The sequence below is a fragment of the Stenotrophomonas sp. 109824_Sma genome (assembly GCF_056480025.1).
This window is the reverse complement of the sequence record NZ_CM151078.1, coordinates 633,500-1,533,523: the sequence shown is the minus strand read 5'-3', so window position 1 is coordinate 1,533,523 and position 900,024 is coordinate 633,500. Positions and strand designations below refer to the sequence as shown.

The following is a 900,024-nucleotide window of genomic DNA, read 5'->3' as shown; positions in this document are numbered from 1 at the left end:
TCCGTATCCGACCGGTCGGCCTCGCTCTTGCTGTGCTGTATGCCGTCGCCTGCTGGGGGGCGCGTCACTTCTCCGTCGATCAGTTCTTTCTGCCTGCCGGCATCCGTGTGGCCGCTCTGCTGCTGTGTCCGCCACGGCTGTGGCCATACCTTATCCTGGGTGAGTACGCGTACTTCGCACAGTTGCGCTATCCCATGATCGATGAGTACGGGATGAGCTGGGTGATCCTCGGCTCGGCATGCCTGATGCCGGCTGTCGCTTTGATCGTCCATCTCCACCGCAAGGCGATGGGATCCACCAGCGAGAGCTGGCTGCTCTCCGTCGCGGCGTCGGCTGCACTGATCGCCAGCGCCCTCAAGCTCGGCCTTTCCCACGCGCTTTGGCCGGTCCCGCCGTCCATGCCGTTCTACACCAATGCAGCACTCTTTGTGCTGGGTGACTACATCGCCATCTTGACCGTGGCACCCCTTGCCTTGCTGTGGATCCGTCGTCATGCCGGCTACGACTGGTCAGCCTGGCGGATGCGGCCCACGATAGTGGCGCTCTGCGCATTGTGTGCGCTCAGCATCCTCATCGCCACGGTCGGCGCGCGCGATGACTCTGCACGGGCGATCCTGCAGTTGCTGATGACATTACCCGTGATTGCACTGACATGCCTTCATGGCTGGCGCGGTGCGGCTGTAGGCGTACCACTGATGAACATGATTCTCAGCGTGACCATGCCCAGCACCGGCCTGCCGGGGTCGTTCGACCAGACGACCTTCTTCACGCAACAGATCATCGCGATCACGGGCACTACCCTGCTGGCCCTAGGTTCCCGTATCACCCATCAGTACCATCAGTTCACACCAGCCCAGGTGCAGGAGCCGCAGACGACCATGCTCTCGCGTTCGGCTCATCTTGCCAGTGAAATGGACCTGCGCGAGCGGGCCCTCGGCCTGCGCAGGGTTGCCGACGAGATTGAAGCAGCCCTCGACGAAACGCTGAAGCTGCTCAGGACTCACGGCCAGGAAGGGCCGGCAATCGACCTGCTGCGGACATTTTCCTCACGCTCGCGCAAGTTCCGCGAGCTGACCAGCATGGTCTATCCCACCGAGCTCGAACACGCGGGGCTCTATGTTGCCCTTCGGGCAGGAGGCTTGAGCGAAGCCTGGGAAGACAGCCATCGCGTGGTCCGCCCGGTACTTCAGGGCGACCCCTGCCAGCTGGGCATAGGACTGCAACTTGCGGCCTATCGTGTCCTGGCCGAATCCGTGTCTCTGCTGCTCAAGGAAGAACGGGGCCAGATCCAGCTCCGAGCCCGCTGCGGACGCTCGGGACGACACAAGGGGATCCTGATCACGGTGGCGATGCTCGACCGCAGGAGCACATTGGCGTCCGCAACCGTCAGTCTGGCAATTGACCGTCTATCTGCACGTACACAGGCCTACTCAGGCTCAGTCGACTGCCTGGGCAACCGGATCCGGATAGTCATGCGGGATGCTCCCCGGGAGATGCTGGGCGACAGCGTGCAGCCACAGGCAGTTGCGCCGATTGATATGCCGGCCAAGTACTGATTCGCAGCACCGCCAGTACACATCATCGAGGCGGTAGGAAACGGTAACCTGCGACGGCTCCAGGCCGCCGCAGGCATCCTGTCTGCCAACCCGGGTCTTTCACTTTCCGCTGGCGGCAGGCTCTACGGACCAGATTGCCCCCTGACCTTCCCCATGGACGGCCAACGAGAAGTCCGATGCCTGGAATACCAGACGCCTGCGCGCCGTCGCCGGCACCGCCAACCGCTGCGACGGCAACGAGACGCGGACCGCCGCATTTCCTGCAGGCAGGGTCCAGAACGTGGAATCGATATTGCCGATGATCAGGACCACCTGGCCCACGGAATCATTGACCTGGTAGTACGTCACACCATCGCGCTGGAAGGCATAGACGAACCAGGCCGGATCCAAACTCGAATTGACAGCAACAGGCTGGCTTTCGCCCAGGCCGGCGTTTGCCGTCTGAACACCATTGCCTCCGGTCGTGCAGCAGGAGGCTGAAGCCAGCATAGGCAGGGACAACAGGACTGCAGTAGTCGCCGCAACGGAAAATCGGGAAAATCTCACAGGCATCTCCATGGTTGGATTGAAGTACTGCATCCAGGCGCTCCGCGTTGACCTCGGTCGAAGGGCGAAACACCACTTCCTGACCGGATGGAATCGTCCACAGAAACAGTCAAAGCCCAGATATCCGCAGCATACCGGTGCTCCCATGGGGGTGCCATCGCAGGCGTCGTGGCCAGTGTTCCCGAGGGAAGTGCCCACCGGGCCGTTGCACCGCTTGGCATCTGCCGATACCTTCGCGCTGGTCAAGTCATGCAGCGGCGGGACGATGAGTCTCAACTGAGCCGGGGGTCAACAGTGAGCTGGTGGAAGGATGGAATCCAGATAGACGTCCGCCTGCGTCCCACAGGCTTCTTCATAGCCGTCGTTTATGCCGTTGCCTGCCTTGTCACCCGGCAGATGTCGCTTGACCAGTTCTACCTGCCTGCAGGCGTGCGGATTGCCGCACTTCTGCTGACGCCCCCGCGCCTGTGGCCGTATCTACTACTAGGCGAATATGCCTACTTCGCGCAGATTCGCGTGCCGATGGCGACAACTCATGGGCTGGCCTGGGTCATTCTGGGCTCGATTGGCCTGATGCCCGTGGCAATGCTGATCGTGCATTTCCATCGCAGGCATATCCCTACCGCGGGCGGACTATGGCTGCTCTCCCTGTCGTTCTCCGCAGGCATTGCAGTCAGTCTGCTGAACATGGGACTTGCGCGTCTGCTGTGGCCAGGCCCAGACCCGGAAATGATGCTCGAGCGGGTGGGACGTACTCTGCTAGGCCAAACCACCGGCATCCTTACGCTTGCACCACTGGCACTGCTCTGGCTGCGACGTCACTCCGAACCAGCATGGAGCACCCGCTTCGTTGCTTTCACCGCCACAGCCATCGCACTGATCATGGCGCTTGGATTGGCAATGAAGCTGACACCGGCTGCGGCCAACACCACCCGCGAGCAACTCGTCCTGATGGCTTCGCTCCCGGCAATCTCACTTGCCTTCCTGCATGGTTGGCGCGGCGCGGCAATCGCAGTGCCGCTACTGAATCTGATCGTGCTCGCATCTACACCAAGCACTGGACTACCCGCTTCGTTTGATCTGGGAGCCTTCTCCACGCAGCAGAGCCTTTGCGTAATAAGCGTCGCGCTGCTCGCATTGGGATCTGGTATCAGCCACTACCAACGCAAGTACCAGGAGCATGAAGATAGTGGCCGGAACACGGTAGAACTGGCGCGCGCCTCACACCTGGCCGGTGAGCAGGCGCTGCGTTCACGGGCACTGGAGCTGAAATCAATCGGCGACGGCATGGATATGTCGGTGCAAGGTGTCGTTGACTGGCTCAAGACGCATGGTCACCACGATATCGCCGCAGATCTGGTTCAGACATCTGCAACGCATTCATGGCAATTCCGCCAACAGGCCAGCATGGTCTACCCAACTGCAATTGAGCAGATCGGGCTTTACCTCAGCTTGCAAGCCAGCGGCGTACGGGACGGTTGGGACTCCACCGGCCGCATGAGTCGACCACAATTCTCCGGCGACCCCTGCCAGTTGAGCGTGGGCCTGCAACTATCAGCCTTTCGCCTGCTGATCGATGCAGTGCCGGTGATGCTGAGTCATGAGCCGGGGCAGATGCACCTCCAGGCGCGTTGCGGCAGGCTCGGCCAGCGTCGCGGCATCATGTTGAACATCGCACTGTTGGATCGCGGCCGTCCATTGGCGTCGGCCACCGAAGCTGCACTGATTGATCGGCTCAGCGGTCGCCTGATTGCCTACGACGGCGTGCTGCAATGTCGTCGCCATCGAATCACGGTCATACTCAGCGAATCCCTGCCGTCCCTGCCCGTGGGTGACAGCGCGCGACGCTCCGAGTTCGCCTAGCTCCAACCTCCCCGGCGTGGCGTGCGCCGTTCGGTGCATTGGCCTAAAGTTGCGCCCGAAACCGCCGCTATCCGTGCCGAGCCCTCCCTCGTGAGCCACCGCATCATGCCCGTCCTGCCGCAGGCCGCCGTCGATGGCGACCTGGCCGATCCGCTGCCGCAGCGGATCCTGCTGGTCGAAAACTCCCGTGCCTTCACCGGCATGCTGCGCGAGGCCATCGAGCAGCGCCTGGAACTGCCGGTGGTGATCGCCTCCACCCTGGCCGAGGCCGATCGCCTGCTGAGCGAGGATGGGGGCTGGTTCCTGGTACTGACCGGGCTGGTGCTGGCCGATGGCGACCGCGATGCGGTGGTTGAGTTCTTCCTCAAGCGCGGCCTGCCCACCGTGGTGGTCAGCAGCGTCTACGACGAGGACCTGCGCAAGCGCGTGCTGCAGCAGCAGATCATCGACTACGTGCTGAAGAATACCCCGGGCAGCATCGACTACCTGGTATGGCTGGTGCAGCGACTGGAGCGCAACCGCCGCATCGCAGCGCTGGTGGTGGACGACTCGCCGTCCGCGCGCGGCTATGCCGCTGCCCTGCTGCGCATGTACGGCCACGAGGTGCACGAGGCCGCTGACGGCAACGAGGGCCTGGCCGCGATCGAGGCGCATCCTGCGATCCGCCTGGCGGTGGTCGACCAGGAAATGCCCGGCATGCAGGGCGTGGAGTTCACCCGACGCCTGCGCACCCTGCGCTCGCGCGACAAGGTGGCGGTGATCGGCATTTCCGGCAACACCGACGCCTCGCTGATCCCACGCTTCCTGAAGAACGGCGCCAACGACTTCCTGCGCAAGCCATTCTCGCGCGAGGAGTTCTTCTGCCGCGTCTCGCAGAACGTCGACCAGCTGGAACTGATCGGCACCCTGCAGGACCTGGCCACCCGCGATTTCCTCACCGGCCTGCCCAACCGTCGCTGCTTCCTGGAACAGAGCCAGCGCCAGCTGCCGCAGCTGCAGCTGCACGGCCAATGCGTAGCGGTGGCGATGATCGACATCGACCACTTCAAGCACATCAATGATACCTACGGCCACGAGGCCGGCGACGACGCGCTGCGTGCGGTCGCCGGTGCGGTGGCCGCGCACGCCCGCAGCCAGGACCTGATCGCACGCTTCGGTGGCGAGGAGTTCTGCCTGCTGGTGCCGGACATGGAACAGGACGAGGCACTGCAGTACTTCGAGGAACTGCGCCAGCGTATTGCCGCGCTGGAAGTGGACATCGGCACCGCCACCCTGCGCATGACGGTCAGCATCGGCCTGTGCTGCCTGCGCCCGCAGCGCGATGCACTGCATCGGCTGATCTCCGAGGCCGACCGCCAGCTGTACCTGGCCAAGGCCGGCGGTCGCAACCGGGTCAGCTGCACCACGGTGGCCAGCCCGCTGCGTCCACGCGAGCCTGCGCTGACCTGACCGGCTCGCTTTGATCCAGATCAACGCCGTCCCCGCACCGCAGCCCTACAGTCGACCCCGACATACGCATGAAGGGGAGCCGGGGATGGCACTACTGGTCTGGCAGGACGATCTGAACATCGGCATCGATGTGATCGATCAACAACACCGCCGCATCATCGAGATGCTCAACCACCTGCACGTGGCCCAGGCCAGCATGCAGCGTACGGCGGTCGGCGAAGTGATCGATGAAGTGGTCGACTACACCATGTCGCACTTCGCGTTCGAGGAAGAGCTGATGGAGGAAGCCGGCTATCCGTTCTGTGCCGCGCACAAGCGCGTGCATGAGGTCTTCATCAAGCGGGTATCGGAGTACCGCATGCGCTTCCAGGCCGGCGAGGACATCAGCGACGAGCTGCGCACCATGCTCTCGCGCTGGCTGTTCAACCACATCCGCGGCGATGACCAGGCCTACGCCGAACAGGTCAAGGCGCACCTGAACCAGTTCGCCCGCGAACACCAGGGCGGCGGCTGGCTGGGGCGCACGCTCAAGCGCTTCTTTGGCTGAGCCGCAGCGCGCGCCGGTGCAATGCCACCAGCGCGCACAGGGTCGCTGCCGCAGTCAGGCACAGGTAGTAGCCGACCGCGACCAGGCCGAAGCGTTCGGCCAGCCAGGTGGCCAGGTAAGGCGCCGGTGCCGCCCCCAGGATGCCGGCCAGGTTGAATGACAGCGAGGCGCCGGTGTAGCGCACTTCCACCGGGTAGATCTCGGCCAGGAAGGTGCCGCAGGGGCCGTAGGTCAGCCCCATCAGGAACAGGCCCAGGCACAGGAACGCCGTGACCAGCCAGGGGCTGTGCGGCTGGAACAGCGGTGCGAACAGCACGCCGAAACCAATGATCAGCACGCTGGCCACGATCATCGTGCGACGCGTGCCCCAGCGGTCGCCATAGCGCGCCGACAACGGGATGCCCAGCGCGAAGAACAGCATGCCGGCCATCTGCATCAGCAGGAACTGCTCGCGGCTGTAGCCCAGCACGGCGGTGCCATGGCCGAGGCTGAACACGGTCATCAGGTAGAACAGCACGAAGGTGGCGAACGCACCCAGCGTGCCCAGCAGCATCGGCACCGGGTGGTCACGCAGCACCGTCAGCATCGGCAACCGCACCGGCGCCTTGCGTTCCAGCGCCTTCTTGAAGTCGGGGGTCTCGTGGATGTTCAGCCGCACCCACAGGCCGAGGCCGACCAGCAGCGCGCTGGCCACGAACGGGATGCGCCAGCCCCACTGCAGGAAATCAGCCTGGCTCAGGCAGCGGCCCAGCACCAGGAAGATGCCGGCTGACAGCAGGAAGCCGAGCGGCGCACCCAGCTGCGGGAACATGCCGTACCAGGCGCGCTTGCCCGGCGGTGCATTCTCGGTGGCCAGCAGCACCGCCCCGCCCCACTCACCGCCCAGCCCCAGGCCCTGGCCGAAACGGCACAGCGCCAGCAGCGCGGGGGCCCACAGGCCAATCTGCGCGTGAGTCGGCAGCAAACCGATCAGCACCGTGGACAGGCCCATGGTCAGCAACGCGGCGACCAGGGTGGCCTTGCGGCCGATGCGGTCACCGAAGTGGCCGAACACCGCCGAGCCGACCGGGCGTGCGATGAACGCCACCGCGAAGGTCGCCAGTGACTGCAGCAGGGCCGCCTGTTCGCTGCTGTCCGGGAAGAACAGGTGCGGGAACACCAGCACCGCGGCCGTGGCGTAGATGTAGAAATCGAAGAATTCGATGGTGGTGCCGATCAGGCTGGCCAGCAGGACACGGCGGGGAGAATTCACGGGCGGTGCGGCAGCGGTGATCGTCGACATCGGCAACACGGGTAACGGCGGATCGCCCGATTCTGCCACGGGCCGGTGGCCGCACGGGACGATGGTTTCAGCCGACACCGATGCCAACGAGGGAGGCAGGCGCCATTCTTCTGTAGCGTCGAGCAGCCGCGTCGTTACAGCTGGATCCAGGTGGCCTTGATCTCGCTGTACTTGTCGAACGCATGCAGTGACTTGTCCCGCCCGTTGCCGGACTGCTTGTAACCACCGAACGGTGCAGTCATGTCGCCGCCATCCCAGCCGTTCACCCATACGCTACCCGCGCGCAGTTGGCGTGCGACGCGATGGGCACGGCTCAGATCGCGCGTCCAAAGACCGGCGGCCAGTCCGTAGCGGCTGTCGTTGGCCAGGCGCACCGCTTCGGTTTCGTCGTCGAAGCCCAGCACCGCCAGCACCGGCCCGAACACTTCCTCGCGCGCCAGTGCCTGGTCGGGGCTCACCTGATCGAACACGGTGGGCTGCACATAGCAACCGCCTGCCTCGACGTCGGCACGATGACCGCCCAGCAGCAAGCGGGCGCCCTCGCTTTCGGCGCGTGCGATATCCCCCATCACCTTGTCCAGATGCGCGGCATCCACCAGCGCACCCATCGGTGCGTCGGCGTCAAGCGGGTGGTGTGGCTGCATGTGCTGGCCGTAGGCAACCACCTGGTGCACGAAATCTTCGCGGATCGAGCGCTGTACCAGCAACCGCGAACCGGCGGTACAGACTTCGCCCTGGTTGAAGAAAATGCCCTGCGCCACGCCCTTGGCCGCCGCATCGAGGTCGGGGGCGTCGGCGAACACCACGTGCGGGCTCTTGCCGCCACACTCCAGCCAGACCCGCTTGAGGTTGGACCGGCCGGAATACTCCAGCAGCCTGGCGCCGGTGGCCGTGGAGCCGGTGAAGGCCAGCACATCCACATCCATGTGCAGAGCCAGCGGTTCACCGACGCGCGCGCCATGGCCCGGCAGCACGTTCAGCACGCCCTCCGGCAGCCCGGCCTCGGCGGCCAGCGCCGCCAGCCGCAGCGCACTCAGGGGCGAGCGCTCGGAAGGCTTGAGCACCACCGAGTTGCCCATCGCCAGCGCCGGCGCGATCTTCCAGCAGGCCATCAGCAACGGGAAATTCCACGGCACGATGGCCGCCACCACGCCCGCCGCCTCGCGGGTGACCAGTCCCAGTTCGTGCGGACCGGTGGGCGCGACCTCGCCATACAGCTTGTCCACGGCCTCGGCCGTCCAGCGCAGGCAGCGCACCACGCCCGGCAGGTCGATGCGGCGCGCGTCACGCACCGGCTTGCCCATGTCCAGGGTTTCCAACAAGGCCAGTTCATCGGCGTGCGTTTCCACCAGTGTGGCCAGCGCCAGCAGTACGCGCTTGCGGTGGGCCGGACTGGCCTGTGACCAGTGCCCCGCCTCGAAGCTGCGCCGCGCGGCCAGTACCGCACGCTCCACGTCCTGCGCGTCGCAGTCGGCAACCGTCCCCAGCACACGTCCGTCGATCGGGCTGATGCAGTCGAAACGGGCGCCGCTGGCGGCGTCGGCGTAACGGCCGTCGATGAAGGCCTGGCCGGGTATCGACAGCTGGAGGGCCAGCGCCTGCCAGTGGCTGCGGTCGGGGAAATTGGCCATGGGAAGCTCCAACATTCAACAAGCCTTGGTTATACCGGGGACGCCGCGACTCCGCCGTGACGCGGCTGCGCTACATTCGTCGCATCGGACCCGATGGAGCTGGCATGAAGCGTCCCGAAAGCGACCTGCACGAGCTGGCCACCCAGCGCCCTGAGTCACTGGACGCGTACTGGATGCCGTTCACCGCCAACCGCCAGTACAAGGCCGCCCCGCGCATGCTGGTACGCGCCGAAGGCATGCATTACGAAGATGTCGACGGCCGCCAGATCCTCGATGGCACCGCCGGCCTGTGGTGCTGCAACGCCGGCCACGCGCGACCGCGCATCGTCGAGGCCATCGTCGAGCAGGCACGCACCCTCGACTACTCGCCGGCCTTCCAGATGGGCTCGCCGCCGGCCTTCGCGCTGGCGCAGCGGCTGGCCGCGCTGGCACCTGCCCCGCTCAACCATGTGTTCTTCACCAGCTCCGGGTCCGAGGCGGTGGATACCGCGATGAAGATCGCGCTGGCCTATCACCGCCAGCGTGGCGAGGGCCAGCGCACCCGCTTCATCAGCCGCGAAAAGGCCTACCACGGGGTCGGTTTCGGCGGCATGGCGCTGGGCGGACTGCCCAACAACCGCAAAGCGTTCGGCCTGCAGCTGGGCGGCGTCGACTACCTGCGGCATACCCTGGACCTGCAGCGCAATGCGTTCAGCAGGGGCCTGCCACGCCAGGGCGCGGAGCTGGCCGACGACCTGGAACGGCTGATCGCGCTGCACGATGCCTCGACGATCGCCGCCGTGTTCGTTGAACCCATCGCCGGTTCGGCCGGAGTGATCCTGCCCGCGCCGGGCTACCTGCAGCGCCTGCGCGAACTCTGCGACCACCACGGCATCCTGCTGGTGTTCGACGAGGTCATCACCGGCTTCGGCCGGGTCGGCATGCCCTTCGCCGCGCAGCGCTTCGGGGTCACTCCGGACCTGCTAACCTTCGCCAAGGCGGTCAGCAACGGCGCGGTACCGCTGGGTGGCGTGCTGGCCAGCGACGCCGTGCATGCACCCCTGATGCAGGCACCGCCACAGGCCATCGAGCTGTTCCATGGCTATACCTATTCGGGGCACCCGCTGGCCTGTGCAGCGGCGCTGGCCACACTGGAGGTCTATGCCGAGGAGCGCCTGTTCGAACGTGCCATCGAACTGGGTGAGTACTGGCAGGAACGGCTGCATGCGCTGCAGGGCCTGCCCAACGTGATCGACATCCGCAACTTCGGGCTGGTCGGCGCGGTCGAGCTGGCGCCGCGCCGCGATACCCCCGGCAGCCGTGGCTATGAGGTGTTCCGGCGCTGCTTCCAGGACGGCCGGCTGCTGGTGCGCTGTACCGGCGACATCATTGCGTTGTCGCCGCCACTGATCGTGGACAAGGCGCAGATCGACCAGATCACCGGCACCCTGGGCGAGATGATCCGGGCCACCGCCTGAGCCCGGGCCGGGGGTGGCGAGCGGGTACAATGGGCGGTTCCGCTCCTGCTCGCTGCCGTGCCCATGGATATCGTCGTCAAAGAAGAACTCAAGGCCTACATCGACCCGCTGACCGCGGACGAACATGACGCGCTGGAGCGCAGCATCCTGGCCGAAGGCTGCCGCGATGCGCTGGTGCTGTGGGGCGATGTGCTGGTCGACGGCCACAACCGCTTCGGCATCTGCCAGAAGCATGGCCTGCCCTTCAACACCGTGCAGAACACCCGCTTCCAGAGCATGGAAGACGTGCACCTGTGGATGATCGAACAGCACCTGGGCCGCCGCAGCGTGTCCGACTTCCAGCGCGGCGTGCTGGCGCTGCGCAAGCGCGACATCCTGGCCGCCCGCAAGCAGGTCGAGCAGGCGCAACTGCAGCGCGAGAGCGACGGCACCGCCGAGGCCGTCGAGGACGCGGGTGAGGACAGCCCGCCGTGGGAACCGGCACCGAAGATCAGCCGCGCCGAGCTGGCCCGCGAGGCCAAGCTGAGCACCAGCCAGGTCGGCATGATCGAACGCATCCACGCCCAGGCCGCGGCCGAGGTGGTGGAAGCAGTGAAGGCCGGCATGATCTCGATCAGCGCCGCCGCCGCCGTGGCCGACCTGCCGGAAGACGAACAGCGCGCCGCTGCCGCCGGCGGCAAGGACGAGCTGAAGCAGGCCGCCAAGCGCGTGCGCGAATCCAAGCGCAAGCCGCGCGCACCGAAGCCTGAACCGGCCGAGATGGATTTCGAGGAGGCGGATGAGGACGAGATCGCCAGCCGCGATGCCGAAGTGCTGTCCGCACTGGAACAGCTGGGCGAGGATGCACCGGCCCTGCGCCGTCGCGTGGTCGCCCTGACCCGCGAGAACGACACCCTGCGCGCGCAGCTGGCTGCGTTGCGCAAGCAGCTCGAAGCGCTCTGAACCCGCGGGTAGTGCCGGCCGCTGGCCGGCAACCCCATGAACGTTCCGGGTGCGTTGCGGATGCCGGCCAGCGGCCGGCACTACCGGATGCTCATGCCGTGCCGGTTAGACTTCCGGCATGACGCCTGCCAACGATCCGCGCCGCGCTCAGCTGCGGCGCCTGAAAGCCCTCGCGCTGGGCCTGCTGCTGTTGATGCTGGCCGGTTTCGCGGTCAGCCACTGGCAGGGCGAACGCGGTATCTGGGCCTGGGTCTCGGCGTTCTGCGAGGCGGCTGCGGTCGGTGCACTGGCCGACTGGTTCGCGGTCGTCGCCCTGTTCCGGCGGCCGATGGGCCTGCCGATTCCGCACACCGCCATCATCCCGCGCAGCAAGGAACGCATCGGCGACAGCCTCGCCTTGTTCGTGCGCGACCAGTTCCTGGAACCGGGTGTGCTGCTGGCCAAGCTGCAGGTGTTCGATCCGGCCAGCCGCCTCGGCAGCTGGCTGGCCGACCCGGCGCGCTCGCGGATGCTGGCCGACATGGCCCGTGGCTGGGCCCTGCAGGCGCTGGACTTCTTCGATGAAACCGCGGTGCGCCGGCAGCTGCATGCCTTCGTGGTGCAGCAGCTGCGGCAGTGGAATGCCGCCGCCACCGCCGGTGAACTGCTGGCCCTGCTGACCGCCGATGGGCGCCACCAGCGCGTGCTGGACGAGGGCCTGCAGCGGCTCGGCCGCTGGCTGGAACAGCCAGAGGTCAAGGAACGCGCCTCGCAGCTGATCGTGCGTTACATCCAGCGCGAATGGCCGACGCTGTCGAGCACGGTGAACTGGGTGAAGCCGATCGATGAGATCGGTGACAGCCTGGCCGAGCGCCTGGCGCGGGCGGTGCTGGAAGAACTGCAGCAGGTACTGGCCGAGCCGCAGCATCCACTGCGCCAGGACTACGAGACCTGGCTGCAGAACTACGTGCAGCGCCTGCGCGAGGATCCGGCCCTGGCCGAGCGCATCGAACAGCTCAAGCAGGAAATGATCGACCACCCCGCCCTGCAGGAGTACGTGCAGGGGCTGTGGGCGCGCATCCATGCCAGCCTGCGCGCCGACCTGCAGCGCGAGGACTCGGCGCTGGTCGGCCACCTGCAGCGCAGCCTCGCCTCGCTGGGCAGCAGCCTGCAGGCCGACCCGGCCCTGCGCGATGCCCTCAACCAGCACCTGCTGGAAGGCGCGCAGCGCCTGACCGGCCGCCTGCGCGAAGGCGTGACCACGCATATCGCGCAGACCGTGAAGAGCTGGGACGAGCGGCACCTGGTCGAACAGCTGGAACTGAGCGTGGGCCGCGACCTGCAGTTCATCCGCTTCAACGGCACGCTGGTCGGCGGGCTGATCGGCCTGTTGCTGCATGCGGCGACGGTGGTGTTCAGGTTCTAGGCCTCAGCGCGCCCTCCGGGTCATCACGCTTGATTCATAAAATGCGAATGCCTATCATTTACTGATCGGTTGTACGCTTAGCCAATCGGGTGCGGAAGACGCGCCCATCGCCCGTGTACATCCCCGACCTCTGGATTGCCCGTCTGCGCGGGCAGTGCTTCGTCGATGGGACACGCTTGGCGACATGCGCAGGGCGCAAGGGGGCCGCGGACGCGTTCCATCCCCTCTCCTACCTGCAGGAACGCCGTGGACCGCTCGCCCGCAACCGCCAGCCCCCGCACCTTCTTCTCCAATCCGCGCTGGGGCGTGCTGTCACGCTCGCTGGCCGCGATCTTCGGCGGCTACGCGCTGGCCTCGGTGACCAGCGTGTTCTGCGCGGTGGCGCTGCCCGGCGCACGTGGCCAGACCGTGCTGACCGGCATGCTGCTGGCCATCCTGGTGGCCGCCTGCGCAGCGCTGTGGGCGTTCGCCACCCGCAGCGCGCTGCGTGCGTGGGTTGGCATCCTCGCGCCCGCGCTGCTGATGGCCGCCATGGCGCGCCTGCTGGGGGCCTGGGCATGAAGAACGGATTCCGACAGTCGATGGCCTGGCTGCACACCTGGACCGGCCTGCTGGTCGGCTGGTTGCTGCTGCTGATCTTCATGGCCGGTACGGCCAGCTACTACCGCGAAGAAATCAGCCGCTGGATGCGACCGGAACTGCCGTCCAGCAAGGTCAGCATCGATGTCGCCGCGCAGCGCGCGGTGGACTACCTGCAGGCCAACGCCACGCAGGCCGAGAACTGGTTCGTCACCCTGCCGCAGCCGCGCAACCCGGCGATGCAGATGTTCTGGCGGCTGCCACCGGAGCTGGCCGATCCCAGTCGTGGCCGCCGCGGTGGTTTTGGTGATGCCACGCTGGACCCGAACACCGGCCAGGCACTGAAGGCGCGCGAAACCCGGGGCGGTGACTTCTTCTACCGCCTGCATTTCGACCTGCACTACATCCCGGTGCTGTGGGCGCGCTACCTGGTCGGCTTCTGCGCGATGTTCATGCTGGTGGCGATCATCACCGGCGTCATCACCCACAAGAAAATCTTCAAGGACTTCTTCACCTTCCGCAAGGACAAGGGCCTGCGTTCCTGGCTCGATTTCCACAACGTCAGTGCGGTGATGGCGCTGCCGTACCACGCGATGATCACCTACACCGGCATCGTCACCCTGATGATCATGTACCTGCCGTGGGGGGTGAAAGTCGCCTACCCGCAGGACGAGGACAAGTTCTTCAGCGAAGCCTTCGGCGGCATGCCGGAGGTGACCGCGCCCGCCGAAGGCCGCGCCACGCCGCTGCCGATCGCGCAGCTGCTGGACAGCGCACGCGCGCATTGGCACGGCGTGGAAGTAGCCGGCTTCACCGTGTCCAACCCGGGCGCGGCCAATGCCGTGATCGACATCCGCCAGCGCGACGGCAAGCGCCTGTCCACCGACACCCCGGCGCTGCGCTACGACATGGTCAATGGCACGTTGCTGGAGGAAACGCCCCCTTCCGGCGGCGCCACCGCCACCCGTGGCGTGCTGTATGGCCTGCACCTGGCGCGCTTCGCCGACTGGGGCCTGCGCGCACTGTTCTTCCTGTCCGGCCTGGTCGGCTGCCTGATGGTGGCCAGCGGCGTGGTGCTGTGGGCAGTGAAGGAACGGCCCAAGCACGCCAAGAGCGGCCGTACCGGCTTCGGCCTGCGCCTGGTCGATGCACTGAACATCGGCACCGTGGCCGGGCTGCCGATCGCCTTCGCCGCCTACTTCTGGGGCAACCGCCTGCTGCCGCTGGACATCGCCGAACGCTCCAGCGCCGAGGCCAATGTGTTCTTCTACGCGTGGGGCGGTGCGCTGCTGGCCGCCTTCATCTGGCCGAAGCGGATGATGTGGGCCTGGCAGCTGTACCTGGGCGCGGCCGCATTCGCGCTGGTGCCGGTGGTCAACGCGCTGACCACGCACGCCCACCTTGGCGTCACCCTGCGCAATGGTGACTGGGTACTGGCCGGCGTCGATCTGTCGATGATCGCGTTCGGTGCGATGCTGGCGCTGTGCGGCTGGCGCATGCAGCGCTGGACGCCACCGCTGTCTGCAGCCGAGAAGAAGAAGCGTGCCGCCGCCGCGGCGGCACCCAAGGCCCCGGTGGACGCTGCGGACACCGCCGAAGCGGAGGCCAGCGCATGATGCTGCTGGCGTTGACCCTGTCGTTCTCTGCGTTCACCGCGTTGTCGCTGGCGATGGAAAAGCACCAGCACGACCTGCACGGCAAGGCTGCCGCCTCGCCGGCACGGCGCACGCAATGGCGGGTGCTGGGCTGGGCCCTGCTGACGGTGGCGTTCGCGCTGTGCGTGGTCGACCATGGCTGGGCGATGGGCCCGGTGCTGTGGCTGGGCACGATGACACTGGGCGGCGTGGCGCTGTCGTTCGGGCTGTACCCGTACCGGCCGAAGTGGATCGCCGCGCTGGCGATCGCACTGCCGGTGATGGGGCTGCTGGTGGCAGTGCTGTAGCAGAGCCACCGGGGTCGGATCCCTTTCGCGCAGCGCAAGGGATCCGACCCCGGGCGTCGCGTTACCCCAACCGCTTCAGTTCCCACGCGCGGTGGATGCGCGCGTTGCGTTCGAAGTCCGGGCCGATGGTGCGCGCGGTGATCTCGCGGCACTGGGCGAATTCGGCGATGGCGTTCTCTTCCAGCTTGAAGCGGCGGAAGTTGTTGGAGAAGTACAGCACGCCGCCCGGCGCCAGTCGCGCCACCGCCGCGCGCAGCAGCTTCAGCTGTTCGCGTTGCACGTCGAAGTCGTCGGCGCGCGCGGAGTTGGAGAAGGTCGGCGGATCGCAGAAGATCACGTCGTACTGGCCACGGTCGCCTTCCAGCCACGCCATCGCATCGGCCTGCACCAGCAGGTGCTGGTTGCCGCCCTGCCCGTTCAACGCCAGGTTGTCGTAGCACCACTGCAGGTAGGTCGCCGACAGGTCGACACTGGTGGTGCTGGCCGCACCGGCAACTGCCGCCTGCACACTGGCCACGCCGGTGTAGCAGAACAGGTTGAGGAAGCGCTTGCCACGCACCTGCTCGGCCATCATCCGGCGCAGCGGGCGGTGGTCGAGGAACAGGCCGGTGTCCAGGTAGTCGAACAGGTTCACCTGCAGCAGTGCGTGGTTCTCGCGCACCACGATGAATTCGTCACGCTGCTCGAAGCGGCCGTACTTGCTGCCACCCTTGCCGCGCTCGCGCGACTTCATCGAGACCTGCTCCGGCGGCACGCCGAACACTTCGCGCGCAGCGGCCAGCAGCTCGTTGCGGCGGCGGCGCACGTCGTTCTCCGGAATCGCCGCCGGTGCGGCGTATTCCTGCACATGCAGGAAGGTACGCCGCTTGCCACCGTCTTCCTCGTAGACATCGATGGCCGCTGCGTACTCCGGCAGGTCGGCGTCGTAGGCGCGGAAGCAGGTGATGTCCTCGCGGGCACGCCAGCTCTTGAACTTCTTCAGGTTCTTGCGCAGGCGGTTGGCCACCATCTGCGCACCTTCGCTCAGCTCGCGCGGCTGCGCCGGATCGCGGCCCGGCACGGCGATCGGGTCGCAGACGATCAGCGCGCATTCCAGCGCACCGTTGAACATCTGGTACTTCTTGCCCGCGCGCAGGCCGGTGGCGAAGGCCAGTTCGTCGTTGCCGCACAGCAGGCTGGCGCGCCACTGCGGCACCGCCTTCTGCAGGGCGTTGCCCAGCGCGCGGTACAGTGCCGGATCAGCGGCCAGGCGCTCGTCGTACGGCGGGTTGCAGACCACCGCACCGATCTCCTGCTCCGGCGTGGCCAGGTCAGCCACATCGGCGCGGGTGAAGCGGATCGCGTGGGCGACGCCCGCCACCTCGGCATTCTCGCGCGCCGCCTGGATCGCGGTCGGATCGATGTCGCTGCCGTGGATGACGGGCTTCAACGCGGCCAGGCCAGCCGCTTCGCGGTCACGCGCCTCGCTCTGGAGGGTCTTCCAGGCCGCCTTGTCGAAGCCCAGCCAGCGGCTCGGCGGCAGGCTGCCATGGCGCATCAGGCCGGGAGCAACGTCGGCGGCCATCAGCGCGCCTTCGATCAGCAGCGTGCCGCTGCCGCACATCGGGTCCAGCAGGCCGCCACCAGCGGCGTGCAGGCGCGGCCACTGCGCGCGCAGCAGCAGCGCGGCGGCCAGGTTTTCCTTCAGCGGCGCTTCGTGGGCGGCGCCACGCCAGCCACGGCGATGCAGCGGGCCACCGCCGAGGTCGATCGACAGCGACGCACGGCCCTTGCGCAGCGACAGGTTGACGCGCACGTCGGGCAGATCGGTGTTGACCGAGGGGCGTTCCAGGCCCTCGTCGCGCATGCGGTCGACGATGGCGTCCTTGATCCGCTGCGCAGCGAAGCGGGCGTGGGTGATCTTGTCGCCGGACACGTGCGCGTCCACCGCCAGGGTCATCTCCGGCTTGATGTGCTCGTGCCACGGCAGCGCACGCACGCCGTCGTACAGGGCCTGCTCGTCCGGGCACTCGAACTCGTCGATCGGCCACAGCACGCGGCTGGCCAGGCGCGACCACATCACGATCCGCAGCGCCTGCTCCAGTTCGCCCTCGGCGTTGACGCCGGCAATGGTGGCAGTGGCCTTGCCAAGGCCCAGGGCCGACAGTTCATCGGCAAGCAGGTATTCCAGGCCCTTGGCGCAGGAGACGAAGAATTTCACGGGATCGGTTCGCAGGTGGGCGGGCGCGGCACAGGGGCCGGGCCAGTCGGAAAGGAGGGCCGTAGTCACGGCCGGCAGGCCCGCGCCGGGGGCGGCGGGGCTGCCATTGTAGTCAAAGCGGGCGGGCGCGCCGTGCGCCCAGGCTTCACAGCTGGCGTAGCAGCCGCTCGAAGGCCTGCGCGGAGGCCTCCACGTGGTGCTCCAGGCGGTGGCCATCGTCGACCAGCAGCAGCTGCGCCGAGCGCGCCTGGGCCCAGGCGATCACTCCGGCGGCCGGGACCACGTCGTCATGCCAGGCCTGGACCACGGTGGTCGGTACGGCGGCGGCGTCCAGCGCCGGCATCGGGCCCATGGTGGTCGGCGGCACCATCAGGAACAGGCCGGCCACCGGCACCTGCAGCGAGGCGATGGCAGAGATGTAGGCACCCAGGCTGGAGCCGGCCAGCACCACCGGGCCCTGCCGGGCCGCGATGGCGGTGCGCTCGACCAGGCGGCGCAGCCGAGTCGGCACGTCACCTACGCGGCTGACCTCGCTCATCGCGTCCAGGTCGGTGTAGTCCGGGCGCTCGTGGGTCCAGCCCAGCCGCTGCGCCACGTCGGCCAGCGCGGTGACCTTGGTCGCCTCCGGGCCGCTCTCGAAGCCATGCGACAGGATGCAGTGGCCGCGGCTCATGCGCGTGCTCCGTGCGAGCGGGCCAACGAGGAAAGGGAAGGCAGGTTCATGCCGCAATGCTAGCATCGCCGGATGCCCAACCCGCTCCTGCCCGGCCTGCAGCTGCAGCCCCTGCCCTACGAAGACCGTCTGCCCCTGCGCGACCCGGCCACGCTGGAGATGGTGGTGATCCACTGCACCGAGCTGCCCGACCTGGCGATGGCCCGCGAGTACGGCGAGCGTGTGCTGTACGACAGCGGTGCCGGCAACAGCGGCCACTTCTACATCGACCGCGATGGCAGCGTGGTGCAGTACGTGGCGCCAGAACGCGTGGCCCACCACGTGCGCGGCATGAACGCGCATACGCTGGGCATCGAACTGGTCAACACCGGGCGCTACCCGCACTGGTTCGACAGCCGCCAGCAGGCGATGGACGAGCCCTACACCGAGGCACAGCTGCTGGCCCTGGAAGGCCTGCTGCAGGCGCTGGTGGCGCACTACCCGTCGCTGCGGCGGATTGCCGGGCATGACCAGCTGGACCTGGACCAGGTGCCGGCCAGCGACGATGCGACGCTGACGGTGGCGCGCAAGCGCGATCCGGGGCCGCTGTTCCCGTGGGCGCGGATCCTGGCGAAGGTGCCGTTGCAGCCGGTTGGGTAAGGGTTTGCAGGGCTGCGCCCTGCACCCGCAGAAGCAGAAGCCGAAGCCGAAGCCAGAGCAACAGCAAAAGCAGAAGCTGACTTCCTGAGGGGAGGCGGGGTGCGTCCGGTTGCGGGGGACGCTGCAAGTACGTCCATGTAAGCTCGGTCGCCGCATCCATGCGGCTCACGCCCCCGCAACCGGACCCACCCCGCCTTCGACAGATTCCTGCTGCTGTTGGTGGGTGCCGACCGTTGGTCGGCACGGGGTCGGATCCCGTTGCTACGCAACGGGCTCTGACCCCGATTTACGCTCGATGGGGTCAGAGCCGTTTTCCGTTGGAAAACGGATCCGACCCCGCGTTGCTCAGGCGCCGGTGGCGACCGGGCGGCTCCTGTCGCTCACCCAACCGCTCCACGAATCGGCGTAGATACGCGCGCCGGACAGGCCCGCCGTTTCCATCGCCAGCAGCAGGTGGCAGGCCGTCACGCCGGAGCCGCACATCAGCACCACCTGCTGTGGATCGCGATTGCCGATCACGCCCTGTAGTTCGGCGCGCAGCTCCTGTGGGTCGCGCAGGTGGCCGTCGAGTACGTTCAATGCGAACGGGCGGTTGACCGCGCCCGGCACGTGGCCGGCGACCGGGTCCAGCGGCTCGACCTCACCGCGGAAGCGTTCACCCGCGCGCGCGTCGACCAGCCAACCCGGCGCATGCTTCAGCCGCGCGCTGATCTCTTCGGCATTGGCGATCTGGGTGGTATCGAAACGGCCCGGGTAGGCCGGCAGCGACGCGACCATGCCCTGCCCGGCCGCCAAGGGATGACCGGCGGCCTGCCAGGCGGCGATGCCGCCGTCGAGCACGGCCACCTTGCTGTGACCGATCAGGCGCAGCAGCCACCACAGGCGCGAGGCGGCCATGCTGCCGTCGCTGCCGTCGTAGACCACCACCTGGGTGTCAGGACCGATGCCCCACGTGCCGAGCTTCGCGGCGAACGCATCGCTGTCCGGCAGCGGGTGCCGGCCATGGCCGGCACGGCCCAGATCGGACAGATCGCGGTTGAGATCGGCATGCACCGCGCCCGGAATATGCCCCGCAAGGTATTGGCCACCCGCGGCCTGCGGATCGGCCAGCGAAGCACGCGCATCCACCACGCGCACCGCGGTGCTGGCGGTGGCGCGCGCATCGACCACGCGCACGCCTTCGCCCAGCGCAGCGGCAAGGGTGGCGACATCGACCAGGGTGGTCCACGGCGGATCGATCGGCTTCATTGCACTTGCTCCAGGCGGCGACGCAGGTTGTAGAGGATGGCGGCGGTCGCGCCCCAGATGCGCTGGCCCGGCCAGCCATACTCGAGGACGTGGCGGACGCGGCCGCGATGATTGATTTCGACCTGGTGCAGGTTGTCGGCGGCCATCAGGTAGGCCAGCGGCACCTCGAACACTTCGGCCACTTCGCTGGGCTGCGGCACCGGCACGAAATCCGGATCGACCACCGCCACCACGGGCGTGACGCGGTAGCCGGTGATGGTGACGAAGGGATCGAGATACCCCAGCGCCTGCACCTGGCCGGGCGCCAAGGCGATTTCTTCCTGGCTCTCGCGCAGTGCGGCCGCCAGCGCGTCGCGGTCATCGGGTTCGGTGCGGCCGCCGGGGAATCCGACCTGGCCACCATGGGTGCGCAGTGTTTCGGTGCGACGGGTGAGGATCACCTGTGCGCCGTTGGCGCGCGGCACGATGCCGGCCAGCACCGCAGCCTCCACCGGGGGCCCGGGCGGCAGCAGGTCGATAAGCTCACTGCGGTTCCAGCCGTCGCCGGACGGCGGTTGCGCCAGGGGGTGCAGTGCGCGCATCAGTCGCTCGTGGTCGGCCAGTGAGCCACGCAGCGATTGCTGCAGCTGTTCGCGCAAGGGCTGCACGCGATGCAGGATGCGGCTGCGTTCCTCGTTGCTCATCGACGACCACCGCTCGATCTCATCGATATGCCGCCCGCAGCCGGTGCATTGCCGGTGCGGATCCAGCGTGCACACTCCGATGCAGGGACTTGCGACAACACGCGCCGTTTCTTCCATTGTTTGCACCCGGCAACAGTAGCGCGATCGGGCTGAATTTGCGCGCGATGTTGCGGCGCGCAGCGCACTGCGCAAACAAAAACGCGCCGGTGAGGTCACCGGCGCGTTTCGTTTGCTGCTTCGATTTACTTGACGCTGACCAGCTTGATCTCGAACTGCACAGCCACGTTCGGCGGGAACGGGGTGCGCGGGTCGGCACCGTAGGCCTGGTCCGGCGGCAGGGTGACTTCCCACTTCGAGCCTGCCGGCATCTGCAGCAGGGTCTCGCGCATGGCCTTCATTTCAACTTCGCTGACCTTGATCGACGGGATCTGCTGGGCCGGGCGGGCTTCGGTCGGGCGCTGGCCGTACGGGAACGGACCGGCCACTTCCAGCTGCACGGTGCTGGCCTGGGTCGGCTTGGCACCCTTGCCGGCTTCGATCACGCGGTACTGGACGCCGCTCGGCAGGGACTGCACGCCGGCCTTGGCCTTGTTCGCCGCGATGAACTGATCGCTCTTGGTCTTGTTTTCGGCAGCAGCCTTTTCGTACTCGGCCTTGGCGGCCTGGGCACGGCCCTGCTCGCGCTTCTGGAAGGCTTCAACGGCCGGCTTCAGCTGCTCGGCGGTGATCGCCGGCTGCTTCTTGGCGTAGGCATCCTGCAGGCCCTTCACCACCGAGTTGATGTCCAGCTGCTCACCACGACCGGTCAGCTCCGCCAGGTTGTTGCCGTAGTCGTAACCGAAGTAGTAGCTCAGCTTGCCCTTTTCGGACGAGACGTCCTGGGCGAAGGCATTGCCCGTCAGGGCCAGGGCCGCGACGGCGACCGCGATAGAACGCAACTTCATCAAACAGTTCTCCAGGGGTGGTAACTCAGGGACGTTCTGCGCCGCCCTGAGGCGACGGGTTAGGATAACGGGCGCAACGTGTAACCGCTACTCACGATGCAGGCTATGACCCGTCTGCGTTTGCAGAGTTCAATATCACTTTTTTTTAACGTTCCAGGAGTTTCCCCGTGGCCGATGCCCTGATCGCTGTCGCCGATGACGGCGCCATCCGCACCGTGACCGTCCAGCGCCCGGACAAGCTCAATGCCCTGAAAGCCGCGACCCTGCAGGCGCTGGCCGATGCCTTCAGGGACGCCGCTGCCGATCCGGAAGTGCGCGTGGTGGTGTTGACCGGGGCGGGCCCCAAGGCCTTCGTGGCCGGTGCCGACATCGCGGAAATGAACACCCTCAGCGCCGTTCAGGGACGTGATTTCTCGTTGCTGGGCCAGGCCCTGATGCGCCAGATCGAACGCATGCCCAAGCCGGTCATCGCGCGCGTGAACGGATTTGCGCTGGGCGGCGGCCTGGAACTGGCGATGGCCTGCCATCTGCGCATCGCCGCCGATACCGCCAAGGTCGGCCAACCGGAAATCAACCTCGGCCTGATTCCCGGCTTCGGCGGCAGCCAGCGCCTGCTGCGCCTGTGCGGCCGCGCCGCCACCCTGGAGCTGTGCCTGCTGGGGGCGCCGATCAACGCCGCGCGGGCGCTGGAACTGGGCATCGTCAACGAAGTCGTGCCGGCCGACGCGCTGGACAACCGCGTGCAGGACATTGCCCGCCAGCTGGCACGTTCGGCCCCGCTGGCCCTGCGTGGGCTGCTCGATGCGGTGCATGTGGGGGGCGAATGCAGCCTGGAGGCCGGCCTGGAGTACGAGAGTGCGCAGTTCGGCCTGCTGTTCGCTACCGAGGACATGCGTGAAGGCACCAGCGCCTTCCTGCAGCGCCGCCCGCCGGCATTCCAGAACCGCTGACGCCATGGCATCCCGACCCAACCCCGCGCAGCTGTTCGCCCGGGTCCAGGCAGACGATCTCGATGGCGCCCTGCAGGCCGGGCTGATGGACTACGTCGCCCGTGCCGGCGACGAACAGCTGCTGCCTGGCCACCCGGACCTTCCACGACGCCTGCAGCAGGCGCAACAGCAGCTGCATGCCGCCTGGGCTGCACGCGAACGCTACCGCGCCCGTGCGGTGCGCCTGGCCCGCCGCGAGGCCGAGCGCGATGCGCGCCGCACCCCGGCCCCGGCGCCGGACGTGAAGCCCGCCCTGCCCGCTGCGGCTGCCGCGATTCTCGCCCGGGCCAAGGCCCGCGCCACCGGCAAGGAGCAGTAATGGCCACCGCAAGGAAGACCACCCGCGCACCGGCGCGACGCGGCGGCCGCATGCCGCGCGCCGACGTGGTGGAAATGTTCACCCGCCTGCGCGAGCTCAATCCGCACCCGAAGACCGAGCTGGAGTACAGCTCGCCGTTCGAGTTGCTGGTGGCCGTGGCGCTGTCCGCCCAGGCCACCGACGTGGGCGTCAACAAGGCCACGCGTCGCCTGTTCCCGGTCGCCAACACGCCGGCGAAGATCCTCGCGCTCGGCGAGGATGGCCTGAAGCAGTACATCGCCACCATCGGGTTGTTCAACGCCAAGGCGAAGAACGTGATCGCCACCTGCGCGATCCTGCTGCAGAAGTACGGCGGCGAGGTGCCGCGCGACCGCGAAGCGCTGGAAGCCCTGCCCGGTGTGGGCCGCAAGACCGCCAACGTGGTGCTCAACACTGCCTTCGGCGAGCCGGTGATGGCGGTGGATACGCATATCTTCCGCGTCTCCAACCGTACCGGCCTGGCCCCGGGCAAGAACGTGCGCGAAGTGGAGGACACGCTGGTGAAGGTGATTCCCGCCGAGTTCCTGCTCGACGCGCACCACTGGCTGATCCTGCATGGCCGCTACGTGTGCAAGGCGCGCAAGCCGGATTGCCCGGGCTGCGTGATCGCCGACCTGTGCCGGTTCAAGGAAAAGACCCCGGCCGAGGCGTGACGCGGATCGTGTTGTGACGAAACGAAGACGGCGGGCACAAGGCCCGCCGTCCGCGTGTATGGACAAGGTTGCTTCAGGAGATCAGAACGACAGGTCGCCCCAGACGCCGAATTCCTTGGTCTTGTCGTTCTTCTTGTCGCCAGCGTTGGCCAGGTGCGTGTACTTGTACACGGTCGACAGCTTGAGGTTCTTCATGACCGGGAACTCGACGCCGACGTTCCAGTACTTGTCGCTCAGGGTCGGGTCCAGGGTCTTGCTGACGTCGGTGTCATCGTAACGACCGAACACGTTGATGCCGCCGTCGGTCACGCGCACGCTGCCCCACACCGACCAGCCACTGGTCTTGTCGGTGGCAACGGTCAGCACGTTGTTGAGGTTCTTGGCCTGGAAGTACTCACCACCGACGCGGAAGTTGCTGTCGGCGTAGGCCACCATCGCGTTGGCGCGGGTGTAGGTGTTCTCGGCGCTCTGGATGTCGGTTTCCTTGCCCAGCTTGCCGCTGTAGCCGCCGACGGCGACCACGAAGTTCTCGTTCGGGGTGTAGGCCACGCGGCCTTCCACGTCCATGCCCTTGCTGCGGGTCGGGTTCTTGTAACCGGCGCCGGACACCACCGAGACGGCGTAGTTGAAGTTGTTGCCCAGGTTGCCGAAGCCATGCAGGCCCCAGTCGGACGAGTTGCCGTACTTCAGGCGGTCGGTCAGGGTGTTCTCGACATAGCGCATGCCGTAGAACTTCTCGACGTACGGGATCCACGGCATGTCGGCGGCACCGACGCGCAGGTTGAAGGCCGGGTCGAAGCTGCCCTGCACGTAGGCCTTCTTGACGAACAGTTCGGTGTTGCCGATGGCCGAGCTGTACTGGAAGTCGGTGGTCAGGTTGGCCGACCAGATGTCGTTGAACTTGTGGTCGACGGTCAGGTAGAAGCGCTTGACGTCCAGGCCGGTGCCGCTGGCGGCGGTGTCCTTGCCGTTGCTGGTCTTGTCGATGTTGGTCAGGTCGAAGAACATGCGACCGCCAATCTTGTTGTCATTGACCAGCTTGGCCAGCTTGTCGACGCTGGTCTGGGTCTTCTGTGCACCTTCCAGGGCCTGCGCCTGGGTGATGTTCACTTCGGACTGCGCATCGGACTGCGCCTGCAGCGCCTGCGAATCGTTCTGCAACTGCTGGACCTGGGCCTGCAGCGCGGCGATCTGTGCCTGGAGCTGCTGCAGCTGTGCCTGGGATACGCCCGAGCTGGCGGGGGCTGCGAAGGCGTCGGCGGAAACCAGACCGAGGCTTGCAACGACCGCGGCGGCGAGCAAATGGGAACGCATTTTGGATTTCTCCAGAGGGTTGGAATGGCTTGGGCAGAACGCCACGCCGGCAGGCCGGTCAAGCGTTTTGCGAACGTTCCGTTAAAACCATGACAGCCGAATGACAGATTGAGCACCAACCACAGATTTCTTCGTGCGGTCATGCGTACGACTCATTTGCGGGCATATGCTTGTCGATCCCTTGCGGCATATGGCGTGCTGTATCCGCGCCGATACGCCAGCAGGCCGCCACACCGCCTTCGCCCGCCTCCCTGGTTTCGTGCGGATGACGCGGCATCGCTGCGGAATGCGCGGCCGCTGCGCCCGCCGGCACCATCACCGACATATAGAACGGCACCGGCATCCAACGCCCCGGTCGGCCCGCGGTCGTACCGGGGCAAGCGCACCCTCGGCGCGAAACATTCACGCGCACGGCGGCGTGGCCGCCCGCCAGCGCTGTAATGGATGCGTCATACAACGGTCCCTGCGCTGTCATCGAACCGTTATGGAATGTGCGCCGGGCGGGTAACCCCGCATCCCAATCAACCCAGGAGCCACCCCGTGATCCACGCCTTCAAGTCGCGCGTTGCCGTTGCCGTCTTCGCAGCGTCGTCCGTGTTCGCCGCCAACGCCGCTGAAATCACCGGCGCGGGCGCCTCGTTCATCTACCCGGTGATGTCGAAGTGGTCGGCCGACTACAACGCTGCCACCAGCAACAAGGTCAACTACCAGTCGATCGGTTCCGGCGGCGGCATTGCGCAGATCAAGGCCAAGACCGTTGATTTCGGTTCGTCCGACGCCCCGCTGAAGCCGGAAGAACTGGCTGCTTCGGGCCTGGCCCAGTTCCCGTCGGTGATCGGCGGCGTGGTGCCGGTGGTCAACGTGGCCGGTATCGCCCCGGGCGCACTGAAGCTGGACGGCACCGTGCTGGCCAACATCTTCCTGGGCAAGATCAAGACCTGGAACGACCCGGCCATCGCCGCGCTGAACCCGGGCGTGACCCTGCCGAGCGCCAAGATCACCGTCGTGCACCGTTCGGATGGTTCGGGCACCACCTTCAACTTCGTCAACTACCTGTCCAAGGTCAGCCCGGAGTGGAAGAGCTCGGTCGGTGAAGGCACCTCGGTCCAGTGGCCGGCCGGCATCGGCGGCAAGGGCAACGAAGGCGTTGCTGCCTACGTGAAGCAGATCAAGGGCGGCATCGGCTACGTCGAACTGTCCTACGCACTGCAGAACAAGCTGTCGTACACCGCGATGAAGAATGCCGCCGGCAAGTTCGTGCAGCCGAGCGACGCTTCGTTCGCCGCCGCTGCCGCCAGCGCCGACTGGGCCAGCGCCAAGGACTTCTACCTGGTGATGACCAACGCCCCGGGCGCCGAGTCCTGGCCGATCACCGCCACCAACTTCATCCTGGTGCACAAGAAGCCGAAGAACGCTGCCAACGGCAAGGCCACCCAGGAGTTCTTCCGCTGGGTCTACAAGAGCGGCGACGCCCAGGCCCGCCAGCTGGACTACGTGCCGCTGCCGGACAGCCTGGTCCGCCAGATCGAGACCTACTGGTCGCAGAACCTGAAGTAAGCAAGCGCGTTCCCCCGCAGGAACGGGATCGGCGGGTCCTCTCTCCCCCGCCGATCCCACCCGGGCGCGAGATCCTCGAGATCTCGCGCTCTTCTTGTTTTTTTGGGGTTGGTCGTGAAGAGCGCTGCGCCTTCGCTGATCCGTCGGTGAGTCGGTGGGCCAGGACGTGCAGGACACGCCGTAAACCCCGCTCCGCGGTCCGGCCCAGCCGCTGGCGGCTGTGCGTTCGTGCGCTTGCGAGGCAGTGCCTCGCAGGCAAACCGCCCTCACCCATGGGGGCTCGGCCACGGCATCCATGCCGTGGACGGTCCTGCACGCCCTGGCCCACCGCCGCTCGACAGTTCATCGCGGGCGCGGTGGGGTCATGAAAGGCAGGAGCAAAGGCAAGAGCGTTTGTAGAGCCACGGCCGTCATATCGGTGCGCAGATCCGGGGTCTCCGGGCGCCTCCCGGACCGCGGCCAACCCCGTGAAACCCTTGTCAGAACGTGATCCAGGACACCTCTGTCATGGTCGTAATACGGCTGTAACAAAAACATCATTTCATAGCCGCATCCGCCGACGACGTCGGCTCTTCCCCGCTATGGAGTGACCATGAAACTGCACTCGGCCGGCCTTGCCGCCCTTTCCCTGGCCATCGCCCTGGGCCTGTCGGCCTGCGGTGGCGACAAGCAGGCCGCGCAGCAGCCGGCTGCCGACGGTGCCGCTGCCCCGGCCGCTGCCGGTGCCGGTGCCAAGGTGACCGCCGAAGTGTCCGGCGCGGGCGCGTCCTTCATCTTCCCGCTGGTCTCCAAGTGGTCGGCCGACTACAACGCCACCACCGGTGCCAAGATCAACTACCAGTCGATCGGCTCCGGCGGCGGCATCGCCCAGATCAAGGCCGGCACCGTCGACTTCGGCTCCTCCGACAAGCCGCTGAGCAGCGAAGAGCTGGCCCAGGCCGGCCTGGCCCAGTTCCCGTCCGCCATCGGCGGCGTGGTGCCGGTGGTCAACATCGAAGGCCTGGAAGGCGGCAAGCTGCGCCTGAGCGGCGCCCTGCTGGCCGACATCTTCCTGGGCAAGGTCAAGACCTGGAACGACCCGGCCATCGTCGCCGCCAACCCGGGCGTGAAGCTGCCTGACGGCAAGATCACCCTGGTCCACCGTTCGGACGGTTCGGGCACCACCTTCAACTTCTCCAACTACCTGTCCAAGGTCAGCCCGGAGTGGAAGACCAAGGTCGGCGAAGGCACCTCGGTGCAGTGGCCGGACGGCGTCGGTGGCAAGGGCAATGAAGGCGTTGCTTCGTACGTGAAGCAGATCAAGGGCTCGATCGGCTACGTCGAACTGGCCTACGCGCTGCAGAACGGCATGCCGTACACCGCCATGCAGAACGCCGCCGGCAACTGGGTCGAGCCGAGCGCGGAAACCTTCGCCGCCGCGGCCGCCAGCGCCGACTGGGCCAGCGCCAAGGACTTCAACCTGGTCATCACCAACGCCCCGGGCGAGCAGGCGTGGCCGATCACCGCCACCAACTTCATGCTGATGCAGAAGCAGCCGAAGGACGCCAAGCGCAACCAGGACACCCTGGCCTTCTTCAAGTGGGCCTTCGAGAACGGCCAGGCACAGGCCAACGAGCTGCACTACGTGCCGCTGCCGGCCGAACTGGTCAAGCAGATCGAGGCCTACTGGGCGACCGACCTGAAGTGATGGACACGACGGTGCCCGCCCCCAGCGGGCACCGCTTCTTCCACGCCGTGCCGCCCCGCCCCTTCCTGGCCCTGCCGTCCCCATGAATGCCATCGCCCAGCCTGTAGCCGCCCCGTCCACGCGTGATGCGCGTGATGCCCGCAACGACAAACTGTTCCGATGGGTGCTGGTCGGCACCGTCATCTTCGTCCTCATCGCCCTGGCCTGCGCCGCGCTGTCGATGCTGTGGGGCGGCCGCCATGCCCTGCAGATGCAGGGCCTGAGCTTCTTCTTCTCCGCCGACTGGAATCCGGTCGAAAACAAGTTCGGCGCCCTCGCCCCGATCTACGGCACCCTGGTCACCGCGCTCATCGCGATGGTCATCGCCGTGCCGGTCAGCTTCGGCATCGCCTTCTTCCTGACCGAAGTCGCGCCGCGCTGGCTGCGTGGCCCGGTCGGTACCGCCATCGAACTGCTGGCCGGCATTCCCTCGATCATCTACGGCATGTGGGGCCTGTTCGTGCTGGTGCCGGTAATGACCGAGTACGTCACCCCGTTCCTCAACGAGACGCTGGGCGAATGGCCGATCATCGGCCCGATGTTCCAGGGTCCGCCGCTGGGCATCGGCATGCTCACCGCCGGTTTCGTGCTGGCCATCATGGTCATCCCGTTCATCTCCTCGGTGATGCGCGAAGTGTTCCTGACCGTGCCGACCCGCCTGAAGGAGTCGGCCTACGCGCTGGGCTCCACCAAGTGGGAAGTGAGCTGGGACATCGTCCTGCCCTACACCCGCTCGGCAGTGATTGGCGGCATCTTCCTCGGCCTCGGCCGCGCCCTCGGCGAGACGATGGCAGTGGCCTTCGTGATCGGCAACAGCGTGCGCCTGTCGCCGTCGCTGCTGGAGCCGGGCACCACCATCGCCGCGCTGATCGCCAACGATTTCGGCGAAGCCACTGAAACCTACCGCTCGGCCCTGCTGCTGCTCGGCTTCGTCCTCTTCATCGTCACCTTCGTGGTGCTGGCCATCGCCCGCCTGATGCTGATGCGCCTGTCCCGCAAGGAGGGCAACTGATGTCCACCACCGCTGATTCGCTGTACCTGCGCCGTCGCATCGGCAACGTCGTTGCGATCACCGCGTCCTGTGCCACCGCCCTGTTCGGCCTGTTCTTCCTGGGCTGGATCCTGTTCACCCTGGCCTCCAAGGGCCTGGCCGGCATCAACCTGGATCTGTTCACCAAGATGACGCCGCCGCCGATGCAGGAAGGCGGTCTCGCCAACGCCTTCTTCGGCAGCGCGGTGATGTGTGCGCTGGCGATCGGCATCGGCACCCCGCTGGGCGTGCTGGCCGGCACCTGGCTGGCCGAGTACGGCAACGCCCGCAAGGCCGGCACCGTGGTCCGCTTCGTCAACGACATCCTGCTGTCGGCGCCGTCGATCGTGCTTGGCCTGTTCGTCTACACCCTGTACGTGATGCAGACCGGCGGCAACTTCTCGGCGTTCGCCGGTGCGCTGTCGCTGGCCTTCATCGTGCTGCCGGTGGTGGTGCGCACCACCGACGAAATGCTGCGCCTGGTGCCCTCGCAGATGCGCGAAGCGGCCCTGTCGCTGGGCATCCCGCAGTGGAAGGTGATCGTGCAGGTGCTGTACCGCAGTGCGTCGGCCGGCATCATCACCGGCATCCTGCTGGCCCTGGCCCGCATCTCCGGCGAGACCGCACCGCTGCTGTTTACTGCCTTCGGCAACCAGTACTGGAACAACAACATCTTCCAGCCGATGGCCTCGGTGCCGGTGGTGATGAACCAGTTCGCCGGCAGCCCGTATGAATCCTGGCAGGTGCTGGCTTGGGCCGGCGCCCTGGTGCTCACCGTCTTCGTGTTGCTGGTCAGCCTTGCCGCCCGCGGCATCCTGCTGCGCAACCGTATCTCCCATGACTGACCTTTCCGTGGATAACGCCATGAATGACCTTTCCAACGCCGTGCCGATGCAGCGCATCGCCGTGCCGTCCTCGCACGAGAGCCTGCACACGCCGTCGCCGGTGAAGCTGGCTGCGCGTGGACTGGACTTCTACTACGACAAGTTCCATGCCCTGAAGGGCATCAACCTGGAAATCCCGGAAAAGCGCGTGACCGCGCTGATCGGTCCGTCCGGTTGCGGCAAGTCGACGCTGCTGCGCATCTTCAACCGCATCTACGCGCTGTACCCGAAGCTGGAAGCGCGCGGTGAAGTGCTGCTGGACGGCGAGAACATCCTGTCGCCGAAGTACCCGATGAACCGCCTGCGCAGCAAGGTCGGCATGGTGTTCCAGAAGCCGGTGCCGTTCCCGATGACCATCTTCGAGAACGTGGCCTACGGCATCCGCCACCACGAGAAGCTGAGCAAGGCCGACATGGCCGACCGCGTCGAGCAGGCGCTGCGCCAGGGCGCGCTGTGGGATGAAGTGAAGGACAAGCTGGGGCAGAGCGCACTGGGCCTGTCCGGTGGCCAGCAGCAGCGCCTGTGCATCGCCCGTGCCGTGGCCCTGCGCCCCTCGGTGCTGCTGCTGGATGAGCCGACCTCGGCGCTGGATCCGATCTCGACCAGCCGCATCGAGCAGCTGGTGGAAGAGCTCAAGCACGAGTACACGATCGTGATCGTCACCCACAACATGCAGCAGGCTGCGCGCGTGTCCGACTACACCGCCTTCATGTACCTGGGCGACCTGATCGAGCACGACCGCACCGAAGTGATCTTCTCGCAGCCGTCGCAGCGGCAGACCGAGGACTACATCACCGGTCGCTTCGGCTGATCGACGCTGTTCCTTCGCCACATGTTCCAGCCAGGCATGGCCTGGCTCTACCCGGATTGCAGACCATGAACCTTCCCAACGACCACATCGTCAAGAGCTACGACGAAGAGCAGCAGCGCCTGGTGGCCGAAATCGTGCGCATGGGCGAAATGGCCGTCGCCCAGCTCGAAGCGGCGATGGACGTGATCGAGAAGCGCGACGAGAACGCTGCCCATCGCATCATTGCCAACGACGAAGCGATCGATGCGCTGGAGCAGCAGATCAGCCACGACGTGATGCGCCTGGCGCTGCGTGGCCCGATGGCGCGCGACCTGCGCGAGATCCTCGCCGGCCTGCGCATTCCGGCCGACATCGAGCGCATCGGTGACTACGCTGCCAACGTCGCCAAGCGCTCGATCGCGCTGGGCAAGGTGCCGCCGCTGCCGCAGATCCAGGGCCTGCGTGCGCTGGGCCGCCTGGCCGCGCAGCAGGTCCGCCGTGCCATTGCCGCCTACCGCGACAACGATGCCGACGCCGCGCTGGAACTGCGCGAGGACGACGCCCGTCTGGACGCGCAGTACACCGCGCTGTTCCGCGAGCTGCTGACCTACATGATGGAAGACCCGCGCAACATTACCCCGTGCACGCACCTGCTGTTCATGGCCAAGAACCTGGAGCGCGTGGGCGACCACGCCACCAACATCGCCGAGAACGTGTGGTTCCTGGTGCATGGCGAGCAGCCGCTGCCGCCGCGTGAAAAGCGCGACGAGACCTCCAGCACCGGCCAGCCCTGACGCTGCGCTGCAACACCGGAGTCGACTCCAAGGTGGCCGCTGTCCTGGTGACAGCGGCCTTCTTTTTTGGGGTGTTCCACCCGTATTGTGGCCGCCGGGCCTGCCCGGTGCAGACCTGCCGGATGCTTCTGTAACAAATCTCACGAAAATTTGAGTTCTTGGCGAGGATTCGTTGAGTAGGATCGCTGCACCATCGATTCACCCCGGGCACCTGCCCACCACCCAGGAGTAAGACCGATGAGCAGTTCCAACAAGACCCTGTCCCTGCTGACCGCTACCGCCCTGGCCGCCGGCCTGGGCATGACCGCCAGCGCCTCGGCGCTGAGCATGAGCGACCTCGCCCAGGGCTACCTGGTGGCCGGCCAGGCAGCCAAGGCCAGCACCGACGCCAAGGCCGCCGATACCAAGATGGCCGCCGACGCGAGCAAGCACGCCGAAGGCAAGTGTGGTACCGATGGCAAGAGCGGCGAAGGCAAATGCGGGGCCGACAAGGGCAAGGCCGCCGGTGCAGCAGGTGCCAAGGCCAAGGCCGGCGACAAGAAGTCGGCGGAAGGCAAGTGCGGCGAAGGCAAGTGCGGTGGCAAGCACTGACGTCCGCGCCAGCGTCGTCCACCCGCGGTCGCCGCTTCGCGCGGCGGCCGCCGGGTTGGGCCTGCGTCGGGCGCTGCTGCAGGATCTGCATGACGCCCCGGCAGGCGACTTCGACTTCCTTGAATGTGCGCCGGAGAACTGGATCCATGTCGGCGGCCCGGCCGGTGATGCATTGGCCGAACTGGCACAGCGCCATCCGCTGAGCTGCCACGGCCTGTCGCTGTCGCTGGGCGGCAGTGCGCCACTGGATACCCAGCTGCTGGAGCAGGTCGGCCGGTTCCTCGAAAAGCACCGCGTGCCGCTGTACAGCGAGCACCTGAGCTACTGCAGCGACGACGGCCACCTCTACGACCTGCTGCCGATTCCCTTCACCGACGAAGCCGTGCGCCATACCGCGGCTCGCATCGCGCGCGTGCAGGACCTGCTCGGTCGCCGCATCGCGGTAGAGAATGTCTCCTACTACCTGGCACCGGAACCGGCCATGGACGAACTGGCCTTTACCAATGCGGTGCTCGCCGAAGCCGACTGCGACCTGCTGCTGGACGTCAACAACGTCTACGTCAACGCCTGCAACCACGGCTACGACGCCGATACCTTCATCGCCGGGCTGCCCGCACAGCGCATCGTCTGCCTGCACGTGGCCGGGCACCTGGACGAAGCACCGGACCTGAAGATCGATACCCACGGCAGTGCGGTCATCGATCCGGTATGGGCGCTGCTGGCACGGACCTATGCGCGCATCGGCGCGCGTCCGACCCTGCTCGAACGCGACTTCAATTTTCCGCCCTATGCAGAACTGCAGGGCGAGCTGCAGACCATCCGCCGGCTGCAGGCCACGCATGCCGGGGCTGCACATGACTGATGCCGCCGATACCCTGCGCGCGCAGCAGCACGCATTCACCGCACATCTGCGCGACCCGCAAGCAGTGCCTGCACCGGCCGGCCTGGATCCACGCCGGTTGGCGGTGTACCAGCACCTGCTGTTCAACAACCTGCTCGGGCTCCTGAGCAACGGTTTCCCGGTCTGCGTTCGCCTGCTGGGGGAACCGGCCTGGAGCGCGCTGGTGCGCCACTACTTCGCCACCCATCGCTGCCAGACACCCCTGTTCACCGAGCTGGCCGCCGAGTTCGTGCAGTGGCTGCAGACACAGCCGCAGCTGCCGCACCCGGCGCTGGCCGAGCTGGCGCACTACGAGTGGGTGGAAACCGCGCTGTACCAGCTGCAGGCCGAGCCACTTCCTGCCCCTGGCGATATCGATCCGCTGCGGGTGCCGCTGCAGCGCTCGCCGCTGGCGTGGCCGCTGCTGTACCAATGGCCGGTGCACCGTCTCGGTGCAGAGGATGCACCGACCCAGCCACCGCCCGAACCCACCGGCCTGCTGGTTCGCCGCGAAGCCGACGGTGAAGTGCGATTCGCCGCGCTCAGCCCACTGGCGGTGTACCTGCTGGCCAGCATCGGTGAACAGCCTGGCCAGCAAGGGCATCTCTACCTGCAGCAGCTGGCCAGTGCACATGGGCTGGCCGAGGATGCGCTGGCCGAACCCGGTGCCGCGCTGCTGCAGCAGTTCCTGCAGGCCGGCGTAATCGGCCCGCTCGCATCCCCACCCTGACGCCCCTTCCTCCGGAGATCCACCGATGAACCTTCCGCTCCTGGCCGCCGCGCGCGGCCAGCTGGACCGTCTCGCCCCCTGGTTGGCCCCGCTCGGCCTGCGCCTGCTGCTGGCCTGGGAATTCTTCGAATCCGGCCGCGAAAAGCTGCGCGGCCAGAACTGGTTTGCCGACCTGCAGGACGCCTTCCCGTTCCCGTTCGACCAGCTGCCGGCCGGCCTGAACTGGCAGCTCGCCACCTGGTTCGAACTGATCGGTGCGGCCTGCCTGCTGGTCGGGTTCGGTACCCGATTTGCTGCCGCCAGCCTGCTGGTACTGACCGTGGTGGCGACCTATGCGGTGCACTGGCCGATGGAATGGAACTCGCTGGCCGACCTCGCCATGGGCTATGCGATCAGCGACCAGGGCTTCGGCAACTTCAAGCTGCCGGTGCTGTTCATGGCCATGCTGTTGCCGCTGATCTTCACCGGTGCCGGCAGGCTGAGCGTGGATGCGTGGCTGGCGCGGTGGTCCGCGTCGGGCATGGTGGCGCAGCCTTCGGTTCGGTAGACGCCGCCGCTGGTCGCCGTGCACCGTGTGCCAACCAAGGTTGGCACCTACCGGGATCCTGGGCACCTGGGTCGACACGCTCCACCCGTGCACCGAGGGCTGGCGAGGCGCTCAGGGTCGCTCTGCTAGAATTCACGCATGACTGACCCCACCCCCGCACCTGCCGCCGCTCCCGATTCCGCAGTCCCCCAGGCGCAGCGCGCGATGTCACAACGCTTCCGCGGCTTCCTGCCGGTGGTGGTGGATGTGGAAACCGGCGGCTTCGACAGCCAGCGCAACGCGCTGCTGGAAATCGCTGCGGTGCCGATCGAAATGGACGAGAACGGCCTGCTCTACCCCGGCCAGACCGCCAGTGCCCACGTGGTGCCGGCCGAAGGCCTGGAAATCGACCCGAAGTCGCTGGAAGTGACCGGCATCATCCTCGACCACCCCTTCCGGCTGGCCAAGGAAGAAAAGGCGGCGCTGGACCACATCTTCACCCCGGTGCGTGCGGCGATGAAGAAGTACGGCTGCCAGCGCGCGATCCTGGTCGGCCACAACGCCCATTTCGACCTCGGCTTCGTCAACGCCGCAGTGGCCCGCACCGGCCACAAGCGCAATCCGTTCCATCCGTTCAGCGTGTTCGACACGGTGACCCTGGCCGGTATCGCCTACGGGCAGACCGTGCTGGCGCGTGCGGCCACCGCCGCTGGGCTGGGTTGGGATGCGAATGAAGCGCACAGCGCGGTGTATGACACCGAACAGACCGCGCGCTTGTTCTGCACGATCGCCAACGCCTGGCCGCGGTAAGGCAGCCAACGGCGGAGCCCCTCGTGGCGGGAAGCGAATCATCGGTTGGGCCGGGCAAGGTGGGTTCGCGGGGGACGCCGTGAACCCGTCCCTGGGGGCTTAGCCGCGCCATCCATGGCGCGGATTGATCTGGCCCCCCGTCCGCGGACGCCAAGAGGCGATACTTTGATCGCACTTGGAGGTCCCCTTATGTCCCGTATCACCCGTCGTAGCTACACCGATGAGTTCAAGCACCAAGCCGTGGAGTTGGCCGAGTCGCTCGGGCCTGCCGCAGCGGCCCGTCAGCTGGAGATGTCGGTCAAGACGCTGGCAAATTGGATTGACGCGGTCCGTGCTGGCCGGTCGTTGACCTCTGAGGCCCGCAGGCCGGCCACTGACCTGGAAAGCGAGATCAGCCGCCTTCGGGCCGAGAACGCCAATCTGAAGATGGAGCGGGAAATCCTAAAAAAAGCGGCGGCGTTCTTTGCCAGAGAGTCCAAGTGAGGTACGCCTTCGTCGCCAGTCAAAGGACTCGCTACCCGACCAGGTTGCTGTGTCGGCTTTTTGGGGTTTCTGTCTCTGGATTCCATGACTACCTGCGCCGCCAGTGTGCCCAAACGTGCGATGTCGATTCGGCCCTCCGTACCGAGCTTCGGGCCATCCATGTGGCCAGCAAACGCAGTTATGGGCGGCGTCGGCTGGTCAGGGCCTTACGAGCCAGGAATCATCCAGTTGGCCACAAGCGCGTGGCACGGTTAATGGCCGAGGAGCGAATCCAGGGCAAGACCAAAGGCCGATTCCGGCCCAAATCCTCCGGCGGCTCATCTCAGCTCGCCCCCAACCTGCTGGATCGGCAATTTGCCCCCGGAACCGGACCGACGGCGTGGGTCGGAGATATCACGTATGTCCCCACCCGCCAGGGATGGCTGCATCTGGCCGTGGTCATCAGCGTCCAGACCCGGCAGGTGCTGGGCTACAGCGTTTCCAGGCGCCTGACTGAAGAACTGGTAGTGAAAGCATTCGCCAATGCCTGGGCTCTGCATCCACAACGACCTGGCCTGATCTTCCATTCCGATCGTGGCGGGCAGTACTGGGGGAACGAGTTTCGCCAGCTGCTGCAGTCCCATGACGTGGTCCAAAGCATGAGCCGGCCTGGCAATTGCTAGGACAACGCCGTGGTCGAGAGCTTCTTTGCGACGCTCAAGACAGAAGAGGCTGCCGAGCCTTACGCCAGTAAGGAACAAGCCAGCCAGTCCATCGCTGCTTACATCCACGGCTTCTACAATCCAGCCCGGCTACACTCGGCGCTGGGCTACCACTCGCCTAACAACTACGCCCGGCAGCTCCGGGCTGCCGCCTGAAACGGCTTCATGGCGTCCGTTTTCAGGGGGCCAGATCAGATACCCCCGCGAACCCACCCTGCCCGGCCTTCGACAGGTTGCTGGCCGCCACGGAAAAATCAGAAAAAGCGGAAGCAACAGCGGGTCGCTGCGCTCGTTGGGGGCTGTCGATCACCGCTGTGGTGGGTCACTTCTCTTGTGGATGCCGACCGTTGGTACGGCAACACCCGTAGATCCACGCCATGCGTGGATGCTTTGCACTGGTTCAACCAATGCTCGTACGATCCCGGCCATCGCTCTTGGCGCGGTACAGCGCGCGGTCGGCGCGCTGGTACAGCAACGCCGGGGTGCGGTCGTCGGCATCCAGCTCCACCAGGCCTGCGCTGAAGGTCACGCGCAGGCCAGGCACTTCTGCCCAGTCGGGATGGTCATGGAACAGACCACGCAGGCGCGCGCACAGCTGCGCGGCTTCTTCCAGGCGGGTGTCGTTGAGCAGCAGCGCGAACTCTTCGCCGCCGGTGCGCGCTGGCAGGTCGGAGTCGCGGCAGGCCGCCGCGATCAGCGTCGCCACCTGCACCAGCACGGCATCGCCGATGCTGTGGCTGTGGCGATCGTTGACGTCCTTGAAGTGGTCGATGTCCAGCACCACCAGGCACAGCGGATGACCACTGCGCTGCGAACGGGCGAAGTCACGCGCCAGTGTCTCGTCGAAGCCGCGGCGGTTGGCCAGGCCGGTCAGCGCATCCTCGCGGGCCTGGCGTTCAAAGGCCTCGGCCTGCCGCGCCAGGCGCTCGGCCAGTTCGGTCTTTTCCTGGTTCAGCGCCTGCAGGTGCACGGTCTTGGCCTGCAGGTCGAAGGTCGCTTCGTCCACCCGCCGCGCCAGGCGCAGGTTGCTGGCCTTCAGCTGCTGCAGCAGCAGCCGGTACAACGCCACCAGCCCGGCCAGCAGCACCAGCCCGGCCAGCACCTGCACGCTGCGGCGCTGCCACCAGAACGGCTCGACGGTGAAGCTCCATACGGCTTCCTGCTGGCCCCAGGCGCCCCCCGGATGTGCGGCCGCCACGTGCAGGGTGTAATCGCCCGGCGGCAGGCCGACGAACTCGACGCTGCGCTGCGGGCCACGCTCGACCCAGCCAGCATCGAGGCCATCCAGCCGCGTGCGGTAGCGGATCCGGTCAGACATCAGGTAGCTCAGGCCGACATAGCTCACCGCCAGCCGGCGGCCACCGGGAATGTAGTTGCGATCCGGTCCCTCCCAGTGCACCGGCGCACCATCCACCTGCACGCTCTCGATCGCCGCCGGCGGCGATGGCCGCTCGCGGAAACGCTGCAGGCGCTGCGGGTCGACCGTGCTCAGGCCACCGGCGGTGACCACCCAGAACGTGCCGTCCTGGCGCAGGATCGCCGATGGGCTGGAGCTGCCATTGGCCTAAGCATTGGCCATGCCGTCGATCTCGTTGTAGCGCTCCACCACCACCCGCGGCGTGCGCCCATCGGCCACCGCATTGAGGGTGCCCATGTCGGTGCGCAGCACACCACGGTTGCTGCTGATCCAGACATTGCCGAGGCGGTCCGGCACCAGCTGGAACACCGCGTCCACCGGCATGCCCTGCTCCAGGCCGACCCGCGCCAGCGCGCCGTTGCGCCAGCGGTACAGGCCACGATCACTGCTGATCCACATCGCATCGCCCAGCTGGTGGAAGCCGAACACGCTGCGGCCGCCCCCCAGCGGGGCCAGGTCGATCGATTGCACGCGGTCGCCGCGCAGCACGCGGATGCCTTCGATGGTGCCGATCCACAGGTTGCCCTGATGGTCATGCTCGAGCGCGGTGATCAGGCCGCCGGGCATGCCCGGCACGTTCGAGACCTGCACCCGGTCGCCGTCGATGCGCACCACGCCCTTCTGCGTGCCGGCCCAGACCACGCCCTGCGGGTCAACGCTGATTGCACGGATGTTGCCGCCCGGCATGCCATCAGCCGCCGCATAGTTGTGGCGCAGGCGCCCATCGCAACCCAGCCGGTAAACGCCATCGCCGAAGGTTCCCACCCACAGGTCACCGTCCGGCCCCTGTGCCAGGCTCAGTACCGAGGGCGCCTTGCCGCCGCGGTTGTGCAGCGGTACCGCGCGGAAACGGCCATCGCTGGTCTGCAGGTCAAGGCCGCTGGCGCTGCCGACCCACAGCTGGCGGTCGCGATCCTCGAACACCGTGCGCACGTAGTCGCCACTGAGCCCATCGCGCTCGATGTAGCTGCTGAACAACGTTTCGCGCAGGCGGTACAGGCCACCATTGGCCCCCACCCAGATGCTGCCTTCGGCATCCTCGCGCAGGCTGACCACGCGTCCGCCCGGCAGGTTCAGGCCGGCCGGCAGCCGCTCCAGGCCATGCGCGGAGATGCGCAGCAGGCCCTGGTTCTCGGTACCCAGCCACAGGTCGCCATGCCGGTCCTGCAGCATCGAGGTCATGTGCAGCTGGCCCGGCAGGCGGTGCACCAGCACCAGCTGGTCGTCCTCCACCCGGTACAGGCGCTCGCCGGCGACGATCCACAGCGCGCCGTCCGGTGCCCGGTACGGCCATGACAGGCCACTGCCGGCGCCCAGCCCCCATGCGGCGGGCGCGCGCTTGAGCACGCCGTCGTTGTCGCGCAGCACCAGCCCGTCGAGCGTGCCGACCCAGACCCGGTCCTGTGCATCGACCACCAGCTTGGTGAAGCTCATCGCCATCGGCAGGTCCGCCGCCGGCGCCTGGTAGACGATGCCGGCATCCGGCGTCAGATAGCCGATGCCCTTGCCTTCGTACAGCAGCCACAGCCGGCCCTGGCTGTCCATCTGCATGGACTGGATCAGCACCTGCGGTGTACCGGCCTGGTGCTCCCAGACCCGCCATTGGCCATCGCTGCCGCGGTGGCTGACGTTGCCGCGCGAATCGCTGATCCACAGCCCGCCCTGGCGGTCGACGAACAGTGCGCCGATGCCGTTGTCGCGCAGGCCCGGGCGCGTGCTGCGGTCGAACACGGTGAAGTCCAGGCCGTTGTAGCGCACCAGCCCTTCCCAGGTGGCGAACCACAGATGGCCCTCCGGCGTCTGTGCGATGTCGCGCAGCGAGTTGTGCGGCAGGCCGTTGCGCGAGGTCCATACATCGATGGCGTAGTCGCGCAGCGGCGGCGCGCCTTCCTGTGCCGCCAGCGGCAGCGCAAGGGCCAGCAGCAGCCACAGCAGGCCCTGCCGCAGTGCCCGCCTGAATCCTGATGCGCGGCGCTCCACCCAGCGCCCCTCGTCCCCCTGCCCGCCCATCACCGCAACGGCGGCGGCCAGGTGCGGCTGCAGGGCGCGGCAGCGTGCGGGAACAGCCGGGCAGCGCGCAATGGCATGCCGGCGGGAACGGGCTGGCTCATCGGGGGGAGACTGGGGAGATGCGCAGATGATAGGCCAAACCCCGGCCCCGGCGTCACCGTCCGCAGCCCGCCGGCTCAGCCGGCGCGGCCGGGCGCCACCACCTGGGCACTGGCCGGCCACTGCACCACCGCCTCCAGGCCACCTTCGGCCCGGTTGCGCAGCCACAGCCGCGCGCCGTCCTTCTCGGCCAGGGCGCGGGCAATGGTCAGGCCCAGGCCGGCCCCGCCGGTTTCGCGCGAACGCGAGGTTTCCACCCGCACGAACGGATCGAACACCGCCTCCAGCTGCTCCTCGGCCAGGCCGGGGCCGTCATCGGCCACCACCACGGTGATCGCACCGCCACTGCGCTCGACCCGTACCCGCGCCCGCTGCGCATACATCACCGCGTTGTCCACCAGGTTCGAGAACAGGCGATGCATCGCCAGTGGCCGCAGCATCAGTACCGAACCACTGCCGCCCTCGAAAACCACGTCGGCGCCGCCTTCGGCGGTGTCCTCGACAATGCTCTCCAGCAGCGAATCCAGGTCGAGTGCGGCGCGCTGCTCGGCACTTTCGGCACTGCGGGCCAGTTCCAGGCCCTCGCGCACCAGCGCCTGCATCGCCGCCAGGTCGCCGATCAGGCGCTCGCGCAGGGCTTCGTCGCTGACATTCTCCAGGCGCAGGCGCAGCCGGGTCAGCGGCGTCTGCAGGTCATGGGTGATCGCCGCCAGCATCTGCGTGCGTTCGGCCAGGTGCCGCTGCAGGCGGTGCTGCATGGCATTGAACGCTTCGGCGGCACGCTGCACCTCGCGCGGCCCGCGCAGTGGCAACGGGTCGCGCTGCAGATCGTCGCCGAGATCCTCGGCAGCGGCCGCCAGTTCCTGCAGCGGCGCGCTGGCCATGCGCGCGACGATGTAGGCCAGCACCGCGATCGCCAGCACCAGCAGGGTCAGGAACCACGGGTCCACGGCGAGGATGCCGTTGTGTGCCACCGCCGGCGAGTCCAGCGCCAGCTTCAGCAGCGTGCCGTCGTTGAGGGTCACGTCCACTGCGCGGCATTTGGGCGGAATGAACGCCGGGTCGCGTTCGCGCGGCGGCCGCCGGTGTCCCGGCGGCGGCGGCGGCAACAGGTCCTGCAGCTTGGGAATGCAGGAGCGGAACGAAGCGAAATGCACATGCGCGCGCGACACCGGTCCGGGGCGGTCTTCCAGCACTTCCATCAGCGCCGTGTCGGCACGCCCGAGGCGGGCTCCGGGCTGCAGCGCGCGCACGCTCGGCCCGCCGATCGCCAGCAGGCGCTCGCGCAGCTCCGGATTGCCGTCCAGCAGGTTGACGTAGCCCTGCAGACGGTCGGCGATGCGGTTCAGGTTCTGCCGCTCGAACTCCTGCTGGCGCTTGGAAGTGGCCAGCATGGTCGCACCGATCGCAGCCACCGCCATGCCCAGCAGCAGGATCACGAACAACCGCCCGACCATCGAGGACAGGAAATGGCGCAGGCGCTTCATCGCGGCTTATTCCAGGTTGACCGAGGAGGCCAGCACGTAGCCTTCGTTGCGCACGGTCTTGATCAGTCCGTCCGGGCCACCGTCGTCGCCCAGCTTGTTGCGCAGGCGGCTGACCTGCAGGTCGATCGCACGATCCTGTGCCTCGTAGTTGCGGCCACTGCTGAGCGCGACCAGCTGCTCGCGCGACAGCACCTTGTTGGCGTGGGCGATGAACACCCGCAGCAGGCGGAACTCGGCGCCGGACAGCACCACCACGCGGTCATCCGGATCGACCAGGTGGCGATGCTCCAGGTCGAACACCCAGCGCGAGAAGCGTGCGCGGCGTACCGCCAGTGGCTCCAGGTTGGCCGGCAGCGCTTCGGTCCGGCGCAGCACGTTGCGGATCCGCGCCAGCAGCTCGCGCGGTTCGAACGGCTTGGCCAGGTAGTCATCGGCGCCCATTTCCAGGCCCAGCACGCGGTCGATCGGCTCGGCGCGCGCGGTCAGCATGATCACCGGCGTGTTCGAACGCGCACGCAGGTCGCGGCACAGGGTCAGGCCATCCTCGCGCGGCAGGTTGAGGTCCAGCACGATCAGGTCCACGTGCTCGCGGTCCAGCAGCTGGCGCATGGCCGTGCCATCGGCCGCCGTGCTCACCAGGTAGCCGGCGCGGCCGAGCTGCTCGGCCAGCAGCGTGCGGATGTCGTTGTCGTCGTCGACGATCAGCAGTCGATGCATCGGGTTTTCAGTCTCCATGGCGCGATCATCCCGTGTCGGCAGCTGAACCGCATCCGGGGCAATGCGTACCAGTGTATCCACCTACGGGCGGGATACCTGTGGTTACGCGTATTCACCGACAGTGTTACATACAGACATACCCCGAGGATTGAGCCGTCCATCGCCCGGTCTTCACAATGCCCACCAACGCCGCACGCGCGGCCCCGAGAGTGAAGCCACGACGTGACGTTCCGCCTGCTGCCCGCGACCCGACGGAGTCGCCTGATACTGATCGCCCTGCTTGCCCTGATCGTCGCTGCGGCCGCCTGGTGGCTGCTGCGCAAGCCTGCGGCCCCGGCGGTGGCGACCTCGCCGGTGAGCCGCGGTGACATCGAGCAGACGGTGGATGCCACCGGCGTGATCGATGCCTACAAGCTGGTCAGCGTCGGTGCGCAGGCCTCGGGCCAGATCAAGTCGCTGAAGGTGCAGCTGGGCGACACCGTGAAGGAAGGCGACCTGATCGCCGAGATCGACGCCACCACCCAGCAGAACCAAGTGCTCAACGCGCAGGCCTCGCTGGACCAGGTCACCGCCCAGCGTGCCGTGCAGCAGGCCACCCTGCGCCAGGCCGAACTGGAGTTCGCGCGCCAGCAGCAGATGCTGGCTGCCGAGGCCACCTCACGCCAGGAATACGATGCCGCCGAAGCGCAGCTGAAGACCGCCCGCGCCCAGCTGCAGTCCTACGAGGCGCAGATCAAGGGCCGCGAAACCGAGCTGGGCACCGCCCGCGCCAACCTGGCCTATACCCGCATCACCGCGCCGATGGATGGCACCGTGGTGGCGGTGGTGGCCGAGGAAGGCCGCACCGTGAACGCCAACCAGACCGCGCCCACCATCGTCATGCTGGCCCGGCTGGACGTGGTCACCGTCAATGCCGAGATCTCCGAAGCCGACGTGGTCAAGATCAAGGCCGGCATGCCGGTGTACTTCACCACGCTGGGCGACCCGGACCGCAAGTACCACGCCACGCTGCGCCAGATCAATCCGGCGCCGGCCTCGATCGCCAACGAGAGTTCGTCCAGTTCCAGCAGTTCGTCCAGTTCCAGTTCCAGCAGCGCGGTCTACTACAACGCGCTGTTCGACGTGGAGAATCCGGATGGCACCCTGCGCATCGACATGACCGCGCAGGTCTCGGTACTGCTGAAGCAGGCCAAGGGCGTGCTGATGGTGCCGGCGGTGGCACTGGGGCCGAAGCGCCGTGGCGACGAGCGCATGGTGCGGGTACTGGATGACAAGGGCCAGCCGCAGCCGCGTAAAGTCACCGTGGGCATCAACAACGGCGCCTCGGCCGAGATCCTGTCCGGGCTGAAGGAAGGCGAGCGCGTGGTGGTCGGCGAAGCCAGCGCCGCCGCGGCCGGTGCCGGCGGCGGCAACCGCGGCGGCATGCAGATGCGGGTCGGCGGCCCGGGCATGGGGCGCCGATGAGCACGACGGCGCCGCTGCTGCGCCTGCGCGACCTGCGACGCGAGTTCCCGGCCGGCGACGATGTGATCGCCGTGCTGCGCGACGTCAATCTCGACATCCACGCCGGTGAGATGGTGGCCATCGTCGGCCAGTCCGGCTCGGGCAAGTCGACGCTGATGAACATCCTCGGCTGCCTCGATCGTCCCACCCGTGGCAGCTACCAGGTGGCTGGCCGCGAGACCGGAAAGATGGAGCCGGACGAACTGGCCGAACTGCGCCGCGAGCATTTCGGTTTCATCTTCCAGCGCTACCACCTGCTGGGTGATCTGGATGCGCGCGGCAACGTGGAGGTGCCGGCGGTGTACGCCGGCAGCCCCGGCCCGGTGCGCAACGCGCGTGCCGAGCAGCTGCTGCAGCGGCTGGGCCTGAGCGACCGCATGCATCACAAGCCGGGCCAGCTGTCCGGTGGCCAGCAGCAGCGCGTGTCGATCGCACGCGCCCTGATGAACGGCGGCGAGGTGATCCTGGCCGACGAACCGACTGGTGCGCTCGACACGAAATCCGGCGAGGAAGTGATGGCGATCCTCGGCGAGCTGCATGCCGAAGGCCACACCATCATCATCGTCACCCACGACATGAGCGTGGCCGAACACGCACAGCGCATCATCGAAATCCGCGACGGCGAGATCATTGCCGACCGCGCCAACCCGAATGCGCCGACCTACCGCGCACAGCGTGAGGCCAGCACCGGCGTTGCCCGCGGCAACAGCTGGCGGGCGGCGCGCGACCGCTTCACCGAAGCATTCCGTATGGCCCTGCTGGCGATGAACGCGCACCGCCTGCGCACCTTCCTGACCATGCTCGGCATCATTATCGGCATCGCCTCGGTGGTCTCGGTGGTGGCGCTGGGCAACGGCTCGCAGCAGCAGATCCTGCAGAACATCAGCGCGCTCGGCACCAATACGATCGACGTCTATCCCGGCCGTGGTTTCGGCGACATGCGCTCGGCACGGGTGCAGACGCTCAAGGCCAGCGATGCCGACGCCCTGGCAAAGCAGAGCTACGTGGACAGCGCCACCCCCAGCGTGTCGACCTCGGTCACCGCGCGCTACCGCAACCAGTCGTCCACCGCCCAGGTCAGCGGCGTCGGCGAGCAGTTCTTCCGGGTCAAGGGCGTAACCCTGCTCAGTGGCAGCTTCTTCGACGCCGATGCGGTCAAGGGCCTGGGCCAGGTGGCGGTGATCGACGAGAACACCCAGACCCAGTTCTTCCCCGATGTCGATCCGGTCGGCCAGGTGATCCTGCTCGGCAACGTGCCGGCACGCGTGGTCGGCGTGGCCAAGCGCCAGAGTTTCGGCTTCGGCGGCAGTACCAGCCTCAGCGTGTGGGTGCCCTACACCACGGTGATGTCGCGCATGCTCGGCCAGAGCCACGTGTCCAGCATCACCGTGCGCGTGGACGACGCCACGCCGATGGATGCCGCGCAGGAAGCGATCACCCGCCTGCTGACCCTGCGCCATGGCACCGAGGACTTCTTCCTCAGCAACAGCGCCGAGATCCGCGAGACCATCGAGCAGACCACGCGCACGATGACCCTGTTGATCGGCGCCATCGCCGCCATCGCGTTGCTGGTGGGCGGCATCGGCGTGATGAACATCATGCTGGTGTCGGTGACCGAGCGCACCCGCGAGATCGGGGTGCGCATGGCCGTCGGTGCACGGCAGAGTGATATCCGCCAGCAGTTCCTGATCGAAGCGGTGCTGGTCTGCCTGCTCGGCGGCGTGCTCGGCATCGGCCTGGCGCTGCTGCTGGGCTCGATGATCGGCCGCTTCGCCAGCGACTTCCAGGTGCTGTTCTCCACCGCCTCGATCGTCGCCGCGTTTGCCTGCTCCACCCTGATCGGCGTGGCGTTCGGCTTCCTGCCCGCGCGCAACGCCGCGCAGCTCGACCCGGTGGAGGCCCTGGCCCGCGAATGAAGATGATGATGATCCGACTCCCCTTCCCTGCTCCCCCGCGCCTGCTGCTGGCAGGTGCTGTACTGCTCGCCTTGTCCGGCTGTGCGTCGGTCGGCCGCTATCCGGTGCACGACCCCGACGTGGCGGCCCGCTACGGGCGCGGCGATGCCACCCTCAACGCACCGGCCGACGACCCGCGCAGCAGCCTGGATACACCGGGCCGCGACATCCGCCAGGACACCTGGTGGACCGGCTTCGGCGATGAACGCCTGGACCGCCTGGTGGCGCAGGCACTGGCGGCCAACAGCGATCTCGCCGCCGCCGGCCTGGCCGTGCAGCGTTCGCGCCTGCAGGCCGGCCTGGCCAGCAACGCGCTGTGGCCGCAGCCTTCGTCATCCGGCGTCAGCGGCAACGCCAGCCGCGCCACCGACCAGGCCGACGACTGGCGCCGCAGCTATTCCACCGGCGTCTCGCTGGGCTGGGAAGTGGACCTGTGGGGCCGCCTGCGCACCCAGCGCGACATCGCCCGCTGGGAAGCCGAGGCCAGCGAGGAGGACCGGCAGAACACCGCCCTGCTGGTGATCAGCGACACCATCACCCAGTACTGGAACCTGGCCTACCTGAACCAGTCGATCGCCACCGGCCAGGCCAACCTGGAGCGGCTGGAACGCACCCGCGAACTGGTGCAGGCCCGCTTCGACGCCGGTGCGGTATCGCGGCTGGAAGTGCGCCAGGCACTGCAGAACCTGCAGTCGCAGCGGTCCTCGCAGAGCGCACTGGAGCAGCAGCGGGTGGAGGTGCGCAACGCGCTGACCGTGCTGCTGGACGGCACGCCCTGGCCCCAGCAGGATGAGCCACAGGACCTGCTGGGTGCACGCAGCCCAGGTATCAGCGAAGGCCTGCCGACCGACCTGCTCGGCCGCCGTCCCGACCTGCGCGCCGCCGAACTTCGCCTGCGCAACAGCCTGAAGACGATCAAGGTCACCGCCACCCAGTACTACCCGGCGCTGAGCCTGACCGGCAGCCTCGGTTCCAGCGCGACCTCGCTGGGCGATGTACTGCGCAACCCGGTGGCCACGCTGGGCGCCGGCCTGTCGCTGCCGTTCCTCAACCTGCAGCGCGCGCAGCTGGATACCGATATCGCCGGTACCGCCTACCAGATCGCCGCCACCAACTTCCGCAAGACGCTGTATACCGCGCTCTCGGAAGTGGACAACGCGCTGTCGGCACGCGAGCAGCTGGTGCGCCAGGTGGCCGCCTCACAGGCTTCATACGATGAGGCGGTGGAAGTGGAACGCGCGCAGGAAGTGCGCTACCGCGTGGGCGCCACCGACCTGCGCACCTGGCTGGAAGCGCAGCAGACCCGGCGTGATGCCGAGCTGTCGCTGGCGCGCGTGCGCCAGGGCCAGCTGAACAACGACGTGACCCTGTTCAAGGCGCTGGGCGGCAGCGCGGGGTGAGGCTTTGGGAGCGCCAACCAAGGTTGGCCACTACCCGGCAGGTGTCGCCCCTGGTCGACACGGCACATGAAAAAGGGGTCAGATCCCTCTCCAGCGGAGAGGGATCTGACCCCGATTACACGGCGCTGCCGATCAACCGCGCTGGCGCACGGCCTCGAACAGGCTGACGCCGGCGGCGACGGAGACGTTCAGGCTCTCGATCTCGCCCGGCATCGGGATCTTGACCAGGCCATCGCAGTTCTCGCGGGTCAGGCGGCGCAGGCCATCGGCTTCGCCGCCCAGCACCAGCGCGATGTTGCCCTTCAGGTCCAGCTGGTACAGCGAGGCGGTGGCTTCACCGGCCAGGCCATAGATCCACACGCCCTGCTTCTGCAGGTCCTTCAGGCAGCGCGACAGGTTGGTCACCGCCACCACCGGGATGAGATCGGCGGCACCGGCCGAGGTCTTGCGCACAGTGGCATTGACCGTGGCCGACTTGTCCTTCGGGATGATCACCGCAGTCGCCCCGGCGGCAGCGGCCGAGCGCAGGCAGGCGCCGAGGTTGTGCGGGTCCTGCACTTCGTCCAGCACCAGCAGCAGGGCCTTGCCCTCAGCCGCGGCGACCAGGCCTTCCAGCTCGTTCTCGCTGTAGGTGCGGGCGGCGGCATAGCGCGCAGCCACGCCCTGGTGGCGCACCGAACCACCGACACCGTCCAACGCCTGGCTGTTCACCTTGCGCACGTCGATTCCCTTGCGGCGGGCGTTCTCTTCGATCTCGGTCAGGCGCGGGTTCTTCGCACCGGCCTCGACCAGCACTTCGCGGACGTTCTCGGCGTCGTTCTCGATGGAGGAGGCGACGGCGTTGACGCCGACAATCCACTGGCTGTTCTTGCTCATGCGGGCGGGGACCGGAAAGGGGGTGGCTATGGTAGAGCATCGGCGGGCCCGGCGCTGCGGACGGCCGGCCCGCTGTAGCGCCGAGCGTGGGCTCGGTGCTTCAGGTGGGTCATCGGCTGCGCGGCGGCCAGTGCGGGGTGTCGTGGTCGGGGTGCTGGTGGGACACGATGGTGGCCAGGAACTCCAGCGCCGCGATGTCGTCCTCGGTGCGCCGCGCCGGCAGGCCGGACAAACTGTCGACGAACGGCAGCTTGCGCTCCACCCCGTACTGGATCGTCGGTGGCAGGCGTTCCGGCTCGTCGAAGGCACCGGCGGCCACGGCCACGCCATCCGGAGCTTCGTAGGTCAGGGGTGTGCCGCAGTCGGCGCAGAAGCCACGCCGCACCACGTTGGACGACTGGAAATAGCGCGGCTGGCCACGGGTCCAGCTGAACTGCGCGCCGCGCACCGACACCAGCGGCGCGTAATAGGCACCGAACGCCTTCTGGCACATCCGGCAATGGCAGATCGAGCTGTCGGTCAACTCGCCACGCGCCTGGAAGCGGATCGCGCCGCACTGGCAGCCGCCACTGTATTCGGGTTGGCCCTGCATGGTGAGTTCCTCCGAAACGTCGTGCCAACCAACGGTTGGCACCTACCGGGTGAGGTGGGCACCCACCGGGTGAGGTGGATGCCTACCGGGTGAGGTGGATGCCTACCGGGTGAGGTGGGTGCCTACCGGGTGAGGTGGGTGCCGACCGTTGGTCGGCACGCCTTTCAATATTGCTTCTTGGTGCGCTTGGCCGGCTTGCCACGCTCGGGCAGCGGCGGCAGGCCATCGCCCTCGTCTTCGCCCTTGTGCTCGACCAGGCGGAAGTCGATCTTGCGTTCTTCCATGCTGGCCTTCAGCACCAGGATGCGCACGCGGTCGCCCAACCGGTAGCTGCTGCCGCGGCGCTCGCCGGTCAGCGTCTTGCGGGTGGCGTCGAACTTGTAATAGTCCTGCGGCAGCTGGGTCACATGCACCAGGCCCTGCACCTTGGACTCGTCCAGTTCCACGAACAGGCCGAAGCTGGTCACGCCGCTGATGACGCCGTCGAACTGGCCGCCCACGTGCTTTTCCATCCACGCCGCGCGGTAACGCTCATCGACTTCGCGCTCGGCCTCGTCGGCACGACGCTCACGCTCGGAACACTGCAGCGCCAGGGCTGCCATTTCGCGCGCGTTGTAGGTGAACTTGTCCAGCGGCTTGCCGGACAACGCGTGCTTTATCGCGCGGTGCACCAGCAGGTCGGGGTAACGGCGGATCGGCGAGGTGAAATGCGCGTACGCCTCCAGCGCCAGGCCGAAGTGGCCGTGATTTTCCGGGCTGTAGATCGCCAGGCTCTGGCTGCGCAGCAGCACCGATTCCAGCAGCGTGGCATCGGGGCGGTCGCGGATCTTCTTCAGCAGCTTGGTGTAGTCACCCGGGCGCACCTTCGACCACGGCGGCAGGCTCAGCTTGAACTCCTTGAGGAATTCCAGCAGGTCGGCGTACTTGGTTTCCGGCGGCTTCTCGTGGATGCGGTACGGCGCCGGCACATGGCGCGACAGCAGGTACTTGGCCGCCTCGACGTTGGCCGCGATCATGCATTCCTCGATCAGCTTGTGCGCGTCGTTGCGCACCAGCATGCCGGCCTGGGTCACTTCACCGCGGTTGTCCAGCACGAATCGCACTTCACTGCTTTCGAACTCGATGGCACCGCGCTTGGCACGTGCCTTGGACAGCACCTTGTACAGCTGGTGCAGGCGCTGCACCTGCGGCAGCAGGTCGCCCATCCAGGCCTTGGTATCGGCATCGTCCTCGCCCACCGCCTTCCACACCTGGGTGTAGGTCAGGCGCGCATGCGAGTTCATCACCGCCTCATAGAAGCGCGAATGCGTGACCAGGCCATCGCGGTCGATCTGCATGTCGCAGACAAAGCACATGCGGTCGACCTTCGGCATCAGCGAGCAGATGCCGTTGGACAGCGTCTCCGGCAGCATCGGCACCACGAAGCCCGGGAAGTACACCGAGGTGGCGCGCTTCTGCGCTTCCTCATCCAGCGGCGTGCCGGGGCGCACGTAGTTCGAGACATCGGCGATCGCCACCACCAGGCGGAAACCCTCGGCATTCGGCTCGCAGTACACCGCGTCGTCGAAGTCCTTGGCATCTTCACCGTCGATGGTGACCAGCGGCGTGCTGCGCAGGTCGACGCGGTCGCCGATCATTGCCGGCTCGACCACCAGCGGCACCGAGGCCGCTTCGTCCAGCACTTCCTGTGGAAACTCGAACGGCAGCTCGTGGCCGTGGATGGCGGCCTCAACCACCAGCGAGGCGGTCAGCTTGTCGCCGAGCACGGCGATGATGCGGCCGATCGGCGGACGGCGGCTGTCCGGCGCCTGGGTCAGTTCGCAGACCACCAGCTGGCCGTCGCGTGCACCACCGGTCTGGTCCGGCGGCACCTGCACGTTGCGCTGCACGCGCTTGTCGTCGGGCACCACATAGTTGATGCCCATCTCAATGCTGAAGCGGCCGATCAGGCGGGTCATGCCGCGTTCGAGCACGCGGGCGATGCTGCCTTCGCGACGGCCACGGTGATCGATGCCGGTCACGCGGGCCAGCACCTTGTCGCCGTGCATCACCTTGCGCATCTCATACGGCGGCAGGAACAGGTCGTCGCCGCCTTCGACCGGGCGCAGGAAGCCGAACCCTTCCGGGTTGGCGATCACCACGCCGGTGACCAGGTTCAGTGTCTGGATCGGAGCGAAACCGCCCCGGCGGTTCTGCACCAGCTGGCCATCGCGGACCATGGCGCCGAGCCGGCGCGACAGTGCTTCGGCCCGGTCCGGCGCGGTCAGGCCCAGGCGCGCGCCCAGTTCTTCGGCGGTCTGCGGCCCTTCGCAGCGCTCCAGCAGGGCCAGGATGGCCTCGCGGCTGGCGATGGGCTGTTCGTATTTCTCGGCTTCGCGGGCGGCATAGGGATCGTCGATCACCTTGCCGGTCGGCGGCAGCTTGCGGCCCGGTGCCGGGCCGGGGGCGTCCGTACCGCGAACCTTGCGGCCACGCGGCGCGGTGCCACCTTCATTCAATTCGGGGAACCAGCCCGGCAACGGCTTGCCCGGCTTGGTGGTGCGGGCTGCGCCCGCCTTGGCGCCCTTGTTCGGGGCCTGGCTGCGGGACTTGCTCCCGCCCTTGCTTGGTTTTTTGGTAGTCATCGCCCTACATGGTAGCCGCTGACAGCGTGCAGAACGGGTCAGCGGCCGCCTTGAAGGCCTTGCATGAAAAATATTCAGGAAGTCGTTGACAGCCTGCGGATTCATCTTCACAATTGCGCCTCTGGAACGCCCAGGTGGCGGAATTGGTAGACGCACTAGTTTCAGGTACTAGCGGGTAAAACCGTGGAGGTTCGAGTCCTCTCCTGGGCACCAACGAAAAAACTCCTCGCTTCGGCGGGGATTTTTTTTGCCTGCGATCCGGCGCCGGGGTCGGATTCCTCTCCACAGGAAAAGGCTCTGGCCCCAACGCGAGCCCCATGGGGTCAGAGCCCGTTTCGCAGGCGAAACGGGATCCGACCCCGGATCCACGAAAGGTGTTGACACCCCCGTCACAGCACCCCATAATCTCGCTCCTCGACGCCCAGGTGGCGGAATTGGTAGACGCACTAGTTTCAGGTACTAGCGGGTAAAACCGTGGAGGTTCGAGTCCTCTCCTGGGCACCACGTCGAGAATGAGAAAAACCCGCGAAAGCGGGTTTTTTCATGCCCGGAATGCGGCATCAGAACAACGGCCGCAGCACCAGCTCCAGGCCGAGCAGCAGCAGGAACCCCAGGAAACAGGCGCGGAACACCCGCGCACTGATCCGCTGCCGGATCACCTGGCCCAGCCACATGCCCAGCAACGCCGGCAACACCGCCAGCGCACTCAGCCCCAGCTGCTGGATGCCGAACGCACCGTGCAGCACCAGGCCGGTGGTCAGCGCAATCGTCGACACGGTGAACGCCAGCCCGAGCGCCTGCACCAGCTCCTCGCGCTGCAACCCCAGCGACTGCAGGTACGGCACCGCCGGCATCACGAACACACCCGTCGCACCCGTCACCACACCGGATAGCGCACCCACCAGCGGCCCCAGCCAACGCTCGCGCCGCTGCGGTACGCGGAACACCGGCGCGAGCAGCGCATACACCGCGTAGACCACCAGTGCCACGCCCAAAGCCACGCGCGACCAGGTGCGATCGACCCGCACCAGCAATGCTGCCGAACCCAGCGTCACCACCACCACGGCCAGCATCATCGGCCACAGGCGTCGCACGATGTGGCCAAGTGACGGCCCGGACAGCAGCTGCCACGCATTGGTGACGAAGGTCGGGATGAACAGCATCGACGCCGCCGCCACCGGCGACAGCGCGCCACCGAGCAGGCCCATCGCCACCGTCGGCAACCCCATCCCCGTCACGCCCTTGACCATGCCGGCCAGCACGAACACCACCACCAGCAGCACGTAGAAGTACATCGATTCATTCATGCCTTCATTGGATCGGGCCGCCGCCCGGCGCACAATGCGGTCTTCCCGGCCGAGCCTTCGGCTGACCCGAAGGCGCCGGATCAGCAATGAGGCACGACATGCGGATGGACATCGCCGACCTGCGCCTGTTCCTGGCCATCGCCGAAGCGGGCAGCATCACCGCCGGCGCGGCGCAGGCAAACCTGGCATTGGGTTCAGCCAGTGAGCGCCTGCGCACGATCGAAGCCGATGCCGGTACCCCGCTGTTGAACCGGCACCCACGCGGCGTCAGCCTGACCGAAGCCGGCGCCGCCCTCGCCCACCATGCACGGCTGATCCTGCAGCAGCAGGCACAGCTGCGTGGCGAACTGCAGGCGTTCGCGCATGGCGCGCGCGGCACCCTGCACCTGTATGCCAACACCGCCGCGCTGACCAACTACCTGCCCGCGCGGCTCGCACCGTGGCTGGCCGAACGCCCGCGCCTGCATGTCGAACTGATCGAGCGCACCAGCCCCGAAGTCGTACGCGCGATCAGTGCCGGCCAGGCCGAGGCCGGCATCATCAGCGACGCGGTCGACGCGGCCGGCCTGCAGCAGCACGTGGTCGCCGAAGACCCGCTGGTGATGCTGCTGCCGGCCGATCACCGCCTCGCCTCGCGGCGCAGCGTGACCTTCGCCGAGGTTGCCGGCGAGACCTTCGTTGCCCTGGCCGATGGCAACGCACTGCAGAACTACATCGAGGACCAGGCGCGCGACATCGGGCGCCGCCTGGATGTGCGCATCCGCATGAAGACCTTCGAAGGCGTGTGCATCATGGTCGGCCACCACATCGGCGTCGGCATCGTGCCGCGGACCATTGCACGCCAGCATCGGCGCAGCACGCACACCGTCGCCGTACCGCTCGCCGATGCGTGGGCACAACGGCGCCTGTGCGCCTGCTTTGCCGAGTGGACGCGACTGTCGCCGGCAATGCGCAGCCTGCTGCATCACCTCGGCGTGCAGCCGCAGAAAAAAGTGTGAAATGTTGTTGACACATCTTCTGCCGCTCCCCATAATTCATCTCCTGAGTCGCCCAGGTGGCGGAATTGGTAGACGCACTAGTTTCAGGTACTAGCGGGTAAAACCGTGGAGGTTCGAGTCCTCTCCTGGGCACCACGACTCAAGATGATCAAACCCGCGAAAGCGGGTTTTTTCGTTTCCGGGGTCCGCCATGTCAACGCGATGGCGACGCTCATCCACGCATGGCGTGGATCTACCGAATTGCACAACGCTCCAAACAAAAACCCCGCCTTCCGGCGGGGTTTTGTTTTTCATCAACAACAATCGGTCAGTGCCCGCCACCGGCGGCCGCACCTGCACCTGCGCCGAACGGCGGCTTGGCCAGCCACAGGAACGCGATGATCGCCAGGAAGATCCAGCCCAGCAGGAAGAAGATGTCGTTGAAGCCCATCTGCGACGCCTGGTGGTTGATCATGTTGTTCAGTACCGCTGCGCCGTGTTGCAGGTCGCCCTGCCCCATCGCCGTGACCTGGTCCTGCATGCCCGGCTGATAGGCCGAGATGTGCTCGGTCAGGTCGGCATGGTGCACCTGGGTGCGCCGCGCCCACAGCCACGTCGTCAGCGACGCCGCGAAACTGCCGCCCAGCGTTCGCAGGAACGTGGCCAGGCCGGAGCCCGCCGCAATCTCGCGACCATCCAGGTCCGACAGCAGGATCTGCAGCACCGGCATGAAGAACAGCGCGACGCCGATGCCCATGATCAGCTGTACGCCAGCCACGTGCATGTAGTCCACCTGCAGGTTGAAGTTCGAACGCAGGAAGCTGGTCATCGACAGCACGATGAAGGCGACCGTGGCCAGCATGCGCATGTCGAAGCGCGATGCATACTTGCCCACGAACGGCGTCATGATCACCGGCAGGATGCCGATCGGCGCGGTCGCCAGGCCTGCCCAGATCGCGGTGTAGCCCATGTCACGCTGCAACCACTGCGGAATCAGCAGGGCCACGCTGAAGAACGCGGCGTAAGCCACCACCATCGCCAGCGTGCCGGCGCGGAAGTTGCGATGACGGAACAGCTTCAGGTCGACGATCGGATCCTTGTCGGTCAGCTCCCAGATCAGGAACACCGTCAGCGTCACCACCGCCACGCAGGCCAGCACCACGATCTTCATCGACGAGAACCAGTCCTCGTCGTTGCCCAGATCGAGCACCAGCTGCAGCGCACCGACGCCGATCACCAGGGTGATCAGGCCGACGTAGTCCATCTTCGGCTTCTCGATCTGCTCCGGGCGCCCCTTCAACTGGTTGCCCACCACCAGCGCGGCGAAGATGCCCAGTGGCACATTGATCAGGAAGATCCATTCCCAGCTGTAGTTGTCGGTGATCCAGCCACCGAGGATAGGACCGCAGATGGGCGCCACCACCGTGATCATCGCCAGCAGCGCCAAGGCCTGTCCGCGTTTCTCGCGCGGATAGATCGAGACCAGCAACGACTGCGTGATCGGGTACATCGGGCCGGCCACGAAACCCTGCAGCGCACGCGACAGCACCAGCATGCCCATGCTCTGCGCCAGGCCGCACAGCAGCGAGGTGATGACGAAGGCCAGCGTGGCCCAGACGAACAGCTTGCGTTCGCCGAAGCGGCGGCTGAGCCAGCCGGTCAGCGGCAGCGCGATGGCCGTGCTGACCGCGAACGAGGTGATGACCCAGGTCGCCTGCTGCGAACTGGCGCCGAGGTTACCGGCGATGGTCGGCAGCGAGACGTTGGCGATGGTGGTGTCGAGCACCTGCATGAACGACGCCATCGCCAGGCCCACGGTGCACAGGGCGACGCTGGGTGGCAGGAACCCGGAGGCCGCACCCGGCGCCGCCGGTGCGCCCGGAGCGCCGGGCGCGGCTGGAGCTTGTGCGGACATGGCGACCTCAGCCCACCTTCGCCTGCTGCGGCAGGTTGCCCTGGATGATCGTGTGGATCACCTCGTCGGCATCATGCAGCTGCTTGGCATACACGTCGGTGTCGAACACCGTGCCCTTGGCCGGGGTGCTCGGCAGCACTTCGCCCTTCTGGTCGCGCAGGCTCACTTCGGCCTTCATCGACAGGCCGATGCGCAGCGGGTGTTCGGCCAGCTGCTTGGCATCGATGGCGATGCGCACCGGCACGCGCTGCACGATCTTGATCCAGTTGCCGCTGGCGTTCTGCGCCGGCAGCAGCGAGAACGCCGAGCCGGTGCCCAGGCCCAGGCTCTGGATGCGGCCCTTGTACTTCACGTCACCGGCGTACAGGTCCGACTTCAGCTCCACTTCCTGGCCCAGGCGCATGTGGCGCAGCTGGGTTTCCTTGAAGTTGGCCTCGACCCACATCTGCTCGGTCGGCACCACGGCCATCAGGGCATTGCCCGGCTGCACGCGCTGGCCCACCTGCACCGAACGACGGGCCACGTAGCCGGTGACCGGCGCGACGATGCCGGCGCGGGCGTTGTTGAGGAAGGCCTGGCGCAGCTGCGCGGCGGCCGCCTGCACGTCCGGCTGGGTGGCGATCACGGTGTCGTCGACCAGCGCGCGGTTACGCTCGACGGTCTCGCGCGAACCGGCCACGGCCGCTTCGGCCGCAGCCAGCTCGTCGCGGGCGTGGGCCAGTTCTTCGTTGGAGATGGCGCCGGTGGCGGCCAGGTCCTTGCGGCGAGCAAAGTCGTCGCGCACGCGCTTCAGGGTCACCTGGCGGGCGTTCAAGTCCGCCTGCGCGCCTTCCACGCTGCGGTACAGGCCACGGGTCTGGCGCACGGTCTTGGCCAGGTTGGCTTCGGCCTGCTGCAGCGCCACCGACGTGTCGGACGGGTCCAGCTGCACCAGCAGCTGGCCGCGCTCCACGCGCATGCCGTCATCGGCATTGATGGCGACCACGGTACCGGCCACCAGCGGGGTGATCTGCACCTGGTTGCCCTGCACGTAGGCATCGTCGGTCTCTTCGAACCAACGGCCGAACATGAAGTACCACAGCGCCAGTGCGGCAAGCAGCAGCACGACGATCACGAACAGGCCGCGCAGCAGGTTGCCGCGGCGGTTGGGGGCGGCCGGGGCCGCGGTGTCTTGGGTCTGGCTCATGGCGGGCGTCTTCAGGAATGCGAGGAATCGGAATGGGAGGCGATCGGTGCGCGGTCGGCGTCAGCGGGCTGGAAACCACCGCCCAGCGCCTTGCTCAGGCGCACCGAGGTCTGCACCTGCTGCGACTGCAGGCCGGCCAGCTGCTGCTGCGATTGCAGCAGGGTGGACTGCGCGGTCAGCACGTCCAGATAGCTGCCGATGCCGGCGCGGTAGCGCTGCTGGGCCAGGTCGAAGGCCGAGCGTGCGGTGTCCACGGCCTGCTGCTGCGCGTGCGCCTGCTGTGCCAGCGAGCGCACCGCGTTGACCTGGTCGGCGACGTCGCGCAGTGCATCGAGCACGGCCTGGTTGTAGTTGGCCACCGCCAGGTCGTACTGCGCGTCGGTGTTGGCCAGGTTGGCGCGCAGCTTGCCGCCTTCGAAGATCGGCAGGCTCAACGCCGGGCCGATGTAGGCGAAGGTGGAGCTGCTCTTCAGCAGGTCACCCACGTTCGGGGCAACCACGCCGGCCAGCGCGGTCAGGTTGAAGCTCGGGTAGAACCTGGTCTTGGCAACCTTGATCTGCTTGTCGGCCGCTTCCACGCGCCAGCGCGCAGCCACGATGTCGGGGCGACGGCCCAGCAGTTCGCTGGGCAGCACGCCCGGCAGCTGCAATGCCATCGGGTTCAACGGCTGCGGGCGCTGGATCGACAGGCCACGATCCGGACCCTTGCCGACCAGTGCGGCCAGCGCGGTGCGGGCGGCATCGATGCGCTGCTGCGCGGCCAGTACCTGCTGCTGCGCGGCCGGCACGCGGGCCTCGGCCTGGCGCACCTGCAGATCGCTGTCGATGCCGGCGCTGCGGCGTTGGCGGGTCAGCTGCAGCGACTTCTGCGAGCGGGTCAGTTCTTCCTCGGCCACGTCGTTGAGCTGCCACGCGTAAGCCAGATCGGCATAGGCCTGGGCAATGCCGGTGGACAGGTTCAGGCGTGCGGCCTGGGCTTCGACGGTGGCGGCATGCGCGCCATCCACGGCGGCTTCCCAGGCGGCGCGCTTGCCGCCCCACAGGTCCACGCCGTAGCTGAAATCGAAGGCGACCTGGCTGCTGCCGCCATAGCGGCCGCCCATCTCGCTGCCGACCATCGACTCGGGCAGGCGCAGGCCGGTGTAGCCACCGGACACCGACAGGCTGGGCAGCTCATCGGCACGCGCGGTGCCAACCTGGGCCTGGGCCTGGCGCAGGCGCGCATCGGCGGCGTCCAGGCTCGGGTGACCGGCCAGGCCCTCGGCAACCAGCGCGTCCAGCTGCGCATCGCCCAGTGCCTTCCACCAGTCCTGCGCCGGGAAGCCGGCGGCGCTCAGGTCGGTGTCGGCCAGCGTGCGTTCGCTGTGCAGGCTGTCCACATCAAGCACGTGGCCCTGCGGATTGAGGCCACGGCTGCTGGCGCAGGCGGCCAGGGCCAGGGCCAGCGCTGACACCAGCAGCGCGCGCCCGGACCGGCGGAGAGTGGAATGCGGGATCGGGTTCATGGGGTCGTCAGTGAATCGCGGATTCGGGTAAGGAGGGACAGCAGCAGCGTGCGCTCATCGGCGGAAAGATCGCGCAGGGCGTAATCCATCACCGCGTCGCCGCGCAGCTTCAGCCGCGCCCACAACGCGCGGCCTTCATCGGTCAGTACGATCTGCAGTGCCCGCCGGTCCTGCGCATGCGGCTCGCGGCGGACGCAGCCCAGCGCCTCCAGCTTGTCCAGCAGCCGGGTCACCGCGCTGGGCACCTGGTCGATGGCCTGGGCCAGTTCGTTGGCGGTGCACGGCGCCATGCTGGATAGCACCTTCAACCCGATGTAGTGGGTGAAGCCGATGCCCAGATCTTCTTCAGCCATGGACGCGTCGAGTTGGCGGACCAGGCCGTCGCGCACCTGGCGCAGCAGCAGGCCGAAGCTGGGGGGAGTGGTTGCAGGACAGATCATGGGGGAGCATTCTCTTCCAAAAAAAATATTTCTCAATGGAAATATTCGATCTGGCATCGAATGCTGTGTTGCAGCAGCGGGCTCGATCAGTGAAGGCGCCTACCTTAATGATCTGGTCAGGTGGCCCGGTAGTACAATCCAGCCAATGGATGACACATTTCAGCCAGTGGACATGATGAACAAGGCAGAAATTCAGGTTCCCAAGCGCCTGCTCAGGGATGACGCACTGGACTGGTTCGAGCGCAATGACGGCCCGCCGGTCATCGCCTTCCGCTTCGACAGCCAGCAGGGCCTGGCCCGTGAGGTGGACTGGCACCACCACCAGCGTGCCCAGCTGATCTGCGTCGAACGCGGCCTGCTGACCACCCGCACCTCGCATGGCACCTGGTCGCTGGCGCCGGGCTCGGCCGGCTGGATGCCGCCGCTGGAACCGCACACGGTCACCCTCGACGGCCCGCTGCGCGGCTGGGGCATGGCGTTGGCCGCACCGGCCTGCGCCACCCTGCCCGCCGACCCCTGCGTGCTGGGCCTGTCCAAGCTGGCGCAGGCGCTGGCCGACCGCGTCTGCGAATGGCCGCTGGGCTATGACACCACGCCCGAGCGCCAGCACATCATCGACGTGCTGCTGGACGAGATCCGAAGCGCGCCGCGGCAGCGCATGCACCTGCCGATGCCCCACGACCGGCGCCTGCTGAAGATCGCCTCGCAGTTGCTGGCCGACCCCTCCGACGAGCGCAGCCTGGCCGAATGGGCGCATTGGGCCGGCCTGTCACCGCGCAGCCTGACCCGTCACTTCCGCGACGAGACCACGCTCAGCTTCGCCCAGTGGCGGCAGCAGGCCCGCCTGTCCGAGGCGCTGCGCCAGCTGACCGACGGCCGCAGCGTGGCCGACATCGCCCACGCGCTGGGCTTCAGCAGCGCCAGCGCCTTCGTCACCGTGTTCCGCCGCCACTTCGGGCTGCCGCCCGGGCGCTACCTGGCACGGGCCGGGCACGGCCTGGAAACCGGGCTGGACCCTGCACGTGGCTTGGCATCCCCGGCCGCATCCGGATAATCACAGGATTGCGAGCGGCGACCGCCGTCGCCGCCTCCCGACAACAGGTAACAACGCCGCATGACCGAACTTGCCCGCCCCGTGTTCCACGGATTCGAACAACTGCCGCTGCGCGAGTACGCCGAACGCGCCTACCTCGACTACTCGATGTATGTGGTCCTGGACCGCGCCCTGCCGTTCATCGGCGACGGCCTGAAGCCGGTGCAGCGCCGCATCATCTATTCGATGAGCGAGCTGGGCCTGAACGCCGCGTCCAAGCCGAAGAAGTCCGCGCGCACCGTCGGTGACGTCATCGGTAAGTACCATCCGCACGGCGACAGCGCGTGCTACGAGGCGCTGGTGCTGATGGCCCAGCCGTTCTCGTACCGCTACCCGCTGATCGAGGGCCAGGGCAACTTCGGCTCCAGCGACGACCCGAAGTCGTTCGCGGCGATGCGTTACACCGAATCCAAGCTGACCCCGATCGCCGAAGTGCTGCTGGGCGAACTGGGCCAGGGCACCACCGACTGGGCACCGAACTTCGACGGCACCCTGCAGGAGCCGACCTGGATGCCGGCGCGGCTGCCGCACCTGCTGCTGAACGGCACCACCGGCATCGCCGTGGGCATGGCCACCGACGTGCCGCCGCACAATCTCAACGAGATCGTCAGCGCGCTGCTGCACCTGCTGGACAACCCCGATGCCAGCGTGCGCGACCTGTGCGAGCACGTGCAGGGCCCGGACTACCCGTCCAGCGCCGAGATCATCACCTCGGCCAACGACCTGCGGAACATCTACGAGACCGGCAACGGCAGCGTGCGCGCACGTGCGACCTTCACCAAGGAAGCGCACAACATCGTGGTCACCGCGCTGCCGTTCCAGGTGTCGCCGTCGAAGGTGATCGAGCAGATCGCCGCGCAGATGCGCGCCAAGAAGCTGCCGTGGCTGGAGGACATCCGCGATGAGTCCGACCACGCCAACCCGGTGCGCGTGGTGCTGGTGCCGCGTTCCAACCGCGTCGACGCCGACCAGCTGATGGGCCACCTGTTCGCGACCACGGACATGGAGCGCAGCTACCGCGTCAACCTCAACGTGATCGGGCTGGACGGCCGTCCGCAGGTGAAGAACCTGAAGATGCTGCTCAGCGAATGGCTGACCTTCCGCAGCAACACGGTCACCCGCCGCCTGCAGCACCGCCTGCAGAAGGTCGAGCGCCGCCTGCATCTGTTGGAAGGCCTGCTGGTCGCCTTCCTCAACCTGGACGAGGTGATCCACATCATCCGTACCGAGGACGAACCGAAGGCGGCGCTGATCGCGCGCTTCGGCCTGTCCGACGACCAGGCCGAGTACATCCTGGAAACCAAGCTGAAGCAGCTGGCCCGCCTGGAAGAGATGAAGATCCGTGGCGAGCAGGACGAGCTGGCCAAGGAGCGCGAAAAGATCCTCGGCATCCTCGACAGCAAGGCCAAGCTGAAGAAGCTGATCCGCGACGAACTGACCGCCGACGCCAAGAAGTTCGGCGACGCCCGCCGCTCGCCGCTGGTGCAGCGCCAGGCGGCACAGGCCATCGACGAGACCGAGCTGGTGCCGAGCGAGCCGATGACCGTGGTGCTGTCGGAGAAGGGCTGGATCCGTGCGGCCAAGGGCCACGACGTCGATGCGTCCGCCCTGTCCTACCGCGACGGCGACGCCCTGCAGGGCGCGGTACGTGCGCGCAGCACGCAGCAGGTGGCGTTCCTCGACAGCGAGGGCCGCGCCTACTCGACGCCGGTGCATACCCTGCCTTCCGCGCGTGGCAACGGTGAACCGCTGACCGGCCGCTTCTCGCCGGCACCGGGCACCAGCTTCGTGACTCTGGCCAGCGCCGAGCCGGACACCCGCTTCGTGCTGGCCTCCACCCACGGCTACGGCTTCGTCACCCGCTTCGAGAACCTGATCGGCCGCAACAAGGCCGGCAAGGCGATGCTGAACCTGTCGGCCGGTTCATCGGTGCTGACCCCGTCGGTGGTCGCCAACGTCGCCACCGATCGCATCGTGGCGGTGACCAGCTCCGGCAACCTGCTGGCGATCGCCGCCAACGACCTGCCGGAACTGGACAAGGGCAAGGGCAACAAGATCATCGAGATCCCGAAGGCCAAGCTCGCCACCGAACGCGTGGTCGCCGTGGTTGCAATCAGCCCCGGCCAGACCCTGCAGGTACGCAGTGGCCAGCGCACCATGGGCCTGAAGTTCAACGAACTGGAAGCGTACCTCGGCGCCCGCGCCACCCGCGGCCACCTGCTGCCGCGCGGCTGGCAGAAGGTGGAAGGGTTGTCGGTGGAGTGAGGGGTGCGGGGTCGGATCCCTTTCCAGGGGAAAGGGCTCTGACCCCGGGAATCCGCTCCTGGTAGGTGTCAACCTTGGTTGACGCACCTTGCCGGAGATCAGACACGAAAAAGCCGGGGCATTCCCCGGCTTTTTCGTTGTCGGCTGGCGGGCGGTAGAGCAGCTGGCGGGCGAAGGCTGGCTGGCGGTGCTCTGGTGCTGGCTGGCGACAGAACGCTGTGCTTTTTCTGGTAGAGCCGACCGCTGGTCGGCTGCTTTTTGCAGAGCAGCCGACCAGCGGTCGGCTCTACCGGGTGGTCACCGGGCATGGCCCGGCGCCACCTGCGGCTCAGTGCGCCGGAGCGCCGTTGCCGTCGATCTTGCTCAGCTGGTACAGCTCCAGGCCGATGCGCTTGATCAGGCCCAGCTGCTGCTCCAGCCACCAGGCGTGGTCTTCCTCGGTGTCCTTCAGCTGTGCAAGCAGGATGTCGCGGCTCACGTAGTCACCCTTCTCCTCGCACAGCTTCATGCCGGCGGCGAGATTGTTCCGAACGGCGTATTCAGTATCGAGATCCTTCTGCAGCATCTCCTCCACGGTCTTGCCCGGCTCGGTGGCATGCGGGCGCATGTCCGGGTCGCCGCCCAGGAACAGGATCCGGCGCAGCAGCGCATCGGCGTGCTGGGTTTCCTCTTCCATCTCGTGGTTCAGGCGTTCATACAGCGCGAACAGGCCCTGGTCCTCGTAGCGGCGGGAATGGATGAAGTACTGGTCGCGGGCAGCAAGCTCGCCGCGCAGCAGTTCCTTCAGGCAGGCGATGACGTCCGGGTTGCCTTTCATGGGGGGGCTCCTGTGAATCGATGTGACATAGGGTGCCGCATTTCAAAATACGGTGATCTAATCGGAATCAGTCGCAGTTGCGCCTGCGGCTACAATCAGCCCACGAGTTCGGAAAGGACGTGCGATGCGACGTACATGGCGTTGGGTGCTGGGCGTGTTGATCGCCATCATGCTGGTCACCGCCCTGGTGCTGTGGCTGCTGCTGCGCGGCAGCCTGGCCGACCTGGATGGCGAGCATGCGCTGCCGGGCCTGGCCAAACCGGTCACCATCGAGCGCGATGCGCTGGGCGTGGTCACCATTACCGCCAGCAGCCAGGCCGACGCGATGCGTGCGCTCGGCCGCGTGCATGCGCAGGAACGTTTTTTCGAGATGGACCTGATGCGCCGCAGTGCCGCTGGCGAGCTGTCGGCGCTGTTCGGGCCGAAGGCCATCGATGCTGACAAGCGGATGCGCGTGCATCGGCTGCGCGCGCGCACCGAGGCGAACATGCAGGCTGCGCTGGGCGACAACATCGAAGCCGTGAGCGCCTATATCGGTGGGGTCAATGAGGGCTTGGCCGATCTCTCCGTGCGCCCGTGGGCCTACCTGCTGCTGCGGCAGTCACCGCAACCGTGGCAGGCCAGCGACAGCGTACTGACCGGGCTGGCCATGTACGCCGACCTGCAGGACCCGGACAACCAGACCGAGCTTGCGCTCAGCCGCATCCGCGCGGTGGTGCCGCCGGCGCTGTACGCACTGATCGCCCACGACGGCACCGAATGGGATGCACCGCTGTTCGGCGAACCCACCGGCAACGCCGCCCTGCCCGATGCCAGCCAGCTGGACCTGCGCACGTTGAAGGGAAAAACGGGCACCGAGCAGGAAGAGGCCGACGTCATCGGCAGCAACAACTTCGCGGTGGCCGGTGCACTTACCGCCGACGGCCGCGCGATCGTCGCCGACGACATGCACCTGGGCCTGCGTGCACCCGGCCTGTGGTTCCGCGTGCGCCTGCGCTACCCCGACCCGCAGGCCGCCGGCGGCCAGGTCGATGTCACCGGCTTCTCGCTGCCCGGCCTGCCGGCAGTGATCGTCGGCAGCAACGGGCACGTCGCCTGGGGCTTCACCAACAGCTACATCGACACGGCGGACTACCGCGCGGAACCGGCCAACGCCGCGGTGACCGTGCACGAAGAACGCATCGCCGTGGCCGGCCAGGCCGACGTGCTGTTCCCGGTACGCGAAACCGCCTGGGGGCCGATCCTGCATACCCATGCCGATGGCAGTGGCGATGCGCTGCGCTGGGTCGCACACCTGCCCGGCGCCGTGCGCCTGGACTTCGCTGATCTGGCCCGCGCCGGTGACCTGGACGGTGCACTGCACTTCGCCGACCGTGCCGGCATCCCCGCGCAGAACCTGGTGGTCGGTGATCGCAGCGGGCGCATCGCCTGGCGCCTGATCGGCGCCCGCCCGGACCGTGGCCCTGGCTGTGCACCGGCCGGCTTCAATGCCGCCAGCAACAAGGACTGCGCGCCGTGGCCGATCCGCAGCGATGCCTCGCCGGCATTGATCGATCCCCCCAACCATCGCCTGTGGACCGCCAATGGACGCGTCCTCGACGGCGAGGCACTGGCCAGCGTCGGCAACGGCGGCTATGACCTCGGTGCCCGGGCGCGGCAGATCCGCGACCTGCTGGCGATCCAGGAGCGCTTCGACGAGCACGACCTGCTGGCTATCCAGCTCGACGACCGCGCCGTGTTCCTGCAGCGCTGGTGGGCTCTGCTGCACGACGTCATCGAACGCAGTGACGACCCTGCGCTGAAGCGTTTGAAGGAGGTCAGCCATCAATGGGGCGGGCGCGCCTCGGCCAGTTCAGTGAGCTACCGGGTGGTGCGTGAATTCCGCACCCAGGTGATGGAGACCCTATCCGATGCACTGCTTGCCCCGGCCAACGCGCAGCTGGGCGATGCCTATCTGGATCCGCGCCTGGCACAGCTGGAAGGCGTGGCCTGGCCGATGCTGCAGCAGCGTCCGGCCAACCTGCTGCCACCGGCCTTCGACAGCTGGGATGCGCTGCTGATCGACGCCGCGCGCCGTACCGAGCGTGAGCTGGCCAAGCAGGGGCCGTTGGCCAAGCGCAGCTGGGGCGAACGCAATACCGCGGCGATCTGCCATCCCATCGCGCGGGCACTGCCGGACATCGCCAAGCGCTGGCTGTGCATGCCGGCCGACCGCCTGCCCGGCGACCGGGACATGCCGCGCGTGCAGACGCCGAACTTCGGCGCCTCCGAGCGCATGGTGGTCTCGCCCGGCCACGAGGCCGACGGCATCGTGCACATGCCCGGCGGCCAGAGCGGCCACCCGCTGTCACCGTACTGGGGCGCCGGCCACGAGGACTGGGTGCATGGGCGCCCGACGCCGTTCCTGCCCGGCAAGGCGCAGCACACGATGACGCTGGTGCCGGCCCGTTGACGGACGGGGTCAGATCCCTTTTCCAGAGGAAAAGGGATCTGACCCCACCTCCACACCTGCGTGGATGCCGTCCAGCACTCAGCCCCTGCGCCGCTCGATCAGGTTCAGCAGCGGCCCGGTCATCGCCGTGGTCACCAGCGCCATGATCACCAGCACCGCAAACAGGCGGTCGCCGAGCAGGCCCAGCTCGTAGCCCAGGTTGAGCACGATCAGCTCCATCAGGCCGCGGGTGTTCATCAACGCGCCCAGCCGCCACGCTTCGCGCGTGGGCATGCCGGCACTGCGCGCGGCACTGAAGGTGCCCAGCAGCTTGCCTGTCGTGGCCACCGCGATCACCAGCACGCACAACACGATGTCGCTGGCCTGCAGCGCATCGGCGCGCATGCGCAGTCCGGTCATGGCGAAGAACAAAGGCAGCAGCAGGGTGACCGCGAACGGCTCGACACGGGCCATCAGCAGGTCACGCAACTGCGCATTGGACGATACCGCGACGCCCGCAGCGAACGCCCCGAACAGCGCGTGGATGCCCAGCATCTCGGTGACCAGCGCACTGCCCAGCGACAACAGCAGGATGCCGAGCAGGCAGCGCCCCTCACGGCCCGGCGCAACCTGCTGGCGCGCGAACCACGGCTTCACCAGCCCCAGCATCAGCGCCACGAACGCGACCACGCACAACAGGTTGAGGCTGGCCGGCAACCAGCCGCTGGCCTGGGCGGCGGCCACGATCAGCGCCAGCAGGCACCACGCGGTGGCATCGCCCAAGGCAGCGCAGGCGATCGCGGTCTGCCCCAGTGGCGTCTGTATGATCCCGCGATCGGCCAGGATGCGCAGCAGCACAGGGAAGGCCGTGATGCTCATCGAGATACCCACGAAAAGTGCGAATGCGGTGAAGCCCACACCCTGTGGTCCGTGCTGCGGATACAACCAGATCGCCAACGCGACGCCGAGCACGAACGGCACTGCAATGCCGGCATGGCTGACCGTGAAGGCGAAACGCCGGCGGCCACGCAGCGCCGCCAGGTCCAGCTCGGCACCGGCCACCAGCAGGAACATCAGCACGCCCAACTGGCTGAGCATGCCCAGCGGACCCAGCGAACTGGCCGGGAACAGCGCACCATGCAGCTGCGGCAGCAGGCTGCCGAGCACCAGCGGCCCCATCATCAGGCCGGCGGCCATCTCGCCGATCACCGCCGGTTGCCCGAAGCGCTTGAGCAGCGCACCCGCGCCCTTGGCCACCAGCAGCAGCACCAGCAGCTGCAGCAGGAACAGGCCCAGCGGAGACGCCAGATGCTGTGTCCAGCTGCCTTCGGCCGCAGCCGTGGCACGGGCAACCGCCTCGGGCGCCGCCGGCCCGGCATACCGCGCCAGCAGCACGCCAGCCAGCAACGGCACCCCGGCCCAGGCCAGGTAGCGCCATCCCCACTTGATCGGCGGCGCCCGGCCCCCGGTCTGTACGTCCATGAACATTCCCCAATGTGCAGGGGGCGATGATACAAAAAGGGGACGGAGGGGATTAAGGCGTTAATGGCACAAACGACTTGATCTCCTCCGTCCCCTTTTTGGCGCTTAGGCCAGTGCCTGCGCGTGCACGCCGGCGATCGCGCGACCCGACGGATCTGCAGCCGCGGCGAAGCTGGCATCCCAGGCAATGGCCGCCGGCGACGAACAGGCGATCGACTTGCCACCCGGCACGGTCTCGGCAGCCGCACGGCTCGGGAAGAACTGCTCGAACAGGTGGCGGTAGTAGTACGCCTCCTTGGTCTGCGGCGGGTTGTGCGGGAAGCGCTTGTCGGCCGCTGCCAGTACGCGGTCGCTCACCTGTGCTTCGGCATGTGCCTTCAGCCCATCGATCCAGCCGTAGCCAACGCCATCACTGAACTGTTCCTTCTGCCGCCACAGGATGCTGTCCGGCAGGTAGCCGTCGAATGCCTCGCGCAGCACCGCCTTCTCGATGCGACGGCCACCAAAACCGGCACCGACCATCTTGTGCGCGGCATCGAAGCGCATCGCCACATCGAGGAACTCACGGTCGAGGAACGGCACGCGCGGCTCCACGCCCCAGGCCATCATCGACTTGTTGGCGCGCAGGCAGTCGTAGTTGTGCAGGGCGTCGAGCTTGCGTACCAGCTCGTCGTGGAATTCACGCGCATCCGGTGCCTTGTGGAAGTACAGGTAGCCACCGAAGATCTCGTCGCTGCCCTCGCCGGACAGCACCATCTTCACCCCCATCGCCTTGATCCGCCGCGCCAGCAGGAACATCGGCGTCGAGGCTCGGATGGTGGTGACGTCGTAGGTCTCGATATGGCGGATCACTTCCGGCAGCGCATCGAGGCCTTCCTCGAAGGTGTACTCGAAGCCGTGATGCACGGTGCCCAGCGCTTCGGCGGCGATCGCAGCGGCGGCCAGATCGGGCGAGCCCTTCAAGCCGATCGCGAACGAGTGCAGGCGCGGCCACCAGGCTTCGGTCTGCCCCCCATCCTCAATGCGGCGACGTGCATAGCGTGCGGCCACCGCTGCCACCAGCGACGAGTCCAGGCCACCGGACAGCAGCACGCCGTACGGCACGTCGCTCATCAGCTGACGCTCCACCGCATGCTCGAACGCCTGGCGCAGTTCGGCCAGATCGGCCTGCCGGCCCTGCACGTCGGCGTAGTCGCGCCACGGTTGCTGGTAGTAGCGCACCAGCTCACCACTGGCACTGTCGAAGTAGTGCCCCGGCGGGAACTGCGCGACGTCGGCACAGGTATCGACCAGTGCCTTCATTTCCGAGGCCACGCGCAGGCGCCCCTGGGCATCGTGGCCCCAGTACAGCGGCACCACGCCGACCGGGTCACGCGCCACCAGCACGCGCCCGCTGTCGCGGTCCCACAGCGCGAAGGCGAAGATGCCGTTGAGCTGTTCCAGCCACTGCGCCGGCGCGCCCCCCTGGCGGTACAGCGCGTTGATCACCTCGCAGTCCGAGCCGGTCTGGAAGTCGTAGGCGGTGGTCAGTGCCGCCTTCAATGCCTGGTGGTTGTAGATCTCGCCGTTCACCGCCAGCGCCAGCTGGCCATCGGCCGACAGCAGCGGCTGCGAACCACCGGCCGGGTCGACGATGGCCAGCCGCTCGTGAACCAGCAGCGCACCTTCGTCGAGGTATACGCCGCTCCAGTCCGGGCCACGGTGGCGCTGGCGCTGCGACAGTTCCAGCGCATGGCGGCGCAGGGCTGGAAGATCGTCACCGGCCTGCAGGCCGAAGATTCCGAAGATCGAACACATGGGAGAGCTCCTGTTGGGGGATTTCACGGGTGGGAAGGTGTTCGACCGGCCATCCAGGCCCGGGTGGGGCTGCGCCCGGGCACAAAAAAACCCGCATCGGCTGATGCGGGTTTTCTGGTGTCCGGGCGTGTGTTGCTGTCTATCTACCCAGGGCGCAGTCCCGCATCGGCCGCGCACGATTATTCGCGCGCAGATTATTGCGGTTGTTGTTATTGACGGCGGTGGCCAGGCGGATCGACATGGCATCGACCCTACCCCGGTTTCCGGCACGGCGCAACCGTTGCGTTGGCAACCACTCCACGGCGCGCATAATGGCCCGCCGTGAAACGTGTAATGGAAATGCAACACCGCACTGGACGCAACGCGGCGCTGGCCGCCCTGCTCTGCCTAGGCCTGGCCGCCTGCCAGACCCTGCCCCCGCCGTCGCCCCTGCCGCCGGCTCAGCTGCAGGGCCTGGAACAACGCGGAACCGACGGCAGCTTCGAGGGTGCCTTTGATACCGCGCAAACCTTCGAGCGCTTCAACGATCCGCGCGCCATCGCCTACTACGAGCGTGCCGCAGCGGCCACACCCTGGACCTTCCACAACACCAGGGCGGAAGAAGCACTGGGCCGGATCTGGATCTCCGGCACGCTGCGGTATGCCGACAGCCCCCACATCAACCCGGCTCCGGTGCTGCGCGCGTCCTGGCGACGCGGTGAACGCTGGTCTCTGGCTGCCGCCAACCACGGCAATCCGTATGCGTTCTTTGACCTGGCCAAGGCCTATCGCGAGCGCGGTGATGCCCAGCGAGCACTGCGCTGGGACCTGCGCGCGATGGTCTACCAGCGCTATGCGTCGTCATCGTCGGGACTGCCCGGCGCGGTAGCGGCCACAGGCGATACCGTGCATCCGCTGGTGGCGAGGATCCAACGCCGTGCCGCTGCGGGTGACGCCGGCGCACAGGTCGATCTGGGCGCGCTGCTGGAAAGAGGCGTAGGCCTGCCACGCGATCCCGCGCGCGCGCTGCAGCTGTACCAGCGCGCCGGCGAGCAGGGCAATGTGTTCGGCCAGTACTTCGCCGGACTGCTGCTGGGCCGCGGTGCGCCGGGCGTGGAGAAGGACACCGACGCAGCGACGCACTGGTTCGCCAGGGCCGAAGCGCAGCACTTCTACATGGCCGCGCCGAGTTACTGGAAAAAAGCGGTCGAGCCGCCGTTCTTCATTTTTTCGGAGTAGAGAAGCGGCCCCGGCGGGAGGCGTGCCGACCAACGGTCGGCACCCACCCTCGCGGAATTCATTCCGTCATGGGGTTCCCACCAGCAGCCGTTCCACCAGCCGCTGGTACAGCCCCGGCAATGCCTCCAGATCGTCCACGCGCACGTTCTCGTCCACCTGGTGGATGCTGGCGTTGACCGGCCCCACTTCGATGCACTGCGCGCCCAATGGCGCGATGAAGCGGGCATCGGACGTGCCGCCACCAGTGCTTTCCTCCGGTGCACGGCCGATGTGCTCGGCCAGCACCGCACGCGCCGTGGCGCGCAGCGTGCCTTCCGGGGTGTAGAACGGCTCGCCGCTGCGATGCCACTTCAGCGTGTACTGCAGGCCATGCCGATCCAGCAGCGCGGTGATCTCCGCTTCCAGCTTCGGTGCATCCCAGTGCGGGTTGTAGCGGATGTTGAAATCCACTTCGAGCTCGCCGGGAATCACATTGTTGGCACCGGTACCGGCATGGACGTTGGAGATCTGCAGGCTGGTCGGCGGGAAACTTTCGTAGCCTTCATCCCAGCGCCGCGCACTCAACTCGGCCAGGGCCGGCGCCGCCTGGTGGATCGGGTTGCGTGCCTTCTCCGGATACGCCACATGGCCCTGCACGCCCTGCACCCGCAGCTTGGCCGACAGGCTGCCACGGCGACCCACGCGCAGCAGGTCACCCAGCGTCGCGGTCGACGACGGCTCGCCGGTGATGCACCAGTCGATGCGCTGGCCGCGCTCGGCGAACAGCCGTGCGACGTGGCGCACGCCATCGATGGCATCGCCTTCCTCGTCGCTGGTCAACAGCACCGCCAGCGTGCCGGGGTGATCAGGATGTGCGGCGATGAACTGCTCGGCCGCCACCACGAACGCCGCCACGCTGCCTTTCATGTCGGCGGTGCCACGGCCGTACAGCACGCCGTCACGGATCTGCGGCGTGAACGGGTCGCTGGCCCAGGCCTCGCGCGGGCCCGTCGGCACCACGTCGGTGTGGCCCAGCAACACCAGAACCGGCGCGCCCTGTCCATGGGTCGCCCACAGATTGTCGACCTCGCCCAGCCGCAGATGGTCGCAGTGGAACCCGGCCTGCTTCAGCCGTGCCGCCAGCAGCGCCTGGCAGCCGGCGTCGTCCGGCGTCACCGAGGGCCGAGCGATCAGCTCGCAGGTCAGGTCGAGAACCGCGCTCACGCGCCACCCACGCCGAAGCGTGCTTTGAAGCCGTTGTCACTGAAGCCCTGGCTGACCGTACCGTCGGAGGTGACCACCACGGGGCGCTTGATCAGTTGCGGATACTCGCGCAGCAGCAGCTTCCATTCGGCCTCGGAGTCGGCGGCCTTGCGGTTGTCCGGCAGCTGCCGCCAGGTGGTGGAGGACTTGTTGACCATCGCGGCCAGGCCACCCAGCTGCGCCGCCCATGCCAGCAGCGTTTCCGGGCTGGGCTTGTTGTCGCGGTAGTCGACGAAGGTGTACGGCACGCCGAAGCGGTCCAGCCACTTGGTCGCCTTCTTGCAGGTATCGCAGTTCTTCAAACCGTAAACAGTGGTGCTCATGGCCATCTGTGATGCTGGAAAACAGAGGGCCAGAATCTCACAACAGGCGCTCGGACACGACCCGGAACGGTACCCTTGGCAGCCGGAAGGCCAGCCCCTCGTGCAGCGCCACGCCCATTGCCTGCAGGCGCGGGCAATGTGGTTCGCCCTCCAGCTGCAGCGGTTGCAGCTGTGCGATGTCCACCGGCAGAGCGATGCGGGTGCTGGCCCAGCGCTGGTCGCAGGTACGGGCGATGGCCTCGTCCTGGCAGGTCAGGAAACGCAGCAGGGCCTGATGGCTGCCGAAGGCCGCCGCCCACCCGGCATCGTCCCAGCCCGCAGCGGCCTGCCACTGCAGGTGCAACGCCGGGGCACTGCCCTGCCCGCCCTCGATCCGCGTGTGGCCACTGCCTTCGGCATCCAGCGCATGCGTGAAGTGCACCGACAGGTGCGGCTGCATGGCATCACTGAAAGCGCGCGCGCCGGCGACGAAGGCCAGCTGGTCCATCACGTTGCGATCGAACAGCACCACCGGCGCCCCATCCGGAGCGTCGTCGCGACGCAGGTACCAGCGCCAGTTGCTCTGCCTGGGAGACGGCATCAGCGAGCGCAGCGGCCCGGCCAGCGCGGGCCCGAAGTGCCCGTGCCGGTAGCTGAGGATGGTGTAGGGCGTGCGTCCGGCGTGGACCACGTAGTGATGGCCTGGTGGTGGCATCGGCGCGTGGCGCACGTCGACCCACCAGCTCACGTAGACCACGTCGCGTACATCGCTGACCAGCGCCGGCATCGGCCAGCGCCGCGACAGCGCGCGGCGCAGCCGGGTCCAGCGCGGGGCGTGCAGCAGGCGCGGCAGCATCCGCCCGAACAGGGTGTCGGACGGATGCTGGTAGATCGCGGACTGCGCCAGATCCTCCGGCGCCGTCATCCTCAGTCGGCCAGGCCGCGCAGCAGGTCGTTGACGCTGGTCTTGCTGCGGGTCTTGGCATCAACCTGCTTGACGATCACCGCGCAGTACAGCGAATGGGTACCGTCCTTGCTCGGCAGCGAGCCGGACACCACCACGCTGTACGGCGGGATGTAGCCGTAGGTGATCTCGCCGGTGGCGCGGTTGTAGATGCGGGTGCTCTGGCTGAGGAACACGCCCATGCCGATCACGCTGTGGTGGCCGACCACCACGCCTTCCACCACTTCCGAGCGCGCACCGATGAAGCAGTGGTCCTCGATGATGGTCGGGCTGGCCTGCAGCGGCTCCAGCACGCCGCCGATGCCGGCGCCGCCGGACAGGTGGCAGTGCTGGCCGATCTGCGCGCAGGAACCGACGGTGGCCCAGGTGTCGACCATGGTGCCTTCGCCGACGTAGGCGCCGATGTTGGTGAAGCTCGGCATCAGCACCACGTCCTTGCCGAAGTAGGTACCGCGGCGGGCGATCGCGCCCGGCACCACGCGCACGCCGCCACGGCGGAACTTCGCTTCGTCATAACCGGCGAAGCGCGATTCGACCTTGTCCCAGAACGGCGCCGGGCGCGCATCGACCACCGCCATGTCGTTGACGCGGAAGTACAGCAGCACTGCCTTCTTCAACCACTCGTTGACCTTCCAGCCACCCTGGCCGTCCGGCTCGGCGACACGGAATTCACCGGTTTCCAGGCCATCGATCACGCGGTTGACCAGCGGACGGGTGGAACCTTCCAGCTCGTGCAGGGTCAGCGTCGCACGGCGCTCGAAGGCGCTCTCGATGCCGAACTTCAGCTCTTCCACGCCCGGTGCCGACGGCTTGCGCAGCGACTTGCGGGCGATGGTCTCGGCGCGGACCGCTTCGGCGCTCTTGGCCGGCGCCGGCTTCTTCACAGCACGCTTCACCGCGGCCGTCTTCTTCGCCGGGGCCTTCACCGCAGCGGCCTTCTTCGGCGCAGGGGTCTTCTTCGCGGCCGGTGCGGCGGCAGCAGGTTTCCGGGCCGCTGCGCTCTTGGGGGTCGCGGCGGTCTTCTTGGCGGGCTTGGTGGCCATCAGGCGGGGTCTCCGGCGTTTCGATCAGGGTCCAGGCAGGCCAGCATCGCGTCATGCAGCTGCTGCCGGGCAGGTTCAGTCAGGGGGAGGTCGTGTTCGTCACTGATCACGAAGGTGTCTTCGGCGCGTTCGCCGAACGTTGCAATGCGCGCATCATGCACGCGCAGGCCCTGGTTGCGCAGCACGAACGCCACATCGGCCAGCAGGCCGGGACGGTCGGGGGCGACCAGGGCAAAACGGGTTGCGCCTGGCTCATCGCGGAACTCGATGCGCGGGGCGAAGCGGAAGTGCCGCAGCTGCCGCGGCACGACCCGGCGCGACGGCCGCAGCCGCGACAGGTCACCGCTGAGTGCCTCGCGCAGGGCCGCCTCCAGGTTGGCGCTGCTGCCATCGGCAAAGGTGTCGGCCGGGTTCACTTCGAAGGTATCGAAGATGGTGTCGGCCGGACCGTCCAGCACGCGTGCGCGGTGGATGCCGTAGCCCTTGCGGTCCAGGGTCATCACGATCGCGGCAAACAGGCCGTCGCGGTCGGGCGAGTGCACGAACACTTCCAGCGCCGGGTCGTCGACGCTGATCCGGCGAACCTTCACCAGCGCCTGGCCCTGCTTCACCGGCACCAGCGCGGCAGCCTGCCAGGCAAGCTGCTCCGGGCGCAGGCGGATGAAGCCCTCATCGGGCATCACCGCGAACTGGCGGTCGATGGTGGCATCGTCGTAGCCCTGCTCGCGCACCAGTGCGCGCACGCTGTCACGTGCCTCGGCCACGCGCTCGGCGGCCGGTACCGGGTGCTCCAGCCCCTCGCGCAGCGCGCGCCGGGTAGCGAAGTACAGGTCGGCCAGCAGGCGATCCTTCCAGGCATTCCAGAGCTTCGGGCTGGTGCCGGCGATGTCGGCACAGGTCAGCAGGTACAGGTAGTCCAGGCGGTCGCGGCTGCCGACCAGGGTGGCGAAGCGGTGGATCACCACCGGATCGGCGATGTCCTGCTTCTGCGCGGTCACCGACATGCGCAGGTGCTGTTCGACCAGCCATGCCACCAGCTCGGTATCGGTGCCACTGAGCGCATGCGCCTGGCAGAACGCACGCGCGTCCACCGCGCCCAGCTCCGAGTGGTCGCCGCCACGGCCCTTGGCGATGTCATGGAACAGGCCGGCCAGCAGCAGCAGTTCCGGCTTGCGCAGGCGCGGCCACACTTCGTGCGCGATCGAGAAGCGCTCGTCGGCGCGGCTGCTGGCGAACTGGCCGATGTTGCGCAGGACCATCAGCGTGTGCTGGTCGACCGTATAGACATGGAACAGGTCGAACTGCATGCGCCCGCTGACCTGGGCGAACGCGGGAATCCACTGGCCAAGCACGCCCAGCCGCGCCATGCGCGAAAGCGTATCGACCGGACGCTGGCCGCGCAGCAGGGCCAGGAACTGCTCGCGCGCATCGGTGTCGGCCTGGTCGTAGGCCGGCAGCAGCGGCAGCGACTCGGCCAGTGCACGCGCGGTCAGCGAGTGCAGTCCGCGCACCTGCGGGTTGTTGGCCCAGCTGGAAAACAGTGCGAACACCTGGCCGATGTCGCCGCGCGGCCAGTCGGCCTCGTTGGCGGCCAGGTAGCCACGGCGCAGGGAAAAGCCCACGGTCAGCGGTTCCGGCTGGGCCTCGCCATCGAATTGTTCCTCGAAGCGCTGCAGCAGGCGGTCGCTGATCCGGCGCACCACCAGCGCGGCGCGGTAGAAGCCCTGCATCATTTTCTCGACACCGAGATTCTCGGCATCGTCCTCGAAGCCCAGGCGCGCGGCCAGGGTCTTCTGGTAATCGAAACGCAGGCGCTCTTCCGGACGGCGCGCGACCAGGTGCAGGCCGAAGCGCAACCGCGCCAGCACGGCACGTTCGCGCTTCAACGCCGCGGCTTCGTCAGCGCCCAGATGGCCGAGCCCGACCAGGGCCTCCAGGTCGCGCACGCCGAAGGCACGCAACGCCATCCAGCCCAGCGTGTTGAGATCGCGCAGGCCGCCGGGGCCATCCTTCAGGTCCGGCTCCAGGTTGTCGGCGGTATCGCCGAAGCGCTGGTGGCGGTTGCGCAGCTCTTCCAGCTTGGCCAGGAAAAAGCTGCGTGCCGGCCACAGCTCGCGGTCGTCGATGGCCTCGCGCAGCGCGCGGCGCGCGGCATCATCGGCCAGGATCGGACGCGCCTCGATCAGCGCGGTCAGCACGGTCTGGTCAGCTGCCGCCTCGCGGCACTGCGATGCCGAACGCACCGCATGGCTGACGGCCAATCCGCAGTCCCACAGCAGCGCGAACAGGCGCGCCAATGCCGCTTCGTGCGCCAGCTGTGCCGGCGGATCGCCGAACACCAGCAGGTCGATGTCCGAACGCGGGAACAGTTCACCGCGGCCATAGCCACCGACCGCGAACAGCGCCAGGCCACTGTCGGCCGGCAGGCAGCGCTGCCAGGCCAGGCGGATCAGATGGTCGGCAGCGCGCGCGCGCAGCGCCAGGAGGCGCTCGATGTTGTCGCCCTGGTCGAAGCGGCGGTACAGGCGCGCGTCGGCCTGCTGCAGCGCCTGGCGCGCGGCAGCAGCCCAATCCGGGTCGTTGAGCGACGCGGCCGGCGTGTCCAGCAGCGAACTCGCCGGCAGCATCTTCAGGAGACCTGCGACTCGCCTGGCGACAGGGTCAGCACGTCCACGCCGGTCTCGGTGACCGCGATCATGTGCTCCCACTGCGCCGACAGCTTGCGGTCCTTGGTCACCACGGTCCAGCCGTCCGGCAGCACCTTGTTGTAGCGGGTGCCCTCGTTGATCATCGGCTCGATGGTGAAGGTCATGCCCGGCTGCAGCACCAGGCCCTGGCCCGGACGACCGTAATGCACCACCTGCGGCTCGTCGTGGTAGACCTTGCCGATGCCGTGGCCGCAGTACTCGCGCACCACGCTGAAACGCTCGCCTTCGGCATAGCTCTGGATGGCATGGCCGATGTCGCCCAGGGTGGCGCCCGGACGCACCGCACGGATGCCGCGCCACATGGCTTCGTAGGTGGTTTCCACCAGGCGGCGGGCCATCACCGACGGGGTGCCGACGAAGTACATGCGGCTGGTGTCGCCGTGCCAGCCGTCCTTGATGACAGTGACGTCGATATTGATGATGTCGCCATCCTTGAGCACCTTTCCTTCACTGGGGATGCCGTGGCAGATGACATTGTTGACCGAGGTGCACACGGTCTTCGGGAAGCCGCGGTAGCCGACGTTGGCCGGAATGGCGCCCTGCACGTTCACGATGTGGTCGTGGCAGATGCGGTCCAGTTCCTCGGTGGTGACACCGGGCTTGACGTGGGGGGTGACGATGTCGAGCACTTCGCTGGCCAGGCGGCCGGCGATGCGCATCATCTCGATTTCCTGCGGGGTTTTCAGATTCACGCTCATGGCACCCATTATCGCCGATCCGGCCGCAATCTGAACGAACGCCACCCAACTGGCGATCCGGGCCATGCACGGTTCCGGCAAGGAAAGTGAAAGCGTGATGCCCTCCACTCTTTCGCCTGCCTATTTATCACGGATTACAGACACTTACGCCTCCTAAGCTGGACCCACTGTCGTCAAAGCGGCGCCGAACGTGCCGTCTTCGCCTTGTTCAACAGACCTTCGGGTCAGGGAGGTTGTCCATGCGATCCCCAGTTCGATCCCCGCTGACATGGGTCGTGGCCGGGCTCCTGCTGTCCAGCCCGGCGTTGGCCGCCGACACCACCACCTTCAACGTCACCCTGGTGGTCACCAAGGCCTGCACCATCACGGCGGCGGCCGCCACCAACGTCGACTTCGGCACCGCCGCCTCGACCACCGCCACGCCCACCCTGGGCCAGGGCACGGTGACCGCGCAGTGCTCGGCACTGACGCCCTACACCATCTCGCTGAATGCGGGCGCCAATGCCAGCACGGCCAATGACGTCACCACCCGGCGGATGAAGAACACCAATGCTGCGGTGACCGCCAACAACTACGTCGGCTACCAGCTCTACCAGGACGCCGCCCATACCCTGGTCTGGGGCGCCACGTCCGGCACCAATACCCAGGCCGGCATCGGCACCGGCCTGGCCGTGCCCTACATCGTCTACGGCCAGATCCTGAACCTGAGCACCAACAACCCGGCCACCGGTAACTACCTGGATACGGTTACCGCCACGATCACCTATTGATGGAGCACGCCCGCATGGCCGTACCCCGCCCGTGGCGCGCCACCGGCGTGGCGCTGCTCGCCCTGTGCCTGCTGGCCGCCGCCACCGCCGGGGCCACCAGCCTGCAGGTCGCCCCGACCAGCCTGCAGCTGGAAGCCCGCCAGCGTGCCGGCGAGTTGTGGCTGACCAACAGCGGCACCTCGCCGGTGAAGCTGCAGGTGCGCGTGTTCCGCTGGGTGCAGCAGGACGGCCAGGAACAGCTGCTGCCCACCGATGAAGTGATGGCCACGCCGCCGATGCAGGAACTGGCCGCCGGCCAGCAGCAGCTTGTGCGGGTGATGCGCCCGGACCGGGAACCGCCGCCGGCACAGCGGTACTACCGCCTGATCGTCGACGAGGTGCCCGATCTGGCCACGCGCGCCGGCGGCATGCAGTTCGTCCTGCGCTATTCGATCCCGGTCTTCGTGCAGCCCTCGGCCGGCACGCTGGCACCGCGGCTGCAGGCCCGCCTGGTGCAGTTGGCGGACGGCCGCAATGGCGTGGAGGTGGCCAATTCGGGCAACGGCTACGCGCAGATCGCCGATCTCGCGCTGGGCAGCGCCACGCGCCCGCGCATCGTCCACCCCGGGCTGCTGGGCTATGTGCTGCCCGGCCAGGTGATGCGCTGGCCGATCGAACGCACGGCAATCGACCGCGACAACGACCAGATCACGGCCAAGCTCAATGGCGAGTCGGAACAGACGCCACTGTCGCCCCCACCGGCTCGCTGAGGCGTTGATGGGCGCGCTGTTGGCTGCCCTGGCTCCCGCGGCGACCGAGGCCGCCGATGTGTCCGGCGCGGCGGCTGATGTATCCGGCGTGTCGGCAGATGCCATCCTGCCGCCACCGACCCCGCTGACCGCCAGCCAGGCGCTGTACCTGGATGTGTCGCTCAACAGCACGCCGCGCGGCCTGCTGCCGTTCACCGAGAACCGCGGCCGGCTGCAGGCCAGCCCCGACGTGCTGCGCCAGCTGGGCTTCAATGCCAGCGGCGACGCACCGGTCTACCTGGACCAGATCAGCGGCGCGGTGGTGCGCTACGACGCACACATGCAGACGCTGGCGCTGGACGTCCCGCTGGACCAGCTGACCCTGCCCACCACCGTGCTCAGCCGCCCGCAGACGCGCGCGCCCACCGGCAACGCCTCGCCGGGCGTGTTGCTCAACTACGACGTCTACGGCAGCCGGGTTGACACGCTCGGCAACCTCAGCCTGAGTTCGGAACTGCGGGTGTTCGGCATCGGCAACGGCACCTTCGAGAACACCGCCATCAGCCGCCGCTACCAGCAGCCCGGCGACCGCCGTTGGCGCGGCGAGAGCGTGCGCCTGGACACACGCTGGAGCCTGGATTTCCCGGACAGTGCAACCACGCTGGAGGTCGGTGACTTCTACAGCGGCTTCGTCGACTGGACCCGCCCGGTCCGCCTGGGCGGCCTGCAGATCGGCCGCAACTACGGCCTGCAGCCCTACCGCGTACTCACGCCCACGCCGAGCTTCCTCGGCCAGGCCGTGGTGCCCTCCACGGTCGAGCTGTATGTCGATGGCCTGCGCCAGTACAGCGGCCAGGTGCCGGTCGGGCCCTTCCAGCTGGCAGCGCAGCCCGGCATCAGCGGCACCGGCAATGCGCAGGTGGTGGTGACCGATGCGTTCGGCCGCATGCAGACGCTGGATTTCAGTTTCTACGGCACCCAGCAGCTGCTGGCCAAGGGCCTGTCGGACTGGTCGGTCGGCGTCGGCCAGCTGCGCAGGGATTTCGGCGAACGTTCCTTCGCCTATGACGATCGCACGGTGGCCAGTGCCAGCTGGCGCGGCGGTGTCACCGACACGTTCACCGGCGAAGCGCATGCCGAAGGCGGCGGTGGCCTGGCCCAGGCCGGCATCGGTGGCTGGTGGCTGCTCGGCGCTGCCGGCGTGTTCAATGCCGCCTATGCACACAGTGATTATCATGGCCTGCAGGGCGGGCAATGGGCGCTGGGCTACAGCTGGAACAACCGTCGCTTCAACGTCAATCTGCGCAGCGTACGCAGCCACGGCGACTACCGCGACCTGGGCGCGCTGCAGGGCAACCTGCCACCGAGCATCAGCGAGCAGGCCACGCTCGGCCTGGACCTGCTGCGGCTGGGCACGCTCAGCGCCAGCTATCTGCGCCTGCGCTACCCCGACGGCGACGACAACCGCTACGCGAGCCTGTTCTGGTCGCGTACCTGGAGCCAGCGCTGGTCGGCCTACCTGTCGGTGAACCAGAACCTGGACCGCAGCGACGACCGCAGCATCTACCTGTCGGTAACCGCCAGCCTGGGCAACAACCGCCAGGCCAGCCTTTCGAGCCAGCGCAACGGCGACAGCCAGAGCTGGGTGGCCGACGTGACCCAGCCGGTGCCGGGCGATGGCAGTGCCGGCGGCGTCGGCTGGCGCGCGCAGCTGCGCCACGGCGAGGACGGCAACGGCGGCCTGGCCGAGGTCGGCATCCTCAACGATGTCGGCCGCTATTCGTTCGGCGCCTCGCGCCAGGGTGGACTCAACTATGCCTACGCCAGCGCCAGCGGCAGCCTGGTGTGGATGGGCGGGCACGCCTTCGCCACGCGCGAGGTCTCCGATGCGTTCGCGGTGATCAGCACCAATGGGGTCGGCGGAGTCCCGGTGCGGCTGGAGAACCGCCTGATCGGCGTCACCGATGATCGCGGCCTGCTGCTGGTCAGTCCGTTGCTGTCCTGGCAGCGCAACCGGGTCTCGATCGACACCCTGGACCTGCCCGAAGACATGCGCGCCGACCGCATCGAGGACTGGGTGACCCCGCGCCAGCGCGCCGGCACCCGCGTGACCTTCCAGCTGCGCTCGCGGCCGTCACTGAGCCTGACCCTGCTGGCGATGGACGGCCAGCCTCTGGAGGTGGGCAGCGAGGTGCAGCTGCCTGACGGTCGCCAGGCCACGGTCGGCTACGACGGCCTGCTCTATCTGGAAGATGTCGCCGCCGGCAGCGTGCTGTACGTCACCACCAGCCATGGTCCCTGCCGGGTGAAGGTGCCGGACCTGCCCAAGGTGGTGGCGTCCGGCGCCCGGCCGAAGCCGGCACCGCAGCAGTGCATCCCGGAGGTCGCGCCATGAGGGTACTGCTGCTCGTCCTGCTGCTGTGGGCCGGCCTGCTGGCAGCGGCGCCTGCCAGTGCCACCGCGGTCTGCACGGCGGTCGCCAATCCGACCCTGCCGTTCGGCAACATCAACAGCAATGCACCCGGCCCGAGCACGGCCAACCTCAACATCACGGTGACCTGCACCACCGCTGCGCTGAGCCTGCTGGCCACCACCGGCGTGCGCGTCTGCGTGGGCATCGGCGCAGGCAGTGGCGGCGGCAGCAGTTCCACGTTCCGCACGATGGCCACCTCCACCAGCGACACGATGAATTTCCAGCTGTACAACAACGCCAGCTTCGGCCAGGTCACTGGCCTGGCTCCGCACGGCACGCCCCCGGCGCAGGAACTGACCATGAGCTACAACGTGCCGCTGCTGACCGGCGGCAGCGGCGCACAGACGGTGCAGCTGTTCGGGCAGATCCCGGCCAACCAGGTCCTGGCCTCCGGCGCGTACAGCAGCACCTTCAGCGGTGCCAGCGTGGTGCTGACCTGGGCCTGGAACGAAGTCCTGCTCGGCACCGCCACCATTCCCGCCACCTGCAACGGCGGCGCCACCGGTACCAACAGCGCGAGTGCGGCCTTCAGCTTCACCGCCACCGCCAATGTGCTGCCGCAATGCGGCAGCTACGTCACCACCAACATGAACTTCGGCAACGTCACCGGTGGCATCCCGGCCAACATCGACCAGACCGCAACCCTGACCCTGACCTGCCTGAAGAACACCGCCTTCCAGGTCGGTCTCAACAACGGCCAGAACAATCCCACCGCCACCACCACCCGGCGCATGGCCACCACCATTGGCGGCAGCACCTACTACCTCACCTACGAGCTCTACCGGGACGCGGCACGGAGCCAGCGCTGGGGCAACACGTTGACCGTCGATACGGCCAGCAGCACCGGCACCGGCAGCGCGCAGCAGCTGACCATCTATGGCCGGGTACCGCCGGTCACCGGCCAGCCTCCGGCCGGCACCTACAACGACCTGGTGCAGGTGACGATCACTTATTGACCTGCGTGCCGACCAACGGTTGGCACCCACCGGGGGCGATCCGCGTGCCGACCAACGGTCGGCACCCACCGGTGGATGCGGGCATACGGATGCCGGGCAAGCGCGACGCTACAGTTCCGGCGCATCCCGCCGATACCGCGCAGCGAGTCTTTCAGTACGGTGGATGGCAGGTGGTTCGTGCATTTCTGATCGGGGCGATGCTGGTCGCCAGCCTGCCGGCATGGGCCGAACCCAGCAGCAGCACCCTGCAGATCCGGCTGACCGTGGTCGAATCCTGCAGCGACGATGGCGGTGGCGTCCGCTGCCCGGCGCCGCACCAGCGCAGTGACGCGCCCCAGGTGCCGCCCCAGGTCCGCGAGCTCGCACCACCGGCAACGGACGAGAACGCAACCCCCTCCGTGACCCTCATCTACTGATGCGCGCGCTGCTGACCCTGCTGGCACTGCTGCTGGCACTGCCCGCCGCGGCGCTGGAGCTGTTGCCGACCACCCTGCAGCTGCCGGCCCAGGGCGGCCGCGCCGAGCTGTGGCTGCACAACCCCGGGCCCGGCCGCTGGCAGGGCCAGGTGCAGGTGCTGGCCTGGGATCAGCAGCTGGATGCCGAACGGCTGCAGCCAAGCGACCGGATCCGGGTCAGCCCGGCGCGCCTGGACCTCGCCCCCGGCAGTACCCAGCGCGTCTGGCTGCTGCCAGCCGAGCCGGCGGCGGTCGGTGAACAGGCCTATCGGATCGTATTGGCGCCGTCGCTGGCAGGGCTGCCGCGCTATTCCCTGCCACTGTTCCGCGGCCCAGCGGCAACACCGCTGCATGCCCGCCTGCAGGGCCGCGTCGAGGCCCAGGCGTCGCAGCCCGCACTGCGACTCAGCAATACCGGTACCCTGCACGGCCGCCTGCACGATCTGCGCTTCATCACGGCGGACGGCCAGTCAACGCTGCTGACGGCTGGCCTGGCCGGCTACATCCTGGCTGGCCATGAACGCCGCTGGCCCCTGCCTGCCCGCGCCGATGGCTATGCTGGAGGCCGCTTCCAGGCACGCCTGCAGGACGGCCGCGAGGTCGATCTGGCCACTGCTGACCCTGCAATTGCAGCAAGCGCCCCCAGCGGGCTATAATCGACCGGATTCCTGCCGCCAGCGTGCGCGGGAACCCGTCCACACCGGACGTCACCGGTGAATCCACACCTGCTGCCCCCATCCGTGCCGGGGTGCTCCGCAAGGAGTTCGGCCACGGAGGCAACAGGGAAGCCCAACCCCGGAACCGATCGCGCTTCCACGCGTCCCGCATACCTATCCCCGCGGGCGGAATCGCTGGTTCCATATCAGGAGTATTGCAATGCCCCAGGTCACCATGCGTCAGATGCTGGAAGCCGGCGTCCACTTCGGCCACCAGACCCGCTACTGGAACCCGAAGATGGCTCCGTACATCTTCGGCGCCCGCGGCAAGATCCACATCATCAACCTGGAAAAGACCGTCCCGCTGTTCAACGACGCGATGAACTTCATCTCGTCGGTTGCCCAGAAGCGCGGCACCGTCCTGTTCCTGGGCACCAAGCGCAGCGCCCGCGAAACCATCAAGGAAGAAGCCGAGCGTTGCGGCATGCCGTTCATGAACCAGCGTTGGCTGGGCGGCACCCTGACCAACTTCCGTACCGTCAAGCAGTCGGTTGCCCGCCTGAAGGAACTGGAAGCCGGTGAAACCGACGGCACCTTCGAGAAGCTGGTCAAGCACGAAGTGCTGGGCCTGCGTCGCGAGCGCGACAAGCTGGAAGCCTCGCTGGGCGGCATCAAGGACATGAACCGTCTGCCGGACGCCATCTTCGTGATCGACATCGGCCACGAAGACATCGCGATCAAGGAAGCCAAGAAGCTGGGCATCCCGGTCATCGCCGTGGTCGACACCAACTACAACCCGGAACTGGTTGATTACGCCATCCCGGGCAACGACGACGCCATCCGCGCTGTGCAGCTGTACGCCCGCGCCGCTGCCGACGCCGTGCTGGAAGGTAAGGCCGCTGCTCCGCACGCCGCTTCGGTGCGCGAGGAAGAGTTCGCTGAAGCCGCTGCTGAAGGCGAAGAGAAGCCGGCCCGCCGCGCTCCGGCCAAGAAGGCTGCCAAGAAGGGCGACGACGCCCAGGCCTGATCCAGGCCCCGGGGTGGACGCCCGGCGTCCACCCTCCCTGCACGCCGCCCTTGGCGCGTGACAGGACCGTGTCACACGGGCCGGCCACCATGCCGGCCCAACCCCTTTCTTTCGTGAGGTAATCCCGTGGAAATCACTGCTTCCCTGGTCAAGGAACTGCGCGAGCGCACCGGCGCCGGCATGATGGAATGCAAGAAGGCGCTTACCGAAGCCAACGGCGACATCAACGCTGCTGCTGAAGCCATGCGCAAGTCCGGCGCTGCCAAGGCCGACAAGAAGGCTGACCGCGTGGCCGCCGAAGGCCGTCTGGGCCTGGCCCAGGACGGCGGCAAGGCCGTGCTGGTCGAAGTCAACTCGGAAACCGACTTCGTCGCCAACGATGACAACTTCAAGTCCTTCGTCAACGCCGTCGCCGCCGCTGCCCTGGCATCGGGCGCCACCGACGTCGAAGCCGTGAAGGCTGCCAAGCTGGCCGACGGCCGCACCGTTGAAGAAGCCCGTGCCACCGCCGTGCAGACCCTGGGTGAGAACATCCAGATCCGTCGCATGGTGAAGGTGGATGGCAACAACACCATCGGCGCCTACGTCCACACCAACGGCAAGGTCGGCGTTCTGGTCGATCTGGTCGGCGGCGACGTCGAGCTGGCCCGTGGCCTGGCCATGCACGTGGCCGCGCTGAAGCCGCCGCACAACAAGGCTGCGGACGTCCCGGCCGAGTTCGTCGAGAAGGAAAAGGAAATCGAGCTGGCCAAGATGTCCGAGAAGGACAAGGCCAAGCCGGCCGACATCCTGGAAAAGATCATCAGCGGCAAGATCAACAAGATCGTCAGCGACGTGACCCTGTACGGCCAGACCTACGTGCTGGGCGACACCACCGTCGAGCAGGTGGTCAAGGCCGCTGGCGCCGACGTGGCAGGCTTCAAGCTGCTGATCGTCGGCGAAGGCATCGAGAAGGTGGTGGAAGACTACGCCGCCGAAGTTGCCAAGGCGATGCAGGTCTGATTCCAGCCTTCCGGCTGTGAAGCGACCAGAAGGAGCCGCGGGAAACCGCGGCTCTTTTTTTATGCCGGTGAACCTGTGGGTGCGCACCGTTGGTGCGCACAGCCTCCGTTGGTGCGCACAACCGGCACCTTTGCGTTGCGCGCGAATCAAGCCGATACTCGGCGCAGGGAATCCACAGTCACCTAGCAGGAACGAAAATCGCGGACTGTGATGCATTCCTAGGTATTCTTGTCCTAATGGAATTGAACGACCCGACATGCCTCCCGAGCTGACAGCTGCCCTGGCGCTCTGCCGCAACCTGCCTTCGCCACCCGGTATTGCCCTGCGCATCATCGAACTGGCCCAGGACCCGGAAGCGGACATCGCCACCGCCGCCGACATCATCGCCATCGACATGGCGCTGAGCGCTCGCATGCTGCGCATCGCCAATTCGCCGCTGTATGCCAGCCGCCGCCGCATCGAGAACCTCGGCCAGGCGCTGACCATGCTGGGCCTGAACGCCACGATCAGCCTCGCCCTGGGCTTCACCGTCACCCAGGGCCTGACCGGCGGCACCGGCGCCGACCATGACCTGCGCCAGCGCGCGTGGAAGCGCAGCATCCTCAGCGCCCTGGCCGCCAGCCAGCTGGGCCAGGCGCGCGGTCTGCGCCGGCTGGAGGAACTGATGCTGGCCGGCCTGCTGCAGGACCTGGGCGTGCTGTGCCTGGCCCAGGCCGAGTCGGAGCGCTACCTGCCGCTGCTGCGCGAGGCACGCGACAACATCGACCTGGTCGCCCGCGAGCGCGAGGAACTGGGCTGCAGCCATGCCGAGGTCGGCGCCTGGGTGGCCGAGCAATGGGGCCTGCCCCGCTACCTGGTCGAGAGCATCAGCCACAGCGAGGACGAGGACGCCGCCGAATCGCCGTTCCAGGCCTGCGTGCAGCTGTCCGGCGCGGTGGCCGACATCTGGCTGGATACCGACGCCGATGCCGCGCGTGAGCGCGCCCTGCAGCAGGTGCACGACCGCCTGGAACTGGACAGCGCGCGCTTCGACCAGGTCCTGGCCCGCATCAGCGAGGCCCTGCCCGATATCGCCAGCCTGTTCGATGCCGGCCTCAATTCACCGTCCCGGGTGCGCGAACTGATCGATCACGCGCAGGAGCTGGCCACGCTGCGCAACCTGCGCGAACTGCAGGATGCCGACCAGGCACGCCGCCGCGCCGACGAGTTCGAGGCACGCGCCAAGCGCCTCGCCGACCAGGCCCATCGTGACGCGCTGACCGGCGTGCTCAACCGCCGCCAGCTGGAAGCGGTGCTGGAGCAGGAGTTCCTGCGCGCCGGCCGTCAGGGCTGGCCATTGTCGGTGGCCTTCATCGACCTGGACGACTTCAAGAAGATCAACGACGCCCACGGCCACCTGACCGGCGACGAGGTGCTGCGCGCCTTCGCCGGCAAGCTGCAGGGCCAGCTGCGCAACAGCGACACCGTCGCCCGCTTCGGCGGCGAGGAATTCGTCGCGCTGCTGCCCAATACCAGCGAAAGCGTGGCCCTGGACGTGATCCGCCGGGTACTGGCCAACATCGTCGCCACGCCGATGGCCGAGCTGGAAGGGGGGCCGCTGTTCGTCACCTTCTCCGCCGGCGTGGCCACCCAGGGTGGCTACGAGCGCTTCGCCGACGTGCAGGACCTGCTGCGCGCGGCCGACGATGTGCTGTACCGCTCCAAGAACCTGGGCCGCAACCGGGTGATCGCCCGCTCACCGGGCGCCCTCGGCCACGACGAGCTGTCGGCCACCGCCGGCGCCGAACTGGGCTGAAGGGGAAGCCCCGGTTGACCGGGGCGAATCACCGGATTCTGCGCCGCAGTGCACAAAACACTTTGGCACGACGCCGCATGCGCGTAGAATCGCCCGCGATTTCCACGCACCCGAGGTCCCCATGTCCAAGCTCGCCTATCGCCGCATCCTTCTGAAACTGTCCGGGGAGGCGCTGATGGGAGATGAGGACTACGGCATCGACCCGAAGATCATCAATCGCCTGGCCCGCGAGGTCATCGAAGCCCAGCAGGCCGGTGCCGAAGTGGCGCTGGTGATCGGCGGCGGCAACATCTTCCGCGGCGCTGGCCTGGCTGCTGGCGGCATGGACCGGGTCACCGGCGACCAGATGGGCATGCTGGCCACGGTCATCAACGCCCTGGCCATGCAGGACGCCCTCGAGAAGCTGGGCGCCAAGGCCCGCGTGATGAGCGCGATCAAGATCAACGACGTGTGCGAGGACTACATCCGCCGCCGCGCCATCCGCCACCTGGAAAAGGGCCGCCTGGTGATCTTCGCCGCCGGCGTCGGCAGCCCGTTCTTCACCACCGATTCCGGCGCCGCCCTGCGCGCGATCGAGATCGGCGCCGACCTGCTGCTGAAGGCCACCAAGGTCGATGGCGTGTACGACAAGGACCCGAACAAGCACAGCGATGCGGTCCGCTTCGACAGCCTGAGCTACGACGAAGTGATCCGCCGTGGCCTGGAAGTGATGGACACCGCGGCCTTCGCACTGGCCCGCGACAGCGACCTGCCGATGCGCGTGTTCGACATGGGCCAGCCGGGCGAGCTGCTGAAGATCCTCAACGGCGCGAACATCGGCACCCTGGTCCAGGGCCGCGACCCGGCCTGAGCCTGAGCGCAAAGCGATGACCGGGCCGATTCAGGCCCGGCAGCGTCCCGTATTCGCCTATAATCGCCCGATTCCAGATACATCCAGGACCGGGCGATGCTCAACGACATCAAGAACAACGCGCAGACGCGCATGGCCAAGAGCATCGACGCTCTGAAGCACACCCTCACCTCCATCCGGACCGGGCGTGCCACGCCTGCCCTGCTGGACCGCGTGACGGTCAGTGCCTATGGCAACGCCAGCACCCCGCTGAACCAGGTTGCCTCGATCTCCAACGCCGACGCGCACTCGCTGCTGGTCACGCCGTTCGACAAGAGCATGATCAAGGAGATCGAGAAGGGTCTCTACAACGCCGAGTTCACCCCGAACACCCTGGGCACCGCGATCCGCATCAACATGCCGCCGCCGACCGAAGAGCGCCGCAAGGAGCTGGCCAAGCAGGTGCAGAAGGAAGGTGAAGGCGCCAAGATCGCGATCCGCAACATCCGTCAGGACGCGAACAAGGAAATCGCCAAGCTGGTCAAGGACAAGGCGATCAGCGAAGACGAGAAGAAGCGCGGCGAAGACGACATCCAGAAGCTGACCGACGCCAACATCAAGGACGTCGACAAGGTCGTCGCCGACAAGGAAAAAGAACTGCTGTCGGTCTGAAGTCGATGCCTTCAGTCCCGCCTCCATTGCCGGCCGCCCTGCCCCGCCACATTGCCATCATCATGGATGGCAATGGGCGCTGGGCACAGCAGCGCCGTCGCCCCCGCGTGATCGGCCACCGTGCCGGCGCGCGCGCGGTCAACCGCACCATCGAGCGCTGCCTTGAACTGGGCATTCCGGCGCTGACCCTGTTCGCCTTCTCCAGCGAGAACTGGGGCCGGCCGCAGGAGGAAGTGGATGCGTTGATGAAGCTGTTCCTCGGCGCACTCGACCGCGAAGTGGACGAGCTGCACCGGCGTGGCGTGCGCGTGCGCTTCATCGGCGAACGCGAGCGCTTCGGTGCCGGGCTGGTCAGCCGCATGCAGCTGGCCGAGCAGCGCACCGCCGACAACACCACCCTGACCCTGTCGATCGCCGCCAGCTATGGTGGCCGCCAGGACATCGCCCGCGCCGCGCGCGCCCTGGCCGTCGAAGTGGCGGCCGGTCGCCTGTTGCCCGAGCAGATCGACGAATCGCTGCTGGGCAGCCAGGTCGCCCTGGCCGACCTGCCGCCGCCGGACCTGTTCATCCGCACCGGCGGCGACACCCGCATCAGCAATTTCCTGCTGTGGCAGCTGGCCTACACCGAGCTGTGGTTCACCGAGGCCCTGTGGCCGGACTTCGATGCCGGGCAGCTGCAGCAGGCGCTTGACGCCTATGCCGGCCGCGAGCGTCGTTTCGGCCTGACCAGCGCCCAGATCGCCGCACTGGCCACCGAGACTTCCAGCCCATGACCAAGACCCGAGTCCTCGCCGCGCTGATCATGGCGCCGGTTGCCATTGCGGCGATCCTGCTGCTGCCCACGCAATGGCTGGCCGCCGCCGCCGCCGCGGTGCTGCTGATCGGCCTGTGGGAATGGCTGAAGCTGGCCGGTATCGAAGACACCCTGGCGCGCACCGTGCTGCTGGTGCTGAACCTGCTGCTGATGGTGCTGCTGGTCTGGGCCGATGGCAGTACGCTGGTGCTGTTCCAGATAACCACCCTGGCCGGCGTTGCCTGGTGGCTGGCCGCGCTGGTCTGGCTGCGCTTCTTCAACTTCGGTGCACAACCGTCGGCGCCCTCGCGCATCCTGAAGATGCTGGCCGGCACCCTGGCCATCGTCCCGGCCTGGGCCGCGCTGGTGCTGATCCATGCCGGTGGCGATCCGCCGGGCAAGCAGGGCCACCTGTGGCTGCTGGCTGCATTGGCGCTGGTGTGGGCGGCCGACTCGGGCGCCTATTTCGCCGGCCGGCATTTCGGCAAGCACAAGCTGGCCCCGCGGATCAGCCCCAACAAGACCTGGGAAGGCCTGTTCGGCGGACTGCTGGCCGGTGTCGCCGTGGCCGTCGGCCTGGGCTGGCTGGCCGGCATCGATACCGCACACCTGCCGGGCCTGCTGATCACCTCGGTGGTGGCCGTGTTCGCTTCGGTGCTGGGTGACCTGTTCGAGAGCCTCATCAAGCGCCACGCCGGCGCCAAGGATTCGGGCCACCTGATCCCGGGCCATGGCGGCGTGCTCGACCGTGTCGACGGCGTCCTGGCCGCCGTACCGGTGTTCGCGCTGGGCAAGGAAATCTTCGGGTTCTGACCATGAATGCTGCTGCAGACCTGCGCCGGGTCGCCGTATTCGGCGCCACCGGCTCGATCGGTGCCTCCACGCTGGACGTGATCGCTCGCCACCCGCAGCGCTACCAGGCCACCGTGCTCGCCGCCGGCCGCCAGGTGCAGGCGCTGCTGGCGTTGTGCCGCCAGCACAAGCCGGCGCACGCGGTGATCGCCGACGAATCGCTGTTCGCCGAGCTGCGCGATGGCCTGCGCGACGCCGGACTGGCCACCGAGGCCCATGCCGGCCAGGCCGCGCTGGACCAGCTGGCCGCCAGCGACGCCTGCGATACCGTGGTCGCGGCCATCGTCGGCGCTGCCGGCCTGTCCTCGACCCTCGCCGCGGCCGCCGCCGGCAAGCGCATCCTGCTGGCCAACAAGGAATCGCTCGTGCTGGCCGGCGAACTGCTGACCCGCACCGCCGAGCGTGCCGGTGCCGAAATCATCCCGATCGACAGCGAACACAGCGCGATCTTCCAGTGCCTGCGCTCGCGCGACGCCAGCGTCGACGGCGCCGGCGTGCGCCGGATCCTGCTGACCGCCTCCGGCGGCCCGTTCCGTGGCCGCAGCCGCGCCGAACTGGCCCAGGTCACCCCGGCGCAGGCCGTTGCCCACCCGAAGTGGTCGATGGGACCGAAGATCTCGGTCGATTCGGCGACGTTGATGAACAAGGGCCTGGAAGTCATCGAGGCCCACCACCTGTTCGGCGTGCCCGGTGAACGCATCGAGGTGCTGGTGCACCCGCAGAGCCTGGTCCATTCGCTGGTCGAGTTCGTCGACGGCTCGACCCTGGCGCAGATGGGCCTGCCGGACATGCGCACCACCCTCGCCGTCGGCCTGGGCTGGCCGCAGCGCATCGAATCAGGCGTGGCCGGGCTGGACCTGCTGGCCCAGGGCCGGCTGGATTTCGAGGCCCCGGACACCGACGCCTTCCCCTGCCTGGCCCTGGCCTGGCAGGCGATGCAGGCCGGCGGCACCGCACCGGCGGTGCTGAACGCCGCCAATGAAGAGGCGGTTTCAGCGTTTCTTCAGGGCCGGATCGGTTTCCTGACCATCCCGGAGCTGGTTGCTAACGCTCTTTCAACACTGCCGACGCAAGCAGCCGATACACTGGAGGTCCTGTTGTCCGCCGACCAGCGGGCACGCCAGCTCACCCTGAACGCCATCGACGCCGCCTGAACGACCGCCTCGCCCAGCATGACGCCGCCGCCCCTGCCCGCCACTGTGAGCCTGCATGACTGACTTCATCGGATCGGTCTGGTGGATGATTGTCAGCCTCGGGCTGCTGGTCACGTTCCACGAGTTCGGGCATTACTGGGTCGGGCGCCTGTGCGGGGTCAAGATCCTGCGTTTCTCGGTCGGCTTCGGCCGGCCGCTGTGGTCGCGCCGCGACAGGCACGGTACCGAATTCGCCATCGCCGCCATCCCGCTGGGTGGCTACGTGAAGTTCCTCGACGAACGCGAGGTCGAAGTCCACCCGCACGAGCGCGGCCAGGCCTTCAACCACAAGACCGTCTGGCAGCGCATCGCCATCGTCGCCGCCGGCCCGATCGCCAACCTGCTGCTGTGCATCCTGCTGTTGTGGGCGATGTTCGTGATCGGCAAGCAGGACTACTCGCCCACCATCGGCCGCGTCAGCGGCATCGCCGCCAGTGCGGGCCTGGCCAGCGGCGACCGCGTGCTGCGCGTGGACGAGCGCCAGGTGGTCACCCTCGGCGAGGCCAGCATGGCGCTGACCGCCGCCGCGATGGACCGCCGTGACGTGAAGCTGGAAGTGCTGGATGCGGCCGACCAGGTGCGCATGCGCACCCTGCCGCTGTCGCAGCTGCCGGCCGGTTCCGATGAACGGCGGGTGCCGATCCTGGCCGGCCTGTACTGGCAGTCGTGGCTGCAGCCGGCGCGGGTCGATTCGCTCACCGCAGACTCCGTGGTGGCCGGGCAACTGCAGCCAGGCGACCTGATCGTGGCCATCGATGGCCAGCGCATCGACAGCGTCGACCAGGTGATCGGCGAGATCCAGGCCCTGGGCCGCGCCGGCGGACCGGGGATGATCGAGGTCCTGCGTGGCGGCGAGCGCCTGGCGCTGGAAGTCACCCCGCGCCAGGGCAAGGACGGCAAGGGCAACCCGGTCTGGCAGATCGGCGTCGGCTTCCCCACCACCTACAGCCCCGCCTACGACACCCTGCTGCGCTACGGGCCGCTGGACGCGGTGACCGTCGCGGTGCGCGAAACCGGCCGCCTGGCGGCCGACTCGCTGGGCATGATGGGCCGCATCGTCACCGGCAAGGCCTCGCTGCAGAACGTTTCCGGGCCGGTCACCATCGCCCGCGTGGCCAATGTCTCGGCCAAGCGCGGCCTGGACTGGTTCCTGCAGTTCCTTGCCCTGCTGTCCCTCAGCCTGTGCATCATCAACCTGCTGCCGATCCCGATCTTGGACGGCGGCCACCTGCTGTATTACCTTATCGAGTTGGTCAAGGGCAGCCCGCTGAGCGAGCGTGCCATCGCCGCCGGCCAATACATCGGCCTGGCGTTGCTGGCCGGGCTGATGGGGTTGGCGTTCTACAACGACATCCTCGGCCTGGTCCCGCGATGAACTTTTCCACGTTGTTGCCGTCTACAGCGTCGGCATCCCGCACCAATGAAATCGACCTTCCTACCGGACGTGACATGACGCGACTCCCCAATCGCCGCCTGCTGGCCCTCGCCCTCGCCGCCGTCACCGGCGCTCCCGCCCTGGCCCAGGCAGCCGAGCCCTTCACTGTCAGCGACATCCGCGTCGATGGCCTGCAGCGCATCAGCTCGGGCACGGTGTTCACCTACCTGCCGGTGGAACGTGGCGAGACGGTCACCGACAACAAGGTCGGCGAGACGATCCGCGCCCTGTACAAGACCGGCTTCTTCGAAGACGTGCAGCTCGACCGCCAGGGCACGATCCTGGTGGTGACCGTCAAGGAACGCCCGGCGATCAACAAGCTGACCGTGACCGGCAACAAGGACATCAAGTCCGACCAGCTGCTCAAGGGCCTGTCCGACATCGGCCTGACCGAAGGCGGCACCTTCGATCGCCTGAGCCTGGACCGCGTGACCCAGGAACTGCGCCGCCAGTACAACGACCGCGGCAAGTACAACGTCGACATCACCCCGACGGTGAGCCCGCTGGACCGCAACCGCGTGGACATCGCCATCGCCATCAAGGAAGGCAAGGCGGCCAAGATCCGCCACGTCAACCTGGTCGGCACCGAGAAGTACGAGAGCAAGGACATCCTGGAGACCTGGGAGTCCAAGGAGCACAACTGGGCCTCGTGGTACCGCCGTGACGACCAGTACTCCAAGGAAAAGCTGTCCGGCGACCTGGAAAAGCTCAACTCCTGGTACCTGGACCGCGGCTACGTCGATTTCAGCATCGATTCCACCCAGGTCTCGATCAGCCCCGACAAGCGCGACATGTTCCTGACCGCGGGCGTGACCGAGGGCGCGCAGTACAAGATCTCCGAGATCAAGGTCAGCGGCGACACCATCCTCCCGCAGGAGGACGTCGAGCGCATGGTGATCCAGAAGTCCGGCGACACGTTCTCGCGCGCCCTGCTGGAATTCAGCTCGGACACCATCACCAATTCGCTGTCCAACATCGGCTACGCGTTCGCCAAGGTGAACCCGATTCCGACCACCAACCGCGCCGAGCAGACCGTCGCCATCAACATGCAGGTCGTGCCCGGCCCGCGCGTGTCGGTGCGCCGCATCCTGTTCCGCGGCAATACCCGTACCTCCGACGAAGTGATGCGTCGCGAGCTGCGCCAGTTCGAGAACAGCTGGTACTCGCAGGCCGCGATCGACCGCTCCAAGATCCGCCTGCAGCGCCTGGGCTACTTCGAATCGGTGGAAGTGGAAACCCCGGCCGTCAGCGGCAGCAACGACCAGGTCGACGTCGTCTACAACGTCAAGGAAACCACCTCGGGCAGCTTCGTGTTCGGCCTGGGCTACTCGCAGTCCTACGGCATGACCACCTCGGTGCAGCTGTCGCAGAACAACTTCCTCGGCGGCGGCAACCGCGTGTCGGTCGAAGCCTCGCGCAGCAGCTACCTGCAGCGCTACGGCTTCAGCTACACCAACCCGTACTTCACCGATGACGGCGTGTCGCTGGGCTACAACCTGTCCTGGCGCGAACTGGACTACTCCGACTTCAACACCGCGCAGTACAACAGCACCAATGGTTCGGCGCAGGTGGTGTTCGGCGTGCCGCTGACCGAGACCGACACCGTCTCGCTGATGTTCGGCATCGACAGCAACCAGATCACCACCTACGAAGGCTCCACCCCGCCGTCGATCATCGACTACATCAATGCGGTCGGTAAGCGTACCTTCCATGCCTGGCGCACCGAGCTGGGCTGGGCGCGCGACTCGCGCAACGACTATTTCATGCCGACCCGCGGCACCTACCAGCGCATCGGCCTGGAAACCACGCTGCCGGGTTCGACCATCGAGTACTACAAGCTGAACTACCAGATCAGCAAGTACTGGCCGATCATGCCGTCGCTGGTGATCAACACCCGCGCGGAGATCGGCTACGGCGATGCCTACGGCAAGGACTACACCCGTGTCATCGACAACGGCGACGGCACTACCCGCACGGTCACCGCCAGCGGCCTGCCGTTCTTCGAGAACTTCTACGCCGGTGGTACCAACTCGGTGCGAGGCTTCGAGGACAACACCCTCGGCCCGCGCGAAGTCACCCGCGGCTACCCCGAAGGGCAGCCGCTGGGTGGTTCGCTGAAGACCGTCGGTTCGGTCGAAGCCTACTTCCCGCGCCTGTTCGACAGCCCGTCGGCACGCGTGTCGGCCTTCGTCGACTTCGGCAATGTCTACAACGGCACCAAGAACTTCAAGGCCAACGAGCTGCGCGTGTCCACCGGTGTGGCCCTGCTGTGGCGCGCCCCGGTCGGCCCAATCTCGATCAGCTACGCCTTCCCGCTGAAGAAGGAAGACGATGACAAGATCGAGCGTCTGCAATTCACGTTCGGTGGGCAGTTCTGACGAACCGCCCTGCGGTTCATCAGAACTGCACGCGCATCCCTCCTATCCCCCGCGCCGTTGGCGCGCCCCCCTTAATAGAAGGGGGGCTCTCCACCAGACGGGGGGCGAAGCGCCGGGCATTGCCCGGCGTTTTCGTTTGGCCTGGATGCCGGAAGCGCCCGCTCTGCTTTTGAGCTTTTGATCTTTTCTGTTTTTCCGTGGCTGGCACACGCGCCACGCCGCCGGAGGTCGGACGGGGTGGGGCTGCGGGGGTGTGAGCCGCATGGATGCGGCGACCAAGGCTACATGGACGTACTTGCGCCGTCCCCCGCAGCCCCGCCCCGTCCGACCCAGCCCATGGGACTGGCTCTGCCGGCCGCGAGGGGCCCTGCCGTTGGCTGCATGACCGCCCGCATGACCGCAATGGCGTCACACGTTAAACTCCCGCCGTGAATACTCCCACCTACACCGCCCAGCAACTCGCCGAGCAGTTCGGCCTGCAGGTCCATGGCGACCCCGCCACCGCCATCCATGGCGTGGCTACCCTCGCCCACGCCGGTCCTGGCCAGCTGACCTTCCTCGCCAACCCGCGTTACCGCGTCCAGCTGGCCGACAGCCACGCCTCGCTGGTGGTCCTGCGCGCCGACGACGTCGAGGCCGCCCCGGGCGCCGCGCTCGTGGCCAAGGACCCATACACCGCCTTCGCCAAGATCGCCGCGCTGTTCGACATCGCGCCGACCCGCCCGCCGGGCATCCATCCCAGCGCAGTGATCGATCCCGACGCCCAGGTGGCCGCCAGCGCCCACATCGGCCCGTTCGTCACCATTGGCGCACGCAGTGTCATCGGCGAGAACTGCATCGTCGGCGCCGGCAGCGTGATCGGCGAGGACTGCAGCCTGGATACCGGCTGTGAACTGATTGCCCGGGTCACCCTGGTCACCCGGGTCAAGCTGGGCAAGCGCGTGCGCGTTCACCCGGGTGCCGTGCTCGGCGCCGATGGCTTCGGCCTGGCGATGGACGCCGGCAAGTGGATCAAGGTGCCGCAGCTGGGCGGCGTCCGTGTCGGCGACGATTGCGAGATCGGCGCCAACACCTGTGTTGATCGTGGCGCACTGGAAGACACCATCCTCGCCGAGGACGTGCGCCTGGATAATCTGGTACAGATCGCGCACAACGTGCAGATCGGCGCCCACTCGGCCATCGCCGGCTGCACCGGCATCGCCGGCAGCGCCAAGATCGGCCGCTACTGCCTGCTCGGCGGTGCCGTGGGCGTGGTCGGCCACCTCGAGATCTGCGACAAGGTCGTGATCACCGGCAAGTCGGTGGTCCGCAATTCCATCACCGAGCCGGGCGAGTATTCGTCCGGCACCCCATTGACCGACAACCGCACGTGGCGCAAGAACGCCGCGCGCTTCAAGCAGCTGGACGCATTGGCTCGCCGCGTCCTGGCTGCTGGCAAGGAGAAAGAATGAACGATTCGCTGCAGCTTCCGATCGACGTCTGCCAGATCCAGGAACTGCTTCCACACCGCTACCCGTTCCTGCTGGTGGACCGGGTGCTTGAACTCGACGTCGAGGCCAAGCGCATCCTGGCGCAGAAGAACGTCAGCATCAACGAGCCGTTCTTCCAGGGCCACTTCCCGGGCCGCCCGATCATGCCCGGCGTGCTGATCATCGAAGCGCTGGCGCAGGCCGGCGGCGTCATGACCCAGCTCACGCTCGGCCGCGATGCGCAGTCCAAGCTGTTCTACATGGTCAAGGTGGAAAACGCCCGCTTCAACAAGCAGGTCGTGCCCGGCGACGTGCTGATGCTGGATGTGCAGATGAAGCGCCTGATCCGCAACATGGGCTGGTACTACGGCGAAGCCAAGGTCAACGGCGAAGTCGTCGCGTCGGCCGAGGTCATGTGCGCCGGCGCCAAGGGCTGATCCACTGGAGGCAGCAATGACTGACAACGCACCGCGGATCCACCCCACCGCCGTCATCGATCCGGCCGCGCGCCTGGCCGACGATGTGCAGGTGGGCGCCTTCACCCTGATCGGCCCCGACGTTGAAATCGGCGCCGGCACGGTGGTGGGCCCCCATTGCAGCATCCACGGCCCGACCCGGATCGGCCGCGACAACCGCTTCGTCGGCCATGCCGCGATCGGTGGCGAGCCGCAGGACAAGAAGTTCGCCGGTGAGCGCACCGAACTGGTGATCGGCGACCGCAACGTGTTCCGCGAGTTCGTCACGCTCAACCGTGGCACCGGCGGCGGCGGCGGCATCACCACCATCGGCAACGACAACTGGATGCTGGCCTACACGCACGTGGCGCACGACTGCCATGTCGGCAACTTCTGCGTGTTCTCCAACAACACCACGCTGGCCGGTCACGTGACCGTGGGCGACTACGTGATCATCAGCGGCTTCGCCGGTGCCCACCAGTTCTGCCGCATCGGTGCGCATGCCTTCCTCGGCATGGGCGCGCTGACCAATGGCGATGTACCGCCGTTCACCATGGTCGGTACCGATTCGCTGGGCCGCCCGCGCGGCATCAACAGCGAAGGCCTGAAGCGCCGCGGCTTCGACGCCGACCGCATCTCCGCCATCAAGCGTGCCTACCGCACGCTGTACGTGGCTGGCCTGCCGCTGGCCGAAGCCAAGGTGCAGCTGACCGAACAGGCGCGTGACAGCGATGACGTGAAGGCCATGCTGGACTTCATCGAGCACGCCGAGAGGCCCTTGCTGCGATGAGCAGCACGACCGGCCAGGCGCCGGCCGGCGCCGCGGTGATTCCGCTGGCCTCGATGGCCGGCAGCGTGCCCGCGCAGCGGGTGCTCAGCGAGCGCCCGTTGCGGATCGCGCTGGTTGCCGGTGAAGCGTCCGGCGACCTGCTCGGTGCGGGCCTGGTGCGTGAACTGAAGGCGCGCTTCCCGAATGCCGAGTTCGCCGGCATTGGTGGCGATGCCATGCGCAGCGCTGGCTGCCAGACCTGGCACGATGCCAGCGAGCTGGCGGTGATGGGCCTGACCGAAGTGCTGCGCCACCTGCCGCGACTGCTCAAGCTGCGCTCTGCGTTCCGCCAGCGTGCGCTGGAATGGCAGCCGGACGTGTTCATCGGCATCGACGCACCCGACTTCAACCTCGGCATCGAGCGCTGGCTGAAACAGCGCGGCGTGCGCACCGTGCATTACGTCAGTCCCTCGGTCTGGGCCTGGCGCGAGAAGCGCGCCGAGAAGATCGGCAGCAGCGCCGACCTGGTGCTCTGCCTGTTCCCGATGGAGCCACCGATCTATGCCAGGCACGGCATCGATGCGCGTTTCGTCGGCCACCCGATGGCCGATGACATTCCGCTGCAGGGCAACCGCGAGGAAGCACGCGCCGCGCTCGGCCTTCCGACCTCGGCCAAGGTGCTGGCGGTATTGCCGGGCAGCCGCCTGGGCGAGATCTCGCGCCTGGGCGAACCCTTCTTCGAAGCCGCCTGGCAGGTTTCCGAACGCATTCCGGGCCTGCATGTGGTGGTGCCGGCCGCCAACCCGGCCTGCCGGCAGCTGATCGAAGAACAGCTGTCGCGCTCGGCGTTGCCGGTGGCCTATTCGCACGTGCTGGATGGCCAGGCGCGCAACGCGATGATCGCCGCAGACGTGGTGGTGCTGGCCTCCGGCACCGCGACCCTGGAAGCCATGCTGGTGAAGCGCCCGATGGTGGTCGGTTACCGCGTCAATGAACTGACCTACCGGCTGGTCAAGGCGCTGGGCCTGATCAAGGTCGACCGCTTCGCCCTGCCCAACATCCTGGCCGGCCAGGACCTGGCGCCGGAGCTGATGCAGCACGACTGCACGCCGGACAGGCTGGCCGCGGCCATCCAGCAGTGGTTCGACCACCCGCAGCGGGTGATCGACCTGCAGGACACGTACGTGCGCCTGCACGAGCGCCTGCGCCGCAACGCTTCGGCGCGTGCCGCCGATGCCGTCGGCGAGCTGCTGATGCGCGACCAGGCGCAGGCATGAGCCGCCGTCACGCCGCTGCGGCCAGCCTGGCCCTGTTCGACGGCGCGACGGTGGTCGAGCCGGAGCGCCTGGTCGCCGGTGTCGACGAGGCCGGGCGTGGCCCGCTGGCCGGACCGGTGGCGGTGGCGGCGGTGGTATTCGATCCGTCACGGCCACGCATCAACGGCCTGGACGATTCCAAGCAGTTGACCGCGGCCCGCCGCGAGCAGCTGCATGACCGCATCGTCGAGCGCGCCCTGGCCTGGCATGTGGTGCTGGTGGACGTGGACACCATCGACCGCCTGAACATCTACCAGGCCACCCTGCAGGGCATGCGTGACGTTGTTGCAGCGGTGGCCCATGTGGCCGGCTTCGCCCGCATCGATGGCAACGTGGTGCCCAAGGGCCTGGTGCTGCCGGCGCAGGCGCTGGTCGGCGGCGATGGCATCGACCGCGCGATCATGGCCGCCTCGATCCTGGCCAAGGTCTCGCGCGACCGTTACATGCTGGACGTGCATACCCGCCACCCGCAGTACGGCTTCGAGCAGCACAAGGGCTACGGCACCCCGGCCCACCTGGCCGCCCTGCGCGAGCACGGCCCCTGCGCGGAGCACCGGCGCAGCTTCGCCCCGGTACGTGAATGCCTGGAAGCGGCGCAGGCGGCCACCATCGCGATCGCCTGAACGGCTGCCGTAGCCCAGCGGGGGAACAGTCCCCCCTGAGTAAGGGGACACGCCCCTGGCGGGAGGGTGTGGAAGCGTGGTGAGACGGGGCCCGCGGTTCGCCTGCGAACCGTGGGCAGCGAGAGCGCGAATGCGATATCGCGTGCCGTCAAGAGCTTGTCGCCTCCCCCTGCCCTCGCTACCCTGACCGGGCACTCCAGCGCATCCCGACCCCGGCGACGATCTTCCGTCAGCACCCGGGGCCCGCGCGCTCCAACCTGGTCCGGCATGTCCAACTCCCGCTTCGTACATCTCCACGTCCACACCGAGTTCTCGCTGGCGGACTCGACCATCCGCGTGCCGGCCAAGCCCGACCAGGCGGACCCGAAGAAGGCCAAGCAGGCCAACCTGCTGTCGCGCTCGGTCGAACTCGGCCTGCCTGCGCTGGCGGTGACCGACCTCAACAACCTGTTCGCCCTGGTCAAGTTCTACAAGGCGGCCGAAGGCGTGGGCATCAAGCCGATCGCCGGCGCCGACGTGCTGATCGCCGAGGAAGGCCAGGACCCGTGGCGGATGACTCTGCTGTGCCGTGATCGCGAGGGCTACCTGAGCCTGTCGCGCCTGCTGACCCGCGCCTGGATGGAAGGCCATCGCCCGGAAGGCGGCGTGGCCGTGCACCCGGACTGGCTGAAGGCCGGCAACGCCAACCTGTTCGCGCTGGCCGGCCGGCAGAGCCTGGCCGGGCGCCTGGCGCTGGACGGCAAGCATGAACTGGCCGAGCAGCAGCTGGCCGACTGGCAGCGCGTGTTCGGCGATGGCCTGCACCTGGAGCTGACCCGCACCGGCCGCGAGGGCGAGGAAACCTTCAACCAGTTCGCGCTGATGGCCGCCGGCCAGCGCGGCCTGCCGGTGGTGGCCAGCAACGATGTGCGCTTCCTGTCGCCGTCGGACTTCAGCGCGCACGAAGCGCGCGTGTGCATTTCCACCGGCCGCGTGCTGGACGACCCCAAGCGCCCGCGCGAATACAGCGACCAGCAGTACCTGAAGTCGGCCGAGGAGATGTGCGCGCTGTTCGCCGACATCCCCGATGCGATCGACAACACGCTGGCGCTGGCCGAGCGCTGCAACATCGAGATGCGGCTGGGCACCTACTTCCTGCCCAACTACCCGGTGCCGGACGACGAGACCCTGGACACCTGGATCCAGAAGATGTCGCGCGATGGCCTGGAAGAGCGCCTGGAGAAGAATCCGCTGGCGCCGGGCAAGACCCGCGAAGAGTACTTCGAGCGCCTGGAATTCGAGCTCAACACCATCATCAAGATGGGCTTCCCAGGCTACTTCCTGATCGTGGCCGACTTCATCCAGTGGGGCAAGAACCAGGGCATTCCGATCGGCCCCGGCCGTGGTTCGGGTGCCGGTTCGCTGGTGGCGTGGGCGCTGAAGATCACCGATCTGGACCCGTTGCCGTACAACCTGCTGTTCGAGCGATTCCTCAACCCGGAACGCGTGTCGATGCCCGACTTCGACATCGACTTCTGCATGGACCGCCGCGACGAGGTGATCGACTACGTCGCACGCAAGTACGGGCGTGAGCGCGTCAGCCAGATCATCACCTACGGCACCATGGCCGCCAAGGCGGTGGTGCGCGACTCCGGCCGCGTGCTCGGCTTCCCGTACGGCCTGGTCGACGGCGTTTCCAAGCTGATCCCGAACATCCTCGGCATCCACCTGAAGGATGCGCTGGGCAAGGGCAAGGAAGGCCCGAGCTCGGAAATGGCGTCGGCCGAACTGATCCAGCGCTACGAGACCGAGGACGATGTCCGCGACCTGATCGATCTGGCGCTGCAGCTGGAAGACCTGACCCGCAACGCCGGCAAGCATGCCGGTGGCGTGGTGATCGGTCCCGAGCCGCTGAGCGAGTTCTGCCCGCTGTACGCCGAACACGACGAGAACGGCCTCGGCAAGAACCCGGTCACCCAGTTCGACAAGAACGACGTGGAAGAAGTGGGCCTGGTGAAGTTCGACTTCCTTGGCCTGCGCACGCTGACCATCATCGACTGGGCGGTGAAGGCGATCAACAAGCGCCATGAGCGCGCCGGCATCCCGCCGGTGGACATCGCCGCGATCCCGCTGGACGACACGCCCACCTACAAGGACATCTTCGCCAACGGCAATACCGGCGCGGTGTTCCAGTTCGAATCCTCGGGTATGCGCCGCCTGCTGAAGGATGCGCGCCCCGACCGTTTCGAAGACCTGATCGCGCTGGTGTCGCTGTACCGCCCCGGCCCGATGGACCTGATTCCCTCCTTCAACGCGCGTAAGCACGGCCAGGAAGAAATCATCTATCCCGATCCGCGCACCGAAGCCATCCTGAAGGACACCTACGGCATCATGGTGTACCAGGAGCAGGTGATGCAGATGGCGCAGATCGTCGGCGGCTACTCGCTGGGCGGCGCCGACCTGCTGCGCCGCGCGATGGGCAAGAAGGTGCCGGCGGAAATGGCCAAGCACCGCGAGATCTTCCGCGAAGGCGCGGCCAAGGACGGCGTGGACGAGGCCAAGGCCGATGCGATCTTCGACCTGATGGAGAAGTTCGCCGGTTACGGCTTCAACAAGTCGCACGCCGCTGCCTATGCGCTGGTCAGCTACCAGACCGCCTGGCTGAAGCGCCACTACCCGGCCGAGTTCATGGCCGCCACGCTGTCTTCCGACCTCGACAACACCGACAAGGTGGTCGGCTTCCTCGACGAGGTGCGCAACCTCGGCCTGACCGTGCTGCCGCCGAAGGTGAACCAGTCCGCCTTCATGTTCGAGGCGGTGACGCCTGACACCATCCAGTACGGCCTGGGCGCGATCAAGGGCGTCGGCCAGGGCGCCTGCGAAGCGGTGGTCGACGAACGCCTGAAGGGCGGCGAGTACAAGGACCTGCTCGACTTCTGCACCCGCGTCGGTTCGGCCAAGCTCAACCGGCGCACGCTGGAAGCGATGATCAACTGCGGCGCACTGGATGAGCTCGGCCACAACCGCGCCTCGCTGATGCTGCAGCTGCCGGAGGTGATCAAGGCCACCGACCAGATGGCGCGCGAACGTGCGTCGGGCCAGAACTCGCTGTTCGGCGGCCCCGACCCGAGCGCGACCACGATCCAGCTGGACCTGCCCGAAGCCGAGGAATGGCCGCTGTTGCAGCGCCTCAATGGCGAGCGCGACACGCTGGGCTTCTACCTCAGCGGCCACCCGTTCGACCCCTGGCGCGACGACGTGCGCGACCTGGTCGGCAACGACCTGGGCGCGGTGGAGAAGATCTGGAGCGCCAACAGCGGTGGCGGTGGTGGCGGCGAAAAGCGCTGGCGCCCGGAAGTGCAGACCGTGCTGGCCGGCCAGGTGGTCGGCGTGCGCCGCAAGGGTGAGAGCCAGATCTTCATCCAGCTCGAGGACGGCCGTGGTCGCGTCGAGTGCAGCGCGTTCTCCGACGCGATGGCCGAGTTCGGCCACCTGATGACCAAGGACCGCATCCTGGTGGTCAAGGGTGGCCTGCGCGAGGACGAATTCAACGGCGGCTTCGCGCTGCGCATCCGCCAGTGCTGGGACTTCGACGAAGTCTGCGCCAACTACGCCACGCGGCTGTCGCTGCGCCTGGACCTGCGCCAGCAGCGCCCGGTCTGGGAGCGCATCGACGCCCTGCTCGACCGCCATCGCCCCGGGCGAACGCCGCTGCGCCTGGACCTGCTGCTGAAGGGGCCGCACGGTGGCGTCGCCGGCATGCTCGATGTGTCCGGGCAGAGCGCGGTGCGCATCGATTCCAAGCTGATGGAGGCGCTGCGCGCCGACCCGGCCGTGCGCACGCTGAAGGTGCGCTACAGCCCGCCCTGGGCCAGCTGAGGCTGGCTCCCTGGTTTTCCTGTCCCCCCTGTTTCCCCGTTCCAAGTATCAAGGACGATTGCCGATGAAGACCCTGCTGTTCCCGTTCGCTGCCGCACTGGCCCTGGCCGCCTGCTCCCCGTCGAAGATCGAGTTCCAGATCGACAACCCGACCGACACGCCGCTGGCGCTGAGCATCGACGGCCAGGACCTGCCGGTGGCCGCGCAGGGTTCGCGCCCGGTCTCGCTGGCCATCGGCGAGCATCGCCTGCACACCGACAAGCTCGGTGATGTGCGCTTCATCGTCTACGTCGACGGTCGTGGCGGGCTGATCAACCCGACCCTCAGCGAGTACGTGATCGCCCGCGAGATCTATGTCACCGACGAAAGCAAGGTGAAGAACTTCGGCGTCGGCAATTCCGGTATCCAGCTGGGCGGCGTCGACTTCGAAGGCCCGTTCGAGAAAAGCCACGCACTGTTCATCGACAAGACCTGGACCTACGGCGTGCGCGAACCGTTCCCGAAGGAAAAAGTGGTGGCCCATGTTGATTCCAGCGGCGGCCAGATCGTGGCCAAGGTGTTCACCGCGCCGGACTTCATCGCCTACGTCGAAGACGGCATGGGCGAGCCGGGCGCGTTCAAGCGTGAACAGCCGGCCGGCTACGTGGCCCCGGCCTTCAAGCTGGAACCGGCCCCGGCCAGCCTGCCCGCGCTGGTACCGGCCTTCGAGGCGCATGCCGCGCCGCTGCGCGAGGTCTATGCCCGCTGGCTGAAGGCCACCACCGCCGATGAACAGAAGGCCCTGCGCAAGCAGGATTTCGCCGCACAGATGGCCTTCACCTCGGCCACCGCCAGCCTCGGCAGCGGCCTGGGCCGGGAGGCCAACGAGGCCTACAACGACTTCGTCTCGCAGCGCAGCCAGCTGATGGGCCGCAGCGCCCTGGTGGTGCCCTGAGCTGACTGGCGCCCCCTGCCCGGCTGCGCTACCGTCGCCTTCCAGACGAGGGCGTACGGGCGGTTTGCACGCATTCGGCTAGAATTCCCCTCTTCTTTACACGACGGCTTCCGATGAATCCGAACTACCTCGACTTCGAGCAACCCATCGCCGACCTGGAAGCCAAGATCCAGGAGCTGCGCAACGCCAGTGCCGGGCCGGCGGTCAATGTCGAGGCCGAAGTGCACGCGCTGCAGGACAAGCTGCGCATGCGCACCGCGCAGATCTTCCGCAACCTGACCTCGTGGCAGGTGCTGCAGCTGGCCCGCCACCCGTCGCGCCCGTACACCGCTGACTACATCCGCATCATCTGCGATGAGTTCCAGGAACTGGCCGGTGACCGCGCCTTCGCCGACGACAAGGCCATCATGGGCGGCCTGGCCCGCATCAACGGCCGCGCGGTGATGGTGATCGGCCACCAAAAGGGCCGCGACACCAAGGAAAAGATCAAGCGCAACTTCGGCATGCCCAAGCCGGAGGGCTACCGCAAGGCCCTGCGCCTGATGAAGATGGCCGAACGCTTCGGCCTGCCGGTGCTGACCCTGATCGACACCGCCGGCGCCTGGCCGGGCATCGACGCCGAATCGCGCGGCCAGTCCGAAGCGATCGCGCGCAACCTGATCGAGATGGCCGAACTGAAGGTGCCGATCATCTGCACCGTGATCGGTGAAGGCGGCTCCGGCGGCGCGCTGGCGCTGGGCGTGGGCGACCGTACCGTGATGCTGGAATACGCGGTGTACTCGACCATCACCCCGGAAGGCTGCGCCTCGATCCTGTGGAAGGATGCCGGCAAGGCCAAGGATGCCGCCGAGCAGCTGGGCCTGACCGCGCCGCGCCTGAAGAGCCTGGGCCTGGTCGACAAGGTCGTGCGCGAGCCGACCGGCGGCGCCCACCGCAACCCGACGCAGATGGCCAAGCGCCTGAAGGCCGTGCTGCTGAACGAACTGGACGCGCTGGACAAGCTGTCCACCGAGCAGCTGCTGGAACAGCGCTACACCCGCCTGCGCAGCTACGGCACGTACGAAGCGGCCTGATTCATCGGCTTGTTACTTTCTTGCTCGTGCAAGAAAGTAACCAAAGAACACGCCGCCGAACGCGAGCCGGTGCCATGCACCGGTTCCCTGCGCTTCTCGGTGAATCAGGGGACGGCGCCGAACTCGCTGCGCTCAGACATCGGCGCCTCTTCGCCCCTGATTCGCCTGCGATGCTCGGCTCGCTCATGGCGGACCTGAACATCAAAAGCCACAGCTGCACCCAGTAGATCCACGCCATGCATGGATGCCTCTGCTTTGGCGAAGAATCACGCGAACCCGTAGAGCCAAGCATGGCTCTACGGATAGCGGGATCTCAGAACGGCTTGGCCAGCACCAGCCACACGATCGGAATGAACGCCAGCAGCGGGATCTCGTTGATCCAGCGCAGCGCGCGCGACGACGGCAGCGCCCTGCCCTTGGCCACGCCCTTCAGCAGCCGCCCGATCCAGATGAAGTACGCCAGCAACACCACGACCAGCCCCAGCTTGGCGTGCAGCCAACCGGCACCGCCCGGGGCGACCATGGTCGGGAAGTCCGGAATGACCTTGTAGCCCAGCCACAGCACCAGCCCGAGCAGGAATGCCAGGCCGAACATCGAGTGGCCGAAGCGGTACAGGCGCAGGCCCATCAGCTGCAGGCGCTCGGTCACCGCCGGCTGGCCTGCGGTCTCGGCCAGGTTGACCAGGATGCGCGGCAGGTAGAACACCGTGGCCATCCACGCCACCACGAACACGATGTGGAAGGTCTTGACCCAGTAGTAGCTCTGCATGCGCTCGCTCCGGCGGCTGGCGTAGGTTGGCGGCCATTCTCGCATGCCATGGCAAGGCGGCCGCAGGCACGCACGCCGCGACACATCGACGCATGGCGCGCCGCAACACCGTACGATAGGCGCCGTTTTCCCCGATCGCGCACCGCCCCATGGACAAGACCTACGACGCCGCCTACTTCCAACGCTGGTACCGCCGCGCCGACATCGGCGGCAGCGCCCGCCTGGCGCGCAAGGTCGCGTTGGCCGTGGCCAGCGCCGAGTACTACCTGGAGCGGCCGATCCGCAGCGTGCTGGACATCGGCTGCGGCGAAGGCGCCTGGCGCGCGCCGCTGCTGAAGCTGCGTCCGAAGGTCGAATACCTCGGCTTCGACAGCAGCGAGTACGCTGTGCGCCGCTACGGCCGCACCCGCAACCTGCACCTGGCCCGCTTTGGCGACTTCGCCTGGCTGCGGCCCTGCGCCCCGGTCGACCTGCTGGTCTGCTCGGACGTGATGCACTACGTGCCCGACCGCGAGCTGCGTGCCGGACTGGCCGGCGTGGCGGAGCTGACCGGCGGCGTGGCCTTCCTGGAGACCTTCGCCGCCGAAGACGCGTTCGAGGGCGACCACGAGGGCTTCCAGGCCCGCCCGGCGCGCTGGTACCGACGGACGCTGGCCCGCCAAGGCCTGCAGCCGGTCGGGTCGCACTGCTGGCTCGGCCCCGCCTTGGCAGGCGATGCGGCCGCGCTGGAACGGATGTGAATCCGGATTCATTATTTTCAGCCGACTTAACCTGCGGGACACCCGGATGGGATATGCTGCGCGGCAACATATGACCATACATATTCGGTCGTCATGCTCTATCAACTGCACGAACTGACCCGCAACCTGCTCGCCCCCTGGGTGCACCAGGCCCAGGCCAACGCCAAATTCTTCGCCAACCAGGGCCACTGGTGGTCGCAGATGCCCGGTGCCGATCGCCTGGCAGCGGTCAATGAACTCTTCCACCGCATCGGCAAGGATTACGAGAAGCCCGAGTGGGGCATCAACGAAATCGACGTCGATGGCGAGCGCGTGCCAATCGTCGTGCACGAGGAAGTGAGCAAGCCGTTCTGCAAGCTGCTGCGCTTCAAGCGCCACAGCAATGAAGCCGACCAGCTCCACACCATGCTCAACCAGCCGTTCGTGCTGGTGGTGGCGCCGTTGTCGGGCCACCACGCCACGCTGCTGCGCGATACCGTGCGCACGCTGCTGCGCGACCACCGCGTGTACGTCACCGACTGGGTGGATGCGCGCATGGTGCCGGCCAGCGAAGGCGAATTCGGCCTGGACGATTACATCGCCTACATCCAGGAGTTCATCCGCCACCTTGGCGTGGAGCGCCTGCACGTGGTGAGCGTCTGCCAGCCGACCGTGCCGGTACTGGCTGCGGTTTCGCTGATGGCCAGCCGTGGCGAACCGACGCCGCGCACGCTGGTGATGATGGGTGGCCCGATCGATGCACGCTGCAGCCCGACCGCAGTGAACAACCTGGCCACGCAGAACCCGCTGTCGTGGTTCGAGAACAACGTCATCCACACCGTGCCGGCCAGCTATCCCGGCGCCGGCCGCCGCGTGTACCCGGGCTTCCTGCAGCATGCCGGCTTCCTGTCGATGAATCCGAGCCGCCACTTCAGCTCGCACTGGGATTTCTACACCGACCTGGTCAAGGGCGACCTGGAAGACGCCGACGCGCACCGTCGTTTCTACGACGAGTACAACGCGGTGCTGGACATGCCGGCCAAGTATTACCTCGACACCATCCGCGTGGTGTTCCAGGACTTCCTGCTGCCGCGTGGCGAGTGGGTGGTCAACGGCGAGAAGGTCGATCCGTCGGCGATCCGCGATACCGCGCTGCTGAGCATCGAAGGCGAGCTGGACGACATCGCCGGCCTCGGCCAGACCGAAGCCGCGCAGGCGCTGTGCACCGGTATCGCGGCTGACCGCCGCGAGCATTTCATCGTCGAAGGTGCCGGCCATTACGGCATCTTCAGCGGCCGTCGCTGGCGCGAAGTGGTGTACCCGAAGGTGCGCGACTTCTTCGCCGCACATGCCGAAGCCCCGGCGGCGAAGGCCACGAAGAAGAAGAGCAACGTGACCCCGTTGCGGCGCAAGGCGGGGTAATGCCCCGCCCGACCCGGGGTCGGACCCCTTTCCAACGGAAAGGGCTCTGACCCCAGCACGATCGGATCCGGGGTCATAGCCCTGTTCTGCGAACAGGGCTATGACCCCTGACCGCTTACAACCGCACCAGCAGGTTCTTGGCGATCAGCCCATGCAGTTTGCCGATGCCGCGTGCCAGGTGCATCGTCAGCAGCAGCAGCAACGCGCCCACGGCGGCAACCACGATCGCTACCAGCGGCGAGGCCGCCATCGGCAGCACGTTCACGCCGTCGACGTAGACGCCCGGAATGTCGCCGCTGAAGATCGCCGCGACCGGCGCCCAGATCAGGCCCAGCGACAGTGACAGCAGGGTCACCGCGATGGTGAAGTAGACCACGCCCAGCGGCAGCATCAGCACGAAGTACAGCAGGGTCAGCCAGGTGCGGCCATCGGTGAACATGTCGCCGACGCGCTGCAGCCAGGTGCGGCTGCGGTCGGTATAGCGCGGACGGCGCGGCATGCGTTCGCCCAGCAGCGCTTCCACCAGCCGCCCTTCCAGCAGCGCCAGCCCGCGCACCGAGCCGAAGAACAGCACGGTCAGCGGAATGCCGATGATCAGGACCAGCAGGCCCAGCGACAATGACAGGCCGGTCACCACCCAGGTGAAGAAGAAGATGCCGGTGGCCAGCGACAGCAGCATGTAGAACAGCGCGCCATAGGTGTGCGGATCGGCCACCACGCCGAAGAAGCGGGCCAGCAGCGAGCGCTGTACCGGCGCCGGTGGCGGCGCGGCGGGCTCGACACCACTGGCTTCGGCCGCCGCACGCAGCACCGGCGCGGTATCCGCACGCGGTGTACGCAGCGCGCGGTTCACGGTCACTTCGGTCTCGCGGTAGATCTCGGCCACTTCGTCCGGTGCGCCATAGCTGCCGGCGACGTCGGCGATCACCTCGGCCTCGCTGCGGCCCGGCTGCGCGGCCAGCTCCGAACGCAGGTACTCCTCAGCGTCGTACAGCGCGTCCTGCACCATCGCCGGATCGGCGCCCTCCAGCGCCGCGCGCAGCTGCGTCAGGTACTGTGGAATGGTGGTCGGCAGGGCTCGGCCTGCCAGGCTCGGGTCGTTCATTGCGGTACCCCCTCCAACACGGAATCGACGGAATCGCGGGTGGCCTGCCAGGCCTGGCGCCACTGCGCCAGCACGTCGCGGCCACGTTCGTTGATGCGGTAGTAGCGCCGCGGCGGCCCGCTGCTGGACGGCTCCACATGGCTTTCCAGCAGCCCGGCGCCCTCCAGGTTGCGCAGCACCGGGTACAGCGCGCTCTGCTTGCCGCTCAGCACGCCCTCGCCCACCCGCTCCAGTTCCTTCGCGATCAGATACCCGTACAGCGGCTCGCCGGCCCGGGCCAGCACCGCCAGCAGGGCCAGCGACACCGTTCCGGCGCTCAGCTCCTTCTGGAACTTCTTCAGGTGGACATCGTCCTCGGACATGGCCGGCCCTCCACTACGTTGAAGTCCACACTAGTACGAAGTTCGGTATAGCGAATGTGTCGTTAGTCATCGTGCCGGTTGGCGTGGCCGGGCCGCTCGCGCAGAATCGAAGCCTCGTTCATGTTCCGGGGTTCCCATGCCGCACCGTCGTCGCCTTGCCCTGACCGCCCTCGCCTGCCTGCTGCCCGCCCTGGCCAGCGCGGCCACGCCCTACCGCAGCCCGCAGCAGATCCTCGACGCGTCGGCGGCCAGCGACTGGCGCACCCCGGACCCGGCCAACCTGCTGTACATGGACCTGCCGGCCGGGCGGGTGATCATCGAGCTGGCGCCCCAATTCGCCCCGCGCCATGTCGCCAACATCCAGACCTTCGCCCACGAGCACTTCTGGGACGGCACCAGCATCTACCGCTCGCAGGACAACTTCGTGGTGCAGTTCGGTGATGCCGACGCCGATGACGCCGCCAAGGCCAAGCCGTTCGGTAGTGCCGCGCGCAAGCTGCCGGCTGAATTCGAACGCGCCAGCGCCGGCCTGAAGGTCAGCGTGCTGCCGGATCGCGACGGCTGGGCCGCGCAGACCGGTTTCGTCGACGGCTTCCCGGTCGGCCAGGACCCGCAGGCCGGCAAGGCCTGGCTGGCGCACTGCTACGGTATGCTCGGCGCCGGCCGCAGCAACGAGGAAGACAGCAGCATCGGTGCCGAACTGTACGTGGTGACCGGGCAGTCGCCGCGCCAGCTGGACCGCAACATCACCCTGGTCGGCCGCGTGCTGAAAGGCATGGAACTGCTCAGTGCAACCCCGCGCGGCCCGGCGCCGATGGGCTTCTACACCGACCCGAAGCTGCGTACGCCGATCGTGTCGATCCACCGTGCCAGCGACGTGCCGGCAGCCGAGCGCACCCCGATCCAGGTGCTGCGTACCGACTCGAAGACCTTCGCCGATACGGTGGAGGCGCGTCGCAATCGCGTGGATGATTTCTACAAGCGCCCGGCGGGGCATATCGATCTTTGCAATGTTCCGGTGCCGGTGAAGTAGCGCCGTCGCAGGTTCTGCGCGTGGCGCGTGCTGAAGGCGCTTCATCGTTCATGGGCGTTACTTTTCTTTTCGCGCGAAAAGAAAAGTAACCAAAAGAAACGCGCCGCCAGGTTGCGAGCCGCCGTGCTTCGCACGCCGGTCCCCTGCGCTTCTCGGTGAATCAGGGGACGGCGCGAGGAAGTCAGCCGACTAACAGTCGGCTCTACAGGACATCGGCGCCTCTTCGCCCCTGATTCCCCTGCGATGCTCGGCTCGCTCAAAGCGGACTGGAAGGTCAAGATCAACCGCAAAAGCATCCACGCATGGCGTGGATCTACTGGGTGCAGCTGTGGCCTTTGATCTGGGTCCGCCTTGAGCGAGCCGAGCACCGCAGGTCCGGCGAGGGCGAAGAGGCGCGGGTGTCTGAGCGCAGCGAGTTCCCGTGCCGTCCCTCGACGGGCCGAGGAGCGCAGGGCACCGATGCGCAACGCGCATCGGCTCGTGACCGGCGGAACGTTTCTTTTGGTTACTTTTCTTTGCGCACAAAGAAAAGTGACGCCCATGAACGATGAAGCACCTTCAGCACGCGCCACGCGCAAAACGCCAACGCATCAGCCCTTCTGACTCACCGCCACGCTACCCAGAATCAACGCACCCGCAATCAGCATCTGCAGCGTCACCGGCTCACCCAGGAACAACCACGCAAACGCCGCACCGAACAGCGGAATCAGGTAGGTCACCGTCGACGCGCGTGACGGACCGATACGGCCGATCAAACGATAGAACATCAGGAACGCCAGCCCGGTGCAGGCCACGCCCAGTGCGATCGCCGCGCCCCACGCCTTCAGCGGAATTGCCGCCTGCGGCCAGTGGGTCACCGCCATCGGCAGCATCCACAGTGAGGCACACGACAGCGTCGCAGCCGCAGCTGCCGCCGACGGCAGGCCGGTCATGTGCCGCTTCACCAGGTTCACGCCCAGGCCGTACAGCAGCGACGCAGCGGCGCCGGCGAGTACGGCGGTGCCGATGCTCAGGCCCGAGACCTTGGCCGTGGCCAATACCACCACGCCGGCGAAGCCGACCAGCAACGCGCCAGCGCGGCGCATGCCGATCTTCTCGCCGAAGAACAGGAAGGCGATCAGCGCGGCGAACAGCACGGTCATCGCATTGCAGATCGCACCGATCGCGGCCGGTGCCTGTTCGGCGGCATAGGCGAACAGCACGAACGGCAGCGCCGAGTTGATCAGGCCGATCGGCGCCAGCCACAGCCAGCGCCGCGGCGGAAACTGTGCGCGGGCGCGCCACAGGAACGGCAGCAGCACCAGCGCGCCCAGCACCAGCCGCACCTCGACCAGCGCGAACGGGCCGAACGACGGCACCGCTACCCGCATGAACAGGAAGGAACAGCCCCAGATGGCGCCCAGCAGGGTCAATTCCAGCGGCGTGCGCCAGTCGCGCTCGGCCACCTGTGGGACCGCATTCATGCCCTGCCTCCGTCCATCGTCTGTTCCTCGCCAAGGCAGACAGGATCGGGCGCAGACGCCCGCCGCACAAGCGCGTAGTATCGCTGCCAGCCACAAATATGGTTTGAGGCTCAACATGCAGCTACGCCCTTCCCTGCTCCCCGCACTGGCCGTGTTCGCGGTCGCCGCGCGCCACCAGAACTTCGCCCAGGCCGCCCAGGAGCTGCACCTGACCGCAAGCGCGGTCAGCCATCACGTGCGCCGCCTGGAGGAGGTGCTGGATACCCGGCTGTTCCTGCGCCATGCCCGCGGCGTGCGCCTGACCGCCGAGGGCCGGCAGCTGGCCGACGCCGCCAGCGCCGCCTTCACCGATGTCGCGGCGGTCGCCCACCATCTGCACCCGGACGCGGACAGCGTGCCATTGCGGATCACCACGCTGCGCTCGCTGTCGTACTGCTGGCTGCTGCCGCGGTTGCCGCGTTTCACCCAGGCCCATCCGCACATCCGCATCGAGCTGCATACCGGCAGCGGCCTGGACCGCTACGACGACAACGGGCCGGAGGTCGGCATCCGCTATGGCCTGGGCCAGTGGCCCGGCCTGCGTGCGCAGCACCTGATGGATGACTACCTGTTCCCGGTGGCCTCACCGGCGCTGGCCGGGGTCGAAACGCTGGTCGATCCGGCGCGCATCGCTGACCTGCCGCTGTTGACCGACCTTTCGCCACAGGGCTGGCGTGACTGGTTCCGTCATGCCGGCGTGCGCCCGCCCTCGCCGCTGCCGCCGATGCATACCTTCGCCGACAGTACCGATGCGATGCGTGCCGCGGTGTACGGCATGGGCGCGGTGCTGGCACGCACCCACATCGCGCAGCCCTACCTGCAGCGCTACGAGGTGGTGCGCCTGCCCGGCCCGGCGCTGAAAGCGCGCTACGCGTATCACGTGGTGCATGCCGAAGGACAACCGCCTAGCCACGCCGCGCGCCTGTTCATCGACTGGTTGCTGGAGCAGGCGCAGGACGAACGCACGCCGATTCCCGCGTTGCCGGAAAGCCTGCTCGGGCGCCCGGCCACGCACGGCTGACTGCGCCCTCACCCGTTCTTTGCTTCACGCTGGCTAGGCTGCAGGCAACCCCACACCGTATCGACGCCATGGCCATGCTGCGACTGCGCATCACCGGAACCGAAGACGACGCCCGCGCGATCAGCGACCTGCTGCTCGGCCTGGATGGCATCGAACATGTCGAGGAAACCGACGACCTGATGCCGCACATGGACGACGACGATTCCAGTTCGGCCGGGCTGTCCGATGACATTGGCCCGGGCATCCACGAACTGGAAGTGGAAGTCGGCAATGAAAGCACCGCGCAGAAGGTGCGCGATGCCGTGCAGGAACTGGCACTGGAGCTGGACGTGTTCGTGGAATACGAAACCGACGAGGGTTGATGCCAGCGGGTTGCCGGCATCAACCTTCACCTCAGAGGCTGGGCGGCAGCGTGCGGCGGCGGCGACGCCACCACGCCCGCACTCCCCAGGCCGCGATCAGGGCGAGCACCGCCACCGGCAGCAGCGCGGCCGCGGCGCGGATCAGGAACGCAATACTGGTGCTGAGGATGCTGCCTGATTCGCTCAGCGCCTCACCGATCTCGCTGCGGCTGCGCTGGCCCGAGGTGGTGTCGAAGTGGATCGTCACCAGCTGGGTATCGATGCGCCGGCGCTGCTGGGCGGCATCCTTGTTGGCCTGCTCGACGCCCGCTTCGATCTCCGACAGGCGCGTGGTGATCGCCATCAGGTCTTCGATCTTCAGGTCCTTGCGGTCCTGGTAGGACAGCAGCCGCGCATGTTCCTTCTCCAGCCGCGCCTTGGTCAGTGCCGTATCGGCCACGGCTTGCGCGAGATCTTCGGCGCGCGTGTTGCGCGACTGCAGTTTTCCACCTTCACCGGCCATCGCGATCAACGGCTCGGCGCCCTTCGGCGCGATGCGCACCTTGACCTCGCCGCTGGGCTGCTCGCCGCTGCGCTGGTCAACCTGCAGCACCGCACAGTCGCCGAACTTCGCACTCTGGCAGGCCTGTGCGATTTGCTGGATGCGCGGTGCGATCTGCGCCGCCTCCAGCTGCACCTGCACGTCATGTTCGTAGGCGAGGAACGCGCCTTCCGGCGACGCGACAGCGGCATCGGCCGCAGTCGCGCCGGCCTCTGCCGCGCGCTCGCCGTTCCTGGCGCAGGCCACGAGTGCCAGCAGCAGTACCGGCATCGCTATCACGCGCGTCCACGCGCGCAGCGACCTCACAGAGCGGCCCCGTTGTAGGAGGTCACCGAAAGACCGGCCAGATCCACCTGCGGCACGCAGCGCACGTTCACCGCCACCATCGGCGTACCGGTGCGCGGGTCGACCGCTTCGCTGTACGGCGCGATGCCGCACTCGCGGCAGTGGTGGTGATCGATGTGCGCCTTGTTGAAATGATAGGTCGCCACGTCCGCCGGATCGGTGGTCAGCTGGAACGCCTCGCGCGGGGCGAACCACAGCAGGCTGCCGCGGCGGCGGCACATCGAGCAGTTGCAGTCGATGACGTCGCTGATCGGCGTCCCGGCCTGTACGGTGAATGCGATCCTGCCGCAATGGCAGCTTCCCTGGTATTCCATGTCCTGCGCTCCGCTGGAGAGTCCCTGTCTGCGCCCATGGTAATCCTATGGCACGGGGACAAAGCAGCCCCGGGGGCCTATGCTCGGGGTTTGACCCTGTACAGGAACGCCGATGCGCCCGCATCTTCTTGCCCTCGCCCTGGTCGCCGCCCTGGCCGGTTGCCAGCCGGCCGACGCCCCGACCAACGGTTCCACCCCGGCCGCCAGCCAGCAGGCCGGTGACGCGGCGGTCGATGCCGCCTTCGCCGACCTGTCCAAGCGCGCCCTGGACACCTGGATGCAGCTCTCGCCGGTCAGCGCCACCCAGATCGGTGACCACCGCTACGACAGCGAGCTGGATGACCTGAGTGCCGCCGGCCAGCAGAAGACCGTGGCCGCCTACAAGGCATTGCTGGGCGAGCTGGACAAGATCGAGGTGGCCAAGCTGGGCCGCGAGAACCAGGTGGACGCAGCGATCCTGCGCAACCAGCTGCAGTCGGAGATCTGGAACGCCGAAGTGCTGCAGTCCGGCAAGTGGGACCCGCAGCTGTACAACGGCATCGCCGGCAGCGCGATCTACGGCCTGATGGCCCGCGAGTTCGCGCCGCTGCCGGAGCGCCTGAAGTCGGCCACCGCGCGCATGGAAAAGCTGCCGGCGATCTTCGCCCAGGCCCGCGAGAACCTGGATCCGGCCCGCGTGCCGAAGATCCACGCCGAGACGGTGGCCAAGCAGAACAAGGGCATCCTCAGCATCGTCGATACCTTCATCACCCCGCACATCGGTGAACTGCCGCAGGCCGACCAGCAGCGCCTGCAGGCCGCCATCGACGGCCTGAAGAAGGCCGTGGACGAACAGCAGACCTGGCTGGACAAGACCCTGGTGCCGAACGCCAAGGGTGACTTCCGCATCGGTGCGGAAAAGTACGACCAGAAGCTGAAGTTCGCGCTGAGCTCCTCGCTGTCGCGCCAGGAGATCGGTGAGCGTGCACGCGCCGAACTCAAGCGCGTGCGCGAAGACATGTACGGCATCGCGCAGACCGTGCTGAAGGACAAGCCGGGTGCGCCGGAAATGCCGGCCCAGCCGACCGACGAGCAGCAGCAGAAGGCGATCGAGGCGGCACTGGAACTGGCCTACGCCGACAAGCCGGCGCGCGACAAGGTAGTCGACGACGCCAAGGCCGCGCTGGAGCAGTCCACCGCGTTCGTGCGCGAGCACGATCTGGTGACCCTGCCCGATGCGCCGGTGGACATCATCCTGATGCCGGAATTCCAGCGTGGCGTGGCTGTGGCCTACTGCGATTCGCCGGGCCCGCTGGACAAGAACCTGAAGACCTTCTACGCCGTGTCGCCGATTCCGGACGACTGGAACGAGAAGCAGGTCGACTCGTTCCTGCGTGAGTACAACTCGCGCATGATCCACCTGCTGAGCATCCACGAAGGCACCCCGGGCCACTACCTGGAAGGCTGGCACTCGGCCAAGTTCCCCTCGACCCTGCGTGCGGTGCTGCGTTCGGGCCTGTTCGCTGAAGGCTGGGCGGTCTATACCGAGCGCATGATGCAGGAGCAGGGTTACCTCAACAACGACCCGCTGTTCCACCTGGTGCAGCTGAAGTTCTACCTGCGCACGATCTCCAACGCGATCCTCGACCAGGGCGTGCACGTGGACAACTGGGATCGCGAGAAGGCGATGCACCTGATGACCCACGACGCGTTCCAGCAGGAAAGCGAAGCCGCCGGCAAGTGGGTGCGCGCGCAGCTGACCTCGGCGCAGCTGCCGACCTACTTCGTCGGTGCTCAGGAACACTTCGATACGCGCAAGGCGGTGCAGGAAAAGCTGGGCGACAAGTTCAACCTGAAGGCGTACCACGACCAGGTGCTGTCCTACGGCGCACCGCCGGTGCGCTTCGCCCGCCAGCTGATGCTGGACCAGCCGATCGAGTGATCGCGCAGGTGTGAGTTGAACGAGAGCGGCCCGGGCAAACCCGGGCCGTTCTGTTTGTGCAGGATCGCCACGCCATCGCCGCATCACATGCCGGCAACATGGCCAGGCGCATCGTTCGCCGGGCTCCCCCTTCCGCCGGTTTCCATGTCGCTCCCCTTGCTTCGCCTCGCCCTGCTGCCCGCGCTGCTGGCCAGTGCGGGTGCCTGCGCTGCCTGCCCGCCGCCACCGGCGGGACAGCCCGACATCCACGCCCTGGGCTACTACACCGACAAGGCCGGCTCGGTGATCGACCCGGTACTGCACCAGCAGAACAAGGACGCCACCGCGCCGCTGGACCGCTATGCCGCCGATGTGGCGCGCATGAGCGATGACTACCTGCGCACCGGTGACCGGGCGGCGGCGCAATGCACGCTGGCCTGGCTGGGTGCGTGGGCCGACGATGGCGCCATGCTCGGGCAGATGATCCGGGTCAACAACGATCAGTCGTTCTACATGCGGCAGTGGATGCTCGATGCGCTAGCGATGGCCTACCTGAAGGTGCATGACCAGGCCAACCCGCAGCAGCGCGCGCGCATCGACCCCTGGCTGCAGAAGCTGGCACGGGCCAACCTGGCGTATTGGGACAACCCGAAACGGCGCCGCAACAACCACTACTACTGGGGCGGCCTGGGCGTACTGGCCACCGGCCTGGCCACGAGTGACGAGGCCTTGTGGCAGGCAGGCCACTCCGCCTTCCAGAAGGGCATCGATGACATCCAGGACGATGGCAGCCTGCCGCTGGAGATGGCGCGCGGGCAACGTGCCCTGCACTACCACGACTACGCATTGGCGCCGCTGGTGATGATGGCTGAGCTGGCGCGGCTGCGCGGCCAGGACTGGTACGCCAGCAGGGATCACGCCATCGACCGCCTTGCCCGCCGCGTCGTCGAAGGCAGCAAGGACCCTGCGTGGTTCAACCAACACACCGGCGTTGCACAGCTGCCCCTGCAGGCCAGCGGCTGGGTCGAGTTCTACCGGTTGCGATCACCGGATGGCGGCCTGTTCGACGCCGCGCATGCACGCGGCCCGTTCCACTCGCCACGGCTGGGCGGCGACCTTACGCTGATGGCCACGCATGGCATCGTGCGCGCGCCGCTGCGTTAGCGGCGTACCTCAGCGCGCTGCCGGATGCAGCAGGCGTTGGAACTCGGCGACGGTGCAGCCCTGCGCCGCGCACCCCGGCACACGAAGCGCGACGCGGCCCGGCGGCTGCGCGTTGGTCAGCGGCAGCGCATCGCGCAGCTGCGCGGTGGTCGGGTAGACGTAGGCCAGGCGGATCCGTTCCTCGCCGCGGTGGCGGTCACGCCAGCGCTCGAACTGCAGCAGGCCGCCGATCGGCGTCTTCTCGTACTGGCCCGGCAGGCTGTAGTCGCTGATGCCCAACGCCGCCAGCACCGAACCGATATTGGAATCGTGACCGACCAGCAGGCTCACTTTCGGCGATGCGGGATCTTCCAACAACGCCTCCACGCGTGCCAGCAACGGTCCGGCCACATCCCGCGCCACCTCGGGCGTTCCGAACAGGATGTCCTGGTAGCGGTTGCGGATCTGCGCCAACGCCTGCCATTGGCCTTCCGTGTTCAAGCGGCCCCAACCTTCGCGCGAAGTACCGCTTCCCTGGTAGTGCTCCATCAACAGGGCATCGACCAGTCCACTGGCCAGGGCCAACGAACCGGACGCGCGTGGCTCCTTGCCCGGTTCCGCATTGAAGGTCGTGTCGGCCAGCATCAGATGGCAGTCGCTGCGCCCCTTGCATGCCGCCGACTGCGGATAGCGGGTGATCGCCTCCACCACGGACAGCGCCGGAGCCAGATCGGATGCGGCCAGCGCCTGCTGCATCGCCGACACCGCACGTGCGCGGAACGCCGCGTCATCGCGGTGGATCACCGGATTGAACAGCGGGTCCATCGTGCCCAGCGGCATGCGCTGCTCGAACGCAAAATGACAGCCCGGGAAGGCACCGGCAACGAAGAACTGCGCGGTGGCCTGGGTGCGCTGCAGGCTGTTGGCATGGGCGTGGAAGTCATCCGGCTGCGGGCAATCCGACGGCGGCAGCAGCTGTGCCTGGCGCAGCCACTGGCCGATGTAGCGGCCCATGTAGACCTCCAGCACGCCGCCCTTGGTGGTCAGCGCGCCCGAGGCAACGTCCCAGCCTGGCCAGCGCTCTGGCGTGGCATTGGCCAGCGCGCCCGATGCCACCACCGGCGCGCGCAGGTTGTGGCGGCTGAGCAGGACCACCTGCTCGAGCTGGTCGCCTTGCATGGGGGCCGGCGCCGCAGTTGCGGCCGTGGTCGCCAGGCTGAGTGCCAACAGCAGCGCAATCATTGATCGGCGGCCACGAAACCACCGGTCTGCCGCGCCCACAACCGCGCGTACAGGCCACCGGCTGCAATCAGCTCGGCGTGGGTGCCGGTCTCGACGATGCGGCCCTGGTCCATCACCACCAGCCGGTCCATGCGCGCGATGGTCGACAACCGGTGCGCGATCGCGATCACCGTCTTGCCGCCCATCAGCTCGTCCAGGCTGTCCTGGATCGCCGCTTCCACTTCCGAATCCAGCGCCGAGGTCGCCTCATCCAGCACCAGGATCGGTGCGTCCTTCAGCAGCACGCGGGCAATGGCGATGCGCTGGCGCTGGCCGCCGGACAGCTTCACGCCGCGCTCGCCGACATGCGCGTCGTAGCCACGACGCCCCTGCCCGTCCACCAGCGTATCGATGAAGGCTTCGGCACGCGCCTTGGCCACGGCTGCGCGCAACTGCTCATCGGTCGCGTCGGGACGGCCGTACAGCAGGTTGTCGCGGATCGAGCGATGCAGCAGCGAGGTGTCCTGGGTGACCACGCCGATCTGCTGGCGCAGGCTTTCCTGGGTGACGTACGCAATGTCCTGGCCGTCGATCAGGATGCGGCCGCTTTCCAGGTCGTACAGGCGCAGCAGCACGTTGACCAGGGTCGACTTGCCGGCACCGGAAGGACCCACCAGGCCGATCTTCTCGCCGGGCTTCACCACCAGGTCGAGGCCGGCGATCACGCCGCCCTTCTTGCCATAGTGGAAGTGGATGTCCTGGAAATGCACGCCACCACGGGTCACCTGCAATGGCACCGCATCCTCGCGGTCCTGCACGGTCAGCGGCTGGGCGATCGTGGTGATGCCATCCTGCACCGTGCCGATGTCCTCGAAGATGCCGTTGATGGTCCACATGATCCAGCCGGACATGTTGTGGATGCGGATCACCAGGCCGGTGGCCAGGGTGATCGCGCCGACGGTGATGTGCCCGCCGTTCCACAGCCACAGCGCCAGCCCGCAGGTACCGGCGATCAGGAAGCCGTTGACGATGGCGATGGTCAGGTCCATGCCGGTGGTCACCCGGGTCTGCGCGCGGTGCTTGACCGCCAGTTCCTGGATCGATTCGGCGACGTAGGCCTGCTCGCGTCCGCCATGGGCGAACAGCTTCAGCGTGGGAATGTTGGTGTAGCCATCGACGATGCGCCCCATCGCCTTGGAACGTGCCTCGGACGCGATCCAGGCCCGTTCCTTCGCGCGCGGCACGAAGTAGACCATGATCACCGCATAGGCCAGCAGCCACAGGATCAGCGGCACCATCAGCCGCCAGTCGGCCTGCGCGAACAGGTACAGCGCGGTGCCGGTGTAGACCACGATGTACCAGAGCGAATCGACCATCTGCACCGCCGATTCGCGCAGCGAGGTGCCGGTCTGCATCACCCGGTTGGCGACGCTGCCGGCGAAATCGTTCTGGAAGAAGCTCAGGCTCTGCCGCACCACGTAGTTGTGCATCAGCCAGCGCGAGCGGTTGCTCAGGCCGGGCACGATGGCCTGGTTGACCAGCAGGTTGTGCAGGCCGACCAGGATCGGCCGCGCGATGACCGTGATGAACAGCATCCAGCCCAGTTCATTGGCGTGGCGCTTGAAGAAATCGGCCCCCGGTTGCTCGGCGACCATGTCGACGATGCGACCCAGGTAATCGAACATCGCCACTTCCACCAGCGCCAGCAGCAGTCCGGCGATCAGGGTCGCCAGCAGCACCGGCCACACCGGGCGCAGGTAGTGCAGGTAGAACGGCAGCACCTTGCGCGGTGGCATGCGCCCATCCACGGGCGGGAACACCGGGATCAGGGATTCAAACCAACGGAACATCGCACTCCCTCGCCTCTTGCAAGCGGCGAAGTATCCCACGCCGGATGTGTACGCCAGCCGATGATCGCCCCGGCTCCGGTAGTGCCGGCCGCTGGCCGGCACCCTTGCGACGCATCCGGGGATCATGAGGTTGCCGGCCAGCGGCCGGCACTACCCATCGGATTCGTCAAACGTCAGCGCCGGGCCACGCCCGGCGGCGTCATTTCACCGGGGTGAACAGCAGGTCCTGGAAATCGAAGCTGAAATCGGTCAGGTCGGAGATCGACTGCATGCGCACCTCGCTCACCTTGCCGTCCGGGTCCAGGCTGAAGTTCACGAACGCGTCGGCGTTGAGCGAACGGTCGTCCCAGCGCACGATGAAGGTGTCGTGCTGCCAGTGCTCCAGCCGGCCGCTCAGCTGCGCGGTCTTCATGAAGCGCAGGCGCAGCCCCCTGCCCTCGGCAGTAATCTGCATGTCGCCATACCAGCGGTCGCGGAACGTGCCGGTGTAGCCGGCCAGCGGCAGCGACGGCTTGCTGCCCTTGTCGCGCGCGCCCTGGTGCTTGGCCCAGGCCTCGTCGGCCTTGTCCTGGCCCTTGGCCACGGCCTTGGTATAGGCGTCTACCCAGTCGTGCTTCTCGCCGCCCAGATAGGCATCAAGCACGCTCAGGGTGATCGCGTTGAACGCCGCACCCACTTCCTGGTTGGTCAGCACCACCACCCCCAGCTTCTCGCCCGGCACCAGGGTCAGCCGCGAAACCATGCCCGGCCAGCCCCCGGTGTGCCAGACCAGCTTCTGCCCGCGGTAATCGCTCAGGCTCCAGCCTTCGCCGTAGCCGGCAAAGTTGGCCCGCGCCGGTGCCAGCTCCGGCACGCTCGGCGCCGGGATCGACTGCGGGGTGATCATCCGCCACATCTGCTGCTGGCTCTTTTCGCTGAACAGCGCGGTGCCGTCGGCCAGCTTGCCCTCGGCCAGCTGCACCTGCATCCAGCGTGCCATGTCGTGCGCACTGGAATAGATGCCACCAGCGCCGGCATTGTTCGACCAGGTCAACGGCGCGACGGTGCGCAGGTCCTTGAAATCGTACTTGGCGTGGCCGACCGCCGCCTTGTCGCCCGGCTTCAGGTGGTCGGCGTTGTAGCGCGTACCGGCCATGCCCACCTTGTCGAAGATGCGGGTCTGCAGGAACTGCTGGTAGCTCATGCCGGAGACGTGCTCGATCACCTGCTGGGCGACCGCGTACAGGATGTTGTCGTAGGCGTAGCTCTCGCGGAAGCCGCCTTTCAACGGCACTTTGCCCAGCCGCTGTACCACTTCGGCGTTGCTGTAGGAGGTGGTCGGCCAGAACAGCAGGTCACCGGCGCCCAGGCTCAGGCCGCTGCGATGCGACAGCAGGTCACGAATGGTCATCTGCCCGGTCACGAACGGATCGGACATGCGGAACGACGGCAGGTGGTCGATCACCTTGTCGTCCATCTTCAGCTTGCCGTCCTCGGCCAGCAGGTTCAGCGAGGTGGCGGTGAACGCCTTGGTATTGGAGGCGATCGCGAACAGCGTGTCGGCCTGCACCGGCTCCGGCTTGCCCTGCTCGCGCACACCCCAGCCGCGCTCCAGCACCACCTGGCCGTCCTTGACCACGGCCACGGCGATGCCGGGCACGTCGAACTGCGCGCGCACGCGCTCGACGGTCGCATCCAGGTCCTGCAGCGGCGGCGGGGTCGCCGCGCTCGCCATGGTCGTGCACGCCAGCAGCACGGCACCTCCGATCCAGGTTTTCATCCAGCACGATCTCCGAACAGGGGTAGCGGCCGTGTGCAGGCCGTCACCGGGGTTTCGCGGGATGGTAACGGTCCGCGGCGCACGCTGCCCTGTGCCATAGGAGGGGTGTCATGGGCGAGAACGGCCAACCCAGCAGCGGCTCCACCATCATTCCGTGCCTGCGCTACCGCGACGCGCAGGCCGCCATCGGCTGGCTGCAGCGCGCCTTCGGCTTCCATGCCCAGGCCGTCTACGCCGATGGCGATACGGTCTTCCATGCGCAGCTCACCTTCGGCCACGGCATGATCATGCTCGGTTCGGTCAACAAGGAAAGCGAGTGGAACCAGCATGCCGTGATGCCTGACGAGGTCGGCGGACGCCAGACCCAGAGCGCCTGCGTGATCGTCACCGATGCCGATGCGCACTATGCCCGGGCCAAGGCCGCCGGCGCGCGCATCGTCATCGACATCGCCGACCAGGACTACGGCGGCCGTGGCTACGCCTGCGCCGACCCGGAAGGCTACCTGTGGTGGTTCGGCAGCTACGATCCGTGGCGCGCGGACCACGGCCAATGACCACAGCTGCCGGCCAGGCGGCCATCCGCTGCGGCATCGGCGGCTGGGTGTTTCCCGAATGGCGCGGCGGTGTGTTCTATCCAGCAGACCTGCCGCAGCGCGAGGAACTGGCCCATGCCAGCCGCGCCCTGCGCTGCATCGAGATCAATGGCACGTTCTACCGCACGCCCACTGCGGCCCAGTGCGCACAATGGGCCGCACAGACTCCCGACGGTTTCCGCTTCTCGATGAAGGCGCCGCGCTACCTGGTGCAGCGCCGTGACCTGTCCAGCACCGTGGAGGCCGCCGCACCGTTCCTCGAAGCGGCGTTGGCGCTCGGTGACCGGCTCGGCCCGTTGTTGTGGCAGTTCGATCCGCGCCATCCGGCCGACGCCGATGCATTGGACGCGCTGATGGCGCAGCTGCCGAAGCAGCTTGAGGGGGTGCCGCTGCAACACGCGCTGGAGGTGCGCAACGCCGGGGCACATGGCCCGGCGCTGGTCGCTGCCGCGCGCCGCCACGGCGTGGCGCTGGTGATCGAGGACAGCGACGAGACGCCCCTGCACGGTGATGTCAGTGCCGGCTTCGTCTACGCGCGGATCAAGCGCAGCCAGGCCCGCTTGAACGAAGGCCTGCCGGCGCCGCTGCAGCAGCGCTGGGCCGAACGTGCCCTGCGCTGGTCCCGCGGCGAGCCGGTGGATGACCTGCCCTGCCTGGCCGGGCCGGCCCCGGGAACCCCGCGCGAGGTCTACCTGCTGTGCATCGGCGCAGGCAAGGCACGCAACCCGGCGGCGGCGATGGCCCTGCAGCGGCGGGTGGACGCCCCCCGCAATTCCTCACGCGGATAGCGCTGCGGTCATCGCCTTGCCTCACAATAGGCGGATGAGCACACCCGACACCCGCAAAGCGCTGTGGCAGATCCATTTCTGTGTCCTGCTGTGGGGCGTCACCGCCATCCTCGGCAAGCTGATCACGCTGCCCGCGCTGCCGCTGGTGTGGTGGCGCATGCTGCTGGTAACGGCGATGCTGGCCCTGCTGCCGCGGGTCTGGCGCGGACTGCGTACGCTGCCGCTGCGGCTGGTGGCCGGTTATGCCGGCATCGGCGCCCTGGTCGCCCTGCACTGGCTGACGTTCTACGGCGCCGTGAAGCTGGCCAATGCCTCGGTGGCCGCCACCTGCATCGCGCTGGCGCCGGTGTTCACCTCGATCATCGAGCCCTGGGTGGCCAAGCGGCCGTTCCAGCTGCGTGAACTCGCCTTCGGCCTGGCCGTGCTGCCGGGCGTGGCACTGGTGGTCGGTGGCGTGCCCGATGGCATGCGCCTGGGCGTGTTGATCGGCGCGATCTCGGCACTGCTGGTGGCGGTGTTCGGCTCACTCAACAAGCGCATGGTCAGCCACGCCGATCCGCTCACGGTCACCGCGCTGGAGCTGGGTGCCGGCACCCTCACCCTGACGCTGCTGGCGCCGCTGATGCCCTACCTGCTGCCAGCGCTGGCCAGCCCACTGTGGGTGGTCCCGAATCTGCACGACGGCATCCTGCTGCTGGTGCTGGCCGGGTTCTGCACGCTGCTGCCGTTCGCCCTGGCTCTGGTCGCACTGCGCCACCTGAGCGCCTACACGGTGCAACTGGTGACCAACCTGGAGCCGGTCTATGCGGTGGTGCTGGCGGTGGTGCTGCTGCGCGAGCAGCACGAAGTCACCCCGTGGTTCTACCTGGGCGTGGCGATCATCGTCGGCGCCGTATTCCTGCATCCGCTGCTGAACCGCCGCAAGCCGGTGCAGCACCCGGAGATCCTCGGTACGGCCGAGGCGCGCAACATCGCCGATTGAGTGCATCCACGCATGGCGTGGATCTACCGGGCGTGGATGGCCGTATCAACGCTGCGGCCAGTGCCATGCCGGGGCATCCAGCAGGCCCTGCCCGCTCAGCAACGTGCGGCCGTGTTCCTTGTGCAGGTGCAGCGAATGACAGCCGGGCGCCTGCTCCAGTGCTGCGATCAGGCGGCTGGCATGTGACACCACCCAGACCTGGCTGCGCGCACTGGCCGCGATGATCAGCCGTGCCAGCGCCGGCAACAGGTCCGGGTGCAGGCTGGTCTCCGGCTCGTTGAGCACCAGCAGCGGCGGCGGACGCGGCGTGTGCAGCGCGGCAGCAAGCAGCAGGAAGCGCAGCGTGCCGTCGGACAGTTCGGCCATCGACAACGGCCGCAGCAGCCCGGGCTGGTGGAAACGCAGCGCCAACCGGCCATCCAGTTCCTCGAAGCCGACCGAGGCGCCCGGGAACGCATCGTCGACGCTGCGTGCCAACGCAACCGGGTCACCGATCTCGAGGATGGTGACCCAGGCCGCGGCCAGATCCCGGCCGTCGTGATGCAGTACCGGCGTGCGCGTGGCCATCGCCGGCTGCCGCGCCGGTGCATCGGCATCGCTGCGGAAATGATCGTAGAAGCGCCAACGGCGGATGTACTCGCGCAGGCCAATGGTTTCCGGCATGCGCTGCGGATCACCGACCTGGGTGAACAGGCTGTCGAACAGCGACAACCGGTCATCCACGAGATCCCAGCCGCGCGCATGGCGTTGCCGCACCATCGCCCCACGGCGGTCGACCAGCAGGTTGGCGCTGCGCAGGAACGGGCCCGCCCAGATCGCTTCGGCCTTGATCTGCGGGTCCAATGCGAAGGCCGATCGGCTGGGCGGCGGGTAGCCCAGATCGATGGCGTAGCCGAATTCGTCAGTGGTGAAGCCCAGCTTCAATCCCACCGATTCCTGGCGTGGGCCGCCCTGCAGGGGGATCTCGCCGACAGCAACCCGACGGTCCATTTTTTCCGGGCCCGCCCACAGCGCCGAACCCAGCCCGCCTTCGCGGGCCAGCACCGCCGCGACGCCGCCCTGCGCGGTCTCCGCCAGCAGGCGCAGCGCGCGGTACAGGCTGGACTTGCCACTGCCGTTGTCACCGGTCACCACATTCAACTGCTGCAGCGGCAGTACCAGCCCGTGCAGCGAGCGATAGTGGGTGATGGCCAGGGTCTGCAGCATGGTCGGTGTCCGGGGAAACAGAGAGGTCATGCTGCCCGGTTCTGATCGCAGGAACTGCGACGCAATGTGAATCGGAAAAAGCATCCACGCATGGCGTGGATCTACCTGGGGGTGCTTCAGCCCGCCCGTTCCACCCGGTTGCGGCCATTGCCCTTGGCCCGGTACAGCGCCTTGTCGGCACGTGCCAGCGTGTCATCCACGCTTTCACCAGGCTGATGCTGGGCCACACCAATACTGATCGTGACCGGGAATCCCAGCGGCAGGTCAGCCACCGCCAGGCGCAGGAACTCGCACTGCAGTTCGGCGGTGTGCAGGTCGGTAGCCGGCATCACCGCCACGAATTCCTCGCCACCATAGCGCGCGGCCATGCCGCGACCGGCGAAATGGGAACGCAGCAGCACGCCCAGTTCGGCCAGCACGCGGTCGCCGGTGGCGTGGCCCTGGAAATCGTTGATGTGCTTGAAATGGTCGATGTCCAGCAGTGCGACGCAGGCCACACCGGGCTGGTCTCCGTTCACCGCCACCGCCTCTTCCAGCGCCGCCGCCATCGCACGGCGGTTCGGCAGGCCGGTCAACGCATCGGTGCGGCTCTGCTCGGCCAGGTCCGCATTCTGCGCCAGCAGCACGTCCTGGTACTCCGACAGCAGGCGCTCGTAGTCATCGCGCTCCAGCATGTGCTTCTGGATGTCGAGCGCGAAACGGCGCAGTTCCATCACCAGCATCACCTGCCGCGACAGCGCCGCCAGCGCTTCGGCCTTGTCGCTGGCCAGGTGCTGTGGCTGCGCATCGAATACGCACAGCGTGCCCAGCGGCAGGCCATCTGAACTGATCAGTGGCGCGCCCGCATAGAAGCGGATGTGCGGGTCGCCCACCACCACCGGGTTGTCGTGGAAGCGGATGTCCTGCAGCGCATCCTCGACCACCATGACCTGCTGCGGTTGCAGGATCGCGTGGCCGCACATCGATTCGCTGCGCAGGTTTTCTGCCGCATCGATGCCCTGGATCGACTTGAACCATTGCCGCTCGACATCGATCAGGGTCACCGCCGCCATCGAGGTGCCGCAGACCGCCTTGGCGATCACCACCAGGTCGTCGAAGGATTTTTCACGCTCCGAATCGAGGATCCGGTAGCGGTACAGCGCCTCAAGCCGAAGGGCTTCATTGGCAGGCTTGTCGGGCTTGATCATGCAGCGTCACGTTCCGGCAGGTCACCGCGAAGTCTAGCCGATGCCGGCGCGCAATCCGCACAACGGGCAGTGCCGGCCGCTGGCCGGCATCCCGGGTCCATCGCACGCCCATTGCAGCCGGCCAGCGGCCGGCACTTACCAGTCCAGCTGCTTCGGCAGCAGGCCCTGCAGCTCCTGCTCGGTCAGGTTGCGCCACTGGCCCGGCTTCAACGCGCCGATCTTGATGTTGTCGATGCGCACGCGGCGCAGCTGGGTCACCCGATAGCCGAACTCGGCCGCCATCAGGCGGATCTGCCGGTTCAGGCCCTGCTGCAGGGTGATGCGGAAACCGAACTTGGCGATGCGCGAGGTCTTGCACGGCAGCGTCATCTGGTCGTGGATGCGGACGCCACGGGCCATGCCACGCAGGAACTCGTCGGTGACCGGCTTGTTCACCGCTACCAGGTACTCCTTCTGGTGGCCGTTCTCGGCACGCAGGATCTGGTTGACGATGTCGCCGTTGCTGGTCATCAGGATCAGGCCTTCGGATTCCTTGTCCAGGCGCCCGATCGGGAAGATGCGCTGTTCATGGCCGACGAAGTCGACGATGTTGCCCTTGACCGACGTCTCGGTCGTGCAGGTGACGCCGACCGGCTTGTTCAGCGCGATGTAGACGTGGCGGCGGGCGCCGGGCTTGCGGGCCACGCGCGCGCGCAGCGGCTGGCCGTCGACCAGCACCTGGTCTTCCTCGCCCACCACCGCGCCGGTGCCGGCCGGATGGCCGTTGACGGTGACCCGGCGGGCGGCGATCAGGCGATCGGCCTCGCGGCGGGAGCAGAAGCCGGTGTCGGCGATATGTTTGTTGAGTCGGGTGGTCATCGCCCTATTATCCGGCATCGCCGCCCGCAGCGCTTCATGCCAGGCCGGGGGGATCGAGCTCTTCGCCGTCGAATACCCGGTTGCGGCCGGCACGCTTGGCCACGTACATGGCGTGGTCGGCCCGGCGCAACAGCGCAGCCAGGTCGTCCTCGCCCGGCCGCCACTGCGCCAGGCCGATGCTGGCGGTCACTTCCAGGCCGGGTACCTGCAGCACCCGGCCTGCTTCGGTGATGTGCTGGCGCAGGCGATCCAGGCGTGCCGACGCCGCCTCGCGCGGCATGCCCGGCATCAGCAGCAGGAACTCCTCGCCGCCCATCCGCACCACCTGGTCCTGGCTGCGGACCGCAGCGCGCAATGCACGTGCCACCGCCACCAGCACCTGGTCGCCCACGGCGTGGCCATGGCGGTCATTGATGTCCTTGAACAGGTCGATGTCGAGGAAGCCGATCACCAGCGGACCGCGCTCGCGATCGACCCGTTCCAGATGCCGGGCCAGCTGCTGCAGCCCGGCACGGCGGTTGGGCAGGCCGGTCAGGCCATCGGTCTCGGCCAGCTGGCGCAGTTCATCGCGCTGCTGTCGCAGGCGGCCCAGCCGCTGGTTCAGCGCATAGGCGGCCATCATCAGCAGCCAGGTCACCGACAGCTGCAGTGCCTCCACGCGGTACTCCAGCAACCACGTAGCGCGGCAGGCATCGGCCAGGATCAACACCAGCATCGGTGCCAGCGCTGCCAGCCCCGCCTGCGCCCAGCGGTCACCGCGCAGCCGTGCCCATACCCCGACCATCAATGCCAGGCCACAGCCCAGCAGGTAGGAGACCTGCAGGCCCTGCGCCACCCAGGCCAGGCTGTTCCACTGCAGCCAGGGCACCCATGCGGCCAGCGCCAGCAATCCCCACAGCGCCAGCAGCTGCACCGGGCGCGATCGCGGCAGCAGGCGGTCGCCACCGTTCAGACGCCACAGTGCCGGCAGCACCAATGCCTGCGACGCCGCGGTCAACGACAGCAGCCACCAGGCACCGCGCTCGCCCACCGGCAGCCACGGCTCCGGGTAGCCGCTGAGGCCACCGAGGATGGCCTGCCACAGCACCAGCACGGCGGTACCGGCGATGTAGACCAGGAAGCTGCGGTCGCGGGTGGTGAGGAAGGCCATCAGGGCCGACAACGCCAGCGCGATCGCCACGGCGATGCAGGCCGCGCGCACCAGCAGACGGGCGGTATCGTTCTGCTGCACGGGACTGGGCGCCCCCAGCCGCAGGGTCGGTACCCAGCGCGCCTTCAGCGGCGTCTGCCATGACACCAGGAACGGTTCATGGCTGCCCGCCGGCGGCACCGCGACCAGGCCGATGCCTGCGCGGAACCGGGAATCACGGGTACGGGCATCGTGCATGTTGCCGCAGATTTCGCGATCACCGTGCTGCACGCGCACTTCGCCGGCAAACACATTGAACACGTCCAGGGCCTGCGGCTGGCCCGACCAGCCGCCCGCTGGCGCCGACACCTGTACCTGTTGCCGTGGCCCCGCCAGCATCTCCGGCGTGCATGCGCGATGCGGGGTGGGTTCATTGGTGGCCGCACCGACCAGCAGGTAATCACGCCCGGCTTCGGCTACGGCCGCCGAAAGCGGCCACGGCGTTGCCAACCACACCAGCAGCACGACCAGCACCACCCCTGTTCCGTACTGCCACTGCCTGCCGCCCACGCCACGCCCTGTTCCTGCTTACGCCCGCGCCCACTGCGCGTCGCCCCTGCCGGCATTATCGCAGCCGCGGCGGCAGCGCACGTGTAGACCAAAGTCGCCGACGGGCATTCAGCCAGCGGCGGGCGGACCTTTCACCGCCACCAGGCGCACCGGCCGCAGATCGGCCAGGGTCATCCGCTCCAGCGGTTGCGGCCGCTCGACCGCGTAGCCCTGCAGGCCCTGCACCCCGAGCCGGGTCAGCGCGGCGGCGACGTCGGCGGTCTCCACCCATTCGGCCACCACCTCCATCTGCAGCTCGCGCCCCAGTTCAGTGATCGCGCGCACGGTGGCGTGGCTGACCGGATCGGTATCCATGTCACGCACGAAGGCCCCGTCGATCTTCAGGATGTCGGCCGGCAGCTGGCGCAGGTAGCCGAACGAGGACAGCCCGGAGCCGAAATCGTCCAACGCCATCCGGCAGCCACGCGCCTTCACCGCATCGATGAAGGCACGCGCCTGGCTGAGGTTGCTGATCGCAGCGGTCTCGGTGATTTCGAAGCACAGCTTGGAGGCCACTGCGCGGTTGCGCTCCAGCAGGTCGCAGACGAAGGCGAGGAAGCCCGGCTCGGCGATCGACTGCGCCGAGACGTTGACGTTGCACAGGCCCAGCTGCCGGACGTGTGCCGGGCACACCTGCAGATGCCGGAACAGCAGGCCGAGCACGTGCCGGTCCAGCGCCACGGCCATGCCATAGCGCTCCACCGCCGGCATGAACTGGCCCGGCAGGTGCAGGCTGCCATCGCTGCCACGCATGCGCACCAGCACCTCATAGTGCAGGTACGCGGGATCGCCGACGCGGGCGATGCGCTGCGCATACAGCACCATGCGGTTCTCGGCCATGGCCAGGCTGACGCCCTGCAGGCGTTCGGCTTCCAGGCGCCGTTCCTCCAGCGCCATGCGGTTCTCGTTGAAGCAGTGCACGCGGTTGCGGCCGGCCTGCTTGGCCGCATAGCACGCGCTGTCAGCGGCGCTCATCAGCCAGTTCACATCCGGTGCCTCGGCGCTGTCCTCGACCACGCCGATGCTGCAGCTCAGCTGCGGGCTGCCCTCGCTGACCGGGAACGTCGCCTGGCCCAGGTTGCGGATCACCCGCTGCAGCACGCGCTTGGCCTCGTCCTGCCCGGCATGGGCAAGGAACACCGCGAACTCGTCCGCGCCCAGCCGTCCCACCCAGTCGCCATCGCGCACCGCCGCCACCAGATAGTCGGCGAAGCTGCGCAGCATCTGGTCGCCGGCGGCGTGGCCGAAGCTGTCGTTGACCAGCTTGAAATGGTCCAGGTTGATGTAGCACAGCGCGTGCGTGCCGCCCTCGCTGCGCACCTGCAGCAGCGCGCGCTCCAGCAGCCGCTCGATCTCGCGGCGGTTGATCAGGCCGGTCAGCGGATCATGGCTGGCGTGGTGTTCGATCTCGCGCGCCAGTGCATGGTTCTGGCTGACGTCCTCGATGATCGCGAACACCGACAGGCCACCGCCGGTGCTGCGCACGCCGGTGCCGCTCCAGCGGCCCCAGACCAGGCTGCCATCGCGACGGCGGAAGCGCAGTTCGCTCGGCCGCAGCTGGCGGTCCCAATCGATGCGCCCCACCCCATCGATGACCAGTTCACCGTCCATCAGCAGGTCGCCCAGTTACAGCTGCAGCAGCATGTCACGACGGTGATCGAGGATATCGGCCATCGCCTGGTTGGCCTCGACCACCTTGCCTTCGGTATCGAGCTTGAGCATGCCGACGTTGGCCTGGTAGAACGCAGCGCGGAAACGGCTCTCGTGTTCGGTCAGGTCCTTGCCGACGCGACGCGCCAGCGCGACCGCCATCAGGCTGATCGCCAGCACCGACAGGCCCGCAACCATCAACGTGGCCAGCCTCACCAGCGTCGCCATCCGCAGCAGCGCCTGCGAGAACGCCTGGCTCTGCACCTGCATCCGCCGATCAAGGTCACCCAGTTGCTGCAGGTAGCGGTCACGCGCGGCGGTCGGCACCGGGCCACTGTCGTGCCGCAGCTGCAACTCATCGATCAGGCGCTGCACCGCCATCAGGTCGCCGTCGGTCTTCCGCCACAGCGCGGTTGCTTCGCGGAAGGCACCGATATCGCGCGCATAGCGGAACGAGAACACCAGGCGCGGGATATCGGCGCGCGCGTTGCCGCCCTGCAGGAAGCCCTGCCTGGCCTTGGCTTCGTCCGGCTCGGCCTGTTCCAGCGCCAACCGCGCCTGCAGATCGCCCAATGGCACCTGCAGGGCCTGGCGTGCGTCGTCCAGGTCCTGGGCATCCCCCCGCGCCAGATAGCGGCTGAGTGCGGCGGTCGCATCCTGCTGACCACGCGACCAGTAGCCCTGGCCGGCGATCCAGGCGGTGGAGGCCGCCTGCAGTTCCTGGATCAATGCGGACAGTGCGACCAATCCAATCGCCATGCCCGTCAACAACGCAAATCGCAGTCCCAGGCCGCGGGTCATCGGTACCCGCCGGCTCTGTTGGTCCGTGCCACTCCTACCCATCCCGGATCCCCCCGAATGTGCTGCGGTGACAACCTCCCTTGGAACCGGCTCAGCCTAGGACCGGCAATGTGTTGACCATGCGAAAAAGGGGACGGAGGGGATTAAGTCGTTTTCGGCATAAGCGCGTGGCCTGCCATATACGACTTAATCCCCTCCGTCCCCTTTTCCGGCCCCGGAACGGACAACGCCAGCCCGAAGGCTGGCGTTGTCATGGCTACGTTGCCGCTCAGTAGCTGCGCGGGCCGCGCGGCTTGAAGCCGTCACGACGCGGCGGGCGGCTGTCGCGGTCACCGCCGCGCTCGCCACCGTGGCCACCCGGACCGCCCGGGCCACCGCGACGCGGGCCACCCGGGCCGCCCGGACCACGCTTGTCGAAGCGCGGCTTGAACGGACGCGGGGCCGGGTTGGTGTCTTCACCCGGAGCCAGCGCACGCATCTGCAGCTGCTGGCCCGACACCCAGACCTTCTGCAGGTGCGACAGCACGTCCGGCGGCATCTGTGCCGGCAGGTCCAGCAGCGAGAAGTCATCGTGGATGTCGATGCGGCCGATGAAGCGGCTTTCCAGGCCGGCTTCGTTGGCGATGGCGCCGACGATGTTGGCCGGCTTCACGCCGTGCTGGTGGCCCACCGAAATGCGGTAGGTCTCCATGCCCTGCTCCGGCGCACCACGCGGCGGAACCTCGCGGCGCGGACGCTGCTCGAAACCACCTTCGGCGTCGTCGCGGCGCGGGCCGCGCTCGAAGCGCGGACCACGCTCGTTGCGGTCGAAGCGATCGCCACGTTCCGGGCGGTCGCCACGGTCGAAGCGTTCACGCGGTGCGCGCTCTTCACGCGGGGCACGCACCGGCGGCTGCAGCAGGAACGGGGTGTCACCCTGCAGCATCTTGGCCAGCGCGGCAGCCACTTCGATGGCCGGCACGTTCTGCTCGTTCTCGAAACGCTCCAGCAGCTGGCGGTAGAAGTCCAGGCCACCGGCGCCGAGGGTTTCGCTGATGCGCGAGGTGAACTTGTTGATGCGGGTGTCGTTGACCGCTTCCACGCTCGGCAGCTGCATCTCTTCGATCGGCTGGCGGGTGGCGCGCTCGATCTGGCGCAGCATGCCCTTCTCGCGCGGGGTGGCGAACAGGATCGCCTCGCCGCTGCGGCCGGCACGGCCGGTACGGCCGATGCGGTGCACATAGCTTTCGGTGTCGTACGGGATGTCGTAGTTCAGCACGTGGCTGATGCGCTCCACGTCCAGGCCGCGGGCGGCCACGTCGGTGGCGACCAGGATGTCCAGCTTGCCTTCCTTCAGCATGGCGATGGTGCGCTCACGCTGGGCCTGCTGCATGTCACCGTTGATGGCGGCAGCGGCCAGGCCACGGGCCTGCAGCTTGCTGGCCAGTTCTTCGGTGCCGGCCTTGGTACGCGCGAAGATGATCATCGCGTCGAACGGCTCGACTTCCAGGATGCGGGTCAGCGCGTCCAGCTTGTGCATGCCGCTCACCCACCAGTAGCGCTGGCGGATGTTGGCCGAGGTGGTGGTCTTGGCCGCGATGGTCACTTCCACCGGGTCCTGCAGGTAGGTCTGCGCGATGCGGCGGATCTGCGGCGGCATGGTGGCCGAGAACAGGGCCACCTGGCGCTGCTCCGGCAGCTTCTTCAGCACGGCTTCGACGTCGTCGATGAAGCCCATGCGCAGCATTTCATCGGCTTCGTCCAGCACCAGGGTCTTCAGCTCGGACAGGTCCAGGGTGCTGCGGTCCAGGTGGTCGATCACGCGGCCGGGGGTACCGACCACGATATGCACGCCACGACGCAGCGCCGACAGCTGCTGGCCGTACGGCTGGCCGCCGTACACCGGCAGCACGCGGAAGCCCGGGATCTTCGACGAATAGGACTGGAACGCCTCGGCGACCTGGATGGCCAGTTCGCGGGTCGGCGCCAGGATCAGGGCCTGGGGCTTGATCTGCTGCAGGTCGATGTTGGACAGTACCGGCAGTGCAAAGGCAGCGGTCTTGCCGGTACCGGTCTGGGCCTGGCCCAGCACGTCGCGGCCTTCCAGCATCGCCGGGATGGTGGCGGCCTGGATCGGCGACGGGGTTTCGTAGCCGATGGCGGTGACCGCCTGCATCACGGACTCGGACAGGCCGAGCTGCGCAAACTGCAGCGGCGCTTGGGAATCTTGGGACATGGGGAACTCCGAAGGCACTGCCGTCTTCCTGGCAGTGCGATAAAAAAGGGATGGTCCGCGCTTTGGGCGCCCTTCTTATCGCGTGCCCTGGCGCTGCTCGGTCGGAGGAGATTTCACTCGCTCAGAGCGGAATGATACCGCATTGATCCTGAACAACGCATACAGCTTTGCGTGCGCGTGCCGTCCTGCCCCGTGCTGGCGCACAATACGCGCCCTCTTTCCGGCCCGGCCGCTGGCCTGCGCCCTCTTCCCAGGAACCCCGCTCCATGCAGATTCTCGAATTCGACCTCGACGGTGACTACGTCGAACTCAAGCAGCTGCTCAAGCTGGCCGACCTGGTCACCAGTGGCGGCGAGGCCAAGATGGTCATCAGCGAGGGCCAGGTACGGGTCGACGGCGAAGTCGAACTGCGCAAGGCCTGCAAGATCCGCGCAGGCCAGGTGGTCGAATTCGCCGACAGCCAGATCCGGGTGCTGGCTGCCGGCTGATCTGAAGCTGTTCAGGCCACGCGCTGGGTCAGGTGCGAGGCGATCAGCTGCCTGAACGGTGCCACGCCCTGCGCCAGGCGCAGGCCCGCCGCACGCAGCAGGCGCGCCGGGCGACGGTCGTCGGTGTACAGGCTGGCGATCGCATTGGTGGCTTCGTACAACGGACGCGATGCCAGCCGATGACCGCGCTGGTAGCTGGCCAGCATGCCAGCGGCGGCAATGTCGGCACCACGGCGCTGCTGCGCGACGATGCCCTGCGCCAGCCGCTGTGCGCTGGCCAGGCCCAGGTTGAAGCCATGCGCGGTGACCGGATGCATGCCCACTGCGGCATCACCGATCAGCGCCGAACGCTCGCCGACAAAACGGTGCGCGTACACACCCACCAGCGGATACGCCTGCGGCGTGGCCACCGGCTGCATCCGGCCCAGGCGGTGTTCGAAGCAGGCACTGATGGCCTCACCGAACGCCACCTCGTCCATCGCCAGCAGCTCTTCGATCTGCCGCGGTGGCAGCGTGATCACCGCCGACGCCTGGCCCTCGTTGAGCGGCAGCAGCGCCATGGTGCGGCCGTAGCCGAACCACTCCCACGCGGTGTGGTGATGGTCGCGCTCGACCTGCATGCGGCACACCAGCATCGACTTGCCGAAATCGCGCATCTGCGCACCGATGCCAAGCATGCGGCGAGTGGCGGAGAAGCGGCTGTCGGCGGCCACCAGCAGCCGCGCGTGCAGTTGGCTGCCGTCATCGAGTTTGACCACGTGGCCCTGCGCATCGGCCTGCACGCCCTGCACCTTGCGCCCGTCGAACAGTTCCAGGCCGTCCTGGCCCTGTACGGCATCCCACGCGGCGCGACGGATCAGATGGTTGGGCACCAGCCAGCCCAGCGGCTGGCCATCGACCTGGCTGCTGGCGAAGGTCAGCGCGAATGGCGAGCCGCCGTTCATCACCTTGGCATCGCGCAGTTCAGCGACTTCGGCGTGCGGCAGGCGCTGCCACAACCCCAGCTGTTCCATGCTCTGTCGTGAGGCATGGGTCAACGCGATCTCGCGGCCGTCGAAGGCGGCCTCGGCCAGGGCCTGGCGCGGCTGCACTTCAACCAGCCCGACCTGCAGACCGCTGCCGGCCAGCGCGCGCGCGAAGCACAGACCTGCCGGTCCGGCGCCGACCACCACCACGTCCATCCTGCGCATGCGCGCCTCCTGCCGTTGATTCAGTCCGGGCCAGCATAGCGCCGCGCACCTGACCGGCCTTGATCTGGATCAGGCCGAGATCACAACAACGCGAACACCAGCGCCAGGATCGACAGCAGCGACACCGCCCACACCAGGCTGCGCACGTAGGGCACGCCCGCGGCATACAGTGGCAGGTAGACCACGCGCGCCCAGAAGTAGGCCTGCGCGGCCAGCGCCGTGGTGTAGTTGCCGCGCCCGGCCAGCACCACCGCGATCGCAGCCGCAGCGAAGAACGGGAAGGTTTCCAGGAAGTTGGCCTGGGCACGCTGCAGGCGACCGGCCAGCGGGCTGACCGGCTTTGCGTCGCCATCCCGTGCCGAGGCATTCCACTTCATCCCGCGCTCGCGGGTGACCACGGTGGAGGTGGCGAAGATGTAGACGAAGCCCAGCAGCACCGACCAGGCCAGCATCGTCAGTTCAGTTGCCATCGTTCATCTCCTCAGGGTGCCGACGCACGCAGGCTGTAACCGGCCAGGCGCCACACCTGGTCCTCGTCGAAACGGAACGAGACCAGCTCGCGCACCGGCTGCGCGCTGTTGGCGAAACGGGTCGGGAAGCTGACGTTGATGTACAGCCCTTCCGGCACCGCGGCACCGGCGCCGTACTTGACCCGGGTGATGGTCGGTTGGCCACGCCCGGCCAACGCCCCCAGGCGCGTGCGTTCGGTGGTCAGCTGGCTGACGAAGGCGGCCTTCGGTACCGCGCGGCGTGCGACGGCCGAAGCGCCATCCCACAATTCGCCGGCGCGGTTGGCATCGACCAGCTGCGCTGCCTTCACTGCGGCGGCGCCCATTTCCGCGTCCTGTTTCTGCACCTGCGCCTGCTGCGCGGCGGTCAACGCGGGGGTACCGGCGGTAGCGGGCTTCGCGGCCGCTGGCGAGGCAGGGGCCGGGCGTGCCGGAGCCGGTGCAGGCGTGGCCGGCGCAGGCGTCTGCGCCAACACGGTCAGGGGCAGCAGGGACAGCAGCAGGAGCACGCGCTTCATGGACACCGCCGGTTCTCGGGAAAGAACCGCAGTCTACGCCAGCGCGGTGAGCCGTTCGTCAGCGCGCGTGGGCGCTGCCTTCCACCACTGCGGCGTCGGCCTGCGCGGCCTGCGTGCCGGTTGCGGCCTGGGCCTGTTCGGCCACCGGCGGCGGCTCGGACGGCGCCGGTGGCAGCGTCGCCACATCGATTTCCGACAGCGGGCTCTCTTCCGGGCATACCGCATCCGGGAAGCCGAAGCGCTGCTTCAGGGCCTGGCCGCAGCTGTTGATCGATTCCATGTCGGCGCCTTCGCGCTTGCACTGCTGGTCGAAGGCGATCAGGAACGCATCCTTGCGCTGCACGAAGTCATCGCCGCAGGCGCGCATCTGCTTGATCCGTTCCAGATCGTCCTGCACCGCGTTGGTGCCATCCAGGCCGTACTGGCGCAGCTCATCCGGCGTCAGCAGGCGCAGGCTGCGGTTGGGCACGGTCATCATCAGATCGGCCACGCCCACCGCCACGCCATTGCGCTGCAGGTAATCCTTCACGTTGTCGTAGACCTCGTGCAGCTCGCGGTTGAGTTCCGCGCGCGAGGTGGCCTTGGAGCTGATGCGCATCATGCGGTGGATGCCGACCTTGCCCGACAGCAGGCGGTTGTCACCAGCGGCCAGCACGAACACGCAGGCGCTGTGGCAGATCGAGCCTTCGCGCACCCAGATGGTCCAGCCCGATTCACCGATGCTGTCACCGGCAACGATCGCCGACTCCACCTGGCCGCCGCTGGAGTCCAGATCGAGGATGCGCTTGTGGATCTTCTGCTCGTCAGCGACCACCGCCAGCCGCCACATCATTTCGGCGAAGCCCGGGTTGATCTTGCCGGCGTAACGCACGCGCATCAGGCCACGCTCGGCACACGGCGCCAGGGCCTGGGTGATCTGCTCGCGCTGCAGGCCTTCCAGCTCGGTACCGTCGCCGGCATCACCGGCATATTCCGTGCTGCAGCTGACCCAGGCACGACCATTTTCCAGCTGCGCCTGCGGCCACGGCCGATCCGCCTGACTACGCGGCGGAGCCGGCGGTGGCGGTGCGTCGGCGGCATTGATCGAGACCATGTTCTCGCCATCGCTGGCCGGTGCCCTCGCCGCCTTGTCGGCAGCAGTTACATTGCCCGGATTCTCCAGCTGACTGCAGCCCGCCAGGGCCAGGCACAACAGGGGCAACCAGCGGAGTTTGGCGGACATCGGGCAACCGGGATTGATGGGAGCAAGAGCCACAGTCTACCCGTCCAGGCCGCGCATTCAGCGCGTGGCACTGAACCCCTTCTGACCCTGGGCGAAAAGCGTGTCGACCAAGATCGACACCTACCAACAGCAAAGCATGCCGACCAACGGTCGGCACCCACCAACTGCAGCGACCAACTGTCAGAGGTGGGGCGATGTGGGCTGGCAGGACCGTTGGCGCCATGGATGGCGCCATCGAGCCCCCATGGACGGGTTTACGGCGTGTCCTGCCAGCCCACACCGCCCCGCCATCTCACGGACTGCCAGCTTTTGATTGAGACGTTGACGGTGACGTTGACGTTGCGGGTGCAGGGCTGCAAGCCCTGCCAGTACCCTCTCCAGCATCCATGTCCGAATGTGGCGAGTATTGCCCCCCTTACCCGCCTAGACTGGCGCCATGGACACCGCCCTCGCCCTCGACACCGCCGCCTGCGACCGCGCCCGCCTGGCCCGCGACGCACGCTTCGACGGCGTGTTCTTCACCGCCGTGCGCAGCACCGGCATCTATTGCCGCCCGGTCTGCCCCGCACCGCCCCCGAAGCCCCGCAACATCACCTACTACCCGACCGCCGCTGCCGCCGCCGCCGCCGGCTATCGCCCGTGCCTGCGCTGCCGCCCGGAGCTGGCACCACAGGCCCAGCAGGCACTGGCCGGGCAGACCGTGCAGCGCGCCCTGGCCCTGATCCACGGCGGCTTCCTGCAGGAGCAGCCGGTGGCCGATCTTGCAACGAAGCTCGGCCTCAGCGCGCGCCAGCTGCAGCGCCTGTTCGTCGAACATCTGGGCGCAACGCCGGGGCAGATCCATGCCACCCATCGCCTGCTGCTGGCCAAGCAACTGCTGACCGAGACCACGCTACCGGTGACCGACGTCGCGCTGGCCGCCGGCTACAACAGCCTGCGCCGTTTCAATACCGCGTTCCTGCAGGGTTGCGGCATGGCGCCCACCGCACTGCGCCGCCAGCATCAACCGCTGGCCGCCGACGATGGCGGCCTGGTGCTGCGCCTGGGCTACCGTCCACCGCTGGACCTCCCGCGCATGCTCGCGTTCCTGCGCAAGCGCAGCCTGCCCGGCATCGAACTGATCGGCGAAGACAGCTACCAGCGCGTGCTGGGCACGCCGGAGCGCCCCACCCTGCTGCGTGTCACTGCAGACCCGAAGCGCCCGGAGCTGCGCCTGCAGCTGGGTGCGGTGGATCCGCGCCTGATCCCGGACATCGTGCGCCGCGTGCGTCGCGTGTTCGATCTGGATGCCGACCTGCAGCAGGTGCATGCCGCGCTCGGCGAGGAACCGCTGCTGGCGCGCGGCATCGCCGAGCGCCCCGGGCTGCGCGTGCCCGGCGGCTGGGATGGCTTCGAGGTCGGCGTGCGTGCGGTGCTCGGCCAGCAGGTCACGGTTGCCGCAGCCACCACCTTCGCGCGGCGGCTGGTCGATGCCTATGGCGCGCACCTGCCGGGCATGCCGTCCGACTTCGATCGCCAGTTCCCGGCACCCGAGGTATTGGCCGAGGCGCCTCTGGAATCGATCGGCCTGCCGCGCAGCCGCGCCGCCACCGTGCGCGCATTGGCCACCGCCTGCGCCAATGGCCAGCTCGACTTCGGGCCCGGCCAGGCGCTGGAAGAATTTGTTGCCCGCTGCGTGGCACTGCCCGGCATCGGCCCATGGACCGCGCAGTACATCGCCCTGCGTGGCCTCGGCCAGCCCGATGCCTTCCCGGCCGGCGATCTTGTACTGCAGCAGGTGCTCGGCCACGCGCAGGGCCAGCGCCTGAGCGAACGCGCGACCGAAGCGCGCTCGCAGCCGTGGCGCCCCTGGCGCGCCTATGCCGTGCTGCACCTGTGGCACCTGTCCGGCACTTTCGTTGGAGAACCGACATGACCCTGTTGTTCGATCGTTTCGACAGTCCGATCGGCGTGTTGACCATCGCCGGCGACGAGCGTGGCCTTTCGCATGTGCTGTTCCCGGAGAACCGCCACCCCGCACGCGGGCGCGATGACTGGCACTACGCACCGGATGCATTGCCGGAAGCGCGCGAGCAGCTGCTGCAGTTCCTGCACGGCGAGCGCAACCGCTTTGACCTTGTGCTGGCGCCGCGTGGTACGCCGTTCCAGCTGCGCGTGTGGCAGGCGCTGGCACTGATTCCGTTCGGCCAGACCTGGAGCTACCTGCAGCTGGCGCAGCACCTGGGACAACCCAGCGCGACCCGCGCGGTGGGCGCGGCCAATGGCCGCAACCCGTTGCCGATCATCCTGCCCTGCCACCGCGTGATCGGCAGCAATGGCGCGCTGACCGGCTTCGGTGGCGGCCTGGAAACCAAGGCCGCGCTACTGCGGCTGGAACAGCGCCAGGCCCCGCTGTTCGCCTGAGAGGGCTGGCCGGGCTGCGCCCGGCATCCGCAGAGGCAACGGCAACAGCCGAAGCAACAGCAGCATTCCGTGGGATGGCGCGGTGGGTCCAGTTGCGGGGGACGCCGTAAACCCCGCTCCGCGGTCCAGCCCAGCCGCTGGCGGCTGGGCGTTCGGGCGCTTGCGAAGCAGTGCTTCGCAAGCAAAGCGCCCTCACCCTTGGGGGCTCGGCCGCGGCATCCATGCCGCGGACACCCCCGCAACCGGACCCACCCCGCCTTCGACAGATTCCTGCGATCTGCCGGGACGGCGTACTGCGCGGCCGCTGGTAGGTGTCGACCTTGGTCGACACGGTAGATCCATACGATGCGTGGATGGAGACATCTGGAATCTGTCTGGTGGAAAGCCCCCTTGTTGTTCAAGGGGGCGCGCCGACGGCGCGGGGATAAGGAAAAATGCGCGGACACGGCGCGCGATAGCGCGGCGTGTCTTTGGTACGTCATTGCACCGGCTTATCATGAGCAGATGACTTCCGTACGCCTGACCTGTTCGCTGGCGCTGCTGCTGCCATTGGCTGCCTGCACCACTGCGCCCGCCCCTACCGCCTCCGTTCCCACGTCCGTCGCCGCGGCTACGCCGCCGAAGCTGCTGCTGATCTCCATCGACGGCCTGCGCGCCGATGCGCTGGACCGCGGGATCACCCCGAACCTGCAGCGGATGATCGACGGCGGCGTGCGCGCCCGCTGGATGACGCCGTCTTATCCTTCCCTGACCTTCCCCAACCACTACACGATCGTCACCGGCCTGCGTCCGGATCACCACGGCATCGTCAACAACAGCATGGACGACGCAGCCCTCGGCCGCTTCGAACTGGGCAACCGTGAAGCGGTGACCGACAGCCGCTGGTGGGGGGGTGAACCGATCTGGGTCGGTGCGGAAAATGCCGGCGTGCGCACTGCCACCACGTCGTGGCCCGGCAGTGAATCGGAAATCCAGGGTGTGCGCCCCAGCCAGTGGCGCGTCTACGACGGCAAGGAACCGCTGGAGCAGCGCGCGGGCATCGTGCTCGACTGGCTGGCACAGACCGATGCCGATGCTCCCCGCCTGACCACGCTGTACATGGAGCACGTGGACAAGGCCGGCCACAACTACGGCCCCGGGTCGAAGCAGTACGCCGACGCGATCGTACGCGCCGATCTGATCGTCGGCCAAGTGCTCGACGGCCTGCAGCAACGCGGCCTGGCCGCCACCACCAATGTGATCGTGGTATCCGACCACGGCATGGCATCGGTGCCTGAAAGCCAGGTGATTTCCACCGAATCGATGGTCGATCCGGCCATCGCACGCAATGTCAGCCAGGGCCAGTCGGTGGGCTTCGCGCCAGTGGCCGGTCGTGAGGCGGAGGCCGAACGTGCCCTGCTCGGCCGCCACGCGCACTATGAGTGCTGGAAGAAGGAGAACCTGCCGGCACGCTGGCACTACGGCACCCACCCGCGCATTCCGGCCATCATCTGCAACATGGATGAAGGCTGGGACGCGCTGCACCAGCAGAAGCTCGCCAAGCGCGTCCACCAGGACCGGGGCTCGCACGGTTACGACAATGCCCTGCCGTCGATGCGTGCGGTGTTCGTGGCCAGCGGCCCATCGTTCCGCCAGGGCCTGGTGATCGACGGCTTCGACAATGTCGACGTCTACCCGCTGCTGGCCCACCTGCTGCAGGTGCCGGCCGCGCCGAACGACGGCAATGCGGAGACGCTGAAGAAGACGCTGCGCTGACGCTCCTGTAGAGCCGAGCCCATGCTCGGCTGCATTGCGCCAGCCGAGCATGGGCTCGGCTCTACAAGAACGTGCATAAAAAAACGCGGCGCCAGGCGCCGCGTTTTCCTTGGACCGGTCGGTCGGCCGGATCAGGCCTTGGCGACGGCCTTCTTCGCCACAGCCTTCTTCGCCGGAGCCTTGGCCACGGTCTTCTTGGCAACCGGGGCGGCGGCGCCTACGGCGACCTTGCTCGCGGTGTGCGAACGGGCGTTGCCGTAGCTGGCGTTGTAGCGCTTGCCCTTGGCGGTCTTGCGGTCACCCTTACCCATGTCTTCAACTCCTCAAGTGTGAAATCTGGTTACCCCGTACTGACACGGGTTCGGCGGGGCCGCCTTGCTGGGCGCCCCCGCGCACGATCGGAAATCCTATCACGGCGGGCCTAGTGCGCGCAGCTTGCGTCGTGCACGTGGCCGTGGTTGAGGCGCAGGTTGACCAGGTGGGCAACGCCCACCAGCAGGCCGCCGATGGTCATCACCACCGCATGTGGCACCGCATTGTGGTGCAGCGGGTCGTACAGCACGCCGGCCCACAGCGCGACCAGACCGGGGATCAGGAAGCCGAGCGCGCGCAGCGCACCGTGGCGGCGATAGCCCCAGACCAGGCTGAACAGCCCGAGCAGGGTCACGAACACCACCAGCGCCTGTTCCACGCCATCGCTCAGCCAGAACGACAGGCCCAGCGACGGCGCCGCCGCCAGCAGCACGGGGATCACCGCGCAGTGCACTGCGCACAGCATCGAACCAGTGGCACCGAAACGGTCGAGCAGGTGGCGCAGGCGTGAGGACAGGGACATGACTTCCAGCAGGGTCGGCGAATCGTTATGGAATAATATAACATCCCTCTCCGACCCGCACGGTTTCCCTCCCCCTGTCCCGTCGACGGGATTCGTGCGCCCCGTGATTGATACATTGTAACAAAGGACCTGCCCATGCCCGCCCACACCCCTCGGCTCAAGCCGCATTCCCTGGCCCTGGCCCTCGCCGCCCTGCTGCCGTCCGTTGCCTTTGCAGCCGGTCAGGACACCTCCCATCGTGACCGCCACCTGACCGAGCTGTCGTCGGTGCAGGTCACCGCGTCGCCGCTGCAGGGCGATGCCGAATCCCTGGCGCGCCCGGTGGACGTGCTGGCCGGTGAGCGCCTGGACGAGCAGAAGGCCGGCACCCTGGGCGATACCGTGGCCAAGCTGCCCGGCGTGCAGAGCACCTTCTTCGGCCCCGGTGTCGGCCGCCCGATCATCCGCGGCCAGGAAGGCCCGCGCGTGGCCGTGCTGTCCAACGGCATGGGCAACATGGACGCCTCCACGGTCAGCGCCGACCATGCCACCAGCATCGAGCCGTTCCTGGCCGACCAGATCGAAGTGCTGAAGGGTCCGGCCACGCTGCTGTTCGGCAGCGGCGCCATCGGTGGTGCAGTCAATGTGGTCGATGGCCGCATCGCGCGCGAGCTGCCGGAGCGCCCGCTCAGCGGCCGCGCCGAGCTGCGTGGCAATTCGGTGAACAACGAACGCAGCGGCATGTTCCGCCTCGACGGCGTCAGCGGCAATGTCGTGCTGCACGTGGATGGCCTCGTCCGCAACGGCGACGACTACCGCATTCCCGGCTACGCGGTGATCGACAGTCTTGAAGACCACCATGACCACGATCACGACCATGATGCGGCCGAGGGCGAAGAGCCGCGCCGTGGCCGCCTGGACAACAGCTCGATCCGCACCCGCGCCGGCGGTGTCGGCGCAACGTGGCTCGGCGACGGCGGCTACTTCGGCGTATCGGCCAGCACCTACCGCACCAACTACGGCATTCCCAATGGCGCGCACGTGCATGCCGATGGTGATGATCATGGCCATGATCACGGCCACGACCATGGCGATGAAGAGGAAGGCGGCGACGAGCATGATGTGCGCATCGACATGGTGCAGAACCGCTTCGAGACCAAGGCCGGCATCTACAACCCGGTCTCGTTCCTGAAGAACATCAACGCACGCGTGGCCTACACCGACTACGAGCACGTGGAGCTGGAGGCCGGCACGCCGTCCACCCGCTTCACCAACCGTGGCATCGAGGCGCGCCTCGAAGCCGTGCAGCAGCAGATCGGCGGCTGGGACGGTGCCTTCGGCCTGCAGTTCGGCAACAGTGATTTCGGCGCCAAGGGTGAAGAGGCGTTCGTACCGGATACCGGCACGAAGAACATCGGCCTGTTCGTGCTGCAGGAAAAGCAGTTCGGCCCGTTCAAGCTGGAACTGGGCGGCCGCCACGACCAGGTCAAGCTGGACCCGACCGGTGACTACCGCCGCCGCACCTTCGGCGCTACCAACCTGTCTGCCGCCGGCATCTGGAAGCTCAACGATGCCGTTGACCTGCGCATCGGCGTGGACAGCTCCGAGCGTGCACCGACCAACGAAGAGCTGTACGCCGCCGGCGCGCACATCGCCACCCGTTCGCTGGAAATCGGCGACGCCAACCTGAAGACCGAGCGCGGCCAGCGCATCGAGCTTGGCATCCATACCCACAGTGATCGCCTGGACTTCTCCGCGTCGGTCTACCAGACCAAATTCAAGGACTTCATCTACCTGGCCGACACCGGCGTCACCGAGAGCCTGCCGGTCCGCGCCTGGACCCAGCAGGACGCGGTGTTCCGCGGCGCCGAGGCCGAAGCGCTGGTGCACCTGTTCGAAGGCGGCGCCGGTGACTGGGACCTGCGCCTGTTCGGCGACTACGTGAAGGCCAAGCTGGATGGCAGCGGCAGCCGCAACCTGGACATCGCCGTGCCGCATGGCGACCACAACCACAACTACTCGGTGGAACTGGCCAATACCGGCTACCTGCCACGTATCGCTCCGGCCCGCGTCGGCGCCGACCTGCGCTGGTCGAAGGACGGCTGGCGCGCCTCGGTCGGTGCGGTGCGTTACAGCCGCCAGAAGGACGTCGCCCAGAACGAGGAACCGAGCGACGGCTACACCTTGGTCGATGCGCACCTGGCCTACCGTTGGGACCGCAACGCGAGCAACAGCTACGAGGTGTTCCTGGATGGCAGCAACCTGACCAACCGCGAAGTGCGCCCGCATACCTCGCTGCTGCGCGACTACTCGCCGCTGCCGGGCCGCGGCGTCGCATTCGGCATCCGCGCGTTCTTCTGACTATCCTCCATCCACGCATGGCGTGGATCTACTGCACCACGCCTGGGGTCGGATCCCATTCCGCAGGAATGGGCTCTGCCCCCCGCCTTGAGACCACGCATGGCGTGGATCTCCTTGCCACTCCTTCCACATGTACGCAGCGGGGGCCTTCGGGCCCCCGTTTTCATTTCGCCCCACGCCATCACACATCCGTCACAAAGATGTGCGTACGACAACAACCGGACAATCCCGTCACTCAAAGTCTCGCCAAACGGACACTTTTGTCCGAAAATAATTCCATGACCGCTCAACGTGCCGATGCTGCTGCCCGCCGTGCCCTCATCCTCGACGCCGCCGATCATGTGTTCGGCCAACATGGCGTCACCGCCCCGCTGGACCTGGTGGTCGAACGCGCCCAGGTGGGCCGCGCCACCCTGTACCGCAACTTCCCCGACCGCACCGCGCTGATCCAGGCGCTGCTGCAGCGTACGGTCGACCGTATCCGGCGCCAGGTCGAACAGTTGGGCGACCGCGACGACGCCCTGTTCGAGGTGTTCGAGGGCATGGCCCAGCGCATCATCGATTCGCCGGCGCTGGCCGATTACTGGCGCGCGGTCGATTCGGACGTGCCGGCCATGCGCACCGCGCGCGAGACCGTGCGCGACCTGCTGGAAGCGCCGATCGCCCGCGCCAAGGCCGCCGGCCTGTGCCGTGCCGACCTGGAGAAGACGGATATTTCACTGATCTCGGGCATGCTGGGCGCGGCCCTGCGCGGCAAGACCCGCGACGAGCGCGCCCACCTGGCCGGGCGCGCCCTGCAGCTGCTGCGCGGGGGTCTCCAGGGAGCAACCAGCGAGGCCCGCTGATGGTCCAGCCGTATCTGAAGCCGGTTCCGGATTGGGAGGAGCACGAAAAGCCGACCATGCCCGGTTCGGCATCGATGCCCTGGCATCCGCCCTATCGACGCGTGGCCTATGCCCTGGTGTCGCTGCTGGTGGCGATCACCGGCGGCCTCGGCAATGCGCTGGTCACCGCCAACCTGCCGTTCCTGCAGGGCCAGCTCGCACTCACTCCGACCCAGGGCAGCTGGCTGGTGGCCGCGTATGCGATGGTGAATGTCACCGCCAACCTGCTGGCCTTCAAATTCCGCCAGCAGTACGGCATCCGCCTGTTCGCGGAGATCGGACTGGGCCTGTATGCGGCGCTGGCGGTGCTGCACCTGTTCGTCGGCAGCTTCGAGACCACGATGCTGACCCGTGCTGCCAGCGGCTTCGCTGGCGCGGCCTGTTCGACGCTGGGCACGCTGTACATGCTGCAGGCGCTGCCACGGCGGTTCACCGGCAACCTGCTGGTGATCGGTGTCGGCCTCTCGCAGCTGGCGGTGCCGATTGCCTGGATCGTATCGCCGGGCCTGGTTGATACCGGTCAGTGGCACCAGCTGTACTCATTCGAAGCCGGCCTGGCCCTGTGCGCGTTCGCGGCGGTGGTGCTGCTGAAGCTGCCGCCGGGCATCCAGGTGAAGGCCTTCGAGCCATTGGACTTCCTCACCTTCGCCCTGCTTGCGCCGGCGGTCGCGCTGCTGGTGATCGTGCTGGCGCAGGGCTATACGCGCTGGTGGCTCAATACGCCGTGGCTGGGCTGGGCGCTGATCGCCTCGATCGCGCTGACCACCGTCGCACTGATCATCGAACACTACCGGCGCAATCCGCTGCTGCAGATCCGCTGGCTGTCGACACTGCCGGTGCTGCATTTCATCGTCGGCGCCTTCCTGATCCGCTTCCTCACCACCGAACAGTCCTACGGCGTGGTCAACCTGATGCGCACGCTGGGCATGGGGCCGGACCAGATGCGGCCGCTGTTCGTGGTGATCCTGGCCGGGGTGATCGTCGGCATCGCCGGCGCCTCGCTGACCTTCGGCCCGAAACGGCTGATCGCGCAGCTGTTGATGGCGATCCTGCTGCTGGGCGCCGCCGCGTTCTTCGACCAGCACCGCACCAGCCTGGACCGGCCGCACGACTTCTACGCCAGCCAGTTCCTGGCCTCGGTCGGTGCCGGCATGTTCATGGGCCCGCTGATCATGCTCGGCATCTCCGCCGCGTTGAAACAGGGCGTGGACCACATGATCACCTTCCTGGTGACACTGTCGATCACGCAGACCCTGGGCGGCCTTGCCGGTTCGGCGGTGCTGGGCACCTTCCAGCTGCATCGCGAGCAGCTGTATTCCAGCGCGCTGACCAGCCAGCTCGACCCGGCCGATCCGGTGGTGGCACAACGCCTGCGCCTCCAGCAGCAGCTGTACAGCGCGCAGATCACCGACCCGGTGCTGCGCAGCGCGCAGGGTAGCGCGCAGCTGGCGCAGACCGCGCGCCGCGAAGCCAACGTGCGCGGCTTCAATGATGTGTTCACGCTGAGCGGCTGGCTGGCGATCGGCTTCCTGTGCTGGTTGCTGCTGCTGACGCTGCGCACCGCCGTGCTCAAGCAATGGCGCAAGCGCCACCCCGCCCTTCCCACTGTGGCCACGCCGGCCGCGCCCCGTTGAGTCCCCCCATGCCTCCCGTCCCGCCCCGCCCCGACGACACCGACAACGTGACCCCACCGCCGCCGACCGACGCGGCGCCCGCGCCCACCCCGGCAGAACCCGCGGTCGCGCCGAAGTACCTCAAGCCCAGCGCGCGCAGCGTGGTGGTGATGGTGGTGGTGGCCTTGCTGGGCATCGCGCTGATCCTGCGCGCCTGGCACCTGTGGCCCTTCACCAGCAGCGTGATGGTGACCGACAACGCCTATGTGCGCGGCCAGATCACGGTGATGGCGCCGCAGGTGAACGGCTACGTGACCGAGGTGCTGGTGAAGGACTTCCAGCATGTGAAGCAGGGCGAGCCGCTGCTGCGCATCGATGACCGCATCTATGCGCAGCGTGTCGCCCAGGCGCAGGCGACGCTGGACAGTGCGCACGCGGCATTGGCCAACTCGGACCAGTCGCAGGCGCAGAACCGCGCGCAGATTGCCTCCGCGCAGGCCACGCTGTCGGCCGGGCAAGCCGAACTGCAGCGCTCGCGCAACGAGACCAAGCGCTACGAGGAGCTGGCCGCGCAGCAGCTGGTGTCGGTCAACGACCGCGACAAGTTCCGCACCACCCAGGCCTCGGCGCAGGCCAGCGTGCAGCAGTCGCAGGCGCAGATCCGCATCGCCGAGGAAACGCTGGTGTCGACCCGGGTGGCGCGCAAGAGCCTGGAAGCGCAGGTGGAAAGCGCACAGGCGCAGCTGGAACTGGCGCGCATCGACCTGGCCAACACGGTGATCCACGCGCCGCGCGACGGCCAGATCAGCGAAGCCAGTGTGCGCGTGGGCCAGTACGTCGCCGCCGGTTCGCAGCTGCTGTTCCTGGTGCCTGACACGCTGTGGGTGGTGGCCAACTACAAGGAAGGCCAGACCTGGGGGATGGCGATCGGCCAGCCGGCCACGTTCTCGGTGGACGCGTTCCACGGCCAGGTGCTGCGCGGCCGCGTGCAGGAAATCGCACCCGCCACGGGATCAGAGTTCAGCGTGCTGCGCCCGGACAATGCCAGCGGCAACTTCACCAAGGTGGTGCAGCGGCTGCCGGTGCGGATATCGATCGATGAAGGCCAGACGCTGGCCGCGCAGCTGCGGCCCGGCATGTCGGTGATCGTGCGCGTGGATACCGCGAGCAAGCCGATGGACTAGCCTTGTCATGAAACGGGGTCGGATCCCTTTGCCAATGGCAAAGGGATCCGACCCCAATCCCGTCCTGCCTTCAGCCTGCGCAGCGCGCGCAGAGGCCGTGCACTTCCAGGGTCTGCGCCTGCGGCTGGAAGCCCAGCTCCTTGGCGCGCTTTTCCAGCTGGGTGACGATCTCGCGGTCTTCCAGTTCCACCGCGCTGTGGCAGCTGTTGCAGATCAGGAACGGCACCGAGTGCGCGGCACTACTGGGGTGATGGCAGGCCACGAAGGCATTCACCGACTCCAGCTTGTGCACGAAGCCATTGGCCATCAGGAAGTCCAGCGCGCGGTACACGGTGGGCGGGGCATCTGCGCCCACGCCCTTGCCGTTGCGCACCCATTCCAGCAGCTCGTAGGCCTTGACCGGCTTGCCGGCCTCGGCGATCAGCTTCAGCACGTTGGCGCGGATCGGGGTCAGGCGCAGCCCGCGTTCGCGCGAGACACGCTCGACCACCGCCACGAAATCCGACGCGTCGTGGACGTGGTGGTGCGGGGCGGTACAGGCAGTGGCGGTCTTGGCGGGCATGCGTGTTCTCCGGTTCGGGCCTGGCAAGGATGCCTCAGGCCGTTGCTACCTTGTTGATGGCCACATCAATGCGTTTCAAGGCCTGCTCGCGGCCGGCCAGGTACACGGTATGGGAAATGTCAGGACTGACCTGGGTGCCGGTGATGGCCACGCGCAGCGGCTGGGCGACCTTGCCCATGCCGATCTCCAGCGCGGCGGCCGCATCGTGCAGGGCCACACCCACCGATTCGGCGGTCCACTCCGGCAGGGCGGCCAGCAGCTCGCGGGCCTTGCCCAGCGCCACCTCAGCACCGGCCTTGAAGTGCTTGGCCACCGCCGCTTCGTCGTACTCGGTCAGCGGCTGGTACCAGACCACGGCCTTCTCGGCCATTTCCTTCAGGGTCTGCACGCGTTCACGCAGGGCGACCACCACGTCCTCCGGGGCGGGGCCAGCGGCCACGTCCAGGCCCAGCTTCTGCAGCTGGTAGACCAGGTGCGGCACGATGGCGGCCACATCCTCGGTTTTCAGGAAGTGCTGGTTGACCCAGCCCAGCTTGGCCATGTCCAGGCGCGAGGCCTTGGAGTTGCAGTCCTTCACGTCGAACAGGTCGATCAGCTCCTGGCGGCTGAACAGCTCCTGGTCACCGTGCGACCAGCCCAGGCGGGCCAGGTAGCTCAGCAGCGCATCGGGCAGGTAGCCGGCGTCCTTGTACTGCATCACGTCGGCCGCGCCGGTGCGCTTGGACAGCTTGGCACCCTGCTCGTCGAGGATCATCGGCATGTGGCCGAACTTCGGCACCGGCGCACCGATGCCTTCGTACAGGTTGATCTGCCGCGGGGTGTTGTTGATGTGGTCGTCGCCGCGGATGACCTCGGTGATGCCCATGTCCCAGTCGTCCACCACCACCGCGAAGTTGTAGGTGGGGTAGCCGTCCGGGCGGAAGATGACCATGTCATCCAGCTCGCTGTTGGCGATCTCGATGCGGCCCTTGATCAGGTCGTCGAACACCACCGTGCCTTCCAGCGGGTTCTTGAAGCGGATGACCCGGTTCGGGTCGTCCTTGTACGGCAGGCCCAGTTCGCGTGCAGCGCCGTTGTAGCGTGGCTTTTCCTGCCTGGCCATGGCGGCCTCGCGCATCGCGTCCAGCTCTTCGCGGGTTTCGTAGGCGTAGTAGGCCTTGCCGTCGGCGATCAGCTGCTCGGCCACTTCCTGGTAACGGGCGACGCGGTCGGTCTGGTAGATCGGGCCTTCGTCGTAGTCCAGGCCCAGCCACTCCATCGCTTCCAGGATGGCGTCGATCGCGCCCTGGGTGCTGCGTTCACGGTCGGTGTCCTCGATGCGCAGCACGAACTCGCCGCCACGGTGGCGGGCCTCCAGCCAGCAGTACAGCGCGGTGCGGGCACCACCGATGTGCAGGTAGCCGGTGGGACTGGGGGCGAAGCGGGTGCGGCAGGTCATGGACGGCTCGATGAACGGGAATCCCCCGATTTTACCAGCCCGCCGCCCCCGACGGAAAAAGGGGACGGAGGGGATTAAGTTGCGATTGCCCAGCCGCTGGGCCTGCAACCGGGAAACGGAGGGGAGATACGACTTAATCCCCTCCGTCCCCTTTTTACGGTTCTACCTTGCGCGGGAAGGACTGCTCGCGCATCGCGGCGTTGTAGGCGAACGAGGCGACGATGGCCGCGGCCTGCTTCAGGTCTTCCGGTTCGGCGTGGTCCCAGGTGTCCAGATGGCTGTGGTGGACATTGGTGAAGTAGTCCAGCCGGTCCTGGATGAACTGGAAGCCCGGCAGGCCGATGCGGTCGAAGCTGATGTGGTCGGTGCTGCCGGTGTTGCGGGTGGCCACGGTGGTGGCGCCGACGTCATGGAACGGGGCCAGCCAGGCCTCGAAGATCGGCATCGCCGCCAGGTTTTCCTGCGCGTAGATGCCCCGGAAGCGGCCCGAGCCGTTGTCCATGTTGAAGTAGACCTGGAACCTGCTGTAATCGCGGGTCTTCTGCAGCGCGCCGGTCGGTTCGCGCAGCGAGGCCGGCAGCGCCTTCTGCGCCGGGTCGGTGGGCTCCGGGAACCGGCCGAAATGCTTGGCCACATAGGCCTGCGAGCCGATCAGGCCCTGCTCCTCGCCGCTCCACAGCGCCACGCGGATGGTGCGCTTGGGCCTGGCGCCGGTGGCCTTGAGGATGCGCATGGCCTCCATCATTACCGCCACGCCGGCGGCGTTGTCGGCCGCGCCGGTGCCGCTGTGCCAGGAATCCAGGTGCGCACCGATCATCACCACTTCATCGGGCTTGCTGCTGCCGCGGATCTCGGCCAGCGTGTTGTAGCCCGGCTGGTCGGCTTCATCGGTGAAGCGCGCGGCCACATCCACGCGCAGGCGCACGCTCTGCTTGGCCTTCAGCGCGCGCACCAGCGGATTGAAGTGCTCGCTGATCATCGCCAGCTCGGGGATGCCCACCGGCTCGCCGGCCTTGCGCGAGCCGCCGCCGGCAACGCGGATGATGCCATTGTCCCAGCTGCTGATGCTGATCGAGGCCAGCGCGCCCTCTTCGACGAAGAACGCATTGACCTTGGCCGCCAGCTGCTGGCGTTCCTGGTACTCCTTGACCCGCTTGGCGCGCTCGGCGGTGGCGTCCTGGTCCTTCGGCAGGGTGAACTCCTGCAGGCCTTCCAGCGAGGTCGCGTCATGCCGATGGGAATCCGGCTCGGTGCCGCGCTTGTATTCGCGCGCTTCGCCCAGCAACAGGATCTTGCCACGCAGCTTGCCGCGGTACTTTTCGATGTCTTCGGGCTTCTTGATCTCGACCTGCACCAGCTCGCCTTCAACCGGGCCCTGGGTGCCCGGCGTCCACGCCTTAGGCAGCGCGTGCAGCGGCTGGATGCGGTCACCCAGCATTTCCACGCTGGCCGAGGTGAACTCCCAGCCACGGCCGAAGTCATCGAAGGCTTCGTCGTGGACGTTGTCCAGCTTCCATTCGTTGAACTTGCCGCGGGTCCACGCGTTGGCCCGGCCCATCGCCGGCGAGTTGGTCAGCCGTGGGCCGATGCGTTCGGTGAGATAGCTGAAGGTGTCCATCACCTGCGAACGATGGAAGGCCTCCTGGCGGATGCGGCTGACCATGTCCAGGTCCACCGTTTCGCGCTGCTGCGCCGCTGCATTGCCACCCATCGCCAGCGCTACGGCCAGCACGCCCCACTTCAACACATCACACCCCTGCCTTCCGGCCTGCTCATCAACCCATCGAGTCTAGCCAGCAGGGGCGCGCCGATACCGTCCCATCGGTCATGGACAGCGACAGTAGATCCACGCCATGCGTGGATGAACTGCCGAATCACCCACTCCAGCCCAGCCACAACTGCGCCCGCTCCGGCAGCAGCAGCAACCAGTGCCGCCGGTCGATGCTGCTGCTGCCGTATACCGCCGCATGCGCCGGCCAGTCATCGGGCAGGCCACCGATGCCGATTTCGGTCAGTGCGTCCGCCCCGGCCTTCCATGGCCGGTAGCGCGGCACCTTCCCCGCCAGCGCACCGCGTCCCTGCCGCGCGCCCTGCAACCAGGCCAGGCCCTTGCCCTGCAATCCCTCGCAGGTCACCGCGGCCAGCTGGAAGCGGACCAGGCCGGGGGCGATCCGTGCCCCCGGCAGGGCCGCCAGCACGCCATGTGCCTGCAGCAGTGCATCCACTTCCAGCAGAGCCGGAATGCCCTGCCGTGCCCGTTGCCGCAATCCCTGGCGCCAGCTCATGGCGTGCTCCTTACTTCAGGTCCGCGCCAAGCGCGTACCAGTCGACCCGGCGGGTCACCCACATCGCCAGCGCCAGGATCACGAACAGCAGCAGCGACCCCATCAGCAGCGCGTTGTTCTCCGACACCAGCAGTCCGTACAGCGCGCCGTACAGCACGGTCAGCAGCGCAGCGAAGCCGAGGCCGCGCTTCCAGTGGCCCAGCACATTGGCCAGGTACACCGCCTGCAGGCCGATACAGGCCACGGCCGAGACCAGGTAGGCCTTCCAGAACGCGATGTGCTCGGACAGGCTGATCAGCAGCAGGAAGAAGATCGCCAGCGCCAGGCCGACCATCAGGTACTGCAGCGGGTGGATGCGCAGCGACTTGATCAGCTCGAACAAAATGAAGCCGACGAAGGTCAGCAGCACGAACAGCACGCCATACTTCGAGGCGCGGTCGGCCTGGGTATAGGTATCGACCGGATCGACCAGCGACACCGTCACCGCCTGCGAATCGATCGGCCCCTCGCTGCGCAGCTGGCGCTGTGCGTCGGAGGCCAGCGAGGACACGGCCCAGCGTGCATCGAAGCCCTGTGCATCGACGCGCCGCTCGTTGGGCAGGAAGGCGCCGCTGAACGACGGGTGCGGCCAGCTCGAACGCAGCGCGATGCGGGTGTCATCGCCCACTGGCACCACCGACAGCATGCGGCTGCCGTCCAGGCGCAGCTCCAGTTCGATGGTGCTGGCAGCCAGGGAGAGGCCCTGATCCGAGGCAAGACCGCTCACCGGCGCATGCAGGCCACGGCCGATTTCGCTGGCCGCACCAACGCCAGGCAGCAACCGCAGCTGCTTGCCGTCCACGCGCAGGTTCGGCGTGCCGACCAGGCCACGCACATCGGAAACACCCAGCGCTACATAGGGCTCGCCGTAGCTGCGGCCGCTCTTCGATGGATAGTCGTCTGCTGCGAAGGTGGCCTTCAGCTGGCCGTTCCAGCTGTACACCGGCACCTTGAACAGGCCGACTTCGCGCTGGCTCGGCAGCATCTCGCCGCCCACCTCCAGCGACGCTGGCATCTGCAGCCAGTGGCCCTCGGTGACCTGCTCCTCGATCTTCTTGCTGCCCTGGGCGTCAACCACCTCGACCTGCTTGCGTTCCACCCACGGCACCACCCGCACCGGGCCCACCAGCTGCTGCGTGCCGGCACGGCTGTCGGCCACCCGGGCAAAGGCCTCGTCGCGGTACTGGCTGCGCTCGGTGATGACCCCGCGGATCATCATCAGCGGCACCAGCAGCAACAGGATCAGCCCGCCGACAATGGCGAACCGCAGCAGCATCTTCAGGGATTTCATGGTCCATCCTCGTTGGAGAGGGCTGCAGGATGGACCGCTGCGGTGAGCAGGGTTTGTGGCGAATTTGAAGCGAGTGTGAAGTCAGCGGCGCGGACGCTGGCCCGGCAGTGCCAACGGCAGCCACAGGCTGGCCACGGTGCCACCGCCGTCGCGCGGGTCGAGGCTGGCGCGACCATCATGCAGGCGCGCGACCTCCTGCACGAACGGCAGGCCCAGGCCGGAACTGCGCCGGCCGCTGCCGGGGCGGGCCAGTGAATAGAAGCGTTCGAACACCCGTTCGCGCGCGTAGTCGGGAATGCCAGCACCACGATCCGCTATCTGCAGGCGCACGCCCTGCCCGTCCGCCTCGGCCTGCAGCGCGATGTCCGCGCCGGGCGGTGAGAAGGCAATGGCGTTGTCGATCAGGTTGTGCAATGCCTGCCGCAGCAGATAGGCATCACCCTGCACGCGCAGGTCGGGCACGCTGCCGACGCAGACCTGCACGCCGGCCGCCTGCGCACGCACCTGCGCCGCCGCTGCCGCGTCGGCCAGCAAGGTTGGCAGCGCGATCGGATCGCGGGTCTGCAGCCAACCGTGCTGTTCCACTTCGGCCAGCGCCAGCAGCTTGTCGATGGTCTCGGTCAGCCGCTCCTGTTGATCAACGATGCTGCGCGCGAAGTGCACGCGGTCGGCCTCGGGCAGCGGCTCCTGCAGCAGCTCGGCGGCACCGCGGATCGCCGCCAGCGGGCTCTTCATTTCGTGCGTCAGTGACTGCACGTACTGTTCGACGTAGGCCTTGCCTTCCAGCTTGCGGCGCATGGTTTCCAGCGCCTGGCCGAGGTCACCGATCTCATCACGGCGGCGCCGTGGCGGTGGCACCGGTTCGCCGGCGCTGACCGCGCGTGCATAGCGGCTGAGCTGGCCGAGGCCGGTGGTAAGCCACATCGTCACCAGCACGCCGACCAGCGCCGACAGCCCGATCAACCAGGCGCCGCGCTCGATGATGGCGCGCTGGCTGGCGGCGATGAATGGATCGATGCTGCGGTTGGGCTGGGCCAGGCTGAGCACACCGATCAGGGTGCGCCCATCGGCCGGGTCGTACACCGGCGCCGCCACATGCATCACCGTATCGCCTTCTTCGCCTGGCACTTCCGGGCTGGAGCGGGCGCCGTACTCGCCACGCAGGGTGCGGTAGACATCGTTCCAACGCGAATTGTCACGCCCGAGGTCGCGGCCCAGCGAATCGTAGATGACGATGCCCTTGGCATCGGTGATGGTCACCCGGTAATCCAGCGAGCGCTTGGGGAAACGCCAGACCATCGCCTTCAGGTCGCGCTGCCGCGCCTTGGCCAGGTTGCGGGTGAAGCTGCCGCTGCGGATGGTGCCGTCCTTGACGTCGGCGGCGGCCATCTCGGCCAGCACGTTGGCTGCATCGACCAGGGTCGATTCCATCGCCTGGCGCACCCCCGGCTTCACCTCGTTGACAAACACGCGCATCACGAAGAACGCGGCGATGCCGGTGATCAGGAAGAAGCCGAGGAACAGCTTCAGTACCAGGCGCATCGGCTAGACCTCCAGCGCGTAGCCGAGGCCACGGTGGGTACGGATCGGGTCGTCGCTGGCACCGGCCGCACGCAGCTTGGCGCGCAGCGTCTTTACATGGGTGTCGACGGTGCGGTCGGCGCTGTCGGCACTGCTGTCCCAGCCCCGGTCCATCAGCTGCGCGCGGCTGAGGATGGCACCGGGGCGCTGCAGCAACGCTTCCAGCAACGCGTATTCGTAGCGGGTCAGGTCCAGCGCATGGCCGCGGAAGCGGATGCGCCGGCCTTCGCGGTCGATGGCGAACGCCCCATGTTCCTGCCAGCCGGCGTCCGCGCGGGGCGCTGCGACGGCCGGTGCCGCACGGCGCAGGCGCGCACGCACCCGCGCCACCAGCTCGCGCGGCGAGAACGGTTTGGTCATGTAATCGTCGGCGCCCAGTTCCAGGCCCAGCACGCGGTCCACTTCATCGTTGCGGGCGGTCAGGAAGATCACCGGCAGCTGCGCCGCCGGCCCGGCCTGCGCACGCAGCCGCCGGCAGACCTCGAAACCGCCCAGGTCCGGCAGGCCCACGTCCAGCACCACCACGTCGATATCGCCGGCCTGCAGCCGTTGCAGGGCCTCGCCGCCCAGCAGGCAGTGGCTGGCGGCATAGCCTTCGCTGCGCAGCGCATAGAGCACGGTTTCGGCGATGGCGGCTTCGTCCTCGACCACCAGGACATGGGCAACGGGAACTGTCATGGCGCGCAGCATAGCCGCTGCGGCCGCCGCCCCGTACACTGCCGCCCATGAACTATCGCCACGCCTTCCATGCCGGCAACCACGCCGATGTGCTCAAGCACATCGTGCAGCTGGCCCTGATCGACAGCTTCAAGCGCAAGGACAGCCCGTTCTTCGTGCTCGACACCCACGGCGGTGCCGGCCGCTACCTGCTGGCCAGCGAAGAGAGCCGCAAGACCCTGGAGGCCGAATCCGGGATCATGCGCTTGATGGCCCAGCCCAAGCTGCCGGAGGTGGTCGAGCGCTACCTGAAGGCGGTGCAGGCCGACAACCCGGTGGGCGCGCTGACCAACTACCCGGGCTCGCCGCTGCTGAGCGCGCAGGCGATGCGCGCGCAGGACCGCATGGCGGTCTGTGAGCTGCAGGAAGCCGAAACGGCCACGCTGAAGGCCCTGTTCGCCCATGACAGCCGCGTCGATGTGCGCCCGGGCGATGGCTACGCGCTGCTGCGTTCGCTGCTGCCGCCGAAGTTCAACGGCAGCAAGATCGGCCGTGGCCTGGTGCTGATCGACCCGCCCTACGAGGCCCAGGACGCCGAATACCAGGCCGTCCTGGCCGCGCTGGCCGAGACCCTGGCGCGCTGGCCGCAGGCTACCTGCGCGGTGTGGTTCCCGATCAAGCAGCGCCGCACCATCCTGCACTTCCTGCGCAAGGCCACCGCCCTGCCGGTCAAGTCGGCGATGACGATCGAGTTCCTGGTGCGCCCGGACGACTCACCGCTGCGCCTCAACGGCAGCGGCATGCTGCTGCTCAACCCGCCCTGGCAGTTCGACCGGGTGGTCGGCCCGGCCCTGCCGGCGCTGCGCCAGCACCTGGGTGAACCCGGGGCCAGCACCCGCCTGGATTGGCTCAAAGCCCCCGAATAACGGCCTTCACGAGGCTGTACCGCCGTGAGCCTTTCGTTCACGGAATGCAGCCCCGGTGATGCCACAATCGATGGACCACCAAGGAATCACCCGGTATGGCCACTCGCAACCGCATGCCGCCCTGGCATGAGATCTTCAAGGCTCCCAGCGGCCACGAGCTGCTGATCCGCCCCATCCGCCCGGAAGATGGCGCACCGCTGCAAGCGGCGTTCAGCCTGTTCGGGCCGGAAGAAATCCGTGATCGTTTCCTGCAGGCGGTGACCGAGCTTTCGCCGGAAACGACCCAGCGCCTGACCCACCCGAATCCCAAGACCGAGATCACCCTGGTCGCAGCCGAATCCCTGCCCGCTGGCGAAGCGGTGGTCGGCGCGGTCGCCCGGGCCTCGATCATCCCCGGCACCCGTGAAGCCGAGTACGCGATCCTGATCAGCCGCTTCCTCATTGGCCAGGGCCTGGGCCGGCAGCTGATGCGCAAGCTGGTGAAGTGGGGCCGCGGCAAGTACCTGGACCGCCTGTACGGCGACGTTGCCGCCGAGAACGAGCCGATGAAGCAGCTGGCCGCCTCGCTGGGCTTCAAGCCGGTACCGCACCCGACCGGTGCCGAAGGCCTGGTGCGGATGGTGCTGGAGCTGGACAACTGAAGGCTGCGCCGGGCGTGGCCTGGCGACGCATTCCGGTAGTGCCGGCCGCTGGCCGGCATTGCGCTACCCCAACGGCGCATGAGGCTGCCGGCCAACGGCCGATACCACCCACCGGGCTTCGATCGGGCTTCTGCTAAAATCCGGGGTCCATGTCGCGTACCTCATACCCCGCCCCGCCGCTGCCGCGCGCCGGCCAGCTCCGCGCCTGGTGGCGCGCGCCCGCATCGCCGACCGCCCTGGCCTGGTACCTGGCCCAGGCCGCGCGTGCGCATGACGCGCCCCTGCTGGTGATCGCCCGTGACAACCACGGTGCCAACCAGCTCGAAGCCGACCTGCACACCCTGCTCGGCGGCGACCCGGCCCTGCCGGTGGTCGCCTTCCCGGACTGGGAAACCCTGCCCTACGACCGCTTCAGCCCGCATCCGGACATCATTTCGCAGCGACTGTCCGCCCTGCACCGCCTGCCCACGCTGAAGCGCGGCCTGGTGATCGTGCCGGTGCAGACCCTGCTGCAGCAGCTGGCCCCGCGCAGCTACGTGATCGGCGGCAGCTTCGACCTGAAGGTCGGCCAGCGCCTGGACCTGGAAGCCGAGAAGCGCCGCCTGGAAAGTGCCGGCTACCGCAACGTGCCGCAGGTGATGGACCCGGGTGACTTCGCTGTACGCGGCGGCCTGCTCGACGTGTACCCGATGGGTGCCGACGAGCCGCTGCGGGTGGAGCTGCTGGACGAGGACATCGATTCGATCCGTGCCTTCGATCCGGAAAGCCAGCGTTCGCTGGACAAGGTCGAGGCGGTGCACATGCTGCCGGGCCGCGAAGTGCCGATGGATGAAGCCAGCATCGCCCGCGTGCTGGCCACGCTGCGCGAGCGTTTCGATGTCGATACCCGGCGCAGTTCGTTGTACCAGGACCTGAAGTCCGGACTGGCGCCGGCCGGCGTCGAGTACTACCTGCCGCTGTTCTTCGAACGCACCGCGACCCTGTTCGACTACCTGCCCGACGGCAGCCTGCCGGTGGTCTGCGCCGGTGCCGGCGAAGCCGCCGAGGCATTCTGGGCGCAGACCGGTGAGCGCTACGAACAACGCCGCCACGATGTGGAACGGCCGCTGCTGCCGCCGTCCGCGCTGTACCTGTCGCCGGAGCTGCTGCGCGAGCGCCTGAACGATGCCCCGCGCATCGAGGTGTGGTCGGCTGACCATGCGCGCATCGCCGACGCGCACGCGCTGGGCGACCAGCCGCTGCCGCCGCTGCCGGTGGCCGCGCGCGAGGCGCCCGCTGGCGACGCGCTGAAATCCTTCCTCGGCCACTATCCGGGCCGGGTGCTGATCGCCGCCGATTCGCCCGGCCGCCGCGAGGCGCTGCTGGAAGTGCTGCAGGCCGCCGAGTTGAAGCCGCCGGTGGCGGCCGACCTGCCCAGCTTCCTCGCCGACGATGCGCGCTTCGCGATCGCGGTGGCGCCGCTGGAGGATGGCTTCGCGCTGGACGATCCGCGCATCGCGGTGCTGACCGAGCGCCAGCTGTTCCCCGAGCGCGCCGGCAGCACCCGCCGCACGCGCCGTGCCGGCCGCGAACCGGAAGCGATCATCCGTGACCTCGGCGAGCTGACCGAAGGCGCGCCGATCGTGCACGAAGACCATGGCGTCGGCCGCTATCGTGGCCTGATCGCAATGGACGTCGGCGGCATGCCCGGCGAGTTCCTCGAAATCGAATATGCCAAGGGTGACCGCCTGTATGTGCCGGTCGCCCAGCTGCACCTGATCAGCCGCTACTCCGGTGCGTCGGCGGAAACCGCGCCGCTGCATTCGCTGGGTGGCGAACAGTGGAGCAAGGCCAAGCGCAAGGCCGCCGAGAAGGTGCGCGACGTCGCCGCCGAGCTGCTGGAGATCCAGGCCCGCCGCCAGGCGCGTGCCGGCCTGGCACTGCAGGTGGACCGCGCGATGTACGAGCCGTTCGCCGCCGGTTTCCCGTTCGAGGAAACGCCGGACCAGCTGGCCGCGATCGACGCCACCCTGCGCGACCTGGCCAGCAGCCAGCCGATGGACCGCGTGGTCTGCGGCGACGTCGGCTTCGGCAAGACCGAGGTGGCGGTGCGTGCGGCATTCGCCGCCGCCAGTGCCGGCAAGCAGGTGGCCGTGCTGGTGCCGACCACGCTGCTGGCCGAACAGCATTACCGCAACTTCCGCGACCGTTTCGCCGATTACCCGCTGAAGGTCGAGGTGCTGTCGCGCTTCAAGACCACGAAGGAAATCAAGGCCGAGCTGGAGAAGGTCGCCGCCGGCACCATCGACGTCATCGTCGGTACCCATCGCCTGCTGCAGCCGGACGTGAAGTTCAAGGACCTGGGCATGGTCATCGTCGACGAGGAGCAGCGTTTCGGCGTGCGCCAGAAGGAGGCACTGAAGGCGCTGCGCGCCAACGTGCACCTGCTGACCCTGACCGCCACGCCGATCCCGCGCACGCTCAACATGGCGATGGCCGGCCTGCGCGACCTGTCGATCATCGCCACGCCGCCGCCGAACCGGCTGGCGGTGCAGACCTTCATCACCCAGTGGGACAACGCGCTGCTGCGCGAAGCCTTCCAGCGCGAGCTGGCGCGTGGTGGCCAGCTGTACTTCCTGCACAACGACGTGGAAAGCATCGGCCGCATGCAGCGCGAGCTGTCCGAGCTGGTGCCCGAGGCACGCATCGGCATCGCCCACGGCCAGATGCCCGAGCGCGAGCTGGAAAAGGTGATGCTGGATTTCCAGAAGCAGCGCTTCAACGTGCTGCTGTCGACCACGATCATCGAGTCGGGCATCGACATCCCCAACGCCAACACCATCATCATCAACCGCGCCGACCGCTTCGGCCTGGCCCAGCTGCACCAGCTGCGTGGCCGCGTCGGTCGTTCGCACCACCGCGCCTACGCCTACCTGGTGGCGCCCGACCGCCGTTCGATCACCCCGGATGCGGAGAAGCGCCTGGAAGCGATCGCCTCGATGGACGAACTCGGCGCCGGCTTCACCCTGGCCACGCACGATCTGGAGATCCGCGGTGCCGGTGAACTGCTCGGCGAGGACCAGAGCGGGCAGATGGCCGAGGTTGGCTTCAGCCTGTACACCGAACTGCTGGAGCGCGCGGTGCGCAGCATCAAGCAGGGCAAGCTGCCCGACCTGGATGCCGGTGAGGAAGTGCGTGGTGCCGAGGTCGAACTGCATGTGCCGGCGCTGATTCCGGAAGACTACCTGCCGGACGTGCACACCCGCCTGACCCTGTACAAGCGCATTTCCAGCGCGCGCGACAGCGATGCACTGCGCGAACTGCAGGTGGAGATGATCGACCGCTTCGGCCTGCTGCCGGACGCGGCCAAGCACCTGTTCGCCATTGCCGAGCTGAAGCTGAAAGCCAACACGCTGGGCATCCGCAAGCTCGACCTGGGCGAGAACGGTGGCCGCATCGTGTTCGAGTCCAAGCCGAACATCGACCCGATGGCGGTGATCCAGCTGATCCAGAAACAACCGAACCTGTACGCCATGGAAGGGCCTGACAAGCTGCGCATCAAGCACCCGCTGCCGTTGCCGGAAGACCGCTTCAACGCGGCCCGCGCCCTTCTGACCACCCTCGCCCCGGGTTGATCGCCCCCGAATACCCCGCACCGGTCCCCACCCGGTGCGGGCGGATGACCATGTTTCCTGACGCCGTACCCGCCCCCGACCTGCTGCACGCGCAGGCCTGCCTGATCGATGCCCTTTCGATGTCGCTGCAGATGCGCGACGCCTATACCCGCCACCACTGCGACCGCGTCGGCCTGTTCGCGCAGCGCCTTGCCGCGCACTGCGATCTCGATGACGAGGCCTGTGCGCAGATCGGCCTGGCCGCGCGCTTCCACGACATCGGCAAGATCGGCATTCCCGACGATGTGCTGCTGGCACCGCGCCGGCACACCGATGAGGAGCGCGCGATCATGCGCGAGCACCCGGTGCGCGGCGAGCATATCTTCCTGGCCACCGGCCGCAGCGACGCCGCGCCCGTGGCGCGACTGATCCGCGCCCATCACGAAGCCTTCGATGGCAGCGGCTATCCCGATGGACTGCGCGGCGAATCCATCCCGCTGGGCGCGCGCATCGTCACCATCGCCGATGCCTACGATGCGATGACCAGCGTGCGCCCGTACCGCGACGCGATGGAGCACGAAACCGCATTGCGGATCATCGAAGCGCAATCCGGCGGGCTGGTGGACCCCTACGTGCTGCAGCGCTTCCATCGCATGCTGGCACGGGAGCCGGAGCTGGCCTGAGATCCACCGGGCACCGCCCGGCGCCACCAACCGCGCAAACAAAAGGCCCGGCATTCGCCGGGCCTTCTGCATCACGCATCACGCATGATCGATTACCAGATCACCACGCGCTTGTCGTCGGCACGCACCATCGCGTCGCCGGCCTTGCACTGGAACGCAGCGGCATAGGACGGCATGTTCGACGGCGCGCCGTTGGCACGGAAGTTGGCCGGGGCGTGCGGGTCGGTGTTCAGGCGGACGCGCAGCTCACCATCGGTGAAGTTGCGGCGCCACACGGTGGCCCAGTTCATGAAGAAGCGCTGGTCCTGGCTGTGGCCATCCACTTCGACATTCGCCTTCGGGTCTTCCTTCAGCGCCATCTGCAGCGCGTCGTAGGCCACGGTCAGGCCGCCCAGGTCGCCGATGTTCTCGCCCAGGGTCAGCTTGCCCTTCACGAACACGCCCGGCACCGATTCATAGCCGTCGAACTGCGCGACCAGCTGGTCGGTACGCTGGGTGAAGGCCTTGCGGTCGGCGTCGGTCCACCAGTTGTCGAAGTTGCCGTTGGCGGCGAACTGGCTGCCCGAGTCATCGTAGCCGTGCATCATTTCGTGGCCGATGACCGCACCGATGCCGCCGTAGTTCAGCGCCGGATCGGCCTTGGCGTCGAAGAACGGTGCCTGCAGGATCGCGGCCGGGAACACGATCTCGTTCTTGGTGGCGTTGTAGTACGCGTTGACGGTCTGCGGGGTCATGCCCCACTCGGTCTTGTCCACCGGCTTGCCGATCTTGTCCAGCATGTAGCGGTAGTTGAACGCACGCGCCGCCTGCATGTTGCCCAGGTAGCTGTCGCCGTTGGTCTGCAGGCCCGCCCAGTCACGCCACTTGTCCGGGTAACCGATCTTCGGGGTGAAGCTGGCCCACTTCTCCAGGGCCTTCTTCTTGGTCTCTTCGCCCATCCACGGCAGCTGCTCCAGGCGCGCCTTCAGCGCCTGCGACAGGTTTTCCACCAGGTGCTGCATGGCCACCTTGGATTCGGCCGGGAACACGGCGTCGACGTACAGCTGGCCCAGGGCTTCGCCCATGCCACCGTTGACCGACTCCAGCACACGCTTCCAGCGCGGCTGCATTTCCTTCTGGCCACGCAGGGTGGTGCCGTAGAAATCGAAGTTGGCCTTCTCGAACTGGCTGCTCAGGTACGGCGAGGCGTCGTCGATGGTGTGGAAGCGCAGGTAGGCCCGCCAGGTGCTGGCCGGCACGTCGGCCAGCATCTTGTCCATTTCACCGAAGAAGCCCGGCTGGGCCAGCGAGAACTTCTGCGCGGCCGGCACCTTCAGGGTGTCGAACAGCGCGGTCCAGCTGAAGTTCGGGGTCAGCTTGTCGGCGTCGGCCGCGCTGAGCGGGTTGTAGCGCTTGGCCGGGTCACGCATTTCGATGCGCGACATCGAGGCCTTGGCCAGGCGGGTTTCGAAGGCCATCACGGCCTTGGCCTGCTCGGCGGCCTGCGCCGCGTCCACGCCGGACAGGGTCAGCACCTGTGCGATGTAGGCCACGTAGGCATCGCGGATCTTGGCCTGCGCGTCGTCGAAGTAGTAGCCCTTCTCCGGCAGGCCGAGGCCGCCCTGGCCGACATAGGCGATGACGTTGGCCGAATCCTTGTAGTCGGCATTGGCGAACAGCGAGAACAGCACGCCCTTGCCCTCGGCCTGGCTGTCGCGCAGGTACTGGGTGATGGCGGCGGTGTCGTTCAGCGCGGTGATCTTGTCCAGCTGCGGCTGCAGCGGCGCCAGGCCGGCGGCTTCGATCTTGGCTTCATCGTTGCCGGTCTTCCAGATGTCACCGATCTTGGCTTCCACCGAGCCGGCCTTGGCCTGGCTGGCCGCGGCCTGCTGCACCAGTGCGTGCTGCACTTCCAGCGAGCGCTCGCGCAGGATCTCGAAGCTGCCCCAGGTGGTCTGGTCGCCCGGCACCGGGTTGGCCTTCAGCCACTTGCTGTTGACGAAGCCATTGAGGTCGGTACAGGCCGAAATGGCCGGATCCAGATCGGCGCTGTTGAGCGAGATCAGCGGCGTCTTGATCTGCGACAGGTCGAAGGCCGGCTTGGCGTCGGCGCTGGCCGCCGGCGCGGTTTCATTCTTGCCACAGGCCGCCAGCGAGGCAGCGATGGCGATGGTCAGGCCCAGCGGGACCAGGTTGCGGACGTTCATGAGGCTCTCCTGCGGGTAATTTCACAGGGTAGCCGGGGGAACGGAGCTGGGGACCGGCCAAAGGTCACGAGCCCGTGGAGTCGCCAACCAACTGCATGCCGGTATTCTTAATCTTCCCGATCACCGGATCTCGCGCCCATGGACGACGCTGCGCTGCTACTGGCCCTCGACCGCTGCGAGTATCTATTCCTGACGGGTATTGGCGAACCGGAGGCCAACTGTCTGCGGCTGGTCATCGAAGAGGGACAGGTGAAAGGAGAGCCTCGCCCAGTGGACCTCGGCAATGGACGTTCGATCGAGGGCGTGCGCGCGATAGAGATAACCTCCCATTCGCAGCGGTTCGAGCTGGTTTGGAACGCCTACATCAGCTACGCCGTGCACAACGAGTCCTACCAGAGCTGGGACGACTCCGAAACCTGGAGCGGCAACCTGTTCCGCCGTTACAGCCGTTCGAAGTTCCTCGATTATCTGGACCGTGCCACCTTCGCCGACACCCGCTACCCCGGCCCATTCACGCACTATCAGGTGATATGCCAGGACCACGTCATCGACATTGCCGCGTTGCAGCCGCCGAGCGCGCGTCTGTTGGGTCCTTCGTAGCTGGCAGATGCAGCCACCCATGGGGTGGCTCTACTGGGGTGCGACAGCGTCAGTCGAGCATGGCTCGACTCTACAAAAGCGAAGGCCGGCTTGCGCCGGCCTTCTGCTTCTTTATTTCGCCTTGCCCTGGTTGGCTACGGCTTCAGCGGCCTTGCGCGCTGCTTCCGGGTCGCCCAGGTAGCGGAACGACTTCACCGTCAGGTCGTCGTTCAATTCGAACAGCAGCGGGATGCCGGTCGGGATGTTCAGCTCGAGGATTTCCTCGCGCGAGACATTGTTGAGGTACTTGTACAGCGCGCGCAGCGAGTTGCCGTGGGCGGTGACCAGCACGGTCTTGCCGTCCTTCAGCTGCGGCGCGATGGCGTCGTGCCAGTACGGCAGCACGCGGTCCAGCGTGGTCGCCAGCGATTCGGTGCCCGGCAGCGCGTTGCGGTCCAGGCCGGCGTAGCGGCGGTCATGGATCGGGTGGCCCGGATCTTCCAGGTCCATGGCCGGCGGCGGGATGTCGTATGAACGACGCCACACCTTGACCTGCTCCTCGCCGTGCTTGGCAGCGGTCTCGGCCTTGTCCAGGCCCTGCAGGCCGCCGTAATGGCGTTCGTTGAGGCGCCAGGACTTGTTCACCGGCAGCCAGTCCTGTTCCAGCTCGGCCAGTGCGCCCTGCAGGGTGTGGATGGCGCGCTTGAGCACGGAGGTGTGGGCGACGTCGAACTGCAGGCCTTCCTCGCGCATCAGGCGACCCGCGGCGGCCGCTTCCCGGCGCCCCTGCTCGGTCAGGTCGACATCGACCCAGCCGGTGAAGCGGTTGTCCAGGTTCCACTGGCTCTGGCCATGGCGCAACAGTACGAGTTTACGGGTCACTGCAGGGTCTCCAACGCGAGGAAAGGCAGGCTGCCATTGTAGCCCCGGGCGCCGCTCACCGGGCCGTGGCACCGCGCATGCGATGCTGTGACCAATGAATACGGTGATCGACCCCGGGCGCTGGGAAGGCAGCGTCGCCGCGGCACGCGCGCAGCAGCTGCAGCTGGCAGGCCGCGTGGAGCGCCAGGACCGCCTGCCCCGCAACGTGCGCTGGCTGGCCGGGCTGGATGTTGGCTTTGAAAGCGGCGGCGCCATCACCCGCGCCGCGGCGGTACTGCTGGACGCAGAGACGCTGCAGCCCGTGGTGCAGGAGATCGCGCGCATCCCCACGGTGATGCCCTACATCCCCGGCCTGCTCAGCTTCCGCGAGCTGCCGGCACTGCTGGCCGCGCTGGCGCTGCTGCCGCGCACGCCGGACCTGGTGTTCGTCGATGGCCATGGCATCAGCCACCCGCGCCGGCTGGGCGTGGCCGCTCACCTCGGTGTGGTCACCGACCTGCCGAGCATCGGCGTGGCCAAGTCGAAGCTGGTCGGCCGGTTCGTCGAACCGGGCGCCGAGGCCGGCGCACATACGCCGCTGATGGATGGCGATGAGCAACTGGGCTGGGTGCTGCGCAGCAAGGTGCGCTGCAAGCCACTGTTCGTGGCCGGCGGCCATCGGGTCAGTGCGGATACCGCGCTGGACTGGGTGCAGCGCACGCTGCGCGGCTACCGGTTGCCGGAGCCGACCCGGCTGGCGGACCGGCTGGCCTCGCGACGGGACGAATGACCGCACCGGGCACCGCCCGGCGCGGTCGTCATCCTCGATCAACGATGCACGTGGCCGCGATGGCCCTGCGCGTCCTCGCCATGGTCGTGGCCTTCATGGCCCTCGTGCTCGCTGCCCTTGGCCGGCGCCGGCTCACCACAGGCTTCGCCGCAGTGGTCCGCTTCGATCTGCAGCGTCACGTGCTCGATCCCGAAGTCATCGTGCAGGCGCCCGCCCAGCTCACGGCGCAGCGCATCGGCATCGGTGCCGTCGCGCATCACGATGTGCGCGGTCAGCGCCGGGGTGCTGGAGGCCAGCGCCCACACGTGCAGGTCATGCACGTCCAGCACGGCGGCATGGCCGGACAGGCTGTCGCGCACCTTGGCCACGTCCATGCCCTTGGGCACGCCTTCCAGCAGCACGTTGATCGCCTCTCGCATCAGCACGTACGTGCGCGGCAGTACCCACAGGCCGATCAGTACCGCCAGGATCGGGTCGATCGGCTTCCAGCCGGTCCACTTGATCAGCAATGCACCGGCGATCACGGCCACCGAGCCGAGCATGTCCGCCCACACTTCCAGGTAGGCGCCCTTCACGTTGAGGCTCTCGCCACTGCCCGCCTGCAGCAGGCGCATCGAGATCAGGTTGATGACCAGGCCCGCGGCGGCGATCACCAGCATGCCGGAGGAGGCAATCTCCTGCGGCTCGCGGAAGCGCCCGACCGCCTCCCACAGGATGTAGGCGGCAACCACGAACAGCATGGCGCCGTTGATCATCGCGCCCAGCGCTTCCAGGCGTGCGTAGCCGTAGGTGCGGCGCGCGTCCGGCGGGCGCCGGCTCAGCCGCACCGCGACCAGCGCGATCATCAGCGCCAACGCATCGGTGGCCATGTGCGCGGCGTCTGACAGCAGCGCCAGGCTGTTGGTCCAGAACGCGCCCACCACCTCGACGACGAGGAAGGTGGAGGTCAGGCCGAGTGCCCACCACAAGGGTTTCTCGTGACGGATCTCGGATGGCAGGTGATCGTGGTCGTGGCCCATGGCAACAGCTCCTTTGCGATGCGGTGCAGGCTACGCCGTGCTGGCGGGGGAGACTATTACGGTGTTTATAACATTGCAGGCCACGCGGTCCCTCACCGGGCATGGCCCGGCGCTACCGGAGCGTGGCCGGTAGCGCCAGGCCATGCCTGGCGAAGGCAGCGGACCGACGTCCGCGTGCGCTCAGAACCCGAAGCGCAGGCTGGCCCAGTACGCGCGGCCCGGCTCGTTGTAGGTCGCCGCGCCGGCATCGCTGCTGTTGGCCTCGCGGAACAGGCGCTTGTCGGCCAGGTTGTTCACGCCGAAGCCGAAGCTGACCGTCTCGGTCACCTTGTAGCGCGCGCTCACGCCCCAGATGTTGTAGGCGCCGCGGTCCTGCAGTGCGATCGACGCATCGCAGCTGCCGGTGCAGCGCGGATCATTGTTGATGTTGGTGGTGGCCGGCTTCTGCTTGCCGTAGAAGGTGCCGGTCAGCAGCACCGACAGCTTGTCGGTGGCCTGCCAGTCCAGCATCGTGTTGATCGTGTACTTCGGGATCACCGACAGCGGCTGGCCGGTGCTCTTGTTCTCGTTCTCCACCATGTACGTGAAGTTGTTGCTCCACTTCAGGCGGTTGCCCTGCTCGCCCAGCAGCGGAATCACCAGGTTGCCTTCAAGCCCCTGCACGATCGCCTTCGGCGCGTTCTCCCAGCGGAAGATGCGGCCCTTGGTGTCGGCGGTCAGCCCGATCTGGGTGTAGCCAGCCTGGATCTTGTCCTTGTAGTCGTTGTGGAAGTAGGTCAACGAGGCCTGCCAGCCGCTCTGCGGTGCCCACTCGATGCCCAGTTCCTTGTTCAGGCTGGTTTCCGCCTTCAGGTCTGCGTTGCCGCGCATGTAGCAACCAGCACCCAGGCTCGGCAGTGCATTCGGGCAACCATTGCCACGGGTGTAGTACAGGTAGTCCGGGTTCGACTGGTACAGGTTCGGCGCCTTGAACGCGCGCGCGATGCCGCCCTTCACCACCCAGTCGCTGTTGATGCGGAACTGCGCATTGAGGCTGGGGCTGGTGTTGTTGCCGAACTGGCTGTGGTGGTCGAAGCGCAGCCCCGGGGTAACGATCCAGCGCTCACCCAGGTAGATGTTGTCTTCCACGAATACGGCGGTGGTCTGCGCATCGGCCTTGCCGCGCGCACGGTCGGCCGACAGCCCCGGGAAGCCGCCGCCGCTGCTGCTGGACTGGCTCATCGAATACGGGTCGGTCAGGCGGCTGTCCAGGTATTCAAAGCCCAGCGTCCAGATGTTCTCGGCGCCACCCAGCGTGGTCGGGAAGCTCACTTCGCCATCCAGCTGGTAGTTGCGCAGGCGCGAGGTCGACCAGTCGGTGCCGTTGAAGCTGCCTTCCGGGCCACCGGCCAGGCCTTCGTTGATGCGCGAGTTGTTCACCGCTTCCACTGCGGCGGTCACCCGCGAGGTCACGTCGCCCCAACGGCCGCGATGGGTGATCGCGCCGGTATTGCGGTACATGCGGTTGGTTTCCGCCTCGCCCTCGGCCAGTGCCGCCAGGTCGACACCGGTCGAGGTACCGGTGGTGCTGACGGCGCGGTCGCCAGCGTAGATGTTGCCCTGGCGGCTGGTACCGGCTTCGAACTCCACCACCTGATCGGCGGTGATGTCCCAGCGCAGCAACGCGTTGACGTCGCGGTTCTTGACGCCCTCGCGGCCAGCCGGCGGCACCGCGTTCGGGTTGGTCGCGTACTGGCGGTTGAGGTCCAGCGAGTCCGCGTCGGTCTTGTTGAGATTGCCGTACAGGCGGAACGACAGGGTGTCGGTCATCGGCCCGCTCAGCTGCAGGCCGACGCGCTCGCTGCCGCCTTCGGCGCTGTGCTCGGGCACCAACCCATACAGGTCGACCGCACCGGTCAGGTTGCCGGTCGGGCGCTTGGTGATGATGTTGACCACGCCGCCGGACGCACCGGAGCCATAGCGCGCCGCCGCAGGGCCGCGCAGCACTTCGATGCGCTCGATCATTTCCGCCGGCACCCAGTTGGTATCGCCGCGCGTATTGCGCTCACCGCTGCGGCCCATGCGTACGGCGTCACGCGCACCGATGCGCTTGCCATCGACCAGGATCAGCGTGTTCTCCGGGCCCATGCCGCGCAGGTCGATCTGGCGGTTGTTGCCGTACTGGCCCGAGGCGCTGTTGCCGGTGAGGTTGACGCCCGGCATGGTGCGCAGCAGTTCGGCGATGTCGTTGGCCGGTGGGCGCTTGGCGATGTCCTCGGCGGTGATGGTCGAAGTGCCCAACGCCTGGCGGGCGATCTGCGAGGCGGTGACATGCACCGTGTCGATATCGGTGGCGTCGGTTTCGGCCTGGGCGGTCAGGGCGCTGCCCGCCAGCAGGGCGGCAACGGCGAGCGCCAGCGGGCGCGGCGAAAGGACAACGGCTCGGGACATGATCTGGACCTTCTGGCAGGGCAACGGGGCCTCTGGCAAAGGGCTTGAGGCAACGACGAGGGGGAGGCGGAGCAGTCCCGCAGTCACCTGCGGCCCGATCCGTGTGCGCATTCTCCCATTAATGCGAGTGATTCTCAAATGCGTTCACTCATTGCCGCAGCGACGCCGATGTGCTTTGCGCACCGTGCAACCCTGCACCGCGCGTAAACTGGCCGGCTAACCCGCCATCAACCGTATGCCGCCGCGGCCGATACCCGTGGTTTGCCGTACGCAGTCAGAGATCGACGTGGAACCACCCCAATTGGACGATGCCAGCCAGCCGCTGGCCGAAGCCTGGCAGCACTGCCTGCAACAGGCCGGCCCCGCCGCCACCGCGCTGCTGCGCGCCGCTGCCATCGACGCCCCGCCCGCGCTGGCCCAACGCTTCTACGAAGTACTGCTGCAGGACGGACGTGCACGCCGCTTCCTGTCCCACGATCAGGTCAAGCAGCGCCTGCAGCCGGCCATGCAGCGCTGGCTGGTGCAGCTGCTGACCACCGATGCCGACGGCATTGCCGCCACCGTCGCCTCGCAGCGGGTGATCGGCGATGTGCATGCCCGGGTCGGCATTCCGGTCGACCTGGTCACCCGCGGCGCACGCGTGCTCAAGCACGAGCTGTTCGTGCGCCTGCGCGATGATGCGCCCAACAGCGCCATTGCGTTCGCCGCCATCGACTGCCTCAGCGCGATCATGGACATCGCCATGGAAGGCATGACCCTGGCATACACCCATGCCCGCGAGCGCTCGACCCGTGCCGATGCTGCGTACCGGCTGTTCTCGCTGGTGCAGAACGTCGGCACCGAACGCGAGCGCCAGCGGGCACTGCTGCTGGACTGGGAGAACGCCCTGCTCTACGCGTTGGCCGGTCATGTGCAGGCCAGCGACAGCGCCAGCCTGGCGACATCGGAGTTCGGCCTGTGGTTCACCCACAAGGGCATCCCCAGCTTCGGCGAGAGCAGCGAGACCCAGCAGGTCGGCCAGCTGATGGCCCGCATCGACAGCAGCCTGCAACAGGCAAGCCATGATGCCCCGGCACAGCGACTGGCCGTGCTGCCGGCCATCCGCGAGGACCTGGCCGCCATCCGCACGCTGATGACGCTGCTGTTCGAGCGCATCGGTGAACTGGATGCCGGCAGCGATGCCCTGACCAACCTGCTCAACCGCCGCTTCCTGCCTACCGTGCTGCGCCGGGAGATCGAACTGGCCACGCGCAACCGCACGCCGTTCTCGCTGCTGCTGCTCGACCTGGATCATTTCAAGGCGATCAACGACGGCCACGGCCACGATGCCGGCGACCGCGCGTTGCAGCACGTCGCCGGCCTGCTCGGCCAGCTCACGCGCGGCAGCGACTACCTGTTCCGCTATGGCGGCGAGGAGTTCGTGGTGGTGCTGGTCGCGGCCAGCGAGTCGCAGGCCTCGGTGATCGCCGAGAGCCTGCGCCGGCAGATCGCACACTCGCCGGTGGCACTGGCCAATGGCCAGGTGCTGTCACTCACTGCCAGCATCGGCGTGGCCGGCCATGACGGCCACCCGGACTACGAGCGGCTGATGGCACGTGCCGACGCGGCGATGTACGAGGCCAAGCGCAGTGGCCGCAACCGCGTGGTGGTGGCCAGTGCGGACCTGCAGGAAGCCCCGGGGCGGCGTGCACTGCAACGCTGATGGCGCGCCGCCTCTACCGACAGCCGGCACTACCGATACGGGCACCAGCCGCTGCTTTCACCGCCACCACCCGCCACGCGGCCCACCACAGCAGCGCCAGCAACGCGATGCCTGCACCCAGCAGGCACACGGCAGGCCAGCCGTGCCGGGCCTGCATCCAGGGTCCGGCCGCCGCACCGGCGCCACTGCCCACCGCATAGAACAGCATGTACAGCGCCACCAGGCGCCCATGCTGTTCTGCCGGCGCGCGCAGCAGCAGCGCCTGGTTCGATACGTGCAGTGCCTGCCCACCGAGGTCGAGCACGATCACGCCCAGCAGCAGCAACGACAGCGACTGCGGCAGGCCCAGCAGCGGCCACCACGCGGCCAGCATCAGCAGCAGTGCGCCAAGACTGACCCGATCGGCGAAACCGCGGTCCATCCAGTGCCCGACCCGCGCCGCCATCAATGCGCCCACTACGCCGGCCAGGCCGAGCGCACCGATGGCCGCGGTGGACCACTGCAACGGAGGCGCCGACAACGGCAGCGGCGCCGCCGCCCAGAACACGTTGAGGCCAGCAAACAGCAGCAACGCCAGCGGCCCACGCTCGCGCAGACTGCGGTCCCGGCGCAGCATGCCCAGCATCGAACCCAGCAGTGCGGACCAGCGCGGCGGTACCGCCGGTACCGGCACCGCCGGCAGGCGCCGCCACAACAGCACGGCCAAGGCCGCCATCATCGCTGCCGACAGCAGATAGACCGCACGCCAGCCGATGGTGGCCGCGATCGCGCCCGATACCACGCGCGCCAGCAACAGGCCGATGAACACGCCGCCCTGCACCACGCCCACCACGCGGCCGCGCTGCTCCGGCGGCGCCAGCGTGGCGGTATAGGCGATCAGCCCCTGGGTCAGCGCGGTGCCCAGCAGGCCGGCCAGCAGCATGCCCGACAACAGCCATGCCGCAGTCCGGGCAGCCGTCAGCCACAGCAGGCCCAGCACCAGCGCCATCAACTGCAGCCGCAGCAGACGTCGCCGGTCACCGCGATCGGCCAACGGCAGCAGGCCAAGCAAGGCCAGCACACTGCCGGCCTGGGTTGCCGCCAGCACTGCGCCCGCCACGGCACGGTCCAGTGCGAAGCCCTGCGCCAGCCGATCCAGCAGCGGTTGCGCGTAGTAGACGTTGGCAACGCTGGCGCCGGCCGCGACCGCGAGCAGGATCAGCAATGGGCGGGAAATCAATGGAACGCTCATGATGTGGTTGCAATTTGAAACTTGGTGCAGGCTATCGCCATTGGTTTTAAACTGCAACCACATCCGGAGGCCCCAGCATGCACGCCAACAGTCCCTGCCCCGTCGCCCGCAGCGCCGACCTGCTCGGCGACCGCTGGGCGTTGCTGGTCATCCGCGATGCCTTCGATGGCATCACCCGCTTTGGCGACTTCCAGCGCAGCCTCGGCGCGGCGCGCAACATCCTCAGTGATCGCCTGCGCAGGCTGGTCGAGGCCGGCATCCTGCAGCTGCAACCGGCCTCCGATGGCTCGGCCTACCAGGAATACGTACTCACCCACGCCGGCCAGGAACTGTTCCCGCTGCTGGTCGCGCTGCGCCAGTGGGGAGAACGCCATCGCTTCGGCGCTGGTGAAGCTCATTCGCAGCTGATCGAATCCAGCACGCGGCGACCGCTGCCCTACATGCAACCGCACGGGCGCGACGGTCAGCCCCTGCAGGCCGCCGCGACCCGCGTGCGCAAGCTCAAGGACGACGGGCGCGGCGCCTGATCCACCCATTCGCGCACACCACGATCCGGCCGCGCCGGTTAGCATCGGATGTTTCCGCCGCAGGACGCCGCCAATGCCGCGCTATCGCCCTTCCCTGATGACCGTCCTGCTGCTGCCGCTGCTGGCCTGGGTCGCCGGAGCCACGCAGGCCCGCGAGGTTGCCGCGCCCGCCGACCACGTGCAGGCCGATGGCCCCTATGTATTCCGCGAGGGCACGCAGCTGCAGGCCAAGTGGATCTGCGACGACAAGGTCGAGTCGCGCACGCTTGCCACGCAGGCCGCAGGCACCGACATCGCCCCACGCTGCGGCTACGGGCACACCGTGCATGTGGCCGCGCCGAATGCACCTTCGATCTCCGTACTGCCGGCCGCGCCGCGCATCGTCGCGCTGTCCGACATCCATGGCCAGTACGGGCTGCTGGTGCGCCTGCTGCGCGCCCACCAGGTCATCGACGCGCAGGACCGCTGGGCACTGGGCAAGGACACCCTGGTCATCGCCGGCGATGTGTTCGATCGCGGCCCGCAGGTGACCGAGGCGTTCTGGCTGCTGTATGGCCTGCAGCAGCAGGCGGCCGCCGCCGGCGGCACAGTGCACTTCGTGCTCGGCAACCACGAAACCATGGTGCTGTACGACGACCTGCGCTACGTCAACCCGAAATACCTGCGCAGCGCCCAGCTGCTCGGCCGCAGCTATCCGCAGCTGTACGGCGCCGATTCGGTGATCGGGCAGTGGCTGCGCACCCGCCCGGTACTGCTGAAGATCGGCGACACCCTGTTCCTGCACGGCGGCATCTCGCCCGAGGCGGTGCAGCTGGCGCTGGACCCGACGCGCACCAACGCGGCCTATCAGGCGTCACTGGGCCTGCCCAAGGCCGAAGTGAAGGCCGACCCGGCCACCGCACCGCTGTATGACGGCAAGACCAGCCCGATCTGGTACCGCGGCTATTTCGATGGCCGCCTCGACACGGCGGGGGTACAGACCGTGCTCGATCGCCTGCAGCTCAAGCGCATCGTGGTCGGCCACACCTCGATGCCGCACGTCAGCAGCTTCCATGGCGACCGCGTGATCGCCATCGACAGCAGCATCAAGAACGGCGAGAACGGCGAACTGCTGTTCATCGAGGATGGCAGGCTCAGCCGCGGCCTGCTGGACGGCTCACGGGTGCCGCTGGCACAAGGCGAGCCCGGCCTGCAGGACTGAATGGCGGGACAGCGCGACGGCCCCCGGCGGTGTCGTCGCGCTCCACCTTCACCCGGTTTGCGGCTACCCTCGGCAACCGAGAGGCCCACCCCGTCCATCCGCTGGGCCCGACCGATACAGGAGCCCCCCGCGCATGCGCGTTCTGATTGCTGAAGACGACCCGGACATCGCCTCCGGCCTGTGCGCCTCGCTGCGCCGACAGGGGCACGTGGTCGACCACGTCGACAACGGCGCGCACGCCGACGCCGCGCTGGGTTCGACCCAGTACGCACTGCTGGTGCTGGACCTGGGCCTGCCGCAGCTGGATGGCCGCGACGTGCTGCAGCGCCTGCGCCAGCGCGGCGATGGCCTGGCGGTGCTGGTGGTGACCGCCCGCGACGGCCTGGCCGAACGCGTGCGCGTGCTCGACCTCGGTGCCGACGACTACCTGGTCAAACCGTTCGCGCTGGACGAATTCGAAGCGCGCGTGCGCGCACAGCTGCGCCGCGTGACCAGCAATGGCAACCCGGACCTGCGCATCGGACGCCTGCGCCTGGACCTGGCCGGGCATCGCGTGTGGATCGACGACCAGTCGCTGGAACTGACCGCGCGCGAGTTCGGCCTGCTGTCGGCGCTGGCAGTACGCGCCGAGCGCATCGTGTCGCGCGCGCAGCTGGTGGAGGCGCTGTGTGACTGGGGCCAGGACCTGACCGACAACGGCCTGGACATCGCCCTGCACCGCCTGCGCCGCAAGCTGCAACCCGGCGGCATGGGCATCCGCACCGTGCGCGGGCTGGGCTACATGCTGGAAGACGCGCAGGACGACAGCGCCCCGTGATCAGTGGACCACCCAGCCTGCGCCGGCGCCTGCTCGCCTTCCTGGCGTTGCCGATGCTGGGCCTACTCACCTTCAATACGATCCTGGCCTACTACGTTGCGCTGGACTATTCCAACCGCATCCACGACCGCAACCTGATCGACGACACGCACTCGTTCGCGCAGATGCTGAGCACCATGCCGGTGACCAGCGACCTGTCTCCGCAGGCGCGCTTCCTGATCGAGTACGACCCCGACGGCCATCGCTATTTCAACGTCGACAGCAGCCGCAAGGGCACCCTCAGCGGCAACGCGGACTTCAGCCCGTATGCCCCTTCGCAGGACTGCACCGGCGTGCATCCGGCGCTGTACGACGGCAACCTCAATGGCCAGCAGGTGCGCATGGCCACCGTCTGCACGCAGGCGATGAACGACCCGCAGGACCAGCTGGCGGTGACCGTGGCCGAAAGCATGGCCGACCGCCGCCAGCGTGCGCGCGAGATCCTGATGATCATCATCCCGCTGATGACCATGCTGGCGCTGGGCACCGCTGCGCTGGTCTGGTTTGGCGTGACCTACGGCCTGCGCATCCTCACGCCGCTGAGGACCCGCCTGGCGCAGCGCCGCGGCGAACTGGCGCCGATCTCCGATGCCGACGTGCCGGAAGAGATCCAGCCACTGATCAGCACCATCGACGATCTGTTTGCGCGCCAGGCGGAAATGATCACGCTGCAGAACCGCTTCATCGCCGATGCCGCGCACCAGCTGCGCTCGCCGTTGGCCGGCATGGCCCTGCACGTGGACCAGGCGCTGGCGCATGGCGACCCGGACACGGTACGCGAGGCGCTGCAGCACATCCGCCGGCTCAACCAGCGCACCGCGCGGGTCAGCACCCAGCTGCTGGCGCTGAGCCGTGCGCAGACCGTGCCCGATACCGTTGAAGCGCTGGACCTGTGCGAACTGGTGCCGCAATGGGTCGGCATGCGCGTGCCCGAGGCGATCCGCGATGGCATCGATCTGGGCTACCGCGGCAGCCCCCATCCACTGCGCGTGCTCGGCAACGGTGCCCAACTGCAGGAAGCACTGGACAACTTGATCGACAACGCGCTGCGCTACGCCGGCCGCGATGCGACCGTCACGGTCGGCGTGCATGCGCTGGACGACAATGACGTCGAACTGTACGTGGAGGACAACGGACCCGGCGTACCCGAGGACGTGATGCCGCGGCTGGGCGAGCGTTTCTTCCGCGCGCCCGGCACCACCGCCAGCGGCACCGGCCTGGGGCTGGCCATCGCCCACGAAGCGGTGGAGCACTTCGGCGGCCGACTGACCTTCCTCAACCGTGCCGGTGGGGGCCTGAAGGTCGCCATCACGCTTCCGCTGCTGAAGGCCCCCTGACCCGGACCGGGGCGCTGAAAGGCTGGCGAAAATCGCGCTTGCGATCCTGACCATCCCCACTGCCGTCCCGGAGCCGCCAGGTGACCGAATCGCACGACTTCTTCCTCCCCGGTGGCCCGCAGGGCGTGCTGCTGGTCCACGGCCTGACCGGCACCCCGGCGGAAATGCGCATGCTGGGCAAGGGCCTGAACAACGCCGGTTTCACCGTGCACGGCGTGCAGCTGCCCGGCCATTGCGGCACCGTGGATGACCTGCTGGCGACCACCTGGGAACAGTGGTACCAGGGCGTGGAAGATGCGGCGGCGAGCCTGCGTGGCAAGGTCGACCAGTTGTTCGTCGGTGGTCTGTCGATGGGCGCGGTACTGTCGCTGGCGCTGGCTGCACGCCGCCCCGAGTGGGTGTCCGGCGTCGGCGTGTATGGCGCCACCTTCCGCTACGACGGCTGGAACATTCCCGCCGTGGCCCGCCTGTCGTTCCTGCTGCCGTGGTTCAAGCGCTTCAACATCGGCCGCGACCGCATGTTCATGGAAGAACCGCCCTACGGCCTGCGTGACGAGCGCCTGCGCGCGCAGGTCAGCGCCGCCATGCTGTCCGGCGACAGCGCCGCTGCCGGCCTGCCGGGCAACCCCTGGCACGCGCTGGCCGAGATGCGTGCCCTGAGCAACTGGACCCGTCGCCACCTGCATCAGGTCACCGCGCCGTGCCTGGTGATGCACGCCCGCGAAGACGACGTGGCCAGCATGGGCAATGCCGAACTGGTGATGTCGCGGGTCAGTGGCCCGAAGGAACTGGTGGTGCTGGAAGACAGCTACCACATGATCACCATCGACCGCGAACGCCGCGACGTGATCCGCCGCAGCGCGCGCTTCTTCACCGAAATCGGTGAACGCAGCGGCGTCCTCAAGGCGGTGGCCTGAGATGGGGGCACTCGCCACGCTGCTGTGGCTGGCCAATGTCGTGCTCGATACCGGTGGCCAGCTCGCCTTCAAGGCCGCCGCCAGCGACCCGCAGGACGGCGAAGGACTGCAACGCTGGAAACACATGCTCAGCCGCCCCTGGCTGTGGATCGGCATCGCCTGCTACGTGCTTGAGTTCGTGGCCTGGATCGCGTTCCTGTCGTTGGTACCGTTGTCCAAGGGCGTGCTGCTGGGCTCGATCAACATCGTTGCGCTGATGATCGCCGGCCGCTTCCTGTTCCGCGAAAAGCTCACGCCGCTGCGGGTGACCGGCATGCTGCTGGTCACGGCGGGCGTGGCGGTGGTGGGGGCGGGCTCATGAGGCGCCTGTATGTGATCGGTTTTCCGCTGCTGATGGCCTTCGACACGCTGGCCCAGCTGTGCTTCAAGTACGCCGGTGACGCCGCGTTGCCGGTCGAGGCCAACACCGCCTGGCTGCTGCGCGTGCTGTCGCAGCCGTGGGTATACGGTGCCATCCTCGGCTACGTCGGCGCGTTCTTCACCTGGATGAGCCTGCTGCGCCACGCTCCGATCGGCCCTGCCTTCGCGGCCTCGCACCTGGAAGTGATCAGTGTGCTGCTGCTGTCGGCGTGGCTGTTGAACGAACCGCTGACCCTGCACCACCTGGTGGGCGCGGTGCTGATCGTGGCCGGCATCGTCTGCCTCGGCCGCGCCGAAGCGGATGACCCGCACAGCCCCGCCGAAAGCACCTCGTGAGCGGGCTGCGATGAGCCTGTTCGCGCGCGAACTGCCTCCGACCGCCGGCCTGCCGATGCAGGCCAGCGACTTCCTTCCCGGTGGCGGCGAGCTGCGTGACATCCTGGCCAAACAGCTCGGCACACCGCCGCTGCAGCTGACCTGTTCCGGCACCCACGCGCTGCTTATCGCGCTGCGCACCCTGCGCAAGCGTGCGCCCAAGCGTGATACCGTGATCCTGCCGGCCTACACCTGCCCGCTGGTGCCGATCGCGGTGCACAGCCTCGGCCTGCGCGTGCAGCTGTGTGATACCCGCCGCGGCCACTTCGACTTTGATCCGGCACAGCTCTCGCGCCTGGCCGACGCACGCACGTTGGCGATCCTGCCCACGCACCTCGGCGGACGCATCGCCGATGTTGAACTGGCCGCCGACATCGCGCATGGCGCCGGTACCTGGGTCATCGAAGATGCCGCTCAGGCGCTGGGCGCGCGGGTCGGCAACAGCAGCGTCGGCCTGCGTGGCGATATCGGATTCTTCAGCCTGGCCGCCGGCAAGGGGCTGAGCCTGCACGAAGGCGGCCTGCTGGTCAGCCGCGATGACGAACTGCGTGCCGCGCTGGCCGAACATGCGGCCGAGCAGGTCCGTTTCAGCCTGCGCTGGGAGCTGCTTCGCAGCGTGCAGCTGCTGGGCCTTGCCGCCTGCTACCGCCCCTCGCTGCTGTCGCTGGTGTACGGCAATCCACTGCGCAGCGCACTGCAACGCGGTGATCTGGAAGAAGCGGTCGGCGATGTTTTTCCGCTGGACATCCCGCAGCACCGGGTCAGCCACTGGCGGCAGAACATCGGTGCCCATGCTGCACGGCGGCTGCCGGCGTTCCTGCAGGCCGGGCGCCTGCGCGCATTGCAGCTGCGCGTGCAGCTGGCACAGCTGCCGGCGGTGGAGGTGGTCGATGGCCTGGCCGGTACCGGCGGCACCTGGCCGATGCTGATGCTGCTGCTGCCCAGCCAGCGCGCGCGCGATGCCGCACTGGACGACCTGTGGCCGCGTGGCCTCGGTGCCAGCCGCATGTTCATCCATGCCCTGCCCGACTACGCCTACCTGCGTGGCATCGTGCCGCAGGACGACATGCCGAACGCGCGCGACTTCGCCGCACGCATGCTGACCCTCGGCAACAGCGCCTGGCAGACCCGTGAAGAGACCGCGCAGATCCTGCAGGCGCTGGCCGCCGCGCAGCCCTGAAACGGCTATTTTCCGGGCATTGCGCCCATTCAGGATGTTCGATTCCTGAACACTTTCCCCACCCCGCAGTGCAGCCTTTCAACAGGAAAGGAACGAGAAAGGCTGCCTGCCTACATTGAGCCTGCCCCGGCACCGTGCCGGACGCCTTTCTCATCGACGGACCTGCCCATGCACTGGAGCATCCTGTGTGACTTCGACGGCACCATCAGCCTCGAAGATGTCATCGACTCGCTGCTGGAGAAGTACGGCCAGCCGGGCTGGCAGGAACTGGAAGACCAGTGGAAGTCGGGAAAGATCGGCTCGCGTGAATGCATGCAGGGCCAGGTGCGGCTGCTGAAGCTGGACCCGGCCACGCTCGACGCACACCTGGACCAGGTAAAGATCGATCCGGGCTTCGCCGCCTTCGTCACCCGCGCCGAGCAGCTGGGCCTGCCGCTGCGCATCGTCAGCGACGGCCTGGACTATGCGATCCACCGCATCCTCGCCAACCATGGCCTGCCGCCGCTGCCGGTGGTGGCCAACCACCTGCGCTGGTGCGAAGACCACTGGGAACTGGAGTCGCCCTACCAGGCCGAGGGGTGCCGCAGCGGTACCTGCAAGTGCACCTGCGCCGCGCAGGCGCGTGCCAACGAAGCGCCGCGCGTGCTGATGATCGGCGACGGCAGTTCGGACTTCTGCGTGTCCGAGGATGCCGACTTCGTGTTCGCCAAGCGCCGCCTGATCACCCATTGCACCCATGCCGGCATCGAGCATGCCGCCATCGATACCTTCCACGATGCAATCGCACTGTTGCCGCGCTTGCTCGATGGCAGCCTGCTGCAGCCACGTCGCCTCGACGCCAGCCCGCAGCCCGCCGCACTGCCACTGCTGCTGGCCACCGCCTGAGCACTCCCTTCCAGGCACGCTCCCCCGTTACCCCTTTCGAACGTCCTTCACGGAACCGAACTGCATGAACATTTTTGACAAGAACGCCGATTCGGCTGCCTCCGACGCGCAGCTGCTGGCCGACGAAGCCCGCTACAGCTCCTTCGGCGACACCGTCCACTACGTCGACCCGCCGAAGATCTTCCAGCGCGGCGAAGGCAGCTACATGTTCGACGGTGCGGGCGTGCCCTACCTCGACCTGCAGATGTGGTACTCGGCCTGCAACTTCGGCTACAGCAACAAGCGCCTGAACGACGCGCTGAAGGACCAGATCGACACCCTGCCGCAGGTCGCCAGCCAGTACCTGCACCCGACCCGCGTGCAGCTGGCCAAGACCATTGCCGTGGACATGCACGAGAAGTTCGGCCTCGACGGCCGCGTGCACTTCAACGTCGGTGGCGCGCAGGCCATCGAAGACTCGCTGAAGATCGTGCGCAACGCGCGCGGCGGCAAGAGCCTGATGTTCGCCTTCGAAGGCGGCTACCACGGCCGCACCCTGGGTGCGTCGTCGATCACCTCCAGCTACCGCTACCGCCGCCGCTACGGCCACTTCGGCGAGCGCGCGATGTTCATCCCGTTCCCGTACCCCTTCCGTCGCCCGAAGGGCATGACCCCGGACGAGTACTCCGACCACTGCGTTTGGCAGTTCGAGCGCCTGTTCGAAAGCGAGTACAACGGCGTGTGGGATCCCAAGGTCGGCCAGGCCGAGTACGCCGCGTTCTACGTCGAGCCGATCCAGGGCACCGGCGGCTACGTCATCCCGCCGCGCAACTTCTTCACCGGCCTCAAGCGCGTGCTGGACAAGTACGGCATCCTGATGGTGGTCGATGAAATCCAGATGGGCTTCTGGCGCACCGGCAAGCTGTGGTCGATCGAGCACTTCGGCGTGACCCCGGACGTGCTGGTGTTCGGCAAGGCGCTGACCAACGGCCTGAACCCGCTGTCGGGCCTGTGGGCGCGCGAAGAGCTGATCAACCCGACCGTGTTCCCGCCGGGTTCCACCCACTCCACCTTCAACTCCAACCCGCTGGGCACCCGCCTGGGCCTGGAAGTGCTGAAGCTGGGCAAGGAAATGGATTACGAGCGCACCGTGCCGGAAAAGGGCGCGTACTTCCTCGACGGCCTGCGTGGCCTGCAGAAGCGCCACCCGGAAATCGGCGACGTCGACGGTCTGGGCCTGGCCCTGCGTGCGGAAATCTGCCAGACCGACGGCTACACCCCGAACAAGGAACTGCTGGACCGCATGGTCGACATCGGCCTGGCCGGTGACCTGCTGCACGACGGCAAGCGCATGGGCCTCGTGCTCGACGTGGGTGGCTGGTACAAGAACGTGATCACCTTCGCGCCGTCGCTGGACATCAGCTACGAAGAGATCGACCTGGCGATCACCCTGCTCGACCAGGCGCTGACCAAGGCCAAGGGCTGAGGTCGATGCGCTGCCGGTTCCCGTGCCGATGGAGATGACGTCACGCGCATCCAGCACCGCGCTGGAACCGGCCGCGCTGCTGGAGGGCTTCCTGGCCCACCCGCCGCTCGGATTCGAGGCGGGCCGCCTTCCCAGCGGCCTGCCGACCTTCCGTGCGCCGCTGGACCTGACCACCACGATGGATGACGACCTGCGCGGCAAGCTGCTTGGCCTGCCGCTGTCGCGCCTGTGGCGGCCATGGATCACCTGGAAGACCCGCTTCGTCGGTGCCACCAGCACCGAGTACACCCCGCTGCCCGCGCACGTCGCACCAGAGGCATTGGCCGAGGACGTGACGCGTCACGCGATCGGCGATACGCGGCTGCTGGTAGTCAAGGACCTGGCGATCGATTCGCCGCTGCTGGACGACGCCGCCAACGCACACAGCGGTGCCTTCCTGCAGGCGCTGCTGGCACGCGGCTTCGTCGAACTGGAAGGCATGCCGCTGGCCTGGGTGGCCATCGATTTCGATTCGATCGATGGCTATCTCGGACGCCTGTCGTCCTCGCGCCGCAAGAACATCCGGCGCAAGCTGCGCTCGCGTGACGAGCTGCAGATCGAGTGCATCGCCACCGGTGATCCGGCCCTGGCCGACCCGCGGCTGCAGGCCGAACTGTATGCGCTGTACCTGGGCGTGTACGCGCAGAGCGCGGTGCATTTCGACCAGCTCGACCTGCCCTATTTCCAGTACCTGCTGGCCGACAGCCTGGGCCAGGGACGGATGTTCCTGTACCGCCACCAGGGCCAGCTGATCGGCTGGAACCTGTGCTACGTGCATGCCGGCAAGCTGGTGGACAAGTACATCGGCCTGGCCTATCCGCAGTCGCGCGAGCACAACCTGTACGCGGTCAGCTGGATGCACAACCTCGAATACGCGCTGCAGCACGGCCTGAGCCACTACGTGGCCGGCTGGACCGACTCGCGGATCAAGGCCGAGCTCGGCGCCCGCTTCACCTCCACCCGGCACGCGATCCACGCACGCTCCCCGCTGCTGCGCGCCGCCCTGCGCAGGCTGGCCCCGTACCTGCAGGGCGAACCTGATGGAGGCGGTTGAACGATGCCGTTGCGTTCCCCGTTGATCCTGGACCTGGATGGTGGCGTGCTGCCGCTGCCCCAGGCGCAGACCCTGGCCTTGCCGCAGTGGCACGATCCACTGCGCTTCGCCTGCAGCAATGCCACCCTCGACCGTTTCGCCGCTGAAGTGCTGGCACCGCTGCCGGCCCAGCTCGGCACGGTGATGCTCGGCAGCGGTGATTTCCATCATCTCAGCCTGCCTCTGCTGCGTCGCATGCGCGCGCAGGAGCCGTTCCAGCTGGTGGTGCTGGACAACCATCCGGACAACATGCGTTTCCCGTTCGGCATGCACTGCGGTTCCTGGGTGAACGCGGCCAGCAAGCTGCCGCAGATCTCGCACATCCATGTGCTGGGCATCACCTCCAGTGACATCGGCCTCGGCCACGCCTGGGAGAACCACTGGCGCCCGCTGATCGGCGGTCGCCTGACCTACTGGTGCATGGACGTGGACGTGGGCTGGGGGCATCGCCTCGGCATGCGCCACGCCTTCCGCCGTTTCGAGCATCCCGAAGCGCTGGTGGCCGCGTTCGCTGCAGAGCAGGCGAAGTCGCCACAGCCGACCTACCTGTCGATCGACAAGGATGTGTTCGCCGAGGACGTCGCCCGCAGCAACTGGGACCAGGGCCGCTTCCAGCTGGAACATGCGCTGGTGGTGATCGAAGCGCTGCGTGCCGGCGGCCTGGTCGGCAGTGACATCACCGGCGAAGTGTCGCTGGCCAACTATCGGAGCCGCTTCAAGCGCTGGCTGTCCTCGCTGGATGGACAGCCCGACATCAGCGCCGACGATCTGCCGGTGTGGCAGGCACGGCACCAGCAGGTGAACCGCGAACTGCTGGCGGCGATGGCCTCGGTGCCGACGGCCTGCTGACCGCGTCCGGTCGTGCCGGCTGCTGGCCAGCCTTGGTTGGCAACGACCAGCCCCAGGCAGCGTCGGTAGTGCCGGCCGCTGGCCGGCAACCTCATTGTTCCCGGGCTCACGAGGATGCCGGCCAGCGGCCGGCACTACACTGGACGCCTGCCCCAGGAGCCCTCGCCATGCCCCAGACCGTCATTCCGCAACTGCGCATGCGCCATGCCGATACCACCCTGCCGTTCTACGTGCAGGGGCTGGGCTTCGTGGTCGACTGGGAACACCGCTTCGAACCCGGCTTCCCGCTGTTCGCCCAGCTCACCCGCGACGGCCAGACGATCTTCCTCACCGAACACAGCGGCGACTGCGAAGTCGGCGGCGCGGTGTACTTCATCGTCGAGGACGTCGACGCCCTGCACCGCGCCTTCAGTGCCGCAGGCGTCCCCATCGAACAGCCGCCGCATGACACCGAATGGGGCAGCCGCGAGATGCTGCTGCGTGACCCCGACGGCAACCGCCTGCGCTTCGCCACCGACGCCAGCTGAACCGGGCGGCCTTGAGCTGGATATACGAAACATATACGCTTCGTATATCCACTCCTCCAGGACCGCCCATGGGCATCGTCAACATCGATGACACCCTGCACGACCAGCTGCGTCGTGCCTGCACCGTCTCCAGCCGCTCGATCAATGCCCAGGCCAACTTCTGGATCCGGGTCGGCATGCTGTGCGAGATGAACCCCACGCTGAGCTTCCAGGACATCGTCGCCAGCGAACTGCGGGCGGCCGGCGTGCAGCCGCCGCTGCTGGCACCGGGGCAGGTCTGAGCAGATGGCGATCATCAAGCGCCCCGACGAGATCGCGCTGATGGCCGAATCGGGCCGCCTGCTGGCGCAGGTGTTCGCCGCGCTCGACCGGCTGCCGCTGCAGGGCCGCAGCACGATGGAGATCAACGATTTCGTCGAACGCATGATCGTCGATGAACTGCAGGCGCGGCCGGCCAGCAAGGGCCAGTACGGCTTCCCGTATGTGCTCAACACCTCGATCGACAACGTGATCTGCCACGGCGTGCCCAGCACCACCGACGTGCTGCGCAACGGACAGATCGTCAACCTCGACATCACCCTGGAGAAGAACGGCTACATCGCCGACTCCAGCACCACCTACCTGGTGGGCGAGGTCGACTACGCCGCGCGCAGGCTGGTGCAGACCACCTACCAGGCGATGTGGAAAGGCATCGCCGCGGTGCGCCCCGGCGCGCGCCTGGGCGACATCGGCCACGCCATCGCCCGTCATGCACGCAGCCACGGCTACAGCGTGGTGAAGGAATACTGCGGCCATGGCATCGGCCAGGAGATGCACGAGGATCCGCAGATCCTCCACTACGGCCATCCCAACACCGGCATGGTGCTGGAAGAAGGCATGGTGTTCACCATCGAGCCGATGCTCAACCAGGGCAAGCCGGCCATCCGCCAGCAGCCGGACGAATGGCCGGTGTACACCCGCGATGGCAAGCTGTCTGCCCAGTTCGAGCACACCGTGGCGGTTACCCGCAGCGGCGTGCGCGTATTGACCCTGCGCCCCGGCGAAACGCCATTGTGCGCGGTGGAAGCGGCCTAGAGCGGACGCAACAGCAGCAGCGTGGCCAGGCAGAACATGAAGATCGCGACGCCCGCATCCAGCACCCGCCAGGCGCCCGGCCTGCGGAACACCGGCTGCAACAGGCGCGCGCCATAGCCCAGCGTGCAGAACCAGGCCACGCTGGCGGCGCAGGCACCGGCGGCGAACGCCCAGCGCAGGTCACCGGGGTAGCGCGTGGACAGGCTGCCCAGCAACACCACGGTATCCAGATAGACGTGCGGGTTGAGCAGGGTGAAGGCCAGGCAGGTCAGCAGCACCTGCCGTCCGCTGCCGCCCTGCGCCTCGGCGGCGGCCAGCGCACTGCCACCGCGCCATGCGCGCAGCCCCGCCTGCAGGCCATACCAGAGCAGGAAGGCCGCGCCACCGAAGCGCAGCACCTGCAGCAGCAGCGGCCACTGCAGCACCAGCGCGCCCATGCCGCCGACGCCGGCGAGGATCAGCATGATGTCCGCGCCGGCACAGGCCAGCACCACCCTGCCCACATGGCGCTGCTGCAGGCCCTGGCGCAGCACGAACGCGTTCTGCGCACCGATGGCGATGATCAGGCCGGCACCTGCGAACAGGCCGGCGGCGGTAGCGGCGATCCACATCAGGACAGGCCAGGCAGCGAGGGGACGCGCAGGGTGCGGCCGCCGCCACTGTTTAGACAAACTGATTTTTCTTTATCCTGTGCAGGAAAACTGAAGAGACACCGGCATGGATCTGGTACATCCGCAACTGGCCGCCTTTGCTGCGGTGCTGGAAGAAGGCAGCTTCGAGGCCGCGGCACGCCGCCTGTCGATCAGCCCGTCGGCCCTGTCGCAGCGGATCAAGGCCCTGGAGGACAGGCTCGGCCAGGTCCTGGTCGTGCGCCAGGCACCGTGCCGGCCGACCACCGCGGGCGAAGCACTGCTGCGCCGGGTACGACCGATGCAGGCACTGGAAGCCGAGGCGCTGGCCGAGCTGCTGCCCGAGCGTGGCAGCGACGCTGCGCGCACGCCGATCCCGCTGGCGGTCAACGACGACTCGCTCGATACCTGGTTCGTGCCGGCCATCGCCGACCTGCACCAGCGCCACGGTTACCTGTTCGACCTGCGCATGGACGACCAGGACCACACCCTGCAGCTGCTGCGCGATGGCAGCGTACTCGGCGCGGTCACTGCCGAAAGCCAACCGGTGAAGGGCTGCAACGTGCACCCGCTCGGCGCGATGCGCTACCACGCCATCGCCTCGCCCGGCTTCGCCCGCCAGTACTTCAGCGACGGCATGCAGGCCGCAGCCCTGGCGCGCGCACCGATGCTGGTGTTCAACCGCAAAGATGAACTTCAATGGCGCTTCGTGCGGCGCCTGACCCGCGCGCGGCTGCAGCCGCCGCTACACTACCTGCCCTCCTCCACCGGTTTCGTCGAAGCCGCCGCGTGCGGACTCGGCTGGGGCATGGCCCCGGAAACCCTGGTCGCGCCCGCCGTGCGCGCCGGCCGCGTGGTGGTACTGGAACCCCGCCGCTGGCTCGATGTGCCGCTGTACTGGCAGCATGCCGCCGTGCGCTCAAGCACGCTGCAGCACATCACCCAGGCGCTGCGCACTGCGGCCAGCGGCACCCTTCGTTGAGGACAAACCGATGATCGCAGACCCGGGCTTCACGCCGCGCGCACTACCGTTTGCGCACTTCTTCACCATTGGGACGGCATGGGCGTGATCGGCCGACGTACAAGGATGCACCGCGCGAAGGCCGCGCTGGCGTTGACGCTGGCAACCTGCCTGCCACTGGCTGCGCCGGCGCAGACCCTCACCGATGCACCGGCTTTGGACTGGGAACAGGCACGGCAGCGCCTGGAACAGGTCTCCGATGCGCTGGCCGCCGCCGACGCCGCCGTGCGCAACAAGCAGGACCTGCAGGAAGCGACGCGTCTGCTGCGCCTGCCGGAAATCACCGGCGAAGTGCGCCGCCTGCAGTTCCAGAAGACCCTCACCCTGCCACTGGGTTCGCTGGCACCGGTGGCCGAGGCCTATGGCATCGACTCGCCGCTGTCGTTCACCGAACGCGACTGGCGTACCCGCCCGGTGGTGACCGCCGTGCTGCCGCTGTACACCGGCGGTGTGATTCCGGCCGCGCAACGTGCGGCCAGCGCCGCACACGAACAGGCCAGTGCCGAGCGCGAAGCACAGCGTCAATCGCTGACCGTGCAGCTGGCCCAGGCCTATTTCGGCCAGCGCCTGGCCGAGCAGGCGGTGGACGTGCGCCGCGACGTGCGTGATGGCCTCAACCGCCACCTGTCCGACGCAGAGAAGCTGGAACGCGAGGGCTTCGCCACCCGCGCGCAGCGCCTGCAGGCCACCGTGGCCCGCGACAAGGCCGAGCGCGAATACCAGAAGACGGTGAACGACCTGGCCACGCTGAAGGCCGCGCTGGCCACGCTGCTGCGCAGTGGTGGCGAGGTGCAGCCGGTGTCGCCGCTGTTCGTGCAGCGCGTGCCGCTGGAACCGGTGACCAGCTTCGAGCGCACCGCACAGGCCCGCCAGCCGCAGATCGCACGCCTGCGGGCGATGGTGGCGCAGGCCGAACAGGGCGTGCGCGTGCAGCAGGCCAAGCTGAAGCCGCAGATCTTCGCCTTCGGCCAGTACGACTTCCGCCGCCGCGACGAGATGCTGACCGATCCGGACTGGGCGTTCGGCATCGGCCTGAAGTACACCTTCCTGTCGCCGAACTCGCGGCCGGCGCAGATCAGCGCCGCGCGTGCGCAGCAGGACCAGGCCGAAGCGGGCCTGCGCGAGGCCGAGAACCAGGTCGCGCTGGGCGTGCGCAAGGCCTGGAACGAACTGGAAACCGCGCGCCAGCAGTACGTTCTGCTCGACAGCAGCATCGCCCAGGCTCAGGAAAACCTGCGCCTGCAGGAGCTGGCGTTCCGCGAAGGCCAGGCGACTTCGCTGGATGTGATCGACGCGCGGCTCGGCCTCGGCGGCGCCCGTGTCGAGCGCGCACAGGCCGCCTACCAATACGATATTGCGCTGGCACAGTTGCTGGAGGTCAGTGGACAGATGGACCGTTTCGAAGAGTTCCGGCGGCGTGCGGACGAGGTGATCGACCATGAGTGATGTGCTGCACGACGATGCGACGACGCCCCCGGGCAAGCGCCGGTTGGGACCGATCCTGATAGTGGTGCTGCTGGTCGTGGTGGTGCTCGGCCTGTGGCTGGCCTGGCGCAGCCCGGGCGACCAGATCCAGGGCATGGCCGATGCGGACACGATCAACGTGGCCGCCAAGATCACCGCGCGCGTGGCCGAGCTGAAGGTGCGCGAGGGTGACCGCGTGCAGCCCGGGCAGGTGCTGTTCCTGCTCGACAGCCCCGAAGTGGCCGCCAAGGAACAGCAGGCGCACGGCGCATTGGCCGCCGCACAGGCGGTGGCCGACAAGGCCGACGAAGGCGCGCGCAGCGAGGACATCCGCGCTGCCGAAGCGAACTGGAAGCGGGCCGAAGCCGGTGCGACGCTGGCTGAAGCCACCTACCAGCGCGTGCAGAACCTGTTCAACGAAGGGGTGATGACCCGGCAGAAGCGCGATGAAGCACATGCCCAGGCCACCAGTTCGCGTGAACTGGCGCGTGCCGCCCGCGCGCAGTACGACATGGCCCTGGCCGGCGCACGCGAGCAGGACAAGCGTGCCGCGCAGGGCCAGGTGCAGCAGGCACAGGGCGCGGTAGCCGAAGTCAACGCCGCGCGTGTCGAAGTGGAAGGGCGCGCGCCGGTCGCCGGCGAGATCAACAAGCGCATGGCCGACCCGGGTGAACTGGTGCCGGCCGGCTACCCGGTGTTCACCCTGGTCGACATCGACCGCATGTGGGTGGCGATGAACCTGCGCGAATCGCAGATGCAGGGCCTGAAGGTCGGCAGCAAGCTGCAGGGCAGCGTGCCGGCACTCGGCCTGGATGGCGAATTCGAGGTCTACTTCATCAATCCGGCCGGTGACTATGCAACCTGGCGGACCACCCGCCAGTCGTCCGGCTACGACGTCCGCAGCTTCGAGGTGCGGGTGCGCCCGGTACGCCGCATCGAGGGCTTCCGCCCCGGCATGAGCGTGCTGTTCGCATGGCCCCAGCACTGAGCCCCGGCCGCGGCGGCTTCGCCGCCAGCTGGCGGCGCGAGCTGTGGTCGCTGCGCGGCAACCGCGCCGACCTGCTGCTGGTCACCCTGCTGCCGCTGCTGATGCTGGTGGTGATGGCGTGGATGTTCACCCCTTCGGTGATGCGCGACATCCCGATCGCTGTGGTCGACCTCGACCACAGCAGTGACAGCCGCCTGCTGCTGCGCATGCTCGATGCCAGCCCCGGCGTGCGCATCGCCAGCCAGCCGGTGGACCTGGAAGACGCATGGTCGCAACTGCGCAGCCTGGACGTGTTCGCCATCGTGCTGGTGCCGCGCGATGTCACCCGGCAGGCGTTGCGTGGACGCCAGGGCACGGTGTTCGCCTATTACAACGCCACCTACATGACCACCGGGCAGTCCGCGGCGCGCGATATCGGCGACGCGGTCTCGGCCTGGAACGCACGCCTGCTGCGCGAGCGCATCGGACTGCAGGTCGGTCCGGGCAAATTGCGTGCGGCACCGATCGCGGTGCAATCGGACATCCTGTACAACCCGGCGCGCAGCTACGAGCTGTTCCTGCTGCCACTGATCTTCCCCGCGGTGCTGTCGCTGGTGCTGGCACTTGCGGTGGCCGGCAGCCTCGGCCGCGAGATCCGCGACGGTACCCTGCCCGCCTGGCTGGGCCGCACGCCTTGGCTGGCGATTGCCGGCAAGGTCGCGCCGTACATCCTGCTGTTCTCGGTGTATGGCGCACTCGGCATCGGCTACCTGGCCTGGCTGCGCGGCGATGGCGTGGCGGGCAGCGTGCTCCTGCTGCTGCTCGCACAGCCGCTGTTCTACCTGGCCACGGCCGCCTACGCGCTGTTCTTCGTCGGCGTCACCCGCGACATGGGCACCGCGCTGTCCGCGGTCGGCCTCAGCATCGGCACCGCACTGGCGTTCTCCAGCGCCACCTTCCCGGTGCTGGATGGCCCCCTGTTCACCCGCATCTGGCATCAGCTGCTGCCGCTCAGCGCCTACATCAAGCTGCAGACCCAGCAGCAGTTCATCGGTTCGCCGCTGCAGGTTTCGGTATGGCCGTTGGCCACGCTGCTGCTGATGGCAGTGGTGGCCGGTGGCATCGGTGGCCTGCGCCTGATCGCCTTTGCGCGTACGCCTGCCGCCGCGCAACCGGCAGGGGCCGACGCATGAGCGCACTCTGGCGCAGCCTGCGGCAGACCCTGATGGCGGTGCTGTGCGACCGCTATGCGATCGTGGTGATGGTCGGCGCGGTGATCCTGTACTCGTTCTTCTACCCGGCCGCATACCGCCACCAGGTAGCCGGCAACCTGCCGGTGCTGGTGGTGGATGAAGACCACAGCGCGACCAGCCGTGAGCTGCTGCGCAAGTTCGATGCACTCCGGGTGGCACGCGTGGTCGGGCAACCGGCAGACATCGACAGTGCCCGCCAGCAGCTGGAAGCCGGCCACGCCGAAGGCATCGTGCTGATCCCGGCCAACCTGGAACGCGACATCCTGCGCGGCCACCCGGCCAAGCTGGTGCTGCTCGGCAACGGCGCCTACCTGGGGCGTGCCAGCTGGGTGCTGGGCAGCGTGGCCGATGCACTGGGCGCGTTCGGGCGTGAGGCGGTAGTCGGCCAGGCCGCCTTCATGGGCGCACCGCAGGCACCACCGGTCACCCTGGTGCAGCGCCCGCTGTACAACACGCAGGAAGGCTATGGCAGCGCCATCGTGCCCGGCGTGGCCGAGCTGATCGTGCACCAGACGCTGCTGATGGGCATCGGCGTCCTGCTCGGCGGCCGCCGCCTCGCGCTCGGCCGGCGCCTGCGCTTCGACCTGCCGACCCTGGCCGGCATGGCGATGGGCTTCGGCCTGATCGGCCTGTTTGGCCTGTTCTACTACGCCGGTTTCACCGCCTGGGTGCAGGACTATCCGCGCGGCGGCAACCCGCTGGGCCAGCTGCTGGGCGGCACCTTGTTCATCGCCGCCACCGTGGCCTTCGGCCTGTTCGTCGGCAGCTTCTTCCGCACCCGCGAACGCGCCTTCCAGTACATCATCGCCACCTCGATCCCGCTGTTCTTCCTGGCCAACCTGTCGTGGCCGGCGGTGATGACGCCACAACCGCTGGTCTGGCTGGCGCAGCTGTTGCCGACCACCTCGGGCATCAACCTGATGGTGCGCCTGAACCAGATGGACACCAGCCTGGCCGAAGTCAGCCACGAACTGATCACCCTCACCGCCCTGCTGCTGCTCTACGGCAGCCTCGCCACCTGGCGCCTCCTCGCAAAAAAGGGGACGGAGGGGATTAAGTCGTAAGCGGCCGGTTGGGGGGGATTGCGACTTAATCCCCTCCGTCCCCTTTTCCTGCAACGAAGAACGCCGGCGCGGGGCCGGCGTTCGAGTGCTGCGATGTGGAAGGGGAAAACGGGGTCTGGCAGCGATCGATCAGCGATAGACGCGTTCGCAGCGGCGCTCGACCACGCGGTCGCCGTTCTTCTGCTGGCTGTTGCCCTGGATCTGGCGACCGGCCGCACCACCGGCAACAGCACCTGCCACGGTAGCGAGCTTCTTGCCATTGCCGCCGCCCACCTGGTTGCCCAGCAGGCCACCGATCACCGCGCCGGTGGCAGTACCGGCAATGCGGTTGGGATCGCGCGAGTTGCGCTGCACTTCCACGTTCTTGCAGACCACGCGGCTGCCATCGTTGAATCGGCGTCCTTCATCGCGCGGCCCGTAGGTCTGTGCACCGGCTACCGACGAAGCCGCCAGCAGGGTGCCCAGCACAAGCAGTCGGGTCGAGGTCTTCATGGCCATCTCCTGAGTTCCGGTATGGCGCAAGTGTCCTCCCGCGGTTGGCAACCGGAAGTGAAATGCGCGTGTCCGCCACCTCATCGGCCATCGCGCGTTCAGGAAGAAAATCCGCGCCCATCACGATCAGCCATCGTGATGGGCGCCGTCTCCCTACCGGCGTGCTGCCTTGCTAGAACTCTTCCCAGCCACCGGCGTTGGCCGCCAGTGTCGGTTCGATGCGGGGTGAAAGCGCAGCGGGCCGACGCACTGGAGTGACCGTCGCAGCTACCGCTGCCAATGCAGGGCGTGCCACCGCCGCCGCCGTCGCCGCACCCGTGCGGAACACCGAAACCGCCTCGGCCAGCAGGTTGGCCTGCTCTTCCATCGAGCGTGCCGCTGCACTGGCCTCTTCCACCAGTGCCGCATTCTGCTGCGTGGTCTCGTCCATCTGCACCACCGCCTGGTTCACCTGTTCGATGCCCGAGCTCTGCTCCTGCGAGGCGGCGGAGATATCGGCCATGATGTCGGTCACGCGCTGCACCGACGCCACGATCTCGCCCATCGTGGTGCCAGCCTGGCGAACCAGCGCCGATCCATCGGCGACCTTGCCGACCGAATCCTCGATCAGGCCCTTGATCTCCTTGGCCGCACCGGCCGAGCGCTGGGCCAACGTGCGCACCTCACTGGCCACCACCGCAAAGCCCCTGCCCTGCTCGCCGGCGCGCGCAGCTTCCACCGCCGCGTTCAACGCCAGGATGTTGGTCTGGAAGGCGATACCGTCGATGACCGAGATGATCTCGGCGATCTTCTTCGACGAGGCTTCGATGGCCGACATCGTGGTGACCACCTGTCCGACCACCTCGCCGCCCTGCGAGGCGACACCGTGCGCGCCGATGGCAAGCTGGTTGGCCTGGCGGGCATGCTCGGCGTTCTGCTTCACGGTAGAGGTCAGCTCCTCCATCGACGCAGCCGTCTCTTCCAGGTTCGCCGCCTGCTGCTCGGTGCGCCGCGACAGATCGGTGTTGCCCGAGGCGATCTCGCCTGCCGCCAGGTTGATGCTGGACGCGCTGGACTGGATGCGGCCGACAATCTGCTTGAGCTGGTCGACGGTGGCATTGCAGTCATCACGCATGCGGGCGAACACGCCATGGAAGTCGCCCTGCATGCGCACGGTCAGGTCTCCGCGCGAGATCGCCTGCAGCAGGGTCGACACCTGCACCAGGTTCTCGTCGGTGGTCTGCATCAGGCGATTGAGCTCGGTCACCATGTCGCGGAAATCATAGGCGAAGCGATCTTCATCGCCGCGCAGGCTGAAATCGCCCGCCGCCGCTGCCGTCGCCAGCCGGCGGATCTCGCTGTTGATCGCCGACAGGCTGGTCTTGGTCTCGTCCATGGCCTGGGTGATCGCCGCCTTCTCGCCCGGCAGCGGATCCATGTCCACCGACAGGTCGCCACGGGCGTAGTGCTTCATCACCTCGATCAACCGGTTCTGCACCTGCACGTGCGAGCCGACCAGCGCATTGGTCTCATGCACCATGCGCCCGTAGTCGCCGGGAAAGGCACTCTCGTCCATGCGGTAGCTGAGGCTGCCCGCATCGTGCTGGCGCGCCAGCTCACCCTGCGCCGCCATCACCGACTGCAGCTGCGCCTGCATGCGCTGCATCGACCGGAGCAACTGGCTTACCTCATCATTGCCGGAGGCGTCGATGCTGCTGTCCAGCCGCCCGTTGGCGATGCCATCGGCCAGCTTCACCGCCCCTTCCAGCGGACGGGTCAGGCTGCGGGTGATGGCCCACGCGGCCAGTGCGCCGAGAATCAGGCTGAGCACACCGAAGGCGATGGACAGGGTTCCCGTCCACGCTTCCGTGGCGCGGTATTCCTCTCGGCTGCGCGCGGTCAGCGCTTCCTGATGCCGCAGCAATGTCGAGATGGCCTCGTTCCATGCGGTTGCCAGCCCATGCTCGGCGAGCAGTTCCTTGGCCGCGCCGTCGAAATCACCCGCCTTCATGCGCTCGTGAAGATGCTGGGTGGAGGCATCGGTCGCCTTGCGTGCCGCGTCGATCTTCGCAACCAGGGCATCGCCGGTGGCGTCGCGTGGAATCCTGATGTATTTGGCCCAGATACCGTCGTAGGTCCGCGACAGCTCCTGCGCCTTCTGATAATCCTTGTCGAAATCCTCGCCACGCTTGATCACCATCAGCCGGCGGTGCATCAACACTGCGTTGTTGGTATCCAGCATGTCGTTCAACAGCCGCATCTTCACCATGTTGACGTCCACCACTTTCTCGAACTGGGCGGACTTCAGGTGATTCCCGTACAGCACCAGGCCGACGATGGCCACGATGAACAGCAGCAGCAGTCCAAACCCGGCACCCAGCCGGGATCCCACTCGGAGGTTGCGTAAGGCGAGCATCTCAATTCCCTTGATCATGGCCGTACGATCGATGGCGGCGCAGGCAGGGGAAACTTTATGGGTCGATATTATTATATCGATCCAAAACTCTGGAACTGTGCAGACAGATGTGAAATCAGACGACCCATGAAGGCGTTATATCCATAAGGTATATCGCCACGGGTAGCGCGAATGGGATCAGGCCGGGGACTGCCCCCCCGCTATCCGGCATTACGGTGCAGCAGGCCCCGGGAAGACCAGATCCTTTCCGAGCCTTGCCGCATAGACGCTCTCGAACTGGAACGAGAGCACAAATCGAAACCCACACGTCGCGGCGTAGCGCTTTGTGAAGCGGCAGATTTCCTCCCAGGTGCTTTCAAACCCGCTCGCGCGGAAATGAAACGAGCCGAGCAGGCCCACCTGCCACTCGGCTTCAATCCCTTCCGCTACGAGCGCCTCCGGCGGGTCGACGATGCCGAACCCGAAGCCGGTGTTGGACACTGGAAGATATCCATGCAAACCGTCAGCACCGTCGGAGTGCTCGGCCTGGATTGAATCCAGGGCGTGCAGTACGGCGCCCAGGTCGGCACCGGCTTCGACTTCCAGAAACAGCGAAATGCTCATTATCGAACCATCATTCTGAAGCCAACAGCTTCATGACTCGGCATGGCCGCTTTCGTCTTCGGCTTCATTTCTGTCCTGAAGAATTCCTGATTCATACGGACTGCCCCTGCCCACCTCACCCATGGGAGCTCGCAATAATCCGGCTACCGCTTCAGATCAGTGTAGGTAGCACCCATATCCTTTATGCCCTCCTCGCTGTTCCCCATGGACGCTCTCACCGCGTCCAACCAGTCCTCCCACGCACCTGGATCCGTGGGGCTTCGATCCTCCTTAAGACTCCAGCCAAGTGAACCCAGCAGCCCCCCCGATCTCATCGCTGGGGCCGCGGGAATAGTCGATCTGGAGGAAGTAGAACATCGCCATGTAGGCTTCCTCGATCGTCAAGAGCTGTTCTTTCACCAATAATCTCCCTGCATGCCCCATTTCCAGAGCGACTCTCGCCGGATGTCAGCGATCACAATCCAATGAGGGTATGCCGGTTGAAGAACCGCATCTTCCCCTCGATCGTGAAGTCCGTGCGCCTGATTTCACCCAGCATCATCTCGCGTTGGGCGTCGTTCAACGTACACGGCTCCAGGACATTGGCCTCCAGCACTTGACCTGGTGGCGCCAAACGCAACTCGACAATGCAGGCATTGCCCTCGGTTGGAACGCCCGCTGGCCACGCCGTCATTGCGATTGCACGCATTTGCTCCTGGTACGCCCCCCGCTCTGCTTCCTCTATCTGCGGGTCCGGCAGATCCGGCGGGTTCGCCGCCACGTACACAGCAGACTGCGTGGGCGTTGGCTCTGATAGCGAACGGACGATCAGATTGATCAGGGTGTTCTGTGAGGCCGTTACCGCCAAGGCGATCACCAGAGCTGTGTAGCTGACACCGCCAGCCTTCTGCAGTTCAAGGTGCCGCCGATGTGCCCCGCGATGCTCGGCATCAACCTTGCGGACAATCCTTCGACAGTGCGCCAGGTACAGCGGATTCGCCAGGATTCCAGCAAGCACGCGAAACACCACGAAAGAAAGCAAAGACAACCACGGCAGCCCCATCAGTACGAAGGCGGTCATCATCAACGGCGAAAGGATGAACCAGATCGCTCCCCACGCATGCATGCGCCGGAAGAAGAACCAGAGTGACGAGAACAGGAATGCCGGCCAGTTCCATCGCCTTGGCGCCCTTCCGGCAGCGTCGTCCAGGCTCCAGAAACGGCAATAGGTAGAGAACCGGTCCCTAACCAAAATCTCCAGTGCACTCTTTTCACTTGGCTCGTCAGCGGCCGAGCCTGCGTCTCGCTCCACACCAATTTCAGCGCGACTAAAAGCGGGCTCGATCTTCATTCGTTCTGATTCTTCATTCAAAAAACGCTGATACTTATTCAAAGGGTTGACTATTCTGGCGGGGCAACCGGGTAGCCGATCAATTGCCTGGCCCTGCATCGACTACCCGTTTCACACACTCCCACAAAAGCCGCATTCAGCGCATCAAATGAAGCAGATCATCGTCCGAACCGATGGCGATCTTTGGAATATGATTTCGAACACGCTCGGGGAGGTCGTCTTCGCGAATCGCAAGCTCCGGCTTGGCGATAAGGCGATAACCATCCCCACTTACGTCATGGCTAAAAATCCCGCGACTCGCCATTTCAAGGAAAGAGCGAAGATAGGCCTCGCGCTGAGCGAGTCCACTGAAATCAGGCAAACTCTCTTCAACCACGATGACGCCCGAGCAAACAGGAAGCGAGTAAATATAGTCACACGCCAATTGCCAGCTCTCGATGGACGACGCAACCTGGCTCGGAACGACACCACGCCCTCCCGTAGCAAAATGACAAACACACCCATCAGCACCAACCGCAAACCAATCAATGTCATTTACCTCAAGAAATTCTTCATCCATTTCCATATATTACTCATCTCCAAATATATTCCTGCAATTATCACACCTAGGAACAGGAAGGCCACTTCTCGGCCGAACAGCAGCAGTAAATTTGATATCCTCAAGCTTCAGACGTGGATTTGCCAGCATCAGTTCGTTTGCAGCTCTGAATTCTGCGCAACGACCAATAGTATTCCCACATGCTGTCTTGACGCCAAGGCCCCCGAGCGAATCAGCGTACGCCTTCAGGCCCGGCGCGATCACATCAGGAACAGGGCCACTCGACGTAGTCACAATTCTACCAGTTGTAGGATCAACAGCACCGATTGCGGTCGCTGGCGGGTTCCTTCCAATACCTGCGATGTACTTTATGAGCTGCTGTTCCGCATCGGCGATAAGTCTGACCTCCGAAGCGGCCGTCATGGTCCTCTTGGCGAGGAGTGCCTCCGGCCCGACCAAGGAAGTTCCGATGTCAAACGTGAGCTTTCCACCAATGTCAGCCGCCTGATCTACGTCTTCAAAATTCCACGAGTTCCTACCACCAGTCAGGTAGTACGCAAGGCCTGCCGTCTTCTCCATGTACTCATTGATGGCCTGACTTATCGCGCTGTTGCGTTTTTGGGAGAAGGCCTGCAAGCCAAGCTTGTCCATCTCCTTGTAATCCGAGACCAAGCCCAGCAGAACACTGATCTGGTTCATGCTTGCAGCACCCGCTAACAGGTCCTTTCCGCCGGTCCAGAGCCCGTTTACGAACGCAGTACCAGCGACCGATCGATTCGTCGACGACAGCCAGTCGGCTTCCGCACCGTAGCCTGCACCACGCAATAAATCGACAGTGTTCGAACCACACTCACCAACCAGCGAACAGTACACCTTCCTTTGCAGATCTTCGGTAGAAGAGTGAATGGCAATTTTTTCAAGGCTGACCCCAGAACCGGCATTCTTGCTCGCAGAGATGAGCTTATCGGCGTTTTCCGCCATCCATGCGTCATACTCCCCCTCATATATAGGTGAGTTATGCGATTCCAATGCAATTTTCGCAAGTGAACGCTGCTCAGCACATGCGGCAGATCCTGGCACTTGGCACGCCATCAACAACTTGTAATCGCGCTCCGCAGAGAGCCGCTCGAAGTTCTCCTTGATATCGCATTCTTTACCTGCATCAGAGCAGATAACAGTCGCCTGAAGGTACTCCATCCGCTCGTCATGATTCAGGTAGTTGTTCTCAACGGAGTTTCTCGCAATCCCCATGCTCAATGCCGTACCAGAAACTCCTCCACCAGAAATCCCTCCCGCCATTGCGCCGACTGCTTGCCCGAGCACCCTTACCTGCTCCGCCTGCTCAGGTGACAATTTGCCCCCATTCTGTTTGGCGTAGTAATCGCCAAGGAACTTCGCCGCCAGCTCACCACCACCAGCCGCCAACGCCCCACTTCCCGCCTTGCCACCATTGGCCTCTGCCAACAGCGCGCCCAGCAGCGCGTGCGACAGCATCTGCATGGCCTCGCTAGGCACAGCACTCTGCTTGTTCGGGTCAAACGTCTTGCCGATCAGTTCAGCCGCATACGGCGCCAGCGCGTTGGACCCCAGCTGACCCAGTCCCTGTCCTTCAACACCACCGACCAACGCGCTGGTCACTGCGCCGAGCGCGCGGCCATAGACGCCATCAGGGGCCCACTTCTGCTGGGTCACCAGTGCATCGGGGTAGGATGCATCGAACGCGACGAGGCGCTTGAACTGCTCGTCCGAAGGAAGCGCATCGAATGCCCGTCTCTCTTCGGGACTCATCGGCTCCCGATATTTATCCGTGATCTTCTTCGCATCTGCACTGCCAATATCCCAGGCAATCTGCTGGCTGGTGGCCATCACCGTCCCCGCCGCAGCCGCCATCGCCTGCTGGTCCGCCAGCAGCTTGCTCGCATCCGGCAATGCATCCAGCGCACGATGCGCTCCACTGGCGTCGGTGTTGATGCCCAGCTCGGCCGCCGACGTCTGTCTGCCACCGATCGTGATGTTGCCCTCGGTCAAGGTGGCCAGGGTGGAGCTGCTGTCGCTGCCCTTTTCCATCATCGGCAGGCCCGGACCACCTCGGGGTGCGGCAGTTCCCGGCTTGGGCGTCCAGCCATCCATCTCCCCGCCCGCACCACCACTGATGCTGCCGGAGCTGGCCGTGTAGTCCATGTGGTTCTGCAGGTCAGTGAACGTCAGCGAGTCCGCAGTCAGTTCACTGTTGCCCGCATCGGTGCTGGCAATCGCACCACCCACCAGGTTCACGTGGCCGGCATCGACGTGGTACCCGCCATTGCCGGCAAACAGGCCGCTCTGCTGGCCAACACCCTGATAGCTGCCGCTGGCCTTGCCTGCACTGGCGTAACCGTCGGCATTCCACGCGGTGCCGAGCGACACCTGCACACGCCCACCCACCTGGCTGTTCTTGGACATGCTCTCGGCGATGTCCTGCAACGACTCGATGGTCAGCGTGCCGCCGGTCTTGACGTCGATGCGGTCGGCGGTCGCCGTGGCGCCACGCAGCGTTGTATCGCCCTCGGCCTTCATCGAGATGTTCTTGCCGGTCAGCGTGGTGTTCTGCCAGGTGCTACTCTCGGCATTGGCCTTGCTGCTGCCAACACTCGCCTCGGCGTACACATACACGCCGGTCTGCGCGCCTACAGAGACCCCCACGCCGACTTCGGCGCCGGCATTGCTGCTCTTGCTGCGGTCGGCCACATGCGCCTTGCCAGCTTCCAGCAGGATATCTCCGGCCGAATCCAGGCTGAGGGTGTTGCCTGCACTCAGGTTGCCCTGAACAACATGGATGTCGCCCTGGGTGCTGGTGAGGTTGACGTTGCCGCCGCCCTGGATGGTGGAACCACGCGACACCATGCTGCTGCCATCGGCACTGCTGTTGGCGGTCTTGAAGCCGATGCCTGCTTCAGCACGGAACAGTTCGCCACTGCCGCCATGGCCGGAAAGCGCCGAGATCGCACTGGCTGCCTGGTACGCGTTGGCGCCCGCTGCCATGCCCTGCATCTTCTGCAGGCGATCATCTGACTGACGGGCCGCGTCCACGTTGTTGATCAGGTCGATCAACGGCGACTTCACCCGCGCGAACACGCCGATCTTCAGGTCCTTGTCGCTCTGCGAGTAGTGACCACTCTCATCAGCGGTCAGCAGCTCGATTTCGGCGGCGGTGATGTTCACGTCCTTGGCGGCCACCACGTTGCTGGCCGTCTGCGTGTACTTGCCACCGGCGGTCAGGTTCACGCTGCCGCCCAGACTGCCGATGCTGCTGGCCACCTGTGACACCTGCGCGCTGTCGTCCTGGTGCTGCTCGCGGTGCCAGCCGGAGAACTTCTCTGTATCCGATATCTGTACCGTGCCGATCGCCTTGCTGTCCGACGTATTGGCGTTACTGACCGTATCCTGCCCGCTGCGGACCAGCAGATCACCGGCCGCACGGATGCTGACGTCCTTCTCGGCGGCGATGTTGGCTGCGGTCAGGCTGATGTTGCCCTCGGTGGTGGCCATGCGCACGCCGCCGCCGACCGACAGCTGCGTGCCGGTGATGGTGTCACTGCTGCCGCTGCCCTGGCTCTGCGAGTTGTTGGTACCGAACGGCAGACCGCTGGTGTTGTTGGCAAAGCCCCAGCCCTTGCCGCGGCTGCTGCTGTCGCTGCGCTCGGTGTTGTGGGCCACCTCGAACACGATGTCCTTGGTGGCCAGCAGTACGGCGTTGCCCTCGGCTGACATCTGCGTGCCCTGGCTGAGGATCGAGCCGCCGTTGGCAATCACCGTGAGATCGCCGCCTGCAGCCAACTGGCTGACGCGTGCATCACTGGTCGAATGGCTCTGTTCGCTGTTGGTGCGCTGGCTGCCGGCAGTCACCACGGTCGAAGTGGTGGCCGCGCGCAGGCCGGAGGCTGCGCCTTCAGCGGTGCGGGTGATCCGCCCCATTGCCGAGCCACTGTCGGCCATGCCGTCGGTGGTCGAATCGCGGGCGCTGCGGTAGGCCTTGGTCGGGTCGTAGGTCACGCCCACCGAGAAGCCGCTGGACTTGCTGGCCTGGCTGGATTGGCTGTCCGTGGTGTCCTGTCGCGCCAGCAGCGCAATGTCCTTGCCCACCAGTGCCAGGTTCTCGCCTGCAGCGACGTCCGAGGCCTCGATCGTCAGTGTGTTGCCAGCATTGATCAGCACATTGCCGTCGCGCGAGGCGATCGCCGATCCCACCTGGGTGGTGGACTGCTCGGCATGAGTGCTGCTGTTCTTCGCGCTGCTGTAGCCAACCGATGCCACGCCGTTGCCGAAGCCTCCGGTAACGCCGGATTTCTTTTTGCTCTCGCTGGACTCACTGCTGTGATGGTCCTCGGCGGCAGTAATCAGCACATTGTTGCCAGCCCCCAGGATCACGTTGCCGGTGGCATCGACCACCGCACCTGCCGCAGTCAGATCGCGGCCAGCCGTGATGTTGATGCGCTCGCCCTGGATCGCCGTGCCGATGGCATAGCTGTCGCTGGCGTCGACGCTGCGCGTGGTGGTGGTGCTGGAGAGCGTCTTCTTTTTCTTGTCGTAGCTGTCCAGACTGTAGTCGTGCGTCTCGTTGGCCGAGAGCAGGTTGACATCGCGGCCTGCGGCCACGCTTACCGTGCCGTCATTGCTGTCGACCAACGCGGCGGTCAGGTTGACGTCCCGGCCAGCCTTCAGGAGCAGATTGTCCCCTGCCTGCAACGTACTGCCCCGCACCCTCTCATCACGCTGGCTGACCTGCAGCAAGCTGCGCTTGCCCCCATTGGCAGAATCGCTGCTCTCGCTGTCCACCAACGCCTGGCTGTTGATGTCCCCACCGGCCTGCAACGCCAGGCCGGCCCCCGCCTTGATCTGCGCGGCGGCCAGGGTGATGTCCTTGCCAGCGGCCAGCACCACGTCGCCAGCGCCCTGCACCGACGAGGCGGCGTGTGTCGTCCTGCTGCTGCGCTGGTGGTTGCGCTCGTCGAAGGTGGCGTCGCGGCGTTCCTCCAGCGCAATCGCGCCAACATCCAGATTGCCGCCTGCGGCCAGCTGGGTCAGGCCGTCAGTGCCGGCGTTGCGGAGCTGTGCGGCCTGCAGGCTGATGTCACCGCCGGCCACCACCGACAGCATGCCGTCGCCACTGGGGTTGGTTACATACAGGCCGGCGACCCGATCGATGCGGTTGGTCTCGTACTGGTTGGTGCCACCGCCCCGCTGTGTCTCCACCGTGGAGGCCACCGTGACGTTGCCCGCGGCCTTGACCGACAGCGCATCGGTGGCCGTCACGGCGGCACCGACAACGCGGATGTCCTTGTCCGACGACAGCCCGACGTACTGGCCGGAAATGCTGCCGCCGAGGTGCTCGATGTTGCCGGCATCGATGGTCACCAGCTTGCGGCCGGCGATATTGCCGGTGTTGACCAGGCCATTGCCCAGTTTGATATCGACATTGGCACCGGCCAGCAATGCACCGTTGCCGTCCAGGTCGCCCGGGCGCAGGCGCAGGTAGACCTGCGGCACCAGCGCGGTGGTGGTGCTGCCATCGGCCAGGGTGACGGTCTGCTCGACCAGCCAGACGATGTCACTGGTCAGCTGTGCCATCTGTGCTTCGGTCAGCGCCACGCCGGGACGCAGGCCCCATTCGCTGGCCACCGTGGCACCGGCCTCCAGCAGCGCGCGGTACTGCGCCTCGTCGCTGGCGTAACCATCGAGGAAGCGGCGACCGGTCAGCTGGCCGATCTGCTCTCGCACCAGTTTCTGCTCGTAGTAGCCATCCCCCAGGCGCTTGTGCACGGTATCGGGCGAGTAACCCATCTTGCCCAGCAGGTGGTCCGAGCTCAGCCACGTCTTGTGATCGGTGAAGCGCGGATCGGTCTCGACCAGATAGTGGCCACTGTTGGGATTGACGTTGAACAGGCTGGCGCTCGGCGCGCGCGTGTCCGGTGCGCCCATCGCGATGCGGTCCGGCGATCCACCACTGGCCGCGACCACGCGCGGCCCATAGGTGCCGCTGTTGCCGCTCACGCCGCCGACGCTACCGCCCTGCTGGGTGCCGGCGGCATCGGCCGCCGGTGCCAGCGCGCGTTCGGCACCGGTGCCGGTGGACTGGCCCGGCCCCTGCGCACCGCCGTGGCCCGGCCCATCCGGCAGGGTCTTGGGACCCTGCACGTTGAGGTTGGCCATGGCCGAACCGTTCTGCACGTTCGGCGCGTTTCGTCCCTGGTTGAGGTTGCTCAGGTCACCGACGTCGATGCTCAACGAGCCGCCGCTGACAATGCTGCCGCCAATTTTACCGGTCACCTCGGAAATGGCCGGAGTGCTCCAGGTCATTACGTCACCGCCGAAGGTATGGCTGACGTTGGAGAACTGATGCGTGCGATACAGCGTGGCCGCCAGGTTTTCCACCTTCGCCGCGCCGCTCAGGCCGACAATGTCCAGATCGCCGCCGGCGGCGATGCTGCCGTAGTGATTGCGCAGGCCATCGGTGCGGATGCGCATCGCGCCCCCGGACCGGATGACCGCATCGGCACCGACGCCCGGCTGCAACACGTCTTCGGTCACCGTGCGCGTGGCCAGGCGGTACTGCTCGTTGGCACTGGTTGAACTGCCGCCCGCAAACTGTGGACTGGTCAGAATGCGGTCGGGATCGTAGTCCTTGAAGGTCCACAACTGCACGCAATTGGTCGTGCAGGTGCCATACGCCGAGGAGTAGGTGAGTTTGTCATCGACATAGCGGAATGCCGGCGAATCGGGATGCAGGGTGCTCAGCTCGGCAAAGGGATCGTCGGCACCACCGGCAACCTGGTCCGGATTGACTTGGTTGTCCTGGCGGCCGACGTAGTACATCACCACCGTGCCATCCTGCACGTTCAGGCGCGCGCGCTCGCCCAGGCCGGCATACAGGCCACCGCGTCCGAAGAAGTAGGCACTGGTCTTCGAGCTCAGGCGCACCACCGCGCGATGCACGGTGAAGCCATCAGGCGTGATGTGCGGCGTGTCTTCGAGGATGTCGGCCGGGTCGAGGTAGTACACCTCGTGCGCGGAGTAGTGGCTGGTACTGCGGATATCCTCGGTGCCGTTCTTGCCGTTGCGCCACCATGCCGGGCGGTCCAGCCGCACCGGATCCATCACGGTCGTGGCCTGTGTGATGACCACGTTCTCGCGGATGTTGTTGACCACCTGCGCATCGATGGACAGGTTGCCGGTCACATCGATGACCGAGCTGATGTTGTCGATCCGCCCGGCAATGCCGCTGGCGATCCGGTCAGCGTCGAGCGTGCCGCCGATGGCAGCATCACCACCGCTGTAGATCAGGCCCTTGCCGGTGTTCTGCAGCTCGCGCACGCCCAGGTCCAGGCGCTCACGTGCGGCCACGGTGCCGACGCGGGTGGCACCACCGGCCTCTTCGGCGCGGTTCTTCAGCACGCCGGTGGAGATCGCCACGCGATCACCGTAGATGCGCCCGGTGCCGAGATTGTCGATTTCGCCGGCCTCCAGGTGGGTCAGCGCGCCATCGATCAGGCCCCGGTTGGTCAGCTGGCCACGGGCATTGAGGTGGGTCGTGCCCTGGCTGGAGATCTCACCCGAAGTCGCATTGGTGATGTTCTGGGCGTTGAGGTCGAGGTTGCCACCGCGCACCACACCCTGGTTGTCGAGGTCGCCGGACAGATTCAGCGACAGCGTGCCGTTGGCGATCCATTCGCCACGTTGGCGCATGCCCTGCTGCAGGGTGAGGCCGAGGTCACGCTGCGCATGCACCTGGCCGTCTTCGCTGAGCGCACGTGCCACCAGGGTCTGGCTGCCATCGGCGCGCAGCAGGCCACCGCTGTTGGCGACGTTGTCCGCCTGGCTGTCCAGGTTGCCGCCGGTGCTGATCACGCCGCCGGTGTTCTGCAGCTGGCCGTTGATCTGCAGCCGCGCACCGCCATCGGTGACGATCTGGCCCTGGCTGTTGTCCAGCCACTGGGCGCCGAACTGCAGCTGGCCCGCCTGCAGGCCACGCGTGCCGTCGCCGCCACGGGTGTTGCGGTTGTCCACGCTGGCGGCAGTGAGGGTCAACCGCTGCCCGGCCGCGATCGCGCCGGCGGCGTTGTCCAGGTGCCCGGCCAGGGTCAGGTCGAGGTTGCGCCCGGCCTGCACGCGACCACTGGCATTGGCCAGGCTCGCCGCCTGCAGGGACAGATCCGCGGAGCTGGCAAGTGTTCCACCGCCACTGTTGTCGACGCGGGCCAGCAGCAAGCGCGCATCGCCTTGTGCATTGACTGCGCCGCCACGGTTGTCCAGCACGCCACCATCCAGCTGCAGCTTCCCGGCTGCCAGCAATCCACCGCTGCCGGCGGTGGCGCGGTTGTCGATGTCCTGCCCGGCCGTGTTGATGGTCAGGTCGGCCGCCGACTGCACGCGACCACCCTGGTTGTCCATCGCGCCACTGCGAACGATCAGGTCGCCCTTCTGCGTGCCCAGCGTGCCGGCGCGGTTGTCCAGCCGCTGGCCGCGGGTATCGATGTCCAGCTGGCCGCCCAGCAGCGTACCGCGCTGGTTGAGCAGGCCATTGGCCTGCAACTGCAGGCGTTCGCCGGCCTGCATCGCACCGTCGCTGTTGTCCACGCCTCCTGCCGTGGTCACCGTCAGGTCCTTGCCAGCGACCAGGGTGCCGTGGCGGTTGTCGAGGCTGTCGGCGTCCAGGGTCATCGTGCCGGTGCTGGACAGCAGGCCCTGCTCGCCATTGTCCAGGCGACCGTCAACGCCCAGCACCAGCGCGCTGCCGCCCGCATGCACGGTGCCGCCCTGGTTGCCGAGGCTGGCAGCGGTGACCGTACCGGCACCGCCGAGCAGTATGCGGCCCTTCTGGTTGTCCAGAGCGTGGCCGATCGCCAGCGTGGAGTGACCGGTGCCTGCGCCCTGCAGCGTGCCCTGCGCATTGATCAGCTGCTGCGCGGTGACATCCAGCGCGCCATTGCTGGCGAGCGAACCACCGCGATTGTCCAGCACACCCTGTACGCGCAGGCGCAGCGCGTCTTCACCCGTTGCGGTAAGCGTGCCACCGGCGGTGGTCAGGGTGCCGGCAGTGATGTCGACGCGGCGCGCCGAGGTGGTCGCCCCGGTCAGATCGAGGTTGGCGCCATCCAGCGCAAAGCTGCCATTGCTGAGCACGCTGCCGCCCTTGCCCAGCAGGGTCTGCGCCGAGACCTGCAGCTGGCCGCTACCGGCGTGCTGGATCCTGCCTGCGCTGTTGTCCAGCGCCTGCGCCTGCAGCGTCAGGTCACCATTGCTGGCCAGCGTGCCACCGGCATTGCCCAGCGTCGTCGCCTTGATGCGGCTGGCGCCTTCACCGCTGGCGATGATGCGGCCACCGGCGTTGTCGAGCGTGGCGGCCTCAAGGTCGAAGCGATCAGCGCCCAGCGTCGCGTCACGATGATCCACGTCGTCGGCGCGCAGGGTCAGCGTGGCCGAGGAGACCAGCGTGCCCTTGCTGCCGTCCAGGCGGCCGGTGGTGATGTCCAGGCCCTGGTTGCCAGCCTGGCGGATGCTGCCGCCACTGTTGTCCAGCCGTGCGGAAGTGACCGCCAGGCGGTTGGCGTTGCTGGCGATCGTGCCTTCGTGATTGTCCAGCGCTCCGGCGATCTGCAGCGTGCTGTCAGCCGTACCGGCGCCGCTGAGCGTGCCCTTGCGGTTGATCAGTTCGCCGGCCTCTACCTCCAGCGCGCCATTGCCTGCAATCGTGCCGCCACTGTTGTCCACGCGCTGCGCCACGCGCAGCCGCAGCGCGCCGCTGCCGGTCGCGCTGAGGTTGCCGCCAGCGTTGTCCAGGCGCTGCGCGTCGATGGCAATGCGCTCGGCCTGGGTAATGCTGCCGGCCCCCAGCAGCAGGTCGCCGCCCTCAAGCTCCAGCGTCGACTGGCTGAGGATGCGGCCGCCCGCACCCTGCACGCTGTCGGCGCGGATCTGCAACGTGCCGCCGCCGGCGTGTTCGATCGCACCACTGCGGTTGTCCAGCCATGCCGCCTGCAGCCGCAGATCACCGGTACCGGCCAGGCGGCCGCCGCTGCCGTTGTCCAGACGTTCGCGGGCCTGCACCTGCAGCGCGCCGCTGCCTGCCGCCAGCACCTTGCCGCCCTGGTTGACCAGGCTGCCAACCTGCAGCTGCACCTGGCCATTGCCGGAGATGCCTCCGCCGCTGTTGTCCAGCGTGTCGCGCACCGTCAGCGCCACGCCCTGCGTGCCGGCCGACTGCAGCGTGCCCTGCTGGTTGTCGATGCGACCGGCGTCGATGCGCAGCCCGCCGTTGCCGACGATCTGGCCGCTCTGGTTGTCGAGCGCATCGCGCACGTCCAGTGCCAACGCCTGCGTTCCCTGCGCAACGATCTGGCCCTGGCGGTTGCGCAACACATCGGCCTGGATCTGCACGCGCTGCGCCGACGTGGTACCGCCACTCACGTCCAGCTCGCCGCCGGACAGCACCAGCGCGCCGTTGCTGAGCAGGCGCCCTTCGCTGCCACGCAGGGTCTCGGCCTGCACCCGCAGGCTGCCGGTGCCGGCCTGCTGTACCAGCCCCTTGCGGTTTTCCAGCGTGATCGCGGTGAGGCCCAGATCACCATTGCTGGCCAGCGTGCCGCCGGCGCTGTTGTCCAGCACCGTGGCCTTCACCGAACTGGCACCGGTGCCGAGCGACAGCAGGCTGCCACCCCGGTTGTCCAGCGTCCCGGCGACGATGTCGAACCCGGCCGCACTGAGCGAGCCGTTGCGCAGCTCGGCGTTGCCGGCCGTCCATTGCAGGCGGCCCAGCGTACTCAGCCGGCCACCGGCGCCAGCCCAGTCGCCCGTATCCAGCTGCAGGCCCCCCTCACCGGCATGTTCGATGCGGCCACCGGCATTGCCGACCTGGCCTGCGCGCAACGCCAGCTGCGTGGCATTGGTGGCCAGCAGGCCACCGTCGTTGTTGAACAGGCCATGCACCGCCCACGACGATGCGGCCTTGCCGGCGTGCCGCAGTTCACCGCCGCGGTTGTCGAGCGACTGCGCCTCCAGCAGCAGGCCGCCGGCCACGCTCAGCGCGCCCTTCTGGTTGGACAACAGGCCCACCTGCAGCGCGGCATCGCCATGCACCTGCAGCGTGCCGCCCTCATTGCGCAGCTCGCCCCCGGCCTGCAGCGCGCTCACTCCCAGGCGACCGCCGCGGTTGTCGAGACCGTTGCGTGCAGCCAGTGACACCGCGCCGCCGTTGCTGATGCTGCCGCCGTCGTTGTCCATCATGCCGGTGATGGCGATCAGGCCCTCGGCCAGCGGCAGCGCCGGCGACGTCGGCGTGCCGGTCGAGCCGCCATTGCCGCCGCCGCTTCCCGGTGTCCCCGGCGTGCCGGTTCCGGGCGTTCCGCCACCGCTGCCCGGCGACGCACCGCCGCCAGGGCTGCCCTCATTGCCACCTGACGCCACCGCATCCAGTGCGCCGAGCAGGCCGTTGCTGCGGTTGCTGGCCGTGTCGGCCTTGAGCACCAGGGCCTGCACGCCGGTCTGTTCAATCACGCCGCCCTGGTTGCGCAACCCCTGCGCCTGCAGCTGCAGGCGCTGCGCATTGAGCGTGCCGTTGCTGTTGTCCAGCGTGCCGCCAGACGTGATGGCCACCTCACGCGAAGCCGCGATGGTGCCGGCATTGGCAATGTCACCACTGGCCTGCACGCGCACGTTCTGCCGCGACTGCAGCGCGCCGGTGTTTTCCAGGCGGCCATTCACCGTCACCACCAGCTCGCCGGCCTGCGCGCCGATGTTGCCTGCATTGCGCACGCCCACGCCGTGCTCGTTGCCGACCAGCCAGATCTTGTTGGCGAACATGCCGCCCAGCGCGCCGACGTCCAGTGCGAACGTCGGTGCCTCGCCGCTGTCCGCGCTCGCGCTGGCCTGGCTGTGGTCGGCACTGACCACGTTGCTGCCCAGCGTCGCCTGCAGCTGGTTGGCCCAGATGCCGGCATTGACCTTCAACGAACGGGTGATCAGGTCGGTGTAGTCGGCACGGCTGCTGTCCAGGCCATCGCCATCGATCTGGATCGCACCGCCGGTGACACGGTAGCCCTCAAGTGCGCCTGCACCGCTGAACATCGGGGTGCCGGTGGTCAGGGTGACCCGGCTGGCATTGAGGAAGCCGCCACCGTTGACCTGGATGCCGGCCGGGTTGGCAATGATCACTTCTGCACGCTGCCCGGCCACTTCCACATAGCCGTTGAGCCGGCTGGCCGGACCATTCACTTCATTGAGGATGACCCGTGCACTGCCGGTGGCCAGCCATGGGTTGCCCTGCACCCAGCCGCCCAGCTGCGTCTGCACCTGGCCGCGGGCGTTGTTGAGGATGACGCCTTCGCGGCCCACGTCGAACTGCGAATAGCGGTTGCGCGACACACCCTCCGCCGACGGCGTGGTGATGTTCACCATCGGCACGCCGTTGGGTGCGGTCACCACCGTCGGCCGTTCACGGCCGGGCGCATTCGGATCGGAAATGATGCGCGCATCGGACTGCGCCAGCGCAGGTGTTGCCAGGCTGACCCAGCCCAGTGAGCACATCAGCGCGAAGCCCAGCGGCGACAGTGCCGCGCTCTGCCGGCCCGGCACATGGCCGACCAGGCCACCGCCGCCCTTCACCAGCTCCGAAGCCACCTGCCAGACGCGCAGCGCGCGGTTGAAAACCAGACGATAGATAGTGTTCATGTCACGTGTCCTTGTGGCAGATCAGTAGCGCCAGGCCAGGCTGAAGCCGAACGTGGTGTAGTCGGTGGGGAAATGGGCGGGCTTGTGCAGCGCCGAGCCCACGAAGCCATCCCAGGAAAGCTGCTGCCAGCCGCCGCGCAGGCCCAGCGCCATGCCGGCCAGGTCGTGGCCGGACTGCCATTGCGCGGATGGGCCGCCGATACGGCCGTAGTCGGCGGCCACGTAGAACTCCTGGCCACCGCCGATGCCCAGCGAAAGATCGTTGCGCAGCGACCAGCCACGCTCGCCGCTGAGCGAGCTTTCACCATCGAAACCGCGCACGGTATAGCGGCCACCGATGGCGAAGCGGTCCTGTGGCGAGAGCGGCGTGCGGTTCCACTGCGCCCGCCATGCGGCGGTGTAGCGCAGGCGCTGCCTGCCCAGCTGGAACGGCACGCTGAACTGCGCATCAGCGGTGATCAGCTTCATCCGCGAGGTGCCTTCCAGCGGCAGCGTCGGATCCCACTGCTGCGCCCTCTCTTCCGGCGAGCGCAGGGCGTGGAAGGCGCCCGTGCCACGCCGGTAGGCCACGCTGGCATCGAGCGTGGCAGTGCCGATGAACTGCTTGTGGGTCAGGCCCAGTTCCCAGCCGGCGGTGCGGCGGCGCTGCACTTCAATCTCGGTATCGTCGATGTAGTTCTTCGACTCGCGCTGCCAGCCGCGCGCATAGGCACTGAACTTGATCTTGGCATTGCGCAGCAGCAGCCGGTCCACCCGCGCTTCGGCGTTGCGGCTGCGACCGCTGTAGTCATAGCGTTCAAAGGCGCCGACCACGCTCTGGCTGTAGTCGTAGGCGCTGGCGGTGGCACCGAACAGCCAGTAGCCGTACGGCACGTCGTAGTGCGCCGTCCAGCTGTCGGTGTCCCTGCCGCGGCCGTTGAACACGCCACGCCCGGCACTGATGTAGAACAGCTCGTTCAGCCCCAGCGGATTATCCAGCGACAGCGTCGCGTTGGCCTGCAGCTTGCCGGTGCCGCGGCTGCCGGCATCGTCCAGGGTGACGCTGGCGCGTACCGGTGAACGCTGCGTCCAGTCGATCTGCAGGTCGCTCTGGCCCGGCGCCGCGCCCTCGCCGTCGGCCGGCGCGATCTTGATGTCGGCGCTGACGGTGGGCACGCGCTGCAGGTTCTCCAGCCCCTGCTCGATGTCACGCAGGTTGAGCAGGCCGCCGCTGCGGATCGGCAATGCATTGGCGATGGCCGGATGCCGGCCCTGCGGATTGGAGAACACGGCCTCGCGGAACCGGCCCGGCACCACCGACAACGTCAGCGTGCCCTGGTTGAGGTCCTGCGGTGCCGACAGCACCCGCGTGGTGACATAGCCACGGGCGATGATCGCGTTCTGCACGCGCTTCATCACCACGTTGATGCCTTCGGTCCCCAGGCAACGGCCGGTGGCCGGATCATCCACCGGGTCGGCCGCCGCCAGTGCCCAGCCGAAGCGCTGGCTGTCGTCGCCCTCCAGCACGATGCGATCAATACGCACGCAGGGCTGCTCCTGCGCCGGCAGGTGCTCGCCCTCCTTCTGCGCATCCCGCTCCAAGCGGACGTCGGGGCGTTGTTCCTGCTGCTCGCGCAATACGCGTTCGCGTTCCTGTTGCCGCAGCAGTTCCTGCGCGGCTGGATCACCGGCCTGCTGAGCGGCAACACTGAAGGTCATGCCAAGCAACACCCCCCACCCACCACCACGGCACACCTGCCGTGCCTGCTTCTTCCCTGACCGCACAGTCTTTTCCTGATATTGATGCAGGCCGTCGGGCGCCCTGTCCGGAAAAGGACAAGGCGTCGACGTGCCGGCTTGATTCGGGTCTGCCGTCGCACACGCGAGAGCACGCCGCCGCGCGAAGCGCAGAAAAGCGCAAAGGGTATCGGCCGCCACAGGAACTTCTATAGGGAAGATTGCAAATTCAGTCGGCTGCGGGGAAACACACCGCAAATGGCCCGGACGTATACGCGCGCGCCATGGCACGAACCCTGGTCGTTCAGCACGCCGGCTTTCGCCTGCTGACGCTACAGTCGGCGCATGACCATCCTCCTACAGATCGAAGGCGCCGCCATCGGCGACATCGCCAGCCTCTATGCCGAGATCAACCGCGTGTTCATGGCCGGAGAAGACTGGCAGCTGGCGCCCAGCCTGGATGCGCTGGATGACCTGCTGTACGGCGGATATGGCGCCCTGGCCGGACGGTCCACCCGCACCATCATCTGGCGCGATGTCGAACACAGCCGCGTAGCATTGGGCGTGGCTGCCACACGCAGCTGGCTGCAGGCCAAACTGGCCCATCCCGGCGCATTCAACACCGCGGCCATCGAGCAGCAGCTTGCGGCATTGGAGTGCGGCGAAGGGCAGACCTACTTCGAGATCGTGATGGAGATCTTCGCGGCCCATCCGGACATCACCCTGGTGCAGGCCTGAAGCAAGCGGCAGCCCACGCCTGCGAATGCGGCAGCCCCTGCCCCCACCAGTTACCATGGGCATCCCTGTACCCGCTCCGCCGCGCCGCCCTCCAGCGCGAACGGACGCCCCGGATTCACGAGCCCCATGTCCAAAGAAAAGTCCGCCGAACACACCCCGCTGATGAAGCAGTTCTTCGCAGCCAAGTCCGACTACCCGGACCTGCTGCTGTTCTTCCGCATGGGCGACTTCTACGAGCTGTTCTACGACGATGCGCGCAAGGCCGCGCGCCTGCTCGACATCACCCTGACCCAGCGCGGCAGCTCCGGCGGCGCGCCGATCCCGATGGCCGGCGTGCCGGTGCACGCCTACGAAGGCTACCTGGCACGGCTGGTGGCGCTGGGCGAATCGGTGGCGATCTGCGAGCAGATCGGCGACCCGGCACTGGCCAAGGGCCTGGTCGAACGCAAGGTGGTACGTATCGTCACCCCCGGCACCGTCACCGACGAAGCGCTGCTGGACGAGCGCCGCGATACCCTGCTGATGGCGCTGTCGCGCACGAAGCAGGGCTACGGCCTGGCCTGGGCCGACCTGGCCGGTGGCCGCTTCCTGGTCAACGAAGTGGAAACCGACGACGCGCTGGAAGCCGAACTGGCCCGACTGGAACCGGCCGAGCTGCTGGTACCCGACGAGGAGAACTGGCCGGAGTTCCTGCGCCAGCGCACCGGCGTGCGCCGCCGTGCGCCGTGGCTGTTCGACGCCGACAGCGGCCGCCGCCAGCTGCTGAACTTCTTCAAGCTGCACGACCTGAGCGGCTTCGGTATCGATGACAAGCCGTGCGCCACCGCTGCCGCCGGCGCCCTGCTCGGTTATGTCGAGGAAACCCAGAAGCAGCGCCTGCCGCACCTGACCTCGATCGCGATGGAAACCGCTGGCGAGGCGATCGCGATGAACGCCGCCACCCGCCGCCACCTGGAACTCGATACGCGCGTCGACGGCGATACCCGCAACACCCTGCTCGGCGTGCTCGACAGCACCGTGACGCCGATGGGCGGGCGCCTGCTGCGCCGCTGGCTGCACCGCCCGCTGCGCCTGCGCGAGGTGCTGGTACAGCGCCACCATGCGGTGGAAACCCTGATCGACCGTGGCAGCGACGCCGACATCCGCGAGCAGTTCCGTCGCCTCGGCGACCTGGAACGCATCCTCACCCGCGTCGCACTGCGTTCGGCGCGCCCGCGCGATTTCTCCACCCTGCGCGATGGCCTCGGCCTGCTGCCGGCGGTGCGCGACGTGCTGGCGCCGCTGGATTCACCGCGCCTGCAGGCGCTGCATGCCGCGCTGGGTGAACATGACGAATGCGCACAGCTGCTGGCCAGCGCCATCGCCGAGATGCCGCCGCTGAAGCTGAGCGATGGCGGCGTGCTGGCCGACGGCTTCGATGAAGAGCTGGACGAGCTGCGCCGCCTGTCCACCCATGCCGACCAGTTCCTGGTCGACCTGGAACTGCGCGAGCGCGAGAGCAGCGGCATTCCCACCCTGAAGGTGGGCTACAACCGCGTGCACGGCTACTACATCGAGATCAGCAAGGGCCAGTCCGACCGTGCGCCGGTGCACTACACCCGCCGCCAGACGCTGACCAATGCCGAGCGCTACATCACCGAAGAACTGAAGGCGTTCGAAGACAAGGTGCTGTCCGCGCGCGACCGTTCGCTGTCGCGCGAGAAGTACCTGTACGAGCAGCTGCTGGATACCCTTGGTGCGCAGCTGGAACCGCTGAAGCAGTGCGCCGCCGCACTGAGCGAACTGGATGTGCTGGCGGCCTTCGCCGAACGCGCGCAGGCGCTGGACTGGGCGCGCCCGGAGCTGCAGGCCGAGCCCTGCCTGAAGATCGAGCGTGGCCGCCATCCGGTGGTCGAGGCGGTACGCGAGCAGCCGTTCGAGCCCAATGATCTGGACCTGCATCCGGACCGTCGCATGCTGGTCATCACCGGCCCGAACATGGGCGGTAAATCGACCTACATGCGGCAGAACGCGCTGATCGTGCTGCTGGCCCATATCGGCAGCTTCGTGCCCGCCAGCCGTGCACTGATCGGCCCGATCGACCGCATCCTGACCCGCATCGGCGCCGGTGACGACCTCGCCCGCGGGCAGTCGACCTTCATGGTCGAGATGGCCGAGACCAGCTACATCCTGCATCACGCCACCGCCCATTCGCTGGTGCTGATGGACGAGATCGGCCGCGGCACCTCCACCTACGATGGCCTGGCCCTGGCCGACGCAGTGGCCCGCCACCTGGCCTACCAGAACCGCTGCTACACGCTGTTCGCGACCCACTACTTCGAGCTGACCGCGCTGGCCGACGAGCAGCACGAGGGCGGCCGCAGCGGCATCGCCAACGTGCACCTGGATGCCGTCGAGCACGGTGAAGCGCTGGTGTTCATGCACGCGGTGAAGGACGGCCCCGCCAACCGCAGCTTCGGCCTGCAGGTGGCCGCACTGGCCGGCCTGCCGCGCGCCACCGTGGCACAGGCACGTCGTCGCCTGGCCGAGCTGGAGCAGCGCGGCGGTGAGAGCCATGCCGCCGAGCTGGCGCCGCAGGCACTGGATGCGCCGCAGCAGTTCGGCCTGTTCAGTGCGCCGGCCAGCAAGGCGCAGGAAGCACTGGCAGCAATCGACCCGGACGAACTGACGCCGAAGCAGGCGCTGGAAGCCCTGTACCGGTTGAAGGCGCTGCTGTAACCGCAGCGCACGCCCAAGGCCTCCCGCCTGCCTTGCGGGAGGCCTATCGAAAGGCTCTGCAGATCCGATTCTGCGTTTCAATTGACAGAATCTATCAACCTGAACGAATCATTCGATTATTCATTTCATCCGGCCATAGCTAAAGTCGAGTGAAGATGTTTACCCACGTCTTCACCGCCACCAGGAGCCAGCCGATGAGCCAGTCCGACAACAACAACGCCAAGTGCCCGTATCACAGCGCACCGTCGCCCGAGGAAGGCGCCCAGCAGCAGCGCGAGCTGAGCACCACGCCGAAGCAGAAGCACGGCGATGATCCGGTCACGCCGATGACCACGGCCTTCGGCGCACCGGTGGTGGACAACCAGAACAGCAAGACCGCCGGCCCGCGTGGCCCGCTGCTGATGGAAGACGTGTGGCTGCTGGAAAAGCTGGCCAACCTCAACCGCGAGATCATCCCCGAGCGCCGCATGCACGCCAAGGGCTCGGGCGCGTTCGGTACCTTCACCGTCACCCACGACATCAGCAAGTACACCCGCGCCAAGCTGTTCGAGAAGGTCGGCAAGCAGACCGAGATGTTCGCCCGCTTCACCACGGTGGCCGGCGAGCGTGGCGCCGCCGACGCCGAGCGTGACATCCGCGGCTTCGCGCTGAAGTTCTACACCGAAGAAGGCAATTGGGACCTGGTCGGCAACAACACCCCGGTGTTCTTCCTGCGCGACCCGCGCAAGTTCGCCGACCTCAACAAGGCGGTCAAGCGCGACCCGCACACCAACCTGCGCAGCGCGCGCAACAACTGGGACTTCTGGACGCTGCTGCCCGAAGCCCTGCTGCAGGTGACCGTGGTGATGAGCGACCGCGGCATTCCGCGCAGCTTCCGCCACATGCACGGTTTCGGCTCGCACACCTACAGCTTCACCAACGCCGACAGCGAACGCTTCTGGGTGAAGTTCCACTTCGTCAGCCAGCAGGGCATCGAATCGCTGACCGACGCACAGGCGCAGATCCTGGTTGGCCATGACCGCGAAAGCCACGGCCGCGACCTGTTCGCCGCAATCGAGAAGGGCGACTTCCCGAAGTGGAAGCTGTTCATCCAGGTCATGCCGGAGCTGGACGCGGAAACCTACCGCGTGCATCCGTTCGACCTGACCAAGGTGTGGCCGAAGAGCGACTACCCGCTGATCGAAGTGGGCCAGTTCGAACTGAACCGCAACCCGGTCAACTGGTACCAGGACGTGGAGCAGTCAGCGTTCGCACCGAGCAACCTGGTGCCGGGCATCGGCCCATCGCCAGACAAGATGCTGCAGGCGCGCCTGTTCGCCTATTCCGATGCGCAGCGCTATCGCCTGGGTGTGAACCACCACCAGATTCCGGTGAACGCAGCGCGCTGCCCGGTGCACAGCAACCACCGCGATGGTGCGATGCGCGTGGACGGCAACTACGGCGGCCTGCCGCACTACGAACCGAACAGCTACGGCCAGTGGCAGGAACAGCCGCAGTACCGCGAACCGCCGATGAAGATCCGCGGCGACGCCGACTTCTGGAACTTCCGTGAGGACGACGCCGACTACTTCAGCCAGCCCGGTGCGCTGTTCCGCAGCTACAACCAGGCCCAGAAGGACCGCCTGTTCGCCAACACCGCCCGTGCCCTGGGCGATGCGCCGGACTTCATCAAGCAGCGCCACATCGACAACTGCAGCAAGGCCGACCCGGCCTACGGTGCCGGTGTTGCCGCGGCGCTGAAGGCGCTGGCCAGCCAGCCGTCGGATCCGTTCAAGCCGGCCCAGCCGGAAGCGGACTTCCCCACCGCCACCCCGGGCGCCGAAGACATCGAGCTCTGACCGCCCTCCCCCGTGAACGGCACGCCGCCTCCCCGTGAGGCGGCGTCGCCGTTTTAACGGTCCGCGGCGTACCTTCTGCACGCCCAACCCCAATCAAGGATTCCGCAGATGAGCCTGACCGACGAACTTCTCGCCAAATTGCAGGGCGCCCCGCTGCAGCAGGTGTCGCAGCAGCTCGGCATCAGCGATACCCAGGCTTCCGGCGCGATCAGTGCCGCGCTGCCGGTGCTGATGGGCGCGCTGGGCAACAACGCCTCGCAGCCGCAGGGCGCGCAGGCACTGCTCGGCGCCTTGCAGAACAACCACAGTGGACTGGATCTGGGCAGCGTGCTCGGTTCGGTGCTGGGCGGCGGCGGCGGCGGTGCCGCCAGCGACGGCGCCGGCATCCTCGGCCACATCTTCGGCGGCAGCCAGCAGAAGGTGGAAACCGGCCTGGCCCAGGCCACCCAGCTCGACAGCGGCCGCACCAGCCAGCTGCTGCAGATCCTCGCGCCGATCGTGATGGCCTTCCTGGCCCAGCGCCTCGGTGGCGGCCAGGCCGATGCCGGCTCGCTCAGCCAGGCGCTCGGCCAGGAAAAGCAGCAGGTGCAGCAGCAGGGCGGCATCGCCGGCGGCCTGCTCGGCAGCGTGCTGGACCAGGACGGCGACGGCCAGTTCGGCATGAGCGACCTGCTCAAGCTCGGTGGCAACCTGCTCGGCGGCAAGCGCTGAGGTTTGCGGGCGCCGGACCCGGTCCGGCGCCCTGTTACCTACAGCGCGTCAATATCACCCAGCGCGCGGATCAAGCGCCGTGCGCGCTTGTCCGGCTTGTGCTCCGGCGGCTGGAACCCATCGCGTGCGGCGATGCGCAGCGCACGCTGTTCAGCACGACGGGCCCTGGAGGCCTCGCTCTCGGCATACAGCTGCTGCGCCGTCGGCGCTGGCCCGCGCTGATCGCTCAGCCCCAGCACCTGGATCTCGAAATGCTCCTCGCCACGGTCGACCTGCAGCTGCTCGCCGACGCGCACCGCGCGTGAGGATTTCGGGCGCTGCCCCGCAACGCTGACCTTGCCGGTTTCGATGGCCTGCTTGGCCAGGCTGCGGGTCTTGAAGAAACGGGCCGCCCACAGCCAGATGTCCAGGCGGACACTGGGCGACAACGGGGAAAGCTCGGGCATTGTTCGCTACTACTCCGGTGGCTTGTTGAGAGGACGCGGGTTGTCCGGATCGGCCCGGCAGCCGGTGCCGCCGATCAGCGGCCGCACGCCGGAGGCCAGGTCCTGGCGCTGGCTGCCGACCAGGCACTCGGGCCGGTCGGTCGGCCGGATCTGGGTATCGCCCAGCCGGTCGTCCATCGAACATGCGGCCAGTGCGGCGCCGATCAAGGCCAGCGCCAGGCTCCACTTCACCTGCAGTCGTTGATGCATTGCCACATCCCGCAAACCGGCTTGGTGCTAGTGTGCGCCTCCCGGGATTCGATCACCACTCCATGGCCAAAGCGCCGCTTGACCTGACCTCCGGCCCGATCGGCCGCAATCTCCTGCTGTTTTCCCTGCCGATCCTGGCGGGCAACATCGCGCAGTCACTGAACGGTTCGGTGAATGCGGTCTGGGTCGGGCGCTTCCTCGGCGAGGCGGCACTGACCGCCACTGCGAACGCCAACAACATCATGTTCTTCCTGATCGGCTCGGTGTTCGGCTTCGGCATGGCCTCGACCATCCTGATCGGCCAGGCGATCGGCGCGCGCGACATCGCGCAGGCGCGGCGCGTGGTCGGTACCAGCGCCACCTTCTTCATCGGCCTGTCGGTGATCATCGCCATCGCCGGCTGGTTCATGGCCCATCCGCTGCTGGCGGCGATGGGCACGCCGGCCGCCTCGCTGCCATTGGCCGAGGCCTACCTGCAGATCATCTTCCTGGCGATGCCGACGCTGTACGCGTTCGCCTTCCTCACCGCCGCACTGCGCGGTGCCGGTGACTCGCGCACGCCGTTCCGTTTCCTGATGGTGTCGGTGGCACTGGACATCGTGCTGAACCCGGTTCTGATCTTCGGCATGGGGCCGTTCCCCGCGCTGGGTATCGCCGGCTCGGCCTGGGCCACGCTGGTCGCGCAGACGCTGTCGCTGGCCGGCCTGCTGCTGTACATGCGGCACAAGCGCCACACCCTGTGGCTGGGCCGCGCCGACATGCGCCTGTTCAAGCTCGACATGACCATCCTCAAGGCGCTTGTGCTCAAGGGCGTGCCGATGGGCCTGCAGATGGTGCTGATCTCGCTGTCGGTGATCCTGCTGATGACCATGGTCAACCAGTACGGCACCGACACCGGCGCCGGTTACGGTGCTGCCCTGCAGCTGTGGAACTACCTGCAGATGCCGGCGATGGCGATCGGTGCGGCGTGCTCGTCGATGGCCGCACAGAACGTCGGTGCGCAGCGCTGGGACCGCGTACGCGGCACCGCGCGCCAGGGCGTGCTGTTCAACTTCCTGCTGACCGGCGCGCTGATCCTGCCGTTGGTTGTGTTCGATCGCCAGCTGCTGGCGCTGTTCCTGCCGCCGGCCAGCCAGGCGCTGGACATCGCCCGCCACCTCAACCACGTGGTGATCGGCTCGTTCCTGTTCTTCGGCGTCAGCTTCGTGATCTCCGGCGTGGTGCGCTCCACCGGCGCGGTGATTCCGCCGCTGCTGATCCTGGCCGGCTCGCTGTGGGGCGTGCGCGTGCCGTTCGCCGAACTGCTGCAGCCGTACTGGGGCGCCGATGCGATCTGGTGGAGCTTCCCGGTCAGCTCGCTGGTCTCGATGCTGCTGTCACTGGCGTATTACCGCTGGGGTGGCTGGCGCAAGGCGAAGATGATGGGCAAGCCCTCGCACGCCGAAGAACTGGCCACGCCCTCGGAGATTCCCGCCTGCCCGCCCTCGCCGGTGGCCGACCCGGATGCCGCGCTGGAGTCAGCCCCGCCACGGTAGTGCCGGCCGCTGGCCGGCAACTTCATGGACCGGTGGTAGTGCCGGCCGCTGGCCGGCAACTTCACACATCTCCGGAAGCATCGCAAAACAGTCGGCCAGCGGCCGGCTCTACCGCTTCTTCTTCGCAGCGTTGAACGTCGCCGCCGCGCGCAGCAGCGCCTTCAACGCCGCGGAATCGGGCATCGCGCCTTCATGGATGTCGATCGCACGCCGCGTGTTGCCCTCGAGGCTGGCGTTGAACAGGCCCTTCGGGTCCGCCAGCGCCGCACCGTTGGCGAAGGTCAGCTTCACCGCCTGCTTATAGGTCTCGCCGGTGCACAGGATGCCGTTGTGCTCCCACACCGGTGTACCGCGCCACTTCCAGGTTTCCTGCACGTCCGGCAGCGCTTCATGGATCAAGGCGCGCACGTGTGCCAGCGCTTCGCCACGCCAGTCGCCCAGCTCGGCGATGCGTGCATCGATCAGTTCAGCGGCCGGAGTTCCGGCATCGGCAGGGTTCGGTGCATGCGTGGCCATCAGCGGCTCTCGTCGGGAAGGGAATCGGAACGTCAGGGTTACATGCGCTCGCCGGGCAACGCGGCGGCCTGGCGCACCCAGTCGAGGAACTGTGCTTCATCCAGCACCCCATCCTGTGCAATGTGCAGGTAGCGCGTATCGGCGCTCCTGGAAGGCTCGGGCGGCACCGGCGTCAGTGCAGCGCCGCGGAAGAACGCCACCTTGATGTAGCGGGTGAAGCAATGGAAGCTGAGAAACCAGCCTGCGCCGGGCGCCACCGCATACATCGGCGAATTCCACTTCACGGCCTTGTGCACGCCAGGCACCGCCTGCGCGATCAGCGCATCCAGCTGCACGCCGATCGGCCGCTTCCAGTCCGGCATTGCCGCGATATAGGCCTGCACCGGGGCATCGCCCTCGCCCTTGGCAATCTGCGGGTTGCCGCCGGACAACAGCGTGGGCGCGGCGGAAGGTGCGGGTCGCTTGGCAGGCATCGCACGGCACGTCCATCGGGATGAAGCCGCAGCCTAGCGCGGCGCGTGCCTGCCAGTCACGGCGCGGTGCGCCATCGGCTCAGTCCGCCTGTCGCGCCCGGAACTGCCGCCAGTCCGGCAACTTGCGGTGGCGGCGCAGCGAGCGCATCAGCGCCGCCATCACCACGCCGAACAGGGCACCGGCCAACAGTCCGGCCGCCAGCAGCAAGGCCAACGGGCGCTCGCTGCCCTGCCACAGCATCAGCCACATCAGCGCGGTCCAGAACAGCCCGAACAGCAGACCCTGCACCAGCGCATTGGTGCCGAAGCCGGCCAGGATCGGCGGTGGCAGCGCGATGCCCATGCGCCACAGCACACGATGCAGCAGCGGCGCCGACTGCACGCGCGCCAGCCCCTTGCCGTCGAGGAAGCGCAGCGCCGACTGGATGACAGCGGGATAGTGCCGGTTGATGTCGTTCATCACCCGATCGTGGCCGATGCGGTGCCGGAAACGCAAACGGCCACCCGAAGGTGGCCGTCGCGGCAACAACCGAAGTTGTTTATCAGGCCTTTTCGGCCAGACGGGCAGCCTTGGCGGCAGCAGCGGCAGCCAGGTCTTCCTTGATGCGGGCAGCCTTGCCTTCCAGGCCACGCAGGTAGTACAGCTTGCCGGCGCGGACCTTACCACGACGCTTCACTTCGACCGAGTCGATGATGGCGCTGTGGGTCTGGAACACGCGCTCGACGCCGTAGCCGTGCGAGATCTTGCGGACGGTGAACGAGGAGTTCAGGCCGGCATTCTTGGTGGCGATGACAACGCCTTCGTAGGCCTGCACGCGCTCGCGGCTGCCTTCCTTCACCTTCACGTTGACGACAACGGTGTCGCCCTGGCTGAACTTCGGCAGTTCACGGGTGATCTGGGCGGATTCGAATTCCGCGACGATGGACTTGTTCAGCTTGCTCATGGGTTACACCGATTCTTGTTCGGGTGGGCGTGTCGTATCGACAACGTAGGCTCATGCAGTCACCGGACTGTGCTGCACGTTTGTTTTGGGTACTGCGCGCGCCGGCCGGGGCCGACGGGAATTGGCCATGATAGCCGATAACGCCAGCCCTGCGCTAGGGGCTGGCCTTGTGTTTCTGGGCCTGACGGGCCTGCTCCAGCAGCTTGCGGTCGGCCTTGCCCAGCGCCTGTTCATCCAGCAGGTCCGGGCGCCGCTGGGCAGTACGGACCAGTGACTGCTGGCGGCGCCAGGCCGCGATGGCCGCGTGGTTGCCCGAGCGCAGCACGTCCGGCACGTCACCCAGCGGGTGCTGGGCCGGCTGGCTGTAGTGCGGGCAGTCGAGCAGGCCGAGGTCGCCCTCGAAGCTGTCCTGCGCCGCCGATTCCGCGTCGTTCAGGGCACCGTCCTGCAGGCGGGCCACGGCGTCGATGATCACCGCCGCGCCCAGCTCGCCACCGGACAGTACGTAGTCGCCGAGGGAGATTTCCTCGTCGACATTGGCCTCCAGGAAACGCTCGTCGATGCCCTCGTAGCGGCCACAGAGCAGGACCATGCGCGGCAGCGCCGCCAGTTCCCGCACCTTGGCCTGGGTCAACGGCGCACCCTGCGGGCTGAGATGGATCACCCGCGCCGGGGTCGGATCGGCATCACGGATCGCCTGCAGGCAGGCCTGCAGTGGCTCGATCAGCATCACCATGCCGGGGCCACCACCGAACGGACGGTCGTCCACCCGGCGGTAGTTGCCTTCGGCGTAATCACGGGGGTTCCAGCCATGCAGGCTGAACAACCCCTTCTCCTGCGCGCGCCCGACCACGCCCAATCCAGCGGACTGGGCGAGGAACTCGGGGAACAGGGTGATGACGTCGAAACGCATGCTCACACTCAGAACTCGGGATCCCAGTCGACCACGACCAGGTTGGCCTCGAAGTCGACCGACTTGACGAAGTCCGGCTGCACGAACGGAATCATCCGCTCGCGGTCACCCCGGACCACCACCACGTCGTTGGCGCCGGTGCTGAACAGGTGCGAGACCTGGCCCAGGGCAACGCCCTCGGTGGTCTTCACATCCAGGCCTTCCAGGTCCACCCAGTAATACTCATCGGGCTTCGGCGGCGGCAACGCACTGCGGGCCACGTAGATCTCGGTGCCGTGCATCGCTTCAACGGTATCGCGGTCCTCGACGCCGGGGAAACGGGCGACCAGGTGCTTGCCGCTGTCGCGGCCGCGTACACCTTCAATCGTGGTTTCCACGCCGGACGGGCTGCGCACGATCCACGGCTGGTAACGGAAAATGGCGGAACGTGGCTCGGTCCAGGACTCGAGCTTGATCTCGCCGCGCACACCAAAAGCGCCGACAACCCTGCCCAGCAGGATGCGGCGCTCGATATCTTTCATCTGCTTCAACCAAGAGGGCCACGCCGAAGCGTGGCCCGTCAGGATCAGGCCGCAGCGGCCTGGGACTTGGTCGCTTCCTTGATCAGGTTGCGGACCTTGTCGGTCGGCTGGGCGCCGTTCTTGACCCAATGGTCAACGCGGGCCAGGTCCAGCTCGATGCGCTTCTCGGCGCCCTGGGCGACCGGGTTGTAGAAGCCAACGCGCTCGATGTTGCGGCCGTCGCGCGCGCTGCGCACGTCGGTCACGATGATGTGGTAGAACGGACGCTTCTTGGCGCCGCCGCGGGTCAGTCGAATCTTGACCATGGTGTTTTTCCTATTGCCCAGTCGCCAGGATGGCGAGGTAAGCGGGCGATTATAGCGGCAGAGCCCGGCCGAGCCAACCCCGGGGGCTCGCCCGGGGTCAGATCCCTTTTGCGACGCAAAAGGGATCTGACCCCAGCCCCTGCCAAGCCACTCCCGCCAGCACCGCCCTGCCCTGTTCAGCCAGCGCCTGCGAGCCCGCCAGGACATGCCCGTCAATGGCTTCCAGCGCCCACAGGCCGCTGGCGTTGCAGGCAAAAGCGGCCTTCACGCTGTCCAGCTCCGCCAGCGCCAACGGCTGCGTCAGCTGCGCGCCGGGCCAATGCTGCTTCAGCAGCGCCTCGGCGGTACCGCGCAGGGCCGGCGCCTGCGGCCAGAGCAGCCGCTCACCATCGTGAACGGCCAGGTTCCAGGTGCTGCCTTCACTCACGTCGCCATCGGCGGTCACGAACAGCACATCGTCGAATCCTTCCGCCATCGCCGCGCGACGCTCGGCAAACAGGCCGAAGGTGCCGACGTGCTTGATCTGCGGCAGCTCGCGCTGCCACACCACGCTGCGCACCCGCTTCGGTGCGACCAACACCACCGGCGCGGATGCCGCCACCAGCACGTCCACCGGCACGGCCGCCAGCGGATTGCGGAAGTCGAAGCGGCGCGAGTACACCGACACCCGCAGCGAGGCATCGGCCAGGCCGGCCTGCCGCAGCGCCTGCGCCATCCAGCCCCGCACCTGCGCCGTATCCAGTTCGCTGCCGAACAGTTCGCGCGTGGCATGCGACAGCCGCGCCAGATGCAGGTCCAGTCCCTGTACGGCGTGGTCGCGTACCTGCAGCGAGGTGAAGTGACCGTAGTTCACCAGCGCCGGCAGCAGATCCTCCACCTGCGCCGGCAGGCCGTTGCAGGTCAGCGTCATCGCAGCAGTGCCTGCGCCTGTTCCCACATGCCGCGCAGCACGTCGGCGGCCGGCCGTGCCGGCGCCATCCACGCCGACTGCCCGGCCCAGGCCTGCATCGCCGCCAGGCGGTTTTCCTGCGCGGCCTGCCTGCGCATCGGCGCGGTCAGCCCGCGCTGCACCGGATACGGACGCGGCGCCGGGGCGCCTTCCGCAGCGGCGGCGCGTACATAGGGGGTCGCCAGGCCACGGCCCAGGCGGCCGCTGAAGGCGCGGGTCGGCCAGGTATCTTCGGGTTCGCTGGCCGCCAATCCATCGGCCCACGCTGAAGCGATCGCCGCTTCGGGCGTGCGCAGGAAGGCAGTGCCGATCTGCACGGCGCTGGCCCCCAAGGTGAGTGCGGCAGCAATGCCACGGCCGTCGGCGATACCGCCGGCGGCGATCACCGGAATCTGCAGGTGATCGGCCAGGCGTGGCAACAACGCAAACAGGCCGACCAGCTGGCGCTCGGCCATCGCCGGATCGAACGCACCGCGATGGCCACCGGCCTCCACGCCCTGTGCGACCACCGCGTCGGCACCGGCGTCCTGTGCCGCACGCGCTTCGGACAAGGTGGTCGCACAGGCGATCCAGGCAATGCCGGCATCCTTCAACTGCTGTACGTGGCGCGGCAGCAGCACGCCCATGATGGTCGAGGCCACCGCCGGGCGCGCCGCCAGCAGTGCGGCGAACTGTTCTTCGAAGTCGGCGGGCGTGGCATCGGCGGCGCTGGCCGGCACGTCCGGACCCCACTGCGCGAGGAAGGTGCGGCTGGCGGCTTCAGCGGCGACATCACGGGTCGGTGCCGGGTCCGGCACCCATAGGTTCACCTGTGCGGGGCCCGTCGAGGCAGCGCGGAAGTCATCCATCCAGTGGCCGATATCGGCCGATGACGACAGCACCGCGCCCATCGCCCCCATGCTGCCGGCATTGGCCAGCGCAGCCGACAACGGCACCGGGCAGGCGCCGGCCATCGGGGCCAGCAGGATCGGAACGGAAACGCCAAAGCGCCGGCAGAACGCCTCGACGCGGGAAGATACAGCGGAACTCTGCATGACGGCCCATCGTTTCGGACAGGCCCCCATGGTGCGCGCAGGACGGGGGTAGAGTCGAGCTTGCTCGACTCTACCTCGACCGGGGCACCGACAGAAAAGCAGTCGAGCATGGCTCGACTCTACAAAAAAAGCCGGTGTTCAACGCATCAACGGAACGGCATGCCGCGGCCGCCCATGGCGCCCATCATGCCCTTCATGCTGCGCAACATGCCCTTCATGCCGCCGCCGGCCATCTTGCTCATCATCTTTTCCATCTGCATGTACTGCTTCATCAGCTTGTTGACGTCGGCCGGGGTCACGCCCGAGCCCTTGGCGATGCGCGCGCGGCGCGAGCCATTGAGCAGGTTCGGGTTGCGCCGTTCCTTCTTGGTCATCGAGCCGATGATGGCGATCATGCGCGGCACTTCCTTGCCCTGGCTGACCTGCTGCTTCAGATGGTCGGGGATGTTGCCCAGGCCCGGCAGCTTGTCCATCAGGCCGCCGATGCCGCCCATGTTCTGCATCTGCTCGAGCTGGTCGCGCATGTCGTTCAGGTCGAACTTCTTGCCCTTGGCGACCTTCTCGGCCAGCTTGGCGGCCTTGTCCTTGTCGACCTGCTGCTCGACCTGCTCGACCAGCGACAGCACGTCGCCCATGTCCAGGATGCGGCTGGCGATGCGGTCCGGGTGGAACACGTCCAGGCCTTCCGGCTTTTCGCTGACACCGACGAACTTGATCGGCTTGCCGGTGATGTAGCGCACGCTCAGCGCGGCACCGCCGCGGGCGTCACCGTCGGTCTTGGTCAGTACCACGCCGGTCAGCGGCAACGCATCACCGAAGGCCTTGGCGGTGTTGGCCGCGTCCTGGCCGGTCATGGCGTCGACCACGAACAGGGTTTCGGCCGGGTTCACGGCAGCGTGCAGGGCCTTGATCTCGGCCATCATCGCTTCGTCGATGGCCAGGCGGCCGGCGGTATCGACCAGCAGCACGTCGACGAACGACTTGCGCGCATCGTCGATTGCGGCGCGGACGATGGCTTCCGGCTTCTGGTCGGCGCTGGACGGGAAGAACAGCACGCCGACCTGCTCGGCCAGGGTCTTCAGCTGCTCGATCGCGGCCGGGCGGTAGACGTCGGCCGAAACCACCATCACCTTCTTCTTGCGCTTTTCCTTCAGGTGCTTGGCCAGCTTGCCCACCGTGGTGGTCTTGCCGGCGCCCTGCAGGCCCGCCATCAGGATGATGGCCGGGGCGGGTACGTTGAGGTTCAGGTCGCTGGCTTCGGCGCCCATCACCGCGGTCAGCTCGTCGCGGACGACCTTGATCAGGGCCTGGCCCGGGGTCAGCGACTTCAGCACTTCCTGGCCGACCGCGCGCACCTTGATGCGCTCGATCAGGGCCTGCACCACCGGCAGCGCAACGTCGGCTTCGAGCAGCGCGATGCGCACTTCGCGGGTCGCCTCGCGGATGTTCTCCTCGGTCAGGCGGCCGCGGCCACGCAGGCGCTCGATGGTGCCGGAAAGGCGCTGGGTCAGGGACTCGAACATGCGGCGCAACCTGTCTGAAAGCGGGGGACAATAAGGCAGACAGTATAACGGGTCCGGCTGTCCGCCCGGACTGCGACCACCGGGCCGTCGCCAGCATCCCGGGGGTATGCGAAACTGCAACGATGACAATCGTTCTCATCGCCGTCCTGCTCTACCTGGCTGCCAGCGCCCTGCTGGTGCGCGCGCTCGGCCGCGATGAAAGCACCGGCTCTCCCACCTGGCTGTGGCCCGCCCTGCCGGCGATGCTGCTGCATGGCGGCTACCACGTGATGGTGGCGATGCGTACCAACGGCGGGCCGGACATGCACTTCTTCGCCGCGCTGTCGCTGGTCGGCCTGGGCATGGCCTGGCTGACCTCGCTGGTCGGCGCGCGTGGGCGGATGTCGGCGCTGGGCGTGGTGGTATTTCCGCTGGCCGCGGTCCTGCTGCTGGCCTACCACGGCTACGGCCACGAACCGAGCAAGGTGCTGGGCTGGCGCCTGGCCAGCCACGCCTGGCTGGCGCTGCTGGCCTACGCCACGCTGAGCATCGCCGCGCTGCTGGCGATCATGCTCTGGCTGCAGGAACGCGCCCTGCGCCGCCGCGAGTTCCGCCCGTGGCTGCGCGCGCTGCCGCCGCTGGCCGATCTGGAATCGCTGCTGTTCCGGGTGATCACCGTCGGCTTCGCGCTGCTGACCCTGACCCTGGTCACCGGCGTGCTGTTCGTCGACGACCTGCTGGCGCAGAAGCTGGTGCACAAGACCGTGCTCAGCGTGCTGTCGTGGATCGTGTTTGGCGTGCTGCTGATCGGCCGCCGGCGCTACGGCTGGCGCGGCATGAAGGCGGTGCACTGGACACTGGCGGCGATGCTGTTGCTGCTGCTGGCGTTCTTCGGCAGCCAGTTCGTGATCGAACTGGTGTTCGGGCATACGCGATAAAGGCGTGCCGACCAACGGTCGGCCCCCCCCCCGGTACTGCTAACCAACGGTCGGTCCCCAATCTGGTAGTGCCGGCCGCTGGCCGGCAACAGGGCGACGCCATGCGTGGATGCCGCAGCCGCCCCCCCCCCCCCACCATCAAGGGACAGGCTGGGCCAGGATCCGGCGCAGCGAGCGGCCGTTGTTGGAGATCAGGTCGTCGGCCTGCCAGCAACCCTTGCCCTGGCGGACCATCGGCACGCGCGACACGAACGCCTGCTTCTCCACTGCGTAGTGGATCTCGACCATGCCGGTATCAGCCGTGGCCCCCTTCCACTGGTAGGTCACCGGGCCCTCGATGTCAGCGTCCTGCGCGTCCAGCCACGGATCCCAGTCAATGTTGCAGATGCCCTGCTCGCGCGCCTGGCAGGCGCGCTCGCCACGCAGGGCTTTGCCAAAGCCGTCGCTGACCAGCGCCTGCGGTGCGTCCAGCACAAAGCCGTTGTCACCCGACGTCGCCTCGAAGAAGGCGCGGGCCACGGCGGTGGGTTCCTGGCAGGCCGGCCCGGCCTGCACGGTGGGGGCCAGCAGCAGCCCGGCGATCACGAACATCCCTGTCTTTCGCATGTATTTCTCCTTGAGGTAGTGCCGGCCGCTGGCCGACAATACAGGATATCCCGGCGCTGCCGGCCAGTGGCCGGCACTACCGATACCCGGCTTACAACCCGTAACGCTCGATCACATCCAGATGCGGCTGGCGATCCTGGTCGCAGGCTTCGGCCAGGCGCAGCCAGCAGTGCGGATGCGGCCACTTCACGGTTTCCTGCTGCAGGAAGCGGTGCAGCGCCAGAGGCGCATGGTCCTGCGGCTGGGCGACCGTGAACAGCAGGCCCGGCAGCGTGCCCTCTTCCGCGTCGGGATCGGTCACGGTGTAGTCCGGGCGGCTGTGCGACCACACCTGCCAGCCCTGCGCTTCGGCCGCAGCAACGAAGGCGTTCCAGGCTTCTTCGCCCGGATGCGCACCGTCGATCAACCAGCTGCGGGCGAAGCCACCGCGCTCCAGCACGTGCACCTGCGCATAGGTCGGGATGAAGTGCTCGCGCGCTTCCTCCTCCTCCGGTGCCGGATGCACCAGCGCGGCATCGAACACCACCCAGTCGCCCACCTGCTGCGCGCGGTTGGCCGGTGCGTTCTCGACGATGCGTGCGGTCACCGGGCCGCTGCGACGGGCGTAGTACTCCATCGGCTCGCCGTTCTCTTCGCTGCGGATGATCACCCAGCCCCACGGCTCTTCAACCACGCCGTCCTGGCTGGACAGCTCCATGCCGATCGCCGCCGCCGAGCGGCGCACCGCGTCCCAGTCACGTGCCGCGCTGGCTGCACTCATGTGGTCCCAATGCGCGGCGCTCGGCTCTTCCAGCAGCTCCACCAGCTGCGCATAGCAGGCCTGCGCCTCGCTGAAACGGCCGGTTTCCATGTACATCCGCGCCAGCGTGCCGCGCGCACCGTGCGAACCGGGCGATGCCGCCAGCAAGGCCTGCGCGGCCCGCTCCAGCGCCGGCCAGTCGGACACGCGGCGGGCGCGCTGCACGTCGCACCAGTGCGCGAACACCGGCACGCTGCCGCGATAGAGGTCGGCAAGCTGGCGCAGGCCATCATCGTCACCCTGCTCGGCCAGCCAGCGCATCAACGTATAAGCGGCCGGGCCATCATCCTGCGCGTGCGCGCGCACGAAGCGCCACAGCAATGCGCGCGCTTCGGTCTGTGCACCACAGGCGCTCAGCGCGGAGGCGGCCATCTCGGCCAAGGCCTCGTCATCGGGCAGCTGCGCCTGTGCCTGCAGCAGCCACTGCGCCTCACGCTCCGGATCGCGCGCCTGGTTCTGCTCGCCCTGCGCGTCCAGCCACGCCAGCAATTCGCCGGCCGGTGCCGGCAGCGGCGCCATCTCCGGCAATGCATCGATGCGTGCCGCCAGGCCGGCCACCAGCGCAGCCGCGCCCCGGTCCTGGCGCAGCTGTGCCAGATGGGTACGCGCCAGCTCCAGCTGGCGCAGCGCCACCCAGCGCGCTCCCCGCTGCAGCGCCAGCTCCAGGCTCAGCGCCGCGACTTCGATCAGCAGGCGATGCGAACCGACCCGGGCGAAGTGCTCGATGATCGTGTTGAAGCGCGTGCCCAGGTCCCACGTATTGCGCGCGGGGTCGCGCTGGCACAGCGCAGCGGCGGTGTTCGCCCACAGCCGCCAGTAGTTCGGGGTCAGCTCGCGCCACGGCACCAGCTGCTGCAGCGCCTCTTCGTCGCGGCCCAGCTGGGCCAGCGCCCACGCCTTGGACAGGCGGCGCGGCACCGTGCAGTTGGCCGGCTCGTACTCACCGGAAGCCGCCACTTCAGCCTCGCGCTTTTCGATCAGCACCAGTGCCTCTTCGGCCCGGCCCACGGCGAGCAGGATCTTGATCTGCATCTCCGGGAAGCTGTCGAACACCTCCTTGCCGCAGGCCTCGATCGCATCGGACTGCACCTGCAGGTAATCCAGCGCCTCCTGGCCACGGCCGTCGTCGAGCAGCGCATCGGCTTTCTCGCAGCTCAGGCACTGGAAGCAGGCCCAGCTGGGATCGATGCGGCCGAGGGTCTCGTCGCACACCTCGATGCGCTCGGGCACCCAGCCCGGGCCATCGATGTTGCCGTAGCAGGCGGCCAGATCCTGGGTCACGCAGATCGACTGCGGGCATTCCAGGGTGTCTTCGCGGTGTGCGCGCTCGAACAGCGCAACGGCTTCGCCAAGTGCGCTCTCGCCTTCAACCCTGTTGCCGACGCGGTTGCGCAGCGCCCAGTGGCCGACGTAGACGTCGACCCAGGGGTTGTCCAGCGCCTTGCCCAGCGCACGCGCTTCGGGCAGCAGTGCATCGACGCGGTCGATCTGCAGCTCGCTGACCTCGTCGGCGAGGCGGTTCAGCAGGTGCGCGTTCTGCGCCTGGCCGGCCTGGCGCAGGTCTCCCTGCAGTTTTTCGACCCAGTTCCAGATGTCCATGGGGTAAGTGCTCCTGTCTAGCGAAGGCTGGATGAGAGGGTGCAGTGCTCAGCGCAGCATCTGCTGCAGGGCACCGGCGATATCGGTAAAGGCGCCGTTGAGATCCGGGCCTGGCGTGGCGGTCGCTGCCCGGGCCAGGGGACGGCCCTGCGCAGCGACGATGATCTTCAGCGAGCGCAGCAGGCGTGCCGCTGCTTCGGCCTGCGGGTGGCCCTCGCGCTGGGCGCGCAACAGCGCCTGCACCGCCGGGTTGTCGAGGTTGAGGTACAGCCGCGAGGGTGCACGCGATTCGATGCGTGCGGTGAACTGCCGCGCCAGGCGCAGCGCCGCCATCGAAACGCGCTTGTCGTTCTCGTCGTCCTCCAGGCGTTGCTTCAGTTCGGCTTCGCGGTCGGGCACCACCACCACCGGCAATGCCTCCGGGCTGAAGCGCGCCGGCAGCAGCTGCTCGCCATCGCCCAGCTGCTCGCGCAGCCAGGCCAACTGCGCCTCGTCGAGGCTGTCATCGGTGCGGAACAATGCGCGATTGCCCTGCTCGGTGCCGAGTTCAACCAGGCGCAGGCCCTTGGCCTGGGCCCAGCGCCGCAGGAATGGCACCACGGCATAGCGATGGCCATGCGCGACCGGCACGCCCATCGCACGGAACAGCATTTCCTCGAAGCCACCGCCGTTGTCGAGGATCACGTGCACGGCACCGCGTGCGGGCAGCGCACTGGCCGGCAGGTCACCCTGCGAAGTCGGCACGCGCACGTGTTCCAGCAGCAGGTCGAACAAGCGGTCATCGCACAGCGCCGCGCCCAGCAGCGCCTCGTTGTGGCGGCTCAATACGCGTCGCCACGCCTCTGGCTGCTGCCGTGCAACGTCGGCCAGGCCATCAATCAGCGCCTCCAGCAAGGCATGTTGCACAGCGCGGTACTGGTCATCGCGCTGCAGGTCTTCGCGGCTGGCGGTGGGCGTCAGCCGCGAGGATTCGATCACCCCGCCGATGAAACCGGCCCACGGCGGCAGCAGGTCACGGGCGTCGTCATCCAGCAGCATGCCGCGCACGAACACCGACAGGTTGCGGTTGTCACTGGTGCCATAAGTGGCGCCGTCCTGCACCCACAGCAGGCCGGTGGCATCGCTGTTGCCGTCGGCACGCAGCGGCACGGTGACGATCGGCTCGAAATCGTGCTCGAAGCGCGCAGCGAACTGCAGCGCCTGGCGACGTGCCTGCACCGGATGCACGGCGACCTCTCCCTGGCCGCGCCACGGCGGCGGCTCGGGATTGAGCGCCTCGCCCGCAGCACCGATGAAGATCGGCTCGGACAACAGCGCGCAGTAACGGCCCAGCACCTCATGCAGGCGCGCCTCGTTGGCCAGCGGCAGGAAGTCCGGATGCAGCTCCAGTTCGACCTCGGTGCCGACCGCGCGTGCCGGCACTTCGCTGACGGTGTACTGCTCGGCGTTGCTGGACACGTACAGATGGCCCAGCTCCGGCGTCTGGTACGAGGTCGTGCGCACGCTGACCCGGCGCGCGAGCACGAAGGCCGACAGGAAGCCGAGGCCGAACATGCCGATCAGGCCATCATCGTCCTCGCCGCCCTGGCGCAGGCCACGGGTATAGCCGACGCCGACGGTGGCCAGGTAGTCGTGGATTTCCTGGCGGGTCAGGCCGGCACCGGTATCGATGATGCGCAGCACGCCGGCACCGGCATCGACCTGCACCGAAATGCGCGAAGGTACCTCGACGCCGGGCTGCTCGATGCGGCGGCGGATGATCGAGTCGTGCGCGTTCTGCACCAGCTCACGCAGCGCCACCACCGGGGTGGAATACAGGTGCTTGCCCAGCACCGTCATCAATCCATTGAGATCGACCCCGGCACGACGGATCTCGGCGTTGGGGGCAATGAGCGCGGTGTCCTGCATGTAATCGTTTACTCCTGGGCACGGAAAGACGCCAGAGGGCGCCTTCGTCGAGCGGGAAAAACTAGCACAGGGAAGCTGACCGTTGCCGTGCACACCGCCGCATTCCGCACGCGCGAAGGCAACGCCGGGCCACGCCCGGCGGGTGCGCGGCAGGCATCACGCCGCGTCGATAGCCTCGGACAGACGCTCCACCGCAATCACTTCCATACCCTTCACCGAACCGCCTTTGGGCGCATTGGCCTTGGGCACGATGGCGCGCTTGAAGCCATGGGTGGCGGCCTCGCGCAGGCGGTCCTCGCCATTGGGCACCGGGCGGATCTCGCCGGACAGGCCCACCTCGCCGAAGGCGATGGTCTTTTCCGCCAGCGGCCGATCCTGCAGCGAGGACAGCACCGCCAGCAGCACCGGCAGGTCGGCGGCGGTCTCCTGCACGCGGATGCCGCCAACGACATTGACGAACACGTCCTGGTCGCCGACCAGCACGCCGCCGTGGCGATGCAACACCGCCAGCAGCATGGCCAGGCGGTTCTGCTCCAGGCCGACCGCGACACGGCGTGGATTCGACAGCGGCGACGCATCGACCAGTGCCTGCACTTCCACCAGCAGCGGCCGGGTGCCCTCGCGGGTGACCATCACGCAGCTGCCCGGTTGATGGGTGCTGCCGCCGGACAGGAAGATCGCCGATGGGTTGGAGACCTCCTTCAGGCCCTTGTCGCCCATCGCGAACACGCCCAGTTCGTTGACCGCACCGAAGCGGTTCTTGAACGCACGCAGCAGGCGGAAGCGGCTGCCGCTCTCGCCCTCGAAGTACAGCACCGCGTCGACCATGTGCTCGAGCACGCGCGGACCCGCGATGCCGCCCTCCTTGGTCACGTGGCCGACCAGGAACACGGCGGTACCGGTCTCCTTGGCAAACCGCACCAGCCGCGCCGCGCTCTCGCGCACCTGGCTGACCGAGCCCGGCGCAGCGGTCAGGCTCTCGGTCCACAGCGTCTGCACGGAGTCGGCCACGATCAGCCGCGGGCCGGCCTTGGATGCATGCTGCAGGATCGACTCGACCCCGGTCTCGGCCAGCGCGTTGACCCCGTCCAGCGGCAGCTCCAGCCGGTGCGCGCGGCCTGCGACCTGCGCCAGCGACTCTTCGCCGGTGACGTACAGCACCGGCAGCTCGGCCGCCATCTTCGCCACCGCCTGCAGCAACAGCGTCGACTTGCCGATGCCCGGATCGCCACCGACCAGCACCACCGCGCCCTCGACCAGGCCACCGCCCAGCACCCGGTCGAACTCGCCGATGCCGGTGGAGACCCGGCGATGCTCGGTCTGCTCCACGTCCTTCAGGGCGGTGATCTTCGGCGGGTCGATCTTGCCGGCCCAGCCGGCCCGGCGCGAGGCCGGTGCCTTGGCCGCCGCCGCGCTTTCCAGCACGATTTCCGACAGCGAGTTCCAGGCGTTGCACTCGGTGCATTGGCCCTGCCACTTGCTGAATTCGGCGCCGCATTCATTGCAGACGTAGGCGGTGCGGGCTTTTGCCATCGGATGATTTCCAGCAACGGGAACAGGCGTGGCAGGATAGCCGAGCCGGGTCGCAGGTGCTGCGACCGCTCAAGTCCTGCCCACCCGCGCCGATAGGGGTCGCGGGCGTGCGCCTTGCGGGCGCCCCTTCCTCCCCCACTGGATTCAACATGACTGGCAGTTACAGTCAGAGCCTGGTCATCATCTCCCTGCTGGTGGCCATTCTTGCTTCGTACACGGCGCTGGACATGGCCGGGCGCCTGGCCACGGCCGAGGGCCGCGTGGCCCGCTGGTGGCTGGCCGGGGGGGCGGCGGCCATGGGCCTGGGCATCTGGTCGATGCACTTCATCGGCATGCTTGCCTTCGACCTGCCGATCCCGGTCGGCTACGACCTCGGCATCACCCTGTACTCGCTGGCGGTCTCGATCGGCGCCTCGGCCTATGCGCTGTGGCTGGTGTCGCGGCCCAGCCTGCCCTGGCGCCGGCTGCTGGCCGGTGCCGTGCTGATGGGCCTGGGCATCGCCACCATGCATTACCTGGGCATGGCGGCGATGCGCATGCAGCCGGGCATCGACTACCACCCGGGCTGGTTTGCCGCCTCCATCGCGGTGGCCATCGGTGCCGCCGGCGCCGCCCTGTGGATCGCCTTCCGCCTGCGCGCCGAGCACCGCCACACCCTGCTCCTGCGCGCGCTCGCGTCGCTGGTGATGGGCCTGGCCATCGTCGGCATGCATTACACCGGCATGGCCGCCGCGCGCTTCCCCGAAGGCAGCATCTGTGGCGCCGTCGGCAGTGGTGGCATCGACACGCGCTGGCTGGCGGTGCTGGTCATCGTCACCACTGTAGCCACGCTGGGCATCGCCCTGGTGGCCTCGCTGTTCGACCGGCAGATGCGTGTGCGCACCGGGCTGCTGGCCGACTCGCTGGCGCACGCCAACAACAAGCTGATCCAGGCCGCACTGCACGACCCGTTGACCCAGCTGCCCAACCGCATGCTGCTGCAGGACCGCATCGAGCAGGCCATCGAGAAGGCGCGGCGGCGCAACCATGCGGTGGCGGTGATGTTCTGCGACCTGGATGGTTTCAAGGCGGTCAATGATGCCTATGGCCACCAGCTCGGCGACCGCCTGCTGGTGGCGGTGGCGCAGCGCATCGGCGGGCTGCTTCGGCCGCAGGATACGTTTGCCCGACTCGGCGGCGACGAGTTCGTGATCGTGCTGGCCATCGATATTCCCGACGATGCGGTGGTGGTGGCCGAGCGCATCATCGCCGCCGCCGGCGAACCGTTCACGCTGGATGCGGCCGAACTGCAGGTCAGTGCCAGCCTGGGCATCGCCCTGTACCCGGACGACGCCAGCAACGAGCGCGAACTGATGGCGCACGCCGATGCGGCGATGTACCACACCAAGGAAACCGGACGGAACGGCTATACCTTCTTCACCCCCTCGATGCAGCTGAGCGCCAACCGCCAGCTGCGCCTGCTGCAGGACCTGCGCAAGGCGATCGCGCGTGGCGAACTGGTGCTGCACTACCAGCCCAAGTTCCCTGCCGCCGGCGCACCGGCCACCGGCGCCGAAGCGCTGCTGCGCTGGCAGCACCCGGAGCTGGGCCTGCTGGCGCCGGATGTGTTCATTCCCATCGCCGAGCGCAGCGGCCTGATCCTGCCGATCGGTGACTGGGTACTGGACCGCGCCTGCGCGCAGCTGCGTGCATGGCACCAGGCCGGGCATACGGAATGGTCGATGGCGGTGAACCTGTCGCCGTTGCAGTTCGCCTCGCCGGCGCTGCTGGACAGTGTGCGCGAGGTGCTGCAGCGGCACCGGATCGAACCCGCGCGGCTGACCCTGGAGATCACCGAGACCACGGCGATGAAGGATGTCGATGCCAGCCTGGCGATCCTCAACGACCTGACCGCGATGGGGGTGCACATCGCCATCGATGATTTCGGCACCGGCTATTCCAGCCTGCTGTACCTCAAGCGCATGCCCGCCACCGAGCTGAAGATCGACCGTGCGTTCGTGCACGACCTGGAACGCAACGACGAGGACGCCGCCATCGTCTCGTCGATCATCGCGCTGGGCCGCACCCTGCAGCTGCAGGTGGTGGCCGAGGGCGTCGAGACCCAGGCGCAGCGCGAATACCTGAGCGAGCTGGGCTGCGACCAGTTGCAGGGTTATCACCTGGGACGGCCGATGGAGGCAGAGGAGTTCCTGCGCCGGGTGGGGTGACGCGGCGGTTCATCCACGCATGGCGTGGATCTACTGATTGCCGGCCAGCGGCCGGCACTACCGGAGAACGGAAAACAAAAAGGCCGCCCGAGGGCGGCCTTTCTGCGTGGCAACGTCGCGAGGACGTCAGTGCATCATGTGCACGTTCATGTTGTGCATGACCCACAGGGTGCCGATCACGATGATGCCGATCACCACAACGGTGAAGGCCGCAGCGTTGACGTTCCAGCGGCTTTCCGAAGAGCGGTCCAGGTGCAGGAAGAACACCAGGTGGACCAGCATCTGCAGCACCGCGGTGACCGCGATCACCACACCGTTGACGGTGCGCGAGAAGTCGCCCGACATCACCATCCAGAACGGGATGACGGTCAGCACCACCGCCAGCACGAAGCCGATCAGATAGGACTTGACGCTGCCGTGGCTCTCGCCGCCGGCGGCGTGGTCGTGTGCATGGTTGTCATGTGCCATTACAGCGCTCCATTGAGGTAGACGACGGAGAACACGCCGATCCAGATCAGGTCCAGGAAGTGCCAGAACAGGCTCAGGCACGCCATGCGGGTCTTGTTGGTCGGGGTCAGGCCGTACTTCTTCAGCTGCACGAACATCACCAGCAGCCACAGCAGGCCAGCGCTGACGTGCAGGCCGTGGGTACCGACCAGGGCGAAGAACGCCGACAGGAAGGCACTGCGGTCCGGACCGTAGCCCTGATGGATCAGGTGCTGGAATTCATAGACTTCCATGCACATGAAGCCGAAGCCCAGCAGCCAGGTGACCGCCAGCCACAGGAACATCTGGCCGACCTGCTTGCGGTGCATGGCGATCATGCCCAGGCCGAAGGTCAGCGACGAGGTCAGCAGCAGCGCGGTTTCCCACGCCACGAACGGCAGCTCGAACAGGTCCTTCGCGGTGGGACCACCATCGGTACCGCCGGACAGCACCACGTAGGTGGCGAACAGCGAGGCGAAGATGAGGCAGTCGCTCATCAGGTACACCCAGAAACCGAAGACGGTATTGCCGCCGGTGTCGTGGTGCTCGTGGTCGTCATGGCCATGGGCCGCCGCGTGCGCGGCGTGCCCGTGGCTCAGGGTCGAGGTATTGGTGCTCATGCCTTCAGCTCCGACTTCACCAGGCCCTGGGCTTCCAGGTGCTTGCGGTGTTCGTTCTCGATGCGTTCCACCTCGGCGGCCGGGACCCAGTAGTCCACGTCCTGGTCGAAGGTGCGGTAGATGAACGTGGCGATCATGCCGACGAAGCCGACGATGGCCAGCCACCAGATGTGCCAGATCATCGCGAAGCCGAACACCAGGCTGAAGGCACCGATGACAACGCCCGTGCCGGTGTTGCGCGGCATGTGGATGTCGGTGTACTTGGCCGGCTTCGGCCAGGCTTCACCGCGCTGCTTGCGCTCCCAGAAATCGTCCAGCTCGGTGACTTCCGGCAGCGTGCCGAAGTTGTAGAAGGCCGGCGGCGAAGAGGTTTCCCACTCCAGCGTACGGGCGTCCCACGGGTCGCCGGTCAGGTCGACGGTCTTCTTGCGGTCGCGGATCGACACGGCCACCTGGATGATCTGGCACAGGATGCCGGCGCCAACGATGAAGGCACCTGCGGCGGCGATCAGCAGCAGCGGCTCGTAGGCCGGGTTGACCGTGCTCTGCAGGCGACGGGTCATGCCCATGAAGCCCAGCACGTACATCGGCATGAAGGTCACGTAGAAGCCGATGAACCAGCACCAGAACGCGCACTTGCCCCAGAACTCATTGAGGCGGAAGCCGAACATCTTCGGCCACCAGTAGGTGATGCCGGCGAACATGCCGAACACCACGCCGCCGATGATGACGTTGTGGAAGTGGGCGATCAGGAACAGGCTGTTGTGCAGCACGAAGTCGATGGCCGGAATCGCCAGCATCACGCCGGTCATGCCGCCGATGACGAAGGTGACCATGAAGCCGATGGTCCACAGCACCGGGGTGGTGAAGTGCACGCGACCGCGGAACATGGTGAACAGCCAGTTGAAGATCTTCACGCCGGTCGGGATCGAGATGATCATCGTCGTGATGCCGAAGAAGGCATTGACGTTGGCACCCGAACCCATGGTGAAGAAGTGGTGCAGCCACACGATGAACGACAGCACGCCGATGCAGGCGGTGGCGTAGACCATGCCCTTGTAGCCGAACAGCGCCTTGCGCGAGAAGGTCGCGATGACTTCGGAGAACACACCGAATGCCGGCAGGACCAGGATGTACACCTCCGGGTGACCCCAGATCCAGATCAGGTTGATGTACAGCATGGCGTTGCCGCCACCGTCATTGGTGAAGAAGTGCGTACCCAGGTAACGGTCCAGGGTCAGCAGCACCAGGGTGATGGTCAGCACCGGGAAGGCAGCGACGATCAGCACGTTGGTCACCAGGGCGGTCCAGGTGAACACCGGCATCTGCATCAGCTTCATGCTGGGGGTACGCATCTTCAGGATGGTGATGAAGAAGTTGATACCGCTCAGCGTGGTACCCAGGCCTGCGACCTGTAGACCCCAGATGTAGTAGTCCATGCCGACGCTTGGACTGTATTCGATGCCCGACAGTGGCGGGAACGCCAGCCAGCCGGTGGCAGCAAACTCACCGATCCACAGCGACAGCATGATCAGCACCGCGCCGGACACGAACAGCCAGAAGCTGAGCGAGTTGACGAACGGGAACGCGACGTCGCGCGCACCGATCTGCAGCGGCACGGCCAGGTTCATCAGGCCGGTGATCAGCGGCATCGCCACGAAGAAGATCATGATCACGCCGTGGGCAGTGAAGATCTGGTCGTAGTGGTGCGGCGGCAGGTAACCCTCGGAACCACCGACGGCGATGGCCTGCTGGGTACGCATCATGATGGCGTCGGAGAAACCGCGCAGCAGCATGACGAAGGCGACGATGAGGTACATCACGCCGATCTTCTTGTGGTCCACCGAGGTGAACCACTCCTTCCACAGATAGCCCCACAGCTTGAACTTGGTGATCAGGGCCATGACGCCCAGGCCACCCAGCACCGCGCCGACCAGGGTGGTCAGCACGATCGGATCGTGGGGGATCGACTCAAGAGAGAGTTTTCCCAACATGTTCATTCTCCCGAACCCGCGTGGCCGGCATGGCCTGCGTGTTCGTGTTCGTTGGCATCCAGGTTTTCACCCGATTCCTTGGAATCATGCGCGTCACTGGGGGCATGGCCCTCGTGCGCTTCATGGCTGGCGGCATCGGCAGCGGCGGCACCAGCGTGCGAGTGCTTCATGCCGTAATGCTTGTTGTCGCCCATGTGCTTGGCGATGACCCAGTCGAACAAGCCTTCTTCGGTCTTGCCGAAGTAGGTGACCGGGTACCACTCGGCGTTGCGTGCTTCACCCAGCGCCTTGAACGAGGCCTTGTCCAGGGTCTGCTCGCCGGCGCGGACCTGGTCCAGCCACTGGCGGTATTCGGCATCGGTGACCGAGTAGGCGGTGAAGTGCATCTTGGCGAAGCCCGCGCCGCTGTAGTGCGAGGACATGCCCGGGAATTCACCGGTCTCGTTGGCGATCAGGTGGAGCTTGGTCTCCATCGCAGCCATCGAGTAGATCATGCTGCCCAGGTGCGGGATGAAGAAGGCATTCATCACCGAATCGGACGTGATCTTGAAGTTCAGCGGCGTGTTGACCGGGAACTTGATTTCGTTGACGACCGCCACCTTCTCTTCCGGATAGATGAACAGCCACTTCCAGTCCAGCGAGATCGCCTCGATGGTGACCGGCTTGACGTCCGAATCCAGCGGACGATACGGGTCCAGTGCGTGCGACGAGCGCCAGGTCAGGACCGCCAGAACCAGCACGATCATGCAGGGAATGGACCACACCACCACCTCGATCGCCGTCGAGTGGGACCACTTCGGCTCGTAGCGGGCCTTGGTGTTGGAGGCGCGATACTTCCACGCGAAGGTCAGGGTCATGATGATGACCGGGATGACGACCAGCAGCATGAGCACGGTGGCCGTGATCAGCAGGGTCTTCTCATCCTGGCCGATCTGGCCCTTCGGACTGAGGATGGCCACCGCATCGCAACCGGTGAGCATCACCAGCAACGACAGCAGCAGGCCCGGGCGCAACCAGCGCCCAAGGGTTTTCAACGGAATCATCGGTCGATCCAATTGCGAGGGAATGCCGTTCCCCGTCCTGCCTGTTCCGGCCAAAGCCGGTCCCACCGGTCCGGAAGACAGGCAGGGAGGTGGGGTCGAGTCAGCCTTTCAATTTTAGGCCGTCACCCACCATTTAAGAAAGGCATTGACAATGATCGAGCGCAGGAAAGGCCCGATTCTGGCTGCGACACGTTGTCGCACCGCGCAGGCGCGGCGGGCAGGACGCCCGGGGGCGGCATCCTAGCATCAGCTGCTGGCCGGCGGTCCGCCCTCGTTCGGCAAAGTCATCTGAACATGTTCAGGCGTGCGGGCGGGTGCCCAGCATGGGATGCTCGGCGCAGGAGGAAGACCCGTGGACAAGATCGACTTCAGGAAGCGCGACCGGGCGCTCTATCAACCGCCCGCCGGCAGGTTCGTACGGGTCGATGTACCGCCCCTGCCCTACGTGATGGTCGACGGCCACGGTGATCCGAACACGGCCCCCGCCTACCTGCAGGCCGTGCAGTGGCTGTACTCGGTGAGCTATGCACTGAAGTTCGCACTGAAGGCCATGGGCCAGGACTACGTGGTGCCACCGCTGGAAGCACTGTGGAGCGCCGAGGATCCGGCCAGCTTCGTCGCGCGGCGGAAGGATGAGTGGGCCTGGACCGTAATGATCCGCACACCCGAGGGCATCGCCCCTGCACAGTGGCAGGCCGCGATCAGCAAGGCGCGCACCAAGCTGGGAGAGGCTCCGCCCAGCCTTCGCCATGAAATCCTTGCCGAGGGGCCCAGCCTGCAGACCTTGCACGTGGGCGCCTACGACGACGAAGGCCCCACCCTGGCGCATCTGCATGACGAATTGATGCCCGCACTGGGATACACCTTTGCCGGCCCCCATCATGAGATCTACCTGAGCGACCCGCGCAGGACCGACGCCGCGCGGCTGAAAACCGTGCTGCGGCAGCCGGTGCGCCCGATTGAGCCTGATGAGGACTCCTGCACGTGACACAAGGAACGCCATGCGCCTGATCAGCCGACTGCTGCACTGGACCACCCTGCCCGCCGGGCGCCGCCTGATGGTCGTGCTGGGTGCTGCGCTGGTGATCGTGCTGGCCTGCAATCCGGCGCTGTCGCCGTTGCTGCCGGTGGTGGACGCGCTCGGGCTGGACGTGCTGGTGCTGTTGCTGGGTGCGCAGATGGTGGCGGTACTGCCTTGGATGCGGGAGCGGGCCGCGCGCGGGACCAGAGTGCTTGCACGCCTGCTGATCGGCGCATCGGCGGGAGCAGCAGGTGGGTATCTCCGGCAGCTCGGGGGGTGGCTGGCTCGGGGTGCAGTGATCGTTGGACGTGAATGAAGCTGTGTTTGCATCGGTGACGTTGCCGACCGACCTTTCCCTTCGGGCACAAACAGAAAGCCCCGGCAACGGCCAGGGCTTCCTGTTGATGTAACTGCTCGTCTTGCGTGGAGTGCGTCTAGAACGCGGTCGGACCGATTTGAATCACACCATCATGGGTCAATGCGAGACGGATCTTGGTTCTGCCACCCGCCGTGACCACGTGGGAAATTTCGCGCCTGTGCGCCGATTCATCCCCCCACGAACAGAGCCCTTTGCCCGCGAAACTTGCGCTGACAATGCGATTGCCGGCAGGCACAGACAGCGAGACAGACTCTCCCCGCTGCAGATGGGCTGCCAGGGTGCCGTCGATATACAGTGCAAGTGGGCACGCCCCACCAACCGCGCCGACGTCGCGCGTGACGATTACCTGCCCGGAAGCACTGTCCCCCATCCCATTGAAGGCGAAAATCCGCTCGGCAGGCACCGGCTGCGCCTGTTCGGAGCTGATCTGACGGGTCGCACAGCCGGCGAGAACGACGCACGCCATCAGGCTCACCACGATCTTCTTCATGACATCCCCTGTTGATTGAAACTGACTTGCCCCGTCCAGCGCCGCAAGCAATCCACATCGGCAATGGTAATGACCTCGACCGAGCAGGTACATGCCCGCAGTTCCATCAGACGTTTCCGCCGGCCTTGGGCCCGCGCCCGGCAGCACAATCCAAACAAAAAGCCCCGACCAAGGCCGGGGCTTTTCATTACAACTGGTGCCGGAAACAGGAGTCGAACCTGCGACCTACGCATTACGAATGCGCCGCTCTACCAACTGAGCTATTCCGGCGGAGCCCGCGATTTTACGGGCTGGGCGCCCCGGCGGTCAATCCACCCGGCTCAGCCCGCCTCCACCCGGTTCGCACACACCCGCCCCTCGGCGAAGTCCTGCAGGTTCCCCAGCGTGATCGACGAGATCTCCTGCAGCGCCTCCACGGTGAAGAAGCCCTGGTGGCCGGTCACCAGCACATTGGGGAAGGTCATCAGGCGCTGGAAGGCCTCGTCGTCGATGATCTCGCCCGAGAGGTCCTGGAAGAACAGTGCGCTTTCCTGCTCGTAGACATCGATGGCCAGATGGCCGAGCCGCCGCGACTTCAGCGCGCGGATCACCGCATGGGTATCCACCAGTGCGCCGCGCGAGGTGTTGACCAGCATCGCGCCGGTCTTCATCCGCGCCAGCGAGGCGTCGTTGATCAGGTGCTGGGTATCGGGCGTCAGCGGGCAATGCAGCGAGACGATGTCGGCGCGCGCCAGCAGTTCATCCAGGCCCACCCTGTCGCCCACGCCGGCGAAGGCTGGCGACGGATACGGGTCATGCCCCAGCACGGTGCAGCCCATGCCGTTGAAGATGCGCGCGGTGGCCAGCCCGATCTTGCCGGTGCCGACGATGCCGACCGTGCGCCCATACAAGGTGCGTCCGAGCAGGCCATCGAGCATGAAGTTGCCTTCGCGCACCCGGTTGTAGGCCCGATGGGTCTGCCGGTTGAGCGTCATCACCAGCGCCAGCGCATGCTCGGCCACGGCTTCGGGGGAGTAGGCCGGCACCCGCGCGACGAACAGGTCCAGCGCTTTCGCGGCTGCCAGGTCCACATTGTTGAAGCCGGCGCAGCGCAGCAGTACGGCGCGTACGCCCAACGCATGCAGCGCGTGCAGTACCGGCGCATCGAGACGGTCGTTGACGAACACGCAGACGGCAGCGCAATCCTGCGCAAGCGCGGCGGTATGCACGTCCAGCGCGGCATCGAAGTACACGAACGCGAAGCCCTGCCCGGCCGCATCGCGCTGGTTGGCCTCGTCCAGGAAGCGACGATCGTAGGGGCGGGCACTGAAAACGGCGATCTGCATGGACGGGCCTGGCTGGAGTTCCCTGCCGACCATACCGCAGCACCTGCCCTGATGGGATGGCCCCGGCGATACGGATATCGCCGGGGCCGAGTACCACTTAGAACCGATAGCCCAGGCCCAGCATCACGCCATTCTGGATCTGACCGTCGCGGCGCTCACCCACGTAGTCGGCCATGATCGACAGGCGCTCGCTGGCGCGACTGGTCACGCCCACGTTCCAGGCCAGCACCTGCTCGCCCACGGCCTGGCTGCTGGCACCAAACACCAGGTCCGGGGCCGCAGCGAAACCCGTGCTGTAGCGCGCCTGCGAATCGCCCAGCTCCTTCTGCCAGACCACGCGGGCACGCGGCGTGATGCGCTCGCCGTTGTTGCCCTCGAAGGTCTTGAACAACTGCAGGCCGGCACCCACGCGGATGCTCTCCAGGCTGCCGCCACGCCCCACCAGCGCACCGGCGCCCTGCCCTTCGTTGAAACGGGTGGCCGAGGTCCGCGCGTAATCCACCACCGGCAACAGCGGCTGGATCACCAGCCCCTTGCCGGTGGTGAAGGAGAACGCATGTTCGACCCGCGCCGAGATCGCATCGTTGCTGTACCGGGCACGCAGCGGCTGCTGCAGGCCCTCGATGGCGGAGAGGTTGCGGCGGGTGTCATGGCGCAGATCGGTATAGCGCACGGCCGCCGACAGGTAGCCACGCGAATAGGTCGCATCCAGGTACCCGCCCACGTCCAGCGCGCGCACGTCACCACTGAAGCCGGAGCCGTCGCTGGCCTTGGTCGACATGTCGGCCGCGGCCACGCTGACACCCAGGGTGACGCGGTCATCGGCCAGGCGGGTGTCGGCACCGACCACGATGCCACCGATGTTGTGGCTCATGCCGGCCACGCCACCGTCGGCGTCGATGCGGCCATGGCTGGCGAAACCGCGCGCCCACAGGCCATGGCTGCGTCCCATCGCACCGCCACCGCCAGTCACTTCGCCGGCCGGTTCGACCAGATGCATGGCCAGCTGGTTGAACAGGCTGCCATGGCGCATGCCCGGCTGCGCCGAGACCGACTGCGCCGCTTGTGAGGCCAGGCCATCGGCATCGCCGCCACTGCGCATTGCCGCCTGGTGCTGCTGCACCACGTTGCCGATGCTGCCCAGCAGTGCGTTGTCGGCCAGGCGCAGGCTGGCATGGGCATCCCCGCGCAGGGCGCCGGCTTGCTGTGCGATCACATCACGGTCGGTGAACTGCAGTGCGCCGAGCAGCGACTTCAGGCCGCTGTCCTGGCGGTCCGAAGCGGCTGCAAGCGCGCGCCCCAGCCCGTCGCCGGAGGTGCCGTTGGCAAACAGCCCCAGCTGGTCGAAGCCCGGGTTGGCGGTCAGCCACAGGCCGTCGGCCGTCTGGTTGACGTTGAAGCTGAGCAGCGAATTGTGGCGCGGGCGGAACACTTCACCGCCGGTGATGCTGGCGCTGTAGCCGGTATCCCCCAGCCGCACGACATCCTGGAAGCCGCCCTGGTAGATCGGCCCTTCCACCAGGTCGCGGCGGTAGGCACTGGCATAGAAGCCCTGGGCCACGTTCAACGCCAGGTGTGCACCCTGCGCGATCACCAGCGCGCCCTCTTCGGCGCCGTCATCGTAGAAAGTGCCGACGCGCAGGCGGCCACTGCCGGTGCCACCGGCCTCGGTAACGTCGAACAGCAGCTGGCCGCCGGGCATGATGTTGACGTAGCCGTGGGTCACCAGATCACCGCCGCGCGGCATCAGCGTGCCGAACACGCGCAGGCGGTTGAAGCCGTCCTCGCGCCAGGAGGGGCCGCTGCCATCCAGCAGTGCATCGGTGTCGATGCCCACCGATGCGATATCACCATGACCGACCACGACGCTGCCCGGCATCACCCGCAGCTCAGGGGTGCGCAGCGCACCGCCCTCCAATGCGATGGTGCCGTTGTCGACCAGCATGAAATCGGCGCCGGTGGTTTCGGCGGTGCGCCAGGTGGCGCCATTGCTGACGCGGATCACGCCAGCGGAGTTGGCCAGGGTCGAGACATCCAGATCGGCCAGCCGCAGCTGGCCGCGCAGTTCGTCCTGGAGGTCGGGGTCGGCAAGCAGCTGCTGCAACGACTGCGCGCCGATGCCGTTCGCCCCGCGCGTGGAGAAGTTGTACAGGCTTACCGCGTAGTTGATGTAGGTGCTGGCCCAGTCGGTGTTCCAGCGCGCGAAATCGTCGTCGACGAAGGCCTGCAGCTGGCGCGCGGTGCGCAGGTAGCCCGGATTGATGTCGCCACTGACGTTGCTGGTGACGGCCAGGGTGTCGCCCGGATCGCGGTAGCCTGCCGTATTGATGATGTTGTTGCTGCGGATGTCCTGGCCCGGGAATGACTCCAGCTTGCTGCCGCTGCCATCCGGATCGAACGTGACCGACGTACCCGTCGTACGCGCCGGGTCGCGGAACACCAGCAGGCCGTTGGGCGCCACCACTTCGTACATGGCCTTGTGCAACAGGCCGGCATCCATGCCGCCGCCATAGTTGCCGGTGTAGATCTGGGTCATGCGCGGCGACGGTGCGTAGGTGATCCTGCCACCACTGCTGGCAGCATGGATCTGCACCGAATCGACCACCGGCAGGTCGCCGCCGAGATAACGGTTGACGCCGCCGGACTGCATGATCGAGCAGGACGAAATGCAGTGGCCGGACACGATGGTATCCAGGCCCTGGGTGCGGATCATCGCCTGCAGCCACTCACCGGCGATCAGCGCGCCACCGTTGGACGTGCGCAGCACGACTTCGCGGATCGGACGGCCTTCGGCCTGCGCCTTGGCCAGCAGTGCGGGCAGCGCCACCACATCGGCAACGGTTACGCCGCCGCTGAGGAAGACGCGATCGTCCTGCACGTGATAATTCATTGCCATGACGTCATCAACCGCCGCCATGGCGGTGATGCCCAGCAGCCCTGCCAGGGCCAGGCTCAACTTCGAATGCTTCATGTGTTCTCTCTCTCCACCCGCAACGCACGGGTCGAAAGTTCAACGTCCGGACGGTGCGCTCTCCCCCAGTGCAGCGGCGCCCGAAACATGAACGCATTCACAATGGAATCATGGGTCACGCACACTCTTCCCCATCCGGTCATCGTCGCGTAAAACTCGGAGACGTACCCGCCACCGACGTCCGAGGCCAGCCCTGTCCGCCCCCTCTCCTCTGATCCATCGCGCGCCGGACCTGTCCGCGCCGGCGGACGCGTTCATTGCGTTCGTGCGGGAGGAACGCGCGCCGTTGTGTGCGTTCCTGCGCACGCGCGGCGTTGGGCCGGAAGATGCAGAGGACATCGCGCAGGACTGCATGGAGCGGCTGATCCGCTATCGCGCGCACAGTGCCGACGAGCTGCGGCTGCTGCTGTATCGTATCGCCCGCAACCGCCTGGCAGACCGCGGCCGATCGTCGCAGTCGCGGCCGCATCTGTCCCTGGCCGAGCATGATGGCGGCAACGAGCCTTCCAGCACGTCGCCCGATCCATTGCGCCAGGCCGAGTCCGGGCAGATGCTGTCCCTGCTGCGGCAGGCCCTGTTCAAGCTGCCCGAGCGCGCGCGCGAGGTGTACCTGCTCAACCGGATCACCGGCATGAGCTATACGCAGATCGCGCGGCACTGTGGAATTACTGCCAAGACCGTGGAAAAACATATCGCCCGCGCCCTGCAGGGCCTGCGCCAGGAACTCGGATCGGATCCGCTGCACAACGACAGGGACAACGGATGAGTCACGCCAGGCCCAGGGAAGACACCCAGCTGTTCGAACGTGCCAGCACCTGGGTGGCGCGACTGGAAGCTGCGGACTGTACGCCGGCCGAGCGCGAGACGTTCGAGGACTGGCTGGCCGAAGACCCGGCGCATGTCTCGGCCTGGATCCAGGCCGAGACGCTGTTCCAGCAGGGCGAGGAACTGGCCGCCGACCCGTGGCTTCGCACTGCCGCGGCACGCGTGGCGCGGCCGGTGCGGCGCCGCTGGCTGCCGGCGCTGGCCGCTGCCGCAGGCGTCTGCCTGGCCGTCGGGATCGGCTGGATGGTGGCGGTCGACGGCAACCCTGCGCCGCTGCGTTATGCCAACGATTCCCACCAGCCCCGGCAACAGACGCTGGCCGATGGCAGCGTAGCGACGCTGGATGCCGGCACCACCCTGCACGCCCGTTTCGGTTGGCGCCACCGCAACCTGGTACTGGAGCGCGGGCGCGTGCAGCTGCAGGTTGCGCCGTCGGGCAAGGCGCTGCAGCTGCGCGCCGGCGACAGCACCATCCGCGACATCGGCACCACCTTCCAGGTGGAACGCCTGCACGACGGCCTGGTCGAAGTCGCGCTGCTGGAGGGCGCGGTCGAGGTCAGCAATGGCGGGACCCAGCACACCCTGGCACCCGGCCAGCAACTGCAGGTGCTGCCGTCGGGCCGCATCCAGCCCGGCCCGGCGCTGTCGTCCAATACCGCCGCTGAAGGCTGGCTGCAGGGACAGCTGGTGTTCGATGCCACGCCGCTGTCGATCGTGGTCGAACGCATGAACCGCTACGGCCGCACGCCGCTGGTGATCGCCGATCCGGAGATCGCCAACCTGGCGGTGAGTGGCACCTTCCGTGCCGGCGACGCGCAGGAACTGCTGTCGGCACTGGAACTGGGTTGGTCGGTGGCTGGCCAGACGCGACCGGATGGCGCGCTGGAACTGCGCCGCACGTACTGAGGAGGCCTGCGGTGATGGCAGTACCGGGCGCGCTGCAGGGGGGGCTGCTCCGCACCCTGTTCTGCCTCGCGCTGAGCATCCCCGCGCTGCCGTCTGCGGGTGCCGCCGAGCAGGCGGGCACCCTGGAGGTCGATGTTGGTTCGGGCCCGCTGGCACCGGCCCTGCAGCAATGGGCGCGACAGAGCGGCATTGCCCTGCTGTTCGATGCGCGTGAGCTGGATGGCCTGCGCACGGCCGGCACCCATGGCCACCGCGATGCGGCCGCGGCCCTGAAGGAACTGGTTGCCGGCATGCCGGTGAGCATCCTGCGTACGCCTGCTGGCGGATTCGTCGTCCGCCGCACCCACCCCGCGCCACCATCGCCGCCGTCGGGCGCGGCACGCGCCACGCCTGCAGCACCTGCGCCACACAAGACCGCAGACGCTCCACCGCAGGTGGAACTGGCGCCGATCCATGTTACCGGCAGCCGGCTGCCACGCACCTCCGTGCAGACCACACTGCCGGTCACCATCATCGACCGCGATGACATCCTGCGCAGCGGCTACGGCAGCCTGTTCGACCTGCTGCGGCACTTGCCGGGCATGAACGGCCACCCGGCGATGAGTACCTCGCGCAGTGGCGATTCGCAGTACCTGCCGGTGGGTGCGGCCACCACCACCAGCCTGGACGGCATGGGCCCGCGTGCGACCTTGTTCCTGGTCAATGGCCGACGCCTGCCACGCTATCCCATGGTGTCGCTGGAACAGGGTGGGCTCACCGATCTTGGGGGCATCCCGCTCAGCTTCGTCGAACGCATCGAACTGGTGCGTGGCGGCGCATCGGCCATCTATGGTGCCGACGCGATGTCCGGCGTGGTCAACATCATCCTGCGCGACCAGGCCGACGGACCCGAAGCCATGCTGCAGACCGGCCTGAGCGGGCGCGGCGACGCAGGACAGTATCGCGTGCAGGCGGCCACCGGTGGCGTGCGCGAGGGAGGGGACCGCTGGTTCGCCGGCATCGACCTGCACCGCATCGACCACGTGGCCGGTGATCGCCGCCAATGGCATGCGGAAACCTCGCAGTACCTTATCGGCGCGTTCCGCGATGGACGCTACTGGCCGGCAAAACGCTGCGAAGGGCCCTTGAAACGGCGCGATGGTGCCTGCTGGTTCGACAGCGCACGCCCGCGTTCGCTGCAACCGGCCTCGGACACCGCCTCGGCCTACCTGCGCTACCGGCATGAACGCGGCGAAGGTCGCTATGCCTACGCCGAGGCGCGGGCCAGCCACAACCGGCAGCGCTTCGACCTCGGCCCGACCGCCGTTGCCATCGGCCTGTATGGGTTCACCTTCAACAGCGTGCTGCGCGAAGCCGGCAACGTGCGCCCGCATGTACGCGCCACCGACGCCGACGTCACCTTCGGCATCGGCCGCGACCAGGGCCGGCGCAGCTGGGATGCCGGCATCAGCGCACAGCGCAGCGATGTCACCCTGTCCACGTCGGGCACCGTACGCGCCGAGCCGCTGCTGCGCGCGGCGGAGACGCTGGACTTCCTGCCCGGCTTCACATCGCTGCCGGCAGGCGCGGCCGAGCAGTTGTTCCCGTCGATCCGCAATCGTGGCCGCACTGAACAATGGCAGGGCTGGTGGGGCATGCAGCGCGAGTTGATGCCGCTGGCCGGCGGCCACGCACAGCTGGCCACCGGCATCGACCTGCGCCAGGAACGCTGGACCTCGCATCCCGACGCACTGCTGAGCCAGGGTGACCTGGCGCTGGGCCTGCCGCAGGAGCAGCGCCACCTGGCGCGCCGCAGTGGCGGCGCCTACGCCGAACTCGGCCTGCCCCTGGCGCACACGCTGCGCATGGACCTGGCAGCACGCTGGGACCGCGATGGCGACTACCAGGCCTTCTCGCCCCGTGTGGGCCTGCGCTGGAGCCCCACGCCGCAGTGGTCATTCCTGCTTGCCAGCGGGCGCGGCTACCGTGCGCCCAGCCTGTTCGAACAGCGGCGACCACCGGGCTACTTCGGCGCGATCGAACTGCCCGCCTCCAGCGCACTGCCCGACTGTGCGCAGAGCACCGGCAACGGACGCTGCAGCGTCACCGTGGACGTGGTGGAGAACGATGCGTTGAAGGCCGAGCGGTCGCTCAGTCATTCCCTGGCCGCGACCTGGACGCCGACCGACACGTTCTCGCTGTCACTCACGCACAACATCGTCGAACTGCGCAACGAGATCCTGGCCCTGCAACCGACCGACGCAGTGTGGAACCGCGGCACCTGGGAGCTGGACGAGGACGGCCACCTGAGCAGCCTGCGCCTGTCCTTCGACAACATCGGCCGCACCACCTCGCGCAACTGGGTACTGCGCGGGGAGTACCACATCGACACCGGCAGCACCGGTCAGTGGCTGTTCTCGCTCGATGCGCTGAAACAGCAGGAACTGCGCCGCGAACGTGGCCATGATGCAACGGTGGACCTGCGCGGGCATGTCACGCCGACGATGGCTGCCGTGCTCAACGTACAGTGGCAGAACAGCAACTGGGACATCGCCCTGCGCGGCAACCAGGTTGGGCGCACGCGCGCCTGGCTGCCCGGTGCGGAATGCCCGGAGGAGCAGCGCGGGCAGAACCATTGCATGAACCCCCGCCAGCTGCGCTGGAACCTGCATCTCGCGCGACGCCTGGGGCCGCGCGTGGTCGCTGCGCTGGACGTGCACAACGTGCTCGACACGCAACCGGTGAACTATCTGGTCGGCAATGGCGGGCAGATGCCGGGGCTGGACGACCCACTCGGCCGCTACTTCCTGCTGACCCTGCAGATCCGCTGAGCGTAGTACCCTACGCGCCCTGTTCCATCGGTCCCCCACCACCCCATGAAGGCCTATCTCTGGTTCTGGGGCGCGTTCCTGCTGTTCTTCGCGTTGCCCTTCCCGTGCATTCTCTACTTCGGCACGTCGTGGCCGGTGCAGCTGGCCGACCGCAGCGCACCCTGGCTGGCACTGCTGTTGCTCGCCCTGTCGCTGGCCCTGTGGCTGGCGTTGCTGCTCGCCTTCCTGCACTACCTGCTGCTGGGCCCACCGCGCGCCCTGCATCGGGCGCGCTCGATCCTGGCCGACGGTGAGCTGCGTGATGCCCTGATCGAACAGGCCGGGCAGACCGGCGCGCATGTGCGTGGCTTCGCGCAGTGGAAGCTGCAGTTGCGCTTCCAGAACCTGTCCGGCACACCGATCAGCGAACAGATGCTGGTGGTCGACAGCAAGCCGCAACTGCAACGCTTCATCGCCGGCAAGCGCATCGAAGCACGCGTGAGCCGTGCGCCGGGTGAGTTCCCCAACGTGGTGCTGGAGGGCGCCGAGCCCGAACTGGATGTCGGCAGCCTCTGGCGTCGCGGCATCGGCGCGGCCATCGGCATCGTCGCAGTTGCCAGTGCCTACGTGTTCGCCTATCGCCTGCAGAGCGAAGGCCTGGGCTGGACCTTCCTGTCGTTCGACCATCCCCTGCTGGTGTGTCCGCTGGTGTTGTGCGGCTATGCGCTGGGCCTGCGCCTGCTGGGTCGCCTGCTGCAGGCCGATGCCCGCGGTGACGCCCTGAAGTATCGCGGCATCGGCGTGGAGGCGAAGGTGCTGAAGCTGCGCCAGACCGGCACCTACCTCAACGAACAGCCGCAGGTGGAGTTCCAGCTGGAGTACACCGACCGCGAAGGCGGCGTACAGCAGGTGAGCGTGCGCCGCTTCATCCCGCTGATCGAGCTGGCCAACCTTCCCCGCGAGCAGGTCACGCTGCTGTACGACCCGGAAGATCGCGGCAACGTGCGCCTGGAGGGTATATGAAGCAGCCGCCCTCGACCCGGCTGGTGTTCTCCGTGGTGCTGCTGGTGCTGGCCGGCGTTGCCGTGGCAGGGGATGCGCTGCAGACGCTGGGCGAAACGCTGGGCCATTCGGTGCAGGCCGATCGGTTGCCGCCATTCGTTTCGTCGCAGCCTCCGCGCGAACAGCCCGCATCGCTTGCGCCCGGCGTCACTGTGGCTGCCGGACCCCAGCCTGCGCCGATTCCCGCGCGCAGCAATCGCCTGTTCGATGCCGACCATCTGCTGGCGGCTCGCCAGGCACTCGAAGAACTGCCGGCACTGGCCGGGCATCGATTGACGGTGTTCCACAGCATCCACTTCTACGATGACGGCCGCATCAACCTGGACCTGGTCGATCCGCAGCACCCCTCGCGCGTGGACAGCTACCACTTCGAGCGCGGGCAGTGGCGCAGGGGCGACCCGGTCGATCCGCAACGCTTCGCCCCGACCATCACCCTGCGCCGCAGCAGCACGGCGCTGGCCAACATCGATTTCGAGGCGGTGCCACGCGTCGCCCAGGCGCTGCAGGCACAGCGCAACGCCTTGATGGGCACACCGGGTGAAGTCGGTCACGTCTATGTGATCGTGCGCAAGGGGGGCACTCTGGTCTGGCTGCCGGACGAGGTCGCCGGTGATCGCCAGTCCGCACGCCTCTCCTTCGACGCACAGGGTGCCCTGCGCAGCACAAGCCACCGATAGTCGACGCAAAAAGGGGACGGAGGGGATTAAGTCGTTTATGCCATGGGGCTGCCTGCGACTTAATCCCCTCCGTCCCCTTTTGCTATTTCACCGAGCGGGCGATGGCGTACTGCGCGCCGTAGTAGGTGGACAACACCAGCAGGCTGGCCAGCGGCAGGCCTCCTGCGAATCGATCCCAGGCCAGCAGTGAATCGCTGGCGACGAACAGCAGCGCACCGGCGGCAGCCCAGCGCGCGCTGCTGGCTTCAACGGTAGCGGGCTGTGGCCGGCGCCACTGGCGTGCCAGTGCCAGCACCGCCATCGAGGCCAGCACCACCACGTACGCCAGCACCGGAATACGCATCGGTGCAGGCAGGTGCGGCCACAGGCCAAGTACATTGAGTACAGCGAATGCGCCGAGCAGGACGCTGGCGGCGAGCAGGCCGCGCCCGGCACGCAGGCCATCGCGGAAGGCGACGATGTAGCAGAGGTGCGCCAGCAGGAACGCCACCAGCCCCGGTACGAACGCGTCCATCGGCAGCATCAGCGCGATGTCACCCACACACGACAGCAGCATGCCGGCCAGCACCGCGCGACGGTAGAACGGCTGCGCGGGATCACGCACCCGCCAGGCGATGGCGGCGATCAGCAGCGTGGTGGTCGGCTTGGCCAGCCAATGCAGCCAGCGCCCGTCACCGTGCAGGAACGCGCCGATGATGGCCAGGATCGCCATCAGCAGGATCAGACCATCGCGGGCGCGCGGCTTCATCGTGCCTTCCACAGATCCGCAAGGCGGTCAGGTTTGCCGGCGATGCGCTCCAGCACCGGATACTGCAGGCCACCGTGATAGTCGATGTTCATCGTTTCGATGCGGTCGAACTGCTTCACCAGCAGCACGATCGGCGCCCTGTCCTTCGCCGCCGTGGCTACTGCATCCTTCAAGCGCTGGCTGCTGTACTCGCGGCCGCCAACGGCAATCACCTTCATGCCCGGCGCCAGGCCGGCATTGAACGCCGGGCTGTCCCAGATCACGTCGCCGACCACGCCGCTGTCGAGCACGGTCGCGCCCAGCGAATAGGCGAGCAGCGCCGCCTTCGCGCGCTTTTCCTGCGCCTTGTAGGCGTCGTTCGGAGTATCGCGGTAGACCAGCTTCCAGCCGGCCAGTTCCAGGCCACCGGTCAACGAACCATGGCCATCCAGGCGACCGCGCAGGAACGTCGCCCAGTCGTACGGCGCGATGCCGTTCAAGGTCGCGACCACGTCGTCGAAGGTGTAGGGATTGACGTCCCAGTCGCCGTTGCCGACCCCGAAGAAGGCGCGCGCGAAATCATCCAGGCTGCGCCGGTTGCTGCTCAGTTCGCGCAGCTTGCCCTCCACTTCCAGCCACAGCATCTGGCCGCCGGAGTAGTAGTCCTCGCTCATCTGGTAGTTGCGGTAAGGCAGCGTGCGGCGCTGCGCGATGGTCGGGTCGTTGGTGGTGTCCTGCAGCGGGCGCCAGGCCAGTCCGGGGCGGCCACGATCATAGGTCGCGGCCACATTGGCCAGCATGTCGCGCGCCTGCGCGGTCGACCACAGGCCCGAACGCGCCGCCAGCACCTGTCCCCAGAACTGGGTCTGGCCTTCGTATACCCACAGCAGGCTGTCGCCCATCGGCGTGTTGAAGTTGGCGGTGGCGAGATCCGCGCCGCGACGGTACTTGCCGTTCCAGGAATGGGTGTACTCATGCGGCAGCAGGTCGCGCATCCACGCATTGCTGTCCCACTCGGTGAAGTACCCCGGGTCGGCGCTGTTCTCGCTGGAACGATGATGCTCCAGGCCGATGCCGCCGAGGCGGTCGGTCAACGCCAGCAGGAATTCATAGTGGTTGTAGTGACGCGCACCGTGGAGCTTGTCGGCCTGCTGCACCAGCGCACGATGCATGGAGATCTGTGCCTCGCTCGGCTTCAGCGACTTGGCCTCGTCGGCGAACACATTGAGGTGTACCGGCACCTTCGCGCCCGGATCGAGATCGATGCGCTGGTAGTGTTCGCCGGCAAACAACGGCGAATCGACCAGGTGGTCATAGGAGATCGGCTTGAACACCACGGTATCGCCATCGCGGCGCGCGGTCTCCAGCGCAGTGGCGAACGACCAGCCCTTGGGCAGGGTCACGCTGGCCTGCGCCTGCAGGTTGCGTGCATCCACCCCGGCCGGGTACAGCGAGTTGGCGTTCCACTGCAGGTTGAGCATCTCCGGGGTCATCACCACCCGGCCCTGGCTGCCGCCCTGCGAGGACAGGAAGTCGAAGTGCGCCACGATCTCGCTCACGCCCTCGGGCACGTCCACCTTGAACGCATAGACGTTGTACTGGTCACGCTGCCAGGCCAGCGGCTTGCCGTTGGCGGTCACGCGCAGGCCGGCCAGCTTGTCGATCGGGCCGGTGGGCGAATGGTTGCCGGGAATCCACTGCGGGTACAGCAGGGTCATCGGCCCGGGCTTGGCCGGTACGGTGGCAGTCACCTTGAAGATGCGCCGGGCCAGATCGCGCGCATCCACATCGATGCGCAGCAGGCCGGGAGCCGCCGCGGTCGCCGGTGGCGAGGTCTGCGCCAGTGCGGGCGTGACCGCCAGCGCGAACAGCAATGACATCGCCAGGGCTCGGGTCTTCATCGGGCAACTTCCAACAACGGAGAATCCTCCGATGCTAGGCCTGTGCGCTGCCCTGCCCCATGGCCAAAGGTCATGGGCGAGCGCCCATCCACCCATGCCCAAAAGCGTGCGAACCAAGGTTCGCACCCACCTTGTGCAGGTTCGCATCCACCAGAGCGGTTTCAGTAGATCCACGCCATGCGTGGATGGAATGCACCGAGAAGCAGTGCGGACCAAGGTCCGCACCCACCAGAGTCAGGCCCGGTCAGTCGACCAGGCGCAGACGCAGTTCCTTCGGCAGCGCGAACACCATCGATTCCGGTTCGCCGTCCAGCTCGCCGACGCCGGTCGCGCCCAGCTCGGCCAGGCGCGCCAGCACGCCATCGACCAGCACCTGCGGTGCCGATGCACCGGCGGTCACGCCGATGTGCTGTTTGCCCTGCACCCACTGCGGGTCAATCTCGTGCGCGCCGTCAATCAGGTACGACTCCACGCCCTCACGACGGGCCAGCTCGCTCAAGCGGTTGGAGTTGGAGCTGTTCGGCGAGCCGACCACCAGCACCAGGTCACAGCGCTTGGCCAGGTCGCGCACGGCGTCCTGGCGGTTCTGCGTGGCGTAGCAGATGTCGTCGTTCTTCGGGCCCTGCATCGCCGGGAAACGCTCGCGCAGCGCATCGATGATGCCGCGCGTGTCGTCCACCGACAGCGTGGTCTGGGTGGTGTAGGCGAAGTTTTCCGGCTGGTTGATGTGCAGCGTGGCGACCTGCTCCACATCTTCGACCAGGTAGATCTGGCCGGTGCCGGCTTCGCGGTTCCACTGGCCCATGGTGCCTTCCACTTCCGGGTGGCCGGCATGGCCGATCAGCACCACGTCACGGCCGGCACGGCAGTGGCGGGCAACCTCGAAGTGGACCTTGGTCACCAGCGGACAGGTGGCGTCGAACACCTTCAGGCCACGGCGCTCGGCTTCCTGGCGCACGGCCTGGGACACGCCATGGGCGCTGAAGATGACCGTGTTGTTGTCCGGCACTTCGTCGAGTTCCTCGACGAAGATCGCACCGCGCTGCTTCAGGTCGTCGACCACGAACCGGTTGTGCACCACTTCATGGCGGACGTAGATGGGCGCGCCCAGCGTTTCGATCGCGCGCTTGACGATCTCGATCGCACGATCGACACCGGCACAGAAACCACGCGGGTTGGCGAGCAGCACATCCATCAGTTCAATCTCCCGGCAGCGGCCGGCTTACGGTTTCGGGTTGGCATTATCCGCCTTTTTGGCGGACTTGCCGTCGAACAGGCCAAACAGGGCGATGCCGATGGCACCCGCCACGATGGCCGAGTCGGCGATGTTGAACGAGGGCCAGGTGTAGCTGCCCACGTACCACTGGATGAAATCGACCACGTGGCCGTGCACCTGGCGGTCGATCACGTTGCCGATCGCGCCGCCGATGATCAGTGCATACGGCACCGCGGCCTTCCAGTTGCCGCGGGCGGTACCGCGCAGCCACCAGGCCATCAGGCCGCTGATGGCGATCGCCAGCGCGGTGAAGAAGTACTTCTGCCAGCCACCGGCGTCGCTCAGGAAACTGAACGCCGCACCGGTGTTGTAGGTGCGGTACCAGTTCCAGAAGCCGTCGATGACCACCACCGGCTGGAATTCAGGCAGGCTCGACAGCACCCAGGCCTTGGACCACTGATCCAGGCCGATGATGGCGGCCGACAGCAGCAGCCAGACCAGGGCGTTCGGATGCGGACGTGCGGCGCTCATCAGAACCAGCTCCGCAGTTCGCCGGCGCCGGTGACGTTGCTCACGCAGCGGCCGCACAGTTCCGGATGGTCGGCGTTGCTGCCGACATCGGCGCGGTGGTGCCAGCAGCGCACGCACTTGGCCTTGGTGGTCGGCTGGGCGCTGACGAACACCTCGTCGGTGGTCGCCGGGCGCACCTGCACGTCGCCACTGATGAACAGGAAGCGCAGTTCATCGGCCAGCGGCTGCCAGCGCGCGGCCTGCTCTTCGCTGGCGGCGATGGTGATTTCCGCTTCCAGCGCGGCACCAATGGCGCCGTTGGCACGCATCGGCTCGAGCACCTTGGCGACCTGCTCGCGCACGGCCAGCAGCTGGTCGAAGTCGGCGGCGTTGAGCTGGGCATCGGCCGGCAGCGGCGCCAGGCCGTCGTACCAGGTGGTGAACAGCACGTGGCCGGCATGCTCGCCCGGCAGGTAACCCCACAGCTCGTCGGCGGTGAAGGTCAGGATCGGCGCCACCCAGCGGGTGAACGCTTCGGCGATGTGGTACATCGCGCTCTGTGCCGAACGGCGACCGTGCGAATCGGTCGGCATCGTGTACAGGCGGTCCTTGGTCACGTCCAGGTACAGCGAGCCCAGGTCCACGCTGCAGAAGTTCAGCAGCAGCTGCACGATCTCGGCCATGTTGTAGCCGTCGTAGGCCGCCTTGATCTTCTCCTGCAGCTCCCACGCGCGATGCACGATCCAGCGGTCCAGCGCGACCATCTGCTCGAGCGGTTGCAGGTGCTGGGCCGGATCGAAGCCGTCCAGGTTGCCGAGCAGGAAGCGCGCGGTGTTGCGCAGGCGACGGTAGGCGTCGGCGTTTCGCTTGAGGATCTCCTGCGACAGCGACATCTCGTTGCTGTAGTCGGCCGAGGCGATCCACAGGCGCAGGATGTCCGCGCCCAGCTTGTTCATGATGTCCTGCGGCTCGATGCCGTTGCCCAGCGACTTGGACATCTTGCGGCCGTGCTCGTCCACGGTGAAGCCGTGGGTCAGGCACTGCTTGTATGGCGCGCGCTTGTCGATCGCCACGCCGGTCAGCAGCGAGGACTGGAACCAGCCGCGGTGCTGGTCGGAACCTTCCAGGTACAGGTCGGCCGGCTTGCCGAAGCCTCGCGCGGCGAGCACGCCTTCATGGGTCACGCCCGAATCGAACCAGACGTCGAGGATGTCGGTGACCTTCTCGTAGTCGGCCGCTTCGGCGCCCAGCAGTTCGGCGGCATCCAGCGAGTACCACACGTCGATGCCCTCGGCTTCGACGCGGTCGGCGACCTGCTGCATCAGCTCCACCGAGCGCGGGTGGATCTCGCCGGTCTGGCGGTGGGTGAACAGTGCGATCGGTACGCCCCAGGTGCGCTGGCGCGAGATCGTCCAGTCCGGGCGACCGTCGACCATGCTCTGGATGCGCGCCTTGCCCCAGGTCGGGAACCAGCCGACGGTGTCGATGGCGGCCAGCGCATCGTTGCGCAGGTTGGCCTTGTCCATCGAGATGAACCACTGCGGGGTGGCGCGGAACACCACCGGCGTCTTGTGGCGCCAGCAGTGCGGGTAGCTGTGGCGGATCGGGTGAAAGGCCAGCAGCGAACCGTTGTCGCGCAGCACGCCGACGATGGCCTCCTGCGCCTTCCACAGGTGCTGGCCGGCCAGCACCACGTCACCGGCCGGCGGGGTCGATTCCAGGTACACGCCGCGCCCGTCGATCGGAGTCACCTGGCCGGCGTTGTACTTGTCCAGCAGGCCGTACTTCTGGCTGACCACGAAGTCTTCCTGGCCGTGGCCGGGCGCGGTGTGCACCGCACCGGTACCGTCCTCGTCGGACACATGGTCGCCATTGAGGACCAGGATCTCGCGCTCCGGGTAGAACGGGTGCGCCAGCAGCTGGTTCTCCAGCGCCGCGCCGGTGGTTTCACCGTGCAGCACCACTTCGTCCACGCCGTAGCGCTGCAGTGCGCGCTCGGCCAGGGCCGCGGCCAGCACCAGCCAGCGGCGCTTGCCGTTGTGCGCCGGGCCCTCGGCCAGTACGTAATTGATCTCTGCGCCCAGCGACACCGCCAGCGAGGCCGGCAGCGTCCACGGGGTGGTGGTCCAGATCGGCACGGCCACTTCAACGTCGGCCGGCACGCTCACGCCGAACGCCTGGCCGATGGCCTGCGCATCGCGCGCGGCGTAGGCCACGTCGATCGCCGGCGATTCCTTTTCCTGGTATTCGATCTCGGCCTCGGCCAGCGCCGAGCCACAGTCGAAGCACCAGTACACCGGCTTGGCGCCGCGGACCAGGTGGCCGTTGGCCACGACCTTGGCCAGCGCGCGGATCTCGTTGGCTTCGAAGTCGAAGCTCAGGGTCTTGTACGGGTTGTCCCAGTCACCGGTCACGCCCAGGCGCTTGAAGTCCACGCGCTGGATGTTGATCTGCTCTTCGGCGAACTCGCGGCACTTCTGGCGGAATTCGACGGCGTCGAGCTTGGTGCCGACCTTGCCCCACTTCTTCTCGACCGCGATCTCGATCGGCAGGCCATGGCAGTCCCAGCCCGGCACGTAGGGCGCATCGAAGCCGGCCAGGTAGCGCGACTTGACGATGATGTCCTTCAGGATCTTGTTGACCGCGTGGCCCAGGTGGATGCGGCCGTTGGCGTACGGCGGGCCGTCATGCAGCACGAACAGCGGGCGGCCGGCGGCGTTGTCGCGCAGCTGCTGGTAGAGCCCCTGCTCTTCCCACCGCGCCAGAATGCCCGGCTCGCGCTTGGGCAGATCGCCGCGCATCGGGAATTCGGTGGCTGGCAGGTTCAGGGTGGTCTTGTAGTCCTGGCTCACGCAGTGGCTCGCAATCTATGTTCGGAAAGGATGGCGCGCGCCTGTTCGGCGTCGCGGTGCATCTGGTCGGTCAGCGCCGCCAGATCATTGAATTTTTCTTCGTCGCGCAGCTTGGCGACGAACTCCACGTCGATGTGGCGCCCGTACAGGTCGCCCTGGAAATCGAACAGGTGGGCTTCCAGCAGCGGCTCCACGCCCTCCACCGTCGGCCGCGTACCGAAGCTGGACACCGAGGGCCACGGCTGGTCGAACACGCCGTGCACCCAGGTCGCGTAGATGCCCGACAGCGCCGGGGTCTTCGGGAAGCGCAGGTTGGCGGTGGGGAAGCCCAGCGTGCGGCCGAGCTGGCGCCCGCGCACCACCCGTCCGCTGATCGCGTACGGACGGCCGAGCAGGTCGCCGGCACGGGCGAAATCGCCCTCCTGCAGCAACTGGCGGATGCGGGTGCTGGAGATGCGGTCGCCATGCAGGTCCACCGCTTCGATCTCGCCCGCGGTGAAGCCGAGTTCGGCGCCCATCTTCTGCAGCAGGGACAGATCGCCGCGGCGGCGGTTGCCGAAGCAGAACTCCGGCCCGATCCACACTTCGCGGGCGCCCAGCCGGTGCACCAGCAACTGGCGCACGAAAGTCTCGGCCGGCATCGCCGCCATCGCCGCATCGAAACGCAGCAGGCCGATCGCATCGACGCCAAGCTCGCGCAGGATCTCGACCTTGCTGCGCGCCAGGGTCAGCCGCGGCGGCGGCGTGCCCTGGGCGAAGAATTCACGCGGCAGCGGCTCGAATGCCACGGCCACTGCGGCCACGCCCAAGGCGCGCGCGCGGGCAACCGCGTGGCGGACCAGCGCACGATGGCCCAGGTGGAGGCCGTCGAATGCACCGATACAGACCACGCTTCCGTTCGGGAACAGCTCCCCGCCCTCGACGCTTCTGAACAGCCTGCTCATCAACTCTCGTTCCGGCCCGACCGGGGCCGCCGCTTCAATGGTGTAACCCTGAAGTATAGCCGCCACGGGCCGCGATCAATGCCCGCGCAGGTCGCGCGGGCGGAAGCCCATCGCCAGCATGGCCACCGCATAGGTCGCGCCACCGCCGCCGACCAGCAGCGCCAGGGCACCGATCCGCTCCCACACGCTCATCGCCGAGAAGCCCGGCAGCCAGTGCAGCAGGGCCAGCAACACGCCAACCATGGCCGCACAGGCCAGCACCAGGCGTACCAGATAGCCGCCCCAGCCCGGCCGGCGCTGGTAGACCTCGGTCTTGCCCAGCCAGTACCAGAGCAGGCCCAGATTCAGGTAACTGGACAGCGCGCTGGCGATGCCCAGTGCCAGGTGCAGGCCCGGCTGCTTGCCGATGGCCGCCATCACGCCCTGTGCCTTCAGCGCGTCCGGCACCATCACCTGGTACAGCACGGCCAGCAGGATGAAGTTGAACACCATGTTGGCCACCAGCGCAGCCACACCGGCGCGCACCGGGGTCTTGGTGTCCTGGCGGGCATAGAAGGCCGGCAGCACCACTTTGAGCAGTGCGAACGCCGGCAGTCCGAAGCTGAGACCGTACACCGACAGCGCGGTCATGCGGGTATCAAAGGCGCTGAACTGGCCGTGCTGGAAGATGGTCGCGATCAGCGGCTCGGCCAGCAGCAGCAGGCCCAGCATGGCCGGCACCGAGATCAACAGGGTCATGCGCAGGCCCCAGTCCAGCGAGCGCGAGAAGCCCTCGCGGTCGGTACTGACGTGGTGGCGGGCCAGGGCCGGCAGGATCACCGTGCCCAGCGCCACGCCGAACACACCCAGCGGCAGCTCCAGGAAGCGGTCGGCCAGCGACAGCCACGACTGCGAGCCGTCGGTCAGCTTGGCCGCGATCACCGTATCCAGCAGCAGGTTGATCTGCGCCACCGACGAACCGAACAGGGTCGGCACCATCAGCGTCATCACCTTGCGCACGCCCGGATGGCTCCAGCCCCAGCGCGGCAGGGTCAGCAGGTTGATGCCCTTCAGCGAGGGCAGCTGGAACAGCAGCTGCAGGAGGCCGGCGGCGAGTACCGCCCAGCCCAGCGCCAGGATCTGCTTCTCTGGAGTGCCGCCCAGCCGCGGCGCCAGCCACAGCGCGCCGGCGATCATGCACAGGTTGAGGATGACCGGGGTCAGCGCCGGCATGGCAAAGCGCTGGAAGCTGTTGAGCGCGCCGCCGGCCAGTGCGGTCAGCGAGACGAACAGCAGGAACGGGAAGGTCAGGCGGAACAGGTCGACCAGCAGGCCCTGCTTGACCGGATCGGTATCAACACCGCTTGAGAAAACCGAGGCCAGCTGCGGCGCGAAGATCAGCGCCAACGCGGTGACCAGCATCAGCACCCCGCCCAGGGTGCCGGCAGTGCGGGCCATCAGTTCGCGCAGCTCGGCGTGGCTGCGGGTTTCCTTCACTTCCGTGAACACCGGCACGAAAGCGGTGGCAAAAGACCCTTCGGCGAACAACCGGCGCAGGAAATTGGGTACCCTGAAGGCGACCCAGAAAGCATCAGTGATGGCGTTGGTGCCGAACGTGGTGGTCACCACGAAGTCCCGGACAAGTCCGAGAACGCGCGAGACCATGGTCATGCTGCTGAACGACAGCAGGCCCCGCAACAACTTGGGTGAACTCACTCAGCGTCCCTCTTGACAATCGACTTGACGTGCATTTCTTACGCCATCATACTAGCTAGCTTGCTGTTCCCATAACACCGATTTTTTCAGGAAACCACCACCGTGGCCAATATCAAGTCCGCCAAGAAGCGCGCCAAGCAGACCGTCGTGCGCAACGCGCGCAACGTGGCTCAGCGCTCGATGCTGCGCACCGCTGTCAAGAAAGTGATCAAGGCGCTGGACGCCAACGATGCCGCCGGCGCCGAAGCCGCCTTCGCCGTTGCCCAGCCGATCCTGGATCGCTTCAGCGCGCGTGGCCTGATCCACAAGAACAAGGCTGCTCGCCACAAGAGCCGCCTGAACGACCGCATCAAGGCCCTCAAGGCCGCCTGATCCGGCGTTGCCGCCCTGCCCTTCGGGGTTGGGCTGCAGACAAAAGCCCGGCCCCGGCCGGGTTTTTTGTTGCCTGCGATCCGGTAGTGCCGGCCGCTGGCCGGCAACCCCGAGGAATGCCGGCCAGCGGCCGGCACTACCGGAAAACAAAAAACCCGGCCGAAGCCGGGCTTTTCGCATGGAACCACAACAGCATCACTGCGCGTTGCGGGCTTCCAGCTCATCTTCCTTCTGGCGATCGAAGAAGGCCATGATCCGGCTCATGATCGGGAAGGTACCTTCGCGACCCAGCGCCGACACCAGGAACCACGGCTCCTTCCAGCCCAGCTCGGCGACGATCTGCTCGGCCGCCGCCTTGGCCTCGTCTTCGAACATCAGGTCGGCCTTGTTCAGCACCAGCCAGCGCGGCTTGTTCAGCAGCTCCGGATCGTGCTTTTCCAGCTCGCGCTCGATCGCACGCACCTGCTCGACTGGCGAAATGCCTTCCACGCCACCTTCCATCGGCGAGATGTCCACCAGGTGCAGCAGCAGGCGGGTGCGCTGCAGGTGGCGCAGGAACTGCGCACCAAGGCCGGCGCCGTCCGCCGCGCCTTCGATCAGGCCCGGAATGTCGGCGATCACGAAGCTGCGGTAGTTCTCCACCTTCACCACACCCAGGTTCGGGTACAGCGTGGTGAACGGGTAATCGGCCACCTTCGGCGTTGCCGCCGAAACGGCACGGATCAGGGTGCTCTTGCCGGCATTGGGGAAGCCCAGCAGGCCGACATCGGCCAGCAGCTTCAGCTCCAGCTTCAGCGTGCGCTCTTCGCCCGGCTCGCCCGGCAGCGCCTGGCGCGGCGAGCGGTTGGTCGAGCTCTTGAAGTGCATGTTGCCCAGGCCGCCACGGCCCCCCTTGGCCACCAGCAGACGGTCGTTGTGCTGGGTCAGGTCGCCGATGACTTCATCGGTGGCGACGTTGATGACCACGGTGCCGACCGGCACGGTGATGGTCAGGTCTTCACCACCCTTGCCATAGGCCTGGCGGCCCATGCCGTTCTCGCCGCGCTGCGCCTTGAAGATGCGGTCATGGCGGAAGTCGACCAGGGTGTTCAGGTTTTCGTCGGCGCGGATGTACACGCTGCCGCCCGCACCGCCGTCGCCGCCGTCCGGGCCGCCGAGCGGAATGAACTTCTCGCGACGGAAGCCAATGCAGCCGTTGCCGCCGTTGCCGGCGAACACTTCGATTTCTGCTTCGTCTACCAGTTTCATTGTTTCGATGCCTGCGATGGGCGTGGCCTGCCGGCCGCCGCCTTGAATGTTATGCCTGCCGATGGCCGGCAGCCCGGCCTGGCCGGTCTTGCGTCCACTCTAACGAAAAGCCCCGCCGAAGCGGGGCTCTTCATGCAGCACTCCCATGCCGGGGCACGGGTGCCGGCGATGCCTGGATCAGGCGTCGGCCGAGACGATGCTGACGGTGCGACGCTTCTTGGCGCCCTTGACCGAGAACTCCACCTTGCCGTCCACGAGGGCGAACAGGGTGTGGTCACGGCCCAGGCCAACGCCCGAACCCGGGTGGAACTGGGTGCCGCGCTGACGCACGATGATGTTGCCGGCTTCGATGGCCTGGCCGCCGAAGATCTTGACGCCCAGGTACTTCGGGTTGGAGTCGCGACCGTTGCGCGAGGAGCCTACGCCCTTTTTATGTGCCATGACTGCTTCTCCTGATGCTTAGCCGGCGATGCCGGTGATCTCGATTTCGGTGTAGTACTGACGGTGACCCTGACGCTTCATGTGGTGCTTGCGGCGACGGAACTTGATGATCCGGACCTTGTCAGCACGCCCCTGGGACAGGACCTTGGCGGTGACGGCAGCGCCCTTCAGCGCATCGCCCAGCTTCACGCCGTCGCTGTCACCCAGCATCAGGATGTTGTCAAACTTGATCTCGCTGCCGACTTCGACTTCGAGCTTTTCAATGCGGAGCTTTTCGCCCTGCGCCACGCGGTATTGCTTACCGCCGGTGACCAGTACTGCGTACATGACCAGGCCTTCCTCTGTAGTTATTGTGGTCTGAGCTGCCGCCATCGAGGGCGGACAGGAGCGGGATTGTACGCAGATCAGCGGGCGCGGGTCAAGTCAACCCCTGAACGGCCGGGGGGCCCCGCAAAGGGGGGCGCCGGGATGGGGTCAGATCCCATTCCACCCCGTGAAAAGGATCTGACCCCTGCCTGACGGCCCGTCTCACAAGGTGAGACACCGGGCTGGCATTGTCGCCCATTGCCCCCATCTGGTCACCTCGGTAGGCTGACCGATTGCCGTTCCCTGCTGGCCCGGCACCCAGCCAACGCCCCCACAACCGGATCCCCCATGGCGATGGATTTCATCCGCATCCGCGGCGCGCGGACGCACAACCTGAAGAACCTCGACCTCGACCTGCCCCGCGACAAGCTGATCGTGATCACCGGCCTGTCCGGCTCGGGCAAGTCCTCGCTGGCGTTCGACACCATCTATGCAGAAGGCCAGCGCCGCTATGTCGAGTCGCTATCGGCCTATGCGCGCCAGTTCCTGAGCGTGATGGAAAAGCCGGACCTGGACCACATCGAGGGCCTGTCCCCGGCGATCTCGATCGAGCAGAAATCGACCTCGCACAACCCGCGTTCGACCGTCGGCACGATCACCGAGATCTACGACTACCTGCGCCTGCTGTACGCCCGCGTCGGCACCCCGCGCTGCCCGGACCACGGCTATCCGCTGGAAGCGCAGACGGTCAGCCAGATGGTCGACCAGGTACTGACCCTGGACCCGGAACAGCGCTACATGCTGCTGGCCCCGGTCATCCGCGACCGCAAGGGCGAGCATGCCCAGGTGTTCGACCAGCTGCGCGCGCAGGGTTTCGTGCGCGTGCGCGTGGACGGCGAGCTGCATGAAATCGACGCGGTGCCGCCGCTGGCACTGCGCCAGAAGCACACCATCGAAGCGGTGATCGACCGCTTCCGCCCGCGCGAGGACATCAAGCAGCGCCTGGCCGAGAGCTTCGAGACCGCGCTGAAACTCGGCGACGGCATGGCCTCGGTGCAGAGCCTGGACAAGGCCGAGACCGCGCCGACCCTGTTCTCCTCCAAGTACTCCTGCCCGGTCTGCGATTACTCGCTGCCGGAGCTGGAGCCGCGCCTGTTCTCGTTCAACGCGCCGATGGGTGCCTGCCCCGGCTGCGATGGCCTGGGCATGGCCGAATTCTTCGATCCGTCGCGCGTGGTGGTGCACCCCGAGCTGTCGCTGGCCGCCGGTGCGGTGCGCGGCTGGGATCGCCGCAATGCCTACTATTTCCAGCTGATCGCATCGCTGGCCAAGCACTACAAGTTCGATGTCGACGCGACGTGGAACTCGCTGCCGCAGAACGTGCAGCAGGCCGTGCTGTACGGCAGTGGCGATGAAGCGATCACCTTCACCTACTTCACCGAAGCCGGTGGCCGCACCCAGCGCAAGCACCGCTTCGAAGGCATCATTCCCAACCTCGAGCGCCGCTACAAGGAAACCGAATCGCCGGCGGTGCGCGAAGAACTGTCCAAGTACATCAGCGAACAGCCGTGCCCGGAATGCCATGGCGCGCGCCTGAACAAGGCGGCACGCAACGTGTTCGTGGCCGACCGCCCGCTGCCGGACCTGGTGGTGCTGCCGATCGACGAGGCGCTGAAGTTCTTCAGCGAACTGAGCCTGCCGGGCTGGCGTGGCGAGATCGCCTCGAAGATCGTCAAGGAGATCGGTGAGCGCCTCGGCTTCCTGGTCGATGTGGGCCTGGATTACCTGACCCTGGAGCGCAAGGCCGACACCCTGTCCGGTGGCGAGGCACAGCGCATCCGCCTGGCCAGCCAGATCGGTGCCGGCCTGGTCGGCGTGATGTACGTGCTCGACGAGCCGTCGATCGGCCTGCACCAGCGCGACAACGAACGCCTGCTCGGCACCCTCACCCGCCTGCGCGACCTCGGCAACACGGTGATCGTGGTCGAGCATGACGAGGATGCGATCCGCCTGGCCGACTACGTGCTGGACATCGGCCCGGGCGCGGGCGTGCATGGCGGCGAGATCGTCGGCCAGGGCACCCTGCAGGACATCCTGGAGGCACCGCGTTCGCTGACCGGCCAGTACCTGTCGGGCAAGCGTGCGATCGAGATCCCCGCGCGCCGGCACAAGCCGAACCCGAAGATGACCCTGCACCTGCGCGGGGCCAGCGGCAACAACCTGAAGGGCGTGGACCTGGCGATTCCGTCGGGCCTGCTGACCTGCGTGACCGGTGTGTCCGGCTCCGGCAAGTCGACCCTGATCAACGACACCCTGTTCTCGCTGGCCGCCAACGAGATCAACGGTTCCTCGCACCCGATCGCCCCATACAAGGAGATCGATGGCCTGGACCTGTTCGACAAGGTGGTGGACATCGACCAGTCGCCGATCGGCCGCACTCCACGTTCGAACCCGGCCACCTACACCGGCCTGTTCACTCCCCTGCGCGAACTGTTCGCACAGGTGCCCGAAGCGCGTGCGCGCGGCTATTCGCCGGGCCGTTTCAGCTTCAACGTGCGCGGTGGCCGCTGCGAAGCCTGCCAGGGCGACGGCCTGATCAAGGTCGAGATGCACTTCCTGCCGGACGTGTACGTGCCGTGCGATGTCTGCCATGGCAAGCGTTACAACCGCGAAACGCTGGAGATCCTGTACAAGGGCTTCAACATCAACGACGTGCTGGAAATGACCGTCGAGGATGCACTGAAGCTGTTCGAGCCGGTGCCGTCGATCGCACGCAAGCTGGAAACGCTGGTCGACGTCGGCCTGAGCTACATCAAGCTGGGCCAGAGCGCGACCACGCTGTCCGGCGGTGAGGCACAGCGCGTGAAGCTGTCCAAGGAACTGTCGCGCCGCGATACCGGCCGTACCCTGTACATCCTCGACGAGCCGACCACCGGCCTGCACTTCCACGACATCGAAGCGCTGCTGGGCGTGCTGCACAAGCTGCGCGACGAAGGCAACACGGTGGTGGTGATCGAGCACAACCTGGACGTGATCAAGACCGCCGACTGGATCGTCGACCTGGGTCCGGAAGGCGGCCACCGCGGTGGCACCATCCTGGTCACCGGCACGCCGGAAGACGTGGCGGCCTGCCCGCAGTCGTACACCGGCCAGTTCCTGGCCCGCATGCTGCCGTCCACCAGCGCGCGCCCCGAGCAGCCGGCCGCCGTGGCCAACAAGCCCGATGCGCGTCCGCCGCGCAAGGTGAAGCCTGAAAAGCCTGCCAAGGTGGCGAAGAAGGCCGTGGCCGCCAAGAGCACCGGCAAGGCCAGCAAGAGCACGTCGAAGAAGAAGGACGCCTGATGAGCAGCGAACACAAGATCCTGGCCCGCATCCCGATCAGCGTGCGCTGGCGTGACATGGACAGCATGGGCCACGTCAACAACGCCAAGTACATCTCTTACCTGGAAGAAGCGCGCGTGCGCTGGATGCTGGGCGTGGACGGCGTGTCGATGACCGACCGCATCGCCCCGGTGGTGGCCGCGACCAACGTCAACTATCGGCTGCCGATCGTGTGGCCCAACGACATCCTGGTCGAGCTGTTCGTCGAGCGCCTGGGCAACAGCAGCGTGACCATCGGCCACCGCATCGTCGACCAGCAGGACGAGTCGAAGCTGTACTCGGATGGCAACGTAGTGGTGGTGTGGATGGATACGCAGACCGGCAAGAGCGCACCGCTGCCGGACGCGATCCGCAACGCCTCTACCTGACGCGCTCTGGTAGGTGCCGACCTTGGTCGGCACGCTTCGGCGGCAATGAGGCTGCCGGCCAGCCGCCGGCACTACCGATCCAATTCAAAGGACTGACATGATCCACCAGACTGAACTGAGCGACCTGCTGCCCGGCATGGTCCCCTTCCCCACCGACGTCTTTCCCGCCGACCAGGCTTGGCTCGGCCAGCACCTGCTGCCGCTGCTGAAGATCGACCTGGGTGTGCTGCGCCCGGAACTGGCCGGCCAGGTGGCGACGATGCTGTGCCCGATCGAGCCCTACGACGGCTGCATCGGCGAGACCACCGGAGAACACCACAACGATTTCACCGGCACCAACTGGATCGCCTTCGAACTGACCGCCGGCAACGAGATGCGCTTCCTCGGCAACGAGGGCTATTTCATCGGCGACGCGGTGCAGGACAAGGACGCGCAGGAACACATCGCGCAGATGCGCGACAGCTACGCCAGGGCACGCGACTACCACGCCACGCATGGCCGCCTCGCCTGCTACTCGCGCTACGGCAAGGGTGAAGCCAGCGAGCGCGATTACCTGGATACGCTGGGTGGCCCGATCGGTTTCGGCAACTGGACCGAAACCGCAGAAATTCCCGCGGCCTTCGAACTGGGCTTTACCGAGGCTGCCGATGACCCCAATGCTGCGGACGATGCCGAAACGGTGATCATCACCCGCAATGGCAACAAGTTCTTCGCCGTGGCCGACGTAGCCGGCTACAACTGGTGCGCGACCGGCGCCGATGCGATCGTGATGCTGTACGAGCCGGAAAGCCGCACGGTGCTGTTCTCGTACGACTGGTCGTAAGACCCCATGGTCGTGCCGGCCGCTGGCCGGCATTTCCTGTGCTGCCGGCCAGCGGCCGGCACTACCCGATCGTCATTTCGCAGCCTTGCGCACGGTCAACGTCGCACTCGCTTCGCCGCCGCCTTCCAGCTGCAGCCGTAGCGGCACCACCTGCCCTTCCTTCAGCGCACCCTTGCCCTGCATCAACATCAGGTGCAGGCCGCCGGGCTTGAGCTCGGCACGTGCGCCCGGCGCCAGCGGCAGTCGCTCGATCGCGCGCATCCGGCTGACCCCATCCGTGATCGTGGTCTCGTGCAGCGACACATCGTCGAAGCTGCTGCTGGTCGCGCCGGTGATCGCCACTGCCTTGCTGCAGCCGTTGTGGATCACGCCGTAGCCGGCGGTCATCGGCATCGCCGGATTCGGCGGCAGCCGCGCCCAGCCCTGCTCCACCGTGACGCAGGCCGGTTCCGCCGCCGAGGCCGATGCTGCAGCCGCACACAGAACCCACAGTACGCCAACGAATGGTTTGGTTATCATCGCCCAGGTTCCTTCTTCGCAACGAGACCGCAGCATGACGACGCTCATCGAGGTGATCAACCATGGCCCCATCCGCGAACTGCGCTTGGCGCGGCCGCCGGTCAACGCACTGGACACCGAACTGTGCCGGCAGTTGATCCATGCCATCGAGCTGGCCATGGCCGAAGACGCGCACGGCATCGTGCTGTCGGGCAGCGAGCGCATCTTCACCGGCGGCATGGACGTGCCGCACCTGCTCTCGCATGGCGATGACAAGCACAAGCTGCTGGACACCTGGAACGCCTTCTTTGGCGCCGTGCGCACACTGGCCGAGAGCCGCATCCCGGTGGTCGCGGCGATCACCGGCCACGCCCCGGCCGGCGGCTGCGTGCTGGCGCTGTGCTGCGACTACCGGGTGATGGCGCGCAGCGCCGATCCGTCGCGGCCGTATGCCATCGGCCTGAACGAAGTCCAGGTGGGCCTGATCGCGCCGGAGGGCATCCAGCGCCTGCTGCGCCGTGCCGTGGGCGTGCACCGCGCCGGCGTCCTGCTGACCACCGGTTCGCTGGTGCCGGCCGAACAGGCGGTGCAGATCGGCCTGGTCGATGAACTGGCCGAGGGTGACCTGGTGGTCGCGCGTGCCGTGGCCTGGCTGCAAAACCTGCTCAAGCAGCCGCGGCAGCCGATGCTGCTGACCCGCGCCATCGCTCGTGCCGACCTGCATGTGGCGCTACAGCCGGACCTGATCCAGCTCGACCGCTTCGTCGAGGCCTGGTTTGCCCCGGACGCCCAGAATGCGCTGCAGGCGCTGGTGGCCAGGCTGGGCAAGTAAACGGTAGTGCCGGCCGCTGGCCGGCATCCGCAGGCACCCCAGGAGGATCATGAGGTTGCCGGCCAGCGGCCGGCACTACCGATGATGGGCCGGGCTGCACCGGTATAATCAGGCCCACTTTCACTGCTGTGGCCGCCCCCTTGAACGACACGCCCGAACCCGTCGTCTCCGAGCTGATCGACCTGCTCACGCTGGAGCGGCTGGAGGACAACCTGTTCCGCGGGCAGAGCCGCGACATCGGCACCAAGTACGTGTTCGGCGGGCAGGTGCTGGGCCAGGCGCTGGCTGCGGCACAGGCCACGGTCGACAACGGCCGCCACGTGCACTCGCTGCACGCCTACTTCCTGCGCGCCGGCAACATCGACCACCCGATCGTCTACGACGTGGACCGCACCCGCGACGGCGGCAGCTTCTCGGTGCGCCGGGTCACCGCGATCCAGCACGGCAAGGTGATCTTCTTCTGCGCGGCCTCGTTCCAGCAGGCCGAAACCGGTGCCGAGCACCAGCACAAGATGCCCGAAGTGCCGCAGCCGGAAGACATCGAACCGAACCGGCCGCTGCCGGCCGAAGTCCTGGAACGCCTGCCGATCAAGGTGCAGCGCTGGCTGTCGCGCGGCGGCCCGTTCGAGTTCCGCCACGTCTACCCGCGTGACGAACTGAACCCGCCCAAGCGCCCGCCCTACCACCAGGTGTGGCTGCGCCTGAGCGAGCCGGTCGGCGATGCCCCGGAGCTGCACCAGGCACTGCTGGCCTATGCCTCCGACTTCCACCTGCTGGGCACGGCCACGTTCCCGCACGGCATCAGCTACTACCACCCGCACGTGCAGATGGCCTCGCTCGACCACGCGATCTGGTTCCACCGCCCGTTCCGTGCCGACGACTGGCTGCTGTACTCGCTGGACAGCCCCAGCGCGCAGGATTCGCGCGGCCTGGCCCGCGGCCAGTTCTTCACCCGCAATGGCGTGCTGGTGGCCAGCACCGCGCAGGAAGGCCTGATCCGCGTGGTTCCCGACCAGGCAGCGGCCGCCGCCGTACCGGCCAAGGATTGATCCGATGCGCCAGATCTTCAGCAGCCAGCGCGTGGAAACCGTCGAAGGCGTGGCCGAGCTCCTGCGCGGGCACGGCATCGACGTCAAGGTGACCAATGGGCGCTCGTACAAGACCCGTCGCCGCGGCCAGTTCAGCTATACCGACCTGGGCAACGCCAACGCCTACCCGGCGGTGTGGATCGTGCGCGCCGACGACCAGCCGCGCGCGCGCGAAATCCTGCGTGAGGCGCGCCTGCTCGACACCACCCGCCGCGACCATCCGACCGCCGAATTCGCCTTCCGCGACGCACCGGAACAGGGCAGCGGTGGTCGCAGCTGGGCCTGGCGCATCCGCATCGCCCTGCTGGTGGTGATCGCCGGCGTGGCACTGGTGATCGGCCTGCGCCATCGCGGCGCCCCGGCTCCGGCAGCTCCGGACCCCGCCCCGCAGCCCCAGCCGCAGCAGACGCAACCGGCCCCGCAGGCCGCACCGGAAGAGGAAGAAGTCCGGGTCCGCATCCAGCCCTCGAAATAATTCGCGGGTGAAAAAGGGGACGGAGGGAATTAAGTCGTTTGTGCCACAAACGACTTAATTCCCTCCGTCCCCTTTTTTCGGTCACAAACGGCGCGCGGCTCCGTCATGGGACACAATCCCAGCAGGAGAGCCGCCGCCATGACGACGTTCGCCGCATCGATCGACCAGACCCTGGAACGCGAACTGCCCGCCGCCGCCAGCGGTTGCCAGCATGCCTACGGCCGCATCGTGCTGGCCTGCAAGAACACGGTCACCGCCATCGCCCTGGCCATCACCCGCGACCGCCAGGCCAGCGAGGACATCGCCCAGGAGGCCTTCGTGAAGGGCTGGCAGCAGCTGCACCAGCTGCGCAGCTCGACCAGCTTCCTGCCCTGGCTGCGGCAGATCACCCGCAACCTGGCCCGCGACTGGCTGCGTGCACAACGTGGCCGGCCGCTGACCGGCGAAGCGGCCGAAGTGGCGATGGGCATGGCGGCCGACCCGGCCCCGGGCGCGGCCGACCGCCTGCAACGGGTGGAAGAAGAGATCGCCGCCGAGGACATCATTTCCGCACTCCCCGCCGACAGCCGCGAAGTGCTGTTGCTGTACTACCGCGAAGGCCAACGCTCGCAGCAGGTGGCCGACCTGCTCGGGCTCAGTGACGCCGCCGTGCGCAAGCGCCTGTCGCGTGCCCGCGCCCTGGTGCGCGACGGCCTGCTGCAGCGCTTCGGCGAATTCGCGCGCAGCAGCGCGCCGAGCGCCGCATTCGCCACCGCTGTGGTGTCGATGGTGCTGGTGGCCGCGCCCGGCACCGCCAGTGCCGCGATCCTGCTCGGCACCGGCGTCGGCATCGGCGGCAGCAAGCTTGGCCTCGGCGGTGCCAGCGCTGCCGGAGGCACTGCGATGGGCTCGCTGACTGCCACGCTGGGCCAGCTGCACGTGCTGCCGGCCGAAAGCTGGGGGGCGGTGATCGGTGGCGTGGTCGGTGGTGCGATCGGCAGCTATCTGGGCGGACGCTTCCTGATGTCGTACACCGAAACGGCGTCCGAGCGCGCCGATGTTCGCCGGTTCCTCTACCTCAACATCCTCACCGGCATGTTCTGGTGCCTGGCGATCCTGCTGGCTGTGATGCTGCAGGCGCCGGTCTGGGCACAGCTGGCGGTGCTGGCGGTCGGCCTGGGCGTGGTCAACTACCAGTGTCTGGTGCCGCTGCAGCGGGTAATGGCGCCGATGATCGCGCGTGATTCGGCGCGGCGCGGCCGCAGCGGGACCAACTGGAAATACGAGTCCATGTATGGCCGCACCGGCATCATCGCCATGAACCTGATGGTCATCGCGCTGGTGGTGTACTCACTGATGCGCAGCGGCCGCCTGTAACGGACAACGCCGGCAGTGCGCCGGCGTTGTCATCAATCACTGCATTGAAACTCAGCGCTGCGGCTTCGGCGCGGCGCCATCGCGCGGACCGCCGTGGCGCGGGCCACCGTGCATCGGGCCCTTGGCCGCATCGAACTCGGCCTTGCTCAGCTGGCCATCCTTGTTGGTGTCGGCGGCAGCGAACCAGGCGTCACGGCGCTGCTTCATGCGCAGCTCGCGGTCGGCCTTGTCCAGGTAGCCGTCCTTGTTGAGATCGAGCGGGTCGAAGCGTGCGGCCAGGCGCGGGTCGGCCTTGGCTTCCTCGCGGCTGATGCGGCCATCCTTGTTGACGTCCAGCTTGGCCCAGCGCTCACCGCCGTGGCCACGGCGGCCATGCTGCCAGCGCGGCAGCTCATCGCGCGAGAGCTTGCCATCCTTGTTCTTGTCCAGCTCGTCGAACTTCGCGGCCAGGCGCGGGTTGGCAGCGGCCTCGCTGCGGTCGATCACGCCGTCGCCGTTGGTGTCCAGCTTGGCCGGGCGCTGCGCCGGCGTGGTCGGGGTGTCGGCCGCCAGCGCGATACCGGAAGCAGAGGTGCCGAGCAGCAGGGCCAGCAGCAGGGGGGTACGGATCATGAGGTCACTCCTGGGGATGGGAACAGCGTCGGGGTGATCACTTCACCCTCGGGGAACAACAACGCCCGGGCGCGACATCGGTTGACGCCACTGCCGGTTCCATTCATCCGGCGGACAGTCGCCGCCACTGCGACAGGCTGGGGCTATGCTGTGCCCATGGCGATACATGGCGACAGAGACGACGAACTGCGACTTTTCCAGACCGGCGAGCACCCCTGCGGGTACTGGTCGGACCGGGTGGCGCGCGACCTGGTGCTGGACCCGCACGATCGCCGCCTTGGCGGCCTGTACCCGCTGGCACTGAGCTGGGGCTTCCGCCGCAGCGGCGACCTGGTCTACCGGCCGCATTGCGCGCACTGCCAGGCCTGCGTGGCGGTGCGCATCCCGGTGGCGCGCTTCGCCCCGGACCGCAGCCAGCGCCGTTGTGCCGCCCGCAATGACGACCTGGAGGTGCGGATCACCGCCGCCACCGCCCGCGACGACCTGTTCGCGCTGTACCACCGCTATCTCACCCACCGCCACGCCAATGGCGGCATGGACGACCACGGCCCGCACGAGTTCGAGCAGTTCCTGATCGGCAGCTGGTCGCATACCCGTTTCATGGAGATGCGCCTGCCCGGCCACGACGGCCAGCCCAGCCAGCTGCTGGGGGTGGCGGTGACCGACGTCACCGAGCATGGCCTGTCGGCGGTCTACACCTTCTTCGACCCGGACCACGCCGCACGCGGGCTGGGCACCTTCGCGATCCTGCAGCAGATCGAATGGGCCCGCCGCGAGGGCCTGCCGCACGTGTATCTGGGCTACTGGATCCGCGGCCACCAGAAGATGGACTACAAGCGCCGCTTCCATCCGCTGGAGGCCTACGATGGCCGCCGCTGGCACGATTTCGACAAGGATCTGGACGGGCGCTGACAAACCGCTGACACCGGGCCGGGTGCACAATACGGCCCATGAACGCCAAACCCCTGATCCTCGCCCTGGCCCTGCTCTGCGGCGCCACCGCCCCCGCCTTCGCCACGTCCCCTGCGATGACCGAAAAGCCGTCCGGCGCGCTGCGCCTGGCCACCTACAACACCTCGCTGTACTCCGATGACGCCGGTGGCCTGATCAAGGAACTGGAAGGCGACAGCGAGCACGCACGCAAGATCGCCGCGGTGCTGCAGCAGGTGCGCCCGGACCTGGTGCTGCTGAATGAATTCGACTTCGACGATGCGCATCGCGCCGCCGACCTGTTCCAGAAGCGCTACCTGGACGTCGCCCAGCCCGGTGGCGGCAAGCCGCTGCACTTCGCCTACCGCTACCTGGCGCCGGTCAATACCGGCGTGCCCAGCGGCCTGGACCTGGACAACAACGGCATGGTCGGCGGCGAAGGCCGCAGCCGCGGCAACGACGCCTGGGGCTACGGCCTGCACCCGGGCCAGTACGGCATGCTGGTGCTGTCGCGCTACCCGATCGATGAAGCCAAGGTGCGCAGCTTCCAGCTGCTGAAGTGGAGCGCGATGCCGGGGGCGATCCGTCCGGTCGACCCGCGCACCGGCAAGAGCTTCTACAACGACCACGTGTGGTCGCAGCTGCGGCTGTCGTCGAAGTCGCATTGGGACGTGCCGGTGAAGACCCCGGCCGGTGTGGTGCACGCGCTGGTCTCGCACCCGACCCCGCCGGTGTTCGACGGCCCGGAAAAGCGCAACGCGGCGCGCAACCACGACGAACTGCGCCTGTGGCAGGAATACCTGTCCAAGGGTGACAAGCCGTGGCTGTGCGACGACAAGGGCCAGTGCGGCGGCCTGGCGCAGGACGCGCGCTTCGTGATCCTCGGCGACCTCAACAACGACCCGGTCGACGGCGATGGCCGCCATGAGGCGATCGTCGAACTGATCGAGAACGCCCGCGTGCTGCGCTACCCCACCCCACGCAGCGTCGGTGGCGAGCAGACCAGCCTGGCCTATGCGGCCAAGGGCATCGAGCGCAAGGGCGCACCGTTCCACGCCACCGGCGATTTCGGCCCGAAGTCCGGCACCATGCGCCTGGACTACGTGGTGCCCTCGACCGGTTTCGAATACGTGGGCAGCGGCATCTTCTGGCCGGCCAATGAAAGCCCGGAAGCGAAGATCGCCGACGGCAGCGACCACCACCTGGTGTGGGTGGATGTGAAGCCGTAGCCCCACACAAAAAGGGGACGGAGGGGATTAAGTCGTTTGTGGAAAAGCGACTTAATCCCCTCCGTCCCCTTTTTGCTTTACGGGCGCAGTTCGACGCCGATGGCGTCGGCGGCGTCACGTGCGATCGAACGCGCTTCGTCGATGGTTTCCGCGCGCGCCAGGGTCACGCCGACGCGGCGGTGGCCATGCACGCTCGGCTTGCCGAACAGGCGCACGGCGGTGTCCGGCACCTGCAGGGCGGCGGCGACGCTATTGAAGTACGGCACGCCCTCACCGTGTGCCAGCAGCGCACACGAGGCAGACGGCCCGCTCTGGCGGATCACCGGGATCGGCAGGCCGAGGATGGCGCGCGCGTGCAGCGCGAACTCGCTCAGTTCCTGCGAGACCAGCGTCACCAGGCCGGTGTCGTGCGGGCGCGGTGACACTTCGCTGAACCACACCTCGTCGCCCTTCACGAACAGCTCGACGCCAAACAGGCCCCAGCCACCGAGGTCATCGGTGATCGCGCGCGAGATCTCTTCGGCACGCGCAAGTGCCGCGCTCGACATCGGCTGCGGCTGCCAGCTTTCGCGGTAATCGCCGTCCTTCTGCAGATGGCCGATCGGCGCGCAGAACGAGGTGCCACCGGCATGGCGCACGGTGAGCAGGGTGATCTCGTAATCGAAATCAATGAAGCCTTCGACGATGCAGCGACCGGCTCCGGCGCGGCCACCGGTCTGCGCGTACTCCCAGGCCGGGGCGATGTCCGCCTCGCTGCGCAGCGTGCTCTGGCCCTTGCCCGAGGACGACATCACCGGCTTGACCACGCACGGCAGGCCGATGGCGGCCACGGCGGCGCGGTACTCGGCTTCGGTATCGACGAAGCGATACGGCGAGGTCGGCAGGCCGAGGGTTTCGGCGGCCAGGCGGCGGATGCCCTCGCGGTCCATGGTCAGGCGGGCGGCGCGCGCGGTCGGGATCACCCGCAGGCCCTGCTCCTGCTCCAGCTGGACCAGGGTCTCGGTATGGATGGCCTCGATCTCCGGCACCACCAGGTGCGGCTGCTCCTGGGCGATCAGGGCACGCAGGGCCATCGCATCGAGCATGTCGATCACGTGCGAGCGGTGCGCGACCTGCATGGCCGGGGCATCGGCATAGCGGTCGGCGGCGATCACTTCCACGCCCAGCCGCTGCAGCTCGATGGCCACCTCCTTGCCGAGTTCGCCCGAGCCCAGCAGCAGCACGCGGGTGGCGGAGGGGGACAACGGAGTTCCAAGCTTGGCCATGGCGGTTCCAGCAGCGATCTGAAGGCGGGTGGGCATTCTAGCTGGCCGGGCACCCCGGCCATGGCATCCGACGAACGGTAGTGGACAAGTGATATCACTTTGATATCTTCTCTCCGAACCCTCAAGGACGTACCGCCATGAAAGAGAAGTCACTGTCTTCCCTCAACGGCCTCGGCACGCTGGCCGGCGCCCTGCTCGTCGCCCTCGCCGGCGCAGCCCTGTTCGTACTGGGCGTGGCAGCCAAGGCCAGCACCGGCTCGCCCAACCTGCTGCTGATGCTGCTGGGCGCCCTGCTGGTGGCGCTGGGCGTGTTCATCCTGGCCGGCCTGTACACCATCCAGCCCAACCAGGCGGCGGTACTGAGCCTGTTCGGCAAGTACGTGGGTACCGTGAAGGACAACGGCCTGCGCTGGAACAACCCCTTCTTTGCCAAGCGCCGGGTCAGCCAGCGCGTGCGCAACTTCGAGAGCGGCAAGCTGAAGGTCAACGAGCTGGACGGCAGCCCGATCGAGATCGCCGCGGTGATCGTCTGGCAGGTGGTCGATGCCTCCGAAGCGGTCTACAACGTGGACGACTACGAGAGCTTCGTGCACATCCAGTCCGAATCGGCGTTGCGCGCGATGGCCACCAGCTATCCGTACGACCAGCATGAGGATGGCCAGCTGGCCCTGCGCAGCCATGCCAGCGAGATCTCCCAGCACCTGAAGAACGAACTGGCCGAGCGCCTGGCCGATGCCGGCGTGCAGGTGATCGACGCGCGCATCAGCCACCTCGCCTACGCCGCCGAAATCGCCCAGGCGATGCTGCAGCGTCAGCAGGCCAACGCGGTGATCGCCGCACGCACGCGCATCGTGGCCGGTGCGGTCGGCATGGTCGAAATGGCCCTGGCCGAACTGCAGAAGAACGGCGTGGTGCAGCTGGACGAGGAACGCAAGGCGCACATGGTCAGCAACCTGTTGACCGTGCTGTGCTCGGACCGCGGCACCCAGCCGATCGTCAACGCCGGTTCGCTGTACTGAACCACCCTCGCAACGGGGCGCCCCACCGCCCCGCCAGGAGCTTGCATGAGTGAGAAGAAAGCCTACCCGCTGCGCATCAACGCCGACGTCCTGGCCGCCGCGCAGCGCTGGGCTGACGACGAGCTGCGCAGCCTCAACGCACAGATCGAATACGTGCTGCGCGACGCCCTGCGCAAGGCAGGACGCCTGCCGAAACCCACGCCATCTTCGGAGGACAAGGAATGAGCAAGCGCTGGAGCTACCAGACCATCGAGGTCAAGACGTCCATGATGGGCCTGCTCAAGGCCGAGGACATCCAGAGCGAACTGAGCCGCCAGGGCCAGCTGGGCTGGGAGCTGGTCAACATCATCATCCCCGCACCGATGCGCCCGGCGATGCTGGTATTCAAGAAGGAGGCCTGAGCCATGGGCGCCAGCGATCCGAAACAGTACGAGGTGGCCGAGAGCTCGCCGTTGCGCGTGCTGTGGATCGTGCTGCCCCTGCTCGCCGCGTTCGTGGCCTGCCTGTATGCGCAGTTGTACAAGGCACCGGCGACGGCGCCCTGGATCGAAGTAACGCTGTCGCCGCCCTGGTTCCGGATGGGCGGCAGCGCCGCCTGGAGCCTGCTGGTGATTGCAGCGCTCGGCATCGGGCTGGGCGCGGCCTTCTTCCGCCGCCGGGTGGAGTTGGCCGACGACGTACTGGATGTGCGCTCGACGATGTACCGCCGCCGCGTTCCGGTGGCACAGCTGCGGCTGGACCAGACCGAGGTGGTCGACCTGCAGCGTGACCCCCGCTATGGCATCCGCTTCAAGACCAACGGCTATGCGATGCCGGGTTTCTATTCCGGCCACTTCCGCCTGCAGGGCGGCGGCAAGGGGTTTGCGCTGGTCACCGACCGAACGCGCGTTCTCGCCTTGCCGGTCAGCGATGGCAGCACGCTGCTGCTCAGCCTGGACCGGCCGCAGGTGCTGCTGGACGCACTGCGCAAGGTGGCCGCGCCGGCGCCACGGCAGTAAGCTGCGGCGATGCAACGACGCCCGCCCCTGCTGATCAATACCGAGGCCATCGAGCTGTGGCCGGCCCACCTGCTGCGTGCACGCAGCAACCTGGATGCACGCCTGCTGTCGCAGGCGCGTTGGGTACTGCGACGCAAGCGCGATGGCCGCTATCTGGCGGCCGTACTGCCGCACGGCGTGCATTCGATGGTGCCGCGCCTGCCGCGCGAGCCCGGGGTCGAGGACGCACTGGCGCTGCTCGACGCCACCGCTGCCCGCCCCTTCGGCGCTGCGCTGGAAGAACACTGGCTTCCGTTGGCCGGGCTGCAGCAGCGGCTACAGCAGCTTGGCCTGGATGTGCAGCGCTATGCCGATGACAGCGGCCTGCCCCTGGAACCGGAACCGTGCCTGCTGCACTTCGCTGGCCGCGACCGCTTCGCCCGCCCGCTATGGCTGCGCCGTGGTGCTGCACAGGGCTGGCGACGGATGCGCCTGCACGCCGCGCGGGATGGCATCGCACTGGATGCAATCTCCGGTTTCCGCAGCCATGCCTACCAGTTGGGCATCTTCGAACGGAAGCTTGCACGCGGGCTGAGCGTGACGGAGATCCTGAAGGTCAATGCCGCGCCGGGTTTCAGCGAACACCACAGCGGCCATGCACTGGACATCGGCACACCGGGCGATGCCCCGGCCGAAGAATCGTTCGAAGCCACAGACGCCTTCGCGTGGCTGCAGACCCATGCCAGCACGCACGGCTTCCATCTGAGCTACCCACGCGACAACCCGCACGGCATCGTCTACGAACCCTGGCACTGGTGCTGGAGACCGGCCAACGGCTGAGCCCCTCGTGGCGGCTGCACGGCGAAATTCATGGAGCTGTCCGGGCGGGTAGGCTGGGCAGGGGACGCCGTGAATCCGCCCCTGGAGGCTTAGCCGCGCCATCCATGGCGCGGATACCCCAGCCCAGCCCACCCGCCCGGCCTCTGACAGTTTCCGTGTGCGTCCGCCACGGAATGGAACAAGAGAGCAAAGACAAAAGCGGGTCGCTTCGCTCGAAGCCTCTATAACGGGTCAGCGCGCGGCTGTTGGGTCCGCCTTCAAGCGAGCCGAGCACCGCAGGTCCGGCGAGGGTGAAGAGGTGCTTGCGATTCTGTAGAGCCGAGCCATGCTCGGCTGCTCTCCGCACCGTCCCTCGACGGGCCGAGGAGCACAGGGTACCGATGCGCAGCATCGGCTCGCGGCCGGCGGCGCGTTTCTTTTGGTTACTTTTCTTTTCGCGCGAAAAGAAAAGTAACGCCCATGAACCATCACTATCGCATCGGTATGGATCGGAGCGACAGCCCTGCGACCCTCACCGCCTCAGCGCATTGATCGCCAGCAGCACCCAGCCGGCCATCATGCTGGTGCCACCGATCGGTGCCATCCGCGTCGGCCACTGCCACAGCGCCCCGCCCACCAGGCTGCCGGAAAACAGCAGCACGCCCAGCAGCAGCACGTACAGCGCCAGGTGCGCGATCGCCCCGTGCGCGCGCGGACCAAGCGCCACCAGTACCGCACCATGCGCGAACGCATACAGCGCCGCCATGTTCAGATGCTGCTGCGCCAGCGGATCGGCCACGCCGTGCGATGCATAGGCAGACAGGCCGATCGAGGCAGCGGCCAGCAGCGCACCCAGGCAGGCCAACAGGGACGGCTTACGCGCACGACGTTCGAGATTGAACATGAGGGCTCCTTGCGCAGCGCCCCTTGCCGGGCGCCAGATCAAAAAAACGCGCCGCAATGAGCGGCGCGTTTTCGTGTCCAACACTACATGGGTCAGCCGAGGCTTACTTGACGGCCCAGTAGATGTCGTAGGTCGCTTCCGGGGTGAACGACTTGTCGATGCCGTCCTTCCAGGTTTCGTACGGGCGGTCGATGACTTCGTTGCCCGAAGTCACGGCCCAGGCACGCAGGCCGTTGCGGGCCACGTCCAGACCCGCCATGTGGCCGGTGTAGGCCGCATGCGCCGAACGGTGCGGAGCAACGTGCACGTACTTGACCGGAGCGCCGCCGTCGATCTTGACGGTCAGCTCGTCGGCAGCAGCGCCTTCAGCACCCTTCTTCTTCACCGGCTGGGCGATGTCGAAGGCGTACTTCTCCTGGCCGAAGTCGGTGGTGATGATGCGGAACGGACCGGCGGCTTCAAGGCCATTGGCCTCCATCACGCGCTTGATCCACTCCTGGTTGTCCTTGATGGACTTGGTGATGGTGTCCTGGCCGCGGTCCACGTTGCCGGCGTTGACGACCAGCAGGTTCTCGGCCGGCACTTCAACAATGGCCAGGTCGGTCAGCGGGGCTTCCGGCGTGCGGTAGTCGACGTTCGGAACGCTGGCGAGCATGTTGGCCATGCGCGACAGACCCATCTTGATGTCGTCGCCGATCTGGCGGCTGACATACAGGCCTGCGTAACGGCCGAATAGGTCGAAGCCGTACTTCACCGAGTAGTCCTGGGTGATCTTGACGTTGCGACCGCCCTTGCCGGTCGGCTCCAGGCTGAAGGTGGTGACCTTGTCGTGACCCTTGGTGGCGTCTTCGATGGCGATCACAACACGCTTGTTCTCTTCGGCTTCGGTGATCTTCCAGGAACCGGTGCCCAGGTCCTTGGAGGTGAAGTCGAGGGTGGCACCGGTACCGGAGGCCGGGCCGGACAGCTTCAGTTCAACGGCGGGATCGCGCAGTACCAGCGGGTTCCAGTCCTTGAAGCGGCGCAGGCTGCTGACCGTGTCGTACACGATCGTCATCTTGCGGTTGGTCTCGATGCTTTCGGTGATGTGACGCTCGCCCGGCAGACATACGCCAATGATGACGAACAGGCCAGCCACGATCCCCAAGGCGATCAGGAACTCGATAATACGGGTCATTCAGAGAGTCTCCGGGGCCGATCCCACGGCCGGGTTGATTGAAGCGAAGCGCCAATCCTAGCAGGCTTCGCGGGCATTGTTTATCGGGATTGGCGCACCGGTTTCCCTGCCGGCTGCGTATTTGTATGGACAAAGAATTCGAAGGGTAACGCATACCGCTACCCGGCAAGTAGGGGGCAACCTTGGCGGAAACCCCCGACCACCATCCAAGTCGTTGTACTTGAACGATTTTCCTCAGACCAGCTGGAGTTCGAACGCCTTCAGTACGGCACGCGTACGGTCGCGCACGCCCAGCTTGGAAAGGATGTTGGACACGTGGTTCTTGATGGTGCCTTCGGCCACGCCCAGCGAATTGGCGATCTCCTTGTTGGAGAAGCCGCTGGCCATCAGCCGCAGGATCTCGGTCTCGCGGTCGGTCAGCGGGTCCGGGCGGTCCAGGCTGACGAACTCGTTGCGCATGTGCTCCAGGCCGGACAGCAGGCGCTGGGTCACCGCCGGCTGCACCAGCGAACCGCCGTCGGCCACGGTGCGGATGGCACCGACCAGCTGCGCCAGGGTGACATCCTTGAGCAGGTAGCCCTTGGCACCGGCCTTGAGCCCGGCCAGCACCAGCTGGTCATCGTCGAAAGTGGTGAGGATGATGGTCGGCGGCAGCTGCTCCTGCCGCGACAGCACCTGCAGTGCCTCCAGACCGGACATCACCGGCATGCGCATGTCCATCAGCACCACGTCGGGGCGCACCTGCGGTATCAGCTCGACCGCCTGCCGGCCGTCGCCGGCCTCGGCCACCACCTCGATGCCGTCGTCGAGCGCCAGCAGGGAGCGGATTCCCTGCCGCACCAGGGTTTGGTCGTCGACCAGGCAGACGCGAATCATCAACGCACTCCTTCAGGAACCTTGGTAAGGGCCGCCACCAGCACCGTTGCCGGCACCGTCGCCCGCAGCCGGAAGCCTTCGCCGGGACGGGTTTCGATCTGCAGCTGGCCACCACATTGTTGCAAGCGCTCGCGCATGCCGCGCAAGCCATTGCCCACATTGACCATATCCGCGCCGACGCCGTCGTCGCGGGCCTCCACCACCACCCGGTCGGGGGCTTCACGGTACACCCTGATCCACAGGTGGCGGGCACCGGCGTGGCGCACCGCGTTGGTGATGATCTCCTGGGTACAGCGCAGCAGCACGTGGGCCCGCTGCGGGTCCTCCACGTTCAGCGGATCCTCGATCTCCAGCTGGATGTCCAGCGAGGGCACGTTCTCGGTCAGCGGGCGCAGCGCCGCGGCCAGATCGATGGCACCGGTCTCGCGCAGCTGGCTGACCACCTCGCGCACGTTGCCCAGCAGCAGCTTGGCCAACGCGTGCGAGCGCTTCACGTGATCCAGCGCCTGGCCCTCGGCCAGGTGGCCGGCGACCTCCAGGTTCAGGGTCAGCGCGGTCAGCTGGTGGCCCAGCAGATCATGCAGCTCGCGCGAAATGCGGGTGCGCTCGTTGACCCGCGCGCTCTCGGCCAGCAGGGCACGGGTGGCCCGTAGTTCCGAATTGAGCCGGCGCTGCTCGTCGCGGGCCTCGGTCTGCTGCCGCGCGACCAGGCTGGTCACGAAGATGAACATGGAAAAGCCGCCGTACAGCAGCGACTGCATCACCGCTTCGAACAGCGGGAAGCGCAGCAGCATGTAGTAGACCGGCGCCACCGCCAGCTGGCTGACCAGCAGCCACAGCACCCCCAGCCGTACCGACAGCATCCACGGGATGACCCCGGCCGCCACCATCATCAGGATGCTGCCCAGGCCCGAGCCGCTGAGGAAGCTGACCCCCAGCGCCGAGACCGTCAGCAACAGCAGCAGGCCGCGGTCCAGCCAGCTGGTGTGGCTGTCGCTGCGCAGGATGCGGGTCAGCCAGTAGTAGGCGGTGCCGAAGGACAGGTAGGCGACGAACAGCAGGATCGCCCAGCCGCCCATGTCACCGCGGCTGTGCAGGTTCTCGAACTGCGAGTACGCCAGGGGCAGGCCGACCATGACCCAGGTGAACAGGCCGGCCAGGCGGAGGACGCGGGTATGGCTGAGGACTCCCAACATGCCAGCACTCTACGGGCCGCGCCTGCGCACCGCACCCCACGGAAGTCATGCCTGCCCGGTCGCCTGTTCATGCCGCAGCCCACCCCGGGCATGCAATAATCGTGCGCAGGGTCCCTTGATGGACCAACCGCGTTACCCCACGGAGTCACAATGTCGATTGTCATCCGCGACGTGCGCGAGCACGAGCTCGATTCCGTCCTGGCTTTGAACAACAACGCTGGCCTGGCCATCCTTCCCCTGGATGCGGCCCGCCTGCGCCTGTTCTATGAAACCGCTGAGTATTTCCGCGTCGCCGAGCGCGACGGCAACCTGGCCGGCTTCCTGATCGGCTTCGGCAGCGACAGCCAGCACGACAGCAGCAATTTCGCCTGGTTCAAGCAGCAGCTGGACACCCCGTTCTTCTATATCGACCGCATCGTGGTCGCCAGCCGCCGTCGTGGCGGTGGCGTCGGCCGTGCGTTCTATGCCGACGCGCAGAGCTTCGCCGAGCTGCGCTACCCGCAGATGACCTGCGAAGTCTTCCTCGACCATGGCGCCGATGCCGCCCTGCTCTTCCATGGCAGCTTCGGCTTCCGCGAGCTGGGCCAGAACACCATGCCGCAGGTCGATGTGCGCGCCAGCATGCTGGCCAAGGAACTGTGCAGCTACCCGTGGGTCCAGGAGACCTACGGCGACAAGCTGCCGGATGTGGCATGGACACGCGCCCGGCAGCTGCCGGCGCAGGCACAGCGGCCGACGGGGACCTGAGCGTGGCGGTGAATTTCGATTACGAACAGGCCGGTGAACTGAAGATCGGCCAGGTGGGCATCGCCAACCTGCGCATCCGTACCCTTGATGTCGAGCGCCTCGTGCAGGAAATGCGCGAGCGCGTGACCCGCGCACCGAAGCTGTTCGGCCGCGCCGCGGTGATCCTCGACTTCGGCGGCCTGAGCCAGGTGCCGGACGTGGCCACCGCGCAGGCGCTGGTTGATGGCCTGCGCAGCGCGGGCGTGCTGCCGGTGGCACTGGCCTACGGCACCAGCGCGATCGACCTGCTCTCGCAGCAGCTTGGCCTGCCGCTGCTGGCCAAGTTCCGCGCGCAGTACGAGCGTGCCGAGGCCGAGCCGGCCCCGCCGCCGCCCGCACCGGAGCCGCGCCGCGCGGCCCGTGCCGAACCGAAGCCGGCCCCGGCAACGCCGGTGGCCAAGGTGGCCGACGCCGCCGCACCGCAGCCGGGCCGCATGCAGCTGGGCAACGTGCGTTCGGGCCAGCAGCTGTACGCGGAAAACTGCGACCTGACCGTGATGGCCACCGTCGGCGCCGGCGCCGAAGTCATCGCCGACGGCAGCATCCATATCTACGGCACCCTGCGCGGCCGCGCGCTGGCAGGGGCCCAGGGCAACACCGCGGCACGCATCTTCTGCCGTGATTTCCATGCGGAACTGGTGGCCATTGCCGGCCACTACAAGGTACTGGACGATGTTCCGGACAACCTGCGCGGCAAGGCCGTCCAGGTGTGGCTGGAACAGGACCAGATCAAGATCGCTGCGCTGGACTGACGCAGCACCAAACTCATGCAGAACCAGGAGAAGTCCTTTGGCTGAAATCATCGTAGTCACCTCCGGCAAGGGCGGCGTCGGCAAGACCACTTCCAGCGCGAGCCTGGCCTGCGGCCTGGCGCGGCGCGGCAAGAAGGTGGCGGTGATCGACTTCGACGTCGGCCTGCGCAACCTCGACCTGATCATGGGCTGCGAACGCCGCGTGGTGTACGACTTCGTCAACGTCGTGCACGGCGAAGCGACCCTCAAGCAGGCCCTGATCAAGGACAAGCGTTTCGACAACCTGTACGTGCTGGCTGCCTCGCAGACCCGCGACAAGGACGCGCTGACCCAGGAAGGCGTGGGCAAGGTCCTGAAGGACCTGGCTGCCGACGGCTTCGACTACATCATCTGCGACTCCCCGGCCGGCATCGAGAAGGGCGCCTTCCTGGCGATGTACTTCGCCGACCGCGCGGTGGTGGTGGTGAACCCGGAAGTGTCGTCGGTGCGCGACTCCGACCGCATCATCGGCCTGCTCGACTCGAAGACCCACAAGGCCGAATCGGGCCAGGACGTGCCGGCCTTCCTGCTGCTGACCCGCTACACCCCGCTGCGCGTGGAAAGCGGCGAGATGCTGAGCATCGCCGACGTCGAGGAAGTGCTCGGCCTGAAGGCGATCGGCGTGATTCCGGAATCGGGCGACGTGCTCAACGCCTCCAACAAGGGCGAGCCGGTCATCCTGGATGTCGAATCCGCTGCCGGCCAGGCCTATGAAGACGCCGTCGCGCGCATCCTTGGCGAAGAACGCCCGATGCGCTTCACCAACGTCGAGAAGAAGGGCTTCTTCAGCAAGCTGTTCGGAGGGTAAGCATGGGCCTGTTTGATTTCCTCAAAGCGAAGAAGACCACCGCCGAAACCGCCAAGAACCGCCTGCAGATCATCATCGCGCAGGAGCGCAGCCACCGCGGTGGCCCGGACTACCTGCCGCTGCTGCAGCGCGAGCTGCTGGAAGTGATCAAGAAGTACGTGAACATCGACGTCGATGCGGTGAAGGTCGACCTGGTGAAGGATGGCCAGCACGACGTGCTGGACATCTCCGTGGCGCTGCCTGAAGGCCCGGACAAACCCTGATCCCCCGCCCCGCCCGTGCCTGCATGGGCGGGGCTGCCTGACCCGCATGACCGATACGACAACCGCCGTGGACATCACCTGCGTGGGCGACATCGCCTTCGCCGATGCGCAGTGCCTGCTCGCCGCGCACGGCCTTCGGCTGCACCACGTAGCGGCCGGTGAACCGATTCCCGGCAGCTACTGGGGCGAACCCGAGGCGGGCATCATCGCCAGCAACGTGTACGTGCGCGATGACACCCCGGTGCACTCGATGCTGCACGAAGCCTGCCACCTGATCGTGCTGCCACCGGAGCGGCGTGCGCAGGTGCATACCGATGCCACCGACTCGGTGGCCGAGGAAGACGCGACCTGCTACCTGCAGATCGTGCTGGCCGGGCAGCTGCCCGGTGTCGGCAGCCAGCGGCTGATGGCCGACATGGATGCCTGGGGGTATACGTATCGGCTGGGATCTACGAAGGCGTGGTTCGAGCAGGACGCCGAAGACGCGAAAGCGTGGCTGATCGAACGCGGCTTGCCGGTGGCGTAACGCATCGTGGACCGGGTCAGATCCCTTTTGCGGCGCAAAAGGGATCTGACCCCAACACCCATCAGCCCTGCCCGGCCAGCGCGCGCAGGGTAATGCCGACGATGTAGGCCAGGTAGGTGCCGGTGGCATAGCCCATCGTGCCCAGCAGCACGCCCACCGGCGCCAGGGCCGGATGGAACGCGGCCGCCACCACCGGCGCTGAGGCCGGGCCACCGATGTTCGACTGCGAACCGATGGCGAAATAGAAGAACGGCACCTTCAGCAGCTTGCCCAGGCACCACAGCAGCACGATGTGCACGGCAATCCAGATCAGGCCGAGCAGGAACAGCCACGGGCGGTCCAGCAGCGCCAGCAGATCCATCTGCATGCCGATGCAGGCGATCAGGAAGTACAGCAGCAGCGAGCCCAGCCGCGACGCGCCTGCGCCTTCCAGATTGCGTGCGCGGGTGAAGCTCAGGCTCAGGCCCAGCGTGGTCGACAGCACCACCACCCACACGAACGGCGCGTCCAGGCTGAACTGCGGGGCCCAGCTGACGTTGGCCTTGAACCAGGCCGCCAGCGGCGCACCGATCGCGTGCGACAGGCCGACACCACCGAAAGCCACCGCCACGATCAGCATCAGGTCGGTCAGGCTGGGAATGCGTTCGTGCTCGGCCTGGAAGCGCGCGATGCGCTCCTTCAGCTCATCGATGGCCGACGTGTCAGCACCGCTGCGCGCGTCGATCTTCGCTGCACGCCCGGCCAGGAAGATCAGCGCAGCCATCCACACGTAACCGACACCCACGTCGACCACGGCGAACTGGCCGAAGGTGGTCGCATTGACGTCGAACACTTCGCGCATCGCCAGCATGTTGGCGCCACCACCGATCCAGCTGCCGGCCAGTGCCGCCATGCCGGCCCAGGTATCACCGGCCACGGTGTCGGGATGGATCGCGCGCATCACCAGGAACGCCACCACCGCACCGAGCATGATGCTGGCCGAGGCGCCCAGGTACATCAGCACCAGCTTCGGGCCGAGCCGCAGGATGCCCTTGATGTCCACTGCCAGGGTCAGCAGGATCAGCGCCGCCGGCAACAGGATGTCGCGCGCGATCGGGTTGTAGAGCCTGGTGTTCTGGCCGTCGATCAGGCCGACGGTGTTGTAGATGCCGGGAATCAGGTAGCACAGCAGCAGTGCCGGCACGAAGGTGTAGAAGCGCTTCCACAGGCCCTGCTCGCGCGAGGCGGTCCAGAACACGGCGCCGAGCGTGGCGGCGATCAAACCGAAGACGACGATGTCGTTCTGGATCAGGGCGGTCGAGGGCATGCAGGCGCTCTGGGTGCGGGGTCGGATCCCTTTCGCCACGCGAAAGGGCTCTGACCCCGGGGGCGGTCAATGACGGGGTCGGAGCCCTTCCGCGTGGCGAAAGGGATCCGACCCCTGGGCGCTGAACCGGCTTATTCGCCGATGTGCTGCTTCAGCCAGGCGTTGACGGTGTCATGCCACAGGATGCTGTTGTTCGGCTTCAGCACCCAGTGGTTTTCATCCGGGAAGTACAGGAACTTCGATTCGATGCCCTGGCGCTGGGCGGCGGTGAAAGCGGCCAGGCCCTGCTCGACCGGAATGCGGAAGTCCTGCTGGCCATGGATGACCAGGATCGGCTTCTTCCAGTCCGCCACGTGGTTGACCGGGTTGAACTTCTCGTAGTTCGCGGCCTTCTGGTACGGGGTACCGCCCTGCTCCCACTCGGTAAACCACAGCTCTTCGGTGGCGTAGCCCATCATGCGCTGGTCGAACACGCCGTCATGGTTGACCAGGCACTTGAACGGGCTGTTCCAGTTGCCGGCAATCCAGTTGACCATGAAGCCGCCGTAGCTGGCACCCAGCGCACAGGCCTTGTCACCGTTGAGGAAGGAATACTTCTTCAGCGCGGCGTCCCAGCCCTTCTGCAGGTCTTCCAGCGGACGGTCGCCCCAGTGCTGGCTGATCGCATCGGTGAAGGCCTGGCCATAGCCGGTGGAACCGTGGAAGTCGATCATCACCACGGCGTAGCCCTGGCCCGCATAGGTCTGCGGGTTCCAGCGGTAGCTCCAGCCATTGCCGAAGCTGCCCTGCGGGCCGCCATGGATCAGGAACGCAACCGGGTACGACTTGCCTTCCTGGTAGTTGTGCGGCTTGACCACATAGCCATGCACGGTGTCGTTGTTCCAGCCCTTGAACTCGAACTGCTCGTAGTCGCCGAAGCTGACATCCTTGAGCACCTCGCCGGCAGCCGGGGTCAGCGCGCGCAGTTCGCCGATGGCTTCACCCGCGGCCGGCAGCAGGCCGACCAGCACCTGGTCGTTGCTCTTCAGGCTGTTGCGGGTGATCGCCACGCTGTTGCCGGCCACGTCGACCGCGGTCACGCTGCCGTCGCCGATCAGCTTGGTGGCCTTGCCGCTGGCCACGTCGATCTGGAACAGCGGGTGTTCGCCGAGGTCATCGGCAGTGGTGTAGATGCTGGCACCATCCGCGGACAGGGTGATGCCACCGGCCGAACGATCCCACTGCGGGGCGATCTCGCGGGTCTTGCCGCTGGCCAGGTCCATCGCCATCAGGCCGAAGCGGTCAGCCTCGAAGCCCGGGCGCTTCATCGCACGGTAGAACAGGGTCTTGCCGTCGGCGCTGAACACCGGGCCGGCATCCCAGGCCGGGTTGGCAGCGGTCAGGTTGACCGGCGCCTGCTTGCCGGCGGCGTCGAAGCGGTACAGGTCGAAGTTGGTCGACCACGGCTCCTGCTTGCCGGCAACGCGGATGCTGGCCACCACGCTGGCGCCATCCGGCGACCACGCGAAATCATCATTGCCACCGAACGGCTTGGACGGCGCATCACCGTCGATGGTCGCGCTCAGCGCCGACGCGCCCTTGACCGCACCGGCCTTGGCCGCCGGCAGCGGCGCCACGAACAGGGTGTTGCGGCGGCCGTCGTTCCAGGTATCCCAGTGGCGCACGAACAGCGAATCGAAGACCTTGCCGCTGGCCTTGGCGCCGGCCACGTCCTTGAGCTTCTTCTCGGTGCAGGCCAGGTCCGAGGCGCAGGCCTGGAACACGCCGGCGCTGAACAGCACGCGGTCGTCCTGCGGCGACACGTGGTAGCTGTCCACGTCCACCGGGAAGTCGGTCAGCTGGCGCGGGGTGCCGCCGTTGATCGGCTGCGCGTACAGCTGCTGGCTGCCGTTCTTGGCACTGAGGAAATACACGGTCTGGCCGTCGGCCGACAGCGACGCGGAATTGACGCTCCAGCCAGCCGGGGTGATCTGCTTCGGCGGGGCCGCGTCACGCGTGCGCAGGTTGCGCGCGAACAGCGCGGTGGAGGCCTTCAGGTTGGCGTCCACGCTGCGCTTGGCGAACACCACGGTGCCGCCATCGGCGGTCAGTACCGGCGCGGAGACGCGGTCCATGGCCACCATGTCGCGGACTTCCAGGCCACGGGCAGCGGCGACGCTGGGCAGGGCGGCCAGCAGGCTCAGTGGCAGCAGGGCATGACGCAGTTTCATCGGGGTCTCCGCAGGACGGCAAAAAACCGATGGTAGGCCCGTGCGGCCGGGGCTGCCAAGGCCATCGGTCATGGCCGGGGACGGGTCGATGCCTTCGCCAGAAAAGGCAAACCGCGCCGTAGCGCGGTTTGCGGTAGTGCCGGCCGCTGGCCGGCAATCTGTCTGGTTGCCGGTCAGCGGCCGGCACTACCGGGTCAGAGCCCTTCCCTGCGGGAAGGGATCCGACCCCGTGCATCACGCCACGGCGCGCTTGCCGGTGCGGTAGATCAGCCAGCCGACCACGAACAGCACGGCCAGGCCGATCCACTGTGCGCCCGGCAGGTGGAACGGCACGGCCAGCACGTCGGCGCGGCTGCTGACCACGATCGGAATCGCGATGGCGATGCCCATCAGTGCCTCGCCGGTGATCAGGCCGGCAGCAAACAGCACACCCGGCTTGTGCACGCGGTCGCGGCCTTCTTCGTCGTCGGCACGCACCTTGTGGAAGCGCTCGACCAGGTAGGCGATCAGGCCGCCGAGGAAGATCGGCACCATCAGTTCCAGCGGCAGGTAGATGCCGATGGCGGCGGCCAGCACCGGCACGCGGAAGCGGGCGTTGCGCGACTTCAGCCAGCTGTCGAAGGCGATGATGGCGGCGCCCACCACGGCACCGATCCCGATGAAGGTCCACGGCAGCTCGCCACCGAACAGGCCCTTGGCCACGGAGGCCATCAGGTTGGCCTGCGGAGCAGCCAGCGCGTTCGGGTGCAGCTCGGACTTCACGCCGATGCCGTAGGCGGTGGCCAGCAGGTTCAGCACCGGCGCCATGATCAGCGCGCAGGAGAACGCACCGATGCCCAGCATCAGCTGCTGCTTCCACGGGGTGGCACCGACGATGTAACCGGCCTTGAGGTCCTGCAGGTTGTCACCGCCGACCGCTGCCGCACAGCACACCACCGCACCGATCATGATCGCGGCCACCGCGCCCAGCGGCGCACCGAAGGCGCCGACCGGCTGCAGGCCATCCTTGCCCAGCAGCACGACCAGCACGGCCGAGGCGAACAGGATGGTGGAGATGGTGATGCCCGAGACCGGGTTGTTGGACGAACCGATCAGGCCGGCCAGGTAGGCCGAGACCGAAACGAACAGGAAGCCGGCGACGATCATGATGAGGGTCATCGGGATCGACACGTGCCACTGGCCGACGATGGCCTGGTACAGGGCCAGCAGCGGCAGCACGAACACCACCAGGGCGACCAGCATCCACTTCATCGGCAGGTCGCGCTCGGTGTGCGCCAGCACCGGGCCACCGCTCTTGCGGGCGGCGGCAAAGCCGCTCTTGACGCCGTTGAGCAGCGACTTGCGCAGCGAGATCAGGGTCCAGATGCCGCCGATCAGCATTGCGCCGACGCCCAGGTAGCGCATCTTCGCGCCCCAGATGGCGAACGCGGCCTCGGTCGAGGAAGCAGCGGCCACCGACGCGGCCAGTGCCGGATCGGTGTTCATGAAGAACGCCTGGTAGATCGGAATGGCGATGTGCCAGGTCAGGATCGAGCCGGACACCACCACGATGCCGACGTTGAGGCCGACGATGTAGCCCACGCCCAGCAGTGCCGGCGACAGGTTGGTGCCGATGAAGGCGGTGACCTTGGAGCTGCCGACGTAGGCCGAGGTGGCCCAGGCATCGGGAATCAGGCGCATGCCGCTTTCCGCGGCCAGCTTCACGAAGGCACCGATCACCGCCGAAATGGCGAGGATCTTCAGGCCCGGGCCCGGGTTCTCACCGGCCTTGAGCACTTCCGCCGCTGCCTTGCCTTCCGGGAACGGCAGCGGGTCTTCGACGATCATCGAACGGCGCAGCGGCACCGAGAACAGCACGCCCAGCAGGCCGCCGAGGCCGGCGATGCCCAGCACCCACCAGTACTTGAAGTCCGGCCAGTAGCCCATGATCACCAGCGCGGGGATGGTGAAGATCACACCGGCGGCGATCGACGAACCGGCCGAGGCGCCGGTCTGCACGATGTTGTTTTCAAGGATGGAGCCACCGCCCAGCAGGCGCAGCACGCCCATGGAAATCACCGCAGCGGGAATGGCGGTGGCGATGGTCAGGCCTGCGAACAGACCGAGGTAGGCGTTTGCGGCCGACAGCACCACCGCCAGCACGATGGCCAGGGCCACTGCGCGGAAGGTGAGCTGCTTGGGCGCAGCGTCGTGGTTCATGGAAGCCCCTGCTGGCAAAAAATCCCCTGCACGCTAGCGTTCAGGGGGCGGCAAGTCCAGTGCGCATGGTCACCGCCAGCCCTGGCCCACCCGGCCGCCCGACCGGTGCAGCAAGGCCAACCGGCCGATCCCGCAAAGCCGCGCAGCGCCTGCCGCAAAAAGGGGACGGAGGGGATTAAGTCGTATTTGTCATAAGCGCCGTGATGCGGCCCCTGCCCTTCTATAATCGCGCCCTTTCCGCTGTCCCCGCCGTCGATGACCGTTGCCGCTACCGCTTCCGACGACTTCCTGGGCCACCCCAAGGGCGTCTATGTCTGCTTCTTCACCGAAATGTGGGAGCGCTTCTCCTTCTACGGCATGAAGGCGCTGCTGCTGCTGTACCTGACCAAGTACCACCTGTTCGGCGACAAGGCCGGCCTGGACCTGCTTGGCGCCTACGGCGGCCTGGTGTACTGCATCCCGGTGTTCGGCGGCATGCTGGCCGACCGCTGGCTGGGCATGCGCCGGGCGGTGCTGTTCGGCGGCATCCTGCTGGTACTCGGCCACCTTGGCATGGCCTTCGAAGGCCACGCGGCGTACCGGGTGAACGGCGAAGTGGTGCGCGACACCTCGGCGCTGGCGGTGACCTACCTGTCGCTGGCCCTGATCATCATGGGCGTGGGCTTCCTGAAGCCGAACATCTCCACCATCGTCGGCAAGCTGTACGCCAAGGATGACCCGCGACGTGATTCTGGCTTCTCGCTGTTCTACGCCGGCATCAACCTTGGCGCGCTGTTCTCGTCGCTGGTGTGTGGCTTCCTCGGCGAGGCCTACGGCTGGAAGTACGGTTTCGGTGCAGCCGGCATCGGCATGCTGGCCGGCCTGGCGATGTTCCTGTGGGGCCAGAAGTACCTGCAGGGCCATGCCGAACCGCCGCAGCCGGCCGCGCTGAAGCAGAAGGTGCTGGGCCTGCCGCGCGAATGGCTCATCTATCTGTGCGCGGTGCTCGGCGTGTTGCCGGTGGCGTGGCTGATGTGGGCCGCCGGCAACGGCGCATTCGCGCTGGGCGGTGAAATCAGCCTGGCGCTGATGCTGATGCTGGTGGTGCTGGGCGGCGTGCTGGTCTGGTTCGCCTGGTTCACCGGCAGCAAGTGCACGCCGGTGCAGCGCCAGCAGATGATCGCGCTGATGGTGCTGATCTTCATGGCGCTGGTGTTCTTCACGATGTACGAGCAGTCGTACGGCTCGTGGGTGACCTTCACCGACCGCCTGCTGACCAAGGACATCGTGCCTGCGCTGGTGATCACCGGCGGTACGCCGCTGCCGTGGTCGATCATCTCGCTGCTGCTGGCACCGCTGGGCTTCGTGGTCAGCGCGCGCCTGTCCGAACGGCGTCCGGGTTCGGCCGCACCGCGCACGTTCTTCGCCGCCATCGTCGTGCTGATGCTCGTGCTGCTGGTGCGCGACTGCCTGGTGATTCCGCAGACCGCCGGTTCGCTGACCTACCTCGGCGGCCTGTTCCTGGTGCTGCTGGCGCCGGCCTTCGCCGCACTGTGGACGTGGATGGACCGCCGCGGCTGGGAGCCGGGCAAGCCGGTGAAGTCGGCCTGGGGCCTGGTGATCGGCGCGCTGTCGTTCGTGCCGCTGGCGCTGGCGGCGCAGCAGGTCGGCGCCACCGGCGAGATGGCCAGCGTGTGGTGGCTGGTGCTGGCCTACTTCCTGCTGGCCAGCGGTGAGATGTGCCTGTCGCCGGTCGGCCTGTCGGCGGTGACCCAGCTGGCCGTGCCGCGGGTGATGAGCCTGATGATGGGCACCTGGTTCCTGGCCACCGCATTCTCGGAAACGCTGGCCGCGCTGTTCGGCAAGCTGGCCGCGATCGAGGTGCCGGAAGGCGAATCGCTGGACATGGTGGCTGCGGCCGGCGCCTATGCGCACCTGTTCTGGCTGCTGATGTGGATCGGCCTGGGCTGCGCGCTGGCCGCCTTCATCGCCGCGCCGCTGCTGAAGAAGATGATGCACGGGGTGAAGTAAGCCCCGCGCCTGCGGAAAACCAGGGCGGCGGAAGGATCATCCGCCGCCCTTCGGCTCAGGGCGCCTTGTCCTTGCCGGCCGCAGGCGCAATCGTGGCGGTCTTGCCACCCAGGCTGCGCGCCAGGAACGCCAGCAGCTTGTCGTAGTACTCGCTGCGATGGGCCTCAGTGTAGAAGCCGTGGCCTTCGGTCTTGTAGTACAGGCTCTCCACCGGCGTGCCGGCACGCTTGAGCGCCGCTTCCATGCGCTCGGTGTGCTGGATCGGCGCGCGCTTGTCTTCGCCACCGGCCGCGAGGAACACCGGCACCTTGATCCGCTCGGCCAGGTTCACCGGCGACACCGCGCCCAGCTTGGCCGGATCCCCCAACCATTCGCGCAGGTAGGTCACGCCTGAACCGCGGTCCTGGATGTCGCCACGGGTATACATCATCGGCAGGTCGTAGACGCCGACATAACCGGCCGCGCACTGGTACAACCCGGGTTCGCGGGCGGCCCCCATCATCGCCGAGTAGGCCCCGTAGCTGGCGCCGTAGATGCAGATGCGACGGCCGTCGGCGATGCCCTCGCTGATCGCCCAGCGGGTGGCATCGGTGACGTCGTCCTGCATCGCCGCGCCCCACTGCTGCGCGCCGGCCTGGGTGTGGGCCCGGCCGTAGTTGCCCGAACCGCGGAAGTTGACCTGCAGCACGGCATAACCGGCGGCAGCCAGCATCTGCGTTTCGCGGTCGTACTGGCCGGAATCGAAGATGTCGAACGGGCCACCATGCGGCATTACCACCATCGGCAGGTTGCGCCCGTCGCTGCCGGCCGGCAGGGTCAGGAAGCCATGCAGCGGCAGCCCGTCGCGGGCCTTCAGTGCAATCGGCTTCACGCTGGCGCTGCGGTCCACGTCGATCCAGTCGCTGCGGCTGATCAGGTGGTCAGCCTTGCGCGCCACCGTGTCGTACACGTAGAAATCGCCGGGATTGGTGCCCGACCAGGTTTCCACCAGCACGACACGGCCATCGCGGGTGCTGGAGGTGATGTAGACCGCTCCGCCGAAGGCGGCTTCCAGACTGCGATACAGGCGTGCCTCCGGCGACTTCTCGTCGAAGAAGCGGGTCCGTGGCTTATCGCCCAGATACAGAGCGCCGACCGGCACATGGGTGCCGGGCCGATGGATGATGCGGTACGGGTTGACCACCTCGTCACGCAGCAGGGTGGCGCGTTCGCCGGTCTGCGGATTCCAGCTGACGATCGCATCCGGCCCCTGGGTCTGCTCGACGTTGAGATAGGCAAGGCTGTCGTCGGCCGAGAAGCCGAGGGCGGTTTCGATGCGCTTGCTGACCGCCTCGTCGTTGATCAGCTTCCAGCTGTCGCCGCTGCGTTCGCGGAAATACAGCTTGTTGATGTTGTCGCTGCCCGAGCCGTGCACGAAGCGGACCTCGCCCGCGCCGTCGGTGGTGAACTCGCCGCGCCGTACCGGTGAGGACGCCACGCGCGAGCGACGACCACTGGTCACATCCATGCGATCGACGCGGGTGAACGGATCCTCGGCCAGCGGCCACACCGTGACCAGCACGTTGCGCTCGTCGCCCGGCAGATCGTCGGCCAGGAAGGCGGCGACCGCCTCGACCTTCTTCGGCTGGATGCGGGTGCCCGGGCCCTTGCTTTCGACGCGGTAGCCGACCAGCAGTTCGCCACGGTTGCCGTTGGCATCGATGGCATAGAGTTCGCCGGTGGGATTGGGCTGGTCGAGCGCCCCCCACTTCTCGGCCAGGCCGATCAGCAGGCGCTCATTGCTGACCCAGTCGAATTCCTGCGCGTGGTTGCGGCTGGGTGGCCAGAAACTACCTACCAGCTGCTTGTCCTTCAAGCGCAGGATCGCGATCGCGGTGCTGTCTTCCTTAGGCACCGTTGCCGCCACGTACTCGCCCCCCGGCGAAATCTTGATGTCGGTGAAGGTCTCGCGACGCAGGTACTGCGTCAGGTCCACCGCCCCCACGCTGCCTGCGGCAACGCCCCCGATGACGGCCAGTGCGGCCGCCAGAATCGTCTTGTGCATCCTTCCCCTGCTCCTGTGGACACCTTGTCCTGGTGGCCGATTCTAGGCAGTGCCGTGCGTTTCCCGCCAGAGCCGGAAAAGACGACGGCACCGTTGCCGGTGCCGTCGTTGCCACTACCTTGGAGAGAGAGTCAGGACGTGGGTTCGGGGGGCGTGCGCCGGGTCAGTGGACCCCGCGCACCGCCAACATGAGGGCCAGGATGCTGAGGATCACGGCGATGGTGCCGTCGAGCACGCGCCAGGTGCTGGGCTTGGTGAACAGCGGCGCCAGCAGGCGCGCGCCGAGGCCCTGCGCGGTCAGCCACAGGCAGCTGGCAGTGACCACGCCAGCAGCGAAGGCCATGCGGGCGTTGCCGAAGTTCTCGGCGATGGAGCCGATCACCATCATGTCCAGCCAGAAGTGCGGATTGATCAGCGAGAAGCCGACCGCGGCCATCAGCACCGCGCGGCGGCTGCCGTCGTCGCTGTCAGCCTCGCCCATGCCACCGCCGCCGGCGATCGCACGGCGTGCCGACTTCATCGCATACCAGGCCAGGAACGCGACACCGGTCCACAGCACGGCGGTGGTCAGCCACGGCAGCGCCGAGGTAAGCGTGCGCAGGCCGGCCACGCTGGCGAAGATGAAGATGGCATCGATGGCCGCGCAGGTGGCGACCACCGGCACGATGTGCTTGCGCAGGATGCCCTGGCGCAGAATGAAGGCGCTCTGGGCCCCGACCACGGCGAACAGGCCGATGCCGGTGGCTGCACCAGAGAACCAGGCACCGAGGCCGGTGCTGGCGGAGATGACCGAGAACATGGGATTCACTGCCTTGTATTGCTGGGGGGACGGTGCCTCGCGAAGGCGGACAGCACCGGAACGAGCGCCATTGTCGCGCCGCAACATGAAAAAGACGAGCTAAACTTCCTAAACCAACATTAGCGGAACTTAATTCGATGCGTATCGACCATGCCCAGCTGCGCGCCCTGGCCGCAGTGATCCGCGAAGGCAGCTTCGACCGCGCCGCACACTCGCTGAATGTCACGCCCTCGGCCATCTCGCAGCGGGTCAAGGCGCTGGAGGACCGGATCGGGCGCCTGCTGGTCAAGCGCGGCACCCCGGCCACCGCCACCGCCGAGGGCCAGCTGCTGGTGCAGCTGGCCGAGCAGACCGCCCTGCTCGAACACGACGCGCTGCACCGGATGGGCCTGGCTGACGAAGACCTGCCCCAGGCCAGCATCCCGGTGGCGGTGAACCACGACAGCCTGGAAACCTGGTTCCCGCAGGCCGCCGCGCAGTTCGCGCAGGGCACCGGCACCACCCTGGACCTGCGCGTGGAGGACCAGGACCACACCGTGGAGCTACTGCGCCAGGGCACGGTGCTGGGTGCGGTGACCACGCTGGACGAGCCGGTGCAGGGCTGCCAGATCCACGCGCTGGGCAGCATCCGTTACGCGGCGACCTGTACCCCCGAATTCCGCGAACGCCATTTCGCCAAGGGCGTGACCGCGCAGGCGCTGGCGCAGGCCCCGGTGCTGGTGTTCAACCGCAAGGACGAAATGCAGTCGCGCTTTGCCCGGCGCATGGCCGGCGACGACCTGCCCAGCACCGCGCCGACCTGGTGGATTCCCTCCACCCGCGCCTTCGTGCAGGCCAACCTGGGCGGCATGGGCTGGACCATGAACCCATTGCCGCTGGTCAAGCGGCACCTGGACGCCGGCCGCCTGGTCTACGTGCGGCAGCGCGCGTGGGAAGACGTGCCGCTGTACTGGCAGCACTGGAAGGGCGACGTGCAGACCATGGCCCTGCTGACCCGCGCGGTGCTGGATGCTTCCTCGGCACTGATCCGGCGCAAGCGCTGACCCATGGCGCAGAAAGGGGACGGAGGGGATTAAGTCGTTCAAGGCCAATACGACATCCAAGGCAAATACGGCTTAATCCCCTCCGTCCCCTTTTTCGGGGCTCCATCCGATCTCCATCGAGCCTACACACCGGGTCCATGCGCGATGCGGATACTGGCGGGCCGACCATTACAAGGATGTCCGGCATGCCCGTGTACCTGCGCGACGCCCGCCCCGACGATGCCGCCGCCTGCATCGATCTGCGCGGGCGCACCCGCGAGAATGCCTTCAATGCGGCGCAGCTGGCGGAACTGGGCATCACCGTGGACAGCTGGGCGGCCGGCATCGCCCACGGCGATTCGATCGGCCGCGTCGCCTGGGAGGGTGAGCGCATGGTCGGCTACTGCTTCGCCGACCACGACAGCGGCGAGGTGCTGGTGCTGGCGCTGCTGCCGGAGTACGAGGGCCGCGGCATCGGCCGCCAGCTGCTGCAGGAAGTGGTCAGCCTGACCCGCGATGCCGGCCACCGGCGCCTGTTCCTTGCCTGCTCGGCCGACCCGCGTTCGCGCTCGCACGGCTTCTACCGCCGCCTGGGCTGGCGTCCGACCGGCGAGATCGATGAGGCCGGTGACGAGATCCTCGAGCTGGTCTGAGCCGGGCGTGGCCCGGCGCTTCGCGTGACGGTGCCGCGAAACGTCGGATGCTGCGTTGCATCAAAAACGGACCGGATCCGGTTAGAATCGCGGATGGATGCTGCAAGGCGTTGTTTCTTCACGCCCTTTCCCTGCCCCATGCGCATCCTGAACTCCTCCCCTCCGCCAACGATCCCGCCCCCATGAAGAAATTTGGCAAGGCCCTGCTCGCCCTGCTCGTGCTGCTGTTGCTGGCCGCCGCGCTGTTCCTGTACTGGCCGCTGACCCAGCGTTCGGTGCCCGCCGCCAGCAACGACAAGCCCGTCGATGTTGTGCTGGTCGGCGCCGGCATCATGAGCATCACCCTGGCCACCTACCTGCAGGAACTGCAGCCGGACTGGAACATCCAGGTCTACGAACGCCTCGACGGCGTCGCCGGCGAAAGCTCCGACGGCTGGAACAACGCCGGCACCGGCCATTCGGCGTTCGCCGAACTGAACTACACCCCGGAACTACCCGACGGCAGCATCGAGACCAAGCGCGCGGTCGGCATCGCCGAATCGTTCGAGGTCTCGCGCCAGTTCTGGTCGCACCAGGTGAAGGAAGGCCGGCTGAGCCAGCCCAGCGACTTCATCAACCCGACCCCGCACATGAGCTTCGTCTGGGGCGATGACAACATCGCCTACCTGCACAAGCGCCAGCAGGCCCTGGTGAAGAACCCGCTGTTCTACGGCATGCAGTACTCCGAGGATCCGGCACAGATCAAGCAGTGGGCACCGCTGCTGATGGAGGGCCGTGATCCGAAGCAGAAGGTCGCCGCGACCTGGATGCCGCTCGGTACCGACGTCAACTTCGGTGTGATCACCCGCCAGCTGACCACCGGCCTGCAGCGCAGCCCGAACTTCAGCCTGCACCTGAACCACGAAGTGAGCGCGCTGCGGCAGAACGCCGACAAGAGCTGGAACGTGACGGTGAAGGACCTCAAGGCCGGCACCGAGACCACCACCCACAGCCGCTTCGTGTTCATCGGTGCCGGTGGCGCCGCGCTGAAGCTGCTGCAGATGTCGGGCATTCCGGAATCGAAGGACTACGCCGGTTTCCCGGTCGGTGGCCAGTTCCTCGCCTTCCAGGGCCAGGACGTGACCTCGCGCCATGGCGTGAAGGCCTACGGCATGGCTGAGACCGGTTCCCCGCCGATGTCGGTGCCGCACCTGGATGCGCGCAAGCTGGACGGCAAGCCGGTGGTCCTGTTCGGGCCGTTCGCGCTGTACAGCACCAAGTTCCTCAAGCACGGCTCGTGGTGGGACCTGTACTCGTCGGTCACCCACAACAACGTTGGCCCGATGCTGGAAGTGGGCAAGGACAACCTGGACCTGGTGCAGTACCTGATGGGCCAGGCACGCCTGAACGATGCCGACCGCCAGGCCGAACTGGTCAAGTACTTCCCCAATGCCAAGCCGGGCGACTGGAAGCTGGTCACCGCCGGCCAGCGCGTGCAGATCATCAAGCGTGATCCGCTGAAGGGCCCGGTGCTGCAGTTCGGTACCGAGATCGTGACCGACAAGGACCACACCATCGCCGCCCTGCTCGGCGCGTCGCCGGGTGCGTCGACCTCGCCGCCGATCATGCTGGACCTGATGGCCAAGGCCTTCCCGGACCAGATGAAGGCCGGCTGGGAAACCCGCCTGCGCGAGATCGTGCCGTCGTACGGGCGCAAGCTCAACGACAGCGCCGCGCTGGTGAACGAGATCCGCACGCTGACCAGCCAGACCCTGCACCTGCCGTACCTGGAGGTGCCGGTGGACGCCAATGCGGCGGCTCCTGCCCCGGCGGTAGTGCCTGCAGCGGTTCCGGCACCGGCCAAGGAAAAGCGCAATGCCAACGAGGAACTGCAGGCGCTGTAAGCCCGCGCGTTCCTTTCGATGCAGACGGACGGCCACCTTCGGGTGGCCGTTTGTTTTTGTGCGAGATGGGTCGGATCCCTACCCGCACTGGAGGGCTCTGACCTGCGCCTGGGCGCCGATGATGGGGTCAGAGCCCATTGCCTGCGGCAACGGGATCCGCCCCCGGCCGCCACTGCTCTGCGCCGGGAAGCCCCTGCACAATGACGCGAATTGTAATGTTGTTAAGAATTATTTACATTTGCATCCTGCGCAGTGACCGCGCCATCTCCCCAGATGGACCTGACCGTGCCCGAAGCCGCCGCCCGGGTGCTGGACGACTGTTGCCGCCCTCCCCGCCTCCACGTTTCGAGCCCACCATGTCCCTGACCTTCCGTACCCGCCTGCCCCGCCGCGCGCTGCTGCCGGCCGCCCTGCTTTCGTCGCTGGCCCTGCTGGCCACGCCCAGCGCGTTCGCTGCCGCCGATGGCGCGGCCGACGCCAAGACCCTGGACCGGGTCAGCGTGCGTGCCGAGCAGTCGGCGCCGCCGGCCAGTACCACGCGCCTGCCGATCACCCTGCAGGAAACCCCGCAGTCGGCCACCGCGATCAGCCTGCAGCGCCTGCAGGACGAATCACTGTTCAGCATCAACGATGTGATGCGCAACGTCACCGGCGTCAGCGTGTCCTTCTATGACACGCAGCGCCCGCTGTACTACGCGCGTGGCTTTGCCATCACCGACTTCCAGGTCGATGGCATTCCCACCTACAGCGGCTCCACCAACCAGGAGTACGACACCGCCTTCTACGACCGCATCGAAGTGATCCGAGGTGCCAACGGCCTGCTCAGCGGCGCCGGCGTGCCGTCGGCCACGGTCAACCTGCTGCGCAAGCGCCCGGGCAAGGAATTCGACGCGTCGTTCGCGGTCAGCGCCGGCAGCTGGGACTACCGCCGCATGGAGGCCGATGTAACCGCGCCACTGACCGATGACGGCCGCTTCCGCAGCCGCGTGGTCGCCGCCTACACCGACCGCGGGCTGTATTACGACCGCTACAAGGAAAACAAGATGGCCGGCATGGCGGTGCTGGAAGGCGATGTCACCGACAGCACCACGGTCACCGTCGGCTACCAGACCCAGGACAACAACCCGACCGGTTCGACTTGGGGCACCGTGGCGTTCTTCGACAACCAGGGCAACTTCGCCCATCTGGCGCGCTCGACCAACCTGTCGCCGAAGTGGAGCTACTGGAAGCGCGAGAGCAGCACCGCCTTCGCCAACCTGGAACAGCGTTTCGGCGACAACTGGCTGCTCAAGATCAACACCGCCTACACCCGCGGCAACGTGCAGAACGTGCGCCTGTACGGCACCGGCAACCCGGACCCGGTGACCGGCTCGGGCATCTACCTGCGTGCCGCTGCCGGTGATTCGAAGGACACCCGCCGCAATGTCGATGCCTACCTGACCGGCAGCTTCCCGCTGTTCGGCCGCGACCACGACCTCACCGTCGGCGCGCAGTGGTCGGACCTGGAAGGCACCACCAACACCCTGGCACTGAACTTCCCGGGCGACTGGGCAACCTGCGGGCGTGAGCGCTGCTACTACATCCCCAACGTGTTCAACTGGAACGGCGACATCTCCGAGGTGACCTACACCCGTACCGGTGCACGCCGCGTGGCCAAGACCACGCAGAGCGGCGTCTACCTGGCCACCCGCCTGCGCCTGGCCGATCCGCTGTCGCTGATTGCAGGTGCACGCCTGAGCCGCTGGGAAACGCTCAGCCGCTCGTACAACGCCGCAGGCGTCTACACCGGCACCAGCGGTGCCTACAAGGTGAGCGATGAAGTCACCCCGTACGTGGGCCTGGTCTACGAGATCACGCCGAACGTGTCGGCCTATGCCAGCTACACCGAGATCTTCAATCCGCAGAACTACAAGGACCGCAACGAGAACCTGCTGGCGCCGGTACAGGGCTCGAACCTGGAAGCGGGCATCAAGACGCAGTGGTTCAATGGCCGCCTGACGGCCAATGCGGCGGTGTTCGAAGCCAAGCAGGACAACTACGCGGTGCGCGACATGAGCGTGCCGGAAGGCACGCTGAGTGATGGCAGCTCGGCCTACATCGGCATCAACGGCACCAAGGCGCGCGGCTGGGAGATGGACGTCAACGGCGAGATCCTGCCGGGCTGGACGGTCAATGCCGGCTACACCCACGTCAAGGTGACCCGCGCCGCCACCGACCTGCTGTACGCCAATCCGCCCGAGGACCTGCTGCAGCTCAACACCCAGCTGCAGCTGCGCGGCGCACTCAAGCGCCTGAGCATCGGCGGTGGCGTGCAGTGGCAGAGCAAGGTGCAGGGCTACAACATCGCCTACCCGCTGGGAGGCACGGTGACGGTGAACCAGCCGGCCTACTCACTGGTGCAGTTCAACGCCAACTACCGCATCAGCGACAACTGGACCGCGACCCTGAGCGTGCGCAACGCGCTGGACAAGACCTACTGGGCCAACCTGGACTACAACAACTTCGGCGAGCCGCGCTTCGTGTCGGCCAGCCTGCGCTGGAAGTTCTGAGCGACCTGAAACGGTAGTGCCGGCCGCTGGCCGGCTCCAAGCGATGCATCGATCACGCGGGGCCGGCCAGCGGCCGGCACTACCCCGATCGATGCGGGTCATCCTCCATTTCAATCTGAATGGGCCCGCCTCCGCGCGGGCCCTTTCATTTGCTGCAGCGCGGGTTGCACGGCCATCATAATTATGCCGTAATTATTTCAACGCCAATCGGAAGCCGGTCGATGAACCCGAGCTGGGATACGTTGGAACGCAGCCGCCAGGCCCGCCTGCAGCGGGCCGCGCCGTGGGCCCGGGGCCGCGAGGTGGCTGCCAGCGACGTCGGCGAACTGCTGCATGCGCTGCTGGAACCCGGCGACAAGGTCTGCCTGGAGGGCAACAATCAGAAGCAGGCCGATTTCCTCGCCCAGGCCCTGGCCGACCTCGACCCCGCCCGCGTGCATGACCTGCACATGGTGCAGTCGGTGCTGTCGCTGCCCTCGCACCTGGACGTGTTCGAGCGCGGCATCGCCTCGAAACTGGACTTCTCGTTCTCCGGCCCGCAATCAGTGCGCCTGGCCAACCTGGTGGCCGAGGGCCGCATCCAGATCGGTGCCATCCACACCTACCTGGAGCTGTTCGGCCGCTACTTCATCGACCTGACCCCGCGCGTGGCCCTGGTCGCAGCACAGGCCGCAGATCGGCACGGCAACCTGTACACCGGGCCGAATACCGAAGACACCCCGGTGATCGTCGAGGCCACGGCGTTTGGTGGCGGCATCGTCATCGCCCAGGTCAACGAGATCGTCGACACCCTCCCCCGCGTCGATATTCCTGCGGACTGGGTCAACTTCGTGGTGCAGGCGCCGAAGCCGAACCATATCGAACCGCTGTTCACCCGCGACCCGGCGCAGATCTCCGAGATCCAGGTGCTGATGGCGATGATGGCGATCAAGGGCATCTACGCCGAGTACGGCGTGAACCGACTCAACCATGGCATCGGCTTCGACACGGCCGCCATCGAACTGCTGCTGCCGACCTACGCCGAATCGCTCGGGCTGAAGGGAAAGATCTGCCAGCACTGGGCGCTCAATCCGCACCCGGCGCTGATTCCGGCGATCGAATCGGGCTTCGTCAAGTCGGTGCATTCGTTCGGTTCCGAACTGGGCATGGAGAAGTACATCGCCGCACGCAGCGATGTGTTCTTCACCGGTGCCGATGGCTCGATGCGCTCCAACCGCGCGTTCTCGCAGACCGCCGGCCTGTATGCGTGTGACATGTTCATCGGCTCCACCCTGCAGATCGACCTGCAGGGCAACAGCTCCACCGCCACCCGCGACCGCATCGCCGGCTTCGGCGGCGCACCGAACATGGGCTCGGATGCGCGCGGCCGCCGCCATGCCAGCGATGCCTGGATCAAGGCCGGCCAGCAGGCCGCACGCCCCGGCGAAATGCCGCGCGGGCGCAAGCTGGTGGTGCAGATGGTGGAAACCTTCCGCGAGCACATGGCGCCGGCCTTCGTCGAACGGCTGGATGCATGGGAGCTGGCCGAACGCGCGGACATGCCGCTGCCGCCGGTGATGATCTACGGCGACGACGTCAGCCATGTGCTGACCGAGGAAGGCATCGCCAACCTGCTGCTGTGCCGCACCCCGGAAGAACGCGAACAGGCGATCCGCGGCGTGTCCGGCTATACCGCCGTGGGCCTGGGACGCGACCGCGCGATGGTGGAGAACCTGCGCGACCGCGGCGTCATCCGCCGCCCGGATGACCTGGGCATCTCCGTGCGCGATGCCAGCCGTGACCTGCTGGCGGCACGTTCGGTGAAGGATCTGGTGCGCTGGTCCGGCGGCCTGTACGACCCGCCCAAGCGCTTCCGCAACTGGTAAGGGGCTGAGCATGGAAACCCTCGACTATCGATTCGAAGGACGCACCCCGGTGCAGTTCCCGCGCGATGCGGTGCTGGTCGGCGTACTGGCCTCGGGCAACCTGGAAATCCTGCTGGAACCGGCGGCATTGGATGGCGCGATGACGGTGCGCATCATCACCGCCGCGCAAGGCTTTGGCCGCGTCTGGGAAGCGGTGATCGGTGATTTCGCACAGCGCCATCCGCTGCGCGATGTACGCATCTCGATCAACGATGCCGGCGCCACGCCGGCGGTGGTCAGCCTGCGCCTGGACCAGGCGGTGGAAACGCTGCTCGCCGGAAGCACGCCATGAATCCGAAGCAGCGCCACAGCTACTACGAAGCCGACGCGCGCGAGCGTATCGCCGGCCTGGCCGACGCCGGTTCGTTCCGCGAGTTCCTCGGCCCGGCGCAACGGATGATGAGTCCGCACCTGGCGCAGCTCGATCAGCCCGCGGCGTTCGACGACGGCATCGTCGTCGGCGAAGCCACGCTGCGCGGCAAGCGCGTGCTGCTGGCCGCGCAGCAGGGTGAATTCATGGGCGGCGGCGTGGGCGAAGTGCACGGTGCCAAGCTGACCGGCCTGCTGCGCCGTGCAGCGGCGACCCGGCCCGACGGGGTGTTGCTGCTGCTCGATACCGGCGGCGTACGCCTGCACGAGGCCAATGCGGGGCTGATCGCCATTTCCGAGATCATGCGCGCCACCCTGGATGCGCGCGCTGCGGGCGTCCCCGTGGTGGCGCTGATCGGCAGCGGCAACGGCGCATTCGGTGGCATGGGCATCGTGGCCCGCTGCTGCAGCACGGTGATCATGTCCGAGGAGGGCCGGCTGTCGCTGTCCGGGCCGGAGGTGATCGAAACCGTTCGCGGCGTGGAAGAGTTCGATTCCCGCGACCGCGCGCTGGTCTGGCGGGTGACCGGCGGCAAGCACCGCTATCTGATCGACCAGGCGCAGGTGCTCGTGCCCGATGCCATCGAGGCCTTTGCGCAGGCGGCATTCGACGCGCTGCAACCGGACACCGCCAGCACCGATGCCGAGGCTGCATTGAATGCCCTGCAGGCTCGCCATGCCGCACTGAAGGCGCGCGTGCAGGCCTGGGGCGGGTGCCGCGATGGTCTTGAGATCTGGTCGCTGCAGGGCATCACCGAACCCGAGCGCCTGCCGCTGCTGGACACCGACGATTTCCTCGCCGCCACCGCCGATCGGAGCCTGCCATGAGCCTTCCGCTGCACGCCCTGCTCGATGCCCTGTTCCCGCGTGGCCACGCCGTTGCCGTGGAGGACTCGGTACTGACCGGTACCGCCACCACCGACGACGGCGAGGTGACCGTGATCGGTACCGCCGACAAGCTCGAGGTGGGCGTGGACCACGCGCTGGCACTGGCCGACACCGTGCTGGCCAGTACCGCCGCGCATCCACAGCAACCGATCGTGATGCTGGTCGACACCGCCGGCCAGCGCCTGGCACGCCGTGACGAACTGCTCGGCATCAACGGCTACTTCGCGCACCTGGCGCAGACGCTGGATCTGGCACGCCGACGGGGCGCACGGCTGGTGACGCTGGTCTACGGTGAGTCGGTCAGTGGTGGCTTCCTCTCGTTCGGCTTGATGGCCGACCACATCCACGCCCTGCCCGATGCCCAGGTGCGGGTGATGGACCTGCGCGCGATGGCCCGGGTGACCAAGCAGCCATTGGAGAAACTGCAGGCGCTGAGCCAGAGCTCGCCGGTGTTCGCACCGGGCGTGGAGAACTACGTGGCGATGGGCGCGGTGGATTCGATCTGGAACGGCGACCTGGCCGCATGCCTGCTGCAGGCGCTGCGTACGCCCGCCGATGGCGACTGCCGTGCCGTGCGCGGCGCCGAACGTGGCGGTCGCATGTTGGCCGCACGCGTGGCTGCAGCCGTGAGCCAGGGCGATGCCTGAGCGGCTGCCCCGCCATACGCTGGTCTGGTTGTCAGCGCACGCCGGCTGGCAGGCGGACATCGCCGCGCATGAGCCGCGCCTGGCCGACTGGTTTGCGCAGGGTCTGCCGGCCATCGTCGCCCGGCGTGCCGTCGACGATGCCGACCCCCGCCTGCGCCTCGGCGTACCGCTGCCGCCCGCCGAGGGCAAACTGCGCCTGGCCCTGCGCGTGCCGGCACACGATGTGCTGCGCACCGCGCCGCCACCGGCACTTCAGACGGTGCTGGAAGGCGACCTTGTGCAAGACTGGCAGCGCCCCCTGCAGGCGCTGCAGGACATCGCAGCGGCACGCGTATTCGGAGCGTTTGCCTGGCAGTACCTCACTGGACTGCATTATGTGCACGCGCGCTCGGACATCGATCTGCTGTGGCGGATCGACACCACCGCGCAGGCCGATGCCCTGGCTGCAGAGCTGCAGACATGGGAAACCGGATACGGTCGCCGGGTCGATGGCGAACTGTGCCTGGCCGACGGCGCCGCCGTGAACTGGCGGGAGTACGCGGGACGCAGCCGCGAGATACTGGTCAAGCGCCCGGAAGGCGCCGCGCTGGAACTGCGCGAGTCCGTGTTCGCCCCCGCCGGGGTGAGCGCATGAACGCCGTCGCGCAACCGATTGTCCGGCCGGCAGCGGCCGTGGACTACGCGCGCCTGGGGCGCATCGCCGTCGCCAGCCTGCATGCGGAGCTGGCCTTGGCACCGAAGCCGGGACTGGTCACGCCGTTCGACCGCGGCAGCCATCACGACATGGATGCGGGCACGTTCCTGCGCAGCCTGTTCGCGCTGCGCCACTATTTCACCGCCGTGGCCCACCTCGGTGCAGCCGGGGCGGACTTCGATGCGCTGCGCCGGTGTGGCATTGCCGCCGAAGCGGCGATGCTGCGCGCGACCGCCGGCATCAACACCCATCGTGGCGCGGTCTTCAGCCTCGGCCTGCTGGTGGCGGCCGCCGCGGCCTGCCGCTCCCGCCTGGGCCATGCCGCCACCGGTGAGCAGGTCTGCCTGGAGGTACGTCGTTGGGCTGCGGATTTCGCACGGGCACCGCTGGATGCAGGCAGCCCCGGCCAGCGCGCGCGCGCCCTGCACAAGGTGCCAGGCGTGCGCGAACAGGCCGCCGCCGGTTACCCGCTGTTGCGCGAGGTGGCGCTGCCCAGCCTGCGCCACGCGCTGGCCAGTGGCCTGCCACGCGAAGCCGCGATGTGCCACACGCTGATGCAGCTGGTCGCACACACCGACGACCTCAACCTGCTGCATCGCGGTGGTGCGGAAGGCCTGGGCTGGGCGCAGCAGTTGGCCCACCGCTTCCTGGCCGAGGGTGGTGCCTTCGCACGCGATTGGCAGCCGCGCCTGCAGCACATTGCCGACGCCTTCGTTGCGCGTCACCTGAGCCCCGGTGGCAGCGCCGACCTGCTTGCCTGCAGCCTCTTCCTGTTGCAGCAGGAGGGCACATGAGCCTTGCCCTGCTCTGCCCCGGACAGGGCGCGCAACATGCGGCGATGTTCGATCGCGTGCGCGGCCTTGCTGCCGCGCGGCCGGTGCTCGATGCCACGGGCGAACTGCTGGGCCGCGATGTATTCGCCGCCGCGGCAGCCGGCGACCGCTTCGACAATGTGCAGGCGCAACCCCTGCTGTGCGCAGCCAGCCTGGCGCACTGGCAGGGCCTGCGCGAGGTGCTGCCAACGCCGGCGGTGATCGCGGGCTACAGCATCGGTGAGCTCGCCGCACATGCCATCGCCGGCAGCTTCGATACCGCCACCTGCCTGGCCCTGTCCGCGCAGCGCGCGCGCCTGATGGATTCCGCCAGCCCCGATGATGCCGGGCTCCAGGCAATCCTGGGACTGGACCGCATTGCCACGCAGCGCTTGTGCGATACGCATGGCGCCTTCATCGCGATCGCCAATGGCCACGACCACTTCATCGTAGGCGGTGCATGGCGGTCGCTGCACGCGTTGGCGGCAGGCGCGCAGGCGTGCGGCGCGGAAATCCGCCCGTTGCCGGTCCATGTGCCCGCGCACACGCCGCTGCTGGCCAGCGCAGTGGCACCGTTTGCCGCCGCACTGGACGCTGCGCAGGTGCAGGCGCCGCGCCTGCCCCTGCTGGCCGGCATCGATGCGCGCCCTGTGCGGGATCGCGCCGCCGTCGTGCACACGCTGTCGGCGCAGCTGGCACAGACCATCGAATGGGCGCAGGTGATGCGCCAGGCCTTCGAGCGTGGCGCGCGGGTGTTCCTGCAGCTGGGCCCGGGCAACGCCTTGGCGCGCATCGTCGCGCCGGCCTATCCGTGCTGCGAGGTGCGCGCGGTGGAAGAGTTCCAGAGCCTTGAAGGCGCCGCGGGCTGGGTCCGCAGTGCGCTGGAGCGGCTGCAATAGCGGGTTCGAGCAGTACGTATCACGCAACACGCCGTACGTCGCCTTACCCCGGGATGGCGGGTCTCCATCCGCGCTGTACGTGAGTCACGTGTCTGGGAGGGCGCATGAGTCCACAAATCGCAACGATCATCGGTCTGGTGATCATGTTCATCGTCGCCACCGCGATGCCGATCAACATGGGAGCCGTCGCCTTCGCGCTGGCCTTCATCATCGGCGGGCTGTGGGTCGACATGGGGGGCAAGGAGGTCCTGGCCGGCTTTCCCGGCGATCTGTTCCTGACCCTGGTCGGCATCACCTATCTGTTCGCCATCGCGCAGAAGAACGGCACCATCGACCTGCTGGTGCACTGGGCGGTGAAAGCGGTGCGCGGCCATATCGTGGCCATTCCGTGGGTGATGTTCGTGATCACCGCGGTCCTCACCGCGTTCGGTGCGCTGGGCCCGGCAGCGGTCGCGATCATCGGCCCGGTCGCGCTGCGCTTTGCCAAGCAGTACAACATCAATCCGCTGATGATGGGCCTGCTGGTCATCCATGGTGCCCAAGCGGGCGGCTTCTCGCCGATCAGCGTGTACGGCAGCATCACCAACGGAGTGGTGCAGAAGGCCGGGCTGGAAGTCACCGAGATGGCGGTGTTCCTGACCAGCCTGGGCTTCAACTTCATGATGGCGACGATCTGCTTCTTCGCCTTCGGTGGCATCGCGCTGCTGCGCCGTGGCTCGATCACCGCAGCAGGAACGCTCGGCAATGCCGAGCTGGCGATGGCCGGTGGCCCGCAGGCGTCGTCGCGGCAATTCGCGATCGAAGGCCATGGCGCGCTGGTCGCAGCAGGCGGCGGCACGCTCAGCAATGATCCGGCGGCACTGGATGCGGTGAGCCTGACCCGCGAGCGGTTGTTCACCCTGATCGGCCTGCTGGGCCTGGGCGTGGCCGCACTGATCTACAACCTCAACGTCGGCCTGGTGTCGATCACCGTGGCAGTGGCACTGGCATTGTTGTCCCCGCAGAGCCAGAAGGGTGCGGTCGATGGCATCAGCTGGTCCACCGTGCTGCTGATCTGCGGCGTGGTGACGTATATCGGCGTGCTGGAACATGCCGGCGCGGTGGACTTCATCGGCAACGGTGTCTCCGACATCGGCATCCCGCTGCTCGGAGCGCTGCTGGTCTGCTACGTCGGCGGAATCGTTTCCGCATTTGCATCATCGGCAGCGGTGCTGGGCGCGACGATTCCACTGGCGGTGCCGTTCCTGATGCAGGGCCACCTCAGCGCCGCCGGCGTGATCTGCGCGCTGGCGGTGTCATCCACCATCGTCGATGTCAGCCCGTTCTCGACCAATGGCGCACTGGTGGTGGCCTCGGCAGCGAAGGAAGAGCGCGAGACCCTCTTCCGCCGCTTCCTGGTCTACAGCGGCCTGGTGGTTGCGCTCGGACCGCTGCTGGCCTGGCTGGTGTTCGTGGTGCCAGGCTGGATGTAACCGCCATCGGGACGTGCCGGCCGCTGGCCGGCGCGACCTGGCGTTACACTCTGCGCATGGCCATTGCCCCTGCCCCGCGGTCACCGAAGAAGCGCGCGCCTCTGTATGAAGAGGTGGCCGAGCACGTGCGCGAGCGCATCTACGATTACCGACTGCCGCCGGGAGAGTGGATCGACGAGCCCGCGCTGTGCGAAGAACTGGGCATCAGCCGCACGCCGCTGCGCGAGGCGCTGAAGCTGCTGGCCGCCGAAGGCCTGGTGCAGATCGATGCCGGTCGTGGCAGCCGCGTCACCCGGTTGACGCTGGAAGACCTCAACCAGCTGTTCCCGGTGATGGCGATGCTGGAAGGCCGTTGCGCGCATGAGGCGGTGAAGCACATCGACGATGCCGGCGTGCAGCAGCTGGAAGACCTGCATGCAGCAATGGAAGCGGCGGCGGCCGAGGGCAACATCGCCGAGTACTACCGCAACAACTACCTGATCCACGAAACCGTGCAGCACTACGCGGGCAACCCGTGGCTGATCCGCATCACCCACGACCTGCACCGCATCCTGAAGATGCACCGTGGCCGCCAGCTGCTGACCCCCGGCCGCACCGCGCAGTCGCTGGCCGAACACCGCGAGCTGATGGAATGCTTCCGCCGCCGCGACGCGCAGGCTGCCGAACGCACCATGGAACGCCATCTGCTGAGCCAGGGCCAGGCGCTGGCCGCCTATGTGGCGGCGGGCGGGCTTCTGAACGTGCCGGCGCCGTTGCCGACCGAAGGCGGCGGCTGAGCTGTCGAGGTTGCCGGCCAGCGGCCGGCACTACCAGGGCGCGACCTCGGCTGGGTGGTGCCGGCCGCTGGCCGGCATCCAGAAGCGTCTCATCAATCGCCGCAGCTGCCGCCGTCACCCCCACCACCATCACTGCTGCAGTCGGCGCTGCTGTGGCTGTGATGGCTTTGGTTGTCACCGGAATAGCCACCTGAGCTGTCGTAGCTTGCGCCGCCCTCCCCCCGGCTGCCGGAGCCATCGGCCGTGGCCACCGCCATGCACAGGATCGCGCCGACCAGCGGCAGCAGCCAGACCAGCAGCAGCTGCACCGTCCGGCCGCCCGTCGACAGGCCGTCGCGCTGCGCGATCACCACGGTGGCCACCACGTTCAGGCCCAGCACCAGCAGGACCAGCAGTACCGCGAGGATCAGCATAGGGAGGCTCCGTGCCTGGACGGGGGCATTATGGCCTGCCACCCCGGCAATGGCCCTGCCTGTCATGAAGATGGGACAATGTAGGGCGCGCCGGCCTGCCCCGTGGCCGCCGGCGCCCCCCGCACCACACGGAAGAAGAAGAACAACAACATGCTGAAAGTCATTTTCGATACCGACCCGGGCGTCGACGACGCCCTGGCCCTGCTGTACCTGCACAAGCACGCCCAGATCGACCTGGTCGGCGTCACCACCACCTTCGGCAATGCCTCGGTGGAGTCGACCACGCACAACGCGCTGTACCTGAAGCAGGCTTGGGGCTTTGCCGCCCCGGTCGCGCGTGGCGCCGAAGGCCCGCTGCAGCCGGAAGCCACCCCGGAGGCCTGGCCGGTGCACATCCACGGCCACAATGGGCTGGGCAACCACCCGGTGCCGGCCAGCCTGGACGTGGCTGCCGATGCGCGCCCGGCCCATCAGCTGATCATCGACCTGGTCCGCGCCCATCCGGGCGAAGTGACCCTGGTCGCGGTCGGCCGCATGACCAACCTGGCCCTGGCCCTGCAGCAGGCCCCGGACATCGCCGGCCTGGTGCGCGGCGTGGTGATCATGGGCGGCGCCTTCCACGTCAACGGCAACATCACCCCGGCCGCCGAGGCCAATATCTGGGGCGATGCCGAAGCCGCCGACGTGGTGTTCACCGCTACCTGGCCGGTCACCGCGATCGGCCTGGACGTGACCACGCGTGTGGAAATGGACCGTGACGGCCTGGACACGCTGGCTGCGATCGGCGGTGCCGATGCCGAGCTGGTGCGTGCGCTGTCGCAGGACTACGTCGACTTCTACCTGCAGGCCGGCCACAAGGGCATGGTCGTGCATGACTGCTGCGCGTGCATCGCGCTGACCCGCCCGGAACTGTTCCAGTTCGAGCGCGCCAGCGTGCGCGTGGCCACCGACGGCGTCGCCCGCGGCATGACCATTCCCAAGCCGGAAGGCCTGGCATTCGGCCCCAGCGTGTGGGACGGCCACGTGGTGCAGTCGATTGCCATCGGCGTGGATGCGGCCGCGGTACTGGCCGACATCGAGCAGACCCTGAAAGTCTGACCGTCTAGCGCTTGGCCCTGCCCGGGACCGTCTCGGGCAGGGTCCACAGCACCGGCAGCACCAGCACCGCCACCAGCGCGATCATCGCGCCCGGCGCCGCTGCCCAGCCGCTGCGCTCCACCCACCATTGCGCCAGCCATGGCGTTGCGCCGCCGAAGAAGGCGGTGGCCATGGTCACCCCCAGTGCCAGCCCGCTGACCCGGCCCTCGCCCGGGAATTGTTCGGCCGTGGCCGGCGCAGCAACGGCACTTACCCCACCGGCCACGCAGGCCAGCAGTACCGCGGCCAGCGCGATGCCCAACGGCGCCGCCTGCGCCATCCACGCGAACAGCGACAACGGCAACAGCGCTGCCAGCACCGTCAGGCCCAGCAGCATCGGCCGCCGCCCGACGCGGTCGGACAAGGCACCACACAGCGGCGTGATCGCGATGACCGCCACCGCCGCAATCGTCGACAGCCACAGTGCGTCACCCTCGTCATGACCCTGCGCATGCAGGAATGCCGGTACATAGGTGATGCCGACGTAATAAGTGATCGAGCCCAGCGCCGAGATCGCGAAGGTGCGTGCCACCGCCAGCGGATGGTTGCGCAGTACATGGCGAAGCGGTGTCGCCGGAATGCTGCCCTCGCGGCGCTGTCGCTCGAACTCCGGCGACTCGTGCATGCCCGAGCGCGCGACCAGGATCACCAGTGCCAATGCCGCACCGACGAAGAACGGAATACGCCAGCCCCAGCTGTCCAGCTGTGCGGTGGGCAGCAGCGCAACCGTAAGCGCCGAGATCGCCACCGCCAGCAGTGCGCCTACTTCGCTGGCGGCCGAGGCCAGCGAGGTCACCAGGCCACGTCGCCGCGCCGGTGCGCTTTCCAGCAGGTACGCCACCACGCCGGTGTACTCACCGCCCACCGAAAACGCCATCACGCAGCGCAGTACCAGCAGCAGCACGCCCGCCGTGGTACCTGCGGTGGCCGCTGTCGGCAGCAGTGCGGTGGCCAGCATCGCCGCTGCCATCAAGGCCATCGATGCCAGCAGCATCCAGCGCCGGCCCAGGCGGTCACCCAGGTGGCCGAAGCACAGCGCGCCCAGCGGGCGCATCAGGTAGGACACCGCGAAGCCGGACAGGGTGACCAGCAGCGCCTGCTCGCCGCCGCCGAAGAACACGCGCGACAAGACCGTGGCGAAGTACAGGTACAGGGTGAAGTCGTACCACTCCACCACCGTGGACAGGCCCGCCACCCACATCGAGCGCTGCCGCGCCGCGGTCATTGCGTATTCGCCTTCAACAGCCTCGATCCCGGATGTACAGGTTCCGCGCAGCGTGGCATGGACGGGGTGAAATGCCGGTCATCAGCTATCCGCTGCCTGCATGTACTGGGTTTCATGGCCGGTGAAACGCTCACCGTCAAAGCCGAAACAGAAGCGCCCTTCCTCGAACACGCGGTAGACCAGCAACGCGCCATCGAGGCAGAACTGCTGCTGGTCCACGCCCGTTTCCAGTGTCCCGTAGCCGGTAGCATCTCCGCCTTTCCCTGCCGGCCCGGTGAAGGCATCGAACGGCAGTGGCGTCGCCCTGCCCGTGCGGGTATCGACCAGCACCAGCGTACGCTGGAAGTACTCGGGTCGATCATCAACCTGCACCAGCAGATAGTGCTGGTTGAAATTGGGTTTCTGGTGCTGGAGGGCATCTTCGATGGCGGCGCGGTGCTGCGCATCGCAGAAGTCGACCGGGCTGTAGCGGTAGCTGCAACCGTCGTGGTCGTAGGGCAGGTTCATGCCGGAATAGCTGATGCTTCCCTCGCTGTCCACGTCGTGGCCCAGTTCCGGGGTGCTGCACAGCAGCCACGAACGCTGCGCATCCTCCGGGTCGGCCAGCAGCTTCGGCTCGCGCCCCGCTTCGTAAGCCGCGCCCCCCGGGAAGTCCTGCCGCAGGTGCTGGCGGGCGATTGAACGCGCCTTCTCCAACGGCAGGCCGATCCTGGCCCCACGGAACGAGACGAACGTCATCGTCGGCAGGATCACCTCTTCCACCGGCAGCCCCTTCCACTGCCCCTGCACGCAGAACGTGGCGATCTCGTTCTCCTCGTCCTTTCTGCAGGGCCGTGGCGCATTCGCAGCCAACCAGGGGTGCGCCGGGCGGTCGGTTTGCTGATCGATGTACCAGCCATCCAGCGCGCAGGTCGGCAGGGCATCCAGCAGCGGGGAGAGATCGGTGGTGGCGGTCGGCATCACCGCCGGTGGGTCTGCAGGCGCGTGTTCGGCCGATACCTCCGGCGAGCGCTGGCAGGCCACCAGCAACCCTGCGCTGATAAGCAGCGCGACACGGCGTGCGTGCCAGATTGAAGAACGGCGTCCCTGCATTGCGTGGTGCTCCCTGGTTTCAACACTCGCTGGAGATGATCGCCGATCCCGGTGCCATGCAGGAACATCGCAAATCCCACATCGGGGTCAGAGCCCTTTGCTCCCGCAAAGGGATCCGACCCCGCCAATTACCCCGGCAGCTGCAGCTCCGCCCGCAAACCGCCGCCCTCGCGGTTGTGCAGCCGCAGTGAGCCGCCCAGCGACTGCGCCAGCTGTACCGCGATGGCCAGGCCCAGGCCGGTACCGCCGGTATCGCGGTTGCGCGAGCTTTCCAGCCGGTGGAACGGCGCCAGCACTGCCTGCAGCTGGCCCTCGGGAATGCCGGGGCCACGGTCGGAAATTCCGATCCACACCCTTCCGGCCTCATCGCGGCCCGCCTCGATCTCGGCGGCACCGGCGTAGCGCAACGCGTTGTCGACCAGATTGCCGACCACCCGGCGCAGCGGCTGCGGCCAGGTCTGCACGACCAGTCCAGCGGGCGCACCACCACTGACCGGCTTGCCCATGTCCTCGTAATCGCCGACCACACTGGCCAGGAACGCGCCCAGGTCCATCGACACCGGCGCGCCACTGGCGACGTGGCTGCTGCGCGCATAGGCCACGCCCTCACGCACCAGTTGACCCAGGTGGTCGAGGTCGGCCAGCAGCCGCTGCTGGGTGCTGTCTTCAGGCAGGGTCTCCACCCGGAGCTTCATGCGCGTGATGGGGGTCTGCAGGTCGTGCGAGATCGCGGCCAGGATCTGCAGGCGCTCACTGACATGGCCACGAATGCGTGCCTGCAGCGCGTTGAGTGCGGCCGCCGCACCGCCTACTTCCGCAGGACCATCTTCAGGCAGTGCCGGCCCGTCCTTGCCCGGCTGCAGCTGTTCCACCGCATGCGACAGCTGCTGCAGCGGGCGCATGGCCAGGCGCACCGCCAGCCATGCGCACACCAGCAACAGCGCCAGCTGCACCAGCAGCACGGCGGGCAGCCAGCGCGCCAGCGGCAGGCCCGACGGAGTGACTTCAATGGTCAACGGTGTGCCGTCATGCAGGCGCAGTTCCACCTCGAACCGCTCCGGCAGGCGAGCCACCTGGCGCGCCTGCAACGGATAGCGATGCTGCAGGCTGTCGTCGATGATCGCGGTGACCTGGCGTGCACGATCGGTCTGCAGCCCCGGCCCGGCCGCAGCCGGGCGCAGCAGGTAACGGTAGGTGCGCCGCTCCAGCCGCGGCACCCAGGCATCGCGCTGGTCCGCGGGCAGGTGCTCCAGCAACGCGACACTCACGGCCACGTCTTCATCGAGGTTGCGCAGCATCATGCTGCGGGTGGACTGGTAGCGTTCGAAGAACAGCAGACCGAAAGACAGTGCGTGGGCCAGCGCCAATCCACCCAGCAGCACCAGCAGCAGGCGCGCCGACAGCGTGCGCGGCCAGCGTGGACGGCGTGCGCCGGTGTTCATTCGTCCGGCCCCAGCAACTGCACCGGCACGCTGAACACATAGCCTTCGCTGCGCACGGTCTTGATGTAGGTCGGCTCGCGTGCGTCGTCACCCAGCCGTTGGCGCACGCGGCTGACCAGCAGATCGATCGAGCGGTCGAACAGTTCGGCATCGCGGCCCTGGGTGAGGCTGAGCAGCTGGTCACGGCTGAGCACCCGATTGGCGTGATCGAGGAACACGCGCAACAGGCGGAACTCGGCACCACTGAGCGGATACGCGGTGTCCTGTGCATCCAGCAGATGGCGTGCGGTGGTATCCAGCCGCCAGGCACCGAAGGCCAGTTGGCGACCGGCTTCGCTCACCTGCAGGTTCGGCGGCAGCATCCGGGTGCGACGGATCACCGCGTTGATGCGTGCCAGCAGTTCGCGCGAGGAAAAGGGCTTGGTCACGTAGTCGTCGGCGCCCATTTCCAGGCCGATGATGCGGTCGGTCTCGTCGTCGCGTGCGGTCAGCAGCACCACCGGCACCGCACGATGCTTGCCGGCACGCAGGTTGCGGCACAGGCTCAGGCCGTCTTCGCCGGGCATCATCACGTCCAGCACCACCAGGTCCACCGCGTGGGTATCCATCAGTGCGCGCATGGCCCGGCCACCGTCGGCCTGGCTCACGCGCAGGCCGTTGCGTTGCAGGTAGTCGGCCAGCATCTGGCGGATCTCACTGTCATCGTCGACGACAAGGATGTGCGGTACAGGGTTCATTGCGTTCTCGATGAAGGCAGGGGGACAGCGCCGCGCGGCGCGGCCATGGTAGCGCGGCTCAGGGGGTGGCCAGCAGGCGCTGGATCTCGCTTTCGGTACGTGCGTAGTCGCCCTCGCCGTAATGGCGGTAGACCACCCGCCCCTGCCGGTCGAGCAGGTACAGCGCGGGCCAGAAACGGTTGCCCCAGGCGTTCCAGATCCGGTACTGGTTGTCCTGCACCACCGGCCAGGTGATATCCAACCGTGCGATGGCCCTGCGCACGTTGCCGGGCAGCCCTTCATAGGCGAACTCCGGCGTATGCACGCCGATCACCTTCAGGCCCTGCGGCGCGTACCGTGCATGCCACTGGTGGACATACGGCGCCACGTTGAGGCAGTTGCTGCAGGTGTAGGTCCAGAACTCGACCAGCACCACCTGCCCCCGCAACTGCTTCAGTGTGAGCGGTGGGCTGTTGTGCCATGGCCCGCCACCGTCGAACCCCGCCACCGGTGCTGCGTCGAGCGGCTGCGCGCCAGCATCCGCGCCGGGCCATGCCAGCAACAGCGCAGCTCCACCCAGCAGGCCCAGCAGCAGGAGCAGTGCATACCCTCGCAGTGCGGCCATCGCTCAGCCCCCCTGCTCGGCCAGCGGCAGTTCGGCGGGCTTCACGCCTGCCGCTTCCAGGATGCTGTCGGCCACCTGCGCAGGATGCGAAAGCAGCGACACATGGCTGCTGCCGATCGATTGCAGCTGCGCGCCAATGCGCTTTGCGGTGGCGGCCTGCAGCTGCGGCGACAGCATGCGATCGTCACGGCTGAGCACGTACCAGCTCGGCTTGCTGCGCCACGCCGCAACGTTCACCACCTCGCCCAGCGCGCTGGCCTTCAGCGGGACCTGGGTGCTGTACAGCAGCGCAGCCGACTTCTTCATCACGTCCTGCGCGAAGTCCTGGGCGATCGCATCGGCCGGCAAAGTCAGGTAGCCATCCCTCTCCTGCAGGCGGGCCAGGCCCGGACCGACCGGGAAACCTTCGCCTTGCTGCGCCGAAGACTGCCCTGCATCCGGTGCGAAGGCCGCCACGTACACCAGCGCCTGCACCTTCGGGTCATTGCCCGCCTCGGTGATGACCGTACCGCCCCAGCTGTGGCCGACCAGCACCACCTTGCCGGGTGCAGCGGCAATCGCACGACGGGTGGCGGCAACATCGTCGGCCAGCGAGGTGAGCGGATTCTGCACGGCCACCGCAGGCAGCTTCCAGTCATGCAGCGTGCTGATGACCTTGCTCCAGCTGGAGCCATCGGCGAACGCGCCGTGCACCAGGATGACGGTGGGCGGTGCAGCGGTATCGGCCTGGGTAGCGAAGGCGGGAGCCGCGGTGCCGGCAAGGGCAAGAGCGGCAGCAAGCAACGAGGTACGGATCATGGGTGGCACTCCGGTGTTGGGAGTGGCCATTTCCGCCTGCCGGTGTATCGGCGCTGTTTCTCGGCGGCACGGAGTTGTACCGGAGTGTAGGGCGAAGGCGGGTTTCTACAGTGGGATACATGCGGCCGCCGGGCCCGGCCGGGCGCTACCGGGTGGATATCGCTCCCCGCACGCGGGCGCGCAACGCCCCGATGTGCGTCAACGCATCGTCTTTGTATCTGACTGTACGAAACCTCGCCGCGGCCACAGTCGCTGACAAAACCCCGGGCAACGGCACACGTTGCCGATACCTGCGCCGCCTGAAATGGCCTCCATCGACCACTGGCCCGCAGGACACCACCATGATCAGCACCGCCTCTTCCGTGTATACCCCCCGCCTGGACGCCGTCGGCCGCTGGCTCTCGCCATTGGCGCTGCGCACCCTGCTGGCCTGGGAGTTCTTTGAATCCGGCCGCGAGAAGCTGGGCGGCCAGAACTGGTTCGCCGACCTGGAAGGCCGCTTCCCGTTCCCGTTCTCCACCCTGCCCGCGTCGTTGAACTGGCAGCTTGCCACCTGGCTGGAACTGGTGGGTGCGGTGATGCTGCTGCTCGGCCTGGCCACGCGCTCAGTGGCCTACGTCTTCTGGGTGTTGACCTTGGTCGCCATCGCCGCCGTGCACTGGCCCGACCAATGGAACGGCCTGGGCGAACTCTGGCAGGGCTATGCGATCACCGACCAGGGCTACGGCAACTTCAAGCTGCCGCTGCTGTTCCTGGCCATGCTGCTGCCACTGATCCTCAACGGCGGTGGCGCACTCAGCGTCGACCGTCTGCTGGCCGGCTCGCAGCACGCCCCCGTTGGCAATGACGGCTTGGGTTGGGGCGTCAGCCTGATCGCCCTGCTGCTGCCGGTTGCCTCGCTGCTGCCCGGCATCGGCTTCGGCGGCGCCCTGCTCGGCGGTGTGCTGCTGGTGGGTTACGTACTGCGCCGTCGCCGCAACGCCTGATCCGCTTCGCCCCTTCACCGCGCTTCTACCCTTCGTTTCCGTCGCTTTCAAGCGGCGTCCATCCCGCACGCCCCGCGTGCTTTCCCAAGGAGTCACCACCATGTCCGTCTCGACCAAGAACACCCCTTCCTCCCGCCTGCCGCGCATCGGTGCCATCGGCATCGCCCTGGCCGGTGGCCTGCTGCTGGCCGGCCAGGCCGCAGCGATCCAGCCACTGGCGATCAGTGCCGTGGCCATGAGCGCTGCCGCCGAAGGCAAGTGCGGTGAAGGCAAGTGCGGGGCCAACAAGACCGCCACCGGCAAGCCCGCCGGCAAGGCCAAGGTGGCCGAGGGCCAGTGTGGCGAAGGCAAGTGCGGCGACGCCTCGTTTGCCCGCACCGACCGCGACCACGATGGCCGGGTCTCGCGTGCCGAGTTCAACGCCGTGGCCGCCAAGCGTGCCGCCGAGTTCGACCGCATCGACACCGACCACGACGGCTACATCAGCGAGCAGGAAGCACACGACTACCTGCGCAGCGTCTACACCGCCAACGGCAAGCCGATGCCGAAGGGCCTGTTCTCCCGCGTCGCCGATTGATCGACGTTCAAGCGGCGCCGCCTCCGAGGCGGCGCCCTCTCCCTGGAGCATCCGTCATGACCCTGCCCCTGCCTTCCAATGCCGCCGGTCTTGGCCTGCGCCGTGGCCTGATCGACGAACTGCTGGCCATGCCGGCCGGTGCCATCGACTTCCTCGAAGTTTCGCCCGACAACTGGATCGGCGTCGGCGGTGCACACGGTGCAGCGCTGCGCAGGTTGAGCGAACGCCACCCCCTGACCTGCCATGGCCTGTCCCTGTCGCTGGGCGGTCCTGATCCACTGGACCGCACCCTGCTGGCCCAGACGCGCGCCTTCCTCGACCTGCACCAGGTGCAGCTGTACAGCGAACACCTGAGCTACTGCGCTGCCGGTGGCCACGTCTACGACCTGCTGCCGCTGCCGTTCACCGCCGAGGCCGTGCATCACGTCGCCGGCCGCATCGCCCAGGTGCAGGACATGCTGGGCCGACGCATCGCCGTGGAGAACATTTCCTACTACGCCGTTGCCGGTGCCGAAATGAGCGAGATCGATTTCATCAATGCCGTGCTCGCCGAGGCGGACTGCGACCTGCTGCTGGATGTCAACAACGTATTCGTCAATGCCTGCAACAACGGCTACGACGCGTTCGAATTCCTGGCCCGCGTGCCGGCCCAGCGGGTCGCCTCGCTGCATGTGGCGGGCCACTTCGATGAAGACGATGGCTTCAAGATCGACACCCACGGTGCGCCGGTGAAAGGCGTGGTCTGGGCACTGTTGCGCGAGGCCTATGCGCGGGTGGGCGTGCGTCCCACCCTGCTCGAACGCGACTTCAACTTCCCGCCACTGGCCGAGTTGCTGGCCGAGGTCGCGCAGATCCGCCAGGCACAGGCCGAGGCACATTGGCCCGAGGTGGCCCATGGCTGAGTCGCTGGCCACCCTGCAACGGCGTTGGGCCGACCATGTGCGCGACCCATCAATGGCCGCGCCCGATGGCGTCGAGGCGCGCCGACTGGCGGTGTACCGCCGCCTGTGCATCGACAGCCTGGACACCTTGCTGGCTGGCACCCTGCCACGCCTGCAACACCAGTTGGGCACGCCGCGCTGGCGCGACACCGTGGAGCACTACTACGCCAGCCATACCTGCCGCACCCCGTTGTTCCCACAGATCGCTGGCGAATTCGCGGCCTGGCTGGCGATGCAGGACGCGCTGGCACTGCCGGCCTGGGCAGCGGAACTGGCGCACTACGAGAGCACGCAGCAGTCGCTGCACATTGAAGCGCGCGCCGCCGGGCGTTCGCTGCACCGCGTTCCGGTGGACAGTGATGTGCTGGCGGTCTCGCCGCTGGTGCGGGTGCTTGGCTACCAGTGGCCGGTCCATGTGGACGAGGTGCTGGAGCCGGTGCTGGATGCAGCTCCTGTGCTGCTGATGATGCGCCGCATGCCTGAATTCAGCCTGCAGGTCGAGGAACTGTCACCGCTGGCCTACGCGCTGCTTTCGGTCTTCGGTGACGACGGCGCGCCTGTGGATGAGGCACTGCAGGCGCTGTCCGAAACACATGACGTGGCACCGGACGCATTGCGTGCGGCCTGCATTCCCGTGCTGCGCGAACTCTGCACGGCCGGCGTTCTGGTTGCGTCGACCGATCCCGGGGAATGCCGGCCAGCGGCCGGCACTACCCCTTCTCCATTCTTCGAGGCCTGACCATGACTGTTTCCAACACGTCCTTCCTGAGCGGCTGGCGCCTGTTCGTAGCCATCGGCGTGGTCCTGATCGCGTTCGCGCTGGGCGCGTTCGCCCTGCATGCCGATGTGGCCGAGGGCAGCCGAGCTGCGATCCGGGTCACTGCACGCACATCGTTCCTGCTGTTCCTGGCGGCATTCACGGCATCCTCCTTCGCCACCCTGCTGCCCGGTCCGTTCACTCGTTTCCTCCTGCGCGAACGGCGCATCATCGGCCTGTCCTTCGTGTTCTCGCACCTGCTGCACGCAGTCGCCATCACCAGTTTCGGCATCCTCAACCCGGCGTTCTGGCCAGCACGCTCAGCGCTGGCCAACCTCCCGGGCACGGTGGGCTACCTCGCCATCCTGGCGCTGTCCATCACCTCGCACCGGGGGCTAGCCCGGCGCATGGGACCCACCGCCTGGCGTCACCTGCACGTGACCGGCATGTGGATCATCGCAGCGGTGTTCACCTACTCGTACTTCAAGCGTGTGCCAGGCAACTTCTGGTATGCGGTGCCGTCGGCGCTGCTGTTCACCGCCTTCGTGGTGCGCTGGATCGCCAAGCAGGCGCAAGCGCTGCGTCGAGGTGCGCATGCGCGGCCTCCGCTGCGGGCGGCCTGACGGGCCGGGGTCAGATCCCTTTGCCAAAGGCGAAGGGATCTGACCTCATCATGCCGTCCCCATCAGCCGTCACGTGTGGCGCGATAGGCAGCGTAGGCGTCGAGGATCTTCTGCAGCCGCGCGCGCTGTTTGATCCCCATGGGGACCCGTTGCACGCGCTTCAGCAGCGTCTTCCACATGTATCCGGATCGGAAGAAATACGGCCGCACTTCGAGAAAGGTCAGCGCGACATCCAGCGTATCTGGATCGTGTTCGGCCAGCCGTTTCAACGCGTTGGCATAGCCTCCCGGAAACGCCAGCCGCTCGTAGTGCTGGTGGAACTCGGCACAGGCCGCAGCGTGCCGTTCCCGCTCCTCCGGCCCACGCCAGCGCGCACTGGCACTCTCGTGGATGGCCTGCTGCAGCCGGTTGATCTCGTCAGCATTGGCACGGATCAGGCGCTCCATCGGGGCGCGGGGATGGGCCATGGTTCCTTCCATGTGGTTTGTCGGGTGCCAGATCCCTTTCCCCCAGGGGAAAGGGATCTGACCCCGCCTAAGGTCACGGCGCGCGGCGCAATGTTACCAAGGTGATCTCCGACGGCACGCCGATGCGCGCCGGGAAACCGGCCCAGAGGCCCGCACCGTTGCCCACGTACAGCGTCATCCCATCCACGTCGTAGCGCCCGGACACAAAACCGCCATTGGCTCGCTTCACCAGCTGGTCCATGCCGATGATCTGCCCGCCGTGGGTATGCCCGGACAGCTGCAGCTTCACCCCACGCGCCGCCGCCTCCCGTGCATTGCGCGGGCGATGATCGAGCAGGATCACCGGCGCGGACGGATCGGTACCGGCCAGTGCAGCATCCAGATCCGGCAGCGGCAGGCCGTAGCGTGCGGCCACCGGATCGGTGACACCGGCGATGGTCAGCGCCGCATCGCCGCGCCGCACCTGCATGTGGCTGTTCTCCAGCACCTGCATGTGCAGCGCGCGGAACGCCTGCATCCACGCCTGGTACTGCGCGTAGTACTCGTGGTTGCCGGTGATGGCGACGACGCCGTCCGGCGCCCGCAGGTCCGCGAGTGGACGCGCGTCGTCACGGCGGGCCTCGACACTGCCGTCGATCAGGTCGCCGGTGATCACGATCAGGTCCGGCGTCAGTGCGTTGCTCTCATCCACCACCTTGCGCACCCAGTCGCCGGTGAGCAGGCGACTGGCATGGATGTCGGTCAGCTGCAGCACGCGATAGCCGTCGAACGCGGCCGGCAATCCGGCGATGCTCACCTCGATCTGCCGGGGCTTGGGCACCGCCATGCCCTGGCTGACACCATAGCCACTGACCAGCAGTGCCAGCACGCCGGCCACCGGTCGCAGACGGCGCGTGCGCATTGCGGCTACCGCGCGTGGCCAGCGCAACAGGCGCGACAGCAGCAGGCCGGCGTCCAGCACCAGCATCACCAGCGCCAGCAGCAACACCGCGGTGGAGCCGGTGGCCAGCGTGGCGATGGCCAGCTTGGGGATCTCGGGCGACGCCGTCGTACCCCAGAAGGTGGCGACGATGCGCAACTGCACGGCAACGGCCACCAGCAGCAGCGACAGCACGACCTTCAATGCGGCGGGCATGCGCAGCGGCCAGAACAGGCGCCAGGCCACATACAGGCCCATCAACAAACCGATCGTACTCAGCACTGCAACCATCCTGGAAAGAAAACGGGCCGGCCATGGTGACGGTTGCCGGCCGTGTTGTGTAGAGCCGGGCACGTGCCCGGCTGCTCAGGAAGCAGTCGAGCATGGCTCGACTCTACAGAACCCCAATCGCGCGGGGCTCGACTCTACAGATGGCCCAGGCGTTCCACCCGCAGGCGGGCAATGCGGCGCTTCTCCATCGCCAATACGGTGATGCGCACGCCGGCCACCTCCACCGCATCGCCAATGTCCGGCAGCCGACCCAGCTGCTCCAGCACCAGGCCGGAGATGGTCATGTAGTCGGCACTGCGCGGCAGCGATATGCCGGCCAGCCGCTGCAGGTCGTCCAGGGTCAGCGCACCGTCGGCCTCCCACTGCTCCTCACCCTGCGCGACCACGCCATAGCGCTCGTCCTGGGTATCGACCAGGTCGCCGGCAATCGCCGCCAGCAGGTCGTTGGCGGTCACCAGGCCTTCCACGCTGCCGTACTCGTCCACGGCCACCGCCAGCGGCACCGGATGCTGGCGGATCAGCTCCAGCGCCTGCAGCGCACTGGCACTGGACAGCACGTACTGCGGCTCACGCAGGTTGCCTTCCAGCTGTAGTGGCTTGCCCTGCAGCAGCTCGGCCAGCAGGTCGCGGCTCTGCACCACGCCACGCAGGCTGTCCAGGTCACCGTCGCCCACCAGCAGGCGGGTGTGCGGCGACGCCACCAGGCGGGCCACCACATCCTCCTGGCCCCGCGCCAGGTCGATCCACTGCACATCGGCACGCACGGTCATCACGCTCGACACCGGCCGATCGGCCAGGCCCAGCACGCTGCGGATCATCTCGTGCTCGGCCGGCTGCAGGCGTTCTTCGGCGTCCACCGGCTCGTCCACGCCTTCGTCGGCGTGGCCGTTGGCCGGGCGCGCGCCCAGCATGCGCAGCACGGCATCGGCGGTACGCTGGCGGAATGGCTGGCGGCGCTCGTTGCGCTCGCGATTGAAGCGCACCCACTGGTTGAACGCCTCGACCAGGATCGAGAAGGCGATCGCCGCGTACAGGTAGCCCTTCGGGATCTTGTAGCCCAGGCCTTCGGCCACCAGGCTGAATCCGATCATCAGCAGGAAGCCCAGGCACAGCACCACCACCGTGGGATGCTTGTTGACGAAGCGGGTCAGCGGCTTGCTGGCCACCAGCATCAGCGCCATCGCGATGGTCACCGCGGCGTACATCACGCCCAGGTTGTCGACCATGCCGACCGCGGTGATCACCGAGTCAAGCGAGAACACCGCGTCGAGCACCACGATCTGTGCCACCACCATCGCGAAGCTGGCATAGACCTTCTTGCCATCCTCGTGATGCTCGCGGCCTTCCAGCCGTTCGTGCAGCTCCATGGTGCCCTTGAACAGCAGGAACAGGCCGCCGCCCAGCAGGATCAGGTCACGCCCGGAGAAGCTGTGGCCGAACAAGGTGACCAGCGGCTCGGTCAGTTTCATGATCCAGGCCAGCGCCGCCAGCAGCACCAGCCGCATCAGCAGCGCCAGCGCCAGGCCGATCACCCGAGCGCGGTCGCGCTGGTGCGGCGGCAGCTTGTCGGCAAGGATCGCGATGAACACCAGGTTGTCGATGCCGAGAACGATCTCCAGCACGACCAGGGTTGCAAGGCCCATCCATATCGAGGGGTCAGCCAACCATTCCATTTCAGGTCCGTTTCGTCAGTAGGTAAGGGAAAAGAGCAATCATTCAGTCTGCGTCCTGCAGCTGCGCCGGGTCATGCCCGAGCAGGTCGCCGGGCGTGCACTGCAGCTCGCGGCAGATCGCATCCAGCGTGGAAAAGCGGATGGCGCGCGCCTTGCCGGTCTTCAGGATCGACAGGTTCGCCAGGGTGATGTCGATGCGCCCGGCCAGCTCGGACAGGGTCATGCCCCGTTCCTGCAGCATGCGGTCGAGGGTGATGACGATCGCCATCAGCGCGTGCCCATCAGATCAGACCATCCAGGTCATCGCGCATCGCTGCGCCCACGGCGAACACGCGTGCCAGCACGAACAGCATCAGCACTGCCACCAGCCCGGTGATCGACATGCCGCCGCCGACCTCCATCCAGGTGAAGTCCGGGCCCATCCAGGCCGCATAGGCGCCGATCAGGATCGACAGCAGCTCCATCGCCAGCATCAGCCATGCCATGCGTTGCAGGCGCTGCGCATTGGCATGGGTGAACGGCCGCTCGCGCGCCGCCGACTTCAGCAGCCGCAGCAGATGGCGCAGGAACAGCAGGCACAGCACCAGCAGCGCGACGATCGCGCCCAGGCCCAGGCAGAAGTGCAGGAACAGGTCGTTGCCGTGCGCGGCGGCGGCATCGGCGTCGTGGACGCTGTCGAGCAGCCAGCGGCGGTCGTGAGCGACCAGTGGCACGGCCAGCAGTGCGGCCAGGATGCCCAGCCAGCACATCGCCCGGACGGCCTGTACGGCGGCCTGGGCCAGGGTGAACAAGCCTCGCGCGGGTCTGGCGCGGGCGGGACGAGCGGTCAAGCGGCCTCCGGCATTGGGGTGGCCTCGCCGCCCCGGGTGGATTTATCGATAAACGATATACCACATCCTGCGTGAAAGGCTGAATCGCGGGCATGGGTCACCGGCTGGGCTCCGGGCCCACAGGCGTTACCGGGTGGGTGCCGCAGGTTCCAGCATCGCTTCACCCGGCGTCACCGAAGCCATCGCCTGTACGCCGGCCTCGGCCGCCTGCCGCGTGACCAGCCGGAAGCGCGCCTGCAGCCTGGCCTGGCCGGGCGTGGCCCAGCCGTACTGGATCGCCACCTGGTCGGCCGACAACGGCCCACGGCCCGGCAGCGAGCGCGCCTGCAACGGCTTCGGCGCCGCCTGCACCAGCCGTGCGAAGCCCTTCTGCACCACCGCTGCATCGGCCTTCTCCGCATACACCGTGCAGGTTCCATCGTCGGCCCAGCTGACCGCATAGCGGCCGCTGGCCAACGGCACCATCCAGGCCACGCCTGCCTGCCCCTGCAGCAACGTTGCCGCCTCGGCCGGCTGCAGCGGTGCCAGCCCGTTGGTTTCCATCAACGACTGCAGGCGCGCCGGCGCACCGATGTGCTGCATGCAGGCGGTATCGAACAGCTCGCTGAAGGGATCCTGCGCCGGGGCCTTGGCCTTGGGAGTACGCGCGGGTTGCGCCACCGCCAGGGTGGGCAGCAGGGCCAGGATCAGCCAGAAGGCAGGGCGCATTGGAACTCCACGGTACGGAAAACAGCAGGGAGGATGGCAAAGCCCGGGCGCGGCGCGCAACGGGCGGCGCAACGGGCCATGGCTTGACAGCTGGCGCGGGGCGGAGGAGTATCAATTAACGAATTAGTTAATTAGCTAGCCATGGACCGTATCTTCGAAGCCCTCGCCTCCACCGCCCGCCGGCAGATCCTGGCCTATCTCAGCGCCGGCGAGCTCAGCGCGGGAGAGCTGGCCGGGCGCTTCGATTTCAGCAAGCCGGCGCTGTCCAGCCACCTGCGCATCCTTGAGGAAGCCGGCCTGATCGAACGCGAGAAGCGCGGCCAGTTCGTGTACTTCCGGCAGGTGCCCGACCGCCTGGCCAACACGTTGTTTTCCTGGGCGGCCGAAGTCTGTCCGGTCGGCGGCCCGCTGAAGCGCGAAGCACGCGCCCGCCGCAAGTCCCCTGCCCGCTGAACCACCCCGCCAAGGAGCATGACCATGCCTGGTTCGACCCGCGACCGCCGTTCGTTTCCAGGGGTGCAGCTTCCAGCGCTGGAGGGCGGCAGCCCCACCGAAGTCACCTTGATCGCGCAGCTCGGCATCGGTGCCGGTGATGCGCTGGTGACCGACGCCAGCCAGCGCCAGCGCCACCACCCGGCCTTCATCGATGCACTGGACGAGCCTTCCGCGCGCCTTGGCGGCATGCACCTGCAGCAGGGCGACGCCTCCTCGCTGTACAGCTTCACCGTCGGCGCCGGCGGCCATCCCTTCCATCGGCATGCCGGGCCGCGCATGTTCACCGCCATCGCCGGCAGCGCCGGCGCCGAACTGCGCTTTGCCACCGCGTCCGACGCGCAGCTGGCGCGCGATCCCGCTGCCTTCGCACGCACGCTGCGGCGCATCCGCATTCCACCAGACTGCCTGTTCACCGTGCGCTTCGGCGGCGGCACCTGGCACCAGTTCGCATCGAACCATCGCGCACATCCTGCGCTGTTCGCGTTGTCCTGCCACAGCAATGAGCTGGCCGGGGCGATGGATGAGCAGGCCCGTGCACAGGTTCAACGCAATGCCGCCGATATCCCCAGCCTGACCGAGGTATTGCCGGAAGCGCACTGGCCTTCGGCCGCAAGCCTCGCCGCCTCCCCCCTGCTGCAGTTGTCGCTGCAGGCCGCACCTCCCAGCCTGTGCGCCCACCTGTGCGCGCATACCCGCGCTCTGTTGGGCCCGCTGCGGAGGATTTCATTGCGGCGCTTGCGCGGCTTCGTCGAACGCGCCACGCCGGCCTATCCCGTCCACTCGCAGGCCGCCGCCAGCGATGGGCTGCTGCCCGCTGCACTGCCACACAGCCACTACCAGGACCAGACCACCCTGCGCCTGGACAGCACGCAGGTCACCCATCACGCCGCGTCGGCGCTGCTGGCCGATGTGCTGGAAGGCTTCCTGCGCAATCCACCTGCCGGCGTGGGCCACCTGATGGCGCTGCGCAACCGCCTGGTGGCGCCGTTGCGGTTGCGCACGTCGCCACTCGGCTGCCCGGTATCGTCGCTGCTGTCGACCGACCGCAGCCGCTTGTTCGCCGGCCGCTACCCGGTGCTGGACGCGCACATCGATGACGGGGACACCTGCGCCGAAGTGCTGCTCGGCGCCGATGATCGCCACCTGCGCTTCCGCAGCAGCGTGCGCGTGCAACGCTGTGCCGATGGCCACATCGAGATCAGCCTCGGCACACGCGTGCAGACCCGCAATGCGTTCGGCCGCCTGTACATGGCGCTGATCGATGCCGCGCACCGGCACTACGTCGCGCCGGCACTGCTGCGCCGCGCGGTCGAACATGCGCTGGCGCCGGAACTGGGCGATCTCGATGACTGGGCGGAATACTCCGCGTACAGATGATGCCGGCCCGTGGCCGGCACCACCTGCCAGGTCAGCTCACAGGTGCTGCCTGAAGAAGGGAACGACCGCTGACAGGGCCTCGCGCACCGGCTCCGGCTTGTCGTACAGGTCGTAATGCGACCAGCCTTCCACCACCTTCAACTGCTTGTGCTTCGACGCCGCACGACCATGGATCTCCAGGCCATCGCGGTAGGCGCCAAAGCCACCCGGCTTGTCACCGATCACCACCAGCAACGGTTGGGTCAGCAGGACTTCAGCCAGGTGGAAGGCATCCCAGCCCACCGCTGCACCGCGATGCGAGAACAACGCACTGACCACGCCGTTGGGCTGCGGCTCGCGCGTGCGGTAATAGTCCGTGGCCTCCAGCACGTCGATATCGGTGATGCCGGCGGCGCGCCCCTGTTCCACCGAAGGCGGCAGGAACAGGTCCACTCGGGCCTCGCCGCCGCGCATCTCGGCGGTGCGCTGGGCAGCGATGGCCTCCAGCGTGCCGATCGGATCGAAACCGCCAAAGCCCTCACGACTGAGCCGGCCGAAGTTGACACCGGTGATGCTGGTGACCGCCTTGATGCGTCGCTCGGTCATGGTGGCGTTGATCGCGTAGCCACCACCGCCACAGATGCCCAGTACGCCGATGCGTTCGGCGTCCACGTACGGCAGGGTGACCAGATGGTCGACCACGCGGCGTACATCCTCCACGCGCTGGGTCGGGTCTTCGACCCGCCGCGGCTCGCCGCCGCTGGCGCCCTGGAAGCTGGCGTCATAGGCGATCACCACGTAGCCCTCGCGAGCCAGGGCCTCACCGTAGATGTTGCCGGCGGTCTGCTCCTTGCAGCTGCCGATCGGATGCATGCTGATGATCGCGGGATAGACCCGGTTGCGGTCGAAGTCCGGCGGGAAATGCAGGTCGGCGGCGATCGGCCAGGCCATGTCCGGATTCTGGATGTTGATGGTTTCCATGCTGCGGCTCCTCGGTAGCGGCGGGAGGCGACGGATGTCGCCGTTGCAAGCACGATAGACCCGGGATTGGGACCGAAAAAGCGGCCAATCACAACCATAGTAGTAAGCTGCAATTACCAAATAGCGGCAGCTTGTGCCGCGATCTTCTCCCGCCCTCCTGCCGACCGAGCCCCATGAGCGCCCCCAGCCCGATCAACCCGGCCCTGCTGCCCCAGCTGGCCTGGTTTGCCCACATCGCCCACCACCGCAGCTTCACCAAAGCGGCCGTTGAGATGGGGGTCTCGCGCCCGGCGTTGTCGCAGAGCCTGAAGACCCTGGAGAAACAGCTGGGGGTACGCCTGCTGCACCGGACCACCCGTGACATGTCGCTCACCGAGGAAGGCCAGCGCCTGTTCGACGCACTGCGGCCATCGCTGAGCACCATCGAAACCGCAGTACGCGACCTGCGCGCCAGCCATGACGCTCCGTCCGGCCTGCTGCGCATCAACACCGCGCGCCTGACTGCCAAGACGCTGATCGAACCGCATCTACCGGAGTTCTTCGCGCGCTACCCCGAGCTGCGCATCGAGCTGGTGATGGACGACGGCCTGTCCAGCATCGTTGCCGACGGCTGTGACGCCGGCATCCGCCTTGGCGAGCGGTTGGCCGAAGGCATGATCGCCGTGCCGGTCACGCCGATGCTGGAAATGGTGGTGGTCGCCTCGCCGGCCTACCTGGCCCGCCATGGCACGCCCACCACGCCCGCCGAACTGGCCGCCCACGAGTGCCTGGGCTACCGGCAGACCGGCAGCGGCGGGGTCTATGCCTGGGAATTCAGCACGCCGGGCCAGCCCGGTCACGACTTTGAAGTGGAACCGCGCGGACGCTATGTCACCAACGACGATGAGGGCATGATCCGCGCTGCGCTGCAGGGATTGGGCGTGATGCAGCATATCGATCTGTCACTGCAGCCGATGCTGGCCGATGGGCGCCTGGTCCGCCTGATGCCGGCGTGGTCGGCACCGTTCCCCGGCTTCTACCTGTACGTGCCTTCGCGCGAGCAGATGCCACCGCGCGTGCGCGCCCTGATGGAATTCCTGATCGAGAAGCGCGAAGGCGTCGCCAAGGCGCTCGGCCGCACGGTACAGGCCCCGGCCACGGGCAGCTAGGCGTCAGCGCGGGTAGCGATACACCAGATCATCGGCATCACTGCGCACGGCGTGATCGTCCAGCACGCCGCCCAGCCGCTGTGCAACGGCCTGCGACGCCTGGTTGTCCGGTGCCATGTAGCTGACCAGGGTCGGCAGCTGCGCCACCACGAAGGCCCAGTCGCGCAGCGCGCCGGCCGCTTCGGTAGCGAAGCCCTTCCCTTCATGGCCGTCATACAGCAGCCAGCCCAGTTCCTTTTCCGGGAACAGCGGGCCGTGGTTGATCCCGACCTGGCCGATGCAGGCACCGGTATCGGCACGCTCGATCATCAATGCACCATGACCGAACAGATGCCAGCTGGCCAGGTCGTGGCAGAACTGGCCCCACGCCGCCACCTCACCGAACGGCCCCCCCATGCCACGCGCGCGCGGCGACGCCAGGAACGCGGCATAGACGTTGAAGTCGTCCAGCTGCTGCGGGCGCAGCCGCAGGCGCGCGGTATGCAGGGTGGGAATCTCGAGCATGCCGGGCAGCGACTCAGTACACGGCCAGGTGACCGCAGCCACGACGCTGCGGCTGCCCTTCCATCGTCACCTGCACGCTGGCCAGGGTGTCCACACCTTCGGCATTGCGGCACGACTCGCGCTTGATCTCGACGATGGCCGGCTGCCTGCCAAGCTCGCCGTTGAGCACGATCAGCGAGCTGGGTGCGTCGGCCGGTTGGCCGGGATAGCGCAGCGTGCCCTTGTGGGTACGACCTTCGGCACTGAGGCTGGCATCGTGGTTGCCCTGTCCAGTGGACGTGATCTCGATGCGCCACCCGGCGCCGCCACCGGTGAAGGCAGGCACCGGGCTCACGCCGGCAGCGATGGAGGGATGACGCGGTTCATCGGCAACGGTCTTCGGTGCAGGAGTCGCACAGCCGGCCAGCAGGCCAGTGAGCAGCACGGCGACGGCAATGGGTCGCATGGTCATGATGGGCTCCAGCAGCGGGCGGGCGTCCAGTCTAGGGGCCCCCACGTGCGCCGGTGATGAACGTCGTGCGTCAGCGCGCGATGCGACCACCGCCGGCCACGCGCACGCGATCGCGGCCCTGCGCCTTGGCCTGGTACATGGCCGCATCCGCAGCGCGCAGCAACGTGCGCCAGCCCAGCGCGTCGGTGCCGCCCTCGGCCACGCCGAAGCTGGCGGTGACCCGCAGCACCTTGCCACCGACCAGGGCGATGTCCAGCCGCTGCAGCGCCACCCGCAGCGACTCGGCCAGCTGGCGGCCACCGGCCAGATCACCGTCGGCCAGCAACACGAGAAACTCCTCGCCACCATAGCGGGCAATGCTGTCGCTGCGGCGCAGGTGGCGCTGCAGCAGCTGCGCCACCTGCACCAGCACCTCGTCGCCGGCATCATGCCCGTGGCCATCGTTGATCGCCTTGAAGCGGTCCACGTCCAGCAGGATCACCACCGCGCTGTTGCCGCCGTCGGCATGACGTTGCTGCACCATCTCGTCCAGTGCGCGCCGGTTCAACAGCCCGGTCAGCTCATCGGTGCCGGCCAGCTGGCGCAGCTCGCTGGTCAACGCCGAGCGCTCGCGCGACTTCTCGCGCAGCACTTCGATGGCATCGAACAGGCGCTGCATCTCGGCCAGCGGATGGGTCACATGCTGCTCCGGGCCCGGCGCTTCCGAGGCGATCTGGATGACCTGCTTCTGCGCCTGCAGCAGCGGCCGCAGGATCTGAAGATGTGCGATGCGCAGCGCCACGCCCAGCACCACCAGCGTGCCCAGCACCGTCGCCACCAGCACCACCAGGCGCGTCGCTTCGCGGTTGCGGGTGCGCTCGAAACGGGCGATGGACACGCTCAGGTAGCCATCGCGCAGCGCTTCCAGCGACTGCAGGGTCGGCACGTAGCGCGTGGTGAACTCGGCGGCGGTCCACGGCGGTGGCACGCCGCGCCGGCCATCTTCGATCAACTGTTCGATCATCGGCAGCGATTCGCCGAAGAACTGCCGGCGTGCCATGTCCCAATGCCAGGACAGCGCCGGATCACTGCGGAACACCGCTTCATGGCTGCCCGCCAGCCGCCACAGCTCCAGCAGGCGGCCTTCGGTCTGCAATGCCGCCCGCACCTGTTCGTCGCGCCATGCCCCCGGTACCGCCACCGGTGCCATCACGTTCGAGGCCAGGCGGCCGCCATGCTCGCGCAGGTCGATCAGCACCTGGCCCTGCATCGCCGGAATCGCCGCTTCGCGGTCGGCGCTGACCAGCACGTTGATCTGTGCCGAGGTCAGCACGTACAGGCGATCGACCACGGCGAACATGCTGCTGATCGCGCGCTCCACGTCCTCCACCCGGCGCGCATCGTGCGGCTGCGCCGCCACCCGGTCCACCGCGGCCCGCGCCGACTGCAGGCGACGTTGCGCGTCGGCCAGCAGCGCATGCTCGTCGACCACGCCCGGGTCGGCGTTGAACACGGTGTCCAGGCGTTGCAGGGCGGTATCGACCCGCTGGCGCGCGACCGCCAGCTGCGCCGCCAGCCGGGCCTGTTCGGCCGCATCGGCGGTGTTGGACCCCAGCAGGCTGTTGGCGGGGCCGCGCTCGGCCGACACCAGATTGGCCAGGTCAAAGGTCTGCCGCAGCTGGCGCAGGCTGACCAGGTTGTCCTCGGCGGCAGTGAAGCGCAGCGTGCCCTGCACCAGCGCGATGGCCATCAACGGCAGCGTACAGACTACGAACAGCCCGGCCAGGATCCAGACCCAGGTCCGCAATCCGATGGGCGACGCCTTGCGGGCCATGCACATTTCCCCTGTAGTGCAGAACACTGTAGCGGCCGCCTACACAGGCGCCAAGCCGCTACCGGACCAACCGTTGCCGTGGGTATACCGCGCCCGCCGCGAACGCACCGACAAAGCCGCGCGGACCGTGCAAATGGGGCAAATGCGTCACGCCCTGCCGCGTCAGATCCAGCGCTGGTCGACCAGTTCGCGCTTCACGTAGGCATAGAACACCGGCGCGGCGACCAGGCCCGGCAGGCCGAAGGCTGCCTCCATCACCAGCATGGCCAGCAGCAGCTCCCAGGCACGCGCCTGGATCTCGCCACCGACGATGCGCGCGTTGAGGAAGTACTCCAGCTTGTGGATCACGATCAGGTACAGCAGCGCCGCCACCGCCACGTAGAACGAGACCGACAGCGCAACGATGGTGATGATCGTGTTGGAGATGATGTTGCCCACCACCGGCAGCAGGCCGGCAAGGAAGGTGATCAGCACCAGGGTCTTGGACAGCGGCAGGTGCACGCCGAACAGCGGCAGCACGCCCAGCAGGAAAATCGCGGTGAACACCGTGTTGAGCAGCGAGATCTTCACCTGCGCGAACACCACCTGGCGGAACGCGGTGGCCAGGCGGCTGGTGCGCCCGATCAGCTCCTGCGCCAGCGGCCCCATCTTCGGCAGCGGCAGTTCGTCATACAGCGCGATCATCGCGCCCAGCACCATACCGATCAGTACGCGCACACCGACCTGCACCACCGAGGTACCGGCCACGCCCAGCTGGCGCTGATGCTCGGCGGCCCAGTCGTTCAGCGCCGTGCGCAGCGCGGGCATGTCTTCGGGAATATAGGGTTGCAGCAGCGCCGGCACCTGGTGGCGCGAGGTGTTGAGGATCTCCATCAGGCGCGCCAGCAGTGCATCCGGGCCGCCGGTCTCGTTGCGGAAGAACGAGGCCACGCCGATGCCGGCCAGTACCAGCCCGCTGATGATGATCGCCGACAGCACAATCACCGCGATCGCCCGCGCCCGTCCCGGCGGCAGCCTGCCCTCCACGGTGGCGGCCAGCACGTGCGTCAGCTGGAACACCAGCAGGCCGGACAGCAGGGTCACCACCAGGCCCAGCTTCAGCGTCAGCCACATGCCCAGCAACATCATCAGCCACGCCGCGATCCTTGGGATGGGGGGCTTGGGCTGGGCAACAAGGGCGTCTTGCATGGGAGCGCGTCCGGGCGGGGTGGCCCATGGTAGAGGATTGACCCGCCGATTCGGCGTGCAGGCTGAACGGGCGTTACGCTCTCATGCCGTGGCGGCCCTGCCGCCGCCCCATCGACTCACTCTCCGTAGCTGGCCGTGTTCTTGCCCTGCCGCTTGGCGTGGTACAGCGCGCGGTCGGCCAGTGCCAGCCAATCCTCGACACTGCCGCCCCGCGGCGTCGCGGCAATGCCGATGCTGACGCTGAACTCCACGGCTGGCGTGATCTGGCGCGCGGCCTCGAGCAGATGCAGGCGCACCCGCTCGGCCACGTGCATCGCATCAACGGGCGCACAGTCCTGCAGCAGCACCACGAACTCATCGCCACCCAGCCGCGCCGGGGTATCACCGGGCCGCGCAAACGTACGCAATGTTGCAGCGATATGCCGCAGTACCTCGTCGCCCGCGCGGTGGCCAAGCGAATCATTGATGCGTTTGAAGTCATCCACGTCGAGCATCAGCAGGCAGGCAAAACCGCCCTGCCCCTGCGCCCGGTCCAGTGCCTGCTGCGCACGCAGGATCAGGAAGCCGCGGTTGGCCAGCTCGACCAGCGGGTCCATCCGGCTCAGCCGTTGCAGCTGACGGTTCTGCGATTTGACCCGGCGCGCCAGCTGCCAGCTGAGAATGCTGAGACCGATGCCATACACGAACAGGAACGGCACGCTGAGCACGATCGTGCGCTGCGAGGAAACGGGTTGGTAAGGGAAGCCGAGCGCCCACCAGGTGATCGCGAAACCCAGCACCAGCGCCAGCGTGGCCCGCATCGCCAGGCGCACGCCACCGGCGGCGATCTTGTCGGCGACCAGCAGCGCGGCGAACAACGCGCTGGGGACCGCGCTCAGCGCCATGAAGGCGATCCAGCCGCCGCCGAAGAAGGAATCGGCGACCATGCAGCGGAACTGCACCTGTGCAGGCTGGCGGGCGCGCTGGGTCAGCACCAGCGCGAGTGCCGGCCACGCCAGCGCGTTGAGCAGCAACAGGCTCCACGCCAACCCGCCATCCTGGCGTTCAAGAATGATCGAGGCGATGGGAATCGCGCCCAGGCCATTGCCCACGAAGCGCATCCAGCCGATGCGCCGTGCCGCGCCGATGCCTTCGACCGCGACTTCCGTCGAGTCAGTCAAGAACGGCATTGCCGACCCCCTTGCGCGATCACACGTTCCACCCCGGCCCCTGCCGGGCTGTCCATGCCGAGTCTGACAGCTCGGCGTCAATTCGGGATCAAGGACTCACGGTGAAGGCGCTGCTCTCACCCACGCCGTGGCGCAGCCGTCGACCCCCGCAGCATGAAACTGAACTCCAGCGTCTGCTGCAGCGGCACGTCGACGTGTTCGATGATGGCGAGCAGCAGGTTGACCGCACGCTCGCCAATCTCCCGCATGGGCTGCCGGATGGTCGTCAATGGCGGCGTGAGGTAGCGGGAAGACGCCAGGTCATCAAAGCCGACGATGGACAGTTCGTCCGGCACGCGGATGCCCCGGTCCCGGCAGGCGGCCAGGGTACCCAACGCCATCTGGTCACTGAAGCAGAACACCGCGGTCGGTGCCGGCGTGCCATCCAGCAGCGCCAGGGCAGCCGCATGGCCGGATTCCACGGAAAAATCCCCCGGCACGATGCTCAGCTGGCGCAGGCGGCCACGCGCCTTGCCGGCCGCCCGCACCCCTTCCAGCCGTTGCTGGTGCAGGGGGTTGTCAGGCGGCCCGCCGACCACGGCGATCCGTTCGTGTCCCAGCCCGTACAGATGCTCCATCACCGCGCGTGCGGCGGCCGCGTTGTCGATGTGGACGCTGGGAATGCCCAGTGCAGGGTCGAACTCGCACCCGTTGACCACCGGCGCGGCGGCGCCGCGCTGCTCGACGATCTCGCGCGCCGTGGGTGGCAGGCGATGGCCGAGCACGATCATGCCGTCGGCCTCGTTGCGCCGGAGCATCTGCGCGTAGCGCTCCTCGCGGTCGGGTTGATGCTGGGTATCGCCCAGCAGGACCGCGTAGCCGACCGCCTGCGCGGCCTCCTCCGCGCCCTGCAGGATCTGCGCGAAGAACGGATTGGCGATGTCCGGGACGGTGACCAGGATCTTGCCGCTGCGCTGGGTCTTGAGCGTGCGGGCCACCGTGTTGGGCACGTAGCCGAGGGCGGCGGCGGCCTGCTCGATGCGTGCGCGGGTGGCGGGCAGGACCTTGTCCGGCCGGGAAAGCGCACGCGACACCGTGCCCGCGGAGACGCCGACGTGCTTTGCGATGTCGTAGATGGTGGCCATGGCGTTAGTTCTCCTGTCCGCTGTGCAGTGCACAACAGGTCCTGCGTGCGCCCCTGCTAGGATAATGCAATCGATTGCATCGAGGGCGAATCACGTTGAAGACGCTCAAGGGTCCAGCGCTGTTCCTGGCGCAGTTCATCGGCGACACAGCTCCTTTTGATCGGCTGGACACGCTGGCCGGATGGGCCGCGGGTCTGGGCTATTCTGGCGTACAAGTCCCCACCAGCGCGCCCCACCTGTTCGATCTGGCCGAGGCGGCGCGCAGCCAGGCGTACTGCGACGACGTCGCCGGCATGCTGGCCGGGCACGGCCTGCAGATCACCGAACTGTCGACCCACCTGCAGGGGCAACTGGTTGCCGTCCATCCTGCCTACGACAGCCTGTTCGACGGGTTCGCGCCGCCGGACAAGCGCGGCGATCCGGCTGCCCGCCAGGCCTGGGCGGTGGAGCAGCTGCGGTTGGCCGCCAAAGCCAGCCAGCGCCTGGGGCTGACCGCGCATGCCACGTTCTCCGGCGCATTGGCCTGGCCCTACTTCTATCCCTGGCCGCAGCGCCCACCGGGACTGGTGGAGGAAGCCTTCGCCGAACTCGGCCGTCGCTGGCGTCCGATCCTCGATGCCTTCGACGCCTGCGGCGTCGACCTGTGCTTCGAGATCCACCCCGGCGAGGACCTGCACGATGGTGCGACCTTCGAGCGCTTCCTCGATGTGGTGGATCATCACCCCCGCGCCAAGATCCTGTACGACCCCAGCCACCTGCTGCTGCAGCAGATGGACTACCTGGGTTTCATCGACCGCTACCACGCGCGCATCGGCATCTTCCACGTCAAGGACGCGGAGTATCGCTCCAGCGCGAGCAGCGGCGTGTATGGCGGCTACCAGGACTGGATTGATCGTCCGGGCCGGTTCCGTTCGCTCGGTGATGGCCAGATCGACTTCAAGGCGATCTTCTCGAAGTTCGCGCAGTACGACTTCCCCGGCTGGGCGGTGCTGGAATGGGAGTGCTGCCTGAAGCACCCCGAGGACGGTGCGCGCGAAGGTGCTGCCTTCATCCGCGACCACCTCATCCGCGTGACCGAACGCGCCTTCGATGACTTCGCCGACAGCGGCACGGACGCCGCATCACTGCACCGCATGCTGGGAATCTGAGCCACGACCGCCCCGGGAGGGCAAGCCATGACGCACGCCATGTCGCGCCTGGGCGCGATGATGTTTCTGCAGTTCTTCATCTGGGGGGCATGGTTCGTGACCCTCGGAACCTACCTGGTGCAGGGCCCGCTGCAGGCCAGCGCGAGCCAGGTGGCGACGGCGTTCCTCAGCCAGTCCATCGGCGCCATCGTGGCGCCGTTCCTGGTCGGCCTGATCGCCGATCGCTACTTCGCCGCGCAACGAATCCTCGCGGTGCTGCACCTGGCCGGCGCGGTGCTGATGTGGCTGGCGTCCACCGCCACCAGCTTCAGCGTGTTCTCGGCCTGCGTGATGGGCTACATGCTGCTGTTCATGCCGACGCTGGCGCTGGCCAACAGCGTAGCCATGCGCCACATGCAGTCGCCCGAGAAACAGTTCCCGCTGGTACGCGTGGCCGGCAGCATCGGCTGGATCGTTGCAGGTGTGCTGATCGGCTGGCTGGGCTGGGAGCAGGCGCATCGGCTTGAACTGACCTTCCGCATGGCCGCGCTGGCATCGCTGGTGCTGGGCCTGTATGCGTTCACCCTGCCGCACACGCCGCCACTGGCACAGCAGCGCGATGCCGGGCTGGGGCAGATCCTCGGGCTGGATTCGTTGCGGCTGCTGAAGTCGCGCGCCTACCTGGTGTTCTTCCTGGCCTCCATCGCCATCTGCATCCCGCTGTCGTTCTACTACAACTTCACCAATCCGTATCTCAACGACCTGGGCGTGCGCGGCGCCGCGGGCCTGCAGTCGCTGGGCCAGGTCTCCGAAGTACTGCTGATGCTGGCCATGCCGTTCCTGTTCGTGCGGCTGGGGGTGAAGACCATGCTGGCGGTGGGCATGGCCGCCTGGGTGGTGCGCTACGTCCTGTTCGCCTTCGGCGATGCGGGCGGCGGCTTCTCGCTGCTGGTGATCGGCATCGTGCTGCACGGCATCTGCTACGACTTCTTCTTCGTCACCGGCCAGATCTACACCGATGCCCATGCCGGCCCCGCCGTGCGCAGCAGCGCGCAGGGCTTCATCACCCTGGCCACGTACGGCGTGGGCATGCTGATCGGCACCTTCCTGTCCGGCGCGGTGGTGGAGCACTTCACCACGGCCGCCGGACGCGACTGGCAGCAGATCTGGCTGTTCCCGGCCGCTGTCGCGCTGGTCGTGCTGATCGCCTTCCTGCTGCTGTTCCGCGACCGGCCCGCCGTGGCCGCCGCATCTTCCACACCCTGAGGATTCGAGCCGATGCCAACGCTTGGAATCGCCATCGTCGGCACCGGCATGATCGGCGCCGTGCACCGCCGCGCGGCCTTGCTCGCCGGTGCCGAGGTACGCGGCGTGGCCGCTTCGTCAGCGCAGCGCGCGCGTGAGATGGCGCAGTTGTGGAATGTTCCGCGCGCCTACCGGGACATCGAAGAGGTGATCGCCGATCCGCAGGTGCAGGTGGTGCACGTGTGCACGCCCAACCATCTGCACCGCGCGATGGCACAGGCCGCACTGGAAGCCGGCAAGCACGTCATCTGCGAGAAACCGCTGGCGACCACGCTGGACGATGCGCAGGCGCTGGCGGCGTTGGCCGCCTCGACCGGCTTGGTTGCCACGGTCCCCTTCGTCTATCGCTACCACCCGGTGGTGCGCGAGGCGCGCGCACGCATCGCCCAGGGCGATCTCGGGCCGCTGCACCTGATCCACGGCAGCTACCTGCAGGATTGGCTGCTGGACCCGGCCAGCAACAACTGGCGCGTGGACCCGGCGCTGGGCGGCACATCGCGCGTGTTCGCCGACATCGGCTCGCACTGGTGCGACCTGGTGGAATGGGTCAGCGGCGAGCGCTTCACCGAGGTCAGTGCGGCCTTCTCTACCGTGATCGCTGAGCGCAGCGCCGTCAGCGGGCAGAGCTTCAGCACGCCGGCGGCAGGCGGCGCAACGCAGGCGGTAACGAGCGAGGACGTGGCGGCGGCGATGTTCAGGACCGGCGCCGGCACATTGGCGTCGTTGACGGTCAGCCAGGTCTCGGCCGGACGCCACAACCGCCTCTGGTTCGAGATCGATGGTGCCAAGGCCAGCGTGGCCTTCAACCAGGAGGACGCCGAGCGCCTGTGGATCGGCCTGCCCGACCAGCGCGAGGAGATCTTCGTGCGCGGGCCGGGCGCCGGCAGTGCCGAACAACGCCGGCTGTCGGCGCTGCCAGCCGGCCACGCGCAGGGCTACGCCCAGTGCTTCGAAGCATTCGTCGCCGACACCTATCGCGCCATCGAGGGCGAGCGGCCGCAGGGCCTGCCCACCTTCGAGGACGGCGTGCGCTCGGCGCGGATCGTCGATCGTGTCATTGCATCGGCCAGGTCGCGCGCCTGGACTGCCATCGGTTGAAACCCGGGAGGATCTGTTGATGAAAGCCCTTGTCCATGGAACTGCAAGCCTCGTCCTGCTGCTCGCTGCCCTGCCCGCTTTCGCAGTCGAAGCCGCCAGCACGCAGAAGCCGATCGCGGTGCAGATGTACAGCCTGCGCGATGCCGGCTCGCTCGAGCAGCAGTTGAAGATCGTCCACGACGCAGGCGTCCATGCGGTGGAGACGGTCGGCACGCAGAACACCAGCGCGGCCGAACTCAAGCAGCTGCTGGACCGGTATTCGATCAAGGCGATTTCATCGCACGTGCCGCTGGCCGAGCTGCGCAGCAACCTGGATGGCGTGGTGACCTTCAACCGGTCGATCGGCAACACGACGCTGGTGGTGCCGTACCTGGACAAGAAGGATCGCCCGAGCGATGCCGCCGGCTGGACCGCCCTGGGCCAGGAACTGGGCCGCATCGCGAAACAGGTGCGCGGCAAGGGCATGCGCCTGGCCTACCACAACCACGACTTCGAACTGGCCGACGTCGACGGCAGGACCGGACTGGAACTGCTGTTCGCCGCCGCCGGTCCCGACCTGCAGACCGAGCTGGACCTGGCCTGGGTCGCGCGCGCAGGCCTGGACCCGGCGGTGATGCTGGGAAAATTCCGCGGCCACGTATTCGCGGTGCACGCAAAGGACAACGCGCCCAAGGGCCAGGCCGAAGACGAAGGCGGATTCGCTGCGGTGGGCCAGGGCGTGCTGGACTGGAACGCGATCCTGCCTGCTGCGGCAGCCGCCGGCGTGCATTGGTACATCATCGAGCACGACCAGCCACGCGATCCGGCCAAGGTCATCCAGACCGGTGCGGACTATCTGCGTGAACACCTGACCACCAACGTGCCCGCCCGTGCGCGGCGCTGACGCATCAAGGAGCCCCACATGAAAATGATCCTGGCAATGGCGGTGGCGCTGGGCGGCATGAGCGTTGCGACAGCCGCCTGGTGCAAGGACGACCCGGCTGCAGGTGCGAAGCTCTACACCGCGAACTGCGTGGCCTGCCACGGCGCCGATCGTGCGGGCATGCCGGGCGCATTCCCGGCGCTCACCGATATCGGCAAACGCATGGCACCCGCGCAGATCAAGGAAAAGATCAGCAAGGGCGGCGGATTGATGCCGCCCTTCTCCCAACTGTCACAGCAGGAGATCGATGACATCGCCAGCTACCTGGCGAAGTAAGCGGCCGGCGATAACGCCGGCCGCATGCCCCTACAGTTCGCGCACCCAGATGTTGCGGTAGCTGACCCTGGCGTCATGTTCCTGCAGATAGAGCGGCGCGCACCCATGCGGCGCGTATGACGGTGCGCCGATGTACTCGGTCTTGCCCGCCAGCACCGTGTCGTCCTGCACCAGCACGCCGTTGTGCAGCACCGTGATGCGCGCGGGCGACACAAGCCCGCCGCCCTGCGAGAAACGTGGCGCCTTCCAGAGGATGTCGTAGGCCTGCCACTGTCCCGGTGCGCGCGAGGCGTTCACCAACGGCATGGCCTGCTTGTAGATCGAGCCCGCCTGGCCATTGGCATAGGTCGGGTTGTTGTAGCTGTCGAGCACCTGCAGCTCGTACAGCTCCTGCAGGAAGATGCCGCTGTTGCCGCGGTTCTGTCCGTCGAAGCCCTTCGTGCCGGTGGGCGTGCGCCACTCGACATGCAGCTGGACGTCGCAGAAGCGTTGCCTGGTGCGAATGCCCTTGCTGCCGGGCACGACGGTCATGGCGCCATCGGCAACCTTCCAGGGCACGCGTCCGCCCTGCTCCGACTCCCACGCGGAGACATCCTTGCCATCGAACAGCACGATTGCATCGGACGGGGCCTTGCCCTGCGGCGTAGCCACGGTCGCGGGCACCGGCGTCCACACCTCGGTCTTCTTCGGATCGCGCGCGGCGTCGGCACCGTTCTGCGCGAACACGGGTGCAGCGGCCAGCACGGTGGCCGCGATCAGCACCGGCTTGATCATTCTGTTGCGCTCCATCAGCTGGTCCCCCACGCCGGCGTGCCGGGAACATAGGCGAGGTCGCCGTCGTAGCGCCCCGGCACGGCGACGTACTGCAGCACCCCGGTCGCGCCGACCTTCGAGGTGAAGAAGCCAAAGATGGCCAACTGCTTGAGCATCGTGAAGTAGTGCGGCATCGCCTCGCCCTCTTCAGGCGTACCGGTCTCGGTGACCTCGGCCGTGTGTAATTTTGCTTTTGCTTCCGCATCCAGCGTGCGCAGCAATTCGGTTCGGGCTTCCGGCGTGAGCGACACGAAGCGGCCGCCGGCGCGTCTGTCGATGTCGGCCAGCCCTGCGCGGAACGTCGACTGCTGCCGTGCGGTATAGCAGTCGCTGACGAAGGTCGCCATGAACAGGCCGGCGCCGGCATCCTTCGCCCCTGGCGTCCGGGTCCGCGGCAGGATGGTCTCGGCGATCTCGTCCAGCGTGCCGATATCGGCATCGGAAAACAGGGTCTTCACCGGTGCCGCAGCGGCGTTTCCCTGCGCGAGCGCAGGCAGGCCGACCATGGCCGCGCCGGTAGCGGCGACGATCATCTTCAGCAGTTCGCGGCGATCCATCAGAGGTTCCCCGCTTTCAGTTCGCGTACCGCGTGGTCGGCCGCGCGCGCGGTCAGCGCCATGTAGGTCAGCGAGGGATTCACGCAGGCGCTGGAGGTCATGCAGGCACCGTCGGTCACATAGACATTGGGGGCATCCCAGACCTGATTGTGCTGGTTCAGCACCGAGCTCTTCCGATCACGTCCCATGCGCGCGGTCCCCATTTCGTGGATGCCCTTGCCCGGGGCGTAATCGTTGTCGTGCATCTTCACGTCCTTGACGCCGGCCGCCTCCAGCATCTCGGCGGCATCGGCGGCCATGTCCTTGCGCATCGCCAGTTCGTTGGCGCGCATGGCAACGTCCATCGCCAGCACCGGCAGCCCCCACTTGTCCTTGCGGTCGCGGTCCAGGCGGATCGTGTTGTCGTGGTGCGGCAGCATTTCACCGAACCCGGTCATGCCGATGCGCCAGTCACCGGGCACGGTCAGCGCCTCCTTCAGATCGGCACCGATGTTCAGCTCGGCGATCTCGCGCGACCAGCCCGTGCGGCTGGCACCGCCCTGGTAGCCGAACCCGCGCAGGTAGCCGCGCCTGTCGGCCGCGACGTTGCGGAAACGCGGAATGTAGAAGCCGCAGGGACGACGACCGAAGTAGTACTTGTCTTCGTAGCCCTCGACCCGGCCGGAGGCGCCCGCTCCGAAATGATGGTCCATCACGTTGTGCCCGAGTTCGCCCGACGATGAGCCCAGCCCGCCCTCCCACACATCGGTGGCCGAGTTCATCAGTAGCCAGGTCGAGTTGAACGACGATGCGTTGAGGAAGATGACCTTGGCGGTGTACTGGTAGGTCTGCCCGGTCTCCGCGTCGATGACCTCCACCCCGCGCGCACGCTTGCGGTCCTTGTCGTAGAGCACTTCCTTGACGATCGAGAACGGCCGCAAGGTCAGGTTGCCGGTCCTCATCGCCGCTGGCAGCGTCGCCGCCTGGGTCGAGAAGTAGGCACCAAAAGGACAGCCCAGGATGCACTTGTTGCGATACTGGCAGTTGACGCGGCCCTGCTCGGGCATCGGCTTGGTGATGTTGGCGGTGCGCGAGTGGATCATGTGCCGGGTGCCGCCAAAGGCCTTCTTTATCCGCGCGGCCACATCCTTCTCGACAATGTTCAACGGGATCGGCGGCAGGAACTCGCCATCCGGCAACACGTCCAGCCCTTCGCGCGTGCCGGCGATGCCGGCGAACCTCTCTACATGGTCGTACCACGGCGCGATGTCGGCGTAGCGGATCGGCCAGTCGGTGGCGATGCCATCCTTGAGGTTCGCCTCGAAGTCCAGGTCGGAGAAGCGATAGCTCTGCCGGCCCCACAGCAATGAGCGGCCACCGACGTGGTAGCCGCGGAACCAGTCGAAGCGCTTGGTTTCGATGTAGGGCGAGTCCTGTTCGTTGGCCCACATTCCTTCCAGGTTCTCGGCCAGCCCGTAGTCACGCATCAGCACCGGGAAGTCGGCCTTCATCGCCTGCGTTGGCCGGTTGCGGTGCGGGAAATCCCACGCTTCCTTCATCGCATTGACGTAGTCCTTGACGTGCTCGATGTTGCGTCCGCGTTCCAGCATCAGGACCTTCAGGCCCTTTTCGGTCAGCTCCTTCGCCGCCCAACCGCCACTGATTCCCGAGCCAACAACTATGGCGTCGTAGTGATTATCTGCCATGGGTTTCTCACCTGGGTGGATATCGTTTCAGACGTCGCAGAGGCGGATCGCCTCGCGCAATGAGGCAACGGGATCGGGCGCTGCAGGCGTGAACTCCTGCGCCAGATACCCCTTGAAACCGGTATCGCGGATCGCGCGACAGATGGCCGGATAGTGGAGCTCCTGCTGGTCTCCGATCTCGTTCCGGCCGGGCACGCCTGCGGTGTGGTAATGCTTGAAGCAGGCGTGGTGTTTCCCAATGGTGGCGATGATGTCGCCCTCCATGATCTGCATGTGGTAGATGTCGTAGAGCAGGCCGAAGTTGTCCGAGCCGAGCCGCTGGCACAGCTCCACGCCCCAGGCCGAGTGGTCGCACAGGTAGTCGCGATGGTCGACCCTGGAGTTGAGCAGCTCCATCACCAGCACGACGCCGCGCTTCTCGGCATGCCCGAGGATGCGCTTGAGGCCCGCCTCGGCATTGGCCATGCCGTCATGGGGATCCATGCCGTTGCGGTTGCCGGAGAAGCAGATCAGGTTGCGGTAGCCGGCGTCAGCCACCAGGTCGATGTGCCGCGTGTAGCGCTCCACCAGCTGGTCGTGGAATTCGCGGCCGGCAAAGCCCTTGGTCAGGCCCAGCTCTGCGCCGTTGCACATCGAGCTGTACACGCCATTGGCCTTCAGCGTCGGCCAGTCTTCCGGGCCGACCAGATCGATGGCGGCAAAACCGATGCCCTTCACCGTCGCGCAGAGCTGGGCGACCGACAGCTGCGGGAAGGTCCAGCGGGCGACGGAATGCTTCAGGTTGCCCTTGAGCGGCGCATCGGCGGCGAATGCGGGGAGCACGCCTGCCGCCCCCAGGCCAATGCCGCCAGCAACCGCAAGGCGCAACGCATCGCGCCGCGTGAGCCCTATCGCCGGGGCCGGTCTGATCGAATGGATGGACATCCACCTGCCGGCCTCCCAACCGGTATCAAACGCAACGATTCACAGCAATGCAATCGATTGCACCATAGGGGAGGAAATTGCCTGTTTGCAAGTCGCGGTGCACGAAAACTGATGCTGCGAAGCACAATGCCAACGACATCGCGCAGAAAGAAAAGCCCCGCATCGGCGGGGCTTTCTTTTCTAACCAGATCAGTCGCCTGAGATGAAATCCACTGGCTCTTTTCTCAAGCGAGCGAGCACAATCAGTAGAACTTCGACGCCCCGAGCCTATGCATTGGCCCTACTCTCATCAGGGGCATTGAATGATCACCGGGCGATCGTAGCCTCATGAACCATATCAACCAGCTCCTGGACGTCTTCGTTCTGAATCCGGGTGCACCCCGCCGCCAGGGTCCAGCCCTGCCTCGGAGCCGGCGCATTGCAGAACTGTATAGCTCGCGACGGCGAGCGACAGTAGTCAACCAAGCCAAGGCTTCGCGAAACGCGTACGTATCAGCTTTTTCCGACGACAGCCTCAGACACCGTCACAGTCACCACCTGCATTGGCCAGTAGGACAACTTCACGCAGGGAACCCTGGATGTCCGCCACTGAGCTGCAAATGTTCTCGGGCGCCACGTCGAACTTTGCAGGGCCGGCCCGACGTTTGAAAGCAGAAAGTTCGGACATGCATTGCCCTGCCAGCTTCTTGGCATCCAGCTTCGACGCGGCCTGAACCACTGAATTGCCCTGCGCAGCGAGGTAGCACTTGTAGTCCTCTGAAAGCGCTCCATCCATACGAAATCGCGACAGTTCAACCAAGTGCCGAGGAGCGGCAGCACTCCTGCTGCCCCCTATCAAGGCGAGACCAAGCTCAGCACCGTCTGCTCCTGCACAAGCATATGGCGTCTGAGAGCACAGTGACTTGCTCTCGGAACTTTTGTGCACCACCAGCGAGGCTAGAATAGAGTGTTCGGCCATCTCAATGTCCGCCGCAAGTCTCTCTGCAAGCGGTCGCGCGGACACGGAAAAACCGAGCAGAACACCAAGGACGAGGCACGAAATTGGCACAGTGGTATTCATCGACTCACCAGGAACGTGGGGGAAGACGTGTGAACTGATTCATCACCTGCAGAGTACTCCCTGGCTCATCGTCGATTGGCTCGTTGAGCCTTTTCAGATCCGCAGCGGTGCCAGTCACGCCCCCCTCGGAACAGAAGTGCGGCCCAAGGGACGGACCAAAGGCGTTTGCACAGCTGTGTGACCTTATCAGGAATCTGCCAAATGTATTGGTTCCTGGAGCGGGCTCCAAGGCTCGGCCATTGGGCTTGCTTTGGTGAAGAACGGCGCAATTGGGCATAGGCCCGCAGAGACCGTGTCCGTAGGATCTGCGACAGCCCCGCGCCAGCTCGCTAGGCCTATACCCGTCCTTCGCACGCCGTCATCAAGACCCGCCGAGACCATGCACAGATCGATAGTCGAAACGGGCCGATACTGATGATTGCTTCCGCGGCCAGCGATGGACTCGAGCAGACGTCTTCCCGTGTCGTTCTCCGTTCTCAAATCTGATTCGCTCAGGTGTGTCGCCAGTCATCTATCAACATCTCGCTGTAGGAGAAGGATGGATCACGGCGGGATTCTGCCAGAAACTGATGTTGCTAACGAAAAAGGCCCCCATCCATAAAGATGAGGGCCTCTATCAACACCAAAACCGTCGAGTAGGAATCAGAACGGAATATCGTCGTCAGCGAAGTCGTCCATCGGCGGCGCCTGCTGCGGCTGCGGACGCTGGTTGCCACCCTGGTTGCCGTAACCGCCGCCCTGGTTGCCGCCCTGGTTGCCATAGCCACCGCCCTGGCCGCCACGCTGGCCACCGCCGCCGCCGTACTCCTGACGCGGCGCCTGCTGGCGCTGCGGACGATCGCCGCCGTAGTTGCCACCACCGCCGCCACCGCCGCCGCCTTCACCGCGGCCGCCCAGCATCTGCATTTCATCGGCGATGATGTCGGTGGAGTACTTCTCCACGCCGTCCTGGCCGGTGTACTTGTCGTAGCGCAGGCTGCCTTCGACGTAGACCGAGCTGCCCTTGCGCAGGTACTCGCCGGCGATCTCGCCGAGCTTGCCGAAGAACACCACGCGGTGCCATTCGGTGCGCTCCTGCTGGTTGCCATCCTTGTCCTTGCGGACGCTGGTGGTGGCCAGGCTGATGCGGGTGATCGCCATGCCGCCCTGGGTGTACTTCACGTCCGGGTCGTTGCCGAGATTGCCGACCAGGATGACTTTGTTGATGCCGCGCGCCATAGGTACCTTCGTCCGTTGTCCAGGGGCAGACCGCCAGTGATAGCACAGCCCCGGCCGGGGGTGCAGTACGCTGGGCCGCCCCTGTTGAAATTTGGGGGAGTGCGAGAACGATGCATCTTAGCATTGCCGCCGCCGCCCGCCCGGTCAGAAGACACCGGCCGCACGGAAGGATTGGACTGATTTCCTTGTCCGGCAATGACTTACCTCCATCCCAGCAGGTGCTCGGCGGGGCATCCGCGTCGACCCATGGCATCATGCCCGGGCACCTTCCACCCTGCCCCTTCCGCGTGCCCATGACCATCAAAGGCAAAGCCACCTCCCTGGACATCGCCCACCTGGCCGGGGTTTCCCAGCCGACCGTGTCGCGCGCCCTGCGTGGCAGCCCGATGGTCAACGCCGAGACCCGCGAGCGCATCCTGCGCATCGCCCGCGAGCTGAACTACAAGGTCGACAAGAACGCCTCCAGCCTGCGCCTGCGCAATGCCGGCACGCTGGCCCTGCTGTTCTTCGAGGACCCGACCAACGACGACTCGCTGATCAACCCGTTCTTCCATTCGATGCTGGGCTCGATCACCCGCGCCTGCGCCCTGCACGGGCAGGACCTGCTGGTCTCGTTCCAGCAGCTGTCCACCGACTGGCAGGCCGATTATGAGGACAGCAACAAGGCCGACGGCATCATCCTGCTCGGCTACGGTGACTACCACGAATCGCGCGACCGCCTGCAGCGGCTGGTCGAACAGGGCACACATTTCGTGCGCTGGGGCGCCGCCCTGCCCGGCCAGCCCGGCGTGTCGATCGGCAGCGACAACTTCCAGGGCGGGCACGACATCACCACCCACCTGCTGCAGCAGGGCTGCCGCCGCATCGCCTTCCTCGGCCATGCGTCCAGCCACTACCCCGAATTCCAGGAACGCTACCGCGGCCATGTGGCGGCCCTGCAGGAACACGGCCTGGCGGCGGAGCCGGCGCTGCAGCACGATGCGATCACCACTGAAGCCTCCGGCCAGGAGGCCTGCCAGGCGCTGCTGGCGCGCGGCGAACCGATCGATGCGATCTGCGCGGCCAGCGACCTGATTGCCATCGGCGCGATGCGCGCCCTGCGCGAGGCCGGCCGACGAGTGCCGCAGGACGTGGCAGTAACCGGCTTCGACGACATCCCGCTGGCGGCTTCGGTGTCCCCGGCGCTGACCACCGTGCAGCAGGACACCAAGCAGGCCGGCCAGCTGCTGGTGGAGCGCCTGCTGGCACTGATCGGGCGGCAGCCGGTGGACAGCCAGAGCATCCCGGTGAAGCTGGTGGTACGGGAATCGTCGCTGCGCGGGTAGGCACCCGCAGGGCCGGTGCGCCGGCCAACGCACGACGGCCGGATTCTCCCCCCATGACCAACGGCGGATGCGCACGGACGCCGATGCGCGGATAACGCGCAGACATCGCCCAGGGAAAGGTGTACGTCGCATGCTGAAGATCGATTCGCTGTCCAAGACGTACGCCAACGGCGTGCATGCCCTCAACAACGTCACCCTGGACATCCCGCGCGGCATGTTCGGCCTGCTCGGCCCGAACGGCGCCGGCAAGTCCTCGCTGATGCGCACGCTGTCGACCCTGCAGGAGGCCGACAGTGGCACGGCCACCCTCAGCATTCCGGGTGAGGCGTCGATCGACGTGCTGCGCGACAAGGACGCGGTGCGCCGTCGGCTGGGCTACCTGCCGCAGGACTTCGGCGTCTACCCGAAGGTCAGCGCGCTGGACCTGCTGGAGCATTTCGCGGTGCTGAAGGGCCTGACCCAGCGTGCGCAGCGCCGCGAGGTGGTCGATGGGCTGCTGCAGCAGGTGAACCTGTGGGACGCGCGCAAGCGCAAGCTCGGCACCTACTCCGGCGGCATGCGCCAGCGCTTCGGCATTGCCCAGGCACTGCTGGGTGACCCGCGGCTGGTGATCGTCGATGAACCCACCGCCGGCCTCGACCCGGAGGAACGCAACCGCTTCCTCAACCTGCTGGCGGCGATCGGCGAGAACGTGGCGGTGATCCTGTCGACCCACATCGTCGAGGACGTGACCGACCTGTGCCCGACGATGGCGATCATGAACAAGGGCCAGGTACTGCTCACCGGCCGTCCTGCCGAGGCCATCGACGCCCTGCAGCACCAGGTCTGGCGCAAGCAGGTCGATCCTTCGGAACTGGCCGACCATGAAGCACGCTACGTGGTGCTGTCGACCCGCCTGGTCGGTGGCCGCCCGGTGATCCACGTGCACAGCGCCAATGATCCCGGCGACGGCTTCGTGGCCGTGGCGCCCGACCTCGAGGACGTGTACTTCCAGCGCCTGCGTCTGCAGGCCCGTGCCCGCGCGGCAGCCTGAGCGGAGCACGCCATGATCCTCGACTTCTTCCGATTCGAGCTGCGCGAGCAGCTGCGTTCTCCACTGCTGTGGCTGCTGGCCGGGCTGTTCGCCCTGCTCGCCTTCGCCGCCGCCTCCAGCGACGCCGTGCAGATCGGTGGCGGCAGCGGCAACGTGCACGGCAACGCGCCCACCGTGATCGCGCAGATGCTGGGCATCTTCACCCTGCTCGGCATGCTGGTCACTGCGCTGTTCGTCAGCAATGCGCTGCTGCGTGACTTCGAACTCGGCACTGCCGAACTGATCTTCGCCAGCCCGGTGAAGCGCCGCGACTACCTGGCCGGGCGCATCGCCGCTGCCCTCGCCGCCGGCCTGCTGGTCTACGTTGTGATTGCGTTCGGCCTGTGGCTGGCGCCGTTCATGCCGTGGGTCGATCCCGAACGCATGGGGCCGATCAGCTGGCGAGGCTATGCATGGACGTTCGCGGTCATCATCATTCCCAACCTGTTGTTCACTACGGCATTGCTGTCACTGCTGGCGGCGCTGACCCGTTCGATCCTGTGGGTCTACATCGGCCTGGTGGCCTACCTCGTGCTGTATGGCGTAAGTGCAGCCCTGCTGCGCGACATCGACAACACGTGGATCGCCGTGCTGAGCGAGCCGCTGGGCATGCGTGCACTGAGCCGCACCATCCGCTACTGGTCCACCGCCGAGCGCAACAGTGGGATTCCCGCACTGACCGGCTATCTGCTGGCCAACCGCGTCCTCTGGCTGGGCGTGGCCGCCGCGCTGTTCGCCGCCACCTTCGCGCTGTTCCGTACCGAGCGCAGCGGCAGCGGCCGCCGTCGCTGGGGCCGCAGGCAGTCGCAGCCGGTTGCCGACGCCAGCGCCGCCCGCCCGACCCGCGCAGCGCTGCCGCGCGTGGTACCGGCGTTCACCGCCACCACCGCGTGGCAGCAGTTCCTGCGCCAGGTGCGCTTCGATACGCGCGGTGTCCTGCGCAGCGTGCCGTTCATCGTGCTGCTGGTACTGGGCCTGACCAACTTCCTGCCCAGCGCACTGTTCCGGCAGACGCTGTACGGCACCCCGATCTGGCCGGTCACCTCGCAGATGATCATGGGCCTGCAGGGCGCCTTCAGCTGGCTGCTGGTGATCATCGTGCTGTTCTTCGCCGGCGAGCTGGTCTGGAAGGAACGCAGCGCGCGCATCAACGAAGTGACCGATGCGATGCCGGTGCCGAACTGGGTACCGCTGCTGGCCAAGTTCACCGCGCTGCTGGCGGTGATCATCTGCTTCCAGGCCGCCGGTGCACTGGCGGCGATGGGCGTGCAGCTGGCCAAGGGTTACACGCATCTTGAGCCGCTGCTGTACCTGCGCAGCCTGGCGCTGGATTCGGTGGTCTACATCCTGATGGGGGGCCTGGCGCTGGTGCTGCAGGTGCTCACCAACAACAAGTTCGTCGGCTACGCGCTGCTGATCGTGGTGATGATCGGCCAGGGCGTGCTCGGCCTGCTCGACTACACGCAGCACCTGTACAACTTCGGCAGCTGGCCCAACGCGCCCTATTCGGACATGAACGGCTACGGCCACTTCCTGCCGGGGCAGCTGGCGTTCCAGGGCTACTGGGCGCTGTTCCTGCTGGCGCTGATGTGCCTGGCCTCCGCATTCTGGGTACGCGGTGTCAGCCAGGGGCTGCGCCAGCGCCTGGCACTGGCCGGCCGTCGCCTGCGCGGCCCCACCGGTGCCTTCGCCGGGCTGGCGGCACTGGCCTTCATCGGCGTGGGTGGCTGGCTGTACTGGAGCACCAACATCCGCAACGAGTTCATCGCGCCCGACCGGCAGCTGGACCTGCAGGCCCGCTACGAACGCGAACTATCGAAGTACCGCGCCCTGCCGCAGCCGCGCGTCGTGGCGGTGGACAACCGCGTGGACCTGTTCCCGGAATCGCAGTCGATGGTGATCGACGCGAACTGGACGGTGCGCAACACGCATGCCGTGCCGATCCAGGACGTGCATCTCTCGATGGGCGACGACAAGCAGCTGGTCGCGGTTGACCTGGGTGGGCAAACCCTGTCGATGCATGACGCCGACCTTGGCTACCGTATCTACCGTCTGGCCACGCCACTGCAGCCGGGTGAAACCCGCAGCGTGCATTTCCGGGTGGTACAAAAGCCCAACGGCCTCACCGCCGGCCAGGCACCGAGCAACATCGTCGACAACGGCACCTTCTTCAACAGCCGCGTGCTGCCGTCCTTCGGCTACAACGAAGGTGCGGAGATCAGCGACCGCAACGAGCGTCGCAAGCGCGGCCTCGGCGAACCGCGGCGCATGCCCAAGCTGGAAGACGAAGCTGCACGTGCCAACACCTACATCTCCAACGATGCCGACTGGCTCGACTTCCGCACCACGGTCTGCACCGCGCCGGACCAGGTGGCGTTGGCGCCGGGCTACCTGCAGAAGGAGACCACGGTGAATGGCCGCCGCTGCTTCAGCTACGCCATGGACCGGCCGATGCTGAACTTCTATGCCTATCTGTCGGCACGCTGGGAGGTGCGCAGGGCGAAGTACAGGGACATCCCGATCGAGGTCTACTTCGACCCGGCGCACGGCTACAACGTGGACCGGATGATCGAAGCGGTGCAGAAGTCGCTGGCCTACTACGAGGCGAACTTCACCCCGTACCAGCACCGCCAGGTGCGCATCATCGAGTTTCCAGGCTATGCCCGCTTCGCGCAGTCGTTCGCCAACACCATTCCCTATTCCGAGGCCATCGGCTTCATCGCCGACCTGCGTGACCCGGACAAGGTGGACTACGTGTTCTACGTGACCGCGCACGAAATCGCGCACCAGTGGTGGGCGCACCAGGTGATCGGTGCCAACGTACAGGGCGCGACCATGCTGTCCGAGTCGCTGTCACAGTACTCGGCACTGATGGTCATGGAGCAGGAGTACGGTCGCCAGCACATGCGCCAGTTCCTCAAGCGCGAGCTGGACGGCTACCTCTCCGGCCGCGGTGGCGAAGCCATCGAGGAACAGCCGCTGGAACGCGTGGAGAACCAGCAGTACATCCACTACCAGAAGGGTTCGCTGGTGTTCTACCGGCTGCGCGAGGAAATCGGCGAGCAGGCGCTGAACCGTGCCTTGAAGCGCTTCCTGCAGGACAAGGGCTACCAGCAGCCGCCATACACCACCTCACGCGAGCTGCTGGGCTACATCCGTGCCGAGACCCCGGCTGACCGCCAGCAGCTGGTCACCGACCTGTTCGAGAAGATCAGCTTCTACGACAACCGGGTGATGGCCGCCAGCGCCCGCAAGCGCGATGACGGCCGCTACGACGTGACCCTGGACCTGCACGCCGCCAAGCAGTACGCCGATGGCAAGGGCAAGGAGAGCGACGCGAAGATGGATGACTGGGTCGAGGTCGGCGTGTTCGCCAACGGGCCGTCGGGCAAGGAGCGCGACCAGAAGGTGCTGTACCTGCAGCGCCATCACATCACCAGCGCCACGCCGAAGATCACGGTGACGGTGGATGAAAAGCCTGATGAAGCAGGCTTCGACCCGTACAACAAGCTGATCGACCGGGTGAGCGATGACAACCGGCGCAAGGTGACGATGTGAGGCAACGGGGCGCCGGCTGATGCGCCGGCGCTCCTTGCAACACGTGCGGGCTTGGCTCGGCCTTGCTGTAGTGCCGAGCCATGCTCGGCACATTGTCCACGACAGCCGCGAAGGTTCAGCGCACCGGGGACTTGGGCCCCAGCAACGCCAACAGCACATAGACCACGATCGAGGCGACGGTACCGAGCGCGGCCGGTAATCCGTAGGCCCACGCCGAACGGCCCTGCTGACGTGCCCACTGCGCCAGATGCCAGGCCGCGCCCAGGTTGATCAGCCAGGCAATGACGAACACCGGCCACAGCACCATGCCCACCGCACGCAGCACGGGCATGGACACCAGCGCGGCGACGATGGCCGCGATCAGGAAGATCAGCGCGGAGCGGGAATGGCGCGAGGATGCCGGTGCGTTCATGCGGCTAACCTGCGCACCATCACCAGCACACGATAGTGGCGGTTGTCGATTTCCTGCAGGGGATTCCAGCCGAGCCGTGCATACAGTCCACCATCCAGGGCCTCGGTCTGCAGGTACAGATCGGACACACCCATCCGCACCGCCTGCGCCGCGGCCTGCTCGACCAGGCCGCCAGCCAGCCCACGCCCGCGATGACTTTCGGCCACGAACACGCTGCCGAGCCAGTGCTCGTACTGCGGGAAGGCCTGCATCTCCCGGCGCTTGAGCTGCACCGCACCGACCACCTGACCGTCATCGAAGGCGGCAATCAGATGCGGAAAGCCTTCGGCATCCTGTGGCGGGTTCAGCCGCTGAAGTTCCTGTTCCAGCGACAGGCCAGCGTCGCGGCCCCATTCGGCGTGGTACCACCGGGCCAACTGCTGCCGTTCCAATGCATCGGCGGGTAGCACCCTGAATTCCATGGCAATGCCTCGATGGGGAAGCGTTCTGTAGAGTCGAGCCATGCTCGACTGATCTCGCACTGCGCGAAAGGCAGTTGAGCATGGCTCGACTCTACAAATATAGCGCGGTGACCGCTCAGCGCTGGGCGAAGTCCTTCAGGATCTCGCCCACGCCGCTGGGCGAGATCTCAAAGCCCAGCGAAGTACCTGGGTTGATCACCACGCCATAGCCACCCGGCACGCGACGCAGCACGTCCAGCATCAACCAGCGGATCTGGTGTTCGGCCTGCTGGCTGTAGATGCCCACCCGCGACGGATCGGTGAACACGGCCACGTGCAGGGTGCCCTGCTTGTCGAACAGCAGCGGGTCGAAACCGCTGCCGTCAGGGGTCACCAGGCTGCCGGTCAGCAGTACCACCTCCGAGGCGACGAAGGCCTCCATGAAGGCGCGGATCGGCACGGCCCCGTCCATCGCCGCCTTCAACAGGGTTTCAATCGGGGTCTGCGGTGCGAGGTCGGTCATGGCGGTACGGCAGGCTGCGGGGGGAGGCCATTGTAGAGTCGAGCTTGCTCGACTGCTCGAAAAGCGTGCCAACCAAGGTTGGCACCCACCAGAGCGGTAGGCAGGTGCCGGGAGTCCGAGGGTGCCGGCCAGCGGCCGGCACTACCGTCCCAACCGCTGGTCCCGCGCCTTCTGGTCGGCCATCGCCTTGTCCAGCTCGACCTGCAGCGCCGGCTGCTGCACGGCGGCATCCAGCACGTAGACCCTCACTCCGTGCGCCGGCACTTCGGCCTTCAGCGAGCCGTCCACCCGCAACGAACCTCCCTCCAGCGCGTCGCGCCAGCGGCCGTTCTGAACGTAACGCGCCACGGTGAAGGTCCTCGCCTGCTCGCCCTTGTTCAGCAGCACCAGCGCGGTCTGCGCCACGTCACCCTGCTGCAGCACGCGGAAGAACACTGCCTCATCACCCTGCAGGCGCTCGTTCACCTGCAGGCCGCGCTGCAGCGCCGGGGTGGCTGCGCGCAGCCTGGCAATGCGCTGCAGCGGCGCGAAGATCGGGCTCTGCGGCGCAGCATCCACACGCGGCTGGCCGAAGTAGGCACGATTGCCGGCATGCTCGGCGCGACCACGCATGAAGCCGGTTTCCGAGCCGTAGTAGACCACCGGAATGCCGCGCGCAGTGAACAGCCAGTTGTGTGCATCGATGAAGCCACTGTCGCTGGCCTGCAGTCGTGGCATGTCGTGGTTGTCGTAGAAGCTCATCAGCTCATACGGGTTGGCATACGGCCCACCGCTCAGATGCAGCGGCTCGGCGAGGGTTTCAAAACCCTTGCCGGCGGTGCCGAAGGTCTGTTCCAGCGCGCCACGCAACGGGAAGTCGAGCACGCTGACGTTGGCGTTGGCCGGCCAGGTGTGCTCGGCGATGCGCGCGGCATCGTAGTCAAAGGCTTCGCCGAACATGAACATGCCCGGATGCTCGGCGCGGATGCGCTTGACGAAGGCATGCCACCACGGGTGCGGCAGCCAGCCGATGGTGTCGATGCGCAGCGCGTCCACGCCCTGCGCGGTCCACTGCAGATAGGCACCCACCAGGTAGTCCATCACCGCCGGATTGTTCTGGTTGAAGTCGGACAGCTCAGCCAGGTTGCCATCGAAGATCGAGCCGTCCTTGCTGTCGACCGGGCCGATGTTGTTGTAGAACGCGTGCAGCGGGTTGTGCTTCGGATCCAGTTGCTGCGGCGGCAGGTTCTGGTGGTCGGCAATCAGCGTTCCGTCCTTGTCGAATATCTGCCCGAACTGCGGCTGCCGCGTCGGCATGGTCCAGGCCGGCGAACCGTGGTTGCCGACGATGTCCAGCACCACCTTCAAGCCAGCACCGTGCAGGCCCTTGGTCAGCCCGGCGAAGTCCAGGTCCTTGCTGGGCAGGTGCTCATCAAGTTTGTAGAAGTTGATGCCCCAGTAGCCGTGGTAGCCGGCCTTGCCGCGATCGGTCAGCGTGCTGGTGCAGCTGATCGGCTTGCTGCCGGTGAACGCCTCGTCCGGGTTGTCGACGATGGGGGTAATCCACACCGCACCGAAGCCGAGGTTGCGGATGTACTGCGCATTGTCGAGCACACCGCGGAAGTCACCACCGAGATAGCCGATGTTGCCGTCCACCTTGTCCGGGCACGGCACCGGAATATCGAAGGTGCGATGCGTGCCGCCCTGGTCGCGATGGTCGTTGGACGGATCGCCGTTGACGAAGCGGTCGGTGACCACGAAGTACACCGCATCACTGGCAAACGGCTCGGTGGTGCCCACATAGTCCGGGCGCGGCGCGGCCGCCGCATGGCCGGCCAGCAGTACCAGGGAAACAGCAACAGACAGCGCACCACGCATCACACCACCTCCGGACGGGACGGAACCCACAGCACGCACAGGCCGGCGATGAACAGGCTGCAGCCGCCCAGCACCAGTACATGCATCGGCTGGCCACCCAGCAACGTACGCAGGGCGAAGCCGAGCGCACTGGCGGCGACCAGCTGCGGGATCACGATGAAGAAATTGAAGATGCCCATGTACACGCCCATCTTCGATGCCGGTACGCTGTCGGACAGCAGTGCATAGGGCAGCGAGAGAATGGACGCCCAGGCGAAGCCGACGCCGACCATCGACAGCAGCAGCCAGTGCGGGTCGCGGATGAACATCAGCGAGACCAGCCCGGCACCGCCCAGCCACAGGTTGACCAGGTGGCTCCAGCGCAGGCCGATCATGCGCACCATCAGCGGAATCAGCACCGCCGCCAACGCGGCGAAACCGTTATAGGCGCCAAACAGCACCCCCACCCAGTTGGCACCCTCGTTGTAGGCCGCCGACTCCGGTTCGGTCGAACCGAAGTGGGCGCTGGCCACTGCTGCAGTGGTGTAGATCCACATCGCAAACAGCGCGAACCACGAGAAGAACTGCACCCACGCCAGCCGCCGCATGGTGACCGGCATCGCGCGCAGGTCGCCGACGATGGCGGCCAGCATGTGCGTGGCCGGCAACGTGCGCGCGAGCGCCAGCAGCAGGCCATGGCCGGCACACAGGCCAGCCAGCACATACAGCATCCTGTCGCCCTGCCGCCACGCGATCAGCAGCGCCAGCAGCACGCCCAGCCCCAGCCATATGGCCACCTGTGCCCAGGGGGCCGGACCGCTGATCGTCGCCGCCGCGTGATGTGCCGGCGGCTCGGCATCATCGAACCCGGCCAGCTCTACCGGTGAATACTCGCGGGTGCTGACCACCGTCCAGGTGATCGCCGCCAGCAGCACCACCGCACCGAAGTAGAACGCATAGCGCACGGTGTCCGGCACCTCACCCGCGGCAGCCGTATTGGCGACCCCGAAGTGGGCCAGGATGAACGGCAGGAAGCTGGCGACGATGGCGCCCACGCCGATGAAGAAACTCTGCATGGCATAGCCGGCCGGACGCTGGCGCGGCGCCAGCTGGTCGCCGACGAAGGCGCGGAACGGCTCCATCGACACGTTGATCGAGGCGTCCAGCACCCACAGCGTGCCGGCGGCGATCCACAGCGTCGGCGAGTTCGGCATCACCAGCAGCGCCAGCGTGGTCAGCACCGCACCGATCATGAAGAACGGACGGCGGCGCCCCCAGCGCGTCCAGGTGCGATCGGACAGGTAGCCGATCACCGGCTGCACCAGCAGGCCGGTCAGCGGCGCTGCAATCCACAGCCCGGGCACCGCATCGATGTCCGCGCCCAGCGTCTCGAAGATACGGCTGGCATTGGCGTTCTGCAGGGCGAAGCCGAACTGGATGCCGAGAAAGCCGAAACACATGTTCCAGATCTGCCAGAACGACAGCTGCGGTTTGGTCGTACGACTCATCGTGCGCCCTCTGCCACCGCCACCGGCGCCACCGTCAGCGCCTGCACCTGGGCCTGGTTGAGCACGCCGTCGCGGCCGCCCTTGCCCCCGGTGTAGTGCGCGAAGTGTTGCAGCGCGCTCATGTTGAAGCCTTCCTCAAGCGCGACCGAACACCGGCCCTTGGCCACGGTGAACGTCGCCGAGGTCGAGTCCTGCACGGCCACGCTGTGCGGCAGCGTGACCGTCCGCCGCTGCTGGGGAATGCCCGGGCACTGCAGCACCAGCTGCTTCACCGCGGCGGTGACGCCCGTGTTGATCGGCCCGTTCGGATTGCGGTACTGCAGGCGCAGGCGCACCTGCCCGGCCCTGGCCGAGCTGAACTGCCAGCGCTGCGCGCCCTTCAGCGCCTGCTGCGGACCGACGCAGACCGTCGGGCTGTGCAGCGATTCCAATGCGCCGTCGCGCCGGGTAAGGCTGAGGCAATGCTGCAGGCCGTCGTCGCTGATGCGTGCCTCGCCATTGCGGGCGGTGAGCGCCCGACCGTCCTGCCACAGCACCTGGTCGGCAGCGACCGCGACGCTCCAGCCCCTGCCCTTGCGTCGCGCCTGCGGTGCGGCCGGCGTGGCCGGTGCGCGTGCATTGGCGTCGGCCGTCATCACCTCGCTGCGTGGCGCCGCGGCGGCGGGGACCAGCTGCACGGTGGTGGTGGCACCGCGCGTCTTCACCTTGCCCGCTACCAGCAATCCATCACCCAGCTGCTTCGGGCGCTCCAGCACGTAGCGTCTGCCCGCAGCGTCCAGACGGATGCTGCGCTGGCTGCCGAACAGCTCCGGTACCAGCACCGCCGGCAACTTGGGCTGCACGCGGCCATCGTCCTGCACGCCGAACACGCCCTCGACCACCATCGACAGATAGCCGGCGACCGACCACAGCTGGCGTTCGGAGTTGACCACCGGGCCGCTCAGCGCGCCCTCGTCAACATGCACGGCCTGGCTGACCAGCTCGTAGTTTTCCATGTTGGAACCGGCCAGCGCGGCGCCCTGCATCAGCGAGCGGATCTCGGCGGCGATGCGCGGCGCATCGTCCAGCTGCCGCGCCGCACGCAGCGAGTAGGCGCTGACGAACGGCCAGATCGCACGGTTGTGGTAGATCGGCTGCTGCGCCTCCTGCGGCCAGACCACCGGGCTGCCGGCCGGCCCCATCGGGTAGGCAGCCAGTGCGCGGCGCGCGCGCTCGGGTGGCAGCACGTCGGCCAGAATTCCCAGCGACAGGCCAAGCAGATCGACCTTGGCGTACGGCACCGGGTGCGCGGCTTCGCCGATGTAGCTCATGTACTGGCCGATATCCTCGCGCCAGAAGCGTGCATCGATCTGCTTCGCCAACGCATCGGCCCACGCCTTGTAGTCGGCCGCGCGGGCGTCGCCGTGCTGGCCGGCCAGCCGCTCGGCCAAGCGCAGCGCCTGGTAGTGCAGCACGTTGGTGGACAGTGCGTAGGAGTCACCGATGAAGCGCACGTCCTCACGGGTCCAGTCCGGATAGGTCTGCTCGCGCCAGTCCAGGAACGAGGTCTCGCCACGGTACAGGCCCATCTGCGCGTCGAACACCATCGCGCGGTCCTGCGCCAGCGTACCCTGCAGTGCCTGCCAGACATGGTCGGCGAATGCGCGGTCGTCCAGCAGGTGGCGTGCGGCGAGGAACCACACCACGCGGTCGCTGCTGATCGGCCAGCTGCCGCCGGAACCGGTGTCCTGCGCGACGAACAGTCCGGGCGTATGGCCATCGCGGGCCGCCGACAGCTTGAACTGCAGCGACTGCCGGGTGCGCTGCGGATCCAGCCGCGCCAGCGCCAGGTCGGCGGCGAAGCTGACATCGCGGGTCCACACGTAGGGCCAGCGCGCGCCGGTCTGGAAGCACTCGCACGGCACCGGCCGGCCTTCGTCGAACGCAGGATCGCGGATCGCATCCACGCGGTCCTGGTCCATCTCCTGCTGGGCCAGCGCGAACAGGGCATCGAACATCACGCTGCCGGTCTGACTGCGCATCGGTGCGGCTGCGATCTGCACTGCGCCCTTCGGCGCATGCAGCACGAAGCTGCCCTTGGCAGCGGCTTCGGCGCGCGCATGACGGCCGTCGAATTGCAGGTCGGCCGCCTGCGCGGTCGATCCCAGCGCTGCCCCCAGGGCAGCGGTCAGGCAAATGATCTTCAGCATCGAAGCGGCGGACCGGCTTGCGCCCGTCGGCCTCCCTCCCTCTCTGCACGCGTTGTAGGTCCGCACCGTCGTTGCCGGCGGGCGGGCGCGGCCCCTCCCTCAAGGTGCCTTGGCCCCATGGTAGACGCGGGGCTGTCGGCTGCGTCCATCTGCATACGTATTCATGGCGTTGCGCGGTAGCGCGCCTGCCGCGCTGGCTTATGGTCCGGGTCTGCCAACGGCGCCTTGGGAGGGGAAATGCCGATGTCACCCACTGCTGTACGCGTGGTGTTCGCGCATGTGCTCGGACTGGCCCTGCTGGGCCTGGCCATGCTGGCACAGGCCGCGCCACAGGTGGCCAGCGTCGAGTCACCGGGCAAGGTACTCAAGGTCAGCCTCGTGCTGGACGGCGGCACCGCCCGCTATCGCGTCGAACGCTTCGGCGAGCCCGTGGTGGAGGATTCGAAGCTCGGCTTCGCCCTGCGCGACGGCCGCCTGGACCGCGATTTCGCCCTGCTCGGGCAGCAGCGGCGCAGCGTCGATAACCGCTGGGAGCAGCCGTGGGGCGAGCGCCGGCTCACCCGCAACCACTTCAACGAGCTGACCGTGCAGTTGGCCGAAACCACCGGCAGCAAGCGGCGGCTGGATGTGGTGTTCCGCGTCTACGACGATGGCGTTGGCTTCCGCTATGTGTTCCCCGAGCAGCGGAACCTGCACGAGGCGATCATCGATGACGAGCTGACCGAGTTCGCCATCGCACAGGATTCCACCGCCTGGTGGATTCCCGCCGGCGAACCGATCCACTACGAATACCTGTACCAGCGCACGCCACTGCGCGAAGTGCCGCTGGTGCATACGCCGATGACCCTGCGCAGCCGCGATGGCCTGCACGTGGCGATCCACGAGGCCGCGCTGGTGGACTATGCCGGCATGTGGCTGCGGCGAACCGAGGGCCAGCGCCTGCGCGCGCAGCTGTCGCCCTCCGCCGAAGGCTGGAAGGTGCGCCGTGCCCTGCCCTTTGCCACGCCCTGGCGCACGCTGCAGATCGCCGACCGCGCCGGAGGCCTGGTCGAATCGGACCTGATCCTCAACCTCAACGAGCCCAATGCGCTGGGCGATGTGAGCTGGGTGAAGCCGGCCAAGTACCTGGGCGTGTGGTGGTCGATGCACCTGGACAATGAGAGCTGGGCGACCGGCCCGAAGCACGCGGCCACCACTGCCAGGACGAAGAAGGTGATCGACTTCGCCGCCGCACACGGCTTCCGTGGCGTACTGGTGGAAGGCTGGAACCCGGGCTGGGATGGCAACTGGGTCGGCAACGGCTACGACTTCGACTTCACGCGCGCCACGCCGGACTTCGATATCGAAGCGCTGTCAGCGTATGGCCTGAAGAAGGGCGTGCATCTGATCGGCCACCACGAGACCGGCTGTGCCATCGAGCATTACGAGGACCAGCTGGGTGCCGCACTGGACCTGTATGCGCGGCTGGGCGTGGACCAGTTCAAGACCGGCTACGTCTGCGACGACGGCCAGGTCGACCGCCTCAATCCGGCCGGTGGCCCGCTGTGGCGCGAGTGGCACGACGGCCAATTCATGGCCCGCCACCACCTGAAGGTGGTGCAGGAGGCCGCGCGCCGGCACCTGTCGGTGAACCCGCATGAGCCGATCAAGGACACCGGCCTGCGCCGCACCTACCCCAACTGGATCTCGCGCGAAGGCGCGCGCGGCATGGAGTACAACGCCTGGGGCCAGCCGCCCAACCCACCGGAGCACGAGGTCAACCTGGTGTTCACCCGCATGCTGGCCGGGCCGATGGATTACACCCCCGGCATCCTCAGCCTGAAGGGCCGCCACGGCCAGGCCATTCCCAGCACGCTGGCCCGCCAGCTGGCGCTGTACGTGGTGCTGTACAGCCCGATCCAGATGGCCGCCGACCTGCCCGAGCACTACCTGCAGCATCGCGAGGCGTTCCGCTTCATCGAGGACGTGGCGGTGGACTGGAAGCAGAGCCGCGTGCTTGATGGCGAAGTGGGTGACTACGTGACGATCGTGCGCCGCGACCGCAACAGCCGCGACTGGTTCCTTGGCAGCATCACGGATGAACACGGCCGCGTGCTGCCGGTGTCGCTGGGCTTCCTGGAGCCAGGCGTGCGCTATCGCGCCGAGATCTACCGCGATGGCGAGGGCGCGGATTTCCGCAGCAATCCGTTCGCGTTCCTGCGTGAAACCCGCGAGGTGACCAGCGCCGATGCACTGACGCTGGTGCTGGCACCAGGCGGTGGGCAAGCCATTCGTTTCACGCCGCTTTGAATGCACCGGTAGTGCCGGCCGCTGGCCGGCAACCCGGTGATCGTGATTGCCGGCCGGCGGCCGGCACTACCGCACGAGGTACTTGAAAGCGATTACAACCCTGCAAACGCCATTGAATACGTATGCAGGGTGATTCCCGCGAAGAACGCGCTGCCTACCATAGCGGCGACGACAGCGGCCACCGCGTCGCACGTCCACGGTCACGCCGGGACGTTCACGAATCGATCTGCAACATTGCCTGGGAGGGGAAAATGTTGAACCACAAGCGCAGCGCGCTGAGCATCGCGCTGGCCGTTGTCCTGGCGCCGACGCTGGCGTCGGCACAGTCCACGCAGAACACCACCACGCCGGCCGGCACCGCCGCCACCAACCTGGATACGGTGCAGGTCACCGGCATCCGCCGCGGCATCGAGAGCGCGATCGCGGTCAAGCAGGACGCCACCTCGGTGGTCGAAGCGATCTCGGCCGAAGACATCGGCAAGCTGCCCGACGTCAGCATCGCCGAATCCATCTCGCGCCTGCCCGGCCTGGCCGCCCAGCGCGTGGCGGGCCGTGCGCAGGTGATCAGCGTGCGCGGCCTGTCGCCGGACTTCGCCACCACCCTGCTCAATGGCCGCGAAGTGGTCAGCACCGGCGACAACCGCGGCGTCGAGTTCGACCAGTACCCGTCCGAGCTGGTCAACGGCGTGACGGTGTACAAGACCCCGGACGCGGCGCTGGTCGGCCAGGGCCTGTCGGGCACCATCGACATGCAGACCGCGCGCCCGCTCAGCTTCGGCGAGCGTGTGATCGCGGTCAGCGGCCGCTACCAGAAGAGTTCGCTGGGCCGCGCCGCCAACGTCGATCCGTACGGCAACCGCTTCAGCGCCAGCTACATCGACCAGTTCCTGGACAAGACCCTGGGCATCGCCATCGGCTACGCGCACAGCGACATGCCGATCCAGGAAAACCAGGTCGGCCTGTACGAGCCGTGGACCACCGAGCACACCGACAAGGGCGACCGCCCGGGCGTTGCTGCCGGCACCTACTTCTCCGACGGCATCAAGGCGCTGCGTCGCACCGGCAACAACAAGCGCGACGGCGTGATGGCCACCATCCAGTTCCGCCCGAACAACAGCTGGACCAGCACCTTCGATGCGTTCCACACCGAAGCCGAGCAGATCGACACCGCCAACCAGTTCGAGCTGAACCTCAGCAACTACAACGGCAACTACACCCCGGGCCTGCTGGTCAGCAACCCGCAGATCAACGCCAATGGCTCGTTCACCGGCGGCACCGCCAGCGGCGTGTATCCGCTGGTGCGCGGCATGTACAACAAGCGCAAGGACAAGATCGATGCGTTCGGCTGGAACAACGAGTTCAACTTCGGCGGCGTCAAGCTGGTCGCCGACCTGAACTACTCCAAGGCCACGCGCGACGAGCTGAACCTGGAGAACAACCTGCAGCTGACCCCGATGCCGCAGCTGGATACGGTCGGCGTATCGATCCGCCAGGATGGTTTCTCGCAGATCAGCCCCGGCCTGAACTACTCCAACCCCGATGCGCTGTTCCTGACCAACACCATCTACGGTTCCGGCTACGGCAAGGTGCCGAAGGTGGAAGACCGCCTGAAGGGTGGCAAGCTGGCCGCCACCATCGCCCTGCCCGATGCGATCGCCTCGTGGGCGCCGGACATCGACATCGGCGTGAACTACGCCGACCGCCGCAAGGTGAAGACCCAGTCCGAAGGCAACATCCTGCTCGGCGCACAGGGCGACGCCAACATCGCCTCGGACCTGCAGTACCGCCCGGTCAACCTGGGCTTCGCCGGCCTCGGCACCATTCCGGCCTGGAACGTGCCGGCCGCGGTCGGTCGCTACATGACCTTCAACCCGGTCGACAACCTGGACTACCTGATCCCCAAGTCGTGGACGGTCGAAGAGAAGATCACCACCGCCTGGGCGCGCCTGAACATCAACACCGACATCGGTGAAGTGGGCGTGCGTGGCAACATCGGCGTGCAGATGCAGCACACCGACCAGAGCTCCGATTCGCGCTACTGGGACAGCTCGCAGTCGGCCGGCAACAACGTGCAGCCGTATTCGAACGGCCGCACCTACAACGACTGGCTGCCGAGCTTGAACCTGGCCTTCATGTTCCCGCACCAGCAGACGCTGCGCTTCGCCGCCGCCAAGCAGGTCGCGCGCCCGCGCGTGGACCAGATGCGCGCCGGCCTGGAATTCGGCGTGGACACCGGTACCGGCCGGCCGGGCGGCAGTGGCGGCAATCCACTGCTGGACCCGTGGCGTGCCACCGCGCTGGACCTGTCCTATGAGAAGTACTTCGGCGAGAAGGCCTACGTGGCCGCCGCGATCTTCTACAAGGACCTGAAGAGCTACGTCTACACCCAGTCGGTGGACAACTACGACTTCACCTCGCTGCTGGGCAGCTACGTGCCGCCACCGGGCATGACCTCGCCGGTGCTGACCACCGGCACCTTCTCCGCGCCGCAGAACGGCAAGGGCGGCACGTTGAAGGGCCTGGAACTGACCGCATCGTTCCCGCTGGAGATGCTGACCGACAGCCTGCGTGGCTTCGGCGTGCAGGCCAGCGCGACCTTCAACAAGAGCGACATCACCATCCTGGATCCGGAAAGCGCGTCCAGCGTGGGCACCGATCCGATCAGCCTGCCGGGCCTGTCCAAGCGCGTGTACAACTTCACCGCCTATTACGAGCGCAGCGGCTTTGAAGCACGCGTCAGCCAGCGCCGCCGTTCGGACTTCATCGGTGAGATCGGCAACTTCAACGGCAACCGCAGCCTGCGCTACGTGGTGGGCGAGAACGTGACCGATGCGCAGGTCAGCTACACCTTCAGCGACAGCAGCGCCCTGCGCGGCCTGACCCTGCTGCTGCAGGGCAGCAACCTGACCAACGAGCCGTACCGCACCTACGCCGGCAGCAAGGACCGCCCGCTGGAGTACATCGAGTGGGGCCGCACCTACATGCTGGGCGTGAACTACAAGTTCTGAGGTTGTGCCCGGCCGTGCCCGGCAACCCGGGCCCGGTAACGCCGGCCGCTGGCCGGCAACACGGACTCGGTAGTACCGGCCGCTGGCCGGCAACACAAGGGGAGCAGGACCGGAAACCCGCTGCGCAGGCAGCGGGTTTTCTTTTTCGCGCATGCCGGCCGTTGGTCGGCCAGGCCCATCCACACATGGCGTGGATAAGGGCCATCCCCAGTAGATCCACGCCATGCGTGGAGGCCCTTCACCGCAATTCCACCCACAAAAAAGGGACGGGGCGCTTCGGCCCCGTCCCCGCAAGTACCGCCACCGGAGAAAACGGTCAGCTGCGTCGGGCGCAATACACCGCACGCGGCGGCAGCTGGAGTTCATTGCCCTGCACCGTGCCCGCTTCCGGGCCCGGCACCGCCACCTGCTGCCAGTTGCCCGGCGGCAGCGGATGGCTCACCGCCTCGGCCGACAGGTTGAAGGCCAGCAGGAGGGTTTCATCTGCAAGCATACGCTCGAACAGCAGCACTGGCTCGGCACTTTCGATGAATCGGATGCTGCCATGCAGGAGCACCGGCTGGGTATGCCGCCAGGCCAGGTACGCCCGGAACGCGGCCAGGACCGAGCCTGGGTCGCGTTCCTGCACGGCTACCGCCGCGGCGCGGTGCTCGGCCGGGATCGGCAGCCACGGCTGGCCGGTGGTGAAGCCGGCCAGCGGCGCATCGGTCCACGGCAACGGGGTACGGCAGCCGTCACGGCCCTTGAAGTTCGGCCAGAAGGTGATGCCATACGGGTCCTGCAGGGCCTCGAACGGTACCTCCGCCTCGGCCAGGCCCAGCTCTTCACCCTGGTACAGGCAGACCGAGCCGCGCAGCGAGCACAGCATCGCCACCAGCATCCGCGCCAGGCGCGGGTCGGCCGGGTGGCCGCCCCAGCGGCTGACCGCCCGCTCCACGTCGTGATTCGAAACTGCCCAGCACGGCCAGCCTTCGGTCATCGCCGCTTCCAGGCGCGAGACCGTATCGCGGATGTAGGCCGCGCTGTAGTCGTCCACCAGCAGCTCGAAGCTGTAGCCCATGTGCAGGCGGCCATCGCGGGTGTACTCGGCCGTGGTGGCCAGCGAGTCCTCCGAAGAGATCTCGCCCAGGCTGACCGCCCCCGGGTACTCGTCCAGCAGCGCGCGCAGGCGCTCCAGGAACGGCAGGTTCTCCGGCTGGGTGTTGTTGTAGTAGTGGTACTGGTAGGCGTACGGATTGTCCGGGCTGAAGCCGCGCCCCACCCGCTTGTCGGCGGGCTTGGCCGGGTTGTCACGCAGCTGCGCGTCGTGGAAGCAGAAGTTGATCGCATCCAGGCGGAAACCATCCACGCCGCGGTCCAGCCAGAAGCGCACGTTGTCCAGGGTCGCCTGCTGCACGTCCGGGTGATGGAAGTTCAGGTCCGGCTGGTCGACCAGGAAGTTGTGCAGGTAGTACTGCTCGCGGCGCGGCTCCCACTGCCAGGCGCAGCCGCCGAACAGCGACAGCCAGTTGTTGGGCGGGGTGCCGTCCTCACGCGGGTCGGCCCAGACGTACCAGTCCGCCTTCGGGTTGCTGCGGTCCTGGCGGCTCTCGCGGAACCAGGCGTGCTCGATCGAGGTATGGCTCAACACCTGGTCGATCATCACCTTCAGGCCCAGGCCGTGGGCCTTGGCCAGCAGGCGGTCGAAGTCGTCCAGGCTGCCGAACAGCGGGTCGACATCGCGGTAGTCGGCGATGTCATAGCCGAAGTCGGCCATCGGCGACTTGAAGAACGGCGAGATCCAGATCGCATCCACGCCCAGCGCGGCGATGTGGTCCAGCCGCTCGATGATGCCCGGCAGGTCGCCCACCCCATCGCCGTTGGCGTCGAGGTAGCTGCGCGGGTAGATCTGGTAGATGACGGCTCCGCGCCACCATGGATAGTGCGACATCGACAGCCCCCCTCCGGGCATGCGGGACCCGCCGGCAGCGGGCCGAAATCCTGATCCGGCAAGCTTAGCGGGGGCCTCCCGGGCATGGCGCAACCTGCATACGTATTCACGCGGGCGGCCGCGCCGGCCAGGCTGGAAATGCCGCTCGGGCCGGTTTGCGCCCGAATTCACGGCCAGCGCCTATAATCGGCGGTGAGCCTGAAAGCCTGATCGCATGACCATCACCGAAGACACCCGTCCCGCCCTGGGCCTGCCCCAGATCCAGTCGCTTGCCGCGGCCGACATGGCCGCCGTCGACGCCCTGATCCGGCGCCGGCTGTCCTCGGACGTCGTGCTGATCAACCAGATCGCCGACCACATCATTTCCGCTGGCGGCAAACGCCTGCGCCCGATGCTGGTGATGCTTGCCGGCCACGCGGTCGGCCAGGCCGGCCCGGACCACCACCAGCTGGCGGCGATCATCGAATTCATCCACACCTCCACCCTGCTGCACGATGACGTGGTGGACGAATCCAGCCTGCGCCGCGGCCGCAGCACCGCCAACGCGCTGTGGGGCAACGCACCCAGCGTGCTGGTCGGCGACTTCCTGTACTCGCGCAGCTTCCAGCTGATGGTCGAGCTGGAACGCATGTCGGTGATGCAGATCCTGGCCGATGCCACCAACCGCATCGCCGAGGGTGAAGTGCTGCAGCTGCTGCACGTGCACAACCCGGATACCGACGAAGCCGCCTACCTGCGCGTGATCGAGCGCAAGACCGCGGTGCTGTTCGCCGCCGGCACCCGCCTGGGCGCGCTGGCCAGCGGCGTGGATGAAGCCACCCAGCAGACCCTGTTCGACTACGGCATGCACCTGGGCTACGCGTTCCAGATCGCCGACGACGTGCTGGACTACTCGGCCAACGCCGAGGAACTGGGCAAGAACCTGGGCGACGACCTCGCCGAGGGCAAGGCGACGCTGCCGCTGATCCACGCGATGGCCCACTCCGACGACGCCACCCGTGAGCGCCTGCGCACCATCGTGCAGGACGGCGATGCCTCGGCGATGCCGGAAGTGCTGGCCGCGATCCGCGCCACCGGCGGTCTGGAGTACAGCCGCGCGCGTGCCGAGGAATATGCCGAAGCCGCCGAGCGCGCGTTGGACGGTCTGGCCGACAACGATGCGGTTGCCGCCCTGCGTGGCCTGGCCCGTTACGCGGTGCAGCGCTCGCATTGACCGCATCCCGTAGTGCCGGCCGCTGGCCGGCATTTCCGATGACATCCGCAGCGCCATGAGGTTGCCGGCCAGCGGCCGGCACTACCGCGGCACGGATCAGCGTTTCTCGAAACGCTCCTCGAAGAACTCATCCAGCGCCTTCCACGCGCGCTTGGCCGCGCGCTCGTTGTACTGGCAGCCCGGCGGGCTGTTGGCATCGCGCTCGGCGAAGCAGTGCACCGCACCGCTGTAGTTGGTGAATTCCCAGTCGACCTTGGCGGAGTTCATTTCCTTCTGGAAACCGGCGATGTCCTCGGCGGTCACGCTCTTGTCGTCGGCGCCGTTGAGCACCAGCACCGACGGGTGGCTGCCACCGGCCTGCGCCGGCAGCGGCGAACCCAGCCCGCCGTGCAGGCTGACCACACCGGCCAGCGGCGCACCGGCACGGGCCAGCTCCAGCACCGTGGTGCCGCCGAAGCAGAAGCCCACTGCACCGATCCGGCTGGCATCGAGCGGCGCCTTGCCGGCCTGCGCCTTGAGCACGTTCACCGCTTCCAGCGCGCGGGCACGCAGCAGCGGCCGATCATTGCGCAGCTTGCTGGCCACCGGCCCGGCCTCGGCATCGGTCTTCGGCCGCACGCCCTTGCCGTACACATCGGCCACCAGCACCACATAGTCATCGCCGGCCAGCTGCTTGGCCTTCTCAACTGCCGATTCGTTCACGCCCTTCCAGTTCGGCACCATCACCAGGCCCGGGCGCTTGTCATGCCCGCCGTCGTCATAGACCAGCACACCACTGAAGGTCGTGCCCTGGTGCTTCCATTCCACCGGCTGCGTCTTCATCGCCGCCCACGCCGGCATTGCCGCCAGCCCCAGCATCACCACCACACCGCATCGCCAACGATTCATGCGTCTGCTCCGCAAAAAAGGGGACGGAGGGGATTAAGCCGTATTCGCCCCTCCCGCGTCGCATTCTGCATTGGCGACGTGACGCAGGTGTGGTTGGATACGACTTAATCCCCTCCGTCCCCTTTTTTCGCATGAATCTTGTTGATCGCTTCCTGTCTGGCCTTGTTCCGCGTCTGCCTGCCGATGATGCCGCCCAGTGGGCCTGGATCCAGGGCGCCAGCGCCGAAGACCTGCATCGCCTGCGCGCGCAGTGGCCGCAGGTGCCGGACAGCCTGATGGAATTGTTGTCGCGCGTGGATGGCACCCACTTCCGCGAGTATCCAGGCGGCGAGATGTGCGTGCTGATGCTCGGCTCCGATGTCGGCGACTATCCGTACTACCTGCGCTCGGTGGCCCAGATCTTCGAGGACCAGCAGCAGTGGGACGACAGCATCCGTTCCATCTACGAAGAGTGGCTGGATGACGAACCGGAGATCCTGGGTGAGGGCATCGACGCCGACCTGCCGATGAACCGCCGACTGTGTTTCTCGCACTGCATGAACAACGGCGGCACGTCGATGCTGTACCTGGATTTCGACCCGGCACCGGGCGGCACGGTCGGCCAGGTGGTGCGCTACCTGCACGATCCAGACAGCTACGTAGTCATCGCGCCCAGCTTCGATGCGTACCTGCAGCAGCTGATTGACGGCGACTACGCGTTCATCGACGAGGAACAGTAGATCCACGCCATGCGTGGATGAATTTCTCCGGAGGTTGCCGGCCAGCGGCCGGCACTACCTTCAAACGATACCCAGCCCGGGAATCGCGCTGATGCTGTCCGGGTCAAACCCGGCCAGCTCGGCGAAATGACGGCCACGCGCCACGTAGTCACGGTAAGCGCCGAAGCTCGGCGCACCCGGCGACAGCAGCACCACCCCGCCCTGCGCGCCCAACGCGGCACGTCCCAGCGCCATCGCTTCGGGCAGGTCAGCGGCTGCATGCAGGCCGAAGCGGCCGGCATCAGCCAGCGGCTGCAGCATCGCGTGGATGCGCGGGCCGTTGCTGCCCATGGTCACGATCTCCACCGGCGGCACATCGTGCGCCATGTGCTGCATGAAATCGGTCCAGTCCAGGCCACGGTCATGCCCGCCCACCAGCAGCGCGATGCGCTGGCCGGCGAAGCACTCCAGCGCGGCCAGGCTGGCATGCGGTGTGGTGCTGATCGAATCGTTGACGTAGGTCAGGCCATCGGCCACGCCGATGCGCTGCAGGCGGTTCGGCAACGGACGGAAGTCCTGCACCGCCGGCGCCAACGCCACCGCATCCAGTCCCAGCGCTTCCAGCGCGGCCAGCACCGCGCACAGATTGCCGCGGTTGTGGCGACCGGGCAGCGGCGTGTTGCGGGTATCGAACACCGCCTGCTCGCCCCGGTGCACGACATCGTCGCGCATGTGCCAGCCCTGCGGCTGGTTGAACCAGATCACCTCGCTATCGGGCAGTGACAGCGCGGCCAGGTGCGGATCGGCGGCATTGAGCACGGCGATGCGCGGCGCGGCTTCAGTCACCAGCCGCAGCTTGTCCTCGATATAACGCTGCTCGCTGCCGTGCCAGTCCAGGTGCTCCGGGAACAGGTTCAGCACCACCGCCACCTGCGGATGGGCGCCACTGCGCGCCACTTCGCCAGTCTGGTAGCTGGACAGTTCCACCGCCCAGTACTCGGGCGCGGGCTGCGGATCCAGTACTTCCAGCAACGGCAGGCCGATGTTGCCGACCAGGCCGGTGCGGTGGCCGGCAGCACGCAGCAGGTGCGCGACCAGCGCGGTGGTGGTGCTCTTGCCCTTGGTGCCGGTCACGCACACGGTGTCGTGCACGATGCCATCGGCACCCGCATGCTCGGCAAACCACAGTGCGGTGCCACCGATGAAGGTGGTGCCCTGCCCCGCCGCCGCCAGCGCGACCGGCTGGTAGGGGCTGATGCCGGGCGATTTGATCACGACGTCGAACGCGGCCAGCGCTTCAGCGGAAGGCTCGCCACGCACGTCCAGCACGCCCTGTGTTTCCGCACGCGCGGCCTCCACTTCGGCCGCCGGGCAGAACAGGCTCAGCGGCAGCGTGGGCAGGCGCTCGCGCAGCACCGCAAACGCGGCGCGGCCCTCACGGCCCCAGCCCCACAGCGCGACGCGCTTTCCTTCAAGCTTCGAAATCTTCACGCACCCGTTCCCACAGCGCAGCCGGAACGCGGTGCTCGCCCTGCAGCTGCAGCAGCGGTGCCAGTTCCAGTTCGGCGGCATCCAGCTGCGGCTGGATCTCATTGCAGAAGCGCTTCACCAGCACGTCTTCCTTCCACTCCGGGCGCTGCGCCAGGGTCGCCATCGCCGCGCGCGATTCACGGCCTTCGCCCACGCACTCGAACGGCTTGTGGTCCTGGAACTCCAGCAGCGCGTCGAAGCCGCCGGCCTGCTCGGCATCGTCCAGCAGGTTGCGGCCGAAGATGCGCACCAGGCGCGTCTTGGGCATGAACGGGGCCAGCGCCAGGAACACGAAATGGCACTTCGGGCAGACGCCGCACCAGCGGTTCACAGGACGCTCGCCGAGGATGTGGAAGTTGCGGTTGCAGCTGGAGAAGTGCGCGTCGTAGAAATCGGTCTTGGCGAACTGGCGGGCCACCGCCAGCTCGGACATCGGGCGCAGCAGCGAGTAGTACTGCAGGTCCGCCGCCACGTGCGTCTGCACATGGCTGCCGAACGCCTGCTCGAACGCCCAGCCCTTGGACCACTGGTGGTTCACTTCGCCGGTGCCCGGAATCTGGCTGCCGTAACTGGCCGAACGCTCATTGGAGAACACCACCTGGTCCACGCCCTGCAGCAGCGCGGCCAGCACCATGATCGCCGAGTTCACCGCGGTGACCGGGATATGGCCGTTCCAGGCGCCCTGGCGGTTGAGCTCGAACAGTTCCGGCGCCAGCGCGCGACCCAGGTTCAGCGTCGGCAGGCCGGTACGCTCGGCACAGGCGCGGATCAGCTGTGAGCCACCGATCCAGGTCACCGTCTCGTCCACGCCGGCACGGCGCAGCGCTTCGATGCTGACCAGCGAATCCTTGCCGCCACCGATGGCCACCAGCGCGTGCGGCTGCAGGCCCAGCACCGGCGCCTGCACCGCGTCGCCCTGCACCGGCAGGCGGAAGCGCCCGCGCAGGTTCAGGCCGTTGCGGTACGCAAACTCACCCAGGCCGTTGAGGTAGACCGTCTCCACCAGCGCAGCGGTATCGGCATCGATGGCATAGCTGTCGATGCTGACCGTCTCCGGCACGCCCGCCTTGTAGTAGCTGACACCGGCGATCAGGTGCAGCAGCTGCAGCGCGCGCTGCACGGCGGCGCTACGCGCTTCGTCGAGCACGAACGGGGCGCCCGGCACGGTGATGGTTTCCACCATCTCCGGGCCGTCATCAAAGGCGTAAACCAGCCTGGCCACGCCGGTATCCGCGGCGAATTCGCAGCGGACGAAGCGGAAGCGGGAAACCTGGTGTTTGTCGAAAGCAGTCATGGTGTATCCGGTCAGGCACGGGCCCGCGCGATGGCGCGGGGCGTGTCGGTGGGCGGGTGCAGGGCGCGCGCGGTGGTCATTCGATCACGTCTTCGCGCGGCAGCATCCGCTGGTTGTAGGTATTGGCCATCGAATAGCCGTAGGCGCCGGCGTCGGCGATCAGCATCACATCGTCCGGCGCGGTCGACACCGGCAGCTTGCGGCGCTTGCCGAACACATCGCTGGATTCGCAGATCGGGCCGACCACGTCGAACGCGGCTTCGGCATAGCCGCCCTGGCGGCTGAGATTCTCGATGTCGTGCCAGGCGTCGTACAGGGCCGGCCGCATCAGTGCGTTCATGCCAGCATCCAGGCCAACACGGCGCACGCCATCCTTCTCCACCACTTGGGTGACATGGGTCAGCAGCACGCCGGACTCGGCCACCAGGTAGCGGCCCGGCTCGATCGCCAGCCGGAACGCCGGATGCAGCGCCTTGACCTCGGCCAGGCCCTCGGCCCAGGCGTCCAGGTCGAACGGCTCGTCTTCGTCGCTGTACGGAATCGGCAGGCCACCGCCAATATCGATGGTGTGCACGCTGCCGATGCGGCGGGCGAAGCCGGCCAGCTCATCGCACATCAGGCGCCAGTGCTGCGCGGTTTCCACGCCGCTGCCCAGGTGCGCATGCAGGCCGACCACGCGGCTGCCCAGATCGGTGGCCGCGCGCACGAACTCATCGACGCGGGCGATCGGCAGGCCGAACTTGGAGTCCTTGCCGCCGGTACGGACCTTGGCATGGTGGCCTTCGCCACGGCCCAGATCCACGCGCAGCCACAGCTCGCGGTTGCGGAACAGGTCCGGCCAACGCTGCAGTGCTTCGACATTGTCGACGGTAACGGTCACGCCCAGCGCGAACGCGGCTTCGTACTCGCTGCGCGGGCAGAAGCTGGGGGTGAACAGCACGCGCTTGGGCGACAGTTCCGGCAGGTGCTGGAACACATGCTTCAGCTCGCCGTGCGAGACGCACTCCAGGCCGAAGCCCTCGGCTTCCAGCAGCTGCAGGATGGCCGGGTGGCTGTTGGCCTTGATCGCGTAGTAACGCTGATCGATCGGCTTGATCGCTGCCAGCGCGCGGGCACGGGCGCGCACGGTCGGCAGGTGGTAGACGTAGCGCGGCGTACCGGCGTCGGCCAGCTGCAGCAGGTGCGCACGCTGGCCCCGCCACCACGGCGTGCCACGCGGGCGCACGGTGCCGGCGATCTCGCGCCAGCGCGGGCCGAACACTTCGGTTTCTTCCACCGGCATCGCACCGCTGTCGATCAGCTCGGCGTGCAGGATCGGCAGCAGGCCATCGGCATCGGCTTCGTCGATGACGAAGGTCAGGTTCAGGTCGTTGGACGACTGCGAGATCATGTGCACGCGCTCGCGGCCGAAGGTGGCCCACACGTCCGACAGCTTGTGCAGCAGCGAACGCATGCCACGGCCAACCAGGGTGATCGCCGCGCACGGCACGATCACCTTCACCTTGCAGATCTGCGACAGGTCGGCCGACAGCGCGGCCAGCACATCGGTGTTGACCAGGTTCTCGGACGGATCCAGCGACACGGTGACGTTGGTTTCGGCCGAACCGATCAGGTCGACCGACAGGCCATGCTTCTTGAACAGGTTGAACACATCGGCCAGGAAGCCGACCTGCTGCCACATGCCGATGCCTTCCATCGACACCAGCACGATGCCGTTGCGGCGGCTGATCGCCTTTACGCCCGGTACCGGTGCAGCACTGCCGTCGATGCTGGTGCCCGGCAGTTCCGGGCGCTCGGTATCGAGGATGGCCATCGGCACGCCGGCATCGCGGCACGGCTTGATCGAGCGCGGGTGCAGCACCTTGGCGCCGGTGGTGGCGATTTCCTGCGCCTCGTAATAGTCCAGGCGGGTCAGCAGGCGCGCGTCCGGCACATCCTTCGGGTTGGCACTGAACATGCCCGGCACGTCGGTCCAGATCTCCACGCGGCTGGCGCCGAGCAGCGCGCCGAAGTACGCCGCCGAGGTATCCGAGCCACCACGGCCGAGGATGGCGGTACCGCCATCGGCATGCCGCGAGATGAAACCCTGGGTGATCAGCAGGCGGGTCGGCTGCGCGCGGAAGCGCTGCATCCACTCCGCATCGGCACGCCACTGGCAGTTCACCGACAGGCGCTGCGACCAGTCGCTCTGGTTCGGCTGCGGCGGCATCGCGTCCAGCCACTGGCGGGCATCCATCCAGCCCATGTCCAGGCCCGAAGCGTGCAGATAGGCCGCGCCCAGCGTGGACGACAACAGCTCGCCCTGGCCCAGCACTTCGGCCTGCCACTGCAGCGGACGGGTGGCCGCACGCGGGTCGTCGAGCAGGCCCTGCAGCGCCGCCAGGCGCTCGGCCAGTACTTCGCGGCCCAGGCCCAGTTCGACCAGGAAGCCTTCATGGCGTTCGACCAGCGCGGCCACGCGATCACGGCTGTCCGGCGCGCCATCGGCGATCGCGGTCAGTTCGTTGGTGACCCCGGACAGCGCCGACACCACCACCAGCACGCGCGAGCCGGTCTCTTCCGCGCGTTTTTTCGCCAGCTTCCCGATCGTGTCCCAGCGGTGACGACGCGACACCGAAGTGCCGCCGAACTTCAGTACGATCCAACGATCGACAAGGGGGGAAGCTGACATGGATTGGCTATGTAGAATGTGGGGAAGCCGCCCCTGGGGGCGGAACCTTTGATTCTAAGCGCAATATCCCCGTAGATGGCCGTCCTTCGTTACCTGCAGCTCGATGTCTTCGCCCCCCGCCCCGGCACCGGCAACCCACTGGGCGCCCTCCTGGATGCCGACGACCTCTCCGGCGAGCAGATGCAGGCCCTGGCCGCCTGGCTGAACCTGTCCGAGACGGTGTTCTTCCTGCGCCCCAGCGCGCCCGGCGCCGACTACCACATCCGCATCTTCACCCCGACCCGCGAGCTGGCCTTCGCCGGCCACCCCAGTGTCGGCGCGGCCTGGGCGGCGGTGAGCTGCGGCCTGGCCCAGCCGCGCGACGGCGCCCTGCTGCAGCAATGCGCGGCGGGAGTGCTGCCGGTGCGGGTGGGCGGCCCGGCCGAGGCGCTGGAGATCCAGCTGGCCAGCCCACCGGCCCGGCAACTGGACACAGCCGCGGACGGAGCGCCCGAAGCACTGCTGGCCCTCGCCGCCAACGGGCACGTGCCCGAACTCTGGGACAACGGCGCACGCTGGTGGCTGCTGCCGCTGCGCGACGCCGCCGCCGTGCGCAACCTGGCGCCGGACATGGCCGCGCTGGCCGACTGGAGCCTTGCCAGCGATGCCACCGGCGTGGCCGTATTCGCCGACGAGGCCGGCAGCGACCACACCCGTGTGGTGCGCGCCTTCTGCCCCGCCGATGCGGCCAGCGTGCCGGAAGATCCGGTCACCGGCAGTGCCAATGCCCTGATCGGTGCTTGGCTGCGGCAGCGCAACGCCCTGCCCGGCCGCGAGGGCCACTACGTGGCCAGCCAGGGCCGCGAAGTCGGCCGCGATGGCCGCGTGCAGGTGCAGGTCGACGCGCAGGGCACGGTCTGGATCGGCGGCCAGGTGCAGCCGGTCATCGACGGCCACATCCGCTGGTAGCGCACGGAAAAAAGGGGACGGAGGGAATTAAGTCGCTTATGGCACATGGGGCACAAGCGACTTAATTCCCTCCGTCCCCTTTTTTGTGCCCCGCGCTACGCTATGCCGCCTGTTTACTGGAGTCCTGCCTGATGCCCACCCGCCGTTTCCTGCAGCTGGATGTGTTCTCCCCGCGCGCCGGCGCAGGCAATCCGCTGGCCGTGGTGCTTGATGCCGAAGGCCTGGACGATGCCAGCATGCAGGCCATTGCGCGCTGGACGCGCCTGCCCGAGACCACTTTCGTGTTCCCGCCGCAGGTCGCAGGCGCCAGCTACCGGCTGCGCATGTTCAGCCCGCAGAAGGAGGTTCCGTTTGCAGGCCATCCCAGCGTCGGCACTGCACATGCGGTGCTGCAGGCCGGCCTGGCCGCGCCGGTCGATGGCGTGCTGGTGCAGGATGGCATCGCCGGTGCGCTGCCGCTGCGCGTCAGCGGTGAGGGCGCGCAGCAGCGCATCGCCATCCGCACCCCGCGCGCGCAGCTGGCCGAGACCGTCGAGGCCACCGATCCGCGCCTGCAGGCGGCACTGAGGGATTGGCCGCTGGGCTCGCTGCCGCCGGCACGCATGCAGGGCGGGCGCAGCTGGTGGGTGGTGCAGGTGGCCGATGAAGCGGCACTGCGCGCCCTGCGTCCGGACTGGGACGCGGTGGCCGCGCTGGCCGAGTCCACAGACAGCATGGGCGTGTTTGCCTACGCCTCCAGCGGCGGCAGCGAGGGCTTCGATCTGGCGGTGCGCGCCTTTGTCGGCAATGGCCGCCGCTTCGAGGACGCCGCCTCGGGTGCCGCCAATGCGGTGCTGGCCGCATGGCTGGACCTGCGCGACGCCCTGCCCCGAGGCCGTGCACCGTTCGAAGTCAGCCAGGGCCGCGAAGTCGGCCACGACGCGCGCCTGACCCTGCGGGTCGATGAAGACGGCGAGGTCTGGTCGGGCGGCCAGGTGCAGACGGTGATCAGCGGCACCATCGATTGGTGATCCGCAAGCTGCTGTAGAGCCGAGCCCACGCTCGGCTGCTTTACGGTCAGATCATTGCAGTTGCGTGAGCCGAGCGTGGGCTCGGCTCTACAGGTAGCGGCCGCTCAGCCCAGTTCGGCTTCCAGGCTGATCGGCACCGCGCTCAGCGCCTTGGAGACCGGGCAGTTCTGCTTGGCGTCATCGGCAATGGCACGGAACTGTGCGGCGTCGATGCCCGGCACCACGGCCTTCACCTTCAGCCGGATCTGCGACAGCTGCGGGCCGCCCTCCAGGGACAGATCGACCTTGGCCTCGGTATCCAGCGAGGTCGGGGTGAAGCCGGCCTCACCAAGCTTGGCCGACAGCGCCATGGTGAAACAGCCGGCGTGCGCGGCAGCGATCAGCTCCTCCGGATTGGTGCCTTTCTCGTCGCCGAAGCGGCTGTTGAATCCGTAGCGGGTCTTGTCCAGCAGCCCGCTCTGCGGCGTGCTCAACTGTCCCTTGCCCGACTTCAGATCGCCTTCCCAGTGCGCGGTGGCGTGTCGCGAGATTCCCATGTGCTGCTCCTGCGTGGCGGTGATGAACGGTCACCCTCGCACGGGACGCGTTAGCCCTGCGTCGCTCCGCCGCATGCCGCGCGTCCGCCGGAAACCGGACAACTGGTCACTTCTTCGCCAGGCCGGCACGCATTTTCCCCTTATTTTCAGTGGTTTCGCGCATTCCACCGATGGGCCGGCGCCGGCCATCGCGTGCGCTGCCACACCCCCTTTCCCCACTACCGGCCATGTACTGAATCGGCCTGGATATGAAAAAACATGCACTTTCCGCGCTTCGGGCTATTGGCGGCGCCCGAGAGTTGCCCTACATTGCGCTTGCCGACGGGGTTCGGCGCCGACCAAACAACCAACCGTTCACGGAACAGGAAACCATGGCAAAGACCGCTAAGAAGGCTGCCCCGAAGAAGGCAGTGAAGAAAGTCGCGACGAAGGCAGCCGCCAAGCCGGCCGCTCCGAAGCCGATCAAGGAAGTGCTGACCAAGTCCGGCCTGGTTGCACACATCGCTGAAGCCTCCGGCGTCATCGCCAAGGACGTCCGCGCTGTGCTGGCCTCGCTGGAAAGCGCCGTCGCCTCCTCGGTGCACAAGAAGGGCGCTGGCTCGTTCACCCTGCCGGGCCTGCTGAAGATCACCACCGTCAATGTGCCGGCCAAGCCGAAGCGCAAGGGCATCAACCCGTTCACCAAGGAAGAGCAGTGGTTCGCTGCCAAGCCGGCCACCACCAAGCTAAAGGTGCGTCCGCTGAAGAAGCTGAAGGACGCCGCGCTGTAAGCGCGCGCCCCAACGCGGATTCCGACGGGACGGCTCTGGCCGTCCCGTTTTTTTGTACGGACCACACCCCCGCAACACAGCGTTGCCGCAGCTCCGGATATCCCCGTACAGGCCCGCCGCCATTGGCTGCCGGCGCTCCGCAAAGGGCGCGGAACGTACCGGGTGGAACACTGCGTGCAGCGCCGGCCGTCGCCGCAGGCCGTGGCCTTGCCTATGGTGGGCACATCCTCCACAGCTACGGCGAGCACACCCTCATGGCCAGCCCCTCCACCCGCTACCGGATCTCGGTGACCCCGATTGAAAAGGACGGGCTGCAGTGCACCGGGCGCTGCACCATCGAACTGGAACACCGCGCCAGCCGCGACCTGATGCGCCTGCTGGAGGCGGCCCCGCGTACCGCCGGCATCAGTGGCGACGAGCGGGCGACCCTGGTGATCGCCGCCCAGCTGCTGCGCGACATCGTGCAGCGCCACGCCGAGACCGACGGCCACGCACTGGCCGCCATCGCCGTCCAGGTGCTGCCTGCACTGGACGCGCTGGAGCAGCTGCCCTCCTCCCGCTGACACCGGCGCAACCGCTACACTGCCGCCCTCCAGATTGCCTCGGGGAGGAGGCAGGCATGCGCAGGATCCTGTTCCTGATCGCACCACTGGTGCTGCTGGGCTGTTCGCGTCCGGCGGCACAGACGACTGAGGGTATCGCGGCAGCGTCCGCTCCCGTCGCCGCCACCGCAGCAGCGGACACCGGCACCGGCCCCGATCCCGCAGCACTGCAGGCGAGCGACGTGCCGCTGCTGTCCGCCGTCGCCGACGATGCCGAGCCACCCTCGACGATGCTCAACCGCTACGTGGCGGCACTGCTCAACCACGACCGCGCCGCCAGCGACGCCGCCTGGGCGATCCCGCCCGGCGACCCACGGCATGCCGACGACGCCGCGATGCGGCAGCTGCAGGACCTGCGCACCCTGCGCCTGCACAGCGATACCCCGATCGCCCGCGACGAGCGGCAGCCACCGCAGCTGCTTGAGGTGCCGGTGCAGATCCGCGCAGTCACCGCCAACGGCACGTTCCGCTTCGGCGGCTGGTACCGCGTGCAGCCCAGCAGCAATGGCAGCGGCTGGCAGATCCAGTCGGCACAACTGCGTCCAACGCTGGACTGAACCGTTGCAGCGGCATGCACGCGCGATTCAGCCTGCGCGGCTACTCTTTGATCCATCCATTTGCTTCCCACCGGTCACCGCCATGCGCCTGCGTTCCCTGATGACCCGCCTCGCGGCCTCCACCGTGCTGATCGCCGCTGCGATCGGTGCACAGGCGGCTCCCTCCATCTCCGGCCGCGAACTGTCGGTGGGGGCCAGCGACGTGCAGCAGTACCTCGATGGCAGCTTCCCGCGCACCCAGGACGCCCTTGGCGGCCTGATCGCCCTGACCATGAGCCATCCGCAGCTGAGCCTTCCGGCCGGCGAACGCTTGAACCTGGGCATGGACGTCGCGCTGGCCACCGCCGGCGGCAACCCGGCCAGACTGGGCACGGTGAAGCTCAGCAGCGGCCTGCGCTACGACGCGCAGACCCAGGGCTTCCACCTGCAGCAGCCGAGCGTGGATGAGTTCACCCCGGCCAACCAGGGCGGCCGCCTCGACTCGCGCACCCGTGGCCTGCTCAATGCATGGCTGAGCGACTACGCCCAGCGCGAACCGATCTACAAGCTGGACCCAGCCGTGGCCGGGGTGCTCGGCGCCCTGCAGGTGCAGTCGGCACAGGTGAAGAACGGCAAGCTGGTGGTCACCTTCAACCAGAACCTGGGCAACCTGGTGCCGGCAGGCATGCTGGGCAAATAAGGTAGTGCCGGCCGCTGGCCGGCACTATCGGCAGAACATCACGCGGCCAGTGCTTTGACCACCGCCTCACTGAAGGCTGGGATGTCGTCCGGCTTGCGGCTGGTAATCAGGTTGCCATCGACCACGACCTCGGTGTCGCGCCATTTGCCACCTGCGTTGGACAGATCCTGCTGCAGGGACGGCCAGGACGTGACCTCGCGTCCCTCAGCCAGGCCGCTGTTGATCAGCAGCCACGGGCCATGACAGATCGCCGCCACAGGCTTGCCGGCTTCATCCACTGAACGGATGAAGGCCAGTACGGCATCATCGGTGCGCAGCGTGTCCGGATTGATGACCCCTCCGGGTAGAACCACGGCATCGAAGCGTGCAGGATCCGCCTCATCCAACGGAATATCCACCGCGACGGCGTCGCCCCAGTTCTTCTCCTTCCAACCCTTGATCGTCGCTTCCTTTGCGGGCGAGACCACGCTGACGCGCGCCCCCTCCGCTTCCAGCAAACGCTTGGGCTCGGTCAGCTCGGACTGTTCGAAGCCGTGGGTGGCAAGGATGGCAATCTGCTTGCCCTTCAATCGCTCTGCCATGGATGCACTCCGGTTTGGGGGAGCCCACAGAATGGAAGACCCCCCCTTGCGCGGCGGTGACCCTGTCGTGCACGGCAGGTGGAGAGCCTCCACGTAGTGCCGGCCAGCGGCCGGCACTACCCGCTGCGGGTCAGCGCTTGGGCTGCAGCATCGTGCCGGTGCACTTGGGCGAGCCGCAACGGCACTCCCAGATCTTCTTCAGCTTGGCCGTGTGGCGCTCGGCCAGGGTGATGCCGTAGTTGTAGGTCAGCTCCTCGCCGGCCTTGATATCGCGCAGTGCCTCGATGAACACCTTGTCGCCCCGGCTGTCGCCGTCCTCGTCTTCCTCGATCACCGCCTCGCAGTTCGGGTCGCAGCTGTGGTTGATCCAGCGCGCGTCGTTGCCCTTGTAGTTGGCATCGATCACCCAGTCATCGTTGAGGGTGAACAGGAAGGTATGGCCGCTTTCGACGTCGCCGCTGTCATCGGCATCGACATCGCCGTGGCTGCGCAGCAGGCCCTTGTACTGGATCACGCGCTCGCCCTGCTCGATCGGGGCCACGGCGAACACGCCGTTGCCATGGATGGCGGACTTGCGGGCTTGGATCTTCTTCGGCATCGGCACGGGCTGTTTGCAGCGGATGGAACGGGGATTCTCGCCCATTCCGGGTGATTGCGAAAATCACCCCGTTGGCGCAGCATTGCGCCCTGGCAACGGCCCCGGTGTGTCGTCCCGGCCCGGCCCCAGCGCCGGCTGAATGCCCGGGTTGGATGGCGGCGAATAAAAGCGTACAATTTCAGTCCGCTTTAAGAACCACTCGCATCCCCATGTTGCGCGTCACCAAACTCACCGATTACGCCACCGTCGTGCTGACCGTGCTCGCCGCCCGTCCGGGCGAAGTGCTGAGCGCGACAGAGCTGGCCGAATTCACCGGTCTGGAGCCGCCCACCGTCAGCAAGGTGCTCAAGCCGCTGGCCCAGGCCGGCCTGGTCGAAGGCCTGCGCGGCGTCCGTGGCGGCTACCGGCTGACCCGCCCGGCCATCGAGATCTCGCTGTTCGAAGTGGTCGAAGCGATGGAAGGGCCACTGGCCCTGACCGAATGCAGCCACGACCACCATCAGTGCGGCATGGCGCCCAAGTGCGGCGCGCGCAGCAGCTGGCGGCTGATCAACGACGTGGTCTCCGAGGCCCTGCGCGATGTCACCCTCGCCCAGATCCTGCCCCCTCTCCCCCTTGCCGATGACGAACAGCGCCGCACCATCGCTGTCGACGTCGTCTCCTGATCCGTAGGCAGCCCCCCATGGCCACCGAAACCATCGAAAACGTCGCCCACGACGACACCCCCAACCGCGAGATCCACGAGCAGCTCGGCCGCAAGTATTCGGCCGGCTTCATCACCGAGATCGAATCGGACTCCCTGCCGCCGGGCCTGGACGAGGACACCATCCGTGCCCTGTCGGCCAAGAAGGAAGAGCCGGAGTGGATGACGCAGTGGCGCCTGGATGCCTACCGCCACTTCCTGACCATGCCGATGCCCGACTGGGCCAAGCTGGAGATCGCCCCGATCGACCTGCAGGCGCTCAGCTACTACTCCGCGCCGAAGGGCCCGAAGTACGCCTCGCTGGATGACGTGCCGAAGGAACTGCTCGACACCTACGACAAGCTGGGCGTGCCGCTGCACGAGCGCGCCAAGCTGGCCGGCGTGGCGGTGGATGCGGTGTTCGACTCGGTGTCCGTGGGCACCACCTTCCGCAAGGAACTGGCCGAGAAGGGCGTGATCTTCTGCTCGATGTCCGAGGCCATCAAGGAACACCCGGAGCTGGTCCGCCAGTACCTGGGCACCGTGGTGCCGGTCGGCGACAACTACTTCGCCGCGCTCAACTCGGCGGTGTTCTCCGATGGCAGCTTCGTGTTCATTCCCAAGGGCGTGCGCTGCCCGATGGAACTGAGCACCTATTTCCGCATCAACGCCGGCCACACCGGCCAGTTCGAGCGCACCCTGATCGTGTGCGAGGACAAGGCCTACGTCTCCTACCTGGAAGGCTGCACCGCGCCGATGCGCGATGAGAACCAGCTGCACGCCGCGGTGGTCGAGCTGGTCGCGCTGGAAGATGCGGAGATCAAGTACTCCACGGTGCAGAACTGGTATCCGGGCGACGAGAACGGCGTCGGCGGCATCTACAACTTCGTCACCAAGCGTGCCGAATGCCGTGGCGCGCGCAGCAAGGTCACCTGGACCCAGGTCGAGACCGGCTCGGCGATCACCTGGAAGTACCCCTCCTGTGTGCTGCTGGGCGACGACTCGGTGGGTGAATTCCACTCCGTCGCGCTGACCCATCACCGCCAGCAGGCCGACACCGGCACCAAGATGATCCACGTCGGCAAGCGCACCAAGAGCAAGATCGTCAGCAAGGGCATCAGCGCCGGCCGCGGCCAGAACACCTACCGCGGCCTGGTCAAGGTCGACCGCAACGCCGACGGCGCGCGCAACTACACCCAGTGCGATTCGCTGCTGATCGGCAAGCAGTGCGGCGCGCACACCTTTCCCTACATCGAGGTGAAAAACCCGGGCGCCACCGTCGAGCACGAGGCGACCACTTCCAAGATCTCCGATGACCAGCTGTTCTACTGCCGCGCCCGTGGCATCAGCCAGGAAGACGCGGTGTCGCTGATCGTCGATGGCTTCTGCAAGCAGGTGTTCCGCGAACTGCCGATGGAGTTCGCGGTGGAAGCCAAGAAGCTGCTGGAAGTCTCGCTGGAAGGTTCGGTGGGCTGACCGCCCGCCCCTGCCCCTCGCAAACGCATTCTCTTTACCGGCGGGCCCTGGCCCGCCCCACGGAAACCCCCACCATGCTGAAGATCGAAAACCTCCACGCCCGCATCGGCGACAAGGAAATCCTCAAGGGCCTGTCGCTGGATGTGAAGCCCGGCCAGGTGCACGCCATCATGGGCCCGAACGGCGCCGGCAAGTCCACCCTGGGCAATGTCCTGGCCGGCCGCGACGGCTACGAAGTGACCGAAGGCAGCGTGCAGTTCGACGGCGTCGACCTGCTGGAGCGGGACCCGGAAGCGCGTGCCGCCGCCGGCCTGTTCCTGGCGTTCCAGTACCCGGTGGAGATCCCGGGCGTGAACAACACCTACTTCCTGCGCGCCGCGCTGAACGCACAGCGCAAGGCACGCGGTGAGGAGGAACTCGATTCCATGCAGTTCCTCAAGCTGGTGCGCCAGAAGCTGGCCGTGCTGCACCTGAAGGACGAACTGCTGCACCGTGGCGTCAACGAAGGCTTCTCCGGTGGCGAGAAGAAGCGCAACGAGATCTTCCAGCTGGCCGTGCTGGAGCCGAAGCTGGCGATCCTGGACGAGACCGACTCGGGCCTGGACATCGACGCACTGAAGAGCGTGGCCGACGGCGTCAACGCACTGCGTGGCGCCGACCGCTCGTTCCTGGTCATCACCCACTACCAGCGCCTGCTGGACTACATCAAGCCGGACGTGGTGCACGTGCTGGCCGATGGCCGCATCGTCAAGAGCGGCGGCCCGGAACTGGCGCTGGAGCTGGAAGCACACGGCTACGATTTCCTGAAGGACCGGGTCGTGCCCGAGGCGGCGGTCTGATGAGCGCCCTGCTTGATTCGATGGCCCAGGCCTTCTGCGGCAGCGATGCGCGCCGCGAAGTGCTGGATGCGGCGCTGCGCGACGGCCTGCCGGCCGCCCGCAACGAAGCCTGGAAGTACACCTCGCTGCGCCAGCTGGAACGCCGTTCGTTCGCCGCGGCACCGTTGCAGGGCCCGGCGCTGGAAGCCGCGCTGCTGGAAGACATCCCGGCCCCGCGCCTGGTGTTCGTCAACGGCCGCCTGGATGCCGCGCTGAGCGACGTGCAGGCGCTGCCGGCCGGCGTGCAGCTGCAGCCGTTGTCGGCCGCACTGGCCGCCGGTGAAGACGCCGTGCGTTTCCTCGGCCGCCGCTACGAGCGCAGTGAAGAGGTCTTCGCCCGCCTCAACGCCGCACTGGCCGACGAAGGCGTGGTGCTGCGCGTGGACGAAGGCGTGCAGGTCGAAGCACCGCTGCAGCTGGTGTTCGCCAGTGTGGCTGGCGAGACCGACCTGGCCTGGCACCACCGCCACCTGATCGAACTGCGTGCCGGCGCCAGCCTCGGCGTGGTCGAGCACCGCTTCAGCGTGGGTGACTCCGCCCACCTGGACAACACCGTGCTGCATGCCCACGTCGCTCGTGATGCCGTGCTCAAGCACGCCCGCGTGCAGGCCGGCAGCGCGCGCCAGACCAGCTTCCTGCGCACCGACGCGGTGCTGGCCCGCGACGCGCAGTACCACCGCGTCGACCTGGAACTGGGTGCCGCGCTCAGCCGCCATGAACTGAACGTGCGCCTGGAAGGCGACAACGCCCAGCTGACTGCCAACGGCGTGCTGCTCGGCAATGGCCGCCGCCACGTCGAAACCCGCCTGGGCATCGACCATATCGCACGCGATACGAGTTGCGAACTGCTGTGGCGCGGCGTCGCCGCCAACCGCAGCCGCGTGGTGTTCCATGGTGGCATCCAGATCCGCGAAGGCGCCGACGGCACCGACGCGAACCTGTCCAACAAGAACCTGCTGCTGTCGGCCGATGCCGAGATCGACACCCAGCCGACGCTGGTGATCGACGCCGATGAAGTGAAGGCCGCGCACGGTGCGACCGTCGGCCAGCTCGATGCCAATGCGCTGTTCTACCTGCGCTCGCGCGGCCTGCCGCAGGCACAGGCGCAGGCACTGCTGAGCGCTGCGTTCTGCCATGAACCGCTGAAGATCCTGCCCGATGCGCTGCGTGCGCAACTGGCTCGCCGCCTGGACAAGGCCCTGGCCGAGGCGGGTGTGGCATGAACCTGTCCACGCCGCGCCCGATCGAAGAACGCACCGGCGCCCCCGACTGGGATCGCGTCCGCCTCGACTTCCCGCTGCTGATGCGTGAAGTGCACGGCAAGCCGCTGGTCTATTTCGACAACGCCAACACCGGCCAGAAGCCGGTGCAGGTGATCGGCGCGGTGGACGAGTTCTATCGTCGCTACAACGCCAACGTCAGCCGCGCGGTGCATGCACTGGGCAGCGAAGCCACCGATGCCTACGAAGGTGCGCGCAACAAGCTGGCGCACTTCCTCAACGTGCGCCCCGGCGACCTGGTGCTGTGCAGCGGTACCACCTTCGCCATCAACCTGGTGGCGTACTCATGGGCGCTGCCGCGACTGAAGGCCGGTGACGTGATCCTGATCACGCGCATGGAGCACCACGCCAACATCGTGCCGTGGCAGCTGGTCGCGCAGCGTACCGGCGCCACCATCCGCGTGGCCGAGATCACCCCCGATGGTGCGCTGGACCTGGATGCGCTGCGCGCGGCGATGACCCCGGAGGTCAAGCTGCTGGCGGTCACCCATGTCTCCAACGTGCTGGGCACGGTCAATCCGGTGCGCGAGATCTGCCGCGAAGCGCGCAAGCGCGGCATCATCACCGTGGTCGATGGCTCGCAGGCGGTACCGCACCGCAAGGTCGACGTGGCCGCGATCGGCTGCGATTTCTACGCCATCACCGGCCACAAGATGTGCGGGCCAACCGGTACCGGCGCACTGTGGGCCCGTCGCGAGCACCTGGACGCGATGCCGCCGTTCCTTGGTGGCGGCGAGATGATCAAGGAAGTCAGCTTCGACGGCACCGTGTTCAACGATGCCCCGCACAAGTTCGAAGCCGGCACCCCGAACATCGCCGGTTTCATCGGCCTGGGCGTGGCTGCCGACTACCTGCAGCAGCTTGGCCAGGAGAACGTGGAAGCGCGCGAAGCCGAACTGCTGGCGCACTTCACCGAAGAGCTGCGCCGCGTCGACGGCCTGCGCATCATCGGCGAAGCGCCGGAGAAGGCCGCCGTGGTCTCGTTCCTGATCGATGGCGCGCATGCCCATGACCTGGCGACCCTGCTCGACCTGGAAGGCGTGGCCGTGCGCTCGGGCCAGCACTGCGCGCACCCGCTGCTGCAGTACTTCGGCGTCGCCGCCACCTGCCGTGCCTCGCTGGCGTTCTACAACACGCACGCCGAGATCGAGCGCTTCATGACCGCGCTGGCCAAGGTACGCAAGCTGCTGGGGTAAGCCCGCAGACCGGGGTCAGATCCCTTTCGCCCCGCGAAAGGGCTCTGACCCCATCAACGTTGCCGCCATCCGCCGCTGCGATTGCACCGCCTTCCGAATCGAAGAGAGATCCTGCGCAGGGATACCCTGCTCGATGAACTCGGCGTAGCACCTGCGCCGCTCATCCACATCGGTGGCAATCAATTCAAAGGCTGGATGCGGCACGAGCAATGCGTTCACCCTGCCCTGTGCATTCGCGCGATAGCTCGACCAGCGATAGTCACCAGGATGCGCCACCTTCCCCGCCCGAACCGGGTTGAGCTCGATGTAGCGCTGGCAGGCCAGCAGATAGCGATCCGTATCCACCAGCGTGGAGTGGAAGCGCCCTTCCCATAACGTGCCGGTGCGGCCCTGCCGATCATTCACCCGACGCACGTAGGTCCGGCTCACGGCCTGCATCATCCGCGACAGCCCGCCGCAGACATCAGGCGTTGCCAGAAGATGGACGTGATTGTCCATCAGCACATAAGCGTGGACCCGGCAGTGCTGCTGGTCTGCGTGATGACACAGCAGACGCAGGTAGGCCACGCGGTCGTCATCCGTGAAGAACACGGGCTGGCGATTGTTGCCACGTTGAACGGCATGTTGCGGGTATCCGGGCGCATCGATCCTTCGGGGGCGTGGCATGAGCGTTTCCTGGGGCTGAGGGGTCAGAGCCCTTTGCTGCACAAAGGGATCTGACCCCGAGCATCTGCCGATTCCGCACCCGTGCCAGTCGGTCCATGGCCTGCCGTTGGGTCAGTAGACATCGGGGTCAGATCCCTATCGCTTTGCGAAAGGGATCTGACCCCGCCCCCATTTGCGCCCGCCCCCGCCCCACCTAGAATGGGGCCATGACCACCCTGACCTTCCGCGCCGCCACGCCGGCCGACATCCCCGCCCTGATCGCCCTCGTCACCTCGGCCTACCGTGGCGACGCCAGCCGCGTCGGCTGGACCACCGAAGCCGACCTGCTGGATGGCGCCCGCATCGACGCCGAAGGCATCCAGGCCGACCTCGACCGCCCGCGCTCCACCATCCTGCTGGCCGAGCGCGAGGGCCAGCTGGTGGCCTGCGCCCACGTCGCCGATGTCGACGGCAAGGGCTACTTCGGCATGTTCTCGGTCGACCCGGCCCAGCAGGGCGGCGGCGTCGGCAAGCAGATGATGGACGCCGCCGAAGCGCACGCCGCGCACGAATGGAAGGTGCCGGTGATGCAGATGACGGTGATCGACGTGCGCGACGAACTGATCGCCTTCTACGAGCGTCGTGGCTACCAGCGCACCGGCATCAAGAAGCCGTTCCCGTATGGCGACGAACGCTTCGGCATCCCCAAGCGCGACGACCTGCGCTTCGAGGTCCTGGAAAAGCCATTGGCCGGAGCCGCCGCGTGAGCGAGGCCTGGACCTTTGTCTGTGCCGGCGCCGAGCTGTTGCCGGGTGAAATGAAGAGCGTGTTCGACGAGGTGACCGGCACGCCGATCGTGGTGTTCAACCTCGACGGCGAGCTGTACGCGCTGGAAGACCAGTGCACGCATGAGGAGTTCGAGCTGTCCTCGGGCGAGTTCAACACCGCCGAAGGCAGCGTGGAGTGCGTGCTGCACGGCGCGCGCTTCGACGTACGCGATGGCCGCGCCCTGTGCGCGCCGGCCTATACCCCGGTGCCCAAGTTCCCGGTGAAGCGCGAGCACGACGCCGTCTGGACCCGCGACGACCGCGATTGAGGCGGCGCACGGCCTGCAGGGATCGCCCCAGGGCGTCCCTGCCGAGGCGCATCCACCCATGGGGTGGATCTACCGGAGCGTCCTGAGCGGCGCACCAAGGCCCTTCCGGGCCCTCCAGTTGGCCCGCCTGATTGCGCATATGCGAATCATTATCGTTGATGTTATCCTACGTAACATCTTCGTAACGATCCGCCCCCCCGCGCCATGGCTTCGCCCGCGCCCACCGCCACGTTGTGCCAGCTCGCCCGCCAGGGATGGCCGCTGGCTGTGGCCGTGCTGCTGACGCTGCTGCTGGGCTGGTCGGCCCTGCACGAAGGACGCGGCCACGGGCCTGCCACCCACGGCTGGCAGGCACACGCCGAAGATCTTCACCAGGCCATGCCGTTGCCGGCCCCGCCGGCGGACGAATGCCCGCAGCACGCCGTACCGGCACCGGAGCCCCCGCTTGATGGCGAGGGCACCTCGCCCTGCACCGGCATGGCCCCCGCGCGCGCCACCCTGGTCGCGCATATCCCGCTGTGGCGCTCTGACGCCCTGCGCTGGCAGCTGCGCGATCCCGCACTGCGCTTGAACCCCGGCCACGCACCGCCCGCACCGCACGCCAGCTGAGGCGCCCTGCGGCCGTTGCCGTGCGCCTGAAGTCGTCCGCCGCGTAGCCGAGCATCGGCTCGGCTCTACAGAAAAAGCCCCTACGTGTCGTCGCGCTGCCTGCGCTTCGGCCCTCGCCCTTTCCCGATCCCAGCCACTACCACCCAAGCCATGACCCACATCACGTCCCGCAAGCACGCCCCGCGCGTTTCCCTGCTCGCCACCGCCACCCTGGCCGCTGGCTTCGCGCCGCTGGCCGCACAGGCTGCCGACAGCGCTGACGCCGCGTCCCGCAAGGCCACCGACCTGGACAAGGTGCAGGTGCGCGGCAGCTGGTTCAATCCGTCCTCGCCGAAGTTCACCGCCGAGCTGCTGGACACCCCGAAGTCGGTGTCGATCGTCTCGGAGAAGCTGATCGCCGAAACCGGTGCGACCAACCTGCAGGATGCGCTGCGCATGGTGCCGGGCATCACCTTCGGTGCCGGCGAAGGCGGCAACCCGACCGGCGACCGCCCCTTCATCCGTGGCTTCGATTCGCAGAGCAACATCTTCGTCGACGGCCTGCGTGACGTCGGCTCGCAGACCCGCGAAATCTTCGACCTGGAACAGGTGGAAGTGGTCAAGGGCCCGAGCTCGGCCTACGGTGGCCGTGATTCCGGTGGTGGCAGCCTGAACCTGGTGAGCAAGACGCCGAAGCTGAAGAACGAGACCAGCGCCAGCATGGGCATCGGCACCGACAGCTACGCGCGCGGCACCGTGGATGCCAACTACGTGCTGGGCGATGGCATCGCCGCCCGCCTGAACCTGATGAAGCACGAGTCGGACATCGCCGGCCGCGACGCTGCCAATGTCAGCCGCTGGGGCATCGCACCGTCGATCGCGTTCGGCCTGAACGGCCCGGCGCAGCTGATCGCCAGCCACTACCACATGCAGAGCGATGACCTGCCGGACGCGGGTGGCTTCCCGTATGGCAACCCGAACGGTGCACCGGCCTCGAAGTGGGTCGACGGTCGCCCGATGGTGCCGGACCGCAACAACTACTACGGCCTGGTCGATCGTGACTTCCAGCGCACCCGTGCCGACATCAGCACCCTGGATGCCAGCTACGACTTCGGCGGCCACAAGCTGCGCAACATCGCGCGACTGGGCAACACCAGCAATGATTACCTGTGGACCCAGCCGGACGACAGCCAGGGCAACCCGAACAACTACGGCACCTTGTGGCGCCGTACCAACACCCGCGCCGTCGACGTCAAGAGCTTCGCCGACCAGCTGGGCCTGACCGGTGCCTTCCAGACCGGCGCGCTCAAGCACAGCTACAGCGCTGGCGTGGAATACAGCGACGAGAAGATGACCCGCGGCAGCTACCTGATCGCCCCGGGCACCAGCAACCCGCTGACCGGCAACAGCAAGTGCCCGACCACGGGCGCGGCCACCGGCTACAACTGCACCGACTTCGCCAACCCGAACCCGCGTGATCCGTGGGCGGCCACCCATTCGGTGTACCGCAGCGACAAGGCACTGGACGTCGAGCAGCGCACCAAGACCAAGTCCGCTTATCTGTTCGACACCATCGAGCTCAACGCACAGTGGAGCTTCAACGTCGGCCTGCGTTACGACGACTACAGCACCACCCTGACCACTCCGGTGGCCGGTGCGGCACCGACCCGCGTGCGCAATGACAACGACTTCCTGAACTACCAGGCTGGCGTCGTCTTCAAGCCGCTGGAGAACGGCAGCATCTACCTGTCGTGGGGCACTTCCTCGACCCCGCCGGGCATGGACGGTGGTGACGGTTCGGACGGCCTGAGCGCCGCCGTGGCCGACCTCAAGCCGCAGGACACCAAGAACCTCGAACTGGGCACCAAGTGGGACCTGTTCGACAAGCGCCTGAACCTGACCGCGGCGATCTTCCACACCGTGATGAACAACGCACGTGTGACCATCGACAACGGCACCAGCCAGAACGCCGGCAAGAAGGAAATCAACGGTTTCGAGCTGGGCTTCACCGGCCAGCTGACCGACGCCTGGAGCCTGTATGGCGGCTACACCTACCTGGACTCGGAACTGAAGGACAACGGCTTTGTGTGCGCCGTGTCCGGCCGCACCTGCCCGTCCAACGTCTACGTGCCGTCGCCGTACAACGGCAACGTGTTCCCGAACACCGCCAAGCACAGCGCCAACCTGTGGACCACCTACCGCTTCCCGATCGGCCTGACCATCGGCGCCGGTGCGTTCTACTCGGACAAGCAGTACGGTGATGTCGCCAACACCAAGTGGATCCCGAGCTACACCCGCTTCGACGCGATGGCCAGCTACGCGATCCAGGACAACATCAGCCTGCAGCTCAACGTGCAGAACCTGACCGACAAGACCTACTTCACCAAGGCCTATGCCTCGCACTACGCGAGCATCGCCCCGGGTCGCTCGGCCACCCTGGCACTGAACGTGAAGTTCTGATGTAACTTCGCTCCACCACGGCGGCAGGCTCTCCTGCCGCCGTTTTTGTTTCCGGCGATACTCACCCCATGGTTACCCGCACTCCCATCGACAGCGACGCCCTGGCCGAGCTCCTGCAGCACGATCCGCAGGCCGCGTTCGCACGTGTGCGCGACGCCGCGCAGGCTGGACAGGTCGATGCACAACTGCTGCTCGCGCAGATGCACATGGAAGGCAAAGGCACCGCGCAGGACGCCTTGGCCGCGCTGCTCTGGTACGAAACCGCCGCCAACAACGGCGCGCCGATGGCGATGAACATGCTCGGCCGCTGCCATGAGCTGGGCCACGGCACCGCGGCCAACCCGACGCTGGCGGCCGTGTGGTACCGGCGCGCCGCCGACACCGGGCTGGACTGGGGCCTGTACAACCTGGCCAACCTGCTGGCCACCGGCCGCGGCATTCCGCAGGACCGCGCGCAGGCACTGGCCCTGTACACCCGTGCCGCGCACCTGGGCCACGCCAAATCGATGAACCTGCTGGCCCGCCACCTCGAAGACGGGCTGGATATCGCACCCGATCCGCAGGCGGCGCTCGCCTGGTACCAGCGCGCGGCCGAAGCCGGTGATTTCCGCGGCCAGGCCAACTACGCCTCGATCCTGCTGCAGGCCGGCCAGATCGAACAGGCCGTGCACTGGCTGCGGCTCGCACTGGCCCACGGCAGCCCAGCGTTCATGGCGCACATCGTGCCGGAACTGGCCGCGTCGCCGCATCCGCAGGTGCGCGCCCTGGTCGCACCGCCGTCCCTCTGAGGAGTTCCGCATGCTGCTGCACATCCCCGACATTCTCAGCGCCGACCAGGTGGCCGATTTCCGGCGCCGCCTCGACGCCGCCGACTGGACCGATGGCCGCGAAACCGTGGGGCATCTGGGCGCACAGGCCAAGCACAACCAGCAGCTGCCCGAGGCCTCGCCGCTGCGCCGCGAACTGGGCGAGACCATCCTTGTCGCGCTGGCCCGGCATCCGCTGTTCTTCAGCGCAGCGCTGCCGCTGAAGTACCTGCCACCGCGCTTCAACCGCTACAGCGGTGGCGGCACTTATGGCTTCCATGTCGATGGCGCGGTGATGAACCTGGCCAATGGCGAGCAGCTGCGTTCGGACATCTCCTGCACACTGTTCCTGTCCGAACCGGACGAGTACGAAGGCGGCGAGCTGGTCATCAGCGATACCTACGGCGAGCACGAGGTGAAGCTGCCGGCCGGCGACCTGATCGTGTATCCGTCCAGCAGCCTGCACCAGGTGCGGCCGGTCACCCGCGGTGCGCGCGTGGCCTCGTTCTTCTGGGTGCAGAGCATGATCCGCGACGACGTGCAGCGGCGCCTGCTGTGGGAAATGGATGGCTCGATCGAGCGCCTGCGGCAGACCGGCGGCGACGCCGAGGCGGTGCTGCAGCTGACCGGCGTGTACCACAACCTGCTGCGGCGCTGGAGCGAAGTCTGAGCCCCACCTGGCCGGCCTGCGATATTTTGGCAATCATTCTCATTTGCAACGGCTAACAGCTCTCATTACAATCACGCCCCGTTGATGCCGGCCGCTGCCGGCAGACCCTTGGGGACCCCCGCTTGTTGCGCCCGCTTCGCCCTCGTCCACTCATCCATCGCAAGATGGGCAGCGCCATGCGCGGCCAGCGTCCCGCGCTGGCCAGCCTGCTGGCGTGGGTGGCGATGCTGGCCTTGCTGCTGGGCACCCTGCCGCTGCTGCCACAGGCCCACGCCGGAATGGCCGTGCAGATGCCGCTGGAAGAGCGCGGGGGCGAGGCGCCCCTGCAGGAAGAGGCGCCAGCCAAGCTGCGCCGCTGCGCGTCCGCTCCGGTGACGTCGGCCGAGAAGGCACGTCCGCCACTGCTGCTGGCCAGCCAATGGCTGCGCACTGAACTCGAACTCGTACCCGCCACGCCGGCCATGCCCGGCGTGCGCCCGGACTGGCCGCTGGCCGCTCCGGACACGCCCTGGGCCGATGCGCCCGGGCGTCGCCAGCAACGCGGCCAGGCGCCGCCGCTCGCCTGATCCACGGCCCGACGTGACCGCCTGCGCGGTCGCGCCTGCACGCCGCTGCCTGCTTCATCCCTGCCGCCCCTGACCGGGCCTTCCGTGCCTGCCGCGCTCTTCGCGCACGGCGTCGCACCACCCTGCATCCTTCGAGGTAACTGCCATGGCCCAGCGCCATCGTGTCCGTTCGTCCCTGTCCCGCGCCCTGCTGACCAGCGCCGTGCTGGCAGCCTTCGCCAGCCCCGCCTTCGCCCACGGTGACGCCGCCGGCGCGCCGCAGACGCTGGACAAGGTGGTGGTCACCGCCTCCGGCTTCGAACAGAAAGTGATCGATGCCCCGGCCAGCATCAGCGTGGTCAGCCGCGAGGAACTGAGCAAGCGCCCGTACACCAGCCTGGTCGACGCGCTGCGCGACGTCGAAGGCATCGATGTCGGCCTGGAGGCGACCGACAAGAACGGCCGCGCCACCGTCTCGATGCGCGGCCTGCCGTCCGAGTACACCCTGGTGCTGATCGACGGCCGCCGCCAGAGCAATGTCGGCCAGATCTATCCGAATAACTTCGGCGGCGGCCAGTTCGCCTACCTGCCGCCGCTGGATGCGATCGAGCGCATCGAAGTGGTGCGCGGGCCGATGTCCACGCTGTACGGCTCGGACGCGATGGGCGGCGTCATCAACATCATCACCCGCCGCAACCAGGACAGCTGGCACGGCGCGCTGACCCAGGGCTTCACCGTGCAGCAGGATGACCAGTTCGGCGATGCACGCACCACCGACCTGTACCTCAGCGGTCCGTTGCTGAAGGATCGCCTCAGCCTGGCGGTGCGCGGCAGCTACTACGATGCCAAGGCTTCCAACCCGGAATGGGATGCGTTGCCCTTGCCCGACGGCACCCTGTGGGAGCGCAGCATCGGCTTCGGCGGTGGCGGCAAGTCGGTCGCCAACACCAACTGGAACACCGGGGTGCGCCTGGACTTCCGCATCAGCGACGACCACGAACTGTGGCTGGACTATGACGTGTCGCGGCAGAAGTTCGACAACAGCGAAGGCCAGACCGGCACCCTCGACAGCCTGGCCAGCCTGTGGCGCGTCGGCAATGCCGTCATTCCCAACCCGAACGGCAGCGGCACCGTCACCCGTCGCGTGGTGCAGCCGCGCGTGGGTTACACCGCCTACCAGCGCTACGAGCGCGACCAGCTGTCGCTGACCCATCAGGGCCGCTACAGCTTCGGCACCTGGCAGACCTCGCTGACCCACAGCAAGAGCAGCAACCTCGGCCGCTCGCTGCCGCTGACCCTGGACGAGCGCGCCAACCTGCAGACGCTGTGGAATGACGTCTGCCGCCGCACCGGTGCCGCCAACAACTGCGCGGCCGGCCGCGGCAATGCACTGACCGCCCTCAACCCGAGCGAGATGGCACGCCTGCAGGCATTCCTGCCGCGTCCGCTGCGCACCATGGAGCTGGAAGGCTATGTGCTCGACACCATGCTCGACCTCGACTTCGGCGCGCACAAGCTGACCGTGGGTGGCCAGTACAACGACACCGACATGGTCGACGGTGTGTTCGGCATGGACGGCGCCGGCTACCGCAGCAACGTCAAGCAGAAGCACCGCATGTGGGCACTGTTCGCCGAGGACAACTGGGCGCTGACCGACACCCTCACCGCTACCTTCGGCCTGCGCTACGACGACCACAACGTATTCGGCAGCCATGTCAGCCCGCGTGGCTACCTGGTGTGGAACGCCAGCGACGCATGGACCTTCAAGGGTGGCGTCAGCACCGGCTACAAGACCCCGCGTCCGGACCAGCTGTTCCCGGGCATCACCGGCTTCGGTGGCCAGGGCGTGCTGCCGCTGGTGGGCTCGCCCAACCTGAAGCCGGAAACCAGCACCAACTACGAGCTGGCCGCGTACTACGAGGGCCAGCGCTGGGGCTTCAACGTCACCGGCTTCTTCAACAAGTTCGAGGACAAGATCGCCAGCGGCGGTACCTTCCCGAACTGCGAAGTGGCCCGCGCCGGCAGCGGCTACTGCGCGGACATCGGCCCGGGCTGGGCGGCACTGGGCTACAGCACCTTCACCCATAGCGTGAACATCGACAAGGCCGAGACCCGTGGCACCGAACTGGCCGCGCATGTCGACCTGCTCGACAGCCTGCAGCTGCGCGGCAACTACACCTGGACCAAGAGCGAGCAGACCAGCGGCGCGCAGAAGGGCCTGCCGATCGGCGGCACCATGCCGGCCAGGCACATGGCCAACGCCAGCCTCAACTGGCAGGTCAACGAAGCGATCAGCCTGTCGCTGATCGGCGAAGGACGCTACGACCGCTATCGCGACACGCTGCTGGACGCCAACGGTGTCAGCCACACCCGCTATTACGAGGACTACACCATCTTCCATCTCGGCGGCAGCTGGAAGGCCACGCCATGGCTGACCGTGAACGCGCGGGTCAACAACCTGTTCGACAAGGACTTCGTCTCGCAGTCGTGCCTGCTGATCAGCCAGAGCGAGTTCAACTGCGTGGACGACTATGCGACCAAGGACCAGCGCCGCAGCTACTGGATTTCGCTCAACGCGAAGTTCTGACCTCTGCGCACCGGCATTGCCGGCCACTGGTCGGCATTGCCCTGCCCCGGTGGGTGCCGACCTTGGTCGGCACCGCTTCATCCACGCATGGCGTGGATCTACTGATCAGTGATGGTGCCGGCAGCTGACCGCCGCCGGCACTCCCCTCCAGGGATACAGAACGATACGCAATTGCGAGCTATTCTCATCAATGATGTAATGGGCAGTCCCCGTCCGCCCCGAACCGTGCCGTGAGCCGTCCTGCCTCCTCCACCGTGCAGCAGCAACAGAACCGTGGCTTCTGGCTGCGGACGCTGCACCAGTGGCACTGGATCAGCTCGGCGGTGTGCCTGATCGGCATGCTGCTGTTCGCGGTGACCGGTCTGACCCTCAACCATGCGGCGAAGATCGAAGCCAAACCCCAGGTGCAGAACCAGCAGCTGGAACTGCCGGCCGAACTTCTCGGCCAGCTCGGCACGCGCGAAGACGGCAACGCACCAATCCCGCGCCCGGCCCGGCAATGGCTGGACACGCAGCTGGGCATCGCCATCGGTGGACGCCCGGCCGAGTGGTCGGCCGAAGAGATCTACCTGTCGCTGCCGCGCCCCGGCGGCGACGCCTGGCTGAGCATCGACCGCGAGACCGGCGCGGTGGAGTACGAATCGACCTCGCGCGGCGTCGTGTCCTACCTCAATGACCTGCACAAGGGCCGCAATGCCGGCCCGGCGTGGGGCTGGTTCCTGGACCTGTTCGCCGTGGCCTGCCTGGTGTTCTGCATCACCGGCCTGTTCCTGCTGCACCTGCATGCGCGGCAGCGGCGCATGACCTGGCCGCTGGTCGGCCTCGGCCTGATGATTCCGCTGCTGATCGCCCTGCTGCTGATCCACTGACGTCCCCCATGAATTCCATCCGTTTCCCCGGAGCCGCCCCATGCGCGTCACCCTGACCATCGCCCTCAGCGGCCTGCTGGCCACCTCGCCGGCCTATGCCACCACCCTCGACATCAACGTCGAAGTGCCCAAGCTCAACGTGGCCGAGTACCACCGCCCGTACGTGGCAGTGTGGCTGGAAGGCGCCGACCAGAAGGTCGCGGCCAACCTGTCGGTCTGGTATCAGCAGACCAGCAACAGCGAAGGCCACGGCACCAAGTGGCTGCCCGACCTGCGCCAGTGGTGGCGCAAGAGCGGCCGCACCCTGCAGGTACCGGTGGATGGCGTGACCGGCCCGACCCGCCCGGCCGGCAAGCACGCGCTGTCGTTCAACGACAAGCAGCCGGCACTGAAGCAGCTGGCCCCGGGCAACTACACCCTGGTGGTCGAAGCGGTGCGCGAAGTCGGTGGCCGTGAACTGCTGAAGATCCCCTTCACCTGGCCGGCCACCGCCGCGCAGAACGGCAAGGCGCAGGGCGCCACCGAACTCGGCCAGGTCACCCTCGCCGTCAAACCGTAACTGCCTGAGCCGGGGTCGGATCCCTTCCGCAGGAAGGGCTCTGACCCCATCGCCCTATCCTTCGGGGTCAGAGCCCTTTCCGTTGGAAAGGGATCCGACCCCTTCCAACTGGAGTCTTCCGCATGAAGCGCACGCTCGTCCTCGCCGCCGCCCTGGCCGCTGCCCTTCCCTTCTCCGCCCTGGCCCACAAGGCCTGGCTGCTGCCCTCGCAGACCGTGATCGCCGGCAACGCGCCGTGGATCACCGTCGACGGTGCGGTCTCCAACGACCTGTTCTACTTCAACCACGTGCCGCTGCGCCTGGAGTCGGTGGTGATCACCGCCCCGGATGGCAGCACCGTACAGCCGCAGAACGCCGCCACCGGCAAGTACCGCAGCGTGTTCGACGTTGAGCTGAAGCAGCCCGGCACCTACCGCATTGCCTCGGTCAATGACGGGCTGTTCGCCACCTACGAGCAGAACGGCGAGCGCAAGCGCTGGCGCGGCAGCGTGGCTACCTTCGGTGAACTGCCGAAGGACGCGAAGAAGCTGGAAGTGAGCCAGTCGGTCGGCCGCGTGGAGACCTTCGTCACCAACGGCGCGCCGAACGATACCGCGCTGAAGCCGACCAACCGTGGCATCGAACTGGTCGCCGTCGGCCACCCGAATGACCTGTTCGCCGGCGAGGAAGCCACCTTCCGCGTGCTGGTCGATGGCAAGCCGACCGCCGGCCTGGAGTTCGAGATCGTGCGTGGCGCCACCCGCTACCGCAACGCGCAGGACGAGCTGAAGCTGACCAGCGACGCCAAGGGCGAGATCAAGGTGACCTGGCCGGAAGCCGGCATGTACTGGCTGGAAACCGGCACCGAGGACAACAAGACGTCGGTGAAGCAGGCCGCCAAGCGCCGCCTGAGCTACGTCGCCACGCTGGAAGTGCTGCCGCAGTAATGTGGACCGCGATGCCGGGCAATCCCCGGCATCGCCGCCGCAACGCATCACCATGACCGATTCCCTGCTCGACATCGCCCGCCTCGGTGGCACCACCATGGGCACCACCTGGAGTGTGTCGCTGGTCGCGTCGCGCCAGCGCGACCTACACCCGCTGCACGCTGGCATCCAGGCGCGGCTGGATGAGGTGGTCGCGCAGATGAGCACCTGGGAGCGCGGTTCGGATCTGAGCCGCTACAACCGCGCCGACGCCGGCCAATGGTGCGTGCTGCCCGCCGAAACGCGCCACGTCCTGGCCTGCGCACAGTCCATCGCTGCCGCCAGTGACGGCGCCTTCGATCCCACCGTCGGCCCGCTTGTGGCGCTATGGGGGTTCGGTGCACACGCAGGCGATCGCCACCTGCCCGATGCCAACACCCTGCAGGCCACCCGCGACCGATGCGGTTGGCAGCGCCTGCAGTGGCAGGACGATGCGCTGCTGCAACCGGGCGGGTTGGAACTGGATCTCTCTGCGATCGCCAAGGGCTTCGGCGTCGATCATGTCGCCGCTTGGCTGCGCGCGCAGGGCATCGCCGCGGCGCTGATCGAAGTTGGCGGCGAGCTGGCCGGCTACGGCCGCAAACCGGACGGCCAGCCGTGGCGCGTGCTGGTGGAATTCGCACCGGAAGAGGATGCGCACACCGATGCCCCGCCACGGGTGCTGGCGCTGGACGGCAAGGCGGTGGCCACTTCCGGCGATCGCTGGCACCAGTACCAGGCCGATGGCGAGGCCTACAGTCACAGCCTCGACCCGCGTACAGGCAGACCGGTGCGGCAGGTCGCCGCGGCAGTAACCGTGGTAGCCGACGACGCCATGCACGCCGATGCCTGGGCCACCGCACTGACCGTGCTGGGTCGCGAACAGGGCATGGCGCTGGCCGAACGCGAAGGACTGGCCGCACGCTACCTGCAACGCGCAGCGGATGGCCCCCGCGAATTCCTCAGCAGCGCCTTCCAGCGCCTGCTCGACGGGCAGGACGCATGAGCACTCGGCCATCGCGCGCACTGCTCGGCAACGCACTTGTACTGATCGTACTGGCGCTGATCGCCTGGGCGCTGCTGCGACTTCACCTCGGCGAAGCCTGGTGGCAGGGCGCACCGCCGGCACGGCAATCGCAGATCGCCATCATCACCACCGCGCTGTACGCGCTGGCCTGCGCAGCACTGTGGTGGCGCAGTCGTCCGCGCGACGATGCCACAACCGGTGACACGCCCCCGATCCTGCTGGTCTGGTCCAGCCAGACCGGCTTTGCCCGCGAACTGGCCGAACGCAGTGCCGAGGCCCTGCGCGGTGCCGGCGTGCCGGTGCGTGTGCGCGGACTGCATGAGGTCGATGCCGCGTTGCTGGCCGACAGCCAGCGCGCGCTGTTCATTGCCAGCACCACCGGCGAAGGCGATCCGCCCGACCACGCCCTGCCGTTCCTGCGCGGGGTGATGGCCACGCCGCCTCCGCTGCAGCATCTGCAGTACGGCGTGCTCGCGCTGGGCGACCGCAGCTATGGCCACTTCTGCGGATTCGGCCACCAGCTGGACCAGTGGTTGCGCCAGCACGGTGCACATCCGCTGTTCGATGCGATCGAGGTCGACAATGCCGATCCGGCGGCGCTGCGACATTGGCAGCAGTTGCTGGGACAACTTGGCGGCGGCGCCACTGAACTGCCCGACTGGAGCCCGGCCGAGTATCAGCCGTGGACGCTGCTGCAACGCGAGCATCTGAATCCGGGCAGCCCCGGCGGCCCGGTGTACTGGTTGCGCCTGCAGCCACCGCCTGGCGTCGATGTGCAATGGCAGGCCGGCGACATCGCCGAGATCGGCCCGCAGCACCCACGCCACAGCGCGCGCGCCTGGCTCGATGCACAGGGCTTCGATGCAGACACCGTGCTGGATGACGGGCAGGCGCTGCTGGCCCGTATCGAGCGCTCGCATCTGCCCTCGCTGGTCCCTCCGGGTGATCTGCCCGCGTTGTTGGCAACCCTGCAACCGCTGCCCCATCGCGAGTATTCCATCGCATCGGTGATGGCCGACGGCGCGGTGGAATCGCTGCTGCGTCGCCAGCTGCGCACCGATGGCACACCCGGCATCGGCAGCGGTTGGCTGTGCGACCACGCCGCACTCGGCGAACCGGTGCAGCTGCGACTTCGCCGCAACGACAATTTCCATGGCGCGCCCGCCGATGTACCGCTGCTGCTGATCGGCAACGGCACCGGCATCGCCGGCCTGCGCGCGCACCTGCACGAACGTGCCCAGCGTGGCGCGCGTCGTACCTGGCTGCTGTTCGGCGAGCGCACCGCCGCGCACGACTTCCATTTCGGCGAAGAATTGCAGGCGATGCTGGCCAACGGCGCGCTGACGCGGCTGGATGCAGTGTTCAGCCGCGACGGCGGTACGCATCGTTATGTGCAGGACAGGCTGCTGGCCGAAGCGGCAACGCTGCGGCAGTGGGTCGATGAAGGCGCGGCGATCCTGGTCTGCGGCAGCCTGCAGGGCATGGCCCCGGCCGTGGATGCAGTGATCGAGCAGGTGCTGGGTACCGCAGGCAAGGAAGCGCTGCTGCTGGCCGGACGTTACCGGCGCGATGTGTATTGAACGAACCATCGGGGTCGGATCCCTTTCCGCAGGAAAGGGCTCTGACCCCAACCACAGCCGCACCATGACGGCGTGTCCAGGCATGATGGCAACCGCACAGCAGTAGATCCACGCCATGCGTGGATGGCGCCCCATGACGCCGGGCGTGGCCCGGCGCTACCCGGCGCTCGTTACCCGTATCGCCAGCAATTCGCCACCGCCCTGCAACGCATGACGCTGCCTCTCGCCCGCCGCCAACCACGCGGTGTCTCCCGCCTGCAGCGCCGGCAGGCCGCTGTCGGCACCGAACTCCGCCTGTCCGGCCAGCAGGTGCAGCGCCCACGCAACGCCCGGTTCGCAGAAGAAGAACATCGTGCCCACCAGCGGCCGGTGCAGCAGTTCGGCTTGCAGCAGGTCGCGCTTCCACATCAGGTTGAAGTCGTGGGTGGTGCCATCGACCAGTTCGCCGTGCAGCGCTTCCTCACCGGCAAAGCGCACCCGACCGTGCGGCGGCAGCACCTCGGCCACTCGGCCATCCTCGAAACGCAGGCGCACGCCATTGCCCTGCAGCAGCACCAGTTCGCGCTCCACGCCGGGGAAGGCGGAAAACGCAGCGTCCTGCTCGATCTCGGCCACCGACAGGCGCAGCGCCCAGTCATCACCCTGTGCAGGCAGGCGCAGGATCTCGCGGGTCCAGCCAAGTCCATTCCGCCAGCGTTCGCGGCGATAGTCCAGGCGGGAGATCACCTGGCTCGGAGTGTGCAGCAGGGAGTTGATGTTCATCGGCGCATTGCATCACGCCGCGCGCCGTCGTGCATCACCGCGTGGCGAGCGTGCCCTGGCTACCGCACTCGCCGCCCAGCAACTGCGAGTGCTTCAGCCAATCCTGATCGGGGTAGTAGGCAAACACCATCGTGCCGCCACGCAACGCATCGATCAGCGGCTTGGCCACCGACAGCCGCACCGCCGGGCAACCCAGGCTGCGGCCCAGCCGCCCCTGCAGCTGCGCGGTAGCCGGGTTCACGTACGGCGCACCGTGGATGACGATCGCGCGTTCGCGCGCGCGGTCGTTGAAGCCCGGCTCCAGGCCGGCCAGGCGCAGCGAATAGCCGTTGCCGCCCATGTAGGTCTCCTGCGCAGTGAACGCGCCGAGGCTGGACATGAAACTGCCATCGCGGTTGGAGAAGTGCTCGGTGCGGTTCTCGCCGCTGTTGCGGCCATGCGCCACCCATTCCTCGAACAGCAGACGCTGGTGGGCCAGGTCGAACACCCACAGGCGCGGCTCGGTGGACGGCCGCGAATAGTCGATCACGCTCAGGCGATCACCATTGATGCCCAGCTCCGGCCGCTGCAGCGCACAGCGCATGGCATGCGCCGCCAGCTGCAACACGTGGCGATCGGCCTTGGGCGCACTGCGCGACAACAAGGCAGCCAGATCATCGGCACTGGTGGCGAGGGCGGGCGTCTGTGCCAGCGCCGGGGCGCTGGCGGAGGTCGCCAGCAGGCCGAACGCGGCCAGCCGGCACAGGCGGGATGCAGTCATGGGCACAACGAGGGGACTCAGTTGCCCTTGAGGGTGGACCCTGGCGGCTCGGATTCCAAGACAGGCTGCATTCCGGATTCAGCCGGGCTTGGGCGGACCGCCGGCAGCGAGGTGACCAGCAGGGTCGTGCCCGGCACCAGCACCTGGTACAGCTGGCGGGCGAAATCGGCCGGCAGTGCCATCGGCAACGAGGGCGTGGCCAGCAGGTCCGGGGTGGCCTGGGCACGGTCCTGGCCCAGCAGCGGATAGGCCGTCCACTGGTGCAGGCGCTGGTTCACGTCCAACGGGCTGGGCGTATCGCTGTAGCCCTGCCCCATCACGAACAGCGTGGTGCCCTGGAATGCCGGCAGGGCGTCGGCCTTCAGCGGAGACTCGCCGATCATCACGCCATCGCGCAGCACATACAGGCGCTGGTCATGCAGGCTGACCAGGATGCCGACCTGCCCGGCCGGGGCTGCGCTGTCGTCCCACCAGGCCTGCGCCGGCGCCCCGCCCTCGGTCTCCGGCAGGGCCTGGCCACGTGCGTTGACCGGTGCCAGCACCGACGGATAGGCCAGGGTCATCGGCGAGCTCTTGGCATCGGCCACCACCACCGTATCGCCGCGCTGGGTTTCGCTGAACAGCTTCTGCGCGAACGCCTGCGGCAGGCGCACGCAGCCATGCGAGGCCGGGTGCCCGGGCAGGCTGCCGCCATGCAGGGCGATGCCGTCCCAGGTCAGCCGCTGCATGTAGGGCATCGGCGCGCTGTTGTAGAGATTGGACTTGTGGTCCTTGTCCTTCTGCAGGATGGTGAACACACCGGTCGGTGTCTCGTGCCCGGCCTTGCCCGAGCTGATCGTGGTCAGGCCGATGGCAATGCCGTTGCGGTAGACGTAGGCGCGCTGTTCATCGAGGCTGACCACCAGCACGATCGGTCCGGTCGGCGAGATTTCCGGATGCCACAGGTACTCGCCCGGCTTCAGGTCGGTCGGCCCGCGTACCTCCGCGGTGTTGCCAGCAGCGGCCGTCGGCTTGGCAGCCGCAGCCGGTGCAGCGGCGTGGGCCAGCAGCGGCAGGGCCAGCGCCAGGGCGAGCATCAGGGTCGTGGGGCGATGCGGAAGCATCCAGCGGTGTCCTTTCCATGCAGAGCGGCCACCGTACACCATCGGCCCGTAGTGGCCGCGGCAAAACCAGGCGCCGGAAATGAAACTGCCCGGCGACACAGCCATGTGTCGTACCGGGCAATCGTTACGTCCTTGTCGGCCTGCTGCCGCCCCCTCGCATCCTGCGCTGTGGGGGTAGCGTTGCATCCTGCACGCGGCCGCGTCTGTCCTGTTTGTATCTCAGCCCCTTCCACAGGTCTGTGATGCCACCATCCTGGTGATTGGTGCCGCGTCCTGCGGCGGTCGGTGGTCACGGCCTTCCTGTCCGTGTCCGGTGAACCAGCCTCCTGCCGGTTCCGACGATTCCTGCTGTCAGCGCCTGGGTACGGTCCGCACCGGTACCGATCCGGGTACCGGATCCGCCGGCAACAACCTGTTGCCTACGGTGATCCGCTGTCGATTCCGTTCGACGATCGCTTTCCCTATCCCCTTCACCTGCGTCAGGTCCTCGACGCGATGAAACGGGCCGTGTCTGCGCCGGTGCTCGACGATCGCCTCGGCCTTGGCGGCTCCGACCATCGTCAATCCCTGCTGCAGCGCCTGGGCATCGGCGCGGTTGATGTCGATCGGTTCGGCGGCATGCGCCCCAGCGATCCCCACTACCAGCACCAGTGCCCTCAACACGACAAACCAAGGCACGACGTGTATCTCCCTGTGATTCTGGCCGTCCCGACCGGCAATCCCGTCGGTAGGAACAGTGTCCGTCACCACATGTGCACAGCCTATCGGTTTCCCGGATTTCCGTAAGCCAGCCAAATACCCGACGTGATGTAGGAAAAACCCTACCCTCAGCACAGGCGTAGAATGCGCGGATCAGCCCATGCAACCGGAGTTTCAGATGGACAGCGCCAAGCTCGGCCAATTCGTCAATGACAAGTGGGACAGCGAAATCGTCCCGCAGTTGGTCGACTACATCCGCATTCCCAACAAGTCGCCGATGTTCGACGCCAATTGGGTGCAGAACGGCTACATGGAACAGGCGGTCACCCTGATGGAGAACTGGGCCAAGGCTCAGCAGCTGCCCGGCCTGAAGGTTGAAGTGGTGCGCCTGGAAGGCCGTACCCCGCTGATCTTCCTGGAAATTCCGGCCACCGGCGCCGAAACCGGCGACGACACCATCCTGCTCTATGGCCACCTCGACAAGCAGCCGGAAATGACCGGCTGGGACGACGATCTCGGCCCGTGGACCCCGGTTCTGCGCGGCGACAAGCTGTATGGCCGCGGCGGTGCGGACGACGGCTACGCCATCTTCGGCTCGCTGGCCGCGGTGCTGGCACTGCAGGCCCAGGGCCTGCCGCACGCCCGCTGCGTGGTGCTGATCGAAGCCTGTGAAGAGTCCGGCAGCTATGACCTGCCGGCCTACGTCGACCACCTGGCCGACCGCATCGGCAAGCCGTCGCTGGTGGTCTGCCTGGATTCGGGCTGCGCCAACTACGACCAGCTGTGGTGCACCACCTCGCTGCGCGGCCTGACCGGCGGCAACTTCACCGTGAAGGTGCTCAACGAAGGCGTGCACTCCGGCGATGCCTCCGGCGTGGTGCCGTCCAGCTTCCGCCTGCTGCGCCAGCTGCTGTCGCGCATCGAGGACCAGGATACCGGCCGCATCCTGATCGACGGCATGAACGTGGAGATCCCGGCCGAGCGCCAGGCGCAGGCCAAGCGTGCCGCCGAAGTGGTCGATACCGAGATCTTCGAGAAGTTCCCGATGGTCGACGGCCTGCGTCCGATGAACGAGGACCTGACCGAGCTGGTGCTCAACCGCACCTGGCGCCCGGCGCTGTCGGTTACCGGCGTGGGTGGCATGCCGGCGCTGGAATCGGCCGGCAACGTGCTGCGCCCGCAGACCTCGGTGAAGCTGTCGCTGCGCCTGCCGCCGACCGCCGATGGCAAGACCTGTGGCGAGCTGCTGAAGGAAGCGCTGCTGCGCGATCCGCCGAACGGCGCCCACGTCACCCTGGACCTGGAAAAGGCCTCCACCGGCTGGAACGCCCCGGCGATGGCGCCGTGGCTGACCCAGGCCATCGACGACGCCAGCCAGGCCTTCTTCGGCAAGCCGGCGATGTACATGGGCGAAGGCGGCTCGATCCCGTTCATGGGCATGCTGGGTGAGAAGTTCCCGGGCGCCCAGTTCATGATCACCGGCGTGCTCGGCCCGCACTCCAATGCGCATGGCCCGAACGAGTTCCTGCACATCCCGATGGGCAAGAAGGTCACCGCCTGCGTGTCCAAGGTGATCAGCGAGCACTACGCCGCCAGCCTGCGCGGCGAGACCAGCGGTTCGCCGGTGGCTGCCGACAGCGGCACCCGCCACGGCGACCACGGCTGCTGCTGATCCGGCACCCGTGACGGACGCAGCCTGGCCTTGCTAGGCTGCGTCCACACTCAAGCGGAATCCGCGCGCATGAATGGTCTGTTCGGCAGCAGCAGCTGGCTGTACATCCTGCTGGTTGGCTTCTTCGTCGGCCTGCTCGGGCGGTTCTTCATGCCCGGCAACAACCGCATGGGCTGCCTGCTGACCATCGTGCTGGGCATTCTCGGTGCCCTGCTGGCCGGCTGGTTCGGCCAGTACATGGGCTGGTACGCCCCTGGCGAACCGGCTGGTTTCCTCGGTGCAGTGGTGGGCGCGGTGGCCGTTCTTGCCGTCCTGCGCCTGTTCAGCGGCCGCCGCTGACGCCGCTCCCCCTTCCCTTCCTGTTGCCGACGTTGGCGCGCCCGGCGCGCCCGGATATGCCTGCATGACCGAACCCGCCTCTGATCCCCAGCGCAGCGCGCAGCGCCTGCAGTGGGCCCGTACCCAGCTCGACGATGCCGACGCGGTGGTCGAACGCGCCTCGGTCGATGCCGGCATGCGCAGCTACTGGCGCACCACCAGTACGCGTGGCAGCCACATCGTGATGGACGCTCCTCCGAGACTGGAAGATCCGCGGCCGTGGCTGCGCATGCGCGGCCTGCTGCACGACCACGGCCTGCGCGTGCCCACGCTGCTCGCCCAGGACCTGGAGGCCGGCTTCCTGCTGCTGGAAGATCTCGGCGGCCCGACCCTGGCGAAGATCCTCGACGAGCGCAACGCCGATGACTGGTTCGGCCGTTCGATCGAACAGCTGCTGCGCCTGCAGGCGATCCCGGTGCCGGCCGACTTCGGCCAGTTCGGCGAAGCGCTGCTGCAGCGTGATGCCGGCCTGTTCGACGAATGGTTCCTGCAGCGCCACCTGAACCTGGAGCTGGACTGTGGCGAGATTGAAGGCCTGCAGCTGGTGCACCGCCGGCTGATGGACAATGCGCTGGGCCAGGCCCAGCTGATGACCCACCGCGACTACATGCCGCGCAACCTGATGCCGGTCGACGACGGCCCCGCGGTGCTGGACTTCCAGGACCTGGTGCGTGGCCCGATCGCCTACGACGCGGTGAGCCTGTTCAAGGACGCCTTCCTGAGCTGGCCGCTGCAGCGCGTGGACGAGTGGCTGGCGCAGTACCACGAGCGCGCACGCAGCGCCGGCCTGCCGGTGCCCGACCGTGCCACCTTCCTGCGCGATGCCGACTGGATGGGCATCCAGCGCCACGTGAAGATTCTCGGCCTGTTCTGCCGCCTGCGCTACCGCGACAACAAGGGCCACTACCTGGACGACGCACCGCGCTTCATCACCTACCTGGATGAAGTGCTGCCGCGCTACCGCGAACTGGCGCCGTTGCAGCAGCTGCTGGACGACCGCATCAAGCCGGCGCTGGCCGAACTGTCCGCACCGATGCGCGTGGCCCGATGAAGGCGCTGGTCTTTGCCGCTGGCCTCGGCGAGCGCATGCGCCCGCTGACCCTGCACACGCCCAAGCCGCTGCTGGAAGTGGCCGGCAAGCCACTGATCGTCTGGCACCTGGAACGCCTCGCGGCGCTCGGCGTGCGCGAGGTCGTGGTCAACACCGCGTGGCTGGCCGAACAGTTTCCGGCGACGCTGGGCGATGGCAGCCGGTGGGGCCTGCATCTGCATTTCCTGTACGAAGGGCAAACCCCGCTGGAAACCGGCGGCGGCATCCTCAATGCACTGCCGGTGCTGGGCGACGCCCCGTTCCTGGTGGTGAACGGCGACATCTGGACCGATTTCGATTTCGCCACACTGCCGCGCGAGCCGCAGGGCCAGGCGCATCTGGTGCTGGTCGACAATCCCGCGCAGCACCCTGACGGTGACTACCGGCTGGACGCACAGGGCCTGCTGCACCACGACCGCACGGGGCCGTGCCTGACCTATGCCGGCATCGGCATGTATCGCCCTTCGATCGTGGCCGACTGGCGCGCGGTGATCGGTGATGCGCCGGGCAGCGAGCTGCTGCCGCCGAAGTTCTCGGTGGTGCCGCTGCAGAAGCATTTCATGGCGCAGGGGTTGATGACCGGGCAGCACCATCGTGGGCGTTGGACCGACGTCGGGACGGTGGATCGCCTGCGCGCGCTGGATGCGGAGTTGGCAGCGAACGGCTGAGCCCCTCGTGGCTGGTCGTTTTCAGAGCAGATGCCGTGCTTGGCCGGGCGGGGTGGGTTCGCGGGGGACGCCGTGAACCCATCCATGGGGGCTTGGCCGCGGCATCCATGCCGCGGACACCCCCGCGAACCCACCCCGCCCGGCCTCTGACAGTTTCCGTGGGCGTCCAGCCACGGAAGAAAGAAAGAAAAGCAAAAGCGGGTCGCTTCACTTGCTCTGGTGTCGACCAAGGTCGACACCCACCAACAGCAGTGCAGTACGCCGTTCTGGCAGATCGCGGGAACCTGTCGAAGGCGGGGTGGCTCAGGTTGCGGGGGCGTGAGCGCCATGGATGGCGCGACCGAGGCTACATGGACGTACTTGCGCCGTCCCCCGCAACCTGAGCCACCCCGCCATCCCACGGATAGCCCGCTTTTGACGTTGACGTTGACGTTGCTTCGGCTTCGGCTTCGGCGGGTGCAGGGCGCAGCCCTGCAAAGCAAACCCCACCCTCAGTAACGCGGCCGGCCTTCTTCCAGCACCTGGCGCAGGAACGGCACGGTGATCCGCCGCTTCGCCGCCAGTGATTCGCGGTCCAGCCAGTCCAGCAGGGTGATCAATCCACCCAGTTCGCGACCGGTGTGCGACAGCAGCCACTCGATGGCCGCCTCGTCGATGGCGAGGCCGCGTCGCAGTGCACGCTCACGCAGCACCGCGGCCCGCCCTTCCTCATCCAGCGGCTGCAGCAGCACGCGCACGCACTGGCCCAGCCGCGAGCGCAGGTCCGGCAGCACCAGGCCCAGCTCGCCCGGTGCCTTCTGCGCGGTGTACAGCACGGTCACGCCCGCAGCGCGCGCACGGTTGTGGAAATCGAACAGCGCGATCTCGTCCTCGCGGTTGCCGGCAACCTCGTCCAGGCCGTCCAGCGCCACCAGTTCGCGCACTTCCAGCCCATCGAGCGCCGCGCGGACACGGCCGGCGGCGCTGGCCAGCGGCACGTAGGTCGGCAGGCGTCCGGCCTGCTCGGCGCTGGAGCACATCGCCAGCGCCTGGTGGGTCTTGCCGGTTCCCGCCGCACCTTCCAGGTAGACCCAGTCGTGGCTGGCGCCGACCGCGATCGCGCGCAGCTGCGCCAGCGCGCCATCCGGCGCGCCGATGAAGGTCTCCAGGCGCTGGTCCCGCGGGTAATGCAGGGCCAGCGGCAGTTGCGGCACACCCATCACTTCAGGTCGGAGCCCTTGTCGTCCGGAACGATGATATGGGGGGCGTCGACCACGCCATCAAGCACGATCGCCGGCTTCTCGCCCACGTACAGCTCGCTCTGGCGGTAGCGCTGGTGGGCATAGCGCAGCAGCACGTTGGTCACCGCCGCCACCGGCAGCGCCAGCAGCATGCCGAGGAAGCCGAACAGCTGGCCGCCGGCCATCACCGCGAAGATCACCGCCACCGGGTGCAGGCCAATCTTGTCGCCGACGATGCGCGGGGTCAGCACGTAGCTTTCCAGCAGCTGGCCCACGGTGAACACCACGCCGACCAGCAGCAGCAGCTTCAGGTCAAAGCCCTGCGCCTGCACCAGTGCGGCCACGATGGCCATCAGGATGCCGGTGGTCGCGCCCAGGTACGGGATGAAGCTGATCAGGCCGGCAATCAGGCCGATCAGCAGGCCCAGCTTGAGGCCGACCAGCGACAGGCCGCCGGCATAGATCACGCCCAGCGCCAGCATCACCAGGAACTGGCCGCGGATGAACGCCCCCAGCACTTCGTTGGACTCGCGTGCCAGCGCACTGATGGTGCCGATCTGGTTGCGCGGGATCACCGAGGCCACCCGCTCGACCAGCTTGTCCCAGTCACGCAGGAAGTAGAACGCCAGGATCGGCAGCAGCAGGATGTTGACCACCCAGGTCACCATCGCAAAGCCCGAACGCGAGACGTAGCCCATGAACGTGGTGGCGAAGCCGCCGGCCTGCTGCCAATGGCTGCGCACCCATTCGATCAGGCGGTCCGGATCCAGCCACTGCATCACTTCCAGGCCGGTCTTGTGCTCGAACCAGGGAATGCCGGTCTGCATAAGCCATGCCTGCGCCTGCGGCGCGACCGCGATCAGCGTGGTGATCTGGCGCTCGATCATCGGCACCAGCACCAGCAGCAGTGCCACGAGCACCAGCACCATCGCGGCGAACACCAGCACCACGCCGGTCATGCGCGAACGGCCGGTGGCCTCGATGCGGTCCACCAGCGGGTCACCCAGCCAGGCCAGCGCCAGTGCCAGCACGAACGGGGTCAGGATCGGCGCCAGCAGCCACACCACCCAGCCGATCAGGCCGGCGAACAGGATGTACTTCAGCCGGCGCAGGAACTGCGCGATTTCAGCTTCCGGGGTCAGGGTCATCGCAGGCGATACTCGTTGCTGACCGGCGCGGCCACCGGGGCACCGGTGCTGTCATCGATCGGGGTCGGCAGGGCCGGCAGCGGCGCGCTTGGCACCAGCACGCCGCTGTCGCCGAGCATGCGGTTGAAGCCGGCCAGGCCGGTGGTCATCTCCACGCTCAACTCCAGCTGGCCGGCCGAGGCGTGCAGCGGAGTGACATTGCGCACCACCGGCACCTCGCGCAGGCCGGCGGCCAGGCGCAGGTAGTCATCGGCGCTGTTGATGCCGATCACCACCAGGCGGTAGGTGCCGGCCTGGCCGGTGGCCACGCCGGCCTTGGCATAGCGCTTGACCAGCGCATCGGCGGCGCCATCGGCACCGGCGGCCATCGCGCGCATGGCGTTGGCGTCCTTGCTGGTCCACTTGTTCAGTTCGCGGCCGTTGTCGACGAACACCCAGTCCGCCTGCCAGCCACCATTGGCGCGGTACAGCTTGCCGATCAGCTGCATCGGCGGCGAGTAGCGCGAGGAAGCACGGGCCACGGCGGCACTGTCCTGGCGCCAGATGGCACCAGCCAGGGCCTGTTCGGCAGCACCGCCGCTGGGCAGGCCCAGCTTGTAACCCCGCTCGATGGCGCGGTTCAGCAGCGGGCGGGCGGCATTGGCCTGCTGCACGCTGACCAGGCGCGGGCCACTGCCGTCGTCGACGGCCAGCCACAGCACCGGCTTCGGTCGCGGCTGCGGCCACAACGGCAGGCCCAGCGCCGAGACCAGCGAATCGACGTCATCCTCGCGGAAGCGGGCCACCAGCAGGGTCCGGAAGCTCGGTGCGCCACTGGCGCCCACGCTCTGGTCCTGCTTGTAGTCGTAGCTGGCCACGTAGTCCTTGGCATTGCGCAGCGCCTGCACCACGCCGGGGCGTGACATCACGTTGCGGTCGCCGGACAGCTTGCCCAGCACCACGCTCAGGGCACGGGCCAAGGCGCCGTTGCGATCGGCTTCGGCCTGGCTGTTGACGGGCACTTCGGCCTCGTAGGCACCGGAGGCGGTGGCGACATCTCCCTCGGTGCGCAGGCCGCTCTGGGCCATCGTGGCCACCGGCAGGCTCAGTGCAAGGAGCAGGGTCAGAATCAGGCTGCGGCGCATCAGGACATCCATTGGCTCGACGAATCCGGGGGAATTGTTGCCCGAATACGGCCTTTGCGCCAATGCGGCCTGTTAAAATCGCTCGTTCAACCCCTGCCAGCGCCGACGCCCGTGACCAACACCCCGTCTTCCGCCCCCTCCCCCCTCACCTACCGTGACGCGGGTGTCGACATCGACGCCGGCAACGAGCTGGTCGAGCGGATCAAGCCCCTGGTCAAGCGCAGCTTCCGCCCGGAAGTGATGGGCGGCCTGGGCGGCTTCGGCGCCCTGTTCGACCTGTCCAACAAGTACCGCGAGCCGGTGCTGGTGTCGGGTACCGACGGCGTAGGCACCAAGCTGAAGCTGGCCCACCAGCTGAACCGCCACGATACGATCGGCATCGACCTGGTCGCGATGTGCGTGAACGACGTGCTGGTGCAGGGTGCCGAGCCGCTGTTCTTCCTGGACTACTTCGCCACCGGCAAGCTGGACATCGACACCGCCGCGGCGGTCGTGGGCGGCATCGCCAATGGCTGCACCGAGGCCGGTTGCGCGCTGATCGGCGGCGAAACCGCTGAAATGCCCGACATGTATGCCCCGGGCGAGTACGACCTGGCCGGCTTCACGGTCGCTGCGGTCGAGAAGAGCGAGCTGAAGGACGGCGCCAGCGTGGCCGCCGGCGACGTGCTGATCGGCATCGCCTCATCCGGCCCGCATTCCAATGGCTACTCGCTGGTGCGCCGCATCTACGACCGTGCCGGCCGCCCGGCCGACCTGGAGCTGGAAGGCGGCGTGAAGCTGGTCGACGCGCTGATGGCGCCGACCCGCCTGTACGTGAAGCCGATCCTGTCGCTGCTGAAGTCGCACGGCGAGGCCATCCACGGCATGGCCCACATCACCGGTGGCGGCCTGACCGAGAACATCATCCGCGTGGTGCCCGACGGCCTCGGCCTGGACATCCAGGCCTCGGCCTGGACCCTGCCGCCGGTGTTCCAGTGGCTGCAGAAGGAAGGCGCCGTGGCCGACAGCGAGATGTGGCGCACCTTCAACTGCGGCATCGGCTTCGTGCTGATCGTGGCGGCCGACCAGGTCGCCGCCGTGTCCGAGGCGGTCAAGGCACAGGGCCTGGAACACTGGACCATCGGCCAGGTGGTCACTGCTGAAGGCGCCGAACGCGTCCACATCGGCTGAACCCGGCCCCGAGGAGCCCGCATGGACGCAACGCCCCCCCTGCCCCCCGCCCCCGTGCCGCCGCCAACTGCGGCGGTACCGGCGTTCAGCAGCCAGGATGCTGACCATCTGCGCATGCTGTCGATTGCGCACTACGTGGTCGGTGGCCTGATCGCGCTGTTCTCGCTGATCTTCATCGTCCACATCGTGCTGGGCATCACCGCCCTCACCGGCAATCTGCCGATGAACTCCGGCGACCAGCCCTCGTCGCCGGCCGAACAGCGCCTGTTCGGCTGGATGTTCACCCTCATCGGCTGCGTCATCGTGTTCGGTGGCGTGACCCTGGGCGCGTTCGTCGCCTATGCCGGCCGCTGCCTGGCCCGCCGCCGCCGTTACCTGCTGTGCCTGATCATGGCCGGCCTGGCCTGCCTGTTCACGCCGATCGGTACCGTGCTGGGCGTGTTCAGCCTGATCACGCTGCTGCGCCCGCAGGTCAAGGCCGCGTTCGACACCGCTGGCACGGCGGCATGACGAGCCCGGGCGCACCTCCGCCGCTGCCGCAGCAGTCCCTGGCGCACCTGCAGCTGGCCAGCCACCTGCAGACGCTGAAGGTGCTGTTCTACGCGCTGGCGGTTTTCCACTGGGTGGCTGCGCTGGCCTTCCTCGGCTTCATCGGTCTGGTCGCCAGCTCGCGCGGGCTGGACGATGGCGCGGTACTTGCCACCGTGTACGGCGCCGTTTCAGTGCTGGCTGCCGTGCTGGGCTTCGTGCAGCTGCACACCGCGCGCCTGCTGTCGCGTCGCACCGGGCTGGCCTGGTGCCAGCGCGCGGCCTGGCTGGCGGTGCTGGCCGGCCCGCTGGGCATGGCCCTGACCGCCTACGCCTGGGTATTCCTGTCCAAGCCTGACATGGCCGCACTGTTCGACCGCGGCGACCATCTCAGCGTCTGAGCTTGCCGGCAGACGCCCCGCCCTTTCCTGATCGACTCCCCATGTCCGCGCCTGCCCTCCCCACGACCGCTTCGCCCACCGCCTTCCGTTTCTCGGGCCCCAAGAAGCTGGCCTTCGCCGCCGTACTGACGGTGTTCGCGATCAGCTGGGTCCACCCGCTGTGGCCCACCGAGCAGGCGCTGCACAGCACCCTGACCGTGATCGGGCTGGCTGCCCTGCTGTGGGTCGACCGCCGGGGTGGCTGGCTGGGCAACGGTGCCTTCATCGCGATCTGCGGCTTCATCGCCTTGCACTGCGTGGCCGCCCGCTGGCTGTACTCCAACGTGCCCTACGACGCATGGGCGCAGGCGCTGACCGGCTGGTCGCCGAATGCGGCGTTCGGCTGGCAGCGCAATCATTTCGACCGCCTCATCCACTTCCTGTTCGGCGTCTGCTTCACTCCGGCGCTGCTGCAACTGGCACGCCACGCGTGGCCGGCGCTGCGCCGCGGCCAGGCCTTCAGCCTGGCGGTGATGACGGTGATGTGCGCCAGCCTGGTCTACGAGTGGTTCGAATGGGCCATCGCGCTCGCCCTGTCACCGGATGCCGCCGAAGCCTACAACGGGCAGCAGGGCGACATGTGGGACGCGCATGCCGACATGCTGATGGCCACCATGGGCAGCCTGCTGACCTGGCCGCGGATCCGCCGGAGTACCCAGCAATGACCGCGCCTACCCGCATTGCCGTGCTTGCCTCCGGCCGCGGCAGCAACCTGCAGGCCATCCTCGATGCCATCGCCGCGGGCCGCCTGCCCGCCGAGGTCGTCGGCGTGTTTTCCGACCGCCCGACCGCCGCCGCGCTGCAGCGGGTCTCCGCTGGCCTGCGCTGGGCACACGCACCGAAGGAATTCGTCGACCGCGCGGCCTACGAGCAGGCGCTGGGCGACGCACTGGCCGCGGTCGCACCGGACTGGATCATCTGCGCCGGTTACATGCGCATCCTCGGCGCAGACTTCGTGCAGCGCTTCGATGGCCGCCTGGTCAACATCCACCCGTCGCTGCTGCCGCTGCACAAAGGGCTGGACACGCATGCGCGGGCGCTGGACGCCGGCGATGCCGAGCACGGTGCCAGCGTGCACCTGGTCGTGCCCGAGCTGGACGCCGGCGCCGTGCTGGCCCAGGTGCGGGTGCCGGTGCTGCCCGGCGATGACGCGGACAGCCTGGCTGCACGCGTACTGGCGGTGGAGCACCCCCTGCTGATCGCCACCCTGCAGCTGTTGTGCACCGGCCGCCTGGCTGAACGGGAGGGCCAGCCGCAACTGGACGGTCACCCCCTGTTTAGCCCGCTGGCCCTAGATTCCGCCGGGAACCTGAACCGGTAACTCCCATGCACACGCCCCGCTGACTGCGGGGCTGGCATCCTGCCCCCTCCTGCGGTCCCTGTCCTCCATGAAGACCACGACCCTGCTGTCCACTTCACTGCTGTTGTCGCTGGCCGTGCTCCCCGGCGTGGGCTGGGGCCAGGTGCAAGCGCCTGCGGCCCCTGCGCAGCCGGCACCCGTTGTACAGCCGCCCGCGGAACCGGCCGTGCCGATGCCTCCGGCGCTGGCCTGGGAGCCGCCGCCGCTGCAGCCGTTCACCGCTACCTACCAGGCCTTCTACAAAAGCAAGGAGGCCGGCGATGCCAGCATGCAGGTCACCCACACCGGCGGCAGCCAGTGGCGGGTGGACATGCAGGTGGTCGGCCGCCGCGGCTTTGCCAGCGTGCTGGGCCTGAACATCGAACAGAGCACGGTGTTCGAGGAGCGCAACGGCGTCTATGCACCGCTCAGCCAGAGCACGGTGCGCAAGGGCCTGTTCCTCGGCAAGAAGGCGGTTGGCACCTACAACTGGCAGGCCGGCACCGCGCAGTGGACCGGCGACGTCAAGAAGGACCGTGCACAGCCGATTCCGCTGCAGCCGGGCGACCAGAGCGCCCTGCTGATCAATCTGGCGATCATGCGGGATGCCCGTCCGGGTGCCACCATGCACTACCGCTACGTGGACATGGGCAAGGTCCGCCAGCATGACTACCAGGCCGCGCCGCAGACCGAGAACGTCGAGGTCGGCGACCTGTCCTACAACGCGCTGCGGGTCTACCGGACCAACGGCGGCAACAACGAAACCATCCTCTGGATCGCCAACGGTGTCCCCACCCCGGTGCGCATCCTGCAACGCGAAGACGGCGAAGACCGCGTCGATCTGCGCCTGATCGAATACCAAGGAGTCTGAGCATGAGCACCCTGACCCGTCCCCTCACCTGGATCGCTGCAGCCGCGCTGTCGGTGGCCAGCCTGCCGGCCATGGCCCTGCAGCCGTTCAAGGCCGATTACCTGGCCAGCTACATGGGCATGCAGGCCAATGGCAGCATGACGCTGAGCAGCGAGGGAGCCAACAAGTGGCGCTACACGCTGCAGGTGAAGAACCAGCTGGCCGACCTGAGCCAGAGCACCGTGTTCGAAGAGGTGCGCGGCCAGCTGCGCCCGCTCAGCAGCCAGGACCGTTCGGCGCTGCTGGTGAAGAAGCGCAACGTGCAGGCCAACTACAACTGGACCAGCAACCAGGCCACCTGGACCGGCGACATCAAGCCGGACCGCGCCGGCCCGATCGCACTGAAGTCCGGTGACATGGATGCACTGCTGATCAACCTGGCGATCGCCCGCGACCTGGCCGCCGGCAAGCCGCTGACCTATCGCATGGTCGACGAAGGCCGCATCAAGAACATGACCTACCGCGTGATCGGCAAGGAATCGATCACCGTGGGCGGCAAGAGCTACGAAGCGACCAAGGTGTCGCGTGCCGACGGCAACAAGGAACTGATCGCCTGGATCGTGCCGGAATTCCCGGTGCCGGCGCGCATGCTGCAGCGGGAGAACGACCGCGATGCGCTGGACCTGACCATCAAGGCGATGAACTGACCGGAGATCCACGTCATACACGCATGGCGTGGATCTACTGGAAACCTGAAGTAGATCCACGCCATGCGTGGATGGGTGTACCCCAAAGAAAACGCCCGCTTCCGCGGGCGTTTTCTTATTTCTTCGCTTCAGCCGGCTTCTGTTCCTCGGCCGCCTTGAACTCGGTGCGGCAGTCCACGCGGATCTGCTCGCCGGTGCTGCGCCAGACGAAGGTGCGGCAATGGCGGTTGCCGTCCTGGCTGTCATTCACCGCAACGGCATAGAACGACTCGATGATCTCGTCACGCGAGACCGTGCCATCGCCGTTCCAGTCCATGTCCTTCTGCTCGATGCCCTGAGTGATGGCGATATTGGCGTACCAGGCATAGCCCAGCCACGCCAGCACGATCAGCACCAGCGCCAGCAGCGCCTTGCGACGCGGGCTGAACTTGCCGCGCAGGATCATGGCACGCGCCGGATGGTGGCGCCGAGCGAAGACAGCTTCTCTTCGATGTTCTCGTAGCCACGATCAAGGTGGTAGATGCGGTCGATGGTGGTCTCGCCGCTGGCCATCAGGCCGGCCAGGATCAGCGAGGCCGAGGCACGCAGGTCGGTGGCCATTACCGGCGCACCGCTCAGGTGTTCGCTGCCACGCACGATGGCCGTGTGGCCTTCGACCTGGATGTCCGCGCCCAGGCGCAGCAGTTCGTTGACGTGCATGAAACGGTTCTCGAAGATCGTTTCGTTGATCACGCCCACACCGTCGGCCACGCAGTTGAGCGCCATGAACTGCGCCTGCATGTCGGTCGGGAACGCCGGGTACGGCGCGGTGGTCAGGTTGACCGCCTTCGGCCGCTTGCCCTGCATGTCCAGGGTGATGGTGTCGTCGGTGGTCTCGATCTTCGCACCGGCTTCGACCAGCTTGGACAGCACCGCGTCCATGGTGTTCGGCCGCGCACGGTTGACCGTGACCTTGCCGCCGGTCATCGCCGCAGCCACCAGGAAGGTGCCGGTCTCGATGCGGTCGGGCAGCACTTCGTGGCGGCCACCGGACAGGCGCTCGACGCCTTCGATGACCAGGCGGGCAGTGCCCAGGCCTTCGATCTTCGCGCCCAGCGCGATCAGGCAATGCGCCAGATCGGTCACTTCCGGTTCCATCGCACAGTTGTCGAGGATGGTGGTGCCTTCAGCCAGCACCGCGCCCATCAGCACGTTCTCGGTGCCGGTGACGCTGACCATGTCGAAGGTGAAATGGCCGCCCTTCAGGCGCTTGGCGGTGGCCTTGATGAAGCCGTTCTCGACCACGATCTCGGCACCGAGCGCCTGCAGGCCCTTGATGTGCTGGTCGACCGGACGCGAACCGATCGCGCAGCCGCCGGGCAGCGACACTTCCGCCGCGCCGAAGCGGGCCAGCAGCGGGCCCAGCACCAGGATCGAGGCGCGCATGGTCTTGACCAGCTCGTATGGCGCCACGTGCTGGTTCACCGAACGCGGGTCGACCACGATCGCGCTGCCGCGCGACAGCGTGCCCTGGTCGATGGTGACCTTGGCGCCCAGCTCGCCCAGCAGCTTCACCGTGGTGACCACGTCGTGCAGGTGCGGCACGTTGGTGATCTCCACCGGCGCATCGGCCAGCAGGGTCGCGCAGAGAATGGGGAGAACGGCGTTCTTGGCGCCGGAGATGCTCACTTCACCGTGCAGCGCAGCGCCGCCGGTCACAACGATCTTGGCCATGTATTCGGGATCTTCTGCGGTTCAGCCGGCTTCGGCCGGGGTCACGGTTTTCAGCGCCAGCGCGTGGATCGCGCCGCCCATCAGGTCGCCCAGGGTGGCATAGACCATCCGGTGGCGGGCCAGCGGCATCTTGCCGGCAAAGGCCTCGCAGACCACGGTCGCTTCGAAATGCACGCCATCGTCGCCCTGCACGTCGGCGCGGGCGCCGGGCAGGCCGGTTTCGATCAGGTTGCGGATGGTGTCGGCGTCCAACGGGCTTTCCTAATAAAATGTGCCTCCATTCTACTTCCGCTGCGTGGCGTCCGCATGGCCGAATCCCTGTTGCCCCCCCGTTCCGTCGACCCTGCCAGCCTGGTCGCCAGTGGCCGCCGCGTCTTCGAGATCGAGCAGCAGGCCCTGGATGCCGTGGCCGACCGCCTTGGCGAGGCCTTCCAGCAGGCCTGCCAGGCGATCCTGGCCAGCCGCGGCCGGGTGGTCGCCACCGGCATGGGCAAGTCCGGGCATATCGCCCGCAAGATCGCCGCCACCCTGGCCTCGACCGGCACTCCGGCGTTCTACGTGCACCCGGGCGAAGCCGGCCATGGCGACCTGGGCATGATCACCGAGGACGACGTGGTGCTGGCCCTGTCCTATTCGGGCGAGTCGGACGAAGTGCTGATGCTGCTGCCGGTGCTCAAGCGCCAGGGCAACGTGCTGATTTCCATGACCGGCCGCCCGCAGTCCAGCCTGGCCACCGCCGCCGACATCCACCTGGACGTCAGCGTTCCGGCCGAGGCCTGCCCGCTGGCGCTGGCACCGACCTCCAGCACCACCGCCTCGCTGGCGATGGGCGATGCGCTGGCCGTGGCCCTGCTCGACGCACGCGGCTTCACCGCCGACGACTTCGCCCGTTCACACCCGGCCGGCAGCCTCGGCCGTCGCCTGCTGCTGCACATCACCGACGTCATGCACACCGGCGAGGACCTGCCCAGCGTGGGTGCCGACGCCAGCCTCAGCGAAGCGCTGATGGAGATGAGCCGCAAACGGCTGGGCATGACCGCCGTGGTGGATGCCGATGGCGTGCTGATCGGCCTGTTCACCGACGGCGACCTGCGCCGCGCGCTGGACAGTGCACTGGACGTGCGCACCGCGAAGATCGCCGATGTGATGACCCGCAACCCACGCACCATCGGTGCCGACCAGCTGGCGGTGGAGGCTGCCCGGCTGATGGAGACCCACAAGATCACCGGCCTGATCGTGATCGACGGCCAGGGCCGCGCGGTCGGCGCCCTGAACATTCATGACCTGTTGCGGGCCCGGGTGGTTTAACCGACAGTCCGTAGACCCCATTCAGTCTGTACTGCCCCACCCGAACCTACCGAGCCCGCCGCCCTGATGCCCTGGTCCCCCCTGCCCGCCTTCCCCGCCCACCTGCATGCCGCCGCGGCCCGCGTCCGCCTGGCCTGCTTCGACGTGGACGGCACCCTCACCGACGGTCGGCTGTACTACGACAAGGACGGCAACGAGAGCAAGGCGTACTTCGTGCAGGATGGCCTGGGCCTGAAACTGCTGCAGCAGCACGGCATCCACCCCGTGCTGATCACCGCGCGCAACAGCCAGTCCGCGCTCAGGCGCGGCGCCGACCTCGGCATCGACACCCAGATCGCCGTGGGCGACAAGCTGGCCAGCGTGCAGGCGCTGTGTGCGCAGCACGGCATCGGCCTGGAGCAGGTGGCCTTCATGGGCGACGACCTGCCGGACCTGGCGCCGCTGGGCGCGGTCGGCCTGGCGGTGGCGCCGGCCAACGCCCACCCGTGGATCGCCGAGCGCGTGCACTGGCAGACCCGCGCCGATGGCGGACGTGGCGCTGCCCGTGAGCTGTGCGACATCCTGCTGGCCGCCCAGGGCCACGTGGACGCGGTCCTGGCGAGGTTCGGCGCATGAGCCTGCCGACCGTGAACTGGCGCACCCTGCTCGGCATCGGACTGCTGCTGGCGGCCCTGCTCAGCAGCTGGGCGGCCCTGCGCAACCGCGACAAGGGTCCGGCCAGTGCCGGCCAGGAAGTCGGCGTGGACTACATCCTGCACGACTTCCAGATCGTCGCCCTGGATGAGCACGGCAAGGAATCGACCACCCTGCGCGCACCGTTGCTGGAGCGCCAGCGTGGCGACCAGACCATCAACATCGCCACGCCGCTGTTCGAGATGCCGGACAAGGATGGCAAGCACTGGACCCTGCGTGCCGAGACCGGCTGGCTCAGCGCCAAGGGCGACGAGATGAAGCTGCGCGGCAATGTCGCCGGCGACAGCCCGGCCGACCCGGGCGTGGTGCCGACCACCTTCCGCACCGACCACCTGGACGTGTTCCCCAAGGAGAACCGTGCCCGTACCGATGCACTGGTCACCATGACCCGCCCCGGCATGGAACAGTCCGGTGTTGGCTTCGAGGTGGATTCGAAGAACAACACGTATCATTTCCTCAGCCAGTCCAAGGGCCGTTACACGCCCCGTCGCTGATTCCGCCGCCCTCCTGCGACGTCCCCGGACAGGCGCAAGGCAGGCAGCCCACCCACCCGCCCCCGGTTTCCCGGGCGGCCCCACCGGTAGAACGGACCCCGATGAAGATTCCCTTTGCAGCCGTACTCGCGCTCGGCCTGCTTGTTCCCAGCGCCGCCTTTGCCAAGTCCACCGACCGCAACGAGAACATGAACATCGACTCCGGTGCCCAGTCGGGCGTGCTCACCGGCGATGGCAAGACCGTGCTGTCGCAGGGCGTGACCGTCACCCAGGGCTCGCTGGACATCCGCTCGTCCGAAGCCGAGATCTACCTGAAGGACGGCGAGGCGGTGCGTGCGGTGTTCACCGGCAAGCAGGCCACGATGAAGCAGCAGCTCGACGATGGCACCTGGATGGACGCGGTGGCTGATCGCATCGACTACGACATCAAGACCGAGATCATCACCCTGACCGGCAACTACAAGGTCACCAGCGCGCGCGGCACCAATGCCGGCCAGCGCATGGTCTACAACACCCGCAGCGGCGAGATGAACTCCGGTGGCGATGGCAGCCGCGTGCGCACCGTCATTCCGCCGAAGAACAAGAACCCGGCGGCACAACCGGCTGCCACGCCCAAGGCGGCGGCGCCGGCCAGCACGCCGGCCAAGCCGGCCGGGAGCAAGAAGTAATGCTCGTCGCCAAGGGCCTGCGCAAGCGCTACAAGCAGCGCGAAGTCGTCAAGGACTTCGGGCTGACCCTCGACGCCGGCGAAGTGGTCGGCCTGCTCGGCCCCAACGGCGCCGGCAAGACCACCTGCTTCTACATGATCGTCGGCCTGGTCGCCGCCGATGCCGGCAGCATCGTGCTCGACGGCAAGGACATCACCAGCGATCCGATGTACACCCGTGCCAAGCAGGGCGTGGGCTACCTGCCGCAGGAACCGTCGGTGTTCCGCAAGCTGACCGTGGCCGACAACCTCCGCCTGGTGCTGGAACTGCGCGAAGACCTGGATTCGGCTGGCCGCGAACGCGAATTGAACAGCCTGCTCGACGAACTGCAGCTGGGCCATGTTGCCGACCAGCTCGGCGCCAGCCTGTCCGGTGGCGAACGTCGTCGCTGCGAGATCGCCCGCGCACTGGCCGCACAGCCGCGCCTGATCCTGCTCGACGAACCGTTTGCCGGTGTCGACCCGATCTCGGTGGGTGAAATCCAGCGCATCGTCACCCATCTCAAGCAGCGTGGCATCGGCGTGTTGATCACCGACCACAACGTGCGCGAGACCTTGGGAATCTGCGACCGCGCGTATATCCTCGCCGAGGGCACCGTGCTGGCCCAGGGCTCGCCGGAGGCGATCCTGGACAACGCCGACGTACGTCGCGTCTACCTTGGGGATTCCTTCAAGCTGTGACCGCAGGCGCCGGGTCCCTTTCCTTCCGTTCGGCACAGGCATGAAGACTCGGCTGCAGACATCGTTGGGACAGCAGCTGGTGCTTACGCCCCAGCTGCAGCAGGCGATCAAGCTGCTGCAGATGTCCACGACCGAGCTGGAGCTTGAAATCGCCCAGGCCGTGGAGAGCAATCCGCTGCTGGACTGGGCCGACAGCAACGACAGCAGTGCCGCCAATGAGGGCAGCGACAGCACGGATGCCGACGCCCCCGCCGAACGCACCGACAACGGTGACGACTGGGGACCGGCCGAACTCGACTGGAGTGCCGCCGGCAGTGGCGGCAGCTTCGACGATGACGATGACACCGGCAGTGCCGCCGAGCGCGTGGCCGAAACCGAAACGCTGGCCGACCACCTGCTGTGGCAGCTGCACCTGTCGCATCTTTCCACGCATGACCGCAGCATCGGCGCGGCACTGATCGATGCCTTGGACGACGACGGCTACCTGCGCGAACCGCTGGCCACCATCGCCGAAACCCTGCTGCCGGCGGTCCATGCCGATGAGGATGAAATCCTCGCGGTGCTGCATCGCATCCAGCGTTTCGACCCGGTCGGCGTTGCCGCGCGCACGCTCGGCGAATGCCTGCAGCTGCAGCTGGACGTGCTGCCTGGCGACACGCCGGGGCTGGCGCTGGCGCGACAGATTGCCGCAGGCCCGCTGGAACGGCTGCCGCGCAGCGGCGTCGCCGGGCTGGCCCATGAACTGAAACAGCCCCTGGACGAGGTCGAGACGGCGGTCGCGCTGCTGCGCTCGCTGGACCCGCGTCCGGGCACGCAGATCGCGCCGCTTTCGCAGGACACCTACGTGGTGCCCGACGTCGTGGTGTGGCGACAGAACGGCATCTGGCGCGCGGCACTGGCCGGCCATGCCGGGCCGAAGGTGGTGATCCACCGCGGCTACGAACAGTTGATCCGCCGCTGTGGCGAGGCCGACGCCGGCTACCTGCGCGCCCAGCTGCAGGAGGCGCGCTGGCTGCTGAAGGGCCTGCAGCAGCGCGGCGAAACCCTGCTGCGGGTGGTGCGCAGCCTGATCCTGCAACAGGCCGGCTTCCTCGAATTCGGCGAGCAAGCGCTGCGCCCGCTGACCCTGCGCGAGATCGCCGCCGAGCTGGGCCTGCACGAATCCACGGTGTCGCGTGCGATCGCCCGCAAGCACGTGCGCACGCCGCGCGGCACCCTGCCGCTGCGCGCCTTCTTCGCCTCGGGCATCGATACCGAGGGCGGTGGCGAGGCATCCAGCACGGCCATCCAGGCGATGATCCGGCGCCTGATCGACGATGAGAACCCGCGCAAGCCGCTTTCTGACGCCAAGCTGGCTGACCTGCTCAAATCGTCGGGAATTCCAGTGGCGCGACGCACCGTGGCGAAGTATCGTGAAGCCATGAACATCTCCGCCTCGCACGAAAGGGTCAGAATCGCTTGACGCGCCGCCGCGCCCGGCGGAGAGGTTCATTGGCACATCCGAACACAGGAGAAACCCGATGCGCATCGAAACGTTTGGCAAAGACGTCGAAGTCACCCCGGCCCTGCAGTCCTATGTAGAGGAGAAGCTGGCCCGGATCGGAAAACACTTCGACCAGCACTGCGAAGCGCGGGTGACCCTCAAGCTGCAGAAGACCGAACACCACGTCGACGCCAGCCTCAACATTCCGGGGCAGACCCTGCACGCCGAGGCCGGCGGCCAGACCATGTATGCCGCGATCGACCTGCTTGCGGACAAGCTTGACCGCCTGGTCATCAAGCACAAGGAGAAAAAACAGCAGCACGCACCGCTGCCGGTGGGCGACAATGGTGGCTGATCGCCACCGTTCCCCGCAGACATGCCCCTGACTGACCTCCTGGCGGCCGTGCAGACCCAGCTCTGCACGGCCACCGACCGTGACAGCGTCCTGCAGGCCGCCGCCGGGTTGCTGGCCTGCCGCCAGGCCAACGCCGAACAGATCTATCTGAACCTGTGCCAGCGCGAAGCCCTGGGCAGCACCGCGATCGGCCACGGCATCGCCATCCCCCACGGCCGCGCGCCGACCCTGGACCGCCCCCGTGGCGCGCTGCTGCGTCTGGCGACCCCGGTCGACTTCGGCGGCGATGAGCCGGTGGACCTGGTGTTCGCGATGGCCGTCCCCGCCCACTACACCCACCAGCACCTGATGCTGCTGTCCGAGCTGGCAGAGCTGTTTTCCGCACCGGACATCCGCCAGGCCCTGCGCGAAGCCGGCGATGCCCGGGCGCTGCGCGAAGCGCTGGACATGACCCCACCTGCGAGTGCCGCATGAATACCAGCATCACCGCCCGTGAACTGTTCGAACAGCAGCGCGAGCGGCTGGGGCTGCGCTGGGCCGCCGGCAAATCCGGTGAGAAACGCGAGCTGGAGGCCGGCAACACGGTCTCGCGGCGTCCCTCGCTGGCCGGCTACCTCAATGCCATCTATCCCAACAAGGTGCAGATCCTGGGCACCGAGGAACTGTCCTGGCTGGATGCGCTGGAACCGCGCCAGCGTTGGGAAACCATCGAAAAGATCATGCAGTCGCACCCGCTGGCGCTGGTGCTGACCCGCAACCAGGCGTGCCCGGAAGACCTGCGCGCGGCCGCCGATGAATCCGGTACACCGCTGTGGCTGTCGCCCAAGCGCGGCCACGAACTGCTCAACCACCTGTCCTACCACCTGGCGCGTACGCTGGCGCCGCGGGTGATCCTGCATGGCGTGTTCATGGAGATCTACTCCATCGGCGTGCTGATCACCGGCGAGGCCGGATCGGGCAAGAGCGAGCTGGCGCTGGAACTGCTCAGCCGCGGCCATCGACTGGTGGCCGACGATGCCCCCGAATTCACCCAGATCGCGCCTGATGTACTCGACGGCACCTGCCCCGAACTGCTGCAGGACCTGCTGGAAGTGCGCGGCCTGGGCGTGCTGAACGTGCGCGAGATGTTCGGCGACACGGCTGTAAAGAAGAACAAGTACCTTCGGCTGATCGTCCACCTGACCAAGCCGATGACCGAACCCACCCCGCATGGCTACGAGCGCCTGACCGGCGACTCGGGCACGCGCCATGTGCTGGACCTGGACGTTCCGCTGATCACCCTGCCGGTGATGCCCGGCCGCAACCTGGCCGTGCTGACCGAGGCCGCGACCCGCCTGCACATCCTGCGCACCAAGGGGATCGACCCGGCGGCGATGTTCATCGCCCGCCACAGCAATCTGCTGGAACGGCGAACACCCTGATTCCCCTGCCCCTCGAAGAGCCTGTCCATGAGCACCGCAACCCCCACCGCCCCGACCCTGATCATCGTCAGCGGCCTGTCCGGCTCGGGTAAATCCGTCGCCCTCAAGACCTTCGAGGACCAGGACTACTACTGCTCGGACAACCTGCCGATCCACCTGCTGCCGGACTTCGTGCGCAGCCTGCTGGCCAACCACGACGGCAGCGCACCGCGCCGGCTGGCGGTAGGCATCGACGTGCGTGGCCAGTCCGACCTGAGCCAGCTGGGCAACTGGCGGCAGCTGGCCACCGATGCCGGCGTGGAAGTGAAGGTGCTGTTCTTCGAGGCCAGCGACGAAACGGTGCTCAAGCGCTACGCCGACACCCGTCGTCGCCATCCACTGAGCCAGCTGGGCCTGTCGTTGCCCGAAGCGATCGCCCGCGAGCGCGAGCTGACCGCGCCGCTGCGCCGTGAGGCCGACGCGGTGATCGATACCAGCAACCTCAACGTGCATCAGCTGCGGCGGCGGATCATCACCGAGTTCGCGATGGACCATGCCACCGGCCTGTCGCTGCTGTTCGAATCCTTCGCCTACAAGCGTGGTGTGCCCGCCGAGGCGGACTTCGTGTTCGACGCCCGCGTGCTGCCCAATCCGCACTGGGACCCGGACCTGCGCGCGCTCAGCGGCCGCGAGCCGGGCGTGCGCGACTACCTGGAAGCGCAGCCGGACGTGCAGCGCTACCTGACCCAGCTGATGGATTTCCTCGATACCTGGCTGCCGAAACTGGGCGATGGCACCCGCAGCTACGTGACCGTGGCATTCGGCTGCACCGGCGGCAAGCACCGTTCGGTGTTCCTGGCCGAGCGCATGGCCCGGCATGCCCGCGAGATGGGCTGGGAAGACGTGGCCACGTACCACCGCGAACAGGATTGAGGGGGGCCCCGGCCGGGCTGCGCCCGGCACCCGCCGGTAGTGCCGGCCGCTGGCCGGCAACAGCAACAGCAACAGCAACAGCAAAAGCAAAAGCAAAAGCAAAAGCAAAAGCGGCTTCCGAAGGATGGCGGTGCGGTGTGGGTATGCAGGACACGCCGTAAACCCCGCTCCGCGGTCCGGCCCAGCCGCTGGCGGCTGTGCGTTCGGGCGCTTGCGAAGCAGTGCTTCGCAAGCAAAGCGCCCTCACCCCTGGGGGCTCGATGGCGCCATCCATGGCGCCAACGGTCCTGCCCACCCACACCGCCCCGCCTCTGACAGATTCCGTGTGCTGTTGGTGGGTGTCGACCTTGGTCGACACAGTAGATCCACGCCATGCATGGATGAATCCCGGTCAGGCATCGAAAAACGCATGGGGTCGGATCCCTTTTCCAGGGGAAAAGGGCTCTGACCCCGGTAACGCTGAATACGGGACACAGTGCCCCTCATCTGCTGCTATCGCCGATTCACCTTGACCTGTTAACGTGCAGTAATGACCTGTGGCATTCTCCTCGTAACACATCCCGGGGTCGGGACCGCCCTGCTTGACGTGGCGACCCGGCTCCTGCGGCAATTGCCGCTGAAAACCGAAGCTTTCGAAGTACCGTTCGACGCAGACCTGGACGCCCTGCTCCCGCTCGCCTCGGCCGCCCTGCGGCGGGTCGACAGCGGTGAAGGCGTGCTGATCCTGACCGACCTGTACGGCGCCAGCCCCGCCAACCTTGCCGGGCAGCTGGCCCGGCTGGGGACCCCGGTTCGCCGGGTGTCGGCGCTGAGCCTGCCGATGTTGCTGCGGGTGATGAATTATCCGGAACAGGGACTGGATCAACTGCCCGCCACAGCCGCGGCGGGTACCCGTAATGGAGCGATAGTCGACGATGCTTGAACGAGAACTCACCGTCAGCAACCGCCTGGGCCTGCACGCCCGGGCCACCGCCAAGCTGGTGCAGACCCTGGCGCCGTTCCGCTGCAACGTGACCATGGCCGCCAAGGGCCGTGAGATCAACGCCAAGAGCATCATGGGCGTGATGCTGCTGGCCGCTGGTCAAGGCACTCCGGTCACCGTGCGCATCAACGGCGAAGATGAAGCCGCCGCAATGGACGCGGTGGTCGGCCTGTTCGAACGCCGCTTCGACGAGGACAGCTGAGCGTGCCACGCGCACGCGCCGGCCAGGTCCCTTCCGGCCAGCGGCCGGTACAACTGCTGGCCGGGCACGGGGCCGCGCGCGGCACGGCAATGGGCCGGGCCCGCGTACGCTTGCCGCATGCGCTGGAAGTCGCTGAACAACGTGTCGCAACCAGCCAGGTCGAGGCCGAACTGGCTCGCCTGCACCGGGCGGTGGATGCCGCGCGTACGGAAATGCACGAACTGCGGCAGCGCCTGCAGGGTGCGCTGAACCAGGAAGTGGGCGAGTTCCTCGACCTGCACGCGCTGCTGCTGGATGACCCCGAGCTGCTGTTCGGGCTGGACGAACTGATCCGCAGCGGCCCGTACAGCGCCGGCTATGCGCTGCGCCTGCAGCGCGACCGCCTGGCCAGGGTCTTCGATGGCATGGACGATGCCTACCTGAAGAGCCGCATGGACGACCTCGACCATGTGATCGGCCGTATCCACGCCTTCCTGCAACCCGAACGCCCTCCGGTGATGAAGGGCCTGGCCGGCGAGATCCTGGTCTGCGACAACATCGCCCCGTCCGAACTGGCGCAGCTGCAGGCACAGGGCGTGGTCGGCATCGTCACTGCCGCTGGCAGCGCGCTGTCGCACAGCGCGATCCTGGCCCGCAGCCTGCACCTGCCCCTGATCGTCAACGTGCCGCAGCTGCTCAGCCGCATCGCCGACGGCGACGTGCTGATCATCGACGGTGCCGACGGCAGCATCACCGCCAACCCGCTGGCCGACAACCTGCGTGACTACCGCGCGCGCCTGAAGGAACACGCGCGCGAGCAGCGCGAGCTTGGCCGCCTGCGCAGCAAGCCCAGCCGTACCCGCGACCAGGTCGATATCGCCCTGCTGGCCAATGCCGAATCGCTGGAGGACGTCACCCAGGCGCATGCACTGGGTGCGCAGGGGCTGGGCCTGTACCGCACCGAATTCCTGTTCCTGCAGCGCAACGAACTGCCGGACGAAGAAGAACAGTTCCAGACCTACCGTGATGCCGCACTGGGCATGAGCGGTCGGCCGGTGACCATCCGCACGCTCGACCTGGGTGCGGACAAGGCCGATCGCACCGGCCTGACCCTGAGCAACGAAGAGAACCCGGCACTGGGCCTGCGCGGCGTGCGCCTGTCGCTGGCACGACCCAAGGTGGCCGACACCCAGCTGCGCGCGATCCTGCGCGCCTCGGCCTACGGCAAGCTGCGCGTGCTGGTGCCGATGGTCAGCACCCGCGAGGAACTGCTGGCGGTGCGCCGGCGCATGCTCAAGCTGAGCGAACAGCTGCGCGGCGAAGGCCACATGGTGTCCGAGCACGTGCCGCTGGGCGCGATGATCGAAGTCCCGGCAGCTGCACTGGCGCTGGAGAGTTTCATCGACCTGGTCGATTTCCTGTCGATCGGCACCAATGACCTGGTGCAGTACCTGCTGGCCGCCGACCGCAACAACGAGGCGCTGGGTGAGTTGTATTCACCGTTGCACCCGGCGGTGCTGCGGCTGTTGCAGATGGTGATCGAGACCGGCGCGCGCCACCGCATCCCGGTGGCGGTCTGCGGCGAGATGGCCGGTGATGCGCGGATGACCCCGCTGCTGCTGGCGCTGGGCCTGAGCGAGTTCAGCCTGCATCCCGGTACGTTGCTGGAGGTGCGCCGCGCAATCCGCGAAGCCGATCTGGGTGCGCTGCGCGCCCGTGCCCCGAAGTTGCTGGCCGCGCGCGACCGCCGCGCCATCGAACGCTGGCTGGCGCTGGTGGCGGATACGCCCTGAGCGCCCTGCTGATTCGCCAGGCATGCACGCGCGGGGTCAGATCCCTTTTCCTGTGGAAAAGGGATCTGACCCCAGCCTCCCGTCGGGGTATGCGTTGAAACATCCCCTTGCGATAATGACGCGCTGAACACCCCTGTTGCCGCATCCTTGCCGGGATCGCGGCTTTTCTTATCCCGCGGGAGCTGCGATGGCTGAAGCTGTACGCCACGACAAGACTGCGCGCCAACTGCGGATGTTGTCCGATGCACTGGACAGCGGCCGGCTGGGCCCGGTACGTCGGCTGGTCAACACCCTGGCCCCGGCCGAGATCGGCAACCTGCTGGAATCGCTGCCGCCAGGCAAGCGCGAGGTGGTGTGGGGCCTGGTCGACCCGGAAGATGACGGCGAGGTGCTGGTCCACGTCGGCGAAGACGTGCGCGAGAGCCTGCTCGCGGACATGGACCCGGACGAGATCATCGCCGCGGTCGAAGACCTGGACATCGACGACCTGGCCGACCTGGTCGAAGACCTGCCGGATACGGTCATCGACGAGGTCCTCAAGTCGATGGACCGCGAGAACCGCGAGCGTCTGGAACAGGTGCTGTCCTATCCCGAGGACAGCGCCGGCCGCCTGATGAACCCGGACGTGGTGACCGTGCGCGCCGACGTCAACGTCGATGTGGTGCTGCGTTACCTGCGCCTGCGCGGCGAACTGCCGGACCACACCGACCACCTGTTCGTGGTCAGTCGGCGCCACCAGTACCTCGGCCGGGTGTCGCTGGCGGCGCTGGTGACCCACGAGGACACCACCCCGATCAACCGCCTGATCGACGACGAGCAGCCGGCCATCGATGTCGGCGAGAGCGACCAGGAGGTCGCCCGCCAGTTCTCCGACCATGACTGGATCTCCGCGCCGGTGGTGGACGACAACAACATCCTGATCGGCCGCATCACCATCGATGACGTGGTCGACATCATCCGTGGCCAGGCCGAGCACCAGGCGCTGGGCGCCGCCGGCCTGGACGAGGACGAGGATCTGTTCAGCCCGGTCTGGCGCGCCATGCGCCGGCGCCTGATGTGGCTGTCGGTGAACCTGTGCACCGCCTTCCTGGCCTCCAGCGTGGTCGGCCACTTCGAAGGCACCATCGACAAGCTGGTGGCGCTGGCCGTGCTGATGCCGATCGTGGCAGGCCTGGGCGGCAATGCCGGCACCCAGGTGCTGGCGCTGATGGTGCGCGGCCTGGCACTGGGCCAGGTGGGCGCGTCCAACGCGCGCACGCTGCTGTGGAAGGAGGTGCGGGTCGCCTTGTTGAACGGCGTGATGCTCGGTTCGGTGCTGGGGCTGATCGTGCTGGCCTGGTTCCACTCGCCCGGGCTGTCGGCGGTGATCGCCATCGCGCTGACCTGCAACCTGCTGTTCGCCGCACTGGCCGGCGTGCTGGTGCCACTGACCCTGAAACGCTTCGGCTTCGACCCGGCGCTGGCCAGCGGCATCTTCCTGACCGCGGTGACCGACTCGATGGGCTTCTTCACCTTCCTCGGCCTGGCCACGCTGGTGCTGCTGCACTGAACCCTGCAGGGTCGGATCCCCGCCACGCGGGGCTCTGACCCGATCCCAACTGGAACACCCATGGCAACAACGATCGAAAACTACTTCCAGCCCGGCTGGCGCGACCAGCAGCACACCTGCCCGGCCTGCGAATGGAAGGGCAGCTCGCGCGCCATGGAGATGGAGCTGGACGAAGACGCCACCGAGTACGACTGCCCGGTATGCGAGAACCCGCTGCTGGTGGTGCTGCACCCGGACATCGCGCAGGTGCAGGCCGCCGCCGCCGACGGCAATGCCGAGGCGCAGGAGCAGCTGGACATCATCGCCAGCTTCCCACGACCGGAGTGACGCGGCGCATGATGCCGCGTTGACCTGCGGCGGACTAGGATGCAGCTGACCTCGCTGCCCCGGGAAACGCCATGCTCCGTTCGATTCCGCGCTGGCTGCCCTTGCTGGCGGTCCTGATGATGACCGGCTGTGCCTCGATGCCGGACAGCGCGCGCGGCCGCTTCGAGGGCCGCGCAGTGAAGGTGGACGGCGAGACCGCCTACTACCAGGTCTTCATTCCGGCGGGGGTGCGGGCGGGACAGCCGGCAGGCGCCGGCAACGGCAGCGGCGTCCCGGTGGTCCTGTTCCTGCATGGCTCGGGCGAACGCGGCGGCGACGGCATCAAGCAGACGTACTCGGGACTGGGGCCCTACCTGCGCGAGCATCCCGACTTCCCGGCGCTGGTGGTGTTCCCGCAGGCACCGCGCCATTCGGAATGGAGCGGCCGCAACAACCGCATGGCCGAGGCCGCACTGGACGCGACCATTGCCGAGTTCGGCGCCGACCCGGCGCGGCAGTACCTGACCGGCATGTCGATGGGCGGCTACGGCAGCTGGAACATTGCGCTGGATGACCCGCACCGCTTTGCCGCGATCGTGCCGGTATGCGGTGCCGTGTTCGCGCCGCGCGCCAAGCGGCCGACCCTGTTCGTCGAACAGGTGGCCCAGGAATCCGATCCGTACGCCGTGATCGCCAGGCGACTACGGCACACGCCGATCTGGATCTTCCACGGTGCCCTGGACGACGTGGTGCCGCCGGATGACGACCGCAGGCTGCACAGCGCATTCCAGGGCACCCACGCACGCGACGTGCGCTACACCGAGTACCCGGAAGGCAACCACAACGCCTGGGACGCCACCTACGCCGACCCGGCGATGTGGGCGTGGCTGTTCGCGCAGAAGCGCTGACCAAAGCGTCCGCTGGTTGCCCACCAAGGTTGGAGCCTGGTTTGGGTAGGTACCCACCTTGGTTGGCATTGACTGCTCTGGTAGTTGCCAACCTTGGTTGGCACTGGCCTACCCGAATCCAGACCATTCCCCGATGTTCACGGCAAGCAGGCCCGCCCATGCTTGCTCCATGCAGAACACCAGGCTCCTGATCGGCCGCCGCTCCAGCGTCGGCCTCAGCTACATCCTCACAACGGTGGTGACAGGCCGCGCGCCGCTGCTCGCCAGCGACGATGTCGCCGCCCTCGTAGTACGGGAGTTCCAGCGACTTGATCAGGAAGGCTTCACCCGCTCGATTGCCTACGTGGTCATGCCCGACCACATCCACTGGCTGGTCGAACTGCGCGCCGGGTCACTGGAAACCGTCATGAAGCGTTTCAAGTCGCGCACAGCCCAGCAGGCAAACCGGTTGCTGGGGCGAGTCGGGCGCTTCTGGCAGGCCTGCTATCACGATCATGCGATCCGCTCTGACGAATCGTTGCACCGGCATGCGATGTACCTGATGGGAAATCCGATCAGGGCCGGGCTGACGACGCGGTTGGGGCAATATCCCCATGCATGGTGCGAATGGGAGCTCGGGGCATCATGTGATCTGCCCGATGACATGAGCTCCGGTGGATAGTGCCAACCAAGGTTGGCATCTACCCAAGCAGGGCGCGCACGAACCGGGCGGTGACTGTGTCAACCAAGGTTGACACCTACCAGAGCGATCAGCCCAGCAGGGTTTCCAGCACGGCCATGCGCACGGCGACGCCGTTGGCGACCTGGCGCAGCACCCACGACTGCGGGCCGTCGGCCACGTCGTCCGTCACTTCCACGCCACGGTTGATCGGACCCGGGTGCAGCACCGCGGCATCCTTGCCGGCGCGGGCCAGGCGTTCGTTGGTCAGTCCGTACTGCGCGTGGTACTGCTCCAGCGACGGCACCAGGCCTTCTTCCATGCGCTCGCGCTGCAGGCGCAGCATCATCAGCGCGTCGACGCCTTCCAGCATCGCGTCGAAGTCATCGCCGACCACGCAGCCCTTCAGGGTCTCGTCGTCCGGCAGCAGCGACTGCGGGCCGCACACGCGGATCTCGCCCACACCCAGCGTGCGCAGCGCATGCAGGTCGGTGCGGGCCACGCGCGAGTGCTTCACGTCGCCGACGATCACCACCTTCAGCTTCGAGAAATCCGGGCCCTTGGCCTGGCGCAGGGTCAGCATGTCCAGCAGGCCCTGGGTCGGGTGCGCGCTGCGGCCGTCGCCGGCGTTGATCAGTGCGGTGCCCTCACCCGCGGCGTCGGCCAGCGCGGCCACGGCGCCATCATCCGGGTGGCGCACCACGAAGCCGCGCACGCCCATTGCTTCCAGGTTGCGCAGCGTGTCGCAGGCGGTTTCGCCCTTGCGCGTGGACGAGGTCGAGGCATCGAAGTTCAGCACGTCGGCGCCCAGGCGCTGCGCGGCCAACTGGAACGAACTGCGGGTGCGCGTGGACGGTTCGAAGAACAGCGTGCACACCGCCGAACCGGCCAGCACCTGGCGCTTGTTGCCGACGCGACCGACCGCGGCATCGCGGATCTGCCCCGCCCGATCAAGCAGCTGCAGCAGGGTTTCGCGCGGCAGGCCCTCCAGGGTCAGCAGGTGGCGCAGGCGTCCGGAGGCATCGATTTGCTGGGCGGTCATGGCGGTGTCGGGCAGTCAGGGAATGGGGGTGGCGTCGTCCGGCGACGACAGCCAGCGGTCGATGATCACCGCCGCGGCCACGGCATCGAGGGCGGCCGCATCACGGCGGCGCTTGCGCCCTTCGGCGCGCTCGACAGCGAAGCGGCGTGCGGCCTCGACCGAGCTGGAACGCTCGTCGATCATCACCACTGGCAGTTTGAAACGTTCCCGCAGCTGGCGGGCGAAGCCCTGCGCGCGCTTGCGGTTGGGCTGGTCCTGGCCGTCCAGGGTCAGCGGGTCGCCGACCACCAGGCCATCGGGTTTCCATTCCTTGAGCAGGCGTTCGATCGCGGTCCAGTCCGGGCCGTTGCCGTGCACATCGACCACGGCCACCGCGCGCGCATGCGCAGCGAAGGCACTGCCGATGGCCACGCCGATACGCCGCGAGCCGACATCGAAACCCAGAACGGTGCCGTCACGGCGGATGGCCGGGGCAGCAGGATCCGGCGCGGGCATGATGGGCTCAGACATGGCCGCTGTAGTCGGTCAGCCGGAACAGGTCCACGCCGATGCGCGAGGCCGCACCCTGCCAGCGCTGCTCCAGCGGCAGCTGGAACACCAGTTCGGCATCGGCCGGCACAGTCAGCCAGCTGTTCTCGGACAGCTCGCTTTCCAGCTGCCCTGCACCCCAACCGGCACAGCCGAGGGTGACCACGGCATTGGCCGGGCCTTCGCCGCGCGCCATCGCTTCGAGGATGTCGCGCGAGGTGGTCAGGTACAGGCCTTCTCCCACGGTCAGGCTGGAATCCCACGCCCGCGCGTCGTCATGGATGACGAAGCCGCGCTCGGGATGCACCGGGCCGCCATTGAGCACCATGCGCGCCTGCAGGTCGCCATCACCGGTGGTGATGTCCATCTGTGCAAGCACTTCACCCAGCGTGTATTCGGAAGGCTGGTTGACCAGCACGCCCATTGCCCCGTTCTCGTCGTGCTGGCAGATCAGCGCGACGCTGCGGGCAAAGGTCGCGTCGAGCAGCGACGGCAGCGCGACGAGCAGGTGATCGGCAAGGGAGGTCGGCGTTACAGGCATGCCCCCATTCTACCTGCTGGGGGCGGGATGGTCGCGCGATGGCGCGGAACAGCGATGGGCTAGGATGGTGCTTTGCCATGGAAGGTCTTCGATGCAGTCTTCATCGCCCCTGACCCTGCCGGCACGCAGCGCCATCGTCCTGCTTGCCCTGCTGCAGGGCCTGATGCTGTATGCCGCACAGGAACTGTCCGATGCGTGGCCGTTCCGCGATATCGGCTGGCGCTACTGCTGGTACGCCTGGGTGCTGGCCATTCCGAGCGCGGCGGCGCTGAGCCTGGTCGAGCTGGGCCAGCGCCGACTGTGGCTGCAGGCCGTGCTCGGCTCAGCGGTGGTGCTGGCGCTGGCCGCCTGGACCGGCTGGAACCTCACTGGCGAGACCGCACTGGAGTCGGGCGCGTTGCAGGTCCCGTTGACCCTGGGCATTGCCGTGGCGGTATTCGTGGCCTTGCCCTGGTGGCAGTTCCAGCTGCAGCATGGGCATTGGCGCGCCAGCTATCCGGAGCTGTTCGAGCGTGCCTGGCAGAACGGCCTGACCCTGGCCCTGGCTGCGCTGTTCACCGGGCTGACCTGGCTGCTGCTGTGGCTGTGGGCGGCGCTGTTCCAGTTGCTCGACGTGACCGTCTTCCGCGACCTGTTCCGCCAGGACGCGTTCATCGCGCTGGCCACCGGCAGCCTGGCCGGGTTCGGCGTGCTGATCGGGCGCACCCAGCACCGCGCGATCCAGATCACCCGCCAGGTGCTGTTCGCGATCTGCCGCGGGCTGCTGCCGCTGCTCTCGTTCATCGCCGTGCTGTTCGTGCTGAGCCTGCCGCTGACCGGGCTGGAACCGCTGTGGAAGACCCGTTCCGCCGCCAGCCTGCTGGTGGTGGTGTCGCTGCTGCTGGTGACGTTCACCAATGCGGTCTACCAGCAGGGGGAAGACAGTGCACCCTACCCTCTGGTACTGCGAAGGCTGGTCGAGGCCAGCCTGCTGACACTGCCGGTGTACGCCGCGCTGGCGCTGTATGCATTGGGCCTGCGCGTGACGCAGTACGGCTGGACCGTGGACCGGTTCTGGGCGGTACTCGTTGCATTGGCCGTGGCCGGCTATGCCGTGGGCTATGCGCTGGCGGTGCTGCGCCGGCAGAGCCGCTGGTTGCAGATGCTGGAGCCGGTCAACCGCTGGATGTGCTGGGCGGTGCTGGCACTGGCATTGCTGGGCAACTCGCCGCTGCTGGATCCGGTGCGGCTGACCCTGTCCAGCCAGCTGGCGCGCCTGCGTGCGGATCCGCCGGCGATCACCAGTAGCGACGTCAACGTGCTGCGCTTCGATCTTGGGCGCCGTGGCGTGCAGGCGCTGCGCGAGTTGCAGCGTGATCCAGCCATCACCACCGATGCCAACGCGCCACAGGTGATCGCTGCAGCACTGGCACGTATCTCACGCTGGGACGACGGCCACCGCCTCGACAAGGGTCCGCAGGACGTCGCCGCCCTGCAGCGCGCGCTGAAGCTGGCCAAGGGATCCAGCTCGCCGCCGGACGATTGGTGGCAGGCGCTGGCCACGCGTTCGATCAATGGCGAATCCTGCGCCCAGAGCGAGCGCGACTGCCTGATCGTGCATCGCGACCTGGACGGCGATGGCACCGGCGAAGTGCTGCTGTGCGAGCTGTACACCCACCGTGGGCCGGACTGCGTGCTGTATGCACGTGGCAGGGATGCCCACTGGCGCCGGGCCGGTTCGCTGTTCGGCACTGTCAGCGGCCAGGCCGAAGCCATCAACCAGGCCCTGCGTGATGGCGAGCTCACTCTCGAACCGCCGCGCTGGCCGATGCTGTCCATCGGCGGGCGCCCTGCGCTGGCCATCGATCCCGAACCCGAATCCAACGAGTCCTCCCCATGAGCGGTTACTGCCTCATCGCCCCGGGCCATCCGGTGCACGACTACTACCACGCCAACGAGTACGGCTTCCCGCAGCGTGACGAGCGCGAGCTGTTCGAGCGGCTGGTGCTGGAGATCAACCAGGCCGGGCTGAGCTGGGAAACGATCCTGAAGAAGCGCGAGGGCTTCCGCACGGCCTATGACGGTTTCGATGTCGACCGCGTGGCGGCCTATGCCGAGCAGGACATCGAACGCCTGCTGTCGGACGCAGGCATCATCCGCAACCGGCTGAAGGTGTTGGCGGCGATCCACAACGCGCAGGTGATCCAGCAGCTGCGGGCCAGCCATGGCAGCTTCGCGGCATGGCTGGATGCGCATCACCCGCGCAGCAAGGCCGACTGGGTCAAGCTGTTCAAGAAGACGTTCCGCTTCACCGGCGGCGAGATCACCGGCGAATTCCTGATGAGCCTGGGCTACCTGCCCGGTGCGCACGCCGCGGACTGCCCGGTGCATGCACGGCTGCTGACGCTGTCGCCGCCGTGGTTGAAGGCCTCCGGCGCTTGATCGGCGTCCGCGCCAGCCACGCATGGCGTGGCTCTACTGCATGCTGCGGGTGATCTACACGTTCACGGCGAACGCGGAAAGCGCGATCACACGCCCATGTAGCGGCCGGGGCGGTGGTTGAACATCAGCACCAGGCTGAGCACCACCGCGCCGATGGCCGAGTACAGCACCTTCGACGGTGACAGCACGAAGAACGCGGCCACCATCAGGCAGGCGTCGTAGGACATCTGCACCTTGCCGGCGCTCCAGCCACGGGTGCGCTGCAGGTACACCGCCAGGATGCCGATGCCGCCGAGGCTGGCGCGGTGACGGATGAAGAACAGGATGCCCAGGCCGGACAGCGCGCCGCCCACGATCGCCGAGTACAGCGGGTTGATATGCGAGAAGTCGATCCAGCGCGGCAGCAGGTCGGTCAGCACGCCACAGGCGGTGACCGCGGCGAAGGTCTTCAGGGTGAATTCCCAGCCCATGCGCCGCAGCGCCACCCAGTAGAACGGCAGGTTGACCAGCACGAACACCAGGCCGAAGTTCCAGCCCATCGCGTAGTGCAGCAGGAACGCCATGCCGGCCATGCCGCCGATCATCAGCCCACCCTTGGCGAAGATGGCCAGGCCCAGCGAGGCCACCATCGTGGCCAGCACCATGCCCTGCACGTCCTCGGCGATCGAGTGTCGCAGCGCTTTTTCGTCGGCGGTGGTGCCGGCACTGTCGGGCGGTGGGGTCAGCGGACCGGCGGTGACCAGGTGGCCGTCAGCGTCGTCGCACGGCGCGGGGCCATGGGAAGGAGGGGACATGCGGGTGGGGGAACAGCGGGTGGGGAGCGGTATTAGACACGATCTGCATGACAGTTGCAGATGAAATCGTTCAGCCACCCTCGCCCATTCAGATTATTCCAGACCCGCAACAGGCAGCACGGCCAGCATGTCCTCGCCATCGTCATCCATGCCGGTCTCGACGAACCCGAAGCTGCCGTAGAAGGCGCCGGCCACCGGATTGCGCGGGTTGTAGCAGATCTCGATCTCGGCCAGCCCGGGCGTGGCCCGGATCTGCGCCAGCGCCAGTTCCAGCGCGCGGCGCCCGATGCCTCGCCCCTGCCAGCGCTGGTCGACCATGAAGCGCCAGATCGAGATGCGCTGCGGCGTCTCCGGCACCCACATGAAGAACCCGACCAGCTCGCCATCGGCCTGGATGGCACGGGTCTGGTAGCCGGGATGGAATGCGGCCTGCACCAGCGACCAGGTGTTGCCGGCGACGAAATCCTGCTGCGCCTCACTGACCTCGAGGTCGCACACGGCTTCGTAGTTGTCGACGGTGATCGCGTCCAACGTGACCTGCATATGGGCGTCCTGCCTCGGGATGAACGCCCAGTCTGCCTGACCCTGGATGCCGTGTGGCCAGGCCCCACACGACCGTTCAGCGCAGCGTTGCCTGCCTCATCCCTTCTCGGCCAGATGGTGCGCCACCAGCGCGTTGGCGTGGCCATGGCCCAGCCCATGCTCGCTTTTAAGGAAGCTGACCAGTTCCATGTGCCTCAGCCCAGGCTGCTTCGCCAGCAGGCCGAACCAGTGCGCCACCGGCTGACCGTAGGCCTTCTCGATGGAGGGGAAATACGAGGCCGGGCCTTTCGGCTTGGTGTCAGTGCTCATGCGGAAGCTCCTTGCGTTGGATGTACCGGTACGACGAACCGGGGCGCCGGAAATCGACAGGCCCGTTCAATCCGGGAGCCTTATCATCCCGTCATGCCCCGTGAAAACCTCAACGACCTGCAGGCCTTCGTGCACGTTGCCCGCGAAGGCAGCTTCACCAGGGCCGCCGCCCAGCTCGGCGTGTCCCAGTCAGCGCTCAGCCATGCCATGCGCGGCCTGGAACAGCGCCTCGGCGTGCGCCTGCTGACCCGTACCACCCGCAGCGTGTCCACCACCGAAGCTGGCGCCCGCCTGCTCGAAACCCTCGCCCCACGCCTGGCCGAGATCGAGGACGAACTGGCCGCGCTGGCCGAGTACCGCGAGCGCCCGGCCGGCACCATCCGCATCAACGCCACCGGCCATGCTGCCGAGTACCTGGCCTGGCCGCGGCTGGCGCCGCTGCTGCAGCGCTATCCGGACCTGAAGGTGGAACTGACCACCGACTACGGCCTGGCCGACATCGTCGCCGAACGCTACGACATCGGCATCCGCCTCGGCGAGCGGCTGGCCCGCGACATGGTCGCGGTGCCGATCAGCCCGCCGCTGCGCATGCGCGTGGTCGGCGCGCCCAGCTACTTCCGCCAGCACGTGGTGCCGCAGCATCCGGACGACCTGGCCGGGCACAACTGCGTGACCCTGCGCCTGCCCACGCATGGTGGACTGATGCCGTGGGATTTCGGCCAGGACGGCAACGAACTGAGCGTGCGCGTGACCGGCCAGTGGACCTTCAACACCATGGGTATGACCCGCGCCGCGGCGCTGGCCGGCAGCGGCCTGGCCTGGCTGCCGGAAGACCAGGTGCAGCCGATGCTGGACGATGGTCGCCTGCAGTCGGTGCTGGACGACTGGTGCCCGCACTTTGATGGCTACTACGCGTATTACCCATCGCGCCGCCACGTCACCGTGGCGATGCGCACGGTGCTTGAAGCGCTGCGCGGGCCGATGGGAAGTTGAGGAGTGCGGACCAACGGTCCGCACCCACCGCACCCACCTGGTGATCAGCCCTTGGCCTGCGCCGCACGCTGCGCGTTGTAGCGCTCGCCGACGATCGACACTTCGTCCAGTGCCTGCGCGATGCGCTGCAGATCCTCCGGTGCCAACTGCAGGTCGGCCGCGCCCAGGTTCTCTTCCAGGCGATGGACCTTGGTCGTGCCCGGAATCGGCACGATCCACGGCGCCTGCGCCAGCAGCCAGGCCAGCGCCACCTGTGCCGGGGTCGCGCCACGCGCCGCAGCAATCGTGCCGATGCGATCAACCAGCGCCTGGTTGGCGCGGCGTGCTTCCACCTGGAAACGCGGCACGCTGTTGCGGAAGTCGTTAGCGTCGAAGGTGGTGTCGGCGTTGATCGCGCCGGTCAGGAAGCCGCGGCCAAGCGGGCTGAACGGCACGAAGCCGATGCCCAGTTCCTGCAGGGTCGGCAGCAGCTCGCGCTCCGGCTCGCGCCACCACAGCGAGTACTCGCTCTGCACGGCGGCGACCGGCTGCACCGCATGCGCACGGCGCACGGTGGCGGCGCTGGCCTCGGACAGGCCGAAGTGGCCGACCTTGCCTTCGGCGATCAGGTCGCGCACGGTGCCGGCCACATCTTCGATCGGCACGTTCGGGTCCACGCGGTGCTGGTAGAACAGGTCGATATGGTCGGTGCGCAGGCGCTTGAGGCTGGCTTCGGCCACCGCACGGATGTTCTCCGGGCGGCTGTCCAGGCCGGTATCGACGCGCGCGTCCTTGAAGCCGAACTTGGTGGCGATCACCAGCTTGTCGCGATACGGCGCCAACGCTTCGCCGAGCAGGTCTTCGTTGGTGTACGGGCCATACACCTCGGCGGTGTCGAAGAAGGTCACGCCACGCTCGACGGCGGCCTGCAGCAGGGCGATGCCCTGGCTGCGCTCCACCGGCTGGCCGTAGGCGTGGGTCAGGCCCATGCAGCCCAGGCCCAGGGCGGAAACCTTCAGGCCACTGCGGCCGAGTTCACGTGTCTGCATCGTCGTGCTCCAGAGGGGGAGCGCTGACGATACGCCTGCATTGGCGGTGGATTGAACCGGCTGGATGGCAGTCGGTCATGACTGGAATTCATCAATCGGCGGCGCGCGGGTCATTCCATGCCCGGCACGGTGTCAGTGCACCCCGCCAGTTCCACCATCATCCTGCCAGTGTTGCGGAACGCCGGATCCCGCGGCACCCATCGCGCGAACCAACGCTGCTCGCCGTCCACCACGGACTCGAACATCCACGTTGAGCCATCAAGGCCAGCGCTCGAGTCTTCGCCCTGCAAAAGCGCAAACGCGGCGGCGATGGCCTTCCATTCCTGCGTACTCAGCGCGCGCGGTGGCGCGCACGTGCCGCCCTTGATGACGGTGGATGGACGCCCGGGCGACGATCCGGGAATCTCGAAATCGCGTGCACTGCGCCCGACGATCCACGCCTGGCCGGCTGCGTTGCGCTGCGCGCGTACTACCACGCCCGGGAAGAATGGGGTATGCCAGACGAAGCGATACGCCTGGACCGGTACGCTGCCACAGCGGAACGACGGCTCCGGCAAGCCATCGAGATCCCGCAACGCGTCTCTGTAGGATGCCCTCGCAAACCCGGTGAAATCGAGGAAGGGAAGCGGGCCCCTGCTACGCCTCTGTGCAGGCGGTGGCAGCAGATACCAGGCATGCGCCTCCGGATCGTCGCAGCCCTCGGCCGGGGCAGCCGGTTCGGGGGTACGAGCACAACCGCCCTGCAGCAGCACGGCGATGGCCAGTATCACGCTCGCAGTCACACGCATGCACGCCTCCCTGGCAGGTGCACGCCGGCGTGCATCCGGCGCTGCGGTCATCCCGGAGCAGAGGGCGCCCGCAGGCGCCCGTCCAGTCACCGGATCTCGGAAATCTCCACGCCGTCCAGCCCCTGCGACAGGGTGCGCGCGTCGCCGCCCTGGCTGAGCTTGATGCGCAGGCGTACTTCGTTCTGCGAATCGGCGTAGCGCAGCGCGTCCTCGTAGCTGATCTCGCCGGCCTGGTACAGCTCGAACAGGCTCTGGTCGAAGGTCTTCATGCCCAGCTGGACCGAGTCCTTCATCACTTCCTTCAGCTTGTGGATCTCGCCGTCGCGGATGTAGTCCTGCACCAGCGGCGTGCCCAGCAGGATCTCCATCGCCACCTTGCGCGAGCGGCCATCCGGCGACGGCACCAGCTGCTGCGCGACCACGCCCTTGAGGTTCAGCGACAGGTCCATCAGCAGCTGGTTGCGGCGGTCTTCCGGGAAGAAGTTGACGATGCGGTCCATCGCCTGGTTGGCGTTGTTGGCATGCAGGGTGCACAGCACCAGGTGGCCGGTTTCGGCGAACGCGATGGCATGGTCCATGCCTTCGCGGGTACGCACCTCGCCGATCATGATCACGTCCGGCGCCTGGCGCAGGGTGTTCTTCAGCGCCGCTTCCCAACTGTCGGTATCGATGCCGACCTCGCGCTGGGTGATGATGCAGCCCTCGTGCTTGTGCACGAATTCGATCGGGTCTTCGATGGTGATGATGTGGCCGGTCGAGTTCTGGTTGCGGTAACCGATCATCGCCGCCAGCGAGGTCGACTTACCGGTACCGGTGGCGCCGACGAACAGGATGATGCCGCGCTTGGTCATCGCCAGCGTCTTGATGATCGGCGGCAGGCTCAGTTCTTCCACGGTCGGAATGCGCGTCTCGATGCGACGCAGCACCATGCCGACCTGGTTGCGCTGGTAGAAGCAGCTGACGCGGAAGCGGCCGACACCGGACAGGCCGATGGCGAAGTTGCATTCGTGGGTCTTCTCGAATTCCTCGCGCTGCGCCGGGGTCATCACGTTGAGGACCAGGTCGCGGCTCTGCTGCGGCGTGAGCGGGGTCTGCGTGATCGGCGAGATCTTGCCGTTGACCTTCATCGCCGGCGGCATGCCGGCCGTGATGAACAGGTCCGAGGCGCGCTGGTGCGCCATCAGCTTGAGGAACGAAGTGAAATCGATGGTGGTCGCGGTGGTGTTCACGGCGGGCTCCCAATGGGGCATGTACCAGGAAACGGTCGGTGGAGGAAACGGCGCGGGTACGGCGGCGCACTGGCGCACGCCGCCCCGCTGCTGCCCCGCCTTACTCGAACAGGCGCTTGTCCTTGGCGTACTCGCGGGCCTGGTTGCGGGTGATCAGGCTGCGCTTGACCAGGTCCTGCAGGTGCTGGTCCAGGGTCATCATGCCGTACTGCTGGCCGGTCTGGATGGCCGAGTACATCTGCGCCACCTTGTCCTCGCGGATCAGGTTGCGGATGGCCGGGGTGCCGACCATGATTTCCCACGCAGCGGTACGACCGCCGCCGACCTTCTTCAGCAGTGCCTGCGAGATCACCGCACGCAGCGACTCGGACAGCATCGAACGCACCATCGGCTTTTCGCCGGCCGGGAACACGTCGATGATACGGTCGATGGTCTTGGCCGCCGAACTGGTGTGCAGGGTGCCGAACACCAGGTGGCCGGTTTCCGCGGCGGTCAGCGCCAGGCGGATGGTTTCCAGGTCGCGAAGTTCGCCGACCAGGATGATGTCCGGGTCCTCACGCAGTGCCGAGCGCAGGGCTTCGTTGAAGCCATGCGTGTCGCGGTGTACTTCGCGCTGGTTGATCAGGCACTTCTGCGAGGTGTGCACGAATTCGATCGGATCCTCGACGGTGAGGATGTGGCCGTATTCGTTCTTGTTGATGTAGTCGATCATCGCCGCCAGCGTGGTCGACTTGCCCGAGCCGGTCGGGCCGGTCACCAGGATCAGGCCCTGCGGCTGCTGGATCACTTCGCGGAACAGCGGCGGGCAGGCCAGGTCCTCAAGGGTGAGCACCTCGGACGGAATGGTACGGAACACCGCACCGGCGCCGCGGTTCTGGTTGAACGCGTTCACACGGAAGCGCGCCAGCGACGGGATCTCGAAGGAGAAGTCCACTTCGAGGAATTCCTCGTAATCGCGGCGCTGCTTGTCGGACATGATGTCGTACACCAGCGCGTGGACCTGCTTGTGGTCCAGGGCTGGGATGTTGATCCGGCGAACATCGCCGTCCACGCGGATCATCGGCGGCAGGCCTGCGGACAGGTGCAGGTCGGACGCTTTGTTCTTTACGGAAAACGCCAGCAGTTCGGCGATATCCATGAGCGGCTACTCCCCAATAACGGCTTCGACTGGAAGGATCTTTCCCCGGGCGGCAGTATAGCCTCCTGATTCAACGGAACGCGTTACGTGGCCACTCCCCTGCCCCAGATCCTGAGCAACCTGCATGCTGCCGCCGAGGCGGCCGGCCGACCCGATCCGCGCCTGCTGGCCGTTTCCAAGACCCAACCGGCCGAGGCCGTGGCCGCGCTGGCCGCACAGGGCCAGCAGGCCTTCGGCGAGAACTATGTGCAGGAAGCGCTGGCCAAGATGCAGGCGCTGCAGCATCTGGCGCTGGAGTGGCACCTGATCGGCCACCTGCAGTCGAACAAGGCCGATGCCGTGGCCACCCATTTCGACTGGGTGCAGAGCGTGGACCGGCCCAAGCTGGTGACGGCGCTGGCGCGCCATCGCCCGGCCACGCGCGGCCCGCTGAACGTGCTGATCCAGGTCAACATCGACGATGAGTCCAGCAAGCACGGCTGTGCGCCGGAGGCCGTGGACGCATTGGCCGCCGCGATCGCCGCCGAGCCCCAGCTGCGCCTGCGCGGCCTGATGGCGATTCCGGCGCCGTGGCCGGAGGCCGAGCGTCGTCGGGATGCATTCGTGCGCATGCGCGCCCTTTTCCAGTCACTGGCCGCCCAGTATGAGCAGGTCGACACGCTGTCGATGGGCATGAGCAGCGACTACGCCGAAGCCATCGCCGAGGGCGCCACCCTGGTGCGCATCGGCACCGCCCTGTTCGGCGCGCGTCCGCGCCCGGCCTGATTTTCCAAGGAGACTTCCATGGCAGCTGATTCCATCACCTTCATCGGCGGCGGCAACATGGCGCGCAGCCTGATCGCCGGCCTGATCCGCCAGGGCGTGCCCGCCGCGCACATCCACGTGGCCGAACCGGTTGCCGCACTGCGCGAGTCGCTGGCCACCGATTTCGGCGTACAGGTACACGACAACGCCGCCGATGCCGCCGCACAGGGCCGCACCTGGCTGCTGGCGGTAAAACCGCAGGTGCTGCGCGAGGTCTGCCAGTCGCTGCAAGCACTGGCGCAGGCGAACCGACCGCTGGTGGTGTCCATTGCCGCCGGCATCACCAGCGCGCAGCTGGAACGCTGGCTGGGCGGCAACCTGCCGGTGGTGCGTGCAATGCCCAACACGCCGGCCCTGCTCGGCGCCGGCGTGACCGGTCTGTATGCCACGCCGTCGGTGGATGCACAGCAGCACGCGCAGGCCGAACAGGTATTGGCCAGTGCCGGCCGTACCGTGTGGATCGAGCACGAGGCGCTGATGGATTCGGTCACTGCCGTGTCCGGCAGCGGGCCGGCCTACGTGTTCCTGCTGGCCGAAGCGATGGAAGCGGCGGGCATTGCCCAGGGCCTGCCGGCCGAGGCCGCGCGCACGCTGGTGGTGCAGACCCTGCTGGGTGCCTCGCGCATGCTGGATGAGGCCGGTGAAAGCCCCGCCGAACTGCGCCGCCGCGTGACCTCGCCGAACGGCACCACCCAGGCCGCGATCGAGCGCTTCCAGGCCGGTGGTTTCGAAGCACTGGTGGATACGGCACTGCGCGCCGCGCAGGTGCGTGGGCAGGAACTGTCTGCGGCGAATGATTGATCTCCTGGGGTCAGATCCCTTTGCCGAGGCAAAGGGATCTGACCCCAACCACCCCGATGATCATTGCCCCAATGTGGCCATGACGAAATCGACGAAACACTGCAACCGCGGGCGCGGCCGTCGATCCGGCAGGTAGATCAGATGCATCGGCCGCGGTTCGGGCAGGTAGTCGCGCAGCAGCGGCTTCAACCGCCCGGCCGCGATCTCGCCGGCCAGCAGTGCGGTCGGCTGCAGCACCAGCCCTGCCCCGGCCACGGCGGCCTCGCGCAGCGCAACACCGTCGTTGCAGGTCAGCCGCGCCTCCCAGTCCACCTGTTCGCCGTTGGCCAGCTGCCAGCCATGGCCACCACGCCAGGCGAGATGGCTCAGGCAGTCATGCCCCTGCAGATCCGCTGGCGTGCGCGGCGTGCCGCGCCGGCGCAGGTATGAAGGCGCCGCGCACAGGCTCATTGCATAGGGCGGCAACGGCCGCGCCACCACCTCCTGCGATGGCAGCGGTCCGACCCGGATCGCCACGTCGAAGCCGTCCTCGATCAGATCCACGCGGCGGTTGCTCAGGTCCAGCTCGATGTTCAACTGCGGCTGCGCGCGCAGCAGGCCGGCCAGCTGCGGCGCCAGCACACAGCTGCCCCAGGTGGTCGGCGCACTGACCCGCAGCAGGCCACGCGGCTGTACCTGCAGGCCGGCCACGTCGGCCTCGGCCTGCTGCACCTGCTCCAGCACTTGCCGGCAGCCGGCCAGATAGGCGCTGCCGGCTTCGGTCAGGCGCTGGCGGCGGGTGTTCCGTTGCAGCAGCGCTGTCCCCAGGTGCGCCTCCAGCTGCTGGATGTACTTGCCCACCATCACCGCCGAGACCTGCAGCTGTTCGGCGGCGCCGGCGAAACTGCCACGCTCGGCCACGGCAACGAAGGCCTGCATGCATCGGAGGGTGTCCATTACTAACCCTGAGTTAGGAATCTGCGAAGCATACGCTTCTTACCTAACCCCACTGTGACGGCGCAGACTGCGCCCATTCCCACTCCCGCAAGGAACCGCCATGAAGATCCTCCTCGTGGGTGCCAGCGGCACCCTCGGCCAGGCAGTCGCCCGCCAGCTTGGCCAGCAGCATCAGATCCTCGCGGCCGGCCGCCACAGCGGTGAGCTGCGCGTCGACCTGACCGACGACGCCAGCGTTGCCGAACTGTTCGCGCGTACCGGCCCGGTCGATGCGGTGATCTCCACCGCTGGCAAGCTGTACTTCGGCCCGCTGCAGGAGATGACGCCCGAGCAGTTCAACATCGGCCTGCAGGACAAACTGCTGGGCCAGGTGCGGCTGGCACTGGCCGCGCAGCACCACCTCAACGCCGGCGGTTCGATCACCCTGACCAGCGGCATCGTCAGCGCACAGCCGATCCGCGATGGCGTCAACGCCACCTCGGTGAATGCCGCACTGGAAGGCTTCGTGCGTGCCGCCGCACTCGAGCTGCTGCCGCGCGGCCTGCGCATCAACGTGGTCAGCCCGAACGTGCTGATCGAATCGATGGCCGCCTACGGCCCCTACTTCCCGGGCTTCGAGGCGGTGAGCGCGCAGCGCGCGGCACTGGCCTTCCAGCGCGCGGTGGAAGGCATCCAGAGCGGCGAGACGATCACGGTCTGGTGAGAAAAAGGGGACGGAGGGGATTAAGTCGTTTGTGCACTTGCGACCTAATCCCCTCCGTCCCCTTTTTCACTCCCAGCGCATCGGGCCGTCGCCGCGTTCGCCGAGGACGTCGCCCGGGTTGGCCAGGCGGCAATGCTGCAGCGACAGGCAGCCACAGCCGATGCAGCCGGTCAGTTCATCGCGCAGCAGCTGCAGCATGTGGATGCGCTCTTCCAGCTCGGTGCGCCAGCGCGCGGACAGCTTGGCCCAGTCGGCCTTGGTCGGCGCGCGGCCTTCAGGCAGGCTCTCGAAGGCACGGCCGACCGCTTCCAGCGGCATGCCCACCCGCTGCGCCACGCGGATCACCGCCAGCCGGCGCAGTACATCCCGGCTGTAACGGCGCTGGTTGCCCGAAGTACGCAGGCTGCTGATCAGCCCCTTGCGCTCGTAGAAATGCAGTGCGGAAATGGCCACGCCACTGCGCTGGGAGACCTCGCCAACGCTGAGTTCCTGGGATGCCATTGCTTGACCTCAACTACAGTTGAGGTGTCATGCTGCTATCTTCGCCGCCCGTTGACAAGCGCGGCCTGCACCTGACCCGTATGACCCCGACCCTCTCTCCCGCCGACGCCCACCTGCCGGCTGACACCTCGATCCTGTCCGCGCGCTACCGCGCCACCACCATCGGCATGGTCGCGCTGGTCGCGCTGCATGCCTTCGAGGCATTGGCCGTCGCCGCCGCCATGCCCACCGTGGCCGAAGCGCTCGATGGCCTGCGCCTGTACGCGCTGGCCTTTGGCGGCACCCTGGCCACCAGCGTCATCGGTATGACCCTGGCCGGGCGCTGGGCGGATCGCCACGGCCCCGCGCGCCCGCTCTGGTACGGCCTGGCCTGCTTCGTGCTGGGCCTGCTGCTGGCCGGCTTTGCGACGCGCATGGGCATGCTGGTGGCCGGGCGCCTGATGCAGGGCCTGGGCGCGGGCGCGATTTCGGTCTCGCTGTACGTGATGGTTGGCCGCAGCTACCCCGAACACCTGCGGCCGAAGGTGTTCGCCGCGTTCTCCGCAGGCTGGGTGGTGCCGTCGATGGTCGGCCCGGCGCTGAGTGGCCTGATCGTGCAGCATCTGGGCTGGCGCTGGGTATTCCTGGCAGTGCCACTGCTGGCGATACCGGCCGCACTGCTGCTGCGCCCGGCATTGGCGCGCATGCAGTCTCCCGTTGCGCCCGGCAACGATGGCGAACGCGGCAACGTGGTGCGCTGGGCCAGTGGCGCCTCACTGGCCGCACTGCTGCTCTACGTCGGCGGCCAGCAACAGGGCATGGCCGCCCTGCTCTGCATCGGCGTGGCGATGCTGGCGCTGCTGTTCTGCGTGCACCGGCTGTTGCCGGCCGGAACGCTGATTCTGCGCCGCGGCCTGCCCAGCGTGATCGCGCTGCGCGGCATCGCTGCGGCGGCGTTCTTCGCCTGCGAAGCCTACCTGCCCCTGCTGCTGCAGCGCGAACGCGGGCTTTCGCCCAGCTGGGCCGGCGCGGTGCTCAGCCTCGGTGCGCTGGGCTGGTTCGCCGGCTCCTGGCTGCAGGGTCACCAGCAGCGCGGCTGGTCACGCCAGCAGCTGCTGCGCGTTGGCACGGTGATGATGACGGTCGGCATCGCCGCCACGCTGGCGGTGCTGTTCAAGCAGATGCCGCTGCCGGTCGCGCTGGTCGGCTGGGCCGTGACCGGTTTCGGCATGGGCATGATCTACGCCAGCCTGTCGGTGCTGACCCTGTCGCTGTCAGCGCCGCATGAGCAGGGTGCCAATACCTCGGCGCTGCAGCTGAGCGAGGCGCTGTCGGTGACCACCGCGCTGGCGGTCTCCGGTGCGCTGTTCGCCCTCTTCGTGGAAAGCGCGCCGCACACCGGCTACCTGCTGTGCCTGGCGATCACTTTCGGCCTGGCGGTGCTGGCCGCAGTGATCGCGCGGCGGGTGTAGGCCGCCGCATTACGGTGGTGCCGGCCGCTGGCCGGCAACCTCCACGCACGCAGGAATGCCGTGATGATGCCGGCCAGCGGCCGGCACTACCTGGCAGCGGCGCCCATGTCATCGATGTCCCGATGCAGGATGCGCCGCACTTCCAGCACGGCCTGTGGGGTCTCCTGCACGCTGTGGCCGGAAATGATCACTTTCTCCGACAGCGCCCCCGGCAGGTGCGCGCTCCAGTACGGCACCAGCCCGTCATCGGACTTTTCCACCGGCAACTCCGGCTTGCGCTGGGCGATGATCGAGTGGTACTTCAGGCCCGCTTCGATCGGCAGCTGTGCGGCGGCCTTCACGAACGGGTCGCTGGCCTTGAGGTTGTCGATGCTGTTGGGAATCTTCGGCTTGGCCGTGCCATCGACCTGCTGTTCGGCCTGTGCCAGCGCCATGAACACATCCTCGAACTTGCCGAGGATGGTCAGCGGCAGGCGCACCAGGCGACCGATCAGGCGCCCGACCTTGTTGCCGGCGATATCCGTTCCCTGGTGCGGCGCGGCGATGAAGATCGCGCGCTCCACGTTCGGCTGCGCCTTGAAATGCAGCAGCGGCCCCAGCTTGGTCTGCACCCGCTTCAGCCGCTCGCCCTTCAGATCGTAGTTGGCCAGCAGGTCATCCCACAGCACATCACCAGAGTCGCTCACCAGCAGGCGCGCGAGCACGCCGCCCATGCTGTGGCCGATATAGACCATGTCCTTCGACGCACGCGTGCTGCCGTTGGGGTCGAAATGCTTCAGCGTGTCGTTGAACGCGTTGGCGATCTCGTAGCGGTTCAGCGCGATCGGTGCATTGGTCGGGTAGTAGACCTGCCACACCTGGAACTGCTGGCGCAGCTCGGGATCGCCCATGATCTCGTTGGCCAGGTTCACCCAGGCTTCCGGGCTGCTGGCCAGGCCATGCAACATGAAGATGATGCGGCGGTTCGGGTCCCACGGCTGCATCAGGTAGATGTGCGGTTCGCCGATGCCCTCGCTCATGCCGAACAGGGTGCGCAGTGACTGCCGGGCGAAGCCACTCTGCGCCAGCCACAGGCCGTAGGCGGCGGTGAAATTGCCGGCCAGCGGTACCTGTTCGCCGTGCAGGGTGATGCGTTCGGTGGCTTCCGGCGAATAGGCATCGAGCTCGACCCGGCGCGTGCGCATCACATCGTCCAGGCTGCTGCCCTCGAACCGCAGCAACGCAGTGACGTTGATCGAGGACATCTCGCTGAACTCGGGCACCGAATCGTCATGGCGATGGCGGCGGCCACGACGCGCGTCGTCCTCATCCTCCGGCGGCGTATCGGCCTTCGGGCCATCCGGCGCGATCACCGGCGCGACCAGCTTCGGCGGGTCCATCACCATCACCAGCTCGGCGCCGAAACCATCGCGGCGATAGGTGCTGCGCAGGCCGACGAAGCTGACCGTGCCGGCCGGTACCAGCTGCGCAGGAATGCTCTTCAGGTTCAACTGCTGGTAGTTGGAGGCCAGCGACCAGCTGCCGACCGTGAGCGGTTTCGTATAGTCCTCGCCCGCCAGCGCAGCGGCGCGTGCGCGCACGAACAACACCACTGCCGCCTTCTCGGCCGCGTAGTTGTAGTAGTCGCGCACCTGCGTCTGCCGGTCCTCGAAGGCGCGGTCAGACGGTGAGCGCCCGCTGTAGAACAGGTAGGCATAGGCATAGCGCGCGGCTTCCAGCCAGGCGTCCAGCGCCGCATCGCTCATCGGCGGATCGCCGGCGGCGGTCTTCTTCGGCGTCAACGCCAGTGCGGCCTTCACCCACAGTTCGGACAGCGCCGACAACCGCTGCTCGACATTGAGGTCATCGGTCATCAACAACGTGCTGCGGCAGACCAGGAAGTCCTTCTCGCACTGCGACTCGTCCAGGCCCGCCGCGCTGAGCGTCTCGCGCGCGGCCGGGCTGAGCTTGCCGGTGTTGAGCACGTCGGCACGCTTGTTCACCAGCGAATCGCTGGATTTGACCTGCTTGACGGTCACCATCGCGCAGCCGCTGCTGCCCAGCAGCAGGAAGGCGGCGAACAACGCCGGCAGCAGGCGCTGCCAGCGGATCAGGAAGAGTCGGGTCATTACTGCGGGTCCTGCTCGGTGCCGGGCACGCCCTGGCGGATCACGGTGGAGAAGTGGTCGCCGCTGCCCAGGTCCAGCGCACGCTGGGTGATGCGGCCCTTGTCATGCAGTTCGGCGTACGGCACACCCGGAGTGAGCGCACCCACCTCCTGCGCGTACTCGGCCAGATACCCGGACAGCAGCAGGCGATAGTCCAGCGGCAGGCGCGGCGCGATGTGCCGGGCCAGGTCGAAGACGATGGTGGTGCAGTTGCTGGTGAGCGTGTTGTAGAAGCCCGGCTTCGCATCCAGTTCGCGCGCCTGCGCGATGTACGCGGCAAACAGCTCCTTCAGCTGCGCACGGTCCATGCCGTGCAGGCGGTACAGGTAGACATCCTCGCCGCGCGCGTTGGTACGGGTGCGGATGATGTCGGTCTCCTCCGAGGCCACCAGGGTCATCTCGAACTTGCGGAAGAAGCCGCCCAGCGCCGAGAACGATTCACCACGTTCCTTGCGGATCTCCAGCGAGAACACCACGTGGCGCCCATCCTCGAAACCGAACGAGATGAGGGTGTGGGCGATCGCCGGGCCCATCCAGTACGACAGCACCAGGTCGGCCGAGCGCAGCTGGTCCAGGTCGTATTCGCGGCGCACCCAGCGCGCGTCGTAGTCGGTTTCGCTGCGCCAGGTGAAATCACGCACGTTGTCGAACACTACTTGGCGCCCGTCGAAGGACACCACATGCAGGCGCTGGGCCACGTCATCGGCCCACACGCGGTCCTGCCGCGGGGTCAGCAGCAGCCACCACAGGCCAGCCAGTGCCAGCGAGGCGCCGAACGCCAGGCCCAGGCGACGATGGCCACGGCCACGCGCGACCCGCCACGACGCCCACAGCGCAAGCAGCAGCCACAGCACCGCAATGCCGTTCGCCAGCCAGCCCGGCCCCGGCATCTGATAGGCCAGCAGCCCGGTCACCCACAACGCTGCCAGCGCCATGGCACTTCCTGTCATCCAACGTCCTGCGGCTCTCACTGGCATCCTGTCGCGGTCCCGAAGCCGCATAGTTAGCCACAAGCGGGTTCACCGTGGCATCTACGGCCCGTTCAGGCACGCCGGCGCACCGTCTGCGGCGGTCCATGCGGCCAGGTTCATCTCACAGGAGCAACGATGGGCATCACTTCCGTGGCCGGCGTTCCGGTCCAACCCCAGCACCGCGCCACCTGCCATTGCGGCACGGTTGAACTGCTGCTGGACCTGCCGGACGGCATCGTCGACCCGCGCCGCTGCGACTGCTCGATGTGCCGGCGCCGGGGTGCCATTGCAGCCAGCGTTACCCGCGCGGGCCTGCAGGTGGTGCGCGGGCAGAACCACCTGCAGCTGTACCAGTTCAACACCCATGTGGCCGAGCACTACTTCTGCGGCGTGTGCGGCATCTACACCCATCATCGGCGCCGCTCCAACCCGGAACAGTACGGTTACAACGTGGCCTGCCTGGAAGGCATCGACCCGTTCGCGCTGGGTGTGATCCCGGTCAACGACGGGGTCAACCACCCCGCCGACCGCACCGGCTAGTGGCGCGCGCGCCGCGGCGGCGTGGCGACCTTCTGCCAGGGCGCCATGCCGCTGCGCCCGGCCCGCGCAGGGCGTTTCAGCCAGGAGCGGCGTGGCGGCGCCTGCGGCGCGTCCGCGACCGGGGGAGGAAGTGGTCTACGGCCGGGCCAGAGATGGTCGAGCAGCCACATGGCGGGTCTCCGTGGGGGACGGGGACGATCAAGGCTAGGCGCGGGCCGGCATAGGGAGCGTGATGCGAAGGCGACCGCCAGATGACACGATATTGATAATCATTTGCATCAATTCGAGGCAATCCCGATAATCCGCGGCGATCTTCCATGGACCGACCGCCATGCCTGCCCGCCACACCCTGCTCTCCCTTGCCCTGGCGCTGCCCGGTGCCCTCACCGCACCACTGGCTGTGGCTGCGGAAACACCGGACGCCCGGACCCTGGACCGCGTCAGCGTCGTTGCCGACCGCGCCAGTACCGCGACCAAGACCGATACCGCGCTGACCGCGACGCCACAGGCGATCAGCGTGGTCACCCAACAGCTGTTCACCGATCGCGGCGCGCACAACCTGCAGGAAGTGCTGCGCTACAGCGCGGGCGTCACCGCCGATGCCTGGGGCCTGGATACGCGCAACGACGCTACTTCGGTACGCGGCCTGGACCCGGTGCAGTACGTGGATGGCCTGCGCCGCAGCTACGGCTTCAGCCCGCTGGCGCGACCGGAGATCTACGGCCTGGAGCGGGTGGAAGTGCTGCGCGGACCGTCTTCGGTGCTGTACGGCGCCGGCGCCACCGGCGGCATCATCAACGCCATCAGCAAGCGCCCCACCTTCGGTGCGGCACGCGGCGAGCTCGCCGTGCAGCTGGGCAGCTTCGATCGCAGGCAGCTGCAGGGTGACGTCGGCGGTGCATTGAACGCGGACGGCTCCGTGGCCGGTCGCCTGGTCGGGCTGGTACGCACCTCAAACATGCAGACCGACACGCTCAAGGATGATCGCGTCTACCTGGCACCGTCGATCAGCTGGCGCGGCGAACGCAGCACCTTGACCCTGCTGGCCAGCTACCAGCATGACAGGACCGGCTCCAGCCAGCAGTTCCTGCCGCTGGCCGCGACCCTGCTGGCGCCACCCGGGCGCCGCCTGGATCCCTCCACCTTCATCGGCGACCCGGGCTTCGACCGCATCGACTCCCGCGTCTACAGCCTGACCGCACTGTTCGACCACAGCTTCAACGACGTGCTCAGCCTGCGCTCGGCCGTGCGCTACATCGATGGCAAAACGACGCTGCAGCAGATGTACGTGGACAGCTACAGCAACCCGGGCGATCCGTTCATCGACGCCGCACGTCGCGTGGTCAATCGCACGGCCTATGGCACCCGCCCGGACGTGCAGATCCTCAGCGCCGACAACGCGCTGCAGTTCGACTTCGCCACCGGCGCCTTCCAGCACCTGCTGCTGGCCGGCGTGGATTACAGCCAATACAAGGAACAGCTGCAGCGCCTGGATGCCACCGGCACGCCGATCGACATCTACGCCCCGGTATCTGTGGCGCCGACGCTGCGTGGCTGGGACCGCCAACCCGACCAGACCTCCACGCAGCTGGGTCTGTACGTGCAGGATCAGATCCGCTGGGCCGACCGCGTGTCGCTGGTACTGGGTGCGCGCCGCGACCATGCGCGCTCGAAGACGGAAGGCCAGCCCAGCCAGACCGACAACGCCACCACCTATCGCGCCGGCCTGATCGGCGAACTGGGCGCCGGGGTGTCGCCCTACCTGAGCTACAGCGAATCGTTCCTGCCGGTCACTGGCCAGGACCTGTTCGGCCAGGCCTTCAAGCCGATGCGTGGCCGCCAGAGCGAGGCCGGCATCAAGTGGCAACCCGCGCGCAACCTGCTGCTGACGATGGCGGCGTACCGCATCACCGAAACCAACCGGCAGACCAACGACCCGGACAACGTGTTGAACGTGGTGCAGACCGGGCAGATCCGCTCCAAGGGCATCGAGCTGGAAGGCCAGTTCCAGTTCGCCAACGACCTCACCGTCACCGCCGCCGTTGCGCGCAACGAGGCCGAGGTCAGCCGCAGCAACTTCGCATTGGAAGTGGGCCAGCGCCTGAACGACACCCCGCAGGACCTGGCCTCGGCATGGATTTCGAAGGGCTTCCAGCTGGATGATGCCGCACGCCTGCGCCTGGGCCTGGGCGTGCGCCACGTCGGCAATACCGTGTCGCTGGGCAATGGTGGGCGCATCATCACCCCCAGCTACACGCTGGCGGACGCCTTGGTGGAAGTACAGGTGACTGACTGGACGATGGCGTTGAACATCACCAACCTCACCGACAAGCGCTACTACGCGCCGTGCCGTACCTTCGGCGACTGCTTCGCCGGCTACCCGCGCGTAGTGACCGGCACCATCAGCTACCGGTTCTGATCACGGCCAACGCTGGCCGCCGCAGCAGCAGGTGCAACAGCACAGCGCATGCGGCGGTCAGCAGCGCCAGGACACGCAGCAGTATCGCCAGCGCCTCGGCACTGGCCTGCTGCAGCTGTGCGCCGCTCATCGCCGGAAGCAGTGCCTGCGCCTGTGCATGCGCCCCCGTCGCCAGATAGGCACCTGCACGCGCCAGCGATGCCGGCGATGCCCCCTGCAGCTGGTGGCCGATCAGCAGCGCAAGCAAGGCCGTGACTGCGGCCAATGCGATGCCCTCACCGGCCACGCGCACCGTTCCGAAGATGCCGGCAGCCATGCCCGCGCGCTGCACCGGCACCACGCTGACCGACAGCCCATCCATCAAGCCCCAAGGCAACGCCGTGCCCGCACCGATCAGCATCAGCAACGGCACCCACTGCGAGGGCGACGGATGCGATGCGTGGCGCGACAACAGGTACAGGCCAGAGGCACACACCAGCAGGCCCAGCATGCACAGCCGCGCACTTCCAACGCGCTCGGCCCAGCGTGCGGCCAGCATCGGTAGCATCAGCATCGGCGCGGACAGGGCCAGCATCTGCAGCCCCACCAGGGTCGCGCTCTGTCCGTGCACGCCCAGCAGCTGCAGGGGCAGCACTACCAGCAGCACCACGTAGCCGAAGCAGGTTGCGACCGGCAGCAGCTGGACACCCAGGAACGCCGGTTGCAAGAACAGTGAGAGGTCCAGCAACGGTGAGCGCTGCAGCCGTTCGGTGCAGACGAACACCGCGCCCAGCAGCAGCGCCGCCAGCAGCGCCAGCTGCACGCGCACGGCATGCAGGCCGAATTCCCCCAGCCACAGCAGGGCTAGGGTCAACGCCGCCAGCATCAGGCTGAAGCCCAGCATGCCGCCGACATCCAGCCGCCCGCGCTCGCCCTGGCTTTCGGGCAACACGCGCGCGCCCAGCGCGAAGGCCACCAACGTCAGTACACCGCCCGCTGCGAACACACTGCGCCATCCCAGTGCCTGCAGCAGCAGACCGGCGAGCAGCGGCCCCAGCGCCAACCCCGCTCCGAACGTGGTGCCCAGCAGGGCGAACACGCGGGCACGCACCGGCCCCTGACAGGCATGCGCCAGCGCCGCCGTTCCGGATGCCAATGCCGCTGCAGCGGCAACACCCTGCAGCCCGCGCGCCAGATCCAGCCACAGCAGCGTCGGCGCAAGGCAGACAATGGCGGTGGCGATGGTGAAACCTGCTGTGCCCAGCAGGAACAACCGCCGTCGGCCATAGCGGTCGGCCAGGCCACCGGCAGCGAGCAGCAGGCTGCCGAAGGTCAGCATGAACGCGTTGGTCACCCACGCCAGCGCGGTCGGCGACGCCGCCGCAGAAAGGGCCAGCGCGGGCACCACGACCGCCCCGGCCGAGAAGGACAACGGCAACGCCAGCGCGGCCAGGCAGACCGCGAGCAGCGTCCAGCGCTGATGTGTGCGGGAACGTACGGGGAGCATCGAAACCGGGGCCATGCGGGCCTCCATCCATCAGGGGCATTGATGATGGACAGGCCGCTATCCCAGAAAAACAGGCTCCATGGACGTTGATTGCGGCTGACTGTTCCGCAATCATGCCTCTCATGGACTCCATCTCTGCCCTGCTCGCCTTCGTCCGCACTGCGGAGGCGGGCAGCATCGTCGGTGCCGCCCGCGTACTCGGCCTGTCCGCATCGGCGGTCGGCAAGCGCATCGCCCGCCTTGAACAGGAACTCGGCACGCGCCTGTTCCAGCGCACCACCCGCCGCGTGCACCTCACCGATGAAGGCGAACTGCTGCTGCAGCGCTGCCGGCGTGCGTTGGATGAACTTTCCGAAGCGCAGGCAGACCTGGCGCAGCGACAGCACGCCCCCAGCGGGCTGCTGCGCATCGGCCTGCCCACCATCGGCTACCGCTTCCTGCTGCCGGTGCTGCCCGGCTTCCAGCAACGCTACCCGCAGGTGCAGCTGGAACTGGACTTCAACGACCGCATCGTCGATGTGGTCAGCGAAGGCCTCGATGCGGTGATACGCAGCGGTGAACTGGCCGATTCCAGCCTGACCGCACGACGGCTGGGTGGCTTTCGTTTCATCCTCTGTGCGGCGCCGGGCTATCTGCAGGCGCACGGTACGCCCGGTGATGTGAGCGAGCTGCGCATGCATACCGCGCTGCGCTTCCGTTACCCCACCACCGGAAAGCTGCATCCGTGGCAGCTGCCGGGCATCGAAGGCGATGCCGGGGCACGCCTTCCCACGGCGATGACCTGCAACAACATGGAAGCCGTGCTGGCCGCTGCGATCGGTTGCATGGGCCTGGCCTGGATGCCTGACTTCCTCGCCGCTGACGCGCTGGCCGATGGCCGCCTGCAACGGGTGCTGCCTGCGCTGCCCACGCACCAGGGGCAGTTCTCGTTGCTGTGGCCCGGTGGGCGCCATCCCAGTGCACGCCTGCGGGTGTTCATCGACTATGCCGTTGCCAACCTGTTCCGCGGCGACGAGGCGTAGCGGGTCCACAGAATCAGTTGGTGCCCGCCGCCTGCAGGAAATTGCGCAGCACCGGCGACGGTGATTCCGGCCGCATGCAGAACGGCAGGTCAAAGCGCGCTGCTTCGCTCTCCAGCACGCGATAGACGATCTCCTGCGGGCGGAAGCTGACCATGCTGGCCGGAACGATCGCCACGCCCGCCTCCACCGCCACCAGCGACAGCACCGCATGCATGCCCTGCGCTTCCTGCACCACGCGCGGGGTGAAGCCCGCAGCGGTGCACAGGCCCAGCACCTGCGCATGGAAGCCGATGCCCTCGCCTGCCGGCCATGAAACGAACGGTTCGTCAGCCATCATCGCCACACTGACCTCCGGCGCGTCGGCCAGCGCATGTGCACGCGGCAGCGCAATCGCCAGGCGGTCGTGGTCGAAGGCGTGCAGCAGCAGCTCGGCGGCGGGAATCGGTGGAATCAACACGCCGACATCAATGCGCTGCTCACGCAGCCACAACTGCTGCTGGCGCGACGTCGCTTCCTGCAGGTGCAGCTGTACCTGCGGGTATTGCTGGCGGAAGCGGCGAATCAAACCTGGCAGGCGTCCATACAGCGCACTGCCCACATAGCCCACGCGCAGGCTGCCGGACTGCCCCGCTGCAGCCTCGCGGGTGCGTTGCAGCGCCTGCTCGGCCTGCTGCAGCGTTGCCCGCGCCTCCACCAGCAGCGTCTGCCCCGCCACGGTCAGGCCCAGGGTACGGTTGCCGCGCACGATCAGTTCACTTCCGAGCGCGTCTTCCAGCCGTCGTATCGCCGCCGTCAGCGGCGGCTGTGACATGTGCAGGCGGGCGGCGGCGCGGTGGAAATGCAGCTCTTCGGCCACGGCCACGAACTGGCGAAGCAGGCGCAGGTCGATCATCACGGTGCAGGCAGTAGGAACCCGCCTAGGGTACGCCCTCAGCTGCGCACGTCCACGCTCGCGCGGGCGATGGCCGGCCACTGCAGTGCGACCGATTCGATGCTGTCAGCAGCCACCGCGCGCAGATCCCGCGGGTACGCCACATGCTCGGCTTCCTGCAGGCGCAGTGCATGGAACTGCCCGTTGCTGGCACGCAGTGCCCACCCACCCTCCTGGCAACGCGTGGATGCCAGATAGGCCACGCCTTGCGCAACAGCTTCCGGATGCAGTTCGTCGGGCTCGCCTTCGATGCCCCACATGCGCGTCTTTGCCACCGGCGAAACCGCGTTGACCACGATGCCATGCTCGGCACCTTCCAGCGCCAGCACATTGACCAGGCCCAGCGCCGCCAGCTTGCCCATCGCATAGGCGGACAGCCCGCGCTGCGCGTACTGTGGATACAGCGCGCGGTCGGACGTGGTGATGACGATGCGGCCACCGCCCGCTGCGCGCATGGCCGGCCACGCCGCCTGCGCCAGCCACAGCGGCGTCTTCGCCGCCAGGCACAGCATCCGCTCCAGCGCGTCGTCCTCGATCGCTTCCAGCGCCTGGTACTCGACCCAGCCCGCGTTGTGGATCAGGAAGTCGATGCGGCCGTGCGCCTGCAGCAGTTCCTGCACCAGCGCGTGGCAACCGGCGCGATGGTCGATGGGGTTGCTCCCCGCTTGCACCGAAAGCCCCTGCGCCTGCAGCACTTCGACGCTGCGCACGATCCGCTGCGGATCAACGCCTTGGCCATCGGTACCGGCACCGACGTCATGCATCAGCACCTGCGCCCCGCGCTCGGCCAGCAGGCGGCTGTAGGCCAGGCCCAGTCCACCGGCGGCACCCGTCACCAGGCCAACCTGGCCTTCAAAGGAAATTCGGGAAATTGGCTGCATCGGCACAGCTTCGGCCAAGCGCACCGCGTCCGGCCAATACCGTTGACCACAGCCCACGATACGCCCGCGCTATCACTGAAAAAGGGGACGGAGGGGATTAAGTCGTTTCAGGCACAGCAGGACCGATTACGACTTAATCCCCTCCGTCCCCTTTTTCGGTCCCCTTTTTCGCTCAGCGGCTGAAGCGGCGTGCGCCGGCGACGCAGATCACCGCGACCACGGTCACCAGCACCATGCTGAGGCTGACCGATTCGTGCAGCAGCAGCGCGGCCAGGGCCAGGCCGAAGAACGGCTGCAGCAACTGCAGTTGGCCAACAGCGGCGATGCCGCCCTGCGCCAGGCCGCGGTACCAGAACAGGAAGCCGACCAGCATGCTGAACACTGCCACGTAGCCCAGTGCCCACCACGCCGACGCACCGACGGCGGCGAACGAGGCCGGGCGCATCAGCACTGTCAGCGGCAGCATCACCGGCAACGCCAGCAGCAGCGCCCAGCTGATCACCTGCCAACCGCCAAGATGACGGGCGAGCCGACCGCCCTCGGCATAGCCCAGCCCGCACGCAACGATCGCCGCCAGCATCAGCAGGTCGGCCTGCAGCGAGGCCTCAATGCCGTTGCGCACCGCATAGCCGACCACGCAGGCACTGCCCAGCAACGAGAACAGCCAGAAGGCAGGACGCGGCCGCTCGCCGCCGCGCAGCACGCCGAATATCGCGGTGCTCAGTGGCAGCAGGCCGACAAACACGATGGTGTGTGCGGATGAGGCGTGGCGCAGGGCGAGCGCGGTCAGCAGTGGAAAACCGACCACCACGCCGAGGCTGACCACCACCAGGCCTGGCAGGTCACTGCGGCGCGGCCACGGCTGGCGCAGCAGCAACAACAGCCCCAGGCCGAGCACAGCGGCGATGGTGGCGCGTGCGGCGGTGACAAACCCGGCATCCAGTTCAAGCACCGCCAGGCGGGTGGCCGGCAACGAGCCCGCGAAAATCACCACACCGATGAAGCCATTGATCCAACCACTCGCCGACCGTTCCACGCCTGTACTCCTGCAATGCCGGGCGGTCCCGGCGGGATTTCCATAAGAGCACCTGTGCCCCCCCTCACCCCAGCTACAATCCAGTACAGTCACAAGTAACTGTACTGCCCACACTTCCACTACAGTCCGCCATGCCACGCCCCCTGACCCGCATCGAATCCGTCATCCAGGCGGTACGCACCCGCATCAACGCGCGGGTCGATGGCCCCGGCTCGCGCCTGCCTTCGGTACGGGCGCAGGCCGCAGCGATGGCAGTCTCAGTCTCCACCGTGGTCGAAGCCTACGAGCGCCTCGCGGCCGAAGGCCTGATCACGGCGCGCGCAGGATCCGGCTTCTATGTCAGTGGGCCCGCCGCACCACTGGCACTGGCCAAGATGGAGCCCCGGCTGGACCGCGCCGTGGACCCGCTATGGGTGTCGCGGCAGTCGCTGGAAACCCCGCCGGGCCACCTCAAGCCAGGGTGCGGCTGGATGCCCAGCGACTGGCTGTATCACGATGGCGTGCGCCGCGGCCTGCGCCGGTTGGCGCGTGCCGATGCCATGCATCTGGCCGACTACGCCGGCCCGCTCGGCCTGCCCGCGTTGCGCCAGCTGCTGCAACGGCGAAGCGCCACGCTGGGCATCGATGCATCGATGGAGCAGATCCTGCTGACCGAATCCGGGACGCACGCGGTCGACCTGATCTGCCGCTTCCTGCTCAAGCCCGGTGACTGCGTGCTGGTCGATGACCCCAGCTACTTCAACTACCACGCACTGCTGAAGGCGCACCAGGTACAAGCCGTGGGTGTGCCGTACACGCCCACCGGCCCGGACCTTGAAGCGTTCGAACGCGCATTGCAGGCGCATTCGCCGCGGCTGTACATCACCAACTCCGGCCTGCACAACCCGACCGGCGCGGTGCTTTCGGCCAGCACCGCGCACCGCCTGCTGGGCCTGGCCGAACGCAGCGAGCTGATCATCGTCGAGGACGATATCTTCGCCGACTTCGAATTGCAGCCGGCGCCGCGGCTGGCCGCGCTCGACGGGCTGTCACGTGTGATCCACGTCGGCAGTTTCTCCAAGACGCTGTCGGCGGCCTCGCGCTGCGGCTACATCGCTGCACGCCATGACTGGATCGAAGCATTAACCGACCTGAAGCTGGCGACCAGCTTCGGCGGTGGCCACCTGGCCGCGCAGCTGATGCACATCGCGCTGACCGACAGTGGCTATCGCCGCCACATGCAATCGGTGCGTTCGCGCCTGGCCGACGCGCGCCGGCACACGCTGCGCAAGCTGCACACGCTTGGCATCACGCCGTGGCTGCAGCCGGAAGCCGGACTGTTCCTGTGGTGCCAACTGCCGGATGGCCGCGATTCCGCCGTGCTGGCGCGGCAGTGCCTGCGAGAAGGCATCGTGCTGGCGCCGGGCAACGCGTTCAGCCAGTCGCAGCGCGCGGCCGACTATCTGCGCTTCAACGTTTCGCAGTGCCAGGACGCGAGGATCTGGCAGGTGCTTGCGCGGGAGTTGCGCTGAGCGGGATGCAAGCCGGTGAGCGCAGGCGGGAGTGTCCCGCGGCAAAGGCACTTGCATGCCACGGTACAGTGGTATGTCCCTGTTGCAGGAATGCACGCATGTCTTCGTTTTCCGATCCGCAGGCCGTTGCCCGCTATGCCGAGGGGCCGCTGCGCCAGGTGCCGGGCTTCCTCGCGTTGCAGCAGATGAGCCGCCTGCTGCTGGCCGAACGCGTTCCCGCACAGGGCCGCGTGCTGGTGCTGGGTGCCGGGGGCGGGCTGGAGCTGAAAGCCTTCGCCGAGGCGCAGCCGGGCTGGCAGTTGCTGGGCGTGGACCCGGCCGCGCCGATGCTGGCCCTGGCCGAGCAGACACTGGGCCCGTTGAACGCACGCGTTGAGCTGCTGGAAGGCTACATCGACGATGCCCCGGACGTGCGCTTCGATGGTGCCAGCTGCCTGCTGACCCTGCACTTCCTCGACGCTACGCAACGCCTGCATACGCTGCGCGAACTGCACAAGCGACTGCGCCAGGGCGCCCCTCTGATCGTCGCCCACCACAGCGTGCCGCAGGATCCGGCCGGCAAGCTGCGCTGGTTGCAGCGCTACGCAGCGTTCGCCGAAACCTCGGGCGTTGCCCACGCCGATGCACAGCGCGCAATCGACGCCATTGCCGAGCGGCTGCCGTTGCTGTCGCCCGAACAGGAGGTCGCGCTGCTGCAGGAGGCCGGCTTCGACGGCGTGGAGCTGTTCTACGCAGGCTTCAGCTTCAAGGGCTGGGTGGCGTACGCCGGGTGATGCCTACGGAACCACGGTGATGCCGATGCGCTGCATCAGCAGTGCCACCTGCTGCACATCCAGCGTGGCACCGCGCAGGTTGGTGCTGCGCAGGTCCAGCTCACCCAGCTCTGAGTGGGTCAGGTCGCAGTCGGTGAAGTTGGCGCTGTTCCAGTCGATGCCCTCGAACTGGCCACCGGACAGATCCGAGCCTGCGAAGCTGGCGCCGCTCACATTCGCGCCATCCCAGCGGTTTTCCCACAGTTCGCATTTCTCCAGCGTCACCCGCGAGAAATTGGCATAGCGCAGGTTCGACTTCTTGATGAAGGCGCTGCAGAACCAGCTGCGCGTGGAACGATGGGGGACATCAGGGATTCCATGCCAAGTGCCCCGCCATCATGCCGGGCCGCGAGGGCGATCCATAGACGTGGGCGCGGGCGAATTCACCAGCAGTCCAGCCGCCGTGTGTCCCCCCAACACCGAATGCACGTTGTTGCACGTTAATGCACGAACGTGCAGACTTGCGGCATGAGCACCGATCCCAGCCCCCTCCCCGCCCAGCGCACCCAGCAGATCCTCGACGAACTGCGCCAGCAGGGCCGCGTGGTCGCCGCCGAGCTGGCGCGCCGCTATGCCGTCTCCGAAGATTCGATCCGACGCGACCTGCGCGAGTTGGCCGCCCAAGGGCTATGCCAGCGCGTCTACGGAGGCGCCGTGCTGCCGCCGCCGCAGGAACGCCCACTGCGCGAACGACTGACCCGCGACCGCGGTGACAAGGCCGAACTGGCCGCACGCGTCTGCGCGCTGCTGCAACCCGGCCAGGTGGTACTGCTCGACGCCGGGTCGACCAATCTGGCGATCGCCCAGCAGCTGCCGGCCGCTCTCGGCTTGACGGTGATCACCAACGCGCCACAGATCGCCACCGCCGCAAGCGTGCATGAAGGCATCTCAGTGCAGCTGATCGGCGGTCGCCTGGCCAGCGGTGGCGGTGCGGTCGGCGCTGAAGCACTGGCCCAGGTGCAGCGCCTGCGCGCCGACGTGTACCTGCCCGGCCCATGCGCGGTGGACGGTGACACCGGCGTGTGGGCGATGGATGCGGAAGAAGCCACGCTGAAGCGCGCGATGGTGGCCTGCAGCAGCCGCGTCATCGTCGCCGCCACCACCGAAAAACTCGGTGCACGCGGCAACTGGCAGATCGCCAGCCTGGACGAGATCGATGACCTGGTGCTGACCACCACCGCGCCCCCCGCATTGGCGGCACGCTTCCGCGCCGCAGGCATCGCGGTATACCCCACTCCCCCCTGACCGTACCGCTCATGTCCCTTGCCAACCGCGCGCGTGCCGAACAGCACGCGACCCGCGCTGCGTTCTTCATTCCCGGCTTCGCCACCGCGCTGTGGGCCACCCTGGTGCCGTTCGCAAAGGCACGCACCGAGATCAACGACGCCACGCTGGGGCTGGTGCTGCTCTGCCTCGGTGCCGGTTCGCTGCTGGCGATGCCCTTGTCCGGCGTGCTGGCCGCGCGCCTGGGTTGCCGGCGGGTGATGGTGGCCAGCAGCCTGCTGATCTGCCTGACCGTGCCCGGCCTGGCGCTGGCTGGTTCGGCCTGGATTCTAGGGCTGGTCCTGTTCGTGTTCGGCGCCGCCGTAGGCGCGATGGACTGCACGATGAACGTGCAGGCCGTCATCGTCGAGCGCGAAGCACGGCGCGTGATGATGTCCGGCTTCCACGCCTTCTTCAGCATCGGCGGCTTCCTCGGCGCGGCCACCATGACCGTGCTGCTGTCCGCACAGCTGCCTCCCTTGGCATCCGTGCTGATCGGCGTCGGCGCCATGCTGCTGGTGATGCTGTTGTCGGCAGCGCACTGGCACAGCGAACGCATGCCACACGACACACCGATGCTGGCCCTGCCGCATGGCATCGTGCTGTTCATCGGCGTGCTGGCGTTCGTCGCCTTCCTCGGCGAAGGCGCGATGCTGGATTGGAGCGCGGTGTTCCTCAGCGATGTACGTCGCGTCGATGCCAGCCTCGCCGGTATCGGCTATGTAGTCTTCACCCTGACCATGACGGTCGCGCGCCTGGTCGGCGATGCACTGGTGGCACGCGTGGGTCGCCAGCGCGCGATCGTGTTCGGCGCATTGCTTGCCGCCGCGGGCGTGCTGGTGTTGACCCTGGTCACGCCGTGGCAGGCGTCGCTGATCGGCTATGTGCTGGTCGGCCTCGGTTGCGCCAACATCGCACCCGCGCTGTTCTCGCTGGCTGGCCACCAGACCCGCATGCCCGGCGCGCTGGCCATCACCGCCGTTTCCACGCTGGGCTTTGCCGGCATCCTTGCCGGACCGGCGCTGATCGGATTCGCTGCCAATCACTTCGGCCTGATCGCCGCCTTCATCGGCGTGGCCACGGCCTTGTTGCTGGTTGCCGTGTCCACGCGTTGGCTGCGGGTGTAGTCCAGGGCATCAGCGCCGCCTGCGCCGCAGCTTCATCCGCAAACGCCGATAGCCGATCACCGTCGCCGTGGCACACAGCGCGGTGCCAGCAGCGCTCAGCAGCAGCAACACCGCCAGCCGGGCACCTTCCTGGCGCAGCATCGCCGGCAGGTCCCAGCTGTGCAGGAAGTAGAACAACCAGCGCCCGACCCGCTCGCGATGCCCCACTGTCAGCAACGGGTCGCCCGTGGCGAGATCGAGGTAGACCCGCGTCGCCTCGGCATCGCCGAAATCCGCCACCGCCACCGGGAAGCGGCGAACTGCTGCACCATTCATGGCCTCGGGCGCACGCGGATAGAAGTAGGCATCCGCTGCCTTCTGCACCACGAAACCCTGCATCGGCGCATCGGACAGCGCATGCACCTTCTGCTGCAGCCACGCTGCCGGCAGCAACCGCGCAACCTGCAAGTGCCCATTGCCGCTGGACACGATGCGGGTCTCGCCCCGCCCGTCCAGCAGCACTGCGAACAGTTCACCCCTGATCCGTCGCCACTGGATCTCCACCGGCCGGAAGCGCCCAGCATCGGCCACCGCCAGAAGTGTCGCCGGCTCGCCAAGCGCGCCATCCACCGCCACCGCGTCACCGCGATAGCGCCCGCTGTCGATCGCCTCGCGCGTGCTGCTGAAGACGCCCAATGGATTCATCGACATCAGCCCACTGAAGATCCAGGTGAACACGAAGGCCGCAGCCACCAGCCCGATCAGATGGTGCCAGCGCATCCATGGTTCGACATAGGGCGTCTTCGCGCCGGAGCGGTAGCGCCCGCGGAAGCGCCAGCGCCACACCCCCACCACGATGCCGCTGACCGCCGCCAACGTGCACAGTGCGGACAGCACGATCACCACCCACGCCCACACCGGATCCACCGACTGCATGCGCAGGAAGTACAGCCAGTGCAGCCAGGCGCCCACATAGTTCCAGCGCTGCTGCACATGCGGTGCGTCCAGCACCACTTCACCGGTACGCGAGGACACATACAGGTCGCCGGGCTGCGCGCCCCCCACTTCGACGCGATACAGTGGCCGGTGCGCGTCCAGTGCACGCGAATGCGTCCAGCGGTCCTCGTCCACGCGCGTCGCACCCACGAAGGCCTGGCCGCCGGCGAACTGTGCAGCGGATGCTTCGGCACGCTGTGCCGATACGGGCAGCAGGGCCTGGCCGGTGTACGCCGACCAGGTGCCCACGTTGCTGCCATTGCGCACCACATACGCCGGCTCGCCACGCAGCGTGGTCAACGCCACGGCCTCCGGCTCGGCCTGCACCGCCGCAGGCAGTACCGACAGCCCCCGCAGATCGCGGGCCTCAGCCAGCACCGGCAATGCCGCCAGCCGCTCGCCCGGCGTCAGCTTCGGGTAGCCGATGAACAGCATCACCATGCCGCTGACGAACCACAGCAGCATCAGCAGGCATCCGCCGATGCCGAGCCAGCGGTGCACCAGGTAGGTCCAACGCTTGGCGGTGGATCGCAGCGACATGGTGCGCGTCCTCAGAAGCGATGGTCGACGGTGAACTCAACGCGACGGTCCGCACCCAGCAGCCACTGCGTGCTGGTGTAGTACGCGGTGGCGTAGTACGCCTTGTCGAACACGTTGAACAGGCGCGCGGACAATCGCGTGCGCGGTGCTGCCTGCCACGTCAGCGCCAGGTCGGTGGTGCTGTAACCGGGCAACTCCAGCGTGTTGGCATTGTCGGCGTAGCGCTTGCCGACATAGCGAACGCCACCCGCCGCACTCCAATCCGTCGCGAACTGCCAGCTCAACCACACACTGGCCAGGCGCTCGGCCACGTTCGGCGGCACGTTGCCATCGCGCGACACCAGCATCGGCGGCGAACCCGTGGTTTCAAGGAAGTCCTCGAACTCGGCCTTCAGCACCGTCGCGTTGGCATCCAACGACCAGTGCGGCGCGAAGTTCCAATTCAAGGACGCTTCAATACCGCGCGAGGTCTGCGCACCCACCTGCACGCGGCGGTCCGGCACCAGCGGATCGCGGCTGAGCAGCCCGGTCTTGCGGATGCGATACGCCGCCAGCGTCCACTCGCCGCCATCGAAGGCCTGCTTCAGGCCCACCTCGATCTGCCGGCCCTTGGCCAGGTCGAAGGCGCCGTTGGCCGGGCTGATCATCAACAGGCCACTGACCGGGTCCGCCGCCTGCGAGTACTGCGCATACAGGCTCAACGTCGGCTGCAGCGCGAATACCGTGCCTGCACGCCAGCCGATGCTGCTGTAGGTCTTCGAGAACGCGTTCTGGCCGCTGATCAGATCGGTACGGTCGATGCGCGCACGATCGTGGCGCAGCCCACCCAGCACCGACCAGCGCTCGCTCAGCGCCAACCGGTCTTCCACGAACAGCGCGTACTGCTCGGCACGGTTGCGGTAGCGCGGCAGGTTCGGTGCGTCGCTGGCGAACTGCCCCGGCACCGGATCGAACGGATCAACCGGGCCCGAGCTGCCGGCATAGGTGTTGTTGGTGTGCTTGAAGTGCGCGCGGTTGGCGTCCAGGCCCACCGCGAAGCTGTTCTGCAGGCCACCTGCGGTTCCCTGCACGCGCAGCGTCGAGGTCAGTCCGGTCTGGTCCTGGTTGTGGGTGATCTCGGTATTGCCAGATCGATCGATCAAGCCGGTAGCGCGGTTGTAGACATAGGCCTCGGCATTGCGCCAATCGCGCTGGCTGCCGATCTGGTAGAGGCGCGTGCGCCATTCGACATTCGCGGTCGGCGTCCACAGCGCATCGAGCTGGGTCCAGCGGTCGCGATAGCGGATCTCGCTGTCGTCCACGTTGTAGTTGCGGTGGCGCAGCGCCGCCAGCTGGCGGCCCTCGACCAGCGGCGTACCGAAGTAGCGCATCGGCTGCTGGTAGCCCTGCGCATGGGTGAGGGTCAGCTGCAGGTCCGCGCGCGGCTGCCACAGCAATGCACCGGAGATTGTCGCGTCACTGTTGCGCCCGCGGTCGACCCAGCCACCGCTGTAGTTGCCACTCACATCCAGCCGGTAGGCCAGCTCGGGCGTCAGCGCGCCACCACTGCCGAAGCCCAGCCGCGCGGTGTCCTCGCTGCCGACTGTTACGCTGATCTCGTTCTCGATGGCGCCGCGCGTGGGCTTCTTCGGCACGATGTTGATCACGCCGCCGATCGCACCGTCGCCATGGATCACCGAGGCCGGGCCGCGCAGTACTTCGATGCGCTCGATCGACCAGGTATCGAACGGGAACGTGATGCCCACGCCACCGTACTGGCGCAGCCCGTCGTACAGCCGCATCACCGAAGCACCGTCGGTGAAGCCGCGGCTGGACAGCGCACTCAGGCCATTGCCCGGGTGCGGCATCGCACTGATCGCACCCGCCCGGCTGATCGCATCGTTGAGGTTGCTGTCGCCGCGCTGCTCCAGTTGTTCGCGCGAAATCACCGTCAGGCTGGCCGGTGTCTGCAGCACGCTCAGGCCCAGCGCGGAACCGGCGTTGGCGGAGGACGACAGCTCACCGCTGCGGGTATCGACCACCCGCACGGTATCCAGCGTGGTCGGGGGTGCCGCGTCGGCGGCAAGCAGGGGCGCGGCATGCAGGAGCAACGCGCACAGGACAGGCAGCGTCGCCCGGCGCAGGCGCGCGGAGTTGGGGTTCGTTTTCATTTATTCACGGCATGCAAGGCCACCCCGCAATGGCAGGGCAGCAATCAGAAAGGGACAAACACGCGCGTGCGGGCACCGGCCGTGGCCGGCAACCTCATGGAAAAATGTTCAATGCAACGCGCGTGCGGCTCAGGCGGCCATCATGGCTGGCGGCCCACGCGCTCCCAATGTGCCGCTGATCCGTTGCGGCAACGTCTGCACCGCACCGCGCAGTGCGCGGCACACCGGTGCCATCGGCGCCAACAGCAGCACTGCCGCCACCAGCAGGGTGATCAACCGCGCTGCGATCAGGCAGTAATCGCAATCCACGCCCATCTCATGATCGGCGTGTGGATCGACGGCCGGCTTCTTTGCGGCCTCGCCGTGCGGCATCGCCATCGCGTGATGGTCGTGGTGCCCTTCCATCGCGTGCTGCGCATGCTCTGCGTGCATCGCGTGGTCCACGGCTGCCACCGGTACAGCGGCAGCCACGTGACCGTGCGCCAGCCAGCGGCTCACCAGCGGGGCGAGCAGCACCAGCAGCATGGCAAGCCATGCCAGGGCCTGGAACCGGCGGTGGAGAGCAGAACGGCGCACGCCGCCATTCTACGGGGCCATAGCCAACCTTGGACCCCGTTCAGGGTTTACCCCCTGCGACACGGTGACGCAGGGGCTCGCCTCGCGCGGCGACATGTGAATGCACCGCACCGCGGTCCCGGCGCTTGCAGGCTCCGCCTCGCCAACGTTAGGGTTCAAATGGCCACGGCAAGGAGCCAGAGGGATCCGCATGACCACCCGCATCACACACCCGCTGCGCATCAGCCTGCTCGGCCTGACCGCGCTGCTTGCCGCCTGCGCCGACAAGGGGCCGCCCCCACCGCCAGAGCCGCTGGAACTCTCACAGCCCATCGCCGTGGACGCGCCCGGCCAGCAGGTGCAGTTCGAGTTCGAAACCACGGCGCGCAATTTTGCCAGCTACCACACATATGCGGTGGAGCTGGATCTGCAGCACGTTTCCTCATCGCCAGATGCTGCTTCTCCGCGCGACCTGCACATTCCTTTACGCGTAGGACTTCAGCAATGGTCAGGCGGCACTTGGCAGCCGCTGGCAAGCCCCGACGCCTACCAGATCGCACAGTCGCAATCTGGCCAGCCTCTGCCAGACTGGCACCGCGGTAAGGGTCTGAACTACGCCCAGACCCAACGAGGCAGCGATGGGGCCTATCGACTCCATGTCGCGCTACTGCCGTTGCAGGCGCAAAGTCGCTACCGCGTACAGATCAGCACCGTTGAAGACATCGCACCACTTCGTGGCGCAAGCGCCAGGATACTGATTCACGAATCGCGTCCGCTCGCCAAGTAGCGCAGCGCCTTGGCACGTCCTAATGAGACAGCGTAGCGCACCTGCATCAACTCACGTACTGCGCCACGCCATTACCAAACGACCAGTTCTCCTTCTTCACTTCCACCAGATTGATGAACACATCCTCGCGGCGGACACCCACCGCCGCGTGCAGTCCATCGGCGATGCCGGCGTACAACGCCTTCTTCTGCTCCAGCGTGCGCCCCTCATTCCAGGTGATCTGGATGCAGATGAAGTCGTCGGTACGGTCCACGCCCAGGTAGCCGGGGTCGTAGATCAGCGTGCCAGGCGCGTGTTCCTGGAAGATCTGGAAGCGGTCGTTTTCCGGCACCCCCACCGCGCGCATGGCCTGGTAGATGGTTTCGCCGACGCGTTGCAGGTAGTCGGCGGATTTACCTTTGCGAAGATCGATACGGGCGAGCGGCATGGTGGCACTCCAGAGTGGATGGGCACGGCAACGGGCTGAGACTACGCCTGCCTGGGGCGGCGGGACAGCGCAGGGATGGAACCCTCTGGCCCCATGCGTGGCATGGTCCCGCCTCCGCCGCGCGGGGTGACGCGATTGCCGTGGCAGTGGCCCTCCGGAGTCGTCATATGCACGGTCGGTAGGGGCGGCGATGTGCGCCATCAGTGATGGGCGGCACTACTCGCGGGTGTCGGACGACACACAACGGGAAAGGCCTGGCCTGCCTAGGGACAGTTGAGAACTTTCCTTACAGACCGATGTGATTACCCGGCCTGAAGATCGCCGCGCCGAGGCAAGAAGCCTTGGCCGGGATTGGCGTCTCGAATAAACGAACAGGCTTCAAGGACTGCGAGAGAAATCGCAGTTGAGAGAATGCATCGACTGCCCTCAATGGCGGGCGGTGCGTGGGGATCGCAAGATCCGCCAGGCGTTCTTCTCCCTTGAAGCTTGTTTGCCTTGGCACGCCAACCCGCACCGTCCGCCACCTTCACTTTGGAAGGTGGCCCTACCCCAGTGAGGGTTTCGCCATGACCAACCAAACCGCCATCCATCCCCGCCTGCACGCGCTTATCGGCGACGTCGCCGCCGACGTGCCCGAGGACCTTGCGCGTGAGATCGAATGCGCACTGGCGGAGCGACTGCTGCCACCTTCGCGCCCAACGTTCCTTTCATGCCTCGATGCCATCCGCGCCGGTGATGACCAGGCCGGGCGCGCGTGTACCCCGCAGACACTCAGCGCCACAGGCTTCGGCTCGCTCGACCGCTCGCTGGTCGCATTGAATGCCGTACTGGATCTACTGCATGCTGCCGAACGCGCGCGCCTGGCTGGCGATCCACAGGATCAACTCGGTGACTTCCATCGGGACGGCTTGATCGTTGCCGCACGCCAGATCGCGCGGGCTGCACAGGATGGACTGGGTGATGCCCTGGCGCCGGTTGGCGCAAGGCCTCGCTGATTATGCGAGGCAACAAAAAAGCCCCCATTGCTGGAGGCTTCTTTCGTTCTGCAACATGGTGGGCGGTACAGGGATCGAACCTGTGACCCTTGCCGTGTGAAGGCAATGCTCTACCGCTGAGCTAACCGCCCGGTGTGTTGCTGAGCCGCTCATTATAGGGGCTTTTCAGAGGCCGTCAACAGTTTTTCACATTCGTGTTCACGGGTGTTTCGGCGATCGCCGCCGGGCATGGCCCGGCGCTACCAGTGGCGGTGATCCGCGCCCAGTTACATCGTATGGGTCGGCTTGTCCGAGCCGGTCAGGCCGGCCAGCAGGGTCTCGATCTTGTGACGCACGCCCTCGCCTTCGGCACCGTCGGCCAGCTGCACGCCGATGCCGGCGGTGCGGTTGCCCTGTGCGCCGGCCGGGGTCACCCAGATCACCTTGCCGGCCACCGGCAGGCGCTCGCTGGAATCGGGCAGGGTCAGCAGCAGGAACACCTCGTCGCCCAGGAAGTAGCGCTTGGGCGTGGGCACGAAGATGCCGCCATTCTTCACGAACGGCATGTACGCGCTGTACAGCGCGGCTTTGTCCTTCACAGCCAGGGACAGGATGCCCTGGCGGGCGTTGCTGGCACTCATCGATTTCCCCTTGCGGCAGGCCGCTCGTTCACCTTGTTCCAGGCCAGCAGCAACTCGACCACCGCAAGGTCTGCACGCACCGTGGTGCGCAGCAGGTCGCGGGTGCGGTTGGCCGCATCGAACCAGGCTGCAAGCTTGTGCAATCGCTCCGGCGTGGTCAAGGCATCGGTGCTGGCCTGGGCCAGCGCCAGGTCGGCGGCAAAGCGCAGGCGCAGCGCCGCGTTGTCATCGGCGCACCACTTCTGCGCCAGCTCCACCGCGCCGGTCTTGCCGGCGGCCAGCTGTTCCAGCTCGCGGCCCACTTCGCGGCGCAGGCTCAGGCCATCTTCGCGCAGCCAGTTGTCGGCCTGCCCGGGATGGCCACGCGCGGCGTCCAGCGCTTCGCGCGCCGATGCTTCGCTGTGGCCCTGCTGCTGCAGCCAGGCCAGCGCCTCGTGCTGCGGCGGCAGCTTGAATTCCAGGCGCTGGCACCGGCTGCGGATGGTCTGCGGCAGGCGCGCCGGGTCGCTGCTGATCAGCCACAGGTAGCGGCCGGGCTGCGGCTCTTCCAGCGTCTTCAGCAGCGCATTGGCCGCCGAGCGGTTGATCGCATCGGCCGGGTCGACGATCACCACCTGCGCCACGCCGTATTGCGGGGTCAGCGCCAGTTTGTCGGTGATCTCGCGCACCTGCTCGATGACGATCTCAGTGCGCAGCTTGTCGCCGCTCTTGTTCGGAATGAAGCTGACCAGCTGCAGGTCCGGATGGGTACCGGCGGCGATCAGCTGGCGCGTGCGCGTGGCATGCGCGGCATCGCCGCGCGCCAGCACGTGGTCGGCCAGGGCCAGCGCCACCTCATGCTTGCCCAGCCCGGCCGGGCCGCAGATCAGCAGGCCATGGCCGAGCCGATCGGCATCCAGCGCCGCCACGGTCTGGTCAAACGCGCGCTGCTGCCAGGGCGAGAACGTGCTCATGCGCCCTCCCCGTCCTGCAGCCAGCGCTCGACGCACGCGACCACATCGGCCGCCACGCGTTCCTGCACCTGCCCGGCGTCGATCAGCGCGAAGCGCTGCGGGTCCTGCTGCGCGCGGCTGCGGAACACGGCGCGCACACGCTGGAAGAAATCATCCTGTTCGCTTTCGATGCGGTCCGGCCACAGGTCGCGGCCATTGGCGCGTGCGCGGCCGACGGCCACGTCCACGTCCAGCAGCAGGGTCAGGCCCGGCAGCAGGCCGACGGCGCGGCGCTCCAGGTCGGCAATCCACTGCGGATCAAGGCCGCGGCCACCGCCCTGGTAGGCGTAGCTGGAATCGGTGAAGCGATCGCTCAGCACATAGGCACCGCGCTGCAGCGCCGGCTGGATCACCTGGCGCACATGCTGCGCGCGTGCGGCGAACACCAGCAGCAGTTCGGCTTCGGCGCTGAGCGGTTCGGCGGCGATCTCGGCATCGGGCTTCAGCACCAGGCCGCGGATGCGCTCGGCCAGCGGCGTACCGCCCGGCTCGCGGGTCAGCACCACCTCATGGCCATGGCTGCGCAGGCAGTCACGGATGGCATTGATGGCGGTGGTCTTGCCTGCGCCCTCGCCGCCTTCCAGGCTGACGAAACGCGGGTGGCGAAGCAGCGCGGGACTCATTGCGCCGGGGTCTCCTTGGTACGTTGCTGGCGCAGCTGCTGCAGGTAGCGGGCCACTGCGGCGTTGTGCTGATCCAGGCTGGGCGAGAACACGTGCGCGCCGCTGCCATCGCCCACGGCGACGAAGTACAGCGCGTCGCCCGGTGCCGGCTGTGCGGCCGCCATCAGCGCATCGCGGCTGGGCATGGCGATCGGGGTCGGGGTCAGGCCGGCACGGGTATAGGTGTTGTAGGGCGTATCGGTGGTCAGGTCGCGGCGGCGGATGTTGCCGTCATACGCAGCACCGATGCCGTAGATCACGGTCGGGTCGGTCTGCAGGCGCATGCCGATCTTCAGGCGGCGCATGAACACGCCGGCAATCTGCGGGCGCTCGCTGGCCAGCGCGGTTTCCTTCTCGATGATCGACGCCATCGTCAGCAGTTCGTAGGGCGTGTTGATCGGCAGGTCCGGCGCGCGGCTTTCCCAGGCCTCGTCCAGTGCCTTTTCCATCGCGGCGTGGGCGCGCTTGAGCACATCGAGGTCGCTGTCGCCGCGCTGGTAGACGTAGGTCTCCGGCAGGAAGCGGCCTTCCGGATGCTGGCCACCGAAACCGAGGCGTTGCATCAGCGCCGCGTCATCAAGATTATCGGTGGTGTGCAGCAGCGGCTCGGCGCGCTTGAGCGCGGCACGCAGCTGGCGGATGTTCCAGCCCTCGATGATCGTGACGCGGTGCTGCAGCACCTTGCCGGCGCGCATGCGCAGCAGCAGCTCGCGCGGGGTCAGGTCAGCGCTGAGCGCGTACTCGCCCACCTTCAGTTTGCCGGCAGCATCGAGCTGGCGCGCCAGCAGCTGCCACTGCGCGTCCTGGCCTTCATCCACACCGGCATCGCGCAGCTTGCGCAGCACGCTGTTCATGCCATCGCCACTGGCGATGACCATGCTCTCGGCGGACGGGGTGATGGGGGCGTCGGCGAACCGGGTCTGCTGGTAGAAGAACCACGCGCCCGCGCCGGCCACGACGGCGGCCAGCACCACCACCAGCGTTACCACGAACAGACACCCGCGCTTGGCTCCCGCCATGGACTACCTCTGAACTCGATTCCGTCGTGCAGGATACCGTGCCGGTGGATTGGGGTCATGACCGGGGTGGCGCCTGCGTGCCGACCAACGGTCGGCACCCACCCACATCCGTGCCGACCAACGGTCGGCACCCACCGTAGGGGAATGGGGTTGCCGGCCAGCGGCCGGCACTACCCCTGCTGGCCCAGCGCGCGCAGCAGGCCGCGGGCCTTGGCACGGGTCTCGTCCAGTTCCTTGTCCGGGTCCGAATCAACCACGATGCCGGCGCCGGTGCGGAAGCTCGCCTCGTAGCCATCCACTTCGGCGGTACGGATCAGGATGTTCAGGTCCAGGTCGCCATCGCGGTTCAGCCAGCCGAAGGCGCCGGTGTAGGCTCCGCGCGGCACCTGCTCCAGCTCGCTGATGATCTGCATGCAGCGCACCTTGGGGCAGCCGGTGATGGTGCCCCCCGGGAACGTGGCGGCGATCACCTCGCCGGGGGTGATTTCCGGGCGCAGGTGGCCGCTGACATTACTGACGATGTGGTGCACATGGGCGTAGCTCTCCACCGTCATCAGCTCATCGACCACCACGGTGCCGGGCAGGCAGATGCGGCCCAGGTCGTTGCGTTCCAGATCGATCAGCATCACGTGCTCGGCACGCTCCTTCGGGTGGCCGACCAGCTCCTGGATGCGCGCGGCATCATCGTCCCCCTCGAAGCGCGGACGCGTCCCAGCAATCGGGCGGGTCTGCGCGTGGCCGGCATGCACCGATACCAGCCGCTCCGGCGAGGAACTGACCACGTGGCGGCCGTGCGCGCTGAACAGGCCGGCGAACGGTGCCGGGTTGGCACGGCGCAGCTGCGCGTACAGCGCCTGCGGACTGACCGGCGCGGCGAACTGTGCGCTCCAGCGCCGCGACAGGTTCACCTGGAACACATCGCCGGCACGCAGGTACTCGATCACCCGGCGTACGCCGTCGGTGAAGCGCTGCGGCGCATCCTCGCCCACCGACTGCGGCGGCTGCCAGCCCTGCCCGGCTTCGGGCAGCGCGGCCGAGGCCAGTGCCACCAGCGCATCCAGCAACGCCTGCTCGCCGGCTTCGGCGATGACGAAGCTGGCATCGTTGTGATGGTCGTGCAGCACTGCGGCCGGGCAGCGCAGCGCCAGCGCGGTCGGGCGGCCGTCCTCGCGCGCGCGCGCCGGCAGCACCGGCTCGATCTGGCTGGCCACTTCGTAATCCAGCATCAACGCCCAGCCGCCGCGGAACGGCAGGCTGTGGCTGCCGTCGTGCGGCAGGCGTTCGCGCTGCCAGGCGCGATCCAGCACCTGCAGGAAGCTGCCGGCGTGTACCGCGTCGTGCTGGTCGCGCACCTGGCCATCGGCATCCAGCCGCAGGCTATCGCCCTGCGCGGCCAGCAGCAGGCTCCAGCGGCCCTGGGCGGTGCCCGAGGCGGTGGATTCCATCAGCAGCGGGAAGCGCGCCGGGTCGTGCTGCTGCAGGGCCAGCAGATCGATCGGGTGCGGCAGCGGGTGGATCAGCGGTGCGTGGGTCATGGCGGCCAGTTCGGGGATTCAGATGCACGGAAGCCGCCTTGCGGCGGCCTCCTCGTGCGTAACGCACGTTCAGTCGAGCATGGCTCGACTCTACACAACGGCGGAGTCGAGCATGGTTCGCCGCTACAGCTCGGTCAGACGCGCTTGAAGATCAGCGTGCCGTTGGTGCCGCCGAAGCCGAAGCCATTCGACATCACCACGTCGACCTTGGCCTGGCGTGCTTCGTTGGGCACGTAGTCCAGGTCGCAGCCTTCGCCCGGCTGCTGCAGGTTGATGGTCGGCGGAATGACGTTGTCCTGCAGCGCCATCACCGAGAAGATTGCTTCCACGCCGCCGGCAGCGCCCAGCAGGTGGCCGGTCATCGACTTGGTGGAGCTGACCATCATCTTGTAGGCGTGGTCGCCGAAGGCGGTCTTCATCGCCATGGTCTCGCCCAGGTCGCCCAGCGGCGTGGAGGTGCCGTGCGCGTTGAGGTAGCCGACCTGTTCCGGGGTCACGCCAGCGTCCTTCATGGCCATGACCATGCAGCGGGCGGCGCCTTCGCCGTTCTCGCTCGGTGCGGTCATGTGGTACGCGTCGGAGCTGGCGCCGAAGCCGGCCAGTTCACAGTAGATCTTCGCGCCACGCGCCTTGGCGTGCTCGTACTCTTCCAGGATCAGGATGCCGGCGCCGTCGCCCAGCACGAAGCCGTCGCGGTCCTTGTCCCACGGGCGCGAAGCCTGTTCCGGGGCGTCGTTGCGGGTGCTCATGGCCTTCATCGCGCAGAAGCCGCCCAGTGCGGTCGGCGACGAGCCACGTTCGGCACCACCGACCACCATCACGTCGGCATCGCCGTACTGGATCATGCGCATCGCGGTACCGATCGAATGGTTCGAGGTCGCGCACGCCGACACCGCCGAGAACGACGGGCCCTTCAGGCCGGTGATGATGCTCAGCTGGCCCGGCAGCATGTTGATGATGGTCTTGGGCACGTAGAAGGGCGAGATCTTCTTGCCCTCGTGGAACTCGATGGTCTGCTCTTCGATGCCGAGCAGGCCGCCGATGCCGGCGCCGACGATGGCGCCGATGCGCTCGGCATTGGCGTCGGTGATGTCCAGGCCCGAGTCATGCAGGGCCATGAACGAGGCACCGAGGCCGTAATGGATGAACGGGTCCATCTTCTTGGCATCCTTGCCGCTGACCCGGAACTTGCCGAACAGTTCATTGTCGGCAGTGATGTCGAATCCCTTGACCTCACCTGCAATCTTGGTGGTGAACCGATCCAGGTAGGCATCCGCAACGTTGGTCAGCGGACCGATGCCCGAACGACCCTGCGTGATGCCTTCCCAGCTGCTGGCCAGATCATTGCCCAACGGCGAGACGATACCCAGGCCGGTTACGACGACGCGACGCTTCATTGCTGATTCTCCTGACCCGGCTGATTTCAACGGGCAACTCGGTTTGCTTCGGTGTGATGCTCAAACACACGGGGCCGCAACTGCGGCCCCATGGGGTGCGGTGCGCGGCGAGCATGGGCCCGCGCGCGCACTGCCGTCTGACATCAGGCCTTGACGTGGGCCTTGATGTAGTCGATGGCGGCCTGCACGGTGCTGATCTTCTCGGCTTCTTCGTCCGGGATCTCGCACTCGAATTCTTCTTCCAGGGCCATCACCAGCTCAACGGTGTCCAGCGAGTCAGCGCCCAGGTCATCGACGAACGATGCGCTGTTGGTGACTTCTTCTTCCTTGACGCCAAGCTGTTCGACGACGATTTTCTTGACGCGTTCTTCGATGGTGCTCATGGGATCTCGCTCCAGATGGAGTTGTGGTTCAAAAGTGGTCGCCATCAAAGGCGATGGCCGTGGGATAGTGTAGTGGAAACCGGCGCGGCCTTGCATTGCAGCAAAAACCTTCGCAGATCAACCACTTGCGGCGCAATCCCTGCGCCCCTTGCTTACGGCATGTACATGCCGCCGTTCACATGGAGGGTTTCGCCGGTGATGTAACCGGCAGCCGGGCCGGCCAGGAAGGCCACCGCATGGGCGATGTCTTCCGGCGAACCCAGGCGTTCGAGGGCGATGTCGTTGATCAGCGCGGTACGCGCTTCTTCCGGCAACGCCTTGGTCATGTCGGTGTCGATGAAGCCAGGTGCGACAACATTGACGGTGACACCGCGCGAACCGATTTCCTTGGCCAGCGACTTGCTGAAGCCGATGATGCCGGCCTTGGCCGCGGCGTAGTTGGCCTGGCCGGCATTGCCGGTCACGCCCACCACCGATGCGATGTTGATGATGCGCCCCTTGCGCGCCTTCATCATGCCGCGCATCACCGCCTTGCTGGTGCGGAACACGCTGGTCAGGTTGGTGTCGATGATCGACGCCCAGTCCTCGTCCTTCATGCGCATCAGCAGGTTGTCGCGGGTGATGCCAGCGTTGTTGACCAGGATCGAGATCGGGCCGAATTCCTTGGCGATGTCCGCCAGCACGGCATCCAACGCGGCAGCGTCGGTGACGTTCAGCGCGCGGCCGTGACCGCCGTGGGCGGCCAGGCGCTCACCGATCGCGGCAGCGCCGGATTCAGTGGTGGCGGTGCCGATGACGGTGGCGCCCTGGGCGGCCAGCAGATCGGCGATGGCGGCACCAATGCCACGGCTGGCGCCGGTGACCAGTGCGATTTCACCCTGCAGGGGCTTGCTCATGATGTTTTCCTCAGGCTGGGACGGCCGCCGCACCCGTGCCGCTTGCAGCGGCCACCGGTACAGTCGGCAGGAACAGGGAAATCAGGCCGACCATGCCTCACGGGCGGCTTCGAAGTCGCCCGGCGTGGCCAGCGAACGGCCATCGATGGCCTTGTCGATGCGCTTGACCAGGCCGGTCAGCACCTTGCCCGGGCCGCACTCGGCGATCTGGGTGATGCCACGGGCGGCCAGCGCCTGCACGCACCCGGTCCACTGCACCGGCTGGTACAGCTGCTGGACCAGCGCGGTACGGATCGCGTCAATGCCGTCATGAACCTGGGCGTCGACGTTCTGCACCACCGGCAGCTGCGGCGCCTGCCAGGACAGGCCGGCCATCACTTCGGCCAGGCGGTTGGCGGCTTCGCGCATGAGCGGGGTGTGCGAGGGCACGCTGACGGCCAGCTTCACGGCCTTGCGCACGCCCTTTTCGGCCAGCAGCGCCAGCGCACGGTCAACCGCATCGGCGTCGCCACCGATCACGATCTGGCCCGGCGAATTGAAGTTGGCCGGCACCACCACCTGGCTGCCTGCGGCTTCGGCGCAGACGTCCAGCACCAGCTGGTCTTCGGCGCCGAGCACGGCGGCCATGGCGCCGACACCGGCCGGTGCGGCTTCCTGCATCAGCTGGCCGCGCAGGCGCACCAGGTGCGCACCGTCATGCAGGCTCAGCGCGCCCGCCGCGACCAGGGCGGTGTACTCGCCCAGGCTGTGGCCGGCCAGCACCGACGGGCGCGGACCGCCCACGGCGTTCCAGGCGCGCCACACGCCGATGCTCGCGGCCAGCAGGGCCGGCTGGGTATATTCGGTACGGTTGAGCATTTCCTCCGGGCCGCCCTGGGACAGCGCCCACAGGTCGACGCCGGCACCATCGGATGCCTCGGTGAAGGCTTCACGCACCTGCGGGTGCAGTTCGGCCAGCTCGGCCACCATGCCCACAGACTGCGAGCCCTGGCCGGGGAAGACAAAAGCGAGGGTGGATACGGTCACGCGGTCATCCGCTTGTTGCAATCGAAGCGGGCCATGATAAGGGGGAACATGCCGTGTCGTCTGTACGTGCGCGTATGCACGCGTATGGTGGGCGGCCGGGCAAGCGCAACGGGGTCATATCCCTTTTCCGCAGGAAAAGGGATATGACCCCTATCAGCCATCAGCAGAACAGCTGCAGGACGTCCAGATCGCCGTCGGCGAGGAAATCCACGCACAGGCCCACCAGCATCAGCACGCCGGCAGTGCTGGCGCCGTGGGCAATGAAAATCGAATGGGCCAGCGCGCGCGCTGAACGGCCCAGCTTCATGCACACCCGGGCCAGGCTGCGCAGGCGGCCACTGACCGCATGCACGTGCTCGCGCACAGGCTCCTGAACGTCGCCCATCGCTTCGGCCATCATCGCCTGCAGGTGCTCGGGGCGGTCGGCGTAGTACTTGGCCACGCCGTAACCGAACATCAGCCAGTCGCGGGCCTGCGCTTCGGACAGATCCATCACTTCCAGCGGATCTTCCTCGAAGTCGATGAAGCCGACGTTCTCGCCATCCCAGGTGAGGTTGCGCGGCAACGGCTGGCCGAAATAGGCACCACGGGCATGCGCTTCGGCAATGGCCTGCATCGCCGCCATCACCAGCCGATCGCGACCAGTCTCGTCGGCTTCGCGCAGACAGGTATTGAACGAGCTGCCGTTGTCACCGATCACCAGGGCGGCATGGCCGGTGCCCAGGACGTCAGGCACGTTCACACCCTGCGCCTGCAGTTCCGCGAGGCGGCGGGCTTCGGTTTCGCGTGCGGCGTCGCCACCGCGGTGCGGTGGCGGGCGCAGGGCATCGAGATGGAAACGGCGGGCAACAAAATTGAGCAGGCCCAGGGCCATTGCTCGGCTTCCCTTGCCGTACTGCTTCAGCCAGGCACGTTGCCCTTCGATGACGATGGGCTCAACCATGACAGGTCCTCCTTAAACGCGTTACGGCCCCAGAGGGGCCGCAACGACAAAGCTTCACATTGTCGTAACTTGCACTATCAATAGCGCAACAGGGCCGAACCCCAGGTGAAGCCGCCGCCAAAGGCTTCCAGCAGGAGCAGCTGGCCGCGCTCGACCTTGCCCGAACGCACGGCGGCGTCCAGCGCCAGCGGCACCGAGCCGGACGAGGTGTTGCCGTGCTTGTCGACGGTCACCACGACCTGGTCCATCGACATGTCCAGGCGCTTGGCGGTGGCTTCGATGATGCGCAGGTTGGCCTGGTGCGGGATCAGCCAATCCAGGTCGGACTTGTCCAGGCCGTTGGCGGCCAGGGTCTCGTCCACGACCGAGTCCAGCGCCTTGACGGCGTACTTGAACACGTCGTTGCCCTTCATGTTGATGGTGCCGCCACCGTTGGCGCCGTCCTTGAAGCCGGTCGAAACGCCAACCGGGTTCCACAGCAGCTCCTTCTTGCTGCCATCGGCATGCAGGTGGGTGCTGAGGATGCCGGTGTCTTCGTCGGCCTTGAGCACGACAGCGCCGGCGCCATCGCCGAACAGAACGCAGGTGGTGCGATCGTTCCAGTCGACCATGCGGGTCAGCGTTTCGGTGCCGATCACCAGCACGTGCTTGCAGTCGCCGGAACGGATGAACTTGTCGGCCACGCCCAGCGCGAACACGAAGCCCGAACAGGCGGCGTTGACGTCGAAGGCGGGGCACCCGGCCACACCGAGCTTGGCCTGGATCAGGCACGCGGTGGACGGGAAAATGAGATCAGGCGTGGTCGTGCCGACCACGATCATGTCGAGCTGCGAGGCATCGATGCCTGCGGCTTCAAGCGCGCGCAGGGCGGCGTTGTAGCCAAGGTCGCTGGTTGTTTCGCCTTCGGCCGCGATGTGCCGTTCACGAATTCCGGTGCGCGACTGGATCCACTCATCCGAGGTTTCGACCATTTTTTCCAGGTCGGCGTTGGTCAGGACTTTTTCCGGCAAATAGCTACCGGTGCCCGCGATCCTCGAATAGATCCGCTTGCTCATCATGTTTCCTGTTGCGCGGGCCGCCGATCACCGGCACGCCCGGGAAAGAAGGCAAAGGCCGCTGCCCGGAGGCAGCGGCCTTCCCGGCACATCAATCTTCTTCGACGGCCGAGGTCTTGGTCTGGATGACCTTCTTGCCGCGGTAGAAACCGTCGGCAGTGATGTGGTGACGCAGGTGCACTTCGCCGGTGGTCGGGTCGGTCGACAGCTGCTTGGCGCTCAGGGCGTCGTGGGCACGACGCATGCCGCGGCGGGACGGGGTGACACGGGATTTCTGCACAGCCATGGGATTGCTCCAAACTCGGTTCGATTTGCTTCGTCGTATCGTCGCGCAGGACGCCAGCGCCCAGCACACTTTCGCTTTCGCCGCAGCCGCCGACGACAATCCGGCTGCTATTGTTTCTTCAGTGCTGCCAACGCCGCAAACGGGTTGGCCTTCTTCGTTTCTTCTTCGCTCGGTGCCCAGTCCTTGTCGACTGCCTCACCGTCGGGCGACAGCGGCACAACCGGCACTGCCAGCACCAACTCGTCCTCGACCAGGTCCAACGGACGCAGCTGGCCGTCTTCCGGCACCAGCAACGCCTCGTATTCCTCCGGCAGGGACGATTCCTCGTCCTCGTCGCGGATCAGGCCAAGCCTCTGGGTCACCTTCACCGGCAACAGGAATCGCTGCATGCTGCGCTGACAGGTCAGCGGCAACGCGGTGTCGATGGTCAGTTCCACATAGGATACCCGCAAGACGTCGTCGCGACCGAATTCAAGCGAGTAGACACACTCGCCGTCGGTATCTGCGACCAACCCCTGCAGGCGGGTCAATTCAGCCAGGGAGACCTGACCGTCGAAGCGCCTTCGCGCTACAACCATCCGCCAGGCATCCAGCGTTTCGGGCACGTTCGCGGACATAAGCCGCTGAATACTAAGGATCGCGCCGCCCGCTGTCAAATGCCCGCCCTACAGGACTTGCCGCTGCCGCCGTGGAGGGGCCAGACTGCCGCGCCCTGCCCCGGTATTGTCACATGTCACTGGTCCTGGCCTCCACCTCCCGCTACCGTCGTGAACTGCTGGAACGGCTGGGCCTGCCCTTCGACTGCGCACGCCCGGACGTGGATGAGACTCCCCTGAATGGGGAAGCTCCGCTGGCCCTGGCCACGCGCCTGGCCGCCGCCAAGTCCGCCGAGGTGGCCGCCCGCTACCCCGGCGCCTGGGTGATCGGCTCGGACCAGGTGGCCGATCTGAACGGCCAGCCGCTGGGCAAGCCGGGCACGTTCGAGGCGGCCTGTGCGCAGCTGGCGGCGATGTCCGGGCAGACGGTGCGCTTTCACACGGCGATCAGTCTCAGGCGGGATGGAGAATCCCTCGCCGCCCTGGATCTGACCGAAGTGCGCTTCCGCGTGCTGGACCCGCAGGAAATCGCCCGCTACGTCGCCGCCGAGCGGCCCCTGGACTGCGCCGGCAGCTTCAAGTGCGAGGGCCTGGGCATCAGCCTGTTCGAGGCAATCGACAACCGCGACCCGACCGCGCTGGTCGGCCTGCCACTGATCGCGCTGTGCGGCCTGCTGCGCCAGGCGGGGTTCGAGGTGCCCTGAACTGTAGCGTCGAGCCATGCTCGACTGCTTCTCCAAAGACAGTCGAGCATGGCTCGACGCTACGAAAGCAGAAGCCTCAACGAACCTCGAACGGCTGCTCCTGCCACGCCTCCACACTGCCGTCGCGCCCGTGCAGGCGCAGGCCAAGCCAATGCCGCCCAGGCGCCAGCGTGGTGGTATCCAGCGATGCGTCGAAGCCCACCGCCGGATGCTGCGGATCGGTGCTGTCCGGCCAGGCCTGGCGGATGTCGAACACGCGCCCGTAGCGCGCATCACCGATCGAACGGCCATCGACCAGCACTTCGATGCGCGCCAATCCGACGCCATCCTTGAACGCCCAGCCCTTGATGGCGAGCGTTCCGGAGACCTTCTCACCGTTGGACGGCGCATCCAGCCAGGCCATCGCCGGCGTCACGCAGGGCCCCTGCGCGTGCTGCACCGGCAGCCGGAACAGCAGGAAGCGCTGGAAACCATGATCGCTGTTGACCACGCGTGGCGCCGGCAGCGGCCCCACCTGCTCGCAGATGGCGTGATAGCGCGCCAGCAGATCGCGGTAGCGCTGGTCGCTGGGTGACAGCACCAGCAGCATCGGCGTACTGCGCGGGCCTTCGTGCAGCAGGTCCCACTGCGCCAGCTGTGCGGTCCGCCCATGCTTGTCGTTGAGCGGATGTGGCAACACCTCGATATCACCGTTGCCCAGCTGGAAGCCCAGTTCGGCACCGACCTTGAAGTTGCCCGCCAGCACACGCGTGCCCGGCGGCATCTGCCGCAGTTCGTCACGCACCGCCACGGCCAGCGGCTGCCAGCCGGCAAAGTTGCGCGGGTAGTACTTGCTGCCGGCCATCTGCTCGCGCAGCGCCGGCGTGGACGCCATCAGGTAGTAGCCGAAGGCCAGCACGGTGCCTGCAGCCGCCAGCCACCAGCCGGTACGGCGCAGCCAGCGCGGCCAGCCATTGAGGACCACCGGCACGGCCACCAGCAGCGCCAGGTAGCCCGGCAATGGCCAGTGGAAACTGATCCGCTCGACATCGGTGAAGAAGCCCAGCAGGAAGATGCCCAGCGTCGACACGCCGCCCACCAGGCCGAAATAGCGCCACTGCACCCGCGCACCACCACCGCTGCGGGTACCCGCCAGGGCGACCTTCCACATCGCGATGCACAGGATCGGCGTCACCAGCATCGGCTGGATCACCAGGAACCACAGTCCGTCCCATTCGAACGTCCACGGGTGGCGCTCGACCACCTGGAACTTCAGGCCGGCATCATGGTTGTCCGCATTCCAGGCCAGCAACGGCAGCCAGGCCAGTACACCCACCGCCAGCGCCACCCACACGCGCGGGTCGGCCAGCATGCGGCGGCCCTGCGGCAGCGCCAGCAGCGCAATGAAGCCGACACCGATGACACCGATGAAACGGTAGTGGCTGAGCGCACCGATCAGCAGGCCCAGCGCCAGCTTCATCGCCGACGACGCATCTACGTTGTGCAGCAGGCGCGCACCTGCATGCAGGCAGATCACTGCGGCCAGTGCCATCGGCACATCCGGCACGGCCAGCAGGCCCAGCGTAGCCGACAGCGGCATCAGCAGGGTCAGGCTGCCCGCCTGCCACCCTGCGACGTTGCCAAACCAGCGTGTGGCGATGCGCACTACCAGCAATGGCAGCAGCGCACCGATGGCCAGGAACGGCAGGCGCAATGCCAGCACATGATGGCCACCGATCTCCACGCCCAGGCGTGCAAGCCACGCCGTCAGCCCTGGCAGGTCGGAATAGGCAGCGGCCAGGTGCTGGCCTTCCTGCCAATAGAACGCCTCATCGACGAACAGCGGCAGGCGCGCAGCCACCACCAGCTTGGCCGCTGTGATCAGCGTCCATAACCAGAGAAATATTGTCCGCGCGCGCTGTTCGCCTTGCATTGCTCTATGGATAATCGAATGGATTCCAGACCTGAGACGATCATGCCAGCCTCGTCCCCCAATCCCAGCATGCTAACCGATCAACTGCGCCAGGCCCTGCGGGAGGCACAGGATCAGGTGAACGCACTGGTGCTGGGCAAGGTGCCGGAAGTCAGGCTGGCCTTTGTCGCCCTGCTTTCCGGCGGCCACCTGCTCATCGAGGATCTGCCCGGCCTGGGCAAGACCACGCTGGCGCATGCACTGGCCAGCAGCCTCGGCCTCAGCTTCCAGCGCGTGCAGTTCACCTCCGACCTGTTGCCGGCCGATGTGCTCGGCGTGTCGGTGTACGAGGCCGGCAGCCGCCAGTTCCAGTTCCACCCCGGCCCGGTGTTCACCCATGTGCTGCTGGCCGATGAGATCAACCGCGCGCCACCGCGCACGCAGAGCGCGTTGCTGGAAGCGATGGCCGAGCAGCAGGTCACCCTGGATGGACAGACGCATCCGCTGCCCGACCCGTTCTTCGTGATCGCCACGCAGAACCCGGTCGATCTGTCCGGCACCTTCCCGTTGCCGGATTCGCAGCTGGATCGTTTCCTGCTGCGGCTGGCGATGGGCTACCCGAGCGCGCAGGCCGAGCGCGAGCTGCTGCGTGGCAGTGATCGCCGCGACCTGATCGCGCGCGCGGTGCCGAAGCTGGACGACACCCAGGTGCGTGCGCTGCGTGAAGCGGTTGGCCAGGTGCATGCCAGCGACGCGCTGATCGACTACGTGCAGGCACTGTTGACCCGCAGCCGCCAGCATGCCGGCGTACGCGTGGGCCTGTCGCCGCGTGCCGGGCTGGCCCTGCTGCGCGCGGCCAAGGCGCATGCGCTGCTGCTCGGCCGCGGGCATGTGGTCCCCGAAGACGTGCAGACCCTGTTCGTGGCGGTGGCCGGCCATCGCCTGGTGGCGGAGGCCGAATCCAGCTCCGGGCCTGCACTGGCGCGGGCGATCCTGCAGACCGTCGCGGTGGACTGAAGGTGGCCACACGCTGGGCACGCATGCAGCTGCTGGCACGCCCACGCAGGCCCGAAGCCTTGCCGCAGCGGCTGGACCGCCATCGCATCTATGTACTGCCGACCCGCTTCGGCCTGTTCGTCGCCACCCTGCTGTCGGCGATGCTGCTGGGCGCATTGAACTACAACAACAACCCGGCGCTGCTGCTGGCCCTGTTGCTGGCCGCAGCGGCGATCGCCAGCGCCATCGCTGCGCACCTGCAGCTGTCCGGCATACAGATCGATGCAATCTCCGCCGAACCGGTTCCAGCGGGGCATCCCCTGCGCCTGCGCGTGGACCTGTCGCTGCGCGACCCGCGCGCGCGCCATGGGCTGCACCTGCAGCTGGGCGCAAGCGAGGCCTGGGTCGCACTGCCTGCACACGGCCGCGGCGAAGTGGAGCTGGATGTCCCCAGCGAGCGCCGCGGCTGGCTGGAACTGCCCCGCATCCGCCTGTCGAGCACGCAGCCGCTGGGGCTGGTGCGGGCATGGTCGTGGGTGTGGCCGGAGCAGCCGCTGCTGGTCTATCCACTGGCCGAGGCACTGGCACCGCCGCTTCCGGAAAGTGGCAGCGATCCACTGCACACCCGCGCCCACGCCAGTGGCGAGGAGCTGCACCAGCTGCGCCCCTATCGTGCCGGCGACGCCCCGCGCAGCATTGCCTGGAAACACTCGGCACGCCGCGACAGCCTGCTGGTACGCGAGTACGAAAAACCGATCGGCATCGAAGTGGTGCTGGACTGGCGCGCGCTGGCACCGCTGGGCCATGAAGCGCGCATCGCGCGGCTGGCACGCTGGGTCGACATGGCCGAGCGCGAAGGCCGACGCTACACACTGCAGCTTCCGGCCCATCCACCGTTCGGGCCCGGCCAGGGCGCCAGCCACCACCACCTGTGCCTGCGCGCACTGGCGCTGATGCCCCATGACTGAGCCTGCCGTCCTGCTCGATCGCAACGCACGCAGCTGGACCCTGGCCAGCGCAGCGCTGGCGCTGCTGCCACTCCTGCTGCAGCTGCCGCCGGTGCTGGCCATCGTGATCGCGATCGCCGCCGTGCTGACCGCTGCGCTTTCCCGGCGGCGCGTGCTGCCGATGCCGGTGCGCCTGCTGCTGGTGCTGGCCATGCTCGCCACCATCGTCTGGCAGATGGGCATGGTGCGGCCGGGCCGTGATACCGGTTGTGCGCTGCTGGCGGCGATGCTGGCAATCAAATCCAGCGAACTGCGCAACCTGCGCGACGCGCGCAGCCTGCTGGGATTCGCGCTGTTCTCGCCGTTCGCGGCCTTCCTGCTCGACCAGGGACCACTGACCACCGGACTGGCGGCGCTGGCCGCGGTTGCCGCACTGCTGGCGCTGCAACGCCTGGCCCAGGACGAGGGCCACAGCCCTCGCCTGCCGCTGCGCGGGCAACTGCGTGGTGTCGGCCGACTGCTGGGCATCGGCCTGCCGCTGGCTCTGGCCTGCTTCTGGCTGTTCCCGCGCTTGTCCGCGCCGCTGTGGGGCGTACCCGAACGAGCGGTGGGTACACCCGGCCTGGCTGACAGCATGGCGCCTGACCAATGGCTGGACCTGATGGCCGACGACACCCCGGCGCTGCGCGTGCAGTTCTTCGGCGCGGTGCCCGAGCCCGCACAGCGCTACTGGCGCGGTCCGGTGCTGACGTCCTTCGATGGCCACCGCTGGAGCCGCGATCGCGCGACGGCCCGGCGCCCGGCCCCCGTGGTCGAAGCCGCCGCACAGGGATGGGACTACCAGATCGACTACGAGCCCACCGACCGTCGCCTGCTGGTGGCCCTGGACCTGCCCAGCCGCGCACCGGAGGGCAGCAGCTTCGATGCCGACATGAGCCTGCGCAGCGACCGCACGCTGTCCGCGCTCAGCCGCTGGCGGTTGCATTCGGCGCCTCCGCAACGGTTCGACACCGATCTGTCGCCCTACCTGCGCCGCGCCGCGTTGCAGCTTCCGCCCGGCTTCAATCCGCGCACCGCCCAACTGGCACAGCAATGGCGGCAGGAGGCCGGCAATGATGACGAGGCCATCGTCCGCCGTGCGCTGCAATGGATCACCCGCGACTTCTCCTACACGCTGGAAACGCCGGTGGCCGGGCGCGATCCAGTCGACGATTTCCTGTTCAACTACAAGGCAGGCTTCTGCCAGCACTTCAGCTCGGCCTTCGTTGTGCTGATGCGCAACGCCGGCATTCCGGCCCGGGTGGTGACCGGCTTCGCGGGCGGCACCCGCAACCGCATCGGCGACTACTGGGTGGTGCGGCGCATGGATGCCCACGCCTGGGCCGAAGTCTGGCTGCCGCAGCGCGGCTGGGTCCGGGTCGACCCGACTGCGGCCGTGGCGCCGGAACGCATCCTGGACACGCTGGACGACCGCCTGCAGGCCGGCACGGAGACCCCGCTGCAACAGCGCTGGCTGCAGCTGGGGCAGATGGGTGACTGGCTGCGCCGCGGCTGGAACGACCTGGTGCTGTCCTTCGACGCACGCCGCCAGCAGCAGCTGCTGAAGCCGTTCGGGCTGGATGATCTCGGGCCGGCACAGCTGGTGGCCGGCTTCGTGGTCGCGGCGCTGCTGGCACTGGCGTGGATGGCCTGGCTGCTGGCCCGCGGCGAGCGCGAGCGCGACCCGCTGCTGCGCGCCTGGCACCGGCTGGGGCAGCGCTATGCACGCCTTGGCCTGGCCCGCGAACCCAACGAGACAGCATGCGACTGGTCACGGCGGGTACACGCCCAGCGCCCCGACCCCGCCCTGCTGGCACTCAGCCAGCGTTTCGCCGACGCGCGTTACGCTGGAACTTGCACCGACCTCGCTTCATTATTGCGGGACCTGCGCAGGCATCGCCCGACTTCCGGAGCCTCCCCATGAACACCAAGTTCCTCCTCACCGCTGTGGCCACGCTGGCCCTGTCGGCCTGCGCCACGGCCCCCAAGCCGCTGCAGGGACAGTTCAGCCTGGTCTCCCCGCGCGACTCGGTCGCCACCCAGCAGGTCGGCACGCCGGTCCGTTGGGGCGGTCGCATCATCGAAACCAAGCCCGGCCAGGGCGAGACCTGCTTCCAGATGATCTCGCGCCCGCTCAACGCCAGCGGCCGCCCGAACACTACCTCGTCCGACGCCAGCGACGGCCGCTTCATCGCCTGCCGCGCCGGTTTCTACGACCCGGCCGTGTTTGAAGCCGGCCGCGACGTGACCTTCATCGGCAAGATCGACGGCTACCAGAACACCCGCATCGGTGAGTACGACTACCGCCTGCCGAAGCTGTCGGCCGATGTGATCTACCTGTGGCCGGAACAGCGCCAGGTCGATGTGGTGCCCTACCCCTATGGCCCGTGGGGCCCGGGCCCGTATGGCCCGTACTGGGGTGGTTACGGCCGTTGGGGCTGGTGGTGATCGCCATCCGCCATGCGTGATCGAAAAAGGCCGCCTTCGGGCGGCCTTTTTTCATCCACGCATCGCGTGGATCCACTGCGGGCAATGATGGATGCCGGGCGCTCAGCGCCCCGGCGTACCGAAATGCCCCAGCGGCGCACCCGCCAGCAGGTGCATGTGGATGTGGAACACGGTCTGCCCGGCATGCTCGCGGCAGTTCATCACGATGCGGTAGCCATCCTGCGCGAAGCCTTCGCGGCGCGCATACTCGGCGGCGGCCAGGGCCAGCTTGCCGATCAGGTGCGCCTGCGATGGCTGCAGGTCGTCCAGGGTCGGGATGATCTCGTTCTTCGGAATGAACAGTACGTGCACCGGCGCCTGCGGTGCGATGTCCTTGAAGCCCAGCACCTCGTCGTCCTCGTAGACGATGGTGGCCGGGATCTCGCGACGGATGATCTTGCTGAAGAGGGTTTCGTTGCTCATGGTCGGCCTCGGCGGGATGTCTTCCGCATTGTAGGCCGGACACGCCGGGCGCTGCCCGGACAGCGCTCAGTCGCGGAATTCGCTGCGTGTGCCGAACGCGTGCGACAGCGTGCCGCGGTCAACGTATTCAAGCTCGCCGCCGAGCGGCAGGCCCTGCGCCAGCCGGCTGGGCTGCACCTTGCGCGCGCGTGCCAGCTGCGCGAGGTAATGCGCGGTGGCTTCGCCTTCGACGGTGGCACTGGTGGCGATGATCAGCTCCTGCACCTCACCTTCGGCCAGCCGTTGTTCCAGCTGCTCCAGGCCCAGCTCGCGCGGGCCGATGCCATCGAGCGGCGACAGCCGGCCCTGCAGCACGAAGTAGACACCGCGGAAGCCGGTGGCGTTCTCGATGGCCAGGCGGTCGGCCGGCGATTCGACCACGCACAGCTGGCTGCGCTCGCGGCTGCTGTTGGCACAGGTCGGGCACAGCTCGGTTTCGCTGAAGTCGCGGCATTGCGCACAGTGGCCGATGCGCTCCACCGCCAACGCCAGGGCTTCGGACAGTCGCTGGCCACCTTCGCGCTCGCGCTCGAGCAGGTGGTAGGCCATGCGCTGTGCGGTCTTCTGGCCGACGCCAGGCAGCACCCGCAGTGCGTCGATCAATTGTTCAAGCAGGGGTGCGGACACGGCTTCATGCTTTCATGGCGTCGAGCAGGCTCGACAGCTACGTGTAGAGCCGAGCCATGCTCGACTGAGGGTTGCAGCGGGCGCCTGCAGCGACAGGCGCCCCGCCACGAATCAGAACGGCAGTTTCATGCCCGGCGGCAGCTGCATGCCGGCGGTGGCCGAACCCATCTTCGACTTCGACTCGGCATCGATCTTGTTCGAGGCATCGTTGAAGGCGGCCGCGATCAGGTCTTCCAGCATTTCCGGGTCACTGGCCAGCGACGGGTCGATACGCACCTTGCGGCATTCCTTGGCGCCGGTCAGGGTCACGCTGACCATGCCGCCACCGGCACTGCCGGTCACTTCGATCTTGGCGATTTCTTCCTGGGCCTTCTGCAGGTTTTCCTGCATCTTCTGGGCCTGCTGCATCAGTTGGGCGATATTGCCGCGCATAGTGTCTTACTCGTCAAAAGAACGGATGGAATCGGAAACAACCCGTGCGCCGTGCTGTTGGATCAGCACCTGCACTTCCGGGTCGTCCATGAAAACAGCCTCTGCCACCTGCTGCCGCTCGCCACGCTGGCGGTCGGCCCGCTGATGCAGGGTCTCGGCCGGAACGTGCTCGGTTTCCACGGTCTCGACCACGATCTTCGGCGCCTGGCCGAGGGCCTTCTGCAGCATCTCGCCCAGGGCAGCCAGCGCGCGCTCCGAGCGCAGGTATTCAAATCCGGGCGAAAGGCCCAGTTTCAAGGTCCCGTGCTGGCAGCTGATGAACGCGGCATTGGCGGCCAGTTGCCGCGAGGGGCCGCTCAGGCCGCTGTTGGCGACCAGATCCAGCCAGTCTTCGGCAGTGGCCAGCTCGCTGACACCTTCCTGCGGCGCGGCAGCACGCGCCGGGGCCAGTTCAGCATGTTCGGCCGGCGCAATGGCAATGCCTTCGGCGCGGAACGGGCGCTCGGGCGGCGCAGGCTCGCTGGGAGCCGCGACGGGAGCCGGCGGTTCGTGCCAGGGCGCGACCATGGCGGCGTCCGGGCCGGACATCTCGGCCGCCAACGCCTCGTCACGCGCCTCGGCTTCGTCAGTGGCCCACGGCGGCAGGTCGTCGCTTGCCTCTGCAGTGACGGCAGGCGCCGGCGTCTCTGCCGCGGCCTTCACTGGCGGCGGCGACACGGGCTCTTCCACCGGAACCGGCTTGGGCTCAGGCGTCGGATCCGGTTCCGGTTGCGGGGCCGGCTCGGGTTCGGGTTCAGGTTCTCGCGGCGCAGCCTGCACCGGCGCGGCGACCTGCGCCGCCACGGCCGGGCTGGCCGAAGCGGCGGCAGCGGCCGGCGTCGTGTCGTGGCTACCGGTACCGGCGCCACCACCGCCAGCGTTGCCGCCCGGCGCGCCGCCCACCGCACCGTCGACGGCCTTCGGCACCGGCGGTACCGCTGCGGCCGGACGGAACGCCAGCATGCGCAGCACCGCCATTTCAAAGCCGGCGCGCGGGCTCGGTGCCAGCGGCAGGTCGCGGCGGCCATTCAGGGCCATCTGGTACCAGAGCTGCACCACTTCCGGGCGCAGGCGCTCGGCGAATGCCGCGACATCCAGGCCTTCCGCGGCGGCGGCGCCCGGCACCAGCTGCTGCACCTGGATGCGGTGCAGCCCTTCGGCCAGCGCTTCCAGCACACCACCCCAGTCCGGCGAGAACTCAGCCAGCGCGGCCACCACCTGCAGCAGGCGCGGGCCATCGCCCTCGGCCAGCGCATCCAGCATCGCCGCCACCTGGGTGCGGTCCACGGTACCCAGCATGGTGCGCACCACGTCCTCGCGCAGCGCGCCGCCGGCATAGGCGATCGCCTGGTCCAGCAGCGACAGGCCATCGCGCAGGCTGCCATCGGCGGCCTTGGCCAGCTGCACGATGGCGCTGCCGTCGGCCTCGATCTCTTCCGCCGCCAGGATGCGGGTCATCTGGCCCTGGATCTGGTCTTCATCCAGGCGCTTGAGGTTGAACTGCAGGCAGCGGCTGAGCACGGTGACCGGCAGCTTCTGCGGATCGGTGGTGGCCAGCAGGAACTTCACATGTTCCGGCGGTTCTTCCAGCGTCTTCAGCAGCGCGTTGAACGCCGCCTTGGACAGCATGTGCACTTCGTCGATCAGGTAGACCTTGTACTTGCCGCGCGAGGGCATGTACTGCGCGTTCTCGATCACCTCGCGCACGTCATCCACGCCGGTGTTGGACGCGGCGTCGATTTCCAGCAGGTCGATGTAGCGGCCGGCGTCGATGTCCAGGCAGGCCGCGCACTGGCCGCACGGATCCGCGCTGGTGCCCTGCTCGCAGTTCAGCGACTTGGCGAAGATGCGCGCGATGGTGGTCTTGCCCACGCCGCGGGTGCCGGTGAACAGGAACGCGTGGTGGACCCGGCCGCTGTCCAGCGCGTTGCTGAGCGCACGGACCACGTGTTCCTGGCCCACCAGCTCGGCAAAACGCTTCGGACGCCACTTGCGGGCAAGGACGAGATAGGACATCAGGCCACCGTTTTCCATCGGATGTTCCATTGTGCCATGCTTGTCCAGCCCCCTCGCCAACAATGCCCCTGGATGCGACCCGGAACTGGGTGCTTGTGTCCGGCCGCGCCGCCCGCTAGAATCTGCGCCCCTGCTGAGGCGTTTGCCGATGGCAGGGATCCGGAGAGGTGTCCGAGTGGTTGAAGGAGCACGCCTGGAAAGTGTGTAAGCGTCTAAACCGCGCTTCGGGGGTTCGAATCCCCCTCTCTCCGCCAGACAAATGAAGAAGCCGCCCTCTGGGCGGCTTTTTTATTTGGCTGGCGGAGAGCATCGGGCGAGAGAAGCCCTGCCGGGGTTCGACGGTTCTGCAGGAGCAGAACCGGACCGCCGAAGGCGGGTCCCGGGGCGCAGCGCGCACCGGGATCGGGTGCATGGATGCACCCGACAATCCTCCTCTCTCCGCCAGATAACTGAAAAAGGCTGCCTTCGGGCAGCCTTTTTCAGTTATCTGGCTGGGGACGCGAAGTGCGCTGTGTGCGCTTCGCCCCAAACGTTGCTGCGCAACGTTTGGGCCCCTCCCCTTGCCGGCCTCTCCCCGCCCCTGTCGGGGCAGCCCCTCAACAGAGGGGCTTGTTGCTCCAGATCCATCAATGGATCTCCGCCATGCAGGGACGTCAGACCCATCAGTAGATCCACGCCATGCGTGGATGCCGGGCCGGCCACCCCGCTTCCACGTTTGACGGCCGTCCAACACAGGATCTGCCCTACGTCGCGACACCCCGCCCTTCCTGTCCACGCCCTGACCACTGACCGTGCCGTCGCGATGCAACGACACGCTGGCACTCACTGCCTGTTGCTATGCTCGGGCCACAGGGGATTGATGCCCGCCAACGGGCCGGATGAGGAACATCAACATGCGGTATTTCATGACGAAGCTAGTGATCACCTCCGCCTTGCTGATCGGCAGCGGCACCGCAGTCGCACAAGGCGGCGGCGCGGCGCAGTTCGGCGCATTGGGCGGCACGCATGCAGGCAACGCCCTGGCGTGTGGTGCAACCCCGGAACAGGCGGCCAAGCTGCGCGCGAGCCACAAGGCGCAGGCAAAAACCGTATTCGGCTCAGAAGCGGGCTTCGACCAGGCCTATGACGCGGCCGAAGCGCAGACGCAGAAGAAGATCACCGATGCCTGGAAGAAGGGCCAATACAAGCCCACCAACGAAGTCTGCAACGAATTGATGAAGCAGGTGCGTTCATGATGCAGAAGCACGGATCGACGATGTCCGCAGTTCGCGCGAGCCTGTTGGCCGCCAGCCTGGTGCTGGCACTGGGCGCCTGCAAGCGCGCTGGCGAAGCGCCCGCAGAGGGTGGCGCTTCCCCGGCCGCACCTTCCGGCGCCGCAGTCGAACCACCGCAGGCTGCCTCGGCCGGGGGTGGAAGCCAGAAGGCCGCAGCCTTCAATGTTGCCGAGCTGCCCGTATCGCAGGCAACGATCGGCAGCTTCCCCTATCTCGGTCTGCCGCAGGGCTACACCAGCCAGGACGTCGTGGACAGCGAATTCGATCGCGTACCGTTCTGGACCGGTGATCGCGTGGAATGGATTGAAGGCAAGGTTCATTCGTCTGTACTGCAGAGCAGCAGCGATCACCCTTACTCGCAACTTGAGCTCAGCCGCAATGTGCAGAGCCTGGTCGAGGCCCTGGGTGGCAAGCGTATTTTCTCCGGCACCATTCCCGCCGATGCATCGCGTGACATCGGCAACAGCAAGGCCGCCACCACCTATGTCGGCGGCATCGGCGACATCTACAACGAACCCGCAGAAACCTATGTCATCCATCGCGAAGATCGCGATATCTGGATTCACCTGGGCTCGGGTGGAAGCTCCGGCGGCCTGCTCGTCGCAGAGACAAAACCGGTGCAGATCACGGCCAAGGTCATTGAAGCGGACACCCTGAAACAGGCACTGGACAGCAGCGGAAAGGTGTCCATCCAGGTGAACTTCGCAACCGACGCCGCCGAGATCCTGCCCGATTCGGAACCACAGATCGCACAGGTCACCCAGCTGTTGAAGGCCGACCCGCAGCTTCGTCTTTCCGTGGAAGGACACACCGACAACAGCGGCAGCCAATCGCACAACCAGACGCTCTCGCAGGCGCGTGCGGAGTCGGTACGCACACGTCTTGTCGGCAGCGGAGTCGCCGCTGATCGCTTGACGGCCAAAGGCTACGGCCAGAGCCAACCGGTCGCCGACAATTCAACCGAAGAAGGGCGTCGTGCCAATCGTCGCGTGGAGCTGGTCAAGCGCTGATATCACGACGACATTACTGCGCTGAAGCGATACGAAAAAAGCACATGCCCTGCATGTGCTTTTTTCTTTTTCGCGCTGCACGACCATCCGTTTCATCGCGAATCCAGCAAAGTAAATGCATTCGAATCCATCGTTCGATTTGACTACGAACAAGGCTCTCCACAAGTCACCGGGCGCGCCAGAATTCCGACATGTCCAGCCACCTGCGTGACATAAATGTGTCAGTTGAATGTTAATTTCTTTGACGAAAATGGGCGCATCTAGCTCAAAATTGACGCGTTTATGTGCAGACAATTGTTAATTTGCAATACGCATCACATTTTCAAATATTTCATTGCATATCGGAAAAACCTGACTTGTATCGTCAATTTTCTGTCGATAGGCTTGGCCCCGTTCTCGAACGAGCGACAAATTTTCGACGAACCAGGGTGTGAGCTTCCTGTCTTTACCTCGCCCTGCCATTAATCAGGATCCCCCAGCGGACACGCCGAATATCCCGCACATCCGGGAGGATTCCTGCCATCAAGGAGGAAATACATGGAACGCAGCCGTCGTCACATCCGTTTTTCCCGTAAGCAGGCCGGTCAGGGCATGACCGAGTACATCATCATCACCGCGCTGATCGCCATCGCCGCGATCGGAGCCGTCACCTTCTTCGGAGGCACGGTTCGCAGCCAGGTGGCAGGCATGTCGAAAGAACTGTCCGGCCAGAGCGCAACGCAGTCGATCAACCGCGCCAAGAACCAGGCAAACAGCGCCCAGCAGGAAGCTGACAAGACCAAGGGCATGGACGCGTACAAGAACAAGTAATACCCCAGCCCTGGCGGCATGAAGCCGCCAGGGCCCTCCCAGCATAATCTCCCTGCGCGCACCGCACGCGGCGCGCGACGGGCAGCCATGGCCTCCGGCCCAGGAATTCGTTATGCGCAGCGCATTGGCTTTGGCACGAAGCCGTGCGGCCCGGGGCGTTTCCAGCCACCGAACGGTCGCCGGCCAAGCAATGGTTCTCGGGCTGGCACTCATTCTGGTTCTGTGCATCGGGATTGTCCTGCTGTTCAACACGGGGCAGGTGGTGAACAAGAAGGTGGAGCTGGTCAACGCGGCGGACGCAGCCGCCTACAGCGTTGCGATCCAGCAGGCACGCGCACTGAACTACGCGGCCTACATGAACCGTGCCCGGGTTGCCAACGAAGTGGCCGTGGCACAGACGATCAGCCTCTATTCGTGGCTGAACCAGATGCACACCACGTCGATCGTCATCCGCACCACGCTGGATGTGCTCTCCGCCATTCCCTACATCGGCGTGGTGTTCAAGGCACTGGCAACCGCCTTCAAGGTCGCCGAACGCATCCTCAAGGCCACCCGCCAGGCGTTCCAGCCTGTCGCGCAGGCGGCCATCATCGCCATCGACAAGCTCAACATGATGTTCGCTGCCTCGGTGCAGCTCGTCATCGAAGGCGTATCACGGCTGGACAGCTACACCATCGCCAAGGATGTGCTGCAGCGGAACTCACCGCAGGCACAGCTGGGCACCATTGGAACCGCGGTGCTCGGCACGCAACTGGCCACGGCCGAGAACCGGCTGCTGCAGCGCTACAGCATTCCCCGCACCGCCAACGGTGGCTCGGCCACGCAGCGCCAGGGTGCCGACCGCTTCCGCAATGTGGTGATGCAGTCGCGTGATGGCTTCAGCAAGAGCCGCAGCGATGATTTCCTCGGCTTCCTGGTGCAGTCCGGCGGCACCGACATGGTCGACTACAACCGATGGGCGGCGCTGGACACCATGGCCGTCGAGCTTCCGCTGCCCTGGCCGCTTTCCGATATCGATATTCCGGTCGGCTGGGGCGGCGCGCAGGCCGTGGAAAGCTATCGCAACCAGCGATTCCTCAATGGCTTCGGCAACGGCAACGGCTGGTACTCGGACTGGGACCGTCGCCGCTACCGCCCGTATGGCGAAGCGGTGCGCCGCAATCGTGGCGCGGCGTGGATTGTCGACCGCAGCCAGGATGCCAACGTGCGCTTCGCCAACGGCCAGCATCGCAAGGCCTTCTTCACCGGCTACAACGGCCTGCGCGACTATCACGATGTCAAGGCCGGGCAGGCACTGCAGCCCTACGCAGACAATGATCGTGACCGCGACAAGGTCGGCCCGGTCTTCACCATCTATGCCGAGACCGCCGGCGCCAGTGCGCGCACCACCTCCGGCGCCGGCATCGGCGCTCCGGCCGGCTCGCAGATGGAACTGCCGGACAAGATGGCCAACAACAAGATCGCCGCACTTTCCTCCGCGCAGGTGTTCTTCGACCGTCCGGTGCAGCTGCGCATGTTCAGCCGCGATGACCGCAAGCGTGAAACCGGAAACCTGTTCAGCCCCTACTGGCAGGCGCGACTGGTCAAGACCGATGCCACCACCAAGGCTGCCCTGGCGGCAGCCGGAGCCCTGATGCCATGACGTTTGCTGTATTCAATCGCCTGCACCTGTCGATCGCCACACTGCTGATCAGCGGGTGTGGCAGCGCGGCGGACAACGGTGAGCCGGCCGCTGCCAAAAACATGCCCGGCATCCATCTTGACCAGATTGCCGAGACCCTGGTGGATGGCCGCAATGCGGCACGCACCAGCTACCAGCAGGCACTGAGCGACTGCCAGGCGGCCGGGCTGCCGACCCGCGCGCTGGATGACGCCGACGTCGCCCGCCTGGGGACCGTCCGTTACGAAGCCTGGCTTTCCAGCAAAGAGGAAGTGTTCCGTACCCGCGAGTGGCGCCTGCTCAACGATGGCCCGTCGACCAGCTGCCAGTTCCGCCTGGAGACCACCGGCCTGCAGGAGACCCAGAGCGCCTCCGGCGTGGAGCAGGTCGATCTGGCAACGGGAGAGCGCAGCCAGTCCCCTGCCGACAGCGACGGGCTCACCCGCTTTGCCGCCGAAGCCGATGAAGGCAGCGCCTCGCCGGGCTTCCAGCGCGCGGGCAGCCGCAGAGTCGCCGGCCAACCGTGCAACGCGTGGAAAGACGAGAACGGACGATTCAGCCAGTGCGTGTGGTCGGCCGGCGCCAGCTGGGGCTTCACTCCCGGTGCGCTGAACGACTACCGGCCGAGCCGCTACGCCATTGTCCTGGAGCAGGAACCCCTGGACGGCAATGGCACCCGCCTGACCACGCAGCGCATGACGGTGGGCCAACCCTTTGAACGCGGCGACCTCGAGGTACCGCGCGAACCGTCCTCCCAACGATGACCTGCTGAGGTAGCCATGGACAGGGAACGCCCAATCCGCGGCGCGCGTCGCCAGCGCGGCCAGAGTCTCACCGAAGTCGCCGTGCTCTGCGCCGTGCTGGTGCCGATCTTCCTGCTGATCCCGATCCTCGCCAAGTACATCCACGCCCGCCAGGCCACCCAGCAAGCCGCGCGCGCGATCGCCTGGGAAGCCACCGTATCGCCGGACTACAAGTTGCCGGCCAGCGGACGCCAGCGCGATCTCGCCGTCGACCGCTACTTCGGGCGTGCCAACGACCCCATCGTCAGCCAGGCGCAGACCGGCGCACGCGATGCCGCCGTCGGCGACGTACTGATGAACACCTTCTCCAACCAGCCGCTGGTGCGGCGCGGTGACCTCGCCCTGGTCTCCTACACCAGCACGTCGGCAGGCGGCATGATGAAGAAGATCGGCGATGTGACCTCGATGTTCGGTTCGTTCCCGCCCAACCGCAACGGCCTGACCCAGGCCCAGCTGCGGTTGGATGTGCAGGATCTGAAAAGTGCCAATGGCAGTGCTGCCGCCTACCTGGAACCCTTCGATTCGCTGGGCCTGAAGCTGCAGGCCACCCATGTGGTGCTGGCCGACCCCTGGAATGCCGCCGGTTCCGGGCTCAAGGTCAACTCGTCACGCTCGGTGATCGCGCAGGTCAAGCCGTTGGTGCCGTCCCAGCACATGGCGGGCATCGCCAAGGCGTTTGACGGCCTCTCCGGCATCCCGATGATCGGGACGCTGAGCAGGCTTGATCCCGGTTACATCGCACCCGACGTGGTGCCTGTCGACAAGTTGCCTGCCTATGCGCCGTCGCGTTGACCTCCTGGCGGCACTGGCCGCGCTGCTGTTCGCCTGGCCTGCGCTGGCCGCGTCCTGGCCCGACATTCCCGAGCCCGAGGGTGCGGAGAGCGAGTGGGTGGCCAAGGACATGCTCTACAACGGCCTGCCCATGCGCATCTCGCGCTTCACGTCCACATTGCCGGTGTCGTCCATCGTCAGCTACTACAACCGCGAATGGCCTGGGCAGACCGTGATCAACGAGGTCGGCGGCAAGACCGTGATCGGCCATGCACACGGCGAGTACTACGTGACCATCGAGGTATCGGCCAAGGGCAGTGGCAGCCAGTCACAGATCGGCATTACACGCCTGCTCAAGCGCAAGCCCGATGCGGCGGCCGGCGCCGATTTCCCGAAACCGTCCGGAACGCAGGTGATCAATGACATCACCTACCTGGACACGCCCGGGCGCAGCCTGTCCATGGAAAGCACGCTGTCTCCCTTCCAGACCGATGCCTTCTACGCCAGCCGCCTCCCAGCGGATGGCTGGAGCCGCAGTTCCGGCCCAGCAGGGTGTTCGATGATCGCGCTGCAGTGCGTTGTCCGCTACAGCAAGGGCAGCCAGGAAATGACCATGACCTTCAACCGGCACGAGCAGGGAACCTCGATTGTCGTCAACCAGTCGCAGCACTGAGACCACCGCCATGAGAAAACGCATTCCACCGTCCCTACGCCGCCAGCGCGGGGCCGCACTGATCGAGTACGCCGTGGTCGCTTCCGTCGGTGTCCTGGTCCTGGTCGCCGAACCGAACATCGTGCTCGAGCTGATCGCTTCACTGCGCAAGGCGTACCAGGGGTTCACCTACATGCTGTCGATGGGAGTCGTATGAAGGCGCTCCCGCTGAAAGCCAACCGCAACGTCGTCTTCATCATCATCGCCCTCGCCCTTGGCCTGTTCGCGGCCCTGGTCGCCGTGCGCTACGTGCAGAAGGCGGTGAACGAACGTGCCGCACCGCCGGTGGAAATGGTGCCGGTGGCCGTGCCCAAGACCGACATGGAACCGGGCAGCATCGTCACCGTTGCCGACCTTGCAGTGCGCGAAGTCCCCGCCGACCTGCCGCCTGCCGATGCGATCACCCCCGACAACGTGTCCGAATACAGCGGACGCATGCTGCGCGCGCCGATCCGCGAAGGTGCACCGCTGGGTGCCAGTGCGCTGGTACCGCTGTACGACCAGTTCTCACGCGTGATCGCCAAGGGCAACGTGGGCTACACCCTCCAGGTGGACGAGACGAACTCGATCTCCGGCATGATCGCCCCCGGGGATCACGTCGACATCCTGCTGACCGTCGAGCAGGAACAAACCGGTGCCCGGGTGCTGCCGCTGCTTGAGGACATCAACGTACTGGCAACCGGCAACCGCGTCGGTGAAACGCCGGCCTCGGAAGACCAGCAGGGCTATTCGAACATCACTCTGGAACTGACACCGGCGCAGGCGCAGCGACTCACGGTCGCTGCCAAGGCGGGTTCGATGCGGGTGATGCTTCGCCAGGTGGAGGATCGTGGTGCGTTCGGCCTCAGTGGCATGACGCAGAGGGAACTGCTCGGCAACGGCACGCAGGGTCGTGCTGGCGTGCAATTCATCATTGGGGGCAAAGGGTCGACGAATGCGCAGCAATAATGGAATCCGCAGCCTCATCGCCGCCACCGCGGCCATCGCTGTTGCCACCGCACCACTGCTGGCCGTGGCACAGACCACTGGCACCCAGCTGACCCCGGTGCCGATTACGGTCGCACCGCGCCCCGCCGTCCAGGCACAGCCGCAGGCAAGCACCAACCATGCACCGGTACCGGGCGGGCAGAGCGCCTTCCCGGCGCCGGTTGCCGATCCCGCCTATCGCACCAGCGCATCGGCCATGCCTGCGGTGCCGCTGCCCACCCGCGCCCGGATCTATGCCGGCCAGGCTGCGGTCTACACGCTGCCCAGCGGGCTCAAGCGCGTGGCCGTCGGTAGTGGCGAGATGCTCGAAGTCACCAACGTCGGCCCACGTGACCTGATCATGATGGGCATGAAGGCCGGCTCCACCACGGTTCACCTGTGGCTGCAGAACGGCAAGCAGTTGCAGGTGCAGGTGGACATCTCCGAGAACGATGCGGTCAGCCTGGCCGAAACCATCCGCACCCTGCTGGCCGATGTGGAAAAGATAAACGTGCATGCCGTCGCCGACCGCGTGGTCATCACCGGCCAGGACATCAATCCGGGGATCGGCAGCCGCATCGATGCGATCCAGAAGATCTACCCGACGGTGTTGAACTTCACTACCGCCGACCCGGTGGGCATGCGCCCGATGGTGCAGATGGACGTGAAGATCATGGAGTTCGACACCAATGCGCTGGAAGAACTCGGCATCCAGTGGGACAACGTGATCCGCGGCCCGGTGGCCGGCATCGTCAAGGATTTCACCAACAACAACTACTACCGCATCAACCCCGAGCAGAGCCCGGCCAACGGCGTGCTGTTGCCGAACAAGCTGCAGGGAACCCAGGCCTTCTTTGGCATCGCCACGCAGATCGGCTCGGCGATCAACCTGATGATGAACAAGGGCAAAGCGTTCCTGCTGGCCTCGCCCCAACTCAGTGCGCGCAGCGGTGGGCAGGCGAAGTTCCTGGCTGGCGGCGAAGTGCCGATCCCGGTTCCGCAGGGCTTTGGCCAGGTCACCGTCGACTACAAGGAATACGGCATCAAGCTCGACATCGAGCCACTGGTCAACTTCAACGAGGACATCTCCACCCGCATCCTGGCCGAGGTCAGCCGTGTCGATCCGACAGTGACCGTGCAGGGCGTTCCGGGCTTCACCACCCGCCGCACCGAGTCGGAAATCAACGTCCACGCCGGGGAAACCATCGTCATTTCCGGACTGATCGACTCCAGCGCGCAGCAGGATGCCAAGCGCCTGCCGCTGCTGGGCGATATCCCGATCCTGGGAAAACTGTTCCGCTCCGATGGCTTCCGTGGCAACCGTACCGAGCTGGTGATGTTCGTTACTCCGCGCGTGGTGACGCCGGGCTCGCAGGAAAACCTCGATGGCCTGGAGCGTGCGCGACAGATCCAGGAGCGCGGCCAGCAGGCCATGCCGCGCCGGAACAAAGATTTCGTGCAGTAACCGGGGCCGTCGCATGTTCAACATCCTCATCGACACACCCAATCGCGACCAGCGACGTGTCCGCTGCCTGCACCGTGAATGCGGGATCGGCCGTGGCGATGGCAACCTGGTGGTGCTGCAGGGTTGGAGCATCGCCCAACGCCATGCGGCGCTGAAGCGCGAGGACCAGGGCATCTTCATCGAGAGCCTGGGAGGCCGCTCGCCGGTACTGGTGAATGGCGAACAGGTCAAAGGCAGCCGTGGCCCACTCACCAGCCGTGACCGCGTGCAGATCGGGGACTACCTGCTGCAGGTGGTGGACGACGACCCTCCAGCCGAACCCACCGCCGATGCCGGCAGCTTCAATGCGGGCGCGGCCAACGATGCGCCGGTGGACTCCACGCCTGCACCGACGCCCGCGCCGGCGCAGCCATCCAGCGAACGCCAGTTGGCACGACCGGAGCAGCTGCCGCCGGACATGGCCGTCTATCGTGCAAAGCTGCATGCCTCGCTGGTCAAGCAGATGGACCTGCGCCGGCTCGATGTGCGCAGCATGGACGATGAGTCACTGCGCAACGCCACCATCAAGCTGATCGATGAAGTGATGCAACGGGAGTTCTCCGAGCTGCCCAAGACGATCAACCCGCGCAGGCTGGCCAAGGAAGTGCTCGATGAGGCCATCGGCCTGGGCCCGCTGGAAGACCTGATCGACGATGCGACGGTGACGGAAATCATGGTCAACGCGCACGACCAGATTTTCATTGAACGTGCCGGCAGGATCGAGCGGTCCCCCATTGTTTTCACCAGTGACCGCGCGGTGTTGTCGGCCATCGAACGCATCGTGACGCCCCTCGGTCGTCGCATCGACGAAAGCTCGCCGATGGTCGACGCGCGGCTGAAGGATGGCTCCCGCGTCAACGCCATCATTCCGCCGGTGGCGCTGCGCGGCCCGAGCATCAGCATCCGAAAGTTCGCCAAGCGCAAGCTGGAAGGAAAGGACCTGCTCACGTTCGGCTCGCTCAGCCAGCCGATGCTGGAATTCCTGATCGTTGCGGTGCGCGAACGGCGCAACATCGTCGTTACCGGCGGCACCGGCTCCGGCAAGACCACCCTGCTCAACATCCTTTCCAACTTCATTCCCGATACCGATCGCATCGTCACCATCGAGGACGCGGCCGAACTGAAGCTCGTCCAGCCCAACCTGGTCGCCCTGGAAGCGCGTCCTCCCAACATGGAAGGCAAAGGCCACATTTCCATCCGCGACCTGGTGCGCAACGCGCTGCGCATGCGCCCGGACCGCATCGTGGTCGGCGAGTGCCGCGGCGGCGAAGCACTGGACATGCTGCAGGCCATGAACACCGGCCACGAAGGATCGCTGACCACCGCCCATGCCAACAATCCACGCGAGGCGCTGTCGCGCCTGGAAGTGATGGTCATGATGTCCGGCATGGAACTGCCGATGACGGTGGTGCGCGAGCAGATCTCGTCGGCGGTGGACCTGATCGTGCACCAGAAGCGCTTCCCCTGCGGTTCGCGCAAGGTCAGCCACATCACTGAGCTGACCGGCATGGAAAGCGGCACCATCCAGCTGCAGGATGTATTCCTGTTCAAGGCACGTTCCAGTGCCGGACGCGATGGCAAGGTGGTGGGCGAATTCGTCGCGACCGGTGCAGTGCCGGAGTTCTATGAAGAGCTTGCCGAGCGCGGCGTCGCGGTTGACCTGGACATCTTCCGCACCGGGGGACGGCGGAATGAGTGACATCCTGCTGATCGCCCTGCTGTGTTTTGCCTGCGTGACAGGCTCGGTACTGCTGCTGGCGCGTGCCAGCTCCGGCTTCATGGACCGCTACCGCGCCAACTTCATGGACCAGGCGCGGGTCAATCTGGCCGACATGTTCCTGTTCGTCGATCCGCGCGTGCTGTTCAGGACCAATGTCCTGATGCTGCTGGCGATTCCCGTGCTGCTGTGGATCGTCACCGGCGGCAACCTGCTGCTGCCGATCCTGGCCCTGATCCTGCTGGCCGTAGCGCCCCGCAAGATCTACCTGTGGCTGAAGCAACGCCGCCTCGACCAGATCCAGCAGCAGTTGCCCGACGGGCTGCTGATGCTGGCCGGCAGCCTCAAGGCCGGCGTCGGCTTCAATCCCGCGCTGGAGGCACTGGCCCATGACGGCCTGCCTCCGCTGGCCCAGGAGCTGGCACTGGTGCTGCGCGAGCAGCACATGGGCGTGCGCACGGAGGAGGCGCTGGACAACTTCGCCGCCCGCGTACCCATCGCCGACGTGAAGCTGTTCGTGGCCGCCGTCAGCATTTCGCGCGAGGTCGGTGGCAATCTCGCCGAAAGCCTGTCCACGCTCGCCGAAACGCTGCGGCGCAAGCTCATCATGGAAGGCAAGGTCAAGGCACTCACCGCGCAGGGGCGCCTGCAGGGCATCGTCATGGCAATGCTCCCGGCCGGTCTTGTCGGCTTCCTCGTGCTGTTCTATCCGGAAACGATGAATCCCATGTTCCATACCTTCATCGGCTGGTGCGTCATGGGCCTGATCGGGGTACTGGAATACCTCGGCTACCGCATGTGCCGCAAAATCATGACGATCGATATATGAACGCCCTGCTCATCCTGGTCGCACTGCTTGCCGCTGCCGCTGTTGGGCTGCTTGCATTCGCGCTGCGCGGACTGGTGCAGTCGGTCGAGGTCGACCAGCGCAACTACCAGGATCCGCTGCCGCTGCTGCTGCGCATCCTGTGGCCCTTGATCACGGTCGCTACGCGCCTGGCCGGGCCGCGCCTGTCCTCGGCGCAGCTGGAGCGCGCGCACCGCAGCCTGCAATCGGCCGGCCAGGACTTCGTGCTGTCACCGGAAGAACTGTATGGCGCACGCATCGTTTCCGCCGCCGTGGCCAGTACCTTCCTGCTGCTCACCATCATCCTGCTGGGCCGGTTCGGATTCGGCTCCGTGCTGATGGCCCTGGCGTTCGGCGCACCGTTCGGCTGGATGTATCCCACGCTGTGGCTGGGCGAACGGCGCAAGGCGCGCTCCAAGCACGTGATCCGCGACCTGCCCATCTTCCTCGACTTCATCACCATGGCCGTCGAGGCGGGCCTGAACATCACCGGTGCGATCGAGCAGTCCGTCGACAAGGGGCCGCCTGGACCGCTGTCACAGGAGTTCTCGCGCATGCTGCGTGACCTGCGTGCGGGCCTTCCGCGCGCCGAAGCACTGCGGCGCATGTCCGATCGCGCCGACATCTCCCAGTTGACCAGCTTCACCAGCGCCTTGATCCAGGCCGACCGGGTGGGTGCCAGCCTCAGCGACACACTGCGCTCGCAGGCCATGCAACGCCGCGAAGAGCGCTTCCTCCGCGCCGAGAAGCTGGCGCTGGAAGCACCGGTGAAGATGATGCTTCCGCTGGTGCTGTTCTTCTTCCCGCTGATCTTCGTCGTCCTGGCCTACTTCATCTTCCTGCAGATGAAGCAGCAGGGAATCCTGTGAGGCCCCGCGCATGAGAACCGGCGCCCTGATCCGCGACCACCAGCAACTGCTCAGCTGCGTCTGGCATGCCGATCGCTGGCACCAGCGGCTGCGCGGCCTGCTGCTGCGCGCGCCATTGCAGCCTGGGCAGGGCCTCTTGATAACGCCCTGCTCGAGCGTGCACACGCTGGCGATGGGGTACCCGCTCGACCTGTTGTTCCTGGACCGCGACCAACGGGCCGTTGGCTGGCGCGAGGCCGTGCGCCCCTGGCGCGGCGCCTGGTGTCGCGGCGCCTACTCCACGCTGGAGATGCCGGTGAACAGCCTCAGGCATATCGCTCCGGCGCTGGGCGAGGCGTTCCAATGGTGCCCTTCCCCGCCTGAGGCACCGCCATCCACGAGGGCGCTGCAATGAAGCACATCCGCACATCCATCGGCCGTCAGCGTGGCCAGTCGCTGCTTGAATTCTGCATCGTGGTTCCGGCCTTCATCTTCCTCATCCTGGTCATCTTCCAGTTCGTCCTGATCTATCGCGCCAAGTCGCTGCTGGATTTCGCCACGCTGCAGGCCGCGCGTGCCGGTGCGATCAGTGGCGTCAGTCATTCAGAGATGCGCAGCGCGCTGGAAATGGCGATGGCTCCCCTGTACGCGACCTCACCGGATGCCGCCGGTGCCGTCGCCGCCCGCGCCAAGGTCGCCCTGCTGTGGAAGAACCCGTTGCTGTCGCCGAAGATCGAAGTCATCTCGCCCAGCCGCGCGGCGTACAACGAATTCCGCGAGCGCCAGTTCGATGGGCGCTATGCATTGCCGAACGACAACCTTGCCTTCCGCGATGCGCGCGTCGGCAGCAGCCGTGTCAGCGTGCAGGACGCCAACATCCTCAAGATCAAGGTCACCTATCCGATGCCCCTGATCGTTCCCTTTGCCGACCGGGTGATCGCCGGGCTCTCGGACCTGGTCAGCGGAGGCGACAGTTTCCGCCCGGCCTCGATGCTGATCGAGGACCCGATCACCGGCCATCGCCGCATGCCGATCGAGTCCTATGCGATCGTCCGCATGCAGAGCCCCGTGCATGACAGCAACAACCTGGCGCGCTGACATGCGGGTGCTGCTGGCCAGCCTGTTGATGGCAGCAACCTGGGCCGTCGCCGCGCAATCCACGGACGCTGCCGAAAGCGAACCTCCACAGGCGCGATTGCTGGCGCGCGCCTACGGACTCGGCCCGCTCGGCCCCAGCGCACCTGGCGGTGAGGTCGAGGTCGAGATCCGTTTGCGCGGGCCTGCCATCCGTATTGATTTCCGCGGCAACAATGCACCCGATGCATGGCTGACCACCCAGGGCCAGCGCGGCCGGGCATGGCTGGTGAGTGAAAGCGGCAACTACACGCTGCCGGTCGCCGACGCCAGTGGTCCCTACTGGTACGATCCCGCCGCCCCATGCCAGACGATCGGCGGGCGCTGCTCACCCGCACCCGGCGAGTTCATCCTGGGCCGCCTCGCTGCCGGCTGGCGCTATGACAACGCGCACGGCCCTGATGGCACCACCTCCGGCACGTTGTGGATCGATACCCGCACCGGCCTGCTGCTGGGTTACCGTGGCCGCACCGGCAACCAGCGTACCGAGCGCGGCCTGCGGGTTACCCAGGTCGCTTTCGATGAAGTGCCCTCGAGCCTGTTCGACCCGCCCGCCGGGTTGCGTCGACGCACGCAGGATGCGGCGAACTGAGCGACGAGGTCGCAGTGCCGACACTATGGAGCGGTAGGTCTCCCCGCCGCACCGGTAGATCCACGCAGCGCGTGGATCTACCGCTGGCCCGCTCCCCTTAGAAGCCTACCCGCAGGTTGATCTGCCCACCCACATCGCGGCGGCCATCACCATGCTGGCCCTGCACGAACATCGACAGCTGGCTGCTGCGACCGAGGCCGACCGCCACACCCACCTGGCTGACCAGTGCGTTGCGTGCCATCACCGCGCTGTAGACATCGAAGGCATCGCCACCGACCGCGAAGCGGTTGCGGCTGGCCACATCGGTGTCACCCGACGCATGCTGCCAGCCCAGGCCGACGGTCAGCTGCGCCGGGAAGCGCTCGCCGCTGCCCACGTCCCAGCGGCCCCGCACGCCCACCGTGCTGACGTTGAGCGTGTCCTTGCCGCCTTCCAGCACCAGCGCGGCACTACCACCCTGCTCCAGCGCACGATCACTGTCGACCCAGTGCTTGGTGAACTGCACGTACGGCTGCAGCTGGGTCCTGCCGTGGGTCCAGGTCCAGCTGCCCTCCACCTGCGCGATGGTCACATCCGAATCCTGGCGGCTGTACAGGGTCTGGCCCAGCAGCGGCACTTCACGCGTGGTGCGCGTGCGGTAGTCACCGCGCGACACGCTGCCACCGACCGCAAAGCCGTTGTTCCACTGTCCCTGTGCATACAGGCCGAACGTGTTGCCACGCAGGCGGGCGCGCGAACTGCGATCGTACAGGCGCGTATCCAGCCGTTCGTTGCCGGCCGCTGCACCCAGCACCACGTGTTCACCCAGCTGCCAGTCCACGCCCGCCATCACCGCATTGCGGTTGGAACGGATCTCATCACCGTTGCCATCGCCATCCTGCTTGAACACCTTGCCACTGCCGGCCAACCAGGCCGAGGCACGCTCGCCACGCACGGTCGGCAACTCACTGCCCAGGCGCTGGCGGATGCCCTCTTCCAGGTAGTTGTCGTACAGCAGCACCGCGCGGCTGGCCGCGTGCACTTCACCGGAGAGCTGGTCGAACGCGCTGCGCGCAGTGCCGGCGTCATACATCAGCACCGTGTTGTACAGGCCCAGCGCCGCGCCACTCTGCGGCAGGCTGTCCAGCGCCGCGGCGGTGTTGTACTGGTTGCGCGTGTTGGCCACGGTGGTGAACGCCGCCGTCTGCGCCACGTCGATCTGCAGGTTGGCGGTGTTGGCGGTGTAGACCGGGGTGATGGTCAGGAAGGCCGACGGCGAGGTTGCCGAGGCGAACTGCCCACTCACGCCACCGCCAGCATTGACCACCGTGTACTGCTGGCCCTGCTGGTAGCTGGTGCTCGGCGAAATAGTGTTCACCTGCACCGTGCTGCCACCCACGTTGGCGCTGCCCCCCACCTGCACCGTGTCGCTGCCACTGGCACCCAGGTCGATACCCAGCGTGCTGCCCGGCGACAGGGTCAGGTTGCCACCCACCGTGATCGTACCGGTGCCATTGCCTGCGCCGCTGCCGTTGCCCGGGCCATTGCCCGGCGACAGCACGCCACCACTGGACACCGTCACGCCACCGCCAGTGCCACCAATGGTGCCGGTGCCGGACAGCGTGGTACCGCTGCCGATGGTCCACTGGCCGCCGATGGTGCCGGTGACATTCAGGCCACCACCGGTGACCTGGCCGGTGCCGCTGAAGCCACCACTGTTGCCACCCAGGTTCAGCGTGCCCGGGCCGGCCTGCACGATGCTGCCGCCGCCGCTGATGCTGCCGCCCAGCGTGGTGGTGCCGCCGGTGTTGATCACCAGGCCACCATTGTTGGTGATGTTGCCGGTGATCGAGCCGCTGGCCCCACCGTTGCCGACCTGCACGGTGCCACCGGCATTGATGGTGGTGCCGCCGGTGTAGGTGTTGTTGCCGGTCAGGGTCACGGTGCCGGTGCCGGTCTGGGTCAGGCCGCCGCTGCCGCTGATGGTGCCGCCCACCGTGGTGTTGCCACCCACGTTGAACACCAGGCTGCCGTTGTTGCTGACGTTGCCGGTGATCGCACCGCTCGCGCCACCATTGCCGACCTGCAGCGTGCCACCGGCGTTGATGGTGGTACCGCCGGTATAGGTGTTGTTGCCGGTCAGGGTCACGGTACCTGCGCCGGCCTGGGTCAGACCGCCGCTGCCGCTGATGGCACCACCGACGGTGGTGTTGCCCCCCACGTTGAATACCAGGCTGCCGTTGTTGGTCACACTGCCGCCGATCGCACCGGTGGCGCCGCCATTGCCGACCTGCAGGGTGCCACCGGCGTTGACGGTGGTCGGGCCGGTATAGGTGTTGTTGCCGGTCAGGGTCAGCGTGCCGCTGCCAGCCTGGGTCAGGCCGCCACTGCCGCTGATGGTGCCGCCCAGCGTGGTGTTGCCTGCCACGTTGGACAGCAGCGTGCCATTGTTGGTCACATCGCCGACGATCGAGCCCGTCGCACCGCCATTGCCCAGCTGCAGCGTGCCGCCGGCATTGATGGTGGTACCGCCGGTGTAGGTGTTGTTGCCGGTCAGCAGCAGCGTACCGCTGCCGGCCTGGGTCAGGCCGCCACTGCCGCTGATGGTGCCGCCCAGCGCGGTGTTGCCGGCCACGTTGGAAATCAACGCACCATTGTTGGTGATGTCACCGGCAATGGAGCCGGTCGCACCGCCGTTGCCCACCTGCAGCGTGCCGCCGGCATTGATGGTGGTGCCGCCGGTGTAGGTGTTGTTGCCAACCAGGGTCAGCACGCCGCTGCCGGCCTGGGTCAGGCCACCACTGCCACTGATCGCGCCGCCGACGGTGGTGTTGCCCGCGACGTCGAAGACCAGGCTGCCGTTGTTGGCGACATTGCCGGTGATCGCGCCGGTCGCACCGCCATTGCCCACCTGCAGCGTGCCACCGGCATTGATGGTGGTACCACCGGTATAGGTGTTGTTGCCGGTCAGGGTCAGCGTGCCACTGCCGGCCTGGGTCAGGCCACCACCGCCGCTGATGGTGCCGCCCAGCGTGGTGTTGCCGGCCAGGTTGGATACCAGCGCGCCGTTGTTGGTGATGTCGCCAACGATCGCACCGGTCGCACCTCCGTTGCCGACCTGCAACGTGCCGCCGGCATTGATGGTGGTGCCGCCGGTGTAGGTGTTGTTGCCGGTCAGCACCAGGGTGCCGCTGCCGGCCTGGGTCAGGCCGCCGCTGCCACTGACCACCGCGCCCACGGTTGCCGTCGTGCCCAGGTTGTAGACCAGGCTGCCATTGTTGGTGATGTCGCCCAGCACCGAACCGGTGCTGCCGCCGTTGCCGATCTGCAGCGTACTGCCACCATTGATGGTGGTGCCGCCGGTATAGGTGTTGGCGCCGCTCAGGGTCAGCGTGCCGGTACCGCTCTGAACCAGGCCGCCGGTGCCACTGAGCACGCCGCCGAAGACGGTGCTGCCATTGTTGCCGCCGGTGGTCAGGGTTGCACCGCCCAGCACCACGCTGGATCCGGTCACACCCGCCAGGCCGCCGATGCTCTGGCTGCCACCTGCGCTGATATCCAGCGTACCGGCACCGGTCAGGTTGACCGTGCTGGCACCGGACAGGCTGCCACCGGCCGCCACCGCCAATGTGCCGCTGTTGATGGTGGTGGTGCCGGTGTAGGTGCTGGCACCGCCCAGGGTGACCGTTGCCGCGCCATCCTTGAGCAGGCCGCCGGCACCGCTGATTGCACCATTCAACGTCAGCGGATTGCTGCCCGCCAGGGTCAGCGTGCCGCTGCTCAACTGCACGGTGTTGGCCAGCGTCAGCGCGCTGGTGGCGTCCAGGCTGGCGTCGCCGCCCACGGTCAGCGTGCCGGTGCCCAGTGCAGCGTTGTCGCCCAGGGCAAGGCCGCCGGCGTTGAGTGCCACGCCGCCGCTGAACGTATTGCTGCCACTCAGGGTCTGCACACCCGCGCCGTTCTTCACCAGGCCACCCGTGCCACCAATGGTGCCGGCGAACGTCGTATTGCCGACGCCGCCGAGGGTGAGCGTGCTGGTGCCCAGCGCCACGGCCGAGCCAGCCACGCCGGCCAGTGAACCGATCGTCTGCGCGCCGCCCGCGCTGATGTCGAAGGCGGTACCAGCATTGGCCAGGTTCACCGCGCCGGTTGCCGCCAGGCTGCCGCCTGCGCCGATCGCCAGCGTGCCGGCGTTGATGGTGGTACCCCCGGTGAAGGTGTTGGTGCCGGTCAGCGTCTGGGTCCCCGAACCTTCCTTGATCAGGCCGCCGGAGCCGGCCACCGAACCACTGAACGTGCCGTTGGTGGCGTCTCCGATCGTCAGCGTGTTGGCGCCCAGGTTCACCGTACCGTTTCCGATCAGGGTGCCGAACTGCTGCGTGCCGCTGCCCGCCGACAGGTCGAAGGTCGCCCCCGAAGCCAGGTTGACGACGCCGCTGGCGTGCAGGCTCGCGCCCGCGCCCAATGCCAACGTACCGGCGTTGATGTTGGTGCCACCGGTGTAGGTGTTGATGCCGTTCAAGGTCAGCGTTGCGGCACCTTCCTTGGTCAAGCTGCCGGTGCCACTCAGGCTGCCGTTGAGGGTGAGGTTGTTGCTGCCGAGTACAGTCAACCCATTGTTGAGGATGAAGTTGTTGGCGAGCGTCACCGCCGTGTTCGAATCGAGCGTGGCATTGCCCCCCACCGTGACCGCGCCGGTGCCCAGCGCAGCATTGTTGCCGACCACCAGGCCACCGGCATTGAGCGTTACCCCACCACTGAAGGTGCTCGCGCCATTGAGCGTCTGCACGCCGGCGCCGTTCTTGATCAGGCCACCGTTGCCGCTGATCGCGCCGTTGAAGGTGCTGTCCACCGTGCCGCCCAGGCTCAGCGTGCTGCCACCGAGTGCCACCGTGCTGCCGGCCACGCCGGCCAGCGAACCGATGGTCTGGTTGCCCGCAGAGATATCGAGGGTACCGGCACCTGCCAGGTTCACCGCACCGGTCGACGCCAGGCTGCCGCCGGCGCTGATCGCCAGCGTGCCGTTGTTGATGGTGGTACCACCGGTGTAGGTGTTGGCACCGCTCAGGGTCACGGTGGCTGCACCGTCCTTGACCAGGCCGCCGGTACCGGAAATCACGCCACCCAGCGTCAGCGCCTGGCTGCCGAGCAGGTCGAGGTTGGCGCCCGCTGCAAGCCCGATGTTGTTAGCCAGATTGACGCCTGTCGATGCATCCAGGGTCGCGTTGCCGCCCACCGTCAGCGTACCGGTGCCGAGCGCAGCGTTGTTGCCGACCACCAGGCCACCGCCGTTGAGTGCAACGCCACCACTGAACAGATTGGCGCCACCCAGCGTGAGGATGCCGGCGCCATTCTTGACCAGGCCACCGGTGCCGGAAATCGCACCGTCGAACACGCTGTTGGTGATGCCGCCGAGAATCAGCGACTGCGCGCCCAGGCTGACCGTGGAGCCGCTCACGCCGGCCAGCGAACCAATCGTCTGGCTGGCGCCGGACGACGAGATGTCGAAGCCGGTTCCCGCCGCAGTGAGCGTCACCGCCCCGTCCGCAGCCAGGCTGCCACCCGGGCCAATCGCCAGCGTGCCGGCGTTGATGAAGGTGCCGCCGGTATAGGTATTGGTACCGGTCAGCGTTTCGATGCCCGAACCGACCTTGGTCAGGCCACCGGTGCCTGCGATCGAGCCACTGAACGTGCCATTGGTGGCACCGCCGACTTCGATCGAGTTGGCACCGAGGTTCACCGTACCGTTGCCGACCAGGGTGCCGAACACCTGCGTGCCGCTGCCGGCAGACAGATCCAGCGTGGCGCCGGTGGCGAGGTTCACGGTACCGCTTGCCGCCAGGCTCGCACCGGCACCCAGCGCCAGCGTGCCGGCGTTGATGTTGGTGCCACCGGTGTAGGTATTGATCCCGTTCAAGGTCAGCGTCGCGACGCCATTCTTGGTCAGGCTGCCAGCCCCGGAAAGGACGCCGTTGAGTGTCAGCGCATTGCTGCCGAGCACGGTCAGCCCGGCATTGAGGGCGATGTTGTTGGCCAGCGTTGCCTGGCCGGTGGTGTCCAGCGTGGCGGCACCGCCGACGGTCAACGCACCCGTACCCAGCGCCGCGTCATTGCCGAGCACCAGCCCGCCTGCATTGAGCGTCACGCCGCCGCCAAACGTGTTGGCACCTGACAACGTCTGCACGCCTGCGCCCACTTTCACCAGGCCGCCGCCACCACTGATCACGCCATCGAACGCGGCGTTGCTGGCGGTTCCGAACGTCAATGAATTTCCGCCCAGCGCCAGCGTGCTTCCGCCCACGCCATTGAGTGCACCGATGGTCTGGCTGCCACTGGCACCGGAGATATCGAAGCCAGCGCCTGCGCCCAGCGTGACATCACCCGCCGCGGCCAGGCTGCCGCCCGTGCCCAGCGTCAGCGTGCCGGCATTGATGGTGGTACCGCCGGTGTAGGTGTTGGCACCGGACAACGTCAGCGTGGTAGCGCCGTTCTTGATCAGGCTGCCGTTGCCACCGATCACACCCGACAACGTCAGCGCATTGCTGCCCGGCAATGTCAGTGCGACACCCGAGCCCAACGTGACCGCATTGCCGAGCGTCGCTGCAGCACTCGCGTCCAGCGTGGTGCTGGCCGTCACCGCCAGCGTGCCGGAACCCAGCGCTCCGTCGGCGCCGACCACCAGGCCACCACCGTTCAAGGTCAGGCCGCCACCGAAGGTATTGGTGTTGTTGAGCGTCAGCAGACCCGTACCGTTCTTGATCAGGCTGCCGCTGCCGGACACCACGCCTGCAAGGGTGAGATCGTTGCTGCCCTCCAGCGTCAGCTGCGTTCCCCCGCCGAAGTTCACGGCGTTGGCCAGAGTCAGTGCCGTCGTTCCGTCCAGGCTGACGTTGCCGCCGATGCCCAGCGTGCCCGTGCCCAGCGCCCCCGAATTTCCAAGGATCAGGCCACCGGCATCAAGCGCGACACCGCCACTGAAGGTATTGGCACCGGACAGCGTCTGCACGCCAGCACCGAGCTTGATCAGCCCACCGCTGCCATCGATGACACCGGCAAAGCTGCCATTGCTGGCGCCACCGAAAGTGAGGGTCTGCGTGCCCAGTGCCACATGGCTGCCGGCGATGCCGTTCAACGCGCCAATGGTCTGCCCGGCACCGGCCGCGGAGATGTCCAGCGTCGCTCCGGCACCGGCGAGGTCCACCGCACCGGTTGCGGCCAGGCTGCCACCGGCGCCAAGCGCGAGCGTGCCGGCATTGACCGTGGCACCGCCCAGGAAGGTATTCGCACCGGACAGCGTCAGCGTCGAGGCGCCATTCTTGATCAGGCCACCGGCTCCTCCCACCACGCCGGTCAGAGTGAGGTTGTTGCTGCCCGGCAGGGTCAGCGTGTTGGCGCCCAGGTTCACCGCATTGGCCAGCGAAACCGCGGCTCCCGCATCCAGCGAAACATTGCCGCCGATGTTCAGCGCCCCCGTGCCGAGCGCACCGTTGGCGCCGACCGACACGCTGCCCGCGTTCAACGCAAGGCCACCACTGAAGGTATTGCTGTTGTTCAATGACAGAATGCCGCTACCGGTCTTGACCAGGCCACCGGTGCCGGTGATCAGTCCGCCCAGCGCGACGTTCTGGTTGCTCACCAGGCTCAGCTGCGCACCGGTGTCGAGATCGATGGCGTTGCCCAGGTTCAACGCCACCGAACTGTCGAGGGTGGCGTTTGCACCGACTGCAAGCAGTCCGGTTCCCAGCGCGCCGGCATTGCCCAGCGTCAGGCCGCCGCCATTGAGCACCAGGCCGCCGGTGAATGCATTGGCACCGTTGAGCGTGAGCGTGCTGGCACCGTTCTTGACCAGGCCGCCCGCACCGGAAACCACCCCGCCGAGCGTGATCGCCTGCGAACCCGGCAGCGACAACACGGCCCCACTGCCCAGGGTCACATTATTGGCCAGGTTCAGCGCCGCGCTACCATCGAGCGACGCACTGCCGCTCACGTTCAGCGCACCACTGCCAAGCGCGCCGCCATTGCCAAGCAGCACCCCGCCCGCGTTGAGATTCACTCCCCCGCTGAAGGTGTTGGTGCCATTCAAGGTCAGCAGCGAGGCACCGTTCTTGGTCAGGCTGCCAGTGCCGGTGATGTTGCCGCCCAAGGTGAGGTTCTGGCTGCCCGGCAAGGCCAACGCCGCCCCCAGATTGATGCCATTGGCCAGGTTCAATGCCGCGCTGCCATCGAGCGAACTGTTGCCGCTGACCGTCAACGCCCCGCTGCCGATCGCACTGTTGTTGCCCAGCAGCAGGCCGCCCGCCGTCAGATTCACGCCGCCGCTGAAGGTGTTGGTGCCGCTCAGGGTCTGGATGCCCGTCCCCTGCTTGACCAGGCCGCCGGTACCACCGATCACGCCCGCGAACGTCTGGTTGGTGGCATCACCGAAGGTGAGCGTGCTGCTGCCCAGCGTCACCGTGCTGCCGGCGATACCGGACAGCGCGCCGATGGTCTGGTTGCCGCCGAGCGAGATGTCCAGGTCCGCGCCAACGCCGGCCAGGCTGACCGCACCGCCGGCCGCCAGGCTTCCGCCACTGCCCACCGCAACCTTGCCGGCATTGATCGCCAGGCCGCCGGTGAAGGTATTCGCACCCCCCAGCGTCAGCGTGGCGGCACCGTTCTTGACCAGGCTGCCGGTGCCACCGATGGCGCCGCCCAGCGTCAGCGCATTGCTGCCCAGTACATTCAGCAGGCCACCTGCACCGAGGTTGATGCCATTGCCCACGCTCAGCGCCGCGCTGGCATCGAGCGTTGTCGCACCGCCGACATTCAGCGCGCCGGTTCCGAGCGCGCCGGCATTGCCCAGGACCAGGCCACCGGCATTGAGCGCCAGCCCACCACCAAAGGTATTTGCACCGTTGAGTGTCAGCGTGCTCGCCCCACTCTTCACCAGGCTGCCGGTGCCACCGATCACGCCGTTGAACGTCAGCGCCTGGTTGCCGAGCAGATTCAGGCTGGCACCCGAACCGAGGTTGACTGCATTGGTCAGCGTCAGCGCCGTAGTGCCGTCGAGTGTAGTGTTGCCGCCAACCGAGAGCGCACCGCTGCCCAGCGCGGCAGCATTGCCCAGCAGCAGGCCACCGGCGTTGAGTGCTACGCCGCCACTGAGGTTGTTCACGCCCGACAAGGTCTGCACGCCGGTGCCCAGCTTGACCAGGCCACCCGTGCCTGCGGCGAACGTGCCGCTGTAGCTGGTATTGCCCAGCCCGGCGAGGGTGAGCGTGTGGCTGCCCAGGTTGACCGAACCGCCGAGGCCCGCCAGCGAACCGATGGTCTGGTTGGCGGCTGCCGACAGGTCCAGGGTGGTGCCGACGCCGACCGTGATCGCACCGGTGGGCGACAGGCTGCCGCCCGCGCCCAGCGCCAACGCGCCCCCGGCCAGGTTGAAGTTGCCGGTCAGCGAATTGGCGCCGTTCAAGGTCAGCGTGCCAGCACCGTTCTTGGTCAGGTTGCCGGCACCGGAGATCGAACCGTTCAATGACAACGCATTGCTGCCCAGCAGGTTCAACGAGCCCCCGCCATTGATCACCAGATTGTTGCCCAGGCTGAAGCCCGCCGTCGTATCCAGCGAAGCGCTGCCACCGACGGTCAGGTTGCCGCTACCCAGTGCACCGGCATTGCCCAGTACCAGCCCGCCGGCATTGAGGTTGACGCCGCCGGAGAACAGGTTTGCGCCGCCGAGAGTAACGATGCCGGTGTTGTTGACCGTCAGCCCGCCAGCGCCTGAAAGCACTCCGCCCAGACCGAATGCATTGGTTCCGGACAGAGACAGATTGCCACCGAGGCTGAAAGCGTTGGCCAGGTTCAGACCGGCCGTGGAAGATGCGATGGCACCGCCGTTGGCGGTGAACAGCCCTGTGCCGAAGGAAGCGGCATTGTTGAAGTTGACCAGGCCATCGTTGAGCGTCGTCGGCCCGGTTCCGCCCCATGCGCCCTGCAGGTTCCACGTGCCGCTGTTGACGGTCAGCCTCTGGAAATTGAGGTACTGGTTCCAGCCCAGCGTGGTCACTGCACCGCCGGTACCGGCCCCCGGACCGCTGACGACGTTCTGCAGCACCAGCGTGTTGCTGGCGGCGCCGGCGCCCACGCCGGCATTGACCGTGCCTGCGGCGGCGAGCGAAACCGAAATACCACCCAGTACATCAATTCCCGCCGAGGCCCCGGCCCCGTTCGCCACACTGGACCCGGACACGGCGGTAAAGGTATTCCCCTGCGCTGAATCACCGAGGTAGACACTGCCGGTGATCGTGCCACTGTTGTTGACCGAGTTGCCCAGCGTCGAGCCGGCCAATCCGACCCGCCCGGTAATCCCGCCGCTGTTGCTCAGGACCGTCTGTGCGCCACCGTAGCTGACGATGGCCGGCGCGTCGGCCGTGCCGAGCCCGCCCAGCAGGAAATTCATGTTGACGGTGCCGGCATTGTTGATCGTGGTGACACCGCCTGCGCCATTCTGCACGGACAGCGCGCGGCCATTCGCGCCCAGCAGGGAGCCAATATCAATGAAGCCCTGAAGCGTGCCGGTCGCGCTGTTGGTAACGCTGATCGCCTGGCCACTGGCATTGCCCAGCACCGCGCCGGAGGCAGCAAAGAGGCCGACATTGGTGCCGATCGTGCCGTTGTTGGTGAGCTGGATGCCATTGCCGCTCAACGTCATCGAATTCCCCAGGCCAGCGGTACTTCCTACGTTCGCGCCAGCTGCCACGGTCACCTGGACACCATTGGTGGCGTCGACGAAATTGTTGGTGGTTCCGGTGCAGGTGATGGTCGGGCCCGGTGTCGTGCACGCCGCGAATGCCGATCCACTGGCCAGCGTGGCCGCCAGTGCCACCGCCAGCTGATGCGCCCGCAGTCGCGGTGGCCGCTTCGCGGTAGCCGCACTTCCGCCAGGATTCTGGGCGACCTCCGAAGCAACCTGCATTACGCCGAGGGCGCGATTGAAAACCAGACGGTAAATGCGGTTCATCGGTAAATCTCCCTGAAAAGACCGGATGGCACTGCGGGCAGTTTTTTTGAAGACGATGCGACCCATCCCGGCTCCCGACACGGAAACAAGGCCTGGCGGCATTAACTCCTGAAAATCTTCACATCTTCACGCGACGCCCCTTGGAAAGGGCGCGCCGGCGTGTCCGTCAAGGCGAAAACTCCCCGGTTTCGCCTGACGAATGGCGGCACTGTGCGACCGGCGGCGCCAGCGGCATGTGAATCACGCTCGTTATTTTTATGACGTACGTCAAATAAAACCGGCGGACAAAATGGTTTTGCCGAAAATGCATATACCTGCAGCAAGCGGAGATTCCCTTCCCCGCCATAAGTAAATGGATTCAGCTGCTCGAGAGTTTCATCAGCACCAGGCCGGAAACGATCAATACCGCTGCACCGATCCGCATCGGGCTGACCTGCTCGCCGAGAAACACGATGCCAACCACGAACGCCCCGACCGCGCCGATGCCGGTCCAGATCGTATAGGCGGTGCCCAGCGGCAGACTGCGCATGGCCACCGCCAGCAACCAGAAGCTGGCGATCATGCCGATGATGGTGACCACGGTGGGAGTGAGCTTGGTGAAGCCTTCGGACTGCTTCATGGACACGGCCCAGACGATTTCCAGCAGGCCGGCGAACAACAGATAGATCCAGGCCATGACGGCCCTCCTCTTGGTAGGGCCAGGCCGTCCTGGTCTTTGATTCCCGATGTGGGGGAGGTCGTTCCTCCTGGCCGGCATTCTAGCAACGGGGGCAGCCCCCGGCCGCCGCCGCCGGCAACGGGTTACAGCCGATTCAGTGCGCGAAGCTGGCGTCGATGGGCCTGCCTGCGCTAGAATGCGCGTCTGCCATCGGCCAGCCGATGTGCAGTCCGGCTGTGGTCTCCGGCGCGACGCGCGCTGCTTCCCCTGATCCGTGAACTGGCCGCCCAATGGGCGGCCGACGTCTCTATGGTGGCCCCGTCGGCCCCTCGCGACGCTAGGTCGAAAACCCCGCCAGGGCCGGAAGGCAGCAACGGTATCGATCGACGCGGGCGCCGAGGTCAGCCGGCGGGGCCACCGCCTTTTCTGCACTGGGGTCAGATCCCTTTGCCCGGCAAAGGGCTCTGACCCTTAAGCCGTTCGTACCAGGCAACACCCGCCGCTACCCTGCCTCTGGCGTGCCCTGGTGGAACACCATGCGCCATCCCTCCCCGTGCCGGCGCCACAGCGAACTGCGCAGCACCCAGCGTTGCGCCTGGCCATCGAGGTGATAGCGACTGCGATAGCGCACCTGGGCCAGGTCCTGCGACAGCAGCCAGATCGCGTACTGCTCCGATTCGATCTGCACCTGCGCACGCTCCAGCGGAATCTCCTCCAGCGCGGCCGCGCGGTCATAGCACCGGCCGGAGCTGCCGATCTCGCTGAATTCCTCATCCAGCAATGCCGCCAGTTGCTCGCGGCCGGCCCGCACGGTTGGCGCATGCAGTGCACGCTCCAGCGCCTCCAGTTCGGCAGCCAGCGCCGCGTCTGCGGGCTGGCCGGTACCACTCACGGCGGATCCTGGGCCAGCACGTGCGGCGCGGTCGGGCTCGCCAGCGGCACGCACTGCCCCGGCTGCGCCACGCGGTGCCCACGCGCGGCCAATGCCAGGCCATCGGCCGCGCTGGCGTAGTGGTACAGCATCATTCGCGCCTGCAGTTCGGCGCTGTACTCACGCTCCAGGTCGTCCACGCCGGTATGCGACGGATTGCCGTGCAGGCCGCAGTCGTGGGCGATCAGTTCGTTGTCGTTGGCGAAGCGGGCCAGCATCTCCGGAATCGGCCGGGTATCGCCGCTCCAGGTCAACGCGCCCTGCAGGCGCAGGCCATAGGCCGTCTCCGGCCAGTGATGGCGCACCGGAAACACTTCCAGGCGCACGCCCTCGTGCCAGAACGCCTCACCGACCACGATCAACTGGAAGGCATCCCAGAAGTTCGCACCGCCCTCGGCCAGCACGTTCGGGTAATCCCCGATGCGCTTGTGCAGCAGCGGCACCACCGTGGCAGGCACGTACAGGCGCACCTTGCCGCGCCGGTGCGCATTGAAGAAGGTATCCACGAACAGGCGCTCGAAGCCGGCCACGTGGTCCAGGTGCACATGGGTGACGAACAGCGCCTGCGGCATGTGCCCGTAGTGCGCCTTGAACGCGGTCAGGCCTTCACCACCACAATCGATGGTCAGCCACGGGCGCCCCTCCCGCTCGATCACCGACATCGGCGACCCCAGCTCGACCGCCGACGCATTGCCGACGCCGAGGAAACGCAACGACCAGTCCATCAGGTGCCCCGGTTCCAGGCCATGTCATAGGCGCGGCGCAGCCGCGCGTAGTCCTTCTGCACGTCTTCCACGCTGCGCTCGCCGCGCAGCTTGATCAGCGAGCGCAGCAGGCGCTTGAGGTTGCGCTCGCGCCAGGCGGTGGCCGGGATGCGGATCACGCCGCGATCGAAATCGATCAGCCAGCCATGGCCGCTGCCATCGAACAGGATGTTGTGCGCGTTGAGGTCGGCATGGTCCAGCCCGGCACGGTGGAAGCGGGCGATCAGGCGCCCGGTCTCCTCCCAGGGAGCACCCCGGCCGGCCACCAGTGCGCGGTCGGCCAGCGAGCGCACGCCCTCGATCCGCTCCATCAGGATCGCCGCCCGGTAGCGCAGGCCCTCGCGCATGTAGAAGGCCGCCAATGGTCGGGGCACCGGCAGCTTCTTCTCGCGCAGCGCGCGCATCAGCCGGAATTCGGCGAAGCTGCGGGTCCGGTCCGCACCGCGCCAGAGGTACTGGTCATGGCTGATACGGGCCGCCATGCCGCCGCGCAGGTAGTGGCGCAGCACGCTGGCACCGAACGGCGCATCGACGAACCAGGCACTGCCACGGCCGCCCTCGCCCACCGGCCGGGCCCTGCTGCCCCAGTGCTGGGGCGAGAACAGGCCGATCTCGGCTTGCCGCAGCCGCTCGCGGTCGAACAGAATGGCCCCGATGCCGCGACCCTCGCGGCATGGCGTCAGCGCTTCATTGGCGTCGAATGCGACCATTTCATTGAGTCTAACAACACATGGCATCAGCGTCCTCCTCCTTGTGCCTCCTGCGCCTGTCCGCACTTGGCGATGTCACCCACGTGGTGCCCCTGGTGCGTACCCTGCAGGCCGCGCGCCCGGACACGCCGATCCACTGGATCATCGACAAGGTCGGCCACAAGCTGCTCGACGGCCTGCCCGGCGTCACCTTCCATGCCTACGACAAGAAGAGCGGCATGGCCGGGGTCAAGGAACTGCGCAGGCAGCTGCCGCCGGGGCGCTTCGAAGCGCTGCTGCAGATGCAGGTCGCGTTCCGCGCCAACCTGCTGTCGGCCTTCATTCCGGCCGAGCGCCGCATCGGCTACGACCGCAGCCGCTCGAAGGACCTGCACGGGCTTTTCATCAACGAACGCATTCCCGACCGTCCCGGCATCCACGTGCTCGATGCCATCGGCAGCTTCTGCGAACCGCTGGGCCTGCGCCAGGCCGAGGTCAGCTGGGACCTGGCCGTGCCGCAGTCTGCGTATGAGTGGGCCGCCGCGCAGTGGCAGGACGATGGTCGCCCGGTGCTGATGATCTCGCCGTGCTCCAGCCACGTGCGCCGTAACTGGTATGCCGACCGCTACGCCGCAGTGGCCAACCACGCGGTCACGCGCGGCTGGCAGGTGGTGCTGTGCGGTGGCCGCAGCGAACTGGAACGCAGCATGGCCGACGCCATCCAGGCACAGCTGCACACACCGGCACTGGACCTGGTCGGCAAGGACACGCTCAAGCAGCTGCCTGCCCTGCTGGCCCGCGCCAACCTGGTGATGACACCGGACTCGGGCCCGATGCACATCGCCAACGCGATGGGCGCCAAGGTGCTGGGCCTGCATGCGGCCAGCAATCCGAACCGCAGCGGTCCCTACTCGGACCGTCGCTACTGCGTGGACCGCTACGACGATGCTGCACGCAAGTACCTCGCCAAGCAGGCCACCGATCTGAAGTGGGGCACCAAGATCGAGTTCGACGATGTGATGGAACTGATCACCGTTGAAGACGGTATCGCTGCCTTCGAACGCTACGTCGCCGACCATCTGGGGTGAGCAGCGGGCTCCATCCACGCATGGCGTGGATCTACTGCATCGGCATCCCCGGGATTACGCGCGCTGCGCGTAATCCTGATACGACTTCTCTTCCACGTACGCCGAACCCAGCGCCAGGTTGATCGCCTTCTTGATGCGCGCGCGTTCGTCATTGCGCAGGTAGACGCTGCGCGCCAGGTCGATGAAGCCCTGGTCGAACGCCTGCGCCTTCTCCTTCAGTCGGATGTCGTCCTCGATATCCCACAGCTGCTCGTTGACCGCCTTCAGCTCGGCACGCAGCTTGGCGATGTCCTTCACCGCCGCCGGGTGCGCCATCCAGGTCTGCTCCAGCGCCGACAGCTCCCTGCGCACGTTGGCCAACTTGCCCTCGTCGCTGATGCGCTCGGACTTGATCTGCAGGATCGAGATCTTGTCCAGCAGCTCGCCGAAAGAAACGGGGACGAGGATTTCAGCGGTCATGGGGAAAGCTCCAGCAGGTGATGCAGGCAGTTTAACCCGCAGCTCGCGATGGAATGGGTAGATCCACGCCATGCGTGGATGGTTCAGCTCGGCAGGAACAGCATCCACGCATGGCGTGGATCTACTGATGCACCTGCCCCGACAGGGGCGGGGAGAGGCCGGCAAAGGGAGGGGCCCACGCGTTGCGCAGCAACGTGTGGGGCGACGCGCAAAGCGCGGCGCGTCCCGCGCCAGATAAAGAAAAAGGGCTGCCTTTCGGCAGCCCTTTTTCTTTATCTGGCGGAGAGGGGGGGATTCGAACCCCCGAGGCGCTATAAACGCCTGCCTGATTTCGAGTCAGGTACATTCAACCACTCTGCCACCTCTCCGGGTGGTCCCCGGCGGACCGGGGACGCGCATCATACGAGGAAGTGAGGCCGACGACAAGTCATTCCGGTCAACGAAGTGAAAATTTCCTGAGTGCATGCCTTGCCGGATGCCTGCAGCCCCCCGATGATGCCTGTCTCCCCAGCAATACCCCGCCCCCGCACACCATGATCGAATTCGGACACCTCACCCACCCCGGCCTGCGCCGCGAGCTCAACGAAGACACCTATTACGGTGACAGCGAGCTGGCCCTGTGGCTGGTGGCCGATGGCATGGGCGGCCACGCCTGCGGCGAGGTGGCCAGCGCGCTGGCCCGCGAAACCATCGTGCGCGAGATCCGCCGTGGCGCGCCGCTGGCCCACGCCATCCGTACCGCCGACGAAGAGATCATCCGCGCCTCGCGGCGGCGCAACGACACCCTGCCGATGGGCACCACCGTGGTCGCCGCACGCGTGCAGGGCAATCGCTATGAAGTGGCATGGGTCGGCGACAGCCGTGCCTATCTGTGGCGTGACGGCCAGCTGGCCCAGCTCAGCCAGGACCACAGCGTGGTGCAGGAGCTGGTCGCGCAGGGCAACCTGACTGCCGAGCAGGCACGCGCGCATCCGCATCGCAACGTGGTCACCCAGGCGCTGGGCGTGACCGATCCGGCACACCTGAACGTGGCCACCACCAGCGGTGAACTGCGCCCCGGCATGCAGCTGCTGCTGTGCAGTGACGGCCTGACCGAGGAAGTGGACGACCGCGGCATCGCCCGCACCCTGGCGTTCGAGGATGCAAGCGCGCAGGAATGCGTGGACACCCTTGTCGCCGCCGCGCTCGACGGCGGTGGCCGCGACAACATCAGCGTGATCCTGGTGCGCTGCCATTAACCCGTAGATCCACGCCATGCGTGGATGCGGCAGTGCCGGCCGCTGGCCGGCTCACCGGGAACCCGCGTATCACGCAGATGCCGGCCAGCGGCCGGCACTACCCCGGTGTATTACGCGCTGGCGGCTTCTTCCGCCTTCGGGCCATCCCACAATGCGTGGCCGGCCTTCTTGCGCAGCCGCTCCAGCCGCGCGGTATGCGCTTCCAGCTCCGACGGCGTCGCCACCACGCGCGGGCGCGGCAGCAGCTTGCTGGTATCGAAGGCCTGCAGCGCCGCACCGGCGCCACCGCCATCGTCATCGCCCAGACCGAAGCCGATTTCCTCCTGGCCCGAGGTCAGCGCGATATAGACGTCGCCCAGGATCTGCGCATCAAGCAGGCCGCCATGCAGTGCACGGTGCGAGTTGTCCACACCCAGCCGCTTGCACAGCGCATCCAGCGAATTGCGCTGGCCCGGGAAGCGCTCGCGCGCCATCACCAGGGTATCGATCACCGTGCAGCGGTCAGTGATCTTCCCGTACTGCGGGCCCAGCAGCGACAGCTCGTTGTCGAGGAAGCCGAGGTCGAATGCCGCGTTGTGGATGATCAGCTCGGCGCCATCGATGAACGCCAGGAACTCATCGGCGATCTGCGCGAAGTCCGGCTTGTCAGCCAGGAACTCCAGGGTCAGGCCGGTGACTTCCTGCGCGCCCTGTTCGAACTCGCAGTCCGGCTTGATGTACTGGTGGTAGTTGTTGCCGGTCGGGCGGCGCTTGAACAGCTCCACGCAGCCGATTTCAACGATGCGGTTGCCCTTCTTCCATTCCAGGCCGGTGGTTTCGGTATCGAGGATGATCTGACGCATGGGCTCAGTTTACCGGGCTCGAGTCGCGGATCTGGATGGCTGCGTTGCGCGCCAGGGTATCCACCCGCTCGTTGTCCGGGTCACCGGAGTGGCCCTTCACCCAGCGCCAGTCGATCTGGTGCCGCAGCGTCGCGGCATGCAGGCGCTCCCACAGTTCGCGGTTCTTCACCGGGTCGCCGCCGGCGGTCTTCCAGTTCTTGCGGATCCAGCCGGGCATCCACTGCGTCAGGCCCTGCCGCACATACTGCGAATCGGTATAGAGCACGATGTTGCACGGCTCGGTGAGCGTCTCCAGCCCGGAAATGGCCGCCATCAGCTCCATCCGGTTGTTGGTGGTGTGCGCTTCGCCGCCGCTCAGTTCACGTTCGTGGCCCTTGTAGCGCAGCAGCGCAGCCCAGCCGCCGGGGCCGGGATTGCCAAGGCAGGAACCGTCGGTGTGGATTTCGATGGTTTTCAATACAACTCCAGATCAGGTAGCAACGGTGCCGTGCCAACGCACCGGCAACGGTTTCGGCCCGGGCAGGGCCAGCGTGCGCTTTTCAGCATGGAACAGGCAGGCCGCACGCAGCGGCGCCCAACCGCCCGGGCGGCGGCTGCCGGCGCCGCGCCAGAGCGGGCCGAGGTAACGCATATCGTCGCACTCCAGCCCGTGGCGGCCGAGCAGCAGGCGGATCCGCTGTGGCGTGCGCACCACCAGTCCGTGCTGGCGCCAGTGCGTGCGGTAAGGGCTGAACGGGTTGAGGCTGCTCAGCCACAGGTGGCCACCCGGCATCAGTACGCGTTCGCACTCGTCCAGCAGCTGGTCGGCATCACCCGTGGTGACATGCTGCAGCACGACCGCGTTGACGCTCTCGTTCGCCAGCGGCAGCGGCAGCGCACAGCGGGTGTCACCGGCATAGCCCTGCCCCTGCCGGAACAGGCGAAGGCCACGCCCGCCCAGCTGCGCATCGTCCAGCCAGGCAGCACTCGGCGCGATCCACAGCCAGGGCTGCGTCGGCAGCACCGACAGCTGCGGCAGCAGCAACTGCCGCTCCAGCACGCGCAAGGACTCCGCCGGTTCACTGTCGAACCACGGGGTCTGGCTCGCTTGACGGGTGCTCTGCAGCGCGGGCATGGTCCAATTCTATGCGACTGACTGCCCTGCCCGCATTTGCGGACAACTACATCTGGACGTTGATCGACGACGCTGGCGCCGCCGTGGTCGTCGATCCCGGCGATGCCGCGCCGGTGCTTGCGCTGGCCGATCAGGGCCTGCGCGTGGACACGATCCTGCTCACCCACCACCACGATGACCACATCGGTGGCGTGCCCGCGCTGCAGGCACGTTTTCCCGGTGTACGGGTCATCGCGCCGGTCGAAGAGCGCATCCCCACGGCAACCGAGCGGGTCGGCGAAGGTGAACGCGTTCAGGCACTGGGCCGGACGTTCCACGTACTATCCGTGCCCGGGCATACCCGCAGCCACATCGCGTTTCACACTGCTGAACATCTTTTCAGCGGAGATTCGTTGTTCAGCCTGGGCTGTGGACGCCTGTTCGAAGGTACGCCGTCCCAGCTTCTGGCATCGATGCGCAAGCTGGGTACCTTGCCCGCGCAACTGCTGCTTTGTTGCGCCCATGAGTACACCGTGTCAAATGCCGTCTTCGCGCGGCATGTCGACCCCGCCAACGCTGCCTTGTGGCAGCGCCAAGAGGAGGCTTTGGCCATGCGCCGCGATGACCGTTCCACCCTGCCGGTAACCCTGGCCAACGAATTCGACTGCAATCCGTTCCTGCGTGTGCACACTGCGCCGATCCGCGCGGCAGTGTCGGCGCACCTGGGCCGCGACGTCGTTGACGACGTCGACGTCATGGCCGGCCTCCGGCACTGGAAAGACGGCTTCCGCGCATGATGCGCCGAAGTCTGCCGCTGGCCCTGGGCCTGGTCCTGGGGCTGGCCGGAACCGCCGGTGCCCAGTCGCTGGGCGCCGGCATCAGCCAGAACCTGACCGCCGCCGCGGCCCTGCCGCTGGATCCGGCCGCGTTGCCGGCCGCGTCGGTCCGCAATGGCCAGGAGATCTTCTCCAGCTTCCGCGACGGCCTGGCCGAGCCTACCTGCAACGCCGACGCCACCAGCCCGCGCTGGCAGAAGCAGTTCGCCCACGCCCCGTCGCGCCTGGCCAACCAGGATGACGATGCGCTGGTGCTGTTCGGCTACGTGGTCGAAGAGCTGCGCAAGGCCAACCTGCCTACCGAATTCGCACTGATTCCGTTCGTGGAAAGCGGCTATCGGCCCAACGCCCGCAACGGCAGCGGCCCGACCGGCCTGTGGCAGTTCATCGCCACCACCGCGCGCAACCACCGCGTGCCCATGGCCAACGGCTACGACGGCCGCCTGTCGGCGGTCGATTCGACCCAGGCTGCAGTGCGCTACCTGAAGACCCTGCACGGGATGTTCGGCGGCGACTGGCGCCTGGCCACCATGGCCTACAACGCTGGTGAGTACCGCGTGCTGCAGTCGCTGCGCAAGGCCGGCATGAATGCGCAGAACGCCAAGCCGTCGGCGCTGCCCGGCCTGTCGCCGGTCACCTACGCCTACGTCGAGAAGCTGCATGCCCTGGCCTGCGTGCTGGAAGACGTGGAAGACCAGCCGGGCGTGATGGCCTCGCTGGACCGCACCGTGCCGGTGCTGAAGGACCACACCCTGCCGGCTGGCACCAGCGTCCAGCAGTGGGCCGCACAGCGCGCCCTGGACCCGGCCAGGATCGCCCGCCTGAACCCTGCCCTGGCTGGGGGGGGTCGCGCCTCGTCGGGCACCACCCGCGTGCTGGCACCGGTCTCGGCCGCCAATGCGACTGTCGCGGAAGCAGCCACTGCGCTGGTCGCCAGCGCCGCACCGGCTGCCGCCGCCACGCCAACGCCGCAGGTCGCCAAGACCGTCGCCGCGATTGCTGATCGTCCGCGCAGCCGCCGCCACACCGTGCGTGATGGCGAGTCGGCCTGGACCATTGCCCGCCGCTACGGCATGCCGGTCAAGGCCCTGCTGTCGCTGAACGGCCTGAGCGGCAGCAGCGTGCTGAAGCCGGGCGCCGTGCTGCGCGTCGAAGACTGAGTCAGGCGCGGCACCACCGCGCCCTGCCCTGTTTCCTGTAGAGCCGAGCCCATGCTCGGCTTTTTCATGCCTGCGCCCAGCAGACGCAGTCGAGCATGGCTCGACGCTACAAAAGGCGGTCGAGCAAGCTCGACCACTACCAAAGCTCAAGCGCGCCACAAGCAAGGCGAAGGCACAAAAAAGGCCCGGCATTGCCGGGCCTTTTCGTACCTGCTGCCGGCGAGGCTTACAGGTTCGCTTCGGTGGTCTGGACCACGAACTTCTTGCGCATCGCCTCGATGTAGGCCTTGGCCGCGGCCATGCCGTCGATCTGGCTCAGCTGTTCCTTCAGCTGCTTCTGCTGCTCTGCAGTCACTTCCTTGATGTCGCCCGGATTGACCTTGTTCACCGCGAACAGCAGCGCGTGGCCATTGACGTCGACCTTGCCATAGCTCGGCTTGCCTTCGGCCGGCACTGGCGCACTGAAGATCGCGCGGTTGATTTCCGGGGTCGGCACCGGCTGGCTGCGCGGCAGGCCCGGCATCGGGCTCAGCTGCAGCTTCTCGCTGGCAGCCAGCGACTGCAGGGTGGCGCCCGCCTTCAGCTTGGCCAGAATGGCATCGGCGGCCTTGTCGCTGGCCTGGCGCTGGCGGTCAGCACGGATCGCGGCGATCACCTGCTCACGGGCCTTGTCCAGCGGCAGCGCCTGTTCCGGAGTGTGCGCAGCCACGCGGATGACCACGCTGTGGTTGGTCGCGCCACCCAGGGCGATCGGGTCGCTGGCGGTACCGTCCTGCACCAGCACGTCGGAGAACGCTGCACGCAGCACCGCCGGGTCAGCGGCAATGCCACTGGCGGTCGCGCGGGTGATCGGGCCCAGCGTCTGCAGCGGCAGGTTCACTTCCTTGGCCGCAGCGGCCAGGTCGCTCGGGCTCTTGTTGATGGCATCGACCAGGTGACCGGCCAGCTCGTTGAAGCCACGCTCACCGTCCGCCTTCAGCTGCTCGGCGGCCAGCGTGTCACGCACTTCCTCGAACGACTTGCCCTGGCCACCGCGCACAGCGGCCACCTTGATGATGTGGTAGCCGAACTCGGTTTTCACCGGGCCGATCACGTCACCGGCCTTGGCCGCAAACAGTGCGTCCTCGAACGGCTTCACCATCGCACCGCGCTCGACCCAGCCCAGGTCACCGCCCTGGTCCTTGGAGCCCGGATCTTCCGAATTGGCCTTGGCCAGCGCTCCGAAATCGGCACCGGCGGCCTTGGCTTCGGCAGCAATCTTGTTCGCCTTGGCTTCGGCGCCATCACCGGTGATCAGGATGTGTGAGGCCTGGCGCTGCTCCGGCGAGGTGAACTTCGCCTTCTCGTCTTCATAGCGCTTGCGCAGGGTCGCTTCATCGGCCGCGGTCGGTGCCGGCAGGTTCGCGCCGTTGATCTCGACGTACTCCAGCGACACGCTCTCGGCCTCGCGGAAATCCTTGCCGTGGCTGTCGTACCACTTCTTGATCTGCTCATCGGTGACCGGCGCGGTATCGGCCGGCACGGGCGGCAACGCGGCCAGCTCGACGTCGCGGGTTTCACCCAGCAGCTTCAACAGGCGCTCGGTCTCGGCCTGGGTGACGAAGCCGGAGCTCTGCAGGCCCGACGGGATCACCGACTGCTGCAGGCTCTCACGCACCAGTTCCTGGAACTGGGTCGGCGTACGCGGCGGGTTGCTGCCGGCCAGCGCCAGGCGATAGTTGTTCTCGTTGAACTTGCCGTTCGAATCGAGGAACGCCGGCATGGTCGCGATGTACTCGCGCACCGCACCGTCGCCGATCACCACGCCGGCCTGCTCACCGACCAGGCGCACGACCTGCTCGTCGATCAGCTGGTCGAGCACGGCCATCTTGTTCTCGGTGCTCTCGAACGCGCGCGGGTCGAAGTTGTCGCCCTGCTGCTGGCGCTCACGCATGCGCTCCTGCTCGAAACGCGTGCGGAAATCCTGCGAGCTGATCTCGTGATGCTGCCACAGCATGCGCACCGGCCACCACGACGGCGCCGAACGCCACCAGGTCGGCGGCGCGGAAACCTTGGCCACGTTCTGTGCGCCAACGCCACCGAGGTAGCTGTTGTCGATCACGAACAGGAACGGAATCATCAGCAGCCCCAGGATCACGGTGACGATCCAGCCTGAGGTCTTGTCGCGGAGTTTCTGCAGCATGGTGAGGAATCACAAGGCCTGATTGGCGAGCCCGGCAGTGTAACCCGCTTCGCCGCAGGGACCAAAAGCAGCACCGGCGTGGCCTGCGCCCATCTCCGCCGGCGATGCGCCACCCGCGGCATCGGCAACGTTCGGCGCGCCACAAAGAAAAAGCCCCCGGCTTGCGCCGAGGGCTTTTGAAGTTGGCGGAGCGGACGGGACTCGAACCCGCGACCTCCGGCGTGACAGGCCAGCATTCTAACCAGCTGAACTACCGCTCCGCGCTTGAACTTTGCAGGTGCCCAGTATATCCGAAGACTCTCTGGAAACCCAGCCCGATGAACACTTTTTTCAAAGTTTTTTCACAGGGACTTAAGAATTCTGCAATGGCGGAGCGGACGGGACTCGAACCCGCGACCTCCGGCGTGACAGGCCAGCATTCTAACCAGCTGAACTACCGCTCCGTTCTTGCAAAAACCTTTTCGTCTTCCTCCCGAACCTGTCGGTGAGAAGACAAGGCCCCCAGCTTTAGGCCGGGGGCCTCGATGTAATGGCGGAGCGGACGGGACTCGAACCCGCGACCTCCGGCGTGACAGGCCAGCATTCTAACCAGCTGAACTACCGCTCCGCGTTGTTGCTTTTTTTGCTTTCAGCCGGCCTGGACCGGGGAGAAAACAAAGCCTCCAGCTTTTGGCCGGAGGCCTCGTTGAATGGCGGAGCGGACGGGACTCGAACCCGCGACCTCCGGCGTGACAGGCCAGCATTCTAACCAGCTGAACTACCGCTCCACACTCAAACTTTTACCGCGGTGCTGTGGTGGGTGCTGAGGGTTTCGAACCCCCGACCCTCTCCGTGTAAAGGAGACGCTCTACCGCTGAGCTAAGCACCCCAGCGAGCCGCTTAGTTTACAGCATCCTTCAGGGCCTTACCAGCCTTGAACGACGGATTCTTCGAAGCAGCGATCTTGATGGTGTCGCCGGTCTTCGGGTTGCGGCCGGTGCGGGCAGCACGGTCGCGGACCTGGAAGGTACCGAAGCCAACCAGGGTGACCGCATCGCCGTCCTTCAGCGCCTTGGTGACGGCAGCAACGACGGCATCGACAGCGCGGCTGGACTCGGCCTTGGTCAGGTCTGCAGCTTCAGCAACGGCATCGATCAATTCGGTCTTGTTCATTCTCTACAACTCCTTTGGCGGTGGGTTCCGCTTATTCGACAGGGAAGCAACCGCACGCGCTCTGCATGCGGCCGCCATGTGGAAACGGTTCGCCGAATTCAGCGATCGCCAGACTGCGATCACTCATTCGCGAGTGCTGCTTTTATACCAGCGGCCCTACCCCCACGCAAGCTGGAAAGCCAGCAACGACGCGGGTTTCGGGCCATTGGACAGCGCGCGTCAATGCTTGACGCGCGCGTTTCCACTCGGTTTGGCCTTGCTGCGCACCGTGACACGTTGCGCACTCTTGCGCGCCTTCTTCGGTGCCAACGGACGCTCCAGCGCCAGGTCCAGGACTTCTTCGATGTACTTCACCGGCACGATCTCCAGATCGCGGGTGACGTTGGCCGGGATGTCGGCCAGGTCCTTGCGGTTCTCTTCCGGGATGATGACCGTGCGGATGCCGCCACGCAGTGCAGCCAGCAGCTTCTCCTTCAGGCCACCGATGGCGGTGACGCGACCACGCAGGGTGATCTCGCCGGTCATCGCCACATCGGCGCGCACCGGCACCTTGGTCAGCATCGACACCAGCGAGGTGACCATCGCCGCACCGGCACTCGGGCCGTCCTTCGGCGTGGCGCCATCGGGCACGTGCAGGTGCACGTCGTGCTTCTGCAGGAAGTCGCTGTCGATGCCGAAGCCGACCGCGCGCGAACGCACCACCGACAGCGCCGCCGACGCCGATTCCTTCATCACGTTGCCGAGCTGGCCGGTCAGGATCAGCTGGCCCTTGCCCGGCACCAGCGTCGATTCGATCTGCAGCAGATCGCCACCGACTTCGGTCCAGGCCAGGCCGGTGACCAGGCCGATCTCGTTCTCTTCCTCGGCACGGCCGAAGTCGAAACGACGCACGCCCAGGTACTTGTCCAGGTTCTTGCTGGACACGCTCACCAGCGCCTTGGACTTCTTCGCGCCCTTCTTCGCCTTCACCGGCTGCGGCCCGGCCAGCGCGATCTCCTTCACCACCTTGCGGCAGATCTTGGCGATCTCGCGTTCCAGGTTGCGCACGCCCGATTCGCGCGTGTAGTAGCGCACGATGTCCTGGATCGCATCACTGCCGATCTCCAGCTCTTCCGGCTGCAGGCCGTTGGCCTTGATCTGCTTCGGCACCAGGTAGCGGGTGGCGATGTTGAGCTTCTCGTCCTCGGTGTAGCCGGGGATGCGGATCACTTCCATGCGGTCCAGCAGCGGGCCCGGAATGTTGAGCGAGTTCGAGGTGGCCACGAACATCACTTCGGACAGGTCCAGGTCCACTTCCAGGTAGTGGTCGTTGAACGCGTTGTTCTGCTCCGGATCGAGCACTTCCAGCAGCGCCGAAGACGGATCGCCACGGAAGTCCATCGACATCTTGTCGATCTCATCGAGCACGAACAGCGGGTTCTTGCTGCCGACCTTGTTGAGGTTCTGCACGATGCGGCCCGGCATCGAACCGACGTAGGTACGACGGTGGCCACGGATCTCGGCCTCGTCGCGTACGCCGCCCAGCGACATGCGCACGAACTTGCGGTTGGTGGCCTTGGCGATGGACTGGCCGAGCGAAGTCTTGCCCACGCCCGGCGGACCGACCAGGCACAGGATCGGACCCTTCATCTGCTTCACGCGCGACTGCACCGCCAGGTATTCAAGGATGCGTTCCTTGACCTTCTCCAGGCCGTAGTGATCGGCATCGAGGGTGTCCTGCGCGGCCTTCAGGTCCTTGCGCACCTTGCTGCGCTTCTTCCACGGCACGCCCAGCAACCACTCCAGGTAGTTGCGCACGACGGCCGCTTCAGCCGACATCGGCGACATCTGCTTGAGCTTGTTCAGTTCGTTGCGCGCCTTGGCTTCAACGGCCTTCGGCATGCCGGCTTCGGCGATCTTGCGGGCCAGTTCTTCCAGTTCACCCGGCGCGTCATCCAGGTCACCCAGTTCCTTCTGGATGGCCTTCATCTGTTCGTTGAGGTAGTACTCGCGCTGGCTCTTCTCCATCTGCGACTTCACGCGGCCGCGGATGCGCTTCTCCATCTGCTGCACGTCGATCTCGCCATCGACCAGGCCGACCAGCATCTCCAGGCGATCGCTCACGGCCAGCGTTTCCAGCAGGCGCTGCTTGTCGGCCAGGCGCACGCTGATGTGCGCGGCGATGGTGTCGGCCAGGCGCGCCGGCTCATCGATGCCCGACAGCGTCTGCAGCAGTTCCGGCGGCAACTTGCGGTTGGTCTTCACGTACTGCTCGAACAGCGACATCAGCGAGCGGGCGATCGCCTCGACCTCGCGCGCTCCGCGCTCATCGCTGGCGTCGATCTCCACGGCCTGGCCGTGCAGCGAGCCGTTGCGCTCGTCGACGTGGGTGACCTGCACGCGCGACAGGCCTTCGACCAGCACCTTGATGGTGCCGTCGGGCAGCTTCAGCAGCTGCAGCACCTGCGCCAGCGTACCGACCTGGTAGAGGTCGGCCGCATGCGGGTCGTCGGTCTCGGCCGACTTCTGCGCCAGCAGCAGGATGCGCTTGTCCGCTTCCATTGCCTGTTCGAGCGCGTGCATGGACTTGTCACGGCCGACGAACAGCGGGATGACCATGTGCGGGAACACCACTACGTCGCGCAGCGGCAGGACCGGCAGGTCGAGGGTTTCACTTGGGGAACGGGCCATGGGGGCTCCAGGGAAGGGGAAAACCGCCTCCGGGAGGGCATCTTCCGGAGACAAAAAAAGCCGATGGCCCCGTTATGGGGCCATCGGCTTTCAGATGCAAGGCATTCCTTGAAAATCCTTTCCAATCAACAACCTGGAAGGATCACTCGGCGCCTGCGGCCTTCTGTTCAGGGGCCGCCGGGGTCTGGTAGATCAGGTACGGCTCGGACTTGTGCTCGATCACCGACTCGTCCACCACCACCTTGCTGACGTTTTCCTGCGACGGCAGGTCGTACATGGTGTCCAGCAGGACCGATTCGACGATGGTGCGCAGGCCACGGGCACCGGTCTTGCGCTTGAGCGCCTTCCTGGCGATGGCCGACAACGCGTCCGGACGGAACTCCAGCTCGACGTTCTCCATCTCGAACAGCTTCTTGAACTGCTTGGTGATGGCGTTCTTCGGCTCGGTCAGGATCTTGATCAGGGCCGGCTCGTCCAGCTCCTCCAGGGTCGCCACCACCGGCAGGCGGCCGACGAACTCGGGAATCAGGCCGAACTTGATCAGGTCTTCCGGCTCGACTTCAGCCAGCACCTTGCCCACTTCCTGCTTGCGCTCGCTGCTCTTCACCTTGGCGCCGAAGCCGATGCTGCCGACGTCGGTGGAACGGGCCTGGATCACCTTGTCCAGCCCGGCGAACGCGCCGCCGCAGATGAACAGGATGTTCTTGGTGTCCACCTGCAGGAATTCCTGCTGCGGGTGCTTGCGGCCGCCCTGCGGCGGAACGCTGGCCACGGTGCCTTCGATCAGCTTCAGCAGGGCCTGCTGCACGCCTTCGCCGGACACATCGCGGGTGATCGACGGGTTCTCGCTCTTGCGCGAGATCTTGTCGATTTCATCGATGTAGACGATGCCCTGCTGCGCCTTCTCGACGTCGTAGTCGCACTTCTGCAGCAGCTTCTGGATGATGTTCTCCACGTCCTCGCCCACGTAACCGGCTTCGGTCAGCGTGGTGGCGTCGGCCATGGTGAACGGCACGTTGAGCAGGCGGGCCAGGGTCTCGGCCAGCAGCGTCTTGCCCGAACCGGTCGGGCCGACCAGCAGGATGTTCGACTTCGCCAGTTCGACGTCGTCGTTCTTCTGCCGGCTCTCGATGCGCTTGTAGTGGTTGTACACGGCCACGGCCAAGGTGCGCTTGGCGCGGTTCTGGCCGATCACGTACTGGTCGAGGACCTCGAGGATCTCGCGCGGCTTGGGCAGCGAACTGCGCGCCGACTGCGCCTTTTCCTCGAGTTCCTCACGGATGATGTCGTTGCACAGCTCCACGCACTCATCGCAGATGAATACGCTCGGACCCGCAATCAGCTTGCGCACTTCATGCTGGCTCTTGCCGCAGAAAGAGCAGTAGAGGATCTTGCCGGTGTCCGTGGAACGACCTTGGCGGTCTTCGCTCATGCTTCGCTTACCCAGTTACCCCACCCGCTGAACGGGGGTTCGATTCGAGAATAGCACAGGGCCGAGGGGACGCCAGTCCCGCCCGACCCTGCAGGAACGGGGCCTCCATGGCCCCGTGAAGGCCGGTCAACCGGCCTGGATCGACTCATCCGGACGACGCTCCAGGACCTGGTCGACCAGACCGTAGGCCTGCGCCTCGAAGGCGCTCTTGAAGTTGTCGCGCTCGGTGTCGCGGGCGATCGTCTCCAGCGACTGGCCGGTGTGCTTGGCCAGCACCTCGTTCAGGCGCGAACGCAGGGTCAGGATCTCGCGCGCGTGGATGTCGATGTCGGTGGCCTGGCCCTGGTAGCCACCCAGCGGCTGATGGATCATCACGCGCGAATTCGGCAGCGCATAGCGCTTGCCGGCTTCGCCCGCGGCCAGCAGCAGGGCGCCCATCGAGGCGGCCTGGCCGATGCAGGTGGTGCTCACATTCGGCTTGATGTACTGCATGGTGTCGTAGATCGCCATGCCGGCGGTGACCACGCCACCCGGCGAGTTGATGTAGATGTTGATGTCCTTTTCCGGGTTTTCCGATTCCAGGAACAGCAACTGCGCCACCACCACATTGGCCATGTGATCGTCGATCGGGCCCACGAGGAAGATCAGGCGCTCCTTCAACAGGCGCGAATAGATGTCGTAGGCACGCTCGCCGCGGCTGGTCTGCTCGACCACCATCGGAACCAGGTTCAGGGCTTTGGTTCGGTTGTCCATTACGTGAGGTACCTATCTTGGGGGGCAACAACCCCGCGCCGGCAAAGGCGCGGGGCATCCGGTGATCCGCCCGGGATTACTGGCGGATCGCGTCCTGGAACGACAGCTTCTCTTCGGTGTGCTGGGCACGCTCGGCGATCCAGTCGATCACCTGCTCTTCCATCACGCGGTTCTGCAGGCCAGACATCAGCTGGGGGTCGTTGCGGTACATCTCAATGACCTGTTCCGGCTCTTCGTAGGTCGAAGCGATCAGACGCATCGTTTCGTTCAGGCGCTTGGCTTCCAGGCGCAGGTCGTTGATGCGGGCCACTTCACCGACCAGCAGGCCGACCAGTACGCGCTTGGCGGCGGCGTCCTTGAAACCTTCATGGGCATCTGCCGGGATTTCGCCGACGTTCTGGCCATTGCGGCGGATCTGCTCGACCTGCTGGGCCAGCATGGCGCGGGCTTCGTTCTCGACCAGGCGCGGCGGCATTTCCACCGAGGCGTAGGCGGCGATCAGCTGCTCGCCCACTTCACGGCGCAGGCGGTTCATCAGCGCGCCCTTCAGCTCGCGCTCCAGGTTGGCGCGGATGTCGCTGCGGAACTGCTCGACGTCGCCGCCCTTCACGCCGAAGCTCTTGATGAAGGCTTCGTCGACCGCCGGCACGACCGGCTCGGACACTTCGGCGACCTTGACGGTGACCTGCACGGTCTTGCCGGCCAGCACCGGCACGCGCCAGTCAGCCGGGAACTCGACGTCCAGGGTCTTTTCTTCGCCCTTGGCCAGGCCGACCAGGCCCTTTTCAATGGTGTCGAACATCATGCCCTGGCCGAGCACGATCGAACCCTTCTCGGTGCCTTCGGCCGGCAGGCGCTCTTCGCCGGCCTGCGACCAGGTTTCCACCGCGACCAGGTCACCGTCCTGCGCGCCACGGCTGACCGGGGCCCAGGTACGACGCTGGTTCTGCAGGTTCTCGATCATCTGGTCGATGTCGGCGTCGGTGATCTCGGCGCTGTGGCGCACGACGGTCAGCTTGCTGACGTCGATGTCGCCGAAGTCCGGCACCACTTCCACGGTGGCCACGAAGGAGAACTCACCCTCGTCGCCCTTGTCGATGCGCGGGCTGCCGACGATGCGCAGGTCGTGCTCGCGCACGGCGGCATCGAAGGTCTCGCGCAGCAGGCCGTCCAGCGCCTCGCCACGGACCTGCGCGCCGAAGCGCTGCTCGATCACCTTGGCCGGCACCTTGCCCGGACGGAAACCCTTGATGCGGGTGGTGCGGGCGATTTCGCCCAGGCGGCCGACGATGTGGCTCTGCAGACGCTCTTCCGGCAGCGAGAAGCTCAGGCGGCGTTCCAGGTTGCCGGTGGATTCGATCGAAGCTTGCATGTTAACTCCTGCCACCGGTGGCCCAGGCCCCCGGCTCGATGATTGGGATGAAACGGTTGTAAGGACACGACGTCTGGGACGCGCCTGCTTGCCGCAGCCCTTTAGTTTCGCCCAATTCGGCCTGCACTGCCAGCGCGTGCCGGTCAAGGGGGCGCCGATGGCCCGATCAGGGCGGGGACAGGCCGGCACTGGTGCGAAAGGGGGGACTCGAACCCCCACGCCTTGCGGCACTGGAACCTAAATCCAGGGCGTCTACCAATTCCGCCACTTTCGCGTGGCCGGCACAGGCTTTCATTGTCGCAGGCGGCGACTGGAATCGGAAGGCCTGCACAAAGCTGAATCCACTAAGCTCCGCGCCATCGCTGCATCGCAGCCACCCCGGCGGGCGCGCGACCCGCCGGGGCGGTTGCAGCCTACTGCTGCGGCACAGCGCGGGCCGGCGCCGCGCCTGTGCCAGGGTCGACGGTCGCATCCACCTTCCGGACCTCCACGCCCCCATCGTCGGTACGACGCAGGGCCACCGACTCCGGCGCAGCCTTGCGCACATCCACCGAACCGTCCGCATTGCGCTGCATGTCCACCGCGTCGGGCAGGACCTCCCCTTCCGCAGGCTGGGCCGGCTGCATCTGCATGGCGTCACCGACCGGGCGCGCCGGAATGCTCTCCGCGCTCGCATCGCGCTCGACGGTCTGCGCGGGATCATTGCCCGGCGTGCAGGCCGCCAGTGCCATCAACGCGAAGGGAACCCACAGCGTGCGGTGCAATCGAGTGATCTCAGCCATCAACATCTTCCTTCGTGCATGCGCCATCGGCGCGGAAGATCCATTGGGTGCGATGCAGGACGCGATGCGGTGAGAAGCAGCGCACAGCATTGAAAACACTGATGACGCGTATGCCCCTGATTTCAGCACCGCTTCAGTAGATCCACGCCATGCGTGGATGACGCTCAACCCGGCGCGCAGACAAGAAAAAAGCCACTTGGCGAACCAAGTGGGAAGCTGCCGCGCATTCGCGCCGCAGCCCCACGCTTTGCGCGGCAAAGCGCGGACCCCACTTCATCAGCCCCCACATCCCCGCGGCTTCGCCGCACCCCCTTGACTCAAGGAGGCTCCACGCCAGCCAGCGCACTGACATCCGCACGCTCAACCCGGCGCGCAGACAAGAAAAAAGCCACTTGGCGAACCAAGTGGCTTTCGTCTGGTGGGCTGTCAAGGATTCGAACCTTGGACCTATTGATTAAGAGTCAACTGCTCTACCAACTGAGCTAACAGCCCGAAATCGGGGCGCGAATTATTACCCGATCCGCTCGGTGGGTGCAAGCACTTTCTTCAACATCGTTGAAACCAGTACTGCGATCCCGCTGCGTTGCAGATCCACACCAGGCGGGGCCCTGCAACGTGTGACCCATCGAAACGAAAGGGTCACACTTATAAGAAAAAAGCCACCTGGCGTACCAGGTGGCTTCCGTCTTGGTGGGCCGTCAAGGATTCGAACCTTGGACCTATTGATTAAGAGTCAACTGCTCTACCAACTGAGCTAACGGCCCGTGAAACTCAGACGCACATTGTAGCGTGCTTTCTGTTTATTGCAATACCGTTTCGGCTGCGCCGATGCGGTTGAATCAGTGGGGTGGCTGAGGGGATTCGAACCCCCGACCACCGGAATCACAATCCGGTACTCTAACCAACTGAGCTACAGCCACCACTGAAACTTTCGTTCCCCGCCGATGCCGCTGGCGATGGAACCTCAAACCTTTGCCTGGAGACTGTCACCGAAGTTCCGGTCCGCCGAAGCGAGTCCGATATTCTGGTGGAGTCTTTACGCTTTTGCAAGCACTTCTTCACATCCGCCGATGCGACCCCGCTGTCTCGCCGATGGCGCGCCCGACAGGAATCGAACCTGTAACCGCCGGCTTAGAAGGCCGGTGCTCTATCCAGTTGAGCTACGGGCGCCCGAACCGGAACGGTGTCCAATCCGACGTGACGTGGGATTGGTCGGGGTAGAGGGATTCGAACCCCCGACATCCTGCTCCCAAAGCAGGCGCGCTACCAGACTGCGCTATACCCCGGTCTTGCAATCCCCTCGGGCCAGGCCCGGGGAGTCGTTCATTGTCGCCAAGCACATCGCGAACTGTCAACGCGGGCGGCTACAACCTGAAGTCTGCCACAGCGCCGTGCGTGGTCATCCGCTATGCTCGCGGTCATCGGCCGGATGGCCGTCCCGACCCTCATTCGCACGGAGAACACGCATGCGCAGCGGCAACCCGGCTCTTTCCGAGTCGACCTTCCTCGACCTCGCCAGCGGTTCGGTGGTGACCAGCCCCGACCAGGTGATGACCCTCAACGGCACCGCCAACAAGACCGGCATCCTGCTGCTGTTGACCGTGCTGACCGCGGCATTCGCCTGGAGCCAGTCGGTTGACGAGTACGGCCAGATTTCCGGCAGCGCGAGCCTGTACGCCATCGGTGGCGCGATCGGCGGCCTGGTGCTGGCGCTGATCACCATCTTCAAGAAGGAATGGTCGCCGGTCACCGCGCCGATGTACGCGCTGGTCGAAGGCCTGTTCCTGGGCGCCGTGTCGGCCCTGTTCAACATGAAGTACCCGGGCATCGTGTTCCAGGCCGTGCTGCTGACCTTCGGCACCCTGGCCGCACTGCTGTTCGCATACCGCAGCGGCGTGATCAAGGCCACCGAGAACTTCAAGATGGGCGTGGTCGCTGCCACCGGCGGCATCGCCCTGCTCTACCTGGCCTCGTTCGTGCTGGGCTTCTTCAACATCAATGTGCCGGTGATCCATGACTCCAGCTGGCTGGGCATCGCCTTCAGCCTGTTCGTGGTGGTCGTGGCCGCGCTGAACCTGGTGCTGGACTTCGACTTCATTGAAACCGGCGTGGCCCAGCGCGCGCCGAAGTACATGGAGTGGTATGGCGCATTCGGCCTGATGGTGACCCTGGTCTGGCTGTACGTGGAATTCCTGCGCCTGCTGTCGAAGATCCAGCAGCGCTGAGTCCAGCCACGCCGAAAACGACAAGCCGCGATCCGCAAGGGTCGCGGCTTTTTTTGTGGGCCGCGCCTGCTCGACTGTTTCAGGCGGTAGAGTCGAGCACGCTCGACGCTACGGAACACGCCCCCATGACCGACACCTTCCACAGCTACCGCCCGGCTGAAGGCCACCGCCTGCCGCATGACCCGTTCAACGCCATCATCGGCCCGCGCCCGATCGGCTGGATTTCCAGCTGCGACGCGCAAGGCATGTTGAACCTGGCGCCCTACAGCTTCTTCAACGCCTTCAACTACACCCCGCCGATCATCGGTTTCTCCAGCCAGGGCCGCAAAGACTCGCTGCGCAACATCGAAGCCACCGGCGAGTTCGTCTGGAACCTGGCCACGTTCGACCTGGCCGTGGCCATGAACGAAAGCTGCCGCGCGGTCGCACCAGATGTCGACGAGTTCGCCCTCGCCGGCCTGACGCCGCTGGCATCCACGCAGGTCGCACCCCCACGTGTTGCACAGAGCCCGGTGAGCATGGAATGCCGCTGCACCCAGATCGTGCGCCTGCGCGATGCCGCCGGCCAGGACACCAGCGGTTGGCTGGTGCTGGGCGAAGTGGTGGCGGTGCATATCGATGCACGGCTGCTGGTCGATGGCATCTACGACACCGCGGCGGCGGCCCCGATCCTGCGCGGTGGCGGGCCCGCCGACTACTTCCGCATCGGCGCCGAACAGCGCTTCCGCATGTTCCGCCCGGCCTGAAGTTCAACTGGTTACGGTCGCGCGAGCAGCACCGGCAGCGACGACGCCAGCAGTGCGATGCCCGAGGCGGTCAACAGGCTCAGAACGATCTGCCGGAAGCGCGCCTCGCTGATGCCGATGTAGACGCGCGCACCCAGCAGGGTCGGCACCAGCATCGCCGGTGCCACGATGGCGAAGTACGACAGCATCTGCCGGCTCACCAGGCCGCTGCCGACATAGGTGGCCATGGTCACTGCCAGCATCGCCAGATTGAAGTTCTGGATGACCGCGCGCTGCTCGTCCTTGCCGAAGCCACGCAGCGTGCTCCACAGCGTCGGCACCGGTCCAGCGAAACCACCGATGCCGCTGAGCACGCCACCTGCCATGCCGGCGATCGCGTCACCGATACGACCGCCCACGCGGATCGGCGGCAATGATCGCGCCATCAGCATCACCGGGCACCACAGCGCAAGGAAGCCGCCCAGCAGCGCCTTGAACCAGTCCATGTCCAGTTGCGGCAACACCATCACGCCCAGCGGGATGCCCGCCAGCCCACCCAGCACGAACGGCAGCAGCAGGCGCAGATTGAACCCGCGGCGCACGGTGAACACTGCCACCAGCTGACCAACCAGCGCGCCGAACACCGACAGCGTAGCGGCCAGGCGCGGCTCCAGCCCCCACGCCCAGAACGACATCGCTACCATCCCGAAGGCGAAACCGGACAGGCCCTGCACGAATCCGGCGACGATCGCGCCGAGCGCGACCAGCAGATACACCGACTCCATCACCACCTCGGTTGCAACCGCGCGACTACCCTGCCGCGCTCACCTGTGCAGCGTAGTGCGCCGCGAGATGCTCGACCAGCGCACGCACCTTGGGCGCCAGCGCACGCGCATGCGGATACAGCGCGAAGTAGCACCGCTGGCCGGCATGCCAGGCCGGCAGTACGCGGATCAAACGACCGGCGCGCAGATCCTCCTGCACGGTCAGCGCGGTGAACAGGCTGATGCCCATGCCGGCCAGCGCGGCAGCGTACAGTGCGGGCGTGGCATCCACGCGCAGGCGCTGCCCGGCTTCGACGCTCGCGGTTGCGCCGCGCGGCCCCTGCAACTGCCAGGGCGGCATTGACGGCGTGGGACTGAAACCCAGCAGCGTGTGCTGTGCCAGGTCCGCTGCCTGCCGCGGCAGGCCGTGGCGCGCCAGGTAGGCCGGTGCGGCGACCAGGATGCGCGGGCAGCTGGCCAGTTCGCGCGCGACCAGCTGGCTGTCCGGCAATGAAGCCGCGATGCGCAGGGCCAGGTCGAAACCACCGCCCACTACATCGACCAGCTGATCATCTGCCGACAGGTCCAGCGTAACCTGCGGATAACGCTGCAGGAACGACGGCAGCCAGTGCGGCAGCTCCTGGCTGGCCACCACCTGCGGCACGCTGATACGTACGCTGCCACTGGGTTGCGCCTGCCCGGCACGGGCACGGTCGTCGGCTTCCTGCAGGCGGTCCAGCAGCGTCGCCGCCTCACGGTAGTAATCGCGCCCGGCCTCGGTCAACGACAGCCGACGGCTGTTGCGATCGAGCAGGCGCACCTGCAGGTGTTCTTCCAACTGCCGCAGTTGCCGCGACATCGCCGAATGGGTGGTCCCCAGGCGTTCGGCGGCCGCAGTAAAGCTGCCGGCGTCGACGATGGCGCGCAGCGCACGCAGGGCGGCGAAGTGATCCATCGGCGGGCAGCTCCAGGTGGCGGGGCCCGCGGCATGCGGGCCCCGCCAGCTTATCAAGCGCCGTCGCCAGCCTTGCGCACCGGCAGTGCCAGGATCGCGTCAGTCGTCATGACATCGCCGAAGGTGTCCTCGATCTGGGCCAGAGAAGCTTCATGCAGCGCGCGATGGCCGATGCGCTGGCCGCCGGCCAGGTCCAGGTCACGGCTGGCGCTGGCATCGGACGAGACGATCACCCGGTAGCCACGTGGCGCGGCCGCCGCATCGCGCGCAGCACCGGCCACGCAGGCATGGGTCTGCAGGCCGGTGACGATCAGGGTGTCGATGCCGGCGCTCTTCAGCACCTGGTCGAGCGCGGCGGCGGACGCGCCGGCGAACACACTGACGTTGTCCTTCTGCACCACGGTCTCGCCCTGGCGCGGCTGCAGGTCGCGATGGAAGGCAGCATTGACGCTGCCCTGCGCGAACAGGGGTGCGCCGGCCGGCAGCACGTGCTGCACATGGATCACGCGGATGCCGTGGGCGTCGGCAAATTCGACCACCCGCTTGGCCTGCCGCAGCGCGGCCACGCCATCGGGAATGACCATGCGGCCACCGGCAAAGCCCGGTGCGGCCTTGGCATCGAAGTACTCATTCTGGAAGTCGATCACCAGTACGGCGGTCTTCGCCGCATCCAGCGAGGTCGCGACCGGCGCGCCGGCCATGTGGCGGATGGTGGGATGGGCCGGCTCGGCAGCGGCAACGGAGGTAGCGGTGGCCATACCGATCAGGCTGGCCAGACCAAAGGCGGTGAGGTTCATGTTCAAGCTCCTGTGCGGTGGAAAGTGGGCACATGATGCGGAGCGGATGGCGCACGAACCAGCCGCCAAGCCGCACATGATCTGTGCGATATGCGCACAGACAACCCCCTGTAGAGCCAGCCCATGGGTGACTGCGTACCAACGCCGGCCATCCACGCATGGCGTGGATCCAACGAGCCAGTCCACAACGCAACGGGGCGCCCGAAGGCGCCCCGCTGTGGATCCAACCGAGGTCGGCCGGCCGCTTACAGGCGGCTGGCGATGGCCTGGGCAAAGCTCATGGTGGTGCCGGTGCCGCCCAGGTCGCCGGTCAGCGAGTCCTTGGCTTCCATGGTCGCCACGATGGCCTTGCGCAGGCGCTCGGCGTTTTCCGGCTGGCCGACATGGTCCAGCATCTGCGCGGCTGCCAGCAGCAGCGCGCACGGATTGGCCTTGCCCTGGCCGGCGATGTCCGGCGCGGTGCCGTGCACGGCTTCGAAGATCGCCGCGTCCTTGCCGATGTTGGCCCCCGGGGCCAGGCCCAGGCCGCCGACCAGACCCGCGCACAGGTCGGAGATGATGTCACCGAACAGGTTGGTGGTGACGATCACATCGAACTGCTCCGGACGCATCACCAGCTGCATGCAGCAGTTGTCGACGATCATTTCCTGGAACTCGATCTCCGGGTACTGTGCGGCGACTTCACGGGCGACGTTCAGGAACAGGCCCGAGGTCGACTTGATGATGTTGGCCTTGTGCACGGCGGTGACCTTCTTGCGACCGGTGCTCTTGGCCAGCTCGAAGGCGTAGCGCACGATGCGCTCGGAGCCCTTGCGGGTGATGCGGGTGCCGGAGAAGGCGGTCTCGCCGTCGGCCGACACTTCCTGGCCTTCGGCCAGGTAGGCACCTTCGGTGTTCTCACGAACGGTGATCAGGTCGACGTTGTCGAAACGCGACTTGGTGTTCGGGAAGGTGTGGGCCGGACGCACGTTGGCGTACAGGTCGAAGTGACGGCGCAGGCTGACGTTGATCGAGGTGAAGCCACCACCGACCGGGGTGGTCAGCGGGCTCTTCAGCGCGACCTTGTTGCGCGCGATCGATTCCAGGGTCACCGCCGGCATCAGGTCGCCGTGCTTTTCCAGGGCCACCAGGCCGGCGTCGGCGTCTTCGTACTCCAGGCCAGTCTTGAGCTGGTCGAGCACGAACAGGGTGGCGTCCATGATTTCCGGGCCAATGCCGTCGCCGCGGATGACCGTAATTTTCTGCGTCATTGATCGATGTTCCGAACAGGGGGAAAAACGCCGTCCGGACGTGCCCGGAAACGCCGGCGCAAAGGAAGTTTCACCGGCAATTATGCCTGAGCCGGGGCCGAGGTCCCAAATAGACCATGGTCCCAGTACCCGGCCCAGGCAGAATTGCCCGCGCATCCCACCTTATCCCCGCGCCTGTCGGCGCGCCCCCTTGAACAACAAGGGGGCTCCTGGGTTGATGGATGGATCCCGGGGAAAGCCACGGCACTACCCGAAGGGCCGCGCGGGCCCGCTTCCCGGCCCCGGCAGACAACAAGGGGGCTCCTGGGCTGTTGGATTGCGGGGAAAGCCCCTCGCGGGCGCGGTAGTGCCGGCCGCTGGCCGGCAACCTCGGCCATGTCGGGTTCAGGGGATGCCGGCCAGCGGCCGGCACTACCCTCAATGCGCGTGCGCTTCCGGGGCGGCGGCGCCGCCTTCAAGCTGGTCGAGGAAGTCGACCGCGCGGCGCAGGTGCGGGATCACGATGGAACCGCCCACCACCAGGCCAACCGAGAAGGTCTCGAAGAACTCCTCGCGGGTCACGCCGGCGTCCTTGCACTGGGCCACGTGGTAGCTGATGCAGTCGTCGCAGCGCAGCACCATCGAGGCCACCAGGCCCAGCAGTTCCTTGGTCTTCACGTCCAGCGCGCCGGCCTGGTAGGTCTGCGTGTCCAGCGCGAAGAAGCGGCGCACCACCTGGTTCGGCTCACCCAGGATCCGCTCGTTCATGCGCTTGCGGAACTCGGTGAACTCGGCGATGCGGTCCTTGCTGCCGTCGTCGGCCGCGCTCATGCCTGGCCCTGCCCGGCCAGCAGCGGCTCGAGCTTGCCTTCACGGTGCAGGGCCATCATGTCGTCGTAGCCGCCGACATGGACGTCGCCGACGAAGATCTGCGGCACGCTGGTGCGGCGGGTCAGCGCCATCATCTTCTCGCGCTCGGCCGGGTCCAGGTCGATGCGGACCTCGGTCCACTGCTGGCCCTTGCTCTTCAGGAAGTTCTTGGCGGCCACGCAGTACGGGCAGACGGCGGTGGAATAGATGGTGATGGCGGGGGCACCGCCGGCGGTCTGGGCTGTCACGGGAAACTCCACGATGGATCGACGGTCTACATATGGTACCGGTGCGCTGGAATTTCCACGCCACGGCCGCAACACTGTGGATTAACGAATGGTTGCCCCCTGCCCTGCCACGCTTGGCGCGCCCCGCCCGAGGACCTTCTGCTTGCGAGCCCTGCTGCTGACTACCGCCGTCACCCTGGCCCTGGCCATGCCGCTGGCCCAGGCCCAGGAGAAGCTGCCCGACATCGGCTCCTCGGCCGGCGAGCTGCTGACCCCGGCCCGCCAGGCCGAGTACGGCGCGATGATGCTGCGTGAGCTGCGCAACTACGGCTACCTGCTGGAGGATCCGCTGGTCAACGACTGGCTGCAGACCATGGGCACCCGGCTCGGCTCCAACAGTGACCAGCCGCGGCAGCCATACACCTTCTTCGTGATGAACGACCGCCAGATCAACGCCTTCGCCACGCTGGGCGGCTACATCGGGGTCAACGCCGGCCTGGTGCTGACCGCCGAGCGCGAGGACGAGGTCGCTGCGGTGCTGTCCCACGAAATCGCCCACGTCACCCAGCAGCATGTGCTGCGCGGTGTCGAACGCGCACAGCGCGACCAGATCCCGATCCTGCTGGGCATGCTGGCGGCGGTGGTGGCCGCCCAGGCCAGCAACAGCACGTCGTCCGGCAACGCGACGATGGCCGCGATCAGCTCGGGCATGGGCCTGATGCAGCAACGGCAGATCAACTACACCCGGTCCAACGAGTCCGAGGCCGATCGCCTTGGCATCCGCACCCTGTCGCGCAGCGGCTACGACGTGGATGCCATGGCCGGCTTCTTCGAACGGATGTCGGCGGCCATGCGTGGCAACGAGGGGGGCTACAGCGTGCCCGAATTCCTGCGCACCCACCCGGTCAACATCACCCGCATCAGCGAAGCCAAGGCCCGCGCCGAGCAGATGAAGAAGGATACGGTGCTGCTGACCACCAGCACCCCCACCGGCGAGCGCAAGGAGCGGGTGGACCCGGCCGATCCCAGCCTCGGCGAGCCGCTGCTGCGCGGCAACAACCCGCTGCTGCCCAGTAGTGTGCTGCGCCTGCCGATCGGCCAGCTCAACCGTGGCGCCAGCGGCGACTTCGACTGGGCGCGTGAGCGCCTGCGCGTGCTCAGCGCGGATTCCACCCCCGAGCTGGAACGCGAGTATGCCGACCTGGCCAAGCGGCAGAAGGACGGCCTCAACGATGCGCAGCGTTATGGCCAGGCGCTGGCCGTCATGCGCGGTGGCCGCGCGGGCGCCGGCCAGGCCCGGCAGACCCTGGCCGGCCTGCTGCAGACCCATCCCGGCAACCTGTGGGTGGCGCTGGGCCTGGGCGAAGCGGAGTCGCGGGCAGGCCAGGCCGCCCAGGCCAACAGCCGCTTCGAGCAGCTGCTGCGCGAACACCCCAACAGCCGCCCGGTGGCACTGACCTATGCCGAGATCCTGAACGAACAGGGCAACCGCGAGGCCGGCCAGCGCGCGCAGGCGATGCTGCGCCCCCTGTTGTCGCAAAGCGGTAACGATCCGGTCTTCCAGCAGCGCTTTGCCCGCGCCAGCGAGCTGGCCGGCGACAGCGTGCGTGCCAGCGAGGCCTACGCCGAGGCGGCCTTCCTCAGCGGGCGGCCGGAACAGGCGCTGATGCAGCTGCAGGCGCTCAAGCGCAATCCGGCGCTGGATTACATTGGCCGCGCGCGGGTCGACGCCCGCATCGAATCGATCACCCCGACCGTGCTGGAGCTGCGCCGCCAGGGCGTGCAGGACCCGGACCTGGACCGCCGCTGAGCGCTGCATGACCGGCCGATGGCAATCCAGGCCGGTTCCGGCCGGGTAGTCACAAACATGTCATCAAACCGTAGTCTACTGGCACCACTCCAGTAACCGAGCCCTACGGTGTCCTCGTGCAGAAACGCATCCTGATCGTCGATGACGAGCCCGCGATCCGTGAAATGGTCGCCTTCGCCCTTCGCAAGGGCGATTACGAACCGGTCCACGCCGGCGATGCCCGGGAGGCCCAGACCGCGATCGCCGACCGCGTTCCGGACCTGATCCTGCTGGACTGGATGCTGCCCGGCACCAGCGGCCTGGACCTGGCCCGCCGCTGGCGCAAGGAAACGCTGACCCGCGAAGTGCCGATCATCATGCTGACCGCCCGCGGCGAAGAGAACGATCGCGTCGGTGGCCTCGAAGCCGGTGTCGATGACTATGTGGTCAAGCCGTTCTCGGCGCGCGAACTGCTGGCCCGCATCCGTGCGGTCATGCGCCGTGCCCGCGAAGACGACGAGGACGGCAGCGTGGCCGTTGGCCCGATCCGCATCGACGGCGCCGCCCATCGCGTGTTCGCCAACGACCAGCCGGTGCCGATCGGCCCGACCGAATACCGCCTGCTGCACTTCTTCATGACCCACCCGGAGCGCGTCTATACCCGTGCCCAGCTGCTGGACCATGTGTGGGGCGGCAGCGTGTACGTGGAGGAGCGCACCATCGACGTGCATATCCGCCGCCTGCGCAAGACGCTGGAGCCGTTCAACGCCGAGAACATGGTGCAGACCGTGCGCGGCGCCGGCTACCGCTTCTCCACTGCCACCTGAGTCTCGTCGTGCCGGCACCGCGCACCTGCGGGTGCCGGTGCCGGCAACTCTGCTATAACCCTCGGTTCACCCCAGTGAACCGCCGCACCTCAACGACGAGATCGCAATGCCCCGCCACATCCGCTCTGCCTGGTTGAAGACCCTGGCCACCGTTGCCGCGGTACTGCTGTTCGCCGGACTGGTGGGGTGGTTCACGGGCCACCTGTGGTTGTGCATCGCACTGGGCGCGCTGGCCACCCTGGCCTGGCATTACTGGCGACTGCGCAGCGTGCTGCGCCGGCTGACCGCGCGCCAGCGCTGGGACACCGCCGAAGAAGGCACCGGCGTCTGGAACGAACTGGACCGCCTGCTGTATCGCAACCAGGTGGAAATGCGCGTGCGCAAGCGCCGCCTGCTGGACATGCTGCGCAGCTACCGCGCTGCGGCGGCCGCGCTGCCCGACGCGGTGGTGGTGCTGGACCGCAACAGCCAGCGCGTGCAGTGGTTCAACGAAGCGGCCACCGCCCTGCTCGGCCTGCACCATCCCGGCGACCTCGGCGAAGCCCTGGTCGAACGCCTGCAGCCGATGCCGCTGGCCCACTGGCTGGCCGGGGGCCGCAACGCCGAACCGATCCTGGACGTGCCTTCGCCGGTCGACCCGGCGATCCGCCTGAACCTGCGCCTGATTCCCTATTCGTCGGATTACTGGCTGCTGATCGCCCGCGACGTCAGCAAACTGCTGCGCCTGGAACAGGTGCGCCGCGACTTCGTCGCCAACGTTTCACACGAACTGCGCACGCCGCTCACCGTGGTGCACGGTTACCTGGACATGATGGACCCGGAGGATTTCCCGGGAACCGGACCGATGCTGGAAGAAATGCGCAAGCAGAGCCAGCGCATGGCCCAGCTGGTGGAAGACCTGCTGACGCTGTCGCGCCTCGAATCGCAGGAACACAGCGAGGAAGAGACCGTGGCCATGCAGCCGATGCTGGCGACGCTGCGCCGCGAGGCCGAGGCGCACAGCCAGGGCCGCCACCAGATCAGCATCGACGACCTCGCCGGTGTCGACCTGCAGGGTTCGACCAAGGAACTGCACAGCGCCTTCTCCAACCTGGTCACCAATGCGGTGCGCTACACCCCGGCCGGCGGCCGCATCGCGGTGGAGTTCCGCCGCGAAGGCGACGGCGCGGTGCTGGCGGTGCGCGATTCCGGCTATGGCATCCCGGCCACCCACCTGCCGCGCCTGACCGAACGTTTCTACCGTGTGTCCAGCAGCCGCTCACGCGAGAGCGGCGGCACCGGGCTGGGCCTGTCCATCGTCAAGCACATCCTCGGCCTGCACCACGCACGGCTGGAGATTGAAAGCGAAGTCGGCAAGGGCTCGGTGTTCTCCTGCCATTTCGATGCCGACCACGTGCGCCCGCGCGAGTCTGCCCCCCTGACCTCCATCGAAGAATGACGCCATGAGCAGCCTCGGATCCCTCCCCCTCCCCGTGAGCCCGGACAACGATCCGTTGCGCGACCCGGCGCTGTACATCAACCGCGAGCTGTCGCAGCTGGATTTCAACTTCCGCGTGCTGGCGCAGGCGATGGACCCGCAGGTGCCGCTGCTGGAACGCCTGCGCTTCATGTGCATCTCCTGCACCAACCTCGACGAGTTCTTCGAGATCCGCGCCGCCGCCGTGCGCCACGCGCAGGAATTCGGCCTGCCGCCGGCCCCGGACGGAATGAGCCCGCAGACCATCCTCAACGCCATCCATGACCGCGCTGCGGAACTGGTGGACCAGCAGTACCGCTGCTGGAACGAGACGCTGCGCCCGGCGCTGATGGACGCCGGCATCGGCGTGCTCGGCCGCCATTCCTGGACCGACCGCCAGAAGCGCTGGCTGCGTGCGTACTTCCGCAACGAGATCATGCCGGTGCTGTCGCCGCTGGGCCTGGACCCGGTGCACCCGTTCCCGAAGATCCTCAACAAGTCGCTGAACATCGTGGTGGTGCTGAAGGGCACCGACGCGTTCGGCCGCGCCGGCCACCTGGCCATCGTGCGTGCACCGCGATCGCTGCCGCGCATCATCCAGCTGCCGGAAAAGCTCGGCGGGCCGCAGAACTTCGTGTTCCTGTCCTCGGTGCTGTCGACCTTCGTCGATGAGCTGTTCCCGGGCATGGAAGTCCAGGGCGCCTACCAGTTCCGCGTCACACGCAACTCCGAACTGGTGGTGGATGAGGAGGAAGTGGAGAACCTGGCGCTGGCACTGCGTGACGAGCTGGTCGATCGCGGCTACCGGCCGGCGGTGCGGCTGGAGATCGCCCACGACATGCCGCGCGAGATCGTGCGCACCCTGCTGCAGAATTTCGGCCTGACCGAGAACGCGGTGTACCGAATCGATGGCCCGGTCAACCTCAACCGCATCATCCAGCTGTACGACCTGATCGCGCAGCCGGACCTGAAGTACCCGCCGATGACCCCGCGCACGCTGCGCGACAGTGACGGCATCTTCGAGACCACGGCGCGCCAGGACCTGCTGCTGCACCACCCGTTCGATGCCTTCACCGCGGTGCTGGACCTGATCCGGCAGGCGGCGATCGACCCCAACGTATTGGCGATCAAGCAGACCCTGTACCGCACCGGCAAGGATTCGCTGATCGTCGACGCACTGATCCAGGCCGCGCGCAACGGCAAGGACGTGACCGTGGTGGTCGAACTGCGCGCGCGCTTCGACGAAGAAGCCAACCTCGGCCTGGCCGATCGCCTGCAGGAGGCCGGCGTGCAGGTGGTGTACGGCGTGGTCGGCTACAAGACCCACGCCAAGATGCTGCTGATCGTGCGCCGCGAGGGCCGCAAGCTGCGCCGCTACGTGCACCTGGGCACCGGCAACTACCACAGCGGCACCGCCCGTGCGTACACCGACATCAGCCTGATCACCGCCGATGCTGACATCGGCAACGACGTGCACCTGCTGTTCCAGCAGCTGTCCGGGCTGGCCTCGAAGATGAAGCTCAAGCGCCTGCTGCAGTCGCCCTTCACCCTGCACACCGGCATCCTCGGCCGCATCGAGCGCGAGACGCGCATCGCCGCCGCCGGCCGACCGGCGCGGATCATCGCCAAGATGAACGCGTTGAACGAACCGCAGGTGGTGCGCGCGCTGTACGCCGCCTCGCAGGCCGGCGTGCAGATCGACCTGATCATCCGTGGCGCCTGCACCCTGCGCCCGGGCGTGCCGGGCGTGTCGGACAACATCCGCGTGCGCTCGATCGTCGGCCGCTTCCTGGAACACAGCCGCGTCTACTGGTTCGGCAACGACGGCGCACCGGAAATGTACTGCGCCAGTGCAGACTGGCTGGAACGCAACCTGCTGCGCCGGGTCGAGACCTGCTTCCCGATCCTCGACCCGGAACTGGCCAAGCGTGTGTACCGCGAGGTCCTGCAGAACTACCTGGACGACAACCTCAACGCCTGGGAACTGGACGCCGACGGCGTCTACCACAAGCGTGCGCCGGCGCACGACGAGGCACCGCATTCGGCACAGATGGCGTTGATGCAGGGTCTGTAACCCGGTGTGTCGACCAAGGTCGACACCTACCAGGAGCGGTAGGCACCCACCATCAGATCGCAAAGAACTGTCGAAGGCGGGGCGGGTCCGGTTGCGGGGGCGTGAGCGCCATGGATGGCGCGACCGAGGCTACATGGACGTACTTGCGCCGTCCCCCGCAACCGGACCCACCCCGCCATCCCACGGATAGCCCGCTGTTGCTGTTGCCGTTGCCGTTGCTCTGGCCTCTGCGGATGCAGGGCGCAGCCCTGCCGCACTCCCTCCTACAAAATGTGAAGGCCGCGCGGTGACGAGCACACCGCCCCTTCGGCTAACATTCGTCCATGCCGCATACCACCACGACTCCGCCCGCATTGCAGGATGGCGACCTGCTGGCCGCCATTGACCTTGGCTCCAACAGTTTCCACATGGTCATCGCGCGCTACACGCTAGGCCAGCTGCGGGTGATCGACCGCCTGCGCGAGACCGTGCGCATGGCCGATGGGCTGGATGGCAAGGGTGGACTCTCCGCCGCAGCCCGCCAGCGCGCACTGGAATGCCTGGCCCGCTTCGGCCAGCGCATCCGCAATGTACCGCCGCACCGGGTGCGCGCCCTGGCCACCAACACCGTGCGCCAGCTGCGCTCGCCGCAGTCGTTCCTGGTCCCGGCCGAAACCGCACTGGGGCATGCCATCGAAGTGGTCAGCGGCCGCGAAGAAGCGCGCCTGATCTACCTGGGCGTGGCCCACGCGCAACCGCCCAAGCCCGGCCAGCGCCGGCTGGTGATCGACATCGGTGGCGGCTCCACTGAATTCATCATCGGCATGGGCATGCAGACCCTGGAGCGCGAAAGCCTGCAGGCCGGTTGCATCGCCAGCACCCGGCGCTTCTTCCCCGGCGGCAAGCTGAGCAAGAAGCGCTGGAAGGACGCGCTGGCCGAGATCGGCCGCGAGTTCCAGCCCTTCGCCAGCAAGTACCGCGCGCTGGGCTGGCAGGAAGCGCTGGGGTCTTCGGGCACGCACAAGGCGATCAGCGAGATCTGCGCGACGATGAAGCTGAGCAAGGGCGCGATCACCGCCGAGGCCCTGCCGCAGCTGCGCGATGAACTGCTGAAGGCCAAGAAGATCGACGACATCCAGTTGCCGGGCCTGTCCAGCGACCGCCGCCCGATCATCGCCGGCGGCATCCTTGTGCTGGAAGCGGCGTTCCAGGCGCTGGGCCTGCAGAAGCTGCTGGTCAGCAAGGCGGCGATGCGCGAAGGCATCCTGTATGACATCGTCGGCCGCGCCGGCGAGAACGACCTGCGTGATGAATCGGTGGCTGCGCTCAGCCAGCGCTATGGCATCGATACGGTGCAGGCCGACCGCGTGCAGGACACCGCCCTGTCACTGCTGGAGCAGGTGCAGGAACGCTGGAGGCTCGATGCCGACGATGCGCGCATGCTCGGCTGGGCCGCGCGCCTGCACGAGCTGGGCCTGATGATCGCGCACAGCGGCTACCACGTGCATGGCAGCTATGTGCTGGAACACTCCGATATCGCCGGCTTCTCGCGCCAGGAGCAGCAGATGCTGGCGGCACTGGTGCGCAGCCACCGCCGCAGCGTGACCAAGACCGCTTTCGACGCCCTGCCCGAACGCCTGCTGCTGACCGCACGCCGGCTGGCGGCCCTGCTGCGCCTGGCGGTGCTGCTCAACCGCGCGCATGAGGACGACCCGCTGCCCGCGCTGGAACTGACCGCCGACGACAACCGGCTGTCGCTGATCGTGCCGCAGGCCTTCATCGATGCCCGTCCGCTGCTGCGCGCAGACCTGATCGGCGAGACCGACGGGATCGCCGGGCTGGGCATCCAGTTCCGACCGTTCGTGGCCTGAATACGCTGTCCCCTGTTGTCCACAGGTCAGCAGGAGTGACGCACTTCGCACCTCTGCTTTGCGCAGTCTGGCGGTTTTTTGTGCTGCTTCGCAACACAACGGCGCGGTACGGGGAGTCGCGACCATCACGTAAGCGCCTGCTTTTGTTCACGTTTCGTGAAGGTTCGCGCCGACCCACGACATAAATTGATACGAACCCTTTACAGAGCATTAACTAACGAGACTACTATCGGGTCACCGGCTCGGTCATCGACCCTGCTGGCTCCTTCGACGCCCACTTTGGCGTCTTGTGCACGACCTGAGAGAGAGAGCTCGCCATGACTTCACGCACCACCGCACTGGGGCAGGCCATCCGCTACGCCCTGGCTACCACCGCAGCGCTGGCCGCCCTGCCCGCGTTTGCCCAGGACGGCAGCAGCGCCACTCCCACCAACCTCGATCGTATCGAGATCACCGGCTCGCGCATCCGCCAGGTGGACGTGGAAACCGCCCAGCCGGTGTTCGCGATCACCCGTACGGCCATCGAGCAGCAGGGCTTCAGCTCGGTCGCCGACATCCTGCAGAACGTCACCGCGATGGGCAGCCCGGCGATCAGCCGCGCCAACGCGCTGACCGCCGGTGAGAACGCGGGTGGTTCGTATATCGACATGCGCAACCTGGGCACCCAGCGCACGCTGGTGCTGATCAACGGCAAGCGCCTGGGCATCAGCACCTCGGGTTACCAGGACATCTCCACGATTCCGGTCTCGGCGGTGGAGCGCATCGAAGTGCTGAAGGATGGCGCGTCGGCCATCTACGGTTCCGATGCCATGTCTGGCGTGGTGAACATCATCACCCGCTCGAATGTCACCGGTGTGACCGCCAACGTCTACCACGGCCAGTTCAGCCAGGGCGACGGCGCGCGCGACCGCTTCGATGTGGTGGCAGGCTGGAGCAATGACCGCATCTCGCTGACCGTCGCGGCCGAACATGCCGAAGAAAAGGCGGTGTGGGCCAAGGACCGCGGCTTCAGCGCCTACGGCCTGACCGACCGCCATGCCGACAACCTGACCAACTGGACCACCATCAGCCAGTACGGCCAGTTCACCGGCCTGAAGGGTCGCCCGGGCTGCACCAACGCGAAGGACGGCTGCAACTATTCGCTCAACCGTGGTGCCGACCCGACCAACCCGGCCAACTACCACATCACCGATCCGTCGGCGTTCACCGGCGACGTCAGCAACGCCAACGAGCAGATGCACCTGAACTTCCCGCTCAAGCGTGATTCGGTGTACTTCGACGGCCGCTTCAAGATCACCGACAACGTCAACTTCCGCACCGAGCTGGGCTACAACAAGCGCAAGGCCGTGCGCCAGATCGCCGGCTACCCGCTGCAGTCCAGCACCGCTGGCGTGGGTTCGATGTCGATCGACAGCTACTTCAATCCGTTCGGCCGCCAGCATGGCTACGCCACCCCGACCGCCGTGGCCTGGAACCGCCGTACCTGGGAAGTGCCGCGCGTGACCACCAGCGAGCTGAAGACCTACCGCGCGGTGGCTTCGTTCGACGGTTCGTTCGAGATCGGCAGCCGCTTCTTCGACTGGGAAGCGGGCTACCAGTACAACCGCAACGAGCTGGAAACCATCGCCACCGGCAACCTGCACAAGGCGCGCGTCGCTGGCGGCGTCGGCCCGTCGTTCTACAATGCGGCCACCGGCAAGGTCCAGTGCGGCACCGCTGCCGCGCCGATCTCCTATGACGTGTGCAAGCCGTGGAACCCGCTGGTGCCGTACGGCACGATCGATCCGAACGGCATCGATGGCAACGCCGACCTGCAGGCCTGGCTGTTCCCGCCGGAAGTCACCACCGGCAAGACCACCAGCAAGAACTTCTTCGCCAACATCGCCGGTTCCATCGTGACCCTGCCGGCCGGCGACCTGGGCTTCGCGTTCGGTGTGGAAAGCCGCAAGGAAACCGGTGAGTACCGTCCGGATCCGCTGGCGCAGGCCGGCGCCACCACCAACCTGGCCGCAGGCCCGACCGGTGGCGGCTACAAGGTCAACGAGGCGTACCTGGAAATCAACGTGCCGGTGCTGGCGGACCTGCCGGGCGCGAAGGAACTGACCTTCAACGGTGCCACCCGCTTCTCCGACTACGACACCTTCGGCAACACGCTCAACAGCAAGTTCGGCTTCAAGTGGAAGCCGTTCGACCAGCTGCTGGTCCGTGGTACCTGGGCCGAAGGCTTCCGCGCCCCGACCATCAGCGATCTGTACGGTGGTGGCTCGCAGACCTTCGCCCAGTTCAGCGACCCGTGCGATACCGTGTTCGGCTCCTCGCGCACCAGCGCCGAAGTCCGCGCCCGCTGCGCCCGTGACATCGCCAACGCTGCAACCTTCCGCCAGCTGCGCCAGGGCAACCAGCCGGTCGCCACCTCCGTCGATGCGACGCCGGTGCCGTTCGTGTCGGGCTCCAACCCGACCCTGACCCCGGAAACCTCGACCAGCAAGACGCTGGGCCTGGTCTGGAGCCCGAGCTTCATCAAGAACTTCAACGCCTCGCTGGACTGGTGGAAGATCCGCATCGACAACACCATCGTTGCCGACAGCCCGACCCAGATCCTGATCGACTGCTACGAGCAGGGCATCGACGCACGTTGCCAGCGCTTCACCCGTGACAAGTCGACCGGCCCGACCGCCGGCATCGTCGATACCCTGCAGTTCGGCAGCCGCAATGCCGGCTTCATGGAAACCGAGGGCTACGACCTGGACCTGAACTACCGCCTGGACACCAGCGTCGGCAAGTTCAACGCCGGCTGGGCCACCACCTATGTCAGCAAGAGCGAGTTCCGCTCGACCAACGACAGCACGGTGGTGCCGACCGTCTCCAACGGCATCGGCAGCAACTTCCGCGTCCGTTCGAACCTGGTGCTGGGCTGGGACCTGGGCAACTTCGGCGTCAGCTGGACCGCGCGCTACTACTCCGGCGTGAAGGAACAGTGCGTGGACATCCGTGCCTATCCGGACGAGTGCTCCGATCCGGGCGTGTATGCCCCGTGGTACAAGGGCGCACGCAACTACAACGAGCGTGGTTCGGTCACCTTCCACGACGTGCAGTTCCGCTACTCGCTGCCGTGGGATGCCACCGTCTCGGTCGGTGCCAACAACGTGTTCGAGAAGACCGGCCCGATCATGTACACCAAGCCGAACTCGGCTTTCTCGTACTACGGTGGCTACGACATCGGCCGCTTCGTCTACATGAAGTACCAGCAGCGCTTCTGATCCATCGCGCTGTGACGTGAAGCACGATGACCACGGCCCTTCGGGGCCGTGGTTTTTTTGTGGGCGCCGGCCTCCATACGGTGACTGGCGCCGCCGTCATCTGATGGTCGCAAAGCGGTCATGTCGGCTACATCGCCAGGCCCGAGCATGCCGGAAACCCGGAGGCCCGCCATGCGCTATGCCATCGTCACCGAGACCTATCCGCCGGAAGTGAACGGCGTCGCGCTCACCGTGCAGGGGCTGGAACAAGGTCTGCGCGCAGCCGGGCACGAGATCGACCTGGTCCGCCCCCGCCAGTCCAGCGAAGCGCTGGATTCGGCGCCCGGCACCCTGCTGGTTCCCGGCGCCGCCCTGCCCCGCTACCCCGGCCTGCGTTTCGGCCTGCCGGCGCCGATCCGGCTGGGCCGCCACTGGCAGAAGCAGCGCCCGGATGCGGTCTACATCGCCACCGAAGGTCCGCTCGGCTGGTCCGCTCTGCGCACCGCACGCCGCCTCGGCATCCCCGTCGCCAGCGGCTTCCACACCCGCTTCGACGAGTACCTGCCCGACTATGGCGTGGCGTGGCTGCAGGCCGCCGCCATGCGCTGGATGCGCCGTTTCCACAACCAGGCGGACGCCACCCTGGTGCCGACCCGCGAACTGCAGCAGTTCCTCGGCGAACAGGGCTTCGAGCGTGTGCGCCTGCTGGCCCGCGCGGTGGACAGCCAGCAGTTCGATCCGGGCCGGCGCGATCCTGCGTTGCGCGAGGAATGGGGCGTGGATGGCAATGGCCTGGTGGCGATCTATGTCGGCCGCATTGCCGCTGAAAAGAATCTCGGCCTGGCAGTGAAGGCGTTCCGCCGGTTGCAGCAGATCCGGCCCAAGGCACGCTTCGTGTGGGTGGGTGATGGCCCGGCCCGCGAGAAACTGGCACATGAAAATCCCGACTTCATCTTCTGCGGCATCCAGCGCGGCGATGCGCTGGCCCGGCACTTCGCCAGCGGCGATCTGTTCCTGTTCCCCAGCCGCAGCGAGACCTTCGGCAACGTGACTCTGGAAAGCATGGCCAGCGGTGTAGCCACCGTGGCGTTCGACTATGGTGCTGCACGCGAGTACCTGCGCAATGGCGAGAACGGCGCGGCGGTGGACAGCGACGAGCAGTTCATCGAGGCCGCGGTGCAGCTGGCTGCCGATGACGCGCAACGCCGCGAACTGGGCGGCAACGCCGCGCGCGCGATGAAGCGCCTGCATCCACAACAGGTGGTGGCCGAGTTCGATGCCCTGCTCGCCGAACTGGCGCAGTCGCGGAGGAGCGGCCATGCGCACCACGCGGCTTGAGCTGCTGGCCGATCGCGAAGCGCGCCTGTGCCGACGGGCCAACCACTACTGCCGGCGCCGCCGCGTGCGCCGCCTGTTCTCGGTCATCAGCCGGCTCGGCGATGGCGTGTTCTGGTATGTGCTGATGGGCGCGCTGGTGGTGCTGGACGGCTTCGATGGCCTGCGCGCCTCGGTGCACATGGCCGCCACCGGCCTGGCCGCGCTGCTGCTGTACAAGGGCCTCAAACGCTGGACCCGGCGCCCGCGGCCCTATGCGGCCGACCTGCGCATCCGTGCCTGGGTGGCACCTCTGGACGAATTCAGTTTCCCCTCCGGGCACACCCTGCATGCGATGTCGTTCACCATCGTCGCACTGGCCTACTACCCTTGGCTGGCGCCGCTGCTGGTGCCGTTCACCGCCGGCGTCGCGCTGTCGCGGGTGGTCCTGGGCCTGCACTACCCCAGCGACGTATTGGCCGCGACGGGCATCGCGGTGCTGCTGGCGTCGGCCAGCCTGGCCTGGCTGCCGTTGCCGGTGTAGCCCGGGGTCAGATCCCTTTTCCTTCGGAACAGGGATCTGACCCCCACGATGCCGGCGGCGCTACCGTCATCGTTGATGGCCTAGAATGCGGGCATGACCACGCTGTTCATTTCCGACCTGCACCTGGACCCCAGCCGTCCGGAGATCACCGACCTGTTCCTGCGCTTCCTGCGCGAGCAGGCGCCCGGCGCCGATGCGCTGTACATCCTCGGCGACCTGTTCGAGGCCTGGATCGGCGACGACACGCCCTCGCCCGCCGCCGATGCGGTGGCCGATGCGTTGAAGGTGCTGTCCGACAGCGGCGTGCCGGTGTACTTCATCCGCGGCAACCGCGACTTCCTGCTCGGTGAGGACTACGCGCGCCGTGCCGGCCTGCGCATCCTGCCCGACCCGTGCATGATCGAACTGTACGGCCGCCCGGTGCTGCTGCAGCACGGTGACCTGCTGTGCACCGATGACATTCCTTACCAGCAGTTCCGTGCACAGACGCGCGACCCGGTGTTCCAGGCGCAGTTCCTGTCGCAGCCGCTGGCCGCACGCATCGCCTTCGCGCAGAAGGCGCGCGAAGCCAGCCAGGCGCGCCAGACCGAGATGAAACAGGACGATCGCGCGCAGTTCGAGTCGGTGACCGACGTGGCCCCTGCCGAAGTCGATGCCACCTTCGTGCGCCATGGCGTGGACACCATGATCCATGGCCATACCCATCGGCCGGCGATCCACACGCTGCAGGCCGGTGGACGCGAGCGCACCCGCATCGTGCTGGGTGACTGGTACGAACAGGGTTCGGTGCTGCGCGTGGATGCCAGCGGCTGGACGCTGGATACCCTGGCGCGCGAATAACGGATCGCAAGGTGCCAACCAAGGTTGGCATCTACCAGAGCAGGTGCATCCGCCCCGGTAGACGCCGCCCTTGGTCGGCGCTTGGACTCAGCGGAAGGCCGCGATGGTGGCCTTGGTGTTGACCAGCACGCGCTGGTTGTCGGCGGTGCTGGCATTGCCCATCGGGATGCCGTTGTAGCTGATGTTAGGGTTGGACCAGTAGTTCAGGCGCGGGCAGCTGCGGGTGCAGTTGTAGGCCATGATCGTGCGCCAGCCGGTGCCGGTGGCCGGCTCGTAGCGGTAGCCGTGGCCATAGGCATACGGCGAGGTGCTCGAGTCGGTGGCGATGTCATGCCGCGCACTCTGCAGATGGCCGATCTCGTGCGCGAACGAGTAGTAGCCGGTCGCGCAATCCCAGTACACCGCCGCGAACGCCGTCGACGCGGTCGAGCCGATCCCCGAGGCCAAGCCACAGTAGGCGGTGTTGTTGATCAGCAGCACGCCCACGTCGGCCGCGTAGGTGTTCCGGCTGGTGTGGATGCTGTCCATGTAGCCGTCGCTGGTACCACGGAAGCGCGCCAGGTCGGTATCGAAGCTGCCCGATTCGGTGTAGCTGGTGGTCTCGTAGCGGGCCAGTTCCATGGTGATGCCGACGTTGCTGTTGACATAGCCCTGATTGGACTCGGCCACTGCAAGCTGCACCAGCGACTGCATGTTGCCGCCATAGGCGGTGACGGCGGCATTGGTCGCCACCACCAGCACGCGGATGGTGGCCGGCGTACCGGACGAAGCCTGGGCGATACCGAGACGATCGTTGTTGCCCATCGGGATCTTCGGCAGCTGGTTGTAATCAGCCGGATGGTCGGCCGGCATGCGCGACTCATCCACTTCCACCAGCACGTGGCGGTTGCCCAGCGGGCGCAGGCGGTACAGCTTTCCATCCTTGCGGATCGAGCCGGTGATGGTATCGCCCGAGCGCACCAGGATCAGCGAATTGCCGGGATCGTCCTGGCCGTTGGAGGTGGCCGCGGTCAGCTTGTCCGAGGGCGAACGGAACTGGCCGTACCAGATGCTGCCGCCATCGGGCAGCGCCTGGACCTTGCTGCGCACCGCCTGCACGCGCTGGCCAAGCAGTTCGAATTCCAGCTGCGGCTGTGCAGTGGCGGCTGCATCGACACGCACTTCCTGTACCGTCGCCGTGGACGGGGTGGCCAGCAGCTTGCCGAGTGCGGGCTCACTGCTTGCCGATGCGCGGCTGATGACCGTCACCGGCTCGAACAACGGTGCCGCATGCGCGGCCGCTGCCACCGACAAACCCAACACCAGGCCACCTGCCGCTTGACCAATCGATCTGGACAACATTGCGTCGCTCCTTGAATGATGTGAACAGCGTTGATGCAGCACGACCCGGTTTGCCGGGTTTGGCCATATGGCCTGCGTGGGTCGTGTGAATTCAATAGGCGAGTGGAATGAAAGTCAGGATTTGTGATCGACCGCATCTACGTTCAGTCAGGTCAAAAGCGTCACTACACTTCGCCAATACACCGCTTTCGCGCTACCGTGACGCAGCCACGACGGGGAATGCACATGGCACCATCGCAGGACACGGACGAAGATGTCGGCTTGCTGCGGATCGGCCTGTTCTTCGATGGCACCCGCAACAACGCACACAACCTGGCGCGTGGTCGACCACAGCTGCCGCAGCCGCGCCCGGCGCAGCTGCGTGCCGATGATGATTCGACCTACCAGAGCCGGCTGACCAGCAGCTACGACAACGGCCCGACCAACATCGCGCGCCTGCAGCAGCTGTACCCGGACAGCCGCCGCGATGCGATGGCCGCGCCTTCGCTGTCGATCTATGTGGAAGGCGTGGGCACCCGCGATGATGCCGATGATGATCTGATCGGCCTGGCCTTCGGCATCGGTGCCAGCGGCGTCCGCGCAAAGGTGCAGCGTGCGCTGCAGGTGCTGCTGCCGGCTGCGCTTGCAGAACTGTCCACGCGTTGGCGGCAACCGCTGCGTCGCGTGCAGCTGGATCTGTTCGGGTTTTCGCGAGGCGCTGCCGCGGCACGTGATATCGCCAACCAGCTGCAGGGCTGGGATGCCGCTTGCTGGCGGCAACTGCTGCAGTCGTCCGGCCTGGCCTGTGCCGCGGACTTCGCCCCTGTCCTGCCGGTGCTGCGTTTCATCGGCCTGTTCGATACCGTGGTTGCGGTCAGCGGTGGCCGCGCCGACGAACAACCGCAGCTTGCCCTGCGCAGCGGCATCGCTGCACGCGTGGTGCAGCTGACCGCGCGCGACGAACATCGCCAGCACTATCCGCTGACCACGGTGGCACCGCCGTTCACCGAGATCGCACTGCCCGGCGTGCACGCCAACATCGGCGGCGGCTACAACCAGCTGGAGGAAGGCCCCAAGCTGCTCAGCCGCCCACGCCGGCAGCAGCTGCGCCGCCCCGCCGTTGCCGACTACCAGATTCCCCCGCTGGCGATGCTGCAGGCCACCACGGCCTACGCTGAAACGCAGGCCGATGCCGAACGCTGGCGGCAGCAGCTGGGCGTGGACGAAAAGGAAGTCTGGGTGGATGTCTGGCACCAGTGGCAGCAGCAGCGCCGTGCCGGCAGCCGCAGCGTGCTGCTGTCGCCGGTGCTGTACGTCACCGCCGCCGTGGTGCTGCGCCGGCGCATCGATTGGCGCTACCAGTTGATCGCGCTACAGGTGATGCAGCAGCACGCCATCGATGCCGGCGTGCAATGGCACACCAACGCCGCCGAGGTTCCCGGCTGGGAACTGCCCGCCGCCCTGCAGCCGATCGCACGGCGGCTGGTGGCAGGACAGGCGCTGACCCAGACCCAGGAGGCGTTGTTGCGGCGACGCTACCTGATGCAGTCGGCGCACTGGAATTTCGATGCAATGGGCGATACCGCACTGACCTACGCCGCCGATGCCGGCGTCAGCGAGCTGCCCTACCGGCCCGGTCCCGGCCTGTTCTACATCAATCGGCCCACCGTGGATGGCAAGCGCGTGGTGTTGCCGAACGCATGAAAAAAGGGACGGAGGGGATTAAGTCGTTTATGCATAAACGACTTAATCCCCTCCGTCCCCTTTTCTGTCAGCCGGCCTGTTCGACCAGGTTGGCGAGCTCGTCGGCATCGAAGCCGGCCAGCAGGCGCGCTTCGATGTTGAATGGCCCATGCAGGTAGCCGCCGGCGTATTCCACCAGCAGTTCCTTGAAGCGTGCGCGCGGCTCGACGCCGACGCGATCGCAGTACCAGCGGTACCAGCGCGAACCGGCAGCGACGTGCGCCACTTCCTCGCGCAGGATCACTTCCAGTACGTCGGCGGTTTCACCATCGCCGACATTGCGCAGCTTCTCGATCATGCCCGGTGTCACGTCCAGGCCGCGCGCCTCCAGCACGCGTGGCACCAGCGCCATGCGTGCCAGGCCATCATGCGCGGTCTTTTCGCACATCTCCCACAGGCCGTTGTGCGCGGGGAAATCGGCGTAGTCGTGGCCGTGCGCCTGCAGGCGCTCGCGCAGCAGCATGAAGTGCCGCGATTCGTCATCGGCGCAGCTGACCCAGTCGGCATGGAACGCCGGCGGCAGGCCGCGGAAGCGGTACACCGCATCCCAGGCCAGGTCGATCGCGTTGAGTTCGATGTGGGCGATGGCGTGGATGAAGGCCGCTCGCCCTTCCACGCCGCCCAGGCCGCGCCGCGGCACCTCGCGCGGATGCACCAGCACCAGCTGCGCCGGCCGGCCGGGCATGCGGATCGGTTCCGGCGGCGGCGCATCGGCGGCCACCTTCAGGCGACCGGCACGGAACGCGGCCGCATACGCCTGGGTCAGCGCCACCTTGCGCAGCGGATCGGCTTCGGCAAGGCACTGCTGCGCCGCGCGCAGCAGGTCACCTCCAACATCGGGCACCGCAACCACGCCTGGACCTCAGGCGCGGCGCTTGTGCTTGGCGTCGTCCGAACGCAGCTGCTGGATGCGCTCGAAGTAGCCCGGCTCGATACCCGTCGGGTAGTGGCCGTTGAAGCAGGACGAATCGAAGTTGCGCAGCGCCGGGTTGCCCTCGCTCACCGCCGCTTCCATGTCTTCCAGGTCCTGGTAGATCAGCCAGTCGCAGCCCAGGTGGGCCTCGATCTCTTCCACGGTGCGGTTGTGCGCGACCAGCTCTTCGGCCGCCGGCATGTCGATGCCGTAGATGTTCGGGTAGCGCACCGGCGGTGCCGCGCTGGCCAGGTAGACCTTGCGCGCGCCCGCATCACGGGCCATCTGCACGATCTGCTGGCTGGTGGTGCCACGCACGATCGAGTCGTCCACCAGCAGCACCACGCGGTTGCGGAACTCCAGGTGGATCGGGTTGAGCTTGCGGCGCACCGACTTCACGCGTTCGCCCTGGCCCGGCATGATGAAGGTGCGGCCGATGTAGCGGTTCTTGATGAAGCCTTCGCGGTACTTCACCCCAAGCACGTTGGAGATCTCCAGCGCGGCATCACGCGAGGTATCCGGGATCGGGATGATGGTGTCGATATCGTGGTCCGGGCGCAGGCGCAGGATCTTCTCGCCCAGCTTGATGCCCATGCGCATGCGCGCCTTGTGCACCGAGACGTTGTCGATCATCGAATCCGGACGCGCGAAGTACACGTACTCGAAGATGCACGGGGTGTGCTCGGCCGGCTCGGCGCAGATTTCCGAGAACAGCTCGCCGCGCGCGGTGATCACCAGCGCTTCGCCCGGCTGCACGTCGCGCACGCGCTGGAAGCCCAGCACGTCCAGCGCTGCCGACTCGGAGGCGACGATGTACTCGTCGCCCTCGGCATGGCTGCGCTTGCCCAGCACCAGCGGACGGATGCCATGCGGGTCGCGGAAGGCAACCAGGCCCAGGCCCAGCACCACGCTGACCACCGCATAGCCGCCCTTGCAGCGGCGGTGCACGCCGGCCACTGCGCGGATCGCGGCTTCCGGGCTGAGCTGGCGCTGCTGTTCCAGCTCATAGGCGAACACGTTCAGCAGTACTTCGCTGTCCGAATCGGTGTTGACGTTGCGGCGGTCCTGCTCGAATACCTGCTGGCGCAGTGCCTCGGTGTTGATCAGGTTGCCGTTGTGGGCCAGCGCGATGCCGTACGGCGAGTTGACGTAGAACGGCTGCGCCTCGTCCATGCCTTCCGAGCCGGCGGTCGGGTAGCGCACATGGGCGATGCCGACGCTGCCTTCCAGGGTGGACATGGTGCGTGCATCGAACACATCGCGGACCAGGCCGGTGGCCTTCTGCACCCGCAGGCGGCTGCCATTGGCCGTGGCGATGCCCGCCGCATCCTGGCCGCGATGCTGGAGAACGGTCAAGCCGTCATACAACTGCCCGGCGACGTTCTGGTTGCCGACGATTCCGACGATGCCACACATGGTGCGAGGTCTCCGCTGGGCTGTGCCCAGTTACAAGGAAGGTGGCCGTACCTGGCCGCGGTGGTCGCCGCGCCTGCGGTCGACATTGGCCGGATCGCCCGGCTCGATACTGTCTGGCAGTGCTGGGGCGTCCGGGCGCACTTCGGCCGGATCGTATGCGTCGCCCTGTTCCGCTTTCGCGGGCCGCAGCCATCCGCTGCCCGCCACTACCTGGTTGAGGATGCCATTATCGCCTGCCGCGCCCGGCTTTCCCAAATCGGCGCCGGCGCTCTTTCCCAACTCCATCAATGCAGATGGGGACAGCATGTCGGTCGGCAAGGTCTTGGGCAGCAGGTCGGCGCCGGGCACCTGCCAGTGCGGCAGCTTCCCGTTCATCCAGGCCACGGCCGGGTTCAGCACCGGGCGGACCGCCGAGCGCTTCCAGGAGGGTTCGGCGGTCAGCGGGGTGAAGCCGGCCAGCAGCACCAGGATCGCTGCGATCAGGCCGCCACGCACGGCTCCCAGCACGCCGCCCAGCAACCGGTCCAGGCTGGTCAGCATGCTGCGGTGGATCATCGCCTTGATGACCATGCCGATCACCGCGACCACGATCATCACGCCAATGCCGACGCCCAGGTAGCCGCCGACGAAGTGCTCGCCGCCGGGTGCAGCCGGGGCCGCCCACCAGCGTGCCGCATCGTTGCCGAAGGCGAAGGCCGCCCACGCGGCCAGCAGCCACGACAACGTGCCGATGACGATTCCCACGAAGCCACGCAGCATCCCGAGCAGGGTCGAGGCGGCGATCACGATCAGCAGCACCACGTCGATCATGGCGCCCCGCTCCTTCGGCGGCGCTGGCAACGGGCCTGCGCGTGGGTCATGGGTGCGGTCGGACCATGCCGGCCACGCCGACCTTGGCGGCGACCTGCGCCTTCAGCTGCTCGGCGTCAGCGCGGTTGGCCACCGGTCCGACGCGTACGCGATGCAGGGTGCCCTTTTCCGTGCGTACCTGCTCGACGAAAGCACTGAAGCCGGCGGCACGGACCTTGTCGCGCAGCGCATCGGCATCGTTGGCCTGACCGAACGCGCCCAGCTGCACGGCGAAGCCGACGCCACTGGCCGCCGGTGCGGCCGGCGTGGCCGGGGCCGTCGCCGGCTTGCTGGCAGTAGCCTCCGACTTCGGCTCGGGCTTGGCCTCCGGCTTCGGGGTCTCGGGCTTTGGCGCCGGCTTGGGCGGCTCCGATCGGGTGGTCGCCGTCGGCGTGCTTGGTGGCAGGCTTTCGCTGCGCACCGGGTTGCTGGTAGCCGACGGCGTGGTGGCCGCGGCCGGGGTGCTGGTGGTCGGCGCCGGCGTGGCGGCGACCGCCGCACTGCTGCCCGCCGCCGCATCCAGGGTAATGACTTCGGCCTTCACATCGGCGCGGATCTTCACAGCCTGCAGCCGGGCAGCCTCGGCCTGGGCACGGTCGGCATACGGCCCGACGCGCACACGCCACGCCTGGCGCCCGCTGATGGTGGTGGTTTCGGCGAAGCCCGGCATCTGCGAGCGCTTCAGGTAGGCGATCACCGCATCGGCGTCGGCCTTGCTGCCGTAGGCACCAAAAGTGACCGCATAGTTGCCGGCGGCAACCGCCGGGGACGTGTCCACGGTCGGCGGCGTGGCCGGCGCGGCGGCCTCCTGCAGTGGCTTGGCCTGCCCGGTCTGCAGGCCGGTGGCACCACCGGCCGGAGCAACCAGCGGCAGCTCACGGGTTTCGAACTGGCCATCGGCCGGTGCGTCCGGCGCGGCGATCGGCACCGACGCCACACCGCTGTCCGGCGCCGGTCCCTTGACCAGCATCGGCAGGAAAATCACGGCCAGCGCCACCAGCACGATGGCACCAATCAGACGCTGTTTCAGAGGCGTATCCACGTGAGGCGGCAACTGTCCGGAGGTTGCGGTCGATTATACGGGTGCCGGACCGGACGGCGTCGGCATTGGCTGAACGCGGATCAGGCGGCGTCCTGCAACCATTGCAGCGCGGCAGCAGCGGTATGGAAGGAGCCGAACACCAGTACGCGGTCACCGCGCCCGGCCTGGGCCAGGACCTGTGCCAGCGCCTGTTCGACGGTATCAGCCCGCTGGGCCTTGGCCGCTGCCGTGCCGGCCAGGCGGGCCTGCAACTGGGCAGCGCTCTGACCGCGCGGGCCGTCCAGGCCAGCCAGGGTCCACTCGCCGACCACGTCCTGCAGTGCCTGCACCACGCCCACCGCGTCCTTGTCCTGTAGCGCGGCGTACACCGCCAGGGTGCGCCCGGCCGACGCTTCGGACTTGAGCGCGCGCGCCAGCTGGCCCGCCGCCTGGGGGTTGTGCCCGACGTCGACGCGGACCTGCACACCGTCACGCTCGAACGCCTGCAGGCGGCCGGAGATGCGCGCCGCCGCGATACCGGCAGCCCACGCCGCACGCGGCACCGGCTTGTCCAGTGCGCGCAGCGCAGCGATGGCGGCACCCGCGTTGGCCAGCTGGATCGGGCCGGCCAGCGCCGGTGTCGGCAGTTCCATGCGCAGGCCGACGTCGCGCCAGCGCCAGCGCTGGGCATCGATCGGCTCGTAGAAATAATCGCTGCCACCCCGGATCGCATTGGCACCGACCAGGTAGGCACGCGCCAGCACGCTGGACGGCGGATCGGTCTCGCCCAGGATCACCGGCTTCCAGCCACGGATGATGCCGGCCTTCTCGGTGCCGATCGCTTCGCGGTCTTCGCCCAGCCATTCGGCATGGTCGATGTCCACGGTGGTGATCACTGCCACATCGGCATCGATGATGTTGACCGCATCCAGTCGACCGCCCAGGCCCACTTCCAGTACCGCCAGGTCCAGCCCGGCGTCGGCGAACAACTGCAGCGCGGCCAGCGTGCCGTACTCGAAATAGGTCAGCGTGATGTCGCCACGCGCGGCTTCGACCGCATTGAACGCAGCGACCAGCGCGGCATCGTCCACGTCCTGGCCGTCGATGCGCACGCGCTCGTTGTAGCGCAGCAGGTGCGGCGAGGTGTAGGCGCCGACCTTCCAGCCCGCCGCGCGTGCAATGGCTTCGATGAAGGCCACGGTGGAGCCCTTGCCGTTGGTGCCACCGACCACGATGGTGCGCTGGGCCGGCGTACCCAGGCCCATCGCTGCAGCCACGGCGCGCACGCGCTCCAGGCCCATGTCGATGGTCGCCGGGTGCTGGCGTTCAATGTAGTCCAGCCAGTCGGCCAGGGTGGTCGGGGTGTTCGTCACGGCAGCAGTTCCAGCAGAAGCAGTTGATGCGAGGGGATGGATCAGAGAGCGCGGTGCTTGGCTTCGCCGAAGAACGGCGTGTGGTGGGCGCAGTCGTTCAGGCGCACCACTTCCAGGCTGTCCAGGTCGGCGCCTTCAAGCAGGTTGAGCGTGGTCGGTGCCTGGCGGAAGGTCCACAGGCGCGAGATCGGCAGGCCCAGCACCTTGCACAGGATCACGCGGTTGACCGCGTCATGGGCGACCACCAGCAGGGTGTCGTGCTCGCCAAGGCCTTCGGTGGCGCGGGCCAGGCCGCGCCAGCTGCGCTCCAGCACCAGGCGCAGCGATTCGCCGCCGGGCATCAGCACGGTATCCGGCTCCTCGCGCCAGGCCTGCAGGCGCGACGGATCCTTTTCATTGATTTCGCTGGCCAGCAGGCCTTCCCACTCACCGTGGGCGATTTCCTGCAGCTCCGGCTCGGTCAGCAGCATGTCGGCACGGGCGGCGCCAAGCGCCAGCTGCGCGGTGCGCTGCGCGCGCGACAGCGGCGAGGCGACGGCACGGGTGATGTCCACCGAGGCCAGGCGGGCACCCAGTGCCTGGGCCTGGGCCTCACCGATCGGCGAAAGCGGAATATCGATCTGGCCCTGGTAGCGGCCTTCGGCGTTCCACGGCGTTTCGCCGTGGCGGGCAAGCAGGATGCGCATGCGTGCAAGGGGTCCTGGGGGGAGGAGGTTTCCGCGTTTCGTTCACATCCTGTGAAGTACGCGGAACAGGGATGATACCTGTTCGGCGCACCGGGCCGGGCCGGGCATGAAAAAACCCCGCGACCTGCGTCGCGGGGTTTAGGAGTTTCCAGCCATCGGGTCGAGGTTGCCGGCCAGCGGCCGGTACTACCGCAACCGAGTTACTTGGCCAGGTTCAGTTCCTTCAACAGCTGCGGCGCCGGCGCCACTTCCTGCATGATCCACTGCATGTAGCGGCTGTCGACGGCGATCATGCGGGTCATCACCGGGTCGAACACCCAGTTGGAGCTGACCGATTCCCAGTTGCCATCGAAGGCCAGGCCGACCAGCTTGCCGTTGGCATCCAGCACCGGCGAACCCGAATTGCCGCCGGTGATGTCCAGGTTGGACAGGAAGTTCACCGGCACCGAGCCAATGCGCTTGTCTTCCAGGCCACCGTAACGCTTGGCCTTGACCGCATCGAGCAGCGCCTTCGGCGAATCGAACGGATCTTCGCCGGTTTCCTTCGCCGCCACGCCTTCCAGGGTGGTGAACGGGGTGTACTTCACGCCGTCCTTGCCATAGCCCATGACGTTGCCGAAGGTGATGCGCAGCGACAGGTTGGCGTCGGGGTAGACGAACTCGCCCTGGCTCTTCTTGTAGTCAGCCACGGCCTGCAGGTACAGCGGACGTGCGGTCAGCGATTCGCCTTCGCGGATCTTCTTCTGCTCTTCCTGCTTCAGCAGTGCCGGCATGACGGCCACGGCGTACTGGATGGCCGGATCGCTGCTGGCTTCGAACGCGGCACGGTCGGCCTTGAACCACTTCAGGCGGGTGTCCAGGCTGCCCAGCTCGGTGCCGCTCAGCTTGTTCACCAGCGACTTGACCGCAGCGGCATCGCTGCCGGCCAGCCACTTGTTCAGCACTTCGTTGTCGCGCTGCGCGGCCGGCAGGGCCACGTACTGGTCCAGCCAGTAGGTCTGCAGCTGCTGGTCCATCTTCGCCACGTAGCGGCGGTCCATCTGCTTCAGGCCACCTTCGATGGTGGTCAGGTCGCGTTCCTGGTAACCGGCTTCGCGTTCGGCATCCGGCTTGCTGCGCTCGATCGACAGGCGGTACAGGGTGATCGCTGCGCCAACGGCCGAGGTGTTGTTGAACTGGCCGACGAACAGGTCGCGTTCGCGGGTCGACTTGCTGGTATCCAGATGCTTGAGCAGCTGCGCGTGTGCAGCCAGGGCCGGCTTGCCGGCAGCGCCCTGCTTCTTCAGCCACGCCAGCACGGCGGCTTCTTCAGCCTGCTTCTGGCCAGCGGCGTCGATGCGCTTGAAGCCTTCCAGCTGGCCCAGGTAGTTCTTGGCCACGTTGTTCATGCTGGCGGCGGTGGCGGCGTACTTCACCTTGACGTCGGCGTCGGCCTTGCCGGCGTCGGCGATCATCTTCAGCACCGCGTTGTAGTGCTTGGCGATGGTCGGGTAGGTGAAGCTGGCGGTTTCGTTGAACTCACCGGCCAGTGCGTAGCGGTTGGTGCGGCCTGGGTAGCCAGCCACCATCACGAAGTCGTCGGCGCCCAGCGGCTGGTCGGCGAACTTCAGGAAGTGCTTGGGCTGGTACGGCACGTTGTCGGCGGCGAAGGCAGCCGGCTTGCCGTCCTTGCCCACATAGGCGCGGTAGAACGAGAAATCGCCGGTGTGGCGCGGCCACATCCAGTTGTCGACGTCACCGCCGAACTTGCCGACGCTGCCCGGGGGTGCGTAGACCAGGCGCACGTCCTTGATTTCCATGTTGCGGAACAGGCGGTAGGTGTTGCCGCCAGAGAAGCTGTACAGGCGGCAGCGGAAGCCGGCGTCGGCTTCACAGGCGGCCACCTGGGCCTTGTCGAAGGCGTCCAGCGCGCGGCTGCGGGCCAGCGGGTCGTTGCCGGCGGCAGCGATGGCGGCCTTGGCCTGGGTGGTGACGTCGGTGATCTGGTCGAGCACGAACACGCGGGCGTTCGGTCCGGCGCTCAGTTCGTCCTTCAGGGTCGGCGCGTTGAAGCCGTCCTTGATCAGGTTCTTCTGCGCGGTCGAATTCAGCTGGATGGCGCCATACGCGCAGTGGTGGTTGGTGACCACCAGGCCCTGCGGCGACACGAAGCTGGCGGTGCAACCGCCGAGGGCGACGACCGCGCCCATCGGGTCGCCGGTGAGGTTGGACAGCTGCTCCGGGGACAGCTTCAGGCCAGCCTTCTGCAGCGGACCGGCGATTTCCGGCAGCTGCTGCGGCACCCACATGCCTTCAGCGGCATGGGCGACCTGGGCCAGCCCGAGGCTGGCGACGATGGAGAATGCAAGCAGGTTCGAGCGCATGGAGCGGCCCCTGGTAGTGGAACCCTCGATTGTAGCCCGCCGCCCTGCCCCGGCCCGAACCCCGGAAGTCATGCAATCAGGTGCTTCCACCGTTCAGCCTCTCCATTGCGATCGGTCAGAGGCGAGAGGCCAGGCCGATGCAGGACACGCCGTAAACCCATCCATGGGGGCTCGGTCGCGCCATCCATGGCGCTCACGGTCCTGCATCGGCCTGGCCTCTCGCCTCCCCACAGTCCCCTGGCCTCGGACGGTAGCGCCGAGCCATGCCCGGCGAGCGAAGCGACGCCGCTGTTCGCAGTACGTTCGAAACGCCCGCCGGCGCACGCCTTTCGTTCCGCCATTGCACCCGCAGCGCAACATGGGAAATCCGCGCGGCACCCTATAATCCGCGCTTTCCCCCTGACGAGTTCCACCCCGATGGCGCAGCAAACGATGAAGGCCCTGGTCAAGCGCGAAGCGGCCAAGGGCATCTGGCTGGAAGAAGTTCCGGTTCCGACCCCGGGCCCGAACGAGGTCCTGATCAAGCTGGAGAAGACCGCGATCTGCGGCACCGACCTGCACATCTACCTGTGGGACGAGTGGAGCCAGCGCACCATCAAGCCGGGCCTGACCATCGGCCACGAGTTCGTCGGCCGCATCGCCGCGCTCGGCTCGGCGGTGACCGGCTATGAGATCGGCCAGCGCGTCTCGGCCGAAGGCCATATCGTCTGCGGCCACTGCCGCAACTGCCGTGGCGGCCGCCCCCACCTGTGCCCGAACACCGTCGGCATCGGCGTCAACGTCAACGGCGCCTTCGCCGAATACATGGTGATGCCGGCCAGCAACCTGTGGCCGATCCCGGACCAGATCCCGTCGGAACTGGCCGCGTTCTTCGACCCGTACGGCAACGCCGCACACTGCGCGCTGGAATTCGACGTGATCGGCGAAGACGTGCTGATCACCGGCGCCGGTCCGATCGGCATCATCGCCGCCGGCATCTGCAAGCACATCGGTGCGCGCAACGTGGTGGTGACCGACGTCAACGACTTCCGCCTTAAGCTGGCCGCCGACATGGGCGCGACGCGCGTGGTCAACGTCGCCAACCAGTCGCTGAAGGACGTGATGAAGGAACTGCACATGGAGGGCTTCGACGTGGGCCTGGAAATGAGCGGCAACCCGCGCGCGTTCAACGACATGCTCGACTGCATGTACCACGGCGGCAAGATCGCCATGCTCGGCATCATGCCCAAGGGCGCCGGCTGCGACTGGGACAAGATCATCTTCAAGGGCCTGACCGTGCAGGGCATCTACGGCCGCAAGATGTACGAGACCTGGTACAAGATGACCCAGCTGGTGCTGTCCGGCTTCCCGCTCGGCAAGGTGATGACCCACCAGCTGCCGATCGACGAGTTCCAGAAGGGCTTCGACCTGATGGAAGAAGGCAAGGCCGGCAAGGTGGTATTGAGCTGGAATTGACCCTTCGCCGCGCGCGAAGGGTGGGTGCCGAGCCTGCTCGGCACGCCTTGAAACTGAAAAAGGCGCCCGATGGGCGCCTTTTTCTTTGCCATCCCGATGTTGCCGGCCAGCGGCCGGCACTACCGGTAACGCCTGCGGCGTTACTTGCCGATGGCCACGGTCAGCAGCACGCGGCTGTGTGCCAGCTTGCCCGAGTTCTCGCGGCCATTGCCGTCGGTACCGTAGTAACCCAGGCCGACGTTGAACAGGCCGAACTGGCGGCTGACGCCGACGTTCCAGTCGGTGTAGTCCTTGGCCAGGCCCTTCTCGAAGCTGCTGCGGCCGACGTTGGCGTTCAGCGTGAAGTCCTGCGGCAGGCCCCACTGGCCGCCGACGCCGTAGTACCAGCCATCGGTGCCGCTGTTCCACTGGTCGTTGGTGTAGGCCACGGTCAGCTTGTAGGTGTCGTCGAGCGTGGTGGTGGTCACCAGCTCGTTGTAGTTCTGGTGGCTGGCACCGATGTAGGTGTAGCGGTTCAGCAGCACGTCGAAGTTGACGCGCGAAGTGACGTCCACGCCGTAGCCGATCTGGTAGTCGATCTCGGTGTTCGGGTCACCCGGACCGAAGTCCACGCCCGAACCCCACACACCGGCATACAGGCCCACCGGCGAGGTGTAGGTGAAGCCCGCCTGCAGGGTCGGCTTCTCGTCGGTCTGCGACACGCCACGGAACAGGTAGTCGGAAACGGCGGTGACATTCCAGCTGTACGGCGATTCGTCCTCCTGCGCGCTGGCGGCGAACGGGGCGGCCAGGGTCAGGGCAGCGGCAATGGCGAGGCAGGCACGGGCGTGCTTCATGAGCGTCTCCGGTGGGGGCGGTGGCGTGACGTGGAAGGCGGGAGCGGCCGGAGCGCGACAGCTCCGGTTCACGAATTCTTAACCACTTTGCTATTGCGATGCAACATGTGCCGGCCGTGGCGATGCCCCATCCGGCCCGGTTGGTGACCGACGATGCCCGGTAGAATCAGCGGTTTCCCCGTTCAGAGCCGTGCCCACGCCATGACCGACGCCTCCTCCGCCCTGACCCGCCACTACGCCGAGGAACTGGACGCCATCCGCGCCCAGGGCCTGTTCAAGTCCGAGCGGATCATCACCAGCCCGCAGTCGGCCGAGATCACCCTCGACGACGGCCGCAAGGTGCTGAACTTCTGCGCCAACAACTACCTGGGCCTGGCCGACCATCCGGACCTGATCCAGGCCGCCAAGGACGCACTGGATACCCACGGCTTCGGCATGGCCTCGGTGCGCTTCATCTGCGGCACCCAGGACCTGCACAAGCAGCTGGAGAAGCAGATCGCCGATTTCTTCGGCAAGCAGGACACCATCCTGTATGCAGCCTGCTTCGATGCCAACGGTGGCCTGTTCGAGCCGCTGCTCGGCGAGAACGACGCGATCATTTCCGACGCGCTGAACCATGCTTCGATCATCGACGGCGTGCGCCTGTGCAAGGCCAAGCGCTTCCGCTACGCCAACTGCGACATGGCCGATCTGGAAGCCCAGCTGCAGGCCGCCGATGCCGCCGGCTGCAAGACCAAGCTGATCACCACCGACGGCGTGTTCTCGATGGACGGCTTCATCGCGCCGCTGGACGAGATCACCGCGCTGGCGAAGAAGTACAACGCACTGGTGCACATCGACGAATGCCACGCCACCGGCTTCCTTGGCGCCACCGGCCGTGGTTCGGCCGAGGTCAAGGGCGTGCTGGAGAAGATCGACATCATCACCGGTACCCTGGGCAAGGCCATGGGCGGCGCACTGGGCGGCTTCACCTGCGCCAGCGCCGAAGTGATCGAACTGCTGCGCCAGCGCTCGCGCCCGTACCTGTTCTCCAACTCGCTGCCGCCGCATGTGGTGGCCGCCGGCATCAAGGCGTTCGAAATGCTGGCTGCCGCCGACGACCTGCGCAGCACCCTGGCCGAGAACACCGCCTACTTCCGCGAGAAGATGACCGCCGCCGGTTTCGACGTGAAGCCGGGCGTGCATCCGATCAGCCCGGTGATGCTGTATGACGCACCGTTGGCGCAGAAGTTCGCCGAGCGCCTGCTGGAAGAAGGCATCTACGCGATCGGCTTCTTCTTCCCGGTGGTGCCCAAGGGCCAGGCCCGCATCCGTACCCAGATCAGCGCCGCGCACAGCCGCGAGCACCTGGACCGCGCGATCGATGCCTTTACCCGCATCGGTGTCGAGCTGGGCGTGGTCAAGGGCTGAACCCACCGGTCAAAGCGTGCCGACCAAGGTCGGCACCTACCGGGGCTTGAGGGCGTGCCGACCAGGGTCGGCACCCACGGGCATTACTTCTTTTTCTTCTTGCCCTTCGGCTCTTCCTTGCTGGCCACCACCACCGGCTTGGCGGCAGCGTCCTGGCCGTTGCCCTTGGCAACGCGGATGCCGTTTGCCTTCATCCAGGCATCGAACTCATCGGCGGTCATTTTCTTGTCGCCGTCGCTCATCAGGAAGCGGTAGCTGCCGCGACCATCCAGCTCCGGGGTCTTCACTTCCACCACCGGGGTCTCGGCAGGCGTTTCCGCCTTGGCCACCTTCTTGTGGCCGCCACAGGCGGTCAGCAGCACCATCGGCAGCAGCAGGCCTGCACAGCGCAGGGTTTGGTTGAGGGTCGGGTGGTACATGGCAGGCTCCGTTCGGGAAATTCAACAACCAGGCGCCCCCTACGCCTGGAACGGTGGCCGGCAACTGCCGGCCGCGGGCGATGATCAGCCCGGTGCAGCGGCCCCCAGCCGCTGCTGGTCACTGACCTCCAGCACCCGCCATTGCCCCTTGCCGAGATCGCCGAGCAGCAGCCCACCGATCGCGACCCGGACCAGGCGCAGCACCTGCAGGTCGAAGGCCGCCAACAGGCGGCGGATATGACGGTTGCGGCCCTCGTCGAGGACCACCTCCAGCCATGCGGTCTTGTCGCCACTGCGCAGCACGCGCACGGCCTGGGCGACGAGGAACTCGCCCTCGTCCTCGACACCGGCGCGCAGCGCGGCCAGGGTGTCCTCGTCGGGCAGACGATCCACCTGCACGTGATAGGTCTTCTGCGGGCCGGTCTCTGGATCGGTCAGGCGCGCCGCCCACTGCGGATCATTGCTGAACAACAGCAACCCTTCGCTGGCCTTGTCCAGGCGCCCGACCGGCGCGATCCACGGCAGGCCGGCACCATCAAAGCAGCGATACACGGTGTCGCGACCACGCTCGTCCTGCGCCGTGGTCACCACGCCGCGCGGCTTGTTGAGCATCAGGTACAGGCGCTGCGGCGCATCCATCGGCTGGCCATCGACTTCGATCGGTGGCGCAGGCTGTCCAATCGGGAATTCGGGATCACGGACGATGCGGCCGGACACGCGTACGCGGCCCTCGGCGATCCAGCGCGCGGCCTCGCTGCGCGAGCACACGCCGGCCTTGGACAGCACGCGCGCCAGCCCATGGCGCACGCCACTGGAGACATTCGGAACCGCACGCCCACGCGGTGCGTGGGAGCGGGCGGCGGGGGCGGCAGGTGGGCGGCGCGTGCGCAAGCCTCTGCTCCCCGCAGCGCTTACTTCTTGTCGACCGGCTTGGTCTCAGCCGGTGCTTCGGCCGCAGCCGGAGTAGCGGCCGGAACCGGACGCGCCTTGACCACGCGCACACCGCGCGCCTTCATCCAGGCGTCGAATTCTTCAGCGGTCATGCGCTTGCCGTTCTGGCTCATGTCGAAGCGCCACGGCGTGTTGTCGAACTCGGTCTGCGGCTTGTAGGCCGCCGGATCGTTCGGCTTCACTGCCGGCGCGCTCGGGATGGCCTTGGCGATGTTCTGGCAGCCATCGATGCGCAGGCGCTGCAGCACCTGGTCCAGCGACTGCGACGGATCGTAGTTGCTGCTCAACACGCCAGCCGGCATGCCCAGCTGGTTGCCACGGATGTACAGCTCGTCGGCCACCGGTGCGATGGTCGTGGCGGGCAACGGCAGCGGCGACGCGCTGGTGTTGACCGAGCAATCGACCGCAGCGTGGGCGGCGGGAACCAGGGCCAGCGCCACGAAGGCGGCCGATGCAGAGCGCAGCATGAGGGACATCCACGAAAGGAAGTGACGCGGCGAGTTTAGCAATGCCGCGTCAGCTTTCAAGCGCCACTTTCAATGAATACGGCAACTCATTGGTTTTACGAGTAAAGTTCCGACGAACGGTTGCTCTCGCGCACGAAACGCCGGGTTCCGGGCCGCAGAAACAACAAGACCCGGCCGAAGCCGGGTCCTGCTGTGTCCTACTGGCAGAGCGTCAGAACTTAGTTCTGGACGTTCAGCTCGGTACGACGGTTCTTGGCGCGACCTTCCGGGTTGTCCGAACCATCCGGGTTGGTGTTCGGAGCAATCGGACGGCTCTCGCCGTAGCCGATCGGGCCGACCAGACGACCGGCGTCAACGCCGTTCTTGGTCAGGTAGTTGTACACGGCGGTAGCGCGACGCTCCGACAGCTTCTGGTTGTAAGCGTCGGTACCCTTCGAGTCGGTGTGACCGGCAACTTCAACGCGCAGATCCGGGTAACGCTTCAGGATCTCGGTGGCTTCGCTCAGGATCGCCACGGCGTCCGGACGCAGGTTCGACTTGTCGAAGTCGAAGTTGACGCCCTTCAGGTCGATGGAGACCGGAACCGGGCAACCGTCCGGACCGATGGTCTGACCCGGCTGCGAGTTCGGGCACTTGTCGTCGCAGTTGTTGACGCCGTCACCGTCGTCGTCCAGGTCGGCGCAGCTCGGGGCAACCGGAGCCGGAGCCGGAGCAGCCGCGACCGGAGCCGGGCCCAGCGGGATCACGACACCGACCGAAGCCAGCACGTCGCCGAACCAGCTTTCGTCCTTGGCGGCGATGCTCTGGTCGTCGAAGTCAGCGCGGTAGGCCACTTCGGCGCGGACAGCAACACGCTTCTCGAAGGTGGTCTGCAGGCCGACGCCCAGCTTGGCGGCAACGTTGCCGTCCTTACGCTTGCGCGGACCGTTGTTGTCCAGAGCAGCGTACTGCTCTTCCGACTTCTGGTAGCCCAGGCCACCGACGATGTACGGGTTCCAGCCGCGGCCTTCCTTGATGAAGTGGCGACGCAGGTCCAGCGAGACGCCGTACTGCGACCAGTTCAGGTCCTGGTTGCTGTCGAAGTTCGGGTTCTGGTAGTTCAGCTCACCGTCCAGCGACCAGTTCGGGCTGATGAACTTACCCAGGCCCAGGGTCACGAACGGAGCGTCATTGGTCAGACGGTCGCTGTCCTGGAAGTTGAAGCCGGCCGAACCGGTCAGGTACCAGCGGTCATCGAACTCCTGCGCCGAAGCTGCCTGGGCAAAAGCCAGGCCGCCCAGCAGCGCGGCAGTAAGGATCTTCTTGTTCATTGAGTACAGCTCCTATTTCGGGGGTATGAAACCGGTAGAGGCATGGGCCAGCACTAGTGCGTCGATGTACGACAGCCGATTCAGCACGCCACCGCCGCGAACATTATGCTCAGGCGGGTGAAGGCCATGTTAACAGTCCCGTAACATGTGAAGTGTTGCGCCCGACCGTCCACCGGTCCGACGTTGAAACCCTATACAGGATGATGAAAATCCGCAAGACCCCCACGCTGCAAGGGTTTGACGGGGTTTAAGCGGCAAAAACGACATATTGCGCAACATACTGCATCACACGGTTCAGCAGGTTTGCGGAAACGTGAGGAACCTTATGATGGGATCACGAACCCAGCCGGAGCCGTGATGAAAGCCGTCGCCCTGAGTCGTGAATACGCACCTTCCCTGCGTGATGTCCTGCTGCCACCGCCGCTGCCGCCACGCGGCCGCGACCTGCTGGTCCGGATCGAAGCGGTATCGGTCAACCCCGTCGACGGCAAGCAACGGGCCGCCACCGATCCGGCCACCCTCGAGGTTCCCCGGGTGCTGGGCTGGGACGCCGCCGGTGTGGTCGAAGCCATCGGTGACGAGGCCAGCCTGTTCGCCTCCGGTGACGAGGTCTACTTCGCCGGCGACGTTACCCGCCCGGGCTGCAACGCCCAGTACCAGTGGGTGGACGAGCGCCTGGTCGCCCGCAAGCCGACCACGCTCGATTTCGCGGAAGCCGCCGCGCTGCCCCTGACCACGCTGACCGCCTGGGAGCTGCTGTTCCAGCGCATGCCGCTGCACCTGGATGATCGCCGCCATGGCGGCCAGCACCTGCTGGTGATCGGCGGCGCGGGCGGCGTGGGCTCGATGGCGATCCAGCTGGCCCGCCATGCCGGCTTCGAGGTGATCGCCACCGCCTCGCGCGAGGCCTCGATCGACTGGTGCCGGCAGATGGGGGCCACGCATGTGATCGACCATCGGCAGCCGCTGCAGCCCCAGTTGCAGGCACTGGGCATCGATGCGGTGCAGGTGGCGCTCAATCTGGCCGACACCGATCACTACTGGGACGAACTGGGCCAGCTGCTGGCACCGCAGGGCCATGTCGGCCTGATCGTGGAGCCGCGTGGCGCACTGCGCATCGGCGATCCGTACAAGGCCAAATGCATCGGCATCCACTGGGAATTCATGTTCGCGCGCTCGCGCTTCGCCACTGCCGACCGCATCGAGCAGCACCGCATCCTCAGCCGCGCCGCCAGCATGATCGATGCCGGCCAGCTGCGTGGCACGCTCAGTGAAACGCTGGGCACGATCAATGCGGCCAACCTGGATATCGCGCATGAACGTCTGGCCAGCGGGCGCACGGTGGGCAAGCTGGCGCTGGTGGGCTGGGACGACTGACGCTTCATGTAGCGCCCCACGTGCAGGATCGGCGCTGCCTGTACCGACGGATTGACCGGCATCTGTATCTATGGATGAAGCGAAAACGGGGATACGGTGGAAACAGATCCCCTCCCCTGTGCCCGCCATGCCTACCGCCCTGCCCCTGCGCCTGCTGCAACTGATCACCGGCCTGTTCCTGTATGGCTTCGGTGCCTCGCTGATGATCCGTGCCGCCATCGGTGTGGCGCCCTGGGACGTGTTGTCACAGGGCATCGCCGCACAGACGCCGCTGTCCTTCGGCCTGGCGACCAATGTCATCGGTGCGCTGGTGCTGTTGCTCTGGTGGCCACTGCGCCAGAAGCCGGGCGTCGGCACCGTGCTCAACGTGATGCTGATCGGTCCCTCCGCACAGTTCGGGCTGTGGCTGCTGCCGCCGGCCCTCGGCGTGGGCTGGCAGCTGGCAATGTTCTGTGCCGGCATGCTGCTGGTCGCGCTGGCCACCGGCCTGTACATCGGCGCCCGCCTCGGCCCGGGACCACGCGATGGCCTGATGACCGGCCTGCATGCCCGCACCGGCTGGCCGATCTGGAAGGTGCGCAGCCTGATCGAAGGCAGCGTATTGCTGCTGGGCTGGTGGCTGGGCGGCAATGTCGGCCTCGGCACCCTCGCCTTCGCCCTGCTGATCGGTCCGCTGTGCGGGATCACGCTGGGCTGGTTCGGCATCGGTCGCACCCCGGTAGTGCCGGCCGCTGGCCGGCAGCCGCAGTCGCCCTGAGCTGACCGGGCTACCGGCCAGCCGCCGACACTGCCCACCAGGCGGCCCTTGCCCCGGCCGCCGTTTCGCGGCACGCTTCGCGCTTCCGTACGCAAGCGTATCGACCATGTCGCCAGCCAACGAAAGCGCCTATCCCCATCTGTTCGCCCCGCTGGACCTGGGCTTCACCCAGCTGCGCAACCGCGTATTGATGGGCTCGATGCACACCGGCCTGGAAGATCGCGCCCGCGATTTCCCACGGCTGGCGGCCTACTTCGCCGAGCGCGCCGAGGGCGGCGTCGGCCTGATCGTCACCGGCGGCTTCGCGCCGAACGTGGTCGGCTGGCTGAAGCCATTCGGCGGCAAGCTGTCCTGGCCCTGGGAAGTGCGGCCGCACCGCCAGCTCACCGCCGCCGCGCACCAGCACGGCGCGAAGATCTGCCTGCAGCTGCTGCACGCCGGCCGTTACGCCTACCATCCGTTGTCGGTGGCACCGTCGAAGCTGAAGGCACCGATCAACCCGTTCACCCCGCGCGCGTTGTCGGCCAGCGGCGTCGAGCGCCATATCGCCGACTACGCGCGCAGCGCGAAGCTGGCCCGAGAGGCCGGCTATGACGGCGTCGAAGTGATGGGCTCGGAGGGCTACCTCATCAACGAGTTCATCGCCCCGCGCACCAACAAGCGCACCGACCGTTGGGGCGGTGACGCCAGCCAGCGCATGCGCTTCGCGGTCGAGATCGTGCGCCGCATCCGCGAGGCCTGCGGCCCGGATTTCATCATCATCTATCGCCTGTCGCTGGTGGATCTGGTCGACGACGGCAGCAACTGGGAAGAGATCGTGCAGCAGGCGCAGGCCATCGAGGCGGCCGGTGCGACGATCATCAATTCCGGTATCGGCTGGCATGAAGCGCGCATCCCGACCATCGCCACCTCGGTGCCGCGTGCTGCATTCGCCGGGGTCACCGCCAAGCTCAAGCCGCATGTGAAGGTGCCGCTGGTGGCGACCAACCGCATCAACATGCCCGACGTCGCCGAGCGCATCCTCGCCGATGGCGGCGCCGACATGGTGTCGCTGGCGCGCCCGCTGCTGGCCGACCCGCAATGGCCGAACAAGGCCCGTGCCGGCCGCGCCGAGGCGATCAACACCTGCATCGCCTGCAACCAGGCCTGCCTGGACCACGTGTTCGAGAACAAGCTGGCCAGCTGCCTGGTCAACCCGCGCGCCGCGCACGAGACCGAGCTGGTCTATCGCCCCACCGCCACGCCGAAGAAGATTGCCGTGGTCGGTGCCGGCCCCGCCGGCCTGGCCTGTGCCACCGTCGCTGCCCAGCGTGGCCACCAGGTCACCCTGTTCGATGCCAACGAGGAGATCGGCGGCCAGTTCAACGTGGCCAAGCGCATCCCGGGCAAGGAAGAGTTCCACGAGACCCTGCGCTACTTCCGCCACACGCTGGCCGAAACCGGCGTGCAGCTGCGCCTCGGCACCCGCGCCGACGCCGCCACCCTGGCCGGCTTCGACGAGGTGGTGCTGGCCACCGGCATCACTCCGCGCAAGGTCGACTTCCCCGGTGCCGACCACGCCAAGGTGGTCAGCTACCTGGACGTGCTGCTGGGCCGGGTCGAAGTGGGTAGCAATGCGGCGATCATCGGCGCCGGTGGCATCGGCTTCGATGTCGGCGAGTTCCTCAGCCACACCGGTGAGTCACCCTCCCTCGACCCGCAGCGCTGGATGGCCGAATGGGGCGTGGACAGCACCTTCGAGGCCCGCGGCTCACTGGCCAGGCCCGAGGTTGAGGCCTCGCCGCGCCGGCTGTGGCTGCTGCAGCGCAGCCCGGGCAAGCCTGGCACGCGCCTGGGCAAGACCACTGGCTGGATCCATCGCGCCACGCTGAAGGCCAAGGGCGTGCGCATGCTCGGCGGCGTCGAGTACCTCGGCGTGGATGACGAAGGCCTGCGCATCCGCGTGGACGGTAGCGAACAGCTGCTGCCGGTCGACCATGTGGTGATCTGCGCCGGGCAGGAACCGAACCGCCTGCTGCAGGCCGAATTGCAGGCGGCCGGCATCAACGCGCAGCTGATCGGCGGTGCCGATGTGGCCGCAGAACTCGATGCAAAACGCGCCATCGACCAGGGCAGCCGGGTCGCTGCCGCGCTCTGATGAGCGCCTGAATGGGGGACGGAATGTGATTTCCGTCACCCCCGTTGAACCTGAATGTCAAGCCGAGCGGTTCACGATGCGTTCGGCTATGCCCCCCTACCTTGCGCCATCTTTCCGCTCACCAGCCAGTTTCCGGTGAGCCGGCGCAGCCCCCACGGTCGGTACTGATCGTTTCTTTTGGGGCTGCCCACGGGGCGGCCCCGATGGCCGCCTCCCCATGACGCCAAGTCGTCCCCCGCCTCCTGTCGCCCCGCGGCCGGAACCGGAGGGTGCGGCCCATACGGAGCAAGGAGTTATATGAAACTGGCCTGGATTCTCTGGCTGTCGCAGTTGTTGCCGCAGCCGGCCGCTGATTCACTGTGTCTGAGCACCACCGTTTACCTGGAAGCCCGCGACCAGACCCTGCGCGGCCAGCAAGCCGTCGCCGAGGTCGCCCTGCGCCGTCTCGACAGTGGCCTGTGGGGCGACTCGATGTGCCAGGTGGTCACCGCACGCAAGCAGTTCGCGCCGACCATCGTCTCCCCCGGCACCCAGCTGGGCAACGACGCCGCCTGGAGCGAAGCGATGAACGTCGCCTTCGACGCCGAGCGCAACTGGGCGCTACCGGCCGGCGAGCGCCGCGAAATCGTGCCCGGTGCCAGCCACTTTGCTGCGCTGTCCATCGCCAGCCCGAACTGGCGCAATGCCTACCAGGTGGCCACCATCGGCGATCACACCTTCTATAAGGTGCAGAACCTCAAGCCGCGGCAGTCGTAACGATCCGTGCTGGCGGCAGCGTTGCCGCCCGCCGCCAGGCTCTGGGATAGTGGGGGCTTCCCGCCCGCATCACCTGGAGTTCCCATGAAGCTGTACAGCAAGCCCGGTGCCTGTTCCACCGCCGACCACATCGCCCTGCAGTGGACCGGCCAGCCGTTCGAGGTTGAACTGCTGAACAAGGACACCCTGAAGGGTCCGGAATTCCTCAAGATCAATCCGGCCGGCGCCGTTCCCGCACTGGTCGACGGCGACTTCGTGCTGCTGCAGAACGCCGCGATCATGGGCTACATCGCCGACAGCTTCCCGCAGGCCGGCCTCGGCGGCGACGGCAGCCCGCGCCAGCGCGCCGAAGCCACCCGCTGGCTGGCCTTCGTCAATTCGGACGTGCATCCGGCCTTCTCGCCGCTGTTCTCGCCAGGCAAGTTCATTGCCGACGAAGGCCAGTACGACGCGATCCGCGCCGCCGCACACAAGCGCCTGCGTGGCCTGTTCGAGACCGCCGACAAGCAGCTGGCCGACAAGCCCTGGCTGGCCGGCTTCCGCAGCTTCGCCGACCCGTACTTCTACATCACCCTGCGCTGGGCCGCCGGCACCAAGGTCGACCTGTCCGGCCTGGACAACCTGGCCGCGTACAAGGCGCGCATGGATGCCGATGCCGGCGTGCAGGCAGCACTGAAGGCTGAAGGCCTGGCCTGACGCCACCGGCTACCAAGCGGGGTCGGATCCGTCTGCGCAGCAGGCGGCTCTGACCCCCTCGGCTCCAACGGGGTGATCAACCGATCTGGCGGATCACTTCACCCTTGGCATCGCGCAGGTAGGTCGGCACCACTTCGATGCGCAGCGCCCCGGCCACCGGATAGATCCCGCGCTCGGCACGCACGCCTGCCAGGGCCTGCAGGCCCATCTCGTCCAATGCCCAGCGCGCGCTGTCGGCCGATACCTCGCCGGTTTCACCGCGCGCGGCCGGAATGAACTCCCACTGCCGCTCGCGGCTGACCAGTTCCAGCGATTTGCCGTGGCGCAGGCGCAGCGGCAACAGTTCGCACACGCTGGCGACCTGGCCGGCGCCGAGCACCAGCGTGGTGACGCCCGCCTCCTGGCGCCAGTCCAGGGTCTCGATGAACAGCATGCCGGTGCTGGAGCCCTCGCGCTCGCTGCCGGCCTGCACCTGTGCGGCCAGTGCCGGATCGTCCAGCAGAGTGCCGCGATGCAGATCGCTGATCCACAGCGCCATCGCCGGCAGCAGCGCCTGCAGCACACCACGCGTCGACCAGCGCTTGACCGCCTCCATCTCCTCATCGGTCAAGCCGACCAGCTGCAGGAACTGCAGATGGCCGTTGGCCGTGTCCCGCGCCGGCAACTGCGGGTCGGCAATGAAGGCCAGATGGCACAGCCGCGTGCCGGTCTCCAGCGCGATCGGGCCGTTGGCGTTGAGGTGGTGGCCATCCTCGAACACATTGCCGCTGCCGAACACATAGCGCGCCAGGTTCTGCAGCAGGTTCATCGGCCACACGGGTGGCGTGCTGCCGGCGTTCTCACCGGCGTCGGCAGCGAGGCGGAAGGTCAGCTCGAAACCATAACCGCTGGCATCCGCATCACGGCTCTCCTTGGCGTACAGCTCGGAGAAGCCGTAGGTGATGTAATGCCAGTGCGGGACCGGCGTATCCGCCCAGTACACGCTGATGCCATCCAGCGGATCCTGGCCCCCAAGCGTATAGGGAAGCGCGGTGCCGAAGTGGCGCGGCTCCTGGCCGGCATACAGCGGCGCCAGCGCCGCATTGATCGCGTCCCAGCCTGGGGTGTCGGTGTCGTCGTGGTGGTCCTGCACGCGGGACTCCTTGTGGGGAAGTGAACCGATCACTTTACGCGGTGGCTCAGGCCTGCACGACCTCACTGCCAGCGTTCACCACGGCCGCCTGGGTTTCCTGCCACCAGCGCTGCGCCAATGCAGGGCTGCGCGCCTTGCCCACCGCCGCCAGCAGTTCCGGGCACAGGCGCTCCAGCGCCAGCGCATCGGTGCAGCGTTCGATCTTCAACTGCATGAAGTAGCCCTTCAGGCCCAGGTGACGGCGCACCGCCTCGCTCATCGCGTCGTACAACTGCTGGTACAGCGCCGGATCCTGTTCGCGGCCGGTGCTGATGCCACGCGCCGGTGCCACCTCTGCGCTTCCGCCGATCACTTCGATCAGGCCCTGTGCTGACAATTGCTCCAGTGCGTCCGGTGGTGCGCGCAGGCCTTCGAACAGGCCGCGCAGTTCGGCGTCGTCGCGATGGCCGTCGACCATCAGCAGGATTGAACGCAGTGCCGCCGGCAGGCGCCGGCTACGGTCTTCGATTTCCTGACGGCCAGCAGCCGTCTTGGCGTGCAGCAATGCCATTGCCTCCCCCTCCCTTGATGCGCAATGCCGGCGCACCCTCGCGGGCACGCCCCCCTGGGTGCCATCCCCGTGCGGCACGCGCGTTCCCCGGCGCGCGCCGCGTGTTGCAGGTCGATGACAGGCCGAGCTTAGCGCAAGTGCGCAGGGGAGTGCCGGCCGCTGGCCGGCAATCTGGGGATTGATGGGGGTGCCGGCCAGCGGCCGGCATTAACGGGTCAGCGGCCCAGCGCCCGGCGGATCTCCTCCAGCGCGCTGGGGTCGTCCAGCGTCGACAGGTCACCCGGGTCGCGCTGCTCCGCCAGCGCCTGCAACGATCGCCGCAGCAGCTTGCCCGAACGGGTCTTGGGCAGTGCATTGACCACGTGCACGTGCGCCGGGCGCGCCACCGCGCCGAGCGAGGTGGTCACCGTGGCCATCATCTCGGCCACCACCGGCGCCGGATCCTCGCCATCCAGACCCTGCTTGAGGGTGACGAACACCAGCGGCACCTGCCCCTTCAGCTCATCCTTGACCCCGATCACGGCGGCCTCGGCCACGCGCGGGTGACTGGAAATGGCCTCCTCGATCTCGCGCGTGCCCAGGCGGTGCCCGGCCACGTTGATCACATCATCGGTGCGGCCGAGGATGAAGGTGTAGCCATCATCATCGCGGATCGCCCAGTCCAGCGAGCTGTACAGCAGTTCCTTGAAGTGGCTGAAGTAACTCTGCAGGAAACGGCTGTCGTCGTTCCACACCGTGCTCATGCAGCCCGGCGGCAACGGCGGCGACACCACCAGCACGCCCTTCTGCCCCGGGGCGACTTCCTCGCCGGTGTTCTCATCGATCACCTTCATCCGGTAGCCGAGGTTGGGGAAGCCCGGCGAACCGAAGCGCACCGGCTTCATCTCCAGGCCCGGCAGCAGGGTCAGTGCCGGCCAACCGGTTTCGGTCTGCCAGTAGTTGTCGATGATCGGCTTGCCGAGCGCTTCGCTGATCCAGTGCGCGGTGGGTTCGTCCAGCGGCTCGCCGGCCAGGAACAGATATTTCAGCGCGCGCAGGTCGTGGCGATGGATGAAATCGGCGTCGTGCTTCTTCAACACGCGGATGGCCGTGGGCGACGAGAACATCGTGCGCACGTTGTACTGCTCGCACAGCGCCCACCAGATGCCCGGGTCCGGGTTGGTCGGCAGCCCCTCGTACAGCAGCGAGGTGCAGCCGCCGATCAGCGGGCCGTACACATTGTAGGAATGGCCTACCGCCCAGCCGACATCGGACGTGGAGAACATCACCTGTCCCGGCCTGCAGTCGAACACGGTCTCCATCGACTGTGCCATCGCCACGGCATAACCACCGACATCGCGCTGCACGCCCTTCGGCTTGCCGGTGGTGCCGGAGGTATACAACAGGTAGCTCGGCTCGCTGGCTTCCAGCCACTGCACCGGCACATCGACTTCACCGATCTGCGCACGCAGCTCGGCGTATTCCACATCGCGGCCCGACACGCGAGGCTCGGCTGCATCCAGTCCGCGCGACACGATCAACACATGCGGTGGTGGCGAAGCCGCTTCGGCGCAGGCCGCGTCGACCATCGGCTTGTACGGAATCAACTTGCCACCGCGCATGCCGGCATCTGCCGCGATCAGCAGCTTGGGCTTGGCGTCGTCGATGCGCAGCGCCAGGTTGTGCGCGGCGAAGCCACCGAACACCACCGAGTGCACCGCACCGATGCGCGCGCAGGCCAGCATCGCGAACACGGCTTCGGCCATGTTCGGCATGTAGATCACCACGCGGTCGCCGTGGCCAACGCCGAGATGCTTGAGCACCGCGGCGAAGTCGTTCACTTCGCGATACAGCTGGCGATAGGTGATCTCGCGGGTGCTGTTGGTCTCGGTGGAAATGGCAACCAGCGCGAGCTGGTCGGCGCGCTCGGCCAGGTGGCGATCGACGGCGTTGTAGCAGAGATTGGTTTCACCACCGACGAACCAGCGCCGGAACGGCGGGTTGCTGTAGTCGAGCACCTGCTGCGGCGGTTTGTGCCAATGGATGCGCTTGGCTTCCTCGCCCCAGAAGGCCTCCGGCTCGTCGATCGAGCGACGGTAGGTTTCCTCGTAGTTCATGACGCAGCCCTCCCAGACAAAGTCATGGGTTCGAGGATAGTCCGGCGCTGCCGCGCGGGCCGTCCTACCTTGGTAGGGGGTGGGGTTTTGTTCTGCAGGGCTTGCAGCCCTGCACCTGCAGAGGCCGAAGCCAAAGCCAAAGCCAAAGCCAAAGCCAAAGCAACAGCAGACTATCCGTGGGAGGGCGGGATGGGCCCGGTTGCGGGAGACGCCGTAAACCCCGCTCCGCGGTCCGGCCCAGCCGCTGGCGACTGTGCGTTCGGGCGCTTGCGAAGCAGTGCTTCGCAAGCAAAGCACCCTCACCCATGGGGGCTTGGCCGCGGCATCCATGCCGCGGACACTCCCGCAACCGGACCCACCCCGCCTTCGACAGATTCCGCGATCTGTCGGAACGGCGTATTGCCCTGGTGGGTGTCGACCTTGGTCGACACGGTAGATCCACGCCATGCGTGGATGATTCATTCGATATCTGACAGAAAAATCGTGTCGACCAAGGTCGACACCTACCAACAGCGGCGCAGAACGACGGCCGCAGTTATCAACAGCCGCAGGAACCTGTCGAAGGTGGGGCGGTGTCGGAGTGCGGGGTGTCAGCCGCATGGGCCCGAGGCATGCCTCGGGCGGGTTGGGTAGGACGCCCAACCCCGGTCTTGCCGTGTGCGCAGGACAGCGCACACGAGCAAGCGGCTGCCAAGCCTACACGGACGTACTTGCGGCGTCCCCGCACTCCGACACCGTCCCGCCAACCCACGGATAGCCCGCTTTTGACGTTGACGTTGATTCTGCGGGTGCAGGGCTGCAAGCCCTGCCGAATCCCTAGAACGGCGTCGCGGACTCGAACGCGAGTGCTTCGCCTGTCACCGGATGGGTGAACCGCAGGCTGCGCGCATGCAGATGCACGCGCGGCGCAGGCGCGGCGTCATACAGCACATCGCCAACGATGGGATGGCCGAGACTGGCCATGTGCAGGCGCAGCTGATGGCTGCGGCCGGTGACCGGCTCCAGCGCCACGCGGGTACGCTGCCCTTCAACATCACGCGCCATTACGCGCCAGCGCGTCAGTGCCGGCTTGCCGCGTTCATGATCGATCATCTGCTTCGGCCGGTTCGGCCAGTCCACGATCAGTGGCAGGTCCACTTCGCCGGCATCGCCTTCAAGCAGCCCCACCACGATCGCTTCATAACGCTTGCCAACCTGGCGCTGCTCGAACTGCATCGACAGCGCCACCTGCATGTCCTTGCCGCGCGCATGCAGCAGCAGGCCGGAGGTCACCTGGTCCAGGCGATGCACGGTCAGCGCATCCGGGTACAGCGCCTGCAGGCGCGCGACCACGCAGTCCTGGTTCTCGGCGCTGCGGCCAGGCACGGACAGCAGGCCGGCCGGCTTCTCGGCCACCAGCAGCGCGTCGTCGATGTAATGCAGGTGGATCATGCGGCTCCGTATCCGTCCAAACAGAAACGGGGAAGCCGAAGCTTCCCCGTCTTCTGCGTACCGGCTAACGGCCGGTACCTACCTCGATGGAAGACGTACCGGCCAGGGCCGGTACCGCCTGCATCAGCCCAGCAGGTGGGCGACGCCAGCGCGCTCTTCTTCCAGCTCGGCCAGGGTCTTGTCGATGTACTTCTGGCTGAAGTCGTCGATCGGCAGATCCTTGACCAGGGTGTACTTGCCGTTCTCGGTGGTCACCGCGAAACCGAAGATCACGCCTTCCGGAATGCCGTAGGAACCGTCGGACGGCACGCCCATGGTGACCCACTTGCCGTTGCTGCCCAGCACCCAGTCACGCACGTGGTCGATCGCGGCGTTGGCGGCCGAAGCAGCCGAGGACGAGCCGCGGGCTTCGATGATCGCCGCGCCGCGCTTGCCGACGGTCGGGATGAAGGTGTTGGCGTTCCACTCCTGGTCGTTGATCGCATCGGCGATCGACGCACCATCGGCGGTGGCGAAACGGTAGTCCGGGTACATGGTCGGGCTGTGGTTGCCCCACACGACCAGCTTCTCCATGCCACCGACCGGCTTGCCGAGCTTGGTCGACAGCTGGCTCAGCGCGCGGTTGTGGTCCAGGCGCAACATGGCGGTGAAGTTTTCCGGCTTCAGGTCCGGGGCCGACTTCATGGCGATGTAGGCGTTGGTGTTGGCGGGGTTGCCGACCACCAGCACCTTCACGTCACGGCTGGCGACCTTGTTCAGCGCCGCGCCCTGGGCGGTGAAGATCTTGGCGTTTTCCAGCAGCAGGTCCTTGCGCTCCATGCCCGGGCCACGCGGACGTGCGCCAACCAGCAGGGCGATGTCGGCGTCCTTGAACGCGACTTCGGCATCATCGGTGCCGACCATGCCGGCCAGCAGCGGGAAGGCGCAGTCTTCCAGCTCCATCATCACGCCCTTCAGGGCGGCCTGGGCCTTGTCGACCGGCAGTTCCAGCAGCTGCAGGATGACCGGCTGGTCCTTGCCCAGCATTTCGCCGGAGGCGATGCGGAACAGCAGGGCATAACCGATCTGGCCGGCGGCGCCGGTCACGGCAACACGAACGGGTGCTTTCATGGGGGTTTCCTCTTGCTTGCAAGCGTTTGATGGGACGCCGCGGGCATGGCCACGCAGGCCGGGCGGGCGGCGGGGAACAGGGAAACGGCCACCCGTGGGTGGCCGTTTCGAAGGGGGTCAGGCGGCGAGGTGCTTGTTCCACTCCGCGACGCGCTCGGCCTGGGCGGCCAGCACGGCGTCGACGTCGCCTTCCAGGGTGATCGAATGGATCACGTCACCCTGCTTGACCGAATCGACGATGGCCTGGCCTTCCAGGACCTTGCCGAAGACGGTGTGGCGGCCGTCCAGCCAATCGGTCTTGATGTGGGTGATGAAGAACTGGCTGCCGTTGGTGTTCGGGCCGGCGTTGGCCATCGACAGCGAGCCGACCTCGTGCTTCACGCCATTCTTCTCGTCTTCGAACTTGTAGCCCGGGCCGCCGGTGCCACGACCCTGCGGGCAGCCGCCCTGGATCATGAAGTCGGCGATCACGCGGTGGAAGATCAGGCCGTCATAGAAGCCGTGCTTGACCAGGTTCACGAAGTTGGCCACGGTCAGCGGCGCCTTGTCGGCGAACAGCTCGACCTTGATCGGGCCCTGGGTGGTGTCGAAAGTGGCGATGAGGGACATGAAGATCCTTGATGCAAAGGGGAATGCGTCTAGCCACCTAGTTTACACCTGCCTCGTGGCAGCGGCGGCTTCGACCATCGGCGCAGAGCCCGGCTTCAGCCGCCGGAAGGGAGCCCCGCCGACCGGCGCTGGCGACCTCGGCCTGCGCGGCGGACAGCCAGCTGAATGGGCCCCGTGACCGGCGTGAAATCGACCTTTTCGCGAATCGTCAAGTTCGACGTATAATGTTGGACTTCTTTTTCCAAATCCGGCGCCGACTGGCCCCCTTTCGTATGTCCATCGAAAATCTTCGCAACATCGCCATCGTCGCCCACGTCGACCATGGCAAGACCACCCTGGTCGACCAGCTGCTGAAGCAGTCCGGCACCCTGTCCGAGCGCACCGTCCTCGCCGAGCGCGTGATGGACAGCAACGACCAGGAAAAGGAACGCGGCATCACCATCCTGGCCAAGAACACCGCCATCACCTGGGAAGACAAGAAGACCGGTATCAAGAACCGGATCAACATCGTCGACACCCCCGGCCACGCCGACTTCGGCGGTGAGGTCGAGCGCGTGCTGTCGATGGTCGACACCGTGCTGATCCTGGTCGATGCGATGGACGGCCCGATGCCGCAGACCCGCTTCGTGACCCAGAAGGCCTTCGCGATGGGCTTCAAGCCGATCGTCGTGGTCAACAAGGTCGACCGCCCGGGTTCGCGCCCGGAGTGGGTGATCGACCAGGTCTTCGACCTGTTCGACAAGCTCGGCGCCACCAATGAGCAGCTGGACTTCCCGATCGTCTACGCCTCGGCCCTGAACGGCTACGCCGGCCTGGAAGACACCGTGCGCGACGGCGACATGACCCCGCTGTACGAAGCGATCATGCAGCACGCCCCGCGTCCGGAAGTGGACCCGGAAGGCCCGTTCCAGATGCGCATCAGCCAGCTGGACTACAACAACTTCGTGGGCGTGATCGGCATCGGCCGCATCCAGCGCGGCACCCTGAAGAAGAACATGCAGGTCGCCGTCATCGACCGTGAAGGCAAGAAGCGCAACGGCAAGGTCGCCCAGGTGCTGGGCTTCCTGGGCCTGGAGCGCATCGAGCAGGACACGGCCGAGGCCGGTGACATCGTGGCCATCTCCGGCATTCCGGAGCTGACCATCTCCGACACCCTGTGCCACCCGGAAAATCCGGAAGCCCTGCCGGCACTGACCGTCGACGAGCCGACCATCTCGATGACCTTCCAGGTCAACAACTCGCCGTTCGCCGGCAACAAGGACCTGTCCGGTGGCAAGTTCCTGACCAGCCGCCAGATCAAGGACCGCCTGGACCGCGAACAGGTCCACAACGTGGCCCTGAAGGTCGAACAGCTGGAAGACGCCGACAAGTTCCTGGTCTCCGGCCGTGGCGAACTGCACCTGTCGGTGCTGATCGAGAACATGCGTCGCGAGGGCTACGAGCTGGCCGTGTCGCGCCCGGAAGTGATCATCAAGGAAATCGACGGCCAGATGATGGAGCCGATCGAGCAGCTGGTGGTGGACATCGAAGAAGTCCACCAGGGCGGCGTGATGGAAAAGTTGGGCACCCGCAAGGGCCAGCTGAAGAACATGGAACCGGACGGCAAGGGCCGTGTGCGCCTGGAGTACCAGATCCCGGCCCGTGGCCTGATCGGTTTCCAGAACGAGTTCAAGACCCTGACCCAGGGTTCGGGCCTGCTGTTCCACGTGTTCGACCATTACGGCCCGAAGGAACAGGGCGCCATCGCCAAGCGCATCAACGGCGTGATGATCGCGAACGCCCCGGGCACCACCCCGGCTTACTCGCTGGGCCCGCTGCAGGAGCGCGGCAAGCTCTTCGCTGCTGAAGGCGACAACGTGTATGAAGGTCAGCTGGTCGGCATCCACTCCAAGGACAACGACCTGACCGTCAACGCGATCAAGACCAAGCCGCTGACCAACATGCGCGCTTCGGGCAAGGACGATGCGATCCAGCTGACCCCGGCGATCAAGTACTCGCTGGAACAGGCCCTGGACTTCATCGAAGACGACGAGCTGGTCGAGATCACCCCGAAGGAGATCCGTCTGCGCAAGAAGTTCCTGACCGAAAGCGACCGCAAGAAGGCTTCGCGCGGCGGCTGAGCCAGCACCTCGTGAACCAGAGCGGCTACAACCCGGATCCGCACCGGCATCCGGGTCTCCACGTCATCGCCCTGCTCGAAGCGAGCAAGGCGATGCTGGCGCTGTTGGCCGCCACCGGGCTGGAAGTGCTCGGACCGCAGCCGCTGCGGCACGGCATCATGGTCCTGATCCGGCGTTTCAGCCTGGATCCGGACCATGGCACCCTGCCCTCGCTGCTGCACATGATCAGCCCCGACGCGGTGCACCTGGCCGCGGCGGGGATGATCGGCTACGGCCTGCTGCACCTGGTCGAAGCCTGGGGCCTGTGGCGGGCCAAGGCCTGGGCCTCCTGGCTGGGCTGCCTGACTGCCTCGCTGTACCTGCCCTTCGACATCTTCGCGATCATCCGCCACCCCGGCTGGCCGTCGTGGACGATCCTGGCGATCAACCTGATCGTGGTCTACGTCCTCGCCCGCGACCTGCGCAAGCGCCACCGCTGAGCACCGGCTACACTGGGGATTGGAGCCGACCAAGCCGCCCCATGCGCCCGTCCTTGCCGCCTCTGCTGACCTGCCTGCTTGCCGCGCTGCCTGCGCTGCTTTCGGCTGGCTGCAGCCCGGCCACGTCCAGCGCGCATGCGGCCGAACCCGCGAGCCGCAACGTGCCGTTCCCGTACGCCGAAACCGATGTCGCCGACCTGCAGGCGCGGATGACCGCCGGCGAGCTGGACAGCACCACCCTGACCCAGGCCTACCTGCAGCGCATCGCCACCCTGGACCGCACCGGGCCGCGCCTGCGCGCGGTGATCGAGCTCAACCCGGATGCACTGAAGGAAGCCGCTGCGCGCGACCGCGGGCGCCGTGATGGACGCCTGCGCGGCCCGCTGCACGGCATTCCGGTATTGCTGAAGGACAACATCAACGCCGCGCCGATGGCCACCAGCGCCGGCTCGCTGGCCCTGCAGGGGTTCCGCCCGGACGACGCCTACCTGGTGCGCCGGCTGCGCGACGCCGGTGCGGTGGTGCTGGGCAAGACCAATCTCAGCGAGTGGGCCAATTTCCGCGGCAACGATTCGGTGTCCGGCTGGAGCGCGCGCGGTGGCCAGACCCGCAATCCCTATCGCCTCAGCCACTCGCCCTGCGGCTCCAGCAGCGGCAGCGCGGTGGCGGTCGCCGCCAACCTGGCCAGCGTAGCGATCGGCACCGAAACCGACGGCAGCATCGTCTGCCCTGCAGCAATCAATGGCATCGTCGGTCTCAAGCCGACCGTCGGCCTGGTCAGCCGCGAGGGCATCATCCCGATTTCCTTCAGCCAGGACACCGCGGGGCCGATGACACGCAGCGTCGCCGATGCTGCAGCCGTACTGACTGCGATCGCCGGCCGCGACGATGCCGACCCGGCCACGGCCACCATGCCCGGCCGCGCGGTGTACGACTACACCGCGCGCCTGGACCCGCAGGGCCTGCGTGGCAAGCGCATCGGCCTGCTGCAGACACCGCTGCTGAAGTACCGCGGCATGCCGCCGCTGATCGAACAGGCGGCCACTGAGCTGCGTCGGGCCGGTGCCATCGTGGTGCCAGTGGAGCTGCCCAACCAGGGCGCGTGGGCCGAGGCCGAACGCACGGTGCTGCTGTACGAATTCAAGGCCGGGCTGGAGCGTTACTTCAGCACCCATCGCGCGCCACTGCGCAGCCTGGCCGAGCTGATCGCCTTCAACCAGGCGCACAGCAAGCAGGAACTGGGCCTGTTCGGCCAGGAGCTACTGGTGGAGGCCGACGCTACCGCTGGCCTGGCCGACCCCGCCTATATCCGCGCACGCAGCGATGCACGGCGGCTGGCCGGCCCGGAAGGCATCGATGCTGCCCTCGCCGCCCACCAGCTCGATGCCCTGGTGGCGCCGACCACCGGTGTGGCGTGGCCGATCCGCAGCGAAGGCGACGACTTCCCCGGCGAGAGCTACGGCGCCGCCGCCGTGGCCGGCTATCCCAGCCTCAGCGTGCCGATGGGCCAGATCGATGGCCTGCCGGTCGGCCTGCTGTTCATGGGCACCGCGTGGAGCGAACCGAAGCTGATCGAAATGGCCTACGCCTATGAACAGCGCACCCGCGCGCGGCGCCCACCGCACTTCGACACCGACATCCTGATCGACGCGGGCGAGCCGTGAACCGATAGTGCCGGCCGCCGGCCGGCCGATCCGGGGTTCCCGGCCAGCGGCCGGCGCTACCGTTCGGGTTCCGGCTCCACCGGCAGGATTGCCGCCTCACCATCTTCCGCCCCTGGCGAACGCACATCTGCAGTGCGTGCACGTGGACCGCGCGGCATGTCCAGTTCGTCTGCATGCTGCAGCCGCGCACGGACCTGCGGCAGCGACTGCGGATGCTCGCGCGCGAGGAAATCGAGCATGCGTTCGCGCACCAGGCAGCGCAGATCGAAGGCATCGCCAGAGCTGCGCGCACTGACCAGCAGGCGCACCTGGATCGCACGCTCGCTGGTCTCGGTCACCTGGGTCACGCAGACCCGGCCGTCCCACAGCGCTTCGCCACGGCAGATGCGCTCCAGCTCAGCGCGGATCGCCGCGATCGGGGCACGATAGTCCAGCCAAAGAAATGCCGTGCCGAGAAGATCGGCGCTGCGCCGCGTCCAGTTCTGGAACGGGTTTTCGATGAACCAGGTCAGCGGCACCACCATGCGCCGCTCATCCCAGATACGCACCACCACGTAGCTGCTGCCGATCTCCTCGATGCGCCCCCACTCGCCCTCGACGATCACCACGTCATCCAGCCGGATCGGCTGCGTCACCGCGATCTGCAGGCCAGCGATCAGGTTGCCGAACACCGGCTTGGCGGCGATACCCGCCACCAGGCCGATCAGGCCCGCCGAGGCCAGCAGCGCGGTGCCGATCTTCTGCACCATCGGGAACGTCAGCAGTACCAGCGACGCGCCCAGCACGATGATGGCGCCCATCAGAACGCGGCTGAGCACCCGGGTCTGGGTCTGGATGCGGCGTGCCTCCAGATTGTCGGAGACATCGATGGGATGACTGCGCAGGATCGCGCGCTCACCCGCCGCCACCGCGCGCACCAGCAACCAGATGAAGCATGCGGTCAGCGCGATGTGCAGCATGTGCTGCAGATTGCCCAGCAGCGGATCCTGCAGCGGCGTGGCCTGCAATGCGGGGATCAACAGCAGCAGCGGCCATGCGGTCGCCATCGGCAGCCCGAGCACACGGCCGATGCGCGCGCGCCGGCGATCACGCCCTTTCAATCGATGGTAGATCCACAGGATCAGCCACGCGCCGATGCCGCCCACCACTACGGCCAATCCCAACGGCCATGCGTATGCCTGTGCGCTTTGCCAGTGCACCGTTGCCACCTCCACTCGAACAGCCAAGCGGACAGCCTCGCGCATGGCGCATGAGCGTCACGTCAGTCGTTCGTAAGGAGGGTGTTGCTCGGCAGGGCTTGCAGCCCTGCACCTGCTACGAGCTGGAGCAACAGCAACAGCCGAAGCAGAAGCGGGTTTCCTGTGGGATGGCGGGGTGGGTCCGATTGCGGGGGGCGCTGCAAGTCCCCCTCCGGGGCCCGGCCCAGCCGCTGGCGGCTGTGCGTTCGGGCGCTTGCGAAGCAGTGCTTCGCAAGCAAAGCGCCCTCACCCATGTAAGCTCGGTCGCCGCATCCATGCGGCTCACGCCCCCGCAACCGGACCCACCCCGCCTTTGACAGATCTGCGCGATCTGCAGTAGATCCACGCCATGCGTGGATGAATCTCCATCGGAATCGACTATTTCGAATGGGAATCGAAAAGCATCCACGCATGGCGTGGATCTACCGTGTCGACCAAGGTCGACACCTACCAACAGCCGCCGGAATCTGTCAGAGGTGGGGCGGTGTCGGAGTGCGGGGTGTCAGCCGCATGGATGCGGCTGCCAAGCCTACATGGACGTACTTGCGGCGTCCCCGCACTCCGACACCGCCCCGCCAACCCACGGAATGCCCGCTGTTGACGTTGACGTTGACGTTGACTGCAGCAGGTGCAGGGCTGCAAGCCCTGCCGAAAAACCCTTACCGCACTTGTTCCTGCTTGCGCACGATCGCCATCGCGATCTCCAGCGACTGCTCGTAGTTCAACCGTGGGTCCACCGTCGAACGATACGCGCGCTCCAGGTCACGCTCGGTCAGTTCGCGCGCACCACCGGTGCATTCGGTGACATCCTCGCCCGTAAGTTCCAGGTGCACACCGCCCAGTCGCGTGCCTGCGGCCGCATGCAGATCGAACGATATCTCCACTTCGCCACGCACGTTGTCGAAGCGGCGCGTCTTGAAGCCATTGGCGGTGCTTTCGGTATTGCCATGCATCGCGTCGCACACCCACAGCACGCGACGGCCATCGCGCTTGACCGCGTCCAGCAGCGGCGGCAGCTTCTCGGCAATCTGCGCTGCACCCATGCGGTGGATGAAGCTCAATCGGCCCGGCTCGTCATGCGGGTTGAGCACATCGATCAGGCGCAGCAGCTGGTCCGGCGTCACCGACGGGCCCACCTTGATCGCAATCGGGTTGCGCACGCCACGCAGGTATTCCACGTGCGCGCCATCGAGCGCAGCCGTGCGCATGCCGATCCACGGGTAGTGCGTGCTCAGGTTCAACCAGCCCTGCTGGCGCGGCACCTGCCGGGTCAGCGCCTGCTCGTAGGGCAGCAGCAGCGCTTCATGCGAGGTGTAGAAGTCGATGCGGTTGAGGTTGTGCACGCGGGCCCCGGCCAGGGTTTCCATGAAGTGCACCGCATCACCGATCGACGCCACCATCTTCTGGTACTCGGCGGCCAGCGGCGAATGCCGCACCCACTCCAGGTTCCAGTACTCCGGATGGTGCAGGTCGGCGAAGCCGCCATCGATCAGCGCACGCACGAAGTTCATGGTCATCGCCGAATGTGCATGCGCCTGCAGCATCCGCTTCGGGTCGGGCAGGCGCGCCGCCTCGGTGAACGCCGGCGCATTGATCACATCGCCGCGGTAGCTGGGCAGGGTCACGCCGTCGCGGGTCTCGGTATCGGCCGAACGCGGCTTGGCGTACTGGCCGGCAAAGCGCCCAACGCGGATCACTGGCTGGCGCAGGCCGTGCACCAGCACCAGGCTCATCTGCAGCAGCACTTTCAACCGGTTGGAAATGGTGCCCGATTCGCAGTCGCTGAAGTTCTCGGCGCAATCGCCGCCCTGCAGCAGGAAGCGCTTGCCTTCCTGGGCCTCGGCCAGCTGCTGCTTCAGCGCCAGGATTTCCCACGACGTGACCAGCGGCGGCAGCCGCTTCAGCTCGTGCAGGGCGGCGTCCAGCGCCACCGGGTCCGGGTAGGTCGGCATCTGCAGCGCGGTCTTGCCACGCCAGCTCTCCGGCGACCAGGCAGCGCCAGCGGCGGTCGCGGCAGGATCGGGGACAGGCGAAACGGCGGACAGGCTCATTGCAGACTTCCGGGGGTGGGGGACGATCATGGTCGCAGAGCCGACCGCTGCCGCAAAGGGCCGGGCGCCGTCTGCACATGACTGAACGCCGGGGAAAGCGCATCGCGATCGGCCACAAACCGCATGGCCACGGCCGCCCGGACAGGCGCATGATGCGCCACGCACTGTTACGAAGTAACACTCCATCCCCACCGGCCCCTTCCACAGCCCATCCGCCATGAAGCCTTCCCTGCTCGCTACCGGCATCACCTTCGCCCTGACCCTTGCCAGCCTGCCCTCCCCCGCCGCGGCTGCCGATGCCGCCCCGGTGAAGGACCTCGACACGGTCACCGTCAGCGCCCAGCTCGACCAGGCCCGCAACGCGCTGTCGCCGGACATCGGCAGCAGCCAGTACCAGATCACCGCCGAGGACATCCAGAAGCAGCCGCTGGGTGCCTCTGCGCCGCTCAGCCAGGTACTGCTGCAGGCACCCGGCGTGGTCCAGGATTCCTATGGCGGCGTGCACGTGCGCGGCGACCACGCCAATCTGCAGTACCGCATCAACGGCGTGTTGCTGCCCGAATCGATCTCCGGCTTCGGCCAGACCCTGGACGCCCGCACCATCAAGAGCATCCGCCTGATGGATGGCGCACTGCCGGCGCAGTTCGGCGAGCGCACCGCGGCGGTGGTCGACATCACCACGCGCAGTGGTGCCGAGCTCGGCAATGGCGGCAGCGCCGGGCTGACCGCAGGCTCGTTCGGCAAGATCAATCCGAATGCCTCGTGGTGGGGCAACCAGGGACGCTGGAGCTGGTTCCTGACCGGCAACTACGACCAGAACGAGGTCGGCCTGGAGAATCCGACCAGTTCGCGCAAGCCGCTGCACGACGACATCCACCAGGGCAAGGCCTTCGCCGACCTGACCTACCTGGTCAACGAGAACACCCGCCTGAGCGTGTTCGCCGGCTTCGCCAACAACCGCTTCCAGATCCCGGTCAACCCCGGGCAGACCCCGCAGTTCGGTTACCTGGACACCACCACCTTCGACTCCAGCCAGCTGGATGAAACCCAGCGCGAAACCACCCGCTTCGGCGTGCTGGTGCTGCAGGGTACGCTGGGCAGCACCGCCTACCAGCTGTCCGCCGGGCAGCGCTACAGCGACGTAGCGTTCAACCCGGATGTCATCGGCGATCTGGTGTTCAGTGGCGTCGCCTCGCAGGTCCAGCGCAGCAACCGCGCCAACACCCTGCAGGCCGACTTCTCCACCCCACTGGGCAACGACCACACATTGCGCTACGGCCTGTACGGCAACTACGAGAACGCGCGGGCCAGCAACAGCAGCTGGGTGTTCCCGGTCGATGACACCGGCCAGCAGTCCAGCACCACGCCGCTGCTGATTCCCGACCGCAGCGCCTTCCATGCCAGCACGCTGGCGTTGTACGTGCAGGATGAATGGAAGATCGGCGACGACTGGACCGTGAACTACGGCCTGCGTGGTGATCGCTACAAGGCCTTCGGCCACACCGAGGGCCAGCTCAGCCCGCGCGTGGGCGTGGTCTGGAATGCGAGCGACAGCACCACCGTTCACGCCGGCTATTCGCGTTACTTCACGCCACCGGCCAGTGAGCTGATCGCCAGCAGCGATATCGCCCTGTATGACGGCACCACCAACCAGCAGCCCAGCGGCGGCAACAACGTACCGCTGGCCGAACGCAGCGACTACTACGACATTGGTGTCTCGCAGCAGCTGGGTGAACACCTGACCCTGGGCCTGGACGCGTACGACCGCCGCGTCGCGCGCCTGCAGGACGAAGGCCAGTTCGGCGCCGCCTACATCTACTCGACGTTCAACTACCGCCGCGGCCATATCCGTGGCCTGGAGTTCAGTGCCGACTACAGCAACGGTCCGTTCAGCGCCTACTTCAACGCGGCGTACAACAAGGCCATCGGCACCCAGGTCATCACCGGCCAGTACAACCTCGATCCGGACGCGCTGGCCTATGTGGCCGACCACTGGATCCACCTGGACCACGACCAGAAGCTGACGTCGTCGGGAGGCTTCAGCTACGCCTTCGCCGGGCACAACCGGATCGGCGCCAACTACGTGTTCGGCAGCGGCCTGCGTTCGGATATCGAGGGCGTGCCCAACGGCGGTGAGCTGCCGTCCTACCTGCAGGTGAACCTCAGCGCCGGGCACGACTTCAACGCCGACAGCGGACATCCGCTGCACGTGCAGCTGGCGGTGATCAACGCGCTGGACCGCAGCTACCAGCTGCGTGACGGTGGCGGTGTTGGCGTGTTCGCGCCGCAGTGGGGGCCGCGCCGTGGCGCCTATCTGAGCCTGCAGCAGGATTTCTGAGGACGGACCGTGGTAGTGCCGGCCGCTGGCCGGCATCTACAGGAACGCTGCCATCGTTCATGGGGTTGCCGGCCAGCGGCCGGCACTACCGCTGCTTCAGCGCTTGACCTTGCGCAGCGACACCACCAGCGCCCACAGCGCAAGCAGCACGAACCACACGCCCGACCACATCGGCATGGTCAGGCCCAGGAACGTCCAATCGATGTTGCCGCAGTTGCCGGTACCGGTCAGCACCGTGCGGAACACTTCCAGTGGCCCCATGGTCTCGCGCAGGAAGCTCAGCGGCGGGCCGCAGGTCGCGCCCATCTCCGGCGGCAGCATCTGCACGTAGACGTGGCGCGCCGCAATGCCAACGCCCACTGCGGCGGCAATGAAGGCCAGCACGCCGTAGGTCGCGCGGCCGGGGCGGTTGGACGGCCCATGCAACGCACCGATCAGGAACAGCAGGCCCAGCGCAGCGAATGCCAGGCGCTGGAAGATGCACAGCGGGCACGGCTCCAGGCCCATCTTCAGCTGCAGGAAGATCGCGTAGCCGAGCAGGCCCGCGCAGATCAGGAAGCCCAGGAAGAACTGGGCGCGGAAGGGCCAGCGCAGTGGATTCATCGTCAACGCTCGAATGGATCAAGGCGCCAAGCGTAACCGAGAGTGCGTGCCATTCGAACCGCCACAGGTGACGCCTGTCGGAACGGTGCGGGTCAGAGCCCTGTCCTGCGGAAAGGGATCCGACCCCGAAAACGCAAAAGCCCGGCAGAGGCCGGGCTTTCGCTGTGTCGCGTTGGAGCGGTCCGATTACTCGGCCACTTCCTCGGCCACGACCGGACGGTCAACCAGCTCGACGTAGGCCATCGGCGCGTTGTCGCCGGCGCGGAAGCCGCACTTCAGCAGGCGCAGGTAGCCGCCCGGACGGTTCGCGTAGCGCGGGCCCAGGATGGTGAACAGGTTGCCCACGGCTTCGTTGTCGCGCAGGCGGGCGAAGGCCAGACGGCGGTTGGCGACGGAGTCGACCTTGGCCAGGGTGATCAGCGGCTCGGCAACGCGGCGCAGTTCCTTGGCCTTCGGCAGGGTGGTCTTGATCAGCTCGTGCTTGAACAGCGAGGCGGCCATGTTCTTGAACATCGCTTCGCGGTGGGCGCTGGTACGGCTGAACTTACGGCCAGACTTCTGGTGACGCATGGTGATATTCCTTGGTTAATGATGAGGCTGTGCGGATCGTTGTCGCCATCCTGGCGTTGCTGCGCGGACTGCGGATGGTCCTGGCCGTCCGTCCTGGACGACCTGCCCCGCGAACCTGCGGTTCGTCGTGGCATGGTGTGGTGCGTTGAAGGCCCCACCGCGAACGGTGGAGCCTTCAGGCATTACCGATATCAGCCCAGCATGCCGTGGCTGGCGACGCCGGCCGGCGGCCAGTTCTCCAGCTTCATGCCGAGCGACAGGCCGCGCTGAGCCAGCACTTCCTTGATCTCGGTGAGCGACTTCTTGCCCAGGTTCGGGGTCTTCAGCAGCTCCACTTCGGTCTTCTGGATCAGATCGCCGATGTAGTAGATGCTTTCAGCCTTCAGGCAGTTGGCCGAACGCACGGTCAGCTCCAGATCGTCGATCGGGCGCAGCAGCACCGGATCCACGCCGTTGTTGGCCGGCTTGGCCGCACCGCGGTCACGGTGGGTGAAGTCACCGAACACCGACAGCTGGTCGCTGAGGATGTCGGCGGCGGTGCGCACGGCTTCCTCGGCGTCGATGGTGCCGTTGGTCTCGATATCGATGACCAGCTTGTCCAGGTCGGTACGCTGTTCGACGCGGGCCGCTTCCACGGCATAGGCGACGCGGCGGACCGGCGAGAACGAGGCATCCAGGACCAGGCGGCCGATGGCACGGGTTTCTTCGTCCGGACGACGACGCGCGGCAGCCGGCTGGTAGCCGAAACCACGTTCGATCTTCAGACGCATGTTGATCGCCGTATCCTTGGTCAGGTGGCAGATCACATGGTCGCCGTTCAGGATCTCCACATTGTGGTCGACCTTGATGTCGGCAGCGGTGACAACGCCCGGGCCCTGCTTGGACAGGGACAGGGTGGCGCTGTCGCCGGAGTGCATACGGATTGCCACGTCCTTCAGGTTCAGCAGGACTTCGAGCACGTCCTCCTGCAGACCTTCGACCGTGGTGTACTCATGCAACACGCCGTCGATTTCGACTTCCGTGATGGCGAAGCCCGGGATGGACGACAGCAGCACGCGACGCAGGGCATTACCCAGCGTATGCCCGTAACCCCGCTCCAAAGGTTCGATAACGACCTTTGCACGGGTGTCGGTAAGGCGTTCGATCTGCGGACCGCGAGGACGCAGAACCTGGTTGGCGGTAACCGTCATGTTGCGGGTTCTCCTAGTGAACCCCCGGCCGTCGCCGGGGGCTCTCCAATGATGAATTACTTCGAATACAGCTCGACGATCAGCGCTTCGTTGATGTCCGCAGGCAGATCCGAACGATCCGGAACAGCCTTGAAGATGCCGGTGAACTTGCCGGAATCCACTTCAACCCACGACGGGCTCAGGTCATGCTGGGCGGCGACGGTCAGGGCTTCCTGGACGCGCAGCTGCTTGGCAGCCTTTTCGGACAGGGCGATGGCGTCGCCAGCCTTGACCTGGTACGAAGCCAGGTTGACCGACTTGCCATTCACGGTGACGCCGCGGTGCGACACCAGCTGACGGGCAGCCGGACGGGTCACGGCGAAGCCCATGCGGTAGACGACGTTGTCCAGGCGGGTTTCCAGCAGCTGCAGCAGGTTCTCGCCGGTGTTGCCCTTCTTGGTCGAGGCCTTCTTGTAGTAGTTGCGGAACTGACGCTCCAGCAGGCCGTAGATACGCTTGACCTTCTGCTTTTCACGCAGCTGGGTGGCGTAGTCGGACAGCTTGCCCTTGCGGGCAGTGGCGCCGTGCTGGCCGGGCTTCTGCTCCAGCTTGCACTTCGAGTCCAGCGCACGCGCCGGGCTCTTCAGGGACAGGTCGGCGCCTTCGCGACGGGCGAGCTTACAGGTAGGACCGATATAACGAGCCATTTCTTATCGCTCCCTTTAGACGCGACGCTTCTTCGGCGGACGGCACCCGTTGTGCGGGATAGGCGTCACGTCGATGATGTTGGTGATCTTGTAGCCGACGTTGTTCAACGAACGCACGGCCGACTCACGGCCCGGACCCGGGCCCTTGATGCGGACTTCCAGCGACTTCACGCCGTAGTCCAGCGCAGCACGACCGGCCTTTTCAGCAGCCACCTGGGCAGCGAACGGGGTCGACTTGCGCGAACCGCGGAAGCCAGCGCCACCGGAGGTCGCCCACGACAGAGCGTTGCCCTGGCGGTCGGTGATGGTGACGATGGTGTTGTTGAACGAAGCGTGGACGTGGGCAACGCCGTCGGTGACGACGCGCTTGATCTTCTTCTTGGTCTTAGCAGCGGGCTTAGCCATTTCTCAGTCCCTTACTTCTTGATCGCCTTGCGCGGACCCTTGCGGGTGCGGGCGTTGGTACGGGTGCGCTGGCCACGCAGCGGGAGGCCACGACGGTGACGCAGGCCGCGGTAGCAGCCCAGGTCCATCAGGCGCTTGATCGCGATACCGATTTCACGGCGCAGATCGCCTTCCACGATGTACTTGCCGACTTCGGCGCGCAGGCGCTCGATTTCCGGCTCCGACAGATCGCGGATCTTGGTGGTCGAAGCAACGCCTGCGACTTCGCAGACCTTCTTCGAACGGGTACGGCCGATGCCGTAAATGCTTTGCAACCCGACCCAGACGTGCTTCTGGGCTGGCAGGTTGACGCCTGCAATACGCGCCATGACGCGGTTCTCCAGCTGAGTGATGGCCGACAGCGCGCCTCGGGCACGCCGATCCGGCAGGATGGATCAAAAAAGTGAACTAGCGATACTAACAAGGTTCCGGTTTACATGGAAGCCCGTGAAACCATTGGTTTCATGAACCCGGCCTGGGGAGTGTGCCCAGGCTCCGGCGCCGGATGGGGTTGGACCTGGAGTTTCCCCCGGGGCCGCCCGCGCTACTCCAGCGCGGGACCACCTCATCACACCCCCACCCGGAACCGCTGCGGGGGCCGCCCTTCGTTTGTGTGGCCGGAGTCCGCGAAGCGGAGGGACCATCACGTCAGGAAGACGAAAGTATAACAGGCCTATCAGCCGCGGGCAAAACCGCCGCGGTTGCCACCCTTCAGGTTGGCCTTCTTCAGCAGGCTCTCGTACTGGTGGGACATCAGGTGCGCTTGCACCTGGGCGATGAAGTCCATCACCACCACCACCACGATCAGCAGCGACGTACCACCGAAGTAGAACGAGGCGTTCAGCTGCGTGCGCATCAGTTCCGGCAGCAGGCAGACGATCACCAGGTACGCCGAGCCAGCCGCGGTCAGGCGGGTCAGCACGCCGTCGATGTAGTCGGCGGTGGCCTTGCCCGGACGGATGCCTGGAATCAGCGCGCCGGACTTCTTCAGGTTGTCGGCGGTTTCCTGCGAGTTGAACACCAGCGCGGTATAGAAGAACGCGAAACCGGTGATCAGCGCAGCGAACACGATCATGTGCAGCGGCTCGCCCGGGCCCAGGGCGTTGGCGACCTTCTGCAGGACCTGGCCGAAGCTGCTCTGGTTGGCGGCCTGGCCGGACCACATGGCCAGGGTGGCCGGGAAGGCCAGCAGGCTCGAGGCAAAGATCGCCGGGATGACGCCGGCCATGTTGAGCTTCAGCGGCAGGAACGAGGTCTGGTTCATGTACGCGTTGCGACCGCCCTGGCGGCGCGCGTAATTCACCGTGATCCGGCGCTGGCCACGCTCGACGAACACCACGAAGAAGGTGAAGGCGAGCACGACGATGGCGATCAGCAGCAGCTGGATGAACTGGATGTTGCCGTCGCGGTAGGCGTCGAAGGTGTGGATGACCGCACCCGGCAGGCCCGCAACGATACCGGCGAAGATGATCAGCGACACGCCGTTGCCGATGCCGCGCTCGGTGACCTGCTCACCGACCCACATCAGGAACATGGTGCCGGCGGTCAGTGCGACCACGGCGGTGAGCACGAAGCCCATGCCCGGCGCATACACGACCGGAGCGCCCGACGGCGAGACCTGGCCCTGCAGGGCTAGTGCGATCGAGCCGCCCTGCACCACCGCCAGCAGCACGGCGCCGATGCGCGAATACTGGGTGATCTTGCGGCGACCGGACTCACCTTCCTTCTGCATCGCCTTCAGGGCGGGGAAGATGTGCACGGCCAGCTGCATCACGATCGATGCCGAGATGTACGGCATCACGTTCAGCGCGAAGATGCTGAAACGGTGCAGGGCGCCGCCCGAGAACATGTTGAACATGTCCACGATGCCGCCGCCCTGCGTTTGCATCATGGCAAGCATGGCATCGGGATTGACGCCCGGCACCGGCACGTAGCAGCCGATGCGATAGACGATCAAAGCCCCGACGACGAACAGCAAACGTTGGCGAAGTTCAGTGAACTTGCCCATTCCGCCCGCGAGGTTACCGATGCCAGCTTGCGCCATGATTTTCTTACTCCGTTACGCTGCCGCCGGCAGCTTCGATCGCGGCCTTGGCACCAGCCGTGGCAGCAATACCCTTCAGGGTGAACGCCTTGGTCACTTCGCCCTTGACGACGACCTTGGCCTTCTTTGCGGTGCTCGGGACCAGCTTGGCAGCACGCAGGGCGGCGAAGTCGATCTCACCGGCCGGCAGCTTGTCCAGCGCGTACAGCAGCACTTCAGCGGTATCCTTGGCGATCGGCGAACGGAAGCCGATCTTCGGCAGACGACGCTGCATGGGGGTCTGGCCGCCTTCGAAGCCAGCCTTGATCTTGCCGCCACCCTTACGGGCGAACGAACCCTTGTGGCCGCGGCCGGCAGTCTTGCCCAGGCCCGAGCCGATACCGCGACCGACGCGGGTGCGCTCGGTGCGGGCGCCCGGTGCCGGGCTCAGTTCATTGAGACGCAGAGTCATGGTCGATTACTCCTCAACCTGGACGAGGTACTGAACCTTGTTGATCAGGCCGCGTACCTGCGGGCTGTCCTTCAGTTCACGCACATCGTTGAGCTTGTTCAGGCCCAGGGCACGCACCGACAGGCGGTGACGCGACTGGGTACCACGCAGGCCACGCACCAGGCGGACCTTCACAGTCTTGTTGGACTCATTAGCCATGGTTGAGTTCCTCCACCTTCTTGCCGCGCTTGGCCGCGATGCGAGCCGGCGACTGCGCAGCAGACAGGCCCTTCACGGTGGCACGCACCAGGTTGATCGGGTTGCGCGAACCGGTGGCCTTGGCCAGCACGTTCTTCACGCCAACGGCTTCCAGCACGGCGCGCATGGCACCGCCGGCGATCACGCCGGTACCTTCCGAAGCCGGCTGCATGAACACGCGGGCTGCGCCGTGACCATCCTTGATGGTGTGCCACAGGGTGCCGTTGTTCAGGTCAACGCTGACCAGGTTCTTGCGGGCCTGCTCCATCGACTTCTGGATGGCAACCGGCACTTCGCGGGCCTTGCCATAACCGAAACCGACCTTGCCTTCGCCGTCGCCGACAACGGTCAGGGCGGTGAAGGTGAACTGGCGGCCACCCTTGACGGTCTTGCTGACGCGATTGACCGCGACCAGCTTTTCGATCATGCCGTCGTCGATCTTCTCTTCGCGGTTACGGTCGCGATCGCGACCCCGCTGCTGACGCTCTTCTGCCATGTTGATTCCTTGGTTGTTTGGGTATGTACGGCTCGGGGCCGCTTATGGTTGTGGAGTGACGCGTCGTTCCGGTGGACCGCTGCAGAAGAGCGGCGCCGTCCAGCCTCACTCAGGCTGGCGAGCAGGCGGGCAGGAGGCCATCAGCCCCCTGCCCTTATCCCTTAGAACTGCAGGCCGGCTTCGCGGGCGGCTTCTGCCAGGGCCTTGATGCGGCCGTGGTAGCGGTAACCCGAACGATCGAAGGCAACCTTCTCGACGCCGGCGGCCTTGGCGCGCTCAGCGACGATGCGGCCAACCTTGGCAGCGGCATCGGCGTTCTTGCCGTTCTTCAGGCCTTCCATGACGTCGGTCTGGGTGGTGTTGGCAGCAGCCAGCACCTTGGAACCGTCGGCGGTGAAGACCTGGGCGTACAGGTGCTGGCCGGTGCGCAGCACCGACAGGCGGGCGACGCCGAGCTCACGGATGTGGGCGCGGGTCGACTTGGCGCGACGCAGGCGGGCGATGTTCTTGTTCATGATGTTTTTCCCTTGAAAGCGGAAGCGCCTATTAGGCCTTCTTGGCTTCCTTACGGATGATGACTTCGTCGGAGTACTTCACGCCCTTGCCCTTGTACGGCTCCGGCTTGCGGAACGCACGGATCTTGGCGGCAACTTCACCGACGACCTGCTTGTCAGCGCCCTGGACCAGGATCTCGGTCTGGGTCGGGGTGGTGATGGTGATGCCTTCCGGCGCCACGAACACGACCGGGTGCGAGAAACCGAGCGACAGGCTCAGGTCCTTGCCCTGCATGGCAGCACGGTAACCCACGCCGACCAGTTCCAGCTTGCGCTCGAAGCCTTCGGACACGCCCTTGACCATGTTGGCCAGGATCGCACGCACGGTACCGGTCAGCGCGACCAGGTCGGCGCTCTCGGTGCTCAGGGTGGCAACGCCGCTGTCGACGTTGATGGCAATACCGGCCGGCTTGACCAGCGACAGGGTGCCCTTCGGGCCCTTGACGGTGATGCTTTCCGACTGGACGTTCAGTTCGACCTTACCCAGGGTGATGGGCTTCTTGGCTACGCGGGACATAGTTCTACTCCTTTCGCCTTAGGCCACGAAGCACAGGACTTCGCCGCCGACGCCCAGCTGGCGCGCCTGCGCATCAGTCATGATGCCCTTGGAGGTGGAAATGATGGAGATACCCAGGCCATTCATGACCTTCGGCAGCTCGCTCTTGCCGCGGTACTGGCGCAGGCCCGAACGCGAGAAGCGCTTCAGGGTCGCGATGACCGGCTTGCCTTCGAAATACTTCAGCACGATTTCCAGCTCGGACTTGTTGTTTTCCAGCTGGGTCACGCGCAGGTCGGTGATGTAACCCTCGTCCTTCAGGACCTGGGCGATCGCAACCTTGATCTTGGACGACGGGGCTTTCACCGTCTGCTTGCCAACCGCGGCCGCATTCTTGATGCGGACCAGCAGGTCGGCGATGGGATCAGTCATGCTCATATGAGTACCTTTGAGTGCACCGATATCCGCTTTCGCGAAAATCTGTTGTCTCCTGGAAACGGGCCAGGTCCCTTGATGCAGCGGGCCAGAAGCCCACTCCCACAACCCCGTCTGCACAGGGCAAGACGCGGGAGTATACGCCAAAAGAGCCCGACTTGCGTCGGGCTCTTCGGGTTTTTTCACAGAAAGGAAGCTGAACGCCTCCCCTCCCCGGTTCAGCGGCCCCCGCAGGGGCTGCTGATCGCAGGGCCGACTGGGATTACCAGCTGGCCTTGCGCAGACCCGGGACGTCGCCACGCATGGTGGCTTCGCGCAGCTTGTTACGGCCCAGGCCGAACTTGCTGTAGACGCCACGCGGACGACCCGACAGCTCGCAACGGTTGCGCTGGCGGCTCGGCGACGAATCGCGCGGCAGCTTGGCCAGCTTGGTTGCGGCGTCGATCTTCTCTTCGTAGGTCGCATCCACGGAGGACACGATCTTCTTCAGAGCCGCACGCTTCTCAGCGTACTTCTTGGCCAGCTTTTCCCGCTTGATGTCGCGGTTGACCATGGAGGTCTTTGCCATTTCGGTTTCCTCGACAGATCAGTTACGGAACGGGAACTTGAACGCTGCCAGCAGCGCCTTCGCTTCCGCGTCGGTCTTCGCAGTGGTGGTGATGGCGATATCCATACCGCGGATCGCGTCGACGGCGTCGAAGTCGATTTCCGGGAAGATGATCTGTTCCTTCACACCCATGTTGAAGTTGCCGCGGCCGTCGAAGGAACGACCGGAAACACCACGGAAGTCGCGCACGCGCGGCAGCGAGATGTTGATCAGACGATCCAGGAACTCGTACATCTTGTGGCGACGCAGCGTGGTCTTGCAGCCGATCGGCCAACCATCACGGATCTTGAACGACGCAACCGAGATACGCGACTTGGTGACAACCGGCTTCTGGCCGGAAATCTTGGTCATGTCCGCGACGGCGTTTTCCAGGATCTTCTTGTTGGTGGCAGCCTCGCCGACACCCATGTTCAGGGTGACCTTGACGAGCTTCGGTACTTCCATCGGATTGGTGTAGCCGAACTGCTTCATCAGCGCCGGCACCACTTCTTCCTTGTAGATCTTTTCGAGACGGGAAGTCATCTTCACATTCCTCAGGCGTCGAGCGCCTCACCGCTGGAGCGGAACACACGCAGTTTGCGTCCATCCTCCAGCACCTTGAAGCCAACGCGTTCGCCCTTGCCCGAAGCCGGGTTCAGCACGTTCACGTTGGAGATATGGATCGAAGCTTCGCGCTCGACCACGCCGCCGGCAACACCTGCCTGCGGGTTCGGCTTGGTGTGGCGCTTGACGATGTTCACGTTGGCGACGACCACACGGTCGCCGTCGACGCGGACGACTTCGCCCTGCTTGCCCTTGTCCTTGCCAGCGTTGACGACAACCTGGTCGCCCTTCTTGATACGGTTAGCCATGATTATCTCCTGTCGCTCACAGCACTTCGGGAGCGAGCGAGACGATCTTCATGAACTTCTCCGAACGAAGTTCACGGGTCACCGGCCCGAAGATACGGGTACCGATCGGCTCCTGCTTGTTGTTCAGCAGGACGGCAGCGTTGCCGTCGAAGCGGATCAGCGAACCGTCGGCGCGACGCACACCCTTGCGGGTACGCACCACGACGGCGTCATACACTTCACCCTTCTTGACCTTGCCGCGCGGAATCGCATCCTTCACGGTGACCTTGATGATGTCGCCGATGCCGGCGTAACGGCGCTTGGAACCACCCAGCACCTTGAAGCACATCACCTGCTTGGCACCCGAATTGTCCGCGACGTCAAGGTAGCTCTGCATCTGGATCATGATTCAGACTCCTTATTCAGCCGCACGCGTGATGACTTCCACCACGCGCCAGTTCTTGGTCTTGGACATCGGAGCAATCTCGGTCACGCGGACGACATCGCCTTCCTTGCAGGCGTTGTCGGCATCGTGGGCGTGCAGCTTCGTCGAGCGCTTGATGTACTTGCCGTACAGCGCGTGCTTGACCTGACGCTCAACCAGGACGGTAACCGTCTTGTCCATCTTGTTGCTGACGACACGGCCTTCGACCGTGCGCAGCGTCTTCTTTTCAGTATTGTCGCTCATAGCGGCCATCCTTACTTCGTGCTGCCGAGCAGGGTCTTGACGCGAGCAATCTCGCGACGGACCCGGCGAATGTCGTGGGTCTTCGGCAGCTGGCCGGTGACCTGCTGCATACGGACAGAGAACTGTTCCTTACGCAGGTCGATCAGGTGGGCCTTGAGTTCGTCAGCCGACTTTTCACGGAGAGTTTTGATATCCATCAGCGCACCGTACGGGTCACGAAAGTGGTGGTGACCGAGAGCTTGGCGGCGGCCAGGCGGAACGCCTCGCGAGCCACTTCCTCGGAAACACCCTCGATTTCATAGATCATGCGGCCGGGCTGGATCTGGGCCACCCAGTATTCCACGTTACCCTTACCAGAACCCATTCGGACTTCGATGGGCTTCTTGGTGATGGGCTTGTCGGGGAACACGCGGATCCACATCTTGCCGCCGCGCTTGACGTAGCGGCTGATCGAGCGGCGGGCCGCTTCGATCTGACGCGCGGTCAGCTGACCGTGTGCGGTTGCCTTCAGGCCGTATTCGCCGAAGCTGACAGCGTTGGCGCTCCAGCTCAGGCCATCGTTACGGCCCTTGTGTACCTTGCGGTACTTGGTTCGCTTGGGTTGCAACATTGTCGTTACCTCGCTTCACGGGCCGGGCGCTGACGGTCACCACGGTCGCCGCGATCGTGACGATCGTTGCGCGACGGGGTGTCGTCCTGCTTTTCCTGGCCAACCTGGGAGAAATCGAAGACCTCGCCCTTGTAGATCCAGACCTTGATGCCGATGATGCCGTAGGTCGTCTTGGCTTCAGCGAAGCCATAGTCGATGTCGGCACGCAGGGTGTGCAGCGGCACGCGGCCTTCGCGGTACCACTCCGAACGGGCGATTTCTGCACCGTTGAGGCGGCCACCGACGTTGACCTTGATACCCAGGGCACCCAGGCGCATCGCGTTGCCGACCGAGCGCTTCATTGCACGGCGGAACATGATGCGACGCTCCAGCTGCTGGGCGATCGACTCGGCAACGAGCTGCGCGTCCAGTTCCGGCTTGCGCACTTCGGTGACGTTGATGTGCGCCGGGACGCCCATCATCTCGCTCACTTCCTTGCGCAGCTTCTCGATGTCCTCACCGCGCTTGCCGATCACCACGCCCGGACGGGCGGTGTGGATCGTCACGCGAGCGGTCTTGGCCGGACGCTCGATCAGGATCTTGCTGATGCCGGCCTGGGCCAGCTTCTTGCGCAGCATTTCGCGCACTTTCAGGTCGGCTGCCAGGTAACCGGCGAACTCGGCCTTGTTGGCGTACCACTTGGAGTTCCAGTCCTTGGAAATGCCGAGGCGGATACCAATCGGATGAACTTTATGACCCATGGTCTTTTCCTTATCCGCTTACTTGGCGGCGCCCACAACCACAGTGATGTGGCTGGTGCGCTTGAGGATGCGGGTACCGCGGCCTTTCGCCCGCGCCATGAAACGCTTCAGGGTCGGACCTTCATCAACCATGATGGTCTGAACCTTCAGCTCGTCGACGTCGGCGCCCTGGTTGTTCTCGGCGTTGGCAATTGCCGACTCCACCACCTTCTTGATCAGGTGGGCAGCCTTCTTGTCCGAGAACTTCAGCAGGTTGACCGCACGTTCGGCCGGCAGACCGCGCACCTGGTCAGCGACCAGACGAGCCTTCTGCGGGGAGATGCGCGCAGTGCGCAGGATGGCTTTCGCTTCCATTGTCATCTCTCCTTACTTGCCCGACTTCTTGTCACCACCGTGACCCTTGAAGGTCCGGGTGATGGCAAATTCGCCGAGCTTGTGGCCGACCATGTTCTCGTTGACGAGAACCGGGATGTGGTTCTTGCCGTTATGCACGGCAATGGTGATGCCTACCATGTCAGGCAGGATCATCGAACGGCGCGACCAGGTCTTGATCGGCTTCTTGCTGCCCGCAGCGGCCTCCACCTTCTTGACGAGGTGGTGATCGACGAACGGGCCCTTCTTGAGTGAACGTGCCATGGTCGATTAGCCCCTACGATCGCGGACGATGAACTGCTGAGTGCGCTTGTTATGGCGCGTCTTGTAACCCTTGGTCGGAACACCCCACGGGGTGACCGGATGCGGGTTACCCTGGCCGGCCTTGGCCTCACCACCACCGTGCGGGTGGTCAACCGGGTTCATGGCAGCACCACGAACGGTCGGGCGGACGCCGCGCCAACGCTTGGCACCGGCCTTGCCCAGCTTTTCCAGGCTGTGCTCGTCGTTGCCGACTTCGCCGATGGTGGCGCAGCACTCGACCGGAACCTTACGCATTTCACCCGAGCGCAGGCGCAGGGTGGCGTAGATGCCTTCGCGAGCCACCAGCTGCACGGCCGCACCGGCGGCGCGAGCGATCTGAGCGCCCTTGCCCGGCTTCAGTTCGATGCAGTGGATGGTGGTGCCGACCGGGATGTTGCGCAGCGGCAGGGTGTTGCCGGCCTTGATCGGGGCGTCCGAACCAGCGATCACCTGATCACCGGCCTTCAGACCCTTCGGGGCGATGATGTAGCGACGCTCACCGTCGACGTAGCACAGCAGGGCGATGTGGGCGGTGCGGTTCGGATCGTATTCGATGCGTTCCACGCGCGCCGGAATGCCCAGCTTGTTGCGCTTGAAGTCGATGATGCGGTAGTGCTGCTTGGCACCACCACCGACGTGACGCACGGTGATGCGGCCATGGTGGTTACGACCACCCGAGCGGCTCTGCGACTCGACCAGTGCGGCGTGCGGAGCACCCTTGTGCAGGTCGGGGGTGACCACGCGCACGGCCGAACGGCGGCCGGGGGAGGTGGGCTTGAATTTCATCAATGGCATGGGATGTACCTCAGGCCTTGGCCGTTACATCGATCGACTGGCCGTCGGCCAGGCGAACGTACGCCTTGCGCCAATCGCCGCGGCGGCCAGCACGGTTACGGAAGGACTTGTTCTTGCCCTTGACGTTGACCACGTTGACGGCTTCGACCTTGACGTCGAACAGCTGCTCAACCGCGGCCTTTACATCGGCCTTGGTGGCTTCGTTCGAAACTTCGAAGACATACTGATTGGAGAGTTCCTGCAGGCGCGCGGTCTTTTCGGAGACACGCGGGGCACGCAGCACGCTGAAGATTTTTTCGTTGCTGTTCATGCCAGCCACTCCTCGACCTTCTTGACCGCGTCAGCGGTGATGACGACCGTGTCGGCACCAACCAGCGAGACCGGATCCAGACCCTGGACGTCACGCACCTGCACGTACGGCAGATTGCGGGCGGACAGGTACAGGTGCTCGGACGCTTCTTCGGTGACGATCAGCGGGCGCTTGCCCACTTCCAGGCCGGCCAGCTTGGCGATCAGACCCTTCGTGTTGGTCACTTCGACATCGAAGGACTCCACGATGGTCAGACGGCCCTGACGGTTCAGCTCGGACAGGATCGCGCACATGGCGGCACGGTACTGCTTACGATTGACCTTCTGCTCGAAGCTGCGCGGCTTGGCCGCGAAGGTGACACCGCCGCCGACGAAGATCGGAGCCGTCAGTGCGCCATGACGCGCGCCGCCGCCCTTCTGCTTCTTCGACTTCTTGGTGGTACCAGCCACTTCGGAGCGAGTCTTCTGTGCCTTGGTGCCGGCGCGACCGGCGTTGCGGTAGGCAACGACGACCTGGTGGACCAGATCTTCGCTGAAATCGCGACCGAACACGGCGTCGGAGACCGAGACCTTGTTGTTGCTACCCGTGATAACGAGTTCCATCGTCATCTCTCCTTATGCCTTGCTCGCCGGACGGACGATCACGTCGCCACCCGCCGCGCCCGGAACGGCGCCGCGAACGGCGATCAGACCGCGCTCGACGTCGACCTTGACCACTTCCAGGTTCTGGGTGCTCTGCTGCACCGCGCCCATGTGGCCCGACATCTTCTTGCCCGGGAAAACGCGACCCGGGGTCTGGCGCTGACCCAGCGAACCCGGCGCGCGATGCGACAGCGAGTTACCGTGGGTTGCATCGCCCATACGGAAGTTGTGGCGCTTGATGGTGCCCTGGAAGCCCTTACCCTTGGTGACACCCTGGACGTCGACGATCTGGCCGACTTCGAAGATGTCCGCCTTGACTTCGCCGCCAACGGCGAAATCGCCGAGCTGCGCGTCTTCAACGCGGAATTCCCACAGGCCACGACCCGCTTCCACCTTCGCCTTGGCGAAGTGGCCGGCTTCCGGCTTGTTGACCAGGGCAGCGCGACGCGCGCCGACGGTCACCTGCACGGCGCTGTAGCCGTCGGTTTCGACGGTCTTGATCTGCGCGATGCGGTTCGGGGTTGCTTCGATCAGGGTCACCGGGATGGAGCGGCCATCTTCAGTGAACACGCGGCTCATGCCAGCCTTGCGGCCCACGAAGCCCAACGAATACTTCTTCGTCATGGTCGTAGTCCTCAGGTCAGCTTGATCTGAACGTCGACGCCGGCAGCCAGTTCGAGCTTCATCAGCGCGTCCACGGTCTTGTCATTCGGGTCAACGATATCGAGCACGCGCTTGTGCGTGCGGGTCTCGTACTGGTCACGCGCGTCCTTGTCGACGTGCGGGGAGACGAGAACGGTGTAACGCTCGATCTTGGTCGGCAGCGGGATCGGGCCACGCACTTGCGCGCCGGTCCGCTTTGCCGTTTCAACGATCTCGCTGGCCGAACGGTCGATCAGACGATGATCGAACGCTTTCAGCCGGATCCGGATCTTTTGGTCCGCCATGGCGGTAGGTTCCTTCGTTAAAAGAGCGACAGACAAAGCCTCTGGGTTGCTTTGCCCCATGAAATTCCTGAATACGGACGGCCCGCACTCCTGCAGGCCGACAAGGTCACTCCATAGACCTCAAAAACGTAGGCAGACCAGTTTCCCGGCCTGCCCAGACGTAGAAGCATAATGGCACGCAAGGCAGCTGTCAACAGTCGCCTGTTGACGCCGCCTGAATGGCATTGACCCTTCCTGGTCCGGGGAACACAAGGCACGTCCTGTGCCTGCTTTCCCATTTGATACGCCCCGATGCCCTACCCAGGCAACATCGGGGCGCAGATACTACCAGATTACTCGATGATCTTCGAGACCACGCCGGCGCCGACGGTACGGCCGCCTTCGCGGATGGCGAAGCGCAGGCCTTCGTCCATGGCCACCGGGTTGATCAGGGTGACGACCATCTTGACGTTGTCACCCGGCATCACCATTTCGACGCCTTCCGGCAGTGCAGCGGCGCCGGTGATGTCGGTGGTGCGGAAGTAGAACTGCGGACGGTAGCCGTTGAAGAACGGGGTGTGACGGCCGCCCTCGTCCTTCGACAGGACGTAGACTTCGCCTTCGAACTTGGTGTGCGGCTTGATCGTGCCCGGCTTGGCCAGCACCTGGCCACGCTCGACGTCGTCACGCTTGGTGCCGCGCAGCAGCAGGCCAGCGTTGTCGCCTGCCTGACCCTGGTCCAGCAGCTTGCGGAACATTTCAACGCCGGTGACGGTGGTCTTCTGCACCGGACGGATGCCGACGATTTCGATTTCGTCGCCAACCTTGATCACGCCGCGCTCGATACGACCGGTCACCACGGTGCCGCGGCCCGAGATCGAGAACACGTCTTCCACCGGCATCAGGAACGGCTTGTCGATCGCACGCTCCGGCTCCGGAATCCAGCTGTCCAGCGCGTCGACCAGCTTCAGGATGGCCGGCACGCCGATGTCGCTCTGGTCGCCTTCCAGCGCCAGGCGGGCCGAACCGGCGATGATCGGGGTGTCGTCGCCCGGGAACTCGTACTTGCTCAGCAGTTCGCGCACTTCCATCTCGACCAGCTCGAGCAGCTCGGCGTCGTCGACCATGTCAGCCTTGTTCAGGAACACGACGATGTACGGCACGCCGACCTGGCGCGACAGCAGGATGTGCTCACGGGTCTGCGGCATCGGGCCGTCAGCGGCCGAGCACACCAGGATCGCGCCGTCCATCTGGGCGGCACCGGTGATCATGTTCTTGACGTAGTCAGCGTGGCCCGGGCAATCGACGTGGGCGTAATGACGGATCGGGGATTCGTATTCGACGTGCGCGGTCGAGATCGTGATACCACGCGCCTTTTCTTCCGGCGCGGCGTCGATCGAGGAGTAATCCTTGAACTCGCCACCGAAGCGCTCGGCACCGATCTTGGTCAGTGCGGCGGTCAGCGTGGTCTTGCCGTGGTCGACGTGACCGATGGTGCCGACGTTGACGTGCGGCTTGGTGCGCTCGAACTTACCCTTTGCCATTGTTCTATACCTTGATTGTTCGTAAGTGGTTTCAAGAGAGGCTGAGCGAGGCTCAGCCCTTCTTCATGACGGCTTCGGCGATGTTGGTCGGAGCCGGCTCGTAGTGATCGAATTCCATGGTGAAGGTGGCGCGGCCCTGGGTCTGCGAACGCAGCGCAGTGGCGTAGCCGAACATTTCACCCAGCGGGATCATCGCGTTGATGATGCTGGCCGAACCGTCACCGGTGGTGTCGGAACCCTGCAGCACGCCGCGACGACGGCTGACGTCGCCCATCACGTCACCCTGGTAATCCTCCGGGGTCACGATCTCGACCTTCATGATCGGCTCCAGCAGCACCGGCTTGGCCTTGGCGAAGCCCTGCTTGAAGGCCATCGACGAAGCCAGCTTGAACGCCATTTCCGAGGAGTCGACGTCGTGGTACGAACCGAACACCAGCTTCACCTTGACGTCCACGACCGGGAAGCCAGCCAGCGGACCGCTGGTGATGGTTTCGCGCAGGCCCTTTTCAACCGACGGAATGAATTCCTTCGGGATCACGCCGCCGGTGATGTCGTTGATGAACAGGAAGTCGTCCTTGATGGCCGGAGCCAGCTTCGGATCGGCACGGTCGGCAGCGGTGATCGGCGACAGCTCGATCACGACGTGACCGTACTGACCCTTACCACCGGACTGCTTGGCGTGCTTGTAGTCCGACTTGACGTCAGCCAGGGTGATGGTTTCGCGGTAGGCCACCTGCGGCGCGCCGACGTTGGCTTCAACGTTGAACTCGCGCTTCAGGCGGTCGACGATGATGTCCAGGTGCAGCTCGCCCATGCCCGAGATGATGGTCTGGCCGGATTCTTCGTCGGTCTTGACGCGGAACGACGGATCTTCCTGCGCCAGGCGACCCAGGGCCAGACCCATCTTTTCCTGGTCCGACTTGGTCTTCGGCTCGACGGCCATCGAGATCACCGGCTCCGGGAACGTCATGCGCTCCAGGATGATCGGGGCGTCCACGGCGCACAGGGTGTCACCGGTGGTGGTGTCCTTCAGGCCCACAGCCGCGGCGATGTCACCGGCCAGAACTTCCTTGATTTCCTCGCGGTTGTTCGAGTGCATCTGCAGGATGCGGCCGATGCGCTCCTTCTTGCCCTTCACCGAGTTCAGCACGGTGTCGCCACCGTTCAGGGTGCCCGAGTAGACACGGAAGAAGGTCAGCGCGCCGACGAACGGGTCGGTGATGATCTTGAAGGCCAGCGACGAGAACGGAGCCTTGTCGTCCGACTTGCGGGTCATTTCGACGGTGTCGTCGTCAACGTCCACGCCCTTCACGTCCGGCACGTCGACCGGCGACGGCAGCAGCTGGATCACGCCATCCAGCATGGCCTGCACGCCCTTGTTCTTGAAGGCCGAGCCGCAGTACATCGGCACGATCTCGGTGGCCAGGGTGCGGGTACGCAGCGCGCTGATGATTTCGGCCTCGGCCAGCTCTTCGCCGCCCAGGTACTTTTCCATCAGTTCTTCGCTGGCTTCAGCAGCGGTCTCGACCATGAACTGGCGAGCCTCTTCGGCAGCCGCCTGCAGTTCGGCCGGGATGTCGCTGTACTCGAACTTCATGCCCTGCGAAGCCTCATCCCAATGGATGGCCTTCATCTTCAGCAGGTCGACAACGCCCTTGAAGTTGTCTTCAGCGCCGATCGGCAGCTGCATCGGCACGGCAACGGCGCCCAGCTTGGCCTTCAGCTGGCCGACGACCTTCTGGAAGTTGGCACCAGTGCGGTCCATCTTGTTGACGAACGCGATGCGCGGCACGTGGTACTTGTTGGCCTGGCGCCACACGGTTTCCGACTGCGGCTGCACGCCACCGACGGCGCACAGGACGAAGACGGCACCGTCGAGCACGCGCAGCGAGCGCTCCACTTCGATGGTGAAGTCGACGTGCCCGGGGGTGTCGATGATGTTGAAGCGGTGCTCCGGCAGGGACTTGTCCATGCCCTTCCAGAACGCGGTGGTGGCAGCGGACTGGATCGTGATGCCACGCTCCTGCTCCTGCTCCATCCAGTCCATGGTGGCGGCGCCGTCGTGCACTTCACCGATCTTGTGGCTCTTGCCGGTGTAGAACAGGATGCGCTCGGACGTGGTGGTCTTGCCGGCATCGATGTGAGCCATGATGCCGAAGTTGCGGTAACGCTCGATGGGAGTGGAACGGGCCACGGGAGCCTCTCAGATTTCTTGGATTTCGGATGGCCGAACGCCGCCTTTCGGCGGCCTTCGGATTGGCGCAGTCCTTCTGGGACCGCGAGGCAGCACGCACCTAAGTGGAGCTGCCCTGCCTGTTTTACAAGGCCGTCAAACTCACCAGCGGTAGTGGGCGAAGGCCTTGTTGGCTTCGGCCATGCGGTGGGTTTCTTCGCGCTTCTTGATGGCGCCGCCACGGTTTTCCGAGGCGTCGATCAGCTCAGCAGCCAGCTTCTTCGGCATGGTGTTCTCGCCACGCTTGCGCGCGGAGTCGATCAGCCAGCGCATGGCCAGGGCCATCTTGCGCGACGAACGCACTTCGACCGGCACCTGGTAGGTGGCACCACCGACGCGGCGCGACTTGACTTCGACCGCCGGAGCGACGTTGTCCAGAGCCTTCTGCACCAGTTCAATGGCGTTGGCGCTGCTGTTCTTCTCGGTGATCACGTCCATGGCGCCGTACACGATCTTTTCGGCGACGGACTTCTTGCCGCTCTGCATGACCATGTTGATGAAGCGGGCGATGGTTTCGCTTCCGTGCTTCGGATCGGGCAGGACGGAACGCTGCGGAGTATTACCCTTACGCGACATAGTGCTCTCTCCTTATGCCTTCGGACGCTTGGCGCCGTACTTGGAACGGGCCTGGCGACGCTTGGCAACGCCGGCGGCGTCGAGCGAGCCACGAACGGTGTGGTAACGCACACCCGGCAGGTCCTTGACGCGACCGCCGCGGATCAGGACCACGGAGTGCTCCTGCAGGTTGTGGCCTTCACCACCGATGTAGGAAATCACTTCTTCCTGGTTGGTCAGGCGGACCTTGGCAACCTTGCGCAGAGCCGAGTTCGGCTTCTTCGGAGTGGTGGTGTAGACACGGGTGCAGACGCCACGGCGCTGCGGGCACTTGTCGAGCGCCGGCGAGGCACTCTTGTAGGTGGTCGCTTGCCGCGGCTTGCGGACCAGCTGGTTGATCGTCGCCATCAGTAGGTTCTTCTGATTGGTGGCCGGAAAATCCGACCAGAGATGCGGAAATGTTAAAGCAGGCCGAAATTTTGGCCTGCTGAGACAGACGATTGTAGCAACCCGCCAGGAAAGCAGTCAAACGCCTCCTGTCAAGCCCGTCCCTGATCCCGGGACGTTACTGGGGGGCCTCCATGTACCCCGTTCAGGTTGACAGGGTCGATCGCGGACGATCTCCCCTGCCCTTTCCCAATCCCATCAATGGACCGATGGGGTGGTCCGGCCTTGCGGCCGGACCGGATACCTCATTCTTCGCCCGACGCCTGTTCAGCTTCGGCTTCAACCACCGGCGCCTCGACCGCAGCCGGGGTGCCGGCCAGGGTCTGCATTTCCGACTCGGTGAGACCGGAAGCGCCGCGGCGGCGGTTGCTGTGGTACGCCAGGCCGGTACCGGCCGGAATCAGGCGACCCACGATGACGTTTTCCTTCAGGCCACGCAGGTTGTCCGAGGTGCCGCGGACGGCCGCTTCGGTCAGCACGCGGGTGGTTTCCTGGAACGAAGCGGCCGAGATGAACGATTCGGTCGCCAGCGACGCCTTGGTGATACCCAGCAGGACCGGATCGAAGTGCGCCGGCAGCTCGTTGCGGGTCGACAGGCGCGCATTTTCCTCGATAACGCGCTGACGCTCCACCTGTTCGCCGTTCAGGAACTTGCTGCTGCCCTGATCGGTGATCTCGACCTTGCGCAGCATCTGGCGGGTGATCACCTCGATGTGCTTGTCGTTGATCTTCACGCCCTGCAGGCGGTACACGTCCTGGATTTCCTTCACCAGGTAGGCCGCCAGCGGTTCGACACCCAGCAGACGCAGGATGTCCTGCGGGCTCGGCTCGCCGTCCACGATGGTTTCACCCTTGGTGACATGCTCGCCTTCGAACACGATGACCTGGCGGTACTTCGGGATCAGCTCTTCGTGCTCCGAACCATCGGTGTCCTTGATGATCAGGCGCTGCTTGCCCTTGGTGTCCTTGCCGAAGCTGATGATGCCCGAACGCTCGGCCAGCACCGCCGGATCCTTCGGCTTGCGCGCTTCGAACAGATCGGCCACGCGCGGCAGACCACCGGTGATGTCGCGGGTCTTCGACGCTTCCTGCGGGATCTTGGCGACGACGTCGCCCACGCCCACCGGGGCGCCGTCCTGCAGGTTGACGATCGAACGCGGCGGCAGCAGGTACTGCGCCGGCAGGTCGGTACCCGGGATCGACAGGTCGTTGCCCTTGGCGTCGACGATGCGCACGATCGGGCGCAGGTCCTTGGCCTGGGTACCACGACGCTTCGGATCGGTGATTTCGCGCGAAGCGAGGCCGGTCAGCTCGTCGGTCTTCTCGATGACGGTGATGCCGTCGACGAAGTCGATGAAGCGGATGAAGCCGGCCACTTCCGACACGATCGGGTGGTTATGCGGATCCCAGTTGGCCACGGTCTGGCCAGCCTTGATCGCATCACCGTCCTTGGACGTGATGGTCGCACCGTACGGCAGCTTGTAACGCTCACGCTCACGGCCGTGGGCATCGAGCACCGAGATTTCGCCCGAGCGCGACACTGCCACCAGCGAGCCGTTGGCGTGCTCGACCGACTTGAGGTTGCTGAACTTGACCGAGCCGGTGGTCTTGACGGTGATGTTGTCGACCGCAGCAGCTCGCGACGCCGCACCACCGATGTGGAACGTACGCATGGTCAGCTGGGTACCCGGCTCACCGATGGACTGCGCGGCGATGACGCCGACCGCTTCACCGATGTTGACCAGGTGGCCACGGGCCAGATCGCGGCCGTAGCAGCGCGAGCAGACACCGAAGGCCGATTCGCAGGAGATGGTCGAGCGGACCTTGATGGTCTGCACGCCGGCATCTTCCAGCTTGGCGACCCAGGCTTCGTCGAGCAGGGTGTTGCGGGTGACGATCGGATCTTCGTCGTTGCCCGGCAGGAACACGTCCTCGGCAACCACGCGACCCAGCACGCGATCCTTCAGCGGCTCGACCACGTCGCCGCCTTCCACGATCGGGGTCATGATCAGGCCTTCGGTGGTACCGCAATCCACCTCGGTGATCACCACGTCCTGCGCGACGTCGACCAGACGACGGGTCAGGTAACCCGAGTTCGCGGTCTTCAGCGCGGTATCGGCCAGACCCTTACGGGCACCGTGGGTGGAGTTGAAGTACTCCTGCACGTTCAGGCCTTCGCGGAAGTTCGCCTTGATGGGCGTCTCGATGATCGAGCCATCCGGGCGGGCCATCAGGCCGCGCATGCCGGCCAGCTGACGGATCTGCGCCTGCGAACCACGCGCACCGGAGTCGGCCATGATGTACAGCGAGTTCATCGACTTCTGGTCGATGGTCTCACCCTTGGCATTGACCACCTTCTCGGTACCGATGGTGTCCATCATCGCCTTGGCGATGCGCTCGTTGGTGCGCGACCAGATGTCGACCACCTTGTTGTAGCGCTCGCCGGCGGTGACCAGGCCCGACTGGTACTGCTCCTGGATTTCCAGCACTTCGGCTTCGGCCTCGGTGAGGATGCCCTTCTTCTCGTCCGGGATCAGCATGTCATCGATGCCGATCGAAACGCCGGCGCGGGTCGCGTAGGCGAAGCCGGTGTACATCAGCTTGTCGGCGAACACGACCGTGTCCTTCAGGCCCAGCTGGCGGTAGCTGGAGTTGATCAGGCGGCTGATGTTCTTCTTGGTCAGCTCGGTGTTGGCCAGCGCGAACGGCAGGCCTTCCGGCAGGATTTCAGCCAGCAGGGCGCGACCGATCGTGGTGTCCACGATCGAGGTCTTGTTCTGCTTGTTGCCATCTTCGTCGGTCACCACTTCGGTGATGCGGACCTTGACGCGCGCGTGCAGTTCCACCACGCGGTTGTCGTAGGCACGCTTCACTTCGGCGATGTTGGCGAAGGCCATGCCCTCGCCCTTCTTGTTTTCCAGCGAGCGGGTCATGTAGTACAGACCCAGCACGACGTCCTGCGACGGCACGATGATCGGCTCGCCGTTGGCCGGCGACAGGATGTTGTTGGTCGACATCATCAGCGCACGCGCTTCCAGCTGGGCTTCCAGCGAGAGCGGCACGTGGACGGCCATCTGGTCACCGTCGAAGTCGGCGTTGAACGCGGTGCAGACCAGCGGGTGCAGCTGGATGGCCTTGCCTTCGATCAGCACCGGCTCGAACGCCTGGATGCCCAGACGGTGCAGGGTCGGCGCACGGTTCAGCATCACCGGGTGCTCGCGGATGACCTCTTCCAGGATGTCCCAGACTTCGGCTTCTTCGCGCTCGACCAGCTTCTTGGCGGCCTTGATGGTGGTGGCCAGGCCACGACGCTGCAGCTTGGCGAAGACGAACGGCTTGAACAGCTCCAGCGCCATCTTCTTCGGCAGGCCGCACTGGTGCAGACGCAGGTACGGGCCGACCACGATGACCGAACGGCCCGAGTAGTCGACGCGCTTGCCGAGCAGGTTCTGGCGGAAGCGACCCTGCTTGCCCTTGATCATGTCGGCCAGCGACTTCAGCGGGCGCTTGTTGGTGCCGGTGATGGCACGGCCACGACGGCCGTTGTCCAGCAGCGCATCGACCGATTCCTGCAACATGCGCTTTTCATTGCGCACGATGATGTCCGGCGCGCTCAGTTCGAGCAGGCGGCGCAGGCGGTTGTTGCGGTTGATGACGCGGCGGTACAGGTCGTTCAGGTCGGAGGTCGCGAAGCGGCCGCCATCCAGCGGGACCAGCGGGCGCAGGTCCGGCGGCAGCACCGGCAGCACGGTCATGACCATCCATTCCGGACGGTTGCCCGATTCCAGGAAGGCTTCGATCAGCTTGATGCGCTTGGTGAGGCGCTTGAGCTTGGTTTCCGAACCCGTAGCGGCGATTTCCTCGCGCAGGCGGGTCATTTCCGACTGCAGGTCGATCGTGCGCAGCAGTTCGTACACGGCCTCGGCGCCCATGGCGGCGTCGAAGTCGTCACCGTGCTCCTGGCGGGCCTGCAGGTACTGTTCTTCGGTCAGCAGCTGGCGGCGTTCCAGGGCGGTCAGGCCCGGCTCGGTCACCACGTACGCTTCGAAGTACAGCACGCGCTCGATGTCACGCAGGGTCATGTCCAGCATCAGGCCGATGCGCGACGGCAGCGACTTCAGGAACCAGATGTGCGCGACCGGCGACGCCAGGTCGATGTGGCCCATGCGCTCACGACGCACCTTGGCCAGGGTCACTTCGGTGCCGCACTTTTCGCAGACCACGCCGCGGTGCTTCATGCGCTTGTACTTGCCGCACAGGCACTCGTAGTCCTTCACCGGGCCGAAGATGGCGGCGCAGAACAGGCCGTCGCGTTCCGGCTTGAAGGTACGGTAGTTGATGGTTTCCGGCTTCTTCACTTCGCCGAAGGACCACGAACGGATCAGGTCCGGCGAGGCCAGCGCGATCTTGATCGCGTCGAAGTCCAGCGTCTGGCGCTGCTGGTTGAAGAGGTTGAGCAGGTCTTTCATGGTGTTCTCCAGAAGGAGGAATGCTGTGTCGATGGGCTTTCAGTTGACTGCCAGCGGCGCGGCGGCGGAGGCCGCCGCGCCGGCATGGATCAGTTGTCTTCCAGTTCCATGTTGATGGCCAGCGAGCGGATTTCCTTCACGAGCACGTTGAAGGATTCCGGCATGCCCGCGACCATCTCGTGCTCACCGTCGACGATGTTCTTGTACATCTGGTTGCGGCCCTGCACGTCATCGGACTTCACCGTCAGCATTTCCTGCAGGGTGTAGGCCGCGCCGTAGGCTTCCAGCGCCCAGACTTCCATTTCACCGAAGCGCTGGCCGCCGAACTGCGCCTTGCCGCCCAGCGGCTGCTGGGTGACGAGCGAGTACGGACCGGTCGAACGGGCGTGCATCTTGTCGTCGACCAGGTGGTTCAGCTTCAGGTAGTGCATGTAGCCAACGGTGGTGTGGCGATCGAAGGCTTCACCGGTGCGGCCGTCGTACAGCTGGGTCTGGCCACTGCTCGGCAGGTCGGCCAGTTCCAGCATGCGCTTGATTTCCGCTTCGGTGGCACCGTCGAACACCGGGGTGGCCATCGGCACGCCGTCGGTCAGGTTGCGGGCCAGGCGCAGCAGTTCCTCGTCGCTGAACTGCGACAGGTCGACACGGTTGGCCACGTTGGTGTCGTCGTGGTTGTAGATGTCGTCCAGGAACTTGCGCAGGTCGGCGACCGCCGCCTGGGCTTCCATCATCGCCTGGATCTTGCGACCCAGGCCCTTGGCGGCCCAGCCCAGGTGCACTTCCAGGATCTGGCCGATGTTCATACGCGACGGCACGCCCAGCGGGTTCAGCACGATGTCCACGGTCTCGCCCGAGGCCATGTACGGCATATCCTCGACCGGCACCACGTTGGAGACCACACCCTTGTTGCCGTGGCGGCCAGCCATCTTGTCGCCCGGCTGGATGCGGCGCTTCACGGCCAGGAACACCTTGACCATCTTCAGCACGCCCGGGGCGAGGTCGTCGCCGGCGGTGATCTTGCCGCGCTTGTCGGCGAAGCGACGCTCGAATTCCTTCTCGTGCGCCTGGATCTGCTTCTGGGCGCGCTCGATGGCTTCCGAGGCGTCCTCGTCCTTCATGCGCAGGGCGAACCAGTCGGCCTTCTTCAGGCCGTCCAGGAAGGCGTCGGTGATCACGTCACCCTTCTTCAGGCCAGCGCCACCGTTGACCACCTTGCCCACGATCTGCGAACGCAGACGCATGTAGATGGCGGCTTCCAGGATGCGGAACTGGTCGTCGAAGTCCTTCTTGACGCGCTTGATTTCAGACTCTTCGATCTGGCGGGCGCGCTTGTCCTTCTCGATGCCGTCGCGGGTGAAGACCTGCACGTCGATGACGGTGCCGTCCATGCCCGGCGGAACGCGCAGCGAGCTGTCCTTAACGTCCGAAGCCTTCTCGCCGAAGATCGCGCGCAGCAGCTTCTCTTCCGGGGTCAGCTGGCTTTCGCCCTTCGGGGTGACCTTGCCGACCATGATGTCGCCGGCGCGGACTTCCGCACCGATGTACACCACGCCGCTCTCGTCCAGGCGGTTCAGCGCCTGCTCGGAGACGTTCGGGATGTCGGCGGAGATTTCCTCCGGCCCCAGCTTGGTGTCACGCGCGACGCAGGTCAGCTCTTCGATGTGGATCGTGGTGTAGCGATCCTCTTCCACCACGCGCTCGGAGAGCAGGATGGAGTCTTCGAAGTTGTAACCGTTCCACGGCATGAACGCGATCAGCATGTTCTGGCCCAGGGCCAGTTCGCCGATGTCGGTGGACGGACCGTCGGCCAGCACGTCGCCGCGGGCGATGACGTCACCCACCTGGACCAGCGGACGCTGGTTGATGCAGGTGTTCTGGTTCGAACGGGTGTACTTGACCAGGTTGTAGATGTCCACGCCTGCGTCGGTGGCGCCAACGATCTCTTCCTCGTTGACCTTGACCACGATGCGGGCCGCGTCGATCTGCACGATCTCGCCACCACGACGGGCGTTCACGGTCACACCGGAGTCACGCGCCACGGCGCGCTCGATGCCGGTACCGACCAGCGGCTTCTGCGCACGCAGGGTCGGCACGGCCTGACGCTGCATGTTGGCGCCCATCAGTGCGCGGTTGGCGTCATCGTGCTCCAGGAACGGAACCAGCGCGGCCGCGATCGACACGGTCTGCATCGGCGAGACGTCCATGAAGTGGACTTCCGCCGGCGGCTTCAGCAGCGATTCGCCCTGGAAGCGGCACGGAACGAACTGCTCGGTCAGCACGCTGTCGGCATTGGTCAGGGCGTTGGCCTGCGCAATGACGTACTCGTTCTCTTCGATCGCCGACAGGAACTCGACTTCGTCATAGACCTTGCCGTCCACGACCTTGCGGTACGGGGTCTCGAGGAAACCGTACTGGTTGGTGCGGGCGTACACGGCCAGCGAGTTGATCAGGCCGATGTTCGGGCCTTCCGGGGTTTCGATGGTGCAGACGCGGCCGTAATGGGTCGGGTGCACGTCGCGCACTTCGAAGCCGGCGCGCTCACGGGTCAGACCGCCCGGGCCCAGGGCCGAGACGCGACGCTTGTGCGTCACTTCCGACAGCGGGTTGTTCTGATCCATGAACTGCGACAGCTGCGAGGAGCCGAAGAACTCCTTGATGGCAGCGGCGACCGGCTTGGCGTTGATCAGCTCCTGCGGGGTCAGGCCTTCCGACTCGGCCATCGACAGGCGCTCCTTGACCGCGCGCTCGACGCGGACCAGGCCGACGCGGAACACGTTCTCGGCCATTTCGCCGACCGAACGCACGCGACGATTGCCCAGGTGATCGATGTCATCGACCACGCCGCGACCGTTGCGGATCTCGGTCAGGACCTTGATCACGTCCAGGATGTCGGAGCTGTCGCCGTGGGCAGCGACCAGGCGCTTGGACTCTTCGTCGTTGCGCTCACCGAAGTACTTGCTGTCGTACAGCACGGCTTCGCCGGTGGTTTCCTTGCGGCCCACGCGACGGTTGAACTTCATGCGGCCGACCGCGGACAGGTCGTAGCGCTCGAAGGTGAAGAACAGGTTGTGGAACAGGTTCTGCGCGGCATCCTTGGTCGGCGGCTCGCCCGGACGCATCATGCGGTAGATCTCGACCAGGGCTTCCAGCTGGGTCTTGGTCGGGTCGATGCGCAGGGTGTTGGACAGGTACGGGCCACGATCCAGATCGTTCACCCACAGGGTGCCCACGGCATCCACACCGGCCTTGCGGAAGGCCTGCAGCTGCTCGTCGGTGATCTCGTCATTGGCCTGCGCCAGCAGTTCGCCGGTCGAGGCGTCGACCACGTCGTGCGACAGGATGCGGCCGACGATGTAGTCGTCCGGCACGGCCAGGGCAGCGATGCCCGAGGCTTCCAGCTGCTTGATGTGGCGCGCGGTGATGCGCTTGCCGGCTTCCACGATGACCTTGTCGCCGTCGGCGAGGTCGAAGCCCAGAGTTTCGCCACGCAGGCGCTCCGGCACCAGCTCCAGCTGGACGCCTTCATCCGGGTTGATGTGGAAGGTGTTGATCTCGAAGAACTCGGCCAGCATCTCTTCGTTGCTGTAGCCAAGCGCGCGCAGCAGGATCGACACCGGCAGCTTGCGGCGACGGTCGATACGGGTGAACAGCGCGTCCTTCGGGTCGAACTCGAAGTCCAGCCAGGAACCGCGGTAAGGAATGATGCGGGCGCTGTACAGCAGCTTGCCCGAGCTGTGGGTCTTGCCGCGGTCGTGGTCGAAGAACACGCCCGGCGAGCGGTGCAGCTGCGAGACGATGACGCGCTCGGTGCCGTTGACGATGAAGGTGCCGTTTTCGGTCATCAGCGGGATTTCGCCCAGATAGACCTCCTGCTCCTTCACGTACTTGATGGCCTTGGTCGACGACTCACGGTCGTAGATCACCAGGCGCACGGTCACGCGCAGCGGGGCGCCGTAGCTCATGCCGCGCTGGCGGCACTCACGCTCGTCGAAGACCGGTTCGCCCAGCTTGTAGCCGACGTATTCCAGGGCGGCATTGCCGCTGTAGCTGGCGATCGGGAAGACCGACTTCAGCGCAGCGTGCAGGCCGTGGTCCGTGCGCTTGGCCGGATCGACGTTTTCCTGCAGGAATTCACGATAGGAATCCACCTGGATGGCGAGCAGGAACGGCACTTCGAGAATCGAGCGCTGCTTGCCGAAATCCTTGCGGATACGCTTTTTTTCGGTGAACGAATAGGACGTCATGAGGTCTTCCACCTTGTTGTGCGGATCGTGCGCCCACGATCCGAAGGGAACTTGAAATTGTCAGTTGGAAGTCGCTGGTATTGCCGGCACCAGCACGCCTTCTCCCGCTACTTCCAACTGCCAACTCGTCTGCTACCACTCCCCCGCTGCCGCGCCGTGCGCTGGCCTGCCGGGGTTTGACTGCAGCCCGTGTTGGGCTTTTTCCTGCTGTTTTTCACACCCACGCAGAGCGTGGATCTACAACACCGCAACAACGACCAAAGGCCGGGGGCTTACGCCCCCAGCCTTGGCTGCATCGCCGTGAATCGGTGACGATGCAAGGTAACTGCTTACTTGACTTCGACAGTCGCGCCAGCAGCTTCCAGGTCCTTCTTCATCTTCTCGGCTTCGTCCTTCGAAGCGTTGTCCTTCAGGACGCCGCCGGCTTCGGCCAGGTCCTTCGCTTCCTTCAGGCCCAGGCCGGTGATGGCGCGGACGGCCTTGATGACTTCGACCTTCTTCTCGCCGGCAGTCTTCAGGGTGACGACGAATTCGGTCTGCTCTTCAACAGCAGCAGCCGGGCCAGCGGCAGCAGCCACGGCGACCGGAGCAGCGGCGGAGACGCCGAACTTCTCTTCGATGGCCTTGACCAGCTCCATCACTTCCATCAGGGACTTCTCGGCGATGGCGTCGACGATCTGTTCGTTGGTAAGGGACATGATTAATACCTTTGGATGATTTTCTGGGTTGAGGTTCCGTCAGGAACCACGGTAAGTCGAAACTCAGGCGGTCTCGGCAGCCGGCTCGGCAGCGTCGGCGGCGACATCGCCACCACCCTGCTTCTCGCCAACGGCCTTGATGGCGCGGGCAAACATCGTGACCGGCTCGGTCAGGACGCGGGCCAGCATGGCCAGGGCCTGGTCGCGGGTCGGCAGCGATGCCAGCACGTCGACGTGGCTCGCCGGGAACACTTCACCACCGATGGCGACGACCTTAGCCTTCAGCTTGTCGTTGCCCTTGGCGGCTTCCTTGATCAGGCGACCGGCAGCGCCGGGCTCCTCGAGCGAGAACGCGTACAGCAGCGGACCAACCATCTGGTCCTGTGCGACTGCGAACTCGGTGCCTTCAACGGCGCGGGAAGCCAGGGTGTTCTTGACAACCTTCAAGAAAACACCGGTTTCACGAGCCTGCTTGCGCATCGCGGTCATCTGGGCGACCGTGGTGCCAGCGTATTCGGCTGCGATCAAGGAGTGGGCCTTGGCGGCGACGTCTGCCAGCTCGGCGACTACTTCTTGCTTCTGGGACAGATTGAGAGCCATTGCACTCCTCCTATTGAACTCCGCTTACGGCTCCTGCCGTGTGCGGTCCTGTGCGGCATCCGTCCTGGACGCCGGGAACATCGGGATGATGTTCCGGGGGTGGGCCGTTCTAGACCTGGAGTGGGCCAACCTGGGAAACCCAGACGTGCGTGAACCAGAAAAACTCCAGAAGGGCACCATCTACGCAGGGTGATTCCGGGGAATCGATTAAGCGCTCATGACTGCTCCGGCGGCGACTCCTTGCCAGATCGAGCTTCCGTGCCCGTCGCCGGTATTGCCACGACCGCGCCTGCGGTCTTTGACGGCTACCGCGGGCGATGCACTGCCAGCGATGCCTTCAAATGTCACGGTCACGGCACCGAAGGTACCGTGACCGCTTGAAACAATTACTTCAGGGTCAGCGACGACTGGTCGACGGTGACGCCCGGGCCCATCGTCGAGCTGACCGAAACCTTCTGCAGGTAGGTGCCCTTCGAGGTGGCCGGCTTGGCCTTGATCAGGTCCAGCAGCAGCGCGGTCAGGTTCGACTTCAGCGCGTCTTCGGCGAAGTCGGCCTTGCCGATGGTGCAGTGGATGATGCCGGCCTTGTCGGTGCGGTAACGGACCTGACCCGACTTGGCGTTCTTCACGGCTTCGCCCGGGTTCGGGGAAACGGTGCCGACCTTCGGGTTCGGCATCAGGCCGCGCGGGCCCAGCACGGTGCCCAGCTTACCGACGACGCGCATGGCGTCCGGGGTCGCGATGACGACGTCGTAGTTCAGATCACCGGCCTGCATCTTCTCGGCCAGGTCATCCATACCGACGGCTTCGGCGCCAGCGGCCAGGGCTTCGTCAGCCTTGGCACCGGCCGGAGCGAACACGGCGACGCGGACCGACTTGCCGGTACCGGCCGGCAGCACGGTGGAGCCACGGACCTGCTGGTCGGACTTCTTCGCATCGACGCCCAGGCGCACGGCAACGTCGATCGACTCGACGAACTTGGCCTTGGTGGCGCTCTTCAGGATGTTGATCGCGTCCTCGAAGGCGTACGCCTTGCCCGGAACGACGGCGGCCTTGATGGCCTTCTCACGCTTGGTCTGTGCCATCTTATTAACCCTCCACCACGAGGCCCATGGAACGGGCAGAGCCAGCGATGGTACGCACGGCGGCGTCCAGGTCGGCGGCAGTCAGATCCGGTTCCTTCGCCTTGGCGATCTCTTCCAGCTGCTTACGGGTGACCTTGCCGACCTTCTCGGTGTTCGGGCGCTTGGAGCCCGACGAGATGCCAGCGGCCTTCTTCAGCAGGGTGGTAGCCGGGGTGCTCTTGGTGATGAAGGTGAACGTACGGTCCGAGTAGGCCGTGATGATCACCGGAACCGGCAGACCCGGCTCGAGCTTCTGCGTGGCAGCGTTGAACGCCTTGCAGAATTCCATGATGTTCAGACCACGCTGACCCAGCGCAGGACCGACCGGCGGCGAGGGGTTGGCCTGACCGGCCTTCACCTGCAGCTTGATGTAACCGACAACTTTCTTTGCCATGTGAGTGCTCTCCGGGTGCTAGCGCCTTTCGACAACAGGCTCCCCATCGGACCGGGAATCACGCGTCCCGGCATCGCGTTTTGAAATCATGCTGAAGGCCACCTTGCGGCGGCCTCGTCCTGCTGGCCTTCCCAGCGGGAAGCCGCGCACTATAACAGGTTTTTTCTTCACATGCCTGAAGCGGCAGGTAAACGAACGAAACCGGGCCAGGCCCGGTTTCTGGTCCGGAGTCGAGCATGGCTCGACTCTACAGACGGGTCAGACGGCCTTTTCGACCTGGCCGAACTCGAGCTCGACCGGGGTGGCACGACCGAAGATCAGCACCGAGACGCGCAGGCGGCTCTTCTCGTAGTTGACTTCTTCGACGACGCCATTGAAATCGTTGAACGGACCGTCGGTGACGCGGACCATCTGGCCCGGCTCGAACAGCACCTTCGGACGCGGCTTCTCGACGCCTTCCTGAACGCGATTCAGGATGGCCTCGGCCTCGGAATCGGCGATCGGCAACGGACGATCGGCAGTGCCGCCGATGAAACCCATCACGCGCGGGGTTTCCTTGACCAGGTGCCAGCTTTCGTTGTCGATGCGCGGGATGCCGGCTTCTTCGTGGGTCTCGATCTGGACCAGCACGTAACCCGGGAAGAACTTGCGCTCGGAGCGGCGCTTCTGGCCAGCGCGCATCTCGACCACTTCTTCGGTCGGGACCAGGACGTCGCCGAAGCGCTCTTCCATGCCGTCACGGACGATGCGATCGCGCAGAGCCTGCGCCACCGACTTCTCGAAGCCCGAATAGGCGTGAACGACGTACCAACGCTTCATGCAATTCTCCTTAGCGGCTCAGGAACCACTGAGTCAGTTTCTGGATCAGGAAGTCGAAGCCACCCAGCAGCAGGCTGAGGATGAGCACCACGACGATCACGACCCACGTCATGCGGATGGCTTCCTGGCGCGTCGGCCAGACCACCTTGCGCAGTTCGAAGCGCGACTCGGAGAGGAATTCGCGGGTGTCGCGCCCCTTGCCGGTCAGCATGAACACGCCGATACCGCCAACCAGACCGACCACGACCGCCAACGCACGCAGCTGACCTGCCCACGCACCCAGCTGGGCGGCGCGACCAGAGTCGGCAGAGAACCAGAACCAGACGAACAGACCGGCCAGCACCAGCAGCGATGCGGCGACATACTTGACGATATCCCCACCGTGGGCGGAGTTGTCCTTGGAGTGTTCGATCTTGCTATTCATCCGGCTGTGTCTGCTTTAGCGGCCCAGGCCGCTGGATAAGGCGGGCAGATGGCACGCCAGGAGGGACTCGAACCCCCAACCTGCGGTTTTGGAGACCGCTGCTCTGCCAATTGAGCTACTGGCGTACGTTGAAAACTTGCCTTCCCTTAGACGGCGAAGGCGGACCGAGGTTCCCGGCCCGCCATTCGCGTAACCGGCGGCGCTATGCAACCACCGGTACTGCAGGCTTACTCGATGATCTTCGAGACCACGCCGGCGCCGACGGTACGGCCGCCTTCGCGGATGGCGAAGCGCAGGCCTTCGTCCATGGCCACCGGGTTGATCAGGGTGACGACCATCTTGACGTTGTCACCCGGCATCACCATTTCGACGCCTTCCGGCAGTGCAGCGGCGCCGGTGATGTCGGTGGTGCGGAAGTAGAACTGCGGACGGTAGCCGTTGAAGAACGGGGTGTGACGGCCGCCCTCGTCCTTCGACAGGACGTAGACTTCGCCTTCGAACTTGGTGTGCGGCTTGATCGTGCCCGGCTTGGCCAGCACCTGGCCACGCTCGACGTCGTCACGCTTGGTGCCGCGCAGCAGCAGGCCAGCGTTGTCGCCTGCCTGACCCTGGTCCAGCAGCTTGCGGAACATTTCAACGCCGGTGACGGTGGTCTTCTGCACCGGACGGATGCCGACGATTTCGATTTCGTCGCCAACCTTGATCACGCCGCGCTCGATACGACCGGTCACCACGGTGCCGCGGCCCGAGATCGAGAACACGTCTTCCACCGGCATCAGGAACGGCTTGTCGATCGCACGCTCCGGCTCCGGAATCCAGCTGTCCAGCGCGTCGACCAGCTTCAGGATGGCCGGCACGCCGATGTCGCTCTGGTCGCCTTCCAGCGCCAGGCGGGCCGAACCGGCGATGATCGGGGTGTCGTCGCCCGGGAACTCGTACTTGCTCAGCAGTTCGCGCACTTCCATCTCGACCAGCTCGAGCAGCTCGGCGTCGTCGACCATGTCAGCCTTGTTCAGGAACACGACGATGTACGGCACGCCGACCTGGCGCGACAGCAGGATGTGCTCACGGGTCTGCGGCATCGGGCCGTCAGCGGCCGAGCACACCAGGATCGCGCCGTCCATCTGGGCGGCACCGGTGATCATGTTCTTGACGTAGTCAGCGTGGCCCGGGCAATCGACGTGGGCGTAGTGACGGATCGGGGATTCGTATTCGACGTGCGCGGTCGAGATCGTGATACCACGCGCCTTTTCTTCCGGCGCGGCGTCGATCGAGGAGTAATCCTTGAACTCGCCACCGAAGCGCTCGGCACCGATCTTGGTCAGTGCGGCGGTCAGCGTGGTCTTGCCGTGGTCGACGTGACCGATGGTGCCGACGTTGACGTGCGGCTTGGTGCGCTCGAACTTACCCTTGGCCATGGCTGCTTATCTCGAATTCGTCTGAGAGGTGATGCTTAAGATGGTGCTCACGAAAGGAATCGAACCTTCGACCTCTTCCTTACCAAGGAAGTGCTCTACCGACTGAGCTACGTGAGCCGAGTTTTGCATTATGACATGAACTCGATAAGATTCAAAGTTCATTCAATGGAGCGGGAGACGGGAATCGAACCCGCACCATCAGCTTGGAAGGCTGAGGTTCTACCATTGAACTACTCCCGCGCCGGGAATGTCACAACGTGAAACTGGTGGAGGGAGGTGGATTCGAACCACCGAAGGCGTAAGCCAGCAGATTTACAGTCTGCCCCCGTTGGCCGCTTGGGTATCCCTCCTTACCACCCCATTCCGTTGCCGCCGAAGCGTTGCGGTGTGTGGTGGTGAGCCGCTTATTCTGCTGATGGGACGGGGGCCTGTCAACGCTTTTTTCCATCTTTTTCACACGTTGTCGCAAACCCATTGATACGCAAGGTTATTGCCCGGGGAGCGGCAGGGTCTCGCTGGCGAAAATTGCGACATGAGGGACACCGTCGGCGCCGATCCAGCCCCGATACATGCCCTGGGTGTTGAAGGGCGTGGCCATTTTGCCGTCTGCGGCGAGCACGATCGCACCGCCGTCGCCGCCCATCTGCGGAATCGTCTCGTTGATGACGCCCTTGCCGGCCTGCTCCGGGGTCTGCCCCTGGTAGCGCATGCGCGCGCAGATCTCGTGCGCGGCCGCGGTGCGGATGTAGTACTCGCCCCAACCGGTGCCCGATACCGCACAGCGCGCATCGGCCCAGGTGCCGGCGCCGATGATCGGCGAGTCACCCACCCGGCCATAGCGCTTGTTGGTCATGCCGCCCGTGGAAGTACCGGCGGCCAGCTGCCCCTGCGCATCCAGCGCGACGGCACCGACGGTACCGAAGTGCTTTGCGGTCTCCAGGTCTGCATGCGCCTGGCCATTGGCCTCTTCCTTCAACGCACGCTGCAGCTGCTGCCAGCGCTTCTCCGTGCGGAAGTACGACGGATCAACCAGGGTAATGCCCTGCTCCACCGCGAAGGCTTCGGCGCCCTGCCCGACCATCATCACGTGGCTGGACTTCTGCATCACGGTCTGCGCCAGCAGGATCGGGTTGCGCACCCGCTGCACGCCGGCCACCGCACCTGCTGCCTGGGTGGCGCCGTCCATTACTGCGGCGTCCAGCTCGTTGTGGCCGTCATGGGTGAACACCGCGCCCTTGCCGGCGTTGAAGGTCGGATCGTCCTCCAGCACGGTGATCGCCGCAGTGACCGCTGCAAGCGCCGGGCGGCCGGCCGCCAGTTCGGCATGGCCCTTCAGCAGTGCGGCGCGCAACGCTTCGCGCGCGGCCTTTTCTTCTGCCGGCGACAGGTCCTTGCGCTCGACGCCGGCGCCGCCATGGATGACCAGCAGCGGCGACGTCGCCGGTGCGGCCTGGGCTAGCAACGGCAGGGACAGCAGCGCGGAAAGCGCCAAGCGCAGTTTCATCAGGTACGTCTCCAGCAGGACGAGGGAATGGATTGCAGGGTAGTGCCGGCCGCTGGCCGGCAAGGGGCGCATCAGGAAAGGTGAGTTGCCGGCCAGCGGCCGGCACTTTCGGGAAGATCATTGACGGACGACTTCAATCTCGCCGTCACTGACGTCGGCCACGGCCTGGTAGTCGGCCTCGGCCTGGAAGTCATCCAGGCGCATGCGGCTGCCGCTGGCGACCACGGTCACCGGAACAGCATGGAAGCGCAGTGGTTCGCCCTCGACCAGGCGGTCGGCATCGCGACCGGGGCTGACCACCCAGACCTTGCCTTCCCCATCTGCGCTGTAGACCTGGGCCTGGCCATCAGGCTCCACGCAGAGGGCGGTGTCCTCATCGACGCCGATGCCGACGATGTCGGGGTCGCCGCTGTCCTGCGCAGCGCGTGCCACGAACACGATGAGGCGGCCAAGGCGGTCACGCTTGTCGAAATGGGTGTCGGTGACCACGCGCTGCAGGTAGGGCATCTGCAGGAAGCCACTGTCCATGGTGACTGCGCTGCCCATCGGATCGGCCAGCGCACCGGCCGAGCTGATGCTGCCGCCATCCATGGCGCCATAGGCATAGCCGCCGAGGATGGCCAGGCCAGCGCTGGTACCGGCAATCGGCTTGCCGGCGCGCACATGGGCGTTGAGCGCGCGGTTGAGTGCGGTGCCCTTCCAGAAGCGGATGTAGCGCGACTGGTCACCGCCGGCGATGAAGATGGCATCAGCTGCAGCGACCACGCGCAGCACGGCTGGATCATCGGCGCCACGGCGGCTGTCGAAGACCAGGGTCTGTACCGCGGTGGTGCCGCCGATCTCGCGGTACAGGCGGTCCTGCAGTTCATCGCCGCCGGAGGCACGCAGGATCAGCACACGGCCATTGCCAGCCTGCTTCAGCCACCACTGGAAAGCATCTGGCACCCACTCGCCACCGCCCATCAGCATCATCGCGGGCGCACGCGGGCCGGGGCGTGGCGCCTCCAGGTCGCCGACTTCGTAATAGGCGAAGCCGGGGCCCTGCAGGTCCTGCGCGGGCGTGGCCAATGGCCAGGCCAGCACCAGCAGCGCCAACCAGGCAACGGGGGTACGCAGGGTCCGGTGAAGGCGTCGCATCTTGATCTCCCTGAACAAAATCGACTTGCAAGCGTTTTCACTCTTTGCCAGATAGGAACCCAGTAGTCAAGGACATAAAAAAGGCGTTAAATGCGCGCGCCCATTCCGGAAATCTGAATGGGGGACAGGGCCCCTCCTCTGCGGGCCGGCTTCATTTCCGAGAATTCCTCATGCGTAGAAAGGCGATGGCGTGGTCGATCCAGCTGGCGTTGATGGGTGTGGCTGCTTCCGCGGCCGCCCAGGCTCCGGCGTCCTCTTCGGTACAACAACTGGACGCGGTGCAGGTCACCGGTTCGCGCATTCCGCGCGCCCAGGTGGAAGGCCCCGCCCCGATCACGGTGATCAACGCCGAACAGATCCGCTCCAGCGGCTTCACCAGCGTGCCGGACGTGCTGCGTGCGATGACCCAGAACGGCGGTGAGACGCAGAGCCAGCAGTCTTCCAGTGGCGCCGACTTCTCGCCGGGCGCCCAGCAGGTGGACCTGCGCGGCCTCGGCCCGAACCACACGCTGGTGCTGGTCAATGGCCGCCGTATCGCCGACTTCCCGATGCCGTTCAAGGGCCGCAGCAACTTCACCGATGTCTCCAACATTCCGCTGGGGATGATCGAGCGCATTGAAGTGCTGACCGGCAGCGCCTCGGCCATCTATGGTTCGGACGCGATCGCCGGCGTGGTCAACTTCATCCTGAAGAAGAAGGCCGACGGCACCACCATCGACATGCGCATGGGCACCACCACCGAAGGCGGTGGCGAGTCGTTCGACATGAGCATCGCCAGCGGTTTCAGCCGTGGCAACTTCAACGCGGTGTACAGCGTCGAACTGCAGTCGCAGACCCCGCTGTGGGCCTATGAGCGCGACATCCAGGACTCGACCCAGGACGGCCCCACCGAGGGTTCGCGCATCGCGCGCCGTGCCTACCTGCGCACCGACTACAACGATGACTACCTGGACCCGGGCGCCGCCACCTGCGAAGCGCTGTCCGGGCAGAACCAGGGCAGCACCTACCGCGCCTACCGCCCGAAGTATGGCTACTACTGCGGCAGCGACAGCTCGATCGGCTACGGCACCATCCTCAGCAAGCGCCGCGGTGCCAACGGCTACGCGTCGCTGAGCTACGACTTCGACAATGGCCAGCAGTGGTTCGCCGACGTGCAGCTGGGCTACCACACGATGTCGCTGATGCGCGACGTCACCAAGTGGGGCCGCATGGATGCCAACGGCGATGAGTCGGGCTATTTCAACAACGAAGCCACCGGCGAGATCGAGTTCTGGCAGCGCCAGTTCTCGCCCGAGGAAATGGGTGGCCTGCGCAACGCCATGGTGCGCAGCACGCAGAAGACCTTCAGCGTGACCACCGGCTTCAAGGGCAACCTGACCGGCAACTGGGACTACGAAGCGGCGCTGAGCCATTCGCAGTACCAGTCGCGGATCAGCTGGGCGCAGATCATCGCCGCCAAGGCCAATGACCTGTTCCTCGGCCCGCAGCTGGGCGTGGATGACGACGGTTTCCCGATCTACAACGCCGACCCGTCACGCCTGTACCGGCCGCTGACCCGCGCCGAGTACGATTCGATCGCCGCGCGTACCACCTACACCCCGAAGTCGCGCACGGAGACCGCCGCCTTCACCCTGACCAATTCGGCGCTGTTCGGCCTTCCGGGGGGCGACGCCGGGTTTGCCGCGACCGTGGAAGTGGGCCAGCAGGCCTACTCGCTGAACCCCGATCCGCTGGCGACCGAGTACTACTACTACAGCTGGAAGGATTCGGACGGAAAGGGTTCGCGCAACCGCTGGGCGACCGCTGCGGAGCTGCGCATGCCGCTGCACGAGACGGTCAACCTGAGCGTGGCCGGCCGCTACGACCAGTACCGCTATTCCGGCCACACCATCGGCAAGGCGACCTGGAGCGGTGGCCTGGAATGGCGCCCGATCGACACGCTGCTGGTCCGCGGTTCGTATGGCACCGCGTTCCGTGCGCCGGACCTGCACTACGTGTTCGCCGGCCCGGGCAACGATGAGACCACCGCCGAAGACCTGTACAGCTGCCGCGCGGACGGTGCCACCGACTGCGCCGACTACGAACGCAACCTGATCCGCAGCCGTACCGGCAACCGCCAGCTCGACCCGGAAACCAGCACCTCGTGGAGTGCCGGCTTCGTCTGGTCGCCGGCGATCGGCCTGGATCTGTCGGTGGACTGGTTCGACATCGACATGCGCAACCAGGTGCAGGACATGGACGTGCGCACGATCCTGGCCAACGAAGCGAACTGCCGCCTGGGCAGCGCCGACATCACCTCGCCGACCTGCGTGGATGCGCTCGCCCGCATCACCCGCAGCAACGACGGGCGCCTGTATGGCGTGCGCGTGGAGCCGATCAACGTCGCCCGCGAGTCTACCTCCGGCATCGACGTCGGCCTGCGCTACCGCCTGCAGACGGGCATCGGCGACTTCATCTTCAACGGCACCCACACCTGGGTGAAGAAGCATGATTTCCAGCGCTACCCGGGCGACCGTACCGAAGACCAGTTCGCAGTGAACAGCGGCTTCGACATCCCGCGCACCAAGACCAGCCTGAGCGTGACCTGGGAGAAGGATGCATGGTCGGCAACGGTGTACGGCTCGCGCCTGGGCAAGCTGCCGACCTCGGACAGCTACGACCAGGTGTTCGACTGGGACAGCGGCGACAGCCCGTACGTGAAGGCAACGTATCGCTACAACGCCTCGCTGCAGTACCGCTTCGACGACCACTCGCGCCTGTCGCTGTCGGTGGTCAACGTGTTCAACAAGATGCCGCCGAAGGACCGTACCTACACCGCCTACCCGTACTACGACGTGTCCTGGTTCGACAGCGTCGGCCGCACGATCAACCTGCAGTACACCCACAAGTTCGGTGGCAGCGCGCTGTAAGCGCCGGGCCAGCGCCGATACAGGAGACCCCCGCTTCGGCGGGGGTTCTTTTTTCCACCGCCTGAACGGTTTCCAGGCAGGAGCTGCCGCCTGGCCGGTCCGCGGCGGCTTTTTAGGAAACGGCTGATTCCGCGCCATCCGCGCCGCTCCCTAGCATGTTGCATGTTCCGCTTCCCCCGCCCTTCGCTGCAGCAGGCCGTGCCACCGACCACCGCGTCGGTGCTGCTGCGCTGCCTGACCGTATGCGTCTTCATCTGCCTGGCCGCCGCGGCCGGCTTCTACCTGCTCACGGCATTCACCGAAGACATCTCGACCCATCGCCGCGAAATGAATGCAGCGGCCTACAGGGCACAGATCTATTTCGACCAGCGCGAAGCCCTGCTGCGCTACCTGGGCGATTCGGTGGTGACGGGCAACCCGGATGCACCTGCGACGGACAGCGAAGGCATGCGCCAGGTGCCGCTGGATGGTGCTGGCGGCCAACCGGGCCAGCGGCTGCTGTTGTCAGCGCGCGCCGAGCACACGCTGCAGGCGCTGCAGACGCACCTGCTGCTGGTCGACGCACGGGGCGCGCATTGGCTGGCCGGTGGCGAGGTCGATGTCGACCTGGCGCGCCTGCCATCGCTGCGTGTGCTGCAGGCGCGCAACGGCAGTGTGGAAGGGGCCGACCCGGTGTACTGGCTGCGCCCGGGTGACAGTGGCGTTGCATTGGCCCAGCCGGTACAGGCGGGCCCCCATCCGATGCAGTGGCTGGTGCTGCTGCTCGATGGCGCGGCGGCGGCGAGCATGATCGACGGCCAGGGCATCGGCGGCTATGCGCTGCTCGACCGTGCGGGGCAGCCGGCATTGTCGAGCCAGGCGCCGCGACTGGATGGTGCGGGCTGGAAGACCCTGCGGGAGCGCCAGGACGACAGCTTCGGCACGCTGTGGAGCGGCGGGCTTCCGCGCGGCGTAGCGCTGGTGAAGGGGGTTGGCAATGATGGCTGGCGGTTGGTCTACCACCTGCCGCCGCAGCTGCTGCTGGGCGACCTGGCGGTGCCCCTGCTGATCTGCATGCTGTTGCTGCTGCTGGCCGGCGTCGCGCTGCGCCTGCTGCGGCATCGCGTGGACCTCCAGCTGATCCAGCCGGCCCTGCAGCAACACCGCCGGCTGCTGGAGAACCTGGATTTCAGTTCGACGGTGATCGACATGGCGCCGGTCGGCATCTGCGTCCTGCGCCGCAGCGACCGCGCGCTGCTGCTCTCCAACCAGCTGCTGCGCGACTGGCTTGGCGAAGAAGGCGAACACAGCGACTGGCAAGCGCCATGGCGCGGACATGCCGGGGAGCGCGGGCGTGGACTGGAATTCACCACCCGCGATGGTCGTCAGCTGCAGGTGCTGCACGCGGCCTGCCGCTACCAGGGCGACGACGTGCTGCTGTGCGTGTTCCATGACATTTCCCGGCACCGCCAGGCGCAGGCCGCGCTGTCGTCGGCACGCCAGGCCGCGGATGCGGCCAACCAGGCCAAGAGTGCGTTCCTGGCCACCATGAGCCATGAAATCCGGACTCCGCTCTACGGCGTGCTGGGCACGCTGGAGCTGCTCGGGCACACCTCGCTGGACGCCCGGCAGTCGCAGTACCTGCGCACGATTGAGAGTTCCTCGTCGGTCCTGCTGCAGTTGATCAGCGATGTGCTGGATGTTTCCAAGATCGAGTCCGGGCAGCTCAGCCTGGAGCCGGCGGCGTTCTCGCCGCGCGAGCTGACCGAGAGCGTGCTGCGCAGCTTCGCCGCGTCGGCCACCTGCAAGGGCCTGCAGATCCTGGTCTGTACCGATCCGCGCCTGCCGACGCGGGTGCTCGGTGATGCCGACCGCATCCGCCAGGTGCTGGGCAACCTGCTCAGCAACGCGATCAAGTTCACCGAGCATGGCCGGGTGGTACTGCGCGTGCGCCAGGTGCAGCGCGAAGGCGAATCGAGCGTGCTGGCCTGGCAGGTCACCGATACCGGCGTGGGCATCGCTGCGGAGGAACAGGCGCGGTTGTTCGAACCGTTCCGCCAGGTCCGAGGCGCGGCCAGTGCGCAGGGCACCGGGCTGGGCCTGTCCATCAGCGACCGCCTGGTGCGCCTGATGAGCGGTGAGCTGCAGGTGGTGAGCGAACCCGGCCTGGGCAGCAGCTTCAGCGTGCGCCTGCCCTTGCCGGTGCTGGCCGCTGCCGAGGATGGTCCCGCGCTGCTGCCGGAGCCGCCGATCCTGGTCCGCGGCCGTGATCGCGAACTGGTCGACAGTGCCTGCGGCTGGCTGCGTCGGTGGGGCGCCAACGCGCAGCCCCTGCAGGGCGACCCTGCACTGCTGGACCACGACGGCGCGATCCTGATGGACGGCGAGGCCGGGATGCCGTTGGCCTGGGCAGGCCCCCGCGTGGTGGCATCGATCGACGGCGGTGACCAGCCCACCGTTGCCGCCGATGGCAGCCTGGTGGTGACCCTGCACGGGATGACCGCGATCGGCAATGCACTGGCCAACGTGCAGCAGCAACGTGCGGCGCTGCCGGAAACATCGCGCTCGGCAACGCCGATGCCGCTGGGCCTGCACGTGCTGGCCGTCGAAGACAACCCGATCAACCGGGTGATCCTGGCCGAGCAGCTGCGCACCCTCGGCTGCGACGTGGAGCTGGCACAGGACGGTGTGGAAGCCCTGCAGCGATGCCGCGAGCAGTCTTTCGACCTAGTGGTGACCGACATCAACATGCCGCGCATGGACGGCCACGCGCTGGCCCGCCAGCTGCGCGATGACGGCAACCCGGTGCCGGTGATCGGCGCCACCGCCAATGCCACCGCCGAGGAGCGCGAGCGCTGCCTGGCCAGTGGCATGCAGGGCTACCTGAGCAAACCCATCGACATCGCCCGCCTGCGCAAGGCGCTCAACGCCCTGCGCCAAGGAGACCCCGCATGACCCAGCGTATCCTGATCCTGGAAGACCAGCCCTTCCAGCGTGGCTTCCTGGCCAACCTGTTCGGCAGCCGCGCCGGCGTGCAGGTCGATGCCTGCGAGGACGTGGATGCGGCCATCGCGCTGTGTGCGTGCCAGCCCTACGACCTGGTGGTCAGTGACCTGCTGATGCCCGGGCAGGACGGCATCCAGTTCATCCAGGCGCTGGCGGCACAGCCGCGCCCGCCCCGCCTTGCGGTGGTCAGCGCCGCGCCGCGCCGGATGATGACCTCGGCACGGCTGATGGCCGAATCGCTGGGGCTGGATGTGATCGGCCTGCTGCCCAAGCCGGTGGCGGCCGCCGATGTGGACGCCCTGTTCGAGGCCCTGGCGCAGGCCCGTCCGGCCGCCGGCGAGGCCCCCACGCGCGCGGCGGCTGCGCCCGAACCGGATGCATCGCAGCTGCGCCAGGCCATGGCCGATGGCAGCCTGACAGCCTGGTTCCAACCGAAGAAGTCACTGCAGTCAGGACGGGTCGTGGCGGCCGAGGCACTGGTGCGTTGGCGCCACCCGCAGCTGGGCACGCTGGCCGCTGGCAGCTTCCTGCCGGCAATCTGCCGCTATGGGCTGGAGGGCGATCTGCTGCGGATGATGCTCAAGGCCAGCATCAGCGCACAGGCACGCTGGCGCAAACAAGGCTTCCGGGTACCGGTATCGATCAACCTGCCCCCTCACCTGCTGGAGCAGTCGGACCTGCCCGACGAGCTGCTGGCGCTGACCCTGGCCAACGGCGGTACGCCCGGTGAATTGTGCTTCGAACTGATGGAAAACAGCACCACGCGGCACGTCAGCGACTTCTATGCCGGCGCCTGCCGCCTGCGCATGAAGGGCTTCGGCCTGGCCCAGGATGATTTCGGGCAGGGCCTGAGCTCGGTCCACAACCTGGTCAATACCCCCTTTACCGAGGTCAAGATCGACCGCGCCCTGGTCAGCGGATGCGCGCGCGACCCGGCCCTGCACCTGACCCTGTCGACGGTGATCGCGCTGGCCAACCAGCTGGGCCTGACCATCGTGGCAGAGGGCGTGGAAAGCGATGCCGACCTGGCCGCCCTGCGCCAGCTGGGGTGCAGCCAGGTGCAGGGTTTCCTGATCTCGCAGGCGCTGCCGTCGGATGAATTCACCCGCCTGCTGGACGAGGAAGCGCCCCAGGTGGACGAGTCGCCGCGGGCCGCCCTGCGCTGACACGGATTCCACGTCGGCTTCACGAAATCATCAAGTGGCATTGACGATCCTGTCTGTGCAGTGGCGGCGGACTTTGCGCTGCCGCCACCGGTGCCGCTGACCGCCCCCTGCTCCGAGACCTGCCATGCCGGCCGAGGCCGCTCCTGTACGCCGACTCGCTCGCCGCTCGCTGCGCGTCCACGCCCTGCTGATCGGCGTGGTGGTGCTGGCGACCCTGCAGGCCGGACTGCTGCTGTCGGCCGGCTCGCAGCTGGTGAACGAAGAGCGCAGCAAGATCGAATACCACTTCCGCCGCCTGGACGGCACGCTGCGCGAGCAGGAGCGCTTCCTGCGCCAGTGGCGGCTGCATGATATCGGCACGCGGGGGCAGCCGGTGGCCGATGCCAGCGTGGAGCTGCAGCGCGGGCCGTTGTTCGCCAACTTCGCGGTGATCGGGAGCGACGGGGCCAGCCTTTCGCCACCGACCGAACTGGGCGACCGCTTCCTGCGCTTCTACGGCACGTTCTGGTCGGCCTCGCGCTATCCACCGCCACAATGCCTGCTGGTCGATGGCCAAGGCACGCGCGGGCTGCTGGCACCGGTACAGATCGCCGGTACCGATGCGAGCCAGAACAGCCCGCATCACCTGCGCCCGGCGATCACCGGCATCCATCAGGTCATGGGTACGCGGCCGGCGCTGCAGCGCGGTGGCATCGTCTGGGTGGGCGTGCCATGGCGCGACCGGCAGACCTGGCTGCTGGCCATCGCCCACGCCCCGCAGGATGCGCGCCTGTGGGGTGAGGACGACAAGGATTCGCAGGCGGCGTTGGCCTGCCTGCTCGATCCCGGCCGTGTCGATGACTACCGGCAGGTGCTGGGCGTCCCGGTGTTCCAGCGGCTGTCGCTGTTCGATGCCAATGGCCAGCGCCTGCTGGGCGATGCGGCCGATGCCAGCGACGCCGGCACCTCCTGGCAGGCCGGCCTCGATGGCCTGCAGTTCCGCATGCGCAGCGAACGCGGCTGGCTGGCGGTCTACCACGTCGGCTGGCGGCAGGTGTTCCAGCACCCGCAGGGGCCCTTGCTGGGCGCGACCGTGGTCGCCCTGCTGCTGGCACTGGGTGGCACGCTGGTGCTGCGCGCGTACCGGCGTTCGGTCATCGAGCCGCTGCGCAGCAACCACGCGCGCCTGCTGGAAAGCGAAGCCTTCAGTCGCACGATCCTGGACAACGCGCCGATCGGGCTGTGCCTGCTGCGCCGTACCGATGGCAATGTGCTGCTGGACAACGCCCTCGCCCGTCGCTGGCTGGGCGAGGACTACCATGCCGGTGGCTGGCATGGCCCGTGGCGGCGCAGCGTACTGGCTGCCGGCGGCACCACGCTGGGCGATGGCCTGGCCTACGCCACGCCCGAAGGCCGCCACCTGCTGGTAACCGCGACACCGGCGCGCTATCGCGGCGAGCCGGCGGTGCTGTGCCTGTTCATTGATCTGAGCAGCCAGCATGAAGCCGAGCAGGTGCTGCAGCAGGCGCGCCGCGCCGCCGACCAGGCCAACCGCGCGAAGAGCCAGTTCCTGGCCACCATGAGCCATGAGATCCGCACGCCGCTGTACGGCGTGCTCGGCACGCTTGAACTGCTGGGGCTGACGCCACTGGATGCGCGGCAGCAGGACTACCTTGCAACGATCCAGCGTTCATCCTCGACCCTGATGCAGCTGATCAGCGACATCCTGGATGTCAGCAAGGCCGAGGCCGGGCAACTGAGCCTGGAGCCCAGCCCGTTCGATCCGGTGCGGCTGACCGAAGACGCGCTCGACTCGTATGCCGCTGCGGCCGCCAACAAGGGGCTGCAGTTCTACGCCTGCATCGATGCCGACGTGCCACCCATGGTGTGTGGAGATGCCGCACGGATCCGCCAGGTGCTCAACAACCTGATCAGCAATGCGCTGAAGTTCACCGACAGCGGGCGCGTGGTGGTCCGCGTTTCGGCACGCTGGCAGGAGCAACGCTGCTGGCTGCAATGGCAGGTGGCCGATACCGGTATCGGCATTGCCAGCGAACACCAGGCGCATCTGTTCGAGCCGTTCTTCCAGGCCAACCCGGGCACCGATGCGATGCGGGGCACCGGCCTCGGCCTGGCCATCTGCGCGCACCTTGTGGCGTTGATGGAGGGGCAGCTGCGCGTGGTCAGCGAGAGCGGCCTGGGCAGCAGTTTCAGCGTCGAACTGCCGCTGCCATCGGCGCCGGCGGATCCGCAACAATCCCCCCCGCCGCAACTGCCCGCCGGCCTGCAGGTACAGGTGCGGGGCAGCGTGCGCGAACTGGTGCAATCGCTGTGCGAGCGCCTGCAGCAGCGCGGTGCACAGGCCAGCGTGTACCGGGAGGACAGCGCAGCAGGCCTGCCATCGTCCGGCGTGCTGCTCGAGCTGGTCCTGGACGACTCGCTGCCCGCATGGGCGGGTGGACCGCGCGTGGTCGCCTGCCGCGAAGGCGGCGTGCGGCCACGGCAGGTCGATGGCGCCTGGCAGGTTGGCCTGCATCGGTTCGACGCGATCGTGCTCGCCCTGGCCGCGGCCAGCGGCCAACCGCTGGCCGCCAGCGCCGAAGGGCGCTTGCCGGCGACGCGCCATTTCGGCCTGCAGGTGCTGGTCGCCGAGGACAACCCGATCAACCAGGCGATCCTGCGCGACCAGCTGGAACAGCTCGGCTGCCGCGCCGTGGTCGCCAGCGATGGCAATGAAGCGCTGGGCTACTGGCAACAAGGGGCGTTCGCGCTGGTGCTGACCGACCTGAACATGCCCGGGCTGGATGGCTACGGCCTGGCCCGCGCCTTGCGGGCACGTGGTGTCAGCGTGCCGATCCACGGCGCCACCGCCAATGCCGACCCGGCCGAACGCCAACGCTGCCAGGAATCCGGCATGCAGGGCGTGCTGGTCAAGCCAATCACGCTGGAAGCCCTGCAGCGCCTGCTGACCCGGATCACCGACGGCGATGCGCCGGCCCCTGCGATGCAGGAGCACCCTGTGTCCACCTCGTCGCACGACAAGGATCCCCCGCTGCAGGTTCCGGCGAAGATGCAGTCGCTGTTCGTACAGACCATGCAGGCCGACCTGGACAGCCTGCGCCAGGCGATCGCCGCTGCCGATCCCGCCCGCGTGGCGCAGGTTCTGCACCGCATCCGCGGCGCACTGGTGATCGTCGGTGCACCTGCGCTGGTGGACAGTGGCCTGCAGATCGAACAGCGCCTTGCCGGCGGCGATGACCTGGCCACCCAGGCGGCCGCTCTTGCCGGGTTCCGCCAACGCCTCGAACAGCTGCTGCATCCGCTGCTCGACACTGCATCCCCCTCCCTTCCTGACGACCCGACCCTGCCATGACCACACGGATCCTCATCGCCGACGACCACCCGATCGTGCTTGCCGGCATCCGCGACGTACTGGCCGGGGAGCTGGACCTGGACATCGTGGGCGAAGCGGCCGATCCGGCTACGCTGATCGAGCTGATGACCCGGACCCGGCCACAGGCGGTGATCACCGACTACAGCATGCCGGGGGGCGACCGCTTCGGGGACGGCATCAAGCTGATCTCGTTCCTGCGCCGCAGCTTCCCGGAGACGCGCCTGCTGGTGCTGACGATGGTGTCCAATCCGTCGTTGGTTGCGGCGATGTATGCCGCCGGCGCGGGCGGCGTGGTGCTCAAGAGCCATGGATTGGGCAGCCTGGTACAGGCCCTGCGCGTAGTGCTGGCCGACCGCGTCTACCGCCCCCCGGGACTGCTGCCGGTAGCCGCGAGCGAACCTGCCGATGCCGATGCGGTCCGTGCGCGCCTGTCGCCGCGCGAGCTGGAGGTGATCCGCCTGTTCACCAGCGGCATGAGCGTGGGCGACATCGCGCGCCAGCTGCAGCGCAGCGCCAAGACGGTCAGCACGCAGAAGATCAGTGCGATGCGCAAGCTCGGCGTGGACAGCGACCAGGCGCTGATCGAGTACTGCCTGCAGGCCTCGCTGTTCGGCTGAGGCCCACTCCCGGCTGAATCCTGCTGGCCCTGCAACGGGGCCTGCAATGGCTTTAGGAAACGCCTGATTCCATCGGACAAGGACGATTTCTAGGCTGGAGACATCCCGCCAAGGTGCACCTGCCGGCTGTTGCCGCATCGCCATGGGGGACGGAAGTCCGATGGCGCCTGCAGGCGCCGTCGCGTGGGACTTCCGCAGCGACGCGGCCCTGCCGCGTCAGTCCGTGCAGCCTCGCTGCGCCCTGCCACAGGAAGTCCATCAGCATGAACGCCTCCCCCACACGGCACCGCCGTGCGTACGGGCGCGCGCGCGCCACGCGTGTGCCCCTCATTCCCAGCCTGCTGGCCACTGCCCTGTGGGCAGCCCTGCCGGCGCATGCCGCAGACCTCACCGGCCCGCTGCTGGTCAACGACGGTGACAGCCTGCAGCTGGGTGCCGACGATGTCCTCAACCACAGCGCGGGCAGCTTCGCACTTACGGTCACCGGTACCGGCAGCAATGCGCTGATCGACGGCAGCCGCATCCACGTGACCGGCAATGGCAGCGGCGTGTCAGCCGCCAATGGTGGCCAGGTGCAGCTGCGCGGCGCAACGCTGTCGATCGCACCGGCGACCGGCACGGGCTTCTATGCGCTGTATGCCAATGGTGCCGGCAGCGTGATCGACGCACGCGATGTCGACATCGATACCACCCGCAACGGCAGCGGCTATGCCAGCGTGCAGGCATCCAACGGTGGCGTGATCCGCTACACCGGAGGCCGCATTGCGATGACCGGCGGCGTCGGCACCCTGGCCGGCGCCTCCGGCAAGGGCAGTGAGGTGCATCTGGATACCCTGCAGATGAGCGCCGACAGTGGCGCACGCCTGCGCGCCGAAAGCGCCGGCCTGCTGACGATCCGCAACAGCCGGATCACCCTGGCGCCCGGTGGCATCCTCGCCGGCGTCGCCGTCGATGGCGCGGGCAGCCGCGCCGAGTTGTACGACACCTACCTGGACGGCGGCTGGTTCGACATCGGCAGCGGCGGCAGCGTGCTGCTCGAGAACGTGGAAGCGCACTCCGTAGGTGGCAGCATGCGCCTGCTCGGCAGCAGCATCAGCAAGACCTATTCCAGCGCGGTGATCAACGGCGGCAGCTTCTATACCGTTGGCGGCTATGGCGTGAACATCAACAACTGGGGCCAGCTGACCGCCCGCGATGCAGCGTTCGACGTGCGCGACGGCTTTTCCGGATTCTGGCTGGCCAGCGACGAGTCGCGCCTGCAGCTGACCGACAGCACCATTGATACCTGGACGGACACCTACGGCTACGGCGTGGAGATCGCCGGCGGCGTCGCCACCGTGCAGGGTGGCCGGATCACCACACACGGTGATGCGACCTACGGCGTGCGCGTGACCGGCTCCACCGGCAGCACCGCCAGCCGCATCGAAGCCAACGGCAGCGTGATCGACGTGCGCGGCAACGGCGGTGGCGGCGTGTTCATCGGCGGCTCCACCGCCACCGCGCTGCTCGACAACGTTGCGATCCGCAGCGACGGCGAGAATGTGTTCGGCATCGTGCACATGAACACCGCGCGGCTGACCCAGGCCGACCGCCTGGACATCCGCATGACCGGCAGCAACAGCGGCGGCTACCGCTCCTACCTGACCGCGTTCGGCCCGTACTGGAACCGTGCCACCCTCAACGACAGCCACATCGAGACCGCCAGTGGCGCCGCGTTCTGGCTGCAGGGCAGCAACCACGCATTGACCGTCAATGGCAGCGACGTGACCGCAGGCGACGGCAGTGGCCGCTTGCTGCGGGTCAGCGACACCGTGTTCACCGACGGCAGCAGCGTGGCGACCAGCCGCATCGACTTCAGTGCCGACGCCAGCACGCTGCGTGGTGACGTAGTGGTCGACAGCGCAACGGCCGACGTGCACATGCTGCTGGGCAACGGCACCACGTTCAGCGGTGCCCTGCGCAACGACTCCGGCTACCAGGTCGCACAGCTGGCGCTGGATGGCAGCAGCCAGTGGAACGTACGCGCCAGTTCCAGCGTCGGTACGCTCGAACACGCCGGCACCATCGCCTTCGATGCGCCGGCGGCGGACGGCTTCAAGACGGTCACTGTCAGCGGCGACTACGTGGGCAATGGTGGCCAGTGGATCTTCAACCGGGCGCTGGGCGACGACACTTCGCTGGGCGACCAGCTGGTGATCAACGGCAACAGCAGCGGCACCGCCAGCGTGAGCGTGCGCAATGCCGGCGGCGCCGGTGCACTGACCCAGGAAGGCATCCGCCTGATCACCGTGGCCGGCCAGTCGGATGCACAGTTCAGCCTGCAGGGCCGCGCGGTCGCCGGGGCCTACGACTACTTCCTGTTCAAGGGCGGTGTGTCGACCCCGGATGATGGCAACTGGTACCTGCGCTCGGAATACGTGCCGCCGGTCGATCCGCCGGAACCGCCGGATCCCCCGATCGACCCGCCGCAGCCGCCGGAACCGCCGGTCGACCCGCCGTCGCCGCCGGGACCGCCGATCGATCCGCCGTTGCCGCCGGAGCCGCCGATCGATCCGCCGCGGCCGCAGGTGGAACGCCCGGAACCAGCGGCCTACCTGGCCAACCGCAGCGCTGCGCTGGGCATGTTCCGGCACAGCCTGCACGACCGCGCCGGTGATCCCGCCGCCCAGGCCGGCACCAGAAGTGACGCCGTGGCCTGGATCCACCTTCGCAGCGCGCAGCCCGACAGCCATGACCGCAACCGCCAGGTGCACGTCGATGGCCAGATCAGCAGCGTACTGGTCGGCGCCGGACGCCGCTTCGAGGTGGGTGGCACGGGTGAACTGCAGGCCGGTGCGATGCTCGGCCATGGCCGCGCGCGCAATGACAGTCGCTCGCAGGTGACCGGCTACACCGCGCGTGGCGTGGTCACCGGCACCAGCGTGGGTGCCTATGCCACCTGGCTGCAGGATGCGCGCATGGAAGGCGGCGCCTATGTGGATGGTTGGCTGCAGTACGGCCGCTTCCGCAACAGCGTGCAGGGCGAAGGCCTGCAGAAGGAGCGCTATGACGCCCGCAACTGGAGTGCGTCGGCCGAGGCCGGCTATGTGCTGCCCCTGCGGCGCACCGCGCAGCGCGGCATCTACCTGGAACCGCAGCTGCAGGTGGTGCACAGCCGTTATGACAGCGACCGCGTGGTCGAGGCCAACGGCACGTTGGTCGAAGACCGCGGTGGCGCCGAGACCAGCACCCGCCTCGGCCTGCGCCTGTACAGCCGTGGATTGAGCGCGGCGCAGGGCCAGGTGCACCCGTACGTAGCGGTGAACTGGTGGTCCGGCGGCAATGGCGCGGGCCTGGCAATGGACGGCGAGCGGCTGCAGCGACAGCTGCCGCGCGACATCTACGAAGCCAAGGCCGGCGTGCAGGTGGATCTGTCCGGCGGCTGGCGCGGCTGGGGTGAACTGAGCCGGCAGAGCGGTGGCATGGGCTTCCGCGACGTCGGCGCCCAGCTGGGCGTGTCGTACAACTGGTGATGCGGGACGTGCCCGGCAAGGGAGTGCCGGGCACTTTTTCCACATGCGGCGTGGAAAGCGATGGGGGTTTGGTGTGGACAAGTGCCTGCGAACCTCACGCAGCAAGCGTTTCAGCACGTGGCTGTTTTTTGTCCACGCCCCTTCGCGGTTTTCCACACCCGTCGTGGAGAGTGGTTGGGATTTGATGTGGACAAGTGGGTGGGAGTGTTGCCGCGCAGGCGTTTCGAAGCGTGGTGAAAATTTGTCCACACTGCACGAGCAAGCCGTGTAAGGCCATGTAAAGCCGAGCATGGGCTCGGCTCTACAGAGGCGAGCGCGGTTTTCCACATCCGCCGTGGAAAGCGATGGGAGTTTGCTGTGGACAAGTGACGGCGAACATCACACCGCAAGCGTTTCGCACTGTGGTGTTTTTTTGTCCATTACCGGAAACGCGAACGCCCCGCACAGGGCGGGGCGTCCGGGGTCGATCCAATGCCGCTGGATCAGACGTTGAAGCGGAAGTGCAGGATGTCGCCTTCCTGCACGCGGTATTCCTTGCCTTCCAGGCGCAGGCGACCGGCTTCCTTGGCACCGGCTTCGCCCTTGTACTTGATGAAGTCGTCATACGCGATGGTTTCAGCGCGGATGAAGCCCTTCTCGAAGTCGGTGTGGATGACCGCGGCAGCCTGCGGGGCGGTGGCGCCCTTGCGCACGGTCCACGCACGGACTTCCTTCACGCCGGCGGTGAAGTAGGTCTGCAGGCCGAGCAGGCTGTAGGCCGCGTTGATCACGCGGTTCAGGCCCGGCTCGCTCAGGCCCAGGTCGGCCAGGAAGGTATCGCGGTCTTCGTCGTCGAGCTGCGACAGCTCTTCTTCGATCGCGGCCGACACCGGCACCACCTGCGCGCCTTCGGCGGCAGCATGCGCGCGCACGGCTTCCAGGTGCGGGTTGTTCTCGAAACCGTCTTCCAGCACGTTGGCGATGTACATCACCGGCTTCAGGGTCAGCAGGAACAGGTCGCGCACCAGCGCCTTCTCTTCCTCATCCAGGCCCACCGAACGGCCGGACTTGCCGTCCGACAGCGCCGCCTGCAGCTTAGCCAGCACCGGCTTGCGCGCCGCGGCGTCCTTGTCACCGCCCTTGGCCGCGCGCTCGGCACGGTTCAGCGCCTTCTCGACGCTGTCCAGGTCGGCCAGCGCCAGCTCGGTATCGATGGTCTCGATGTCCGAGATCGGGTCGACCTTGTTGTTGACGTGGATGACGTCGGCGTTCTCGAAGCAACGCACCACGTGGGTGATCGCATCGACTTCGCGGATGTGCGCCAGGAACTTGTTGCCCAGGCCTTCACCGCTGGCGGCACCGGCGACCAGACCGGCGATGTCGACGAACTCGACCGCGGTCGGGATGACCTTCTGCGGGTTGATGATCGCTGCCAGCTCGTTCAGGCGCGGATCCGGCACCGGCACGATGCCGACGTTCGGCTCGATGGTGCAGAACGGGAAGTTCGCCGCGGCGATACCCGCCTTGGTCAGCGCATTGAACAGGGTCGACTTGCCGACGTTGGGCAGGCCGACGATGCCGCATTTGATACCCATGGGTGACAGCTCTCTGGGGTGAAAGTGATTGGTGAAACAGCGCGCGCGCTGCTTGGCCAATCCATCTCGGTGTCGATCATTGTGTGCCAACCAAGGTTGGCACCTACCCGAAGCGGGTTATTTCGGGGTATGAAGCCGCTTCATCGCTTCGCTGAAATCGCCCTGCACTGCCAGCGGCAGCACGTCGATGGCATCGTCGATGGCGCGCGAAATCAGTACGTCGTCATCCTTGGAAGGGCGTCCCAGAACCCAGCCCACCACGCGGTCCTTTTGGCCGGGATGGCCGATGCCCACGCGCAGGCGATGGAACTTGCCGTGGCCGAGCAACCGGATGGTGTCGCGCAGGCCGTTCTGGCCGCCGTGGCCGCCATCGAACTTCAGCCGCGCCACGCCGGGCGCCAGGTCCAGTTCGTCGTGGGCCAGCAGGGTTTCTTCCGGCTCGATCTTCCAGAACCGCTGTGCGGCGGTGACCGACTTGCCGCTGAGGTTCATGAAGGTGGCGGGCTTGAGCAGCCACACCGTCTGCCCGGCGATCTCGACCTTGGCGGTCTCACCGAACAGCTTGCTGTCCACGTTCCATCGCGCACCGGCTTTTTCCGCCAGGGCCTCAACGAAATGAAACCCGGCATTGTGCCGGGTCCGGGCGTGTTCCGATCCGGGGTTGCCCAGACCGACGATCAGTCGCAGTCCTGCCATGGTTCCTTCCAATACGGTGCCTGCCCGAAGGCAGGCACCGTAGCGGTATTACTCGGCGGCAGCCGCTTCTTCGTCAGCCGCGTCGGCCTTGCCGGCCTTGGCGGTGACGATGGCGTCGTCGTGGTCCTTGCCCAGCGCCAGGGCCGGGATTTCCACGCCCTTCGGCAGCTTGATGTTGGACAGGTACACCACGTCACCGGCCTTCAGCTCGCCCAGGTCGACTTCGATCGACTCCGGCAGGTCCTTCGGCAGGCAGGTGATGGTCACTTCCTTCAGTTCGTGGGTGACCACGACGTCGGCAGCCTTGCCGGCCGGCGAGGTGTCTTCGTTGATGAAGTGCAGCGGGACCGAAGCGGTCAGGGCTTCGTTCTCGTTCACGCGCTGGAAGTCCAGGTGCATGATCAGCTGCTTGTACGGATGGCGCTGCATGTCACGCAGCAGGACCTTCTGCACCTGGCCGTCCAGGTTCAGGTCCAGGATCGAGGCATAGAACCACTCGTTCTGCTGGGCCAGCCAGATTTCGTTGTGGTCCAGGCTGATGGCGACCGGCTCGGCGTTGCCGCCGTACACGATGGCCGGGATCACACCAGCGTGACGCAGGCGGCGGCTCGCACCCTTACGCTGCAGTTCACGCTTGGTGACCTTGATTTCATGGGTCTTCGACATTTTCGACTACTCAGGTTGTTGCCGCGCCTTGCGGCGTGGCGGTTGAAGATGCTTCCGCGACCAGAAGCATCCGGGGTATGTCCCCGCCGTTGCCGGCAGGGACGAAAAACTCAGTCGACGTACAGCGAGCTGACCGACTCGCCGAAGGCGATGCGGCGCATCGTTTCGGCCAGCATTTCCGCCACGCTCAGCTGGCGGATCTTGCTGCACACCCGCGCTGCGTCCTTCAGCGGGATGGTGTCGGTCACCACCAGCTCGTCGAGCTGGGAATTGGTGATGTTGTCCACCGCCGGGCCCGACAGCACCGCATGGGTGCAGTAGGCGGCGACCTTGAGCGCACCGCGCGCCTTCAGGGCAGCGGCAGCGGCGCACAGGGTGCCGGCGGTATCGACGATGTCATCGACCATCACGCAGGTCTTGCCTTCGACGTCACCGATGATGTTCATCACGGTGGAGACGTTGGCGCGCGGGCGGCGCTTGTCGATGATCGCCAGATCGGCGTCATCCAGGCGCTTGGCGACCGCACGGGCGCGGACCACGCCGCCCACGTCCGGCGACACAACGATCAGGTTCTCGGTGCCGTAGGCGCGCCAGATGTCGGCCAGCAGCAGCGGGGACGCATACACGTTGTCCACCGGAATATCGAAGAAGCCCTGGATCTGGTCGGCGTGCAGGTCGACGGTCAGCACGCGATCAGCGCCAGCGGTGCTGAACATCTTCGCCGCCAGCTTGGCGGTGATCGGCACGCGCGAGGAACGCATGCGGCGATCCTGGCGCGAGTAGCCGAAGTACGGCACCACGGCGGTCACGCTGGCCACCGATGCGCGCTTGAGCGCGTCGATCAGCACCAGCAGTTCCATCAGGTTTTCCGCGCTCGGCGCGCAGGTCGGCTGGATCACGAACACGTCCTGCTTGCGGACGTTCTCTTCGATTTCCACCTGCACTTCACCATCGGAGAAGTGCGAGACCAGCGCCTTGCCCGGGCGGACCCCCAGTTCCTTGCAGATGTTCTGCGCCAGACGTTTGTTGGCGTTGCCGGAAAAGACCAGCAGGTTCGGGGACTCTTGCATCATGATTGTCTCGGGCGGGGACGAGTGGCGGGGATCCGGGGTCGGCAAGGACCCGATGGACCCTTGCTGCTGACAACACCGCGGTTGTTTCCACGTCCCGCGCAGGTGATGCGCTGGAAGGCGCGGACACAGCCGCTATTGGCAGGGGCGGTAGGATTCGAACCTACGAATGCCAGGATCAAAACCTGGTGCCTTGGGCCTCTTGGCGACGCCCCTGCATTGATAAATCTAGTGTTGCTCGAGTGCATCCAGCAGTGGCGAACGCGCAACGCCCGCTGCCACCCTTGCCCGCAACTCCTTCGGCAATTTCGACCGTCCCTGCTCTGCAGCAGACTGCGACGCGAACTCGACGAAACAACCACTTCCCGAACCGGTCAGCCGCGCCGCGCCGATGTCGCTCAACGCGGCAAGCGCCGCCTCGACGGCAGGCTCACGGCGGCGCAGCACCGGTTCGAACGCGTTCCCGACCAGGGTCCCGGAAGCGAAGTCCTCTATTTTCGCCACTGGGCTGTCGCGCGTCAAATCCGGGTCTGCAAACAGGACCGGCGTAGGAACATGAACGCCCGGTTCAACCACCACATACCAGGCCGGGGCCAGCGTGATCGGCTGCAGGCGCTCGCCCACCCCCTCGGCCCAGGCATTGCGGCCACGCACGAACACCGGCACGTCGGCGCCCAGGCGCAGGCCCAGCGCCGCCAGCGCGCCTTCGTCCAGGCCCGCCTGCCAGAGCCGGTTCAGCACTACCAGCACGGTGGCCGCATCGGACGAACCACCACCGAAGCCACCACCGGCAGATACATGCTTTTCAACGATGATGTCCGCACCTTGCGCGACATTCGCTACTTCTTTAAGCAGGCGCGCGGCGCGCACCGCCAGGTCATCGGCCTCGGCCACGCCGGCCAGGCCCTCGCCCTGCCGACGCACCTGGCCGTCTTCACGCAGTCGCAGGCCGATGCGGTCCCCCCAGTCCAGCAGGCGGAACACGGTCTGCAGCTCGTGGTAGCCGTCGGCCCGGCGGCCGGTGATGTGCAGGAACAGGTTCAGCTTGGCCGGGGCCGGCCACCAGGACCAGCCCGCGTCGTCGCGCCCGGCACTCATGGCGTGCCCTGCCCCCACTGGTCCACCAGCAGGCGCACCTTGGCGTCGCCATTGCTGGCTTCGATCCGGCGCGGCAACGCCGGGCGCCCGGCCTCGGCCGGATACCAGTCCAGGTACTGCACCTGCCAGCCTATCTGCTGCATGCGGCGCGGCCGGCCTTCACCGTCGCGCTCGACCTTCTCCGGACCGGCAGCATCGCCGGCCACCAGGCCACGGATCCACTCCGGCAGCTGGTTGACCGGAATGTCCCAGCCGGTCGCCTCGAGCAGCAGCTGCTGGGCATCCTCACCGTCACGGGTGCCACCGGCCAGCCCTTCCAGGCGACCGGCTTCGGAATGGGTATCGCCAGTCAGCTTCCAGCTCTGCCGGGTCACCGGCGCGCTCAGCTCGACCACATAACGGCGCCCGTCCTGCTTCCAGTCGATGCGACCGCTGCCACCGTCCTTGCCTTTGCTGACCGCGACCCGACCCTGGAAGGCCCAGTCCGGCTGTGCCTGCAGCGCGGCCACGCGCGCTGCCTCGGCCTGCGCCGCTTCGGCCGAAACAATCTCGACCACCGCTGGCGCCGGGGTTTTCTGCGTGCCGACGCTGGTACAGGCGCTCACCGCCAGGGTCGCGGCCGCCAACAGCAGCGGCCGGATCAGGGAACCACTCATGGATTGAATTTCTCGCGGGCGCGCAGCAGCGCGCGGTTTTCAGGGTCGAGCTTGGCCGCTTCGTCGAAGAAGTGGCGGGCCTCATCATGCTTGCCCAGCACCCACAGCACTTCGCCGACGTGGGCGGCGATCTCCGGGTCCTTGGCCAGGGTCCAGGCCCGGCGCAGCTGCACCAGCGCTTCTTCCTTGCGACCCAGGCGATACAGCACCCAGCCATAGCTGTCGACGATGGCGGCGTTGTCCGGCTCGGCCACGCGGGCGCGGTCGATCAGCTCCAGCGCCTCCTGCAGGCGGCCGGTACGGTCAGCCAGGGTGTAGCCCAGCGCGTTCAGTGCCGGCACGTTTTCCGGGTCGGTCACCAGGATCTTGCGCAGGTCGGCCTCGGCGCGCGGGATGTCGTCGCGGCGCTCCCAGGTAAGCGCACGGGCGTACAGCAGGCCGTTGTCGTCCGGGTAGGCGGCCAGGCCGCGGGCCAGCGCATCCAGTTCACCGGCACTGTCGTCACCGCGTTGGCGCAGCTCGGCCTCCAGCAGGTAGGCGTCGCGGCGTACATCGTCATCGACCACCGCATCGGACTGGATCGCGTGCACTTCCTCCAGCGCCAGCGGCAGGCGCCCGGCCAGGGCCTGGGCATTGGCGGCGCGCAGGCGCGCTTCGCTCAGTTCATCGCCACCGGGCACGCTGTGGTACCACTGCACCGCCTCGGGGTAACGCTTCAGGTATTCGGCGATCTTGCCCAGCAACAGGCGCTGCGCCGGATCCGGCTTGGCCGCCTGCCGCGACAGCTCGTTGTAGAGATTGGACAGCGCTGCCTTGTCGCCCTGCTTGGCCAGCAGCGAGGCGCGCATGCCCCAGGTCTGTACGTCCTGCGGGCCGAACGCCAGTACGCGCTCGGCCGCAGCCGGCTGTCCCAGGCTGTCGTAGGCGATGGCCACCGCATTGCGCAGCTCGGGGTCCTGACGGGTCTTCGGCTCGACGTCGTGCAGCAGCGACAATGCCTTGTCGGTCTCGCCCGCCTGTTGCAGCTGGCTGGCACGCAGCAGCGCCACACGCGGCTCTTCCGGGAAGCGCTTGACCACTTCATCGATCATGCGCCGCGCCAGCTCGGGCTTGTCCATGCGCAGGGCCAGGCGACCGAATTCCTGCCAGGCCTCGATCTTGGGTGGAATGGCATTGGCATCGACCAGCTCGCCCAGCACCTGCGCCGGTACCGCCGGGTCGCGGCCACCGCCGATCAGTGCGGCCAGGGCGAACTTCCAGCCACGCTCGTCGGGGTCGGCCAGCAGCGCCTGCAGCTCGGTGCGGGCGGCCTTCACATCGCCCTGGCGCATGGCCAGCGCACCGGCGGCGCTGCGCATGGTCAGCGAGCGTGGGGCGCGTTGCTGCCACAGCGCCAGGCCCTTGGCGGCGCTGGCATCATCGTTGGCGAGCATGGAAATGCGGGTCGCGCGCTCGGCCAGGCCGGCGTCGCCGTCGGTCTGCTGGGCCGCCTGCAGGTACCAGCGCGCGGCCTCGGCCAATTTGCCGGCCTGCAGGGCGAACTCACCGGCCATCACCGGTTCCAGCGCCAGTTCCTCAGTGGCCGCGGCCCGCACGGGGGCCTTGGCCGGCACCGCCGCCAGGGCCTGGGCGCAGGCCAGGGACAGCAGCAGAACACTGGGGATGCGAATCAATGCGGGCATCGTCGGCATCGGGGCCTTAAAATGTCGTCCAATGGCCAGCAGCTTATCGCAAGCAACTGAACAATGACCCTGTGGGTGCTCGGACTGAATCACCAGACCGCACCGGTGGAGCTGCGCGAGCGCGCGGCCTTCGCCGGTGAGGCGTTGCCGCGTGCGCTGGGCTCGCTGCGCGATACCCCGCAGATCGCCGAGGCAGTGCTGCTGTCCACCTGCAACCGCACCGAGCTGTACGCCGTGGCCGAGTCGGCACAGGCGCTGGACCAGTGGCTGCACAGCCAGGCCGGCGACCTGCAGGGCTACCTGTACCAGCATGCCGATGCCGAGGCCGTGCGCCACCTGTTCCGGGTCGCCACCGGGCTGGACTCGATGGTGCTGGGCGAACCGCAGATCCTCGGCCAGGTGAAGGATGCCTGGTCGACCGCGCGTGACCATGGCCTGCTCGGCCAGCGCCTGGACCGCTTGTTCCAGCAGACCTTCTCGGTGGCCAAGCGTGCGCGCACCGATACCCAGGTCGGCGCCAACCCGGTGTCGGTGGCCTCGGCGGCGGTGCGCCTGGCGCAGAACGCGTTCGCGCGACTGGACGACTCCACCGTGCTGCTGGTCGGTGCCGGCGAGACCATCGAACTGGCTGCACGTCACCTGAGTGAAGGCAAGGTGCGGCGACTGCTGATCGCCAACCGCACCCTCGCCCACGCGCAGGAGCTGGCCAGCCGTCATGGCGGCGTGGCCCTGCCACTGACCGAACTGGACCGCCACCTGGGCGAGGCCGACGTGGTGTTCTCGGCCACCGCTGCGCGCGAGCCAGTGATCCACCGCGAGATGGTGGCCAAGGCCCTGCGTGCGCGCCGGCACAAGCCGATGCTGCTGTTCGACCTGGCCGTGCCGCGCGACATCGAGGCCGAGGTCGGCACGCTCAACGACGCCTTCCTCTACACCGTCGATGACCTGGAACGCGCGGTGGAAGACAACCGCCGTGGCCGCCGCGAGGCCGCCGCCGAGGCCGAGGCGATCATCGACCTGCAGGTGTCGCGCTTCGTCGAGACCCAGCAGGCCAGCGCCCACCAGGCACCGCTGCGGCAGCTGCGTGCGTTCGGCGAAGCCACCCGCGCCGAACTGCTGGAGCGCGCGCGCCAGCAGCTGGCCAACGGCAAGCCGGCCGACGAAGTGCTGGAACTGCTGGCCCACGGCCTGACCAATCGACTGCTGCATCCGCCGACCGCCGCACTGCGCGCCGCCGCGCTGAGTGGCGATGCTGACCTGACCCGCGCCGCCGAGCGCCTGTTCCCGGCCACGCCGGGTTACCGCCACCCACCCGTGAGACCCGATGACGCCGACCCTGCGCCGTAAGCTGGAAGCGCTGGCCGAGCGCCGCGAAGAACTGGAACGCCTGCTCGCCGAACCCGATGTGGTCGCCGACAACACCCGTTTCCGCGACCTTTCGCGCGAATTCGCCCAACTTGAACCGGTCGCCACTGCACTGGCCGATGAAGCCCGAGCCAAGGCCGACCTGGCCGCCGCCGAAGGCATGCGCGCCGACCCCGACCTGCGCGAACTGGCCGACGAGGAAATCGCCGCTGCGCAGGCGCGCCTGCAGGAACTGGAAGAAGAACTGGCCCTGCTGCTGGTGCCGCGCGATCCGCGCGACGAAGGCAACCTGTTCCTGGAGGTGCGCGCCGGTACCGGCGGCGACGAAGCCGCGATCTTCGCCGGCGACCTGTTCCGCATGTACGCCCGCTATGCCGAGCGCCAGGGCTGGAAGGTCGAGATCGAATCGGACAATCCCGGCGAGCATGGCGGCTACAAGGAAGTGGTGGCGCGCGTGGTCGGCCGGGGTGCGTTCTCGCGCCTGAAGTTTGAATCGGGCACGCATCGCGTGCAGCGCGTGCCGGCCACCGAGTCGCAGGGCCGCATCCATACCTCGGCGGCCACGGTGGCGATCATTCCCGAGGCCGACGAAGTCGACGACATCGTCATCAACCCGGCCGACCTGAAGGTGGATACGTTCCGCTCGTCCGGTGCCGGTGGCCAGCACGTCAACAAGACCGAGTCAGCGATCCGCATCACCCACGTGCCGACCGGCGTAGTGGTGGAGTGCCAGACCGAGCGCAGCCAGCACGCCAACCGTGACAAGGCGATGAAGCGGCTGAAAGCGCAGCTGCTCGATGCCGAGCGCCAGCGACAGGACGCCGCGCAGGCCGAATCGCGGCGCCTGCAGGTCGGCAGCGGTGACCGTAGCCAGCGCATCCGCACCTACAATTTCCCCCAGGGCCGGATCACCGACCACCGCGTGGAAGGCCTGACCCTGTACGACCTGCCCAACATCCTTGCCGGCGACCTCGACCCACTGCTGCAGCGGCTCAGCCACGAGCACCAGGTCGACGCCCTGGCCCAGCTGTCGGCGGGCTGAGCACGATGTCGGCCTGGCAGCAGCGACAGCACCTGCAGCAGGCGATCGCACGCCAGCCCGGCGATTTCGTCGCCTGGGTGATGCTGGCCGACCTGGAACTGGAAGCCGGCGACATTGCCGCCGGCGAGCAGGCCGCACGACGTGCGCTGCAGCTGCGCCCGAACCACCCCGAAGCACTGGCACGGCTGGGTCGCGTGGCCTGGATGGCCGGCGCGCATGCCGACGCGGCCAGGCTGCTTGGCCAGGCCTCGGCACTGGCCCCGCAGCACCCGGGCATCGCGCTGTGGCTGGGCCATGCACTGGAAGATGCCGACGATGCCGAAGGCGCGGCGGCGGCCTATCGCCGCGCACATACGCTGATGCCGGACGAACCCTACATCGCCGCCCAGCGCCTGGCCTGGCAGCGGCGCCTGTGCGACTGGCAGGACGTGGACGCGCTGGCCACGCAGGTACGTGCCGCGCTCGCTTCCGGTCAGGGCGCGGTGGAGCCGTTCGCCTTCCTCAGCGAAGACGCCAGCGCTGCCGAGCAGCTGGCCTGCGCACGTGCGCGCGCCTCGCTGATCGCCGCCTCGGTTCGGCCCTTGCCGGCGGCAACGGTACGCGCGCGCGGCCCGTTGCGCGTCGGTTTCCTCTCCAATGGCTTCGGCGCCCACCCCACCGGGCTGCTGACCGTGGCCCTGCTCGAACACCTGCGTCATGACCCGGCGCTGCAGCTGCACCTGTTCGCGTTGAACCGCGCCGATGGCAGCCGCATCCGCGATCGCCTGCAGGCCGCGACCCGGCTGCATGAGGTAGCCGCACTACGGCATGCCGACATCGCAGCCCGCGTCCGCGCACAGGGCATCGACCTGCTGTTCGACCTGCGCGGCTGGGGCGGCGGCGGCACGCCCGAGGTGCTGGCAATGCGCCCGGCCCCGCTGCAGCTGAACTGGCTGGCCTACCCCGGCACATCAGGTGCACGCTGGCTGGATGCCGTGGTCGCCGACGAATTCGTGCTGCCCGCATCGCTGGAACCTCACTTCAGTGAACGCGTCCTGCGCCTGCCACGCGCCTTCCAGCCCTCGGACAACACCCGCGTAGTGGAACCGGCGCCGTCCCGCGCCGAATGCGGGCTGCCCGAACACGGCGTGGTGTTCTGCTGCTTCAACAACAGCTACAAGCTCAACCCACGCAGCATGGGCCGCGCCTTCGCAGTGCTGCAGGCCGTGACCGGCAGCGTGCTGTGGCTGCTGTCCGGCCCCGGCCAGGCCGACGCCCGCCTGCGCACCGCCGCGCAGGCGGCCGGCCTGGACCCGGCCCGCCTGGTGTTCATGGCCAAGCTGCCGCATCCACAGTACCTGGCCCGCTATCAGCTGGCCGACCTGTTCCTCGACACCCATCCCTACAATGCGCACACCACCGCCTCCGATGCGCTGTGGGCCGGCTGCCCGATACTGACCTGCCCGGGCGACACCTTCGCCGCGCGCGTGGCCGGCAGCCTCAATCATCATCTGGGGCTGGCCCGGATGAATGTCGCCGACGACGCGGCGTTCATCGCCACCGCCAGCGCGCTGGGCAATGACCCTGCGGCACTGGCCGCGCTGCGTGCCGAGCTGGCGCAGGCGCGCGACCGCAGTGGACTGTTCGACATGGCCGGGTTTGCCCGCGACCTGTCGGCGCTGCTGCAGCAGCTGGCAGGTGAACAGGGCTGGCAGGGTGTCGACAATACCTGAGCGATCCCTGCGTTACGCTCAGGCTTCCTCCACGCCTGGTGTGATGATGGCCAAGCTCAAGCGCAAGGACTACGACGAACTGCTGCTGCCGCTGCAGCTGGAACTGACCGCGATGGCGCGTTGGGTGCAGCACAGCGGGCAACGCCTGCTGGTGCTGTTCGAAGGACGGGATACGGCAGGCAAGGGCGGCGCGATCCAGGCCATCAGCCAGCATCTCAATCCACGCCAATGCAGGGTGGTGGCACTGCCCAAGCCTACCGACCGCGAAGCCACGCAGTGGTATTTCCAGCGTTACGCCTCGCATCTTCCCGCCGCCGGCGAGATCGTGCTGATGGACCGCAGCTGGTACAACCGCGCCGGCGTCGAGCGGGTGATGGGCTACTGCAGCGAGACCGAGTACCAGCAGTTCCTGCGCCAGGCGCCGGTGTTCGAACAGCTGCTGGTGGATGACGGCATCCTGCTGTTCAAGTACTGGCTGTGCGTGGACCAGGAGCAGCAGGAGAAGCGCTTCGCCGAGCGCCATCTCGATCCGCTGAAGGGCTGGAAGCTGTCCCCGGTCGACCTGAAATCGCGCAGCAAGTACAGCGCCTATACCGAAGCCCGCGAGGCGATGCTGCGCGCGACGCATCGCGAGGCGGCGCCGTGGACGCTGGTGGATTTCAACGACCAGCGGCTGGGGCGACTGACCCTGGTGCGCAACCTGCTGGACCGGTTGCCGGACACGCGGGTGGATGCGCCACTGCCCGAGCTGCCGAAGCTGAAGGGCAAGCTGCATCGCGAGCACTACGATGTACTGAAGCCGATCGAGGAGTTCCCGGTCGAGGAATAGGGTTGTTCGGCAGGGTTGCCCCCTGCACCTGCTCAACGCAACGGCAACGGCAACGGCAACAGCGGCCTATCCGCGGGATGGCGGGGCGGTGTGGGGGGCAGGACACGCCGTAGACCCGTCCATGGGGGCTCGATGGCGCCATCCATGGCGCCAACGGTCCTGCCCCCCACACCGCCCCACCTCTGACAGATCCCTGCGGCTGTTGGTGGGTGTCGACCTTGGTCGACACATCTGTCAGATATCGAGATTCATTTGGGGTCAGATCCGTTTTCCTTCGGAAAACGGATCTGACCCCATGCCGTCCCGACAGATCGCGGAAATCTGTCGAAGGCGGGGTGGGTCCGGTTGCGGGGGCGTGAGCCGCATGGATGCGGCGACCGAGCTTACATGGACGTACTTGCAGCGGCCCCCGCAACCGGACCCAGCCCGCCATCCCTCAGGAGACCCGCCTTTGCTTCGGCTGTTGCCGTTGCCGTTGCTCTGGCCTCCACGGGTGCAGGGCCGCAGGCCCTGCCGACCAACCCATTACTTGGCAGCCGCGATCTGCTTTTCGATGTCGGCGGCGGTCACCGGGCCAAGGAAGGTGTGCGCCAGCTTGCCCTGCGGATCCAGCAGATGCGTCAACGGCAGGCCTCGCGGCGTGGCGAAGTCCGCCGGCGGATCGAACGGGTCCACGATCACGATCGGATAGGTCACCGGATGCTTGGTCAGGAACGACTGCATTTCCTGCACTTCGATGTCCTCGTAGGCCAGGCCGACCACTTCGATGTTGCTGCGCATCGCATGCAGCGCCGACAGCTCGGGCATTTCCTTGCGGCACGGGGCGCACCAGGTCGCCCAGAAGTTCACCACCACCCACTTGCCGCGATGCGCGGCCAGGTCGTAGTCGCTGCCATCCACCGCCTTCATCTTCAGCGTCGGGAACTCGGCGGTAGTGCGCTCGGCCGGGGTTTCCTCGACCGGCGCCGGAGTGGTCGGCGTCGGCGCCTGTGCCGGCGGCTGGCTGCTCGCCGGGGCTGGCTCCTGGGCCGGCTTGCAGGCCGCCAGGGCCAGCAGCAGGGTCAACGGGAGCAGCAGCGGCAACGGGGTCTTGCGGGTCATGGCATGTCTCCGGAATCGGTGTAGATGTCGCTGACCTTGCGCTTGAGGCGTTCACGCAGGGGCAGTCGCAGATCGTCCAGCGCCGCCAATGCGGCACGGCCCAGGCTGTCGTCGCGGTACGGCAGGTGCTGCTCGGCTACCGGGATGCGCAGCTGGGTGCATTCGTACAGATCGGCCAGGCTGACCTGGTCCAGGTCGCGCGCGAGCAGCCACTCGCCGCGTTCATCGCGGCGCAGCAGGCCGATCTCCTGCAGGTTGCAGGCCAGATCCTGCAGCAGCGAGTCGGTCAGCAGCGGTTCCAGGCGCAGGATTTCATCGTCGGCCAGGCCCTTGCCCTTGGCACGGGCATGGTGGAAACGACCGAGCAGGCGCAGCAGGCCGTAGAACTCGTACCCCTGCGGCAGGCGCAGTTCAACCGGCTGGTAGCGGAAGGCCGCCATCGATGAGGCCAGCGACGCGCCCAGCAGCACCGCCACCCAGCACAGGTAGATCCACAGCAGCAGGATCGGCACGAAGGCCACCGTGCCATACAGCTTCTGGTAGGACTGGAAGCTGCCCAGATAGGCGCCGATGCCCCACTTCACCAGCTCCAGGATGACCGCCGCCAGGATCGCGCCAGGCACAGCGTGCCGCCATTTCACCGTGTGATGCGGTACCACCCGGAACATCAGCGTGATGCAGACGAACTCGATCAGGATCGGTGCCAGCCGCAGCGCCAGCTCGGCCAACCAACGGCCCTCCTGGGTACCGAACAACGGCATGGCGAACACCCGCGCCGATACCGCAAGCGATGCGGCGGCGAGCATCGCGCCCAGGGTCAGTACGGTCCAATAGACCAGGAAGCGGGTCAGCTTGGGCCGGGTCGAGCCGACCCGCCAGATCTGGTTGAAGGTCTCTTCCACGCTGTTGAGCGTGATCAGCAGTGAGACCACCAGTGCAATGAAGCCGGCCGCCGTCAGCTGGCCGGCACTGGCCGAGAACTGCCGCAGGTAGCCCTCGGCCGCACGCGCTGCGGAGGGCACGAAGTTGGAGAACACGTAGTCGCTGAGCTGATCGCTCCAGCGGTCGAAGACGGGGAAGGCCGACAGCACACCAAATACCACGATCGCCAGCGGCACCAGCGCGAACACCGTGGTGTACGCCAGCGCCGCCGCTGCCTGGAACAGGCGGTCGTCGAGGAAGCGATGCCACAGGAAGCGGCCGAAACTGATGGCCCGTGCGCGATCCCGCGCGCGCTCCATCCACAGGTTGAGCGTATCCAAAGGTTCCATCGGCGAAAGGGTACCCGATGCGGAATGCTCGCAGGATAGCCATACTGGCAGCCACACGACGAGGAGAAGCGGGCACGATGGGCGAGATTCTGGTGCTGTACTACAGCCGGGGCGGTTCGGTGGCACGGCTGGCGCGCCAGATCGCGCGGGGCATCGGCGAAGTGCCGGGCATGACCGCGCGCCTGCGCACGGTACCGCCGGTGGCCGCCGTGACCCAGACCGCACAGCCGCCGGTACCCGACGATGGCGCCCCCTATGTGAGCGTGCAGGACCTGGTCGAATGCCAGGGCCTGCTGCTCGGCAGCCCCACCCGCTTCGGCAACATGGCCGCGCCGGTCAAGCACTTCCTGGACGGGTTGGGCGCCGAATGGGTCAATGGCACCCTGTCCGGCAAGCCGGCCGGCGTGTTCACTTCCACCGCATCCATGCATGGCGGCCAGGAATCGACCCTGCTGTCGATGCAGGTGCCACTGCTGCACCACGGCTGCGTGATCGTCGGCATCCCGTTTACCGAACCGGCGCTGAGCCACACCACCAGTGGCGGCACGCCGTATGGCGCCAGCCACGTGGCCGGCGCCGCCGACGACCCGCAGCCGACCGACGACGAAGCCGTGCTGGCGCGCGCGCTGGGGCGCCGGGTGGCCGACATCGCGCAGCGGTTGGCCCGATGAGCCGCGCGCCGCGCACGGTCCTGCTGCTGGCCCTGATGGGGCTGGCCGCGCTGTTCGCAGGCTGGTTCATCAATGACAAGCACTGGCTGGCGACCCAGCTGGTGTTCACCGCACCACCGCTGGCACTGGCCGTCGCCCTGCGCCTGGGCTGGAGCAAGGCCGGCTTCTGGGCCTCGGTGCTGGCCCTGGGCTGGTTCAGCCACGGCGTGATGAGCGCCTGGAGCCACCCGGAAACGCGCTGGCTGGCGCTGATCGAGATCGCGCTGGCGCTGCTGGTGATCTTCAGCGCCAGCCTGCCCGGCCTGCGCGCCCGCTTCGGCAAGCGACGCTGACGCTGCGGCCGCAGGGCCGTATCATCTGCATTCCTGGCCCCGCGCCGCAGTACCTGTCCTGGTTTCGCGCATGCACATGATGGAAGAGCTCCTGGTCGTCACCACCGGTGGCACGATCGACAAGATCTATTTCGACGACAAGTCGGACTACCAGATCGGCGATCCGCAGATCGGCATGATCCTGCGCGAGCTGGGCGTGACGTTCCGCTTCAACGTGATTCCGATCCTGCGCAAGGATTCGCTGCACATCAACGATGAGGACCGCGAACTGATCCGCGCCACCATTGCCGCGCAGCCGACCCGGCACGTGCTGGTGACCCACGGCACCGATTCGATGGTGCAGACCGGCAAGGTGCTGGCGACGATCCCGGACAAGACCATCGTGATGACCGGTGCACTGAGCCCGGCACGCTTCCGCGGCTCGGATGCGGAGTTCAACATCGGTTGTGCGATCGGTGCGGTGCAGTCGCTGCCGAGCGGCGTGTACATCGCGATGAACGGGCGGATTTTCGACCCGCAGCACGTGCGCAAGAACGTGGCGGCGAACCGCTTCGAGTCGGTCTGAGGAACAGTGTGCCGACCAAGGTCGGCACCCACCCAGACAAAAAAACGCCCCGGCCGAAGCCAGGGCGTGCCCTTGGAGAGGGACTTGGGCTCAGTACTGGGCGTTGAGGGTCAGGCCCGAGAAGGTGCTGTACGCCTTCACCCGCACATACCAGGTGCCGGCGGCAGGGCTGTTGATGGTGCAGGTCTCGCTGTTGCCGCTCAGGTACGGACGGCAGGTGTAGGTGGTATCGGTCGGGGCACTGCCCTGGCGCACGTACAGGTCGGCATCACCGCTGCCGCCACTGATCGACACGCGCAGCTGGGTGCTGCCGGCTGGAACGGCGACGGTGTAGTTCAGCTCGGCACCGGTCGCGGCGCCCAGGCCGGTCACCGGCACGTTGTTCTGCAGCACGTTGCCGCCCGGGTTCGGGCCACCGCCATTGATCGCCGCGGCCACGGCCGCGTTGGCGTCGACGATGCCGGCGCCGCAACCACCCGAGCAGGCGCCCGGCAGCGGGCGTGCGGTGCTCTTGATGATGCTTTCGACCTGCGCCGGACTCAGCGGGCTCGGCGCCACCGACTGCATCAGTGCAACCACGCCGGCCACATGCGGCGCCGCCATCGAAGTGCCGTTGTAGGACGCATAGGTGGCGCTGCCCGGCGTGGTGGTGCCGGTGTTGAGGGTGGACAGGATGCTCTGGCCCGGGCCGGAAATGTCGATGCCGGCACCATAGTTGGAGAAGCTGGCACGCGCACCGGCCGAGGTCGTGGCCGCCACCGCGATCACGTTCGCGCAGTTGGCCGGCACCGACGAGGACACGTTGGTGTTGCTGTTGCCGGCGGCGACCACCACGGTGGTGCCGCGGCTGACCGCGCCGTTGATCGCATTCTGGTAGGTGGCCGAGCAGGTGCCACCACCACCCAGCGACATGTTGATGACTTCGGCCGGGTTGGCATTGGCCGGCACGCCACTGACGGTGCCGCCGGAGGCCCACACGATCGCGTCGGCGATGTCGGAGGTGTAACCGCCGCACTTGCCCAGCACGCGCACCGGGACGACCTTGGCATTGAACGCAGTACCGGCCACGCCGGTGCTGTTGTTGGTCACCGCCGCCACGGTGCCGGCGACGTGGGTGCCGTGCCAGCTGGAGTTGGAGGCCGGGATGCCCGAGCCGCACTCGTTGGCGCCGTACCAGTCGCCTTCGTCGTTCGGGTTGTTGTCGCGGCCACCGCCATCGCGTGCCATCGCGGCGTCGCTGATGAAGTCATAGCCGGGCAGGATGTTGGCGTTGAGATCGGGATGGTTGGTGATGCCGGTATCGATCACGGCCACCACCACGCCGGTGCCGGTGGCCTTGTCCCAGGCCGGCTGCACGTTGATCGACGCGTTGGAGGTACCGAAGCCCCACTGTTCGCTGAAGCGGGTGTCGTTCGGGGTCAGCGTCGCACGCATGATCTGGTCGACTTCGACGTATTCCACGTTCGGGTCGGCGGCGAGCTTGCGCATCAGCAGCTCGGATTCGGCCTGGTCCAGCGGGCGGTCGGTCCTGACCAGGGTCGGGCCGACGGCCAGCTTGCGGACCTCCTGCAGGCCCAGCGCACGGCCCTGGCTGCTGGCCAGGCCGGCGGCGGCACTCTTCAGCGAAGAGGCCAGTGCGGTGGTGTTGGCCACCGGCGCACTACCGTCACGGTACTTCACGATGAAGCGCTGGTGCGTCGGCGCGGACTGCAGGCCGCTGAGCTGGACGTCACCGGCCAGCGCAGGCGTGGCCAGCAGCAGCGATGACAGAACGGACGCACCAAGGACCACCCACACTCGACGCACACGCGGTTGCGTTACCTGGGACATCGTATTTCCCTTTCTAGTGGTGTGAATGCCGGAATCGGCAGAAGCACCGGCCCGAACCATGGGCTGGCTTGCGTTGGCGAGGTTCGAAGTCCGGCGAATCAGCGGATCCCCCTATCGATCCGCCGTGCAGATGACGCTAATGACCAAAACCGGACACCACAAGATTTTCAGCGTCTTTTCAGCAAGATGAAATGTCTGATCTGAGACTTTTCGGGTCGAGGGTTTGTGAAGGTGAAGGAACTTTCTCGCAGCCTGCACGCACCTGACTGGGTCATCACGTGTCCTGAGATGACTTTGCCGACATCGGCGTCCACTGATTCGGGGTCAGATCCCTTTTCCATGGGAAAGGGATCTGACCCCCAGGCCCATAACGCAGAAAGCCCGTCACGGGGACGGGCTTTCCAGAGGAGCCGCCGGGCATGGCCCGGCGCTACCCGTTCAACGCGGGCGATCAGCCCAGCTTGACCAGCCAGTTGTGGCGGTCCGGCAGGCGGCCGTACTGGATGTCGGTCAGTTCCTTGCGCAGCGACATGGTCACTTCGCCAGCTGGCGCGTTGATGTCGCCCACCGAGAAGCCCTCGCCCTTCAGCTGGCCGATCGGGGTGACCACCGCGGCGGTGCCACAGGCAAACACTTCGCTGATCGCACCGGAGGCCACGCCGTCCTTCCATTCGTCGATGCTGACCTTGCGCTCTTCGACCTTCATGCCACGGTCGCGCGCCAGCTGCAGGATGCTCTCGCGGGTGATGCCCTCGAGGATGCTGCCGGACAGTTCCGGGGTGACCAGCGTGCCGTCCTTGTAGACCAGGAACACGTTCATGCCACCCAGTTCTTCCAGGTACTTGCCCTCGACCGGGTCGAGGAACAGCACCTGCGAGCAGCCCTGTGCCTGTGCCTTCTGCTGCGGCAGCAGCGAGGCGGCGTAGTTGCCACCGCACTTGGCCGCACCGGTGCCGCCCTTGGCCGCACGTGCGTACTCCGTCGACAGCCAGATCGACACCGGGGCGACGCCCTTGGCGAAGTACGGGCCGGCCGGGCTGGCGATGACGTAGTAGCCGGCCTTGTGCGCGCCGCGCACGCCGAGGAAGGCTTCGTCGCCGATCATGAACGGACGGAAGTACAGGCTCGACTCATCGGCCGACGGCACCCAGGCGCTGTCGACGGCAATCAGCTGCTTCAGCGATTCGACGAAGATCTCCACCGGCAGTTCCGGCAGCGCCAGGCGCTGCGCCGAACGCTGCAGGCGACGGCCATTGGCGTCGGGGCGGAAGGTCCAGATCGAACCGTCGGCGTGGCGGTAGGCCTTGATGCCTTCGAAGATTTCCTGGCCGTAGTGCAGGACTGCCGCGGCCGGGTCCAGCTGCAGCGGGCCGTAGGCACGCACGTTGGCGTTGTGCCAGCCGGCATCCTTGTCCCAGCGCACTTCCACCATGTGATCGGTGAAGTGCAGGCCGAAGCCCGGCTTCTCCAGGATCTTGGCGCGCTCTTCAGCGCTGCGCGGGTGGTCCGAACGGGTGACGGCGAAGCTGGGAATGGACTGGGACACCGGAGGATTCCTGTTCTGGTTGCGGGTAGTGCCGAGCCCGCGTCACTGCGGGCCCTGGGTCAAAGCATGCCGGTCTCGAGCCGCGCCGCCTCGGACATCATGTGCTGGTTCCACGGCGGGTCGAACACCAGGTCGACGTCGGCCTCGGCCACCGTCGGGATCATTTCGAGCTTGCTGCGCACGTCGTCGACCAGGATCTCGCCCATGCCGCAGCCCGGTGCGGTCAGGGTCATCTTCACGTCGATCTCGCGCTTGCCTTCGTCCAGGTGCTTGATCTCGACTTCATAGACCAGGCCCAGTTCGACGATGTTGACCGGAATTTCCGGGTCGAAGCAGGTACGCAGCTGCTGCCACACCAGCTGTTCCACCTGCTCATCGGTGGCGTCGGCCGGCAGCTCGAGCGGTGCAGGCGCCTCCTTGCCGATGGCGTCGCCGTCCTTGCCGGCGATGCGGAACAGGTTGCCCTCGACGAACACCGAATAACTGCCGCCCAGCGCCTGGGTGATGTACCCATAGCTGCCGGCAGGCAGGGTCACGGTATCGCCCTGCGGGACCATCACGGCCTCGCAATCGCGTTCGAAGTGGACAGGTTCGCTGCTACGGGAATACATGGGGACCGATATGGGGCCGTGGCCGGGGCCACGCAAGACGGCATTCTAGCCCAGCCGCCCCGGCACCGCCGGTGCACTGCGGCAAACCACAGTATCCTGTGGGTGATCTTCAGGGAGCTTCGATGTCCTCCAATGCCGCGCGTGCCAGGACCGTCACCTGGCTCTGGCCCCTCATGCTGTTGCTGGGTCTGCTTGTTGCTCCCCTCGCCTGGATGGTCCTGGCGCTGATGACCGGCCGACAGGTCGGCTGGATGGCGGTAGTGTCCGCCCTGGAACTGGTGTTCATGCTGCGCCTGGGCACACTGGGCCCGGGCCGGCTGCGCATCGCCCTGGTCGTGCTGGGCACCCTGCTGGTGGCCGCCGTGGCCAACTGGGCCATCGCCAGCGCCTGGATGGGCGGCTCGATCGGCCTGGACCTGTGGGACGCCACCACGCGGATGGGCCCGCACCTGGCCTGGACCCTGGTCACCCTGGCCAACGGCGCGATGGAATGGCTGTGGCTGGCCGTGGCCGTGGTCTTGGGCGCCTGGCTGGCGCGCTGAGCGCGCAGATCCACGCCACGCGTGCGATGCGGTAGTGCCGGCCGCTGGCCGGCAGAAGCATGCGGTCCCAGGTCCGCACCTACCGGGCGCAGCCGCCGCTCAATGCCCGCCGTCGAGCGCCTTCAGCTCGCTCACCAGCGATGCGGCCGCTTCAGCGCCGTCGCCGTACAGCATGCGGGTGTTGTCAGCGTAGAACAGCGCATTCTCGATGCCGGCGAAGCCGGTGCCCTTGCCGCGCTTGATCACCACCACGTTGCGCGCATTGACCACATCCAGCACCGGCATGCCGTAGATCGGGCTGGCCGGATCAGTACGCGCGACCGGATTGACCACGTCGTTGGCACCGATCACCAGCACCACGTCGGTGTTGGCGAACTCCGGGTTGATGTCGTCCATGTCGGCGATCAGGTCGTAGGGCACACCCGCTTCGGCCAGCAGTACGTTCATGTGCCCGGGCATTCGCCCGGCGACCGGGTGGATGGCGAACTTCACCTTCACCCCGCGCTGGCCCAACCGCTGCGCCAGCTCCCAGATCTTGTGCTGCGCCTGTGCCACGGCCATGCCGTAACCCGGCACGATCACCACGCGTTCGGCGTAGGCCATCATCGCCGCGACGTCCGAGGCTTCAATCGGCTTCTGCGCGCCGGTGATCGCCTGCGCTTCGCCACCGGCGCCGCCGCCGAAGTTGGAGAACAGCACGTTGCGGATCGGCCGGTTCATCGCCTTGGCCATCAGCCGGGTCAGCAGGATGCCGGCCGCGCCGACCATCATGCCGGCGATGATCAGCGCCTCGTTGCCCAGCACGTAGCCTTCGAACGACACCGCCAGGCCGGTGAATGCGTTGTACAGCGAGATCACCACCGGCATGTCGGCGCCACCGATCGGCAACGTCATCAGCACGCCCAGTGCCAGTGCCAGCACGAAGAAGGCGACGATCGCCCAGGTGTCGAGCGTGCTGGCCGCGATGATCGCCAGCACCACCACCGCCAGTGCCACCACCAGGTTCATCACCTGCTGGCCGGGCCAGGTCACGCGCTTGTCGAGGCGGCCATCGAGCTTGGCCCAGGCGATCACCGAGCCGGACAGCGACACCGCGCCGATCGCCGCACCAACCACCGCCAGCAGCAGCACCGTGCCCGACGGCTGGCGTGCGGCCAGGTCGGCCAGCGCCTGTGCGCTCCAGTGGCTGGTATCGCGGTTGGCCAGGAAGGCGTAGCGCAGCAGTTCCACCGCGCCGATCGCCGCCGCCGAGCCACCGCCCATGCCGTTGTACAGCGCCACCATCTGCGGCATGTCGGTGATGGCGACCTTGCCGGCCGACCACCAGGCCAGGCCCGCGCCCAGCAGCAGTGCCACCAGGATCAGCGGCACGTTGTGCAGTTCAGGCAGGAAGAAGGTCGCCGCAGTGGCCAGCAGCATGCCCAGCCCGGCCCAGCGGATGCCGCTGCGCGCGGTCAGTGGCGAAGCCATGCGCTGCAGGCCCAGCAGGAACAGCGTGGCGGCGACGAGGTAGCTGGCCTTGACCAGCCAGTCGAGCAGTTCGACGGTGCTGATGTTCAAGCCTGCGGCTCCTTCGGTTCGTCCTGGCCGCCCTTGGGCGCGCTCGGCTTGAACATTTCCAGCATGCGCGCGGTGACCACGTAGCCGCCGGCGGCATTGCCGGCACCGAGCACCACGGCGAGGAAGCCCAGCGCCTTCTCCAGCGGCGTCTGCGCATGCCCCAGCACCACCATCGCGCCGATCAGCACGATGCCGTGGATGAAGTTGGAGCCCGACATCAGCGGGGTGTGCAGGATCACCGGCACCCGCGAAATGATCACGTGGCCGGCGATGGCCGCCAGCATGAAGATGTACAGCGCCACGAACCCGTCACTCACTGGCAACGCTCCCGCTCTGTCTTCGTCGCCCCATCATAACCACGGGCTGAACCCGTGCGCACCCGGCGTCAACCGCGGCGGCGCTCACGCGTTGTCGATGGTGACCCCGAGCGAGGAACCGTACCCTGTGCTGGTGAGCAGCCCCCTCTCCCCAAGCGCCGAGACCGATGCCCTGCCGGCATCGCTGGAAGCGTTCCTGGCCAGCGTCGGCCCGCGAGCGTTCCGCTTCGCCGAGGCCGGCCTGCGCCAGCGCGAAGACGCCATGGATGCGGTGCAGGACGCGCTGCTGCGCATGCTGGATTACGCCGACAAGCCGGCCGCCGAATGGGCGCCGCTGTTCTGGAGCATCCTGCGCCGCCGGGTGATCGACATGCAGCGCCGGCGCCGCTTCCGCCTGCCGTTCTGGCGCGACAACCAGGACGCGGAAGGTGGCGAGATCGACTGGGCCGACCCCGGCCCGGACCCGGCGCAGGCGCATGAGCAGCGCCAGCAGTACCAGCAGCTGGTGGACGCATTGCGCACCCTGCCCGCTCGCCAGCGCGAAGCCTTCACCCTGCGCGTGCTGCAGGACCTGGACGGGGCCACCACTGCCCGCGCCATGGGCTGCAGCGAAGGCGCGGTAAAAACCCATCTGGCACGCGCCCGCCAGGCGCTGCAGGACTATCTGGAGATCCACCCGTGAACCGCTCCCTGCCTTCCGATGACACCCTGCGCAGCCTGCACGCGCAGTCGCTGCAGGCGCTGTCGCCGGCCACGCTGGCACGGCTGCGCCTGGCGCGCCACGGCGCCACGGCCGCCCATCGCGGACGCTGGCGCTGGTGGCTGGCCAGCGCCTGTTCACTGGTCGTGGCACTGGGCATTGGCCTGCAGTTCACCGGCCATGGCACGCTTGCGGGTCCGGCGCCGGCCCCCGTGCTTGCTTCAGTGGAAGACAACGGCGCGCTCTACGACGAGAATCCCGATCTGTACCTGTGGCTGGGCGATACCGACCTGGCGATGGAGTGAATCATGTCCCGACTGCCTACCCTGCCGCTGCTGTTGACCCTTGCGCTGCTGCCGGCCGTTCCGGCACTGGCGCAGAACGCCACGCCCGCCCCTGCCGCACGTCCCGCACCGGCCACACCGTTGCCTGCGTGGGAGCAACTGAGCGAACCCCAGCGCGAATCCCTGCTGGCGCCGCTGCGCGACCGCTGGAACAGCGCCGATGCCGGCCAGCGCCAGCGCATGCTGTCGCACGGCCAGCGCTGGCAATCGATGAGCCCGGAGGAGCGCGACAAGGCCCGCCGTGGCCTGCGCCGCTTCGAGCACATGAGCCCCGAACAGCGCGAGCAGGCCCGCGCCCTGTTCGGGCAGATGCGCAACATGCCGCCGGCACAGCGCGACGCGCTGCGCGAGCGCTGGTCGCAGATGACGCCGGAACAACGCAAGGACTGGGTGCGCGACAACCCGCCGCCGGCAAAGCCGCGGTAAGCCTTCCGGATACCGGGGTCAGATCCCTTTGCCAGAGGCAAAGGGATCTGACCCCATGTCACTCACGCCTGCCAGCGCGTCTTCGCCAGCAGCTCGTCGTCCCAGTCGAAACCGAGCTGCCCCTCGCGCACGAACAGCGCAACGAAGTTGAGCAGGTTGCGCGCATACATCTCACTGGCCTGGGTCGCGCCGCGACTGGCCAGGCCCAGCGGGCCATCGATGGTCACGCCCTGGTGTTCGATGCACTGCCCCGGCTGGGTCAGCGCGCAGTTGCCGCCGCTCTCGGCCGCCAGATCCACGATCACGCTGCCGGTGGCCATGCCCTCCACCATTGCGGCAGTCACGATGGTCGGCGCCGGGCGGCCCGGCACCGCAGCCGTGCAGATCACCACGTCCACGCCGCGCAGGTGGTCGGCCAGCCGACGCTGCTGCTCGGCGCGCTCCTCATCGGTCAGCGCCCGCGCATAGCCGCCCTCGCCCGCCGCGCTCACCCCGAGGTCGAGGAAGCGCGCGCCCAGTGACTGGATCTGCTCGCGGGTTTCCGGGCGCACGTCGAAACCTTCCACCTGTGCACCGAGACGACGTGCGGTGGCGATGGCCTGCAGGCCCGCTACGCCGGCACCGATCACCAGCACCTTGGCCGGCCGCACGGTGCCGGCGGCGGTGGTCAGCATCGGGAAGAAGCGCGGCGCGCGTTCGGCGGCGATCAGCGCGGCCTTGTAGCCGGCCATGCCGGCCTGCGAACTGAGTACATCCATCGCCTGCGCACGGGTGGTGCGCGGCAGCTGCTGCAGCGGGAACAGCTGCAGGCGATCATCGGCCGCCAGCGCGGCCAGCGCCGGATCGTTGGCCGGGGCCAGCAGGCCGACCACGCTGGCACCGGGCCTGAGCTGCTCCAGCACCGTCGCAGGAGGTGCCTGCACGCACAGCAGGATATCGATCTCGGCCCAGCGGCCCGCGTCGAAGGCACCTGCGCCGGCATCGTCATAGGCGGCATCGGTGAAGCCGGCGGCCAGCCCGGCGCCGGCCTCGTACCAGACCGTAATGCCGAGGGCACCGAGCTTGCGCGCGGTTTCCGGCGTCAACGCCACGCGCCGTTCACCCGGCGCGGTCTCCTTGATCCCCAGCAACGCCACGGCCATGCAGGTCCCCGCTGATCGGTGAGTTTTCCCGATCCTAGCAGGCAGCCCGCACTCAGTGCAGGGTGGCGCTGCCCGGGTCGAGGCGGTCGATCACGCCCTGCATGGCGCTGTCGAAGGCCCCATCGTCAACGTGGGCACGCAGGCGGCCCAGCCGCACCATCACCGCCAGCTCTTCCGGCGAGGCCACGCAGAAGCGCACGCCGCGACGGTTGACGAACAGCAGGCGCGAGGAAATCGGGCTGACCCAGGACAGCTTGCCCGCCTGGACCTTGCCGTCCTTGTCGACGAAGTCCAACCAGTTGCCGATTTCCATGCGTCGGAAGCGGTCGGCATCGGCGTTGTCGAAATCATCGGCGTCGATCTGCCCGCTGAGCTCCACCGCTGGCGATTCAGCCACCGGCGGTGCCGGCAGTGCGACCTGCGGCAGCTCGGGCAGCGCGCGCTGCAGTTCCGGCCGCGACTCGGCGATGCCCTGCAACGTGTCATGCAGGGCGTCAATCGCCCCGGTAGCCGCATCGCCGTGCACGCCGACGCTGGCAAACACCTTGGCCAGCACCGGCTGCCAGGCCTGCAGCCACGGCTTGCCGACAATCTGCCGGCGGGCCTCGGCCACTTCCTCCAGCAGGCCGTCGCCGAGGCTCAGTGCCTCGGCCACCGACGCGCCTTCTTCGCCCTCGCGCAGCAGCGCCAGGGTCAGGTGGTGCTGCCAGGGCTGGCGCAGGAACTCGGCAATGGCCGGCGGCAGGGTGGCATCACCGATGCGACGATCCAGTTCCGCACTGGCCCGGCTGCGGGCCATTTCCAGCTTTTCCTGCCCGCGCTGCGTTTCCGCGGCACGGCGCTCGGCGATTTCCACGCGGCGGCGATGCTGCACCAGAAACTCGCGGAATTCTTCTTCCAGGGTCAGGAAGATCGCCAGGTTCTCGTTGAACTCGGCCACCAGGCGCTCGATGATCTCCTCGACCTTGGCCATCAGCATGCGCTCGGCCTGGCTCTCGCCGGTGTTGCCCTCGCAGGCCTCGGCCAGCGAGTTGAGCAGCTTGCGCGCCGGATGGGTCTTCTGCACGAACATGCGGCGGTCGAGCATGGCGACCTTGACGAAAGGCACCACCAGGCGCCCGATCAGTTCGCGCGAGCGGCCTTCCAGTTCACGTTCATCCAGCATCACGTCGAACAGCATGCCGACCAGGTCGATCGCATCCTCGTCCTGCGGATCCAGGCGGGTCTGGCCAGGATCCACGCCAAGCTGGGTGGCGCTGGACAGCACTTCGCTCTTCAGCCGTTGCGCCAGCGATTCGCCGTCCTCGCCGATGGCTGCACGCAGCGTCGCACTGGGCGTGGCCTGCAGCAGCGACAGCACCGACATCATTTCGCGCTGGCTGAGCGGACGCTGCTGGCCGATCGCCACCTGTGCGGCCGACGTCGCGTCCTCACGCACATGGCGGGTCTGCTGCAGCAGTTCGTGCAGCGCTTCCAGCAGCATGCCCTGCTGGCCTGCGTAGGCCTCGCCGGCGCCACCTTCCTCGCCCCCCAGGTGCTGCTGCATGTGGCCGCGGCGCTCGGACCAGCGCGCGGCAAAGCGCTGCGCCCAGGCCGGTGCGGCCTGTTCGTCGTCGCTGAGTCCGGGATCGAAGCCTGCAGCCTGTCGCTGTTCGACCAGATCATCCAGCACCCCGGCCATGCGCGGATCCGGCGCGGCCGACAGCGGGCGCTGCGGCGCACCCATCTGCGACATCACCCCGGCCGCGGCCAGCTGCTCGTCCAGCTTCTCGTAGATGCGGCCGACCGGAGCGCGCAGGTCGCGCTCGCACAGCTTGATCAGCACCAGATGTACTTCCGGGGCCAGTTCGCAGCCGGCAAAGGCCTCGTGGATGGCCACGCCCAGATGCTCGGGGCTGATCGGATTGTGGTCGGCGTCCAGTTCCGCGCTGCCGATCAACCGGCCCAGGCGACGGTCCAGCCGCGCCAGCACCGGCTTGAAGTCGCGCAGCAGCACAGTGGCGAAATTGCGCACCGCCAACCGCGATTCCAGTACGTGTTCGGCCAGCAGGCTCAGGCCATCCTCGGCGGGTCCGGACAGGGTCGCCTCGGCCGACAGCGGCTCACCGGCCGCCAAGGCGGTCCAGGCCTGCTGCAGGTGGCCGGCAAAGGCCGCAGCGATGTCCTCACGGCGGCGGCGCAGTTCGCGCATCGCGTCCAGGAACAGCAACTGCGACGAGCCGGCATTGCCGGCACGGTCGAACAGGGCATCGTCGAAACGCGCCAGTGCGGCCCCGAAGGCCTGGCACAGCGCCGGCAGGACCATGTCCCGGGCAAGCTGGAGCTGGGCCGGGTCACGGCCCGGCGATCCCATCGGTGTGGGCACGCTCATCATTCGGGAAGGCTCCCCACCTTCTCTGGTACGACAGACAGCATGGACATCGCGACGACCGGCACACCCCATGTACCGGAACGTCGATGGTAGGCCGGCCAGCCCGTCACGGACAGTGAAACAGTCCTCACTTCAAACCTCATGACCGGCGGCCCGGCAAGACAGATATCGTAAGCCGTGCAAGGCCCACGAGGCGAGGGGAAGCGGCTGTCCGTTTCCCGCCAGTGGCATGATGTTCATCACAGTTTGGTATTCAGGGGCCGGACGCGACACAGACGGCGTCATTGACCACCCCGACTATAATCAAACACCCGTGATGACCGGTTCAGACTCCATGCCCGACCCCGCTGCCCTGCTCGCCCTGGATGCCCGCCGCTCGGTGCCCTCGCGGCAACTGGGCGAGCCCGGACCGGACCCAGCCACCCTGCAGCGGATACTGGCCTCGGCGGTGCGCGTGCCCGACCACGGCAAGCGCGTGCCGTTCCGCTTCCTGAAAATCGCCGGCGATGCACGTCACACTCTGGGCGACTTCCTGGCCGAACGCAGCCGCCAGCGCGACCCGCATGCGGGCGAGGCTGTGTTCGAGAAGGACCGCCAGCGTTTCAGCCACGCCCCGCTGGTGATCGTAGTGGTCGCCAGCCCGCGCCCGGACCCGAAGGTGCCCGAACAGGAACAGCTGATGACCGCCGGCTGCGTCTGCTTCGCCCTGCTGCAGGCCGCGCAGGCGATGGGCTTCGGCGCACAGTGGCTGACTGCCTGGATGGCCTTCGATCCGGCCGTGCACGCCTATCTGGGGCTGTCCGAGGGCGAAGGCATTGCCGGTTTCATCCATATCGGCACGCCGAAGGCCGCCGTCCCCGAACGCGAGCGCCCCGACCCGGCGGCCCTGCTGCGCGACTGGACGCCGCCGGCATGACCCTGCCGGCTCCGCCGCCGTCGCTGTACCTGGTCGACGCCAGCATCTACGTGTTCCGCGCCTGGCACTCGCTGCCGGACCAGTTCCAGGACGCCCAGGGCTGGCCGACCAATGCAGTGCACGGCTTCGCCCGCTTCCTGCTGGACCTGCTGGAGCGCGAGCGCCCGCGGCACATCGCCATCGCCTTCGACGAAGCGCTCGACAGCGGCTTCCGCCACCGGCTGTATCCGGCCTACAAGGCCAACCGTGATCCGGCACCGGAGGCGCTCAAGCGCCAGTTCGTGCACTGCAAGGCGCTGTGCGCGGCGTTGGGCCTTGCCGTCCTGGCCCACCACGAATACGAGGCCGACGACCTGATCGGCAGCGCCCTGCACGTGCACCGCGGCAGCCATCGCGGGGTGATCATCTCCGCCGACAAGGACCTGTCGCAGCTGCTGCTCGACCACGACGAACAGTGGGACTACGCGCGCAACCAGCGCTGGGACGTGGCCGGCGTGAAGGCGCGACATGGCGTGCACGCACACCAGATCGCCGACTACCTGGCGCTGTGCGGCGATGCGGTGGACAACATTCCCGGTGTCAGTGGTGTCGGCAGCAAGTCCGCCGCCGTGCTGCTGGCCCACTTCGGCAGCATGGATGCGCTGTACGAACGCCTGGACGAAGTGCCGTTCCTGCGCCTGCGCGGTGCCGCGCAGATGGCCGTGCGCCTGCGCGAGCAGCGCGAGCATGCCCTGCTCTGGCGCCAGCTGACCACCATCGCGCTGGACGCGCCGCTGGAAGGCAGCCAACCCGGCCTGCTGCGCCAGACCGCCGATCCCGAGCTGCTCGGTGGCCTGTGCCAGACCCTGCGCTTCGGCCCGATGACCCGCCGCCGGCTGTTCGATGCCGCTGGCGTGGCCGATCCCGTTCCCACTCCATCCTTTTCCAGTTCCAGCGAGCCCGCATGAGCCAGCGCAACACCGAAGCCCCGCGCGTCGTCTATGAAGGCAAGTACCAGCGCATGCTGGTGCGCGGCACCTGGGAATACAGCGAACGTACCCATGCCGGTGGCCTGGCCGCGATCATCATCGCCGTCACCCCGGAGGACAAGGTGCTGTTCGTCGAGCAGTTCCGCGTACCGCTGCAGGCCCCCACCATCGAAATGCCGGCCGGCCTGGTCGGCGACATCGATGCGGGCGAATCGATCGAAGTCTCGGCCGTGCGCGAGCTGGAAGAAGAAACCGGCTGGACCGCCGACCACGCCGAAGTGCTGATGATCGGCCCGACGTCTTCCGGCGCCAGCAGCGAGAAGATCGCCTTCGTACGTGCCACCGGCCTGCGCCGGATCGGCGAAGGTGGCGGCGATGACAGCGAAGACATCACCGTGCACGAGATTCCGCGTGCACAGGCGGCGGCGTGGCTGGTGCAGAAGATGGGCGAAGGCTACGAGCTGGATGCCAAGCTGTGGGCCGGCCTGTGGATGATCGAGCACCACCTGGACGGGCGCCCGCGTGGCTGACGCCGACCTGCACGCACTGCCGGCGCTGCTGGACGCCGACGATCCGGCGATCTACAGCCTCCACCGGCCGCAGGGCGCCTCGCCGTACCTGCTGCTGGCTGACCACGCCGGCCAGCAGGTGCCGCGTGCTCTGGGCAGGCTTGGCCTGGCGCAGGCCGAACTTGACCGCCACATCGGCTGGGACATCGGCATTGCTGGCACCACTCGTGCACTGGCCGAACGTCTGGATGCCTGGGCGATCGAACAGACCTATTCGCGGCTACTGATCGACTGCAACCGCCCACTGGCCTCGCCGACGCTTATTCCGGAAGTGAGCGACCACACCGTGGTCCCGGGCAATGCCGGGCTGTCGGCAGCACAGCGGCAACAGCGCATCGATGCGATCCACGCGCCCTACCACGCGCGCATCGACGCGGAACTGGATGCACGCCGCGATGCCGGCCGCCCCACCCTGCTGGTGATGATGCACAGCTTCACCCCGGTGATGAACGGCATGCAGCGGCCGTGGCATGCCGGTGTGCTGTACCACCAGGACACGCGCTTTGCGCATGCGCTGCTGCAGGCACTGCGCGATGAAGGCGACCTGGTGGTGGGTGACAACGAACCGTATTCGGTCAGCAGTACCAGCGACTACGCGGTGCCGGTGCATGGCGAAGGCCGTGGGCTGGTGCACGTGGAACTGGAGATCCGCCAGGACCTGATCGCCGATGCCGCCGGGCAGCAGGCGTGGGCGGAGCGGCTGGCGCGGATCTTCAGCGCGTTGCAGCCGCAGTTGCTGGGCCTGGCGTGATCCCATCCACGCATGGCGTGGATCTACTGGCCGGGTCTGGCATTCAGTAGATCCACGCCATGCGTGGATGGTGTTGTTCAACGCAGTGCAGGCGCATCCATCCACGGGAATGGCTTGAAACCGCGCACCTGCAGCGTTGCGCCAATGGCCGCGAAGTCATCCTTGATCGCCTGCGCACGCTTGCGGTCCAGTGCTTCTCCCAGCATCAGCGGCAACCCACGACAGCGCGGCAGCGCGTCGCCCACCGGAATCTCCAGCAGGCGCGCCACGCGCTGGGCCACTGCCTTGACCTGCGCCTCCGGACACGCGACCAGCACCAGATCAAACGACGCGAAGATGCCCGCACCAATGCCGGCCTCGCGTGCCGCCGCCTGTTCCCCAACACCCGCTTCGCCCAGTGCCTCGTCGATACCTTCAACCTGCTGGAAGGCATCGTACTCGGCGTAGTACGCCAGCGCCCGTGCATGGTCGGCCAGCGTGGACAGCGGCCGCTGCCGCTTCTGCACGTCGAGCACGTCGGCGAAAGTCGCCGGTTCAAGAAAGGTGGACAGGCCCAGCGCGCGCGCTTCGGCGGGGACATCACCGCCGTCGTCGAACGCCGCGTCTTCATCCGCCGGCAACCAGAAACGCGCCTGCAGCAGATCGCCCCCGGTGGCGTGCACCCAACCGAAGGAGGCGTACACCGCATCGTCATCGTTGCAGGCCGCAAAGGCGCACAGAGTCTGTTGAAGGTCCAGCAGTTCGATCATGCGTCGTTGCCCAGGCAGGCGGTCACTGCCGAGTCTACCGGTGCCGGGCGCAGGCCCAGCGCGATCACCACGCCGAACGCGGCGAACAGCGCGGCGCCGTACTGTGCATTGACCATGCCCTGCAGCGCATCAGGACTGGTTGCCGCCTGCGTGCCGCGCGCGGCGTTGGCCACCATCACCAGTACCGCCAGTCCCAACGCGCCGCCGATCTGCTGTGCGGTGGCGGTCATGCCGGACGCCACTCCCTGCTGCGGCCCCGGCACGCCCTGCCCGGCCACGATCCACATCGCCGTCCAGCTCATGCCCTGGCCCACGCTGAGCACCACGATGCCCGGCAGCAGCGGCCAGTAATCTGTGCCATGCGGCATCACCAGCGCCACCGCGGTGATGCCGATGGCACCGGCCGCGAAGCCCCAGGCCAGCACCTGCCGTGGCGAACGGCGCCGCAGCATCCGTTCGGCAACGCGGATGCCGAAGGTGCACACCAATGTCGGCAGCAGGAAGGCCAGGCCGGCCTGCAGCGGGCTCCAGCCATAGCCATCCTGGAAGTAGAGCGCCAGGAAGTAGTACTGCACGCCATAGCTACTCATGAAGGCGAAGGTCAGGCCGAGAGCCGCGCGCAGGCCAGGCAGGCGCAGCAGCGCGAACTGCATCAGCGGGTCACGGCTGCGCTTTTCGATCTGTACGAACACCGTCAACAGTACGGCTGAAAGCAGCAGGCAGATGAGCGTGGCCCGCGCCGTCCAGCCCCACTCCGGGCCCTGCACCAGGGTGGTGACCAGCAGGCTGCCGCCGGCGGTGACGGTGAGGCAACCGGCCAGATCGAAGGAACGGCCCTGCACGCGTGGGCCATCGGCCGGCAACCACGCACCGGCAGCGACCGCGCACGCCGTGGCCAACGGCACGATCACCGCCAGCACCGCCGGCCAGCCGAACGCCTGGGTCAGCACACCACCGAGCAGCGTGCCCAGCGCCAGGCCGACCGCGCTGGCCATGCTCCAGATCGCCAGCGCGCGGTTGCGCACCGGGCCTTCGGCATACAGCGTGTTGATCAACGCCAGCGTGGCCGGGAACAGCAGTGCAGCGCCGATGCCCTGCGCCGCGCGCGCGATGATCAGCAGGGTGGCATTCGGCGCCAACGCACCGAGCAGCGAGGCCAGCGCGAACAGCAGCATGCCCAGCCGGTAGAAGCGGCGGCGGCCGATCAGGTCGGCAGCGCGCCCACCCAGCAGCAGGCTGCCGCCGAAGGCCACGGTGTAGGCGCTGACCACCCATTGCAGCTGCTGCGCGTTGATCTGCAGCGCGCGCCCCATGTCATGCAGGGCAACGAAGATGATGGTGGCATCCAGGGCGATGATCAGCTGTGCGGTGGCCAGCAGGGTCAGCGCCCAGCGCGGGTATTTGAGGGGAGGCATCGGCAGTCTGGCGCGGTGGGGGAGCGCAGTCTCATTGATGCGAAGCAATCAATAAACCCCCTTCCAGCCATATCTGTCATGATTTTCAGCATGAATGGAACCTCGATGGACCTCAATGCGGTACGCATGCTGGTACAGGTAGCCGAAGCCCGCAGTTTCACCGTCGCCGCCGGACAGCTGGGCCTGAGCCAGTCCGGCCTGTCGCGCGCGATCGGTCGGCTGGAGGCCACGCTGGGGGTGAAGCTGCTGCAGCGGAACACCCGCAACGTGGCGCTGACCCCGGATGGCCGCCAGTTCGTCGACCAGGTCGCGCCGCTGCTGTGTGGTTTCGAGGATGCCGAACGCCAGTTGGCCGACCGTCCCTGCACGCCCGCGGGCACCCTGAAGATCAGCGCGCCATCGATGTTCGGACGCAAGGTGCTGGTGCCGATGCTGGCGCCGTTGCTGCAACAGCATCCGCAGCTGCAGGTGGAAGCCGTGCTCAGCGACCGCCTGGTCGATCTGGTCGAGGAAGGTTTCGATGCCGCGCTGCGCACCGGCGTCATCGCCGACCAGCGCATCGTCGCGCGCCCCCTGCGTCCGCTGCGTTGGGTGACGGTGGCCAGCGCCGCCTATCTGGCGCGCTGTGGCGCACCGGACGATGTGGCCGCACTGCAGGATCACGCGTGCCTCGCGGTGCGCAACCTGCGCAGTGGCCGGCTGGTGGACTGGCAGTTCCTGCAGGACGGACAACTGCGCGAGTTCACCCCACCGACGCGGATGGTGTTCGACAGCGGCGATCCGCTGGTGGAAGCGGCCATCGCAGGCATCGGCATCGTGCAGGTGATGGATTTCGCGGTGGCCGACGCGTTGGCTGACGGCCGCCTGCAACGCGTGCTGCAGCCGTTCGAAGGCCGCAGCCGCGCGCTGTCGTTGATCTACCCGCCGTCGCGCCAGCACTCGCCGAAGCTGCAGGTGCTTGCCGACGCGTTGCTGGCCGGGGAGTGGTAGCGCCGGCCGCTGGCCGGCGCCTACGCCGATCCAATCGTTTCGGGGTTGCCGGCCAGCGGCCGGCACTACCGGGCTGTGGTAGATCCACGCCATGCGTGGATGAGGGCAGGTAGCGCCGGGCACGGCCCGGCGCTACCGATCAGGCGAAGCTATCGGTGGCGCGCACCAGCGCGTCCACGTTTTCGGCTTCGAACGCCGAGTGGCCCGAGGCCGGCGTGATCTCCAGCTTCGCCTTCGGCCACACCTTGGTCAGGTCCCAGGCGTTGGCCAGCGGGCAGACCACGTCGTAGCGGCCGTGCACGATCACGCCGGGAATGTTGGCGATGCGGTGGGCGTCGCGCAGCAGCTGGTCTTCCACCTCGAAGAAGCCGCCGTTGACGAAGTAGTGGTTCTCGATGCGGGCAAACGCCAGCGCGAAATGCGGGTCTTCGTGGCTGTTGATGAAGTCGTCATCGACGTGCAGGAAGCTGGTCGCGCCTTCCCACACCGCCCACGCCTTGGCCGCTTCCAGGCGGGTGGTTTCGTCGTCGCTGGTCAGGCGGCGGTGGAAGGCCGAGATCAGGTCATGACGCTCCACCGACGGAATCGGCTTCAGGTAATGCTCCCACGCATCCGGGAACAGGCGGTTGGCGCCTTCCTGGTAGAACCATTCCAGCTCCCAGCGACGCAGCATGAAGATGCCGCGCAGGACCAGTTCGGTCACGCGCTGCGGGTGGGTTTCGGCATAGGCCAGGGCCAGGGTCGAGCCCCAGCTGCCGCCGAACACCTGCCAGCGATCAACCTTGAGGTGCTCACGCAGCTTCTCGATATCGGCGACGAGGTCCCAGGTGGTGTTGTCCACCAGGTCCGCGTGCGGAGTGGAACGGCCGGCACCGCGCTGGTCGAACAGGATGATGCGGTACTTGGACGGGTCGTGGAACTGGCGCATCTTGTCGCTGCAACCACCGCCCGGGCCACCGTGCAGCATCACCACCGGCTTGCCGTCCGGGTTGCCGCACTGTTCGAAGTACAGCGTGTGGCGGTCGTCGACCTTCAGGGTGCCGACGTCGTAGGGGGTGATGGCGGGGTACAGCGTACGCATGCTTGCAGCTCCAGGGTGATGCCCTGCCGGGGCAGGAGAACCTCCATTCTAGGCCGGACGCCGGCCCAGGGTGATCCGGTCGCGCTGCTCCAGGTCCTGCACGGTCTGCACCTCCGCAAAACCCGCGGCGTCGAACAGCGCGCGGATCGCCGCGCCCTGGTCCCAACCGTGCTCGATCAGCAGCCAAGCGCCGGGCAGCAGGTGGGCCTGGCCACCGTCGACGATGCGGCGGATGTCATCCAGCCCGTCCACGCCGGAGGCCAGCGCAGTGGCCGGTTCGAAGCGCAGGTCGCCCTGTGCCAGGTGCGGGTCGTCGCTGGCGATGTACGGCGGGTTGCTGGCGATCAGGTCGAACCGCACGCCCTGCAGCGGCGCATACCAGTCGTGCCCGCCCTCGGCGAAGCGGACGTTGCGCAGTTCATGGCGCTCAGCATTGCGCGCGGCCACGGCCAGCGCGCCCGGGCTGGCATCGGTGGCCAGCACCTGCGCCTGTGGCCGCTCGCTGGCCAGCGCCAGCGCGATGGCGCCGCTGCCGGTGCCCAGGTCGGCCATCCGCAGCGCACGGTCCTGCGGCAGGCGCTCCAGCGCCAGCTCGACCAGCAGTTCGGTTTCCGGACGCGGGATCAGCGTGGCCGGGTCGACCTCCAGGTCCAGCGTCCAGAAACCGCGGCGGCCGGTCAGGTAGGCCACCGGCTCACCGGTTACGCGGCGGGCCAGCAATGCCTCGAAGGCGGCCTGGTCATTGGCGTCCAGCGGATCGGTGGCATGGGCGAACAGCCAGCTGCGCGGGCGGTCCAGTACGTGCAGCAGCAGCAGTTCGGCCTCATGGCGGGCCTCGACGCCGCCGAGGCGGGCACTGGCCTCGGCCACGATCTGGCGCAGGGTGGGTTCGGGTTGCAGAGACATTCCGCAATTGTAGAGCCGAGCCCATGCTCGGCTGCTCCACCCGCAGCCGAGCATGGGCTCGGCTCTACAAAAGCTGCAATCCGTTCAGGTTCTGGCGGAGGGAATAAGGAGGGGCTATCGGCCACATTCTGCGCCTCCGGGGGCTTTCCCTTGTCACACAGGCAGTTGCAGGATGAGGGCGGCAAGGTTCAGTGCCGGCTCATGGGTTTTTGATAGACTCCATCTATCAAATAGATGCAATCAATGGATTGTTCTTATCGCGAGCGAATCGGTAACCTAGCTCCTGTCGATTCACCCACTCCCCTTCACCAGAGGAAAAATGATGTCCCTCATCAACACCCAGATCCAGCCGTTCGAAGCCAACGCTTACCACAATGGCGAGTTCATCAAGGTTTCCGACAACAGCCTGAAGGGCCAGTGGTCCGTCCTGATCTTCATGCCGGCCGCCTTCACCTTCAACTGCCCGACCGAGATCGAAGACGCCGCTGACCACTACGCCGAGTTCAAGAAGGCCGGCGCCGAGGTCTACATCGTCACCACCGACACCCACTTCTCGCACAAGGTGTGGCACGAAACCTCGCCGGCCGTCGGCAAAGCCCAGTTCCCGCTGGTCGGCGACCCGACCCACCAGCTGACCCGCGCTTTCGGCGTGCACATTGAAGAAGAAGGCCTGGCCCTGCGCGGCACCTTCATCATCAACCCGGAAGGCGTGATCAAGACCCTGGAGATCCACTCCAACGAGATCGCCCGTGACGTCGCCGAGACCCTGCGCAAGCTGAAGGCTGCCCAGTTCACCGCCGCCAACCCGAACCAGGTGTGCCCGGCCAAGTGGAAGGAAGGCGAGAAGACCCTGACCCCGTCGCTGGACCTGGTCGGCAAGATCTAAGGCAGTACCGGCCTGCCGTGGCCCCACGCCACGGCGCGCCCTTCATCCCCGTGCCGGTCCCCCCGCCGGCGTGGGGGTGAACCCAAGACAGCCAACGCTCGCCCGCCTTGGCCAGCCAGCCCCTTCCACGGTCGCTGTCTTGGGTTCACCCCTACCCCCTGCTGGTCCGCTACCTTCTACAGCGGTGCCACGCCCCCTGTTTGCCTGAAGCCAGGAGATGACCCGATGTTGGACGCCAACCTGCAGTCGCAGCTGAAGACCTATCTGGAGCGCGTGACCCGCCCGATCCAGATCACCGCGCACGCCGACGACGGCGCCAAGTCGCAGGAAATGCTGGAACTGCTGCAGACCCTGGAAACCCTGTCGGACAAGATCTCGCTGCAGGTGCTGCGCGATGGCCAGGGCCGCGTGCCGTCCTTCGACCTGGGCACCCCGGGCCAGGACATCCACCTGACCTTCGCCGGCCTGCCGATGGGCCACGAGTTCACCTCGCTGGTGCTGGCGCTGCTGCAGGTTGGCGGTCATCCGTCCAAGGCCACCGCCGAGCTGATCGAGCAGGTGCAGAACCTGGAAGGCGAATACCGCTTCGAAACCTACTTCTCGCTGTCCTGCCAGAACTGCCCGGACGTGGTGCAGGCGCTGAACCTGGCCGCGGTGCTCAACCCGCGCATCCAGCACGTGGCCATCGACGGCGCCCTGTTCCAGGATGAAGTCGAGCAGCGCGAGATCATGTCGGTGCCGACCGTGTACCTCAACGGTGAAGTGTTCGACCAGGGCCGCATGACCCTCGAACAGATCGTGGCCAAGCTGGATACCAACGCCAGCAAGCGCGATGCCGAGAAGATCGCCGCCAAGGACGCCTTCGACGTGCTGGTGGTCGGCGGTGGCCCGGCCGGTGCTGCAGCGGCGATCTATGCCGCACGCAAGGGCATCCGCACCGGCATCGCCGCCGAGCGTTTCGGTGGCCAGGTGCTGGACACGATGGCGATCGAGAACTTCATTTCGGTGAAGGAGACCGAAGGCCCGAAGCTGGCCACGGCGCTGGAACAGCACGTGCGCGAGTACGAGGTGGACATCATGAACCTGCAGCGCGCCAGTGCACTGGTGCCGGCCGGTGAAGACGGCCTGGTGCAGGTGCAGCTGGAGAACGGTGCGGTGCTGAAGTCGCGCTCGGTGATCCTGTCCACCGGCGCGCGCTGGCGGCAGATGAACGTGCCGGGCGAAGACCAGTACCGCAACAAGGGCGTGGCCTACTGCCCGCATTGCGATGGTCCGCTCTTCAAGGGCAAGCGCGTGGCGGTGATCGGCGGCGGCAACTCCGGCGTGGAAGCGGCCATCGACCTGGCCGGCATCGTGTCGCATGTAACCCTGCTGGAGTTCGATTCCAGCCTGCGCGCCGATGAAGTGCTGCAGAAGAAGCTGCGCAGCCTGGCCAACGTCACCGTGCTGACCAGTGCGCAGACCACCGAAGTGCTGGGCGACGGCAGCCGCGTCACCGGCCTGGTCTACAAGGACCGCGTCGGCGGCGATGCCCACCGCGTCGAGCTGGAAGGCATCTTCGTGCAGATCGGCCTGCTGCCCAACACCGAGTGGCTGAAGGATGTGGTGGCGCTGTCGCCGCGTGGCGAGGTCGTCATCGACGACCGCGGCCAGACCAACCTGCCGGGCGTGTTCGCTGCTGGCGATTGCACGACGGTGCCCTACAAGCAGATCATCATCGCCATGGGCGCCGGTTCGACCGCCGCACTGAGCGCGTTCGACCACCTGATCCGCTCGTCGGTGAGCAACAGCAGCGGTGCCGTTGCTGAAGCAGCCTGATCCACCGTTCCCAGATCACCGGGAACATTGTCTGCCTGTCGGGTAACCACGCCGTCAGCCGGTCCGTTACCCCTGGGGTGTAAGGATGAACCTACGTGATCTGAAGTACCTGGTAGCCCTGGCCGACCACAAGCATTTCGGCCGGGCTGCCGCCTCCTGCTTCGTCAGCCAGCCCACGCTGTCGACGCAGATCCGCAAGCTGGAAGAAGAGCTGGGCCTGCCGCTGGTGGAACGCGCACCGCGCAAGGTGATGCTGACCCCGGCCGGCCAGGAAGCGGCGGCACGGGCGCGGGTGATCGTGTCCGAAGTGGAACAGCTGAAGGAAGCGGCGCGACGCAGCCGCGATCCGGAAGCCGGTACGGTGCGCCTGGGGATCTTCCCGACCCTCGGCCCGTACCTGCTGCCGCATGTGATCCCGCGCATCCGCGAGCGCTTCCCGGAGCTGGAACTGCTGCTGGTCGAGGAAAAGAGCGACGTGCTGCTGGATCGCCTGCGCGAAGGCAAGCTCGACGCCGCGCTGCTGGCCCTGCCGGTGATCGACGACCAGCTGCATGCCGAATTCCTGTTCGAGGAACCGTTCCTGCTGGCCGTGTCCGGGCGCCATCCGCTGGCCCGCCGCGAACACCTGGACGTGCAGGAACTGGCCACGCAGAAGCTGCTGCTGCTGGAAGACGGCCATTGCCTGCGCGACCAGGCGCTGGAAGTCTGCCGCCTGTTCGGCGCCAACGAGAAGTCCGAGTTCCGCGCCACCAGCCTGGAAACGCTGCGGCAGATGGTCGCCGCCGACGTCGGCATCACCCTGCTGCCGAGCCTGTCGGTGCAGCCGCCGGTGCCGCGCTCGAACAACATCCGCCTGCTCGACTTCACCGGCGAAGGCCGTCCCAGCCGCCGCATCGCCATGATCTGGCGCCGCAGCTCGGCCATGAACGACTTCCTGATGGAGCTGGCCGACCAGTTCAAGCGCCTGCCGCAGGCGCTGTTCACGCTGGAGGCGCTCGATGCCGGCAGCGATGCACCGGCCCTGCCCGGCCCCGCGCTGAACGGCTGAGCCCCCGCAGTACCGGCCCGGAATCGGCAGGAGTCGATTCCGGCCGCATTTGTCCCCACAATACAGACAGGCGGCGCCAGCAGGTGCCGCCTTTTGCATGGCTTTCAACCAAGGAGCTTCACCATGAACACCGCCAGCGGCCTGCCGCCGTCGATCACCGTTTCTACCTTCGACATGGACCGCCTGGACGCCATGCTCGAATCCCCTGCGCTGAGCCAGACGCCTGCCGCGCTCGCGCTTGCTGAAGAACTCAACCGGGCCACCGTGCTGGCGCCGGACCAGATTCCCGAAGGCATCGTCATGATGCATTCGCGCGTGGAGTGCGAAGATGAAGTGTCGGGCGAGAAACACGTCCTGACCCTGGTCTTCCCCCGCGAAGCCAACGTCGATGAAGGCAAGGTGTCCGTGCTGGCCCCGGTCGGCAGTGCCCTGCTCGGCCTGGCCATCGGCCAGAGCATCGACTGGAACGCGCCCGGCGGCCGCAAGCTGCGCCTGCGCGTGACCGCGGTCCACAACGACCGCCCCTGATTACCGCTGCGCACCGCGCGCGATTCGATCCCCCTGCACCAGGAGCCGTAATGAGTACCCCGTCCAAACTGTCCCAGCTGCGCGAACTGTCCGTGGTCGTTGCCGATACCGGTGACTACGACGCCATCAAGCGCCTGCAGCCGGTGGACTGCACCACCAACCCGACCCTGGTGAAGAAGGCGCTGGACCTGCCGGTCTACGCCGAGCTGATCGAACGCGAACTGGCCTGGGGCCGCCAGCAGACGGGCGACCGCGAAGCGGTGGTGCACGCCGTGGCCGACCGCCTTACCATCGGCGTCGGCGCGCTGCTGAGCACGCTGGTGCCGGGCCGCGTGTCCACCGAAGTGGATGCCGACCAGGCCCACGACACCGCCGCCACCGTGGCCAAGGCCCGCCAGTTCATCCAGATGTACGCCGATGCCGGCGTGCCGCGCGAGAAGATCCTGATCAAGATCGCCGCCACCTGGGAAGGCGTGGAAGCCGCGCGCATCCTGCAGGCCGAAGGCATCGACTGCAACCTGACGCTGATCTTCAACCCGACCCAGGCCCTGGCCTGCAGCGAAGCCGGCGCGTTCCTGATCTCGCCGTTCGTCGGCCGCATCCTGGACTGGTACGTGGCCAACGGCCAGACCCCGGCCAGCATCGACGAAGACCCGGGCGTGAAGTTCGTGCGCGGCGTGTACGCCGAATTCAAGCGCCGTGGTTCGCCGACGGTGGTGATGGGCGCCTCGTTCCGTTCGACCGCGCAGATCGAAGCACTGGCCGGCTGCGACCGCCTGACGATTTCGCCGGACCTGCTGGAGAAGCTGGACGCCGACCACGGCGAGCTGCCGCGCAAGCTGGTGGCCGGTGCGGCGGATGGCGTGGCGGTGACCCCGATCGATGCGGCGAAGTTCGCAGCCGACCTGGCGGCCGATCCGATGGCGACCGAGAAGCTGGCGACCGGTATCGATGCGTTTGCCAAGGATCTGGAAGCACTGCGCGCGCGCATTCGTTCGGAACTGTGAGGATTCCGGCCAACGGCTGAGCCCCTCGTGGCGGGGGGCTTGGTCGCGAAGAGCGGGTCATGCGGTTGGCAGGGTGGGTAGGCCGTGCAGGGGACGCTGCAAGTACGTCCATGTAAGCTCGGTCGCCGCATCCATGCGGCTCACGCCCCTGCACGGCCTACCCACCCTGCCTTCGACAGTTTCCGGCGGCCGCCCGCCACGGAAGAAAGAAAGAAGAGCAACAGCGGGTCGCGCGCTTCGCTTGCTCGGAGCGGAGCATCGCTCCGCTCTACAGAAAGCACTGCAGGACCAAACAAAAAGGACGCGGCGAAGGCCGCGTCCTTTTTGTTTTCCAACAGTTCGTCAGTAACCCAATGCTCTTTCCCACCGTCACCGGGAAACTTTCGAAGGTGGGACGGGGGCGGCTGGCAGGACCGTTGGCGCCATGGATGGCGCCATCGAGCCCCCATGGATGGGTTTACGGCGTGTCCTGCCAGCCGCCCCCGTCCCGCCAAACCATCAGCAACCCAGAGCCGCTTTGGCTTTGGCAGTTGCTTTCAGCTTCTGCCCGCCGCAGGCGGACCACCGCGCGTCAGCGCGGCGCCTCCACATCCAACCCGATCGGGCAGCTCACGCCGGTGCCGCCGATACCGCAGTAGCCGTTCGGATTCTTCGCCAGGTACTGCTGGTGATAGTCCTCGGCGTAGTAGTACGCCGGTGCCGGGTACACGATCTCGGTGGTGATCGGGCCGTAGCCGGCCGCATCCAGCTGGGCCTGATAGGCCTCGCGGCTGGCCAGCGCAGCGGCGTACTGTGCCTCGTCGGTGGCGTGGATCGCCGAACGGTACTGGGTGCCGGTGTCGTTGCCCTGGCGCATGCCCTGGGTTGGGTCGTGGCTTTCCCAGAACAGCTGCAGCAGCCGCTCCAGGCTCACCACCGCCGGGTCGAACACCACCTGCACCACTTCGGTGTGGCCGGTCAGGCCCGAACAGACCTCTTCATAGGTCGGGTTCGGGGTGATGCCGCCGGCATAGCCGACCGAGGTGCTGTACACGCCCGGTTCGGTCCAGAACTTGCGCTCGGCGCCCCAGAAGCAGCCCAGCGCGAAGCGGATCTGCTGCAGGCCGGCGAAACGGTCCTTCAGCGGATGGCTGTTCACGAAGTGCTGGTTGCTGTGCAGCGGTAGCGGTTGCTCGCGCCCCGGCAGTGCTTCTTCCGGGCGCGGCAGGCGCTGCTTGAAGGCGCCGATGCCAAGAATGCCCTGGCCAATTCCCAACATGATGCGCTCCTACGCCGGAAGGCCGGCTATGTCGTCTGCATCGGAAATGGGGGCGTCCGGCGCGTGGCCCAAGTCCAGCGCCGCCACGATGTCCTCGGCCTGCGGCCGTGCCGCATCAGGGATGCCCACCCGCAGCACGCCGAACAGTGGCAGCTCGCCCATCCCGCCCAACAACGACTCGCCGAACACGAAGGCCGGGATGCCGGCATCCTCCAGCGCGTGCTTGACCAGGTGGGCGTCGAACAGATTGTCGGCCTTGTACACGATGTGCATGCGGCGGCTCCTCGGGGCAGGGGTCCAGCATACGCCCGAGGGCTGAATGCCGCCGGTGACGGCGAATGACCGTTCTGCCGGCCAGCGGCCGGCACTACCCATCTGCACGTCGATCCACGTTCCGCCGGCCGGCGCTACCGGAAAGTGGGCTGGTAGTGCCGGCCGCTGGCCGGCATCCCCACGCCCCACCGGGCAGCCCTGCCCCGTACGCGCTAGACTGTTGGTCTTTCTGCCTTTCTTTTCGCCGACTCATGTCCGAGCACACCCCCGCCAGCCCCGAGACCCCCGCCGACAGCCACGAAAAGCGCGATTTCATCCGCCAGATCGTGCGCGAGGACCTGGCCAGCGGAAAGCACCAGGCGATCAAGACCCGCTTCCCGCCGGAGCCGAACGGCTACCTGCACATCGGCCATGCCAAGTCGATCTGCCTGAACTTCGGCATCGCCGGCGAGTTCAGCGGCGTGTGCAACCTGCGCTTCGATGACACCAACCCGGCCAAGGAAGATCCGGAATACGTGGCCGCGATCCAGGACGACGTGCGCTGGCTGGGCTTCAGCTGGAACGAGCTGCGCCACGCTTCGGATTACTTCCAGACCTATTACCTGGCCGCCGAGAAGCTGATCGAACAGGGCAAGGCCTATGTCTGCGACCTGTCGGCCGAGGAAGTGCGCGCCTACCGCGGCACCCTGACCGAGCCGGGCCGCCCGTCGCCGTGGCGCGACCGCAGCGTCGAGGAAAACCTCGACCTGTTCCGCCGCATGCGCGCCGGTGAATTCCCGGATGGCGCTCGCACCCTGCGCGCCAAGATCGACATGGCCAGCGGCAACATCAACCTGCGCGATCCGGCGCTGTACCGCATCAAGCACGTCGAGCACCAGAACACCGGCAACGCGTGGCCGATCTACCCGATGTACGACTTCGCGCACGCGCTGGGCGATTCCATCGAAGGCATCACCCATTCGCTGTGCACGCTGGAGTTCGAAGACCACCGCCCGCTGTACGACTGGTGCGTGGACAACGTCGATTTCGCCCACGACGACGCGCTGACACAGCCGCTGGTCGACGCCGGCCTGCCGCGCGAAGCGGCCAAGCCGCGCCAGATCGAGTTCTCGCGCCTGAACATCAACTACACGGTGATGAGCAAGCGCAAGCTGATGGCACTGGTCACCGAGCAGCTGGTGGACGGCTGGGAAGACCCGCGCATGCCGACCCTGCAGGGCCTGCGTCGACGTGGTTACACCCCGGCCGCGATGCGCCTGTTCGCCGAGCGCGTGGGCATCAGCAAGCAGAATTCGCTGATCGATTTCAGCGTGCTGGAAGGCGCGCTGCGCGAAGACCTGGACAGCGCTGCACCGCGCCGCATGGCCGTGGTCGACCCGGTCAAGCTGGTGCTGACCAACCTGCCGGAAGGCCACGAAGAACAGCTGACCTTCAGCAACCACCCGAAGGACGAGAGCTTCGGCAGCCGCGAAGTGCCGTTCGCACGCGAAGTGTGGATCGACCGCGAGGACTTCGCCGAAGTGCCGCCGAAGGGCTGGAAGCGCCTGGTGCCGGGTGGCGAAGTGCGCCTGCGCGGCGCCGGCATCATCCGCTGCGACGAAGTGATCAAGGACGCCGACGGCACCATCACCGAGCTGCGCGGCTGGCTGGATCCGGAATCGCGTCCGGGCATGGAAGGCGCCAACCGCAAGGTCAAGGGCACCATCCACTGGGTCAGCGCCGTGCATGGCGTGCCGGCCGAGATCCGCCTGTACGACCGCCTGTTCTCGGTGCCGAACCCGGACGACGAATCGGAAGGCAAGACCTACCGTGACTACCTCAATCCGGAATCGCGCCGCACCGTCACCGGCTATGTCGAGCCGGCCGCGGCCAGCGCCGCCCCGGAGCAGTCGTTCCAGTTCGAGCGCACCGGCTACTTCGTCGCCGACCGCCGCGACCACACCGAGGCCAAGCCGGTGTTCAACCGCAGCGTGACCCTGCGCGACACCTGGTCGGCCTGAGGACCTGCGCGGGCGCCAGCATGGCGCCCGCACGCCCCCGATGATGATCACCGCCCTCTCCGCCCTGCTCTGGTTCATCTCGCAGCATCCGCTGCTGACGTTCTTTGCAGCGATGGTGCTGGCCGGGCTGGTCTCGTGGTGGCGGCGCTTTCCGGGCTACGCCATCGTGGTGTTCCCGCTGGCGATGCTCAACATCTTCCTCGGCCACTTCCTCAACGCTACCTTCCTCAACGTGGTGGGCGAACGCGGTGAAGCGGTGATCGTGAAGTCGGAGCGGACCAGCTCGACGCTCAACGAGCAGTACATCTGGCGGTACGAAGCGGTGCTGCGCACGGCCGAGGGCCGCGATGTGGAAGTGGTGTTCCACACCAACACCGCCTCGCTGTGGCCGCTGGAAAACGCCATCCGCATCCCGGCGCGCGACCAGCCATTCGTGGTGAAGTACACGCCGGGCTTCGCGCGCAACTTCGTCATCCTCACCAACGAATCTCCGCACGGCATCGCCCAGGCCCGTGCCAGCGCGCGCGAGCGCGTGGAGGTAGCGGCGCGCAAGCTACACTTCAGCCCCGGCAATACCGATTTCCGCGCGGACTATCGCCGCGAGCTGGAAACCTGGCTGCGCGACCACGGCAACGATCCGCAGCAGCAGCCCGACGCGCAGCGATATCGCGCCGAACTCGACGCGCTCGAGCGCTAGTTCCAGGCCCTGCCTGGATGTTCCGCCCCATCCATCCACAGGCCTGACATGACCACGACCTCCACCGCCCTCCTCCCGCTGCTGCAGCAGGTCCTGCAGGGCGCCAGCATCGCCAGCCGCGCCGACGGTGGCGCGCTGCTGCTGGACAGCGGCCTGCGCCTGACCCCGCATGCGATGGCCGCGCACGCGCGCGACAACGGCGGCTGGCAGACCTCCACCGTCATCGAGGCCCAACATCCGGTGTTGTTCGCCGATGGCCTGTTCGAGTACCAGCACGCCAACGGTGCCGATGAGCAGGCGTCGCTGTTGTCCGGCTTCCAGGCCTGGGTGCGGGTGGACCTGGCGACCCTGCAGACCGCGATCGGCGCCGAAGATGCACAGGGCCTGCCGATGATGGGCCTGACCTATCCGGCCGGTGACGATGGCGAGGAACATCAGCGCACCGTGGTGCTGGGGCCGTTGGCGCACTACCGTGCGCAGGAAGTGGATGCATCCACCTGCAGCGAGGACGACCACGGCTCCTGCCCCTGCTGCCTGTTCACGCGCAGCATGGAGGCCTTCGATGAGCTGCTGAAAGCCCGCCAGTTCCTCGCCATCCGCCTGTTCGCCTCGCGCGATGCCGAGGGCCTGTGCGAGGCCGATTGCCGGGTCAACGGTCACGACTTTGCCGCCGCCCTGCCCCTGCTGCGCGCCTATGCCGCCAGCTGGCCGCAGGCCGGGCTCGAGTTCCGCAAGCAGTACGTGGTGATCCGCACCGGCTCGCCGGACTAACCCACCGCCACACCCGATACAGGCCGGTGCAGCTACACTGCGCGCCGGTTTCCCAAGCAACCGCACCTTCTTCCATCCCATTACGAGGCACCCCCGCGATGCTGTACGCGCAAGTCCACCTGACCCTTCCCGCCTGGATCCACGACCAGATCGACCTGGATCGTCGATATCCGGGCGATGAGGCCAAGGTCGCGCTGGCGATCGAGCTGTCGCGGCTGAATGTCGAACACGCCAGTGGCGGCCCTTTCGGCGCGGTGGTGTTCGGCCCGGATGACAAGGTCATCGCCGCCGGCGTGAACCGGGTGATGCCGCACGCGACCTCGCTGGCGCACGCCGAGAACATGGCCTACATGCTGGCCCAGCAGCGCCTGCAGACGCCGCGCCTGAACGCAGTGCTGTCGCCGGTCACCCTAGCCACCAGCTCGCAGCCGTGCTGCCAGTGCTACGGCGCCACCGTGTGGGCCGGCATCGACCGCCTGCTGATCGGTGCCAACTCGGCCGACGTCGAGGAACTGACCCCGTTCGATGAAGGCCCGCTGCCGGCCGACTGGGTGGGCGAACTCAACAAGCGCGGCATCGAAGTGGTGCAGGGCCTGAACCGCGACGCCGCACGCAGCGTGCTGCGTGCCTATGGGGAAAGCGATGGCGCCCGTTACTGAGGCCGGCATCGGCCTGCTGTGCCTGTGCCGGCAGGGCTTCGAGCCCGAGCTGGCCGGCGAACTGCAGTTCCGCGCCGGTGAAGCCGGTTTCGCCGGCTACGCGCGCACCCAGCGCAATGACGGCTATGTGCTTTTCATGTGCGACGAAGCGGCTGCCCTGGCGCCGCGCCTGCGCTGGCGCGAGCTGATCTTCGCGCGGCAGAAACTGGTGGTGCTGGCCGAGCTGCCGCAGCTGGATCCGGCCGACCGCATCACCCCGATGCTGGAGGTGCTGGCCGATGCGCCGCGCTTCGGTGACCTGTGGGTGGAGCACCCCGATTCGGAGGCCGGCAAGCCGTTGTCCGGTCTGGCGCGCGCCTTCGGCAACGCGCTGCGCCCAGCGCTGCGCAAGGCAGGCAAGCTCAGCGACAAGCCGAACAACCGCCTGCCACGCCTGCACGTGGTGTTCGTCGACGGTACCCATGCCTTCGTCTGCGTGGCCGACCCGGCAGACAGCGCGCCGTGGGCACTGGGCATCCCGCGCCTGAAGCTGCTGCCCGAAGCACCTTCGCGTTCGGCGCTGAAGCTGGACGAAGCGTTGCTGACCCTGCTGACGCCGGAAGAGCGCGAGACGCTGGCCAGGCCGGGCATGCGCGCGGCCGACCTCGGCGCTGCACCGGGTGGCTGGACCTGGGTGCTGACCCGCCAGCACATGCACGTGCTGAGCATCGACAACGGGCCGCTGCGCCAGCATGTGCTGGATACCGGCCTGGTCGAGCACCTGCGCGCCGATGGCTTCCACTGGCATCCGGAACAGCCGCTGGACTGGATGGTCTGCGACATGGTCGAGCAGCCGCGCCGCGTGGCCGAGCGCATGGCCACCTGGTTCCGCGAAGGCTGGTGCCGGCATGCGATCTTCAATCTGAAACTGCCGATGAAGAAGCGCTGGGACGAAACCCGGCTGTGCCTGGACCTGTTCCAGGACCAGGCCGGCAAGCCACTGGTGGTCCGCGCCAAGCAGCTCTATCACGATCGTGAAGAGATCACCGTATTGGCTTCGCCGCTGCGCTGACCCGTCATCGGCGGCACAGGTTGCCGGGAGTACGCTCCCGGTACCCTCTGGCAAGGAGCCTGTCATGAACATTCCGCGTTCCGCCCTGCTGTTGGCCACCCTGCTGGCAGCCGTGCCGGCCATGGCCCAGCACGGCCCGTCCACACCGGCGCAGAGCCAGCCGCTGGGCCCGACCGGCGGTGCCATCCGCCAGCAGCCGCTGGGCGCCGGCCAGGTCACCGGCAGCGTCGACATTCCGCAGCCCGCCGGCGAAGCACACGTCACCGTTCGCTCGCTGGAGCCGAGCAGCGTGATCGGCCAGTACCGCATCCGCTTCAGCGACCTCGACGTGAACGGCGATGGCTTCATCAGCCGCCAGGAAGCACAGGCCAACCCGGCACTGGCCGATGAATTCAATTCACTGGATCGCAGGCACCGCGGCAAGCTGGACCGTGCCGACCTGGCCGGTTGGCTGGTTGATTGATCCGCCGTCGCGATCTTCATCCACGCATGGCGTGGATCTACTGACGCCGGGCACACGACCCGCGCTCGGTGGGTGCCAACCTTGGTTGGCACAATGTCGGAGGCGTGCCAACCAAGGTTGGCACCTACCAGAGCGGTCTGTATTCCGGTCAGACGCCGGCGGCGCGCTTCCAGAACGCCTGCACCAGCGGCGGCCATCTGCCGACGCAGCCCAGTGCGCGGCCGCGGGCCAGGGTCAGGTGCATTTCGTCGTTGGAGAACAGGCGGTTGATCGCATCGAAGCTGTAGGCGGCGATCTGGTTGTCGCTGCGCCGTTCGCGTGCCCAGCGCTGCAGGCGCTGCGGCGACAGCCGCGGCTGGCCGCGGCGTTCGGCCGACGGCGCCAGCCACTGCTGCAGGGCGGCGACATCGCGCAGGCCCAGGTTCACGCCCTGCCCGGCCAGCGGATGCACCACATGCGCAGCATCACCTAGCGCCAGCACGCGGCCGGCCACGTAGTGACGGGCCAGTTGGCGACGCAGCGGGAAGGCCGCACGCGGTGACGCCAGCCGCAGCTCACCCAGGCGCGCCGCGAAGGCGCGGGTCAGTTCGCGGTTGAACGCATCTTCGTCCAACGCCAGCACGCGAGCCGCTTCATCTTCGGGCAGGGTCCAGACGATCGAACTGCGGCGCTCGGCCACCGGCAGCAACGCCAGCGGTCCGCTCGGCAGGAAGCGCTGCCAGGCCGTGGCCTGGTTCGGCAGCTCACTGTCCACGTAGGCCACCACGCCACGCTGGTGGTAGTCATGGCGCTCGACCTCGATCCCGGCCAGCTGGCGCAGGGTAGATTCGGCGCCGTCGGCGGCCACGGCCAGCGCCGCTTCCAGGCGGCGCCCGTCATCCAGCCGCAGGCGCACGCCATCCTCGTCCTGCTCCAGCGCTTCCACCCGTGCCGGGCAATGCAGCTGCACGCCCGCCGCCGGCAGCGCCGACCACAGGCGATCCTGCAGCAGGCCGTTCTCGACGATGTAGCCCAGCTCACGCCGACCGAAGCGGTCAGCGTCGAACAGCAGATCCTCGCCACCGGCCGCATCCCATACCTGCATGCGCCGGTAGGGCCACGCGCGGGCCTGCGCGATGGCCGGCCACACCCCCAGGCGGTTCAACAGCTGCACGTTGTCGGCGGCGAAGGCGAACACCCGCAGGTCCGGCTGCGCGGCCTGCCACGGTGCCGGTTCGCGGCCCTCCACCAGCGCAACCGACAAGCCGGCATCGGCCAGCGCCAGCGCACAGGCGGCACCGACCACGCCGCCACCGACAATGGCCACGTCCAGGCGCGTGCGCCGGCTCATGCGGCTTCTCCACGGCACAGGCGCGGCACTTCACCACGGAAGCCCATCGCACCACCAACCAGCATCGACTGCACCGAGGCGCGTTGTGCGGCCACCAGGCCGAGGCTGCGCAGCGGCCGCATCAGCGGTGCCGGGTTGCTGGTCAGGCGTGCCAGGCCACCCGAGAACGCCACCGTCTGCCGGCGGTCTTCCTGGCGGCGAGCGACATAGGCCTGCAGCAGCGCATCGCTGCCGGCATCCTCATGCGCATCCTCCAGCAGCTCGGCCAGGGTCAGCGCATCGCGCAGGCCCAGGTTGAAGCCCTGCGCACCCAGCGGATGGATGGTCTGCGCGGCATTGCCCAGCAGCACCGTGCGTTCACCGGCCAGCGCGCGCGCCAGCACCTGGATGAGCGGGTAAGCGCTGCGTGGGCCGGATTCGAGCAGGCGGCCGGCACGCCAGCCGATCGCATCCTGCAGCCGCTGCAGCCAGGCCGCGTCGTCCAGCGCCATCACCGCATCGGCCTGGTCGCGCGCCACGCCATGCACGGTGCCGAAGTGGCGGTCGCCGCGCGGCAGCAGGGCGGTCGGCCCGGTATCGGTGAAGCGCTCCCAGGCCGTGCCATCCGGCGCGCGCTGGCTGCGCACGCGGGCCACGAACAGGGTCTGCTGGAAATCATGCCGGTCGACCTCGATGCCCAGTGCGCCGCGCACACCGCTGGTCGTGCCATCGGCACCGACCACCAGCCGTGCCAGCAGCACGCGCTCGCCGGTCTCGTCGGCCACCCGCACCTGGCGGTAGCCGTCGACCACCTCGCCCAGGCCCAGGAACCGCATCGGCCGGTAACGGCGCAGCTGCGGCAGCTCCTGCAGGCGCGCTTCCAGCGCCTGGCCGAAGTCACGCGCCACCACCACCTGGCCGAACCACGGCCGGTCGTAGTCGGCCGCCTCCAGCTGCACGCGGCCGAAATCACCGGCGCGGCTGACGTGGATGCGACGGATCGGGCCCGGCGCCATCGCCAGCTTCTGCATGACCCCCAGCGCGGTCAGCGCGTTGACGGTAGCCGCAGCGAAACTGAGGTTGCGCTGGTCGAACACCGCCGGCAGCTCGCCGGCCGGGCTGGCTTCGAGCAGGCCCACATCGCGGCCCAGCCGGTCCAGGGCGATGGCCAGGCTGGCACCGACCAGGCCGCCACCGACGATCAGCACGTCATGTCGTTCACTCATGGTGTTCATGATACGCGCTCGCCCCGCCCGAACACCCAACGCCCCCGACCTGCGCCAACCGGCGTGGCGGGCTAGAATGAAACCTGAATCCGCTCCGGGCCCGCTGCCATGTCCGCCACCGCCAACCGTGCCTTCGTCCTGTCCGTACTCGTGCTGTTGCTGGCGACGACCCGGGTCAACCACTTCGCGGCAATCCCCGATGCCTCCTGGGCGGTGTTCTTCATCGGTGGCTTCTACCTGGCCGGCTGGACCCGCTGGGCGTTCCCGCTGCTGATGGTGTTCGCGGTGCTGGTGGACTGGATCGTGATCCGCAGCAGCGGCCTGGATTTCTGGCAGCACTACTGCGTGTCGCCGGGCTACTGGCTGCTGCTGCCGGCCTACTTCTCGCTGTGGGCCGGCGGCATGCTGCTGGGCCGCAACTACCAGGGGGCACGCTGGCCGGTGCTGGCCAAGGGCGCGCTGCTGCTGGTGGCCTCGGTGGCGGTCTGCCACCTGCTGGCGCAGGGCGGCTTCTACTGGACCAGCCGCAACGTGGCCGAACCGACCCTGGCCGGCTGGGCACAGAACTACGCACAGTGGTTCGGGCCGTACCTGCGCACCACCGCGATCTACGTGGCGCTCGGCGCCGCCCTGCAGCTGGCCGTGGAGCAGGTACTGAAGCTCCAGCAGGCACGCCGCGACATCCGCCACTGAGCCGCGCCATGGGTCATCGCCTCTCGCGCATCTACACCCGCACCGGCGACGACGGCAGTACCGGCCTTGGCGACGGCCAGCGCGTGGCCAAGGACGACGCCCGCGTGGCGTCCTACGGTACCGTCGACGAAGCCAATGCCGCGCTCGGCCTGCTGCTGGCCACGGCGCTGCCCGAGGATGTCCGCGCGCTGGTGGTGCATCTGCAGCACCAGCTGTTCGACCTGGGCGCCGAACTGTGCATCCCCGGCCACGCCGCGATCCACGCCGCCGATGTCTCGGCACTGGAACAGCAGCTGGACCACTACAACGCCAGCCTGCCGATGTTGAAGGAATTCATCCTGCCGGCCGGTGGCGAGGCCGCCGCACGCTGCCACCTGGCCCGCACCATCGTCCGCCGCGCCGAGCGCGAGACGGTCACCCTGGCCCGTCACGAGGCCGTGCGCAGCGAGGCGCTGCAGTACCTCAACCGGCTGTCGGACCTGTTGTTCGTGCTGGCCCGGGTGCTGGCCCGTGCCGATGGCCACGGCGAAGCGCTGTGGCAACCACAGCAGCGCCAGCGCTGAGTCGGCACGATGCTGGTCTTCACCCATCCGTCCTGCCTGCTGCATGACCCCGGCCCCGGCCATCCGGAGTGCCCGCAACGCCTGCAACATGTGCTGGATGCCCTGCACGCCGCATTCCCCAGCCAGCTGGACTGGCGCGAGGCGCCGCCGGCCAAGTTCGGCGAACTGACCCGGGTCCACGACAGCGCCCTGCTCGACTTCGTGCTGCAGCCGCAGACCGTGCCGCTGCGCCAGCTGGACATGGACACCTGGACCTCGCCCGGCTCGGCCAGTGCCGCCGTGCATGCCGCCGGTGCCGGCGTGGCGGCGGTAGATGCGGTGATGCTGGGCGAAGACCCGCTGGCGTTCTGCGCGGTGCGGCCGCCGGGCCACCACGCCACCAGCAGCACCGCGATGGGCTTCTGCCTGCTCAACAACATCGCCATCGCCGCCGCCTACGCCCGTGACCGTCATGGGCTGGAGCGCATCGCGGTGGTCGATTTCGATGTCCACCATGGCAACGGCACCCAGGACATCTTCCAGCACGACGCCCGGGTCTCGTACTACAGCACCCACCAGGCCGGCCTGTTCCCCAACTCGGGCCTGCGCCGCGACCGCGGTGCCGGCAACCTGATGAACATCCTGCTGCCACCCGGCAGTGGCGGTTTCCGCTTCCGTAATGTGTGGGCCGACGAGATGCTGCCGGCCATCGACGACTTCCGGCCGCAGCTGCTGCTGATCTCGGCCGGCTTCGATGCCCACCTGCGCGACCCGCAGGCCGACCTGATGCTGGAAACCGACGATTTCGCCTGGATCACCCGCGAACTGCATGCGCTGGCGCGCCGCCATGCGGCCGGCCGGGTGGTCTCGATGCTGGAAGGCGGCTATGACCTGCAGGCTCTTGCCGAGTGCAGCGTGGCCCATGTCCGGGCCTTGATACCGGCCCCTCCGGACAGCGTCTCCGGATGAACCCGAACCGGCAGGATCCGACGCCCTTCATTGCCCCTATGCAAGGGATGGGGCAAGCTACCGTCCGTTTTCGCCCGAATCCGAACCGCGTGCGCCGAGCCCTCCGCCTGCTTCCCCTGCCTCTGAGCATCGCCATCTGCCTGCCGGCAATGGCCGATGAAAAGCCGCTCAACTGGGGCCTGTGCCCGGCTACCGACGTGATTCCCGCGTTCACCGATGCCCCTGTCCCGGTCCCGGGGCAGGACAAGGCCGCCGCCAGCGCCGCGCGCGAGCAGCAGCCGACCGACATCGAGGGCGACCAGCTGCTGGGCACCACCACCGTGCCGCAGTACGAAGGCAACGTGGCCCTGCGCCGCGGCGACCAGTTCGTCGGCACCGACAAGCTCAGCTTCGATACCGAGACCGGCAACTACATCGCCGACGGCAATGTCCGCTACCAGGACTCCTCGATCCGCATGGTCGCCAAGCGCGCCGAGGGCAACCAGGAAAGCGACACCCACAAGATCACCGACATCAAGTACCAGCTGGTGTCGCGCCGCGGCAACGGTGATGCCGAGTCGGTCGACCTGCAGGGCGCGGTCGGCCAGATGCACCGCTCCACCTACACCACCTGCGACCCGTCGCAGCCGGTGTGGAAGCTGTCGGCGCCGCAGATCGAAGTGGACAACGACGAAGGCTTCGGCACGGCCCGCAACGCCGTGCTGCGCATCGGCAAGGTGCCGGTCCTGTGGGCGCCGTACTTCAAGTTCCCGATCGACGACCGCCGCAAGACCGGCCTGCTGTTCCCGCAGCTGGGCATGTCCGGCCGCAACGGCTTCGACTACACCCAGCCGATTTACCTGAACCTGGCGCCGAACTACGACGACACGCTGATGCCGCGCTACATGAGCCGGCGTGGCCTGATGCTCGACAACGAGTTCCGCTACCTCTACAACGGCGGCCGCGGCGAGCTGCTGACCGCCTACATCCCCAACGACAAGCTGCGCGACCGCGACCGCGGCCGGGTGATGTTCAGCGGTTACCACAACGTGGACAGCCACTGGCAGGCCCGCGCCAACCTCGCCTGGGTCAGCGACGAGCGCTATGTCGAAGACTTCGCCAACCGCCTGGTCGGCGTGACCGCCTCGAACCTGCAGAGCACCGTGGGCCTGTACGGCACCGGCAAGAACTGGACGGCCGGCATCATGGCCGACCGCTGGCAGCTGACCGACTACACGCTCAATGAAAGCGCGCTGCCCTACAACCGCCAGCCGCGCCTGTACTTCAACTGGGACAAGCCGGTCCTGCCGTGGCTGGAAACCGGCGTCTACGCCGAAGCCGTGCGCTTCACCCACGACGACATCAACTACAAGTACGACGCCAGTGCCGGCCCGGACCTGCAGTACACGCGCAATGGCCAGACCCTGCGCATGTACGGCGGCTCGCGCCTGGACGTGAAGCCGTATGTGTCGTTCCCGATCAGCGGCGCGGCCTGGTACGTCACCCCGACCCTGGCCTACCGCTACACCGGCTACGACCTGGACCAGGGCCTGGCCGACAGCGTCCGCCGCAACGTGCTGGTTTCGCAGGGCATCGACCCGAACACGGCCACGCCGGAGCAGCTGCGCGGCAACAAATCGCCCAGCCGCAGCCTGCCGATCGGCAGCATCGACGCCGGCCTGTTCTTCGATCGCGAGACCACCATCGGTGGCAAGTCGTTCCTGCATACGCTGGAGCCGCGCCTGTTCTACCTGCGCACGCCCTACCGCAACCAGGACGACCTGCCGATCTTCGATACCCGTGACTTCACCTTCAGCTGGGGCCAGCTGTTCCGCGACTCGCGCTATACCGGCGCAGATCGCCAGAACGATGCCAACCAGCTGACCCTGGCACTGGGTACCCGCTTCATCGACCAGACCACCGGCAAGGAACGCTTCTCGGCCTCGATCGGCCAGATCCAGTACTTCGACGAGTCGCGGGTGACCGTCACCCCGGGCGGCGCGCCGGTGGAAAAGGGCAAGTCGGCCTGGATCGCCGACGGCAACTACATGATCAACGACCGCTGGACCCTGGGCGCCACCTACCAGTGGGACCCGAAGTACAAGCGCGAGGATCTGGCCAGCGTCCGTGCCCGCTACCTGATGCCCAACGATGGCGTGATCAACCTCAGCTACCGCTACCGCATCAACTCCGGCGCCCCGGCCACCGCCAACAAGCATGACCGGACGCTGCTGGAACAGGCCGACCTGTCGTTCCTGTATCCGCTGAATGCGCGCTGGAGCCTGGTCGGCCGCTACTACTACTCGCTGCAGGACAAGGAACCGCTGGAAATCATCGCCGGCGTCCAGTGGGACAGCTGCTGCCTGGCCGTGCGTGTGGTCGGCCGCCGCTACGTCCGCAACCGCGAAGGCGAGATGAACAACGCCATCCAGCTGGAGTTCGTGCTCAAGGGCCTGAGCTCCCTGGGGCAGGACACGGACCGCACCCTGCGCCGTGCTATCCTCGGCTACAACCGCGACGACCTCTATCTCGTGCCGCCGAGCAACACCGGGGCGACCCGGGATGACTACGATCCGAACCTGATCCCATGACCAAGCGCTTCCCCGTTCTTCTCGCCTCGCTGCTGGCGGTGTCCAGCGTGTCCGCCCCCCTGCAGGTGCTTGCCCAGGAGGCGCAGCCGCTTGACCGCATCGCCGCCGTCGTCGATGAGGACGTGATCCTGCAGAGCGAGCTCCAGCGTGCGATCGCCAACATCAAGGCGCAGTACGCCGGCCGTGAAAACCAGCTGCCGCCGGAAGACGTGCTCAGCCGCCAGGTGCTCGAACGCCTGGTGCTGGTCAAGCTGCAGGTGGCCCGCGCCCAGGGCAGTGGCATCCGTGTCAGCGACCAGGAGCTGAACCAGGCGATGAATTCCATCGCCCAGCAGAATGGTTCGAACCTGGATGCCCTGCGCCAGCGCCTGGCCCATGACGGCATCGACTTCAACGATTTCCGTGCTTCGGTGCGTGACGAGATCACCGTGCAGCGCCTGCGCCAGAGCTTCGCGCAGAGCCGCATCAGCGTCAGCGAGGGTGAAGTCGACGCCGCGCTGAAGCAGCAGGCCACGGTGGGCAACCAGTACCACCTGGCGCACATCCTGATCGCCCTGCCCGACGGCGCCAACGCCGACCAGATCGCCACCGGCCAGAAGAAGGCCGATGGTGTGAAGACCCTGCTGGACAAGGGCGAGCTGGACTTCAACGCGGCGGCCGTGCGCTATTCGGACAGCCCGAATGCACTGGAAGGCGGCGATCTGGGCTGGCGCAGCCTGGATGAAATCCCGCAGGCCTTCGCCCAGATGATGGAAAAGATGAAGCCCGGCGAAGTGGTCGGCCCGATCCGTGGCCCGAGCGGCTTCCAGCTGCTGAAGCTGGTGGAAGTGCGTGACAGCAGCTCCGCCGCCGCCGGCGAACACACGGTCACCGAGTTCCACGGCCGCCACATCCTGGTGCGCGTGGACGACCACCAGACCGACGCCGCCGCCAAGGCCAAGATCGACACCCTGCGTGCCCGCATTGCCGGTGGTGCCGAGTTCCAGACCGTTGCCAAGGAGTCCTCCGAGGACAACAACAGCAAGGGCCAGGGCGGTGACCTGGGCTGGTTCCCGGCCGACGCGTTCGGTCCGGCCTTCGGCCAGCAGGTGGAAGGCCTCCAGGACGGTGGCGTCAGCCAGCCGTTCCGCACCGATGCCGGTTGGCACATCGTGCAGCGCGTGGCGACCCGCCAGACCGACGTGACCACCGACAACCAGCGTGCCCAGGTCCGCGAGACCATCGGCCGCCGCAAGCTGGAAGACGAGTACAACCGCTTCCTGCAGGAACTCCGTGGCGAAGCCTACGTCAGCTTCCGCAGTGGCGACCGCGCGGAAAACACCGCCACCCCGCCGCAGTCCTGACCGATGCGCCCCGAGCTCGCTCTGGTACCGGGCGAGTCCGCCGGGATCGGCCCGGAGCTGTGTGTCCGCCTCGTCCAGCAGCCGCGTGAAGATTGCCGGTTGCTGGCCTTCGCCGACCCGGACACCCTGCACGCGGCCGCGGCCGCGCTGAACCTGCCCCTGCAACTGCTGCCCGAGGACGCCGAAGCACGCGTCCCCGGCGATCTGCGCCTGCGTGCCGTCCGCAACGCCGCGCCCAGCCGCTTCGGCCAGGCCGATCCGGCCAATGCCGGCGCGGTCATCGGTGCCCTGCTCGGCGCCGGCCAGGCCTGCCTGTCCGGCGAACTGCACGGCGTGGTGACCGGCCCGGTGCACAAGGCGGTCATCAACGAAGGCGGCATCGCCTACAGCGGCACCACTGAACTGCTGGCCGACCAGGCCGGGGTGAAGGTGGTGATGATGCTGGCCAACCACATCGTGCGCGTGGCCCTGGCCACCACCCACCTGCCGCTGCGCGAGGTGGCCGATGCGATCACCGCACCCGGCCTGGAGCACACGCTGCGCACCGTGCATGCCGCACTGCGCCGTGAGTTCGGCCTGGCTGCGCCGCGCATCGCCGTGCTCGGCCTGAACCCGCACGCCGGCGAAGACGGCCACCTGGGCCGCGAAGAACTGGATCTGGTCATCCCGCTGCTGCAGCGCCTGCGCGCGGAGGGCATGGACCTGGTCGGGCCGCTGCCGGCCGATACCGCCTTCCTGCCCGCCAAGCTGGCCGGCTTCGACACCGTGCTGGCGATGTACCACGACCAGGGCCTGCCGGTACTGAAGTATTCCGGCTTCGAACAGGCGGTGAACCTGACCCTGGGCCTGCCCTACCCGCGCGTGGCGGTGGACCATGGCACCGCGCTGGACCTGGCCGGCCGCGGCATCGCCGATCCCTCCAGCCTGCAGGCGGCAACGACGCTGTGTGCGCAGCTTGCGCGGCAACGTACACTGGGCGCATGAATTCCCCGCATTCCCCCTCCGGCCCGGTGTTCACCGCACCGGCCAAGAAGCAGCTTGGCCAGCATTTCCTGGCCGACCGCCACTACATCGACAAGATCGTGATGGCGGTCAATCCGAAAGACGGCGACCGCCTGGTCGAGATCGGCCCCGGCCAGGGCGCGATCACGCTACCGCTGCTGCGCGTGCACCCGAAGCTGACGGTGATCGAGTTCGACCGCGACCTGATCGCGCCGCTGACCGCCGCCGCCGAGCCGCTGGGCGAGCTGACCATCGTCCACCGCGACGTGCTGCGCGTGGACTTCACCGAGCTGGCCGCCGGCCAGCCGATACGCCTGGTCGGCAACCTGCCCTACAACATCTCCTCGCCGATCCTGTTCCATGCGCTGGAGCATGCTGCGGTCATCCGCGACATGCACTTCATGCTGCAGAAGGAAGTGGTCGACCGCATGGCCGCCGGGCCCGGCAGCAAGGTGTATGGCCGCCTCAGCGTGATGCTGCAGGCCTACTGCCAGGTGACCTCGCTGTTCGTGGTGCCGCCGGGCGCGTTCCGGCCGCCGCCGAAGGTCGATTCGGCCGTGGTGCGGCTGGTGCCGCGTGACCCGGCCTCGATCAACATCAACGACCACAAGCGCTTTGCCGACGTGGTCAAGGCCGCCTTCGGGCAGCGCCGCAAGACCCTGCGCAATGCCCTGAACAACGTGGTGTCCGCCGAGCAGTTCATCGCCGCCGGCGTGCGTCCCGATGCCCGCGCCGAACAGCTGGACGTGGCCGAATTCATCGCCTTGGCCAATGCCTCCTGATTACACTGCTGGTATGGAAGACGCTGACGTTTATGCCATCTCCGTCGAAGTCGCGCCGCGCTTCCTCGACGATCAATCCGCCCCGGAAGACGGTCGCTTTGCGTTCGCCTACACGATCCGCATCCACAACCAGGGGCGGGTCGCGGCGCGCCTGGTCGCACGCCACTGGCGCATCACCGATGCCAATGGCCGTGTCGAGCATGTCGATGGCGACGGGGTGATCGGCGAGCAGCCGCGGCTGCGCCCCGGTGAAGACTTCCGTTACACGTCCGGTGTCATGCTGGGGACCGATCACGGGACCATGCAGGGGCACTACGACATGGTCGCCGACGATGGCACCGAATTTGCCGCGCCGGTCGCACCGTTCGTGCTGGCCGTCCCGCGTACCCTGCACTGACACGGAGGCCGAACGATGAGTGTGTGGGCGATCGGCGACCTGCAGGGCTGCTATGACGTCACCCAGCGATTGCTGGAGAAGATCCGCTTCGACCCGGCGCAGGACACCCTGTGGTTCTGTGGCGACCTGGTCAATCGCGGCGGCCAGTCGCTGGAAACGCTGCGGCTGGTGCATTCGCTGCGCGAGCACAGCGTGGTGGTGCTGGGCAACCATGATCTTTCGCTGCTGGCCGTCGGTGCACGCACCGAAGAGGAACAGCGCAAGGTCAACCCGGACCTGCTGCGCATCGTGCAGGCCGAGGACCGCGACGAACTTCTGGACTGGCTGCGCCTGCAGAAGCTGGTGCACGTGGACCGCGAGCTGGGCTGGATGATGGTGCACGCCGGCCTGGCGCCGAAGTGGACCACGCAGATGGCCGAGAAGCATGCCGCCGAGGTCGAGGTGCAGCTGCACGGCGCCGGCTACCGCAAGCTGTTCCGCAACATGTACGGCGACAAGCCGAGCTGGGCCCCGAACCTGTCCGGCTACGACCGCTCGCGCGCGATCATCAACGTGCTCACCCGCATGCGCTACTGCACCCCGCGGGGGCGCATCGGCATCGAGGACAAGGGCACGCCGGGCACGCAGGAACAGGGGCTGTATCCCTGGTTCGAAGTGCCGGGCCGGGTCGAGCGCGACCTCAAGGTCGTCTGCGGCCATTGGTCGGCGCTGGGCCTGACCATCACCCAGGGCGTGCACGCCATCGACACCGGCGCGGTGTGGGGCGGCAAGCTGACCGCGATCCAGCTCGATACCGACGAACTGCGCGTGGTGCAGGTGCCGGGCCGCGATGTACCGGCACCGGTGCCCAACGCCCGCCCGCCGGCGCGACCGGCGCACGAGCGCCTCGCCACTGCGGCGCAGGGCAAGGAACAGGGCGGCGGCAACGCCGCCGCTGCCAACCCGGGCAACCGTGGCCCACGCCGTCGTCGCCGTCGTGGTGGCGGCGGCACGGGTGGCGGCAACAACAACAGCACCCCGCCGCAGGCATGACGCGGCGCAGCTGGGCACCATGGACGGTGCTGCTGCTGCCGCTGGCCCTGGCCAGCGGCTGCCAGCCCGGCTCGCCGCCTGCTCCCACGGCTGCGGATAGTGCTGCACATGCGCCGACGCAGCCGCAGGCCCCTTCGCCGCCACTGGTGGCCGCAGCACGCGCGCAGATCGGCGTCACCACCCGTTACGATCCCGCCTACCAGGTGCTGGCCTATCCCGGCGGTGATGTGCCACTGGATCGCGGCGTGTGCACCGACGTGGTGGTGCGCGCCCTGCGCAGCCAAGGCCTGGACCTGCAGGCACGCGTGCACGAGGACATGCGCGGCAACTTCAGTGCCTATCCGGCGATCTGGGGCCTGTCACGACCGGATCGCAACATCGATCATCGTCGCGTACCGAACCTGATGCGCTGGTTCGAACGGCAGGGCTGGCAGCAACCGATCACCGCCCTCGCCACCGACTACGCAGCCGGTGACATCGTTGCCTGGAAGCTCAACGGCAACGGCCTGCTGCACGTGGGCATCGTCTCCGACCGGCAGCTGGCCGATGGCACGCCGCTGGTACTGCACAACATCGCGCGCGGCACCCGCGAAGAGAACCTGCTGTTCCAGCACGCGATCATCGGGCATTACCGGATGCCGTAGGCAATCCTGTAGAGCCGGGCCATGCTCGGCTATGGGATGTGTCCGCGGAAAGCAGCCGAGCATGGCTCGGCTCTACAGGTGCGTTGCGATCAGCGGCGCACGTAGTGCACGAAGCGGAACGCGTAAGCGTGGCGTTCGTCGGCCGGGTGCGGCTCGCTGCTCACTTCCTGCCAGTCCTGCGCATCCACTTCGGGGAAATGCGTGTCGGCGGGCACTTCGGCATCCACCCAGGTCAGGTACAGGTCACTGGCCTGGTCGAGCAGCTGGCGGAAGATCTCGCCGCCGCCGATGATGCACAGCTCGCTGGTGCCCTCGCCTTCGGCAATCGCCTTCGCCTCGTCCAGCGACGCCACCGCGCGCATGCCCTCGAACGGCACCTGGCCGCTGCGGGTCAGCACCAGGTTGGTCCGCCCCGGCAGCACGCGGCCGATCGATTCGGCGGTCTTGCGCCCCATCAGGATCGGCTTGCCGAGGGTCAGCGCCTTGAAGTGCTTGAAATCATCCGGCAGGTGCCAGGGCATGGCATTGCCCTGGCCGATGCCGCGGTTGCGGTCCAGCGCCACGATCATCGAGAGCTTCATTGCGCTCACACCGCCACCGGCGCCTTGATGGCGGGGTGCGGGTCGTAGCCGTCGATGCGGATGTCGTCGAACTGGAAGCCGAACAGGTCCGTCACCTCCGGGTTCAACCACAGCTTCGGCAGCGCGCGCGGCTCACGCGACAGCTGCTCGCGGGCCTGCTCGAAGTGGTTCGAGTACAGGTGCGCGTCACCCAGCGTATGCACGAAGTCGCCCACGCCCAGGCCGGTGGCCTGCGCCACCATATGGGTCAGCAGCGCGTAGCTGGCGATGTTGAACGGCACGCCGAGGAAGATGTCGCCGCTGCGCTGGTACAGCTGGCAGCTGAGCTTGCCGTCCACCACGTAGAACTGGAACAGGTTGTGGCACGGCATCAGCGCCATCTGCGAAAGCTCGCCCACGTTCCAGGCGCTGACCACCAGCCGGCGCGAATCAGGATTGCGCTTGATCTCGTCCACCAGCCACTGCATCTGGTCGATCTCGCCGCCGTCGGCAGTGGCCCAGCTGCGCCACTGCTTGCCGTAGACCGGGCCGAGGTCGCCGTTCTCGTCGGCCCACTCGTCCCAGATCCGCACCTGGTTGTCCTTCAGGTAGCCGATGTTGGTGTCGCCCTTCAGGAACCACAGCAGCTCGTGGATGATCGAGCGCAGGTGCAGCTTCTTGGTGGTGACCAGCGGGAAGCCTTCGTTGAGGTCGAAGCGCATCTGCCAGCCGAACACACTGCGGGTGCCGGTACCGGTGCGATCGCTCTTCTCCGCACCGTGTTCCAGCACGTGCGAGAGCAGGTCCAGGTAGGGCTTCATGCCTTGCCCTCGGCAGCCACCGGCAGCTGCGGCTGCAGTACCGGCGCGCGGCGCGACATCACCAGCAGCACCAGGCCGAAGGCGATCAGCGGCAGGCTGAGGATCTGGCCACGGGTCAGCCAGTCGAAGGCCACGTAGACGCCGTTGTCGGGCATGCGCACGAACTCGACGGCGAAGCGGAACAGGCCGTACATCAGTGCGAACAGGCCACCGACCAGATAGCGATGACGCGGCTTGGCCGACACCGTCCACAGCACCACGAACATCACCAGGCCTTCCAGGAACGCCTCATACAGCTGGGAGGGATGGCGAGCGAACTGATTCAGCGCGCCGGTCGCGAACTGCGCCTGCAGCGTTGCGTGGTCGAGCTGGTTCAGTGGGGCCGGCAGGCCGGACGGGAACACCACGCCCCAGGTACCGTCGGTGTACTTGCCCCACAGCTCGGCACCGATGAAGTTGCCGATACGGCCGAAGCCCAGGCCCAGCGGCACCAGCGGCGCCATGAAATCCATGGTGTCGAAGAAGTGCAGCTTGTGCTTGCGCGACCACCACCAGCAGGCACCGAGCACGCCCAGCAGGCCGCCGTGGAAGCTCATGCCGCCATCCCACACCTTGAACAGCAGCAGCGGGTTGTGCAGGAAATCGCCCAGCGCGTAGAACAGCATGTAGCCGATGCGCCCGCCCAGCACCACGCCGAGCATGGCGTAGAACAGCAGGTCGGAGAAGCCGTTGGCATCGACGCCCGGCAGGCGCCCGTCGGCGATGCGCTTGCGGCCCAGCAGCCAGGCCGCAGTGAAGCCGAGCAGGTACATGATGCCGTACCAATGCACCTTGATCGGCCCCAGCAAGAGGGCGATGGGGTCGATGTCGTGGAAATAGATCATGGAAGGTGCCTTGCGGTTGAACGCCTATTCTCGGGCCAGTGCGGCCCCGGCTCAACCAAGGAGCTGGGGCGTGTTGGGCAGGCCGTCATCGTCTGACCGCATCGAGGCCGGAAAGTGCCCCTCCACCAGGGTCGAGACTTCCTCAATGGCGCCACGCAGCGCCTCGACCGGGTTCGGCCCGCGCAGCCCCTCGCGCAGGTGGGTGCAGACCCGCTGCCACTGCGCCTGGCTGACCCGGCCCTGCAGGCCACGGTCGGCGACGATCTCGATCGCGTGGTCGGCCAGCAGCAGGTAGATCAGTACACCGTTGTTGTGGGTGGTATCCCAGGTGCGCAGGCGCGCAAAGGCATGCTCGGCGGCCTGGCGCGGGGTCACCCTGTGCCACAGCGCACCCAGCGGCAGGTCCGCTTCCACCGCGAACATCACCTGCCCGCCGTGGCGCTGCTCACCGGCCGCGATGGCCTCGGTGATCGCCTGCAGCGTGGCGGGTGGGAACGCGCGCCGCACCGATGGCGAAAACACGTGGCGACACAGTCGTTGGATCATCACCAGCCTCCCGAAGCACCGCCGCCGCCGGAACGGCCACCACCGCCGCCCCAGCCGCCACCACCACCGAATCCACCGCCGCCGCCGAAACCGCCTCCCCCGCCCCAGCTGCCGCCGCCCCAGCCGCCGCCACCGGCAAAACGGCCCGGATGGCCGGAGAGCATCGCCACGATCAGGCCCACGATGCCGGCCACACCACTGGCCAGGACGGTGGAGGTGAACACGAAGGCCAGCAGCGCTGCACCGGCGCCGCCGAGCAGGCCACGCAGCGGACGCGGCACGCGCGAGAACACACCGCGCAGGATGCTGCCGGCGAACACACCGATGAACAACGCCAGGAACCAGCTGTCGCCGCCACCGCCAGGCTCCCGCCCGCGATGGCCGCTGACCGGTGCCGGCAGCGTTTCGCCATCGATCAGCTTGACCAGCACCGCTGTGGCATCGGTGATGCCGCCGGCGTAGTCGCCACTGCGGAAGCGTGGGACCAGGTATTCCTGGATGACCCGGTTGGCGATGGCATCGGGGATGGCGCCTTCAAGACCATAGCCCGGCTCGATGCGCACGCGCCGGTCATCCTTGGCCACCACCAGCAGCACGCCGTCATCCACGCCCTTGCGGCCGATCTGCCATTGGTCGAAGACCCGCGTGGTGTACTGCGCGATGTCCTCCGGCTGGGTGGTCGGCACCACCAACACCTGCAGCTGGCTGCCCTTGCGCTGCTGCAGGTCAGTCGCCTGCTGCACCAGCGCCTGCTTCTGCGTGGCGTCCAGCGTGCCGGAGGTATCGACCACCGGCGAATCCAGCGCCGGAATCGGCGCCAGCTGCTGCGCCTGCGACGCCAGCGGCAGCCACAGCAGCAGGGCCAGCAGCGCAGTGGCCAGGCGCATCGGTCAGTGGCCCGGCTGCGGTGCCGGCTGCTGCGGCGCGTTGCCGAAATCGACCGCCGGCGCGTTGGAGATCTGCGCTTCGTTGTCCACGGTGAAGTTCGGCTTGGTCTTGTAGCCGAAGATCTTGGCGGTGATCACCTGCGGGAACGAGCGGATGTAGGTGTTGTAGTCCTGCACCTGCTGGATGTAGCGGCCGCGCGCGACGGTGACGCGGTTCTCGGTGCCTTCCAGCTGCGCCTGCAGGTCGCGGAAGTTCTGGTCGGACTTCAGCTGCGGATAGTTCTCGCTGACCACCAGCAGCCGCGACAGCGCGCTGCCGAGTTCACCCTGGGCCTGCTGGAACTGCTTGAGCGAGGCTTCGTCGTCGGCGTTGACGTTGATCTGGCCGACACGCGAACGGGCGTTGGTGACTTCGGTCAGCACGCGCTCTTCCTGGCTGGCGAAGCCCTTCACGGTCTGCACCAGGTTGGGCACCAGATCGGCGCGGCGCTTGTACTGGTTGATGACCTCCGACCAGCTGGCCTTGACCGCTTCATCCTTCTGCTGGATGGCGTTGTAGCCGCAGCCGGACAGCAGGGAGGCCAACAGCATCAGGGGCAGGACGCGGGTGAACAGGCGCATGGCGGAGGTTCCGGGTGGGCTTGGCGCCGAGCATGCCATGGTTCGGGTGAAAGACCGGCCATCGGGCGCCGCCCCCTCCGCGGTGGGGCGTGCTCATGGATCGCCTGGGTAGTCCGGGCGGGTGGGCATGGCGGGGGACGCCGTGAATTCGTCCGTGGAGGCTTAGCCGCGCCATCCATGGCGCGGATACCCCCGCCACGCCCACCCGCCCGGCCACGGACAATTTCCTGCGCACCGCGGGAAGATCAAAAGAAAAATCAAAAGCAAAAGCCGGTTCTTCAGGCATTTGTGTCGACCAAGGTCGACACCTACCGGAGCAGGACGCCGTTCCGGCAGACTGCGGGAAACTGTCGAAGGCGGGGTGGGTCAGTTTGCGGGGGCGTGAGCGCCATGGATGGCGCGACCGAGCCTACATGGACGTACTTGCGGCGTCCCCCGCAAACTGACCCACCCCGCCATCCCACGGAATGCACGCTCTTGCTGTTGCAGTGGCCTCAGCGGGTGCAGGGCTGCAAGCCCTGCCGGAACCCCACATCACTCAGCAGGCTTCGGCCACCGCAGTACGAGGACGCCCCAGCCACGCCAGCAGCAACCCCGAGGCCGCCAGCAGGCCACCGGCTACCGGAATCGCGGCATAGCCCAGGCCCGAGCTGATCACCGCACCGCCCAGCGCCGCACCCACGGCATTGCCCAGGTTGAACGCACCGACGTTGATCGACGATGCCAGGCCCGGCGCCTCGCTGGCCGCCTGCATCACCCGGATCTGCAGCGGCGGTACGAGGGCGAAGGTCGCCGCGCCGAACAGCAGCACACCGAGGGCAGCGGTGGCGTGGCTCATGAAGGCCAGCGGCAGCACGAACATCAGCACCGCCAGGACGGCCAGCAGGATGCGGGTGGCGCCATCCAGCGACCAGTCGGCCATGCGCCCACCGATGCCGTTGCCGAGGGTGAAGCCGATACCGATCAGTGCCAGCGACATCGCGATGAAGCCGTTGGAGGCACCGGTCAGTTCGGTCAGCACCGGCGCTACGTAGGTGTAAAGGGTGAACATGGCACCGGCGCCGAGCACGGTGGTGGCCATCGCCAGCAGCACCGGCGGCTGCAGGATCGCCTTCAGTTCGCGGCGCACGTCCGGGCGCGGCCCCGGTGCGGACGCCGGCAGCGCAAAGCCCAGCGCGGTGATCGCGACCAGGCCCAGCACCGCCGTGCCGGCGAAGGACAGGCGCCAGCCGAGCTGCTGGCCCACCCAGGTGGCCAGCGGTACACCGCCGATGTTGGCGATGGTCAGGCCCATGAACATGGTGGCCACGGCCGCGGCCTGCTTTTCCTTCGGCACCAGGCTGGCGGCGACCACCGCACCGATGCCGAAGAAGGCACCGTGGTTGAGGCTGGTGACCAGGCGCGACAGCAACAGCAGCCCGTAGTTCGGGGCCAGCGCCGACAACAGGTTGCCGACCACGAAGATCGACATCAGCAGCATCAGCGCGGTGCGCTTGCCGAAACGGCCCATCAGCAGGGTCATCACCGGTGCGCCCAGCATCACGCCCACGGCGTAGGCGGTGATCAGCATGCCGGCGGTGGGAATGCCGACACCCACGCCGTCGGCGATGACCGGCAGCAGGCCCATCGGGGCAAACTCGGTGGTTCCGATGGCGAAGGCGCCGACGGCAAGCGCCAGCAAGGCGGCTCTGGAATTCATGGAGGTTTCCTGGGGGGCGGGAATCGGGAGTGCGTAGCCTGCGCGCTTTGCCACACCGGATTAAGCCTCGCCCCGGGAAAACACTGTTGATCCTGATTCACAAGTGGAGGCCGGAACCCCGCTGCAAGTGCAAAAACCGCAGTGCCGTTGTAGAACCGGGCCCCCACAACGCAGAACCCCCGGCCAGGCCGGGGGTTCTGGGTGACACACGTGCCAGTGGCGCGCTTACCAGTTGCCGGCGCCCGGCACGTTGTGTTCGCGGGCGCGGCGGCGCATCAGCAGGTTCAGCCATTCCACCAGCACCGAGAAGCCCATCGCGGCGTAGATGTAGGGCTTGGGCACGTGCACGTCCAGGCCGTCCAGGATCAGCACCGCACCGATCATCAGGATGAAGGCCAGGGCCAGCATCTTCACGGTCGGGTTGGCGTCGATGAAGCGGCCCAGCGGGTTGGCGGCCAGCAGCATCACCAGCACCGACAGCAGGATGGCGGCCACCATCACCGGGATGTGGTCGGCGATGCCGACAGCGGTGATCACCGAGTCCAGCGAGAACACGATGTCGATCACCGCGATCTGGGCGATCACATAGCCGAACACGGCCGAGGCCTTGGTGGTGCTGGGATCTTCGTCCTCGCCACCGCTGATCAGTTCCTTGATCTCCATGCAGCCCTTGATGATCAGGAACAGGCCGCCGACGATCAGCACCAGATCGCGGATGGAGATGCCCATGCCGGCCACGGTGAACAGGTTGGCTGCCATGTGCGCCAGGTAGGCCAACGACACCAGCAGGCCGATGCGGGTGATGCAGGCCACCGCGATGCCGAGCTTGCGGGCGAACGGGCGACGCTCTTCCGGCAGCTTGCTGACCGCGATGGAAATGAACACCAGGTTGTCGATGCCGAGCACGATTTCCAGCGCGCTGAGCGTGAACAGGGTCACCCAGGCATTGGGGTCGGCGAGGAACTCAAAGGACATGGAAACTCTTCAAGGCAGTGGGGGAATGGGGTTTCAGCCGTAGTTGCCGGCCAGCGCGTGCGGAACCACGACCAGCGCCCAGCACAGCAGCACGTTCATCATCAGCACGAACACCGCCGCCGAGCCCATGTCCTTGGCGCGGCCGGCCAGCTCGTGAATCTCGCTGCCGTAGCGTTCGATCACCGCTTCGATGGCCGAGTTGGCCAGCTCCATCGCCAGCACCAGCAGCATCGAGCCGATCAGCAGCGCGCGTTCGACCGGGGTCTGGCCCAGCCAGATCGCGACCGGAGTCAGCATCACCAGCAGGTACACCTCCAGCCGGAACGAGGACTCGTGCAGCCAGGCGGCGCGCAGGCCCTGCCAGGACCAGCGGGCGGCCTGGAAGATGCGGCGCGGGCCGCGGGGCATGTGGCCGAACTGATCAGCCACGGGTGGAACATCCAGCAACAGGGGCGCGGCGCAGCGACCGCTCAGACGCACGGCAGGGAATCATGGGTGCACAGGAATAGGCAGATGGCCGCCATTTTGCCACAAGGCCGCCAACCGCACCCCGCGCCGGCCCGCTGAACGGCCTGCCAGGGGCAAGCACCGGGCTGGGCTGTGCTCCTATGATGGAGGCCCCCTTGCCTGCTGGAGCGCCTGATGTCCCGTCGCCGTACCTGCCTGCTGATGCTGGGCCTGCTGACTGCCGCACCGCTGGCCCAGGCCCTGAGCCCGGCCAAGCCGCCGCAGGTGCCCGAACAGGTGTCCAACGTGGCCTGGGCCGGCGACATGGCCCGCTTCGCCAGCGCCGACCAAGCCAACCCGCCGCCGCGTGGTGGCATCGAGTTCATCGGCAGCTCCTCGATCCGCTTCTGGGAGAGCCTGGCCACCGACTTCCCCGGCCAACCGGTGTTCAACCGCGGCTTCGGCGGTTCGGAAGTGCGCGACAGCACCTGGTACGCCGACCGCATCGTGGTGCCCTATGCGCCGTGCAAGGTGTTCTTCTACGCCGGCGACAACGATCTCAACAGCGGCCGCAGCGCCGTGCAGGTGCGCGACGACGTGGTCGCCTTCGTGCAGCGCGTGCATCGCGACCTGCCGAAGACCAAGGTAGAGTACCTGTCGATCAAGCCGAGCCCGTCGCGCGCGCACCTGCTGCCGGCGATCAACGAAGCCAACACCCTGATCAAGGCCGCGCTGGCCAAGCTGCCCAATACCGGCTTCACCGACATCTACACGCCGATGCTCGGCGCCGATGGACAGCCCGACGCGACGCTGTTCCGCGAGGACATGCTGCACATGACCCCGGCCGGGTATGCGATCTGGACCAGGGCGTTGGCGCCGAAGGTCAACTGCAACTGAGGCGGACGTGCGCCGGGCATGGCCCGGCGCTGCCGCAACACTATCCACGCATGGCGTGGATCTACTGAATTCATCCACGCATGGCATGGATCCACTGCGGATCGCGGGGAACTGTCGAAGGCGGGGCGGTGTGGGTGTGCAGGACCGTTGGCGCCATGGATGGCGCCATCGAGCCCCCATGGATGGGTTTACGGCGTGTCCTGCACACCCACGCCGCCCCGCCACTCCTCGGAATGCCCGCTTTTGATGTTGATGTTGCCTCGGCGGGTGCCGGGCGCAGCCCGGCCAAAGCCCACTACCGGAAGATCACCGTGGCTTCGGTGCCCTTGCCCGGCTCGCTGGCCAGGCTGACTTTCCAGCCGAAGCGGTCGCACAGCCGACGTACGATCGACAGGCCCAGGCCGGTGCCCTGCGGGCGGCTTGGCTCAGCGCGGTAGAACGGCTCGAACGCGCGCGACAGCGCCTCGGCGGACATGCCGATGCCGGTGTCGCGCACCACCACCCGGTCATTGAGCACGTACACGTCGATACGCCCTTCGTCGGTGTAGCTGCAGGCGTTGCGCACCAGGTTGCTGACCACCACCTGCAGCACCCGCGGCGGCGCGTGCAGCTGCACCGGGCCCTCGCTGTGCAGGTGCACAGATACCGGCCGATTGCCCAGCAGCTCGTTGGCGTTGTCCACCTCGTAGCGGACGATGTCGTTGACGTCGAACAGCTCGATCTGCGGTTCGACGTCGGCCTCGCGGGCCAGGATCAGGAACGCATCGATCACCGCCTCCATGTCACGGCCGGCACGCTGGATGCGCTGCAGGCTGCGGCGCAGGCGCGGCTGCAGGGTTTCATCGCCCAGGGCCATGTCGCTGGCCACGCGGATGACGGTCAACGGCGTGCGCAGCTCGTGGCTCGCATCACGGGTGAAGTTGCGCTCGCGGGCCACATGCGCGCTGACCCGGTTGGCCAGCGAATGCAGCGCGGCCGCCAGCTGCCGGGTCTCGCCCTGCATGTCCGCGGGCAGCTTGTTCGGCTCCAGGTCGGCCGCCTCCGGGTGGCCAGGGTCCCAGCGCGAGACGCGCCGCGCCAGCCAGTTCACCGGCGACACCAGGCGCTTGGAGGCCCGGTAGGTGACCCAGCTGGCGCCATACACCGCCAGCAAGGTCAGCAGCACCGGCACGATGCCGAACCAGAAGGCCAGCATTTCCGCGCGCGATCGCAGGAATACCAGGTACAGGCGGCCGGCCGGGCGCACATCGACCAGCACCAGCTGGTCATCCTTGGGCAGTTCGTGGAAACCGGGTTCCAGGTTGCGCAGGTTGGCCGGCAACGACAGCGCCGACTGCCCGCTTTCCAGCAGGTAGCCGCGGATGTTCTGGGTGTTGGGTGGCGGCTGCACCGGCGAGGCCTCGTGCAGCGTCCAGTAGTACGCCGCTTCCTCGCGCAGGGCCGCGCCGACCAGGCTGTGCTTGATCACCAGCGAGACCAGCCAGGCACCGAGCAGGATGCCCAGGCTGGCCAGAACTGCCTGCAGGATGAAGGCGATACGGATCTTGCGCGGCAGGCCGTGCGGCATTGCGGGGTCCCGGTCAGAGCGCTGCGATTATAGGCAGCGCACTGCGCCGTAGTCGTGCACGGACGATGACCGGCGGCAACGCCGGCCGGTCATCCCCTGCTCCGTGCATGGCCGTTGCCCGGCCGGGCCTGCAGCTGCACCGGCACGGGCCTCGATCAGGCCATCGGCTGGGCGATATCGGCAATGCGGTAGCCGGCGCTCTGCACGGTGTGCAGCAGCGGACGGTCGAACGGCTTGTCGATGATCTTGCGCAGGTTGTACAGATGGCTGCGCAGGGTGTCCGAATCCGGCAGGCCATTGCCCCAGATCTCGCGTTCGATCTCCTGGCGGGTGACCACGCGCGGCGATTCGCGCATCAGGATGGTCAGCAGGCGCAGGCCGATCGGCGACAGCTGCAGCTCGGTGCCGGCACGGGTCGCCCGCATGCTGACCGGGTCGAGCACCAGGTCGGCCACCTTCAGCACCTCCGAACCGACCTGGCGACGTTCGCGACGGATCAGCGCGCGCAGGCGGGCTTCCAGCTCCTGGATCGCGAACGGCTTGGTCAGGTAGTCATCGGCGCCGAAACCCAGCCCGGTGAGCTTGTCGTCCAGGGTGTCGCGTGCCGTGAGCATCAGCACCGGTGTGGACTTGCGCGCATCGTTGCGCAGGCGACGGCATACTTCGATGCCATCCAGGCGCGGCAACATGAGATCGAGCACCACGACGTCATAGCTGTTTTCCGCCGCGAGGCGGTAGCCATCCAGGCCGTCCTGTGCATAGTCGACTTCGAAGCCGCGACCTTCCAGGTATTCCCCGATCATCTCGGAGATGTTGCGGTTGTCTTCGACCACCAGCACCAAGCCGGAAGTCTCCTTCGTCTGACGCATGTGATTCCCTCTAACTTCAGCTTTGTGAAACATGCCGGATCGACGGTGGACGTGATGTGAAGTTCCGTCAAGAGGAAATCAAATGGTTCAGAGCAGCGGCCTGAGCAGCGGCCAGACGTTGTCCAGCACCTTCGGCTGCGCCTGTGCCGTGGGGTGCAGGCCATCGGCCTGCATCATGCCCGGCTGCAGGGCCACGCCCTCCAGCAGGAACGGCAGCAGCGGCACCTTGTACTGCGTGGCCAGCGCCTTGTAGGCCGCCGCCAGGCGCTGGCGATAGGCCGGCCCATAGTTGGGCGGTACGTCGATGCCCAGCAGCAGCACCTTGGCACCGGCCTTCTGGCTGGCCTGCACCATTTTTTCAAGGTTGCCCTGCACCTGCGCCGGGGTCAGCCCGCGCAGCGCGTCATTGCCGCCCAGCGCGATCACCACCACGGTCGGCTTTTCCTTCGCCAGCAGGCCCGGCAGGCGGGTCAGCGCGCCGGCGGTGGTTTCCCCGCTCATGCTGGCATTGACGATCCGCGCCGGGGTTTTCGACTGCTGCCTGACCCGCTGCTGCAGCAGGCTGACCCAGCCGGCGTCGGCAGGGATATTGTGGGCAGCACTGAGGCTGTCGCCGAGCACCAGCACGGTGCCGGCCGGACCTTTGGCACAGGCCAGCCCGGGCAGCAGCAGGAACCCTAGCAGCAGCACCATCATCGCGCCGGCTCGCCGGCTCCATCCCGTCTTGCGCATTGGAGTCTCCTCATCGACAGCCTGTCCCCCCGCAGCGCGTCCGTCGCCATCGCCGTCGACCAGGTCGGCAAATCCGTGCAGGGCCCGGAGGGTGAAGTCCACATACTGGACAACATCACCCTGACCGTCCATGAAGGGACCAGCGCGGCCATCGTCGGCGCCTCCGGTTCCGGCAAGACCACCCTGCTCGGCCTGCTGGCCGGGCTGGACCTGCCCAGCCGCGGCCGCATCGCGCTGTCCGGCCAGGATCTGGGCGATCTCGATGAAGAGGCGCGTGCGCAGCTGCGCGCGCGCGAAGTCGGCTTCGTGTTCCAGAGCTTCCACCTGCTGCCGGCACTGACCGCCGCCGAGAACGTCGCACTGCCGCTGGAACTGGCCGGGCGCGAGGACCGCGTGCGGGTGGACGAGGTGCTGGCGCAGGTCGGCCTGGCCCATCGTGCCCGCCACTACCCGCGCCAGCTGTCCGGCGGCGAGCAGCAGCGCGTGGCGTTGGCACGTGCCTTCGTCACCCGCCCGCGCATCCTGTTCGCCGACGAACCGACCGGCTCGCTGGACCACGCCACCGGCCAGCACATCAGCGACCTGCTGTTCGAGCTCAATGCCGGCAGCGGCACCACCCTGGTGCTGGTCACCCACGACCTGCGCCTGGCCCAGCGCTGCCAGTACATCCACCGCATCGACGACGGCCGCCTGTTGCCGGTCGAGCGTGGGGCACAGGCATGAACGTGCTGCGCCACGCGTGGCGCGCGCTGCGCCGCGAGGCCCTGGCCGGCGACCTGCTGACCGTGTTCGCCGCGCTGGTGCTGGGCGTGGCGGTGATGACCGCGGTGGGCACGCTGGTGAACCGGGTCAACCTGGCGCTGACCGGCAGTGCAGCGGAAATGCTTGGCGGCGACCTCGGCATCGCCGGCCGCGACGACCCGCCGCAGGCATTCGCCGAAGAGGCACAGAGGCGTGGACTGGCCTACACCCGCATCGCCAGTTTCGGCAGCGTGCTGTTCAACGGCGATGCCAGCCAGATGGCCAGCATCAAGGCCGTGCAGGCGGGCTATCCGCTGCGTGGCACGCTGCGGGTACGGGCCACGCCCGGCGGTGCACTGATCGCCGATGCCGGCATGCCGCCCAAGGGCCAGGCCTACGCCGACCCACGCCTGCTGCAGGGGCTGGGGCTGAAGGCCGGCGATGACCTCGAATTCGGCGCCGGCACGCTGCGTATCGCCGGCATCATCGAAGCCGAGCCGGACAGCGGTGGCGACCTGCTGACGCTCTCGCCGACCCTGCTGGTCAATCGCGCTGATGTGGAAGGCACGGGACTGCTCGGGCCCGGCAGCCGCATCAACTACCGGCTGATGTTCGCTGGCGCGGCGGAGCCGATCGCGGCGCTGCGCCAGTGGCTGCTGCCGCAGGTGAAAGGCCTGCGCCTGCTGAGCGTGGACGACACCCAGCGTGGCGTGCGCCAAGCCTTCGACCTGGCCGGGCGCTTCCTCGGCCTGAGTGCACTGCTGGCCGTGCTGCTGGCCGGTGTGGCCACGGCGCTGGCGGCCAACCGCTTCGCACTGCGCCGCATCGACCAGGTGGCGATCCTGCGCTGCCTCGGCGCGCGCCAGCGCGACATCCTGCTGGGCCTGGCGCTGCAGCTGCTGATGCTGGCGGTACCGGCCTGTGCGCTCGGCATCGGCCTGGGCATGGCCGCGCAGGAAGGTCTGGTGCAGGTGCTGGGCAGCCTGGTACCGCAGCGGCTGCCGCTGCCGGAAGCGATGCCGGCGCTGACCGGCGCCGGCATCGGCCTGTTGCTGCTGTTCGGCTTCGGCCTGCCGCCGCTGCTGCGCCTGCGCGGGGTGCCGCCAATGCGCGTGCTCAACCGTTCCTTCGCCGCGCTGCCGCCAGCCTCGTTGCTGGCCTATGTGGCGGCGTTGGCCGCCAGCCTGCTGCTGGCGGTGCAGGTCACCGGCGACCTGAAACTGGCACTGTGGGTGCTGGGCGGCCTGGCCGCACTGGCGGTGGCAGCCGGTGGGGCCGGCTTCGTGCTGCTGCAACTGCTGCGCGGCCTGCAGCACCGCCTGCATGGCAACTGGCGGCTGGGCCTGGCCGCGCTGACCCGGCGCCGGCTGCTGGCGGTGATGCAGCTGGTCGGGCTGTCACTGTCGTTGTGCGCGCTGTTGTTGCTGGCAGTGACCGGCCCCGGCCTGCTGCAGCAGTGGCGCGAGCGCCTGCCCGCGGATACCCCCAACTACTTCCTGATCAACATCCAGCCCGAGCAGCGCGACAGCGTGCTGGCCACGCTGCGTGGACTGGGCGCCAGCGACGCCAGCATCGAACCGATGGCCACCGGCCGCCTGATCGCGATCAACGGCAAGCCGCCGCTGCGCGTGGACCGCTCGCCGGAACAGAACGGGCAGCCGGCGTCCAGCGAGGCCCAGCGCGACGACGATGACGAGAACCGGCCGTTGAACTTCAGCTGGCGCAGCACCTTCCCGCCGGCCAACACGCTGGTCAACGGCACCTTCTGGAAGGCCGACAGCACCGCGGCAGAGGCGTCGGTGGAAATCGGCTGGGCCAAGCGCTACGGCGTGTACCCGGGCGACCGCATCAGCATTGCAGTGGGCGAGCAGGAACGCGAATTCACCGTGACCAGCGTGCGCAAGGCCGACTGGAACACCTTCCGGCCGAACTTCTTCGTGCTGCTGAACCCGAATGCGGTGGGCGACACCCCGCACAACCTGTTGTCGGCGTTCCATCTGCCGGCCGGCAAGGCGGCCGGACTGGGCGAGCTGGTACGCGCGCAGCCGAACCTGTCGCTGCTGGACGTGGACGCAGTGATCTCGCAGGTGCGCGATGTGATGGAACGGGTGGCGCAGGCAGTGCAGCTGGTGATGGTGTTCAGTCTGCTGGCCGGCGTGCTGGTGCTGCTGGCCGCGCTGCAGGCCACGGCCGGCGAACGCCGCTACGACAGCGCGGTGCTGCGCACGCTGGGCGCGACCCGTCGCCAGCTGCGCGGCGCGGTGCTGGTGGAGTTCGGCGCGCTGGGCACGCTGGCGGCGTTGCTGGCGGTGGGCGCCGCCGCGGCTATCGGCGTGGCGGTCTCGCAGAAAGTGTTCGAGCTGCCGTTGCTGCCGCCGTGGCCGGGCCTGCTGATGGGCGGCGTGGCCGGCATCGGGTTGAGCCTGCTGGCCGGCTGGTGGGGCACGCGGACGATCCTGCATACGCCGCCGGCACTGGCACTGCGCGAAGCCTGACGCGGCCGTGACACGCACGGGGTGGGGCCGGCGCTATGCTGCGCGCCCCACCCCACGAGATCGCCCGGATGCCCGGCACGTCGTTCGCCGCTTACCTCTACCCGGTGTTGCTGCTGCTCGGCAGCAACATCTTCATGACCTTCGCCTGGTACGGCCACCTGAAGTACAAAAGCGCGCCGCTGATGATGGTCATCCTGGTCAGCTGGGGCATCGCCTTCTTCGAGTACTGCCTGCAGGTGCCCGGCAACCGGCTGGGCAGCGCGGTGTATTCGGCGCCGCAGCTGAAGGGCATGCAGGAGGTGATCACGCTGCTGGTGTTCGCGGTGTTCTCCGCGTTCTACCTGGGCCAGCCGCTGAAGTGGAACCACTACGCCGCGTTCGGGCTGATCGTGGTGGCGGCGTTTCTGATGTTCAAGGAATAGCAATGAGACACGGCTTCTGCCTGCGCGCGCTTCTCGTCGGCGTGCCGCTGGTGTTGGCGATGCTGCCCGCATGTGCCCGTACTGCGGTGGGCCATGTCCTGGACCCGGTGCAGGCCTTCGTGCTGGAAACGGTACTGGCCGATGAGGTGCGCGCCTTCCATGAGGGCCGCCAGACCTATCTGGTTCCGGCCGATGCAGCGCACGCGCGTGGTGATGCCGAGGTGCTGGCCGACCTGCGCGCGGAGTTCGACCGCTTCTACCGGGGGCAACCAACGCCGAGAAAGGAAGTGGCGCACATGGCGATCCTGGTCGCGCAGACCGCGCTGCTGCTGCCCGACCCGCAGGCGTGCAGCACGGACCGCGCGCGCTGCAGCGACGCCATCATGGGCGTCCGTACGCGCGATGACGAGGCGAGCCTGCAGGCCACCCTGCGTAGGTTCCAGGACGCCGGACTGGACCTGACCACGCTGGGTGGACCGGCGTCCTGAGTGCGAGGCAAAGGTCAGTAGATCCACGCCATGCGTGGATGCGGTGCCGGGCAAACCCGGCACCCACCGGCGCCGTGGCGATCAGCCTTCCTTCGGCGCCTTCTCAACGTACTTGGCGAACACCTCGTCGATCTGCTTGTCCTTCACCTTCTTGCCGGACTGGATCTCTTCAGCCTGGGTGAACAGCGGGATGATCATCGCCATGCCGTCGAGCTTGGTCTTCAGGTGCACGCCCGGGGCCTGGCCGAGGAAGCCGTCCCAGCGCTGGCGCACCTTGGCCCAGTAACCGGCGGTGGCCTTCCAGTAGTCGCGGGCCGGAGTGAAGTCGATCTCGGTGGTCTTCACGTAGTCGTTGAAGCCGAACTCGCGGGCGATCTCCACCTGGCTGCCGTCGGCGTTACGCTGCACCTTGGTGTTGAACTGCTCGTGGGTCCAGCCATTGGGCGTGAGCGTGTGGCGGTTGACCACGGCCAGCGCGTTGTAGTCGCTGCGCTTGGTGTATTCACGACGCGGCAATGGGCGCCAGCTGAGGTCGCTGGTCCAGGTCGGCACGTTGTTGGTGTAGGTCCAGGTGCCGGTGCCGCAGTAGCGCGGTGCATCGCTCACTTCGTACACGCACTGGGTCCAGGCGCCCTTGTTCACGGCTGCCGGGATGCTGCGCACCTGCCAGGTCTGGTCGGCACTGAACTCGAAGCGGTTCGGCGCTTCGTAGACCCAGTCCTGGCGCCAGTGCTTGGTGATGTGGCCGCTCTTCTCGTCCAGCAGCAGGTGCTGCAGCACGATGCGCCTGGGGGTGTCCTCGACCACGATGACCAGCTCGTTGCCGCCGCTGCGCATCGCCGGCGCACGCTCGTAGCCGGGCTTGAGCAGCACGGTCTCGTCGAAGGCGAAATCGACGGTGTACTCGCCCTGCATGGCGAGGATGCTGTCGTGGTCGCGGGCGATGTCGGAGGGCTGCGCGCTGGCCACGCCGCTGGCGGCGAGCAGCAGCATGACGCTGGCTGTCTGGAACTTCATCGGGGTCTTCCTTCGGGGTTGCAGATGTAGTGAGAGGCCGTCCGTGGCCGACAGGCGTTCCATCAGGAAAGGGTCACAGCCGGATCAGCGGCAGGTCGCCGGGAACCCGCGGCGCCGGGCGACGCGCGGCGTCGGCGCAGCAGCAGTCGTCGATGGCCAGCTCGCCCTCGGCGCCTTCCAGCCGCGCGATGCGACGCGCAGTGGCTGCGCCCAGCGAGGACAACGTCGACAGGCTCGCAGCGAGGGTGCGGCCATCGTCGGCGGCATGCAGGCGCAGCGTGCACAGGCGCCAGCGCTGGCCGCCGAGGTGCCCGGCCAGGCGCCGCCACAGGCGTTCGCCGACACTGCCATCGCTGTCATGTTCCGGGCCCGGCGGCAACGCCGCGACCAGCCGGTCCCAGGCCAGGAAATCGCTGTCGGGCAGCAGGTACAGGCGCCACACACAACGGCCGCGGGCATCAAGGAAACACAGGCTTTCGCGCACGCCCTCGCTGTCCACGCCCTGGCAGGCATGCACGCGTACTGCCTGGCGCCAGCCACCGAGCTCGTTGCCGTCGGCGCGGTACAGGCACAACACGGTGCCGAGCGTGGCCAGCTGTGCCGGCGTCGGCCAGGCCGCGCTGCCCTGCGCGGCGATGGCGTCGTTCCTGCGTGCGGACAAGGCTCGGCTCATGAGGTCACCAGGAAACGGCAAGGCTTGCGGAGAGGGTGCGGCCCGGGCTGGTATAGCGGTCCAGCACGCGGCTGGTCGGCGACAGCGTCGAACCCACGTTGGACCAGTCGATGTAGCGCTTGTCGCCCAGGTTGAACACGCCGACGTTGAAGGTCGCGCCCGGGGCGAAGTTCCAGTGCGCCATCAGGTCGGCCACGCCGTAGCCGGCCGGACGGTACACCGTGGCCGCGGTGACGCGGTCCTTGCGCTTGACGAAGGTACCGGCCAGTTCGACGCCCCAGGTATCGGTGTCGTACATCAGGCCGACGGTGCCACGCAGCGGGTCGACCGAATCCAGCGGCGTGTCTTCGGTCTTGTTGTCGCCGCGCGACCACGCCACCGAACTGCGCAGCGCCCAACCCTGCAGCGCCGGGCTGATCTGGCCGAAGTCGACGCCGGCCTTCATCTCGGCACCGTAGATGCGCGCATCGGCGATGTTGCGCGACTGGAACACCATCAGGCCCTGTGCGTTGGTACCGACCAGCGACTGCGACTCGATGAAGTCCTTGTACTCGTTGTAGTAGCCGCTGAGGCTGACGTAGGCCGCCGGCGACAGGAAGCGCAGGCCCAGTTCCATGCCGTCACTGGTTTCCGGCTTCAGGTCCGGATTGGGAATGGCGGTGTAACCGAAGGCGAAGTTGGTGAAGCCCAGGTTGACGTCGTTGTACGGCGGCGAGCGGAAGCCATGCGAGTAGCCCGCGAACAGCGACCATTCGTCGGTGAATCGATAGACCATGCCCAGCTTCGGCGACACGCTGGTCTTGGTCAGCTTGGCCACCGCAACACCGGGATTGTCTTCGGCAAAGATGCTGTCCACCTCCGGCTTCAGTTCGTAGCGGTCCACGCGCACGCCCGGCACCAGCGACAGCTTGCCGTTGGCCATGCGCATTTCATCCTGTGCGTACAGGCCCAGCTCGGTGGTCTTGCTGATCGGGAAATCGCGGACCGGGAAGGCGTCGGGCAGGATGGTGGTGCTGGTCTGGCCATTGGCCAGCACCTGGTAGCCGTCGCGCTTCTGGCGGATCTCGGTGCGCGCGCCCTCGAAGCCGTAGGTCAGCGCGTGTTCGACGCTGCCGGTACTGAACGCTTTGTTGAACTGCGCCTGCAGGCCGTACACGCGCTGGTCGAAGTTGAACTCGCGGTGGCGGCGACTGCGGTTGGCGCGGTCCTCATCGGTGATCTGGGTGGTTTCACTGTGCTGGGTATACAGCTGCCAATGCAGGCTGTCGGCGAAGCCCTTGTCCAGCGCATCCATTTCATGGGCGAACGACACGCGGGTGCGGTTCTGCGTGTCGCGCGCCTTCATGCCGGTGGTGGTGGTGCGGTCGATCGAGGACAGCACGTTGGTATCGGTGTTGTCTTCGTTGCCTTCCACGGTCAGCCGGAAGCGCTGGTCCTCGCTGGGTGCATAGACCAGCTTGGCCAGGCCACTGCGGCCATCGCGGTCCTGCGGGTTGGGCGCGGTGCGGGTGTTGTCGAGGCTGCGCACGTCGCCCTTGTTGTCGGTTTCCTGGCCCTGGCGATGGTTGATGTTGACCATGCCACTCCAGTGTTCGCCGCCGAACGCGCTGGTCACGCCACCGAGCAGGCCCTTCCACTCACCGTCGTAGCCGAACTTCAGGCCGACGTAGCTGTCCTTGCCATCCTTCAGGTAATCGGCCGGATCCTTGGTGACGAAGGCGACCACACCACCGAGCGCATCGGACCCGTACAGCGAGCTGGCCGGGCCGCGCACGATCTCCACGCGCTTGAGCGTGTCCAGATCGGTGAAGTTGCGGTTGGCGTTGGAGAACGAGCCGATGTTGAAGCTGGTCGGCATGGCGATGCCATCGGTCTGCACACGCACGCGGTTGCCGTCCAGGCCACGGATGCGGATGCTGCCGAGGCCGAAGCGCGCGGCGCTGCGGCTGACCGACAGGCCCGGCTCGTAGCGCAGCAGATCCTTGATGTCCTGCACCAGGTGCCGGTCCATCTGCTCGCGGTCGATGACGTCCACGGTGGCCGCCACATCGCTCACCGCCCGCTCGGTACGGGTGGCAGTGACCTGCACGCGGTCGAATTCGCGCGCGTCGGGTGCGGCGGTGGCCGCGGCAGCAGCGTGGGCGGACAGCGGCAGGGCCATCCAGACGGCAAGGCAAAGGGCGGTTTGGCGGGTCATCGGGTTCGTTCGGTCAGGCAGGGGAACCCCCGGTTACCGGCACACCCGGAGGGTGTACGCGGTAGACCGAGGGGGAGAGAGCGGGAGCGGACGGGTCGCCCACCCTGTCGGCGCAGCCGGCAGGAGGGAGGGGGGCGGGCGACCAGGCCGCGATTACTTGGTCAGGATCAGCTTGTCGTTGCTGGTGTGCCGCAGGCGGTAGAAGCGGTCGCCGTGCTGGATCAGGATTTCACGACGGCCCTTGAGCAGGGCTTCGCTGTCGATGACCTCTTCCGGCGGAACGACACGGACCGGACGATCGCGGAGGGTCAGCGTTTCGGGGCGCAGCAGTACAGGTTGAGCATTCATGAGCATCTGGACTCGTGCGAGGGACGAGTTAAATGATAATGATTCTCAGTTGACAATCAACAACCATTCTCAATTTCATTGATGAGATTAATGATCGAATCCGCGAATTCGATAGATATCATCAATCAAATGGTGGGCACGGTGCCTTTGTAGCGCCGAGCACGGCTCGACGCTACAAAGGGTTGTCAGGCGAAGACGGCTTCGACCTGCGCCCAGCCGGCGGCGTCGACCTGCTCCAGCACGTCCAGCGCCTGCAGGTTCTGCAGCAACTGGCTGACCCGACTGGCGCCCAGGATCACGCTGGAGACGTTCGGGTTGCGCAGGCACCAGGCGATGGCCAGCGTGGCCGGGGGGTACCCCAGTGCGCGCGCCAGTTCGCTGAAACGGCGCACTCGGGCCAGGCGGGCCTCGGTGTCGTCACCCAGCACCAGCGCCTGCAGCCATTCCATGCCCTCGCGGCCCAGCCGCGCGTCGGCCGGAATGCCCTGGTCGTACTTGCCGCTCAGCAGGCCCGAGGCCAGCGGCGAGAAGATGGTGGTGCCCAGGCCGGCACCGGCATACAGCGGCGCGTACTCGACCTCGACCCGTTCGCGGTGCAGCAGGTTGTACTGCGGCTGTTCCATCGACGGGCCCTGCAGGTTGCGCGCCTCGGCGATGTCCAGCGCCTGCTGGATCTGCACCGCCGACCACTCCGAGGTCCCCCAGTAGAGGATCTTGCCCTGCCGCACCAGGGTATCCATGGCATGCACGGTCTCGGCGATCGGCGCGTCCGGATCCGGGCGATGGCAGTAATAAAGGTCCAGGTAATCCACCCGCAGGCGCTTGAGCGCAGCGTGGCAGGCGTCGGTCACATGCTTGCGCGACAGGCCGCGCTGGGTCGGCCGCGGGTCCTTGGCGCTGCCGAAGAACACCTTGCTGGAGACGCAGATGCCATCGCGCGGCAGGCGCAGGTCGGCGATCACATCGCCCATCACCTGTTCGGCGCGGCCGTTGGCATAGCCCTCGGCGTTGTCGAAGAAGTTGACGCCATGGTCCCAGGCGGCAGCCACCAGGTTGCGGGCCTCGTCGCGCGGGATCTGGTCACCGAAGGTCACCCAGGCGCCGAAGGACAGGGCGGAAATCGGCAGGCCGGTGGAGCCCAGGCGACGGTATTGCATGCAAATCTCCTGCTGCGGGCCCGCATCCGGGCCGGGATCGAGCCCCATTCTACCTGCCGCCGCCGGCCGCAAGCCCTTGCCGTTGCTGGCCTGATCGGTACCGATGGGTGCGCGCACGCTGCTTTTTCTTGCCCCGGCCCCTGCCCTGCACTAGGCTTCCCGTTTTTCGCGACGCCCCAGGGGAGTCACTCACATGGTCGAAGGTTTGGGCAGGATCGGCTTCGGCCTGTTCGGGTTGGCGGTGCTGATCGGCATCACCTGGTTGTTTTCCAACAACAAGCGCGCGGTTGACTGGAAGCTGGTTGCCACCGGTATCACCCTGCAGATCGCGTTCGCGGCGCTGGTGATCCTGGTGCCGGGCGGCCGCGACGTGTTCGATGCGCTGGGCAAGGGCTTCGTCAAGGTTCTCAGCTTCGTCAACGAAGGTTCGGGCTTCATCTTCGGCTCGTTGATGGACACCAAGAACTACGGCTTCATCTTCGCCTTCCAGGTGCTGCCGACCATCATCTTCTTCTCGGCGCTGATGGGGGTGATGTACCACCTCAACGTCATGCAGGCGATCGTGCGCGTGATGGCATGGTCGATCACCAAGGTGATGCGCGTGTCCGGCGCGGAAACCACCAGCGTCTGCGCCAGCGTCTTCATCGGCCAGACCGAGGCGCCGCTGACCGTGCGCCCGTACATCGCCAAGATGACCCAGTCCGAGCTGCTGACCATGATGATCGGCGGCATGGCCCACATCGCCGGTGGCGTGCTGGCGGCCTACGTGGGCATGCTCGGCGGTGGCGACCCGGCGCAGCAGGCCTTCTACGCCAAGCACCTGCTGGCGGCGAGCATCATGGCCGCACCGGCCACCCTGGTCGTGGCCAAGCTGCTGATCCCGGAAACCGGCACCCCGCTGACCCGCGGCACCGTGAAGATGGAAGTGGAGAAGACCTCCAGCAACATCATCGACGCGGCCGCCGCCGGTGCCGGTGACGGCCTGAAGCTGGCGCTGAACATCGGCGCGATGCTGCTGGCCTTCATCGCCCTGATCGCGCTGCTGAATGCACCGCTGACCTGGATCGGCGATGTGACCGGCCTGGCCGCCGCCATCGGCAAGCCGACCAACCTGTCGACCATCTTCGGTTACGTGCTGGCCCCGATTGCCTGGGTGATCGGCACCCCGTGGGCTGATGCCACCACCGTCGGCTCGCTGATCGGCCAGAAGGTCGTGATCAACGAGTTCGTGGCCTACACCGAGCTGTCGCAGATCGTGAACGGCCAGGTGGCCGGCGTGAGCCTGTCCGAAGAGGGTCGCCTGATCGCCACCTACGCGCTGTGCGGCTTTGCCAACTTCAGCTCGATCGCGATCCAGATCGGCGGCATCGGCGGCCTGGCTCCGGAACGTCGCCACGATCTGGCCAAGTTCGGCCTGCGCGCGGTGCTGGGCGGTACCATTGCCACCTTCATGACGGCGACCATCGCCGGCGTGCTGACGCACTTCAGTTGAACCCTTGGTTGAGAAAAGATTCCCTATGAGCAGCAGTGTCGTTGTCGTCGGTTCCTTCAATGTCGATCACGTGTGGCGGTGCGAGTCGCTGCCGGCACCGGGTGCGACCATTGCCGGCCGCTACAGCACCGGCCCCGGTGGCAAGGGCTTCAACCAGGCCGTGGCCGCCTGCCGCGCCGGCGCCGACACCCACTTCGTGTGCGCGTTGGGCGATGACGCCGGTGGCGCCACCGCGCGCGAACTGGCCGCACAGGATGGCTTCGCGCTGATCGCCGAGGCCAGCAGCGAGCCGACCGGCACCGCAGGCATCTACGTCGATGCCCGTGGCCGCAACACCATCGTGATCGGCCCGGGCGCCAATGCCGCGCTGAGCACCGACTTCCTGCAACAGCAGCAGGCCCTGCTGACGGCCGCCAAGGTGGTGCTGGTGCAGCTGGAATCGCCGGTACCGACCATCGAAGCGGCGCTGGCCACGGCCCGCGAAGCCGGTGTCACCACGGTGCTCAACACCGCACCGGCCGACGCACCCTCGACCATCGGCCTGCTCAAGCTGGCCGATGTGATCACCCCGAACGAGACCGAGTTCGCCGCCCTGCTCGGCCGCCATGTCGGCGAGCGCGTGGAAGCCAACGACGTCGCCGCGCTGGATGGCGCCAGCCTGCACGCGCTGTGCCGCAAGCTGGTCGGCAACGGTACCGTGGTGGTGACCCTGGGTTCGGTGGGCGTGTTCGTGTCGCATGCCGACGAGAACCTGCGCGGCGATACCCAGCCGTACTACCGCGTGGGTGCCGAACAGGTGCAGGCGATCGACACCACCGGTGCCGGTGATGCCTTCAACGGTGCGCTGGCCGCATCGCTGGCACAGGTGGCCGACGCCCCGTTCGCCCGCCACGTGCGCTTCGCCAACCAGTTCGCCGGCCGTTCGACCGAGAAGGAAGGCGCCGCTGCGGCAATGCCGCGCTTCACCCCGGCCGATTCCGAAGCAAAGTAGATTCACGCCATGCGTGGATGAGAGGGCCCGGATGTGCAGGCACCCGGGCCTTTCTTTTGGCCAGTTCCCAGCGGCTGCGACTGCCGGTCGCATTGCCCATACCCTGCCCCTCGCCCACCATCCGCGCAGCTTCCTTGCACGGGCAGGACATGGACGGATTCCCCTGGTTGCTGGTCGCGGCCGCCGGCAGTGCCATCGCGGCCCTGCTGCATATCGGCTGCATCGCTTTTGGTGCCCCCTGGTACGGGTACTTCGGTGCCGGCCCGCGCATGGTCCAGCTGGCACAGGCCGGGCATTGGTGGCCGCCGCTGATGACCGCCGGCATCACGGCCGTGCTGGTGGCCTGGACCCTGTATGCACTGGCCGCCGCGGGTTGGCATTCACCGCTGCCGGCCAGCCGCCTGGTCCTGCCCGCCATCGCTGCCTTGCTGCTGCTGCGCGCGGCAATGGGCTTCGGCCTGGCGCTGTTCCGCCCCGGCTACAACGGCGTACGCTTCTGGGCGGCCAGTTCGCTGGTCTGCCTGGGCCTGGGGCTGGCCTTCGCCGTGGGGACCCGCCAGGCCTGGCAGAGCCTGGGGTAGCCGCCCACCATCGCCCGCCCCTGGGGGCGGCGGAAGCAACCGTCAAGCATCTGCTGATGCCGGTACGGCATGAGGTCGGTGCCGATCGGCCTGAACCGGACCGTGCCCGACACGGCCGTACCGCCGCCCGCGCCCTACAATGGGCGCATGCAGATCGGCCCGTACACCATTGCCCCCAACGTCGTGCTGGCGCCCATGGCCGGCGTCACCGACAAGCCCTTCCGCCTGCTGTGCAAACGGCTGGGTGCGGGACTGGCCGCCTCGGAAATGACCATCAGCGACCCGCGCTTCTGGAACACGCGCAAGTCGATCCATCGCATGGACCATGAGGGCGAACCGGCACCGATCAGCGTGCAGATCGCCGGCACCGAGCCGCAGCAGCTGGCGGAGGCCGCGCGCTACAACGTGGACCACGGCGCGCAGATCATCGACATCAACATGGGCTGCCCGGCCAAGAAGGTGTGCAACGCCTGGGCCGGCTCGGCACTGATGCGCGACGAACAGCTGGTGGCGCGCATCCTCGAAGCCGTGGTCAACGCGGTGGACGTGCCGGTCACGCTGAAGATCCGCACCGGTTGGGATTGCGACCACCGCAATGGCCCGGTGATCGCCCGCATCGCCGAGGCCAGCGGCATCGCTGCGCTGGCCGTGCATGGGCGCACCCGCGACCAGCATTACACCGGCCAAGCCGAGTACGGCACCATCGGCGAGATCAAGGCGGCGCTGCGCATCCCGGTGATCGCCAACGGTGACATCGACTCGCCGCAGAAGGCCGCGTACGTCCTGAAGGAAACCGGCGTGGATGCAGTGATGATCGGTCGCTCCGCGCAGGGCCGGCCGTGGATCTTCCGCGAGGTGGCGCACTACCTGGCCACCGGCGAGGAACTGCCGCCGCCGTCGCTGGCGGAAGTGCGCGACATCCTGCTTGGCCACCTGCATGCGCTGCATGCGTTCTATGGCGAGCCGCAGGGGGTGCGCATCGCGCGCAAGCACCTGGGCTGGTACGCCAAGGACCGGCCGGAGAACGCGGCCTTCCGCGCAGTGGTCAATCGCGCCGAAGACCCGCAGAGCCAGATCGCACTGACCACCGAGTACTTCGACCGCCTGATCGCCGGGGAACCGGCGTTGCCCTCTGCTGCCTGAGCGTACTGCCACGCCATCGAGTCGAGCCTGCTCGATTCCTCAAACCGTAGCGTCGAGCTTGCTCGACTGATTTCCCGGAGCCGTCGAGCACGCTCGACGCTACAAGAGCCCGCCCCCATGACCCCGCCGATCTCCTCCCCAACCTACCTGCACGGATTCTCCGGCACCGAACAGCAGCGCCTGATGACCCAGGCCCGGCTACTGGAATCGAGCATCTTCGGCCAGATCGACTACAGCGGCGCGCGGCGCCTGCTGGAAGTCGGCAGCGGCGTCGGCGCGCAGACCGAGATCCTGCTGCGCCGCTTCCCGGAGCTGCACGTCACCGGCGTGGACCTGAGCGAAACGCAGCTGGCCACCGCGCGCGAGAACCTGGCACGCACGCCGTGGTGCAGCGACCGCTACACCCTGCAGCAGGCCGACGCCGGTGAGCTGCCGTTCGAAGCGCGCAGCTTCGACGCGGCGTTCCTGTGCTGGGTGCTGGAGCACGTCCCCTCCCCTGCCCGGGTGCTGAGCGAAGTGCGCCGCGTGCTGGCACCGGGTTCGCCGGTCTACATCACCGAGGTGATGAATGCCTCGTTCCTGCTCGACCCGTATTCGCCGCATATCTGGCGCTACTGGATGGCCTTCAACGATTTCCAGTACGACCACGGGGGCGACCCGTTCGTCGGCGCAAAGCTGGGCAACCTGCTGCTGGCCGGCGGCTTCCGCGACGTGCATACCGAGATCAAGACCATCCACCTGGACAACCGCGAACCAGCCCGTCGCAAGACGATGATCGCGTTCTGGGAGCAGCTGCTGCTGTCAGCCGCCGACCAGCTGCTGCAGGCCGGCTCGGTGGACGAGGAAACCGTGGAAGGCATGCGCCGCGAGTTCCGCCTGGTGCAGAACGACCCGAACGCGGTGTTCTTCTATTCGTTCGTGCAGGGCCGCGCCACGGTGTATTGAGCCGTACGGTGTTGATTCGGTAGAGCCACGCCATTCGTGGCTGCTTTCGCCAATGTCCCCGCCATCCCTGCATGGCGTGGATCTACGGGTGCGACACTGCGCTGCCGATGGAGGCAGTAGAGCCACGCCATGCGTGGCTGCCTTCGCCGATGCCCACGCCATCCACGCATGGCGTGGATCTACGGGTGCGACACTGCGCTGCCGATGGAGGCAGTAGCGCCACGCCATGCGTGGCTGCCTTCGCCGATGCCTACGCCATCCCTGCATGGCGTGGATCTACGGGTGCGACACTGCGCTGCCGATGGAGGCAGTAGAGCCACGCCATGCGTGGCTGCCTTCGCCGATGCCCACGCCATCCACGCATGGCGTGGATCTACGGGTGCGACACTGCGCTGCCGATGGAGGCAGTAGCGCCACGCCATGCGTGGCTGCCTTCGCCGATGCCTACGCCATCCACGCATGGCGTGGATCTACGGGTGCGACACTGCACTGCCGATGGAGGCAGTAGCGCCACGCCATGCGTGGCTGCCTTCGCCGATGCCTACGCCATCCACGCATGGCGTGGATCTACGGGTGCGCGGCACCCGTCGCGGAGGCTGCCGGCTCCTGCCAGATCCGCTGCCACATCGCGGCCAACCGGCGACCGGCGTCAGCGCGGGCGGCAGGACTGCTGTAATCCACCCGCACCTGCTCGGGCGTGATCGCCCGCCACTGCCCATCAGCCTGTTCGGCCACGACGAAATTGAAGGTGTAGTCCGGTTCCAGGCCCATGCGCAGGTCACTCAGCACCAACCGGCCGTCAACCACCTGCGCACGCATGAAGCCGCGGTTGAACCACTGCAGCTGCTGCACCGCCGGGATGGCCGTCGCTTCGCGCAAGGCCTGCACGTTGGACGCATGGCCTTCGAACCGCATCGGCCCGTGGTCGGCCACCAGCGAGCGGTCGCCCACCACGTAGCCGCTGGGCGTCATCGCCACCACCCGCCACAGCAGGGTGTTGAACGGCATCGGCACCGAGAAGCGCGGCGCATCACCCAGGCCCATCGCGGCCAGGCCCTGCTGCGCGGCACGGTCGACCTGCGCCTTGGCGATCAGCCCCCAACCCAGATAGCCACTGCTGAGCAGCAGGGCCATGCCCAGCACCTTACCCGCCCAGGGCCGGGCGCGACCGAACCAGGCCAGCACGCAGCCCAGCAGCAGCCACACGGTGTAGCCCGGATCGATGATGAAGACACTGGAGCCCATGGTCGGGTGTGGGCGCAGCGGCCACCACAACTGCGTGCCATACACAGTGAACGCATCCAGCACGGGATGGGTGACCAGTGCCAACTGGATCGCCCAGAACCAGCGCACCGGTGACTGCGCGACGCGGCCATTGCCGAAGCGCTTGAACAACCACCAGATCAGTGCAGCCACCCAGGGCAGCACCAGCAACGAGTGACTGAAACTGCGGTGCTCGATCATGTTCGCCACCGGGTCGGCGGCGGTGAAGCCGAGCCACAGGGCGTCGAGGTCCGGCAGGGTGCCAAGCGCGGCACCGGCCAGCAGGGCCGCACGGCGATGGCCGGGCGGGGCGATGGCAGCGGCGACGGCGCCACCGAGCACGATCTGGGTCAGGGAATCCATTGGCCGATGCTAGCGGCTTGCGGGCACGCCGTCTCGATGGCACACCTGCTGAAGAGCGCCGCTCGCGTTTTTTGTAGCGTCGAGCCATGCTCGACTGCGGTACGGGGGGCAGTCTGAGAAGAGCAGTCGAGCATGGCTCGACGCTACAAGAGTAGGTCAGGCCGCTTGCTTGATCCGCGCGCCCGGTAGTTCCACCAGGGTCTGGCCGTTGTGATCAAGCAGGCGCAGCGCACCATCATGGTCTTCGGCCAGTGCGGTCAGGCTCTCCACCCAGTCGCCATCGTTGGCGTAGACCAGACCATCGCGTTCGACCAGCGCCGCGCGGTGGATGTGGCCGCAGACGATGCCGTCCAGGCCGCGCCGACGCACGTCATCCAGCCCGGCCTGCACGAAACGCTCGATGTAGCGTTCGGCGGCGCCGCTGCGCTTCTTCAGGAACTCCGACAGCGACCAGTAGCGCATGCCCAGCCGGCGCCGCACGGCGTTCAGCGCCTGGTTGCCGGTCAGGATGCGGTAGTACAGCCAGTCGCCGAACTTTTCCTGCAGGCCGCCGAAGTGGGTCACGCCGTCGTAGTCGTCGCCGTGCGCGACCAGCAGCCGACGGCCATCGGCGGTCACGTGGATGGCGCGGCGGCGCACCTGCATGGCAGGCAGCATCAGCCCACATACATGGCGCAACGATGCGTCGTGGTTGCCGGGAATGTAGATGATCTCGGTCCCTGCACGGCGCAGCGCGTGCAGGGCCTGGATGACTTCGCTGTGCGACTGCCGCCAGTTGGCGCGGCGATGCGCCATCCACCACAGGTCGATGATGTCGCCGACCAGGTACAACCGTTCGCAGCGCAGCTGCGAGAGGAACCGCGCCAGCTCGGTGGCATGGCAATGACGTGAGCCCAGGTGCACGTCGGAGACGAACACTGCGCGCCGGTGTGGCGACAGGTTCGCCAGCGTGCTCATGCCGGCGTCCCCGCGTCGCGCAGGTAGCGTTTGCGCTTGTTTGGCCGTATCGCGCACAGGTCCACTTCGATCAGGCCGTCGATCGAATCACTGAAGTCAGGGTCGACGCCGAAGGCGAGGAAACGCGCGCCGCCGGGTTCGCACAGATCGGTGTACTGGCGGTACAGCGTCGGCACGCCGGTACCCAGTGCAGCCAGGTTGGCCTTGAGCACATCGAACGCGGCACCTGCATCCAGCTCGCCGAAACTTGGCGGTGCGGCGAAATACTGGAAGGGGCGGTTCGATTCGGCCAGTCCCGCGGTACCGCTGAAGTAGCGCTGGTAGTACGCCACCAGCTGCTCGCGTGCATCACGCGGCAGCGCCGCGCTGATCGACACTGCGCCGAACAGGTAGCGGATGCCCGGCCGGCACTGCAGGTAGGCACCAATGCCCTGCCACAGGTAGTCCAGGCTGCGGCTGCCCCAGTAGTCGGGTACCACGAAGCTGCGACCCAGTTCCAGGCCTTCGGCAATGTGGGTGATGGCATCGTCGGAATAGCGGAACAGCGACGCGCTGTAGAGCCCGGACAGGCCGTGCCGGGCCAGGGCCTGCGCACCGCGCATGATGCGGTAGGCACCGGCGATGCGCTGCGCGGCGGCGTCCCAGATCACGATGTGCTCGTACTGCGGATCGTAATCGTCCAGGTCACGGCTGCGCCCGGTGCCCTCGCCCACCTGCCGGAAGGTCAGCTCGCGCAGGCGGCCCAGTTCCAGCAGCAGCGGTGAATCGGCGGTACAGGTCGCCAGCAGGATCTGCTTGCCGTCGGCGGTCTGGCCCAGCTGGGTGGCGGCAGCGATGCCGGCGGCGACCTGCGAAGGTGGCACCGGGGACGCCAGCGGCTCGGGGCCCGCAACAGCAGCGGCATCGCCCGCCGCCCCATTACGGCCCAGCGCATAGAGCGCGCGGCGTACCGCCAGCAGTTGGGCGCCCGGATCACCGCCCTTGCCCAGCTGCATCGGCTCGCCGATGCTCAGCCGCAGCGGACGGCCACGACGGGTGAACATCTCGCGCGCCAGCAGCGCGGTGCCCGCCGGCTTGAACAGGGTCGAGGCGCCGTAGAACAGTGCCGAGTTGCGCGCCTCCACCCGCACCGGCAGCACCGGTGCACCGGCCGCGCGGGCAAAGCGGACGAAACCGCGCTGCCAGCGGCCGTCGCGGATGCCGCGCAGCGACAGCCGCGAGACCTCGCCGGCCGGGAACACGATCACGCACTGCTCGGCGGCCAACGCCTCCTCGACGGCATGCAGGCTGCCGCGCTGGGCCTTGCCACCGAGGATGCGCACCGGCAGCAGCAGGTCCTGCAGTGGCGCGATCGCCCCCAGCAGGTCGTTGGCCACGATGCGTACGTCGCGGCGGATGCGGCCGACCGCGTCCAGCAAGGCCAGCGCGTCCAGGGCACCGGAGGGGTGGTTGGCGACGATCAGCAGGCGGCCGGTGGCCGGGATCTTCGCCAGCGCGGCCGGGTCCACCTGGTACTGGCCGTCGATGAACTCCAGGCCGGCGGCGACGAAACCGAAGCCACGCAGGCCTGAGCTGCGCTGCAGGAAGGCTTCGATCTGGTCCAGCCGCGACCAGCGACCGACGCTGCGCAGCAGCGGCCGCGCCAGTTGGCCACGACGGCCATGGAACCAATCGGGGAAGCGTTGCTGGAGACGCTGTTCAAGTTCCTGCATGGCAGATCCACTCATGCCCGGCGGCCGGATTGGCCGACAGCCTGCGCCCGGCAGGCGGCAGCCAGATGGCGGTTTTGGGGCAGAACGATGACGGCCGAACAGCCGCTGCCGGGCTGCTACCGGCCCGCGCAGTCGGGGCCGGTAGCAGCCCGGTGCGTTGTCACGCTGGTGGAACACTGGGCCTCGAGGCTGGGCCCCAATCCCGGCCGGACGGCCCCTGCCGGGCCTACGCGGGCTTAACCACCGGCAACCGGTACAGGTTCACAATGCACAGGCGGCGCACCCCGTGTATCATTCGCGCCCATCTTTCCATCCGAATCAAGGGATATTACGCCTGATGTCCAGCTATCTCTTCACCTCCGAGTCGGTCTCCGAAGGCCATCCGGACAAGGTTGCCGACCAGATCTCCGATGCGGTGCTGGACGCGATCCTGACCCAGGACCAGCGCGCCCGCGTGGCCTGCGAGACCATGGTCAAGACCGGTGTTGCCATTGTGGCCGGTGAAATCACCACCAGCGCCTGGATCGACCTGGAAGCGCTGACCCGCAAGGTCATCACGGACATCGGCTACGACAGCTCCGACGTCGGCTTCGACGGCGCCACCTGCGGCGTGCTGAACCTGATCGGCAAGCAGTCGCCGCACATCGCCCAGGGCGTGGATCGCAAGAAGCCGGAAGAAATGGGCGCTGGCGACCAGGGCCTGATGTTCGGCTATGCCACCAACGAGACCGACAGCTACATGCCGGCCGCGATCCACCTGTCGCACCGCCTGGTCGAGCAGCAGGCCAAGATCCGCAAGAAGAAGAACTCGCCGCTGCCGTGGCTGCGTCCGGACGCCAAGAGCCAGGTCACCCTGCGCTATGAAAACGGCGTGGTCTCGGCCATCGACGCCGTGGTCCTGTCGACCCAGCACGCCCCGGGCATCAAGCAGAAGGACCTCATCGAGGCCGTCCGCGAAGAGATCATCAAGCCGGTGCTGCCGGCCAAGTGGCTGCACAAGGGCACCAAGTTCCACATCAACCCGACCGGCAAGTTCGAGATCGGCGGCCCGGTGGGCGACTGCGGCCTGACCGGCCGCAAGATCATCGTCGACACCTACGGCGGCTGGGCCCGTCACGGTGGTGGCGCGTTCTCCGGCAAGGACCCGTCCAAGGTCGACCGTTCGGCTGCCTACGCGGCCCGCTACGTCGCCAAGAACGTGGTTGCCGCTGGCCTGGCCGACCGATGCGAAGTGCAGGTCTCCTACGCCATCGGCGTGGCTGAGCCGACCTCGATCTCGGTCACCACCTTCGGCACCGGCAAGATCAGCGACGACAAGATCGAGAAGCTGATCCGCAAGCACTTCGACCTGCGCCCGTACGGCATCATCAAGATGCTGGACCTGGTGCACCCGATGTACCAGCAGACCGCGGCCTATGGCCACTTCGGCCGCAAGCCGAAGGAGTTCAGCTACCTCAACGGCGAAGGCGAGACCGTCAACGCCACGGCCTTCTCCTGGGAGAAGACCGACCGCGCCGCCGCCCTGCGCGCCGATGCGAAGCTGAAGTAAGAAACACGAAGGGCCGCGCAAGCGGCCCTTCTCTTTTCTGGTAGAGCCGACCGCTGGCCGGCTTTTTCATGGTCTCCGGAGACAATCGCGTGGTTGCCGGCCAGCGGCCGGCACTACCGGTTGCCGATACAATCGCCGCATGTCGACCGAACTGAAAACCCACCAGCTGTCCATGACCGTGCTGATGTCGCCGGAGATGGCCAATTTCTCCGGCAAGGTCCACGGCGGCGCCATCCTGCGCCTGCTCGACCAGGTCGCCTACGCCTGCGCCAGCCGTTACGCCGGCAGCTACGTGGTCACCCTGTCGGTGGACCAGGTGATGTTCCGCCAGCCGATCGCAGTGGGCGAGCTGGTTACCTTCCTCGCCTCGGTGAACCATACCGGCACCTCGTCGATGGAGATCGGCATCAAGGTGGTGGCCGAGGACATCCTCAAGCGCAGCGTGCGCCACGCCAACAGCTGCTTCTTCACCATGGTGGCCGTGGATGAGGAAGGCCGGCCGACACCGGTGCCGCCCCTGCAGCCGGTCACGTCGGACGAGAAGCGCCGCCAGGCAGCCGCACTGATCCGCCGCCAGCTGCGCCAGGAAATGGAGCAGCGCCATCTGGAACTGCTGGCGTCGAACCCGCCGTCGCCGGAAGAATGAGGGCGTGCGGGGCAAGCCCCGCACCCACCGAGGCAGATAGCGCCGGGCCATGCCCGGCGGATGCGGATCAACCCGTGTTCTGCACGCCCTGCGAAACACCGTTCACGCAGGCCACCAGCGCGCGCAGCAACTCGTCATCCTCGCGCCCGCTGGCCCGCCATCGCTGCAACAGGTCCACCTGCAGCACGCTGATCGGATCGACGTAGGGATTGCGCAGGCGGATCGACAGCGCCAGCCGCGCATCGTGGTCGAGCAGCGTCTTTTGGTCCATCAGCGCCAGCAGCCAGTGCCGGGTCAGTTCCAGTTCGCGTTGCACCTGCGGGAAGAAACGCTCGTGCAGGTCGCCCGACAACAGCGAGAACTGCTTGGCAATGGTGATATCGCCCTTGGACAACACCATCGCGATGTCGTCCAGGAACGTACGGAAAAACGGCCAGTCTCGCGCCATGTCGCGCAGGGTCTGTTCGTGGCCGGCATCAACCGCAGCTTGCAGGCCACTGCCCACGCCATACCAGCCGGGAATCACGGCGCGTGCCTGGCTCCAGGCGAACACCCACGGAATCGCACGCAGGTTGCCCAGTGCAGCGTCCTGGCCGAGCCGGCGCGATGGCCGCGAGCCCAGCGTCATCCGCTCGATCACGTCGATCGGCGTGGCGGTGCGGAAGTAGTCCATGAAGCCGGCCTGGCCAACGAACGCGCGATACACCTCGCTGCTGGCAGACGCCACCGCGTCCATCACCGGGCGCCACTCATCTTCGCGGGGTTCGGCGGCGCGCGGCCGCAGGCTGGCGCGCAGCACCGCACCGGTGGCCTGTTCCAGCGAGCGCAGCGCCAGCGCACGAATGCCGTACTTGCGATGGATCACCTCGCCTTGCTCGGTCACCCGCAGGCGGCCATCGATGCTGCCGCGCGGCGAGGCATCCACCGCGTGCGTGGTCTTGCCGCCACCGCGGCTGATCGAACCACCACGGCCATGGAAGAAGGTCAGGCGGATGCCGGCCTCGGCCGCCACCTCCAGCAGTTCCACCTGCGCTCGCTGCAGGCCCCACCGCGAAGCGGCGATGCCGCCGTCCTTGCTGCTGTCCGAATAGCCCAGCATCACCATCTGCACGTCATCACGTGCGTGCAGGTGTGCGCGGTACACCGGGTCGGCCAGCAGGTCGCGCAGGGTCGCGGTGCCGCGCTTGAGGTCGTCCACGGTTTCGAACAATGGCGCAATATCCAGCGGCACCGAACCGCCCTCTTCCACCAGGCCGCCACGGCGTGCCAGTGCCAGTACCGCCAGCACATCGCTGCGGTCATGCGCCATCGAAATGATGTAGCTGCCCAGCGCATCGCCACCATGGCGCGCACGGGCATCGGCCAGTGCGGCGAACACGGCATCCAGTCGCCGGTTGCCTTCGTCGTCGCCCTTCGGCAACGGCGCGTCACCACTGGCATGCGGCGCCAGCAGCCGCGCGCGACCCAATGCATCCAGACCGTCCCACGCTGCGTCGCCGCCCAGCACGGTGGCCAGCGCGCGCGCGTGCACGCTCGATTCCTGGCGCACGTCCAACCGCGCCAGGTGGTAGCCGAACGTCTTGACCCGCCATAGCAGGCGCTGCACGGCGAAGCCACCGGCATGTTCGCCGCGGTTCGCGCGCAGGCTGTCGAGGATCAGCTGCAGGTCGTCGATCAGTTCGTCAGGACCGGCGTAGGCGCCTTCGCCGTCATCCAACGTGGCCTGCAGGCGTGCGCGCATGCGGTCGTTGAGCAGGCGGTACGGCATGTCGGCGTGGCGCGGACGCGACTGCACCTGCGGCAGCAGCTGCTGGTAGTGCGCCACGCGCGCCTGCAGCGCCTCGCTCACGCCCACCCGCTCGGTGGACTGGCTGAGCAGGCTGGCCAGCTGCAGCAGTTCCTTCTGGTAGCGCCCGAGTACCGCCTGCCGCTGCGCATCCAGCGTATTGCGGATGGTGTGGGCATCCACGTTCGGATTGCCGTCCATGTCACCGCCCACCCAGGTGCCGAATCGCAGCAGGCGTGGCAGCGGCAGTTCCTCGCCGTAGGTATCGCGCAGCGCCTGCTGCAGCGATTCGTACAGCACCGGGATCACCCGGTACAGCACCTGCACCAGATAGAAACCGACGTGCTCGCGCTCGTCATCCACGGTGGGCCGCACCGGCGAGGAATCGGTGGTCTGCCACGAAGCGGTCAGCGCCATGCGGAAGCGCGCGGCATCGGCGGCCGCTTCCCCCGGCGTGCGCCGGCCGTCGAGGTTGTCGACCAGGCTGGCCACCATCAGCTGCTCTTTCTCCAGCAGCGCGCGGCGCACGGCCTCGGTCGGGTGCGCGGTGAACACCGGCTCGATGTCGATGCGGGGCAGCCACTGCGCCAGCTCGTCCAGGCCCACGCCCTGCGCCTTCAGGTGCTGCAGCGCATCCTGCAGGCCGTCGGGCTGCGCCCCGGCGGTACCGGCACGCTGGTAGTCACGGCGACGGCGGATGCGATGCACGCGCTCGGCGATGTTGACCACCTGGAAGTAGGTGCTGAAGGCCCGCACCATGGTCTCGGCCTGCTGCGGCGTGCGCCCGGCCAGGCCTTCGGCCAGCTCCGACAGTGGCGCCTGGTTCTCGCGCCGGGCGATGGCGCGGGTGCGCACGTCTTCGACATCGTCGAGGAAGGCTGCCGATACCTGCTCGACCAGCAGGTCACCGACCAGTGCGCCGAGCCGGCGCACGTCATCGCGAAGCGGAAGATCGGGGGAAGCAAACTCGATGCTGCTGCGGTACTCGTTCATCGGCGACGCACAGGCCTCGGTCAACGGATCCAGACCCCAAGCCTAAACCAGAACGGGCGTCGTGCTGCGATGCAAAAATGGTTTCATCTGGTAGTGCCGGCCGCTGGCCGGCAACCTCAGGTTGTGTAGCTCCATGAGGTTGCCGGCCAGCGGCCGGCACTACCGGGTCCGGTCAGCGCTTCTTCTTCGCCTTGCCCTGCCCAGCCGGGCCGATGGTCTGCTCCAGCCAGCGCTCGCTTTCGGCCAGCATGGTCATGATCGATTCGCGTGCGCGGTAGGCATGCGACTCATTCGGCAGCATCACCAGACGCGCGGTGCCGCCCAGGCCCTTCACCGCCGCGAACATGCGCTCGCTCTGGATCGGGAACGTGCCGGAGTTGTTGTCGTCCACGCCGTGGATGAACAGGATCGGATCCTTGATCCTGTCGGCGTAGTTGAACGGCGCCATCTTCTGGTAGACGTCCTGCGCCTGCCAGTAGTTGCGCTCCTCGGCCTGGAAGCCGAACGGGGTGAGCGTGCGGTTGTAGGCGCCGCTGCGCGCGATGCCCGCCTTGAACAGGCGCGTATGCGCCAGCAGGTTGGCGGTCATGAACGCACCGTAGGAATGGCCACCAATGGCGATGTGATCGCGGTCGGTCACGCCACGGCGCACCACTTCATCCACGGCGGCCTGCGCGTTGGCCACCAGCTGTTCGATGTAGGTGTCGTTCGGCTCCTTGTCACCCTCGCCGATGATCGGCATCGACGGGCTGGCCAGCACCACATACCCCTTGGCCAGGAACGCCTGCGGGCCCCAGTAGCTGACCGCATTGAAGCGGTACGGCGAATCGGTCACCTGGCTGGCCGCGGCCGCGCTCTTGAACTCACCCGGGTAGGCCCACATCAGCAGGGGGCGCGGGCCGTCGCGCTTCGGGTCGTAGCCCGGCGGCAGCAGCAGGGTTGCGGTCAGGTCGACGCCGTCCTTGCGCTTGTAGCGGATCTGTTCCTTCTGCACGCCCTTCAGCTGCGGCAGCGGATGCGCGAAGTGGGTCAGCGCACGCGGCGCAGCACCGGCATCGGCCAGCGACTGCACGTAGAAGTTGGCCGGCTCGTCCGGGCTCTCGCGGCTCAGCAGCAGCGAACTGCCCTGGTTGTCCAGCAATGCCGCCGGCAGCGAATAGCTCGGCGCCTGCGAGTGGAACAGGCGCGTTGCCTTGCCCGTGGCGATGTCGAAGCGGTCCACGAACGGACGGTCGCCTTCCGGCGAAGCACCGGCACCGGCCAGGTACAGGCTGCTGCCATCGGGGCTGGTCTGCAGCAGCGAACGGCCCCGCTCGTCACTGGCCAGCAGCGGCCGGCCCGGATCGGCATAGCGGTCTTGCGCATCGCGGTCCCACAGCAGGCGCGGTTCGGCGCTGGCATTGTCCGGGGCGATCAGCCAGGTCTTGGTCTTGCGGGTCTTCCACCACGATTCGGTCAGCAGGGCCAGGTCACCGCGGCCCCAGCTGATGCCGGCCAGGCGGCTGCCAAGCTGGGCCAGCGTCACCGGCGGCGTGTCGAACGGCGCGGCCTGCATCAGCACCGCATCGCGCACCTTGGCGTCCTTGTTCGGGTCGCCACCATCCTGCGCTTCGGCCCAGACCAGGGTCGCTTCGGCATCACCACGCCAGCCGATGTCACGCACGCCGGTCACTTCGGCATCGTTGCCGGTCGGCAGGCCTTCCACCAGCGGTCGCACCGCCACGGTGTGCACCAGCTTGCCGCTGGCACGGTCGATCACTTCGATGCGGCGCGGGAAGCTGCTCACCGGCACCACGTAGGAATGCGGACGCTGCACCGGTTGGCGCAGCACGAAGCGGCCATCCGGCGACACCGAGAAGCCCATGAAGATGCCGGCCGCGCCGATCGCCCGGGTGGTGCCATCCAGGCTGACTTCCACCGGCTGGGTGGTGGCGTAGTAGTCGAACTGGCGCGCGTCGGCTTCGTTCTTCAGCAGGTCCTGGTAGGTACGGATCGACACCACGCCATCGCCCTGGCGGGTCTGCTGTACGGCGGGGCCGGTCGGGATGCCGTCGGCGGCCGGGGCCGCACCGAGGTTGGCCGGGCGGGTGAACACCACCAGCCCGCGGCTGTCCGGCAGCCACTGGTAGCCGCTGCCGATCACCGTGTTCAGGCCGGCAACGAGGCGGCGGGCACTGCCGCCGGCCACGTCCACCAGCCACAGTTCGTTGGCGCCGCTGGCGGCGTCGACCTGGTTGAAGGCCAGCCACTTCTGGTCCGGCGACCACATCACACTGGCGATCGACAGCTTGGCCGGCAGGCCGCCGATCGGCCGTTCCTTGCCATCAGCCACGTTCATCAGCCACAGCTTCTCGCCGAAGCTGAAGCGGCTGTCGGAGAACGTGCGCGGGTTGATGCGCAGGCCGGCCAGCTTCAGTTCCGGCTGCGCCACCACCTGGATCGACGGCAGCGACGGCATCTGCATCAACGCGGCCACGTCGCGGCGTGGCGACAGGTACAGCGACGGCGCGCGCGGTGCATCGACCACCGCCTGCAGCGCCGCCGACGGCAGTTCGTAGCCGTTGACGCCCTGGGCTTGCGTCGCCGCAGGCTGCGGGGCCACCGCCCAGGCCAGCGGGGCCACGGCCAGCAGTCCCATCGACAGGACCAGGCCGGTCCAGCGCCGCGTACGGCGCGCGTGCATGCTCATCGTTCCACCTGTGTGATGCGTGAAAACACCGACCTTAACAGGCCGTGCACGCCCGCCCATCTGCCGATGGTTGGGTCATCCGGATGTCATGCCGGGGCCGCGATATAATGGGGGTTCTCCCCTGCCGAGGGGCGCTGCGACCGGATCCGATGAGGCCCGGCCAGGCTCGGTGAGGTGGCTTTGTAACAACGGCGCCCGGCTAGATGCGAGCACCCGCTCGCCCACAACCGGAGCACACGAATGAATGCTGTTGCCAAGACCTTCTCCACCGAAGGTGATTACAAGATCCGCGATATCACGCTGGCCGACTGGGGCCGCAAGGAACTGGACATCGCCGAGCACGAAATGCCGGGCCTGATGTCGATCCGCCGCAAGTACCAGGCCGAGCTGCCGCTGAAGGGCGTGCGCGTGACCGGCTCGCTGCACATGACCATCCAGACCGCGGTGCTGATCGAGACCCTGAAGGACATCGGCGCTGACGTGCGCTGGGCCTCGTGCAACATCTTCTCGACCCAGGACCACGCGGCTGCCGCCATCGCCGCCACCGGCACCCCGGTGTTCGCCTGGAAGGGCGAAACCCTGGAAGAGTACTGGGACTGCACCCTGGACGCGCTGACCTTCACCCTGGCCGACGGCACCCTGACCGGCCCGGAGCTGGTGGTCGACGACGGCGGTGACGTGACCCTGCTGATCCACAAGGGCTACGAGCTGGAAAACGGCAGCGACTGGGTCAACACCGCCTCGTCCTCGCACGAAGAACAGGTCATCAAGAACCTGCTCAAGCGCGTCGCCAAGGAGCGCCCGGGTTACTGGGGCCGCGTGGTCAAGGACTGGAAGGGCGTCTCGGAAGAGACCACCACCGGCGTGCACCGCCTGTACCAGCTGGCCCAGGCCGGCACCCTGCTGATCCCGGCGATCAACGTCAACGACTCGGTCACCAAGAGCAAGTTCGACAACCTGTACGGCTGCCGCGAGTCGCTGGCCGACGGCCTGAAGCGCGCGATGGACGTGATGCTGGCCGGCAAGGTGGCCGTGGTCTGCGGCTACGGCGACGTCGGCAAGGGCTGCGCCGCTTCGCTGCGTGCCTACGGCGCGCGCGTCATCGTCACCGAGATCGACCCGATCTGCGCCCTGCAGGCGGCGATGGAAGGCTATGAAGTCAACACCATCGAATCGACCCTGGGCCGTGCCGACCTGTACGTCACCACCACCGGCAACAAGGACATCATCCGCATCGAGCACCTGAGCGCGATGAAGGACCAGGCCATCGTCTGCAACATCGGCCACTTCGACAACGAGATCCAGGTCGACGCGCTGGTGTCGTTCGCCGGCATCAAGCACGTCAACATCAAGCCGCAGGTGGACAAGTACATCTTCCCGAACGGCAACGCGATCTTCCTGCTGGCCGAAGGCCGCCTGGTGAACCTGGGCTGCGCCACCGGCCACCCGAGCTTCGTGATGTCCAACAGCTTCGCCAACCAGACCCTGGCACAGATCGACCTGTGGGCGAACAAGGACAGCTACGAGAAGAAGGTCTACCTGCTGCCGAAGAAGCTGGACGAAGAAGTGGCCCGCCTGCACCTGGAAAAGATCGGCGTGAAGCTGACCACCCTGAGCCAGGAACAGGCCGACTACATCGGCGTGCCGGTGGAAGGCCCGTTCAAGCCGGACCACTACCGCTACTGATCGTGCCGGGGTCGGATCCCTTTCCGCAGGAAAGGGCTCTGACCCCAGCAATTGAAGCAGAAAGAACGGGCGCCTTCGGGCGCCCGTTCTGCGTTCGCGTGTGGCCGTACACCACGTATCCACGCATGGCGTGGATCTACTGATCGTCCGGCCCCAGTAGATCCACGCCATGCGTGGATATCCCCGGCCAACCCCCGGTAGATCCACGCCATGCGTGGATGCTCCACCCGCAATAGCCTCGGTCAAGGCAACACCCCTGCCCCGCGCTAGGATGCACCCATGACCCCGGCCATCAACCTGCTCAAGCGCGAGAAGATCGCCCACACCGTGCGCAGCTACGTGCACGACGCCCACGCCGAATCCTATGGCGGCGAAGCCGTCGACAAGCTCGGCCTCGACCCCGCCCAGGTGTTCAAGACCCTGCTGGCCAGCACTGAAGCACATGAACTGCTGGTGGCAATCGTGCCGGTCGCCGGTCAGCTCGACCTGAAGGCGCTGGCCGAAGCCGCCGGCTGCAAGAAGTGCGAGATGGCCGCTGCTGATGCCGCACAGCGCGCGACCGGGTATCTGGTCGGTGGCATCAGCCCGCTGGGGCAGAAGAAGCGCCTGCGCACCTTCCTGGACGCCAGTGCCGAAGCGCTGCCCACGCTGCATGTCAGCGCCGGGCGCCGCGGCCTGGAAGTGGAATTGGCACCGGCCGATCTGCTGCGCCTCACCGCCGGCCACTACGCTGCCATCGGCAAGTCACGCTGATGCGCTGGCCGTGGTCTGCAGCGCCGATACCCCGGCTCGACGATGCACAGGCCGACGTGCTGCTGCAGGACCTGTTGTCGCGCGACGGCACGCGCATCACCGACGCCGCACGCACGGTCGCACGGCTGTTCAGCGCGCCCTCGCTGGATGCATTGGCCGCATACGCGGAATTGATTGAACAGCGCTGCCAGGGCGTCGCGCTCGGCGGCATGCTGATCAGCAACCAGGCGCATCTGAAGGCGGCCCTGCGTCGGCTGCATTACTGGCACGCGCGCGAGGGGTGCCTGTGCGCGCTCAATCCCGGCTACCCGTTCTTCGATCCGCGTCGTCTGGTTGAACAGGGCCAGATGCAGCTGCGCTCGGTGGAAGAAGCCGAAGACGGCTGGGGGGATTGCCACATCGTTACGTGCGAACAGTGCGGCCAGCATTGGCGGGCCATCGACCGCGAGTACCACTACCCGTGGTGGGAATGGATAGCCGCCTGACGGGACTGCAGCCACGCATGGCGTGGCTCTACTGCGGCCCGGTAGATCCACGCCACGCGTGGATGGCATGACCACGCGGAACCGCACCTTCATCAACCGCATTGCCACACGTAGATCCACGCCACGCGTGGATGGCGGTCACTCCACCAGCGCGTACCGCATCGGCACCCGCACGATGGTCAACTCCGGCACTGTGCTCTCTGCTTCGGCACGGACGAAAGGCCAGCCACGCAGCTCGTCCACCGCCGCTTCATCCAGCAGCGCATGGCCGCTGGATGTCTCCACGATCACGGCGGCAACCGTCCCCTGCGCATCAATCAGTGCCTTCAGCAGGCTGCGCCCGGAAAGTCCCTGCTGCACGGCCGCCGGCGGATAGTGCGGCGACACGCCGCGTGCCGGCTTCCACGCAACACCCTCACCCGCGAACAGATCGCGGCTGCCGCGCGCCGCGCAGTGCTTCGGCAGGCGCAACTGCAGGGAAAGCCGCGTGTCGTCCACGCTCACCTCCGCCGGCGCCGCGCAGGCGTGTTGCGTGAGCACCTCCAGCATCCGCTGCTGCCGAAGCAACGCCTTGCCGTTGGCCGCCTCCACCTCCACCACGCAACGACCGCCCTCGGGCTGCATCGACAATGCGGTCACCACCGCATCGCGCAGCGCGGGAACGGCTGCCAACGACGAGCATGCAATGTCGACAGATGGCTTCGCTGCCAGTACAGGGGTGGCGGGCAACGTGCCCGCCAGCAACACCAGGACCATCCTTGCCCAGATAGCCATGCCTTGCCCTCCATGGGTTTGCCTGGCCCGATCATAGAGCAGCCAGGCATGATCGGCCGATACGTCCCCTCCAGGTTCAGGGTCGCCAGTTGGCGTTGTTCTCCCAGAACGCCACCGAGCGCTGGTAGGCCTCCCGATCCAGTGGCACGCCGGAACCGCCCTCCTCCACGCCCAGCGCATTGCGCATCATGGTGATCGGCGCCATCGGTACCTCTTCCGGTTCGGCGGTGTAGATGCAGCCGACAATGCCCCAGTCGGCCTCGATCGGTGAACCTTCCTTCGCCAGCTGCCCGGCACTGTACAGGATCACCACCAGGTAGTTCGCACGCGGCGATTCCACGCCCTCGAACCAGCGCACCAGTACCGGCAGTTCCTCGCGGTTGCGCGCTTCGTAGCCGCTGCGCAGCTGGTGGCGGTTGGCCTCGGTGACCGGCACCGTCAGGCAGCGCGTGCTGGTCCAGTTCTCGTAGACGAACAGCTTGCAGAACGGCGCGTAGCCGTCGAGCACCTTCAGCGGCGCGTGCGCATTGAGGTGTGCCTCGAACTGCTCGGCAGTGCAGTCCTGGATGGTGTTGCCGCGCGGCACGCGCGGGAACAGGCGGGGACGGGCGAAATCGGTGAGGACGATGGACATGGCATGGCGTGGTCAGGAGTTCCACCGCACAGGGTAACCGCCCCGGAGGCAGGCAGGGCCGGATGCCGATGGTCACTGGCGCCCGCGTCCGGCTTGCAGCACTCTGCGGGCGACCCAATGCAAGGATCGCCGGCTCATGGATGCAGCACGCGCGTTGCCCCGTTCCGCCCGCCGTCGGCGATGGCCGATCGCCCTGGCCATCCTGCTGCTGGCGCCGCCAGTGCTGTTCGCCGCCGCCCTGCTCTGGCCGCTGTCGGCACCGCCGTTGCCCGAGCCGGGCAACAGCCGCGTGATCGTCAATGCCCGCGTAGTGGATGTCGAGCGCGGCCACGTCAGTGAACCGACCACGGTGACAGTGCGCAATGGCACGATCACCGCCATTGGCAAAGTGCCACGGGACACAACAATGCCCGTTCTTGATGCCGGTGGCCGCTGGCTGCTGCCCGGTTTCTGGGACATGCACACCCATGCACTGCAGGTGTCGCCGCAACTGCAGTTCCCGCTGATGCTGGCCAACGGCATCACCGGCACCCGCGACATGATGGACTGCCCGCAGGCCACCGATCTGTTGATCGCCTGCGTGGCCGACAAACGCCGCTGGACCGCACAGGCCATTGCCGGGCAGCAGGTTGCGCCGCGCTTCGTGCAGATCGCCAGCTTCTACTTCGAAGATCCGTCACTCGCGCCGGAGGCCGCCGCTGCGCGTGCACGCACGTACAGCGCGCGCGGCATCGACGCGTTGAAGGTCTACAACCGGCTGCGTGCGGATACCTACCAGCGGCTGGCTACCGAGGCGCAGCAGCTGCGTCGCCCGCTGGTCGGCCACCTGCCCAAGGCCGTGCCTCTGGAAGACGCGGTGCAGGCAGGCCAGCGCAGCTTCGAGCATGCCCATCTGTTCGTACGCCACTGCTTCGACAACGCGGCGGCGTGGCGGGGTGGCACGCTCGACAGCGAGGATCCAACCGCGCTGGCCGAACGCATGGTCGGCGGCTACCAGCCCGCGCTCTGCAACGAGGCGTTCGGTGTGATGCAGGCCAGTGGTGCCGCGTTCGTGCCGACGCACGTCACCCGCGAGGAAGACGCACGCGCACGCGACCCGGCCTTCGTCGACGATCCACGCCTGGCCTATCTGGATCCACTCTCACGCTGGGCGTGGCGTGATGACCTGCAGGCCACCGTGGCGCGCTACCCCGGCCTGCGCGGCGAAGACGCACTGAAGGCCTACTTCGAGCACGGGCTGGCGCTGACCGGCGCCGTGCATCGTGCAGGCGTCACCGTGCTGGTCGGCACGGATACTGGGCTGGGCGGCTTCCGCTACCACGATGAACTGCAGTGGCTGCGGCAAGCCGGCCTGAGCCAGGCCGACGTATTGCGTGCAGCCACGCTGCAGGCTGCGCGCCATCTGCAGCTGCAGGCATCGCACGGCAGCGTCGAGGTCGGCAAAGCCGCAGACCTGGTGTTGCTGGATGGCAACCCGCTGCACGACACCGCCAATACCCGCCGCGTGCATGCGGTGCTGCTGGCCGGCCATCTCTACGACCGCCCGCGGCTGGATGCGCTGCTGGCCTATGCGCGCAGGCAGGCACGTTCGCCCGCCGTGATGGCGCGGTTGTTGTGGGGCTTCCTCACCAGCCCGGTCAGTGCCGAGCTGTAGCGGCAGCTACAACGCCATCCGCTCGCGCAGTTCACGCGCCTGCCGCCGCGACACCTCCACCTCGCTGCCATCATCCAGCGCCAGGTCGTAGCCGTCGCCGATGCTGGGCGACACGCCACGGATACGGCGCAGGTTGACCAGCGTGTTGCGGTTGGCGCGGAAGAACAGATCCTGCGGCAGGCGTGCTTCCAGCGCGCTCAGGCTGCGGGTCAACAGCGCGTTCTGGTCGCGGAACCACAGCCGCGTGTAGTTGCCATCCACCACCAGCCGACGGATCTCGGAGACCGCCACGAACCAGCAGCGTTCACCCTCGCGCACGAACACCTGATCCTGCGCACCCAGCGTGCTTCGCAGTTCCGGCGCGCCGCTCGCCACCACGTCGCGCTCACGCGCCCGCTCCAGCGCTTCCAGCAGGCGCGGTGCCTCCACCGGCTTCACCAGATAGTCCAGCGCGTTGGCCTGGAATGCGCGTACCGCATAGGTGTCATAAGCGGTAACGAACACCACCGCCGGCACCGTCTCCAGTCCATCCAGCACATCGAAGCCGCTGCCGGAGGGCATCTGCACATCCAGCAGCACCAGGTCCGGCGCCAGCGTGGCGATCGCCTCGCGTGCGGCCGGCACATCATCGGCCTCGCCTACGCACTGCACCCAGGGCAGCGCTGACAACAGCGTACGCAGCTCCTGCCGCGCCAGCCGTGCGTCATCGACGATCAACACGCGCAGCATGCCACTCATTGCGGAACCTCCAGCAGGGCCTGCATGCGGTCACCGACCGGCTGCAGCACGAATCGGCCACGCGCGCCCAACTGCGCACGCAGGTAGGCCAGGCCGACACCATGGCCATGGGTGGGTTCGCTGCCGGTTGAAAGTGGATTGTCCACCTGCAACCGCAGCACGTCATTGTCCAGCGTGGCGCGGATCTGCACCTCGCCGCCGCCGGGGCGACTGGCGATACCGTGCTTGATCGCGTTCTCCACCAGCAACTGCAACGCCATCGCCGGCAGCTGTGCCTGCATGGCATCGCCATCGATCTGCTGCCGCACCTGCAGGCGCTGTTCGAAATGGACCGCCTCGATGGCCAGGTAGTCGTCCACCACCGCCAGCTCCTCGGCCAGCGTCACCTGTTCGCTGCGGTTGTGCGCCAGCGCCTGGCGCAGCGTGCGCGACAAGCGGGTGACCATGTCACGGGCCCGTTCCGGGTCTTCCAGGATCAGCGCACGCAGGTTGTTCAGCGCATTGAACATGAAGTGCGGGTTGAGCCGCGCACGCAGCGCATCGCGCTCCAGGGCGCTGCGTTCGGCCTCGGCGCGCAGGCGTTCGAGTTCCGCGCGGCGCGCCTGGCGCAGGCTGTGCAGGCCTGCCCACAGCGCGGTCCACAGGCCCAGCAGCAGCACGGTGTTGAGCAGATAGGCCAGCCGTGCCACCGGGCGGAAGTCACCCGGCTGTCCACCGAAATCCACCCAACCCAGTGCCAGCGCCGGCTGCAGCACGGCCATCAGCAGCAACTGTGCCAGCAGCGCGCCCAGCAGCACCGCCAGCGCAAGCCGCAGTACCAGCGCGCCAAGCTCCCGCTGCCACCAGCGGCGCCGCAGGGCCAGTGCACGCACGCCCGCACTGATACCCCACAGCAGCACGCCCAGGCCGACGCTGATGAGCGTGCCACCACTGCTGGCACCGCCGCCGAAGGTGCTGGTCATCGCCAGGCTGAGCGCGCAGAACAGCGCCCAACCGAGGGTGTTGATCAACCAGAAGCGCAGTGTGGAAGTCGAATCGGGCATGGCCATGGCCGGAGCGGTCGGAAGGATCAGCGGTGGCTGTCCAGGAATGCCTGCACCTGCCCACGCAGCCACTGCGGATCATCCCACATCAGGAAGTGGTGGCCGGTCGCGCTCAGTTCGACGCGCACACCGGGCAGCGCGGCGTACTGCGACTGGAAGATCGCACGCGCCGATGATTCGGTCGCACCGAGTGCCTGGTAGGACGCCCAGGCGCCCAGGACCAGCGTAGGCGAGTGGATGCCGGCCACTTCGCTGCGCAGGTCGGTCACCAGCAGCGAGTACATCGCATCGGCAGTGGTGGCGCGATCGCTGTCATGGCCCCAGCGCTTCAGTTCGGGCAGGCGCGCGGTGCTGTTGGTCAGCGGGGCCAGCGCCGCCTCGGCCTGCGCCTGGTAGCTGGCCGGGTCTGCAGCCAACATCGCAGTGCGCATCTGTTCGGCCATCGGCTGCACGCTCCGTGCGGTCGCCTGCGGGTTCTGCATGCCTGCATAGAAGGGCAGCGAATCGACGATGACCAGCGGCCCCAATGCGTCCGATTCCTTCACCGCCATCTGCAGCGTCAGCACGCCCCCCAGGCTGTGGCCGATCACCGCCGGATGGTCCAGCTTCTGGTCATGCACATAGGCCAGCAGCTGGTCGCGCATGGCCGAAAGGAAATCCACCGGCCGCGGGTCTGCCGGCACTGCGCCGGCAAACCCCGGCAACTGCACCAGGTGGCACTGCACGTCCTTCAACGCGCGGCAGGTCTCGCGCCAGACCTCGGCGCTGCTGTTGAGGCCGGGAATCATCAGCAGCGGGCGGCCCTTGCCGACCACCTCGACCTGCACCCTGCCAGCGGTCGAGCCGGTGGCGGCATGCGCGGAACCGGAGCCGAGCACGGCCATCGCCATGCCGATCATTGCCAGCCGGGCCAGGGCCTTCATCGCGTACCAGAGTGCCAGGAAGATCTTCATCGTCTGCTCCTTCATCAGGTGGGTGGTGCCGGGATGGGATCAGCGTGCCGCCGGCCACGGCATCCGGGTTGCGATTCCGGAGCAGCGGCCGGTCAGCAGGGCGAACGGTCGCGCTCCACGGATGACCTGCCCTCACGCCTCAATCGCACATCCATCTTGATGAAGCGATATACTGATCCGCACCCGCCGCTGCCGCCCGTGCCATGACCGCCATCAGCTTCGAGTTCTATCCACCCAAGACCGACGAACAGCGCAGCCAGCTGGACCGCGCCGCGGCCAGGTTGAAGGACTACGGCCCCGAGTACGTGTCGTGCACCTTCGGTGCCGGTGGCTCGACCCTGAGCTACACCTCCGAGACCGTGCGCCACCTCAACCAGCACCATGGCTTCGATGCCGCACCGCATCTGTCCTGCGTCGGTGGCACCCGCCAGGAAATCCGCGAGCTGCTCAAGCTGTACCGCGCCATCGGCTGCCGCCGCCTGGTCGCGCTGCGCGGCGATCTGCCGTCGGGCATGGGCTTCCCCGGTGACATGCGCTATGCCGCCGAACTGATCGACTTCATCCGCGACGAGCACGGCGATGCGTTCCATATCGAAGTGGGCGCGTACCCCGAAACGCACCCGCAGGCTTCCGACGCACTGGCCGACCTGAAGCACTTCAAGGCCAAGATCGACGCCGGCGCCGACGCGGCGATCACCCAGTATTTCTACAACCCCGATGCGTACTTCCACTTCGTCGATGCCGTGCGCCGGCTCGGCGTGCAGGTACCGATCACGCCCGGCATCATGCCGATCGCCAACTTCAGCCAGCTGCGCCGCTTCTCCGAGCAGTGCGGTGCGGAAATCCCGCGCTGGATCAGCCGCAAGATGCAGGCCTATGGCGATGATGCCGAATCGGTGCGGGCGTTCGGTACCGAAGTGGTGGCCAAACTGTGCCAGCGCCTGATCGAGGGCGGCGCGCCGGGCCTGCACTTCTACACATTGAACCTGGCCAAGCCGACCACGTCGGTGTTGAAGCTGCTGCACGGCTGAAAGCACGCCATGCCACCGCGATCGGCGCTACCCTGCGTCGATGAAACGGTTTTCCTTCCTGCTGTTGCTGCTGTCGTTGTGTTCGGCATCGAGCGTGGTCCATGCGCAGTCCCCACGCTTGAACCGCTGCACCGACGCGCAGGGACAGAGCGTGTATACCGACCGTCCCTGCGACAGCGTTGGCGCCCAATCGCGACTACCACCGCCCGCGCCCACAGGCAGCACCCTACCGCGCGACACCCTGGGTGCGCGCTGCCCACGGCGCCTGAGCGAGCTGGTGGAGGCACTGCGCACCGGTATCGTCAGCCACGATGTGAACCGGCTGTCCTCGCTGTACCTGTGGGGTGCGGTCTCCGATGCGGGCGCGCAGCGCATCCTCGGTCAACTCGAATCGCTGGCACGACGGCCGCTGGTGGACGTGGTGCCGGTGTATCCGTCACAGGGGCTGGCGTCCTCGCAGGAGGAGGGTCAGAGCCCTGCGGCGCAGGGATCCGACCCTGAGCCGCCAGCGGCACGGCATCCGGTCGGCCTGCGCCTGGAGCAGACCTTGCCCGGCAGCGTGTCGCGCGCTTCGACCGTGCTGGGGTTGCGCCGGCAATACGGGTGTTTCTGGATCACGTTGTGATCGGGAGGGGTCGGATCTCGGCCATGGGGTCAGAGCCCTGCTGCGCAGGGATCTGACCCCGCGTGCGCGGCGTTACCCTGGCCACAACCCGCGAATCGCAGCGATGCCCTGCCCGCCATGCCGGCGCGCTTCGGCGATGTGGCCAGCGGCCATGCCGCCCAACGCGTAGATCGGCAGCGACACCTGCGCGCGCAGTGCGGCGAAGGCCTCCCAGCCCAGCGGCGCCGCTTCGGGATGGCTGGCCGTGGCCTGCACCGGGCCGAGCACCGCGAAGTCGCAGCCCAGCCGCTGCGCTGCCTGCAGCTGCTCCAGATCGTGGCAGGACGCGGCGACCAGCTGCCCTTCCGGCAAGGGCCGTTCCTGCAGGGCCAGCAATTGCTCGCTGCCCAGGTGCACGCCCACGCCCAGTGCGCGTGCCAACGCGATATCACGGTTCAGCAGCCACTGCACGCCGCGGCGATGCGCGCGCACGGCCTGTTCGATCATGGCCTGCCGCTGCGGATGTTCCGGCGGCAGGCGCAGCTGGATGCGCTGCTGGCCCGCCGCCACTGCCTGCTGCAGCCGGTCATGCCAGTGCTGCACGCCGCCGGCATCGTCGGCCGGCGCTGGCGTGATCAGGTAACGGTCCGGTTGGCGCAGTGCGGCCACCACCGGCAGGTCGGCCGGCGGCATCGAATAGCGGCCCAGCTTGTCCTGCGCCACCCAGGTGATCGCCTGGCCTTCGCGCCCGCGCGGTGTGCCCTTCCAGCTGCGCACGTGGCGCACTTCCAGGGTCAGGAGCTTGTCTGGATAACGCTGCGGCACGTCCATCAGCCAGGGCCCGACATCGGCCTCGATGCCCAGCTCTTCGCGCAGTTCACGCACCAGCGCCTGTTCGGAGGTCTCGCCGGATTCGCGCTTGCCGCCGGGGAACTCCCACAGACCGGCCATGTCGCGATTCTCGGTACGGCGGTTGAGCAGCACGCGGCCACGGGCGTCGGTGATGACGGCGGCCACGACATGGATCGATCGGGTGGGGGAAGGCATGGGGGAAGCATGCCCAGAACAGGGCGGGCCACGCAATCTCGGATCCGGCCGGATCAGCCCCGCGAAACAGCCGCCATGAAAGAAAAGCCCCGCTTGCGCGGGGCCTTTCGGGGTCAGCTCAGCTGGCCGTGGCAGTGCTTGTACTTCTTGCCACTGCCGCACGGGCACGGATCGTTGCGGCCGATCTTCGGCTCGTCGCGCTGCAGCGTGGCCACGCCCTGCTGGGCGGCTTCGACCTGCGCGGCTTCCTCGTCGGCGCTGTAGCCGCCCGCATCCTGGTGCTGGAACTGCGACTGGCTCAGGCGCGCCTGCACCTGCTGGCGCTCGGCCGCTTCCAGGGCCTGCACTTCCTCGTCGCTGCGGATACGCACGCGGGCCAGCAGGGTCACCACTTCGCGCTTGACGTTCTCCAGCATGTCCGAGAACAGCTCGAAGGCTTCCTTCTTGTATTCCTGCTTCGGCTGCTTCTGCGCGTAACCACGCAGGTAGATGCCCTGGCGCAGGTAATCCATGCGCGCCAGGTGCTCCTTCCAGCTCTGGTCCAGCACGGTCAGCATCACGTGCTTCTCCAGCGCGCGCATGGTCTCTTCGCCCAGGCCGGCTTCCTTCTCGGCGAAGTGCTGGTTGACGCGCTCCTGGACCTTGGTGGCGATGGCCTCTGCGTCCAGCTCTTCGTGTTCCTTGACCAGGTCGGTCAGCGACATCTGCAGGCCGAAGTCCGACTCCAGGGTCGCTTCCAGGCCGCGCAGGTCCCACTGCTCGTCGATCGAGTTCGGCGGCACGAAGCGCGCAACGATGTCGAAGATCACGTCGTCGCGGATGCCATCGACATTCGCCTTCACCGACTCGGCATCCAGCAGCTCGTCGCGCTGGGCGTAGATCACCTTGCGCTGGTCGTTGTTGACGTCGTCGAAGTCCAGCAGGTTCTTGCGGATGTCGAAGTTGTGGGCCTCGACCTTGCGCTGCGCCTTCTCGATCTGGCGGCTGACAAGGCGGTCCTCGATGACGTCGTCTTCCTTCATGCCCATCATGCGCATGGCCTTCTGCACCCAGTCGGAGGCGAAGATGCGCATCAGGTTGTCTTCCAGCGACAGGTAGAAGCGGGACGAACCCGGGTCACCCTGGCGGCCCGAACGGCCACGCAGCTGGTTGTCGATACGGCGCGATTCATGGCGCTCGGTGCCGACGATGTGCAGGCCGCCCGCGGCCTTCACTGCATCGTGGCGCTTCTGCCATTCGGCCTTGACTGCGGCCTTCTGCTCGTCGGTCGCGTCCTCGCCCAGGGCGTGGATCTCGGCTTCCAGCGAACCGCCCAGCACGATGTCGGTACCACGGCCGGCCATGTTGGTGGCGATGGTCACGGCGGCCGGACGGCCGGCATTGGCGACGATGGTCGCTTCGCGGTCATGCTGCTTGGCGTTGAGCACTTCGTGCTTCACGCCGGCCTTGCTCAGGTGCTCGGACAGCATTTCCGAGGTTTCGATCGAGGTGGTACCCACCAGCACCGGCTGGCCGCGCTTGGCGCACTCTTCGATGTCGGCCAGCACCGCATTGAACTTGCCCTTGCGGTTGAGGAACACCTGGTCCGGGCTGTCCTTGCGGATGGTCGGGCGGTTGGTCGGGATCACCACCACTTCCAGGCCGTAGATGCTCTGGAATTCGAACGCTTCGGTATCGGCCGTACCGGTCATGCCGGACAGCTTCTTGTACATGCGGAACAGGTTCTGGAAGGTGATGCTCGCCAGCGTCTGGTTCTCGCGCTGGACCGGCACGCCTTCCTTCGCTTCCACCGCCTGGTGCAGGCCGTCGGACCAGCGGCGGCCGGCCAGGGTACGGCCGGTGAACTCGTCGACGATGACCACTTCGCCGTCGCGCACGATGTAGTCCACGTCACGCTGGTAGATCGCGTGCGCGCGCAGGGCGGCATTGAGGTGGTGGACCACGGTCAGGTTCTGCGCCGCGTACAGGCCTTCGGTCTCGCCGTCGAGGATGCCGGCGTCGACCAGCAGCTGCTCGGCGTGCTCCATGCCCGCTTCGGACAGATGCACCTGCTTGCCCTTCTCGTCCACCCAGAAATCGCCTTCGCCGTCTTCCGCTTCCTGCTTGACCAGGTGCGGCACGACGCGGTTGACGCGGATGTACAGCTCCGGGGAATCATCGGCCGGGCCCGAGATGATCAGCGGGGTACGCGCTTCGTCGATCAGGATGGAGTCGACTTCGTCGACGATGGCGTAGTGCAGGCCGCGCTGGTAGCGGTCGGCCTTGGACAGCGCCATGTTGTCGCGCAGGTAGTCGAAACCGAATTCGTTGTTGGTGCCGTAGGTGATGTCGGCCGCGTAGGCTTCGCGCTTGTCGCTGTGCGGCATGCCCGGGTACACCACGCCCACGCTCAGGCCCAGCCAGTTGTACAGCTTGCCCATCTGCGCGGCGTCGCGGCGGGCCAGGTAGTCGTTCACGGTGACCACGTGCACGCCCTTGCCTTCCAGCGCGTTGAGGTACACCGGCAGGGTCGCCACCAGGGTCTTGCCTTCACCGGTGCGCATTTCTGCGATCTTGCCCAGGTGAAGCACCATGCCGCCGATCAGCTGCACGTCGTAGTGGCGCATGCCCAGCACGCGGCGACCGGCTTCGCGGCAGACCGCGAACGCTTCCGGCAGCACCTTGTCCAGGGCTTCACCGCCGGCGATGCGCTGCTTGAACTCCGGCGTCTTGGCCTGAAGCTGCTCGTCGGAAAGCTTCTCGATCTCCGGCTCCAGCGCATTGATCTTGGCGACGATGCGGTTGAGCTGGCGCAGCTGTCGTTCGTTACGACTGCCAAATACGCGGGTAAGCAGGCTGTTGATCATTGAAGGAACCGGGTTGGATGGACACGACGCCCGGCCTCCCCCTTGGGATCCGTCCGCCGCAAACGAAACAGGGCGCCTGGCGCCCTGTCGATGGCAACACCCATTGTAGCTTGGGACGGCCGCGAGGGGTTTCAACCCCGTGGGGTAGTGCCGGCCGCTGGCCGGCAACCTCGTTCGGGCCCCGCAAAGGAATTGCCGGCCAGCGGCCGGCACTACCAGATCAACCGCATCGGGTCAGAGCCCGTCCGCGGCGCGGAAGGGATCCGACCCGGGCATCAGCCGCGGCTGATCCGGCCGACCGGCGTGTTGCCGCCGTCGCCGAGGAACTTGCGCGGGTTGACCACGTTGCCGTTTTCCCACACTTCGAAGTGCACGTGGGCACCGGTCGAACGCCCGGTGGAACCGGCCTTGGCCACTTCCTGGCCGGCACGGACCAGGTCACCGGCCTTCACCACCAGGCGCGAATTGTGCGCGTAGCGGGTGACGTAGCCGTTACCGTGGTCGACATCGACCACGTTGCCGTAGCCGCCCTTCACGCCGGCGAAGCTGACCACGCCTTCGGCGACGGCCATCACCGGGTCACCGACCTTGGCGTGGAAGTCCATGCCCTTGTGGGTGGCGGCACCGCGGCCGAACGGGTCGGCACGGGTGCCGAAGCCGGAGGTCACGTAGCTGTTGCGGATCGGCATGCGCGAGGGCACGGCGTTCTGCTGCAGTTGGTGGTCGAACATCAGCGATTCCATCACCGACAACTGGCGGCCTGAAGCAGCAAAGCGCTGCTCCAGCACCTGTAAGTCGGCGTTGACGTCCTTGACCGGGATGTCACTGGTCGGGCCGCCTGCGTCGCCGTCACCGAGGCCGGGGGTCTCGTTGAAGTCGAACTCGCCGTCTTCCAGCTTGCCCATCTGGGTCAGCCGTTCGCCGAGGGCGTTGAGGCGGGTGGCCTGGGCCTGCAGCTCGCCGAGGCGGGCGGCCAGCGCGTTGACCTGGGTCTGCGCATCGCGCTTGACCTTGGCCAGCTCCGCATCCTGGCGGTCGACCTTGGCCTGCAGGCGCGAATCATTCAGCGCACTGGCGCCAATGCCGCCGGCAAGGCCGATAATGCAGCCTACCCCGAGCACGCTGCCCAGCAGGGCACGGGGGCGGTCCTCGAAATAGAACCGCAAACGCGCGATCGGCGACGCCTTGGCCTGTCCTTCACGCGTTTTGATTACGATCTTTTTGAATGCCATCAGTGAGTTTTCATGTCTGAGCCGAAATCCAGCGTTCGCCCCGCGTCAGTGCCGAAACCGGCGCTGGATGCGGTGATGGCGGACAAAAGCGGGAACCCGCTGCGGCGTGCCTTGTGGCTCGACGCGCTGGACCGTCAGTTGCGCCCCCAGTTGCCGCCACCTCTGCGCAGCCGTTGCCGGCTGGCCAATGTGGACGGGGAACACCTCGTTTTTCTCGTCGAGTCCCCGGTCTGGCATGCCAAGTTGCGGCTTGCCGAAGCCCAGTTGCTCGACGCGGCCCGTTCCATCGGGCTGAAGGCCACCAGGGTGACCATCAAGACTGCGTCCACCACTCCCTCACGCTCCCCAGCGATCGACAACCGGAATGGCCCCCACGCAGTTTCAGCCGCCACGCACAAAGGGCTACGCGACGCCTTGGCTTGCCTGCAGGACATTCCCTCGAAGCCGAAGAAACGGTCCTGATGGCAACGGAGCATCCGGCTCCGCTCCCCGTCGCGCGTGTCACCACGGCGTGAAACATTTCGGGGGCCGGGTCGCATCCTAGCTGCCATCCGGGGGCCTGTCGTTAGATTGGAGTTAAAACTTCGTTAAATTCAGGCTTCCGATCCAACAGGTTCACAAAACCGTGACCTTGAACCGGCCTTGACGCCTTTCAAGCACGCTGAATGCGTCGCCGGCGCCGGAAACAACAACGCCGCCCTGGAAGGCGGCGTTTTTATCTTGAAATTCAACGATCTACGGAATCAGGCGTAGGCCGGGGTGGCATATTCCACCGGATCCGGGGTGGCCGGCGAGTCGAAGCTGACCCATTCCCAGGCGCTGGCGTCGGCCATCAGGGCCCGCACCAGCTTGTTGTTGAGCGCGTGACCGGACTTGAAGCCCTCGTAGGCGCCCAGCACCTGGCCACCGGCCAGGTAGAGGTCGCCGATGGCATCAAGGATCTTGTGGCGCACGAATTCGTCGGCGTAGCGCAGGCCGTCTTCGTTGAGCACGCGGAACTCGTCCAGCACGATGGCGTTGTCCATCGAACCGCCCAGGCCCAGGTTGCGCTCGCGCATGTATTCCAGGTCGCGCATGAAGCCGAAGGTGCGCGCGCGGGAAATTTCCTTGGTGTAGGCCAGCGTCGAGAACTCGATTTCCTGGCGCGACTGCTTGGCCGGGATCATCGGGTGGTCGAACTGGATGGTGAAGCCCAGCTTGTAGCCCTCGTACGGGGTGAATCGGGCCACCTTGTCGCCCTCGGTCACTTCCACGGTCTTCAGCACGCGGATGAAGCGCTTGGGCGCATCCTGCTCCACGATGCCCGCCGACTGCAGCAGGAACACGAACGGGCCAGCCGAACCGTCCATGATCGGCAGCTCGGCCGAGGACAGCTCAACGATGATGTTGTCCACACCCAGGCCGGCCAGCGCCGACATCAGGTGTTCGACGGTCTGGATCTTGGCGTCGTTGCAGGTCAGGCCGGTGCACAGGGTCACTTCGGTGACCAGTTCGGCCTTGGCCGGCACTTCCACGACCGGGTCCAGGTCCACGCGGCGGAACACGATGCCATGGTTGACCGGTGCCGGGCGCAGGGTCATGTAGACCTTGTCACCGCTGTGCAGGCCAACGCCGGTGGCGCGGATCGTGTTCTTGAGGGTGCGTTGCTGGATCATGGGGGATGGACCGGAAGTGACACATTAGATTAACACGCGCACTCCCCTACCCTGGCTGAAACGCCAGTTGCAGCCACCGGCAGGACGCACCGGCACGCCGCTGGGACGCGCGTGAAGCAGGGCGGCCGGGCCCATCCTGGCCCGGCGCCCGCGTTTTCAGGACATGGTGACGCAACCCGGGGAGGACAACCCCGGGCCGCCCCGCTTAGTCCGCCTGGCGGCGCAGGAACGCCGGGATGTCCAGGTAATCGTTCGGCAGTTCCGCCGCTGCCGGGGCCGAAGCGGCCGGGGCCGACGGTGCGGAGGCCGCTGCGGTATCGCTGCTGGCGCGACGCAGGCCCAGGCCCATGCCGCCCACCGCCTTGGAGACGGCATCGCCGCCGTTGTCGAACTCGCCGAACTCCGGCTGGCCGGTGGTGGCGTTGCGGACCAGCTTGATCGGCGCACGCTCGCCCGGACGCTGGGTCTTGCTGGCCGAGACGCGGTTCAGGCCAGTGGCCACCACGGTCACGCGCACTTCGTCCTGCATGTCCGGGTCCAGCACGGTGCCGACCACCACGGTGGCGTCTTCGGAAGCGAAGCCATCGATGGTGCGGCCGATCTCGTCGAACTCGGCCATGGTGAAGTCGGCACCGGCGGTGATGTTGACCAGGATGCCGTTGGCGCCGGCCAGGTTCACATCGTCCAGCAGCGGGTTCTGGATCGCCGATTCGGCAGCGGCCTGGGCGCGGTCATCGCCACGGGCGGTGCCGGTACCCATCATCGCCAGGCCCATTTCGGACATGACGGTGCGCACGTCGGCGAAGTCGACGTTGATCAGGCCCGGACGCACGATCAGGTCGGCGATGCCCTGCACGGCGCCCTGCAGCACGTCGTTGGCAGCGCGGAAGGCCTGGATCATGGTCGCGTTGCGACCCAGCACGGTGATCAGCTTCTCGTTCGGGATGGTGATCAGCGAGTCGCAGTGCTGGCTCAGTTCCTCGATGCCCTTCAGCGCCACCTGCATGCGGCGACGGCCTTCGAACGGGAACGGCTTGGTGACCACGGCCACGGTCAGGATGCCCATTTCCTTGGCCAGCTGTGCCACCACCGGCGCGGCGCCGGTGCCGGTGCCGCCGCCCATGCCGGCGGTGATGAACACCATGTCAGCGCCCTGCAGCGCGTCCATGATGCGCTCACGGTCTTCCAGCGCGGCCTGGCGGCCGACTTCCGGGTTCGCGCCTGCGCCCAGGCCCTTGGTCACGTTGGTACCCAGCTGCAGCTGCAGCTTGGCACCACAATTCTTGATGGCCTGCGAGTCGGTGTTGGCGGTGATGAATTCCACGCCATCCACCGCCGAGTTGACCATGTGCGCCACGGCATTGCCGCCGCCGCCGCCCACGCCAACCACCTTGATCACCGCATTGGGTGCCATCTTTTCGATCAGTTCAAAATGCGCCATGTCCGTGTCCTCGTTGTATCCGCTTTGGCTGGCATGGGCATTCGGGCGTCCTGCCGTCCTGCTGCATGCCGACGTTGCGGCTGTGTGGGTTGTGTGTTGCCGGTATTGCGTTGTGATGCGGGTACTGCGGGTGTTGCGCCCGGGCGAGGCCCGGGTTTACGGGTTCCGCGTCAGAACTCGCCGCGGAACCAGGTCTTGAGTTTCTTGAACATGCTTCCGGCGCGCCCGGTCGGCAGTGACGGCCGCCGCGGATGCTCGATCTGGCTGCCCATCAGCAGCAGGCCCACGCCAGTGGCGTGCACCGGATTGCCGACCACTTCGCCCAGGCCGGTGACGTGCTGCGGGATACCCACGCGCACCGGCATCTGCAGCATTTCCTCGGCCAGTTCGACCACGCCTTCCATCTTCGAAGCGCCGCCGGTCAACACCATGCCGGCGCGCACCAGTTCCTCGAAGCCGGAGCGGCGCAGTTCGGCCTGCACCATCTCGAAGATTTCCTCGTAGCGGCCCTGCACGGCCTGCGCCAGCGAGTGACGCGGCATGCGGCGCGGCGGGCGGTCGCCCACCGACGGCACCTGGATGCTCTCCTCGGCCGTGGCCAGCTGGGCCAGGGCGCAGGCATAGCGCACCTTGATCTGCTCGGCTTCCGGGGTCGGCGTGCGCAGCATGTGCGCGATGTCGTTGGTCACGTGGTCGCCGGCGATCGGCAGCGAGGCGGTGTGGCAGATCGCGCCCTGCACGAACACGGCGATATCGGTGGTGCCGGCACCCATGTCGACCAGCACCACGCCCAGCTCGCGCTCGTCGGCGGTCAGCACCGCCACGCTGGAGGCCAGCGAGGACAGCACCAGGTCGTCCACCTGCAGGCCGCAGCGCTGCACGCACTTGCTGATGTTGGCCGCGGCCGACTGCGCGCACACCACCAGGTGCGCATGCACTTCCAGGCGCACGCCGGTCATGCCGACCGGGTTGCGGATGCCTTCCTGCGAATCGTCCAGCACGTACTCGCGCGGGATCGCGTGCAGGATCTTCTGGTCGGCCGGGATCGCCACCGCCTTGGCCGCGTCGAGCACGCGATCCAGGTCGCCCCAGGTCACTTCACCGTCGCGGATCGGGACGATGCCCGGCGAGTTCTTGCACTGCACGTGGTTGCCGGAGATCGAGGCGTACACCGAGCGGATCTCGCAGCCGGCCATCAGCTCGGCTTCTTCCACCGCGCGCTGGATCGACTGCACGGTCGATTCGATGTCCACCACCACGCCACGCTTCAGCCCGCGCGATTCGTGCGAGCCGATGCCGATCACTTCGATCGGGTTGCCCGGCGAATACTCGCCCACCAGCGCCACCACCTTGGAGGTGCCGATGTCCAGGCCAACGATCAGCGATTTGTCACCCTTGCGATTCATGTCCTTTCCTGCGTGCTTCTGGCCGGGGTCGCCGGCGTTTTCGCCGGCGTGGCCGGGGTACCCCAGCTCAGCGTGAAACCATTGGTGTAACGGAGGTCGGCGCGCTCGATCGGCGCGTCCTGACGGTTGAGCTGCGGCAGTACCTTGACGAAGCGCTGCATGCGCGAGCGCGCGTCGTCACGGCCGACCACCACTTCGGTGCCGTTGCTCAGCACCAGCGACCAGCTGCCGCGTGCATCCATCGTCACCCGGCGCACATCGACGCCGGCCGGTGCGAACAATGCACGCGAGTCGCTGTACAGCTTCATCACTTCTTCGGTCTGGCTGTCCGGGCCATCCAGTTCGGGCAATGCCAGGTCGGACAGTTTCTTCGGCGTGGGGAACAGCTTGCCCTGCTCGGACACCAGGCGGTCGGTACCCCAGCGTGCGAATGGCTTGTGCTCGACCAGGGTCACTTCCAGCACGTCCGGCCACTGCTTGCGGACCTGCGCGCTTTCCACCCACGGCAGCTTTTCCAGGGCGTCCTGCGCGTCCTGCAGCTTGACCGCGAAGAAACCGGCGCGCGCATACGGCAGCAGCACCTGCTGCAGCTGTTCGGCCGGCACCCGCTTGAACTCACCATGCACGCGCAGCTTCGCCAGCGGCCAGCGCTCGGCGCCGACCCAGCCATTGACCACGGCCACCACCGGCAGTGCAACCACCGACAGCGCCAACAGCCAGACGAAGATGCGCAGCACTGCGTTCATGCGTGCGAGGCCTCCAGGGTCTGTTCCAGCACGCGCCACACCAGTTCCTCGAAACCGATGCCGGCCTGGCGGGCCGCCTTGGGCACCAGCGAATGGCTGGTCATGCCCGGCGCGGTGTTCACTTCCAGCAGGAAGAAACGGCCGCTGGCACGATCACGCATCACGTCCACGCGGCCCCAGCCACGGCAGCCAGCAGCGCGGAACGCGGCCAGCGCGATGCAGCGGATCTCTTCTTCGTCGTCACCGTCCAGGCCCGGGCACAGGTACTGGGTGTCCTCGGCGATGTACTTGGCGTTGTAGTCGTACCACTGGCCCTTGGGCACGATGCGGATCGACGGCAGTGCGACGTCGCCGAGGATGGCCACGGTCAGTTCGTCGCCGACCACCATCTGCTCCATCAGCAGCTGGCCGTCGTAGCGCGCGGCCAGGGCCACCGCTTCATCCAGGCCGGCGTCATCGGTGACCCGGCTGATGCCCACGCTGGAGCCTTCGTTGGCCGGCTTCACCACCACCGGCAGACCGAGTTCGGCGGCATTGGCGTGCACGTCTTCTGCAGTGACCTTGCGGTACTGCGGGGTCGGCAGGCCCAGCGACAACCACACCTGCTTGGTGCGGATCTTGTCCATGCTCAGCGCAGAACCCAGCACGTCAGAGCCGGTGTACGGAACGCCGAAGGCGTCCATCAGGCCCTGCACGATGCCGTCCTCACCGCCACCGTTGTGGCCGTGCAGGATGTTGAACACGCGGTCGATGCCACCGGCGGCGAGCGCCGTGGCCAGCGCCGGGATGCCATCCACCGCGAACGCATCGACGCCACGCGACTGCAGGGCTTCGAGCACGTTGCGGCCGGAGTCCAGCGACACCTCGCGTTCGCTGGAACTGCCGCCCAGCAGCACGGCGACGCGGCCGAACCCGGCCGGGTCGGTCACGCGCAGCGGCGGGAAGGTCAGCGTGCTCACGCCTGGCCCTCCCCCTTGAAACCTTCCACCGCGATATGGGTGGCCACGGCACCGATGTCGCCGGCGCCCATCATCAGCAGCAGGTCACCGTCCTGCAGCACGTCCGGCAGCACGCTGGCCAGCTCGGCGGCCTTGCCCACCACCACCGGCTCGCTGCGGCCGCGCGCACGGATGGCACGGGCCAGCGCGTGCGAGTCGGCGCCAGCAATCGGTTCTTCGCCGGCCGGGTAGACCTCGCTCAGCACCAGCGCATCAACGCTCGACAGCACCGCGGCGAACTTGTCGAACTGGTCGCGGGTACGGCTGTAGCGGTGCGGCTGGAAGGCCACCACCAGGCGCTTGTCAGCCCAGCCGCCACGGGCGGCGGCGAACACCGCCTCCAGCTCGCTCGGGTGATGGCCGTAGTCGTCGATGATGCGGACCTTGGCACCGCTGGCGGTGGTCACCTCGCCCAGATCGTTGAAGCGACGGCCGACACCGGCGAAGCCCTCCAGCGCGCGTGCGATCGCGTCCGGTGCCACGCCCAGCTGCCAGCCCACCGCAGCGGCGGCCAGCGCGTTGAGTACGTTGTGCTTGCCCGGCAGCGCCAGCACCACTTCCTGGCTGGTGCCCTGCGGCAGGCGCAGGGTGAAGCGCATGCGCGACCCTTCCTGCACCACGTTCTCGGCGCGCACGTCGGCCTGCGGGCTCATGCCGTAGCTCATCACGTGGCGCGGGGTCTTGGCAGCCAGTGCCGCCACTTCCGGATCGTCGATGCACAGCACCGCCAGGCCGTAGAACGGCAGGCGCTGCAGGAACTCGGCGAACGCCGCCTGCACGCGGGCGAAGTCGTTGCCGTAGTTCTCCAGATGATCCGCATCAATGTTCGTGATGATCGACATCAGCGGGTTCAGGCGCAGGAAGCTGCCATCGCTTTCATCGGCCTCGGCCACCAGCCACTGCCCGCCACCCAGCTTGGCGTTGGCACCGGCGGCCAGCAGCTGGCCGCCGATCACGAAGGTCGGGTCCAGGCCACCTTCGCTCAGCACCGCAGCGGTGAGGCTGGTGGTGGTGGTCTTGCCATGGGTACCAGCCACGGCGATGCCGCGGCGGAAGCGCATCAGTTCGGCCAGCATCGCCGCACGCGGCATGATCGGAATGCGCTGGCTGCGCGCTTCCATCAGTTCCGGGTTGTCTTCGCGGATGGCGCTGGAGACCACCACGCAGTCGGTGCCCAGCACGTTGGCCGCGGAGTGGCCGCGCATGATGCGCGCACCCAGGCTGGCCAGGCGGCGGGTCGCCACGTTGTCGGCGTTGTCCGAGCCGGACACTTCATAGCCCAGCGTCAGCATCACTTCGGCGATACCGCTCATGCCGGTGCCGCCGATGCCGACGAAATGCACGCGCGGGAACGCGCGCACCAGGTCGTTGGTGTCGTGCAGGCGACGGATCATGCGCGGCCTCGCGCAGGGCAGGCGCGGTGGCATGCCTTCTTCATACAGCTTCCTCGAGAATGATATCGGCGATGCGCTCGGCGGCATCGACCTTGGCCAGGGCACGCGCGGCTTGCGCCATCTGCATGCGGCGGGCGGGATTTTCGGACAGATCGCGCAGCAGTGCGGCAATGCCGTCGGCCAGCGTTCCGTCCTGCTTCAGCAAAACCGCCGCGCCGCGCTCGACCAGGTACTCCGCGTTGCGGGTCTGGTGATCGTCGACGGCGGCGGGGAATGGCACCAGCACGCTGCCGACACCGACCGCGCACAGCTCGGCCAGCGTGGATGCGCCGGAGCGGCATACGACCAGGTCGGCCCAGGCAAAGGCCTCGGCCATGTCGGCGATGAACGGGGTGATTTCAGCCTGCACGCCGGCCTTGGCGTAAGCCTCGACCGCTTCGGCATGCATCTTCTCGCCGCTCTGGTGGCGCACCTGCACCGGCACGCCGGCGCCCAGCGCGGCAATCGCCTGCGGCACGCCGGTATTGAGGGCACGCGCGCCCTGGCTGCCGCCCACCACCAGCACACGCAGCGGGCCTTGGCGGTCGGCGAAGCGCTGTTCCGGCGGGGCAATGGCAGCGATTTCCGCGCGCACCGGGTTGCCGACGAATTCCTCGCGCTTGGCGAAGGTGCCCGGGAAACCGGTCAGCAGGCGACGCGCATAGCGCGACAGGATGCGGTTGGTCAGGCCCGGTGCACGGTTCTGCTCATGCACGATCAGCGGCAGGCCATGCAGGCGCGTGGCCATGCCACCGGGGCCGGAGGCGAAGCCACCGAAGGCGACCACCGCGCGCGGCTGGCGCTGGCGGATGATCAGGCCGGCGGCGCGCAGCGCGCGCATCAGCCGCCACGGTGCAGCCAGCAGGGCCAGCTTGCCCTTGCCGCGCAGGCCGGTGATGGCCAGCGTGTCGATGGCGATGTCGTGCTGCGGCACCAGGCGGGTTTCCATCGCACCGTCGGCGCCCATCCAGGTCACCGGCACGCCGCGCTCGCGCAGCACGCGGGCCACGGCCAGGCCGGGGAAGATGTGACCGCCGGTACCACCGGCCAGGATCATCACCGGACGCCCACTCTCGGTGGCTGCAGTCATGACAGCCTCCCGAAGGTGGGTTCGATGCGCGACTGCAGGCGGCTGGTGCCGCGTGCGGCGTTCGCTGCAGCTGACGCGGAGGCGACCGGCTCGGCACTCATCGGCACGCTGGCGGCCACCGGTGCGGCGGGCTCGTCCATCGGCTCGGCAGCGGCGTCTTCGGCGCCACCGATGCGCACGGCCTGGCGGCGCTCGGCGCGCTTGAGTTCATACGACACGCGCAGCAGCAGGCCCATCGCCACGCAGGTCATCAGCACCGACGAACCGCCGGAGGAGATCAGCGGCAGGGTCAGCCCCTTGGTCGGCAGGATGCCCAGGTTCACGCCGATCGAGACGAAGGTCTGCATGCTGATCCACAGGCCGATGCCGAAGGCGATGTAGCCGGAGAAGTGGCGCTTCATTTCCACGCAGCGCATGCCCAGCCAGAAGGTGCGGCCAACCAGCAGCGCGTACAGCGCCACGATCACGCAGGTACCCAGGAAGCCGAATTCCTCGGCGGTGACCGAGAAGATGAAGTCGGTATGCGCTTCGGGCAGGTAGTAGAGCTTCTGCACGGAGTTGCCCAGGCCGACGCCGGTCCATTCGCCACGGCCGACCGCCATCAGCGCGTTGGACAGCTGGTAGCCGTCACCCTGCTGGTCGGCCCACGGGTCCAGGAAGGAGGTGATGCGGCGCATGCGGTACGGCTCGATGATCGCCAGCGCGCTCATCCCGACCAGGCCGATGATCACCGGCATCGACATGCGCGGCATGTTCACCCCACCCAGCACCAGCATGCCGGCAGTGATCGCCAGCAGCAGGGTCGAGGAACCGAAGTCCGGCTGCAGCAGCAGCAGCACCACCAGCGCACCGGCCACGCCCAGCGGCTTGAGCATCGCCGGCCAGGTCGCATTGACCTCGTCGCGGAAGCGCACCAGGTAGCTGGACAGCCAGACGATGTAGAGCACCTTCACCGCTTCGACCGTCTGGAACTTGGAGATGCCCAGGTTGATCCAGCGGCGCGCACCGTTGACGGTGCTGCCCAGGCCCGGCGTGAACACCGCCAGCAGCAGCACGAAGCAGCCCAGCAGCAGCATCTGGTTGTACTGCTCGATCGACTTCAGCTCGGTGCGGGCGGCAATGACCGCCAGCACGATGCCCACCGCCAGGAAGATCAGGTGGCGGTTGAGGTAGTAGAACGGGCTGCTCATCAGTGCGATCGAGCTGGACGCCACCATCACCACGCCGACACCGGTGAGCGCGATGATCGCGCCCAGCAGCCACTTGTCGTAGCTGCCTTCGATGGCTTCAAGGCGTGTTGCCTGGCGGGACAGGTCGTTCATCTCAGCGCACCTTCAACGTGGCCAGGCCGATCAGCACGAGCACGACGGAGATGATCCAGAAGCGCACGATCACGCGCGGCTCCGGCCAGCCCTTCAGTTCGAAATGGTGGTGGATCGGCGCCATGCGGAACACGCGCTTGCCGGTCAGCTTGAACGAAGCGACCTGGATCATCACCGACAGCGTTTCGATGACGAACACGCCGCCCATGATCACCAGCACCAGCTCCTGGCGGGTGATCACCGCGATCGTGCCCAGCACCGCGCCCAGCGCCAGCGCGCCGATGTCGCCCATGAAGACCATGGCCGGATAGGTGTTGAACCACAGGAAGCCCAGGCCCGCACCGGCGATGGCCGCGCAGATGATGACCAGCTCGCCGGCGCCCGGGATCTGCGGGATCTGCAGGTAGTTGGCGAACACCACGTTGCCCGAGGCGTAGGCGAACACGCCCAGCGCGCAGGCCACCAGCACGGTCGGCATGATCGCCAGGCCGTCCAGGCCGTCGGTGAGGTTCACCGCGTTGGAGAAGCCGACGATCCAGAAGTAGGCGATGGCCACGAAGCCGATGCCGGCCAGCGGCAGCGCGATCGACTTGAACATCGGGATGTAGAAGGTCAGCGCTGCCGGCACGTCGGCCGTGTAGAACAGGAACAGGCCCGCAGCCAGGCCGAAGATCGACTGCAGCAGGTACTTCCAGCGCGACTTCAGGCCATTCGGGTCACGGCGGACGATCTTGATCCAGTCGTCATACCAGCCGATGGCGCCGAAGCACAGCATCACCGCCAGCACCAGCCACACGTAGCGGTTGCGCAGGTCGGCCCACATCAGCACCGACAGGGTGATGGTGAGCAGGATCAGCGAACCGCCCATGGTCGGCGTGCCGGCCTTGGAGAAATGGGTCTGCGGACCGTCCTTGCGGATCGGCTGGCCGCCCTTGAACTGGGCAAGCTTGCGGATCATCGCCGGGCCGAGCCACAGCGACAGGAACAGGGCCGTCAACGCGGCAAGGATGGCGCGGAACGTCTGGTAGTTGAACAGCCCGAACAGGCTCTCCAACTGCTGCAACCATCGAGCCAGTTCATACAACATGCGGGGATTCCTCTCCTTGCGCCAGCAGCGCTTTGACAATCGTGTCCATGGCGCTGCCACGGGACCCCTTGACCAGGCAGCGCACGCCAGCGTGCAGCTCGTCCTTCAGCGCCTGCGACAGCGCGTCATGGGTAGCGAAATGACGACCGCCGTCGCCGAAGGCGGCAGCAGCAGCGGCGCTGAGCGGACCCAGCGCATACAGGCGCTTCAGGCCAGCGGCACGTGCGCGCAGGCCGGCCTGCGCGTGCAGCGCCTCGGCATCCGGGCCCAGCTCACGCATGTCGCCCAGCACCAGCCAGCCCTCTTCCGGCGCGGCGGCCAGGGCATCGATGGCGGCGGCCAGCGAGCCCGGGTTGGCGTTGTAGCTGTCGTCCACCAACACCGCGCCGTTGCGCAGTTGATGGGCGATCTGGCGACCCGGCACCGGCTGCGCTTCGGCCAGGCCAGTGGCAATCAACGCCAGATCGATACCGGCGGCCAGCGCCAGGCTGGCGGCGGCCAACGCGTTGCTGACGTTGTGGCGACCCGGCAGGCCCAGCACCACGCGGGCTTCGCCGGTCGGTGCGACCAGGGTGAACTGGCTGCCCTGCGCACCGGCGCGGATGTCGCGCGCGGTCACGTCCGCCGAGTGTTCCAGGCCGTAGCGCAGCACGCGGCAGCGCGCCGGGGTGCTGATGAAATGCTGTTCGAACCAGCGGCCATAGGCATCGTCAGCGTTGATCACCGCCACGCCATCGGCCGGCAGCGCGGCATAGATCGCGCCCTTGGTCACCGCCACGCCGAGCAGGCTGCCCATCCGCTCCAGGTGGGCGGGGGCGATGTTGTTGACCAGCGCATAGCGCGGGCGGGCGATGTCGGTCAGGTAGGCAATGTCGCCCGGCTTGCCGGCGCCCATCTCGTAGACGGCGTAGTCGGCATCTTCCGGGGCATCGATCACCGCCAGCGGCAGGCCGATCTCGTTGTTGCGGTTGCCCGGGTTGGCGTAGACCACCTTGTGCGCGTGCTGCGCCACCTGCTGCAGGATCGACAGCAGAAGGCTCTTCACGCTGGTCTTGCCATTGCTGCCGGTGATCGCGAACACCTCGGTATCGCGGTCGCGCTGCATGCCGGTGGCGATCTTCGCCAATGCCAGTTCGCTGTCGGCCACCAGCACCTGCGGCAGGTCGATCGGCAGCAGGCGCTCGACCAGCAGCGCACTGGCACCACGCGCCTGCGCGTCGGCAGCGAAGTCATGGCCGTCGAAACGCTCGCCGCGCAGCGCCACATACAGGCTGCCCGGGCCCAGGTTGCGGGTGTCATTGCTGACCGCATCGATGGCCACGTCGTCGCCATGGATCTCGCCGCCGGCCCAGTGTGCGATCAGCGAAAGCAGGGTGCGCTTCATGCGATGCCCTCCCCGGCCTGCGCAGCCAACACGCCAGCCTTGGCAGCCAACGCAGCGGCAGCCACTTCGGTGTCGTCGAAGTCATGACGAACGCCATTCACTTCCTGGTACGGCTCGTGGCCCTTGCCGGCGATCAGGATGATGTCGCCCGCGCCGGCACGCTTCACCGCCAGGCCGATCGCGCGCGCGCGGCTGCGCTGCACGGTCACGGCATCGGCGTTCTGGAAGCCGGCCAGGATGTCGGCGACGATCACATCGCCATCCTCGCCACGCGGGTTGTCGTCGGTGACGATGACCTGGTTGGCCAGGCGCTCGGCAATCGCCGCCATCTGCGGGCGCTTGCCGGTATCGCGCTCGCCACCGCAGCCGAACACGCAGAACAGCGCACCGTGCAGGTGGCCATGCAGGCTGTCCAGTGACTGTTCCAAGGCGTCCGGGGTATGCGCGTAGTCGACCACCACGGTCGGCAGGCCGTCTTCGCCGCCCAAGCGGTTCATGCGGCCACGGATCGGCTGCAGCGCCGACAGCACGTCGGCGATGCGCGGCAGCGGCTGGCCCTGCGCATGCAGGGTTCCCGCCACGGCCAGCAGGTTGTCCACGTTGAAGCGGCCCAGCAGCGGCGACTGCACCGCCGCACGCTGGCCGTCGATGACCAGCTCGAAGGCGATGCCACGGCCGTCCAGCTGCAGCGCCTCGGCGCGCACGCTGGCGTCGCTGGCACCGCGCGAGCTCAGGCCGATCGGCTGCACGCCGGCCGGCAGGCCAGCGAACAGCTGGCGACCGAAGGCGTCGTCAAGATTGATCACCGCGGCCTTCAGGCCCGGGCGGTGGAACAGCCGCGCCTTGGCCGCGCCGTAGCTGGCCATGTCACCGTGGTAGTCCAGGTGGTCGCGGGTGAGGTTGGTAAACACCGCCACGTCGTAGTGCACGGCATCCACGCGGCCCTGGTCCAGCGCGTGCGAGCTGACTTCCATCGCCACCGCGCGTGCGCCGGCGTCGCGCAGCTGCGCCAGCAGCGCATGCATCTGCAGCACCAGCGGCGTGGTGAAGCCGGTCGGTTCGACCGCGCCATAAAGTCCGGCGCCCAACGTGCCGATACTGCCACTGGGCGTTCCGAGCAGGTGCCAGGCCTGGGCCAGCAGCTGCACGGTGGAGGTCTTGCCGTTGGTGCCGGTCACGCCCACCATCGCCATCGCCCGCGACGGTGCGCCATGGAACTGGTCGGCCATCGCACCCATGCGTGCGCGCAGGCCCGGCACGGCGATCGCATCGCCCGGTGCCGGCAGTTCGGCAGGCGCCGGCGGTTCGAACAGGATGGCGCTGGCACCGGCGGCGCGGGCCTGCTCGACAAAGCCCAGGCCATGCGCGCCGAAACCGGCGATGGCGACGAAGGCATTGCCGGGGCGCACGGCACGGCTGTCCAGCACCAGGCCGGTCAGAACGGGATCGTGCCCTGCCAGGGCCACGTCCGGAAGCAACTGCGAAAGCAACATCGAAGGACTCATTGCGTGCCTCCCGTAGCGGGCGGCGTCTGGGCTTGCGCGCTCGGCAGCGCAGCATCGAATTCGGCAGCGGCATCGACCGGCAGCGCGGCCTCGGCCGGCGGCGCCGGCAGGATCGACGCCGAATGGCCGACCTTGCCCGACTGCTGTGCGGCCAGCCACGACTGCAGGTCGTCCAGCGGCACGTCCATCAGGCGCAGGGTGCCTTCCATCACGTTGTGGTAGACCGGCGCCGACACCAGGCCGCCGTAGAACTTGCCGGCCTGCGGGTCGTTGATGACGATGACGGTGGCGAAACGCGGGTTGGTGGCCGGCACCACGCCAGCAAACAGCGCGTTGTAATGGCCGCGCTCATAACCGCCCGGGCCGGCCTTGCGCGCGGTGCCGGTCTTGCCGGCCACGCGGTAACCCAGCACCGCCGCCTGCTTGGCGCCGCCCTGGGTGACCACCGTTTCCATCATCGCCACCACCTGCCGGGCGACGTTCTCGTCGATGATCTGCTGGCCTTCGTTGCGCTGGCCCTTGACGAAGGTCGGCGCGATCAGGCGGCCGCCGTTGGCCAGCGCCGAGTACGCGGTGGCGATCTGCAGCGGCGTGACCGACAGGCCGTAGCCGTAGGACATGGTGGTCTTGGTGGTGCCCGACCAGCGTGCCGGGCGCATCACCACACCGGCCGATTCACCCGGGAAACCGCTGTGCGGCGCCGAGCCATAGCCGAAGCGGCGCACGCCGTCATAGAAGGTCTGGTCCGGCATCTTCGCCGCGACCTTGGCTGCACCCACGTTCGAGCTGCGGGTGATCACGCCGGTCACGTTCAGCACGCCGTTGTTGCGCGGCACGTCGCGGATGGTGAAGCGGCCCAGGGTCATGTAGCCCGGGTTGGTATCGATGATGGTGTCCTTGGTCACCGCACCGGCCTGCAGCGCGGTGGCGATGGTCAGCGGCTTCATCGTCGAGCCCGGCTCGACCAGGTCGGTCACCGCGCGGTTGCGGCGCGTATCGGGGATCGCGCCGGTCAGCGAATTCGGGTTGTAGGTCGGCAGGTTGACCATGGCCAGGATCTCGCCGGTGGTCACGTCCATGATCACCATCGAGCCGCCGGCTGCCTTGTTGGCCACCAGCGCGTTGCGCAGTTCCTTGAAGGCCAGGTACTGGATGCGGCGGTCGATGCTGAGGGTCAGGTCCTTGCCCGGCTCGGCGGCGCGCAGCAGATCGCTCTCGACCGTCTCGCCCTTGCGGTTGCGGATCACCCGCTTGGCGCCGGCCTTGCCGCGCAGCCATTCGTCGAACGCCAGTTCCAGGCCTTCCTGGCCGCGGTCGTCGATGTTGGTGAAGCCCAGCACGTGCGCCATCGCTTCGCCCTGCGGGTAAAAGCGGCGGAACTCGCGCTGCGCGGCCACGCCCGGGATCTTCAGCGCGACCACCTTCTCTGCCTCATCCGGATTGATCCGGCGGCGCAGGTACATGAATTCCTTGTCCGACTTCTGCGACAGGCGGCTGCTCAGCTCATCCACCGACATGCCGACCGCCTGGGCCAGCTCCGGGATGCGCTCGGGCGAACGCAGCAGGTCCTGCGGGTTGACCCAGATCGAGGCAACCGGCGTGGACACCGCCAGCGGCTCGCCGTTGCGGTCGGTGATCATGCCGCGCGAGGTCTTGATCGGCAGCTCGCGCAGGTAACGGGCCTCGCCCTGGCGCTGGTAGAAATCGCTGTTGATGATCTGCACGTAGGCCGCACGCCCCACCAGCGACACCGAGCACAGGCCAAGCGCCAGCGCGACCCAGCGCAGGCGCTGGCGCAGGTTGAAGGCGTTGCGCGGGCGGTTGCGACCAGTCTTGCTCATGGGCGCACCACGACGATGTCACCGGCCTCGGGGAACTTCATGCCCAGCTTCTCGCGGGCAATGCGGTCCACGCGATTGGCTTCGGCCAGGGTCGCCTGCTCCAGCTGCAGGCGGCCGAATTCGAGGTTGATGTCATCGCGCGTGCGCTCGGCACGCGACAGTTCGATGAACGTCTGCCGATGACGGTGACGCACGAACACGACGCCGATCGCCGAGGCCACGGTGCAGGCCAGCAGGATGATCAGCAGCAGCCGGCTCATGCATCGGCCTCCCGCTTCTGTGCCACGCGCAGCACGGCGCTGCGGGCACGCGGGTTGGCGGCCAGCTCCTCGTCGGTGGCCTTGATGGCGCCCCCGATCAGGTCCAGCGTAGGCACGAACGCAACGGCCTCGGGCAGGCGGCGGTTGGCCGGCGGCGCCTTGGCCAGGCGGTTCATGTACTGCTTGACGATGCGGTCTTCCAGCGAGTGGAAGCTGATCACCGCCAGCCGGCCACCGGGCTTGAGCCGTTCCACCGCCGCATCGAGACCGGCTTCCAGATCGGCCAGCTCGCGGTTGATGTGGATGCGGATGGCCTGGAAGCTGCGCGTGGCCGGGTGGATCTTGTCCTTGCCGCGCGGCATCACCGAGGCGATCAGCTCGGCCAGTTCGGCGGTACGGGTGAACGGCTGCTTCTCGCGGCGGGCCACGATGGCGCGGGCGATGCGCCGGCTCTGGCGCTCTTCGCCGTAGGTCCACAGCACGTCGGCGATCTCGCGGTCTTCGACGCGGTTGATCCACTGCGCGGCGCTTTCACCGCTGTCCGGATCCATGCGCATGTCCAGCGGGCCGTCCTTGCCGAAGCTGAAGCCACGTTCGGCCACATCCAGCTGCGGCGACGACACGCCAAGGTCGAACAGCACGCCGTCCAGGCCTTCGGCCGTCGCATCCCACTGCAGCAGCTGGGCGAAGCTGCCACGGAAGATGGACACGCGCGGGTCCGGCGCGAAATCGCGCTCGGCAACGGCGATGGCTTCCGGATCCTTGTCCATGACCAGCAGGCGCCCCTCGGGACCGAGCTGGGTGAGCACGCCACGTGCATGACCGCCACGACCGAACGTGCCATCCAGATAACGTCCGTTTTCGATCACCCTCAGGCCTTCAAGGACCTGGGTGTACAGGACCGGCAGGTGCACCGCCGGCGACTGCGACACCGGAAGGTGACCGGCCTGCGCTTCTGGGCGCATCCGGGCACCCCGGCTCACAACTTCAGGTCGAGCAACCCATCACCCAGATCCTCGTCAGACAACGTCTGCTGGATCAGGGCCCGATGCGCCTGCTCGCTCCACAATTCGAACTTGTCGCCCATACCGAGCAATACCGCCTTCTTCTCAATGCCCACCGCACCGCGGTGGCTGGCGGGGATGCTGATGCGACCGTTGCCGTCCAGCTCCAGATGGGCGGCCGAGCCGACCAGCTTCTGCTGCAACAGGCGCACGACGCGCTGGGTGTTGGGCTTGGACATCACATCGTCGCGGACCCGCTCCCATTCCGACTCTGCGTACAGCCACAGGCAGCCGGCTTCGAACGGGTTGTAGGTCAGCACGAGACGGTTGTTGCTGGCGCGCGCGACGAGGTCGCGGTAAGCGGTGGGAACCGCCATGCGCCCTTTGTCGTCAACTGTGATGGCCGTCTCGCCCTGGAACACGACGCCTGCACCTTGTCCTTCGCCCGGTGAAACATTGAACCACGAAAACCCACAAAACACCCGGATTTCCCTCTGATGCCCACCTTAGCAGCGGGCCGAGGGTTGTCAACAACTTTTCAGCAGGGAAATCGCCAGCCGCATCAATGGCTTGCAACAACCTTTAGAGAATTGTTCAAGGCTTATCCACAAGTTGCTGATCCGTCTCAATTTTTGAGATTGAACGGAAGTTCAGGGGCGTGGAGAGGGCGTGAAACATCGGCCGCGCATTCATCCGGAACGGGCCGGAAACGGCGCCAGACTGCGCAAACCGTGCACAATGAAGCCATGTGCCTGCTCGCTCTTGGCTGGATGCACCACCCGCGCTGGCGGCTGGTGATGACCGGCAATCGTGATGAGTTCCACGCCCGCCCGACGGCGGCGCTGGCCCCCTGGCAGGATGAGACGTCCGTCATCGGGGGGCGCGACCTGCGCTCCGGCGGTGGCTGGGCCGGCGTCGGCGCCTCGGGCCGGATGGCGGTGGTCACCAACGTCCGCGACCCGCTGGCGGCCCAGACCGGCCCGTCGCGGGGCGCGCTGGTGGCCGACTTCCTGCGCGGCCGCGACCCGGCCGCCGTGCATATCGACCGCTTGGCGACCGTGGCTGGCGCCTACGCCCCGTTCAACCTGTTGCTGGCCGATAGCGACAGCCTGGAGTACCTGGGCAACCACCCCGCCGAACGGCAGAGCCTCGGCCCGGGCGTGCACGGCATGTCCAACGGCGCGCTGGACGCGCCCTGGCCGAAGACCCGGCGACTGATGGCGGCGCTGTCGGCATGGCTGGAAGAAGACGGGGTCAGATCCCTTTCGCAACGCGAAAGGGATCTGACCCCGGATCTGGCCCCGCTCTGGGCCGCGCTGGCCGACGAACACCGCCCTGCCGACAGCGACCTGCCCGACACCGGCATCGGCCTGGAACGCGAGCGCTGGCTGAGCCCGGCCTTCATCCGCGGCGACGACTACGGCACCCGCGCCAGTACCGTGCTGCTGATCGACGCCAACGGCCACGGCGAGATCCACGAACGCCGCTTCGGCCCACAGGGTGCCCCCAGCGGACAGAGCCGCGTCATTTTCTGACCGGGTAGTGCCGGCCGCTGGCCGGATTCTCTTGCCAGCGGGGTAGTGCCGGCCGCTGGCCGGCAGCCTCTGGATCTTCGGATGCGCCATGAAGCTGCCGCCCAGCGGCCGGCACTACCGGGTATCGCGTTGTCGCGATCCACGCGACGGCAGTCGTCATCGCAGCGGGCCTGAAACGTCATTCAGCTTCCAGCCGCGACCACGATCCGTCCGCGCCACAGGGATTTCAGCATCGCAGCCACCCGACTGTGCCCTTTTCGCAATCGGCACTGTGTCTATAAATGTCGCCCCTGACCTCCCAGGGTGGTGGCGCCCGGCACCCCGCCGCGCGATCGACCGCAACCCCCAAGGAGGCCCCATGCGCCGCATCCTCATCCTGCTCGCCACCCACCTGCTCACCCTCGGCCTTGGCTTCGGCCTGGGCGTCTACCTCCTGCCCGTTCTGATCGCCCCCGACGACCCGCCGGTCGCGCAGGTGCAGGCCGCCATGAACGACGCCACCTACCGCACCACCTTCCGCCGCGACCTCAAAGGCAGCGACGCGGTGCACTGGGCCGAAGGCAAGGTCAGCGTCAGCGCCACCCAGGTCGCCTTCGACGGCAAGATGGGGCCGGGCCCGGACTACAAGGTCTACCTGGTCCGCGATTTCGTCGACAACAAGGCCGACTTCCTGAAGATCAAGGCGCAGGCCCAGCGCATCGGCGAGGTGAAGAGCTTCAACCGCTTCCTGGTGGACGTGCCCGCGAACGTGGACGTGGATGACTACACCACGGTGGTGGTGTGGTGCGAGCGCTTCTCGCAGTTCATTTCCGCCGGGCAGTACCGCACGCCGGGCTGACCAGGGCATGGGGTCGGATCCCTTTCCTCCGGAAAGGGATCCGACCCCGCAATCACGGTAGATCCACGCCATGCGTGGAAGAAGAAAGAGGCGGAGCCGGCCGATAAGCCGGGTTCTGTCGTGGACAGTCATTCCTCTAGGCGTTACGTCACCGCAACGCTCAAGCAACCTACCCGGATCCAACGCGGGCCGCGCCAAAGGATCCCTATTTGGTCTTGCTCCAGGTGGGGTTTGCCGTGCCGGTCTGTTGCCAGACTCGCGGTGCGCTCTTACCGCACCATTTCACCCTTACCGGCCTTCCGAAGAAGACGTAGGCGGTATCTTTCTGTTGCACTTTCCGTCGGCTTGCGCCGCCCAGGCGTTACCTGGCACCTTGCCCTATGGAGCCCGGACTTTCCTCGGCACCCCCGAAGGGATGACGCGACTGTCTGGCCGGCTCCGCCAGCGCGTATTCTAGCGTACGCACGCCTTTCCTGCCGTGCTGATCGCGGCATCCGGTTCATCCATCCATGCATGGCGTGGATCTACCGGTTCCGCTGCTCTGGTGGGTGCGGATTCCGCTTTAGTGGGTGCGGACCTTGGTCCGCACGATCGATCAACTGCCGTACAACGCCTTGCGCGGTGCGCCGGTCAACTCGGCGGCCAGCTTGGCGGCGGTCGACGGCGGCAGGTGCTCACTCAGTTTGGCGTACACGCGGCGACCATGGGCCAGCTGCGCTTCTTCATCATCACCCGCGCCCTGCACCATCACCACGAACTCGCCCTTGCGCTGGTTGTCGTCGGCTTCCACCTTGGCCAACAAGCCGGCCAGGTCGCCATCGAGCACGGTCTCGAACAGCTTGGTCAGCTCGCGGGCGAGCACCGCCGGGCGTTCGCCACCGAAGATCGCCGCCATGTCGGCCAGCGATTCGGCAATGCGGTGCGAGGATTCGTAGAACACCATCGTGCGCACTTCGCCGGCCAGCGTCTGCAGCCGGTCGCGGCGACCACTGGCCTTGGCCGGCAGGAAACCCTCGAAACTGAAACGGTCGCTGGGCAGGCCGGCCACGCTCAGCGCGGCGATGGCGGCGCAGGCACCGGGAACCGGGCTGACCTTGATGCCCGCCGCGCGCGCGGCACGCACCAGCCGGAAACCGGGATCGCTGACCAGCGGGGTGCCGGCATCGCTGACCAGCGCCAGCGACTCGCCGGCCTGCAGGCGCGAGACCAGGCGCTGCGCCAGGGCCTCTTCATTGTGTTCGTGCAGGGCCACCAGTGGTTGCTGGATGCCGAAATGGGACAGCAGCTGGCCGCTGCGGCGGGTGTCCTCGGCACAGATGGCCGCCACCGAACGCAGCACCTCCTGCGCGCGCGGGCTCAGATCGGCCAGGTTGCCGATCGGGGTGGCGACGACGTACAGGGTTGGGACACTCATTTCAGCGGTACTCACGGGGCAAGGGTAGAATCGTAGCGTGTACCCGGCCAAGGCCGCTGCCCTCATCGCATGGACCCGATCATGAACAAGCCCGCCGCACGGATCTCCGCCCTGTCGTTGTCGCTGATGCTGCTGGCCGGTTGTGCCACCACCAGCCTGACCAGCACGCCCGATTCGCCGGCCCAGAGCCAGGCGCTGGCGCTGATCGAACAGGGCAAGCCGCGCGACGCCGCGCTGCAGCTGGAAGGCCTGGCCGCCACCCTGCGCGGCGGCGCCCGCAGCAACGCGCTGGCCGATGCGGCCTGGGCCTGGCACCTCGCCGGTGACAGTGCCCGCGCGCGCAGCCTGCTCGGCCAGCTCACCGCGCGCCAGCTGTCCGGCGCCAGCCTACAGCGCTACCAGCTGACCGGTGCCGAGCTGGCCCTGGCCGACAAGCAGCCGGCGCAGGCGCTGGCCCTGCTGAAGGATCATGCCGACAGCGTTGCGGTCGGCCTGCGCACCCGCTGGCTGCTGGCCCGCGCCCAGGCCCTGCAGGGCACCGGCGATGCCTTCGGTGCCGCCACCGAGCGTGCCCGCGCTCACGCCAGCCTGACCGGCAGCGCGCGCAGCGAGAACCAGGCCGCCATCTCCGGCCTGCTCGGCACCCTCGACGACGCCACCCTGCACAGCCGTGCCGCCGCCCTGCCGGCCAACGACCCGCTGTACAACTTCGCCGGTCGTGCGCTGATCGCGCGCGGCCTGCCGCTGCCGCGCCCGTTCGACCGCGATGGCGCGGCCCAGTTCGACACCAGCAAGCGTCCGCCGGCGATGAGCGACGGCTACCGCCCGCCGGCCAAGCTGGCCGTGCTGCTGCCGCTCAGCGGCCGCCTGGCCACCGCCGCACAGCCGGTGCGCGATGGCCTGTTGAGCGCTTACTACGGTGAAAGCCGCCGCCGCCCGGACATCAACTTCTTCGACACCGCCGGCACTCCGGCCGGTGCCCTCGCTGCCTATGACAAGGCCGTCGCCTCCGGTGCCGACTTCGTGGTCGGTCCGCTGGGCCGCGACGAAGTGGACGCCGTGTACGGCCGCCAGCAGCTGCAGGTGCCGGTGCTGGCCCTGAACCGCGGCAAGGACGCACCGCCGGCCGGCAGCGCCGGTTTCTCGCTGGCGCCGGAAGACGACGGCATCGTCGCCGCCGAATACCTGCGTGGACGCGAACGCAACCGCGCACTGGTGATCAGCAGCAATGACGACACCGGCCGCCGTTCCGCCGCCGCCTTCGCGCAGCGATTCGCGCAGCGCGGTGGCCAGGTGGTAGCGACCGTCGGCGTCAGCGACGCGGTGGGCGACATCGGCGCCCAGGTGCGCAATGCCGGCCAGGTCGATGCGGTGTTCCTCGCCGTGCGTGCGCCGCAGGCCCGCCTGCTCGCACCGCAGCTGGCGCTGGCCGGTGCCGGTGGCGCCACCCGCGTCGGCACCTCGCAGCTGACCGTCGGCAGCGGCAAGGTGGAAGAAGACGTGGCGCTGGACGGCATCGTCTACCCGAACGAAGCCTGGAACGTGCGCAGCGTGTCCGGACTGCCTTCGGCCAGCCAGGTGGCCAGCACCCTGCCGAGCGCACGCGGTGCGGCCGGCCGCCTGTTCGCCTTCGGCGCCGATGCCTGGAAGATCACCGCCTATTTGGACAAGCTGTCCAACGAAGGCGGCCTGGACGGTGCCACCGGCACCCTGTTCCTGGACAGCAACGGCAACATCCTGCGCCAGCCGGCATGGTCGACCTTCAATGGCGGCCGGCCGATGCCGATCGTCGGTGGTCGCTGAGCGCAGCCAACGCGGCTCGGCGGTGGAAGCCGCCGCCGAGCAGCATCTGCAACAGGCCGGACTGCAGCCGCGTGCGCGCAACGTGCGTTATCGCGGCGGTGAACTGGACCTGGTGATGGACGATGCCGGCACCGTGGTGTTCGTGGAAGTGCGCTATCGCGCGCGCTCCGATTTCGGTGGCGGCGCCGCCTCGGTGGATGCGCGCAAATGCCGGCGCCTGGTGCATGCCGCGCAGCTGTACCTGCAGGACCACCCGGCGCTGGCAAATGCGCCCTGCCGCTTCGACGTGGTCGAAGCCAGTGGCGAACCACCGCAGCTGCACTGGCTGCGGGATGCATTCCGGCTGGATGACTGCTGATGATTTCCGTCCGCTCTGGTAGAGGCCGACCTTGGTCGACGCTTCTGTGCCAACCAAGGTTGGCACCTACCAGAGCGCAGCCAGGCCGGCACTACCACGGTGCGTGACTGATGCCGTCGATCATCACCCATGCCGCTGTGCCGTTGGCGCTCTGGTGCGCCGCTGATCGTGGCCGCATCCCGTCGCGCCTGCTGGTTGCCGGCGTGATTGCAGCGATGCTGCCGGATGCCGATGTGCTGGCCTTCGCGCTGCACATTCCCTACGCCGATGCGTTCGGCCATCGCGGTGCCAGTCATTCACTGCTGTTTGCCGGCGTGCTGGCGGCATTGGCCGCGGTGTTGGCGTTCTTTGGTAGTCGCCGACCTTGGTCGGCGGTTTCGTGCCAACCAAGGTTGGCACCTACCAAGGCAGGGCCAACGGTGGCATCGACCGTACAAGCGGCGGTGTTCGTCTTCGTCTGCGCCGCCAGCCATCCGCTGCTGGATGCGATGACCTCCGGCGGCCTCGGCGTCGCGCTGACCTGGCCGTGGAGTGAACACCGCTTCTTCGCACCGTGGCGACCGATCCGCGTTTCACCGTTTGCCCCACAGTTCTTCAGCGCACGCGGCGTGGCTACCCTGCTCTCCGAACTGCGCTGGGTGTGGCTGCCGCTGGCCGGCGCCGTTGTCGCCTGGAAACTTATCCAACCCGCTCCCGCTGCCCCACGAGATCCGTCATGAGTCCTGCCCTGCCCGCCACCCTGGTTGCCGAACTGTCCGCCCTGCTGGGCGCGGAGGGCTGGCGCATGGATGACGGCGCGCTGGAGGCCAACGCGCAGGACAACTCGTGGCGCCACCAGCGTCCGGCGGCGGTGGCGCTGCCTGCCGACATCGAACAGGTGCAGGCACTGGTGCGCGCCTGCCGCGCGCATGGCGTGGCCCTGGTCGCACGTGGCGCCGGAACCGGCACCACCGGCGCAGCGGTCCCGCAGCCGGGCAGCATCGTACTGTCGTTCACCCGCATGGACCGCATCGTCGAAATCCGCGCCGGTGATCGCTGCGCGATCGTGCAGCCGGGTGTGCTCAACGGGACCCTGCAGCAGGCACTGTCCCCGCACGGCCTGTTCTGGGCGCCGGATCCATCCAGCGCCGAGATCTGCAGCATCGGTGGCAACCTCGCCTGCAACGCCGGCGGCCCGCGCGCGGTGAAGTACGGCACCAGCCGCGACAATGTGCTGGGCCTGGTGGCGGTGACTGGCACCGGCGACGTGATCCGCTGCGGTGGCGCCTACACCAAGGACGCCACCGGCTATGACCTCACGCATCTGCTGGTGGGCAGCGAAGGCACGCTGGCACTGATCGTGGAAGCCACGCTGAAGCTGACCCCGTTGCCGGTCAGCCAGGCCGGGCTGCGCGTGTTGTACCGCGATGCCGATGCCGCCGCCGCTGCCGTGTCGCGGTTGATGTCGCAACCGGTGGTACCCACCCGCCTGGAATTCATGGACGCGCGCAGCCTGGAGCTGCTGCGGCTGAATGGTGCCGACGTGCCGGAGGCCGGTGCGATGCTGCTGGTCGAAGCCGATGGTGACCACGACACCCTGCCCTATCTGCTGCAGGCATTGGCTAGCGCCGCCGAAGGCGACGGCATGATCGAGCTGGACGTGGCGATGGAAGGCCGTGCACGCGACCAGCTGTGGGCCGCACGCAAGGCACTGTCGCCTGCGCTGCGCAGCGTTGCGCCGGGAAAGATCAATGAAGACGTGGTGGTCCCGGTATCGCGCATCCCGGAACTGGTGGGCGGCGTGCAAGCATTGGCACGCGACTACGCGCTGACCATCGTCACCTTCGGCCATGCCGGCAACGGCAACCTGCACGTCAATATCCTCTATCACCCGGAGGATGCCGACGAGAACGCGCGCGCGCATGCCGCGCTGCCGAAGATCTTCGAACTGACGCTGGCGCTGGGTGGCACGCTGTCCGGCGAACACGGCATTGGCCTGGCCAAGCGCGATTTCATGGTGCAGGCGTTCACTGCGGAAACGCTGGCGACGATGCGCGCGATCAAGGCCGCACTGGACCCGGACGGCATCCTCAATCCGGGCAAGGTGCTGCCGCCGGTTTAGGCCGCGCACCTACCTGTAGAGCCGAGTCGTGCTCGGCTCTACAACAGCTTGTCGCTCGCGATATCGATCAGGGTCTGACGGAAGCTGGGCAACAGCACGCGGTTGCCATGCCCGCTCAGATGGTCATTGTCGAAGAACAACGGCTCACCGTCTTCCACTGCCGAGCAGGTCTGCGGCCCGCACAGCAACGGCAACGGGTCCCACACAGTCAACGCGGGATAGCGCGCAGCCAGCTCCGCCAGCAGTGCCATCTGCGGCACGCGCAGCATTTCCAGATCCGCACGCGGCATGCTCAGACCGCCGGCACACGCTGGATTGCGGCGATTGAACCAATCCGAACAGCGGTACGCACCCGCCTTGAACAACGGCAGCGGTGCATCCACAACCACGTGCACGCCCAGCTTCTGCAAACGCCCAAGAACACGATCAGCCTCATCACGCGCCGCCTGCGCATGGGCCGGCGTGCGCTCGTCCAGTAGTTGTTGATAGATCTGCTGTGCGTCCTGCTGCTGCCAATCGAACCCACGCAACTCCGGCATGCGCAGTGCCGCCAGCAGCACGATGTCACCGGCACGTGCCTCGTTCTCGATGGTCGACAACGCGTCCTCAATGAAGTCCTGGCAGTCCGGCGGGCTGGCCCGCAGCAGGTTGACGAAGCTGCAGCCGCCACGATCCTGCTGCTGCACCTCCATGCCGGTCTGCCGCGCGACCATGCTGGTCATCGTGCGATACGCCGCCGCGTGCGAGTCGCCCACCACGAACAGGCGCCGCCCGTCGAGCGCTTGCGCACTCACCGGCTCCAGCGGTCGCCAGGCCGGATAGCGGCGCGCCTGCCATGCATAACCGTCGCGGGTCACGCTCAGCGAGACCTGCTCGTGGTACTCCACCGTGGCCCAGGCGCCTGCGCCGCATAGCGCCACCACCGGCAGCGCCGTCGCCAGCACCTTGCCCGGTGCCAGGCGCAGCAGCGGCGCCGCACTGCGCAGCGGGCGCTCGATGAAGTGATACGACGCAGCGGATACCGCCAGCAGCAGCACCGGATACAGCCACAGCGCCGGGCCATGCAGCCCGTACGTCCAGCGCAGCAGCACCAGCAACGGCCAATGCCACAGGTACAGCGAATACGAAAGGCGCCCCAGATAGGCCAGTGGCGCCCACCCCAGCGCGCGACCGATGCGGGACGTGCCGCTTACGGTCACGCTGGTCAACAGCAGCAGGGTACCGGCCACGGTCGCCAGCACGCCCGGCACCGGCATCGCCAGCTGCGGTGCGATCACCACGCCTGCGGCCAGCAGCGCCAGGCCGGCCGCCGCAACCATGCCACCGTTCTGGCCCGGCGTACGCGTACGCATCCACTGGTACAGCAGCGCGCCCGCGGCCAGCTCCCAGAATCGCGCCGGCAGCAGATAGAACGCTGCCGCCGGTGCCGATTTCGCCTGCCAGCCCGCCCACGCCAGCGACAACACGGTGAGCACCGGCAACAGCCAACGCGACCACGGCCAACGCTCACGCCCGCGCATCCACACGAAGAACAACAGCGGGAAAATCAGATAGAACTGTTCCTCTACGCCCAGCGTCCACGTATGCAGGAACGGATTGAGTTCAGCACCGGGTGAGAAGTAGTCGTCCTGCTGGCCGGCCAGCACGATGTTGCTGAAGCCGACCAGCGCGGCCCAACCGGTCTGGTCGAACTGCTCATTGCGCCACGCGCGGGGGATGAACAGTGCCGACAGCACGAAGGTCGCCATCAGCATCACCAGCAACGCCGGCAACAGGCGCAACACGCGGCGACGGTAGAAGTCGAGCAGCATGGCACCCAGCGATGCATGGGTGCGCGAGGCCAGCGACTGGCTGATCACGAAGCCGGACACCACAAAGAACAGGTCCACACCGGTGAAGCCGCCGGGCAGCCACGTCGCATTGGTGTGGAAGACGACGACAGCCAGCACCGCCAATGCGCGCAGGCCATCGATGGCCGCGTTGTGGGAACGTTCGGGAGGGGACATATGGGCAACGGGTGGAGAACGACCTAACAGCATCACCACCGCTGCCGCAGTCATTCAATGGATGATCGCGACAGACGTGGACATTGTTCAGTTCCTGTCCCAGCTCGGCTCTAAAGGAATGTCGCAATTGCCACACTGAAGCGCGCGCCGCACATCTGTAACGTTTTCGAATTTTCAAATCTTTCTCATTGGCATACGTGGCCCTTCATGCAAATCATGTAGCGCCACCGACAACGGGTGGCACGGGCTTCCAATCCCGTTTGGTTAATGTTGTTTACGCTTGCCTGCCGGCGTCGCTCTTTCCTTGTTGGGTGGCGTCGGCAGGCAATCTGTCCGTGCATCTATGGCGGGCGGTGCGTGGGGGCCTCGTGCCCGCCGGCATTTGACGACGTTAACCACCGGTATTGGAACCACGCACCGTCCGCCACCCTCGCTGTTAAGCGGGGTGGCCCCTTGCCGCTTGCACAAGGACGCCGCCATGACCGCCTCCCCCTACCCGCACCTGTTCGCCACCCTGGGCGACGCCGCCACGCGCCTGCCGGATGATCTGGCGCGCACACTGGAAGACACGTTCGTTGCACTACAGAGCGGCAACAGCGCCGGGGCCATCACCTTGCAGGCCTGCCTGCAGTACATCCGCCAGGGCGATGCGGCCGATGGCCAGCCGTGGCCCGGCAACAACCGCACGCCCGGGCAACGCCTGGCCCTGGCGCGCATCGACCGCGCCAATGCGGGGCTGAGCTTCCTGCTGGAACTACTGCACGCCACCGAACGCGTCCGCGTGGACGGTGATATTGACCAGCAGATGGGCGATGGCGCGCGCGAGGGCCTGCTGCTGGCCTGTCGAGGGCTGGCCGAGTATGTGGATGTGCAGTTGCGGGCGGCGTGAGCTTCCAACGACGCGAACTGCGGGCAAGCGCCCATTTCAGTCGCACGCTGCGCGCAATTGCAATGATTACGATGGTTCATCATTACAGGCGCACCAATAGTGGGCCCTTCTTTTCAGGGAGTGCCCAGATGCACAAGATGATGATTCCGCTTTCCCGCTATGCGCAGTTCAGCGGGCGCGCCAGCCGCAGTGAGTTCTGGTGGTTCCAGTTGTTCATCGTGATCGTTTCGATCCCGTTGTACATCCTGAGCTTCTATGCCGGTTACAGCGATTCGCAGGGCCTGGCACTCATCGCGACCGGTCTTAGCGTGGTGATGTGGCTGGTGTTCGCCTTGCCTTGTATTGCGGCGACCATCCGCCGCCTGCACGACACCGATCGCTCGGGCTGGTGGATGCTGCTGGCATTCGTGCCGTTCGTCAGCCTGGTGCTGCTGGTATTCCTGCTGCTGCCCAGCACGCCGGGCGACAACCGCTTCGGTGCGCCGGTTCCGCACGCGTAACCTCCCCGCTTCGGTAGGTGTCGACCTTGGTCGACGCATTCGTGCCAACCAAGGTTGGCACCTACCAGAGCAATGCCGAGGTGCCTCTGCGTTGGTAGGTGTCGACCTTGGTCGACACGGTGTTGCCACGGGTGGCTGACACATTCGTGCCAACCAAGGTTGGCACCTACCAGAGCAATGCCGAGGTGCCTCTGCGTTGGTAGGTGTCGACCTTGGTCGACACGGTGTTGCCACGGGCGGCTGACACATTCGTGCCAACCAAGGTTGGCACCTACCAGAGCAATGCCGAGGTGCCTCTGCGTTGGTAGGTGTCGACCTTGGTCCACACGGTGCTGCCACGGACGGCTGACACATTCGTGCCATCCAAGGTTGGCACCTACCAGAGCAATGCCGAGGTGCCTCTGCGTTGGTAGGTGTCGACCTTGGTCGACACGGTGTTGCCACGGGCGGCTGACACATTCGTGCCATCCAAGGTTGGCACCTACCAGAGCAATGCCGAGGTGCCTCTGCGTTGGTAGGTGTCGACCTTGGTCGACACGGTGCTGCCACGGACGGCTGACACATTCGTGCCAACCAAGGTTGGCACCTACCAGAGCAATGCCGAGGTGCCTCTGCGTTGGTAGGTGTCGACCTTGGTCGACACGGTGTTGCCACGGGCGGCTGACACATTCGTGCCCACCAAGGTTGGCACCTACCAGAGCAACATCGATCTGACCCCACCCCGAAGGTCGGCACCCACCAGAGCAGTACCGCTGCGGCTACGCGAAGTGCTGGTAACCGCCGACGGCGGCTTCGCCATCCACGTGCACGCCCTGCCCTTCGGCAATACGACCGATGCGGGTGAGCGGCACGTCCAGCGATTCGGCCAGGTAGTGCAGCGCGTCGCGCTGGTCGGCGGCGGCGGTGAAGCACAGCTCGTAATCGTCGCCACCGCGCAGTGCGCAGTCGCGTGCACCGTCGCGGCCGAGCAGCTCACGCAGCGCGTGCGAGATCGGCAGCGAATCGGCGTCAACATGCGCGGCCACGTTGCTGCGCGTGGCGATATGACCGAGGTCGGCCAGCAGGCCATCGGACACGTCCACCGCCGCATGCGCGAAGGCACGCAGGCGCAGGCCGAGCGTTACACGCGGCGTCGGCCGCAGCAGGCGCAGGCGCAGGCTTTCGTAGTCGGCCAGCAGCGTGGCGGTGGTTACGCTCAGCGCGCCCTGCTGCCACAGGCGCAGCGCACCGGCGGCGTCACCCAGCGTGCCGCTGACCCATAGGTCGTCCCCCACCTGCGCGCGATCGCGGCGCAGCGCCTGGCCACGCCCGACCTGACCCATCGCGGTCACCGACAGCGACAGCGGGCCACGCGTGGTGTCGCCGCCGATCAGCGTGATGTCGTGCTGGTCGGCCAGTGCGAAGAAGCCATCGGCAAAGGCCTCGATCCAGTCTTCAGAGGCCTCCGGCAGTGACAGTGCCAGCGTGCACCACGCCGGGCGCGCGCCCATCGCGGCGAGGTCCGACAGGTTGACCGCCAGGGTCTTCCAGCCGATGTCGAAGGCCGGGGTCTCCACCGGAAAGTGCACGCCGCTGTTGAGCGTATCGGCGGTGACCACCAGTTGTTCGTTGGCGCGCGGCTGCAGCAGCGCGGCATCGTCACCGATGCCGAGCAGGATGTCGTCGCGCTCGAGAGTGCGGGCACGGATGCGGTCGATGAGGGCGAATTCGGCCAGGGACATGGGGCGTTCCCGCTGTTGTACGTGCCGCGCAAGGCGCGGTGGGCGGTAGTGCCGGCCGCTGGCCGGCAACCTCAGGATCCCTGCAGCTGCCGGCCAACGGCCGGCACTACCACAGGTGGGTCAGTGACCCGATTCGACCTTGCGCCATTCCACGGCGGCACGATCCAGCACGCCGTTGACATAGGTGTGGCCGTGTTCGGAACCGAAGCGCTTGGCCGATTCGATGGCTTCGTTGATCACCACGCGGTACGGCACGTCCAGGCGGTAGCGCAGTTCGTAGGCGGCCAGGCGCAGCACCGCGCGCTCGATCGCATCCACTTCCTCGATGCCACGGTCCAGGTACGGGCCGAGCGCTTCGTCGATGTCACGACGGTTGTCGAGCACGCCGTGCAGCAGCGCCTCGAAGTACGCCAGGTCAGCGATCTCGCGGGCCTGCTCGTGGGCGAACTGGGCGATCAGCGACTGTGCGTTGCCGCCGGAGATCTGCCAGGCGTAGATGGCCTGGACGGCACGACGACGGGCGCGCGAGCGCAGCACCGGATCGACGCCATCGCGGCGGACGGGTTTACCGGAGGGCTTGCCCTGGGTGTTCTTGTTCATGGCAGCTGCTCCAGAAGATTGACCATTTCCAATGCGGCGAGTGCGACTTCCTCGCCCTTGTTACCGTGGCTGCCGCCGGCACGTGCCTCGGCATCCTCAGCGCGTTCGACCGCCAGTACGCCGTTCAGCACCGGCACGCCGAAGTCCAGCTGCACGCGCATCAGGCCTTCGGCACAGCGGTCGGCCACGTGTTCGTAGTGGCGGGTGTCGCCACGGATCACGCAGCCCAGGGTGAGGATGGCGGCGTGTTCATGGGCGGCGGCCAGGCGTGCGGCCACCAGCGGCAGTTCCCAGGCACCCGGCACGCGGATCACGTCGATGTTGGCTTCGGTGATGCCGTTGCCGGCCAGGCTCAGGCGGGCGCCTGCGACCAGCGCGTCGGTGATGCGGGCGTTCCAGCGGCTGGCCAGGATGGCGAAGCGCGCCGATTCGGGAGTGCGAAGATCGCCTTCGTAGTGGCTCATATGCGGCTTGGGGGACTCGATAAGGGGGTAATTCTAGCGTGGATGGGCCCCGGCCGTGGCCGATGGGGGCCTGGGGGCGTGCCGACCAACGGTCGGCCCCCACCGGTGGCACAGGGTCGGCACCCACCGGGATTGCCGGCCGCTGGCCGGCAATCCCGGGGATGCGGTTGCCGGCCAGCGGCCGGCACTACCGATTACAGGGTGACCGTCTCCACCACTTCCAGGCCGTACCCGGCCAGGCCGATCTGGCGGCGCGGGGTGCCCAGCACGCGCAGCTTGCCCAGGCCCAGGTCGGACAGGATCTGTGCGCCGGCACCATTGCGGCGCCACTGGCCCACGTCCTTGTCCTTGCCCGGCACCACCGGCGCCGGCTGCTGGCGCAGGCGGGCCAGCAGGGCTTCGCCATCGCGCGGGGCCGACAGCACCACCATCACGCCGGCGCCCTCGGCATCGATCGCACGCAGGGCATCGGTGGCGGCCACGCCGAAATCATCGCGGCGCCAGTGCAGCAGGTCGGCCAACGGATTTTCCACCTGCACGCGGACCAGGGTCGGCGTTTCGGCATCCGGGTTGCCACGGACCAGCGCGAAATGCAGGTCGTGGGCGATGCGGTCGCGGTAGGTCACCAGCTTGAACGGACCGAATTCGGTATCGATCTCGCGCTCGTCCACGCGCTCGACGGTCTTTTCGGTGGCCAGGCGGTAGGCGATCAGGTCGGCGATGGAGCCCATCTTCAGGCCGTGCTCGCGGGCGAACACTTCCAGCTCCGGGCGGCGCGCCATGCTGCCATCCGGGTTCAGGATCTCCACAAGCACGCCGGCCGGCTCCAGCCCGGCCAGCATGGCCAGGTCCACGCCGGCTTCGGTGTGGCCGGCGCGGGTCAGCACGCCGCCCGGCTGGGCGATCAGCGGGAAGATGTGGCCCGGCTGGTGCAGGTCCGACGGCTTGGCATTGGGCTTCACCGCGGTGCGGATGGTGTGGGCGCGGTCGTGCGCCGAGATGCCCGTGGTGACGCCCTCGGCGGCCTCGATGCTGACCGTGAAGTTGGTCTGGAACTGCGCGGTGTTCGCCTGCACCATCGGCGCCAGGCCGAGGTCGGCGGCGCGGGTGCGGGTCAGCGGCAGGCACACCAGGCCACGGCCGTGGGTGACCATGAAGTTGATGTCCGACGGCTTGACCAGCTCGGCGGCCATGATCAGGTCGCCTTCGTTCTCGCGGTCTTCGTCATCGACGATGACCACCATGCGGCCCTGGCGGATGTCTTCCAGGATTTCCGGAATGGGGGCGAAATTCATGCGCGTGCTCCTTCGCCCAGCAGGCGTTCGACGTAACGGGCGACCAGGTCGATTTCAAGATTGACCGCACTGCCCACGCCCGAGGCGGAGAAGGCGGTGTTGCCCACGGTGTGCGGGATCAGGGCGACTTCGAAGCCCTCGTCGTCCACTTCGTTGACGGTGAGGCTGACGCCGTCCACGCAGATCGAGCCCTTCTTGGCGATGTAGCGGCGCAGCGAGGCCGGCGCGGCGAAACGCCAGCGCTGGGCACGTGCGTCTTCGTGGATGGACAGCACCTGGCCGAGGCCGTCGACGTGGCCGCTGACCAGATGGCCGCCGAGGCGGTCGGTCGGGCGCATGGCGCGCTCCAGGTTGATGACCGCGCCCTCGCCCAGCTGGCCCAGCGTGGTCAGTCCCAGGGTCTCGGTAGAGGCATCGGCCTGGAAGCTGCTGGCGTCGAACGCGATGACGGTGAGGCAGACGCCATTGATGGCAATGCTCTCGCCCATCTGCACGTTGTCGAACGGCAGATTCCCGACATTGAAGGTGAAGCGGACATCGCCGCCGATGGATTCGCGTGCGGCCAGACGGCCGACGCCTTCGATGATTCCAGTAAACAAGAAACGTTCTCCGCGAAAAGTGAGCGAAAAACGCCGCAAGGCAAACAGGCGCACGCAGGGCATGAGCCCTGTGGCACCGTCTTCTTTCATCCGGACTATGACCGTCGGCTCCGGCATTGGACCGGATCTGCTGACCCCCGGCCGTGGGCCGGGGCGCTCGCGGGCTCGTGCTTGCGCACCTACCGCCGGTGGGGAATTGCACCCCGCCCTGAAGACGTTTGTGTACCGGCGAACCGGCGCGGCTAGTGTACCAGCCCGGGCTGAACGGGGTGGATGACCGGGGTCGATCCCTTTCCACAGGAAAGGGCTCTGACCCCCGGGACGGGTGGCGCAGCAGCACTGGGGTCAGAGCCGTTTCCCGATGGGAAACGGCTCCGACCCCCAACCCCGGCCTGCCCCGGCCTGTGATGGTCGTCTCTCGCATTCCGTGAAATTTTCATTAAACTCGACCATCGGACGACATGAGGTCGTCACGGGTCGCCCGGAGGGCAGCCCGCCAATGGACTGAAACTCACAGGAATTCCCATGCGCAAGATCCTGATCGTGGCCGCCCTGCTGGCCGCCGCCCCGTTCGCGGCTTCGGCCGACGCCCTGAGCTACACCTACGTTGAAGGCGGCTGGACGCAGCTGCAGCTGGACAATGGTGGTGGCTCGAAGCCCAGGCTGGACGGCGGCTACATTCGTGGTTCGGTAGCCATTGCCGAGCAGGTGCACGTGTTTGGCGGCTACACCGCTGTCACCAAGACCTACAACCACAACTATTACGACATTGCGGTGCGCATCAAGCAGAAGGTGCAGTCGCCGGAACTGGGCATCGGCTATCACATGCCCTGGACCGATCGCGTGGATTTCACCGCTGATGCTGCCTGGGTGCGTCTGGACGAAGAGTTCAAGATGTCGTTCGACGGCCGCCAGGTGGATCGCCTGAAGGATCACACCAACGTGGGCCGCGTCACCATGGGTATCCGCGGCAAGCCGTCGCGCATGACCGAAGCCTGGGCCAAGGCCGGCTACATGGATGGCGGCAACAACTTCAAGGGCACCTGGGTCGGCACCGTCGGCGGCCAGATCAACTTCACCAAGACCTGGGGTCTGGTGGGCGAGATCTCGGGCTACCGCGACGTCACCCAGTACTCGGCCGGCGTGCGCGCCAGCTTCTGATCCAACGATCGCTCCTCGTCGTGCGATCGAACGGGCCCCGCAAGGGGCCCGTTTTTTGGCCGGGGTACACCGCTATGTGACCTCTGGTCGCCATCGAAAGTAGCGCTGGATGCGCTAGGCTTGCGCGCCTCTGGAACAGGAAAGCTCCGTCATGAAGACCCCCTTGCGTACCCTGCTGGCCAGCGCCCTGCTGTCTGCCCCGCTGCTGGCCAGCGCCGCCCCGGCCACGCTGACGCCCGAACAGGCCTTCGACCTGTATGCGCGCGTCCTGCTGGAAGACGACGCCGCCGCGACCCGCACCCTCAACGATGCGCTGAAGCCCGCCTTCGACGGCCAGGATGCGGTAACCCCGAACCCGGGCGCATTGGCCAAGGCGCTGGCCGAACCGTGGCAGGTCGTGCTTGCCAGCAGCGGCGCAAAGGCCGACGCGGCCGCCACCGAAGCGCTGTATGCCAAGGCCCTGCGTGATTCGAAGTGCCGCGCGACCAAGAGCGTGATCGAAGACAACGAGTACGTCGAAGACCAGAAGCTGGCGCGCATCACCTTCAGCTGCCAGGTGCCCGACCTGGGCAAGGTGCGCCCGCTGTTCGCCGCCAGCCTTGCATCCGACGCCAGCCCGGCCTCGCGCAAGCAGTTCACCGACGCCTACACCCAGGCGCTGCAGAGCGGTGCGCGCGTACCGGTCAGCGGCACCTTCACCCTGTACCCGGCCAAGGACAACGGCTACTGGTACAGCGGCAACTTAGACGATCTGGTGGGCACCGTGGCCGGCGCACTGGCACCGTTCGAGGACTGGATGCAGGACGCGCAGGCGGCCAACGCACCGAAGGTGACCGGCGTACCCGGCTGCGACCTGCTGCTGCAGCAGCACCGCGCCTGCGTGACGAAGATCGCGCCGGACCAGCTCAGCGGCGTGGATGCGATGGCCGAGGAACTGAAGGCCAAGGCCCAGGTGCAGTCTGCCGATGAGATGACGCAGGAGTGCAAGGCGCTGCGCCCGATCGCCGAGATGATGTGGACCGACGCGTGCGCCTGAGATGGTTCCGCTGAAACACCTGGGGCTGGCCGCACTGCTGCTGGCTCCCGGCAGCGCGCTGGCCGGTACCGGGGCGGCATCGCCGGCGCAGCTGTTCGATCTGCATGCACAAGTGATCCTGCATGGCGATGCCGCTGCGCAAAGGGCGCTGGCCGCGCAGCTGGAGACGGATGACGCAAAGGCCTTCGTTGCCGCGTTGACGGCTGCAAGCCAACTGGATGAAGCACCCGAGCTCGCGGAATGGCCCGCTGCTGCGCAGGCGCTGCGCAAGCGGCAGGCCTCGGCGCAGTGCAAGGCCGTGGCGGTGCGTTGGCCACAGGGCCACGACGGCGACGTTGCCGAAGTGGCTTACCGCTGCCATTTGCCGGATCTGTCGGGCCTGCTACCGCTGTATCGCCAGCATCGTGTGCCCTTCAATGGGCCGCATCCGCCGCAGATGTCCGCGCCCCTGGCGGCCGCTTACACGACGGCGATGCACAACGCACCCGACCGCGTACGCAGCGGCACGCTGATCTTCCAGCGCAATGGCGATCACCGCGCATGGCGCGTGCGCGATCCGGGCCCGCTGATGGCGCTGGTGGCCGACGCCTTCCTGCCGTTCTTCGAATGGAACGAGCACCTGCCGGACGATTCCGGGTAGCGCGGGGCCGCATTTCGGCTCACGGCCGCGGATGACGACTGCATCCGCACTTTCAGAACCGTTGCATGGCCCTATGCGGCCTTCATGATCAATGCTGTTGCCCTCTTCCACCGGGGCACCCGCATGAAACATCGTACGACGTCGACCACGGTCATGCTGATGGCGCTGCTGACGCTGACGGCGTGCGGGGAAGCCAAAGTACCCAAGTCCAGGATTACGACCTTCTCGGTCCGCCCAGCAGTTGCCTTCGAGTCAACCCTGCTGAGCGACAGGCAGCTGGATGCGTGGATGAGCGAAGACGACGACTGCCACGCGTTCCTGATGTACCACGATCAGTGCGCCGTGTTGGTATTGCCCCATGAGTACGACGACGGTTTTACCCGTCACCAGCTGCGATTGAAGGCGAAGAAACTGCCGGGCGAGGCACTGGGTGCGTACTGCCGCAACCTGCATGCGCTGTGGAAGCAGCAGTGGAAGGGCCAGTGCCCCGTCGGCGAAGAAGACGACGAAGACGCCTGACGACAAGGGCGTCGCCCCCGTTCCGCGTCATTCCATCACGGGCGCAGCAGCAACCTGATGTCCTCGCCGACCTGGCGCTGATCGACCACGCGCAGGCGGCGCTGCTGGTCCATGGCATCGATGCCGAGGCCAGCCAGCAGCGGGCGACCGTTGTCGCCCAGCAGCGTAGGCGCCTGATACAGCAGCAGTTCGTCTACCCAGTCGCCGCGCAGCAAGGCGCCGGCCAGGGTGGCGCCGGCTTCGGTATGCACTTCGTTGATGCCACGCTCGGCCAGCAGCGCCAGCACCGCGCCCAGGTCCAGCCGCCCATCAACGCAGGGCACGCTGGCGAATTCGGCGTCGGCCGCATCCGGTACACTCACTGCAGCATCGTGCAGGTACAGCGTCGGTGCCCCACCCTCGCGCACGCGGCTGCACTCCAGCGAGCGCAGGCGCGAATCCAGCACCACACGCAGTGGCGGCATCACCTCGGTATCGGCCAGGCGCACGGTCAGCATCGGGTCGTCGGCCAGCACCGTGTCGGCGCCGGTCAGGATCGCACCCGCGCGCGCACGCCAGTGCTGCACGTCTTCGCGCGCGGCCGGGCCGGTGATCCACTTGGAGCTGCCATCGGCCATCGCGGTACGGCCATCGAGGCTGGCGGCCAGCTTCACCCGCAACCACGGCCGATTGCGCTCCACGCGCGACAGGAAGCCCTTGTTGAGCTCACGTGCCTGCGCCGCCATCAGGCCTTCGGCGACCTCGATGCCGGCATTGCGCAGCAGATCGAAGCCACCCCCATCGACCTTCGGGAACGGATCGCGCATTGCCGCGACCACGCGCGACACGCCTGCTTCGATCAAGGCCAGCGCGCACGGCGGCGTGCGCCCATAGTGCGCGCAGGGTTCCAGGGTGACGTAGGCGGTGGCACCGCGGGCCTCGCTGCCGGCCTCGCGCAACGCGAACACCTCAGCGTGCGGTCCACCGGCGCGCTGGTGCCAGCCCTGCCCGACCACGCGTTCGCCGTGGGCGATCACGCAGCCGACCATCGGGTTGGGGCGGGTGGTGTAAGCGGCGCGCTCGGCCAGGCGCAGTGCGTTGGCCATGTGCAGGTGGTCGAGGACGGAGAACGTGGTGGTCATGCGGCCATGGTAGCGCCGTTGGTCGCGGTGTAGATCCACGCCATGCGTGGATGAAGCGTACGGCGCCAACCAAGGTTGGCATCTACCGGGGCGATCAGCCCTTCTTCTTCTTGGTCAGGGCGATCACATCGCCCAGCAGCTGCAGCTGTTCGGTACTGGACGGCAGGTCGCGCTCGAGCTTCTCGATCTCCTCGCGGAAATCGGCGACGTCCTCGAAGCTGCGGTAGACCGACGCGAAGCGCACATAGCCCACATGATCGAGCTTGCGCAGTTCGTTCATCACGAACTCGCCGACCTTGATCGAGGGCACTTCGCGCTCGCCGCTGATGCGCAGCTGGTGAACCACCGCACGCACCGCCGCTTCGATCTTGTCTTCGGGCACCGCGCGCTTCTGCAGCGCGCGGTCAAAGCCAGCACGCACCTTGCGTTGGTCGAACGCCTCGCGGGTGCCATCGCTCTTGACGATGGCAGGCAGTTTCAGCTCGACCGTTTCCAGGGTGCTGAAGCGCTCGCCGCAGGCTTCGCACTCACGCCGACGGCGAATCGTCGCGCCGTCTTCGGAGACGCGCGAGTCGATGACCCGGGTATCGGCATGTTGGCAGAAGGGGCAGTGCATGGAACGCCTGGCTCAGGAAAGTACCTATTGCCACGGTCATGGCAGCGTCGCAAAGGTACCTGAGAAGGGGCGCAGCAGCAAATGCTGTCTGCGCGCAAGCGCCTGCATTTCGGCCAATCAGAGCATCCCGGGGTATCTGGACTACCCGCTCAACCAGGTGCGGGCGGCAGCGTGGCCGCGCGTGCCCAGCGCAGCCACGCCAGATGTGCCGCCGGCAGCAGCAACGGCGGGCCGAGGAAGAGATAGGCCAGCACAATCAGGTCCGGATCGGTAAACACCCGATGCACCGCGACGGCGACCATCCCCACGGCGGCCAGCACGCCCAGCCCGAGGCCTCCCCAAAGGGGCCAGGGTGCCGCGCACAGCGCGGCCTGACCGCGCCACAGGAACAGGCCAGCCAACACCCCCCAGGCAAGCAGCCCGATGAGCCCAGCGCCTGCCCACAGCAGCTCGATGGCGGTCAGGCAGTCGGGAGCCACCACCAGCCCAAGCACCGCCAACGTGCCTGCGGCGGCGATGATCGGGATGCCCAGCAGCAGGGACAGCCCGACCCGGCGCTTGTGCACGGCTTCATCCACGGTGAGAGGACTCCTGGACAGAGCGCCGCCCACGCAGACACAGAAGCATCAGCATGCCAGCAGGCACCCACAGGGACGGCCCGGCGAACAGCCCGCTCAGCACGGATGGACCAAGCTCGGTGAAGTAGTACAGCGCCATCGCCAGCAACGGCAGGGCCGCCAGCACACCCATGCCCAGCAGCCACCACCAACGGCGCGATGCCATGCGCAGGCCCCGTGCCCCATCGCGCAGCCAGAAGATGCTGAGTGCAACCCAGGCCACCAGACCGGTAATCGCGGACACGCCCCACGCGAACATGCCGGCAGCAAACCAGAGTTTGTCCGCGTCCAGGGAGATCAGTCCGATCACGCCCATGACCAGGGCGATGCAGGCGCCCGCGCCGCCGAAGAACAGGCTGGGCAGGCCAAACAGCACCGCCAGCGCGGTGTACAGGTACTTGAGGCGGCGCTCATCCATGCGCGGTTGCTCCGATACGGGGGTCAGAGCCCTTTCCGTCAGGAAAGGGCTCTGACCCCTGCTGCGATCAGCCGTAGACCGGATACTTGCGGCACTGCGCGCTGACGGCATCGCGCACGCGGGCGATGACGGCGTCATCGTTCGGTGCGTCGAGCACGTCGGCGATCCAGTTGGCCAGTTCCACGCAATCCTGTTCGACGTAGCCACGGGTGGTCACCGCCGGGGTACCCAGGCGCAGGCCCGAGGTCACGAACGGCGAACGCGGGTCGTTCGGCACCGAGTTCTTGTTGACGGTGATGTGGGCCTTGCCCAGCGCGGCTTCCGCGTCCTTGCCGGACACGTCCTTGCCGATCATGTCGACCAGCATCAGGTGGTTCTGGGTGCCACCGGAGACGATCTTGTAACCACGCGCAATGAGCGTGTTGGCCATCGCCTGGGCGTTCTTCACCACCTGCTGCTGGTAGGCCTTGAAGCCCGGTTCCAGCGCTTCCTTGAAGGCCACGGCCTTGCCGGCGATGACGTGCATCAGCGGACCGCCCTGGATGCCCGGGAACACGATCGACTGCAGCTTCTTGACCAGGTCTTCGTCGGCGCCCTTGGCGACGATGATGCCGCCGCGCGGGCCGCGCAGGGTCTTGTGGGTGGTCGAGGTGACCACGTGGGCGTGCTCCAGCGGGCTCGGGTAGACGCCAGCAGCAACCAGGCCGGCGACGTGGGCCATGTCGACGAACAGGTAGGCACCGACCTTGTCGGCGATGGCACGGAAGCGCGCCCAGTCGATCACCTGCGAGTAGGCCGAGAAGCCGGCCACGACCATCTTCGGCTTGTGCTCCAGGGCCAGGCGCTCGACTTCGTCGTAATCGATCAGGCCCTGGTCGTTCACACCGTACTGCACGGCGTTGAACAGCTTGCCCGAGGCGTTGACCTTGGCACCATGGGTGAGGTGGCCGCCGTGGGCCAGGCTCATGCCGAGGATGGTGTCACCCGGCTGCAGCAGGGCGAAGTACACGGCCTGGTTGGCCTGCGAACCGCTGTGCGGCTGCACGTTGGCGTAGTCCGCGCCGAACAGCTGCTTCAGGCGGTCGATCGCCAGCTGCTCGGCGATGTCCACGTATTCGCAGCCACCGTAGTAGCGCTTGCCCGGGTAGCCTTCGGCGTACTTGTTGGTCAGCTGGCTGCCCTGGGCTTCCATCACCGCCGGGCTGGTGTAGTTCTCGCTGGCGATCAGCTCGACGTGGTCTTCCTGGCGCTGGGTCTCAGCGGCGATGGCCTTGGCCAGTTCGGGATCGTAGGATTCGATGCGGACGTCACGCGGGAACATCGGGTACTCCAGCAGGCAGGGAAAAGGGGTACGACTCAGCCCTCGATTGTAGCCCCGCACCGGCCCGCTGGGGCCGAAACAGACGGGGCCGGCATCCCCGAAGGAATCCGGCCCCGTATGGTTTCGATTGATGGTGTGGGGTCAGAGCCCTTTCCGCTGGAAAGGGATCCGACCCCGGCCGCGATCCTCAGCGGCTGCTGAGCACGTACTGGGCGATCACGCCGGTGGCGATGGCGACCAGCAGCATGTTGCCGCGGTCATCGCGGATCCACTGGTGCCCATAGGGCGGGCGACGCAGGTGGTAGCGCGGGTAGTCGTTCACCACGTAGACCGGTCCGCGGTAGTAGTCGCGATAGCGATGGCCGACCTTCCAGCCGTAGCCGGGGCCATAGGCCGGGCGATAGACCACGCGCGGCGGTGCCGGGCGGTAGTAGCGGTCATGATCGCGGTGCCATTCACGGCGGTCCTGGCGGTAGTCGTGCCGGGCCTCGCGGCGGTCGCGCTCCCAGTCACGGCGATCCTGGCGCCACTCGCGGCGGTCCTCGCGCCACTCGCGGCGATCATGGTCGCGGCGGTGGTCGTTGTCGGCGAAGGCCGGGGCCACGGCGCCGAACGCCAGCACAGAGGCCACGGCGCCGGCCATTACTCGATTGATGCGCATGTCAGACCTCTGCTTGGGTGGGTGGTGAGCCCATATTGCGCACCCGAACTGAACCGTTTCCGGCTGGAAACGCTTCCCGCTGCGGGACTGTGACGAAGTATTCAGCCCACGGCCAGCCCGGCGACGCCTGCCCGGCGCGGCCGGGAACCGGTTCCGGCTATAATTGGCGGTATTCCTTTTCAGTCTGTGCCCGCTGCCGCAACGGGATGTTCCCGTGACGGGCCGGGCGCAGGGCCGCGCCTACGGAGACCTCATGTCCTCGCAATACATCTACACCATGAACCGCGTGTCCAAGGTGGTCCCGCCCAAGCGGCAGATCATCAAGGACATCTCGCTGTCCTTCTTCCCGGGCGCGAAGATCGGCCTGCTGGGCCTGAACGGCGCCGGCAAGTCCACCGTGCTGAAGATCATGGCCGGCGTGGACACCGATTTCGAGGGCGAAGCCCGCCCGCAGCCGGGCATCAAGGTCGGCTATCTGGCGCAGGAGCCGGAACTGGACCCGACCAAGACCGTGCGTGAAGCGGTCGAGGAAGGCGTGGGCGAAGTGCTGCAGGCCCAGGCCGCGCTGGACGCGGTGTACCTGGCCTACGCCGAGGAAGGTGCCGACTTCGACGCGCTGGCCAAGGAACAGGAGCGCCTGGAGGCGATCCTGGCCGCTGGCGACGCGCACACCCTGGAAAACCAGCTGGACGTGGCCGCCGATGCGCTGCGCCTGCCGCCGTGGGATGCCATCGTCGGCAAGCTGTCCGGTGGTGAGAAGCGCCGCGTGGCGCTGTGCCGCCTGCTGCTGCAGAAGCCGGACATGCTGCTGCTCGACGAACCGACCAACCACCTCGACGCCGAGTCGGTGGAATGGCTGGAACAGTTCCTGGCGCGCTACACCGGCACCGTGGTGGCGGTCACCCACGATCGCTACTTCCTGGACAACGCCGCCGAGTGGATCCTGGAACTGGACCGCGGCCGCGGCATTCCGTGGAAGGGCAACTACACCGACTGGCTGACCCAGAAGGATGAGCGCCTGAAGCAGGAAGACAACCAGGAAAAGGCTCGCCAGAAGGCGATCCAGAAGGAACTGGAGTGGTCGCGTCAGAACGCCAAGGGCGGCCGCACCAAGGGCAAGGCCCGTCTGGCTCGCCTGGAAGAGCTGCAGTCGGTCGATTACCAGAAGCGCAACGAGACCAATGAAATCTTCATCCCGCCGGGCGAGCGCCTGGGCAATGCGGTGATGGAGTTCAAGAACGTCTCCAAGAAGTTCGGCGACCGCCTGCTGTTCGACAACCTGAACTTCCTGGTGCCGGCCGGCGCCATCGTCGGCATCATCGGCCCGAACGGTGCCGGTAAGTCGACCCTGTTCAAGATGATCACCGGCCAGGAAAAGCCGGACACCGGCGAGATCGTGGTCGGCCCGACCGTGAAGCTGTCCTATGTGGACCAGAGCCGCGACGCGCTGGAAGGCAACCACAACGTCTTCCAGGAAATCGCTGGCGGCCTGGACATCCTCAACATCAACGGCATCGAGATCCAGTCGCGCGCCTACATCGGCCGCTTCAACTTCAAGGGCCAGGACCAGCAGAAGATGGTCGGTTCGCTGTCCGGTGGTGAGCGTGGCCGCCTGCACATGGCCAAGACCCTGCTGCAGGGTGGCAACGTGCTGCTGCTCGACGAACCGTCCAACGACCTGGACATCGAAACCCTGCGTGCGCTGGAAGATGCGCTGCTGGAGTTCCCGGGCAACACCTTCGTCATTTCGCATGACCGCTGGTTCCTGGATCGCATCGCGACCCACATCCTGGCGTTCGAAGGCGACTCGCACGTGGAGTTCTTCCAGGGCAACTACCGCGAGTACGAAGAAGACAAGCGCCGCCGCATGGGCGACGACGCTGCGCCGAAGCGCCTGCGCTTCAAGGCGCTGAAGTAAGGCAACAGGAAAGGCCGCGCTCGCGCGGCCTTTCTCCTTTTGCAATGTGTACCGACCATGCATGCCGGCCAGCGGCCGGCATCTACCCATGAGCGACCCCATGTCCCTGTTCGAGCGCCTGTTCCAGCTGCAGCAGCACGGCACCACCGTGCGTACCGAGCTGCTGGCCGGTGTCACCACCTTCCTGACGATGTCCTACATCGTCTTCGTGAACCCCGAGATCCTCGGCACCACCGGCATGGATGCGGGTGCGGTGTTCGTGGCCACCTGCCTGGCCGCTGCGTTGGGCTCGGCAGTGATGGCGCTGGCCGCCAATTTCCCGGTTGGCATGGCACCGGGCATGGGCCTGAACGCGTTCTTCGCGTTCACCGTGGTCGGTGCCGCCGGCCTGCCATGGCAGCAGGCTCTGGGGGCGGTGTTCATCTCCGGCCTGGTGTTCCTGGTGCTGTCGCTGACCGGCGTGCGGGCATGGTTGGTGTCGGGCATTCCTTCGTCGCTGCGCTCGGCGATCGTGGCCGGCATCGGCCTGTTCCTGGCGATCATCGCGCTGCAGAAGTCCGGCGTGATCGTCGGCAATGAAGACACGCTGGTGGCGCTGGGCCCGTTGAACACCGCGCCGCCGCTGCTGGCGCTGGCTGGTTTCCTGCTGATCGCGGTACTGGAAGCACGCCGCATCCGCGGTGCGATCCTGATCGGCATCCTGGCGGTGACCGGCGCCGGCTGGGCGCTGGGCGACGTGCAGTACCAGGGCCTGGTCTCGCTGCCGCCGAGCCTGGCGCCCACCTTCCTGCAGCTGGACCTGCCAGGCCTGCTGCACCATGACGGCGGCGCGCCGATCGCGGTGCTGCTGCAGGTGGTGCTGGTGTTCGTGCTGGTGGAAGTGTTCGATGCCACCGGCACCCTGTACGGCGTGGTCGGCCGCGCCGGCCTGCTGAAGCTGCCAGGCGCGCAGAAGCGTTTCGGCCGCGCTCTGCTGGCCGACAGCACGGCGATCGTGGCCGGCTCGATGCTCGGCACCAGCAGCACCACGGCCTTCGCTGAAAGCGCCTCGGGCGTGCAGGTGGGCGGCCGTACCGGCCTGACCGCGCTGGTCGTATCGGCGCTGTTCCTGGCCGCGTTGCTGTTCTCGCCATTGGCGGCGATGGTGCCCAGCTATGCCACCGCGCCGGCGCTGCTGTTCGTGGCCGGTCTGATGCTGCGCGAACTGGTGGAAGTGGACTGGAGCGACCTGACCGAATCGGTGCCGGCCGCGCTGTGTGCGCTGGCGATGCCGTTCACTTACTCCATCGCCAACGGCCTGGCGTTCGGCTTCATCGCCTATGCCGCGCTGAAGGCCGGCACCGGCCGCTGGCGCGAAGTGCACCCGGCGGTATGGCTGGTGGCGGTGCTGTTCACCCTACGCTACGCGTTGGAATAAGCGGTAGGCGATGCCGGCCAGCGGCCGGCACTACCAGAGCACGCTTCGGCCTGCGGCCGGTGTGGTTCACCTGCCGCGCACGGTGCTCTGGGATGATGCAGGCATGGTTCCGCCTGTCCTTCCCGCTGATCCGTCTTCGCCGTTGCGCCGCCGGTTGCTGCGCGCGGCAGTGCTGGCACCGCTCGCCGGTACGCTCGCCACCCTGCCCGGCTGTTCGCTGCCGGTGCAGGTGGATGGCACCTTCCTGCAGCCCTGGCGCAGCCACCTGCAATGGGGCCTGGCCGACTGGCAACGTTCGTTGAAGCTTGCCCATACGCTGGGCTGCCGGCAGCTGGTGCTGCAGTGGACCGGCATCGTCGGTGGCAGCGACGGCGACTGGTCGTTGCCGGACAGCAGCCTGCAGCAGCTGTTCACCGCCGCCAGCGAGAACAACCTCCGCATCCGCGTCGGCCTGCCCTTCCAGCAACGCTGGTGGCAGGCCATTGGTGCCGACGATGCCACGCTGCAGGCCTTCCTGGCCGACAGCCTGGCGCAGGCACGCCAGTGGTTGGCACAGGCGCCCTGGGCGCAGCAACCCGCCTTCGGGGGCTGGTACCTGCCCTACGAATTGGAGCAGTACCACTGGGCCGATCCGGCACGCCAGCAGTGGCTGGCACGGTGGCTGCACGGCCTGGTGCAGGCCGCCAGTGCACGCGGGGGCGACTGCGCGATGTCCTGCTACTTCAGCCGCCTGCAGACCGACGGCAACCTGGTCACGCTGTGGCAGGCAGTGCTGGCACAGGCCGCGCTGCGGCCAATGGTGCAGGACGGCGTGGGGGTTGCCGGCGCCGGCAACGTGCAGCAGCTGCAACCGCTGCTCCATCATTTCCACGCGCACGGCATCGGCTTCGATGCGATCGTCGAACTGTTCCGCGAACTGCCCGGCAGCGCCGCCGACGGCAGCGCGTTCAAGGGCGAGACCGCCGATGCCGCGCGCATCCAGCGGCAGCTGGCGTGGGCACGCGACAGCGGTGCGCAGCACGTGCTGGTCTATGCACTGGAGCCGTGGCTGACCCAGGACACGCCGCAGGCCGCGGCGCTGCGACGACGTTGGGGCGTGCCTCAGTAGTAGAGGATGGCGGTGGCGAACAGGCCCTTGGCGCGCTGCGTATCACCGCCGCCGATCGCGAAGCGATACTGCACGGTCAGGTCCAGGTAGGAGCGCGGTGTGTTGTAGTGGTCCTCGCGGAACCAGTAGCGCACGCCCACGCCCGGGCCCGCGCCAAGGGACCAGCTGCGCTGCGTATCGTTGAGCGCGAACGACTGCGCCGGGAACAGCGGGTAACGGATGTTGCGCACGCGCGAGCGCTGGTCGAGCCAGTCCGCCCCCACCACCACGTACGGCGTGACCACCCAGTGGGTCTGCCCGGCACCAAAGCGGAAGCTGCGGCCAACACGCAGTTCACCGGCAGCGAACCACTGCTCGCGATGCAGGCGCCCGTTGGCATCGCCGATCCGCCGCACCGGTGTGCCGTTGGCATCGAGCGCGTCAAGGGTGAAGTGGGCGCTGTTGTCGTCCCAGGTGTAGCCGCCCTGCGCGTAACCGCTGACCATCCACCACTGGTTCACGTCGGTGCGCAGATCAGTGCCGTGGTAATAGCCGTAGGTCAGGTAGGACATCCAGCCGCCGGAACCGCTGGCCAAGCGGTAGCGGGCCAGTGTGCTGGCTTCCAGTGGTGGGTTCAGGGACAGCTGCAGGCTGCATTGCACGGCCGCCGATGCGGGATAGACATCGCCCGTGCGGGTGGCGCTGCCAAGGAACTGGCGGCGCTCGATGCCGGCGCTCAGGCCGGTCTGGCCGAAGGCGTAGCGCATGCCGAACGAGGCGATGGTGGACGGCCAGCCGGTGGTGGAGCGCGAATGGCTGAGACGTTCAGCGCGTGCGCGTGCATCCGGTGTCGATTCACCAGTGCACGGATCCACCGCGCGGATCGATTCGTAGGTGCCGCCCTGGTCGTACAGGGTGTTGAGCAGGCGTGCATAGAGTTCCAGCGTGCCGTGCCGGTCGTTGAAAGCCGGGGGCCGCCAGAACGCCTCCAGCGTACTGAACACCGAATCACCCGGCGTGCTGATCGCCGCGCCGCCGACATTGGTTGCGGCCTGGCGCGCACCCCGGAAACCGGCCGAGGCGATCACGCCCCACTCGCGCGAATAGTTGGCGATGGCATTGCGCACGTTGTAGCGCTGATGCTCATCCAGCGGCAGCTCACCGGCGTCGGCGCGGTCGATGGCGCTGCGCAGCAGTGACACCGCCTGTGGATGATCGCCATTGGCCGCACTCGCGTACGCCTGGTCGAGCACAACGCTCTTCGGTGCCTTGCCGGTGGCCTCGGCGGCGCGGAAGTCCGCCAGTGCCTGCGCCGGTTCGTGTGCCTTCTGGTTGAGGTAGCCGCGCTGCATCAGCGCCTCCGCATCGTCAGGGCGCTGTGCCAGCGCCGCATCCAGGCGCTGCCGTGCTTCGTCCTGCTGGGCGCGGTTGCCCGACGCCAGCGTGGTGGTCAGCAGGCCCTGCAGCTTCGCGTCGTCCGGCGCGCGCTGCACGGCCTGCCGCGCCTCACCGATGGCCTCGGCGTAGTCCTGGCGCGCGTAGGCAGCGTAGGCACGCTGCGCGGCACCACCATCGCCCTGCAGGTCGGCCGGCATCAGCTCGCAGACATTGCCTGTGTCGCCCGACTGGCAGTGCTGGAACGGTGCCGGGTAGGTCTGGGCGCTGATGCGGGGGAGCGCGCGACTGGAGCGGATCGCCCGGCCGCGCTGCTCGATGGCCTGCTGCAGCAGCTGCTGCGCGCGTGCATCGCCCGCATCCGTTGGCAATGCCGACTGCAGAGGTGCCAGCAGCGCTGCGGCGCGCGTGCGGTCGGCACTGGCCAGCGCCGCATCCACCGCCAGCAGGCGCACGTTGCGCTGCTGCGTTGTTGACCCCGGCGCAGCGAGTGCGGTGTCGAAGTCCTGATTGGCGAGCACGGTATTGCCCTGGCGCTGGCGCAGGTAGCCGCGCATCACCCGTGCATTGAGATCCTGGCCGTCGGCCTGCAACGCCTGGTCGGCACTGCGCTCGGCGTCGGCCAGCTGCCCCTGCTGCAGCTGCGCGGTAATCAGCAGCAACCGGTACGTGGCCACCTCCGGTGCCAGCTCGACAGCTGCACGTGCCTGCGCAACGGCCGCGGCATCATCCTGCGTGGACAACGACCGATACGCCTGCTGCGCCTGCAGCAGCGCGCGCTGGCGATCCAGCGCCACGCGCCGGTCCTGCAGCGCCTCGGCATTCGGCGCGCCCAGCTGCAGTGCGGTGGCAATGGCGGCGTCGGCCTGTTCGGGCTGCTGCTGTGCCTCCAGCGCAGCCACCCACAGCAACGCCCAGGCCCCCTGCGTCGGCTGCTGCCGGAAGGCCTGTTCGGCCTTGCCGGCCGCCTCTCCCATCCGCCCCGCGTCATAGGCCACGTAGGCTTCGGTGGCCAGCGCGTAGGCCTGTTGCCTGCTGCGGTCCGCGGCACTGCCGACCGGACGCGATGGGGATGTCGTGCGCGCACCTTCGCCGCCAGTCGCCGCGCTGCGTGCAGCGGTGGCAGCCGCCAGCGCCGGCAATGCCGGATCCTTCAACCCCGCATCCAGTGCACGACGTGCCTGCTGCTGCGCCTCCGCACCCCGCCCCAGTTTCTGCAGCGCATAGATCTGCAGCAGGCGCAGCCGCACCACGTCCGGGCGCAGCCGGATCGCTTCCGTGGACTGCTGGTAAGCCGCCGGGTAGTCGCCGCGCTCATAGGCAGCAAACGCCTGCTCGGCAATGCGGTAGGCCGCACCGGACAGCGGCAGTGCTGCATCAGCCTGTGCCAGGACCGGCGCGGCGGCGCTGGCCAGTGCCACGGCAATGACGGTGGACAGCAGCGTGGTCTTCATGCCGGCAAGGCTCCGGGAGGCGGCGACTGCAGCGCGGCCGCACGCCGGCGCTGTTCCTGCATGGCCTGGGCCACCGCGTCTTCGGTGGTGATGCCCTGCTTGACCAGGTAATCGCCAATGCGGCCATCGCGCTGCGGCTTGTACGCGTCCAGCGCGATCTCGAAGCGCGCGTGGTCGATCAGGCGCATCTCCACCAGCAGGTCACCCAGCAAGGGCACGTTGTCCAGATGCCAATGCCGGTCGCCGCCGATCAGGCGCAGACCGGCGTTGATTTCGCTTTCGCGGGCAATGCTCTGTTCGATGTGCTCGCTGCGGGTTTCCTGCTTCAGCAGTGCCAACGCCTCTTCGGGCAATGGGCTGGCCACGGCCAGCCGCAGGGTGCCCTGCTGGCGCGGTGGCAGCGGCAACATGCGCCATTGCACGCAGGCATCGGCACTGACCGGGAACTGGCACGCGCGCAGGTAGTCCACGTCGATCACCGCGCGTTGCAGGTCGCCCTGGAAGGCGATCGCCTCGGCCAGCGTTTCATCATCCAGCCAGCCCTGGGTGAGCAGGATGCGGCCCAGTGGCTGCTGCCGGCCGGCATGCTGCTGGTCCAGCGCCTGCTGCAGCCGCTCGGGCTCCACTGCCTGCCAGGTGGTCAACAGCTCGCCCAGCTGCTTGCGGGTCTGCACCAGCTGCGCGGCATCCGGGAAGTCGTGCATGGTCTTGTCCCAGACCATGCGCTTGCCGAACAGCAGGTAGGCCAGGAACACCTTCCACGCGCGTGCGGTGGCCATGAAGTTGATCATGTTGCCGACCACCATGCGCGGGATCGACATCAACGCATGCTCCCAACCATACAGCCGGTTGACGAAGTAGAAGCGCTGCACGACCCGGGTCGCCAGCGCCGCCGTGGTCAGCAGCGCCACGTTCATCTGCCAGGTACCGGCCTGGAACACGCTGGGGAACTGCATCGTCCATACCCCGGTCATCTTCAGCAGCCAGAACAGCAGCAGCTGCAGGAAGATGAGGTAGGCGATGATGCTGACGAACGAGGTGATGATGCCCTTGCGGTCGCGCGCCAGCAGGTACTTGGTGGCCAGCGAGCCGCGCCAGCCCAGCGACTCCCAGCTCTGCAGGCCGATGCCCAGCACCCAGCGCGCCTTCTGCCGGTACGAGGCACGGAAGTTGTCGGGGAAGTATTCGCGCACGCACAGCGCCATCTGCTGGGTGCGCTCGCGTACCGGCCCCCAGCCGAACCATGACGGGCGACGCACGCGGAACTGCACCGGGAAGCGCGCGAAGATCGACTGCATGCCCATCGCCGCCAGCCGCGCACCAACGTCGTAATCCTCGGTGAGGCTGTCGGTGTTGAAGGGCTGGTTGTCGGTCTGCGCGCTCAGTGCCAGCAGCGCGCGCCGCGAGAAGCAGGTGCCGACGCCCGCCGACGGCACCATGCCGGAAACACTTTCACGCACTACCAGATCCTTGGCGTGCCATTCGGCGAATTCGTCCATGTAGACACCGGCCACCAGCTCGTACCACTCGCGGTCCAGCGAGGTGACCGGCAGCTGGATCATGTCCTTGCGCGGCAGCAGGTAGTTGTAGAAGCGCAGTTCCATCGGGTGCAGCACGTCCTCGCTGTCGTGCAGGATCACCCCGGCGAACTCGATGTCGTGGCGCTTCTCGTAATCGAAGATCGCCAGGATCAGCCAGTTCAGGCAGTCGGCCTTGCTGGTCGGACCGTCGTGCGGCACCTCCACGCGGCGCAGGCGCTTGTAGCGGCGGCGCATGCGCTCGACTTCGTCGATGGTCTGCTGGTCGTTGGGATAGGTGCCGACGAACACGACGTACTCGCGGTAGTCGAGCACGTTGATCATGTTCTCCACCATCTGCGCGATGACGTCGTACTCCATCCACGCCGGCACCATGATCGCCAGCGGCTGTTCCGGCCGCTGCAGCAGGTCGTCCTGGGTCAGCGGCCGGTACGCATCGCGGCGCTTGATCGTCAGCGCGCGCCAGCTCTCGCGTACCCAGTACCAGACATCGATGAACAGGTCATCGAGGCTGGAGATCAGGATCAGCACGGCCACCGCCGCCGCCGTGGCTTCCAGGGCGGCGTAGTAGTTGGCCAGCTGGATGTTCCAGAACAGACCGTCCACGATGGATCAGTGCCCTGCGTTGGCGGACTTGCGGCGGCGCACCTGGGTAACGCGGGCGGCCAGCAGCGCGAACACGATCACGCCGACCAGCAGCAGCAACCACACCATGTGCCGTTCCCACTTCGATTGCGGATTGCCGTCCTGCGCGATACGCGTGCCATAGGGATCCTGGCGGTCGAATTCGCGCACGGCATCACTGCCGTCGAGCACGGCAAGATCGCCCCGCAGCAGCCGGAACGGCGCGCCGAACGACGGTGCCTGCGCACCGAGGTCGCTGTAGAGCACGCCCAGCTGGCCGCCGGACGACCCCACCTGCACCACGGCAGCACGATCCAGCCCGCTGACATCCAGCAGCGGCTGCGACGTGCCGCCGATCAGCAGGTGGCCATCCTTCAGGCCGGCCACATCGACACCGGCCGGTACCACGCCGAAGGCCAGCCACGGTGCGCCCGGGCTGACCGCGGCACCGGCGTCGACCACCTTCAGTTCCGACGCTTCCGGCAAGGCGCCCACTGCACTGGCCACCGCGATGACCTTGCCCAGCGAGGCCGGCGCATCCTGCAGCCAGGTGCCGGGCACGAACACCTGGTTGCCGCGCGACAACTGGCTGCTGGCACCAACGAAGTCACTGCCCAGCGAACGCTTGGCCAGGGTCAGGTGGCTGCTGGGCAGGATCGAGACCGGGTAGCCGGTGGCCGGATCGTGGCAGTACGGCCGTGCCGGCTGGCGCAGGAAGCTGACACGGATCTCGTTGCGCGCCGACAGGGCGTAGGCCGGCACCTTGGCCACCAGCCGTTGCGGCTGGCCGTTGGCCGACAACACCTTGCCACCCAGCAGGTAATCGTTGAAGTAGATCGTCGCCACCGCGCCCTGCCCGGCCGCGTTGGGTGCCGCCGAGACATCGATCACCACTTCCTCGGGCAGGCGCCCATCGGCCGACAGCGCGCCGAGGTCGAAGCTGGCACTGCGATCGGCGCGGGTCACCACCTCCATCGTGCCGGCGATGTTGCCGAGCCGGCTCAACAGCACCTGGTCTCCGTCGAGCTTCGGCGTGCCCGCTTGGCTGACCTGCAGGCTGCGGCCCAGCGCGTAGCTGCGCCACTGTTCGGCGAACAACCCGGCGACCTTGCCTGCCGCCGCCGGGTCGACCACCAGCGTCGGACGGCCGGCAACGGCAACCACGCTGACCGAGGCGTTGGCGGCGGGCTTTTCCAGCCCGCCCATGTCCGCGCTGCGCCAGGCACTGAAGGCCGTGCCCGCATCGGCACCCGCGGCGCCGACCTGGGTGGCCAGTGCATCCAGCGCCGCGCGTACGCCTGCGCGCAGTGCGTCACTGCCGATCATCACATCAGCCGCCAGCGGCCCACTGTCACGCAGCGACAGCAGCGCGCCGACTTCGGCCAGGTCCTTGATCGCATGCGCGCGCTCACCCGTGGCCAGCGCGGCGTAGGCCGGCACGCCCTGCAGGCTGGCCGGGATGCTGATGCCGGCCAGGTCGACGCTGTCACCGACCTTGGGCAGCGCCACCACCTGCACCTGCTTGCCGCCGGCCTGCAACGCGGTACCGATGCGCCAGGCGGCATCGTAGGTTGGCGCCTGCAGCGCCTTGCTATCCACCAGCAGGCGCACCTGCGGTGGCAGCGCGCCCCAGGCCTTGGCCACGGTATCCACGGCACGCCCATCGAAGCGGTAGCTGAAGCGCGAGTCCGGCGACAGCCGCAGCACGTTGGCCGGTGCGCTCTGGTCGGCACACTGATAGTCGGACACGATCGACCACCAGCCGACGCCGACCCGCACGAAGCCGTTCTGGCGGGGTTCGCCATCGATGGCCAGCAGCTGGCTGGCGTCGCCCTGCGCGTCGGTGATCGAACGCGCGGCGATCGGATCGCCATCGACCGACCACAAGCCCGAGGTGCGCCCGGCGTGGCCGCGCACATAGCGCCCGTCCAGTTGCAGCTGCGCATCGCGGGTGGCCACGCCGGCCGGCACCGGCAGGTAGATCTCGCGCTGGCTCTCCTGCCCGCTCAGCACCAGCGGCTGGCGGAAGCCGAGTTCGCGCAGGGTCATCTGCCGGTTCACCGTGCTGTCGCCACTCCATTCGGCGAACTGGCCGGCGACGCTGTCGGCGGCATGGGCTGTGCCGACCGCGCCCGACAGGACGAACGCGGCAGCGGAAGCAAACAGGGAAGAGCGGCCGGTCTGGGTCATGGCATCACTTCATGCGGATGGAGGTGGGCGGCACCGCCACAGCGGAGACCGGGCGAGAATTCGGGAAGGGGCGCACCGCGCAGGGCGGCGACGATGCGGGCGCTGGCGCGGCCATCGCCGTAGGGGCTGGCATCGGGGTCGAAGCGGGTCGGCTGCGGGGGCTGTGCCAATACCGCGCTGACCGCATCGATGATGCGCGAGGGCGTGGTGCCGGCCAGCGTCACCACGCCGGCCTCGACCGCCTCCGGCCGTTCGGTGACATCGCGCATCACCAGCACCGGTTTCGCCAGCGCCGGCGCTTCTTCCTGCACGCCACCGGAGTCGGTGAGGATGACGTCGGCGCGCTGCATCAGGCGCACGAAGCGCAGGTAATCCTGCGGTGGCACCAGGTGCACGTTGTCGAGGTGGCCGAGGTGGGCGTTGACCGGGCCCTGCACGTTCGGGTTGAGGTGCACCGGGTACAGCACCTGCAGGTCCGGCCGCCGCGCCAGCTCAGCCAGCGCACGGCAGATGTCCTCGAAGCCCTGGCCGAAGCTCTCGCGGCGATGGCCGGTGACCAGCAGCAGGCGGCGCGCGGGGTCGAGCATGTGGAAGGGTTGGTCGGCCTGCGCGCGCAATGCCGCATCTGCATCCAGCCGCTGCACGGTCTGCTGCAGGGCATCGATGACGGTGTTGCCGGTGACCAGGATCTGCCCGCCCAGATGCTCGCGGGCCAGGTTGGCGCGCGAGCCTGGGGTGGGTGCATACAGCTGATGGCCGACCACATCGACCACCCGCCGGTTCATCTCCTCCGGCCACGGCCGGTTGATGTCGCCGGTGCGCAGGCCGGCCTCGACATGGCCGATCGGGATGCGGTGGTGGAACGCGGCCAGGGCCGCGGTCATCGCCGTGGTGGTATCGCCATGCACCAGCACGTAGTCGGGGCGGACCTGCGTGTAGAGCGCGTCAAGCCGCTCGAACAGCCTGGAGCACAGGCCATTGAGGGTCTGGTTGGGCACCATGACATCCAGGTCATGGTCGGCGGTGATCTCGAACAGCGACATCACCTGGTCGAGCATCGCGCGGTGCTGCCCGGTGATGCAGACCACCGATTCGATATCCGCAGCCTGTGCCAGGGCGCGCACCAGGGGCCCCATCTTGATGGCTTCCGGTCGCGTGCCGAATACCGACAGGACCTTCACCGGAGCGCTTCCGAAGGCCGGCGCGGAAGGGGGCAAACAGCAGTAGCCACGTCTGGATCCTTTCGGCGTTGCCGTCCAATACCCGCAGGCAGGAGACGGTCACCTCATGAGGAAACTCCAAATTCGCGACATACATCACACTAAGGCGTCTGCATGCGCGTCGTGGCATCGATCTTCATCGTTGCAGGATCAAGACGCAGTCAACGCCGCCCGTGGAACGGGCGACGTTGCGGTGGAACGCAGCAGGGGCGTGGCCTGGAGCCGGCTTACTCGTACTGGATGGTGAACGTGGCCTGGCCGTTCGCGACACCGGCGCCGACCGTACCGGCCTGGGTCTGCACGTAGCGCGCGCGCAGCGGCAGCGCCATGACGCTGGTACCCGGCGCCGTGGTGCCGACGTTGATGGTCTGGCCGAAGCGCACTTCACGCTCGGTGCTGCCATCGCGCTGGACCATCTGGATACCGATGCGGGTGGCACTGTTGCTGGCCGCGCTGAGCTTCAGCACGCCCGGCATGTTCGAGCTGTCCTGGTCGGCATCGAGGCGGATGCCGATCTTGCTCTGATAGGCGGCGACGTTGCTGCCCTGGCAGTTCAGGCGGATCTCGAAGTCGCGATCAACGGCCTTGGAGCCGACACCGGTGAAGGTGGTGTTGGGCACGCTGCCGAAATCGACGGCAATGTTGCGGCTGCCGGCCTGCACTTCACAGGTCGGGCTGACCACGGTGGTGCCCGAGCCCTTGAAGGTCGAGGTCAGGACCGGGCGCCCGGGGCCATCGCCGTCGAAGTAGTACGTAGTGAAGCGGCCGTTCGGCGCGATCACGCCCGAGCCGGTCTGCGCAGCCGTCTTGATCAGCTGGATGCGGAACTGGCCACCGATGAGGCTGACCACGGAACCGCCACCGAAGTTGATCGAGTGCGGGTAGTAGGTCTGGATCGCGCCCGAATCGCGGTACAGGCGGATGCCGACGCCTGCCACATCGGTTTCATAGACGTTCGAGAAGCCGGCCACCGGGCGCTTCTGCGCCGCATTGACGTACTCACCGATCGAACGACCGCCGGTCCAGGAATCGCAGCGGGCAACGCTGTTCTGCTGGGTGATCGGTTCGCTGATTTCCTTGATCACGCCACCGACCGGGGTGCTGGGCAGGATCACGATCTGGCCCATGTCCATGGTCACGTCCTGGGCGATGAACCAGCTGTTCTGGATGCGGCAGGCGGCGCTCGCCTGCTGTGCCAGCAGCACGCCGCCCAGTACGGCCAGCGCGGCCAGCGCCTTGCGGCCACGGGAAGAAATCATCGGCATGCTGCCTCCAGCGGGATGAAGCCGGTCTTGGACGCATCAGCGCCCGCCGGAACCTGGTAATCGATGGTGCAGCGCTGGTCGGCACCGGCGCCCCACTCCACCAGCAGGCGGCCCTGGGTGTGCTCGCTGCGCACGTACAGGCGGCCGCCCTGGCTGACCATGCCCACCGGCTGGCCCTGCTCATCCTTGACCTGCGCACCGAACGGCATGCTGCGGCCATCGGCGTTGCGCACCTGGATCAGCAGCGCGTTGCCCTTGCGGGTATCGAAGCGCAGGTAGCTGATGGCACCGGCGAACGGCGCGATCGACTGGCTGGTGCTCTCCAGTTCGACGTCGTGGGCCATGCCCTGCGGATCGAGGGTGACGGTGTTGAGACGGTACGGAGACACGTACGGCACCACGGCGTAGCCGCGGCCATCGACGCGCAGGCCCGGCGCGTTGCTGACGATCGCATCGCGCGCGCCCGGCGCTTCGACCAGCACCATGGTGTCGCCACGCTGCGGGGTGAAGGTGAAGCCACCCGGATGCACCACCACGCTGCCGTTGGCGCCGACCGACGCTTGGCGGAAATCACGCGAGTGGCTGTAGGTGGCGTTCAGCGCGGAGTAGCGGCTGCGGTATTCGGCATTGGCGATCGCGGTGGTGCCACCCTCGCGGGAATCGGACAGGGCTGCGCCGTAGCTGAAGTTGTTGTCGATGCCGGCCGAACCGGTGATGCCGACGCGGCTGTTGTCGTAGCCACCGCGGTCGCGCGCGCCGAGGTCGGCGCTGAACGACACCGGGTGGGTGCCACGGCCCAGCGGCACGCTCATCGACAGCAGGTACTGGGTGTCGGAACGGCCGAGCACGCCTTCTTCGGTGCGCAGCGCCGAGAAGCCGTAGTTCACCGAGCGCCAGGCGTTGTTGTAGCCCACCTGGTACTGCTTGGAGGTGCCGGAACGGTCGTAGAAGTCACGCACCGAACCGGTCACGTACAGCGCACCGCCACGGCGGCCCAGCGGCTGGTTCAGGGTCACCTGGAACTGGCTGCGCTGACGGCCACGGGTGGTCGGATCGATGCCGCGCTTGTCCGAATCACGGCCATACAGCGCGTCCTGCAGGCTGTAGAAGCCTTCGGTCGAATAGCGGTAGGCGGCCAAGGTCAGGTTGGTCCCGGTCTCGCCGATCATGTTGCTGTAGCTCAACCGCACGCTGGCGCCGGTATGGTCGCCGTAGTGGTCGAACGAGGTCCGTGCGTGGGTGACGTCGGCGGCGAAAGCACCGATGCGCGTGGACAGGCCCACGCCGTACAGCAGCGACAGGTAGCCTTCGCTCAGCGCACTGCCGCCGTACAGGGTCAACTGGTTGCCGATGCCACGCTGGTAGGTGCCCTGCACCAGCCACGGCTCATCGGCCAGCAGCTTGTTGCGCACCTGGCCGGCGGTCAACGAGTAGCGCGACACGCCTTCGCGCAGCATCTGCGGCACCGAACCGAACGGCACCTTGAATTCGCGGCGGCGGCCGTCGGCCTCGATCACGCTCACTTCCAGGTCGCCGCCGTAGCCGGTCGGGTACAGGTCGTCGATGACGAAGCTGCCCGGCGATACGGTGGAGGAGTAGATCAGCTGCTGGTTCTGGCGCACTTCGATGCGCGCGTTGGTTTCGGCAATGCCGCGCACGACCGGCGCGTAACCGCGCAGCGAGTCGGGCAGCATGCGGTCGTCGCTGGCCAGGCTGGCACCACGGTAGCCGATCGAATCGAACAGTTCGCCAGTGGTGTAGGCCTCACCAATGGTGAGCATGCCGCGCACCTGCGGGATGCCGCGCTGCGCATAGGTGGCAATGCTCTGCCAGTGGCGGCCGTTGCCTTCGGACCAGGTCAGGTTGGAATCGTGGCGGAACTGCCAGCCCCCCAGGTTGAGGCCGGCGTTGAGGCCGAGGTAGGCGCTGCGGTTGCGCTGGCCACCTTCGACGCGGCTGTCGCTGTCGATGGCATTGAAGCTGTAGCCGACGAAGCCCGCATTGATGCCGCGGTCCCACAGCGACGGATTGACGTAGCCGCGCGCCTCGCGGCGCAGGAACACCTGCGGAATGCTGAGGTCGTAGCGCAGGTTGCCGCTGTCATAGATGCCGTAGGCATTGGCCATGCGCTGCTGCACCGGCACGCAGCTGGTCTTGTCGGTCGGCAGCGTCGGGTCCTGCTGCAGCAGCACGGCCTCGCTGTCCACACCCATTTCTTCCAGCATCGGCAGCGGCAGGCAGGCGTCGACGCGGCCCTGCTCATCGGCCTTGAACTGCAGATCGCGACGGCCCTGCCAGCCACCGTTGACGTAGACGTCGACGCGGTAGGTGCCGGCCACCATCGGGTTGCCATTGGTGAAGGACGCCAGATCGACCTGCTTGGCCTGGCCGGAGAGGAAGCTGGAGTTGAACTGGGCCGACTCGGGTGCACGCGCATTGGCCGCACCGCTCTGCGCCATCAGCGCCTGTTCGCCGAGATTGGCCGGCGCAGCCAGCGCCCATCCTGGGCAGGCCACGCCAGCAACCAGCAGGCAGATCGCCTGGTGGATCGACAATGTCAATCTGTTTCCGATCACACTGACATTCCTTCAATTCGCCGCACGGCGGCGGTGGCGGGATGCGCAGGCCCATGGCCGGCGCGGCGCGTTCAGCCCCCGGTACTGCCGAGGCGGACCTTGTGCTCCACCCGACCGCCGTAATCGTTGATGGTGATGAAGCGCACCTGGTCGGAGCCCGCCGGTGCGGTGAACTCCAGGCTCTGCTTCGGCGCGACCATGGCGCCCTTGTCCTCGACGGTCTTTTCACTGCTGCCGGTCACGGCATGCACTTCGGCCAGCGTGACGTGGAAGGGGCTGGGGTTTTCCACCCGCAGGCGATCGCCAGTGCGGGTCCAGCGCAGCGCTGCCGGCGCGTCGTTGGCGACGCCCTTCAGGCCCTGCGGCCGGTAGAACAGTTTCAGGCGCGAACGGAACGCGACCTGCAGGTAATTCTGGTCGCCGCTGTCGGCGTTGTCGGGCGACGGCGGCACATCCAGCACGTTGAGCCAGAACACCGACTCACGGTCGGTCGGCAGCTGCGCACCGGAGAAGATCACGCGCAGCGCCTGGCTGCGGCCCGGTTCGACGCGCGCGATCGGCGGCGTCAGTACGAACGGGGCATCGCTGTTGTCGGCGGTCTGGTTGGCGTCGCCACTGTCGATCCAGGCCTGGACCAGCGCCGGCGAATCGCCCACGTTGTCGACCTGCACGGTGACTTCGCGCGCCTGCGCCGGATAGATCACTCGCGTGCCGTTGACCACCACGCCGGCCAGAGCGTTCTGGCAGAAGGGCAGCGTGAACGCTGCCAGCAGCAGCGCCCGGGGAAAGATTGCTTTCATCGGAAGTACTACGCTCGAGGGGTGTGGCCAGGGGCCGCGAAGCACTGGCCGGCGCGTACGCCGGCCAATGCGGGTACGACGACGATCAGTTGTAGATGATCGTGTACTTGACGCTGCTGGTGACGTCGCCCGGGGTGGCGGCGGCAGTGGCGTAGTACTCAGCGTAGTAGTTCAGATCGGCCGAGCCGTCGGTGCCGACGGTGACCCACTGCGAGTTGGTCTGGGCCAGGCCAGCGCCGGCAGCCTTGATCGGCAGGAACTGGTTGTTCGAGCCCAGCAGCTGCAGCTGCACGTTGGTGGCAGCGTTGGCCGAGGCCTGGTTGACCAGGCGGCCGCTGTTGAAGTCGACGGTCGAACCCGGCTCGAAGTAGGTGGCGACGTTGCCGGCGCTGCACTTGGTCAGGTTGATGGCGAACGGGGTACGGCCCGCAACGGCACCGGCGGTGGCCAGGGTGTTCTTGGACACGGTCGGCAGGTTGACGGCGAAGTCCTTGCCGCCCGGGGTCGAGATGGTGCAGGTCTTGTCGGTCACCTTGCCATTGAAGGTGATGGTGCCGTCGGCGGCGTTGGCGGCCAGCGGAGCGGCGGCCAGCATCAGAGCGGCAATGAGATTGATCTTGTGCATTCGCTTTTACCTAACCCTACTGAAGAGATGAGAAGTAGAGGAGGAAGCAAGGAGCACTGCCGGGCTAACAAGACCCATCCTTGCGTCTCACCTGTGGCCGGACTCGGACATACCTTCCCCTGAATCCGTGACGCAAGTATATGCACAACTGTGATGAAAGTCTCATTATTTTTCTGAACGCCAATTCATTGACGCCCTAAATGTGACGTGGTAGGCGGAATCGGAGTCAGAGGCGCGTGGACGATTTGACGGCGGGGCGGCCAGGTCACAGACGACCGTGGATGACGCGTTGAGCGGCGCGTTCGGCAGGCGCGGAAACAGGCCTTTTTCAGGTGGAAATCAGCTTATTTGATGCGCATCACTCTTTCTTGGTGATGGCCCTAGCAGATTCGGATTTGTCCTATTAAAGGCGGATCGAACCTGTCGCTAACTAGGACACACCGAACCAGAGAACGTGTCATGAGGAATTCCATTCTGCTGTGCGTGGCCCTGATGTCCGTCAGTGCGCTGGCCCAGGCCAGCAGCGGCAGCATCCGTTTCAGCGGCCGCATCGCCGAGCCGGGCTGCACGACGAACCTGTCCCAGGGTGAGCTGAGCCTGGCGGCCTGCCCGCCGTCGGCCAAGGGCTCGACGGTGGCCGTAACGGCGCTGGCCGATGGCCAGGCCGCGACGCTGCGCGATGGCAAGCGCCAGGGCCAGAAGCTGTCGGTGTCGGCCAGCGCGATGCGTGCCGGCGATATCGCCTTCTCCGAGCGCTACAGCGTGCAGGCTTCGAAGCAGCAGCCGCTGCAGGGCGCTTACCTGGTGGTCGTCGACTACCTGTAAGCCCTGCAGGCCGGTCTTACTCCGGCTGCGGCAACTCGAAGACCTGGCGCAGGTAGGCCAGGTAACCCGGGTCGTCGCACATGCTCTTGCCCGGCGAATCGCTGAGCTTGGCCACCGGCTGGCCGTTGCAGCGGACCATCTTGATGACGATGTTGAGCGGCGTCGGGCCCAGATCATTGGTCAGGTGGGTGCCGACGCCGAACGCGACCTGGCAGCGACCGCGGAAGTAGTCGTACAGGCGCATCACCTTGGCGATGTCGAGCCCATCGCTGAACACCAGCACCTTGCTGCGCGGATCGACCCGGCGCTGCTGGAAATGCGCCAGCATGCGGTCGCCCCAGTCGAACGGATCGCCGGAGTCATGGCGCACGCCGTCGAACAGCTTGCAGAAGTACATGTCGAAGTCGCGCAGGAACGCGTCCAGGCCGACCACGTCGGACAGCGCGATGCCCAGATCGCCGCGATACTCGCGCGCCCACGATTCCAGTGCCGCCACCTGCGAATCACGCAGGCGCGGGCCGAGGGCCTGGAACGCCTGCAGGTACTCATGGGCCATGGTGCCGTGCGGCGTCATGCCGTACAGGCGCGCGAAGTGAACGTTGCTGGTACCGACCAGCTGCGGGCCGAGCGCGTCGCGCAGCAGCGGCAGCAGACGGGCATGCCAATCCCGCGAGTAGCGGCGGCGGCTGCCGTAGTCGGCGATGCGGCACTGTTCGAAGCCGGGGGTATCGCGCAGCAGTGCAGCCTTGGCCTGCAGGCGGCGCTCGCCTTCGGCAAAATCGGCCGTGGTGGTGTTGCGGAACCAGACTTCGTTGATGATCGCCAGCAGCGGCACTTCGAACAGGATGGTGTGCAGCCAGGGGCCGGTGATGTCCAGTTCGATCTCACCGGGCACGGCCTTCGACGCGCGCAGCTGGATGTACTTGCGGTCGAGGTGGAACAGGCCGAGGAAATCGGCGAAGTCCGGCTTCACGAAGCGCAGGCCACGCATGTAGTCCAGCTCTGCGTCGCTGAAACGCAGGTTGCACAGGTGGTCGATTTCTTCGTCGATCTGGTCGATGTAGCTTGCCAGGTCGATACCGGGCGTACGGCACTTGAACCGGTACTGCACCTGGGCGCCGGGGTGCTGGTGGAGCACCGCCTGCATCATGGTGAACTTGTACAGGTCGGTGTCGAGCAGGGACTGGATGATAGGCATGGGGCGGATTATGCGCCCGGCAGGGTGAACCGGGGTGGCTGCGGCCACGCTCGGCTCACGGGGAACAGCATTGGTAGATCCACGCCATGCATGGATGCTCCTGGGCGCTACAGCGACCTGCGCAGCAGCCTCGGCACCAGCATCAGCGCATGCGCCCAGATCGCAGCCCATACCGCCGCGCGCACCGGCAGCGAACGCTGCCCGGCCTCGAACTTCTGGAAGTAACGCCACAGGCCCCTGTGCTTGTGCCATTCCACGAAGAACGGCCGTGAGCGGCTGGAGACACCGCGCACATGGGTGACCTGCAGGTCGTTGGCGATCGCCACCACCGCACCGGCCTCGCGTGCGCGCCGGCACAGGTCCAGGTCCTCGGCGTGCAGGCGATAGCCCGCGTCCCAGCCACCGATACGGTCGAACAGCGCGCGCGGCATCATCAGCAGTGCGCCGGACAGCGCAGGGACCCGCTGCAGCGGCTGGTGCGGTTCTCGCGGAACCGCCAGCTTCGAGCCCTTTCCGGGCGAACGCAGCATCATCAGGAAATCCGGGTCGCGGCGGCGCACCGCCTCGTCGGCATGACCATGCTCGTCCACCTGTTCAACGCCCAGCAGGCAGTCGCCCAGCGCTTCGGCGCGGGAGCGCAGTTCGGCCAGTGTGTCCGGCTCGACCATCAGGTCCGGGTTGATGAAGGCCAGCCACGGGCTGTGCGAGTCGGCCACGCCCTGGTTGTTGGCGGCGGCGAAGCCGGGATTGTCCGGGTTGCCGACGAAGCGCACGCGTGGATCGTGGCTGGCATGCCGCTGCACGATGTCCAGCGTGCCATCCAGCGAACCATTGTCGATCACCCGGATCTCGGCGACATCCTGCGCCTGGCGCAGGCGCGAGAGGCAGGCATCGATGGTGCTGCCACTCTGGTAGGTGACGACGATGGCGGCAATGGCAACATTCAAACGGATGGCTCCGGCGCGGACGGGACGAACAGGTCGCCCTGTTCCTTCGGCATTATCGCCTGCCGCATGCGCTGCTGCAGGTCGGCGCGCAGCCCGTGCAGCGGGTCGTGCATCAGGAAATCGGCCAGCCGCGGGACCCAGGCCGGCCAGCGCGCGGCCAGGGCCTCCAGATCGCCATCGCGACTGATCGCCTCCCCTGCCCGGCTGACGAAGGCGGTCTCGCACAGCACGTTGCGCCACCCCAGGCCGGCCATGCGCAGGCTGAGGTCGACCAGTGCCGCGTTCCAGCCGGCATAGCTGTCCACGTCCAGGCCACCGGCACGACGGCGCGCGTTGCCGCGCACCAGCACCGCGTGGGTGACCGCCGATGGCAGCTCCGGGTGCAGCGTCGGCAACGTGGCGCAGGTGTGCGCCAGCAGGGCCGGGTCCTGGGGCTCGGGATTGATCTCGCCCAGCCGTGGCCACGCGGCGGTCTCGCCGGCATTGCACCAGGGGGTTGCGGTGGCGATCGCGGCATCGCGGGCGAAGGCATCCTGCAACTGCTGCAACCAGCCGGGTGATGGCACGCTGTCCGGCGCCAGCACGGCCACGTCCAGGCCATCGCAGGCGCGCAGCATCTCGTCCAGATGGGCGACTTCGCCCAGTGGCCGCGCGCGCCGGGTGTACTCGGCCTGCAGCGGCGTATGCGCCAACCAGTGTTCCACCACCGCCTGCGCGCGCGGCCCGGTCTGCGCGTCATCGGCCAACCAGACCGCGGTCCCTGGCGCCGTGCCGGCATCCAGTGCGGCCAGGCAGCGGTCGAGCGCGGCATCGTCCACGCACAGCGGCAACAACACGATCGCCCCCATCCCGCCTCCGTGGTTGTCGGTGGCCACAGCGTAGCACCGGGAGGGTATCGGCCGGGTTGCACCCGGCACCTGCAGAGGCCAGAGCCGAAGCAAGAGCGAGAGCGGGTTCCTGGGGAATGGCGGGGTGGGTCCGGTTGCGGGGGACGCCGTAAACCCATCCCTGGGGGCTTGGCCGCGGCATCCATGCCGCGGACACCCCCGCAACCGGACCCACCCCGCCTTCGACAGATTTCTGCGATCTGCCGGCAAAGGCTGGGGTCAGATCCGTTTTCCAGAGGAAAACGGATCTGACCCCATTTCCTGATTTCGAAATCTGACAGACATTCATCCACGCATGGCGTGGATCTACCGTGTCGACCAAGGTCGACACCTACCAACAGCCGCGGGAATCTGTCAGAGGCGGGGCGGTGTGGGTTGGCAGGACCGTTGGCGCCATGGATGGCGCCATCGAGCCCCCAGGGACGGGTTTACGGCGTGTCCTGACAACCCACACCGCCCTGCCCTCCCTCAGTAAACCCGCTGTTGCTGTTGCTGTTGCTGTTGCTGTTGCTCCAGCTCCGGCCTCTGCGGGTGCCGGGCGCAGCCCGGCCGTAAACCCCTTACTTCTTCGCGCGCGGCTGGTTCAGCGGCTCCATCGCGCGGAAGCGCTTGCTGTACTCGTCGGTCAGGTTGCGCGATTCCTGGCTGTTGCGGACGATGGTCGGGGTCAGCAGCACGATCACTTCCGAACGACGGCTGGTGCGGGTCTTCTGACCGAACAACGCACCGACCACCGGAATCTTGCTCAGCCCCGGGATGCCGCTGCTGCCGTCGGTGGCCGAATCGGTGATCAGGCCCGCCAGCATGATGGTGTCGCCGCTCTGCACCGCCGCTTCGGTGGACAGCTTCTTGGTCGAAATGCGCGGGTTGCAGTTGCGCTCGGTCGGGTTGCAGGCTTCCGGCACGTCCGAGGCGCTGCTGACTTCCTGCACGATGTCCAGGAACACGGTGCCGTCGCGGGTCACGCGCGGGCGCACCTTGAGGATCACGCCGGTGTCGATGTACTGCACCGAGCTGTAGGTGCTGGTGCCCACACCGGTGTTCACCGTGGTGGTGTTGATCGGCACCTTGTCGCCGACGTTGAGCGTGGCTTCGGCATTGTTGCGCACGAACACCGATGGCGTCTGCAGCAGGCGCAGGTCGGTCACCTTGTCCAGTGCGCTGACCACGGCGGCGGCGTTGTGGCCGGTGAATGCCCAGCCCACACCGTCATTGCCGGTCACGCCACCCGCGAAGGTATTCCAGGCACCCGCAGCGGCCGGCGGCAGGGTCAGGCCGCTGAGCGCGCCGGTCAGTGTGCGACCGGCCACGGCATTGTCGAAGAACCAGTTCACGCCGTACTTCAGGTCACCGGTCAGCGCCACTTCGGCCACCTGTGCCTCGATGTGCACCTGCAGCGGCATCACGTCCAGCTTCTCGATCACCTCGCGGATCGAGCGCCAGGCCTGCGGCGTCGAGCGCACCAGCAGGGTGTTGGTTTCCTCCACCGCCGACACGCCGACGCGGTCACCTTCCACTTCCAGGCTGACACTGACGTTGCCGGGCTGGCGCTGCGGCAGGTTCAGGCTGCCATTGCTGCTGCCACTGCCACTGCTTCCGCCCAGCGTCGACCCCAGGTTGCTGTTGGCGTTGTCCATTCCACGATCGCCGTCACCGCCCAGCTGCGACGGGATGGCGCCCGGTGCCAGCGAGGCCGGGCTGGAGCCGCCGCGGTTGCCACTGCTGGCGAAGGCCTCGCTGAGGCGCTCGGCCAGATCACGTGCCTTGATGTAGCGCAGCTCATAGGAGAACAGGCGGGCGCTGCCACCAGCGGTGTCGATGCGATCCAGCCACTGCTGGATCTGGTCCAGGTAGCGCACCTGCGGCGTGATCACCAACACGGCGTTGGCATTCTCCAGCGGCAGGAAACGGAACATGCCGGCGCTGGGCGTCTTGCTCTCTTCACCGAACACCTTTTCCAGGTCGGCCGCGACCTGCTCGGCCTTGCCCGACTGGATCGGGAACACGCCCACCGACATGCCGGACAACCAGTCGACATCGAAGATCTCGACGGTGCGCAGGTAGTTTTCCAGTTCGGCGCGGGTACCACCCAGGGTGATCACGTTGCGGCCGCTGTCCACGTTGACGATGGCGTTGGGACGCGCGTACGGCTCCAGCACCTTCTTCATTTCGGTGGCGGAGATGAACTGCAGCGGGACCACGCGGACTTCGAAGCCGCGCGCGCTGGCTGCCGGCGCGGTGCTCGGCGCGACCGTGCCGGCCAGCGCCTGGTCGGCGGCGACAATGTTGTAGCGCCCACCGCTGTAGACCATGCGCGCGTTGTTCCAGCCCAGCACCATCTCCAGCAGGTTCAGTGCCTGCGCCGGCGAGACCGGCTTGGGCGTGGCCAGGGTGACCGTGCCCTGCACGCCCGGTGCGATCACGTAGTTCTGGCCAAGCATGTCACCAAGGATGGCCTTGACCACCGCATGCAGCGATTCGCCTTCGAAGTTGAAGGTCGCCTCGCCGGTACTGGCACCGTGCAGCGCCGGTGCCGGCGCACGCGCGGCCTCGCGGTTGATCATCGTGCCGGTACCGCGACGGATCACCGCCTGCGGTGCCCCCTGGCTTTCACGGGCGGCATCGGCAGCGACGTCGGCCGCCTGGCCGGCGTCGGCGCTGGGCGACAGGTTGCCGTTGCGCTGCACGTGCGGCGCGGACACCGTACTGCAGCCGACCAGCAGCGCGAGGGCAAAGGACCAGGGAAGAAAACGCAGGTTCATGCATTCACTCTATCGGTTGGTGCCATCGCCCGGGGGCGGCGACGGTTGTTGCTGCTGTTGCTGCAGCTGGCGGCGACGGGCCTGGATGCGTTCGCGGATGGCCTGCATCTGCGCTTCGCTGGGACCGTTGTTGTTGGCCGGTGGTGTTTTTGCAGCGGCCGCCGCAGGCGCTGGTGCATTGCCAGCGGGCGACGGCGATGGGATTGCGGCGGCCGGTGGCGGCGCCGGCGGAGCGCCCGCCGAGGGCGGCACAACAATCGCGCCTGCAGGCGGTGCACCATTTGCTCCGCGCAGCACCGTCGGCGGCTCACCGCCCTGGCCGTTGAACACCGCCAGTTCGAGGACCTGGTTGCCACCGGGGCCGATCACCGTGGCCTGGCGCGGCTGCAGCGCCACCAGCTGCCAGCCATCCACGGCTTCGCCGTTGAGGCGCAGGCGCAGCGAGCGGTTCTGTTCGGTGGTGAACGTGGCCATGCCGAAATCGCCGGTCAGCAGCACACCGGTCAGGCGCAACGCGGCGCTGGCCGCCGGTTCGCTGCCACCCAGCAGATAGGGCCGCGGCCTGCGGTCTTCGGCGAACAGCGGGCGCTCACCGATGGCGCTGTAGCTGTCGGCGCTGGCCATGCGCTCGGCCGCCAGCGGCGGCAGCGATGGCAGCGATGGCGCGGCATCGGCATCACCGCCGGCACCCGGCAGATGGCTGCCCAGCCCGAAGCCGGTCGCCAGCCAGACGGCGGCCGCCCAACCGGCCAGCGCCAGCAGGAAGCCGGTACGCAGGCTGATCTGCTCAAGCTTCATCGGCCACCTCCTGTCCTTCGGACGGGGGCGCCGGGTGGGGCGCAGGTGCGGCCTCGGCCGGCGACGCAGGCGGTGCCGGTGCCGGTACCGGTGCCGCAGCGGGTGCCGGTACCGTGCCATCGGCGGCGGCGCCTGGCAGCAGGTAGCCGGCCAGCTCGAAGGACACGTCCAGGCCCAGCCCCGATTCGTTCGGCGATTGCTGGAAGCGCTGCGCGATCAGGTTGAGGTTGTCGACGAACAGGCGTGGGCTGCCGGTTTCCAGGCTGTGCAGCACGGTGGCCAGTTCGGCCACGCCACAGCGCAGGCGCACCTGCATGGCGACGCGCACGAACTCGGCATCGCGCCGGTTGTCGGTCAGCGGCGTGCGGTTGCTGATGGTGCAGCTGCGGTTGCCCGGGCTGGCCATCGCCACCGCATCCTGCAGCCGGGCGCCCAATGCAGCGGCGGCAGCTTCGGCAGTGGCTTCGCGCAGGAAGCCCGGCCGCTGCTGCAGTGCCTCGCGGGTAGCGCGAAGGCGCTGTTCGATCTGCGGCTGCTGCTGCAGCTGCGCCTGCACGCGCGACTCGCGTTCGCGCAGGGCGGCGACATCGGCATCGATCGCACGCAGCGGCTGGGTGAACCAGGGGTGCACCAGCAGCAGATAGGCCAGGCCCAGCACTGCCAGCAGCAGTGCCAGCGCCAGCCAGCGGTCACGGCGTGCGCTTGGCATCGGCATCGGCCGCCTCCGGGGTCGGTGCGGCGGCCGGCAACGGCTGCAGTTCGGCGGTCATGGTGAAGCGGTCGCGGCCACTGGCGGCGCCATCGGCCTGCAGCACCCCGGTCAGGTTGACCTTGCGCCACTGCGGTGCGTCCTGCAGCAGCTGCACCAGCTGCGATGCCTCGCGGCTCAGGCCGATCAGCTGCAGGTTGTTGTTCTCGATCGCCAGCTTTTCCAGGTAGGTACCTTCCGGCAGGCGCCGGGTCAGTTCGTTCCAGATCTCGACGGTACCGGCGCGCTGGCTGCGCTGCTTCTCCAGGAATGCGGCGCCATCGATCAGCGCCTGCAGCTGCGCGCGTTCGCTGGCCACGCCACGCGCACTGCGCGCGCTGCGCTCGACCTGTGCACGCAGCTCGTCGGCCGCGGCCTGGCGGTTGTCGAGCAGCTGCACCGCGGCCAGTACCAGCATCACGACGGCAGCCACTGCCAGCAGCAGGTTCCAGCGCCGCATCGGGTCTGGCCGCAGTTGGCGCTGCGGGGGCGGCAGCAGGTTCACCTGCAGCACGTTGCCCTGCGCATCGATGGCATCGACGCCCGCCAGCGCATCGGCCCATGGGCCCACGCCGGTGCGCCATGCTTCCAGTTGCCGCAATGGCCACGCCACCAGTTCGACCTGCAGCTGGCCTTCGCCGCCCGCGCCGAGTTCACGCACGTCATAACTGACCTGGGACGATTCGAACGGGGTCTGCCGGTCGATCTCGAAACCGACCACGGCACGCAGGCGGTCGGCCGCTGCAGCGGGCAGGCGCAGGCTACGCCGCAGGACATCCGCCGCCGGCAGCAGCCACACCCGCGGCAGAGTGCGCAGGCGAGGCTCCAGCACGCGGTCCAGGTCCGCCGGTGACAGCGGCCACGGCAGGCGCGCCACCGCTTCGCGGCGTTCGCCGGCTTCACGCCAGACCTGCAGCTGGTCGCCCTCGTGCTGCAGCAGCAGGCGTGCCTGGCCCCAGCCCAATGCCCATTGCCAGCGCACCGGCACCCAGGCCAGCAGCGACTGCCGCCACCAGCGCAGGAAACGGCCAGCGCCCGGGCCGATCCGGCCCTGCACCTGCCGCAGACTGTCCTGCCACGCCGTCATCTTGCCGTCATTCCCTGCTCCCAGCGAAGCACTGTGTAGGTCCGCCCGGGAACCCCGCCCGAGCCACTGCGTACCACTGCCTGCAACACCGACCTGCGTCCACTGCTGTCGATGGCACCGGACTCGATACTATAGGTGCCGCTGCTGCTGGCAAGCGTTGTCGTGCCACCAGCGGAATCTGCATCACGCTCCTGCTGTGCGCGCTGCGCCATCACCATGTCCGCATCCAGGCCCAGCGCGGTCAGCACCGGCGCGCTGGCGAACTGCGGATCCGGCCGTGCCTGGCGGCTGTACAGGGTCAGGTGCGGCAGCATCGCCCGGTACAGCGGGCCGCGCATGCCCAGTACCCGCTGCAGCTCGCCCAGGGTCTCGAACCGCTTGTTGCGCGGGCCGTAGGGCAATCCGGCTGCGGCGTAGTCCTGCGCTTCGGCGCCACCGCCCGGCTGCAGCAGGCTGTCCTCGTCGCGCCAGTCGATGATGGCCCCGGCCAACTGCCGGGCCTGTGCATCGTCTTCGCCAAGCGCCTTGAGGAAGGCGGTCAGCAGCGCCGCATCGGCCAGGTTCAGGTTGATCTTGCCGTTCTCGTCCAGCACCTTGATCTCGATGCTGGCGTCGTCGAACTGCCAGCGGTAGGTACGGCCATCGGCACGCCAGGGCGCCCGTTGCGGATCGGCTGACAGACGCAGGAGGGCGTATTCGAGGCCGGCGCGCGCACGTTCCTGCCCGCGTGCATCGTCGTCCAGCACGCGCTGCTGCAGGTGCTCGACCCGTGCACTCAGCGCGAACGCACCGACCAGCGCCGTCATCAACGCGATCAGCCACAGCACCAGCACCAAGGCCGCCCCACGCTGACGGCTCATCGTGCGCCTCCACTGCCACCGGCACGCGGCGCTACCACCAGCGGCGGCCACGGCGCGCCCCGGGACGGCACGATCTGGATTTCCACCAGCATCGGCAGGCGGCGGGTGTCATCCCAGCGCGGCAACCAGTCGGTCACCTGCCCGGTGCTGGCGTCGATGCCGCGATAGCGCAGCTGCACCGACTTCAGGTTCTCCACCAGCACCTCGGGCGGGCGCGGCGGATTCTCGGCGATGCGCTCGCCTTCCTGCAGCAGCACCAGGTCCAGCAGCAGGCGCTGTTGGCCATCGCGTCCGTCGACCTGCAGCGCGTGCAGGTAGGGGCCGCCACGGCCGAGGTATCCGGGCAGGTCGGCGGCGAACAACATGCGTTGCTCCTCCCCCTGGAAGAAGATCGGTTCGCGGGTGGGGTCCGGAACCTCCAGCGGGGTGCGCAACGCGCCCGCCAGCTGCCTGCGCAGCAAGGACTCGACCGCGCGCATGCGTTCGCTCTCGGCGGCGATCTGCTCGCCGCGCTGGCTGACCGCCATCGCCGAGCGCACGCTGGCAAAGGCCAATGCCAGGCCGCCGGCCAGCAGCACGGTGGCCAGCATCACTTCGACCAGGGTGAAACCTGCGGTGCGGCGCCTCACCGTGCATTCTCCAGGTCGGGCGGTAACAGGCGCAGGCTGCGCCAGCGCAGCTGCTCGCGCTCGCTGTCACCCCAGCGCACCTGCAATTGCAGCTCTGCCAGCCATGGTGTGCCCGGTGACGTGGCCTGCACGACATTGCCGGCGCGTGGTTCCACCCACGGCTGAACCTGCAGTTCCCAGTGATAGCGCCCCTGTTCCCAGTCACCCTGCTGGCTACCCACCTGCAGCGGTGCGTCGATGCCGGCCTCGGCCAGCAACGACTGTGCATGCAGCACCGCGCGCGTGCGCAGCTCGGCATCACGTACCTGTTTTGCGCCGCCGGACAGGCTGCCCAGCAGCAGGGTCAGCGCCAGGCCCAGCAGGGCGAAGGCGATGATCACTTCCAGCAGGGTGAAGCCACGCGCGCGCCGCTTCATTGCGCCCGCCAGGGACCGGAGCGGACCTCGCCGGTGAGCCAGCCGACGTCGACGCGCCATTCGGCACCGTCGCGCTGCAACCGGATGCGGCCACCGCTGGAGCCGCCATCGGGATGGAATTCGATCACCCCCTGCCCCGGCGCGGTGGCCAGCTGGGCGGCACCTTCGAACTGCACCTGCAGCTGTGCCGGCACCTCACCGTGGCGATTGTTGGCCCCCTCCCAGCGCCGCCGTGCCGGTTCGATCACGAAGCGCTGCGGCTCGCCGCGGGCGATTGCCTGCGCGCGCACCATGCGCAGCTGGTTGGCGATGTCCTTGCCGGCGGCGCGCAGCTGCATGCCGGCGAAACCGCGCGACAGGCCGGCGGCCGTGATCAGGCCGATCGCCGCGATCAGGGCGATCACCAGCAGCATTTCCAGCAGCGACAGTCCGGCCGCGCGCCTGCCGTGCAGGCGCGGGCGTGGCACCCGGCGCGGCAGGAAATACGTCATGCGTGGTTACGGCTGGTAGCGGATGTCAGCGTCGACGCTGCTGCCGCCGGCCTTGCCGTCCTTGCCCAGGCTGACCAGCTCATAGGGCTGGCCTTCGCCCGGCGCGCGGTACTCCAGCGCGTGGCCCCACGGGTCATTCAGGTCGGCCGGCTTGGCGTACGGGCCGAGCCAGCCGCCGACACCGGCCGGCGCCGTCACCAGGTCGTTGAGCGTGCCCGGCAGCTTGCCGGTATCGATCTGGTAGTTGTCGATCTTGGACGCGACGGTCTGCACCTGCGCCTTGGCGATGTTGGCCTTGCCACGGTCGGCGCCGCCCAGCACGCGGCTGGCGACCAGGGTCAGTACCGCGCCGATCAGCACGATGACGATGATGATTTCCAGCAGGCTCATGCCCGACTGGTTGCGCGCGGCGGTGAAGGAAAGGCGGATCGGTCGGCGACGGGCAATCATGGACGGTCCTTTCAGTTGCGGAGTGTCGGGGTTGCAGGGAGTGCCATCGTCAACCGATGGCGTTGGTCAGGTCGTACAGCGGCACCAGCACGGCCACGATCACCGCGCCGACCACCGAGGCCAGCACCAGGGTGATCGCCGGCACCATCGCCGCCAGCATGCGGTCGATGCGCCGGGCGCTGTCCTGTTCGAACGTATCGGCGGCTTTCAGCAGCATGGTATCGAGCGCGCCGGATTCCTCGCCGACCTGGATCATCTGCAGGGCCAGGCGCGGGAACCGCTTGCCGCGCGACAGTGCCAGCGACAGGCCGGCACCGTTTTTCACTTCATCGGCGGCCGTTTCCACGTCGGCGGCGAGTGCGCGGTTGCCCAGCACGTTGCGGGCGATGCCCAGCGCACCCAGCAGCGGCACGCCATTGCGCAGCAGCGTCCCCAGCGTACGCGCCAGCCGCGCGGTTTCCAGCTCGCCGACGAGGCGGCCGATGCCACGCCGCTGCAGCAGCCAGCCATCCAGCGCCAGCCGGAACGCGGGTTGCCGCGCCTTGCGCTCGAAGAACAACACCACCAGCGCCGGCACCACCAGCAGCAGCACCCACCAGTCGCGCACGAACAGGCCCAGCTGCAGCACGGCGTTGGTGAACCACGGCAGCGCCACGTCCAGGCTCTCGTACATCTGCGCGAACTGCGGCACCACATAGCCGAGCAGGAACAACAGCGCACCACCGACCACCACCAGCAGGATCGCCGGGTAGACCAGTGCGTTGATGACTTTGCCCTGCAGCGCGCGGCTGCGCTCGAGGTAGTCGGCCAGGCGCTGCAGGGTTTCATGCAGGCTGCCACCGGCCTCGCCGGCGCGCACCATGTTCACGTACAGGCGCGAGAACAGCCCATGCTGGCGTTCCAGCGCGGTGGACAGCGGTGCACCGCCGCGCACTACGTCGCGGATGTCGGTGATCGCGCGGCGTGATCGTTCGTCCTCGGGCAGGCCCAGCAGGATCGACAGCGCGCGATCCAGCGGCTGGCCGGCACCGAGCAGGGTCGCCAGCTGCTGGGTGAACTGCAGCAACGCAGCACCCTGCAGCGGGCGCTGCTGCAGCAGGTTGCGCCAGCTGCTGCCACCGATCGCGCCGGCATCGGCCAGCTGCGTCTCCATCGGCAGGTGGCCCTGGTCCTGCAGGCGCGCGATCAGCTCGGCCTCGCTGGCCGCTTCCATCTGCCCATCGAAGACCTCGCCATGCGGATTGAGCGCCTTGTAGCGATAGTTCGGCATGTCAGCCCCGGCGTCCTGCGCGCATCAGCTTTCCTCGGTCACGCGCAGTACTTCCTCGATGGTGGTCTGCCCGCTCAACGCCTTGGACAGGCCATCCTCGTACATGGTGCGCATGCCAGCCTCGCGGGCGATGCGCTCGATCTCGCCCATGCCATCGCGACGCATCACCGCGCGGCGCAGCGCATCGTTCATCACCAGGAATTCCATGATGGTGGTACGCCCCAGATAGCCGGTCGGCGCCAGTGCCGACGGCTTCGGGCGGTACAGGTGGATCGGCCCTTCCGGCTGCAGGCGGCGCAGTTCGAACCGCTCGATCTCTTCCGGCGAGGCTTCGTAGCGCTCGGCGTGGGTCGGTTCCAGCCGGCGTACCAGGCGCTGCGCCAGGATGCCGTTGATGGTGGAGGTGAGCAGGTAGTCTTCCACGCCCATGTCGAGCAGGCGGGTGATGCCACCGGCGGCATTGTTGGTGTGCAGGGTGGACAGCACCAGGTGGCCGGTCAGCGCCGACTGGATGGCGATGCGCGCGGTTTCCAGGTCGCGCATTTCGCCGATCATGATGATGTCCGGATCCTGGCGGACGATGCTGCGCAGCGCGTTGGCGAAGTCCAGGCCGATCTGCGGCTTCGCCTGGATCTGGTTGATGCCCTCGATCTGGTACTCGACCGGGTCCTCGACCGTGATGATCTTGACGTCGGCGGTGTTGAGCTGGCTCAGCGCGGTGTACAGCGTGGTGGTCTTGCCCGAGCCGGTCGGGCCGGTCACCAGCAGGATGCCGTGCGGCTGCTCCAGCACCTTGCGGAACTGCGGCAGGAAAGCGTCGGTGAAGCCGAGCCGGTGGAAATCGAACACCACCGTTTCGCGGTCGAGCAGGCGCATCACCACGCTTTCGCCGTGCGCGGTCGGCACGGTACTCACGCGCAGGTCCAGCTCCTTGCCCTGCACGCGCAGCATGATGCGGCCGTCCTGCGGCAGGCGGCGCTCGGCAATGTTGAGCCTGGCCATGATCTTGATGCGGCTGATCACCGCGGCGGTGAGGTTGGCCGGCGGGCTTTCGCCCTCCACCAGCACGCCATCGACGCGGTAACGGACCTTCAGCCGGCTCTCGAACGGTTCGACATGGATATCCGAAGTGCGCAGCTCCACCGCACGCTGGATCACCAGGTTGACCAGGCGGATCACCGGCGCTTCCGAAGCAAGGTCGCGCAGGTGCTCGATATCGTCGACCGCACCGCCCTCGCCATCCGCGGTTTCCACGATCGCGCCCATCGCGCTGCGGCCCTGGCCGAACCAGCGCTCGACCAGGTCATCGATCTCCGCGCGCATGCCCAGCACCGGCGTCACCGGAACCCCAAGCGCCAACTGCACGGCCTGCTGTGGATAGGCATCGTGGGCATCGGCCAGCCACAGCCGCACCCCGTGTTCATCCAACTCCAGCGGGCACACATGGAACTGCTTCAGGAAGCGCAGCGACAGCGGCAGTCCCTCGGCCAGCGCCTGCGGCGGGGCCTCCGGCACCTGCTTGCCTTCCAGCAGCGGCAGGCCCAGCACCTCGGCGCTGGCCTGTGCCTGGTCGCGTTCAGACACCAGGCCCAGGCGCACCAGCAGGCCCAGCAGGCTGCCACCGGCCTCGGCGTGCAACGGCCGCGCGCGTGCCAGGTCTCCTTCCTTGAGCCGGCCGCGCGCCAGCAGCGCATCCAGGATGCGGCCTTCGGCGTCGTCGGTAACGGTTGCAGCGAGCGCGTTCACGTGACTCTCCTGTCAATCGGCCCGACTTTAGCAGTTAAGCCGTGATTTCCGCCGCCCTGCGGCCACCTTTCGTAAAAAGACGAAGCCCGTCACACAGGATGACGGGCTTCGGCCATTCAACTACGACACAAGGTACTTACTGCGTGGCGAGAATGCTCACACCGTTGTAGGCGGCTTCGCCCACCACCTTGATGTAGTAGGTGCCGGCGGTCGGTGCCGTCACCCGCACCGTTTCCGAGGTGCCCGGACGCGTCGAGCGGGCGTCGCTGTCAGTGGCGCTCGGCTCGCGGCCCTTGGCCAGATACACCGACACGTTGCCGGTACCACCGTAGGTGATCACGCTGAGCTGCTTGCCGGCGACGGCTTCGAAGCTGTACAGCTTGCTGCTGCCGGCGGCGCCGTTCAGGCCACCGACCGCGGCCTTGTTGGTCAGCGGCGTGGCCACCGGCCCGCAGTTCTCGGTGCAGGGCTCTTCCAGTGCCTTGGCCAGCGCGGCCTTGGCATCGACGATACCGGTGCCGATCGGGGTGGCGGCCGGGATCGCGACCGGGAACGGACGCGCGGTTTCCTTCAGCAGGGTACGCATCGCGGCCGGGGTCAGCGGATCCTTGCCCTTGGCGATCAGCGCGCTCTGCACCAGTGCAGCGACGGCCGCGACATGCGGCGACGCCATCGAGGTGCCGCCCAGGCCCATGTAGCTGGGCGTACCCGACTCCGGCGTGGTGGCGGCGTTGGAGCCAGCCTGCCAGATGTAGCCGCCCGGATTGCCGTCGACGCTGCCGCCACCGCCCGGACCGGACAGGTCCACGCGGGTGCCGTAGTTGGAGTAGTAGGTGATGCCGCCGGTGATGCGGGTGGCACCGACGGTCACCACGCCGTCGCAGCTGGCCGGCTGGTACTTGGACGCGTTGTCGGTTTCATTGCCGGCGGCCACCACCACCGTGGTACCGCGCGAGATCGCGCCGCTGATCGCATCCTGGTAGGTGCTGGCGCAGGCGCCACCGCCACCCAGGCTCATGTTGATGATCTCGGCCGGATTGGTGTTGGCCGGGATGCCCGATACGGTGCCGCCGGAGGCCCAGGTCACGGCGTCGGCGATGTCGGAGAGGTAGCCACCGCACTTGCCGAGCACACGGACCGGCAACACCTTGGCCTTGTGCGCGACACCGGCCATGCCGACACCGTTGTTGGTCTGCTCGGCGACAGTGCCGGCCACGTGGGTACCGTGCCAGGAGCTTTCCTCGGCCAGCGAGCCGTCATAGCACTCGTTGTCGTTCTCGACCCAGTCACCGTAGTCCTGTGCGCCCGGCACGCGATCGTTGGTCGGGCGCCGCGAGGTCTCCGCATCGCTGATGAAGTCGTAGCCTTCCAGCAGGTTGCCGACCAGGTCGGGGTGCTGCGGCAGGATGCCGGTGTCGATCACCGCCACCACGATGCCCTCGCCCTTGGAGACATCCCACGCCGACGGCGCGTTGATGCCACCGGTGGCGTTGTAGTAGTGCCACTGGTACTGCTGGTACAGCGGGTCGTTCGGCACCAGCGCCGGCTGCACGTCACCGGCACGCAGTTCGGTGCGGCGCAGCTTCACGTCGGCTTCGGCGTACTGCACCGACGGATCGGCCTTCAGTTCCTTCAGCACACGCTGCAGTTCGGCAGGCGCCAGGCGGCCCTGCACACGGATGAGGTCCGCACCGGTAGACAGCTTGCGGACCACCTGCGGGCCGAGCGTGCTGGCGCGGGACGTACCGCCGGAGAGGCTGGCACGGCTCAGTGCGGACTGCACGGTGGACAGCTTCGCCGAGCGGTCGGTGGCGGCAGCAGCACCAGCCCGGTACTTGACGATGATGCGCTGGGTGCCCGGCTCGGCGGTGCTGGCCTGGCGCACCGGTTCACGGGTCGGCAACCCGGCGGCGTGGACGGCACCGACCGCCGTCATCGACAGCACGGCGGCGGCAAGCACATTGATGCGAAGGTTCTGCTTCTTGATCACGTCGAATTCCTCTTCTGGGTCATGGATCGAACCAACACTGCGGCCATCATTCCTTGACGACTCCCGGCCGGCCCAGCCGGGATTGCCGTGACCTCCCCCCAGGCCCTCACTGCAGGTACGGCGCCGGCGTGGGTGGCCGCCGGCGCAATGGAGTGGCTTACCAGCCGAAGCCAGCACCGACGCCGACCGAACTGTCGTCGCTGCTGAAGGCACCGCCGAAGGTGACCGTGGCGCGATCGCTGATCGCACGCTGGTAACCCAGCGACAGCGCCGATTCGCCGCCCTGGAAACCGATGCCGACACCAACACGGTTCTGGGTGCGGATACCGGCGGCACTGGTGGCCATGTTGAGCATCGCTGCGCTCATCGCGCCCTGGCGGTCGATGCGGCGGTCCATGTGGCGCAGGCGTCCATCGATCTCGCCCTTGAACACATCGAAGCTGTCAGCAACGGCTTTGACGCGGCTGTCGGTGTAGCTGTTCGCCGTTGCCATGCCGCGGTCCAGCTGGCCCTTGTTGACGGCGTCGGTGGCGGTGGTGCCAGCGGCGACGTTGGTGACCTGGCGTTCGTTGCCTTCGCTGCCCACCGAGACCGTGTTGGCACGATCGGCGACCGAGCCCTGTCCCAGCGCAACGGCATTTGCCGCAGTCGCATTGGCGCCCTGGCCGATGGCCGTGGACGAAGCGCCGCTGGCCACTGCGCCATCGCCCATGGCCACGGCGTTGAAGCCGGTGGCCGGGGTGCCAACCGGAATGCCCGCCCCCGCCGCGGCCACCGTCGGCGTGCCCTGCACGCGTGCGGTACTGGCCGGTGCGGCATCGGCCGTTGCCGGTGCGTCGGCCACGCTGGCCAGCGGGCTTTCATCCAGCGACGCACTCATTGCACGCAGGCTGGACGCGCCTGCGCGGGTGCCACCCGCAGTACGACGGTCAATCTCGCTGACCTTGCGGTCCAGCGCCCCCAGCGCATCGCCGACGTTGCCGTAGGTGGCGCCCTGGATCACGTAGTTCGGCGCCACGAACACACCCTGCATGCCGACGCTGGCGCCACCGCCGAGGAAGCTGGCGGCATCGCTGAGCGACTGGAACAGCTGCCCGCCATTGATCGCCTGGCGGCTGCCGGCGGCAATGTTGCCCGCGCCGACGTTGTCGATGGTGGTGCCCTGGAAGCCGGACAGGGTCAGGCGGTCACGGCTGGCGTCGTCATAGCCGACTGCACTGGCCGCCGTGGTCTCGACCGTGGCGATGCGCGAGTCGAAATCACCGACGCGGGTTTCCACTGCGCCCACGCGCTGGTTGGTGACGTTGAGCTGCGAACCGGTGATGGCATCGCTGCTGCCGGCGGCGATGCGGCCATCGGCCACATTGACGATGCGGCGCGTGGCCGGGCCGTCGGTGCCGTTGCCACCACCGACCGACACCACGTTGGCATCGAGCGCTCGCGAGCCCGCACCCAGCGCCACCGAGTTCGCACCGGACGCGCCGGCACTGTTGCCCAGTGCAAGCGCACCATTACCGATGGCCATCGCGTTGGCACCCAGCGCATTGCTGCGTGCGCCGCTGGCACTCGCGGCCGAACCGATCGCGGCGGCATCACTGCCGCTGGCACTGGCGGTACCACTGCCGGTGGCCTTGATGTAACGCGCCGTGCCATCAGCCGTTGCGGCAACCGCATCAAGCTGGCCGCGGTTGACCGCATCGGTGCGCTCGGTACCGGCGGCGACACGGGTGATCTGACGATCACTGGTGCTGCTGCCCACCGACACGGTATTGGCACGGTCGGCCACCGAGCCAGCGCCCAGTGCGATGCTGCCGGCCGCAGACGCATTGGCACTGACACCCACTGCGGTGGCATTCGCGCCGGTGGCCTTGCTGCCGTAGCCGACCGCCGTACCGAGGCGGCCACTGGCTTCGGCATAGCTGCCCAGCGCCGAAGCGCCATCGGCCGAGGCAGTGGCGCGGAAACCACTGGCCTGCGACTGCGTGCCGCTGGCCGTGGCCTGCGCACCGCTTGCCGTGCTGTAGGCGCCCTTGGCCTGGGCGCCAGCACCACTGGCGCTGGAACCGAGTTCGCTGGCGCTGGCGCCGCTGCCCACCGCCACGCTGTCGACACCACTGGCCTGTGCGTTGGTGCCCAGTGCCGCCGCGTTGTTGCCGGTCGCCAGGGCATCGACGCCTACCGCCGTGGCGTTGGCGGCCATCGCGTTGGCACCACTGCCCAGCGCGGTGGCGCCATTGCCGATGGCGTTGGCCGCGTTGCCGGCGGCCAGTGCGTTGTCACCGTCCACCAGGGCACCGGCCTCGCCATCGGCGTTGCCGCTGGCCTGGAACTGGCGGCTGGTCTTGTCGGCGACGCTGGCAACGGCATCGAGCTGGCCCTTGTTCACCGCGTCGGTAGCGTCGGTACCGGCTGCCACATGAGTTACCTGGCGTTCGCCACCGGCTTTGCCGACGGCCACGGTGTTGTCACGGTCGGCCTTGGAGCCGGCACCGAGGGCGACGCTGTTGCTGCCGTTGGCGGTGGCATTGGCCCCCAGGGCCGTGGCATTGCTGCCGGCGGCCCACGAGTTCCAGCCGATTGCAGTGGCGTAGTCTTCGGTCGCCCATGCGCCGGCACCAAAGGCAGCGGCACCGGTGCCGCTGGCACGCGACGGGATCAGGCCGAAGAAGGTACTGCCACCGATGGCCACGCTCTCCTCGCCGCTGGCCTCGCTGGACTGGCCCACCGCCACGGCACCGGTACCGGCTGCAGCAGCACCGAAGCCGACGGCGGTCGTGTTGGCACCGCTGGCCGCCGAGCCGTAGCCCAATGCGGTGCCGAGGCGTCCACTGGCCTCGGCATAGCCACCGACGGCAGTGGTGCCATCGGCGGAAGCGGCACTACGGAAGCCGCTGGCCAGTGCCTGCGTGCCGCTGGCGTTGGATTCGGTGCCGGTTGCCGTGCTGTACGCACCGCTGGCCTGTGCACGTGCACCTACCGCGCTTGCGCCCAGTTCACTGGCGCTGGCGCCAGTGCCGAGCGCAAGGCTGTCTTCACCGGTGGCCTGTGCCGTGCTGCCCAGCGCCGCCGCGTTGTTGCCGGTGGCCAATGCATCGATGCCCACGGCCGTGGCGTTGGCAGCCAGCGCGTTGGCACCGCTGCCAAGTGCGGTGGCACCGTTGCCGATGGCGTTGGCCGCATCACCGGCCGCCAGCGCGTTGTCACCCTCGACCAGTGCTCCCGTTTCGCCATCGGCATTGCCGCTGGCCTGGAACTGCCTGCTGGTCTTCTGCGCCGCGGCGGCCACCGCGTCGAGCTGGTTCTTGTTGACCGCGTCGTTGCCCTGCGTGCCATCGGCCACGTTGGTGATCTGGCGGGTGTTGCCACCACCGCCTACCGATACGGTGTTGTCGCGGTCGGCGATCGAATCCGCACCCAGCGCCACGCTGTTGGCACCGCGCGATTCAGCGGCGTTGCCCAGCGCGGTGCTGTTGATGCCGCCGGACCAGGCGCCGCCACCGACGGCGGTGGAGTAGTTGCCCGATGCCTCGGTGGCCAGCACGCCGAACAACGAACCACCGACGGCGACGCTGTTGGTGCCGGTGGCCAGGCTGCCCTGGCCGGTGGCCGTGCTGTAGGCGCCCGACGCTTCCGAGTCGCCACCCAGCGCCACGCTGTTGGAGCCGGAGGCATTGGCGAAGTTGCCGAAGGCGGTGGCGTTGAAGGCCGATGCCTGTGCATAGCCACCGATGGCGGTGCTGTAGCCGCCGGTCGCTTCGGCGCCGATGCCGAACGCTGCCGACGCGGTGCCACTGGCCACGCTCTCGCTGCCGACCGCAGTGGCGCCACTGCCACTGGCGTTGCTGAAGTAACCCACCGCCACGGCCTCCTCGCCGGAGGCTTCGGACAGCACGCCGGTAGCGGTGCTGCCTGCGCCGCTGGCGATGCTGGCCGCACCGAACGCCGCACTCTGCTCGCCACTGGCCTCGCTTTCCGCACCCTGCGCGGTCGCATATTCACCGGTCGCCTGTGCGTTGGCACCGACCGCACTGGCGTTGGCGCCGCTGGCCAGGGCGTTGAAGCCCAGTGCCTGCGCGTTGTTGGCCAGCGCGTTGGCGCCGCTGCCGAGTGCGGTGGCCCCGTTGCCGATGGCGTTGGCTGCATCACCGGCGGCCAGCGCGTTATCACCGTCCACCAGTGCACCGGCCACATCACCGCCGTTGCCGCTGGCCTGGAAGAAGCGGCTAGTGGTGGCTGCTGCGCCTGCCACGGCATCCAGCTGCGCCTTGTTCACCGCATCGGTAGCCTGGGTACCGGCAGCGACATTGGTCACCTGGCGTTCGTTGCCAGTGCTGCCCACCGACACCGTGCGCGCACGGTTGGCGACCGAGCCGGCGCCCAGTGCGACGGCGTTGCTGGCGCTGGCGTTGCTGCCGGCACCGAGTGCGATCGCGCTTTCACCGCCAGCCACCGTGTTGGTGCCGATGGCGATGCTGTTGAGGCTGTTGCCCAGCGCCTGGAAGCCAAGCGCCACGCTGTTGTCGCCATAACCGAATGCGCCGCGACCGACGGCGGTGGAGCTGGCGCCGTTGGCCCAGCTGTTGTAACCGATGGAGGTCGCACCACTGCCACTGGCCCAGGCCGCGTTGCCGAATGCCGAGGCATTGGTGGCCGTCGCCCATGCGCCGGAACCGAACGCACTCGCGCCGCTGGCGGTGGCCCAGCTGTAGCCGCCGACGGCGGTGCTGTCGTCACTGCTGGCGAAAGCGCTGTCGCCGACCGCGACCGCGTAGCTCCCGGTCGCACGCGATTTGCCACCGGCCGCGAAGCTGTTGTCTCCGCTGGCCTTGGCGGCATTGCCGAACGCACTACTGGCAGCGCCGGTCGCCTGCGCACCGCTGCCGACCGCCGTGGCGTCGGCAACGGCGGTGGTACCCACCTGCTGCGCCGTGCCGTCGGCACCGATGATCGGCTGGTTGTATTCGTCGTAGGCCTGGCCGAGGCCACCGATGGCGACCCCGCCATTGCCGGTGGCGTTGCTGTTGCGACCCACCGCCACGGCGTCATCACCGATGGCCGAGGCCGCTGCGCCATGCGCGACCGCGCCGGCGCCGATCGCATTGCTCGACGAACCCGCCGCAACCGCACCTTCGCCCTCGGCCAATGCACCGGCATCGCTGCCTGCTTCCGGCTGCGCCTGGAAGAAGCGCGCGGTGCTGTCGGCGGTGCTGGCCACGGCATCGAGCTGGGCCTTGTTCACTGCATCCGTCGCTTCGCTGCCAGCGGCAACGCTGGTGATCTGCCGTTCGTTGCCGGCGCTGCCCACCGCCACGCTGTTGGCGCGGACGGCTTCGGAGTTCGCGCCCAGTGCAACGCTGTTGGGACCGCGTGCGGTGGCGTAGTAGCCCACGGCGGTGCTCTGCGCGCCGCTGGCCCAGGTCTGCGCGCCGAGCGCGCTTGCGTTCTCACCCGGGGCGTAAGCGAAGTAGCCGACGGCGGTGGATTCCGCACCGGACGCTTCGGTCAGGCTGCCGTTGGCCACCCCGCGATCACCGCTGGCGATGGCGCCGGCGCCGACGGCGGTGGCCGCTTCGCCGCTGGCCTGGGTCTGCACGAAGAAGCCCAGGCCCGGAATCAGATCGGCCGGGCCGCCGATGGCCACGCTGCTGGTGCCGGTGGCGTTGCTCTGCGTGCCCAGCGCAGTGGAGTAATCACCGATGGCATTGGCAACCGCACCGAACGCGGACGACTGCGCGCCGGCGGCATACGCACCAACGCCATAGGCCGACGCGGCGAATCCACCGGCCTCGGCACTCGCACCCACGGCCGTACCGCCGACACCGGCACTGGTGGCGCCGGTTTCCACCGGCACGCCGCCACTGGTGATCAGCGGATTGCCATTGGCATCCACCGCAGCACCACCCACGGCGACACTACCCGGGCCGTTGGCCTGCGCGTTGTTGCCGAACGCGGCACTGTTCTGGCCCGTGGCCAGCGCGTTGTTGCCAACGGCGGTGGCGTTCTGCGCGACGGCGGTAGCACCGGCGCCCACGGCCGTCGCGCCCTTGCCGATCGCATTGGCGGCCTCGCCGGCCGCCAGCGCCTCGTCGCCCTCGGCCAGTGCACCCGCATCACTGTTGCTGCTGCCGTTGGCCTGGAAGCGCTTGGCGGTGGCATCGGCCACGGCGGCGACGCCCTTCAACTGGCCGACGTTGACCGCATCGGTATCTTCAGTTCCCGCGGCGACGCTGGTGATCTGCCGGGTCAGGCCGTATTCGGCGGCGCCGACAGAGACGGTATCGACGCGGTCGGCCAGCGAGCCGGCGCCCAGCGCCACGCTGCCGGTAGCAACCGCGGCCGAGTTCGAACCCAGCGCTGTGCTGTACTCACCGACGGCGGTGCTGAACGCACCCACCGCGATCGATGCTTCGTTGGCGGCGGTAGCGCCGCGACCCAGTGCGGTGCTGCCCGGGCCCATCGCCACGGCACCGCCGCCGACAGCCGTCGCGCCATCAGCAGTGGCTTCGGACAGCGCACCGAGTGCGGTGGCCGCGCCGTTCTCGCTGGCTGCGGTAGCGCTTGCGCCGACCGCGGTGTCGCCGAGACCGAATGCCGCCGCGCTCTGCCCGACCACCACGCTGGCGTCGCCGATGGCCAAGGCACCCTGGCCGAAGGCACTGGCACCGAGACCGGCGGCAATGGCCTGCGTGCCAATGGCGGTGGTGGCGTTGGCCAGCGACTGTGCACCGGCGCCGGCCGCGACTGCGCCCTGCCCCTCGATCTTCGCCGCGTCGCTGTCATCGCCTGCGCCGTCGGCCTTGAAATAGCGGTTTCCATCTGCGGCGACATCCGCCAGCGCGGCCTGCGTGGCGCGCGCCTGCGCATCCAGCTGCGCCTTGTTGACCGCATCAGTGCCCTGGGTACCCGCGGCCACGTTGGTGATCTGCCGTTCCTTGCCGGCATCGCCGACGGATACGGTGTTGGCCCGCGTGGCCTTGGAGCCAGCGCCCAGCGCCACGCTGTTGGCGGCGCTGGCACTGCTGTTGCTGCCGATCGCCACCGCGTTGCTGCCCTTGGCCGTGGCCGAGCCTTCGATCAGGCACTTTTCCAGCAGCTTGCCGCTGAATGCAACGCAGGTGGCGCTGCCGCCGATCTGCACCGACTGTGCCGTCGCGCTGCCGCTCATGCCCAATCCCAATACCAGGCCCAGTGCCACCGCCAGCAGTGCGGGCGTGGCCTGTGTCGCATCGCGGCGCTGGTCGACGACCCCGCCACTGCTGCTGTCGGAGGAGGCCAGTTCCGAGGCCACCACCAACTGACCCAATGCTTTGTTCCAGACCTTGCGATAAATCCGATTCATCGGTACGGCTCCTGATTGGACTGGTTTTGGGCAAAGCAACGCCACCGCTGGGCTTTCCGGCCCAACGTCCCCTGGGGGCGTTTATTCGCGTGATTTACTGCGGGGTATTGCCGAACGGCGCGCAGCGACAGAAAACCGAGCGCGTGCGCCAACCGGTTACTGCGAAATGAATGATTCTGAAACGGGGTTCAAGTGTTAACGGCAACTTTGCAGATCGTCAAGACTTTGACACGACAAATCCTATTGCCGTGAAGCAGTTCACTATTTCACGTGTTTATAAAAGTATTTTGTTAGGTATACGTGACGAACTGTTGGCGCATGAAAACGGATGTAACTAGCGGGCAGAACAGGAATTTCACGCACGCAAAGAAAAACCCGCCGACACAGCGGCGGGTTTCTCCATACGCGATGGCATTGCGGCCTGCGCGGAACGATGCGATCAGCCGCACCACACCCGCGCGTTGCGGAACATGCGCATCCACGGCGAATCACCCTGCCATTCAGCCGGTGCCCAGCTCAGGTTGAGCGCGCGCGGGGTGCGCTCCGGGTGCGGCATCATGATGGTGACGCGGCCGTCGCTGCTGGTCAGGCCGGTGATGCCGTCGGGCGAACCGTTCGGGTTCAGCGGATACTGGCTGGCGATGTTGCCATGGCCATCGATGTAGCGCAGCGAGACGCGGGCGGCAGCCTGGTCGACGGCGTTGTCGAACACGGCCTGGCCTTCGCCGTGCGCCACCGCTACCTGCAGGCGCGAGCCGGCCATGCCACGCAGCAGGATCGACGGCGATTCCACCACTTCCAGCAGCGCAGTGCGGGCTTCGAACTGCTCGCTGGCGTTGCGGCGGAACTGCGGCCAGTGCTCGGCACCCGGGATGATGTTCTTCAGCTGGCTCATCATCTGGCAGCCATTGCACACGCCCAGCGCAAAGCTGTCTTCGCGCGCGAAGAACGCGGCGAAGGCATCACGCAGCGCGCTGCGCTCCAGGATCGAGGTGGCCCAGCCACGGCCGGCACCGAGCACGTCGCCGTAGCTGAAGCCGCCGCAGGCGACCAGGCCAGTGAACTCCTGCAGCGCCACGCGGCCTTCGATCAGGTCGCTCATGTGCACGTCGAAGGCGCGGAAGCCGGCACGTTCGAAGGCGTTGGCCATTTCGATCTGGCCATTGACGCCCTGTTCGCGCAGCACGGCCACGCGCGGGCGCGCACCGGTGCTGATGAAGGGTGCAGCCACGTCTTCGTTGAGGTCGAAGCTGAGCTTGGGCTTCAGGCCCGGCGCAGTGAAGGCACGGGCGACCTCGCGCTCGGCATCGGCGTTGGCCGGGTTGTCGCGGCGCTTCTGCATCGCGTGGGTGACCGACCACCAGGCGTCGAACAGCGCGTCCCAACGCCATTCGGCCAGGTTCTCGCCGCCCAGCGACACGCGCACCACCGGCGCGGTGGTCGGCTTGGCGATGCGCTGTGCGCATTCGGTCAGTGCGTGGCGCTCGACCAGGTCGGCGAAGGCAGCGCGGTCTTCGCGCGCGATCTGCACCACCGCCCCCAGTTCTTCATTGAACAGGCTGCGGAACGGATCATCGCCCCAGGCATCAAGGGTGATGTCCAGGCCCAGGCGCGAGGTGAACGCCATTTCGCACAGGGCGGCGAAGGCACCACCGTCGCTGCGGTCGTGGTAGGCCAGCAGCAGGCCGGACTGGCGTGCATCGCGGATCAGTTCGAAGAAGCCACGCAGGCGCTGCGGGTCGTCCAGGTCCGGAGCGGCACCGGCGAAGGCCGGCAGGTCGCCGTGGTCGGCATGCACCTGGGCGAGGATCGAACCGCCCAGGCGCTGCTTGCCGGCGCCGAGGCCGATCAGCCACAGCTCGCTGTCCACGTCGCGGTCGAGCAGCGGGGTCAGCTGCTGGCGCACGTCGGCCACCGGCGCGAACGCCGAGATCACCAGCGACACCGGCGACACGCTCTTGTACGCTTCGCCCTGGTCGTGCCACTGCGCCTGCATCGACAGCGAGTCCTTGCCGACCGGGATGCTGATGTCCAGCTGCGGGCAAAGTTCCATGCCCACCGCCTTCACCGCGTCGTACAGCAGCGCGTCTTCGCCCGGGTGGCCGGCCGCGGCCATCCAGTTCGCCGACAGCTTGATCTCATCCAGCGCATCGACCGGGGCCGCGCACAGGTTGGTCAGCGCTTCGCCCACCGCCATGCGTGCCGACGCAGCGGCGTCGAGCAGGGCCAGCGGGGTGCGCTCGCCGATCGACATCGCTTCACCGGCCACGCCATCGAAGTCGGCCAGGGTGATTGCCACGTCGGCCACCGGCAGCTGCCACGGGCCGACCATCTGCTCGCGCGCGGTCAGGCCGCCGACGCTGCGGTCACCGATGGTGACCAGGAAGTTCTTCGAGGCGACGGTCGGGTGCGCGAGCACGCGCAGGCCCGCTTCCTGCAGGTCCAGGCCGCCGGTCTTCAGCGCCGGCCAGCGCGGGGCCGGCGGGTGCGCGGTGTCGCGGTGCATCTTCGGCGGCTTGCCGAACAGCACGTCCATCGGCAGGTCGATCGGCGCATCGGCCGGGGTGTGGCCCGGCACGGCACCGTAGGCCACCACCAGGTGTTCCTCGGCGGTGGCCACGCCAACCGCGGCGAACGGGCAGCGCTCGCGGGCACACAGCGCGGCGAACTCGGCCAGGCGCTCCTGGGCCACGCCCAGCACGTAGCGCTCCTGCGACTCGTTGCACCACAGCTGCATCGGCGACAGCGACGGATCGTCGGTGGGCACCTTGCCCAGGTCGATGACACCGCCGACCTTGGAGTCGTGCAGCAGTTCCGGGATGGCATTGGACAGGCCACCGGCGCCGACGTCGTGGAAGAACTTGATCGGGTTGTTGGCCCCCATCGCCACGCAGCGGTCGATGACCTCCTGGCAGCGACGCTCCATTTCCGGGTTGTCGCGCTGCACGCTGGCGAAGTCCAGGTCCTCGGCGCTCTCGCCCGAGGCCACCGAACTGGCCGCACCGCCGCCCAGGCCGATCAGCATTGCCGGACCGCCCAGCACGATCACCGCGTCACCGGCCTGCAGCTGGATCTTGTCGACCTGCACGCGATCGATCGCGCCGAGGCCACCGGCCAGCATGATCGGCTTGTCGTACGCACGCACCAGATCGGCGCCTTCCGGCAGCTCGAAACTGCGGAAGTAGCCGAGCAGGTTCGGGCGGCCGAACTCGTTGTTGAACGCAGCACCGCCGAGCGGGCCATCAGTCATGATTTCCAGTGCCGGCGCCATGCGCGGGTTCAGCGCGCGCGGCGCTTCCCACGGCTGCGGCAGCTCGGGAATGCGCAGGTGCGAGACCGAGAAACCAGACAGGCCCGCCTTCGGCTTGCCGCCGCGGCCGGTCGCGCCCTCGTCGCGGATCTCGCCACCGTTGCCGGTCGATGCGCCCGGGAACGGCGCGATCGCGGTCGGATGGTTGTGCGTTTCCACCTTGATCTGGAACGCGCTGGGCACCTGCGGCTCGCGGCGGTATTCGCCACTGGCCGGATCGGGGCGATAGCGCGAGGCCGGATGGCCTTCGATCACCGCGGCATTGTCGCTGTACGCGCTGAGCGTGTGCTGCGGGGTCTGCTGGTGGGTGTTCTTGATCATCCGGAACAGCGAGCGGTCCTGTTCCTGGCCGTCGATGGTCCAGCTGGCGTTGAAGATCTTGTGGCGGCAGTGCTCGGAATTGGCCTGCGCGAACATCATCAGTTCGACGTCGGACGGCGCGCGTCCGAGCGCGGTGAAGCGTTCGCGCAAGTAGTCGATCTCGTCCTGGGCCATGGCCAGGCCGAGGCGCTGGTTGGCGGCCTCCAGCTGGTCCACCGGCACGCGCTCCAGTTCACCCCGGGCCGGCGCCGAGAACAGCGCCTGGCCCTGTTCCACGGTCTCCAGCACCGACTGCGTCATCGGGTCGTGCAGCGCCTTGACCAGCGCCTGCTGGGCGGCGGCATCGGCCGGCCAGCCCTGCACGTCGATACGCAGGCCACGCTCGACCCGGCTGACCGGCTGGCCGGCACCGCGGACCAGTTCGGTGGCCTTGCTCGACCACGGCGACAGCGTGCCCAGGCGCGGCACCACGATGCGGCTGACCGCGCCGTCGGCCACGGCTTCGGCCTGCGGCGCCGCTTCGAGGATGCGGCACAGGGTGGTCAGGTCGGGGGCGGCGCTGCCTTCGGGCTGCACGAAGTAGACGTGCCAGGCGCCGCTGATGCGCAGGGAGGGAGCGATGGACTGCAGGCGGGATTCAAGACGTTCGCGGCGGAACGGCGACAGGGCGGGCGCGCCCTCGAGGACCATCATGTCCGGGGAACCGTAGTTGGGAAACGGGCCCGACATTGTACCGGAAGCGGGGGAAGGGCTCTGGCCGGGCGGCGCCCGGCACCCGCCGAGGCCAAGGCAACGGCAACGGCAACGGCCAAAGCAAAAGCGGGGTTCCCGTGGGATGGCGGGGTGGGTCCGGTGGCGGGGGACGCCGTAAACCCATCCCTGGGGGCTTGGCCGCGGCATCCATGCCGCGGACACCCCCGCCACCGGACCCACCCCGCCTTCGACAGATTTCCGCGATCTGCAGTAGATCCACGCCATGCGTGGATGCTCCCCGGTAATGCCGGCCGCTGGCCGGCAACCAGGGAACATCGGAAATCAGGCATTGAAGAGCGAAGCGACCGGCTTCTGCTTTTGATTTCTTGTTCTGTCTTCCGTGGCTGGCCGCGCAGGAACCTGTCAGGGGCCGGGCGGGTGGGCATCGCGGGGGTGTCCGCGGCATGGATGCCGCGGCCAAGCCCCCATGGACGGGTTTACGGCGTCCCCCGCGATGCCCACCCGCCCGGCCAAACCCATGAATTCGCGTGCCGACCAGCCACGAGGGGCTCCGCCGATGGCCGCCGACCGCGCGCAGCGCCGCCCTCCGCCCGAATCCCCGAACCATCCGCTTGCTCACGGATTGACCACACGATTGATGACAACGTTGTCCCCACCTGGCGCCGGACTCTCTCCCCGGCCTCCCAGGTACCCCGTCCGCCCCCTCCGTCGCCTTCCCGGGCGACGCCCGGACCTGCGTCACGCGCGGCGCCATCGGGGCCCGCGCGCCTTTTGATCGGAGACTTACCCATGTACGACCCGATTGTGCGCAGTGCCGAACGTGCGACCCGAAGCTGTCGTCCCCGCCGCCTGGCCTGGCTGCTTGCCCTGGCCGCCGGTACCGCCGCCCTGCCCGGCCTGGCGCAGGCCGCCAGCTGTGCCGGCGTGGCCCAGTGGGACCAGGCCAAGATCTACCGGGCCGGCGATACCCTGCAGAAAGGAGGCGTCCTCTATCGGGCGAACCAGGACATCTGGAACGCGCCGCCGGACCATCCGGCCGGTGCGCCCTACTACACCAACCTCGGTGCCTGCGATGGCAGCGGCAGCAACCAGCCGCCGGTGGTCAGCCTGACATCGCCGGCCAACGGCGCCACCTTCAGTGCCGGCAGCACGGTCAACGTGACCGCCACCGCCAGTGATCCGGACGGCAGCGTCGCCAAGGTCGAGTTCTTCCGCGACGGCAGCTCGCTGGGGGTGGCCACCAGCGCGCCGTATGCGGCCAGCTGGGCCAATGCCAGCGCCGGCAGCCACACCCTGCGTGCGGTCGCGACCGACAACAACAACGCCACCACCAGCACCCCAACCATCACCATCACCGTCAACGCCGCCGGTGGCGATACCACCGCGCCGAGCGTGCCGGGCGGGCTGGCGGTTGGTACCCGCACCGCCAACAGCATCGCGCTCAGCTGGAGCCCGTCCACCGACAACACCGGTGGCAGCGGCATGGCCGGCTATGACGTGTACCGCAACGGCAGCCTGGTGGGTTCGCCGTCCAGTGCCAGCTATGTGGATGGCGGGCTGACCGCGTCGACCACCTACCGCTACCGCGTACGTGCCCGCGACAACGCCGGCAATGCGTCGGCACAGGGCACCGAGATCAGCGCCACCACGCTGGCCGGTGACGGCGGCACCACCGGCAAGCGGGTCATCGGCTACTTCACCCAGTGGGGCATCTACGGCCGCAACTACCGGGTCAAGAACATCGACAGCAGCGGCTCGGCCGCACGCCTGACCCACATCAACTACGCGTTCGGCAACGTGCGCAACAACCGCTGCGAAGTGGGCATCACCCAGCCGTCGGATCCGAACAGCGGTGCCGGTGGCGATGCCTTCGCCGACTACACCAAGGCCTTCAGCGCCGCCGAGAGTGTCAGCGGCAGCGCCGATACCTGGGACCAGCCGCTGCGTGGCAACTGGAACCAGCTCAAGCAGCTCAAGGCCAAGTACCCGGGCATGAAGGTGCTGATCTCGCTGGGTGGCTGGACCTGGTCGCGTGGTTTCTCCAGCGCAGCGCGCCCGGAAAACCGCCAGGCCTTCGTCGCTTCGTGCATCGACGCCTACATCAAGGGCAACCTGCCGGTGACCGACGGTGCCGGTGGTGCCGGAGCCGCGCTGGGCGTGTTCGACGGCATCGACATCGACTGGGAGTACCCGGTGGCCTGCGGCATCGAATGCGGCAAGCCGGAAGACAACGCCAACTTCACCGCGCTGATGGCCGAGTTCCGCCGCCAGCTCGATGCGGTGCGTCCGGGCCTGTTGCTGACGGTGGCGGTGGGTGCCGGCATCGACAAGATCCGCGTCACCGATCCTGCCGCGTACCACCCGTACCTGGACTACATCAACGTGATGACCTACGACTTCCACGGCGCGTGGGATGCGAAGACCAATCACCAGTCGGCGCTGTTCGATTCGCCGAATGACCCGTCCACCGGCGACCAGAAGCTGTACAACAGCAACGACGCCATCGAGGCCTTCATCAGCCGTGGCGTGCCCGCCGCCAAGCTCAACCTGGGCATCGGCTACTACGGGCGTGGCTGGACCGGCGTGGCCAATGCCAACAACGGCCTGTACCAGACCGCAACCGGTGCCGCCCCGGGTACCTACGAGGCCGGCATCGAAGACTGGAAGGTGCTGAAGAACCTGGCGTGGCCGGGCTACACCGACAACACCGCCGGTGCCACCTGGATCTACAACGGCAGCACGCTGTGGAGCTTCGACACCCCGGCCAACATCACCCGCAAGATGGGTTACGTGAAGACCCAGGGCCTGGGCGGCGCGTTCGTCTGGGAGTTCAGCGGTGACGATGCGCAGGGCACGCTGACCAAGGCGGTCAGTGATGGCCTGAAGTAAGCAAAAAAGCCGGGGATGCGATACGCATCCCCGGCCTCGAATCTGTAGAGCCGAGCCATGCTCGGCTGCCTCATGCGGAACCGCAGTCGAGCATGGCTCGACGCTACAGTTCCGCGTCAGCGCTTCTCGGACAGCTTGTCCAGCGCCGCACGCAGCTGCGCCGGCGGCAGGTAACCGCCCAGCTGGGTGCCATCCGGCGCGAAGATCGCCGGCGTGCCATTCACGCCCAGCTGCTGGCCCAGCGCGTACTGCATCGCCACCGGGTTGGTGCAGTTCTTGGCCGGCACGCTGCCACCGCGCTTGGCGTTGGTCAGGGCCTGGCGACGATCCGCTGCACACCAGACCGAAATCATGTCGGTGTAGTCCTTGCTGCCCAGGCCCATGCGCGGGAACGCCAGGTACTCGACGGTGATGCCGTTGCGGTTGAGCTCGGCGATGTCCTGGTGCAGCTTGCGGCAGTAACCACACTCGATGTCGGTGAACACGCTGATGGTGTACTTGGCGTTCGGCGCGGCGAACACGATGCGATCGCCGTGGTTGGCCTTGGCCAGCAGGCCACGACGGTAACCGAGCAGGCCTTCACTGTTGGCCGGGCCCTTGGCGCGGGTGTCGTAGGGCTGCGACTGGAACAGGTAACGACCGTCATCGGACACGTACAGCAGCTGTCCGGAGACCACCACTTCGCGGAAGCCGGGGAACGGCGCGGCACCGATGTAATCCACCTGGAAACCCGGATTGAGCGCGGTCAGCGCGGCACGTACCGCCTGGTCGGCCGGCGCGTTGGCGGCCGGGCCGGCCTTGGCCGCAGCGGCAGGTGCCTTGGCGGCCGGCGGGGCCGGCTGGGCGCAGGCGGTCAGGCTGAGCGCACCGAACACGGCGGCGATGGCAAATCGGAGCATGGAGCGATCCGCAACAGAAGAAGATCCCGGATTCTGACACAGCCACCGGAACCGGGCCGCGACGCCCGGCACGGCCCCGGGCAGCGATTCAGCCCGGCGCTCAGCCGCGCGGATGGTGGCGGGCGTGCAGCTTCTGCAGATGCTCGCGCGCCACCAGGGTGTAGATCTGGGTGGTCGACAACGAACTGTGTCCGAGCAGCATCTGCAGCGCGCGCAGGTCGGCACCGCGGTTGAGCAGATGGGTGGCGAAGCTGTGGCGCAGGCCATGCGGGCTGATCCGCGCCGGGTCGATGCCGGCCACCTGCGCGTGGCGCTTGACCAGGTGCCAGAACGCCTGCCGGGTCAGCGCATGCAGCGTCGGCTCGATGAACAACGGCGTCTGCCCATCGGCCAGCGCGTGCACCTTGCCCTTGCCGACCAACAGCGGGCGCGACTGCTGCAGGTAACGCTCCAGCCAATGCTGCGATTCCTCGCCCAGCGGCACCAGCCGTTCCTTGCTGCCCTTGCCGGTAACCCGCAACACGCCCTGGCGCAGGTTCACTGCTGTCGCCGGCAACAGCACCAGCTCGCTCACACGCAGGCCGGCGGCATACATCAGTTCCAGCATGGCGCGATCGCGCAGGCCCAGCGGACTGTCGATGTCCGGTGCCGCCAGCAGCGCATCGATCTGGCTTTCGGCCAGCGCCTTGGGCAACAGCCGTGGCAGCTTCGGCGGGTCGAGCAGCGCACTGGGGTCTTCGCTGCGTTCGCCACGGCGCACGCCATCTGCAAAGAACGCCCGCAAGGCCGACAGCAGGCGCGCATTGCTGCGCGGCGACCAGCCATGCCGGGTGCGCCAGGCCAGATAGTCGAACAGCCCGGGACGTTCGATACCGGCCAGGCCACCGTCGCGTCCATCCATCCAGCGCGCCAGTCCTTCCAGGTCGCGCCGGTAGCTGTCGAGGGTGGCGCGGGCCAGGCCGTTCTCCGCCCAGATCGCATCGAGGAAGCGCTGGATGCGCATGCTGTCGTCGGCGCGCAGCTCGGGCAGTTGCTGGACCAGCTGGCGTCGTTCGGCGGGGGTGGAAACAAGGGCCATGCGTGCAGGATACGAGGGACACTGCGGGCACGGCCAGCTTTGCGTATGCTCGGCGCATGTCCCGCCCTGCCACCGACACGGCCCCTGCGGCCGCTACCGAAATGCCCCGCCCACGTGCCTTGTTGGCCTGGCGCGTGCTGGCGATGGTCTACGACGCACTGCCGGTGCTGGCGCTGTGGATGCTGGCCGGCACGCTGTTCACCCTCGCCTACACCTTCAGTGGCCACGCGCAGCGCGAGAACATCGCACCGTTCAGTGCCTGGCAGTGGCTGCTGTGGGCGGTGTGCTGGGGAATCACGGGGTGGTACGCCACGGCCAGCTGGCGCCGTGGCGGACAGACGCTGGGCATGCGTCCGTGGCGGCTGAAACTGCAATCGAGCGATGGCACGCCGCTGCGGCGCGGCCAGCTGTGGCTGCGCTACGCAGTGGGCACGCTGTCACTGCTGCTGGGCGGGCTGGGATTCTGGTGGGCCTGGGTCGACCGCGACCGCCTGACCTGGCATGACCGCGCCAGCGGCACCCGCGTGGTGCGCATGCCGAAGCGGTAAAGCGCTGTCTGTAGAGCCGAGCACGTGCTCGGCTGCTTTCCGCACTGTACGCGACAGCCGGGCACAGGCTCGGCTGCTCTACAACAACCAGAATCAGCCCGATTTGCGCCGGAACAGCAGGCCGGACACCGCCAGCATCACGATCGGCGGCAACGCATAGGCGATGCGGTAATCGAACTTCAGCGCACCGGCCATGCGGCCGAAGAACAACTGCAGCAGCCAGAAGCCCAGGGCGAACAGGATGCCCAGGAACAGGCGCTTGCCCATGCCGCCGCTGCGCAGCGACCCGAACGCGAACGGCACCGCCGCCAGGCACAGTGCCAGCACGTTCACCGGGTAGAACCAGCGGCTCCAGTACACATCCTCGAAATCGCGCGCATCCAGTCCGTTGCGCTGGCGGTAGGCAATGCTGGTGCTCAGCTCGGCCACGCTGAGGTTTCGCGGCTTGGCGATGCCGGTGGCCAGCGCCGCCGCATCCAGCTTCGAGTTCCACGGCTCGCGCGCCACTTCCTGGCGGGCCGCCGAGCGCTCGCCGAAGGTGTCGCGGCGCACCCCGGTCAGCACCCAGCCGTCCTTGTCGTGCTCGGCGGTGGCGGCATGGGTCAACGAGGCGATATTGCCGTCTTCGGCGATCCGGTACAGGCGCACGTCACGCAGGATCAGCCTTGTGCCCTTGTCGCCCACCAGCTGTTCCTCGCCGCTCTGGGCGTTGAGGAAGGTGTCGCCTTCGCGTGCCCACAGCCCCGAGTAACGGGTGGTGGCGATATCCCGCCCCCACTTGGCACTGGACTTCAGCGCATCGGCGCGGTCCTGGCCCCACGGGCCCAGTGTCTCGGCGCTGAGCACCATCACCGCGGTCAGCAGCGACAGCGCGATCGCCACCGACACGCTCAGGCGCTTGCGCGACAGGCCCAGCGCACGCAGTGCGGTCAGCTCCGAGGTCGCGGCCAGCTGGCCCAGGCCCATCAGTGCGCCGATCACCGCGGCGGTGGGGAACATCGTGTAGGCGCGGCGCGGCACCGTGTACAGCACCCACGCGGCGGCATGGCCCAGGGTGTAGCCGTTCTTGCCGATGTCCTTGAACTCGCCGGAGAAGGCCATCACCACGTCCAGGCCGACCAGCACCGCCCAGGTCAGCAGCACCGTGGTGAACACCGACTGGCCCAGGTACAGGTCGAAACGCATCGGGCGCAGCCTCATGCGCGGGCTCCCTTCGGGCGGCCCAGGCGGCCATCACGTGCATACATCCAGATCGACAGCGCCAGCAGCGGCAGGGTCAGCCACCACAGGCCCAGCGCAGGGGGGATCTTGCCGTTGGCGATCCAGCCGCTGCCGATGAACATCAGGTTGGTACCCACCATGTAGGCCATCAGGGCCAGCATCATGCGGCCGTAGCGCTGCTGGCGCGGCGAGCTGCGGCCCAGCGGCACGGTCAGCAGGGCAAAGGCCAGCGCGATCAGCGGCGGTGCCAGGCGGCGGTGCAGCTGCGCCTGCGCCTGCGGGCGCTCATCGCCGATCAGCTTCAGGGTCGGCATTAGTTCCGGGTCGTCCTCGGTGCGGGTCTGTGCGCCATCGGGCAGGGCCACGTCGTTGCGGGCAAAGGTCGCCAGGCGGTAATCCAGCGCGCCGGCCACCGGCCCTTCCACCTGGTGGCCGTCGTCCAGCTCCAGGAAGCGCTGGCGGGTGCCCTCGAAGTACATGCGGCCGCTGTTGGCCGACACCACTTCCAGGCGGTCGTCCTTCTGCCGCTGCAGGAACACCTTGCCCAGCTCGGTGCCGTCGGGCGAGATCGAGGACAGGTAGACCACGCCGCCATTGGGCAGCGGCGTGAACCGGCCCGGCTCCAGCCCGGCCATCAGCACGCTGCGGTTGGCCTCGATGATCATCTGCTCGGCCACCCGGCCGGCCCACGGGCCCAGCCACAGCGAGCAGGCGCCGACCAGCAGCACCACCGGCACCACCAGCATCAGCAGTGGCCGCAGCAGCCGCTTGGGCCCCACGCCGATGGCGGTGATGACCGCCATCTCCGAGTCGCGGTACAGCCGGGCCACGGCCAGCAGCAGGCCCAGCATCAGCGCCAGCGGCAGGATCAGCGGCAGGTAGGCGATGAACTGCAGGCCCAGCTGCGAGAACAGCAGCTTGGCCGGCAGGCGCCCGTCGGCGATGTTGCCGAGGATGTCCACCAGCACGCCGCCCACGCTGACCACCAGCAGGACGATCAGGGTAGCCAGGAAACTCTGGACGAAATCGCCCAGCAGGTATCGGTCGAGCTTCAGCATGGGGCGGTGGTTTAAACTCTGGGGTTCGTTCGCGGTGCCGCCCAGTCTACTGTCTGGGCGTAAACGGCCTGCGATTGTACGGACTCGCCAATGGAATCTGCTCAATGGCCCTCGAATTCACCCTGAACCACGTTGCTCCGGCCGCCGCCACCGTTGATTGCCTGGTGGTCGGCGCGTATGCCGACCATACCCTGACCCCGGCCGCGCAGGCCCTGGACGCCGCCAGTGGTGGCCGCCTGGCCGCCCTGGCCCAGCGCGGCGACCTGTCCGGCAAGACCGGCGCCACCACCCTGCTGCACGACCTGCCGGGCGTGACCGCCCCGCGCGTGCTGGTGGTCGGCCTCGGCGAAGCTGCCCGCTTCGGCGTGCCGCAGTACCTGAAGGCCGTCGGCGACGCCGTGCGCGCGCTGAAGGCCGGCGCCGCCCGCAGCGCGCTGCTCACCCTGTCCGAAGTGGCCATCAAGGACCGCGACGCGGCCTGGGCGATCCGCCAGGCGGTGATCGCCGCCGATCACGCTGCTTACCGCTACACCGCCACCCTGGGCAAGAAGAAGGCCGACGATGCCGGCCTGGCCCAGCTGGCCGTTGCCGGTGATGACGCCCAGGCGCTGGCCCAGGGCCAGGCCATCGCCGCCGGCGTCGAGTTCGCCCGCGAGCTGGGCAACCTGCCGCCGAACTACTGCACCCCGGCCTACCTGGCCGAAGTGGGCGTGAAGTTCGCCGGCGAACACGACGGTGCCGAGGCCGAAATCCTCGACGAGACCCAGATGGAAGCGCTGGGCATGGGCTCCCTGCTGGCCGTGGCCCGCGGTTCGGCCAACCGCCCACGCCTGGTCGTGCTGAAGTGGACCGGTGCTGGCGACGCCAAGCCGTACGTGCTGGTCGGCAAGGGCATCACCTTCGATACCGGTGGCGTCAACCTGAAGACCCAGGGCGGCATCGAGGAGATGAAATACGACATGTGCGGTGGCGCCAACGTCATCGGCACCTTCGTCGCTGCGGTCAAGGCCAAGCTGCCGCTGAACCTGGTGGTGGTGGTGCCGGCGGTGGAGAACGCCATCGACGGCAACGCCTACCGTCCGTCCGACGTGATCACCTCGATGTCGGGCAAGACCATCGAAGTCGGCAACACCGACGCCGAAGGCCGCCTGATCCTGTGCGACGCGCTGACCTACGCGCAGCGCTTCGAGCCGGCCGCGCTGGTCGACGTCGCCACCCTGACCGGCGCCTGCATGGTCGCCCTCGGCCACCAGACCGCCGGCCTGATGAGCAAGCACGACGACCTCGCCAACGAGCTGCTGGCCGCCGGCGAGCACGTGTTCGACCGCGCCTGGCGCCTGCCGCTGTGGGACGAATACCAGCCGATGCTGGATTCGACCTTCGCCGACGTCTACAACATCGGCGGCCGCTGGGCCGGTGCGATCACCGCCGGCTGCTTCCTGTCGCGCTTCGCCGAAGGCCAGCGCTGGGCCCACCTGGACATCGCCGGCGTCGCCAGCGATGAAGGCAAGCGTGGCATGGCCACCGGCCGTCCGGTCGGCCTGCTGAGCCAGTGGCTGCTGGACCAGGTCGCCCGCGCCTGATGCCGTACCCGACCCTGGCCGGCCTCCGCCGGCCAGGGCCTCGCCCGGCACTGCCGGGCCCCTGCCTGACCCGGACCCTGCCATGCCCCGCGCCGACTTCTACCTGATCGCCAAGCCCCGCTTCCTGACCGAGCCGTTGCGCCTGGTCTGCGAACTGGCGCGCAAGGCCAACGACGCCGGGCTGTTCACCCTGGTGCTGGCCCGTGACCAGGCCCAGGCCGAGGAACTGGACGAGCTGCTGTGGGCGTTCGACAACGATGCCTACATCCCGCACCAGATCGCCGGGGAAGACATGGACGAGGAAGAGGCCCTGGTACTGATCGCGGTACCCGGCACCGAGGCACCGGCGCGTCCGCTGGTGATCAACCTGCGCGACGAGCCCTGGCTGGGCCAGTGCGAGCGCGTGCTGGAAGTGGTTCCGGCCGATCCGGAAGCGCGCGAACCGCTGCGCGAGCGCTGGCGCCAGTACAAGGCCGCCGGGTACGACCTCAACAAGCACGACATGTAAGCCCAGCGAGGACCCCTTGATGCGCCTGCTGATCGCCCTGATTCTTCCCTGGCTGTCCTTCTTCACCATTGGCCGACCGCTGGCCGGCACCGTCTGCCTGATCCTGCAGATCACCCTGATCGGCTGGCTGCCCGCCGCCATCTGGGCCGCCTACGCGGTCAGCCAGTACCACACCGACCAGAAGATCCGGCGCGCCCTCGGGTCGCGCTGATCTCCCTTCCGCCTTGATTACCGGTTCCCCCGCATGACCCAACTCGCCTCCAGCTACGACCCGAAGTCCTTCGAGACCGACCTCTACGAGGCCTGGGAGAAGGCCGGCCACTTCAAGCCGTCCGGCACGGGCGAGCCGTACACCATCCTGCTGCCGCCGCCGAACGTGACCGGCACCCTGCACATGGGCCACGCCTTCCAGCAGACCCTGATGGACGCGCTGGTGCGCTACCACCGCATGCGCGGCTACGACACGCTGTGGCAGGTCGGTACCGACCATGCCGGCATCGCCACCGAAATGGTGGTCAGCCGCAATCTGGCGCTGGAAGGCAAGGGCGAGACCCGCGATTCGCTGGGCCGCGAAGGCTTCATCGGCAAGGTCTGGGAGTGGAAGCAGCAGTCCGGCGACACCATTGAACGCCAGATGCGCCGCCTTGGCACTTCCGCCGACTGGTCGCGCAGCACCTTCACCATGGACCCGCAGCCGTCGGCAGCGGTCAACGAAGCCTTCGTGCGCTGGTACGAGCAGGGTCTGATCTACCGCGGCCAGCGCCTGGTCAACTGGGACCCGGTGCTGAAGACCGCCATTTCCGACCTGGAAGTGGAGAGCGCCGAGGAAGACGGCTTCCTGTGGTCGATCGCCTACACGCTGGATGACGGCCTGAGCTACGAGCACGTCGAGCGCGATGCCGACGGCGTGGAAACCCTGCGCGAAACCCGCGACTACCTGGTTGTCGCCACCACCCGTCCGGAAACCCTGCTGGGCGATACCGCGGTGATGGTGCACCCGGAAGACGAGCGCTACGCGCACCTGATCGGCAAGAGCGTGGTGCTGCCGCTGACCGGCCGCCGCGTGCCGGTGATCGCCGATGACTACGTGGACCGTGCGTTCGGCACCGGCGTGGTCAAGGTCACCCCGGCGCACGATTTCAACGACTACGAAGTCGGCGTGCGCCACAGCCTGCCGATGATCAACCTGTTCACCCCGGTGGCGGCGCTGAATGAAAACGCGCCGGAACGCTTCCAGGGCCTGGACCGCTATGCCGCGCGCAAGGCCGTGCTGGCCGAGCTGGAAGACCTGGGCATCCTGGTCGAGACCAGGGCGCACAAGCTGCAGGTCCCGCGCGGCGACCGTACCGGCCAGGTGATCGAGCCGTACCTGACCGACCAGTGGTTCGTGAAAATGGACGACCTGGCCAAGCGTGGCCTGGAACTGGTCGAGGACGGAAGCATTTCCTTCGTGCCGCCGAACTGGATCAACACCTACCGCCACTGGATGAACAACATCCAGGACTGGTGCATCAGCCGCCAGCTGTGGTGGGGCCATCGCATTCCGGCATGGTTCGATGCCGCCACCGGCAGCTGCTACGTCGGTCGCAGCGAAGAGGAAGTGCGGGCAAAGAACAACCTGGGCAGCGACGTGGTGCTGAACCAGGAAAGCGACGTGCTGGAGACCTGGTTCTCCTCGCAGCTGTGGCCGTTCTCCACCCTGGGCTGGCCGAACGAGCAGGCCATGGCCGAGCGCGGCTTCGACCGTTACCTGCCGTCGTCGGTGCTGATCACCGGCTTCGACATCATCTTCTTCTGGGTGGCGCGCATGATCATGGCCACCGACAACCTGGTCGGGAAGATCCCGTTCAAGGACGTCTACTTCACCGGCCTGATCCGCGACGGCCAGGGCCAGAAGATGTCCAAGAGCAAGGGCAACGTGCTCGACCCGCTGGACATCATCGACGGCATCACCATCGACGACCTGGTCGCCAAGCGCACCGGCGGCCTGATGCAACCGAAGATGGTGGAGAAGATCGAGAAGGCCACCCGCAAGGAATTCCCGGACGGCATTGCTGCCCACGGTGCCGATGCGCTGCGCTTCACCATCGCCGCGCTGGCGACCCACGGCCGCGACATCAAGTTCGACATGAACCGCGCCGAGGGCTACAAGAACTTCTGCAACAAGCTGTGGAACGCCAGCCGCTTCGCGCTGATGAACACCGAGGGTGCTGCGTTCACCGGCGTGCCGACCCCGCGCACCGATGCCGAACGCTGGATCCTGGCGCGCCTGGCCGCGGTGTCCACCGAGGCGCAGGGCCACTACGCCAACTACCGTTTCGACCTGCTGGCGCAGTGCCTGTACGAGTTCGCCTGGAACGAGTTCTGCGACTGGTTCCTGGAACTGAGCAAGCCGGCACTGAACGGTGCCGACGCCGCCGACGCCGAAAGCACCCGCCACACCCTGCTGTACGTGCTGGAAGCGCTGCTGCGCCTGCTGCACCCGCTCACCCCGTTCATCACCGAACAGCTGTGGCAGCAGCTGGCCCCGCGCCTGGGCCTGGCCGAAACCACGCTGTCGCTGCGCCCGTACCCGACCGCCGCCGAGTTCGAAGGCGATTTCGCCCAGGCCGAGGCCGACGTGGAATGGCTGAAGGCGGTGATCAGTGCGGTGCGTCGCGTGCGCAGCGAACTGAACGTCGCCCCGTCCAAGCAGGTGCCGCTGCGCCTGCAGGCCGGGCTGGAGCAGGATCGCGTGCGCATCGAACGTTTCAGCGCCTCGCTGTCGTTCCTGCTCAAGCTTGACAGCGTCCAGTGGCTGGCCGAGGGCGAAAGCGCACCGCCGGCCGCCGCCGCGATCGTGGGCGAGCTGAAGCTGCTGGTGCCGCTGGAAGGCCTGGTCGATCTCGATGCCGAGCGCGCGCGCCTGGACAAGGAGATCAAGCGCGTGGAAGGCGAGCAGGAAAAGAGCGAAGCCAAGCTGGCCAAGTTCACCGACAAGGTGCCGCCGGCGGTGGTCGAGCAGGAGCGCGTTCGCCTGGTCGACTGGAACACGCAGCTGGCCGGCCTGCGCGAGCAGCGCGCGAAGCTGTAACGCCGCGCTCTGGTGCGTGCCAACCAAGGTTGGCACCTGCCACGGCGGGAGAGGTTGGCACCCACCGAAGCGGAATCGGAAACGCCGGGCGATGCCCGGCGTTTCCATTTGCCCCGCATGGCATCATCGGCGGATGCCGCTTTCCATCTTCCTGCTTGTCCTCGCTGCCGCGGCGCTGCATGCCAGCTGGAATGCGATCGTCAAGCGCGGGCCGGACAAGTTCCTCGGTACCGTGCTGGTGACCGGCAGTGCCGCGCTGCTGTCGGCCGCTGCCCTCCCCTTCCTGCCCTTCCCGGCTGCGCACAGCTGGCCCTGGCTGGGCGCGTCGGTGCTGTTGCAGGTGACCTATTACGGGCTGGTCGCACGCTGTTACCAGCAGGTCGACATGAGCCTGGCCTACCCGCTGATGCGTGGCAGCGCGCCGATCCTGGTCGCGCTGGCGGGCACCGTGCTCGGTGAGCCATTGCCCGCCGCAGCGTGGCTGGGTGTGGTGCTGGTGAGCACCGGCATCCTGTGCATGGCACTGGGTGCACGCGGCGGCCAGCTGCGCCTGCCGCTGCTGACCGCGGCGATGATCGCCACCTACACACTGGTCGATGCGCAGGGTGCGCGGCAGTCAGGCAGCGCGCTCAGCTACACGCTGTGGCTGTTCCTGCTGTCGGGCATTCCGCTGCCGCTGTGGGCGTTGTACACGCGCGGCGGCGCGGTGCTGGACTATGCGCGGCAGCATTGGCCACTGGGCCTGGCCGGTGGCGTCGGCACCACGGCCTCCTATGCGATGGCGTTGTGGGCGATGACCCAGGCACCGGTGGCGATGGTCTCGGCGCTGCGCGAATCGTCAATCCTGTTCGCGCTGCTGATCTCGGTGTTCCTGCTGCGCGAACGCATACCACGCGCGCGCTGGCTGGCAGCGTCGCTCATCGTGGGCGGCGTGCTTGCACTGCGGATGGCGTGAGGAAAGCGTGCCAACCAAGGTTGGCGGCTACCGGTAGTGCCGGCCGCTGGCCGGCAACCCTTCTCCGCTACAGCGGCGGCATTGTCTGCAGGTCGCCGTCGACCAGTTCGATCGCCATCACCACCGCATCCTCGCGGCCCTGTGCCGCCGGGTAGTAGCGCGGGCGGCGGCCGATCTCGTTGAATCCTTCGCTGTGGTACAGCGCCAGCGCCGGCGCGTTGGACGGACGCACTTCCAGGAATACGCGCTGTGCGCCGCGGTCGGCGGCCAGCTGCACCAGTGCGCGCAGCAGCTGGCGACCCAGCCCGCGCGACTGCGCCAGCGGATCGATGCAGATGTTCAGCACGTGCGCTTCATCGGCGGCGATGCTGAGCACGCCATAGCCGATCAGCAGGCCATCGCGCTCCATCGCCAGGCCGGGATAGCCGGCGCGCAGGCAGTCGATGAAGATGCCGCGGGTCCAGGGGAAAGGGTAGCCGCGCAGTTCGATCGCCATCACCGCATTGAGGTCGCTCTCGCGCAGCGCACGCAGGCTGACCGGGCCGGGACGGGCGACCGCACTCATGGCGTGCCTCGCTTGCGCAGGGCACGCAGCTGCGGCCACAGCGCACGCTTGGCGGCCGGGTCGTGGCGCAGCTGGTCCAGCGGCCAGCTGTCCATCAATCGCTGCGTTGCCGGGTCGTTTGGGTTGCAGCCGGACGCACGCAGCAGCGCAATCTGCAGGCGATCCGGCAGGCGGACCACCGGCTGGCGTGCGTTGCCGCTGGGCATCGGGCGCTCAGCCGCCGGTACGGTGTCCGGGGAGCTGACCGGCGTTTCGCGGCGCGGCGGTGCCGGGCGTTCCGGGCGGGCTGCGGGCGCCGGCCCGGCATGCTGTTCGCGCGACGGCACGGCGGCACGCACCGGTTCCGGCGCGGCGACGCTGGCCTCGGCTTCGGCCACGCTCAACTGCAGCGCGGCATCCAGCTCGGCAGCCAGCTGGCCGTCGTGATAGACGGTATAGCCCATGGCCTGCAGCCAGGCCTGCTGGGCCGGTGACCACAGCACGGGCAGGTCCTCGCTCACGCCGCCTCGGGCTTCTTGCGCAGGCGCTGCACGGCCCACATCACCGGGCCGGACAAGGCGTACAGGATGCCGACCGCGAACAGCACGCGCGGCAGGTCGATGACCGCAATGGCGATGGCCACCGGCACCAGTGCCAGCACCAGGAACGGCACGCGGTCCGACCGGGTGCCCTTGGCAGCGCCGCCCTTGAAGCTCCAGAAGCGGATGCGGCTGACCATCAGCAGCGCAGCGATGATCGTCACCGCCAGTGCCACGTAGCGCAGCTGGTTGCCGTCCCAGCCCAGGTTGCCATCGGCGAACGCCCAGACGAAGGACATCATCAGGCCTGCGGCAGCCGGGCTGGCCAGGCCGACGAACCAGCGCTTGTCGACCACCGCCACCTGCGTGTTGAAGCGGGCCAGGCGCAGTGCCGCGCAGGCCGCATACAGGAAGGCCACCGCCCAGCCGACGCGGCCGAGCAGCGGATCGTCGAACTTCAGCCACGACAGCGACCAGTGGTACATCACCAGCGCCGGGGCCATGCCGAAGCTGACCAGGTCGGCCAGCGAGTCGTACTGCACGCCGAATTCACTGCTGGTGCCGGTCAGGCGCGCCACGCGCCCGTCCAGGCCATCCATCACCGCCGCCACGAACACGGCGATGCTGGCATTGACGAAATCCCCGTTGGCCGCGGCGATGATCGCGTAGAAGCCGGCGAACAGGCCGGCGGTGGTGAACAGGTTGGGCAGCAGGTAAATCGTGCGCGAGCGCGGCGGCGGTGTGATCGGGTCCATGGAATCCAGTTTAATCGACTTGCCAGCGGTCGGCGCCAATGCTGCAATCGGCGTTCTGCGCCCATTCCGTGGAGTTTGCCATGCGTGCCCTGTCCTGCCTTGGATGCCTGCTGCTGTTGGCCAGTGCCAACGCCGTGGCCGGCCCCGTCTACAAATGGAAGGACGCCCATGGCGTGACCCAGTACTCGGAGACCCCGCCGGCGGGCAAGAAGTTCGAGACCCGCGAGCAGGCCCGCACCCCGCAGGCCGCGGCCAGCACCGAGACCCCGGCCGCGCCGGTCCCCGAGCAGTGCAGCACGGCCCGGGCCAACCTGGCCCTGCTGGACGGTGGCGGCCAGGTGATGCAGGACACCGATGGCGATGGCAAGCCCGATACCCCGTTGACCCCCGAGCAGCACACCGCGCAGAAGGGATTGGCCGAAGCCGCCATCAAGGCCTACTGCCCAGCACAGTGAGGGTATCGGCAGGGCTTGCAGCCCTGCACCCGCAGAGGCAACAGCAAGGGCAACAGCCGGCTCTGGGCTTTCTGTGGGTTTGGCGGGGCGGTGTGGGCTGCCAGGACACGCCGTAAACCCCGCTCCGCGGCCCGGCCCAGCCGCTGGCGGCTGTGCGTTCGGGCGCTTGCGAAGCAGTGCTTCGCGAGCAAAGCGCCCTCACCCATGGGGGCTCGATGGCGCCATCCATGGCGCCAACGGTCCTGCCACCCCACACCGCCCCGCCCCTGACAGACCGCTAGTGACGGTCAGTAGATCCACGCCATGCGTGGATGAAATCTGTCAGATATCGAATTGAATCCGGGGTCAGATCCGTTTTCCTGCGGAAAACGGATCTGACCCCACGAGCTGTTCCGACAGCTCGCAGGAAACTGTCGAAGGCGGGGTGGGTCCGGTTGCGGGGGCGTGAGCCGCATGGATGCGGCGACCGAGCCTACATGGACGTATTCACGGCGCCCCCCGCAACCGGACCCACCCCGCCATCTCCCAGGAAACCCGTTCTTGCTGTTGCCGTTGCCGTTGACGTTGCTTCAGGCGGGTGCAGGGCGCAGCCCTGCCGATACCCCTCCCCCCGGCCGGGCTGGCAGAATAGACGTCTCTGCCGTTATCCGAAGCCGACGATGCGCCTCTCCCAGTTCCACCTGCACACCACCAAGGAAACCCCCAGCGACGCCGAGCTGACCAGCCATCGGCTGATGCTGCGCGCGGGCATGATCCGCAAGCTGGCATCGGGCCTGTACACCTGGTCGCCGCTGGGCCTGCGCGTGCTGCGCAAGGTCGAACGCATCGTGCGCGAGGAAATGGACCGGGCCGGTGCCGTGGAATTCCAGATCCCGACCATCCAGCCGAAGGAACTGTGGGAGCAGACCGGCCGCTGGCAGAAATTCGGCCCGCAGCTGCTGAAGATCAAGGATCGCAAGGACCAGGTGTTCTGCTACAGCCCGACCGCCGAGGAAGCCGCCTGCGACTTCGCGCGCAGCGAGCTGTCCAGCTACAAGCAGCTGCCGGTGAACTTCTACCAGGTGCAGACCAAGTTCCGCGACGAGATCCGCCCGCGCTTCGGCGTGATGCGTTCGCGCGAGTTCCTGATGAAGGACGCCTATTCGTTCCACCTGCACGATGAGTGCCTGGTGCGCGAATACGAGAACATGAAGTCGGCCTACAGCCGCATCTTCACCCGCCTCGGCCTGGATTTCCGCATGGTGCAGGCGGACTCCGGTGCGATCGGCGGCGATGCGTCGCAGGAATTCCACGTCATCGCCGATTCCGGTGAGGACGCGCTGGTGTTCTCCACCGGCTCGGACTACGCAGCCAACATGGAAGCGGCGATCGCCGCCGATCCGGCACCGCGTGCGGCCGCCACCGAAACGATGCGCAAGGTGGATACCCCCACCCAGAAGACCTGCGAGGACGTCGCGGCCCTGCTCGGCATCGACCTGCAGCGCACGGTGAAGTCGGTGGCGCTGATCGCCGGCGAAGGCAAGGCACAGCAGTTCGTGCTGGCGCTGGTGCGTGGCGACCATGAGGTCAACGAGATCAAGCTGGCCAAGGTCGCCGGCCTGGACGAGCAGCGCTTCGCCAGCGAGGCGGAAATCGCCGAGCACCTGGGCAGCGTGCCGGGCTTCCTCGGCCCGGTCGCCCCGGCCAAGGCCATCCGCGTGGTCGCCGATCGCGAAGTGGCGGCGATGGCCGACTTCGTCGTCGGCGCCAACGAGGCCGGTTTCCACCTGGCCGGCGTCAACTGGGGCCGCGACCTGCCGGAACCGGAAGTGGCCGACATCCGCAACGTGCGTGCCGGCGACCGTGCCGTGGACGGCGGTGAACTGAAGATCGCCCGTGGCATCGAAGTCGGCCACGTGTTCCAGCTCGGCCGCAAGTACGCCGAAGCGCTGGATGCCACCGTGCTGGATGAAAACGGCAAGGCGGCGGTGATGGCGATGGGCTGCTACGGCATCGGCATCTCGCGCGTCGTGGCTGCCGCGATCGAACAGAACCATGACGATGCCGGCATCATCTGGCCGGACGCGATGGCGCCGTGGCAGGTGGTGGTGTGCGTGATCAACCCGAAGGGCGACGCCGCCGTGGCCGACGCCGCTGCCAACCTGCTGCAGGAGCTGCGCGACGCGGGCCTGGACGCGGCACTCGACGACCGCGGCCTGCGCCCGGGCGCGATGTTCGCCGACATGGAACTGATCGGCATCCCGCACCGCGTGGTGGTCAGCGAACGCGGCCTGGCCGCTGGCACCTACGAGTACCGCTCGCGCCGCGCCAGCGACGCGGAGAGCCTGGACAAGGCGACCCTGCTGCAGCGACTGCAGGGCTGACGTGGAAAGACCGGGGCCTGCCCCGGTCTTTTTTTGCCTGCGCCAGCGCGGGCCGATATTGCAGCGGACATAATCCGGTCAAAATCACCGCGACAGCGTCGGCATGCCGCCACGGCATGTCCTGCCTGCATTTGTGCTTGGATTAATTCATCTCTATTCTGTCCGCCGACGCCATGGACTGGCTTGTCCCGTCCACTTATTAGTTTCCGGAGTAACCGTAAATGAGCATTGACCTGACCGGCCTGTCGGCGCGCGAGCTGGGCGCCCTGATCCGCACCGCGAAGAAGCAGCAGACCATCGTCGCCAAGCGCCGGCCGATCACCAAGGTTCGCGCCCAGCTGACCAAGCTGGCCAAGACCGAGGGTTACACCATCGAGGAACTGTTCGGCGACGCCCCGGCCCCGCGCGCGCGCAAGGTGGCCAAGGTCACCAAGGCACCGTCGAAGACCGCCGGCCGCAAGCTGGGCAAGGTTGCCCCGAAGTACCGCAACCCGGCCAACCCCAAGGAAACCTGGACCGGCCGTGGCAAGCAGCCGCGCTGGATGGCTGAACTGACCGCCAAGGGCAACAAGAAGCCGGAAGATTTCCTGATCAAGAAGGCCTGAGGCCGGATCGGGATGCACTGAAAAACGCCGGCGAAAGCCGGCGTTTTTTCATTCCCCGGAAAGGTGTGTGGACCAATGGTCCACATCTACTACAGGGTTTTGCGGGCCGGCATCAGCAGGTTGCCGAACAGCAGGCCCGCCACCAGCGCCATCACCACGTTGAGCACGGTGAGGAACACGCTCTGGCCGGCGCCCACGTCCTGCTGCTGGACCAGGGTCAGCACGCCGCGCAGGCTGGTGCTGCCGGGCACCATCATGATGATGCCCGGGAGGCGGATGATCGCGCCCGGACGCCCGACCAGGCGACCGAACAGATTGCCGCCGGCGGTCAGCAGCATCGCCGACAGGAAGATGCCAGCCGGCGCGCCCCAGGCGTGGCCGCCGAACTTGGAGATCGCATAACCGGCCACCGAGGCGGCGATCACCCACGGGTAATCGCGGCGGTTGGCCTTGAACAGCATCGCGAAGGCGAACGCCGCCGTCAGCAGCGACCCCCATTCCACCCATGGCCCCTGCGGCCGCGTGGCGCGGATCACCGGGTCCAGGCCGAGCACGTCGGCCAGGGTCACTGCGATCATCGCGCCGACGCTGAGCTTCATGATGGTGGTCAGCGCACCGGCAAAGCGCGCGGTACCCGACACCCAGTGCTGGCTGGCCAGCTCATTGACCGCATTGGTCAGCGACATGCCGGGCAGCAGCACCACCAGCGAGGCGATGATCACCGTGTTGAGGTTGAGCGCGCCAATGAAGGACGCCACCAGGGTGGCGACCATGCCGGCCAGCAGCGCCGCCAGCGCCTCGGCCGCTTCGCGGGTGGCCGGGCGACGATCGGTGACCATGCCGAGCAGGCCGATCATCAGGCCGATGACACCGGCCGTGGCAATGTCCAGCCACGGCAGCTTCCACATCCCGGCCACGCCGGCCGCGCCGAGGCTGAACGACAGGATGGTGCGCAGCTTGCCGCGCCGGCCCGGATCCTTGTCCAGCTGGCGCAGTGCAGTGTGGCCCTGGGCGATGCTCATCCGCCCGTTGGACACTTCTTCGGCGATATGGTCGGCGACGCTGAGCTTGTGCAGGTCGTTCTCACCGGGCGCCAGGCGGATCACGCGGGTGATGTCGCTGGAGCCGATCGCCTGCGCCGGATCGCTGAAGCTCAGGATGATACCGGTGGGATTCGACCACGGTTCACAATCCAGATCGAGCTGGCGGGCCAGTGCCACCACCGCCGTTTCCAGGCGCTGGGCCGTGGTGCCATAGCTGTGCAGGCGTCCGGCGATCTCGGAAACAAAGGCCACGCGCTGTGCGTAGGTGGCCTGGGGCGTGGGGATCGTGTGAGCGTCTGCGGACATGCGCCGTAGTATTACCTACGCTGGGGCCCACCGGAGAAATTCATCCGAGTTCGACGCGAAGCCCGATACAGAACGGTTATGCTGCGATCCGAATGGCCCAAGTGACCCCGAACCACGCCCCCCAGCTCGAACAGGATGCCCACGACCCGGGCCTGATCCGCCTGTCCGGTACCTGGACCTTGAAGACCGCGCTGGCCGCGGCCGAGGTCCTGCACGGCGTTCCCGACAAACTGACCGGCATCGATGCCACCGGCATCGAACAGCTGGATTCGGCCGGCGTGCTGCAGGTGCTGCGCGTGGCCCATCGTGCCGATCTGCACGAAGACGCACTGCAGTTCCGCGCAGACCACCAGGCGCTGGTGTGCACCATCGAGGAAGTGGCCGACGACCGGCCCAAGCCCAAGCGCGATTTCGGCGTGCTGGCCGCGCTGGAACGGCTGGGCGTCAGCGTCCACACCACCGGCCACAACATCAAGGCGCTGTGCAGCTTCCTCGGCGAGAACCTGGTCAAGGCGGCCCGGCTGGTCAAGGAACCCCGCCGCTTCCGGCTGACCGCCACCGTGCACCAGATGGAGCAGGTCGGGCTGGACGCGGTACCGCTGGTGGCGTTGCTGTCCTACCTGGTCGGCGCGGTGATCGCGTTCCTCGGTTCGACCATCCTGCGCGACTTCGGCGCCGAGATCTACGTGGTCGAGCTGGTCAACATCGCCTTCCTGCGCGAGTTCGCGGTGCTGCTGACGGCGATCGTGCTGGCCGGCCGCACCGCCAGTGCGTTCACCGCGCAGATCGGTGCGATGAAGGCACGCGAGGAAATCGATGCGATGCGCACGCTGGGCCTGGACCCGGTCGACCTGCTGGTGCTGCCACGCTTGCTGGCGTTGCTGGTCACCCTGCCCCTGTTGACCTTCATCGCGATGGTCGCCGGCCTGGCCGGCGGCATCACCGTCGGCGCGTTCGACCTCGACATCCCGCCGCAGATGTACATCGCGCGCATGCACGAGACGATGGAAGTGCGGCACATGCTGGTCGGCCTAGCGAAGGCACCCGTGTTCGCGCTGGTGATCGGCCTGATCGGCTGCCTGGAAGGACTGAAGGTCGAGGGCACCGCGCAGTCGGTCGGCGAGCGCACCACCTCCAGCGTGGTGCAGACGATCTCGCTGGTGATCATCATCGACGCCTTCGCGGCGTTGTGGTTCATGCACATGGACTGGTGACATGAGCACATCCGCCCTCCCCGAACCCATCGACATGCGCGACGACCAGGGCCACGAACTGGCCATCCGCGTGCGTGGACTGGTCAACCGCTTCGGCAGCCAGACCGTGCACGAAGACCTGGACCTGGACGTACGCCGCGGCGAAATCCTGGGCGTGGTCGGCGGCTCCGGTACCGGCAAGTCGGTGCTGATGCGCTCGATCCTCGGCCTGCGCGTGCCCGATGCCGGGCAGATCGAAGTACTCGGCCGCGACGCGCGTGCCGACGATACCGAGAGCCGCCTGCACATCGAGCGCAACACCGGCGTGTTGTTCCAGGACGGCGCCCTGTTCTCCTCGCTCACCGTGGGCGAGAACGTGCAGGTGCCACTGAAGGAACACCATCGCGAGCTGCCCGAGCGCTGGCACTACGAACTGGCGCTGTTGAAAGTGAAACTGGCCGGCCTGCCCGCCGACGCGATCAACAAGCTGCCCTCGCAGCTGTCAGGCGGCATGCGCAAGCGCGCCGGCCTGGCCCGGGCACTGGCGCTGGATCCGCCGCTGCTGTTCCTGGACGAACCCACCGCCGGCCTCGACCCGATCGGCGCGGCGGCGTTCGACCGCCTGATCAAGACCCTGCAGGAAGCACTGGGGCTGACCGTGTTCCTGATCACCCACGACCTGGACACGCTGTACGCGATCTGCGACCGGGTCGCGGTGATCGCCGACCGCAAGGTGGTGGCCAACGCACCCTTGCCTGACATCGAGAAACTGGATCATCCGTGGATCCAGGAATACTTCCACGGACCCCGCGCGCGCGCCGCGCGTGGCGAACAGATCGAGAGTGCCTGAGCCATGGAAACCAAAGCCAACTACGTGCTGATCGGCGCGTTCACCCTGATCACCGGCCTGGCCCTGCTGGCCTTCGGCCTGTGGGCCGCCAAGTACTCCTCCGACCGCACCTGGCAGGAGTACCGCGTGGTGTTCCGCGAAGCGGTGACCGGCCTGTCGGTGGGCAGCCCGGTGCAGTACAACGGCATCGCGGTGGGCTCGATCACCGAGCTGAACCTGGTGCCGGACGACCCGCGCCAGGTGGTCGCGCGCATCCGCCTGAACTCCAACACGCCGGTCAAGACCGATACCCGCGCCAAGCTGGCGATCACCAGCCTGACCGGCCCGTCGATCATCCAGCTCAGCGGCGGCACGCCGCAGTCGCCGGCGCTGACCACGGTCAACAAGGACCCGGCGCCGATCATCCCGACCACACCCTCTGCGCTGCAGAACATCACCGACGTCGCCAACCGCATCGTCGAGCGCATGGACCAGATCCTCAGCGACCGCAACGTGGCCTCGATCAACGCGACGCTGGCCAACCTGGAGACAATCAGCGGCGGCCTGGCCGACCGTGACCAGGGCACGCAGGCGCTGCTGCTCAGCGCGCGCGACGCCGCCCGCAGCCTGGACACCACGCTGAAGACCACCAACGGCACCATCGAGCGCCTGGACAAGAACCTGGTGCAGCAGCTGCCCGGCATCATCGACAAGCTCGACGGCACCCTGGCCAAGCTCGATTCGGCCGCCGGCAACGCCGATTCGATCCTTGGCGAGAACCGCGCCGCGATCAACAGCTTTGCCAACGATGGCCTCGGCCAGCTGGGCCCGACGCTGACCGAACTGCGCGGCCTGATCCGCGACCTGCGCCGGGTCAGCGACCGTCTTGAGAACAACCCCGCGCGCTACCTGCTGGGCCGCGACGCACCGAAGGAGTTCGAACCCAAATGAGCCCGACCACCCTCCCGCGCCTGCTGCTGGCCGCTTCGATGGTCACCCTGCTGGGCGGCTGCTCCATCCTTGGCAGCAGCGAGAAGACCGCGGTGACGCTGTACTCGCCGTCCGTGCAGGTCAAGGCAGACCCGGCCTGGCCGCAGGCCAGCTGGCAGCTGGTGCTGGCCAAGCCCAGCGCCGCGCGCATGGTCGACAGCCCGCGCATCAACGTGCGGCCGACACCGTCGCAGCTGGAGATCTACAAGGGCGCCAGCTGGGCCCAGCCGGCCACCGACATGATCGAGGACACCCTGTTGCGCGGCTTCGAGGATTCAGGTCGCATCCGCGGCGTGGCCCGCAGCACCGCCGGCATCCGCGCCGACTACAAGCTGTCCACCGACGTGCGCCGCTTCGAATCGGATTACCAGGGCCAGGCCACGCCGACGGTGGTGATCGAGGTCAACGCCAAGCTGATCCATGTCGCCGACCAGCGCGTGGTCGCGGACCGCACCTTCCGCCAGGCGCAGCCCGTCGGCAGCACCGATGTACCGGCGGTGACCGCGGCCTTCGAGCGCGGCCTGCAGCAGCTGGCACAGGACATGGTGGGCTGGACGTTGCAGAGCGGGCAGGCCGACCAGCCGACCGTCGCGCGCTGATCGCCGCAGTCGCCGGGCATGGCCCGGCGCTGCCGCCGCCAGATTCAGGTAGCACCGGTCCATGCCCGTCGGCGCTGCAGCAGGTGCGTGCGATAATCACAGGCCACGGCCCATTCCCTCGCTGATGCCCGCATCCGTCTCCATCGCCGTCTGCACGTACAACGGTGAGCGCTTCCTGCAGGAGCAGCTCGACAGCCTGCTGGCACAGACACGCCGACCGGACCAGATCGTGATCCGCGACGACGTGTCCTCCGATGGCACGTTGGTGCTGCTGCGGGCCTTCGTGCCACGCGCCGAGGCTGCGGGTATCTCGGTTGACCTGCAGGTCAATCCACAGAACGTGGGTTATCGGCGCAATTTCGATGGCGCACTGCGCGCCTGCACCGGCACGCTCATTTTCCTGTGTGACCAGGACGATGTCTGGCATCCCGACAAGGTCGCACGCTTCTGCACCGAGTTCGATGCACGCCCTGGCCTGCGCGTCCTGCACTGCGACGCTCGCTTGATCGATGATGCAGGTCAGCCCATGCCGCAGACCCTGTTCACCGCGCTGCACTACGGCACCGCGCAACAGGCACGGATGCATGCCGGCGACGGGTTCCGATTGATGCTCAAGCGCAAGCTGATGACCGGTGCCGCAATGGCCTTGCACCGGTCGGTCCTGGCCGACGCACTTCCGCTGCCGGCATCGGACTGGGTACACGACGCCTGGATCGGCACACTGGCTGCCATGCGCGGGGAGATCGACAGCCTTTCCGAGACGCTCATTGATTACCGCCTGCACAGCAACAATCAGTTGGGCCTTGGTGGCAACGATGCCACGCCACGCGCGGTACGACGCAAGCGCCAGCTGGAAAGCGAGCGGGTGGAATGCGGCCAGCTGCTGGAGCGCGCGCGCGCGCGCGGCCTGCCCGCTACCCAGCTGGCCTGGATCGAACGCAAGCGACGTCATATCGCCGTGCGCGCCAGTCTGCCGAGCTCGCGCCTGCGGCGTATCCCGACAGTGTTCGGTGAACTGCTACGCGGCAACTATGGCCACTTCGGCCGCGGCGTGCTGTCTGCCGGCATCGATCTGCTGCGCGCCTGACACTTCGGCCCAGGATCAGCCGGGCTGGATCCACCGGAACGTCAGGTTGATCCGCTCTCCCTGCACCCGCGCCATCTTCGGCAGCGCGTGCTGGTAGAAGCGCTGGGTCTGCCCGGCCATCAGCAGCAGGTCACCGTGGCCAAGCACGAATTCAGCCTTGCGCGCCGGGTCGTCGCGTCGGCGCAGCAGGAAACGGCGTGCGGCACCCAGGCTCAGCGAAGCGATCACGGGGGCCGGCCCCAGCTCCGGCTCGTCATCGCTATGCCAGCCCATGTAGTCACCGCCACTGCGATAGCGGTTCAGCAGCACGCTGTTGAAGTGGCCGTGTCCTTCGGCCTGCAGGTGCTCGCGCACGGCCAGCAACACAGGCGGCCACGGGTGCGGCACGAACTCGGCACCAGAGTAACGGTAGCGGGCCTGCGGGTCGCCGATCCAGCAGCTCAGCCGTGGCGAGTCCACCCAGCTGCCGAACATGCGGATGCGGTGGACCTCCCACGGCACGCCGGCCTGCAGCGCCTCCATGAGCCGGTCGGCATCGGTCGCGGCCAGCCAGCCCGGCAGGTGCAACACATCGGCATCGGGCAGCGTATGGGGAAACAGCATGGCACCCCCTCAAGAAACAGGGCGGCCCTGGGCCGCCCTTGCACCTTCAGCCGCGAAGAAACGCGACGCCGGTCTTTTCCTGCAGTTCCTCATCACTGACACCTGGCGCGGCTTCCACCAGCAGCAGGCCCTTGTCAGTCACGTCGAACACGGCCAGGTCGGTAATGATGCGGTCGACCACGCCCACGCCGGTCAACGGCAACGTGCATTCGGCCAGGATCTTGTGCTCGCCGTTCTTGGCGGTGTGCTCCATCAGCACCACCACGCGCTGCACACCAGCGACCAGGTCCATCGCACCGCCCATGCCCTTGACCATCTTGCCGGGCACCATCCAGTTGGCCAGGTCACCCTTGTCGGTCACCTGCATGGCACCGAGGATAGCCAGGTTGACGTGGCCACCGCGGATCATCGCGAAGCTGTCGTGGCTGCCGAAGTAGCTGGCGCCCGCACGTGCAGTGACGGTCTGCTTGCCGGCATTGATCAGGTCGGCGTCGACTTCGGCGTCGGTCGGGAACGGGCCGATACCGAGCAGGCCGTTTTCCGACTGCAGCCACACGTCCACGCCTTCGGGAATGTGGTTGGCCACCAGCGTCGGCAGGCCGATGCCCAGATTCACGTAAGCACCATCGGTCAACTCGCGCGCCGCGCGTGCGGCCATCTCATCACGGGTCCACGCCATGTCAGTTGCCCTCCGCGCGGATGGTGCGCTGTTCGATTCGCTTCTCGGGATGCGCGTTGTGCACTATGCGGTGCACATAGATGCCCGGCAGGTGCACCTGGTCCGGGTCGATGGCGCCGACCGGCACCACCTCTTCCACTTCCACGATGCAGACCTTGCCGGCCATCGCGCAGGCCGGGTTGAAGTTGCGTGCGGTCTTGCGGAACACCAGGTTGCCGGCCTCGTCGGCCTTCCAGGCCTTGACCAGCGCCACGTCGGCGCGCAGCGCAGTCTCCATCACGTAGTGCTTGCCGTCGAATTCGCGGGTTTCCTTGCCCTCGGCCACCACCGTGCCGTAGCCGGTGGCCGTGAAGAACGCCGGAATACCCGCGCCACCGGCACGCAGGCGCTCGGCCAGGGTGCCCTGCGGGTTGAATTCCAGCTCCAGCTCGCCGGCCAGGAACTGCCGCTCGAATTCCTTGTTCTCGCCCACGTAGGACGAAATCATCTTCCTGATCTGCCGCGTTTCCAGCAGCTGGCCCAGGCCGAAGCCATCGACGCCGGCATTGTTGGAGATCACGGTCAGGCCCTTGGCGCCGCTGTCGCGCAAGGCAGCGATCAGCGCCTCGGGAATGCCACACAGGCCAAAGCCGCCCACGGCCAGGGTCTGGCCATCGGCGACCACCCCCTGCAGGGCCTCCGCCGCACTGGCGAAGCGCTTGCCGCGCTTGCCGCCGGTCGTTGCCGGGTTGCTCATCTACGCCCTCACCTGGTTGATGTAATCCGCTCATTCTAGGCCAGCGCGCCGGCCGGTCACGTGGCGTTGCGGCATGGAGACGATTCCCATACCGGGCTGGCGGTACAATCAAGGGCTGTGCCCACATTGGACCTGATCAATGCCCCTGCCCGCCTTCAAGGCCTATGACATCCGTGGCCGCGTCCCGGAAGAACTGAACGAAGACCTCGCCCGCCGCATCGGCGTCGCCCTGGCCGCTCAGCTCGCCCCGGGCCCGGTGGTCCTGGGTCATGACGTCCGGTTGACCAGCCCGGCACTGCAGGACGCGCTGGCCGCCGGCCTGCGTGGTGTGGGCCGCGAAGTGATCGACATCGGCCTGTGCGGCACCGAGGAGGTCTACTTCCAGACCGACCACCTGGGCGCCGCGGGCGGCGTGATGGTGACTGCCAGCCACAACCCCATGGACTACAACGGGATGAAGCTGGTCAAGGAAAACGCACGGCCAATCAGTTCCGATACCGGCCTGTTCGCGATCTCCGACGCGGTGGCCGCCGATGCCGGCAGCGCACAGCCACCGGTTGCGGCGCAGACCGCGCGCCACGACAAGAGCGCCTACATCGATCACCTGCTGGGCTACGTGGACGCCAGCAAGCTCAAGCCGCTGAAGCTGGTGGTCAACGCCGGCAACGGCGGCGCCGGTGCCATCGTCGACCTGCTGGCGCCGCACCTGCCGCTGGAATTCATCCGCATCTGCCATGAACCCGATGGCAGCTTCCCCAACGGCATCCCCAACCCGCTGCTGCCGGAGAACCGCGCCGCCACCGCCGAGGCCGTGCGCGAACACGATGCCGACTTCGGCATCGCCTGGGACGGTGACTTCGACCGCTGTTTCTTCTTCGATCACACCGGCCGTTTCATCGAAGGCTATTACCTGGTCGGCCTGCTGGCAAAGGCCATTCTCGCCCGCCAGCCCGGTGGCAAGGTCGTACACGATCCGCGCCTGGTCTGGAACACGGTGGAAATGGTCGAAGCCGCCGGCGGCGTGCCGGTGCTGTGCAAGAGCGGCCACGCCTTCATCAAGGAGAAGATGCGCGCGGAAGATGCGGTGTATTGCGGCGAGATGAGCGCCCACCACTACTTCCGCGAGTTCGCCTATGCAGACTCCGGGATGATCCCGTGGCTGCTGATCGCCCAGCTGATTTCGGAAAGCGGACGTTCACTGGCCGACTGGGTCGAAGATCGCATGGCGGCCTATCCGTGCAGCGGAGAGATCAACTTCAAGGTGGCCGATGCCAAGGCCGCCGTGGCACGCGTGATGGAGCACTTCGCCGCGCTGGCGCCCGCACTGGACTACACCGATGGCATCAGCGCCGATTTCGGCGACTGGCGCTTCAACCTGCGCAGTTCCAACACCGAGCCGCTGCTGCGCCTGAATGTCGAAGCCCGCGGTGATGCCGCGCTGATGCAGGCGCGCACCGACGAAATTTCCCACCTCCTTCAGCAATAACCAAGGAAGACCATGAGCATCATTCAGCCCGTCATTCTCTCCGGTGGCTCCGGCACCCGCTTGTGGCCGCTGTCACGTGAGTCCTACCCGAAGCAGTTCCTGCCACTGGCCGGCGAGCTGACCATGCTGCAGGCTACCTGGCAGCGGGTGGCCCCCATTGCCAGCCGTGGTCCACTGGTGATCGCCAACGAGGAACACCGCTTTGTCGCCGCCGAGCAACTGCACCAGGTCGGTGCCGAGCCGGCTGCGATCATCCTTGAGCCAATGGGGCGCAATACGGCGCCGGCCATCGCGGTAGCGGCATTGGAAGCGACCCGCGACGGCGCCGATGCGCTGCTGCTGGTGCTGCCTTCGGACCACGTGATCAGCGATGAAGCCACCTTCCGCAGCGTCGTCCAGGCAGCCACCAGTGCTGCCGAGGCGGGCAAGCTGGTGACCTTCGGCATCGTGCCCACGGGCCCTGAAACCGGCTACGGCTACATCAAGGCCGCCGACGGCCAGGGCCTTCGTGCCGTCGAACGCTTCGTCGAGAAGCCGGACCTGGACACCGCTACCGGGTACGTGGCCAGCGGCCAGTACTACTGGAACAGCGGCATGTTCCTGTTCAAGGCATCGCGCTACCTGCAGGAGCTGGAACGCTTCCAGCCGGAGATGCTCGCCGGCAGCCGCAGCGCATGGCAGCTGGCCCGCCGCGACACCGACTTCACGCGCCTGGACAAGGCCGCCTTCGCCGCCGTCGCCTCTGATTCCATCGACTACGCGGTGATGGAGAAGACCGCCGATGCGGTGGTGATCCCGCTCGACGCGGGTTGGAATGATGTCGGTTCGTGGACCGCACTGCGCGACGTCTCGCAGCAGGATGGTGACGGCAATGCCCACCAGGGCGATGTGATCGCCATCGACTGCCGCAACACCTATGCCTATGGCCAGCGCCTGGTGGCGATGGTCGGCCTGGACGATGTGATCGTGGTGGAGACCGACGATGCGGTACTGGTCGGCAAGGCTGACCGCATGCAGGAGGTCAAGACAGTGGTGTCACAGTTGAAGACCGAAGGCCGCAGTGAAGCGACCTGGCACCGCAAGGTCTATCGTCCGTGGGGCGCCTACGATTCGATCGACAACGGTGCCCGCTTCCAGGTGAAGCGGATCACGGTCAAGCCCGGCGGCACGCTGAGCCTGCAGATGCACCACCATCGTGCCGAACACTGGATCGTGGTCAGCGGCACCGCCGAGGTGACCCGGGGTGACGAAGTCATCCTGCTGAGCGAGAACCAGAGCACCTACATTCCACTGGGCGTGACCCATCGCCTGCGCAACCCGGGCAAACTGCCGCTGGAACTGATCGAAGTGCAGTCCGGCAGTTACCTGGGCGAAGACGATATCGTTCGCTTCGAGGACACCTACGGGCGTAGCTGACGGGTTCAACTCTCAGCGCCGCTGAGCTCCGGCGCCCTCCAGGGGCGCCGATCCGGCACGGTCTACAGGAAGGATCCGGCGCAGGACCGGATCATCCAGATAGGACTTGAGGCGGTTCGTGTCGGGATACGGCAGCTCGAACTCGCCCGCCTGCGGCGCACGGAGGTCAGCGCCCGCAAGGTAGCGCCGGACATTGTCCTGTTGCAGCCGCGCTGCCGCGCTGAAATGCTGGAGCTTGGCAACATCCTTTCCGATCCGGCCCAGCAGTGGATATGCAACGACAAGCGCGAACAGGAGCACCGCCGTACGCCTTGCCGTGCGCAGTCGCGGGCCCTTCGAAGCCAGGCCCCACAATTGGATGGCAAACCACGCGTTGGCAAACAAGCCAGGCACAAACAGTTCCGTATAGCGGGACATCGGCGCCCTCATGTCATGGCCGCGGCCATAGGCGATGGCCAATGCCTGAAGCGCAGACCAGATGCAGAGTCCTGCCATCAGCAGGTCGGTGGGCGATGCTTGCCGGCGGATCACCATGCGCACGACCATCACGGTGGCAGGCAGCCAGATGACCAGTGCGAACCCACCTGACCGCATGGGCCACGCCAGAACCCGAGACGCGGCGTAGATGAACTCGCCTGCGCTCTGCGCACGCAAGACCGTATTGACCTCGATCACGGGAACCTGAGCGTAGGCGACCATCGCGACGGCCGCCAGCACTGCTGTTGCGCACAACGCCGGCACTCGTCGGCCGGGAAGGCAGATGCAGGCCAGGACACAGGTCGCAGCTGTTGCCACTGCGGTCAGCAGGCCCGATGCCATGGTGACACTCGCAAACACGCTCAGTGCGATCGCAGCAGGCAATGCCACAATATTCTGATGGTGCCTGGCCACCAGTGCGATGGCCACGATGCTGGACAGGATCAGGAAGTAGAACTGCGACTGGAAGCCAACGAGGAAGTTCTCCCACGCGAACGGCAGGACTGACAGCAGAATCGCCAACAGCAGCAGCATCCAGCGACCCACAGCAGCGCCCGCGTCGCGAAACGCGTGCCAGACCAGCAATGCGGGGATGAAGCAGAACACGACCGCCGCGACCCGTGCTTCGTAGACGTTGTTCCACTGCCCGGTGACGGCATACGACAGCAGGGTGACCAGGCGCGTGGGCAGGATGCGATGCTCATTGTGCGGCGCGAGCAACATCTGCCACTGCAATGTTCCTTCCAGCCATGGTTTGAGCGCAGAGGCCCACTCCCCATCCCATTGATCCATGTAGGGCATCGGCGTAGCGAAGAACTGTACGTACAGCAGTCGTGCCAGCAGCGCCAGCGCACCGACACCCAGTGCCAGCATGAGTGGAGACCACTTTCGCGATGCGCGGGCGTGCAAAGCAGGCAGATTCATGGAGCGTCCTTCCAGGTACAAGCGCAGCAACTTCGACGCACTGCGCGGGAGAATCCAGTTGCGCATGGTAGTTCAGCAGCACCGGATTCGCGCGTACTCACGCTCAGCAATGCCTGGTTCGAAACGTTGCACAGCGCGAAAAAGCAGAAACCCGGCCAAGGCCGGGCTTCCGTCATCCGCCGCACCGCGCGGCCGGCGATCAGAACTGTGCGATCACCCGCTTCAGGCCGTCCCGCCACTCCGGCAGCACGATGCCGAAATCCTGCTGCAGCTTACGGTTGTCCAGCACCGACCAGGCCGGGCGCTTGGCCGGAGTCGGGTACTCGGAACTGGCAATCGCTTCAACCGACGGCACCTTGGCCAGTACTCCCGCCGCCAGCGCCTCGGCAAAAATCGCTTCGGCAAAACCGTGCCAACTGGTCTGGCCACTGGCGGTCAGGTGCCAGGTCCCCGAAAGCTGGCCCGGATGCTGCAGTGCCTGCGCGGTGACATCGGCGATCAGCGCCGCCGGCGTCGGCGTACCGATCTGGTCGGCCACCACACGCAATACGTCACGCTCGGCACCCACCCGCAACATCGTGCGCAGGAAGTTGGCGCCGTGCGATGCATACACCCACGCCGTGCGGAAGATCAGGTGACGGCCACCGGCAGCGCGCACCGCATCCTCGCCATCGCGCTTGCTGGTGCCATACACGCCCAGCGGTGCGGTCGGCTCGTCCTCGCGGTAGGGCGCGCTGCCCTGGCCATCGAACACGTAGTCGGTGGAGTAATGCACGAGCGGCACGCCATGCGCCGCACACCAGCGCGCGATCACGCCCGGCGCCTGCGCATTGGCAGCAAAGGCAGCTTCGACCTCCTGCTCGGCTCGATCAACTGCGGTATAGGCGGCCGCATTGACCACCAGCGACGGCTGCACGCGGTCCAGCAATGCCGGCAGGCTGTCGGGCTGGCCGAAATCGGCCGTTTCGCAGGCACTTCCGTCGGGCAGGACGCCGCTGCGGGTGGTCGCGACCACCTGGCCCAGCGGTGCCAGCGCGCGCAGCAGTTCCTGGCCGACCTGGCCGTTGCCACCAAACACCAGCACCGTCATGCGACGTAGACCGGCAGACGGTCTTCGGCGATGTCCTTCAGGAACGGCGCGTTCTCGTCCTTGGCCGACAGGGTCGGTGCGCTGACCGGCCAGTCCACTGCGATGTCAGCATCGTTCCAGCGCACGCCGGCATCAAAGTCCTTCAGGTAGACCTCGGTGCACAGGTAGCTGAACACCGCACGCTCGGACAGCACGGCGAAACCGTGGGCGAAGCCCTCCGGAATCCAGAACTGCTTCTTGTTCTCCGCGCTCAGCACCACCGCTTCCCACTGACCGAAGGTCGGCGAGCCCCGACGGATGTCGACGGCCACATCGTAGACCTCGCCTTCGAGCACGCTGACCAGCTTGCCCTGCGGGCGCGGCCACTGGTAATGCAGGCCGCGCAGCACGCCCTGCGCGGACGTCGACACGTTGCTCTGCACGAAACGATCCGGCAGGCCCAGCGCAGCGAAGCGCTCGGCATTCCAGGTTTCGAAGAAATAACCGCGGGCATCGCCGAACACCGCCGGCTCGATCACCACGCAGCCGGGCAACTTGGTTTCAATCACTTTCACGGAACGACTCCACGCAGAGCGAGTTTATGCAGGTACTGGCCGTAGCCATTCTTGATCAGCGGCGCCGCCAGTGCTTCCAGCTGTTCAGCGTTGATCCAGCCCTTGCCGAAGGCAATTTCCTCCGGGCAGCAGACCTGCAGGCCCTGGCGGGTCTGGATGGTTTCGATGAAGTTGGATGCTTCCAGCAACGACTGGTGCGTGCCGGTATCCAGCCAGGCATAACCACGACCCAGCGCCTCCAAGTGCAGCTGCCCTTCGCGCAGATAGTGCTGGTTCAGATCGGTGATCTCCAGCTCGCCACGCGGCGAAGGCTTCAGCTCGGCCGCATAGTCGCTGGCATTGCCGTCGTAGAAGTACAGGCCGGTCACCGCGTAGTTGGAGCGCGGATTCTCGGGCTTTTCCACCAGGTTGATGACCTTGCCGTTGTTGTCGAACTCGGCCACGCCGTAGCGTTCCGGATCATTCACCCAGTAGCCGAACACGGTGGCGCCCTGGTCACGCTGGTCGGCGTTGCGCAGCACCTCGCGCAGGCCGTGGCCGTGGAAGATGTTGTCGCCCAGCACCAGGCAGCTCGGCTTGCCGGCGACGAACTCACGGCCGATCAGGTAGGCCTGGGCCAGGCCATCCGGACTTGGCTGCACTGCGTACTGGATGTCCATGCCCCACTGCGAACCGTCGCCCAGCAACTGCTGGAACAGCGCCTGCTCGTGCGGGGTATTGATGATCAGCACTTCGCGAATGCCCGCCAGCATCAGCACGCTGAGCGGGTAGTAGATCATCGGCTTGTCGTACACCGGCAACAGCTGCTTGCTGACGCCCTTGGTGATCGGATACAGCCGGGTGCCGGAACCCCCGGCTAGGATGATGCCCTTGCGCTGGGTCATGAGATCTCCTGGATTCAGGCTGCGGTGCCGATGCGCTGCAGACGGTAGCTGCCGTCGAGCACGCCGTTGACCCATTCCTGGTTGTCCAGGTACCAGTCGACGGTGAAGGTGATGCCCTGCTCGAAGGTGTAGGCCGGTTCCCAGCCCAGGTCGTTCTTCAGCTTGGACGCATCGATCGCATAGCGGCGGTCATGACCAGGACGATCGGTGACGTAGGTGATCTGGCTGCTGCGCGGCTGGCCGTCCGCACGCGGGCGGCGCTGGTCCAGCAGCGCGCAGATGGCCTGCACCACCTCAATGTTCTGCTTTTCCGAGTTGCCACCGACGTTGTAGGTCTCGCCGACCTGGCCCTTGGCCAGCACGGTGCGAATCGCTTCGCAATGGTCGGACACGAACAGCCAGTCACGCACCTGCTTGCCATCGCCGTACACCGGCAGCGGCTCGCCGGCCAGCGCCTTGGCGATCACAAGCGGGATCAGCTTCTCCGGGAAGTGGTACGGACCGTAGTTGTTCGAGCAGTTGGTGGTCAGCACCGGCAGCCCGTAGGTGTGGTGGAAGGCGCGGACCAAGTGGTCCGAAGCGGCCTTCGACGCCGAATACGGGGAATTCGGAGCGTACGGCGTGGTTTCGCTGAACTTGCCGGTCTCACCCAGGGTGCCGTACACCTCGTCAGTGGACACATGCAGGAAGCGGAAGGCGGCACCCGGCCCGGCCGGCAGCGCCTTCCAGTAGTCGCGCACCGCTTCCAGCAGGCCCAGGGTGCCCACCACGTTGGTCTGGATGAACGCACCCGGGCCATCGATGGAACGATCGACATGGCTTTCGGCGGCGAAGTTCAGCACCGCGTCCGGCTGGTGCTCGGCCAGCAGGCGGGCGACCAGATCACGGTCGCCGATGTCGCCTTGCACGAACACGTGGTCGGGGTTGCCCTCCAGGCTGGACAGAGTCTTCAGGTTGCCGGCGTACGTCAGCACATCAAGGTTGACGACCTTGATGCCGCGGGCGACGGCTTCGAGGACGAAATTACCGCCAATGAATCCGGCGCCGCCGGTGACAAGCCATGTGGGCACTACCTGTTCTCCTGATCGAAATGTCATCCATGGGGCGCACTTGGGCGCTCCCGCACAGCGGCACAGCATACATGTCCCCCGTCTTCACGACTGCCAGCGTGTCGTGAATGGCGCACTTGCTCCGTCCGTCCCATGCCGCGCCGCAACATAACCATACGCATTCGCATGGTCCCCTCAAGCCAGCTAGAATCGGGATCCCACCCCCGAACCGGTTGCTGTGCGAGGACCGGACGTTCTCCCCGTTATTGAAGGACCCCGTACCAGATGAAAATCCTCGTCGCGTACAAGCGCGTGGTGGACTACAACGTCCGCATTCAGGTCAAGCCGGACGGTTCCGGCGTGGTCACCGACGGCGTCAAGCTGTCCCCCAATCCCTTCGATGAAATCGCTCTGGAAGAAGCCCTGCGCCTGCGCGACAAGGGCATCGCCAGCGAAGTCGTGGTCGCCACCATTGCTCCGGCCGATGCCCAGGCGCATCTGCGCAACGGCCTGGCCATGGGTGCCAACCGTGCCGTCCATGTGGTCACCGACCAGGCCATCCAGCCGCTGACCGCCGCACGCACCCTGCTCAAGCTGATCGAGAAGGAACAGCCGGACCTGGTGATCCTGGGCAAGCAGGCGATCGACGACGACGCCAACCAGACCGGCCAGATGCTGGCCACGCTGTGGGGCCGTCCGCAGGCGACCTTCGCCAGCAAGCTCGAGATCGCAGACGGCAAGGCCACGGTCACCCGTGAAGTCGACGCCGGCCTGGAAACGCTGGAAGTCGATCTGCCGGCGGTGGTCACCACCGACCTGCGCCTGAACGAGCCGCGCTTCATCAAGCTGCCGGACATCATGAAGGCCAAGGCCAAGCCGCTGGAGGCCCTGCAGCTGGCCGACCTCGGCGTTGAAGCCGCCGACACCTTCAAGACCACCCAGTACGCCGCGCCGTCCAAGCGCAGCAAGGGTGTGATGGTCAAGGACGCGGCCGAACTGGTTGCCGCACTCAAGCAGAAGGGGTTGCTGTAATGAGCAGGATTCTCGTCATCGCCGAGCACCACGACGGCAAGCTCAACGCCGCTACCGCCAAGACCGTCAGCGCTGCTGCCGCCATCAGCGGTGCCAGCATCGACGTGCTGGTGCTGGCCGCCGACCCGGCCGCCGTTGCCGCCGAGGCCGCGAAGATCACCGGCGTCGCCAAGGTCCTTACCGTGGCCAACGCTGCCAATGCGCAGGCCATCGCCCAGGTGCTGGCGCCGCAGATCGCGCAGCTGGCCAAGGGCTACACCCACGTGTTCGGCCCGTCGACCACCTTCGGCAAGGACCTGATGCCGTGCGTGGCCGCCCTGCTCGGCGTCAACCAGGTCTCCGACCTGATGAGCGTTGAAGGCAGCCACACCTTCAAGCGCCCGATCTACGCCGGCAACGCGATCATCACCGTGGAAGCCCCGGCCGACCAGATCGTGGTCGCCACCGTGCGTGCCGCGTCGTGGCCGGAAGCCGCCCAGGGCGGCAGCGCCGCCATCGAAGCGGCCAGCGTCGATGCTACCCTGCCGACCCACACCCGCTTCGTCGGCCTCGCCGCTGGCGCCAGCGACCGCCCGGACCTGCAGAGCGCCAAGCGCGTGGTCTCCGGTGGCCGTGGTGTCGGTTCGGAAGAGAACTTCAAGGTCATCTTCCAGCTGGCCGACAAGCTCGGTGCCGCCGTCGGTGCCTCGCGCGCCGCGGTCGATGCCGGCTACGTGCCCAGCGACCTGCAGGTCGGCCAGACCGGCAAGATCATCGCGCCGGAACTGTACGTGGCCGTAGGCATCAGCGGTGCGATCCAGCACCTGACCGGCATCAAGGATGCCGGCACGATCGTCGCGATCAACAAGGATGGCGACGCGCCCATCTTCGAGATTGCCGATATCGGCCTGGTGGGGGATCTGTTCGCGATCCTGCCCGAGCTGGAACAGGCGCTGTAATGACGGACTGCTCGTCCCCGGCGCCGGTAAAGCCGGTGCGCCGGGGGCGCGCAGGCTCATGGGTCGTCGCCATTGCGGCTGCATATCTCGCTGCACTGTGGTACATCGACCGCGAGCGCAACATCCTCGCGCAGCTGAGCAACCTCAACGGCACTCTAGCCCTTTGCGCCGGGCTGGTACTGGTCAGCTATGCCTTCCGCTACCAGCGCTGGCGATCGGCGCTCTCCGCGCAGGGGCTGCGACTGCAAGGCTGGCGCCTTGGCGCCTTGGCCTACCTCGCCGGCTTCGCCTTCACCGCTTCGCCTGGCAAGGCAGGTGAACTGCTCCGTATCCGTTACTTCGGCTGGCAAGGCGTACCGGCTGGTGCCACCTTGGCGACATTCATCTTCGAGCGCGCACTGGATCTGCTGGTGATCACCGTACTGGCTATCGGTGCGGCCCACATGATCCCTGCGTTCGGCGTGCTGGCCACCATCATTCTGGGAGTCCTTCTGATCCTCGGTTTGCTGGCCTGCTGGCCACCTCTGGCTCGCGGCGCGCATCGTCTCATCGAGTACCTTCCGGGCTCGCCGGTACGCCGACTTGGCCATTTCCTGATCGCTGGCACCCGCGCGCTCGACCCACTGCTGTGCTGGCGCCTGCTGCTTCGCTCCGCCCTGCAGGGCGGAGCGGCGTGGCTGCTGACTGCCCTGGCCTTTACCTTGCTATGTCAGGCCATGGGCATCAGTCTGCCCTGGCTGC

At 67.2% G+C, this 900,024-nt stretch carries 802 protein-coding genes, 23 tRNA genes, 2 other RNA genes, 5 pseudogenes and 2 riboswitches (2 of these 834 only partly in view); of the genes and pseudogenes, 394 read left to right on the top strand and 438 right to left on the bottom strand.

From position 1 onward, the window contains the following. Positions 1 to 1,556 carry the 3' portion of an MASE1 domain-containing protein gene (locus ACZK1G_RS07080; protein ID WP_233490845.1) on the top strand. It extends 82 nt beyond the left edge of the window, so 1,556 of the gene's 1,638 nt are visible here — the last part of the coding sequence; the start codon falls outside the window, past its left edge; the stop codon is at positions 1,554 to 1,556. Between the two features lie 99 nt (positions 1,557 to 1,655). On the opposite strand, the gene ACZK1G_RS07075 is transcribed toward ACZK1G_RS07080, so the two are convergent. Then, positions 1,656 to 2,135, bottom strand: a complete 480-nt coding sequence (locus ACZK1G_RS07075) for a hypothetical protein (RefSeq protein ID WP_049446137.1) — start codon at positions 2,133 to 2,135, stop codon at positions 1,656 to 1,658. Between the two features lie 261 nt (positions 2,136 to 2,396). On the opposite strand from ACZK1G_RS07075, the gene ACZK1G_RS07070 reads away from it, so the two are divergent. The 3 genes from ACZK1G_RS07070 (at position 2,397) to ACZK1G_RS07060 (ending at position 5,961) form a co-directional block, all read left to right on the top strand. Continuing rightward, on the top strand, positions 2,397 to 3,965 hold the full coding sequence (locus ACZK1G_RS07070; RefSeq protein WP_101766388.1) for an MASE1 domain-containing protein: 1,569 nt from the start codon (positions 2,397 to 2,399) through the stop codon (positions 3,963 to 3,965). A 105-nt stretch (positions 3,966 to 4,070) separates the two neighbouring features. Then, a complete protein-coding gene (locus tag ACZK1G_RS07065; protein WP_049446466.1) occupies positions 4,071 to 5,414 on the top strand; it encodes a diguanylate cyclase in 1,344 nt (447 codons plus the stop codon). An 85-nt stretch (positions 5,415 to 5,499) separates the two neighbouring features. Then, complete coding sequence (locus ACZK1G_RS07060) at positions 5,500 to 5,961, top strand: bacteriohemerythrin (protein ID WP_049446143.1); 462 nt, start codon at positions 5,500 to 5,502, stop codon at positions 5,959 to 5,961. Here ACZK1G_RS07060 and ACZK1G_RS07055 read toward each other — a convergent pair. Beyond that, the gene (locus ACZK1G_RS07055; RefSeq protein ID WP_049446145.1) at positions 5,942 to 7,243 is read right to left on the bottom strand and encodes an MFS transporter; all 1,302 of its coding nucleotides are present in this window, start codon (positions 7,241 to 7,243) and stop codon (positions 5,942 to 5,944) included. The two genes, ACZK1G_RS07060 and ACZK1G_RS07055, sit on opposite strands and share 20 nt — an antisense overlap. Before the next feature lie 134 nt (positions 7,244 to 7,377). After that, on the bottom strand, positions 7,378 to 8,874 hold the full coding sequence (locus ACZK1G_RS07050) for an aldehyde dehydrogenase (protein WP_197622147.1): 1,497 nt from the start codon (positions 8,872 to 8,874) through the stop codon (positions 7,378 to 7,380). A gap of 104 nt (positions 8,875 to 8,978) precedes the next feature. Here ACZK1G_RS07050 and aptA point away from each other — a divergent pair, with 104 nt between their 5' ends. The 6 genes from aptA (at position 8,979) to ACZK1G_RS07020 (ending at position 15,199) form a co-directional block, all read left to right on the top strand. Then, positions 8,979 to 10,331 carry an omega-aminotransferase AptA gene (gene aptA, locus ACZK1G_RS07045; RefSeq protein WP_101765212.1) on the top strand — a complete coding sequence of 451 codons (1,353 nt, stop codon included), beginning with the start codon at positions 8,979 to 8,981 and terminating at the stop codon, positions 10,329 to 10,331. 63 nt (positions 10,332 to 10,394) lie between these two features. Next, positions 10,395 to 11,273, top strand: coding sequence for a ParB N-terminal domain-containing protein (locus ACZK1G_RS07040; RefSeq protein ID WP_049446152.1), 879 nt, complete (start codon positions 10,395 to 10,397; stop codon positions 11,271 to 11,273). A gap of 118 nt (positions 11,274 to 11,391) precedes the next feature. Then, complete coding sequence (locus tag ACZK1G_RS07035; RefSeq protein WP_049446155.1) at positions 11,392 to 12,678, top strand: DUF445 domain-containing protein; 1,287 nt, start codon at positions 11,392 to 11,394, stop codon at positions 12,676 to 12,678. Positions 12,679 to 12,924: 246 nt separating this feature from the next. Then, entirely contained in the window at positions 12,925 to 13,239 is a 315-nt protein-coding gene (locus tag ACZK1G_RS07030; protein WP_049446157.1) for a DUF3649 domain-containing protein, read from the top strand. Continuing rightward, positions 13,236 to 14,873, top strand: coding sequence for a PepSY-associated TM helix domain-containing protein (locus tag ACZK1G_RS07025; RefSeq protein ID WP_101765211.1), 1,638 nt, complete (start codon positions 13,236 to 13,238; stop codon positions 14,871 to 14,873). Before ACZK1G_RS07030 ends, ACZK1G_RS07025 begins: the two co-directional genes overlap by 4 nt. Next, positions 14,870 to 15,199: a DUF3325 domain-containing protein gene (locus ACZK1G_RS07020; RefSeq protein WP_101765210.1), complete on the top strand. Its 330-nt coding sequence runs from the start codon at positions 14,870 to 14,872 to the stop codon at positions 15,197 to 15,199. Before ACZK1G_RS07025 ends, ACZK1G_RS07020 begins: the two co-directional genes overlap by 4 nt. 61 nt (positions 15,200 to 15,260) lie before the next feature. Here the strand turns inward: ACZK1G_RS07020 and rlmKL are convergent, their stop codons facing one another. Next, positions 15,261 to 17,399, bottom strand: coding sequence for a bifunctional 23S rRNA (guanine(2069)-N(7))-methyltransferase RlmK/23S rRNA (guanine(2445)-N(2))-methyltransferase RlmL (rlmKL, locus tag ACZK1G_RS07015; protein WP_049446164.1), 2,139 nt, complete (start codon positions 17,397 to 17,399; stop codon positions 15,261 to 15,263). A 145-nt stretch (positions 17,400 to 17,544) separates the two neighbouring features. After that, positions 17,545 to 18,072 carry an alpha/beta hydrolase gene (locus ACZK1G_RS07010; RefSeq protein WP_014036558.1) on the bottom strand — a complete coding sequence of 176 codons (528 nt, stop codon included), beginning with the start codon at positions 18,070 to 18,072 and terminating at the stop codon, positions 17,545 to 17,547. 72 nt (positions 18,073 to 18,144) lie between these two features. On the opposite strand from ACZK1G_RS07010, the gene ACZK1G_RS07005 reads away from it, so the two are divergent. Further along, the gene (locus tag ACZK1G_RS07005; protein ID WP_101765209.1) at positions 18,145 to 18,711 is read left to right on the top strand and encodes an N-acetylmuramoyl-L-alanine amidase; all 567 of its coding nucleotides are present in this window, start codon (positions 18,145 to 18,147) and stop codon (positions 18,709 to 18,711) included. A gap of 345 nt (positions 18,712 to 19,056) precedes the next feature. Here ACZK1G_RS07005 and ACZK1G_RS07000 read toward each other — a convergent pair whose 3' ends face one another. From ACZK1G_RS07000 to ACZK1G_RS06990, 3 genes are all read right to left on the bottom strand, one after another. Continuing rightward, the gene (locus ACZK1G_RS07000; RefSeq protein WP_101765208.1) at positions 19,057 to 19,959 is read right to left on the bottom strand and encodes a sulfurtransferase; all 903 of its coding nucleotides are present in this window, start codon (positions 19,957 to 19,959) and stop codon (positions 19,057 to 19,059) included. After that, positions 19,956 to 20,759 carry a CoA pyrophosphatase gene (locus ACZK1G_RS06995; protein ID WP_197622280.1) on the bottom strand — a complete coding sequence of 268 codons (804 nt, stop codon included), beginning with the start codon at positions 20,757 to 20,759 and terminating at the stop codon, positions 19,956 to 19,958. The genes ACZK1G_RS07000 and ACZK1G_RS06995 overlap by 4 nt, the downstream gene beginning before the upstream one ends. Before the next feature lie 125 nt (positions 20,760 to 20,884). Beyond that, positions 20,885 to 21,586 (bottom strand): FKBP-type peptidyl-prolyl cis-trans isomerase N-terminal domain-containing protein, encoded by a 702-nt coding sequence (locus ACZK1G_RS06990; RefSeq protein WP_005408797.1) that lies wholly within the window; start codon positions 21,584 to 21,586, stop codon positions 20,885 to 20,887. A 167-nt stretch (positions 21,587 to 21,753) separates the two neighbouring features. Between ACZK1G_RS06990 and ACZK1G_RS06985 the strand changes: the two genes are divergently transcribed. From ACZK1G_RS06985 to nth, 3 genes are read left to right on the top strand one after another with little or no spacing between them, the layout of a single operon-like run. Continuing rightward, complete coding sequence (locus tag ACZK1G_RS06985; protein ID WP_101765207.1) at positions 21,754 to 22,536, top strand: enoyl-CoA hydratase/isomerase family protein; 783 nt, start codon at positions 21,754 to 21,756, stop codon at positions 22,534 to 22,536. A gap of 4 nt (positions 22,537 to 22,540) precedes the next feature. After that, on the top strand, positions 22,541 to 22,894 hold the full coding sequence (locus ACZK1G_RS06980; protein ID WP_075674892.1) for a hypothetical protein: 354 nt from the start codon (positions 22,541 to 22,543) through the stop codon (positions 22,892 to 22,894). Then, the gene (nth, locus tag ACZK1G_RS06975) at positions 22,894 to 23,586 is read left to right on the top strand and encodes an endonuclease III (RefSeq protein WP_101765206.1); all 693 of its coding nucleotides are present in this window, start codon (positions 22,894 to 22,896) and stop codon (positions 23,584 to 23,586) included. The genes ACZK1G_RS06980 and nth overlap by 1 nt, the downstream gene beginning before the upstream one ends. Before the next feature lie 81 nt (positions 23,587 to 23,667). On the opposite strand, the gene ACZK1G_RS06970 is transcribed toward nth, so the two are convergent. Continuing rightward, a complete protein-coding gene (locus ACZK1G_RS06970) occupies positions 23,668 to 24,900 on the bottom strand; it encodes a porin (RefSeq protein WP_014036551.1) in 1,233 nt (410 codons plus the stop codon). Positions 24,901 to 25,039: 139 nt separating this feature from the next. Then, a complete protein-coding gene (locus ACZK1G_RS06965) occupies positions 25,040 to 25,243 on the bottom strand; it encodes a hypothetical protein (RefSeq protein WP_158297987.1) in 204 nt (67 codons plus the stop codon). Between the two features lie 197 nt (positions 25,244 to 25,440). Between ACZK1G_RS06965 and pstS (ACZK1G_RS06960) the strand changes: the two genes are divergently transcribed. The 14 genes from pstS (ACZK1G_RS06960) to ACZK1G_RS06895 all read left to right on the top strand — a co-directional run bounded on the left by pstS (ACZK1G_RS06960) (position 25,441) and on the right by ACZK1G_RS06895 (position 36,558). Continuing rightward, the gene (gene pstS, locus ACZK1G_RS06960) at positions 25,441 to 26,457 is read left to right on the top strand and encodes a phosphate ABC transporter substrate-binding protein PstS (RefSeq protein ID WP_014036550.1); all 1,017 of its coding nucleotides are present in this window, start codon (positions 25,441 to 25,443) and stop codon (positions 26,455 to 26,457) included. Between the two features lie 592 nt (positions 26,458 to 27,049). Continuing rightward, positions 27,050 to 28,144, top strand: coding sequence for a phosphate ABC transporter substrate-binding protein PstS (gene pstS / locus ACZK1G_RS06955; protein ID WP_101765205.1), 1,095 nt, complete (start codon positions 27,050 to 27,052; stop codon positions 28,142 to 28,144). A gap of 82 nt (positions 28,145 to 28,226) precedes the next feature. Continuing rightward, positions 28,227 to 29,195 (top strand): phosphate ABC transporter permease subunit PstC, encoded by a 969-nt coding sequence (pstC, locus tag ACZK1G_RS06950; RefSeq protein ID WP_008267250.1) that lies wholly within the window; start codon positions 28,227 to 28,229, stop codon positions 29,193 to 29,195. Next, a complete protein-coding gene (gene pstA, locus ACZK1G_RS06945; RefSeq protein WP_006428262.1) occupies positions 29,195 to 30,058 on the top strand; it encodes a phosphate ABC transporter permease PstA in 864 nt (287 codons plus the stop codon). Before pstC ends, pstA begins: the two co-directional genes overlap by 1 nt. Before the next feature lie 19 nt (positions 30,059 to 30,077). Further along, positions 30,078 to 30,908 carry a phosphate ABC transporter ATP-binding protein PstB gene (gene pstB, locus ACZK1G_RS06940; protein ID WP_005408788.1) on the top strand — a complete coding sequence of 277 codons (831 nt, stop codon included), beginning with the start codon at positions 30,078 to 30,080 and terminating at the stop codon, positions 30,906 to 30,908. A 65-nt stretch (positions 30,909 to 30,973) separates the two neighbouring features. Continuing rightward, positions 30,974 to 31,681, top strand: a complete 708-nt coding sequence (gene phoU / locus ACZK1G_RS06935) for a phosphate signaling complex protein PhoU (protein WP_014036547.1) — start codon at positions 30,974 to 30,976, stop codon at positions 31,679 to 31,681. Positions 31,682 to 31,918: 237 nt separating this feature from the next. Beyond that, complete coding sequence (locus ACZK1G_RS06930) at positions 31,919 to 32,272, top strand: hypothetical protein (protein ID WP_101765204.1); 354 nt, start codon at positions 31,919 to 31,921, stop codon at positions 32,270 to 32,272. Beyond that, positions 32,259 to 33,134, top strand: coding sequence for an HvfB family MNIO-type RiPP peptide maturase (locus ACZK1G_RS06925; RefSeq protein ID WP_049446189.1), 876 nt, complete (start codon positions 32,259 to 32,261; stop codon positions 33,132 to 33,134). Before ACZK1G_RS06930 ends, ACZK1G_RS06925 begins: the two co-directional genes overlap by 14 nt. Beyond that, positions 33,127 to 33,882, top strand: a complete 756-nt coding sequence (locus ACZK1G_RS06920; RefSeq protein ID WP_101766387.1) for an HvfC family RiPP maturation protein — start codon at positions 33,127 to 33,129, stop codon at positions 33,880 to 33,882. Before ACZK1G_RS06925 ends, ACZK1G_RS06920 begins: the two co-directional genes overlap by 8 nt. 25 nt (positions 33,883 to 33,907) lie before the next feature. Continuing rightward, on the top strand, positions 33,908 to 34,429 hold the full coding sequence (locus ACZK1G_RS06915; protein WP_101765203.1) for an HvfX family Cu-binding RiPP maturation protein: 522 nt from the start codon (positions 33,908 to 33,910) through the stop codon (positions 34,427 to 34,429). Between the two features lie 138 nt (positions 34,430 to 34,567). Continuing rightward, positions 34,568 to 35,218 (top strand): ribonuclease T, encoded by a 651-nt coding sequence (gene rnt / locus ACZK1G_RS06910; protein WP_014036542.1) that lies wholly within the window; start codon positions 34,568 to 34,570, stop codon positions 35,216 to 35,218. Positions 35,219 to 35,407: 189 nt separating this feature from the next. Beyond that, positions 35,408 to 35,701, top strand: coding sequence for a transposase (locus ACZK1G_RS06905; RefSeq protein WP_087921478.1), 294 nt, complete (start codon positions 35,408 to 35,410; stop codon positions 35,699 to 35,701). Next, on the top strand, positions 35,698 to 36,363 hold the full coding sequence (locus ACZK1G_RS06900; RefSeq protein WP_478448145.1) for an IS3 family transposase: 666 nt from the start codon (positions 35,698 to 35,700) through the stop codon (positions 36,361 to 36,363). Before ACZK1G_RS06905 ends, ACZK1G_RS06900 begins: the two co-directional genes overlap by 4 nt. Before the next feature lie 9 nt (positions 36,364 to 36,372). Beyond that, complete coding sequence (locus tag ACZK1G_RS06895; RefSeq protein WP_478448143.1) at positions 36,373 to 36,558, top strand: IS3 family transposase; 186 nt, start codon at positions 36,373 to 36,375, stop codon at positions 36,556 to 36,558. A gap of 244 nt (positions 36,559 to 36,802) precedes the next feature. On the opposite strand, the pseudogene ACZK1G_RS06890 reads toward ACZK1G_RS06895, so the two are convergent. The 3 genes and pseudogenes from ACZK1G_RS06890 to ACZK1G_RS06880 all read right to left on the bottom strand — a co-directional run bounded on the left by ACZK1G_RS06890 (position 36,803) and on the right by ACZK1G_RS06880 (position 42,150). Continuing rightward, positions 36,803 to 39,829, bottom strand: a pseudogene (locus ACZK1G_RS06890) (two-component regulator propeller domain-containing protein). 176 nt (positions 39,830 to 40,005) lie between these two features. Further along, positions 40,006 to 41,415, bottom strand: a complete 1,410-nt coding sequence (locus ACZK1G_RS06885) for an ATP-binding protein (protein ID WP_049446197.1) — start codon at positions 41,413 to 41,415, stop codon at positions 40,006 to 40,008. Between the two features lie 6 nt (positions 41,416 to 41,421). Further along, the gene (locus ACZK1G_RS06880; RefSeq protein ID WP_014036538.1) at positions 41,422 to 42,150 is read right to left on the bottom strand and encodes a response regulator; all 729 of its coding nucleotides are present in this window, start codon (positions 42,148 to 42,150) and stop codon (positions 41,422 to 41,424) included. A 204-nt stretch (positions 42,151 to 42,354) separates the two neighbouring features. Here ACZK1G_RS06880 and ACZK1G_RS06875 point away from each other — a divergent pair, with 204 nt between their 5' ends. Genes ACZK1G_RS06875 through ACZK1G_RS06865 form a run of 3 tightly spaced genes read left to right on the top strand, consistent with a single transcriptional unit; the run spans position 42,355 to position 46,990 of the window. Next, entirely contained in the window at positions 42,355 to 43,596 is a 1,242-nt protein-coding gene (locus ACZK1G_RS06875; RefSeq protein ID WP_014036537.1) for an efflux RND transporter periplasmic adaptor subunit, read from the top strand. After that, on the top strand, positions 43,593 to 45,551 hold the full coding sequence (locus ACZK1G_RS06870; RefSeq protein ID WP_014036536.1) for a MacB family efflux pump subunit: 1,959 nt from the start codon (positions 43,593 to 43,595) through the stop codon (positions 45,549 to 45,551). Before ACZK1G_RS06875 ends, ACZK1G_RS06870 begins: the two co-directional genes overlap by 4 nt. A 2-nt stretch (positions 45,552 to 45,553) precedes the next feature. After that, positions 45,554 to 46,990, top strand: a complete 1,437-nt coding sequence (locus ACZK1G_RS06865; protein WP_424143731.1) for a TolC family protein — start codon at positions 45,554 to 45,556, stop codon at positions 46,988 to 46,990. Positions 46,991 to 47,122: 132 nt separating this feature from the next. On the opposite strand, the gene rlmB is transcribed toward ACZK1G_RS06865, so the two are convergent. The 3 genes from rlmB to rnr all read right to left on the bottom strand — a co-directional run bounded on the left by rlmB (position 47,123) and on the right by rnr (position 50,977). Further along, positions 47,123 to 47,866 (bottom strand): 23S rRNA (guanosine(2251)-2'-O)-methyltransferase RlmB, encoded by a 744-nt coding sequence (gene rlmB, locus ACZK1G_RS06860; RefSeq protein ID WP_100471781.1) that lies wholly within the window; start codon positions 47,864 to 47,866, stop codon positions 47,123 to 47,125. 109 nt (positions 47,867 to 47,975) lie between these two features. Further along, positions 47,976 to 48,458: a GFA family protein gene (locus tag ACZK1G_RS06855; protein ID WP_101765201.1), complete on the bottom strand. Its 483-nt coding sequence runs from the start codon at positions 48,456 to 48,458 to the stop codon at positions 47,976 to 47,978. Between the two features lie 164 nt (positions 48,459 to 48,622). After that, the gene (gene rnr, locus ACZK1G_RS06850) at positions 48,623 to 50,977 is read right to left on the bottom strand and encodes a ribonuclease R (protein WP_424143735.1); all 2,355 of its coding nucleotides are present in this window, start codon (positions 50,975 to 50,977) and stop codon (positions 48,623 to 48,625) included. Positions 50,978 to 51,210: 233 nt separating this feature from the next. Here rnr and ACZK1G_RS06845 point away from each other — a divergent pair. After that, positions 51,211 to 51,295: transfer RNA gene (locus tag ACZK1G_RS06845), tRNA-Leu, on the top strand. A gap of 206 nt (positions 51,296 to 51,501) precedes the next feature. Beyond that, positions 51,502 to 51,586 (top strand) — tRNA-Leu (locus ACZK1G_RS06840). A gap of 56 nt (positions 51,587 to 51,642) precedes the next feature. On the opposite strand, the gene ACZK1G_RS06835 is transcribed toward ACZK1G_RS06840, so the two are convergent. Then, positions 51,643 to 52,389: a sulfite exporter TauE/SafE family protein gene (locus tag ACZK1G_RS06835; protein ID WP_101765199.1), complete on the bottom strand. Its 747-nt coding sequence runs from the start codon at positions 52,387 to 52,389 to the stop codon at positions 51,643 to 51,645. Positions 52,390 to 52,487: 98 nt separating this feature from the next. Between ACZK1G_RS06835 and ACZK1G_RS06830 the strand changes: the two genes are divergently transcribed. Then, positions 52,488 to 53,387, top strand: coding sequence for a LysR family transcriptional regulator (locus ACZK1G_RS06830; protein ID WP_101765198.1), 900 nt, complete (start codon positions 52,488 to 52,490; stop codon positions 53,385 to 53,387). Positions 53,388 to 53,437: 50 nt separating this feature from the next. Continuing rightward, positions 53,438 to 53,522: transfer RNA gene (locus tag ACZK1G_RS06825), tRNA-Leu, on the top strand. A gap of 172 nt (positions 53,523 to 53,694) precedes the next feature. Here ACZK1G_RS06825 and emrB read toward each other — a convergent pair. Genes emrB through emrR form a run of 4 tightly spaced genes read right to left on the bottom strand, consistent with a single transcriptional unit; the run spans position 53,695 to position 58,412 of the window. After that, positions 53,695 to 55,281, bottom strand: a complete 1,587-nt coding sequence (gene emrB / locus ACZK1G_RS06820) for a multidrug efflux MFS transporter permease subunit EmrB (protein WP_014036530.1) — start codon at positions 55,279 to 55,281, stop codon at positions 53,695 to 53,697. A 7-nt stretch (positions 55,282 to 55,288) separates the two neighbouring features. After that, entirely contained in the window at positions 55,289 to 56,467 is a 1,179-nt protein-coding gene (gene emrA, locus ACZK1G_RS06815; protein ID WP_014036529.1) for a multidrug efflux MFS transporter periplasmic adaptor subunit EmrA, read from the bottom strand. Between the two features lie 11 nt (positions 56,468 to 56,478). Continuing rightward, positions 56,479 to 57,972 (bottom strand): multidrug efflux transporter outer membrane subunit EmrC, encoded by a 1,494-nt coding sequence (gene emrC / locus ACZK1G_RS06810; RefSeq protein WP_101765197.1) that lies wholly within the window; start codon positions 57,970 to 57,972, stop codon positions 56,479 to 56,481. Continuing rightward, positions 57,969 to 58,412, bottom strand: a complete 444-nt coding sequence (gene emrR, locus ACZK1G_RS06805; RefSeq protein ID WP_014036527.1) for a multidrug efflux system transcriptional regulator EmrR — start codon at positions 58,410 to 58,412, stop codon at positions 57,969 to 57,971. The genes emrC and emrR overlap by 4 nt, the downstream gene beginning before the upstream one ends. Before the next feature lie 172 nt (positions 58,413 to 58,584). On the opposite strand from emrR, the gene ACZK1G_RS06800 reads away from it, so the two are divergent. Both ACZK1G_RS06800 and parC read left to right on the top strand, forming a co-directional pair. Beyond that, on the top strand, positions 58,585 to 59,466 hold the full coding sequence (locus tag ACZK1G_RS06800) for a helix-turn-helix domain-containing protein (protein ID WP_042358602.1): 882 nt from the start codon (positions 58,585 to 58,587) through the stop codon (positions 59,464 to 59,466). Positions 59,467 to 59,526: 60 nt separating this feature from the next. Then, positions 59,527 to 61,770, top strand: coding sequence for a DNA topoisomerase IV subunit A (gene parC / locus ACZK1G_RS06795; protein ID WP_049446214.1), 2,244 nt, complete (start codon positions 59,527 to 59,529; stop codon positions 61,768 to 61,770). 328 nt (positions 61,771 to 62,098) lie between these two features. On the opposite strand, the gene bfr is transcribed toward parC, so the two are convergent. Then, positions 62,099 to 62,587 (bottom strand): bacterioferritin, encoded by a 489-nt coding sequence (gene bfr / locus ACZK1G_RS06790; protein WP_005408763.1) that lies wholly within the window; start codon positions 62,585 to 62,587, stop codon positions 62,099 to 62,101. 124 nt (positions 62,588 to 62,711) lie between these two features. Here bfr and ACZK1G_RS06785 point away from each other — a divergent pair, with 124 nt between their 5' ends. Beyond that, on the top strand, positions 62,712 to 65,039 hold the full coding sequence (locus ACZK1G_RS06785) for a penicillin acylase family protein (RefSeq protein WP_101765196.1): 2,328 nt from the start codon (positions 62,712 to 62,714) through the stop codon (positions 65,037 to 65,039). Positions 65,040 to 65,117: 78 nt separating this feature from the next. Here ACZK1G_RS06785 and ACZK1G_RS06780 read toward each other — a convergent pair whose 3' ends face one another. Together ACZK1G_RS06780 and asnB are read right to left on the bottom strand one after the other, a co-directional pair. Then, entirely contained in the window at positions 65,118 to 66,506 is a 1,389-nt protein-coding gene (locus ACZK1G_RS06780) for a cation:proton antiporter domain-containing protein (RefSeq protein ID WP_101765195.1), read from the bottom strand. 99 nt (positions 66,507 to 66,605) lie between these two features. Continuing rightward, the gene (asnB, locus tag ACZK1G_RS06775) at positions 66,606 to 68,297 is read right to left on the bottom strand and encodes an asparagine synthase B (protein WP_049446221.1); all 1,692 of its coding nucleotides are present in this window, start codon (positions 68,295 to 68,297) and stop codon (positions 66,606 to 66,608) included. Positions 68,298 to 68,636: 339 nt separating this feature from the next. Between asnB and ACZK1G_RS06770 the strand changes: the two genes are divergently transcribed. Further along, the gene (locus tag ACZK1G_RS06770; protein WP_049446469.1) at positions 68,637 to 69,515 is read left to right on the top strand and encodes a tetratricopeptide repeat protein; all 879 of its coding nucleotides are present in this window, start codon (positions 68,637 to 68,639) and stop codon (positions 69,513 to 69,515) included. A 66-nt stretch (positions 69,516 to 69,581) separates the two neighbouring features. On the opposite strand, the gene dapE is transcribed toward ACZK1G_RS06770, so the two are convergent. The 6 genes from dapE to map (ACZK1G_RS06740) are packed head-to-tail and all read right to left on the bottom strand — an operon-like array spanning position 69,582 to position 76,481. After that, entirely contained in the window at positions 69,582 to 70,718 is a 1,137-nt protein-coding gene (dapE, locus tag ACZK1G_RS06765) for a succinyl-diaminopimelate desuccinylase (protein WP_049446223.1), read from the bottom strand. Further along, the gene (locus ACZK1G_RS06760; RefSeq protein ID WP_182474420.1) at positions 70,715 to 71,086 is read right to left on the bottom strand and encodes an arsenate reductase; all 372 of its coding nucleotides are present in this window, start codon (positions 71,084 to 71,086) and stop codon (positions 70,715 to 70,717) included. The genes dapE and ACZK1G_RS06760 overlap by 4 nt, the downstream gene beginning before the upstream one ends. 31 nt (positions 71,087 to 71,117) lie before the next feature. Then, positions 71,118 to 71,984 carry a hypothetical protein gene (locus tag ACZK1G_RS06755; protein ID WP_049446226.1) on the bottom strand — a complete coding sequence of 289 codons (867 nt, stop codon included), beginning with the start codon at positions 71,982 to 71,984 and terminating at the stop codon, positions 71,118 to 71,120. A 2-nt stretch (positions 71,985 to 71,986) separates the two neighbouring features. Beyond that, on the bottom strand, positions 71,987 to 73,066 hold the full coding sequence (dapD, locus tag ACZK1G_RS06750; protein WP_014036517.1) for a 2,3,4,5-tetrahydropyridine-2,6-dicarboxylate N-succinyltransferase: 1,080 nt from the start codon (positions 73,064 to 73,066) through the stop codon (positions 71,987 to 71,989). Next, the gene (locus ACZK1G_RS06745) at positions 73,066 to 75,675 is read right to left on the bottom strand and encodes a [protein-PII] uridylyltransferase (RefSeq protein WP_458220123.1); all 2,610 of its coding nucleotides are present in this window, start codon (positions 75,673 to 75,675) and stop codon (positions 73,066 to 73,068) included. The genes dapD and ACZK1G_RS06745 overlap by 1 nt, the downstream gene beginning before the upstream one ends. A gap of 20 nt (positions 75,676 to 75,695) precedes the next feature. Further along, a complete protein-coding gene (gene map, locus ACZK1G_RS06740) occupies positions 75,696 to 76,481 on the bottom strand; it encodes a type I methionyl aminopeptidase (protein ID WP_005412748.1) in 786 nt (261 codons plus the stop codon). Positions 76,482 to 76,711: 230 nt separating this feature from the next. Here map (ACZK1G_RS06740) and ACZK1G_RS06735 point away from each other — a divergent pair, with 230 nt between their 5' ends. The 24 genes from ACZK1G_RS06735 (at position 76,712) to ACZK1G_RS06620 (ending at position 104,983) form a co-directional block, all read left to right on the top strand. Continuing rightward, positions 76,712 to 77,242 carry a Csu type fimbrial protein gene (locus ACZK1G_RS06735; protein ID WP_049446232.1) on the top strand — a complete coding sequence of 177 codons (531 nt, stop codon included), beginning with the start codon at positions 76,712 to 76,714 and terminating at the stop codon, positions 77,240 to 77,242. Continuing rightward, complete coding sequence (locus tag ACZK1G_RS06730; protein ID WP_101765193.1) at positions 77,242 to 77,991, top strand: fimbrial biogenesis chaperone; 750 nt, start codon at positions 77,242 to 77,244, stop codon at positions 77,989 to 77,991. The genes ACZK1G_RS06735 and ACZK1G_RS06730 overlap by 1 nt, the downstream gene beginning before the upstream one ends. Positions 77,992 to 77,998: 7 nt before the next feature. Continuing rightward, entirely contained in the window at positions 77,999 to 80,365 is a 2,367-nt protein-coding gene (locus ACZK1G_RS06725; RefSeq protein WP_101765192.1) for a fimbria/pilus outer membrane usher protein, read from the top strand. Next, positions 80,362 to 81,399 (top strand): Csu type fimbrial protein, encoded by a 1,038-nt coding sequence (locus ACZK1G_RS06720; RefSeq protein WP_049446239.1) that lies wholly within the window; start codon positions 80,362 to 80,364, stop codon positions 81,397 to 81,399. The genes ACZK1G_RS06725 and ACZK1G_RS06720 overlap by 4 nt, the downstream gene beginning before the upstream one ends. 170 nt (positions 81,400 to 81,569) lie before the next feature. After that, positions 81,570 to 81,815, top strand: a complete 246-nt coding sequence (locus ACZK1G_RS06715) for a hypothetical protein (RefSeq protein ID WP_424143713.1) — start codon at positions 81,570 to 81,572, stop codon at positions 81,813 to 81,815. Further along, positions 81,815 to 82,510 carry a fimbrial biogenesis chaperone gene (locus ACZK1G_RS06710; protein WP_101765190.1) on the top strand — a complete coding sequence of 232 codons (696 nt, stop codon included), beginning with the start codon at positions 81,815 to 81,817 and terminating at the stop codon, positions 82,508 to 82,510. Before ACZK1G_RS06715 ends, ACZK1G_RS06710 begins: the two co-directional genes overlap by 1 nt. A 220-nt stretch (positions 82,511 to 82,730) precedes the next feature. Continuing rightward, positions 82,731 to 83,537, top strand: a complete 807-nt coding sequence (gene rpsB / locus ACZK1G_RS06705) for a 30S ribosomal protein S2 (protein ID WP_005408748.1) — start codon at positions 82,731 to 82,733, stop codon at positions 83,535 to 83,537. A gap of 126 nt (positions 83,538 to 83,663) precedes the next feature. After that, a complete protein-coding gene (gene tsf, locus ACZK1G_RS06700; protein ID WP_049446244.1) occupies positions 83,664 to 84,539 on the top strand; it encodes a translation elongation factor Ts in 876 nt (291 codons plus the stop codon). A gap of 256 nt (positions 84,540 to 84,795) precedes the next feature. Further along, entirely contained in the window at positions 84,796 to 86,334 is a 1,539-nt protein-coding gene (locus ACZK1G_RS06695) for a GGDEF domain-containing protein (RefSeq protein WP_014036507.1), read from the top strand. 121 nt (positions 86,335 to 86,455) lie between these two features. Further along, entirely contained in the window at positions 86,456 to 87,184 is a 729-nt protein-coding gene (gene pyrH / locus ACZK1G_RS06690) for a UMP kinase (RefSeq protein ID WP_005415854.1), read from the top strand. Between the two features lie 96 nt (positions 87,185 to 87,280). Continuing rightward, positions 87,281 to 87,835 (top strand): ribosome recycling factor, encoded by a 555-nt coding sequence (gene frr / locus ACZK1G_RS06685; protein WP_014036506.1) that lies wholly within the window; start codon positions 87,281 to 87,283, stop codon positions 87,833 to 87,835. Positions 87,836 to 87,840: 5 nt separating this feature from the next. Continuing rightward, positions 87,841 to 88,608: a polyprenyl diphosphate synthase gene (gene uppS, locus ACZK1G_RS06680; RefSeq protein WP_049446247.1), complete on the top strand. Its 768-nt coding sequence runs from the start codon at positions 87,841 to 87,843 to the stop codon at positions 88,606 to 88,608. Next, a complete protein-coding gene (locus tag ACZK1G_RS06675) occupies positions 88,605 to 89,441 on the top strand; it encodes a phosphatidate cytidylyltransferase (protein ID WP_014036504.1) in 837 nt (278 codons plus the stop codon). Before uppS ends, ACZK1G_RS06675 begins: the two co-directional genes overlap by 4 nt. Positions 89,442 to 89,443: 2 nt before the next feature. Beyond that, positions 89,444 to 90,634, top strand: coding sequence for a 1-deoxy-D-xylulose-5-phosphate reductoisomerase (locus ACZK1G_RS06670; RefSeq protein WP_014036503.1), 1,191 nt, complete (start codon positions 89,444 to 89,446; stop codon positions 90,632 to 90,634). A gap of 55 nt (positions 90,635 to 90,689) precedes the next feature. After that, a complete protein-coding gene (gene rseP / locus ACZK1G_RS06665) occupies positions 90,690 to 92,048 on the top strand; it encodes an RIP metalloprotease RseP (RefSeq protein ID WP_101765189.1) in 1,359 nt (452 codons plus the stop codon). Positions 92,049 to 92,122: 74 nt separating this feature from the next. Continuing rightward, positions 92,123 to 94,486 (top strand): outer membrane protein assembly factor BamA, encoded by a 2,364-nt coding sequence (bamA, locus tag ACZK1G_RS06660; protein WP_049446256.1) that lies wholly within the window; start codon positions 92,123 to 92,125, stop codon positions 94,484 to 94,486. Between the two features lie 428 nt (positions 94,487 to 94,914). Next, the gene (gene lpxD / locus ACZK1G_RS06655) at positions 94,915 to 95,937 is read left to right on the top strand and encodes a UDP-3-O-(3-hydroxymyristoyl)glucosamine N-acyltransferase (protein WP_101765188.1); all 1,023 of its coding nucleotides are present in this window, start codon (positions 94,915 to 94,917) and stop codon (positions 95,935 to 95,937) included. Continuing rightward, positions 95,934 to 96,392 carry a 3-hydroxyacyl-ACP dehydratase FabZ gene (gene fabZ, locus ACZK1G_RS06650; RefSeq protein WP_005415845.1) on the top strand — a complete coding sequence of 153 codons (459 nt, stop codon included), beginning with the start codon at positions 95,934 to 95,936 and terminating at the stop codon, positions 96,390 to 96,392. Before lpxD ends, fabZ begins: the two co-directional genes overlap by 4 nt. A 16-nt stretch (positions 96,393 to 96,408) precedes the next feature. Beyond that, on the top strand, positions 96,409 to 97,200 hold the full coding sequence (gene lpxA / locus ACZK1G_RS06645; RefSeq protein WP_014036498.1) for an acyl-ACP--UDP-N-acetylglucosamine O-acyltransferase: 792 nt from the start codon (positions 96,409 to 96,411) through the stop codon (positions 97,198 to 97,200). A gap of 53 nt (positions 97,201 to 97,253) precedes the next feature. Next, positions 97,254 to 98,456 (top strand): lipid-A-disaccharide synthase, encoded by a 1,203-nt coding sequence (gene lpxB, locus ACZK1G_RS06640; protein ID WP_134967132.1) that lies wholly within the window; start codon positions 97,254 to 97,256, stop codon positions 98,454 to 98,456. Further along, positions 98,453 to 99,118: a ribonuclease HII gene (locus ACZK1G_RS06635; RefSeq protein ID WP_101765187.1), complete on the top strand. Its 666-nt coding sequence runs from the start codon at positions 98,453 to 98,455 to the stop codon at positions 99,116 to 99,118. Before lpxB ends, ACZK1G_RS06635 begins: the two co-directional genes overlap by 4 nt. Before the next feature lie 267 nt (positions 99,119 to 99,385). Next, positions 99,386 to 102,976 (top strand): DNA polymerase III subunit alpha, encoded by a 3,591-nt coding sequence (gene dnaE / locus ACZK1G_RS06630; RefSeq protein WP_014036495.1) that lies wholly within the window; start codon positions 99,386 to 99,388, stop codon positions 102,974 to 102,976. A gap of 64 nt (positions 102,977 to 103,040) precedes the next feature. Next, positions 103,041 to 103,910 (top strand): hypothetical protein, encoded by an 870-nt coding sequence (locus ACZK1G_RS06625; protein ID WP_101765186.1) that lies wholly within the window; start codon positions 103,041 to 103,043, stop codon positions 103,908 to 103,910. 113 nt (positions 103,911 to 104,023) lie between these two features. Next, positions 104,024 to 104,983, top strand: coding sequence for an acetyl-CoA carboxylase carboxyltransferase subunit alpha (locus tag ACZK1G_RS06620; RefSeq protein ID WP_049446267.1), 960 nt, complete (start codon positions 104,024 to 104,026; stop codon positions 104,981 to 104,983). 313 nt (positions 104,984 to 105,296) lie between these two features. On the opposite strand, the gene ACZK1G_RS06615 is transcribed toward ACZK1G_RS06620, so the two are convergent. Then, positions 105,297 to 105,752 carry a CopD family protein gene (locus tag ACZK1G_RS06615; protein WP_014036492.1) on the bottom strand — a complete coding sequence of 152 codons (456 nt, stop codon included), beginning with the start codon at positions 105,750 to 105,752 and terminating at the stop codon, positions 105,297 to 105,299. Between the two features lie 149 nt (positions 105,753 to 105,901). Here ACZK1G_RS06615 and ACZK1G_RS06610 point away from each other — a divergent pair, with 149 nt between their 5' ends. Then, positions 105,902 to 106,492: a class I SAM-dependent DNA methyltransferase gene (locus ACZK1G_RS06610; RefSeq protein WP_049446269.1), complete on the top strand. Its 591-nt coding sequence runs from the start codon at positions 105,902 to 105,904 to the stop codon at positions 106,490 to 106,492. 93 nt (positions 106,493 to 106,585) lie between these two features. Beyond that, positions 106,586 to 107,893 (top strand): polyhydroxyalkanoate depolymerase, encoded by a 1,308-nt coding sequence (locus ACZK1G_RS06605; protein WP_014036491.1) that lies wholly within the window; start codon positions 106,586 to 106,588, stop codon positions 107,891 to 107,893. A 115-nt stretch (positions 107,894 to 108,008) separates the two neighbouring features. On the opposite strand, the gene ACZK1G_RS06600 is transcribed toward ACZK1G_RS06605, so the two are convergent. Then, positions 108,009 to 108,998, bottom strand: coding sequence for a sensor domain-containing protein (locus ACZK1G_RS06600; RefSeq protein WP_049446272.1), 990 nt, complete (start codon positions 108,996 to 108,998; stop codon positions 108,009 to 108,011). After that, positions 108,995 to 109,360 carry a PadR family transcriptional regulator gene (locus ACZK1G_RS06595; protein WP_010486360.1) on the bottom strand — a complete coding sequence of 122 codons (366 nt, stop codon included), beginning with the start codon at positions 109,358 to 109,360 and terminating at the stop codon, positions 108,995 to 108,997. Before ACZK1G_RS06595 ends, ACZK1G_RS06600 begins: the two co-directional genes overlap by 4 nt. A 136-nt stretch (positions 109,361 to 109,496) precedes the next feature. On the opposite strand from ACZK1G_RS06595, the gene ACZK1G_RS06590 reads away from it, so the two are divergent. Further along, positions 109,497 to 110,393, top strand: a complete 897-nt coding sequence (locus tag ACZK1G_RS06590; protein ID WP_101765185.1) for a peptidylprolyl isomerase — start codon at positions 109,497 to 109,499, stop codon at positions 110,391 to 110,393. A gap of 590 nt (positions 110,394 to 110,983) precedes the next feature. On the opposite strand, the gene ACZK1G_RS06585 is transcribed toward ACZK1G_RS06590, so the two are convergent. After that, the gene (locus ACZK1G_RS06585; RefSeq protein ID WP_101765184.1) at positions 110,984 to 111,856 is read right to left on the bottom strand and encodes a DMT family transporter; all 873 of its coding nucleotides are present in this window, start codon (positions 111,854 to 111,856) and stop codon (positions 110,984 to 110,986) included. A gap of 115 nt (positions 111,857 to 111,971) precedes the next feature. Here ACZK1G_RS06585 and ACZK1G_RS06580 point away from each other — a divergent pair, with 115 nt between their 5' ends. Continuing rightward, on the top strand, positions 111,972 to 112,916 hold the full coding sequence (locus ACZK1G_RS06580) for a LysR substrate-binding domain-containing protein (RefSeq protein ID WP_101765183.1): 945 nt from the start codon (positions 111,972 to 111,974) through the stop codon (positions 112,914 to 112,916). Positions 112,917 to 112,984: 68 nt separating this feature from the next. Then, positions 112,985 to 113,278 (top strand): hypothetical protein, encoded by a 294-nt coding sequence (locus ACZK1G_RS06575; RefSeq protein WP_005415831.1) that lies wholly within the window; start codon positions 112,985 to 112,987, stop codon positions 113,276 to 113,278. Positions 113,279 to 113,309: 31 nt separating this feature from the next. Here the strand turns inward: ACZK1G_RS06575 and ACZK1G_RS06570 are convergent, their stop codons facing one another. After that, positions 113,310 to 114,089, bottom strand: coding sequence for a DUF4349 domain-containing protein (locus ACZK1G_RS06570; RefSeq protein ID WP_182474421.1), 780 nt, complete (start codon positions 114,087 to 114,089; stop codon positions 113,310 to 113,312). Positions 114,090 to 114,121: 32 nt separating this feature from the next. Further along, complete coding sequence (locus ACZK1G_RS06565) at positions 114,122 to 114,478, bottom strand: GFA family protein (protein ID WP_014036484.1); 357 nt, start codon at positions 114,476 to 114,478, stop codon at positions 114,122 to 114,124. 112 nt (positions 114,479 to 114,590) lie between these two features. Between ACZK1G_RS06565 and ACZK1G_RS06560 the strand changes: the two genes are divergently transcribed. After that, on the top strand, positions 114,591 to 116,399 hold the full coding sequence (locus ACZK1G_RS06560; RefSeq protein ID WP_014036483.1) for a DUF885 domain-containing protein: 1,809 nt from the start codon (positions 114,591 to 114,593) through the stop codon (positions 116,397 to 116,399). A 144-nt stretch (positions 116,400 to 116,543) separates the two neighbouring features. Then, on the top strand, positions 116,544 to 117,542 hold the full coding sequence (locus ACZK1G_RS06555; RefSeq protein WP_101765182.1) for a polysaccharide lyase: 999 nt from the start codon (positions 116,544 to 116,546) through the stop codon (positions 117,540 to 117,542). Between the two features lie 9 nt (positions 117,543 to 117,551). On the opposite strand, the gene agp is transcribed toward ACZK1G_RS06555, so the two are convergent. From agp to ACZK1G_RS06540, 3 genes are all read right to left on the bottom strand, one after another. Next, complete coding sequence (gene agp / locus ACZK1G_RS06550) at positions 117,552 to 118,763, bottom strand: bifunctional glucose-1-phosphatase/inositol phosphatase (protein ID WP_101765181.1); 1,212 nt, start codon at positions 118,761 to 118,763, stop codon at positions 117,552 to 117,554. Then, entirely contained in the window at positions 118,760 to 120,592 is a 1,833-nt protein-coding gene (gene smrA / locus ACZK1G_RS06545; protein ID WP_014036480.1) for a multidrug efflux ABC transporter SmrA, read from the bottom strand. Before smrA ends, agp begins: the two co-directional genes overlap by 4 nt. A 199-nt stretch (positions 120,593 to 120,791) precedes the next feature. After that, on the bottom strand, positions 120,792 to 122,351 hold the full coding sequence (locus ACZK1G_RS06540) for a serine hydrolase (RefSeq protein ID WP_101765180.1): 1,560 nt from the start codon (positions 122,349 to 122,351) through the stop codon (positions 120,792 to 120,794). 110 nt (positions 122,352 to 122,461) lie between these two features. Here ACZK1G_RS06540 and ACZK1G_RS06535 point away from each other — a divergent pair, with 110 nt between their 5' ends. Genes ACZK1G_RS06535 through ACZK1G_RS06525 form a run of 3 tightly spaced genes read left to right on the top strand, consistent with a single transcriptional unit; the run spans position 122,462 to position 124,714 of the window. Further along, complete coding sequence (locus ACZK1G_RS06535) at positions 122,462 to 122,905, top strand: VOC family protein (RefSeq protein WP_101765179.1); 444 nt, start codon at positions 122,462 to 122,464, stop codon at positions 122,903 to 122,905. Continuing rightward, on the top strand, positions 122,902 to 123,732 hold the full coding sequence (locus tag ACZK1G_RS06530; RefSeq protein WP_101765178.1) for a DUF72 domain-containing protein: 831 nt from the start codon (positions 122,902 to 122,904) through the stop codon (positions 123,730 to 123,732). The genes ACZK1G_RS06535 and ACZK1G_RS06530 overlap by 4 nt, the downstream gene beginning before the upstream one ends. Before the next feature lie 34 nt (positions 123,733 to 123,766). Continuing rightward, complete coding sequence (locus ACZK1G_RS06525) at positions 123,767 to 124,714, top strand: DMT family transporter (RefSeq protein WP_012479593.1); 948 nt, start codon at positions 123,767 to 123,769, stop codon at positions 124,712 to 124,714. A 45-nt stretch (positions 124,715 to 124,759) separates the two neighbouring features. On the opposite strand, the gene ACZK1G_RS06520 is transcribed toward ACZK1G_RS06525, so the two are convergent. The 6 genes and pseudogenes from ACZK1G_RS06520 to ACZK1G_RS06495 form a co-directional block, all read right to left on the bottom strand. Beyond that, on the bottom strand, positions 124,760 to 125,920 hold the full coding sequence (locus ACZK1G_RS06520) for an AAA family ATPase (protein ID WP_101765177.1): 1,161 nt from the start codon (positions 125,918 to 125,920) through the stop codon (positions 124,760 to 124,762). A 116-nt stretch (positions 125,921 to 126,036) separates the two neighbouring features. Then, positions 126,037 to 127,107, bottom strand: a complete 1,071-nt coding sequence (locus ACZK1G_RS06515) for a sensor domain-containing diguanylate cyclase (RefSeq protein WP_049446297.1) — start codon at positions 127,105 to 127,107, stop codon at positions 126,037 to 126,039. A 135-nt stretch (positions 127,108 to 127,242) separates the two neighbouring features. After that, complete coding sequence (locus tag ACZK1G_RS06510; protein WP_005408708.1) at positions 127,243 to 127,965, bottom strand: pseudouridine synthase; 723 nt, start codon at positions 127,963 to 127,965, stop codon at positions 127,243 to 127,245. 34 nt (positions 127,966 to 127,999) lie between these two features. Beyond that, positions 128,000 to 129,664: a sensor domain-containing diguanylate cyclase gene (locus ACZK1G_RS06505; protein WP_101765176.1), complete on the bottom strand. Its 1,665-nt coding sequence runs from the start codon at positions 129,662 to 129,664 to the stop codon at positions 128,000 to 128,002. A 108-nt stretch (positions 129,665 to 129,772) separates the two neighbouring features. Next, positions 129,773 to 132,196: pseudogene (locus ACZK1G_RS06500) on the bottom strand (putative bifunctional diguanylate cyclase/phosphodiesterase). Between the two features lie 226 nt (positions 132,197 to 132,422). Further along, positions 132,423 to 134,369, bottom strand: coding sequence for a DEAD/DEAH box helicase (locus tag ACZK1G_RS06495; RefSeq protein ID WP_049446303.1), 1,947 nt, complete (start codon positions 134,367 to 134,369; stop codon positions 132,423 to 132,425). A 266-nt stretch (positions 134,370 to 134,635) separates the two neighbouring features. On the opposite strand from ACZK1G_RS06495, the gene ACZK1G_RS06490 reads away from it, so the two are divergent. Further along, positions 134,636 to 134,857, top strand: coding sequence for an RNA-binding S4 domain-containing protein (locus ACZK1G_RS06490; RefSeq protein ID WP_014036469.1), 222 nt, complete (start codon positions 134,636 to 134,638; stop codon positions 134,855 to 134,857). Between the two features lie 11 nt (positions 134,858 to 134,868). Here ACZK1G_RS06490 and ubiM read toward each other — a convergent pair whose 3' ends face one another. From ubiM to ACZK1G_RS06470, 4 genes are all read right to left on the bottom strand, one after another. Continuing rightward, positions 134,869 to 136,047, bottom strand: coding sequence for a 5-demethoxyubiquinol-8 5-hydroxylase UbiM (ubiM, locus tag ACZK1G_RS06485; RefSeq protein ID WP_049446474.1), 1,179 nt, complete (start codon positions 136,045 to 136,047; stop codon positions 134,869 to 134,871). An 80-nt stretch (positions 136,048 to 136,127) separates the two neighbouring features. Then, the gene (locus ACZK1G_RS06480) at positions 136,128 to 136,517 is read right to left on the bottom strand and encodes an MAPEG family protein (protein WP_101765174.1); all 390 of its coding nucleotides are present in this window, start codon (positions 136,515 to 136,517) and stop codon (positions 136,128 to 136,130) included. Between the two features lie 11 nt (positions 136,518 to 136,528). Then, positions 136,529 to 137,074, bottom strand: coding sequence for a DUF4019 domain-containing protein (locus ACZK1G_RS06475; RefSeq protein ID WP_101765173.1), 546 nt, complete (start codon positions 137,072 to 137,074; stop codon positions 136,529 to 136,531). 58 nt (positions 137,075 to 137,132) lie between these two features. Next, positions 137,133 to 138,296, bottom strand: coding sequence for a COG3904 family protein (locus ACZK1G_RS06470; RefSeq protein ID WP_197622192.1), 1,164 nt, complete (start codon positions 138,294 to 138,296; stop codon positions 137,133 to 137,135). A 436-nt stretch (positions 138,297 to 138,732) separates the two neighbouring features. Between ACZK1G_RS06470 and ACZK1G_RS06465 the strand changes: the two genes are divergently transcribed. From ACZK1G_RS06465 to ACZK1G_RS06455, 3 genes are all read left to right on the top strand, one after another. Further along, positions 138,733 to 140,211 carry a DNA-3-methyladenine glycosylase 2 family protein gene (locus ACZK1G_RS06465; RefSeq protein ID WP_101765171.1) on the top strand — a complete coding sequence of 493 codons (1,479 nt, stop codon included), beginning with the start codon at positions 138,733 to 138,735 and terminating at the stop codon, positions 140,209 to 140,211. Continuing rightward, positions 140,208 to 140,699: a methylated-DNA--[protein]-cysteine S-methyltransferase gene (locus ACZK1G_RS06460; protein WP_101765170.1), complete on the top strand. Its 492-nt coding sequence runs from the start codon at positions 140,208 to 140,210 to the stop codon at positions 140,697 to 140,699. The genes ACZK1G_RS06465 and ACZK1G_RS06460 overlap by 4 nt, the downstream gene beginning before the upstream one ends. Positions 140,700 to 141,203: 504 nt before the next feature. Then, positions 141,204 to 142,454: an alkaline phosphatase family protein gene (locus ACZK1G_RS06455; protein ID WP_101765169.1), complete on the top strand. Its 1,251-nt coding sequence runs from the start codon at positions 141,204 to 141,206 to the stop codon at positions 142,452 to 142,454. Between the two features lie 131 nt (positions 142,455 to 142,585). Here the strand turns inward: ACZK1G_RS06455 and ACZK1G_RS06450 are convergent, their stop codons facing one another. Together ACZK1G_RS06450 and ACZK1G_RS06445 are read right to left on the bottom strand one after the other, a co-directional pair. Beyond that, positions 142,586 to 142,765 (bottom strand): 30S ribosomal protein THX, encoded by a 180-nt coding sequence (locus ACZK1G_RS06450; RefSeq protein WP_004150462.1) that lies wholly within the window; start codon positions 142,763 to 142,765, stop codon positions 142,586 to 142,588. Positions 142,766 to 142,875: 110 nt separating this feature from the next. Next, complete coding sequence (locus tag ACZK1G_RS06445) at positions 142,876 to 143,289, bottom strand: MerC domain-containing protein (RefSeq protein WP_008264835.1); 414 nt, start codon at positions 143,287 to 143,289, stop codon at positions 142,876 to 142,878. 135 nt (positions 143,290 to 143,424) lie between these two features. On the opposite strand from ACZK1G_RS06445, the gene ACZK1G_RS06440 reads away from it, so the two are divergent. From ACZK1G_RS06440 to ACZK1G_RS06425, 4 genes are all read left to right on the top strand, one after another. Next, entirely contained in the window at positions 143,425 to 145,629 is a 2,205-nt protein-coding gene (locus ACZK1G_RS06440; RefSeq protein WP_101765168.1) for a TonB-dependent receptor, read from the top strand. Positions 145,630 to 145,907: 278 nt separating this feature from the next. Next, positions 145,908 to 146,474 carry a TetR/AcrR family transcriptional regulator gene (locus tag ACZK1G_RS06435; protein ID WP_010483118.1) on the top strand — a complete coding sequence of 189 codons (567 nt, stop codon included), beginning with the start codon at positions 145,908 to 145,910 and terminating at the stop codon, positions 146,472 to 146,474. Beyond that, positions 146,474 to 148,147 carry an MFS transporter gene (locus ACZK1G_RS06430; RefSeq protein ID WP_101765167.1) on the top strand — a complete coding sequence of 558 codons (1,674 nt, stop codon included), beginning with the start codon at positions 146,474 to 146,476 and terminating at the stop codon, positions 148,145 to 148,147. The genes ACZK1G_RS06435 and ACZK1G_RS06430 overlap by 1 nt, the downstream gene beginning before the upstream one ends. 8 nt (positions 148,148 to 148,155) lie before the next feature. After that, entirely contained in the window at positions 148,156 to 149,310 is a 1,155-nt protein-coding gene (locus ACZK1G_RS06425) for an HlyD family secretion protein (protein ID WP_049446323.1), read from the top strand. Positions 149,311 to 149,380: 70 nt separating this feature from the next. Here ACZK1G_RS06425 and ACZK1G_RS06420 read toward each other — a convergent pair whose 3' ends face one another. The 7 genes from ACZK1G_RS06420 to creB form a co-directional block, all read right to left on the bottom strand. After that, entirely contained in the window at positions 149,381 to 149,872 is a 492-nt protein-coding gene (locus tag ACZK1G_RS06420; protein ID WP_004150412.1) for a Fur family transcriptional regulator, read from the bottom strand. A gap of 34 nt (positions 149,873 to 149,906) precedes the next feature. Beyond that, positions 149,907 to 151,310 (bottom strand): glutamate--tRNA ligase, encoded by a 1,404-nt coding sequence (gltX, locus tag ACZK1G_RS06415; RefSeq protein WP_101765166.1) that lies wholly within the window; start codon positions 151,308 to 151,310, stop codon positions 149,907 to 149,909. A 154-nt stretch (positions 151,311 to 151,464) separates the two neighbouring features. Further along, positions 151,465 to 153,057 (bottom strand): M20/M25/M40 family metallo-hydrolase, encoded by a 1,593-nt coding sequence (locus tag ACZK1G_RS06410; protein ID WP_101765164.1) that lies wholly within the window; start codon positions 153,055 to 153,057, stop codon positions 151,465 to 151,467. A 127-nt stretch (positions 153,058 to 153,184) separates the two neighbouring features. Further along, complete coding sequence (locus ACZK1G_RS06405) at positions 153,185 to 153,595, bottom strand: hypothetical protein (RefSeq protein ID WP_101765163.1); 411 nt, start codon at positions 153,593 to 153,595, stop codon at positions 153,185 to 153,187. Positions 153,596 to 153,605: 10 nt separating this feature from the next. Beyond that, positions 153,606 to 154,925: a cell envelope integrity protein CreD gene (gene creD, locus ACZK1G_RS06400; protein WP_101765162.1), complete on the bottom strand. Its 1,320-nt coding sequence runs from the start codon at positions 154,923 to 154,925 to the stop codon at positions 153,606 to 153,608. Positions 154,926 to 155,006: 81 nt separating this feature from the next. Then, positions 155,007 to 156,467 (bottom strand): two-component system sensor histidine kinase CreC, encoded by a 1,461-nt coding sequence (gene creC, locus ACZK1G_RS06395; RefSeq protein ID WP_101765160.1) that lies wholly within the window; start codon positions 156,465 to 156,467, stop codon positions 155,007 to 155,009. Positions 156,468 to 156,470: 3 nt separating this feature from the next. Next, positions 156,471 to 157,196: a two-component system response regulator CreB gene (gene creB / locus ACZK1G_RS06390; RefSeq protein ID WP_080347535.1), complete on the bottom strand. Its 726-nt coding sequence runs from the start codon at positions 157,194 to 157,196 to the stop codon at positions 156,471 to 156,473. A 35-nt stretch (positions 157,197 to 157,231) separates the two neighbouring features. Here creB and ACZK1G_RS06385 point away from each other — a divergent pair, with 35 nt between their 5' ends. The 4 genes from ACZK1G_RS06385 (at position 157,232) to ACZK1G_RS06370 (ending at position 163,006) form a co-directional block, all read left to right on the top strand. Next, a complete protein-coding gene (locus tag ACZK1G_RS06385) occupies positions 157,232 to 158,089 on the top strand; it encodes a 23S rRNA (adenine(2030)-N(6))-methyltransferase RlmJ (protein WP_049446337.1) in 858 nt (285 codons plus the stop codon). A gap of 95 nt (positions 158,090 to 158,184) precedes the next feature. Beyond that, positions 158,185 to 158,730, top strand: a complete 546-nt coding sequence (locus ACZK1G_RS06380) for a GNAT family N-acetyltransferase (protein WP_004150340.1) — start codon at positions 158,185 to 158,187, stop codon at positions 158,728 to 158,730. Between the two features lie 149 nt (positions 158,731 to 158,879). After that, the gene (gene mfd, locus ACZK1G_RS06375) at positions 158,880 to 162,344 is read left to right on the top strand and encodes a transcription-repair coupling factor (RefSeq protein ID WP_049446338.1); all 3,465 of its coding nucleotides are present in this window, start codon (positions 158,880 to 158,882) and stop codon (positions 162,342 to 162,344) included. A gap of 44 nt (positions 162,345 to 162,388) precedes the next feature. Next, positions 162,389 to 163,006 (top strand): HD-GYP domain-containing protein, encoded by a 618-nt coding sequence (locus ACZK1G_RS06370; RefSeq protein ID WP_049446339.1) that lies wholly within the window; start codon positions 162,389 to 162,391, stop codon positions 163,004 to 163,006. A gap of 92 nt (positions 163,007 to 163,098) precedes the next feature. On the opposite strand, the gene ACZK1G_RS06365 is transcribed toward ACZK1G_RS06370, so the two are convergent. Further along, positions 163,099 to 165,192: a M13 family metallopeptidase gene (locus tag ACZK1G_RS06365; protein WP_101765159.1), complete on the bottom strand. Its 2,094-nt coding sequence runs from the start codon at positions 165,190 to 165,192 to the stop codon at positions 163,099 to 163,101. Between the two features lie 138 nt (positions 165,193 to 165,330). Between ACZK1G_RS06365 and ACZK1G_RS06360 the strand changes: the two genes are divergently transcribed. After that, positions 165,331 to 165,792 carry a hypothetical protein gene (locus tag ACZK1G_RS06360; protein WP_049446344.1) on the top strand — a complete coding sequence of 154 codons (462 nt, stop codon included), beginning with the start codon at positions 165,331 to 165,333 and terminating at the stop codon, positions 165,790 to 165,792. Between the two features lie 111 nt (positions 165,793 to 165,903). On the opposite strand, the gene gpmA is transcribed toward ACZK1G_RS06360, so the two are convergent. Beyond that, positions 165,904 to 166,653 carry a 2,3-diphosphoglycerate-dependent phosphoglycerate mutase gene (gpmA, locus tag ACZK1G_RS06355; protein ID WP_032127519.1) on the bottom strand — a complete coding sequence of 250 codons (750 nt, stop codon included), beginning with the start codon at positions 166,651 to 166,653 and terminating at the stop codon, positions 165,904 to 165,906. 94 nt (positions 166,654 to 166,747) lie between these two features. Between gpmA and nfi the strand changes: the two genes are divergently transcribed. Continuing rightward, complete coding sequence (nfi, locus tag ACZK1G_RS06350) at positions 166,748 to 167,422, top strand: deoxyribonuclease V (protein ID WP_101765158.1); 675 nt, start codon at positions 166,748 to 166,750, stop codon at positions 167,420 to 167,422. Positions 167,423 to 167,460: 38 nt separating this feature from the next. Here the strand turns inward: nfi and ACZK1G_RS06345 are convergent, their stop codons facing one another. Together ACZK1G_RS06345 and ACZK1G_RS06340 are read right to left on the bottom strand one after the other, a co-directional pair. Further along, entirely contained in the window at positions 167,461 to 168,441 is a 981-nt protein-coding gene (locus ACZK1G_RS06345) for a cation diffusion facilitator family transporter (RefSeq protein ID WP_101765157.1), read from the bottom strand. Positions 168,442 to 168,621: 180 nt separating this feature from the next. Further along, positions 168,622 to 170,871, bottom strand: a complete 2,250-nt coding sequence (locus ACZK1G_RS06340) for a TonB-dependent siderophore receptor (RefSeq protein WP_101766386.1) — start codon at positions 170,869 to 170,871, stop codon at positions 168,622 to 168,624. A gap of 286 nt (positions 170,872 to 171,157) precedes the next feature. Between ACZK1G_RS06340 and ACZK1G_RS06335 the strand changes: the two genes are divergently transcribed. After that, the gene (locus tag ACZK1G_RS06335) at positions 171,158 to 172,573 is read left to right on the top strand and encodes a GGDEF domain-containing protein (protein ID WP_101766385.1); all 1,416 of its coding nucleotides are present in this window, start codon (positions 171,158 to 171,160) and stop codon (positions 172,571 to 172,573) included. A gap of 13 nt (positions 172,574 to 172,586) precedes the next feature. Here the strand turns inward: ACZK1G_RS06335 and ACZK1G_RS06330 are convergent, their stop codons facing one another. Further along, entirely contained in the window at positions 172,587 to 173,804 is a 1,218-nt protein-coding gene (locus tag ACZK1G_RS06330) for an MFS transporter (RefSeq protein WP_049446353.1), read from the bottom strand. A 77-nt stretch (positions 173,805 to 173,881) separates the two neighbouring features. Between ACZK1G_RS06330 and ACZK1G_RS06325 the strand changes: the two genes are divergently transcribed. The 15 genes from ACZK1G_RS06325 (at position 173,882) to map (ACZK1G_RS06255) (ending at position 186,549) form a co-directional block, all read left to right on the top strand. Then, positions 173,882 to 174,331 (top strand): winged helix-turn-helix transcriptional regulator, encoded by a 450-nt coding sequence (locus ACZK1G_RS06325; RefSeq protein WP_014036442.1) that lies wholly within the window; start codon positions 173,882 to 173,884, stop codon positions 174,329 to 174,331. Positions 174,332 to 174,404: 73 nt separating this feature from the next. Next, on the top strand, positions 174,405 to 175,532 hold the full coding sequence (locus tag ACZK1G_RS06320; protein WP_101765156.1) for a metallophosphoesterase: 1,128 nt from the start codon (positions 174,405 to 174,407) through the stop codon (positions 175,530 to 175,532). Between the two features lie 133 nt (positions 175,533 to 175,665). After that, complete coding sequence (locus tag ACZK1G_RS06315) at positions 175,666 to 176,349, top strand: response regulator (protein WP_008265770.1); 684 nt, start codon at positions 175,666 to 175,668, stop codon at positions 176,347 to 176,349. Next, entirely contained in the window at positions 176,346 to 177,725 is a 1,380-nt protein-coding gene (locus ACZK1G_RS06310; protein WP_101765155.1) for a sensor histidine kinase, read from the top strand. The genes ACZK1G_RS06315 and ACZK1G_RS06310 overlap by 4 nt, the downstream gene beginning before the upstream one ends. 80 nt (positions 177,726 to 177,805) lie before the next feature. Beyond that, positions 177,806 to 178,642: an alpha/beta hydrolase gene (locus ACZK1G_RS06305; protein WP_049446362.1), complete on the top strand. Its 837-nt coding sequence runs from the start codon at positions 177,806 to 177,808 to the stop codon at positions 178,640 to 178,642. 1 nt (position 178,643) lies between these two features. After that, positions 178,644 to 179,003, top strand: coding sequence for an EamA family transporter (locus tag ACZK1G_RS06300; protein ID WP_006425769.1), 360 nt, complete (start codon positions 178,644 to 178,646; stop codon positions 179,001 to 179,003). Then, positions 179,000 to 179,398: a DMT family transporter gene (locus ACZK1G_RS06295; RefSeq protein WP_075674983.1), complete on the top strand. Its 399-nt coding sequence runs from the start codon at positions 179,000 to 179,002 to the stop codon at positions 179,396 to 179,398. The genes ACZK1G_RS06300 and ACZK1G_RS06295 overlap by 4 nt, the downstream gene beginning before the upstream one ends. 10 nt (positions 179,399 to 179,408) lie before the next feature. Further along, entirely contained in the window at positions 179,409 to 180,617 is a 1,209-nt protein-coding gene (locus tag ACZK1G_RS06290; protein WP_101765153.1) for a DegT/DnrJ/EryC1/StrS family aminotransferase, read from the top strand. Positions 180,618 to 180,785: 168 nt separating this feature from the next. Continuing rightward, a complete protein-coding gene (locus ACZK1G_RS06285) occupies positions 180,786 to 181,502 on the top strand; it encodes an MtnX-like HAD-IB family phosphatase (RefSeq protein WP_101765152.1) in 717 nt (238 codons plus the stop codon). A gap of 64 nt (positions 181,503 to 181,566) precedes the next feature. Next, complete coding sequence (locus ACZK1G_RS06280) at positions 181,567 to 182,967, top strand: aspartate aminotransferase family protein (RefSeq protein ID WP_014036434.1); 1,401 nt, start codon at positions 181,567 to 181,569, stop codon at positions 182,965 to 182,967. Between the two features lie 28 nt (positions 182,968 to 182,995). Continuing rightward, positions 182,996 to 184,060 (top strand): GNAT family N-acetyltransferase, encoded by a 1,065-nt coding sequence (locus ACZK1G_RS06275; RefSeq protein WP_049446372.1) that lies wholly within the window; start codon positions 182,996 to 182,998, stop codon positions 184,058 to 184,060. 3 nt (positions 184,061 to 184,063) lie between these two features. Continuing rightward, positions 184,064 to 184,948, top strand: a complete 885-nt coding sequence (locus tag ACZK1G_RS06270) for an arginase family protein (RefSeq protein ID WP_101765151.1) — start codon at positions 184,064 to 184,066, stop codon at positions 184,946 to 184,948. Between the two features lie 167 nt (positions 184,949 to 185,115). Then, on the top strand, positions 185,116 to 185,475 hold the full coding sequence (locus ACZK1G_RS06265; protein ID WP_071228487.1) for a bleomycin resistance protein: 360 nt from the start codon (positions 185,116 to 185,118) through the stop codon (positions 185,473 to 185,475). Between the two features lie 68 nt (positions 185,476 to 185,543). Continuing rightward, positions 185,544 to 185,756, top strand: coding sequence for a ParD-like family protein (locus tag ACZK1G_RS06260; protein ID WP_005415768.1), 213 nt, complete (start codon positions 185,544 to 185,546; stop codon positions 185,754 to 185,756). 10 nt (positions 185,757 to 185,766) lie between these two features. Then, the gene (gene map, locus ACZK1G_RS06255) at positions 185,767 to 186,549 is read left to right on the top strand and encodes a type I methionyl aminopeptidase (RefSeq protein WP_197622032.1); all 783 of its coding nucleotides are present in this window, start codon (positions 185,767 to 185,769) and stop codon (positions 186,547 to 186,549) included. On the opposite strand, the gene ACZK1G_RS06250 is transcribed toward map (ACZK1G_RS06255), so the two are convergent. Further along, on the bottom strand, positions 186,546 to 187,160 hold the full coding sequence (locus ACZK1G_RS06250; protein ID WP_049446381.1) for a LysE/ArgO family amino acid transporter: 615 nt from the start codon (positions 187,158 to 187,160) through the stop codon (positions 186,546 to 186,548). The two genes, map (ACZK1G_RS06255) and ACZK1G_RS06250, sit on opposite strands and share 4 nt — an antisense overlap. Before the next feature lie 106 nt (positions 187,161 to 187,266). Here ACZK1G_RS06250 and ACZK1G_RS06245 point away from each other — a divergent pair, with 106 nt between their 5' ends. From ACZK1G_RS06245 to ACZK1G_RS06225, 5 genes are all read left to right on the top strand, one after another. Next, on the top strand, positions 187,267 to 188,160 hold the full coding sequence (locus ACZK1G_RS06245; RefSeq protein WP_101765149.1) for a LysR family transcriptional regulator ArgP: 894 nt from the start codon (positions 187,267 to 187,269) through the stop codon (positions 188,158 to 188,160). Positions 188,161 to 188,238: 78 nt separating this feature from the next. After that, on the top strand, positions 188,239 to 189,645 hold the full coding sequence (locus ACZK1G_RS06240; protein ID WP_101765148.1) for a TolC family protein: 1,407 nt from the start codon (positions 188,239 to 188,241) through the stop codon (positions 189,643 to 189,645). Further along, on the top strand, positions 189,638 to 190,651 hold the full coding sequence (locus ACZK1G_RS06235; protein ID WP_049446385.1) for an HlyD family secretion protein: 1,014 nt from the start codon (positions 189,638 to 189,640) through the stop codon (positions 190,649 to 190,651). The genes ACZK1G_RS06240 and ACZK1G_RS06235 overlap by 8 nt, the downstream gene beginning before the upstream one ends. Next, entirely contained in the window at positions 190,636 to 191,823 is a 1,188-nt protein-coding gene (locus ACZK1G_RS06230; RefSeq protein ID WP_049446388.1) for an ABC transporter permease, read from the top strand. The genes ACZK1G_RS06235 and ACZK1G_RS06230 overlap by 16 nt, the downstream gene beginning before the upstream one ends. After that, positions 191,820 to 192,947 (top strand): ABC transporter permease, encoded by a 1,128-nt coding sequence (locus ACZK1G_RS06225; RefSeq protein ID WP_049446390.1) that lies wholly within the window; start codon positions 191,820 to 191,822, stop codon positions 192,945 to 192,947. Before ACZK1G_RS06230 ends, ACZK1G_RS06225 begins: the two co-directional genes overlap by 4 nt. Positions 192,948 to 193,076: 129 nt before the next feature. Here the strand turns inward: ACZK1G_RS06225 and ACZK1G_RS06220 are convergent, their stop codons facing one another. From ACZK1G_RS06220 to ACZK1G_RS06185, 8 genes are all read right to left on the bottom strand, one after another. Further along, positions 193,077 to 193,445: a glycine zipper 2TM domain-containing protein gene (locus ACZK1G_RS06220; protein WP_014646414.1), complete on the bottom strand. Its 369-nt coding sequence runs from the start codon at positions 193,443 to 193,445 to the stop codon at positions 193,077 to 193,079. 166 nt (positions 193,446 to 193,611) lie between these two features. Beyond that, complete coding sequence (locus ACZK1G_RS06215; protein ID WP_478448382.1) at positions 193,612 to 195,834, bottom strand: methyl-accepting chemotaxis protein; 2,223 nt, start codon at positions 195,832 to 195,834, stop codon at positions 193,612 to 193,614. Positions 195,835 to 196,044: 210 nt separating this feature from the next. Next, positions 196,045 to 196,437, bottom strand: coding sequence for a hypothetical protein (locus ACZK1G_RS06210; protein WP_049446392.1), 393 nt, complete (start codon positions 196,435 to 196,437; stop codon positions 196,045 to 196,047). Between the two features lie 270 nt (positions 196,438 to 196,707). Beyond that, positions 196,708 to 196,836, bottom strand: coding sequence for a hypothetical protein (locus tag ACZK1G_RS06205; protein ID WP_265093457.1), 129 nt, complete (start codon positions 196,834 to 196,836; stop codon positions 196,708 to 196,710). Positions 196,837 to 196,891: 55 nt separating this feature from the next. Next, positions 196,892 to 197,767, bottom strand: coding sequence for a DUF2628 domain-containing protein (locus ACZK1G_RS06200; RefSeq protein ID WP_101765147.1), 876 nt, complete (start codon positions 197,765 to 197,767; stop codon positions 196,892 to 196,894). A 136-nt stretch (positions 197,768 to 197,903) separates the two neighbouring features. Continuing rightward, positions 197,904 to 198,332, bottom strand: coding sequence for a hypothetical protein (locus ACZK1G_RS06195; RefSeq protein ID WP_080347536.1), 429 nt, complete (start codon positions 198,330 to 198,332; stop codon positions 197,904 to 197,906). A gap of 3 nt (positions 198,333 to 198,335) precedes the next feature. After that, complete coding sequence (locus ACZK1G_RS06190; RefSeq protein ID WP_233490844.1) at positions 198,336 to 211,007, bottom strand: hemagglutinin repeat-containing protein; 12,672 nt, start codon at positions 211,005 to 211,007, stop codon at positions 198,336 to 198,338. A gap of 21 nt (positions 211,008 to 211,028) precedes the next feature. Then, complete coding sequence (locus ACZK1G_RS06185; protein WP_049446396.1) at positions 211,029 to 212,705, bottom strand: ShlB/FhaC/HecB family hemolysin secretion/activation protein; 1,677 nt, start codon at positions 212,703 to 212,705, stop codon at positions 211,029 to 211,031. Between the two features lie 363 nt (positions 212,706 to 213,068). Between ACZK1G_RS06185 and ACZK1G_RS06180 the strand changes: the two genes are divergently transcribed. From ACZK1G_RS06180 to ACZK1G_RS06165, 4 genes are all read left to right on the top strand, one after another. Then, entirely contained in the window at positions 213,069 to 213,461 is a 393-nt protein-coding gene (locus ACZK1G_RS06180) for a barstar family protein (RefSeq protein WP_101765146.1), read from the top strand. A gap of 126 nt (positions 213,462 to 213,587) precedes the next feature. Then, complete coding sequence (gene mutS / locus ACZK1G_RS06175; protein WP_101765145.1) at positions 213,588 to 216,179, top strand: DNA mismatch repair protein MutS; 2,592 nt, start codon at positions 213,588 to 213,590, stop codon at positions 216,177 to 216,179. A 194-nt stretch (positions 216,180 to 216,373) separates the two neighbouring features. Further along, positions 216,374 to 218,017 (top strand): catalase, encoded by a 1,644-nt coding sequence (locus ACZK1G_RS06170; RefSeq protein ID WP_101765144.1) that lies wholly within the window; start codon positions 216,374 to 216,376, stop codon positions 218,015 to 218,017. Positions 218,018 to 218,125: 108 nt separating this feature from the next. Next, positions 218,126 to 218,728: a DUF937 domain-containing protein gene (locus ACZK1G_RS06165; protein WP_049446404.1), complete on the top strand. Its 603-nt coding sequence runs from the start codon at positions 218,126 to 218,128 to the stop codon at positions 218,726 to 218,728. A 38-nt stretch (positions 218,729 to 218,766) separates the two neighbouring features. Here the strand turns inward: ACZK1G_RS06165 and ACZK1G_RS06160 are convergent, their stop codons facing one another. Both ACZK1G_RS06160 and ACZK1G_RS06155 read right to left on the bottom strand, forming a co-directional pair. Beyond that, positions 218,767 to 219,174, bottom strand: coding sequence for an RNA-binding S4 domain-containing protein (locus ACZK1G_RS06160; RefSeq protein ID WP_049446406.1), 408 nt, complete (start codon positions 219,172 to 219,174; stop codon positions 218,767 to 218,769). A 9-nt stretch (positions 219,175 to 219,183) separates the two neighbouring features. Then, on the bottom strand, positions 219,184 to 219,423 hold the full coding sequence (locus ACZK1G_RS06155; protein ID WP_101765143.1) for a hypothetical protein: 240 nt from the start codon (positions 219,421 to 219,423) through the stop codon (positions 219,184 to 219,186). 62 nt (positions 219,424 to 219,485) lie between these two features. On the opposite strand from ACZK1G_RS06155, the gene ACZK1G_RS06150 reads away from it, so the two are divergent. Continuing rightward, on the top strand, positions 219,486 to 220,958 hold the full coding sequence (locus ACZK1G_RS06150) for an MATE family efflux transporter (protein WP_101765142.1): 1,473 nt from the start codon (positions 219,486 to 219,488) through the stop codon (positions 220,956 to 220,958). A 108-nt stretch (positions 220,959 to 221,066) separates the two neighbouring features. On the opposite strand, the gene ACZK1G_RS06145 is transcribed toward ACZK1G_RS06150, so the two are convergent. The 10 genes from ACZK1G_RS06145 to ffh all read right to left on the bottom strand — a co-directional run bounded on the left by ACZK1G_RS06145 (position 221,067) and on the right by ffh (position 228,136). After that, positions 221,067 to 221,474, bottom strand: coding sequence for a DUF1801 domain-containing protein (locus ACZK1G_RS06145; RefSeq protein WP_101765141.1), 408 nt, complete (start codon positions 221,472 to 221,474; stop codon positions 221,067 to 221,069). 38 nt (positions 221,475 to 221,512) lie between these two features. Then, positions 221,513 to 221,947: a DUF1801 domain-containing protein gene (locus ACZK1G_RS06140; protein WP_197622031.1), complete on the bottom strand. Its 435-nt coding sequence runs from the start codon at positions 221,945 to 221,947 to the stop codon at positions 221,513 to 221,515. Between the two features lie 79 nt (positions 221,948 to 222,026). Next, positions 222,027 to 222,407 (bottom strand): DUF6404 family protein, encoded by a 381-nt coding sequence (locus tag ACZK1G_RS06135; RefSeq protein ID WP_075675013.1) that lies wholly within the window; start codon positions 222,405 to 222,407, stop codon positions 222,027 to 222,029. 82 nt (positions 222,408 to 222,489) lie between these two features. Beyond that, the gene (gene rplS, locus ACZK1G_RS06130) at positions 222,490 to 222,891 is read right to left on the bottom strand and encodes a 50S ribosomal protein L19 (protein ID WP_005408597.1); all 402 of its coding nucleotides are present in this window, start codon (positions 222,889 to 222,891) and stop codon (positions 222,490 to 222,492) included. 154 nt (positions 222,892 to 223,045) lie between these two features. Beyond that, positions 223,046 to 223,804, bottom strand: coding sequence for a tRNA (guanosine(37)-N1)-methyltransferase TrmD (gene trmD, locus ACZK1G_RS06125; protein WP_049462346.1), 759 nt, complete (start codon positions 223,802 to 223,804; stop codon positions 223,046 to 223,048). A gap of 8 nt (positions 223,805 to 223,812) precedes the next feature. Continuing rightward, the gene (gene rimM / locus ACZK1G_RS06120; RefSeq protein WP_010483256.1) at positions 223,813 to 224,325 is read right to left on the bottom strand and encodes a ribosome maturation factor RimM; all 513 of its coding nucleotides are present in this window, start codon (positions 224,323 to 224,325) and stop codon (positions 223,813 to 223,815) included. 44 nt (positions 224,326 to 224,369) lie between these two features. After that, positions 224,370 to 224,630, bottom strand: coding sequence for a 30S ribosomal protein S16 (gene rpsP, locus ACZK1G_RS06115; RefSeq protein ID WP_005415733.1), 261 nt, complete (start codon positions 224,628 to 224,630; stop codon positions 224,370 to 224,372). 97 nt (positions 224,631 to 224,727) lie between these two features. Beyond that, positions 224,728 to 225,540 (bottom strand): aminotransferase class IV family protein, encoded by an 813-nt coding sequence (locus tag ACZK1G_RS06110; RefSeq protein ID WP_101765139.1) that lies wholly within the window; start codon positions 225,538 to 225,540, stop codon positions 224,728 to 224,730. Then, entirely contained in the window at positions 225,537 to 226,613 is a 1,077-nt protein-coding gene (locus ACZK1G_RS06105; RefSeq protein WP_101765138.1) for an NAD(P)H-dependent flavin oxidoreductase, read from the bottom strand. The genes ACZK1G_RS06110 and ACZK1G_RS06105 overlap by 4 nt, the downstream gene beginning before the upstream one ends. 146 nt (positions 226,614 to 226,759) lie before the next feature. Further along, the gene (ffh, locus tag ACZK1G_RS06100) at positions 226,760 to 228,136 is read right to left on the bottom strand and encodes a signal recognition particle protein (protein WP_014036403.1); all 1,377 of its coding nucleotides are present in this window, start codon (positions 228,134 to 228,136) and stop codon (positions 226,760 to 226,762) included. Between the two features lie 122 nt (positions 228,137 to 228,258). Between ffh and ACZK1G_RS06095 the strand changes: the two genes are divergently transcribed. Beyond that, on the top strand, positions 228,259 to 229,053 hold the full coding sequence (locus ACZK1G_RS06095) for a cytochrome C assembly family protein (protein WP_049446996.1): 795 nt from the start codon (positions 228,259 to 228,261) through the stop codon (positions 229,051 to 229,053). Between the two features lie 138 nt (positions 229,054 to 229,191). On the opposite strand, the gene ACZK1G_RS06090 is transcribed toward ACZK1G_RS06095, so the two are convergent. The 4 genes from ACZK1G_RS06090 to radA form a co-directional block, all read right to left on the bottom strand. After that, entirely contained in the window at positions 229,192 to 229,659 is a 468-nt protein-coding gene (locus tag ACZK1G_RS06090; RefSeq protein WP_101765137.1) for a hypothetical protein, read from the bottom strand. Positions 229,660 to 229,750: 91 nt separating this feature from the next. Beyond that, positions 229,751 to 232,057: a tetratricopeptide repeat protein gene (locus ACZK1G_RS06085; protein WP_101765136.1), complete on the bottom strand. Its 2,307-nt coding sequence runs from the start codon at positions 232,055 to 232,057 to the stop codon at positions 229,751 to 229,753. A 48-nt stretch (positions 232,058 to 232,105) separates the two neighbouring features. After that, positions 232,106 to 233,965, bottom strand: a complete 1,860-nt coding sequence (locus tag ACZK1G_RS06080; RefSeq protein WP_101765135.1) for an ATP-binding protein — start codon at positions 233,963 to 233,965, stop codon at positions 232,106 to 232,108. Positions 233,966 to 234,121: 156 nt separating this feature from the next. Further along, a complete protein-coding gene (radA, locus tag ACZK1G_RS06075; RefSeq protein ID WP_014646395.1) occupies positions 234,122 to 235,498 on the bottom strand; it encodes a DNA repair protein RadA in 1,377 nt (458 codons plus the stop codon). A gap of 149 nt (positions 235,499 to 235,647) precedes the next feature. Here radA and ACZK1G_RS06070 point away from each other — a divergent pair, with 149 nt between their 5' ends. After that, positions 235,648 to 237,705: a putative bifunctional diguanylate cyclase/phosphodiesterase gene (locus ACZK1G_RS06070; RefSeq protein ID WP_101765134.1), complete on the top strand. Its 2,058-nt coding sequence runs from the start codon at positions 235,648 to 235,650 to the stop codon at positions 237,703 to 237,705. A 126-nt stretch (positions 237,706 to 237,831) separates the two neighbouring features. Here the strand turns inward: ACZK1G_RS06070 and cyoD are convergent, their stop codons facing one another. Genes cyoD through cyoA form a run of 4 tightly spaced genes read right to left on the bottom strand, consistent with a single transcriptional unit; the run spans position 237,832 to position 241,848 of the window. Then, the gene (gene cyoD / locus ACZK1G_RS06065) at positions 237,832 to 238,173 is read right to left on the bottom strand and encodes a cytochrome o ubiquinol oxidase subunit IV (protein ID WP_014036396.1); all 342 of its coding nucleotides are present in this window, start codon (positions 238,171 to 238,173) and stop codon (positions 237,832 to 237,834) included. Beyond that, positions 238,173 to 238,811: a cytochrome o ubiquinol oxidase subunit III gene (gene cyoC / locus ACZK1G_RS06060; RefSeq protein ID WP_049446432.1), complete on the bottom strand. Its 639-nt coding sequence runs from the start codon at positions 238,809 to 238,811 to the stop codon at positions 238,173 to 238,175. Before cyoC ends, cyoD begins: the two co-directional genes overlap by 1 nt. Then, entirely contained in the window at positions 238,808 to 240,805 is a 1,998-nt protein-coding gene (gene cyoB, locus ACZK1G_RS06055; protein ID WP_014036395.1) for a cytochrome o ubiquinol oxidase subunit I, read from the bottom strand. Before cyoB ends, cyoC begins: the two co-directional genes overlap by 4 nt. Before the next feature lie 2 nt (positions 240,806 to 240,807). Continuing rightward, complete coding sequence (gene cyoA, locus ACZK1G_RS06050) at positions 240,808 to 241,848, bottom strand: ubiquinol oxidase subunit II (RefSeq protein ID WP_049446433.1); 1,041 nt, start codon at positions 241,846 to 241,848, stop codon at positions 240,808 to 240,810. A gap of 352 nt (positions 241,849 to 242,200) precedes the next feature. Between cyoA and ACZK1G_RS06045 the strand changes: the two genes are divergently transcribed. Continuing rightward, entirely contained in the window at positions 242,201 to 242,836 is a 636-nt protein-coding gene (locus ACZK1G_RS06045; RefSeq protein ID WP_101765132.1) for a GyrI-like domain-containing protein, read from the top strand. Between the two features lie 13 nt (positions 242,837 to 242,849). Next, positions 242,850 to 243,185 (top strand): hypothetical protein, encoded by a 336-nt coding sequence (locus ACZK1G_RS06040; RefSeq protein ID WP_101765131.1) that lies wholly within the window; start codon positions 242,850 to 242,852, stop codon positions 243,183 to 243,185. Between the two features lie 118 nt (positions 243,186 to 243,303). Here ACZK1G_RS06040 and ACZK1G_RS06035 read toward each other — a convergent pair whose 3' ends face one another. From ACZK1G_RS06035 to ACZK1G_RS06020, 4 genes are all read right to left on the bottom strand, one after another. After that, positions 243,304 to 243,738, bottom strand: a complete 435-nt coding sequence (locus tag ACZK1G_RS06035; RefSeq protein WP_032127569.1) for a putative periplasmic lipoprotein — start codon at positions 243,736 to 243,738, stop codon at positions 243,304 to 243,306. Positions 243,739 to 243,932: 194 nt separating this feature from the next. Further along, positions 243,933 to 244,008: transfer RNA gene (locus ACZK1G_RS06030), tRNA-Thr, on the bottom strand. A gap of 50 nt (positions 244,009 to 244,058) precedes the next feature. Beyond that, the gene (locus ACZK1G_RS06025; RefSeq protein ID WP_101765130.1) at positions 244,059 to 245,063 is read right to left on the bottom strand and encodes a 2-hydroxyacid dehydrogenase; all 1,005 of its coding nucleotides are present in this window, start codon (positions 245,061 to 245,063) and stop codon (positions 244,059 to 244,061) included. A gap of 97 nt (positions 245,064 to 245,160) precedes the next feature. Next, positions 245,161 to 248,034: an autotransporter domain-containing protein gene (locus ACZK1G_RS06020; RefSeq protein ID WP_101765129.1), complete on the bottom strand. Its 2,874-nt coding sequence runs from the start codon at positions 248,032 to 248,034 to the stop codon at positions 245,161 to 245,163. Positions 248,035 to 248,299: 265 nt separating this feature from the next. Here ACZK1G_RS06020 and ACZK1G_RS06015 point away from each other — a divergent pair, with 265 nt between their 5' ends. Genes ACZK1G_RS06015 through ACZK1G_RS05995 form a run of 5 tightly spaced genes read left to right on the top strand, consistent with a single transcriptional unit; the run spans position 248,300 to position 254,293 of the window. Then, positions 248,300 to 248,800 (top strand): RNA polymerase sigma factor, encoded by a 501-nt coding sequence (locus ACZK1G_RS06015; protein ID WP_101765127.1) that lies wholly within the window; start codon positions 248,300 to 248,302, stop codon positions 248,798 to 248,800. Beyond that, positions 248,797 to 249,765, top strand: coding sequence for a FecR family protein (locus ACZK1G_RS06010; RefSeq protein WP_101765126.1), 969 nt, complete (start codon positions 248,797 to 248,799; stop codon positions 249,763 to 249,765). Before ACZK1G_RS06015 ends, ACZK1G_RS06010 begins: the two co-directional genes overlap by 4 nt. 14 nt (positions 249,766 to 249,779) lie before the next feature. Then, positions 249,780 to 252,575 carry a TonB-dependent receptor plug domain-containing protein gene (locus ACZK1G_RS06005; protein ID WP_101765125.1) on the top strand — a complete coding sequence of 932 codons (2,796 nt, stop codon included), beginning with the start codon at positions 249,780 to 249,782 and terminating at the stop codon, positions 252,573 to 252,575. A 45-nt stretch (positions 252,576 to 252,620) separates the two neighbouring features. Then, entirely contained in the window at positions 252,621 to 253,577 is a 957-nt protein-coding gene (locus ACZK1G_RS06000; protein WP_101765124.1) for a hypothetical protein, read from the top strand. Then, complete coding sequence (locus tag ACZK1G_RS05995) at positions 253,574 to 254,293, top strand: hypothetical protein (RefSeq protein ID WP_197622075.1); 720 nt, start codon at positions 253,574 to 253,576, stop codon at positions 254,291 to 254,293. Before ACZK1G_RS06000 ends, ACZK1G_RS05995 begins: the two co-directional genes overlap by 4 nt. 82 nt (positions 254,294 to 254,375) lie before the next feature. Here the strand turns inward: ACZK1G_RS05995 and ACZK1G_RS05990 are convergent, their stop codons facing one another. The 7 genes from ACZK1G_RS05990 to murJ form a co-directional block, all read right to left on the bottom strand. Next, complete coding sequence (locus tag ACZK1G_RS05990) at positions 254,376 to 255,041, bottom strand: lysoplasmalogenase (protein WP_101765122.1); 666 nt, start codon at positions 255,039 to 255,041, stop codon at positions 254,376 to 254,378. Then, on the bottom strand, positions 255,038 to 256,921 hold the full coding sequence (locus ACZK1G_RS05985; protein WP_101765121.1) for a M61 family metallopeptidase: 1,884 nt from the start codon (positions 256,919 to 256,921) through the stop codon (positions 255,038 to 255,040). The genes ACZK1G_RS05990 and ACZK1G_RS05985 overlap by 4 nt, the downstream gene beginning before the upstream one ends. Positions 256,922 to 257,165: 244 nt before the next feature. After that, positions 257,166 to 258,116 carry a 4-hydroxy-3-methylbut-2-enyl diphosphate reductase gene (gene ispH / locus ACZK1G_RS05980; RefSeq protein ID WP_101765120.1) on the bottom strand — a complete coding sequence of 317 codons (951 nt, stop codon included), beginning with the start codon at positions 258,114 to 258,116 and terminating at the stop codon, positions 257,166 to 257,168. 27 nt (positions 258,117 to 258,143) lie between these two features. After that, positions 258,144 to 258,668 (bottom strand): signal peptidase II, encoded by a 525-nt coding sequence (gene lspA / locus ACZK1G_RS05975; RefSeq protein ID WP_101765119.1) that lies wholly within the window; start codon positions 258,666 to 258,668, stop codon positions 258,144 to 258,146. Next, the gene (gene ileS / locus ACZK1G_RS05970) at positions 258,668 to 261,499 is read right to left on the bottom strand and encodes an isoleucine--tRNA ligase (RefSeq protein ID WP_101765118.1); all 2,832 of its coding nucleotides are present in this window, start codon (positions 261,497 to 261,499) and stop codon (positions 258,668 to 258,670) included. Before ileS ends, lspA begins: the two co-directional genes overlap by 1 nt. Beyond that, entirely contained in the window at positions 261,496 to 262,443 is a 948-nt protein-coding gene (locus tag ACZK1G_RS05965) for a bifunctional riboflavin kinase/FAD synthetase (RefSeq protein ID WP_101765117.1), read from the bottom strand. The genes ileS and ACZK1G_RS05965 overlap by 4 nt, the downstream gene beginning before the upstream one ends. 75 nt (positions 262,444 to 262,518) lie before the next feature. After that, entirely contained in the window at positions 262,519 to 264,123 is a 1,605-nt protein-coding gene (gene murJ, locus ACZK1G_RS05960) for a murein biosynthesis integral membrane protein MurJ (protein ID WP_101765116.1), read from the bottom strand. 117 nt (positions 264,124 to 264,240) lie between these two features. Here murJ and rpsT point away from each other — a divergent pair, with 117 nt between their 5' ends. Continuing rightward, on the top strand, positions 264,241 to 264,510 hold the full coding sequence (gene rpsT / locus ACZK1G_RS05955; protein WP_005408560.1) for a 30S ribosomal protein S20: 270 nt from the start codon (positions 264,241 to 264,243) through the stop codon (positions 264,508 to 264,510). A gap of 195 nt (positions 264,511 to 264,705) precedes the next feature. Here rpsT and cgtA read toward each other — a convergent pair whose 3' ends face one another. The 3 genes from cgtA to rplU form a co-directional block, all read right to left on the bottom strand. Further along, positions 264,706 to 265,758 carry an Obg family GTPase CgtA gene (cgtA, locus tag ACZK1G_RS05950; protein WP_006424789.1) on the bottom strand — a complete coding sequence of 351 codons (1,053 nt, stop codon included), beginning with the start codon at positions 265,756 to 265,758 and terminating at the stop codon, positions 264,706 to 264,708. 177 nt (positions 265,759 to 265,935) lie between these two features. Continuing rightward, positions 265,936 to 266,199 (bottom strand): 50S ribosomal protein L27, encoded by a 264-nt coding sequence (rpmA, locus tag ACZK1G_RS05945; protein WP_005415704.1) that lies wholly within the window; start codon positions 266,197 to 266,199, stop codon positions 265,936 to 265,938. A gap of 18 nt (positions 266,200 to 266,217) precedes the next feature. Beyond that, on the bottom strand, positions 266,218 to 266,526 hold the full coding sequence (gene rplU / locus ACZK1G_RS05940; RefSeq protein ID WP_005408557.1) for a 50S ribosomal protein L21: 309 nt from the start codon (positions 266,524 to 266,526) through the stop codon (positions 266,218 to 266,220). 327 nt (positions 266,527 to 266,853) lie between these two features. Between rplU and uvrA the strand changes: the two genes are divergently transcribed. The 3 genes from uvrA to ACZK1G_RS05925 all read left to right on the top strand — a co-directional run bounded on the left by uvrA (position 266,854) and on the right by ACZK1G_RS05925 (position 271,077). Further along, entirely contained in the window at positions 266,854 to 269,847 is a 2,994-nt protein-coding gene (gene uvrA, locus ACZK1G_RS05935; protein ID WP_135966108.1) for an excinuclease ABC subunit UvrA, read from the top strand. Then, positions 269,847 to 270,254: an acyl-CoA thioesterase gene (locus ACZK1G_RS05930; protein WP_100439276.1), complete on the top strand. Its 408-nt coding sequence runs from the start codon at positions 269,847 to 269,849 to the stop codon at positions 270,252 to 270,254. The genes uvrA and ACZK1G_RS05930 overlap by 1 nt, the downstream gene beginning before the upstream one ends. 97 nt (positions 270,255 to 270,351) lie before the next feature. Then, positions 270,352 to 271,077, top strand: coding sequence for an enolase (locus ACZK1G_RS05925; RefSeq protein WP_101765114.1), 726 nt, complete (start codon positions 270,352 to 270,354; stop codon positions 271,075 to 271,077). A gap of 72 nt (positions 271,078 to 271,149) precedes the next feature. On the opposite strand, the gene ACZK1G_RS05920 is transcribed toward ACZK1G_RS05925, so the two are convergent. Beyond that, on the bottom strand, positions 271,150 to 271,596 hold the full coding sequence (locus ACZK1G_RS05920) for a copper chaperone PCu(A)C (protein ID WP_088025122.1): 447 nt from the start codon (positions 271,594 to 271,596) through the stop codon (positions 271,150 to 271,152). Positions 271,597 to 271,630: 34 nt separating this feature from the next. Here ACZK1G_RS05920 and ACZK1G_RS05915 point away from each other — a divergent pair, with 34 nt between their 5' ends. The 4 genes from ACZK1G_RS05915 to ACZK1G_RS05900 all read left to right on the top strand — a co-directional run bounded on the left by ACZK1G_RS05915 (position 271,631) and on the right by ACZK1G_RS05900 (position 275,326). Then, the gene (locus ACZK1G_RS05915) at positions 271,631 to 272,407 is read left to right on the top strand and encodes an enoyl-CoA hydratase/isomerase family protein (RefSeq protein ID WP_087921878.1); all 777 of its coding nucleotides are present in this window, start codon (positions 271,631 to 271,633) and stop codon (positions 272,405 to 272,407) included. 128 nt (positions 272,408 to 272,535) lie between these two features. After that, positions 272,536 to 273,456, top strand: coding sequence for an acyl-CoA thioesterase II (tesB, locus tag ACZK1G_RS05910; protein WP_004148214.1), 921 nt, complete (start codon positions 272,536 to 272,538; stop codon positions 273,454 to 273,456). Positions 273,457 to 273,460: 4 nt separating this feature from the next. Next, positions 273,461 to 273,970 (top strand): pathogenicity-like protein, encoded by a 510-nt coding sequence (locus ACZK1G_RS05905; protein WP_101765113.1) that lies wholly within the window; start codon positions 273,461 to 273,463, stop codon positions 273,968 to 273,970. Between the two features lie 138 nt (positions 273,971 to 274,108). Next, positions 274,109 to 275,326 (top strand): RNA polymerase sigma factor, encoded by a 1,218-nt coding sequence (locus ACZK1G_RS05900; RefSeq protein ID WP_101765112.1) that lies wholly within the window; start codon positions 274,109 to 274,111, stop codon positions 275,324 to 275,326. Between the two features lie 51 nt (positions 275,327 to 275,377). Here the strand turns inward: ACZK1G_RS05900 and ACZK1G_RS05895 are convergent, their stop codons facing one another. Next, on the bottom strand, positions 275,378 to 275,938 hold the full coding sequence (locus ACZK1G_RS05895; RefSeq protein WP_101765111.1) for an EF-hand domain-containing protein: 561 nt from the start codon (positions 275,936 to 275,938) through the stop codon (positions 275,378 to 275,380). Between the two features lie 156 nt (positions 275,939 to 276,094). Between ACZK1G_RS05895 and ACZK1G_RS05890 the strand changes: the two genes are divergently transcribed. After that, positions 276,095 to 276,850, top strand: coding sequence for an arginyltransferase (locus ACZK1G_RS05890; RefSeq protein ID WP_014036368.1), 756 nt, complete (start codon positions 276,095 to 276,097; stop codon positions 276,848 to 276,850). Between the two features lie 38 nt (positions 276,851 to 276,888). Further along, positions 276,889 to 278,097 carry an endonuclease/exonuclease/phosphatase family protein gene (locus tag ACZK1G_RS05885; RefSeq protein ID WP_478448108.1) on the top strand — a complete coding sequence of 403 codons (1,209 nt, stop codon included), beginning with the start codon at positions 276,889 to 276,891 and terminating at the stop codon, positions 278,095 to 278,097. A 77-nt stretch (positions 278,098 to 278,174) separates the two neighbouring features. Here ACZK1G_RS05885 and purT read toward each other — a convergent pair whose 3' ends face one another. Continuing rightward, complete coding sequence (purT, locus tag ACZK1G_RS05880) at positions 278,175 to 279,362, bottom strand: formate-dependent phosphoribosylglycinamide formyltransferase (RefSeq protein WP_101765109.1); 1,188 nt, start codon at positions 279,360 to 279,362, stop codon at positions 278,175 to 278,177. Between the two features lie 137 nt (positions 279,363 to 279,499). Here purT and ACZK1G_RS05875 point away from each other — a divergent pair, with 137 nt between their 5' ends. Genes ACZK1G_RS05875 through ACZK1G_RS05855 form a run of 5 tightly spaced genes read left to right on the top strand, consistent with a single transcriptional unit; the run spans position 279,500 to position 282,198 of the window. After that, complete coding sequence (locus tag ACZK1G_RS05875; RefSeq protein WP_049443739.1) at positions 279,500 to 280,381, top strand: SPFH domain-containing protein; 882 nt, start codon at positions 279,500 to 279,502, stop codon at positions 280,379 to 280,381. 45 nt (positions 280,382 to 280,426) lie between these two features. Beyond that, positions 280,427 to 280,606 carry a type II toxin-antitoxin system antitoxin gene (locus ACZK1G_RS05870; protein WP_005415691.1) on the top strand — a complete coding sequence of 60 codons (180 nt, stop codon included), beginning with the start codon at positions 280,427 to 280,429 and terminating at the stop codon, positions 280,604 to 280,606. Then, complete coding sequence (locus ACZK1G_RS05865; protein ID WP_005415690.1) at positions 280,603 to 280,782, top strand: DUF4177 domain-containing protein; 180 nt, start codon at positions 280,603 to 280,605, stop codon at positions 280,780 to 280,782. Before ACZK1G_RS05870 ends, ACZK1G_RS05865 begins: the two co-directional genes overlap by 4 nt. A 3-nt stretch (positions 280,783 to 280,785) precedes the next feature. After that, entirely contained in the window at positions 280,786 to 281,379 is a 594-nt protein-coding gene (locus tag ACZK1G_RS05860) for a PH domain-containing protein (protein ID WP_049443740.1), read from the top strand. Positions 281,380 to 281,388: 9 nt separating this feature from the next. Then, positions 281,389 to 282,198, top strand: a complete 810-nt coding sequence (locus tag ACZK1G_RS05855; RefSeq protein WP_101765108.1) for a M15 family metallopeptidase — start codon at positions 281,389 to 281,391, stop codon at positions 282,196 to 282,198. Positions 282,199 to 282,709: 511 nt separating this feature from the next. Here the strand turns inward: ACZK1G_RS05855 and ACZK1G_RS05850 are convergent. From ACZK1G_RS05850 to ACZK1G_RS05835, 4 genes are all read right to left on the bottom strand, one after another. After that, positions 282,710 to 283,081 carry a DUF423 domain-containing protein gene (locus tag ACZK1G_RS05850; RefSeq protein ID WP_049443743.1) on the bottom strand — a complete coding sequence of 124 codons (372 nt, stop codon included), beginning with the start codon at positions 283,079 to 283,081 and terminating at the stop codon, positions 282,710 to 282,712. A 103-nt stretch (positions 283,082 to 283,184) separates the two neighbouring features. Next, positions 283,185 to 284,258 carry a polyketide cyclase gene (locus tag ACZK1G_RS05845; RefSeq protein WP_014036359.1) on the bottom strand — a complete coding sequence of 358 codons (1,074 nt, stop codon included), beginning with the start codon at positions 284,256 to 284,258 and terminating at the stop codon, positions 283,185 to 283,187. Positions 284,259 to 284,492: 234 nt separating this feature from the next. Then, a complete protein-coding gene (locus tag ACZK1G_RS05840; protein ID WP_006424175.1) occupies positions 284,493 to 285,134 on the bottom strand; it encodes a response regulator in 642 nt (213 codons plus the stop codon). Beyond that, positions 285,134 to 286,330 carry a sensor histidine kinase gene (locus ACZK1G_RS05835; protein WP_014036358.1) on the bottom strand — a complete coding sequence of 399 codons (1,197 nt, stop codon included), beginning with the start codon at positions 286,328 to 286,330 and terminating at the stop codon, positions 285,134 to 285,136. Before ACZK1G_RS05835 ends, ACZK1G_RS05840 begins: the two co-directional genes overlap by 1 nt. Positions 286,331 to 286,480: 150 nt before the next feature. Here ACZK1G_RS05835 and ACZK1G_RS05830 point away from each other — a divergent pair, with 150 nt between their 5' ends. From ACZK1G_RS05830 to ACZK1G_RS05810, 5 genes are read left to right on the top strand one after another with little or no spacing between them, the layout of a single operon-like run. Beyond that, positions 286,481 to 287,077, top strand: coding sequence for a GNAT family N-acetyltransferase (locus ACZK1G_RS05830; protein WP_014036357.1), 597 nt, complete (start codon positions 286,481 to 286,483; stop codon positions 287,075 to 287,077). Next, positions 287,023 to 287,868 carry a septum site-determining protein MinC gene (gene minC / locus ACZK1G_RS05825; protein WP_014036356.1) on the top strand — a complete coding sequence of 282 codons (846 nt, stop codon included), beginning with the start codon at positions 287,023 to 287,025 and terminating at the stop codon, positions 287,866 to 287,868. The genes ACZK1G_RS05830 and minC overlap by 55 nt, the downstream gene beginning before the upstream one ends. 37 nt (positions 287,869 to 287,905) lie before the next feature. Next, complete coding sequence (minD, locus tag ACZK1G_RS05820) at positions 287,906 to 288,715, top strand: septum site-determining protein MinD (RefSeq protein WP_005415682.1); 810 nt, start codon at positions 287,906 to 287,908, stop codon at positions 288,713 to 288,715. Positions 288,716 to 288,717: 2 nt separating this feature from the next. Next, the gene (gene minE, locus ACZK1G_RS05815) at positions 288,718 to 288,978 is read left to right on the top strand and encodes a cell division topological specificity factor MinE (protein ID WP_005408532.1); all 261 of its coding nucleotides are present in this window, start codon (positions 288,718 to 288,720) and stop codon (positions 288,976 to 288,978) included. A gap of 46 nt (positions 288,979 to 289,024) precedes the next feature. Further along, on the top strand, positions 289,025 to 289,504 hold the full coding sequence (locus tag ACZK1G_RS05810) for a hypothetical protein (RefSeq protein ID WP_014646351.1): 480 nt from the start codon (positions 289,025 to 289,027) through the stop codon (positions 289,502 to 289,504). 61 nt (positions 289,505 to 289,565) lie between these two features. Here the strand turns inward: ACZK1G_RS05810 and ACZK1G_RS05805 are convergent, their stop codons facing one another. The 3 genes from ACZK1G_RS05805 to ACZK1G_RS05795 all read right to left on the bottom strand — a co-directional run bounded on the left by ACZK1G_RS05805 (position 289,566) and on the right by ACZK1G_RS05795 (position 295,219). Next, complete coding sequence (locus tag ACZK1G_RS05805) at positions 289,566 to 290,810, bottom strand: DUF819 family protein (protein ID WP_049443746.1); 1,245 nt, start codon at positions 290,808 to 290,810, stop codon at positions 289,566 to 289,568. 131 nt (positions 290,811 to 290,941) lie between these two features. Then, positions 290,942 to 293,020 carry an alpha/beta hydrolase family protein gene (locus ACZK1G_RS05800; RefSeq protein ID WP_049443748.1) on the bottom strand — a complete coding sequence of 693 codons (2,079 nt, stop codon included), beginning with the start codon at positions 293,018 to 293,020 and terminating at the stop codon, positions 290,942 to 290,944. Positions 293,021 to 293,254: 234 nt separating this feature from the next. Then, positions 293,255 to 295,219: an OPT family oligopeptide transporter gene (locus tag ACZK1G_RS05795; RefSeq protein WP_014036352.1), complete on the bottom strand. Its 1,965-nt coding sequence runs from the start codon at positions 295,217 to 295,219 to the stop codon at positions 293,255 to 293,257. A gap of 255 nt (positions 295,220 to 295,474) precedes the next feature. On the opposite strand from ACZK1G_RS05795, the gene ACZK1G_RS05790 reads away from it, so the two are divergent. Beyond that, positions 295,475 to 297,229 carry a peptide MFS transporter gene (locus ACZK1G_RS05790; RefSeq protein ID WP_101765107.1) on the top strand — a complete coding sequence of 585 codons (1,755 nt, stop codon included), beginning with the start codon at positions 295,475 to 295,477 and terminating at the stop codon, positions 297,227 to 297,229. 55 nt (positions 297,230 to 297,284) lie between these two features. Here ACZK1G_RS05790 and ACZK1G_RS05785 read toward each other — a convergent pair whose 3' ends face one another. After that, positions 297,285 to 299,273, bottom strand: coding sequence for an alpha/beta hydrolase family protein (locus ACZK1G_RS05785; RefSeq protein ID WP_101765106.1), 1,989 nt, complete (start codon positions 299,271 to 299,273; stop codon positions 297,285 to 297,287). A 163-nt stretch (positions 299,274 to 299,436) separates the two neighbouring features. Further along, positions 299,437 to 300,072, bottom strand: coding sequence for a LysE/ArgO family amino acid transporter (locus ACZK1G_RS05780; protein WP_005415673.1), 636 nt, complete (start codon positions 300,070 to 300,072; stop codon positions 299,437 to 299,439). A 137-nt stretch (positions 300,073 to 300,209) separates the two neighbouring features. On the opposite strand from ACZK1G_RS05780, the gene ACZK1G_RS05775 reads away from it, so the two are divergent. The 13 genes from ACZK1G_RS05775 to ACZK1G_RS05715 all read left to right on the top strand — a co-directional run bounded on the left by ACZK1G_RS05775 (position 300,210) and on the right by ACZK1G_RS05715 (position 314,640). After that, a complete protein-coding gene (locus ACZK1G_RS05775; RefSeq protein ID WP_014036348.1) occupies positions 300,210 to 301,115 on the top strand; it encodes a LysR family transcriptional regulator ArgP in 906 nt (301 codons plus the stop codon). 185 nt (positions 301,116 to 301,300) lie between these two features. Next, positions 301,301 to 301,747 carry a GNAT family N-acetyltransferase gene (locus ACZK1G_RS05770; RefSeq protein ID WP_049443884.1) on the top strand — a complete coding sequence of 149 codons (447 nt, stop codon included), beginning with the start codon at positions 301,301 to 301,303 and terminating at the stop codon, positions 301,745 to 301,747. 182 nt (positions 301,748 to 301,929) lie between these two features. Next, positions 301,930 to 303,630: a malate dehydrogenase (quinone) gene (mqo, locus tag ACZK1G_RS05765; protein WP_049443758.1), complete on the top strand. Its 1,701-nt coding sequence runs from the start codon at positions 301,930 to 301,932 to the stop codon at positions 303,628 to 303,630. Positions 303,631 to 303,986: 356 nt separating this feature from the next. Next, positions 303,987 to 306,179 carry a TonB-dependent siderophore receptor gene (locus tag ACZK1G_RS05760; protein WP_101765105.1) on the top strand — a complete coding sequence of 731 codons (2,193 nt, stop codon included), beginning with the start codon at positions 303,987 to 303,989 and terminating at the stop codon, positions 306,177 to 306,179. A gap of 221 nt (positions 306,180 to 306,400) precedes the next feature. After that, entirely contained in the window at positions 306,401 to 308,044 is a 1,644-nt protein-coding gene (mdcA, locus tag ACZK1G_RS05755) for a malonate decarboxylase subunit alpha (RefSeq protein ID WP_101765104.1), read from the top strand. A gap of 10 nt (positions 308,045 to 308,054) precedes the next feature. After that, on the top strand, positions 308,055 to 308,375 hold the full coding sequence (gene mdcC, locus ACZK1G_RS05750) for a malonate decarboxylase acyl carrier protein (protein WP_101765103.1): 321 nt from the start codon (positions 308,055 to 308,057) through the stop codon (positions 308,373 to 308,375). Further along, positions 308,372 to 309,280, top strand: coding sequence for a biotin-independent malonate decarboxylase subunit beta (locus ACZK1G_RS05745; protein ID WP_049443766.1), 909 nt, complete (start codon positions 308,372 to 308,374; stop codon positions 309,278 to 309,280). The genes mdcC and ACZK1G_RS05745 overlap by 4 nt, the downstream gene beginning before the upstream one ends. Continuing rightward, a complete protein-coding gene (gene mdcE, locus ACZK1G_RS05740) occupies positions 309,277 to 309,987 on the top strand; it encodes a biotin-independent malonate decarboxylase subunit gamma (protein ID WP_101765102.1) in 711 nt (236 codons plus the stop codon). The genes ACZK1G_RS05745 and mdcE overlap by 4 nt, the downstream gene beginning before the upstream one ends. After that, positions 309,980 to 310,621: a malonate decarboxylase holo-[acyl-carrier-protein] synthase gene (gene mdcG, locus ACZK1G_RS05735; RefSeq protein ID WP_101765101.1), complete on the top strand. Its 642-nt coding sequence runs from the start codon at positions 309,980 to 309,982 to the stop codon at positions 310,619 to 310,621. The genes mdcE and mdcG overlap by 8 nt, the downstream gene beginning before the upstream one ends. Beyond that, positions 310,618 to 311,475: a triphosphoribosyl-dephospho-CoA synthase MdcB gene (gene mdcB, locus ACZK1G_RS05730; protein ID WP_101765100.1), complete on the top strand. Its 858-nt coding sequence runs from the start codon at positions 310,618 to 310,620 to the stop codon at positions 311,473 to 311,475. The genes mdcG and mdcB overlap by 4 nt, the downstream gene beginning before the upstream one ends. Beyond that, positions 311,472 to 312,392, top strand: a complete 921-nt coding sequence (gene mdcH / locus ACZK1G_RS05725; RefSeq protein WP_101765099.1) for a malonate decarboxylase subunit epsilon — start codon at positions 311,472 to 311,474, stop codon at positions 312,390 to 312,392. Before mdcB ends, mdcH begins: the two co-directional genes overlap by 4 nt. A gap of 104 nt (positions 312,393 to 312,496) precedes the next feature. Next, positions 312,497 to 313,864 carry an SLC13 family permease gene (locus tag ACZK1G_RS05720; RefSeq protein ID WP_005408510.1) on the top strand — a complete coding sequence of 456 codons (1,368 nt, stop codon included), beginning with the start codon at positions 312,497 to 312,499 and terminating at the stop codon, positions 313,862 to 313,864. 56 nt (positions 313,865 to 313,920) lie between these two features. Next, positions 313,921 to 314,640, top strand: coding sequence for a GntR family transcriptional regulator (locus ACZK1G_RS05715; RefSeq protein WP_012510388.1), 720 nt, complete (start codon positions 313,921 to 313,923; stop codon positions 314,638 to 314,640). 92 nt (positions 314,641 to 314,732) lie between these two features. On the opposite strand, the gene ACZK1G_RS05710 is transcribed toward ACZK1G_RS05715, so the two are convergent. Beyond that, the gene (locus tag ACZK1G_RS05710; RefSeq protein ID WP_049443777.1) at positions 314,733 to 315,053 is read right to left on the bottom strand and encodes a hypothetical protein; all 321 of its coding nucleotides are present in this window, start codon (positions 315,051 to 315,053) and stop codon (positions 314,733 to 314,735) included. Between the two features lie 150 nt (positions 315,054 to 315,203). Here ACZK1G_RS05710 and ACZK1G_RS05705 point away from each other — a divergent pair, with 150 nt between their 5' ends. After that, positions 315,204 to 316,151 carry a nucleoside hydrolase gene (locus tag ACZK1G_RS05705; RefSeq protein WP_101766384.1) on the top strand — a complete coding sequence of 316 codons (948 nt, stop codon included), beginning with the start codon at positions 315,204 to 315,206 and terminating at the stop codon, positions 316,149 to 316,151. A 4-nt stretch (positions 316,152 to 316,155) separates the two neighbouring features. Here the strand turns inward: ACZK1G_RS05705 and ACZK1G_RS05700 are convergent, their stop codons facing one another. The 6 genes from ACZK1G_RS05700 to ACZK1G_RS05675 form a co-directional block, all read right to left on the bottom strand. Next, positions 316,156 to 317,415: an MFS transporter gene (locus ACZK1G_RS05700; RefSeq protein WP_049443779.1), complete on the bottom strand. Its 1,260-nt coding sequence runs from the start codon at positions 317,413 to 317,415 to the stop codon at positions 316,156 to 316,158. 81 nt (positions 317,416 to 317,496) lie between these two features. Beyond that, positions 317,497 to 318,507 carry a hypothetical protein gene (locus ACZK1G_RS05695; protein WP_101765098.1) on the bottom strand — a complete coding sequence of 337 codons (1,011 nt, stop codon included), beginning with the start codon at positions 318,505 to 318,507 and terminating at the stop codon, positions 317,497 to 317,499. A 128-nt stretch (positions 318,508 to 318,635) separates the two neighbouring features. Continuing rightward, positions 318,636 to 319,949 carry a sensor histidine kinase gene (locus ACZK1G_RS05690; protein ID WP_101765097.1) on the bottom strand — a complete coding sequence of 438 codons (1,314 nt, stop codon included), beginning with the start codon at positions 319,947 to 319,949 and terminating at the stop codon, positions 318,636 to 318,638. Next, the gene (locus ACZK1G_RS05685) at positions 319,946 to 320,686 is read right to left on the bottom strand and encodes a response regulator (RefSeq protein ID WP_049443785.1); all 741 of its coding nucleotides are present in this window, start codon (positions 320,684 to 320,686) and stop codon (positions 319,946 to 319,948) included. Before ACZK1G_RS05685 ends, ACZK1G_RS05690 begins: the two co-directional genes overlap by 4 nt. Positions 320,687 to 320,744: 58 nt before the next feature. Beyond that, positions 320,745 to 321,290, bottom strand: coding sequence for a redoxin family protein (locus ACZK1G_RS05680; protein ID WP_049443787.1), 546 nt, complete (start codon positions 321,288 to 321,290; stop codon positions 320,745 to 320,747). A 3-nt stretch (positions 321,291 to 321,293) separates the two neighbouring features. Continuing rightward, positions 321,294 to 322,088 carry an alpha/beta fold hydrolase gene (locus ACZK1G_RS05675; protein ID WP_049443788.1) on the bottom strand — a complete coding sequence of 265 codons (795 nt, stop codon included), beginning with the start codon at positions 322,086 to 322,088 and terminating at the stop codon, positions 321,294 to 321,296. A 341-nt stretch (positions 322,089 to 322,429) separates the two neighbouring features. Here ACZK1G_RS05675 and ACZK1G_RS05670 point away from each other — a divergent pair, with 341 nt between their 5' ends. The 5 genes from ACZK1G_RS05670 (at position 322,430) to ACZK1G_RS05650 (ending at position 325,972) form a co-directional block, all read left to right on the top strand. Next, positions 322,430 to 323,074 carry an HvfX family Cu-binding RiPP maturation protein gene (locus ACZK1G_RS05670; protein ID WP_101765096.1) on the top strand — a complete coding sequence of 215 codons (645 nt, stop codon included), beginning with the start codon at positions 322,430 to 322,432 and terminating at the stop codon, positions 323,072 to 323,074. A gap of 100 nt (positions 323,075 to 323,174) precedes the next feature. Next, a complete protein-coding gene (locus ACZK1G_RS05665; RefSeq protein WP_049443792.1) occupies positions 323,175 to 323,651 on the top strand; it encodes an HvfA family oxazolone/thioamide-modified RiPP metallophore in 477 nt (158 codons plus the stop codon). A 56-nt stretch (positions 323,652 to 323,707) separates the two neighbouring features. Then, a complete protein-coding gene (locus ACZK1G_RS05660; protein WP_101765095.1) occupies positions 323,708 to 324,553 on the top strand; it encodes an HvfB family MNIO-type RiPP peptide maturase in 846 nt (281 codons plus the stop codon). Next, entirely contained in the window at positions 324,546 to 325,331 is a 786-nt protein-coding gene (locus tag ACZK1G_RS05655) for an HvfC family RiPP maturation protein (RefSeq protein WP_049443797.1), read from the top strand. Before ACZK1G_RS05660 ends, ACZK1G_RS05655 begins: the two co-directional genes overlap by 8 nt. Before the next feature lie 2 nt (positions 325,332 to 325,333). Next, on the top strand, positions 325,334 to 325,972 hold the full coding sequence (locus tag ACZK1G_RS05650) for a ferric reductase-like transmembrane domain-containing protein (RefSeq protein WP_101765094.1): 639 nt from the start codon (positions 325,334 to 325,336) through the stop codon (positions 325,970 to 325,972). Positions 325,973 to 326,034: 62 nt separating this feature from the next. Here ACZK1G_RS05650 and ACZK1G_RS05645 read toward each other — a convergent pair whose 3' ends face one another. The 6 genes from ACZK1G_RS05645 to ACZK1G_RS05620 form a co-directional block, all read right to left on the bottom strand. Further along, the gene (locus ACZK1G_RS05645; protein WP_101765093.1) at positions 326,035 to 326,439 is read right to left on the bottom strand and encodes a hypothetical protein; all 405 of its coding nucleotides are present in this window, start codon (positions 326,437 to 326,439) and stop codon (positions 326,035 to 326,037) included. A 73-nt stretch (positions 326,440 to 326,512) separates the two neighbouring features. After that, complete coding sequence (locus ACZK1G_RS05640) at positions 326,513 to 327,649, bottom strand: metallophosphoesterase (protein ID WP_197622025.1); 1,137 nt, start codon at positions 327,647 to 327,649, stop codon at positions 326,513 to 326,515. A 134-nt stretch (positions 327,650 to 327,783) separates the two neighbouring features. Beyond that, positions 327,784 to 329,322, bottom strand: a complete 1,539-nt coding sequence (locus ACZK1G_RS05635; RefSeq protein ID WP_101765091.1) for a TerC family protein — start codon at positions 329,320 to 329,322, stop codon at positions 327,784 to 327,786. 43 nt (positions 329,323 to 329,365) lie between these two features. Next, entirely contained in the window at positions 329,366 to 329,590 is a 225-nt protein-coding gene (locus ACZK1G_RS05630; protein ID WP_101765090.1) for a helix-turn-helix domain-containing protein, read from the bottom strand. A gap of 13 nt (positions 329,591 to 329,603) precedes the next feature. Next, positions 329,604 to 330,071, bottom strand: a complete 468-nt coding sequence (locus ACZK1G_RS05625) for a DUF2975 domain-containing protein (protein WP_014036329.1) — start codon at positions 330,069 to 330,071, stop codon at positions 329,604 to 329,606. Between the two features lie 207 nt (positions 330,072 to 330,278). Next, positions 330,279 to 330,860: an NMCC_0638 family (lipo)protein gene (locus ACZK1G_RS05620; protein WP_049443807.1), complete on the bottom strand. Its 582-nt coding sequence runs from the start codon at positions 330,858 to 330,860 to the stop codon at positions 330,279 to 330,281. A gap of 141 nt (positions 330,861 to 331,001) precedes the next feature. On the opposite strand from ACZK1G_RS05620, the gene ACZK1G_RS05615 reads away from it, so the two are divergent. Next, on the top strand, positions 331,002 to 331,313 hold the full coding sequence (locus ACZK1G_RS05615) for a metalloregulator ArsR/SmtB family transcription factor (protein ID WP_006423919.1): 312 nt from the start codon (positions 331,002 to 331,004) through the stop codon (positions 331,311 to 331,313). 24 nt (positions 331,314 to 331,337) lie between these two features. Beyond that, positions 331,338 to 332,732 carry a DUF2867 domain-containing protein gene (locus tag ACZK1G_RS05610; RefSeq protein ID WP_049443810.1) on the top strand — a complete coding sequence of 465 codons (1,395 nt, stop codon included), beginning with the start codon at positions 331,338 to 331,340 and terminating at the stop codon, positions 332,730 to 332,732. A 36-nt stretch (positions 332,733 to 332,768) separates the two neighbouring features. Here ACZK1G_RS05610 and ACZK1G_RS05605 read toward each other — a convergent pair whose 3' ends face one another. Next, positions 332,769 to 333,692 carry an alpha/beta hydrolase gene (locus ACZK1G_RS05605; protein WP_101765089.1) on the bottom strand — a complete coding sequence of 308 codons (924 nt, stop codon included), beginning with the start codon at positions 333,690 to 333,692 and terminating at the stop codon, positions 332,769 to 332,771. A gap of 173 nt (positions 333,693 to 333,865) precedes the next feature. Here ACZK1G_RS05605 and ACZK1G_RS05600 point away from each other — a divergent pair, with 173 nt between their 5' ends. Further along, positions 333,866 to 334,840, top strand: a complete 975-nt coding sequence (locus tag ACZK1G_RS05600) for a LysR family transcriptional regulator (protein ID WP_049443813.1) — start codon at positions 333,866 to 333,868, stop codon at positions 334,838 to 334,840. 3 nt (positions 334,841 to 334,843) lie between these two features. Here the strand turns inward: ACZK1G_RS05600 and ACZK1G_RS05595 are convergent, their stop codons facing one another. The 6 genes from ACZK1G_RS05595 to ACZK1G_RS05570 form a co-directional block, all read right to left on the bottom strand. Then, on the bottom strand, positions 334,844 to 335,344 hold the full coding sequence (locus ACZK1G_RS05595) for a GNAT family N-acetyltransferase (protein WP_101765088.1): 501 nt from the start codon (positions 335,342 to 335,344) through the stop codon (positions 334,844 to 334,846). A gap of 13 nt (positions 335,345 to 335,357) precedes the next feature. Then, positions 335,358 to 335,795: a hypothetical protein gene (locus ACZK1G_RS05590; RefSeq protein ID WP_049443817.1), complete on the bottom strand. Its 438-nt coding sequence runs from the start codon at positions 335,793 to 335,795 to the stop codon at positions 335,358 to 335,360. Between the two features lie 70 nt (positions 335,796 to 335,865). Next, positions 335,866 to 337,608, bottom strand: a complete 1,743-nt coding sequence (locus ACZK1G_RS05585) for a GGDEF domain-containing protein (RefSeq protein ID WP_101765087.1) — start codon at positions 337,606 to 337,608, stop codon at positions 335,866 to 335,868. 162 nt (positions 337,609 to 337,770) lie between these two features. Continuing rightward, entirely contained in the window at positions 337,771 to 338,796 is a 1,026-nt protein-coding gene (locus tag ACZK1G_RS05580) for an AI-2E family transporter (RefSeq protein ID WP_101765086.1), read from the bottom strand. Between the two features lie 116 nt (positions 338,797 to 338,912). Continuing rightward, positions 338,913 to 339,965: a sensor domain-containing diguanylate cyclase gene (locus ACZK1G_RS05575; RefSeq protein ID WP_101765085.1), complete on the bottom strand. Its 1,053-nt coding sequence runs from the start codon at positions 339,963 to 339,965 to the stop codon at positions 338,913 to 338,915. A gap of 116 nt (positions 339,966 to 340,081) precedes the next feature. Further along, positions 340,082 to 341,089 carry a LacI family DNA-binding transcriptional regulator gene (locus ACZK1G_RS05570; protein WP_049443824.1) on the bottom strand — a complete coding sequence of 336 codons (1,008 nt, stop codon included), beginning with the start codon at positions 341,087 to 341,089 and terminating at the stop codon, positions 340,082 to 340,084. Positions 341,090 to 341,184: 95 nt separating this feature from the next. On the opposite strand from ACZK1G_RS05570, the gene ACZK1G_RS05565 reads away from it, so the two are divergent. From ACZK1G_RS05565 to ACZK1G_RS05545, 5 genes are read left to right on the top strand one after another with little or no spacing between them, the layout of a single operon-like run. Further along, the gene (locus tag ACZK1G_RS05565; RefSeq protein ID WP_119007164.1) at positions 341,185 to 342,237 is read left to right on the top strand and encodes a sugar phosphate isomerase/epimerase family protein; all 1,053 of its coding nucleotides are present in this window, start codon (positions 341,185 to 341,187) and stop codon (positions 342,235 to 342,237) included. A gap of 27 nt (positions 342,238 to 342,264) precedes the next feature. Next, positions 342,265 to 343,482 carry a nucleoside permease gene (locus ACZK1G_RS05560; RefSeq protein ID WP_101765082.1) on the top strand — a complete coding sequence of 406 codons (1,218 nt, stop codon included), beginning with the start codon at positions 342,265 to 342,267 and terminating at the stop codon, positions 343,480 to 343,482. A gap of 12 nt (positions 343,483 to 343,494) precedes the next feature. After that, entirely contained in the window at positions 343,495 to 344,619 is a 1,125-nt protein-coding gene (locus ACZK1G_RS05555; RefSeq protein WP_101765081.1) for a Gfo/Idh/MocA family protein, read from the top strand. A gap of 19 nt (positions 344,620 to 344,638) precedes the next feature. Beyond that, positions 344,639 to 345,502: a sugar phosphate isomerase/epimerase family protein gene (locus ACZK1G_RS05550; protein WP_049443832.1), complete on the top strand. Its 864-nt coding sequence runs from the start codon at positions 344,639 to 344,641 to the stop codon at positions 345,500 to 345,502. 18 nt (positions 345,503 to 345,520) lie between these two features. Further along, complete coding sequence (locus ACZK1G_RS05545) at positions 345,521 to 345,817, top strand: c-type cytochrome (RefSeq protein WP_049398853.1); 297 nt, start codon at positions 345,521 to 345,523, stop codon at positions 345,815 to 345,817. Positions 345,818 to 345,847: 30 nt separating this feature from the next. On the opposite strand, the gene ACZK1G_RS05540 is transcribed toward ACZK1G_RS05545, so the two are convergent. From ACZK1G_RS05540 to ACZK1G_RS05515, 6 genes are all read right to left on the bottom strand, one after another. Further along, positions 345,848 to 346,591, bottom strand: a complete 744-nt coding sequence (locus ACZK1G_RS05540) for a 3-keto-disaccharide hydrolase (RefSeq protein ID WP_233490843.1) — start codon at positions 346,589 to 346,591, stop codon at positions 345,848 to 345,850. Positions 346,592 to 346,605: 14 nt separating this feature from the next. Next, positions 346,606 to 347,187, bottom strand: a complete 582-nt coding sequence (locus ACZK1G_RS05535; RefSeq protein WP_101765080.1) for a gluconate 2-dehydrogenase subunit 3 family protein — start codon at positions 347,185 to 347,187, stop codon at positions 346,606 to 346,608. After that, entirely contained in the window at positions 347,187 to 348,872 is a 1,686-nt protein-coding gene (locus tag ACZK1G_RS05530; protein ID WP_049443838.1) for a GMC oxidoreductase, read from the bottom strand. The genes ACZK1G_RS05535 and ACZK1G_RS05530 overlap by 1 nt, the downstream gene beginning before the upstream one ends. A gap of 27 nt (positions 348,873 to 348,899) precedes the next feature. Then, complete coding sequence (locus ACZK1G_RS05525) at positions 348,900 to 349,796, bottom strand: hydroxypyruvate isomerase family protein (protein WP_197622024.1); 897 nt, start codon at positions 349,794 to 349,796, stop codon at positions 348,900 to 348,902. A gap of 514 nt (positions 349,797 to 350,310) precedes the next feature. Continuing rightward, complete coding sequence (locus ACZK1G_RS05520) at positions 350,311 to 350,856, bottom strand: Imm57 family immunity protein (protein WP_152682126.1); 546 nt, start codon at positions 350,854 to 350,856, stop codon at positions 350,311 to 350,313. A gap of 642 nt (positions 350,857 to 351,498) precedes the next feature. Then, complete coding sequence (locus ACZK1G_RS05515; protein WP_049443850.1) at positions 351,499 to 352,074, bottom strand: single-stranded DNA-binding protein; 576 nt, start codon at positions 352,072 to 352,074, stop codon at positions 351,499 to 351,501. A 293-nt stretch (positions 352,075 to 352,367) separates the two neighbouring features. Here ACZK1G_RS05515 and ACZK1G_RS05510 point away from each other — a divergent pair, with 293 nt between their 5' ends. From ACZK1G_RS05510 to ACZK1G_RS05500, 3 genes are all read left to right on the top strand, one after another. Beyond that, entirely contained in the window at positions 352,368 to 353,399 is a 1,032-nt protein-coding gene (locus tag ACZK1G_RS05510) for a LacI family DNA-binding transcriptional regulator (RefSeq protein ID WP_049404959.1), read from the top strand. A gap of 130 nt (positions 353,400 to 353,529) precedes the next feature. Further along, on the top strand, positions 353,530 to 354,432 hold the full coding sequence (locus ACZK1G_RS05505; protein WP_049443853.1) for an ABC transporter ATP-binding protein: 903 nt from the start codon (positions 353,530 to 353,532) through the stop codon (positions 354,430 to 354,432). A 12-nt stretch (positions 354,433 to 354,444) separates the two neighbouring features. Continuing rightward, a complete protein-coding gene (locus ACZK1G_RS05500) occupies positions 354,445 to 358,029 on the top strand; it encodes an ABC transporter permease/M1 family aminopeptidase (RefSeq protein WP_101765079.1) in 3,585 nt (1,194 codons plus the stop codon). Between the two features lie 115 nt (positions 358,030 to 358,144). On the opposite strand, the gene ACZK1G_RS05495 is transcribed toward ACZK1G_RS05500, so the two are convergent. From ACZK1G_RS05495 to ACZK1G_RS05470, 6 genes are all read right to left on the bottom strand, one after another. Continuing rightward, positions 358,145 to 358,441 carry a hypothetical protein gene (locus ACZK1G_RS05495; RefSeq protein WP_049443857.1) on the bottom strand — a complete coding sequence of 99 codons (297 nt, stop codon included), beginning with the start codon at positions 358,439 to 358,441 and terminating at the stop codon, positions 358,145 to 358,147. Beyond that, on the bottom strand, positions 358,438 to 358,902 hold the full coding sequence (locus ACZK1G_RS05490) for a GNAT family N-acetyltransferase (protein ID WP_049443859.1): 465 nt from the start codon (positions 358,900 to 358,902) through the stop codon (positions 358,438 to 358,440). The genes ACZK1G_RS05495 and ACZK1G_RS05490 overlap by 4 nt, the downstream gene beginning before the upstream one ends. 115 nt (positions 358,903 to 359,017) lie before the next feature. Then, positions 359,018 to 359,404: an SseB family protein gene (locus tag ACZK1G_RS05485; protein ID WP_049443861.1), complete on the bottom strand. Its 387-nt coding sequence runs from the start codon at positions 359,402 to 359,404 to the stop codon at positions 359,018 to 359,020. 141 nt (positions 359,405 to 359,545) lie between these two features. Next, entirely contained in the window at positions 359,546 to 361,261 is a 1,716-nt protein-coding gene (locus ACZK1G_RS05480) for an alpha-amylase family glycosyl hydrolase (protein ID WP_197622265.1), read from the bottom strand. Then, complete coding sequence (locus ACZK1G_RS05475; RefSeq protein WP_049443865.1) at positions 361,261 to 362,748, bottom strand: MFS transporter; 1,488 nt, start codon at positions 362,746 to 362,748, stop codon at positions 361,261 to 361,263. Before ACZK1G_RS05475 ends, ACZK1G_RS05480 begins: the two co-directional genes overlap by 1 nt. Next, entirely contained in the window at positions 362,745 to 364,937 is a 2,193-nt protein-coding gene (locus ACZK1G_RS05470) for a glucosidase family protein (protein WP_101765078.1), read from the bottom strand. Before ACZK1G_RS05470 ends, ACZK1G_RS05475 begins: the two co-directional genes overlap by 4 nt. Before the next feature lie 237 nt (positions 364,938 to 365,174). Here ACZK1G_RS05470 and ACZK1G_RS05465 point away from each other — a divergent pair, with 237 nt between their 5' ends. Further along, the gene (locus ACZK1G_RS05465) at positions 365,175 to 367,226 is read left to right on the top strand and encodes a glycoside hydrolase family 97 protein (RefSeq protein ID WP_049443869.1); all 2,052 of its coding nucleotides are present in this window, start codon (positions 365,175 to 365,177) and stop codon (positions 367,224 to 367,226) included. Between the two features lie 251 nt (positions 367,227 to 367,477). Then, positions 367,478 to 370,234, top strand: coding sequence for a TonB-dependent receptor (locus tag ACZK1G_RS05460; RefSeq protein ID WP_197622273.1), 2,757 nt, complete (start codon positions 367,478 to 367,480; stop codon positions 370,232 to 370,234). 316 nt (positions 370,235 to 370,550) lie between these two features. Here ACZK1G_RS05460 and ACZK1G_RS05455 read toward each other — a convergent pair whose 3' ends face one another. After that, positions 370,551 to 372,164 carry an alpha-glucosidase family protein gene (locus ACZK1G_RS05455; protein ID WP_049443872.1) on the bottom strand — a complete coding sequence of 538 codons (1,614 nt, stop codon included), beginning with the start codon at positions 372,162 to 372,164 and terminating at the stop codon, positions 370,551 to 370,553. A gap of 214 nt (positions 372,165 to 372,378) precedes the next feature. On the opposite strand from ACZK1G_RS05455, the gene ACZK1G_RS05450 reads away from it, so the two are divergent. Next, complete coding sequence (locus tag ACZK1G_RS05450; protein ID WP_101765077.1) at positions 372,379 to 373,377, top strand: polyprenyl synthetase family protein; 999 nt, start codon at positions 372,379 to 372,381, stop codon at positions 373,375 to 373,377. A 96-nt stretch (positions 373,378 to 373,473) separates the two neighbouring features. Here the strand turns inward: ACZK1G_RS05450 and ACZK1G_RS05445 are convergent, their stop codons facing one another. Beyond that, on the bottom strand, positions 373,474 to 374,265 hold the full coding sequence (locus tag ACZK1G_RS05445; RefSeq protein ID WP_101765076.1) for a dienelactone hydrolase family protein: 792 nt from the start codon (positions 374,263 to 374,265) through the stop codon (positions 373,474 to 373,476). 131 nt (positions 374,266 to 374,396) lie between these two features. Here ACZK1G_RS05445 and ACZK1G_RS05440 point away from each other — a divergent pair, with 131 nt between their 5' ends. Beyond that, positions 374,397 to 374,984, top strand: a complete 588-nt coding sequence (locus ACZK1G_RS05440) for an SMI1/KNR4 family protein (RefSeq protein ID WP_101765075.1) — start codon at positions 374,397 to 374,399, stop codon at positions 374,982 to 374,984. A 60-nt stretch (positions 374,985 to 375,044) separates the two neighbouring features. On the opposite strand, the gene murD is transcribed toward ACZK1G_RS05440, so the two are convergent. The 3 genes from murD to ACZK1G_RS05425 form a co-directional block, all read right to left on the bottom strand. Beyond that, a complete protein-coding gene (gene murD / locus ACZK1G_RS05435) occupies positions 375,045 to 376,454 on the bottom strand; it encodes a UDP-N-acetylmuramoyl-L-alanine--D-glutamate ligase (protein WP_101765074.1) in 1,410 nt (469 codons plus the stop codon). Then, the gene (murL, locus tag ACZK1G_RS05430) at positions 376,435 to 377,787 is read right to left on the bottom strand and encodes a UDP-N-acetyl-alpha-D-muramoyl-L-alanyl-L-glutamate epimerase (protein WP_049447216.1); all 1,353 of its coding nucleotides are present in this window, start codon (positions 377,785 to 377,787) and stop codon (positions 376,435 to 376,437) included. The genes murD and murL overlap by 20 nt, the downstream gene beginning before the upstream one ends. A gap of 76 nt (positions 377,788 to 377,863) precedes the next feature. Beyond that, a complete protein-coding gene (locus tag ACZK1G_RS05425; protein ID WP_049447218.1) occupies positions 377,864 to 380,458 on the bottom strand; it encodes a bifunctional aspartate kinase/diaminopimelate decarboxylase in 2,595 nt (864 codons plus the stop codon). Positions 380,459 to 380,533: 75 nt separating this feature from the next. Between ACZK1G_RS05425 and ACZK1G_RS05420 the strand changes: the two genes are divergently transcribed. Both ACZK1G_RS05420 and ACZK1G_RS05415 read left to right on the top strand, forming a co-directional pair. After that, positions 380,534 to 381,406 carry a PhzF family phenazine biosynthesis protein gene (locus tag ACZK1G_RS05420; RefSeq protein WP_101765073.1) on the top strand — a complete coding sequence of 291 codons (873 nt, stop codon included), beginning with the start codon at positions 380,534 to 380,536 and terminating at the stop codon, positions 381,404 to 381,406. Between the two features lie 131 nt (positions 381,407 to 381,537). Further along, positions 381,538 to 382,416 carry a PhzF family phenazine biosynthesis protein gene (locus ACZK1G_RS05415; protein ID WP_101765072.1) on the top strand — a complete coding sequence of 293 codons (879 nt, stop codon included), beginning with the start codon at positions 381,538 to 381,540 and terminating at the stop codon, positions 382,414 to 382,416. Positions 382,417 to 382,520: 104 nt separating this feature from the next. Here ACZK1G_RS05415 and ACZK1G_RS05410 read toward each other — a convergent pair whose 3' ends face one another. Continuing rightward, the gene (locus ACZK1G_RS05410) at positions 382,521 to 382,952 is read right to left on the bottom strand and encodes an OsmC family protein (protein ID WP_014646276.1); all 432 of its coding nucleotides are present in this window, start codon (positions 382,950 to 382,952) and stop codon (positions 382,521 to 382,523) included. Between the two features lie 371 nt (positions 382,953 to 383,323). Here ACZK1G_RS05410 and ACZK1G_RS05405 point away from each other — a divergent pair, with 371 nt between their 5' ends. From ACZK1G_RS05405 to ACZK1G_RS05390, 4 genes are all read left to right on the top strand, one after another. Further along, positions 383,324 to 383,722, top strand: a complete 399-nt coding sequence (locus tag ACZK1G_RS05405; protein WP_010483539.1) for an HU family DNA-binding protein — start codon at positions 383,324 to 383,326, stop codon at positions 383,720 to 383,722. A gap of 254 nt (positions 383,723 to 383,976) precedes the next feature. Beyond that, on the top strand, positions 383,977 to 384,285 hold the full coding sequence (locus ACZK1G_RS05400) for a DUF3861 family protein (protein ID WP_049447224.1): 309 nt from the start codon (positions 383,977 to 383,979) through the stop codon (positions 384,283 to 384,285). Between the two features lie 56 nt (positions 384,286 to 384,341). After that, positions 384,342 to 384,881, top strand: coding sequence for a hypothetical protein (locus ACZK1G_RS05395; RefSeq protein ID WP_101765071.1), 540 nt, complete (start codon positions 384,342 to 384,344; stop codon positions 384,879 to 384,881). Between the two features lie 82 nt (positions 384,882 to 384,963). Further along, positions 384,964 to 385,560, top strand: a complete 597-nt coding sequence (locus ACZK1G_RS05390) for a YceB family lipoprotein (RefSeq protein ID WP_101765070.1) — start codon at positions 384,964 to 384,966, stop codon at positions 385,558 to 385,560. 38 nt (positions 385,561 to 385,598) lie between these two features. Here the strand turns inward: ACZK1G_RS05390 and ACZK1G_RS05385 are convergent, their stop codons facing one another. Both ACZK1G_RS05385 and ACZK1G_RS05380 read right to left on the bottom strand, forming a co-directional pair. Then, complete coding sequence (locus ACZK1G_RS05385) at positions 385,599 to 386,141, bottom strand: type 1 glutamine amidotransferase domain-containing protein (protein ID WP_014036281.1); 543 nt, start codon at positions 386,139 to 386,141, stop codon at positions 385,599 to 385,601. A 130-nt stretch (positions 386,142 to 386,271) separates the two neighbouring features. Beyond that, complete coding sequence (locus ACZK1G_RS05380) at positions 386,272 to 386,739, bottom strand: SET domain-containing protein (protein ID WP_049447248.1); 468 nt, start codon at positions 386,737 to 386,739, stop codon at positions 386,272 to 386,274. A gap of 209 nt (positions 386,740 to 386,948) precedes the next feature. Here ACZK1G_RS05380 and ACZK1G_RS05375 point away from each other — a divergent pair, with 209 nt between their 5' ends. The 5 genes from ACZK1G_RS05375 (at position 386,949) to ACZK1G_RS05355 (ending at position 392,251) form a co-directional block, all read left to right on the top strand. Beyond that, on the top strand, positions 386,949 to 387,404 hold the full coding sequence (locus ACZK1G_RS05375) for an SUF system Fe-S cluster assembly regulator (RefSeq protein ID WP_005408436.1): 456 nt from the start codon (positions 386,949 to 386,951) through the stop codon (positions 387,402 to 387,404). Positions 387,405 to 387,421: 17 nt separating this feature from the next. Further along, positions 387,422 to 388,897, top strand: a complete 1,476-nt coding sequence (gene sufB, locus ACZK1G_RS05370; protein WP_049447231.1) for a Fe-S cluster assembly protein SufB — start codon at positions 387,422 to 387,424, stop codon at positions 388,895 to 388,897. Between the two features lie 74 nt (positions 388,898 to 388,971). Further along, positions 388,972 to 389,736, top strand: a complete 765-nt coding sequence (gene sufC, locus ACZK1G_RS05365; RefSeq protein ID WP_101765069.1) for a Fe-S cluster assembly ATPase SufC — start codon at positions 388,972 to 388,974, stop codon at positions 389,734 to 389,736. Continuing rightward, a complete protein-coding gene (sufD, locus tag ACZK1G_RS05360) occupies positions 389,736 to 390,998 on the top strand; it encodes a Fe-S cluster assembly protein SufD (protein WP_101765068.1) in 1,263 nt (420 codons plus the stop codon). Before sufC ends, sufD begins: the two co-directional genes overlap by 1 nt. Continuing rightward, entirely contained in the window at positions 390,995 to 392,251 is a 1,257-nt protein-coding gene (locus tag ACZK1G_RS05355) for a cysteine desulfurase (protein ID WP_049447235.1), read from the top strand. Before sufD ends, ACZK1G_RS05355 begins: the two co-directional genes overlap by 4 nt. A gap of 15 nt (positions 392,252 to 392,266) precedes the next feature. Here the strand turns inward: ACZK1G_RS05355 and ACZK1G_RS05350 are convergent, their stop codons facing one another. Continuing rightward, positions 392,267 to 392,917: a transposase gene (locus tag ACZK1G_RS05350; RefSeq protein WP_094002071.1), complete on the bottom strand. Its 651-nt coding sequence runs from the start codon at positions 392,915 to 392,917 to the stop codon at positions 392,267 to 392,269. Between the two features lie 206 nt (positions 392,918 to 393,123). On the opposite strand from ACZK1G_RS05350, the gene ACZK1G_RS05345 reads away from it, so the two are divergent. The 13 genes from ACZK1G_RS05345 to ACZK1G_RS05285 all read left to right on the top strand — a co-directional run bounded on the left by ACZK1G_RS05345 (position 393,124) and on the right by ACZK1G_RS05285 (position 406,627). After that, positions 393,124 to 393,663, top strand: a complete 540-nt coding sequence (locus ACZK1G_RS05345) for a GNAT family N-acetyltransferase (RefSeq protein ID WP_049442937.1) — start codon at positions 393,124 to 393,126, stop codon at positions 393,661 to 393,663. Next, complete coding sequence (locus ACZK1G_RS05340) at positions 393,660 to 393,992, top strand: non-heme iron oxygenase ferredoxin subunit (RefSeq protein WP_014036275.1); 333 nt, start codon at positions 393,660 to 393,662, stop codon at positions 393,990 to 393,992. The genes ACZK1G_RS05345 and ACZK1G_RS05340 overlap by 4 nt, the downstream gene beginning before the upstream one ends. Positions 393,993 to 394,196: 204 nt before the next feature. Next, entirely contained in the window at positions 394,197 to 394,601 is a 405-nt protein-coding gene (locus ACZK1G_RS05335) for a hypothetical protein (protein WP_049442938.1), read from the top strand. Between the two features lie 150 nt (positions 394,602 to 394,751). After that, the gene (locus ACZK1G_RS05330; protein WP_101765067.1) at positions 394,752 to 397,040 is read left to right on the top strand and encodes a TonB-dependent receptor; all 2,289 of its coding nucleotides are present in this window, start codon (positions 394,752 to 394,754) and stop codon (positions 397,038 to 397,040) included. 68 nt (positions 397,041 to 397,108) lie between these two features. Next, the gene (locus tag ACZK1G_RS05325; protein ID WP_101765066.1) at positions 397,109 to 397,828 is read left to right on the top strand and encodes a tetratricopeptide repeat protein; all 720 of its coding nucleotides are present in this window, start codon (positions 397,109 to 397,111) and stop codon (positions 397,826 to 397,828) included. 10 nt (positions 397,829 to 397,838) lie between these two features. Beyond that, positions 397,839 to 398,516, top strand: coding sequence for a Fe2+-dependent dioxygenase (locus ACZK1G_RS05320; protein ID WP_101765065.1), 678 nt, complete (start codon positions 397,839 to 397,841; stop codon positions 398,514 to 398,516). Positions 398,517 to 398,680: 164 nt separating this feature from the next. Then, positions 398,681 to 399,082, top strand: a complete 402-nt coding sequence (locus tag ACZK1G_RS05315) for a hypothetical protein (protein ID WP_197622048.1) — start codon at positions 398,681 to 398,683, stop codon at positions 399,080 to 399,082. Between the two features lie 145 nt (positions 399,083 to 399,227). Then, positions 399,228 to 401,648, top strand: a complete 2,421-nt coding sequence (locus ACZK1G_RS05310; protein WP_101765063.1) for a TonB-dependent receptor domain-containing protein — start codon at positions 399,228 to 399,230, stop codon at positions 401,646 to 401,648. Positions 401,649 to 401,878: 230 nt separating this feature from the next. Further along, entirely contained in the window at positions 401,879 to 402,517 is a 639-nt protein-coding gene (locus ACZK1G_RS05305; RefSeq protein WP_101765062.1) for a PepSY-associated TM helix domain-containing protein, read from the top strand. Between the two features lie 40 nt (positions 402,518 to 402,557). Further along, positions 402,558 to 403,076 (top strand): DUF2271 domain-containing protein, encoded by a 519-nt coding sequence (locus tag ACZK1G_RS05300; protein ID WP_004147429.1) that lies wholly within the window; start codon positions 402,558 to 402,560, stop codon positions 403,074 to 403,076. A gap of 122 nt (positions 403,077 to 403,198) precedes the next feature. Beyond that, positions 403,199 to 404,002 (top strand): DUF4198 domain-containing protein, encoded by an 804-nt coding sequence (locus ACZK1G_RS05295; protein ID WP_014036267.1) that lies wholly within the window; start codon positions 403,199 to 403,201, stop codon positions 404,000 to 404,002. 52 nt (positions 404,003 to 404,054) lie between these two features. After that, entirely contained in the window at positions 404,055 to 405,026 is a 972-nt protein-coding gene (locus ACZK1G_RS05290) for an FAD:protein FMN transferase (protein WP_197622047.1), read from the top strand. Continuing rightward, positions 405,023 to 406,627 carry a sulfite reductase subunit alpha gene (locus ACZK1G_RS05285; RefSeq protein ID WP_478448084.1) on the top strand — a complete coding sequence of 535 codons (1,605 nt, stop codon included), beginning with the start codon at positions 405,023 to 405,025 and terminating at the stop codon, positions 406,625 to 406,627. The genes ACZK1G_RS05290 and ACZK1G_RS05285 overlap by 4 nt, the downstream gene beginning before the upstream one ends. A 156-nt stretch (positions 406,628 to 406,783) precedes the next feature. Here the strand turns inward: ACZK1G_RS05285 and ACZK1G_RS05280 are convergent, their stop codons facing one another. From ACZK1G_RS05280 to ACZK1G_RS05265, 4 genes are all read right to left on the bottom strand, one after another. Next, complete coding sequence (locus ACZK1G_RS05280; RefSeq protein ID WP_049442947.1) at positions 406,784 to 407,389, bottom strand: HutD/Ves family protein; 606 nt, start codon at positions 407,387 to 407,389, stop codon at positions 406,784 to 406,786. 34 nt (positions 407,390 to 407,423) lie between these two features. Further along, on the bottom strand, positions 407,424 to 408,149 hold the full coding sequence (locus ACZK1G_RS05275; RefSeq protein ID WP_049442948.1) for a murein L,D-transpeptidase catalytic domain family protein: 726 nt from the start codon (positions 408,147 to 408,149) through the stop codon (positions 407,424 to 407,426). A 17-nt stretch (positions 408,150 to 408,166) separates the two neighbouring features. After that, positions 408,167 to 409,252, bottom strand: coding sequence for a L,D-transpeptidase (locus tag ACZK1G_RS05270; protein ID WP_049442949.1), 1,086 nt, complete (start codon positions 409,250 to 409,252; stop codon positions 408,167 to 408,169). Between the two features lie 351 nt (positions 409,253 to 409,603). Then, positions 409,604 to 409,930 (bottom strand): ComEA family DNA-binding protein, encoded by a 327-nt coding sequence (locus ACZK1G_RS05265; RefSeq protein WP_014036262.1) that lies wholly within the window; start codon positions 409,928 to 409,930, stop codon positions 409,604 to 409,606. A 199-nt stretch (positions 409,931 to 410,129) separates the two neighbouring features. Here ACZK1G_RS05265 and ACZK1G_RS05260 point away from each other — a divergent pair, with 199 nt between their 5' ends. The 4 genes from ACZK1G_RS05260 (at position 410,130) to murU (ending at position 413,759) form a co-directional block, all read left to right on the top strand. Continuing rightward, positions 410,130 to 411,623, top strand: a complete 1,494-nt coding sequence (locus ACZK1G_RS05260) for a M20 family metallopeptidase (RefSeq protein ID WP_101765060.1) — start codon at positions 410,130 to 410,132, stop codon at positions 411,621 to 411,623. Positions 411,624 to 411,692: 69 nt separating this feature from the next. Next, positions 411,693 to 411,962 carry a GlsB/YeaQ/YmgE family stress response membrane protein gene (locus ACZK1G_RS05255; RefSeq protein ID WP_005415577.1) on the top strand — a complete coding sequence of 90 codons (270 nt, stop codon included), beginning with the start codon at positions 411,693 to 411,695 and terminating at the stop codon, positions 411,960 to 411,962. Between the two features lie 64 nt (positions 411,963 to 412,026). Then, complete coding sequence (locus ACZK1G_RS05250) at positions 412,027 to 413,052, top strand: aminoglycoside phosphotransferase family protein (protein WP_101765059.1); 1,026 nt, start codon at positions 412,027 to 412,029, stop codon at positions 413,050 to 413,052. Beyond that, positions 413,049 to 413,759 (top strand): N-acetylmuramate alpha-1-phosphate uridylyltransferase MurU, encoded by a 711-nt coding sequence (gene murU, locus ACZK1G_RS05245; protein ID WP_101765058.1) that lies wholly within the window; start codon positions 413,049 to 413,051, stop codon positions 413,757 to 413,759. Before ACZK1G_RS05250 ends, murU begins: the two co-directional genes overlap by 4 nt. A gap of 491 nt (positions 413,760 to 414,250) precedes the next feature. Here the strand turns inward: murU and hda are convergent, their stop codons facing one another. Genes hda through ACZK1G_RS05230 form a run of 3 tightly spaced genes read right to left on the bottom strand, consistent with a single transcriptional unit; the run spans position 414,251 to position 417,263 of the window. Beyond that, a complete protein-coding gene (hda, locus tag ACZK1G_RS05240; protein ID WP_014036258.1) occupies positions 414,251 to 414,958 on the bottom strand; it encodes a DnaA regulatory inactivator Hda in 708 nt (235 codons plus the stop codon). Beyond that, on the bottom strand, positions 414,958 to 416,127 hold the full coding sequence (locus ACZK1G_RS05235) for an AI-2E family transporter (RefSeq protein WP_101765057.1): 1,170 nt from the start codon (positions 416,125 to 416,127) through the stop codon (positions 414,958 to 414,960). Before ACZK1G_RS05235 ends, hda begins: the two co-directional genes overlap by 1 nt. Next, on the bottom strand, positions 416,124 to 417,263 hold the full coding sequence (locus ACZK1G_RS05230; RefSeq protein ID WP_101765056.1) for a DUF2066 domain-containing protein: 1,140 nt from the start codon (positions 417,261 to 417,263) through the stop codon (positions 416,124 to 416,126). Before ACZK1G_RS05230 ends, ACZK1G_RS05235 begins: the two co-directional genes overlap by 4 nt. 99 nt (positions 417,264 to 417,362) lie before the next feature. Here ACZK1G_RS05230 and purM point away from each other — a divergent pair, with 99 nt between their 5' ends. The 7 genes from purM to ACZK1G_RS05195 all read left to right on the top strand — a co-directional run bounded on the left by purM (position 417,363) and on the right by ACZK1G_RS05195 (position 422,285). After that, the gene (gene purM / locus ACZK1G_RS05225) at positions 417,363 to 418,421 is read left to right on the top strand and encodes a phosphoribosylformylglycinamidine cyclo-ligase (protein ID WP_049442955.1); all 1,059 of its coding nucleotides are present in this window, start codon (positions 417,363 to 417,365) and stop codon (positions 418,419 to 418,421) included. 21 nt (positions 418,422 to 418,442) lie between these two features. Then, positions 418,443 to 418,931: a hypothetical protein gene (locus tag ACZK1G_RS05220; RefSeq protein WP_049442956.1), complete on the top strand. Its 489-nt coding sequence runs from the start codon at positions 418,443 to 418,445 to the stop codon at positions 418,929 to 418,931. Further along, on the top strand, positions 418,928 to 419,350 hold the full coding sequence (locus ACZK1G_RS05215) for a hypothetical protein (protein ID WP_101765055.1): 423 nt from the start codon (positions 418,928 to 418,930) through the stop codon (positions 419,348 to 419,350). Before ACZK1G_RS05220 ends, ACZK1G_RS05215 begins: the two co-directional genes overlap by 4 nt. 41 nt (positions 419,351 to 419,391) lie before the next feature. Further along, a complete protein-coding gene (locus ACZK1G_RS05210) occupies positions 419,392 to 420,054 on the top strand; it encodes a DUF2238 domain-containing protein (protein ID WP_101765054.1) in 663 nt (220 codons plus the stop codon). Then, the gene (gene purN / locus ACZK1G_RS05205; protein ID WP_101765053.1) at positions 420,051 to 420,710 is read left to right on the top strand and encodes a phosphoribosylglycinamide formyltransferase; all 660 of its coding nucleotides are present in this window, start codon (positions 420,051 to 420,053) and stop codon (positions 420,708 to 420,710) included. The genes ACZK1G_RS05210 and purN overlap by 4 nt, the downstream gene beginning before the upstream one ends. Positions 420,711 to 420,777: 67 nt before the next feature. After that, positions 420,778 to 421,599, top strand: a complete 822-nt coding sequence (locus tag ACZK1G_RS05200) for a DUF3108 domain-containing protein (protein ID WP_049442960.1) — start codon at positions 420,778 to 420,780, stop codon at positions 421,597 to 421,599. Positions 421,600 to 421,601: 2 nt separating this feature from the next. Then, positions 421,602 to 422,285 (top strand): DUF3108 domain-containing protein, encoded by a 684-nt coding sequence (locus ACZK1G_RS05195; RefSeq protein WP_014036249.1) that lies wholly within the window; start codon positions 421,602 to 421,604, stop codon positions 422,283 to 422,285. Between the two features lie 115 nt (positions 422,286 to 422,400). Here the strand turns inward: ACZK1G_RS05195 and ACZK1G_RS05190 are convergent, their stop codons facing one another. Genes ACZK1G_RS05190 through ACZK1G_RS05180 form a run of 3 tightly spaced genes read right to left on the bottom strand, consistent with a single transcriptional unit; the run spans position 422,401 to position 424,250 of the window. Further along, positions 422,401 to 422,730 carry a hypothetical protein gene (locus tag ACZK1G_RS05190; protein ID WP_014036248.1) on the bottom strand — a complete coding sequence of 110 codons (330 nt, stop codon included), beginning with the start codon at positions 422,728 to 422,730 and terminating at the stop codon, positions 422,401 to 422,403. Continuing rightward, positions 422,727 to 423,998, bottom strand: a complete 1,272-nt coding sequence (gene murA, locus ACZK1G_RS05185) for a UDP-N-acetylglucosamine 1-carboxyvinyltransferase (RefSeq protein WP_014036247.1) — start codon at positions 423,996 to 423,998, stop codon at positions 422,727 to 422,729. The genes ACZK1G_RS05190 and murA overlap by 4 nt, the downstream gene beginning before the upstream one ends. 21 nt (positions 423,999 to 424,019) lie before the next feature. Then, on the bottom strand, positions 424,020 to 424,250 hold the full coding sequence (locus ACZK1G_RS05180; RefSeq protein ID WP_005408396.1) for a BolA family protein: 231 nt from the start codon (positions 424,248 to 424,250) through the stop codon (positions 424,020 to 424,022). A gap of 54 nt (positions 424,251 to 424,304) precedes the next feature. Between ACZK1G_RS05180 and ACZK1G_RS05175 the strand changes: the two genes are divergently transcribed. From ACZK1G_RS05175 to ACZK1G_RS05095, 17 genes are all read left to right on the top strand, one after another. Then, positions 424,305 to 425,306: a KpsF/GutQ family sugar-phosphate isomerase gene (locus ACZK1G_RS05175; RefSeq protein WP_049442962.1), complete on the top strand. Its 1,002-nt coding sequence runs from the start codon at positions 424,305 to 424,307 to the stop codon at positions 425,304 to 425,306. A gap of 66 nt (positions 425,307 to 425,372) precedes the next feature. After that, positions 425,373 to 425,921 (top strand): KdsC family phosphatase, encoded by a 549-nt coding sequence (locus tag ACZK1G_RS05170; protein ID WP_014036245.1) that lies wholly within the window; start codon positions 425,373 to 425,375, stop codon positions 425,919 to 425,921. Beyond that, a complete protein-coding gene (lptC, locus tag ACZK1G_RS05165; RefSeq protein ID WP_049442963.1) occupies positions 425,918 to 426,493 on the top strand; it encodes an LPS export ABC transporter periplasmic protein LptC in 576 nt (191 codons plus the stop codon). Before ACZK1G_RS05170 ends, lptC begins: the two co-directional genes overlap by 4 nt. A 101-nt stretch (positions 426,494 to 426,594) precedes the next feature. Further along, a complete protein-coding gene (gene lptA, locus ACZK1G_RS05160) occupies positions 426,595 to 427,161 on the top strand; it encodes a lipopolysaccharide transport periplasmic protein LptA (RefSeq protein ID WP_075675157.1) in 567 nt (188 codons plus the stop codon). Then, positions 427,161 to 427,880 carry an LPS export ABC transporter ATP-binding protein gene (lptB, locus tag ACZK1G_RS05155; protein WP_005415558.1) on the top strand — a complete coding sequence of 240 codons (720 nt, stop codon included), beginning with the start codon at positions 427,161 to 427,163 and terminating at the stop codon, positions 427,878 to 427,880. The genes lptA and lptB overlap by 1 nt, the downstream gene beginning before the upstream one ends. 40 nt (positions 427,881 to 427,920) lie before the next feature. Continuing rightward, positions 427,921 to 429,342 carry an RNA polymerase factor sigma-54 gene (locus tag ACZK1G_RS05150; protein ID WP_049443427.1) on the top strand — a complete coding sequence of 474 codons (1,422 nt, stop codon included), beginning with the start codon at positions 427,921 to 427,923 and terminating at the stop codon, positions 429,340 to 429,342. A 58-nt stretch (positions 429,343 to 429,400) separates the two neighbouring features. Continuing rightward, entirely contained in the window at positions 429,401 to 429,718 is a 318-nt protein-coding gene (gene hpf, locus ACZK1G_RS05145) for a ribosome hibernation-promoting factor, HPF/YfiA family (protein WP_005415556.1), read from the top strand. A gap of 21 nt (positions 429,719 to 429,739) precedes the next feature. Then, positions 429,740 to 430,192 carry a PTS sugar transporter subunit IIA gene (locus ACZK1G_RS05140; protein WP_032130191.1) on the top strand — a complete coding sequence of 151 codons (453 nt, stop codon included), beginning with the start codon at positions 429,740 to 429,742 and terminating at the stop codon, positions 430,190 to 430,192. Then, the gene (hprK, locus tag ACZK1G_RS05135) at positions 430,189 to 431,139 is read left to right on the top strand and encodes an HPr(Ser) kinase/phosphatase (RefSeq protein ID WP_005408388.1); all 951 of its coding nucleotides are present in this window, start codon (positions 430,189 to 430,191) and stop codon (positions 431,137 to 431,139) included. The genes ACZK1G_RS05140 and hprK overlap by 4 nt, the downstream gene beginning before the upstream one ends. 27 nt (positions 431,140 to 431,166) lie before the next feature. Then, complete coding sequence (gene rapZ / locus ACZK1G_RS05130; protein ID WP_049443426.1) at positions 431,167 to 432,051, top strand: RNase adapter RapZ; 885 nt, start codon at positions 431,167 to 431,169, stop codon at positions 432,049 to 432,051. Positions 432,052 to 432,580: 529 nt separating this feature from the next. Beyond that, positions 432,581 to 432,973: a PTS sugar transporter subunit IIA gene (locus tag ACZK1G_RS05125; protein ID WP_014036239.1), complete on the top strand. Its 393-nt coding sequence runs from the start codon at positions 432,581 to 432,583 to the stop codon at positions 432,971 to 432,973. After that, positions 432,966 to 433,235 (top strand): HPr family phosphocarrier protein, encoded by a 270-nt coding sequence (locus ACZK1G_RS05120; protein WP_014036238.1) that lies wholly within the window; start codon positions 432,966 to 432,968, stop codon positions 433,233 to 433,235. Before ACZK1G_RS05125 ends, ACZK1G_RS05120 begins: the two co-directional genes overlap by 8 nt. Positions 433,236 to 433,237: 2 nt before the next feature. Beyond that, the gene (ptsP, locus tag ACZK1G_RS05115) at positions 433,238 to 435,007 is read left to right on the top strand and encodes a phosphoenolpyruvate--protein phosphotransferase (RefSeq protein ID WP_101765052.1); all 1,770 of its coding nucleotides are present in this window, start codon (positions 433,238 to 433,240) and stop codon (positions 435,005 to 435,007) included. Positions 435,008 to 435,194: 187 nt separating this feature from the next. Beyond that, positions 435,195 to 436,556, top strand: a complete 1,362-nt coding sequence (gene mgtE, locus ACZK1G_RS05110; RefSeq protein ID WP_008266103.1) for a magnesium transporter — start codon at positions 435,195 to 435,197, stop codon at positions 436,554 to 436,556. A 60-nt stretch (positions 436,557 to 436,616) separates the two neighbouring features. After that, positions 436,617 to 436,883, top strand: coding sequence for a hypothetical protein (locus ACZK1G_RS05105; RefSeq protein WP_014036236.1), 267 nt, complete (start codon positions 436,617 to 436,619; stop codon positions 436,881 to 436,883). Positions 436,884 to 436,954: 71 nt separating this feature from the next. Next, positions 436,955 to 437,770 (top strand): carboxylesterase family protein, encoded by an 816-nt coding sequence (locus ACZK1G_RS05100; RefSeq protein WP_101765050.1) that lies wholly within the window; start codon positions 436,955 to 436,957, stop codon positions 437,768 to 437,770. Positions 437,771 to 437,939: 169 nt separating this feature from the next. Beyond that, entirely contained in the window at positions 437,940 to 438,431 is a 492-nt protein-coding gene (locus ACZK1G_RS05095) for an REP-associated tyrosine transposase (RefSeq protein WP_101765049.1), read from the top strand. An 88-nt stretch (positions 438,432 to 438,519) separates the two neighbouring features. Here ACZK1G_RS05095 and ACZK1G_RS05090 read toward each other — a convergent pair whose 3' ends face one another. Genes ACZK1G_RS05090 through ACZK1G_RS05080 form a run of 3 tightly spaced genes read right to left on the bottom strand, consistent with a single transcriptional unit; the run spans position 438,520 to position 440,539 of the window. Continuing rightward, entirely contained in the window at positions 438,520 to 439,470 is a 951-nt protein-coding gene (locus ACZK1G_RS05090; protein WP_101765048.1) for an aspartate carbamoyltransferase catalytic subunit, read from the bottom strand. Positions 439,471 to 439,485: 15 nt separating this feature from the next. Continuing rightward, a complete protein-coding gene (gene ruvX / locus ACZK1G_RS05085) occupies positions 439,486 to 439,980 on the bottom strand; it encodes a Holliday junction resolvase RuvX (RefSeq protein WP_049443421.1) in 495 nt (164 codons plus the stop codon). After that, the gene (locus ACZK1G_RS05080) at positions 439,973 to 440,539 is read right to left on the bottom strand and encodes a YqgE/AlgH family protein (RefSeq protein WP_014036231.1); all 567 of its coding nucleotides are present in this window, start codon (positions 440,537 to 440,539) and stop codon (positions 439,973 to 439,975) included. The genes ruvX and ACZK1G_RS05080 overlap by 8 nt, the downstream gene beginning before the upstream one ends. A gap of 91 nt (positions 440,540 to 440,630) precedes the next feature. Between ACZK1G_RS05080 and ACZK1G_RS05075 the strand changes: the two genes are divergently transcribed. Together ACZK1G_RS05075 and ACZK1G_RS05070 are read left to right on the top strand one after the other, a co-directional pair. Further along, on the top strand, positions 440,631 to 442,418 hold the full coding sequence (locus ACZK1G_RS05075) for a DUF4153 domain-containing protein (protein ID WP_101765047.1): 1,788 nt from the start codon (positions 440,631 to 440,633) through the stop codon (positions 442,416 to 442,418). After that, entirely contained in the window at positions 442,415 to 442,960 is a 546-nt protein-coding gene (locus ACZK1G_RS05070) for a DNA-3-methyladenine glycosylase I (RefSeq protein ID WP_049443419.1), read from the top strand. The genes ACZK1G_RS05075 and ACZK1G_RS05070 overlap by 4 nt, the downstream gene beginning before the upstream one ends. A gap of 86 nt (positions 442,961 to 443,046) precedes the next feature. Here ACZK1G_RS05070 and ACZK1G_RS05065 read toward each other — a convergent pair whose 3' ends face one another. The 3 genes from ACZK1G_RS05065 to ACZK1G_RS05055 all read right to left on the bottom strand — a co-directional run bounded on the left by ACZK1G_RS05065 (position 443,047) and on the right by ACZK1G_RS05055 (position 444,606). Beyond that, on the bottom strand, positions 443,047 to 443,754 hold the full coding sequence (locus tag ACZK1G_RS05065; protein WP_049443418.1) for a YitT family protein: 708 nt from the start codon (positions 443,752 to 443,754) through the stop codon (positions 443,047 to 443,049). A gap of 93 nt (positions 443,755 to 443,847) precedes the next feature. After that, complete coding sequence (locus ACZK1G_RS05060; RefSeq protein WP_049443417.1) at positions 443,848 to 444,297, bottom strand: GNAT family N-acetyltransferase; 450 nt, start codon at positions 444,295 to 444,297, stop codon at positions 443,848 to 443,850. A 96-nt stretch (positions 444,298 to 444,393) separates the two neighbouring features. Next, positions 444,394 to 444,606, bottom strand: a complete 213-nt coding sequence (locus ACZK1G_RS05055; protein WP_049443416.1) for a DUF4287 domain-containing protein — start codon at positions 444,604 to 444,606, stop codon at positions 444,394 to 444,396. A gap of 93 nt (positions 444,607 to 444,699) precedes the next feature. On the opposite strand from ACZK1G_RS05055, the gene ACZK1G_RS05050 reads away from it, so the two are divergent. Continuing rightward, a complete protein-coding gene (locus ACZK1G_RS05050) occupies positions 444,700 to 445,599 on the top strand; it encodes a LysR family transcriptional regulator (protein ID WP_101765046.1) in 900 nt (299 codons plus the stop codon). A gap of 44 nt (positions 445,600 to 445,643) precedes the next feature. Here the strand turns inward: ACZK1G_RS05050 and ACZK1G_RS05045 are convergent, their stop codons facing one another. The 4 genes from ACZK1G_RS05045 to ACZK1G_RS05030 form a co-directional block, all read right to left on the bottom strand. Further along, positions 445,644 to 446,627, bottom strand: coding sequence for an aldo/keto reductase (locus ACZK1G_RS05045; RefSeq protein ID WP_049443414.1), 984 nt, complete (start codon positions 446,625 to 446,627; stop codon positions 445,644 to 445,646). Between the two features lie 110 nt (positions 446,628 to 446,737). Further along, on the bottom strand, positions 446,738 to 447,415 hold the full coding sequence (locus ACZK1G_RS05040; RefSeq protein WP_158297986.1) for a hypothetical protein: 678 nt from the start codon (positions 447,413 to 447,415) through the stop codon (positions 446,738 to 446,740). A gap of 86 nt (positions 447,416 to 447,501) precedes the next feature. Beyond that, a complete protein-coding gene (locus tag ACZK1G_RS05035; RefSeq protein WP_049400675.1) occupies positions 447,502 to 448,665 on the bottom strand; it encodes a PilT/PilU family type 4a pilus ATPase in 1,164 nt (387 codons plus the stop codon). A 79-nt stretch (positions 448,666 to 448,744) separates the two neighbouring features. Beyond that, the gene (locus ACZK1G_RS05030) at positions 448,745 to 449,782 is read right to left on the bottom strand and encodes a type IV pilus twitching motility protein PilT (protein WP_004147099.1); all 1,038 of its coding nucleotides are present in this window, start codon (positions 449,780 to 449,782) and stop codon (positions 448,745 to 448,747) included. Between the two features lie 87 nt (positions 449,783 to 449,869). Between ACZK1G_RS05030 and ACZK1G_RS05025 the strand changes: the two genes are divergently transcribed. Together ACZK1G_RS05025 and proC are read left to right on the top strand one after the other, a co-directional pair. After that, entirely contained in the window at positions 449,870 to 450,547 is a 678-nt protein-coding gene (locus ACZK1G_RS05025) for a YggS family pyridoxal phosphate-dependent enzyme (protein WP_049443412.1), read from the top strand. Between the two features lie 18 nt (positions 450,548 to 450,565). Next, on the top strand, positions 450,566 to 451,387 hold the full coding sequence (proC, locus tag ACZK1G_RS05020) for a pyrroline-5-carboxylate reductase (RefSeq protein ID WP_049443411.1): 822 nt from the start codon (positions 450,566 to 450,568) through the stop codon (positions 451,385 to 451,387). A 60-nt stretch (positions 451,388 to 451,447) separates the two neighbouring features. Here proC and ACZK1G_RS05015 read toward each other — a convergent pair whose 3' ends face one another. Then, positions 451,448 to 452,323 (bottom strand): LysR family transcriptional regulator, encoded by an 876-nt coding sequence (locus ACZK1G_RS05015; RefSeq protein WP_049443410.1) that lies wholly within the window; start codon positions 452,321 to 452,323, stop codon positions 451,448 to 451,450. A 100-nt stretch (positions 452,324 to 452,423) separates the two neighbouring features. Here ACZK1G_RS05015 and ACZK1G_RS05010 point away from each other — a divergent pair, with 100 nt between their 5' ends. After that, positions 452,424 to 453,026: a short chain dehydrogenase gene (locus ACZK1G_RS05010; protein WP_049443409.1), complete on the top strand. Its 603-nt coding sequence runs from the start codon at positions 452,424 to 452,426 to the stop codon at positions 453,024 to 453,026. A 66-nt stretch (positions 453,027 to 453,092) separates the two neighbouring features. Here the strand turns inward: ACZK1G_RS05010 and soxR are convergent, their stop codons facing one another. After that, the gene (soxR, locus tag ACZK1G_RS05005; protein ID WP_014036217.1) at positions 453,093 to 453,527 is read right to left on the bottom strand and encodes a redox-sensitive transcriptional activator SoxR; all 435 of its coding nucleotides are present in this window, start codon (positions 453,525 to 453,527) and stop codon (positions 453,093 to 453,095) included. A gap of 29 nt (positions 453,528 to 453,556) precedes the next feature. Between soxR and ACZK1G_RS05000 the strand changes: the two genes are divergently transcribed. Beyond that, complete coding sequence (locus ACZK1G_RS05000; protein ID WP_049443408.1) at positions 453,557 to 454,978, top strand: MFS transporter; 1,422 nt, start codon at positions 453,557 to 453,559, stop codon at positions 454,976 to 454,978. A gap of 86 nt (positions 454,979 to 455,064) precedes the next feature. Here the strand turns inward: ACZK1G_RS05000 and ACZK1G_RS04995 are convergent, their stop codons facing one another. Both ACZK1G_RS04995 and ACZK1G_RS04990 read right to left on the bottom strand, forming a co-directional pair. Further along, positions 455,065 to 457,086 carry an esterase/lipase family protein gene (locus ACZK1G_RS04995; RefSeq protein ID WP_101765044.1) on the bottom strand — a complete coding sequence of 674 codons (2,022 nt, stop codon included), beginning with the start codon at positions 457,084 to 457,086 and terminating at the stop codon, positions 455,065 to 455,067. Then, positions 457,086 to 458,060 (bottom strand): Lnb N-terminal periplasmic domain-containing protein, encoded by a 975-nt coding sequence (locus tag ACZK1G_RS04990; protein ID WP_101765043.1) that lies wholly within the window; start codon positions 458,058 to 458,060, stop codon positions 457,086 to 457,088. The genes ACZK1G_RS04995 and ACZK1G_RS04990 overlap by 1 nt, the downstream gene beginning before the upstream one ends. 171 nt (positions 458,061 to 458,231) lie before the next feature. Between ACZK1G_RS04990 and ACZK1G_RS04985 the strand changes: the two genes are divergently transcribed. Beyond that, positions 458,232 to 458,636 (top strand): GFA family protein, encoded by a 405-nt coding sequence (locus ACZK1G_RS04985; protein WP_049443405.1) that lies wholly within the window; start codon positions 458,232 to 458,234, stop codon positions 458,634 to 458,636. A 331-nt stretch (positions 458,637 to 458,967) separates the two neighbouring features. Then, the gene (locus tag ACZK1G_RS04980; protein WP_101765042.1) at positions 458,968 to 461,055 is read left to right on the top strand and encodes a TonB-dependent siderophore receptor; all 2,088 of its coding nucleotides are present in this window, start codon (positions 458,968 to 458,970) and stop codon (positions 461,053 to 461,055) included. Here ACZK1G_RS04980 and ACZK1G_RS04975 read toward each other — a convergent pair. Then, positions 461,039 to 462,556 (bottom strand): MFS transporter, encoded by a 1,518-nt coding sequence (locus ACZK1G_RS04975; protein WP_101765041.1) that lies wholly within the window; start codon positions 462,554 to 462,556, stop codon positions 461,039 to 461,041. The two genes, ACZK1G_RS04980 and ACZK1G_RS04975, sit on opposite strands and share 17 nt — an antisense overlap. A 107-nt stretch (positions 462,557 to 462,663) precedes the next feature. On the opposite strand from ACZK1G_RS04975, the gene ACZK1G_RS04970 reads away from it, so the two are divergent. Then, positions 462,664 to 463,563, top strand: a complete 900-nt coding sequence (locus ACZK1G_RS04970) for a LysR family transcriptional regulator (RefSeq protein WP_101765040.1) — start codon at positions 462,664 to 462,666, stop codon at positions 463,561 to 463,563. 13 nt (positions 463,564 to 463,576) lie between these two features. On the opposite strand, the gene ACZK1G_RS04965 is transcribed toward ACZK1G_RS04970, so the two are convergent. From ACZK1G_RS04965 to ACZK1G_RS04955, 3 genes are all read right to left on the bottom strand, one after another. After that, entirely contained in the window at positions 463,577 to 464,455 is an 879-nt protein-coding gene (locus ACZK1G_RS04965; protein ID WP_101765039.1) for a LysR family transcriptional regulator, read from the bottom strand. 38 nt (positions 464,456 to 464,493) lie between these two features. After that, positions 464,494 to 465,375, bottom strand: coding sequence for an SDR family NAD(P)-dependent oxidoreductase (locus tag ACZK1G_RS04960; protein WP_101766381.1), 882 nt, complete (start codon positions 465,373 to 465,375; stop codon positions 464,494 to 464,496). A 172-nt stretch (positions 465,376 to 465,547) separates the two neighbouring features. Next, on the bottom strand, positions 465,548 to 466,411 hold the full coding sequence (locus ACZK1G_RS04955) for a DMT family transporter (RefSeq protein ID WP_101765038.1): 864 nt from the start codon (positions 466,409 to 466,411) through the stop codon (positions 465,548 to 465,550). A gap of 131 nt (positions 466,412 to 466,542) precedes the next feature. Between ACZK1G_RS04955 and ACZK1G_RS04950 the strand changes: the two genes are divergently transcribed. Further along, on the top strand, positions 466,543 to 467,922 hold the full coding sequence (locus tag ACZK1G_RS04950; RefSeq protein ID WP_101765037.1) for an aminotransferase-like domain-containing protein: 1,380 nt from the start codon (positions 466,543 to 466,545) through the stop codon (positions 467,920 to 467,922). A gap of 98 nt (positions 467,923 to 468,020) precedes the next feature. Continuing rightward, positions 468,021 to 468,695 (top strand): class I SAM-dependent methyltransferase, encoded by a 675-nt coding sequence (locus ACZK1G_RS04945; protein ID WP_049443399.1) that lies wholly within the window; start codon positions 468,021 to 468,023, stop codon positions 468,693 to 468,695. 3 nt (positions 468,696 to 468,698) lie between these two features. On the opposite strand, the pseudogene ACZK1G_RS04940 reads toward ACZK1G_RS04945, so the two are convergent. After that, positions 468,699 to 469,028, bottom strand: a pseudogene (locus ACZK1G_RS04940) (pentapeptide repeat-containing protein); the annotation flags it as partial. A gap of 174 nt (positions 469,029 to 469,202) precedes the next feature. Here ACZK1G_RS04940 and ACZK1G_RS04935 point away from each other — a divergent pair. Together ACZK1G_RS04935 and ACZK1G_RS04930 are read left to right on the top strand one after the other, a co-directional pair. Beyond that, positions 469,203 to 469,979, top strand: coding sequence for a DeoR/GlpR family DNA-binding transcription regulator (locus ACZK1G_RS04935; RefSeq protein ID WP_101765036.1), 777 nt, complete (start codon positions 469,203 to 469,205; stop codon positions 469,977 to 469,979). A gap of 11 nt (positions 469,980 to 469,990) precedes the next feature. Next, a complete protein-coding gene (locus tag ACZK1G_RS04930; protein WP_101765035.1) occupies positions 469,991 to 471,124 on the top strand; it encodes an MFS transporter in 1,134 nt (377 codons plus the stop codon). Positions 471,125 to 471,133: 9 nt separating this feature from the next. Here ACZK1G_RS04930 and ACZK1G_RS04925 read toward each other — a convergent pair whose 3' ends face one another. The 3 genes from ACZK1G_RS04925 to ACZK1G_RS04915 all read right to left on the bottom strand — a co-directional run bounded on the left by ACZK1G_RS04925 (position 471,134) and on the right by ACZK1G_RS04915 (position 475,314). Next, on the bottom strand, positions 471,134 to 472,639 hold the full coding sequence (locus tag ACZK1G_RS04925; protein ID WP_101765034.1) for a PepSY domain-containing protein: 1,506 nt from the start codon (positions 472,637 to 472,639) through the stop codon (positions 471,134 to 471,136). Between the two features lie 11 nt (positions 472,640 to 472,650). Continuing rightward, complete coding sequence (locus tag ACZK1G_RS04920) at positions 472,651 to 474,789, bottom strand: TonB-dependent receptor (RefSeq protein WP_049443395.1); 2,139 nt, start codon at positions 474,787 to 474,789, stop codon at positions 472,651 to 472,653. A 129-nt stretch (positions 474,790 to 474,918) separates the two neighbouring features. Continuing rightward, complete coding sequence (locus ACZK1G_RS04915; RefSeq protein WP_049443394.1) at positions 474,919 to 475,314, bottom strand: DUF2946 family protein; 396 nt, start codon at positions 475,312 to 475,314, stop codon at positions 474,919 to 474,921. A 241-nt stretch (positions 475,315 to 475,555) separates the two neighbouring features. Between ACZK1G_RS04915 and ACZK1G_RS04910 the strand changes: the two genes are divergently transcribed. Then, complete coding sequence (locus ACZK1G_RS04910) at positions 475,556 to 476,131, top strand: hypothetical protein (protein WP_101765033.1); 576 nt, start codon at positions 475,556 to 475,558, stop codon at positions 476,129 to 476,131. Positions 476,132 to 476,177: 46 nt separating this feature from the next. Here the strand turns inward: ACZK1G_RS04910 and ACZK1G_RS04905 are convergent, their stop codons facing one another. Further along, positions 476,178 to 476,558 (bottom strand): tautomerase family protein, encoded by a 381-nt coding sequence (locus ACZK1G_RS04905; RefSeq protein ID WP_101765032.1) that lies wholly within the window; start codon positions 476,556 to 476,558, stop codon positions 476,178 to 476,180. 566 nt (positions 476,559 to 477,124) lie between these two features. Between ACZK1G_RS04905 and ACZK1G_RS04900 the strand changes: the two genes are divergently transcribed. Beyond that, a complete protein-coding gene (locus ACZK1G_RS04900; protein WP_014036196.1) occupies positions 477,125 to 477,553 on the top strand; it encodes a hypothetical protein in 429 nt (142 codons plus the stop codon). 56 nt (positions 477,554 to 477,609) lie between these two features. Here the strand turns inward: ACZK1G_RS04900 and ACZK1G_RS04895 are convergent. From ACZK1G_RS04895 to ACZK1G_RS04830, 14 genes are all read right to left on the bottom strand, one after another. Then, positions 477,610 to 477,684 (bottom strand) — tRNA-Val (locus ACZK1G_RS04895). 135 nt (positions 477,685 to 477,819) lie between these two features. Then, positions 477,820 to 478,173 (bottom strand): PilZ domain-containing protein, encoded by a 354-nt coding sequence (locus ACZK1G_RS04890; RefSeq protein ID WP_005412452.1) that lies wholly within the window; start codon positions 478,171 to 478,173, stop codon positions 477,820 to 477,822. After that, positions 478,170 to 479,126: a DNA polymerase III subunit delta' gene (locus ACZK1G_RS04885; protein WP_014036195.1), complete on the bottom strand. Its 957-nt coding sequence runs from the start codon at positions 479,124 to 479,126 to the stop codon at positions 478,170 to 478,172. The genes ACZK1G_RS04890 and ACZK1G_RS04885 overlap by 4 nt, the downstream gene beginning before the upstream one ends. Beyond that, complete coding sequence (gene tmk / locus ACZK1G_RS04880; RefSeq protein ID WP_014036194.1) at positions 479,123 to 479,788, bottom strand: dTMP kinase; 666 nt, start codon at positions 479,786 to 479,788, stop codon at positions 479,123 to 479,125. Before tmk ends, ACZK1G_RS04885 begins: the two co-directional genes overlap by 4 nt. After that, positions 479,785 to 480,846: an endolytic transglycosylase MltG gene (gene mltG, locus ACZK1G_RS04875; RefSeq protein WP_101765031.1), complete on the bottom strand. Its 1,062-nt coding sequence runs from the start codon at positions 480,844 to 480,846 to the stop codon at positions 479,785 to 479,787. The genes tmk and mltG overlap by 4 nt, the downstream gene beginning before the upstream one ends. A gap of 170 nt (positions 480,847 to 481,016) precedes the next feature. Next, positions 481,017 to 482,381, bottom strand: a complete 1,365-nt coding sequence (locus ACZK1G_RS04870) for an aminodeoxychorismate synthase component I (protein WP_101765030.1) — start codon at positions 482,379 to 482,381, stop codon at positions 481,017 to 481,019. Positions 482,382 to 482,515: 134 nt separating this feature from the next. Next, positions 482,516 to 483,778 (bottom strand): beta-ketoacyl-ACP synthase II, encoded by a 1,263-nt coding sequence (gene fabF, locus ACZK1G_RS04865; RefSeq protein ID WP_014036191.1) that lies wholly within the window; start codon positions 483,776 to 483,778, stop codon positions 482,516 to 482,518. Positions 483,779 to 483,921: 143 nt separating this feature from the next. After that, positions 483,922 to 484,161, bottom strand: coding sequence for an acyl carrier protein (gene acpP, locus ACZK1G_RS04860; protein WP_005415509.1), 240 nt, complete (start codon positions 484,159 to 484,161; stop codon positions 483,922 to 483,924). Positions 484,162 to 484,313: 152 nt separating this feature from the next. After that, positions 484,314 to 485,057 (bottom strand): 3-oxoacyl-ACP reductase FabG, encoded by a 744-nt coding sequence (gene fabG / locus ACZK1G_RS04855; RefSeq protein ID WP_049421577.1) that lies wholly within the window; start codon positions 485,055 to 485,057, stop codon positions 484,314 to 484,316. Between the two features lie 81 nt (positions 485,058 to 485,138). Then, complete coding sequence (gene fabD, locus ACZK1G_RS04850) at positions 485,139 to 486,083, bottom strand: ACP S-malonyltransferase (RefSeq protein WP_049443386.1); 945 nt, start codon at positions 486,081 to 486,083, stop codon at positions 485,139 to 485,141. 160 nt (positions 486,084 to 486,243) lie between these two features. Beyond that, positions 486,244 to 487,026, bottom strand: a complete 783-nt coding sequence (locus tag ACZK1G_RS04845; RefSeq protein ID WP_101765029.1) for a BUD32 family EKC/KEOPS complex subunit — start codon at positions 487,024 to 487,026, stop codon at positions 486,244 to 486,246. A gap of 77 nt (positions 487,027 to 487,103) precedes the next feature. Then, the gene (locus tag ACZK1G_RS04840; protein ID WP_049443384.1) at positions 487,104 to 488,081 is read right to left on the bottom strand and encodes a beta-ketoacyl-ACP synthase III; all 978 of its coding nucleotides are present in this window, start codon (positions 488,079 to 488,081) and stop codon (positions 487,104 to 487,106) included. A gap of 91 nt (positions 488,082 to 488,172) precedes the next feature. Next, on the bottom strand, positions 488,173 to 488,367 hold the full coding sequence (gene rpmF, locus ACZK1G_RS04835) for a 50S ribosomal protein L32 (protein ID WP_004154640.1): 195 nt from the start codon (positions 488,365 to 488,367) through the stop codon (positions 488,173 to 488,175). A gap of 107 nt (positions 488,368 to 488,474) precedes the next feature. Then, on the bottom strand, positions 488,475 to 488,984 hold the full coding sequence (locus ACZK1G_RS04830) for a YceD family protein (RefSeq protein ID WP_049404889.1): 510 nt from the start codon (positions 488,982 to 488,984) through the stop codon (positions 488,475 to 488,477). Positions 488,985 to 489,097: 113 nt separating this feature from the next. Between ACZK1G_RS04830 and ACZK1G_RS04825 the strand changes: the two genes are divergently transcribed. After that, positions 489,098 to 489,667 (top strand): Maf family protein, encoded by a 570-nt coding sequence (locus tag ACZK1G_RS04825; RefSeq protein WP_049443383.1) that lies wholly within the window; start codon positions 489,098 to 489,100, stop codon positions 489,665 to 489,667. A 76-nt stretch (positions 489,668 to 489,743) separates the two neighbouring features. Here ACZK1G_RS04825 and ACZK1G_RS04820 read toward each other — a convergent pair whose 3' ends face one another. After that, complete coding sequence (locus tag ACZK1G_RS04820; protein WP_049443382.1) at positions 489,744 to 491,579, bottom strand: glycosyltransferase family 39 protein; 1,836 nt, start codon at positions 491,577 to 491,579, stop codon at positions 489,744 to 489,746. Positions 491,580 to 491,621: 42 nt separating this feature from the next. Here ACZK1G_RS04820 and ACZK1G_RS04815 point away from each other — a divergent pair, with 42 nt between their 5' ends. From ACZK1G_RS04815 to ACZK1G_RS04800, 4 genes are read left to right on the top strand one after another with little or no spacing between them, the layout of a single operon-like run. Beyond that, positions 491,622 to 492,575 (top strand): AAA family ATPase, encoded by a 954-nt coding sequence (locus ACZK1G_RS04815; RefSeq protein ID WP_014036185.1) that lies wholly within the window; start codon positions 491,622 to 491,624, stop codon positions 492,573 to 492,575. Positions 492,576 to 492,598: 23 nt separating this feature from the next. Then, positions 492,599 to 493,522 (top strand): DUF58 domain-containing protein, encoded by a 924-nt coding sequence (locus ACZK1G_RS04810; RefSeq protein WP_049443428.1) that lies wholly within the window; start codon positions 492,599 to 492,601, stop codon positions 493,520 to 493,522. Beyond that, positions 493,515 to 495,464, top strand: a complete 1,950-nt coding sequence (locus ACZK1G_RS04805; protein WP_101765027.1) for a transglutaminase TgpA family protein — start codon at positions 493,515 to 493,517, stop codon at positions 495,462 to 495,464. The genes ACZK1G_RS04810 and ACZK1G_RS04805 overlap by 8 nt, the downstream gene beginning before the upstream one ends. After that, on the top strand, positions 495,461 to 495,988 hold the full coding sequence (locus ACZK1G_RS04800) for a Slp family lipoprotein (protein ID WP_014036182.1): 528 nt from the start codon (positions 495,461 to 495,463) through the stop codon (positions 495,986 to 495,988). Before ACZK1G_RS04805 ends, ACZK1G_RS04800 begins: the two co-directional genes overlap by 4 nt. Before the next feature lie 102 nt (positions 495,989 to 496,090). Here ACZK1G_RS04800 and ACZK1G_RS04795 read toward each other — a convergent pair whose 3' ends face one another. The 4 genes from ACZK1G_RS04795 to dnaX all read right to left on the bottom strand — a co-directional run bounded on the left by ACZK1G_RS04795 (position 496,091) and on the right by dnaX (position 499,621). Beyond that, complete coding sequence (locus ACZK1G_RS04795; RefSeq protein WP_014036181.1) at positions 496,091 to 496,450, bottom strand: histidine triad nucleotide-binding protein; 360 nt, start codon at positions 496,448 to 496,450, stop codon at positions 496,091 to 496,093. A 66-nt stretch (positions 496,451 to 496,516) separates the two neighbouring features. Then, positions 496,517 to 497,116, bottom strand: coding sequence for a recombination mediator RecR (gene recR, locus ACZK1G_RS04790; protein WP_049443379.1), 600 nt, complete (start codon positions 497,114 to 497,116; stop codon positions 496,517 to 496,519). A gap of 111 nt (positions 497,117 to 497,227) precedes the next feature. After that, the gene (locus ACZK1G_RS04785) at positions 497,228 to 497,548 is read right to left on the bottom strand and encodes a YbaB/EbfC family nucleoid-associated protein (RefSeq protein WP_004154630.1); all 321 of its coding nucleotides are present in this window, start codon (positions 497,546 to 497,548) and stop codon (positions 497,228 to 497,230) included. Positions 497,549 to 497,554: 6 nt separating this feature from the next. Further along, a complete protein-coding gene (dnaX, locus tag ACZK1G_RS04780; RefSeq protein WP_101765026.1) occupies positions 497,555 to 499,621 on the bottom strand; it encodes a DNA polymerase III subunit gamma/tau in 2,067 nt (688 codons plus the stop codon). Between the two features lie 143 nt (positions 499,622 to 499,764). Here dnaX and ACZK1G_RS04775 point away from each other — a divergent pair. The 18 genes and pseudogenes from ACZK1G_RS04775 to ACZK1G_RS04690 all read left to right on the top strand — a co-directional run bounded on the left by ACZK1G_RS04775 (position 499,765) and on the right by ACZK1G_RS04690 (position 514,251). Further along, positions 499,765 to 499,857 (top strand) — tRNA-Ser (locus ACZK1G_RS04775). Between the two features lie 639 nt (positions 499,858 to 500,496). Then, a complete protein-coding gene (locus tag ACZK1G_RS04770) occupies positions 500,497 to 500,838 on the top strand; it encodes a hypothetical protein (protein ID WP_158297980.1) in 342 nt (113 codons plus the stop codon). 59 nt (positions 500,839 to 500,897) lie between these two features. Further along, positions 500,898 to 501,887, top strand: a complete 990-nt coding sequence (locus ACZK1G_RS04765) for an OmpA family protein (protein ID WP_233490838.1) — start codon at positions 500,898 to 500,900, stop codon at positions 501,885 to 501,887. Positions 501,888 to 502,424: 537 nt separating this feature from the next. Beyond that, positions 502,425 to 502,697, top strand: a complete 273-nt coding sequence (locus tag ACZK1G_RS04760; protein ID WP_014036176.1) for a hypothetical protein — start codon at positions 502,425 to 502,427, stop codon at positions 502,695 to 502,697. Positions 502,698 to 502,809: 112 nt separating this feature from the next. Continuing rightward, positions 502,810 to 502,956, top strand: a pseudogene (locus ACZK1G_RS04755) (hypothetical protein); the annotation flags it as partial. Positions 502,957 to 502,959: 3 nt separating this feature from the next. Further along, positions 502,960 to 504,339, top strand: coding sequence for a hypothetical protein (locus tag ACZK1G_RS04750; RefSeq protein WP_233490837.1), 1,380 nt, complete (start codon positions 502,960 to 502,962; stop codon positions 504,337 to 504,339). Next, on the top strand, positions 504,336 to 505,121 hold the full coding sequence (locus tag ACZK1G_RS04745) for a hypothetical protein (protein ID WP_101765005.1): 786 nt from the start codon (positions 504,336 to 504,338) through the stop codon (positions 505,119 to 505,121). The genes ACZK1G_RS04750 and ACZK1G_RS04745 overlap by 4 nt, the downstream gene beginning before the upstream one ends. 15 nt (positions 505,122 to 505,136) lie before the next feature. Next, positions 505,137 to 505,952 (top strand): TadE/TadG family type IV pilus assembly protein, encoded by an 816-nt coding sequence (locus tag ACZK1G_RS04740; protein WP_049446643.1) that lies wholly within the window; start codon positions 505,137 to 505,139, stop codon positions 505,950 to 505,952. Further along, complete coding sequence (locus ACZK1G_RS04735; RefSeq protein ID WP_101765004.1) at positions 505,936 to 506,604, top strand: hypothetical protein; 669 nt, start codon at positions 505,936 to 505,938, stop codon at positions 506,602 to 506,604. Before ACZK1G_RS04740 ends, ACZK1G_RS04735 begins: the two co-directional genes overlap by 17 nt. A 10-nt stretch (positions 506,605 to 506,614) precedes the next feature. After that, positions 506,615 to 506,800 carry a hypothetical protein gene (locus ACZK1G_RS04730; RefSeq protein ID WP_014036171.1) on the top strand — a complete coding sequence of 62 codons (186 nt, stop codon included), beginning with the start codon at positions 506,615 to 506,617 and terminating at the stop codon, positions 506,798 to 506,800. Then, a complete protein-coding gene (gene cpaB, locus ACZK1G_RS04725) occupies positions 506,797 to 507,591 on the top strand; it encodes a Flp pilus assembly protein CpaB (protein ID WP_014036170.1) in 795 nt (264 codons plus the stop codon). The genes ACZK1G_RS04730 and cpaB overlap by 4 nt, the downstream gene beginning before the upstream one ends. Continuing rightward, positions 507,578 to 509,074, top strand: a complete 1,497-nt coding sequence (locus ACZK1G_RS04720; protein WP_049446648.1) for a type II and III secretion system protein family protein — start codon at positions 507,578 to 507,580, stop codon at positions 509,072 to 509,074. Before cpaB ends, ACZK1G_RS04720 begins: the two co-directional genes overlap by 14 nt. A 13-nt stretch (positions 509,075 to 509,087) precedes the next feature. Beyond that, positions 509,088 to 510,812, top strand: coding sequence for a TadA family conjugal transfer-associated ATPase (locus ACZK1G_RS04715; protein WP_080347544.1), 1,725 nt, complete (start codon positions 509,088 to 509,090; stop codon positions 510,810 to 510,812). Continuing rightward, a complete protein-coding gene (locus ACZK1G_RS04710; RefSeq protein WP_014036167.1) occupies positions 510,805 to 511,659 on the top strand; it encodes a type II secretion system F family protein in 855 nt (284 codons plus the stop codon). The genes ACZK1G_RS04715 and ACZK1G_RS04710 overlap by 8 nt, the downstream gene beginning before the upstream one ends. Then, entirely contained in the window at positions 511,656 to 512,546 is an 891-nt protein-coding gene (locus ACZK1G_RS04705) for a type II secretion system F family protein (protein WP_049446650.1), read from the top strand. Before ACZK1G_RS04710 ends, ACZK1G_RS04705 begins: the two co-directional genes overlap by 4 nt. Positions 512,547 to 512,556: 10 nt before the next feature. Continuing rightward, positions 512,557 to 512,940 (top strand): DUF192 domain-containing protein, encoded by a 384-nt coding sequence (locus ACZK1G_RS04700; protein ID WP_053085946.1) that lies wholly within the window; start codon positions 512,557 to 512,559, stop codon positions 512,938 to 512,940. After that, the gene (locus ACZK1G_RS04695) at positions 512,937 to 513,623 is read left to right on the top strand and encodes a TadE/TadG family type IV pilus assembly protein (protein WP_101765003.1); all 687 of its coding nucleotides are present in this window, start codon (positions 512,937 to 512,939) and stop codon (positions 513,621 to 513,623) included. The genes ACZK1G_RS04700 and ACZK1G_RS04695 overlap by 4 nt, the downstream gene beginning before the upstream one ends. Before the next feature lies 1 nt (position 513,624). Further along, the gene (locus tag ACZK1G_RS04690) at positions 513,625 to 514,251 is read left to right on the top strand and encodes a hypothetical protein (RefSeq protein ID WP_049446654.1); all 627 of its coding nucleotides are present in this window, start codon (positions 513,625 to 513,627) and stop codon (positions 514,249 to 514,251) included. 97 nt (positions 514,252 to 514,348) lie between these two features. Here the strand turns inward: ACZK1G_RS04690 and ACZK1G_RS04685 are convergent, their stop codons facing one another. Together ACZK1G_RS04685 and ACZK1G_RS04680 are read right to left on the bottom strand one after the other, a co-directional pair. Continuing rightward, entirely contained in the window at positions 514,349 to 525,229 is a 10,881-nt protein-coding gene (locus tag ACZK1G_RS04685; RefSeq protein WP_101765002.1) for an autotransporter-associated beta strand repeat-containing protein, read from the bottom strand. Positions 525,230 to 525,587: 358 nt separating this feature from the next. Next, positions 525,588 to 525,905 carry a DMT family transporter gene (locus tag ACZK1G_RS04680; protein ID WP_010483859.1) on the bottom strand — a complete coding sequence of 106 codons (318 nt, stop codon included), beginning with the start codon at positions 525,903 to 525,905 and terminating at the stop codon, positions 525,588 to 525,590. 300 nt (positions 525,906 to 526,205) lie between these two features. Here ACZK1G_RS04680 and ffs point away from each other — a divergent pair. After that, positions 526,206 to 526,302, top strand: an RNA gene (ffs, locus tag ACZK1G_RS04675) — signal recognition particle sRNA small type. 87 nt (positions 526,303 to 526,389) lie between these two features. Here the strand turns inward: ffs and ACZK1G_RS04670 are convergent. Genes ACZK1G_RS04670 through ACZK1G_RS04660 form a run of 3 tightly spaced genes read right to left on the bottom strand, consistent with a single transcriptional unit; the run spans position 526,390 to position 528,292 of the window. After that, on the bottom strand, positions 526,390 to 526,779 hold the full coding sequence (locus ACZK1G_RS04670) for a nuclear transport factor 2 family protein (protein ID WP_049446659.1): 390 nt from the start codon (positions 526,777 to 526,779) through the stop codon (positions 526,390 to 526,392). Then, positions 526,776 to 527,543, bottom strand: coding sequence for an MBL fold metallo-hydrolase (locus ACZK1G_RS04665; protein ID WP_049446661.1), 768 nt, complete (start codon positions 527,541 to 527,543; stop codon positions 526,776 to 526,778). Before ACZK1G_RS04665 ends, ACZK1G_RS04670 begins: the two co-directional genes overlap by 4 nt. Next, entirely contained in the window at positions 527,543 to 528,292 is a 750-nt protein-coding gene (locus tag ACZK1G_RS04660; protein ID WP_049446664.1) for a 3-deoxy-D-manno-octulosonic acid kinase, read from the bottom strand. Before ACZK1G_RS04660 ends, ACZK1G_RS04665 begins: the two co-directional genes overlap by 1 nt. 20 nt (positions 528,293 to 528,312) lie before the next feature. Here ACZK1G_RS04660 and ACZK1G_RS04655 point away from each other — a divergent pair, with 20 nt between their 5' ends. Continuing rightward, positions 528,313 to 529,359, top strand: coding sequence for a glycosyltransferase family 9 protein (locus tag ACZK1G_RS04655; protein WP_049446665.1), 1,047 nt, complete (start codon positions 528,313 to 528,315; stop codon positions 529,357 to 529,359). Between the two features lie 54 nt (positions 529,360 to 529,413). Here ACZK1G_RS04655 and ACZK1G_RS04650 read toward each other — a convergent pair whose 3' ends face one another. Both ACZK1G_RS04650 and ACZK1G_RS04645 read right to left on the bottom strand, forming a co-directional pair. Further along, on the bottom strand, positions 529,414 to 529,818 hold the full coding sequence (locus ACZK1G_RS04650) for a DUF6165 family protein (protein WP_049446667.1): 405 nt from the start codon (positions 529,816 to 529,818) through the stop codon (positions 529,414 to 529,416). Positions 529,819 to 530,095: 277 nt separating this feature from the next. After that, a tRNA-Ser gene (locus ACZK1G_RS04645) sits at positions 530,096 to 530,186 on the bottom strand. A gap of 165 nt (positions 530,187 to 530,351) precedes the next feature. On the opposite strand from ACZK1G_RS04645, the gene ACZK1G_RS04640 reads away from it, so the two are divergent. After that, positions 530,352 to 531,056: a PP2C family protein-serine/threonine phosphatase gene (locus ACZK1G_RS04640; protein WP_049446668.1), complete on the top strand. Its 705-nt coding sequence runs from the start codon at positions 530,352 to 530,354 to the stop codon at positions 531,054 to 531,056. 110 nt (positions 531,057 to 531,166) lie between these two features. Here the strand turns inward: ACZK1G_RS04640 and dnaQ are convergent, their stop codons facing one another. Genes dnaQ through ACZK1G_RS04625 form a run of 3 tightly spaced genes read right to left on the bottom strand, consistent with a single transcriptional unit; the run spans position 531,167 to position 533,012 of the window. Further along, positions 531,167 to 531,898 carry a DNA polymerase III subunit epsilon gene (gene dnaQ / locus ACZK1G_RS04635; RefSeq protein ID WP_049446670.1) on the bottom strand — a complete coding sequence of 244 codons (732 nt, stop codon included), beginning with the start codon at positions 531,896 to 531,898 and terminating at the stop codon, positions 531,167 to 531,169. Between the two features lie 4 nt (positions 531,899 to 531,902). Then, a complete protein-coding gene (rnhA, locus tag ACZK1G_RS04630; RefSeq protein WP_014036151.1) occupies positions 531,903 to 532,355 on the bottom strand; it encodes a ribonuclease HI in 453 nt (150 codons plus the stop codon). Positions 532,356 to 532,367: 12 nt separating this feature from the next. Continuing rightward, on the bottom strand, positions 532,368 to 533,012 hold the full coding sequence (locus ACZK1G_RS04625) for a methyltransferase domain-containing protein (RefSeq protein ID WP_049446672.1): 645 nt from the start codon (positions 533,010 to 533,012) through the stop codon (positions 532,368 to 532,370). Between the two features lie 11 nt (positions 533,013 to 533,023). Between ACZK1G_RS04625 and gloB the strand changes: the two genes are divergently transcribed. Together gloB and ACZK1G_RS04615 are read left to right on the top strand one after the other, a co-directional pair. Then, on the top strand, positions 533,024 to 533,788 hold the full coding sequence (gene gloB, locus ACZK1G_RS04620; RefSeq protein WP_049446674.1) for a hydroxyacylglutathione hydrolase: 765 nt from the start codon (positions 533,024 to 533,026) through the stop codon (positions 533,786 to 533,788). After that, the gene (locus tag ACZK1G_RS04615; RefSeq protein ID WP_101765001.1) at positions 533,785 to 534,987 is read left to right on the top strand and encodes a lytic transglycosylase domain-containing protein; all 1,203 of its coding nucleotides are present in this window, start codon (positions 533,785 to 533,787) and stop codon (positions 534,985 to 534,987) included. Before gloB ends, ACZK1G_RS04615 begins: the two co-directional genes overlap by 4 nt. Positions 534,988 to 535,213: 226 nt before the next feature. Here the strand turns inward: ACZK1G_RS04615 and ACZK1G_RS04610 are convergent, their stop codons facing one another. From ACZK1G_RS04610 to ACZK1G_RS04525, 18 genes are all read right to left on the bottom strand, one after another. Further along, the gene (locus ACZK1G_RS04610; RefSeq protein ID WP_197622176.1) at positions 535,214 to 537,169 is read right to left on the bottom strand and encodes a peptidyl-prolyl cis-trans isomerase; all 1,956 of its coding nucleotides are present in this window, start codon (positions 537,167 to 537,169) and stop codon (positions 535,214 to 535,216) included. 183 nt (positions 537,170 to 537,352) lie between these two features. Further along, positions 537,353 to 537,429 (bottom strand) — tRNA-Asp (locus tag ACZK1G_RS04605). 106 nt (positions 537,430 to 537,535) lie between these two features. After that, positions 537,536 to 537,612, bottom strand: a tRNA-Asp gene (locus ACZK1G_RS04600). Between the two features lie 87 nt (positions 537,613 to 537,699). Beyond that, positions 537,700 to 537,776, bottom strand: a tRNA-Asp gene (locus tag ACZK1G_RS04595). Positions 537,777 to 537,859: 83 nt separating this feature from the next. Then, positions 537,860 to 537,936 (bottom strand) — tRNA-Asp (locus ACZK1G_RS04590). Between the two features lie 26 nt (positions 537,937 to 537,962). Further along, positions 537,963 to 538,037, bottom strand: a tRNA-Val gene (locus ACZK1G_RS04585). An 11-nt stretch (positions 538,038 to 538,048) separates the two neighbouring features. After that, positions 538,049 to 538,321 carry an HU family DNA-binding protein gene (locus ACZK1G_RS04580; RefSeq protein ID WP_004146343.1) on the bottom strand — a complete coding sequence of 91 codons (273 nt, stop codon included), beginning with the start codon at positions 538,319 to 538,321 and terminating at the stop codon, positions 538,049 to 538,051. 219 nt (positions 538,322 to 538,540) lie between these two features. Beyond that, complete coding sequence (gene lon, locus ACZK1G_RS04575) at positions 538,541 to 540,991, bottom strand: endopeptidase La (RefSeq protein WP_101765000.1); 2,451 nt, start codon at positions 540,989 to 540,991, stop codon at positions 538,541 to 538,543. 142 nt (positions 540,992 to 541,133) lie between these two features. Then, complete coding sequence (clpX, locus tag ACZK1G_RS04570; RefSeq protein ID WP_004154600.1) at positions 541,134 to 542,423, bottom strand: ATP-dependent Clp protease ATP-binding subunit ClpX; 1,290 nt, start codon at positions 542,421 to 542,423, stop codon at positions 541,134 to 541,136. 126 nt (positions 542,424 to 542,549) lie between these two features. After that, complete coding sequence (gene clpP / locus ACZK1G_RS04565) at positions 542,550 to 543,176, bottom strand: ATP-dependent Clp endopeptidase proteolytic subunit ClpP (protein WP_004146318.1); 627 nt, start codon at positions 543,174 to 543,176, stop codon at positions 542,550 to 542,552. A gap of 76 nt (positions 543,177 to 543,252) precedes the next feature. Beyond that, positions 543,253 to 544,548, bottom strand: coding sequence for a trigger factor (gene tig / locus ACZK1G_RS04560; protein ID WP_014036145.1), 1,296 nt, complete (start codon positions 544,546 to 544,548; stop codon positions 543,253 to 543,255). A 189-nt stretch (positions 544,549 to 544,737) separates the two neighbouring features. Continuing rightward, positions 544,738 to 544,822 (bottom strand) — tRNA-Leu (locus tag ACZK1G_RS04555). A 139-nt stretch (positions 544,823 to 544,961) separates the two neighbouring features. Then, positions 544,962 to 545,330, bottom strand: a complete 369-nt coding sequence (locus ACZK1G_RS04550; RefSeq protein WP_049446779.1) for a hypothetical protein — start codon at positions 545,328 to 545,330, stop codon at positions 544,962 to 544,964. Positions 545,331 to 545,746: 416 nt separating this feature from the next. Further along, a tRNA-Lys gene (locus ACZK1G_RS04545) sits at positions 545,747 to 545,822 on the bottom strand. A gap of 196 nt (positions 545,823 to 546,018) precedes the next feature. Further along, positions 546,019 to 546,094 (bottom strand) — tRNA-Lys (locus ACZK1G_RS04540). A gap of 79 nt (positions 546,095 to 546,173) precedes the next feature. Beyond that, a tRNA-His gene (locus ACZK1G_RS04535) sits at positions 546,174 to 546,250 on the bottom strand. Positions 546,251 to 546,423: 173 nt separating this feature from the next. Beyond that, positions 546,424 to 546,500 (bottom strand) — tRNA-Arg (locus ACZK1G_RS04530). 39 nt (positions 546,501 to 546,539) lie between these two features. Beyond that, a tRNA-Pro gene (locus ACZK1G_RS04525) sits at positions 546,540 to 546,616 on the bottom strand. 180 nt (positions 546,617 to 546,796) lie between these two features. Here ACZK1G_RS04525 and ACZK1G_RS04520 point away from each other — a divergent pair. Both ACZK1G_RS04520 and ACZK1G_RS04515 read left to right on the top strand, forming a co-directional pair. Continuing rightward, complete coding sequence (locus ACZK1G_RS04520; protein WP_049446684.1) at positions 546,797 to 547,555, top strand: Bax inhibitor-1/YccA family protein; 759 nt, start codon at positions 546,797 to 546,799, stop codon at positions 547,553 to 547,555. A gap of 125 nt (positions 547,556 to 547,680) precedes the next feature. Then, the gene (locus ACZK1G_RS04515) at positions 547,681 to 548,301 is read left to right on the top strand and encodes a flavin reductase family protein (RefSeq protein ID WP_049446686.1); all 621 of its coding nucleotides are present in this window, start codon (positions 547,681 to 547,683) and stop codon (positions 548,299 to 548,301) included. Between the two features lie 11 nt (positions 548,302 to 548,312). On the opposite strand, the gene ACZK1G_RS04510 is transcribed toward ACZK1G_RS04515, so the two are convergent. The 6 genes from ACZK1G_RS04510 to grxC form a co-directional block, all read right to left on the bottom strand. After that, positions 548,313 to 549,065, bottom strand: a complete 753-nt coding sequence (locus tag ACZK1G_RS04510) for a sulfite exporter TauE/SafE family protein (protein ID WP_101764999.1) — start codon at positions 549,063 to 549,065, stop codon at positions 548,313 to 548,315. A gap of 25 nt (positions 549,066 to 549,090) precedes the next feature. Further along, positions 549,091 to 549,999 (bottom strand): LysR family transcriptional regulator, encoded by a 909-nt coding sequence (locus ACZK1G_RS04505; protein WP_049446690.1) that lies wholly within the window; start codon positions 549,997 to 549,999, stop codon positions 549,091 to 549,093. 53 nt (positions 550,000 to 550,052) lie between these two features. Next, the gene (locus tag ACZK1G_RS04500) at positions 550,053 to 550,796 is read right to left on the bottom strand and encodes a cysteine hydrolase family protein (protein ID WP_049446693.1); all 744 of its coding nucleotides are present in this window, start codon (positions 550,794 to 550,796) and stop codon (positions 550,053 to 550,055) included. Between the two features lie 245 nt (positions 550,797 to 551,041). Beyond that, positions 551,042 to 552,046 carry an isocitrate dehydrogenase gene (locus tag ACZK1G_RS04495; protein ID WP_014036138.1) on the bottom strand — a complete coding sequence of 335 codons (1,005 nt, stop codon included), beginning with the start codon at positions 552,044 to 552,046 and terminating at the stop codon, positions 551,042 to 551,044. 417 nt (positions 552,047 to 552,463) lie between these two features. Then, positions 552,464 to 552,856, bottom strand: a complete 393-nt coding sequence (locus ACZK1G_RS04490) for a carboxymuconolactone decarboxylase family protein (protein ID WP_032129080.1) — start codon at positions 552,854 to 552,856, stop codon at positions 552,464 to 552,466. Beyond that, the gene (gene grxC / locus ACZK1G_RS04485; protein WP_004154541.1) at positions 552,853 to 553,143 is read right to left on the bottom strand and encodes a glutaredoxin 3; all 291 of its coding nucleotides are present in this window, start codon (positions 553,141 to 553,143) and stop codon (positions 552,853 to 552,855) included. Before grxC ends, ACZK1G_RS04490 begins: the two co-directional genes overlap by 4 nt. A 142-nt stretch (positions 553,144 to 553,285) precedes the next feature. Between grxC and ACZK1G_RS04480 the strand changes: the two genes are divergently transcribed. From ACZK1G_RS04480 to lpxH, 9 genes are all read left to right on the top strand, one after another. Continuing rightward, positions 553,286 to 554,932: a M48 family metalloprotease gene (locus ACZK1G_RS04480; protein WP_101764998.1), complete on the top strand. Its 1,647-nt coding sequence runs from the start codon at positions 553,286 to 553,288 to the stop codon at positions 554,930 to 554,932. Between the two features lie 116 nt (positions 554,933 to 555,048). Then, positions 555,049 to 555,738 carry a phosphate regulon transcriptional regulator PhoB gene (phoB, locus tag ACZK1G_RS04475; protein WP_005408258.1) on the top strand — a complete coding sequence of 230 codons (690 nt, stop codon included), beginning with the start codon at positions 555,049 to 555,051 and terminating at the stop codon, positions 555,736 to 555,738. Positions 555,739 to 555,844: 106 nt separating this feature from the next. After that, positions 555,845 to 557,176: a phosphate regulon sensor histidine kinase PhoR gene (gene phoR / locus ACZK1G_RS04470; RefSeq protein ID WP_005415460.1), complete on the top strand. Its 1,332-nt coding sequence runs from the start codon at positions 555,845 to 555,847 to the stop codon at positions 557,174 to 557,176. A 4-nt stretch (positions 557,177 to 557,180) separates the two neighbouring features. Beyond that, positions 557,181 to 559,268, top strand: a complete 2,088-nt coding sequence (gene ppk1 / locus ACZK1G_RS04465) for a polyphosphate kinase 1 (RefSeq protein WP_049446701.1) — start codon at positions 557,181 to 557,183, stop codon at positions 559,266 to 559,268. Positions 559,269 to 559,591: 323 nt separating this feature from the next. Then, positions 559,592 to 561,118, top strand: coding sequence for an exopolyphosphatase (gene ppx, locus ACZK1G_RS04460; protein WP_049446703.1), 1,527 nt, complete (start codon positions 559,592 to 559,594; stop codon positions 561,116 to 561,118). 317 nt (positions 561,119 to 561,435) lie between these two features. Then, complete coding sequence (locus ACZK1G_RS04455) at positions 561,436 to 564,378, top strand: TonB-dependent receptor domain-containing protein (protein WP_101764997.1); 2,943 nt, start codon at positions 561,436 to 561,438, stop codon at positions 564,376 to 564,378. Between the two features lie 171 nt (positions 564,379 to 564,549). Beyond that, positions 564,550 to 565,695: a glycosyltransferase family 4 protein gene (locus ACZK1G_RS04450; RefSeq protein WP_164119148.1), complete on the top strand. Its 1,146-nt coding sequence runs from the start codon at positions 564,550 to 564,552 to the stop codon at positions 565,693 to 565,695. Further along, the gene (locus tag ACZK1G_RS04445; RefSeq protein ID WP_101764996.1) at positions 565,676 to 566,215 is read left to right on the top strand and encodes a phosphatase PAP2 family protein; all 540 of its coding nucleotides are present in this window, start codon (positions 565,676 to 565,678) and stop codon (positions 566,213 to 566,215) included. Before ACZK1G_RS04450 ends, ACZK1G_RS04445 begins: the two co-directional genes overlap by 20 nt. A gap of 93 nt (positions 566,216 to 566,308) precedes the next feature. After that, entirely contained in the window at positions 566,309 to 567,055 is a 747-nt protein-coding gene (lpxH, locus tag ACZK1G_RS04440; RefSeq protein WP_101764995.1) for a UDP-2,3-diacylglucosamine diphosphatase, read from the top strand. A gap of 87 nt (positions 567,056 to 567,142) precedes the next feature. On the opposite strand, the gene ACZK1G_RS04435 is transcribed toward lpxH, so the two are convergent. Beyond that, positions 567,143 to 568,396, bottom strand: coding sequence for a zinc-dependent metalloprotease (locus ACZK1G_RS04435; protein ID WP_101764994.1), 1,254 nt, complete (start codon positions 568,394 to 568,396; stop codon positions 567,143 to 567,145). 225 nt (positions 568,397 to 568,621) lie between these two features. Here ACZK1G_RS04435 and ACZK1G_RS04430 point away from each other — a divergent pair, with 225 nt between their 5' ends. Beyond that, a complete protein-coding gene (locus ACZK1G_RS04430; RefSeq protein ID WP_101764993.1) occupies positions 568,622 to 570,079 on the top strand; it encodes a DUF2235 domain-containing protein in 1,458 nt (485 codons plus the stop codon). Positions 570,080 to 570,146: 67 nt separating this feature from the next. Here ACZK1G_RS04430 and ACZK1G_RS04425 read toward each other — a convergent pair whose 3' ends face one another. From ACZK1G_RS04425 to ACZK1G_RS04395, 7 genes are all read right to left on the bottom strand, one after another. After that, complete coding sequence (locus tag ACZK1G_RS04425) at positions 570,147 to 570,971, bottom strand: ferritin-like domain-containing protein (protein ID WP_101764992.1); 825 nt, start codon at positions 570,969 to 570,971, stop codon at positions 570,147 to 570,149. A 9-nt stretch (positions 570,972 to 570,980) separates the two neighbouring features. Further along, positions 570,981 to 572,447, bottom strand: coding sequence for an amidophosphoribosyltransferase (gene purF / locus ACZK1G_RS04420; protein ID WP_005408246.1), 1,467 nt, complete (start codon positions 572,445 to 572,447; stop codon positions 570,981 to 570,983). 30 nt (positions 572,448 to 572,477) lie between these two features. After that, entirely contained in the window at positions 572,478 to 573,257 is a 780-nt protein-coding gene (locus ACZK1G_RS04415; RefSeq protein WP_014036126.1) for a CvpA family protein, read from the bottom strand. A gap of 46 nt (positions 573,258 to 573,303) precedes the next feature. Next, on the bottom strand, positions 573,304 to 574,338 hold the full coding sequence (locus ACZK1G_RS04410) for an SPOR domain-containing protein (protein ID WP_101764991.1): 1,035 nt from the start codon (positions 574,336 to 574,338) through the stop codon (positions 573,304 to 573,306). A gap of 80 nt (positions 574,339 to 574,418) precedes the next feature. After that, the gene (folC, locus tag ACZK1G_RS04405) at positions 574,419 to 575,690 is read right to left on the bottom strand and encodes a bifunctional tetrahydrofolate synthase/dihydrofolate synthase (protein WP_101764990.1); all 1,272 of its coding nucleotides are present in this window, start codon (positions 575,688 to 575,690) and stop codon (positions 574,419 to 574,421) included. 41 nt (positions 575,691 to 575,731) lie between these two features. Then, entirely contained in the window at positions 575,732 to 576,376 is a 645-nt protein-coding gene (locus ACZK1G_RS04400; RefSeq protein WP_010483945.1) for a histidine phosphatase family protein, read from the bottom strand. Between the two features lie 200 nt (positions 576,377 to 576,576). Next, positions 576,577 to 578,739, bottom strand: a complete 2,163-nt coding sequence (locus ACZK1G_RS04395; protein ID WP_101764989.1) for a S46 family peptidase — start codon at positions 578,737 to 578,739, stop codon at positions 576,577 to 576,579. Between the two features lie 432 nt (positions 578,740 to 579,171). On the opposite strand from ACZK1G_RS04395, the gene tdh reads away from it, so the two are divergent. Further along, on the top strand, positions 579,172 to 580,194 hold the full coding sequence (gene tdh / locus ACZK1G_RS04390; RefSeq protein WP_032955954.1) for an L-threonine 3-dehydrogenase: 1,023 nt from the start codon (positions 579,172 to 579,174) through the stop codon (positions 580,192 to 580,194). A gap of 140 nt (positions 580,195 to 580,334) precedes the next feature. Here tdh and ACZK1G_RS04385 read toward each other — a convergent pair whose 3' ends face one another. Continuing rightward, positions 580,335 to 581,030 (bottom strand): TorF family putative porin, encoded by a 696-nt coding sequence (locus tag ACZK1G_RS04385; protein WP_101764988.1) that lies wholly within the window; start codon positions 581,028 to 581,030, stop codon positions 580,335 to 580,337. A gap of 201 nt (positions 581,031 to 581,231) precedes the next feature. On the opposite strand from ACZK1G_RS04385, the gene kbl reads away from it, so the two are divergent. Next, on the top strand, positions 581,232 to 582,440 hold the full coding sequence (gene kbl / locus ACZK1G_RS04380; protein WP_005415440.1) for a glycine C-acetyltransferase: 1,209 nt from the start codon (positions 581,232 to 581,234) through the stop codon (positions 582,438 to 582,440). Positions 582,441 to 582,523: 83 nt separating this feature from the next. Here the strand turns inward: kbl and ACZK1G_RS04375 are convergent, their stop codons facing one another. From ACZK1G_RS04375 to ACZK1G_RS04360, 4 genes are all read right to left on the bottom strand, one after another. Beyond that, the gene (locus tag ACZK1G_RS04375; protein WP_049446728.1) at positions 582,524 to 582,859 is read right to left on the bottom strand and encodes a hypothetical protein; all 336 of its coding nucleotides are present in this window, start codon (positions 582,857 to 582,859) and stop codon (positions 582,524 to 582,526) included. Between the two features lie 84 nt (positions 582,860 to 582,943). Continuing rightward, entirely contained in the window at positions 582,944 to 583,750 is an 807-nt protein-coding gene (locus ACZK1G_RS04370; protein ID WP_014036119.1) for a pseudouridine synthase, read from the bottom strand. A 20-nt stretch (positions 583,751 to 583,770) separates the two neighbouring features. Further along, entirely contained in the window at positions 583,771 to 584,277 is a 507-nt protein-coding gene (locus ACZK1G_RS04365; RefSeq protein WP_101764987.1) for a hypothetical protein, read from the bottom strand. Between the two features lie 218 nt (positions 584,278 to 584,495). Further along, positions 584,496 to 585,587 (bottom strand): OmpA family protein, encoded by a 1,092-nt coding sequence (locus ACZK1G_RS04360; RefSeq protein WP_014036117.1) that lies wholly within the window; start codon positions 585,585 to 585,587, stop codon positions 584,496 to 584,498. Positions 585,588 to 585,944: 357 nt separating this feature from the next. Between ACZK1G_RS04360 and ACZK1G_RS04355 the strand changes: the two genes are divergently transcribed. The 5 genes from ACZK1G_RS04355 to ACZK1G_RS04335 all read left to right on the top strand — a co-directional run bounded on the left by ACZK1G_RS04355 (position 585,945) and on the right by ACZK1G_RS04335 (position 591,310). Continuing rightward, a complete protein-coding gene (locus tag ACZK1G_RS04355) occupies positions 585,945 to 586,964 on the top strand; it encodes a zinc-binding alcohol dehydrogenase family protein (protein WP_101764986.1) in 1,020 nt (339 codons plus the stop codon). A 127-nt stretch (positions 586,965 to 587,091) separates the two neighbouring features. After that, complete coding sequence (gene yczE, locus ACZK1G_RS04350) at positions 587,092 to 587,721, top strand: membrane protein YczE (RefSeq protein WP_101764985.1); 630 nt, start codon at positions 587,092 to 587,094, stop codon at positions 587,719 to 587,721. 106 nt (positions 587,722 to 587,827) lie between these two features. After that, the gene (locus tag ACZK1G_RS04345; protein ID WP_101764984.1) at positions 587,828 to 589,858 is read left to right on the top strand and encodes an NADPH-dependent 2,4-dienoyl-CoA reductase; all 2,031 of its coding nucleotides are present in this window, start codon (positions 587,828 to 587,830) and stop codon (positions 589,856 to 589,858) included. A gap of 297 nt (positions 589,859 to 590,155) precedes the next feature. After that, positions 590,156 to 590,614, top strand: a complete 459-nt coding sequence (locus ACZK1G_RS04340) for a cell wall hydrolase (protein ID WP_004154513.1) — start codon at positions 590,156 to 590,158, stop codon at positions 590,612 to 590,614. A gap of 84 nt (positions 590,615 to 590,698) precedes the next feature. After that, the gene (locus ACZK1G_RS04335) at positions 590,699 to 591,310 is read left to right on the top strand and encodes a glutathione S-transferase N-terminal domain-containing protein (protein ID WP_101764983.1); all 612 of its coding nucleotides are present in this window, start codon (positions 590,699 to 590,701) and stop codon (positions 591,308 to 591,310) included. Positions 591,311 to 591,386: 76 nt separating this feature from the next. Here the strand turns inward: ACZK1G_RS04335 and ACZK1G_RS04330 are convergent, their stop codons facing one another. The 6 genes from ACZK1G_RS04330 to ACZK1G_RS04305 form a co-directional block, all read right to left on the bottom strand. Further along, positions 591,387 to 592,442 carry a suppressor of fused domain protein gene (locus tag ACZK1G_RS04330; protein ID WP_101764982.1) on the bottom strand — a complete coding sequence of 352 codons (1,056 nt, stop codon included), beginning with the start codon at positions 592,440 to 592,442 and terminating at the stop codon, positions 591,387 to 591,389. 46 nt (positions 592,443 to 592,488) lie between these two features. Next, the gene (locus ACZK1G_RS04325; RefSeq protein ID WP_049446744.1) at positions 592,489 to 592,992 is read right to left on the bottom strand and encodes a hypothetical protein; all 504 of its coding nucleotides are present in this window, start codon (positions 592,990 to 592,992) and stop codon (positions 592,489 to 592,491) included. A gap of 215 nt (positions 592,993 to 593,207) precedes the next feature. After that, entirely contained in the window at positions 593,208 to 595,088 is a 1,881-nt protein-coding gene (gene prpE / locus ACZK1G_RS04320) for a propionate--CoA ligase (RefSeq protein ID WP_049446747.1), read from the bottom strand. Positions 595,089 to 595,904: 816 nt separating this feature from the next. Beyond that, on the bottom strand, positions 595,905 to 596,519 hold the full coding sequence (locus ACZK1G_RS04315; protein ID WP_101764981.1) for an RluA family pseudouridine synthase: 615 nt from the start codon (positions 596,517 to 596,519) through the stop codon (positions 595,905 to 595,907). 123 nt (positions 596,520 to 596,642) lie between these two features. Beyond that, a complete protein-coding gene (locus tag ACZK1G_RS04310) occupies positions 596,643 to 597,629 on the bottom strand; it encodes a malate dehydrogenase (RefSeq protein ID WP_004153634.1) in 987 nt (328 codons plus the stop codon). Positions 597,630 to 597,746: 117 nt separating this feature from the next. Continuing rightward, positions 597,747 to 598,238, bottom strand: coding sequence for a peptidylprolyl isomerase (locus ACZK1G_RS04305; protein ID WP_004153629.1), 492 nt, complete (start codon positions 598,236 to 598,238; stop codon positions 597,747 to 597,749). A gap of 272 nt (positions 598,239 to 598,510) precedes the next feature. Here ACZK1G_RS04305 and typA point away from each other — a divergent pair, with 272 nt between their 5' ends. The 3 genes from typA to ACZK1G_RS04290 are packed head-to-tail and all read left to right on the top strand — an operon-like array spanning position 598,511 to position 602,501. Then, positions 598,511 to 600,358 carry a translational GTPase TypA gene (typA, locus tag ACZK1G_RS04300; protein ID WP_042358544.1) on the top strand — a complete coding sequence of 616 codons (1,848 nt, stop codon included), beginning with the start codon at positions 598,511 to 598,513 and terminating at the stop codon, positions 600,356 to 600,358. Between the two features lie 11 nt (positions 600,359 to 600,369). Next, on the top strand, positions 600,370 to 600,837 hold the full coding sequence (locus ACZK1G_RS04295) for a DUF2127 domain-containing protein (RefSeq protein ID WP_005415426.1): 468 nt from the start codon (positions 600,370 to 600,372) through the stop codon (positions 600,835 to 600,837). A 41-nt stretch (positions 600,838 to 600,878) separates the two neighbouring features. Continuing rightward, entirely contained in the window at positions 600,879 to 602,501 is a 1,623-nt protein-coding gene (locus tag ACZK1G_RS04290; protein WP_478448054.1) for an amidase, read from the top strand. A 56-nt stretch (positions 602,502 to 602,557) separates the two neighbouring features. Here the strand turns inward: ACZK1G_RS04290 and ACZK1G_RS04285 are convergent, their stop codons facing one another. Continuing rightward, positions 602,558 to 603,745: a mechanosensitive ion channel family protein gene (locus ACZK1G_RS04285; RefSeq protein ID WP_233490836.1), complete on the bottom strand. Its 1,188-nt coding sequence runs from the start codon at positions 603,743 to 603,745 to the stop codon at positions 602,558 to 602,560. A gap of 653 nt (positions 603,746 to 604,398) precedes the next feature. Continuing rightward, positions 604,399 to 605,790 carry a class II 3-deoxy-7-phosphoheptulonate synthase gene (locus ACZK1G_RS04280; RefSeq protein WP_101764978.1) on the bottom strand — a complete coding sequence of 464 codons (1,392 nt, stop codon included), beginning with the start codon at positions 605,788 to 605,790 and terminating at the stop codon, positions 604,399 to 604,401. 217 nt (positions 605,791 to 606,007) lie between these two features. On the opposite strand from ACZK1G_RS04280, the gene ACZK1G_RS04275 reads away from it, so the two are divergent. Continuing rightward, entirely contained in the window at positions 606,008 to 608,128 is a 2,121-nt protein-coding gene (locus ACZK1G_RS04275) for a TonB-dependent receptor (RefSeq protein ID WP_101764977.1), read from the top strand. Between the two features lie 96 nt (positions 608,129 to 608,224). Here ACZK1G_RS04275 and ACZK1G_RS04270 read toward each other — a convergent pair whose 3' ends face one another. From ACZK1G_RS04270 to ACZK1G_RS04040, 47 genes are all read right to left on the bottom strand, one after another. Next, the gene (locus tag ACZK1G_RS04270; RefSeq protein WP_005415421.1) at positions 608,225 to 608,731 is read right to left on the bottom strand and encodes a disulfide bond formation protein B; all 507 of its coding nucleotides are present in this window, start codon (positions 608,729 to 608,731) and stop codon (positions 608,225 to 608,227) included. A 186-nt stretch (positions 608,732 to 608,917) separates the two neighbouring features. Then, positions 608,918 to 609,301, bottom strand: a complete 384-nt coding sequence (gene rplQ, locus ACZK1G_RS04265; RefSeq protein WP_005408217.1) for a 50S ribosomal protein L17 — start codon at positions 609,299 to 609,301, stop codon at positions 608,918 to 608,920. Between the two features lie 191 nt (positions 609,302 to 609,492). Continuing rightward, complete coding sequence (locus tag ACZK1G_RS04260) at positions 609,493 to 610,491, bottom strand: DNA-directed RNA polymerase subunit alpha (protein WP_005408216.1); 999 nt, start codon at positions 610,489 to 610,491, stop codon at positions 609,493 to 609,495. Between the two features lie 56 nt (positions 610,492 to 610,547). Beyond that, positions 610,548 to 611,177, bottom strand: coding sequence for a 30S ribosomal protein S4 (gene rpsD / locus ACZK1G_RS04255; protein ID WP_004145446.1), 630 nt, complete (start codon positions 611,175 to 611,177; stop codon positions 610,548 to 610,550). 15 nt (positions 611,178 to 611,192) lie between these two features. Next, complete coding sequence (gene rpsK, locus ACZK1G_RS04250) at positions 611,193 to 611,582, bottom strand: 30S ribosomal protein S11 (RefSeq protein WP_004145443.1); 390 nt, start codon at positions 611,580 to 611,582, stop codon at positions 611,193 to 611,195. 11 nt (positions 611,583 to 611,593) lie between these two features. Beyond that, complete coding sequence (gene rpsM, locus ACZK1G_RS04245) at positions 611,594 to 611,950, bottom strand: 30S ribosomal protein S13 (RefSeq protein WP_004154500.1); 357 nt, start codon at positions 611,948 to 611,950, stop codon at positions 611,594 to 611,596. Positions 611,951 to 612,297: 347 nt separating this feature from the next. Further along, a complete protein-coding gene (gene secY / locus ACZK1G_RS04240) occupies positions 612,298 to 613,665 on the bottom strand; it encodes a preprotein translocase subunit SecY (RefSeq protein WP_101764976.1) in 1,368 nt (455 codons plus the stop codon). 7 nt (positions 613,666 to 613,672) lie between these two features. Continuing rightward, positions 613,673 to 614,116, bottom strand: a complete 444-nt coding sequence (gene rplO / locus ACZK1G_RS04235) for a 50S ribosomal protein L15 (protein WP_004154498.1) — start codon at positions 614,114 to 614,116, stop codon at positions 613,673 to 613,675. Between the two features lie 6 nt (positions 614,117 to 614,122). Next, positions 614,123 to 614,314, bottom strand: coding sequence for a 50S ribosomal protein L30 (rpmD, locus tag ACZK1G_RS04230; RefSeq protein ID WP_005408214.1), 192 nt, complete (start codon positions 614,312 to 614,314; stop codon positions 614,123 to 614,125). Continuing rightward, positions 614,307 to 614,849 carry a 30S ribosomal protein S5 gene (gene rpsE / locus ACZK1G_RS04225; protein WP_005408213.1) on the bottom strand — a complete coding sequence of 181 codons (543 nt, stop codon included), beginning with the start codon at positions 614,847 to 614,849 and terminating at the stop codon, positions 614,307 to 614,309. Before rpsE ends, rpmD begins: the two co-directional genes overlap by 8 nt. 161 nt (positions 614,850 to 615,010) lie before the next feature. Beyond that, on the bottom strand, positions 615,011 to 615,364 hold the full coding sequence (rplR, locus tag ACZK1G_RS04220; RefSeq protein WP_005408212.1) for a 50S ribosomal protein L18: 354 nt from the start codon (positions 615,362 to 615,364) through the stop codon (positions 615,011 to 615,013). Positions 615,365 to 615,395: 31 nt separating this feature from the next. Continuing rightward, positions 615,396 to 615,920 (bottom strand): 50S ribosomal protein L6, encoded by a 525-nt coding sequence (rplF, locus tag ACZK1G_RS04215; RefSeq protein ID WP_049446764.1) that lies wholly within the window; start codon positions 615,918 to 615,920, stop codon positions 615,396 to 615,398. 18 nt (positions 615,921 to 615,938) lie between these two features. Then, positions 615,939 to 616,337, bottom strand: coding sequence for a 30S ribosomal protein S8 (rpsH, locus tag ACZK1G_RS04210; RefSeq protein WP_005408210.1), 399 nt, complete (start codon positions 616,335 to 616,337; stop codon positions 615,939 to 615,941). A 259-nt stretch (positions 616,338 to 616,596) separates the two neighbouring features. Beyond that, positions 616,597 to 616,902 (bottom strand): 30S ribosomal protein S14, encoded by a 306-nt coding sequence (gene rpsN, locus ACZK1G_RS04205; protein ID WP_005408209.1) that lies wholly within the window; start codon positions 616,900 to 616,902, stop codon positions 616,597 to 616,599. A gap of 18 nt (positions 616,903 to 616,920) precedes the next feature. After that, positions 616,921 to 617,463, bottom strand: coding sequence for a 50S ribosomal protein L5 (gene rplE / locus ACZK1G_RS04200; RefSeq protein WP_005415416.1), 543 nt, complete (start codon positions 617,461 to 617,463; stop codon positions 616,921 to 616,923). Between the two features lie 11 nt (positions 617,464 to 617,474). Beyond that, a complete protein-coding gene (gene rplX / locus ACZK1G_RS04195) occupies positions 617,475 to 617,792 on the bottom strand; it encodes a 50S ribosomal protein L24 (RefSeq protein ID WP_004154490.1) in 318 nt (105 codons plus the stop codon). 16 nt (positions 617,793 to 617,808) lie between these two features. Continuing rightward, positions 617,809 to 618,177 (bottom strand): 50S ribosomal protein L14, encoded by a 369-nt coding sequence (rplN, locus tag ACZK1G_RS04190; protein ID WP_010483978.1) that lies wholly within the window; start codon positions 618,175 to 618,177, stop codon positions 617,809 to 617,811. A gap of 12 nt (positions 618,178 to 618,189) precedes the next feature. Continuing rightward, positions 618,190 to 618,459, bottom strand: a complete 270-nt coding sequence (rpsQ, locus tag ACZK1G_RS04185; protein ID WP_004154489.1) for a 30S ribosomal protein S17 — start codon at positions 618,457 to 618,459, stop codon at positions 618,190 to 618,192. Between the two features lie 11 nt (positions 618,460 to 618,470). Next, the gene (rpmC, locus tag ACZK1G_RS04180; protein WP_004154487.1) at positions 618,471 to 618,656 is read right to left on the bottom strand and encodes a 50S ribosomal protein L29; all 186 of its coding nucleotides are present in this window, start codon (positions 618,654 to 618,656) and stop codon (positions 618,471 to 618,473) included. Next, positions 618,656 to 619,069, bottom strand: coding sequence for a 50S ribosomal protein L16 (gene rplP / locus ACZK1G_RS04175; protein ID WP_004154486.1), 414 nt, complete (start codon positions 619,067 to 619,069; stop codon positions 618,656 to 618,658). Before rplP ends, rpmC begins: the two co-directional genes overlap by 1 nt. A gap of 5 nt (positions 619,070 to 619,074) precedes the next feature. Then, complete coding sequence (gene rpsC / locus ACZK1G_RS04170; RefSeq protein ID WP_004145350.1) at positions 619,075 to 619,809, bottom strand: 30S ribosomal protein S3; 735 nt, start codon at positions 619,807 to 619,809, stop codon at positions 619,075 to 619,077. 18 nt (positions 619,810 to 619,827) lie between these two features. Continuing rightward, positions 619,828 to 620,163, bottom strand: coding sequence for a 50S ribosomal protein L22 (rplV, locus tag ACZK1G_RS04165; RefSeq protein ID WP_004145348.1), 336 nt, complete (start codon positions 620,161 to 620,163; stop codon positions 619,828 to 619,830). Between the two features lie 12 nt (positions 620,164 to 620,175). Next, positions 620,176 to 620,445 carry a 30S ribosomal protein S19 gene (gene rpsS, locus ACZK1G_RS04160; RefSeq protein WP_005415413.1) on the bottom strand — a complete coding sequence of 90 codons (270 nt, stop codon included), beginning with the start codon at positions 620,443 to 620,445 and terminating at the stop codon, positions 620,176 to 620,178. A gap of 6 nt (positions 620,446 to 620,451) precedes the next feature. Further along, the gene (gene rplB / locus ACZK1G_RS04155; protein ID WP_004145339.1) at positions 620,452 to 621,279 is read right to left on the bottom strand and encodes a 50S ribosomal protein L2; all 828 of its coding nucleotides are present in this window, start codon (positions 621,277 to 621,279) and stop codon (positions 620,452 to 620,454) included. 10 nt (positions 621,280 to 621,289) lie between these two features. Beyond that, a complete protein-coding gene (gene rplW, locus ACZK1G_RS04150) occupies positions 621,290 to 621,589 on the bottom strand; it encodes a 50S ribosomal protein L23 (RefSeq protein ID WP_004145338.1) in 300 nt (99 codons plus the stop codon). Beyond that, a complete protein-coding gene (gene rplD, locus ACZK1G_RS04145; protein ID WP_004145337.1) occupies positions 621,586 to 622,191 on the bottom strand; it encodes a 50S ribosomal protein L4 in 606 nt (201 codons plus the stop codon). The genes rplW and rplD overlap by 4 nt, the downstream gene beginning before the upstream one ends. 12 nt (positions 622,192 to 622,203) lie before the next feature. Further along, positions 622,204 to 622,854 carry a 50S ribosomal protein L3 gene (gene rplC / locus ACZK1G_RS04140; RefSeq protein ID WP_004145336.1) on the bottom strand — a complete coding sequence of 217 codons (651 nt, stop codon included), beginning with the start codon at positions 622,852 to 622,854 and terminating at the stop codon, positions 622,204 to 622,206. Between the two features lie 11 nt (positions 622,855 to 622,865). Further along, positions 622,866 to 623,177: a 30S ribosomal protein S10 gene (gene rpsJ / locus ACZK1G_RS04135; protein WP_005408208.1), complete on the bottom strand. Its 312-nt coding sequence runs from the start codon at positions 623,175 to 623,177 to the stop codon at positions 622,866 to 622,868. Positions 623,178 to 623,509: 332 nt separating this feature from the next. Then, positions 623,510 to 624,700, bottom strand: a complete 1,191-nt coding sequence (gene tuf, locus ACZK1G_RS04130; protein ID WP_014036096.1) for an elongation factor Tu — start codon at positions 624,698 to 624,700, stop codon at positions 623,510 to 623,512. A gap of 52 nt (positions 624,701 to 624,752) precedes the next feature. Beyond that, positions 624,753 to 626,894 (bottom strand): elongation factor G, encoded by a 2,142-nt coding sequence (gene fusA / locus ACZK1G_RS04125; RefSeq protein WP_014036102.1) that lies wholly within the window; start codon positions 626,892 to 626,894, stop codon positions 624,753 to 624,755. Between the two features lie 141 nt (positions 626,895 to 627,035). After that, entirely contained in the window at positions 627,036 to 627,509 is a 474-nt protein-coding gene (gene rpsG, locus ACZK1G_RS04120) for a 30S ribosomal protein S7 (RefSeq protein WP_004145321.1), read from the bottom strand. A gap of 12 nt (positions 627,510 to 627,521) precedes the next feature. Continuing rightward, positions 627,522 to 627,896 (bottom strand): 30S ribosomal protein S12, encoded by a 375-nt coding sequence (gene rpsL, locus ACZK1G_RS04115; protein WP_004145320.1) that lies wholly within the window; start codon positions 627,894 to 627,896, stop codon positions 627,522 to 627,524. A 284-nt stretch (positions 627,897 to 628,180) separates the two neighbouring features. Then, positions 628,181 to 632,404 (bottom strand): DNA-directed RNA polymerase subunit beta', encoded by a 4,224-nt coding sequence (gene rpoC / locus ACZK1G_RS04110; protein ID WP_101764974.1) that lies wholly within the window; start codon positions 632,402 to 632,404, stop codon positions 628,181 to 628,183. 89 nt (positions 632,405 to 632,493) lie between these two features. After that, a complete protein-coding gene (rpoB, locus tag ACZK1G_RS04105; RefSeq protein ID WP_049446770.1) occupies positions 632,494 to 636,648 on the bottom strand; it encodes a DNA-directed RNA polymerase subunit beta in 4,155 nt (1,384 codons plus the stop codon). 329 nt (positions 636,649 to 636,977) lie between these two features. Next, a complete protein-coding gene (gene rplL / locus ACZK1G_RS04100) occupies positions 636,978 to 637,346 on the bottom strand; it encodes a 50S ribosomal protein L7/L12 (RefSeq protein WP_014036098.1) in 369 nt (122 codons plus the stop codon). Positions 637,347 to 637,409: 63 nt separating this feature from the next. Further along, on the bottom strand, positions 637,410 to 637,946 hold the full coding sequence (gene rplJ, locus ACZK1G_RS04095) for a 50S ribosomal protein L10 (RefSeq protein ID WP_005408203.1): 537 nt from the start codon (positions 637,944 to 637,946) through the stop codon (positions 637,410 to 637,412). Positions 637,947 to 638,332: 386 nt separating this feature from the next. Further along, positions 638,333 to 639,031, bottom strand: coding sequence for a 50S ribosomal protein L1 (rplA, locus tag ACZK1G_RS04090; protein WP_004154350.1), 699 nt, complete (start codon positions 639,029 to 639,031; stop codon positions 638,333 to 638,335). A gap of 4 nt (positions 639,032 to 639,035) precedes the next feature. Continuing rightward, positions 639,036 to 639,464 (bottom strand): 50S ribosomal protein L11, encoded by a 429-nt coding sequence (gene rplK / locus ACZK1G_RS04085; RefSeq protein WP_004145248.1) that lies wholly within the window; start codon positions 639,462 to 639,464, stop codon positions 639,036 to 639,038. 258 nt (positions 639,465 to 639,722) lie between these two features. Next, entirely contained in the window at positions 639,723 to 640,283 is a 561-nt protein-coding gene (gene nusG, locus ACZK1G_RS04080; RefSeq protein WP_004154362.1) for a transcription termination/antitermination protein NusG, read from the bottom strand. 10 nt (positions 640,284 to 640,293) lie between these two features. Then, positions 640,294 to 640,707 (bottom strand): preprotein translocase subunit SecE, encoded by a 414-nt coding sequence (gene secE / locus ACZK1G_RS04075; RefSeq protein WP_004154361.1) that lies wholly within the window; start codon positions 640,705 to 640,707, stop codon positions 640,294 to 640,296. 49 nt (positions 640,708 to 640,756) lie between these two features. Continuing rightward, a tRNA-Trp gene (locus ACZK1G_RS04070) sits at positions 640,757 to 640,832 on the bottom strand. 102 nt (positions 640,833 to 640,934) lie between these two features. After that, positions 640,935 to 642,125 (bottom strand): elongation factor Tu, encoded by a 1,191-nt coding sequence (gene tuf, locus ACZK1G_RS04065; protein WP_014036096.1) that lies wholly within the window; start codon positions 642,123 to 642,125, stop codon positions 640,935 to 640,937. 41 nt (positions 642,126 to 642,166) lie between these two features. Beyond that, positions 642,167 to 642,242 (bottom strand) — tRNA-Thr (locus tag ACZK1G_RS04060). Between the two features lie 49 nt (positions 642,243 to 642,291). After that, a tRNA-Gly gene (locus ACZK1G_RS04055) sits at positions 642,292 to 642,365 on the bottom strand. Positions 642,366 to 642,389: 24 nt separating this feature from the next. Beyond that, positions 642,390 to 642,475, bottom strand: a tRNA-Tyr gene (locus ACZK1G_RS04050). Between the two features lie 137 nt (positions 642,476 to 642,612). Beyond that, positions 642,613 to 643,629, bottom strand: a complete 1,017-nt coding sequence (locus tag ACZK1G_RS04045) for an isoaspartyl peptidase/L-asparaginase family protein (RefSeq protein WP_101766377.1) — start codon at positions 643,627 to 643,629, stop codon at positions 642,613 to 642,615. Positions 643,630 to 643,746: 117 nt separating this feature from the next. Next, positions 643,747 to 644,766 carry a cyanophycinase gene (locus tag ACZK1G_RS04040; RefSeq protein ID WP_075676618.1) on the bottom strand — a complete coding sequence of 340 codons (1,020 nt, stop codon included), beginning with the start codon at positions 644,764 to 644,766 and terminating at the stop codon, positions 643,747 to 643,749. A 170-nt stretch (positions 644,767 to 644,936) separates the two neighbouring features. On the opposite strand from ACZK1G_RS04040, the gene ACZK1G_RS04035 reads away from it, so the two are divergent. From ACZK1G_RS04035 to ACZK1G_RS04010, 6 genes are all read left to right on the top strand, one after another. Continuing rightward, positions 644,937 to 647,675, top strand: coding sequence for a TonB-dependent receptor plug domain-containing protein (locus ACZK1G_RS04035; RefSeq protein ID WP_049445884.1), 2,739 nt, complete (start codon positions 644,937 to 644,939; stop codon positions 647,673 to 647,675). Between the two features lie 162 nt (positions 647,676 to 647,837). Next, on the top strand, positions 647,838 to 650,609 hold the full coding sequence (locus ACZK1G_RS04030) for a response regulator (RefSeq protein WP_101764972.1): 2,772 nt from the start codon (positions 647,838 to 647,840) through the stop codon (positions 650,607 to 650,609). Further along, positions 650,606 to 651,826, top strand: coding sequence for an EAL domain-containing response regulator (locus tag ACZK1G_RS04025; protein ID WP_101764971.1), 1,221 nt, complete (start codon positions 650,606 to 650,608; stop codon positions 651,824 to 651,826). The genes ACZK1G_RS04030 and ACZK1G_RS04025 overlap by 4 nt, the downstream gene beginning before the upstream one ends. A gap of 124 nt (positions 651,827 to 651,950) precedes the next feature. After that, entirely contained in the window at positions 651,951 to 655,178 is a 3,228-nt protein-coding gene (locus ACZK1G_RS04020) for a hybrid sensor histidine kinase/response regulator (protein ID WP_101764970.1), read from the top strand. Then, complete coding sequence (locus ACZK1G_RS04015) at positions 655,175 to 655,816, top strand: response regulator (RefSeq protein WP_014036089.1); 642 nt, start codon at positions 655,175 to 655,177, stop codon at positions 655,814 to 655,816. Before ACZK1G_RS04020 ends, ACZK1G_RS04015 begins: the two co-directional genes overlap by 4 nt. A gap of 263 nt (positions 655,817 to 656,079) precedes the next feature. Beyond that, the gene (locus ACZK1G_RS04010) at positions 656,080 to 659,328 is read left to right on the top strand and encodes an autotransporter family protein (RefSeq protein WP_119007247.1); all 3,249 of its coding nucleotides are present in this window, start codon (positions 656,080 to 656,082) and stop codon (positions 659,326 to 659,328) included. Positions 659,329 to 659,810: 482 nt separating this feature from the next. Here the strand turns inward: ACZK1G_RS04010 and ychF are convergent, their stop codons facing one another. The 8 genes from ychF to ACZK1G_RS03970 all read right to left on the bottom strand — a co-directional run bounded on the left by ychF (position 659,811) and on the right by ACZK1G_RS03970 (position 666,770). Next, positions 659,811 to 660,902 carry a redox-regulated ATPase YchF gene (gene ychF, locus ACZK1G_RS04005; protein WP_014036087.1) on the bottom strand — a complete coding sequence of 364 codons (1,092 nt, stop codon included), beginning with the start codon at positions 660,900 to 660,902 and terminating at the stop codon, positions 659,811 to 659,813. A 117-nt stretch (positions 660,903 to 661,019) separates the two neighbouring features. Then, positions 661,020 to 661,598, bottom strand: coding sequence for an aminoacyl-tRNA hydrolase (pth, locus tag ACZK1G_RS04000; protein ID WP_101764968.1), 579 nt, complete (start codon positions 661,596 to 661,598; stop codon positions 661,020 to 661,022). Positions 661,599 to 661,646: 48 nt separating this feature from the next. Further along, positions 661,647 to 662,264 (bottom strand): 50S ribosomal protein L25/general stress protein Ctc, encoded by a 618-nt coding sequence (locus ACZK1G_RS03995; RefSeq protein ID WP_014036085.1) that lies wholly within the window; start codon positions 662,262 to 662,264, stop codon positions 661,647 to 661,649. 110 nt (positions 662,265 to 662,374) lie between these two features. Next, positions 662,375 to 663,334 (bottom strand): ribose-phosphate diphosphokinase, encoded by a 960-nt coding sequence (locus ACZK1G_RS03990; RefSeq protein ID WP_005415400.1) that lies wholly within the window; start codon positions 663,332 to 663,334, stop codon positions 662,375 to 662,377. A 139-nt stretch (positions 663,335 to 663,473) separates the two neighbouring features. Then, positions 663,474 to 663,550: transfer RNA gene (locus ACZK1G_RS03985), tRNA-Gln, on the bottom strand. Positions 663,551 to 663,562: 12 nt separating this feature from the next. Continuing rightward, positions 663,563 to 664,432 carry a 4-(cytidine 5'-diphospho)-2-C-methyl-D-erythritol kinase gene (gene ispE, locus ACZK1G_RS03980; RefSeq protein WP_101764967.1) on the bottom strand — a complete coding sequence of 290 codons (870 nt, stop codon included), beginning with the start codon at positions 664,430 to 664,432 and terminating at the stop codon, positions 663,563 to 663,565. Then, positions 664,429 to 665,088: a lipoprotein insertase outer membrane protein LolB gene (gene lolB, locus ACZK1G_RS03975; RefSeq protein ID WP_101764966.1), complete on the bottom strand. Its 660-nt coding sequence runs from the start codon at positions 665,086 to 665,088 to the stop codon at positions 664,429 to 664,431. The genes ispE and lolB overlap by 4 nt, the downstream gene beginning before the upstream one ends. Next, positions 665,085 to 666,770 (bottom strand): tetratricopeptide repeat protein, encoded by a 1,686-nt coding sequence (locus tag ACZK1G_RS03970; protein ID WP_182474427.1) that lies wholly within the window; start codon positions 666,768 to 666,770, stop codon positions 665,085 to 665,087. Before ACZK1G_RS03970 ends, lolB begins: the two co-directional genes overlap by 4 nt. A gap of 63 nt (positions 666,771 to 666,833) precedes the next feature. Here ACZK1G_RS03970 and hemA point away from each other — a divergent pair, with 63 nt between their 5' ends. Genes hemA through ppk2 form a run of 4 tightly spaced genes read left to right on the top strand, consistent with a single transcriptional unit; the run spans position 666,834 to position 671,718 of the window. Further along, positions 666,834 to 668,117, top strand: a complete 1,284-nt coding sequence (hemA, locus tag ACZK1G_RS03965) for a glutamyl-tRNA reductase (RefSeq protein WP_032130429.1) — start codon at positions 666,834 to 666,836, stop codon at positions 668,115 to 668,117. Continuing rightward, complete coding sequence (gene prfA, locus ACZK1G_RS03960) at positions 668,095 to 669,177, top strand: peptide chain release factor 1 (protein ID WP_049445902.1); 1,083 nt, start codon at positions 668,095 to 668,097, stop codon at positions 669,175 to 669,177. Before hemA ends, prfA begins: the two co-directional genes overlap by 23 nt. A gap of 5 nt (positions 669,178 to 669,182) precedes the next feature. After that, positions 669,183 to 670,889: an O-linked N-acetylglucosamine transferase, SPINDLY family protein gene (locus ACZK1G_RS03955; protein WP_197622096.1), complete on the top strand. Its 1,707-nt coding sequence runs from the start codon at positions 669,183 to 669,185 to the stop codon at positions 670,887 to 670,889. 46 nt (positions 670,890 to 670,935) lie between these two features. Continuing rightward, positions 670,936 to 671,718 carry a polyphosphate kinase 2 gene (gene ppk2 / locus ACZK1G_RS03950; RefSeq protein WP_049445984.1) on the top strand — a complete coding sequence of 261 codons (783 nt, stop codon included), beginning with the start codon at positions 670,936 to 670,938 and terminating at the stop codon, positions 671,716 to 671,718. Between the two features lie 525 nt (positions 671,719 to 672,243). On the opposite strand, the gene ACZK1G_RS03945 is transcribed toward ppk2, so the two are convergent. After that, on the bottom strand, positions 672,244 to 672,819 hold the full coding sequence (locus ACZK1G_RS03945; protein WP_101764964.1) for a TlpA family protein disulfide reductase: 576 nt from the start codon (positions 672,817 to 672,819) through the stop codon (positions 672,244 to 672,246). Further along, on the bottom strand, positions 672,816 to 674,090 hold the full coding sequence (locus ACZK1G_RS03940; RefSeq protein WP_049443164.1) for a YihY family inner membrane protein: 1,275 nt from the start codon (positions 674,088 to 674,090) through the stop codon (positions 672,816 to 672,818). Before ACZK1G_RS03940 ends, ACZK1G_RS03945 begins: the two co-directional genes overlap by 4 nt. 77 nt (positions 674,091 to 674,167) lie before the next feature. Here ACZK1G_RS03940 and wrbA point away from each other — a divergent pair, with 77 nt between their 5' ends. The 3 genes from wrbA to ACZK1G_RS03925 all read left to right on the top strand — a co-directional run bounded on the left by wrbA (position 674,168) and on the right by ACZK1G_RS03925 (position 675,658). Next, the gene (gene wrbA, locus ACZK1G_RS03935) at positions 674,168 to 674,761 is read left to right on the top strand and encodes an NAD(P)H:quinone oxidoreductase (RefSeq protein ID WP_012510135.1); all 594 of its coding nucleotides are present in this window, start codon (positions 674,168 to 674,170) and stop codon (positions 674,759 to 674,761) included. Beyond that, a complete protein-coding gene (locus ACZK1G_RS03930; RefSeq protein WP_049443163.1) occupies positions 674,758 to 675,093 on the top strand; it encodes a DUF2069 domain-containing protein in 336 nt (111 codons plus the stop codon). The genes wrbA and ACZK1G_RS03930 overlap by 4 nt, the downstream gene beginning before the upstream one ends. A 79-nt stretch (positions 675,094 to 675,172) precedes the next feature. Beyond that, on the top strand, positions 675,173 to 675,658 hold the full coding sequence (locus ACZK1G_RS03925; RefSeq protein WP_010481766.1) for an asparaginase domain-containing protein: 486 nt from the start codon (positions 675,173 to 675,175) through the stop codon (positions 675,656 to 675,658). A gap of 90 nt (positions 675,659 to 675,748) precedes the next feature. Here the strand turns inward: ACZK1G_RS03925 and ACZK1G_RS03920 are convergent, their stop codons facing one another. The 3 genes from ACZK1G_RS03920 to sufT form a co-directional block, all read right to left on the bottom strand. Beyond that, complete coding sequence (locus ACZK1G_RS03920) at positions 675,749 to 677,488, bottom strand: S8 family peptidase (RefSeq protein ID WP_101764963.1); 1,740 nt, start codon at positions 677,486 to 677,488, stop codon at positions 675,749 to 675,751. 451 nt (positions 677,489 to 677,939) lie between these two features. After that, on the bottom strand, positions 677,940 to 679,034 hold the full coding sequence (locus ACZK1G_RS03915; protein ID WP_049443161.1) for a branched-chain amino acid aminotransferase: 1,095 nt from the start codon (positions 679,032 to 679,034) through the stop codon (positions 677,940 to 677,942). 59 nt (positions 679,035 to 679,093) lie between these two features. Further along, on the bottom strand, positions 679,094 to 679,645 hold the full coding sequence (sufT, locus tag ACZK1G_RS03910; protein ID WP_005415385.1) for a putative Fe-S cluster assembly protein SufT: 552 nt from the start codon (positions 679,643 to 679,645) through the stop codon (positions 679,094 to 679,096). A gap of 122 nt (positions 679,646 to 679,767) precedes the next feature. Between sufT and ACZK1G_RS03905 the strand changes: the two genes are divergently transcribed. After that, a complete protein-coding gene (locus tag ACZK1G_RS03905; RefSeq protein WP_049443160.1) occupies positions 679,768 to 680,187 on the top strand; it encodes a hypothetical protein in 420 nt (139 codons plus the stop codon). Between the two features lie 99 nt (positions 680,188 to 680,286). Here the strand turns inward: ACZK1G_RS03905 and ACZK1G_RS03900 are convergent, their stop codons facing one another. After that, a complete protein-coding gene (locus ACZK1G_RS03900) occupies positions 680,287 to 681,747 on the bottom strand; it encodes an NAD(P)(+) transhydrogenase (Re/Si-specific) subunit beta (protein WP_101764962.1) in 1,461 nt (486 codons plus the stop codon). Further along, the gene (locus ACZK1G_RS03895) at positions 681,744 to 682,064 is read right to left on the bottom strand and encodes an NAD(P) transhydrogenase subunit alpha part 2 (RefSeq protein ID WP_019661150.1); all 321 of its coding nucleotides are present in this window, start codon (positions 682,062 to 682,064) and stop codon (positions 681,744 to 681,746) included. Before ACZK1G_RS03895 ends, ACZK1G_RS03900 begins: the two co-directional genes overlap by 4 nt. A gap of 97 nt (positions 682,065 to 682,161) precedes the next feature. Between ACZK1G_RS03895 and ACZK1G_RS03890 the strand changes: the two genes are divergently transcribed. The 3 genes from ACZK1G_RS03890 to ACZK1G_RS03880 are packed head-to-tail and all read left to right on the top strand — an operon-like array spanning position 682,162 to position 683,534. Beyond that, positions 682,162 to 682,746, top strand: coding sequence for an RNA polymerase sigma factor (locus ACZK1G_RS03890; RefSeq protein ID WP_080347455.1), 585 nt, complete (start codon positions 682,162 to 682,164; stop codon positions 682,744 to 682,746). Beyond that, positions 682,743 to 683,069, top strand: coding sequence for a hypothetical protein (locus ACZK1G_RS03885; RefSeq protein WP_014036067.1), 327 nt, complete (start codon positions 682,743 to 682,745; stop codon positions 683,067 to 683,069). The genes ACZK1G_RS03890 and ACZK1G_RS03885 overlap by 4 nt, the downstream gene beginning before the upstream one ends. A 3-nt stretch (positions 683,070 to 683,072) precedes the next feature. After that, positions 683,073 to 683,534, top strand: coding sequence for a DUF3106 domain-containing protein (locus ACZK1G_RS03880; protein ID WP_049443157.1), 462 nt, complete (start codon positions 683,073 to 683,075; stop codon positions 683,532 to 683,534). Between the two features lie 62 nt (positions 683,535 to 683,596). Here the strand turns inward: ACZK1G_RS03880 and ACZK1G_RS03875 are convergent, their stop codons facing one another. Both ACZK1G_RS03875 and ACZK1G_RS03870 read right to left on the bottom strand, forming a co-directional pair. Then, entirely contained in the window at positions 683,597 to 684,676 is a 1,080-nt protein-coding gene (locus ACZK1G_RS03875) for an NAD(P) transhydrogenase subunit alpha (protein ID WP_049443156.1), read from the bottom strand. A 52-nt stretch (positions 684,677 to 684,728) separates the two neighbouring features. Then, positions 684,729 to 687,050: a DUF1631 domain-containing protein gene (locus ACZK1G_RS03870; RefSeq protein WP_101764961.1), complete on the bottom strand. Its 2,322-nt coding sequence runs from the start codon at positions 687,048 to 687,050 to the stop codon at positions 684,729 to 684,731. 331 nt (positions 687,051 to 687,381) lie between these two features. Here ACZK1G_RS03870 and ACZK1G_RS03865 point away from each other — a divergent pair, with 331 nt between their 5' ends. Genes ACZK1G_RS03865 through ACZK1G_RS03850 form a run of 4 tightly spaced genes read left to right on the top strand, consistent with a single transcriptional unit; the run spans position 687,382 to position 690,251 of the window. Next, entirely contained in the window at positions 687,382 to 687,963 is a 582-nt protein-coding gene (locus ACZK1G_RS03865) for a nitroreductase family protein (RefSeq protein ID WP_101766376.1), read from the top strand. Beyond that, the gene (locus ACZK1G_RS03860; RefSeq protein ID WP_101764960.1) at positions 687,960 to 688,910 is read left to right on the top strand and encodes a 5'-3' exonuclease; all 951 of its coding nucleotides are present in this window, start codon (positions 687,960 to 687,962) and stop codon (positions 688,908 to 688,910) included. The genes ACZK1G_RS03865 and ACZK1G_RS03860 overlap by 4 nt, the downstream gene beginning before the upstream one ends. Next, positions 688,907 to 689,461, top strand: coding sequence for an NUDIX hydrolase (locus tag ACZK1G_RS03855; protein ID WP_075675308.1), 555 nt, complete (start codon positions 688,907 to 688,909; stop codon positions 689,459 to 689,461). Before ACZK1G_RS03860 ends, ACZK1G_RS03855 begins: the two co-directional genes overlap by 4 nt. Next, entirely contained in the window at positions 689,454 to 690,251 is a 798-nt protein-coding gene (locus ACZK1G_RS03850; protein WP_101764959.1) for an N-formylglutamate amidohydrolase, read from the top strand. The genes ACZK1G_RS03855 and ACZK1G_RS03850 overlap by 8 nt, the downstream gene beginning before the upstream one ends. A 77-nt stretch (positions 690,252 to 690,328) precedes the next feature. Here ACZK1G_RS03850 and ACZK1G_RS03845 read toward each other — a convergent pair whose 3' ends face one another. Both ACZK1G_RS03845 and ACZK1G_RS03840 read right to left on the bottom strand, forming a co-directional pair. Further along, positions 690,329 to 691,000 carry a DUF7716 domain-containing protein gene (locus ACZK1G_RS03845; RefSeq protein WP_101764958.1) on the bottom strand — a complete coding sequence of 224 codons (672 nt, stop codon included), beginning with the start codon at positions 690,998 to 691,000 and terminating at the stop codon, positions 690,329 to 690,331. Then, a complete protein-coding gene (locus tag ACZK1G_RS03840; RefSeq protein ID WP_101764957.1) occupies positions 690,997 to 692,415 on the bottom strand; it encodes an MFS transporter in 1,419 nt (472 codons plus the stop codon). The genes ACZK1G_RS03845 and ACZK1G_RS03840 overlap by 4 nt, the downstream gene beginning before the upstream one ends. Before the next feature lie 105 nt (positions 692,416 to 692,520). Here ACZK1G_RS03840 and ACZK1G_RS03835 point away from each other — a divergent pair, with 105 nt between their 5' ends. Beyond that, positions 692,521 to 693,405 (top strand): LysR family transcriptional regulator, encoded by an 885-nt coding sequence (locus ACZK1G_RS03835; protein ID WP_101764956.1) that lies wholly within the window; start codon positions 692,521 to 692,523, stop codon positions 693,403 to 693,405. A 139-nt stretch (positions 693,406 to 693,544) separates the two neighbouring features. On the opposite strand, the gene pip is transcribed toward ACZK1G_RS03835, so the two are convergent. Further along, positions 693,545 to 694,486: a prolyl aminopeptidase gene (gene pip / locus ACZK1G_RS03830; protein WP_101764955.1), complete on the bottom strand. Its 942-nt coding sequence runs from the start codon at positions 694,484 to 694,486 to the stop codon at positions 693,545 to 693,547. A 48-nt stretch (positions 694,487 to 694,534) separates the two neighbouring features. Next, positions 694,535 to 695,392, bottom strand: coding sequence for a peptide chain release factor N(5)-glutamine methyltransferase (prmC, locus tag ACZK1G_RS03825; protein ID WP_197622290.1), 858 nt, complete (start codon positions 695,390 to 695,392; stop codon positions 694,535 to 694,537). A gap of 322 nt (positions 695,393 to 695,714) precedes the next feature. Between prmC and ahpC the strand changes: the two genes are divergently transcribed. The 5 genes from ahpC to ACZK1G_RS03800 all read left to right on the top strand — a co-directional run bounded on the left by ahpC (position 695,715) and on the right by ACZK1G_RS03800 (position 700,679). Then, the gene (ahpC, locus tag ACZK1G_RS03820; protein WP_014036055.1) at positions 695,715 to 696,278 is read left to right on the top strand and encodes an alkyl hydroperoxide reductase subunit C; all 564 of its coding nucleotides are present in this window, start codon (positions 695,715 to 695,717) and stop codon (positions 696,276 to 696,278) included. 225 nt (positions 696,279 to 696,503) lie between these two features. Beyond that, entirely contained in the window at positions 696,504 to 698,096 is a 1,593-nt protein-coding gene (gene ahpF / locus ACZK1G_RS03815; protein WP_101764953.1) for an alkyl hydroperoxide reductase subunit F, read from the top strand. 85 nt (positions 698,097 to 698,181) lie between these two features. After that, entirely contained in the window at positions 698,182 to 699,144 is a 963-nt protein-coding gene (locus ACZK1G_RS03810; protein WP_014646003.1) for a LysR substrate-binding domain-containing protein, read from the top strand. 123 nt (positions 699,145 to 699,267) lie between these two features. After that, entirely contained in the window at positions 699,268 to 699,672 is a 405-nt protein-coding gene (gene rnk / locus ACZK1G_RS03805) for a nucleoside diphosphate kinase regulator (protein ID WP_014036052.1), read from the top strand. A 50-nt stretch (positions 699,673 to 699,722) separates the two neighbouring features. Further along, positions 699,723 to 700,679 carry a transaldolase gene (locus tag ACZK1G_RS03800; protein ID WP_101764952.1) on the top strand — a complete coding sequence of 319 codons (957 nt, stop codon included), beginning with the start codon at positions 699,723 to 699,725 and terminating at the stop codon, positions 700,677 to 700,679. A 571-nt stretch (positions 700,680 to 701,250) separates the two neighbouring features. Here the strand turns inward: ACZK1G_RS03800 and msrA are convergent. Continuing rightward, entirely contained in the window at positions 701,251 to 701,916 is a 666-nt protein-coding gene (msrA, locus tag ACZK1G_RS03795; RefSeq protein ID WP_032956996.1) for a peptide-methionine (S)-S-oxide reductase MsrA, read from the bottom strand. A gap of 30 nt (positions 701,917 to 701,946) precedes the next feature. Continuing rightward, positions 701,947 to 702,210, bottom strand: coding sequence for a putative signal transducing protein (locus tag ACZK1G_RS03790; RefSeq protein WP_010481810.1), 264 nt, complete (start codon positions 702,208 to 702,210; stop codon positions 701,947 to 701,949). Between the two features lie 251 nt (positions 702,211 to 702,461). Between ACZK1G_RS03790 and ACZK1G_RS03785 the strand changes: the two genes are divergently transcribed. From ACZK1G_RS03785 to ACZK1G_RS03760, 6 genes are all read left to right on the top strand, one after another. Then, entirely contained in the window at positions 702,462 to 704,210 is a 1,749-nt protein-coding gene (locus ACZK1G_RS03785; RefSeq protein ID WP_014036049.1) for a glutamine--tRNA ligase/YqeY domain fusion protein, read from the top strand. Between the two features lie 43 nt (positions 704,211 to 704,253). Continuing rightward, positions 704,254 to 704,907: a hypothetical protein gene (locus ACZK1G_RS03780; protein ID WP_101766375.1), complete on the top strand. Its 654-nt coding sequence runs from the start codon at positions 704,254 to 704,256 to the stop codon at positions 704,905 to 704,907. Between the two features lie 48 nt (positions 704,908 to 704,955). Next, a complete protein-coding gene (locus ACZK1G_RS03775; protein ID WP_049443656.1) occupies positions 704,956 to 705,678 on the top strand; it encodes a DUF6348 family protein in 723 nt (240 codons plus the stop codon). 98 nt (positions 705,679 to 705,776) lie between these two features. Next, positions 705,777 to 706,337 carry a nucleoside deaminase gene (locus tag ACZK1G_RS03770; RefSeq protein WP_004154307.1) on the top strand — a complete coding sequence of 187 codons (561 nt, stop codon included), beginning with the start codon at positions 705,777 to 705,779 and terminating at the stop codon, positions 706,335 to 706,337. Further along, positions 706,321 to 707,388, top strand: coding sequence for a 23S rRNA (cytidine(2498)-2'-O)-methyltransferase RlmM (gene rlmM, locus ACZK1G_RS03765; RefSeq protein ID WP_049443654.1), 1,068 nt, complete (start codon positions 706,321 to 706,323; stop codon positions 707,386 to 707,388). The genes ACZK1G_RS03770 and rlmM overlap by 17 nt, the downstream gene beginning before the upstream one ends. A 64-nt stretch (positions 707,389 to 707,452) precedes the next feature. Next, on the top strand, positions 707,453 to 707,851 hold the full coding sequence (locus ACZK1G_RS03760) for an EF-hand domain-containing protein (protein ID WP_049443652.1): 399 nt from the start codon (positions 707,453 to 707,455) through the stop codon (positions 707,849 to 707,851). A gap of 148 nt (positions 707,852 to 707,999) precedes the next feature. Here the strand turns inward: ACZK1G_RS03760 and ACZK1G_RS03755 are convergent, their stop codons facing one another. Both ACZK1G_RS03755 and ubiH read right to left on the bottom strand, forming a co-directional pair. After that, complete coding sequence (locus ACZK1G_RS03755) at positions 708,000 to 709,181, bottom strand: UbiH/UbiF family hydroxylase (protein ID WP_101764951.1); 1,182 nt, start codon at positions 709,179 to 709,181, stop codon at positions 708,000 to 708,002. Further along, positions 709,178 to 710,386, bottom strand: coding sequence for a 2-octaprenyl-6-methoxyphenyl hydroxylase (gene ubiH, locus ACZK1G_RS03750; protein WP_049443649.1), 1,209 nt, complete (start codon positions 710,384 to 710,386; stop codon positions 709,178 to 709,180). Before ubiH ends, ACZK1G_RS03755 begins: the two co-directional genes overlap by 4 nt. A gap of 108 nt (positions 710,387 to 710,494) precedes the next feature. On the opposite strand from ubiH, the gene ACZK1G_RS03745 reads away from it, so the two are divergent. From ACZK1G_RS03745 to ACZK1G_RS03700, 10 genes are all read left to right on the top strand, one after another. Then, the gene (locus ACZK1G_RS03745) at positions 710,495 to 711,079 is read left to right on the top strand and encodes a hypothetical protein (protein ID WP_049443648.1); all 585 of its coding nucleotides are present in this window, start codon (positions 710,495 to 710,497) and stop codon (positions 711,077 to 711,079) included. An 8-nt stretch (positions 711,080 to 711,087) separates the two neighbouring features. Continuing rightward, on the top strand, positions 711,088 to 711,642 hold the full coding sequence (locus tag ACZK1G_RS03740; protein ID WP_014036041.1) for a cob(I)yrinic acid a,c-diamide adenosyltransferase: 555 nt from the start codon (positions 711,088 to 711,090) through the stop codon (positions 711,640 to 711,642). A 9-nt stretch (positions 711,643 to 711,651) separates the two neighbouring features. Beyond that, entirely contained in the window at positions 711,652 to 712,590 is a 939-nt protein-coding gene (locus ACZK1G_RS03735) for a histone deacetylase family protein (RefSeq protein WP_101764950.1), read from the top strand. An 89-nt stretch (positions 712,591 to 712,679) separates the two neighbouring features. After that, entirely contained in the window at positions 712,680 to 715,160 is a 2,481-nt protein-coding gene (gene lptD / locus ACZK1G_RS03730) for an LPS-assembly protein LptD (RefSeq protein WP_168356108.1), read from the top strand. Continuing rightward, positions 715,157 to 716,503 (top strand): peptidylprolyl isomerase, encoded by a 1,347-nt coding sequence (locus ACZK1G_RS03725; protein WP_075675326.1) that lies wholly within the window; start codon positions 715,157 to 715,159, stop codon positions 716,501 to 716,503. Before lptD ends, ACZK1G_RS03725 begins: the two co-directional genes overlap by 4 nt. Before the next feature lie 3 nt (positions 716,504 to 716,506). Further along, the gene (gene pdxA, locus ACZK1G_RS03720; protein WP_101764948.1) at positions 716,507 to 717,487 is read left to right on the top strand and encodes a 4-hydroxythreonine-4-phosphate dehydrogenase PdxA; all 981 of its coding nucleotides are present in this window, start codon (positions 716,507 to 716,509) and stop codon (positions 717,485 to 717,487) included. Continuing rightward, on the top strand, positions 717,484 to 718,287 hold the full coding sequence (rsmA, locus tag ACZK1G_RS03715; RefSeq protein WP_101764947.1) for a 16S rRNA (adenine(1518)-N(6)/adenine(1519)-N(6))-dimethyltransferase RsmA: 804 nt from the start codon (positions 717,484 to 717,486) through the stop codon (positions 718,285 to 718,287). Before pdxA ends, rsmA begins: the two co-directional genes overlap by 4 nt. Before the next feature lie 13 nt (positions 718,288 to 718,300). Beyond that, positions 718,301 to 718,684, top strand: coding sequence for a Co2+/Mg2+ efflux protein ApaG (apaG, locus tag ACZK1G_RS03710; RefSeq protein ID WP_008268668.1), 384 nt, complete (start codon positions 718,301 to 718,303; stop codon positions 718,682 to 718,684). A gap of 15 nt (positions 718,685 to 718,699) precedes the next feature. Then, positions 718,700 to 719,716: a symmetrical bis(5'-nucleosyl)-tetraphosphatase gene (locus tag ACZK1G_RS03705; protein ID WP_049443632.1), complete on the top strand. Its 1,017-nt coding sequence runs from the start codon at positions 718,700 to 718,702 to the stop codon at positions 719,714 to 719,716. Next, positions 719,713 to 720,360 (top strand): DUF1287 domain-containing protein, encoded by a 648-nt coding sequence (locus ACZK1G_RS03700; protein WP_049443630.1) that lies wholly within the window; start codon positions 719,713 to 719,715, stop codon positions 720,358 to 720,360. The genes ACZK1G_RS03705 and ACZK1G_RS03700 overlap by 4 nt, the downstream gene beginning before the upstream one ends. An 89-nt stretch (positions 720,361 to 720,449) precedes the next feature. On the opposite strand, the gene ACZK1G_RS03695 is transcribed toward ACZK1G_RS03700, so the two are convergent. From ACZK1G_RS03695 to ACZK1G_RS03655, 9 genes are all read right to left on the bottom strand, one after another. Then, the gene (locus ACZK1G_RS03695) at positions 720,450 to 720,941 is read right to left on the bottom strand and encodes a dihydrofolate reductase (RefSeq protein ID WP_014036033.1); all 492 of its coding nucleotides are present in this window, start codon (positions 720,939 to 720,941) and stop codon (positions 720,450 to 720,452) included. 5 nt (positions 720,942 to 720,946) lie between these two features. Further along, the gene (locus ACZK1G_RS03690; RefSeq protein ID WP_049443628.1) at positions 720,947 to 721,741 is read right to left on the bottom strand and encodes a thymidylate synthase; all 795 of its coding nucleotides are present in this window, start codon (positions 721,739 to 721,741) and stop codon (positions 720,947 to 720,949) included. Continuing rightward, positions 721,738 to 722,625, bottom strand: coding sequence for a prolipoprotein diacylglyceryl transferase (lgt, locus tag ACZK1G_RS03685; RefSeq protein WP_197622017.1), 888 nt, complete (start codon positions 722,623 to 722,625; stop codon positions 721,738 to 721,740). The genes ACZK1G_RS03690 and lgt overlap by 4 nt, the downstream gene beginning before the upstream one ends. Positions 722,626 to 722,676: 51 nt before the next feature. Next, positions 722,677 to 723,171 carry a TPM domain-containing protein gene (locus ACZK1G_RS03680; protein ID WP_049443625.1) on the bottom strand — a complete coding sequence of 165 codons (495 nt, stop codon included), beginning with the start codon at positions 723,169 to 723,171 and terminating at the stop codon, positions 722,677 to 722,679. Then, on the bottom strand, positions 723,171 to 724,058 hold the full coding sequence (locus ACZK1G_RS03675; RefSeq protein ID WP_478448046.1) for a TPM domain-containing protein: 888 nt from the start codon (positions 724,056 to 724,058) through the stop codon (positions 723,171 to 723,173). The genes ACZK1G_RS03680 and ACZK1G_RS03675 overlap by 1 nt, the downstream gene beginning before the upstream one ends. Positions 724,059 to 724,061: 3 nt before the next feature. After that, positions 724,062 to 724,679, bottom strand: coding sequence for a LemA family protein (locus ACZK1G_RS03670; RefSeq protein WP_101764944.1), 618 nt, complete (start codon positions 724,677 to 724,679; stop codon positions 724,062 to 724,064). A gap of 538 nt (positions 724,680 to 725,217) precedes the next feature. Continuing rightward, positions 725,218 to 726,378 (bottom strand): MFS transporter, encoded by a 1,161-nt coding sequence (locus tag ACZK1G_RS03665; protein WP_101764943.1) that lies wholly within the window; start codon positions 726,376 to 726,378, stop codon positions 725,218 to 725,220. Between the two features lie 225 nt (positions 726,379 to 726,603). After that, positions 726,604 to 727,353, bottom strand: coding sequence for a TerC family protein (locus ACZK1G_RS03660; RefSeq protein ID WP_005408127.1), 750 nt, complete (start codon positions 727,351 to 727,353; stop codon positions 726,604 to 726,606). A 33-nt stretch (positions 727,354 to 727,386) separates the two neighbouring features. Next, a complete protein-coding gene (locus ACZK1G_RS03655) occupies positions 727,387 to 727,782 on the bottom strand; it encodes a diacylglycerol kinase (protein ID WP_049443619.1) in 396 nt (131 codons plus the stop codon). 213 nt (positions 727,783 to 727,995) lie between these two features. Here ACZK1G_RS03655 and ACZK1G_RS03650 point away from each other — a divergent pair, with 213 nt between their 5' ends. Beyond that, a complete protein-coding gene (locus ACZK1G_RS03650) occupies positions 727,996 to 728,697 on the top strand; it encodes an SGNH/GDSL hydrolase family protein (RefSeq protein WP_049443618.1) in 702 nt (233 codons plus the stop codon). Between the two features lie 295 nt (positions 728,698 to 728,992). Here ACZK1G_RS03650 and ACZK1G_RS03645 read toward each other — a convergent pair whose 3' ends face one another. The 3 genes from ACZK1G_RS03645 to ACZK1G_RS03635 form a co-directional block, all read right to left on the bottom strand. After that, positions 728,993 to 730,264, bottom strand: coding sequence for a sensor histidine kinase (locus tag ACZK1G_RS03645; RefSeq protein ID WP_049444413.1), 1,272 nt, complete (start codon positions 730,262 to 730,264; stop codon positions 728,993 to 728,995). Positions 730,265 to 730,419: 155 nt separating this feature from the next. Then, complete coding sequence (locus ACZK1G_RS03640) at positions 730,420 to 731,133, bottom strand: response regulator transcription factor (RefSeq protein ID WP_002811889.1); 714 nt, start codon at positions 731,131 to 731,133, stop codon at positions 730,420 to 730,422. Between the two features lie 87 nt (positions 731,134 to 731,220). Beyond that, a complete protein-coding gene (locus ACZK1G_RS03635; RefSeq protein ID WP_049444410.1) occupies positions 731,221 to 731,865 on the bottom strand; it encodes an arylesterase in 645 nt (214 codons plus the stop codon). Positions 731,866 to 731,940: 75 nt separating this feature from the next. On the opposite strand from ACZK1G_RS03635, the gene ACZK1G_RS03630 reads away from it, so the two are divergent. The 4 genes from ACZK1G_RS03630 (at position 731,941) to ACZK1G_RS03615 (ending at position 736,011) form a co-directional block, all read left to right on the top strand. Next, on the top strand, positions 731,941 to 732,588 hold the full coding sequence (locus ACZK1G_RS03630) for an ABC transporter ATP-binding protein (RefSeq protein WP_049444409.1): 648 nt from the start codon (positions 731,941 to 731,943) through the stop codon (positions 732,586 to 732,588). Next, positions 732,585 to 735,101 (top strand): ABC transporter permease, encoded by a 2,517-nt coding sequence (locus tag ACZK1G_RS03625; RefSeq protein ID WP_049444407.1) that lies wholly within the window; start codon positions 732,585 to 732,587, stop codon positions 735,099 to 735,101. The genes ACZK1G_RS03630 and ACZK1G_RS03625 overlap by 4 nt, the downstream gene beginning before the upstream one ends. 68 nt (positions 735,102 to 735,169) lie before the next feature. Then, a complete protein-coding gene (locus tag ACZK1G_RS03620) occupies positions 735,170 to 735,523 on the top strand; it encodes a DMT family protein (RefSeq protein WP_049444405.1) in 354 nt (117 codons plus the stop codon). Between the two features lie 2 nt (positions 735,524 to 735,525). Then, a complete protein-coding gene (locus ACZK1G_RS03615; RefSeq protein ID WP_101764942.1) occupies positions 735,526 to 736,011 on the top strand; it encodes a hypothetical protein in 486 nt (161 codons plus the stop codon). A gap of 81 nt (positions 736,012 to 736,092) precedes the next feature. On the opposite strand, the gene ACZK1G_RS03610 is transcribed toward ACZK1G_RS03615, so the two are convergent. The 5 genes from ACZK1G_RS03610 to ACZK1G_RS03590 form a co-directional block, all read right to left on the bottom strand. Continuing rightward, positions 736,093 to 737,028, bottom strand: a complete 936-nt coding sequence (locus ACZK1G_RS03610) for a DUF6607 family protein (RefSeq protein ID WP_049444401.1) — start codon at positions 737,026 to 737,028, stop codon at positions 736,093 to 736,095. Between the two features lie 73 nt (positions 737,029 to 737,101). Further along, positions 737,102 to 737,701 carry a Hemin transport protein gene (locus ACZK1G_RS03605; protein WP_049444399.1) on the bottom strand — a complete coding sequence of 200 codons (600 nt, stop codon included), beginning with the start codon at positions 737,699 to 737,701 and terminating at the stop codon, positions 737,102 to 737,104. A gap of 4 nt (positions 737,702 to 737,705) precedes the next feature. After that, on the bottom strand, positions 737,706 to 739,898 hold the full coding sequence (locus ACZK1G_RS03600; RefSeq protein ID WP_424143789.1) for a TonB-dependent hemoglobin/transferrin/lactoferrin family receptor: 2,193 nt from the start codon (positions 739,896 to 739,898) through the stop codon (positions 737,706 to 737,708). A 153-nt stretch (positions 739,899 to 740,051) separates the two neighbouring features. Next, positions 740,052 to 740,246, bottom strand: coding sequence for a hemin uptake protein HemP (gene hemP / locus ACZK1G_RS03595; RefSeq protein ID WP_005412278.1), 195 nt, complete (start codon positions 740,244 to 740,246; stop codon positions 740,052 to 740,054). Positions 740,247 to 740,431: 185 nt separating this feature from the next. Next, positions 740,432 to 741,403, bottom strand: a complete 972-nt coding sequence (locus tag ACZK1G_RS03590; protein WP_049444479.1) for an aldo/keto reductase — start codon at positions 741,401 to 741,403, stop codon at positions 740,432 to 740,434. Positions 741,404 to 741,596: 193 nt separating this feature from the next. Here ACZK1G_RS03590 and ACZK1G_RS03585 point away from each other — a divergent pair, with 193 nt between their 5' ends. The 5 genes from ACZK1G_RS03585 (at position 741,597) to ACZK1G_RS03565 (ending at position 746,555) form a co-directional block, all read left to right on the top strand. Next, positions 741,597 to 742,895, top strand: a complete 1,299-nt coding sequence (locus ACZK1G_RS03585; RefSeq protein WP_049444396.1) for a NupC/NupG family nucleoside CNT transporter — start codon at positions 741,597 to 741,599, stop codon at positions 742,893 to 742,895. 25 nt (positions 742,896 to 742,920) lie between these two features. Further along, a complete protein-coding gene (locus ACZK1G_RS03580; protein WP_014036012.1) occupies positions 742,921 to 743,886 on the top strand; it encodes a ribokinase in 966 nt (321 codons plus the stop codon). Between the two features lie 149 nt (positions 743,887 to 744,035). Next, positions 744,036 to 744,467, top strand: coding sequence for a hypothetical protein (locus tag ACZK1G_RS03575; RefSeq protein ID WP_049444394.1), 432 nt, complete (start codon positions 744,036 to 744,038; stop codon positions 744,465 to 744,467). A gap of 147 nt (positions 744,468 to 744,614) precedes the next feature. Then, the gene (dusB, locus tag ACZK1G_RS03570) at positions 744,615 to 745,610 is read left to right on the top strand and encodes a tRNA dihydrouridine synthase DusB (protein WP_101766374.1); all 996 of its coding nucleotides are present in this window, start codon (positions 744,615 to 744,617) and stop codon (positions 745,608 to 745,610) included. Positions 745,611 to 745,727: 117 nt separating this feature from the next. After that, positions 745,728 to 746,555, top strand: coding sequence for a class I SAM-dependent methyltransferase (locus ACZK1G_RS03565; protein WP_005408109.1), 828 nt, complete (start codon positions 745,728 to 745,730; stop codon positions 746,553 to 746,555). A gap of 567 nt (positions 746,556 to 747,122) precedes the next feature. Here the strand turns inward: ACZK1G_RS03565 and ACZK1G_RS03560 are convergent. The 3 genes from ACZK1G_RS03560 to olsF all read right to left on the bottom strand — a co-directional run bounded on the left by ACZK1G_RS03560 (position 747,123) and on the right by olsF (position 750,850). Then, positions 747,123 to 748,181 (bottom strand): metal-dependent hydrolase, encoded by a 1,059-nt coding sequence (locus tag ACZK1G_RS03560; RefSeq protein WP_049444392.1) that lies wholly within the window; start codon positions 748,179 to 748,181, stop codon positions 747,123 to 747,125. Between the two features lie 156 nt (positions 748,182 to 748,337). Beyond that, positions 748,338 to 749,138: a UDP-2,3-diacylglucosamine diphosphatase gene (locus ACZK1G_RS03555; RefSeq protein ID WP_014036008.1), complete on the bottom strand. Its 801-nt coding sequence runs from the start codon at positions 749,136 to 749,138 to the stop codon at positions 748,338 to 748,340. Further along, positions 749,135 to 750,850, bottom strand: a complete 1,716-nt coding sequence (olsF, locus tag ACZK1G_RS03550) for a bifunctional ornithine lipid synthase OlsF (RefSeq protein ID WP_049444388.1) — start codon at positions 750,848 to 750,850, stop codon at positions 749,135 to 749,137. The genes ACZK1G_RS03555 and olsF overlap by 4 nt, the downstream gene beginning before the upstream one ends. A gap of 337 nt (positions 750,851 to 751,187) precedes the next feature. Here olsF and metK point away from each other — a divergent pair, with 337 nt between their 5' ends. Then, entirely contained in the window at positions 751,188 to 752,399 is a 1,212-nt protein-coding gene (metK, locus tag ACZK1G_RS03545) for a methionine adenosyltransferase (protein WP_049444386.1), read from the top strand. 139 nt (positions 752,400 to 752,538) lie between these two features. Then, positions 752,539 to 753,045 carry an acyl-CoA thioesterase gene (locus ACZK1G_RS03540; protein ID WP_014036006.1) on the top strand — a complete coding sequence of 169 codons (507 nt, stop codon included), beginning with the start codon at positions 752,539 to 752,541 and terminating at the stop codon, positions 753,043 to 753,045. A gap of 67 nt (positions 753,046 to 753,112) precedes the next feature. Here the strand turns inward: ACZK1G_RS03540 and ppc are convergent, their stop codons facing one another. Both ppc and ACZK1G_RS03530 read right to left on the bottom strand, forming a co-directional pair. Then, entirely contained in the window at positions 753,113 to 755,824 is a 2,712-nt protein-coding gene (gene ppc / locus ACZK1G_RS03535; protein WP_049444384.1) for a phosphoenolpyruvate carboxylase, read from the bottom strand. Positions 755,825 to 755,996: 172 nt separating this feature from the next. Next, the gene (locus ACZK1G_RS03530; protein ID WP_197622034.1) at positions 755,997 to 758,513 is read right to left on the bottom strand and encodes a S9 family peptidase; all 2,517 of its coding nucleotides are present in this window, start codon (positions 758,511 to 758,513) and stop codon (positions 755,997 to 755,999) included. A gap of 120 nt (positions 758,514 to 758,633) precedes the next feature. Next, positions 758,634 to 758,717: riboswitch (S-adenosyl-L-homocysteine riboswitch) on the top strand. Between the two features lie 36 nt (positions 758,718 to 758,753). On the opposite strand from ACZK1G_RS03530, the gene ahcY reads away from it, so the two are divergent. The 3 genes from ahcY (at position 758,754) to ACZK1G_RS03515 (ending at position 761,437) form a co-directional block, all read left to right on the top strand. After that, entirely contained in the window at positions 758,754 to 760,199 is a 1,446-nt protein-coding gene (gene ahcY, locus ACZK1G_RS03525; RefSeq protein WP_004154241.1) for an adenosylhomocysteinase, read from the top strand. Between the two features lie 279 nt (positions 760,200 to 760,478). Beyond that, complete coding sequence (gene ybaK, locus ACZK1G_RS03520) at positions 760,479 to 760,952, top strand: Cys-tRNA(Pro) deacylase (RefSeq protein ID WP_014036002.1); 474 nt, start codon at positions 760,479 to 760,481, stop codon at positions 760,950 to 760,952. Continuing rightward, entirely contained in the window at positions 760,952 to 761,437 is a 486-nt protein-coding gene (locus ACZK1G_RS03515) for a hypothetical protein (RefSeq protein ID WP_049444793.1), read from the top strand. The genes ybaK and ACZK1G_RS03515 overlap by 1 nt, the downstream gene beginning before the upstream one ends. Before the next feature lie 138 nt (positions 761,438 to 761,575). Here ACZK1G_RS03515 and ACZK1G_RS03510 read toward each other — a convergent pair whose 3' ends face one another. Together ACZK1G_RS03510 and ACZK1G_RS03505 are read right to left on the bottom strand one after the other, a co-directional pair. Continuing rightward, positions 761,576 to 762,193, bottom strand: a complete 618-nt coding sequence (locus ACZK1G_RS03510; RefSeq protein WP_233490835.1) for an energy transducer TonB — start codon at positions 762,191 to 762,193, stop codon at positions 761,576 to 761,578. 94 nt (positions 762,194 to 762,287) lie between these two features. Then, positions 762,288 to 762,845 (bottom strand): DUF3228 family protein, encoded by a 558-nt coding sequence (locus ACZK1G_RS03505; protein ID WP_049425078.1) that lies wholly within the window; start codon positions 762,843 to 762,845, stop codon positions 762,288 to 762,290. A gap of 136 nt (positions 762,846 to 762,981) precedes the next feature. Here ACZK1G_RS03505 and ACZK1G_RS03500 point away from each other — a divergent pair, with 136 nt between their 5' ends. Next, positions 762,982 to 764,499, top strand: a complete 1,518-nt coding sequence (locus ACZK1G_RS03500; protein ID WP_101764937.1) for an amidohydrolase family protein — start codon at positions 762,982 to 762,984, stop codon at positions 764,497 to 764,499. A gap of 6 nt (positions 764,500 to 764,505) precedes the next feature. On the opposite strand, the gene ACZK1G_RS03495 is transcribed toward ACZK1G_RS03500, so the two are convergent. Genes ACZK1G_RS03495 through ACZK1G_RS03485 form a run of 3 tightly spaced genes read right to left on the bottom strand, consistent with a single transcriptional unit; the run spans position 764,506 to position 767,233 of the window. Beyond that, complete coding sequence (locus ACZK1G_RS03495) at positions 764,506 to 765,237, bottom strand: LytR/AlgR family response regulator transcription factor (RefSeq protein ID WP_101764936.1); 732 nt, start codon at positions 765,235 to 765,237, stop codon at positions 764,506 to 764,508. Next, entirely contained in the window at positions 765,234 to 766,280 is a 1,047-nt protein-coding gene (locus tag ACZK1G_RS03490; protein WP_101766373.1) for a sensor histidine kinase, read from the bottom strand. Before ACZK1G_RS03490 ends, ACZK1G_RS03495 begins: the two co-directional genes overlap by 4 nt. A 26-nt stretch (positions 766,281 to 766,306) precedes the next feature. Next, on the bottom strand, positions 766,307 to 767,233 hold the full coding sequence (locus ACZK1G_RS03485; RefSeq protein WP_101764935.1) for an alpha/beta fold hydrolase: 927 nt from the start codon (positions 767,231 to 767,233) through the stop codon (positions 766,307 to 766,309). A 203-nt stretch (positions 767,234 to 767,436) separates the two neighbouring features. Between ACZK1G_RS03485 and metF the strand changes: the two genes are divergently transcribed. Together metF and ACZK1G_RS03475 are read left to right on the top strand one after the other, a co-directional pair. Continuing rightward, entirely contained in the window at positions 767,437 to 768,264 is an 828-nt protein-coding gene (metF, locus tag ACZK1G_RS03480) for a methylenetetrahydrofolate reductase [NAD(P)H] (protein WP_049444801.1), read from the top strand. Positions 768,265 to 768,304: 40 nt separating this feature from the next. Further along, complete coding sequence (locus ACZK1G_RS03475; protein WP_049444804.1) at positions 768,305 to 768,889, top strand: DUF4124 domain-containing protein; 585 nt, start codon at positions 768,305 to 768,307, stop codon at positions 768,887 to 768,889. Positions 768,890 to 768,961: 72 nt separating this feature from the next. Here the strand turns inward: ACZK1G_RS03475 and ACZK1G_RS03470 are convergent, their stop codons facing one another. The 3 genes from ACZK1G_RS03470 to ACZK1G_RS03460 form a co-directional block, all read right to left on the bottom strand. Continuing rightward, a complete protein-coding gene (locus ACZK1G_RS03470; protein ID WP_049444805.1) occupies positions 768,962 to 769,915 on the bottom strand; it encodes a Nudix family hydrolase in 954 nt (317 codons plus the stop codon). Positions 769,916 to 770,028: 113 nt separating this feature from the next. After that, on the bottom strand, positions 770,029 to 772,761 hold the full coding sequence (gene secA, locus ACZK1G_RS03465; RefSeq protein WP_014035991.1) for a preprotein translocase subunit SecA: 2,733 nt from the start codon (positions 772,759 to 772,761) through the stop codon (positions 770,029 to 770,031). Positions 772,762 to 773,036: 275 nt separating this feature from the next. Further along, positions 773,037 to 773,993: a M23 family metallopeptidase gene (locus ACZK1G_RS03460; protein ID WP_049443148.1), complete on the bottom strand. Its 957-nt coding sequence runs from the start codon at positions 773,991 to 773,993 to the stop codon at positions 773,037 to 773,039. 12 nt (positions 773,994 to 774,005) lie between these two features. Between ACZK1G_RS03460 and ACZK1G_RS03455 the strand changes: the two genes are divergently transcribed. Continuing rightward, positions 774,006 to 774,455, top strand: coding sequence for a DciA family protein (locus tag ACZK1G_RS03455; protein WP_014035989.1), 450 nt, complete (start codon positions 774,006 to 774,008; stop codon positions 774,453 to 774,455). Positions 774,456 to 774,736: 281 nt separating this feature from the next. Here the strand turns inward: ACZK1G_RS03455 and lpxC are convergent, their stop codons facing one another. From lpxC to mraZ, 15 genes and pseudogenes are all read right to left on the bottom strand, one after another. After that, positions 774,737 to 775,648, bottom strand: a complete 912-nt coding sequence (lpxC, locus tag ACZK1G_RS03450) for a UDP-3-O-acyl-N-acetylglucosamine deacetylase (RefSeq protein ID WP_008267619.1) — start codon at positions 775,646 to 775,648, stop codon at positions 774,737 to 774,739. A gap of 205 nt (positions 775,649 to 775,853) precedes the next feature. Next, a complete protein-coding gene (ftsZ, locus tag ACZK1G_RS03445; RefSeq protein WP_005415297.1) occupies positions 775,854 to 777,089 on the bottom strand; it encodes a cell division protein FtsZ in 1,236 nt (411 codons plus the stop codon). 170 nt (positions 777,090 to 777,259) lie between these two features. Then, positions 777,260 to 778,495, bottom strand: a complete 1,236-nt coding sequence (gene ftsA, locus ACZK1G_RS03440) for a cell division protein FtsA (protein ID WP_005408083.1) — start codon at positions 778,493 to 778,495, stop codon at positions 777,260 to 777,262. A gap of 68 nt (positions 778,496 to 778,563) precedes the next feature. Further along, positions 778,564 to 779,241 (bottom strand): annotated as a pseudogene (locus ACZK1G_RS03435) (cell division protein FtsQ/DivIB); the annotation flags it as partial. Then, positions 779,238 to 780,200, bottom strand: coding sequence for a D-alanine--D-alanine ligase (locus ACZK1G_RS03430; protein WP_049443147.1), 963 nt, complete (start codon positions 780,198 to 780,200; stop codon positions 779,238 to 779,240). The gene ACZK1G_RS03430 and the pseudogene ACZK1G_RS03435, both read right to left, overlap by 4 nt. Then, positions 780,197 to 781,633, bottom strand: a complete 1,437-nt coding sequence (gene murC, locus ACZK1G_RS03425) for a UDP-N-acetylmuramate--L-alanine ligase (protein ID WP_014035986.1) — start codon at positions 781,631 to 781,633, stop codon at positions 780,197 to 780,199. Before murC ends, ACZK1G_RS03430 begins: the two co-directional genes overlap by 4 nt. Before the next feature lie 40 nt (positions 781,634 to 781,673). Beyond that, positions 781,674 to 782,762, bottom strand: coding sequence for an undecaprenyldiphospho-muramoylpentapeptide beta-N-acetylglucosaminyltransferase (gene murG, locus ACZK1G_RS03420; RefSeq protein WP_049443146.1), 1,089 nt, complete (start codon positions 782,760 to 782,762; stop codon positions 781,674 to 781,676). Continuing rightward, the gene (gene ftsW / locus ACZK1G_RS03415) at positions 782,759 to 784,084 is read right to left on the bottom strand and encodes a putative lipid II flippase FtsW (RefSeq protein WP_049443145.1); all 1,326 of its coding nucleotides are present in this window, start codon (positions 784,082 to 784,084) and stop codon (positions 782,759 to 782,761) included. Before ftsW ends, murG begins: the two co-directional genes overlap by 4 nt. A gap of 1 nt (position 784,085) precedes the next feature. Continuing rightward, positions 784,086 to 785,171, bottom strand: coding sequence for a phospho-N-acetylmuramoyl-pentapeptide-transferase (gene mraY, locus ACZK1G_RS03410; protein ID WP_010481929.1), 1,086 nt, complete (start codon positions 785,169 to 785,171; stop codon positions 784,086 to 784,088). Then, entirely contained in the window at positions 785,161 to 786,555 is a 1,395-nt protein-coding gene (locus ACZK1G_RS03405; RefSeq protein ID WP_101764934.1) for a UDP-N-acetylmuramoyl-tripeptide--D-alanyl-D-alanine ligase, read from the bottom strand. The genes mraY and ACZK1G_RS03405 overlap by 11 nt, the downstream gene beginning before the upstream one ends. Then, a complete protein-coding gene (locus tag ACZK1G_RS03400) occupies positions 786,552 to 788,060 on the bottom strand; it encodes a UDP-N-acetylmuramoyl-L-alanyl-D-glutamate--2,6-diaminopimelate ligase (RefSeq protein WP_101764933.1) in 1,509 nt (502 codons plus the stop codon). The genes ACZK1G_RS03405 and ACZK1G_RS03400 overlap by 4 nt, the downstream gene beginning before the upstream one ends. Continuing rightward, positions 788,057 to 789,901, bottom strand: coding sequence for a peptidoglycan D,D-transpeptidase FtsI family protein (locus ACZK1G_RS03395; protein ID WP_014035981.1), 1,845 nt, complete (start codon positions 789,899 to 789,901; stop codon positions 788,057 to 788,059). Before ACZK1G_RS03395 ends, ACZK1G_RS03400 begins: the two co-directional genes overlap by 4 nt. Further along, the gene (gene ftsL / locus ACZK1G_RS03390; protein ID WP_014035980.1) at positions 789,898 to 790,161 is read right to left on the bottom strand and encodes a cell division protein FtsL; all 264 of its coding nucleotides are present in this window, start codon (positions 790,159 to 790,161) and stop codon (positions 789,898 to 789,900) included. Before ftsL ends, ACZK1G_RS03395 begins: the two co-directional genes overlap by 4 nt. Next, positions 790,158 to 791,126 carry a 16S rRNA (cytosine(1402)-N(4))-methyltransferase RsmH gene (gene rsmH, locus ACZK1G_RS03385; protein ID WP_075675368.1) on the bottom strand — a complete coding sequence of 323 codons (969 nt, stop codon included), beginning with the start codon at positions 791,124 to 791,126 and terminating at the stop codon, positions 790,158 to 790,160. Before rsmH ends, ftsL begins: the two co-directional genes overlap by 4 nt. Before the next feature lie 14 nt (positions 791,127 to 791,140). Further along, the gene (mraZ, locus tag ACZK1G_RS03380; protein WP_004143635.1) at positions 791,141 to 791,587 is read right to left on the bottom strand and encodes a division/cell wall cluster transcriptional repressor MraZ; all 447 of its coding nucleotides are present in this window, start codon (positions 791,585 to 791,587) and stop codon (positions 791,141 to 791,143) included. A gap of 324 nt (positions 791,588 to 791,911) precedes the next feature. Between mraZ and ACZK1G_RS03375 the strand changes: the two genes are divergently transcribed. Both ACZK1G_RS03375 and ACZK1G_RS03370 read left to right on the top strand, forming a co-directional pair. Next, complete coding sequence (locus ACZK1G_RS03375) at positions 791,912 to 792,700, top strand: NRDE family protein (RefSeq protein ID WP_119007429.1); 789 nt, start codon at positions 791,912 to 791,914, stop codon at positions 792,698 to 792,700. 358 nt (positions 792,701 to 793,058) lie between these two features. Further along, positions 793,059 to 793,538 carry a DM13 domain-containing protein gene (locus ACZK1G_RS03370; protein ID WP_049443140.1) on the top strand — a complete coding sequence of 160 codons (480 nt, stop codon included), beginning with the start codon at positions 793,059 to 793,061 and terminating at the stop codon, positions 793,536 to 793,538. A gap of 88 nt (positions 793,539 to 793,626) precedes the next feature. Here ACZK1G_RS03370 and rnpB read toward each other — a convergent pair. Then, positions 793,627 to 793,978, bottom strand: an RNA gene (gene rnpB / locus ACZK1G_RS03365) — RNase P RNA component class A. A gap of 155 nt (positions 793,979 to 794,133) precedes the next feature. Then, entirely contained in the window at positions 794,134 to 794,952 is an 819-nt protein-coding gene (gene rsmI / locus ACZK1G_RS03360; protein WP_014035976.1) for a 16S rRNA (cytidine(1402)-2'-O)-methyltransferase, read from the bottom strand. An 81-nt stretch (positions 794,953 to 795,033) separates the two neighbouring features. Here rsmI and ACZK1G_RS03355 point away from each other — a divergent pair, with 81 nt between their 5' ends. The 4 genes from ACZK1G_RS03355 (at position 795,034) to ACZK1G_RS03340 (ending at position 799,214) form a co-directional block, all read left to right on the top strand. Beyond that, positions 795,034 to 796,755, top strand: a complete 1,722-nt coding sequence (locus ACZK1G_RS03355) for a penicillin-binding protein activator (protein ID WP_049443179.1) — start codon at positions 795,034 to 795,036, stop codon at positions 796,753 to 796,755. After that, on the top strand, positions 796,745 to 797,113 hold the full coding sequence (locus ACZK1G_RS03350; RefSeq protein WP_197622236.1) for a YraN family protein: 369 nt from the start codon (positions 796,745 to 796,747) through the stop codon (positions 797,111 to 797,113). The genes ACZK1G_RS03355 and ACZK1G_RS03350 overlap by 11 nt, the downstream gene beginning before the upstream one ends. Before the next feature lie 110 nt (positions 797,114 to 797,223). Then, positions 797,224 to 797,832 (top strand): metal-dependent hydrolase, encoded by a 609-nt coding sequence (locus tag ACZK1G_RS03345; protein WP_101764931.1) that lies wholly within the window; start codon positions 797,224 to 797,226, stop codon positions 797,830 to 797,832. Further along, positions 797,829 to 799,214, top strand: a complete 1,386-nt coding sequence (locus ACZK1G_RS03340) for an FAD-binding oxidoreductase (RefSeq protein WP_049443137.1) — start codon at positions 797,829 to 797,831, stop codon at positions 799,212 to 799,214. Before ACZK1G_RS03345 ends, ACZK1G_RS03340 begins: the two co-directional genes overlap by 4 nt. A gap of 38 nt (positions 799,215 to 799,252) precedes the next feature. Here ACZK1G_RS03340 and ACZK1G_RS03335 read toward each other — a convergent pair whose 3' ends face one another. Further along, positions 799,253 to 801,274 carry an acyltransferase family protein gene (locus tag ACZK1G_RS03335; protein WP_101764930.1) on the bottom strand — a complete coding sequence of 674 codons (2,022 nt, stop codon included), beginning with the start codon at positions 801,272 to 801,274 and terminating at the stop codon, positions 799,253 to 799,255. Positions 801,275 to 801,698: 424 nt separating this feature from the next. Between ACZK1G_RS03335 and ACZK1G_RS03330 the strand changes: the two genes are divergently transcribed. Together ACZK1G_RS03330 and ACZK1G_RS03325 are read left to right on the top strand one after the other, a co-directional pair. Further along, positions 801,699 to 802,109, top strand: coding sequence for a hypothetical protein (locus ACZK1G_RS03330; protein WP_049438571.1), 411 nt, complete (start codon positions 801,699 to 801,701; stop codon positions 802,107 to 802,109). A gap of 128 nt (positions 802,110 to 802,237) precedes the next feature. Then, positions 802,238 to 802,609, top strand: coding sequence for a DUF805 domain-containing protein (locus tag ACZK1G_RS03325; RefSeq protein ID WP_049443135.1), 372 nt, complete (start codon positions 802,238 to 802,240; stop codon positions 802,607 to 802,609). A 758-nt stretch (positions 802,610 to 803,367) separates the two neighbouring features. On the opposite strand, the gene thiL is transcribed toward ACZK1G_RS03325, so the two are convergent. The 5 genes from thiL to ACZK1G_RS03300 form a co-directional block, all read right to left on the bottom strand. Next, positions 803,368 to 804,330, bottom strand: coding sequence for a thiamine-phosphate kinase (thiL, locus tag ACZK1G_RS03320; protein ID WP_101764929.1), 963 nt, complete (start codon positions 804,328 to 804,330; stop codon positions 803,368 to 803,370). A gap of 120 nt (positions 804,331 to 804,450) precedes the next feature. Continuing rightward, positions 804,451 to 804,930: a transcription antitermination factor NusB gene (gene nusB, locus ACZK1G_RS03315; protein ID WP_005408062.1), complete on the bottom strand. Its 480-nt coding sequence runs from the start codon at positions 804,928 to 804,930 to the stop codon at positions 804,451 to 804,453. Beyond that, positions 804,927 to 805,394 carry a 6,7-dimethyl-8-ribityllumazine synthase gene (gene ribH / locus ACZK1G_RS03310; RefSeq protein ID WP_049443133.1) on the bottom strand — a complete coding sequence of 156 codons (468 nt, stop codon included), beginning with the start codon at positions 805,392 to 805,394 and terminating at the stop codon, positions 804,927 to 804,929. Before ribH ends, nusB begins: the two co-directional genes overlap by 4 nt. 194 nt (positions 805,395 to 805,588) lie before the next feature. Continuing rightward, entirely contained in the window at positions 805,589 to 806,689 is a 1,101-nt protein-coding gene (gene ribB, locus ACZK1G_RS03305) for a 3,4-dihydroxy-2-butanone-4-phosphate synthase (protein ID WP_049443132.1), read from the bottom strand. Then, on the bottom strand, positions 806,686 to 807,288 hold the full coding sequence (locus ACZK1G_RS03300; protein ID WP_049443131.1) for a riboflavin synthase: 603 nt from the start codon (positions 807,286 to 807,288) through the stop codon (positions 806,686 to 806,688). The genes ribB and ACZK1G_RS03300 overlap by 4 nt, the downstream gene beginning before the upstream one ends. A 74-nt stretch (positions 807,289 to 807,362) precedes the next feature. Beyond that, positions 807,363 to 807,508: riboswitch (FMN riboswitch) on the bottom strand. A 305-nt stretch (positions 807,509 to 807,813) separates the two neighbouring features. On the opposite strand from ACZK1G_RS03300, the gene ACZK1G_RS03295 reads away from it, so the two are divergent. The 4 genes from ACZK1G_RS03295 (at position 807,814) to ACZK1G_RS03280 (ending at position 810,644) form a co-directional block, all read left to right on the top strand. Continuing rightward, positions 807,814 to 808,449 carry a hypothetical protein gene (locus ACZK1G_RS03295; RefSeq protein ID WP_049443130.1) on the top strand — a complete coding sequence of 212 codons (636 nt, stop codon included), beginning with the start codon at positions 807,814 to 807,816 and terminating at the stop codon, positions 808,447 to 808,449. Between the two features lie 151 nt (positions 808,450 to 808,600). Continuing rightward, positions 808,601 to 809,485 carry a hypothetical protein gene (locus tag ACZK1G_RS03290; RefSeq protein WP_049443129.1) on the top strand — a complete coding sequence of 295 codons (885 nt, stop codon included), beginning with the start codon at positions 808,601 to 808,603 and terminating at the stop codon, positions 809,483 to 809,485. 1 nt (position 809,486) lies between these two features. Then, a complete protein-coding gene (locus tag ACZK1G_RS03285) occupies positions 809,487 to 810,125 on the top strand; it encodes a hypothetical protein (RefSeq protein WP_049443128.1) in 639 nt (212 codons plus the stop codon). An 84-nt stretch (positions 810,126 to 810,209) separates the two neighbouring features. After that, positions 810,210 to 810,644: a hypothetical protein gene (locus ACZK1G_RS03280; RefSeq protein WP_233490833.1), complete on the top strand. Its 435-nt coding sequence runs from the start codon at positions 810,210 to 810,212 to the stop codon at positions 810,642 to 810,644. 35 nt (positions 810,645 to 810,679) lie between these two features. Here the strand turns inward: ACZK1G_RS03280 and ribD are convergent, their stop codons facing one another. From ribD to ACZK1G_RS03250, 6 genes are all read right to left on the bottom strand, one after another. Next, positions 810,680 to 811,765 (bottom strand): bifunctional diaminohydroxyphosphoribosylaminopyrimidine deaminase/5-amino-6-(5-phosphoribosylamino)uracil reductase RibD, encoded by a 1,086-nt coding sequence (ribD, locus tag ACZK1G_RS03275; protein WP_101764928.1) that lies wholly within the window; start codon positions 811,763 to 811,765, stop codon positions 810,680 to 810,682. 94 nt (positions 811,766 to 811,859) lie between these two features. After that, positions 811,860 to 812,381, bottom strand: coding sequence for a transcriptional regulator NrdR (gene nrdR, locus ACZK1G_RS03270; RefSeq protein WP_005415256.1), 522 nt, complete (start codon positions 812,379 to 812,381; stop codon positions 811,860 to 811,862). A gap of 149 nt (positions 812,382 to 812,530) precedes the next feature. Continuing rightward, positions 812,531 to 812,959 carry a hypothetical protein gene (locus tag ACZK1G_RS03265; protein ID WP_049443126.1) on the bottom strand — a complete coding sequence of 143 codons (429 nt, stop codon included), beginning with the start codon at positions 812,957 to 812,959 and terminating at the stop codon, positions 812,531 to 812,533. Beyond that, complete coding sequence (locus tag ACZK1G_RS03260; protein ID WP_049443125.1) at positions 812,952 to 813,416, bottom strand: hypothetical protein; 465 nt, start codon at positions 813,414 to 813,416, stop codon at positions 812,952 to 812,954. Before ACZK1G_RS03260 ends, ACZK1G_RS03265 begins: the two co-directional genes overlap by 8 nt. Before the next feature lie 67 nt (positions 813,417 to 813,483). Continuing rightward, positions 813,484 to 814,737 (bottom strand): serine hydroxymethyltransferase, encoded by a 1,254-nt coding sequence (glyA, locus tag ACZK1G_RS03255; protein ID WP_049443124.1) that lies wholly within the window; start codon positions 814,735 to 814,737, stop codon positions 813,484 to 813,486. Between the two features lie 187 nt (positions 814,738 to 814,924). Further along, positions 814,925 to 815,398, bottom strand: coding sequence for an RcnB family protein (locus ACZK1G_RS03250; protein WP_049443123.1), 474 nt, complete (start codon positions 815,396 to 815,398; stop codon positions 814,925 to 814,927). Between the two features lie 253 nt (positions 815,399 to 815,651). On the opposite strand from ACZK1G_RS03250, the gene ettA reads away from it, so the two are divergent. The 3 genes from ettA (at position 815,652) to ACZK1G_RS03235 (ending at position 819,841) form a co-directional block, all read left to right on the top strand. Then, positions 815,652 to 817,316: an energy-dependent translational throttle protein EttA gene (gene ettA, locus ACZK1G_RS03245; protein WP_014035954.1), complete on the top strand. Its 1,665-nt coding sequence runs from the start codon at positions 815,652 to 815,654 to the stop codon at positions 817,314 to 817,316. A 100-nt stretch (positions 817,317 to 817,416) separates the two neighbouring features. Then, the gene (locus tag ACZK1G_RS03240) at positions 817,417 to 818,733 is read left to right on the top strand and encodes an NCS2 family permease (RefSeq protein ID WP_005408048.1); all 1,317 of its coding nucleotides are present in this window, start codon (positions 817,417 to 817,419) and stop codon (positions 818,731 to 818,733) included. A 103-nt stretch (positions 818,734 to 818,836) separates the two neighbouring features. Then, entirely contained in the window at positions 818,837 to 819,841 is a 1,005-nt protein-coding gene (locus ACZK1G_RS03235) for a DUF4434 domain-containing protein (protein WP_233490832.1), read from the top strand. Here the strand turns inward: ACZK1G_RS03235 and ACZK1G_RS03230 are convergent. From ACZK1G_RS03230 to ACZK1G_RS03195, 8 genes are all read right to left on the bottom strand, one after another. After that, positions 819,835 to 822,669 (bottom strand): NfrA family protein, encoded by a 2,835-nt coding sequence (locus tag ACZK1G_RS03230; RefSeq protein WP_101764927.1) that lies wholly within the window; start codon positions 822,667 to 822,669, stop codon positions 819,835 to 819,837. The two genes, ACZK1G_RS03235 and ACZK1G_RS03230, sit on opposite strands and share 7 nt — an antisense overlap. Further along, complete coding sequence (locus ACZK1G_RS03225; RefSeq protein ID WP_049443120.1) at positions 822,666 to 824,813, bottom strand: glycosyl transferase family protein; 2,148 nt, start codon at positions 824,811 to 824,813, stop codon at positions 822,666 to 822,668. Before ACZK1G_RS03225 ends, ACZK1G_RS03230 begins: the two co-directional genes overlap by 4 nt. Positions 824,814 to 824,819: 6 nt before the next feature. Beyond that, positions 824,820 to 827,021 (bottom strand): cellulose biosynthesis cyclic di-GMP-binding regulatory protein BcsB, encoded by a 2,202-nt coding sequence (locus ACZK1G_RS03220; RefSeq protein WP_101764926.1) that lies wholly within the window; start codon positions 827,019 to 827,021, stop codon positions 824,820 to 824,822. Further along, positions 827,018 to 828,202 (bottom strand): non-hydrolyzing UDP-N-acetylglucosamine 2-epimerase, encoded by a 1,185-nt coding sequence (wecB, locus tag ACZK1G_RS03215; RefSeq protein WP_101764925.1) that lies wholly within the window; start codon positions 828,200 to 828,202, stop codon positions 827,018 to 827,020. The genes ACZK1G_RS03220 and wecB overlap by 4 nt, the downstream gene beginning before the upstream one ends. A 266-nt stretch (positions 828,203 to 828,468) precedes the next feature. Beyond that, complete coding sequence (locus tag ACZK1G_RS03210; RefSeq protein ID WP_014035948.1) at positions 828,469 to 829,506, bottom strand: fimbrial protein; 1,038 nt, start codon at positions 829,504 to 829,506, stop codon at positions 828,469 to 828,471. Next, the gene (locus tag ACZK1G_RS03205; protein WP_049443117.1) at positions 829,497 to 832,061 is read right to left on the bottom strand and encodes a fimbria/pilus outer membrane usher protein; all 2,565 of its coding nucleotides are present in this window, start codon (positions 832,059 to 832,061) and stop codon (positions 829,497 to 829,499) included. The genes ACZK1G_RS03210 and ACZK1G_RS03205 overlap by 10 nt, the downstream gene beginning before the upstream one ends. Positions 832,062 to 832,153: 92 nt before the next feature. Next, entirely contained in the window at positions 832,154 to 832,882 is a 729-nt protein-coding gene (locus ACZK1G_RS03200; protein ID WP_014035946.1) for a fimbrial biogenesis chaperone, read from the bottom strand. Between the two features lie 85 nt (positions 832,883 to 832,967). Then, the gene (locus tag ACZK1G_RS03195; RefSeq protein ID WP_049443116.1) at positions 832,968 to 833,507 is read right to left on the bottom strand and encodes a fimbrial protein; all 540 of its coding nucleotides are present in this window, start codon (positions 833,505 to 833,507) and stop codon (positions 832,968 to 832,970) included. Between the two features lie 459 nt (positions 833,508 to 833,966). Between ACZK1G_RS03195 and ACZK1G_RS03190 the strand changes: the two genes are divergently transcribed. Then, complete coding sequence (locus ACZK1G_RS03190; protein ID WP_014645902.1) at positions 833,967 to 834,332, top strand: hypothetical protein; 366 nt, start codon at positions 833,967 to 833,969, stop codon at positions 834,330 to 834,332. Positions 834,333 to 834,348: 16 nt separating this feature from the next. On the opposite strand, the gene pncB is transcribed toward ACZK1G_RS03190, so the two are convergent. From pncB to purL, 17 genes are all read right to left on the bottom strand, one after another. After that, positions 834,349 to 835,530, bottom strand: coding sequence for a nicotinate phosphoribosyltransferase (gene pncB, locus ACZK1G_RS03185; protein WP_049443115.1), 1,182 nt, complete (start codon positions 835,528 to 835,530; stop codon positions 834,349 to 834,351). 107 nt (positions 835,531 to 835,637) lie between these two features. Then, complete coding sequence (locus ACZK1G_RS03180) at positions 835,638 to 836,477, bottom strand: glycosyltransferase family 2 protein (RefSeq protein WP_049443114.1); 840 nt, start codon at positions 836,475 to 836,477, stop codon at positions 835,638 to 835,640. Then, positions 836,474 to 837,325 (bottom strand): glycosyltransferase family 2 protein, encoded by an 852-nt coding sequence (locus tag ACZK1G_RS03175; protein WP_049443113.1) that lies wholly within the window; start codon positions 837,323 to 837,325, stop codon positions 836,474 to 836,476. Before ACZK1G_RS03175 ends, ACZK1G_RS03180 begins: the two co-directional genes overlap by 4 nt. A gap of 599 nt (positions 837,326 to 837,924) precedes the next feature. Beyond that, positions 837,925 to 840,126 (bottom strand): type II secretion system secretin GspD, encoded by a 2,202-nt coding sequence (gene gspD, locus ACZK1G_RS03170; protein WP_119007455.1) that lies wholly within the window; start codon positions 840,124 to 840,126, stop codon positions 837,925 to 837,927. 9 nt (positions 840,127 to 840,135) lie between these two features. Then, the gene (locus ACZK1G_RS03165) at positions 840,136 to 840,924 is read right to left on the bottom strand and encodes a hypothetical protein (protein ID WP_049443111.1); all 789 of its coding nucleotides are present in this window, start codon (positions 840,922 to 840,924) and stop codon (positions 840,136 to 840,138) included. Next, a complete protein-coding gene (gene gspM / locus ACZK1G_RS03160) occupies positions 840,914 to 841,639 on the bottom strand; it encodes a type II secretion system protein GspM (RefSeq protein ID WP_049443110.1) in 726 nt (241 codons plus the stop codon). Before gspM ends, ACZK1G_RS03165 begins: the two co-directional genes overlap by 11 nt. Further along, the gene (locus ACZK1G_RS03155; protein ID WP_049443109.1) at positions 841,614 to 842,759 is read right to left on the bottom strand and encodes a PilN domain-containing protein; all 1,146 of its coding nucleotides are present in this window, start codon (positions 842,757 to 842,759) and stop codon (positions 841,614 to 841,616) included. Before ACZK1G_RS03155 ends, gspM begins: the two co-directional genes overlap by 26 nt. Beyond that, complete coding sequence (locus tag ACZK1G_RS03150) at positions 842,756 to 843,619, bottom strand: type II secretion system minor pseudopilin (RefSeq protein WP_014035936.1); 864 nt, start codon at positions 843,617 to 843,619, stop codon at positions 842,756 to 842,758. The genes ACZK1G_RS03155 and ACZK1G_RS03150 overlap by 4 nt, the downstream gene beginning before the upstream one ends. After that, positions 843,616 to 844,248: a type II secretion system protein J gene (locus ACZK1G_RS03145; protein ID WP_049443108.1), complete on the bottom strand. Its 633-nt coding sequence runs from the start codon at positions 844,246 to 844,248 to the stop codon at positions 843,616 to 843,618. The genes ACZK1G_RS03150 and ACZK1G_RS03145 overlap by 4 nt, the downstream gene beginning before the upstream one ends. Next, entirely contained in the window at positions 844,245 to 844,664 is a 420-nt protein-coding gene (gene xpsI / locus ACZK1G_RS03140; RefSeq protein ID WP_049443107.1) for a type II secretion system protein XpsI, read from the bottom strand. Before xpsI ends, ACZK1G_RS03145 begins: the two co-directional genes overlap by 4 nt. Next, on the bottom strand, positions 844,661 to 845,155 hold the full coding sequence (gene xpsH, locus ACZK1G_RS03135) for a type II secretion system protein XpsH (protein ID WP_049443106.1): 495 nt from the start codon (positions 845,153 to 845,155) through the stop codon (positions 844,661 to 844,663). The genes xpsI and xpsH overlap by 4 nt, the downstream gene beginning before the upstream one ends. A gap of 6 nt (positions 845,156 to 845,161) precedes the next feature. Further along, positions 845,162 to 845,605 carry a type II secretion system major pseudopilin GspG gene (gspG, locus tag ACZK1G_RS03130; protein WP_014035933.1) on the bottom strand — a complete coding sequence of 148 codons (444 nt, stop codon included), beginning with the start codon at positions 845,603 to 845,605 and terminating at the stop codon, positions 845,162 to 845,164. A gap of 49 nt (positions 845,606 to 845,654) precedes the next feature. Then, on the bottom strand, positions 845,655 to 846,875 hold the full coding sequence (xpsF, locus tag ACZK1G_RS03125) for a type II secretion system protein XpsF (RefSeq protein ID WP_014035932.1): 1,221 nt from the start codon (positions 846,873 to 846,875) through the stop codon (positions 845,655 to 845,657). A gap of 24 nt (positions 846,876 to 846,899) precedes the next feature. Next, positions 846,900 to 848,621 (bottom strand): type II secretion system ATPase GspE, encoded by a 1,722-nt coding sequence (gene gspE / locus ACZK1G_RS03120; RefSeq protein ID WP_101764923.1) that lies wholly within the window; start codon positions 848,619 to 848,621, stop codon positions 846,900 to 846,902. 136 nt (positions 848,622 to 848,757) lie between these two features. Then, positions 848,758 to 850,611: a S8 family serine peptidase gene (locus ACZK1G_RS03115; RefSeq protein ID WP_049443105.1), complete on the bottom strand. Its 1,854-nt coding sequence runs from the start codon at positions 850,609 to 850,611 to the stop codon at positions 848,758 to 848,760. Positions 850,612 to 850,768: 157 nt separating this feature from the next. Then, on the bottom strand, positions 850,769 to 857,950 hold the full coding sequence (locus ACZK1G_RS03110) for an ESPR-type extended signal peptide-containing protein (protein ID WP_101764922.1): 7,182 nt from the start codon (positions 857,948 to 857,950) through the stop codon (positions 850,769 to 850,771). Between the two features lie 439 nt (positions 857,951 to 858,389). After that, positions 858,390 to 862,274, bottom strand: coding sequence for a phosphoribosylformylglycinamidine synthase (gene purL, locus ACZK1G_RS03105; protein WP_101764921.1), 3,885 nt, complete (start codon positions 862,272 to 862,274; stop codon positions 858,390 to 858,392). Positions 862,275 to 863,084: 810 nt separating this feature from the next. Here purL and ACZK1G_RS03100 point away from each other — a divergent pair. Continuing rightward, the gene (locus tag ACZK1G_RS03100; protein WP_101764919.1) at positions 863,085 to 865,184 is read left to right on the top strand and encodes a glycosyl hydrolase family 18 protein; all 2,100 of its coding nucleotides are present in this window, start codon (positions 863,085 to 863,087) and stop codon (positions 865,182 to 865,184) included. A gap of 116 nt (positions 865,185 to 865,300) precedes the next feature. Here ACZK1G_RS03100 and ACZK1G_RS03095 read toward each other — a convergent pair whose 3' ends face one another. Both ACZK1G_RS03095 and xerD read right to left on the bottom strand, forming a co-directional pair. Next, the gene (locus tag ACZK1G_RS03095; protein WP_049443101.1) at positions 865,301 to 866,083 is read right to left on the bottom strand and encodes a thioredoxin fold domain-containing protein; all 783 of its coding nucleotides are present in this window, start codon (positions 866,081 to 866,083) and stop codon (positions 865,301 to 865,303) included. A 100-nt stretch (positions 866,084 to 866,183) separates the two neighbouring features. Next, on the bottom strand, positions 866,184 to 867,161 hold the full coding sequence (xerD, locus tag ACZK1G_RS03090) for a site-specific tyrosine recombinase XerD (RefSeq protein WP_049443100.1): 978 nt from the start codon (positions 867,159 to 867,161) through the stop codon (positions 866,184 to 866,186). A gap of 56 nt (positions 867,162 to 867,217) precedes the next feature. On the opposite strand from xerD, the gene ACZK1G_RS03085 reads away from it, so the two are divergent. Next, entirely contained in the window at positions 867,218 to 867,709 is a 492-nt protein-coding gene (locus ACZK1G_RS03085) for an RDD family protein (RefSeq protein ID WP_049443099.1), read from the top strand. 93 nt (positions 867,710 to 867,802) lie between these two features. On the opposite strand, the gene lptG is transcribed toward ACZK1G_RS03085, so the two are convergent. After that, positions 867,803 to 868,909: an LPS export ABC transporter permease LptG gene (gene lptG / locus ACZK1G_RS03080; RefSeq protein WP_049443098.1), complete on the bottom strand. Its 1,107-nt coding sequence runs from the start codon at positions 868,907 to 868,909 to the stop codon at positions 867,803 to 867,805. Further along, complete coding sequence (gene lptF / locus ACZK1G_RS03075) at positions 868,906 to 869,988, bottom strand: LPS export ABC transporter permease LptF (RefSeq protein ID WP_014035922.1); 1,083 nt, start codon at positions 869,986 to 869,988, stop codon at positions 868,906 to 868,908. Before lptF ends, lptG begins: the two co-directional genes overlap by 4 nt. A gap of 104 nt (positions 869,989 to 870,092) precedes the next feature. Here lptF and ACZK1G_RS03070 point away from each other — a divergent pair, with 104 nt between their 5' ends. From ACZK1G_RS03070 to ACZK1G_RS03050, 5 genes are all read left to right on the top strand, one after another. Continuing rightward, complete coding sequence (locus ACZK1G_RS03070) at positions 870,093 to 871,571, top strand: leucyl aminopeptidase (RefSeq protein WP_049443097.1); 1,479 nt, start codon at positions 870,093 to 870,095, stop codon at positions 871,569 to 871,571. A gap of 82 nt (positions 871,572 to 871,653) precedes the next feature. Then, complete coding sequence (locus ACZK1G_RS03065) at positions 871,654 to 872,079, top strand: DNA polymerase III subunit chi (RefSeq protein ID WP_005415211.1); 426 nt, start codon at positions 871,654 to 871,656, stop codon at positions 872,077 to 872,079. Between the two features lie 19 nt (positions 872,080 to 872,098). Continuing rightward, the gene (locus tag ACZK1G_RS03060; protein WP_049443096.1) at positions 872,099 to 872,290 is read left to right on the top strand and encodes a YqaE/Pmp3 family membrane protein; all 192 of its coding nucleotides are present in this window, start codon (positions 872,099 to 872,101) and stop codon (positions 872,288 to 872,290) included. Between the two features lie 33 nt (positions 872,291 to 872,323). Beyond that, complete coding sequence (locus ACZK1G_RS03055) at positions 872,324 to 875,152, top strand: valine--tRNA ligase (RefSeq protein ID WP_101764918.1); 2,829 nt, start codon at positions 872,324 to 872,326, stop codon at positions 875,150 to 875,152. Between the two features lie 133 nt (positions 875,153 to 875,285). Beyond that, entirely contained in the window at positions 875,286 to 876,107 is an 822-nt protein-coding gene (locus ACZK1G_RS03050; protein WP_049443094.1) for an EamA family transporter, read from the top strand. Between the two features lie 67 nt (positions 876,108 to 876,174). Here ACZK1G_RS03050 and rimI read toward each other — a convergent pair whose 3' ends face one another. Genes rimI through pssA form a run of 3 tightly spaced genes read right to left on the bottom strand, consistent with a single transcriptional unit; the run spans position 876,175 to position 877,945 of the window. Continuing rightward, a complete protein-coding gene (gene rimI, locus ACZK1G_RS03045) occupies positions 876,175 to 876,672 on the bottom strand; it encodes a ribosomal protein S18-alanine N-acetyltransferase (RefSeq protein WP_049443093.1) in 498 nt (165 codons plus the stop codon). Further along, positions 876,669 to 877,172 (bottom strand): hypothetical protein, encoded by a 504-nt coding sequence (locus ACZK1G_RS03040; RefSeq protein ID WP_049443092.1) that lies wholly within the window; start codon positions 877,170 to 877,172, stop codon positions 876,669 to 876,671. The genes rimI and ACZK1G_RS03040 overlap by 4 nt, the downstream gene beginning before the upstream one ends. Further along, positions 877,169 to 877,945: a CDP-diacylglycerol--serine O-phosphatidyltransferase gene (pssA, locus tag ACZK1G_RS03035; protein ID WP_005415206.1), complete on the bottom strand. Its 777-nt coding sequence runs from the start codon at positions 877,943 to 877,945 to the stop codon at positions 877,169 to 877,171. The genes ACZK1G_RS03040 and pssA overlap by 4 nt, the downstream gene beginning before the upstream one ends. Before the next feature lie 80 nt (positions 877,946 to 878,025). Here pssA and ACZK1G_RS03030 point away from each other — a divergent pair, with 80 nt between their 5' ends. The 3 genes from ACZK1G_RS03030 to ACZK1G_RS03020 all read left to right on the top strand — a co-directional run bounded on the left by ACZK1G_RS03030 (position 878,026) and on the right by ACZK1G_RS03020 (position 881,368). Then, on the top strand, positions 878,026 to 878,400 hold the full coding sequence (locus ACZK1G_RS03030; RefSeq protein ID WP_049443177.1) for a DUF4124 domain-containing protein: 375 nt from the start codon (positions 878,026 to 878,028) through the stop codon (positions 878,398 to 878,400). Between the two features lie 659 nt (positions 878,401 to 879,059). Next, positions 879,060 to 880,763, top strand: a complete 1,704-nt coding sequence (locus tag ACZK1G_RS03025) for a proline--tRNA ligase (protein WP_049443091.1) — start codon at positions 879,060 to 879,062, stop codon at positions 880,761 to 880,763. Between the two features lie 221 nt (positions 880,764 to 880,984). Then, on the top strand, positions 880,985 to 881,368 hold the full coding sequence (locus ACZK1G_RS03020; RefSeq protein ID WP_049443090.1) for an H-NS histone family protein: 384 nt from the start codon (positions 880,985 to 880,987) through the stop codon (positions 881,366 to 881,368). Between the two features lie 89 nt (positions 881,369 to 881,457). On the opposite strand, the gene ACZK1G_RS03015 is transcribed toward ACZK1G_RS03020, so the two are convergent. Continuing rightward, on the bottom strand, positions 881,458 to 882,717 hold the full coding sequence (locus ACZK1G_RS03015) for a threonine/serine exporter family protein (RefSeq protein ID WP_014035912.1): 1,260 nt from the start codon (positions 882,715 to 882,717) through the stop codon (positions 881,458 to 881,460). 92 nt (positions 882,718 to 882,809) lie between these two features. Here ACZK1G_RS03015 and ACZK1G_RS03010 point away from each other — a divergent pair, with 92 nt between their 5' ends. The 5 genes from ACZK1G_RS03010 to ACZK1G_RS02990 all read left to right on the top strand — a co-directional run bounded on the left by ACZK1G_RS03010 (position 882,810) and on the right by ACZK1G_RS02990 (position 887,415). Continuing rightward, complete coding sequence (locus tag ACZK1G_RS03010; RefSeq protein WP_049443089.1) at positions 882,810 to 883,931, top strand: MlaE family ABC transporter permease; 1,122 nt, start codon at positions 882,810 to 882,812, stop codon at positions 883,929 to 883,931. 1 nt (position 883,932) lies between these two features. After that, complete coding sequence (locus ACZK1G_RS03005) at positions 883,933 to 884,760, top strand: ABC transporter ATP-binding protein (RefSeq protein WP_049443088.1); 828 nt, start codon at positions 883,933 to 883,935, stop codon at positions 884,758 to 884,760. A 3-nt stretch (positions 884,761 to 884,763) separates the two neighbouring features. After that, positions 884,764 to 885,690 carry an MlaD family protein gene (locus ACZK1G_RS03000; protein WP_014035909.1) on the top strand — a complete coding sequence of 309 codons (927 nt, stop codon included), beginning with the start codon at positions 884,764 to 884,766 and terminating at the stop codon, positions 885,688 to 885,690. Then, positions 885,687 to 886,328: an ABC-type transport auxiliary lipoprotein family protein gene (locus tag ACZK1G_RS02995; RefSeq protein WP_049443087.1), complete on the top strand. Its 642-nt coding sequence runs from the start codon at positions 885,687 to 885,689 to the stop codon at positions 886,326 to 886,328. The genes ACZK1G_RS03000 and ACZK1G_RS02995 overlap by 4 nt, the downstream gene beginning before the upstream one ends. Positions 886,329 to 886,452: 124 nt before the next feature. After that, the gene (locus ACZK1G_RS02990; RefSeq protein ID WP_049443086.1) at positions 886,453 to 887,415 is read left to right on the top strand and encodes a glycosyltransferase family 2 protein; all 963 of its coding nucleotides are present in this window, start codon (positions 886,453 to 886,455) and stop codon (positions 887,413 to 887,415) included. 15 nt (positions 887,416 to 887,430) lie between these two features. Here ACZK1G_RS02990 and ACZK1G_RS02985 read toward each other — a convergent pair whose 3' ends face one another. From ACZK1G_RS02985 to ACZK1G_RS02975, 3 genes are read right to left on the bottom strand one after another with little or no spacing between them, the layout of a single operon-like run. Next, complete coding sequence (locus ACZK1G_RS02985; RefSeq protein ID WP_049443085.1) at positions 887,431 to 888,018, bottom strand: alpha-ketoglutarate-dependent dioxygenase AlkB family protein; 588 nt, start codon at positions 888,016 to 888,018, stop codon at positions 887,431 to 887,433. Positions 888,019 to 888,064: 46 nt separating this feature from the next. Then, positions 888,065 to 888,697, bottom strand: a complete 633-nt coding sequence (locus ACZK1G_RS02980; protein ID WP_049443084.1) for a CoA transferase subunit B — start codon at positions 888,695 to 888,697, stop codon at positions 888,065 to 888,067. A 1-nt stretch (position 888,698) separates the two neighbouring features. Continuing rightward, the gene (locus ACZK1G_RS02975; protein WP_049443083.1) at positions 888,699 to 889,433 is read right to left on the bottom strand and encodes a CoA transferase subunit A; all 735 of its coding nucleotides are present in this window, start codon (positions 889,431 to 889,433) and stop codon (positions 888,699 to 888,701) included. A gap of 139 nt (positions 889,434 to 889,572) precedes the next feature. Between ACZK1G_RS02975 and ACZK1G_RS02970 the strand changes: the two genes are divergently transcribed. Continuing rightward, positions 889,573 to 890,919, top strand: coding sequence for a phosphohexomutase domain-containing protein (locus ACZK1G_RS02970; RefSeq protein ID WP_478448038.1), 1,347 nt, complete (start codon positions 889,573 to 889,575; stop codon positions 890,917 to 890,919). Between the two features lie 12 nt (positions 890,920 to 890,931). Continuing rightward, complete coding sequence (locus ACZK1G_RS02965) at positions 890,932 to 892,335, top strand: mannose-1-phosphate guanylyltransferase/mannose-6-phosphate isomerase (RefSeq protein ID WP_049443081.1); 1,404 nt, start codon at positions 890,932 to 890,934, stop codon at positions 892,333 to 892,335. A gap of 12 nt (positions 892,336 to 892,347) precedes the next feature. Here ACZK1G_RS02965 and ACZK1G_RS02960 read toward each other — a convergent pair whose 3' ends face one another. The 5 genes from ACZK1G_RS02960 to rfbB all read right to left on the bottom strand — a co-directional run bounded on the left by ACZK1G_RS02960 (position 892,348) and on the right by rfbB (position 897,334). Further along, positions 892,348 to 893,736, bottom strand: a complete 1,389-nt coding sequence (locus ACZK1G_RS02960) for a hypothetical protein (protein WP_101764916.1) — start codon at positions 893,734 to 893,736, stop codon at positions 892,348 to 892,350. Positions 893,737 to 893,935: 199 nt separating this feature from the next. Further along, positions 893,936 to 894,826, bottom strand: a complete 891-nt coding sequence (gene rfbD, locus ACZK1G_RS02955) for a dTDP-4-dehydrorhamnose reductase (RefSeq protein ID WP_049443079.1) — start codon at positions 894,824 to 894,826, stop codon at positions 893,936 to 893,938. Then, positions 894,823 to 895,380, bottom strand: a complete 558-nt coding sequence (rfbC, locus tag ACZK1G_RS02950; RefSeq protein WP_049443078.1) for a dTDP-4-dehydrorhamnose 3,5-epimerase — start codon at positions 895,378 to 895,380, stop codon at positions 894,823 to 894,825. The genes rfbD and rfbC overlap by 4 nt, the downstream gene beginning before the upstream one ends. Beyond that, a complete protein-coding gene (rfbA, locus tag ACZK1G_RS02945; protein WP_049443077.1) occupies positions 895,377 to 896,264 on the bottom strand; it encodes a glucose-1-phosphate thymidylyltransferase RfbA in 888 nt (295 codons plus the stop codon). Before rfbA ends, rfbC begins: the two co-directional genes overlap by 4 nt. A gap of 14 nt (positions 896,265 to 896,278) precedes the next feature. Then, complete coding sequence (gene rfbB, locus ACZK1G_RS02940) at positions 896,279 to 897,334, bottom strand: dTDP-glucose 4,6-dehydratase (protein WP_049443076.1); 1,056 nt, start codon at positions 897,332 to 897,334, stop codon at positions 896,279 to 896,281. 264 nt (positions 897,335 to 897,598) lie between these two features. Here rfbB and ACZK1G_RS02935 point away from each other — a divergent pair, with 264 nt between their 5' ends. The 3 genes in view from ACZK1G_RS02935 to ACZK1G_RS02925 are tightly spaced (each overlapping or abutting the next) and all read left to right on the top strand, a layout consistent with a single transcriptional unit that may run on beyond the window. Next, positions 897,599 to 898,345, top strand: a complete 747-nt coding sequence (locus ACZK1G_RS02935; RefSeq protein ID WP_049443075.1) for an electron transfer flavoprotein subunit beta/FixA family protein — start codon at positions 897,599 to 897,601, stop codon at positions 898,343 to 898,345. Then, positions 898,345 to 899,283, top strand: a complete 939-nt coding sequence (locus ACZK1G_RS02930; RefSeq protein ID WP_049443074.1) for an electron transfer flavoprotein subunit alpha/FixB family protein — start codon at positions 898,345 to 898,347, stop codon at positions 899,281 to 899,283. The genes ACZK1G_RS02935 and ACZK1G_RS02930 overlap by 1 nt, the downstream gene beginning before the upstream one ends. Then, positions 899,283 to 900,024, top strand: the 5' portion of a protein-coding gene (locus ACZK1G_RS02925; protein WP_101764915.1) for a lysylphosphatidylglycerol synthase transmembrane domain-containing protein. It continues 239 nt past the right edge of the window; only the first 742 of its 981 coding nucleotides appear in the window; it begins with the start codon at positions 899,283 to 899,285; its stop codon lies off the right edge, out of view. The genes ACZK1G_RS02930 and ACZK1G_RS02925 overlap by 1 nt, the downstream gene beginning before the upstream one ends.

What these genes read in the sequence shown, in the direction of transcription:
- ACZK1G_RS07075 (WP_049446137.1), bottom strand. Translation starts at nt 2,135, where the DNA reads ATGCAGTACTTCAATCCAACCATGGAGATGCCTGTGAGATTTTCCCGA.
- ACZK1G_RS07065 (WP_049446466.1), top strand. Translation starts at nt 4,071, where the DNA reads ATGCCCGTCCTGCCGCAGGCCGCCGTCGATGGCGACCTGGCCGATCCG.
- ACZK1G_RS07060 (WP_049446143.1), top strand. Translation starts at nt 5,500, where the DNA reads ATGGCACTACTGGTCTGGCAGGACGATCTGAACATCGGCATCGATGTG.
- ACZK1G_RS07055 (WP_049446145.1), bottom strand. Translation starts at nt 7,243, where the DNA reads ATGTCGACGATCACCGCTGCCGCACCGCCCGTGAATTCTCCCCGCCGT.
- ACZK1G_RS07050 (WP_197622147.1), bottom strand. Translation starts at nt 8,874, where the DNA reads ATGGCCAATTTCCCCGACCGCAGCCACTGGCAGGCGCTGGCCCTCCAG.
- aptA (WP_101765212.1), top strand. Translation starts at nt 8,979, where the DNA reads ATGAAGCGTCCCGAAAGCGACCTGCACGAGCTGGCCACCCAGCGCCCT.
- ACZK1G_RS07040 (WP_049446152.1), top strand. Translation starts at nt 10,395, where the DNA reads ATGGATATCGTCGTCAAAGAAGAACTCAAGGCCTACATCGACCCGCTG.
- ACZK1G_RS07035 (WP_049446155.1), top strand. Translation starts at nt 11,392, where the DNA reads ATGACGCCTGCCAACGATCCGCGCCGCGCTCAGCTGCGGCGCCTGAAA.
- ACZK1G_RS07025 (WP_101765211.1), top strand. Translation starts at nt 13,236, where the DNA reads ATGAAGAACGGATTCCGACAGTCGATGGCCTGGCTGCACACCTGGACC.
- ACZK1G_RS07020 (WP_101765210.1), top strand. Translation starts at nt 14,870, where the DNA reads ATGATGCTGCTGGCGTTGACCCTGTCGTTCTCTGCGTTCACCGCGTTG.
- ACZK1G_RS07010 (WP_014036558.1), bottom strand. Translation starts at nt 18,072, where the DNA reads ATGAGCCGCGGCCACTGCATCCTGTCGCATGGCTTCGAGAGCGGCCCG.
- ACZK1G_RS07005 (WP_101765209.1), top strand. Translation starts at nt 18,145, where the DNA reads ATGCCCAACCCGCTCCTGCCCGGCCTGCAGCTGCAGCCCCTGCCCTAC.
- ACZK1G_RS07000 (WP_101765208.1), bottom strand. Translation starts at nt 19,959, where the DNA reads ATGAAGCCGATCGATCCGCCGTGGACCACCCTGGTCGATGTCGCCACC.
- ACZK1G_RS06995 (WP_197622280.1), bottom strand. Translation starts at nt 20,759, where the DNA reads ATGGAAGAAACGGCGCGTGTTGTCGCAAGTCCCTGCATCGGAGTGTGC.
- ACZK1G_RS06990 (WP_005408797.1), bottom strand. Translation starts at nt 21,586, where the DNA reads ATGAAGTTGCGTTCTATCGCGGTCGCCGTCGCGGCCCTGGCCCTGACG.
- ACZK1G_RS06980 (WP_075674892.1), top strand. Translation starts at nt 22,541, where the DNA reads ATGGCATCCCGACCCAACCCCGCGCAGCTGTTCGCCCGGGTCCAGGCA.
- nth (WP_101765206.1), top strand. Translation starts at nt 22,894, where the DNA reads ATGGCCACCGCAAGGAAGACCACCCGCGCACCGGCGCGACGCGGCGGC.
- ACZK1G_RS06970 (WP_014036551.1), bottom strand. Translation starts at nt 24,900, where the DNA reads ATGCGTTCCCATTTGCTCGCCGCCGCGGTCGTTGCAAGCCTCGGTCTG.
- ACZK1G_RS06965 (WP_158297987.1), bottom strand. Translation starts at nt 25,243, where the DNA reads ATGCCGGTGCCGTTCTATATGTCGGTGATGGTGCCGGCGGGCGCAGCG.
- pstS (WP_101765205.1), top strand. Translation starts at nt 27,050, where the DNA reads ATGAAACTGCACTCGGCCGGCCTTGCCGCCCTTTCCCTGGCCATCGCC.
- pstC (WP_008267250.1), top strand. Translation starts at nt 28,227, where the DNA reads ATGAATGCCATCGCCCAGCCTGTAGCCGCCCCGTCCACGCGTGATGCG.
- pstA (WP_006428262.1), top strand. Translation starts at nt 29,195, where the DNA reads ATGTCCACCACCGCTGATTCGCTGTACCTGCGCCGTCGCATCGGCAAC.
- pstB (WP_005408788.1), top strand. Translation starts at nt 30,078, where the DNA reads ATGAATGACCTTTCCAACGCCGTGCCGATGCAGCGCATCGCCGTGCCG.
- phoU (WP_014036547.1), top strand. Translation starts at nt 30,974, where the DNA reads ATGAACCTTCCCAACGACCACATCGTCAAGAGCTACGACGAAGAGCAG.
- ACZK1G_RS06930 (WP_101765204.1), top strand. Translation starts at nt 31,919, where the DNA reads ATGAGCAGTTCCAACAAGACCCTGTCCCTGCTGACCGCTACCGCCCTG.
- ACZK1G_RS06920 (WP_101766387.1), top strand. Translation starts at nt 33,127, where the DNA reads ATGACTGATGCCGCCGATACCCTGCGCGCGCAGCAGCACGCATTCACC.
- ACZK1G_RS06915 (WP_101765203.1), top strand. Translation starts at nt 33,908, where the DNA reads ATGAACCTTCCGCTCCTGGCCGCCGCGCGCGGCCAGCTGGACCGTCTC.
- rnt (WP_014036542.1), top strand. Translation starts at nt 34,568, where the DNA reads ATGACTGACCCCACCCCCGCACCTGCCGCCGCTCCCGATTCCGCAGTC.
- ACZK1G_RS06905 (WP_087921478.1), top strand. Translation starts at nt 35,408, where the DNA reads ATGTCCCGTATCACCCGTCGTAGCTACACCGATGAGTTCAAGCACCAA.
- ACZK1G_RS06885 (WP_049446197.1), bottom strand. Translation starts at nt 41,415, where the DNA reads ATGAAGCGCCTGCGCCATTTCCTGTCCTCGATGGTCGGGCGGTTGTTC.
- ACZK1G_RS06880 (WP_014036538.1), bottom strand. Translation starts at nt 42,150, where the DNA reads ATGGAGACTGAAAACCCGATGCATCGACTGCTGATCGTCGACGACGAC.
- ACZK1G_RS06870 (WP_014036536.1), top strand. Translation starts at nt 43,593, where the DNA reads ATGAGCACGACGGCGCCGCTGCTGCGCCTGCGCGACCTGCGACGCGAG.
- ACZK1G_RS06865 (WP_424143731.1), top strand. Translation starts at nt 45,554, where the DNA reads ATGATGATGATCCGACTCCCCTTCCCTGCTCCCCCGCGCCTGCTGCTG.
- rlmB (WP_100471781.1), bottom strand. Translation starts at nt 47,866, where the DNA reads ATGAGCAAGAACAGCCAGTGGATTGTCGGCGTCAACGCCGTCGCCTCC.
- ACZK1G_RS06855 (WP_101765201.1), bottom strand. Translation starts at nt 48,458, where the DNA reads ATGCAGGGCCAACCCGAATACAGTGGCGGCTGCCAGTGCGGCGCGATC.
- ACZK1G_RS06835 (WP_101765199.1), bottom strand. Translation starts at nt 52,389, where the DNA reads ATGAATGAATCGATGTACTTCTACGTGCTGCTGGTGGTGGTGTTCGTG.
- ACZK1G_RS06830 (WP_101765198.1), top strand. Translation starts at nt 52,488, where the DNA reads ATGCGGATGGACATCGCCGACCTGCGCCTGTTCCTGGCCATCGCCGAA.
- emrB (WP_014036530.1), bottom strand. Translation starts at nt 55,281, where the DNA reads ATGTCCGCACAAGCTCCAGCCGCGCCCGGCGCTCCGGGCGCACCGGCG.
- emrA (WP_014036529.1), bottom strand. Translation starts at nt 56,467, where the DNA reads ATGAGCCAGACCCAAGACACCGCGGCCCCGGCCGCCCCCAACCGCCGC.
- emrC (WP_101765197.1), bottom strand. Translation starts at nt 57,972, where the DNA reads ATGAACCCGATCCCGCATTCCACTCTCCGCCGGTCCGGGCGCGCGCTG.
- emrR (WP_014036527.1), bottom strand. Translation starts at nt 58,412, where the DNA reads ATGATCTGTCCTGCAACCACTCCCCCCAGCTTCGGCCTGCTGCTGCGC.
- ACZK1G_RS06800 (WP_042358602.1), top strand. Translation starts at nt 58,585, where the DNA reads ATGATGAACAAGGCAGAAATTCAGGTTCCCAAGCGCCTGCTCAGGGAT.
- parC (WP_049446214.1), top strand. Translation starts at nt 59,527, where the DNA reads ATGACCGAACTTGCCCGCCCCGTGTTCCACGGATTCGAACAACTGCCG.
- bfr (WP_005408763.1), bottom strand. Translation starts at nt 62,587, where the DNA reads ATGAAAGGCAACCCGGACGTCATCGCCTGCCTGAAGGAACTGCTGCGC.
- ACZK1G_RS06785 (WP_101765196.1), top strand. Translation starts at nt 62,712, where the DNA reads ATGCGACGTACATGGCGTTGGGTGCTGGGCGTGTTGATCGCCATCATG.
- ACZK1G_RS06780 (WP_101765195.1), bottom strand. Translation starts at nt 66,506, where the DNA reads ATGTTCATGGACGTACAGACCGGGGGCCGGGCGCCGCCGATCAAGTGG.
- asnB (WP_049446221.1), bottom strand. Translation starts at nt 68,297, where the DNA reads ATGTGTTCGATCTTCGGAATCTTCGGCCTGCAGGCCGGTGACGATCTT.
- ACZK1G_RS06770 (WP_049446469.1), top strand. Translation starts at nt 68,637, where the DNA reads ATGCAACACCGCACTGGACGCAACGCGGCGCTGGCCGCCCTGCTCTGC.
- ACZK1G_RS06760 (WP_182474420.1), bottom strand. Translation starts at nt 71,086, where the DNA reads ATGGCCATGAGCACCACTGTTTACGGTTTGAAGAACTGCGATACCTGC.
- ACZK1G_RS06755 (WP_049446226.1), bottom strand. Translation starts at nt 71,984, where the DNA reads ATGACGGCGCCGGAGGATCTGGCGCAGTCCGCGATCTACCAGCATCCG.
- dapD (WP_014036517.1), bottom strand. Translation starts at nt 73,066, where the DNA reads ATGGCCACCAAGCCCGCCAAGAAGACCGCCGCGACCCCCAAGAGCGCA.
- map (WP_005412748.1), bottom strand. Translation starts at nt 76,481, where the DNA reads ATGGGTGCCATGAGCGTGAATCTGAAAACCCCGCAGGAAATCGAGATG.
- ACZK1G_RS06735 (WP_049446232.1), top strand. Translation starts at nt 76,712, where the DNA reads ATGCGATCCCCAGTTCGATCCCCGCTGACATGGGTCGTGGCCGGGCTC.
- ACZK1G_RS06730 (WP_101765193.1), top strand. Translation starts at nt 77,242, where the DNA reads ATGGAGCACGCCCGCATGGCCGTACCCCGCCCGTGGCGCGCCACCGGC.
- ACZK1G_RS06725 (WP_101765192.1), top strand. Translation starts at nt 77,999, where the DNA reads ATGGGCGCGCTGTTGGCTGCCCTGGCTCCCGCGGCGACCGAGGCCGCC.
- ACZK1G_RS06720 (WP_049446239.1), top strand. Translation starts at nt 80,362, where the DNA reads ATGAGGGTACTGCTGCTCGTCCTGCTGCTGTGGGCCGGCCTGCTGGCA.
- ACZK1G_RS06710 (WP_101765190.1), top strand. Translation starts at nt 81,815, where the DNA reads ATGCGCGCGCTGCTGACCCTGCTGGCACTGCTGCTGGCACTGCCCGCC.
- rpsB (WP_005408748.1), top strand. Translation starts at nt 82,731, where the DNA reads ATGCCCCAGGTCACCATGCGTCAGATGCTGGAAGCCGGCGTCCACTTC.
- ACZK1G_RS06695 (WP_014036507.1), top strand. Translation starts at nt 84,796, where the DNA reads ATGCCTCCCGAGCTGACAGCTGCCCTGGCGCTCTGCCGCAACCTGCCT.
- pyrH (WP_005415854.1), top strand. Translation starts at nt 86,456, where the DNA reads ATGTCCAAGCTCGCCTATCGCCGCATCCTTCTGAAACTGTCCGGGGAG.
- frr (WP_014036506.1), top strand. Translation starts at nt 87,281, where the DNA reads ATGCTCAACGACATCAAGAACAACGCGCAGACGCGCATGGCCAAGAGC.
- uppS (WP_049446247.1), top strand. Translation starts at nt 87,841, where the DNA reads ATGCCTTCAGTCCCGCCTCCATTGCCGGCCGCCCTGCCCCGCCACATT.
- ACZK1G_RS06675 (WP_014036504.1), top strand. Translation starts at nt 88,605, where the DNA reads ATGACCAAGACCCGAGTCCTCGCCGCGCTGATCATGGCGCCGGTTGCC.
- ACZK1G_RS06670 (WP_014036503.1), top strand. Translation starts at nt 89,444, where the DNA reads ATGAATGCTGCTGCAGACCTGCGCCGGGTCGCCGTATTCGGCGCCACC.
- rseP (WP_101765189.1), top strand. Translation starts at nt 90,690, where the DNA reads ATGACTGACTTCATCGGATCGGTCTGGTGGATGATTGTCAGCCTCGGG.
- bamA (WP_049446256.1), top strand. Translation starts at nt 92,123, where the DNA reads ATGACGCGACTCCCCAATCGCCGCCTGCTGGCCCTCGCCCTCGCCGCC.
- fabZ (WP_005415845.1), top strand. Translation starts at nt 95,934, where the DNA reads ATGAACGATTCGCTGCAGCTTCCGATCGACGTCTGCCAGATCCAGGAA.
- lpxA (WP_014036498.1), top strand. Translation starts at nt 96,409, where the DNA reads ATGACTGACAACGCACCGCGGATCCACCCCACCGCCGTCATCGATCCG.
- lpxB (WP_134967132.1), top strand. Translation starts at nt 97,254, where the DNA reads ATGGCCGGCAGCGTGCCCGCGCAGCGGGTGCTCAGCGAGCGCCCGTTG.
- ACZK1G_RS06635 (WP_101765187.1), top strand. Translation starts at nt 98,453, where the DNA reads ATGAGCCGCCGTCACGCCGCTGCGGCCAGCCTGGCCCTGTTCGACGGC.
- dnaE (WP_014036495.1), top strand. Translation starts at nt 99,386, where the DNA reads ATGTCCAACTCCCGCTTCGTACATCTCCACGTCCACACCGAGTTCTCG.
- ACZK1G_RS06625 (WP_101765186.1), top strand. Translation starts at nt 103,041, where the DNA reads ATGAAGACCCTGCTGTTCCCGTTCGCTGCCGCACTGGCCCTGGCCGCC.
- ACZK1G_RS06620 (WP_049446267.1), top strand. Translation starts at nt 104,024, where the DNA reads ATGAATCCGAACTACCTCGACTTCGAGCAACCCATCGCCGACCTGGAA.
- ACZK1G_RS06615 (WP_014036492.1), bottom strand. Translation starts at nt 105,752, where the DNA reads ATGCAGAGCTACTACTGGGTCAAGACCTTCCACATCGTGTTCGTGGTG.
- ACZK1G_RS06610 (WP_049446269.1), top strand. Translation starts at nt 105,902, where the DNA reads ATGGACAAGACCTACGACGCCGCCTACTTCCAACGCTGGTACCGCCGC.
- ACZK1G_RS06605 (WP_014036491.1), top strand. Translation starts at nt 106,586, where the DNA reads ATGCTCTATCAACTGCACGAACTGACCCGCAACCTGCTCGCCCCCTGG.
- ACZK1G_RS06600 (WP_049446272.1), bottom strand. Translation starts at nt 108,998, where the DNA reads ATGAACGACCCGAGCCTGGCAGGCCGAGCCCTGCCGACCACCATTCCA.
- ACZK1G_RS06595 (WP_010486360.1), bottom strand. Translation starts at nt 109,360, where the DNA reads ATGTCCGAGGACGATGTCCACCTGAAGAAGTTCCAGAAGGAGCTGAGC.
- ACZK1G_RS06590 (WP_101765185.1), top strand. Translation starts at nt 109,497, where the DNA reads ATGCCGCACCGTCGTCGCCTTGCCCTGACCGCCCTCGCCTGCCTGCTG.
- ACZK1G_RS06585 (WP_101765184.1), bottom strand. Translation starts at nt 111,856, where the DNA reads ATGAATGCGGTCCCACAGGTGGCCGAGCGCGACTGGCGCACGCCGCTG.
- ACZK1G_RS06580 (WP_101765183.1), top strand. Translation starts at nt 111,972, where the DNA reads ATGCAGCTACGCCCTTCCCTGCTCCCCGCACTGGCCGTGTTCGCGGTC.
- ACZK1G_RS06575 (WP_005415831.1), top strand. Translation starts at nt 112,985, where the DNA reads ATGGCCATGCTGCGACTGCGCATCACCGGAACCGAAGACGACGCCCGC.
- ACZK1G_RS06570 (WP_182474421.1), bottom strand. Translation starts at nt 114,089, where the DNA reads ATGCCGGTACTGCTGCTGGCACTCGTGGCCTGCGCCAGGAACGGCGAG.
- ACZK1G_RS06565 (WP_014036484.1), bottom strand. Translation starts at nt 114,478, where the DNA reads ATGGAATACCAGGGAAGCTGCCATTGCGGCAGGATCGCATTCACCGTA.
- ACZK1G_RS06560 (WP_014036483.1), top strand. Translation starts at nt 114,591, where the DNA reads ATGCGCCCGCATCTTCTTGCCCTCGCCCTGGTCGCCGCCCTGGCCGGT.
- ACZK1G_RS06555 (WP_101765182.1), top strand. Translation starts at nt 116,544, where the DNA reads ATGTCGCTCCCCTTGCTTCGCCTCGCCCTGCTGCCCGCGCTGCTGGCC.
- agp (WP_101765181.1), bottom strand. Translation starts at nt 118,763, where the DNA reads ATGATTGCGCTGCTGTTGGCACTCAGCCTGGCGACCACGGCCGCAACT.
- smrA (WP_014036480.1), bottom strand. Translation starts at nt 120,592, where the DNA reads ATGTTCCGTTGGTTTGAATCCCTGATCCCGGTGTTCCCGCCCGTGGAT.
- ACZK1G_RS06540 (WP_101765180.1), bottom strand. Translation starts at nt 122,351, where the DNA reads ATGAAAACCTGGATCGGAGGTGCCGTGCTGCTGGCGTGCACGACCATG.
- ACZK1G_RS06535 (WP_101765179.1), top strand. Translation starts at nt 122,462, where the DNA reads ATGGGCGAGAACGGCCAACCCAGCAGCGGCTCCACCATCATTCCGTGC.
- ACZK1G_RS06530 (WP_101765178.1), top strand. Translation starts at nt 122,902, where the DNA reads ATGACCACAGCTGCCGGCCAGGCGGCCATCCGCTGCGGCATCGGCGGC.
- ACZK1G_RS06525 (WP_012479593.1), top strand. Translation starts at nt 123,767, where the DNA reads ATGAGCACACCCGACACCCGCAAAGCGCTGTGGCAGATCCATTTCTGT.
- ACZK1G_RS06520 (WP_101765177.1), bottom strand. Translation starts at nt 125,920, where the DNA reads ATGCTGCAGACCCTGGCCATCACCCACTATCGCTCGCTGCACGGGCTG.
- ACZK1G_RS06515 (WP_049446297.1), bottom strand. Translation starts at nt 127,107, where the DNA reads ATGATCAAGCCCGACAAGCCTGCCAATGAAGCCCTTCGGCTTGAGGCG.
- ACZK1G_RS06510 (WP_005408708.1), bottom strand. Translation starts at nt 127,965, where the DNA reads ATGACCACCCGACTCAACAAACATATCGCCGACACCGGCTTCTGCTCC.
- ACZK1G_RS06495 (WP_049446303.1), bottom strand. Translation starts at nt 134,369, where the DNA reads ATGTCCCAAGATTCCCAAGCGCCGCTGCAGTTTGCGCAGCTCGGCCTG.
- ACZK1G_RS06490 (WP_014036469.1), top strand. Translation starts at nt 134,636, where the DNA reads ATGCAGATTCTCGAATTCGACCTCGACGGTGACTACGTCGAACTCAAG.
- ubiM (WP_049446474.1), bottom strand. Translation starts at nt 136,047, where the DNA reads ATGCGCAGGATGGACGTGGTGGTGGTCGGCGCCGGACCGGCAGGTCTG.
- ACZK1G_RS06480 (WP_101765174.1), bottom strand. Translation starts at nt 136,517, where the DNA reads ATGGCAACTGAACTGACGATGCTGGCCTGGTCGGTGCTGCTGGGCTTC.
- ACZK1G_RS06475 (WP_101765173.1), bottom strand. Translation starts at nt 137,074, where the DNA reads ATGAAGCGCGTGCTCCTGCTGCTGTCCCTGCTGCCCCTGACCGTGTTG.
- ACZK1G_RS06470 (WP_197622192.1), bottom strand. Translation starts at nt 138,296, where the DNA reads ATGTCCGCCAAACTCCGCTGGTTGCCCCTGTTGTGCCTGGCCCTGGCG.
- ACZK1G_RS06465 (WP_101765171.1), top strand. Translation starts at nt 138,733, where the DNA reads ATGGACACCGCCCTCGCCCTCGACACCGCCGCCTGCGACCGCGCCCGC.
- ACZK1G_RS06460 (WP_101765170.1), top strand. Translation starts at nt 140,208, where the DNA reads ATGACCCTGTTGTTCGATCGTTTCGACAGTCCGATCGGCGTGTTGACC.
- ACZK1G_RS06455 (WP_101765169.1), top strand. Translation starts at nt 141,204, where the DNA reads ATGACTTCCGTACGCCTGACCTGTTCGCTGGCGCTGCTGCTGCCATTG.
- ACZK1G_RS06450 (WP_004150462.1), bottom strand. Translation starts at nt 142,765, where the DNA reads ATGGGTAAGGGTGACCGCAAGACCGCCAAGGGCAAGCGCTACAACGCC.
- ACZK1G_RS06445 (WP_008264835.1), bottom strand. Translation starts at nt 143,289, where the DNA reads ATGTCCCTGTCCTCACGCCTGCGCCACCTGCTCGACCGTTTCGGTGCC.
- ACZK1G_RS06440 (WP_101765168.1), top strand. Translation starts at nt 143,425, where the DNA reads ATGCCCGCCCACACCCCTCGGCTCAAGCCGCATTCCCTGGCCCTGGCC.
- ACZK1G_RS06435 (WP_010483118.1), top strand. Translation starts at nt 145,908, where the DNA reads ATGACCGCTCAACGTGCCGATGCTGCTGCCCGCCGTGCCCTCATCCTC.
- ACZK1G_RS06430 (WP_101765167.1), top strand. Translation starts at nt 146,474, where the DNA reads ATGGTCCAGCCGTATCTGAAGCCGGTTCCGGATTGGGAGGAGCACGAA.
- ACZK1G_RS06425 (WP_049446323.1), top strand. Translation starts at nt 148,156, where the DNA reads ATGCCTCCCGTCCCGCCCCGCCCCGACGACACCGACAACGTGACCCCA.
- ACZK1G_RS06420 (WP_004150412.1), bottom strand. Translation starts at nt 149,872, where the DNA reads ATGCCCGCCAAGACCGCCACTGCCTGTACCGCCCCGCACCACCACGTC.
- gltX (WP_101765166.1), bottom strand. Translation starts at nt 151,310, where the DNA reads ATGACCTGCCGCACCCGCTTCGCCCCCAGTCCCACCGGCTACCTGCAC.
- ACZK1G_RS06405 (WP_101765163.1), bottom strand. Translation starts at nt 153,595, where the DNA reads ATGAGCTGGCGCCAGGGATTGCGGCAACGGGCACGGCAGGGCATTCCG.
- creD (WP_101765162.1), bottom strand. Translation starts at nt 154,925, where the DNA reads ATGAAATCCCTGAAGATGCTGCTGCGGTTCGCCATTGTCGGCGGGCTG.
- creC (WP_101765160.1), bottom strand. Translation starts at nt 156,467, where the DNA reads ATGCGCCTGGTACTGAAGCTGTTCCTCGGCTTCTTCCTGATCACCGGC.
- creB (WP_080347535.1), bottom strand. Translation starts at nt 157,196, where the DNA reads ATGCTGCGCGCCATGACAGTTCCCGTTGCCCATGTCCTGGTGGTCGAG.
- ACZK1G_RS06385 (WP_049446337.1), top strand. Translation starts at nt 157,232, where the DNA reads ATGAACTATCGCCACGCCTTCCATGCCGGCAACCACGCCGATGTGCTC.
- ACZK1G_RS06380 (WP_004150340.1), top strand. Translation starts at nt 158,185, where the DNA reads ATGGCCACTCGCAACCGCATGCCGCCCTGGCATGAGATCTTCAAGGCT.
- mfd (WP_049446338.1), top strand. Translation starts at nt 158,880, where the DNA reads ATGTCGCGTACCTCATACCCCGCCCCGCCGCTGCCGCGCGCCGGCCAG.
- ACZK1G_RS06370 (WP_049446339.1), top strand. Translation starts at nt 162,389, where the DNA reads ATGACCATGTTTCCTGACGCCGTACCCGCCCCCGACCTGCTGCACGCG.
- ACZK1G_RS06365 (WP_101765159.1), bottom strand. Translation starts at nt 165,192, where the DNA reads ATGAACGTCCGCAACCTGGTCCCGCTGGGCCTGACCATCGCCATCGCT.
- ACZK1G_RS06360 (WP_049446344.1), top strand. Translation starts at nt 165,331, where the DNA reads ATGGACGACGCTGCGCTGCTACTGGCCCTCGACCGCTGCGAGTATCTA.
- nfi (WP_101765158.1), top strand. Translation starts at nt 166,748, where the DNA reads ATGAATACGGTGATCGACCCCGGGCGCTGGGAAGGCAGCGTCGCCGCG.
- ACZK1G_RS06345 (WP_101765157.1), bottom strand. Translation starts at nt 168,441, where the DNA reads ATGGGCCACGACCACGATCACCTGCCATCCGAGATCCGTCACGAGAAA.
- ACZK1G_RS06340 (WP_101766386.1), bottom strand. Translation starts at nt 170,871, where the DNA reads ATGTCCCGAGCCGTTGTCCTTTCGCCGCGCCCGCTGGCGCTCGCCGTT.
- ACZK1G_RS06330 (WP_049446353.1), bottom strand. Translation starts at nt 173,804, where the DNA reads ATGAGCGTTCCATTGATTTCCCGCCCATTGCTGATCCTGCTCGCGGTC.
- ACZK1G_RS06325 (WP_014036442.1), top strand. Translation starts at nt 173,882, where the DNA reads ATGCACGCCAACAGTCCCTGCCCCGTCGCCCGCAGCGCCGACCTGCTC.
- ACZK1G_RS06320 (WP_101765156.1), top strand. Translation starts at nt 174,405, where the DNA reads ATGCCGCGCTATCGCCCTTCCCTGATGACCGTCCTGCTGCTGCCGCTG.
- ACZK1G_RS06315 (WP_008265770.1), top strand. Translation starts at nt 175,666, where the DNA reads ATGCGCGTTCTGATTGCTGAAGACGACCCGGACATCGCCTCCGGCCTG.
- ACZK1G_RS06300 (WP_006425769.1), top strand. Translation starts at nt 178,644, where the DNA reads ATGGGGGCACTCGCCACGCTGCTGTGGCTGGCCAATGTCGTGCTCGAT.
- ACZK1G_RS06295 (WP_075674983.1), top strand. Translation starts at nt 179,000, where the DNA reads ATGAGGCGCCTGTATGTGATCGGTTTTCCGCTGCTGATGGCCTTCGAC.
- ACZK1G_RS06290 (WP_101765153.1), top strand. Translation starts at nt 179,409, where the DNA reads ATGAGCCTGTTCGCGCGCGAACTGCCTCCGACCGCCGGCCTGCCGATG.
- ACZK1G_RS06285 (WP_101765152.1), top strand. Translation starts at nt 180,786, where the DNA reads ATGCACTGGAGCATCCTGTGTGACTTCGACGGCACCATCAGCCTCGAA.
- ACZK1G_RS06280 (WP_014036434.1), top strand. Translation starts at nt 181,567, where the DNA reads ATGAACATTTTTGACAAGAACGCCGATTCGGCTGCCTCCGACGCGCAG.
- ACZK1G_RS06275 (WP_049446372.1), top strand. Translation starts at nt 182,996, where the DNA reads ATGGAGATGACGTCACGCGCATCCAGCACCGCGCTGGAACCGGCCGCG.
- ACZK1G_RS06270 (WP_101765151.1), top strand. Translation starts at nt 184,064, where the DNA reads ATGCCGTTGCGTTCCCCGTTGATCCTGGACCTGGATGGTGGCGTGCTG.
- ACZK1G_RS06265 (WP_071228487.1), top strand. Translation starts at nt 185,116, where the DNA reads ATGCCCCAGACCGTCATTCCGCAACTGCGCATGCGCCATGCCGATACC.
- ACZK1G_RS06260 (WP_005415768.1), top strand. Translation starts at nt 185,544, where the DNA reads ATGGGCATCGTCAACATCGATGACACCCTGCACGACCAGCTGCGTCGT.
- ACZK1G_RS06250 (WP_049446381.1), bottom strand. Translation starts at nt 187,160, where the DNA reads ATGTGGATCGCCGCTACCGCCGCCGGCCTGTTCGCAGGTGCCGGCCTG.
- ACZK1G_RS06245 (WP_101765149.1), top strand. Translation starts at nt 187,267, where the DNA reads ATGGATCTGGTACATCCGCAACTGGCCGCCTTTGCTGCGGTGCTGGAA.
- ACZK1G_RS06240 (WP_101765148.1), top strand. Translation starts at nt 188,239, where the DNA reads ATGGGCGTGATCGGCCGACGTACAAGGATGCACCGCGCGAAGGCCGCG.
- ACZK1G_RS06235 (WP_049446385.1), top strand. Translation starts at nt 189,638, where the DNA reads ATGAGTGATGTGCTGCACGACGATGCGACGACGCCCCCGGGCAAGCGC.
- ACZK1G_RS06230 (WP_049446388.1), top strand. Translation starts at nt 190,636, where the DNA reads ATGGCCCCAGCACTGAGCCCCGGCCGCGGCGGCTTCGCCGCCAGCTGG.
- ACZK1G_RS06225 (WP_049446390.1), top strand. Translation starts at nt 191,820, where the DNA reads ATGAGCGCACTCTGGCGCAGCCTGCGGCAGACCCTGATGGCGGTGCTG.
- ACZK1G_RS06220 (WP_014646414.1), bottom strand. Translation starts at nt 193,445, where the DNA reads ATGGCCATGAAGACCTCGACCCGACTGCTTGTGCTGGGCACCCTGCTG.
- ACZK1G_RS06215 (WP_478448382.1), bottom strand. Translation starts at nt 195,834, where the DNA reads ATGCTCGCCTTACGCAACCTCCGAGTGGGATCCCGGCTGGGTGCCGGG.
- ACZK1G_RS06210 (WP_049446392.1), bottom strand. Translation starts at nt 196,437, where the DNA reads ATGAGCATTTCGCTGTTTCTGGAAGTCGAAGCCGGTGCCGACCTGGGC.
- ACZK1G_RS06200 (WP_101765147.1), bottom strand. Translation starts at nt 197,767, where the DNA reads ATGAAGATCGAGCCCGCTTTTAGTCGCGCTGAAATTGGTGTGGAGCGA.
- ACZK1G_RS06195 (WP_080347536.1), bottom strand. Translation starts at nt 198,332, where the DNA reads ATGGAAATGGATGAAGAATTTCTTGAGGTAAATGACATTGATTGGTTT.
- ACZK1G_RS06190 (WP_233490844.1), bottom strand. Translation starts at nt 211,007, where the DNA reads ATGAACACTATCTATCGTCTGGTTTTCAACCGCGCGCTGCGCGTCTGG.
- ACZK1G_RS06185 (WP_049446396.1), bottom strand. Translation starts at nt 212,705, where the DNA reads ATGACCTTCAGTGTTGCCGCTCAGCAGGCCGGTGATCCAGCCGCGCAG.
- ACZK1G_RS06180 (WP_101765146.1), top strand. Translation starts at nt 213,069, where the DNA reads ATGACCATCCTCCTACAGATCGAAGGCGCCGCCATCGGCGACATCGCC.
- mutS (WP_101765145.1), top strand. Translation starts at nt 213,588, where the DNA reads ATGTCCAAAGAAAAGTCCGCCGAACACACCCCGCTGATGAAGCAGTTC.
- ACZK1G_RS06170 (WP_101765144.1), top strand. Translation starts at nt 216,374, where the DNA reads ATGAGCCAGTCCGACAACAACAACGCCAAGTGCCCGTATCACAGCGCA.
- ACZK1G_RS06165 (WP_049446404.1), top strand. Translation starts at nt 218,126, where the DNA reads ATGAGCCTGACCGACGAACTTCTCGCCAAATTGCAGGGCGCCCCGCTG.
- ACZK1G_RS06160 (WP_049446406.1), bottom strand. Translation starts at nt 219,174, where the DNA reads ATGCCCGAGCTTTCCCCGTTGTCGCCCAGTGTCCGCCTGGACATCTGG.
- ACZK1G_RS06155 (WP_101765143.1), bottom strand. Translation starts at nt 219,423, where the DNA reads ATGCATCAACGACTGCAGGTGAAGTGGAGCCTGGCGCTGGCCTTGATC.
- ACZK1G_RS06150 (WP_101765142.1), top strand. Translation starts at nt 219,486, where the DNA reads ATGGCCAAAGCGCCGCTTGACCTGACCTCCGGCCCGATCGGCCGCAAT.
- ACZK1G_RS06145 (WP_101765141.1), bottom strand. Translation starts at nt 221,474, where the DNA reads ATGGCCACGCATGCACCGAACCCTGCCGATGCCGGAACTCCGGCCGCT.
- ACZK1G_RS06140 (WP_197622031.1), bottom strand. Translation starts at nt 221,947, where the DNA reads ATGCCTGCCAAGCGACCCGCACCTTCCGCCGCGCCCACGCTGTTGTCC.
- ACZK1G_RS06135 (WP_075675013.1), bottom strand. Translation starts at nt 222,407, where the DNA reads ATGAACGACATCAACCGGCACTATCCCGCTGTCATCCAGTCGGCGCTG.
- rplS (WP_005408597.1), bottom strand. Translation starts at nt 222,891, where the DNA reads ATGAGCAAGCTGAACAAGTCCATCGTCGCGGAATTCGAATCCGCCCAG.
- trmD (WP_049462346.1), bottom strand. Translation starts at nt 223,804, where the DNA reads ATGCGTTTCGACGTCATCACCCTGTTCCCCGAGTTCCTCGCCCAGTCC.
- rimM (WP_010483256.1), bottom strand. Translation starts at nt 224,325, where the DNA reads ATGAAAGATATCGAGCGCCGCATCCTGCTGGGCAGGGTTGTCGGCGCT.
- rpsP (WP_005415733.1), bottom strand. Translation starts at nt 224,630, where the DNA reads ATGGTCAAGATTCGACTGACCCGCGGCGGCGCCAAGAAGCGTCCGTTC.
- ACZK1G_RS06110 (WP_101765139.1), bottom strand. Translation starts at nt 225,540, where the DNA reads ATGACGCTGACCTGCAACGGCCTGCCGGCGCAGGTGGAGGATCTGCTG.
- ACZK1G_RS06105 (WP_101765138.1), bottom strand. Translation starts at nt 226,613, where the DNA reads ATGCAGAGTTCCGCTGTATCTTCCCGCGTCGAGGCGTTCTGCCGGCGC.
- ffh (WP_014036403.1), bottom strand. Translation starts at nt 228,136, where the DNA reads ATGTTCGAGTCCCTGACCCAGCGCCTTTCCGGCACCATCGAGCGCCTG.
- ACZK1G_RS06095 (WP_049446996.1), top strand. Translation starts at nt 228,259, where the DNA reads ATGACAATCGTTCTCATCGCCGTCCTGCTCTACCTGGCTGCCAGCGCC.
- ACZK1G_RS06090 (WP_101765137.1), bottom strand. Translation starts at nt 229,659, where the DNA reads ATGCGAAAGACAGGGATGTTCGTGATCGCCGGGCTGCTGCTGGCCCCC.
- ACZK1G_RS06085 (WP_101765136.1), bottom strand. Translation starts at nt 232,057, where the DNA reads ATGGACATCTGGAACTGGGTCGAAAAACTGCAGGGAGACCTGCGCCAG.
- ACZK1G_RS06080 (WP_101765135.1), bottom strand. Translation starts at nt 233,965, where the DNA reads ATGCAGGACACCGCGCTCATTGCCCCCAACGCCGAGATCCGTCGTGCC.
- radA (WP_014646395.1), bottom strand. Translation starts at nt 235,498, where the DNA reads ATGGCAAAAGCCCGCACCGCCTACGTCTGCAATGAATGCGGCGCCGAA.
- ACZK1G_RS06070 (WP_101765134.1), top strand. Translation starts at nt 235,648, where the DNA reads ATGACTGGCAGTTACAGTCAGAGCCTGGTCATCATCTCCCTGCTGGTG.
- cyoD (WP_014036396.1), bottom strand. Translation starts at nt 238,173, where the DNA reads ATGGCACATGACAACCATGCACACGACCACGCCGCCGGCGGCGAGAGC.
- cyoC (WP_049446432.1), bottom strand. Translation starts at nt 238,811, where the DNA reads ATGAGCACCAATACCTCGACCCTGAGCCACGGGCACGCCGCGCACGCG.
- cyoB (WP_014036395.1), bottom strand. Translation starts at nt 240,805, where the DNA reads ATGTTGGGAAAACTCTCTCTTGAGTCGATCCCCCACGATCCGATCGTG.
- cyoA (WP_049446433.1), bottom strand. Translation starts at nt 241,848, where the DNA reads ATGATTCCGTTGAAAACCCTTGGGCGCTGGTTGCGCCCGGGCCTGCTG.
- ACZK1G_RS06040 (WP_101765131.1), top strand. Translation starts at nt 242,850, where the DNA reads ATGCGCCTGATCAGCCGACTGCTGCACTGGACCACCCTGCCCGCCGGG.
- ACZK1G_RS06035 (WP_032127569.1), bottom strand. Translation starts at nt 243,738, where the DNA reads ATGAAGAAGATCGTGGTGAGCCTGATGGCGTGCGTCGTTCTCGCCGGC.
- ACZK1G_RS06025 (WP_101765130.1), bottom strand. Translation starts at nt 245,063, where the DNA reads ATGCAGATCGCCGTTTTCAGTGCCCGCCCCTACGATCGTCGCTTCCTG.
- ACZK1G_RS06020 (WP_101765129.1), bottom strand. Translation starts at nt 248,034, where the DNA reads ATGAAGCATTCGAAGTTGAGCCTGGCCCTGGCAGGGCTGCTGGGCATC.
- ACZK1G_RS06010 (WP_101765126.1), top strand. Translation starts at nt 248,797, where the DNA reads ATGAGTCACGCCAGGCCCAGGGAAGACACCCAGCTGTTCGAACGTGCC.
- ACZK1G_RS06005 (WP_101765125.1), top strand. Translation starts at nt 249,780, where the DNA reads ATGGCAGTACCGGGCGCGCTGCAGGGGGGGCTGCTCCGCACCCTGTTC.
- ACZK1G_RS06000 (WP_101765124.1), top strand. Translation starts at nt 252,621, where the DNA reads ATGAAGGCCTATCTCTGGTTCTGGGGCGCGTTCCTGCTGTTCTTCGCG.
- ACZK1G_RS05995 (WP_197622075.1), top strand. Translation starts at nt 253,574, where the DNA reads ATGAAGCAGCCGCCCTCGACCCGGCTGGTGTTCTCCGTGGTGCTGCTG.
- ACZK1G_RS05990 (WP_101765122.1), bottom strand. Translation starts at nt 255,041, where the DNA reads ATGAAGCCGCGCGCCCGCGATGGTCTGATCCTGCTGATGGCGATCCTG.
- ACZK1G_RS05985 (WP_101765121.1), bottom strand. Translation starts at nt 256,921, where the DNA reads ATGAAGACCCGAGCCCTGGCGATGTCATTGCTGTTCGCGCTGGCGGTC.
- ispH (WP_101765120.1), bottom strand. Translation starts at nt 258,116, where the DNA reads ATGGATGTGCTGCTCGCCAACCCGCGTGGTTTCTGTGCCGGTGTCGAT.
- lspA (WP_101765119.1), bottom strand. Translation starts at nt 258,668, where the DNA reads ATGAGCGCCGCACGTCCGCATCCGAACGCCCTGGTCTGGCTGCTGCTG.
- ACZK1G_RS05965 (WP_101765117.1), bottom strand. Translation starts at nt 262,443, where the DNA reads ATGAGCAGGCTGTTCAGAAGCGTCGAGGGCGGGGAGCTGTTCCCGAAC.
- cgtA (WP_006424789.1), bottom strand. Translation starts at nt 265,758, where the DNA reads ATGAAACTGGTAGACGAAGCAGAAATCGAAGTGTTCGCCGGCAACGGC.
- rpmA (WP_005415704.1), bottom strand. Translation starts at nt 266,199, where the DNA reads ATGGCACATAAAAAGGGCGTAGGCTCCTCGCGCAACGGTCGCGACTCC.
- rplU (WP_005408557.1), bottom strand. Translation starts at nt 266,526, where the DNA reads ATGTACGCAGTACTGGTCACCGGCGGTAAGCAATACCGCGTGGCGCAG.
- uvrA (WP_135966108.1), top strand. Translation starts at nt 266,854, where the DNA reads ATGGCGATGGATTTCATCCGCATCCGCGGCGCGCGGACGCACAACCTG.
- ACZK1G_RS05930 (WP_100439276.1), top strand. Translation starts at nt 269,847, where the DNA reads ATGAGCAGCGAACACAAGATCCTGGCCCGCATCCCGATCAGCGTGCGC.
- ACZK1G_RS05925 (WP_101765114.1), top strand. Translation starts at nt 270,352, where the DNA reads ATGATCCACCAGACTGAACTGAGCGACCTGCTGCCCGGCATGGTCCCC.
- ACZK1G_RS05920 (WP_088025122.1), bottom strand. Translation starts at nt 271,596, where the DNA reads ATGATAACCAAACCATTCGTTGGCGTACTGTGGGTTCTGTGTGCGGCT.
- ACZK1G_RS05915 (WP_087921878.1), top strand. Translation starts at nt 271,631, where the DNA reads ATGACGACGCTCATCGAGGTGATCAACCATGGCCCCATCCGCGAACTG.
- ACZK1G_RS05905 (WP_101765113.1), top strand. Translation starts at nt 273,461, where the DNA reads ATGCGCCAGATCTTCAGCAGCCAGCGCGTGGAAACCGTCGAAGGCGTG.
- ACZK1G_RS05900 (WP_101765112.1), top strand. Translation starts at nt 274,109, where the DNA reads ATGACGACGTTCGCCGCATCGATCGACCAGACCCTGGAACGCGAACTG.
- ACZK1G_RS05895 (WP_101765111.1), bottom strand. Translation starts at nt 275,938, where the DNA reads ATGATCCGTACCCCCCTGCTGCTGGCCCTGCTGCTCGGCACCTCTGCT.
- ACZK1G_RS05890 (WP_014036368.1), top strand. Translation starts at nt 276,095, where the DNA reads ATGGCGATACATGGCGACAGAGACGACGAACTGCGACTTTTCCAGACC.
- ACZK1G_RS05885 (WP_478448108.1), top strand. Translation starts at nt 276,889, where the DNA reads ATGAACGCCAAACCCCTGATCCTCGCCCTGGCCCTGCTCTGCGGCGCC.
- purT (WP_101765109.1), bottom strand. Translation starts at nt 279,362, where the DNA reads ATGGCCAAGCTTGGAACTCCGTTGTCCCCCTCCGCCACCCGCGTGCTG.
- ACZK1G_RS05875 (WP_049443739.1), top strand. Translation starts at nt 279,500, where the DNA reads ATGAAAGAGAAGTCACTGTCTTCCCTCAACGGCCTCGGCACGCTGGCC.
- ACZK1G_RS05870 (WP_005415691.1), top strand. Translation starts at nt 280,427, where the DNA reads ATGAGTGAGAAGAAAGCCTACCCGCTGCGCATCAACGCCGACGTCCTG.
- ACZK1G_RS05865 (WP_005415690.1), top strand. Translation starts at nt 280,603, where the DNA reads ATGAGCAAGCGCTGGAGCTACCAGACCATCGAGGTCAAGACGTCCATG.
- ACZK1G_RS05860 (WP_049443740.1), top strand. Translation starts at nt 280,786, where the DNA reads ATGGGCGCCAGCGATCCGAAACAGTACGAGGTGGCCGAGAGCTCGCCG.
- ACZK1G_RS05855 (WP_101765108.1), top strand. Translation starts at nt 281,389, where the DNA reads ATGCAACGACGCCCGCCCCTGCTGATCAATACCGAGGCCATCGAGCTG.
- ACZK1G_RS05850 (WP_049443743.1), bottom strand. Translation starts at nt 283,081, where the DNA reads ATGTTCAATCTCGAACGTCGTGCGCGTAAGCCGTCCCTGTTGGCCTGC.
- ACZK1G_RS05845 (WP_014036359.1), bottom strand. Translation starts at nt 284,258, where the DNA reads ATGACCCGTATTATCGAGTTCCTGATCGCCTTGGGGATCGTGGCTGGC.
- ACZK1G_RS05840 (WP_006424175.1), bottom strand. Translation starts at nt 285,134, where the DNA reads ATGATTCGCGTCTGCCTGGTCGACGACCAAACCCTGGTGCGGCAGGGA.
- ACZK1G_RS05835 (WP_014036358.1), bottom strand. Translation starts at nt 286,330, where the DNA reads ATGTTGGGAGTCCTCAGCCATACCCGCGTCCTCCGCCTGGCCGGCCTG.
- ACZK1G_RS05830 (WP_014036357.1), top strand. Translation starts at nt 286,481, where the DNA reads ATGTCGATTGTCATCCGCGACGTGCGCGAGCACGAGCTCGATTCCGTC.
- minC (WP_014036356.1), top strand. Translation starts at nt 287,023, where the DNA reads ATGGACACGCGCCCGGCAGCTGCCGGCGCAGGCACAGCGGCCGACGGG.
- minE (WP_005408532.1), top strand. Translation starts at nt 288,718, where the DNA reads ATGGGCCTGTTTGATTTCCTCAAAGCGAAGAAGACCACCGCCGAAACC.
- ACZK1G_RS05810 (WP_014646351.1), top strand. Translation starts at nt 289,025, where the DNA reads ATGACCGATACGACAACCGCCGTGGACATCACCTGCGTGGGCGACATC.
- ACZK1G_RS05805 (WP_049443746.1), bottom strand. Translation starts at nt 290,810, where the DNA reads ATGCCCTCGACCGCCCTGATCCAGAACGACATCGTCGTCTTCGGTTTG.
- ACZK1G_RS05800 (WP_049443748.1), bottom strand. Translation starts at nt 293,020, where the DNA reads ATGAAACTGCGTCATGCCCTGCTGCCACTGAGCCTGCTGGCCGCCCTG.
- ACZK1G_RS05795 (WP_014036352.1), bottom strand. Translation starts at nt 295,219, where the DNA reads ATGAACCACGACGCTGCGCCCAAGCAGCTCACCTTCCGCGCAGTGGCC.
- ACZK1G_RS05790 (WP_101765107.1), top strand. Translation starts at nt 295,475, where the DNA reads ATGACCGTTGCCGCTACCGCTTCCGACGACTTCCTGGGCCACCCCAAG.
- ACZK1G_RS05785 (WP_101765106.1), bottom strand. Translation starts at nt 299,273, where the DNA reads ATGCACAAGACGATTCTGGCGGCCGCACTGGCCGTCATCGGGGGCGTT.
- ACZK1G_RS05780 (WP_005415673.1), bottom strand. Translation starts at nt 300,072, where the DNA reads ATGTTCTCGGTCATCTCCGCCAGCACCGGCCTCGGTGCCTGGTTCTCT.
- ACZK1G_RS05775 (WP_014036348.1), top strand. Translation starts at nt 300,210, where the DNA reads ATGCGTATCGACCATGCCCAGCTGCGCGCCCTGGCCGCAGTGATCCGC.
- ACZK1G_RS05770 (WP_049443884.1), top strand. Translation starts at nt 301,301, where the DNA reads ATGCCCGTGTACCTGCGCGACGCCCGCCCCGACGATGCCGCCGCCTGC.
- mqo (WP_049443758.1), top strand. Translation starts at nt 301,930, where the DNA reads ATGAAGAAATTTGGCAAGGCCCTGCTCGCCCTGCTCGTGCTGCTGTTG.
- ACZK1G_RS05760 (WP_101765105.1), top strand. Translation starts at nt 303,987, where the DNA reads ATGTCCCTGACCTTCCGTACCCGCCTGCCCCGCCGCGCGCTGCTGCCG.
- mdcA (WP_101765104.1), top strand. Translation starts at nt 306,401, where the DNA reads ATGAACCCGAGCTGGGATACGTTGGAACGCAGCCGCCAGGCCCGCCTG.
- mdcC (WP_101765103.1), top strand. Translation starts at nt 308,055, where the DNA reads ATGGAAACCCTCGACTATCGATTCGAAGGACGCACCCCGGTGCAGTTC.
- ACZK1G_RS05745 (WP_049443766.1), top strand. Translation starts at nt 308,372, where the DNA reads ATGAATCCGAAGCAGCGCCACAGCTACTACGAAGCCGACGCGCGCGAG.
- mdcE (WP_101765102.1), top strand. Translation starts at nt 309,277, where the DNA reads ATGAGCCTTCCGCTGCACGCCCTGCTCGATGCCCTGTTCCCGCGTGGC.
- mdcG (WP_101765101.1), top strand. Translation starts at nt 309,980, where the DNA reads ATGCCTGAGCGGCTGCCCCGCCATACGCTGGTCTGGTTGTCAGCGCAC.
- mdcB (WP_101765100.1), top strand. Translation starts at nt 310,618, where the DNA reads ATGAACGCCGTCGCGCAACCGATTGTCCGGCCGGCAGCGGCCGTGGAC.
- mdcH (WP_101765099.1), top strand. Translation starts at nt 311,472, where the DNA reads ATGAGCCTTGCCCTGCTCTGCCCCGGACAGGGCGCGCAACATGCGGCG.
- ACZK1G_RS05720 (WP_005408510.1), top strand. Translation starts at nt 312,497, where the DNA reads ATGAGTCCACAAATCGCAACGATCATCGGTCTGGTGATCATGTTCATC.
- ACZK1G_RS05715 (WP_012510388.1), top strand. Translation starts at nt 313,921, where the DNA reads ATGGCCATTGCCCCTGCCCCGCGGTCACCGAAGAAGCGCGCGCCTCTG.
- ACZK1G_RS05710 (WP_049443777.1), bottom strand. Translation starts at nt 315,053, where the DNA reads ATGCTGATCCTCGCGGTACTGCTGGTCCTGCTGGTGCTGGGCCTGAAC.
- ACZK1G_RS05705 (WP_101766384.1), top strand. Translation starts at nt 315,204, where the DNA reads ATGCTGAAAGTCATTTTCGATACCGACCCGGGCGTCGACGACGCCCTG.
- ACZK1G_RS05700 (WP_049443779.1), bottom strand. Translation starts at nt 317,415, where the DNA reads ATGACCGCGGCGCGGCAGCGCTCGATGTGGGTGGCGGGCCTGTCCACG.
- ACZK1G_RS05695 (WP_101765098.1), bottom strand. Translation starts at nt 318,507, where the DNA reads ATGCAGGGACGCCGTTCTTCAATCTGGCACGCACGCCGTGTCGCGCTG.
- ACZK1G_RS05690 (WP_101765097.1), bottom strand. Translation starts at nt 319,949, where the DNA reads ATGAACACCGGCGCACGCCGTCCACGCTGGCCGCGCACGCTGTCGGCG.
- ACZK1G_RS05685 (WP_049443785.1), bottom strand. Translation starts at nt 320,686, where the DNA reads ATGAACCCTGTACCGCACATCCTTGTCGTCGACGATGACAGTGAGATC.
- ACZK1G_RS05680 (WP_049443787.1), bottom strand. Translation starts at nt 321,290, where the DNA reads ATGGCCGCACTGCGAGGGTATGCACTGCTCCTGCTGCTGGGCCTGCTG.
- ACZK1G_RS05675 (WP_049443788.1), bottom strand. Translation starts at nt 322,088, where the DNA reads ATGATCCGTACCTCGTTGCTTGCTGCCGCTCTTGCCCTTGCCGGCACC.
- ACZK1G_RS05670 (WP_101765096.1), top strand. Translation starts at nt 322,430, where the DNA reads ATGATCAGCACCGCCTCTTCCGTGTATACCCCCCGCCTGGACGCCGTC.
- ACZK1G_RS05665 (WP_049443792.1), top strand. Translation starts at nt 323,175, where the DNA reads ATGTCCGTCTCGACCAAGAACACCCCTTCCTCCCGCCTGCCGCGCATC.
- ACZK1G_RS05660 (WP_101765095.1), top strand. Translation starts at nt 323,708, where the DNA reads ATGACCCTGCCCCTGCCTTCCAATGCCGCCGGTCTTGGCCTGCGCCGT.
- ACZK1G_RS05655 (WP_049443797.1), top strand. Translation starts at nt 324,546, where the DNA reads ATGGCTGAGTCGCTGGCCACCCTGCAACGGCGTTGGGCCGACCATGTG.
- ACZK1G_RS05650 (WP_101765094.1), top strand. Translation starts at nt 325,334, where the DNA reads ATGACTGTTTCCAACACGTCCTTCCTGAGCGGCTGGCGCCTGTTCGTA.
- ACZK1G_RS05645 (WP_101765093.1), bottom strand. Translation starts at nt 326,439, where the DNA reads ATGGCCCATCCCCGCGCCCCGATGGAGCGCCTGATCCGTGCCAATGCT.
- ACZK1G_RS05640 (WP_197622025.1), bottom strand. Translation starts at nt 327,649, where the DNA reads ATGGTTGCAGTGCTGAGTACGATCGGTTTGTTGATGGGCCTGTATGTG.
- ACZK1G_RS05635 (WP_101765091.1), bottom strand. Translation starts at nt 329,322, where the DNA reads ATGGAATGGTTGGCTGACCCCTCGATATGGATGGGCCTTGCAACCCTG.
- ACZK1G_RS05630 (WP_101765090.1), bottom strand. Translation starts at nt 329,590, where the DNA reads ATGGCGATCGTCATCACCCTCGACCGCATGCTGCAGGAACGGGGCATG.
- ACZK1G_RS05625 (WP_014036329.1), bottom strand. Translation starts at nt 330,071, where the DNA reads ATGTGCTGGCTGGGCATCCTGGCCGCACTGCTGGCCGTGCCACTGGTC.
- ACZK1G_RS05620 (WP_049443807.1), bottom strand. Translation starts at nt 330,860, where the DNA reads ATGCGCCCTGCCTTCTGGCTGATCCTGGCCCTGCTGCCCACCCTGGCG.
- ACZK1G_RS05615 (WP_006423919.1), top strand. Translation starts at nt 331,002, where the DNA reads ATGGACCGTATCTTCGAAGCCCTCGCCTCCACCGCCCGCCGGCAGATC.
- ACZK1G_RS05610 (WP_049443810.1), top strand. Translation starts at nt 331,338, where the DNA reads ATGCCTGGTTCGACCCGCGACCGCCGTTCGTTTCCAGGGGTGCAGCTT.
- ACZK1G_RS05605 (WP_101765089.1), bottom strand. Translation starts at nt 333,692, where the DNA reads ATGGAAACCATCAACATCCAGAATCCGGACATGGCCTGGCCGATCGCC.
- ACZK1G_RS05600 (WP_049443813.1), top strand. Translation starts at nt 333,866, where the DNA reads ATGAGCGCCCCCAGCCCGATCAACCCGGCCCTGCTGCCCCAGCTGGCC.
- ACZK1G_RS05595 (WP_101765088.1), bottom strand. Translation starts at nt 335,344, where the DNA reads ATGCTCGAGATTCCCACCCTGCATACCGCGCGCCTGCGGCTGCGCCCG.
- ACZK1G_RS05590 (WP_049443817.1), bottom strand. Translation starts at nt 335,795, where the DNA reads ATGACCATGCGACCCATTGCCGTCGCCGTGCTGCTCACTGGCCTGCTG.
- ACZK1G_RS05585 (WP_101765087.1), bottom strand. Translation starts at nt 337,608, where the DNA reads ATGGCCCGCAAGGCGTCGCCCATCGGATTGCGGACCTGGGTCTGGATC.
- ACZK1G_RS05580 (WP_101765086.1), bottom strand. Translation starts at nt 338,796, where the DNA reads ATGCAAGACGCCCTTGTTGCCCAGCCCAAGCCCCCCATCCCAAGGATC.
- ACZK1G_RS05575 (WP_101765085.1), bottom strand. Translation starts at nt 339,965, where the DNA reads ATGCCGTTCTTGACTGACTCGACGGAAGTCGCGGTCGAAGGCATCGGC.
- ACZK1G_RS05570 (WP_049443824.1), bottom strand. Translation starts at nt 341,089, where the DNA reads ATGGCCACCATCTACGACATCGCAAAGCACGTCGGCGTCTCCGCGGGC.
- ACZK1G_RS05560 (WP_101765082.1), top strand. Translation starts at nt 342,265, where the DNA reads ATGACGCACGCCATGTCGCGCCTGGGCGCGATGATGTTTCTGCAGTTC.
- ACZK1G_RS05555 (WP_101765081.1), top strand. Translation starts at nt 343,495, where the DNA reads ATGCCAACGCTTGGAATCGCCATCGTCGGCACCGGCATGATCGGCGCC.
- ACZK1G_RS05550 (WP_049443832.1), top strand. Translation starts at nt 344,639, where the DNA reads ATGAAAGCCCTTGTCCATGGAACTGCAAGCCTCGTCCTGCTGCTCGCT.
- ACZK1G_RS05545 (WP_049398853.1), top strand. Translation starts at nt 345,521, where the DNA reads ATGAAAATGATCCTGGCAATGGCGGTGGCGCTGGGCGGCATGAGCGTT.
- ACZK1G_RS05540 (WP_233490843.1), bottom strand. Translation starts at nt 346,591, where the DNA reads ATGATCAAGCCGGTGCTGATCGCGGCCACCGTGCTGGCCGCTGCACCC.
- ACZK1G_RS05535 (WP_101765080.1), bottom strand. Translation starts at nt 347,187, where the DNA reads ATGGATCGCCGCGAACTGCTGAAGATGATCGTCGCCGCTACCGGCGCG.
- ACZK1G_RS05530 (WP_049443838.1), bottom strand. Translation starts at nt 348,872, where the DNA reads ATGGCAGATAATCACTACGACGCCATAGTTGTTGGCTCGGGAATCAGT.
- ACZK1G_RS05525 (WP_197622024.1), bottom strand. Translation starts at nt 349,796, where the DNA reads ATGTCCATCCATTCGATCAGACCGGCCCCGGCGATAGGGCTCACGCGG.
- ACZK1G_RS05520 (WP_152682126.1), bottom strand. Translation starts at nt 350,856, where the DNA reads ATGAATACCACTGTGCCAATTTCGTGCCTCGTCCTTGGTGTTCTGCTC.
- ACZK1G_RS05515 (WP_049443850.1), bottom strand. Translation starts at nt 352,074, where the DNA reads ATGGCGCGCGGCATCAACAAAGTCATCCTGGTCGGCAATCTCGGCAAC.
- ACZK1G_RS05510 (WP_049404959.1), top strand. Translation starts at nt 352,368, where the DNA reads ATGACCATCAAAGGCAAAGCCACCTCCCTGGACATCGCCCACCTGGCC.
- ACZK1G_RS05505 (WP_049443853.1), top strand. Translation starts at nt 353,530, where the DNA reads ATGCTGAAGATCGATTCGCTGTCCAAGACGTACGCCAACGGCGTGCAT.
- ACZK1G_RS05500 (WP_101765079.1), top strand. Translation starts at nt 354,445, where the DNA reads ATGATCCTCGACTTCTTCCGATTCGAGCTGCGCGAGCAGCTGCGTTCT.
- ACZK1G_RS05495 (WP_049443857.1), bottom strand. Translation starts at nt 358,441, where the DNA reads ATGAACGCACCGGCATCCTCGCGCCATTCCCGCTCCGCGCTGATCTTC.
- ACZK1G_RS05490 (WP_049443859.1), bottom strand. Translation starts at nt 358,902, where the DNA reads ATGGAATTCAGGGTGCTACCCGCCGATGCATTGGAACGGCAGCAGTTG.
- ACZK1G_RS05485 (WP_049443861.1), bottom strand. Translation starts at nt 359,404, where the DNA reads ATGACCGACCTCGCACCGCAGACCCCGATTGAAACCCTGTTGAAGGCG.
- ACZK1G_RS05480 (WP_197622265.1), bottom strand. Translation starts at nt 361,261, where the DNA reads ATGCGTGGTGCGCTGTCTGTTGCTGTTTCCCTGGTACTGCTGGCCGGC.
- ACZK1G_RS05475 (WP_049443865.1), bottom strand. Translation starts at nt 362,748, where the DNA reads ATGAGTCGTACGACCAAACCGCAGCTGTCGTTCTGGCAGATCTGGAAC.
- ACZK1G_RS05470 (WP_101765078.1), bottom strand. Translation starts at nt 364,937, where the DNA reads ATGCTGAAGATCATTTGCCTGACCGCTGCCCTGGGGGCAGCGCTGGGA.
- ACZK1G_RS05465 (WP_049443869.1), top strand. Translation starts at nt 365,175, where the DNA reads ATGCCGATGTCACCCACTGCTGTACGCGTGGTGTTCGCGCATGTGCTC.
- ACZK1G_RS05460 (WP_197622273.1), top strand. Translation starts at nt 367,478, where the DNA reads ATGTTGAACCACAAGCGCAGCGCGCTGAGCATCGCGCTGGCCGTTGTC.
- ACZK1G_RS05455 (WP_049443872.1), bottom strand. Translation starts at nt 372,164, where the DNA reads ATGTCGCACTATCCATGGTGGCGCGGAGCCGTCATCTACCAGATCTAC.
- ACZK1G_RS05450 (WP_101765077.1), top strand. Translation starts at nt 372,379, where the DNA reads ATGACCATCACCGAAGACACCCGTCCCGCCCTGGGCCTGCCCCAGATC.
- ACZK1G_RS05445 (WP_101765076.1), bottom strand. Translation starts at nt 374,265, where the DNA reads ATGAATCGTTGGCGATGCGGTGTGGTGGTGATGCTGGGGCTGGCGGCA.
- ACZK1G_RS05440 (WP_101765075.1), top strand. Translation starts at nt 374,397, where the DNA reads ATGAATCTTGTTGATCGCTTCCTGTCTGGCCTTGTTCCGCGTCTGCCT.
- murL (WP_049447216.1), bottom strand. Translation starts at nt 377,787, where the DNA reads ATGACTGCTTTCGACAAACACCAGGTTTCCCGCTTCCGCTTCGTCCGC.
- ACZK1G_RS05425 (WP_049447218.1), bottom strand. Translation starts at nt 380,458, where the DNA reads ATGTCAGCTTCCCCCCTTGTCGATCGTTGGATCGTACTGAAGTTCGGC.
- ACZK1G_RS05420 (WP_101765073.1), top strand. Translation starts at nt 380,534, where the DNA reads ATGGCCGTCCTTCGTTACCTGCAGCTCGATGTCTTCGCCCCCCGCCCC.
- ACZK1G_RS05415 (WP_101765072.1), top strand. Translation starts at nt 381,538, where the DNA reads ATGCCCACCCGCCGTTTCCTGCAGCTGGATGTGTTCTCCCCGCGCGCC.
- ACZK1G_RS05410 (WP_014646276.1), bottom strand. Translation starts at nt 382,952, where the DNA reads ATGGGAATCTCGCGACACGCCACCGCGCACTGGGAAGGCGATCTGAAG.
- ACZK1G_RS05405 (WP_010483539.1), top strand. Translation starts at nt 383,324, where the DNA reads ATGGCAAAGACCGCTAAGAAGGCTGCCCCGAAGAAGGCAGTGAAGAAA.
- ACZK1G_RS05400 (WP_049447224.1), top strand. Translation starts at nt 383,977, where the DNA reads ATGGCCAGCCCCTCCACCCGCTACCGGATCTCGGTGACCCCGATTGAA.
- ACZK1G_RS05395 (WP_101765071.1), top strand. Translation starts at nt 384,342, where the DNA reads ATGCGCAGGATCCTGTTCCTGATCGCACCACTGGTGCTGCTGGGCTGT.
- ACZK1G_RS05390 (WP_101765070.1), top strand. Translation starts at nt 384,964, where the DNA reads ATGCGCCTGCGTTCCCTGATGACCCGCCTCGCGGCCTCCACCGTGCTG.
- ACZK1G_RS05385 (WP_014036281.1), bottom strand. Translation starts at nt 386,141, where the DNA reads ATGGCAGAGCGATTGAAGGGCAAGCAGATTGCCATCCTTGCCACCCAC.
- ACZK1G_RS05380 (WP_049447248.1), bottom strand. Translation starts at nt 386,739, where the DNA reads ATGCCGAAGAAGATCCAAGCCCGCAAGTCCGCCATCCATGGCAACGGC.
- ACZK1G_RS05375 (WP_005408436.1), top strand. Translation starts at nt 386,949, where the DNA reads ATGTTGCGCGTCACCAAACTCACCGATTACGCCACCGTCGTGCTGACC.
- sufB (WP_049447231.1), top strand. Translation starts at nt 387,422, where the DNA reads ATGGCCACCGAAACCATCGAAAACGTCGCCCACGACGACACCCCCAAC.
- sufC (WP_101765069.1), top strand. Translation starts at nt 388,972, where the DNA reads ATGCTGAAGATCGAAAACCTCCACGCCCGCATCGGCGACAAGGAAATC.
- sufD (WP_101765068.1), top strand. Translation starts at nt 389,736, where the DNA reads ATGAGCGCCCTGCTTGATTCGATGGCCCAGGCCTTCTGCGGCAGCGAT.
- ACZK1G_RS05355 (WP_049447235.1), top strand. Translation starts at nt 390,995, where the DNA reads ATGAACCTGTCCACGCCGCGCCCGATCGAAGAACGCACCGGCGCCCCC.
- ACZK1G_RS05350 (WP_094002071.1), bottom strand. Translation starts at nt 392,917, where the DNA reads ATGCCACGCCCCCGAAGGATCGATGCGCCCGGATACCCGCAACATGCC.
- ACZK1G_RS05345 (WP_049442937.1), top strand. Translation starts at nt 393,124, where the DNA reads ATGACCACCCTGACCTTCCGCGCCGCCACGCCGGCCGACATCCCCGCC.
- ACZK1G_RS05335 (WP_049442938.1), top strand. Translation starts at nt 394,197, where the DNA reads ATGGCTTCGCCCGCGCCCACCGCCACGTTGTGCCAGCTCGCCCGCCAG.
- ACZK1G_RS05330 (WP_101765067.1), top strand. Translation starts at nt 394,752, where the DNA reads ATGACCCACATCACGTCCCGCAAGCACGCCCCGCGCGTTTCCCTGCTC.
- ACZK1G_RS05325 (WP_101765066.1), top strand. Translation starts at nt 397,109, where the DNA reads ATGGTTACCCGCACTCCCATCGACAGCGACGCCCTGGCCGAGCTCCTG.
- ACZK1G_RS05320 (WP_101765065.1), top strand. Translation starts at nt 397,839, where the DNA reads ATGCTGCTGCACATCCCCGACATTCTCAGCGCCGACCAGGTGGCCGAT.
- ACZK1G_RS05315 (WP_197622048.1), top strand. Translation starts at nt 398,681, where the DNA reads ATGGGCAGCGCCATGCGCGGCCAGCGTCCCGCGCTGGCCAGCCTGCTG.
- ACZK1G_RS05310 (WP_101765063.1), top strand. Translation starts at nt 399,228, where the DNA reads ATGGCCCAGCGCCATCGTGTCCGTTCGTCCCTGTCCCGCGCCCTGCTG.
- ACZK1G_RS05300 (WP_004147429.1), top strand. Translation starts at nt 402,558, where the DNA reads ATGCGCGTCACCCTGACCATCGCCCTCAGCGGCCTGCTGGCCACCTCG.
- ACZK1G_RS05295 (WP_014036267.1), top strand. Translation starts at nt 403,199, where the DNA reads ATGAAGCGCACGCTCGTCCTCGCCGCCGCCCTGGCCGCTGCCCTTCCC.
- ACZK1G_RS05290 (WP_197622047.1), top strand. Translation starts at nt 404,055, where the DNA reads ATGACCGATTCCCTGCTCGACATCGCCCGCCTCGGTGGCACCACCATG.
- ACZK1G_RS05285 (WP_478448084.1), top strand. Translation starts at nt 405,023, where the DNA reads ATGAGCACTCGGCCATCGCGCGCACTGCTCGGCAACGCACTTGTACTG.
- ACZK1G_RS05280 (WP_049442947.1), bottom strand. Translation starts at nt 407,389, where the DNA reads ATGAACATCAACTCCCTGCTGCACACTCCGAGCCAGGTGATCTCCCGC.
- ACZK1G_RS05275 (WP_049442948.1), bottom strand. Translation starts at nt 408,149, where the DNA reads ATGACTGCATCCCGCCTGTGCCGGCTGGCCGCGTTCGGCCTGCTGGCG.
- ACZK1G_RS05270 (WP_049442949.1), bottom strand. Translation starts at nt 409,252, where the DNA reads ATGCTTCCGCATCGCCCCACGACCCTGATGCTCGCCCTGGCGCTGGCC.
- ACZK1G_RS05260 (WP_101765060.1), top strand. Translation starts at nt 410,130, where the DNA reads ATGGACAGCGCCAAGCTCGGCCAATTCGTCAATGACAAGTGGGACAGC.
- ACZK1G_RS05255 (WP_005415577.1), top strand. Translation starts at nt 411,693, where the DNA reads ATGAATGGTCTGTTCGGCAGCAGCAGCTGGCTGTACATCCTGCTGGTT.
- ACZK1G_RS05250 (WP_101765059.1), top strand. Translation starts at nt 412,027, where the DNA reads ATGACCGAACCCGCCTCTGATCCCCAGCGCAGCGCGCAGCGCCTGCAG.
- murU (WP_101765058.1), top strand. Translation starts at nt 413,049, where the DNA reads ATGAAGGCGCTGGTCTTTGCCGCTGGCCTCGGCGAGCGCATGCGCCCG.
- hda (WP_014036258.1), bottom strand. Translation starts at nt 414,958, where the DNA reads ATGGGTGTGCCGCAACTGCCGCTGGCCCTGCATTACCCGCGGGACCAG.
- ACZK1G_RS05235 (WP_101765057.1), bottom strand. Translation starts at nt 416,127, where the DNA reads ATGACCCTGACCCCGGAAGCTGAAATCGCGCAGTTCCTGCGCCGGCTG.
- ACZK1G_RS05230 (WP_101765056.1), bottom strand. Translation starts at nt 417,263, where the DNA reads ATGGATGTCCTGATGCGCCGCAGCCTGATTCTGACCCTGCTCCTTGCA.
- ACZK1G_RS05220 (WP_049442956.1), top strand. Translation starts at nt 418,443, where the DNA reads ATGGACGCAACGCCCCCCCTGCCCCCCGCCCCCGTGCCGCCGCCAACT.
- ACZK1G_RS05215 (WP_101765055.1), top strand. Translation starts at nt 418,928, where the DNA reads ATGACGAGCCCGGGCGCACCTCCGCCGCTGCCGCAGCAGTCCCTGGCG.
- ACZK1G_RS05210 (WP_101765054.1), top strand. Translation starts at nt 419,392, where the DNA reads ATGTCCGCGCCTGCCCTCCCCACGACCGCTTCGCCCACCGCCTTCCGT.
- purN (WP_101765053.1), top strand. Translation starts at nt 420,051, where the DNA reads ATGACCGCGCCTACCCGCATTGCCGTGCTTGCCTCCGGCCGCGGCAGC.
- ACZK1G_RS05200 (WP_049442960.1), top strand. Translation starts at nt 420,778, where the DNA reads ATGAAGACCACGACCCTGCTGTCCACTTCACTGCTGTTGTCGCTGGCC.
- ACZK1G_RS05195 (WP_014036249.1), top strand. Translation starts at nt 421,602, where the DNA reads ATGAGCACCCTGACCCGTCCCCTCACCTGGATCGCTGCAGCCGCGCTG.
- ACZK1G_RS05190 (WP_014036248.1), bottom strand. Translation starts at nt 422,730, where the DNA reads ATGATCCTGCGCGGCAAGTTCAGCCCGCGTCGCAAGGCGCTGCTGGCG.
- murA (WP_014036247.1), bottom strand. Translation starts at nt 423,998, where the DNA reads ATGGCCAAGATCGTTGTGACCGGCGGCGCTGCGCTGCACGGTGAAGTG.
- ACZK1G_RS05175 (WP_049442962.1), top strand. Translation starts at nt 424,305, where the DNA reads ATGGCCGAATCCCTGTTGCCCCCCCGTTCCGTCGACCCTGCCAGCCTG.
- ACZK1G_RS05170 (WP_014036245.1), top strand. Translation starts at nt 425,373, where the DNA reads ATGCCCTGGTCCCCCCTGCCCGCCTTCCCCGCCCACCTGCATGCCGCC.
- lptC (WP_049442963.1), top strand. Translation starts at nt 425,918, where the DNA reads ATGAGCCTGCCGACCGTGAACTGGCGCACCCTGCTCGGCATCGGACTG.
- lptA (WP_075675157.1), top strand. Translation starts at nt 426,595, where the DNA reads ATGAAGATTCCCTTTGCAGCCGTACTCGCGCTCGGCCTGCTTGTTCCC.
- lptB (WP_005415558.1), top strand. Translation starts at nt 427,161, where the DNA reads ATGCTCGTCGCCAAGGGCCTGCGCAAGCGCTACAAGCAGCGCGAAGTC.
- ACZK1G_RS05150 (WP_049443427.1), top strand. Translation starts at nt 427,921, where the DNA reads ATGAAGACTCGGCTGCAGACATCGTTGGGACAGCAGCTGGTGCTTACG.
- hpf (WP_005415556.1), top strand. Translation starts at nt 429,401, where the DNA reads ATGCGCATCGAAACGTTTGGCAAAGACGTCGAAGTCACCCCGGCCCTG.
- ACZK1G_RS05140 (WP_032130191.1), top strand. Translation starts at nt 429,740, where the DNA reads ATGCCCCTGACTGACCTCCTGGCGGCCGTGCAGACCCAGCTCTGCACG.
- hprK (WP_005408388.1), top strand. Translation starts at nt 430,189, where the DNA reads ATGAATACCAGCATCACCGCCCGTGAACTGTTCGAACAGCAGCGCGAG.
- rapZ (WP_049443426.1), top strand. Translation starts at nt 431,167, where the DNA reads ATGAGCACCGCAACCCCCACCGCCCCGACCCTGATCATCGTCAGCGGC.
- ACZK1G_RS05125 (WP_014036239.1), top strand. Translation starts at nt 432,581, where the DNA reads ATGACCTGTGGCATTCTCCTCGTAACACATCCCGGGGTCGGGACCGCC.
- ACZK1G_RS05120 (WP_014036238.1), top strand. Translation starts at nt 432,966, where the DNA reads ATGCTTGAACGAGAACTCACCGTCAGCAACCGCCTGGGCCTGCACGCC.
- mgtE (WP_008266103.1), top strand. Translation starts at nt 435,195, where the DNA reads ATGGCTGAAGCTGTACGCCACGACAAGACTGCGCGCCAACTGCGGATG.
- ACZK1G_RS05105 (WP_014036236.1), top strand. Translation starts at nt 436,617, where the DNA reads ATGGCAACAACGATCGAAAACTACTTCCAGCCCGGCTGGCGCGACCAG.
- ACZK1G_RS05100 (WP_101765050.1), top strand. Translation starts at nt 436,955, where the DNA reads ATGCTCCGTTCGATTCCGCGCTGGCTGCCCTTGCTGGCGGTCCTGATG.
- ACZK1G_RS05095 (WP_101765049.1), top strand. Translation starts at nt 437,940, where the DNA reads ATGCAGAACACCAGGCTCCTGATCGGCCGCCGCTCCAGCGTCGGCCTC.
- ACZK1G_RS05090 (WP_101765048.1), bottom strand. Translation starts at nt 439,470, where the DNA reads ATGACCGCCCAGCAAATCGATGCCTCCGGACGCCTGCGCCACCTGCTG.
- ruvX (WP_049443421.1), bottom strand. Translation starts at nt 439,980, where the DNA reads ATGTCTGAGCCCATCATGCCCGCGCCGGATCCTGCTGCCCCGGCCATC.
- ACZK1G_RS05080 (WP_014036231.1), bottom strand. Translation starts at nt 440,539, where the DNA reads ATGCCTGTAACGCCGACCTCCCTTGCCGATCACCTGCTCGTCGCGCTG.
- ACZK1G_RS05075 (WP_101765047.1), top strand. Translation starts at nt 440,631, where the DNA reads ATGCAGTCTTCATCGCCCCTGACCCTGCCGGCACGCAGCGCCATCGTC.
- ACZK1G_RS05070 (WP_049443419.1), top strand. Translation starts at nt 442,415, where the DNA reads ATGAGCGGTTACTGCCTCATCGCCCCGGGCCATCCGGTGCACGACTAC.
- ACZK1G_RS05065 (WP_049443418.1), bottom strand. Translation starts at nt 443,754, where the DNA reads ATGTCCCCTCCTTCCCATGGCCCCGCGCCGTGCGACGACGCTGACGGC.
- ACZK1G_RS05060 (WP_049443417.1), bottom strand. Translation starts at nt 444,297, where the DNA reads ATGCAGGTCACGTTGGACGCGATCACCGTCGACAACTACGAAGCCGTG.
- ACZK1G_RS05055 (WP_049443416.1), bottom strand. Translation starts at nt 444,606, where the DNA reads ATGAGCACTGACACCAAGCCGAAAGGCCCGGCCTCGTATTTCCCCTCC.
- ACZK1G_RS05050 (WP_101765046.1), top strand. Translation starts at nt 444,700, where the DNA reads ATGCCCCGTGAAAACCTCAACGACCTGCAGGCCTTCGTGCACGTTGCC.
- ACZK1G_RS05045 (WP_049443414.1), bottom strand. Translation starts at nt 446,627, where the DNA reads ATGCAGACACGTGAACTCGGCCGCAGTGGCCTGAAGGTTTCCGCCCTG.
- ACZK1G_RS05040 (WP_158297986.1), bottom strand. Translation starts at nt 447,415, where the DNA reads ATGCGTGTGACTGCGAGCGTGATACTGGCCATCGCCGTGCTGCTGCAG.
- ACZK1G_RS05035 (WP_049400675.1), bottom strand. Translation starts at nt 448,665, where the DNA reads ATGCCCCATTGGGAGCCCGCCGTGAACACCACCGCGACCACCATCGAT.
- ACZK1G_RS05030 (WP_004147099.1), bottom strand. Translation starts at nt 449,782, where the DNA reads ATGGATATCGCCGAACTGCTGGCGTTTTCCGTAAAGAACAAAGCGTCC.
- proC (WP_049443411.1), top strand. Translation starts at nt 450,566, where the DNA reads ATGGCAGCTGATTCCATCACCTTCATCGGCGGCGGCAACATGGCGCGC.
- ACZK1G_RS05015 (WP_049443410.1), bottom strand. Translation starts at nt 452,323, where the DNA reads ATGGACACCCTCCGATGCATGCAGGCCTTCGTTGCCGTGGCCGAGCGT.
- ACZK1G_RS05010 (WP_049443409.1), top strand. Translation starts at nt 452,424, where the DNA reads ATGAAGATCCTCCTCGTGGGTGCCAGCGGCACCCTCGGCCAGGCAGTC.
- soxR (WP_014036217.1), bottom strand. Translation starts at nt 453,527, where the DNA reads ATGGCATCCCAGGAACTCAGCGTTGGCGAGGTCTCCCAGCGCAGTGGC.
- ACZK1G_RS05000 (WP_049443408.1), top strand. Translation starts at nt 453,557, where the DNA reads ATGCTGCTATCTTCGCCGCCCGTTGACAAGCGCGGCCTGCACCTGACC.
- ACZK1G_RS04995 (WP_101765044.1), bottom strand. Translation starts at nt 457,086, where the DNA reads ATGACCCGACTCTTCCTGATCCGCTGGCAGCGCCTGCTGCCGGCGTTG.
- ACZK1G_RS04990 (WP_101765043.1), bottom strand. Translation starts at nt 458,060, where the DNA reads ATGGCGCTGGCAGCGTTGTGGGTGACCGGGCTGCTGGCCTATCAGATG.
- ACZK1G_RS04985 (WP_049443405.1), top strand. Translation starts at nt 458,232, where the DNA reads ATGGGCATCACTTCCGTGGCCGGCGTTCCGGTCCAACCCCAGCACCGC.
- ACZK1G_RS04980 (WP_101765042.1), top strand. Translation starts at nt 458,968, where the DNA reads ATGCCTGCCCGCCACACCCTGCTCTCCCTTGCCCTGGCGCTGCCCGGT.
- ACZK1G_RS04975 (WP_101765041.1), bottom strand. Translation starts at nt 462,556, where the DNA reads ATGGCCCCGGTTTCGATGCTCCCCGTACGTTCCCGCACACATCAGCGC.
- ACZK1G_RS04970 (WP_101765040.1), top strand. Translation starts at nt 462,664, where the DNA reads ATGGACTCCATCTCTGCCCTGCTCGCCTTCGTCCGCACTGCGGAGGCG.
- ACZK1G_RS04965 (WP_101765039.1), bottom strand. Translation starts at nt 464,455, where the DNA reads ATGATCGACCTGCGCCTGCTTCGCCAGTTCGTGGCCGTGGCCGAAGAG.
- ACZK1G_RS04960 (WP_101766381.1), bottom strand. Translation starts at nt 465,375, where the DNA reads ATGCAGCCAATTTCCCGAATTTCCTTTGAAGGCCAGGTTGGCCTGGTG.
- ACZK1G_RS04950 (WP_101765037.1), top strand. Translation starts at nt 466,543, where the DNA reads ATGCCACGCCCCCTGACCCGCATCGAATCCGTCATCCAGGCGGTACGC.
- ACZK1G_RS04945 (WP_049443399.1), top strand. Translation starts at nt 468,021, where the DNA reads ATGTCTTCGTTTTCCGATCCGCAGGCCGTTGCCCGCTATGCCGAGGGG.
- ACZK1G_RS04935 (WP_101765036.1), top strand. Translation starts at nt 469,203, where the DNA reads ATGAGCACCGATCCCAGCCCCCTCCCCGCCCAGCGCACCCAGCAGATC.
- ACZK1G_RS04930 (WP_101765035.1), top strand. Translation starts at nt 469,991, where the DNA reads ATGTCCCTTGCCAACCGCGCGCGTGCCGAACAGCACGCGACCCGCGCT.
- ACZK1G_RS04925 (WP_101765034.1), bottom strand. Translation starts at nt 472,639, where the DNA reads ATGTCGCTGCGATCCACCGCCAAGCGTTGGACCTACCTGGTGCACCGC.
- ACZK1G_RS04920 (WP_049443395.1), bottom strand. Translation starts at nt 474,789, where the DNA reads ATGAAAACGAACCCCAACTCCGCGCGCCTGCGCCGGGCGACGCTGCCT.
- ACZK1G_RS04915 (WP_049443394.1), bottom strand. Translation starts at nt 475,314, where the DNA reads ATGCTGCTGGTGCTGCTCGCCCCGCTGGTGAGCCGCTGGCTGGCGCAC.
- ACZK1G_RS04910 (WP_101765033.1), top strand. Translation starts at nt 475,556, where the DNA reads ATGACCACCCGCATCACACACCCGCTGCGCATCAGCCTGCTCGGCCTG.
- ACZK1G_RS04905 (WP_101765032.1), bottom strand. Translation starts at nt 476,558, where the DNA reads ATGCCGCTCGCCCGTATCGATCTTCGCAAAGGTAAATCCGCCGACTAC.
- ACZK1G_RS04900 (WP_014036196.1), top strand. Translation starts at nt 477,125, where the DNA reads ATGACCAACCAAACCGCCATCCATCCCCGCCTGCACGCGCTTATCGGC.
- ACZK1G_RS04890 (WP_005412452.1), bottom strand. Translation starts at nt 478,173, where the DNA reads ATGAGTGCCAGCAACGCCCGCCAGGGCATCCTGTCCCTGGCTGTGAAG.
- ACZK1G_RS04885 (WP_014036195.1), bottom strand. Translation starts at nt 479,126, where the DNA reads ATGAGCACGTTCTCGCCCTGGCAGCAGCGCGCGTTTGACCAGACCGTG.
- tmk (WP_014036194.1), bottom strand. Translation starts at nt 479,788, where the DNA reads ATGAGTCCCGCGCTGCTTCGCCACCCGCGTTTCGTCAGCCTGGAAGGC.
- mltG (WP_101765031.1), bottom strand. Translation starts at nt 480,846, where the DNA reads ATGGCGGGAGCCAAGCGCGGGTGTCTGTTCGTGGTAACGCTGGTGGTG.
- ACZK1G_RS04870 (WP_101765030.1), bottom strand. Translation starts at nt 482,381, where the DNA reads ATGACCCACGCACCGCTGATCCACCCGCTGCCGCACCCGATCGATCTG.
- fabF (WP_014036191.1), bottom strand. Translation starts at nt 483,778, where the DNA reads ATGAAGCGTCGCGTCGTCGTAACCGGCCTGGGTATCGTCTCGCCGTTG.
- acpP (WP_005415509.1), bottom strand. Translation starts at nt 484,161, where the DNA reads ATGAGCACCATCGAAGAACGCGTCAAGAAAATCGTCGTCGAACAGCTT.
- fabG (WP_049421577.1), bottom strand. Translation starts at nt 485,057, where the DNA reads ATGAGCAAGCCCCTGCAGGGTGAAATCGCACTGGTCACCGGCGCCAGC.
- ACZK1G_RS04845 (WP_101765029.1), bottom strand. Translation starts at nt 487,026, where the DNA reads ATGGTTGAGCCCATCGTCATCGAAGGGCAACGTGCCTGGCTGAAGCAG.
- ACZK1G_RS04840 (WP_049443384.1), bottom strand. Translation starts at nt 488,081, where the DNA reads ATGAGCAAGCGGATCTATTCGAGGATCGCGGGCACCGGTAGCTATTTG.
- rpmF (WP_004154640.1), bottom strand. Translation starts at nt 488,367, where the DNA reads ATGGCTGTGCAGAAATCCCGTGTCACCCCGTCCCGCCGCGGCATGCGT.
- ACZK1G_RS04830 (WP_049404889.1), bottom strand. Translation starts at nt 488,984, where the DNA reads ATGTCCGCGAACGTGCCCGAAACGCTGGATGCCTGGCGGATGGTTGTA.
- ACZK1G_RS04825 (WP_049443383.1), top strand. Translation starts at nt 489,098, where the DNA reads ATGTCACTGGTCCTGGCCTCCACCTCCCGCTACCGTCGTGAACTGCTG.
- ACZK1G_RS04820 (WP_049443382.1), bottom strand. Translation starts at nt 491,579, where the DNA reads ATGCAAGGCGAACAGCGCGCGCGGACAATATTTCTCTGGTTATGGACG.
- ACZK1G_RS04815 (WP_014036185.1), top strand. Translation starts at nt 491,622, where the DNA reads ATGCCAGCCTCGTCCCCCAATCCCAGCATGCTAACCGATCAACTGCGC.
- ACZK1G_RS04810 (WP_049443428.1), top strand. Translation starts at nt 492,599, where the DNA reads ATGCAGCTGCTGGCACGCCCACGCAGGCCCGAAGCCTTGCCGCAGCGG.
- ACZK1G_RS04805 (WP_101765027.1), top strand. Translation starts at nt 493,515, where the DNA reads ATGACTGAGCCTGCCGTCCTGCTCGATCGCAACGCACGCAGCTGGACC.
- ACZK1G_RS04800 (WP_014036182.1), top strand. Translation starts at nt 495,461, where the DNA reads ATGAACACCAAGTTCCTCCTCACCGCTGTGGCCACGCTGGCCCTGTCG.
- ACZK1G_RS04795 (WP_014036181.1), bottom strand. Translation starts at nt 496,450, where the DNA reads ATGAGCAACGAAACCCTCTTCAGCAAGATCATCCGTCGCGAGATCCCG.
- ACZK1G_RS04785 (WP_004154630.1), bottom strand. Translation starts at nt 497,548, where the DNA reads ATGCGCGGCAATATCGCCCAACTGATGCAGCAGGCCCAGAAGATGCAG.
- dnaX (WP_101765026.1), bottom strand. Translation starts at nt 499,621, where the DNA reads ATGGAAAACGGTGGCCTGATGTCCTATCTCGTCCTTGCCCGCAAGTGG.
- ACZK1G_RS04770 (WP_158297980.1), top strand. Translation starts at nt 500,497, where the DNA reads ATGCGGTATTTCATGACGAAGCTAGTGATCACCTCCGCCTTGCTGATC.
- ACZK1G_RS04760 (WP_014036176.1), top strand. Translation starts at nt 502,425, where the DNA reads ATGGAACGCAGCCGTCGTCACATCCGTTTTTCCCGTAAGCAGGCCGGT.
- ACZK1G_RS04745 (WP_101765005.1), top strand. Translation starts at nt 504,336, where the DNA reads ATGACGTTTGCTGTATTCAATCGCCTGCACCTGTCGATCGCCACACTG.
- ACZK1G_RS04740 (WP_049446643.1), top strand. Translation starts at nt 505,137, where the DNA reads ATGGACAGGGAACGCCCAATCCGCGGCGCGCGTCGCCAGCGCGGCCAG.
- ACZK1G_RS04735 (WP_101765004.1), top strand. Translation starts at nt 505,936, where the DNA reads ATGCGCCGTCGCGTTGACCTCCTGGCGGCACTGGCCGCGCTGCTGTTC.
- ACZK1G_RS04730 (WP_014036171.1), top strand. Translation starts at nt 506,615, where the DNA reads ATGAGAAAACGCATTCCACCGTCCCTACGCCGCCAGCGCGGGGCCGCA.
- cpaB (WP_014036170.1), top strand. Translation starts at nt 506,797, where the DNA reads ATGAAGGCGCTCCCGCTGAAAGCCAACCGCAACGTCGTCTTCATCATC.
- ACZK1G_RS04720 (WP_049446648.1), top strand. Translation starts at nt 507,578, where the DNA reads ATGCGCAGCAATAATGGAATCCGCAGCCTCATCGCCGCCACCGCGGCC.
- ACZK1G_RS04715 (WP_080347544.1), top strand. Translation starts at nt 509,088, where the DNA reads ATGTTCAACATCCTCATCGACACACCCAATCGCGACCAGCGACGTGTC.
- ACZK1G_RS04710 (WP_014036167.1), top strand. Translation starts at nt 510,805, where the DNA reads ATGAGTGACATCCTGCTGATCGCCCTGCTGTGTTTTGCCTGCGTGACA.
- ACZK1G_RS04705 (WP_049446650.1), top strand. Translation starts at nt 511,656, where the DNA reads ATGAACGCCCTGCTCATCCTGGTCGCACTGCTTGCCGCTGCCGCTGTT.
- ACZK1G_RS04700 (WP_053085946.1), top strand. Translation starts at nt 512,557, where the DNA reads ATGAGAACCGGCGCCCTGATCCGCGACCACCAGCAACTGCTCAGCTGC.
- ACZK1G_RS04695 (WP_101765003.1), top strand. Translation starts at nt 512,937, where the DNA reads ATGAAGCACATCCGCACATCCATCGGCCGTCAGCGTGGCCAGTCGCTG.
- ACZK1G_RS04690 (WP_049446654.1), top strand. Translation starts at nt 513,625, where the DNA reads ATGCGGGTGCTGCTGGCCAGCCTGTTGATGGCAGCAACCTGGGCCGTC.
- ACZK1G_RS04685 (WP_101765002.1), bottom strand. Translation starts at nt 525,229, where the DNA reads ATGAACCGCATTTACCGTCTGGTTTTCAATCGCGCCCTCGGCGTAATG.
- ACZK1G_RS04680 (WP_010483859.1), bottom strand. Translation starts at nt 525,905, where the DNA reads ATGGCCTGGATCTATCTGTTGTTCGCCGGCCTGCTGGAAATCGTCTGG.
- ACZK1G_RS04665 (WP_049446661.1), bottom strand. Translation starts at nt 527,543, where the DNA reads ATGGACTGGTCGTTGCGTTTCCTCGGCGTCGGCAATGCGTCGGCGGTC.
- ACZK1G_RS04660 (WP_049446664.1), bottom strand. Translation starts at nt 528,292, where the DNA reads ATGGTCGCATTCGACGCCAATGAAGCGCTGACGCCATGCCGCGAGGGT.
- ACZK1G_RS04655 (WP_049446665.1), top strand. Translation starts at nt 528,313, where the DNA reads ATGGCATCAGCGTCCTCCTCCTTGTGCCTCCTGCGCCTGTCCGCACTT.
- ACZK1G_RS04650 (WP_049446667.1), bottom strand. Translation starts at nt 529,818, where the DNA reads ATGACCGCTGAAATCCTCGTCCCCGTTTCTTTCGGCGAGCTGCTGGAC.
- ACZK1G_RS04640 (WP_049446668.1), top strand. Translation starts at nt 530,352, where the DNA reads ATGATCGAATTCGGACACCTCACCCACCCCGGCCTGCGCCGCGAGCTC.
- dnaQ (WP_049446670.1), bottom strand. Translation starts at nt 531,898, where the DNA reads ATGCGTCAGATCATCCTCGATACCGAAACCACCGGCCTGGAATGGAAG.
- ACZK1G_RS04625 (WP_049446672.1), bottom strand. Translation starts at nt 533,012, where the DNA reads ATGCCCGCGCTGCAGAGCACCCGTCAAGCGAGCCAGACCCCGTGGTTC.
- gloB (WP_049446674.1), top strand. Translation starts at nt 533,024, where the DNA reads ATGCGACTGACTGCCCTGCCCGCATTTGCGGACAACTACATCTGGACG.
- ACZK1G_RS04615 (WP_101765001.1), top strand. Translation starts at nt 533,785, where the DNA reads ATGATGCGCCGAAGTCTGCCGCTGGCCCTGGGCCTGGTCCTGGGGCTG.
- ACZK1G_RS04610 (WP_197622176.1), bottom strand. Translation starts at nt 537,169, where the DNA reads ATGCTGCAGAAACTCCGCGACAAGACCTCAGGCTGGATCGTCACCGTG.
- ACZK1G_RS04580 (WP_004146343.1), bottom strand. Translation starts at nt 538,321, where the DNA reads ATGAACAAGACCGAATTGATCGATGCCGTTGCTGAAGCTGCAGACCTG.
- lon (WP_101765000.1), bottom strand. Translation starts at nt 540,991, where the DNA reads ATGGCCCGTTCCCCAAGTGAAACCCTCGACCTGCCGGTCCTGCCGCTG.
- clpX (WP_004154600.1), bottom strand. Translation starts at nt 542,423, where the DNA reads ATGAGCGAAGACCGCCAAGGTCGTTCCACGGACACCGGCAAGATCCTC.
- clpP (WP_004146318.1), bottom strand. Translation starts at nt 543,176, where the DNA reads ATGGACAACCGAACCAAAGCCCTGAACCTGGTTCCGATGGTGGTCGAG.
- tig (WP_014036145.1), bottom strand. Translation starts at nt 544,548, where the DNA reads ATGCAAGCTTCGATCGAATCCACCGGCAACCTGGAACGCCGCCTGAGC.
- ACZK1G_RS04550 (WP_049446779.1), bottom strand. Translation starts at nt 545,330, where the DNA reads ATGGCTGAGATCACTCGATTGCACCGCACGCTGTGGGTTCCCTTCGCG.
- ACZK1G_RS04520 (WP_049446684.1), top strand. Translation starts at nt 546,797, where the DNA reads ATGCGCAGCGGCAACCCGGCTCTTTCCGAGTCGACCTTCCTCGACCTC.
- ACZK1G_RS04515 (WP_049446686.1), top strand. Translation starts at nt 547,681, where the DNA reads ATGACCGACACCTTCCACAGCTACCGCCCGGCTGAAGGCCACCGCCTG.
- ACZK1G_RS04510 (WP_101764999.1), bottom strand. Translation starts at nt 549,065, where the DNA reads ATGGAGTCGGTGTATCTGCTGGTCGCGCTCGGCGCGATCGTCGCCGGA.
- ACZK1G_RS04505 (WP_049446690.1), bottom strand. Translation starts at nt 549,999, where the DNA reads ATGGATCACTTCGCCGCCCTGCGTGCGCTGCGCGCCATCGTCGACGCC.
- ACZK1G_RS04500 (WP_049446693.1), bottom strand. Translation starts at nt 550,796, where the DNA reads ATGAACCTCACCGCCTTTGGTCTGGCCAGCCTGATCGGTATGGCCACC.
- ACZK1G_RS04495 (WP_014036138.1), bottom strand. Translation starts at nt 552,046, where the DNA reads ATGACGCAGAAAATTACGGTCATCCGCGGCGACGGCATTGGCCCGGAA.
- ACZK1G_RS04490 (WP_032129080.1), bottom strand. Translation starts at nt 552,856, where the DNA reads ATGAGCGCGGCCGACGACGGCAGCAAGGACCGCATCGCCGAGTTCACC.
- phoR (WP_005415460.1), top strand. Translation starts at nt 555,845, where the DNA reads ATGCCCCGCCACATCCGCTCTGCCTGGTTGAAGACCCTGGCCACCGTT.
- ppk1 (WP_049446701.1), top strand. Translation starts at nt 557,181, where the DNA reads ATGAGCAGCCTCGGATCCCTCCCCCTCCCCGTGAGCCCGGACAACGAT.
- ppx (WP_049446703.1), top strand. Translation starts at nt 559,592, where the DNA reads ATGCCGCATACCACCACGACTCCGCCCGCATTGCAGGATGGCGACCTG.
- ACZK1G_RS04455 (WP_101764997.1), top strand. Translation starts at nt 561,436, where the DNA reads ATGACTTCACGCACCACCGCACTGGGGCAGGCCATCCGCTACGCCCTG.
- ACZK1G_RS04450 (WP_164119148.1), top strand. Translation starts at nt 564,550, where the DNA reads ATGCGCTATGCCATCGTCACCGAGACCTATCCGCCGGAAGTGAACGGC.
- ACZK1G_RS04445 (WP_101764996.1), top strand. Translation starts at nt 565,676, where the DNA reads ATGCGCACCACGCGGCTTGAGCTGCTGGCCGATCGCGAAGCGCGCCTG.
- lpxH (WP_101764995.1), top strand. Translation starts at nt 566,309, where the DNA reads ATGACCACGCTGTTCATTTCCGACCTGCACCTGGACCCCAGCCGTCCG.
- ACZK1G_RS04435 (WP_101764994.1), bottom strand. Translation starts at nt 568,396, where the DNA reads ATGTTGTCCAGATCGATTGGTCAAGCGGCAGGTGGCCTGGTGTTGGGT.
- ACZK1G_RS04430 (WP_101764993.1), top strand. Translation starts at nt 568,622, where the DNA reads ATGGCACCATCGCAGGACACGGACGAAGATGTCGGCTTGCTGCGGATC.
- purF (WP_005408246.1), bottom strand. Translation starts at nt 572,447, where the DNA reads ATGTGTGGCATCGTCGGAATCGTCGGCAACCAGAACGTCGCCGGGCAG.
- ACZK1G_RS04415 (WP_014036126.1), bottom strand. Translation starts at nt 573,257, where the DNA reads ATGATCGACGTGGTGCTGCTGATCGTGATCGCCGCCTCGACCCTGCTC.
- ACZK1G_RS04400 (WP_010483945.1), bottom strand. Translation starts at nt 576,376, where the DNA reads ATGCGCATCCTGCTTGCCCGCCACGGCGAAACGCCGTGGAACGCCGAA.
- ACZK1G_RS04395 (WP_101764989.1), bottom strand. Translation starts at nt 578,739, where the DNA reads ATGCGCTCGAACCTGCTTGCATTCTCCATCGTCGCCAGCCTCGGGCTG.
- tdh (WP_032955954.1), top strand. Translation starts at nt 579,172, where the DNA reads ATGAAGGCCCTGGTCAAGCGCGAAGCGGCCAAGGGCATCTGGCTGGAA.
- ACZK1G_RS04385 (WP_101764988.1), bottom strand. Translation starts at nt 581,030, where the DNA reads ATGAAGCACGCCCGTGCCTGCCTCGCCATTGCCGCTGCCCTGACCCTG.
- kbl (WP_005415440.1), top strand. Translation starts at nt 581,232, where the DNA reads ATGACCGACGCCTCCTCCGCCCTGACCCGCCACTACGCCGAGGAACTG.
- ACZK1G_RS04375 (WP_049446728.1), bottom strand. Translation starts at nt 582,859, where the DNA reads ATGTACCACCCGACCCTCAACCAAACCCTGCGCTGTGCAGGCCTGCTG.
- ACZK1G_RS04365 (WP_101764987.1), bottom strand. Translation starts at nt 584,277, where the DNA reads ATGCTGCGCTCTGCATCGGCCGCCTTCGTGGCGCTGGCCCTGGTTCCC.
- ACZK1G_RS04360 (WP_014036117.1), bottom strand. Translation starts at nt 585,587, where the DNA reads ATGAACAAGAAGATCCTTACTGCCGCGCTGCTGGGCGGCCTGGCTTTT.
- ACZK1G_RS04355 (WP_101764986.1), top strand. Translation starts at nt 585,945, where the DNA reads ATGAAAGCCGTCGCCCTGAGTCGTGAATACGCACCTTCCCTGCGTGAT.
- yczE (WP_101764985.1), top strand. Translation starts at nt 587,092, where the DNA reads ATGCCTACCGCCCTGCCCCTGCGCCTGCTGCAACTGATCACCGGCCTG.
- ACZK1G_RS04345 (WP_101764984.1), top strand. Translation starts at nt 587,828, where the DNA reads ATGTCGCCAGCCAACGAAAGCGCCTATCCCCATCTGTTCGCCCCGCTG.
- ACZK1G_RS04340 (WP_004154513.1), top strand. Translation starts at nt 590,156, where the DNA reads ATGAAACTGGCCTGGATTCTCTGGCTGTCGCAGTTGTTGCCGCAGCCG.
- ACZK1G_RS04335 (WP_101764983.1), top strand. Translation starts at nt 590,699, where the DNA reads ATGAAGCTGTACAGCAAGCCCGGTGCCTGTTCCACCGCCGACCACATC.
- ACZK1G_RS04325 (WP_049446744.1), bottom strand. Translation starts at nt 592,992, where the DNA reads ATGGCATTGCTGCACGCCAAGACGGCTGCTGGCCGTCAGGAAATCGAA.
- prpE (WP_049446747.1), bottom strand. Translation starts at nt 595,088, where the DNA reads ATGAACTACGAGGAAACCTACCGTCGCTCGATCGACGAGCCGGAGGCC.
- ACZK1G_RS04315 (WP_101764981.1), bottom strand. Translation starts at nt 596,519, where the DNA reads ATGATCCACCTGCATTACATCGACGACGCGCTGCTGGTGGCCGAGAAG.
- ACZK1G_RS04310 (WP_004153634.1), bottom strand. Translation starts at nt 597,629, where the DNA reads ATGAAAGCACCCGTTCGTGTTGCCGTGACCGGCGCCGCCGGCCAGATC.
- ACZK1G_RS04305 (WP_004153629.1), bottom strand. Translation starts at nt 598,238, where the DNA reads ATGTCCCTCATCGCCACTTTCGACACCACCCAGGGCCCGATCAAGGTC.
- typA (WP_042358544.1), top strand. Translation starts at nt 598,511, where the DNA reads ATGTCCATCGAAAATCTTCGCAACATCGCCATCGTCGCCCACGTCGAC.
- ACZK1G_RS04290 (WP_478448054.1), top strand. Translation starts at nt 600,879, where the DNA reads ATGCGCCCGTCCTTGCCGCCTCTGCTGACCTGCCTGCTTGCCGCGCTG.
- ACZK1G_RS04285 (WP_233490836.1), bottom strand. Translation starts at nt 603,745, where the DNA reads ATGCGCGAGGCTGTCCGCTTGGCTGTTCGAGTGGAGGTGGCAACGGTG.
- ACZK1G_RS04280 (WP_101764978.1), bottom strand. Translation starts at nt 605,790, where the DNA reads ATGAGCCTGTCCGCCGTTTCGCCTGTCCCCGATCCTGCCGCGACCGCC.
- ACZK1G_RS04275 (WP_101764977.1), top strand. Translation starts at nt 606,008, where the DNA reads ATGAAGCCTTCCCTGCTCGCTACCGGCATCACCTTCGCCCTGACCCTT.
- ACZK1G_RS04270 (WP_005415421.1), bottom strand. Translation starts at nt 608,731, where the DNA reads ATGAATCCACTGCGCTGGCCCTTCCGCGCCCAGTTCTTCCTGGGCTTC.
- rplQ (WP_005408217.1), bottom strand. Translation starts at nt 609,301, where the DNA reads ATGCGTCACCAGAAGTCTGGCCGTAAGTTCAGCCGTACCAGCGCCCAC.
- ACZK1G_RS04260 (WP_005408216.1), bottom strand. Translation starts at nt 610,491, where the DNA reads ATGACGGTTACCGCCAACCAGGTTCTGCGTCCTCGCGGTCCGCAGATC.
- rpsD (WP_004145446.1), bottom strand. Translation starts at nt 611,177, where the DNA reads ATGGCTCGTTATATCGGTCCTACCTGTAAGCTCGCCCGTCGCGAAGGC.
- rpsK (WP_004145443.1), bottom strand. Translation starts at nt 611,582, where the DNA reads ATGGCTAAGCCCGCTGCTAAGACCAAGAAGAAGATCAAGCGCGTCGTC.
- rpsM (WP_004154500.1), bottom strand. Translation starts at nt 611,950, where the DNA reads ATGGCGCGTATTGCAGGCGTCAACCTGCCAGCCCAGAAGCACGTCTGG.
- secY (WP_101764976.1), bottom strand. Translation starts at nt 613,665, where the DNA reads ATGGCGCAAGCTGGCATCGGTAACCTCGCGGGCGGAATGGGCAAGTTC.
- rplO (WP_004154498.1), bottom strand. Translation starts at nt 614,116, where the DNA reads ATGACTCTGCGTCTCAATGAACTGAGCCCGGCACCGGGCGCCCGCACC.
- rpmD (WP_005408214.1), bottom strand. Translation starts at nt 614,314, where the DNA reads ATGGCTAATGAGTCCAACAAGACTGTGAAGGTCCGCCTGGTGCGTGGC.
- rpsE (WP_005408213.1), bottom strand. Translation starts at nt 614,849, where the DNA reads ATGGCAGAAGAGCGTCAGCAGCGGGGTCGCGATCGCGACCGTAACCGC.
- rplR (WP_005408212.1), bottom strand. Translation starts at nt 615,364, where the DNA reads ATGAACAAGAACATCGCCCGCCTGCGTCGCGCCAAGTCGACCCGCGCC.
- rplF (WP_049446764.1), bottom strand. Translation starts at nt 615,920, where the DNA reads ATGTCCCGCGTAGCCAAGAAGCCCATCACCCTGGGTAAGGTCGAACTG.
- rpsH (WP_005408210.1), bottom strand. Translation starts at nt 616,337, where the DNA reads ATGAGCATGACTGATCCCATCGCCGACCTGCTGGTCCGCATCAAGAAT.
- rpsN (WP_005408209.1), bottom strand. Translation starts at nt 616,902, where the DNA reads ATGGCAAAGACCTCCATGGTCAACCGCGACATCAAGCGGGAAAAGCTG.
- rplE (WP_005415416.1), bottom strand. Translation starts at nt 617,463, where the DNA reads ATGACTTCCCGTCTCGAAAAGATCTACAAGGAAGAAGTGGTGCCGGCG.
- rplX (WP_004154490.1), bottom strand. Translation starts at nt 617,792, where the DNA reads ATGGCTAACCGTATCAAGAAGGGCGACCAGGTTGTCGTCAACGCTGGC.
- rplN (WP_010483978.1), bottom strand. Translation starts at nt 618,177, where the DNA reads ATGATCCAGATGCAGAGCTACCTTGACGTCGCGGACAATTCGGGTGCC.
- rpsQ (WP_004154489.1), bottom strand. Translation starts at nt 618,459, where the DNA reads ATGAGCGACAATACTGAAAAGAAGACGCTGCGCACGGTCGAAGGCCGT.
- rpmC (WP_004154487.1), bottom strand. Translation starts at nt 618,656, where the DNA reads ATGGATATCAAAACTCTCCGTGAAAAGTCGGCTGACGAACTCAAGGCC.
- rplP (WP_004154486.1), bottom strand. Translation starts at nt 619,069, where the DNA reads ATGTTGCAACCCAAGCGAACCAAGTACCGCAAGGTACACAAGGGCCGT.
- rpsC (WP_004145350.1), bottom strand. Translation starts at nt 619,809, where the DNA reads ATGGGTCATAAAGTTCATCCGATTGGTATCCGCCTCGGCATTTCCAAG.
- rplV (WP_004145348.1), bottom strand. Translation starts at nt 620,163, where the DNA reads ATGGAAGCGAAAGCCATCCTGCGCACTGCGCGCATCTCCCCGCAGAAG.
- rpsS (WP_005415413.1), bottom strand. Translation starts at nt 620,445, where the DNA reads ATGGCACGTTCACTCAAGAAGGGCCCGTTCGTCGATCACCACCTCGTC.
- rplB (WP_004145339.1), bottom strand. Translation starts at nt 621,279, where the DNA reads ATGCCATTGATGAAATTCAAGCCCACCTCCCCCGGCCGCCGTTCGGCC.
- rplW (WP_004145338.1), bottom strand. Translation starts at nt 621,589, where the DNA reads ATGAACAGCAACGAAAAAATCTTCAGCGTGCTGCGTGCCCCGCGTGTC.
- rplD (WP_004145337.1), bottom strand. Translation starts at nt 622,191, where the DNA reads ATGGAACTCGTTATCACGGGTAGCAACAACAAGGTCTCGGTCTCCGAC.
- rplC (WP_004145336.1), bottom strand. Translation starts at nt 622,854, where the DNA reads ATGACGAAGAAGTATTCGTTGGGCTTCGTGGGCCGCAAGGCTGGCATG.
- rpsJ (WP_005408208.1), bottom strand. Translation starts at nt 623,177, where the DNA reads ATGGCGGACCAAAAGATCCGGATCCGGCTGAAAGCGTTCGATCATCGT.
- tuf (WP_014036096.1), bottom strand. Translation starts at nt 624,700, where the DNA reads ATGGCAAAGGGTAAGTTCGAGCGCACCAAGCCGCACGTCAACGTCGGC.
- rpsG (WP_004145321.1), bottom strand. Translation starts at nt 627,509, where the DNA reads ATGTCGCGTAAGGGTAATACTCCGCAGCGTTCCGTCCTGCCCGATCCG.
- rpsL (WP_004145320.1), bottom strand. Translation starts at nt 627,896, where the DNA reads ATGGCGACGATCAACCAGCTGGTCCGCAAGCCGCGGCAAGCGACCACC.
- rpoC (WP_101764974.1), bottom strand. Translation starts at nt 632,404, where the DNA reads ATGAAAGACCTGCTCAACCTCTTCAACCAGCAGCGCCAGACGCTGGAC.
- rpoB (WP_049446770.1), bottom strand. Translation starts at nt 636,648, where the DNA reads ATGACGTCCTATTCGTTCACCGAAAAAAAGCGTATCCGCAAGGATTTC.
- rplL (WP_014036098.1), bottom strand. Translation starts at nt 637,346, where the DNA reads ATGTCCCTTACCAACGAACAGATCGTCGACGCCATCGCCGAGAAGTCC.
- rplJ (WP_005408203.1), bottom strand. Translation starts at nt 637,946, where the DNA reads ATGGCTCTCAATCTGTCCCAGAAGCAAGAAGTAGTCGCCGAGCTGGCA.
- rplA (WP_004154350.1), bottom strand. Translation starts at nt 639,031, where the DNA reads ATGGCACAGACCAAGCGTGAGAAGGCCATCAAGGCCGCCGTCGTTCCG.
- rplK (WP_004145248.1), bottom strand. Translation starts at nt 639,464, where the DNA reads ATGGCAAAGAAAGTTGTCGGTTACATCAAGCTGCAGGTGAAGGCCGGT.
- nusG (WP_004154362.1), bottom strand. Translation starts at nt 640,283, where the DNA reads ATGAAGCGTTGGTACGTCGTTCACGCCTATTCGGGCTTCGAGAAGTCG.
- secE (WP_004154361.1), bottom strand. Translation starts at nt 640,707, where the DNA reads ATGAATAGCAAGATCGAACACTCCAAGGACAACTCCGCCCACGGTGGG.
- tuf (WP_014036096.1), bottom strand. Translation starts at nt 642,125, where the DNA reads ATGGCCAAGGGTAAGTTCGAGCGCACCAAGCCGCACGTCAACGTCGGC.
- ACZK1G_RS04045 (WP_101766377.1), bottom strand. Translation starts at nt 643,629, where the DNA reads ATGAAACTGCGCTTGGCGCTTTCCGCGCTGCTGTCCCTGCCGTTGCTA.
- ACZK1G_RS04040 (WP_075676618.1), bottom strand. Translation starts at nt 644,766, where the DNA reads ATGCGACGCCTTCACCGGACCCTGCGTACCCCCGTTGCCTGGTTGGCG.
- ACZK1G_RS04035 (WP_049445884.1), top strand. Translation starts at nt 644,937, where the DNA reads ATGCGTAGAAAGGCGATGGCGTGGTCGATCCAGCTGGCGTTGATGGGT.
- ACZK1G_RS04030 (WP_101764972.1), top strand. Translation starts at nt 647,838, where the DNA reads ATGTTCCGCTTCCCCCGCCCTTCGCTGCAGCAGGCCGTGCCACCGACC.
- ACZK1G_RS04025 (WP_101764971.1), top strand. Translation starts at nt 650,606, where the DNA reads ATGACCCAGCGTATCCTGATCCTGGAAGACCAGCCCTTCCAGCGTGGC.
- ACZK1G_RS04020 (WP_101764970.1), top strand. Translation starts at nt 651,951, where the DNA reads ATGCCGGCCGAGGCCGCTCCTGTACGCCGACTCGCTCGCCGCTCGCTG.
- ACZK1G_RS04015 (WP_014036089.1), top strand. Translation starts at nt 655,175, where the DNA reads ATGACCACACGGATCCTCATCGCCGACGACCACCCGATCGTGCTTGCC.
- ACZK1G_RS04010 (WP_119007247.1), top strand. Translation starts at nt 656,080, where the DNA reads ATGAACGCCTCCCCCACACGGCACCGCCGTGCGTACGGGCGCGCGCGC.
- ychF (WP_014036087.1), bottom strand. Translation starts at nt 660,902, where the DNA reads ATGGGTATCAAATGCGGCATCGTCGGCCTGCCCAACGTCGGCAAGTCG.
- pth (WP_101764968.1), bottom strand. Translation starts at nt 661,598, where the DNA reads ATGGCAGGACTGCGACTGATCGTCGGTCTGGGCAACCCCGGATCGGAA.
- ACZK1G_RS03995 (WP_014036085.1), bottom strand. Translation starts at nt 662,264, where the DNA reads ATGTCGAAGACCCATGAAATCAAGGTCACCAAGCGTGAACTGCAGCGT.
- ACZK1G_RS03990 (WP_005415400.1), bottom strand. Translation starts at nt 663,334, where the DNA reads ATGCAAGAGTCCCCGAACCTGCTGGTCTTTTCCGGCAACGCCAACAAA.
- ispE (WP_101764967.1), bottom strand. Translation starts at nt 664,432, where the DNA reads ATGAGTGCCGGGCGCGACGACGCGGGCTGGTCCTGGTGGCCGGCCCCG.
- lolB (WP_101764966.1), bottom strand. Translation starts at nt 665,088, where the DNA reads ATGAGTGGTTCCCTGATCCGGCCGCTGCTGTTGGCGGCCGCGACCCTG.
- ACZK1G_RS03970 (WP_182474427.1), bottom strand. Translation starts at nt 666,770, where the DNA reads ATGCCCGCATTGATTCGCATCCCCAGTGTTCTGCTGCTGTCCCTGGCC.
- hemA (WP_032130429.1), top strand. Translation starts at nt 666,834, where the DNA reads ATGACCCTGTGGGTGCTCGGACTGAATCACCAGACCGCACCGGTGGAG.
- prfA (WP_049445902.1), top strand. Translation starts at nt 668,095, where the DNA reads ATGACGCCGACCCTGCGCCGTAAGCTGGAAGCGCTGGCCGAGCGCCGC.
- ACZK1G_RS03955 (WP_197622096.1), top strand. Translation starts at nt 669,183, where the DNA reads ATGTCGGCCTGGCAGCAGCGACAGCACCTGCAGCAGGCGATCGCACGC.
- ppk2 (WP_049445984.1), top strand. Translation starts at nt 670,936, where the DNA reads ATGGCCAAGCTCAAGCGCAAGGACTACGACGAACTGCTGCTGCCGCTG.
- ACZK1G_RS03945 (WP_101764964.1), bottom strand. Translation starts at nt 672,819, where the DNA reads ATGACCCGCAAGACCCCGTTGCCGCTGCTGCTCCCGTTGACCCTGCTG.
- ACZK1G_RS03940 (WP_049443164.1), bottom strand. Translation starts at nt 674,090, where the DNA reads ATGGAACCTTTGGATACGCTCAACCTGTGGATGGAGCGCGCGCGGGAT.
- wrbA (WP_012510135.1), top strand. Translation starts at nt 674,168, where the DNA reads ATGGGCGAGATTCTGGTGCTGTACTACAGCCGGGGCGGTTCGGTGGCA.
- ACZK1G_RS03930 (WP_049443163.1), top strand. Translation starts at nt 674,758, where the DNA reads ATGAGCCGCGCGCCGCGCACGGTCCTGCTGCTGGCCCTGATGGGGCTG.
- ACZK1G_RS03925 (WP_010481766.1), top strand. Translation starts at nt 675,173, where the DNA reads ATGGAAGAGCTCCTGGTCGTCACCACCGGTGGCACGATCGACAAGATC.
- ACZK1G_RS03920 (WP_101764963.1), bottom strand. Translation starts at nt 677,488, where the DNA reads ATGTCCCAGGTAACGCAACCGCGTGTGCGTCGAGTGTGGGTGGTCCTT.
- sufT (WP_005415385.1), bottom strand. Translation starts at nt 679,645, where the DNA reads ATGTATTCCCGTAGCAGCGAACCTGTCCACTTCGAACGCGATTGCGAG.
- ACZK1G_RS03905 (WP_049443160.1), top strand. Translation starts at nt 679,768, where the DNA reads ATGTCCTCCAATGCCGCGCGTGCCAGGACCGTCACCTGGCTCTGGCCC.
- ACZK1G_RS03890 (WP_080347455.1), top strand. Translation starts at nt 682,162, where the DNA reads ATGGTGACCCCGAGCGAGGAACCGTACCCTGTGCTGGTGAGCAGCCCC.
- ACZK1G_RS03880 (WP_049443157.1), top strand. Translation starts at nt 683,073, where the DNA reads ATGTCCCGACTGCCTACCCTGCCGCTGCTGTTGACCCTTGCGCTGCTG.
- ACZK1G_RS03875 (WP_049443156.1), bottom strand. Translation starts at nt 684,676, where the DNA reads ATGGCCGTGGCGTTGCTGGGGATCAAGGAGACCGCGCCGGGTGAACGG.
- ACZK1G_RS03870 (WP_101764961.1), bottom strand. Translation starts at nt 687,050, where the DNA reads ATGATGAGCGTGCCCACACCGATGGGATCGCCGGGCCGTGACCCGGCC.
- ACZK1G_RS03865 (WP_101766376.1), top strand. Translation starts at nt 687,382, where the DNA reads ATGCCCGACCCCGCTGCCCTGCTCGCCCTGGATGCCCGCCGCTCGGTG.
- ACZK1G_RS03860 (WP_101764960.1), top strand. Translation starts at nt 687,960, where the DNA reads ATGACCCTGCCGGCTCCGCCGCCGTCGCTGTACCTGGTCGACGCCAGC.
- ACZK1G_RS03855 (WP_075675308.1), top strand. Translation starts at nt 688,907, where the DNA reads ATGAGCCAGCGCAACACCGAAGCCCCGCGCGTCGTCTATGAAGGCAAG.
- ACZK1G_RS03845 (WP_101764958.1), bottom strand. Translation starts at nt 691,000, where the DNA reads ATGATCGAACTGCTGGACCTTCAACAGACTCTGTGCGCCTTTGCGGCC.
- ACZK1G_RS03840 (WP_101764957.1), bottom strand. Translation starts at nt 692,415, where the DNA reads ATGCCTCCCCTCAAATACCCGCGCTGGGCGCTGACCCTGCTGGCCACC.
- ACZK1G_RS03835 (WP_101764956.1), top strand. Translation starts at nt 692,521, where the DNA reads ATGGACCTCAATGCGGTACGCATGCTGGTACAGGTAGCCGAAGCCCGC.
- pip (WP_101764955.1), bottom strand. Translation starts at nt 694,486, where the DNA reads ATGCGTACGCTGTACCCCGCCATCACCCCCTACGACGTCGGCACCCTG.
- prmC (WP_197622290.1), bottom strand. Translation starts at nt 695,392, where the DNA reads ATGTCTCTGCAACCCGAACCCACCCTGCGCCAGATCGTGGCCGAGGCC.
- ahpC (WP_014036055.1), top strand. Translation starts at nt 695,715, where the DNA reads ATGTCCCTCATCAACACCCAGATCCAGCCGTTCGAAGCCAACGCTTAC.
- ahpF (WP_101764953.1), top strand. Translation starts at nt 696,504, where the DNA reads ATGTTGGACGCCAACCTGCAGTCGCAGCTGAAGACCTATCTGGAGCGC.
- ACZK1G_RS03810 (WP_014646003.1), top strand. Translation starts at nt 698,182, where the DNA reads ATGAACCTACGTGATCTGAAGTACCTGGTAGCCCTGGCCGACCACAAG.
- rnk (WP_014036052.1), top strand. Translation starts at nt 699,268, where the DNA reads ATGAACACCGCCAGCGGCCTGCCGCCGTCGATCACCGTTTCTACCTTC.
- ACZK1G_RS03800 (WP_101764952.1), top strand. Translation starts at nt 699,723, where the DNA reads ATGAGTACCCCGTCCAAACTGTCCCAGCTGCGCGAACTGTCCGTGGTC.
- ACZK1G_RS03790 (WP_010481810.1), bottom strand. Translation starts at nt 702,210, where the DNA reads ATGCACATCGTGTACAAGGCCGACAATCTGTTCGACGCCCACCTGGTC.
- ACZK1G_RS03785 (WP_014036049.1), top strand. Translation starts at nt 702,462, where the DNA reads ATGTCCGAGCACACCCCCGCCAGCCCCGAGACCCCCGCCGACAGCCAC.
- ACZK1G_RS03780 (WP_101766375.1), top strand. Translation starts at nt 704,254, where the DNA reads ATGATCACCGCCCTCTCCGCCCTGCTCTGGTTCATCTCGCAGCATCCG.
- ACZK1G_RS03775 (WP_049443656.1), top strand. Translation starts at nt 704,956, where the DNA reads ATGACCACGACCTCCACCGCCCTCCTCCCGCTGCTGCAGCAGGTCCTG.
- ACZK1G_RS03770 (WP_004154307.1), top strand. Translation starts at nt 705,777, where the DNA reads ATGCTGTACGCGCAAGTCCACCTGACCCTTCCCGCCTGGATCCACGAC.
- rlmM (WP_049443654.1), top strand. Translation starts at nt 706,321, where the DNA reads ATGGCGCCCGTTACTGAGGCCGGCATCGGCCTGCTGTGCCTGTGCCGG.
- ACZK1G_RS03760 (WP_049443652.1), top strand. Translation starts at nt 707,453, where the DNA reads ATGAACATTCCGCGTTCCGCCCTGCTGTTGGCCACCCTGCTGGCAGCC.
- ACZK1G_RS03755 (WP_101764951.1), bottom strand. Translation starts at nt 709,181, where the DNA reads ATGAGCCGGCGCACGCGCCTGGACGTGGCCATTGTCGGTGGCGGCGTG.
- ubiH (WP_049443649.1), bottom strand. Translation starts at nt 710,386, where the DNA reads ATGAGTGAACGACATGACGTGCTGATCGTCGGTGGCGGCCTGGTCGGT.
- ACZK1G_RS03745 (WP_049443648.1), top strand. Translation starts at nt 710,495, where the DNA reads ATGTCCGCCACCGCCAACCGTGCCTTCGTCCTGTCCGTACTCGTGCTG.
- ACZK1G_RS03740 (WP_014036041.1), top strand. Translation starts at nt 711,088, where the DNA reads ATGGGTCATCGCCTCTCGCGCATCTACACCCGCACCGGCGACGACGGC.
- ACZK1G_RS03735 (WP_101764950.1), top strand. Translation starts at nt 711,652, where the DNA reads ATGCTGGTCTTCACCCATCCGTCCTGCCTGCTGCATGACCCCGGCCCC.
- ACZK1G_RS03725 (WP_075675326.1), top strand. Translation starts at nt 715,157, where the DNA reads ATGACCAAGCGCTTCCCCGTTCTTCTCGCCTCGCTGCTGGCGGTGTCC.
- pdxA (WP_101764948.1), top strand. Translation starts at nt 716,507, where the DNA reads ATGCGCCCCGAGCTCGCTCTGGTACCGGGCGAGTCCGCCGGGATCGGC.
- rsmA (WP_101764947.1), top strand. Translation starts at nt 717,484, where the DNA reads ATGAATTCCCCGCATTCCCCCTCCGGCCCGGTGTTCACCGCACCGGCC.
- apaG (WP_008268668.1), top strand. Translation starts at nt 718,301, where the DNA reads ATGGAAGACGCTGACGTTTATGCCATCTCCGTCGAAGTCGCGCCGCGC.
- ACZK1G_RS03705 (WP_049443632.1), top strand. Translation starts at nt 718,700, where the DNA reads ATGAGTGTGTGGGCGATCGGCGACCTGCAGGGCTGCTATGACGTCACC.
- ACZK1G_RS03700 (WP_049443630.1), top strand. Translation starts at nt 719,713, where the DNA reads ATGACGCGGCGCAGCTGGGCACCATGGACGGTGCTGCTGCTGCCGCTG.
- ACZK1G_RS03695 (WP_014036033.1), bottom strand. Translation starts at nt 720,941, where the DNA reads ATGAAGCTCTCGATGATCGTGGCGCTGGACCGCAACCGCGGCATCGGC.
- ACZK1G_RS03690 (WP_049443628.1), bottom strand. Translation starts at nt 721,741, where the DNA reads ATGAAGCCCTACCTGGACCTGCTCTCGCACGTGCTGGAACACGGTGCG.
- lgt (WP_197622017.1), bottom strand. Translation starts at nt 722,625, where the DNA reads ATGATCTATTTCCACGACATCGACCCCATCGCCCTCTTGCTGGGGCCG.
- ACZK1G_RS03680 (WP_049443625.1), bottom strand. Translation starts at nt 723,171, where the DNA reads ATGATCCAACGACTGTGTCGCCACGTGTTTTCGCCATCGGTGCGGCGC.
- ACZK1G_RS03675 (WP_478448046.1), bottom strand. Translation starts at nt 724,058, where the DNA reads ATGCGCCTGGCCACTGCGCTGCTGGCCCTGCTGCTGTGGCTGCCGCTG.
- ACZK1G_RS03670 (WP_101764944.1), bottom strand. Translation starts at nt 724,679, where the DNA reads ATGCGCCTGTTCACCCGCGTCCTGCCCCTGATGCTGTTGGCCTCCCTG.
- ACZK1G_RS03665 (WP_101764943.1), bottom strand. Translation starts at nt 726,378, where the DNA reads ATGAATTCCAGAGCCGCCTTGCTGGCGCTTGCCGTCGGCGCCTTCGCC.
- ACZK1G_RS03660 (WP_005408127.1), bottom strand. Translation starts at nt 727,353, where the DNA reads ATGTCCTTTGAGTTCCTCGCCGACCCCAATGCCTGGGTGACCCTGTTC.
- ACZK1G_RS03650 (WP_049443618.1), top strand. Translation starts at nt 727,996, where the DNA reads ATGTCCCGTCGCCGTACCTGCCTGCTGATGCTGGGCCTGCTGACTGCC.
- ACZK1G_RS03645 (WP_049444413.1), bottom strand. Translation starts at nt 730,264, where the DNA reads ATGCCGCACGGCCTGCCGCGCAAGATCCGTATCGCCTTCATCCTGCAG.
- ACZK1G_RS03640 (WP_002811889.1), bottom strand. Translation starts at nt 731,133, where the DNA reads ATGCGTCAGACGAAGGAGACTTCCGGCTTGGTGCTGGTGGTCGAAGAC.
- ACZK1G_RS03635 (WP_049444410.1), bottom strand. Translation starts at nt 731,865, where the DNA reads ATGCGCAAGACGGGATGGAGCCGGCGAGCCGGCGCGATGATGGTGCTG.
- ACZK1G_RS03625 (WP_049444407.1), top strand. Translation starts at nt 732,585, where the DNA reads ATGAACGTGCTGCGCCACGCGTGGCGCGCGCTGCGCCGCGAGGCCCTG.
- ACZK1G_RS03620 (WP_049444405.1), top strand. Translation starts at nt 735,170, where the DNA reads ATGCCCGGCACGTCGTTCGCCGCTTACCTCTACCCGGTGTTGCTGCTG.
- ACZK1G_RS03615 (WP_101764942.1), top strand. Translation starts at nt 735,526, where the DNA reads ATGAGACACGGCTTCTGCCTGCGCGCGCTTCTCGTCGGCGTGCCGCTG.
- ACZK1G_RS03610 (WP_049444401.1), bottom strand. Translation starts at nt 737,028, where the DNA reads ATGAAGTTCCAGACAGCCAGCGTCATGCTGCTGCTCGCCGCCAGCGGC.
- ACZK1G_RS03605 (WP_049444399.1), bottom strand. Translation starts at nt 737,701, where the DNA reads ATGAGCCGAGCCTTGTCCGCACGCAGGAACGACGCCATCGCCGCGCAG.
- ACZK1G_RS03600 (WP_424143789.1), bottom strand. Translation starts at nt 739,898, where the DNA reads ATGACCCGCCAAACCGCCCTTTGCCTTGCCGTCTGGATGGCCCTGCCG.
- hemP (WP_005412278.1), bottom strand. Translation starts at nt 740,246, where the DNA reads ATGAATGCTCAACCTGTACTGCTGCGCCCCGAAACGCTGACCCTCCGC.
- ACZK1G_RS03590 (WP_049444479.1), bottom strand. Translation starts at nt 741,403, where the DNA reads ATGCAATACCGTCGCCTGGGCTCCACCGGCCTGCCGATTTCCGCCCTG.
- ACZK1G_RS03585 (WP_049444396.1), top strand. Translation starts at nt 741,597, where the DNA reads ATGGTCGAAGGTTTGGGCAGGATCGGCTTCGGCCTGTTCGGGTTGGCG.
- ACZK1G_RS03580 (WP_014036012.1), top strand. Translation starts at nt 742,921, where the DNA reads ATGAGCAGCAGTGTCGTTGTCGTCGGTTCCTTCAATGTCGATCACGTG.
- ACZK1G_RS03575 (WP_049444394.1), top strand. Translation starts at nt 744,036, where the DNA reads ATGGACGGATTCCCCTGGTTGCTGGTCGCGGCCGCCGGCAGTGCCATC.
- dusB (WP_101766374.1), top strand. Translation starts at nt 744,615, where the DNA reads ATGCAGATCGGCCCGTACACCATTGCCCCCAACGTCGTGCTGGCGCCC.
- ACZK1G_RS03565 (WP_005408109.1), top strand. Translation starts at nt 745,728, where the DNA reads ATGACCCCGCCGATCTCCTCCCCAACCTACCTGCACGGATTCTCCGGC.
- ACZK1G_RS03560 (WP_049444392.1), bottom strand. Translation starts at nt 748,181, where the DNA reads ATGGATTCCCTGACCCAGATCGTGCTCGGTGGCGCCGTCGCCGCTGCC.
- ACZK1G_RS03555 (WP_014036008.1), bottom strand. Translation starts at nt 749,138, where the DNA reads ATGAGCACGCTGGCGAACCTGTCGCCACACCGGCGCGCAGTGTTCGTC.
- olsF (WP_049444388.1), bottom strand. Translation starts at nt 750,850, where the DNA reads ATGCAGGAACTTGAACAGCGTCTCCAGCAACGCTTCCCCGATTGGTTC.
- metK (WP_049444386.1), top strand. Translation starts at nt 751,188, where the DNA reads ATGTCCAGCTATCTCTTCACCTCCGAGTCGGTCTCCGAAGGCCATCCG.
- ACZK1G_RS03540 (WP_014036006.1), top strand. Translation starts at nt 752,539, where the DNA reads ATGTCGACCGAACTGAAAACCCACCAGCTGTCCATGACCGTGCTGATG.
- ppc (WP_049444384.1), bottom strand. Translation starts at nt 755,824, where the DNA reads ATGAACGAGTACCGCAGCAGCATCGAGTTTGCTTCCCCCGATCTTCCG.
- ACZK1G_RS03530 (WP_197622034.1), bottom strand. Translation starts at nt 758,513, where the DNA reads ATGAGCATGCACGCGCGCCGTACGCGGCGCTGGACCGGCCTGGTCCTG.
- ahcY (WP_004154241.1), top strand. Translation starts at nt 758,754, where the DNA reads ATGAATGCTGTTGCCAAGACCTTCTCCACCGAAGGTGATTACAAGATC.
- ybaK (WP_014036002.1), top strand. Translation starts at nt 760,479, where the DNA reads ATGACCCCGGCCATCAACCTGCTCAAGCGCGAGAAGATCGCCCACACC.
- ACZK1G_RS03515 (WP_049444793.1), top strand. Translation starts at nt 760,952, where the DNA reads ATGCGCTGGCCGTGGTCTGCAGCGCCGATACCCCGGCTCGACGATGCA.
- ACZK1G_RS03510 (WP_233490835.1), bottom strand. Translation starts at nt 762,193, where the DNA reads ATGGTCCTGGTGTTGCTGGCGGGCACGTTGCCCGCCACCCCTGTACTG.
- ACZK1G_RS03505 (WP_049425078.1), bottom strand. Translation starts at nt 762,845, where the DNA reads ATGTCCATCGTCCTCACCGATTTCGCCCGTCCCCGCCTGTTCCCGCGC.
- ACZK1G_RS03500 (WP_101764937.1), top strand. Translation starts at nt 762,982, where the DNA reads ATGGATGCAGCACGCGCGTTGCCCCGTTCCGCCCGCCGTCGGCGATGG.
- ACZK1G_RS03495 (WP_101764936.1), bottom strand. Translation starts at nt 765,237, where the DNA reads ATGAGTGGCATGCTGCGCGTGTTGATCGTCGATGACGCACGGCTGGCG.
- ACZK1G_RS03490 (WP_101766373.1), bottom strand. Translation starts at nt 766,280, where the DNA reads ATGCCCGATTCGACTTCCACACTGCGCTTCTGGTTGATCAACACCCTC.
- ACZK1G_RS03485 (WP_101764935.1), bottom strand. Translation starts at nt 767,233, where the DNA reads ATGAAGATCTTCCTGGCACTCTGGTACGCGATGAAGGCCCTGGCCCGG.
- metF (WP_049444801.1), top strand. Translation starts at nt 767,437, where the DNA reads ATGACCGCCATCAGCTTCGAGTTCTATCCACCCAAGACCGACGAACAG.
- ACZK1G_RS03475 (WP_049444804.1), top strand. Translation starts at nt 768,305, where the DNA reads ATGAAACGGTTTTCCTTCCTGCTGTTGCTGCTGTCGTTGTGTTCGGCA.
- ACZK1G_RS03470 (WP_049444805.1), bottom strand. Translation starts at nt 769,915, where the DNA reads ATGCCTTCCCCCACCCGATCGATCCATGTCGTGGCCGCCGTCATCACC.
- secA (WP_014035991.1), bottom strand. Translation starts at nt 772,761, where the DNA reads ATGATCAACAGCCTGCTTACCCGCGTATTTGGCAGTCGTAACGAACGA.
- ACZK1G_RS03460 (WP_049443148.1), bottom strand. Translation starts at nt 773,993, where the DNA reads ATGGCATTCAAAAAGATCGTAATCAAAACGCGTGAAGGACAGGCCAAG.
- ACZK1G_RS03455 (WP_014035989.1), top strand. Translation starts at nt 774,006, where the DNA reads ATGTCTGAGCCGAAATCCAGCGTTCGCCCCGCGTCAGTGCCGAAACCG.
- lpxC (WP_008267619.1), bottom strand. Translation starts at nt 775,648, where the DNA reads ATGATCCAGCAACGCACCCTCAAGAACACGATCCGCGCCACCGGCGTT.
- ftsZ (WP_005415297.1), bottom strand. Translation starts at nt 777,089, where the DNA reads ATGGCGCATTTTGAACTGATCGAAAAGATGGCACCCAATGCGGTGATC.
- ftsA (WP_005408083.1), bottom strand. Translation starts at nt 778,495, where the DNA reads ATGAATCGCAAGGGTGACAAATCGCTGATCGTTGGCCTGGACATCGGC.
- murC (WP_014035986.1), bottom strand. Translation starts at nt 781,633, where the DNA reads ATGATCCGTCGCCTGCACGACACCAACGACCTGGTGCGCGCGTTCCCG.
- murG (WP_049443146.1), bottom strand. Translation starts at nt 782,762, where the DNA reads ATGACTGCAGCCACCGAGAGTGGGCGTCCGGTGATGATCCTGGCCGGT.
- ftsW (WP_049443145.1), bottom strand. Translation starts at nt 784,084, where the DNA reads ATGAACGACCTGTCCCGCCAGGCAACACGCCTTGAAGCCATCGAAGGC.
- mraY (WP_010481929.1), bottom strand. Translation starts at nt 785,171, where the DNA reads ATGTTGTATGAACTGGCTCGATGGTTGCAGCAGTTGGAGAGCCTGTTC.
- ACZK1G_RS03405 (WP_101764934.1), bottom strand. Translation starts at nt 786,555, where the DNA reads ATGAAGCGCACCCTGCTTTCGCTGATCGCACACTGGGCCGGCGGCGAG.
- ACZK1G_RS03400 (WP_101764933.1), bottom strand. Translation starts at nt 788,060, where the DNA reads ATGAGTCCTTCGATGTTGCTTTCGCAGTTGCTTCCGGACGTGGCCCTG.
- ACZK1G_RS03395 (WP_014035981.1), bottom strand. Translation starts at nt 789,901, where the DNA reads ATGAGCAAGACTGGTCGCAACCGCCCGCGCAACGCCTTCAACCTGCGC.
- ftsL (WP_014035980.1), bottom strand. Translation starts at nt 790,161, where the DNA reads ATGAGCCGGCTGCTGCTGATCATCCTGCTGGCCTGCACCGTGGCCTCG.
- rsmH (WP_075675368.1), bottom strand. Translation starts at nt 791,126, where the DNA reads ATGCGCCCAGAAGCGCAGGCCGGTCACCTTCCGGTGTCGCAGTCGCCG.
- ACZK1G_RS03375 (WP_119007429.1), top strand. Translation starts at nt 791,912, where the DNA reads ATGTGCCTGCTCGCTCTTGGCTGGATGCACCACCCGCGCTGGCGGCTG.
- ACZK1G_RS03370 (WP_049443140.1), top strand. Translation starts at nt 793,059, where the DNA reads ATGCGCCGCATCCTCATCCTGCTCGCCACCCACCTGCTCACCCTCGGC.
- rsmI (WP_014035976.1), bottom strand. Translation starts at nt 794,952, where the DNA reads ATGAGTGTCCCAACCCTGTACGTCGTCGCCACCCCGATCGGCAACCTG.
- ACZK1G_RS03355 (WP_049443179.1), top strand. Translation starts at nt 795,034, where the DNA reads ATGAACAAGCCCGCCGCACGGATCTCCGCCCTGTCGTTGTCGCTGATG.
- ACZK1G_RS03345 (WP_101764931.1), top strand. Translation starts at nt 797,224, where the DNA reads ATGCCGTCGATCATCACCCATGCCGCTGTGCCGTTGGCGCTCTGGTGC.
- ACZK1G_RS03340 (WP_049443137.1), top strand. Translation starts at nt 797,829, where the DNA reads ATGAGTCCTGCCCTGCCCGCCACCCTGGTTGCCGAACTGTCCGCCCTG.
- ACZK1G_RS03335 (WP_101764930.1), bottom strand. Translation starts at nt 801,274, where the DNA reads ATGACTGCGGCAGCGGTGGTGATGCTGTTAGGTCGTTCTCCACCCGTT.
- ACZK1G_RS03330 (WP_049438571.1), top strand. Translation starts at nt 801,699, where the DNA reads ATGACCGCCTCCCCCTACCCGCACCTGTTCGCCACCCTGGGCGACGCC.
- ACZK1G_RS03325 (WP_049443135.1), top strand. Translation starts at nt 802,238, where the DNA reads ATGCACAAGATGATGATTCCGCTTTCCCGCTATGCGCAGTTCAGCGGG.
- thiL (WP_101764929.1), bottom strand. Translation starts at nt 804,330, where the DNA reads ATGTCCCTGGCCGAATTCGCCCTCATCGACCGCATCCGTGCCCGCACT.
- nusB (WP_005408062.1), bottom strand. Translation starts at nt 804,930, where the DNA reads ATGAACAAGAACACCCAGGGCAAGCCCTCCGGTAAACCCGTCCGCCGC.
- ribH (WP_049443133.1), bottom strand. Translation starts at nt 805,394, where the DNA reads ATGAGCCACTACGAAGGCGATCTTCGCACTCCCGAATCGGCGCGCTTC.
- ribB (WP_049443132.1), bottom strand. Translation starts at nt 806,689, where the DNA reads ATGAATTTCGCCCCCATTCCGGAAATCCTGGAAGACATCCGCCAGGGC.
- ACZK1G_RS03295 (WP_049443130.1), top strand. Translation starts at nt 807,814, where the DNA reads ATGCGCAAGATCCTGATCGTGGCCGCCCTGCTGGCCGCCGCCCCGTTC.
- ACZK1G_RS03290 (WP_049443129.1), top strand. Translation starts at nt 808,601, where the DNA reads ATGAAGACCCCCTTGCGTACCCTGCTGGCCAGCGCCCTGCTGTCTGCC.
- ACZK1G_RS03285 (WP_049443128.1), top strand. Translation starts at nt 809,487, where the DNA reads ATGGTTCCGCTGAAACACCTGGGGCTGGCCGCACTGCTGCTGGCTCCC.
- ACZK1G_RS03280 (WP_233490833.1), top strand. Translation starts at nt 810,210, where the DNA reads ATGATCAATGCTGTTGCCCTCTTCCACCGGGGCACCCGCATGAAACAT.
- ribD (WP_101764928.1), bottom strand. Translation starts at nt 811,765, where the DNA reads ATGACCACCACGTTCTCCGTCCTCGACCACCTGCACATGGCCAACGCA.
- nrdR (WP_005415256.1), bottom strand. Translation starts at nt 812,381, where the DNA reads ATGCACTGCCCCTTCTGCCAACATGCCGATACCCGGGTCATCGACTCG.
- ACZK1G_RS03260 (WP_049443125.1), bottom strand. Translation starts at nt 813,416, where the DNA reads ATGGATGAGCGCCGCCTCAAGTACCTGTACACCGCGCTGGCGGTGCTG.
- glyA (WP_049443124.1), bottom strand. Translation starts at nt 814,737, where the DNA reads ATGTTCCCGCGTGACGTCCGCATCGAATCCTACGATCCCGAACTGGCC.
- ACZK1G_RS03250 (WP_049443123.1), bottom strand. Translation starts at nt 815,398, where the DNA reads ATGCGCATCAATCGAGTAATGGCCGGCGCCGTGGCCTCTGTGCTGGCG.
- ettA (WP_014035954.1), top strand. Translation starts at nt 815,652, where the DNA reads ATGTCCTCGCAATACATCTACACCATGAACCGCGTGTCCAAGGTGGTC.
- ACZK1G_RS03240 (WP_005408048.1), top strand. Translation starts at nt 817,417, where the DNA reads ATGTCCCTGTTCGAGCGCCTGTTCCAGCTGCAGCAGCACGGCACCACC.
- ACZK1G_RS03235 (WP_233490832.1), top strand. Translation starts at nt 818,837, where the DNA reads ATGGTTCCGCCTGTCCTTCCCGCTGATCCGTCTTCGCCGTTGCGCCGC.
- ACZK1G_RS03230 (WP_101764927.1), bottom strand. Translation starts at nt 822,669, where the DNA reads ATGAAGACCACGCTGCTGTCCACCGTCATTGCCGTGGCACTGGCCAGC.
- ACZK1G_RS03220 (WP_101764926.1), bottom strand. Translation starts at nt 827,021, where the DNA reads ATGACCCAGACCGGCCGCTCTTCCCTGTTTGCTTCCGCTGCCGCGTTC.
- ACZK1G_RS03210 (WP_014035948.1), bottom strand. Translation starts at nt 829,506, where the DNA reads ATGCCGATGATTTCTTCCCGTGGCCGCAAGGCGCTGGCCGCGCTGGCC.
- ACZK1G_RS03200 (WP_014035946.1), bottom strand. Translation starts at nt 832,882, where the DNA reads ATGAAAGCAATCTTTCCCCGGGCGCTGCTGCTGGCAGCGTTCACGCTG.
- ACZK1G_RS03195 (WP_049443116.1), bottom strand. Translation starts at nt 833,507, where the DNA reads ATGCACAAGATCAATCTCATTGCCGCTCTGATGCTGGCCGCCGCTCCG.
- ACZK1G_RS03190 (WP_014645902.1), top strand. Translation starts at nt 833,967, where the DNA reads ATGAGGAATTCCATTCTGCTGTGCGTGGCCCTGATGTCCGTCAGTGCG.
- pncB (WP_049443115.1), bottom strand. Translation starts at nt 835,530, where the DNA reads ATGCCTATCATCCAGTCCCTGCTCGACACCGACCTGTACAAGTTCACC.
- ACZK1G_RS03175 (WP_049443113.1), bottom strand. Translation starts at nt 837,325, where the DNA reads ATGGGGGCGATCGTGTTGTTGCCGCTGTGCGTGGACGATGCCGCGCTC.
- gspD (WP_119007455.1), bottom strand. Translation starts at nt 840,126, where the DNA reads ATGAACCTGCGTTTTCTTCCCTGGTCCTTTGCCCTCGCGCTGCTGGTC.
- ACZK1G_RS03165 (WP_049443111.1), bottom strand. Translation starts at nt 840,924, where the DNA reads ATGAAGCTTGAGCAGATCAGCCTGCGTACCGGCTTCCTGCTGGCGCTG.
- gspM (WP_049443110.1), bottom strand. Translation starts at nt 841,639, where the DNA reads ATGCCGATGCCAAGCGCACGCCGTGACCGCTGGCTGGCGCTGGCACTG.
- ACZK1G_RS03155 (WP_049443109.1), bottom strand. Translation starts at nt 842,759, where the DNA reads ATGACGGCGTGGCAGGACAGTCTGCGGCAGGTGCAGGGCCGGATCGGC.
- ACZK1G_RS03150 (WP_014035936.1), bottom strand. Translation starts at nt 843,619, where the DNA reads ATGAGCCGTCAGCGTGGGGCGGCCTTGGTGCTGGTGCTGTGGCTGATC.
- xpsI (WP_049443107.1), bottom strand. Translation starts at nt 844,664, where the DNA reads ATGAAGCGGCGCGCGCGTGGCTTCACCCTGCTGGAAGTGATCATCGCC.
- xpsH (WP_049443106.1), bottom strand. Translation starts at nt 845,155, where the DNA reads ATGACGTATTTCCTGCCGCGCCGGGTGCCACGCCCGCGCCTGCACGGC.
- gspG (WP_014035933.1), bottom strand. Translation starts at nt 845,605, where the DNA reads ATGATTGCCCGTCGCCGACCGATCCGCCTTTCCTTCACCGCCGCGCGC.
- xpsF (WP_014035932.1), bottom strand. Translation starts at nt 846,875, where the DNA reads ATGCCGAACTATCGCTACAAGGCGCTCAATCCGCATGGCGAGGTCTTC.
- ACZK1G_RS03110 (WP_101764922.1), bottom strand. Translation starts at nt 857,950, where the DNA reads ATGAATCGGATTTATCGCAAGGTCTGGAACAAAGCATTGGGTCAGTTG.
- purL (WP_101764921.1), bottom strand. Translation starts at nt 862,274, where the DNA reads ATGATGGTCCTCGAGGGCGCGCCCGCCCTGTCGCCGTTCCGCCGCGAA.
- ACZK1G_RS03100 (WP_101764919.1), top strand. Translation starts at nt 863,085, where the DNA reads ATGTACGACCCGATTGTGCGCAGTGCCGAACGTGCGACCCGAAGCTGT.
- ACZK1G_RS03095 (WP_049443101.1), bottom strand. Translation starts at nt 866,083, where the DNA reads ATGCTCCGATTTGCCATCGCCGCCGTGTTCGGTGCGCTCAGCCTGACC.
- xerD (WP_049443100.1), bottom strand. Translation starts at nt 867,161, where the DNA reads ATGGCCCTTGTTTCCACCCCCGCCGAACGACGCCAGCTGGTCCAGCAA.
- ACZK1G_RS03085 (WP_049443099.1), top strand. Translation starts at nt 867,218, where the DNA reads ATGTCCCGCCCTGCCACCGACACGGCCCCTGCGGCCGCTACCGAAATG.
- lptG (WP_049443098.1), bottom strand. Translation starts at nt 868,909, where the DNA reads ATGAGGCTGCGCCCGATGCGTTTCGACCTGTACCTGGGCCAGTCGGTG.
- lptF (WP_014035922.1), bottom strand. Translation starts at nt 869,988, where the DNA reads ATGCTGAAGCTCGACCGATACCTGCTGGGCGATTTCGTCCAGAGTTTC.
- ACZK1G_RS03070 (WP_049443097.1), top strand. Translation starts at nt 870,093, where the DNA reads ATGGCCCTCGAATTCACCCTGAACCACGTTGCTCCGGCCGCCGCCACC.
- ACZK1G_RS03065 (WP_005415211.1), top strand. Translation starts at nt 871,654, where the DNA reads ATGCCCCGCGCCGACTTCTACCTGATCGCCAAGCCCCGCTTCCTGACC.
- ACZK1G_RS03060 (WP_049443096.1), top strand. Translation starts at nt 872,099, where the DNA reads ATGCGCCTGCTGATCGCCCTGATTCTTCCCTGGCTGTCCTTCTTCACC.
- ACZK1G_RS03055 (WP_101764918.1), top strand. Translation starts at nt 872,324, where the DNA reads ATGACCCAACTCGCCTCCAGCTACGACCCGAAGTCCTTCGAGACCGAC.
- ACZK1G_RS03050 (WP_049443094.1), top strand. Translation starts at nt 875,286, where the DNA reads ATGCCGCTTTCCATCTTCCTGCTTGTCCTCGCTGCCGCGGCGCTGCAT.
- rimI (WP_049443093.1), bottom strand. Translation starts at nt 876,672, where the DNA reads ATGAGTGCGGTCGCCCGTCCCGGCCCGGTCAGCCTGCGTGCGCTGCGC.
- pssA (WP_005415206.1), bottom strand. Translation starts at nt 877,945, where the DNA reads ATGGACCCGATCACACCGCCGCCGCGCTCGCGCACGATTTACCTGCTG.
- ACZK1G_RS03030 (WP_049443177.1), top strand. Translation starts at nt 878,026, where the DNA reads ATGCGTGCCCTGTCCTGCCTTGGATGCCTGCTGCTGTTGGCCAGTGCC.
- ACZK1G_RS03025 (WP_049443091.1), top strand. Translation starts at nt 879,060, where the DNA reads ATGCGCCTCTCCCAGTTCCACCTGCACACCACCAAGGAAACCCCCAGC.
- ACZK1G_RS03020 (WP_049443090.1), top strand. Translation starts at nt 880,985, where the DNA reads ATGAGCATTGACCTGACCGGCCTGTCGGCGCGCGAGCTGGGCGCCCTG.
- ACZK1G_RS03015 (WP_014035912.1), bottom strand. Translation starts at nt 882,717, where the DNA reads ATGTCCGCAGACGCTCACACGATCCCCACGCCCCAGGCCACCTACGCA.
- ACZK1G_RS03010 (WP_049443089.1), top strand. Translation starts at nt 882,810, where the DNA reads ATGGCCCAAGTGACCCCGAACCACGCCCCCCAGCTCGAACAGGATGCC.
- ACZK1G_RS03005 (WP_049443088.1), top strand. Translation starts at nt 883,933, where the DNA reads ATGAGCACATCCGCCCTCCCCGAACCCATCGACATGCGCGACGACCAG.
- ACZK1G_RS03000 (WP_014035909.1), top strand. Translation starts at nt 884,764, where the DNA reads ATGGAAACCAAAGCCAACTACGTGCTGATCGGCGCGTTCACCCTGATC.
- ACZK1G_RS02995 (WP_049443087.1), top strand. Translation starts at nt 885,687, where the DNA reads ATGAGCCCGACCACCCTCCCGCGCCTGCTGCTGGCCGCTTCGATGGTC.
- ACZK1G_RS02990 (WP_049443086.1), top strand. Translation starts at nt 886,453, where the DNA reads ATGCCCGCATCCGTCTCCATCGCCGTCTGCACGTACAACGGTGAGCGC.
- ACZK1G_RS02985 (WP_049443085.1), bottom strand. Translation starts at nt 888,018, where the DNA reads ATGCTGTTTCCCCATACGCTGCCCGATGCCGATGTGTTGCACCTGCCG.
- ACZK1G_RS02980 (WP_049443084.1), bottom strand. Translation starts at nt 888,697, where the DNA reads ATGGCGTGGACCCGTGATGAGATGGCCGCACGCGCGGCGCGCGAGTTG.
- ACZK1G_RS02975 (WP_049443083.1), bottom strand. Translation starts at nt 889,433, where the DNA reads ATGAGCAACCCGGCAACGACCGGCGGCAAGCGCGGCAAGCGCTTCGCC.
- ACZK1G_RS02970 (WP_478448038.1), top strand. Translation starts at nt 889,573, where the DNA reads ATGCCCCTGCCCGCCTTCAAGGCCTATGACATCCGTGGCCGCGTCCCG.
- ACZK1G_RS02965 (WP_049443081.1), top strand. Translation starts at nt 890,932, where the DNA reads ATGAGCATCATTCAGCCCGTCATTCTCTCCGGTGGCTCCGGCACCCGC.
- ACZK1G_RS02960 (WP_101764916.1), bottom strand. Translation starts at nt 893,736, where the DNA reads ATGAATCTGCCTGCTTTGCACGCCCGCGCATCGCGAAAGTGGTCTCCA.
- rfbD (WP_049443079.1), bottom strand. Translation starts at nt 894,826, where the DNA reads ATGACGGTGCTGGTGTTTGGTGGCAACGGCCAGGTCGGCCAGGAACTG.
- rfbA (WP_049443077.1), bottom strand. Translation starts at nt 896,264, where the DNA reads ATGACCCAGCGCAAGGGCATCATCCTAGCCGGGGGTTCCGGCACCCGG.
- ACZK1G_RS02935 (WP_049443075.1), top strand. Translation starts at nt 897,599, where the DNA reads ATGAAAATCCTCGTCGCGTACAAGCGCGTGGTGGACTACAACGTCCGC.
- ACZK1G_RS02930 (WP_049443074.1), top strand. Translation starts at nt 898,345, where the DNA reads ATGAGCAGGATTCTCGTCATCGCCGAGCACCACGACGGCAAGCTCAAC.